This window comes from Nakamurella multipartita DSM 44233, from assembly GCF_000024365.1.
GTDB classification, from domain to species: Bacteria; Actinomycetota; Actinomycetes; order Mycobacteriales; family Nakamurellaceae; genus Nakamurella; species Nakamurella multipartita.
The window spans coordinates 3088195-4007339 of sequence record NC_013235.1; the positions used below are offsets into that span (position 1 = coordinate 3088195).

The window sequence follows — 919145 nt, forward strand, 5'->3', positions numbered from 1 at the left end:
AACGGGCCGAGGTGCTGCGCATCCGCACCACCGGCGAGTTCGACTCCGAGGTGCTGGCCGAGGTGATGGACGACCTGGACGTCGAGGAGTCGATGATCGACCGGCGGGAGGCGCGGGCCGCGCCGTCCTCCGAGACCACCCTGGTGACCCCGGAGCGCACCGCGAGCACGTGCGTCGACCTGGACAACGCCCCGGCCGACGCCACCCCGCAGACCCCCGACGCGTGCGGGGACTGCCTGCGCGAGGGCACCCGGTGGGTGCACCTGCGGCTGTGCCTGACCTGCGGCGCCGTCGGCTGCTGCGACTCCTCGGTCGGCCGGCACGCCGAGCGGCACTTCCACCAGTCGGGCCACCCGGTGATGCGCAGCTTCGAACCGGGCGAGGCCTGGCGCTGGTGCTACGTGCACGAACTCCTGGGCTGATCACCGCCGGCCGATCACTGGTCGGGGATCGGCACCGGCGGTTCGGCGGCCTCCGGCAGGGCGTCCAGCGGGTGGGCCAGCTCGTCCGGGCCGAGCTTGGCGATGAGCAGGGTGCCCACCGCGAGCAGCCCCGGCACCAGGCCGGCGACCAGGAAGGTCGGCCCGATCCCGACCAGATCGCCGACCGGCCCGGCCAGCGCCATCGAGATCGGCATCAGCGCGAGCGAGACGAAGAAGTCCAGGCTGGAGACCCGGCCGAGCAGGGCCGGCGGCACCCGCCGTTGCAGCAGGGTGCCCCAGAGCACCTGGGCGGCGGAGAAGACGAACCCGGTGACGAACAACGCCACCACCATCACCGCCAGCGAGCTGGTCAGGCCGACGACCACCAACGGCAGCGAGCCGAAGCCCCACCCCAGGATCATCAGGGTCAGGTAACGCCGGGGCATCCGGATGCTGGCCGCGGCCAGCGACCCGGCCGCCCCGCCGATGCCGAACGCGGCCAGCGCCACCGCGAACGCGCCCGGACCCCCGCCCGTCTGGTCCTTGACCGCGAAAGGCAACAGCACCTCGACCGGTCCGACCACCATCAGCACCAACAGGGTGGCGAACAGCAGGGTGGTCAGCAGCCAGCGCGTGCGCACCATGTACGAGAAGCCGTCCCGCACGTCGATCAGCGCGCTGCGCAACGGGTGCACATCCGGATCCAGCTCGCGGCGCACCGCGGTGGTCCGCATGGTCCACAGCGCGGCCGCCGTCCCGATCTGCAGGATCGCGACCGCGGCGAACGCGGCGCCAGGCGACCACACCGCGATGATCACGCCGGCGGCGGCCGGGCCCAGGCCCTGCATCACCGCGGGCCGCAGCATGCCCTCGATCCCGTTGGCGGCCAGCAACTGGTCGGCGTCGACGATCGCCGGCAACCAGGCCGAGTACGCCGGGTAGAAGAACCCGTCGGCCAGTCCCAGGACCAGACCGAGGACGGCCAGATGCCAGATCTGGATCGCGCCGGTCAGCGCCAGCACCCCGGCCAGGGCGAAGCAGACCCCGCGGACCGCCTCCACCACCAGCAGGATCTTGCGTTGCGGCACCCGGTCGGCGACCACGCCGCCGATCAGCACCGACAGGGTCAGTCCCAGACTCGATCCGAAGGCCACCAGGGACAGATCGGAGGCGCTGCCGCCGAGCTGGATGACCTGCCACACCGAGGCCACCAGCCAGATGCCGACGCTGAACAGCGAACAGGCCAGGGCGGTGGTCAACCAGCGGTACTGGGGGTTGCCGAACGGACGCAGCGCCCGCGGCAGGGACAGCGCCCGCGGCAGGGACAGCGCCCGGGGCACGGACCGGGGTCGCCACAGCCGCTTCCGCCGCGGTTCGCGGTTCGGCGCTCGACGCTCGGTCATGATCTTCGACTCCTGACGGTGGTGCTCACGGGTGCCGGCCGGCGGGCGGTCGCGGCCGGGGCGCAACCCGTCGGGGACGACGGGCGTCCACGATGCTGCCCGATCAACCACGGTCGGGGCCAGCAATTTGCCGGTCCGGCCGCCGTGCCGGGGGGCACCGGAGATCCCGGTCACAGCGCGGCGACGCGCCGGGGCGCGGCCACCGCGTGCGCCGGCCCTCGGTGGCTAGCATCGATGCTGCCGGACAGTGATCCACCGTGCGCCCCGCGAGGTCGCGAAAACCATATCCGCACAGCAGGGTTGCGGCGGCCGAAATGCCAGATGGGTGGACAGGGATGCTCCGCACGGGACCGCAGTGGCTGCTGCCGAAGCTGCGACGGATGGCCGAGTCCGCCGCGCCGGACGCCTCGCTCGGCCGGCCGCAGCGTCCCGCGCCGCCCCGTCCGACCGGCCCCGGCCGGTGGATCCACCGCCAGTTTCGCAACGAGCAGGGCGCCCGCGAGTACGACGTGTACCTTCCGTCCGGATTGACGGTTCATGATCGAACTCCGATGCTGTTGCTGCTGCACGGGTGTCAGCAGCGCTCGGTCGACTTCGCCATCGAGTCGGGCTTTGTCGCCGCGGCCGACGCGCACGGCCTGCTGATCGTCGCGCCCCGCCAGGATCGCCAGCACCAGCTGCAGCGGTGCTGGCGCTGGTACGAGTCCGAGCACCAGGGCCGAGACCGGGGCGAGCCGGCGATCCTGGCCGGGCTGGTACGGGAGGTGAGCGCCGAACGCGAGCTGTGGCGGGTCGATCGGCGCCGGGTCTACGCGGCCGGCCTGTCCGCCGGCGGGGCGATGTCGCTCATCCTGGCCACCACCTACCCGGACCTGATCGCGGCGGCCGGCGTGCACTCGGCCACCGCCTACCGCAGCGCCACCCAGGGCTTGGGCGCGCTGGGCGCGATGGCCGCGCACGGCTCGCTGCCCTCGCACGACCGGATCGGCGGCGAAATGGCCCCGGTGGTGCTCATCCACGGCACCAACGACCCGGTGGTGCGAGCGCCGAACGCGGACCGCATCGTCGACCAGTGGCTGGCCTCGCGCGACGCGCAGCGGCTCACCGGGCTGGATCGGGTGCGGCCGCTGGCCACGACCCGCGCCCTGGTGGTGGACGGGCGGCGCTGCATCCGCACCCGCTGGTACACCGCCCGCGGGCGCCGGGTGCTGGAGTACTGGCGCGTGGACGGGCTGCGCCACGCCTGGTCCGGCGGACATCGTCGAGGCTCGTTCATCGACCTCACCGGCCCCCGGGCGGCCGAGGTGATGGTGGCGTTCTTCCAGCGGCACAAGCTGGCCCACACGATGGTGCCGGTTGTCGCCGACGAGAGTGGCCGGCCCGCCGCCCGTTGATCCGGGGTCGCGACTGATCCGGGGCACGACCCCGACCGATCCAAGTCAAAGATTCTTGACATCGTGTCGGTGACGCTTTACATTCGATGATGTCAAAGATTCTGTACATCAGGAGTCCGGATGCCGATCGGCCAGAAGCGTGCCTGGGTCATGATGGTGGCCAGTGCGCTGGCGTACACGGTGTACGTCGTTGTCCTGCTCACCCGCCGCGACGGCGGGCCGCTCGCCGAGACCGCCTACGTCGCACCGCTGTTGTGGACGGTCGGCGGCAGCGTCGCCGCCACGGTGCTGGCCGAGATCGTCATCGCGGTCTCGTCCCGACGAGAAGGCAAGTCCGCCTGGCGCACCGACGAACGCGATCGCGAGATCGACCGGTTCGGTGAGCATGTCGGGCAGGCCTTTGTCGTGATCGGCGGCCTGGCCGCCCTCGGCCTGGCCATGCTTGAGGCCGGCTACTTCTGGATCGCCAACGTGATCTACCTGGCCTTCGTGCTCTCGGCCGTGCTCGGCTCGGCCGCCCGGCTGTCGGCCTACCGGCAGAACTTCCAGCCATGGTGAAACCCACCCGGGTGACGAACTCCATTCGCGCCCTTCGGTTTGCGGCCGGCGAGATGACCCAGGCCGACCTGGCCGACCGGATCGGCGTCACCCGCCAGACGGTGATCGCCATCGAGCAGGGCCGGTACTCGCCGTCGCTGGAGATGGCCTTCCGCATCGCCCACGTCTTCGGCGTCGGCCTCGACGCCGTCTTCCAGTACCAACCCGATTCCTGACCCGATTCCTGACCCGAACCCGACCCATCCCCAACCCGAGGAGCGCGCCATGAAGGCGATCGTGCAACACCGCTACGGCGGCCCGGAGACCCTGGAGTACGCCGACATCGACCCGCCCACCCTCGGCCCCGACGACGTGCTGGTCCGGGTCCGGGCCGCGGCCGTGGACGCCGGTGTCCGGCACCTGATGAGCGGTGTCCCCTGGTTGATCCGGCCGGTGATGGGGCTGCGCCGCCCCCGCCAGCCGGTGCCGGGCATCGACGCCGCCGGGGTGGTCGAGTCCGTCGGCTCCGCCGTCACCGACCTGCGCCCGGGGGACCCGGTGGTCGGCGCGGTCCGGGGCGCCTACGCCGAACTGGCCCGGGCCCGACGCCAGCGCTGGGTCCGCATCCCCGACGGGATCTCGTTCGACACCGCGGCCGCGATCCCGACGTCGGGCACGACCGCCCTGCTCGCGGTCCGGGACACCGGCCGCGTGCGGCCCGGCCAGCGCGTGCTGGTCACCGGCGCCGGCAGCGGGGTGGGCAGCTACGTGGTGCCCCTGGCGGTCCGCGCCGGAGCCCGGGTCACCGGGATGTGCCGGCCCGAGAAGGCCGACCTGGTGGCCTCTCTCGGCGCGCAGGAGGTCGTCGGGTACGACCAGCTGACCGGGTCGCGGGATCGCTGGGACGTGATCATCGACATCGCCGGCAACACCGGCCTGACCGGGCTGCGGCGCCTGCTCACGCCGCGGGGGACCGCCGTCCTGGTCGGGGGGGAGGGCAAGGGTGGCCTGTTCGCCGGCTTCGATCGGCAGCTGCGGGCCCTGCTCGTCTCGCCGTTCGTTCCGGAAAAGCTCAAGCCGCTGACCGCAGTCACCCGGGCCACCGACCTGGCCGAGCTGCTCACCCTGGTCCAGCAGGGCGAGCTGCGGCCGGTCGTCGACCGCACCTTCGGCATCGGCGAGGTGGCCGACGCGCTGGCCTACACCTGGTCGGGCAGCGCGGCCGGCAAGGTCGTCATCACGTTCTGACCCGTCAGGGCCGACCGTCGCGCCCGCCCGATCCTCGGTCCGAGGATTCCCGGGCAGTCGGCCGGGCCGCGCTGCCGGACGATGGGCCGATGCAGATCTCCGCGCGGAGCCGGGTGGTCACCGGCCTGCTGACCCTGGCCGAGCTGGCCGTTCTCGGCGGGTGCAGCGTATGGGCAGTCACGCCGCCGCCACCCAAGGCCGCCGATGCCCCGGCCGAGACGTTCAGTGCGAGCCGGGCCTTCACCCACGTCGACCGGATCGGCCGGCAGCTGCACCCGGCCGGGTCGGCCGCCGCCGCCGACGTCCGTGACTACCTGGTCGACACCCTGGCCGGGCTGGGCCTGGACCCGCAGGTGCGGGCGGGGATCGGGGCGACCAGCGAACTGGGCGGCCAGTATGCGATGGCCGACACCCGCAACGTCGTCGCCCGGATTCCGGGCTCGGCGTCCACCGGGACGCTGATCCTGATGGCCCACTACGACTCGGTGCAGGTCTCGCACGGCGGCAACGACGACGGGGCCGGGGTGTCCACCCTGCTGGAGATCGCCCGGGCGCTGACCACCGGGCCGGCCCCGGCCAACGACGTGGTGCTGCTGTTCACCGACGCCGAGGAGGCCTGCCTGTGCGGGGCCGAATCCTTCGTCGCCCACGATCCGCTGGCCGCCGGCCGGGCCGTGGTTCTCAACGTCGAATCCCGGGGGTCGACCGGCCCGTCGGTGATGTTCGAGACCAGCCCGGGCAACGCCGATCTCGTGTCGGTGTACGGGTCGGCGGTGGACCGGCCGGTGGCCACCAGCCTGGCCGTCGAGGTGTACCGGATCCTGCCCAACAACACCGATTTCACCCCGTTCCTGGACGCCGGCCGGTTCACCGGGCTCAACTCGGCCTACATCGACGGGTCGGGGGTGTACCACGCGCCGCAGGACACCCCCGCGTCGATGGACCAGGCGAGCCTGCAGCATGAGGGGGACAACGCGCTGGCCCTGACCCGCGCCCTGGGCGGCGCCGACCTGACCGAGCTGTCCGCGCCGGCGGCCGGTGACGCCAGCTACTTCCCGGCGCTCGGGCTCCTGGTCCGGTACCCGGGTGGGTGGGTGTGGCCGCTGGCGATCCTGGCCCTCGGGGCGGTGCTGGCCTCCGCCGCGGTGGCGATCCGGCGCGGCGTGGCTGGCGCCGGTCGGCTGCTGGCCGGTCTGGGCCTGGCGGTGATCCCGCTGGTCCTGGCTCCGCTGGCGGCCCAGGGGTTCTGGGCGTTGCTGGTGGTGCTGCGGCCCGGTTACGCGAACATGCTCGATCCGTGGTGGCCGGGCTGGTTCCGGGCGGCGGTGGTGGCCCTGGTCGCCCTGGTCGTGCTGACCTGGTTCGGCCTGCTGCGCCGCCGGATCGGCCCAAGGCCGCTGGTGATCGGCGCGCTCGGTGTCCTGGCCCTGCTCGCTCTGCTGATGGCCGGGACCGTGCCGGGCGGCTCGTACCTGGCGGCCTGGCCGGCCCTGGCCGGTGGACTCGGGGCGCTGGCCACGATGCTCTGGCCGGCCTTCTGGGTCCGGGTCGGGGCCGCGCTGGTGGCCGGCGCGGTGGCGGTGGTCATCCTGGCGCCGACGGTCTACCTGTTCTTCCCGGCCCTGGGCCTGGCCACCGGCGCGGCCGCGGCCCTGTTCGCGGTCATGCTCGGCCTGGCCCTGCTGCCCGTGCTCGACCTGCTCTATCCGGCCCCGGACGGCCCCGGTCACCGCCGATGGTCGGCGGCGCCGGCCCTGGCCGCCGGGCTGGCGGTCCTGATCTGCACCGGAATCGGGTTGCGGGTCGACCATTTCGACCCCGACCATCCCGAACCCGCCGAACTCGCCTACGTTCTGGATGCCGGCTCCGGGCGAGCCACCTGGGTCAGCACCGACACCCGGCCGGGCGAGTGGGTGAGCCGGTACGTGACGCAACCGGGGTCCGCGGCCGACACCTTCGGCCTGGTGCGCGGTCCGGTGACGGTCGGCCCGGCCCAGGCCGCCGACCTGCCGGCGCCCCAGGTCAGCGTGCTCACCGACACCAGCTCCGGAGACCGGCGCACCCTGACCCTGCGGATCACCCCGCAACGCGCGGCCACGCAGCCGGCCCGGCTGATCTACCTCGGACTCTCCGGCGTCCCGGTGCTCGGGGCCAGCCTGCAGGGTCGGGCGGTCCCGGCCGACGAGCTGACCGGGGGACTGTCGGTGGTGTTCCACGCCCCGCCGCCGGACGGTGTCGAGGTGACCCTCGAGCTCGGCACGAGCGGCCCGGCCACCCTGCGGGTGCTCGACGGCTCGGACGGACTCACCGGGCTGCCCGGGTACACGCCGCGGCCGGAGGGGGTGGGCATCGCCGGCTCCCACACCTCGGAGATGGTCGTGGTGGCCCGCACCGTCACGCTGTGACCGCCGAGCCGGTCCGTACAGTCGTGGGGTCGTCGGCGCGCCGGTGCGTCGACCCCCGCGAACGGAGCCGACATGCGCATCCCGGGACCTGGCGACGTGCTCCGGGTGGCCGCCCAGTCGTTCGAGGCGGCCCAGGTCGCGATCGGCCTGGTGCCCCGCCTGGTGACCATGGTCGCCGACGTGGAGGCGCTGATCCGGCGGGTTCAGGTGCTGGTCGGCCAGATCGAGGCGATCCCGGTGCGGGTCAACGCGACGATCGATCGGGTGCACGAGATCCAGGCCGGCGTGGACGATGTCCGTCGCAACGCCGCGGTCCTGGTCGGGCGTACCGCCGACGTGGTCGAGGACGCGGCGGCGCTCACCGCCCGGGTGCAGCCGATCCTGGCCGCCTACGAGCCGGTCCTGCAGACGCTGCAGCCGGTGGTCGCCCGGCTGGCCGCGACCACCAGCCCGCAGGAGATCGACGCCGTCGTCTCGTTGATCGACATGCTGCCGACGATCGTCGGCAAGCTGGACCGTGACATCCTGCCCGTGCTGGACACGCTGGCCACGGTGGCGCCGGACCTGCGCGATCTGCTGGATGTGTCCAAGGAGCTCAACGAGTTGATCGGCGCGGTGCCGGGTCTGGGCCGGGTGAAAAAGCGCATCGAGGAACGCCAGCAGGACCAGGACGACTACCGGGCCGACGAGGAGCCGCCGGCCGCCCCGGACCGGGGCTCGGACCATCCGGTCGACGGGGTGCCCGCGGATGCCGACGCGACACCCACCGAGGTCGGTGCGGCCGATCCGTCGGCGGTGCGCTGATCGCGACGGTGCACCACCACCCCGGCTTGCAGGACCAGATCCAGGTGCCGGTCGGGGTCCACCAGCACGTCGACGTCCAGAAGCGGATCGGCGTTGAGGACCAGCAGGTCGGCGGCGGCGCCGGGAGCGAGCACACCCAGCGTGCCGGCCCGGCCGACCAACTCGGCGGCGACCACGGTCGCCGATCGGATGACATCGATGACCGGTTGCACCTGCGCGCGCAGCGCGAACTCCTGCAGCTGATGCCGGTGCATGCCGCCGAGCAGATCCGACCCGTAGACCAGGTTGACCCCGGCCTGGTGCGCCCGGCCGAGGGCGGCCAGGCCGTGATCGAGGACGTCGTCCACCTTCGCCCAGCTCGCGGCGGACAGGCCGTGGTCGGGGCCCTCCCGCTTGAGCGCCCAGTAGGTGACCAGAGTCGGCACCAGGAACGCATCGTGCTCGCCGAGCAGGTCCAGGCTCTCCTGGTCGAGCAGGTTGCCGTGTTCGATGCTGCGGACGCCGGCCCGTAGGGCCCGGTTGATCGCCCGCGCGGTGTAGGCGTGGGCCGCGACGTACCGGTTGGCGGCCTGAGCTTCCTGCACCACCGCGGTGATCTCCGGCACCGAGTACTGGGTGGAGTCGATTCGGTCGGTGGGCGAGGCCACGCCGCCGGAGGCCATGATCTTGATGTGGTCGGCGCCCTTGCGCAGTTCCGTGCGCGCCGCGACCCGGACCGCGTCCACCCCGTCGGCGACCACCCCGATGCCGCAACTGGTTCCGGACGCCGCCGGTTGGTCCTCGCCGGGCAGGCGCATGTCGCTGTGCCCCCCGGTCTGGCTCAGGGCGTGCCCGCAGATGAACAGCCGTGGTCCCGGCAGCAGACCCTCGCGGTGGGCGCGCGCGTGCCCGTGATCGGCGCCGGACATGTCGCGGACGCTGGTGAAGCCCCGGCTCAGCATGCCGCGCATGATCCGGGCGGTGTGCGCATGGACGTAGGAAGCGGGTAGCCGCTCCAGGTCGCGCAGCTCGGCCGACAGGGCGGTGACATGCACGTGCCCGTCGATCAAGCCGGGCACCAGATACCGGCCGGTCACGTCGATCACCGCGGCTGATCGGACCGTCCCGCCGGGTTCGGCCGGCCGGTCGTCGACCCGGGTGATCACATCGGTGATCACGCCGTCGGCGATGCCGATGTCGGCCCGGCGCCAGGTCCCGGCGACGACGTCGAGCACCTGACCACCGCGCAGGACGGTGCCGGGCCGCTCGGCCGGCATCAGGCGACGAACAGACAGAACGGGTGCCCGGCCGGATCGGCCAGCACGAACAGCGGTTCGGCCGGACCGGTCGAGCGATCGGCCAGCTCGCGGGCGCCCAGGGCCAGCGCCCGTTCCCGGTGCCGGCGCAACTGCGCCACCGTGGGCACGGTGGTGTCCAAGTGCAGCATCTGCGGCCGGGGCCCGTCCGGCCAGGTCGGCGGCGCGAAGTCCGAGACCTGTTGGAAGGCCAGGGCTCGGGTGCCGTCGGGATGCAGCAGCACCAACCAGTCGGGGTCCGGGTCCGCGCCGCCGGGCTCGTCGCCCGGGCGGTAGCGCAGGCCGAACAGCTCCCGGTAGAACTCGGCCGACGCCCGGACGTCCGGGCAATCGAGCACGGTCTGCCGGATCTGCGGGTAGGTCCCGGTCGGGGAGCCGGTCATCCGAAGATCCCCGAGTAGGCGTTGAGGGCCGGCTGCCCGCCCAGGTGGGCGTAGAGCACCGTCGACCCGGCGTCGATCTCGCCCTGGCGGACCAGGTCGATCAGCCCGGCCATCGACTTGCCCTCGTACACCGGGTCGATGATCATCCCCTCCAGCCGTCCGGTGAGGGTGATCGCGTCGACGGTCGACGGCACCGGGATGCCGTACTTGTCGCCGGCCCAGCCCGCCAAGACGGTGATCTCGTCCTCGCGCAGCTCGCGTCCCAAGCCGATCAACGCGGCCGTGCTGCGGGCGATCCGGGCCACCTGGTCGCGGGTCTGGTCGATCGTGGCCGACGCATCGATGCCCAGCACCCGGCGGGGACGGTCCTGGCCGGCGAAGCCGGCGATCATCCCGGCCTGGGTGGAGCCGGTCACGCTGCAGACGACGACGGTGTCGAAGAAAACCCCCAACTCGGCCTCCTGCCGGGCCACCTCGTCGGCCCAGTTGGCGAACCCGAGCCCGCCCAACCGGTGGTCGGAGGCTCCGGCCGGGATCGCATAGGGCACCCCACCGGCGCGCCGTACATCGTCCAACGCCCGCTGCCAGCTGTCCTTGAACTCGATGCCGAACCCGGACGGATCGAGTCGGACGTCGGCGCCCATGATCCGCGAGAGCAGGATGTTGCCGACCCGGTCGTTGACCGGGTCGTCCCAGTCGACCCACTTCTCCTGGACCAGAACAGCTTTGAGCCCCAACTTAGCCGCGACCGCGGCGACCTGGCGGGTGTGGTTGGACTGCACACCGCCGATGGAGACCAGGGTGTCGGCGCCCTGGGCGAGGGCGTCGGGGACCAGGTACTCGAGCTTGCGCGTCTTGTTGCCGCCGTAGGCCAGCCCGGAGTTGACGTCCTCGCGTTTGGCCCAGATCGAGGGACCGCCGAGGTGCTCGGAGAGCCGGTCCAGCCGGTGCACCGGGCTGGGGCCGAACAGCAGCGGATACCGGGGGAAGTCGTCCAGCGCCATCGGCGCACTCTATGTCCGGTGACCCCGGACGCACGACCCCCAGACCCGCCCGCGGTCAGGCCTGGGCGCCGGCGATGTTGACCAGCCAGCTGACGCCGAACTTGTCGGTGAGCATGCCGAAGGTGTCCCCCCAGGGCGCCTTGTCCAGCGGGGCGGTGACCGTCGCCCCGTCGCTCAGGCCCTGCCAGAAACCCGTGAGCTGGTCCTCGTCCTCCGCGCCGCCGGACAGCGAGATCGAGCCGTTGGCGTTCTCGGTGAACGGCATCTCCGCGGGCACGTCGGCCCCCATCAAGGTCAGGATCGGCGAGACCAGCTGGCTGTGCATGATCAGGTTCTCCTCCTCGGGGGCAACCGGCATGCCGAACTCCTTGAAGGTGCTTGCGGTCAGCTCGCCGCCGAAGACCGACTGGTAGAACTCCATGGCCGAGCGGGCCGAGCCACGCCAGTTCAGGTAGGGGTTGAGGGTGATCGTCATCGGTGTTCCTTCCGTCGCGGGTGCGGTCGCGGGGGTGGACCGTCGCCGGGGACGGTACTCATCGGGTCCGACAATGCGAATTTTCCGGCGTTCGTCCGGTATGACGCGGGCCCGGACCGGGTCCGGCCGCCCGTACCCTCGTCGGGTGCTCCGGGTTGCGGTGGGAATCGTCGGCTACGCGGCGGTGGCCGCGCTGTTCCTGCCGTTCACCTGGCCGGCCCTGCTGGCGACGGTGCTGCCGCTGGTCGTCGCCGGCGGGTACGCGCTGCGCCGCCCCGCCCGGCCACCGGCGCCGGCGCCGTCCTGGCGACGGATCGCCCCGTGGGCCGTCGTCCTGGCCGCCGGCATCGGCTGGGAGCTGATGGCCCTGTTCCGCTCGCCGCGGGCGGACTACCCGACGATCAGCTCGATCGTCAGCCCGCTGGCCGCCGGCCAGTGGTGGTTCCGGTTCCTCGGCTACCTGCTCTGGCTCGCTGCCGGCACGGCACTGGTCCGGCGATGGGCGTGAAGCAGGTGTTCCTGGCCGGCTACCTGCTGATCGGGATCGCGCTGGCGTTGCTGATGCTGCTCTCGCACCGCCGGCCCACGGCCGTGGCCCGCGTCTCCGAGATGGCGGATGCGGCGACCCGGCGACGCCTGGGCCGGGTCATCGTGCTCGTCGTCTGGTGGTGGATGGGGTGGCATTTCCTGGTCCGATCAGCGTGATCCGGCGACCGGGTGAGTGGCTTCACAGTTGTTTCGGGCATCTTTCGCACGGGTCACGACGTCGTTACTAGTGGGTCGAAAAACGACTCGTGCATTCGAAGGAGCAACACGATGAGGACGAACCGGAAGTCGATGGCGCAGCGCTACGAGGAGCGCCGGTCGCGCCGTTTGATCAACAAGGCGATCGCCGAGGCGCCGTCGGACAGCATGCGCACCGAGCTGCTGGTCGCCGCCCAGCGCCAGCTGGGTTCCCTGCGCTGATCGCGCGCACCCCGACCCGGGCGGGTGCTTGACGCCCGGATCGGGAAGACTCCTCCCATCGCGCGCCGGAAGCGGCCGCGGGGGAGGCGATCCGATGACGCAACCATGGCCGGAACTGCCGGTGGCCGCCTGGGCCCCGACCCGGGACACGGTGCACCTGTGGACCCAGATCGTCGGCAAGGTCCGCCTGGCGCTGGCCGCACCGGAGAACCACTGGTGGCAGGTCCCGTTCTACGTGAACGCCACCGGCCTGACGACGAGCCTGATGCCCTACCAGAACCTCGGGGTCGAGATCGAATTCGACTTCGTCGGGCACGAGCTCGTCGTGCGCACCACGCTGGGCCGCACCGAACGGTTCGCGCTAGAGCCGATGAGTGTGGCCGAGTTCTACCGGCGCTTCACCGCAGTGCTGGCCGACCTGGGCATCCGGGTGGCCATCATGCCGCGGCCGGTCGAGTTGCCGGTGGCCATCCCGTTCGCCGACGACTCCGTGCACCGCAGCTACGATCCTGACGCGATGCACCGCTTCTGGGTGTCCCTGGTCAGCACCCAGCGGGTCCTGCAACAGTTCCGCGGTGAATTCACCGGCAAATGCAGCCCGGTCCACTTCTTTTGGGGCGCCTTCGATCTCGCCGTTACCCGGTTCTCCGGACGGCCCGCGCCCGAGCATCCCGGCGGTGTTCCGAACTGTCCCGACCGGGTCATGCACGAGGCCTACAACCGTGAATTGGCCTCCTGCGGGTACTGGCCGGGTGGCGCCGACGAGGGCGCCTTCTACGCCTACGCCTACCCGGAACCCCCCGGGTACCGGGACTACCCGATCCGACCGGACCAGGCCCGCTTCGACCCAGACCTCGGTGAGTTCGTCCTGCCCTATGCGGCGGTGCGGCAGGCCGACGACCCGGACGCCGTGCTGCTGGAGTTCCTGCGGTCGGCCTTCACCGCGTCGGTCCAGCTCGGTCGATGGCCCGATGCCTGAGGGCACCCTCGAGCTGGTCGTGGTGGCCGACACCCACGTTCCGAACCGGGCCCGTGATCTGCCCGCCCCGCTCTGGGCGGCCATCGAGGCGGCCGACGTGGTGATCCACGCCGGGGACTGGGTCACCCCGGCCCTGCTGAACCAGGTCGAGGCCCGCAGCCGTCGGCTGGTCGGGGTGTGGGGCAACAACGACGGCCCGGAGCTGCGCCGGCGGTTGCCCGAGGTCGCGCGGGTGAGCCTGGGCGGCCTGCGGGTGGCGGTCGTGCACGAGACCGGCGGCCGGGACGGACGGGAACGCCGGGCCGAGCAGGCCTTCCCCGACACCGATCTGCTGATCTTCGGCCACAGCCACATTCCGTGGGACACGGTCTCGCCCAGCGGGCTGCGGCTGCTCAATCCGGGTTCGCCGACCGACCGCCGGCGGCAACCGTTCTGCACGTACCTGACCGCCCGGGTCGGGGACGCCGCCCTGACCGAGGTCACCCTGCACCGGCTCCCGCCCCGACCGGCGTCCGGCCACCGGTCGGGGTGACGGACGCCCGTGCCTCAGGCCCGGCCGCGCGCCGAGACGACGGCGACCACCGCCGTCACCACGACCAGACCGGCGCAGCCGAGCATGGCCACGGTCAGACTCGACCCGGCGGCCACGGCCCCGATCAGCAGGGCGCCGATCGCCGTCCCGGCGTCGTACGTCGCGTTCCAGGCGGCACTCGCCGGGGTTCGCCGGTCGGGGCCGGCCAGATCGAAACTCAGCAGCAGGGTCAGGTTCTGGGCGCCGCCGTAGGCCAGTCCGAAGATCGCCGCGCCGAGCACGACCAGGGCACCCGGCCCAGCGCCGGTCCCGGCGGCCCCCCAGCCCAACAACCCCAACCCGAGGACGCCGACCACCGCGCACGCCGGCAGCAGCCGGGCCGGGCCGGCCCGGTCGGCCAGGCTGCCGGCCCGCCAGCGGGCCAGCGCGGAGGTCACCCCCAGCAGCAGCAAGGCCCAGGTCACCACCGCCCCCGACTCGTTCAGCTGCACCGGCACGATCGCGAAAATGCCGCCGCCGGACAGGGTCAGGGCCAGCAGCAGGCCCAGGATGCCGGCCAACGAGGCCACCGGCAGCCGGGCCCGGCCGGCCTGGCGGGGCCGGGCGGGCGGCGGCGGCGGAAACCGGCGCACCAGCGGGATCGCCAGCACCGGCACCGCCCCCAGCCCGGCGACCACCGGGAAATGTCCGGCGTCGGTGAGCGCCACCGCCAACGGCACCGCGGCCACGTTCGGCACCGCGACGGCCAGCCCGTACAGCCCGATGGCCCGGCCGTGACTGCCGGGCGGGGCGATCTGGGTGGCCACCAGCGGGGTGAGCACGGTCAGGATCGCAAAGCCCAGCCCGCGCACCGCCGAGACGGCCAGCAACCAGCCGAGCTGGTCGCTGAGCAGCAGCAGGGGAGTGGGCGCACCCAGGGCGAACAGGCCGACCGCCAGGGTGGCCGGCTGACCGATCAGCCGTACCGCGGCCGGGACCAGCACCTGGCAGCCGACGGTGGCGACCAGCATCACCGTGGTGACGAGCCCGGCCAGCGCCTCCGGCACGCCCTGATCCACCGCCCACAGCGGCAACGCGGACAGGGTGAGGAAGAAGGACGTGAACCCCAGCAGGCTCATGGCGATGAGCGCGGGCATTCCAGGACTGCGCAGCATCAACCCTCCCGACGGCAAGAGGCTACGGCGCTCCCGGCGCGAGCGCCCGAGCGGTCCCGCCCCGGCCCGCCGAGTCAGCCGGGCGTCAGCCGGACGCGGACGGCGGGTCGCCGGGCAACAGGTCGGGCGCGATCCGCTGGTCCTGGACCTGAATCTGAATCCGGGCCCGGTGCGCGGCCGGATGCCAGATCTCCTCGAACGGACCGCTGACGGCACCGCCGGCCGCGCGGCCCCGAGACCGGCGGCCGATCGCCCACAGCCCGGCCGGCACCAGGACGAACAGCAGCACCGTCAGGACCGCGACCCAGACGATGGCCATGCACCCACGGTACCCACGGCCGCCCGGTCCGGGCACAATCGACCGATCCTGCGCCGACATCGCCAGAGACGGGAGTGCGCATGCAGCGTCGCCGACCGAGAACGGCACCGGCCGGTGGCCTTGCCCTGGGCGCGGTGGTCCTGCTCGCCCTGACCGCCTGCTCCGGCGGTTCCGGCGGTTCCGCCTCCAGTTCGCCGCCCCCGTCGTCGGTCTCGCCCTCGGCCACCGCCGGGGCCGACGCCCCGACCCGGACCGATGCCCCCGAGCAGTTCACCCCGGTGGTGATGGACGTGATGTCCACCCCCCGCTGGTTCCGCGGCACCGACGGTCAGGTTCACCTGGTCTACGAACTCCGGCTGACCAACGCCTTCCCCATCCCGGCCACGGTGACCCGGGCGGTCGTTCGCGACGCCGATTCCGGGACGGTCCTGCAGACCCTGTCCGGCGATCCGCTCACCGCGTCGATGTCGTTGCTGACCAGCGGGTCCCAGCCGACCACCGAGCTGGCCACGGCCACCACCGGGGTCATCTGGTTCGACGTGCCCCTGGCCGACCCGTCCGCGGTGCCGGCCCGGATCGACCATGAGCTCACGGTCACCGTGCCGCCCGGGCTCCCGGTGCCCGAGACGATCACCTCGACCGGGGCGCCGGCCGACGTCGACGTCGATGCGCCGACGGTGATCGGTGCCCCGCTGGCGGGCACCGGCTGGTTCGCCGTCGGTAGCTGCTGCGACGGACCGCACCGGCGGACGGCCCAGCCGATCACCAACCAGCTATGGGTCTCCCAACGGTTCGCCATCGACTTCAACAAGATCAACGACCAGGGTTACCTGGCCGTCGGCGACCGGTCCAAGAACGAGAGCTGGCCGACCTATGACCAGCCGGTGCTGGCCGTCGCCGACGCCAAGGTGACGATCGCCCAGGACGGACTGCCCGACCAGACGCCGCAGGCGCCGACGCCGGTCACCATCGAGGAGGCCGACGGCAACCACGTCATCCTCCAGCTGGCCGACGGCGTCTACGCCTTCTACGCCCACCTCAAACCGGGCTCGGTGAGCGTGCAGGCCGGGGACCGGGTCACCAAGGGCCAGGTGATCGGCCGAACCGGCAACTCGGGCAGCTCGACCGGGTCGCACCTGCACTTCCAGCTGATGGACCGGCCTTCGGCGTTGGCCGCGGACGGACTGCCATACGTGTTCGACAGCTTCACCGTCACCGGTCGCGGTCCGGCCCTGGACGAGCTGATGGCCACCGATCCGGCCACCACCCCGGTCGTCCTCGACCCGGCCACCGCCGGGCCGCGGACCGACGAGCTGCCGCTGGGCCGGGACGTGGTCACGTTCCCGAGCCCCTGATCGTCGACGGCACGAGTTCCGCCCGCAGCTGCAGGAACCGGAAGACGCCGGGCTCGCCGACCTGCTGCTGGTACGCCTCGACCACCGCCTGCACCCAGTCGGCCACCCGATCCGGCGGCAACCGCCCGGTCCAGTCGGCGAAACCGACGGTGCACCAGTCGGTAAACGCCGCCCGCGAGCCGAAATCCCACCGGATGTCCTCCACCTGTTGATCGGTCACCCGCAGTCCGGCGGCTGCCGCGAGATCGGCGTACCGCCGCGGGTCGACATGCACGAACGGCGCCCCGAAGCCGGAGAAGAAGGCCGACCACGCCTGGGTGTGGCACACCGCCATCGCGGTCGCCTCCAGGCTGCGGCGCGGGCCGGCGCAGACCTGCTGGACGACCACCCGCCCGGCCGGCCGGGTGGCCCGGCCGATCGCGGTGAGGGCCGCGACCTGGTCGGCCACCCAGTGCAGGGCGTTGAACGAGACCACCACGTCGAACTCGTCGACGGCGGTCAATCCGAGCACGTCGCCGACCTCGAACGCGACCCGGGCGCCGGGCGGGTCGGCGTGCGAGCGGGCGGCCGCGATCATCCGCGGCGAGGCATCCAGCCCGAGCACCGAGCCGCCGGGGAGCCGGGCCGCGATCGCCCGGGTGATGTACCCGTCTCCGCAGCCCACGTCGAGCACCCGCTCGTCGCCGGCCAACGACAGCTGCCCGAGCGTGGCCCGGGCCAGCCGGCGCTGCAGGCCGCTGATCCGCTCGTAGCCGGCCCCGTCCCAATCGGTCACTGGTGAACACTCCTTGATGCGGGCCCTGAGAGGGTGCTCGTTGTAGGGACTCGGCGGGAGCCGGGGTGACGGCCTTCGTCGGTCGCCGTTCGACGGCCACGATGACACTGCCGCCCCCGGTTCTCGCGGGGCTGTAAACCGGCAACAGAGGGACGCGCCGCAGAGCGCCAGTCAGTGACCGCCCGGTAATCGGCCTCCTCGCCGAGTCGTCGCTGCCGCTGTGAGGAGTTCTTGAGTTGTCCCTGCCTGAATGCGATTTCTACGTCGGTATCGACTGGGCCGCCGAAACGCACGCCGTCTGCGTGCAGAACGCCACCGGAAGGATCACCGCCGAGTTCACGATCGAGCACACCGCCGACGGTTTCGCGACCCTGCTCGCGCGTCTGGGCCGGTTGGCCGACGACCCGATGCAGGTCACGGTCGCGATCGAACGGCCCGACGGCCGGCTTGTCGACGCGCTGCTCGAGGCCGGCTACCCGGTGGTGCCGGTCAGCCCGAACGCGATCAAGACCTGGCGGGACGGTGAGGTGCTCTCCGGCGCCAAGTCCGACGCCGGCGACGCCGCCGTCATCGCCGAGTACCTGCGGTTGCGGTCGCACCGGCTGCGGCCGGCCACCCCGTTCACCGCGCAGACCAAGGCGGTTCGGACGGTCGTGCGCACCCGAGACGACATCGTGGCCATGCGGACCGCCGCGACGAACCAGCTGACCGCCCTGCTCGATGCCCACTGGCCCGGCGCCACCAAGGTTTTCGCCGATATCGAGTCGCCGATCGCGTTGGAGTTCCTGACCCGGTACCCGACCGCCAAACACGCCGCCGGCCTCGGCGAGAAGCGCATGGCCGCGTTCTGCGTCAAGCACGGCTACTCCGGTCGCCGCCCGGCCGCGGAGCTGCTGACCCGGCTGCGGGCTGCGCCGGCCGGCACCACCGACCCCGACCTGGTCGAGGCCGTCCGGGACGCCGTGCTCGCGCTGGTGGCCGTGCTGCGCACCCTCGGCGCGGTCCGCAAGGACCTGGACCGGTCGGTGACCGCCCACCTCGGGGAGCACCCGGACGCCGCGATCTTCACGTCGCTGCCAAGGTCGGGTCAGATCAACGCCGCCCAGGTGCTCGCCGAGTGGGGCGACTCCCGCCAAGCCTACGACTCGCCCGACGCCGTCGCGGCGTTGGCCGGCCTGACCCCGGTCACCAAAGCGTCCGGTAAATATCATGCCGTGCATTTCCGCTGGGCCTGCAACAAAAGGTTCCGCAAAGCGATGACCACGTTCGCCGACAACAGTCGCCACCAAAGCCCGTGGGCCGCCGAGGTCTACCGCAGAGCTATCCAACGCGGGCACGACCACCCGCACGCCGTCCGGGTCCTGGCCCGCGCCTGGGTGCGCGTGATCTACCGCTGCTGGCTCGACCGGCAGCCTTACGACCCGGCCAGGCACGGCAACGCGAACAAGATCAACAGCGGGCAACTTGCGGCCTGAGGTTGACACAGAGGGTGTCATCGGTTCTCCTCCGGCCGGTCCGCTCCGTCACTGATCAGTCGCTTGCCCAGCACCACCGTCCGGTCGTCGGCGTACCCCAGCGACCGGTAGAACCCGAGCGCCTGCTCGTTGCCCGCCCGTACCTGCAACGAGAGCTTGGGGCACCCCCGCGCGCGCAGGTCGGCCTCGATGACGGCCATCAGCGTGCCGGCCAGCCCGGCGCGCCGGCGGTCCGGATCGACGGCCAGATAGTTGACCCAGCCGCGGTGGCCGTCGTACCCGGCCATCGCACTGGCCACGATCCGGTCGTCGAGCTCGCCGACCAGGAACAGCTCCGGCTGCACGGTCAGCTTGCGGGCGATGTCGCGGTGCGGATCGTTCCAGGGCCGGGTCAGGCCGCACCGGTGCCACAGGTCGATCACCGGGTCGGTGTCGGCGATCGCGAACGGACGGATCTGCATGCGGTTGGGCATGCTGACAGCATCGGGCATGACCGGGTTCCCTTTCGGGCAGCATTGCCGCTCGGCCGGTGCGCCGGTCACCCGAGCGGACCTACCGTGGACCGATGGTCGACCGGGCCCGCGGCGCCCCCCACTCGCGCTCCTCCGACCCCCGCCGCGCCGATTCGCCGGCGGCTGGGCGACCGCGGGCGCCGGAGCACCGGATCGCCCAACTGCAACGGCAGGTCGGCAACCGGGTGGTCACCGAGTACGTGCGGGCCCTGAACGTGCAGCGGGTCAAGGAGGGCGATGGGCCGACCAACGACATCGGCATCATCCAGCAGCAGCTCAACCACGTCGGGGCCAGTCCGCGGCTGGCCATCACCGGCCGCTTCGACGCGGCCACCACCACGGCGACCAAGGCGTTCCAGAAGAAACTGATCGCCGAGGGCGTCGCCGGGGTGACCGAGGACGGGATCGTCGACGGGATCACCCACACCCAGCTCAAGACCCGGGCCCCTTCGGTGGTCATCAGCGCCACCGAGACGGTCGTCGACGGCCCCGGCGCCACCCAGGTCCCGTCGAACCCGGCCGCCGGCACGCACGCCCAGCTGCAGGTGGGGGCCAAGGGCGTCGCGGTCAAGGAGCTGCAGGAACGCCTGAACAACAGTGGGGTGGCCGGCGCGAAACTCCTGGTGGACGGCATCTTCGGACCCAAGACCGACGCCGGCCTCAAGACCTTCCAGGGCACCATCCCGGTCGCGGCCACCGGCATCGCCGACCCGGCCACCTGGACCAAGTTGGAGACGGCCGGGGCGGCCAGCCAGGGGCACGTCGAGTTCGACTGGCTGGAGGAGGTTGAGGGGGTCAAGAACGTCGGCCTGCGGGCCGGCTACGACTGGAAGCTGTCCAAGACCGCACTGGCCATCACCCTGGGCATCACCTTCCACAAGAAGCACAAGAACGTCGACACCCGGATCGGCCAATGGCTGGCCGACATCAAGGAGATCTGGAGCACCTTCAAGGCGGTCAACGACAGCGACCCCAAGAAGAAGTCGATGGACCTCAATTTCGAGGCCAAACGCGGTCCCGGGCACGACGTCGACGTGTTCCAGTTCGACCCGAAGCTGCCCAAGAAGGACCGCGGGCAGAGCCGATCGGACTCCGGCACCTGGTACACCGTGGACAAGCGCCGCTCGATGGCGCCGCACGAGTTCGGCCACCTGATCGGCTTGGCCGACGAGTACAACCGGATCGAAGAGCACTATCTGCAGGTGACCGGTGAGGAACCAGCCGTGGGCAACACCGCAGGGCTGGCCGCCGACGCCACCAAGCTGGCCGGCGACATCAAGGCTCAGCTCCCGTTGACCGACAAGATCGCCGCCCCGGCTGCGACCGACGACCCGGGTTGGGGCACCAGTCTGGCCGCGGTCATCACGCCCAAGCTGGGCACCAAACAGGGCGGTTTCTCCCGCTTCGTCGCCCAGGAGTACGGCAAGGCCAACGCCGGCGCCTCGGTCTACACCGACATCCAGAAGGCTTTCAGCGACAAGGGTGTCACGGGCTTTCAGGCCAACCTGTCGGCCTGCGTCACCCCGTTCCTGTACTCGAACAAGAGCCTGATGGGCACCATGGAGACCACCCCGGCCAAGGGGGGCGGGGGCAAGGCCGCGCCGGCGCACGAGCACCCGATCGAACCCCGGCACATCCAGCCCTTCGTCGATCTGCTGGCCCGGGAATGGGCGATGCAGACCGGCAAGGCCGACAAGTGGAGGCCGGAGCGCCGATGAGGCTCACCTACAGCAGCACCGCCCCCGGCCGCTTCGCCGGAGTCGAGATCGCCGCCGACGGCACCGCATCGGCCTGGCAGACGGCCGGGCACCGGGTGGGCCGGTTCCGGCGGACCCTGTCGGCCGCCGAGCGCGCCGACCTGACGGCGGCGCTGCAGGCCGCCCGCGACGCGGGCGCACCACCCCCGGCGAGCGGACCCCGCCGGCCCGGCCGGGTCGTCGAGCGGATCTCGGCCGACGACCTGCCCGATGTGACGGTGAGCGACGACCCGCCGGCCGCGGTCGCGGCGTTGGCCGAGCTGGTGCGCGCGCTGCTGGAGGATCTGGCCCAGAGCCCGGTGGCCGCCATCGAACTGACGGTGACCGGCCACCCGTCGCAGGTGCGGTTGGGGCACGTCGGCGACGACCCGATGACCCTGCGGTCCGCCGAATTGACCGTGGAGGCCGCGGTGTTCGACGAGGACGGCGGGTTGGCCGACACCGCGTCCCGGACGGTGCCGTCGGGTCAGGACGCCGGCGAGGCCGGGGCCGAGATCGGCCCGGGTTGGGCGCTGCCGCTGACCGAGGACCTGGGTGTGCCCGGCGTGCCCGACGGCGGCTATCTGACCGTGAGCGTCGGGGGAGCCGAACTGGATGTCCGGGGCGACGGGGTGCTCCGCCCGGTCGAGTGGGGATGGATGAGCGAATGACCGTGACCATGACGACACCAACCCCGGCCGCGGCCCCGGCCGGCAAGTCGATCGCCTCGCTGCTGGGGGGCGGTTCGCCCGGCTCGGCCCGCCGGCTGGCCGACTCGGGTCTGTGGGATCGTCAGCGGCAGTTCTACCAGCAGCAGGCCCAAACCCTGTGGGGCACCGCGATGGTGCCGCACGGCATCACCGGCAATCCCCGTATCGCCGCCACCTACGCCCGGCTCGTCGTCGAGTTCCTGCGCAGCGTGCCGGCCGGCTCGGGCCGGCCCCACCTGGTCGAATTCGGTGCCGGCTCGGGGCGTTTCGCCTTCCTACTGGTGCGGGCGCTGCGCGCGCTCGCCCCTGGGCTGGATTTCACCTATGTGGCCACCGATTTCTGCGCCGACCGGGTCGCCGGGTGGGCCGCGCACCCCTCGTTCCATCCGTTGGTGGACCAGGGCCTGATCGACTTCGCCGTCCTGGACGCGGACCGGCCGGGCCCGTTGGAGCTGCTGGCCTCCGGGCGCACCCTGGACGCCGGGTCGCTGGACGGGCCGGTCGTCGGTATCGCCAACTACGTCTTCGACACGCTGCGCCACGACAGCTACGCGGTCTGCGGTGGCGAGCTGCACGAATGCCGGGTCACCCTTCCCGACCTGCCCCCAGGCGCCCCGGCGTCCGCCCTGGGCGAGTTGACCTGGGACCTCGCGGACGGCCCGGTGGTTCCCCCGGAGCTGTCCGGCGTCCTGCAGTTCTACGCCGACACCCTGGATGACACCGCCGTTCTCGTGCCGACCGGCGGGTTGCGTTGCCTGGACTTCGTGTCCGAGCTGACGACGGGGGCGACCTGCATGCTGGTCGCCGACAAGGGCCATTGCCGCCCGGTGGAGCTGTGTTCGCAGCCGGCCCCCTCCGTGGTACCGCACGGGAACGGGTTTTCGCTGATGGTCAACTTCGACCTGCTGGCCCGCGTGGTCCGCGAGAGGGGCGGGGTGGCGGTGCTGCCCCGGGAGCCGGCCCGCAGCCTGGTGGTGGCGGCCTTCGTCCGCGCCGGTCGCGACGGCGGACTGGACGATCCGGAACGGTTCACCGCCTGGGTGCAGGACCAGCTGGTGGACACCGGCCCGGACAACTACTTCACCGTCCGGTCGCTGCTCGGCGGCGGCGCGGCCGCCGATCTGGACACGATGCTGGCCGGCCTGCGACTGTCCCGGTTCGAGCCGGGCCTGCTGATCGAGCTGCTGCCGCGCCTGCTGGATGTGCTGCCGACCACGCCCGACGCGACCCGCGGCGAGGTCGAACGATCCCTGCTGCAGCTGTGGGACAACTGGTTCCCGATCGGCGAACCCATCGACATGGCGCTGTGTTTGGGCCTGGCGTTCTCGGCGATGGACCGGTTCGCCCGCGCGGTGGATTTCCTGGAGCTCTCGGTCAAGGAGCATCCGGACAGCGCCCCGGCGGCGTTCGCCATGGGCGTGGCCCGGCGCGGGTTGCGGGACCTGCGGGCGGCCCGGGAGTGGGCCCAGCGGGCGGTGACCCTGGAACCGGGATTCGGGCAGGCCAGGGTCTTGCGAGCGGTCCTGGACGAGGAGCTCGACACCCCACTCGACTCCTCACTCGTCACCCCACTTGACACCCCACTGGTCACTGGACGGGGACGCTGATGTACCGGGAGATGCTGTCCTTCCTGTCCGGTGACGACTGGCCGGTCGCACCCGGCGAGTACGACGGGCTGCCCTGCATCGACACCCGTTTCATCGGCACCGATGCCGCCTGGGACTGCCGGGCCCACCCGTACGACCCGTTCGGGCAGCTGGCGTTCGAGTCGATCCTGCCGCTCACGGTGGCCGCGGAGCACCGGGCGGCCGTGCTGGAGCTGGTGGCCCGGACGAACTGGCGGCTGCTGACCGGGGCGTTCCAGGTCGACCTGAACACCGGCGCGGTGCTGTTCCGGACGATGATCTTCCTCTCGCACGGGGGTGAGCTGACCCCCGAGCTGTGCCGTGGGCTGGTCTACAGCAACGTGCTCACCGTTGACCGGTGTCTGGCCGAGTTCACCGCGGTCGCCGGTGGGGCCTTGGTGGACGGGGCCTTCGAACGGCTGGCTCTTTAGGGGTTCAGGCCGCGGCGTCCCACCAGGCCAGGACCCGCAGTGCGCGCAGGGTGATCCACCGGGAGGGCTGTCCGGGCCCGTCGTCCAGCTCGAACCAGACCCGGCCGGGCAGCCGGCGGTCCGGGGCCCAGCGGCCGTCCGGGCGGCGGCGGGCGCGCACGTGTTGCACCGCCTCACCCAGCCGCGGGTCGGGCGAGTCCCCGGACACCGCGGCGCCGGCTCGGAAGTAGTCCAGGCCGCGGAGCACGTCGTAGTGCCACCGATTCGGGTAGGTCAGCTCCAGATACGTCTCGTCCGCCGGCATCCCCGTGCTCAACCGGCGAAACAAGTGCCTTTCCAGCAGGTATCGCTCGCCGGCGGCGCGGGCCCAGCGCGACTGCGCGGTGCCGCCGGTCGCGATCTGATGCTGCAGCAAGCCCTCGAGCACGTTGATCGTGGTGTCGAAGGAGGACCGGGTCGAGCCGTTGGCGCGTTCGCAGTTCCAGCCGCCGTCGGGCTGCTGTTCGCCGAGCAGCCGATCGACCAGCGCACCGACGTCGACGCCGAAGTACGCGCCGTCGGCGACGGTCCGGCCGTTGATGCATTCCTCGACCTCACCGGTCCAGAACGGCTGACCGTCGTGATCCCACCGGGAGTGCCGGCCGATCAGCTCGACCGTGCGTCGCGCCCGGTCGCTGGTCGGATCGAGCCCGAACTCGCGCAGCTGGGTGAGCGCGTACGTCGTCGCGGTCCAGGGTTGGCCCTCCGAGTCCCAGAGCTCTCGGGTGAAGTCGGCGGGCATGAACGAGCCGCCGGCCCATTGGCCGTCCGCGTCCTGGTGGGCGAGCAGCCGCGCCCCCCAGCCGTCGTTCTCGACCCGGGCCCGTTCGCCCTGCCAGACGGCGGCCGGCGCGTGGAGCAGGTCCCGGAGCACCGGCCAGCGGATCGCCGGGTCGCCGGCGAGCAGCCACGTGATGACCGGGTCGTTCGAGTCCGTCATGACCGCCCAGGGTAGGCCGGTCAGCCGACGACGGGCTCGCCCGTCAGTCCGAGCTCGGCGAAGGCCACGGCCAGGCCCGCCTGCTGGGGTCCGGCCGCGACGTGGGTGGCCGCGGCCAGCACCCGGGGGTCGCTGCCCTCGATGGCCACGCCGACACCGGCGTACTCGAGCATCTCCAGGTCGTTGAGACCGTCGCCCGCCGCGATGACCTGCTCGCGGGTCAGCCCCAGGTGCGCGACGACGACTTCAATGCCGACCGCCTTGTGCACCCAGGTCAGATACAGCTCACCGGCCGACTCGCCCATGTCCGGGATCGAACTGGGTAGCGCACCGATCTCCGGACCGGCCTGCGCGGCCAGCGAGGCGACCGGCTCGGGCGAGTCGAAGCAGGTGACCTTGCCGAACCGGACCTCGGTCAGCTCGGGCGCCATGCGCAGCGCGTCGAGGATGTCCCGGGGACCCTCATGGCCGGAGGCCCGCAGGTGCCGGCGCAACAGGTCGGCCAGCCGGCGATCCACGCCGGGCGGCCCGTACACGGCCTCCGGCGTCTCCAGCAGGTACGCGACGTCGTGCTCGTCGAGCAGGCGCACCAGCCGGGCGCCGAGTTCGGGCGGGAACCGCTGGTCGCTGAGCACCGCCCCGTCGATCTCGACGTAGCCGCCGGCCGCCGCCACCAGGCCGTCGAATTCGACCAGCACCTCGGGCGCCACCATCGACCGCGGCCGGCCGGTGCACAGGAACACCAGGTGCCCGGTCGCGCGGGCGGCGCGAACGGCCGCGACGTGCGCGTCCGGGACCACTCCGTGGTCGGCGTAGGTGCCGTCGAAGTCCAGAAAGACCGCTCGGCGCGTTGTCGATGACCCGGTTCCCACCCCGCGAACCTACCCCGGCGATCCAATTCGCAACCAATGGTTGCGAGAAGTCGGCCGCGCCGCTAGCCTCATGTGCAACCACTAGTTGCAGGAGGCAGTCATGGAGCACGAGCGCATCGAGCGAGAGATCTTCATCGAAGCATCGCCGGAGATCGTCTTCGACGTGCTCAGCAGCCCGGAGCACCTGCGGCAGTGGTGGCCCGACGACGCCGAGTACGAGCCCACGCCCGGATCCAACGGCCGGATAGTGTTCGGTGACGCCGACGCCGGCGGCGCGACCGGGTTCGCCGTCATGGACGCCCAGCCGCCCCGGCTGTTCTCGTTCCGCTGGACGCAGCCGGTCGGCACCGCTGCCGAGGTCGGCAACTCCCTGCTGGTCACCTTCGAACTGACCCCCACCACCGGCGGCACCAGGCTCCGGATGACCGAGACCGGCTTCCGCGACATGAGTTGGGACGCGGCGACTCTGGAGACGCAGTACGCGGAGCACCAGCATGGGTGGGACTACTTCCTGCCCCGGCTGGCCCCGTACGTCGCCCGCCTGGCGGCCCGGTCGTGACCGCCGCGGTCGTCGAACCGGTGGACGACGAGCTCTGGTCGGCCATCGGTGATCCGACCCGTCGGCGGATGCTCGACCTCCTCCTGCTCGACGGGGTCGGTACGGCCACCAGCCTGGGTCAGCAACTTCCGGTCACCCGGCAGGCGGTGGCCAAGCATCTGACCGTTCTCGAACGGGCCGGACTGGTCCACGCCAGCCCGGCCGGCCGGGAGCGGCGGTATCGGGTGGACGAGGCGCAGCTCGCGCGCGCGGTCGCCTCATTGGCGTCGGTCGGATCGGCCTGGGACGCCCGCCTGCAACGCATCAAGCGGATCGCCGAGACGATCCAACGCCAGCAGAACCACGAAGACTGAAAGGAATCGACATGGTGGACATCCGGCATCGGATCGGGGTCAAGGACGCGACTGCGGAGCAGGTCTACGCGGCGTTGACCACGGTGCCCGGCCTGGCCGGCTGGTGGACCGACGACACGACCGGCGACGCGGACGTCGGTGGCGTGCTGGCCTTCCGATTCCCGCCCGTCGGCGGGTTCGACATGAAGGTGCTCGAGGCGCAGCCGGCGCACCGGGTGTCCTGGCGGGTGGTCGACGGCCCGCCAGAGTGGGTCGGCACCACCGTCGACTGGGAACTGCGCCAGGACGGCGACTACACGATCGTGCTGTTCACCCACCGCGACTGGAAGGAACCGGGGGAGTTCATGCACCATTGCAGCACCAAGTGGGGAACGTTCCTGCTGAGCTTGAAGTCGCTGATGGAGACCGGGGCGGGCGCCCCGGCACCGCGGGACGTGGAGATCAGCGACTGGCACTGACGGACGTGCGCCTGCGGGTCCGGAATACGACCAGAAAGTTGAGCGTTCAACTAGCCGTGAAGAAGAAGATCGGATTTCTCTCGTTCGGGCACTGGTCCCACTCGCCGCACTCGCAGACGCGCACGGCCGGTGACGTGCTGTTGCAGTCCATCGACCTGGCTATGGCGGCCGAGGATCTAGGCGTCGACGGCGCCTATTTCCGCGTGCATCACTTCGCCCGGCAGCTCGGTTCGCCGTTCCCCCTGCTCGCCGCCGTGGGGGCGCGGACCAGCCGGATCGAGATCGGCACCGGGGTGATCGACATGCGCTATGAGAACCCGATGTACATGGCCGAGGATTCCGGCGCGGCCGACCTGATCTCCGGTGGGCGGCTGCAGCTGGGCATCAGTCGCGGATCACCCGAGCAGGTCATCGACGGGTTCCGTTACTTCGGGTATGGCCCGCCGGAGGGTCAGACGATGGCCGACATCGCCCGCCAGAACACCGAGGTGTACCTGCAGGTGATCGACGGCGCCCGATTTGCCGAGCCCAACCCGCGACCGATGTTCGCCAACCCGCACCCCGGTCCACTGCCCATCGAGCCGCAGTCACCGGGCCTGCGGGAGCGGATCTGGTGGGGTTCGGGATCGAACGCCACCGGCGAGTGGGCGGCCAAGCTCGGGATGAACCTGATGAGCTCGACCCTGAAGGAGGATGAGAGCGGCAAGCCGTTCCACATCCAGCAGGCCGAGCAGATCGAGGCCTATCGGGCCGCCTGGACCGCGGCGGGACATGAACGGGAGCCGCGCATTTCGGTGAGCCGGTCAATCTTCCCGCTGGTCACCGCGCAGGACCGCGCCTATTTCGGCGCGGACCGCAGCAGCTCGGATTCGCTGGGCAACATCGACGGCTACCGCGCCGTGTTCGGCCGCTCCTACGCCGCCGAGCCGGACGTGCTGATCAAGGAGCTGGCCGACGATGAGGCCATCGCCGCGGCCGACACCCTGCTGCTGACCATCCCGAACCAGCTCGGCGTCGATTACAACGCCCGCGTACTGGAGTCGATCCTGACCCACGTCGCGCCGGGACTGGGCTGGCGCTGACCGGTCGGGCCCGCCTGCGGGAGCGCCGCCATCACGAGCAAGCCTTTCCGGCGACCGACGCGGACTCGGCCTTCAATCGTAATGAACACCCGTACGACTTAACCGGTCTGACTTGTTGATTCACTCCTCACGGCAGTAGAATCAAGAGATGTCGAACCCGGATCGATGGACCGAGCTGCTGGCGGAACTCGCCGCGCTCGACATCACCGTGAGCGATGAGGGACTGATTGATCATCTGACCGGATTGGAGCGGGCCAAGTCGGCCGTCGCCGCGGCGCAAGCTCGGGTGACCGATGCCTTCGCGACCTCGCAGCGAGCGAAGCTGACTGCGGCAGGAACGAATTCGGCCGATGCCCGACGGTCCGTCGGCGCGCAGGTGGCGTTGGCTCGGCGGGACAGCCCGCACCGGGGCAGCCGGCACGTCGGGCTGGCCGCGACGCTGGTCCACGAGATGCCCGGCGTGCTGCGGGCTTTGGAGCGCGGTGACACCAGCGAGTGGCGGGTGACAGTTGTTGCGCGGGAGACCGCGCACCTCAGCAAGGAGCAACGGGCCGAGATCGACGCCGCCATCGCCGACCAGCTGCGCGGGTGGGGAGACGCCCGTACCGAGCGTGAGGTCAAGGCGTGGGCGCAGCGACTGGATCCGCACGATGCGACCGAGCGGGCGATCAAAGCCGTGAACGATCGTCGGGTCTCGATCCGTCCGGCGCCGGACTGCATGACGTATGTGACCGCGCTGCTCCCGGTGAAGGACGGCTGCGCGGTCTACGGAGCGCTGCACCGGCACGCGATGGCGCGTGCCGTCGACCCGGACGAGCACCGAGGCAAGGGCCAGATCATGGCCGACGAGTTCGCCCGACGGATCCTGACGCCCGGCGAGGGCGAGCCCCAGGATCCGGGCATCGAGCTGCATCTGGTGATGACGGATCGCACGCTGGCGGACGCGGACAACGAACCGGCGCAGCTGGTTGGTTACGGCCCGATCCCGGCGCCGCTGGCCCGGGATCTAGTCCGCGCCGACGAGAAGACCCGGGTCTGGGTCCGTCGGCTGTACACCAACACCGCCGGCGATCTGATCAGTACCGACGCCCGGCGGCGGGACTTCCCACACGTCGCCCGTTCGTTTCTGACCGCCCGGGACCAGCTGTGCCGCACGCCCTGGTGCGGGGCGCCGATCCGGCACACCGATCACGCGCTGGCGGTGGCCAAGGGCGGCCAGACCGCGCTGAACAATGGCAACGGCCGCTGCGCCCGGTGCAACCTCACCAAGGACGTGATCGGCTGGGCAACCCTGGTCGAGGACGGCACGATCACCACGACGACCCCGACCGGTCACCGCCATGCAAGCCGCCCGCCCAGTCCACCGACATCGGTTCCCTGGGCGAAGAGACCGGCTCCCCGGCGACCAAAGATTCAGATTGACCTTTTTTGGCCGGCCGAACTGGCGCGCAGCCGGCGGTGAGCGTCTTCGCGTAGAGGCAGTTCTCTCCGTCCCGACGCTGTATCGCGAATCCCGCGGCTTCATACAGGCGCCGGGCACGAACCTGTCGTTCACTCGTATCGAGCTCGATCCGCCGGCAACCGTTGCTCGCCGCCGCTTGAATGGCGGTGTTCAGGAGCAGGCGACCCCAGCCTTGACCGCGGAGCTGAGGCCGCAGGTACATCCGCTTCAGCGTGGTGACGCCGCCCCGCGCAGCGGTGAGCGCTGCGGATCCGACGACGAGGCCGTCGGACTTGAGCACCCATACGTGTGAGTAGAAGGCAGCAGGGTCAGCCAGCTCAACTGCGGGCACGTCAGCGGACGATCGGCAACGGCAGTTCGTCGGCCAGCACGGTGAAGCTCGCATCGATGACCCCGGCGGCCGTGACGTCGAACAGGTTGCGTTGCACCCGCTGGCCGACGATCAGGGTCAGTTCGACGTGAAAACCGCCGTCCTGCGCGACCGCCCGCGGTTCAGGGACCGGGGGACCGCCGAGAAACTCGGCCCGGCGGCGTTCCTCCTCCGGCGAGCCCGGACGCCAGGGCAGCTCGTCGGCCGCGGTGATCTCCCGAACGGGCACCCCGGCACCCCGGGTGCATTCCAGGAACGCCCGCACATAGCCCAGAGCCGTTGCCACCGTGTCGATGTGCGCACCGACGTCGCGCACGAGATCGGCCCAGGCGTCCTGGTCGTCGCTGAGCACCCGCACCTGCCCATCGGGCCAATGTCCGACGTAGGCCTGCAACGGATGGTCCAGGCTGTCGTCGCATACCAGCCAGACGACCGTTCCGGGCAGGCCCGGGACCGGGGTCGGCTCGATCGTCGCCGATCCGCTCTGCACCGCCTCGCCCAGACCGGGACCGACGGCGGCCGCGAGCGCGTCGAGCGGCAACCCGCTCATCCGGCACCGCCGGCGGGGGCGGGCGACGGGGGAGTGCGGGCGTCGTCCCAGGTCTTTCCGTAATGCTGCGAATACGTCACGTTGGCGGCCCCTCCGGTCGAGGTGACGAACGTACCGTCGGTGAACCAGGAGGTAACCTCGGTGTCCCGCGCATGGATGCGGCAGAGGCGGTTGATCTCGGCCCGGCTCATCGTCGGATCCGCCGCCTCCAGCTGGTCCCGCTTGGCGTAGAAGGCCGCCCGGTACCGGTCGATCAGGCCCTGGGTGATCCCCGATCCCGCGAGGCTCGCCCCGCGGGCCGTCATCGGCACCGAGCCCTCGATCTGCCGGACCACCGCCTCTGCCTCGTCCGCGATCTTCTTGGCGATGTAGTCGGCGCGGGGCAGCGAGCTGACGTCGGCCGCGCGTCCGGACTTGAAGGTGTCGGCGTGCTGGGCCTCGTGCATGGTGACCAGCGTGGCCGCATCGATGGACAGCGAACGGTTGACGAAGATCTTGCCGGCCTGGTGGAACGAGCCGACGCCGGCGAAGTTGTAGTCGACCGGGATCTTCCACTTGTCGATGACGCCGAGCGCCCACCGACCGGTGTCGGTCGTGTTCAGCTTGGCGTAGACCTGCGCCTGCCGGCTGGGAGTGGCCGGTGCGGTTCCCCCGGTGCCTGTGCCGGTGCCGGTGCCGGGCTCGACCGCATTGGTGGTGGTGGGTTCGGCCAGGCTCGGGTCGGTCGTCTCGGTCGACTGGCCGACCTCGGCCGGCATGGTCGGCTCCAGGTGCCGCTGCACGACACGGTCCAGATGCGCGGCCACGGCCCTGTTTCCGGCTGCTCGCTGGAGCCGGGCCAGGTCGGCCGGCAGCCCGGCGGCCGGTTCGGGGGTGCGCACCGTCGACCGTCGCACCGCGATCTCGGTGCGCGCTGCGTCCTCGTGCGCAACCCGCCGCATGCTCGGACTGTGCCAGTGCCGCCCGGCCCGGACAACGACCCGGGGCCAGGGCTGCCCGGTCGACCGGCAGTGGTGCCCGAAAGGGCAGGGCATGCGTGAGTAGGGTCGGCTGATGGACAAGCAGTCCCTGGTGGCCCGTCAGGCCCCGTTCAAACAGCAGTATCGCGACGACCCGACCAGCGCGATGATCACGCTGCGGGCCGACGCCCAACTCGGCGAAGGCGTGTCCTGCTCGGTGTCGACCGGTCGTGCGCTGGCCGAGGCCGGGCTGCATCCGGCGGCCGGCGGCGACGGAACGCAGCTGTGCTCCGGCGACATGCTGCTGGAGGCGCTCGTCGCGTGCGCGGGCGTCACCATGAAGGCGGTCGCCATCTCGCTCGGCATCGAATTGCGCGGCGGCACCGTGCGGGCCGAAGGCGACCTGGACTTCCGGGGCACCCTGGCCGTCGCCAAGGACGCCCCTGTCGGCTTCACGACGATCCGGCTCGGTTTCGAGGTCGATTCCGACGCCGACGAGGAGCAACTCGCGGCTCTGCTGAAACTGACCGAGCGCTACTGCGTCGTCTGGCAGACCCTGCGCCAGCCGCCGGCCGGCTCGGTCACCCTGACCACCACCGGCTGAGTAACCACCGGGGTCAAGCGGCCAGGTGGAAGGTCCTGGCGAAGCGGTCGAGCAGATCGGCGGGCCCACGCAACACGTCGACGACCCCGGTCGCGATCGCGCGGTCCGGACCGAGCTCCCCGGAGATCAGCCGGCGGATCTGTGGGCCGGCGCTGAAGGCAAGATCGACCGGCCCGTCTCCTCGCGTCACGTCCAACGTGGGGCCGTCCACCCGGATGAGCAACTCGGCCGGACCGAGGTGGGCGCCGTAGGCGGTCGGCGGCAACGTTGACGCCACCTGCGGCCGGAACGCGGTCCGCAGGGCCATGGTCATCGAGTCGGACGTGATGATCTGGTCCTCCCGCGGGTCGCCCATCGCCTTGAAACCCCAGGCCCCCAACGCCAGCACGATCGGCTCGAGTTCGCGGCCGTACGGCGTGAGCTCGTAGATGATGACCCGCGACCGGGGCACCCGACGGATGACCCCGGCCGCCTGCAACTCCTTGAGCCGCGCCGCCAGGATGTTGCTCGGGATCCGGGGCAGGCCCGCGGCCAGTTCACCGTAGCGGCGCGGGCCCACGAGCAGGTCCCGCACGATGAGCAGGGCCCAGCGTTCGCCCACGAGTTCCAGACCTCGGGTGACGCCGCAATACTGCCCGTAGTCCCGCGCGGCCATCGACGAAACCTTTGGTCAGGCCTGCTGATTCGCGACGGCGCCGGGGCCCTGGGCGGCGGCGACCGGGTCCATCCAGCCGAATTCCAGCACGTTGCCGTCGGGATCGGTGAGCTGGCGCTGGTACATGAAGCCGTAGTCGGTGGCCGGGCGCGCCTCCGAACCGCCGGCGGCCAGTCCCTCGGTGACGGTCGCGTCGACGGCCTCCCGGCTGTCGAGGAAGATCGCGGTGGCCGAGGACGGGCTCACCGCGGGGTCGCCGAGCGGGAGATCGGTGAAGGTCTGGAAGAACTCGCGGACCAGGATCATGAAGTAGCTGTGGTCCTCCTCGACGATGACGCAGGCCGCGTTGTGATCGGTGAAAGCCGGATTGATGGTGAAGCCGAGCGAGGTGTAGAACGCCTTCGACCGATCCAGATCGGTGACGGGCAGGTTGACGAACATCGCGGTCATCGTGGGCTCCCTGGACGGGTCGGTCGGCGGACGCGTTGATACTTGCAAAAAACAAGTGAGCTCGTCAACACCCGGGATCAGCGGATGTCGGTGCTCAGGACCGACATCAGGATCGAGTCGATCCACACCCCGTCCCAGCACAGCGTGTGTCGCCGCCGGCCCTCCACCCGGAAACCGGCCTTGAGGTGGGACCACCGCCCGCCCGGTCGATGATCGCCCAGTCCGCCCGATCGGCGCGGGCTCCGATCGACTCGAGATGATCCGCGACCGCCCGACGGGTAAAGGTCGAGCGGGTCCCGGTGAGCCGCCGCGTCTGCGGATCGTGCAACCCCGCCCACAGGGTGTCCAAGTGCGCAGGACCGAGAGGCGGCAGCCGAAGCCGTTCGGTACTCAGGCTTTCCGGACTCGTGAGGGCAGTGCCGTCGACGGCCGGTGCCGTCATCGATCGCCGTAGGCGGTGATGGCCAGGAACCGGACCGGCAGCTTGTGCAGTTCCTTGGGACCGTGCGGGCCCTCCCCGTCGAACTGCAGGGCGTCGCCGGGCCGCATCGTGTAGCGGGCGTCGCCGTGGCCGTAGACCATCTGCCCGTCCAGCATGAACAGCAGTTCGGTGCCCGGATGCTGGAACAGCGGAAAGACCTCGGAGGCCTCGGTCAGGGTGACCAGCACCGCTTCCATCCGCTTGTGCGGGCCGCGCAAGGCACCCAGCAGCTCGTACAAATGACCCTGGCGCGAACCCCGCCGGACGATCTGCGCGCCGTGACCGGCCGGCACGAACACCGCTTCGCGCTCGACGTCCACGCCTCGGAACAGGGCGGTGACCGGGATGTCCAGCCCGGCCGCCAGCCGGGCCAAAGTGGTCAGGCTGCAGGAGGTCTGGGCATTCTCGATCTTGGACAGCATCGCCTTGGAGATGCCGACCCGTTCGGCCATGTCGGCCAGGGTCACCCCGGCCGCCTGCCGGTAGGACCGCACCTGGGCGGCGATGGCCCGTTCCAGGTCGCCCTCGGTGAGGCCGACGCTCTCGCGGGAGATCTCCCGCTCCGGTGATCCGCTCCCGATGGGGCCCTCGCCGACAGTGCTCATGAGGGCAATTGTGCCTTCCCCCGAAGGACCTGTCGGGACGGCGGATCAGCCGGTTAGCAATCCGGCCAGGACGTCGGCCAACGCCACCGCCCCCCGGTCGGCGTCGGCGTCCTCCACGTGCTCCTCGGGGGAGTGCGAGACCCCGGTGGGATTGCGGACAAAGACCATCGCGCTGGGCACGTGGGCGGCCAGCACTCCGGCGTCATGACCGGCCCCGGTGTCGAGCCGGGGCGCCCCGGGAAGCGACCGGACGAGGCGGTCGGTCAGACCGGCATGGAAGGAGACGGTCGGACTGACCGACTCGGGCACCACCTGCAGTTCACAGCCCTCGGCCGCGGCCGCCACGGTGGCCCGGCGGGTGATGTCGGCGACCACGGCGGCGGTGACGTCGTCGTCCGGGTGACGCACGTCGAGTGGGCATGGGAGCAAACCAGATCAGCCGGCCGACCCGAGCGGGCCGAGCGGGCGATCGCCGACGCGCTGCGCCGACCAGCCGGCGCCGGGTCGATAATCGGCGCATGGCAAAACCTTCCGGACGGCGTGCGGTTGCGGGGCCGTGTCCCTGCGGTCTGGGCGCCCAGTATCCAGACTGCTGTGGCCTGCTGCATCGGGGGCAGGCCACAGCGGCCACCGCCGAGCAGCTCATGCGGTCGCGGTACAGCGCCTTCGTGGTGCAGGACCGCGACTACCTGCTGCGAACCTGGTCGGCGGCGCACCGGCCGCGGGTGCTCACCTTCGAGCGGGGGACCCGGTGGACCGGGCTGCAGATCCTTGGCCGCACGGGTGGCAGCGCCTTCCACACCACCGGGACCGTCGAATTCGTGGCCCGGTTCGAGCACGACGGGACACCGGGTGAGCTCCACGAGAACAGCGCGTTCGCCCGCGAGAACGGCGACTGGGTCTACCAGCAGCCCATCGACTCCGGGCCGACCGTAGGACGATGATCTTGCGGTCGGCCCGGACCCCACGGACCGCAGACCGATTCGTGCGGTGCGCCGGCCGACCATGACGCCAACCGAGTACCGGGCAGATCGCTCAGCTGCCAGGGGCGTCGGCCGGGTCGACGGCGGGCAGCAGGTCGCCGTAGCCGAGTTCCACCAGCGCGGCGACGTCGTCGGGCTCCACCGGCGCACGCGGGGAGGCCGCCAACTGATGGCGAAAGGTCGTCGCAGCGTCGGCGCGAGCTCCGGGCCCGTCGAGCCGATAGCGAGGCGGCAGCATCGGACCGAGCAGCAGTGGCTCGGCCAGGTCGACCCGCGACCGGACGTCCGGCGCCACCCCCGCCGCCTCGGCCAGGGCAACGGCCAGGACGTTGTGCGAGTCGACAACCGGCGGGGGAGAGGCGATGCCGGCTCGGGCCGCGACGTCGTCCAGCCCGGGGCCGACACCCGTCCAGGTATTCACGATCCAGCGGGCCTGCAGTTCGAGCAGCGGGAAGTACGGCCCCTGCAGATTGAACTCACCGACGACCCCGAAGAACGGCAGATCGGGATGCATCGTGCGCAGATGCAGCCGCAGGTCGGGTCCGAGCACCGACCACAGATCCGGGGACAGGAAGGGGATATCCAGGCGATAGCCGGTGGTGCACACGATCGCGTCGATCCGCTCGTGACTGCCGTCGGCGAAGGTCACCTGGTCGCCGCGAGCCTCGACGATGACGGGCCGGCACACGATGGCCCCGGCCCGCACCTGCTCGAGGTAATCCTGGCACAGCGAATGACCGGCGGTCAGAAAATCCCGACCGGGCTCGAGCGCGCCGAAGTCGGCCGGATTTCCGGCGACGCGCAGCACTCGTTCGCGCAGCAGCTCGCCGTAGTCGGCCGGCGGCATCGCGGCGCGACGCAATGCGCCGACGTGCGTGTACCACTGCCAGTCGGACGACACACCGTCCACGTTCTTCTGCAGGATGTACCGCGGTTTGCGGTACGCCGATACGACATCGGTGACCGTCGCCAGGTCCGAGGCGATCTCGTGCCCGCTCACCCCGTTGCCGTAGACCAGCACGCGCCGGCCGCGGAAGTGGTCGGCGCCGGGGTAGTCGAACGCGTGCAGGACCTCTCCGGTGAAGCCGCTCAGGCCGGCCGGCAGCACTGGGCGGCGGAATCGCCCGGTGGCCACGATCACCGCGTTGAACGGCTCCCCGTCCACCAGCCAGGCCGGCCGCACGTCATCGACCCGGGTGTGGAAACGGATGCGTTCGGCGACCCCGAACGCGTCGGCGTAGCTGCGGAGATAGTCGTGGACCTGCTCGGCGAAGGGGTGCAGTTCGTGAGTCGGCGGTGGCGGGAAATCCGAGAAGGCGGTCATCGCCCGGCTGGTGTTGGTGCGCATGCCCGGCCAGATCCCGCTGTGCGCCGCCGCGGTGTTCCACTGCCCGCCGAGATCGTCACTGGCCTCGAACACGGTGACCTCGAACCCAGCCTCGATCGCTTCCTTGGCCGCGACCAGACCACCCGGGCCGGCCCCGATCACCGCCACCCGTGCGCCAGCGTCGAGACGCTCCATGGGCCCCTCCGGATCATTCGAGGGCCTGCGCGGCCCGGGCCTGTCTTCAGCAGATCAACTCCCCGATGATCCGTCAATTCGATCGACGACATTCGGTCACAGGCCAGGACGATCACAGCAGCCGGCTCGTTCTCAGGTGGCCGATCGTGCGGTCAGCCCGGACCATTGGGCCGGGGGAGTCGGGGCCGGTCAATCGTTGGCTTGGCTCGACGGTTCCCGGACGTAGCCGTCCGGCGGCTAGATCTGGTCATAGTCCCAGTAGGGTTCGAGCACGACGGAAGCCGGGCGAGCACCGCGAGAAAGCGCGTTCATTCGCGACAAGGGCAATCGGGGTCTACCAACAACCGGTCGAGTCGGTTGTGCGGTCAGAACATTGATACCCGTTTCAGTTAGCTCACTCTTTGCCACTAGCCCTCCATCGCCACAACGTCCAGGGCGCGCAGCAGGTGCGGTTCGAAGCGGCTCGGATCCGCGTCAATCAGCTCGTCCTGGCTCCACCACCGCACCTCGACGATTTCTCGTTCATCGGGCTCAAGCCGCTGGTCACGCCGCCCGGCGAGCGCGAACCACAGACTGACGTCGGTGTGCCGCTCATCTGGTGGGCCGACCGTGTCCGAAACAGTCAGAAAGAACGGTCTGCCACCGTAGTGCGCGTCGAAGCGGGCCTCTATCCCGAGTTCCTCCCTTGCCTCTCGGCGGACGGTGTCCACCGGATCTTCACCCGGCTCGACGTGACCGCCAGTCGGCAACCACAAGCCGGACATGCGGTGATCGCAGAGTAGAACCTCCCGAGCGTGCCGGTCGATCACCAAGAAGTAGGAAACAAGGTGTGGCGACGGGGTCCGCGGCCTTTCGCGCCTATAGATGTCATTGGTCCGACTGAGCCACTCTAGCGCTCGAGCCTTGTGTTGGCTGGCCTGCTCGTCATGAGCACGCACGCCGGCGACCAGCGTCACGACGGCACTGTCAATTCCGGCATCCACGGGCCGATCTTGCCAATGTCGCCAGATCACCGGCAAGTTGACGAACCCTTCGGTCATGGGGTTTCTCTCCCTCGGGGGGGGTGGACAGGGACAACACTTGCAAGAACAAGTCCCACGTCAAGACGCCGATCCGCCACCCATCGGGCGAGGGCTGCGCAACGAGGACTCGGCCTGCTTGACCATCTGGGTGAAGCGCCGCAGGCGGTCGTCAGCATGTAGTGCCTGCGCTATTCCGCGCTCCGGGCCCCGTCCGCTGAACTGCATCCGAGGTCTCGTTCGGCCTCTCGCATTCGCGGTCGACCGGCCACCACCGTATCCGGCTGCCCGGCCGGGTGCTATCCGCCGGCGGGCGGCGCACGTCATGGAGGAAGTATGAAGTTCGCCTACTGGGGCCTGCTGGCCATCGCGGTCATCGTCGGGATCTTCGGCTACCTCCGGGATATGCAGTGGTTGATCTTCGTGGCCGTCGGGATCCTCCTGGTGGCGGTGGCCACCGACCCGAAGCGGGGCTTCTTCGGGCGGCGCAAGAAGTCATGACCGGCTCCACACCCAGCGGCGGAGCCGATGCCGCAGTGGTTCTCGAGGGCCTGACCAAACGGTTCGGCGACCACACGGCCGTCGACGGGATCAGCCTGTCGGTGCCCCGCGGTTCCTTCGTCGGCGTGGTCGGCCGGAACGGCGCCGGCAAGACCACGACGATGAAGATGTGCACGGCCTTGTTGCCGCCGACGGCCGGCTCGGTGTCGGTGATGGGCATCGACGTCTGGGCGAACCCGGTCGCCGCCAAGGAACAGTTCGGGGTCCTCCCGGAGACCATGGCGTTGTTCGACCGGCTGACCGGTGCCGAAATGCTCCTGTACAACGGCCTGATTCGTGGTCTGGATCGCGATCTGGTCGTCCAGCGCTCCCGCCGATTGCTGCACGTGCTCGGCCTGGACGAGGCCGCGGACCGGATGGTCGTGGACTACAGCCACGGCATGACGAAGAAGGTGGCCCTGGCCGCGGCACTGCTGCATGGCCCGCAGGTGCTGTTCCTGGACGAGCCGTTCGAGGCGATCGACCCGGTGTCGACCCGCTCGATCGAGGCCGTCCTGCACCGTCATGTGGAAGACGGCGGCACGGTGGTCTTCTCCAGCCACGTGCTCGACGTGGTCGAGCGGCTCTGTGATCACGTCGTGGTCATCGATCTCGGCCGGATCAGGACCACCGGCACCATCGAGCAGGTGCGTCACGGCGCCCGACTGGAGGATGCGTTCCTCGAACTGATCGGCGAGCAGGACCAGAACACGGAGGGACTGTCGTGGCTGGGATCATCCTGAGCCTGAAGCTCCGGTTGATGCGCAGCCGCGTGGCCGCTTTCCGCAACGATTCCCGCCGGGTACAGACGGCGGTCGTGGCGGCCCTGGTGCTGGGCTACCTGATCTACCGCTACGGGGGGACCGTCTACGAGAGTGTGGCCCGGTCCGGCACTATGCCCGAACCCGGCCCGCTGTTCGCGCAACTGAGCTTCTCCATCGTGTTCCTGTGGGTCGTGCTGCCGCTGGCCTACGGCGGACGGCGTGATCTGGACGTTCGGAAATTCCAACTTCTGCCGGTGCGGCCCCTCGCGCTCGCCGGCGGCCTTTCGAGCACGTTCATCCTCTCGCCCGGCGTCTGGTTGACGGCAGCCACGGCGATCGTCCTGGCCCTGAGCTTCCCGGACGCGGCCGCGAACCTCCCCTTGCTGGGAGTGTCCGCCCTGGTGCTGGTGGTGATGTGCGCCGTCACCGGGCAGGTCATCTCGACCGGGGCTGACCTGCTCGGCCGGCAACGGCACGCCCGAGACCTCCTGACGCTGGTGACGTTTGCCCTGACGTCGGTGCCGGTCGTGATGTTCTTCCTGCTCAAGGCCCAGTACGCCGATCCGGCCGCCGCCACCGGTACGGCCGGCGTCTTCGCCTGGGTGCCACCGGCCTGGCCGGGCGTCGCCATGGCCGCGGCTGGGCAGGGTCAGACCAGCGTGGCCCTGGCCTGGCTGGGCGGATCGGTCGTCGTCATCGGCCTGGAGGTGTGGCTGTGGACCCTGATCATCGCGCGGGCCATGCTCGCGCAGGACAGTTCCACCATCCGGTCCCGCGGCAAGACGGACCCCTTCGCCCGATTCGCCACGTGGTTGCCCGGCAATCGACGGGGGGCCGTCGCCGCACTGGAACTGCGACTGCTGTGGCGCGAACCCGCCCGGCTGCCCGGTGTGATCGTCACGACCCTGGTCTTCGGCGGCATCTTCACCGTCGTCGCGGCCGCGCTGTTCGATCTCGGCGGGCCGGGCATGGCCGTCTTCGGAGTCTGCTCCGTCTCGTTCATCGTCGTCGGCCGCCGGTTGAACGAGATCGGCCTGCACTCATCGGCCCTGTGGACGAACGTGGTCGCCCGGGGCCGGGCGTCGGACGACCTGATCGGACGCGATCTGGGCAGCGTCCTGGTCGACGTACCGATCCTGCTGACGGCGTTGGCCGTCATCGCGATCTACCGCGCCGAGCTGACCTACGTCCTGCCGGCGTTGATCTTCGGCCTGGCGAGCCTGGCCGCCGCCTACGCCGGAATGCGGGTCTTCAACGTCAAACTGGCCCAGGGCGAGCCCCGTTCGAAGGACACCGCGACGGGTCCCAACCGACCGAACCCGTTCCTCAACGCGATCGCGCTGGCGACCTGGATCGTCTCCACCGCACCGGTTTTCGCGTTGGCCGCGCTGCCGGCCGCACAGGGTGCCGGGTGGCTGTATCTGACCGTACCCGCGGCGGTCGTCTACGCCGCCGGCGCCTGGTACGCCAGCCTGCGCTGGATCGGTCGCTGGCTCGATCTCCATCAGGCCGAACTTCTCATCCGCATCGAAAAGGTATGACACGCTTGGCGATTCAGGCGCGATCGTGCAGCGTGACCTGGTAGCCATCCGGGTCGGCAAAGGTGAAGGTTCGACCGAAGGGACCGTCGATCGGTGCCGAGACAATGGGGTGACCGTCGGCCACGAGTGCGTCGTGAATGTCCTGAACGTCGGTCGCGCGCAACCAGATCGCAGCCCCGATGCCGGGCTGCGCAACGGATGTCAGATCGGTGCCGGGCACGACATCGCGCAAGGCGAAGGCGATCGGCGTCGTGTCGAACACGACGGCGTGCGGCGGTCCGACCGGCGAGCGGACGAGGCCGAGGTACCGCTCGTAGAACGCTCGGGACGCATCGAGGTCTCGCGATTGAAGCGAGATGAAATCGGGACCGATGGCGGGCATGGTTCTCCTTTCGACGTGTCAGTTAATTGACACGTGCCGAGGCTATGTCAGAATGCTGACATGAGTCAAGACGGGGTCGGCATCGATCTGCAAACGTCACTGGGCTACCTGCTGAAAGAGGCGTCCAGCGCGCTTCGGGTGGCCATGGAGCAAGTCCTGCGACCGCTCGGCATGAGCGTGACGCACTACTCGTGCCTCGAGCTGCTGGCGCAACGTCCGGGCCTGTCCGGTTCCGAGCTCGCGCGCGGGGCATTCGTCACCCGGCAATCGATGAACGTGCTGCTCCAGGCTCTGGAGCGAGAGGGTTCCATCACCCGGCCGGCGGCGGCACCCGTCGGCAAGGTTCTGCCCACGCAACTCACGCCGCAGGGCCGGCGCAACCTGGCGAAGGCAACCGCGGCAGTCCGGTCCGTCGAAGTCAGGATGCTGGAGGGTCTGACCAGCGCCGAGCAGGCGGACATGTCCCGGATGCTGCGGAGCATGATCCAGGCGCTGAACAGTGGCCACGATCAACTATGAACCGGGCCGGCAGGTGGGAGGGGCCCGCTGTCATCAAGACCGCACTGTCGTCCGAAAGCCCACGAACTTTGACCAGTCTGAACACAGCGACAGGGTCGGTCAAAGGGTCACCCGGGCAGAACCTCATCGGTCTTATCAAGAATCAGTCGGGTCGCTTCGAGCGGTACGTCCCATTGTGGAAAATGACCGCATCGGTCGAACCAGTGCAGCACCGCGTCGGGGAATAGCTCTGTTGCACGTGCGGCCTGTCTCGGCAGGGTCACCAGGTCACGACGACCCCAACCGATGGTGACCCGGCCGGGCACCGAGCCCGCCGGGGCGCCCTGCTGCTTGGGACCCTTGACCAGGGCGGCCAAAGCAGCCCCAGTCGCCGGGGAGTCGGCCAGCCCGCGCACGTCGGGCAGCACGGTTTCTCGCGAGAGCGCCCACGGCCGTGCCGACAGTTGCGCCAGAAGTAACGTCCTCCCCACGCGGCTGCCGAGCAGCGTCGGCAGCACGCCTCGCAGGACTCGGACCAGAGCGATCGACGGCCGCAGCGTGGCACCGAAGACCGCGACTTCGCGGTCGCTCCAGAAGCCGCCCGGGTCCAACGCCACGGTGTCGCCGCCCACTCCACGCCGCGCGAGCTCGAGCACGATGCGGCCACCCATCGACTGGCCGACGGTCGAAACCCCGTCCAGGCCCTGCTCACGGATGAAGTCGGCGACGGAGTCGGTCAGGCTGGCGATCGAGACCTCGCCGGTCAACGGTGGCGTCTCACCGAACCCGGGGAGGTCGACGGCGATGACCTCGCGGCGTTCGGCCAACGCGTCAAGGATGGGGGACCACGATCGCCACCCGGCACCGAGGCCGTGCACGAGTAGCAGCGGGCTGCCGCTACCTCGCCTTACGTGATTCAATGCCATACCGTCACGCTACTCACGCTGAGGGCGGCATCGGTCATTGCCGAGAGAAGTGGGTTTAGTTGACATAATGTGCCTTATCGGCAGTGGGACCGACGTGTAAGGCCTTAGAGCGTTGCCGTTCTGCCCATCGGGCGACTCGGTAATTCCTCCCATCATTTGCCTCGTCTGAGGGGTCAGCTTTGCGGCCGGATCGAAATCCTTCGAGGGCCAATCGACTTGGGTGCTGGTGTGGTTCCAGGCGAGCTGGCCGACTTTGTGGTCGGCGAGGGCAAGGTCATCCGGAACGACTGTGACTCGCGGTGCTGTTTCGTCTTGGCAGGTCAACCCACAACCGGGACAGCTCTCCAGGGCTTGTTCCCATCGATCGACCCAACCGAGATCGACGACCCACCTGCGACCACATTGCCCGCATAGCATGTAACGCTTGCGGGAGAAGTCAACTGGCCTTTCCACGTCTCATTCTCTCCGGCTGGACGGGGGCTCCGCGGGCGTCTCGTGAGCGCGACCACGATTGCGGGCACCGCAATGGTCAGCGGGTAGTCTTCGCTGTTCTCGATGTCCTGGACGGGTTCTGGGGTTTGCGGCTGACGGCACCAGGTCGGCCGTCAGCCGGCCAGCCGACTACCCCTTACCGAGGGTCTTCCCTGCTTGGGACTTCGCCGTCGCGCTCGACTAGTTCTTCGCCAGCGTTGAGCCGGCCTTCGACAGTTGCCCCTTGGATGGCTTGGCCATGACATCACCCCCTCCCGCGTGTTGTGTGTCATCTCAAGGTGTACAGCGCCGCACCGACAGAGCTCCTCAGGCGCGGCGCGTACGTACGCGCCGCGCCCTTGTCGCGCCGGTTTGTGAGCCTCGATATTACCCGCGATAATGCATGGAATCGTGGGTAATAGCGTTGTGTCGAGGTAGTCTGAGCCCTGATCTGCAGCCCGCGGATCGCATCCCGTCGTGCTCGTGGACGAGGCCTTGTGACGTCGGTGGTGCGAGAGGGTTACTGCGATCTCGTCGGCCTGATCGGCGCCGAGGTCCGCACGACGCGCCTTCGGGCGGCAAATGCCGAGCTGGTCCGAATGAACTGGCGCATCGGCCGGCTGATCCTTGAGCGTCAGCAGATCCAGCCGTGTGGCTCGGCGGTCATTCGACAGCTGGCCGCCGATCTGCGCCGCGAGTTCCCCGACAGGACCGGGCTATCGGCCACCAACCTGCAGTACACGCGCGCCTTCGCTGCCGCCTGGACCACCGAACCAATCCCCCCACGTCGTGTGGGAAAGTGCGGGGGGCCGCCGACGATGGCACGGACGGCCAGCGGTCGTGACCACCTCAGCGCGGTCGAGCCGTGCCGTGAACGCTGGGCGCCCCGCCGGCGGCGCCCAGGACCTGGCCGACACGGTGCGCCGGCATGGATCTAGTGGACTGCGGGCCCGGCGTGAGGTGCCGCACAACATGCTGCCGTTCCATCGGCCGATCGACCCGTGACCACTTCGCTGCCGGCGGTGCCGGACGAGGTGGGGCAGCCGGACCTGATGGCGATCGCTGAACACGACGAGCTGTCCGCGGACGAGCGCCGCTATATTGGCGCCGCCCGCGCCGCGAACACCGTCCGTGGCTACCGCTCCGACTGCACCGAGTTCGCCACCTGGTGCATCGAGCAAGGCGTCACTCCCCTACCCGCCGCCCCGCGCACCGTCTCCGGATACCTGACCCTGCTGGCCGGCCACGGGGCGAAGGTCGGCACCATGAGCCGCCGGCTGTCAGCGATCAAGTTCGTCCAAAATTTTCAGAACCACCCCGACCCCACCGCCAACGCCCTCGTCGTCGGCGTCTGGGAGGGCATCCGCCGCGAACATAACGCAGACCCCGACCAGGCTCGACCTTTGATGCCGCCCCAGCTGTGGGACGTACTGGCCACCTTTCCCACTCGACACAGCTGGAAAACCCGCGGCCGCCCCCCTGAGCCGGATCTTGCCGGTGCCCGCAACCGCGCGATCATTCTTGTTGGGTTCGTCGCCGCACTGCGCCGTTCCGAGATCACCGGCATCGACGTCCACCACATCACCGACCACGAAAGCGGTCTCGTCCTTCAGCTCCCCCGGTCCAAGACCAACCAGCGCGGGGACACCCACGAGCTCGTCGTCCTCCCCCGCGCTACCAACCCGGCCCGCTGCCCCGTCACGATCCTGCAGACCTGGCTGCAGCTTGCCGGCATCACCGACGGTCCGGCGTTCCGGGCCGTGTCAAAGGGCAACCGGGCACTTGACCGTCGGCTCACCCTCGCTGCGGTCAACGACATCCTGGCAGACCGCCGTCGGTGCCGCAGACCTCGACGCCCCCGAGACGTATTCGGCGCACAGCCTCCGCGCCGGGTTCGTCACGTACACCCACACCCGCGGCGCCACCGATCACGCTATTGCCCACCAGACCCGGCACCGCTCACTCACTAGCGTCGGAACCTACATCCGCACCGACACCGCCTGGGACGACAACGCTGCCACGCAACTCGGCCTATGACAGCCCCGTTGCGTTGGAGCGCTTGACGGACCTTCGATTGTTGGTGAGGCATAGGAAGGCTAAAGCCGCTGCGGTGCATGGTCCCTTGTCGTCAAGGGTGCCGGGAATAACGCACCGTCGTGACCCGGTTGTGCTTCGTGATGGTCCCCGTTGGCTTCCGAATTCAGAAAGTCATGCGGCGACGGATCATTGCACTGAGGGAGCATCATTGGATGCCGATAAGGATGGCTGGCGGCGACCCGTCGCACAGTCGTACACCCACTCGGGCGGCAGATCCACAACGTACGAAACGAGATTGGCTGCCCCCCTGAGACCTGTATGTTCCCCAGCCAACAGAACGACCTCGTCATGAGGCAGCTGGCTCAGGTGCTGCACACGCGCGAGCGCGGTGGTTTCGCTGATGCCGCCCAGTTCAGCGAGCACCCGGATCGGACCGCGTTCTGCAAGGTCTGTGACCGGCAGCTTGTTCACCGCGTGCACTGCGTTGCTCGCCGCGTTCCGCAGTCGCACCCTCAACGACTCCTTGCGGCTTCGTAGCATCGCGGCACCCACGGAGACCAGAATGATTGCGAGACAGAGCGCGACTAACTCGATCCAAGATGGAACGGCTGCAGTGCCTGTAACGGCATAGCCAATGTGCGCCGACGCGTTGAACACGCCGAACAGCCAGAGCCCGATCGATGCGGTGTACACGGTCGCCACACCCATTCGGTGGTCCACTCGCCACCGAAGTTTCCCGGACCCCAGGATCCGCCACGCACGGGGGCGATTCGAGAATGCGCCGTCGAAGTCACCGAGCTGACGCTCTATTGATGCGGCGCGGCCGATGAGGGTGTCGTACAGCTGGTCGTTTCGCGAATTGTAGGTGACCAGCCCTAAAGTCACGACGAGTCCGAAGAGCGAGAAGATGAGTCCTGCTTCTGCGGTTCGCGCGTTGTCCAGCACAATGGCGGTCGCTGCCGCGGCCAGCGGCAGGACGGCCAAGAGTTTGAATCGAATGTCGGTCAGCAGGCGGAAACTGCTGGCAACCTCGCCGTACTCCTTCATCAACATGTCTCGTCGGTCGTTCTCGGACACGTGTTCACCCGTTCGTAGGTCGGAGAGGGCCTAGTCAGCTCTAAGCACACCGGGACAAGGGGGCGAAGCTGAAATCGGGGGCGGAGCAGGCGCTTTGGGGGCGCCTGCCCCGCGCGGGCCATTTTCAACCCTTCGGAGCGCCACGGCCAGCCGGTTTCCTCAGAGCCAAGCCCATCTGCGCCTGCGTCCCCGGTTTCGGCAACCGGTGATCAGTACACCCTCGGTGCCTGATCGCGCATCGCTTCGGGCCGCTTCGGTCCATTGCTGCCAAGCCTCTTCAGGCCCGCATATTTGCCTATTGGATGGTAGCACTCGTTTCATAGGGAGTGATACTGCGGCTGAGTATTTCCTCGGGAGATCTTCAGCTGTAGGTGGTGGCTACGCCACACCAGCGCAACCTTGAAACTGGACGAGAGGTCCAAGGGGAGGGCAATTTCGACGTCCGCCGTCGATTCCGAGAACCCGAGCGGGATCTTCGCCCTTACATTGTCGTCGGTTACCCCGCCAATATTCCAGGCGTCCCAGCGGAAACCGAGAATTGGCCCGATGACCGAGTCCACAACTGCGATCTCCACTGGTGGTGGATCGTCGTAGTTCGGTGTGAACTGCGGTATCGGCACCGTTAGGCCGGACATCTGACGCAGAGGCAGGAGCGAGAAGCCCCCGATGGAGATCAGCTCTTTGTCGAGCTGACCGGTATCAGTCCCGATCTCGATTCGCTGGGCAGCAAGCGGGAAGATCTGCCCCGTTCCAGGAGCGCTTGCTCCCAGTGACCAGCTGCCGTCGATCGTGAAACCTACTAGTCCGCCGGCAGGGTCGAGGCGGAAGGTCGCACCCACGTCCAGTTTGAAGAACAGGTTCGCCAGCTCAATGCCGGCCAGGTTGCTCGGGGTGAGTGCGAGACCGAGCGAGGCGTGTCCGCTGAGCGTGATACCGGCGGTGCCCAACTCCACCCGCCCGCGCAGCCACTGGCGGTCATACCATCGCAGCGAGCCGTCGACGTATGTCATGAATGAATCGTTGCCCATCGTCACACCGCCGCGCCCCACGATCTGCGCACCGTAGACACTGATGCTGCCCGCGCCCTCAAGGAAGGCGGTCGGCTTGTGGCGCTTGGCGAGGTTGATTTCGCCGGCGATGGCCATATCGACGCTGCAGGGTATCCTTGCGCCCCCGATCCTCCACTCCTTAGTGTCGATGCGGGCGCGCACCGATGCACCTCGGTGACTGACCACGCCTCGGACGTCAAGTAGTTCGTTGCCCAAAACCGTGAGCGTGCCGGCTCCGCCGAGTTCGAAGGTGCTGCTCGGACCGACACGTCCGCGCACCGCAAGCCCGAGTGCAAGGATCGGCCGCCCGGCGACCTGGGAGGTCGTGTTCCAGTTGAACCTCCCGTCGACAAAGCAGTGGGTGTCACTGATGTCGATGCTGCCCTCGATCCGGACTGCGCCATTGAAGAGCAGTATCCGACCCGCGCCTCGCAATGCGAACGTGCCAGCGCTGTGGATCTCGGCGTGCACGGGTTTGCCTGCGAGGCCCAGTTCCACTCGGAGCACACCGGGCGCGATCGTCCAGGTACCTGAACCGTCGGCCGACACGAAGCCGTAGAACCCACCGCGTCGATGACGGCCGGCCAAGGTGAGGCGACCGCTCACTGAGAACGGCAGTTCGACTCCGATGCCAGCCACGGAGAGTCGAATGTGTCCGACGTCGACCGCGCTGACCAGACCGAATGAACCGTCCTCGAACAGGTAGCCCATGAAGCGGAACCGCTGTCGTCCGAACACGCTCACCCGAGCACCTATGACGACACCCGCCGGTACCGGCCGCAGCGGATCACCGGAGTTGCGGTGCGCCGGGATGGCAGCAATATCGGCGGCGGCGAAAGCGGCGAATTCGATGCCGCTGAACAGGCTGTTGGCGGGGTCGTCGAGATCGAAGCGCCTGGTCCGATCAGCCGGCATCGCCGGTCGGTACCGCGCCAGCTCGGACGCTGACGGCTGCTGCCCAAGCTGCATCGCTGGGGGCGCAGCAGGTGCGGGCGGATCGTCCCGGAGACTAAATTCTGCAGCAAGCCGCTCGGGAGCACCTGCTTCGATCAACAGTACGACGACGCGCGCGTCGAAACCGGCCAACGAACCGCCGACGCGGGTCTTCCGCAGTTCTGGAGGCAGCATGGCGAGCACGTCACCGAGTGCGATCCTCGGCGGGTCCGCCATGACCTGGCGGATGGCCCGCTCGACATCGGCAGGTTCGGCCGAGGTGATCGCGTCGACAACGATGCCGACCGTCGAAGCGGTCGCCTGCACGGCGGTCATTAGCTGCCCGACGTTGATCTCTGCATTCAATGGCTTCCGGATCTCGCCGAGAGCGTCGGGAAGTATCGCCCGTACCGATTCCGGCAGAGTGATGAAGGCATCACTGATGCTGGCCCGCATCAATCCGGCGAGTTCGCCGGCGGGGTCGATCGGCATCATAGGGTCGTTGATGAGACCGATGAGCTCGAAGAGAATCATTGGAGAGGGTTTCGGGAACGGGCGGGTCAGGTGGACGTTGATGCCGAAACCCGCGAGCCGCACGTTGACGCAAACATTGTCGAAATAGGGCGTCGACGGATCCGCTAGTAGCGGTATCGGAATCGGCGGCCATCCTTGGACGAGGAGTCCGGCCAGGACGAACATTTCGTCCACGATCACCGTGATGCCGGCGCTGTCGTTCCCAACTTCCACGTCGCCACCGAACCGGATGTTGGGGATTGGCAGGATGCCGAACATCGGTGCAAAAGCCAGGTGCTTCAGACCGACGCGGACGACGCCGGGGATATTCATTTCGAGGCCATCCCAGGACGGCTCGCAGCGCCCTCCGGTCGCCACTGCCGGCAAGATGTCGGAACGCATGTCGAGGTCGAATTCGAACAGCGGAACCACCGGTATCGGACCGGGAATGGGAATGATGTCGAACCGGAAGCCGAGCTTGGTGTCCCGGGGGAGCCGGACGCCGGCCCCGATCGTGTCCGCCGTGTCAAGGTCTTCTCTGAGCTGCTCGGGGAGCCGCAGCGCGCCGCGGAATGACATGGACAGGGAATTGCGGGTGAAGCCGTACCCCAGTGTCAGCCGGCTCAGGTCCACCGAGCCGCCGGGGTAGGGGTCTGCCCCCGGTCTGGTTGACACTCGGGGTTTGCAGTAGTCAGGCCGCTTCTGCGGCCTTGTAGATCATCTCAAACTCGACCGGGGTGAGCTTGCCGAGGGCCCGCTGGCGGCGTCGTCGGTTGTACTTGGTTTCGATCCAGGTGACGATCGCGAGGCGGAGGTCGTCGCGGGTGTCCCAACGGCGGGTGTTCAGGACGTTCTTCTGCAGCAGGGAAAAGAAGCTCTCCATGCTGGCGTTGTCGCCGGCGCCGTGGGAGCGGCCCATCGACCCCACCAGGTCGTTGTTCGCCAGCAGCCGCTGGGTCCGCTTGGCACGAAACTGACCGCCTCGGTCGGAGTGACAGACTGTCCCGGCCGGGCTGCGGAGCGCGATCGCGTTGCGCATCGCGGCCCGCGCCAGGGACGACTTCATCCGGGAGTCGATGGAGTAGCCCACGATCTTGTTCGACCACACGTCCTTGATCGCGCAGATGTAGAGCTTGCCTTCGCGGGTGGGGTGCTCGGAAATGTCCCACAGCCACACCTTGTTCGGGGCGTCGGCGAGGAACTCGTGACGTACGACGCCGTGCTCGTCGACGACCGCGAGGAGGTCGTCGTGTGGCGCGGGGCCGGTCGAGCCGGTCTTGGAGCGCTTCTTGTGGTGGCTGGCAGTGATGCCGGCGATGCGGCACAGGCGGTGCACCCGGTTCTCCCCGACCTGGATGCCGTGCTCGTCTTCGAGTTCGTCGGTGAGGAACCTGTAGCCCAACGTCGCATCGTCGCCATGGAGGTCGTAGAGCTTGTCGATGAGGTGGGCGTCGTCGTAGTCCCGCTGGCATACGGGGTCGCTGAGCCACTTGTAGTACCCGGCCCGCGAAAGGCCGAGCACCCGCAACGTCACCGCGACCGGCACCCTGATCGGGGCGCCGGTCGCAGCCATCTCTCGGACGAGCGGGAAGACTATTTTCCCGGCAGGTTCGCCTGCGACAGGTAGGCCGCTGCCCTACGCAGGACCTCGTTCTCCTGCTCGAGGAGGCGGTTGCGCTTCTTCAACTCGCGAAGCTCAGCACGGTCGACGTCGGTGAGACCGGGACGGCGACCGTCCTCGATGTCGGCCTGCTTCATCCAGTTCGCGAGCGAGCCTTCGGAGATGCCGAAGTCCTTCGCGATCTGCGTCAGCGTCGCCTGGCCCTTGCGGGCCACGGCCACGACGTCGTCGCGGAACTCCTTGGGATAGGGCTTAGCCACGAAAGACATCCTTCCGTCTGAGGCCGAAACCTCAGAGGTCAGGTGTCAACTGAACTCGGGGCAGACCCTAGCGACCAAGGTCAGGGATCTGAATTAGCGAGCTGATCGTCTGCAGGGAAAAGAAGATCGTGTCCGCAGAGATGCCCAACCCCAACTGCAGGCCCTCCAGCGCCTTCAGCGGGTCGTCGGCAGCAAAGCCGGTCAGGCTGGCGCCACCTTCGACACGAACGTCACGAGGGTCGGCGAACGGGATCACGATCCGAATTGCACGAAGCGCGAGAGAGATGTCACTGGCCGGCGTCATGACTCCGCTGGCTGCGTCCAGCACGCCGATGACGACTCCGGCTCCGTCCTCGAAACCCCCGCGGCTACCCGGTTCCATGGCTTGGCGGATCGCGAAAAGCGCCTGCAGAAGGGTCAACTGAGCAGCGATTCGGGTTGCCTCCGCCGCTCCGGCCGAGGTCATCGGTTGGCTGACGGCGGCCGACGCCAGCCCGTCAATCCTGCTCTGCCAGGCTGCATCGGTGGTCAGGCCAGCAAGGTCTGAAGGGCTCAGGGGGAACCGGGGGGGTCGCAGCGGGATGTCGATCGCGTCCAGTCCGAGCGCCAGTTCGAGGTTCGACAGTCGCAACAGCAACGGAACGGCGAGGTCTGCCAGCCGCAGGTCAGCGCGCAGCTCCAAGGACGCCGTCTCGCCGGCTCCGCCGGCGACCAGTGAGCCCAGCTGAAATCGCAGGCCGCGCAGCCCGACACCAACGGCGATGTCCAGCGCGGCTGCCCCCCGGGGCGGGTCGGCGTCCGGGGGGACGCCCAGCGCGCCAGCCACTCCGCCGAGCATTTCGAACACATTGACGTCGATGGCCCCCGCGGAGAACGTGCAGTCCAGGACTACAGCAGCCCTGTCGTCACGGAATCGGAGGCTCAGCTCGGTCGTGCCGGTCAGGTCACCGACGTCCACTGACTCGAACAGCCCCTGCAAATGCGAGGTGAGGGGAGCAGGCAGCGGCGGGTTGATGGGACGCACCGAGAAGGTGCCCAACATGGTGAATCCGCCCTCCGCGACGGAACCCGCGGCGAGATCGAAGTCGATGGAGGTGATCTCGGCGTGCAGGAAGGGTTCCGGTTGCGGCATGCCCGGCAGATCGAAGTCAATGGCGACCGGGTCGGACACGGTCACGCGCAGATAGCCGGTGCCCGCCTGGTCGATCCCTGCACGTATCGTGCCCTCGACGAGCCCGTCATCCCCGCCGGTGTGGACTGTGACGAGATTGACGGCCAAATGAGGCAGTGCCGGCAGCCGCACGGTCACCTTCGCCGATAGCTCGGCCTTGAACTCGCTTCCCGATGGTTCACCGGCGAAGGCAGCCGCGTGTGCATATCGCACCTCGGCGGTGAACACCAACGTGTGCACTTCCGGCCGGAAGTCGGACGGAATGAACTGCCACAGCGAGTCCGGGTGCTCGACTGACGCGTCGAAGCGCACGACGATCTCGAAACCGCCGTTCCCGTCGTCCTCCCATGACAGGAAGGCGGTGATCAGACCGTCGTCAGGTGGCAGCGGGAACTGTGCGGGGAGGGTGGTGAGGTCGAAGCGCTGGACGAGGTCGGCCCACCGATAGGTCCCCTCGATTACGACGGAGTTCGTCCTGACGTCGGCGTCGTCGACCCTGCTGATGATCCGCAGTTTCGCCGACTCGACCTCGCCGAGCGGGCCGAGGTCGAGCCCGTTCAGTTCGATCTCGAGGGAATCGTGGTCGGCGTCGTGCCGGAGACTGACCTGTGCGCGATCGATCAGGACGTCCAACGGATCGAGACTTAGGGCACCGCTCACGCTGCCGGTGACGGTGAATCCTGTTTCGTCTACGACGCCGTCGATGTGAAGCCTCTCGACAGTCAGGCTCCCGGCGCCGAGATCGAGGTCGATCGTGGAGGAGGACTGCGTGAGCGACACGGCGATCGCGTGGCCCTCCTCCTCTGGGCGCACGCCGAACTCCACTGCGAATAGCGCGTCGAGGAACGGCACCCGCAAAAGGCCGCTGACGCCGAACGCCGTCGGCACATTCGTGCGCACCTGCCCGGTGACTTCCCGCAGCCCGAGCTCGAAGCCGGTGTCGAACAGGTGGCCCGCGCGCTCGGACGTTGGTAGGATGTGCCGGCCGTCGTCGTCCAGCGTGAACGTTTGCGCGATGTCGAACGAGACGCCTTCGGTCCCGATCGCGAGGTCGACGAGATCCAGCCGCAGGCCGGGCAGCCCGTTAAACACGGTCTGCGGCAACCACATCAGCGTGGCGGTGGCGGCATGGATCCCGCGGAACTCCGGACCGAAGCCCAGCGCGGTGATCGCGTCGGGCGTGGTGTCGTCGGCCAGGTCGAGGACGCACTGGGAGGCGCTGACCAGCAGGCCGGTGTTGCCGATCATGACCTGAGGCAGGCTGAAGCCCGCGAGGGATGCCCTGATGTTGACGCCGCGGTCCATCGAGAAGGACCCCTGGACAGTGACCTCCAACGGACCGGGGGGATCGACGGTTCGTAATAGCGGCGTGTCCAGGCGCAGGGTTGCCCGGATGTCCGGAAACGTTAGGTCGGACGTCTCGCCGACGGTGACCACCCCGCGTATTGCGGTGTACGCGTCGTCGGTCGCCCCGATGGTGATCGAGAGCGCCGGGAACCCGGGAACCTTGAGCTCGATGGTTCCGTCGACCAGCAGCGCCAGGTTGATCTCGGTACCGGAGAACACGTCCTCGACACGAAGGTCCTGAAGGTGGATGCGACGTAACGGGGTCGCGTCGACGATCGTGCCGATGGACGACAGTAGGTCGGCCCCGCCCGGGAGGCGAGAGACGAACTCTTCAACGGTGCCCAATGAGCGATACATTGTTTGCCTTACCCCAACGGTCGTTCGTCCGGACGGATCAACCAGAGAACTGCGGCTATCTTCGAGTTCCAGACGGACGCGCCGGTGGCCGGATCGCCGATCGCGGTGTATAGCGCGTCATTGGCTTGAGGCGTCAACGCCGACGCGATCTGCTCCAGTCGTGGATCGAAAGATTCAGGATTCGCCAAGAGGGTGTGCTCGCCTCGGAACAGCGCGGCGAGCGCCGCTCGCAGATGGAAGTACACCGGCGATGTCACGCATCCGTCGGATCCGGTGCCTCCACCGCCGTAATTGCCTCTGTGCAACCGGATCAAGCCTTTGCCAATCGTGCCGGGGACAGTCCCTGGTGCCGCCGTGTCCTCTTCGACCTGGGATTCGAAGTAGTGTCGGTTCTCCCGGACGCCGTCGTAACCGAACACCCACCCGCCGGTGCTGAAAGTCATCGACCCGGTATCCACGAGTTTGAAACTGAAGTTCTTGTAGGCATTCCCTGAGCGATAGCTTTCGATGAAGTACCGCGCGTTGCCGCGGATTGACGACCGATGTTCCGTGTGCGGCTCGTGCGCATGGGACGTGTAGCTCGAGAAGCGGAACCGCCCGAGGACGTCGCCGTCGTAGACGAGGAATATCACCCCGTCGTAGTGATCCCAGCCGCGAGCCTCGTTCTTGCCCAGGCTGTAGGCGAGGCGGGGTAGTTGGCCACCCACTCCAGCTGGTATAGACCATTCCGAGGTGCCGTCGGGAAAGAGTGGTGTGCCGTCCAGCACGACGGTGTTGTTGGCCGGCTCGACCCCGGTGATCCGGTAGATGTGACTGCGTGCGGCCGAAGACGTGTCCTGATGAAATTCGATGGTCTCGAATCCGTACTTGTTCACCTTGGCGAGAGTGCCGGCAGGTGGATCGAGCCTGACTCGCGACGGCGGTCCGGCCGTGACGACGGTTGCGCTCTCCCCCGCTATCCGACCGCCCATGGGGTCGATCAGCACAAGAGTGGGCCGGCCAATGATGCGCCACGCCGTCGTCGCGGCGCCGCCGAGATCGGGATGGGCGTCCAAGGTGAGTTGATTGTTCGCCGGATCGACCCCCGTGATTCGGTACGTCTTGCCTTCTCGGCCAGCGTCTGCATCTACGGACACGAGGTCCCGGCCCGGCCAGATTCGGCCAAAGTCCGGTGCGCCGTCGAGGGTCAACCTATTTCCGGTGGCCGTCGCGCCCGCGCCCTGGATGGGGAGGAGCTCGATCGGTTGGTAGGCCGGGTCGCCGACGTCGAGCGGTGCGGCCCCGGCGCGCCAGGGATCGGTGAAGTTGGCGTAGTACTCGGCAACCGCCTCTAACTGGAACAGGTTCTCCCAGTCCGGATCATTGAACTGGAAGGGCGGCACTGGATCGGTTCCCGAGTGCTGACCCGTGCGGCGCAGCAGGCGCTTGCGATACTGCGCTTTTTGGTTGTTTCCGACCTCGCGCCACTGGGCCGGAGTCAATGCGCGATCAAAAGCGAACTGGGTCAGGGCGCTGTAGGGGTAGATGAATTCTCGGGTCCGTTGGATCAAGTCCGCGACCGGGACGTTGCCACCCAACAACGGCCAGCGCTGCGGTACTAGGCCGAGCCAGTCGTCGAGTGTCGCGCTCTCCTCGACGAAATCGCGGACGTGGTCGTAGAAGCGGGCCGGGTCCATCGTGCCCTGGCGGCTGAGTACGGAGAATCCGACCTGTCGACGACCGGCGGCCGTTGGCGCCATGACGGCGGCACCGGCGCGCCCGATCACATCGCCTGCTCTGACATGGATGTCGGCGTCTCCCTGCAGGAAAAGGCGCCAGCGCGTATCGCGCTCCATCGCCGTCGTCGCCGGTGGCACGGTCAGCGCGTCCAGTGCCGGCGTCAGCGCCGTGCGCAGCGATGCGGTATCGACGTTCAGGTAGATGAAGCTCCTGAGGAAGCCGGGTGGCACGGTGAACCGATTGGCCATCGCCGGCGTGGCCGTCGGCGCGTCCGAGTTCAGTTGCCCCAGGAGCAAGCTGAGCGCCGGGTCCAGATCCACAAATGGTCGCGGGTTCAGGTAGATCAGCACCGTGGCGGGTTCGTCCTGGGTCGGATCGGTCGCCAGCGCCCGGTTCGGGTCGGCTACCCGATCATCTGGGAAGCGGGTGGACAGATACCCGCTGGCGGCCGCGTGTAGCGGGGTGTTCGGTGAGGTCGTTTCCAACAGGACGAACTCAGCCAGCTCGCCGGGCCAGGCGCGCAGTTCGGGCGGCTGCGGGTCACCAAATGCCAACCGAAGACTCCACGGCCCGGGTTGCGGATCTGTAGCCCGGAACGGTGCATGGACGAACAGGCTGATCGGCTTCGGCATCTGACACTCCTCTGGGCGATAGTGCGGATGGCTATGACTCGACCCGCGCGCCCGGTTCTGGCACCGTCCCGTCAGAACGCGTGCGCTGGTCTTCTGGCCACTGCGCGTACGCCGTGTCCGGCAGCCGCGAGTTCAGGTACCGCAGGTAGCCCGTGACGTCCTGCCCGAGCCAGGTCGGCTGTACCTTTGGCTGCCAGTGAGCACCGTCGTCGGTGAGCTCGGCCGCCGGCTTCTCAACCTCAGCGGTGATCAGGCCTTCCAGGTGACCGTGGAACTCGTCGATCTCGAAGATGTATTCCGCGACTTCCCTGCGATAGCGCGTCTTCTCCAGCACCGGCGGTAGCGCGGCCGCATCGAGAATCGTCTCCGCAGCGGATAGCGGGATCGCGTCCTCCCACTCCGATCGGGACGCTCCGACCGATGGGCCCTTGATCGTGAGGAAGGCGTCGTCGCCGTACACACGCACGCGAACGGTGAGCGCGGGATCCTTGTTCAGGTAGCCCTGCCGAATGCGCTTTCCTGGAGTGCCCTCGCGCCAGTCGTCGTTGTCGCCTCGGACGAGGTACTTCCGTTCGATTTCCTTGCCGTCTCCGGAGCTCATGGCGTTTCCTTCCTTTAGTTGTCGTCGAGGTCGATTCGGTCGCCGGGACGACCGGCGGTGTAGTCACTGCCTATGGACTTTCAGGTGGCCCGATCCACCACGAAGGCGTAGGCATTGCCGCCAATGACGTACGTCACCACGACCTTCCGTCCACTCCCGTCGGCCCATTTATTGTGGACGGTGTCGCCGAGAGTGCCGTCGGGATGGAACCTGAGCACACGCACCGCGCCGGTGCTCAATCCGACGAATACGACATCCCCGTCCACCGCGGGAACCACCTGAATCGCATCAATTGATTCGAGCAAGAACGTCATCGAGTTGTCCTGCCAGGTCACCGCATCGACCGTGCCGTCGGCCTTCATCCTGCGGACGGAAATGGCGTGGTGTCCGGTGAGCAGGTAGGCGCGGCCGGCGGTCTGGTGGAATGCCAGCGCGGTGATATCACCCAGGCTCAGCAGGCCGAACAAACCGAAGCTCGTGGGGTCGGCGACGGCGGTCAGCGAACCGGCCGCGCTGACCTCGACGACTTTGAGTTCGCCGTTCGTAGATGCCACCGCCAAGAACTGACGGCCGTTGATTTGGAATGACCCGGCGAAGTCCCAGGCTCCGCGCAGCGGCCCGGAAGTCTGTTCGGCCTGGTTTTGCGGATAGTGCCGGGTTGAGATCGCGCCGTTCGCGTCCAGTTTGAAGATGATCGACCGGTCGTTGTCGAATGACAAACCCGTCAGCTGTTGTACGAGCAGCAGATACGTGTCGGCACCGACCTGGCAGCTGGCGGCCGACCGATAACCGCCTGCCAACGGCCGCTCATCGATGAGTGCGCCGATGAGGCCGTGCTCGGTGATCCGCCGAATCTGGAGGACATCGTCGGAGCGGGGAATGAGGCACAGAACCGGTCCGCTCGCGGTAGGAGCCGCGTGTGCGAGATGGCAAGGTCCGATGCGCAACGATTCGATGCGCTCGATCGGGGCGCCCGCAGCGGTCAGCCGAAACGTGGCGCTGTCGCCGTTGCGCTGTCGCCGCCGGATGTTCGACACGGCGTCGCGGATGAACGTCACCGTCTTGTCGTGGACGAACTGGCTCCGCGGGATCGCGTTGTGACTGAACAGGTGGGTGAGGTTGTGCTCCTCAGTGGCTTCCACGATGTGGTTGCCGTTCTGCATCGGCAATATGTCCGCCCGCTGGTAGAAGGCCAGCACAGTCTGCGGGCGGTCGCCGACGCTGGACACCCCGCCAAACAGGTCGGCGCTGTCCCAGGAGACGAACAACTCAACATTCAGGTCGTTGCCCCAACGCCAGTGCCCGTCCGATTCCCGAGTTAGGCCGGCGAACTTGGCGCCGCCATGACTCTGGCCGACCATGATGACCTCACGTCCACCCGCAATTCGATGGCCGTCCAAAATCTGTTCCCAGGTCGTAATCCCCGGGGGACGAATGGCTTCGAGTTCCGAGTTCTCCCATTTTCCAATGATGACGGTGTTGTTCATGGCGTCGATGCTGGTCCGGTCGCTACAGGAGCCGTTAATGCTGCGGACCACGTCAGCCAGCTTCTCGTCTTCGTGCAGCCGCAGTGCGAGATGCTCGATGAAATTTATGCAGCTATCGCTGCACAGGTCGTTGCACTGGACATTTTGATTGGTGACCAACGTCTGGATGAGACCCGACGGGATTCCCCGGAGCCGGCACCGATCAGGGTCGACCCGGATTCCGTGACGCTCCTCGAGCTGAGCCGCCTCAGCGTTGGCCGGCCCATCCGGCTGTGGTGGACTCCCGCCCCACCAGCCGCCCATCGACAGCAGGATAAGAACTGGCGGCGCTGCGCGGACATCCACCGGCAGTGACGGTGTCGCCGACTGCGAACCGGATACAGTTGCCCTGCAACGGATTTCGGTGGCACCGGAGTCGAGCCGGACGGTCCCGACGGTATCGGCGGCCGCCCCGCGCCGCCATACCGTCTGCACCGTCCGCCAGCCCGTGCGCGTCAGTTGCTCCAGGTTCACCACTGCAATGGTGGCGACCTCGACGCTGCTCAGTCTCAGGTGGTACCGCACCGACTCGTCTGTTAGCACGATCCGGCGGGAGTCTGCACGCAGAGCATTGAAGACGCCGGTTGGCCGGCGTTCGTGCTCGGCCGTGAATCTCATGGCAGGGCCTCGTCCCAGGCGGGCATCACAGCCCCCAGGTATTGGCGACGGCGACAATGTCGGCGTCGAAATCGGTCTCGCTGATCAGCAGGTTGCGGAAGTCGTCGAACCCCAGGACGCTGTCGTCGGAGCTACCGATGTACTGCCCGACCGCCTCCCGGAGGCCGGGCCGCCGCGCGAGGTCGACGAAGATCGAACCGTACACGGCTCCCTCCACGTCGTCCCCGGTGAGCATCGGCACGACGCCGTTGCCGTTCAGGGTGCCTATCTGCGTGTACCCGGTGAGATTCGTGGTCTGCAACAGCGGCGCGGCGGACAGCTCATCGCGGAAGAACGACCGCCGGAGGTCGGCGCCGGTGAGTGGCGGGGTGTGACGCTTCGCGAAGAAGAACAGTCGCTCTGAGAAGATGCCGAGCGCCTCGATCCACGCGACGAACTCGGTCGTCGCGGTGGTCGTGTTGTGGAAGGGCGGCAGGCCAGCGGCCACCTGGCTGGTGATCCAGGCCAGGTAACCGGTCTCCACCGAAGCCCGGGTGGACAGCGGCATGAGCGCGAAGTACAGGGCGTGGGCAATTTCGTGCGGAATCAGAGTGGCGTCGACGTTCTGTGCGGTGGATCCGAACAGCCGGGCGTCCTGCGACTTGTGTTTGATGTGGATCAGCGGGTGACCGGTGCCGAGCGAGACAGGTTCGGTGAAGGCCACTTGGGCGGGGCTGTTGTCGGGGTAGACGACCTCGATGCGAGGGAGCCGTCCTCGGTCCTGCGCGATGGTGCCGCCGGTACCGAACGGAAAGGCGCCCCGGCCGGATCGGTTGAACGGTCGGAATTGGCGCCAGACTGTGTCGTAAGCGTCCAGACAGTGCTCGATGATCCGAAAGTGATCCTGCTGCTCCGCATCCGTATTGATGTTGATCGTTCCCTGGTTGGACACCGTGAATTCCTGCGAGACCTCCACCGGTATCGGAAAGTTGCCGTCCAGCGACCGGACGACTGCGTTCTGGGCGTGCACCCGAACCTGGATCTGCGCGGTGGAGACGACGCTTCCGATCGTGGCTCGACCTGCTTCGTCGGTGCGCACGAACACGGTCTGCGGATTGCGGAAGAAGTCAAAGTGGGAAAGGTATGTCCGCTTCAGCGGCCGCCCTTGCACCGTGACGGTAAACGTGATTGCCATGCTCCAAGACTCCCCACCCCAGCCGTTCCCGACATCCGTGTGTGCACGGAGATTTCAGGCCCCGATGCCATGGCGCAGCGCGATTCGCGCCATCGCCACTCGGGAGTTGACCCCGAGCTTGCGGTAGGCAGCGGAGACGTGTGACTCCACCGTTCGCCGTGAAATCCCTAGCAGGGCGGCGATGTCGGAATTCGCCTTGCCGCTGGCGACCAGCCCGACAACGCGTCGCTCGGTGCCGGTGAGCGAGGTGATGCCGAAATGCGCGCGGGGGGTCAGGGGTCGGGCGGTGCGGCTCATCGCAGCACTGTTGGCGGCGTCGGCGTCGGCGCCCATCGCCGACCATCGGCTCGCTGCCGAGGCGGCAACCAGGTCGGCCTCGGCTGCTCGGCCTCGCAGGCGCAGAAGGGCCGCCGCGTCGGTGTGCGTCGCGGCCGCCAGTGGTTTTAACGGGGTGCCGGCGGCTAGTTTGGCAGCCCGGAGCGCTCGGTCGGCGTCACCGTCTCGCCACGCGGCGGCGATCTCAGCAACGACCCGAACCCTGGGCGTGTCCGCTATGGGCGCGAGTTCGGTCAGGACGGCGGCTACCTCGACACCGCGGTCGGCATGGCCGGTCCGGCTGGCTAGCCGCGCCAGTTGCCCCGCGAAGGACGGTAGCGCGGAACGGACGCCGGTGCCGACGAAGAGGTCCCAAACCTCCGACAACACGGAATAGGCCAGATCGAGATCACCGCGATGCTCGGACAGGCCCGCGGCGGCCAGGCACAGTTGCTCGAAACCCAACTGGGCACGCCCACGTGCCAGCCACTGCTCGGCAGCTGCAATCCGCTCGGCAGCGACGTCGTCCGCGCCTCGATGCAGCGCAATCTGAGCGAGGAACGAGTTGCACCAAACCGCGACCCCGAATCCATCGACTCCATCGGCATAGCTGAGTGCCGCCTCCGCCGTGGCGGCCGCATCGTCGATTTCGCCGACCCGGAGCCAGCCGAAGGCGGTGATCGCGTCGTAGGCCGGAACGGCCCACGCCGAGCCGTATCGAACAGCATTCTCGCGACCGCGCCGGGCGCAGTCGGCCAGTAGGTCGAACCGGTCCGCCTCCAGCCAGACGACCGAGGCGATGAACCAGGGCTGGAAGACGTGAGCGTCCACTGTCTCGGGTCGGTCCGCAAGCTGCACGATCTCCCGGGCGCGGCCACCGGCCTCGTCGAGCCGCATCTGGAACAGATCGAGGAAACACAGAACGCCCCCGCCGGCGACCTGTGCTGCTCCGTCATTAGCGTCAAGCCCGTCGGCGATGGCCCGCTCACCGGCTTCGCGGGCGCCGGGGTGATCGATCTGCAGAAATCGAGCGAAGGCAATCTCGCCCTGCACCCGGGCTCGCAGCGCCGGATCGTCGGTCAGAACCCCGCAACGCTCCATCTCGATCGCCGCCACATCGGCACGTCCCTGCATGAAAGCTGCGAACGCCAGCTCCCGGCGCAGGCGCGCCTCGACGGCAGGAGCCAGCCCTACCTGCAGCAGAGTGCGACCGAGCGCCTCGGCCTCTGCCGCCCGGCCGGCGCCGGCCAAGGCCCGAACCCGCGCCACCACGAGCTCGGCCGGCGGCCGCCCACGATCGCACGCGGCGATCGCGATGTCGCACAACCGCAGAGCTGCCGCGGGTGCTGTCCCGACGATCTCCTGCGCCGCGTATCGCAGCCACGTGGCGGCCTCATAGTCGCCCGGGCCAGCGCCTCGGGCATACTGCTCGGCAACCGCAAGAACGCCGGCGCCGCTCGTCGCAAGTACCTGCGCCGCATCACGGTGCAGTGCAGCGCGTGCCTGCGGCGACAGCTCCGCCAACACGGCTTCGCGGAGCAACTCGTGGCGAAAGGTGAAGCCGGCACCCCTGGGTACGACCACGCCGGCCGCGGCGGCAGCCTCCAAGTCTACGAGGAGATTGGTCGTGCGTATGCCCGCTATCGCAGCGACCGCCACGGGGTCGATCTCGGTGCCAACCACCGCGGCGATCTGGAGCGTCCGCAGCGCCTGTCGATCTAGCTCCCTGACCAAAGCTGATATTCCGTCGACAGCGCTATCGGCACCGATACTCAGTGCGTCGAGGATCGCCAGCAACAGGAGCGGGTTTCCACCGGCCTGGTCGACCGCCGCCCTGGCCAGCGCAGTTGGCTCCTGGCCCAGGACTGCGGCCGTCAGCGCCGAGGAGTCCTCAGACGGCAGCGGACCCAGATCGAGTCGCTCCAGCGGAAGGCCGGAGAGCGCCCGGTATAGGTCTGTGCCGGGGACCGGTGGACGAGTGGTCAGCACCACCAGTAAGGGCAGTTCGCGGGCGCGCCGAATTACGCATCGCAACCAGACCAGCGTCGTTGTGTCGGACCAGTGCAGATCCTCGATGGCGAGGACTAGCGGCGAGCGCGCACATTCGAGTTCGAGTTCCTCGAGCAGGCGATCGACCAGGAGTGATCCGGCCGCCGCGGCCGCACCGGCCGCCAGTAGGGTCCGAACTGTGGACAATCCCATCAGGGACTCAATCCCGCCGCCGAACGCCCGCAGCGGCGCGCCGAGGGTCCGCTCGACCTCAAGCTGGTCGCATGAGCCGTATCGAACGGCGAGCGCGGCCTCAACTGCAATGCTGGATGCCGCCTGAATCAAGCGGGTTTTGCCGATGCCGGGCTCACCGGTGATTAGCACGGCGCCGCCGGCGCCCCGTCCGGCGCGGGAAATGAGCCGCCGGAGCTGTCCGATTTCCGCCGCCCGGCCCACCATCGGCGCCATCTCAAGCTCCATATCCGGTGGAGCCTACTACTGCAGCTTAAACTAAATACCCGCAGGTCAAACGGCCAAGCTCAGGAACTCCATCAGGACCACTGCGCGAAGACCACTACACGAGCGGCCCACCACCACCGAACCAATCACCGCGGCTCAAAGGACGCTCCACGGTACGAGTGGAACCCAGCCGGACACATGGCAGAAGTTGGCCGAGTGGGCAATGGCTGGTGCATCTGATGCAATAATGCTCCTATTGACTGACATAATTAGCCTATCGGCGATACGCTCTAGGACGCTCCTGAATAACGGTCACTTGTGGGTTCGGGAGTTCGCTTTGGGACAGTGGGAGCGTTCGCGCGTGATCGGGCTGTCAGGCGTGGTCCTGAGTCGTCGCCCGGCCCTGGATGATTCTCCTGACTGATCGGAGGGACGGGCCGTTGCTCACGGCCCGGTGAGGTCTCGTGCCGGCCGGTCAGGCCGGTGCAATGGTCCACGTCCCGCTCACCCGCGTCAGCCCGAGGGTGAGCATTCGCCTGAGGTTGATCGCAGCGGCGCGGTGGTGCCACCAGTGGTCGTTCTTGGCGACGCCGCGGTAGCGGACTTTGCGGTTGCCGCGGACCAGCCAGGAGATCGATCGTTCGACCATCGGCCGGTGCCGTCGGTAGACCTGTTGGAAGTCCTCGGTTTCCGCTTGTCGACGGGCCGCCCTGAGCAGGCTTTCGTACTCGGTCAGCTTCAGCGATCGACCGGCGTCGCTGGTCGTGCATTGGGCCCGGAGCGGGCAGCCGCGGCAAGCCGCTCCGAAGGTGACGGACCATTGCGCGGTGATCGACCGGGTCACCCCGTTCGGGCAGGTGGCCGTCCTGGCCTCGGGGTCGACGGTGAAGTCGTCCAGGGTGAACCCGCCCGGCACGGCCGACCGCAGCGGGAACGGCTTGATCAACGCGATGTGCCCGGCATGGTCCAGTTCGGCCCGCGCGGATCCCGATCCGTACGCCGAATCGGCCAGCACGTGCAGCTTTTCGGTCTCCTGTGCCAGCAAGGTGGGTCCAACCTCGGCGTCGCTGTTGCCGCGTCCGCTGGCCATGGTCACCGCGCAGGCGGTGACCAGACCGGTGTCGGGTTCGACCGCGATGTGTGCCTTGAACCCGTCCTGCCGCCGGTGGACGGTCTTGTGGGCGTGCCGCGCCTCCGGGTCCACGGTGGAGATCACCCGGTCCGGGGCGACCCGCTGCGCGATCCGCCACCGTCCGTCGGTGCCGTCCGAGCCCTCGACCGGTTCCACGTCCTGCCCGGCGACCAACGCCAAGAGGGCGACCGCGTCCGCCGCCTTCGGTCCGAGCTCCTGGTCGGGCAGGTGTCCCAGCACCCGATGCGCGTCGGTGACCAGCGCATCGACAAGGGCCTCGCGGGCCTGCTGATCGTTCCAGGCGATCGCCGGTTTGCCCGGGTCGTCATAGTCGTGAGCCGAGCAGTGCTCGCCGACGACCTCGGCGGCGCCGGGTACCTCGCGGCGGACCCGGCGGATCGCCGCGATCAACTGGGTGACCGTGTCCTGGGTGGCGACCGCGTCGTCCAGGATCGTGGAATCCAACGCTCGCCTGCTCTTTCCAGCCAGCACCCCGGTCTGGTCCACGACCTGGCGGACCGCGTCGAAGATCCGGTTCGGCGACTGCGAAGCGGCCAGCCGACGCCGCCAGTACGTCAATGTCGTGGCATGGAACGCCGCAGCGGTCACCGGTAACCCGCACGCTGCCTTCCACCGCAGATCGAACGTCACCGAGTCCACCGTGTCCGCGTCGGACAGGCCGTGCAGAGCCTGCAGCACAATCACCGACGCCATCACGTCGGCCGGCACTGACGGGCGGCCCCGACCCGACGGAAACAGATCCGCGAACATGCCGTCCGGGAACACCTCCCGACGGTGCGCGGCCAGAAACGCGAACACGCTGCCCGGCTTGAGCAGCCCACCGACTACCGACTCGGCATCCAACAACTCACGCTGATCCCGCGACCGACCCTGCACACCAAGATCATCCCGAACCCACAAGATCAACAGGGGCCGACATACGGATAATTCAGGAGCGTCCTAGAACCGCCCCAGGAGCGCCGGACGGCCTCAGCCCGGGATTATCCGATGCGCGTACACCGTGCTCCGGGCGTACCAGCCGGTGCGTCGGTACGGCCGGATCCGGACGCCGGCCGGAATCTCGTTGTGGTTGGCGTCGATCCGCCCGCCGCCGCCGGAATCGATCACCAACGGCACGGACCCGCCGACGCCGCAGTCGCCGAGCCACAGCACGGCGTGCGAGACGACGCCGGCATCGGAATGCATGTACAAGATGTCCGCCGGCTCCAATGTCGCGACGAACGCGTCGTAGTCACCGGCCGGCAGGACCTGCACCCGGCGCGAGAACAACGAGCCCTCGCTGGTGCTCCGGTGCAGTTCGGATTGCGCGCCGACGCCCGTCGGCAGATCGACGCCCAGGGCGTACGAATAGACGAACCCGATGAAGTTGCTGCAATCCATGCCCGGTCCGCGCCGGCCGGACCGCACGGGTTTGTGCGGCCAATCGGCCGGCGGCGCCCAGGACGGCACGTGATGGTGCTGGTAGTCCAGCCCAATCAGCGCGGCGGCGACGGTGACGACTCGTTCGCGGGCCAGCCGACCATGTGGCCGGTCGACCGGCGGCGGATACCGCATCGCCGGCGGGCCCCAGGATCCCCACCGCGCCCGCGTCGACTCCGTGTACCAATGTTCGAACGGCACGCGTGCTTGCGCCCGCGGATCGCACCACGGCGCCTGGTCGAAGTTCGCCGTGCGCTCGTGGGCCGGCCGGCTGAACTGCACCGAATACGGTGAGCGGTAGTCCGGAACGGCGTTCGTGGGGCGCAACGCCGCCCGAGGACTGTCACTGTCAGCGATACTCACTCACGGATTGTGACACCGGTAGTTGAGTCCACCAGAGTGGTGTACGACCACTGATCGACCTTGACCCCCTGACCAGGCAGGTCGGGGCGTGTCGGTCCCGGGACGAGGACGGCCACCGCGTGAGGCTTCGAAGGACCTCTCACAGTCTGTCGAAGGAGACATCACGCGATGACCACTGCCCAGCCTAACGACCCGACGACCGCCGTCGGTGACATGCTCGCGTCGGCGAGCCCGGACCTGCTCCGCTCGATGCTGTCCACGTTCATTCAGACGCTGATGGGCGCCGAGGCCGACGCCCTGTGCGGCGCCGGCTACGGCGAACGCAGCCCGGACCGGGTCAACTCCCGCAACGGGTACCGGCACCGGGACTGCGACACCCGGGTCGGCACCCTGGACGTGGCAGTGCCGAAACTGCGGTCCGGGTCGTACTTCCCGGACTGGCTGCTCGAACGGCGGACCCGCGCCGAACGCGCCCTGGTCTCCGTCGTCGCGACCTCGTACCTGCTGGGAGTCTCGACCCGGCGGGTGGAGAAACTGGTCCAAGCATTGGGCGTGACGTCGCTGTCCAAGTCGCAGGTGTCGATCATGGCCCGCGACCTGGACGAGCAGGTCGAGGCGTTCCGCACCCGCCCGCTGGACCAGGGCCCGTACACGTTCCTCGCGGCCGACGCGCTGGTCCTCAAGGTCCGCGAGGGCGGCCGGGTCGTGCAGGTCCACGCCCTGCTCGCGACCGGGGTCAACGGTGACGGGCATCGCGAGATCCTGGGCCTGGACGTGACCAGCCGCGAGGACGGCGCCGGCTGGTTGGCGTTCCTGCGTGGCCTGGTCGCCCGGCGCTTGTCCGGGGTCCGGCTGGTCACCAGCGACGCGCACAGCGGCCTGGTCGCCGCGATCGGCGCGACCCTGCCGGGTGCCTCGTGGCAGCGATGCCGCACGCATTACGCGGTGAACCTGATGTCGATCACCCCGAAGAGCAGCTGGCCGTGGGTGCGGACCATGCTGCACTCGATCTACGACCAGGTCGACGCGAAAGCCGTGGCTGCCCAGTTCGACCGGGTGATCGACACGCTCGCCGAGAAGCTGCCCGCGGTCGCCGATCACCTCGACCAGGCCCGGGCCGACCTGCTCGCGTTCACCCCGTTCCCGAAGGAGATCTGGCGGCAGATCTGGTCCAACAACCCGCAGGAACGGCTCAACAAAGAGATCCGCCGCCGGACCGACGTCGTCGGGATCTTCCCCGACCGGGGCGCTCTGATCCGCCTCGTCGGCGCCGTCCTGGCCGAGCAACACGACGAATGGACCGAGGGCCGCCGCTACCTTGGCATCGACGTCCTGGCCCGCTCCCAGACCGCCAACGGACCCGACGCGAAGGAGGACACCAGCACCACGCCCGCGATCACCACCGCCGCCTGACCAACGAAGATCACCGGCGGCCGGACCTCGTCACGTACACCACTCAGCTGGGCTTGACCACACCGGTCAACCGGCACCCGGCCACTGGATGTCGTACTCCCTGGCGGGTATCCACGTGCCTGACTTGGGTGGTCGGGGTGCAAACCCGCTACACGCCGTCACCAAATTCCCGCCAGTCGAGGTCGTCCGCACGGCAGGTACCCGGCTCATACTGTTCAGCCATGGGGGCAAGATCCGTAACCGCTGTGGGTGTGTTGTTGCTCGGGCCCGTCGAAGGAGGACGCTCGTCGCAGTGGATAGTCGCGCATAGCGCGGCGTTGGTATCGAATCCCCTTCCTAACGGCCCTGCCTGGCACCCGCGAGCCACGGCACGACCGCTGCGGCGATTTTTTTCTGCCTTGACCACCGCCGCTGCTGTGATCGGCCTAAGCTCGTGCAGCGCTCCCTCTGCCACAAGCACGTCGACCGACGATCCCAACGTCCGGCGCGTTACCTACGAAATCACGGGCCGATGGAACGGGTGGGATCCGGCCATCGCAAAGGCTTGTGATTATCCCGGCGACTGTCCTAAGGACTCCACGGGAGCCGGGAAGGTCACGTTTGTTGACGGCTCGGGAGTCAACCGCACCTTCAATGCCTGGTTCCCCGACACGCAGAACGTGAGCATTAGCCCAGGCGACCGAGCCGCGATCCACATCGAAAGCCTCGCCGAGACGGCGGGTTACGTTGAGTGCGTAATCCGGGTCGACGGGCGAGAGGTCGCTCGACAGCGCGATGACGCGGTAAACCGGGCACCCGAAGTATCCTGCGATATTTCGGTCACGTAGCGAAAAGCAAAGAGCGTTTCAAGATCAACAAACGTTCAGGACCGAACAGAAGATGATCATGAACCGCGAAAGCCACCGCGTCGGAGGCCACTCCCTGACGCATTTCGGGATGCCGCCTTGGAACCCGGCAAGATTTCCGACCGAATTGAACGCCTGACCGGCGACGACCGATTCAGCCGCAACACCGACGGTATCGCCGTGCATCGCGGCGCACTCATCCGCGCCCGCAACGCGGTAGACCGCGAGATTGCCGAGATGACACCCTCCACCGGCGATGAGGAACCGCTGACCCAGGAGGAATGCGAGTGGCTGGAAGCATCTGATCTCGAGGTTTTGACGGCGACGATTTCGACCCGGTCGCGGCTGGGCATCCGAATCCCGCGATTGTCAGCGGTCATGAAATTCCCCAGGTCGGGGTGGGTGTCCGTCACGTAATTCCCCACCCTGGTGCGTCACGTAATTCCCCATGGGGACGACGGCGTGCCGTCGGCTGGTGGGTCCTGCTCGCAGTTCACGCTCACCGCCGGCCGTCAGGTGGCCCGGACGGGAGCGGTGATGGGCAGGAGGAGCTTCGACGTGGTGGATCTGCTGGAGTTGTTCACGCACTGGGAGGCGGGCCGGTCTCAGTCGCAGATCGCGGACAGCCTCAACCTCGATCGGAAGACAGTGCGCAAGTACACGGCGCCGCTGGTGCAGCGGGGCCTGGTGCCCGGCGGCCCGCCGGTCGGCGAGCAGGTATGGGAGCAGCGGATCGCGCAGTGGTTTCCTCAGGTGGTCGACCGAAGGTTGCGGCAGGTGACTTGGCCGCAGATTGAGGCGCATCGGGATTACATCGTCGAGCAACTCGGCGAGGGCGTGACGGTGGCGACGATCAGCCAGCGGCTGACCGATGAGCATGGGCTGATCGCGTCGGAGTCGTCGGTGCGGCGATGGATGAACGCGAACCTGACCGAGCAGGTCGCCCGTCACCGGGCGTCGCCGCCGCGGCCGCCGGTGGAACCGGGCAGCGAAGCACAGATCGACTACGGCGCTCTGGGGTCGTGGGTCGACCCGGCCACCGACCGGCGGCGGACGTTGTGGGCGTTCGTGATGGTGCTGGCATGTTCCCGGCTGATGTTCGTGCACCCGGTGCTCCGGTTGGACCAGACATCCTGGTGTGCAAGCCATGTGCTCGCGTTCGAGTACTTCCAGGGTTGCGTGGCCCGGCTGGTGCCGGACAATCTGAAGACCGGAGTCGACCGGCCGGACCTGTACGACCCGAGGATGAACCGGGCCTACGCCGAGCTGGCCAGCCATTACGGTGTGCTGCCCGACCCGGCGCGGGTCCGAAAGCCCAAGGACAAGGCCCGGGTAGAACGGGCCATGCCTTACGTGCGTGACTCGTTCTGGCGGGGCCGCACTTTCACCAGCCTGCAACAGATCCAGCAGGCCGCCGTGGTCTGGTGTGACGAGGTCGCGAACGTCCGCAAACACCGCAGCCTGGACGGCGCAACGCCCCGGTCGGTCTTCGACGCCGTCGAGGCCCCGGCTCTGCAACCGTTGCCGCGCAACGAGTTCGTCCTCGCGACCTGGTCGGTCGGCAAAGTAGGGGTTGATTGCCACCTCAAAGTAGGCCCCGCTCTCTACTCGGTGCCGTGGCGGCTGATCGGACAGCAGTTGCACGCTCGGACGGCCGGCGGCACGGTGCAGATCCTGCACGAGAACAAGGTCGTGGCCACCCACATCAGGCTGCCCAGGGGACGGGCGACCGACTTCGAGCACTACCCGCCGGAGAAGATCGCGTTCCACATGCGCAACCCGACCTGGTGCCGCAACGAGGCAAGCAAGATCGGTCCGGCGACCGCCGCCGTCATCGACGAGCTGATGGAGCACACCGCGATCCACCGGCTCCGCTCGGCCCAAGGCATCATCGGCCTGGCCGGCCGTCCCGGCATCGGCCCGGACCGGCTGGAAGCGGCTTGCGCCCGCGCGTTGGCCGTCGGCGATCCCCGCTACCGGACGATCAAGGGGATCCTCGCGGTGCACGCCGAAGCCCCACCGGCCGAACCCACCGCCGGCGCTGCCGCGGACACACCCGCGTTCCTGCGCGGACCCGAGCAACTCCTCGGCTAACTCCGCTCCGACGGGCCCCGCTCGGGTGGCCGGTCCAGCCCCGGGCCAGCTTCGGCGGTTGGCCCGCCCCACGCTCACCGGACTTCGTTTCCTTTGTCTTCCTTCTACTCTCATCGAGAGGAAACACCACACAATGACGATCCTGGACCCATCGCTGCGGGACGCGTTACGCACCCTCAAGCTCACCGGGATGCTGCAGACCCTGGACGCCCGGCTGACCCAGACCCGCGACGGCACCCTGGGCCACCTGGAGTTCCTGCAGGTCCTGTGCGAGGACGAGATCGCCCGCCGGGAGACCGCTGCCCTGGCCCGCCGCGTCCGCCGCGCCCGGTTCGAAGAACAGGTCACCCTCGAAGGCTTTGACTTCGCCGCGAACCCGAAGATCCCCGCCCCGCAGATCCGGGACCTGGCCGCCCTACGCTGGCTGGGCGCCGGCGAATCGGTCATCCTGTTCGGCCCGGTCGGGGTCGGCAAGACCCACGTCGCCCAAGCCCTCGGGCACCTCGTCGCCCGGCGGGGCGGCGAGGTCCGCTTCGCCAAGACCAGCCGGGTGCTGGCCGACCTCGCCGGCGGGCACGCAGACCGCACCTGGGGTGCCCGGGTCCGCGAGTACACCCGACCCGCCGTCCTGATCCTGGACGACTTCGCCCTCCGGGAGCACACCGCCGCCCAGGCCGACGACCTCTACGAGCTCATCTCGGAGCGGGCCGTGCACCACCGGCCGCTGGTGCTGACCAGCAACCGCAAGCCAATCGACTGGTACCCGCTGTTCCCGAACCCCGTCGTCGCCGAGAGCCTGCTCGACCGACTGATCAACACCAGCCACCAGGTCCTCATGGACGGACCGTCCTACCGGCCCCGCAAGCGGCCCGGGCGAGCCGACTCGACACCACCGCCCGCCGACCGGTAGAACCAGACCAGCAGGGCCGACCTGGGGAATTACGTGACAGCAGCCCTGGGGAATTTCGTGACTGATGACACCGCGATCAATGATCAGCTAGAAGTAATCAAGGCAGGTCAGTTCGCCAGCAACGTCAATAGTGTTTTCGGTCAGTTCTACCGTGGACGCGCCGATTTCAGAATTAAACGGATCGCGGAAGTGGTCCGGATCGATCGGCAATTCGACGACGAACTACGTCGGGCCATTGCCGACACGCGTGAGTGGTGCGACCAGATCGAGGCGGCCATCGGTGCCCCATACCAAGGGCTGAGGAGGATCAAGTAGCGCTGACCTGTGGCCGAACCGGCATCACGACGGGGCCGCTCACGGTGTGCTCAGCCCAGCGAGAGGGCGACTCCGCTTCGCAGCTCCTCTTCGGTATAGGTCAGCCCACCTCGATGGCTCACCTGGATCTCGTAGAAGTCATGCCCACCCGGAATGTCGGCAATCGAAAACGGGTACCGACACGTCCCCGCGCCTTGCTGAATATCGTCAACGTCCACGTCACTCAGATCCTCGATTTCCTGACCTTCGCCGAGTTGACCGACCGCGACCGTATTGCCGCCGACCTTGACCGTGACCTGCGCGCCTTGTCGGATGTCGTTGTATCCACTGCTGACGGTGTAGCAGTTATGGTCCAAGGTCAGCGATCCCACGGCGGTGAAACCATTGGTCAATCGCGAAATGACGAGGCCGGCGCCAACCGTAACGGCAATGACCGCGCTCGCAATGAGCAGTGCAGCCAGTGTCGACATCGGCTGCTTCGGCGCCGCCGGAGTAGCCTGCCAGCCCGACTGTCCAGAGTTGGGTTGTCCGTAGGTCATTGCGCCCCCCAGCGATCCCTTGCGGGGAAGTCAACCACGAATGCGGCCAAGTGGCATCACAGGACGCCGAGGAAGACTCGAAGTCAACACCATTGGGTCTTTCTGCCCCAGGGGCCGGACCCCCTACCCCCGCTCGCGCCGGTCCCCGTGGCATAGGTCATTTTCACACACAGAGCGCGTTATGCCTGAATACCCCCCCAGTTCGCCCACACCCGGCAGGCGGCGAGTGCGGCGGCCGGGTCTACCCGGGAATGGATGGGCCGGCGTGTTGCGGGGGCGACTCTCCTGGGCGGTAATGGTGCGCGACGTCGTGCTCCTGGTCTCGACCGTTGACAACCCACCGATTCCCGTGGGAGTCCGACCACAGGATCCGCCACGTGATAAATCTGTTGCCCAAGGTGTGGGAGATCGCTCCGTACTCAGTCGAGATGGTCTGGGCCGCGCCCGCCGGAAGAACGGGCAGTAGTTCCTGCCAAGTTGGAATTAATTGCTGCTGGTCGGTGCTTCGATCTGGCCGAAGCCAAAGCGTTTCTCGATCTGGTCCAGTGCCGCGCGGAGCCGTCCAAGTTGATTCTCATGGATGCCGAGCCAGATCATCTCGGGCCCACGTCCCTTGTCCACATTCAGGCCGATCCGGGCGTAGCGCTGGCCGTTCCACGGTGTCCCGCCGGCACGCACGACGTCAGTGCTGCCGATGAGAACGGGCAGATGCTCATCGGCGTCGGATACCAATAGGCACGTTCCATCGGCAAAGACATCGGCGCCCATCACAACAGCATCGGCGTTGCTTCCGAGTTCGTAATCGGAGACGCGGCGGTACGGCGCTCCGCTGGTCATCTCGCGCCAGTGCTCGGCGCAATAGACTTCATCGATCAACGGGCCGCCCGGCCCGCCGGGCACGTACCGGTAAAGCGGCTCTTCGCTTTGAAGCTGGGTGGGGGTTTGATCCCGGGGCGACACGCCGGGGCTGAGATGCGCTGATGTGGGGCCTGGGGTCCTCACGATCCGTGTTCACCGCCAAGTGAATGCGACCCGTGAGGAAGGCCCCAGGTGAGCGATGACGTTACCGGTGTGTTCGTGCTGCCCGGATTCCGGGTGGTGTCCAGCGACGTGCTCGACGACGAATGGCACCTGCTTGTGGAAACGCGGCGGGAGCCGACGGGCTGCCCGACCTGCGGCGCGGTCGCCCGAGTCAAGGACCGGCGCACGGTGACCGTGCGGGACCTGCCGGCCGGCGGTGTGCCGGTCGTTCTCCGTTGGTGCAAGCGGATTTTCGAGTGTCGATACGGGTTGTGCGAGAAGAAGACCTGGACCGAGCAACACGACGCGATCGCCCCGCGTGTGGTGCTCACCGACCGTGCGCAGCAGTGGGCGTTCGAGCAGGTCGGCCACCACGACCGGGCCGTGTCCCGGGTCGCGGCCCAACTCGGCGTGTCCTGGCACACGATCATGACCCAGGTCGTTGACCGCGGCACCCCGCTGGTCGAGGACCCGGACCGGCTGGCCGGGGTGAGCGCGGTCGGGGTCGACGAGACCTCGTTCCTGCGGGCCACCGGCACCCGGCACACCCAGTACGCCACCGGCGTCGCCGACCTGACCCCGGGCCGCCCACCGCGGCTGCTGGACGTCGTACCGGGCCGCTCCGGCCGAGTCCTGGGCGACTGGCTGACCGACCGCGACGAGGCCTGGCGGTCCGCCGTTCTGACCGCGTCGCTGGACCCGTTCCGCGGTTATGCCACCGCGCTCTCGGCGCATCTACCTGCGACGACGCGCGTGCTGGACGCCTTCCACATCGTCAAGATCGTGCTTCTCGCGGTCGACCAGGTCCGCCGCCGCGTGCAGCAGGACACCACCGGGCACCGCGGCCGGGCCGGCGACCCGCTGTACCGGGTACGACGGATCCTGCGGCGCCGCTACGACCGGCTCACCGACCGGCAACTGGTCCGACTGCGGGCCGCACTGACCGACGCGGACACGCACGAGGAGATCACCGCCGCCTGGCTCGTCGCGCAGAACGTCATGCAGGCCTACGCCAACCCCGACCGGGCCGCCGGACGCGCCGCGGCCGAGCAGGTCATCACCCTGGCCAAGACCTGCCCGGTTCCCGAGATCGCCCGCTTCGGGCGCACTCTGGTCGCGTGGCGGACCGAGTACCTGGCCCGGTTCGACAACCCCGCCCTATCCAACGGACCCACCGAGAACCTCAACCTGAAGATCAAGAACACCAAACGGATCGCCCGCGGCTACCGATCGTTCGCCAACTACCGTCTGCGACTACTTCTCAACCACGGCCTCATCAGGCAAGATCAACAACCGGCACGGATCCGACCACACCGACCCAGGTTGATTGCGTAGAGCCGGTAAAGCTCGGTCCCCGGCTGGGCGCAACGTAGCACCATGCATTCGGTCGCGGTCATCTCGAAGCCGCCGCCCAGTCCGAGGGCTTCGACGGTGCAGCGAGGTGATCGGCGGCGACCGGCCGGCCGTCGAGCATCGATGCGGCGTAAAACGTCATCCAGGCGCCGGGCGCAAAGGCCATCGTCGCGTACGGCTCGTCCCGCGGAATGCGCCTGACTCTGTCATCGTCGGCCGGGTCGATGCGACTGTAAGTCCACGCTGTCAGTACGCCGTCCGTGATTTCCATTCGGTCGGCTCTAAGCATGACTTCCCGGCCATCAGGTAGACCCACCGACCAATACATTGACCCGTATTGGTCGCAGTACTTATCGCCGGATAGCGCGAACTGAAGCACGCGTGATTCTGTCATCGCCATGGCCCCCCTTGTCGAGGCGCCCATCATCCGGCGCGCGGGGACCATCCGCATCTGACCCAGGTGTCAATTTCCGCGGCCAATGCGACGCGTTGCTACCGAGAGTTGCGGTATTCCGACTCCATCGGCGTTTCCCCGCCGCGCCCGCCTTGCCGACGTGACCATCGGTGAGCGAGTGACGAGGGGCGCATCTTGACGCGGGCCTCGATACTCGGCACCGTGACCTCCCTGGCCAGGCCTGACCATGACGAGCTGGACGACAACACTGCGCGGGTCGCGACCATCATCGCCATGGCCGTCCGCAACGCGCTCGAGGAGATCCACGGCGGTGGGATCGAGGACAGCCTGACCGACCGTCAGATGGCCAAGATCAACCCCATCGTCCGCAACGCGGTGGCCACCACCGTGCACGCCTACTTCGCGCCCGAGGACGATGTCAAGGCGGCGCGATGGCTGCGCTTTCAAGCCATGCTCGTGCCGGACTACTGGGAACGGCCGCGCATCGTCGATGACTACTACGACTGACAAGAGCCGCGTTTCCGCAGGTCAGGTGCCTATCCGGCAACGAGCCGAGTCCTGCCGGTCGCGGGCTCCGGGTGAAGGACGGCATTACGGCCCGTCACCCGAACGTGCATATTTTGCGTATCCGCAGGTTGCACCGGGCACACCGACCGTTCCCGTTCCGCAGATCCGTCACCCCACCCTTGGCCACCGCCACCGCATGATCAACATGACGGATCGGCGCCCCACACCACGGGGTACGACACAGCTGATCCCGAAGCGTGAGGAAGGTGCGGGCCACCTCGGGGAAATCCCGTTTGCGGGCGTCGGTCCCGGCCAACTCCCCCGTCTCCGGGTTCGTATACAACCGCCGCACCCACACCTTGGTCTTGCTGTCGGCCCGGACCAGGTCCCGGGCCACCGGCGCCGGGACCGGCCCGTACCCGACGACCTGCGCCGGCTCATCATCACCGTCGAGCAGGGTCCGGTCGGTCATCACCACATGCAATTCGATACCCGGCACCTCCGCTGCACCCTCGCCCGGAGTCAGCACCCGCCGCACCAGCTCATCAGCCATGATCTGACCCTTGCTCCGATGCTCGTCCGGGTCGACCGCCCCGGCCAGCGCCGCCCGATGCAACGCCCCGAACACCGCCACCCCCTGCACCGTCGGCAGCAACGCCGTCACATACGCCATACAGTCCGGCGCCGGCCGGATACTCACCCGCCGATCCACCGCCAGCAACCGGGCCCGCTGCGAGACCGCGAACGCATCAGTCAACCGGGCCTGCGCCGCCGCCACAGCCCCCTTCACTCGCTCCAATGCGGACAGCAGCTCGATCCGCTCAGGGTCGGACGCCGCATTCAGGGCAGCCAGTTCCGCAACCATCGCGGAGATCTGCTGGCAGCTCGACATGTGTTTGATTTTAGTCGATTCACCTCAGGTTATATACGATATCGACCATCTCAACTGCCTCGACATCACCGGTCGTTCGCGGAAACCGCCCTGGGCCAGCATTTCTCGGACGCCGCTGGCCATTTACCCCGCGGTCGGCGAATCCAGTTTGGCCGCGCCGAAGAACGGCGCCCAGCCACGGATCTGGCGGTCGGCGATCAGACCGAGCGACCAGAACGGATCCTGGTCCAGCAGGCGGGCGACGTGGTCGGCGTCGTCCGCGTCCAGGATGAGCAGGGCGCCGGGTCCGCCGGAGGTCAGCGGTCCGCTGATCACGATCCGGCCCTGCTCGAACAGCGAGGCCAGGTAGTCCTTGTGCCGGGGACGGTGCTCGTCCAGCCGGGCCGGATCGTCGGCGTAGCGGTAGATGACGGCGTGCAGTGACATATGAGGCCTTTCGACGTTGGAGGGGTTCAGAGAGTGTCGGCCAGCGTCCGGCCGACGGCGAAGGCGCGGGTGATGGCCGAGCCCAGGGTGGCGCCGCCGCCCGGATAGGCGTCGGCGAACACGGTGGCGGCGACATTGCCGGCCGCGTAGAGGTTTCCGACCGGCTCCCCCCGCCGGTTGAGCACCCGCCCGTCCTCGTCGGTGACCAGACCGCCGCAGGTGCCCAGGGTGCCGGGCCTGATCGGGATCGCATGGAACGGTCCCTGGGTCAGCGGAGCGAGGCACGGATGCGGTTGCCGGGCATCGCCCAGATACCGGTCCGCGGCGGATTCACCGCGGTGGAACAGCGGGTCGTGCCCGTCGGCGGCGTACTTGTTGAACTCGGCGACCGTCTGGGCCAACGTGAACGCGTCGATCGCCAGCGCCGCGGCCAATTCCTCAACGGTGGATCCGCTGATCGCCCAGCCGGGCACCTGGCCGACCGGGGTGCCGCCGATCGAGTACCGCGAGACGTACCCGCTGTCCACCACCAGCCAGGCCGGAATGTGCTCGTGCTGACCGGTGTTCGGGTCGATCGTCCGGAACACCTTGTTCAGGTCGTGGTAGTTCACCGCCTCGTTGACGAACCGGCGTCCGGCGGCGTTGACCATGATCGACCCGGGCAGGGTCAATTCGACGTTGGCCATCCGGCCGGACGGCCGGCCGTCGTAACGGTGATCGGGATCCTGCAGCACCGGCACCCCCCACACCGCGCGCATGGTGCCCACGCTGCCGCCGGCGGCCAGTCCCAGCTCCAGCCCGTCGCCGGTGTTGCTGGGCGCGCTGATCGGGGTGACCGGGTTGGGCAGGAATGCCGCCTGCAGCCGCGGATTCCACTCGAAGCCGCCGGAGGCCAGGACCACCGCGCGGGCTCGGACGGTGCCCGCCGCCGAGGTCAGCCGCCAGCCGTCCCCGTCCGGACGGAGCTCGTCGACCCCGGCCCCGGTCACGATCTGCACACCCCGCTCTTCGGCCGAGACCACCAGCGACGCGACCAGGGCGCCGCCCATCGTCCGGGTGCCCGCAGCATTCCGGTGGGCGATCAACTCCGCGTCGAACCCGCTGGCCGCCATGGCGTCTCGCTCGGTCATGGTGATCGGTGGGAAGTAGGTCGGCGGCCGGATCCGGGCGGTGACCCCGGGATACTCGGTGCCGTCGAACGGCTGCACGTCCAATCCGCGTCCGCGGGCGGCGCCGGCCCAGTCCGGGTGATAGTCCGGTCGGGGCAGCGCGACCAGCCGCACCCGGGTGCGCTCGTCGAGCCAGCGCACGGCCTCCCCCGCCGTCCGGATGTACCAGCGCAACGTCTGCGCCGGCACCTGGCCGCCGGTGGCGGTGGTCAGGTAGGTCAGCGCGGCCTCGGTCGAGTCGGGGTAGTCCGGCCCCATCAGGTGGTGGTTGGGCATCCAGGCCACCCCGCCGGAGACGGCGGAGGTCCCGCCGAGCAGATCGGCCTTTTCCAGCACGACGACGGTGCGTCCGCCGTCGGCGGCCCGGCATGCGGCGACCAGACCGGCCGCCCCGCTGCCGATCACCGCCACGTCCACGTCCAGATCCAGGTCGAGGGTCATGGTCATCACCGTCCCGCCAGCGGGCCGTCGGCCAGCAGGAAGTCGACGATCAGCTGGGCGACGGCGGTGAACATGTCGCCGCCCGTCGAGGTGCCGCAGCCCAGCGCCCGGGCCGCCTCGATGAGCGGCGGGACGGCCGGTTGGGTGACCACATCGGCGACGAAGGTGTCCGGCGTGAGCTGCTCGATCAGGATCGGCAAGGGGTCGCCGGGGCGCATACCCATCGGAGTGGCGTGCGCGACGAGGTCGAATCCGGTCGGGTCAGGGGTGCCGACGCCGACCACGCGGTCCGGGAACCGGGACTGCAGCCGGGCGATGAGGCTGTCCCGGCGGACCGGGTCGGCATCGTGCAGTGCCAGTTCCGCCGCGCCCTTGGCCAACAGCTCGAGAGCGATCGCGGTGCCCGCCCCGCCGGCGCCGATCTGCAGCACCCGCCGGCCGGCCGGGTCACCGCCGTTCGCGCGCACCGCCGACACGTAGGCCGCTCCGTCGACTTGGTCGCCGTGCCAGGTGCCGTCGGCGTTGCGCCGGGCCACGTTCACCGAGCCGAGGAACGCCGCCCGGTCGGTCAGGGTGCCGCAGTGCCGGGCCACGCCGAACTTGTGCGGCACGGTGGCGATCAGGCCGCCGATGCTGCCCGAGGGGGTCAATCCGGCGATGAGCGCGTCCAGGTGGTCGCCGCTGATCTGCATCGGGACGACAACGCCGGCACACCCACGGGCGGCGAACTCGCGGGTGATGCCGTCCGGGGATTTCACCTGGGCGATCGGGTCGCCCACGATCGGCACGACCAGCGTCTGGCCGGACAGGGCTGGATAGGGGTTCATCGGATCTCCTGAGTTGCGGGGGTGGAGGTGATGTCGGTGGCCGCGCGGGCGGCGTGCCGGGCCGCGACGTAGCCGAAGATGAGGCCGCCGCCGACCTGGCAGCCGGCGCCGGGGTATTCCGCGGCGCTCATCGAGGCGGCGTCGTTCCCGCAGGCGTACAGGCCCACGATCGGATCGCCGGCGGCGTTCAGGACCTGGCTGTCGGCGTTGGTGCGCAGTCCGAGCGAGGTGCCCAGCGGGGTCGGCACCAGCGCGATCGCGTAGAAGGGCGCCTGGTCGATCGGCCCGAGGCAGGGGTTGGGTGTGTGCTCCGGGTCGCCGTACTGCCGGCCGAACGGGCTGGTGCCCTTGCCGAACTCGTCGTCGACGCCGGTCGCGGCGAACCGGTTGTGGTCGGCGACGGTGCGGGCCAGCCCGGCGGCGTCCACGCCGATCGAGACGGCCAGCTCACCGATACTCGGCGCGCGGTGCAGGTACCCCGACTGCAGGTACTTGCGCAGGTACGCCTGGGGCAGCTTGGGCCGGATCAGGCCCAAGCCGTAGCGATGCAGCGCCCGCGAATCGATGATCAACCAGGCCGGCACGGTACCGCTGGCGTACATGGCCCGGACGAACCGGTGGTAGGACACCGACTCGTCGACGAACCGGCGGCCGTCCGCGCCCACCGCGACGATGCCCGGCTTACTGCGGTCCCAGATGTGCGGGAACACCGCGGTCGAGCCGTCCTTGCGCCGCCCGACGGAGCTGGGGAACCAGAACGCGTTGTCGTCCTGCGGTGCGCTCAGCACACCCCCGACATCCATGCCCAGGGAAAGGGTGTCGCCGGTGGATCCCTCACTCGCCCGGGTGTACTGCGGGGTCGGTTCGGGCAGGAACTCGCGCCGCCACCGGGTGCTGGCCGAGAACCCGCCCCCGGCCAGCACGACGCCGCGGCGCACCTGGATCCGCCGCTCCTGACCTTGGTAGGCGACGATCGCCGCGGTGACCCGGCCGGTCTCGTCGGTCACCAGCCGGGTCGCGGTGGCGGTGAACCACACCCGCCCGCCGTGCTGCTTGAGCTGGTGGAAAAGGTTGGCGACCAGAGCGTTTCCCATCGCCAGCCGGGTGCCGCGGCGGTACCGCAGCCGATCGGTGGCCCACCGGGCGCCCAGCCGGCCGGCCAGCGGCAGCGCTCGGGGCGAGCCCTTGAGTAAGGTCAGCAGCCGGTTGACCTCGGCCCGGCGCACCATCATGGTGCCGCCGAAGAGCGCGAACTCGGGCACCGGCGGCCGGACCCGGCTGAAGTCGTCCGGGCCGAGCAGGCGCCCGTCGAAGGTCTGCGGTTCCAGCGCGCGACCGCCCAGGCTGGCGCCTTCGATCTCGGGGTGGTAATCGACGACGGTCGCGGAATGCCAGAACTTCACGCCGAGCGCGTCGAAGTAGTCGATGGCCTCGCCGCCGTGAGCCAGGTAGGACTCGCGGACCTCGCGCGGCGCCTTGTCCCCGACCAGCCGATCCAGGTAGCCGCTGGCCACCTGGGCGTCGTCGGTGATCCCGGCGGCCCGCTGGTAGTGGTTGCCCGGGACCCAGCAGGTGCCGGCCGAGTAGGCAGTGGTGCCGCCCAGGAACTCGGTCTTTTCCAGCACCAGGACGGACAGGCCCTCGTGGGCGCCGGTCACGGCCGCGGACAGGCCGCCCGCTCCGCTGCCCAGGATCAGCAGGTCGACCTGCTCGTCGGGCTCGCGGTGACTGTCACGGTGAACGTCGCTGGGCATCGGTGGCATGCGTCAAGGCTCGCAGCCAGAGTATGTCCTGTCCAACACTGAATAGATCAATCACTTTGTCATGCAGGGTCTTAATGAGGGATCGGCATCACGTCGTCGGCCACGGCCAGCACCGCGCGCAGCACGGTCGACGGGTTGTCCGCCGACCAGGCCAGGGCGTGATCGAGGTAGGTGGGCGCGCCGCGCAACGGCACGAACACCGAGCCGGACGGCATGATCTGGGCAACCCCGTCGGAGATCAGCGCGACCCCGACCCCGGCCGCGACCAGGGTCAGGATCATGAACGGGTCGGTGATCTCCTGCACCACCCGCGGGCGGAACCCGGCGCCGATGCAGGCCCGCACCCCGGCCTCGCGCAGGCCGGACCCGGACGCCGCCGGCGTGGTGATGAAGTCCTCGTCGGCCAGGTCGGCCAGGTCGACCTCCGGATCCTCGGCCAACGGATGGTCGATCGGCAGGGCCACGCCCAGGGGTTCCCGGGCGATCAGCCGGCTGCGCACCGCCGGCGAGGCATCCAGCGGAAGCGCCACGAAACACAGGTCCAGCGAACCCCTTTCGATCTGGAGCACGCCGTCCCGGGTCAGCATCCCGGCCACCAGGTTGAGCGTGACCTGCGGGTACCGCCGGCGCACGGCCCGAGTCAGCGGCGGCAGCGTGCGGTGGTTCAGCGCGCCGGAGAAACCGACCGTGACGGTGCCGTAGACCGCCCCGGACACCGCCCGGGTGGCCTGCCGGCCCAGCTCGAGCTCCTCGAACACGCGGTGCGCGTGCGGCAGCAGGGCCGCCCCGGCCGGAGTCAGGGCGACGCTGCGGGTGCTGCGGTCGAACAGCGTCACCCCGAGTTCGCGTTCGAGCTTGCGGATCGTCTGGCTCAGCGGCGATTGCGCCAGCCGCAGTCGGGCCGCGGCCCGGCCGAAATGCAGCTCTTCGGCGACCGCGACGAACGCCTCCAGCTGGCGAATCTCCACTACCGGCCGCGCAGGCCGAAGGGGTTTCCGTTGGGTCGGCCAGCACGCACACCCGAGCCCCCGGAGCGACCTCGCGGGCGGCGCTGCGTTCGGTCGCGCCGGCCGCCAGCAGCGTGGCAATGGCGGCGTCCAGATCGTCCACGTCGGTGTAGAAGACCGGCCCGCCCGCCTCGGCCGGGGTCAGGCTCACCTCGAAGCCGTCGACGTTGTAGCCCACGTAGTACGGGGTGTCGGTGTGCGGGTCGCCGTACAGCGCCGTGTAGACGGCCTTCGCGGCGTCCAGATCGGCGGCGGGCAGGACCACGCTGCGGATGGCAGTACTCATGACGGACTCCTTGTCGTGGGGCGACGCGGCGCGTCACCGGATGGATGGAACGGGTCGCGGTCAGCGACCCACGTAGTCGGCCAGGTGTTGGCCGGTGAGCGTCGACCGGTCGGCGACCAGGTCGGCGGGAGTGCCTTCGAAGACGATCCGGCCGCCGTCGTGTCCGGCCCCCGGACCCAGGTCGATGATCCAGTCGGCGTGCGCCATCACGGCCTGATGGTGCTCGATGACGATGACCGACTTGCCGGTGTCGACGAGCCGGTCCAGCAGACCGAGCAGGTTCTCCACGTCGGCCAGGTGCAGGCCGGTCGTCGGCTCGTCCAGGATGTAGACCCCGCCCTTCTCCCCCATGTGGGTGGCCAGCTTGATCCGTTGCCGCTCCCCGCCGGACAGGGTGGTCAGCGGTTGCCCGAGGGACAGGTAGCCCAGCCCGACGTCGACCAGGGCGGCCAGGATCTTGTGTGCCGCCGGCAGTTTCGCCTCGCCGACGCTGAAGAACTGCTCGGCCTGGGCGACGGACATGGCCAGCACCTGACTGATGTCCTGGCCGCCGAAGGTGTACTCGAGCACCTCGGCCTGAAAGCGCTTGCCCTCGCACACCTCGCACGGGGTGGCCACCCCAGCCATGATGGCCAGGTCGCTGTAGATCACCCCGGCGCCCTTGCAGTTCGGGCAGGCACCCTCCGAGTTCGCGCTGAACAGGGCGGGTTTGACTCCGTTGGCCTTGGCGAAGGCCTTGCGGATCGGTTCGAGCAGCCCGGTGTAGGTGGCCGGGTTGCTGCGCCGGGATCCCTTGATCGCGCCCTGGTCGACGGTGACGACACCGTCGACTCGGGACAGCGACCCGTGGATGAGCGAGCTCTTGCCGGACCCGGCGACGCCGGTCACCACGACGAGCACACCCAGCGGCACGTCGACATCGACCCGGCGCAGGTTGTTGGTGTCCGCACCGCGCACCTCCAGCGCGCCCGTCGACGTGCGCACCGAGGGTTTGAGCGCGGCCCGGTCGTCCAGGTGCTGCCCGGTCAGGGTGCCGCTGGTCCGCAGCCCGGCCACGGTGCCCTCGTAGACGATCTCGCCCCCGCCGGCGCCGGCCCCGGGACCGAGGTCGACCGCGTGGTCGCCGATGGCGATCGCCTCCGGCTTGTGCTCGACCACCAGCACCGTGTTGCCCTTGTCCCGCAACTGCAGCAGCAGGCTGTTCATCCGGGCGATGTCGTGCGGGTGCAGGCCGATGGTGGGCTCGTCGAAGACGTAGGTGACGTCGGTCAGCGACGACCCCAGGTGCCGGATCATCTTGGTGCGCTGCGCCTCGCCGCCGGACAGCGTGCCCGAGGACCGTTCCAGGGACAGGTACCCCAGGCCGATCTCGACGAAGGAGTCGAGCGTCTGGCTCAACGCGGTGATCAGCGGCCCCATCGACGGTTCGTCGAGTTCCCGGACCCAGTCGGCCAGGTCGCTGATCTGCATGGCGCACAGGTCCGCGATGTTCTTGCCGTTGATCTTCGACGAGCGGGCCCCCTCGCTCAGCCGGGTGCCCTGGCACTCGGGGCACACGGTGAAGGTCACCACCCGCTCCACGAACGCCCGGATGTGCGGCTGCATCGCCTCGACATCCTTGGACAGCATGGACTTCTGGATCTTAGGGATCAAACCCTCGTAGGTCAGGTTGATGCCCTCGACCTTGATCTTGGTCGGCTCCCGGTAGAGCAGGTCGTGCATTTCCTTCTTGGTGAAGCGGCGAATCGGCTTGTCCGGATCGAAGTAGCCGCAGCCACGGAAGATCCGGCCGAACCAGCCGTCCATGCTGTAGCCGGGGATGATCAGGGCGCCCTCATTGAGCGACTTGTTCTCGTCGTACAGGGCGGTCAGGTCGAAATCGTTGACCCGGCCAATGCCTTCGCAGCGCGGGCACATCCCGCCGGTGATGGAGAACTCGCGGCGTTCCTTGGTCGTCTGCCCGGCCCGTTCGAAGGTCACCGCGCCGGCGCCGCTGATCGAGGCCACGTTGAACGAAAAGGCTTGCGGTGAGCCGATGTGCGGCTGGCCCAGGCGGCTGAACAGGATCCGCAGCATCGCGTTGGCGTCGGTCGCGGTGCCCACGGTGGAACGAGGGTTGGCGCCCATCCGCTCCTGGTCGACGATGATCGCGGTGGTCAGCCCGTCGAGCACATCGACGTCCGGCCGGGCCAGCGTAGGCATGAAGCCCTGCACGAAGGCGCTGTAGGTCTCGTTGATCAGCCGCTGGGACTCGGCCGCGATGGTGCCGAAGACCAGCGAGCTCTTGCCCGACCCGGAGACCCCGGTGAACACGGTCAGCCGGCGCTTGGGGATCTCGACGCTGATGTCCTTGAGATTGTTCACCCGAGCACCGTGCACACGGATCATGTCGTGCCGGTCCGCGGCGGGCGGATCGGCCGGCGAGGTCCCTGTGGTGGTGGCGGTGCTCATGCTGTCTCCATCCGTGCAGTCGACGTCCGTGCGGCCGAGGTCCACGCAGTCGGTCCCGGCCCCCCTGTGTCTACCAGCCAGCGACCGGCCCGCATCAGCTCGCGTCCGGGCAGTTCGTCGGCCTCCCGCCAGGCCTGGATGCGGTGCGGGACGACCCGGAACCAGCAGTACCGGATCGCTTCGGCCCGGGGGTCGAAGCCGGCCCGGGCCGCGAACCGGTCGGCCGCCGGCGCGGGCAGCTCGTCCATCTCGAGGACCTGGACGTCACCGTCGATCATGGTCACGTCCCGGGTGCCGCCCAGGCCGAGCCGGACCCGGCCGGTGGCGGCCAGGTTCCGGCCGGTCGGGCTGTCCGCCGGAGTGGCCAGCAGCAGGGCCCGCCCGTCCCAGTCGAAGGACAGCGGCACCAGGTAGGGCGAGCCGTCGGTTCCGGCGCTGGCCACCCACACGTCCACGTCCCGGCTGAGCCGACGCTCGGTGTCGCGGCGGCGCCAGATCGGTGAACGGGGGTCGGCACACATCGCGGGGACCTTTCGACAGTCGTTGCCGCTCAGGGCAGTTCGTTGATGCGGATCATGTTGCCGGCCGGGTCCCGGACCGCGCAGTCGCGGACCCCCCAGGGCTGCGCCATCGGCTCCTGCACGACGTCGGCCCCGCTGGCCTGCAGCGTGTCGAACAGGCCGTCCAAGTCCTTGGTGGCCAAGGTGATGGCGCCGTAGCTGCCCTTGGCGATCAGTTCCAGGACCACCTGCCGCTCGGCCTCGGTGATGCCGGGGTCGACGGCCGGCGGGTGCAGCACGATCGCCGTCTGCGGCTGGTTCGGCGGCCCGACGGTCAGCCAGCGCAGCCCGTCGTAGCCGACGTCGTTGCGCAGCTCGAACCCGAGGGTGCCCTGGTAGAAGGCCAGCGCGGCGTCCGGGTCGGTCTGCGGGAGGAAGGCGTAGTGAATCGTGATCTCCATGCCGCTCACGCTAGTTCCGGCGGCACCGCCCGTGCTTCTCGATTCCTGATCGGTCGGGTGACCTGCTTGGCCAGGCAGGAGGGCATCTCGGGCGCCGGCTGGGCGTGGCGCGCCCGGTAGGCACTGGGTGGTTCGCCGACCAGCTCGGTGAACCGGGTGCTGAACGTGCCCAGGGACGAGCAGCCGACGGCGAAGCAGACGTCGGTGACGCTCATGTCGCCCCGCCGGAGCAACGCCATCGCCCGCTCGATCCGGCGCGTCATCAGGTACCCGTAGGGCGATTCGCCGTAGGCGAGCTTGAACTGGCGGCTCAGGTGCCCGGCCGACATGTTGGCGCCCCGGGCCAGCGCTTCGACGTTGAGCGGCCGGGCGTACTCGCGGTCGATCCGGTCGCGGACCCGGCGCAACCGGGCCAGGTCCCGCAGGCGATCCTCGGCCGACGTACTGGTCACCGGGCGATGGTGCCACGTCGGCCCCTCTTCAAGGTATAGCGGCCCCGGGGGCTTGCGGCAAGACCCCGGTCCGGCCCCAGAATCGCTGCCCGACGACCTGCCCTTCGGGTCGCGAACCGGATCGGAGCGGCCGTGGACTTCCCGACCAGCAGCGTGTTCGACCTGCCCGATCGCCTGGCGGCCAAGGCCGACCCGGCGTTGATCGCCGACGACGAAAGGCATTTCGCCGCCGTCGCGCAGAATCTGGAACAGTCGATCGCCGAGTTGTCCGACCGGCTGGCCGCCGCGCGCCGGTCACCGGGCGGGCCCGGGCAGATCGCGCTGGAACGCGATCAGCAGATCCATCGGCTCACCGCCCGCCGGCGCACCCTGCGGCGCTACGGGGTGGATCTGTGCCTGGCCCGGATCGTCGCCGCCGACCACGGCGAGCCGGTCTACATCGGACGGCTGGGCCTGCGGGACGACGCCGGCCGCCCGTTGCTGCTCGACTGGCGCTCGCCGGCCGCCGAACCGTTCTTCGCGGCCACCCACGCCCACCCGATGGGCCTGGTCAGCCGGCGCCGGTACCGGTGGACGCGGGGCCGGATCACCGACTACTGGGACGAGGTCTTCACCGAGATCCCGACGGCGGACGGCCCGGCCGCACGGGCCGCGCTGGACGATCAGTCCGCCTTCATCGCCAGCCTGGGCGGCAGCCGGTCGGAACGGATGCGCGACGTGCTCGGCACCATCCAGGCCGATCAGGACGCCATCATCCGGGCCGGATCGCGCGGCGCGCTGGTCGTGGACGGCGGTCCGGGCACCGGCAAGACCGTGGTCGCGTTGCATCGCACCGCCTACCTGCTCTACGCCGATCCAAGGTTGGGCCATCACCGTGGGGGTGTGCTGTTCGTCGGGCCGCATCAGCCCTACCTGGCCTACGTCGCCGACGTGTTGCCGAGCCTGGGCGAGGAGGGCGTGCGGACCTGCACGCTGCGGGACCTGGTGGCGGAGGGATCGGCGGCCACCGTCGAGATCGACCCGGCGGTGGCCGGCCTGAAGTCGTCGATGGCGATGGTGGACGCGATCGAGGCGGCCGTGCGGTTCTACGAGGAGCCGCCCACCGAGGGGCTGTCGGTGAGCACCCCGTGGGCCGACCTGTGGCTCGACCCGGACGACTGGCAGCGGGCGTTCGCCGCGCCGGAACCGGGCACCCCGCACAACCACGCGCGGGCGGCGATCCTGGCCGAGCTGGTCACCATCCTGCTCGACTCGCTGATCGACACGGCCGGGGTCGACGTGCCGGCCGAGCAATTGGCGGCCGCGCTGCGCCGCCACCGCGACCTGCTCACCGCCCTGTACCGGGCCTGGCCGCTGATCGAGGCGGCCGACCTGGTCGGGGACCTGTGGTCGGTGCCGGCGTACCTGCGGCGGTGCGCACCCTGGCTCACGGCCGAGCAGGCGCGGCGGCTGCACCGCGCGGACGCACAGGCCTGGACCGAGTCCGACCTGCCGCTGCTGGATGCGGCCCGGCACCGGCTAGGCGACCCGGCGGCCGCCGACCGGGACCGGCGCCGCGCCGCCGCGGTCGCCGCCCGCCAGGAGTCGATGACGCAAGTGGTCGAGCACCTGATCGAGTCCGACGACTCGGAGATGGCGGTCATGTCGATGCTGCGCGGCCAGGATCTGCGCGAGGCGTTGGTCGACGAGGCCGAGCTACCGGCCGCCGATCCGGACGTGCTGGCCGGCCCGTTCGCCCATGTCGTGGTGGACGAGGCCCAGGAGCTGACCGACGCGCAGTGGCAGATGCTGGTGCGCCGCTGCCCGTCCCGCAGCCTGACGATCGTCGGCGACCGCGCCCAGGCCCGGCACGGGTTCGCCGAGTCCTGGGCGCAACGGTTGGACCGGGTCGGACTCGGCTCGATCGCTGGCTCGATCAGGGTGGCGTCGTTGACCATCAACTACCGGACCCCGATCGAGGTGATGACGCGCGCCGAGCCGGTGATCCGGGCCGTCCGGCCGGATGCCAACGTGCCCACCTCGGTCCGGCACGGCCGGCCCGTCGTCGACGGGTCGACGGCCGAGCTGGCGACGATCGTGGACGCCTGGTTGGCCGCCGAGGTCGACGGAATCGGTTGCGTCATCGGCGATCCCACGTTCCGGCCGCGTCCCCGGATCCGGTCGCTGACTCCCGAGCTGGCCAAGGGGCTGGAGTTCGACCTGGTCGTGTTGGTCGATCCGGACCGGTTCGGCCCGGCCGGCGCCATCGAGACGGCGGTCGACCGCTATGTCGCGATGACCCGGGCGACCGCGCAGCTGGTGATCCTCACCTCGCCCGGGAGTAGATGCTGACCTCGGTCGCCTTGACCGCGAAGAACACCGGATCGCCGGGTTGCAGGTGCAGGTCGGCCGCGGCGGCGACGGTGACGTCGGCCAGCAGCGCGCCGACCGCGGGGATCGGCGCGGTGTGCAGCCGGACGACGTCGCCGCGCGGTTCGAGTTCGGTGATGGTGACCGGCAGGTGGTTGCGGGGGCTGCCGGACGGCTCGGTCAGATGCACGGCGACCGCGGACGGCCGGAACATGGCGACCGCGGGTTCCCCGACCGGGCAGCTCGGATCGAGCCGACCGCTGACGATCGTGCCGGTGTCGGTGACCAGGTGGGTGGTCTGGGCGGTCCCGGTGATCAGGTTGATGCCGGCGATGCGCGCGGTGAACGCCGACCGGGGTTCGGTGAGCACGGTCCGGGTGGGGCCGTCCTCGACGACGTGCCCGGCCTCGATCACCACCACCCGGTCGGCCAGCGACAGCGCGTCGATCAGGTCGTGGGTAACCAGCAGCGCGGTGCGGCCGCTGCCGCGCAGGACGCGGCGCAGCAGCTGCCGCACGGCGGGGGCGACGGCCACATCCAGGGCGGCCATCGGTTCGTCGAGCAGCAACACCGCGGGGTCGGCGGCCAGCGCCCGGGCGATCGCGATGCGCTGGGCCTGGCCGCCGGAGAGCTGGGCGGGTTTGCGGTCGGCCAGCTCGGTCGCGTCCACCGCGGCCAGCCACCGGTCGGCGACGTCCCGGGCGGCCCGCCGGCCCTGCCCCTGGCTGCGCGGGCCGAACGCCACGTTGGCGGCGGCGGACAGGTGCGGGAACAGCAGCGCCTGCTGGGCGAGCAACACCACCCGGCGCCGGTGCGGTGGCATCCAGGCGCCGGTGGCGGCGTCGGCCAGGACCTGGCCGTCCAGGGTGATCCGGCCGGTGTCCGGCCGCAGCAGGCCGGCCAGCAGCGACAGCAGGGTGGACTTGCCCGCCCCGTTGGCGCCCAGGACGGCGACCACCTGGCCGGCGTCGACGGACAGGCTCAGGTCGGTCCCCCGGTCGGCGACCGTGGCGGTCACCTCCAGTGCGCCGCCCGGCGGCCGGGTGCCCAGGACGAGGGATTTGCTCGTCACCGGACGCCCTCGCCGCCGCGCCCACGGGTGGCCAGCACGATCAGTACCGCGACGACGACGAGCACCAGGGACAGCGCGACGGCAGCGTCGGCGTCGCTCTCGCGCTGCAGGTAGATCTCCAGCGGCAGAGTGCGGGTGACGCCCTGCAGGCTGCCGGCGAAGGTGAGGGTGGCGCCGAACTCGCCCAGGGCCCGGGCGAACGCCAGCACCGCGCCGGAGAACAGGCCGGGCAGCACCAGCGGCAGGCTGACCCGGCGCAGCACCGTGGTCGGGGTGGCCCCCAGAGTGGCCGCCACCGCCTCGTACCGACGGCCGGCCGAGCGCAGCGAACCCTCCAGGCTGAGTACGAGAAACGGCAGGGCGACGAAGGTCTGGGCGATGACCACGGCGGTGGTGGTGAACGCGACCCGGATGCCCAGCACCTCCAACGAGCTGCCCAGCAGTCCCTGCCGGCCGAAGGTGTAGATCAGGGCGATGCCGCCGACCACCGGGGGCAGCACGAGCGGGAGCAGGACCAGGGAGCGGGCCAGCCGCAGCCCGGGGAACCGGGCCCGGGCCAGCACCAGGGCCATCGGCGTGCCCAGGAGCACGCACAGCACGGTGCTGGCGGTCGAGGTCTTCAGGCTCAGCCACAGGGCGTCAACCGAGGAATCGGAGGTGATCAGGGCCGCGAACTGTGACCACTGCACCCGGGCCAGCATCGCCACCAGCGGCAGCACGATGAACAGGCCGCCCAGCCCGGCGGGCAGGAACACCCACCCGGGCAGGCCGGACGCGGACGCGGTCCGACCTCGCCGCCGGACCGCGTCCGGCACGGTGGTCATCCCCGGCTCCCGATCGGCCCGGTCAGGGCGCCGGCGCGAAGCCGGCGTCCTGCAGGACCTGCTGACCGTCCGGACCGGTGACCAGCGCGATGAACTGGGCGGCCAGCTCCGGCTGGGTGGCCTGGGTCAGCACGGCGATGGGGTACACGCTGACCACCGTGGCGGCCTCCGTGAACGAGACCGCGGTGACCTTGTCGCCGGCGCCCTTGGCGTCGGTGACGTACACCAGGCCGGCGTCGGCCTGCCCGGTTTGCACCTTGTTGAGCACGTCGGTGACCGAGGATTCCTCGCTGACCGGGGCCAGCGTGACGCCGGTGCTCTGCTCGACCTTGGTGGTGGCCGACCCGCAGGGCACCTGGGGCGCGCACACCACCACCTGCAGGTCGGACGCGGTCAGATCGGCGAACCCGGTGATGCCCTTCGGGTTTCCGGGCTGGGTGACGATGGTCAGCGTGTTGCTGGCGAAGTCGACCGGCTGGCCCGAGATCACCCCGGCGGTCTGCGCCTTGCCCATGTTGTTCTCGTCCGCCGAGGCGAACACGTCGGCCGGGGCCCCCGCGGTGATCTGGGTGACCAGATCGGAGGAGCCGGCGAAGTTGAACGTCACCGCCGCGCCGGGGTGCTGAGCCTGGAAGGTCTCCCCCAGCGCGGTGAACGACTTCTTCAGCGACGCGGCGGCGAAAACAGTGACCGTGCCGGTGCTGCTCGGGGACGAACCGGCCGTCCCCGTCGCCGGCACCGCGGCCGATGCGCCGGTCCCGGCGCTGGACCCGCAGGCGGTCAGCAGCGCCGCCGCCAGGCCGGCCGCCAGGGCGGCCGCCCGAGCCCGCCCGAATCGCCGACTCATGACGAACCTCCGGGGGTTTCGACGATCACCGTGGTCGCCTTGACCACGGCCACGGCCAACGTGCCGGGTTGCAGGTTCAGGTCCCGGGCGGCCTCGCTGCTCATGAGCGAGACCACGGTGTGCGGGCCGCACTGCATCTCCACCTGCGCCATCACCCCGTCCATCACCACCCGGGTGACCAGCCCGACGAACCGGTTGCGGGCCGACCGGGCCACCCCGGAGGGGTCGGCCGGTAGGGCGGCCGCGTGCTGGCGGGAGAACTCGGCCAACGCGACCCCGTCGATGACCTTGCGGCCGGCCTCGTTCGTGGTCACCGGGAGGGAGCCGGCGTCGATCCACCGGCGCACGGTGTCATCGCTGACGGCGAGCAACTCAGCCGCCTCGCGAATCAGGAACTGCGTCATGGAGTGAACAATAGAGCCGCACATGCGGGGATCCAAACGACTGCGCACCGTATCTGCGTTGGTCTTGCGCTGGCACGGTCGTCACCGACGGGGCATGCGGCGCCCCGGACGGCCGCGGTCGAGTTGACCGTGCGTCACCGGGCGTCGAGGATGAAGGGCGGTGTCCGGATTGTCCGGCCCGTCAGTCCCCGGGAGACCGCGATGGCCCCAGTCACTCCCCCATTGCCCGCCGACACCCCGGCCGAGGTGGCCGCCCTGGCCGGCCGCGAGCCCCGCCCGCCGGCCACCGATCCGACGCTGGGGATCGCGGTCGACCCCGACCCCGGGGCCGAGCCCGCGCACCGCATCGTCACCATCGGCGATTCGCTCACGCATGGCTTCCAGAGCGCCGCGATCTACAACACCGACCTGTCCTACGGGGCGATCATCGCCACCGAACTCGGCTGGTTCGAGCAGTTCCGGTACCCGCGTTACCCGGCTCTCGGCGGGCTGCCGCTGAATCTGGAGTACCTGCTGCGCGAGCTGGAACTACGCTTCGGGCCGACGTTCTCGCCCTGGGAGGTGCCGCTGGCCGCGCTGCGCACCCGCAGCCTGATGAACGACATCGAGGAGTACTGGGAACGCGGACCGGGTGCGCTGGTGCCGACCATCGCCGGGTACAACCATGCACTGGCGGTGTTCTCCTGGGACCTGTACGACGCGCTGCACCACACCTTCGACTCGTGCCGCCGTTACGCCGCGGAGCCCACCAACAACCTGCTCATCCCGTTCGTCGACAACGCCCCGGCCCGGGCCGCGCTGCGGGTCTACCCGCACGGCGACCCGGCCACCGAGCGGCTGACCCTGCTCGACGTGGCCGAAAAGCTCGGCCAGCAAGGCGGTATCGAGACTCTGGTGGTGTGGCTGGGGGCCAACAACGTACTCGGCAGCGTGCTGCAGCTCCAGCTGCGCTGGAGCCAGGACCCGGGTTTTCGGGATCCGCGCACCAAGGCCGAGTACACCGTGTGGGACCCGGCCCATTTCCGGCTCGAGTACGACGAACTGGTCGCCCGGCTCACCCGGATCGAGGCGAAAAACGTCATCCTGTGCACGGTTCCGCACGTCACTATCCCCCCGGCGACCCGCGGGGTGTTCACCCGGCCCGACAAGTCGGCCTACTTCCCGTACTACGCCCGCCCCTGGGTGACCGACGAGGACTTCCAGCCGACCGGCGACAAGCATCTGACCGCCGGCCAGGCCTGCGCCATCGACTACGCGATCGACCTGTACAACGCGCACATCGAGCAGGCGGTGCGGGCGGCCCGGCAGGCCGGACGGAACTGGTTCCTGTGCGACATCGCCGGGGTGCTGGACCGGCTGGCCTACCGCCGGTACCGGCAGAACGACGATGCCCGCCCGAGCTGGTGGACGCCCTACCCGCTGCCCCCGGCGCTGGCCGCCGTGCAGCCCGAGCCGGACACCCAGTTCCTGACCGGGGACGGCCAGGGCGGCCGGGCCAAGGGCGGGCTGTTCTCCCTGGACGGGGTGCACCCGACGACCGTTGCCTACGGCATCGTCGCCCAGGAACTGATCACGATCATGCAGTCAGCCGGAGTCACCTTCCGCACGCCGACCGGCGCGGTGCGCACCGGGCCGATCGAGGTCGACTTCGACCGGCTGATCCGGCGCGACACCCTGCTCACCGCGCCGCCCCAGCTCATCGACTCGACCCTGGGCGTCATCGGCTGGTTGGACGAGACGATCGACGTGTTCTCCCAGCTGATCCGGGGGCGCCTGTAGCGCTCAGCCCGCGCCGCAGGTCGGCGCGTAGGGACGGGGGTCGAGCACCTGATGCCACTCGGTCGGCGTCAGATTGCGTCCGGCGACCTGGCAGGCAAAGCTCAGCCAGTCGTCCGGGTGGGTGCTCCAGCGGTAGACGCCCTGGTCCCGGGTAGCGATGAGCGCGTCCTCGCCACCGGGCAGGATGACCGCACGCGCCGGCGATCCGACCGTCCCGGCGTTGATCCGGCCGATCATCTCGCCCGACCCGCCGTCCCAGAGGGTCACCGAGCTGTCCACCGTCGACGCGACGAAAGTTCCTCCGTCGGCGGCGAACTGGATGCCTGAGACGTAGAGCTGACGACCCTCGGCCGGCGGGGCCAGCCAGGCGCCGCGGGTCAGGTCGAACAGGCCGACCTGGCCGGTCGAGCCGCCCACGGCCAGCCGACGGCCGTCCGGCGACACCGCAGCGGCGGTGGCCACGAACCCCAGGTCGCGGTTGGAGATCACCCGGCCGGTGGTCAGATCCACCTCCGCCGCCTGCTGATCGTCGAGCAGCACGATCGCCGTCCGGTCGTCGGCCCGGCCGGCCACGGCGGTGACCCGATGGCGCAGATCGACCGCCGGTCCGGTCGGGTCCAGGCTGCCGGGATCGAGTCGCACGACGGTGCCGTCGGCATCGGCAACGATCAGGTCGCTCGCCGTCGGGGCCGAGAACGCGGTGACCGTGCTGTCGCCGACGGCCCGGGCGAGCAGCCGTCGACCGCTGGCCCGGTCCCAGATCCGCACCTCGGAATCGGCGACGGTGGCCACCCGGTCGTACCCCGGGGGCAGCCAGACCGCCAGCGCCGATCCATTCGGGTCGGCCAGAGCCGGGCCGACGGCGCCCGCGGCGACATCGAGAAATCGCAGCCCCGGTTCCTGGCCGACGCCCTGACCGAGGGTGAGCACCGTGGACCCGTCCGGTGCGGGAATCGCGGCCGCGGCGCGGCGAATGGGCTCCGGATCGGCCAGCACGGTGAGGAACCGGCGCTCGCCGTCAAGGTCCCAGACATGCAGCAGCTGATCGTCGCCGCCGCTGTACAGGGTGCGTCCGTCCGGGGCGAACGCGACCGCTCGCACCGGGCCGGAGCCGCCGCTCTCCACGGCGATCGGCACCTTCCGGGCCACATCCCAGACCACGGCCAGGCCGTCGTCGGCACCCGAGGCCAGCCGGCGGCCGTCGGCGGAGAACCGCAGGTCCCGGACGAGGCCGTGGTGCCAGGACAACTCGCCGATCCGGGCCAGGGTCGCACTCGCGTAGAGCCCGATGACCGTGCCCTCGGCGACGGCGATGGTCGACCCGTCCGGGCTGACCTGGATCCCGTTGACGACCACGGTCCAACCGTCTGCGGGATGCTCCGGGCCGGGGGCCAGCAGCCGGGCCCGCGGGACCGGGGTGGACTGCAGGGTCTGTCCGGTCGCGACGTCGACGACCGCCAAGGTCGGTTGATCCTCGGCGGTGCCGACGTAGAGCCGGGTCCCGTCGGGGCTCAGGGCCAGCGCCCAGCACTGGCGATGCAGGACCATCGTCGGGGTGCCGGGTTCGGAGGAGTCCCAGACCGCGAGGGCGGCGTCCTGGAAGGACGTGTCGGCGCCATCCCCGATCCCGCTGCCCACGGCATAGGGGCTCTTCAGAGTTAGCAGGGCTTCGCGTGGCTGGTTGACGCCCGGGATTTCCGGGTGCAGGCGTAGCGTACCCGGCGCTTCTGGTTGTCCTGGTTGCGGAAGCCGAAGGCGATCCGGCCGATGTGTTTGACGATCCGGTTGTAGCCCTCGGTGCGGCCGTTGCTGATCCCGGTGTGCAGCCCGGCGATGATCGAGTTCTGCCAGGCGTGCACCGTCCACGCCAGCCGCCGCAGCTGCGCGACCCCGGAGTCGGCGCAATGCAGATAGAACGCGGTCAGCGCGTTGAAGATCCGTCCGCGGTCCGGGTTCGTGCCAGCCAGCTTGAGCAGCTTGCGGAGCAGTTCCTTGCCCTGCCAGCACTTCTCAAGGCCGCCGGACGGGTCCGCCCGACGCATCGCATCCTGCACCTTGGCCAGCTCGTCGTCGGTCAGGGACTCCGCGGCCCGCAGCAGCCGGTTCCGTTGCGCCCACTCCGGGTCGCTCTTGCGGCCCCGCCGGCCACGCAGCGCCCAGGCCAACTCCCGCCGGTAGTCGGTGACCGCCTTGTTGGCCAGGGCGGACAGATGGAACCGGTCCACGACCACGACAGCATCGGGCAGGGCCAGCCGGGCGGCCCGGGCGTAGGTCGCGCTGGTGTCCATCGAGATGTGGGTGATGTTGGCGAGCCAGTCCGGGTCCTGCGCCTGCAGCCACTCGATGAGGACCTTGCTGGTGCGGCCGTTGACCTGCGCGAACAGCCCGCCGTTGCCGCTCAGATCGACCAGGCCGGTGTCGAAGCGGTCCACCCAGGTCTTCGCCCCGGTGGTGGGGTCGGTCTCGTAGTGGGCCTTGCCGCGGCGGGTCTCGTCGACGCCCAGCACGGTCACCGGCGGCGGCTGCTCGGGCAACACCTGCGCGGCGTGCGCGACGAACGCGTCGTGCGCAACGCGCCAGTCCATGCCGAATTCGGCCGCCACACCGGACACCGGCCGGGTGTGGTCGCCGATCGCCTCGGCCGCCAGTCGGCGGGCCCGGGTGGTGATCCGGGCCCGGGCGGGGATCTGCTCGGGCAGGCACTCGGTGAACACCTTCCGCTCGCAGCCGTCGACCTGGCAGCGCCATTTGCGTTTGCGCCACAACAGGATCGGCCGATCCTCGCCCAGCCGGACGTCCCGCGGGCGGGTCGTCACCCACGCCTTCGGCGACCTCGACTGCTCACCGCACTCCGGGCACCAGCCGGCCAGCTGCGGGTCGGTCGAGCAGTGCACGACCCGTCGGCCGACGTCGTCGCGGACGACCTGGTCGACGACCAGCCCGTCGATGTCCAACAGCAGCGAACTACTCTGGTCCATGCTCGTGGTCCTTCGGCAGGTTGCGTAGAGAACAACCAGTTTCGAAGGCCACGAGCCCTCATCTCACCCGACACGCCGCCGCAGGTCGGAGGCCCGGAGCCCTATCAAGTCCGAAGACCCGGCATAGGCGGCCAGCCGGCGCCCGTCGCCGCTGTAGCTGACATCGGCCCCGTAGACCCAGTGCCCGGCGACCCCGGGCAGGGTGAGTGGCTCGTCGGCGCCGGTCGCGGCGTCCACCACCTTGGCGCTGAGCGCGGCACTGGCCTCGGCGAAGCCGGAGGACGAGCTGGCGACCAGGACGATCTTCCGGTTGTCCGGGCTGACCTCGGCGGCCGAGCTCCCGGCGGCCAGATGGTGGTAGTGGTCCAACCGGTCTCCGGCCACGTCATACACGTCGGTGCTGGTGTCGGTACCGACAACGATGCCAGTCCCGTCCGGGGTAGTTTCCAGGGATTGCACCGGCCCGGTTCGCACCGACCGGATCAGGTCCGGGTGCTGGCTCAACAGAGCCAGCAGGGTGTTGCGCGTCTCTGGGGCGTCGTGGACACGCACCGCCTGGACCGCGTAGAGCAGGGCCTGATCCAGGCCGGTGGCGGATCGCGACGCGTCGTCCACCCGGTTGGCGTCCGAGATCAAGGCGGCCAGGTCGGCGGCGTCCCGGGCCTGTTGTTGCCGCACGGCGACGAAGGCCGCGACCAGCGCGACGACGAGCAGTGCGGTGGTCGCGCCGGCGATCAGCCGGCCGCGGCGGCGGTTGCGAGCGCGGGCGTGGGCCGCCTGCTCGGCGGCGCGGATGTCGGCCTCCCGGGCCCTTCCGGCGGCCGCGAGGAAGTCCCGCTCGGTGGCGGTCAGGTCGGGGTCGTTGTTCTCGGCCCAGGCCAGAGCCTGCGACAGCCGGACCCCGCGATACAACTCGCTGTCCACCCGGCCCATCCCGTCCCAGGTCTGGGCGGCGCCGGCCAGATGCCGCAGGATGCGGCGGCCTTCGACGTCGTCGTCGAGCCAACCCCGCAGTCGAGGCCAGACCCGGGCCAGGCATTCGTGGGACAGCTCCACGCTGTCCCGATCGATGGTGACCAGGCGCGCATCCGTGAGTACCTCGAGCAACCGCTCGCGATCCCGATCGCCGGCCAGCATGGGCCGCGGCACGCGGATCCGGACCGCGTCATTGTCGTCGGTCGTGCTGACCAGCCGTAGGAGCAAGTGCCGGAGCTGCCCCTGCTGGGTGGGCGCGAGCGATTGGTACAGCTGCTCGGCGGCCTGGGCCACCGAACCCCGGATCCCGCCGCTGGCCCGGTAGCCGGCGACCGTGAGGATGCGGCCCTCCCGGCTCTGCCAGGTGCGTTGCAGGACGTGGGAGAGCAACGGCAGCGCGCCGGGTTCCCCTTCCACGTCGCGGACCAGCAGATCGACCAGCCCGGGTTCCAGCAGCAGGCCGGCCTGCCGGGCCGGACCTTCGATCGCCGCGCGCAACCCGGCGTCGGTCAGCGGCCCGAGCAGGTACAGCTCGCGCTCGGCCAGCCGGGCGAAATCGGGGAAGGCGGCCAGGTCGCCGACACGGTCGGCGCGCAGCACCATCACCAGCGGACCCCGGTCGTGGTGGCGAATCAAACGGGCAAGGAATTGCGACCGAGCGTCGGGGTCGGTGGTGAGCGTGAACAGTTCCTCGGCCTGGTCGACGACCAGGAGTTCCCCGGCCGGCAGTGGTTCGGGGCCGACCGCGGCCAGCGGGTCCGCGCCCGGAGTGATGACCACCGGATGACCGCCGCGGGCGAAGCGGGCCGCCAGCCCGGCGCGAACCAGCGACGACTTGCCCGAGCCGGACGGTCCGGTGATCACCAGAATCCTGGTCGTGGCCAGCCGGTCCAGACACTCGGTGATCTCCCTGTCCCGGCCGAAGAACGAATCGACGTCGGAGATCCCGTACGGCACCAGACCCGGCCAGGGACAGTCCGCCGCCGCGGTGACGTCCGCCGACCGGATGTCCAGCGCCGGGTCCTGGCGCAGGATCGCCGCCTCCAACGCCAGCAGATCGGCTCCCGGGTCCAGCCCCAGCTCGCTGGCCAGCACCGACCGTGCGCGACGGAGCGTGCGCAGCGCCTGCGCCTGTTGACCGGCCTGGTACTGGGCCTGAGCGAGCAGGGCCCAGCGGCGCTCCCGCAACGGGGCCTCGGCCACCCGGCGGTGCGCGTCGGCGATCATCTCGACGGCCCGTCCGGACCGCAGGGCCGCCTCGATACGGCACTCCTGCGCCTGAAGATGCAACTCGTCGAGGCGGTCGGCTTCGATCCGACCGGGTTCCCAGTCGCCCAGGTCGCTCAGCGGCGCACCACGCCACAGTCCCAGCGCCTCGTCCAGGGCGTACCCGGCCCGCTCCGGTTCACCCAGGAGCAGCAGTTCGCGACCCCGGCCCAGCAGACGTTCGAAGCGGAAGAGGTCGATGTCCTCGGGCACCACCGTGAGCCGGTAGCCAGGCGTCATGGTCTCGATCGCCTCGGTTCCCAGCAGCCGACGCAGCCGCATCACGCAGCCGGGCACGACCTTGTGCCAGGAGGGAGGTGCCGATTCGCCCCACAAGGCGTCGGCCAGTCGCTCGGCGGACATCACGTGGCCGGCGGTCAGGGCAAGCGCGCACAGCACCGTGCGATCTCGTGGGCTCAGGGTGGCCGCTTGCCCGCGGATCTCCAACGGCCCGAGGGCGGCGATCTCGACCACGACCATGATCGGAGTCTGCGCTGAACCGACAAATCGGTCAATAAGCCTGATACCGCGCTGATACCGCAGGCCAGCGGGCTCGATACCGCCCTGATCAACGCTCGGGACGACCCGAGGAGGCCCCGATGCAGTACCCGACCCGACCACCGATCGCCATGATTCCGATCCCGCCACCGCCAGCCACCCGCTCCGCGCGTGCGCAGGTCCTCGGCCTGCTGGCCATCGCCGCCGGCATCCTGATCGTGGTCGGCGCCGCCCCGGCCCGCCCGACCACGCCAGGGACGGCCTCCATCGTCCCCGGCATCTTTCCCTCGGTCGGCTCCGGACGGGTCCCCGTGTCGGTCGAACACCTGCACGGCGCCTGGTTCATGCCGGCCCTGGCCGACGGGTCGGTCACCCCGGTGATCGCGCGATTCTCGGCCGACGGTTCGTTCGTCCTGGGCGGGGTACGAGACGACCGGGGCGGGCTCGAGGATTCGTGGTCCACCGGCGATTTCCAGGTCCGACCGACCGGCATCACCTTCCATCCCACCGGCGGTTGGTGTGGGGCCACCGAAAACTTCGCCTGGCACGTCACGATCAGCCCGGAGGGGCGGATGCAGGCCCTTCAGCTCGGGTCGACGGGACCCGACCGGGACAAGATCGGCCATTGCACCGTCCTCGTCGGCGCGACATTCGAGCTGAGCCGGGTGTCGCCGTGGTCGCCGGCCGCGGCCGGGGTCACCGGGGAATACCTCAAGCCCGACCGGCCGATCCGGGCAAAGGACGCGGCCCACCTCGATGGGTACTGGCTGGTGGCCGGCACCGGCCTGCTGATGCACGTCCGGCGCGGCGCCTACGTGATGGACGGCGGCGGTGAGCTGGCGACCGGCGCACTGGACGCCGGAACGATCACCGTGGCGGACGGCCGGCTGCGCCTGGCCAGCGGTCCGGCGGGCTGCCGGCCCGGCAACGAGATGACCGTCACCGACGCCCGGATCGAAGCCGGCGGGCTGCGCGGCACCGTCGCCGACGACACCTGCAACCGGGGACTGCCCGCATCGATCGAGCTCCTGCACCTCGACCCGACCCGTCCCTGATCGGGACCTGCTGGCTGGACTCGCCGGCGCTGACCGTGTCGTCAGCCGGCGTCCCCGCCCCCGCCGGCGAACCAGCCCGACGGACCGATCTCGACCGACGGGCTCATCCGCGGCGCGTACTGATCGAAGAAGACCCGCGCGGTCAGATCCCGGCGGCTGCGGACGCCGGCCTTCTCGAAGATCGATTTCAGGTGGTCCTGGACGGTGTACGCGGACAGGTGCAGGGCGGCCGCGATCTGCGCCGTGCTCACCCCGCGCAGCACCAGCTGCACGACCGCCTGTTCCCGGGACGTCAGGCCGTAGGCCGCGACGATCAGGGGGATGACATCCGGCGGGCGGGCCTCCTCGATGGTCACCACGACGTTGACCGCCGACCCGTCCAGGGCGGCCAGCGGCGACGCGTGCGCCACCACCCACCCGCCGGTCCGGGTCCGCAGCCGCATCCGCGGGATCTGGCGGTGCCGGCCGGCGGCGTAGGTGCGGGCCGAACCGACCAGGTTGCGCAGCCCCAGCGGCAACGGGGATCGACCCAGCGGGCCACCGCCCAACTCCGTGACCCACTCGGCGGCACCGACACTGGCCTGCACGACCTCGCCCGCGGTGTCGATGACGATCACCGCCGGGCCGGCCCCGGTGTCGATGCCGTTGGTCGCACCGGTCACGAGGGCGGTGCGAAAGCCCCGGGCGAAGATCGGCGCCACCTCGCTCACGAAGGCCTGCTCGGCCGGGGTGAACGCCGACCCCGAGCCGTCCCGGAACAACGCGACGAATCCCCAGGTGGTGCCGTCCACCCGCAGGGCGGCCCGCAACTCGTCGGTGAAGCCGTAGTTGCGCTCGAAGAACTCGACCATCCGCCGGGAATCCTTGGGCCGCCCACCGGTTTCGGTGAACGAGGAGGTGACGCCGCCCGGACGGTGCACCACCGCCCGAAAGTCGTACGGCTCGTCCGCCTCGTACTCCCAGAACGCCCACTCGTCGTCCTGGTCGTCGGTGAGCCCGCCCCACTTGACCGTGGTGGTCACGAGCTCGGTGGCCGGGTCCGCCGGCGCCAGGCAGGCCGCGGCCAGCCCGTCCAATCGGGCTCGCACCCGGTCGGTCGCCATCATCGCCATCGCGAAAGTATGGAGGCCGGCAGCCGGCTCCGGTATCCCAGATATCTGGGAACGAGGTCACCAGAGCTCTGGGATGGTTGCCGGACAGCGCCCGACCGCATCGTTGCCGTCATGAACGACACGATCACCACCACCGCCGCCACCACCACCACGGTCCGGGTGAACCCGACGACCTGGAGCACGGCCTACGGGTTCGACCAGGGGCAGCTGCGGCCGATGCCGCAACGCTGGTTGACCGTGGCCGGGCAGGGTCCGGTCGACGAGGCTGGCGCGCTGCTGCACGAGGGCGACGTGTGCGCCCAGCTCTCCCTGACCATGCGCAACGTGGAGTCGGTGCTGACGGCCGCGGGGATGGGGTACCCCGACGTCCTGCGGATGACCGTCTACACCACCGATGTGGACGCCACCCTGGCGTCGTACGCCGCGATCACTGAGCGGCTCGAGCTGTCCGGGGCCACCCCACCGACCACCTTGATCGGCGTCTCCCGGCTCGCCCAGCCCGGGATGGCGGTGGAGATCGAGGTCACCGCCGCGCGCTGATCGCCCCGCACGTCACCACCATCACCAGAAAAGGAACGACCATGACCAGCACCATCACCGAGACCGTCGCCGACCTGGCCCGGATCATCACCGGCCCGGTCCTCACGCCCGATGATCCCGGGTACGCCGACGAGGTCACCGGCTTCAACCTGGCTCACTCGCCCCGGCCGGACATCGTCGTCGGGGCCGCCGATGCCGGCGACGTCGCGGCCGCGGTGGCCTGGGCCACCGCGGCGGGGCTGCCGATCGCCGTCCAGGCCACCGGACACGGCCTGGTCGCCGACGTCTCGGGCGGCCTGCTGATCAGCACCCGCCGGCTGCAAGCGCTTCGAATCGACCCCGACGCGCGAACCGCGACCATCGGGGCCGGGGTCCGGTGGCGGGCCGTCATCGACGCGGCCGCCCCACACGGCCTCGCCCCGCTGAACGGCTCCTCGTCCAGTGTCGGCGCGGTCGGCTACACCCTCGGTGGCGGGCTGGGCCTGCTGGCCCGCCGGTACGGCTTCGCCGCCGACCATGTCCGGGCGCTGACCCTGGTCACCGCCGACGGGATCGTCCGGACGATCGACGAGCAGCGGGAACCGGACCTGTTCTGGGCCATCCGGGGCGGCAAGGTCGGCTTCGGGATCGTCACCGAGATGCAGATCGACCTGGTGCCGGTCACCCGGTTCTTCGGCGGTGGGTTGTTCTTCTCCGGCGCCGACGCCGCGCCGGTCCTGCACGCCTGGCGAACCTGGGCCTCGCGGCTGCCCGAGGAGGTCACTACTTCCGTGGCGCTGCTGCGCCTTCCGCCGGATCCGCAGTTGCCGCCGCCGCTGGCGGGGCAGTTCGTCGTCCACCTGCGCTACACCCATCTCGGGGACGCGGCGGCGGCCGCCGAGCTGCTCGAGCCGATGCGCGTCGTGGCCCCGGTCGTGTTCGACACTGTTGCCGAGATGCCCTACCCGGCCTGCGATGCCGTGCACATGGACCCGCCGACGCCGCTGCCGGCGTTCGACCACGGCATCGCCCTGGGGGCACTGCCTGCGGCGGCGGTGGACGCCTTGGTCGGGTGCGCCGGGGCCGAGTCGGGATCGGCGGTGACCCTCACCGAGGTGCGGTTGCTCGGTGGTCGATTGGCCGCCGCACCCGCCTGCCCGAACGCGGTCGCGGGACGGGACGCCGCGTTCGGGGTCTACGTGCTCGGCGTGCCGGCCGGTCCGGCCGCCGGGCTGATTCCGGCCCAGGTCCAGGCGGTGGCGCAGGCGCTGCAACCGTGGCGGTCGGGGGCGCTGCCCAATTTCCTGGGCCACGCCAGCGCAGCCGAGTTCCGCGACCAATGGACGCCGGCGATCCGGGCGCGGTTGGCGGGCATTGCCGCGCGGTTCGACCCGGAGGGGGTCCTCGGCGGACGCGTGTTCACCGGTTGACCGATCCGCGTCGTGCGACCCGGGCGGCCCCGTCCGACGCCGAGCGATGGGCAGGAGCCGTCAGAACTCCCGGATGCCCAGGGCGTCCGCCAGCTCGGCGCTGATCTCGATTCCATCGTTGGGCCGGGCGTGGGACAGCTTGTCCATCAGGTGGCGTACGTCGTCGGGCAGCACGCCCGGCGCGGTCGCCGGCAGCGGCTGATCTCCGAGCGCCTTGGTGGTCGTGCCCGCGTCCCCCCATCCGCCGAAGAGCGACTCGCACGTCGTGCATGTCGCCCCGTTCCTGCGGGACCTGCCGGATCAGCTTGTTGACGTTTCCGTACCCGTCCTTGACGAACGTTCCGCCGCCGGGAACGGGTTCGGTTCGTCGACGTAGTCCGCTCCGATCCAGTGGTTGGGTGCGGTCGCCGTGATCGCCCGCACCATCTCGTCGACGTAGGCCCGCAGCTTGTCGTTGGTGGCGAAGCTGTGCGGGTGGCCCTGATCGAGCATCCACCGGGCGAGTCGGCGGGCCAGCGGCTTGTTCGCGCTGGTGGCCAGGTTGGCGGCCTGATCACCGATCTTCGTTCGATCGCCGCCGTCGCCGGTCTTGTAGGTCTTGCCGGTCGGTGCGACGCCGGTGCCGACGACGATGTTCCGACGAATGACCGCCGACGGCCGCCGCCCACCGGCCATGGTTGCCGGCTCAGCCCGCAGCAGACCCGGCACCGGTCCGGGCGTGAAAACGGCGGCCGGGCCGGCGTCTGTCGGGCCGCCCGGTTCATCGATTCTCGGACGGAGCCTGCGGCTCGGATCGCGCTGGACGACAGGCGTGGTCATGGCGGCCCCATCGCAGTGATCGGCAAATCCCCACGATAGACCTACCGGGCAATTCGGACACAGCGATCTCGGCTACCAGCGTCGTCGCACGGACGCCTTCACGCCGGTCACCAGGCTGGCCGGGGGCACGTCCTCGGCGACGATCGCCCCGGCCGCGACGACCGCGTCGCGGCCGATGCTGACCCCCGGCAGAATCGTGGCCCCGGCCCCGATCCACACGTTGTCCGCCACATCGATCGGCGCGCCCGTCAGGTACAGCTTGCGGTCGGCCGGATCGACCGGGTGTCCGCTGGTGATGAAGGTGGCCTTCGGACCGACCATGACCCGCTCGCCGAGCCGGATCCCGGCGTAGTCCAGGAACGTGCAGCCCTGGTTGATGAACACCCGCTCGGCCAGGTCCAGGTGGAGTCCGTGATCGGTGTAAAACGGCGGGTAGATCGTGCAACCGGCCGGCAGCGGCCGGCCCAGGATCTGCTCGAACAGCGCCGCTTTTGCCCGCTTCGTCGTCGAAGGGCAGAACATTTAAACGGGACGTGAGCTCCGTTGCCCGCAGCACCCGGACCGCCATCGCCTGGAACTCCGGGCTGTGGATGCGCATGAGCCGGTCATTGGGCATCCGGCGATCTTCCCGCATGCCGGTCAGCAGTTGGACGGTGCCGGGAGTCAGCTAGACCCGAGGCGTCCGGCCGCCAAACGAGCCGGGTCGGTCCGAGCCTGATCGCAACCTGTGTCCGGTCGGACGCGTCCTCCCCGTCGTGCCGCGCCCCCGATGGAGACCGATCCTGCGTCGAGCGCTGCGGTGGGTCAGCTGGACAGCGATCGGTGTGGCGGCCGCGCTGGCGGTCGGCCGGCATTGGGCCTTCGACTCCTGGCTCGGGGTGAGTGCGGTCGCCCTGGCGCCCTGGAGTGTGCTGCCGGCCGGCGTGGCGGTGCTGGGTCTGCTGGCCCTGAGTGGCTGGCGCGCGGCAGTACCGGCCACGGTGCTGGTGGCGCTGGCCAGTTGGCCGCTGATCGTCACCGCTGTCCCCGGATCGCAGTCGGCATCGGCCCCGATCGTCACCGTGATGACGGCCAACACCGAGCACGGACAAGCCGATCCGAACGCGCTGGTCGCCACCGTCACCACCCGGGGTGTCGACGTGCTGGCGCTCCAGGAGTTGACGGCCGGCTCCATCGACGCCCTGTCGTCCGCGGGCCTGGACCGGGTGCTGCCCTACCGTTCGATCGCGGTGCAACCCGGCGGCACGGACGTCGGGCTGTGGAGCCGCTATCCGCTGACCGACACGCACATGCCGACCGGCTTCACCGTCAATCCGGTGCAGGCGCGGATCACCGTGGGCGGGCACCAGGTCAGCGTGATCGCGTTCCACAGTCAGGCGCCGGTGAGCGAGCGGACCACCCAGGCATGGCAGTCCGACCTGCGCCGGCTGGCCGACATCATGCGCACCGCCGGCGCTTCCACCATCGTGGCCGGCGACTTCAACGCCACCCGAGACCATCTCCAGTTCCGCGATCTGCTGGCGGCCGGCTACACCGATAGCGGCAGCGACGCGGGCGCCGGGCTGCTGAGAACGTATCCGACCGACCGATTCTGGGGGCCACTGGTCGGCATCGATCACGTGCTGGTCGGTGCCGATCTGGTCGGCGTCGCGGTCGGCACGGTGGCGCAGCCGGGATCCGATCACCGGGCCGTGGTCGCCGCGGTGGCACCCCGGGACGCAGCCGCGGCGATGCTCGGCTCCGGCGGCCGACCGTCTGGCTGACCACCCCCAAGGGCGCACCTCGACCTGATGCCCCGCTGACGACGCACAATCGGTGTATGTCCCGACACCACCCCCGCGGAATCACACCCATCGAGCCCGGACCCGGCCAGGAATCCGCGTGGGACTACCCGCGGCCGCCGGCTTTGCTGCCGTCGACCAAACGCGTGGTCGTCGCGATCGGCGATGCCGTGGCGCCCGTCGTGATCGCCGACACCACCGGTGCGTACCGGGTGCTGGAGACCAGTCACCCGCCGACGTGGTACCTGCCGCGGGCCGACATCAGGCCGGAGGCCTTGCGGCCGTCGCGCCGGCGATCGACCGTGTGCGAGTGGAAGGGCGCGGCCACGTACTGGGATGTCGTCGGGCCGGCCGGCGAGCTCATCGAGGCGGCCGGCTGGAGCTACCAGCGGCCGACCGAAAGATTCGTGCCGATGACGGGTTTCGTCGCCTTCATGCCGGCCCTTGTGCAGTGCTGGGTCGACGGTGAGCGGGTGCGGCCGCAGGCCGGGGGCTTCTACGGTGGGTGGATCACCGACGACGTCGTCGGCCCGTTCAAGGGTGAGGCCGGCACCTGGGGCTGGTGAGACGGCCTGAATCGTCGGGCAGGACGCGGTGGTGCGCAGAACGGAGAAATGTCATGTCGGTTGATGTGTCCGGGGATGTCGCCCGCCGCCCGTCGGCGGCGAATCCGGGCCGGCCGGACTGGCTCACCGGCCCACTCGCCCAACGCCTCGCCGGCCTGATCACCGCGTCGGGGGCCACCCGGGAGGCGGCGTCGGCGCCGTACACGCTGACCCCGACGGTGGAGCTGCCGCGGTCGACGAGCGCCGATGTGCAGGCCGCGTTCACCCGGGCCCGCGCCGCGCAGCGGGACTGGGCGCAGCGACCCGCCGGCGAGCGGTCGGCGGTGGTGCTGCGGTTCCACGACCTGCTGCTCGACCGGCAGGACCAGGTGCTGGACCTGATCCAGTGGGAGAACGGCAAGTGCCGCCAGGACGCCTTCCTCGAGGTGGCCGACATCGCGTTGACCGCCCGGTACTACGGGCGGCGCGCGCCGGGTCTGCTCAAGCAGCAACGCCGGCGGGGCGCCTTTCCGGTCCTGACCCGGACAGCGGAACTGCGCCACCCCAAGGGGGTGGTCGGGGTGATCTCCCCGTGGAACTACCCTCTGTCCCTGGCCGCCGGGGATGTCATCGCGGCCCTGCTCGCCGGCAACGCCGTCGTGCACAAGCCCGACAGCCAAACCGCTCTCACCGCGTTGTGGGCGGTGGCGCTGATGATCGAGGCCGGGTTGCCGGCCGACCTGTGGCCGGTGGTGGTGGGATCCGGGACGGAGCTGGGCGAGCCGTTGCTGGCCGGCGCCGACTATCTGATGTTCACCGGTTCGACCGAGACCGGGCGGTGGATGGCCAGCCGCGCCGGGCAGCGGTTGATCGGCAGTTCCCTGGAACTGGGCGGCAAGAACGCGCTGCTGCTGCTCGACGATGCCGACCTGGATCGGGCCGCCGCGGGCGCGGCCCGCGCCTGCTTCGCCTCCTCCGGTCAGCTGTGCATCTCGATGGAACGCATCTACCTGCCGGTCTCACGGCAGCAGGCTTTCCTGGACCGGTTCCTGGACCGGGTCGGCGCGATGCGGTTGGGCTCGAGCTACGACTACGAGCCGGACATGGGTTCGCTGACCACCGCAGCTCAACTGGACACGGTCACCGCGCACGTGGCGGACGCCCGCGCCCACGGCGCCACGGTGCTGACCGGCGGCCGAGCCCGCCCCGATCTCGGGCCGCTGTTCTACGAGCCGACGGTGCTGAGCGGGGTCACCGATCAAATGATGTGTTTCGCCGGTGAAACCTTCGGCCCGGTGGTCGCGGTGTACCCGTACCAGAACCTGCCGGACGCCATCGAGTCGGCCAACGCGACCCCCTACGGGCTCAATGCCAGCGTGTGGACCGGCAACCCAGCGCGGGGCCGGGCGGTGGCCGCGCGGCTGCACGCCGGCACGGTGAACGTCAATGACGGCTACGCGGCCGCCTGGGCCAGCCTCGACGCGCCGATGGGCGGCATGGGCGACTCCGGGCTCGGCCGCCGCCACGGTGCGGAAGGGCTGCTCAAGTACACCGAGGCCCAGACCATCGCCGAGCAGCGAATTCTCGGGTTCACGCCACCGCCCGGAGTGTCCTACCGGGCCTGGGCCAAGGGCCTGACCATGACGCTGAAAGCGATGAAGAAGGCGGGACTGTCATGACCGCCGACGACTACGACGTCGTGGTCATCGGATCCGGCTTCGGCGGCGCCGTCAGTGCCCTGCGACTGGCCGAAAAGGGTTACCGCGTCGGTGTTCTGGAGGCCGGCCAGCGATTCACCGAGACGAGCCTGCCGGCCACCTCGTGGGACATCCGGCGGTTCCTGTGGGCCCCCCGGCTCGGCTGCTACGGCATTCAACGGATCAATCTGCTCAAGGACGTGGTCGTTCTCGGCGGTGCCGGAGTCGGCGGCGGCTCCCTGAACTACGCCAACACCCTGTACGAACCACTCGCGGCGTTCTTCCAGGACCGGCAGTGGGCGCACATCACGGACTGGCAGGCCGAACTCGCCCCGCACTACGACCAGGCCCGACGAATGCTCGGCGTGACCCAGAACCGCGAGGTCAGCGCGGCCGATGTGGTCATCAAGGAGGTCGCCGCGGACATGGGGGTCGGCGATTCGTTCCGGCTGACCCCGGTCGGGGTGTTCTTCGGGGAGCCGGGCATGCGCAAGGGAGCCGCGGTCCGCGACCCGTTCTTCGGCGGCGCCGGACCCGACCGCCGCACGTGCATCGGCTGCGGGTCCTGCATGACCGGGTGCCGGCACAACGCCAAGAACACCCTGGACAAGAACTACCTGTACCTGGCCGAGAAGATGGGGGCGCAGATCATCCCGTTGACCACGGTGACCGACGTCCGCCCGCGACGCGAGGGCGGCTACGAGGTCAGGTCCGTTCGAACCGGGACGTCGGCGCGGTGGCGGAGGAACCGGCGGACCGACACGGCCGGTCAGGTGATCTTCGCCGCCGGCACGTACCACACCCAGAAGCTGCTGCACCGGCTGCGCGACACGGGCACGCTGCCCCGGATCTCAGCCCGCCTGGGCGAGCTGACCAGGACCAACTCCGAGTCGATCCTGGGGGCCAAGTCCTTCCGCAAGGACGCCGACTACACCCAGGGCGTGGCCATCACCTCCTCGTTCCACCCCGACGAGCACACCCACATCGAACCGGTGCGGTACGGCAAGGGCAGCAACGCGATGGGCTTGCTGGCCACCGCGTTGACCGACGGCGACACCGGGCGCCCCCGGTGGATCAGCTGGCTGACGGCATTCGGCACCGATCCGCGGAATCTGACCTGGTTCTCACCGCGGCACTGGTCCGAGCGCACCATCATCCTGTTGGTGATGCAGACCCTGGACAACTCGATCACCGTGTCCGGCCGGCGCACCGCCCTGGGCCGGTACACGCTCACCTCCGCTGCGGGGCACGGAGCGCCCAACCCGACGTGGATCCCGGCGGCGCACGACGCGACCCGCCGGGTGGCCGGCAAGATCGACGGCATCGCCGGCGGATCGGTGGGCGACATCGCGAACATTCCGATGACCGCCCATTTCCTGGGCGGGTGCGTCATCGGTGACTCGGCCGAGACCGGGGTGATCGACCCCTATCACCGGCTCTACGGCCACCCCGGCCTGCATGTGATCGACGGGTCGACGGTGTCGGCCAACCTCGGCGTGAACCCGTCGCTGACCATCGCCGCGCAGGCCGAACGGGCCATCGCGCTCTGGCCCAACAAGGATGAGCCGGACCCCCGGCCGGCGATCGGTGCCCCCTACCGACGGCTCGACCCGGTGACGCCCCGGTCCCCGGCCGTCCCGGCCGGCGCCCCCGCGGCCTTGCGGGATCCGCGGGCCGGAGCCGGCGCTGGGTACAGTTCCGCCCAGTTCTGAGTTCCCCGGCGCCTGACCTCCCCGGACGCCTGACCTCCCCAGCCCGACCTCCCCGACGAAGGTGCACCCGTGACGCAGGCCCGGCGTTGGCATCCCGCGCTCACGGTGCTCGTCGTGTCCTTCCTGGCGTTGATCGCGGCCGCCGGTTTCCGGGCCGCCCCTGGTCCGCTGCTGCCGGCGTTGCAGGAGGAATTCGGCTGGTCGACGGCGGCCATCTCGGCCGCGATCAGCCTGAACCTGCTGCTCTACGGGCTCACCGCGCCATTCGCGGCCGCCCTGATGGACCGGTTCGGCATCCGGCTGGTGACGACCTGCGCACTGGGTCTGGTCGCCGCCGGCAGCGCGCTGTCGATCTTCGTCACCGCGCCGTGGCAACTCCTGCTCACCTGGGGGGTGCTGATCGGGCTGGGCACCGGGTCGATGGCCCTGGCGTTCGCCGCCACGATCAGCCAGCGCTGGTTCATCCGGCACCGCGGCCTGGCCATGGGCGTGCTGACCGCCGGCGGTGCGGCCGGCCAGTTGCTGTTCCTGCCGGTGATCGCCGAGGTCGCGACCCGGGTCGGTTGGCGCACCGCGTCGCTGGTGGTGGCCGCGGCCGCGCTGGTGATCGTGCCGCTGCTGTGGGCGGTGCTGCGGGACTACCCCGAGCAGCGCGGCGTGGCCCCGTTGGGCGCCGACCCGGACTGGGTGCCGCCGTCCCGCGAGCACGGCCGGCCGGGGCGACGCAGCGTGCTGGCCCTGCGCCGGGCCGCCCGGGTGCCCTCGTTCTGGGCGCTGGCCGCCGCCTTCGCGATCTGCGGGGCGACGACCAACGGCCTGATCGGCATCCACTTCATCCCCTCGGCCCACGACCACGGCATGTCCCCCACCGTCGCGGCCGGGTTGCTGGCGGTGGTCGGCATCTTCGACATCGCCGGCACCATCGGTTCGGGGGCGTTGACCGACCGGGTCGATCCGCGGTTGCTGCTGGTCGGTTACTACGCGTTCCGCGGGGTGGGCCTGGCCCTGCTGCCCTATCTGCTCTCGGACACCATCCAGCCGAGCATCGTGGTCTTCGTGGTGATCTACGGGCTGGACTGGGTGGCCACCGTGCCACCGACGGTTGCCCTGTGCCAGCGGATCTTCGGCGTGGACGGCACGGTCGTGTTCGGCTGGGTCTTCGCCGCGCATCAGGTCGGGGCGGCCGGGGCCGCGCTGGCCGCCGGGGTGATCCGCGATCAGACCGGTTCCTACACGCTGGCCTGGTTCGCCGGGGCCGCGCTGTGCGTGCTGGCCGCCGTGCTGTCGGTGCTCACCCGCGGACACCACCGGGCCGAGCGGGCGAGCACCGCGGCCGACGCCACCCCGGACGCCACCCCGGACGCCGCCTCATCCGGGCGGCCCTGACCGGTCGGATCAGACCAGCCGAAACGGCCCGGAACGGGTCAGGACCGGCGGCGCCGGGCCCAGGCGGTGAGCGCGGCCCGCCAGCCCAGCAGGAACACGGCCAGGACGATGCCGGCGACGATGATGAAGCTGATGGCGGTGCCCTGTCCGGACACGACGCGGGCGAGCATGCCGACGACCAGCGTGCCGATCCAGATGAGCACGCCGGCCGGGACCAGCCGGGTCGGGGCGAAGGCGCCGCGGGCACCCAGGCCCGCCCCGACCCACCCGACGAGCAGGCCCAACAGGAACGGCCAGGCGGTACCGGCCAACCCGCCGAGCACGCTCTCTCCGTGACTGCCCCGCCCGATGGCGGCGAAGGTCAGCACCAAGACCACGTCGATCAGGGCGGCCACGGGTGCGGCGACCGGAGTGGCAGCGGAGCGGGTACGGCGAGCGGAATCGGGGCGGGTCACCGCTCGATCATGCCCAATCGTCCGAGCCGGTCACTGTCTCGGGTACAGCTGGTGGCACTGAAACCGAAGAACCGCCCGACGCGGGAGGCATCGGGCGGTTCGTCGTGACGATCCCCGGACGTGCGCCTCTCGGCACGTGGTCGCACTCGGCGACAAAAGGGGTGGAGCCCGGGGCATGTTCGCGAGGACCGTCGATGGTGACAACGGGCGAGCCGACCGGATCCTTCCGGCCGGCACTGTGACCTGCGTCACGTCCGCCGGATTCGGTGCCGGACCGGCTTCATGATCGCCGGCGCCCGCGGCTGATAGGTTCGCGGGCGGCCGGTGAGAGCCGGTGGGCCGGCATCGATGTGGCAGGTGGCAGGCATGGCGCGCGGGATCGTCGACTGGGTGGGCAAGCACGATCCCGACGGCACCGCCCTGCGCAACGCGGCCAAGGTTGCGGTCGCGGTCACCGTCGGGCTGGCCATCGGCACCCTGCTGGGCAACGCCCAGATGAGCCTGTTCGCCTCGTTCGGCGGCGTCGCCCTGCTGCTGTTCGCCGACTTCCCCGGCGGGCGCACCGCCCGCCTGGGCGCCTATCTCGGGCTGTACCTGGCCGGGCTCGTCCTGATCGCGCTGGGCACCCTGGCCTCCCCCGTCCCCTGGGTGGCCACGGCCGGCATGTTCGCCATCGGGTTCGCGATCCTGCTCTCCGGCGTGCTCAGCGCGGCCATCGCGGGCGCCGCCCGCGCGGCGCTGCTGGCCTTCATCCTGCCGGTGATGGTGCCCGTCCCGATCGCCGAGATCGGGTCCCGGTGGGCCGGTTGGACACTGGCGGCGGTGCTGTCGATCCCGGCCGCGGTGTTCCTGTGGCCGCCGAGGGAGCACGACCGCCTGCGCGCCCACGCCGGAACCGCCTGCGTCGCGCTGGCCGACCAGCTGGCCGCCTGGGCCGCGGTGGCCGACCGGACCACGCGCGACGCCGCGCACCAGGCCACCGGCGAGGCCATCGCCGCGCTGCAGAACCAGTTCCGGCGCACCAACGTGCGCCCAGTGGGCCTGACGTCGGGCAGCCGGCAACTGATCCGGCTGGCCGACCGGCTGGAGTGGCTGCGCACGGTGATCGACCACCTGCCGGACACCCCCGACCGCACCCCGGGACAGCTCGCGGTGACCGAGGCCGCCGAGCGCACCTTGCGGTCGGCCGCCGCCGTGCTCGCCGAGGCGACCCGGCGTCCGTCCTTCGCCACCCGGCAGGCGCTCTCGGTCGATCTGCGCGCCCTGCACCAGCTGCACGTCGCCACCGACACCTTCGGCGCCCTGGTCGAACGCGGCCCCGTCGACCCGGTCCTGCATCCCTCGACGATGCTCGAGGTCGCCTACACGACCCGGCTGACCGGCCTGACGGTTGCCGCGGCGGCCGCCGCCGACGCCCGGCCGCTGGTGGATCGCCTGCTCGGCCGGCAGGCGCCCGCAGCGGCCGGCCGGGTGCTGCCGGTCTACCGGGTGCTCGGCGGGCACCTGACGGTGCGCTCGGTGTGGTTCCAGAACAGTCTGCGGGGCGCCCTGGGGCTGGCCATCGCCGTCGCGATCGCCGAGATCACCGACGTCGCGCACGGGTTCTGGGTGGTGCTCGGGGCGATGTCGGTCCTGCGCACCACCGCGATGAACACCGGGTCGACGGCGCTGCGGGCCATCGGCGGCACCGTGGTGGGGTTCGCGGTCGGCGCGGTGATCATGCTCGCCGTGGGCACCACGCCCTGGCACCTGTGGTTGTTGCTGCCGGTGACCGTCCTGATCGCCGCCTACCTGCCCGCGGCGGTCTCCTTCGCCGCCGGCCAGGCCGCCTTCACCGTGATGGTCGTGGTGCTCTTCAACATCGTCTCGCCGTCCGGCTGGCTGGTCGGGCTGGTCCGGGTCGAGGACATCCTGTTCGGGTGCGTGTCCGCGCTGGTCTCGGGACTGCTGCTGTGGCCGCACGGGGCGGCGGCGGCCATCCGGACCGCGCTGGCCGAGTACTACCGGCGCACGGCCGATGCGGTGGCCGTGGCCACCGACCGGCTGGCCGGTGCCGCGGGAGCCGACCAGGACACCCTGCGGGCAGCCCTGCTGGGCGCGGCGACCGCGTCCCTGCGGTTCGACGACGCGCTGCGCGAGTACCTGTTCGAACGCGGCACTCGCAACGTTCCGCTGCCGGCCCTGACCCGGTTGTCCAACGGCGCCGGCCGGATCCGGATGACCGCCGAGGCGATCGCCGACCTGCCCACGACGACCGGGCCACCGGCCCACGCGCCGGGTGCGCTGATCGGGTCCGCGCACGCCGTCCAGGACTGGTTCGCGCACCTGGCCGACCAGCTCGAACCGGGACACCGCGACGGCGCGCCGCTGCCCGATCCGGTCGGCCCGGTGGCCGAGCCGGCCGTGCTCGCCGACACCAAGCGGGCGATCGGCGAGCGGCCCGAGGCGGCCGATGAGTTGCTGGCCGCCGGCCGCACGCTGTGGGTGGCCGCGCTGTACCTGGACAACCTGGGCTCGGTGCAAGGCCGGCTGCGCGCTCCGGCGGACGAGATCGCCGGCCGCGCCCCGACCCCCGGCCACGGCGCGCAGCTGGCCGGCGCCGAACCGGCCGGATGAGCGCGCCGGCCCAACGCCGCGGACCGGTTCCGGGTCCGTTCGCGCTGGTCGCGGCCACGGTGCTGCTCCTGCTCTACGCCGTGCCCTGGTGGGTGCTGGTGCTCGCCCCGGGTTGGCCGTCCTGGCTGTTCTGGGCCGGCACCGCGCTGACCGTCGGCGCGCTGGCCCTGCTGCCGCTGGCGATGGTGCGGGGGCACGGCCGGCGCGCCCAGGACGGTTGGGCGGTCGTCGGCGACACCGGGCTGGGTGTGCTCTGGCTGCTGTTCAGCTGGTCGGTCATCGGCGGCGTGCTCGACCTCGCCCTGGCCGTTGCCGGCGTGCCGATCGGCCCGCGATGGGTGGCGCCGGCCGTGCTGATCTGGGTGCTGGCCCTGGGCAGCTGGGGGATGGTCCAGGCCCGGCGAGTGCCGCGGGTGCGGCGGACCGAGATCCGCCTGGACCGGCTGGACCCGGCCTTCGACGGGGTGCGCATCGTGCTGCTGGCCGACACCCACTACGGCCCGATCGACCGGGCCCGGTGGTCGGCCCGGATGGTCGAGGCGGTGAACCGGTTGCACCCGGACGTCGTCGCGCACGCCGGCGATCTGGCCGACGGATCAGTGGCCCGGCGCGCGGTCCAGGTCGCTCCGCTGGGCGAGGTGCAGGCGGCGCTGGCCCGGGTCTACATCACCGGCAACCACGAGTACTTCTCCGGGGCGCAGCCCTGGGTCGAGCACATGGCCGGCCTGGGCTGGAGCGTGCTGCACAACCGGCACCTGACCCTGACCCGCGGGTCGGCCCACCTGGTCCTGGCCGGGATCGACGACCGGACCGCCGCCGGGTCGGGCGTGCCCGGGCACGGCGCCGATCTGCCCGCCGCCCTGGCCGGCGCGCCGCCGCAGGCCCCGGTGGTGTTGCTGGCCCACCAGCCCAAACAGGTCTCCGCCGCGGTCGCCGCGGGCGTGGACCTGCAGCTGTCCGGGCACACCCACGGCGGCCAGATCTGGCCGTTCCACCTGATCGTGCGGGTCGAGCAGGGCGCGCTGCAGGGGCTGTCCCGGGCCGGCGGGCGCACCCAGCTCTACACGACCCGCGGGGCCGGCTTCTGGGGTCCGCCGTTCCGGGTGTTCGCGCCCAGCGAGATCAGCCTGCTGATCCTGCGGGCCGGCGCCCCGGCCTGACGGGACCGGGCCCTGTGACGAAGGGGGGCTTATCCCTACTCCCCCGGGCCCGTCGCCGGACCACAATGACGGGCATGACCGAGACCGCCCGCCTGCCCGACCCGAGGCCGGCCGACCGCTGGTCCCTGTTCGGCATCGCTCTCGCCCTCGTCGCGTTGCGCATCGTCGGCTTCCTGCTGATCGCCGCGTTGGTGGTGACGGTGGCGCTGCTGGTGATCTGGGTCGGCCTGCCGCTGCTGCTGGGGCTGCTGGTCGTGCTGCGCCGGTTCGCCCGGCTGCACCGGCGGCTGGCCGCCCGGGTGCTCGGAGTACCGGTCCTGGACCCCTACCAGCCGGTGGTCACCGGTGGGCTGTTCGTCCGGCTGCGGGTGCGGCTGACCGACGGCGCCACCTGGCGCGACCTGGCCTGGCTGCTCGAGGTGCAGACGATCGGCTTCGCGCTGCAGCTGGCCGCGTTGATCTCGTTTCCGTTCCTGCCGGTGGGCTGGTGGGGTTCGCCGTTGTTGCTGCGGCTGGACGCCGCCATCTCCCGGTTGCTGCTGCTGGCCCCGGATGAGCGCCTGCACCAGCGGATCGACGAGCTCGAATCGTCGCGGCAGGACACCGTCGATCACTCCTCGGCCGAGCTGCGGCGGATCGAACGGGACCTGCACGACGGCGCGCAGGCCCAACTGGTCGCGCTGGGCATGAACCTGGGCCTGGCCCAGGAGCTGGTCACCCGGGACCCGGCGGCCGCCGCCGAGCTGATCGAGCAGGCCCGGGCGTCGTCCACCACGGCGTTGGCCGACCTGCGCTCCCTGGTCCGCGGCATCCACCCGCCGGTGCTCGCCGATCGTGGCCTGGCCGGCGCCGTCGAGGCGCTGGCCCTGGCCCATCCGCGGCCGGTGGAGACCGACATCGTCCTGGACGGACGGCCCCCGGCCCCGGTCGAATCGGCGGTGTACTTCGCGGTGGCCGAGCTGCTCACCAACAGCGCCAAGCACGCGTCCGCGCGCCACACCTGGGTGTGGATCCGGCACGACGCCGGGGTGCTGACCGCGATGGTCGGCGACGACGGGGTGGGCGGCGCCGAGCCCACCCCGAACGGCGGGCTGGCCGGGGTGCAGCGCCGCCTGGCCGCCTTCGACGGCACCCTCTCGGTGGCCAGCCCGCTGGGCGGTGGAACCATCGTCACGGTCAAGGTGCCCTGCGTGCTGCAGGTGTGCACCGCCGCCTGAACCGGGAGCCGTGATGCGGGTCGTGCTGGCCGAGGACCTGGCCCTGTTGCGGGACGGGATCGTGCGCATCCTGACCGCCCACGACATCGAGGTGGTGCAGGCCGTCGACAACGGACCGTCCCTGCTCAAGGCGATCACCGAGCACCGCCCGGACATCGCGGTCGTCGACGTCCGGTTGCCGCCCGGTTTCACCGACGAGGGACTGCGGGCGGCCCTGGCCGCGCGGGAACGGATCCCCGGGCTGCCGGTCCTGGTGGTCAGCCAGTACGTCGAGCAGCTCTACGCCCGGGAGCTGCTCTCGCAGGGCACCGGCGGCGTCGGCTACCTGCTCAAGGACCGGATCTCCGACGTCGCCCAATTCATCGACGCGGTGCACCGGGTGGCCGGCGGCGGCACCGCGATGGATTCCGAGGTGATCGCGGCGCTGCTGTCCCGCCATCGCGACAGCACCCCCGTCGCCGCGCTCACCCCGCGCGAGCACGAGGTGCTCACGCACATGGCCCAGGGGCGGTCCAACGCCGCCATCGCCGCGGCGATGTTCATCACCGAGAAGGCGGTGGGCAAGCACACCAACGCGATCTTCGGCAAGCTCGGGCTCGAACAGAGCGAGGACGACAACCGGCGGGTGTTGGCCGTGCTGGCCTACCTGGAGAGCGCCCCGCGATCGCGATCAAACCCTCAACCTCCAGTTGAGGATGAAGGATGTGAAGCGGGTCGCGCGGGCATGCCAGACTGTCCGCCGTGACGGGCTACCTGGACGGACCACCACCCCGGGCGTTCGCCCACCGCGGCTGGCACGTCGACGACCTGTCCGGGCTGGAGAACTCGATGCCGGCCTTCCGCCGGGCCTACGACGAGGGCTTCCGGTACCTGGAGACCGATGTGCACGCCACCGCCGACGGGCGGCTGGTCGCCTTCCACGACCTGTCCCTGGACCGGGTGACCGACCGGGTCGGGCCGATCGCGACGCTGCCCTGGTCGGAGGTCAGCCGGGCCCGGATCGCCGGTACCGAGCCGATCCCGTTGCTGGCCGACCTGCTCGAGGAGTTCCCGGACGCCCGCTTCAACATCGACGCCAAGGCCGACCCGGCGGTCGGGCCGCTGGCCGAGCTGATCCGGCGCACCGGCACCGGCGACCGGGTCTGCCTGGGTTCGTTCTCCGACCGGCGGATCGCCTCGCTGCGGGCGCTGCTCGGGCCGGCGGTGGCCACCTCGCTCGGCCCCCGGGAGGTCTTCCGGCTGCTCCGAGCGGCCACCCTGGGCCGGTCCTTCCGGACGTCGGCGGTCGCCGCGCAGGTGCCCGTCTCCTTCTCCCGGGTCACCATCGTCAACCGCCGGTTCCTGCGGACCGCGCACCGGGCCGGACTGGAGGTCCACGTGTGGACCATCGACGAGCCGGCGCAGATGCGGCGGCTGCTCGACCTGGGCGTGGACGGGCTGATGACCGATCGCCCGGACCTGCTGCGATCGGTGCTGACCGAGCGGGGTCACTGGTGACCGGCCCCGGCGTCGTCCGGTTCTTCTACGGCCCGATGGACTGCGGCAAGTCGACCCTGGCCCTGCAGATCCACGAGAACCAGGTCCGGCAGGGCCGTCGCGGGGTGCTGATGACCCGTCTCGACCGGTCCGGGCCGGCCCGGATCAGCTCCCGGATCGGGCTGAGCAGCCCGGCGATCGAGCTGACCGACGAGCTGGACCTGGTGGCCACGATCACCGCCGGCGGCGCGGTGGACTACGTGGTGGTGGACGAGGCCCAGTTCCTGACCCCGGCCCAGGTCGATCAGCTGGGCGTGGTCGCTGACGAGTACGGCGCGCACGTGTTCGCGTTCGGCATCGCCACCGACTTCCGCAGCATCCTGTTCGCCGGCTCGGCCCGGTTGTTCGAGATCGCCGACCAGGTCAGCCCGGTGCAGGTCGAGGTGCTGTGCTGGTGCGGCCGGACGGCCCGGTTCAACGGCCGGGTGGTCGACGAGCAGTTGGCCCGGCAGGGTCCGACCGTGCTGGTCGCGGACACCGAACCGGACCCGGCGGCGGGCGATGGCCGGGCCCGGTACCAGGTGCTGTGCCGGCGCCACTATCGTTCGGGTCAGTTGGCCCCGAACCCCACGGCGCCCGCGGACGTGTGAATAAAGAAAAGTTCCGCAATCCGCGTCACGACACGCACCGTCGCGCGTCTTGATCAATGAAAGGCCTCTCGCCCGATGGGACCACTTCGGTGAATCCGATCGGGCCGGGGTACAAGTAGTACTCGGCAGTAGTTCTGACCACAGCCCGCGACAGTGCACTCTGTTGCGGCGGCGGGAACGAATCTCCGCCGACCAGCGTTACCCACCGGTAGACCGCCCGGATCCCCGGGCTCGTCGTCGGTGTGACGACCAGTGGCCGCCGTGGCCACGACCGTGCCAGCACCATGGCAACGCACCACCAGCTAGGAAGGAACACCATGGCCGACCGTGTCCTGCGCGGAAGCCGCCTGGGCTCGACAAGCTACGAGGCCGATCGCAACCACGATCTGGCGCCTCGTCGCACGGCGACCTACCGCTGCCCGCGCGATCATGAATTCACCGTGCCGATGGCCGACGACGCCGAGGTTCCCTCGGTGTGGGACTGCCGGATGCACGGGCTGTCCTCGACTTTGGTCGACGGCTCGGTGCCGGAGGGCAAGGCGGCCAAGCCGCCGCGCACCCATTGGGACATGCTGCTCGAGCGCCGCTCCATCGAGGAGCTGGAAGAGATTCTCAACGAGCGGCTCGCCGAGCTCAAGGCCCGCCGCACGGCCTCCTGAGCGCCGACGCCGACAACGGACGCCGCCGACCCCATCTCGGGGTCGGCGGCGTTTCTCGTCGGCGGGTCCCGCGGTCGGTCAGGCCGGCTTGCGGCGGAACACCCCGGTCAGCTGACGCCAACGATGCGCCGCGCCCCACTGGGTGACCTTGAGCAGCGCCTCGCGCACGATGCTGCCGCTCATCTTCGACTCGCCGATCTGCCGCTCGGTAAAGGTGATCGGCACCTCGGTCACCCGGAACCCGGCCCGGACGGTGCGCCAGGCCAGGTCGACCTGGAAGCAGTAGCCGGTGGAGGCGACCTCGTCCAGGGCCAGCGCCTTGAGCACCTCGGCCCGATAGGCCCGGTAGCCGCCGGTGATGTCGTAGATCCGCACGCCCAGCGCGAACCGGGAGTACAGGTTGCCGCCCCGGGAGAGCCACTCACGGTGCTTGGGCCAGTTGACCACCTGACCGCCGGAGACGTACCGCGAGCCCAGCACCAGGTCGGCGTGCTGCAGTGCGTCGAGCAGCCGGGGCAGCTGCTCCGGCGGGTGGGAGCCGTCGGCGTCCATCTCCACCAGCACGTCGTACCCGTGGTCCAGGCCCCAGCCGAAGCCGGCGATGTAGGCCGCGCCCAGGCCGGCCTTCTCGGTGCGATGCATCACATGCACCCGCTCGTCCCGGGCCGCCCATTCGTCGGCGACCTGCCCGGTGCCGTCGGGGCTGCCGTCGTCGGCGACCAGCACGTGCACCGAGGGCACCGCGGCCAGCAGCCGCTGCAGGATCAGCGGCAGGTTCTCCCGCTCGTCGTAGGTCGGGATGATGACCAGGACGCGATCGCCGTGCGGCTCGTCGAGTTCGAAGCGCGGCGACTGGGCGCCTTTCGGGCTCACGGTGTGGGGTCCTCCGTCGTGGTCGCGGCGGTCGGACCGCCGGTGGTGATGGTGCTGCCGGGTGCGGTGGGGCTGGCCGTGGCGGCGGGGGCACCGTCCGCCCCGGCCCGGCGGCGTCGGCGGGCCAGCAGGATCGAGATGGCCAGGGCCACTGGGGTGGCCAGCGCCAGCAGCCACTCCAACGGGCCACCGAGCACCGTACCCGGTGTGGTGACCTGGATGAGCGGCACTTGCGGGGTGAGATAACCGGGAGTGAACAGCGGGATCGAGGACTCGATGGAGCCGTCCGGCCGGATCACCGTGGACACCCCACTGGTCGACGAGATCAGCACGCTGCGTCCGTGCTCGACCGCCCGGACCCGGCTCATCGCCTGCTGCTGGTAGGTCTCGTCGGTGTAACCGAAGGTGGCGTTGTTGGTCTGCACGACCAGCACCTGCGCGCCGCCGTTCACCACGTCCCGGACCAGCTCGTCGTAGACCACCTCGAAGCAGATCACGTCGCCGACCGGGACGCCGGCGATGTCGAAGTTGCCGGGCCGGTCGCCGGGCAGGAAGGTGCCCCGCTGCAGGTCCACCTTGTCCGAGAACAGCCGGAAGAACGACCGGTAGGGCATGTACTCGCCGAACGGCAGCGGGTGCCGCTTGGTGTAGGTGTCGCCCGGGCCGGTGACCGGGTCCCAGACGATGCCCATGTTGTAGCCCTCGCCGGCGTTCGCACCCTGCACGACCGCCCCGACCAGGATGGGCACGCCGATGTCGGCGGCGGCCGCGGAGATCACCGCGTTGGCGTCGGCGTTGCGGTAGGGGTCGATGTCGGTCGAGTTCTCCGGCCAGATCACCAACGTCGGTGCGGGGGTGCGTCCGGCCCGCACCTCGGCGGCCAGCTGGTGGGTCTGCTGGGCGTGCAGGTCGAGCACCGCGCGGCGCTCGGCATTGAAGTCCAGGCCCGGCCGGGGCACGTTGCCCTGGATGACCGCGATCGTCTCGGTCGGCGCGTCCGTGCCACGTTGCATGGTGCTCAGGCCGAGCACGCCCAGAACGAACGGGACGAGCAGCAACGCCCCCGAGCCCAGGACGGCCACCGACCGCCAGGGCGGTCGAGGGCGGGCGCCCAGCGCCCCGATCAGCTCCCCAATCAGCTCCCCAATCAGCGCCGCCAGGGCGAAGCCGGCCAGCGCGGTGAGGAAGGCCAACCCGACCGAGCCGACCAGTGAGGCGGCCGGCAGCAGCGGGCCGTCGGGCTGGGAGAAGGCGATGCCGCCCCACGGGAAGCCGCCGAACGGGATCCGGCCGCGCAGCGCCTCGCCGGTGATCCAGGCCGCCGCCGCCCAGGCCGGCCACAGCGGCAGCCGCCGGGACGCGGCGGCCACCAGCGCCCCGACCGGCGCGGTGAGCACCGCTTCGGCCACCGACAGCGCGTACCAGGGGAAGTCGCCGACGTAGATGTTGGTGAACGAGAGCAACGGGATGTAGAAGGTGAGCCCGAACACGAACGCCAGGCCCAGGCCGGCCCGCCAGCCGCGCCGGTCCAGGGCCAGCCCGAGCAGGGTGAACCCGACGATGGCCAGCCACCACCGGGTGGACGGCGCGAATGCCTGGTACAGCGCGTAGCCACCGGCCGCGGCGGCCAGGATGCGCAGGCCGCCGGGACCGAGCAGGTCGCGGCGCCAGCGGGTCAGCCGCCCGCGCCGATGGGGCCGCGACGGCTGTCCCGATTGGGTCGGGTGGTCGACGGTCGGTAAAGGCACGGCGTCACTGTAATGGCGTGGCCGGTGAATTCCGGCTGTGTTCCGGTCAGGGGGCGCTGGCCCAGTCCAGCAGCTCGAGTACGTGCTGGTAGGGGTGCCCGGTGGCCCGGGTCAGGCCCAGCTCGCAGGTCCGGTTGCAGGAGGCGTAGGCGTCGAACTCGCCGGCCGCCCGGAGCTCGGCCGCCTCGGCCCGCGTCGCCGACGCGGTCAGCTCCGGGTGCAGCAGGCCGCGGTCGCCGGCGAAGGCGCAGCATCCCCATGTGTCGGGCACGGTGACCGATTCGGCCACGGCCGCGGCGACCGCGGTCAGCGAGTCGTTGATGCCCAGCTGGGTCGACGAGCACGTCGGGTGCACGGCCATCGTCGCCACGGTGCGCGCAATCGGCAGCCGGGGCAGCACCCGCTGCGCGACGAAGGCGGTCGCGTCCACGATCCGCAGCCCCGGGAAGTGACCCTGGGCCAGCTCGTGCTCGAGCATGTGCCGCAGTCCCTCGGTGCACGAGGAGGCGTCACACACGACCGGCAGCCGGCCCTGCTGGGAGGCCGCCCACAACCGGGGCAGGACCTTGCGAACCATCACCTGGTAGCCGTCCTTGAGTCCCTTGGACTTCCAGGGCGTGCCGCAGCACAGGCCGGGCAGGTCGTCCGGGTAGGCGATCGTCACCCCGGCCCGCTCGCACAGCCGCACGAACGACTCCCGGGCCCCCGGCGCGCCCTCGGTCGGGCCGAACATGGTGCCGACGCAGGCACTGAAGAAGACGATCTCGGGCTCCCCCGGCGTCGTCGGGGCCGATGCCCGGCGTGGGCGGCCGCCGCCGGGCAGCTCCGCGGAGTACAGCGGCAGCAGGTCCGGGTCGACCACCCGGCGAGCCAGCTCGTTCGGCCCGGTGATCAGGGTCGGAGGCAGCACCGACGCGGCCTTCTCGGCCACCGTCAGGGCGGCCCCGGCCAGCCGGGTGGTGCCGGCCCAGTGCTTGGCCGCGGTGGACCAGCCGGCGGCGGTGGCCGGGCCGATCCGTTCGGCCCGCAGCCGCCGGACCAGGTCGCCGGTGTTGATCAACACCGGGCAGGAGGTCTGGCACATGCCGTCGACGGCGCAGGTCTGCACCCCGTCGTACTCGTACTCGGTCTCCAGCTCGGCCAGCAGGGCGGTGTCGCCGGCCTCCCGGGCCCGCTGCATCTCCCGGCGCAGCACGATCCGCTGCCGGGGGGTGGTGGTCAGGTCCCGGCTGGGGCAGACCGGCTCGCAGTAGCCGCACTCGACGCAGCGGTCCACCTCCGGCTCGACCGTCGGGGTGACCTTCAGGTCGCGCAGGTGGGCCCGGTCGTCGTCGGTGACGATGACACCGGGGTTGAGCAGCCCGGCCGGGTCGCACAGCTGCTTGATCCGCACGGTCACCTCGTACAGCTCGTCGCCGTACTGGCGGCGGACGAACGGGGCCATGATCCGGCCGGTGCCGTGCTCGGCCTTGAGGTTGCCGCCGTTGGCCAGCACCAGCTCGACCATGTCCTCGGTGAACGCGGCGAACCGGTCCAGGTCGCCCCCGCCGCCGAGGCGCTCGGTGAGCATGAAGTGGATGTTGCCGTCCTTGGCGTGGCCGAAGATCACGCTGTCGGTGTAGCGGTGCTTGGCGAACAGCTCGATCAGCTGCTCGCAGGTGTCCAGCAGCTGCGGCACCGGCACGACGATGTCCTCCAGGAGCGCGGTGGTGCCGGAGGGCCGGGCCTCGTTCACGGTCGTGTACAGACCCTTGCGGGTGTGCCAGAGCCGGGCGCGGGCCCGGGGGTCGGCGGTCAGCTCGGCCGGGCCGGCCACCGGAATGGACCGCAGCACCGGGCCGGCCGCCGCGCTGGCCTCGGCGACCGCGTCGGCCGAGTCGGCCTGGTATTCGACCAGTAGCGCCGCGTGCCGGTCGACGGTGATGCGGCTGATGATCTCGTCGCAAGCCGGGTCGGACTGGGCCACCCGCAGCGAGGTGGCGTCCAGCAGCTCAATGGTGGCCGGACCGGTGGAGACCAGCGCGGGCAGCGACCCGGTGGCCGCCGACAGGTCCGGAAAGACCAGCAGGCCGGTCATCGCGTGCCGCAGCAGCGGCACCGTGCGGAACACCGCGGCGGCGACGAAGGCCAGCGTGCCCTCGCTGCCGATGATCAGGTGGGTCAGGATGTCCACCGGCCGGGTGTGGTCGACCAGCGCGTTGAGCCCGTACCCCATCGTGTTCTTCATGGCGAACTGGGCGGTGATGATCCGCATCGACTCGACGTTGCCGCGAACCCGGTCGCGCAGCCCGGCCAACCCCTGGTACAGGGCCGGTTCGGTCAGCCGCAGCTTGTCGTCCGCGTCGGCCGCGCCGGTGTCGATCACCGTGCCACTGGGCAGCACCAGCACCATCGACTCCAGCGTCCGGTAGGTGTTGCCGGTGGTGCCGCAGGCCATACCGCTGGAGTTGTTGGCCACGACACCGCCCAGCGTGCAGGCGATCTCGCTGGCCGGGTCGGGTCCGAGCTTGCGGCCGTAGCGGGCCAGGCGGGCGTTGACGGCGCGGACCGTCGCCCCGGGGCCGACCCGCACCCGGGCGCCGTCGTCGAGGATGTCGATGTCCCGGAAGTGCTTGCGGGTGTCGGCCAGCACCCCGGCGGTGCTGGCCTGCCCGGACAGGCTGGTGCCGCCGGAGCGGAAGGTCAGCGGGACGCCCTGGGCGGCGCAGACGGCGAACAGCCGGCCCACGTCGTCGGCATCGTGCGGGGTGACGACCGCCGTCGGGGTGAGGAAGTAGTGCGAGGCGTCGTGGCCCAGCGCCAACCGGTCGACCGCGCGGGTACGCAGCTGGCCGGGGCCGGGCAGGGCCCGGCCGAGCGCGTCCAGCAGGGCCGGGTCGGCCGGCGGCAGCAGGGTCGAGGACCCCGGGTCCCCGCTCCCGGTCCCCCGCGACGCCTTCGTTGCCATCGACATCCAGCCACCACCATTCACTCGAGCACCTCGCGTCCGACCGGTCGCACGTCCGACGGGAGCCACAGGCTCCCTGACCCCACTATGCGGAACAAGGCGCTTTCTCGCCCCTCGAGACTCGGGCGCTCCGCGTCGGTCCAGGTCTGTCCTCATTTTGTATTACAAGTACACATGTGTGTCAATGACTCTGTCGGACAGCCTGACGGAGAGACGGACGAGCCGGTAGATTCCGGCCCGGACGCAGCCATGACGCGTAGCTGGAGGCAGATCGATGAAGGGGTTGCGGACCGTCTCGGTGGTGGACGCCCTGACGGCCTCGTTGCGGGCCAAGGTGCTGGACGGCCGGATCGACCCGGGGTCCGGGCTCGGCGAGACCGAGGTGGCCGCCGAGTACGAGGTGTCCCGGCCGACCGCGAAGGCGGCGATCGCCGCCCTGGTGACCGAGGGGCTGTTGCGGCGGGAGGCCCATCGCTCGGCCCAGGTGCCGACGCTGTCCCGGGCCGATGTGGACGACCTGTTCCTGGTGCGGATGCCGCTGGAGCTGGAGGTGATGCGGCTGCTGGCCGAGCGGGGGGTGCCCGAGTCCGCGGCCACGGCCGTGACGGACCTGGCCCACGTGCCGCCCGACGCCGCGCACAGCACGTTCGTCGAGGCCGACCTGCGGTTCCACCGGGTGCTGGTGGACGCGGTCGGCAGCCCCCGGCTCAACCGGCTGTACCAGGGGCTCAGCGGGGAGATCCACCTGTCGATGGTGCAGTCCCGCTACGCCCTGGGCCGGGATCGGATCGTGGCCGAGCACGACGCCGTGCTGGCCGCCCTGGCCGTCGGCGACGTCGAGAGAGCCACGTCGTTGATGCGCGAGCACCTGGCCGGCGCCCGGGACGCGCTGGCCGCGCACCTGGACCGGCCCTCACCGGGTCAGCCAAACACCCCGGTGTCGTAGACGATCCGGCCACCGACCAGGGTGGCCAGGGTCCGGGGCAGCGTCACCCCCGGGGACAGGTCGGGCAGCAGCGGCACCCGGGAGCGCGGATCGGTGGACCAGCGGGCCACTCCCGCGTCGGCTGCCGGCCGCACCAGCTCGCCGGCCTCGACGATGGCCAGATGGGCCGGCGCACCCAGGTTGATGGTGCCGATCTCCCGGTCCATCCGGCCGGCGGCCCGGTGCCCGCCGCGGGTGTGCGCGGTGAACGCGGCCCGCGGGGACAGCCCGCTGTCCGGCGTGCGGTGATGCACCGCGGCCTGGACCGCGGCCCACGGTCCGATCGGGGTGACCGGCGCGTCCGAGCCGAAGGCCAGCGCGACCCCGGCCGCGGCCAGGCCGGCGAAATCGTTCATCGGCGCGGCCCGGTCCGGGCCCAGCCGTCGGGTGTACAGCCCGTCCTCGCCGCCCCAGGCCGCGTCGAACAGGGGTTGCATGCTGGCCACCACCCCGGTCCGGGCGAACGCGGCGATGGCCGCCCGGTCGGCCATCTCGGCGTGCTCGATCCGGTGCGCGCAGCCGGCCAGCCGGACCGTGGCGAGCTCCCCCAGGCGCTCGGCGGCGATCGTCAACGCCCGACCGACGGCCGACACCGCGTCGTCGCCGATGGCGTGGAAGCCGGCCTGCACACCGGCCTGCGTGCAGGCCACCAGGTGCTCGACGATCTGCTCGTCGCTCAGGTACCGGACCCCGCGGCTGCTCGGGCAGTCCAGGTAGGGGCTGGTCAGGGCGGCGGTGCGGGACCCGATGGCCCCGTCGACCACCAAATCGCCACCGAGGGCGTGCGCGCCCGTCTGCGCCAGCAGGTCCCGGGCCTGCGCCGGATCGGTGGCCACCGCGGCCAGGTAGCCGCGGACCGGGATCGGCCCGTCCAGCGCCAGCAGGGCCCGCAGGTCGGTCCGGCCGGACTCGTCACCGGCCGCACACTCGTGCACCTCGACGATGCCCTGCGCCGCGCAGGCCCGCAGGAAAGCCAGATGGGCGTCCCGGCGCTGGTCGGCGGTGAGCAGGTCACGGGCGGCCGCCCGGACGGCGGCGTGCGCCTGCTGGGTGACCGGGTCGGTGTCCGACCAGCCGTCCGGGCGCTCGGCGACGCGGTCGAGGATCAGGAAAGCCAGGGCGCTGGACAGCTGCGCCGAGTGCACGTCGATCCGGGACAGGTAGGCCGGGCGGTGGCCGACCGCGTCGTCGATCTCGGCCCGGGTCGGCGGCCGCTGCTCGGGCCAGCGGGAGTCCTCCCAGCCGTGGCCCCAGAGGATCCCGGGCGTCCCGGGCCGGGTGTCCAGCTCGGCGGCGTGCGCCCGGATCGCGTCCAGGCACTGGGCCAACGACCGGGTCCCGGACAGATCCAGCCCGGTCAGGGCCAGCCCGGCGTCCAGGCTGTGCACGTGCGCGTCGACGAAACCGGGCACCACCAGCGCGCCGGCCAGGTCGATCACCCGATCCGGCGGGCCGGCGTTGCCGACCGCGTGTTCGCCGCCGATCCAGCCGATCGTGCCGTCGGTGATGGCCAGCGCGGTGGCCTCCGGGTCGGCCGCGGTGTGCACCCGGCCGTTGCGCAGAACTGTGAGCGTCATCGGGGACCAGTCAACACCAGCCGGCGGGTCGGGCAACTGAGCTGACCAGGGTGGGAGCAATCTGTCACAGTGATCACGTGAGTGTGCACCCCGAAGACTCCGGTGGCGTCGGCGTCGACACCCAGGCCGATCTCACCCGCGGGCTGACCGCCGACCAGGTGGCCCAGCGGGTCGCCGCCGGCCAGGTCAACCACACCGATCAGGCCTCGTCCCGGTCGTTGTGGCTGATCGTCAAGACCAACGTGTTCACCCGGTTCAACGCGATCCTGGGTGGCCTGTTCGTGCTGATCCTGATCACCGGATCGCTGGCCGACGGGCTGTTCGGCGTGGTGCTGGTGGTGAACTCGGCCATCGGCATCGGGCAGGAGTACCTGGCCAAACGCAAGCTCGACCGGCTGGCCCTGCTCAACGCGCCCACCACCCGGGTCATCCGGGACGGCGCGCTGATCGAGATCCCCACCGGCCAGGTCGTGCTCGACGACCTGATCGAGCTGCGCACCGGGGACCAGGTACCGGCCGACGGGGTCATGGTCAGCACCTCGGGCCTGGAGATCGACGAGTCCAACCTGACCGGCGAGGCCGACGCGATCCCCAAGGCGGCCGGCGACGAGGTCCGCTCGGGCACGACCGTGGTGGCCGGCACCGGACGCTTCCCGGCCGCCGCCGTCGGCCACGACGCCTACATCAACAAGATCGCCGCGGAGGCCAAGAAGTTCACCAAGACCCGCTCGGAGATCCAGGAGTCGGTCAACCAGCTGCTCAAGTACATCACCTGGATCATCGTCATCGCGTTGCCGCTGCAGCTGTGGTCGCAGTGGCGGGCGATCGGCGACCAGGGCTGGCAGCAGGTGGTCATCCGGTCCACCGGCGGCCTGGTCGGCCTGGTCCCCGAGGGGCTGGTGCTGCTGACCTCGGTCGCGTTCCTGCTGGCCGCCGTGCAGCTGACCCGCCAGCAGGTGCTGGTGCAGGAACTGCCCGCGGTCGAGGGGCTGGCCCGGGTCGACGTGGTCTGCCTGGACAAGACCGGCACCCTGACCGTCGGCGACATCGCCTACGAGGACTGCGAACCGGTGCCGGCGGCGAACCTGTCCGCGGACGAGGTGCGGGCGGCGCTCGGCGCCCTGGCCGACGACCCGAACGCCAACGGCACCCTCAAGGCGCTGGCCGCCGCGCTGCCGGTGCCGCCGGACTGGCAGCGCGAGGACACCATCGCGTTCAACTCGGCCCGCAAGTGGAGTGCCGCGTCGTTCGCCGGCCGCGGCTGCCTGGTCTTCGGCGCGCCGGACGTGCTGCTGGCCGCGGACGACCCGCTGCGCGAGCGGGTGGCCGAACTGGCCGCCACCGGCCGCCGGGTGCTGCTGCTGGGTCGCTCCCCGGCCGCGCTGCAGGGGCAGGAGCTGCCCGCCGGGATGACGCCGGCCGCGCTGGTGACGCTGACCGAGCAGGTCCGCCCGGACGCCCAGGAGACCCTGGAGTACTTCGCCGACCAGGGCGTGAGCATCAAGGTCATCTCCGGCGACAACCCGACGACGGTGGCCGCGATCGCCCGCCGGGTCGGCCTGGACGTGCCGCCCGAGGCGCTGGTCGACGCCCGCACCATCGGCGAGGACCCCGAGGAGCTGCGCGAGATCGTCGAGCGCACCACCGTCTTCGGCCGGGTCTCACCGGAACAGAAGCGGGCCCTGGTGCAGGCGTTGCAGCGCAACGGGCACGTGGCCGCGATGACCGGCGACGGGGTGAACGACGCGCTGGCCCTCAAGGACGCCGACATCGGCGTGGCCATGGGCAACGGGGCGCAGGCGACCAAGGCAGTGGCCCAGCTGGTCCTGCTGGACGGGCGCTTCTCGCACCTGCCGTCGGTGCTGGCCGAGGGCCGGCGGGTGATCGGCAACGTCGAGCGGGTGGCCAACCTGTTCGTCGCCAAGAACGTGATGAGCCTGATCGCGATCATCACCGCGGCCCTGTTCACGCTGCCGTTCCCGTTCCTGCCCCGGCATCTGACCCTGGTCTCGGCGGTGACCATCGGCATCCCGGCGTTCTTCCTGGCCCTGGGCCCGAACAAGCGGCGCTACGTGCCCGGGTTCCTCAAGCGGGTGCTGCGCTTCGCCGTCCCGGCTGGCGTGGTCTCCGGCATCGTCGTGTTCGTCTCGTACCTGCTGGCCCGGGCCGAGGTGGGCGCCCCGCCGGCCTCCGAGTGCCTGGTGCAGACCGAGGGCAGCAAGGTCACCGACAACGTGGTCTGCTGGCAGCCCTCCACCGCGGCGACGATCGCGTTGCTGTTTACCGCGTTCTGGATCCTGGTCGTGCTGTCCCGGCCGTTCCGGCTGTGGAAGGCGGCCCTGGTCGCCTCGATGGTGGCGATCGCCGCTCTGGCCTTTATCACCCCGCTGGGCCAGCAGTTCTTCAACTTCTCGCTCACCCCGACCACCCTGTGGACCTCACTGGCGGTGGGGGCGGTCGGCGCCCTGGCCATCGAGATCATCTACCGCACCGAACCGGGGATGCGCTCGGCCGCCGGGATCTGACCGATCCGGGCCGCGGCCGGGTCCTCGACCCGGCCGCGCCGCCGGGAAACACCTCAGCGCAGGCTGCGCGCCTTGCCGCGGGAGATGAAGCCCATCACCAGACCCGCGACCAGCAGCACCGCGGCGATGATGAGCAACCACTTGAGGGCGGTGAACAGCAGCCCGCCCAGTCCCAGCAGGATGGCCAGGACGACCAGCACGATGGCCACAACCATGTCGCCACACCCTTTCTCCGGACGATTGCCGACAATCGGCATTCGGACTTGGGGTACCCCGGCGACGGATGAGTCAATCGGCCACGGAGCGGGCAGTGTGATCACCGGCCGGCGCGGTGCCGGCGCGGTCGGCCGACGGGTCCGCCGAGGCGGCCTGCGCGGTGGGCCGGCCGGCCGGCAGGAGCCAGGCGGCGGCGAACAGGCCGGCGGCCAGCACGGCGATGGCCACGAACACGTCATGGGTCGCGGCGGCCACCCCGGCCGGGTTGTCGGCCGCATTGGCGGTCGCGCCCAGGCTCACGTTGGCCAGGGCGCCGAAGAACGCGACGCCGACCGCACTGCCGAGGGATCGGGCGAACATATTGGTCCCGGTCACCACCCCGCGCTCGGCCCAGCCGACGCTGGACTGCGCGGCGATCAGGCTGGGGCTGGCGATCAGGCCCATGCCCAACCCGATCAGGAAGCAGCAGGCGCCGACCTGCCAGACCGCGGACGCGGCGGTCAGCCGCACGGTCAGCAGCGCACCGGCGATGGCCAGGGTGGCGCCGATCAGGGCGGTGGTGCGAAAGCCCAAGCGCAGATAGAGCCGGCCGGACAGGGTCGCCGAGATCGGCCAGCCGATGGTCAGGGCGGCCAGCGCGAATCCGGCGACCAGCGGGCCCGTGCCCAGCACCGTCTGCGCGAACGTCGGGACGTAGGTGGTCAGGCCGAGCAGCACGGCGCCGACCAGGACGCCGATCACCGCGCTGGCCACCAGCACCCGCCGGGAGAACACCCACAGCGGCAGCACGGGTTCGGCGGCCCACCGCTGCGCGATCAGGAACACCGCCAGCAGCAGGACCCCGCCACCCAGCACGGCGATGCTGGGCACCGAGTTCCAGGCCCAGGCCTGGCCGCCCTCCAGCAGGCCCAGGATCAGCAGGGTCGCGCCGACGGTGAGGGTGACGCTGCCCAGGTAGTCGATGCGGTGGTGGACCCGGTGCACCTTCTCCTGGAACCGGCCGGCCAACATCCAGGCGGCGAGCAGGCACAGCGGGATGTTGACGATGAACAGCCACCGCCAGGTCAGCCATTCGGAGAACACGCCGCCCAGGGTCGGCCCGACCACTGCCGAGATGGCCCACACGCTGGCCAGGTAGCCCTGCGCCTTGGCCCGCTCGGCCAGGGTGTAGATGTCGCCGGCGATGGTGACGCTCATCGGTTGCACGGCGCCGGCGCCCAGCCCCTGCAACGCCCGGAAGATGATCAGCGGGACCATCCCCCAGGCCGCCGCGCACAGGATGGAGCCGAGCAGGAACAGCCCGATGCCGAACAGCATGACCGGTTTGCGACCGACGATGTCGGCGAGCTTGCCGTAGATCGGCACCGAGACCGCTTGGGCCAGCAGGTAGACCGAGAACAGCCAGGGGAACTCGGCGAAGCCGCCCAGGTCGGCCACGATCGAGGGCACCGCGGTGGCCACGATGGTCGAGTCCAGCGCGACCAGCGAGGTCGAGAGCATCAGCGCGGCCAGGATGGGCCCACGTTCGGACCGGAATCCGACCGCGCCCACCGGCCCCGCCGCCGCTGCCGTCACCGGCCACCTCCCCGTCCGTCCGCGCGTCCTCGCCAAACATTACCCAGGCTAATCTTCGCGCAGGGGGCTAGCCGAGTCAGACCGGTGCCAACCCGGTGTGCGCCGCGGCGAACGCCAGCTGGTCGGCGTACTCCAGCGCCAACGCGCGGGCCGGCTTGCCCATTCCGTGACCGGCCCGGGTGTCCACCCGCAGCAGCACCGGGGCGGGCCCGGCCTGACAGTGCTGCAGCTGCGCGCCGAACTTGAGCGAGTGCGCCGGGACCACCCGGTCGTCGTGGTCCCCGGTGCAGATCAGAGTGGCCGGGTAGCGGGTGCTCGGGGTCAGCCGGTGCAGCGGTGAGTAGGCCAGCAGCGCGGCGAAATCGTCGGCGTCCTCGGGCGAGCCGTAGTCGGTGGTCCACGCCCAGCCGATGGTGAACAGGTGGAAGCGCAGCATGTCCAGCACGCCGACGGTGGGCAGGGCGGCCGCGAACAGCTCCGGTCGTTGCGTCAGCACCGCGCCGACCAGCAGCCCGCCGTTGGATCGGCCGTGCACGGCCAGCTGCGCCGGGGTCGTGTCGCCCGAGTCGATCAGCGCCTGGGCGCAGGCGATCAGATCGTCGAACACCTGCTGCTTGCGGTGGCCCATCCCGGCCCGGTGCCAGTCGGCGCCGAACTCGCCGCCGCCGCGCAGGTTGGTCACCACCAGCACCCCGCCGGCGGCGACCCAGGCCGCGAACATCGCCGAGAACGACGGCAGTAGCGCGATGTCGAACCCGCCGTACCCGTACAGCAGGGTCGGGGCCGGACCCGGGGCCAGGTCGGCCCGGCGGAGCACGGTCATCGGGACCTCGACGCCGTCGCTGGAGACGGTCCGCCGGCGCTGCGTGACCAGCTCCGGCAGCGGCACGTCGCCACCCGGCCCGGGCAGCGCCGTCAGGGTGATCGACGGGCCGGTCTCGAGCCGGAACGAGCGGGTCCGCGCGGTGAACGAGCCGACCCCGAGCAGGATCTCCGGCGAGCCGGCCCGGGTGTTCACCGCGATCAGCGAGATCGGCGCGGGCAACGCCGGCCAGTCCCGGTGAGCGCCGGTCCGGTCGACCACCTGCAGCCGGTGGGCGGCGTCGGTGGACCAGACCAGGGCGAAGCAGTCGCGCGCCGGATGGGCGCTGACCAGGACGTCCTGCTCGTGCTGGGGCACCACGGTCCGCCAGGAAGCCGCCGTCGGGGCGTCCGTGGCCAGCTCCACCGCGACCAGCCGGCCGCGCGGCGCGTCCCGCTCGGTGCGCAGGTAGAGCGTGTCGCCGTCGCTGCCGACGACGTGGTGGGCGTCGGCGAGTTCGCCGACCACCGGCACCGCGGCGGGGTCGATGACCACCCGCCCCTGGTCGGTGCGCAGCCGGTGGGCGCAGATCAGGCTGCGGGAATCGGTGCCCGGGCTGCTGGTCAGCACCAGCCACCGGCCGTCGGGGGCGACCCACGGATCGGCCAGCCAGTCCCGATCCGGCGGCGTCCAGATCACCTCGTCCGGTCCCGGGTTGGCCGCCCGATCGGCCGCCTGCGGTGGCCCGGAGCCGGCGACCAACCGGTGCAGCACGAGTTCACCAGCGCCCATCGCGTCGGTCAGCGCGCCGCCGCGGCCGGCGCCCGCCGGCTCCGGATAGCGCCAGTACAGGAACCCCGAGGCGTCCGGCAGCCAGGTCGGGTCGACCCACTTGGTCCAGCGCAGCTCGTCCGGCCGATCGACCCCGCCGGCCACCTCGCGGACCCGGATGGTCCGCCAGTCCGAGCCACCCTCGGACACCGCGTAGGCCAGCAGCCGCCCGTCCGGGCTGACCCGGGCCGCGGTGAGCGCGACGGTGCCGTCGGCGGACAGGTCGTTGGGGTCCAGCAGCAGGGTCGGCGCGTCGAGCAGCTCGTCCAGGCTCGGCGCCCAGAACAGCTGGTCCTGGTCCAGCTCGCCGGGGTTGGCCACCACGAAGTACCGGCCGCCCCGCTCCCAGGGAACCCCGCGCCGGGGCGCGGTGAGCAGCGCGGTGGTCATCGCCAGCAGCGGCTCGCGCGCCGGCAGCGCATCGAGAATGGGCCGGGACAGGGCGTTCTGGGCGTCGACGAAGGCCCGGGTCCGGTCCGCGTCGGGATCCTCCAGGTACCGGTACGGGTCGGCCACCCGATGGCCGTGGAGCACCTGCACGACCTCGTCCCGATCGGCGGGCGGGTAGCGGAGGGGCTGGCTCACTCGGCCGGGCCGGGCGCGTCCGGATCCAGCGGCGGGGCGACCGGCCGGCCCTCGAACGGGGTGGACAGCACGACGGTGGTGCGGGTGGTCATGCCCGCCGTGCCCCGGATCCGGGCCAGCAGGGCCTCCAGCGCGGCCGGCGACTGCACCCGCACCTTGACGATGTACGACTCGACGCCGGCCACCGAGTGGCAGGCCTCGATCTCGGGCATCTGGGCCAGCCGGTGCGGGTAGTCGTCGGGCGCCGCCGGGTCGATCGGGGTGAGCGAGACGAACGCGGTCAGCGGCAGGCCGATCTGCTCGCTGTCGATCTGCGCGGTGTACCCGCGGATGACCCCGCGCTTTTCCAGCCGGCGCACCCGCTGGTGCACGGCGGAGACGGACAGGCCCACCTTCTCGGCGAGATCGGTGTAGCTGCAGCGGCCGTCGGCGGCCAGCACGGCGGCGATGCGGGCATCGAGGTCTTCGAGCACGGCCGGTCCCTCAGCCATCGACGGTGGAACGGGCGTCGAGGACGATCAGCTCGGTGGGGGCGAGGTTCATCAGCCGAGGGCCGGACTCCCCCACCACCACGATGTCCTCGATGCGGACCCCGAACTCGCCGGGCAGGTAGATCCCCGGCTCCACCGAGAACGCCATACCTTCCTCCAGGGTGATCGTGTTGCCGGACACCATGTAGGGGTGTTCGTGAACTTCCAGGCCGATGCCGTGACCGGTCCGAGTGATGAAGTATTCCCCGAATCCCGCTGACTCAATCACGCTGCGTGAGGCGGCGTCGATCGACTCCGCCGTCACCCCCGGACGGACCGCGGCCACCCCGGCGGCCTGGGCCCGCCGGACCACCTCGTAGACCTCGCGCACGCGCTCCGGAACCGGCCGGCCGCCCACCACGTACGTGCGGGTGCAGTCGGAGAAGTAGCCCGACGGCATCGGGCCGCCGATGTCGATCACCACCACGTCGCCCGGCTCGATCACCCGGTCCGAGGCCTCGTGGTGCGGGCTGGCCCCGTTGGCCGCCGAGCCGACGATGACGAAATCGGGTCGCTCATGGCCTTCGGCGACGATCGCGGCGGCGATGTCGGCGGCCACCTCGTTCTCGGTGCGACCGGCTCGCAACCACTGCCCGATCCTCCGCTGCACCCGGTCGATCGCCGCTCCGGCGTCGGCCAGCGCGGCGACCTCCTCGGCGCTCTTGCGCATCCGCAGCTCGGCGATCAGCTCACCGGCCAGGGTCAGCTCCGCGCCGGGCACCGCGGCCTGCGCATTCAGGGCGTGCACCGCGGGCATGTGGTAGTCCACCGAGAGGACCCGGGCGTCGGCCGGCAGCAGCTCGACCAGCGCGGCGTAGGGGTCCTGCCCGTCGGTCCAGGTGCTGATCGCGATGTCCATGGCCTCGACCGGGGTGTTCGCCCAGCCCGGCCGTTCCAGGGTCGGCACGAGCAGCGCCGGGCGCCCGTCGGCCGGCACCACCAGGCAGGTCAGCCGCTCGTGGGAGCCGACCGAGTGGCCGATGAAGTACGCCAGGTCCGGCCCGGGAGTGATCAGCACGACGTCCGCACCGCGCCCGTTGGCCAGCTCGGCCAGCCGGGTGAGCCGGTCGGTGAAGGTGGGGATCAGCGTCGACTCCGTGGTTTCGGCGGCCATACCCGGAGCCTAATGTCGGCCGCGTCCCCAGGCGTGCGCGCCCGGCCGAGCGAGGGCGCACGGCGTAGCGTCGGCGCCGTGCGGACGATCCCCGTTCCCGGCCCCGGCCCGCAGCAGCGCCGCCAGGCCTACCTGGCCACGCCGGTGTCGACCAGGCCCGACCCGGGTCCGTGGCCCGGCGTCGTCGTGGTGCACGAGGCCACCGGGCCGACCGACGACATGCAGGAACAGTGCGACTGGTTCGCCGCCGCCGGGTACCTGGCGCTGATGCCCGACCTGTACCACGGGCGCTCGATGGTCCGCTGCGTCAAGGGCACCGTGCGGCAGCTCTTCGCGCAACGCGGACCGGTCTTCGACCAGCTGGAATCGGCCCGGGCCTACCTGGCCGGCCGCGACGACTGCACGGGCGCGGTCGGCGTGGCCGGGTACTGCCTGGGCGGCGGGTTCGCGCTGCTGCTGGCCGGCCGCGGTGGTTACGACGCCGGCGCGGTCAACTACGGCCCGTTGCCGCCGAACCTGGACGAGGTGCTGGCCGGGAGCTGCCCGCTGGTGGCCAGCTTCGGCGGCCGGGATCGTTCGCTGCGCGGGGCGAGGGCCACCCTGACCGCGGCGGCCGAGCGGGCCGGCGTGCCGCTGGACGTTCGGGAGTACCCGGCCGCACGGCACGCCTTCATCAGCCGCAACGTGGTGCCCTCCCCGCTGACCACGATCGGCAAGGTGTTCGGGGTCGGCTACGACCACGACAGTGCCGCCGAGGCCAAGCGACGGATCCTGGCCTTCTTCGACGAGCATTTGCGGGCGTCCCCCGGCCCTCCGGCCGGGACCGACCAAGCGGACTGAATGGGCCCGGGTCAGCCGCCGGCGGCCGCGAGCCGGTCGGCGATCTCGGTCTGCCCACGCGATCGGGCGTGCTGCAGCGGGGTGATGCCCTGGGCGTCGGCGATCCGCGGGTCGGCCCCGGCGGCCAGCAGGATGTCCACGATCTGCTGGTAGGGCGCCGATCCGTCGCCATAGACGATGGCCTCGAGCAGGGCGGTCCAGCCCGGGTCGTTGACGTGGTTGACGTCGATGCCGGTGGTCACGACGCGGCGGACGTAGTCGACGTGCCCGCGTTCGCTGGCCGGGATGACCGAGACGCCGCCGAACCGGTTGCGCAGGGTCAGGTCGGGATGGGCCGGCAGCAGCGTCTCCAGCATGGCCACGCTGCCGGTCACCCCGGTGACCAGCCAGGGGCTGTCCCAGCGGTCGTCCTGGGCGTCGGGGTCGGCGCCCAGCACGACGAGCAGCCGGGCCGTGTCGACGCGGTCGGCCAACGCGGCCAGCAGCAGCGGGGTCCGCCCGTGCTCGTCCCGGGTCTCGATGGGGGCCCCGGCGCGCAACGCGACCGCCACCCCGTCGGCGTCCCCGGCATCGGCGGCGGCCAGCAGCGCGGCGGCCGGATCGGCCGGCGGGGCCTGCCCGGCCCGGTCCAGCGTGGCGGTCACCGCGTCCTGACCCTGGCGCTGCGCGTTCTGCAGCGGGGTGCGGCCGTCGGAGGCAACCCGGTCCACGTCGGCGCCGCCCGCCACCAGTGCGCGCACGGTGTCGACATAGGTCGGACCGCCGTCGCCGTAGACGATGGCCTCGTCCAGGGCGGTCCACCCGGGCCGGTTGACATGGTTCACCTCGATGCCGGCCCGCAGCAGCCGGCCGACGATGTCGGCGTGGCCGCGTTCACCGGCCCGGATCAGCCCCGTGCCCTGGTAGGAGTCCAGGCTGGTCAGGTCGGCGCCGTGGGCCAACGTCAACTCCAACAGGTCCAGGTAGCCCTCGCTGGTGGCGATCAGGTAGGCGCTCTGCTGCGTCTCGTCCTTGGCGTTGACGTCGGCGCCGGCGGCGATCAGAGCGGCCGCGGTGGGCACGTCATTGGCCCAGGCGGCGTCGCGCAGCGGCTGGTCCAGCGCGGGGTTCGGGGCGGGCGGCGGGACATCGATTCCCGCGGGCGGACCGGCGGGTTCGGCCGGCGGTCCGGACGGCTCGATCGAGGTCGTGATGGCGGTCTCCGGAGTGGGGGTGGCGGTGGTGGCGGTGGTGGTAGTGGTGGCTGGCGGGCTGGACGGCGAGGTCACCGGCGGCGAGCTCGGGGCCGGCGAGGACGCGGTGGTCCCGGCCACTGGGGCGCAGGCGGTCACCACCACCGCCAGCAGGCCCAGCGCGGCGAGCGGGCGGGTGGAGCTCACGACCGCACCCCCGGATCGTTCGTCCGGCGCACCTCGTGGCGCCGCTCCAGCTCGGCCCGGCTGGTCGACAAGTGCTGAGCACCAAGTCGTTCCACCGCCGGCAGGTCACCGGCCAGGAGCGCGTCGAGCAGGGCGACGTGTTCGAGATGGATCGCGGCGGGGTCGCCGTGCTGGGTCAACAGCCACTGCATCCGCTCCCCCAGCCCATCCAGCAGACTCCGCAGCTGCGGGCCGGCGGCCACGTCGGTGAGCACCTCGTGGAACCGCGCGTTGCCGGCGACGGCGGCGGCCCGGTCACCGGCCGCGAGGTCCGCCGCCGTCTCGGCCAGGCATGCCCGCAGCCGCTCGGCCGCGCCGGGCGACACCCCACCGGTCGCCCGGCGCAGCAGGATCGTCTCCAGCGCGGCCCGGATCTCGAACAGCTCGTCCACCTCGGCGGCCGAGTACTCGCGCACCTGGATGCCGCGGGTGGGCCGGGTGACCGCATACCCCTGGGCCTCCAGGTCGCGCAGCGCCTCCCGGACCGGAACCCGGGACACGCCGAGCCGGTCGGCCAGCGTCCGCTCGACCAGGCGCGCCCCCGGCGGGAGCTCGCCGCGCACGATCAGGCCGCGCAGCGCCTCGCCCACCGCCGTGCGCAGGGCCGGGCCGGGTTCGGCCGCGGACGGTCGCGGGCTCGTCGTTCTCTGGTCGGTCACGCCAAATGGTATACCAAAATCTCGTGGAGGGCGGGAGCCGGTCCCCAGGCTCAATATCCGCCGACCGACGGATGTCTGGACCGGGAGCGACGGGTAGACAGCAGGCATGATCAGCACCCGCTCGGCGCCCCCGCCGGTTGACCCAACCACCAATCCGCACCTGCAGGGCGTCTTCGCGCCCACCACCACGGAGATCGACGTCGACGGCCTGCGCATCGACGGCGAGCTGCCGGCCGGGATCGACGGTGACTACGTGCGTAACGGCCCCAACCCCCGGTTCACCCCCATCGGCGGCTACCTGTACCCGATCGACGGCGACGGCATGCTGCACCGCGTCCGGTTCCGGGACGGCCGGGCCGGCTACACCAACCGGTTCGTCCGCACCCCGGCGGTGGTGGCCGAGGAGGCCGCGGGCCGGGCGCTGTGGCCGGGGTTGATGCGGATGGACTACCAGCCCGGCGCGGATCAGGTCGGGCCCGACCTGGCCGGCACCGTCAAGGACCTGCCGGGCATCAACGTGGTCCGCCACGCCGGGCGGCTGCTGGCCCTGGCCGAGTCGGCCAATCCGTTCCTCATGTCACCCGAGTTGGCCACCATCGGTCGGGAGACCTTCTGCGGCACGATTCCGGTCGGCATCACCGCGCATCCGAAGGTGGATCCGGCCACCAGCGACATGGTCGTGTTCTGCTACCAGCTCGAAGCACCATTTCTCACCTGGGCGGTGATCGGCCCGGACGGCTCCACTGTTCGCCCGCCGACACCGGTGGCCGGACTGGACCGGCCCGCGATGATCCACGACATGGCGATCACCGATCGCTACGTCGTCGTGGTGGTGGCGCCGTTCTACTTCGACCCGGCCGGCGCGGCGACCGGCGGATCGCTGCTGTCCTGGCGACCCGACGACGGCACCCGCATCGCCCTGATCCCGCGGGACGGCGGGCCGGTGCGGTGGGCGGCGACCGAGTCGTTCTGGTTGTGGCACACCGCGAACGCGCATGATCGGGCCGACGGTCAGGTGGTGCTGGACTACGCGCGGTGGTCCGCGCCGGGCGGGCTGGTGCCGGGTGTGCGACCGGCCGGTGGTCTGGCCCGGATGGTGATCGACCCCGGCACCGGGCGGGTGCGGCACGAGACCCTGGTCGACCGGTCCATGGAGTTCCCCCGGATCGACGACCGGACGATCGCCGCCGACCATCGGCAGATTGCCACCTCGCTCAAGGGCGGAGCCCGTTCGCTGCCGTCCGGGGACGCGGACACCCTCGGCTGGTTCGACGCGGGCACCGGGTCCTTCGCCACCTGGGACGCCGGCGACCTGTCCGTCGGTGAGCAATGCTTCGTGCCCACGCCGGGTGATGCCGACGCCTCCCACGGCTGGTGGTTGTGCCTCGCCACCGATCGCACCGATCTGACCAGCCGCCTGCTGGTGATTCCGGCGGCCGATCCCCGGTCCGGTCCCGTGGCCACCGTGCACCTGCCGCAGCGAGTGCCGGCCGGCCTGCACGGCGCGTGGCTGCCGACGCAGGAGTGAGCCTTCACCGGGCAGCCCCGGCCGCCGGCCGGCGGGCCGCCCGGTAGCGTCGGGCGCCATGCTGCAATTGCTTGATCTGGCCGGCATCTATTTCCGCGCGTTCTACGCGGTGCCGACGTCGACGACCGCGCCGGACGGCCGGCCGATGAACGCGGTGCGCGGATCGCTGGACATCATCGCCCGGGTGATGGCCGACGCCCGGCCGACCCGGGTGATCGCCTGCCTGGACCTGGATTGGCGGCCGGCCTGGCGGGTCGAGCTGATCGAGTCCTACAAGACCCACCGCGTACTGGAACCCGGTTCGGCCCAGGCGGCCTCGCTGGCCGCAGCCGCCGACGCGCTGGCCGCAGCCACCCCGCACAGCGGCACCGCGGGACCCTCGGCCGACATCGAGGTGGTGCCCGACGAACTGTCCCCGCAGGTGCCGATCCTGCTGGACACGCTGGCCGCGATCGGCATCACCGTCGCCGGCGCCCCCGGATTCGAGGCCGACGACGTCATCGGCACCCTGGCCCACGCCGAGTCGGTGGACCCGGTCGAGGTGGTGACCGGCGACCGGGACCTGTTCCAGGTCGCCCGGGACGACGCCCCGCCGGTGACGGTTCGCTACATCGGGGCCGGGATGAGCAAGGCCAAGGTCTACTCGGCCGCCGACGTGGCCGCCCGCTACGGCATTCCCGCCGACAGCTACGCCGACTTCGCCGCCCTGCGGGGCGACCCCTCCGACGGCCTGCCCGGCGTGGCCGGGGTCGGGGAAAAGACCGCGGCCACCCTGATCGGCCGGTTCGGCTCCATCGAGGGCCTGATCGAGGCGCTGGACGCCCGGTCCACCGGCCTGGCCCCCGGGGTGCGCAGCAAACTGGCCGCCGCCCGCGACTACCTGCTGGTCGCCCCGCGGGTGGTGCGGGTCGCCCAGGACGCTCCGGTCTCCGTCGAACCCGCCGGCGACGGCCGCCTGCCGGCCGAACCCGTCGACCCCCAGGCTCTGTCCGACCTGATCCGGGCCCACGGCATCGGCGGCCCGGTCAACCGCCTGCTCCAGACCCTCACCGCCGGCTGATCCTCCTGCGAGGCCCACCCCACCAGCCGCACCACTCGACCTTCCGGCTCACCCCCGGCCCCTCTGACCGCGCGGCTCGCGCCCCGGCCCCTCTGACCGCGCGGATCAACTTCCCTTGCGCGGATCAAACTCCCCCCAATGTGACTGAAGGGGCCCGAGTCAACGACTTCGGCCGCGCCGGGCTTGTTGATCCGCGCGGGATAGTTGGTCGGCGCGGGACAGTTGGTCCGCGCGGCTACTTGATCCGCGCGGCGTAGGCGGCGCGGGAGGGATGGGCGGGCGCGGGTGGCGCGGCGCCGGCGGGCTCGGCGGTCTTGGAGGCCGGATCGGCCAGGGCCGGGCACAGCACCCACAGCACGGTGGTGAGCTCGTCGACCGCCTCGGCGCGGAAGGTGTGGTTGACGGTGGCGTCGAAGGTGAACGCGTCGCCGGGGCCCAGCTCGACGGTCCGGTCGGCGAAGCCGATGGCCAGCCGGCCGGTGACGACGTAGGCGAACTCCACCTCGGCCGGCAGGCTGTAGGCCTCCGGCCCGCTGCCGCCACCGGGCCGGATGTCCGAGCGCAGCACCTGCACCCGGCGTTCGGCAAACGGGGTCAGCTGGTATTCCTCCAGGTCCTGCCCGCCGAAGTCGATCCGCGGGTACTGCCCGGCGCGCACCACCTCTCCGGTGGAATCGCTCTCGAACAGGGACGACAGCGGAATGCCCAGGGTGGCGCAGATGCGCAGCAGCGCGGCGACCGAGGCCGACGCCAGGTCCCGCTCGATCTTGGACAGGAAACCCTTGGTCAGCCCGCTGGCCTCGGCCACCTCCTCCAGCGTGCGCCGCTGCGCCCGCCGGATGGCCTTGAGTTTCGCGCCGATTCGCGCGGTCTCCTCGTTCGGCGCTGGTTCGGTCGCCACAGCGCCGGTCATCGTGCCCCCTTCGTGCGGTATCCCTGCAGGCAACCTGAGTATTTCATAAGCGACAAGGGTTGACGTGAAGGAAACTTCTGTTGCATGCTGAGGGCACCCCGGGATCAGCGCACGTCGTCCTCCGTCCCTTCTCAGCGTCAGGGAACCCCATGGATCTCGTCATCATCGCCGTCTATATCGGCGCCATGATCGGCATCGGCTTCTACGCCAAGGGCAAGGCCACCAGCGAGTCGGACTTCCTGGTCGCCGGACGCCGGCTCGGCCCGATGCTCTACGCCGGCACGATGGCCGCCGTGGTCATCGGCGGCGCCTCCACCATCGGTGGCGTCGGCCTGGGCTACGAGTACGGCCTGTCCGGACTCTGGCTGGTCTTCTCCATCGGCTGCGACATCCTGTTCCTGAGCCTGGTCTTCGCCGGCCGGATCAACCGGGCCGGCGTCTACACGGTCAGCCAGCTGCTCGAACTGCGATACGGGCGCGGCGCCAGCCTGCTGTCCGGGATCGTCATGTGGGCCTACACCCTCATGCTGGCGGTTACCTCCACCATCGCCTACGGCACCGTCTTCGGCGTGCTGTTCGACATCGGCAAGGTCCCGTCGATCATCATCGGCGGCGCCGTCGTGGTCACCTACTCGGTGCTCGGCGGCATGTGGTCGATCACGCTCACCGACTTCGTGCAGTTCATCATCAAGACCATCGGCATCTTCGTCCTGCTGCTGCCGGCCGCCCTGATCAAGGCCGGCGGCTTTGCCGGGCTGGCCGAGAAGCTGCCGGACACGGCGTTCTCGTTGACCACCATCGGCGGCGGCACGATCGTGACCTACTTCGTCATCTACTTCTTCGGCCTGGTCATCGGCCAGGACATCTGGCAGCGGGTCTTCACCGCCCGCAGCGACAGCGTCGCCAAATGGGCCGGCACCGCCTCCGGCGTCTACTGCCTGCTCTACGCGGTGGCCGGGGCGCTGATCGGGATGAGCGCCAAGGCGATCCTGCCGAACCTGGCCGAGCGGGACGACGCCTATCCCGCGGTCGTCCAGGCCGTGCTGCCGGTCGGCGTGGCCGGCCTGGTCATCGCCGCCGCCCTGGCCGCCATCATGTCCACCTCCAGCGGCGCCCTGATCGCCACCGCGACGGTGGCCAAGGAGGACATCGTGGCCTCCTTCCGGCGGCGCCGGCACCCGGCCGCCACCGGCGCCTCGGCCGGCACCGCCGACGAGTCCGCGACGCCCGCCCAGGAGCACGACGAGGTCTCCGGCAGCCGTTGGTACATCTTTGGTTTCGGCCTGCTGACGATCGGCATGGCCTGCGTCATCAGCGACGTCATCGCCGCGCTGACCATCGCCTACGACATCCTCGTCGGCGGCCTGCTGGTGGCCATCCTGGGCGGCCTGATCTGGAAGCGCGGCACCATCACCGGCGCGCTGGCCTCCATCGGCGCCGGCGTGGTGGTCACCCTGGGCACCATGGCGTACTACGGCGACATCTACGCCAACGAGCCGATCTTCGCCGGCCTGATCGTCAGCCTGCTCGCCTATGTGGTGGTCAGCCTGATCACCCCGGCCACCCCGGAACCGATCCGGGCCGAATGGGACCGCCGGGTCAACCGCAAGCGCACCGCCGCCACCTCCCCCGCCGCGACCCAGCAGGCCTGAGGACGAACGATGAACCACCCGCACACCGTCTCCGCCTCGGGCATGGTCGGCCCGGTCGACGCCACCCGGGTCCCCCGGTACGCCGGCCCGGCGACCTTCGCCCGGCTCCCCCGCCTGGACGAGGTCTCCCGCGCCGACGTCGCCATCCTGGGCGTCCCGTTCGACACCGGGGTGAGCTACCGCCCCGGCGCCCGGTTCGGCCCCGGCCACATCCGGCAGTCCAGCAAGTTGCTGCGCCCGTACCACCCCGGTCAGGACGTGCACCCCTTCGGCGTCCAGCAGGTCGCCGACGCCGGGGACGTCGCGGTCAATCCGTTCGACCTGACCGAGGCGGTGCAGCAGATCGACGACGCGGTGACCGCGGTCCGCGCCGACGGGGCCTCACTGCTCACCCTGGGCGGCGACCACACCATCGCGCTGCCGATCCTGCGCTCGCTGTACCGGGATCACGGGCCGATCGCGGTGCTGCACTTCGACGCCCACCTGGACACCTGGGACACCTACTTCGGCGCGCCATACACCCACGGCACCCCGTTCCGCCGGGCGTCCGAGGAAGGCCTGCTGGACCTGGAACGCTGCCAGCACATGGGCATCCGGGGACCGCTGTACGCGGCCACCGATCTGGAGGACGATGCCGCGCTGGGCTTCCAGATCGTCCGCGCCGACGACTACGAGACCGACGGTGTGGCCGGGGCGGTCGACCGAATGCGGCGACGGCTCGGTGACGGCCCGGTCTACGTCTCGATCGACATCGACGTGCTCGACCCGGCCCACGCCCCGGGCACCGGCACCCCGGAGGCGGGTGGGCTGACCAGCCGCGAGCTGCTGCACACACTGCGCGGGCTGACCGGCCTGAACGTGGTCGGCGCCGACATCGTCGAGGTCGCGCCGGCCTACGACCACGCCGAGATCACCGGCATCGCCGCCGCGCACGTGGCCTACGAGCTGCTGGCCGTGCTGGCCAAGAACCGGATCGCGGCATGACGCAGCGCAGCACACCGCACCGGGTGCGCAGTCACCGCAACGGCGGCGCCGCCGTCATCGAATCGCTGGCCGCGCACGGCGTGGACACTGTGTTCGGCATCCCGGGCACCCACAACCTGGAGCTGTTCCGGCACCTGCCGGCGGCCGGCATCCGCTGCATCACCACCCGGCACGAGCAGGGCGCCGGGTACGCCGCCGACGGCTACCACCAGGTGTCCGGCCGGCCCGGCGTCGTCGTTACCACCAGCGGGCCGGCCCTGTTCAACGTGGCCGCGGCGGCCGGCACCGCGTGGGCCGAATCCCGCCCCCTACTGATCATCTCGCCCGGCCTGCCGACCGGCACCGACGGCGGCGACGCCGGGCAGCTGCACGAGACGAAGAACTCCTCCGGGGCGCTGAACGAGATCGTCGCCTGGAGCCGCCGGGTCGCCTCGCCGGCCCAGGCGGCCGCGGCGGTGACCGATGCGTTCGCGTTCTTCGCCGGCGGCCGGCCCCGGCCGGTGCACGTGGAAATTCCGCTGGACGTGTTGGAGCAGCCGTGGACCGGTGACCCGGTGGTCGCCGCGCCCTCGGCCCCGGCCGTCCCGGAGCCGACGGCGATCAGCGCCGCCGCCACCGTGCTGGCCGGCGCGGCCCGCCCGGTCATCGTCGCCGGCGGCGGCGCCCGCGGCGCGGCCACCGAGATCCGCGGGCTGGCCGAAGAACTGGGCGCCCCGGTGATCACCACGACCAACGGCAAGGGCGTGCTGCCCGAGGACCATCCGTTGGCCATTGGCGCGTCGATCCGGCTCCGGGCGGCCCAGAAGTACCTGGCCGCCGCCGATGTCGCGCTGGTGGTGGGCAGCGAGCTGGGCGACTCGGAGCTGTGGGAGGGCCGGGTCGACACGGCGACGGTGATCCGGCTGGACATCGACCCGGGTCAGCTGGACAAGAACCGGACCGGCGAGCGGCACCTGCTGGGCGACGCGGCGGCCACCCTGCGCCAGTTGCGGGCCGAGCTTCCGGGCCGGGATCTTCCGGCCGCGGACCGGACCGCGGCGGCCGAACTGCGCGAGCAGTGCCGGGCCGAGGCCGTCACCGACGGCGGCGCCCCCTGGCAGCCGGTCGTGCAGGCCGTCCGGCGGGCCCTGCCGGCCGGCTCGACCCTGGTCGGCGACTCCTCGCAGGTCACCTACTTCGGCGCGGCCCACTTCTTCGACGCGGCCGCCCCGGGTGAATTTCTGTACATGGCCGGCTTCGCCACCCTGGGTTACGGCCTGCCGGCGGCGATCGGCGCGCAGCTGGCCGACCCGGACCGGGCGGTGGCGGTACTGCTGGGCGACGGCGCGCTGATGTTCTCGGTGCAGGAGATCGTCACCGCCGTCGAGCAGCGGCTGCCCATTGCCATCGTGGTGGTGGACAACGGCGGGTACGCCGAGATCAAGGACCAGCAGGCCCGGCGGGGCATCGCCCCGATCGGCGTCGACCTGTGCACCCCGGACCTGCCTGCGCTGGCCCGGGCCTGCGGCGCGTACGGGGTCGAGGCGGCGGACGCCGCCGCGGTCACCGACCTGGTCCGCGCGGCGCTGACCGCCGACCGGCCGACGCTGATCCGGCTGGCCTGCTGATCGACAGCGGGCCGGCCGGATCGGCGGCGGTGCCGGACGAGGATCAGCTGGGCGGGTTCACCTGGTACAGGCCGTTGTTGTCCTGCACGTTGACGGTGACCTTGGTGGACTTCCCGTCGACCTTGAGGTCGCACTGGAAGCTGGTCCCGGCCTGCACCGGCTGGCCCGACGGGCAGGTCACGTCGGTGACGCCGGTCAGCCCGTAGCCCGAGGGCGGGTTGCCGGTCAGCACGCTGGTGACGCCCTGCGCGACCTGCTTCTCGTCGAAGACCTTCTTGTTCAAGAATCCCGGCCACAGGAACAGGGCGACGGCGGCCAGCGCGGCGATCACGACCACCACGATGATCGCGATGATCAGGCCCTGGTTGGACTTTTTGGGCGCCTCGGTGGCGGGGAAGCCGCCGGAAGGGGTGCCCGTGTAGCCGCCGTACCCGGGCTGCTGGGCGTAGCCGGGTGGCTGGCCGTAACCGGGCTGCTGGCCGTAGGACTGGCCGTAACCCTGACCGGCGTTCGGATCGGACTGGCCGTAGCCGGGCTGCTGGTAGTAGCCCTGACCGGCGTTCGGGTCCGACTGGCCGTAGCCGGGCTGCTGGTAGTAGCCCTGACCGGCGTTCGGGTCCGACTGGCCGTAGCCGGGCTGCTGGTAGTACCCCTGCTGGCCGCCGGGCTGACCGTAGGAACCCTGGTCGTAGCCGGACTGACCGCCGTAGGGGGCCTGCTGGCCGTACCCGGGCTGCACGCTGGTCGGCTGCGCGTACGACGGACCGGTCGACGGGCCCGATGATCCCGACGAGTACGGGGATCCGGCGCCCGGGTCAGCGGAACCGCCCGACGGTGGGGTGCTGGCGCCGGACGAACCGGAGCCGCCCGATGACCCGCCGACCCCGTAGTCACCGGGCCGGTAGACGGTGGTGGCGTCCGCGTCGGCGGGCTGGTCGGATGCGGGCTGCTGCCCCGACCACGAAGAACCGTCCTGGCCGCCGCCGGACTGATTGCCCGACTGATTGCCCGGCTGATTGCCCGATTGACCGCCCTGGGGGGTACTCATCGCTTCCTCCTCGATGACGCCGCTCGATCACGCAAGCCCGGCGTGTGGTGATGATCCAACCACGATGAGGCTCAGGCGGCGCCGAGGGATACCACGCCGCGCCGCAAAGATCCGACCGCCGACCGGGCGATCGCGGCCACCGGCGCCGGCGCGACGCCCGCGATCTGGTCGAGCAGATCGACCACCTGCCGGCACCAGCGCACGAAATCCCCGGCGGAGATGTCGGTTCCGCCACTGACCGCCACCGTCAGGGTCTCGGCCAGCGACGCCCCCCGGCACCAGGCGGCGACCGCGGCGGCAAACCCGGGGTCGACGTCGCGGGTCGCCGGCAGGCCGATCTCCCGCTCCGCACCGGCGATCCGGGCCCACACGTCCACGGTCGCCGACACCAGGTCGCCGATCTCGCCGACGGCGATCCGGCTCATGCCCGGGTTGTCGCGGCGCGATTCGAAGATCAGGCAGGACACCGCCGCGGCCAGCGCCGGCGGGGACGCGCCGGTCCAGGTGCCGCGGCGCAGGCACTCGGCCACCACCAGGTCGCTCTCGCACCAGATCCGGGCCAGCATCCGGCCGTCGTCGGTCAGCGCGTCGCCGTCCAGGTACCCCTCGTCGGTCAGCAGGCGCACGATCCGGTCCAGCGCCTGACCCAGGGATCCGGTCGCCGCCGCAACCTTGGCGGCCAGGGCCTCGTTCTCGGCGATCAGCCGGCGCCACCGGCGGGCCCACTGCAGGTGCTCCTCGCGGTCGCTGCAGCCGTGCACCGGATGCGCCCGGATCGCCTTGCGCAGCACGGTCAGGTCCATCTCGTCGGCCGAGGCGGCGTCGTGCCCGCGGGCCGCCCGCCGGTCCCGGCCGGGCGCGCGGATACCGGAGGAGGCGATCGCCGAGGACAGGTCCCGCCGGACCTTGGGTGAACGGTGGTCGGTGAACTTGCCCAGCTTGACCCGGCCCAAGGCGGGCACCCGGCCGCGGAAGTCGGCGGCGGACAGCCGGCCGGCCCAGCGGCCGGCGGTGACCACCAGGGGCCGGGCCGAACCGTCCGGATCGACCCCGGGATCGAGCACGACGGCCAGGCCGGACCGCCGCCCGGTCGGCACCTCGATCACGTCGCCGCGCCGCAGTTCGGCCAGGTCCTGGGCGGTGGCGTCGCGCCGGCGGGCGGCCCCGGCCCGGGCGATCTCCCGTTCCGCATCGGCCAGCTCGGTCAGCAGGCCCAGGTATTCGGCGGTGTCGCCCAGATGGCACTGCATGGTTCGCTGATGCGCGGCGATGGCCTCGGTGTTGCGGGAGACCTGACGGGCCATGCCGACCACCGCGCCGTTGGCCTGGTACTGGGCGAAGGATTGCTCGATCAGTGCCCGGGCCGCCTGCCGGCCGAGCCGGTCGACCAGGTTGACCGCCATGTTGTAGCTGGGCCGGAACGAGGAGCGCAGCGGGTAGGTGCGCCGCGAGGCCAGCCCGCCCACCACCCGCGGGTCCATTCCCGGCGACCACAGCACCACCGCGTGGCCTTCGACGTCGATGCCCCGGCGGCCGGCCCGGCCGGTCAGCTGCGTGTATTCCCCGGCGGTCAGATCCGCGTGGCTCTCCCCGTTGAACTTGCCCAGCTTCTCCAGCACTACCGTGCGGGCCGGCATGTTGATGCCCAGGGCCAGCGTCTCGGTGGCGAAGACGGCCTTGACCAGGCCGGCGACGAACAACTCCTCGACGGTTTCCTTGAACACCGGCAGCAGGCCGGCGTGGTGCGCGGCCACCCCTCGTTCCAGGCCCTCGCGCCACTCCCAGTAGCCCAGCACCCCGAGGTCGGCGTCCAGCAGCTCCACTGTGCGCCGGTCGACGATCTGCCGGATCTCGTCCCGCTCGTGCTCGGTGGTCAGCCGCAGCCCGGAGCGGACGCACTGGGCGACCGCGGCGTCGCACCCGGCCCGGGAGAAGATGAAGGTGATGGCCGGCAGCAGCCCGGCCATGTCCAGCCGCTCGATGACGTCGACCCGGTTCGGCGGACGCCAGCGCGGGCCGCCCGGCGGCCGTCCCCGCTCCCCCCGGCGGCCCACCCGTGACCCGCCGCCGCCGAAACGGTCGGCCAGCGCCTCGGCGTCGTGGATGGCCCGGGTCAGGGCCGGGTCGATCCGCAGCTGCCCCGAGCCGGGCGGGTCGGACGGGCCGGCCTCCTGGTCGCGCACGCTGAACAGGTCGAACAGCCGTCGCCCGACCATCATGTGCGGCCACAGCGGAACCGGCCGCACCTCGTCGACGACGACGGCCAGCTCGCCGCGCACCTCGGCCAACCAGGCGCCGAACTCCTCGGCGTTGGATACCGTGGCCGACAGGCCGACGACGGCCACGTCGGCGGCCAGGTGCAGGATGACCTCCTCCCACACCGGCCCGCGGAACTTGTCGGCCAGGTAGTGCACCTCGTCGAGCACCACGTGGGTGAGCTCGGCCAGGTCCGGGGATCCGGCGTAGAGCATGTTGCGCAGCACTTCGGTGGTCATCACCACCACCGGCGCATGGGAATTGACCGAGGTGTCGCCGGTCAGCAGGCCCACCCGGTCCGGTCCGTACTGGGCGATCAGATCGACGAACTTCTGGTTGGACAGCGCCTTGATCGGGGTCGTGTAGAAGCACTTGCCGCCCGAGGCCAGCGCCAGGTGCACCGCGAACTCACCGACGACCGTCTTGCCGGCACCGGTCGGCGCGCACACCAGCACGCCCCGGCCGTCCTCCAGCGCCTGGCACCCCTGTACCTGGAAGGGATCGAGCGCGAACGGCCGGGTCAGCACGAACTCGGCCAGCTTCGGGTACTGGCGGCGGGCCGCCTGCGCCACCTGGGCGCGGGCGTACCGATCCGCCGGTGACCCGTCCTCGTGCGGTGTTCGACTGTCCTGGGTCACCCGTCCAGGGTGTCACAGGCCGTCAGGACTTGGCGTCGGCCTCGACCTCGTCGTCCAGCTCGCCGGCGTCCGCTTCGAGCTCGGCCTCCAGTTCGGCCTCCAGCTCGGCTTCCAGGGAAGCCAGCAGCTGCTGGACCGGGATCCGGCCGCTGGCCACCAGCTGCCCACCCGAGCGCCGGACCGCCGCGGCCAGCGGGGCCGCCCAGAGGTTCTCGTACACCAGCAGGGCCGCGGTGCTGCCCGGCTCGAGCGCCGCGGCGGTGGCCGCCACGTCGTCGTCGGTGAGCAGGTCGGCCAGGTCCCGCTCGATCTCCCGCAGCTCGGCCAGCGGCCCGTCGGACAGCTCGGCGAACTCGAACGCCTCGAACGAGCCGTCCTCGCTCTTGCGGATCACGGCCAGGTCCAGGATCCGCACGACGCCGTGCCGGACCAGCGCCAGCAGCTCGGGCAGGATCTCGCCGTTGAACTGGCTGCCGGGGAACTCGACCACCAGGTAATCGACCGGGCCGAGTTCGTCGATGGGTTCGGTCATGACGTGCCTTTCGACTTCAGTTCGGTGACCGCCGGTGCGCGGTCACGGGGCATGCGGACAGCAGTGTCACACGGCCCCTACAGGCCACGCAGCACCGGCAGCCGGCCGGAGTCGATGGCGGCGGTGAAGGCCTGGTAGTCCTGCTCGTTCTGGTCGGCGTAGCGCACCGCGAAATCGGTGATCGCCTTCTCGAACGTGTCACTCTCGCCCAGGTAAGAGGCCAGGGCGACCACATCGCCGGACCGGGCGTGCGCGCGAGCCAGGGTCCACCCGCACAGCCCGGCGTAGAAGTTCAGCGCGTTCGGGTTCATCAGTTCCACGTCGGCCGAGGTCTTCATGTCCCGCAGCTGCCGCCAGTAGTAGTACCGGTCGGCCTGGATCCCCTTGGTCCAGCCCAGGAAGATGTCGCTGGCCGCCTGCATCATGCGCTGGCCGCGCACCACTCGCTCCCCCGGGTTGGTGTACCGGCTGGCCGGCAGGTGATCCTCCAGCACGGACCTGGTCGCCTCTTTGACCTGCAGGAACAACGGATCCTGCTCGTCCCGGCCCTCGAGCAGCACGATGAACGCGCGGGTGCCCACGCTGCCGACGCCGACCACCTTGCGGGCCATGTCGACGAAGCTGAACCGCTCCAGGACGTGCCGGCGGTCGGCCTCCAGCGTGGCCCGGTAGTCCCGGAACTGGTTGCGCAGAACCTCGACGACGTTGTCGGCGTTGAGCCCGTCGATGGCGTCCAGCTCGCGCATGGGCACCACGATCGGCGGCTGGCTCTTGATCCGGTAGGTCCCGTCGACCAGCTCACCGAGCTTGGACAGGGCCTGCAGCGAGTCCCGGGTGCGGGCCTTGTCCAGGTTCTTCTGCGCCCGCCGGGCCACCCGAGCCAGGTCGTCGTCGGCCGCGACGGCCGCCTTGTCGACCTTGCCCTTGCTCTTGGCCGAACCCTTTCCCTTGCCCGATCCCTTCGCCGCGGCCTTGCCCTTGGCCGCACTCTCGGCCGCCTTGGCCGCGTCGGCCAGTTGGCTCAGCGCCGTCTTGAGGGTGTCCTCGGACAGGTGGGTGTACCAGAGCTCCATCGTGCCCATGGTGGCGAACTCGGCCATCGCCGTGCGGTACCGGTTGGCCGCCGTCATGGCCGCCGCCGCGCTCTGTTCGGGGGTGAATCCGTTGTTGCGGCCGGCGATCACGAAGCTGGCGGTCAGCCGCTTGACGTCGTACTCGACCGGGCCGGGCAGGGTCTCGTCGAAGTCGTTGAGGTCGAACATCAATCGCCGCTCGGGCGAGGCGTACCCGCCGAAGTTGGACAGGTGGGCGTCCCCGCAGAGCTGGGAGTTCAGGCCGGCGGTGGGGGTGTCGGCCAGGTCGGCGGCCATGATCTTGGCCGCGCCCCGGTAGAAGGTGAATGGGGAGACCGCCATCCGACCGTGCCGCACCGGCACCAGGTCGGGTTCACGGGTCTTGTTCTGTTCCTCCAGCAACGCGACCGGATCGAACCGGTCGGCGACCGGCGTCCACCCCAGGTGCTTCTCCAACGGAGTCGCGATCCGGGCGTCGGCGCCCTTGGCCTGCCGATCGGCGACGGACAGATGGGTGAGGATCTTGGGGGTGGCCACGGAGAACTCCTGACGGTCGAATCACGGGCGCCAACGGATAGTGAAGCCCATCACACCGCCGATCCGACAGGGCCGGCATCATCCCAAACGAGTGGAAAAGGTCAGGTCACGTCGCCGAGGTCGTCGTAGGGCCGGCGGGCTGTGGGAGCCGCTCGCCCGGGCATCGGCTGCGGAGCCGGCACCGGGGCGGGCGCGGGCACCGGCGCGACCACAGTGTCGGTGGCGGCAGCCGGGTTCGCGGCGACGCCGACCGGCAAGTCGGACAGCGGGGTGGCCTCGTCGTCGGACAGCTCGCGCCGCTCCTCCTGGCGCCGAGCCCGGCGGTCGTGCACCTTGGCCACCTGCACGGACAGCTCATAGAGCAGGGCCAGCGAGACGGCCAGCGCCAGCATGGTGATCGGGTCGTTGCCCGGCACGACGAGCCCGGCGAACACGGTCAGCCCGAACAGCGCGTACCGGCGCCAGGCGGCCAGCTTGGCCCCGGAGACCACGCCGATGCGGTTGAGCATGATCAGCAGCAGCGGCAGCTCGAAGGACACGCCGAAGATGATCAGCATGGCGATCAGGAATGAGAAGTAGCTGTCCGGGGTCAACGCGGTGATGGTGGCCTCGCCACCGAAGCTCAGCAGCACGGTCAGGCCCTCGCGGATCACCACGTAGGCCAGCACGGCGCCGGCGACGAACAGGACCGCGCCGGCGCTGACGAAGATGATCGCGTACTTGCGTTCCTTGCTGTACAGGGCCGGGGTGACGAACGCCCACAGCTGGTAGAGCCAGATCGGTACCGAGAGCACCACCCCGGCGATCAGCGCCGACTTGAGCTGCAGCTCCAACGCCGAGAATGGACCGGTGGCCAGCAGCTTGCACTGGTCGGCGCTGCCGAAGTCGTACCGCTCGGTGGACGGGACGGCGCAGTAGGGCCCGGTCAGGATCTCCGACAGGCTGGGCAGCCCGATGGCCGGGATGCCGTGCCCGAACCAGATGAAGCCGACGACGGTGCCCAGCAGGATGCCCAGGGTGGCCACGAACAGCCGGCGGCGCAGCTCGTGCAGGTGCGACATCAGCGGCATGGTGCCGTCGGGCGACTTCGGCGGTCGGCCCCGGCGCAGCCGAAGACTGGGCACCGTCCGTCCGAACACGCGCACGCATCGCTCCTTGCCCGGATCATCCGGGCGGCCCGTCGTCGGGTCCGCCCATCGGGGTCCGTGGATGTGCTGGTCGCCTCGATCTTACGGAGCGGTGGACTCCGGATCGCTCGGCGCGGCGGCCGGGGCCCGTCGGCGCAGGTTCATCTCCACCGCACCGAAGATCAGTTTGGCGACCAGGCCGAACACCGCCAGGTTCAGCAGCATCTGCAGGCTGACCAGGATCCGGGGCAGGTTGCCGACCGGGGTGATGTCGCCGAAGCCGACGGTGGAGAACACGGTGATGGTGAAGTACAGCGCGCCGACCCGGTCCAGCGGCTGGGAGAAGGTGCTCGGATCGCCCTGCGAGATCAGGAAGTAGCCGGTGGCGAAGATGATCAGCAGCAACGGCACCCCGATCGTCAACGTCTCGAACGCCCGCAACCGGGGAAACGGCGAGCCGACGATGGCCCGGATCTGCCAGGCCAGCACCAGGGCCAGGGCCAGGACCCCGACGACCAGCACGATCAGACCGGTGCCGGCGGGTTCCTTGAGCGGCAGCAGGAAGTACGCGGCGACCAGGACGATCGCCCACAGCAGGGAACGGGCGATCAGCATGATCGCGATCCGCTTCCGCTGCCGGGGGGTGAGGTCCTCATAGCGGGCAGGCGTGCGCATACCGGTCACGCTGCCCGGCGGCGCCGGCCCGGGACAACATCCGGACCGGGCGATCACGGGTGTCGCCGTCCGGCCGCCCTGGTCTCAGTCGCTCTGGTAGGCGGCCAGGGCCTGTTCGGCCCGCCGGGCGACCAGCTCGGTCACCTCGGGCCGGTTGGTCACCACCGCGTCCCCACCGAGCGAGAGGACCAGCCGGGTCAGCCAGTCGTCGTTGCCGGCGTGCAGGGTGACCCGGACGCCGGCCTGCGACGCCGGCAACGGGGTGACCGTCTCGACCGGGTAGTACTCGGCCACCCAACGCGCTCCTCCGGTCAGGACCAGCTCGACCGGCGGCACGGCCGGGTCGGGGTGGAAGATCCGGTCGGGCACCTGCGAGTCGACCCACAGGCTGCCCTGGGCCGGTTCGTCCAGCACCTGGGCCGCCTCGATCCGGTCGATGCGGAAGTGCCGGATGGCCCGGGCCAGGTGGCAGTAGGCCTCCAGGTAGGCGTGCCCGTCGGTGACCAGGATGCGCAACGGGTCGACGGTGCGTTCGGTGACGGTGTCCCGGGAGGCGGTGTAGTACCGCATCCACAACCGCCGGGACCGGTCCAGGGCGTCGCGCACGGTGCCCAGCTGCGGGGCCGGGTCGGCCGCCACCACCCGGACGGCGCCGGTCGATTCGGCCGCCTGCCGGTCCAGCTGCTCGAGCTTGGCCAGCGCCGAGTCGACGGCGTCGGTCTCCACCAGGCCGGGGGTCTCGGCCAGCGCCCGCAGCGCCACCAGCAGGGCCTGGGCCTCGTCGGCGGTGAGCCGGACCGGCCGCTCGATGCCGGCGTCGAAGGTGATGGAGACTGTGCCGCCGTCGTCGTCCAGGACGACGTCGATCAGGTCGTCGGGGTAGTAGCCGGGCAGCCCGCAGACCATCAGCAGGTCCAGGTCGGCGCTGATCTGCGCGCGGCTGACCGCGAACTCGCGGGCCAGCTCGGCGATGCTCACCCCGGGCCGGCGGGAGATGTAGGGCACCAGTGACAGCATCCGGGCCAGCCGGTCCTGGGCGTTCTCGTTGGCGGTGCCGGCGCTCATTCGCTGTCCCGCTCGTCGAACAGCGGCGCCTCGTCCGGCGTCGGGCCCGGGGCCTGCCCGGTGCGCGCCCGCATCGCCCGCAGGCTGCCGGTCAGCAGGGTGACGGTCGCCTCGACGAGATCGGCCGGGCTCTCGACCACGACGTCCGGTCCGTGCCCGGCGAGGAGCCGGGCGGTGTCCCACAGCGGCCCCAGCGGCACCTGGACCCGATCCCAGCCCGGCGCCTGGTCGATCGGCGTGACCGTCACGGCGGTGCGCCGCAAACCGGCCGCGACGCCGGCCCGCACCCGCAGCACGGCCTGCCGGTCGGCGACCGGCCGGCGGACGGTCGCGGCGACCGCGGCGAGCAGGTCCAGCCCGGCCGGTGGCCGGACCGCCGGCCCCCGCCGGACCGGCCGCAGCTCGCCGGCGATCCGGGACAGCCGGAACGTGCGTCGCTCACCGCGGATCTCGTCGTGCCCGATCACGTACCAGCGGCCGCGGAAGGAGACCAGGCCCCACGGCTGCAGCCGGCGCGGTTCGGCCGGGCCGCCCGGGTCCTTGCGGTAGTCGAACTCGACCGCGCGCTGGGCCCGGACCGCGGCCAGCATGGGCTCGAAGGAGGGGTCGGAGGTGCGCACCCGCGGTTGCAGCAGGGTCTGCACGGCGCCGTCCGGGCCGCCCTCGCCCGGATCCTCGGACGATGCGTCGGTCCCGGTCTCGACCGAGCCGTCGCCCGCGTCGGCGTCCCGGATCTTGCGCAGCGCCCCGGACCCGGCAGCCCCCAGCGCGGTCGTCTCCCACAGCCGGCCGGCCAGGGCCAGGGCGGCGGTCTCGGCCGGGGTGAAGGACAGCGGCGGCAACGCGAACTCGCTGCGGGGAATCCGGTACCCGTCGGCGCCGTTGGGCGGCGTCTGCAGCGGGATGCCCAGCTCGCGCAGCTCCTTCTTGTCCCGTTCGAAGGTGCGCAGGAACGCTTCCTCGGTCGGCGCGTCACCGTAGCCGGCCACCTTCTGCCGGATCCAGGCCGCCGTCCGGAAGCTGGGTGCGTTGAGGAGGGCGATCACCAGGTTGAGCAGGCGCTCCGCCTTCGCCGCCTTCACCGTCACCACGCCGACAAGCCTGTCACACGCCCACCCCCACCCGCCCGCGCGGATCATCTACGCCGGCGCGGCTCAACTCGTTGACTGCCGTCACACCAGTCACATTCGGTACGACTTCATCCGCGCAGGTATCCACCGCGGGGGGTGTGCACACCTGCGCGGCGCAAGTCGTCGACTCCGGTCCCACCAGTCACATTCGGTGGGGTTTGGGCCGCGCAGGCGTAGATGATCCGCGCGGGCGGGTGGGGGACGGCTACATGGCCTCGATCAGCTTGGTGACGCGGTCGTCGGTGGACCGGAACGGGTCCTTGAGCAGGACCGTCCGCTGGGCCTGGTCGTTGAGCTTGAGGTGGACCCAGTCGACGGTGTAGTCGCGGCCGGCGTCCTGGGCGGCGGCGACGAACTCGCCCCGCAGCCGGGCGCGGGTGGTCTGCGGCGGCACCGTCATCGCGGTCGTGATCTGCCCGTCGGTGACGACCCGCGCGGCCCGGCCGCGGGCGGCCAGCAGGGAGTGCAGGCCCCGGCCGGGGCGCACGTCGTGATAGGTCAGGTCGAGCTGGGCGATCCGGGGATGGGTCAGGTCCAGGCCGTGCTTGGCCGCGTAGGCATCGATCAGCTTCTTCTTGATGATCCAGTCGATCTCGGTGTCGACCTTGGTGAAGTCCTGGGTCTGCACCGCCTCCAGGGTGCGCCGCCACAGGTCCAGCACCTGGTGGGTGACCGGGTCGGTGCCCCGGTTGGCGACGAACGCGGCCGCCTTCTCGTAGTACTCGGTCTGCGCGTCCAGGGCGCTGATGTCGCCGCCGCCGGCCAGCCGGACGGCCTTGCGGCCGGTGGTGTCGTGGGAGATCTCCCGGATGGCCCGGATGGGGTTCTCGAAGGTGAAGTCGCGCATCGGCACGCCGGACTCGATCATCTCCAGCACCAGCGCGGCGGTGCCGACCTTCAGCAGGGTGGTCGTCTCGCTCATGTTGGAGTCGCCCACGATCACGTGCAGCCGCCGGTACCGCTCGGCGTCGGCGTGCGGCTCGTCGCGGGTATTGATGATGGGCCGGGACCGGGTGGTCGCCGAGGAGACGCCCTCCCAGATGTGGTCGGCCCGCTGGGACAGGCAGTACGAGGCACCGCGCGGCGACTGCAGCACCTTGCCGGCGCCGGCGATCAGCTGCCGGGTGACCAGGAACGGGATGAGCCCGTCGGCGATCTTGGCGAACTCGCCGCCCCGGGCGATCAGGAAGTTCTCGTGGCAGCCGTAGGAGTTGCCGGCCGAGTCGGTGTTGTTCTTGAACAGGTAGATGTCCCCGCCGATGCCCTCTTCGGCCAGCCGGGTCTCGGCGTCGACGACCAGGTCCTGCAGGATCCGTTCGCCGGCCTTGTCGTGCGCGATCAGCACCGGCAGCTCGTCGCATTCGGCGGTCGCGTACTCCGGGTGCGAGCCCACGTCCAGGTACAGCCGTGAGCCGTTGCGCAGGAACACGTTGGACGAGCGGCCCCACGACACCACCCGCCGGAACAGGTATCTGGCCACCTCGTCCGGGCTCAACCGGCGTTGCCCGTGGAAGGTACAGGTGATGCCGAACTCGGTCTCGATGCCCATGATCCGACGCTGCATGCGCCCGACCTTATGCCTCGGACCGCTCGCCCGGTGGCGCCGACCGCCCGGGGGTGCGGCGGGTCGCGTCCTGGACCTCGCCGATCAGGGCCTCGATGACGTCTTCGAGCATCACCACGCCCAGGACCGGACGCTCGGCGTCGGCCACCAGGTCCGGCCCGTCGCCGGCCCCGGGCACGGGTGCGACGACCTGCGCGAGGTGCGCGCCGATGCGCCGCATCCGGTCAAGCGCGGTCCGCAGGTCGGTGCCGGGCGCCACCGCGGGCAGCTCCCGGATGCGTTCCGGCGGCACCGGCTCGTCCCGCCGGTCGGCCGGGATGTCGACGACGTCGCGGATGTGCAGGTACCCGGCGAAGCCCCGGGCCGAGTCGTCGACCCGGTCGATCGGGAAGCGGGAGAAACCGGTCCGGGCGCACATCCGCTCGATCTCGGCCGGGGTGACCTGCTCGTCCACCGATTCGACCTCGGTGACCGGCACCATCACCGAGGAGACCAGCGAGGTGTCGAAGCCCAGCGCGGACGTGATCAGCTGGTGCTCGTCGGCGTCCAGCAGCCCCTCGCGCCGGGACTCGGCGACCAGCTCGGCGACCTCCTCGCGGGTGAACGCCGAGGCCACCTCGTCCTTGGGTTCGCGGCCGGTCAGCTTGACCACCGAGTTGGCGAACCAGTTCAGCGTCCGGATGATCGGCCCGATGCCGGTGGCGATCGCCCGCAGCGCCGGGGCAAGGGCCAGCGCGGTGCGCTCCGGATCGGCGATGGCGATGTTCTTGGGCACCATCTCGCCGAAGGCCACGTGCGCGGAGACCACCAGCAGCAGGGCGATCACCAGGGAGACCGGGTGCAGCCAGGCCTCGGGCACGCCCAGGGCATGGAACACCGGTTCCAGCAGCGCGGCCACGGCCGGTTCGCCCAGGGCGCCGAGCAGCACCCCGCACAGGGTGATGCCCAGCTGCGCGCAGGCCATCATCAGCGACACGTGCTCCATCGCCTTGAGCGTGGAGCGGGCCCGGGCGCTGTTCACCGCCATCGGCTCGACGACGGTCCGCCGGGCCGCGATCAGGGCGAATTCGGCGGCGACGAAGAACGCGCTGGCCGCGAGCAGCACGACGACCAGCCCGAGCAGCAACCATTCGGTGGTCATCGGCCGTCTCCGCGGCGTTCGTCGGACTCGTTCTCGTCCTCGTCGCCGGTGTTCAGGCTGACCGCGGACAGCAGCACGGCCTCGATCCGGCGCCGGGCCAGCCCGTGCACGGTCAGCCGGACGGTCACCGCCCGCGGCAGGTCGTCCTCGGTCTCCGGCTCGATCCGGCGGTCGTCGGAGTGCACGACCTGCCGGTCGGGCACGCCCAGATGGGCGGAGGCATCCATGGTCGCGTCCACCTCGACGGCGTCGAACTCCTTGGGCATCCGGCCCAGCCGGGCGATGAGCAGGCCGGCCACCGTCTCGTAGGCGCTGGATTCGGGCAGCCGCACCCCGGTGATGTCGACGATCTCGTCCGGCCGCAGGGTGCCCGGCAGCAGCCAGGTGTCGTCGGCCCGCCGTTCGGCCCGGCTGTCCACCGGGTCGTGCTCGTCCTTGATCTCGCCGACCAGCTCCTCGACGACGTCCTCCAGGGTGAGCAGCCCGGCCGTGCCGCCGTACTCGTCGGCCACCACCGCCATCTGCAGCCCGCTGCGCAGCTCGTCCATCAGGTCGTCCAGCGGGATCGACCCCGGGACCACCGGCACCGGCACCATCAGCTGCTCGACCCGCACGCCGGCGCGTTCGTCGGGCGGGATGGCCACCGCGCGTTTGAGGTGCACCAGCCCGACGACGTCGTCGGAGTCCTCCCCGAACACCGGGAACCGGGAATGCCCGGTCTCGACGGCCGCGGTGAGTACCGCGTTCGCGGTGTCGGTGGCCTTGACGAACCGGACCCGCACCCGGGGGGTGAGCACGTCGTCGGCGGTCTTGCCGGAGAACGAGATCGACCGGGCCAGCAGGCCGGCGGTGGGCTGTTCCAGGGTGCCCTGGGCGGCCGAACGGCGGACCAGGGAATCGAGCTCCACCGCGGACCGGGCCGAGCGCAGCTCCTCCTGGGGTTCCACCCCGATGGCCCGCAGCACCGCGTTGGCAGTGCCGTTGAGCACGATGATCAGCGGCTTGAACAGCATGGTGGACACCCGCATGGGGGTGATCACCGTCTTGGCCGTGTCCAGCGGTTCGGCGATGGCGATGTTCTTGGGCACCAGCTCGCCGAACACCATCGACAGCACCGTCGCCACGACCAGCCCGAACAGGGCGCCGACGGTCTGCGAGACGCCCGCGCCGAGGCCGATCGCGTCCAGTAGCGGCGCGACCAGGTCGGCCAGCGCCGGCTGCATGACGAAGCCCAACGCCAGGGTGGTGATGGTGATGCCGATCTGCGCCCCGGACAGCTGGGTGGACAGCGAGCGCAGCCCGATCATCAGGGAGCGGGCGCCGCGATCGCCCTGCGCGGCCTGCTTGGCCACGGCCGCCCGGTCCGCCGTGACCAGGCTGAACTCGGCGGCGACGTAGAGCGCGGTGCCGGCGATCAGGACGAGGCCGACGCCAACCATGATCCACTGCGCGATCATCTGGGGCTTGCTCCCGGCGGAACTCGTGGCTGGTCGATATCAAGGTGGGTGAATCGGGTCGTGGGCACGGGTGGGGTGCTCGGCGACCGATGGGAATGACGGTAACGGATCGCGCGACCCACCCTGGCCGGTCCGGGTTCCCGGCCGGCGCACAGACGAATCACAACCGCATCGGGAGCGTTTGGACGGCCTGGTGCGTTGACCTTGACATGACCGTGTTGCTGTTCGTTTTCCTGGAGATCGCCAGCCTGCTGATCGTGGGTTCCTGGATCGGCGTGGGCTGGACGCTGCTGTTGCTGCTGGGTGGCTTCGTGCTGGGCCTGGCCCTGATCGGCCGCGGCGGTCGGGAGGCGATGGCCGCCGTCAACCAGGCGGCCCGGTCCCGGGGCGTGGCCGACGGCACCGTCTCCGGCGGGTTCCTCACGGTCGTCGCCGGCGCGTTGTTCATGATTCCGGGCTTCTTGAGCGATCTGGTCGCGCTGTCCCTGTTGCTGCCCCCGGTCCGCGCGCTGGCCCGGCGCCGGATGTCGGCCTGGGCCCAGCGGCGGGCGGCCACCGTGCAGGTGGTCGACCTGGGCGGGCTGACCGTCGGCACCTGGCCGGGCGGGCCCGGTGGCCCCGCCGGCCCGCGGGTGGATCCTCGATTCGCGAACAGCACGGTCGTCGACGGCTCCGTGGTCGACGGCACGGTGGTCGACAGCACCGTGGTCGACAGCACCGTGGTCGACAGCACGGTCGTGGCGGACACCGGGACGCAGCAGGACCGCCTGCCGGTGCGGCGACCGCAGTGAACGACCGGACCATCTGGCTGACCGACCGCTACGGCGCCCAGCAGAAAGACGACGCCCGGGACGACGACGCCACGCTCGCCCAGCTGTCCGTGCTGCTGGACACCATCGCCGTCGACGACGGGGACGAGGAGCACCGCACCGTCTCGCTGACCGACGAGCACGAGTGGAACCTCGAGTTCCGGCCGGACCGGGTGCTGCTGGAGAACGTCGGCGACGAGGGTGACGAGGTCGGCGTGCTGCGCGACCTGGATCGCGCGGAGCAACTCGCTATCGCCCGCGACTTCCTGACCGGCGGCGCAGACGCGCTGCGCGGCCGCGACTGGAGCTGAGGCGCGGGCGCAGAGCGGGCTCCGCGCGAGCTACAGCCCGGCCCCGAAGCAGGTGAAGGGGGCCGGGTCGTCCTCGGTCTCGGCGGCCGTCTTGATCGCCCCGGCCAACGCGATGGCCGGGCTCTCGCCCTTGTACAGGCGCTGGTGGTAGGCGGTCATCACGGCGGCGGCGACCCGGTCGGAGATGCGGCTGGTGCCGGCCACCACCGTGCTCACGCCACTGCGCAGCAGGGCCGCGACCAGCCCGAGCGGCTCACCCCCGGGCCGGTCGTCGGTGCGGCCGACATCGCAGCTGGAGAGCACCACCTGGGACGGCAGCGCCGGATTGGGCGCGACGTCATAGCCGTAGAGCAAGCCGTCGGCCAGCAGCACCCCGGAGAACAGCGGGTTGTCCGGTTCGTGGTGGCCGTGCGCGGCGATGTGCACCAGTCCCCCGTGCGGGATGGCGTCGAGCACCGCGCGGCCGGTCGCCGCCTCGCCGACGAGCAGCTCGGTGGGCCCGTCCGACGGGCAGGACGAGTACACCTCGGAGACCACCTGGGCCTCCTGGATCCCGTGCGGCACCTCGGGTCCGGCGACGGCGAGCACCCCGTGCCGGAATTCCTCGGCCGTGCGGCCCATGCCGGCCACTGCGGCAGTCACCGACGGGCTCACCGAGATGGCCCGGCCGGACAGCCCGGGCAGCAACGCCCAGGGCACGATGGCGGCCGACCCGGCCGCGGCCACGATCACCGGGCCGTCGTCGACCAGCGGTTCGACCGGCGCCGCGATGTACTCCGCCACCCGGTTCAGGCCGGACTCTAGGGACGTCCGGGCGACCCGGCGCAATGGGGCCAGCACGCGGTGGTCGGCCAGGATGTTCAGGTCGCCGATGATCCGGTTGAGGGTGGACTCCAGCCCGAAATCGGGTCCGAGCTGCAGGTACCGGGCGCTGCGGGCGGTGATCACCAGGGCGTGGAAGCGGCCGGCGCCCCGGAACGGCGCGACGATGCTCACGCCGCCGGGCCCGCCGTGATGGCCACCGGCCGTCGCCAGCCGCCGCTGCACGGCCGCCAGGGTCAGCGGCCGGTTGACCGCGCCGCTGCCGCCGACCAGCCACGACCGGGATCGGACCCGGCGGCGTAGCTGGTCGACCTCGTTCTCCAGATCCGGGTCGGGTTCGCCGGCCAGCTGGGCCTGCCGCGCCCGGAAGGTGGCCACCCGCAGCTGGGACAGCTCCTGAGCCAGCACCCCGTCGGCGGACGGGCGGACGGCGGCCAGCCGGGTGCTCGCCGCCCGGGACCGTTCCAGCCACTGCAGGATCGCGGCCGGCGACCGGGTCTGCAGGGCGGTGCGCAGGCCCAGCCGGGTCAGTTCCAGGCCGTGCACGGCCGACGCCGACTGCAGGTCCTGGGAGCCGAACCGGGCCTGATAGGCGGCCAGCTCGTCCAGCCCGCGCCGGATGTGCAACAGCCCGGCCGACCGGTTGCCCTGGGCGAACTCGACCCGGGCGTTGACCACCCGGGTGTGCAGTTCGGTGGCGATCAGCGGCAGCCGCGGGGCTCGCGACCGGGACCGTCCCACCCGGGTGGTCGCCCGGCCCAGTTCGGCGGCCAGGCCGGCGGCCTGCTCGGCCCCGGCCAGGTCCCCCACCTCCAGCAGCGCCTGCGCCTGCAGCAGCCGAACCGCCCGCGCGTCCTCGACCATGCCGTTGTCCAGCAGGGTGCGAGCCAGCGCGTCGGCGAGCTCGGCGTCGGCGCGGGCCCGCCGCGGCGACGGCGGTCGCCGGCCGGCCCGGACCTGCGCCTGCGCCCGGGTCTCCATCACCCGGGCGGTGAGCACCCCTCGCGCGTGATGGGCGGCGGCGAAGGTTCGCGCGGCCCGGCGGGCCGCCGACCGGGCGGCGTCCGCGTCGCCGGCGAGCAGGTCGATCTCGGCGGTGACCAGCAGGGTGTCGGCCAGCTCGACCCGGGAGCGCTCCGCGGCGAAGTGCCGTTCGGCCTGCTCGGCGACCTCCTGGGCCTCGGCCAGCAGCCCGGCCGCGAGCAGGACCCGGGCCCGATCGAGGGCGCGGACGCCGGGGCGGACCTGCGCGCTCAGCTCCTGCGCCCGGGTCATCTCCTGCAGCGCGCCGGGCAGATCGCCCGAGACGTACTTGACCAGGCCGAGATTGTGGGTGGCGATGACGACGGCTGCGTCCAGACCGGCCTGCCGGCCCAGGTCGGCGGCGGCCTGGCAGTCGATCTCGGCGGCGTCCAGGCGGGCCTCGGCCAGGTGCAGCATCCCGCGCCACAACCGGGCCCGGATCAGGTTGTGCCGCGATCCGCCGGCCCGCGCCAACGCCTCGACGGCGGCATCGAACTGTTCGCCGGCGGCGGCCAGCCGCCCGGTGCGGGCCAGGAGCACTCCCCGGGACGCCTGCACCACCGGCAGGGTCGACGGGCTGGCCGCGACCGCGGCGTCCAGCAGGGAGGTGGCCGGCTCGATCTGGCCCAGTTCGACCTGGGCGTCGGCCATGGTGATCAGGATGCGGGCCCGCAGCGCCCCGGCGACGTCGGCCGGGAGCCGCTCGTGGCCGAGCCGGGCCAACGCCCGGCCGCCGAGCCGGTAGCCGGTGTCGGGCCGGCCCAGATCGACGTGTCCGCGCGCCTGGGCCCACAGCTCGGCGGCGGTCGGTGCCGCTGGTGAGCCGCTCGTCGTCACCCCACCAGCATCCACGGGTGCCGCGGAACCGACATCTCGGGGGTCACCGGGCGCCCCGGGCGGGTGAATCCGGCCGGTTCGCGGTCCTTACAGGTGCACGGCCGGGGTGACCACGGGCAGGGTCAGCGACGGGTCGGAATCCAGCGTCGGGTGCAGCACGAGCTGGGCCGGGCCGGTCGGCACGGCGTCGAAGACGAACCGGCCGGACTCGTCGCATTCGGCGGTCATGGTCGCCTCGCCGACCCGCAGTTCCGCGTGCAGCCGGCCGCCCGGTGCGGCCCAGCCGTCGAGCCGGACCTTGCCGTCCCGCTGCGGATTGACCACGACCATGACGGTCAGGTTGTCGCTGGCGAAGGTCACCCGGCGGGCATGCTCGACCGATCGGGTGCCGGCCGCCCCGGCCACCGCGAGCTCGGATTCGACCAGGCGGGCGAACTCGGCCTCCAGGTCGTGCCCGTCCAGTCCGAAGAGCACGAGGTCGGGCAGCATCGGCGGCATCGGGTCGACCGCGTCGTAGATCGCCTGCAGGTCGGCCAGGATGCGCAGGTCGGCCCGGTCCATCGGGGCGACCGCGGCCTCCTCCTCGGGCGTGTCGTCCCAGTCGAAGCCGGCGTCCAGGTCCAGGCCACCGAGCAGGTCCGGGAGCCGCACGCTGCCGTCGAACGGAACCGGGTGGCGCTCGTTGTCGGCCGCACCGGCCGTATTGGCACTGGTTGCGCTCATGTCCAGTCTCCCCCGTCGAGTCGGGCCCGCAGCTTCGCCAGACAGCGGCCTCGTGTCGGACCGATGGAACCCACCGGTATGCCCAGATCCACCGCGATGGTGGCGTAATCAGGTCGTGGTGCGAAGGCGATGACCGCCAGCAGGCGCCGGCAGCGTTCGGACATCTCGGAGACCAGCGCCCACAGTCGTCGTTGCTGGTCGGTCAGCACGGCGGCGTGTTCGGCGGACGGCGCCCGGGGCAGGTCCTCGTCGGTGGGTTCCTCACCGGAACGCTTGGCACTGTTCGCGCGTTCCCGCCAGGCCAGCCGGCGCAGGCTCACGGTCAGCCAGCGGACCACGGCCAACGGGTCGCTGATGCTGTCCTTGCTGCGGACCAGGGACATGAACGTCTGCTGGACGACGTCCTCGGCCTCGGCGGCGGACAGGCCGCACTGCCGGGCGGTGTGCCAGAGCATGGGGCTGACCAGGCGGACCAGGGTGTCGATGGCCCCGGGCACCCCGTTGCGGTACTCCTCGAAGGCGGTGCCGGCGCGGACTACGAGATCGCCGACATCCCGGCGCCGCAGTCCCTCCGGAGTGGTCCCCCGGGTGGCCGGTGGGGCTGTGGGCGCTGCCGGTCCGGTCGGCCCGGTCGGCCCGGTCGGCGCTGTCGCCCCCTGGCCCTCGGCAGACTCGGCGGTCTCAGCGGAGACAGACGTCGCGGTGGTCACGGTGTCCTGGTCAGAGCCGATCACGGTCGAACTCCCCTTTCCGGTCGACGACCGACCACATCCGGGGACGCGGAACGCGACGGACGCTGGAGCGCACGGTTCCTCCCGGATGTGACGGGTCGACGCAAGCTGCTGGCGACCATGGTGTCGGGTTCAAGCAGGCGTCAACAGCAGCTTAGGGGCGGTTCTTTCGATCGGGATAGGACCTGCACCCCTCAGCCAGGCCCTACCTGAACATGCACAGGACGGGGCCGCCGGGCCGGGTGATACGCGTCCGGGCAACTCGTCGGCCGACGCGGACGTGATGTGGGTCACAGTGCAGTGACCCCTGGACGGAGGGGTCGGTCAGCCCTGGTCGGGTTCGGCCGGGTCCGCCTCGGCGGCCGGGGCGTCGGCGACGTCGGCGGCCGCGGGCGGCGCGAGCAGGGTGGCCAGCAGCGCGGCCGGGATGCGGCGGAACGTGCGGCCGACCGCGGAGCGGTCGAGCACGGCGACTTCCAGCTGGGTGGGCAGCAGCTCGCGGGGCGGGTTGTCGCCGGTGGAACCGAGCGCGGTCACCGCGGCCCGCAGCGCCGTCGGCAGGTCCCAGCCGGCCCGGAAGGAGGCGTTGAGCGCGGTGATGACCGGCTCGTTGACCCCGCCCATGACGACGAACTTGCGCTCCTCGACGATGGAACCGTCATAGGAGATGCGGTAGAGCTGGTCACCGGTGCCGGGCGAGCCGTCCGCCGCGGGCGGCGCCCCGGCCGGCCGGGGCGGGCGCGGCGGGCCGACCTCGGCCACGCAGATCTCCACCTCGAACGGCTTCTGGTGCTCGGAGAAGATCGAGCCGATGGTCTGGGCGTAGGCGTTGGCCAACCAGCGGCCGGTGACGTCCTTGCGGTCGTAGGAGAAGCCCCGCACGTCGGCCAGCCGGATGCCGGCGGTCCGCAGGTTCTCGAACTCGTTGTACCGGCCGGCCGCGGCGAAGCCGATCCGGTCGTAGATCTCGCTGACCTTGTGCAGCGCCGGCGAGTGGTTCTCCGCGACGAACAGCACACCGCCCTCGAACAGGGTGACCACCACGCTGCGGCCGCGGGCGATGCCCTTGCGGGCGTACTCCGAGCGGTCCCGCATGAACTGTTCGGGAGAGGCGTAGATCGTCGGCATGCTCACGGCGGGTGGTTCTCCTCGAACGATGTAGTGGTCGGGCGGCCATCAGGGGTCGGGCGGGCCGTCGAGTGGGCCGGGTGGACTCAGCCGCCCGGGTTGACCATGCGGCCGGCCACCACGGCCTCGGCCACCACGCCCACCTCGTCGTCGGACCAGCGGACGGCCCCCTGCGCGGTGATCGCAACCACCACCGGGAAGATCCGCCGGGTCAGGTCGGGACCGCCGGTGGCGCTGTCGTCGTCGGCCGCGTCGTACAGGGCCTCGACCGCGGTCCGCACCGCACCGGGCAGGTCGGCCGCCGCGTTGTACCGCTTCTTGAGCGCCGACCGGGCGAAGGTGGAGCCGGAACCGACCGCGTAGTAGTCGTGCTCCTCGTACTTCCCGCCGGCGACGTCGTAGGAGAAGATGCGGCCCCCACCGGGGCCGCGCTTGACCGGGTCGACCTCGGGATCCTCCTCGACCCCGGCGAACAGCGGCACCACGGCCAGGCCCTGCATGGCCATGCCCAGGTTGCCGCGGATCATCGTGGCCAGCCGGTTGGCCTTGCCGTCCAGGGACAGCCGGACGCCCTCGATCTTCTCGTAGTGCTCCAGCTCCAGCCGGAACAGCCGCACCATCTCCACGGCCAGCCCGGCGGTGCCGGCGATGCCGATGGCCGAATGGGAGTCGGCGACGAAGACCTTCTCGATGTCCCGCTGGGCGATGATGTTGCCCATGGTGGCCCGCCGGTCGCCGGCCACCACCACGCCCTGCTCGCAGGTCAGCGCGACGATCGTGGTGCCGTGCGGGACGGCCGGAGCGGCCCCGGCCGGCTGAGCGCCCGCGCGGCCGGGCAACAGATGCGGCTCCGCCCCGGCCAGGAACTCGGTGAACGACCCGCTGCCGGGCCGCATGTATGCCGCCGGGATGGCCGAGACCGGCCAGCGCCCGACCTGACCGTCAACGGTCACTGGCCACCCTTCTGCACATACGACCGGACGAAGTCCTCGGCGTTGGACTCCAGGACGTCGTCGATCTCGTCGAGGATGTCGTCGGTTTCCGCGGCCAGCTTCTCGCGTCGTTCCTGACCGGCTGCATCGGCGCCGGCGGCGTCGTCGTCGCCGTCCCCGCCGCCTTGCCGAGTGGTCCGCTCCTGGGCCATTTCTGGTCTCCGATCTGTTGCACTACGCGCGAGGATACCGACGAGCTCCGACCGTGCGCCGCAGGCACCCGGTCGGCCGAGCACGCCTCACCGGCGGGTGAGTGCGTCGACCAGTTCGGTCGCGTCCGCGGCGGCGTCCAGCAGGGCCCCCACGTGCGCCTTGGTGCCCCGGGTGGGCTCCATGGTCGGGATGCGCACCAGCGATTCCCGGCCGATGTCGAAGATGACCGAGTCCCAGGACGCCGCGGCCAGGCGGTCGGCGTACTTGGACACGCAGCGGCCGCGGAAGTAGGCGCGGGTGTCCTCGGGCGGATCGGTCATCGCCGCGGTCACCTGCTCCTCGGTGACCAGCCGCTGCATCGACCCGCGGGAGACCAGCCGGTTGTACAGACCCTTGTCCATCCGCACGTCGGAGTACTGCAGGTCGATCAGGGCCAGCCGGCCGGCGCCCCAGGCCAGCCCGTCGCGGCTGCGATAGCCCTCCAGCAGCCGCAGCTTGGCCGGCCAGTCCAGCTCGGAGGCCAGGTCCATCGGGTCGTGGGCCAGCCGGTCCAGCACGCTGATCCAGCGGTCCAGCACGTCCCGGGTCTGCTCGTCGACGTCATCGCCGTACTCGGCCTCGACGTACTTGGCCGCCGCCTCGTGGTAGGCCCGCTGCACGTCCACCCCGGTCAGCCGGCGGCCGTCGGTGAGCGGGACGGTGACCTTGAGCGTCGGGTCGTGCGAGATCTGGTGCACCGCCGCCACCGGGTGGGCCAGCTCGACCGACGGCAGCGCCCAGCCGGACTCGATCATGGCCAGCACCAGGGCTGCCGTGCCGACCTTGAGGTAGGTGGCGATCTCAGCCAGGTTCGCGTCCCCGATGATCACGTGCAGGCGGCGGTGCTTGTCGGCGTCGGCGTGCGGCTCGTCGCGGGTGTTGATGATGCCGCGCTTGAGAGTGGTCTCCAGGCCGACCTCGACCTCGATGTAGTCGCTGCGCTGGCCGAGCTGGAAGCCCTCGGTCTGCCCGGCCGGCCCAATGCCCACCCGCCCGGCGCCGGCGAAGACCTGCCGGGTGGTAAAGAACGGGGTGAGGCCGGCGATGATCGCCGGGAACGGGGTGTCCCGGCTGCACAGGTAGTTCTCGTGGGTGCCGTAGGAGGCGCCCTTGCCGTCGACGTTGTTCTTGTACATCTGGATCGGCTTGGACCCGGGCAGCGAGGCGGCCAGCCGGGCCGCCGTCTCCATCACCCGCTCGCCGGCCTTGTCGTAGAGCACGGCGTCCAGCGGGTTGGTCACCTCGGGGGCGGAGAACTCCGGGTGGGCGTGGTCGACGTACAGGCGGGCCCCGTTGGACAGGATCACATTGGCCGCACCGATGTCGTCCACGTCCGGTTCGGCCGCCCCGAACAGCGAGGACAGGTCGTACCCGCGGGCGTCCCGCAGCGGCGATTCCACCTCGTAGTCCCACCGGGGCCGGCGGGCCCGGGGCGCGGCCACCGAGGCGGCGTAGGCCAGGACCACCTGGGTGGAGGAGATCACCGGGTTCACGCCCGGCTCGCCCGGCACCGAAATGCCGTACTCGACTTCGGTGCCCATGATGCGACGCACACTCATACGAAGAATCTAGCCGCCGGTTCCTGGGGCAGGATCGGGTGCATGGATCCCGCACCGTCTTCCACCGCCCGGGACGGGACCGACGCGACCTCGCTGGAAGTGATCCGTCGCCGCTGGGACGCCCTGCGCACCGGCCGCCAGCGGCGGCACCGCTCGATCGGCGAGCTGCTGGAGATCGACCGGGGCGTCATCGTGCAGACCGTCAAGGTGGCCGTCTCAGCCGGTCTGTCCTGGGCACTGGCCCAGTGGTGGCTGGATTCGCCGGCGCCCATCTGGGCCCCGATCACCGCGTCCCTGATCGCCCTGCTGACCGTCCGCGCGTCGATCCGGGACGCCGCCGAGAAGGTGCTGGCGGTCACCCTGGGCATCCTGGTGGCGATCTGGTTGGGCAGCATCATCGGCCTGCACGCCTGGTCGATCGCGCTGATCGTGGCCATCGGCTTCCTGGCCGGCAAAGTGCTGCGCCTGGGCCCGGGCGCGGCCGCGCAGATCCCGATCAACGGGCTGTTCGTGCTGGCCCTGGGCAGCTCCGGGATCGAGCAGCGGTTCCTGGACACACTGATCGGCGCGGGCGTCGCGGTCGTCGTCAACTTCGTCATCATCCCGCCCAACCACGTCGCCGCGGCCACCCGGGCGGTAGCCACTCTGGCCGACGGCGTGGTCGACGCGATGAGCACCATGGCCACCGGGATCGGTCGGCCCTGGCCCTCCCGGGACGCGATGGCCTGGCTGCTCGACGCCCGGGCGCTGGGCCGGCTGTCGGCCGGCGCCGAGGGTGAGGTGGGCAAGGCCGCCCAGTCGTTGTCGCTGCATCCGACCCGCGCGTCCTGGGCGGCGTCGATGACCCGGCTGCGGCAGGCCAACGAGACCCTGCAGGTCGTCGAGCTGCAGTGCCGCACCATTGCCCGGACCGTGCGGGACCTGTCGGTGAAGATTCCCGAGCGGGACGGCCGGCAATTGCCGATGCCGATGGCCTCGGCCATGCTGCTGGCCACCGCCGACGCGGTGGAGGCGTTTGCCCACACCGTGCTGCGGGCCGAACGCGGCGCATCCGTCGAGGTCATCGCCGGCCCGGCGCACCGCGCCATCACCATCGCCCGGGAGCGGATCGAGGCGATCAACACCGATCTGGGCGACATGCTGGCCGCCAACCTGTCCCGCGGGGTGTTCCTGAGCGCGCTGGTCGTCGAGACCGGCCGCGTCCTGGACGAGCTGGACGCGGGGCTGGCCGCCCTGGACAGCGACTGACCCCCGGCCGCTCCCCCGGATGCTTCGCTGATCTTTCCCGCGCCGAACCGGACACGCACCCCCCGACGGCGCGGCTTTGATCAGTCACCCTGTCCCTTCCGGTGACGCCACGACGGCGTGAAAATGGGTGGTGGGTTGCCTGTCGACGCCGATTCGTTCGCTTGAGCTTCGAGCCCGTTGATCAGTCTGGCGCCGGGGCCCGACCTTGACGGGTCACGCACTGTTGCTTCGAGCACGCCGGTCAGATTTTCGGTTCCCGACCGAGGCCCCCGGGCAGCCCGCCGTGGCGGTGGTGCACCTCAGGGAAGGAGCGACGCGGTGTGATGACCAAACAGGTCGAGGAGATCCTCGACGAACCCCATGAACAGATCGTGCAGCGGGTCTGCGCGATCGACGTGGGCAAGGACTCGGGCACAGTCTGCGTTCGCGTACCAGCCGCGTCCGGGACGGGTCGGCGAGTGAGCAAAGTCTGGGACGTCCCGGCCCGAACCAGAGCGGTCCTGGGCCTGGCCGCACAGCTGTCAGACCAGGGCATCGAGAAGGTGACCCTGGAATCGACCTCGGACTACTGGCGGATCTGGTTCTATCTGCTGGAAGCTCATGGCCTGGACGTGCAGTTGGTCAATGCCCGCGATGTCAAGAACGTCCCCGGTCGCCCCAAAACGGACAAGCTGGACAGTGTGTGGTTGGCCAAGCTCACCGAGAAGGGGCTGTTGCGTCCATCGTTCGTGCCATCAGCGCAGGTCCGGCAGTTGCGCGACTACACCCGGATGCGGGCCGATCTGACCGGCGACCGGACCAGGTACTGGCAACGGCTGGAGAAGCTGCTGGAGGACGCCCTGATCAAGGTCACCTCCGTGGCGAGCAGGATCGACACCCTGTCCGTCCGGGACATGATTGAGGCCCTGATCGCGGGCCAGCGGGACCCGCGGGTTCTGGCCGGCATGGCCCGCGGCCGGATGCGGCTCAAGCACGCCGACCTGGTCGAGTCGCTGACCGGTCAGTTCGACGATCATCACGCCGAGCTGGCCCGGATGCTGCTGCATCAGATCGACACGCTGACCGATCAGATCGACGTCCTGACCGCACGCATCGAGGCACTCCTGGCCAGGTTGCCGGCCGGTAACACCCCCGATCCGGACCGCCCCGCACCGGATGGCCAAACTCGGCCCGGTACGAGGGCGAACGCACCCGCCGACGAGGCGGCCCAGCGCCGGACACCGCCGACGGCCGCAGACATGATCAAGATCCTGGACCAGATACCCGGGATCGGCCCAAGCAACGCACAGGTCATCATCGCCGAGATCGGGCTGGACATGAGCCGGTTCCCGACCGCTGGCCATCTGGTGTCCTGGACCCGGCTGTGCCCCCGCACGATCCAGTCCGGGAAACGATCAACAACCGGTAAGACCGGCAAGGGCAACCGTTACCTGCGCGCCGTGCTCGGTGAAGCGGCCGCGACCGGCGGCAAGACCCAAACCTTCCTGGGAGAACGCTATCGACGCCTGATCAAACGCCGCGGCAAACTCAAAACGATCGTCGCCATCGCCCGATCCATCCTTGTCATCATCTGGCACCTGCTCGCCAACCCCGGCACGACCTTCCACGACCTCGGCGTCGACTTCAACGACCAACGCATCGACATCGGACGCCGAACCCGTAACCACGTCCGGCAACTCGAAGCCCTCGGCTTCAACGTCACCCTGACCGCGGCCGCCTAAACCCGACACCCACTCAACCCGATGGTCACCACCACGGGTCACCCTTGGCTGCCCAACGGCACGTTGATTTTCCGGTCAGCGAACCGGTGGTGGGGGCGCCGGGTTGGTCTGGGGTCAGTGCCAGGCCAGGTCCGAGCGCTGGGCCCAGTAGCCGGCCGGGGCCATGGCCGCCGGGGCCAGCTCGGCCAGGTCCTGCTCGGTCAGCGTGACCGCGTCGGCCCGCAGATTGGCGTGCAGCTGGTCGACGCCGGCCGCGCCGAGCAGCACCCGGTCGGCCCAGGGCTGCTGGGCCACCGCGGCCAGGGCGACCGCGTCGATGCCGGCGTCGTGCCGCCGGGCCACCGCCTGCAGCGCCGGTGGCGGGTTGAACACCAGCCGGCCGTTGGCCAGCGATTCCTTGACGACCACGGTCAGCTCCCGCCGGGACGCCTCGCGCAGCGCCGGCCCGGCGCTGGGTTCGAGCAGGTTCCAGGTGGCCTGCACCGCGGAGAACAGCCGCGCCCCGTCGACGTCGATCTCCATCGCCCGCCGGATGATCTCGGCCTGCTGCGGGCCGGAGGACGAGAAGCCGATCGCCACCCCGTGGTCGCGCAGCTCGCCCAACGCCGCCAGCAGCGGGCGGTCGTCGAACAGCGGCGAATCCAGGGTCAGCGAATGCACCTGGTAGAGGTTCAGCCGGGGCAGGCACGCGCGGGTCAGGGCCAGCTGGGCCCGGAAGTGAGCCAGCGAATGGTCCTTGACCTCGTGCACGGCGGCCTGCATGTCCCAGTCGCCGACGTACCGGTAGCCCCACTTGCTGGAGATCGTCGGGGCCCGGTCGGCCCACCGCGGGTCGGCGGCCGCGCGGGCCCGCCACCAGTCGCCGACGAACTCCTCGGCCCGGCCGTAGGAGCGGGCGGTGTCGATCCAGTCGACGCCGGCGGCCACCGCGGCGTCGAGCATGACGGCGGTGTGCGCCCGGTAGGACTCCACCGACCGGTCGGCTGGCAGTTCGGACCCGCTGCCGGTGTTGATGTAGGCCGGCCGGCCGAGCACGGCGGTACCCAGGGCCCAGCGGGCCCGGCGCGGGCGACCCCGGCGATGGGCGGTGGGGGGCGAGCTGAAGATCGGGTCGGGCACGGGCCCGAACTTACCCGGGCGCCGTGCGCGCTCCCCAGCCGGAAAGAGACGGAAACCGCCGGAGACCGACCGGCCGCGCCGTCCGGGGACGGCGCGGCCGGTGTGGGCCTGGCTCGGCGAGAGGGCTTACAGGTACTGCCCCGTATTCGATGCGGTGTCGATGGCCCGCGAGCCCTCGGACTGCTTGCCGGAGACCAGCGTGCGGATGTAGACGATCCGCTCGCCCTTCTTACCGGAGATGCGCGCCCAGTCGTCGGGATTGGTGGTGTTCGGCAGGTCCTCGTTCTCGGCGAACTCGTCGGTGATCGCCTCGAGCAGTTGGGACACCCGCAACCCGTTGACGCCGGTCTCGATCCGCGACTTGATCGCCGACTTCTTGGCCCGGTCGACGATGTTCTGGATCATGGCCCCGGAGTTGAAATCCTTGAAGTACAGGACCTCCTTGTCCCCGTTGGCGTAGGTGACCTCCAGGAAGCGGTTCTCGTCGGTCTCGGTGTACATCCGCTCCACGGTGTGCTGGATCATCCCGCTCAGGCAGGCCTGACGGTCCCCGCCGAACTCGGCGAGATCCTCCGGGTGGATCGGCAGCTCGGTGACCAGGTACTTGGTGAAGATGTCCCGGGCCGCCTCGGCGTCCGGCCGCTCGATCTTGATCTTCACGTCCAGCCGGCCGGGCCGCAGGATGGCCGGGTCGATCATGTCCTCGCGGTTCGACGCGCCGATCACGATGACGTTCTCCAGGCCCTCCACGCCGTCGATCTCGCTGAGCAGCTGGGGCACGATCGTGGTCTCCACGTCGGAGGAGACGCCGGTGCCGCGGGTGCGGAACACCGAATCCATCTCGTCGAAGAACACGATCACCGGGGTGCCGTCGGACGCCTTCTCCCGGGCCCGCTGGAAGATCAGCCGGATGGTCCGCTCGGTCTCGCCGACGTACTTGTTGAGCAGCTCGGGACCCTTGATGTTGAGGAAGTAGCTGGTGTGCGTCTCCTCGCCGCGCAACGCGGCCACCTTCTTGGCCAGCGAGTTGGCCACCGCCTTGGCGATCAGCGTCTTGCCACAGCCGGGCGGGCCGTAGAGCAGGACGCCCTTGGGTGGGCGCAGCTTGTACTCGCGGTACAGGTCGGCGTGCAGGAACGGCAGCTCCACGGCGTCGCGGATCTGCTCGATCTGCCGGGTCAGGCCGCCGATGTCCTCGTAGGCGACGTCCGGCACCTCTTCCAGCACCAGGTCCTCGACCTCGGACTTGGGCACCCGTTCGTAGGCGTAGCCGGCCTTGGAGTCGATCAGCAGCGAATCGCCGGGCTTGAGCGCGATGTCCATCAGCGGGGCGGCCAGGTGCACCACCCGCTCCTCGTCGGCGTGCCCGACGACCAGTGCCCGATCGCCGTCCAGCACCTCGCGCAGCGAGCAGACCTCGCCGATGACGTCGAACTGGGCCGCCTCCACCACCGTCAGCGCCTCGTTCAGCCGCAGCTGCTGACCGCGCTTGAGCTGCTCGACCTCGACCGTCGGCGAGACGGCCAGGCGCATCCGGCGGCCGCCGGTGAACACCTCGGCGGTGCCCTCGGGCCCGGCGGACAGGAACACCCCATAGCCGCTGGGCGGCTGGGCGAGCCGGTCCACCTCCTCCTTGAGCTGGAGCAACTGGGCCCGGGCATCACGCAAGGTGACGACGAGCTTTTCGTTGCGTTCGGACAGCGCGTTGATCCGGTTCGCCGACTCGGTGAGTTGGCGTTCCAGCGGACGCGTGTCCGTGGGGGTGATGGCCAGCCGGCGGCGCAGCTGGGCGATCTCATCGTTGAGGACCCGAATCTGGGCAGACAGTTGCGCGGGGGTCTGGCGGTAACCATCGGCGGGACTGGAATCCCGTTCTGCCTCTTCCGAGGAGTCGTAGCCGGTCACATTGCCCTCCCTCAAGACGGACGCTGCAAAAAGCAAGCCTACCTGCGACTTCCGCGCCCGGGACGGAGGTCGACGGCGACGTGGCTCACGGGCCGGTTGCGGGCCCGTCACCGACACAGAGGCGCGACGCGCCGACCGTGATGCCGTTGAGCAGGCAGTTTCGCATGCGAAAAGATCCACTCGACCGGGCGGGTCGGGAACCCGATCGGTGCCACCCGCCGCGGGATTGTTACCGGCCCGTCATCGGCCGACAATGTGCCCGGCCGGACCGGACCGGTTCAGCGACCGCTGGTGGTGGGTCGCCGCTGCGGGCGCGGGGTGGTCACCCCGGGGGCCAGCCGGCGGGCGGTCAGCAGGAACGCGGTGTGCCCGGTCATCCGGGCCGGACCGCGAGCCCGACCAGGTGCCACGAGCGGTGCATCGTCTCCCACCCGTAGGGCTCGGTGAAGCCGCCGTGCAGCCGGATGTCCTCGGCAATCCGGGACAGCTGGGTGGTGGTCGGCACGTAGACCGTCAGCACCCCGCCGGGGACCAGGCAGTCCGCGACGGTCGGTAGCACCGCCCAGGGTTCGAGCATGTCCAGCACCACCCGGTCGACCGGTTCCCGGTGCTCGGCCAGGTCGGCGACGGTCAGGAACCAGTTGTCCGGGCGGCCACCGAAGAACCGCTCGACGTTACGGATGGCGTGATCGGCGTGGTCCTGCCGGACCTCGTAGGAGATCACCCGGCCCTGCTCGCCCACGGCGCGCAACAGCGAGCAGGTCAACGCGCCGGACCCGGCGCCGGCCTCCAGCACGGTCGCCCCCGGATGGATGTCCCCCCAGTGCACGATCTGGGCGGCGTCCTTGGGGTAGATCACCGCGGCACCCCGCGGCATCGACATGACGTAGTCGGTCAGCAGCGGACGCAGCGCCAGGTAGGCACTGCCCCCGGCCGAGGTGACCACGCTGCCCTCGGGTTGCCCGATCAGGTTGTCGTGGGCCAGCGCGCCGCGGTGGGTGTGGTAGGTCGCCCCCTGCTCCAGGACGACCGTGTACTTGCGTCCCTTGGAATCGGTGAGCTGCACCCGATCCCCCGGCCGGAAGGCCCCCCGCACGTCAGACTCGCTCAACCGCTCTTCCTTCCGATGGTTCGGTTGTGATGGGCCCGGGGCACGGCCAGCAGGTCCGCGGCGCGGACGATCCCCGTCGGCGTGCCGGACGCGTCGACCAGCACGAACGGATCGATCGGCGCGCGGCGCGCCCGTGCCAGCACCTCGTCGGGGTCTTCGCCGGCGAAGACGATCGCGGCCGGGGTGATGGGCCGGGTGACCAGGGATGCGGGCGCCGCCGGGTCCCGTCCGGCCAGCTCGCGGGCGGCCGGCTCGTCCAGTACGCCCCGGGCGATGCCGTCGGCCTGGACCAGGATGACCGCGCCCGCGGCCGCGGCCGCCAGCGCGGCGTGCACCGGTACGTCGGTCCCGAGCCGGACCACCGGCCGGGAGATCGAGGCGAGCGCGACGCCGGCCGGCCACGAGGTCGAGATCGGCTCGCCGGTCTCGGAGTCATCGGAGCCCACATCGCCGCCCTCGGCGATCACCCCGACGACCACGAAAGCGGCCATGACTACGGCGATCCCGGCCGGCAGCAGCGCCGTCGACCCCTCCCGGACCAGTTGCCAGACGGCCCAGCCGGCCAGCGCGGCGGCCAGCAGGTACCCGCCGACCACGGCGGCGACGGTGCCGGCCCGGCGGCTGCCGGAGGCGCCCCAGATGCCCGCGCGGATCACCCGCCCGCCGTCCAGCGGCAGCGCCGGGAGCAGGTTGAACAGGGCGATGATCAGGTTCGACAGGGCGAGCAGCAACAGGACCAGCCAGCCCAGGGTGCCCGCCTGGGTGGGCTGCAGGGCCAGCCAGAAGACGCCGGCGAGCAACCCGGAGACGGCCGGCCCGGCCGCCGCGACCAGCGCCTCGGCCCGCGCGGTCCGTGGCCCGGCGGCCAGCTCGCTGACCCCGCCGAGCAGGTAGAGCCGCACCGCGATCACCTCGATGCCGACCCACCGGGCGACCACGCAGTGGCCGAGTTCGTGGGCCAGCACGCTGACCCCGACCAGCACCCCCAACAGCGAGGCGACCAGCACCGCGAGCGGGGTGCCGGTCTGCGGGACGACCCGCTCGACGACCGGGACGCCGAGGACGGCAATGACCACGACCGAGGCGATCCAGGACGGGGTGAGCAGGATCTGGACCCCGGCGATGCGGCCCACCGGCCAGCCGCGGGCCGCGGAGAACCGGGGCCGGTCGGCGCCGCGAGGACCGGATGTCACCAGCGCAGGGTAGTGCCGCAGGCCGCCCCGGTTGCGCGCCCGGCTGGATGATCGACCGCGCGGCGGGACGTGAGCCCGGCCGGGCGACCACTGCTGCGGCGCGCTGCCCCGGCACTGTCGGAGCCTCGCCCTACCGTGATGGGCATGACGGTGACCATGGCCCAGCCGGTCGGCACGGACCCGGCCGAGGCGTCCGAGGCGTTCGGGGAGGCGGCCCGGCCGCGCCGGCCGCTGGCCCTGTCGCCGTCCCGGGCCAGCGACTTCAAGTCCTGCCCGCTGCTGTACCGGCTGCGGGCGGTGGACCGGTTGCCCGAGCCGCCCAGCCCGGCCGCGGTGCGCGGCACGCTCGTGCACACCGTGCTGGAGGAGATGTTCGGCCGGCCCGGGCCGGAACGCACGCCCCGCCGGACGGCCGAGGCGGTCGGCCCGGCCTGGGAGCGGATGGCCGAGCAGTGCCCGGAGCTGGTCGGGATGCTGCCCGACGAGGCGATGGCCGGCTGGCTGGACTCGGCCCGGGACCTGGTGCGCAGCTACTTCCGGCTGGAGGATCCGCGCCGGTTCGAGCCGCAGGCCTGCGAGTACGCGGTGGAGATCGACACCGTGGACGGGGTGCCGCTGCGCGGGTTCATCGACCGGCTCGACCTGGCGCCGACCGGCGAGCTGCGCATCGTCGACTACAAGACCGGGCGCTCCCCCGGCCCGGACTTCGAGGGCCGGGCGCTGTACCAGCTCAAGTTCTACGCCCTGATGATCTACCGGCTGCGCGGCGTGGTGCCGGCCCAGCTCAAGTTGATCTACCTGGCCGACGGCCTGTCCCTGCAGTACGCGCCGAGCGAGTCCGAGCTGATCGGCTTCTCGCACGCGGTCGGCGCCTTGTGGCGCGCGGTCACCGCGGCCCTGGAATCGGGCAACTTCCCGGCCCGCCGGGGCCCCATGTGTCGCTGGTGCACCCATCAGGCGCTGTGCCCGGAGTACGGCGGCACGCCCCCGCCGTATCCCGGAGCACCGTCTCCCGGAGCATTGTCTCCCGGACCGCCGGCGGCTGGAGCGCCGATGACGGTCGTCGGTGCGGACCCGATCGGGCCAGGGGTCACAGCCGGCACGTTCTGATGTCCGAAGCCAGGATCGCCTTGGCGCCCAGCTCGAACAGCGCATCCATCACCGGGTTGACCTCGTTGCGGCGGACCATCGCGCGCACCGCCCGCCAGGCCGGGTCGGCCATCGGCGAGACCGTCGGGGACTCCAGGCCGGGGGTGATCGCGGTGGCCCGGTCCAGCAGCTCGACCGGGCAGTCGTAGTCCAGCATCAGGTACTGCTGGGCGAAGACCACGCCCTGCAGCCGCTTGCTGACCTGGCGGGCGGCGGCCGACGGCTCGGTGTCCATCCGGGCCAGCAGCACCGCCTCGGACTTGAGGATCGGATCGCCGAACGCGACCAGCCCGTGCTGGCGCAGCGAGCGACCCGAGTCGACGACGTCGGCGATGGCGTCGGCCACGCCCAGCTGCACGGAGATCTCGACGGCGCCGTCCAACCGGATGACGTCGGCGGCGATGCCGTGCGCGGCCAGGTCGTTGCGGGTCAGGTTCGGGTAGGAGGTGGCGATCCGGGCGCCGGCCAGGTCGGCGATGTGCCAGTCCTTGTGCTCGGGGCCGGCGTAGCGGAACGTCGAGTAGCCGAAGCCCAGACCGACCAGTTCCTGCACCGGGGCGCCGGAGTCGGCGGCCAGGTCGCGGCCGGTGATGCCCAGGTCCAGCTTCCCGGACCCGACGTACACGGCGATGTCCTTGGGCCGCAGGAAGTAGAACTCGACGTCGTTGGCGACGTCGAGCACGGACAGGTCACGGGACTCGTGCCGTCCCCGGTACCCCGCCTCCCGGAGCATCGAGGCGGCCGGTTCCGACAGCGTGCCCTTGTTGGGCACGGCGACTTTCAACATTGCTGCGCTTTCTGCTTCAGGAGCGACCAGACCCACCGCGGGGGCCGGCTCACAGGTACCGGTAGACCTGCTCGAGGGTGACGCCGCGCCCGATCATGATCACCTGGGCCCGGTACAGCAGCTGGGAGATCTCCAGGGCGAGGCTGTCGTCGTCCTCGTGCTCGGCGGCCAGCCACACCTCGCCGGCCTCCTCGAGCAGCTTCTTGCCCTGGGCGTGCACTCCGGCGTCCAGGGCCTGCACGGTGCCCGAACCCTCCGGACGGGTGCGGGCCCGGTCGGTGAGCTCGGCGTACAGGGCATCGAACGTCTTCACGGTGCTCGATTGTGGCAGAGGTCCGGGGTCGCGCCGACCGCCCGCCCGCCAACCCGGCGGGCGGCCGGGGCCGGATCAGCCGGCCAGGAACCACGCGGCGGTGTTGCCGCCGAGCTCTGCCAACCCCTGATCGGCGGTCGCCGAACTGCTCAGCAGCAGGGTCGCGCCGGCGCAGGACGGCGGCAGCGGCAGCGGCTCGTCGGTGAAGTTGATCGCGCACCGGAACTGGCCGCGGGCCAGCACGAGCATGCCGTCGGGGGCGTCCAGCCACTGCATGGGACCGTCGCCGAGCTCAGGCCGCTCGCGGCGGATGCGCAGGGCCCGCCGGTAGAACTCCAGGGTCGACGCCGGGTCGCCGGTCTGGGCCTGCACGGACAGCTCGCCGAAGACCGGCCGCTGCGGCAGCCATGGGGTGCCGGCCGGGCCGAACCCGTACGGCGCCTGCGTGTCCGACCAGGGCAGCGGCACCCGGCAGCCGTCGCGGCCCAGCCGCTCCCCGCCGGAGCGGAAGAAGATCGGGTCCTGGCGCCACTGCGCGGGGATATCCAGAACCTCGGGCAGGCCGAGCTCCTCGCCCTGGTAGACGTAGGCCCCGCCGGGCAGGGCGAACATCAGCAGGGTGCCGGCGCGGGCCCGGTCCAGGCCGAGCTGGCCGCCGCCGAAGCGGGTCGGGTGCCGGACCACGTCGTGGTTGGACAGCACCCAGGTGGCCGGCGCGCCGACCGCCCGCAGGTTGGCCATCGTCTCGTCGATGACCCGGCGGTAGTCGGCGGCGTCCCAGGTGGCCTGCAGGAAGTCGAAGTTGAAGGCGGTGTGCAGCTCGTCGGGCCGCACGTAGTCGGCGAAGCGCTGCGGGTTGGGCACGTACGCCTCGGCGCAGAACACCCGGTCCCCGCCGAACTCGTCGACGACCGCGCGCCAGCCGCGGTAGACCTCATGGATCTCGTCGCGGTCCCAGTGCGGGTGGTCGTTGGTGTTGGCCGGGGTCAGCAGGTGCCCCTCGGCCCCGCCCGGCAGGTCGGCCAGGTCGGCGTCCTTGGCCAGCCCGTGCGCGACGTCGATGCGGAAGCCGTCGACGCCCAGCTTCATCCAGAAGCGCAGGATGTCGTGGAACTCGGCCACGACCTCCGGGTTGGTCCAGTCCAGGTCGGGCTGCTGCGGGGCGAACAGGTGCAGGTACCACTGCCCGTCCGGCACCCGGGTCCAGGCCGGGCCGCCGAAGTTGGACACCCAGTTGTTGGGCGGCAGCTCGCCGTTGGCGCCGCGACCCTCCCGGAACAGGTACCGAGCGCGCTCCGGGCTGCCCGGGCCGGCGGCCAGCGCGGCCTGGAACCAGGCGTGCTGGTCCGAGGTGTGGTTGGGCACCAGATCGACGATCACCCGCACGTTCGCGCGGTGACATTCGGCGACCAGGTCGGAGAACTCCGGCAGGGTGCCGAAGACCGGGTCGATGTCGCGGTAGTCGGCGACGTCGTACCCGGCGTCGGCCTGCGGCGAGGGATAGAACGGGCTGATCCAGATCGCGTCGACCCCCAGGTCGACCAGGTACGGCAGCCGGGATCGGATGCCGGCCAGGTCGCCGATGCCGTCACCGTTGCCGTCGGCGAAGCTGCGCGGGTAGATCTGATAGATCACGGCCGACCGCCACCACGACGGCTCGGCGGCGGTGACGGGCACGGGCTGGCTGTTTGCGGACATCGACGACCTCGGGCAAGTGGAAACGGATGGGGTGACCGGATTCGGCTCGGTCAAGTTAACCGCTTCACCAGCCCTCGGGTCAAGGATCGATCTCAGCTGTGCGGTGAGTCACGGGTTGTCCTGCACTCTGGTTATTTGTTAACCGCGTGATTAGGCTGGACCGATGCCCCGACGCCGACCCGATCGGCCGACCCTGGCCACCGTGGCCCAGGCGGTCGGCGTGTCCACGGCCACCGTCTCCTACAGCTTCAACCGCCCGGACAAGGTCTCGACCGCGGTCCGCGCCCAGGTGCTGGCCGAGGCCCGGCGGCAGGGTTATTCGGGGCCGGATCCGGCCGCCCGGCAGCTCAGCCGCGGCCGCACAGACACCCTGGGCCTGCTGTTCACCGACGAGTTGCCTTATGCCTTCACCGATCCGGCCGCGATCGCCTTCATCCAGGGCCTGGCCACCAGCTGTCGCAGCGCCGGCCTGAACCTGCTGCTGGTCTCCACCGACTCCTCCGGCGGCCGGGCCAGCGCGGTCGACCACGCGATCGTCGACGGGTTCGTCGTGTACTCGGTGACCCCGGACGACCCGCACCTGGCCCGGATCCTGGAACGCCGGCTGCCCACCGTCGTGGTCGATTCGCCCGCCGACGTCCCCGGGGTGGACTGGGTCGGTCCGGACGATCACGCCGGCGGCCGGGCCATGGGCGAGCTGGTGACCGGGCTGGGCCACCGGCGCATCGGCATCCTGACGGCCGGGGCCCGCCCGTTCTACTCGGGACCAACCGGCCTGGCCACGATCGAACGGGCCGTGCCGACCCTGGAGCGCTCGCGCATCCTGGGCTTCGCGCAGGCCCTGGCCGCGGCCGGCATCGAGGACCTGCCGATCGAGCAGCGACCGACGAACACCCCGGAGTCCGGCGCGGACGCCCTGCACGCCCTGCTGGATCGCCGCCCGGACCTGACCGCGGTCTGCGCGATGATGGACCTGCTCGCCCTCGGCGCGCTGGCCGCCGCCCGTGAGCGCGGCCTGGAGGTGCCCGGCGAGCTGACCGTGACCGGCTACGACGACATCCCCGAGGCGGCTGCGGCCGGCCTGACCACGGTCAGCCAGCCCCTGCTGGACAAGGGACGGATCGCCGGTGAGCTGTACCTGAGCCGGCGACCGGGCATGGCGCCACGCCGCCGGGTACTGCCGCTGCACCTCCAGGCCCGCCAGTCCAGCGGACCGCCGCGCTAGCCGCCGCCCCCCGCTCGCCCACCCCGCGGCCACCGCGCGCAGCCGGTCTCGGTGTGGCGGCCGCCACAGCCCGTATCTCCTCACCGGCCTGATATTCTTCAGCAGTTGCAAAACTTCGCAATTGCCTAGGAGTCCAGTTGGCTACGCCGCTCTACCAATTGAAGGCGGAGTTCTTCAAGACGCTCGGCCATCCGGTCCGGATCCGGGTGCTGGAGCTGCTTGGCCAACGTGAACACGCGGTGTCCGAAATGCTCCCGGAGGTCGGCGTCGAGGCGGCCAACCTGTCCCAGCAACTGGCCGTGCTCCGCCGGGCCGGATTGGTCGCCAACCGCAAGGAGGGCTCGGCGGTGTACTACTCGCTGACCACCCCGCAGCTGGCCGATCTGCTGGCCGTGGCCCGCGCCATCCTCACCGAGGTGCTCACCGAGCAGGTCGGGCTGATCCAGGACCTGCAGGCGCCGATGGGCCCGCCGGCCGCCACCGAAACCGCGAACCAGACCCCGGCCAGCCGGTGACCGCGCCGTAGTGGTTGCCCCGCACCGTTTGTCGCGCCGCCCGTCGGCGCTCCCCGACCGTCCAGGAGTTCGTCATGCTCGCCTTGTGGCGCAAGATCCGGGTCACCGGCCGGGTCGCCGAGCCCGCCCCGCCGGCCCCGCCGGTCGAGCAACAGCCGCCGCGGGCCCGGGAACTGGGCGGTTCGGTCCAGCTCCGGCACGTCGACGCCGGCTCATGCAACGGCTGCGAGGTGGAGATCGGCGCCGCCTTCGGCCCGGTCTATGACGCCGAGCGGTACGGCGCCCGGTTGGTGGCCTCACCGCGGCACGCGGACGCGCTGCTGGTCACCGGCGTGGTCACCCGCAACATGGCGCAGCCGCTGCGCCGCACCTACCAGGCCGTGCCCGATCCCAAGCTGGTCGTCGCCGTCGGCGACTGTGCTCGCACCTGCGGGGTGTTCCGGGGCGCGCCGGGGGTGGCCGGGGCGGTCGGCGACATCGTGCCCGTCGACCTGGAGATCCCCGGCTGCCCGCCGCGCCCGGAGGACATCGTCGCCGGGTTGCGGAAGCTGACCGGACGATGACCGGGCTGACCGCCGGCCTGATCACCGCGCTGCTGGCCGGCGCCCTGGCCGCGCTGGCCGGGCTGATCGCTCCACGCCCGTACCGGCCCACCCTGGTCGGGATCGGTCTGGCCGTCGGCGGCCTCGCGGCGCTGGTCGCCGGCATCGCCGCGATGCAGGGGCAGACCGTCACCTGGGCCGCGCCGCACCTGCTGCCGCTGTTCGGGCTGCTGTTCACGGTCGACCCGCTGGGCGGGGTGTTCCTGGCCGTCACCGGTGGGGTGAGCGCCGCGGTCGGCCTCTACGGCATCGGCTACTGCCGCGAGCACGGGTTGGACGCCCGGGGCGTGCAGGCCGTGCTGCCGCTGTTCGTGCTGGCCATGATGCTGGTGCCGCTGGCCGCCAGCGTGGGCACGCTGCTGCTGGTCTGGGAGCTGATGGCGCTGACCTCGCTGCTGCTGGTGGTCGCCGAGCACCGCCGCCGGCCGGAGGTGGCCAGCGCCGGCCGCTGGTATGCGGTGATGACCCACCTGGGCCTGGTGGCCATCCTCATCGGCCTGCTGGTGTTCGCCGCGCACGCCGCCGACGGCTCGTTCGCGGCGCTGCGGGCGGCCGCGCCCGGCCTGTCCCCCGCCGTCGCCGGCCTGGTCTTCGTGGCCACCGGCATCGGGTTCGGCTCCAAGGCCGGCATCGTGCCGTTGCACGCCTGGCTGCCGCGGGCCCATCCCGAGGCGCCCAGCAATGTCTCGGCGCTGATGTCGGCGGCCATGGTCAACCTGGGCATCTACGGCATCGTCCGGGTCGGCTTCGACCTGCTGGCCGGCGCGGACACCGGCTGGTGGTGGCTGCTGGTGCTGGGCCTGGGCGCGGGGTCGGCCATCTACGGCATCCTGCAGGCCGCCGTCGGCACGAATCTCAAGCGTCTGCTGGGCAATTCGACGACCGAGAACATGGGGCTGGTGCTGATCGGGGTCGGCGCGGCCGGTTTCTTCGGCACCACCGGCAACCCGCCGCTGGCCGGCCTGGCCCTGGCCGCCGCCCTGCTGCACCTGGTCAACCACGCCGCGTTCAAGACGGTGCTGTTCCAGGCGGCCGGGGCCGTGGTGGCCGCCACCGGCCGGCGCGACCTGGACGACCTGGGTGGCCTGAACACCCGGATGCCGGCCACCACGACGGCCTTCGGGATCGGCGCGCTGGCCGCCTCGGCGCTGCCGCCGGGAGCCGCGTTCGTCAGCGAGTGGCTGTTGTTGCAGGCCCTGATCCACGGGTTGCCGGCGGCCGGGGTGGCGGGCGCGATCGTGCTGCCGCTGGCCGTGGCTGCGGTCGCGCTGACCGCCGGCCTGGCCGTGGCCACCTTCGTCAAGGCGTTCGGCATCGGCTTTCTGGCCAAGCCGCGCACCGTCGAGGCCGAGCGGGCCACCGAACGACCGGCCACCATGCTGGCCGGGATGGGGCTGGCCGCGACCGCCTGCGTGGCCCTGGCTCTGGCCCCCACCCTGGTGCTGCCCACCCTCGGCGCGGTTGCCGGGGCAACCGTCGGCGCCCCCGATCCGGTGCAGGTGCAGGGGTTGACCATCGAGCTGGTCGGGGTGGCCGGTTCGCTGTCCCCGCTGATGCTCACCCTGGCCCTGCTGCTGGGCATGGTGGTGGCCCTGGCCGGTGTGCGCGCCCTGGCCACCCGGCGGCAGGCCCGGGCGGCCCGGCTGTGGGATTGCGGCGGCGGCCCGCTGTCCGCCCGGATGGAGTACACGGCCACCTCGTTCGCCGAACCGTTGCAGCGGGTCTTCGACGACGTGGTCCGGGCCGAGCACGACATCGATGTCACCCACCACGATGAGGCCCGATACCTGGTGCAGCAGATCGAGTACCGACGGCGGGTGCCGGACCGGATCGAGCGGCGGCTCTACCAGCCGGTGCTGCAGGCGGTCGCCGCCTGGGGCCGGGCCGGGCGCCGGCTGTCCACCGGCAGCGTGCACCGCAGCCTCGGCTACGGCTTCGCCACACTGTGCGGCCTGCTGATCCTGCTGGTGGTGACCCGATGACGGGACTGATGGCCGGGCTGGGCTCGCTGCTGCAGGTGCTGATCGTGCTGGCCCTGTCCCCGCTGCTGATCGGGCTGATGCGCCAGGTCCGGGCCCGGCTGGAGGGCCGGGCCGGGGCCGGGGTCGGCCAGCCCTGGCGGGACCTGCGCAAGCTGATGCGCAAGCGCCCGGTGGCCCCGCAGGGCACGTCGGTGGTGTTCCGGACAGCCCCGCTGGTGCTGGTCGCCACCTGCCTGGTGGTGGCCGTGGTCGCCCCGTTCGTCACCGCCACACCGGCCCTGAGCCCGGTGTCGGACCTGTTCGCCGTGGTCGCCCTGCTCACCCTGGGCACGGTGGCGCTGGCCCTGGCCGGCATCGACACCGGGACCGCGTTCGGCGGTCTGGGGGCCAGCCGGGAGTCGACCATCATCGCGCTGGTCGAGCCGACGCTGCTGGTGGCGATCTTCGCGCTGTCGGTGCCGGTCGGGTCGACCAACCTGGGCGCGATCGTCGCATCGACGCTGGCCGATCCGGCCGGAGTGCTGTCCCCGGTGAGCCTGCTGGCGGCGGCCGCGCTGGTCGTCGTCATCATCGCCGAGACGGGCCGGCTGCCGGTCGACAACCCGTCCACGCACCTGGAACTGACGATGGTGCACGAGGCGATGATCCTGGAGTACTCGGGCCCGGACCTGGCGCTGGTCGAGCTGGCCGCGGCGATGCGGCTGACCGTCTTCCTGGGCCTGCTGGCCAACCTGTTCCTGCCCTGGGGCATCGCCACCGGCAGCGGCCCGCTGGACCTCGGGGTGGGCGTGGTCGCGTTCGTCGCCAAGGTGGCCGTGTTGGGCACGCTGCTCGCCGCCGGCGAGGTGTTCCTGGCCAAGCTGCGGCTGTTCCGGGTGCCCGAGTTGCTGGCCGGTTCCTTCGTCATGGGGCTGCTGGCCGTCGGCGCCTCGTTCTTCCTGGCGTGAGGGGTCAACGATGAACGAGAGCCTGTTCACCCAGCTGCTGAACGTCACCGTCGGCGCGATGCTGCTGTGCGCGGTGATCATCCTGTGGCGCCGGGAGCTGGCCGCCATCATCTCCGTCTTCCTGGTCCAGGGCCTGGCGCTGGCGGCGACGGTGGCGTTGCTGGCCGTCCAGCAGGCATCGGCCCAGCTCGGGGTGGTGGCGGTGCTCGTGCTGGTGCTGCGCGTCGGGGTGCTGCCCGCGCTGCTGCGCCGCACCCTGGCCCACGCCGGGCCGGGCCAGCGGGAGACCCGACCGCTGGTCAACGAGATTGCCTCGCTGCTGGTGGCCGCCGCCCTCACCATGCTGGCCTACGCGGTGGCCCAGCCGCTGGTCGCGCTGGACCCGTCACCGGCCACGCACGCCATCCCGGCCGCCCTGGCGGTGGCCCTGATCGGCTTTTTCGTCCTGGTCACCCGCCGGCTGGCGCTGTCCCAGCTCGTCGGATTCCTGTTGCTGGACAACGGCATCACCGCCGTCGGGGTGCTGACCACGGCCGAGCTCGGACTGGTGGTCGAGCTGGGCATCTCGCTGGACGTGCTGCTGGTGGTGCTGGTGCTGCAGGTGCTCAAGACCCGCATCCGGCAGGCCTTCGGTCGCACCGACATCGACGAGCTGCGGGAGTTGCACGACTGATGACCGAGTTGCTCAACGCTGCCCTGGTGCTGGCCCCGATCGTCGTCCCGTTGCTGGCCGCGGGGGCCGGCCTGCTGGTGCGCGGGCGGCCCGGCGCCGCCTGGGTGGCCACGGCCGGGGCGGCCGGGATGCTGGCGGCCGCACTCGCCCTGGCCGTGACGGTGACGGCAGCCACGACGGCGACGGCGACGACACAGGCGGGTCCCGTCACCGCGCTCGGCGGGCTGCTCGCGGCGGACGCGCTGAGCGCGTTCATGCTCGTCGTGATCGGCGCGGTCGCGCTGATCGCGGCCCTGGCCACCCCCGGACACCTGCGGGTGGAGCTGGCCGCCGGACGCATCGACGCGACCACCCGCACCCGGCATCTGGCCCTGGTCCAGCTGTTCCTGGCGGCCATGGCGCTGGCGGTGCTGGCCGCCGGGCTCGGCCTGCTGTGGGTGGCCGTCGAGCTGACCACGGTGGTGACGGCCTTCCTGGTCGGACAGGGCCGGGGCCGGCGCGCGGCCGAGGCGGCCTGGAAGTACGTGATCATCTGTTCTACCGGCATCGCCCTGGCCCTGCTGGGCACCTTCCTGCTCAACGCGGCCGCCGAACGGGCCGGGGCGAGCCTGGACTGGCTCAGCCTGACCGCGGCCGGACCCGACCTGGATCCCGGCGTCACCCGGATCGCGGTGGTGCTGCTGGTGCTCGGGTTCGGCACCAAGGCCGGCCTGGCGCCGATGCACGCCTGGCTGCCGGACGCGCACTCGCAGGCGCCGGCTCCGGTGTCGGCATTGATGTCGGGGGTGCTGATCAGCGTCGCGTTCTACGCCGTGCTGCGGGTCAAGGTGGTCGCCGACCTGGCCCTGGGACCCGACTTCACCCGCGCGCTGCTGATCGTGCTCGCCCTGGCCTCGATCGCGCTGGCAGCGTCGCTGCTGATCGCGCAGCGCGATTACAAGCGGATGCTGGCCTACTCGAGCATCGAGAACATGGCCCTGCTGGCCCTGGGCGCGGCCATCGGCAGCCCGCTGGCCATCGCCGCGGTGCTGCTGCACATCCTCGGGCACGGGCTGGTCAAGAGCGGCCTGTTCGTCGCCGCCGGCCGGATCCTGCAGCTGACCGGCACCAGCCGGATCGACCACGTCCGCGGCCTGGTCGCCCGGGAACCGGTGCTGGGCTGGTGTTTCGGGCTCGGCATCCTGGCCATCGTCGCGTTCCCGCCGTTCAGCCTGTTCGCCAGCGAGCTGGGCATCGCCCGCGCCGGGTTCGCCGCCGGGCTGGGCTGGGTCACCGCGGCCGCGCTGCTGCTGGTGCTGGTCTGCGCGGCTGCGCTGATCGGGCACACCAGCCGGATGCTGCTGGGCGCGCCGGCCGCCACCGCCAACGGGGCTCCGGCCACCACCGCCGACGGCGCGCCGTCCGTCCCGTCGGCGGCCACCCCGGTGGCCAGCCCCGGGGCCGAGAGTGCCCTGGTCACGGCGGTGCCCGTGCGGGCGAACCGGCGGCTGGGGGCCGACCGCTGGGTGCTGATCGGCGCCCTGGCCGCGGCCGCCGTCGTGGGCATCACCCTGGGACCCCTGGACACCCTGCTCGCGCAGGCCGCCGCGATCGTCGCCGGGAGCACGCCATGACCAGCACCCACCACCCCGGACCGGTCGAACTGAGCGCCGGCGAGCTGATCCCGACCGCACAGTCCCTGCTCGGCCAGGGCTACCGGATCGCGCTGATGGCCGGGCACGACGACCCGGCCGAACGGGGCGGCACGCTGCGGGTGGTCTACGTGTTCACCCGGGCCGGCACCGATCAGCGCGTCGAGCTGACCCTGCGCTGCGACCCGGCCGACCCGCACCTGCCCAGCCTGGCCGGGCTCTCGTTCCCGGCCGGCCGCTTCGAACGGGAGATCCGTGATCTGTTCGGCATCGTCCCGGACGGTCACCCGATGCCCAGCCGGCTGGTCCGGCACTTCCATTGGCCCCGCGGCTGGCATCCCATGCGCCGCGACGCCGGGCCGCCGCCGCCGTTCGGCGACGTCGACGGGCCGTACCCGTTCCGCACCGTCGAGGGGCCCGGGGTCTACGAGATCCCGGTCGGGCCGGTCCACGCCGGGATGATCGGGCCCGGTCACTTCCGGTTCTCCGTGGTCGGCGAGACGGTGCTGAACCTCAAGGCGCGGCTGTGGTTCGTGCACCGCGGCCTCGAGAAGCTGTTCGCCGGCCGTGCGGTCGCGGCCGGCGTCGAACTGGCCGAGCGGGTCAGCGGCGACACCACGGTCGGGCACGCGCTGGCCTACGTCCGCGCGGTCGAGGACGCGTCCGGCGTGACCCTGGATCCGGCCGCCCAACGGATCCGGGCGATCCTGCTGGAACTGGAACGGCTCTACAACCACATCGGCGACATCGGCGCCCTGGCCAACGATGTCGGCCACGGCATCCTGAACAACCACGCGCTGCGGATCCGCGAGCGGCTGCTGCGGATCAACGATGCCGTCACCGGGCACCGGCTGATGCGCGGGGCGATCGTGGTCGGCGGCGTCCGGGTCCGCGTCCTGCCCGACGCCGGCGAGCTCGCGGCGGTCGCGGCCGACTGCGCCGAGGTCGTCGACCTGGCCCTGGGGCACAGCGTGGTGCGCGACCGGTTCACCGGGACGGCCATGCTCAGCCATCGGCAGGCCGTCGACCTGGGCACCCTCGGGTATGTGGCCCGGGCCAGCGGGGTGGCGGTCGATGCCCGCTTCGACCATCCGGTGCCCGGCCTGGTCTACGACCCGGCCGAGCGCCTGAGCACCCACCCGACCGACGGAGACGTGGCGTCCCGCTTCCTGGTCCGGGCCCAGGAGATCCAGTCGTCGGTCCGGATGATCGCCGCGCTGGCCGGCCAGGTGGACACCACCGCCCCACGTGAGGTGGGCGGCTCGACCAGCAGCGCCGCCGGCGTGCGCGCCGGGGTGGGCATCGTCGAGGGGTGGCGCGGGACGATCGTGCACCGCGTCGAACTGGACGCCGACGGCCGGCTGACCCGGGTCCGGATCGTCGACCCGTCGTTCTTCAACTGGCCGGCCCTGCCGCTGGCCATGGCGGACACGATCGTCCCCGACTTCCCGCTGGCCAACAAGAGTTTCAACCTGTCCTACGCCGGCAACGACCTGTAGCGATTGCATCGTTGCTGCAACCCTGCTCCGCCCGTCCACCGGCGGGCAGGCTGACCGGGTCGGAACCGGAAAACGCGCCCCGGGGGGCGCGAGTGGGAGAGGTGGTTGCCATGACAGGCGCGAACGCACCGTCATCGGCCGAGTCGTCGGGTTCGGCCAGCGAGATGGCGGCGGCCGCCCAGCAGTACGGGCTCGGCCGCGGCCGGGTGCGGGCCAACGGCCTGGAGTTCGAGTACCTGGAAGCCGGCAGCGGCCCCCTGGCCCTGTGCCTGCACGGCTTCCCGGACAGCCCGTTCACCTACCGGCATCTGCTCACCGACCTGGCCGACGCGGGCTTTCATGCCGTCGCGCCATTCATCCGTGGCTTCGCCCCGACCGAGTTGCCGCCGCTGCGGACCTGGGTGCACACCTCGGTGATGGTGGCCGATCAGATCGCCCTGGCCCAGGCCCTCGGCGGCGGACCGGATGCCCTGCTGGTCGCCCACGACTGGAACGCCGTCGCGGCCTGGGGCGCGCTGGGCCGGGCGCCGGAGCTGTGGGGCCGCGCGGTCATCATCAACATCCCGCCGTTCGACATCTTCGCCGAGAACCTGGGCACCTACGCGCAGATCAAGAAGAGCTTCTACTTCTGGTACTTCCAGATGCAGTCGGTCATCGAGGACCGCATCCGGCAGGACGACTTCCGGTTCATCCAGGACATCTGGGGTGACTGGTCCCCCGGCTATCAGGCCGACGAGGACATGGTGCACATCCGCCGGGCCCTGGGCGACCCCGATCACCTGCGCGCGGCTCTGGGCTACTACTGGGGCCAGTTCGACCCGCCCCGCTTCGGCTCCCCCGCCTGGGCGGCCGAGCAGGAAGCGGCCTGGGGCGGCGGCGCCCCGCAGCCGGTGCTGTACCTGCACGGCACCAACGACGGCTGCCACGGGGTGACCCAGGAGCAGGTCGAGCGGGTGCTGCAGTACGCCGGGCCGGGTTCGGATTCGGAGCTGATCGACGGTGTCGGCCACTTCATGCTGGTGGAGCGGCCGGCCGAGATCAACCAGCGCATCCTGGACTGGCTCAAGCGGACCGGCTGACCCGGCCGGACTTCTGCCCTCGCCGGCAACGAGGCAGGATGGATGCCGTCCCCTCACCGTGGAGCAAAGGACGGCCCACCCGATGACCTCGGCGAACCGCGGCGACCCGGCGGTCTGCGCCGTCCGCCGGGACACCGATCTGCGCCGCCACGCCCGGCTGCTGCATGGCGTGCACGAGGCCATGCTCGACGGCTCCGCCCCACCCGGCGCGGCCCGGGGCGTCGTGCAGCGGTCGTGGCGGCGGATGCGCGCGGCCGGCCGGGACGCCGACCGGATCGGCCGGGTCGAGCACGCCGACGGGTCGGTGGTCGAACAGCGCCGGCAGGACTCGCCGCTGGCCCTGGTGATCGACGTGCTGCGGGACAGCCTGGTCTCGGTGGCCGAGGAGGCCGGTTACCTGATGGTGGTCACCGACGCCGACGGCATGGTGCTCTGGCGGGCCGGCAGCCCGGTGATCCGGCGCCGCGCCGACGCGGTCGGGTTCGCCGACGGGGCGCTGTGGACCGAGCGGACCGTCGGCACCAACGCCATCGGCACGGCCTTGGTCGAGCAGTCGGCGGTGCAGCTGTTCTCGGCCGAGCACTACGCCCGAACGCTGCATTCCTGGACCTGCACGGCCAGCCCGCTGCACGATCCGCGGTCCGGGGCGCTGCTCGGCGTGGTCAACCTCTCCGGCGACGCCGCCGACACCCATCCGGAGACGGTCGCCCTGGTTCGGACCGCGGTTCGGTTCGCTCAGGCCGAGCTCTGGCGGCACCGGGAGGCGCGGCTCAATGCGCTGCGGACGATCGCCGGTTCGACGCTGGCCCGGGTGCGCGGCCCGGCGATGCTGGTCGATCCGGACGGGTGGATCGCGGCGGTGAACGGGATCGCCGCCACCGGGCGGGTGGCGGTTCCCGAGTCCGGGCTGCCGTCCGTGGTCGCCGGCCTCGGTCGGTGCACACCCGAACCGGTCTCCGGGGGCTGGTTGCTGCGCGCCGATCCGCAGGGCGCCGAACCGATGGTCCGCCTTCGGCTCGACCGGTCACGGACCCCGGTCGAGGCCGTGCTGCAGGGCATCGATGCCAGCCAACCCTGGCGGTACCCGCTGACCCCGCGGCACGCCCAGTTACTCACGCTGCTCATCGAATCGGGGGCCGGCGGTCTGACGGCCGCCCAGTTGTCGGCGGCGGTCTACGGCGACGTCCAGCACGAGGTGGCCGTGCGCGCCGAGGTGTCGCGGCTCCGGCGCCGGCTGGGCGGCGTGCTGATCACGGGCCCCTACCGGATCGCCCCTAATGTGGCCGTCCAGATGGTCGGCTGATCGGCCGGAACACCCGCGTGGCGGGTGGGCGATGACCACCGCGACGATCACCCGCGACCGCCACGCCGGGGCGATCCCGGCCGCGCGCTGACCAGTGCAGCAGGTCCTGGGCGGTCCCGCCGGCGGACGCCGGACGAGCGGCTCGGGCCGGACCGGCCTCCGGGTCCGGCTCGTCGAGACCGGCCCGGATCAGCCCGATCACCGACCCGCACCGCCGGCGCCCGCGCCGGTCCGGTCGTGCCGTGGACCAGTCGTTCGCGTCAGACCAGCCGGGCCGCCTTGCGCCGGGCCTTCGCCGCGGCGGCCGCCGTGTCCGGGTCGGCCGTCGCCGCTCGCGGCGTCCGACCGTTCGTCCCGGCCGTCGCTCCCGCGCCCTTGACCGCGGCCGCGCCCTTGACCGCGGATGCGGTCTTCGCGGCCGGTGCGGTCTTGACCGCCGACGGGGTCGCGGTGAGCGCCTTGGCCCCGGCCTTCCCGGTGGCCCGTCCGTTCGTACCGCCGTTCGTGCTGCTGCCGGTGCCGTCGACCGCATGCAACCGGCGGCGCCGGGTCACCGCGGCCCGGCCTTCCAGGATCGGCGCCAGGAACTGCCCGGTGAACGACTCGGGGTTCGCCGCCACCTGCTCCGGAGTGCCCTCGGCGATGACCAGCCCGCCGCCGGACCCGCCCTCGGGTCCCATGTCGATCAGATGGTCGGCCGACTTGATCACGTCGAGGTTGTGCTCGATGACGATCACCGTGTTGCCCTTGTCGACCAGCCCGTTGATCACCCCCAGCAACTTCTCGACGTCGGCGAAGTGCAGGCCGGTGGTCGGCTCGTCCAACACGTAGACGGTCCGCCCGGTGGACCGCTTCTGCAGCTCGGCGGCCAGCTTGACCCGCTGCGCCTCGCCGCCGGACAGCGTCGGCGCCGGTTGACCGAGCCGGACGTAGCCCAGCCCCACGTCGACCAGCGTCTTGAGGTGCCGGTGGATCGGGCCGATGGCCTGGAAGAACTCCTCGGCCTCCTCGATGGTGGTGTCCAGCACCTCGGCGATGTTCTTGCCCTTGTAGTGCACCTCGAGGGTCTCCCGGTTGAACCGGGCGCCCTTGCACACCTCGCACGGCACGTAGATGTCGGGCAGGAAGTTCATCTCGATCTTGAGGGTGCCGTCGCCGGCGCACGCCTCGCAGCGACCACCCTTGACGTTGAACGAGAACCGTCCCGGCTGGTACCCGCGGACCTTGGCCTCGGTGGTCGAGGCGAACAACTTGCGGATGTGGTCGAACATGCCGGTGTAGGTGGCCGGGTTGGACCGCGGGGTGCGGCCGATCGGCGACTGGTCGACGCCGACCACCTTGTCCACCTGGTCGACCCCGGTGACCCGGGTGTGCCGGCCGGGCACCATCCGGGCGCCGTTGATCCGGTTGGCCAGCACCGCGTGCAGGATGTCGTTGACCAGCGTCGATTTGCCCGAGCCGGACACCCCGGTGACCGCGATCAGCGTGCCCAGCGGGAAGTCGACGGTGACCTCGCGCAGGTTGTTCTCCCGCGCCCCGACCACGGTCAGCTTGCGTTTGCGGTCGACCGCCCGCCGCACCAGCGGCACCTCGATCTCCCGGCGCCCGGAGATGAACGCCCCGGTGATCGACTCGGTGGACTTCTCCATCTCCTCCACCGTGCCGGAGACCACGACCTTGCCGCCGTGCTCACCCGCGCCCGGCCCGATGTCGACGACCCAGTCGGCGGTGCGGATGGTGTCCTCGTCGTGCTCGACCACGATCAGGGTGTTGCCCAGATCGCGCAGCCGGGTCAGCGTCTGGATCAACCGGTGGTTGTCCCGCTGGTGCAGGCCGATGGACGGCTCGTCCAGCACGTACAGCACGCCGACCAGGCCGGACCCGATCTGGGTGGCCAGCCGGATCCGCTGCGCCTCCCCACCGGAGAGGGTGGCGGCGGGCCGATCCAGGGACAGGTAGTCCAGACCGACGTCGAGCAGGAAGCCGAGCCGGGCGTTGACCTCCTTGAGCACCCGCTCGGCGATCATCGTGTCCCGCTCGGACAGCACCAGCCCGGGGAAGAACGCGGCCGCGTCCTTGATCGACAGGGCGGCCAGCTCGGCGATGTTGAGCCGGCCCCGGTCGCCGTGTTGCAGGGTGACGGCCAGGATCTCGGGCTTGAGCCGGGTGCCGTGGCAGACCGGGCACGGCACCTCCCGCATGTAGCCCTCGTACTTCTCCCGGGCGAAGTCCGAATCGGTCTGCGCGGCCCGCCGCTCCAGGAACGGGATGACGCCCTCGAACTCGGCGTAATACGAGCGCTGCCGGTTGTACCGGTTGCGGTAGGTGACGTGCACCTGCTGGTCCGAGCCGTGCAGGATCGCCTTGCGGGCGACCGCCGGCAGCCGGTCCCACGGGGTGTCCATGGAAAAGCCCAGCCCGGTGGCCAGTCCCTGCAGCAGCCGACCGAAGTACTCGCTCGTGGTCCCGCCGGCCCAGGGCGCGATCGCCCCCTCGGCCAGGCTGGCCGCGCCGTCGGGCACGACCAGCTCGGGGTCGACCTCCTTGCGGGTGCCCAGTCCGGTGCACTCGGGGCAGGCCCCGAACGGCGAGTTGAACGAGAACGACCGCGGTTCCAACTCGTCGATGGCCAGGGGATGGTCGTTCGGGCAGGCCAGCCGCTCGGAGTAACGGCGCTCGCGGTGCTCGTCGCCCTCGTCCAGGTCGACGAACTCCAGGATGACCACACCGTCGGCCAGGCCCAGCCCGGTCTCCACCGAGTCGGTGATCCGCTGCTTGGCCGTGGGGCGGTTGACCAACCGGTCGATGACCACCTCGATGGAGTGCTTCTCCTGCTTCTTGAGCTTGGGCGGCTCGGCCAGCGCATGCACCACGCCGTCGATCCGGGCCCGGGCATAGCCCTTGGCCTGCAGTTCGGCGAACAGGTCCGCGTACTCGCCCTTGCGCTCGCGGACCACCGGGGCAAGCACCTGGAACCGGGTGCCCTCGGCCATCTCCAGCACCCGGTCGACGATCTGCTGCGGGGTCTGCTTGGAGATCGGCTCACCGCAGATCGGGCAGTGCGGGTGACCGATCCGCGCGTACAACAGCCGCAGGTAGTCGTAGATCTCGGTGATCGTGCCGACGGTGGACCGCGGGTTGCGGGAGGTCGACTTCTGGTCGATGGACACCGCCGGGGACAGGCCCTCGATGAAGTCCACGTCCGGCTTGTCCATCTGGCCCAGGAACTGGCGGGCGTAGGAGGACAGCGATTCGACGTAGCGGCGTTGACCCTCCGCGAAGATCGTGTCGAAGGCGAGCGACGACTTGCCCGACCCCGAGAGGCCGGTGAAGACGACGAGGGAGTCCCGGGGTAGGGAGATATCGACGTTCCGCAAGTTGTGCTCGCGGGCGCCGCGCACGATGAGGTGGTCAATCACGCAGTTCATGCTAGGCGTGGTGTCCGACAGTCCTGATTGCCTCACTGTTTGCGCAGGTCGGCGCACTTCGGCGGGCTGGCGTCGGACCCGGCTGGCAGGGTGTGGCCCATGAACTCCGACGAACCCGTCCGCTGGGCCCTGGCCGGCTACGGCGCCGGTGGCCGCACCTTTCATGCCCCGTTGATCCGATCGGCGGCCGGGTTGGACCTGGTCGCGGTGGTGACCGGGTCACCGGATCGGCAGGCGCAGGTGCGCGCCGACGACCCGGCCGCGACCACCGTGCCCGCCCTCGAGGAGCTGCCGGCTCTTGGGGTCGTGGGCGTCACCATCACCACGCCCAGCGCCACCCACGCGCCACTGGCCCACCAGGCCCTGGACCTGGGGTTGCACGTCGTGGTGGACAAACCGTTCGCGTTGAACGGCGCGGCCGCGGCCGAGTTGGTGGCGCACGCCGAGCGGGCCGGCCGGGTCCTGGTGCCCTACCAGAACCGCCGCTGGGACAGCGACCTGCTCACCCTGCTCCGGTTGCTGGAGGACGGCGAACTCGGCCGGGTGCACCGCTTCGTCTCTCGCATCGATCGGTTCCGGCCGGTCAAGTCCAGCTGGCACGGGGCCGGCGCCGAGCAGGGCGGCGGGGTCCTGCTGGACCTCGGTCCGCACCTGGTCGATCAGGCCACCCACCTGTTCGGCCCGGTCCGCTCGGTGCACGCCGAATTGCAGACCATCCGTCCCGGCGCGGGTGCCGAGGACGAAGTCGAACTGCATCTGGAGCACGTCGGCGGCGTGCACTCGACCCTGGCGGCCGGTCTGGCCAGTGCCGCCCCGGGCCCGCGGCTGCAGGTCAACGGCGACCGGGGCGGGTTCGTCATCGACGGGTTCGACATCCAGGAGGAGCAGCTCAAGGCCGGGCACACCCCGGCCGGCCTGGGTCAGGAGTGGGGCGTGGAGCCGGAATCGGCGTGGGGCCGGCTCTACACCGCGGACGGCCATCGGGTGGTGCCCAGCGAACGTGGCGCCTGGGACAGCTACTACCCGGCCGTGGCCCGATCGGTGCGGGGCCAGGCTCCCCCGCCGGTGGACGCCCGCGACGCCGTGCGCACCGCCCGCATCCTCGACGCCGCGCGGGAGTCGGCAGCCCGGGGCGCGGTCGTGCCGATCCCCGAGACCGGCTGAGGGCGGACCGTGGCCGTGGCCGACCCCCGGATCGGCGACCGCGGGAGCCGGGGGTGGCCTGCGGCGCAGCCGGTACCCCGGGTCGATCGGGAGCAAGCGGGCAGGGGCGAGAATCAGCGACATGACTTCTGACGTGCAAGCGGCTATCGGCGCACTCCGGGACGCGACCGGCCGGCTCGAGGCGGCGGTGGCGCGGTACCGGCAGCAGCAGGGCCTGGAGGCCTTCGCGGCTCCCTCCCGCCTGCCCGGGTGGACGATCGGGCACGTCGTGACCCACCTGGCCCGCAACGCGGACGGCCTGCGGCGGGTGCTGGTCGCCGCCCGGATCGGCCAGTTGATGACCCCGTACGACTCCCCGCAGGCCCGTGAGCAGGACATCGAGCGGGGCGCGACCCGCAGCACCGACACCATCGCCGTCGACCTCGTCACCGCGGACCAGCATCTGGCCGAGACGATCGACGCGTTCCCGCACACCGCCTGGGCGGCCACGGTCGATCTGGGCCGGGGCGGACCGGCCGCCGCCGAGTTCGTGCTGGCCCACCGGCTGGCCGAGGTCGAGTTCCATCACGACGACCTGGGCATCGATCCGGGACTGGATCTGCTCACCGCGCCGCAGGCGGCCGGCCTGCTGGTCGCGTTACAGGGCTCCTACGTCCGCACCCGGGACGTGCCGCCGCTGACCCTGGCCCCGGACGACGCCGCGCGGATCGAGATCGGTGGGGGCGGACCGGTCATCGCCGGGCCGGCGCTGGATCTGGTGCGCTGGTTGGCCGGCCGGGGCCAGGCGGAGGTGCGGGGTGACGAGCCGCTGCCGGTCCTACCGCCCTGGTGACCACCGATCGAGCCGGGTGTTCCCTTCGCGAGGCGTGGCCGGGTTGCCTACGGTGGCGGCATGACTGCACCCGACTACACCGGACATGTCGACGCCAAGGGCGATCCGTCGACCCGCGACCTGCCGGACATCACCGTCACCAAGCTGTCCGTCGGTCCGATCGACAACAACGCCTATCTGCTGGTGTGCAAGCACACCGGTGAGGGCGTGCTGATCGACGCCGCCAACGATGCCGACCGGATCCTGACCCTGCTGACGGCGACCAGTGCCCCCACCCCGTTGCGCACGGTGATCACTACCCATCAGCATTGGGATCACCACGTGGCCCTGCCCGTGGTGGTCACGGCGACCGGTGCCCGCACCGCGGCCGGCGTGCCGGACGCGCCGGCCCTGCCCGTCACCGTCGATCAGCCGTTGGACCACGGGGACACCGTGGCCCTGGGCGACTGCACGCTGGAGATCATCGCGCTGCGGGGGCACACCCCCGGCTCGGTGGCCGTGCTGTACCGGGATCCGAAGGGTCACGGCCACCTGTTCACGGGTGACTCGCTCTTTCCGGGCGGGCCCGGAAAGACGAACAGCCCGCAGGACTTCACCTCGTTGATGGACGATCTGGAGAGCCGGGTGTTCGGCCAGTTGCCCGACGACACCTGGGTCTACCCCGGTCACGGCGACGACACCACGCTGGGCCGCGAGCGGGCCAGCCTGCCGCAGTGGCGGGCCCGCGGCTGGTAGCGCCCGGCTGACCGAACCGGCCCGCCTCACCCGGCGAGGACGGCCGGTTCGGTCGGCAACTCCACCGGCCGGGCGCCGGCCCGGCGGGCGGTCGCCCGCAACCCGACGAACGCGGCCACGGCACCGGCCGCGACCAGCGCGGCGGCCAGGAACAGACCGGTCCGGTAGCCGCCCAGGAACGCGTCGACCGGCGCCTGCCCGGCCGCCAGCAGGGTGGCCTGCCGCGCGGTCAGCACGGCCCCGATCACCGTGATGCCGAGCAGCCCGGCGACCTCGCGGCTGGCGTTGAAGATCCCGGAGGCCACGCCCGCCTCGCCGCGGGGCATCGCGTCGAGCACGCTGGCGGTCAGCGGGACGGTCAGCCCGCCGCCGATCCCGATCACCGCGAAGGCCGGCATCAACGACCAGAATCCGGCGTCCGCACCGAGCAGGCTGACCGAGGCGATGCCCGCGGCCATCATCAGCATGGCCACCGGGACCACCCGACCCGCGCCGATCCGGTGCGAGACCCGTTCGGAGATCACGGCTCCCGCGGCCATCAGCAGGGCCATCGGCACGAACGCGGCGCCGGCCTCGGTCGGGCTGAAACCCAGCACCCCCTGCAGGTACAGGGAGGTGAAGAAGTAGATGCCGAACAGGCCGAAGGCCCACATCATCAGGGCCACGATGCCCCCGGTGAACACCCGCTCGCGGAACAGCGACATCGCCACCATCGGCTCGGTGGAGCGGCGCTCCACCAGCACGAACGCCACCCCGAGGGCGGCGGCCACCGCGAAGCAGCCCAGGATCATCGGCGAGGTCCAGCCGCGGTCGTGGCCTTCGATCAGCGCGAAGGTCAGTGCGAACAGGGCGGCCGAGGACGTCAGCATGCCGGGCACGTCGAAGCGTCGCGGCGAGGTCGCATCCCGCGACTCGGCGATGACGGTGGCGCCGAGCACCAGGGTCACCACGCCGACCGGCACGTTGACCAGGAAGATCCAGCCCCAGCTCAGGTACTCCGAGAGCACCCCGCCCAGGAGCGGACCGACGGCCAGCGCCAGGGCGCCGACGGCGCTCCACAACCCGACCGCGGCGGCCCGCGGCCGACCTTCGGCGAACGTGGCGGAGATGATCGCCAGGGTGGTCGGCGTCAGCAGGGCGGCGCCCAGTCCCTGGACGGTGCGGGCGCCGACCAGCACGTCGACCGAGCCGGCCAGCCCGGCGGCCAGCGAGGCCACGGTGAAGATCGACAGGCCGATCAGGAACACCCGCTTGCGGCCCCAGACGTCGGCCAGCCGGCCCCCGGCCAGCAGCAACCCGGCGAAGACCAGGATGTACGAGCTGACGATCCACTCCATCCCCGAGGTCGTCAGGTGCAGGTCACGCTCGATCGCCGGGATGGCGACGTTGACGATGTTGTTGTCCAGATAGCTCATGAACGTGGCCAGCGAGACCGCCAGCAACGTCAGTCGAGATCGATTCATCGCTCCTCCTTTACGCCGTACATCTACGCTGTATAGGTAACCCTTTACGGTGTAGAGTTGTCAACATGGTGTTGCCGACGAAATCCCGGACCGCCGGTCCCCGGGCCGCTTCGACCGAGTCGGGACCGGCGCTGTCCCGGGAGGCGGTCATCGATCACGCGCTCGACCTGGCCGACCGCGAGGGATTGGCCGCCGTGTCCATCCGGCGGATCGCGCAGGACTTCGGCGTGACCCCGATGGCCCTGTACTGGCACGTCAAGAACAAGGACGAACTGCTGGCCGCGATGGGCGAACGCATCGTGGACTCGGTCGAGCTGCCCGAGCTGGCCGGCGACGGCGGATTGCAGCGGTTGCGTCCGCTGCTCGAGCGCCTGGTCGGCGCGCTGGCCCGGCACCCGGCGAGCACACCCCTGGTGCAGGCCCGGATCCTGCACTGCGACACCGGCCGGACACTGACCGAGCAGGCGTTGACGATCCTGGCCGACGCCGGTTTCGACACCCGGCGGCGCGCGGAACTGTCCCGGGCCGCGCTGCAGTCGGTGGTCATGCTGGTGGTCGGCGCGCCGGGTGCGGAGATCGACGTCCCCGAGGTGGAACGCCAGGCCATGCGGGAGCGCAAGCAGCAGATGCTGGCCGGCCTGCCGGTGGACCGCTATCCCCTGCTCATCGACAGCGCCGCGGCCATGTTCGACTGCGACCCGGCGACGTACTACGCCGACGGCATCGAGCTGTTTCTGGCCGGCGTCACCGCCCTGGCCGCTCGCCGGGAGCACCGGCCGGCCTGAGCCGGCCCGCCCGACCGGCGGTGTGACCCATCCCGCCTGGACATCGTCGGCGGCTGCTCCTAATGTAGTTAGCGTCGTTAACTACTTGGAAGGCCCACCATGGATTACCCCTCCGGTGCGGGCACCGTCCCCGCCGTCACCGATACCCCCGCACCCACCGACCCGGCGCCGGCCCCGGCCAGGACCGGCCAGCCGATCGCCGTCTGGGTGCTGGCCTTCGCGGCCATGGTCTCGTTCATGGGCATCGGGCTGGTCGATCCGATCCTCAAGTCGATCGCGGCCAACCTGGACGCCACCCCCAGTGAGGTCTCGCTGCTGTTCACCAGCTACCTGCTGGTCACCGCGATCGCGATGCTGATCACCTCGTTCGTCTCCAGCCGCTTCGGTGGCCGGACCACGCTGATGGCCGGGCTCGTCATCATCATCGTGTTCACCACCCTGGCCGGAACGTCCGATTCGGTCGCCGCGCTCGTCGGCTGGCGGGCCGGCTGGGGTCTGGGCAATGCCCTGTTCATCGCCACCGCACTGGCCGCGATCATCGCCGTCGCCCGGGGCGGCGCCGAGAAGGCCGTCACGCTCTACGAAGCCGCGCTGGGCGTCGGCATCTCGGTCGGGCCGCTGGTCGGCGCGCTGCTGGGCACCGTCAACTGGCGGGCCCCGTTCTTCGGCGTGGCCGTGTTGATGGGCATCGCCCTGCTGGCCATCTCGCTGTTCCTGAAGGACAAGGTCACGGTCACCCACCGAATCCGGCCGGCCGACCCATTGCGCGCGCTGGGGCACGGTGGCCTGCTGGTATTGGGCATTGCCGCCCTGCTCTACAACGGCGGCTTCTTCGCGGTGCTGGCCTTCACCCCGTTCACGTTGCCCTACAGCGCTTTCGGGATCGGCTTCCTGTTCTTCGGGTGGGGCGTCCTGCTGGGCCTGTGCGCCGTCTGGGGCGCACCGTGGATGCACCGCCGGTTCGGGCTGACCAACGCGTTCATCATCACCCTGGGCGTGTTCACCGCGATCCTGGTCGCATTGGCCTTGACCGTCGACAACCACGTCGCCGTCACCGTGTTGGTGATCGCGTGCGGCGCCCCGCTGGGCGTGCTGAACACGCTGTTCACCGAGTCGGCGATGAACGTCTCCCCCGTCCCGCGCCCGGTCGCCTCGGCCGGTTACAACTTCGTCCGGTTCCTGGGGGCGGCCGCCTCGCCGTGGATCTGCGGCAAGCTCGGCGAGGAGGTCGGCCTGTCGGCCCCGTTCTGGTTCGGTGGCGCCTGCGTCATCGGCGGACTGCTGATGATCGCGGTCTTCGGCCGCCGGCACCTGGCCGCGATCAACGCCCGGCACTGACCGCACCCGGTCAACGGCGACCGGTCACCGCGCCCCCGGCGGAGGCGGGCATCAGCACCGCTTCGACGAACGGGACCAGCAAGATCGCCCCCAGCAGCACGAACGCCACCCGGTACGGGGTGCCCGGATCGTCGGCCAGGCCCAGTGCCTGGCCGACCGGGTCGCCGAGCCGGACCAGCAGCGCGCCCACCGCGATGCCCAGCCCCGCGCCGAGTTCCTGCAGCGTGGCGTGCAGCGTGTTGGCGTGGGTCATCCGGTCCGCCGGCACGTCGGCGAAGGCCACGCTGTTGTAGGCCGAGAAACCGACCGACCGGAAGACACCGCTGACCGCGAGCACGACGACGATGACGGTCAGCGGCGTCGTCGCCTGCAGCAGGCCCATCGCCAGCAGGCAGGCGATGGACAGGGCCAGCGCGATCAGCAGCACCGTGCGGATGCCCAATGCCCGCATCAGCGGCGTGGTCAGCGGTTTGATGCCCACGTTGCCGGCGAACAGGGCGATGACAATGCCGCCGGCCTGCGCGGCCGACCAGCCGAAGCCGACCTGGAAGAACAGTGGCAGCAGGAACGGGATCGCACTGATCACCAGCCGGAAGACGGTGCCGCCGGCCACCGCCGCGCGCAAGCTGTGGATCTTCAGGGTGCGCAGGTCCAGCAACGGGTGCCGGGCGCGCAGCAGGTAGCCGACGTCGGCGGCCAGCACCAGGAGCGCGGTGCCCAGCGCGATGGCGACGAATGCGATGTTCGGCCCGGTACCGATCTGTCCGGTGCCGATGCCTTCCAAGCCGATGACCAGCGCGGCCACCCCGGCGGCGGTGAGCAGGAAGCCCCGCCAGTCCAACCGGCGCGGTTGGTCGGCCCGCACGTCCGGCACCAGCCGCAGGGCCAGGAACAGCCCGACCAGCCCGAGCGGCACGTTGATCAGGAAGATCCAGTGCCAGGATGCGAACTCCGACAGCAGCCCGCCCAGCGGTGGCGCCAGCACCGGCGCGACCAGGGCCGGCCAGGTCAGGTAGGCGATCGCCTTGATCAGCTCGGACTTGTCGGTGCTGCGCAGCACGACCAGCCGGCCGACCGGCACCATCATCGCCCCGCCGATGCCCTGGAACACCCGGGCCACGGTCAGCACGCCCAGGGTGGGCGCGGCGGCGCAGCCCACCGAGGCGATCGTGAAGATGGTGATGGCCAGGCAGAAGACGGCCCGGGCGCCGAACCGGTCGGCCAGCCACCCGCTGGCCGGGATCAGGATCGCCACGGTCAGCAGGTAGGCCGTCATCGCGACGTTGATCTGCACCGGGGTGACGCCGAAGTCGGCGGCGATCGACGGCGCGGCCGGCGCGATGATCGTCGCGTCCAGGTTCTCCATGAAGAACGCGCCGGCCACCAGGACGGCCAACGCCCGGGAGAAGCCCGGCCCGGACCGGCCCGCAGGCGGGGGCCCGTTCTGCCGACCTGTCACCCGGATACCTTGCCCGGGGCATCGCAGCGGACCAAATCCGGCCGTCCGGTTCCGCCGTACGATGAACTGATCGGGCGCCACGCGTCGACGGAGACTGCATCCGCCGGCCGACCCCGGATTCGGGGAGTGGACATGGCATTGTCGGACGGCGAACAGCGCCGGTTGGACGAAATTGCGCGCGGGCTGGCCCTGGAAGATCCCACGTTCGCCCAACGGGTCACCAACAGTGGCCTGCGCCGCCCGCGGCTGGTGGCCGCGCTCGCGATCTTCGTGATGGGCATGGTCGCGCTCATCACCGGACTCGTCCTGACCGACGCGAACCTGGTCTTCGGCCTGGTCATCGTCGGCGCCGGGTTGGCGGCAATGGGCACCGCGGTGGTCCTCGTCGTGCGCGAACGCGCCCGACTGTAAAGCAAGGCCACCAGCCACGGCGGTCATGGAAGAGCGCCTGCGCCCCACCCCTGACCGCCCGGAGGGGTCGGCACTGAGTGGTAGGCGAGGCGCTCATTCCCGCCGCTTCAGCTGGCCCCGGCGATGACCGACGACCTCTGCAGCGGAAGGTTTTCATCGTGTCGCGTTGTCGACCGCGGCCGCTACACCCCTGAGGGGGTGCAGATCGGGACCGTCACCGCCCTCACTGCTGCGGGCGGCCCCAGATGGAGGCGCCCTGCCAGTCGACGGCGACGACCGGCTCGTCGCCGACGACCCAGGCATCGTGACCCGGCGGCAGCGTGGTCACCTCACCAGCGGCCGTATCGAGCTCGGTGCCGTCCTGCATGATCACGTGCATCCGCCCGGACAGCTGATATTGCTGGTGGGGAGCCAGGCACAGGTCGGTGCCGGCCACCGGCTTGACATCGACGGACCATTTCCAGCCCGGCTGGATGGTCAGCCGCCCGACCTGGGCCCCGCGGGCCAGATTCAGCAGTTCCAGTCGCCACCGGTCGCCGCCACGCACCTCGTCCGGTCGGTCAAAACTCAGGTGCTCCAGCGGCTGCGTCATGGCCGGCTCCCGCCGCGACCGGCGCCGGCCGGCGAGACCAGCCAGGGCTGGTGCAGGTCCAGGAACGAGACGTTGTCCATCAGCTCGCCGTTCAAGGCCCGAGCCATCTCTTCGGGGGGTGGCGCGCTCTCCCCCTTCCTTGCCTCGGCCTCCGAGGTGAAGTACACCGTCTCGACGAATGCCCCGTCACCGTGCAGCGCAACGGTTGCCCCGATGATCTCCGGACGCAGCCGATGCATCTCGTCGGTGTAGCGCTGCATCAGCTCACGCATCCGGTCGGCATCGCTCGTGTGACCCTCCATCACCTGCACGAATCCGGCGTCGTCCGAGCCACCCTGCATCCACACGTCGACCTGCGGGCAGTCGAAGAACGTCACCGGCCCGTCGAAGCACGTCTCGGTCTGCGACCACCAGGCCGCCTGCTCGGGGCGCGCACTGTTGCGCCGAGCGGCCTCGGCCGAGTCGAACCGCACGGTCGCGACGAACATGCCGTCGTCGGTGATCCCCCCGGTGGTGCCCAGCCAGCCGGTGGCACCGGGCTGCAGGTCGCGGCCCCATCGGTCCATCGCCGCCCGCACACCCTCGGCGTCGGCCACCTTGCCCTGAATCACCTGGATGAACACTTCCGCTTCCTCCCAACGCATCGCTTCGGAGGGCGGGGACCGATCGGCCTCGTCCGGCAACCTCCCGCCGGAGGCGTCATTCATCACTTTTGTCCATATTTGCCGCACGGGCAAGAGGCTCGCCGGCCGACCCATGACAGGTGTCATGCCGGATCGATGACAGCCGCCGCATCCGCCGGCCCCCCGCCCGGCCGAAGCTTGGCTCATGTCCACCACCACCCCCCAGGCGCCGGACGGCGCCGCGGTCCGGCTGACCGGGCTGCACAAGCATTTCGGGGACGTCCACGCCGTGCGCGGGGTCGACCTGCTGATCGCCCCGGGCGAGGTCGTCGCGTTCCTGGGCCCGAACGGCGCCGGCAAGTCCACCACCATCGACATGCTGCTCGGGCTGACCCGACCCGACGCCGGCACCGTGCGGATCTTCGGTTCCGACCCGGTCGCCGCGGTCCAGGCCGGACGGGTCGGCGCCATGCTGCAGGCCGGTGCGCTGCTGCCGGACGTCACCGTCCGCGAACTGGTCACCATGTTCGCCGGTTTGCACCGGAACCCGATGCCGCCGGCACGGGCGATAGAGATGGCCGGCGTCACCGACATCGCCGGGCAGAAGACGCAGAAACTCTCCGGCGGGCAGGCGCAGCGGGTGCGCTTCGCCCTGGCCCTGGTGCCCGACCCGGACCTGCTGGTGCTCGACGAGCCCACCGCGGCGATGGATGTCGAGGTACGGCGGGCGTTCTGGGCGTCGATGCGGGAGTTCACCGCCGGTGGCCGCACGGTGCTGTTCGCCACGCACTACCTGCAGGAGGCCGACCAGTTCGCCGACCGGGTGGTCGTGCTGGCCCGCGGGGTCCTCGTCGCCGACGGCACCGGCGCCCAGATCAAGTCGACGGTGGCCGGCCGCACCATCTCGGCCGTCGTCGACGGGTCCGCTACCGAGTCACTCGGCGCGCTCCCGGGAGTGCTCGGCACCGAGCGGCAGGGCGCCCGGACCTTGTTGCACTGCAACGACTCCGACACTGCCCTGCGGGCCTTGCTGGCGGCCTATCCGCAGGCCCACGACATCGAGATCGCCGCCGGCAATCTCGAGGACGCCTTCCTCGAACTCGTCGCCACATCCCGGCAGGAGGCCGCCCGATGAGCACCGCTACCACCACCCCCCGCGCCCCCCGGACCGGGGCGATGACCGCCCGCTACGCCCTGATGTCCACCCGGTTGGCGTTCCGCAACGTCCGCTTCCTGGTGCTGACCGTCGCCCTGCCGCTGTTGCTGTTCCTGCTGTACGCCAACCTGTATCAGGGTCAGGACGCCGGTGACGGGCTCAGCGTCGTGGCCTACCTGATGGTCTCGATGGCCTCGTTCGGCTGCATCGGCGCCGCGATCAACACCGGCGCCCGGATCGCGATCGAACGCCAGGTCGGCTGGAACCGACAGCTGCGGCTGACCGCGCTGCCCGCCCATTCGTACCTGGTGGCCAAGGCGGTCGTGTCGATGCTGGTCACGCTGCCGGCCCTGCTGCTGGTGTTCCTGGCCGGCGCGACGATCGGCGGCGTGCAGCTCAGTGCCGCCCAGTGGGTGGAAACCGGGGTGGCGGTGTGGCTGGGGCTGATCCCGTTCGCCGTGCTCGGACTGGTCATCGGCTTCGCCGGCACCGTCGATACGGTGCAGCCCATCTCGATGATCACCTACCTTGGCCTGTCCATCCTGGGCGGCCTGTGGTTCCCGGTCGACCAGTTCCCCACCTTCCTGCAGGACGTCGCCAAGGTGACCCCGTCCTACTGGCTGGGCGAGCTTGGCCGCACCGTGCTGGCCGGGCAGGGCGTCCCGATGACCGCGGTCGCCGTGCTGGCCGCGTGGACCGTGGTGCTAAGCCTGGTCGGGATCTGGTCCTACCGGCGCAGCGGCGCGAAGGTCTGACCGTGCCCCCGACCGCCCTGCGGCAGGATGGGCCGATGACCGATCCCCGTCCCGAGCTGCCCGACGGGTATCTGACCCGGGGGCATCCGTCGGGTGGTCGGCGGTGGACGATGGGCGCGCTGATCGCCCAGCTGTTCCTGGTCTCGGCCTACGTCGAGATCATCGACTCCGACCTGCCGGTCAGCACCAAGATCTGGTCCGTCGGCACCCTGCTGGCCTTCTCGGCCTTCTACATCCTCGTGCCCGGCCGGTGCCTGTTCGCCTCGTTGCGGATCAAGATCGCGGTGGTCGCCGTCCTGCTGCTGCTGAGCCTGCCGATGTTCGTGGTGCTGGGCTCGTCGGCGACCGCGCTGTGGATCTTCACCGCCGTCGCCGGCGGCCTGCTGTTCGCGGACTGGGCGGCGATGGGCCTGGGTCTGGGCCTGGCCGTCGGGATGCTGCTGATCGATCAGCTCGCCGGTGACCCGCTGGGCTGGGAACTCGCCCTGACCACGGTGGCGATGACCGCGTTCATGGTCGGCTTCGTCGGCAACGTGCGGCTCAACGTCGAACTGCGGCAGACCCGCGAGGAGCTGGCCACGATGGCCGTCGCCGCCGAGCGGGAACGGATCGGCCGGGACCTGCACGACATCCTGGGTCACTCGCTCACGGCCATCGCGATCAAGGCCGGGTTGGCCCGCCGGCTGATCGGCCGGGACGACGACGCGGCCGCCGCGCAGGTCGCCGAGGTCGAGACCTTGGCCCGGGAGGCGCTGGCCGATGTGCGGGCCACCGCCTCCGGCTTTCGTCAGATGTCGCTGGCCGGTCAGCTGGCCGTCGCCGCGAGCGTGCTGCGGGCGGCCGGCGTGACCGCCCAGGTGCCCGGCGCCGTCGACGACGTGGATCCGTCGGTCCGCGAGCTGTTCGGCTACGTCGTCCGGGAGGCGGTGACCAACGTGGTCCGGCACGCCCACGCCACCACCTGCACCATCACCGTCGGTCCCGGCTGGGTGCAGATCGTCAACGACGACCGGGCGGACGCCCCCCGGGAACCCGCGCCGGCCGGCAACGGGCTGACCGGGCTGGACGAACGGGTCCGGGCGGCCGGCGGCACCCTGCTGGCCGGACCCCTGGCCGGCGGCTTCTCGGTCCGGGTCAGCGTGCCGCTGCCCCGCCCGGCGGCCGCCGGGCTGCCCGCCCGGGCGCGGCAGCGATGAGCGAACCCATCCGGGTGCTGGTGGCCGACGACCAGGCCCTGATCCGCGGGGCGTTCGCCAGCCTGATCAACCTGGAACCCGATATGACGGTGGTCGCCCAGGTCGGGCGCGGCGACGAGGTGCTGCCGGCCGCGCTGGCCCACCGACCCGACGTGGCCCTGCTGGACGTGCAGATGCCCGGGATGGACGGGCTGGCCGCCGCGGCCGTGCTGGCCGAGCAGGTGCCGGCCTGCCGGGTGGTCATCCTGACCACCTTCGGCCGCCCGGGGTACCTGCGCCGGGCCATGGAGGCGCACGCGGCCGGGTTCATGGTCAAGGACGCGCCCCCGGAGACCCTGCTGGACGCGATCCGCCGGGTGCATCAAGGGCTGCGGGTGGTCGACCCGGACCTGGCCGCGGAGAGCCTGGCCCTGGGCGAATCCCCTTTGACCGGCCGGGAACGGGACGTGCTGCTGGCCACCGCGGACGGCGGAACGGTCAGCCAGATCGCCGGCCGGCTGTTCCTGTCCGAGGGCACGGTCCGCAACCACCTCTCGTCGGTGATCGGCAAGACCGGCGCGGCGACCCGGGCGGATGCGTTGCGGATCGCCACCGACCGCGGCTGGATCTGAGCCGATCAGTCGGCCCGGGCCCGGGCGCTGGCCCGGTCGTTCGCCTTCTGCAGGGCCTGCACCAGCTCGTCCTTGGTCATCGACGAGCGGCCCTTGACGTCGAGCCGACGGGCCAACTCGTACAGGTGCTCCTTGCTGGCGTTCGCGTCCACCCCGCCGGCGGTCGGGTGCGGGTCGTCCCGTCCGCGTTCGGCGTGGGCGTCGGACGGGCCCCACTCCTGTTTGGGCTCCCAGTGGTCGCCGACCTTCTCGTGGGTGTGCTTGAGCGCGGCGAACGCCGTCTGATTGGCCCGTCGCTCGTCGCCGTCGTACTGCTCCATCGCCGAGTCGTAGGTGTGCGCGTACGTGCGTTGGGCCTTCTCATCCGAGCGTTGCAGGGTGCTGGGCAGCTCGCTGTGCTTGGCCGCCCCGCTCTTCGTGGACTTGGGCATTGCGGTCACCTCCTGACCCGAGAAGTACCCGGCCGCCGGCACCCTCACGCCGCTGTCCGTCTCCGGGCCGGCCGGTCGAGCAGGGCGGTGACCCAGCAGGGCGCCGCCCAGGGGCCCGCACCCTGGACCGCACTGTCGGACCGCCTTCGTAACCTGTGACCCATGGCATACACATTTCAGGTCGCGGTGGACTGTGCGGACCCTCACGGGCTCGCGGACTGGTGGGCCGAGGCGCTGGGCTGGCAGGTCGAACCCAGTGACGAGGCCTTCATCCGCAAGATGGTCGATGCCGGGTACGCCACCGACGCCGACACCACCACCCACCACGGGGTGCTGGTGTGGAGGGAGGGGCAAGCGATCAACCATCCGGAAGGCTCGGCCCCGCGGATGCTGTTCCAGCTGGTCCCGGAGGCCAAGACGGTGAAGAACCGGATGCACCTGGACATCCGGGTCGGCGAGGAGCACATCGAGCAGGAGGTGGCGCGGCTGACCGCGGCCGGGGCCCGCGAGCTTCACCGGGGCCGGCAGGGGCCGCACTGGTGGGTGACCATGGCCGACCCCGAGGGCAACGAGTTCTGCGTCAGTTGAGCCGCCACCTGGGACCCGGGACCACCGGATGAGGCGCCTGCCGACCGCCGCCGTGATCGTGCTCGCCGTCGCCGGCACTGTGGCCATCATGTGGGCGGTGGCCGTGGCGTCCTCGACCACGCTGCTGGAGACCGTCGCCCAGCTCGGACCGGTGGCCACCGCGCTGACCGCGATCGTCGCGCTGATCGTCGGCATCGGCACCATCCGGCAGCGGCAGCAGGCCGATGCCCTGGACGCGCAGGCGCAGCGGCGGGATCAGTGGTGGCAGCGCGCGCAGTGGGCGATCGACCGGCTCTACGAGCCGCCCGAGGACCGTCAGCTGGTGTCCTGGCGGATCCTGGGCACGCTGGCGGAGTCCGAGCTGGCCGGGCCGGAGGAACTGGCGATCCTGCGGGCGGTGGCCGTGCGCCGGTTGCGCCCGGACGATCCGGCGCGCCCGTCCGCGCAGCTGACCGAACCGAGCGGGCCGGTCGCGCCGTCGGCCGTCGATGCGGCCGCGGCCCAGCTGTGGACGGCCGCCGAACGGCGATTGGGCGGCACCGCGCCGGAATGGGTGCGCCGGCTCACGCCGGGACCGTCCCCAACCGGGTAGGTCGGCAACTTAGGCGGCGGCCAGCCGTTCGGCGAACCAGCGGACGATCTCCTCGCCCGCGTGCACGCCGATGTTCGCCGTCACCCGGACACCCGGGGCCTGCCAACCGGTCTCGTACAGCTCGCCGTGGGCCGGGCGGATCGCGTCGTCGGCCATGGTCAGCAGGCCGGCGTCCAGGGCGCCGTCCCCGGCGGCCAGCATCCGGGTGGCGCCCACCCGGCCGCGCACCTCGGCGATCGCCGCTTCCTTGGTCAACCCGACGGGCAGGGCGTAGATCTTGCGGCCCTGCATCGAGACCACCCAGCCGCGGTCGGCGCACCAGGCCGTCCAGTCGGCCAGGAAATGGTGCGGCAGGGCGGCGAGATCCACCACCAGGTAGCAGAACAGGTCGTCGGCGATGCGCCGGTTGAGCACCCACGGCCCGGCGGCGACCACGTCCAGCCGGGCCACGACCGCCGTCAGCGGCACCCCGTCGGCGGCGATCCGGTCCTGCACGCCGGCCCGCCACGACGCGTCGGGCACCCCGTCGACCAGCAGCTGACCACCGTTGCTGACCACCGCGAACCGGGCCGGTGGGCCCGGCAGCTCGACCCGCGCGAACTGGGCCGGGGTGCGGGTGGTGGTCGGCACTAGCACCGCGGCGCGCCCGACGTCGGCGAGCAGCCGGTGCGCGGCCGTCGTCATGAACGACTGCGGCCGCCCGTCCAGCAGCTCGACGCAGATCAGCCCGGGGTCGGCGGCGCCCGGGGCCAGTCCGGCGGCCGCCGCCGAGTAGATCAGCGTGCGGTCCAGGTCGCTGGCCACCAGGGTGGCGCCGGCCGGCCCGGCGCTCATCCCTCCCCCGATTCGCCGTGCACCTGCCGGACCAGTCCGACGCACGAGTAGGCCAGATCGGGCACGACCTCGACCGGCACCCCGCGGTCGGCGGCCAGCAGCCGCAGATGCTGGTGATCGGGGTGGTCGGCCTCGCGGACCAGGATCTTCCACGGCACCCGGCGCAGCAGTACCCGGGTGGCCTCGCCGACGCCGGGCTTGACGAAGTTGACCGAGGCGATGCCGTACTGCTGCCGGATCCGTTCGACCGCGGCCCAGCCGGCGAACGTCACCGCCCGGTCGGCGGCGGCCAACGCCGGCTGCTCGGCCCGGACCTGGTCGACGACGCCGTCGAATCGATCGGCGACCGCGTCCAGGAACACCCCGGACACATCCCGGTCGGCGAACTCGGCGTAGAACCTCGCGCCGTGGAAATCGTCCGGGCCGATCAGGTCCCGGTTCAGCACGGTTCGCGAGACCAGGCCGGACACCGTCGAGTTCAGGCAGGCCGAGGCGATGAGGAAATCGTCCCGGGTGCCGAAGGTGCGCACGCAGTGACCGGGATCGGCCAGCACCGCGAGGTCGTCGGAGAACGCCGGGCCGCCGGCCGCCCGCACTCCGGCCAGCGCCTCGGACAGCTCCCGGGCGATGGCGCCCTTGCCGGTCCAGCCGTCGACGAACACCACTGACGCCGCGTCGTGACGGGTGGCCAGGTAGCGCAGCGCAACCTCGTCGATCCCCCGCGCCCGCACGATCGACACCGCGTAGTGCGGCAGGTCCAGACCGTGGAACCGCTGGGCCCACCGCCGCATCAGAATGCCGATCGGGGTGCCGGCCCGGGCCAGCGACGCCAGCACGACGTCGGGGCCGCGCTCGGCCAGCACCAGCTCGGTGACCGCGCCGACCGCGTGCGCGAGCCGGGCCGCGGTGTCGGCCAGGATGCGGTCGAACAACGCCTGGTAGGCCGGGTCGGGCTGGTACTCCACCGGCAGCGACTCGGCGTAGTGGGCCCGCCCGGCCTGGATCGCCGACTCCCGCAGGGCCGCGTCGGCCTCCAGGTCGGCCGCCGACAGGTCGGTGAGCAGCCACGCGACCTCGTCCGGCCGGTAGCTGCCGAAGGCGGGGCCGGTCAGGGGGGCCGGCAGCTGGACCGGCAGTGGGACGGGCAGTGGGACCGGCCCGGTCGGGGCGGTCGTCATCGGGCCACGGCCAATCGAGCCAGCACGACCGGGGCGCCGGTCGCCGCGGCCACCGCCTGGGCGACCCCGTCCGGGCCGTCGACGGCGTGCCCGTCGTCGACCACGACCACCAGGTCGGCCTCCTCCGGACCCACGGAGTCGATCGGGTCCGGCCAGCGCACGTTGTACACGTGCCGGACGGCCAGTTCGTCGGTCGCCGGATGCACCCGCGCCCGGAAATCGATCCGCCGCCGGATCGGGTAACCGGGCTCGTCGATCGCGTGCACCGGGGACCGGGTGGTCGACTGGAACGCGGTGGCCCGCCCGGGCCCGCGCAGCGCGAGGGCCAGCCGCAGCGGCAGGTACATCAGCTCCTCGGTGCCGACCACCAGCACCCGGCGGGCATCCCCGCAGGCGACCGCGAGCGGGCCGGCCGCAGCCAGGATCGCCGCGTCGAACGCGGGCCGGTCGGCGTCGGCGAACCCGTGCCGGCCACCCTGCGGCACCTCCGACGGCCAGGGCAATTGCACCGTGCGCACGTCGCCCGACCCGGCCGGAGCCGCCGGGTCGAGGCCGGCGAGGTCGGCCGCGACCCGATCGACGGTGCCGTCGGGCACCCCAACGGCCCCGCCGACCAACGCGACGACGTCGATCCGGCAGCCGAGCCGGGCGGCCACCGACCGGCGCACCGCGTCGGATTCGGGACTCCGGGCGTCCACCAGACCGGCCAGCACATAACGGTCGCGCGGGTGCGTGGCGTGCAGCGACTCGATGACGTTGAGCGCGGTTCGCCCGGTGGACAGCTCGTCGTCGACCAGCACCACCGGGCCGGCGCCGGCCAGCGACACCGCCGGCCCCGGCCGCAGCAGGTGGTCGGTCGCGTGCGAGTGCGACTCGACGAAGTCGGCGGCCACCGGCACCGGACCGTCCGGCCGGCGGGTCGAATGCAGGTAACCCGAGCCGAGCTGGTCGGCGACCAGGTGCCCCAGGCTGGTCGCGGTCTCGGCGAAGCCCACCGTGAGCACGTCCGGCGCCGGGGCCCGGCGTTCGGCGGCCACCAGGGCCATCAACCGGTCGGGGTCGCCGCCACGCACACTCGCCCGTGCGGCGTCGCGCCAGTCGGCCGGCACCGGCGACCCGTCGTCGGCCAGGGCGCGGGCGACCAGCGCCCCCAGCAGCCGGCCGGCCCCGTCGACCACCCGTGGATCCACCGGCAGGTGCTTGCCCAGCACGGTCGAGACCAGCAGCTGGGCCCGCTTGGGGTTGCGACGCAGGGCGATCCGGGTCAGATCGACCATGGCCAGGCCGACCGGCGAGCACCGATCGGCGACCTCGATGCCGTAGCGCCGCCCCACCCAGGAACCGTCGGCGACCGCGGTCACGCGGCTTCCTGCAACGCGGTGAGGATGTCGATGTGCGAGATCCCGGCGGCCGCGGATCCGAAGACCTGCGCCCGCTGCAGGGTCCGTTCGGCCCAGATCCGGTGCGGTCGCATCTCGTTCATCTTGTTGCGGTACTCGGAGGCCCGCACCCCGCCGGCCACCGACTCGGGCTCGACGATGTCCAGCGCATCCTGGTACTCCTCGTGCGGCACCACGGCCAGCGCGTGCACGGGCGGGATGTGCGAGGGATGGATGACCGACTTGCCGGTCAGCCCGTTGGCCCGGTCCAGGATCGCCTCCCGCATCAACCCGTCCAGGTCGCGGCTCATCAGCGTGCGCCGCAGCTCGTCGGCGTGCCGCTCGGCGAACGGGGTCTGCCGCAGTTGCGGCCGCAGGATCCGCTCGTGGTTGGCGAAGTACTCCCAGACCGGACCGGTGATGGCGAAGCCGGTGCCGTCGGTGCGGCCCAGGTGGTTGACCACCTGGGTGATCAGGTCGGCGGCCACCCCGACGTCGTAGATGGACAGGTCGCGGTCCCGGCGGATGCCGAACAGCCCGCACAGGTCGGTGGCGCCGATGCGGACGGCCAGCACCCGCGGCCGGTAGCGGTCCAGCAGCTCCCGGATGCCGATCAGCTCGGCCTCCCGGGCCTCCCGGTAGAGCACCTCCGGGGTCTCCAGGACCGGCATCGCGTAGACCGGGTGGACCGAGCGGGCTTCCATCTCGGCGACGGCCTGCAGGTATTCCTCGCCGGTCTTGGCCCCGAACTTGGGCAGCACGAACCCGCTGACGATCTGCTGGCCCGGGCCCAGGGCCAGGGTCAGCTCCCGGATCTGCGCCGCCGTGCGCACCCGGACGAAGATCAGGCTGTCCGGCGGGTCCTGGTCGAGCTGGCCCAGCACCGCCGAGGTCGACGCGACCGCCGAATCCACCGAGTGGTCGGTGATGGCGTCCTCCAGGTCGATCACCATCGACCTGGCGCCGGCCGCCGCCCGCCGGCGCACCGTGGTGGCCAGGTCGGATCGGGTCGCCGGCACGTACAGGGTCGCCCCCAGCGCGTGGGCCAGCACCGACCGGTCGCTGTCCCGGTCGAAGGACTCCGGCTGGGCGTGGAACAGATCGCGACGCACGTCCTCGGCCAGGTGGTCGAAGTGCCGCATCGTTCTCCTTCTGGGCGGCCCGACCGGTCTGGCGAACGGTCGGGAACTCTGACTGGAATCGGGGAGTTCGGTCATCGGATGACCACGGTCTGGGCCGTGGCGATCGATAGGGTTCCCGGAGAGCTTGCGGCCGACACCCCCAACTTCGATCGACCAGCGCAGGTTACTGGCCCGGACGTGGTGATCGGTGAACACAGGACGAACAGACGATCGGGCACCGCAGCTCGGTCGACCATCGAAGGGGAGAAAACATGGGTGTGAGCCTGACCAAGGGCGGCAACGTCTCGCTGACGAAGGCCGCTCCCGGCCTGAAGGCAGTGGCCGTCGGCCTGGGCTGGGACGTCCGATCCACCACCGGTGACGATTTCGACCTGGACGCGAGCGCGTTGGGCCTGGATCCGAACCACCGGGTGGTCTCCGACGAGTACTTCATCTTCTTCAACAACAAGACCTCGCCCGACGGGTCGATCGTGCATCAGGGCGATAACCTGACCGGTGAGGGCGAGGGCGACGACGAGGTCATCAACGTGGACCTGTCGACCGTGCCGGCCACCGTGGATTCCATCGTCTTCCCGGTCTCGATCTACGACGCGGATACCCGCGGGCAGTCCTTCGGCCAGGTCCGCAACGCCTTCATCCGGGTCGTGGACCAGTCCAACGGCAGCGAACTGGCCCGCTACGACCTGTCCGAGGACGCGTCGACCGAGACCGCCATGGTGTTCGGTGAGCTGTATCGCAACGGCGCGGAGTGGAAGTTCCGCGCAATCGGTCAGGGCTACGCTTCGGGGCTGGCGGGGATTGCCCGCGACTTCGGAGTGAACATCTGATCAGTGCCCTGACGCGGAGGAACGGGCGGTGGTCGGTCACTTCTCCGAAGTGACCTGACCACCGCGCCCACCGCGCCCCTTGTTACGGGAAAGGCCTCCGTGCACGTCAAGATCTTCATGTGGTCGTACATCGTCACCGCCGTGTCACTGGTGGTGGCCTTCGTCTACGGCAGCTGGTCCGCCGTCGTCCTCTGCGCCATTCTGGGCGTTCTCGAGGTGTCGCTCTCGTTCGACAATGCCGTCATCAACGCCACCATCCTGGAACGGATGAGTGAGTTCTGGCAGAAGATGTTCCTCACCGTCGGCATCGTCATCGCGGTGTTCGGCATGCGGCTGCTGCTGCCCCTGCTGATCGTCTATTTCGCCGCCGGCCTGCCGCCGGTGGAGGCGTTCCAGCTGGCCATGAACCCGCCCGCGGACGGCGCCGCCTACTTCCCCGACGGATCCCCCAGCTACGAGACGTTGCTGACCGACGCGCACCCGATCATCGCCGCGTTCGGTGGCATGTTCCTGCTGATGCTGTTCCTGAACTGGCTGTTCGAGGAGAAGGAACACACCTGGTTGACCTGGCTGGAGCGGCCGCTGGCCAAGGCCGGCCGGCTGGACTCGATGGCCATCCTGGTCGCCTGCTTGCTGCTGCTGGTGGTGTCCGAGACCCTGGCCGAGGATGCCGAAACGGTGCTGTTCGCCGGGCTGCTGGGGTTGGTCGTCTACCTCGCGGTCAACGGCCTGGGCACGTTCTTCGAGAACGCCGAACACATCGGCGAGGACGACGGCGAGGCCCGCGAGACCAACGTCGACCACGAACCGTCGGTGGCCGGGCGCAACACCAAGCTGGTCAAGGCGGCCGGCAAGGCCGGGTTCTTCCTGTTCCTGTACCTGGAGGTGCTGGACGCCTCGTTCTCCTTCGACGGCGTCATCGGCGCGTTCGCCATCACCTCCGACCCGATCCTGATCGCGCTGGGCCTCGGCCTGATCGGCGCGATGTTCGTCCGGTCGCTGACCGTCTACCTGGTCCGCAAGGGCACGCTGTCCGAGTACGTGTACCTCGAGCACGGCGCGCACTGGGCGATCGGCGCGCTGGCGGTCATCCTGATGATCTCCATCGGGGTGCACATCAGCGAGTTCATCACCGGCCTGCTGGGCGTGGCGTTCATCGGCGCGGCCTTCATCAGCAGCATCCAACGCAACAAGCGACTTCGCGCCAAGGGCGAGGAAGTCGGCACCGTCCACGCCTGACCGTCGGTCGGGCAGCCACGAACCGGAAGGGACGTCGCGGTCCACCATGGCCATCGACTACACCAAACGACCGCAGCAGCCGCCCGCCGCTCCCCCGGCCCCCGCCGGGGGCGGCCGGGTCACCCTGACCAAGGGTGCGCCCAAGGTGTCGCTGACCAAGTCCGGCGCGGTCGGCGGCACCGCGCGGGTCAACCTGAACTGGTCGACCGGGGCCCCGCCGCCCCCGCCGGCGAGCGGCGGCTTCTTCTCCAAGCTCAAGAACGCGGCCGCCGGCGCGACGTCCGGCGGGATCGACCTGGACCTGGGCTGCCTGTACGAGCTGGGCGACGGCCGCAAGGGCGTCATCCAGGCGATGGGCAACGCCTTCGGCGCGCTCGACCGGCCGCCGTACATCCTGCTCGACGGGGACGACCGGACCGGCAGCGTGGCCGGCGGCGAGAACATGTCGATCAACCTCGGCGCGCCGGGCCGGTTCCGCCGGGTGTTGATCTTCGCGATGATCTACGAGGGCGCGCCGAACTGGGCCGCCGTCGACGGGGTGGTCACCCTGACCTCGGCCAACGGCCAGTCCTTCGAGGTGCGGCTGGACGAGTCGGACACCGGTTCGCGCATGTGCGCCGTCGCGCAACTGGTGGAATCCGGCGGCGACCTGGTGTTCCAGCGCGAGGTCAAGTACATCCAGGGCGGGCAGATGGCCCTGGACCGGGCCTACGGGTGGGGCATGAACTGGCAGGCCGGGCGCAAGTAGCGCGCCCGGCCCGCGCGTCCCGATCGACTACAGATCGAACTCGGCGGCGGGGATGCCGACGGCGTTGCACGCATCGCGCACGGCCCCCCGCTCCCGGGTGTCGAAGTTGCCGTCGGCGCCGCCGATGATGATGCCCAGCTGGATAACCGCGCGGGCCTGATCCGGCTTGTTGCGCAGCTTGCCGATGGTGGCGATCGCCTCGATCTTGCCGAACTCGAAGTCACCGGCCAGCTTGCTGCAGTACCAGTCGAACTTCTGCTGCAGCTCGTCCGGCGGGAACACCGCCAGCACCGAGTTGGTGCGGATGAAACCGGCCGTCTTGGCCTGCTCGGCCGGGTCGATCGACCCGTCCGCCGCCGCGATCAACGCGCACATCGCCATGCTGCCGTTGGCGAATTCCTTGTTCTTGAACTGACCGGCCTTGGTGGTCAGCTGGGTGTTCATCTCCTTGGTCTTGGACTTGAGCGAATCCCAGAACGCCATGTGGCTCTCCCTGATAGCGATACGACAGGGGCCGACCATCCGGACGGCCCACAGGGGTAACGAGCCGGTGCGCCAACGGGTTCCGCCCGGCCCGCGGTCCGACCGGGCTCGGCCTCACACCCGGGGTTTTTCGGGGCCGTTTCGGCACCTCGATCAGGTGGGGGGCGCCGGTTCCCCCGCCGACTCGGGCAGCGGCGGGGCCGGCGGCGCCCACGGCCGCACCCGCTCGACCACGTCGGCGTAGAAGCCGTCCACCGCCTCGTTGACCGAGGTCACGAAGCTGCCCCGGGCGCCGGAGCGCTTGCTGCCCATCGGCTGGCTCCGGGACACCACGAAACTGGACGGCTCCCAGTCCTTGCCGGGCAGCAGCAGCTGCGGACGGCTGCGCACGTCGACCAGCCGTTCGCAGGTCGTCTCGGCCCGGGGCGCGAAGCGGGCCTCGACCAGCAGATCGTCCGGGGCGTCCTTGAGCTGCCGGGTCAGCCAGGTGACCCGCCGGCTGAGCGAATTCTCCTGCGGCGCCCCGATCTCGATGCTCACCGTCACCCGGCTGGTCCGCAGGTCGGCCGACACCGTGATCGGTCCGGCCGCGTCCGGCACCCGCAGCGTGGAGGCGAGTACGCCGTGGTCGGCCAGCCGGTGCGTGCCTTCGTCCAGGCGTAGCCCGGGGTCGGTCTGCCAGCGCCGCGGCACGACCTGCTTGACCGGGACCCCCAACCGGGCGGTCAACCCCAGGCACAGTTGGCGGGCCAGCTTCTGCCAGGCGTTGACGATTGGGATCGCCTTCTGATCCCCGGGCCGCAGGGTGCCGTCCGCGATCGATTCCCGCACCGACACCCAGGACGGCCCCATGTCGGTGAACGGCATGGCGCCGGACCGGGGATGTTCCAGGTAGCGGCTCAGCTCGGACAGGATCCACAACGACACCGGGTCGGTGAACCGGTGGTGCGCCAGCAGCATGCGGATCTCGTGCATCACCTCGGACCACGAGATGTGGAACAGGGACACCGCATTGGTCGCGTGGGCGGGCAGGTCGACCGGATGCACGTCGGGGTCGGTGCTGACCTGGTTGGAGATCGTGATCACCGCGTCGTACTTGCGACGTTTGGCCAGCCGCAGGTACTTCTCGACCTGCTCGCGGCCGAGCAGGCCGTCGCCGGTCTTGACCTCGACCAACGCCGTCCACACCTTCTGTCCGCGGGCAATGCGGATGACCCCGTCGGGGATCACCCGCAATTCCCCCAGCGAGAAGCCGACCTCCAGGAAGGTCTCCAGCGCGCCGGCCGGGGCTCCGGCCCGGGCGGTCAGCGACCGGCCGAGCGGGCGCACCGCGGCCATGGTCCACAGCAGGGCCGACGTGGCCCGCTTCTCCTGCTCGTCGGCACCGCCGATGCCCGAGATGGAGAACAGGCGGGCCGTCTGCCAGGTGCCGTCCTCGGCCAGCTTGATCGGCGGGAGGGTGACCGGCTTGTCCGCGGCGATGCGGACCTTGCGCGGCTGGGGCGGGGTGGGCGTGCTCGGGGCGCTCGGTCCGGTCGACCCGGTCGGGTCGACGGGCTCGGGCTTCTCGGGGTGATCGACCGGCTCAGCCGTCTCGACGGGCCCGGCCGGCTCGGTCGTGGTGGCGGTCGCGATCGCCGCGTCGTCGCCGAGCACCCCACCCGGCTCGACGACCTCGGCGACGGCTTCGGCTTCGGCTTCGCGGTCGGCTTCGAGGTCGGCTTCGAGTTCGGCTTCGAGTTCGGACTCACCGGCGCCGTCGAGCTCGCCCGGCTCGTCCGAACCGTCCACGGTCACGCCGTAGTCGGTGGCCAGTCCGGCCAGCCCACCGGCCCAGCCCTGGCCGACGGCCCGCAGCCGCCAGTGCCCGTCCCGCCGGTACACCTCGCCGAGCACCAGGGCCCGCTCGCTGGTGAGGCCGCTCACCGGGAACCGGGCGACCGGCTCGGCCCGCTCGCCGGCCACCCACCATTCCAGGTGGTCCACCTCGCCGAAGGCCGCGCCGTCGGTGCTGGCGGCCACGGTCAGCGAGTGCACGTCGGCGTCGACGGCAGTCAGGTCGACCAGGACGTCGTCGGAGCCGCCGGCATCCGCGGTCACCTTGCCGGCGTGCACCACCGACCCGTCGGCGGTGGCCGTGTGGTTGTAGAAGATCATGTCCGCGTCGGTCCGGACCCGCCGATCGGGGCCGAGAATGAGCGCCACCAGATCGACATCGACCGGGTTCGACCCGCAGCCCCACCGCACACTCAGGCGCAGGCTCGAGAGGTCGGAATCGAGCGGAACATTCTGACCCTTGACCAGTACCGTTTCATCCCCCATCGGGTCACGATAAGGGGGCCCGCCCGGTTTGTCCTGGGCTGGCGCCGCGCCGAGTGTGCAGAAACGGCCCTCAAACCCGGGGTTTGGGGGCCGATTCTGCACACTCGGCGCGGTTGTTGCTGGGGAAAGCCGCCGTCAGAAGGTCTGCGCGGCCAGCGGGACGAGCTGGTCGGCGGTCCGGGCATTCCCCGGGTTGCCGATCGCGGTGAACGTCCAGCCGGCGCCCTGACGGGAGAGCCGGGCCATGATCACCGCGGTGTGCGTCCCCGAGCCGGTGAGCTGGTAGCGCACGAGTTCCTTGTCTCGGTCGGCCGAGTCGACGACCCGGGCGAACGCGTTCTCGATCTGGGAGAAGTTCTGCCCGCTGTAGGAGCTCACGACGAACACGATGTGCGCCACCTGCGGCGAGACCCGCGGCAGGTCAACCATGATCGATTCGTCGTCGCCGTCGCCGGCCCCGGTCAGGTTGTCGCCGGTGTGGATGAGCGAGTTGTCGGCCGAGCGCAGGTTCCCGTAGTAGACGACATCCAGGACTCGCTTGTCGGCGGCGAACAGCAACGCCGAGGCGTCCAGGTCGACCGAGACCTCCTTGGTGCCGCCGAACAGACCCTTCTTCTTGATCGCGTCCCAGCCCAGCCCCATCCGGACCTGGGAGAGTTCTCCGCCGCCCTGCTTGACCAGGCTGACCGTCTGACCTTTGGTCAGGTTGACACCCACGTTGCTGCCTTTCCCGTTCGTCGTCTTGCGGATGAAACGTGAATCGACGCCTGGGAGATCGACTCCCTGGAGATTGGCCTAAAGATTGACGCCGTAGTCCTTCGCGATCCCGGCCAACCCGCTGGAATAGCCCTGACCGATCGCCCGGAATTTCCATTCGGCGCCGTGCCGGTACAGCTCGCCGAACACCATGGCGGTTTCCACCGACGCGTCCTCGGACAGGTCGAACCGGGCCAATTCGCTGTTGTCGGCGGAATTGACCACCCGTATGTAGGCGTTGCGGACCTGACCGAAGGTGGTGCCGGTGGTCTCGGCGTCGTAGATCGACGCGACGAAGACGACCTTGTCCAGCGCGGCCGGGGTGGCGGTCAGGTCGATGGCCACCACCTCGTCGTCGCCGGCGCCCTCACCGGTGCGGTTGTCGCCCAGGTGCTCGATCGCCCCCTCGGGCGAGCGCGCCTGGTTGAAAAAGATGAAGTAGTCGTTGGACAGGACGGTCCCGTTCTCCCCGCAGCCCAGCGCGCTGGCGTCCAGGTCGAACTTGTCGCCCGTGGTGGTCCGGGCATCCCACCCCAGGCCCACCATGATCTTGGACAGTCCGGGTGCCGCCTTGGTCAGCGACAGGTTGCCACCCTTGACCAGACTGATGCCCATGCTTCGCAACTCCTTCGAGGCAATTGACGCCGGCCCGACCGGCGCACATCCGACGACCCTACTGGGCCGCCGCCGGCCGGGGGTGGATCGTCAGCCGACGTTGACCCCGAAATCCTTGGCGATCCCGGCCAGGCCGCTTGCGTAGCCCTGCCCGATCGCCCGGAACTTCCATTCGCCGCTGTGCCGGTAGACCTCGCCGAACACCATCGCGGTTTCCACCGACGCGTCCTCGGTCAGGTCGTAACGGGCCAGCTCGACGTCGTTGGCCAGGTTGACCACCCGGATGTAGGCGTTGCGGACCTGTCCGAACGACTGCCGCCGGGCCTCGGCGTCGTAGATCGACACCGTGATCACGATCGACACGGCCTGCGGCGGAACGGATTTCAGGTCGATGTTGATGACTTCGTCGTCACCGTCGCCTTCACCGGTCAGGTTGTCGCCCTGGTGCTCGATGGATCCGTCCGGCGACTTGAGATTGTTGAAGAAGACGAACCACTCGTCGGACAGGATCTTGTGGTTCTCGCCCAGCGCCAGCGCGCTGGCGTCCAGATCGAAATCGTCACCGGCGGTCGACCGCACGTCCCAGCCCAGCCCGACCGCAATGGCGGCCAGATTGGGCGCCGCCTTGGTCAGGCTGACATTTCCGCCCTTGCTCAAACTCACGCCCATGGTCGACGTCGCTCCTCGCTGAATTCGGCCGCAACACGTTCCCGCGTTCTTGACAAGCCCCCGGCCAGCCAGCCTACCGATCACCGGGACGGGGGCGCAGGACCGGCGACGGGCACGACCCGAGGTCAGTCGATCGGGGTGGTGTCGTCCACCCAGCTGATCCGATCGAACCCGTACCCGCGGCAGGCCTCCCGCACGGTGCTGCCGATCAGGTCCATTTCCGACCGGATGATCAGTTCGCCGCCGATGTTGTAGACCGAGGCCAGGACGGCGACCGCCGGAGCCGGGGCCAGTTCGATGGGCATCTCGATGCGATCGCCGCCGAAGGTGGTCGCGATCAGCGTGCCGCCCCACTGCAGCGGCTGCCCGTTGCCGCTGAACGCGTAGACGACGAGGCGTTCCAGGTCGGTGACCTGACGCAGGTCGACGGCGATCCGCTCGTAGTCCTGCCGGCTGGCCACGATCAGCGGGCGGCGGGTCTGCCCGGGCGGCGCGTACCGCCGGCCCGTGTGGTGCGCCACCGTCGAGGCCAGGCCCGACCGGAATTGGTAGGCGCAGCCCAGTCTCAGGTCCCCGGCCGCGGCGGTGATGATCGCCTCGAACGTCAAGGTGCCCACGCCGGACTGCACCCGGGTGAGGGTGACGGTCGGCCGGCGCGGGTTCAGGGTGGTCGGCACCCCGGGCGTGGTGCGGGGTTCCTGCCAGGTGCTGGCCGGTCGCCGCATCGACGGCGCGGCCGTGGCCGGCGCCGCGGGGGGTGCCGGCGCACCGGACAGGTCGAGCGAGGTCGCCGAGCCGGCGGCGGGCCCGGTGTTCGACGAGCTGCTCGACGGGGTGCTCGACGGGGTCCGGAGCGGGGTCGGGCCCAGGTCCAGCGAGGTGCTGCCGGTCGGCCGGGCGGGGGGCGGTGCCGCCGGCCCGCCCAGATCCAACGAGGTCGACCCGGACGGCGCCCGGGCCGGGACCGCGGGCGGCGTCAGCGGTTCCGACAGGTCCAACGAGCTCGATCCGGTGCCGGGCGGCGCGGGGGGCGGCGGGCTTGCCGCCGGGGCACTGGGACCGAACAGGTCCAACGAGCCCGAACTCGGCGGCGCGGCCGGGGCCGACAGGTCCAACGGCGAGGACAGGTCCAGCGAGGACGAGGCCGCCGCCGCCGGCGCGGGCGCCGGTCTCGCGGGCGCCGGCGTCGAGGGCGCGGGCACCGCCGCCGCCGGCGCAGGCGCGGGCGCCGGTGCCGGTCGGCTCGCGGCCGCCGGTCGGCGCGCGGTGGACCGCCCGGCGACGAAATCGGCCAGCGCCGAGCCGGATCGGCCCGGCCCGGCCGAACCGGACCGGCTCCCCGATCCCGCGCCGGCGGTCACCCGCGACCGGTGCCGCAGCCAGGTCAGGTCGGTACGGGTGGGCGCCCGCTCCGGCGCCCGGGGATCCACGGTCATCGGCGGTCCGCCCCCGCGCTCACAACGGCACCCCGTAATCGGCGGCGATGCCGGCGATCCCGTTGTCGTAGCCCTGCCCGATCACCTTGAACTTCCAGCCGGTGGTGTGCCGGTACAGCTCGCCGAGCAGGATCGCGGTCTCCGAGCGCAGGGCCGGCGCCAGGTTCTCCGAGCGGACGAGCTCCTGGCCACCCCGCTGATCGAGCACCCGGATGAAGCAGTCCCGCAACTGGCCCAGCGTGCGGCGCGCCCCCGGCCCGTCGTTGACGTACAGGGCCACCACGATCCGCTGGATCTCGGCCGGCACGTCGCCCAGGTCGACCTCGATCTGCTCCCGGTCGTCGCCGAGCAGTTCGGATCGGCGGGTCACCGATTCCTCGGGCGAGGCGATCTGGTTGAAGAACACGAAGTAGCGGTCCGAGGGGGCCCGGTTGTCGCGGTCGCACAGGATCGTCGCGGCCACCAGATTGTCCGACAGCGCCTGCTCGGCACCGGCATTCCAGCGGACGCCGAGGACGACCCCGGTCAGCGACGGGATCTCCTGGGTGAGCGCCACATTGGCGCCGCGTTGCAGGGCGGGGGTCACAGGTCGAGCTCCGATTGGCCGAACTTGGTGCGCAGGAAATTGCCCTGCGCGACGAGGGCGTTGGCGTCGTCGTGCTGGACGGCGGCCAGCACCTCCGACGCCGAGGACAGCAGGAAGTCCAACTGTTCGGTGAGCGCCGCGGTCGGCGTGAGGCCGTTGGGCCGCGGCCGGTCCCGCACCGCCGGGTCCAGCGCGAGGTAGGTCTTGAGCGTGGTCGGCAGGTAGTCCCGCAGGATCCCGTTGATCGACACCCGCGCATGGATGTCCAGGTCGCGGTCCCGGGTGGTGAACAGCACGGTGTCGATCACGTCAGTGATCCGGCGCGCCGCGACCACCGCCGCGCCGGGCAACTGCCCGGCCGAGGCGTTGACGAACCGGTTGGCCTGGAACCGCAGGGCGGCCAACGCGGCCGGGCTGTCCTCCTCGGGCGTCGGCGGCTGCACGATCGGATCGGACGGCCGGCGCTCCTCCGGCCGTCCGAACAACCAGTTCATCACCACGCTGCGCGAAACCCCCGGTCAGGAACCGGCGTTCAGTTCGCCACGCCGCACCCTCTCCAGATACGGCTGCGCCCGGTCGATCTGACCCTGCAGGGCGTTCACGGTCTGGGCCATGCTGTCCACGGCCTGGGCCCGGAAGGTGTCGACCGCGTCCATCGCCTGGAAGACGTTGTCGAACGCCTGCTGCAGCTTCTCCACCGAGACGGTCGCGCTGGCCGCCTGCTCATGGATCTGCGCACCCTGGATCTTGAGCTGCTCGGAGGTGCGGGCGATCAGGTCGCCGGTGGCCGCGTTCAGGCCGGTGATCTGGTCCAGCACCAGCTTCTGCCGGGCCAGCGCCTGGGACACGATGACGGCGGTGCGCAGGGCGGCGATCGTCGTGGTCTGGGCCCGGTCGACGCCGCGCATCAGTTCCAGGTTGTTCTTGCGGACCAGGTCCAGCGCCATGTAACCCTGCACGGCCACGGCCATCTGGGTCATGATGTCCTGCTTGCGCTGGCGGATCGGGAACAGCGCGTCCGAGCGCAGCGTGTTGGCGTCCTCGGTACGGCCCTGGGACTCCAGCACCCGCACCTGGTCCTCCACCGCGACGTCCAGCGCGGTGGCCAGCTCGTTGTACTCGGTGAGCTTGCCCATCAGGGTCCACATGTTGGACTTCTCGACCTCGATCGAGGCGTTGTCCTTGCCCAGCTCGTCCTTGCCCGAGGCCAGCGCGCGCACGATCGCATCCAGGTGGCTCTGCGCGGACTGGTACTTGGCGAAGTAGCGGTCGATCTTGTCGCCGCCCGGGATCCACTTGAGGACCTTCTTGATGCCGGTCAGGTCGGCCCGGTTCGGGTCCAACTCGGTGATGGTCACCCGCAGGTCGGACAGCGTCTTGGCGACCCGGGTCTGCGCGTCGCCGCCACCGCCGCCCTTGGCGCCGCTGAGCACCGCGGCCGGCCGGTCCAGCATCCGGCTGGACACGTTGGCCGACTCCCGCATCTCCCGGTCGCCCAGGGCGGTGATCGCCTCGATCTTCTTGGCGAACTCGGGCGAGCGCACGTCCATCGCGGCCAGTTCCATCGCGAACGAGCTGGCCCGGGTCTGCAGCTCGGCCTTGCGCGGGTCGGCCACCGAGACGGCCCCGACGGCCTGCTCCGGCTTGACGACCTGCACCGGGGCCGGCGGGGTGAGCACGAGCCCACCACCGGAGGCTCCTGCAGTCGATCCGGAACCGGATCCAAGATCGAGGTCGGTCATCGACATGCGCTCCTTCGGGCTGGGTGGACGGGGTCGAACGTGCGGATCGATCGAGCGTGCCGACCCGGTGGGCTCACCGTCACCCCCGAGGCCAACAATGCCCATGGTAGGGCGAAGGTCCGACGACGATGCCGACCCGCTCCCGACCCGCGCCCACCAGCGTTCGCTCGCTCGTGTCCGACTATCCGCCGGAGGCCACCCCATGCCCGCAGTCGAGCCGTTGATCTTCCTGGTGATCGGGGTCGTCGCGGTCAACGGCATCGCCGGCCGGATCGGGGTGCCCGCGCCGATCCTGCTGCTGGTGGCCGGGGTCGGGGTGTCGTTCATCCCCGGGGTGCCCGAGGTGCAGGTGGAGCCCGAGGTCGTGCTCACCGTGCTGATTCCGCCGCTGCTGTTCGCCGCGGCCACCGAGGCCTCGGTGGTGGCGCTGCGCGGCCTGCTGCGCTCGATCACCCAACTGGCCGTCGGCATGGTGCTGGTGACGGCGTTCGCCGTCGCCGCGGTGGCCTACCTGCTCATCCCGGGCATCCCGTTCGCGGCCGCCCTGGCCCTGGGCGCGATCGTCGCGCCGCCGGACGCGGTGGCGGCGATCGCGGTGGCCCGCCGGGCCGGGCTGCCCCGCCGGGTGGTCACCGTGCTGGAGGGCGAGTCGCTGTTCAACGACGCGACCTCCCTGGTCCTGCTCCGGGTGGCCCTGGTCGGGCTGGCTGTCGGCACCATGTCCTGGGGCGAGGCCGTGCTGGAGTTCGCCTGGGCGACGGCGGGCGGGATCCTGGTCGGCGGCGTCGTCGGCGTCGTGCTGTCCTGGGCCCGCCGGCACACCGGTTCCACGCTGGCCACCACCGCGCTGTCGCTGGTCGCTCCGTTCGTCGCCGATCAGCTGGGCGAGGCCGCGCAGGCTTCCGGCATCCTGGCCGTCGTGGTGGCCGGTCTGGTGCTCGGCTACCGGGCCCCCTACGACCTCAAGCCCCAGGTCCGGCTGACCCTGACGGCGACCTGGAGCACCGTGCAGTACGTGCTCGAGGGCACCGTGTTCGCGCTGATCGGGCTGCAGCTGTGGGCCATCGTGACCGCCCCCGACATCGGCCGCCGGCCGGTCGTGCTGATCTCCGGGGCGATCCTGCTGACGGTCATCCTGATCCGGCCGGTCTGGATCTTCCTGCTCAACTGGGCCGGCCGGCTGCTGCGCCGGCCGGGCTCGTTCGACGACTGGCGCCCGCTGGCCGCGGTGTCCTGGGCCGGCATGCGCGGGGTCGTGTCCCTGGCCGCCGCGCAGACGCTGCCGCTGGACACGCCCTACCGGTCGCTGCTGCTGACCTGCACCATCGCGGTCATCCTGGGCACCCTGGTGGTCCAGGGGCTGACCCTGCCGACGGTCATCAAGTGGCTGCACTTCCCCGGCGATCCGGCCGCCGAGATCGACGCCGAGCGGATGGCCGCCCGGGACGAGGCCAATCGCGCCATCGCCGCCGCGGTGGAGCGGGAGATCGCCGAGAACGATGTTCCCGCCGACCGGGCCCGCCGGATGCGGCTGTGGGTGGAGACCCGGGACTGGCGGACGCTGGCCGAGGATCCGCGTTCGGCCTCGGACACCGGCCGCAGCCGGCTGCACCGGTTGGCCGACTGGAACCGGGACATGATGAACATCGAACGCGACGTGTTCGTCGGCCTGCGCAATTCCGGGCGCATCTCCGAGGAGGTCATGCGGGAGATCGAGTACGGGCTGGACCTGGAGGAGGCCCTGCTCGACCAGCGGTTGGACGTGGCCACCGGCCATCTGGACCAGCTGCGCAGCACTCGGGACGACCCGGCCGACGATCCGCCCGGCAGCCCGCCGGACCGGGCGACCGGACCGGCCTGACGGCCAGGCCGTTCGGGCGGGCGGTCCCGCGGGCGCCGTCTGGCACGCTGGTGGGATGACGCATCAGGTCGCAGCCTTCCTCCATCCGGCGAGGGACGGCCGGTGAAGGCACGCCTGACCCGGTTGTTGAACACCCGAACCCGCAAGATCACGGCCGTCGCGGTCGTCGTGCTCCTGGTCGCCGGCATCGCCTGGGTGGCCTGGCCGGCGCCCGCGCCCACCCCGGTGGCCAGCCGGGACGTCACCATCACCGCGCCGGGCGGACCGGGTGTGGACGAGCCGGTGAAGCTGGACGCGACGCTGTACCTGCCGACGACCACCCCGGCCCCGGCGATCATCATGGCCCACGGCTTCGGCGGGTCGAAGGACTCGGTGGCCGCCGACGCCGAGCAGTCCGCCCGGGACGGGTTCGTGGTGCTGGCCTATTCGGCCCGCGGTTTCGGCGCTTCCACCGGTCAGATCGGGCTCGATTCGCTGGACTACGAGATCCCCGACGCCCGCGCGCTGATCGACTGGTTGGCCACCCAGCCGGAGGTGCAGCTGGACGGACCCGACGACCCCCGGGTCGGGGTCACCGGCGGGTCCTACGGCGGCGCGCTGTCGCTGATGCTGGCCGGCACCGACCCCCGGGTCGATGCCGTCGTCCCGCTGATCACCTGGAACGACCTGGAACAGTCCCTGTTCCCCAACGCGCAGGCCACCGACGCCGACCTGGCCGCGGGCACCCCGGCCGCCGCCGAAGGGGTCTCCGACGGGGTGTTCAAGAAGTTCTGGACCTCCACCCTGATGGCCTCGGTGACCACCGGGTCGGCCCTGTCGGCCACCGGAACCGCCCAGGGCGACACCGGCGACAGCAACTTCGTCCGCCGCGGCACCACCTCGACCAGCCCCAGCGCGGCAGCCGATTCGGGGTCATCGACCACCGGGGTGAGCCCGCAGGCGGCGGCCGCTGCCCTTTCCGGCAGCTGCGGCCGGATGATGGTGCAGCTGTGCGCCGGCTACGCGCAGGCCGCGCAGACCGGCCGCATCGGGCCCGAGTTCTCGGCCTTGCTGGCCCGGTCCAGCCCGGCGGCGGTGGTCGGCGACATCACCGCGCCGACGCTGCTGGTGCAGGGCGAGAAGGACACCCTGTTCCCGCTCAGCGAGGCCGACGCCAACGCCCGGGCGATCGCCGCCAACGGCGCCACGGTGGCCGTGACCTGGTACAACGGTGGCCACGACGGCGGCACCAGCCCGGACACCGCGACCCGGGATCGGATCACCCAGTGGTTCGACTACTACCTGGCCGGCCGCGGCCCGGCCCCTTCGCAGGCGTTCCGGTACACCGTGGATGGCCCGATCAGCGACACCGGCAGCGCCCGCAGCCGGACCCTGGAGGTGCCCGAGTATCCGGGGCTGGCGGCCGGCTCGACCACCAACCGGGTGTCGATCCCGTTGTCCGGCGACGCCCAGTTCGTGGTCAACCCGCCCGGGGCGACCCCCGCGTCGATCTCCAGCCTGCCGGGCATCTCGGGGTTGGCCTCGACCGCGCTGTCCACCTTCGCCGGCGGCCTGCCCGGGCAGACGGCCCGCTTCGAATCCGCCCCGTTCGACGTGCTGACCGTGCTGGCCGGCACCCCGCGGATCAACCTGACGGTGACCAAGTTGCCGATCCCCGGCACCGTCGAGCAGGCCGGCACCCAGACCGACGAGGGCATGGTGCTGTACGGGTCGATCGCCAAGGTCTCCGCCGGCGGCACCCGGTCCACCGTGGGCGGGGTGGCGCCGATGCGGCTGCCCGAGGCCGCCAACGGCACGCCCGTCCCGGTCACCCTGAGCCTGCCGGCCGCCGCGTTGCAGATCGAGGCCGGCTCGACCCTCGAGGTCAGCCTGTCCACCACCGACCAGGCCTACGCCGGGCCGACCGCGCCGGCCGCCTACCGGGTGGCCCTGAGCACCGACCCGGCCCTGGACGGGATTACCGGGGTCAGCGCCCCGGAGGTCGGCGGCGAGCGCGTCTCCGGCCCCGACATCCCGCTGTTCCAGCTGATCGGGCTCATCGTGCTGGCCCTGCTGGTGGTGCTCGCGCTGGTCATCGGCGGCCGGGTGCGCTCCGGCCGGGCCGACGTCGACCCGTCGCTGGTCGATGTGCCGCTGTCGATCAAGAACCTGGGCAAGTCCTACCCGGGCGGGGTCAAGGCCGTCACCGACGTCAGCCTGCAGGTCAAGGCCGGTCAGGTGCTCGGCCTGCTCGGGCCCAACGGGGCCGGCAAGACGACCACCCTGCGCATGGTGATGGGCCTGATCACCCCGACCGAGGGTGAGATCCGGGTCTTCGGGCACCTGGTCAAGCCCGGCTCGCCGATCCTTTCCCGGATCGGCAGCTTCGTCGAGGGTTCCGGCTTCCTGCCGCACCTGTCCGGCCGGGCCAACCTGGAGCTGTACTGGAAGGCCACCGGCCGCCCGGCCCAGGACGCCAACCTGGCCGAGGCGATGGAGATCGCCAACCTGGGCAAGGCGGTGGACCGCAAGGTCCGCACCTACTCGCAGGGCATGCGGCAGCGGCTGGCCATCGCCCAGGCGATGCTCGGACTGCCCGAGCTGCTGCTGATGGACGAGCCCACCAACGGGCTCGACCCGCCCCAGATCCACGCCATGCGCGAGGTGCTGCGCCGGTATGCGGCGACCGGCCGCACCGTGTTGGTCTCCAGCCACCTGCTGTCCGAGGTGGAACAGACCTGCACCCATGTGGTGGTCGTGCACCTGGGACGGACCATCGCCGCCGGCACGGTCGCCGAACTGGTCGCCACCTCCGGCGAGGTGGTCTTCGACGTGGACGACCAGGACACCGCCGAGCGGGTGCTGCGCACCCTGGCCACTGACATCGAGCGGACCGAGGCCGGGGTGCAGGTCGACCTGGGCTCGGTGCCGCCGTCCCAGGCGGTGTCCGCGCTGGTCGCGGCGGGCGTCGCGGTCAACGGGGCCGCGCCGCGGAACCGGCTCGAGGACGTGTTCCTGGACATGGTCGGGGCCTCCGGCGCGGCCGGGTCCTCCTCCGACCATCCGGTGACCGGCACCCGGCCCGAGCGGTCGACGCGGCCGCCGGACCCCGGCCCCCGGACCCCCGTCGGCACCCAACAGGGAGGGTCGGCATGAGCCCGACGCATCACGACCATTCGGCCGACACCGCGGTCGCGGTCATGCAGAACGTCCGCCACGCGGTGCCGGTCAGCGCCGACGGCACCCCGGTCGGGTTCAACCCGAACCGGACGCTACGGGTGCGGGTCGAGTTGAGCCGGCAGCTGCGGCGCCGGCGGACCCAGCTGGCCCTGGGCTTCATGGCCCTGCTGCCGGTGATCCTGGTGATCGCGTTCGCCTTCGGCTCCAATTCCGGCGCCCGCGGCGCGGTCAACCTGGTCGACCTGGCCACCTCCGGGTCGATCAACTTCGCGCTGGTCTCGCTGTTTTTCTCGGCCAGCTTCCTGCTGATCGTGGTGATCTCGCTGTTCTTCGGCGACACCATCGCCTCCGAGGCGTCGTGGTCCTCGCTGCGCTACCTGCTGGCCATGCCGGTCCCCCGGGTCCGGCTGATCCGGCAGAAAGTGCTGGTGGCCGGCCTGCTGTCGCTGTCCGCGCTGCTCGTCCTGCCGATCAGCGCGCTGATCGTCGGCGGGTTCGCCTACGGGTGGAACCCGCTGTCCACCCCGGTCGGTGAGCAGTTCACCTTCGCCGACGGGCTGCTGCGGATCGCGCTGATCGTCAGCTACGTGGCCATCCAGCTGACCTGGGTGGCCGGGCTGGCGCTGATGCTCTCGGTTCTCACCGACGCCCCGCTCGGAGCGGTCGGTGGCGCCGTGCTGATCTCGATCCTGTCCCAGATCCTCAACCAGATCGACGCCTTGGGCGACCTGCGCAACTACCTGCCGACCAAGTACGCGTTCGCCTGGACCGGGGCCCTGGTCGACCCGATCCGCTGGGACGATATGGTCCGCGGCGGTTTCCTGAGCCTGGCTTACGCGGTGGTGTTCGCGACCATCGCGGTCCTGCACTTCCGGCGCAAGGACGTGACCAGCTAGACGCGATGGACCCAGCCCCGGACCGGAAGGCGGCCGCCCATGTCGGTGTCCCGGCCGGACCGGGGCGGTGCCGCCCGGGCGGACCCGGCCCGACCCCGGCACCTGCTGCTCGCCCTCGGCGCGTTCTGTGCGGTGTTGGTGCTGACCCACACGGCCATGCTGGCCGCGGCCCAGTGGGACGCCGCGACGATCGTGCTGTGGGAGTCGACCCTCGCGCTCTTCTTCGCCTCCGGCCTGATCGCGCTGTGGCGTCAGCCGCACAACCCGTTCGGTGCGCTGCTGCTGCTGGCCGGACTCGCGCAGTGGTGTGCGGGCCTGCAGACCGTGCCGGTGGCCGGGCTGGCCGCCATCGGGTCGCTGACCAAGACGCTGCCGTTGGCGGTGACCGTCCACGTCATCCTGGCGTTCCCGACCGGCCGGGTGGCCCCCGGCCTGGCCCGGTTCACGGTGGTCCTGGCCTACGTCACCTCCACGGTGCTGGAAGTGCCGAGCATGGTGCTCGCCGGGAGCAGCTCGCTGCGCCTGGTTCAGACCGAACCGACCGCGGTGCTCGATGCCGCCGTCCTGGGCCAACGGCTGACCGGGCTGACCTGCCTGGGGCTGGCCATGAGCGTGCTGGCGATCCGGCTGGTCCGGATGAAACGCACCGGGCAGACCCAGCTGGGACCGTTCGTCCTGTACGCGTTCGCCTGCCTGGTCGGGCTGACGGTGACCCTGATCGCCCGGCTGATCGGCCCGCTGGCCGGCACCGGCCTGCTGGAGCGGACCGGCCCGGTCCAGGCGCTGCTGGTCGCCGCCCTGCCCGTGGTGTTCCTGTTCGGTGTGCTGACCGGCTCGTTCGGCCGCACCGGGGAGCTGCGCGAATTCCTGGAGGGCATGAGCGACCGGACGATGACGCCGGAGGAACTCGACGGTGCGGTGTCCCGGGCCATCGGGGTCCCGGGGAGCCGGGTCGTCTACCGCGCCGACGGGGTCGGGGACGGCGGGTTCGGGGACGGCGAGGCCGAGTACGTCGATGCCACCGGCACTCCGGTGCCGCCGGATCCGGCGCACGAGGCACTGTTCCCGATCCGACACGACGGCGCCGCGGTCGGCGCCGTCGGCTACCGGCCGGGCGCCCAGGTCGATCCGCGGCTGCTGGAGGCGGTGGCCGATGCCTCGGCCCTGGTCATCAGCCACCAGCGCACCCTGGCCAGCCTGCGGGCCGTGCTGCTGGACCTGCGCCGGACCGAGCGGGCGCTGCGGCTGTCCCGGCGCCGGATCGCGGTGGCCGGTGACCCGGGAACGGCGCCGCATCGCCCGCGACCTGCACGACGGGGTGCAGCAGCACGCGATCAACCTCGGCCTGCTCGCCCAGCAGATCCAGCTCGCGCCGGACCCGGCCGGGACGGCCGCCTCGGCCGCGGCCCTGCACACCGGGGTGATCACCCTGCTGGCCGAGGTGCGCAACCTGATCGGGGGCATCATGCCGGCCCCGCTGGTCGAGCGGGGCATCGTCTCCGCGGTGCGGGCCCTGGCCGGCCGCAGCACCGTGCCGGTCGACGTGCAGGTGCACGGCCCGCCGCGTCGGCTGCCCGCCGAGCTCGAGAGCACCGTCTACTTCGTCGTCAGCGAGGCGATCGCCAACACCGGCAAGTACGCGCAGGCATCGACGATCCGGATCGTGCTCACCATGACCGAGCAGGACGTGGTCGCCGAGATCTCCGACGACGGCATCGGCGGAGCCGTGCCCGGGTCGGGCACCGGACTGGTCGGGCTGCGCGACCGGGTGGCCGCGTTCGGCGGCACCCTGAGCGTGACCTCGCCGCCGGGCGCCGGCACGCAAGTGCGGATGATGATCCCATGCGGATAGCCCTGGCTGAGGACGAAGGTCTGTTCCGGCAGGGCCTGAGCAGCCTGCTCACCGCCGGCGGGCATCAGGTCGTGCTGTCCGCGGCGGACGCCCAGCAGCTGGCCGAGCAGGTCCAACAGACGGCCCCCGACCTGGTCATCACCGACATCCGGATGCCGCCGACCTACACCGGCGAGGGCTTCCAGGCGGCCAAGGACATCCGCCGGCGGATGCCGGACGTGGCCATCGTGCTGCTGTCCCACCACGTCGACGCCCAGGGCACCATCGAGCTGCTGGCCGCCGGCCGGCACCGCATCGGCTACCTGCTCAAGCAGCGGGTGCTGGACTTCGGCATGTTCAACGGGGTGCTGGAACGGGTGCAGGCCGGCGAGTCCGTCATCGACCCCGAGGTGGTCTCCGAGGCGCTCGCCGTCCGCCGACGGCGTCACCCGGTCGACAGCCTCACCCCGCGCCGGCTCGACGTGCTGAGCCTGATGGCTCAGGGCTACAGCAACGCCCGGATCGCCCGCGAGCTGGTGGTCACCGAGGCGGCGGTGGCCCGCAACATCGGGCTGATCTTCGACACCCTCGACCTGCCGCCCGACCCGAACATCCATCGCCGGGTGCAGGCCGTCCTGGAGTACCTCAACCAGTAGCCGCGGCGTCGGCCGGCCGCCGGCTCGGGCTCACTTCACCACGTGCAGCGTGGCCTTGCGGGAATCCTTCGCGGTGGTCACCCCCGAGGCGTCCATGTCCCGGATCTCCCGCTTGAGCTCGGAGATCTCGTCCCGCAGCCGGCCGGCCAGCTCGAACTTCAGGTCCCGGGCCGCCGCCATCATCTGATCGGTCAGCTGCTGGACCAAGTCGGCCAGCTCGCTGCGGGCCATGCCCGCGGTGTTGTGCCCGGCGAACACGCCGGAGGTCTTGGATGCCTTGCCGCCCGGCTCGCCCTGCGCCTTGCGGCCGCGGGAAGAGTTCCGGCCGGACCCGCCGACCTTCACCGGTGACCCGCCGTCGACGGTGTTGTCCGCCTCCGCGTAGACCAGTGCCAGGATGTCGTTGATCTTCTTGCGCAGCGGCATCGGGTCGATGCCGTGGGCACGGTTGTACTCCTGCTGCTTCTCCCGGCGGCGGTTCGTCTCGTCGATCGCCCGTTCCATCGACGGGGTGATCTTGTCCGCGTACATGTGGACCTCGCCGTTGACGTTGCGCGCGGCCCGGCCGATCGTCTGGATGAGCGAGGTCTCCGAGCGCAGGAAACCCTCCTTGTCGGCGTCCAGGATGGCCACCAGGGACACCTCGGGCAGATCCAGGCCCTCCCGCAGCAGGTTGATGCCGACGAGCACGTCGAACTCGCCCAGCCGCAGTTCGCGCAGCAGCTCGACCCGGCGCAGGGTGTCCACCTCCGAGTGCAGGTAGCGCACCCGGATGCCCAGCTCCAGCAGGTAATCGGTCAGGTCCTCGGACATCTTCTTGGTCAGCGTGGTGACCAGGACTCGCTCGTCCCGGATGGTGCGGGCGCGGATCTCCCCGATCAGGTCGTCGATCTGGCCGCGGGTCGGCTTGATGACCACCTCCGGGTCGACCAGCCCGGTCGGCCGGATGACCTGCTCGACGAACTCGCCCTGGGCCTGGCCCAGCTCGTACGGGCCGGGTGTGGCCGACAGGTACACCGTCTGCCCGATCCGGCCGGCGAACTCCTCCCAGGTCAGCGGCCGGTTGTCCATGGCCGACGGGAGCCGGAACCCGTGGTCGACCAGCACCCGCTTGCGCGAGGCGTCGCCCTCGTACATGGCGCCGATCTGCGGCACGGTGACGTGCGACTCGTCGATGACCAGCAGGAAGTCGTCCGGGAAGTAGTCGATCAGGGTGGCCGGCGCGGACCCGCCGGGCCGGCCGTCGATGTGCCGGGAGTAGTTCTCGATGCCCGAGCAGAACCCGACCTGGCGCATCATCTCGACGTCGTAGCTGGTCCGCATCCGCAGCCGCTGCGCCTCCAGCAGCTTGCCCTGCTTCTCCAGCTCGGCCAGCCGCTGGGCCAGCTCGGTCTCGATCGCGGCGATCGCCTTGGCCATCCGCTCGGGTCCGGCCACGTAGTGGGTCGCCGGGAAGATCCGCAGCGAGTCGACCTCGCGGACCACGTCGCCGGTGAGCGGGTGCAGGTAGTACAGCCGCTCCACCTCGTCACCGAAGAACTCGATCCGCACGGCCAACTCCTCGTAGGCCGGGATGATCTCGACGGTGTCGCCGCGCACCCGGAACGAGCCACGGGTGAACGAGACGTCGTTGCGCGAGTACTGGATCTCCACCAGCGCCCGAAGCAGGGCATCGCGTTCGATCTGCTGGCCGATCGCCACCGGTAGCGAGCGGTCCAGGTAGGACTGCGGGGTGCCCAGGCCGTAGATGCAGGACACCGAGGCGACCACGATCACGTCCCGCCGGGACAGCAGCGACATGGTCGCCGAGTGCCGGAGGCGCTCCACGTCGTTGTTGATCGACGAGTCCTTCTCGATGTAGGTGTCCGTCTGCGGGACGTACGCCTCCGGCTGGTAGTAGTCGTAGTAGGAGACGAAGTACTCGACCGCGTTCTCCGGGAACAGCTCGCGCAGCTCGTTGGCCAGCTGCGCGGCCAGGGTCTTGTTCGGCGCCATCACCAGGGTCGGCCGCTGCACCTGTTCGATCAGCCAGGCGGTGGTCGCGGACTTTCCGGTGCCGGTGGCCCCGAGCAGGACCACGTCCTTCTCCCCCGCGTCCAGCCGCTTGCGCAGCTCGGCGATGGCCTGCGGCTGGTCGCCGGAGGGTTGGTAGTCGCTGACCACCTCGAAGCGGCCCGAGGTGCGCGGAATATCGCCGACCGGGCGGTGCTCGGAGACGGCCAGGATGGGGTGTTCGGTTGCGAAGGCCACGAGAAAAAGGCTACGCGGACGGTCCGACAGTGCCGGTTTCCGCAGGTCGCCACCCGGTGCTCGTGGCCCATTGCTGGGCCCGGCCGTAGGCGTCGGCCAGCCAGGGCTCCTTCGCCTGGGCGTAGCGATCCGCGTCCGGGTCGCCGGCGAAGCGCCGGGCCAGGCCCTGCTTGAGCGCCCGGTACTCGGCGATGGCGGCCGGATCGGCGATCAGCCAGTCCCGCAGGAGCAGGGCGCATCGCCAATTCGGCCAATCTCTCACCCTCACGTGGAGGTTGAGACTTTGCCCGGGATCAGCGTTCGCGTGGTACCGCTTGACCCACCCGGCCGGGTCGGCGCTCTCCGGGTGCGGGGTGTCCGCGCGGATGCCGGGAACGGCCGGGAAGCCGGCGGCGGCCAGGGCCGGCGCCAGGGCGTCGGCCTGATCCAGGGAGTCCACGGTCAGTTGCAGGTCCAGGACGTCCTTGGCCGGCAGGCCCGGGATCGCCGTCGAGCCGATGTGGTCGACGCGAGCCCCACCCGCGGCCGCGGAGATCCGGGCGGCCAGGCGCCGGGCGTCGTCGGCCCAGCTCGCGCGGGGGGCGACCAGCCGCGGCGCCCCGCGCTCGGCCCGCCGGCCGGCCCGCACGTTGCTCTCGAACGGGATCAGCCGCTGCGTCCACAGCCCGTCGACCGCGCCGGCCAGCTCCGTCCGGGGGCCGTGATTGGCCAGCATGACGTCGCACAGCGGGGCCCGCTGCTCGTCGGAGAGCTGGGCGGCGATGCGGGCCCGGGCGTCGGCCTCGGTCAGCCCGCGGCCGATCAGCCGCTCGACCCGGATCTCGGCCTCCGCCCGCACCCCGATGACCAGGTGGAACGACGCCGCCTGGGCCAGCGTGGTCAGCAGCGGGATGTCGTTGACCACGATCGCCTCGGCCGGCGCGGCGGCCCGGATCTGCTCGAAGCGGCCCCGCACGCGCGGGTGGGTGATCTGTTCCAGCTGCCGGCGGGCGGCCGGGTCGGCGAACACCACGGCGGCCAGCGCGGCCCGATCCAGCGCGCCGTCGGCGGTCAGCATCGCCGGTCCGAAGGCCTGCGCGATGGCGGCCAGCCCCGGGCTGCCCGGGGCGACCACCTCGCGGGCCAGCTGGTCGGAGTCGACGACCACCGCGCCGTGCTCGCGCAGGACCGTGGACACGGTGGACTTGCCGGAGCCGATGCCTCCGGTGACCGCGACAGTGATCATCGACCGATCATCCCCCGCCCCCGGACCGGGTGATCGGTCGCATCCCGACACGCGTGTCCGGTTACCGTCCGTCGCGCGCTGCTGGACGTAGCGTCAGGCGCGAGACCCGCCCGCCCCACTCTCGATCCGCCAACCGACAGGAGTCCGTCGTGACGATCACGCTGGCGCGTCCCTCGACGAACGCCCAGGACTCCGGCCGGCACCGGCGCGGGCGGCCCGGCCTGGTGTCGGTGAACTCGTTGGTCGTGGTCGTCTACCGCGGTTGGCTGAGCCATCTGTTGCGGCCCGGGCGGCACCTGGTGCGCGCTCCGCACGCCCGGCGCCGGACCGCCGGGCTGGCCGCCGTCCCCGCCACGTCCTGACGGCAATCTGATTGCGCCCTGACGGCTGACGGCGTCCCGACGGCGAGCCGAGGGCGGGTCAGGACTTGATGATGCGGGTGAGCGCGGCGCCGGCCAGCTGAGGCAGGCCCGTGGTCAGCGTGGCGGCATCCACCGAGGCCGGGGCGGCGATCGCCAGGGTCCAGTTGTCGTAGGACATCACGATCAGCCCGCCGTCGCGCAGCGCGATGGTGGCCGGGTAACCGTTGACGGTGGTCTGGCTGATCTGGCCGCCGTTGTCGGTCTCGTTCTGTACCGTCACGCCGACCTGCTTCTGCGCGGCCGCGGCGTCGGTGTAGCTGGTCAGCCGGAGCGTGATCTGGCCGGTCTTCTTGTCGGCGGACAGCCCGTACAGGCAGCGGACCGAGCCCGTCTGCCCGGCGTCGGTGTTCACCTCGGCCACGTTGACCTTGAGCCGGTCGTTGGGGATGTCCGCGTTCAGGCTCTTCTTGACGTCGTCGGCGCTGATGATCGCGCCACAATCCACCTTGAGCGGGTCGATGCCGGTGACGATCGGGGCGGCCGACACGGCCGGGCTGGACGAGGCGGCCGCGGACGACTCGGGGCTGGGCGAGGCGGAATCCGTGGGCGGGGCCGATTCGCTGGCCGCGGGCTGTTCCGACCCGGAGGCGGCGGCGTCGCCACTGGACACGGTCACCACCGCGGTGACGGTCCGACGGGTGCCCGTATCGGAGGAGCAGGCCGAGACGGCCAGCACCCCGGTCAGGGCGGCGGCCAACACCAGGTGACGACGCATGAGTTCACCGTAACGGTCGGCCCGCGCCGAATCGGGCAGGGCCAACGCCGACTTCACCGGCGTGTCAACCCTTTCGCGCTGATCAGGAGCCTGGGCCGGGACGAGCCGGACAAGCCCGAAGGGCCGCCACCGAAACGGTGACGGCCCTTCGAGGACTGCTGGGTGACTGATCGCTCAGTTACCGGCCAGACGCTCCCGCAGCGCAGCGAGCTGCTCGTCGTTGACCAGCGAACCGGCCGGGACCTGCTCGCCGGCGGCCGCAGCCGTGTCGGACGAGTAGTTGCTCGGCTCGGCCGACTCCGCGTCCGCCACCTGGGCGGCCGCGATCTGCTTGAGGTGCGACTCGTACACCGCGTGCGCGTCGGCGTACTGCTTCTCCCACGCCTCGCGCTGCGTGTCGAAGCCCTCGAGCCACTCGCCGGTCTCGACGTCGAAGCCCTCCGGCGGCACGAAGTTGCCCTGCTCGTCGTAGTGGTCGACCACGCCGTACTGGGCCCGCACGTCGTCGAACTCGGTCTCGGCGGTGATGCCCTCGTTGGCCTGCTTGAGCGACAGCGAGATCCGACGACGCTCCAGGTCGATGTCGATGACGCGGACGAAGATCTCGTCGTCGACGGTCACGACCTGCTCGGGGACCTCCACGTGGCGGCCGGCCAGCTCCGAGATGTGCACCAGGCCCTCGATGCCGTCGTAGACGCGCACGAACGCGCCGAACGGAACCAGCTTGGTGACCTTGCCGGGGACGACCTGGCCGATGGCGTGGGTCCGGGCGAAGTGCCGCCACGGATCCTCCTGGGTCGCCTTGAGCGACAGCGAGACGCGCTCGCGGTCCATGTCGACGTCCAGGACCTCGACGGTGACCTCCTGGCCGACCTCGACGACCTCGGACGGGTGGTCGATGTGCTTCCAGGACAGCTCGGAGACGTGCACCAGGCCGTCCACGCCACCCAGGTCGACGAACGCACCGAAGTTGACGATGGAGGACACGACGCCCTTGCGGACCTGGCCCTTGCCCAGCTGGTTGAGGAACTCGCTGCGCACCTCGGACTGGGTCTGCTCGAGCCACTGCCGGCGGGACAGCACCACGTTGTTGCGGTTCTTGTCCAGCTCGATGATCTTGGCGTCCAGCTGGCGGCCCACGTAGGGCTGCAGGTCGCGGACACGGCGCATCTCGACCAGGGACGCGGGCAGGAAGCCGCGCAGGCCGATGTCCAGGATCAGGCCGCCCTTGACGACCTCGATGACGGTGCCGGAGACGACGCCGTCCTCTTCCTTGATCTTCTCGATCGTGCCCCAGGCGCGCTCGTACTGAGCTCGCTTCTTGGACAGGATGAGGCGGCCTTCCTTGTCCTCCTTCTGCAGGACGAGGGCCTCGACGTGCTCGCCGATCTCGACGACCTCGCTGGGGTCGACATCGTGCTTGATGGACAGCTCACGCGAGGGGATGACGCCCTCGGTCTTGTAGCCGATGTCGAGCAGGACCTCATCGCGATCGACCTTGACGATGGTGCCTTCGACGATGTCGCCATCGTTGAAGTACTTGATCGTGGAATCGATGGCGGCGAGGAAGTCCTCAGCCGACCCGATGTCGTTGATGGCGACCTGTGGGGCGGCGACGGTAGAGATGGACATGTGGTGGGGTGCTCCGGACGGGGTGGTGTCGGGATCGCGACGTCGACGGGGTCGGGCCGGATCTGGGCTGGCGGCACGCAGCGGGGCTGGTTCGTCCGGGCGACCTGGAACGACGCCCCCGGGACTCGAGCCCCCTACTGCAAGGCGATGCTTCGGTGATGACCTGACGAGTGCGGTCTGCTCCATTCCGAGACAGCACAGACCCACAACGCACAAACCAGCGTACGCCATGATCACCCATCCGGGCACATCGGGACCCCGGACGACAGGGATGATCGGCCGTCACCGGCCCTGGTCGATGCTGGCACCATAACCCGGTGACCACTGACGTGCCGGTGCCGTTCGTCTCCCCCGGGGCTGCCGGCATCCTCGCCGAGCCGGTCGGACCGACCCGGCCCCGTATCCGGCCCGCCGATCAGGCGGCCAGTCGCGCCGCCAACCGCCGCTGGTGGGATGCCGACGCCGACGACTACCACCGCGAGCACGGCGACTTCCTCGGTGCGGCCGACCTGGTGTGGTGCCCGGAGAACCTGCGCGAGGCCGACGCCGGCCTGCTCGGCGAGGTGGCCGGTCGCCGGATCCTGGAGGTGGGCTGCGGATCGGCGCCCTGCGCCCGGTACCTGGCCGGCCGCGGGGCGCAGGTCGTCGCCTTCGACCTGTCGGCCGGGATGCTGGCCCACGCCCGGGCGGCGGCCGCGCGGACCGGCATCGCGGTGCCGCTGGTGCAGGCCGACGCCTGCGAGCTGCCGTTCCGCTCGGGCTCGTTCGACATCGCCTTCTCGGCGTTCGGCGCGATCCCGTTCGTGGCCGACTCGGCCGGCGCGATGCGGGAGGTGGCGCGGGTGCTGCGGCCGGGCGGCCGCTGGGTGTTCGCGGTCAACCACCCGATGCGCTGGGCCTTTCCGGACGACCCCGGACCGGCCGGGCTGACGGTGATCCAGTCCTACTTCGACCGATCGCCCTACGTCGAGGTCGACGCCGACGACGTGCCCGCCTACGTCGAGCACCACCGGACCATGGGCGACCGGATCCGCGAACTGGTGGCCGCCGGCTTCCAGGTGCTGGACGTGGTCGAGCCGGAGTGGCCGGAGGGTTTCGCGCAGGAGTGGGGCCAGTGGTCGCCACTGCGCGGCGAGTACTTCCCCGGCACCGCCATCTTCGTCACCCGGCTCGGCTGAAGGCGACGCGCGCCGGCGTGGCCGGCGGGCCGGCTACCGCTGCTGGTACGGGTTCTGCGGGCCGCCGGGCTGGCCGCCGCCGTACGGCTGCGGACCGCCGGGCTGGCCCCCGCCGAACTGCTGCGAGTTGCCGAACTGCTGCGGGCCGGGGCCGCGCTGGATCTGGTTGGCCCAGGAGCGCAGTTCGGCCAGCTCCCGCTCAATCGGCCATTCCTTGTAGGCGAAGATCAACAACATGACCACGTTGACGATCGGCACGAACATGATCAGCACCCACCAGCCGGAGTAGCCGGCCTTGCTGATGATCTTGATGTAGGCGATCAGGAAGACCACCCAGATCACCAACCCGAGCAGGCTGGCGCCGACGATGGCCCCGACGCCCCAGGTGGACAGGTCGTACGTGTTGTTGTTCATGGGCGGACCTTCGCTCCCGGGACACTGCTGCCGATTGTCGACATGGAGCGTAGGTGAGTCCGGGCCCGGCCGCGGGTCGACGCACCCCAATGACCAGCAACATCGCCCGAATGTGCGCTGGCCACCCCCGTCCGGGGGCGGCCCGGCTGCGCCCGGTACGGGTCAGTGCGCGGCCGCGTCCCAGTTGGCTCCCGACCCGACGGAGACCTCCAGCGGCACCGCCAGCGGGTAGGCGCCGCCCATCTCCTGCTTGAGCAGCTCGGTCATCACCGCCAGCTCGTCGGCGACCACTTCGCAGACCAACTCGTCGTGCACCTGCAGCAGCATCCGCGACCGCAGACCCTCGGCCCGGATGCGGCGCTGCACGTTGACCATGGCCACCTTGATCACGTCGGCGGCGCTGCCCTGGATGGGCGCGTTCAACGCGATCCGCTCGGCCATCGCCCGCTTCTGCCGGTTGTCGCTGTTCAGGTCGGGCACGTACCGGCGGCGCCCGAAGATGGTCTCGGTGTAGCCGTCCTTGCGGGCCCGGGCCACGGTGTCGCGCAGGTAGTCGCGCACACCGCCGAAGCGGGAGAAGTAGGCCTCCATCTGTTCCTTGGCCTCGTCGACCGAGATCTTCAACTGCCCGGACAGGCCGTAGGCGGACAGCCCGTACGCCAGACCGTAGGACATCGCCTTGATCCGCCGGCGCAACTCCGGGGTGACCTGTTCGGCCGGCAGCCCGAACGCCTTCATGGCCACGAAGGTGTGCAGGTCCTCGCCCGATCGGAACGCCTCGATCAGGCCCTCGTCCTCGGACAGGGTGGCCATGATCCGCATCTCGATCTGCGAGTAGTCCGCGGTGAGCAGCAGGTCGGCCTGCGGGCCGGGGACGAAGGCGCGGCGGATCAACCGACCCTCGTCGGTGCGGATCGGGATGTTCTGCAGGTTGGGTTCGGTGCTGGAGAGCCGTCCGGTCGCGGCCACCGTCTGCTGGAAGGTGGTGTGGATGCGGCCGTCGTCGCCGACCGACTTGCGCAGGCCCTCCACGGTCACCTTGAGCCGGGTGACGTCCCGGTGCCGCAGCAGGTGGGTGAGGAAGGGGTGCCCGGTCTGCTCGTGCAGGCTGACCAGCGCGTCCGCGTCGGTGGTGTAGCCGGTCTTGGTCCGCTTGGTCTTGGGCATGCCCAGCTCGTCGAACAGCACCACCTGCAGCTGCTTGGGCGAGCCCAGGTTGACCTCGCGTCCGATCTCGGCGTAGCAGGCCTTGGCCGCGCTGGTCACCTCGGCGGCGAAGGTCGACTGCAGGTCGTCCAGGTAGTCGACGTCGACGGCGATGCCGTCGCGTTCCATCTCCCCGAGCACCGTCATCACCGGCAGCTCGATGTCGGCCAGCAGCGACTTCTGACCCAGCGAGTCCAGGTGCTGCTCGAGCGCCTCGGCCAGGTCGATGATGGCGCGGGCCCTGACCATGTCCCGCGAATCCTGCTCGGTCTGCGCGCCCTCGTTCTCCTCCGGGATCAAGGAGAGCTGCTGACCGGCGTTGGTGCTGTGCTCCGGATCCAGCGTGCGGTGCAGGTAGCGCTGGACCAGATCGCCCAGGTCGAAGGTCTGCTGCCCCGGCAGGGCCAGGTAGGCGGCCAGGGCGGTGTCGCAGGCGACGCCGCCGACCGGCCAGCCGCGGGCGGTCAGCGCGTTGACCGCCGTCTTGAGGTCGTGCCCGACCTTCGTCGGGGTGGGGTCGGCGAACCAGGCGGCCAGGGCCGCCTCGTCGTCCGGGTCGGTGTCGACCACGTCGACCACCGCGGCCTCACCGTCGGCGGCGGCCAAGGCCAGCGTGTGCACGTCGCCGCCACCGGGCGCCCAGGTGCCGCGGACCACCAGGCCGACCCGGCCGGTGCCGTGCTCGGCCAGCCAGGCCCGCACGGTGCCCGGGGCCAGCCGGTTGCCGGCCACCTCGAACCCCTCGGTGCTGGTCTCGTCGGACTGCTCGAAGTAATCCAGCAGGCGCTCGCGCAGCACCCGGAACTGCAGGTCGTCGAAGATGTGGTGCACGGCCTCGCGGTCGTAGGGCAGCCGCTCCAGGTCGGTGGCCGGATCGGCGTCCACCGGCACCTCGCGGACCAGTTCGGTGAGCCGCCGGTTGGTCAGCACGTGCGGCAGGGCCTCCCGCAACGCGTCGCCCGCCTTGCCCCGGACCTCGTCCACCCGATCGACCAGCGCGGTGAGGCTGCCGAACTCGCGGATCCACTTGGTCGCGGTCTTCTCCCCCACGCCGGGGATGCCGGGCAGGTTGTCCGACGGGTCGCCGCGCAGGGCGGCGAAGTCCGGGTACTGCAGCGGGGTCAGCCCGTACTTGGCCTCGACCGCGGCCGGGGTGTACCGGGCCATCTCGGAGACGCCGCGCTGCAGGTAGAGCAGGGTCACCTGGTCGGAGACCAGCTGCAGCGCGTCCCGGTCGCCGGTGCAGATGCGGACGTTGAGCCCCTCGGCGACCGCGCGGGTGGCCAGGGTGGCGATGATGTCGTCGGCCTCGTAGTTCTCCGCGGTCAGATACGGGATCCGCATCGCCGTCAGGACTTCCTTGATCAGGTCGATCTGCCCGGCGAACTCCGACGGCGACGCGCTGCGGTTGGCCTTGTAATCGACGAACTCCTCGCGCCGCCAGGTCTGCCGGGACAGGTCGAACGCGACCGCGACGTGGGTGGGCTGCTCGTCGCGGAGCAGGTTGATCAGCATCGAGGTGAAGCCGTACACGGCGTTGGTGGTCTGGCCGGTGGTGGTGGAGAAGTTCTCCGGGGGCAGCGCGTAGAACGCGCGGTAGGCCAACGAATGCCCGTCCATCAACAGCAGCACCCGCTCCGTCGCATCGGCGTCGTCGGCGGGCACGGTGGGCAGACCTGTCGTCGCCCCTGTCGTCACGGTGGTCACGGGGGCGAGTCTAGATTCAGGGTCCGACAGACCCCCTTGGAGCGTTGATGACCGACTTCCCCGGCCCCGCCGGCACCCAGGCCCTGGCCGCCCTCGGACCGTCCGCCGACCCCGACCACGTGCTGTCCATCCTGCGCGAGATGCGCGGCGAGCTGGCCGAGCGGCTGGGCATCGAGATCACCGAGTTCACCCGGGACCGGGTGGTCGCCACCATGCCGGTCGCCGGCAACCGGCAGCCGTTCGGCCTGCTGCACGGCGGGGCCAGCGCCGCCCTGGCCGAGACGATGGGCTCGTTCCACGGATCGCTGGTCGGGGGCGGCCGCGCCCCGCTGGGCATCGACCTGAACTGCACCCACCACCGCTCGGCCACCGACGGCCTGGTCACCGCGGTGTCCACGCCGATCCACGTCGGCCGCACCATCTGCACCTTCGACATCGTGATCAGCGACGAGCAGCAACGCCGGATCTGCTCCGCCCGGCTGACCGTGATGCTGCGCGACCTGTCCCGCTAGGAGCGCTCCTCCGCCCCGGCGCCGGCCGCCGGCCCTCAAATCTGAAGTTGATCATGGCGTTGTCTGCTCGACACGCCGGCGACACGCCGATGGCGGAGCAGAGAACGCCATGATCAACAGCGGTCCGGGGTGGGCCCGGCGCGGGCCCCCACCGAGTTGTCCCCGTGTCCGAATTTCGTCCACATCGGTCGATCGACCCTTGGCCGATTCGGGCGCCGGCCACAGCCTGAACGCATGCACCCATGGATCCCGCCCGACCCGACCGGCGCATGGTCGACCGGCCAGATCCGGGCGGATTCGCACTGGCGGCGGGCGCGTCGGCACGTCGAGGACGAGCTGCTGACCCACCCGTGGCGCGGGGCCTACTGCATCCCGGACGCCGATCTGGTGACCCGACTCAGGGCGCTCCAGCTGGCGGTGCGCGCTCCGCTCGTGGCCTGTCACCAGACCGCCGCCGCGCTGCACGGATTCGGAGTGCTCGACGACGGGCTGCTGCACGTGACCACTCCGGACGGGCAGTCGGTCCGCCGGCGCGCGGGCGTCCTTGTGCACCAGTGGGTGCCGCGGGCGGCCACCCAGCTCGCGGACGGTTTTCGGGCCACCGCCGCCGCCGACACCGCGGTGGACGTCGCCGCCGGGGCCGCGGAGATTGACGTGCTGCCCGTCCTGGATGCAGCGCTGACCCACTGCATCACCGCCGACGAACTGCACGAGGCGGTCGACCGGGCCAAGCGGCGCCGCGGGATCGCCGCCGTGCGCCGGTGGAGCGAGTTCGCCGACGGCCGGGCCCAGTCACCGATGGAATCCCGCGCCCGGTACCGGTTGATCTCGGCCCGGCTTCCGGCGCCCGACCTGCAGATCCGCGTCGTCGTGCCCGGCAATATCCGCTGGATCGACATGGGCTGGGAGGACGCCAAAGTCGGCCTGGAATACGACGGCGAGGACTTCCACAGCGGTGACGGCAAGCTCGCACGCGACCGGCAGCGGCACAATCAGTTGAGCCGCGCCGGCTGGACCATCGTGTACGCGACCGCCGCCGACATCTGGCGGCACCCGGATCCGTTGATCGATCAGCTGCGCGGTTTGCTCGCCCGGACCGCGTGATTCCGGGTGGCGCTCCCCCGCTCCCGGAGTTGATCATGGCGTTGTCTGCTGCGGTTTCGGCGTGTCGGCGGGGTGTCGAGCAGGGTCAGTGGTGTGCCGGAGTCGCCAGCCGTCGCAATGCGCCGGCGCGTGCGGGTGCGGCCGGTCCCGCGGCTCGGCGGGGCGCGGAAGAGGGTGCCCCCGGTCGCCGCGGTGCCCGGCGCGCTGGACTACGCCCCGCGGGTAAGGGAACGGACGGTGCTGGCCGTGGGGGCCGCGGTCGGCTCGTTCACGGTGATTTTCCAGGCCATCACCGACAACCGGATCCTGACCTCTCGCGATCATTGGGGTCGACAGCCTGTACAACCTCGTCCCGCCGGTCGTCGTCGCCTTCGGCTCATCCCCGCGGTTGCCTGAAGCACGGCACTACCTACGGGGTCGCTCTGACGGACTCATCCCTGCGAGCGCGGGGAGCACCGCCGAGTCCCGGCGGCCTTTGCCTCAAGCCAGGGCTCATCCCCGCGGGCGCGAGGAGCACGAGTACTGGTGCGACGGGGTGAAGTGGGTTCCGGGCTCATCCCCGCGGGCGCGGGGAGCACCCTCGGGCAGCTCAGCGGGCACGACGACGAAGGGGCTCATCCCCGCGGGCGCGGGGAGCACGAGGACAGGCGGACGCACGCCTCGGAGAACCCGGGCTCATCCCCGCGGGCGCGGGGAGCACTACACGAGGTTGTTCACCTACCAGTCGCGGCAGGGCTCATCCCCGCGGGCGCGGGGAGCACCTTGCTGCGTGGCAGGTTCTACTATCCGCGGGGGGCTCATCCCCGCGGGCGCGGGGAGCACCAAGCCCTCCTGAACATCGACCTGGAGCGGGAGGGCTCATCCCCGCTGGCGGGGAGCACCCAGCCGGAGCCGTCGAGGGTGACCGGGATGAACGCTCATCCCGGTCCGCGCGGGGAGCACCCGGTGTGGGTCACCGTGTTCGGCGTGAACTCGGGCTCATCCCCGCGGGCGCGGGGAGCACGGCGGCGTTCGAATCGGAACGGATCGGCGATGGGGCTCATCCCCGCGGGCGCGGGGAGCACCAACCTGATCGAGAAGAACCTGTTTAGGGAAACGGCTCATCCCCGCGGGCGCGGGGAGCACCACCCGGGCCGCCTCGGCGTCCGATGCGCCGTGCAGCAGCAGCTCGGGCTCATCCCCGCGGGCGCGGGGAGCACGCCAGCAGATTGCACGCGCGGGTTGTCGGTTCGGGCTCATCCCCGCGGGCGCGGGGAGCACAACCTCGGCACCAGTCCGGTCACCATCCAGGAGGGCTCATCCCCACGGGCGCGGGGAGCACCTGTGCGCCCGCACCGCCGCCGTGCTGTTCGGGGGCTCATCCCCGCGGGCGCGGGGAGCACCTATCTGGGTCTTCGTGGACTCCAGGGAGGCGGGGCTCATCCCCGCGGGCGCGGGGAGCACATCGCCAAGGAAGAGCCAGCCAGCCAAGACGAGGGCTCATCCCCGCGGGCGCGGGGAGCACGCCGACGCGGCGAACCAGCTGAACTCCTGGCAGGGCTCATCCCCGCGGGCGCGGGGAGCACAGAATCCCGATTTGGTAGGCCAATACCGTGTAGGGCTCACCCCCGCGGGCGCGGGAGCGCGCCAGCCGTACCGCCGGCTCGGGTACGGACGTGGGCTCATCCCCGCAGGCGCGGGGAGCACGACGGCACCGCCGGTGAGCGCACCCAGGAACCGGGCTCATCCCCGCAGGCACGGGGAGCACAACCCGCGGGCGTGTGCGGCCCACGAGTTCAGGGGCTCATCCCCGCGGGCGCGGGGAGCACACCCTCCAGGAGCGGGGGCGTGCGTGTGGCGCGGGCTCATCCCCGCGGGCGCGGGGAGCACGAGTCATGTACCCAGTTGACCGGCCTGCGGCCGGGCTCATCCCCGCGGGCGCGGGGAGCACACGAACGAGGAGTCGACGAGCCAGTTCTGAGTAGGCTCATCCCCGCGGGTGCGGGGAGCACATGGGTGGGCTCGAATGCCGACCTGATCCGACACGGCTCATCCCCGCGGGCGCGGGGAGCACCTGTTCGTCGGTCAGTCGCGTGGCTTCGGCTCGGGCTCATCCCCGCGGGCGCGGGGAGCACGGTCGAGGCTCTGGCCGAGTTGGGCGCGGGCGGGGCTCATCCCCGCGGGCGCGGGGAGCACGGTCGAGGCTCTGGCCGAGTTGGGCGCGGGCGGGGCTCATCCCCGCGGGCGCGGGGAGCACCAGGTCGCCAAGTCACGGCAGTTGCCGATGCGGGGCCCATCCCCGCGGGCGCGGGGAGCACCTGATCGGTGCGTAACGGGTCGATCCGCGGACGCGGCTCATCCCCGCGGGCGCGGGGAGCACTTCTCGCTGTCCTGGCCCATGAGCCCGGACTCGGGCTCATCCCCGCGGGCGCGGGGAGCACGCGGTCAGGTAGACGCCGGGCTTGACGATCACGGGCTCATCCCCGCGGGCGCGGGGAGCACTCTTGGCCGATCAGGTCACCGCTCTGCTCGCCGGGCTCATCCCCGCGGGCGCGGGGAGCACCGGACGAGTTGCACGACCAGGTGCACATGATCGGGCTCATCCCCGCGGGCGCGGGGAGCACGCGCTGTTCGTCGCGGCGTGCTTGCCGGCGATGGGCTCATCCCCGCGGGCGCGGGGAGCACTAACTGCCGTCCGTCTTCGTGGAGGCTGTCGGTTCCGGGTGAATCCTGACCCAGCTGGTCCGGTTGAAAACTGACCCACCTCGCAACGATCGTGGGGTGCTGATTGTGGATGACTGGGCGGAGATCCGTCGGTTGCATCGGGCGGAGGGGATGCCGATCCGGGCGATCGCTCGGCGTCTGGGGTGTTCGAAGAACACTGTGAAGCGGGCGTTGGCCGCGCAGGGTCCGCCGAGGTATGAGCGGGCGACGGTCGGGTCGGCCGTTGATGCGTTCGAGCCGGCCATCCGGGCGTTGTTGGCGGAGTTTCCGTCGATGCCGACGTCGGTGATCATGGAGCGGGTTGGGTGGTCGCGGGGCCGCACGGTGTTCTTCGAGCGGGTCGCGGTGTTGCGGCCGTTGTTCGTGCCGCCGGATCCGGCGTCGCGGACGGAGTATGGGCCGGGGCAGTTGGCGCAGTGCGATCTGTGGTTTCCGCCGGTGGACGTGCCGGTGGGGTTCGATCAGGTCGCCCGTCCACCGGTGCTAGTGATGGTGTCGGGGTTCTCACGGGTCATCACGGCCAGGATGCTGCCGTCGCGGCAGTCTGCGGATCTACTGGCTGGGCATTGGGAGCTGCTGTTGGGGTGGGGTCGCTTGCCCAGAGCCCTGGTCTGGGACAACGAGGCCGCGGTCGGCCGGTGGCGCGGCGGCCGACCGGAACTGACCGAACCGATGAACGCCTTCCGTGGAACGTTGGGTATCAAGGTCGTGCTCTGCGCGCCGCGCGACCCTGAGTCCAAGGGCCTGGTCGAGCGGGCGAACGGCTATCTGGAGACCTCATTCCTGCCCGGCCGCACGTTCACCTCCCCGGCTGACTTCAACGCCCAGCTGGCTGCGTGGCTGGTCCGGGCGAACCAGCGGCAACACCGCCGGCTCGGGTGCCGGCCCATCGACCGGTGGGCGGCGGACCTGGCCGCGATGATGGCGATGCCACCGGTTGCGCCGGTGGTGGGCTGGACCGCGTCGCCGCTGCTGCCTCGTGATCATTACGTCCGCGTCGATTCCAACGACTATTCGGTGCATCCCGGTGTGGTCGGTCGACGGGTGCAGGTGCTGGCCGATCTGGATCAGGTCGTGGTGACCTGCGCCGGCACGGTCGTGGCCGCGCACGAACGGTGCTGGGCGCGGCGGCAGACCATCACCGATGCCGACCATGCCCAGGCCGCGGCGGCGTTACGCGCCGCCCACCGCGAACGGGTGCGACGGCCGGTAGAGACCGACGTCGCGGTCCGCGAACTCGCCGATTACGACCGCATCTTCGGCCTGCAGGACGACCTCGACGATCATCCCAGCGTCGACGTGGCCGACGGTGAGGTCGCCTGATGGCCACCCGCGCCGCGGCGTCCGGGCCGGCGGGTGGTCGGGACGTCGCTTCGGAGGTCGCGTTCTTGGCCCGCGCGTTGAAGGCGCCGACCCTGGCTGGTGTCGTGCCGCGGCTGGCCGAACGGGCCCGCGCCGAGTCCTGGACTCACGAGGAGTTCCTGGTCGCTTGCCTGCAACGCGAGGTCTCCGCGCGGGAATCACACGGCGGCGAGGGCCGGATCCGGGCCGCCCGGTTCCCGGCCCGCAAGTCGCTGGAGGACTTCGACTACGACCACGCCCGCGGCCTGAAACGCGACCAGATCGCGCACCTGGGCACCCTGGACTTCGTCACCGGCAAACAGAACATCGTGTTCCTCGGACCGACCGTTATCGACGGTTTGGGCTCCTGCGAGCGACATTTGCGCTGGTCATGACGTTTCTGCGATCGATGCAACGTGAGCGGTGTGGTGCCGGGCGCAGCTGCCCTTGCGGGCGAGTTCGCGGCGAAGTTCAAGGTTCTCCCCGTGGGCTTGCGCGAGCGCGTCTTTGAGGGTCTGGATCTCTTGCCGGTGCCGCTTCTTGAGCTGGGTGATCTGGGCGGTCAGGCTCAGGACGAGCGTGCTTTCCGAGTCCGGTGGGTTGGCTGGCGTCGGTCCCGGGCGGCCGCGGGAACGTAGGTGCTCGATCCGCGCGCGGAGGTCCGGGCTGCCGTAGAGGAAGGCGTGCGAGACGCCGGCTTCCCGTTGAACGGCCTGGAAGGTGACGGACTCGCCCCGTTTGACCAGCGCGCGGATGCCTTGCTCGGCGGCCTGGGTCTTCGCGGCTGATTTCGCTTTGGCTGCGGCGGTCAGCGTCGCGGCGCGTTTCGCGTTCGCGTCGGTCATGGCCGGGTCCTGCGCCTGGGTCCGGTGAGTGCCAGGGGCACCGGGCCTGTCGGAGGTGCGCCGCATCCGCCTCCTTGCACCGCCCGTTCGGGGTGGTCGGCCATCGTGTCCAACAGCCGGGTGAGCGCCGCTTGCTCGGCTCGACGCTGCGCGAGCCAAACATTGTCCTCGGGCATGGCGCGACCGTGCTTCTCCCGAAACGCGTTGGTTGTGCGTGTGATCAACGCTTCGGTCTCGGCCTGTTGGCGTCGTAGTGTCGGCTCGTGGGTCGCGTCGGTGACGAAGACCGAGCAGCTCAAACATGCGTTGCCCTTGTCGCAGGATTGGAGCGGGGGCAGCAGGCACCAGCCGTTGGGCAGGAACCGGTCGGCCCGGTCGAGCAGGTGCAGGCCGTCGTGGTCCTCACGGGAGAACTGGACCCGGCTGCCGTCGGCCCGCAGCTTGACGGTGGCCAGGAACGCCTGCTCGGCGTGTTCCTCGCGCTGCGCCACGTAGTGCATCGACATGGTCGGTGTGGCGTGCCCGGCGTACCGCTGCAGGACGTGGATGGGCAGGCCGAGTTCGGCGAGCCGAGTGAGCTTGGTGTGTCGGAACCGGTGCGTGTTGCTCAGTTGCAGTTGCCGGCCCTGGCCGTCGGTGATCCGCGCGACGTTGCTGAGCTCCCGGAGCATCCAGTTGTAGGTTCCCGGCGGGTAGGGCTTGTCGCCGTTGCGGTTCCCGGTCCGCTGCACGAACAGATGCCGCGGTTCGAACTCCGGCAGGTGTTCGCGGACCCAACGCTGCTGCTCCTCGATGACCGCGGAGACCTCGCGGTCGACCAGGATGGTGTCCGGCGCGGTGTCGATCTTGCTTTGGGCGTAGCGGAACCGGACGACTTCCTGGTCCTGCCCGGACTGCACCGAGATATCGGGAGCCGGTGACAGGCAATCGAACTCGCACGTGCGGATCTCGCTGGACCGACGCCCGGTCAGGATCTGCAGCAGGATCATCCGCATCGCCTGCGGATCGTCGAAGCCGGCGGCGAGAACCTGGGTGCCGTCGCCCCGGGTGATCGTCATCTGTTGGTCCCGGGGCAAGCCCAGCAACGGCAGCGCACCCGGAATCTGGGCGAGCGCGTGGTCGTCGACGTAGTGCCGGTCGTTCAGGGTGGGTGTCCGCGGGATGCGGGAGACCTGGCGGAACCATCCGGCCACGTGGGTGTCGGTGACCCGATCCCAGACGGCGTATCCGGTGACGATGTGGGCCCGGTCTCGGTTGGCCACCATGAAGGTGAACAGATCTGCCACTGCCCGGATGTCGTCGTTGATCAGGCGCGGGTGGGCCGGCTTCGGGGGCGTCCGACGGTCGAACGTGCCGGTCTTCCGGTGGCCCGGTTCCATGGCCCAACGTCGATATCTGTCCGCCTGCCCGGCGGCCGCCGCTGGATCGCCGAGCACCTCGATGGGATCGTCCAGGCAACTGGTCAGCCAGACGTCGAACCGGCGCAGGCAATTCATCCGGTCCTGGCTCACGGTCGTCCAGCGCAGCGCCCCGGACTCCAGTTGGGTCCCCAGGTACCACTTGACGGCTTCCCGGAGCCAGGGCTGGGTGATCTGCCCGGGCGAGCACCCGTAGTTGGCCTGTGGTTCCCGGGTCGACAGCGGTATCCGCGGATCACAACGTGGATGCCACTCGTCGAGCGTCCACCACGGGCCATCGTGGCAGCGGGCGATCAACGCCTGCCGGGCGAACCGGAACAGCACCCGCAGCCGGCTACGGCTGTCCTTGGGTGGGAGCCGCCCCCAGCGGTGCGCGTAGAACCACCCCTGCAACGCCGAGGCCGTCTCCCAGTCCAAGGCCAGCATCGAGGTGGGGAACGGGTGCCCCTCGCGGATGGCGCGGCGCAGGATGTTGGCCAGCTGGTTCATCGCCAGCACCGTCGATCGGGTCCCGTCGACGGACTGCCAGTGCGCCATCCACGCGAGTTCGGCCGGGAACGGGTCAGGCAGCCCAGTCAGATCGATTCGCCTGTCGCCGTTTTCGGTGATCCGGTCCCAGTTCGCGATGCCGGGTCCGATCACCGGACCCCGCCACTGCTCGGGCAGCTCCAGCCAGAGCCGATGAACGGGATCCAGGTCCTCGGCGGGCCGAAGGCCCCCGCCCGGTTCACGGCGCATCGGTCACCCGCCAATTGGACGCGTACGACGTCCAGTTCGCCGCCGCCCGCAGCGCCTCGTCCTCGCGGACCCAGCCGTAGAGGTCCAGCGTGGTCTGGACGTGGGCGTGCCCCAGCCGACGGGACACCACCCACTCCGCCGTGCCGGCCAGCAGCAACGCGGTCGCGTGGCTATGCCTGAACCAGTGCGGGGTCCACCCGGGCGGGCCGATCCCCTTCTTCCGCAGCGCGGCCGTCTTGTCGCGGACGGTGCCCTCGTGCAGCGCAGCCAGCAGCGGCGGCCGTTGCAGGTTGACCAGCAGCGGCGAGTCCGCCGCCACCGCGATGCCCATATCGGCTGCTGTGCAGGCCAGGAGGGTCAGGTAGTCGGCGAACAGCCGCTCGAGATCGGCGCCGACGTAGACCCGGCGGGGACGCATCATCTTCACCCGCGCCCCATTGGTGTTGTCCGCGCGAGGCACGATCTCGATGAACGGGGTGCCGCCGCGACCCATCACGAAGTCGCTGATCCGCAAACCCAACGCCTCGCCGATCCGCATGCCGCTCTCCGCAAGAACGGCGAAAAGCAGCCGGTCACGCAGGTTTCCGACCCATTCACCGGTGTCTGGATCGTAGGTGGCGCAGCCATCCAGGATCGCCTGGATCTGCTGGGGCATCAGCAACGGCGGACGATGCCGCCGGCTGCGGCGCACCCGGACCAGCGACGTCGGAGCGGGCCCCGAGCGGGCATCCAGATGGGACAGCAGCCCCCGGGCCACTGCCCGCCGCGGCGCTCCACGCATCAACCGGCCGGCCACCGGAACGCCGGACACGGCTTCGTGCCACGTGTAGAAGGAGATGACCGCGGCCAGCCGCGCCTGCATCGTCTCCGGCGACGGCCCGTCCTCCGGCACCAGGGAACGCTCGACCCGGCGCCCGTTGCGCATCCAGGACACGAACGCCGACACCGTCGGCACGCCGATCTCGTTCCACCGCCCGGACTCGGCCCGCTGTTCAAGGAACGTCCACCACTGGCTCAGCGCGGTCGCGTACCCGCGGACCGTGTTCGGCGACCAAAGATGCCGGTGGGCCTCCAGCCACTCCTCGACCGGTCCGACCGTCCGGTATCCCTGATCGATCACCGTCCACGTGCGAGGCCCGCCGTCGGGTCGGGCCATCACGCTCTGCGCCATCGTTGCCGTTCCATCTCGTCGAAGAAGACCCGCTGATTGCGAGGAAACGACGATGGCAGGACGTCAGGACAGGGCTCGGTGATGACAGTGATGAGGGCGCGTCAGGAACCGGGGATAACGCCCGGTACCGGCAAGACCCACCTCGCGACGGGCATCTCGATCCGCGCCTGCCAAGCCGGCCATCGCGTCCTGTTCGCGACCGCCGCCGAGTGGGTCGCTCGCCTGGCCGAGGCCCACCACGCCGGCCGGCTGCAACCAGAACTCGTTCGTCTGGGCCGCTACCCGTTGCTCGTGATCGACGAGGTCGGCTACATCCCGTTCGAAGCCGAGGCCGCGAACCTGTTCTTCCAACTCGTGTCCAACCGCTACGAACGGGCCTCGCTCATCGTCACCAGCAACAAGCCCTTCGGCCGGTGGGGCGAAGTCTTCGGCGACGACGTCGTCGCTGCCGCGATGATCGACCGCCTGGTCCACCACGCTGACGTCATCGCCCTCAAAGGCGACAGCTACCGACTCAAAGACCGCGACCTGGGCCGCCCACCAGCGGCCAACACCGACCAATGACCACCAGGTGGGTCAGTTTTCAACCGGACAAGGAGGGTCCAAGTTCAACCGGAGTTGACAGAGGCGATCACGGGCATATCCCCGCGGGCGCGGGGAGCACAGGGCGTCGACTACGGATATCGCTGTCCGATCGGGCTCATCCCCGCGGGCGCGGGGAGCACGCCGCGTTGAGGTCCCCAATCGCGGGTGCCGCGGGCTCATCCCCGCGGGCGCGGGGAGCACGTAGCTACGTCGGCACGGCCATCCCGGCCACGAGGCTCATCCCCGCGGGCGCGGGGAGCACATGCGCGAGTTCGGCGGCACCATTACCGCCGAGGGCTCATCCCCGCGGGCGCGGGGAGCACGCTGTCGTCCACCACATCTCGACCCGGTGCCGGGGCTCATCCCCGCGGGCGCGGGGAGCACACGGCTTTCGACCGGATCGGCGGGTCGGAGCCGGGCTCATCCCCGCGGGCGCGGGGAGCACTCACCCAGCGAGCGGATCTGCCCGGCCTGCACGGGCTCATCCCCGCGGGCGCGGGGAGCACGACCACACCCCCATCGCTAGCCTCAATGCGCCGGGCTCATCCCCGCGGGCGCGGGGAGCACCCCCACCCCTTGCTGGCGGCGGTCAAGCCGTAGGGCTCATCCCCGCGGGCGCGGGGAGCACCCCGAGATTGTGCCCGTGGCGTACTCGGCAGGGGGCTCATCCCCGCGGGCGCGGGGAGCACCCCGTTTCCGCAGATCGGAGCCGGTCCGCGCGGGGCTCATCCCCGCGGGCGCGGGGAGCACGACGTTGCGGCACGGCAGCGAGCACGGGCACGGGGCTCATCCCCGCGGGCGCGGGGAGCACCGGAGCGGGAACGGCATGCCCTCGCTGGCTACGGGCTCATCCCCGCGGGCGCGGGGAGCACTCGCCCAACCGTCCGACGGTTCACCTTTCGCGGGGCTCATCCCCGCGGGCGCGGGGAGCTCCGTCGCAGCGACCACGACGACACCGAGATGCGGGGCTCATCCCCGCGGGCGCGGGGAGCACTGCCGCCTGACGCGCCTCTCTCGCCTTCGACCGGGGCTCATCCCCGCGGGCGCGGGGAGCACTACTGCACCGATAGCAACGACTACCCACTGGCGGGCTCATCCCCGCGGGCGCGGGGAGCACCTCTGGCCCTGACAGTCTGATCTGGCCCCGGGTTGGCGGTTCGACTTGGCCCCACCACCGGTGTCGGCAGGTCGAGGCGTGACGGTTTGAAGTGGCCCCACCTTCGACACGCCGGGCGCGTTGTGACGGTTTGATCTGGCCCCACCCCGACGGTGAATCCGAGTTGTTCGGTGTTCTCGGGTGAAGGGGCAGGGATGGGGTCGAGGGTGGAGTTGTTCGCTGTCATCCGGCGCGACGCCCGGGTCGAGGGATTGTCGATCCGCGAGCTCGCTGATCGGCATCACGTGCACCGCAGAACCGTTCGGCAGGCGATGGCCAGTGCGTTACCGCCGCCGCGGAAGACACCGGTGCGGGTCTCCCGGAAGCTCGAACCGTTCAAGGTCACGATCGACGACTGGCTGCGGGCGGACCTGGACGCGCCGAGGAAGCAACGCCACACCGCGAAGCGGGTGCTGGACCGGCTCCTCGACGAACACGGCGCCGCCGATGTGTCGTACTCGACGGTGCGGGATTACGTCGCCCGGCGACGCCCGGAGATCGCCGCCGCGGCCGGCCGGACCTTGTCGCAGGGTTTCGTCCCGCAGACCCATGAGCCGGGTGGTGAGGCCGAGGTCGACTTTGCCGATCTGTGGGTCGTGCTGCGCGGGGTGAAGACCAAGACGTTCCTGTTCACCCTGCGCCTGTCGTATTCCGGGAAGGCGGTGCACCGGGCGTTCGCCACCCAGGGCCAGGAGGCGTTCCTGGAAGGTCATGTGCACGCGTTCACCGAACTGGGCGGCACCCCGATCGACAAGATCCGCTACGACAACCTCAAAGCCGCGGTGTCCCGGGTGCTGTTCGGTCGTGGCCGGGAGGAATCCGGCCGGTGGGTGGCGTTCCGATCCCATTTCGGGTTCGATGCGTTCTACTGCCACCCCGGGCAGGAAGGTGCCCACGAGAAGGGCGGCGTCGAAGGCGAGGGCGGCCGGTTCCGCCGCAACCACTGCGTCCCGATGCCGGTCGTGGACTCCATCGAGCAGCTCAATGAGCTGCTCGTCGCGGCGGACGCGAAGGATAACTACCGGCGGATCGCGAGCCGCACCAACACCGTCGCCCAGGACTGGGCGTTCGAACGGGACACGCTGCGGCCGTTGCCGTCCGAGGTGTTCCCGACCTGGCTGACTCTGACCCCCAGGGTTGACCGGTATGCCCGGGTGACCGTCCGGCAACGGCACTACTCGGTGCCGGCCCGGTTCATCGGCCGCCGGGTCCGGGTGCAGCTCGGCGCTTCATCGGTGACCGCGTTCGACGGTCGCACCGTCATCGCCACCCATGAACGGGTCATGCTCAAGGGCGGCCAGTCCCTGGTCCTGGACCACTACCTCGAGGTGCTGCAACGCAAACCCGGCGCACTGCCCAACGCGACCGCGTTGGTGCAGGCCCGCGCGTCCGGAATGTTCACCGCGGCGCATGAGGCGTTCTGGGCCGCCGCCCGCAAGGCTCATGGTGACTCCGGCGGCACCCGAGCGTTGATCGAGGTGCTGCTGCTGCACCGGCACCTGGCCGCCTCCGATGTGATCGCGGGGATCACCGCCGCTCTCACGGTGGGCTCGGTCAGCCCGGACGTCGTCGCTGTCCAGGCCCGCAAAACCGCGCACCAGTGCAGCGCAGACGCAGTGATCGCATCACCGAACACCACACCGGCCGGGGATCGGGTGGTCAGCCTGACCGAGCGGCGCCTGGCGGAGCTGCCCGCCGACTCGCGCCCGTTGCCGTCGGTGTCGCAGTACGACGAGCTGCTGACCAGGGAATCGTCATGACCGCGACCCGACGGGGCGTCACCGAGGAAGCCGCCGTCGCTGCGGTCGATTCCGCCTGCCGGCTGCTGCGATTGCCGACGATCCGGTCCCGGTTCGGCGAGATCGCATCCGCGGCGGAACGAGAACAACTGACCTACCTCGGATTCCTCGCCGAACTGGTCATGGCCGAGTGCGATGACCGGGACAAACGACGATCCATCCGGCAGATCACCGCGGCCGGATTCCCTCGCCCGAAACGGATCGAGGAGTTCGACTTCGCCGCCAACACCTCCATCACGCCGGCGGTCATCAACCAGCTCGCGACCTGCGCATGGGTCAAGACCGGTCAACCGCTGTGCCTGATCGGCGACTCCGGCACCGGCAAAACCCACCTGCTGATCGCGCTCGGCACCGCCGCCGCCGAGAAGGGCTACCGGGTCCGCTACACCCTGGCGTCCAAGCTCGTGAACGAACTCGTCGAAGCTGCCGACGAGAAACAACTGTCGAAGACGATCGCCCGCTACGGCCGAGTCGACCTCCTCTGCATCGACGAACTTGGCTACATGGAACTCGACCGCCGCGGCGCCGAACTGCTGTTCCAGGTCCTCACCGAACGAGAAGAGAAGTCCGCCATCGCCATCGCCTCCAACGAAGCATTCTCAGGTTGGACGAAGACCTTCACCGACCCCCGGCTCTGCGCCGCCATCGTCGACCGACTCACCTTCGCCGGTCAAATCATCGAAACCGGGACCACCAGCTACCGGCTCGCCCACGCCCGAGCCGCAAAGAGCAAGTAGCACGGCCGAGCAACCAATCCGAACGGGGCCAGATCAAACCGTCACCCCGGGGCCAGCTCAAGTTGACATAGCCACACCTCAACCTGCGCCAGCGGAATCAGTCCCGTTGGGGCTCATCCCCGCGGGCGCGGGGGAGCACGCATAGAGGGACTCCAGCCCAAGCTCAATGTTGGGCTCATCCCCGCGGGCGCGGGGAGCACTGACCCATGATCGCGGCCAACAGATCAGCCAAGGGCTCATCCCCGCGGGCGCGGGGAGCACGTCGTGACCCTCACCGGCCCTGAAAACGCGGCCGGCTCATCCCCGCGGGCGCGGGGAGCACTTCAACTCGATCAGCGACAGTGACCATGGCGCGGGCTCATCCCCGCGGGCGCGGGGAGCACTGCACGCCTTGCGCTTCGTACGTGGTGCGGACGGGCTCATCCCCGCGGGCGCGGGGAGCACCGCAGGCGTTCGACGTGGACATGTCCAGGTCGGGGCTCATCCCCGCGGGCGCGGGGAGCACGAACGTGGCGAGGACACGGGCGCGGCGGGTGGTGGCTCATCCCCGCGGGCGCGGGGAGCACATGGCCAGGCTGCTTCGGCGACGAACCTTGTGAGGCTCATCCCCGCGGGCGCGGGGAGCACCTGACCCTCCAGGAGCGGGCGCGTGCGTGTGGCGCGGGCTCATCCCCGCGGGCGCGGGGAGCACATGGTCACCGGTGATGCTCACCGCGCCGAGTCGGGCTCATCCCCGCGGGCGCGGGGAGCACGCCGATGGCCATGGTCAGGTCCTTGGTGGCCTGGGCTCATCCCCGCGGGCGCGGGGAGCACTCCATCGCGTCCGCCTCGAACCCGATGATCTGGGGCTCATCCCCGCGGGCGCGGGGAGCACTCCATCGCGTCCGCCTCGAACCCGATGATCTGGGGCTCATCCCCGCGGGCGCGGGGAGCACGCGGCGGTCTGGACGACGGCGTTGCGCTCGGGGGGCTCATCCCCGCGGGCGCGGGGAGCACCAGGTGTCGTACTTTCCGACACCTGAGAGATCGGGCTCATCCCCGCGGGCGCGGGGAGCACCGAAACTGCCTGGCCGCACTGGCGCCTGGGTGGGGCTCATCCCCGCGGGCGCGGGGAGCACAGGGACGACACCGTTGCCGAGGGCCTTGAGCTGGGCTCATCCCCGCGGGCGCGGGGAGCACTCGTCCACCTGGACGGCCGAGCAGTGCGAACGGGGCTCATCCCCGCGGGCGCGGGGAGCACTGGCCCTGCCGCAGGTGAGCCAGGTAGCCGCCGGGCTCATCCCCGCGGGCGCCGGGAGCACCGCCGTGCCCGCTTCACGGCCTGCTTCGTCGCCGGCTCATCCCCGCGGGCGCGGGGAGCACCCAGGCACACGATGCGACGGCCCCGGTCGTCCAGGGCTCATCCCCGCGGGCGCGGGGAGCACGCCCGAGTACGAGTTCCATCACCGCCAGAAGCGGGCTCATCCCCGCGGGCGCGGGGAGCACTGTTGTCGCCATGGATCCGAAATCGATCGAGCTGGCTCATCCCCGCGGGCGCGGGGAGCACTGGGTGGTCACGATGAACGCCGTCATCGTGGCGGGCTCATCCCCGCGGGCGCGGGGAGCACGAACTCAGCCTGGGTCAGGTGACGGGCGCGGAGGGCTCATCCCCGCGGGCGCGGGGAGCACTCCCGGACGAGTGCTGGACGTGGCAGGGCGCGGGGCTCATCCCCGCGGGCGCGGGGAGCACGACACCGGGGACGACTACCTGATCGGGGCGCCGGGCTCATCCCCGCGGGCGCGGGGAGCACTCCCCACCGGTGGGTGCATCTCGCCTCGCCGGGGGCTCATCCCCGCGGGCGCGGGGAGCACCTTTCGTAAGCATCGCGCGCGAGCCAGCAGGGAGGCTCATCCCCGCGGGCGCGGGGAGCACGTGTCGCTGGCGTTCCACAAGACCGCGCTGGCGGGCTCATCCCCGCGGGCGCGGGGAGCACGGAGGGCGAGACGATCCGTGTCGAGGTCACCGGGGCTCATCCCCGCGGGCGCGGGGAGCACTCGTACAGGTCCGACCACGGATCGATGTCCAGGGGCTCATCCCCGCGGGCGCGGGGAGCACCTATCTTGCGCTTTGGCGCAACTTCGCCAACTGGGCTCATCCCCGCGGGCGCGGGGAGCACCGCCGAGCAGCAAAGCGCAAGCGCTGCAGGTCGGGCTCATCCCCGCGGGCGCGGGGAGCACTGAATGACGCTTTCGACGCGTTGATCCCCCTCAGGCTCATCCCCGCGGGCGCGGGGAGCACGCCGACATCGCCCGGGCCGCCGCCGACCTGGTGGGCTCATCCCCGCGGGCGCGGGGAGCACCCTTCCGGGCCACCTTGAGCGACGGGGACGCGGGGCTCATCCCCGCGGGCGCGGGGAGCACTACTCCTTCAACCCGTTCGGCCGGTCGCCGCTGGGCTCATCCCCGCGGGCGCGGGGAGCACACGCCGCAGGTCTACGCCAACGTCAGCATGCGGGGCTCATCCCCGCGGGCGCGGGGAGCACCAGTCGTCCAGCTCGGGCACTTTCACCGCGCCGGGCTCATCCCCGCGGGCGCGGGGAGCACACCCTCGGCCCGAACCCGCCCCGGTTCGACCCGGGCTCATCCCCGCGGGCGCGGGGAGCACAGACGGTGACGCCGAAACCCCACTGCCCACCGGGGCTCATCCCCGCGGGCGCGGGGAGCACGACCTGGACGTCCGAGAGCAGCGGATCATCGACGGCTCATCCCCGCGGGCGCGGGGAGCACGGTGTCGACGGAGTCTCGTATCAGGTTGCGTTGGGCTCATCCCCGCGGGCGCGGGGAGCACAAGCAGGAAGTCGACGCCACGGTGGAGAACAGGGGCTCATCCCCGCGGGCGCGGGGAGCACTCGCCGTCAACGAGTCCGATCCGGTCGCCCTCGGGCTCATCCCCGCGGGCGCGGGGAGCACTCCCGCACCCGGCCGACCATCCACGAGTTCCGGGGCTCATCCCCGCGGGCGCGGGGAGCACCTACTGGCCGGAACCTGGCTCGCCTGCGCGAGGGGCTCATCCCCGCGGGCGCGGGGAGCACAAGGTGACCGTGAGAATGTCCGCGCCAGTGGGGGGCTCATCCCCGCGGGCGCGGGGAGCACATCATCCTGTGCGGCATCATCTTCGGCGTCCTGGCTCATCCCCGCGGGCGCGGGGAGCACGCCTGCTCATCGCAGGAGACGAAGTGCGACAGGGGCTCATCCCCGCGGGCGCGGGGAGCACGGTCAGCCACTCCTGTCCGGCCGACTCGCGGGCGGCTCATCCCCGCGGGCGCGGGGAGCACAGTCCCGGAGAGGCTGACCGGGGCGGCGGAGAGGGCTCATCCCCGCGGGCGCGGGGAGCACTCGCCCAACCGTCCGACGGTTCACCTTTCGCGGGGCTCATCCCCGCGGGCGCGGGGAGCACAAGCGGTTCGTCGTCGGCCGGTCCGGCAGGCAGGGCTCATCCCCGCGGGCGCGGGGAGCACCCGCTGGTGTACAAGCCGCGTGCCGGCCGGCCGGGCTCATCCCCGCGGGCGCGGGGAGCACGTCGCGGTGAGGGTGATCGTCGGCGAGGTCGGGGGCTCATCCCCGCGGGCGCGGGGAGCACCGCATTGGACAACATCGCGACCAGCGCGAAGGGGGCTCATCCCCGCGGGCGCGGGGAGCACCCGGCGGTGACCGGCCTGACGCTGATGTCCCGGGGCTCATCCCCGCGGGCGCGGGGAGCACGCGACGTACGCCAGGATGTCGAACGAGGCGTCGGGCTCATCCCCGCGGGCGCGGGGAGCACCCATGTGCGCCCTGGTTTCGTCGTCGTAGGTGGGGCTCATCCCCGCGGGCGCGGGGAGCACCGGCTCGCTGCCCGATGCCGACCCGGTGATCCGGGCTCATCCCCGCGGGCGCGGGGAGCACCTGACCTGCCGGCCGGAGGCCCGGTCCATCGCGGGCTCATCCCCGCGGGCGCGGGGAGCACAGGGCGAACCCGGCACTGAGCGAGCCGTCCGGGGGCTCATCCCCGCGGGCGCGGGGAGCACCATCTCTCACCAGCCAATTCATGGCCGGCCAGAGGCTCATCCCCGCGGGCGCGGGGAGCACCCGGTGGTGACCGGCCTGACGCTGATGTCCCGGGGCTCATCCCCGCGGGCGCGGGGAGCACGGCAGCAGCAGGTGGCCGACGTCGCGGGCGAGGGGCTCATCCCCGCGGGCGCGGGGAGCACGAGGGTGGGACGTCGGCCACGGCATCGCTAAAGGGCTCATCCCCGCGGGCGCGGGGAGCACAGCCGCGTCACCAGACTGGTCTGCCTGTCCGAGGGCTCATCCCCGCGGGCGCGGGGAGCACCAGGGGTGAGCCCGTCGCGGCCGCGGACCCGGGGGCTCATCCCCGCGGGCGCGGGGAGCACGTGGGCTGGGTCGGGATCGACTGCAAGGCTCGGGGCTCATCCCCGCGGGCGCGGGGAGCACTCGGCGGCCAGGTCCGGCAGGAGGTCGCCGGAGGGCTCATCCCCGCGGGCGCGGGGAGCACTCCGGCGGCAGCAGCTTCGACGCCGCGAGGACCGGCTCATCCCCGCGGGCGCGGGGAGCACAAGCAGGATCTGCCGACCGCCCTGTCCCGGGCGGGCTCATCCCCGCGGGCGCGGGGAGCACAGGAACGGCAGCAGGGGCGGATGACGTGACCGTGGCTCATCCCCGCGGGCGCGGGGAGCACGGTGGCGCAGGCTGCGCCGGTTCACTCGGCGCGGCGGCGGGCGGCTCATCCCCGCGGGCGCGGGGAGCACCCTTCGCCGCGGCGGTCCTTGCGGACCTCGACGGGCTCATCCCCGCGGGCGCGGGGAGCACAGCAGCGGCCGGCCGTCGACGAGCTTCGTGCCGGGCTCATCCCCGCGGGCGCGGGGAGCACGCGCCTGGCCGTCACGGTCGACCTGGGCGCCGGGCTCATCCCCGCGGGCGCGGGGAGCACGTCTACATGTGGAACTCGGAGAACTCGGCCAAGGGCTCATCCCCGCGGGCGCGGGGAGCACTACTCGCCGCCGACCCCCACGGCCTCCGGATCGGGCTCATCCCCGCGGGCGCGGGGAGCACGCCGGCAACCAGGTCACCCTGACCGGTTCCCGGGGCTCATCCCCGCGGGCGCGGGGAGCACGTTCACGCGCGCCGGCTAGGTATCGCACGTATGGGCTCATCCCCGCGGGCGCGGGGAGCACTACGTCTCGTATTCGGTCGGGGTGAGCTGCGAGGGCTCATCCCCGCGGGCGCGGGGAGCACAGCAGCTTGTCCTTGACCGCCAGCAGGGCATCGGGCTCATCCCCGCGGGCGCGGGGAGCACTAGGGCACCAGGCGCTCGGGGACGTCGACCTCCGGCTCATCCCCGCGGGCGCGGGGAGCACCTACCTCGTCACCAACAACACCTACACGGTCAGCGGGCTCATCCCCGCGGGCGCGGGGAGCACTGCTGGAACTCGAACCGGTAGGTGCCGTCGTCGGGCTCATCCCCGCGGGCGCGGGGAGCACCGGGAGACGGTCCCCAGCTTCATCGCTGCCTCGGGCTCATCCCCGCGGGCGCGGGGAGCACACCTGGGCCGGCGGCACCGGGACCAGCGTCACGGGCTCATCCCCGCGGGCGCGGGGAGCACTGACCGCTGTTGCGCCCCTGTTCCAGGCCCTCGGGCTCATCCCCGCGGGCGCGGGGAGCACTGTTCCGCGGCGACCCTGACCGGTGCTGCCTGGGGCTCATCCCCGCGGGCGCGGGGAGCACGAACTCATCGCATTCGCAGTAGCGATGCACTCGGGCTCATCCCCGCGGGCGCGGGGAGCACGGCCCGTATCCGGTTCCGTACCACTTGACCGCGGGCTCATCCCCGCGGGCGCGGGGAGCACACGTTCCCACCGGCCGGCCTGGAGTGGGTGAGGGGCTCATCCCCGCGGGCGCGGGGAGCACCATGTCCGTGGCATGGCATCCGACGAACCGGTGGGCTCATCCCCGCGGGCGCGGGGAGCACGATGGTTCTACGGCTCGGACGAGCAGGCGGTCGGGCTCATCCCCGCGGGCGCGGGGAGCACTCTGGCGTGCTTCTTTTGGTGCCGTGCTGGTCAGGCTCATCCCCGCGGGCGCGGGGAGCACCCAGACAACCTCGATCTCGTCGCCCTCGCGCAGGGCTCATCCCCGCGGGCGCGGGGAGCACATCCAGACAACCGCGGGAAGTGTTGCGGCGACGGGCTCATCCCCGCGGGCGCGGGGAGCACCCACCTTTTGGCAGTCGCCTCGCTACCAAGGCGGGCTCATCCCCGCGGGCGCGGGGAGCACCCAGACAACCTCGATCTCGTCGCCCTCGCGCAGGGCTCATCCCCGCGGGCGCGGGGAGCACTGTCGGCTGCCTTCCTCCCTGTGATCGGGCCCAGGCTCATCCCCGCGGGCGCGGGGAGCACTCAACCAGGACATCCCACAGGGTGCCGAAGATGGGCTCATCCCCGCGGGCGCGGGGAGCACTGCCACGACGGATTGCTGAGCAGCCCAGCGGACGGCTCATCCCCGCGGGCGCGGGGAGCACACCACCATCAGCGCCGGTGCTGCTGACGTCACGGGCTCATCCCCGCGGGCGCGGGGAGCACTCGACGTTGAACACGACCAGACCCTCGGCGCCGGGCTCATCCCCGCGGGCGCGGGGAGCACTTGATCGTGTCGGTGTCCCAGTCGATTTCCTTGGGCTCATCCCCGCGGGCGCGGGGAGCACGCTTGTTTCGGACACCTTCACCGGGACAAACGGGCTCTTCGCTTTGAAGCTGGGTGGGGGTTTGATCCCGGGGCGACACGCCGGGGCTGAGATGCGCTGATGTGGGGCCTGGGGTCCTCACGATCCGTGTTCACCGCCAAGTGAATGCGACCCGTGAGGAAGGCCCCAGGTGAGCGATGACGTTACCGGTGTGTTCGTGCTGCCCGGATTCCGGGTGGTGTCCAGCGACGTGCTCGACGACGAATGGCACCTGCTTGTGGAAACGCGGCGGGAGCCGACGGGCTGCCCGACCTGCGGCGCGGTCGCCCGAGTCAAGGACCGGCGCACGGTGACCGTGCGGGACCTGCCGGCCGGCGGTGTGCCGGTCGTTCTCCGTTGGTGCAAGCGGATTTTCGAGTGTCGATACGGGTTGTGCGAGAAGAAGACCTGGACCGAGCAACACGACGCGATCGCCCCGCGTGTGGTGCTCACCGACCGTGCGCAGCAGTGGGCGTTCGAGCAGGTCGGCCACCACGACCGGGCCGTGTCCCGGGTCGCGGCCCAACTCGGCGTGTCCTGGCACACGATCATGACCCAGGTCGTTGACCGCGGCACCCCGCTGGTCGAGGACCCGGACCGGCTGGCCGGGGTGAGCGCGGTCGGGGTCGACGAGACCTCGTTCCTGCGGGCCACCGGCACCCGGCACACCCAGTACGCCACCGGCGTCGCCGACCTGACCCCGGGCCGCCCACCGCGGCTGCTGGACGTCGTACCGGGCCGCTCCGGCCGAGTCCTGGGCGACTGGCTGACCGACCGCGACGAGGCCTGGCGGTCCGCCGTTCTGACCGCGTCGCTGGACCCGTTCCGCGGTTATGCCACCGCGCTCTCGGCGCATCTACCTGCGACGACGCGCGTGCTGGACGCCTTCCACATCGTCAAGATCGTGCTTCTCGCGGTCGACCAGGTCCGCCGCCGCGTGCAGCAGGACACCACCGGGCACCGCGGCCGGGCCGGCGACCCGCTGTACCGGGTACGACGGATCCTGCGGCGCCGCTACGACCGGCTCACCGACCGGCAACTGGTCCGACTGCGGGCCGCACTGACCGACGCGGACACGCACGAGGAGATCACCGCCGCCTGGCTCGTCGCGCAGAACGTCATGCAGGCCTACGCCAACCCCGACCGGGCCGCCGGACGCGCCGCGGCCGAGCAGGTCATCACCCTGGCCAAGACCTGCCCGGTTCCCGAGATCGCCCGCTTCGGGCGCACTCTGGTCGCGTGGCGGACCGAGTACCTGGCCCGGTTCGACAACCCCGCCCTATCCAACGGACCCACCGAGAACCTCAACCTGAAGATCAAGAACACCAAACGGATCGCCCGCGGCTACCGATCGTTCGCCAACTACCGTCTGCGACTACTTCTCAACCACGGCCTCATCAGGCAAGATCAACAACCGGCACGGATCCGACCACACCGACCCAGGTTGATTGCGTAGAGCCGACAAACGGGGCTCATCCCCGCGGGCGCGGGGAGCACCTCCAGGATGACCGCGCTCAGGATCCGGTCCAGGGCTCATCCCCGCGGGCGCGGGGAGCACCAACCATGGTTTCCCTTTCCGTGGGCAGTGGGTGGCTCATCCCCGCGGGCGCGGGGAGCACCCGTACACCGCAACCACCACGCAGTGCCAAACGGGCTCATCCCCGCGGGCGCGGGGAGCACGCTGAGCATGATCCGTGCGGCGCCGACAAGCAGGGCTCATCCCCGCGGGCGCGGGGAGCACGTCACCGTCCACGGCATCGGCAGCACCAGCGGCGGCTCATCCCCGCGGGCGCGGGGAGCACCCCTTGTTGACCCGGTGACCCATCAGCAGGCGGTGGCTCATCCCCGCGGGCGCGGGGAGCACGCTGGCGAGCGTGCCGGTCGTGGGCGGCCAGGCGGCTCATCCCCGCGGGCGCGGGGAGCACGGCTCGCAGGCTGGCCGGGCGTGGTGCGTCGGGGGCTCATCCCCGCGGGCGCGGGGAGCACGTTCCTTCCCTTTCGCGGGTGGGTCGGTGCCGCGGCTCATCCCCGCGGGCGCGGGGAGCACTTCCCGCTGAACACCCTCCCGGTCGGGACGGAGGGCTCATCCCCGCGGGCGCGGGGAGCACACCACGAACGCGGCCGGGGACCGCGACTGGCTGGGCTCATCCCCGCGGGCGCGGGGAGCACCTCGCCGCGAACTCTGCGCACGGTGCGGTGAGGGGCTCATCCCCGCGGGCGCGGGGAGCACGTTCGTGGCGAGCGGCAGTACCTGCACTACCCGGGCTCATCCCCGCGGGCGCGGGGAGCACCCGCTCACCCAGCAGGCCAAGATCACGGCCCTGGGCTCATCCCCGCGGGCGCGGGGAGCACTGGCCATGTTCTGGCGGTGAACGTCGCGGAACGGGCTCATCCCCGCGGGCGCGGGGAGCACTGGGGGACGATGAACGTCTGCGATGAACGGGTGGGCTCATCCCCGCGGGCGCGGGGAGCACCACGGTGACGGACAACGTTTTTGCCCGTGGCGGGGCTCATCCCCGCGGGCGCGGGGAGCACCACACCGGTCCGAGCCAGCGGAGACAGCCCGAGGGCTCATCCCCGCGGGCGCGGGGAGCACGGTTCCGTGGGTGGGTTGTAAACCTGAAGCGAGGGCTCATCCCCGCGGGCGCGGGGAGCACGCTGTGTAGCTCTCGTCCTCCTCGACCCGCAAGGGCTCATCCCCGCGGGCGCGGGGAGCACCTGACGATCCCGAACATCTCGACCACGAACAAGGGCTCATCCCCGCGGGCGCGGGGAGCACCTACCTCACCGAGTCCATGGCCGGCCAGTCCTGGGCTCATCCCCGCGGGCGCGGGGAGCACTGGTCGTTCGATGACTGGACTTCGGGCGATGCGGGCTCATCCCCGCGGGCGCGGGGAGCACGCCACCAAGCGGGCGCTCTCGTTTTCGCAGGCGGGCTCATCCCCGCGGGCGCGGGGAGCACATTGCCAACCTGCGGGCCTACGACGACTGCCGGGGCTCATCCCCGCGGGCGCGGGGAGCACCTTCTTGATCGTCCACAGCTCTTCGCCCAACTGGGCTCATCCCCGCGGGCGCGGGGAGCACTTCATCGTGCCCCTGGACGACGCACCCAACGTGGGCTCATCCCCGCGGGCGCGGGGAGCACGCGGATGGTGTTCACTGCTGCTGCTCCGTTCGGGGCTCATCCCCGCGGGCGCGGGGAGCACGTCATGCAGACCGGCGAAGCCCTGACCCGGTTCGGCTCATCCCCGCGGGCGCGGGGAGCACTTCGGCGGGGTGCTCGTCGCGCTGGGCGTTCCGGGCTCATCCCCGCGGGCGCGGGGAGCACCCTGACCGGGACGGGCGGGACCCGGTCCTACCGGGCTCATCCCCGCGGGCGCGGGGAGCACCTGGCGCCGTTCACGCCGGAGCCGTGGCGCGCGGGCTCATCCCCGCGGGCGCGGGGAGCACCCATTCGGCGAGGCGTTGACGGATCGGGATGAGGGCTCATCCCCGCGGGCGCGGGGAGCACCTGGCGAAGTCCGCGAGCACCGTCAAGGTCTCGGGCTCATCCCCGCGGGCGCGGGGAGCACGGAGTTCCCGAGCATTTGTACGTGATAGCGATGGGCTCATCCCCGCGGGCGCGGGGAGCACGACGGCCTGCCGTACGGCCGGCAGGCCGCCGGGGGCTCATCCCCGCGGGCGCGGGGAGCACTTCGGATCCCCACCGGACTCAGTGCGAATCTGGGGCTCATCCCCGCGGGCGCGGGGAGCACACTTGCGGACCTGCAAGGACGGGATCCACGAGCGCGAATCTACTTCGGTTTTTTCGTCGCCGCGCGACGCATCCGAGAGGCTTTGCTCCAGCCCGGGCGGATATCGGCGACGGGCGCCGCGCCGCGCTCAGGCGCACGATCGAGGTCCGGTCGGAGCATGAGAGTGAGTCCGTCGACATCGATCGGCTTCCACGAGCTGCGATGGACGCGGTATTCCAGTCCCTGTTCGTTCCGCGCCGGGTAGACCATGACGGCCCGTCCGTCCTTCGCGAGTTCGAGCACTCTGTCCCACAGCAGATCTCGGACCCTGTGGGAGACACGACCGACGAAAACACCCGGGCCAATCTCCATCAGCCAGCGGGTGAGGTGACCACGGAGGCCGGCCGGACACGCTGTCAACATCAGAACGACCATGTGTCCGACTCCACGTAGCCGGTCCCTCCGGACACGACCCGATCATCGCCGTCCCAGAGATTGATGACGTCGGCGTCCACGTCGTCCTCGACCGGATCCTGGTCCGGCAAGAGGAGTTGACGGATGTCTCGGGCGCAACGGGCGAGGATCTTGCCGTCGTGCACGGCGTCGCGAACCGCCCGTCGCGTCTCCGCGCCCACGTCCTCGGGTTCAGTGGCTGCAACTCGGAAGGCCACCGGGATGGAAATTTCGGCCTTGTAGAGATCGGCGATGTCAAAGACGAATGACCGAACGTGTCCGGTGTGGACCACCCCGAGGCCCGGCGAGCAACCGAGGGCGACGATCACCGCGTGCACAATCCCGTACAAGCAGGTGTGGGCCGCCGAGAGCGCCTGATTGATGAGCGTCCCGGACGCAAAATCCTCGCTGTTGTAGTCCCGTTTGTCCCAAACCACACCGGTCTCGGCGGACATCGATCGGTACACGCGCCGGACACGGGCACCCTCGCGACCCCGAAGCTGTTGCATCGTTTGGCCTTCGACATCCTCACCGGGAAATCGCATGGCATACATGGCCCGGGCGACGGCCAATCGGCGCTGCTGATTGCTCACGATCGCGGCCTGCGCCTCCAGCAGCCGCGACGAGCGAGCCAGGCTGCGACCATGCGCGTAGTAGCGGACGCCCCGCTCGCCGACCCACACTGCCGTGGAACCGGACTCGGCCAGCAGCACCATCGCTTGGTGACTGACCCGGGTTCCTGGACCTAGGAGCAGGGCGCCGAGGGTGGCCGCCGGCAGATGGACGGTCCCTCGTTCGTCCGTCGCCGTGATCGCGTTGTCCTGGCGGTGGACGATGCATCGTTCGAGGTAGACGAAGGAGATCCGGTCCTGCGCGCGGACGAGCTCGGGAAGTTCGGGCGGACGAGTGCCGGGGATCTTCCTCATGTCGGCGGGCGAACGATGGTAAGCAGTCCGCAGCCGTATCCCTTCGCCCGGCCGATCCCGGCGACGAGCGCCAGCCGAAGGGCAGCAACGTCTTCGACATCGAGGACTCCGTCGAACTGAGCGGTCGACAGCGTGACCCGGCTACCGTTGCGGCCGAAGGACACAACGCCTCGCTCAGTCACGGTCACGGCCGGACCGGTCTCACCGACGGGAACGACAAAGCCGTGATTCTCGGACCGGGCCAACAGCCAGTTGATCTGCTGAGCAACGGTCACATGCGCGACTCGCTTGCCGATGTCTTTGGCCGCCTTGACCGGGTTGCCGCGCAGCCGGAACGCCCAGCGCTGCCCCTCTTGGAGTCGGTCGAGAAGACCATCATAGGAACGTGTCTCCCACGGTTCGAGGTCAGAAATCGGCCACCCCGCCTGCTCGACAAGGTGTGTCAGATCAGGCCGGTCGGGGCTGAGAATGTAGAGCAAAGTCGCCGGACCATCGCGGTCGACCCGCCACAGCACGCGGCCCTCGGATGGCCCGTTTGCGGGCGGGAAGCCACTGAGAACCGCCGCGTGCATGGCCTGCGGGGAGCCCAGAAGCTTCTGCGCCCCGCGCCGGGCTCGGTTGATCGGGAACCTCGTCAGGTACATCTCACCAACTCCCCAGCTCATCCATCGGCGAATGGGCAGGAACCCCGGAATGGCTGACCGCCCGTTGCCCGTCAGGATTGTCGACGACAACCGCGCCGCGGATAACGGAACGCAGGCCGTACGTGCGTGCCCGTGGATCAAAACTCACGGGATGATCACGCACCAATTGCGGCACTTCGGGATCAGTGAGTCGCTCGGCCAGCTGAGCGGGCACCTCCGTCGCCGCCGCGTCGACCGCGATACTCAGCCGCGCCGGGTCGGCCACTCGCCGGCGGTAGGACTTCGTGGCGTGCCACGGCTCGTCGAAAAGCGCAGCCAGCAGCGGACCCGAGCGGATGCAGTCCTGTTGCGCGATCGGCTCGGACGGCGGGCAGCTGCGCCGGCCCAGGTACAGCGGGAAGGTCGGGTCACGCAGCGCACCCGCCAGCCCGGCGATGAGCGACTCGGGACCTTCAACCGCAGCGAGAAACCGCGCGTCCGAAAGGTAGTACCGCTCGGACAGCGGCATCGTGCGGGCGCCGTCAAGACTCCGCGCCGTCTGGAAGTCGCGCAGCAATGTCCCGGGCTGATCGACACGAACCCCGAAGATGAGGCCGGCCAAGTCTTCGATCGCATCCGTTCGGCGGCGCCCCAACGCTGCCGCCAGCAATCCCACGATGGCACTTTTGCTCGGCTCGGCAGCAGTCTCCCGGCGGGCGTACCGGCTGCGCTCACCCCAGGACTGCATGGGACCGGTGAGTCGCAGGACCAGCACGCTCACGCCCGGACCGCGGAGGCGACCAAAGCGTCGGCGACCGCCTCCCCCACCGCTGCGATCATGTCGTCGAGCGCGATCGACTCCCCCAGGGCCGCGAGGGTCCCGACGGTGGGCGACGCCAGCACTGTCATCGATCGGGTGGGCGCGGTGCCGTAGGCGTGGTCGACGCTCTGCGCGTGAGCGACGAGCCGGTCCGCGGCTTCCCGCAGCCGGGATCCGCCGGCCGGGACCTCGACGGGTTCCTCGAAGGCACCGACCAAGTTGATCGGCTGGGAGTCGCGGACCTGCACCACGACGGCGTCGGGCAGGGTGCGATTGGCGAAAGTGTTTTGCTTTCCGGTGGGCATTGAAGTCACGAAGGCACGAACGAATTCCTGAGCCGCGCGGATCGTGGCAGCATCGTCACCGAGGTTGACCCGCAGCCCGTCGATGTTCACCGTCGCGTAGCGGTAGAGCGTGGAAGAGTTGAACTCCACCGTTCCGATCATGCCGGCCCCGGTCTCCTCCTCATTTTCTTTACGGTCGTCAACGGCGGTGAAATAGTCGAATTCGTTGCGGACGGCATGTACGGAGAGTGCGTGGGCAACCTGCGCCGCGGCGTCGACGTTCAGGTCGGCGGCGTCGGCGACCATCCGACCGAACAGCGCGACGTCCACGCTCTGGCTGGAGTCAGCGGCGGCCTTGGCCTGCTTCTTGTCGATCGTCGTTTCCTCGGCGGCGCCGATGGCGAGTTCGGCGAGTCGCTCGACCTGATGCCGGGCCAGGAACAGCAGGTACCCGGACTCGTCGAGACCAGGCGCTTCCCCCTTCTTTTTCGGCTTCGGCGCGCTCAACGTGATGCCAGCAGCCACCAGGACCTTCTTGGCCAGTTCGACCGCGCCCTCGGCGCCGACCCCCGGTGATTGGCGGAGGATCTCTTCACTGACCAACTCGACGACCCGTTTGGTGCGCACCCCGAGGTCCGCCGGCTTGATTCGACCATCGAATGCCTTGCGGGTAGCCCGTTTCCATGCCTGGCTCGACACGCGGGCGCGCTGAACGCCGCCGTAGATTGCCGTCTTCGGGCTGCCGGTGTCGTCACGGTTGAGGTTGCTCGGCGGGACGGTCTGCAGGATGTGGATGTCGATGCACTTCATGACGCGGTCTCCTGAATCTCGAGGGGGATGGCGGTGGAGTCGACCTTGGCGGGAGTCCTGCCCGTCTGGTAGTAGTCACGACCCCACCGAAGCCGGACGGTTGTGGCACTAGCCGGGTACTGCAGTTTGCGCAGATGGCTGGCCAACAGGCCGTAGTCGAGCGGGATGCCCGGATCGGCACCTCGCAGCTGGGTGACCAGACCCCTCGCGTGGTAGACGATTTCGTCGATGGACTGGGCCGTAGCGATCATGTCGAAGCGCCGCCGCACGTTGTCGCCCGTTCCGGAGCGACGACTGAGCTCACCCACGGCCCACCCCAGGGAACGGCCTGACTTGTGCATGCCGTCCCGGCGTTTGGACTGTTGGTGGACCGCATACAAGGTCACAGCAGTGAACGCCGCCCGCTCTGCAGGGGTGGGGGCATCGCCGTAGACGGGCAACGACGCGGGCCACCCGCCGAAAATGGGCGCCCAGACCGCCGGGTCATCACCGGGTTCTCGGCCGACCGCTCGGCGAAGCCGGGCCAATAGGGCCGAAGACTTCGCGAAGCGAGTCCGGTCGTCACTGAGGTAGTCCGCCTGGATCCGGCCGACGATACCGGCCACGTGATCATCGAGTTCGTCGTCCGGATGGCGGTCCTTCATGGGCGTGCTCCTGACTCTGCGGTTGGCTCGGAGACGGGCGGGGCGGTTGGCAGGGCGGCGGCCAGGTTCCAATGGAAGCGTCGCTCCGCGGAGACGACATCAAGGCGTCGGTCGGGTCTTCGGGGGTCGGGTCGACCGGTCCAGGCCTCGGGCGGGGCGGCGTCGATCAGGGCTAGACCGATGCTCACGAGATCGCGCCGAGCGACGACGAACCACTGCGTGACGGCGGCATCGAGATTGGAACCGGAGACCAGCGTCCCCATCCAGCGACGGAACGGCTCGTCCAACCGATGGAAGCCCAACTGCCGTGCCCGCCCGCGTAGCGCGTCACCGACACCACCAGCGGCCTGTTCGAGGTCGCGGCCGAGATCGCCCAACGCCTGAACCGCCTTATCCGTGTGCGCGATCGCGTCGATCAAGCCCTGCTGCAGATCCGGATGGTCCAGCACCGCCGCAGGAACGACCATCGTGTCGTCGTAGACCGCGTCGATCACGGAGCTGTTGGATCCATAGATGACGCTGATCGCCCGAGCGCGCAAGACAAAGTTCGGACCAAGAACGTCGTCGACCGCTCCCTGAAGCCAGCGCAGAGACGCGGCGGGCAGACCGGTTTCCCCGTCGACGGTGTGGTGACTTCGGTCGGCTCGCGGCAGCACCGCCCCGGCGCCGCGCCAGAAGCTGCGGTCGGCATCGTGCTGGCGCGGCATGTAGACGGTGGTCTTATACTTCTTGGACTGCGGATCGCTTCGCCGCCAGGCCGTCATGGGCTCCCAGGCATGCCGATTCTGCGGCCACAGGACGTCCCCGTTGGCGATGAGCACTCCGGTGACCCGGTCGGCCTCCACCCGCAACCGCATCCGCCGACTCGGCCAGGTCAATAGATCGGCCGGCCCCCGGGGCGCTCGACCGGGGATATCTCCGGTCGTCTCCCCGGGGAATTCCTCGGCGGCGGTCAGCGGCTCGCGTTCCCAGACCGGCTGATCCTCCTCGCCTGACCACGGCCGATCGTCATCGTTCGGAGAGCCGAGAGTCAGGTTGAGCAGCAAAGTCTCCTTGAGCGTGCGCCCCTGGACCAGGACGCCACCCAGGTTGCCGGCCCAGGCGGTGCCGATCGGATAACCCTTGCCCCCCTTCACCCGCGGGTCCCCCACGGCCCCCGACTTGATGCCCGAGGGGTCGAAAGCCTGCGCGTGGATGAGATATCGCGCAGCCTCCGCCAGCGAAATGGACCGAGCCGCCAGACCGGCTCGCACCGTGAAGAACTGCTCACCGTTGGGAATATCGGGAATCAGCTTTTCGAGCTCACTGAATTCACTGCGCGTCGTATGCAGTCCGGCCACCTGCAGCCAGGGCTGCGCCGGATCGAGCAGGTCGAAGCGTTGGTACCAATCGTCGAGGTAGGAATTGAGATCCTCGGCGGGCAGTTCCGGCGCGTCCCAGAGCTCTCGCCATTCCTGCCGCGGGCGTTCCACCGGCAGCGCCCGGTAGACGATCGCTAGCAGCAAGCGGTGCAGCGCGAACGTCATAGACGCCGGCTCACCTTCGATTGCCGCGATCCGATGCGCATCGATGAGCGCCTGGCGGATCGATATGTCAGCGGAGGTCCCGTCGAGCCAAACAGCCGGCAGGACCGGTTCGTCAATCACGTTGAAGGTGCGCGTCATCGCGGCGGCTCCGATCCTTAAAGGGGCTTGGCACTTGCAGGGGAGGGTGCCCGGCCGGGCGGAACGGTGACGGGCCTTGACCCCTCGGTCGCAACGCCCGTTCCGTGTGAACCAAGGACTTCCTGTTGCTTCATAGCCACATCACGTGTTCCCCGCCTCTGCGGGGTTCGAGCGGCTTCGTGGGCGTCCCGCCCGCGAAGCCGCTCATTCTGCCTCCTCGACGACGAGCCCGTCCCGACGTGAGTAGCGCAGCCGGAATCCAGCAAGCTCCGCGGTCAGGTCCTCACTCAGCGGCAGGACCAACTCTCCGCGCACCCAGGGAGATTGCTGCCAGGACGCCCGACCTTGGCGTTCAAGTTCGCCGATGACCTGGTCAATTCGCCAGACCGACAGCTGTCGGGGTAGCCGCAACGAGCATTGAGCCACGGCCCGAGCCAGCCGCGGTTCCGGGGCTGCGTCCCGGGGCAATTCCGCACCGCCGCAATCGCTCAACCAGGGAAGCACGAACCAGCCGTCACCCCGCTGTTGGACGACAAGCACCTCCAACCCGTCCTCGCCGTCCCGCACCTTCGCCCGACCATCGTGTCCCTCCGCGTCACCGGCATTGGCATGCGACCAGCCGAACAGGTCCAGCACCGGGACCTTCCCGATGCTGAACATCTCGGCCCCAGTGGTGCGACCGGCGCTCTCCTGCTGAGCCTTCTGTTCGGCGTCATCGAAGGTCGCGCACCACGCTTCGGGTACCTCGACCTCCGCGGCGTAGGCCTGATCGACCAGCCGCGGGATATCCGCTGGAAGCTCAATATCCCTGCCTGGCGATCCGTCCGATCTGAGGACGACCGCAGCCCGCAACAGGGCTGCCAATCCATAAACTGCCACCGATCCACGATCAGGTTCGACGGGGTCGGCATCCCAATTCGCCCCGACCACGACGCACCGGGGCTTGGTCATTAATCCTCGCTCGTGAGCGTGGCGTCGATGGCGGTGCAAGCGACCCATTCGCTGCAGGATCAGGTCAGCCGGGGCCAGATCGGTGACCAACAGATCGAAGTCGATATCGAGGGATTGCTCGAGTACCTGGGTGCCGACCACGATACGAGGGCCGGGCATCCGGCGGGCCTGGCCGGGAGCCCCCAGCTCGGCAAGCAGGTCACGGTCCCTGCGCATCCGATCCGTGGCCAGGTAACGCGAGTGCGTTAACGTCACCACCTCCTCACCCAATTCCGCCCGAAGGACCGCGGCCGAGCGCTGGGCACGCCCGACGGTGTTCCGGATGATCCCGACAACTCCGCCGCCCTGGGAAGCTGCGCGGACGAGGTCGACCAGCTCGGACTCGTCGTCGGAGGCGAATTCGACCCGCACCGTGCGGGCCAGCCCGGCTGCCGCCGGCGCCACCTGAACCATGCTGCCGGCCCCGGCGATCGTGATCAGGGGGTACGGCAAAGGGCCCGCCCCCGCCAGGCCTTCACCAGATGCTGTCGCCTCGTCGCAGGATGGGGGTGGCGGGCCAGCCGACGTGAGTGCCCGCGGCCGACGGCGTCGAGAAGCCCGAGCCGTCGGGGAGGCTGGCGTCGCCGGCCGGGCCCCGGTGCTGTAGGCGTTCAGAAGTTCCTGCCGGCGAGCCGCTGGCAGGGTGGCGCTCAGCAGGATGACCGGGACACCGTAGGCACCGAGCCAACGCAGGACATCCCGCAGGAAGACTGCCATGTACACATCGGCGGCGTGGACCTCGTCGATGACGACGACCTTCCCGGCCAGGGCCAGGTGCCGCAACGCCACGTGACGGCCACGCAAGGCTGCATACAAGACCTGGTCGATCGTCCCGATCACGAAGTTCGCCAGCATGCCCTTCTTGCGTCCGGTCAGCCACTCAAGCGCAACTGCCACCCCGGCTCCGCATCCATCGACCCCGCCATCCCCCGTCGTGGGCGACAGCGTGCGCATGGCGGCGAATGTCGGGTTCAGGGGTGCCTTGCTGTGGGCGAGGAAGAAGGGCTGTGCCGACTGCGCAGCACCGCGAAGCCACCCGGTGAACCGGTCGACCATCGCATCGGAAGTGGCCATCGTCGGCAGCGCAAAGATCAGTCCGCCGCAGCCGAACCGTTCAGCGAGCACCTCACCGGCGGCCAGCGCCGCCTCCGTCTTGCCCTCCCCCATCGGCGCCTCGATGATCATCAGACCAGGACCCGTGATCGCCTGGGCGGCGCGGATGGCCTCTTCTTGCGCCGGTCTCGCCTCCCGGCCGAAGCGACGTCCGAACAGCGTCTCCACCGCTCCCGCATCGGCCGACCAGGCGGGGAGAAGGCCGACGTCGCGCCAACCGCTCCGAACTCGCTCTGCCGTCGACCTGGTATCGAAACAGGGGAACCGAGCGGTGTCGCTGGCGATCCAGTCGGCAACGATCACCACCGCCGTGATCACCACCTGTGCCGTCGGCGCGAGCGCTGCGGTGCGGAGCGAATCCAGATGCGCGGTGATGCCGGAGTTCCGGGCTACCCAGTCAGTCAGCTCCTGCTGGACGCCGCGCCATGGCCCGGTGCCGGCCTGGGCCGCCACACCCGCGTGCGTGATGTCGTCCCGGCCCGGCGCGACGCCATGATGACCACCGGGCACAATGGCCCATGAGTCAGCCGTGTCCCGATCGAACCCATTGCTCTCCAACCACTGTCGCAGAATCCGGTGGGACTGCTGAGCATGCGGCGTCCTTGGCGGATGCTCCACCAACGGGCTGAACGGAAGACCCGCGTCGCGCATCGGCTCCGTGAGTGGACGAACTTGGGCAGCGAATGCCGGGCTGGCCTTGCCCAGATCGTGCGAGCCGGCCAGCCAGACGAGCACGGTCCGCGCGACGTCGTCCGGTCTTCCATCGGCGATGATCCGACGGACGGACGGTGCCATCCATCGGTCCCACAGCAGGCCGGCGACTTCAGCGGTGTCGCTCAGGTGCCGCCACAGCGGCATCGGTCCATCGCCGTCCGGACCTGACTTTCCCCAACACGACCGCACCGCGGCCGACAGCGATCCAGAATCCCATGTGGCCACTCCGCCCCCAGAACCCACACGCCCCACTGCGCGCCCCACCGCAGCCTATCCCCGCGCACGGACATATGCCTCCGGAGCGCCAAAGACGTCAAACTACGTAGCCCAACCTGGCCGAGTGTGCAGAAACCGCCCCCAACAACGTTGGTGAGGGCGGTTTCTGCACACTCGGCGCACCAGGCGCGCGGCGCGGGTCAGGCCACGCCGAGGTAGGCCTCCTTGATCGCCGGGTCGGCCAGCAACTCCTTGCCCGGACCGGTCTTGACGACCTCACCGGTTTCCAGGATGTAGGCCCGGCTGGACCGGGACAGCGCCTGCTGGGCGTTCTGCTCGACCAGCAGGATGGTCACGCCGGTGGCGTTGATCTCCGAGATGATGCGGAAGATCTGCTGGATGACCATGGGCGCCAGACCCATGGACGGCTCGTCGAGCAGCAGCACCCGGGGGCGGGCCATCAGCGCGCGGCCGATCGCCACCATCTGCTGCTCGCCGCCGGACATGGTGCCGCCGACCTGGGAGCGCCGTTCGGCCAGTCTCGGGAACAGTTCGAAGACCTTGTCCAGGGTCTCCTGGTAGGCCGCCTTGGACTCGAACTTGCGCCCGTAATGGCCCATGTCCAGGTTCTCCTGGACGGTCATCCCGGGGAATACACCGCGACCCTCGGGCGACTGCACGATGCCGGCGATCACCCGCTTGTAGGCCTTCATCTTGGTGATGTCCTGGCCGTCGAAGATGATCGACCCTCGGGACAGCGGCCGGACCCCGGAAATGGCCCGCATGGTGGTGGTCTTGCCGGCGCCGTTGGCGCCGATCAGGGTGACCAGCTCGCCCTTCTCCACCGAGATGGAGATCCCGTGCAGCGCCTCGATCCGGCCGTAGGCAACGGCCATGTCCTTGATCTCAAGCAGTGGCATCGTCGGGCACCCCCAGGTAGGCGGCGACGACCGCCGGATTGTCCCGGATCTCGGCGGGCAGGCCTTCGGCGATCTTCTTGCCGAACTCCAGCACCACGATCCGGTCGGTCACGCCCATGACCAGGCGCATGTCGTGCTCGATCAGCAACACCGTGTACCCGTCCGCGCGGATCTTGCGGATCAGGTCCATCAGCGCGACCTTCTCCGCCGGATTGAACCCAGCAGCCGGTTCATCAAGGCAGAGCAGCTTGGGTTCGGTGGCCAGCGCGCGGGCGATCTCCAACCGCCGCTGGTCGCCGTAGGACAGGTTGCGGGCCTTCTCGGTGGCCCGAGCGCCGATCCCGACGAATTCCAGCAGCGCCAAGCCGCGGTCGATGGCGTCGCGCTCCTCGTGCCGGTGCCGGGGCAGCCGGAATGTCGCGCCGGGCACGGAGGTCCGGTGCCGGGCGTCGGTGCCCACCACCACGTTCTCCAGCGCGGTCATCTCGCCGAACAGCCGAACGTTCTGAAAGGTGCGGGCGATGCCGAGCCGGGTGATCTGGTTGCGCTTGAGCTTGGCCATCACCTGGCCGTCGAAGGTGACCGTGCCCGACGTCGGCCGGTAGACGCCGGTCATCGCGTTGAAGCAGGTGGTCTTGCCGGCCCCGTTCGGGCCGATCAGGCCGAGGATCTCGCCCCGCCGGATGGTGAAGGTCACCGAGTCCAGCGCGGTCAGGCCGCCGAACTTGACGGTGACCCCTTCCAGCTTGACCAGCGGTTCGCCGACCTCGGTCTCGATCTCCCGGGTGGGCGCGACGATCTCGGCGACCACCTCCGGGTTGGCCAGTTCGGGCGCGACGTCGGTGACATCGACCTCCACCGCGTCGTCGACGATCATCGGGCCGACCGGCTGATCGAAGGCGTCCTCGGACGAGGAGCGGTACTCCTCGCCGACCTCCGCGCCGGCCTCGATACCGCCCGGGTCGTGCGGGGATTCGGAGTCGCGGCTCACTTGGTCACCTCCACCGGGGCGTCGACGTGGTCCTCGTGCTGCCGCCGGCGGGCCGCCACGTACAGCTCGCGACCGTAGGTCAGCAGCTTCTGCCGGACCGGGATCAAACCCTGCGGCCGGAAGATCATCAGCACCATCAGCGCGAGGCCGAAGAACAGGTACTTGTACTGGGCGATCGCGTCACCGTCGATCGGGATCCCCAAGATCTCGTCCCGGCCGAGGAAGAAGTTCGGGAGGTACACGATGATGAAGGCCCCGAGGATGACCCCGAGTTTGTTGCCCTGCCCGCCGAGCACGACCGCGCACAGGAACAGCACCGAGTTGATGACATTGAAGTTGGTCGGAACCACGAACTGGACCTGGCCGGCGTACAACGCCCCGGACATGCCGCCGATGCCGGCCCCGATCACGAACGCCCAGAGCTTGAACTTGAACGTGGGCACACCCATGATCTCGGCGGCGTCCTCGTCCTCGCGGATGGCTACCCACGCCCGGCCGACCCGGGAACGCTCGAGGTTGCCGACGAAGATCAGCACGATGACGATCAGCACGATCGAGAGCCAGAACCACCAGACGCCGGAGTTGAGCGTGCCACTGACGTTGCCGGCGGAGAACACCCCGAGGGGGTTGGACTCCGAGGTGCCGAACCGGGGATAGGCGACCTGGGCCAGGCCGCGCCCACCGCCGGTGATCTCGATGAGGTTGTCGGCCAGCAGCCGGACGATCTCACCGAAGCCCAGGGTCACGATGGCCAGGTAGTCGCCGCGCAGCCGGAGCGTGGGCGAACCCAGGATGAGGCCGGAGATCGCGGTGATCATGATCGCGATCGGCAGGCAGGCCAGCCAGGCCCAGTCGGTGGACAGCCACCCGCCCGGTCCGGTCTGGTTCCACGGGCTGGCCGGGCTGGTCAGCAGGGCCACGGTGTAGGCGCCGACCGCGTAGAAGCCGACGTAGCCCAGGTCGAGCAGGCCGGCCTGGCCGACCACCACGTTCAGGCCGATGGCGATCAGCGCGTACATGCCGAACTGGGCCATCACCGCGCCGAAGTTGGTGCCCTGGGTGGTCAGCAACGGGATGTTCAGCAGTGGCAGCACCGCGATGAGCAGGATGAACGGAACCCCGAAGGCCCATTGGGTCACCCGCGCCTGCGCGTTCCACCAGCTGCGGAAGCTGTCGCCGACGCCGCCCTTGGGCCGGGCATCGAAGGAGGGATTGGTGCTCATACCCGTGCCCTCCCGAGAGACTCGCCGAGAATGCCGGTCGGCCGGAACATCAGGATCAGGATCAGCAGGACGAAGGCGACCACGTCACGCCAGCCGGTGCCGAACAGCACCTGACCATAGTTCTCCATGACGCCCAGAATCAGGCCACCGAGCAGGGCGCCGCGCAAGTTGCCGATGCCGCCGAGGACGGCCGCACAGAAGGCCTTGATGCCGAGGATGAAGCCGCCCGAGTAGACGATCCCGTTGGGGATCTTCAGGGTGTAGAGCAGCGCGGCGGCACCGGCCAGGATGCCGCCGATCAGGAAGGTCAGCATGATGACCCGCTCGCGGCTCACGCCCATCAACGTCGCCGTGGTCGGATCCTGGGCCACTGCGCGGATCCCCCGGCCGAACTTGGTCCGGTTGACGAAGGTGTCGGTGCCCAGGGACAGCACGAACGCGGCCACGAGGATGATCAGGGTGATGTTGGTGACGTCGGCGCCGAAGAGGGTGAACTGAGTCTCCGGCTCGACCAGTCGGATGGGCACCTGGGCGTTGACCCCGCCCAGCTCACCGCCGGTCAAGACGGGCAGGACGTAGTGCACGAACTCCTGCAAAACAAAAGACGCCCCGATCGCGGTGATCAGAAAGACCAGCGAGGGGGCGTTGCGCTTGCGCAGGGGCCGGTAGGCGAGTCGTTCCAGGCCCACCGCGGCGCCACCGGAAACGGCCATGCCACCGAGCATGGCGATCCCGAGATACATGATCGTCAGGAACGTACCTTCGCTGTAGACATTCCCGCTGGGCGTGAACCCCAGCAACATCAGCGTCGCGTACTGCCCGAACATGCCGAGCATGAAGATCTCGGAGTGCGCGAAGTTGATCAATCGCAGCACGCCGTAGACCAGCGTGTAACCGACCGCGACCAGCGCGTAGATCGCACCGTAGGCCAATCCGTCGATGGTGAGCTGCCAGAACAGATTGCCCAGCGCCTCGACGTTGAAGTTGATCGGCGCCGCAGACAGCGACACCGCCGCTACCGCCAAACCCGTCATCGCACTCCTTCTCCACGCTCGCGCATCGGCACGATAAGGACCCGAACGGCCGCGTGGCCGGAGGCCCTGCTCAGGGTTCCTCCGGCCACGCGACGGACGGCTCTGGTGCTGCTGTGGTGCTACTGGACCTTGTAGATCCAGATCAGGGACGACGCCAGCTCACCGGTGGAGTCCCACTTGTACTGCCGGGCCAGACCCTGCCCGTCGTAATTCTTGACGAAGTTGACCAGGCCTGCCCGATCGGTGATGCCGGAGTCGATTCCGGTCAGCATGATCGTGGTCAGGTCGTAACCCTCGACCGAGTAGACGCCGGGCTCGGCCCCGTTGTTGACCTGCGCGTACGTCGCCGCAAATTCCTCGGGAGCCGGACCGCACGGGCACGACAGCACCGCGTCCTTGGTGGCCTGGCCACCCTGGGAGACGAACTGCGGATCGTTGGTGCCGTCGGCCGAGACGAAGGTCGCGGTCACGCCGGCGTCCCGCAGCTGCTGGACGAACGGCGCAGCCTCGGCGTAGTACCCGGCGTAGAACACCGCATCCGGAGCCGCACCCTTGACCAGCTGAACGGTCGCCGAGAAGTCCTTGTCGCCCACCTTGACCTGACCGGTGCAACCACCGTCGACCGCCGATCCGAGAGCCGGAGTGACTTCGGCCGCCAGTCCGGCACCGTAGGAGGAGCTGTCGTCGATGACGCAGACCTTCTTGTAGCCGAGGGTGTTGACCAAGTACTTGCCCACCGAGGGGCCCTGCACGCCGTCATTGGCCAGACCACGGAAGAAGTTGGTCCAGCCATTGGTGGTCAGCGAGACGCGGGTGGCCGACGCGGTCAGCGACAGCAGGTTGGCCTGGTTGAAGATCGGACCGGTGGCCTCGGTCTCACCGGAGAACGCCGGGCCGAGCAGCCCGATGACGCTGGTGTCGCCGACGATCTGCGGCGCGACCTGGGTGGCCTTCTGCGGATCACCCTCGGTGTCGAACTGCTTGATGGTGACGGTGCAGTTCGGGTTGGCCTTGTTGTGCTCCTCAATGGCCACGTTCGCGCCATAGAGGATGTTCAGGCCCAGAGCCGCGTTCGGCCCGGTGAGAGCGCCGGCCATGGCGATCGAGGTCGCCGGGCAGGTCGCCCCACCCTTGCCGGCCGCGGTGACCGGGGTCCCGCCGCTCGAGGCAGAGACTTCCTTGCCGTCCTTGTCGATCTGCAGCTGGGGCTGGATGGACAGGCCACCGGCCCCCGCACCGCCCGAGGCCGCGGCCGATCCCGAAGCGGCCGCCGAGCCCGACGCCGCCGCACTGGTCGTGGACCCGCTGTCGGTTGACTTCGATCCACAGGCTGCCAGCGTCAGTGCCGCAACCGCGGCCAACCCGACGACGGCGGTTCGCACCGAACGTCGATGCACGTGCCACCTCCGAAGATTTTGTTCACCGGTCGCGATCCGGCTGTGCCCAACTGGTGTCGACGTCGCCGACACGCGGGGAACCTATCCCACGGATGGCTCGCGGCACCGCATCTACGAGCCCTCGTAACCAAAATGCGACTCGCGGTTCACAAAAAACCCCCAAGCAGGTCACACGGGGTGATCAAAGTGACAGGTTATTCTCACCCGCTCGGTCCATCGGATGCGCCGTTCGTGCGTTGCCCGGAGACACAAACAGGGTCGGCGGGCGAACCCGCCGACCCTGGTCGGACAATCGTGGTGGAGCTCAGCTCTTGGCCGCGAGCCCTTCGAGCACCGCGTTGGCCACGGCCTGCATCGAGGTGCGCCGGTCCATCGCCGTGCGTTGGATCCAGCGGAAGGCCTCCGGCTCGGTCATCTTCTGATGCGTCATCAGCAGGCCCTTGGCCCGGTCGATGATCTTGCGGGCCTCCAGTCGCTGGCTGATGTCGGCCACTTCCTTGCGCAATGCGGCGGTCTCGGCGTACCGGGCAACGGCCAGTTCGATGGCCGGTAGCAGGTCGCCCTTGGAGAACGGCTTGACCAGGTAGGCCATGGCCCCGGCGTCCCGGGCCCGTTCGATGAGGTCCCGCTGTGAGAAGGCGGTCAGGATCACCACCGGGGCGATCTGCTCACCGACGATCTCCGCGGCCGCGTCGATGCCGTCCTTCTTGGGCATCTTGACGTCCATGATGACCAGGTCCGGGCGCAGTTCGGTGGCCATGGTGACGGCCTGTTCGCCGTCCACCGCCTGTCCGACGACCTCGAAGCCCTCTTCGGCCAGCATTTCCGACAGATCAAGCCTGATCAGCGCCTCGTCCTCGGCGATGAGCACCCTTTTCGGCGCAGTCATCGGCCACCTCCCCTACCATGCCGGCGGCCCCCGATCGGACGCCGGTCCGGTCAAGCGTATCGGCCCAATGTGACGAACGCGCGTACGGAAGGCTCGTGGCGGTGTGACACACACGCCTTTCCGCCCGGGCAACCGACATCGTTGTCAGGCGTCGGGGGGGCCGACCCGGGTCGGCCGCCCGGCCGGGCACCATTACGATGGTGCTGCCCCGGGCTGCCGGAGCCTGCCCCCGTATCCCAATTGGCAGAGGAAGCGGATTCAAATCCCGCACAGTGTGAGTTCGAGTCTCACCGGGGGCACCCAGCCGGCCTACGCGCGTCATCGAATGCGCCGGGCCGCATCACACCCGGTCAGTCGACGGTCAACACGGTCTTGCCGGGGCCGGAGCGGGTGGACTGCGCGGCGCCCGCCTGCCCGAGCGGATAGGTGGCCGCCACCGTCGGCGTGAGCAGTCCGTCCTCGACGAGCCGGACGAGTTCGGTCAGGCCCAGCCGATCCGACTCCACCAGCAACGCCGCGGTCCGCACCCCGCGCCGGGCGGCCGGCTCGGCGACCGGCTCGGCGACCGGGGGCAGGCTCTGGGCCAGGGTCGCCACCAGCGTCCCCCCGGGCCGCAGGGCCGCGACGGCCTGGCCCGCGTAGGCCCCGACCGTCTCGAACACGATGTCCAGGTCGCCGGCCACCGAGCTGAAGTCGGGCGTGGTGGTGTAGTCGATCACCTCGTCGGCGCCGAGCCCGCGCACGAAGGCGGCGTTGACCGCGGCGCCCGGCCAGCGGCAACGCGGCGGCCTGGGGTCAGCCGAATTCGTTCTGGCTGACGGCCAGCATGGTGTCGGTCATGGCGTCCACCCTCCGGGCGTGCACCGGGCCCGCCAGAGCGAACACGGCAGGCTTCGATGGGATCACGCCACGATGGGGGCCGTCCGCGGGTCGACCGGATCGGCGGCCCGGAATGTCCGCCGGTAGGCCAGCGGCGAGACGCTCAATTCGGCGTTTATGTGCTGACGCAACGAATCACGACGCATCGCCGGGCGGCCCGGTTGGCGACCTTTGCGGAAACCAGCGACGGAACAGCGGCGCGCATTCCCAGTGCGTCGTGGCCGGACGCCCGTCCAGCAGGCCCGCCGCGGCCAGCACGAAACCCCGGTGCAGATCGAGGCGATCCGGCTGCCGGGCCGACAGCGACCGAGCACAGCACGACCTCGTACCGCTCGTCCGCGGCGCCGAAGATGCGCGCGGGGATACCCAGCTCGAAGGGGTAGACGCCGTCCCGCACCAGGACCGCCACCACCCGGTGCCGGCGCCCGGTGATCATGGCCCGATTCTATCGGTGAGCACGAAAAGGGCGGCCGGCGTCAGGAGCCCGGACCGACCGTGTCGGCCGCGAACGCCTTCCGCAGGTCCTGGGCCGCCTCGGCGACGGCGGCCCGGGAACGCGCCGACAGGCCGATCATGTTGACGAACCCGTGGACCAGGTCGGGTTCGCGGCGCAGCAACACCGGCACCCCGGCCCGGGCCAGCCGCTCCCCGAACTGTTCCCCCTCGTCCCGCAGCGGGTCGAAGCCGGCGGTGATCAGCTGGGTCGGTGGCATCCCGGTCAGGTCGTCGGCCAGCAGGATCGACGCCCGGGGGTCGTCGTAGGCGCTGGTCGAGGGCAGGTAGTGGTCGCGGAACCAGACGATGTCGGCGTCGGTGAGCAGGAAGCCCTCGCCGAACTGCTCCCGCGAGGCGGTCCGGCCGATCACCGCGCACGGCGGGTAGAACAGCAGCAGCCGATCCGGGCCGGGTTCGCCGCCCCGAACGGCCAGGTGGGCCGCGACGGCGGCCAGATTGGCCCCGGCGCTGTCCCCGCCCAGGGCGATCGCACCGGGATCGGCGCCCAGGCTCGCCGCCCGGGCCCGGGCGAACCGCAGGCCGTCGACGGCGTCGATGACGGCGGCCGGGAACCGATGCTCGGGGGCCAGCCGGTAGGCCACGGCCAGGACCCGCAGTTGGGCGGTGACGGCCAGGAACCGGCACACCGTGTCGTGGCTGTTCAGGCTGCCGGTCACCCATCCCCCGCCGTGCAGGTAGACCAGCAGCGGCGAGCCGGCGGGCAGGCCGGCCGGTTCGTAGAGGCGGGCGGGCAGGGCCGGCCCGTCGCCGGCCCGGTCGATGATCAGGGCGCGGGTGTCGACGCCGGCCGGGGGTGGGCCGCCGACCAGGGCGGTCGCGACGTCCAGGTGCTCGCGGCGCCGGTCCACCGCCGCGGCCGGGGTGCCGGCACTGCTCATCCGCTCCAACCGCAGCAGCAGCTGCAGGTCGGGATCCAGGCGCGCGCCGTCGACGACGACCGGTGGGCCGGCCAGCTTCTCCCGGGCGGCGGGGGGCAGGGTGCCGAAGACGAGGCGGATCGCCTGCTCCAGCGCCAGGGTCGACCGCACCGCCGGAGCATAGGCCCTGACCGGGGGCGGGAGCGCCGGTGCGGGCCGACGAGTCAGGCGGGCAGCAGGGTCGGCGCGTAGACCATGGCCCGGCCCGGGGCCCCGGCCTGGCAGGTGAGCCACTGCGGCGGCGCCTGCGACGCGTGCACCTGCACCCGCACCTCGGTGCCGGCCACGCGCAGGGCGACCACGATCCGATGCGGGTCGCTGCGGTCGGCACCGGTGACGCGCACGTCGCGCCACCCGGCCGCCGGGAACCGTTGATGGGCCAGCACCATCGCCGCCTGCTCGGCCGAACCGAAGCCGACCCGGCCGCGCAGGCCGCCGGCGTCGACGACGCCGCGATCGGTGATCTCGACCAGCCCGGCGACCTGCTCGGGCTGCACCCGGCCGTAGAGCAGGCCGGCCGGCAGCACCAGCAGGTTGGCCGCGAACCGGTCGCCGCCGACATGGCTGCACTCCCAGACCCGTCCCGGCCGCAGGGCCTCCAGCGCGGCGGCCACCGGCCGGCCGCGGATGGCGCAGCAGGCGTCGTGGGTGCCGTGGGCGCAGACCAGATACTCGGGCTGGTCGGATGCTGTGTCGCCGGTTCCGGCCTCGCCGGACCGGCCGGCCGGCCGCTCCAGCACGGCGGCCACGTCCAACTCGAGCAGATCGCGGTCCTGGTCGAAGCGACCCCAGGTGACCTGCTCCCGGTCCGGGCGGCAATCGACGGCGGCCCACCGGCGGGCACCGTCGGCGACGTGCCGGCCCGGCCGGCGGATGGCCACCACCCGGATCCCGGCGGCTTCCAGCCGGGCGACCAGCCGGTGCGCCACGGCGGTGTCGAATCGGGACGCGAGCAGCCCGGTGCGGCCCCACGGGCCCGGCTGCTCCACCAGCAGCAGCCGGGACGCCGGAAAGGCGCTGCCGACCATCGGATCCCCGCGCCCCGTCGCCTGCACCGAGCAACGGTCGAACCGGTCGGCCGGCTCAGCCACCGTCGTCGGTCGCCGGTCCGGCCGCGCCGCCGTCCGGGCCGGGGGCCACAGCCGGGATCACAGTCGGGATCACAGCCGGAATCACGGCCGGGATCACGATGCCTTCGCGCAGCAACCGGCGGGCGACCACCAGCTGCTCGGCGTCGTCCAGGTTCGGCAGCTCGTCGGCGGTGAATGCCTTGCCGGACAACACGATCAGCAGCGCGGCGTGCACCTGTTCGGGCCAGCTGACGGTGGAGTCGATCAGGCTGAGCACCCATTTCTCACCCTGTTGCCGCAGCCGCGGCCGCAGGCCGGGGCGCAGCACCAGCGGGGTCTGCGGGTCCAGCGTCGCGGCCGCGCGCAGCTGGGCCAGCGGCGCGATCGGCGCCGGCCGGGTCTGCCCGACCTGCTGGGGCCCGACCCGTCGGGCCGCGGCCCGGTAGAGCTCGGGCCCGGCCTGACCGAGCCGGTCGACCAGCCGTTGCGCCGCCTGGCGCAGGTGGGTGGCCATGGCGTCGACGTCGGTGACGTCCACGCCCATGGGCAGGGATCGGCGCAGCTCGGGGTCGTCCTCGGCGGCGGCGATCAGTTCGCGGGCCAGGTCGTAACCGGTCAGCGGGTGCACGCCGATGGTCAGGTGGATCGACAGCTCACCCTGGGCGACGGCGGAATGCAGGTAGCCGCGGGGCAGGTACAGCGCGTCGCCCGGTCGCAGCAGGGCGTCGATGGCCGGCGCCTGGGCCGCGCGGTCCTGCACCTGGGCCCGGCGCCCGTCCCACGTCTGGTGCGGGAGCGGATCGGGCAGCACCGGCTCGTGGATGCGCCAGTGCTTGGTGCCGGCGATCTGCAGGACGAACACATCGTGGGTGTCGTAGTGCGACGCGAAGCCTTGATTCTGCGGCGGCGTGATGTAGGCGTTGATCTGGACCGGGTGCCCGAGCTCGGCGGCCAGCTCGCTGCCGAACCGGACCAGTGGCGGCCAGGTGCGGTGCAGTGCTTGCAGCACCAGCGTCGCCCCGCCGGCCAGTTGGGCCAGCACCTTGTCGTCGGCGACCTGGTCGGTGATGGTCGCGCCGGCGCCGCCGCCGCGGGTGAAGCTCGCGCTGGAGAGCACCGAGCCGTTCTTGGCCATCCGCAGGAACGGGGTACGCAGCCCTCGCTCGGAGACCAGTTCGTCGACGGAGTCGGCCGAGAACAGGTCGCTGAAGTCGTCGTTCAGCTCGGCCGCCGTGGTCAGCAGGGGGGCCTGCGCCCAGTAGCGCTGGGCGAAATCGTCCGCGTCGATGGCGATGCACCGCTGCACGGGTGACCAGTGACGCGGGGGGCGCCCGGCCGAGCCGGACGCCCCCGTCGAATCAAGGGCTGGCATCAGCCGGCGCCACCATCAGCGCCACCGTCGGCCCCGCCGTCCGCGCCACCGTCAGCGCCACCATCGGCCCCGCCGTCCGCGCCACCATCGGCGCCACCGTCGGCGCCCCCATCAGCACCGCCGTCGTGCACCCCGGGAACGCCACCGGCGCCACCGTCGGCCGGGCCCTCGGCCCCGCTGTCCGCGCCACCGTCCGCGCCACCATCAGCGCCACCGTCGGCACCACCATCAGCACCGCCGTCGTGCACCCCGGGAACGCCACCGGCGCCACCGTCGGCCGGGCCCTCGGCCCCGCTGTCCGCGCCACCATCAGCGCCACCGTCGGCTCCCCCGTCATGCACGCCGGGCACGCCGCTTGCCCCACCGTCGGCCGGACCCTCGGTCGCCGCGCCGCCGGTCGTGATGTCCTCGTCGCTCAAACCCATCGGAAACCCTCCATCGATGAACGTCTGGCGAACCCCCGCGGCCCGCAGACTCGCCGGTCCAGTACCCGAAACCGTGCCCGGGTAACGCTACTGAGTGGGTACGACGACGGCGACTCGAGGGTCCGACGGGGTGGTCAGCCGACGGGGTGGTCAGCCGACGGCGGCCCGCACCCGGGCCGCGACGGCCCGCAGGTCGGACTCGTCCGCGGCGGGGTCGACCGCGGTGGGCACGTCCAGGACGGCCGGGTCGATGGGCAGCTGCACCCAGCTGCGGCAGCCGCCGTACTCGGGCCGCACCGGAATCTCGATCGGGGCGGGCAGCGGCCGGGCCGAGACCACGATCGCGGCCAGCCGGTGCTTGGGCCGAAAGTCGATGCGGTTGGTCCGGACCGACTCGGTGGTCCAGATGTGCAGCGGCGCCAGCTCGGCGATCCGGTCCGGCCGGGCCACCTCGACGACCTCGACCACCGACAGCACGGCCCGCACGACGACGGTCCCCTCGGTGACGTCGGCGGTGCCCAGCGGCAGCAGGTCGGCGTGTTCGGGACGGGTCGATGCGGCGTGGCTGTGCGCCACCGTCGGGTACAGCAGGAACCGCGAATCCTCGAGCGTGAAACGCTTTTCGTGGATGCCGCCCTTGCGCAGCAGTACCCGCTGCCGCCCCTGCAGCAGGGCGTGCGCCGCCGCGCCCCATTCCTTGAGGGCGATCAACGCAGCCGGACCAGACCCTCCTGGACCACGGTGGCCAGCATCCGGCCCTCCCGGTCGAAGAAGTGGCCGGTGCCCAGCCCGCGGGCGCCCGAGGCACTGGGCGAGCGGGTGTCGTAGAGCAGCCACTCGTCGGCCCGGAAGGGGCGGTGGAACCACATGGCGTGATCCAACGAGGCGGCCTGCATGTTGTCGTACTCGAAGGAGAGCGCGTGCGTCTTGAGCACCGAGTACAGCAACGTCAGGTCGGACAGGTAGGCCAACAGGCACACGTGCAGCAGGTCGTCGTCGGGCAGAACGCCGTCGGTGCGGAACCAAACCCGGCTGTGCGCACCGATTTCCGGCCCGGTGAGCCGCGATTCCCAGGGCGGGTCGTCGATGTAGCGCACGTCGAAGGGCCGCGGGATCTGACCCCAGACCGCCATCCGGTCCTTGAACGGGGCGATCCGCTCGGCGTAGGTGGGCAGCGACTCGGGCGGGGGCACCGAGGGCATCGGCTCCGCGTGATCGACCCCGGGTTCGTCGACCTGGAACGAGGCCGACATGGTGAAGATCGGCTTGCCGTGCTGGATCGCGACGACCCGCCGGGTGGTGAACGAGACCCCGTCCCGGGCCCGGTCCACCTGGTAGACGATCGGCTGCCGCGGGTTGCCCGGCCGCAGGAAGTAAGCGTGCAGCGAATGCACCCGCCGTTCGCTGGGCACCGTGCGACCGGCGGCGGTCAACGCCTGCGCGGCGACCTGCCCGCCGAAGACGCGCTGCGGCGACATCTCGGGTGAGACGCCCCGGTAGAGGTTGTCCTCGATCCGCTCCAGATCGAGCAAGGCGACCAGGGAGTCGACGACGCCCTGCCCGCGCAGCACCCCGTCGGTGTCCCGGACCTCAGCCGGTCCGGCAGCCGATTCGGGCGCCGCCGGACTCGGAACCGCCGATGCGCCGGCCACCGCATCGTTCGCGGTGGCCGGCGCAGCCGACGACTCCGGATCACCGTGGCCCCGGTGCCCGAAGATCGCCATCAGTCTTTGTGGCTCAGCCGGTGCACCCGAATGAGGTTGGTGGAACCGGAGGTGTTCGGCGGCGCGCCGGCCACGATGACCACGGTGTCGCCGGATTCGAACCCGGGGATCTCCAACATGGCCTGGTCGACCTGCTCGACCATCTCGTCGGTGGTGTCCACCGGCGGGGTGACGAAGGTCCGCACGCCCCAGGTCAGGGCGAGCTGGTTGCGCACCTCTTCCTTCGGCGTGAACGCGATGACCGGCAGCCCGGTGTGCAGGCGGGCCATCCGGCGCACGGTGTCACCGGTGAAGGTGAACGCGATGACGGCCTTGGCGTCGATCCGCTCGGCGATGTCGCGGGCCGCGAAAGACAGCACGCCACCACGGGTTCGCGGGGTGTGGGTCAGCGCGGGGGCGGCGACCGACTCGGTCTCGACGGCCTCGATGATCCGGGCCATGGTCTTGACGGCGATGATCGGGTACTTGCCGACGGAGGTCTCCCCGGACAGCATGACCGCGTCGGCCCCGTCCAGGATGGCGTTGGCGACGTCCGAGGCCTCGGCCCGGGTCGGCCGGGAGTGCTCGATCATCGAGTCGAGCATCTGGGTGGCGACGATGACCGGGCGGGCGTTCTCCCGGGCCACCTGCACGGCGCGCTTCTGGACCAGCGGCACCTGCTGCAGCGGCAGCTCGACGCCCAGATCGCCGCGGGCGACCATGATTCCGTCGAACGCGCGCACGATCGCTTCGAGATTGGCGACGGCCTCGGGCTTTTCCAGCTTGGCGATGACCGGGCGGCGATCGGCCCCGACCTCGTCCATCACGTTGCGGACCAGGTCGACGTCGGTCGGCGAGCGGACGAAGGACAGCGCGATCACGTCGACACCCAGGGACAGCGCGAACTTCAGGTCGGCGATGTCCTTCTCGGACATGGCCGGCACCGAGACGTTCATGCCGGGTAGCGAGATGCCCTTGTTGTTGGAGACGGGGCCGCCCTCGGTGACCGAGCAGGTCACGTCGTCGCCGTCGACGGCGGTGACGACCAGGCCGACCTTGCCGTCGTCGATCAGCAGACGGTCACCCGGGCGGGCGTCCCGGGCCAGGCCCTTGTAGGTGGTGGACACCCGGTCCTTGGAGCCGACGACATCCTGCACCGTGATGGTCACCGTGTCGCCGGTGTTCCAGTCGTGCGGGCCGTCGGCGAACCGGCCGAGGCGGATCTTGGGGCCCTGCAGGTCGGCCATGATGGCCAGCGCCTTGCCGGAAGACCTGGCCGCATCCCGCAGCCGGTGGTAGATCACTTCGTGGTCCGCGTAATCACCGTGCGAGAAATTCATCCGGGCCACGTTCATCCCGGCGTCCAGCAGAGCGGCGATCGCCTCCTCCGACGAGGTGGCCGGACCCAAGGTGCAGACGATCTTTGCGCGACGAGTCATGCCTGTACCCTAGCGGACTTCTGAACCGATACAGAAGACAGGGTCACATGATCATAATGTGATCGCTGTCGCACCCTGGGGTCCCGCCACCGCGTCCCCCGCCCCCCGAAAATCAGCGAGGGCGGGGGGCGCGGTCCCGGTCAGCGCAGGGCGGTGGCGGTCGGTTCCAGCGGGTCCGGCAGGAAGCTCTGGCCGGCCAGGTAGGCATCGACACCTGCGGCCGCGGAACGACCTTCGGCGATCGCCCAGACGATCAGGGACTGGCCGCGGCCGGCATCGCCGGCGACGAAGACGCCCGGCACCGAGGTCATGTAGTTCTCGTCGCGCACGATGGTGCCGCGCGAGGAGATCTCCACGCCGAGCGCGTCCAGCAGGCCCGGCCGCTCGGGGCCGACGAAGCCCAGGGCGATCAGGATCATGTCGGCGTCGATGTGGAACTCGGTGCCCTCGGTCGGGATGAAGCCGCCCGGAATCCGCTTGCCCTCGACCAGGTTCAGGCCGGTGACCTTGCCGTCCTGGCCCTCGATGGAGGTCGAGTTGACGCCGAAGACCCGCTCGCCACCCTCCTCGTGGGCGGCCGAGATCCGCAGCATCAGCGGGTAGGTCGGCCACGGGGTGGACTGATCACGGGTGGGCGGCGGCATCACGTGGATGTCCAGCTGGGTCACCGAGGCCGCGTTCTGCCGCAGCGCGGTGCCGTAGCAGTCGGCCCCGGTGTCGCCGCCGCCGATGATCACCACCCGCTTGCCCTCGGCGCTGATCTCGACCTGCTCGCGGTTGCCCTCGCAGACCTCGTTCTGCTGAATCAGGTACGGCATCGCCAGGTGCACGCCGTCCAGATCCCGGCCGTCCACCGTCAGCTCCCGGGGAACGGTGGACCCGGTGGCGATGATGGTGGCGTCGAAATCGGACTGCAGCTTGTCGACGGTGACGTCGCCGTCGCCGTCACCGCCGACGGCACAGCCGGCGACGAACGTGACGCCCTCGGCCTCCATCTGGGCCAGCCGGCGGTCCAGCACGTCCCGGGCCATCTTGAACTCGGGGATGCCGTAGCGCATCAGACCGCCGATGCGGCCGTCCCGCTCGAAGACGGTCACCGCATGCCCGGCCCGGGCCAGCTGCTGGGCGGCGGCCAGGCCGGCCGGACCGGACCCGATCACCGCGACCGAACGGCCGGTGGACAGTTCGGCCGGCCGGGGCTCCAGGCCGTCGCCGTCGGCGATGGCCCGGTCGGCGATTTCCTGCTCGACCAGCTTGATCGAGACCGGGTCGTCGGCGATGCCCAGCACGCAGGCACCCTCGCAGGGCGCCGGGCACAACCGCCCGGTGAACTCCGGGAAGTTGTTGGTCGCGTGCAGCCGGTCGGAGGCCTCGGCCCACTTGCCGGTGCGGACCAGGTCGTTCCACTCCGGGATGATGTTGCCCAGCGGGCAACCCTGGTGGCAGAACGGGATGCCGCAGTCCATGCACCGGGCGGCCTGGTTGCGGGTGGCCTGCTCGTCGTAGGGCTCGTAGACCTCGCGCCAGTCCTTCAGGCGCAGCGGGATGGGCCGGCGCGCCGGCCCGCCCCGGGTGTGCTTGAGGAATCCACTCGGATCAGCCATGACTGGCCTCCATGATCATCTCGTCGGCGTCGACCCCGAGCGCGGCGGCCTCGGCGCGCAACCCCAGCACCCGTCGGTAGTCGCGGGGCATCACCCGGGAGAACCGGACCGCGGCGATCGGCCAGTCGGCCAGCAGCGCGGCCGCTACCCGGGAACCGGTCAGCTTGGCGTGCGAACCGATGACCTCACCCAGCCAGGCCACCTCGTCGACGTCCAGCGCCTCCAGGTCGACCAGCTCCGGGTTCACCTTGGCCGGTTCCGGGTCGAGCAGGTAGGCGATGCCACCGCTCATGCCAGCCCCGACGTTGCGTCCGGTGCGGCCCAGGATGACCACCCGGCCACCGGTCATGTACTCGCAGGCATGGTCGCCCGTGCCCTCGACCACCATCAGCGCACCCGAGTTGCGGACGGCGAACCGCTCGCCCACCCGGCCGCGCAGGTAGATCTCGCCGGAGGTGGCGCCGTAACCGATGGTGTTGCCGGCGATCACCTGGGTCTTGACCCCGGGCGCCTGGGACGGCGAGTTCTCGTCCGGCCGGACCACGATCCGGCCCCCGGACAGGCCCTTGCCCACGTAGTCGTTGGCGTCGCCGAGCAGATCGATGGACACCCCGCGAGGCAGGAACGCGCCCAGCGACTGGCCGGCGGTGCCGGTCAGGTTGACCTCGATCGTGTGGTCGGGCAGCCCCTCCGGGCCGTGCACCCGGGTGACCTCGGAGCCGAGCATGGTGCCGGCGGTGCGGTCGACGTTGCGGATGGGCAGGTCGATGCGCACCCCCCGGGCATCCTGCAGGGCCGGGGCGGCCAGCTTGATCAACTGGGCGTCCAGGGTCTTGGACAGGTCGTGCCGGGCCGGGTTGGTGCACGAGTACTCGCTGGCCACCTGCGGGATCTCCAGCAGCGGGGCCAGATCCAGCCCGCGGGCCCGGTGGTGCTCCACCGCGGCCGAGACGTCCAGCATCTCGGCATGCCCGACGGCCTCGTTCACCGAGCGGAACCCGAGCGCGGCCAGGTACTCCCGGACCATCTCGGCCACGTAGAGGAAGAAGGTCTCCACGAACTCGGGGGTGCCGGTGTAGCGCTCGCGCAGCACCGGATTCTGGGTGGCGATGCCCACCGGGCAGGTGTCCAGGTGACAGACCCGCATCATCACGCAGCCGGCGACCACCAGCGGCGCGGTGGAGAAGCCGAACTCCTCCCCGCCCAGCAGCATGGCCACGACGACGTCCCGCGGGGTGCGCAGGCCGCCGTCGACCTGCACCCGCACCTGCTCGCGCAGCTGGTTGATGCGCAGCGTCTGCTGGGTCTCGGCGATGCCGAGCTCCCACGGCTGGCCCGCGTGCTTGAGCGAGGTCAGGGGCGCCGCGCCGGTGCCGCCGTCGTAGCCGGCGATGATCACCTTGTCGGCGTGCGCCTTGGTGACGCCGGCCGCGACCGTGCCCACGCCGGGCTCGGAGACCAGCTTGACCGACACGTCGGCCGCCGGGTTGGCGTTGCGCAGGTCGTGGATGAGCTGCTTGAGGTCCTCGATCGAGTAGATGTCGTGGTGCGGCGGCGGCGAGATCAGCCCGACGCCGGCGGTGGCGTGCCGGGTCGAGGCGATCCACGGGTAGACCTTGCTGCCGGGCAGCTGACCACCCTCACCGGGCTTGGCCCCCTGGGCCATCTTGATCTGGATCTCGGCCGCGTTGACCAGGTACGGGCTGGTCACGCCGAACCGGCCGGAGGCGACCTGCTTGATCGCCGACCGGCGCACCGGGTCGAGCAGCCGGTCGACGTCCTCGCCGCCCTCGCCGGTGTTGGACTTGCCGCCCAGCCGGTTCATCGCGATGGCCAGCGTCTGGTGCGCCTCGATCGAGATCGAGCCGTAGGACATGGCCCCGGTGACGAACCGCTTGACGATCTCGCTGGCCGGCTCGACCTCCTCCAGCGGCACGGGGGTGGCGTCGGCGGTGCGCAGCTCGAACAGCCCGCGCAGCGTGCCGCCCTGCTTGGTCAGCTTGTCGACCGTCTCGGCGTAGCGGCGGAAGATCTTCTGCTGCTTGCTCCGGGTGGAGTGCTGCAGCAGGTAGACCGTCTCCGGGTTGAACAGGTGGATCTCGCCCTCACGGCGCCACTGGTACTGGCCGCCGATCTCCAGCCCCCGGTGCTCCAGGGTCTGCGGGTTCGGCACGAAGGCCAGCGCGTGCCGGGCGGCCACGTCGTTGGCGATGGTGTCCAGGCCGCTGCCGCCGGTGCGGGTGGTGCTGCCGGTGAAGTACTCGTCGAGCACGTCCTGGTTCAGGCCGAAGACGGCGAACACCTGCGCGGCCCGGTACGAGCCGACGGTGGAGATGCCCATCTTGCTCATCACCTTGAGCACGCCCTTGCCCAGCGCGTAGACGGTGTTCTTGACCGCCTTCTCCGGGGTGACGTCGCCCAGCTGGCCGTGCCGGGACAGGTCCTCGGCGGTCTCGATGGCCAGGTAGGGGTTGACCGCGCCGGCGCCGTAGCCCAGCAGGGTCGCGATGTGGTGGACCTCGCGGGCATCGCCGGACTCGACGACCAGCGCGACCTTGGTCCGCGACTTCTGCCGGACCAGGTGCTGGTGCACCGCCGAGGTCAGCAGCAGCGACGGGATCGGCGCCTTGTCGGCGGTGGAGTGCCGGTCCGAGAGCATGATCACCCGCGCGCCGCGGGCGATGGCCTCGTCGGTCTCCAGCCGACATCGCTCGATCGCGGCGGCGAGCGCTTCCCCACCGCCGTGCACGTCGTACAGGCCCGAGATGGTGGCCGAGGCGAAGCCGGGCAGGTTGCCGTCGGCATTCATGCCCATCAGCTTGGCCAGGTCGTCGTTGTCCAGGACCGGGAACGGCAGCACCACCTGGCGACACGACCACGGCCCGGGTTCGAGCAGGTTGGCCTCCGGCCCGATCACCGAGGACAGCGAGGTGACCACGGCCTCCCGGATCGCGTCCAGCGGCGGGTTGGTGACCTGCGCGAACAGCTGGGTGAAGTAGTCGAAGATCTGCCGCGGCCGCTGCGAGAGCACGGCCTCGGGGGTGTCGGTGCCCATCGAGCCGATGCCCTCGGCGCCGGTGGCCGCCATCGGGGTCAGGATGATCCGCAGCTCTTCCTCGGTGTAGCCGAAGATGCGCTGGCGGGCCAGCACGCTGCGGTGCGAGACGGTGACGTGCTCCCGCGGCGGCAGCTCGGTCAGCCGCATCAGACCGGCGTGCACCCAGTCCCGGTACGGGTGCTCGGCGGCCAGCGAGGTCTTCACATCGGTGTCGTTGAGGATCTTGCCCTGGTCGGTGTCGACCAGGAACATCCGGCCCGGCTGCAGCCGGCCGCGCTCGATGACCTTCTCCGGGGCGATCGGCAGCACGCCCGCCTCGGAGGCCAGCACCACGATGTCGTCGCTGGTCAGCCACCAGCGGCCGGGGCGCAGCCCGTTGCGGTCGAGCACCGCGCCGAGCAGGGTGCCGTCGGTGAAGGTGACACAAGCCGGACCGTCCCACGGCTCGATCAGCGAGGCGTGGAACTCGGCGAACCCGCGGATGGCCGGGTCCAGGGTGGCGTTGTTCTCCCAGGCCTCCGGGATCATCATCATCACCGCGTGCGGCAGGCTCCGGCCGCCCAGGTGCAGCAGCTCGAGCACCTCGTCCAGCGACGCCGAGTCCGACGCCGCCCCCGGGGTGACGATCGGGAACGCCCGGGACAGGTCGCCCGGGATCAGCTTGGAGGACAGCATGGCCTCGCGGGCCCGCATCCGGTTGCGGTTGCCGCGGACGGTGTTGATCTCACCGTTGTGCGCCAGGTACCGGAACGGGTGGGCCAGCGGCCACGCCGGGAACGTGTTGGTGGAGAACCGGGAGTGCACGATGGCGATCGCGCTCATCGTCCGCTTGTCGGTGATGTCGGCGTAGAACGCCGGCAGCTGCTCGGTGGTGAGCATGCCCTTGTAGACGATGGTGCGGCTGGACAGCGACGGGAAGTAAACCCCGTCCCCGCCGATCTCGGCCTGCGACTCGTGTTCGATCCGCTTGCGGGCCGGGTAGACCATCCGGTCCAGCTCCAGCCCGTAGGGCAGGTCGCCGTCCTCGCCGACCGGGCCGGCGACGAACAGCTGCTCGAACGCGGGCATGACGTCCAGCGCCATCTGCCCGACGCCGGCGCCCTGCGCGTCGGTCGGCACAGTGCGCCAGCCCAGCAGGGTCAGGTTCTCCCCGCCGAGCACGCGGTTGACGATGGCCTTGGCCTTGGCCCGCTCGGCCGGGTCGACCGGCAGCATGGCGATGCCGACCGCGTACGCCTGGCCGTGCCGGGGGTCGGGGCTGACCGGCAGCTCGAAGTCCACCTCGGCCCGCAGCAGCTCGTCGGGCACCTGGATCAGGATGCCGGCGCCGTCACCGACCGCCGGATCGGCGCCGGCGGCGCCGCGGTGGTCCAGGTTGATCAGCGCGGTCACGCCGTTGCTGACGATCGAGTGGCTGCGTCGGCCCTTGATGTCGGCCACCGCGGCCACGCCGCAGGCGTCGCGTTCGTATTGTGGGTCGTACAGCCCCTGGGGGGCGGGTGTTGCCGAGAACTTCACGGCAGACCTCCCGTCGTCGGCAAGGCGACCGCACCGGCGGCAGCCGGCACGGTGGACAGAAGAAAAGCGGTGCACACAACGGTCCCGGTCAGGCTGCGGCGTGCGTGCTGACCGGTGGGGCGGCGGGCCGTCTGCGGCGGAGGAGACCAGCCACCGGGCCCATGCGCGACTTCGGGAGGATGGGGCGGGATCGCCGCCGGTCGCCTCCGTTGTCCACGCACACGTCCTGATCACGGGGACACCGGGACGACGATGGCCCAGTAGGGCCAAAACTACCGCACCGGTCCCGCCTGCCGGTAATCGAAACCGGTCCCGACGAGCCCGGAGCCAAGCAGTAACCCGGCCGTCATATTCGGTGCTGACGGCGCCTCGCCGGCCGGCCTCGACGGCGGCCGGTCAGCCGGTGCCGGGCCCCTTGTCGGCCGGGTGCGGCTCGTCCGCCGGGGCCGTCGGGGCTGCGGCCGGGCCGTCGGCGGACTCGCCGCTCGGTGCGCCGGCCGGGGCGCCCGGCTCGTCCGCGCGGCCCCGCTGGCCCGGCCGGTCCGGCCCCCAGACCAGGGCCGGGTCCTCCCGGGTGACGTGGCGCCGCAGGTACAGGAACAGCACCGCCCCCAGGAACACCACGATCGAGGTGAACACGTTGATCCGCAGGCCGAAGAAGTGGTTGGCCGGGTCGATGCGCAGCATCTCGATCCACACCCGGCCCAGGGTGTAGGCGGCGACGTAGAGCGCGAACGCCCGCCCGCCGCCGAGGCGGAACCGCTTGTCCGCCCAGATGACCAGCGCGGCCACGCCCAGGCACCACAGCAGCTCGTACAGGAACGTCGGCTGGTAGGTGCCGCACAGCACCTCGGGCGCGGCCTTGACGTAGTCGGTCGGGAACTCGCAGTTGCCGTCGGCCGGGATGACGCCGGGTACCCCGCCCGGGGTCCGGACGAAGACGTCCAGGCCCCACGGCAGGGTGGTCGGCGCGCCGAACAGCTCCTGGTTGAAGTAGTTGCCCAGCCGGCCGATGGCCTGGGCGACGGCGATGCCCGGGGCCACCGAGTCGGCGAACGAGGCCAGCGGGACCTTGTAGTGGCGGCAGCCGATCCAGGCGCCGACCGCGCCCAGGGCGATCGCTCCCCAGATGCCCAACCCGCCGTTCCAGATGGCGAACGCGTTCCAGGGGTTGCGGCCCTCGCCGAAATACAGCTGGTTGTCGGTGATGACGTGGTAGAGCCGGCCACCGATGATCCCGAACGGGACGGCGAACACCGCGATGTCGGTGACCCGGCCCGGGCGGCCGCCGCGGGCGACGAACCGCTTGTTGCCGATCCAGACCGCCACGACGATGCCGACGATGATGCAGATCGCGTAGGCCCGCAGCGCGATCGGACCGACGTACCAGACGCCCTGGGACGGCGACGGGATGGACGCCAGCTGGGCCGCGCTGATCATTGCGCCACGGAACCGGACGAAACGGGCGCAGAATCGGCACTTCGATCAGCGCGGGCGGTTCCGTCGGCGCGGGCGGTTCCATCGGCGCGAGCGGCCCGGATGCCGGCGGCGAACTCGCCGGCCAGCGCGGCGGCGGCGTCCCGGCCACCGCGGGCGTAGGCGTCCAGGAACGCGCTGCCGACGATCACCGCGTCGGCGTACTCGGCGATCTGCCGGGCCTGCTCGCCGGTGCGTACGCCCAGCCCGACGCCGATCGGCAGGTCGGTCACGGTGCGGCAGCGGGCGACCAGATCGGGCGCCGCGCTGGACACCTGGTCCCGGGCCCCGGTCACGCCCATCACCGAGGCGGCGTAGACGAAGCCCCCGCCGGAGGCCGCGGTGAGCGCGATCCGCTCCGCCGACGACGACGGGGCGACCAGGAAGATCGGGTCGATGCCGTGCGCATGGACCGCGTCCAGCCAGGGGCCGGCCTCGTCGACGATCAGGTCGGGGGTGATCACGCCCGCTCCCCCGGCCGCGGCCAGGTCCCGGGCGAACGCGTCGACCCCGTAGGCCAGCACCGGGTTGAAGTAGGTCATCACGACGGCGCGGCCACCGCGGGCGGTGATCGACTCAACGATCTCGAAGGTGTCGCGGACCCGGAAGCCGCCGGCCAGGGCCTGCTGGGCGGCGTGCTGGATGACCGGGCCGTCCAGGACCGGGTCGGAGAACGGCAGGCCGACCTCGACCAGGTCGCAGCCCCCCTCGATGATCGCGGCGTACAGGTCCTTGGACGCGGCCAGGTCCGGGTAGCCGGCCGGCAGGTAGCCCACCAGGGCGGCCCGGTTCTGCGCCCGCAGGCCGGCGAACAGCTCGGCCAGGACTGTCGGCTGGCTGGGCGGCTGGCTGGTCGGCTGGCTGGTCACTGGACGGCTCCCGTCGGTTCGGCCAGCTTGAACCACTGCATGGCCGTCTCCATGTCCTTGTCCCCCCGGCCGGAGACGTTGATCAACACGATGCCCTCGGGGCCGATCTCCCGGGCCAGGTCCAGCGCCCCGGCCACGGCGTGCGCGGACTCGATGGCCGGGATGATGCCCTCGGTCCGGGCCAGCAGCGCGAACGCATCCATGGCCTGGGTGTCGGTGATCGAGCGGTACTCGGCCCGGCCGATCTCGGCCAGGTGCGAGTGCTCGGGGCCGACGCCGGGGTAGTCCAGTCCGGCGCTGATCGAGTGCGACTCGATGATCTGGCCGTCGGCGTCCTGCAGCAGGAAGGAGCGGGCGCCGTGCAGCACCCCGACCGAGCCGCCGCTGATGGTGGAGGCGTGCCGTCCGGTCTCGATGCCGTCGCCGCCGGCCTCCAGGCCGACCAGCCGCACGTCCGGGTCGTCCAGGAAGGCGTGGAAGATGCCCATCGCGTTGGAGCCGCCGCCGACGCAGGCGGCGACCGCGTCGGGCAACCGGCCGGTGCGGTCGAGCACCTGGGCCCGGGCCTCCAGGCCGATGATCCGCTGGAAGTCGCGGACGATCACCGGGAACGGATGCGGGCCGGCCACCGTGCCGAACAGGTAGAAGGTGTGGTCGACGGTGGCCACCCAGTCCCGGAACGCCTCGTTGATGGCGTCCTTGAGGGTGGCCGAGCCGGCCTCGACGGCGACGACCTCGGCGCCCAGCAGCCGCATCCGGGCCACGTTCAGGGCCTGCCGTTCGGTGTCGACCCGGCCCATGTAGATGCAGCACTCCAGGCCGAGCAGGGCCGCGGCGGTGGCGGTGGCCACCCCGTGCTGGCCGGCCCCGGTCTCGGCGATCAGCCGGGTCTTGCCCATGCGCTGGGCCAGCAAGGCCTGCCCGAGCACGTTGTTGATCTTGTGGCTGCCGGTGTGGTTCAGGTCCTCGCGCTTGAGCAGGATCCGAGCGCCGCCGACCTCGGCGGTCAGCCGGGGGGCGTCGGACAGCGGGCTCGGGCGGCCGGCGTAGTTGGCCGCCAGGTCGTCCAGCCGGGCCAGGAAATCGGGGTCCCGGCGGGCCTTGCGGTAGTAGTCGGCGACCTCGTCCAGGGCCCCGACCAGGGCCTCGGGCAACCACCGGCCGCCCATGGTGCCGAAGTAGCCGCGGTCGTCGGGATCGTGGTCGGTGCCGGCCAGCCCGTCGGACGGGCGTGGCAGATCGACGGCCGCTCGCGCGGGCACACTCATGGTGATTGCTCCAGAAGGACGGTGCGCGCGCCCGCTCAGCGGGACGGGCGCGGACAGGACGGGTGCGAACCGGCGGTCACCAGGTCGGCCAGCGCCGCCCGGGGGTCACCGCTGGTGACCAGTCCCTCGCCCACCAGTACGGCGTCCGCGCCGGCGCCGGCGTAGGCCAGCAGATCGGACGGACCACGCACCCCGGACTCGGCCACGGTGACCACGCCCGAGGGTAGCCCGGGAGCGATCCGGGCAAACACGTCCCGGTCGATGGTCAGGGTGGTCAGGTCGCGGGCGTTGACCCCGATCACCTTGGCCCCGGCGGCCAGCGCCCGGTCGGCCTCGGCCTCGGTGTGGATCTCGACCAGCGCGGTCATGCCGAGCGATTCGACCCGCTCGAGCAGCCCGATCAGCACGTTCTGGTCCAGCGCGGCGACGATCAGCAGGACCAGGTCGGCGCCGTGCGCCCGGGCCTCGTGCACCTGGTACGGGCTGACGATGAAGTCCTTGCGCAGCACCGGGATGTCGACCGCGGCGCGCACCGCGTCCAGGTCGGCCAGGCTGCCGTTGAAGCGGCGCTGCTCGGTGAGCACCGAGATCACCCGGGCCCCGGCCTCGGCATAGGTGCGGGCCAGCGCGGCCGGGTCGGCGATGGTGGCCAGCGCCCCCTTGGAGGGGCTGGCCCGCTTCACCTCGGCGATGACGCCGACGCCCGGTTCGAGCAGCACCGGCAGGACGGGCTTGGGGGGCGGCGCGTTGCGGGCCATGGCCCGAACGTCGGCCATGGGCACCTGTGCCTCGCGGACGGCGAGATCCTCACGAACACCGGCCAGGATCCCGTCCAGCACATTCACGCGAAGGTCTCCTCGTCCGGGGTCTGCAGGTGTGTCCCTGCGCCGCCACTGGAAAACTGCCGTCAACGTCACACTTACGTCTCTCGCCCTTATGTAGCGCGATTGTTGTGGTCATGGTAGCCGCCCGGCGGGGTCGGTTTGGCCACGGGCGGGTCGGTGGGATCGGTGCCCGCATCGAGAGCTTTCCACCAGTCCGCCGGATCGGTGGCGGCGGCCTCGTCCGGCTCGGCCGCCCCCGCCGACGAGGCCGCGACCGCCGCTTGGGCGGCCACCGCGGGCGCCTCGTAGCGGGAGCCGAGCCGGCGCCGGCCGCCCAGCCCGGCCGCGATCAGCCCCCCGGCCAGGGTCAGCAGCGCCCCGCCGGCCAGGGCCAGCAGGGGCCCGACCGGATGCAGCTGCGCCGCGCCCACCGGGGTGGCCGGCCGGACCAGCGAGCCGGTCAGGCCGGCCGGGGCACCGCCGAGGGCGAGCCCGGCCCGCACCGCCACCAGCAGTCCGCCGGCCAGCAGGATCACCCCGACCAGCCGGCGCAGCCAGCCCTGGGTGGCCAGCGCGGCGCCGAACCCGGCCAGTGCCACCAGCGCCACCGGCACCAGCTCGGGCAGGCAGTCCGACCCGGTGGCGGTCAGGGTGAGCGGCCCGGTCAGCGGATCGTCGTAGTCGGCCGTCCACCAGGTCATCGCCGCCGCCCCGGCGCAGGCCGCCGCGCCGCCCAGGACCAGGGCGGCCAGCACGGCGACCGGTCGGCGGCCGGCCCGGGGTTCAGTCACCGATCACCTGCGTGGCCCCGACCACCTGCATGGTCGCGGCGGCGCCGACGGCGGCGATGACGGCGGCGGCCTTGTTCCGGCACTCCGCGTCCTCGTTCTCGGGTACCGAGTCGGCCACCACCCCGGCGCCGGCCTGCACGTAGGCGGTGCCGTCGACCACCAGCGCGGTACGGATGGTGATCGCGGTGTCGGCGTCCCCGGCGAAGTCCAGGTAGCCCACGACTCCCCCGTACACGCCGCGGCGCAGCGGTTCGAGCTCGTTGATGATCTGCATGGCCCGCGGCTTGGGCGCCCCGGACAGGGTGCCCGCGGGGAAGCAGGCGGCCAGTGCGTCGTAGGCGGTGCGGTCGGCGGCCAGCTGCCCGGTGACCGTCGAGACGATGTGCATGACGTGGCTGTACCGCTCGATGGTGAAGAAGTCGACCACCTTGACCGTGCCCGGGGCGCAGACCCGGCCCAGGTCGTTGCGGCCCAGGTCGACCAGCATCACGTGCTCGCTGCGTTCCTTCTCGTCGGCCAACAGGTCCTTGGCCAGCCAGACGTCGTCCTCCTCGGTGTGCCCGCGGGGCCGGGTGCCGGCGATCGGGTGCATCGTCACCAGGCCCTCGCGCACGGTGACCAGCGCCTCGGGCGAGGAGCCGACCACCGAGAAGGAGCCGCCGTCGGGGGTGGGCAGGCGCAGCAGGTACATGTACGGGCTCGGGTTGGTGGCCCGCAGCACCCGGTAGATGTCCAGCGGGTCGGCCTCGGTGGGCACGTCGAACCGTTGCGACAGCACGATCTGGAAGGCGTCCCCGGCCCGGATGTGCTCCTTGGCCACGTCCACGTTGGCTTGGTACTCGGCGGACTCGGTGCGCCGGCGCACCGGCGGGGTGCGGGCGGTGAAGTGGGCGGCCGGCAGCGACCGCGGCTGGGCCAGCGTGCGGCTCATCTCGTGCAGCCGGGCCACCGCGTGGTCATAGGTCTGGTCGACCCGGGCGTCGGTGCCGTCCCAGTTCACCGCGTTGGCGATCAGGGTGACGGTGCCGGCGTGGTGGTCCAGGGCGGCCAGGTCGGTGGCCAGCAGCATGACCAGCTCGGGAATCTCCGGGTCGGCCGGCGCCGGCGGGCGGGTCGCGCTGGCCGCGGTGTCGATCTTCTCCCAGCGGCGGACCACGTCGTAGCCGAGGTAGCCGACCAGGCCGCCGGTCAGCGGGGGCAGCCCGGCCAGCGGCTCGGTGTGCAGGAAGCGCAGCGACTCGTCCAGGACCCGCAGCGGGTCGCCGCTGGTCGGCAGGCCGGCCGGCGGGGTGCCCAGCCAGGTCGCCTGCCCGTCGCGTTCGGTCAGCACGGCCGGGGCGGACACCCCGACGAACGACCAGCGCGACCAGGACCGCCCGTTCTCGGCCGATTCCAGCAGGAAGGTGCCGGGCCGGTCGCCGGCCAGGGTCGCGTACAGGCTGACCGGGGTGATGGTGTCGGCGAGCAGGCGCCGGGTCACCGGGATCACCCGCCGATCCCGGGCGAGCTCGCGGAACTCCTCCCGGCTGGGGCTGATCTCCCCGAGCCCGGGCTGGGCCGCGCGCGGCGGGGCGGGGGTGCTGACGGACATGCCGGTCATTGTGCCGGTCGGCCCACCGGTCGACGGCCGCACCCCGAACCACCCGCCCGGACGTCGGACGACGGTCGTACGGTGAGCCGGTGATCGACTCCCTGGACCTGGCCGCTCGGACGGACGCGCTGACCATCGAGGATCTGCGGGCCCGGGGCGGGCTCAAATGGACGTCGGTGCCGCCCGGAGCGATCGGCGCCGGGGTGGCCGAGATGGACATGCCGCTGGCCCCGGCGATCGTGGCCGCCCTGCACGACGCGATCGACCACGGCACCACCGGCTACCTGCCCCCGGCGTTGGCCGCCGGGGTGTCCGAGTCGACCGCCCAGTGGCAGGCCCGCTACGGCTGGGCGGTGGATCCGGCCGACGTGCACCCGGTCGGCTCGGTGGTGACCGGGTTCCGGATCCTGCTGGAATACCTGACCGACCCGCGGGCCCCCGTCGTGCTCCCGGTGCCGGCCTACATGCCGTTCCTGACCGTGCCGGCCACCGCCGGCCGGGAGCTGGTCACGGTGCCGATGAAAATCGTGCCGGACGGCCCCGACGGTCGGGACCGGCGCTACGAGTTCGACCTGCCGGCGATCGCCGCCGCGCTGCGCCCGCGGTCGGTGTTCGTGCTGACCAATCCGCACAACCCGACCGGCCGGGTGTTCACCGACGACGAGCTGCTGGCCCTGGCCGAGGTCGTCGACAACGCCGAGGCGATGGTGTTCGCCGACGAGATCCACGCCCCGCTGACCATGCCCGGGTTCACCCACCGGCCCTACGCGTCGCTGTCGGCGATCACCGCCGGCCACACCATCGGCGGCACGTCGGCGTCCAAGGGCTGGAACATCCCCGGGCTCGGCTGCGGGCAGCTGATCCTGACCGCGGACGACGCGCGGGCCGCCTGGGACGGGCTGGATCCGTTCACCAAGCACGGCGGTGGGGTCACCCCGCTCGGCGCGGTGGCCACGATCGCGGCGTACACCCGCGGCGCCGATCACCTGGCCGCGGTCGTGGACTACCTGGCCGCGGGGCGGGATCTGTTCCGCGCGGAATTGGCCGACGCCCTGCCCGGGGCCCACCTGTTCCCGGTGCAGGGCACCTACCTCGGCTGGCTGGATCTGCAGGGTGTGCCGGTCGACCCGGCCACCGTGGCCGAGCGCGTCGGCGTGCACGGGGTGGACGGCGCGCACTGCGGGATGCCCGGGTTCCTGCGGGTCAACCTGGCGATGCCGCATCCACTGCTGCGCCAGGCCGCCCGCCGGTTGGGTTTGCTCGCCGCGTCCTGAATTCGCCCGTCGGTCAGCGACCGGTCCCCCTTATCGGGCCGTCCGCCGGAAATCGGCCGGGCTCTGTCCGGGCAACGGACCGGCCATGCGCAGAATGTCGGCGTGGGCATTGGTCGTCCACAACCCGATGCCGGCGAGAATGAGAATCGCACCACCGGCACACACCGCCGACCAGAACGTGGAATCGACCAGGACGGCCAGCGTGACCAGCAACCCTGCGGTCAGCAGCGCGGCGAACAGCCGGCCCAGGAAGACACGGAACTTGGGCCAGAATGGCGCCGACAATCGCGAACCGGACGATGCGACATTTTCATCACCCACTCGGTCTTTTTCCATACCGAATGATCCCGAATTCCGGTCCGGGAATGCATCGACCATATTCGTGAAATTTCGATGACGCGCAGTCAACCCCGGGACGGGGTCAGGTCGGGTCCCGGCGGGCGATCAACCCCGCGTCGAAGCAGGTCCGGTCGCCGGTGTGGCAGGCCCCGTCGGTCTGGTCGACCAGCACCAGCAGGGTGTCGCCGTCGCAGTCGCGGCGCAGCTCGACCACCCGCTGGGTGTGGCCCGAGGTGGCGCCCTTGACCCAGTACTCCTGCCGGGACCGCGACCAGTAGGTGCCGGCCCCGGTGGTCACGGTGCGGCGCAATGCCTCGGCGTCCATCCAGGCCACCATCAGCACCTCGCGGGTGTCGTACTGCTGCACCACCGCGCAGACCAGGCCGGCCTCGTTGAACCGGACGCCCAGCGTCGGGTCGAGCTGCTCACCGATCAGGGTCACGACGCCGCCACGGGAGTGCGCCGCACCGGGTAGCCGGCGCGGGAGAGTTGTTCCTTGACCGCGTCGATGCGCAGTTCACCGAAATGGAACACCGAGGCGGCCAGCACCGCGTCGGCGCCGGCCGCGATCGCCTCGGGGAAGTGGTCGAGCGTGCCCGCCCCGCCGGAGGCGATCAGCGGCACCCCGACGGCCGACCGGACGGCGGTGAGCATCGTGGTGTCGAAGCCGTTCTTGGTGCCGTCGGCGTCCATCGAGGTGAGCAGGATCTCCCCGGCGCCGGCCTCCTCGGCCCGGCGCACCCAGTCGATCGCGTCGATGCCGGTGCCCCGCCGGCCGCCGTGCGTGGTCACCTCGAAACCGGAGGGGCACTGCACATCGGTGCGGTCGCGGACCCGGCGGGCGTCGACCGCGATGACCACGCACTGCGAACCGAACCGGGCGGCCGCTTCGGCCAGGAACTCGGGGCGGGCCACCGCGGCCGAGTTCACCGACACCTTGTCCGCCCCGGCCCGCAGCAGGCCGTCGATGTCGGCCAGGGTGCGCACCCCACCGCCCACGGTCAGCGGGATGAACACCTGCTCGGCGGTGCGCCGGATCATCTCGTAGGCGTACCGGCGGTTGTCGCTGGTCGCGGTGATGTCCAGGAAGGTCAGCTCGTCCGCGCCCTCCTGGTCGTACCGGTGGGCCAGTTCGACCGGATCGCCGGCGTCGACCAGGTCGACGAAGTTGACCCCCTTGACGACGCGCCCCTCGGCGACGTCCAGGCAGGGAATGACGCGAACGGCAACCGACATGCGCTCCAGCCTAGGTGTTGCATCCAGGGACATTGGTGACACGCCGGGTCGGCTGGTTGCGGGCATGAGGGAGGGTCCCCTTGGTGAGGTGTGAAGCGACCAAGCAAACACGCCGAACCAGGAGGACCCTCGTGGCCCACCGTAACGCCCCGCTGACCCCCGAGGGACGCCGACGCCTGTGCCAGCGCGTCGACGCCGGTCGGCCGATCTGTCACGTCGCCGCCGAGGCCGGCGTGGCCCGGCAAACCCTGGCCAAGTGGCACGCCCGCTGGAAGGCCGACGGTCCGGCCGGCCTGCAGGACCGCTCGTCGCGCCCGGTGTCCTCACCCGGCCAGGTCGACGCGCAGGTCGAGGACGTCGTGGAGTATCTGCGGCGGCACCTCAAGCTCGGTCCGGTGATGCTGGCCGCGGAGCTGCGCGAGTTCGGGATCACGCTGGCGCCGTCGACGATCCACCGGGTCCTGGTGCGCCGGGGCATCTCTCGCCTGCGGGACCTGGACGTCACCGGCCAGCAGCTGCGGGAACCGGTCCGCCGGTACGAGTGGGCCGCGCCCGGTGACCTGATCCACGTCGATGTGAAGAAGATTGGCCGCATCCCCGACGGCGGCGGCTGGCGGATCCACGGCCGGGGCAACGACGCCCACCGAGCCTCCCAGCGGGGTCAGCGACCCGGGTACGCGTTCCTGCACACCGCGATCGATGACCGGTCCCGGCTGGCCTACACCGAAGAACTGGCCGACGAGAAGTCCGTGACCGCGGCCGGTTTCTGGGCCCGCGCGGTCGAGTTCTTCGCCGCGCACGGCATCGAGAGGATCCACCGGGTGCTGACCGACAACGGTTCCTGCTACCGCGGCAAGGACTTCAACACCGCGCTGGGGGCCACGGTCCACAAGTACACCCGACCGTACCGACCGCAGACCAACGGAAAGGTCGAGCGGTACCACCGGACCCTGGCCCGGGAATGGGCCTACCGCCAGGCCTGGTCCTGCAACGACGAACGAGCCGCCGCCCTGGCCGGGTTCGTGCACCGCTACAACTACCATCGGCCGCACACCGCGCTGAAGGGCAAACCGCCCGCCTACCGCACGCCAGCCGTTACCAACCTGTCCGGGCTCAACACCTAGGCGGCCGCCGGCCCGTCACCGGCCCGTCACGGGTCCGTTCCCGCGGGAACGCCCTTTACTGTGGAGCCATGCCAGGACGACTCGATGCCATCCACCGTCGCCTGACCGCCGACCACGTGCCCGCGGTGCTGGAGTACCAACCGGGCCTGGGCACGGTCGTGGTGGCCGGGATCGACCGGGAGCACCCGTCGGGCCGCTCGGGCGTGCTGCTGCACGAGGCCGGCGGCCAGTACTGGCTCCGGCAGGGCGGCGAGACGTTCCGGCTGCCCCGGGACGCCGACGACGCCACGGTGGTCAACTCGGTCAAGCTGCGGGTCGTGCACGCCTGGGCCCAGCAGGGTGACCCGGAGGCGGCCGCGGTGCTGGCCAAGGTCGCGCAGATGACGCCGCCGGCCCGGCCGCGAGCCCAGCCGGTCGCCTACGCCGATCCGTTCACCCTCGCCGCCGAGCTGTTCACCAGCGCGTTCCGGTTCGGCTGGACCATGACGGTGCCCAGCCCCTGGGGCATGTACCGCAGCTCGTTCACGGTGCGCTGAGTCGATCCGGGTGCTGGGTCGAACCGGGCCGGTCAGCCGGCCCAGGCGGTGAGCTCGACCTCCACCCGCATGGCCGGGTCGATCAGGCCGGCCACCACCACCATCGTGGCCGCCGGCCGGACGTCGGCGAACACCCGACCGTGGGCCCGGCCCACCGCCTCGGCGTCGGCCCGATCCACGATCGAGAGCCGGGTGGCCACCACCTGCGCGGGGGCCACGCCGACCTGGGCCAACGCAGCCAGCCCGGCGCGCAGCGCGATCCGGGTCTGCTCCCCCGCATCCCCGGGCGCGGCCACCACCCCGTCCACCACCGCGGTGCAGCCGGCGGTCAGGGCCAGCGGTCCGACCCGGACCACCCGGGAGTAGCCGAACCGGTCCTCCCAGGGTCCGCCGGAGCCGAGGCGCTCACCCACCCCGGGCACGGCGCTCAGCCGGCCGGGTCGTGCACGGCCGCCAGCGCCTGCGGCAGCGTGAACGCCCCGGCGTAGAGCGCCTTGCCGACGATCGCGCCCTCGACCCCGATCGAGCGCAGGCCGGCCAGCGCGATCAGATCGTCGAGCGAGGACACCCCGCCGGAGGCCACGACCGGGGCGCTGGTGACGGCGCAGACCTCTCGCAGCAGGTCCAGGTTGGGCCCGCGCAGGGTGCCGTCCTTGGTGACGTCGGTCACCACGTACCGGGAGCAGCCCTGGGCGTCCAGCCGGGCCAGCGCCTGCCACAGGTCGCCGCCGTCCTGGGTCCAACCGCGGGCGGCCAGCGTGGTGCCCCGCACGTCCAGGCCGACCGCGACCTGATCGCCGTAGCGGGCGATCGCCGAGGCGCACCAGTCCGGCTGCTCCAGTGCGGCGGTGCCGATGTTCACCCGGGTGCAGCCGGTGGCCAGGGCCGCGGCCAGCGACTCGTCATCCCGGATGCCGCCGGACAGCTCCACCTTGATGTCCAGCCGGCCGACGACCTCGGCCAGCAGGGCCGCGTTGGAGCCGCGCCCGAAGGCGGCGTCCAGGTCGACCAGGTGGATCCATTCGGCGCCGTCGGACTGCCAGGCCAGGGCCGCGTCCAACGGTGCGCCGTAATGGGTTTCGCTACCGGCCCGGCCCTGGACCAGGCGCACGGCCTGGCCGTCGGCGACGTCAACGGCGGGGAGAAGTTCGAAGCTCACGGCAGATCACCTTACGGGCCGCCGGCCGGCCCGCCGGCCGGGGACGGCTGGGTCGCCCGGCACCAGAACGCCTCGGCCCGCCGGCCGACCCGGGCCACCACCAGGGTGGCCGCCTCCCGGGTCGGCCCGGTCAGCGCCGACCGCAGCCGGCGGCGCAGCTCGTCGGGCACGATCGGGGTGCCGCGCTGCTTGATCTCCAGGGTGCCCACGCCGTCCCGGCGGATCCAGCGGGCCACGGTCTTCTCCGCGTACGGCGCCCGGTCCAGGATCCGGAAGCCGCGGACGCCGGCCGGCACGGCCGGGCCGGTCAGGTAGGCCAGGTGCGGGTCCAACTGCCCGAGGCCGTGCCGGGCCGCGTACTGGCGCACCAGGTGCGCGCGGACCACCGCCGGATCCGGATCGATGAGAAACTCCCCGATCGGACCGACCGGGACGTCGTCGGGTTCGTCGCTGGTCACCGTCCAGCCGTCCCCGGCGGAACTGAGCACGGTGGAGCTGAGCACGGTGGAGCTGAGGACGGTGGCCCGCCGGGCCGGGCCGGCCAGCTCCGGCGGCCACAGCACGGCCTCGCGGGCGACCCCGTCCAGGCTGACCAGCTCCACCTCCCCCGGCCGGGCCAGGGCGTCGTAGTCCAGGCCCGGCGGCACCCGCAGCACCGGGGGCCGGTCGGCGTGGGCGGCGTCGAGCTCGTCCACGGCCGGCACGGTGGACGTGGAGGTGATGCGCCGGCCCCCGTCCCGGCGGGCCGGGTCGGCGTAGCCGAGCAGGCCGCGGGTGGTGCGGGTGAGCGCGTCGGCCACCAGCACCCGAGGCGGCAGGCCCACCGCGGCCACGTTGTGCCGGGCCATTAGCACCCGGACCGGGTCCAGGTCGGAGCCGACCGTGACCGGCCCGCCTCGAGCGGCACCGGCCGCCAGCGCGGCCAGATCGGCCCCGATCGAGCAGGTCAGGTCGTGCACGCCGAGCCCGGCCAGCCGCCGGGCCCGGTGCCGGGCCACCGGCTCCGGGGTGGCCTGCTGCAGCGCCTCGTCGGTGAACAGCCAGCCGGCCGCGGCCGGGCCGAGCTTGCCCACCGCCCGCCGGCGCAACCGCACGGTCTCCACCACGGCGCCCGCCCGGGTCGCGGCCACCGCGCGGACCCGGCCCAGGTCGGCCAGCAGGCTGTCCTCGGTCAACGGCAGCGCCTGGGCCACGGCCAGGGCGTCGGCCCCGGCCGGCCCGGTCAGGTACCGGACGTCGTCCGGGTCGAAGCGGTAGGCCACCGCGCGGTCAGTTCGCGGCGAACGCGAAGTACCGCTCGCCGCGCCGCTCCAGGGCCAGCGTCATGCCGAAAGTCTCCGAGAGCGCGTCCGCGGTCAGGGTGTCGGCCAGCGGACCGGCGGCGACGACCCGTCCGCCGCGCAGCAGCAGCACGTGGCTGAAGGCCGGTGGGATCTCCTCCACGTGGTGGGTGACCAGCACGGTGGTCGGCGCGGACGGGTCCACCGCGAGCCGGGTCAGCCGGGCCAGCAGGTCCTCGCGGCCACCCAGGTCCAGCCCGGCGGCCGGCTCGTCGAGCAGCAGCAACTCCGGGTCGGCCATCAGGGCGCGGGCGGCCAGGGTCCGCTTGCGCTCCCCCTCGGACAGGGTGCCGTAGGTCCGGTCGGCCAGGGCGGCCACCCCCATGGCGTCCAGCAACTCCCGGCCGCGGGCGAAGTCCAGCTCGTCGTAGGCCTCGCGCCAGCGGCCGACCACCCCGTAGCCGGCCGAGACGACCACGTCCAGGACCCGCTCGTGCGGCGGCACCCGGCCGGCCAGCGCCGCCGACGACAGGCCGATCCGCGGCCGCAGTTCGGCCACGTCGACCGCGCCCAGCCGCTCGCCCAGGATGTGCACCCGGCCGCTGGTCGGGAACATCAGGCCGGCCGCGATCTGCAGCAGGGTCGTCTTGCCGGCGCCGTTGGGACCCAGGATCACCCACCGCTGGTCGACCTCGACGTTCCAGTGCACGGCGTCGAGCAAGGTCGCCGGGCTGCGTCGCACGGTCACCTCGGTCAGGTGCAGGACCGAGTCGGGGCCGGGAAGGATGGACACGGGGGGCGTGGGGCGGGGGCTCACGCGGGTCATTGTTGCGTACCGGCGATTTCATCCGTGGCCTACCGGTCGGTGACAATGACCGGCATGCTGCGCCCCGGCCGCGACCCCAAGCCCACCAAGATCAAACGTGGCTGGCGGGTGCGGCCGGGTGAGACGGACCCGCAGGCGCTACCTCGCGTCGGATCGGCCCCTTACCCCGGACTGCCGCACCCGCTGGGCGCGACCCCCTACGCCGGCGGCACCAACTTCGCGGTGGTCGCCGACGGGGTGCCCGGGATCTCGGACGTGCAGCTGTGCCTGCTGGACCCGAAGGATCCCGCGGTCACCCTGCGCACGGTCACCATGGCCGAGCGCACCTATGGCATCTGGCACACCTTCGTGCCCGGTGTCGGCCCCGGCCAGGTCTACGGGTTCCGGGTGCCGGCCCGCGACCCGGCCAAGCTGCTGCTCGATCCGTACGCCCGCCAGGTCACCGGCACCGGCTACGACCTGGTCGCGGCCGCCTCGTTCGGGGTGCCGACGGCGGGCAAGGTGCCGGCCGGCATCGTGGTGGACAGCGCGGCCCCGGGCCACCATTCGACGACCAACCGGCCCTGGGTGCCGTGGGAGCAGACGGTGGTCTACGAGGCCCACGTCAAGGGCCTGACCATGCGGCATCCCGGGGTGCCGGCCAAGCTGCGCGGCACCTACCTGGGGGTCGCCCATCCGGCGGTCATCGACCATCTGCGCAAGCTCACCGTCACCACGCTCGAGCTGCTGCCGGTCTACGCCAGCGCGGCCGAGCCCGGGCTCAAGGCCACCCACCGGCGCAACTACTGGGGTTACTCGACCCTGAACTACTTCGCCCCGCACCCGGACTACGCCTCCGTGCCCGGGCGGGAGGTGGCCGAGTTCGCCGCCATGGTCGACGCGTTGCACGCCGCCGGCATCGAGGTGGTGCTGGACGTGGTCTACAACCACACCTGCGAGGGCGGACCGGGTCTGTCGGTGGATCTGTCCACCCGCGGGCTGGCCCCGGACTCGTACTACCTGCCGGACGGGCGGGACCTGACCGGCACCGGCAACACCGTCAATGCCCGCACCCTGCCGGTCATCCGGCTGGTGACCGATTCCCTGCGCTACTGGTCGGAGACCTTCGGCGTGGACGGGTTCCGGTTCGACCTGGCCTCGGTGCACGCCCGACCGGACGGCGGCCCGTTCGACGCCGGTTCGGCGCTGCTGTCGGCGATCGCGGCCGACCCGGTGCTGGCCACCCGCAAGCTGATCGCCGAACCGTGGGACGCCACCGGTGACGGGTACGCGGTCGGCCGGTTCGGCCCGAACTGGACCGAGTGGAACGACCGGTTCCGGGACACCGGCCGGGACTTCTGGCGGGGCGTGCCCGGCGTGCGCGACCTGGGCTACCGGCTGTCCGGCTCGTCGGACCTGTACGCGCCGAGCCGCCGGCCCTGGGCCTCGATCAACTTCGTCACCGCCCACGACGGGTTCACCCTGCGCGACCTGGTCTCCTACGACCACAAGCACAACGAGGCCAACGGCGAGAACAACCGGGACGGCGGCGAGCACAACCGGTCCTGGAACCACGGCGTGGAGGGCGAGACCGACGACCCGGCGATCCGGGCATTGCGCCTGCGCACGGCCCGCAACCTGGCCGCCACCCTGCTGCTGTCCACCGGCACCCCGATGATCACCATGGGCGACGAGCTGTGGCGCAGCCAGGGCGGCAACAACAACGCCTACTGCCAGGACAACGAGATCAGCTGGGTGAACTGGGATCTGACCGATCCGGAGGTGGCGGCCACGCTGGCGTTCTGGCGCCGCACGCTGGCCATCCGGCGCAGTGCGCCGGCCCTGCACCAGGGCGAGTTCTTCGAGGGCCGCGCTCCCGGCGGCGGCGACGGGGTGCCGGACCTGGTCTGGTTCAACGCGTCCGGTCAGCCGATGAGCGACCCCGACTGGTTCGACGAGGGCCGCCAGGTCATCGGCATGTGGGTCAACGGGCACGACGTGCGCGGGCACACGGTGGCCGGCGAACCGCTCTCCGACCGCTCCTGGCTGCTGCTGCTGCACGCGGGCGCCGACCCGGTCGAGCTGACCTTGCCCGGCGCGCCCTACAGCACCAGTTACGTGCCGACCATCGACACCGACCGGCCCACCGGTGAACCCGCGTCGACGGCCGAGATCGCCGGCGGCGCCACCGTTGTCATGCCCGGCCGGACGGTCTGGCTGCTGCAGGCCCGGCGACCGTCGGCCAGCTGATCACGCGGTGCTGACCAGCCCCAGTTCGGCCGGAGCGGCCAGCAGGTCGTGCCGGGGCAGGATCCGCACCGTGTAGCCGACCGGCCCGGAGCGGGTCAGCGGCACCGCGATCTCGTACCGGTCCACCCCGTCCAGCCGGTCCAGGAAAGCCATGTCGGTGGCCTCGATCTCGTGCAGCTGCTCGTTCATGTCGACCCGCCCGATGACCGCCTGCACGCTGACGTCGGCCGGGTCCAGCCCGCCGAGCTGGCAGTGCGCGCGCACGGTCAGCCGGTTGCCCAGGCTGGGTTCGGACCCGATGCCCGAGGTGTCCACGGTCAGGACCCGCACCTGCGGCCAGGCCGCCCGGACCCGGCCGGTCCACGCGGCCAGCTCCTTGGCCACCCGCAGGTCGGCGGTGACGGCGCGGGAGAACGTCGCCGCCGGCGCGTAATAGCCGGTGACGTAGTCCCGGACCATCCGGGTGGCCTGCACCCGCGGACCCAGGTAGGCCAGGGTGTGCCGGACGGTGTCCACCCAGCCCTCGGGCAGTCCGGCCGGGTTGCGCCGGTAGAACAGCGGCGCCACCCGCTTCTCGATCAGGTCGTACAGGGCGGCCGCCTCCAGGTCGTCGCGCCGGCGTTCGTCCCCGACGCCGTCCGCGGTCGGGATCGTCCAGCCGTCGTGCCCGTCGTACAGCTCGTCCCACCAGCCGTCGGAGATGGACAGGTTGAGCACCCCGTTGAGGGCGGCCTTCATGCCCGAGGTGCCCGATGCCTCCTGCGGGCGGATGGGGTTGTTGAGCCAGACGTCGGCGCCGGCGCACAGCACCGCGGCCATGCCCATGTCGTAGTCGGGCAGGAACACGATCCGGTGCCGGATGCTCGGGTCGTCGGTGAAGCGGACCATCTCCTGCATGTACCGCTTGCCGCCGTCGTCGGCCGGGTGGGCCTTGCCGGCCACCACGATCTGCACGGGCCGCTGCGGGTCGAGCAGGATGGCCCGCAGCCGGTCCGGGTCGCGCAGCATCAGGGTCAGCCGCTTGTAGGTCGAGACCCGGCGGGCGAAGCCGATGGTCAGGATGTCCGGGTCCAGGACCGACTCGGTCCATTCCAGTTCGGCGCCGGTCGCCCCCCGCTGCAGCTGGGAGCGGCGGGTGGTGGACCGGGCCAGCGCGACCAGCCGCCGGCGCAAGGTGGTCCGCAGCTGCCACAGCCGCTCCCGGGACACCTTTTCGGCCGACGGCCAGATGTCGGCCGAGGCCAGGTCCTGCCAGTCGGCCATGTCCCCGGCCACGTCGTACATCTCCCGGGCCGCCCAGGTCGGCAGGTGCACCCCGTTGGTCACCGAGCCGATCGGCACCTCCTGCGGCTCGAACCCCGGGTAGAGCCCGGCGAACATGCTGCGGGAGACCGCCCCGTGCAGCTTGGCCACCCCGTTGGCCCGCTGGGCCAGCCGCAGCCCCATGTGGGCCATGTTGAACCGGCCGGGATCGTCCTCGGCGCCCAGGGCGAGCACCTGCTCGACCCCCAGCCCGGGCAGCAGGCCGGACTCTCCGGACCCGTCGCCGTTCAGGTAATGCCGGACCATGTCGATCGGGAACCGGTCGATGCCGGCCGGGACCGGGGTATGGGTGGTGAACACGGTGCCGGCGCGGACCGCGGCGAGGGCCTCGGCGAAGGTGAGCCCCTCGCCGGCGACCAGCGAGCGGATGCGTTCCAGGCCCAGGAAGCCGGCATGCCCCTCGTTCATGTGGAAGACCTCGGGCCGGGGATGCCCGGTGCGGGCGACGTAGGCCTCGACCGCCCGGACCCCGCCGATGCCCAGCAGCAGCTCCTGCTTGATCCGGTGATCCTGGTCGCCGCCGTAGAGCCGGTCGGTGGTGGCCCGCAGCGCGTCCTCGTTGTCCTCGTGGTCGGCGTCCAGCAGCAGTAGCGGCACCCGGCCGACCTGGGCCAGCCAGATCCGGGCGGTCAGCGTCCGGCCGCCCGGCATCGGCACGGTGACGGCCAACGGGGCTCCATCCGGGCCGAGCACCCGATCGATGGGCAGGCCCTGCGGGTCGTGCGCCGGGTAGTGCTCCTGCTGCCAGCCGTCCGGCGAGAGCGACTGCCAGAAGTAGCCGTACCGGTAGAGCAGACCCACGCCGACGATCGGCACGCCCAGGTCGGACGCGGACTTGAGGTGATCGCCGGCCAGGATGCCCAGGCCGCCGGAGTAGTTGGGCAGCGCCTCGGTGACCCCGAACTCCATCGAGAAGTAGGCGATGGCCGCGGGATAGCTCGCCCCGGCCGCGATCTGGTGCTGGTACCAGCGGGGATCGGTCAGGTAGTGGTCGAGATCGGCGGCCAGGCCGTGCATCCGGGCCAGGAACGACTCGTCGGCGGCCAGCTCGTCCAACCGGGCCACCGACACCGCGCCGAGCAGCTTGACCGGGTCGCCCTCCAGGCGGGCCCACAGGGTCCGGTCGATGTCGGCGAACAGGTCCTGACTGGCCGGGTGCCAGGCCCAGCGCAGGTTCCGGATCAGCGGCCCGAGCGGCTGCAATGCCGGGGGGAGCTGGGGCCGGACGGTGAAACGACGCAGAGCCTTCACCTTCGGTATTGAACCCCAGCACCTGCACTGCGGCCCGTCGGGCGGACCGGTAGGTTGACCGCGTGGCGGACCGACCGGGTGACATCGACGCGGCACGCTTCGGTAGTGCCCGCCCGATCGCCGGTGGCGACCAGGATCGGCAGTGGTACAAACGGGCCGTCTTCTACGAGGTGCTGGTGCGGGCGTTCGCCGACTCCAACGGCGACGGCACCGGCGATCTGCGCGGCCTGATCGACAAGCTGGACTACCTGTCCTGGCTGGGCGTGGACTGCCTGTGGCTGCCGCCGTTCTACGACTCGCCGCTGCGCGACGGCGGGTACGACATCTCCGACTACCGCAAGGTGCTGCCCGAGTTCGGCACGGTCGAGGACTTCGTCGCCCTGCTCGACGCCGCCCACGGCCGGGGCATCCGGGTGATCACCGACCTGGTCATGAACCACACCTCGGACCAGCACCATTGGTTCACCGAGTCCCGGCGCAATCCGGACGGGCCCTACGGCGACTACTACGTGTGGGCCGACGACGACACAGGCTACCCGGACGCGCGGATCATCTTCGTCGACACCGAGCCCAGCAACTGGACCTTCGATCCGGTGCGCAAGCAGTACTTCTGGCACCGCTTCTTCTCCCACCAGCCGGACCTGAACTACGAGAGCCCGGCCGTCGGTGAGGAGATGCTGGACATCCTGCGGTTCTGGCTCGACCTGGGCATCGACGGGTTCCGGCTGGACGCCGTGCCCTACCTGTACGTCCGGGAGGGCACCAACGGGGAGAACCTGCCGCAGACCCACGACTTCCTCAAGCGGTGCCGCAAGGTGATCGACACCGAGTACCCCAACGCGGTGCTGCTGGCCGAGGCCAACCAGTGGCCGGCCGACGTCGTCGACTACTTCGGTGACCCCAGCGTCGGCGGCGACGAGTGCCACATGTGCTTCCACTTCCCCCTGATGCCACGCATTTTCATGGCCGCGCGGCGCGAGCAGCGGTTCCCGATCTCGGAGATCCTGGCCCAGACGCCGGCCATCCCGGAGAGCGGTCAGTGGGGCATCTTCCTGCGCAACCACGACGAGCTGACCCTGGAGATGGTCAGCGACGAAGACCGCGACTACATGTGGAACGAGTACGCCAAGGACCCGCGGATGAAGGCCAACATCGGCATCCGCCGGCGGCTGTCCACCCTTTTGGAGAACGACACCAACCAGCAGGAACTGTTCACCGCGATGCTGCTGTCGCTGCCCGGCTCCCCCGTCCTGTACTACGGCGACGAGATCGGCATGGGCGACAACATCTGGCTGGGCGATCGGGACGGCGTGCGCACCCCGATGCAGTGGTCGCCGGACCGCAACGCCGGGTTCTCCCGCTGTGATCCGGCCCGGCTCTACCTTCCGGCGATTATGGATCCGGTGTACGGGTACCAGACGGTCAACGTCGAGGCCCAAATGAACTCGACGTCGTCCCTGTTGCATTGGACCAGACGAATGATCGAGATCCGCAAGCGTTACGCGGCGTTCGCTCTGGGCAACTTCACCGATCTCGGAGGTTCCAACCCGTCCGTGCTGTCCTACACGCTGCACTTCGACGGAAACACCGGTGGCGTCACCGCTCCCGCACACACGATGCTGTGCGTGAACAACCTGTCCCGGTTCCCCCAGCCGGTGGAACTGGACCTGCGCGAACACTTCGGTGCGGTGCCGATCGAGCTCACCGGTGGAACCAGATTCCCCCGGATCGGCGAGTTGCCCTACCTGCTGACGTTGCCCGGACACGGCTTCTACTGGTTCGACATCACCGGTGAGAACCAGGAGAACTGAATGACTCAGCAGCCCGACCATGTCGGCGCGCCCGATAGCGACCTCATTTCCCTGCTCGCGTACTACCTGCCGGCCCAGCGCTGGTTCGCCGCCAAGGGCCAGACCCTGACGGACGAGAACTACCGGATCGTGCGCCGCACGGTCATCGCCCGTGACGTGTCCGCGGCGGACGTCGAACAGGTGCTGCTGGAGGTCACCACCCCCACCCGGCAGGACCTGTACCAGCTGTGGGTGGCCTGGACCGATCACGTGCCGGACCGGGTGGCGCACGCCGTCATCGGCACCTACGACGGCCGGACTGCCTACGACGCGCTGGCCGACGTCAACGTCACCGCCCAGATGCTGTCCGCGGTCGACGAGGGCCGCGACTTCGGGTCCGGGGTCAGCGCCCGCCGCGAGCCGGACGCCGTGATCGACATCGGCGCGATGGGCCTGGTGATCGGCGCCGAGCAGTCCAACACCTCGATCGTGTACGGACACTCGGCCATCCTGAAGGTGTTTCGCCGGCTGGATCCGGGGCCGAACCCGGACGCCGAGGTGCACCGGGCCCTGCACGCGGTCGGCTCCTCGCACATCGCGCAGCCGTTCGGCGAGATCGTCGGCCGGCTGGCCGAGGGGGCCGGGGAGGCGGAGACGACGCTGGCCCTGCTCACCGAGTTCTTCGCCAACAGCGCCGACGGCTGGGCGATGGCCACCGCCTCGGTGCGCGACCTGATGAGCGAGGGCGACCTGCGGGCCGACGAGGTGGGCGGTGACTTCGCCGCCGAGTCCTACCGGCTGGGCGAGGCGGTCGCCGCGGTGCACGCCGACCTGGTCCGGGCGTTCGGCAGCACCGTGGCCACCGGGGCGGAACTGGGCCAGATCCTGGACGCGATGCGGGCCGAGGCCGACGCCGCGGCCGATCAGGTGCCCGCGCTGGCCGAGCACCGCGAGGCGATCCAGGCCGCGTTCGACCGGGCCGGCGACCACGCGGCCGGGCTGAACCTGCAGCGCATCCACGGCGACCTGCACCTGGGTCAGGTGCTGCGCACCCTGGACGGCTGGAAGATCATCGACTTCGAGGGTGAACCGGCCAAGCCGCTGGCCTTCCGCCGGGGCATGCACAGCCCGCTCAGGGACGTCGCCGGCATGTTGCGCTCGTTCGACTACGCCGCCCGCGGCCAGACGATCAACCCGCACACCGACGCGCAGCACCGCTACCGGGCGGCCGAGTGGGCGACCCGCAACCGTCGGTCGTTCTGCGACGGCTATGCCGCCGCCGCGGGCACCGACCCCCGACACGCCGACAGCCTGCTGCGCGTGTTCGAGCTCGACAAGGCGATTTACGAAGTTGTCTACGAACATGGACACCGGCCGCTGTGGGAAGCCATTCCGCTGCAGGCCGTTGTCGCCCTCATCAACCCCGGAGGAACCGCGTGACCACCAACAACACCCCGGATTCAGGCGCGGCGCCCGCCGCTGCCGCTGAGGGACAGGAGCCGGCGGCGCCGGCCAAGACCACCCGGCGCCGAGCGGCCGCGCCCAGGGCCACCGCGGACAAGGCCGCCGCGGCCAAGGCGGCTCCCAAGGCGGCCCCGAAGGCTGCGGCGGCCAAGGCCGCCCCGAAGGCCGCGGCCGCCAAGGCCGCTCCGAAGGCGGCGGCCAAGGCCCCGGCCGACAAGGCGCCCACCGCCAAGGCCCCGGCCAAGCGCGCGCCGCGCAAGAAGGCGGAGCCGGCCGAGACCCCCGTGACCGGCGCCGTCGTCGAGACCCCGTTGGCCCCCGACGAGCCGACCAGCACCGAGGCCGTCGCCGCGACCCCCGATCCCGCTCCGGCGACGGTGGCCGAGCCGTCGGTCGAGGACTACGAGCGCCTGATCGGCGGCGACACCCACGATCCGCACGGCATCCTGGGCGCCCACCCGCGCGGCGACGGGCACACCGTCATCCGCACCCTGCGGCACAACGCGCAGTCGGTCACCCTGCTGCACGAAGGGACCGAGACCCCGTTCGAGCACGCCCACGGCGGCGTGTTCACCGCGGTGATCGAGGGACCGGTCACCGACTACCGGATCCGGGTCGACTACGGCCAGGACTCGGTCTACGAGGTCGACGACCCGTACCGCTGGCTGCCCACCCTGGGCGACATCGACCTGCACCTGATCGGCGAGGGCCGGCACGAGAACCTGTGGGAGGTGCTCGGCGCGCACGTGCGCAGCTACGACACCCCCGGCGGCACCGTCACCGGCACCTCGTTCGCGGTGTGGGCGCCCAACGCCCGCGGCGTGCGCGTCACCGGCGACTTCGACTACTGGTCGGGCGCCGGCACCCCGATGCGCTCGCTGGGCTCCTCCGGCGTCTGGGAGCTGTTCGTGCCCGGCATCGGCGAGGGAACCCGGTACAAGTACCAGATCCTGGGCCAGGACGGGGTGTGGCGGGAGAAGGCCGACCCGTTCGCGTTCGCCATCGAGGTGCCGCCGGCCACCGCGTCGATCGTCACCACGGCCACGCACGAGTGGGGCGACGAGGACTGGATCGCCCGCCGGGCCGAGACCGACCAGCTGGCCAGCCCGATCTCCATCTACGAGATCCACGCCGGCTCCTGGCGGGAGGGCCTGAGCTACCGGGAGATGGCCGACGCACTGATCGAGGATCTGGCCGACACCCAGTTCACCCACGTCGAGTTCCTGCCGCTGGCCGGTCACCCGTTCGCCCCGTCCTGGGGCTATCAGGTCACCTCCTACTACGCCTCGGACTCGCGGTTCGGCTCCCCCGACGATCTGCGGTACCTGATCGACCGGCTGCACCAGGCCGGCATCGGCGTCATCCTGGACTGGGTGCCGGCGCACTTCCCCAAGGACGAGTGGGCGCTGGGCCGCTTCGACGGCACCTCGCTGTACGAGCACGCCGACCCGCGCCGCGGCGAGCAGCCCGACTGGGGCACCTTCGTGTTCGACTTCGGCCGGCGCGAGGTCCGCAACTTCCTGGTCGCCAACGCGCTGTACTGGCTCGAGGAGTTCCACGTCGACGGCCTGCGGGTGGATGCGGTCGCCTCGATGCTGTACCTGGACTACTCGCGCGAGGATGGGCAGTGGCTGCCCAACATCTACGGCGGCAACGAGAACCTGGACGCGGTGGCGTTCCTGCAGGAGACCAACGCCACGGTCGGCAAGCGCGTCCCCGGCGCGTTGATGATCGCCGAGGAGTCGACCGCGTGGCCGGGCGTCACCCGGCCCACCCATCTGGGCGGCCTGGGCTTCCACCTGAAGTGGAACATGGGCTGGATGCACGACAGCCTGGGCTACGTCTCGCGGGACCCGATCTATCGGTCCTGGCACCACAACGAGATGACCTTCTCGCTGATGTACGCGTTCTCCGAGCAGTTCGTGCTGCCCATCTCGCACGACGAGGTGGTGCACGGCAAGGGCTCGCTGTGGTCGAAGATCCCCGGCGACGAGTGGCAGAAGGCGGCCACCCTGCGCACCTTCCTGGCCCACCAGTGGGCGCACCCGGGCAAGCAGCTGCTGTTCATGGGTCAGGAGCTGGGCAACCCCTGGGAGTGGAACCAGGCCATCCAGCTGCCGTGGCAGCTCAAGGACTACCCGCTGCATGCCGGCATCCGGTCCCTGGTCGGTGACCTGAACCGGGTCTACCGGTCCAGCCCGGCGCTGTACACCCAGGACTTCACCCCGGCCGGCTTCACCTGGCTGGACGCCAACGACCGGGAGGGCAACGTCCTGGCCTACCTGCGGTGGGGCAGCGACGGGTCGGTGCTGGCCTGCGTGCTCAACTTCTCGCCGATGCCGCACAGCGGTTACCGGATCGGGCTGCCGTTCGCGGGCGTCTGGAAGGAAGCGGTCAACACCGACTCCGAGCTCTACGGCGGATCCGGCGCCGGCAACATGGGCGCGGTGATGGCCACCGAGCACGCCTCGCACGGACAGCCGGCGTCGGCGACGATCACCGTCCCGCCGCTGGGTGCGCTGTGGTTGGTGCCCGAATCCGAGGGGTGAGCGGCGGCGCCGCCCGGTGGGCGGCGCTGCTGTTGTCCGGCCTGGTGATGCTGCTGGCGGTGGCCCTGGTGGTCGTCGTCGCCGGCTCGGCGGGCCGGGAGGGCGATCCGGTGGCCGCGGAGCGGATCGACGTGACGGCCGGCGGGGTGCCGATCCGGACGGCCGGCTCGTTCGGCACTCCGGCGACCGCCGCCGACGCCCTCGATCCTTTGCGCAGTTCGGCCGACGGCGACCGGGTGGTCGCCGCCGTCTTCGCCGACCTCGAGCAGTTCTGGTCGGCCGCGTTGTCCGCCGCCGGTCGGACGGCCCTGGTGCCGCCGGCCGGCGGGTTCGTCTCGATGGACTCGCTCGGCCCGGCCGGTACCCGCGCGTTGTGCATCAGCCAGCCGAGCCAGATCGCCGGGAACGCGTTCTACTGCCCCACCCAGGACGGCATCGTCTTCGACTCGGCCGGGCTGGTCCCGGTGCTGCTCGGGTCCTACGGCAGCGCCGGCCTGGCGGCCGCCTTCGCGCACGAGTTCGGCCATGCCGTGCAGGTGCGGGTGGGCCCGACGCCGGCGGTGCGCCAGGCCGATCCGGACCGGTATCCGGCGATCCTGATCGAGGCCCAGGCGGACTGCGCGGCCGGCGCCTATCTGGCCGGCGCGGTGGCGGCGGTGGATCAGCCCGGCACCCGGGTGCACATCCCGCCCGCGTCGCTGGTGCGGGCGGTCGCGCCGCTGCTGGACTTCCGGGACCAACCGAGCGTGGCGCCCACCGCGCCGACCGCGCACGGGCTCGGCCTGGACCGGCTCGGGTTCGTGCTGCACGGTTACCGCCAGGGCCCGATGTCGTGCTGGGACCTGACCACCGATGATCTGAGCACCGATCTGGCGCTGACCCTGGGCCGGTCCGGGGTGCTCGTCGACCCGCCGGCCACCCCGCGCTACCCCTCGACCGACGCCGCGGTGGCCGCCGCGGCCGCGTCGGTCGCCGCGTTCGCCGGCCGTCCGGCCGCCGATCCGGACCCGGCCGAGCTGGACCGGACCGCCACCATCGGCCAGTTCGCCGCCGGGTCCGCCGTAGCCTGGGCCACCGGACGGCAGCTGACCGGAACCGACACGGGGGCGGCCTGTTTCACCGGGGCCTGGACCGCGTCGGTGTTCGGCACGGCCCCCATCGGCGAGCTGGGATCGTGGGCCGGCGACGCGGACGAGGCCCTGGACCAGCTGCGCAGCTGGCCGGGCGTGACCTTCGACGAGCTGGCCGCCTTCGCCGACGGCTTCCACGGCGGCCGCGCCGCCTGCGGGTGAGCCGGCCAGCCACCCCGCCCTGTCGGACCGCCGTGAGAAGGTGGCGGCATGCGGCGATGGTGGGCGAGAACTCCGGCCGGTGACGGTTCGGACGCTCCGGGGCACCCCCGGGGTGGGTTCACCGCAGTTGGCACCACCGAGCAGGCACATCGACGCGCTCCGCGCATGCAGGTGCCCGCCCAGCAGGGACAGGTCGCCCACCGTCGCCGCCGCCTGACCGGCGAGAGCCGTTGACCGGACCCGCCGATCGGCTGGCCACGGCCCTGGCCGACGCCATGCTGGCCGGATCCTGGGATTACCAATCAATTCTCGACCGGACCCGACAGGTGATCGCCCGGCGCCCACCGTGGCTCGATTCGCTGGCCCGGGAAGTGCTGGCCGCCTACCAGCGCGCGCCGGCCGACCGGCCGCGGGAACTGGCGGCATTCGTGGTGAGCAGCGCCGCGATGGCTCGGGCCAGGCGGTCGCCGCCCCGGCTCCCGACGCCGGTAGTCAGGTTCAGCAGTCCGACCCGGATGATCCGCCGGCCCTTCGCCACCCCGGTTCTCCATCACGCCGGCGACCTGGCCGATCATCTCGGCATCACGCTGGAGGCGCTCGACGCCTTCGCCGACACGCGGCTGCGGGCCCGCCGGGCGCGCGCGGAACGGATCGCGCACTACCGCTACCGCTGGATGCACCGGCCCGGCGGCGCCCGGCTGCTGGAGGCACCGAAACGGAATCTGCGAGCGCTGCAGCGCACCGTTCTGGACGACATCCTCGCGCCCATCCCGACCCATCCGGCTGCGCACGGCTTCGTCGCCGGCCGCTCGGCGATCACCGGCGCGGCCGAACATGTCGGGGCCGAAGTCGTCATCACCCTGGACCTGGAGCACTTCTTCGCCTCCGTCACGCCCGGCCGGATCTGGGGCCTGTTGCGGGCGGCCGGATACCCCGAGCCGGTGGCCCACCTGCTCGTCGGTCTCACCACCCATGCCACACCGGTCGCCACCCTGGCGTCGATGCCGGCCAGTGCCGATCCCGGACGCGATTTCCGGCTCCGTCGGCGGTTGGCGGGGCCGCACCTTCCCCAGGGCGCACCCACCTCACCGGCGCTGGCCAACCTGGTGGCCTTCTCCCTCGACCGGAGGCTGGATTCGTATGCCCGGGCCGCGGGCAGTCGCTACACCCGGTACGCCGACGACCTCACCTTCTCCGGCGATGCGGCCCTCGCTCGGCGCTCGGCGGCATTGATCGCGGCCGTCAAGCGGATGATCCGGCAGGAGGGATTCACCGTGCACCCCGGCAAGACCCGCGAGCACCATCGGAGCCGCCGGCAGGTGGTGACCGGGATCGTGGTCAACGACCGGACCAACATTCCGCGCGCGGATTACGACCGGCTCAAGGCGGTATTGCATGACTGCCGCCGCAACGGTCCCCTCGCGGCCAACCGCGACGCCCACCCCGACTTTCGAGCCCACCTGCTGGGCCGGCTGTCCTGGGTCAGCGCCCTCAATCCCGATCGAGGCGCCCGCCTGCGGGCGATCTTCGACGAGATCCGGTGGACCAGCTGATTGGATGTCGACGTCCAGGGCGCGGGGCCACGAGTGGGACCTCGGTGGTCGGGGTGGGCGGCTGGCGTACTGCAGCCCGGTCGGGGTGCTGGTGACGATCGCCCCGTCCCGCAGCACACTCACCCACCCCGGTAGGTCCTTGGTCAGGTTGCACCGGGCACACCGCCCGTTCCCGTTCCGCAGATCGCTCGCCCCACCCTTGGCGACCGCCACCGCATGATCGACATGACGGATCGGCGCCCCACACCACGGGGTACGGCACCACTGATCCCGCACCAAGAAAAACTGGCGAACCACGTCGGGGAAATCCCGTTTCCGGGCGTCGGTCCCGGCCAACTCCCCCGTCTTCGGGTTCGTATACAACCGCCGCACCCACACCCTGGTCGTACTGTCGGCGCGGACCAGATCCCGGGCCACCGGCGCCGGCACCGGCCCGTACCCGACGACCTGCGCCGGCTCCTCATCACCATCGAGCAGGGTCCGGTCGGTCATCACCACATGCAGCTCGATACCCGGCACCTCCGCTGCGCCCGCACCCGGAGTCAGCACCCGCCGCACCAGCTCATCAGCCATGATCTGACCCTTGCTCCGATGCTCCTCGGGGTCGACCGCCCCGGCCAGCGCCGCCCGATGCAACGCCCCGAACACCGCCACCCCCTGCGCCATCGGCAGCAGCGCCGTCACATACGCCATACAGTCCGGCGCCGGCCGGATACTGACCCGCCGATCCACCGCCGTCTTCGCCGCCCGCGCCGCCGCACCCTGCGCGTCCAACCGATGCACCCACGCCCGCACCTCCCGCTCCGTGCGGGCATCACCCCACCCCGGCAACTCCCCCGCGATCGCCTCGTCGATCCGCGCGCGGTCCGCCGGCGACAGATGCGCCGTTTCCCGCGCGATCACCGTGCACCGCCACTCACTGGTCTCCCCCCGACCCAACACCTCCAGCACCCGAGGCATCTCCCGCACCAACGCCGCCGCCAACCCCACATGCCGGCTGCCCTTGTGCGAACTGTCCCGCCGGGCCAACCCCACCTGCCCGGTGATCGACCGGCCCGCCTCCCCCGACGTGCACCCCGCCTTGAGCAGCCAGGCCCGCTGCGAGACCGCAAACGCATCAGTGAACCGGGCCTGCGCCGCCGCCGCGACCGCCTTGAGCCCCTCCAGCTCCCCCACCAAAACGATCCGCTCGTCATCGGACACCGACTCCATCACCGCCAGCATCGCGACCACCGCGGCGATCTGCTCCTGGTTCGACATACGTTCGATTCTAGCCGATCACCAGGCCACAGTCCAGACTGTATCCGCAGGTCAAGAACGGTTTTCGAACGCGTAGCTGGATCAGGACCTGGCCGCGACGGCCTGGGCCGCGGTGCCGATACCCAGCGCGGCCAGCACCGCTCCGCAGACCCGCTCGATGCGGGCCAGCACCCCGACCACCTTGGCGGTGATCAGCACGACCCCTGACAGATAGGCCAGGGCGACCGCGGCGTCGATCGCCCCCAGCATCAGCGCCGCCGGCCCGACCGATCCGCCGGCGGGTAGGAACTGCGGCACCACGGCCAGGAAGAACAGACCGACCTTGGGATTGAGCAGGCACGATCCGAGGCCGGCCAGGAACGGCCCGGCCCGCCGCCGCTCGCGGTCCGACCGGACGGGCTGGGGCTGGACCGGCCGACGGCGAGAGGCCATCAGCTGGGTGACCCCCAGGTACAGCAGGTAGCACCCCCCGGCGAAGCGAACCACCCGGTAGGCCTCGGCGGACTGCTCGATCACGGCCGCCAGGCCGACGGCCACCAGCACGGCCCAGCCGATGCCGCCCGCGGCGGAGCCCAGCGCCACGGCCAGACCGTCGCGCCGGCGGCGGGCGCCGTACCGGATCGAGAGCAGCACGTCCGGTCCGGGCGTGAGCGCCAGTAGCAGGCACAGACCGCCGAAGGCGATCAGGGAGCCGGGATTCACCCGGGCAGTCTGGCAGCCCGGCGACCGGCGGCGCGCACTCTTTGATCAGGACGGCACTGGGTCAGGACCGCGCGGCGCTGTCAGTACAGGGCGGCGGCCAGTGCGCGCCGGGCCTTGATCACTTCGGGATCGTCCGGCGCGAACAGGCCGAACAGCTCGACCAGGTGCTCGCGGGCGGCGGTCCGCTCGTCCCCGGCGGTCCGGCGAACCGTGGCGATCAGTCGAGCGAAGGCCGCCCCGGCCTGCCCCGCGGCCAACTCGGCGTCGGCGGCGCCCTTCTGCAGCTCGACGTCGTCGGGCGCGGCATCCGCGGCGGCGATCGCATCCGGCGGCAGGCTGTCCACCCGGGCGAGCAGACCGACCTGGGCCAGCGCCGCCTTGGCCTCGGCGTTGGCCGGCTCCACCGCCAGGATCTGCTGGTAGGCCAGTTCGGCGGCCGCGTAGTCCCCTTCGGCCAGCGCCTCCTCCGCGGCGACGAACCGCGGATCCTCGGGCTCCGGCTCCTCCTGCGCGCCGCCACCCTCGGCGGCCAGCCGGGCCTCGGCCTGGGCGATGCCCGGCAGGTGCTCGCGCAGCTGATCGAGCAGCGAGGCGATCCACTGCCGCAGCTGCGGTTCGGACGCGACCCCGGGCACCTCGGCGGCCGGCTGACCCTGCACCAGGACGACCGCCAACGGCAGCGTCTGCACCTGCAGGGCCTGGGCGATCCGCGGGTTGGCGTCGACATCGACCCGACCCAGGATCCAGGCCCCGCCGCCGGCCGCCGCCAGCTTGCTCAGGGCGGCCGAGAGCGCCAGGCTCGGTTCGGCCCAGGCGGCCTCGAAGTTCAGGATGATCGGCAGCTGGGTGGAGGCCTGGACCAGGCTGCCGAACGTGGGCTCGTCGACGTCGACGATGTAGGGCGAGGGCTCCCCCGTCCCGGCCGCGGGGGCACCGGCAGGTGCCCCGGGAGCCGCGGGTCCGGCGGCGCCGGGTCCGGCCGGGCCGGCCGCCCGGCTCTTGAGGGCGGACAGGTCGACCGCGCCGGCGAACGCGGCGCTCATCGCCGCCGGCGGCTGCGGTCGGGGGGTGGGGCGGGTCATGGATCCATCTTCACACGCCGGCCCCGGCCAGCTGGCCCGGCCCGGCCTGGTCCGGTCAGATCCGCGCCGGCTCGGTGTGCACGCCCCATTCGGCGCGCAGCACGTCGCAGATCTCGCCCAGGGTGGCCTCGGCCCGGACCGCGTCCAGCATCAGCGGCACCATGTTCTGCGTGCCGCGGGCGGCCGCGACCAGGCGATCCAGCGCCTGCTGCACCGCGGCGCCGTCCCGGGCACTGCGCCGCCGCCGTAGCAGCGCGTTCTGCTGCTGCTCGACCTCGGCCGAGATCCGCAGGATCTTCAGCTCGTCCCCGACGCCGCCGGTCAGGGTATTGACCCCGACCACCTTCTTGTCGCCCTTCTCCACCGCGTTGGAGTAGGCGAACGCGGCGTCGGCGATCTCGCCGGTGAAGTAGCCGTCGTCGATGCCGCGCAGGATGCCGCTGGTCATCTCACCGATGGGGTGCTGCCCGGAGGGCACGGCCAGCGCGGCCAGGTCACGGATCCGGGTGAAGATCCGTTCGGCCTCGGCCTCCATCCGGTCGGTGAGCGCCTCGACGTACCAGCTGCCCCCGAGCGGGTCGGCCACGTTGACCACCCCGGTCTCGTCCATGATCACCTGCTGGGTGCGCAGCGCGATCTGCGCGGAGTGTTCGGTGGGCAGGGCCAGCACCTCGTCCAACGCGTTGGTGTGCAACGAGTTCGTCCCGCCCAGCACCGCGGCCAGGGCCTCGATCGCGGTCCGGGTCACGTTGTTGTCCGGCTGCTGCGCGGTCAGCGACACCCCGGCCGTCTGGGTGTGGAACCGCAGCCACTGGGCCCGAGGATCGGTGGCGCCATAAACATCCCGCATCCAACGGGCCCAGATCCGCCGGGCCGCCCGGAACTTGGCGATCTCCTCGAAGAAGTCGATGTGGGCGTCGAAGAAGAAGCTCAGCCCGGGTGCGAACGCGTTCACGTCCAACCCCCGGGAGCGGCCCAGTTCGACGTAGCCGAACCCGTCGGCCAGGGTGTACGCCAGCTCCTGCGCGGCCGTGGAGCCGGCCTCGCGGATGTGGTAGCCGGACACCGACAGCGGTTTGTAGTCGGGCATCTGCTCGGTGCAGAACTCCATCAGATCGCCGATCAGCCGCAGATGCGGGGCCGGCGGGAAGATCCACTCCTTCTGCGCGATGTACTCCTTGAAGATGTCGGTCTGCAGGGTGCCGTTGAGCTTGTCGACGCTCGTGCCTTGCCTTTCTGCGGCGACCAGGTACATGCAGAAGACCGGCACCGCGGGTCCGGAGATGGTCATCGACGTGGTGACCGAACCCAGGTCGATGCCGTCGAAGAGCACGTCCATATCGGCGGCCGAGTCGATCGCGACGCCGCAGTGGCCGACCTCACCCAGCGCCCGCGGGTCGTCGGAGTCCCGGCCCATCAGGGTGGGCATGTCGAAGGCCACCGACAGGCCGTTGCCGCCCTCGGCCAGGATCATCTGGTACCGGCGGTTGGTGTCCATGGCGTTGCCGAAGCCGGCGAACTGCCGGATCGTCCACGGCTTGCCGCGGTAGCCGGTGGCGTGCAGGCCACGGGTGAACGGGAACTCGCCGGGCCAGCCGATCCGCTCGAAGTCCTGCACCACGTCACCCGGGGCCGGCCCGTAGACCGGGTCGACACTCATCCCGGACAGCGTCGTGTAGTCCGCGTCCCGCACCCGCCCGGCCTCCTGCGCGGCGGCGAACCGCTGCGCCCACCGCTGCCGACCCTGCTGCTTGTCCATACAAGACAGGATATCCAATAGTCGGACTCCCTACCATTCACCGCGCGCGGCAGGTTGCTACGGTGCAAGCCATGAGCTCCAACGTGACGGCCCCGGCACTGCCCTTCGACCCGATCGCCAAGGCGGCGCAGACGTGGTCCGAACGGATCGGGCCGAGCACGGCGATGTCCGCGGTCACCAACATCATGCGGGTGCAGCAGATCCTGCAGGCCTCCGTCGACGACGCCCTCAAGCCGCATGGCCTGACCTTCGCCCGCTACGAGGCGCTGGTGCTGCTGTCCTTCTCCCGCCGCGGATCGCTGCCGATGCGGATGATGGGCGAACGCCTGCAGCTGCACCCGACCTCGATCACCAACATCGTGGACCGGCTGGAGGCCGACGGCCTGGCCCGCCGGCTGCCGCACCCGTCGGACCGGCGGACGACCCTGGTCGAGCTGACCGACGCCGGCCGCACCCGGCTGACCGCGGCGACCGAGGCGGTCACCCACGCCGAGTTCGGCTTCGTCGGACTGGACGCGCCGGAACTGGAACAGCTGTCGGTGCTGTTGACCAAGGTCCGCCAGGCGGCCGGCGACTTCGCCTGAGCCGGCCGCCCGACGCGCCGGCTTCCGGTCAGGCCGCGTCCCAGCGGAAGAACCGGGTGGCGATGAACGTCACGACGGCCGCAAACAGCAGCAGGATGCCGATCGGCAGCAGGGCCGCCTGCGGTCCCTCACCGCGTACCATGACGTCCTTCATGCCCTCGACCAGGTAGGTCATCGGCAGGAAGCGCCCGATGGTGGCCAGCCAGGCCGGCGCCGACTCCAACGGCACGAACGCGCCGGACAGGAACGCCATCGGCAGGGTGATCAGGTTGGCCAGGCCGCTGCCACCCTCGACCGTCTTGGCCACCGAGCCGACGAACAGGCCGATGGCCAGGAACGCCAGAGTGCCGGCGATCACCAGCGGGAACGCCATGTACCAGGCGCCGGAGAGCTGCAGGCCCAGGAACGGCAGCACCGAGATCCCCACGAACAGCACCAGCTGGGCCAGGGCCACCGCCACCGAGACCACCACCCGGGAGGTCACCACGGTCGCCGTGGACACCGGCGCCAGCCGCAGCCGCCGCAGCAGCTTCTTCTCCCGCCAGGTGATCAGCGTCATGGCCGCGCCGAACACCGCGCCGATGGCGATGCCGTAGCCGATCATGCCCGGGGCGATGAACTGGATGGGTTTGAGTGATTCGTCCTCGACCTGCTGGGTCTGCAGCGTGTAGGTCGGCGGCACCCCGGACGCGCTGATGTTGGCCTCGTTGACGAAGGCGTTGAAGATGCCCTGCACCGAGGCGGCGGTGACCTGGTCGGCCGAGGAGTAGTGCACGATCAGCGTGTCGCCCTGCTGTTCGATGGCCGCGCCGGCGTCGCCCTTGCGGACCTCGTCGAGCGCGGCGGCCAGGTCGGTGCCCGGAGTGATGGCCACGGCCTGCTCCAGGGCGGCCCGGGCCGGCTCGGGCAGCGAATCGATCACCGCGACGTCGCCGACCTCGATGACCTTGGGCGCCGACGACGAACCGCCGCTGAAGACCGTGCCGAAGATGACGATGAAGAACAGCGGGAACAGCACCGAGAAGCTGACGCTGAGCCAGTCCCGGTAGAAGCCCTTGAACATCGCCGTGGACAGGCTGACGAAACCGCCCCAGCCGGAGGGCCGCGCGGCGACCGCGGGCGCGGCGGAGGGCTGCGGCGCGGCGGTCTTGGTGGTGTTGGTCTGGCTCATGCGCGGTACTCCCGTCCGGTGAGCTGCAGGAAGACGTCCTCCAGGGTGGCGCCGCGGACCTGCAGGCCGGCCAGCGCGTCCATCCCGGCCAGGGCCTGCAGCACCGGGGCCGGCCGCCGGGTGGAGATGACGGTGGAGCCGGTGTCGCCGGACACCGACTCGACTCCCTCCAGGCCCGCCGCCTGCTGCTGACCCAACGCCGCGGCCTCCACCGAGATGCGGACCGGCGCGTCCAGGTCGCGGACCAGGTCGGCCGGCGGGCCCAGCTGCAGCACCTTGCCGCCGTCCATGATCGCCACCCGGTCGCAGAGGATCTCCGCCTCGTCCATGTAGTGGGTGGTCAGCACGACCGTCTTGCCGCGCTCGTTGATCGCCCGCAGCACGTCCCACAGGTTGCGCCGGGCCTGCGGGTCCAGGGCCGCCGACGGCTCGTCCAGGAAGACCACGTCCGGGTCGTGCACCAGCGAGCAGGCGATGGACAGCCGTTGGGCCTGCCCGCCGGAGAGCTTCTCGGCCCGGGTCGAGGCCTTGTCGGTCAGGCCGACCAGCTCGAGCATCTCGTCGACCCGGGCCGCCGGCATGCCGTACAGCGAGCCGAAGGTGGCCAGCTGCTCCCGGGCGGTCAGCCGCTCGAAGAAGGCCGAACCCTGCAGCTGCACCCCCATCCGGCCCAGCAACGCGGTGTTGCGGGGCCAGACCGGCTGGCCGAGCAGGGTGATCGTGCCCGAATCGGGTTGCCGCAGCCCCTCCATCATCTCGACCAGGGTGGTCTTGCCCGCCCCGTTCGGCCCGAGGATGCCGAAGAACTCGCCCTCCCCCACCGCGAGCGAGACGTCGTCGACCGCCGCGACCGACCCATAGCGTTTGACCACGTGCTCCGTGGTGATCGTGTGCGCCATGCCGCCGACGGTACAGCGGCCGGGCGATCGAGTCAGCCGCCGGTGGTCAGCATCCGCAATACCCGGGCGGCGGCCGCGTGCGGGTCGACCGTTCCGTCGGCCACCTGCGCGGCCGCCGCGGCCAGCAGATCGCGGCCGGCCGGGGCGTGCAACGACTCCTGCAGCCGGCGCAGCGCGATCGCCTCGACCGCGGCCTGGGCCCGGCGCACCGCCCGCCGCTGCGGGCCGGGATGCTCCGCCAGATGCTCGCGGTGGGCGTCGACCGCGGCGACCAGCTCGTCCAACCCGACCGGGCCGCCTCCCGCCGGCGAGCCGGCGGCGATGGTGGTCAGCACCGGCACTCGCCAGGCGGCGCCGCCGGCCTGACCCGACCGGCCCAGGGCGATCATCGACCTCAGATCGCGCACGGTGGTGGCCACCCCGTCCCGATCGGCCTTGTTCACCACCAGCACGTCGGCAATCTCCAGGATGCCGGCCTTGGCCGCCTGCACCCCGTCGCCCAGGCCGGGCGCCAACACCAGCAGCACGGTGTCGGCCAGGCGCAGCACGGCGACCTCGTTCTGCCCGACCCCGACGGTCTCGACGATGACGACGTCGAACCCGACGGCCGCGAGCAGGTCGGCCGCCCCGGCGGTCGCCGCCGACAGCCCCCCGAGCTCGCCGCGGCTGGACATCGAGCGGATGTAGACGCCCGGGTCGGTGCTGTGCTCGCCCATCCGGACCCGGTCGCCGAGCAGCGCACCGCCGGAGAACGGGCTGGACGGATCGACGGCCAGCACCGCGACCCGGGCCCCGCGGGCCCGGTAGCGGCCGATGAACGCGGTGACCAGGGTGGATTTGCCCACCCCCGGCGGCCCGGTGACGCCCAGCAACCGGGCCCGGCGCGGCCGTCCGACCAGCGCCGCGGACACCGCGGCGGCCCGATCCTCGCCCGACTCGATCAGGGTGATCAGCCGGGCCGTGGCGCGCACCGAGCCGCGGGCGGCAGCGGCGATCAGTTCCTCGATCCGACCCGCGCCGGAAGCGGGCCCGTCATGCATGGGAGCTACCGTAGGGCATGCCTGTGCAGCCGTCCGCGATCGACCACGTCGGCATCGCCGTCCCCGACCTGGACGCGGCCATCGCCTTCTACACCGACACCCTCGGCGGCCGGCTCGCCCACCGGGAGACCAACCCGGCCCAGGGGGTGCAGGAGGCGATGATCGAGTTCGGCCCCGGCGCCCAGGTGCAGCTGCTCGCCCCGCTGGGCCCGGACTCCACGATCGCGAAATTCCTGGACCGCAACGGGCCCGGACTGCAGCAGCTCGCGCTGCGGGTGCCTGATGTGCAGGTGGCGGCGCAGGCGGCCCGCGCGGCCGGGGTCCGCACCCTGTACGACGAGCCGCGGGTGGGCACCGCGGGGTCGGCGATCAATTTCCTACATCCCAAGGACACCGGCGGGGTACTGGTGGAGCTGGTGCAACCGGCCCCGGTCATGCATTCCGGCCACGACGCACCGGGCGCTGCTTCCGCGGAGTCGGCGCACCCGAGTGGAACGATGGTGAAATGAGCACGAACGAGTGGCTGCCGGCCCAGATTCCTTTTGACCTCGTCCGGCGCGGCTTCGCCCCCGACCAGGTGACCGCGCATCTGGAGCGACTCGAGTACGACCTCCGGATCGCGACCGCCAACAGCGACGCGACCAACCAGCGCCTGTCCGAGGTGTCGGCGCAGCTGGAGGCGACCACCCGGCAGGCCGACGAGCTGCGCGCCCAGCTGGACAACATGGCCCGGGAACCCGTCTCGATGACCGGCCTGTCCAACCGGATGCAGCGCATGATCCGGCTGGCCGAGGAGGAAGCGGCCGAGATCCGGGCGCGGGCCAACACCGACGCGGACAAGATGCGGGCCGCGGCCGCCGACATGAGCGCCCAGACCTCGGCCGAGCGGGAGGCGTTCGACCTCGAGCGCGAACGCACCCGCCGCCAGCTGGCCGACCAGGTGCGCGACCTGCTGGCCGAGGCGACCAACGAGGCCGAACAGACCCGCTCCAGCGCCCGCCAGGAATCGCAGGCCGCCCTGTCCTCGGCCACCGCCGAGGCCGAACGGCTGGTCAGCGAGGCGTCGGCGGAATCCCGGGCGACGCTGACCGCGGCCCGGGACGAGTCCCTGGCCACCCTGACCGCGGCCCGGACCGAGTCCGAGCAGACCCTGCTGGCCGCCCGGACCGAGGCCGCGCAGACCCTCGGCGCGGCCCGGGACGAGGCCGAGCGGCTGACCGCGACGGCCAAGGCCGAGCGCGAGCGGCTGGACGCCGAGAGTTCCGCCCGCCGCGCCGCGGTCGAGGAGGACTTCGAGATCGCGATCAGCTCCCGCCGGGCCGAGGCGCATCAGCGGCTCACCGAACGTGAGGAACTGTCGGTCGCCGACGCCAAGCAGCGGATCGCCGATGCCACCGCCGAGTCCGAGCGCCTGGTCGCCGAGGCGACCGCGCACGCCGCGGAGCTGGTGCGGCGGGCGGCCGCGCAGTCCCACCAGCGGGTGGCCGAGGCCGATCAGGCGGTCGGCGACCTGACCTCGCTGCGTGAGCACGTCCTGGACCAGCTCGCGTCGCTGCGCGAGCACCTGAGCCAGGTGGACAAGCTGGCGGCCTCCGGGCCGGCCCTGCTCGATCCGCCGGCCGCCGAGGCCAACCGCCCGGTGACCGCCGACTTCCCGGCCGATCCCGATCAGCGACCGACCGGACTCCCGGCCGGTTACGACCAGGAATCCGGACCGTGGGACGAGGTGACCGTCGAGTCACTGCGGGCGCAGCAGCGTGAGGTCACCGTGCCCGCCCCGGCCGAGGACCGGGCCGAGTCCGGCTCCGCCGACGGGCCCGATGCCGCCGCCGGGTCGGTGGCCGAGTCGACCGACGACAAGCTGTCCGCGCTGGCGGCCGACTTCGACCGCCCCGAGCCCTCGCCGCAGTTCCACGACTCCGACACCGACACCTTCGCCCGGGTGGAGGCCGGCACCGTGGACGACGAGTCCGGTGAGGCGGGCCAGCCGCAGCGGACGGGCCTGCGGGCCTTCGCCGACCGGGCCATGGGCCGCTGACCCGCTGCGTCGATCAGCACCGACACCACTGCCCCGGAGCCATTGGCTCCGGGGCAGTGGTGTTGGTGTGCCGGTGTTGGTGTGCCGGTGTTGGTGTGCCGGTGTTGGTGTACCGGAAACGGAACTACTAGACCCGGTCCCCCGCCCGAACGATCTCGAAGATCTCCGGGGCGCTGACGAGGAACTTGTCGGCGGTCAGCCGCACCGAGATCAGCAAGGCGAGCCCGCCGACCAGCGGGCCGACGACCAGCGCGACCCATCCCCACACCGGCGCGACCAGCAGGGACAGCACCAGGCAGATCACCGCCGGCAGCGCGACCACGATCCCGCCGAGCAGGAAGCCGAAGCTGGCCGCCGCGGTGCGACCCTTCTGCCCCGGCACGCTGGAGGCGAACATTGACTTGCGGCTCTGCGGCTGGGCGTACGGCATGGCCGCGGACATGTAGCAGGAGACCGCGACCGCCCCGAGCAGGGCGGCCAGACACACCCCGACCGCGGCCGGCACCTGGGCGAGATCGTCGTGGGCAATCGCCTGCACGGCGATGCCGACGAGCACGATGAGCACCCCGGGCACGATCGCGACCAGCGCGTGGCCGAGCACCTCACCGCGGGCCCGCATCCGGTCGGTCACCGTCTGCAGGTGCAGCCACAGCCCGGAACCTTCGACGCCGTACTGGTTTCCGGCCTGCGCACCACACAGCAGGGCGCCCAGCGCCACCGCGAAGATGGCCCCCGACCCGCGGACCACGACGAACGGCCAGGCGATGGTCAGGATGATCACCATCAGCCAGGGCATCCGGCGCATCGGGTCGCGCCACGCGAGCAGCCGGTCGCGCCCGGCGACCACCTTCATCGTGCCGATCACCCCGACCGCGACCGCAGTGCCCTCGGCCCCGTGCGACGGCGCGGACCCTTCGGTCGAGGACGGCACGGTGGTCAGATTGCGCCGCAGCGCCACCGCCCACCACCACCAGGCCAGACCCAGTCCGGCCAGCGCGATCACCGCGGCCAGCGCGGCTCGGCCCCACTGGCCGGCGTCGACCAACGCCGGCAGCGTGGCCAGGGCGCCGGGCGGGGTCCATTGCAGGATCTCGGCAACTCCGAGTACCCCGCCGCGGATGGCGTTGCCGTTGGCCGAGGAACTCGCGGTCGGGTTGTTCACGAACACCACGAACAGCATGTAGAGCACGAAGACGCCCAGCCCGACGGCCATCCCCAGATCCCGGCCGCGGCGGCTGCTCATCAGCGCCGACATCGAGGTGGAGGCGGCTCTGGACAGCACCACGCACAGCAGCAGCTGCACGACCATGCAGGCCAGCGCCACCGGCAACAGGGACCACGGCACGCTCAGGGCCACCGCCACCCCCAGCAGGACGATGATGTTGGCCAGCGGCAGGTACCCGATCAACGAGGTGACCAGCAGGCCCACCTGCAGGGTCTGCGGGCGCAGCGGCAGCAGCGCGAATCGCTGCGGGTCCACCGTTTCGTCCACACCGAAGGCCACCAGCGGGGTGAGCATCCAGCCGACCAGCTGCAACGTCAGCAGGGTCACCATCACCGGGACGGCGTCCACCGGCACCAGCCGGAGCGTGCCCAGGCCGAACGCGATCAGCAGCAGCAGGATGCCCAGCACGGCGAACCCGATGGCCATCCAGACCTTCTTGGCGCCGCTGGCGGCGCGCAACCGGCTGGTGACCAGGTGCCATTTCAGGCTTGCGAAGACCCCAACCACGACAGACCCCCCTCCTGCATCTCGGGCGCACCGACCAGATGCATGAAGGCGTCGTCCAGGCTGGCCGCGTCCCCGCGGACCGCGGCGATCTCCCCGGCGGCGATGATGCGCCCGCCGCCCATCACCGCGACGTGCGTGCACAACCCCTCGACCAGAGCCATCACGTGCGAGGAGAACACCACCGTGCCACCGGCGTGGGTGTACTGGGTCAGCACGGTGCGGATGATCCGCGCCGACACCGGATCAACGGCCTCCAGCGGCTCGTCCAGCAGCAGCAGGGCCGGCGAGTGCAGCAGCGCGGCGGCCAGGGTGATCTTCTTGCGCATCCCGGTGGAGTAGTCGGCGACCAGCTTGTTGCCGGCATCGTCCAGGTCGAGCACCCGGATCAGCTCGGCCGAGCGCTGCTTGACCACCTCCAACGGCATGCCGCGCAGCCGCCCCAGGTAGCTGAGCAGCTCGGGCCCGGACAGCCGCTCGAACAGTCGCAGCCCGTCGGGCAGCACACCCATCCGGGCCTTGGCCGCGGCCGGATCGGTCCACACGTCCACGCCGGAGACCAGGACCCGGCCCGAGTCCGGTCGCAGCAGCCCGGTGACCATCGACAGCGTGGTGGTCTTGCCGGCGCCGTTCGGGCCGACCAGGCCGAAGAACGATCCGACCGGGACGTCCAGGTCGATGTGATCGACGGCGACGCGCGGCCCGAATGCCTTGGTCAGCCCGCGCAGCACCAGGGCCTGGCCGCGGGTGGCGGCCGCCAGCTCCTGGGCCCCCGGATAGGCCGGGAGCGCCCCCGGCGTCAACGGCGGTTGTGGTGTCAATGTCGTCGCAGGCGGCCATGATTCGTCACCGACGGTGTTCGGATTCCCCATGCCGTCCACCCTGCCACAGGCCCGCGACAGTTCCGGCTGCGCCGCCGGCGGCCAGGCGCGCAGAATCGTTCAGAACCGCCGGCTCAGCCACCCGATCAGGGCGTCGGCGAAACCGACCGCATCCTCGGCCGGGGTCAGGTGCCCGGAACCGGCCAGTTCGACCAGTTCGGCCTCCGGCGCGGTCGCCGCCAGCTGCCGGGCCACCTCCGGCGGGGTGACCGCGTCCTGGTCGCCGACCACGACCAGCACGGGAACGGTGATCACGGCCAGGGCCGCGGTCGAGTCCGGCCGGGCGGCCATGGCCCGCTGGCCCCAGGCGATGGTGGCCGCCGGCACCGCCCCGGCGATCGCCGCCAGTTGCACCCGGATCAGGTCGGAGGTGCCCGCGGCCACCAGCGGCGCGATCGCGTCCGGCCCGGCGGCGATCTCGCCCCGGTCGGCGCGCTCGGCGGCCGTGCGGCGGCGTTGCCGGGCGGCGTCGTCGTCGGCCCCGCTGCGGGTGTCGGCCAGCACCAGCCCGGCGATCCGATCGGGATGCCGCCGCAGCAGGTTCAACGCGATGTACCCACCCATGGACACGCCCCCGACGATCGCCCGGTCGATGCCGGCCGCGTCCAGCTCGGCCAGCACGTCATCGGCGAGGACGGTGAGATCGGGGGCGGCCGCGCCGAGCGGGGGGCCGGCGCCGAAGCCACGCAGATCGGGCGTCAGCAGGCGGGTACGGGCGGCCACCGCCGGCCGGATTGCGTCGAACATCCGGGAGTCGAGCGGGAAGGCGTGCAACAACACCACCGGCGGGGTCACGCCCCCGATCATGCCAGGGTCGGCACCAGCACGGTCAGCAACGCCCAGGTCACCACGGCGGAGGGCAGCAGCGAATCCATCCGGTCCATCAGGCCGCCGTGCCCGGGTAGCAGGGTGCCCATGTCCTTGACCCCGAGGTCCCGCTTGATCAGCGACTCGGTCAGGTCGCCGACGGTGGCGGTGACGGCGATGGCGACGCCGAGCAGCAGCCCGACCCACCAGTGCCCACCCAGCAGCAGCCAGACGCACAGCGCACCGGCCAGCATGCAGGCGGCCAGCGACCCGCCGAAGCCCTCCCAAGACTTCTTGGGCGAGATGGTCGGCGCCATCGGGTGTTTACCGGCCAGCACGCCGGCGGCGTAGCCGCCGACATCATTGGCCACCACCAGGATCAGGAAGGTCAGGATGCGCTGGGCGCCGTCGGCGGGCACCAGCATCAGGGTGGCGAAGCCGGCGAACAGGCCGATGTAGACGGTGACGAACACCGACGCCGACAGGTCGGCCAGATAGCCATCGGCGCCCAGCCGGAACCGCCACACCATGCACAGCAGGGTGGTGGCGGCGATCCCGATGCCCAGGGCGGCCGGACCGTAAGGCCAGGCCAGGGCCATCGTGGCCACCGACCCGGCGGCCACCGGGATCCAGCTGATCCGCAGACCGCGGGCCCGCAACAAGGTGCCCTGCAGCTCCCACACCGACACCGCGACCGCCGCGGCGATCACGATCAGGAAGGTGATCCGGTAGGTCAGCAGCGACAGCAGGGCGATGCCGCCCAGACCGACACCCACGCCGATCGCCATCGGCAGGTTGCGGCCGGCGCGCGATCCACTCTGGGCTGCCATCAGACTTCGAGCAGCTCGGCTTCCTTGTGCTTGACCATCTCATCCACCTGGCTGGTGTAGCGGTCGGTGATCTGCTGCAGTTCCTTCTCGGCGCGGGTGACGTCGTCCTCGCCGACCTCGCCGTCCTTGACCAGCTTGTCCAGCACCTGCGTGCACTTGCGCCGGATGTTGCGGATCGAGACCTTGGCGTCCTCGCCCTTGGACCGGGCGGTCTTGCCCAGTTCGCGCCGCCGCTGCTCGGTGAGCTGCGGGAACACGACGCGGATGACGATGCCGTCGGTGGTCGGGTTGACGCCCAGGTCCGAGTCCCGGATCGCCTTCTCGACGGCGTGCAGCTGGCTGGAGTCGTACGGCTTGATGACCGCCATCCGCGCCTCCGGGATGTTGATCGCCGCCATCTGGGTGATCGGCGTCGGCGCGCCGTAGTAGTCGACCTGGATGCGGCCGAACATATTGGGGTTGGCCCGGCCGGTGCGGAGCGTGGCCAGGTCGTCCTTGGCCACGCTCACCGCCTTCTCCATCTTCTCTTCGGCGTCGAAGAGTTCCTCGTCGATCATTCGCCGTGCCCTTCCCGCTGCGTCCGGTTCTCCTGGCGAGGGGGTGTGTACACCAGGGTGCCGATGGTTGCCCCACGCACAGCTTTACCGATATTGCCGTCGGTCAGCAGGTTGAACACGATGATCGGCATGTCGTTGTCCATGCAGAGGCTGAAAGCGGTCGCGTCGGCGACCTGCAGGCCCTTTTCCAGCACCTCGCGGTGCGTGATCTCGTGGAACATGGTCGCGTCCGGGAACCGGCGCGGATCCATGTCGTAGACGCCGTCGACGGCCTTGGCCATCAGCACCGCCTCGGCGCCGATCTCCAGCGCCCGCTGGGCGGCGGTGGTGTCGGTGGAGAAGTAGGGCATGCCCACTCCGGCCCCGAAGATGACCACCCGACCCTTTTCCAGGTGCCGTTCGGCCCGCCGCGGGATGTAGGGCTCGGCGACCTGCCCCATGGTGATGGCGGTCTGCACCCGGGTGTCCAGGTGGTGCTCGCGCTCCAGGAAGTCCTGCAGCGCGAGGCAGTTCATCACCGTGCCGAGCATGCCCATGTAGTCGGCGCGAGCCCGGTCCATCCCGCGTTCGTGCAGCTGGGCGCCCCGGAAGAAGTTGCCGCCGCCGATGACGACGGCCACCTGGATGCCCTCGGCGACGACCTCGGCGATCTGTTCGGCCACGGTGGAGACGACGTCGGGGTCGACCCCGACGTCGCCGCCGCCGAACATCTCGCCGCCCAGCTTGAGCACGACCCGACGGAACGGGCGCCGCGGCTGCACCTGCGGCATCAGGCGGTGCCGACCTCGAAGCGGGTGAACGCGGTCACCGTGACCCCGGCCGCGGACAGCAGCGCTCCGACGGTCTTCTTGGAGTCCAGCACGGACGCCTGCTCGGTGAGCACGGCCTCCTTGAAGAAGCCGTTGACCCGACCCTCGACGATCTTGGGCAGGGCCGCCTCCGGCTTGCCCTCCTCGCGGGCGGTGGCCTCGGCGATGCGCCGCTCGCTGTCGATCACGTCGGCCGGGATGGCGTCGCGGGAGACGTAGCGGGCCTTGAGCGAGGCGATCTGCATCGCGGCACCCCGGGCGGCCTCCGCGGCCTCCTCCGACGAGCCTTCGTAGGCGACCAGCACGCCGATGGCCGGCGGCAGGTCGGCCGACCGCTTGTGCAGGTAGACGGTGGTGGCGCCGTCGTACTTGACGACGCGGCGCAGCTCGACCTTCTCGCCCATCTTGGCCGAGAGCGCGTTGATCTCGTCCTCGACCGTGCCGGTGCCCAGCGCGGCGGCCAGGACGGCGTCGACGGTGATGCCGGCGTCCAGGGTGGCGGCGACGTTGACGATCCGCTCCCCCAGGTCCTGGAACTCGGCGTTCTTGGCGACGAAGTCGGTCTCGCAGTCGAGCTCGATCAGCGCGCCGCCGACCGCGGCCACCAGGCCGTTGGCCGTCGTGCGCTCGGCCCGCTTGCCGATGTCCTTCGCACCCTTGATGCGCAGGAATTCGACAGCCTTGTCGAAGTCGCCGTCGGACTCCTCCAGAGCCTTCTTGCAGTCCATCATGCCGGCGCCGGTGAGCTCCCGGAGCCGCTTGACATCAGCCGCGCTGATAGCCATGTCGGCGGTGTTCCTTGTCTGTGCTGGTCGCGAGGTACTGGTCGCGACGGGATGTACTCGAATGCGTCGAGGGACGGGGACGGGTCGGGCCCGGGCGCGGACGATGAGGGTCCGCGCCCCGGCCCGGCTCGATCAGGCTTCGGCGGTCGCCGGCTCGTCGGCCGGGGCGGCCTCGACGGTCGGCGCGGCCTCGGCGGCCGGCGCAACCTCAGCGGCCGGCACAGCCTCGGGGGCGGCGGCGTCAGCGGTGGTGGCGACCGGCTGCTCACTGGCAGCCAGCAGCTCGCGCTCCCACTCGGCCAGCGGCTCCTCCTGGGTGCCACCGGCGGCGCCACCGCTGCGGGCGATCAGACCGGCAGCGACCGCCTCGGCGATCACCTTGGTCAGCAGCGCGGCCGAGCGGATCGCGTCGTCGTTACCCGGGACCGGGTAGTCGACCTCGTCCGGGTCGCAGTTGGTGTCCAGCACCGCGACGACGGGGATGTTGAGCTTGCGCGCCTCGCCGACGGCGATGTGCTCCTTCTTGGTGTCCACGATCCACACGGCCGAGGGGACCTTGGCCATGTCGCGGATGCCGCCCAGGGTCTTGGCCAGCTTGTCCTTCTCGCGGGTGAGCAGCAGCACCTCTTTCTTGGTGCGCCCCTCGAACTCGCCGCTGGTCTCCATGGCCTCGAGATCCTTGAGGCGCTGCAGCCGCTTGTGCACGGTCTGGAAGTTGGTGAGCATGCCACCGAGCCAACGCTGGTTGACGTACGGCATGTTGACCCGGGTCGCCTGCTCGGCGATGGCCTCCTGGGCCTGCCGCTTGGTGCCGACGAACAGGATGGTGCCGCCGTGGGCGACGGTCTCCTTCACGAACTCGAACGCGCGGTCGACGTACTGCAGGGTCTGCTGCAGGTCGATGATGTAGATGCCGTTGCGCTCGGTGAAGATGAACCGCTTCATCTTCGGGTTCCAGCGCCGGGTCTGGTGTCCGAAGTGGACACCAGCGTCCAGCATCTGGCGCATGGTCACGACAGCCATGGGCCGTCCTTCCTGAGGCGGCGTTCGCGCCCGATTCCGGGCACGCGAACGCGGGGTTCGGTTGTCGCCGCGAGTCGGGTGACTCGAGGCCCTGACGCCTTCCGGACGCACCGCCCTGGACCCGGCGTCAGCCGTGACCGAGGACCTCGATGCGCCGCGGGCCGAGTGGGATGGACTGCGTCCCGATTGGCAGCAAGGCGTGCGAAGTCAGCCCACCGGTGGCGGGCTGCCTGACCAGGGTAGCCGATCGAGGGGGCCGCCGGGGCCACCCACACCGGCACCAGTTCCTACCCGGCTACGGGTTATCCCCATGCCACCAGCTGTCCACATTCGCGCGGTTCGTGACCCGGCCGCCGGCCCGAGCCGCCAGGCTGGCCGGATGGGTGGACTGCGGTTGTTCGCGCTGGTCGTGCTGCTGGCCGGGGTCGGCCCGGCCCCGCCGGCCGTCCCGGTCCCCGCTGCCGTGCCCGCTGCCACCGGGTTCGTGCTGCCGATCCCCGGGCCGCCGCTGGTGCTCACCGCGTTCGCGCCGCCCCCCACCCGGTACGGCGCCGGCCATCGCGGGGTCGACCTGGGTGCCGCCGCCGGCGTGGTGGTCGCCGCGGCCGGGGCCGGGCGGGTGGTGTTCGCCGGCGAGCTGGCCGGCCGCGGGGTGATCTCGGTCGAGCACGAGGGCGGTCTGCGCACCACCTACGAGCCGGTGACGGCCTCGGTCGCCGCCGGATCGCCGGTCGCCGCGGGGCAGCCGATCGGCACCCTGCAGGCCGGTCACCCCGGCTGCGCCCCGGCGAGTTGCCTGCACTGGGGCGCCCGGCTGCCGGACGGGACCTACCTGGACCCGCTGGCCCTGCTGCGGCCCTGGGCGGTGCGGTTGTGGCCGTGGGACGGCTGACTCACGCCCGCGGATGAGCCTGCCGGTAGATCGCGGCCAGCCGCTCGGTGGACACGTGGGTGTAGATCTGCGTGGTGGCCAGGCTGGCGTGGCCGAGCAGCTCCTGCACGGTCCGCAGGTCCGCGCCGCCCTCCAGCAGGTGGGTGGCCGCGGTGTGCCGCAGGCCGTGCGGGGCGATCTCCGGAGCCCCGTCGACGGCGGCGGTGCGCCGGTGCACGAGGGTGCGCACCGCCCGCGGGTCGATCCGCCGGCCCCGCCGGCCCAGGAACACCGCGGCGCCCGACTCGTCGTCGGCCAGCACCGGTCGCCCCCGATCCAGCCAGTCCCCCAGGGCCCGGTCGGCGGGCAGCCCGAATGGCACGGTCCGCTGCTTGTTGCCCTTGCCCAGCACCCGGATGACCCGTCGGTGCCGATCGATCGCGTCCAGGTTCAGCCCGGTCAGCTCGGACACCCGGATCCCGGAGGCGTAGAGCAGTTCCAGGATCGCCTGGTCGCGCCGGGCCATGGCCTGCTCGACGGCGCTGGTGCCAGTGCCAGTGCCGGTGCCGGTGCCGGTGTCCGGCGACTGGTCCGGGGCGGAGACCGCCGGAGCGTCGAGCATCTGGTGGGCCTGATCGGCGCGCAGCACCGCCGGCAGCGTCTTGTCCGCCCGCGGCGCGGCCAGCCGGGCGCCGACGTCCTGCGGCAGCCGGCCGGTGCGATGGGCCCAGGCGCAGAACGAGCGGGCCGCGGCGGCCCGCCGGGCCAGCGTCGCGCGGGCGGCGCCGGTGGTCCGCTGCCGGGCCAGCCAGCTGCGCAGCACCGGCAGGGTGAGGTCGGTCAGCTCCGCCGGCCGGTCCCCGGTCATCCGGCCCAGGTGGTCCAGCAGCGAGACCAGGTCGGCCAGGTAGGCGGTGACGGTGGCGGGCGACCGGTTGCGTTCGGCCGACAGGAACGTCCGGTAGCGCTCGAGATCGCGGACCAACGGCGCGGGCAACCCGTCCCGGAGCTCGGCGGTCGAGGTGCGCACCACCGCATCGTCCCATGCGTGGCGGCTTCTGGGCCGGCGCACGGCCGGCACACAGCTTCGGGCGTTTGCATCGACGTCATCACCCGTTCACCTGGAGGATTCCGTGTCGCAGCTTGCGATTTTCGCCGCCGACTGGCTGGCCATCAGCCTGCTCGTCTTTGCCCTGTATTTCCCGCGACACCGGCGCCGCGACCTGGTGGTCGCGTTCCTGGTCGTCAATATCGGCGTGCTGGCGGTGGCCAGCGTGCTGTCCACGACCGCGGTCGCGGCCGGCGTCGGGCTGGGCCTGTTCGGCGTGCTCTCGATCATCCGGCTGCGCTCCACCGAGTTGGAGCAGCACGAAGTTGCCTACTATTTCTCGGCTCTCGCGCTCGGCCTGCTGGCCGGCCTGTCCCCCACCCCGGACTGGGTGACGCTCACGCTGATGGCGATGATCGTCGTGGTGATGGTCGTCGGCGACCATCCGCGCCTGCTGCGGCGCTACCGGCACCAGCTGATCGTGCTGGATCAGGCCTACCCCGACGAGACCGTGCTGATCGCCCACCTGGAGCAGACCCTGGGCGCCCGGGTGCACCGGATCGTCGTGCAGCGGCTGGACCTGGTCAACGACACCACCACGGTCGAGGTCCGCTACCAGCTGGCGGCCGAGCGGACCAGCCCGGTCGGGGCGGCCGGCCGCACCCTGGTCGCCCGATGACGATCACCGAGATCCGCCCCGCGGCAAGCACTGTGGAGCCCGAGTTCGACGTCATCGAGCTGCCCGAACTGCTCGAACGAGCCGCGCTGCAGGACCGGGTGGACCGCAAGTACCTCCTGCCGGCGGCGGCGTTGGACCCGGTCCTGATCGACCTGGCCGCGCAGGCCCGGATGTTGCAGATCGACGGCCGTCGCGACTTCGGGTACGAGTCGGTCTACTTCGACACCCCGGACCTGGCCTGCTACACGCTGGCCGCGCGTCGCCGGCGCCGCCGGTTCAAGATCCGCACCCGGTCCTACCTGAACCCGGCGCCCGGGTCGGCGGCCTGCTGGTTGGAGGTCAAGACCCGGGACCGGCGCGGCCACACGGTCAAACAGCGCCAACCGCACCAGGGTTCGCCGGACACCCTGGATCGGGCCGGGCGGGAGTTCACCGATCACGTGGTGGTCGGCGCGCAGCTGCCCGGGACCTGGGGTGTGCCCCTGCAGCCCACGTTGATCACCCGGTACCGCCGGCGCACCCTGTTCCTGCCGGCCAGCCGGAGCCGGGTCACCGTGGACACCGACCTGCGGTGGAGCCTGCCGGACGGCCGCGAGATCGCGGTGCCCGGCCTGTCGATCGTCGAGACCAAGACCGTCGGGCCGGCCTGTGCCGCCGACAAGCTGCTCTGGCGCAACGGATCCCGCCCCAGCCTGGTGTCCAAGTACGGCACCGGCCTGGCCGCGCTGCGCCCCGAATTGCCCGCCCACAAATGGCACCGCGTCCTGAACCGCTACTTCTGGAGTCCGTCGTGAAATTCCTCAATCGCAAGACCCTGCTGCCCGTGGTGCTGTCCCTGGCCCTGGTCACCGGCGCCTGCTCGACCGCCGCAACCACGGCCGGCACCACCTCGAGCACCGCATCGAGCACCGCGTCGAGCACCGCCGGCAGCACGACCTCGAGCGCCGCCCAGACGCTGGCCGAGAACGCCGCCGTCGAGCCGGTGGCCGACACCTCCGGGCAGACCCAGGAGACGATCACCCTGTCCGGGACGGGCGCCAGCAGCAGCTCCGCCGCGGTCACCGTGGCCGAGGGCACGGTCACCATCACCGCGGCCGGGACCTACCGGATCAGCGGCACCCTGACCGACGGCCAGCTGGTCGTCGAGGTGCCCGGCGACGGCGTGGTCACCCTGATCCTGGACGGCGCCGAGATCACCAGCTCGACCGGTCCCGCGCTGCTGGTCAGCGACGCCCAGTCCGTGGTGGTGCAGCTGGCCGACGGCACCCAGAACACCCTGTCCGACGCCAGCACCTATGCCCAGACCGGCACCAGCACCGACACCGACACCCCGAACGCGGCCCTGTACAGCACGGCCGACCTGACCATCACCGGAGGCGGCGCGTTGACGGTGCACGGCAACGCCGCCGACGGCATCACCAGCAAGGACGGGCTGGCCATCACCGCCGGCACGATCGCGGTGAGCGCGGTCGACGACGGTATCCGCGGCAAGGATTACCTGGTGGTCTCCGGCGGCACGGTCACCGTGACCGCCGGCGGCGACGGCCTCAAGTCCGACAACGACGAGGACGCCACCAAGGGCTACATCGCGGTCGAGGGCGGCTCGCTCACCGTGACCGCGGCCGGGGACGGCCTGGATGCGGTCACCGACGTGGTGGTCTCCGCCGGCACCCTGGCCGTGACCGCGGGCGGCGGCCACTCGGCCGGCGTCGCCGACGACACCTCGGCCAAGGGCCTCAAGGGCGCGGTCAGTGTGGTGGTGGACGGCGGCACCGTCACCGTCGACGCCGCCGACGACGCCGTGCATGCCAACGGGTCGGTCACCGTCAACGGCGGCACGCTGAGCCTGGCCTCCGGTGACGACGGCGTGCACGCCGACGGGGAGGTGGCCATCGCCGGCGGCACGCTGGGCGTCACCGAGTCCTACGAGGGCATCGAGGGCGCGACCATCACCATCTCGGCCGGCGAGACAACGGTGACCAGCGCGGACGACGGCATCAACGCCGGCTCGCAGCTGACCATCGGCGGCGGGACCATCGTGGTCGACGCCGACGGCGACGGCCTGGACTCCAACGGGTCGATCGCCATCAGCGGCGGCACCACCGTGGTCAACGGACCGACCGAGAACATGAACGGGGCGCTGGACACCGACGGCAGCTTCACCATCACCGGCGGCGTGCTGCTGGCCGCGGGCAGTTCCGGCATGGCCGAGGCACCGGACGCCTCGTCCGCGCAGGGTTGGGTCGCGGTGTCCTTCAGCGCGGCGCAACCGGCCGGCACGGTGGTGCACATCGCCGCCGCGGACGGCACCGTGCTGGCCTCGTTCACGGCCAGCAAGGCGTTCTCGTCGCTGGTCTACTCCTCGGCCCAGATCACCAGCGGGGCCAGCTACACGGCCTTCACCGGCGGATCGGTCCAGGGCGAGTCGATCGGCGGTCTGACCACCGGCGGCGGCATCGACGGTGCGACCTCGGTCGGCACCTTCACCGCCGGCCAGGCCCCGGCCGGGGGCATGGGCGGGATGGGCGGCGGGATGGGCAGCGGAATGCCCGGCGGGCAGCGGCCGGGCGGCTGACCCGCCTTCCGGCCGCCACGGCGGCCGGGCATCGGCCGCCGACTCCCCGTTGGGGCTGGAAGGCGGGGTGCTCCACCCTGATCGGTCGGGCGTCGGCCGGGGACATCGGGTGGAGCATCCTGTCGTCATCTAGGAGCACTCCGCCCGGGGATACGTACATCGAGCGCGAACGGTTCAGCGGCGCAGCCGGCTCATTCCCGGTAGCTCGGCGACCTGGTGGGCCAGCCGCAGGCCGACGTCACGCTGCAGGTCCAGCAGGGCCTGCAGCATCGCGAAGTAGCGCTCGGCCAGGGCGACCGGATCGAACAGCCCAACCGGCTCCGGAGCGGGCGCTCGCGGCGCCGGCGGAACCGGCGCGATCGGGGCGGCCTGCTGGGTCGGGGCGGCTTGCGGGGTCGGGGCGGCCGGTGTGCTGGGCGCGGCCGGCTCCGGCTCGGCGGCCGGGGCGCCGAGCCAGCTCAGCTTCGGCTCGGCGGTGTCGCTGCCGTTGAACAGTCCCTCCAGTTTCGGGCGCGGGGCGTTCATACGGCGACCTCCAACCGGCGCGATGCGCCACCTTTACGAGCCTTCATCGCGGCCAGCACTTCGTCGGCCAGGGCCGCGTAGTCGCCGGCCAGGCCGGCGGCCGAGGAGTCCCGGCTGAGCAAGGTGTCCCCGGCGTCCGCGGGCGTGCCCTCGCGGAGGCGGGACAGCCGCTTGCGGGTGTCCGAACGGTGCAGCTCGGTCAGCTCGTGCGGCAGCACGCCACGGCTGCGCATGTCGACCGCGGCGCTCTCCAGGTAGCGGATCGAGGTGGGAAACACCGGGGCCGCGTCGCCCAGGGTCTCCTGCAGCGCGCTGCGCACCCGGGCCTGCATGCGGGTGCTGCCCGCGCGGACCCCGAACAGGACGACGCCCAGCAGGGTCAGCTTGGGGTTGACCGCGCGGGCGGCGGCGAACCGCTGCGCGACGACGACCAGGCCGTCCAGGCTGGCCTCGTCCGACCGGGTGGGGATGATCAGGAAATCGGCGGCGGCGAAGACCAGCTCCTGCAGGATCGGCTCCCCGGGCGGGGTGTCGACCAGCACGACGTCGTAGTCGGCGCCCTTCTTCTCCGGGGCAACCTTGGCCAGGGCCGGCTTGAGTCCGGGCAGGGTGGCGCCGCGAGCGCCGCGCGCGGTGAAGGCCGGGCCCACGTCCCACAGGGCGGGCCCGCCGGCGACCACGTCGAGTCGATCCCGGACGCCGCGGATGACCTCGAGCGGCAGGCCGTGGGTGATGGCCAGGGACAGGTTGCTGCCGTCACCGGCGGCGTAGCCGAGGTCGCGGGCCAGGTTGGCCTGCGGATCGGTGTCCACCACCAGCACCCGGGAGCCGCCCGACGCCAGTTGACCGGCCAGTCCGGCGGTCAGGGTGGTCTTGCCGACCCCGCCCTTGCCGTTGGCGATCGCCACGACTCGTCGCATGGGCGCACATCCCTTCGTCGCGTGTACGAGCGAATCGTCCCGTCCGGAGGGGACCGGGCGGAAGTGCCACGCCGAGACGTACGGAAGATGCCGGCCCACGCGGCGGCCCGAGACACCATCAGCCTATCTGCCGCGGCGGTGTCCCGCGGTCGGGTCGCACCCGGCGCCACTGCGGTCCGTCCTGGTCGGCCAGACCGTGCAGTTGCAGCACGGCCAGCGCCCCCATCACGGTGGCCGCCGGCAGCCCGGACTCGACGACCAGTTCGTGTACCGACGTCGACCCGCGGGTGGGGAACGCGTCGTAGACCCGGGCGTTGGTCGGCTCCAGGCCGTCGGTGGGATGCCGTGGGTCCTCCCCCGGCACCGCCCCGTCGTGCGGTCCGGGCACGGCTCTGCTCTCCAGCCGCCCGGTCCGGCCCGTCCGGCCCAGCGCGGTCAGCACGTCGTCGGCCCCGGTGACCAACTGCGCGAACCGGTCGGCCAGCAGTAGGTGGCAGCCCACCGACATGGCCGAGGTCACCGGCCCCGGCACGGCCATCACCATCCGTCCCAACTGTTCGGCGGCGGCCGCGGTGGACAAGGTCCCGGAGCGCCGCCCGGCTTCGACCACCACGGTGGCCGCTCCGAACGCCGCGATCAGCCGGTTGCGCACCAGGAACCGGTGCCGGGCCGGCACAGTGCCCGGCGGGTATTCACTGACCACCGAGCCGTGCCGGGCGATCAGGTCGAGCAGGTCGCGGTTGGCCTCCGGATAGGCCCGGTCGATGCCGCAGGCCAGCACGGCAACGGTGACCGACCGCGGCTCGTCCGGGGCCGACCGCACCACCTGCAGCGCCGAGCGGTGGGCCGCCGTGTCGATCCCGAACGCGGCGCCGGAGACCACCACCGACCCGGCCCGGGCCAGCTCATAGGCCATCTCGCCGGCCACCCGCGTCCCGTACGGGCTCGACGCCCGCGACCCGACCACCGTCACGGCCCGGTCGGGCAACCCGGTCAGCGGCCGGCCTCGCACGTACAGGGCCAGCGGCGGGCCGGCCCCGCGCACCCCTCGGGCCATCGCCCCGGCGAACGCCGACACCGCGGCGCCCGGCCACTGGTCGTCCGGCGGCCCGATCAGCCGCGCCCCGACCCGAGCGGCCGCGACCAGGTCCGCCTCGGCCCGGGCCACCAGCACGGCCGGGTCCACCCCGTCCACCCGGGCGGCGGTCGCCGACAGCACCGCCCGGGGCGCCCGCCGGGCCAGCACCGCCTGCCAGGCCGCCTCCGGCCCGTGCCCCTGGACGTAGCGGACCAGGGCCGCGCTGGGTGGCTCGCAGGCCCGCAGCAACCCGGCCAGGGCCACCCGTTCCGGCTCGAGCTCCCCGCTCGATTCCGCGGACAGGATGCTCATGACGCCTCCGCGCAGCGCAACGCCAACGCCGAGGCCACGTCGGCGACCGTGGGCACGTCCCGCCCGGCCAGGTCGGCCACCGTCAACGACAACCGCAGCACCCGGTCGTAGCCCCGGCCGGTTAACCGGCCCGTCCGCACCGCCCGATCCAGCAGGTGCGCCGAGCCGTCATCGGGTGACCACATCCGGCGCACCACCGCACCCGGCACCTGCGCGGTGCACCGCCACGGCGTCTCCCGCCACCGGAACGACGCCCGGTCCCGCGCCGCCCGCACCCGCTGCGCCACCACCGCACTGGACTCTCCCTGTCCCCCGGCCGCCGTCAGGATCGATGGGGGTAGCGCCGGCAGGTCGATCCGGATGTCCACCCGATCCATCAGCGGACCCGACAGCCGGTTGAGGTACGAGCGCCGCTCGTGCGAACCGCACCGGCAGTCGGCGTCCTTGGCCGCCGCGCACGGACAGGGGTTCGCGGCCAGCACCAGCTGGAACCGGGCGGGGAACCGCACCACCCCGGACGCCCGGGCCAGCACCACCGAACCCTCCTCCAGCGGCTGCCGCAGCGCGTCCAGGGCCCGGCGACCGAACTCGGGTGCCTCGTCCAGGAACAGCACCCCGCAGTGGGCCAGGCTGACGCTGCCGGGACGGATGGGGGCCGACCCGCCGCCGATGATCGCCGCCTGCGACGCGCTGTGGTGAGGGTCGACGAACGGCGGCCGGGTGATCAACGGCATGCCCTCGTCGAGCAGGCCGGCCACCGAGTGCACCGCGGTGACCTCGAGCGACTGCTCGTCGTCCAACGGCGGCAACACTCCCGGAAGGCGCGAGGCCAGCATGGTTTTCCCGGCCCCGGGCGGCCCGATCATGGCCAGGTGGTGGCCACCGGCGGCGGCCACCTCCAGGGCCAGGCGCGCCTCGGGCTGGCCGAGCACGTCGGCCAGGTCGGGCGCATCACGATCCGATCCCGCCGGCCCGGGCGCGACACCCTTGACCATGGCGTGGTTGCGGCCCATCAGGCTGGCGATCAGGTCGGCCAGGGTCGGGGCGCCCCAGACGGCCATCCCGGTGACCAGCGCGGCCTCAGCCAGATTGCCCAGCGGCACCACGGCCCGGGTCCGGCCGGCCGCGCGGGCGGCCAGCAGCGCCGGCAGCACGCCGCGGACCGGCCGCATCGCACCGTCCAGACCGAGCTCGCCGATCAGCACGCACTCGCCGGCCGCTCCCGCCGGCACCACTCCGGCGGCCGCGAGAACGGCGACGGCCAGGGCGATGTCGTAGCCGGCGCCGCTCTTGCGCAGGCCGGCCGGGGACAGCGCCAAGGTGATCCGCCGGTCCGGCCACTTGTGCCCGGAGTTCACGATCGCCGCCCGGATCCGGTCCCGCGACTGGATGATCGCCGGGTCGGGCATGCCGATCACCGCGGTCCCCGGGAGCCCGGCCGACAGATCGGCCTCGACCGTCACCAGATGACCGGTGACCCCGGTCAGACCGATCGACCAGGTGCGCGCCAGCGTCATCAGAACGCCTGCTCGCGATGCTCGATCCGGGGCGACTGCCCGGCCGGCCAGAGCACACCGATGACGTCGAACCGCATCGTCGGGAAGGCGGTGACGCGGTTCTGGGACAGCCACAGCAACCCGAGCCGGCGCAGCTTGCGCCGCTTGCCCTGGGTGACCGCCTCGAACGGGGACCCGAAGCCGACCCCGCTGCGGGTCTTGACCTCGCAGAACACCACCGTGGTGGCGGCCTGGTCGGTCGCCACGATGTCCAGCTCGCCCTCGGTGCACCGCCAGTTGCGGTCGAGGACCCTGAGCCCGGTCTCCTCCAGATGCCGGGCGGCCAGTTCCTCGCCCCGCCGTCCAAGTTCGTCTTTCGCAGCCACCGGCTCACTGTGCGGGACGCATCACCGGCCCCACCGCGCAATGGGCGAGAATGTGGACAACTTCAAGCATGGGGACAACTCCCGCGGGGCGAACTGAACGCCTGGCCGGATGGTCGGCACGGCGACCGGCGACCCGCGGTGGCCACATCCACGATTTCCCGCGATCGATTTCCGGTCGGGTTCGCCGGCGGACAAGTCGTGCCGGGCAATGCGTCCCACGACGGAGCTAGTTCACCGCCCGCTCCTGCTTTTGCGCGGACCCGGCCGATGCCGGGGCAATCTGGAGCAGCGGTCGACGCGATTGTTGATGGCGTCACAAAGTCGCATCAATGATTGGAGTCGACCGGTCGCGGCGGGGATGGCGGCCTTCTTCACGCCAATCCGCGCGTTCTGCCGGGTCCTTCCGATGAACGGGTCGGAAGGTGAACCCGGCGTCACCAACCGGCTCTCTGCCGCGACCAGGCCGCCGGATGAGCCGCATCGGGCCGGCGGGCGCCCGGATCACCAGGACCCGGGCGCCGGCCCGTCGGTACGGGAAACTCAGGCCTTGACCAGAGTGCCTTCGTGCGTGACGACCTCGGCATCCGGGTCGTCGAACCAGACCCCGCCGTCGCCCAGGTAGCGGAAGCAGATCTCCTGTCCCGCAGGAACTTCCACGCTGACACTGCGAGTTCCGTTGCTGCGCTTGACCAACTTGTGCGCGCCCGGCTGCCAATCGTTGAAGGTACCGACGGCCGAGACGACGCCCGGATGAATCTCGTCGGGGAGAACGAACATCACCTTGGTGGTGGTCGCGGACTTCTTCTGTATGCGGATTGCCACTTTTCTTCCATCGGGTACGTCAGGCGCCGGTCGGCGCGGGAACGGACGGCTTAAGAATACCGGGCCAGGAGGGCTCCGACGACCAGGGACACGACCCGGCAACCAACTCGAAACCTGCTCGACGCCGGGGCTCGCCAAACACATGATCATTAAGGTTCCGACGCCATTCCGCCGGGCCGGAAAGACCATTGTTGACCAAGCCGGAATCGAAAGAGGAAGCGGTGCAGCATCTCTCCGGCCACCACCGATCGGCCCATGGACAAACCGGACGAAACGGAGCAGGCTCACCACCCGTGAGACACCGTCGGCTGGTCCGGATCCTTGTCGCGTTCGTCGTCGCCGCGATCACCGCGGGGGTGATGGCGACCTCGGCGGCCGCAGCCGGCCCGCACCGGTACCAGCCGCCGGACCTGGTCGCCATCGGCGACTCGTTCGCCGCGGGCACCGGCAATGTGCCCTACCAGCCGGACGACGGCGAGTGCGATCGGTCCGCCTCAGCGGCGTCCAGCGAACTGCTGGCCCGGCTGCGGTTGGTGACCTTGCAAGCCTTCAGGGCCTGCCAGGGGGCCAAGACCACCGATGTCATCGCGCAAGGCCAACTCACGGCGATCACGGCCGATACCGATGTGGTGACCGTCCAGGCCCTGGGCAACGACCTGGGGTTCGGCGCTCTGGTCGCGTATTGCCTCGACGCCGTGCCGCAGAACCCCGGCGTGACCTGCCACCGGAACCAGGTCATGCTCCCCCTCGGCGGGATCACCGTGCAGCAACTGCTCGACAGCATCCCGAATCGTGCTCCGGCTGCGCTCGACGGCCTGTACGACGCGATCGACACCCGGATCGACGCGGTCCACGCCAAGGCGAAGGTCATCGCGGTCGATTACGGCAATCCCTTCCCGGATCCGTCGGGATGGGTCGGGCCACTGTGCCCGTACATGGACGCCGAGGAACTGGGCGTCGCCACCGACTTCGCCAACGGCCTGAACGTGGCCCTCCAACAGGCCGCCGCCCGCCACGGATTCGCCTTCGCCAACGCGGCGCCGCGGTTCCGCGGCCTGGACGTGTGCGGCTTCGCTTCGGCCTTCTACCGACCACCGGGCTTTCCTGGTGCCCCCTCGCTTCCCGAGGGCGCCCGAGGGGTGCTACACCCCAACAAGGCCGGTCAGGGCATCTACGCCGCTGTGCTGGCCGGACGCCTGTCGTTCTGAGCTGCCAGACTGGCCGGGTGAATCCCCGGAGCCGCTGGATCGCTGCGCTGGCCACCGCCGGCCTGCTGCTGGGCGGCTGCGCGCAGTCGACCGACTCCCGGTTGGAGCAGGGGGCGCTGGAGGAGGCGACCGAGCAGTCGTTCTACGCGCTGCCCGACCCGATCCCGGCTGGCGGTCCGGGTGAGGTGGTCCGCACCGAACAGCTGCAGTCGGCCCCGGCCGGCACCATCGCCTGGCGGGTCATGTACCACTCCACCGACGTCACCGGGGCGTCGATCCTGACCTCGGCGGTGGTGATCGCACCGACCGCGCCGTGGCCCGGCGGGGGTCCGCGGCCGGTGGTGGCCTGGGGTCATCCGACGACCGGGATGGCCGGCCACTGCGCGCCCTCGACCGGCGTCGATCCGTTCGACCTGATCGAGGGCATGACCGATCTGCTGAACGCCGGCTACGCGGTCGCCGCGGCCGACTACCCGGGGATGGGGGTGGCCGGTCCCGACGCCTACCTGGTGGGGGTCAGCGAGGGCAACAGCGTGCTGGATGCGGTCCGCGCCGCGCAGCACATCGAGCAGACGGGCGCCACCGCGGCCGGTGACGTGCTGCTGTGGGGGCATTCGCAGGGCGGCCATGCGGTGCTGTTCGCCGCGCAGCAGGCGGCCGGCTACGCCCCGGAGTTGAAGGTGCGGGCGGCCGCGGTGGCCGCGCCCGCGACCGAGCTCGGCGCCCTGCTCAACGACGACATCGGCGACGTCTCCGGGGTGTCCCTTGGCTCCTATGCGTTCCAGACCTACCAGAGCGTCTACGGGCCGAGCATCCCCGGGATGAGCCTGACCCAGGTGCTCACCGATGCCGGCGCCGCGGCCACGCCGCAGATGGCGGCGCTGTGCCTGATCGGCCAGAACAGCGAGCTGCACGCGATCGCCGGGCCGCTGGTCGGCCAGTACCTGCGCAGCGACCCGACCACGACGGCGCCGTGGTCGGACATCCTCGCGCAGAACACCCCGGGCGGCGTGCCGATCACCGTGCCGCTGCTGGTCGCCCAGGGCGAGGCCGACGAGTTGGTGCATCCGGCAGCGACGCAGCAGTTCGTGACGCAGCAGTGCGCCAAGGCCGCGCACGTGATCTTCAAGCAGTTCCCGGGCATCGGGCACGGCGAGATCGCGCTCACCGCCCTGCCGGACGTGCTGAGCTTCTTCGCCGCGGTGCGGGCCGGCTCGACCCCGGCCAGCACCTGTTAGGCCGGCGGCTCCCGCAGCCAGCGTTCGAAGGCCGGATTGCACAGGCAGGCGGGCGAGCGCTTCTCCCGGATCAGGGTGATCGCCTCATCAGCGCTCATCCCCTCGAGCACCAGGGCCCGCGCCGCGACCAGGCTGGACCGGTTGAGCCCGGCCTGGCAGTGCACCAGGGTCGGGGCGCCGCGCCGGCAGGTGTTCACCCAGGAGGCGATCGCGTCCACCTGATCCATCGCCTGATTGGTCTGGTCGTACATCCGGACCTCGAGCCGCGAGTCCAGGTCGTGCTTGACCGTGTACTGCTCCCACGGATAGAGCGAGACCAGGTGCCCGATGAACTCGGGCAGCACCAGACCGTCCTCGCAGCCGCCGAGCCACAGGTTGTCGGTGATCTCGCTGATGAACGGCACGTCGAAGGACATCAGCCCGTGCGCCGAGATCCCGGCCATTCGCTGCCGCCGCGGGTCGAACGCGATCTCGATGCGGGACGGGTCGATGCTCACGACAGGAACTCTGCCAGTCCGGCCAGCAGCCGGTCCACGTCGTCGTCGTCCACGTACGGCGCCAACCCCACCCGCAACCCGCCGCCGTCACCCAGGCCCAGCGCCCGGGACGCCTCGATCGCGTAGAACGAGCCGGCCGGCGCGTTGATCCCGCGTTCGGCCAGGAAGTGGTACGCCGCCGTCGGGGCGTGCTCGGCGAAGGTCAGCAGCAGGGTCGGGGTGCGCCGGGCCGCCCGCGAGTGCACGGTCACGCCCGGCAGTTCGGCCAGCCCGGCCTCGATGCGCCGGCGCAGCCGCTGCTCGTGCTCGTCCACCGCTGTCAACGCCGCGACCAACTGCTGGCGGCGGTCGCCGGCCACCCGGTGCGCCTGGCCGGCCAACGTGGCCAGGAAGTCCACCGCGGCGGTGGTGCCGGCCAGCAGCTCGTACGGCAGGGTGCCCAGCTCGCAGCGTTCGGGTACCGCGTCGGAGGAGGGCAGCAGCTTGTCCGGGTGCAGCGTCTGGAGCAGGTCGACCCGGCCGGCCAGCACCCCGCAGTGCGGCCCCAGGAACTTGTACGGCGAGCAGACCAGCAGGTCGGCGCCCAGGGCGACCGCGTCGAGCGGAACGTGCGCGGCGGCGTGCACGGCGTCGACGTAGGTCAGCGCGCCGACCTCATGCGCCGCCCGGGTGATGGCCGGGACGTCCGGCCGGGTGCCGAGCAGGTTGGAGGCCGCGGTGACGGCCACCAGCCGGGTCCGTGGGGTGATCACCGCCTGCACCGCCTCGGCCGGCAGCTCGCCGGTGGCCGGATCGAACTCGGCCCAGCGGACGCTCACCCCGGCCCGGTCCGCGGCGATCAGCCACGGCCGGATGTTCGCGTCGTGGTCCAGCCGGGTCACCACGATCTCGTCACCGGGCGCCCAGCCGGCGGCCAGCGTGCGGGCGACGTCGAAGGTCAGCGCGGTCATGCTGCGGCCGAAGACGATGCCGTCGGGGTCGGCGCCCAGCAGGTCGGCCATCGCCGCCCGGGCGGCCAGCACCGTGTCGTCGGCCACCCGCTCGGCCGCGGTCACCCGGCCCCGGTTGGCCACGCCGGCGGTCAGCGTCCCGGCCACCGCCCGGGCGACCACGTCGGGCACCTGGGAGCCACCGGGCCCGTCGAAGTAGGCCACGCCCAGCTCCAGGGCGGGAAAGTGCGCGCGCAGGGCTGCTGTATCGATCGGGGTATCGATCGGGGTATCGATCGGGGTCTCGGTCATGGTCAGAACTGCGGATCTTCGGGCAGCCGCAGGTCCGGCTTGTCCAGCTCCTCGACGTTGACGTCCTTGAAGGTGACCACCCGGACGTTCTTGACGAACCGGGCCGGCCGGTACATGTCCCACACCCAGGCGTCGGACATCCGTAGCTCGAAGTACATGTCGCCCTCGGGGTTGCGGACCTGCAGATCGACCGCGTTGCACAGGTAGAACCGGCGTTCGGTCTCCACGACGAAGGAGAACTGGCCGACGATGTCGCGATACTCCCGGTAGAGCTGCAACTCCATCTCGGTCTCGTACTGCTCGAGATCCTCGGCACTCACGCGCGCACCCCGTTCACGAGAACATCATCCCTTCGGCCACCTGTTCCCCGCACGGTAGCCGCCAGCTGCGCCGGTGCACGGCACATGGCCCGTGTTCGCGCAGCGCGGCCAGGTGTTCGGGGGTGCCGTACCCCTTGTTGACCGCGAACCCGTAGGCCGGGTAGTCGGGTCCGAGCCCGGTCAGGATCGCGTCCCGTTCGGTCTTGGCCAGCACGCTGGCCCCGGCCACCGCGGCACAGGTCATGTCCGCCTTGATCCGCACGTGCACGGCCGGCTCCGGGTCGGCCGGCGCGACCGCCTCGGCGGCAACCTCGAACAACGGCGCGGCCAGCGGGTCGGGGGCGGCGGCCGGAGCGGCCGGCTCCCGCAGGTAGTTGTGGTTGCCGTCGAGCAGGATGGCGTCCACCGGCCCGGACAGCTCGGCCAACGCCCGCCGGCCGGCGGTGCGCAGGGCGGCGATGATGCCGATCGCGTCGATCTCGTCGGCGCTGGCGTGGCCGACCGCGTACTCCTGCACCCACCGGCGCACCGGCGCGACCAGCCGTTGCCGGGCCTCCGGGGTGAGCAGTTTGGAGTCGGCCAGCCCGGGCGGCACCCGCCTGACCTCGGGGGTGACCACGACCACCCCGACGCTGACCGGACCGGCCAGCGCGCCGCGGCCGACCTCGTCCATCGCGGCCAGCCGGGTCACGCCGTCGCGCATGAGCTGCTTTTCCACCCGCAGGTGCGGGCGCCGGACCGTCACCATCGAGCCGTCACCACCCGGCGTCCAGATCGGGGGACGAGATGGTGCCCCAGCGGGACGGTGGCATGACGATGAACACCGCCTTGCCGATGACGTTGTCGACCGGGATGGGCCCCTGGCACTGGGCGCCGCTGCCCGCGGGCAACCCCTGGCACTGGTAGGAGGAGTCGGCCGAGTCGGACCGGTGATCGCCCATCACCCACAACTGCCCGTCGGGCACGGTGATCGGGCCGAAGCAGCGCCGGGACATCTGCGTGGTGGTGCAGTCCAGCTGGCCGGGGATGAACTCGATCGGCTCGTAGATGTAGGGCTCGTCGAGCGAATGGCCGTTGACGACGACGTTGCCGGTGCTGTCGCAGCACATGACGGTCTGCCCGCCGGTGGCGATGACCCGCTTGACGTAGTCCTTCTCGTTCGGCGGGGCGATGCCGACCACCGAACCCAGGGACTGCACGACCTGACCGAACCAGTTGGACGGACCCGGGATGCGGGCCTCCGGCGCCCAGGTGGGCGGGCCGGAGAACACGATCACGTCACCGGGCTGCGGATCGCCGAAGTCGTAGACGACCTTGTTGGCCAGGATCCGGTCCCCGCCCGAGGTCGTGCCGTGCAGCGTCTGCTCCATCGACCCGGACGGGACGTAGTAGACCTTCGCGATGAAGGTCTGGATCAGAAACGTCAACCCGAACGCGATCACGATCAGGATCGGTAGCTCGACCCAGAACGGCCGCTTCTTCTTCGGCGGCTTGCCGGCCTTCGCCGGCTCATCGGCCGGCGTCGCCCGTTCGGTCAGGGTCGGCTCGTCGTCCTCGGAGCCGGATTCGCTCATTCGGTCGTCAACCGGACCCGGGGCAGGTCAGCGGCCTTCGCGCTTTTCCTTGATCTTGGCGGCCTTGCCGCGCAGATCGCGCAGGTAGTACAGCTTGGCCCGACGCACGTCACCGCGGGTGACCAGCTCGATCCGGTCCAGGTTCGGCGAGTGCACCGGGAAGGTGCGCTCCACGCCGACGCCGAAGCTGATCTTGCGCACGGTGAAGGTCTCGCGCACGCCGCCGCCCTGGCGGCGGATGACGTGGCCGGCGAAGACCTGGATCCGGGAGCGGTTGCCCTCGATGACCTTGACGTGGACCTTGACGGTGTCGCCGGGCCGGAAGTCAGGAATGTCGGACCGCAGCGAGGCAGCGTCGAGTTCGTCCAGCGTGTTCATGGAAATCCTTAATCACAAGTCGTCAGGGCAACCGCTCCATTGTGCCAGAGCGGACACCGGTTCATTGAATCAGCAGGTCCGGGCGGTTCTCGGTGGTTCGCCGCCGCGATTGTTCCGCTCGCCACGCGGCCACCGCCGCGTGGTCGCCACTGGTGAGCACCGCCGGCACGGGCAGTCCCCGATACACCGGCGGCCGGGTGTAGGACGGCGCCTCGACCAGGTCGGCCAGGTCCCCGGCGAACGAGTCCTGCACCGCCGACTCCGGGTTGCCCAGCACGCCGGGCAGCAGCCGGGTGACCGCCTCGACGATCACCATGGTCGCCACCTCGCCGCCGGCCAGCACGTAGTCGCCGATGCTCAGTTCCCGCACCGGCATCCTGCTCGCCGCGTCCTGCACGAAGCGCTGGTCGATCCCCTCGTACCGGCCACAGGCGAACACCAGGTGCGCGCAGCCGGCCAGTTCGGCGGCCACCGGCTGGGTGAACCGGCGCCCGGCCGGTGTGGGCACCACCAGCGTGCTGCTCGGCTGCGCCACCGCGTCGAGCGCCCGCCCCCACACGTCCGGCTTCATCACCATGCCCGGTCCCCCGCCGTACGGGGCGTCGTCCACCGTGCGATGCCGGTCGGTGGCCCAGTCCCGCAGGTCGTGCACGGCCAGGTCGACCCGCCCGTCGGCGATGGCCTTGCCCAGCAGCGATTCCCGCAGCGGCGCCAGGTAGGCCGGGAAGATCGTGATGACGTCCAGGCGCATGATCAGGCGAACATTCCCTCGGGCGGATCGACGACCAGGTAGGACTGCGCCAGGTCGACGGTGGGCACCAGCGCCCGCACGAACGGCACCGCTTCGTCCGATCCGTCCGGGCGTCGGACCAGCAGCACCGGCGAGGCCGGCGGGTGCCAGACCTCCACCACTTTGCCCAGGTCCTGCCCGGACGGATCCCGGACCGCCAGCCCGATCAGCTGGTGGTCGTAGAACTCGTCCGGGTCGTCGGACTCGGGCAACGTTTCCGCGGGAACGGTCAGGGACGTGCCCCGCAACGCCTCGGCGGCGTCGCGGTCCTCGATCCCCTCGAACCGCAGCAGCAGCACCCCGCCGGAGCGCCGGCGGGTCACCACGGTCAACGGACCCCGGTCGGGATCCGTGCCCAGCACCGACCCGGCCGCGAACCGCGCGTCCGGATCATCGGTGTTGACCGCGATCGTGACGTCGCCGCGCAGCCCGTGCGGGCGGCCGATCCGGCCGACCACGACCTCCATCGCGGGGTCGCGGTCGCTAGCGATCGGTGTCGACGACGTCGACCCGAATGCCGCGACCACCGATGGCGGTCATCACGGTGCGCAGTGCGGTGGCCGTGCGGCCGCCGCGGCCGATGACCTTGCCCAGGTCGTCGGGGTGCACCCGGATCTGCAGGGTGCGCCCGCGACGACCGGTGGTCATCTCGACGCTGACGTCGTCATCGTGGTCGACGATGCCCCGGACCAGGTGCTCCAGGGCGTCCTCGAGCATCGTCACGACGCGTCGGTGCTCTCGGCCGCCGGGGCCTCGTCGGCCGCCGCCTTGGCCTTGCGCCGCGGGGTGGTCGCCGAGTTGTCCGCGTCGCCGCCGATGGCCGCGATGGCCGCCTCGTACAGCGCGCGCTTGTCGGCCTTGACCGGCTGCGGCTTGAGGGTGCCCTCGGCGCCCGGCAGGCCCTTGAACTTCTGCCAGTCGCCGGTCACCTTGAGCAGGCCGAGCACCGGCTCGGTCGGCTGCGCGCCGACGCCCAACCAGTACTGGACCCGCTCGGAGTCGACCTCGATGAGGCTGGGCTCGGACTTCGGCTGGTACAGGCCGATGTTCTCGATGGTCCGGCCGGCGCGACGGGTCCGCGAATCGGCGACGACGATGCGGTAGTGCGGCTCGCGGATCTTTCCGAAGCGAGCGAGCTTGATCTTGACAGCCACTGTGGTGCAGTGCTCCTTGCGGTGTTGACAGGGCGGCGGGGCCGGGCCGCGTGGGGGCAGCAGTCCGAACACACCAATGGCGGCCGCGAGTGGTGAGAGGGTCCGCTCGGCGACCGTAACCGAATCAGTGTAGTCGATGCTTCCAGAATCCCGAGAACGTGATCCGCGCGGCGGGCAGTCCGGCGGCGCGCAGCGCCCGTCGACCACCGGTGGCCAGGGCGGCCTCGCCGACCACGAAGCCGTAGTCCTGCGGCGCCGGGGCGCCGCCGTTGACCACCGCGGCCCGCAACCGGGCCAGGGCGGCGGCGCCCGGTCCCTCGACGGTCCGGGTCACCCAGCTGACCCGCATCCCACCGGGGGCGGCCAGGTCCTCGACGTCGTCGGCGTGCGGCACCTCGACGATCGCGGTCCCCCGGGTGTGTTCGGGCAGGTCGCGCAGGATGCCGCGCAGACCGGGCAGGCCGGTCTCGTCGGCGGCCAGGTGCACGGCGGTCGCGTCCGCGGGCGGATCGAACAGCGGCCCCTGGTCTAGGATCGCCAGTTCGCTGCCCGGGGCGGTGCTGGCGGCCCACTGGGCGACGGGTCCGGCCAGCTCGCCGGTCCCCTCGTCCCAGTGCAGCACGACGTCGATGTCCAGCTCGGTGTGCTCGCCGCGGCGGCGGACATCGACCACCGTGTAGTTGCTGCAATGGGGTCGCCGATCCTCGGGGATATCCAGGTAGGGCTGCCACCAGACCCGGCCGCGGACCTGCGGCAGCACCAGCGGCGCCCCCGGCCGGGGCGGCAGGAACAGCCGGAACCAGTGGTCGAAACCGGCGTAGGAGAAGCCCGCCAGCTCCGGCCCGCCGATGGTCACGCGCTGGAAGGAGGGCGAGCGGCGCACGCTGCGCACCACCCGGGCGCGCAGCAGCTGGGGGTGGGTGGGCATGAGGCGGGGATATCGGGCCATGCGACCGAGGGTAAGGGCTGACGTTAGGCGAGGCTACGCTTGGTCGGTGCTTCGTTCCTCCACCCGGCGACGTCCACTGCTGGCGCTGCTGCTCGCCCTGGCCGCGGCCGGCGCGCTGAGCCTGCTGCTGGGCAGCAACCTGCTCGACGCCGGCACCGTGCTCGAGCGGCTGGTCGACCCCACCCTGGACACCGATGCCGTCGTCTGGGGCTCCCGGGTGCCGCGAACCGTGCTCGGCGTGCTCGTCGGGTGCTGCCTGGGCGTGGCCGGTGCGGTGATGCAGGGCCAGACCCGCAACCCGCTGGCCGACCCGGGCATCTTCGGTGTCTCGGCCGGGGCGAGCCTGGCCGTGGTGATCGGCGTCTACCTGTTGGGGGCCAGCTCGGTGCTGACCACGCTGTGGCTGGCCTTGGCCGGCGCCGTCGTGGCCAGCGTGGTGGTCTTCGCGGTCGCGGCGATGGGGCGGGGCCTGTCCAGCCCGGTCCCGCTGGCCATCGCCGGTACCGCGGTGACCGCGCTGCTGATCGCGCTGACCTCGTACCTGGTGCTCAGCGACCAGAAGACGCTGGCCGCCTACCGGATCTGGGTCGTCGGGTCGCTGTCCGGCCGCACCCTGACCGGCATCTGGGCGGCCGTCGCGTTCGCCGGCGTCGGGCTGGTGCTCGCGCTGGCCAACGCCCGGGCGCTGAATTCGCTGGCTCTGGGCACCGAGCTGGCCCACGGGCTGGGCGAGAACCTGGTGCGGGCCCGGGTGGTCGGGCTGGCGGCGATCACCCTGCTCACCGCGGCCGCGGTGGCGCTCACCGGTCCGATCGGATTCGTCGGCCTGACCGCCCCGCACCTGGCCCGCTCCCTGGTCGGCTCCGACCACCGCTGGCTGCTGCCCGCCTCCGGGCTGATCGGTGGGATCGTGCTGCTGGCCTGCGACGTGGTCGGCCGGCTGATCGGCGGCAACGGCGAGGTGCCGGTCGGAGTGGTGCTCTCGGTGCTCGGCGGCATCTGTTTCGTGCTGATCGTGCGGCGCGGCCGGATGGCGGTGCTGTAGATGCTGGCTCCCGCCCGATCCCGCCGCGACACCCGCGTACTGGTGGTGACGGTGGCCACTCTGGCGGCCCTGCTGCCGGTGCTGGTACTGGCCATCGCGGCCGGCTCGTCCCAGCTGGGCCTGGGCGACGTGGTGCGCACGCTGATCGGCGCCGGCACCCCGTCGCAGGAGCTGATCGTGCTCGAACTGCGGTTGCCCCGGGTGCTGTGCGGGGCGCTGGTCGGCGCCGCCCTTGGGCTGGCCGGGGCCCTGACCCAGACGTTCGCGCGCAACCCGCTGGCCACCCCGGACATTCTCGGCGTGACCTCCGGCGCCGCATTGGGCGCGGTCGCGGCGATCGTGCTGGCCGGGGGCAGCTATTCGGTCGGCGCCGGGGCGCTCACCCTGGGGTTGCCCGCGGCCGCCGCGATTGGCGCCCTGGGCACCGCCGCGGTGGTGTACGGGCTGTCCTGGCGCAGCGGCGTGGACAGTTACCGGCTGATCCTGGTCGGCATCGGCGCCACCGCGGCGCTCACCGGCGTGACCAGCTTCCTGATCGCCCGGGCCCAGCTCACCGAGGCCTCGACCGCCGCCCAGTGGCTGGTCGGCAGCCTGTCCGGAGTGTCCTGGGCCAGCGTCTGGCCGGTCCTGGTGGCGGTAGCGGTGCTCACCCCGATCGCGCTGACCCAGTCGTCGACCCTGTCGGTGAGCCTGCTCGGCGACGACGTGTCGACCGGGCTCGGCGTGGCCGTGCAGCGCCACCGGCTGGTGATCGTCGCCTGCGCCGTGCTGCTCACCGCGGCGGCGGTGTCGGCCGCCGGGCCCATCGAGTTCGTGGCCTTCGTGTCCCCGCAGATCGTCCGCCGGCTGGCCGGCACCGCCCGGCCCCCGCTGCTCGCCTCGGCGGTGGTGGGTGCGCTGGTCGTGGTCGGCGCCGACACGTTGTCCCGCACCGTGCTGCCCGGCGAGGTGCCGGTCGGCATCGTCACCGCCGTCATCGGCGCGCCGTATCTGATCTGGCTGCTCACGCGGCGCAAGGACCGGGAGATGCTCACATGACCGTCACCACCACCCCGGCGCTGGCCGCGCGCGGCGTCACCCTGGCCTACGACCAGGCCGTGGTGTTCCGCGAGCTGGACCTGAGTATCGAGCCGGGTCGGGTCACCACCCTGATCGGCGCGAACGGCAGCGGCAAGTCCACCCTGCTCAAGGCCTTCGGCCGGTTGCTGACCCCGAGCGCCGGCGGCATCGAGCTGGACGGGGCACCGGCGCGCTCGCTGCCGACCCGGCAGATCGCCCGGCGGCTGGCGATCCTGCCGCAGAAGCCGCTCACCCCGTCGGCGACCAGCGTGCGGGATCTGGTCTCGCGAGGCCGGCATCCGCACCAGAGCCTGCTGCGGCCCTGGACCGAGCAGGACGCGGCCGCGGTCGCCGACGCGCTGGCCGCGACCGGGATGACCGAGCTCGCCGATCGGGACGCCGCCTCGCTGTCCGGCGGGCAGCTGCAGCGGGCCTGGATCGCGCTGGTGCTGGCCCAACAGACGCCGATCATCCTGCTGGACGAGCCGACCACGTTCCTGGATCTGAGCCACCAGCTCGATGTGCTGCACCTGATCCGGTCGATCAACGCCGAGCGGGGCGCGACGGTGGTGATGGTGCTGCACGACCTGTCGCTGGCCGGCCGGTTCTCCGACCGGCTGGTGGCCGTGGGCCGCGGCCGGGTGCTGGCCGACGGACCGCCGTGGGAGGTACTGACCCCCACGGTGCTGCGGGACGCGTTCGACCTGGACGCGCGGGTGATCGCCGATCCCTGCACCGGGTCGCCGCTGGTTGTGCCTGAGGATAGGCTAACCTACCTTTCGTGAAGGATCTCTCTCTGCGCGGCACCGCCCGCCTCCTGACTGCCCTGCTCGCCGCCGTCCTCGGCGTGACCGCGCTCGCCTCGTGTTCCTCGGGCGCCGCCGCTGCCGATGCCACCACTGGCGCCCCGGCCGGCTCCGGCGCCGCGGCCGCCGAATGGAGCTACACCGACGCCACCGGCACCACCGTGACGCTCCCGCAGCGTCCCGAGCGGATCGCCAGCTACGCCGACTACGCGATCGGCATGTTCGCCTACGGGCTGCGGCCGACCGCGGTCTTCGGCCGGGTCGACGTCGCGACCGATCCCCGCTTCGCCGGCTACGACCTGTCGCAGACCACCGTCGTGGGCAACAGCTACGGCGAGATCGACCTGGAGGCGCTGGCCGCGTCCAAGCCGGACCTGATCGTCACCGGCATCTACCCCACCGACCGCAACGGCACGATCGACAGCACCCAGCCCTACTACGCGTTCGCCGATCTGGAGCAGCAGGCGCAGCTGGCCAAGATCGCCCCGATCGTCGCGATCAAGGTCGGCGGCAACGGCCTGGACGTGATCAAGAGCCTGACCGCGCTGACCGAGGCGCTGGGCGCCTCGCCCGACACCGTCGCGGCCGCCCGGGCCGACTTCGACCGGGCCTCGACCGAGCTGACCGCCGCGGCCACCCAGTCCACTCTCGAGGTCACCCAGATGTACGCCGACGCCGACGGCATCTACGTGGTCAAGCCGGACGACGAGCCGGAGACCCAGCTCTACCAGAGCCTGGGGGTGACCTACACCGACCTGCATCCGGACGGCACCTACTACTGGGACATCTTCAGCTGGGAGAACGTCGGCCAGATGATGACCGGTGACGTGCTGCTGGCCAATGTCGAGGGCTTCCAGCAGGCCGAGCTGGCGGCCCAGCCGACGTTCGCCGCTTCACCCGCGCTGGTCGCCGGCCAGGTCCACACCTGGAACGGCGCCGCCCTGGACTACGCCTCGCAGGCCGTGCAGATGGGCAAGCTGACCGAGATCCTGCGCAGTTCGCAGCAGGTGGCCTGACCCCTACAGCTGTCCCCGCACCACCCGGCCGGCCCTGATGATCAGGGCCGGCCGTTTCAACACGGTCGGATCCTGCGTCGGGTCCTCGTCGAAGACGACCAGGTCGGCCGGGTCGCCCACCTCGGTGCCCGGCACGCCCAGCCACTGCCGGGCCTCGTGCGCGGCCGCGGCCAGGGCCCGGCGCATGCCCAGCACCTGGCCAAGAGCGATCACCTCGTCGGCGATCCGGCCGTGCTCGATGTAACCGCCCGCGTCGGTGCCGGCGTGCACCGCGACCCCGGCATCGACCGCGTCGCGGACCCGGTCCAGGTGCCGCCGGTGCAGGTCCAGCATGTGCGCGGCGTAGGTCGGGAACCGGTTCGCCTGGGCCGCGAACGACGGGAAGTTCTCGATGTTGATCAACGTCGGCACCAGGTGGGTGCCCTGCGCGGCGGCGGTGGCGATGGTCTGCTCGGTCAGCCCGGTGCCGTGCTCGATGCAGTCGACCCCGGCGGCCAGCAGCCCGGGCAGTGCGTCCTCGCCGAAGACGTGCGTGGTCACCCGGCAGCCGGCCGCGTGCGCGACGGCGACCGCCCGGGCCAGCACGTCGTCCGGCCACAGCGGGGCCAGGTCGCCGATGTCCCGGTCGATCCAGTCGCCGACGATCTTGACCCACTGCCCGCTGCCGTACGCGATCTGGCGGGCCACCTCGGCCGGCAGGTCCGCCGGATCATCCAGATCGACGCCCAGGTCCCGGATGTAGCGCTTGACGAAGGCGACATGCCGGCCGGACCGGATCAGCACCGGCAGGTCGTCGCGATCGACCAGCTCGCGGGTGTCCACCGGCGAGCCGCAGTCACGCAGGGCCAGCGCCCCGGCCCGCAGGTTGGCCAGGGCCTGCTGCTCGGCCTCGGCGGGCGTGGCCGGCCCGTGCGGGGAGTACCCGACATGGCAGTGCGCGTCGACGAAGCCGGGCACCACGAAGCCGGTGACGGTCACCGCCTCGGCCGCCGCGCCGTCCACGATCCGGCCGCCGGAGACGGCCAGGTCGACCGGCTCTCCGGTCGTCGGGTCGGTTCCCCGGACCCGCAGGTCCGGGCTCACTGCTTGGGGAACTTGAGCTTCGTCGGATCGAAGTCACCGGGGAACTGATCCAGCCCCGGCATCGCGCCGGGTGCCCCCATCCCCGGCGCGCCCATTCCCGGCGGCAGGGCGCCCATCCCGGGGAAACCGCCCGGCATGCCCTTGACCTTGGGCTGGGTCGGGCCGCGGCCGGTCGTGCGCTTGCCCGACTTGCGCCGGCCCTTGGCCGCCTTGCGGTTGGACGGGCGGGCGCCCGGGAAGCCGAACCGGCCGGCCATTGAGGACATCATCTTGCGCGCCTCGAAGAAGCGTTCCACCAGCGCGTTGACCTGGGACACGGTCGAGCCCGAGCCCCGGGCGATGCGCTGCCGGCGGGAGGCGTTGATGATCTTCGGGTCCTGCCGCTCGGCCGGCGTCATGGACTGGATGATGGCCGCGGTGCGGTCGATGTCGCGGTCGTCGACGTTGGCCAGGGCGTCCTTCATCTGGCCGGCCCCGGGCAGCATGCCCAGCAGCCCGCCGATGGGGCCCATCTTGCGGATCATCATCATCTGCTCGAGGAAGTCCTCGAGGGTGAACTCGTTGCCCGCCATCTTGGCGGCCATCGCCTCGGCCTGGTCGGCCTCGAAGTGCTGCTCGGCCTGCTCGATCAGGGTCAGCATGTCGCCCATGCCCAGGATCCGGGAGGCCATCCGGTCCGGGTGGAAGACGTCGAAATCGGCCAGCTTCTCGCCGGTGGAGGCGAACATGATCGGCTGCCCGGTGACGTGCCGCACGGACAGCGCGGCACCACCGCGGGCGTCGCCGTCGAGCTTGGTCAGCACCACGCCGTTGAAGCCGACGCCGTCGCGGAAGGCCTCCGCGGTGGTGACCGCGTCCTGGCCGACCATCGCGTCGAGCACGAACAGGATCTCCTGCGGCTGGACGGCGTCGCGGATGTCCACGGCCTGCTGCATCATGTCGGCGTCCACGCCCAGCCGGCCGGCGGTGTCCACGATGACGATGTCGTGCAGCCGCACCTTGGCGTGGGCGACACCGGCCCGGGCCACCGCGACCGGGTCGCCCACCCCGTTGCCGGGCTCGGGCGCGAAGACCTGCACGCCGGCCTGCTCGCCGACGATCTGCAGCTGGGTGACCGCGTTGGGGCGCTGCAGGTCGGAGGCGACCAGCAGCGGGGTGTGCCCCTGCCCCTTGAGCCAGAGCGCGAGCTTGCCGGCCAGGGTGGTCTTGCCGGCGCCCTGCAGGCCGGCCAGCATGATCACCGTCGGCGGATTCTTGGCGTAGGTCAGCCGCCGAGTCTCGCCGCCGAGGATCGCGACGAGTTCCTCGTTGACGATTTTGATGATCTGCTGCGCCGGGTTCAGGGCCGCCGAGACGATCACCCCGTTGGCCCGCTCCTTGATCCGCGCGATGAACGCACGGACCACCGGGAGCGCAACGTCGGCCTCCAGCAGCGCGACCCGGATCTCCCGGCACGTGCGGTCGACGTCGGCCGGGGTCAGCCGACCCTTGCCGCGCAGATTGGTGAAGACACCGGACAGCCGGTCAGACAGCGTTTCGAACACTTGGGAATCCTATCGGCCCGGAAAGACTGTTGCGGGTGCGCTCAGTTCGATAGTAGAACTGCTACATGTCGTCCTCCATTTCCGTCGAGGTGTCCGGTCTGACGATGAGCTACGGCACCACCAAGGTGCTGCACGGGGTGGACTTCACGATCGCCCGGGGCGAGGTCCTGGTCCTGCTCGGACCCAACGGCGCCGGCAAGACGACCACCATCGAGATCCTGGAGGGCTTCCGCCTGCCCTCGGCCGGCACCGTCCGGGTGCTGGGCGAGGACCCGGCCAAGGCGGACGAGCTCTGGCGGTCCCGGATCGGCGTGGTGCTGCAGTCCTGGCGCGATCACGGGCGATGGCGGGTCCGGGACCTGCTCGATCACCTGGCCGCCTTCTACCGGCCCTATGCGACCCGCGCCGGCGGCCCGCCCCGGCCGCCGTATCCCACCGACGAGCTCATCGAAATGGTCGGGCTGGGCGAGCACCGCCGGGCCAAGGTGGCCACCCTGTCCGGCGGCCAGCGGCGCCGGCTCGACGTGGCCATCGGCATCGTCGGACGGCCCGAGCTGCTCTTCCTGGACGAACCGACGGCCGGCTTCGATCCCGCCGCCCGCCGCGACTTCCACGACCTGGTGCACCGGCTGTCCGATCTGCAGGACACCACGATCCTGCTCACCACTCACGACCTGGACGAGGCGGAGAAGCTGGCCGACCGGATCCTGATCCTGCATCACGGCCGGATCGCGGCCGACGGCACCGCCGACGCGCTGGCCCGGCAGGTGGCCGGCACGGCCGAGGTCCGCTGGAGCCAGGACGGTCAGCGGCACGTGCACGCCACCGACGACGCCACTGGATTCGTCCGGGACCTGTTCGCCCAGGAACGGATGGACCGGGGCCGCGTCGAGGACCTGGAGGTCCGCCGGCCCAGTCTGGAGAGCACGTATCTGTCCATGGTCGCCGACGAGCGGCCGTCCCTGGAGGTGGTCCGATGAGCACCCACGGCCAGGCGGTCGCCTGCGGCCTGCGACGCGGCCGGATCGAGTTCGGCAACAGCGTCCGGGCCGGTCAGGACATCGCCTACTACGTGATCGTGTCGTTGATCGTGCTGGTGGTGCTGTGGCTGAACCGCGACAGCACCCTGCCCGGCACCGACGTCCCGGTGGCCCTGTTCATGCTGCCCGGTCTGCTGGCCCTGCAGATCGTGTTCTCCGGGGCCTACGGGATGGCCACCCAGCTGGCCACCGAACGCGAGGACGGCACATTGCTGCGCCTGAAGTCGGTGCCGGGCGGGATGACCGGCTACGTCGTCGGGCAGATGCTGCGCACCACTGTGGAGATCGCGTTCAGCATGACGATCCTGCTGATCCCGGCGTTCTTCTTCGTGCCGGGGCTGACCGCGAACGGTCTCACCGGCTGGATGGAGGCCTTCGGCTTCCTGCTACTGGGTTTGCTGGCGGTGCTGCCGCTGGGCTTCGTCATCGGGTCGGTGTTCAAGAGCCCGCGCATGGTCGGCGGCTGGGGCATGCTCGTGATGGGCGCCATCATCTGGGTGTCCGGCATCTTCTACCCGTTGGCCCAGATGGCCGGCTGGGCGCAGGTGCTCGGACAGCTGACCCCGACCTACTGGCTGGGTCTGGGGGTCCGGTCGGCGTTGCTGCCCGAGTCGGCCGCCGCGGTGGAGATCGACGGCAGCTGGCGGACCCTGCTCACCCTGGGAGTGCTGCTGCTCTGGGCCGTCGTCGGCTTCCTGCTGGCCCCCCCGCTGCTGCGACGGATGGCCCGGCGGGAGTCGGGCTCGTCGGTGGCGGCCCGGCGGGAGAAGGCCCTGCAGCGTGTCTGACGTCCTGTTCAACCGGCTGGCCGTATTACGGGCCGAGCGCGGCATCACCCGCCGGCAACTGGCCGAGGCGGTCGGCGTGCACTACCAGACCGTCGGGTACCTCGAACGAGGCGAGTACAGCCCGAGCCTGGTGCTCGCGTTGCGCATCGCCGAGTACTTCGAGATGCCGGTCGAGCAGGTCTTTTCCACCCGGGCGTTCCCGCGGATCGGGCAGACCGGTTCGGCGGTCAGCTGACCAGCGCCTGGGTGATGCCGTCGGCGACCTCGCGGGCCCGGGACCCGGACAGCGGGGCACCGTCCGGCGTCTGCACGTAGAACACGTCGACGGCGTCGGCGCCCAGCGTGTCCACCCGGGCGCTGACCACGCTGACCCCGGCCGCGGTCAGCGCCGAGGACACCGTGTACAGCAGGCCGGGCAGGTCGTGCGCCCGCACCTCCAGCACCGTGGACAGGTCGGAGGCGGATTCCACCACCCGCACCTCGGGCGGCACCGCGGGGCCGCGGCGGGGCGGGGCGGTGCGCCGGGCCAGCCGGGCCGCGACGTCCAGGCTGCCGTCCAGCGCCCGGACCAGGTCGGCTCGCAGGGTGGCCGCGGCCGGGGCCTCGCCGAACTGAGGCGCGGCGATCCAGGTCTGCAGCGCGTGGCCGTCGATGGTGCGGATCGCTGCCGAACGCACGGTGAGCCGGTGCATGGTCAGCACCGCCGCGGCGGCGGCCAGCAGCCCGGGCCGGTCGGGCGCGCAGATGGTGATGCGCACGGCGGCCGGGATGGACTCGATGACGATGCCGACCGACCCGGTGCCGGACTCGATCAGTTCCCGCTCGACCTGGGTGATCGCCGGCGGCTCGGCCGGGCGTTCCCCGTCCAGGGCCCGGCGGACCCGGCCGACCAGGTGCCGGATCTGCCCGGCCCGCCAGGTGGTCCAGGCCGCGGGGCCGGCCGCGCGGGCGTCGGACTCGGTCAACGCCGCCAGCAGGTCCAGGGTCGCCGCATCCCCGACCGCCTCGACGATCGCGGCGATGGTGGCCGGGTCGTCCGGGTCGCGGCGGGCGGCGAAGTCGCCGAGCAGCAGGTGGTGCCGGATCAGCCGCTCGACCGTCCGGACGTCCGGCTCGCTCAGGCCCATCCGGCGCAGCCAGGGCACGCACAGGTCGGCCCCGACCACGGCGTGGTCGGCGTGGTCGCGTTCGTCCTCGCGGGGTCCCTTGCCGATGTCGTGCAGGATCGCGGCCAGCAGCAGCAGGTCCGGTCGGGCCACCCGGCGGACCAGGCCGGCGGCGTTCACCGCGGTCTGCATCAGGTGCCGGTCGACCGTGTAGAGGTGGATCGGGTCGCGCTGCGGCAGCGAGCGCAGCCGCTCCCAGCCGGGCAGCAGGGTGGAGATCAAACCGGCCTGGTCCAGGTCCTCCCAGGCGGCGAGCATCGGCTCGCCCGCTCCGAGCAGGGACAGGAACGCATCGAGCGCGACCGGCGGCCACGGGTCGGGCAGCGGCGGGCAGGTGCGGGCCAGCCGCAGCACGGTGGCCGGCGACACCGGCAGCCCGGACTGCGCAGCGGCGGCCGCCGCCCGCACCACCAGCGTGGGGTCGTTGGCCGGGTTGACCGCCCGGGCCAGCACCGCCTCGCCCTCCTGCTCGACGATGCCGTCGGCCAGCGGGGTGCGTTCGATGCGGCGGGTGATCCGGCCGCCCAGGTCGGTGATGGTGCCCGACGGCCGGGACAGCGCCCGGTCCACCCGGTGCCAGGTCAGGTCGCTGGCGTGGTCGACGGTGCGGGCGATGCCGGCGACGTGCTTGAGCAGGGCGTCCCGGTCGTCCAGCCCGAGCTGGGCGGCGACCGCGTCCTGGTCCTGCACCTGCAGCCGGTCGGTGGCCCGGCCGGCGACGGTCTGCACGACGTCGCGCACGTCCAGCAACGCCGAGCGGGCCTCCTCCAGTCCCTGGTGCGGGCAGTCGGCCACCCAGGAGGCGGCCACCGCGCGCATCACGACCAGGTCGCGCAGGCCGCCGCGGGACTCCTTGAGATCGGGGGTGGTGGCGAAGGCCAGCTGCCCCGAGCGGTCGGCGCGTTCCTGGCAGGACGCGCGCAGGTCGGCCAGCCGGTTCTTGGCATCCGAGCGCCAGTCGGCCAGCACCCGGCGGTGCAGGGTGACGGCCAGGTCCGGGTCACCGGCGATGTGCCGCAGGTCGAGCATGCCCAGCATGGCCGGCAGGTCGGTACGGGCGACCTGCCGGGCTCCGCCGACGCTGCGCACCGAATGATCCAGGCGGATCTTGGAGTCCCAGATCGGGTACCACAGCCGCTCGGCCAGCATGCCGGCGTAGGAGGCCGGCGTCTCCGTGGAATGCAACAGGACCAGATCCAGGTCCGAGAAGGGGGACAGTTCGCCGCGGCCGAATCCGCCGACCGCGACCAGGGCCACGCCGCCGACGTTGACCCCGGCGTCCTGGGCCAGCTCGCCGAGCCAGCCGTCGGTCAGCCGGGCGAGAGCCTTCCGCCGAGCCGGACCGGGAACCCCGGTCCGGCTCAGCAGTTGGGCTCGCAACTCCGCGAAACCGCCCGCCATCCCCACAGGCGAATTCCGCATGGACTACAGCGCTTCCGGACCGCGCTCGCCGGTGCGGACGCGGATGACCGTCTCCACGGGCTGGGTCCACACCTTCCCGTCACCGATCTTGCCGGTGCGGGCCGCCCGCACGATCACGTCGACCACGTCCTCGGCGTCCTCGTCGTCGACCAGGATCTCCACGCGCACCTTGGGCAGCAGCTCCACGGTGTACTCCGCGCCCCGGTAGACCTCGGTGTGCCCGCGCTGGCGGCCATACCCGGAGGACTCCGAGACGGTCATTCCCTGAACCCCGAAGGCAAGCAACGCTGCACGCACCTCGTCGAGCTTGAACGGCTTGATGACGGCGGTGACAACCTTCATGCCTTGACCTCCTGGGCCCGGTGCGCGGGGATGTGAGAAAGGGAACCGGACGCGTGGCTCGCGCCAGAAGACGGCTCCAGGTCGTACGCGGCCTCACCGTGGGTGGTGACGTCGACGCCCTCGACCTCGTGCTCGTCGGGGATGCGCCAGCCCATGGTGAACTTCAGCGCGTAGCCGATGATCAGGGTCATCACACCCGAGATCACCACGGCGATCAGCGCGACCAGCGTCTGGGTGCCCAGCTGGGTCCAGCCGCCGCCGTAGAACAGGCCGTTGAGGGCACCGTCGGGGGCCCAGGTGTACGAGGTGACGACCCCGTCGGCGTCCCGGGTGACGTTGGCGAACAGGCCGATCAGCACGGTGCCGACGATGCCGCCGACCAGGTGCACGCCGACCACGTCCAGCGAGTCGTCGTAGCCGAACCGGTACTTGAGTCCGACGGCCAGCGCGCAGACGGCACCGGCGATGACGCCGATGAACATGGCGCCGACGATGTCGACCGCACCCGCGGCCGGGGTGATGGCGACCAGGCCGGCCACGATGCCGGAGGCGGCGCCCAGGCTGGTGGCGTGCTTGTCGCGGATCCGCTCCACGATCAGCCAGCCCAACGCGGCGACGCAGGTGGCCACGCAGGTGTTCAGCCAGGCCTGACCGGCGGTGCCGTCGGCCGCGAACTCGGACCCGGCGTTGAAGCCGAACCAGCCGAACCACAGCAGACCGGCGCCGAGCATGACGAACGGCAGGTTGTGCGGCTTCATCGGCTCCTTTGCGAAGCCGCGCCGCTTACCGATGATCAGGGCCAGCATGAAGCCGGCCATACCGGCGTTGATGTGCACCACGGTGCCGCCGGCGAAGTCGATCGGGGTGGACAGCCAGTCGGCCACGAAACCGCCGCCGCTCAGGGCGCCGCCGCCCCACACCATGTGCGCGAGCGGGCCGTAGACCAGCGTGACCCACAGGCCGCTGAACACCAGCCAGGTGCCGAAGCGGGCCCGGTCGGCGATGGCGCCGGAGATCAGCGCGACGGTGATGATGGCGAAGGTCGCCTGGTAGCCGACGGCCACGGTGGCCGGCACGCCGGTCGCGGCCATCAGGCCGTTCTCGTCGTTGAGGCCGTGCAGGGCGAAGTACTCGAAGGGATCGCCGATGATGCCGCCCATGTTGGTTCCGAAGGCCTCGGAGTAACCCCAGAGCATCCAGATCGGCCCGACGATCGCCATCGCGCCGAAGCTCATCATCATCATGTTCAGCACGGACTTGGACCGCGTCATGCCGCCGTAGAAGAACGCCAGCGCGGGGGTCATCAACAGGACCAGCGATGCCGCGGCCAGCATCCAGGCGGTATTGCCTGCGTCCAGTTCGAAGGTGGAGTCCATCAAGCCTCCAGGCTCTAGGAGTGGGATGGTCAGGCCGGCCGCCAGCGAGCAGGGCGGCGTGGCCCAGTGACCCACGAAGGTTCGCCCGTGCGTGTTGCGGGCGGCGCTCCCGGAGGTTTCACCGATGTGAACTCGGCTCGGAATGTGTTTCCGACCCGTTTCGTCGGCGAAGACAACGTGTGACGCTCAGTCACCCAACAGAGCGTCGACGAAGGCGGCCGGCTCGAACGGCGCCAGATCGTCGGGTCCCTCACCCAGGCCGACCAGCTTGACCGGCACGCCCAGGGTGCGCTGCACCGCGACCACGATGCCGCCCTTGGCAGTGCCGTCGAGCTTGGTCAGCACGATCCCGGAGATGTCCACCACGTCGGCGAACACGGTCGCCTGAACCAGGCCGTTCTGCCCGGTGGTGGCGTCCAGCACGAGCAGGACCTCGTCCACCTCGGCTTGTTTCTCGACCACCCGCTTGACCTTGCCCAGCTCGTCCATCAAGCCGGTCTTGGTGTGCAGCCGGCCGGCGGTGTCGATCAGCACCGCGTCGGCGCCGTCGGCGATGCCCCGCTTGACCGCGTCGAACGCGACCGAGGCGGGGTCGGTGCCGGCGTCGGCCCGGACCACCGCCGCCCCGGCCCGCTCGCCCCAGGTCTGCAGCTGGTCGGCGGCGGCCGCGCGGAACGTGTCGGCCGCGCCGAGCACCACGTGCCGGCCGTCGGCGACCAGCACCCGGGCCAGCTTGCCGGTGGTGGTGGTCTTGCCGGTGCCGTTGACCCCGACGATGAGCAGCACCGACGGACGCCCGTCGTGCGGCAGCGCGCGGACGGCCCGGTCCATCGTCGGGTCGACCGCCTCGATCAGCACCCGGCGCAGCAAAGCCCGGGCGCTGGCCGCGTCGGTGACCCCGTGCGCGGCGACCGCGCCCCGCAGCTTCTCGGTGATCTCGGCCGCGGCCGCCGCCCCCAGGTCGGCCATCAGCAGCGTGTCCTCGACCTCTTCCCACGAGTCGTCGTCCAGCGTGCCGGCGCCCAGCAGACCCAGCAGGGACCGGCCGAACGCGTTCTGCGAGCGGGACAGCCGGCCGCGCAGCTTGGACAGCCGGCCCGCGGTGGGCGCGATCTCCTCGACCGCCGGCGGGGTCTCCAGCTCGGCGATCACCGGTTCCGGCTGCGGCTGCGGCTCCGGCTCCGGTTGCGGTTCGGGTTCCGGTTCCGGCGCCGGCGTGGCCTCGGGCAGCGGCACCTCGACGATGCTGCGGCTGGGCGAGTCCCGCGGCACCGCGGTGTCCTCCCCGACCAGCGGTCCGGCCGGCGGTTCGTCGTCCAGCGGCACCACCGGCATCGGCTTGGTGGGGGGCGGAGCCGTCGCCGCGCCGGCGGCGAACGAGATCGACCCGCCGGCCTTGTAGCCGCCCTTGGCCGGCGGCCCCTCGGTCGGCGCGACCGGCGGCGGCGGGGCGTCCTTGAGCGAGATGCGGCGACCGCGCGCGCGGACGGTCCCCAGGACCAGCGCGAGGGCCAGCACGACGACAACAGCGATGACGATCCAGATCCAGGTTGGCACCGAGCCATCCTCGCAGAACCGGCCGCGAGCGCTAACCGTTGTCGAAGACCCGGTCCACCACCTTGCGGGCGCGTCGGGTCGCCCGGCGGTAGTCGTCGACGAACTCGCCGGGATCGCCGCCCGGCGGGTACCCGCAGGCCCGGGCGATGGCGGCCAGCTCCCGACCCTGCCGCGGGATCTGGTCGTCCGGCTTGCCGCGGACCAGCATGATCGCGTTGCGGGTGCGGGAGGCGACCAGCCAGCCGTTGGTCAGCGACTCGGCGTCCTCGTCGCTGATCAACCCGGCCTGGGCGGCGGCGGCGATGGCCGGCAGGGTGTGCGGAGTGCGCAGGCCGGGCACCGCGTAGGCGTGCTGCAGCTGCAGCAGCTGGATGGTCCACTCGATGTCGGCCAGGCCGCCCCGGCCGAGCTTGGTGTGGGTGGTCCGGTCGGCGGTGCGCGGCATCCGTTCGGTGTCCACCCGCGCCTTGATCCGGCGGATCTCGACCACGTCCCGGGCGGACAGCCCGCCGTCGGGGGTAGCGGAACTCGTCGGCCGCGGCGGCGAAGGCCGCCCCCAGTTCGCGGTCACCGGCGATCGGCCGGGCCCGCAGCAGGGCCTGCCGCTCCCAGGCCACTCCGGACCGGGCCCAGTACGCGCGGTACCCGGCCAGCGGCCGCACCAGCGGCCCGTTCTTGCCCTCGGGTCGCAGGTTGGCGTCGATCTCCAGGGGCGGGTCCGGGGTCGGCCGGCCGAGCAGCCGGGCCATCAGGTCGGCCACCGCGTGCGCGTCGGCCCGGGCCTCCGACTCGTCCTCGTCGGGCCGCGTCTCCATGACGAACACCACGTCGGCGTCCGAGGAGTACCCCAGCTCACCGCCGCCCAGGCGACCCATGCCGATCACCGCGAACCGGGCCCGGAACCCGCCCCGCGTCTTGGTCACCTGCTTGACCGCCGCCTGGTAGGCCGCCTCGATGGTGGTCTCGGCCACGCTGGTCAGCCCGCGGGCGATGTTGGTCACCGAAATCAGGCCGAGCATGTCGCCGCAGGCCAGCCGCAGCATCTCCTGCCGGCGGCCGGAGCGGGCCACGTCGACCGCCTCCTGCGCGGTGCCGGCCCGGCCGGCCCGGGCCATCAACGCCCGGGCGACCGTCTCCGGTTCGGGGGCCAGCAGCGCGGCGTCGTCGACCAGCAGCTTGAGCACCTCGGGCGCCCGCGGCAGCAGGTCGGCGACCAGCCGGGATCCGCCGAGCAGGCTGGCCAGCCGGTTGGCCACCGACCCCTCGTCGCGCAGCAGGCGCAGGTACCAGGGGGTGTCGGCCAGCGCCTCGGACACCTGCCGGTAGGCCAGCAGGCCGGCGTCCGGGTCCGGGCTGGTGGCGAAGTAGTCCAGCAGCACCGGCAGCAGATGCCGCTGGATGGCCGCCCGCCGGCTCACCCCCTGGGTGAGCGCGGCGATGTGCCGCAGCGCCGAATCCGGGCGCAGGAAGCCCAGCGCGGCGAGCCGCTCGTGGGCCGCCTCCGGGGACAGCCGGGACTCGTCCATGTCCACCGCGGCCACCGCGTGCAGCAGCGGCCGGTAGAACAACTTCTCGTGCAGCCGCCGGACGGTCGTGGCGTGCCGTTGCCGTTCGGCGACGAACACCTCGGCGGCGCTGGAGGTGCCGGTGGCCAAGTAGCCGTCGGCCCGGGCCAGCCACTCCATGTCGGCGCCGTCGTCGGGCAGCAGGTGGGTGCGGCGCAGCCGTTGCAGTTGCAGCCGGTGCTCGGCCCGGCGCAGGAAGGTGTAGGCGGCGGCCATCTCGGCGCCGTCGGTGCGGCCGACGTAACCGCCGCGGATGAGCGAGCGCAGGCCCATCAACGTGCCGGGCAGCCGCAGGTCCGGATCGGATCGGCCGTGCACCAGCTGCAGCAGCTGGACCGCGAACTCCACGTCGCGCAGTCCCCCGGCGCCCAGCTTGAGCTCGCGGTCCCGGTGCTTGTCCGGGATGTTGTCCTCGACCCGCCGGCGCATCGCCTGCACGTCGTCGACGAAGGAGTCCCGGCCGGCCGCCGACCACACGCCCGGCCGAGTGATGTCCATGAACACCTCGCCCAGGGCCGGGTCGCCGGCCGCCGGGCGCGCCTTGAGCAGGGCCTGGAACTCCCAGGTCTGGGCCCACCGCTGGTAGTAGCTGGCGAACCCGGCCGGGGTGCGCACCAGCGCCCCGGCCTTGCCCTCCGGCCGCAGTGCGGCGTCGACCTCCCAGGCGGCGCCGCCGCAGATCCACATCAACCGGCTGGCCAGCTGGGTGGCGGTGGCCAGCGCCGCCCCCTCGTCGGGATCCTCCGCGGCGGCGATGAACATCACGTCGACGTCGGAGAGGTAGTTCAGCTCCTTGGCCCCGGTCTTGCCCATCGCGATCACCCCGAGGCGCACCGCCGGCGCCCCGGCCGGCAACTCGCCCGCGGCCGCGGCCAGGCCCACCTGCAACGTCGCGTCGGCCAACGCAGTCAGCGCGTGGCAGACCGCCGGCAACGCCGTCGTCGGCAGGGAGGTCTCGATCGAGGGCGCCAGGTCGTGCGCGGCGATGATCAGCAGCTGCGAGCGGTAGGCCCGGCGCAGCGCGCTGATCGCCTTGGGCCCGGTGACGCTGGCCCGCGCCCCGTCCGTGCCGGTGCACGGCGGCGCGTCCGGATCGATGCCGAGCGCCTCGCACAGCACCTTGCGCATGCTCTCGGCCGAGACCAGTTCCTCGGCCGGGGCCTCGGGCAACAGGTTGTGCCAGTCCTCCGGCCAGGCGGCCAGGTGCTCGGAGAGCACGGTGGAGGCGCCGAGCAGTCCGATCAGCCGGCCCCGGAATCGCGGCTGGGTCCGCAGCGCCTCCATGATCTGGGCCGGGTTGCTGTCCGCCTCGTACAGCCGGGCCAGGCCGTAGACCGCCAGCTCCGGCCGCCCGGTCCGGGAGATCGCGGCCAGGATGTCCTCGTTGCCGGGGACCGGTCCGTCCGCCCCCCACAGCCCGACCAGGGCCAGGTCGGCCCGGATCCGGTCGGTGTCGGGCAGGCTGTAGCGCGCCGGGGTGCGCAGGCCCGGGCGGCTCATCGGGGCACCGCCGAGATCGGCAGGCCCGTGCGGGCGGCCGGCGGCCGGTCCACGAACGCGACGAACCGGTGCGCGAAGTCTCGCCAGACTTCGGTGGCGGCCTGGTCGGCCTCGTCCAGCATCGGACCGAGCCGGGGGCCGCCGGTGACGCCGTGGCCGGCCGCCCACTCCCGCACGGTCGCCGCAGTGGTCTCCGGGTGGAACTGCACCGCCCACGCGGCGTCGCCCTGCCGCCAGGCCTGGTGCGGGTACCCGGTCCCGGACAGCAGCAGGGTGGACCCGGGGGGCAAGGCGGTGACGACGTCGTCGTGGCACTGCATGACGTCCGGGGTCATCGGCAGGTCGGCGAACAGCGGATCCTGCCCGGCGGCGTCCCGCTTGGCCGCCAGGTAGGCGCCGACCTCCGGCCCGTTCGCGCCGACGGTGACCGTGCCGCCGCCGGCGACGGCCATCAGCTGCGCACCCAGGCAGACCCCGAGGGTGGGGGTGCGCGCGGCGATCGCTCGCCGCAGCAGCGCCTTGGTGGCCGCCAGCCAGGGGGTCGCGGCGTCGTCGGTGGCGTTCATCCGCCCGCCCAGGCAGACCACGGCGTCGAACTCGGCCGGGATCTGTTCGCCGGCGTGCAGCCGGCAGATGAGCAGGGTCGCCCCGGCCTCGGTCAACCAGTCCCCCAACCGCTGGACCGGGTCGTCGGGGTCGTGCTCCAGGACCAGGATCGTGGCCATCAGGCGTCCTTGAACTCGACGATCACCGGGGCATGGTCCGAGGACCCCTTGCCCTTGCGTTCCTCGCGGTCGATCTGCGCGTCGGTGACCCGGGCCGCCAGCGCCGGGCTGGCCAGGGCGAAGTCGATGCGCATGCCGCGCCGCTTGGGGAAGCTGAGCCGGGTGTAGTCCCAATAGGTGTAGACCCCGGGCCCCGGGTGGAACGGGCGGACCACATCGGTGAAGCCGGCGTCGGTGAGGTTGGCGAATGCCTGCCGCTCCGGGCCGGTGACGTGGGTGGAGCCCTGGTAGTACTCGACGCTCCAGATGTCGTCGTCGGTCGGCGCGATGTTGAAGTCGCCGCACAGCAGCATCGGCAGGTGCGGCTCGTCGGCCAGTTGCTTGGCCGCGTAGTCGCGCAGCACCGCCAGCCAGTGCAGCTTGTAGTGGTAGTGCGGGTCGTCGACGGCGCGTCCGTTGGGCACGTACAGGCTCCAGACCCGCACGCCGCCGCAGAGCGCGCCGAGGGAGCGGGCCTCGACCGCCGGGTCCTCGCCGAAGGCCGGCAGGTCGGGCACGCCGACCTGCACGTCGTCCAGGCCGACCCGGGAGGCGATGGCGACGCCGTTCCACTGGTTGGTGCCGTGATGGGCGACCCGGTAGCCCAGCCGCTCGAACGACTCGACCGGGAACCGGGCGTCGTCGATCTTGGTCTCCTGGATGGCGAGCACGTCGACGTCACTGCGCTCGAGCCAGGCCAGCACCCGGTCGTGCCGGGCGCGGATGGAGTTGATGTTCCAGGTGGCGATGCGCATGAGTTCAGCCAAGCACAGGCGCGGGGGGCGGGCCGGGCACGAAGAACGAGACGACCCAGTCCGGTTTGGATTCGCCGTCGATCCGGGCCCGCCAGACCAGGACCCGGCCGGGAGGCAGCGGCAACCCGGTGTTGAAGTACAGGACGACGTGGGTGCGGGTGGGCAGGGCCCGGCGGGGCACGCCGCTGCCGCGGAAGTTGGGTTCCTCGATCTGCAGCGTCTGCCCGAACCGCATCACCCGGGTACCCGGTCCGGCCGCCGACTCGGCCAGCTCCAGCGGGTTGCCCGCGGTGTCCTCCAGCACGACCTCGAACGCGTACTGCTCGTTGAACAGCTCCGGCGGGAACGTCAGGCTCACCACCAGCGCGAACGCCGCCGACGCCCCGCTGGCGTGGTCCCGGCCGATCAGTTGCAGCCCACCGCCGACCATCTGCAGCTTGCCCAGCTGATCGGCGACCGCAAAGTCGGCCAGGATGAGCGACACCGCCGCCTTCTCGTACACCTCGCTCATGGGTTCGATCGTGCCAGGCAGGCTCAGCGGAAGTCGCGGGAGGGGGTGGCCGCGATCAGGTTCACCCGGGCGATCCGGTCGGCGACGATCGAGATCGCCCCACCGGCGCGTTCGACCACCCCGCGCACCAGCAGCGCCGGTGAGCCGCGGGCGATTTGCTTGTACTTGGCCCACAGGCCGACCGAGCAGATGACGTTGAGCATCCCGGTCTCGTCCTCCAGGTTGATGAAGATGACGCCGGAGGCGGTGGCCGGGCGCTGCCGGTGGGTGACCACCCCGGCGACCAGCACCCGGGTGCCGTGCGCCGTGTCCTTGAGGGCGGCGGCGGTCTTGACCCCCCAGGCGTCGAGCTGGTCCCGGGAGAACTCGGTCGGGTAGGTCTGCGGCGAGATGCCGGTGGCCCAGATGTCGGCGACGGTCAGCTCGATGTCGCTCATTCCGGGCAGCGCGGGCGCGTCCAGCCCGACGACGCTGCCGGCCAGGGTGCCGGCCCGGTCCCCGGCCGCGGCGCCGGCCGCCCACAACGCGTGTCGCCGGGTGCCGACCAGCGTGTCCAGCGCCCCGGCGGTGGCCAACGCCTCGGCCTGCGGCGCGGTCAGGGTCACCGTCCGGGTCAGCTCGTCCAGGCTGCGATACCCCTCGGTCGGGCGGCGGGCGACGATGCGGGCGGCCAGCTCGTCGCCGATCGTGCGCACCTCGTCCAGGCCCAGCCGGACCGCGGGCCGGCCGTCGGGCCCGGGTTCCAGGTCGGCATGGGCCCGGGAGGCATTGATGTCCGGGCGGCGGATGCTCACCCCGTGCCGCCGGGCGTCGGCGACCAGCGACTGCGGCGAGTAGAAGCCCATCGGCTGGGCCCGCAGCAGCGCGGCGCAGAAGGCGGCCGGGTGGTGCAGCTTGAGCCAGGCCGAGTAGAAGACCAGCGCCGCGAACGAGAGCGCGTGCGACTCGGCGAACCCGAAGTTGGCGAACGCCAGCAGCCGTTCGTAGATGCGGTCGGCGACCGGGCCGGTGATGCCGTGCCGCTCCCGCATCCCGTCGTACAGGCGGGCCTTGAGCTTTTCCATCTTTCCCTTGGACCGCTTGGCCCCCATCGCCCGGCGCAGCTGGTCGGCCTCCCCGGCGTCGAACCCGGCGACGTCCACCGCCAGCTGCATCAGCTGCTCCTGGAACAGCGGGATGCCCAGGGTCTTGGCCAGCGACTTCTCCATCACCGGGTGGTCGTAGGTGACCTCCTCCTGACCGTTGCGGCGGCGGATGTAGGGGTGCACCGCGTTGCCCTGGATCGGCCCGGGGCGGATCAGCGCGACCTCGACCACCAGGTCGTAGAAGGTGCGCGGCTTGAGCCGGGGCAGGGTGGCCATCTGGGCGCGGGACTCCACCTGGAACACCCCGACCGAGTCGGCCCGCTGCAGCATCTCGTAGACCGCCGGCTCCTCCAGGTCGAGCTGGGCGAAGTCGATCTCCAGGCCCTCGTGTTCCCGGATCAGGTCGACCGCGTAGTGCAGGGCCGAGAGCATGCCCAGGCCCAGCAGGTCGAACTTGACCAGGCCCATCGCGGCGCAGTCGTCCTTGTCCCACTGCAGCACCGACCGGTTCTCCATCCGGGCCCACTCCACCGGGCACACCGAGGCGACCGGCCGGTCGCAGATGACCATGCCGCCGGAGTGGATGCTCAGGTGCCGGGGGTAGTCCTGGATCCGGTGGGCCAGGGCCAGCACGTCCGCCGGGATGCCGCTGGCGTCCTGCCCGGCCAGCGGCACCCAGCCGTCCAGCTGCTTGGAGTAGGCGTCCTGCTGGCCGGGTGAATGGCCCAGCGCCTTGGCCATGTCCCGCACCGCCATCCGCGGCCGGTAGGTGTTGACGTTGGCGACCTGGGCCGCCTTGTCCCGGCCGTAGGTGGCGAACACGTACTGGATCACCTCCTCCCGCCGGTCGGACTCGATGTCCACGTCGATGTCCGGCGGGCCGTCCCGCTCGGGGGCCAGGAACCGTTCGAACAGCAGCTCGTAGCGCACCGCGTCCACCGCGGTGATGCCCAGCGCGTAACAGACCGCGGAGTTGGCGGCCGACCCGCGGCCCTGGCACAGGATGTCGCTGCGGCGGCAGAAGTCGACGATGTCGTTGACGATCAGGAAGTAGCCGGGGAAGTCGAGCCGGGCGATGATCCCCAGCTCCTTCTCGATCTGCGCGTACGCGTCCGGCCGGTCGTCGGGCGAGCCGTAGCGGCGGGCCGCGCCGGCCAGGGTGAGCTGGCGCAGGTGCGAGTTCTCGTCGTGGCCGGGGGGCACGTCGTAGGGCGGCAGCTTGGGCGCGAGCAGCCGCAGGTCGAACGAGCACTCCCGGCCGATCGCGGCGGCGGTGGGCACCGCGGCCGGGTACCGGGCGAACAGGGCGGCCATCTCGGCGCCCGAGCGCAGGTGCGACCCCGGGCCGGCGGGCAGGTAGGGGTCGGCCTCCTCCAGGCTGCGGCGGGCCCGGACCGCGGCCATCGCCGCGGCGATCCGCCCCTCGGCCGGGGTGGCGTAGTGGGCGGCCGTGGTCGCGACGATCGGCAGGTCCAGCTCGGCGGCCAGCGCGGCCAGGGCGTCGTTGTCCTCGTCGTCGGTCGGCGCCAGGCTGGTGGTCAGTTCGACGACGACGTTGTCCCGGCCGAACCGGTCCATCAGCGCGCGCAGCTCCTCGGCGGCGCGGGCCGGGCCGTGCCGCTGCAGGGCGCGGCGGACGCTGCCCTTGCGGCAGCCGGTGAGGATCAGCCAGTGCCCACCGGCGGCGTCGGCCAGCTCGTCCAGGTCGTAGACCGGCCGGCCCTTCGCGCCGCCGGCCAGCTGAGCCCGGCTGATCTGGGTGGACAGCCGGTGGTAGCCCTCCTGGCCGCGGGCCAGCACCAGCAGGTGCTCGCCGACCGGGTCGGGCACGCCCAGCTGCGGTTCGGGCAGGCCCAGGGACAGCTCGGCGCCGTACAGGGTGCGCAGGCCGGCCTCGCGAGCCGCCTCGGCGAACCGGACGATGCCGTACAGGCCGTCGTGGTCGGTGATCGCCAGCGCCTCCAGCCCCAGCCGCACCGCCTCGGCGACCAGCTGCTCGGGGGTGGACGCGCCGTCCAGGAAGCTGAACGCGGAGTGGCAGTGCAGCTCGGCGTAGGGCACCGCGGTCGGCGGCCCGGTCGGGATCGGCGGCGGGTCGGGCCGGTCCTGCTGCCAGTGCCGGATCGCCTGCAGCGGCCCGCGGCCGGGCGCGGGTGGGCGGCCGGACAGGGCCCGTTCCAGCTCGCTCCACGGCACGTTCGGGTTGGTCCAGCCCATCAGTCGTACGTCCCCTCGACCTGCCAGCCGTCCCCGGCCGAACGCACCAGCAGCGCCGCGCCGGCGGCGGTGACCAGCTGCAACCGGGCGGTGGGCACGATGTCCCGGCCCGAGGCCCACCAGTGCTCGTCCAGCAGCCAGGGCCCGGCCCAGGCGTCGATGCGGGTGCCGCTGAGCCAGGCCGGCGGGCCGGTCAGCCGGCCGCGGTCGGTGAGCCGCACCGGGTCACCGGCGGCGTCCAGCACGGCGATCGGCTCGGTATCGCTCACCCGGGCCGGCGAGGGGGACGGGATCGCCCCGGGCCAGGGCGCGGCCGGGTCCCGGGGGCTCACCTTCTCGTCCCCCCAGGGCACCAGCACCACCCGGTCCGCGGTGCTCCGGCCGCCGGCCGGCACCGGGGACAGCACCGAATCGGGCCCCAGCAGGCCCTGTACCCGGGCGAAGGCCCAGCCGGCCCGCTGGTCGTCCTGCCCGTCGGAGCCCCACAACCCGTACTGGATGTGCCCGGAGCCGACCGCCTCGACCGGTTCCAGGGCGAGCCGGGTGATCGCGCCGGGCTGCTGACGGTGGGTGAGCCAGCCGTCCAGCTGCCAGCGCAGCCGGTCCGCGGTGGCCGCGGCGGTCAGCGGCGCGGCGCAGCGCCAGGTGCGGGACAGAGTGGCGCCCCGGTCGGTGGCGGCGGTGATGACCAGCCGGGTGCAGGCCAGGCCGGCGTCGGCGAGCCGCGCGTGGAACCGCTCGGCCAGGGCCCGGGCGGCGAAGGCGGCGGTGTCCACCCGGTCCAGCGGCGGGTCGCACTCCTGCTCGACGACCAGATCCTCGGGGATCTGCCGGCGGGACAGGCCGCGCTCGGGCCGGCCCAGGGCCAACCGGTGCGCGCACACCCCGTCGGCGCCGAACCGGGTGGCCACCTTTTCCGGTGGGAGCGCCGCGAATGCCCCGGCGGTGGTGATGCCCAGGCGGATCAGCAGGTCGGTGAGCGCGACCCGGTCGGGCGGGCCGATCGCCGGGTCCCGGGACAGGTCGGTGATCGGCAGCCCGGCGCAGAAGGCGGCCGACTCCCCCGGCGGGACCAGCACCGACCGGTGGGCGGCCAGCACCGCGATCTCCAGGTCGTCGGCGATCCCGATGCAGCACTCGACGTCCAGCGCCTCGACCGCGTCCACGATCCGTTCCGCGGCGGCGGCCTCCGAGCCGAAGTAGCGGGCCGGTCCGCGGGCCGGACAGGCCACCACTCCGCAGCGCAGCACCTCCACCCCGGGGGCCAGGGACTCCACCGCCGCGGCCACCGGCTCGAACATCCGGGCGTCCCGGTCCTGGTCGACGCCGGTGATCAGCAGGTCCGGGCAGCGGGACTGGGCGTCGCGGCGCCGCTGGCCGACGTGCACCCCCTGCGCCCGGGCGGCGGCGGTGCAGGCCCGCACCCGGTTGGCGTGCAGCACCGCCACCGGGTCGCTGGCCGGCCGGTTCGCCTGCCGGGCGGCCGCCACCGCTGGCCAGTCCGGGCACCAGACGACGATGGTCCGGCTCATGGCCGCGGGTTCCGGCAGAACACGTCGACCGAGTCGCGCAGGCTGAACGGCTCGCCGTGCTGGTCGGGACGCAGGGCGTCCGGGTCGTACTCCGTTTCCGCGGGAACGTCCGGGGGCGGCGTCAGGGGCAGGGGCGGCGCGGCGGGGATCGTGGTCCCGTCGGGCCGGCGGACCGACCAGCGTTGTGGCCCATCCTGGACCAGGGTGAATCCCTCCTCGTGCATCGACCGGTGGTGCCGCCCGCACAGCAGGATCAGGTTCTCCAGATCCGTCGGGCCTCCGTCGGCCCAGTGGATAACGTGGTGTGCGTCCAGGAACCGCATCCGCGGGCAGCCGGGAAACCGGCAGCCGCCGTCGCGCAGCCGCAACGCCCGGCGCAGCGCCGGCGGGATCTTGCGGGTCTTGCGGCCCAGCCGCAGGTTCTTGCCCGGCGAGACCGCCGAGGACACCCAGGCGATCAGCGCCGCGTCACAGGCCAGCCGGCGGGCCGCGTCGGCGGTCAGGCCGGGGCCGTGCTCGATCCGGCAGATCGCATCGGGCGACTGGTCGGCGCCGATCAGCACGTCGGCGTCGGCGTGCACCACCACCAGGTGCCGGTCGTCCCCCGAGGAGTCCACCGCGCCAGCGGCCTGCGCGGTCTGCGCCAGCGCGACCAGCGCGTCGGCGTCGCCGGGCAGCGGATCGTCCTTGCCCAGCCCGGTGCCCCGGGCCTGCTCCAGCGCGGCGACCAGCAACGCCCCCTCGTCCGCGGTCAACCGCGCGGACAGCACCAGCATCCCGTCCTCGTCGTAGAACCAGCGCGCCTTGCGGCGCTGCTCGACCGGCCGGTCCGGCCGCTGCGCCTTGCGGTAGCCGCGGATCACCTTCTCCAGCTGGGCCGCGGAATGCACCTTGGCCTGCTCCAGCAGCGTGGTCTGGTCCACCTGGTCGGCGACCCGGGTCACCGCCCGCACCTTGGAATACGACAGCTGCCCCTGCGCGAACGCCTCGTCCACCAGCGGCAACTCGGTCAGCGCGGTCGCGACCCGCACGTACTCCCGGGCCACCCCCGGCCCGACCGAACATGACCAGGACAGCCAGTGCGCCATCGACCGCATCCCCCACTGCACCCACCCCTTGCGCCGGTTGAACTCGGCGACCAGGGCCAGCCACTCCCGGGTCTGCGCGGCCAACCGTGCCGCCATCGAGGTGATCCGGCTCTCCAGCTCGGCCAACGCCTCATCCGGGGGATCACTCTCAACTAGAGGTTGAGGGTTGATCGGAGCGTTTGCCCACATCGCCAGCATGTCCGCGTCCGTCAGCTCGCCCGCCAGGTCCGTCATCACGACACCCCTCACTCCGACCGATCCCCCGTTCCGAACGGGTGTCCACACGCTAGATCGACCGTCTGACAGTGCCCATGAGGCGGCGGAGAAGGGTCAGGACACCCGGGCAACAGCCGCCGGACGGACGGCCGGGACAGCGGTCGGGACAGCCGGCGCGATCCGCACCGCATCCCGTTCGGCCCGCAGCAGCAGGTCCACGACGGCTCCCGGACCGGCCGCCCGGCGGCCGCCGATCTGCACGGCCAACTCCCGGTCCCGCAGCCGACCGTGGCCGCGATCCAGGCCGTGCCAGCCGGTCCAGCGGGCGGTGAGCACCAGGTCGGCGCCCGGCCACGGCCCGGCGACCAGCAGCACCGCGCCGCGTTGCCGCAACCGGCCACCGAGCACCCGCTGCCGGGCCGGGGCGGGGCGAACCGCCGGGGGCAGGGCGACGGCGATCAGGTCCACCCCGTCGATCAGGATCGAGACGACCTGCAGCGCGTCGGATCCGGGGTCGGGGATGAGCACCACCCGGTCCAGGTCAACGCCCAGTTCGGCGGCGGCCCGCAGGCCCAGGCCGGGCATCCCGACCAGCGCCGCCCAGTGCCCCGTCCCGGACCCGGCGAGCAGCGTGAACAGCAGGCTGGTCGCGCCCTGGCCGAGCACGCTGACCACCGACCCCCGGGTCAGCCCGCCCCGCGGCAACGCGGCCGCCAGGGGTGCGGCAACCGGAAAGACCGCTGAGCTCTCGAACACGTGTTCGATGTTAGATCGAGGCCACCCAGCGCCGCAACACCTCGGCCCCGGCATCACCCGACTTCTCCGGGTGGAACTGGGTCGCCGACAACGGGCCGTTCTCCACCGCCGCGACGAACCGGTCGCCGCCGTGCTCGGCCCAGGTCACCACCGGCGGGGTGAACGGCTCGGTGACCTCGAGTTCCCACCGACGAACCGCATAGGAGTGCACGAAATAGAACCGGGTCGCGGGGTCCAGATCGGCGAACAGCACCGACCCGGCACCGGGCGAGACGGTGTTCCAACCCATGTGCGGCACGATCGGCGCCTGCAGCCGTTCCACCGTGCCCGGCCACTCCCCGACCCCGTCGGTCTGCACCCCGTGCTCGACGCCGCGTTCGAACAGGATCTGCATGCCCACGCAGATCCCCAGCACCGGCCGGTTGCCGGCGACGCGCCGATCGATGATCCGTTGCCCGCGGACCGCGGTCAGCCCCTGCATGCACGCCTCGTACGCGCCCACGCCCGGCACCACCAGGCCGTCGCAATTCAACGCCGCGTCGAAGTCGGAGGTCACGGTGACCGACGCGCCGGTCCGACGCAACGCCCGCTCGGCGGAGGCCAGATTGCCCGAGCCGTAGTCGAGCACCACCAGGTCGGTCATGACACCAGCCACGCAATCCCGCCGACGATGCAGGCGGCGGCGAACACCCCGACGATCACCGCGGCCGGCACCGATTTGCGCGACAGCGAGATCACCCCACCGATCAGAAACCCACCGAGCCCGATCAGCACGATCGGCAGCACAGTGGTCACAGCACGCCCTTGGTCGACGGCACGCCCGACACCCGCGGGTCCGGCTCCACCGCCTGCCGCAACGCCCGGGCGATCGCCTTGTACTGGGCCTCGCAGATGTGGTGCGGATCGCGGCCGTAGAGCACCCGGACGTGCAGGTTCATCCGCGCGTGGAAGGCCAGCGAGTCGAACACGTGCGTGTTGAGCACCACCGGGTAGTTGTTGCCCACGACCGCACCGAAGATGTTCTCCGGCTCCCCCAGGTGCACGCTGTACGGCCGGCCGGACAGGTCGACCGCGGCGTGCGCCAGCGTCTCGTCCATCGGCACGAACGCGTCCCCGAACCGGCGGATGCCCTTCTTGTCACCGACCGCCTGGCCGATCGCCTGGCCGAGCACGATCGCGGTGTCCTCGACGGTGTGGTGCGCGTCGATGTCGACGTCGCCGACCGACCGGACGGTCAGATCGAAGCTGCCGTGCACGCCGAACGAGATCAGCATGTGGTCGTAGAACCGCACACCGGTGGAGATCTCCACCTGCCCGGTGCCATCCAGGTCCAGATCGACCAACACGGACGATTCACTCGTGGTGCGCTCGATGCGCGCCCGCCGACTCATTGATTCTCCTTGCGCAGGGTGGCGCTCACCGCGATGAGCACGTCGTTCTCGGCGTCGGTGCCGATGGTGGTCCGCAGGTAGCCCGAGATGCCCATGTCCCGCACGAGCACGCCGGCGTCCAGGTACTGCTGCCAGGTGGCCTTGGCGTCGGCGAACTCCCCGAACAGCAGGAAGTTGGCGTCGGACTCGATCACCCGCAGGCCCAGTTCGGTCAGCGCCGCCGCCACCCGGTTCCGTTCGGCGACCAGGTGAGCCACCGAGGCCAGCGTGTCGTCGGCGTGCCGCAACGCGGCCAGCGCGGCCGCCTGGGTCAGCGTGGACAGGTGATACGGCAGCCGGACCAGCAGCAACGCGTCGATGACGGCCGGCGCGGCGGCCAGGTAACCCAGCCGGCCCCCGGCGAACGCGAACGCCTTGGACATGGTGCGGACGACGACCAGTTTCCGCGGGAACGTCTCGATGAGCTCGATCGCCGACGGCCGGTCGGAGAACTCCGCGTAGGCCTCGTCGACCACCACCATGCCGGGGGTCGCCGCGGCCAGCCGGGCCACGTCCGGCGGCGGCAGCGACCCGCCGGTCGGGTTGTTCGGGCTGGTGATGAACAGCACGTCCGGCGCCCGCTGCGCGACCAGGTCGACGGCCGCGTCCACATCCACGGTGAAGTCGTCCCGCCGGGGGCAGGACAGCCAGGTGGTCCGGGTGCCGGAGGCGATGATCGGGTGCATCGAGTACGACGGCTCGAACCCCAACGCGGACCGGCCGGGGCCGGCGAAGGCCTGCAGCAATTGCAGCAAGATCTCGTTGGACCCGTTGGCCGCCCACACGTTCGCGCTGGTCAGCGGCACGCCGGTGGATCGGGACAGGTACTGCGCCAACGACTGCCGCAACGCCACCGCGTCCCGGTCCGGGTACCGGTTCAGCTCGACCGCGGCGGCCGCGACCGAGGCGGCCAGGTCGGCGACCAGCGCATCCGAGGGCGGGTAGGGGTTCTCGTTGGTGTTCACCCGGACCGGCACGTCCAGCTGCGGGGCGCCGTAGGGGGACTTGCCGACGAGGTCCGCGCGCAGCGGCAGGTCGGCCAGGGTCACCTCGATCATGAGCCGTCCCGCGCCGTCAGCCGCACGGCGACCGCCTCGCCGTGCGCGGGCAGGTCCTCCGCGGCCGACAGGGCGGCGACGTGTGGACCCACCTCGCGCAGCGCATCGGCGGAGTAGTCGATCACCTGCTGCTGCCGCAGGAACGTGGTGGCGGCCAGGCCGGCGGAGAACCGGGCCGACCCGCCGGTGGGCAGCACGTGGTTGGACCCGGCGCAGTAGTCGCCCAGCGATACCGGTGAGTACGCGCCGACGAACACCGCGCCGGCATTGCGCACCCGGGCGGCCACGGCGGCGGCGTCCCGGGTCTGGATCTCCAGGTGCTCGGCGGCGTATGCGTCGGCCACGGCCAGCGCGTCGTCGATGCCGGCGACCAGCACCACGCCGGACTGCGGGCCGGTCAGCGCCTCGGTGATCCGCTCGCTGTGCTTGGTCGCGGCCACCCGGGCCGGCAGCACGGCGTCGACCGCGTCGGCCAGCTCGGTCGAGGTGGTGATCAGCACCGAGGCGGCCAGCGGGTCGTGCTCGGCCTGCGAGATCAGGTCGGCGGCGACGTACTCGGGGTCGGCGGAGTCGTCAGCGACCACGGCGATCTCGGTGGGGCCGGCCTCCGAGTCGATGCCGACGACACCGCGCAGCAGCCGCTTGGCCGCGGTGACGTAGACGTTGCCCGGTCCGGTGATCACGTCGACCGGTTCGACGCCATCGGCACCCAGAGCCAGCAGCGCGATGCCCTGGGCCCCGCCGGCGGCGTAGACCTCATCGATGTCCAGCAGGGCGCAGGCGGCCAGCACGTTGCGGTCCGGCCAGCCGTCGTTGTCCTTCTGCGGCGGCGAGGTGACGGCGATCGCGTCGACGCCCGCGACCTGCGCGGGCACCACGTTCATCACCACACTCGACGGGTACAGCGCGCGCCCGCCCGGCACGTACAGCCCGACCCGGCGCACCGGCACCCACCGCTGCCGCACCAGGGCACCGGAGGCCAGCGTGGTCACCGTCTCGGCCGGCAGCTGCGCGGCGTGCCCGACCCGGGCGCGGGCGATGGACTCCACCAGCGCGGCCCGCAGCGAACCGGTCAGCGCGCCGGAGGCCGCCTCGATCACCTCGACCGGGACCCGAACCGCGGCCGGGCGCACGCCGTCGAACCGCTGCGCCGCGTCCAGCACGGCCGCCGCGCCACGATGACGGACGTCCTCGATGATCGGGGCGACCGTCGCGGTCGCCGAACCGATGTCGACGGCCGCCCGGGGCAGCACGTCGCCGAGCACCCGGGGCAGGCCGGCACGTAGGTCGATCCGTTGAAGCATGGATCAAGCCTAGGGTGTCAGCCGACCAGGTCGAGACCGAGATCCAGGGCGGGAGCCGAGTGGGTGAGCGCGCCCACCGCGAGATAGTCCACGCCGGTCCGGGCGACGGCCCGGGCGCGGTCCAGGGTGAGCCCGCCCGAGGCCTCCAGGTACACCCGCCGCGGAAGGGCCCGGGCCCGCAGCACCGCCTCGGCCGTGTCGGCCAGCGAGAAGTTGTCCAGCAGGACCAGTTCGGCGCCGGCGCCGATCGCCTCGTCGAACTGCTCGAGGGTGTCGACCTCGACCTCCAGCGTGATGTCCGGGTCGAGCGCGCGGACCGCCTTGATCGCCGCGGTCACCGAACCGGCCGCGGCGACGTGGTTGTCCTTGATCAGCGCGGCGTCGCCCAGGCTCATCCGATGGTTCACCCCGCCGCCGCAGCGCACCGCGTACTTCTCCAGCGCGCGCAGCCCGGGCAGCGTCTTGCGGGTGTCCCGGATCCGGGCCCCGGTGCCGGCCACGGCGTCCACCCAGGTCCGGGTGGCCGAGGCGATGCCGGACAGGTGGGTCAGCAGATTCAGCGCGGTCCGCTCGGCGGTCAGGATCCCCGCGGTCGGGCCGTGCACGATCAGCGCCGGCTCCCCCGGGACGAGGGTCCCGCCGTCGGGCACCAGCTGCTCGACCCGGACGGCCGAGCCGATCACGGTCCGGAACACCTGCGCGGCGATCGGGCCGCCGGCCAGCACCCCGGCCTGCCGCGGGGTGAGCTGCGCCCGCACCGACTGGTCGGCCGGGACGGTGGCCAGGGTGGTGACGTCCGCGCCGTCGGCCAGGTCCTCGGCCAGGGCCCGATCGATGACCGCCTGATCGCTCACTGCATCGATCATCGGGCCACCTCCGGTTCCAGGACCTCGATCGCGGCGCCGCGGGCCCGCACCAGCACCGGGCGTTCCCACTCAGCGGAGCGGTTCGGGTGGTCGGTGCGCACGTGGCAGCCGCGGGATTCGGTGCGCACCTCGGCGGCGGCCAGCAGGGCGCCGGCGGCCAGCGCCAGGTTGGCCGTCTCCACCGCGGGACGATCCGGCGTGGCGCGGTGCAGACCGGCGGGATCATCGCCCAGCGACGCGATCGCCGACTGCGCGGCCAGCAGCCCGGGCAGGTCGCGGCCGATGCCGGCCGAACTGCTCATGGTCGCCTGCAGCTCCAGCCGGCCGGCCGGGTCGGCCGCCGGTGGGTCGGTGAGGATCAGTTCGGCCGGCCGCGACGTTGCCGCGGAAACGTCCGCGCGCACCGCGAGGGCCGCCCGCTCCCCCATCACCAGGCCCTCGAGCAACGAGTTCGAGGCCAGCCGGTTGGCGCCGTGCAGCCCGGTGCGGGCCACCTCGCCGATGGCCAGCAGGCCGGGCACGGTGGTGCGCCCGTCCAGATCAGTGAGCACCCCACCGCAGTGGTAATGCGCCGCCGGGGCAACCGGGATCGGCTGCCGGGTCGGGTCGATGCCGGCCCGCAGGCAGGCTGCGGACACGGTCGGGAACCGGCGCCGGAAGACGGCCGGCGGGATCGCGGTGGCGTCCAGGTACACGTGGTCGGACACCCCGCCCGGGGCCGTGGCCAGGCGGCGGGTGATGGCCAGCGAGACCACGTCCCGGGGGGCCAGATCGGCCAGCGGGTGCACGCCGCGCATGACGCTGGCACCGGTCGCGTCGATCAGCACCGCGCCCTCGCCACGGACCGCCTCGGTGACCAGGGCCCGGTGCCCGAGCTCGCCCGGCCCGGTCCACAGCACGGTCGGATGGAACTGCATGAATTCGACGTCGGCCAGCGCGGCGCCGGCCCGCAGCGCCATGGCCAAGCCGTCCGCGGTGGCCACGCCCGGATTGGTGGTGGCCGCGTACAGGTGGCCGGCGCCGCCGGTGGCCAGCACGACCGCGGCAGCGCGGATCAGCCCGATCCGTCCGTCGGGGCCCAGCACGGACAGCCCGCGGGCCCGCCCGTGCCCGTCCAGCAGCACGTCCAGCGCGAGGTGATCGGCCAGCATCGTGGGCAGCCCGGGCGCGGCCAGCAGGGCCCGCTCGATCTCGGCCCCGGTGGCGTCGCCCCCGGCGTGGATCACCCGGTTCGCGGTGTGCCCGCCCTCCCGGGTGCGCAGCAGCCCGTCCGGGCCGGCGTCGAAGGCGGCGCCGCGGGCGATCAGCCGGGCGACGGCCCCCGGGCCCGCGCCCAGGATCAGCTCGACCGCGGTCGGGTCGCTGAGCCCGGCCCCGGCGACCAGGGTGTCGGTGACGTGGTCGGCGACGCTGTCCCCCGGGTCGTGCTCGTCGCGGACGACGGCGACGCCGCCCTGCGCCCAGGAGGTGTTCGCCTCGTCCGGCGCGCCCTTGGTGACGACCAGCACCCGCATCGTGGGCGCCGCGTCCAGGGCGAAGGTCAGGCCGGCCACCCCGGTGCCGACGACGACCACGTCCGTGGTCGCCTCCCAGTCGGGCAGCGAGACGGTCATTCCCCGCCTCCGCTCATCCCGATCCCGATCATTCGCTCGACCGCACCGCGGGCCCGGGCGGCGATGTCGGGGTCGACGACGACCTCGTCGCGCATCTGCTCGAGCGAGCGCAGCAGCTTGGCCGGGGTGATCATCTTCATGTACTTGCAGGACGCCCGGTCGTTGACGGCCAGGAACTCCACCCCCGGGGCGGCCCGGCGCAGCTGGTGGATCATGCCGATCTCGGTGGCCACCAGCACCTGCTTGGTGCGCCCGACCTTGGCCGCGTCCACCATCTCGCCGGTGGACAGGATCTTCACCCGCTCGGCCGGCACCGCCCCCGCGGTGGCCAGATACAGCGCGCTGGTCGCGCAGCCGCACTCCGGGTGGATGTAGAGGTCGGCGTCCGGGTGGGCGGTGGCCTGGGCGGTCAGCTGGCCGCCGTTGATGCCGGCGTGCACGTGGCACTCGCCGCCCCAGACCTGAATGTTGTCGCGACCCAGGATCCGGCGCACGTGCGCACCCAGGAACTGGTCCGGACCGAACAGCACCGGGGTGTCGGCCGGGATGGAGCGGACCACCTCGACGGCGTTGGAGGACGTGCAGCAGATGTCGGTCTCGGCCTTCACCTCGGCGGTGGTGTTCACGTAGGACACCACGACCGCCCCGGGGTTGGCCGCTTTCCACTCGCGCAGCTGGTCGGCGGTGATCGAGTCGGCCAGCGAGCAGCCGGCGTCGGCGTCCGGGATCAGCACCGTCTTGTCCGGCGAGAGGATCTTGGCGGTCTCGGCCATGAAGTGCACGCCGCAGAACACGATGGTCTGCTGCGGGGCGGTCGCCGCGATCCGGGACAGGGCGAGCGAGTCGCCAACGTGGTGGGCGATGTCCTGGATGGCCCCCACCTGGTAGTTGTGGGCCAGGATGACGGCGTCACGCTGTTCGGCCAGCGCCCGCACCCGCTCGGCCCAGTCGGCCGGCAGGTCCTCGTGCAGGTCACTGTTCGTGGCCAGGCTCGCTGTCATGTGTCCTCCACCTTCACCGGGGTTTTCGACTACTGATCGAAAACGCCCTGAGTGTATCAGTTGGGTTATCGACTTACAATCGCGAACATGCATCCCGCCGGGTCGGGCTCACCGACGGGCCGCAAGACCGCCAGCCTCCTGGAGGTCCTGGCCGCCGTCTTCACCGTGCACCGCAATGCCTCCGCCGACGGCCGGCCGCACCTGCAACTCTTGCTGTGGCGCCGGGCCCGGGAACCGGACGCCGGGCGCTGGGCGCTGCCGGGCGGCGTGATGTGGGACACCGAGGACGTCGACGCCTCCGCCCGCCGGCAGCTGGCCGAGAAGGTCGACCTGCAGCAGGTCTCGCACCTGGAGCAGACCGGGGTGTTCTCCGACCCGGGCCGGATGCCCGATATCCGGATGGTCGCGACCGGGTTCCTGGGCCTGGTGCCGATGGACGCTGACCCGACGCTGCCGGCGGACACCGCCTGGCACCCGGTGGACAACCTGCCCGACCTGGCCTTCGACCACGCGATCATCGCCGACCGGGCGTTGCAGCGGCTGCGGGCCAAGCTGTCCTACACCAACATCGGCTTCGCGTTGGCCCCGGAGAGTTTCACGCTGGCCGAACTGGGCCGGATCTACGCCGCCGCGCTGGGCCACGACGTGGACGTCACCAACCTGCAGCGCATCCTGACCCGTCGCGGCATGCTCGAGCCGACCGGCTCGACCGCTCCCCCGGGCCCGACCGGCGGCCGGCCGGCGGCGATGTACCGCTTCAGCGTCGGCGAGTACCGGGTCACGGACCCGTTCGCGGCCTTTCGCCCACCCGGCGGCTGAGGTCGGCCGCCCGCCGGTACAGCGCGGTGGACCAGCCCAGCACCAGCACGGCCAGCACGCCGAACCACAGCCAGGTCACCGCGGCCGACAGCGGACCGGTGACCAGCAGCCCGGACAGCAGGGCCGCGGCCCAGCTCAGGACGGCGACCACCAGCAGCACCAGCAATCCGGCCACGGCTCGCGCGGGTATCACCCGGAAGGCCCGGAAGGCGGTCCGCACCGGGCGCGGCGCGCCATCGGCCACCGGGGGCAGTACCAGCGCGCCGACCAGCAGCAGCGGCGGCGCCAGCCACGGCGAGAGCACCGCGGCCGCGCCGATCACCAGCCCGAGGCCGGCCACCCAGACCGGCAGCGCCGGCCGCACCCGACCGGCACCGGCCGCCGCGATCACCGTGATCGCCGCCACCACCAGCGCGAACGAGGCCAGGGCCAGCTCGGCGAACGACCACGACCGGGCCGGGACCGGGTCGGCGAACACCAGCAGGGCCTGGGCCGCCGCGGTGAGCAGGACGGCCGGCAGGTACACCCGCCACCCGGCCAGCACGACCCGCACCGTGGTCATGACGTGGACCGCGCGCTGGCGTCCAGCACGTCGCGGACCGACCCCTGGTAGATCGTCGTGCTGTTGACGCTGACCGTCAGGGTGTCCGCCGTCGCCGCCGGGCCGGATGCGCTCACCGCGATCGGCTCGCCCGCGACGGTCGTGCCCGCGCAGGTGATCGTCGGCCCGTCCTGGTCGCAGACCGGGGCCACGGCCAGTGCGATCGCCCGGTCGAGCAGGACGTCGTTAGCGGCGAACCGGACCTCGGTGATCCGGTTGCCGCTGACCGGGGCCAGCGCGGCGACCTGCGAGCAGCCGGCGAGCACGAGGGCCGCGCCGGCCAGCATTGCGGTCCGGGTGGCGTTCCGGACCGGAGGGCGGATCATCGCGGGCTCCGCTGCTCGTAGGCGACCAGCCGGGCCCGCTGGGCCAGGCTCTGCGCCTCCAGGGCGGCGTCGGAGATGCCGGACAGGTCGAACGGGGCCGGCAGCAGCAGTTCGGTGTTCCGGTCCAGCGCCGAACCCCGTAGCATCAGCGGGTTCTCGGCCCAGTCGTTGGCGGCCAGCTCCCGGCTGCGGGAGGCCAGATCGGCCAGCGATCCGCTGTTGCCCGGAATGATCGGCGAGGCGTGGTCGAGCACCGTGGTGAAGATCGACATCGTGCCGTCGCGGTTGTCGAGAAGTTCCAGCACCTGCTGCTGCTGCGGGAAGTCGATGCAGGAGGCGGTGGTGATCTCCCAGAACCCGCCCCCGCCGGGGCGCCGGTGGGCCAGGATCTGATTGAGGTGGGTGTGCCCGTTGAGCCAGCCGACGGCCACCGGGTACTGCAGCAGCAGGTCGATGAACTCGTCGGCTCCGTGCAGGAGCTGGTCCTGGCCCGGCCGCTGGGCCCGGTTCTCCAGGGTCAGGCTGTTGTGGTGGCTGACCACCAGGACCAGCCGCTGCTGCGCCTGCGCGGCGGCGAGTTCGGTTCGCAGCCACTGGAACTGATCGTCCGGGACGGCCCCGTCCGGGCCGGCGACCTGGTTGCAGGTGTCCAGGCCGAGCATCCGGACCTGGTCGCTCAGATCGGCCTTCCACCAGGTCTGGCCGGTGTCCAGGTTGTGCTGGGTGAAGCCGTGCCCGACCGGCCCGGGTGTCGTGGTCGTCCGGAAGTGTTCGGCCATGAAGTCGCGTTGCTCGAACAGCCGGCGCTGCGCGTCGGCCGGCACCGACCGGAGCCCCGGCCGCCACCCGCTCTGCACGCCGAGCGCATCGATCATCCGCTGCAGCGGGCTGCCGGTGGCCGCATACCCGGCCAACGCGGTGGTGGCGGTGGCCTCGAGGGTGAAGGACTTCTGGCCGCCGACGGCCTGGGCCCGCCACTGCGAGCTGACGTCGAAGGTGCCGAGCATCAGGGTGTCGTGGTTGCCGTAGACGGCGTACCAGGGCACCGGCAGGCCGACCGAGTGGACCGGCCGGGCGATGGCCTGGGTCAGCAGGTCCGGCAGCGTCGGGAACCCGTAGTCACCGAAGTCGTCACCGCCGGGATCGGCCGGCCGGTAGGCCCACCGGGCCTCCGGCCAGGCCTGCACCCCGTTGTACCGGGTGTTCCCGCCACTGCTGGGCAGCACCGGGACGCCGTCGAGAATGTCGATGTACCACCGAAGTTCCAGCGCCGAATGCATGTCGGCGCTGTCCCCGGTGACGATCGCGGCGGCCATCGGCGCGCCGGTCAGCGGGCTGTACCGCAGATCCGCGAACGACTGGACCATGGCCGCGGTGACGTGCACGGTCAGCGGGTCCTGCGGGTGGAAGGCCGAACCCCAGGCGGCGTGGTCCTGCACGATCATCGGCTCGATCCGGCCGGGCGACTGCGCATCGATCACGTGCATGTCCGACAGGTGGCCCAGGTAGAGCAGCGACCGCGAGCGGCGGCCCGGCCGGCGTCGGGGGCGCGGCCGAGCACGTCCAGTCGCGGGACATAGGGCTCCCCCGGTCCGGCGACCAGGGTGCGGTAGCTGCCGGTGCCCGACGTCCGGGTCGCCTCGCTGCCCTGCCGGACGGTGACCAGCAGCGTGCTCGAGGCCATCGAGGGCACGGCCGCGGCGGCCAGCCGGCCCCCGAGCACGGCCGGGTCCAGGGCCAGCACGGCGGCCAGACCGGCCACCGAGGCGGCAAACCGACGACCGGACAACCCAGGCACGGGCCGGACGCTAACAGCGAATCAGGCAGATTGTCGACAATCTGCGGGCGGCGGCGTGGCGGGGACCGACAGGTCCGGGCGACCGTTCCAGGCGACCAGGAAGGTGTACACCAGGGCCGCGGCCACCGGCTGGGCCAGCACGGCCAGGATGGTGCCGGTGGACGGCGCGGAGACCACGATCGAATCGGCCGCCGAGGCCCCGACCGATGCGGGATCGGTGCCGGGGGCGATCAACCGGCCTAACCCCCAGGCGATCAGGGACCCGGCGAACGAGGCGCCGACCACGGTCAGCAGCATCGGCCAGCCCCGGCTCGTGCGCGCACGCCAGGCCAGCACCGCGGTCAGCACGCCGACGATGATGCCCAGCCAGCAGAACAGGGCCAGGGCGACGAAGTGGTAGCTGGTGGTGCTGGGCAACGCGCCGTACCGGCCGTCGGCGAGCACCTTGTAGGGCACCCCGGGGGCCAGGAACGCCCACAGCAGGCCCTGCAGCACCCCGGCGGCGCCGGCCCCGATCAGCACGACCCGCGCGGCCCGCGTCACGAGGCGATGCAGTCCGCGCCGAGCAGCGCCTTGAGGTCGCCGATCAGCGCCGACGTGCGGGTCACCCGCAGCCCGTCGTCGAGCTTGAGGGTGGTGATCCGGGAGCCGTTGAGCAGCTTGAGGTGCACGGCGGTGGTGCCCGGATGGGCCTGCAGCACGTCCTTGAGCCGGTCCACCACCGGCGGGGTGCACCGCTGCGCGGCGATGGAGACCTGCACCGGACCCTTGCCCGGGTCGTTGGACAGGTCGGGCACCACGACCGACTGCGCGTGCAGCGAGAGCCGGTCCTCCGAACGGGCCACCCGCGCCTTGACCAGCACGATGGCGTCCTCGGCCAGCAGCATCGCGGTCTCCAGGTAGACCTTGGGGAAGAAGGCGACCTCGACGCCACCGGCCAGGTCCTCCAGGGTGGCCGAGGCCCAGGGGTCGCCCTTCTTGGTCAGCCGGCGCTGCAGGTTGGTCAGGATCCCGCCGACGGTGATCAGCGCCCGGTCCGGGATAGTGCCGTCGAGCACGTCGGGGATGGACGCGTCCGACTGGGCCGACAGGATGTGCTCGACACCGGCCAGCGGATGGCCGGAGACGTACAGGCCCAGCATCTCCCGCTCGAAACCGAGCCGCAGCTTGGTGTCCCACTCGGTGTCCGGGACGTTGCCGCGGAAGGTGTCGCCCTTCTCCTCCTGGCTCATCTCGCCGAACAGGTCGAACTGACCGATCGCCTCGGCCTTCTTCAGGCCCAGCACCTCGTCGATGGCCCGGACATGGTCCATCAGCAGGCCCTTGCGCGGGTGACCCATCGAGTCGAAGGCGCCGGCCTTGATCAGCGACTCGACCACCTTCTTGTTGCAGGCGGTGGCGTCGACCTTGTCCAGGAAGTCGTAGAAGTCGGTGTAGGCGCCCTTGTCCTTGCGGCAGGCCACGATGGAGGCCACCACCCCGGTGCCCACGTTGCGGATCGCGGACAGACCGAACCGGATGTCGGTGCCGACCGGGGCGAAGTTCTGCACGCTGGCGTTGACGTCCGGCGCCATCACCTTGATCCCCATGGAGCGACATTCGGCCAGGTAGATGGCCATCTTGTCCTTGTCGTCGCCGACCGAGGTGAGCAGCGCGGCCATGTACTCGGCCGGGTAGTTGGCCTTGAGGTAGGCGGTCCAGTAGGACAGCATCCCGTAGGCCGCCGAGTGCGCCTTGTTGAACGCGTAGTCCGAGAACGGCAGCAGGATGTCCCAGAGCGTCTTGATCGCGTGCGGCGAGTAGCCGCGACCGGCCATCCCGCCGGAGAAGGTCTCGTACTGGGCGTCCAGTTCGGCCTTCTTCTTCTTGCCCATGGCCCGGCGCAGCAGATCGGCGGCGCCCAGGGTGTACCCGGCCAGGTGCTGGGCGATCGCCATCACCTGCTCCTGGTAGACGATCAGCCCGTAGGTGTCGCCCAACAGGTCCTGCAGCGCGTCGGCCAGCTCGGGGTGGATGGGCGTGACCGGCTTGCGGCCGGTCTTGCGGTCCGCGTACTCGTTGTGCGAGTTGGCCCCCATCGGGCCCGGCCGGTACAGGGCGATGACCGCCGAGATGTCCTCGAAGTTGTCCGGCCGCATCGACCGCAGCAGGGCGCGCATCGGACCGCCGTCGAGCTGGAACACGCCCAGGGTGTCACCCCGGGACAGCAGCTCGTAGGTCGCCTTGTCGTCCAGCGGCAGGTCTTCCAGGACCAGGTCGATCTCCCGGTTGGCCCGGATGTTGCCGACTGCGTCGTCCAAAATGGTCAGGTTGCGCAGCCCCAGGAAGTCCATCTTGATGAGGCCGAGCTTTTCGCAGGTCGGGTAGTCGAACTGGGTGATGATCGCCCCGTCCTGCTCCCGCTTCATGATCGGGATCAGGTCCAGCAGCGGCGCCGAGGACATGATGACGCCGGCCGCGTGCACCCCCCACTGCCGCTTGAGCCCCTCCAGCCCGCGGGCGGTGTCCACCACCTTGCGCACGTCCGGGTCGGTGTCGACCAGGGTGCGGAACTCGGTGCCCTCGTTGTACCGGGGGTCGGACGGCTCGAAGATCTTCGACAGCGGCACGTCCTTGCCCATGACCGGCGGCGGCATCACCTTGGTGATCCGGTCGCCGACCGAGAACGGCATGCCCAGCACCCGGGCCGAGTCCTTGACCGCCTGCTTGGCCTTGATGGTGCCGTAGGTGACGATCTGGGCGACCCGGTCGTCGCCGTAGCGCTCGGTGACGTAACGGATGACGTCACCGCGCCGGCGTTCGTCGAAGTCCACGTCGAAGTCGGGCATGGACACCCGGTCCGGGTTCAGGAACCGTTCGAAGATCAGCCCGTGCACCAGCGGGTTCAGGTCGGTGATCCGCATCGCGTAGGCCACCATCGACCCGGCGCCCGAGCCACGACCCGGGCCGACCCGGATGCCGTGGTCCTTGGCCCAGTTGATGAAGTCGGCCACGACCAGGAAGTAGCCGGGGAAGTTCATCGCGGTGATGACGCCGACCTCGTAGTCGGCCTGCTTGCGCACCTCGGGCGGGATGCCGCCGGGGAACCGGATGGCCAGCCCCTTGTCGACCTCCTTGACGAACCAGGTCTGCTCGGTCTCCCCCGCCGGCACCGGGAAGCGCGGCATGTAGGAGGACGCCTCGTCGAAGGCGACCGAACACCGCTCGGCGATCAGCAGGGTGTTGTCGCAGGCCTCCCGCAGGTCGTATTTGTCCGCCCACAGGGCCCGCATCTCGGCCGGCGACTTGAGGTAGAAGTCGTCCGCGTCAAACTTGAACCGGTTCGGGTCGTCCAGGGTCTTGCCGGACTGCACGCACAGCAGCGCCTCGTGCGCGCTCGCGTCGGCCTTGTTCGTGTAATGCAGGTCGTTGGTGGCGATCATCGGCAGCTGCAGGTCGCGGGCCAGCCGGATCAACCCGTCGCGCACCCGGGTTTCGATGGACAACCCGTGGTCCATCAGCTCGACGAAGTAGTTCTCCTTGCCCAGGATGTCCCGGAACTCGGCCGCCGAGGCCAGCGCCTTGTCGTAGTTGCCGATCCGCAGCCAGGTCTGCACCTCGCCGGACGGGCAGCCGGTGGTGCCGATCAGTCCGGCCGAATATTCCGACAGCAGCTCGCGGTCGGCGCGCGGCTTGTAGAAGAAGCCCTCCAGCGAGGCCCGCGAGGCCAGCCGGAACAGGTTGTGCATGCCCTGCGTGGTTTCCGAGAGCAGGGTGATGTGGGTGTAGGCACCGGCGCCGGACACGTCGTCGTCGCCGCCGTCGGCCCACCGGACCCGGGTCTTGTCGAACCGCGAGGTGTTCGGGGTGAGGTAGGCCTCCATGCCGATGATGGGGTTCACCCCGGCCGCCCGGGCCTGCCGGTAGAAGTCGTGCGCCCCGAAGACGTTGCCGTGGTCGGTCATGGCCAGCGCGGGCATGCCCAGTTCGGCGGTCCGCGCGAACAGCTCCCCCAGCCTGGCCGCACCGTCGAGCATCGAGTACTCGGTGTGCACGTGCAGGTGGACGAAGGAGTCGGTGTTGCTCACGCCCTAGTTCTTAGCACGAGGGGTCCGACAGTGGGTCCAGGCGCGATCACCGGTAGCGGCAGTAGGTCTCGATGTAGATCTCCACCTCGGCCGCGGTGTGCGTGTCCGGGTCGATCCGCACCGCCAGGGCCTGGATCCGGTGCTTGTATTGCTGCAGCTCGGGGGCGTTCTCCCCGATCAGATGCTCGGCCAGCCGGTCGAGTTCCAGGGCCAGCTTCCGCTCGCTGGCCCGGTTGGCCGCCATCGCGGCCTCCACGGCGTCGACCCGACGCTGCAATTCCGACACATCCACCGTCAAAGCGTAGAGGAGCCGCCGCGCCGGGCGTTCCACAGCCAGGCGATGCTGTTGGCGATCGGCCGGATCACCGCCGCGTCGTTCCAGTAGGCGACGTGCGAGACCGGTGACATGCCCAGCAGCAGCGCCCCGACCGAGACCGAACGGTCCCCGTCCACCGCCCGGTCCCACTCCGGCGAGAGTCCCTTGAGCGGGAAGGCGAGCACGTCGTCGGCGTCGTAGAAGTTGATCCACTCGGCGGCGCTGGCCAGCACCGGGTCCGGGCTGGTGCGGGCCGGGATCTGCAACGGGGAGGCGAAGTCGCCGTCGCGTTGGGTCCACAGGGCGATCGGGCTGCCCAGGGTGTAGAAGCCGGTCAGCGTCTGCCCGGCCTGCAGCGCCGTGGCCGCGGCCCGCCGACCCTTGCCCAGGTCGTAGAAGTGGTCGGCGGCGATCACGCTGCCCAGGCTGTGCGCGACCACGAACAGCGGCGCGTCCGGCGCCCGCTCGGCCAGCCGGGCCAGCGCCTTGGCCACCTCGGCATGGACCGCGTCGTAGACCTCACGGCTGTGCGGCGAGACCTGGTAGGCGACCACGTCGCCGACGAAGCTGGTGACCGCCCACCGCAGGGTCGGCCAGTGGATCTTGGGGATCCCGGGGACGTGCCGGACCAGCCCGGACAAGGCCAGCGGCAGCAGCGACAGGGTGGAACCGGTCGCCACCTTCTGGGTCAGCCGGTCCATCGCCCCGAACCAGCCCGAGGCGAAGCCGGGCACCGTCCGCTCGGAGAGCCGGTCCTGCCGGGCCAGCACCGCCGGCGCCCAGTAGGCCGATTCGATGATCAGGTCGTCGTCGGCCCGCTCGTCGTTGGTCGCGGCCCGGAACTGGGCCCGCAACTGGGCGACCGCGGTGCGCGCGTAGTCGGGCTCGCGGATCCCCACGCCGTGCACGAACAGCACGGCGATCCTGGCGTCGGCCAACTCAGCGCTTGTACTTCTTGCGACCGATCAGGAACCCGGCCAGCAGGCCGCCGGCGCCGGCGATGCTCAGGGCGATCCACAGCGGCATGGTGACGCTGGTGAACAGGAACGAGACGTTCGCCGGATCCCGGTTGATCGCGATGAACACGATCACCAGGACGGCGATGACGATCCCGCCGATGGCGCGGCCGGACAGCCCGCCGCCCTTCTTCGCCGGCGCCCCGCTGTACTCGGACATGAGCTCAGTATCTCCCCACCTGGACAATGTGCACGGGCTCGTTCTCCGGCCCGAGCCAACTCCAGTTGTGCTGCGACCAGTGCCATGTCGCGCCGGTGACCAGATCATGGGCCGGGAACGAGTCGTCCCAGTGCAGGCCGAGCTCGGGCATGTTCAGGTGGAACCAGGTGGACTGGTTGTGGTGCGGATCGAGGTTGGCCACCACGATGATGGTGTCGTCGCGCCCGTCGGGCAGGACCCGGCGCTTGGAGAACACCATCACGCTGGAGTTCTCGGCGTTGTGGAAACGCAGGTTGCGCAGCCAGTGCAGGGACGGGTGCTCGCGCCGGATCCGGTTGATCATCGCCAGCCACCAGCCGATCGACTGGCCGGACTTGGACCCGTACTGCTCGTAGTCCTCCCAGTGCCGGTTCTTGAACTGGTACTTCTCGTTGTCGATCTGTTCCTGCGCACCCGGCCGCGGCTGCGCCTCCATCAGCTCGTACCCGGCGTAGATGCCGTAGGTGGGCACCAGCGTCGCGGCCAGCGCGGCCCGCAGCTTCCAGGCCGCCGGGCCACCATTGGTCATGTACGGGGTGAGGATGTCGTGCGTGGTCGGCCAGAAGCTCGGCCGCATGTAGTGCGCCGAGTCGCGGGCCAGTTCCTGGCAGTAGCTCTCCAGGTCCCACTTCTCGTTGCGCCACGCGTAGTAGGTGTAGGACTGCTGGAAGCCGACCTTGCCCAGTCCGTGCATCATCGCCGGCCGGGTGAAAGCCTCGGCCAGCCAGATGGTCTCGGGGTAGTCCAGGGCGACGTCGCCGATCAACCACTCCCAGAACTCGACCGGCTTGGTGTGCGGGTTGTCCACCCGGAAGATGCGGACGCCGTGATCGAGCCAGACCTGGATCACCCGGCGCACCTCGGCGTAGATGCCCTTGGGGTCGTTGTCGAAGTTGAGCGGGTAGATGTCCTGGTACTTCTTGGGCGGGTTCTCGGCGTAGGCGATGGTGCCGTCGTTGCGCGTGGTGAACCACTCCGGGTGCTCGGTGACCCAGGGATGGTCGGGCGCACACTGCAGCGCGATGTCCAGGGCCACCTCCAGGCCCAGCTCGCGGGCCCGGGCTACGAACGCGTCGAAATCGTCGAACGTGCCCAGCTCGGGATGGATCGCGTCGTGCCCGCCCTCGGCCGCGCCGATCGCGTAGGGCGACCCGGGATCGTGCTCATCGACGATCAGGGTGTTGTTCGGGCCCTTGCGGTTCACCCGGCCGATCGGGTGGATCGGGGTGAGGTAGATGACGTCGAAGCCCATCTCGGCCACCGCCGGCAACCGCTCGGCGGCGGTCGCGAAGGTACCGCTGTGCCACAGGCCGGTTTCCTCGTTGAACCAGCACCCCTCCGAGCGGGGGAAGAACTCGTACCACGCTCCGTACAGCGCCCGTTCCCGCTCGACCAGCCACGGGTAGTCGGGGCTGGGCGAGACGAACTCACGCAGCGGGCGGGCCGCCAGTTCCTGCTCCACCGCGGCCGAAACGCCTGCCCCCAACCGGTTCCCGGGCGAGTGGGCGGTGTCGCGCAGCTTGCCGATGGCGTCCTGCAGCACCGCCGCCTGCTCCGGGGTGCGCTCCACGGCGGCCAGCGCCCGCTCCAGCACGCGGGCGCCCTCCTCCAGCATCACCTCGGTGTCCACGTCCGCGGCGACCTTGATCGTCGCGTCGTGGTGCCAGGTCCCGTACGGGTCCGACCAGCCCTCCACCCGGTAGGTCCACAGGCCGGTGGTCGGCGCGCTGACCGTCACCGACCACTGGTCCAACCCGGGATTGATGCAGGTCATCGGCAGCACCGTGGTCGCGCCGGCCGGGTCGGTCAGGACAACGTTGGCGTTGACCGCGTCATGACCCTCCCGGTACACGCTGGCGGTGATGTCGAACTCCTCCCCCACCACCGACTTCGACGGGCGGGTGCCGTCGTCGACGATGGGGAAGACGTCGGCCACCGGGATCCGGCCCAGGGGCCGGGTACCGACGGTCGGAGGGATGCGCTGGACCGGCTTCTTGCGGGTACGGGTAGCCACGGGCCGAACCTACCGGGATGTGTCGCGGGCTGCGCGATACCGCCGGATCAGCTCGTTGGTCGAGCTGTCGTGGCCCAGTTCGGGTTCACCGTCGGACTGCAGCTCGGGGATCACCCGCTGCGCCAACTGCTTGCCCAGCTCCACGCCCCACTGGTCGAACGAACCGATCGACCACACCGCGCCCTGGGTGAACACGCTGTGCTCGTAGAGCGCGACCAGCTGACCCAGCACGTACGGGGTCAGCTTCTCGATCAGGAAGGTCGAGGACGGCCGGTTGCCCTCGAACACCTTGAACGGCACCAGCTCCTCGGCCACGCCCTCGGCCCGCACCTGCTCGGCGGTCTTGCCGAAGGCCAGCGCCTCGCCCTGGGCGAACACGTTCGAGGTCAGGTAGTCGTGGTGGTCGCCCAGCGGGTTGAGCGAGTGCGCGAAGGCGATGAAGTCGACCGGGATCAGCAGCGTGCCCTGGTGGATCAGCTGGTAGAAGGAGTGCTGCCCGTTGGTGCCGGGCTCGCCCCAGTAGACCGGGCAGGTGCTGTAGTCGACCTTGACCCCGCCGAGGGTGACGTACTTGCCGTTGGACTCCATGGTCAGCTGCTGCAGGTAGGCCGGGAAGCGCAGCAGGTACTGGTCGTAGGGCAGGACCGCCTGGGTCTGCGCGCCGAAGAACTCCGAGTACCAGAAGGTGAGCAGGCCCATCAGCACCGGCAGGTTCTCCCGCAGCGGGGTGCTGCGGAAGTGCTCGTCCACGGCGTGCGAGCCGGCCAGCAGCTGGGCGTAGTTCTCCGGTCCGATGGCGATCATCGTGGACAGGCCGATGGCCGATTCCATGGAGTAGCGGCCGCCGACCCAGTTCCAGAAGCCGAACATGTTGGCGGTGTCGATGCCGAACGCGCTGACCGCCTCGGCGTTGGTGGACACCGCGACGAAGTGCTTGGCCACCGCGGCCTCGTCACCCAGCGCGGCCAGTGACCAGTCCCGCGCGGTGTGCGCGTTGGTCATCGTCTCCAGCGTGGTGAACGTCTTGGACGAGACGATGAACAGCGTCTGTTCCGGGTCCAGGTCGTGGGTCTTCTCGGCGAAGTCGGTGCCGTCGACGTTGGAGACGAACCGGAAGGTCAGGTCCCGGTCGGAGTAGTGCCGCAGGGCCTCGTAGGCCATGACCGGGCCCAGGTCGCTGCCCCCGATCCCGATGTTGACGATCGCCCGGATCGGCTTGCCGGTGTGCCCGGTCCACTGGCCGGACCGGATCTGGTCGGCGAACGCACCCATCCGGTCGAGCACCTCGTGCACACCCGGCACGACGTCGTGGCCGTCGGTGCTGATGACCTGATCGCGCGGCGCGCGCAACGCGACGTGCAGCACGGCCCGATCCTCGGTGATGTTGATGTGCTCACCGCCGAACATGTCGGCCCGCAGGTCGGCCAGCCCGGACTCCTCGGCCAACTCGACCAGCAGGTCGATGGTCTCGGCCGTCACCCGGTGCTTGGAGTAGTCGAAGTAGATCCCCTCGGCCTCCAGCGTCAGGCTGGTGCCGCGGGCGGCGTCGGCGGCGAACATCTCGGTCAGGGTGGTCTCGCGGAGCCGCTCGAAGTGCTGCTGCAGCGCCTGAAACGCCGGTCGTTGACGAAGGGGTGCCGGGACGGTGTAGGTCATGGGGGAAATCTATCGGGGCGTGCCGACCGCGGCACGGCGCGTCACCCCGGCGTGCCGGTCATGGTGATGAGCTGGATCAGATTGCCACACGTGTCGTCCAGGATCGCCATGGTCACCGGACCCATCTCGACCGGCGGCTGGGTGAACACCACACCTCGTTCCACCAGTTCGGCGTGGGCCGCATGCACGTCCGGCACGGCGAACTGGGTGTACGGGATGCCGTCGGCGACCAGCGCCGCCTTGAACGCCTTCGCGGCCGGATGGGCGTCCGGCTCCAGCAGCAGCTGGACGTCGGAATGGTCGTCGCCGACGGTCAGCCAGCGGTAGTCGCCGGCCGGCACGTCGTAGCCCGGCCGGAAGCCGAGCTTGTCGGTGTAGAACGCCAGCGCCTTGGCCTGGTCGTCGACCAGCACGCTGGTCACGGTGATCCTGAGCATCAGCTTTCTCCTTCGCTGGGCCAACGGCGGGCGATCTCCCGCAGCGGCGCGGTGGTCAGGTGGTGCAATTTGGTGCGGCCGGCCTTTTCGGTGCTGACCAGCCCGGCCTGCTCCAGCAGGGCCAGGTGCTGCGAAATCGCCTGGCGGGAGGACCCGATGCCGTGCCGCAGACCCAGCCGGGCACAGATCTCGAACAACGACTGCCCGTCCCGTTCGACCAGTTCGTCCAGGATGATCCGTCGGGTCGGGTCGGCCAACGCCCGGAACAGGGCCTCGGAACCTGGGGTCTCCGCCACACCACGCCACAATAGGCAAGTGATCGCTTGCCTGTCCAGTCCTTCGTGACGCGGATATGAATCCAGCGCGGCCGGACCCGTCCCGATACACTCTTTCGGCGGCCACAACTGGGGGAATTCGTCGCTTAGAGTAGTCAGCAGCGGGATGCAGCAACCCGGGGGAAGGACTCACACATGACGCTGAGGTTGGTCTACCGACTGTATGGCGGGCAGAACCGCAAGAACCGACCCGACTATTTCGACAAGGGGACCTGCCTCGCCTCGTTTCTCGTCGCCGCCCGAGCGGCCGACGCCGAGGCCGTCGTGCTGGCCGACGGTCCCCTGCCCGCGCCCTGGCGGGAACTGGCCGAGCGCGGCGCCCGGGTAATCGACATTCCTGGCGGGCCGGTCGGCCTGCGCGGCAGCTACTGGTCCGCCCTACGCCTGCCCGATCGATTGGGATGGCCCGACGACGACGTCGTCTATTTCTGCGAGGACGACTACCTTCATCGGCCTGAAGCCTTCGTGGCCCTGCGTTCGGCCACCGAGGCGATCCCCGCCGCGGGCTACTTCGCCCTGTACGCGTCGACTCCCGACAACCCGACCGCGGACGGCTCGACGCCCTGGGGATGGCGCCCGGCGCCCGATGCGATGATGGACGGGCAACGCTGGGTCAACGTACCCAGCACGACGAGCACCCACGGGGTGCGGCTGGGCGCGCTGCGGGCCGACCTTGGCATCATCCGGCAGGGCATGATCCCTTACCCGGAGCGCTTTCTCGATCATGAGATCCTGATGGTCTGCCAGGGCGCGCTGCCCTACAGCCCGGCCGAGATCGTGCTCGGCCGAGCGGCCACGCGTTTTCGGACCGGATACCGAGCCGTGGCGGCCAATTGCGTGCTGACCCCCTTCCGTCTGGCCTTCGAGCTGCGGGCCCTGACCCGGCGCCGGCAGCCCCATCTGCTCTACGCCGCCGATCCCAATCTCGCCTGCCATCTGGAGACCCCGATGCTCGCCCCGCAGGTGGATTGGCCCGCGGTGGCCCGGGACGGCGAGGCGGCCATGCAGGCGGCATTGGCCGACGCCTAGCCGACCGGACCGGCCGGATCGGTTACGACAGCCGGGCGGCCGCCGGCCGGCCGGAACGCGGCGCGCGGTGCCGGCCGGGTGCGGATCGCCGTGACCGGCGCAGAAATCGCTGCTCGACGCAGCGGTACGACAGTTCGGCGGCGGCCAGCGTGGCCACCACGTTGACCGGAATCCACCAGAAGGAATCACGGAACCAGGGCGTCAACGCCCAGGCCAGGAAGTTCTGCCACAGATAGATCGAGTACGAGCGCTTGCCGATCGCGACCATCGGTCGGCAGCCGAACACGCGGGTGCCGAGGTCCTGGCCCGTCCCGACCGTCTCTCGCGCAGCCAGGCCGAACACCAGCACGCCGGACGCCCCCACGGCCAGAGCCATCCCGCCGGTGTAGGTGAACAAGGCGTCGACCCCGGTGGTCAGGGCCAGCGCGAGCAGAACGACCAGCGCGGCCGGCAGCGGCCACCACCAGCCGGCCAGCCGGGCCAGCGCCCGCTCCCCCCGCCGCCAGGTGTACAGCTGCCCCAGGAACGACCCGAGCAGGATCCCGTGCGCGTGCAAAGGACTTGCCAGATAGCTGATCTCGGTCGAGTGCCAGAGCACGAAGGAGGCCCCCTGGGCCAGCATCGAGACCAGGGCCGCGACCGCGGTGATCCGCAGGATGGCGGTCCGGCTCAGCCACCGCATTCCGGCGATGAGCAGCAGCGGCCACAGCAGGTAGAACTGCTCCTCCACCGACAACGACCAGATGTGGTCGACCTGCCACGGCGGGTGATGGCCGAAAACCGGCGCCCAGTTGGCCGTGTACGTCAAGATCCCCGCGTCGACCACCCCGGTGACCACGATGTCGCGCCGCGATGCCGAGATGACCAGCGAGACAACGGAAAAGACGAGCATCAGGACCAGCACCGCCGGCAGCAGGCGCCGGGCGCGACGGATGTAGAAGCGAAGGATGTCGATACGGCCGCTGCGATCGAACTCGCCCAGCAGCAGGCTGGTGATGAGGAACCCGCTGAGAACGAAGAAGACATCAACACCCAGAAAGCCGCCCGGAACATACTCGGGCACCAGATGCACCAGCGAGGTCAGGACGACCGCGAGGGTGCGCAGCCCGTCGAGCGAGGCCAGGCGCGGCAGTTCTCTGAATTCCTGATTCTCGGACACCAAGCCCCCTGCGCGATACTTCTCCTCACCCTTTTTCGGGCGGCCCAAGTATAGCGCCCAGAATGGCGCAAGAGCATCGAGATGGCCGGTCGAATCGACCCGAATGCCACGGCCGGGACAGGTAGCCTGGGATCATGCGATCGAGGAGCGAGGGCGGATGACCTCGACCACCGGCGAGGGGCGAGCGATCAGCAGGCGGCATGCGATCTCCGTGCTGGGGATGCTCGCCGGCGGGTTGGCGACCGGAACCGTGGCCGCCTGTTCCGGACCTGGCACCAGCGACGGAATCGCGACACCCGCAACAGAACAAGCTGTTTCACCGCCGTCCAGCACCGCACCGCGCCCGCCCCGGCCCGACCGGATCGTGTCGATGTGGATGTTCGACTGGCAGCCACCGACGATCGACGAACTCCCCGCCGACGTGCTGGACACGCTGAGCATGCTGGTCGTGGCGATGGCGCAGTCCGCTCGTTCGGGCAGCGGACTCCTGCATTTTCGCCCCAATCGGACCACGGCCGAGGAAATGGCTTCGCATATCGACACAGTCGTGCGCAGTGGCCGACCCGTCCTCATTGGAATCGGTGGTCAGAATGACGGCGGGATCACCGTGACAAACGACACGCAGGTCGAGGAGTTTTGTGACTCGGTGAGCCAGCTCGTCACCAATTACGGATTCACCGGAATCGACCTGGACCTGGAGCCCTCGGGCAGCACCTGGACCCAGGAAGCTCTGGTCGCCGCGGTCCGCCGGCTGAAGTCCGAATTCGGGCCCGACTTTCTCGTCGGGATCACCGCGGCGCTCTACGGCGAGCACACCGCACGATGGCTCACGCTCGCCGATGCGCTCGCCGACTCCTACGACTTCTTCGCCCACATGCTCTACGACTACGTCGAAGCGACCGATGGCCGCCTCGAACAGGATGCCCTGCGCAAGGTCGGCATTGCGGTGGCCGGCGGGATCCCCGCGGCCAAGCAGGTGCTCGGCTTCATGTGCAACACCTCCACCTACAGCAGTCCGGTGACGCTCACCGGATCGACCTGGTCCACCACCGTGGCCCGGTACCCCGACCTGCTCGGCGCCTTCATCTGGGAGTCCTCCATCGAGGCACGGGTGGACTACGAATGGACCCGCTCGGTGGGGGCGGCCATCGCTGATCGGTGAGGATCGACCGTCCGCGGATCGCGCGCCGTGGAGGCGGCCGGCGGCCGGCCCAGCACCAGGCCTTCGAGAAACCCGAATCCCCAGGTCACGTGCATGGTGGCGAACGCCGCGACCAGCCGGGTGATCGCCGGCCCGCCGCCCGCCGGATTCGACTTCGCGGTGCGCACCGCCGCATAGGTGAGCCCACCGACATACGGTGCGGCGACCGCCAATCCGACGCGCGGCCGGCCGACCGCGGACGCCGCCGTAGCCACCCCGAGGGCCCCGACCAGCAGCGGAGCGGCCAGGTGCCGCGCGCGAACCGCCGATCGGCCGTTCTTGCGAATCATGCCGGCCTTGCCCCGCCCGTACCGTCGGTACTGCCGGGCGAACGCGGGCAGGTCCTCGCGGACCCGCCACAGAATCTGCATGTTCGGGTGGAACCGGATGCGGTGACCCCGTTGCAGAATGCGATGGTCGAAGTCGACATCCTCGTTCACCAGCAGGTTCTCGTCCCACCCGCCGACCGACCGGGCCACCTCGGTGCGGTAGACCCCGATCGAGGCATGATCGGTGTCCTGCGGGGTCGTCGCATAGTGGTTGATCGAGTTGCCGACGCCGAACGGACTGCCCAGCGCACCGGCGATGGCCTGGCCGGTCGCCGAGGTCGCCTGCGCGATGCGGATCCCGCCGACGGCGGCCACCTCCGGATCGACGAGTTCGTCCAGGGCCGTGCGGAAGTAGCCCGGGCCGATGGTCATGTGCCCGTCCACCCGGGCCACGAACTGCCCTCGCGCATCGGCCAGTCCGACGTTCAGCGCGGCCGGGATGATGCGCCGCGGGTTGTCCAGGACCCGAATCCGGGGATCGGCCAGACTCTGGACGATCCCGCGCGTGCGGTCGGTCGACCGCCCGTCGACGACCAGAATCTCCATGGGGACCGTCTGCGCCAGAACGGATCGAAGGGCTCCCTCGATGTGAGCCGCCTCGTTGCGCACGGGCATGATCACCGAGATGACGGGCGCGGTCGGGCGATCGGAAATCTGGGTCATCGGCTTTCTACCAATCGTGGGGTTTCGTCGGCGGCACGCCCGGCCAGATCAAGGGTTTCCAGGGGCGGGCCCCACCGGGGCGAGAACAGGGTGACCAGAACGAGCAGGGGAAGGGTGATGGTCAAGGTCGTCGATCCCGGCTGCAGGACCCACAAGGAGACCAGCAGCGTCACGGAGAAGGTGCGGCTCGGTCCCCCCCAATAACACACGAGCAGGAAGACGGCCAGGACGAATCCGGCGATCAGCCCGTACTCGAAGAAGATCTTCAGCGGGGTCGGCACCAGCAGTCCCAGGACGTTGGTCGCCTCGACCGCTCGCTGGGAGGAGCCCGGCCCGTAGCCGATGAGCATCCCCAGCGGGTCGGTCGTCCATTGCGGGATCAGCACGTCGTAGGGCTGCAGGGCGCGCAACGAGGTCGACGTGTTCTCCCCCTGGAACTCGGTCGACCGCTCGAGCAGCATCGCTCCGAACGGCGTGAGCAGGCTGGTCCCGACCGCGGCCACCGCGATGACCGCGTAGCGCACCAGCAGCACCCGGGAACGGTGCACCACCATCACCAACAGTCCGACCAGCACAATCACGATCCCGGATCCGGAGACGGTCGCGATGAGCCCGAGGATCAGGACCAGGATCATCCACATCCGCGCCCGCACGAAGACCGCCGCCAGCAGACCGACGCCCAACTGGGCGGAGACGAACGAGGGCTCCAGGCCGATCCAGGCGTTGGCCTTGAAGATCGGCGATCCCCAGGTGATCGGGTAGCTGATCACGAAGCCCTCGAGCTGCAGGTTCGCCGGAACGAAGGAGGCCACGTAGTCCCGGTAGCCGACGCCCAGCAATTGCAGGCCGACCATGATCACCGCCAGCAGGGCCAGGCCCGAGCAGATCCAGCTCACGTACCGCAGCAGGCACAGGTAGGTGGCGGTGCTGCGGTCGACCGCACGCATGGTGAACGGAAGCCAGACCACCACGATCAGCATCCACGCGGTCAGGCTGATGACCGCCCGGTCGACCAGTTGCTGTTGCACCAGCATGCCCAGCGCGCTGATCCCGGCGAACCCGAGCCACCAGCACAGCCGGGTGCGGTCGATCTCCAGGATCCCGGCCAACCTGGCCAGGACCATCCAGCCGATCACCGCCGGCACCAGCATCGAGACATTGGTCAGGCCGGGCACGGACAAGCGTTGCAGGACAACCAGAAGCCCGAACAGGACAGCGATCCAGGCAGCGACCCGGCGCTGCGAGGATGTCGCGTTCACCTGGCCAGAACCAGGCGAGGAGCGGCCCGATCGAACGCTTCCATGGCTGCGGCCACCGCGGCGACCGTGGTCCGGCTGCGCCGGGCGACGACCACGGCCACGAAGTCGGACTGTCCTTCGAGCAGGTGTGCCGCCTCGGAATCGGCGTCGACGACTGCGATCATCATGTCCGCATTCATGATCCCGGGGACGTCGCGACGCGCGTCGCGGCCCAGCGTGGCCAGGGCCATGGCCCGGTCGTCGACCAGCCCGAGGTTGCGGACCAGGTGCCCGTGCGCGCCGGCGAAGGCGCTCAGGTCGTCGGCCAGCGCGAGCCCGGCCTCCCGTGCGCCGGCCGGGCACACGACGGCGATGCATTCACGACCGGACTCCAGCACCTCCCCGACCAGCCGGGCGGCTTCCCCCGTGCGGCTGATCCGGTAGCCGGGGAACAACGCCCGCAGGGACCGGACACTGGAAATGCGCATGCCCCGGACGCCGAGCAGGACGGCGGCCAGACCGCCCAGCAGCAGGCCGGCGACGAGGCCGACCACCGAACCCATCAGCGGGGTGATCCCGGCGTGCGAGGCCTGCGCGGCCGGATCGATCACCACGACCGATCCGGAGCGGGCGGTGATGGCATCCTGGCGATTGGCCAGCGACTGCCCCACCTGGGCTTCCCGGGCGTCCTCGGCCGCCGGCGAGGGCAGGCCCTCCGCGTTCAGCAGGTCGGACGAATTCGCGTGCGCCTGCTGCAGTTGGGCCTGGATCTGTGATTCGTTGAGGCTGACGACGGCCCCGGCGACCGCGTTGGCCGCGGCGATCGCGCCGGCCTCGGTGGATGCGTGGGCCGACACCTCGACCAGGTTGCTGTCCTGCTCCCAACCGGCCGCGATCTGGCCGGTGAGCGACCCGGCCGGCAGGCCGGCCTGCCGCTCGGCCTCGCTGACCACGTCGGCCGACAGGACCCGTCGAGCCAGCGTCTGGCCGGTCTGCTTGACCACGAGGCTGTCCAGGCTCGCAGTGCTGAACTGCAGCATCGACTGGGCCTGGTAGCCCGAGTTGCCGGTCAGCAGGAACCCTCCCAACGCGCCGAGCAGGGCGGCGATGGCCAGCAGCAACGGCCGGGCCATGATCAAGCCGAACGGCGGGAGTTCGCCGGTTCCGGTCGGCCGCTCGGACGGAAATCCCTGGGCCTGGAACGCCGCCGACTCCGCTGCGCGATGGCGACGCCGGCTCGGCGTCGGCGGCGATTCGGTCAGAACATCACGCCCGGGCTGCATCCGAACCGCTCGCCGGCTCCGCTGGTCACTGGTAGTCATGTTCCTCACTCATTCTTGGCGACCGGGCCTGTTCGAAGGCCCGGGTGATCATGGCGATGTTGCGGGTCGGATCGGTCAGCCGTCGGATCGTCGCCCGACCGTTCGCGGCCATCGCCGCAGCGGATTCGCGGTCGGCCAGCAGCCGGATGACCGCCTGCGCGAATGCCCCCGGATCGTCGTGGACCTCGAGGTCGACGCCCGAGCGCAGGTCGAGCCCGCGGGTGGCCAGCGACGTGCTCACCGTCGGGCGTCCGGCCTGCAGATACTCGACGAGTTTGATGTTGACCCCGGACCCGGCCACCGCGGGGTTGACCGTGACCCAGGCCCGCTCCAGGTACGGCTCGACCGAGGGGACGTCGGCCTGGATCTCGCTGCCCGGGACCGTCCCCAGCCGTTCCCGCAGCGCCGCGGACGGCCGCGCGCCGACGACCTCGAACACCGCATCGGGCACTGCGGCCCGAACCTGGGGCCAGACCCGGTCGACGAACCAGTCGAGGCCGACGAGGTTGGTCACCACGTCCAACGCGCCCAGGAAGACCACTCGCGGCCGGTCCCCGCGACCGGCCTGCCGGGGCAATGCACCGGCCCGGTCCGCCCCGCCGCGGCCGAACACGAAGGGCGGCACGTGCATCACCTGCCGGGCCCCCGCGGCCCGCCGGCGTTGCGCGTCCTCCGCGGCGATGTCGGCGAACGCGGTGACCAGGTCGGACCGGTCGTGCCGGGCCTCGTCTCGCGCGATCCGGGCACTCTCCCAGCGCATCACCAGCCGCCGGGGACCGTGCGAGCCCTCGACCAGGCTGCGGTGGTAGTCGGACTCGCGATTGTGCTGTCGGACGACCATCGGCAGCCCCAGGTCGCGCGCCAACCGGTCCCCGATCCCGTGCGACTTGTAGGACAGCACAAAGATTCCCGTGGCGTCCGGCACGAGCGACCGGAGCCGGTTCGCCAGGCCCGGTGGGGTCGGCCGCGAGGCCACGACAAACGGGTGCCGCGGATGCAGCAGCATCAACGGCGAGCGGCGCCGGTGCACCGGAAGCACACAGATGTCGCCGACCAGCTCACGGTAGGCCCGCAGGTCGAGCTCCTGCTTGGCCGGGATGACCAGGGCGCGCAGGGCATTCGCGGCCAGCGTGGCCTCGACCAGGCCCTGCTGTTCGCGCTCGCCACCGTCTCGGGCCGGAAGGAACTCCGAATCCGCGACGACGATCCATCGGTGGGCTTCGGTCGACATCAGTCCTTCCAGACCTTCCACGGGGCGTCGCCGGAGTCCCACCGGCGGTTGAGATCGGTCCAGTCGCGGAAGGTGTCCATGCCGGCCCAGAAGCCCTCGTGGCCGAAGATCCCGAGCTGACCATCGCGGGCCACCCGCTGCAGCGGCGCCTGCTCGAGCAGCAGGTCGGGAGTGTCGTCCAGGTACCGCTGGGCGAACTCGCGCTGGAACAGGAAGAACCCGCCGCTGACCCAGCCGGTGGCCAGGGTCGGCTTCTCGTTGAACTCCACCACCTGGGTGTTCGCGTCGTTGACCAGGATCTCGCCGAAGCGGCTGGTGGGGTGGACGCCGGTCACGGTGGCCAGCAGCCCCGACTCACGATGCCGGGCCAGCTGCGCGGTCAGATTGACATCGCCGATGCCGTCGCCGTAGGTCAACGCGAAGACATCGGTGTCGATGTACTTCAGGGCCCGGCGGATCCGCCCACCGGTGCCGGTCTCCAGGCCCGTCTCGGCGAAGGTGATCTCCCAGCCTTCGTCACGGGAGTCGGTCAGAAAGCGCGGCTGGTGATCGCCGGCGAGGTCGAGGCTGAAGTCGTTGACCTGCTCGCGCAGATCCAAGAAGTAGCGCTTGATCAGTTCGCTCTTGTAGCCCAGGCACAACACGAAGCGGCGGAAGCCATGCGCCTCATAGGTTTTCATGATGTGCCAGAGGATCGGCTTGCCACCGATGTCGACCAGCGGCTTGGGCAGTTTCTCGCTGGCTTCACGGAGCCGGGTGCCCATCCCGCCGCACAGGATGACCACCGGGATGTCCGCGACATCCGGGTTGATCTTCAGTTCTTCGTCGGCCATCGGCGAGGCGAATGTCGTCATCGGTCGTTTCCCTTCGTCGGTTCAGTGATGCAGCAGGCTGCGGTTGATCTGGTCCAGACCGGCGACGCCGGTCAGCGCCATGGCGTGGCGCAGGTCGTCGGTCATGGCGCTGAGCGTGTCGGCGACCGCCTGGCAGCCGCCCGCGGCCAGCGCCCACAGCACCGGTCGCCCGATGAGCACCCCGTGGGCGCCCAGGGCGAGGGCGGTCAGAACGTCTAGGCCGCAGGAGATTCCGCCGTCGACGTAGACCGGGGCGCGTCCGGCCACCGCGTCGACGACGTCGCCCAGGGCGTGCGCGCTGGGCACCGCGCGATCCAGCTGCCGGCCGCCGTGATTGGACACGATCACCCCGGCGGCACCGGCGCGCAGGCACTCGTCCGCAGCGTCGCCGCGCAGCACGCCCTTGACCAGCACCGGCAGGCCGAACTCCCGGCGCAGCCAGTCGATCGTCTCCAGACCGATCGACGGATCCTGGGCGGCGGCCGCGCGCCCGTCGACCCCGGGGGCCAGGTGGGGGGCGATGTTGACCAGGAAGTGGTCGTCGGGCAACGGGATGCGGGTGCCACGAACCTGCCGTTTGCGTCCGACGTACGGGGTGTCGCCGGTGAGCACCAGCGCGCGGGCGCCCGCGGTCACCGCATCGGCCACCACGCGCCGGGTGAGTTCGCGGTCACGCATCACGTAGACCTGGAACCACCATGGCCCGGTGGCGGCGGCCGCCACCTCGGCGATCGGCAACGACGCCCGGGTCGAGAGCACGAACAGCGATCCGGCCTGGCCGGCGGCGGCGGCGGTGGCCCGTTCACCGTCGGGATGGGCCAGTCGCTGGAACGCGGACGGAGCAATGGCGATCGGCGTGGCGACCGGCACACCCAGCGCGGTCGAGGCGGTGTCCACGGCGCTGACGTCCCGCAACGGGAACGGCCGGAAGCGGTAGTCGGCCCACGCCGCCCCGGACTCGGCCCGGGTGAGCTGGTCGCCGGAACCCGCGTCGTAGTAGTCGAAGACCTCGGGAGTCAGGACCGAGCGCGCCTTCTCGGCCTGCTCTTCCAGTACGGCCAGCATGTCAGTCCTCCACCGTGAGCCGGGTCAGAGCGCGCCGCAGTTGCAGGAACCAGATCGGCAGCAGCGCGGCCTCGACCAGCGCGAGCGTCCAGGCCGCCCCGACGGCGTCCCAGAGCGGGATGGCCACGGCCAGACCGACCACGAGCATCGGCGCCCGCAGCAGGTTCACCCGCAGGGTGAGCTTGGCCAGCCCCATCCCGTACAGGACGGCGACCGGACCGGTCGCCGCCGCCGCCACCACCGCGAGCAGGCACAGCGGCAGCAGCACCATCTGGGCGCCGCTCCACGAATCGCCGAGCAGTTGCTGCCCCCAGGCGGACGGGAGGAGCAGCAGGACAGAGGCGTAGAGCACCCCGGCCAGGCCCAGGACGGACGAGACCACCAGCGCGAAGCGCATCCGACCGGCCGGCGAGAAGGCCACCCGCCGAGCGACTTCGGGCACGGCAAACATGAACGCGGCCGTGCCCAGGATGTTCATCGGGCCGAGCAGGACCTGACCGGCCCGCAGCGCACCCACGCCGGCGGCGGTGCCCCACACCCCGACCGCCAGGATCCCCCACTGCGCCAATCCCTGACTCAGGACGTATTCGACCAGCAGGTACCCGGTGAGCTTGCGCTGCCCGACCACCCAGCGGACCGACCCCCGCAGCCGGGGAACCGTGTCCAGCAGATATAGGCCGTACAGGGCCGACATCAGCCCGGTGGCACCCCAGATCAGCACCGGCAACCAGACATCGGCCCGGTCGCTCTGGGCGAAGATCAGGCCGACGAGCATCGCCACCGTCCACAGGGCGTCGATCGCCGTCGCCCGGGCCGGCTGGCCGGCGGCGAAGAACGCCATGCGGCAGATGTCCTGCACCATCAGGCCGGGCAGCACGACGCCGAGCGCGACCAACGCCTGACCGGTCTGCCCACCGAGCAGCAAACCGGTTGCCGCGGTGAGGATTCCGGCCACCACGCCGAGCGCGATGGTCGCCCCGAGAGCGGAGCGGACGGCGGACCGGAACTGCCGGCGACCCTCGGCCGCGAAGGTGATCTGCAGCGGCTGTCCCACCGCCGCCCGGTTGACCGCCACCACGATCGAATAGACCAGGAACGCCACCGAGAAGGCGCCGAACGCCTCGGCGTCGACGGCGCGAGCGACCAGGACCGCGAGCAGGAAGTTCGACGCGGCCGACAAACCCTGATCGACCACGGTCCAACTGACCCGACCGGCGACCCGACCGGGCACCGGCAGCCGTCGACGAACCGTCCGATCGTCGTCGACCCGGTCATTGCTCAGGACCATGCGGCTATCCGGCCCGGTAGGGGGATCGTTGGGTCGCGATACCCCGCACGTACGCCCAGTGCTGACGCACGGTGGACCAGCGACCGCGTCCGGCCCCGATCAGGATGCGCGGCGCCATGCCGGCGGCGAAGGCCGCGCGCATCACCCGGGCGGCCGCCGGGCGGTGATGATCATGCAGATAGGCGGCCATCGACGCGCCTCGCTGCTGCGGCATGGCGGTGCCACCGCCCCCCGAACTGGCCGTGGCGTGGGGCACCAGCAGATCGGTGCGCAGCACCATGCGCCGGCCCGACCGCCGGACGGCCCGACCGAAGGCCATGTCCTCGTTGTAGACGAAGTAGCGCTCGTCGAAGCCGCCGAGGTCGAGGAATTCGCGCCGGCGAACGGCCAGGCAGGCGCCCGAGATCCACTCCAGGTCGACGTCCTGCCCTGTCCTCGGCTTGGCGAAGACGCCGGCCGTCGGCCACCGCCGATGCAGACCCAGGGCGTGTACCCACGCGCGCCGCGGGGTGGGGTCCCAGCCACCGACGCCCAGCTCGATGGAGCCGTCCGGGCCGGTGGTCGCCGCGCCGACCGCGATGAGCTCGGGCTCGTCGCGCAGGTGCCCGACCAGCGCCCGCCAGACGTCCACGGTCGGCCGGCTGTCCGGATTGGCGAAGACGAGGAACTCGGCCGTGCTGGTGCGGGCACCCAGGTTGGCGGCCCGGGCGAAGCCGCCGTTGCGGCCGTCCAGCCAGCGGCCGCGGGGCAGCGCCCGGACCACGTCCGGCACCCCGTCCGCGCCCGATGCGTTGTCCACCACCACGACCGGGCCGGTGGCTCCGACGTGCGTCAGCAGGCCGGTGAGCTGCTCCCGGCTGTGATAGGTCACCAGCACGACCTCGTAGCTGGTGTCGGCGACCGGCACCGGCCGCTCGCCGGCGACGACCGAGCGCTCGGTGACGCTCATCCGAACACCGCCGTCTGCTCGTCGCGCAGCTTGTCGATCAACCGGCCCTGCGGCACGGCGACGTCGTCGTAGGTCAATGTGGCGTCCTTGGCCACCGGACGCACCACGGTGCACCCGGCCGCGACGCCCATCGGCAGCAGCCGCTGGGCAGCCGTCACATCGGCCCGCTCCGCCTCGCCGTAGGTCAGATAGCCGCCCAGGTCGTCGATCACCTGGCCCGGGGACAGGTCGGTCTTGGCGGTCGCGACCACCTCGACCATGGGCCGACCGGCGGCCGCGATGGCCGCGTCGCCGAAGTCGACCGCCCGGGCCAGGCTGGCCGGCACCTCGAAGTGGCACAGGTGATACGGCGTGTAGAAGCTGTAGAGCGGTCCGGCGCCCAGCTTGTACAGGTTCAGGTAGTGGGCCTGGACCGGATCGTCGATGGTGGCCAGGCAAAAGACCCCGGGGCCGGGCTTGGCGCCGACGACGTAGTCGACGACTCCACCCAGCTCCCGCAGCTGCTCGACGTCATAGGCACCGGTCAGCTCATCGACGTGGCCGCGGTGATCGGCTCCGCGCATGCCCCGTCGCTCGACCGTCATCCCGGTCGCGTTGGCCACGATGGCCTGTTCGAACGAGACCTTGGTGCCATCGGCAAAGCTGGTGACCATGTGCGGGTCCTGGCCCCACTGGGCCGCGAACCCGGCCTGCGTGGTCGGGTTGCGGAACCGATCCTGCAGACCCTTGATGTTGCCCAGCACCAGCGGGGTCAGCCCCCGGCCGGTGACGAACCGGAACAGGTTGATCTCCACGCCCGGCTGGTCGCCGTCGACGCCGCTGAACACCAGACCGGCGGCGGCCGCGCGGTGGGCCAGCAGTGGACCCACGGTGCCGTCCAGCTCGGCGTTCATCGTCACCACCGGCTTGCCGGCCTCGAACGCGGCCAGGGTGATCGCCGCGCCGAACTCGACCGCGCCGGTCACGTCGCAGATCACGTCGATGCCGTCGGCCGCGCAGACGGCCATCGGGTCGTCGGTCACCACCGGCCGACCGGCCGCCACCGCGGCACTGACCCCGGCCGCCGAATCGACCACGTCGACGTCGTCGATACCGGCCTCGCGGTAGGCCCGCTGGGCCCCGGCCAGGTTGCGGTTGGAGACTGCGGCCAGGGTCATGCCGGGCGTGTACCGGATGATCTGCCGGGCTACTCCACGACCCATGAAGCCGGCCCCGATCATGCCGACCCGGATCGGTTCGCCGCGCTCCTGACGTCGACCCAGGGCGGTGTCGACCAGGATCATGCCGGCGCTCCGACCGGCTCGAGCAGCGGCCAGCTCGCGTCCTTGTCGCTGATGGCGGAGACCGGTAGCGGCCAGGACAGCCCGAGCGCCGGATCGTCGTAGCGAAGACCGCGTTCCTGACCCGGCGTATAGCGTTCGCTGACCTGGTAGAGCACTTCGGTGTTGTCGACCAAGGTCTGGAATCCGTGCGCGAACATCGGCGGGACATAGAACGAACGACGATTAGCCGCGCTCAATTCCACCGCGACATGCTGCCGATAGGTCGGCGAGCCGGGACGCAGGTCCACGATGATGTCGACGATGGCGCCGGAGATGCAGCGAACCAGCTTGGCCTCGGTGGCCGGCTCGAGCTGAAAGTGCATGCCGCGCAACGTGCCGGCCCGGTGGTTGTAGGACAGGTTGCACTGCACCACTTCCGGCAGCAGGCCGTGGGCCGCGAACTCGTCCTGGCAGAAGCTGCGGGCGAAGAACCCGCGGTCGTCGCGACGCTCCTCCAGCTCCACGATGGCCACCCCGTCGATCGGCGTGTCGATGAACTTCATCGGGCCGCCGTCCAGAGAAGTTCGGCGTCAATCTGTTTCGTGCGCAGCAGGTACTCGAGCTGCTTGAGCCGGGTGTGCCCGCGACCGGTGAAGGTTTCGGCATCCAGGTCGATCGAGGAGAAGATCCGCGCCAGTTGCTCGGCCCCGCGGGAGGCATTCCAGTCGCACTCGAAGCCGGGGAGCTGGGCGTGGATCTTGTCGAAATTGACCCGGTAGCTCCGGTTGTCCGGTCCGGGCGGGCCGAACTCGGTCACGCATCCGGGGAACGCGGCGGCCACCTGCTCGGCGATCTCACGCACCTGGTAGTTCTGCTCGTTGCTGCCGACGTTGAAAACCTCGTTGTGCACGACGTCTCGCGGCGCCTCCAACGCGCAGCGAATCGCCTTGCCGATGTCCATGGCGTGCACCAGCGGCCGCCACGGAGTTCCGTCCGAGGTCATGGAGATCCGGCCGGTGGTGTGGGCCAACCCGGCCAGGTTGTTCAGCACGATGTCGAAGCGCATCCTCGGGGATGCGCCGAACGCGGTGGCGTTGCGCATGAAAGTGGGCGAAAAGGCATCATCCGCCAGCGCGGAGACGTCTCGTTCCACCAATGCCTTGCAGTCGGCGTACGCCGTCTGGGGGTTGATCGGCGAGCTCTCGTCGACGACGCCGTCCGCCACCCCATAGACACTGCACGAGGACATGTGGATGAACCGTTGTACCCCGGCCGATTTCGCCAGCGTGGCGAGCCGGAGCGTGCCCTTGTGATTGACGTCGTAGGTCACGTCCCCGAGCAGGTCGCCGAGCGGATCATTCGACAGCTCCGCCATGTGCACGATCGCGTCGAATCCGACAAGGTCCTCGGCCTGCACACTCCGGACATCTTTATCAAGAGTCAAGACCGTGCGGTCGGTGCCCCGATACAGCCATCCGGACTTGAAGAATCCGGTGTCCAGCCCGACCACGTCATGGCCACGCCGGGCCAGTTCCGGAGCCAGCAGGCACCCGAGGTACCCCTCGGTACCGGTCACCAAGATGCGCATGATCCTCCCCAAATTTCGCCACAGCTGCTGCAGCACAAGTATTTTCACGACGAGTGCATCGACCGAGGCCTGGATGCGGCGGCCTCGTTGCCTCCCGCTGGCACCGCGCCGTCCCGACGCTACCGAGAGAAGAGTAGGTCACCAAATGGTCCAGCGCCACCCATTCAGCTTAACTTGGCCAGAACCTCATCACCACCTGTTAGCGTAGGGCGGTCTACCGTTCCACGATCTGGACATTTCAGCCATCCGAGCTTCCATGAGCTCACGGAGAGGCATCTCAGGCATGGGGGTCTGAAGCGTGATCGAAGGGCATTCGCCGTCAACCCGGTCCGAGCACGGGGTTGCCGCCAGTGCCGTGCGTGCGCGCGGCGAGTCGCCGACGGCCGGGGAATCTGCTGGTCCGACGCCTTCGTGGACGGGTCGTCCCTTGCCGACCGAGGCTCTGGCCCCCTACGCCGATCAGGTGGCCCGACGCCGGCTAAACATTCCGGTGGCACTTCTGGGACAGGGGATCTGGCCGCTGGTCCTGGCCGCCGACTTATTCGCTCTGATCGGCGCCAAGGCGATGCTCGGGCAGCTCACGGTGCGCTCGCTGGTGACCTTCACGATCTGCGTGGTGATCTTCGCGCTGGCCGGCCTGTACCGGTCCCGACTGACCCTGTCGGCCCTGGATGATCTGCCCCGGGTCGCCCTGGGCATGCTGGGGACTGTAGGACTGTCGACAATTGCTTTGAGCCTGCTTGATCGCCCGTCCGATCAGCAGCACCAGGAATCCCAATTGCTCTTCGCCGTGCTGACTGTGGCGATTGTCACGATCTTGCGCTCACTGGCCTACCTGGCCATCCGCTCCTTGCGTCGGCACGGAATCGCCCACCGCACAGTTGTTGTCGGTGCCGGGCTGGTCGGCCAGTCGGTCGCCCGCACGCTGCACGAACATCCGGAATACGGATTGGCACCGGTCGGATTCGTCGATTCCGACCCGCTGAGCCAGCTGGGCGACTACGAGTTCCCGATCCTCGGGCACACCGACACGCTGCCGAAAGTGTTGCAGCTGACGGGCGTTCGCACGGTGATCATTGCCTTCTCGACCGCGCCGGAGGAGCAGATGATCGACGTGATCCGGCAGTGCGACCGGCTCAACTGCGAGATCTTCATCCTGCCAAGACTCTTCGAGGTGCACCATGTCAGCACCGACATGGACTACATCTGGGGCGTTCCACTCACCCGTTTGCGCCGTGGCGCCTATCGAGCCAGCTCCTGGCCGATCAAACGGATGATGGATATTGCCGCATCCGGTCTTGCGCTGGCACTCTTGTCACCGGTGATGGCCCTGATCGCGCTGGCCGTGCGGATCGAGGGCGGTCCCGGGGTCCTGTTCAAGCAGATTCGGGTGGGGGTGGACGGCCGGCATTTCGAGTTGCTCAAATTCCGCTCGCTCCGGCCGGTCGACGAGACCGAGTCGGCCACCAACTGGAACATCTCGCACGACGACCGGCTCGGGCCGGTGGGTCGGATCCTGCGCACATCGAGCCTGGACGAACTGCCCCAGTTGCTCAACATCCTGCGCGGCGACATGAGCATCGTGGGTCCACGACCCGAGCGCCCGCACTTCGTCGATCAGTTCCGGCAGACCTACCCCCGGTACTGGGCCCGGCATCGCGTGCCCTGCGGCCTGACCGGGTGGGCGCAGATCCACGGGCTGCGCGGGGACACCTCAATCGCCGACCGTGCCCGCTTCGACAACTATTACGTCGAGAACTGGTCGCTCTGGCTGGACGTGAAGATCATCATCCGGACCGCCGGGGCCGTCTTCACCCGGGCCGGATCCTGATCGTCAGGTTCCGGCCAGCACCTCGAGCGCATGCGCCAGGTCGGCCGGGTAGGGGCTGGTGAACTCCACCCAGCGCCCGTCGTCGGGATGGGCGAAGCCGAGGGTGCGCGCGTGCAGCCATTGCCGTTGCAGTCCCAGCCGGTCGGCCAGGGTCGGGTCGGCCCCGTAGGTCCGGTCCCCCACGCACGGATGCCGGACCGCGGCGAAGTGCACCCGGATCTGATGGGTGCGCCCGGTCTCCAGGTGCACCTGCAGCAGGCTGGCCGCCCGGAACGCCTCCAGCGTCTCGTAGTGCGTGACGCTGTCCTTGCCGCCGGCGACGACCGCGAACTTCCAGTCCGAGGACGGGTGCCGTCCGATGGGCGCGTCGATGGTGCCGGCGCTCGGATCCGGGTGGCCCTGCACGAGCGCGTGGTAGATCTTGTCGACCGTGCGCTCCTTGAACGCGGCCTTGAGCGTGGTGTAGGCCCGTTCGGACAACGCCACCACCATCACCCCGGTGGTGCCCACGTCCAGCCGGTGCACGATCCCCTGCCGTTCGGCGGACCCGGAGGTGCTGACGGCGATGCCCAGGCCGGCCAGTGCGCCCAGGACGGTCGGCCCGGTCCAGCCCGGGCTGGGGTGGGCGGCCACCCCGACCGGCTTGTCGACCACGACGATGTCGGCGTCCCGGTAGAGCACGCTCAGCCCGTCCACGACCTGGGCCTGGACGGCCGGCGGCCGGTCCGGTTCGGGCAGGGTGATCTCCAACCAGGTGTCCAGGGCCATTCGGCTCGATCGGGCCACCGGCACGCCGTCCACCAGCACGTCACCGGCGTCGATCATCTCCGCCACCGTGGTCCGGCTCAGCCCGAGCAGGCGCGCCACCCCGGCGTCGAGGCGCATTCCGGCCAGCCCGTCGGGGACCGGCAACCGGCGTACGTCAGGCACTGTCGTCCTTGCGCGAGCGGGTGCGGGTGCCGTCGAAGTCGATGCCCAGCAGCGCGGTGATGACCAGGCTGATCCCGCCGATGGTGATGGCCGAGTCGGCCACGTTGAACACCGGGAAGTACTCGGCGTTGGGTCCGAACACCGAGACGAAATCCACCACGTGGCCCTGCAGGAAGCCGGGGGCCCGGAAGATCCGGTCGATCAGGTTGCCGATCGCCCCACCCAGCACCAGGCCCAGCGAGATCGCCCATGGGGTCGAGCGCAGCCGTGGAGCCATCCGGATGATCACCACGACCACCCCGATCGCGATCAACGCGAGCAGCCAGGTCATCCCGGTGGCCATGGAGAAGGCCGCCCCCGGGTTGCGGATCAGCGACAGGTAGACCAGGCCGCCCAGCACCCGCACGGGCTGGTTCGGCTGGATCGTGGCGACCACGATCACCTTGCTGATGACGTCCAGGACGATCACCGTCGCGGCGATCGCGGCGAGCAGGCCGACCTTGCGCGGCTTGAGCGGCGTGGAATCGGTGGACGCCGGATCGGCCGGAGTGCTCTGCGCCGGGGTCGGATCGGCGGGAGTCTGGTCCGTCGCCGGCGGGGCGTCCTCGGGCTGATCCGTCACGCCCACCATTGTCCCAGAGACGGCCGCTCAGTCGGACCGTTCGCCCCGCTCGCCGAACCAGTTGGCCAGCGCGCCGCCGCGGCCCACCGCGCGCAGCCGGCGTTCGGTGGCCGCCCGGACCCGTTCCGGGGCGATGACCAGGAGCTGGTCGCCGGACTGCAGCCGGATGTTCGGGTTCAGGTGCACCGGCTCGCCGTTGCGCATCAGCAGCGAAATGGTGGCCGGCATCGGCAGCCGCAGCTGAGCCACGTAGACGCCGTGCATCTTGGACTTCTCCGGGATCGTCACCTGCAGCACGTGCGCGTTCATCTCGTCCAGCGGCGCGGCTTCCATCTCGATCTCGAAGGCCTGCCCGGACTGCACCACGCCGAGCTTGCGGGCCAGCCAGGGCAGCGTCGTGCCCTGCAGCAATGTGTAGGTGACGACCACCACGACGATGACGTCCAGCAGCAGGCTGGAGTATTCGACGCCGTTCATCAACGGGATCATCGCCAGCACGATGGGCACCGCACCGCGCAGTCCGGACCAGGACAGGAAGATCTGCTCGCGCCAGGGCAGCCGGAACGGCAGGGCGGCGGCCACCACCGAGACCGGGCGGGCGACCAGCAGGACGAACAGGCCGATCAGCAGGCCGGGCACCAGGGCGGCCGGCAACCCGGTGGGGTCCACGTACAGCCCGAGCATGACGAACAGCCCGATCTGGGCGAGCCAGCCCAGGCCCTCGGCGAAGGACAGGGTGGCCGAGCGGTGCGGGATCCGGGAGTTGCCCAGCACCACTGCGGCCACGTAGCAGGCCAGGAAGCCCGAGGCGTGGGTGAAGACGCCGACCGCGTAGGCGCCGCCGATCAGGGCGATCGTGGCCAGCGGGTACAGGCCGGCCGCCGGCAACGCCTCCCGGCGCATCAGCCAGGCCCCGCCCCACCCGATCCCGGCGCCGATCAGCGCACCCACGACGAGCTCGTAGACCACCAGCAGCGGGTCCAGCCAGGTGATCTCGGCGGTGCCGGCGAGCAGCACCACGGCGATCACCACCGGGGCATCGTTGAGACCGGACTCCAGTTCCAGCGCGGCCGAGAGCCGCGGCTTGACCCCGACCCCGCGCAGCACGGAGAACACCGCGGCGGCGTCGGTGCTGGAGAGCACCGCGCCCCACAGCAACGAGGTCCGCCAGTCGAAACCCATCAGTAGGAACACCCCGGCGCCGGCGATCGCGACGGAGACCACGACCGACACGGTGGCCAGCGAGATGCCCAGGCCCAGGGCGGGCCGGACGTTGGACCAGCGGGTGGTCAACCCACCTTCGGCCAGGATGAAGACCAGCGCGACGAACCCGAGATGCTCGGTGAGCAGAGTGTTGTCCAGGTCGATGCCGAACGTGTCCACGCCCAGCACCAGGCCGATGCCCAGGTACAGCAGCAGCGAGGGCATGCCCAACCGGCGGGACAGCCGCACCGCGATGATGGACAGCAGCAGGACCAGCGCCGCGATCGCGAAGATGGCCTCGGGGGTGCCCAGGTTCATGGGTGGCGGTCGATCAGCGACGCATCGCGGGCGTCATGCCCAGTGCGGAAAGGACCTCGATGGTCGCCTTCGACCGGTTGAACGTATAGAAGTGCAGGCATGGGGCACCCGCGTCGAGCAGGTCCTGACTCATCCGGACCGCGTGCTCCATGCCGATCGCCCGGCCGGCCTCCGGATCCTCGCGCACCGCGTACAGCTCGTCGGCCAGTTGTTCGGGCACCCGCTGACCGGACAGCTCGACGATGCGCATCAACCGGCCGTGCGAGGTGACCGGCATGATGCCCGGCAGCACCGGCACCCGCGCCCCGGCCCGCTCCATCCGCTCCCGCAGCCGCTCGTAGTCCGCGGCCGAGAACAGCATCTGGGTGATCACGAAGTCGGCCCCGGCATTGATCTTGTCGACCAGGAACCGGGTGTCCGAGGCCAGATCGGCCGAGCGCGGGTGCTTGTCCGGGTAGGCGGCGACGCCGACACTGAAGCTGCCCAGCGATCGGGCCAGGGCGACCAGCTGCCCGGTGTACTCGAAGCCCTGCGGGTGCGCGATCCATTCGCCGTTCGGATCGCCGGGCGGGTCGCCGCGCAGGGCCAGGATGTTGTTCACACCCACCGCGGCGTAGGAGCCGATGATCTGCCGGAGCTCGGCGACCGAGTGACCGACCGCGGTCAGGTGGGCCACCGGCAACAGCGTGGTCTCCTCGGCGATGCGCTGCGTGACGCGGATTGTGCGCTCGCGCCGCGATCCCCCGGCGCCATAGGTGACCGCCACGAAGGCCGGACGCAGCGGTTCCAGCCGGCGCACCGACCGCCACAGCACGTCCTCGTCGGCGTCACTGCGAGGCGGCATGAACTCCACGGAGAAATGCGGCCCCGCGGTCGCGAGTCGTTCGGGCACCGTGGGCATGGCCTGAGCCTATCGGGGCCCGATCACGAGGGGATGAACCGACCCGAGCCCGGTTTGCCGCACACTGGGCGGGTGATCGATGCCGACCGGCTGCACGCCGTCATCACCGCCGAACTGGCCCGGCGACGCGCCGACGTTGCGGCCGTCGACCCGCGGTTGGTCGCGGATGTCGAGCTGCTGGTCGAGTTCGTCACCGACGGCGGCAAGCGGCTGCGGCCGCAGTTTCTGTGGTGCGGCTGGCTGGCCGGCGGCGGCGCGGCCACCGGCCCGGACGCCGATGCGGTGCTGCAGGTGGCGGCGGCGTTGGAACTGTTGCAGGCCTGCGCGCTGCTGCACGACGACATCATCGATCGCTCGCAGCGCCGCCGGGGGCGGCCGTCCACGCACCGGGCGGTCGCCAAACGGGCGGCCGACGCGGGCGTGGCCGCCGACCCGGAGCACCACGGGGTGTCGGTCGCGATCCTGCTCGGCGACCTCGCGTTGGCCTGGTGCGACGACCTGTTCCTGGCCGGCGCCCTGCCGCTCGGCGCAGCCCACCGGGCCGCCCCGGTCTGGCGGGCCATGCGCACCGAGGTGCTCGCCGGCCAGCTGCTGGACCTGGCCGTCACGGTGTCCGCCGAGGCCGACCCGGCCACGCAGGAACGCGACGCCATGCGGGTCAACCGGTACAAGACCGCCGCCTACACGATCGAACGGCCGCTGCATCTGGGCGCCGCGCTGGCCGGAGCGGCGCCGGCGACCATCGCGGCGCTGCGCACCTACGGCACCGACATCGGCGTCGCCTTCCAGTTGCGCGACGACCTGCTCGGGGTGTTCGGCGACCCGGCGGTCACCGGCAAGCCGGCCGGCGACGACCTGGTCGAGGGCAAGCAGACGGTGTTGCTGGCGCTGGCCCGGGCCGAGCTGGGCCGCGCGCCGGACCGGGTGGGCGAGTTGGCCGACCTCGATGCCGGAGTGGGACGGGCCGACGCGGACACCGAGAAGCTGACGGCCATCATCGCCGGCACCGGCGCCGTCGGGGCGGTGGAGCGCCGGATCGCCGAGCTGGTGGGTACCGGTCTGGCGGCGCTGAGCTCGATCGGTCCGGACGGCCGGTCGGCCGTGCCCGATCCCGTCCACGAACGGCTGGCCGACATGGCCGTGGCCGCGACCGCCCGCCGGCGCTGACGGACGAAACACTCCTGGCTACTACCCACAGTCACCAGATGAATTCGTCGCGTTTTTAAGTCCACCAAATCGGGCCGGATGCGAACAATGGCGCTACGCTGCGTGGCAGCAGATTCCTGTGCAGGTGGTCGACACGGCCGGTCGCCACCATTTTGGGGGGGCCAAATGTCGCAGCGTCAACCGCAGTTCCACCACCGGGCCGCCGGGTTCGTCATCGCCCTCGGCTTCCTGATCGGCGCGGCCATCCTGATCGCGCCCATCGCGAATGCCGCCGACACCACGGTCGACGATGCGGTGACCAGTGGCGCCAACTACTTCACCTACACCGGCTCGTCCTGGACCAGCTGCGGCGGCTGCAACAGCACCGCCACCAACAACAGCTACCGCTACGCCTACACCACCGGCAACAAAGCCGTCCTGACCTTCACCGGCACCCAAGCCACCATCTACGGCTTCAAAGAACCCCCCGGCGGCATCGGCAGTTTCGCCGTCGACAACGGCCCCACCACCGACATCGACTTCTACGCCGCCACCCAAACCCTCACCGCCGTCTACACCACCCCCACCCTCACCAACACCACCCACACCATCACCATCACCGTCACCGGCCGCAAGACCAACGGCGCCTCCCCCACCATCAACATCGACAAGGCCGTCATCGCAACAACAACCGGCGCCGGTACCACCACCCCCACCAGCACCACCACCCCCACCAGCACGGCCACCACCACCCGAACCACCACCCCCACCAGCACCACCACCCAGCCGACGGTCACCCCGCCGACCACTCCCCCGGCGACCGGGGTGACCGTTGATGATGCGGTGACCAGTGGCGCCAACTACTTCACCTACACCGGCTCGTCCTGGACCAGCTGCGGCGGCTGCAACAGCACCGCCACGAACAACAGCTACCGCTACGCCTACACCACCGGCAACAAAGCCGTCCTGACCTTCACCGGCACCCAAGCCACCATCTACGGCTTCAAAGAACCCCCCGGCGGCATCGGCAGTTTCGCCGTCGACAACGGCCCCACCACCGACATCGACTTCTACGCCGCCACCCAAACCCTCACCGCCGTCTACACCACCCCCACCCTCACCAACACCACCCACACCATCACCATCACCGTCACCGGCCGCAAGACCAACGGCGCCTCCCCCACCATCAACATCGACAAGGCCGTCATCGCAACAACAACCGGCACCGGTACCCCCACCCCGACCAGCACCACCACCCCCACCAGCACGGGCACCACCACCCGAACCACCACCCCCACCACCACCCAGCCGGGCGGGACGGGCATCGCCAGCATCACCTTCGATGACGGCACGATCGGCCAATACACCTATGCGCGGCCACTTCTCGTGCAACGCTCGCTTCCGGCGACCTTCTTCATCATCTCGGACGCGCTCGGCTGGACAGGCACCAACATGAACGCGACCCAGGTCCGGCAACTCGTCGCCGACGGCGACGAGATCGGCAATCACACCCGTGACCACACGAACCTGGCCACGCTGTCGGCGAGTCAGGTCAGCGCGGAGTTCACCCATTCACAAACGGTCATCGCCAACCAGATCGGGGTGACCCCCACGACGTGCGCCTATCCGTACGGCAGTCACAACTCCACCGTCGATTCGGTTGCCGGGAATTTCTTTCGTGGGTGCCGGGAAACGGGTGGAGGATTGAACACGTCGGGCTCGTTGCGGCCGTACGCGCTCACCAATTACTACGTCGGCCAGACCACCACGGCCGCCGACATCCGCAACGCCGCCGAACAGGCGAAGGCGCAGAATGCCTGGGTCATCTTCACCTATCACGGCGTCGACCCGAGCGGGACCGGCTCGGAGGACGTCACCCCGACGAACCTGGCCGCGCAACTGGACGCCCTCCGGTCCACCGGGATCCCCGTCGTCACGGTGAGCGCGGCACTGTCGGCCTATGGCCGCTGACCGGCCGCGACGCGGGTGGGCCGGGTCGCCACGAACGGTCGTGCTCATCCTTTCCGTGGTCCTGCTGGTGTGCGGATGCAGCCCGCCTTCGATCGATGGGCGACCGACCGCGGGCAGCAGTGCACCCACCCCGATGACGGGATGGCTGTCCGGGGCCGCCGGCGAAGGGGTCGCCGACGGGGCGTTCGCCGCCTGGCGGGAGAACCCGGTGCCGATCGCCGGAACCTGGGCCGACACGTCCGGCGAGATCCAGAGCGCCCTGCCGCAGCTGGCTCCGGGCGGGGAGTACGCCGACTGGAGCGGATCCCTGGATCTGGCCGTCGGGGCGATCTTCGAGGACGAGGGAGAAACTTGGGCGGCCGCGGCCGCCGGCGCCTACGACCAACGCTGGTCGAGGATGCTCACCGACCTGTCGTCACTGTGGTCGGCTCAGCCCCGCGGGACGCTCTACCTTCGGTTCGCCCACGAGTGGAACGGATCCTGGTCGCCGTGGACCGTCCGGCCCGACGAGATCGCCGATTTCATCACGGCCTGGCGGCGGTTCTCGGCCATCAAGGCGGCCGTCATGCCGCAGGCCAAGCTGGTCTTCTGCACCAACGGCGACACCTCCGGCTTCACCTACGACTGGCGGGAGGGCTGGCCGGGTGACGACGCCGTCGATGTCTATGCGACCGACTGGTACTCCGATCTGCTGACCGGATCGGTCGGCGTCGACGCCGCCGGTGGCCCGGTCGGGCTGGAGGCGCATCGCCAGTTCGCCGCCGACCGCGGCAAGCCGTTCGCCTTGGCCGAATGGGGCAACCGCTACAGCGCGACCGGCGACCAGCCGGACTACATCGACTTCATCCACCAGTTCGCCGCCCGTCACGCGGGCAGTGGGCCCGGTCAGCTGCTCTACGACATCTACTTCAACGTCATCGAGTCGCCCAATGACTTCGCGATCTACCCGCGTCAGGGCTCGCTCGCGCCGTTGGCCTCCGACACCTACCAGCAGTTGTTCTGAGGTCGCGGCTAGCGCACCGGCACGGCGGCCGGGGTCCAGGCGTCGCCCTGCTCCCGATCGAGTGCGGTGACCGCGCGGTTGCGCATGAAGAAGATGTAGACGACCAGGCTGACGGCGATGACGGCGGTGACGTAGACGATGAACAGGGTGGTCCGGCCGGAGGTGGAGAACGCCTGGTAGATGACCGGCGCCGTGCCGCCGAAGATCGAATTGGCCAGCGCGTACCCCAGCCCGACGCCCAGTGCCCGCACCCGGGCCGGGAAGACCTCGGCCTTGACGATCGCGTTGACCGACGTGTAGCCGGTGAGGATGACGTAGCCCACCGCGGTCAGCAGGAACGCGGTCACCGCCGAGGTGGTCTGGGGCAGGTAGGTGATCAGCACCCAGGTGTAGAGCACGCCGCCGATCCCGAAGAACACCAGCAGCGGCTTGCGGCCGACCCGGTCGCTGATCAGCCCGCCGATCGGCTGGATGGCCATCAGGAAGATCAGCGCGAGCAGGTTGACCCAGGTGGCCGCGGTCGCGCCGTCCTCGCCGAATGCCTTCTTCACGATGGCCGGGGCGTTCACGCTGTAGGTGTAGAACGCGATGGTGCCGCCCGCGGTGACCAGGAAGACCCACAGCAGTGGCCGCCAGTAGGTGGTCAGCAACGCCTTCATCGAGCCCGACGAGCCGTCCTGACCGGACTTGACCGCCGCGAGGTGCTCCGCCGACAACGACTCGTCCATGGTGCGGCGCATCCACAGCACCACCAGGGCCGCGATCGCGCCGATGAGGAACCCGATCCGCCAGCCCCAGTCCTTGATCGCTGATGACGCTCGTTTGAATCTCCCCAGACCTGCTCGCTGAATCTCCCCACCCCTGTGACCCCGCTTCATCGCTCACATGGGAGGAACGAAATGCACGCACCCGCATCACCCCAGGGTGGCTGGTCGATCCCGGCGGCTGGCCGCCACCTCGCGACGACCGACCGGCGACCCCGCGCAGACTCGGACGGCGGGCGGACCGCCAGCGCCTGCCCGCCGTGCGGCACCCGGCCGCGATCGCATCGCTCGTGCCTGCGTTCCTGCCGGCGGTCTGTGAGCGCGGCATGACGGGCGACGGGCACGTCCTGGAGTTGGCCGAGCGGGCGGCCGAGGACGTGCGAGAGCTCAACCACCGCACCCGCGACCCACGCGTGTTCACCGCTCCGGCCGAGATGTACCGGTTAGTCGGCGAGCTCGCCGTGCTGGCCGGCGGGCTGCCGCAGCTGCTGGGCCAGCTCGACCGGTGGCTGCGCGCGGAACACGACCACGGCCGGATCCGGGCCGACACCGGCACCGGGCCCGGCCGGATCGTCGCGGCCGCGGGCGCCGATCTGGCCGGCGCCGGCGACGCCGCGGACGAGTTGGCCAATGCGTTGGACGCCGCACTTGCGCACCTGGCCCACCTGGGCGCCGCGGATTCCGGCCATGCCGTTTCGAAGCGCGGTTGACGCGCGTGGCTCCGCGGAAGACGGCGGGGCTCCCTCGACGCTGGCGGTCTCTGACCACCGGCCAGCTGTTCGAGGGAGCCCGTTTCATGCTCACACAGGAGGAAGACGTGGACGCGCACGCCCTGCGCCGCAGGGGGTGGTCGATCTCCGCGATCGCCCGCCACCTGGGCAAAGACCGAAAAACGATCAGGGCGTACTTGAACGGTGAGCGGACCGCCGGAGTCCGCTCACCGGCCGGCCCGGACGTGTTCGAACCGTTCGTGACCTACTGCCGGGAACGGCTGGTCGAGGACCCGCACCTATGGGCGACCGCCTTGTACGACGAGTTGCTGCAGCTGGGTTACGACCGGTCCTACCCGCGGCTGACGCACAACCTGCGCACTCGTGGGCTGCGGCCGGTGTGCCACGCCTGCCGGCCGGCCGGCGGCCGCCCCGCAGCGGTCATCGACCACCCGCCGGCCGAGGAAACCCAATGGGACTGGCTCGAGCTGCCCGACCCACCCAGGAGTTGGGACGGCTACGGAGCCAAGGCGTTCCTGCTGGTCGGCGCGCTGGCCCACTCGAGCAAGTGGCGGGGGGTGCTGGCCGAGGCGATGGACCAGCCGCAGCTGATCGACGCGCAGCACCAGGTCGTGGTCCGGCTCGGCGGGCTGACCCGGGTCTGGCGGTTCGACCGGATGGCCACCGTCGTGCACCCGGGCACCGGCAAGGTCACCGCCTCTTACGCCGCGGTCGCCAAGCACTATGGGGTACAGGTCAAACCGTGCCCACCGCGGCGGGGCAACCGCAAGGGTGTGGTCGAGAAGGCCAACCACACCGCGGCGCAACGATGGTGGCGCACCCTGCCCGACGACATCACCGTCGCCGACGCGCAGGCCCGGCTCGACCAGTTCTGCGCCACCGTCGGCGACACCCGCGACCGCGTCGATGTCGACGGGAACCGGTGCACCGTCGCGGACCTGGCCGCCCGGGAACGGCTCGCCCCGCTACCCGCCACGGCGTTCCCCGCCGAGCTGGCCGTCGAGCGGGTCGTATCAGCGCAGGCGTTGGTCTCGTTCCGCGGGAACCGGTACTCCGTGCCGCCCGAGCTGGCCAACGGGCCGGTCACCGTGACCCACCGCCTCGGCTCCCCGGTGCTGGCGTTCGTCACCGACCGCGGCGTGACAGTAGCCCTGCATCACCGGGGCCGGCGACGGCACCGGCGCCACTATCCGCAGCGAGCACCACGTCACCGCACTGAACAAAGCCGCGCTGGCCGCGTTCACCACCGCCAAACCGCACCGCCGCAAACAGCGCATCCCACCCGGCCCGGCCGCCCGGCACGCCGCACAGGTGTTGCGCGGCGCCACCACCACACCCGACCCCGTCGTCGATCTGACCGTCTACGCGGCCGCGGCCGCCCGCCGGAGGAACCTGCCATGACCACCACCACCACGGACGACGCGCCGCCGCCGGCCACCCCGGCCGAGAACAGCCGCTACCAACAGCTCCGCGCCCACCTGACCACGCTGAAGCTGCTCGACGCGGCCGCGGCCCTGCCGGCCGTCCTGGACCAGGCCCGCGCCGAGAACCTCACCATGACCGCGGCTCTGGAACGGCTGCTGCGGATCGAGGTCACTGCGACCGAGGCCCGGCGGCTCGCCGGCCGGCTCCGGTTCGCCTGCCTGCCCACCGACGCGACCCTGGAGGAGTTCGACTACGACGCCCAACCCGGCGTCGACCCCCGGCTGGTCAACGACCTCGCGTCGTGCCGCTACCTCGAGTCCGCCACCAACGTGCTGATGATCGGACCGCCCGGTGTCGGCAAAACCATGCTCGCCACCGGCCTAGCCCGCAAAGCCGCCGAGGCCGGCTACCGCACCTACTTCACCACCGCCGCCGACCTCGCAGCCCGCTGCCACCGGGCCGCGATCGAAGGTCGGTGGGCCACCACCATGCGCTTCTACGCCGGCCCCACCCTGCTCGCGATCGACGAACTGGGCTATTTGCCGTTGCCGGCAGAGGCCGCGTCCGCGTTGTTCCAGGTCGTGGCCCAGCGGTACCTCAAGACCTCGATCATTCTGACCACAAATAGGCCGGTGACGTCCTGGGGAGAAGTCCTGGGCGACAACATGGTCGCGGCCGCACTACTCGATCGCCTCTTGCACAGATCGGTCGTCCTCGACATCGCCGGGGATTCGTACAGACTCCGCGATCACCACGCCCGAACCGACAAAATCCGCGCCGGCACCCGCACCGGCACGCTACGCTGACCCCGCCACAGGGTGGGGAATTTCGACGAGCACCTCTGGGGATCTTCGACGAGCGTCGTCATCGCGTCCAACGGCAGCACGCTGATCATGATCAGCAGGGTGAACTGGGCCAACACGTGCCCGCCGACCAGGGTGACGTACTGGAACGAGGAGAAGAACCCGCGCCGGTTCGCGGTGGCCGCCTCCGACATGTAGGTGGCGGAGGTGCCGTACTCGCCGCCGGTCGCGAAGCCCTGCACCAACCGGGCGACGATGAGGATGACCGCGGCCCAGGCTCCGATCGACTCCCGGGTCGGCATCACCGCCACCACCAGCGAGCAGGCCGACATCAGGGTGATGCTGACGGTGAGGGCGGCGCGCCGGCCCCGCCGGTCGGCGAACCGCCCGAAGAACCAGGACCCGACCGGTCGCATGACGAAGGTGATGGCGAAGATCCCGTAGACGTAGATCGTCGAGTTCTTGTCCGCGGAATCGAAGAAGGCGTTCTCGAAGTACACCGCGAACACCGTGTAGATGTAGACGTCGTACCACTCGACCAGATTGCCGGCCGAACCCTTGATGGTGTTCAGCACCGCCCGGTGCGTGCTGACCGGTGCCTGCGTAGGTGGGGTCTGCGACATGTCACACCATTGCCCGATCGGCGCACCGGTCAATCAGGACGATTCACTGGCGGCGTAGGGGTCGGTGACCTCCCGCAGGCGCACCAGGGCGTCATGCAGCGCGGTCCACGCCGGCGCTCCGAGATGGGCCGCCCACTCCCCCTGGATCCGGTCCAGTTCGGCCGTGGCCACCGCCCAGGCCTGCGCCCCACGATCGCTGATGCACACCCGTCGCGCCCGCGCGTCGTGCGGATCCGGTCGCCGCTGCACGTAGCCGGCCGCTTCCAGCTGGTCGACCAGAGCCCCGGCGGTCTGCTTGGTCACCTGGGCCTGTTCGGCCAGGTCGGTCAGCCGGGTGCCCAGCGGGCCGATCCGCTGGAAGATCCGGGCCTGGGCCAGCGTGATCGGGTAGCCGGCGTCCACAACCGCGGCCAGCACGCGGTTCTCCGCATGCCGGAACGCGACGAACAGCAGGGTCGGCACGTTGGGTTCGGCCATCGATCCTCTTGACAGTGGTCAGCTTTCCGAACTACTTTTGGTCAGATAACCTTACTACCTTGGACGGGGCAGGGCGATGAACGAGGACGAACTGTGGCCGATCATCCACCGGGAACGGGGACGGCTGGCCGACCTGTTGGCCACCCTGACCCCGGACGAGTGGGACGCGCCCTCGTTGTGCGACGGCTGGCGGGTCCGTGACGTAGCCGCCCATGCGATCACCTCGGCGGACTACTCCACGCCGGCGATGCTGCTGGGGGCCCTGCGGGTACGCGGTGATTTCAACCGGCTGATGGACCGGATGGCCCGGGAGCAGGGTTCCCGGCCGACCACCGAGATCCTCGAGCGCTACCGCCGCAACGCGACCTCCCGACGCCGGCCACCGGTCACCCAACCGTTGGACCCGCTGGTCGACGTGCTGGTGCACAGCCAGGACATCGCCATCCCCCTGGGCCGCGAGCACCCGATGCCGGCCGAACCGGCCCGCCTGGCCGCCCGCTTCGTCGTCGACCGCGGCTTCCCGTACGAGGCGCTGCGCAAGAACCCCGGGATCCGTTTCCAGGCCACCGATGTCGAGTTCGAGGCGGGGGACGGTGAGCCGGCCCGGGGCCCGATCAGCGCGATCCTGCTGGCCCTGACCGGGCGCTCGGCCGGGTTGGATCGGCTCAGTAGACGGTGAGGCCCCGGGCCCGGAACTGGCCGCGCACCCGTTCGGTCAGCTCCGCCGACGGCGGCTCGGTGTCCTCCAGTTGGTAGGCCAGGCCCAGCTGGTGCCACTTGTCCCGGCCCATCTGGTGGAACGGCAGCACTTCGACCCGCTCGATCACACCGCCGGGCCCGCGCTGCTGCAGCTCGGCGACGTAGTCGGCGACCGCATCGACGTTGTCGACCGCGTCGGTCAGGCCCGGCACCAGCACATACCGGACCCAGATCGCGGCGGTGCCCCGATCGGCCAGCCGGCGCCCGAAGGCCAAGGTGGGGGCCAGGTCTCGGCCGGTGACCCGCCGGTAGGTCTCCGGCAGACCGGATTTGACGTCCAACAGGACCAGGTCCACGTCGTCGAGGAAGGCATCGGACACCCGCGCCCCGAGGAAGCCGGAGGTGTCGATCGCGGTATGCAGGCCCAGCTCCTTGGCGTAACGCAGCATCCGACCCAGAAAGGCGGTCTGCAGCAACGGTTCTCCGCCGGAGACGGTCAGTCCGCCACCGGTCGCCCGCAGCACCGGTGCGTAGCGGAAGATGCGGGCCTTGACCTCGTCGATGCCGGTCGGCATCCCGTCCGGCAGCCGCCAGGTGTCCGGGTTCTGGCAGTACAGGCATCGCAGCGCGCAGCCGGACAGGAAGTAGGTCAGCCGGGTGCCCGGGCCGTCGACCGCGGTGACCAGCTCCCAGGAGTGCACGCTGCCCAGCATCCCCTCCCGCACCGCGACCAGCCGGGCATCCCGGGCCGGGTCCAGGACGACGGGCATCTCACAACGCCCCGTGGAAGGTCCGCGAGAGCACATCGAGCTGCTGCTCGCGGGTCAGCCGGACGAAGTTCACCGCGTACCCCGACACCCGGATCGTCAGCTGTGGGTAGTTCTCCGGATGCTCCATCGCGTCCTGCAGCGTCTCCCGGTTGAGCACGTTGACGTTCATGTGGAAGCCGCGGGCGATCATGTAGGCATCCAGCAGACCGACCAGATTGAGCGCCTGCTCGTCCTTGGTGCGGCCCAAGCTGCTGGGCACCACGGTCGAGGTCAGCGAGATGCCGTCCTGCGCCTGCTCGTACGGCAGCTTGGCCACCGACAACGCGCTGGTCAGCATGCCGTGCCGGTCCCGCCCGTTCATCGGGTTGGCGCCCGGGGCGAACGGTTCGCCCTTGCGCCGGCCGTCCGGGGTGTTGCCGGTCGCCTTGCCGTAGACCACGTTCGAGGTGATGGTCAGCACCGACTGGGTGTGCACGGCTCCGCGGTAGCTGGGCTGCTGGCGGACCTTGTCCATAAATTCGCGGACCAACGCCACGGCGATCTCATCCACCCGGTCGTCGTCGTTGCCGAAGGTCGGGAACTCGCCGTCCACCAGATAGTCGGTGACCAGTCCACTCTCGTCGCGCACGGGATGCACCCGGGCGTACTTGATGGCCGCCAGCGAGTCGGCCACCACGCTCAGGCCGGCGATGCCGCAGGCCAGGGTGCGCAGGATGGTCTGGTCGTGCAGGGCCATTTCCAGCCGCTCGTAGGCGTACTTGTCGTGCATGTAGTGCACGCAGTTGAGCGCGTCGACGTAGGTCGCGGCCAGCCAGTCGAGCATGGTGTCGAACCGGGCCTGCACGTCGTCGTAGTCAAGCGTGTCGCCGACCACCGGACCGGCCGGCAGCGCGGTCGCCGGCACCACCTGAACGCCCGAGACCTCGTCCCGGCCACCGTTGATCGCATACAGCAGAGCCTTGGCCAGGTTGACCCGGGCGCCGAAGAACTGCATCTGCTTGCCCACCCGCATCGCCGAGACGCAGCAGGCGATGGCCGCGTCGTCGCCCCAGTCGCCGCGGATCAGGTCGTCGGATTCGTACTGGATGGCCGAGGTGTCGATCGAGACCCGCGCGCAGAACTCCTTGAACCCGTGCGGGAGCCGGTCGGTCCACAGCACGGTCAGGTTCGGCTCGGGCGCCGGGCCCAGGTTGTACAGGGTCTGCAGCATCCGGAACGAGTTGCGGGTGACCAGCGGCCGGCCGTCCTCGCCGACGCCGCCGATGGTCTCGGTGACCCAGGTCGGGTCGCCGGAGAACAGCGCGTCGTACTCCGGGGTGCGCAGGAAGCGCACGATACGCAGCTTGATCACCAGGTCGTCGATCATCTCCTGGGCGTCGGACTCGGTGATCAGGCCGGACTCCAGATCCCGCTGCAGGTAGACGTCCAGGAAGGTCGAGGTCCGGCCCAGCGACATGGCCGCGCCGTTCTGCTCCTTCACCGCACCCAGGTAGGCCAGGTACAGCCACTGGATGGCCTCCCGGGCGGTGGCCGCCGGGCGACGCACGTCGAAGCCGTAGCTGTCGGCCATCTGCACCAGTTCCTGCAGGGCCCGGACCTGCTCGGCGTTCTCCTCGCGATCGCGGATGACGTCCTCGACGGAGGCCCGGGCGTCCAGCTCGGCCCGGTCGGCCTGCTTGGCCGCGATCAGCCGGTCCACGCCGTACAGGGCCACGCGCCGGTAGTCGCCGATGATGCGGCCGCGGCCGTAGGCATCGGGCAGGCCGGTGATGATGTGCGACCGGCGGGCCGCCCGCACGTCCGGCGGGTAGACGTCGAAGACGCCCTGATTGTGGGTCTTGCGATAGCTGGTGAAGATCTTCTTGACGATCGGGTCGGGTTCGTAACCGTAGGTCTTGAGTGCGTCCTCGACCATCCGCCAGCCACCGTTGGGCATGATCGCCCGCTTGAGCGGGGCGTCGGTCTGCAGGCCGACGATGATCTCGTTGTCCTTGTCGATGTAGCCCGGGGCGTGGGCCGTGATCGACGACGGGGTGTGCGCATCCACGTCGTAGATGCCCTTGGCCCGCTCCTGCGGAAACATGCCGGCCAAGGTCTGCCAGATGGCCGTGGTCCGCGGGGTGGGACCGGTCAGGAAGCTGTCGTCGCCGGTGTAGGGCGTGTAGTTGCGCTGGATGAAGTCCCGCACGTCGACGCCGTCGGCCCAGGGGCCGGGCGCGAAACCCGTCCAGGCGTCCAGGGTCGCGCCGGGACCGGTCGGACGGGTGGCTGTGGTGACCGGATAGCTGGTCATGGTTGCTCGGCTCCTTGTGGGATCGGCCGTTCTCGGTTCTCACCTTTGGTTTGACCATAGGCACGAGAAGGGCCGGCCGACACGGTACAAAGTCCCTAGTTGGGCTGTCGCCGTTGGCCGAGCGAGGCTAGTTCGGCTGGGTGATCAGCTCCCACGGCGACGGCTTGTCCGGGCTGGTCGGCGGGGCGCCCGGCACGTCGCCCTGCGACCAGAAGCGGGCCTGCCAGCCGATGCCGTCGTGCAGCACGCGACTGCCGGCGACGTAGACGTCGGTCGGACTCCATTCCGGGTACGTGCCGGCCGGCAGGGTCGGCGTGGGGACCGGGGTGTCGCCAGGCAGGACCGGACCGATCAGGCTCCAGGGCGACTGGTTGGCGCTGGCCACCGGCAGGTCGGGCTGATCGCCCTGGGTGTACCACTTGGCCTGGTAGACGTTCTTGTGCCAGACCACCTTCGTGCCCTTGGGATACCCCTGGTTCTCGTTCCAGATCTGGTACGGCGAGCTGGCCGGATCGTCGACGATCTCGCTGGTGGTGGCCCGGGCCGGCTGGCCGGCGCCGGTCGAGGTGGGCGCCGGAGCCGTCGTCCCGGTCGTCGGCGCGTCGGTGGTGCTCGCCCGCGCCTGCCCGCTGCCGAACTGGACGAAGATCGCGCCGAACGCCCCGGGCTGCTGCTCGATCCCGCTGCAGACGTCGGAGACGACCTTCACGTCGGGATAGTTGGGCCCGCACGACTGGTCCCGGTTGGCCGACCACATGGACAGCCGGGACAGCTTGTGCTGCTGGGCGAACGCCACCGTCTGGTTGGCGTCGTCCAGGGAGAACACCTCGGCGGGGATGTCGTTCTGGCCGATCATCGGGGTCGCCCCGATCAGGTTCCAGGCCTGCGAGTCGCTCAGGTCCAGTCCGGCCGCGGACCACGCGTCCTGGATCTGCTGCTGCAGCGCCGTCAGCGCCAACTCCCCCTGCTGGGCCATGGTGCGGCCCTCGGGGAACGGCTCGCCGTAGTCCATCGTCATGGCGTTGATGCCGGCCGGCCGTGCGCCGCCGGCCAGCATCGAGGAGACCACGGCCTGCCCCTCGGTGGTCAGCCCGGTCGAGATCACCGGCAGGGTGAGCCAGACGTCGAGGTTCTTGCCGGCGGCCTGGCGCTGCGCCACCAGGGCGGCGATCGCCTGCGCGCGACGCTGGTTGACCTCGTTGGTCATCGACGCCTGGCCCTCGATGTCCAGGTCGATGTCGGTCAGGTCGTAGCGGTCGACGACGGAGGCGTAGGCGGCGGTCAACGCGGCCACGTCGGTGCAGCCGATGGCCAGCTCCGAGTTGGCGGCCCCGCCGAACGAGACGGAGACCGTGCCGCCGAGCTGCCGCAGCCGGGCCACCCGGCGGTCCAGGTCGAGCTGGTCGGCCGCCTGGTCCATCGAGTACACCCCGCCCCAGCTCGGGTCACAGGGGGTGTCCTTGGCGCTGACGATGAAGGCCAGCACCGCCGAGGCGCTGGTGGCGTCCTCGAAGGCGTAGCTCGGGGTCGAGGTGACGTCGACGTAGGGCGCGAACCACGACGGGGGTCCGATCGCCGCCACGGCTGCCTCTTCCTGTTGCCGGAACCAGTACCATCCGCCACCGGCCGCCGCCGCGACCACCGCGACGACCAGGAAGACGCGGAACCACGACAGGTGGCGGCCCTCCTCGTTCGCCGGGGCCACGGTGGCTTCGGTGTCGAGCACATCCCCTTCGTTCACGACTGATCGACCGCCCGTTCCCCGTCCGTCCGTTCCCGCCGGTCGCCTGCCCGCCGCGCCGCGCCGTCACCGGCGCGATCGCCGGCTCGCCGCTCGAACCCGTCGCCGTTGCGGTCACCCGCCCGACGGTCCAACCCGGCCTGGTCGCTGGCCCGCCGGCCGTAACTGAGCTGGTCGCTGGCCCGGCGGCCGAAGGCGACCTGATCGCCCTCCCGCCGGGCAGCCGCCGGATCGCCCGGGCCGTCGACCCGGTCGGTCGCCCGCCGCCCGTAACCCTGCGGCGCACGGTCGGTGGACCGCCGCCCGTAGAGCACCGGCGCCTCCGGCACGTCGGCCAGGATCCGGAACATGCCGGCGCTCTCAGAGACGTAGTCGCCGTTCGCGGTGCCCGCGGCGCCCTGGTACAGCACGTCCCGCCAGCCCGGGGCGGCCGGTTCCGGCGCCGCCCGGCGCCGGCGGACTCGCACGACCTCCCGCGGCTTGTCGTCCACGTACAGCCGCTCGACGAAGCCCAACCACACATCGACCAGAGCGAACTGCACGCCGACCAGCGCGACCAGGGCGTAGGCGGCGGTCGTGGCGTTGAACGCGCCGAAGATGAAGTTGCCCCAGAACCCGTTGACCCAGCCGCGCCAGGCGGTCCAGACCGACCAGCCGATGATCACGAACGGGCTGAACGCGAACAGCAGCGGGGTCGCGGTCCGGTTGGCCACCTTGGGGGTCCGGGCGAACGGGATCCGGCGGCCGGTGATGGCCTGCTGGATGGACTTGAACACCCCGGCCAGGTTGACCGGCAACAGGATCAGGTTGAAGCCGTAGACCCGGAAGATGTCCATCCGCTTGTAGCCGCACCGCTTGAGATCCGAGGACATCGCGGCGAAATAGGGCAGCGCGGCCAGCAGCACCAGCGGGCTGAGCAGCCGGTTGTTGAACGGGTACACCAGCAGCAGCACCAGCGCGAAACTGCTCCAGCAGGTCGAGGCGAGATAGTTGACCCGCAGCAGCGTCTCCAGCGCCCGGTTGTTCTGCGCCCGCTTGCTCCGCGTCTGCCGCAGCGTCCAGAGTTTGGGCATGATGATCAGCCCGCCGTTGGCCCAGCGGCGGCGCTGGATGCACAGGGAGCCGAAGTCCGGCGGGGTCGCCGAGTAGCTCAGCCGTTCCGGGTAGTTCAGCAGCCACCAGCCGTGGATGGCCATGTCGACGCTCGACTCGGTGTCCTCGATGACGGTGCGGTCCATGACGTACCGGCGGATCTCGAACCCGCCCTGGTGCTCGATCTCGACGATGTCGTCCAGGGCCCGCTTGCGGATGACCGCGTTGGCCCCGACCCAGAAAGTGGCCCCGTAGTAGCTCATCCCCTGGTGCACGATGTGCTGCAGGTCGGTGGTCGCGCCGGACAGCCGCTCCATCCGGGTCGGCGAGCCGGGGAAGGCCGAGTACGGGGTCTGGATGACGGCCAGCTTGGCGTTCTCCGGCTGGCACATCACGTACACCAGGCGCAGGCAGTACTCGGGCAGCACGATGCTGTCCGCGTCCAGGGTGAGGATGAAGTCGGCGTCCGGGATCATCAGCGATCCGGAGGCGCCGGCGGTCGAGAGCACCTTGCCCTGCGGCGTTTCCTTGACCTCGTAGCTGTGGCCCATCAGGCCGATGTAGCTGTTGAGGTTCATCGCCTTGTTCGCCTCCTGGGACAGCGAGCTGTACAGCTTGCGCTCGAAGGAGGTCACCTCCCCGCGGAAGGTCCAGGCCAGCCGGCGGTGCAGCTGCAGCATCCGGGCCCGGGGCAGCGGGCTCTGATCGTCGGCCCCGGCGACCAGCGCGGCGCCGACCGCCGCGAAGTCGTCGGCCAGGGCGCCCAGGACCTGCTCGGCGAAGAACTTGTCGACGTGGTCGGCGATCGGCTCCTGCGCCTGACGCATCCGCAGCCAGTTCACGGCCCAGGTGAACTCGGTGGCCAGCTCGCGCATCTGGGCGATGACCTGCTCCGGCTCCGGGTCCTCCAGCTCGGACATCTCGAACTGCTCGAGGGTGCGAGCGAATCGTTCGCGCGGCTCGGACAGCCACTCCTCCAACTCCCCCGGCAACGCCCGGGCCCCCTCCAGCAGCGCTTGGTTGGCCGCCGACCCCGGGTTGGGCGGGTCGTCCAGCAGCAGCACCACGCGCAGGAACGGGTACTCCTGCATCAGCGCCGAGAGCAGCGTCTTGCGCACCACCGCGATCTCCTCGCGGTAGGAGGGCACGAGCACGGTCATCGTCGGCAGGGTCGTGTCGAAGAAGCCGTCGATGACGGCCCGCGGCACCCGCCGGTGGGCCCGGCTGCGGTACAGCGCACCCTGCCGGGCGACCAGGTAGAGCAGCGCGGACAGCGCCAGCACCGAGGTGATGCCGACGTAGACGATCGTCTCGACCAGGAAGTCGATGTTGTTCTGGTACGAGCTGTTGATGATGCCGGTGATGAAGTAGCCGAAGACGTAGGCCAGCCAGGCCAGGATCGTGAAGATGATCGCGATCCGGCCGACGGCGATCAGCCCGTCGCTGGCCGGCGGGGCCACCGGGGGCAACGGCTTGACCCGCAGGTCCGATCCGCGCTGTCGCTTGGGCCCGGCCGGGTTCGTCGGAATCGCGGTCGGCGCGGGCGCGTCAACGTCACCGGTCATCTGCTCTCCTGCCCCCGCTTACCTGGAGTCACATCCGTTGACACTCGTCCGAGTGATGTCATTCGAACGGGTCAAACGGGTGATTTACACCCATTCAGGGTATCGCAGAAGATCAAGAGATCGCGCAACGGGCCGATGCCTCACCCGAGTGAGCCATCGGTCCGTTGTCGGCGGATCGCCGGTCAGCTGACTGCGACCGCGTCCAGCCGCGCCTTGGCCGGCTGGTAGCCGATGCCGTAGTAGGCGGCCGTCATGATCACCTTCATGTCGGCCAGCATCGGCATCCGCGGGTTGGCCGGCGCGCACTGGTCGCGGTAGGCCCCCATGGCCAGCAGGTCGAGCTCGCCGAGGAAGACCTGCTCGTCCACCCCCTGGGCCTGGAACGAGGCCGGGATGCCGACCATCGCCCGCAGCTGCTCGACCGCGGTGGCGTAGGACTCGACACCTTCGGCCGGGGTGGCCGCCGGCAGCCCGAGCATGGCCGCGATCTGCTGGAACCGCTCCGGCGCGACATAGCTCTCGTACTTGGGCCAGCTGGTCAGCTTGGTCGGCACGGTGCCGTTGTAGCGGATCACGTGCGGGAGCAGCGTGGCGTTGGTCCGGCCGTGCACCAGGTGGTAGCGCCCGCCGATGGTGTGGGCCATGGCGTGCACGATGCCCAGGAAGGCGTTGCCGAAGGCCATGCCGGCGATGGTGCCGGCGTTGTGCATCTTCTCCCGGGCCTTGACCGTGGCCGGGTCCTTCGGGTCACCGTTCACCGAAGTGGCCAGGTTCGCGAAGATCAGCCGGATGGCCTGCAGGGCCATGCCGTCGGTGAAGTCGTTCGCGTACACCGACACGAACGCCTCGGTGGCGTGGGTCAGCGCGTCGAAGCCCGAGTCGGCGGCCAGCGAGGCCGGCATCTTGCCGGTCAGCACCGGGTCGATGATGGCCACGGTCGGGGTCAGCGCGTAGTCGGCCAGCGGGTACTTCACCCCGGTGGTCGGGTCGGTGATCACCGCGAACGGGGTCACTTCGGCGCCGGTGCCGGACGTGGTCGGCACGCAGACCAGCTTGGCCAGGGCGCCCAGCCGGGGGAAGCGGAACGCGCGCTTGCGCACGTCGAAGAACTTCTCCTTCAGGTCGGCGAAGACGGTGTCCGGGTGCTCGTAGAGCAGCCACATCACCTTGGCCGCGTCCATCGGCGAACCGCCGCCGAGGGCGATGATGGTGTCGGGCTTGAAGTCCCGCATCAGATCCGCCCCCTTGTAGACGGTCTGCACGCTCGGTTCGGGCTCCACGCCGTCGATGATCTGCAGCGAGACCGGCTGCTGCCGGCGGCGCAGCACGTCGATGATCCGGTCGGCGAAGCCGAGCTTGGTCATCGTCGAGTCAGTGACGATGGTGACCCGGTGCACGTCGGGCATGTCGATCAGGTACCGGACCGCGTTCGGCTCGAAGTAGGTCTTGGCCGGCACCTTGAACCACTGCAGGTTGTTGTTGCGCCGGGCCACCCGCTTGATGTTGACCAGGTTGATCGCCGAGACGTTGCCCGAAACCGAGTTGTGCCCGTACGAACCGCAGGACAGGGTCAGCGACGGCGCCAGCGCGTTGTAGATGTCGCCGATGCCGCCCATCGAGGTGGGCGAATCGCGGATGATCCGCACGGCCTTGACCCGCCGGCCGAACTCGACCGCGAGTGCCTCGTCACCGGTGTGGATGGCGGCGCTGTGGCCCAAGCCGTCCAACTCGACCATCTGCTCGGCCAGCTCGATCCCGTGCTGCGCGTCGCGGGCGGCCAGCACGGCCAGCACCGGGCACAGCTTCTCCCGGGTCAGTGGCTGACCCGGTCCGACGAACGGCACCTCGACCAGGATGATCGAGGTCTCCTCGGGCACCTCGAAGCCGGCCCCGCGGGCGATCCATTGCGGGCTCTGCCCGACCGCCGCGGCGTTGAGCTTGGCTCCGCCGCAGGCGGTCCCGTCGGCCCGGACCCCGAAGAGGAACTCCTCGAGCCGCGCCTTCTCCTGCGCGTTGGCGCGGTAGGCGTGCAGCCGGTCGAACTCGGCCATCGCTTGTTCGTAGATCGGCTCGTCCAGGATGACCGCCTGCTCCGAGGCACAGATCATCCCGTTGTCGAACGACTTGGACACGACCACGTCGTTGACCGCGCGGGCCAGTTGGGCGGTGCGCTCGATGAAGGCGGGCACGTTGCCGGCGCCGACGCCCAGGGCCGGCTTGCCGCAGCTGTAGGCGGCCTTGACCATGGCGTTGCCGCCGGTGGCCAGGATGGTGGCGACGTCCGGGTGGTTCATCAGCGCGCCGGTGGCCTCGATCGAGGGGTGCTCGATCCACTGGATGCAGTGCTCGGGGGCGCCGGCGGCGACCGCCGCGTCGCGGACGATCCGGGCGGCCAGGGCCGAGGACTGCTGGGCGGCCGGGTGGAACCCGAAGACGATCGGGTTGCGGGTCTTGAGGGCCAGCAGGCTCTTGAAGATGGTGGTCGAGGTCGGGTTGGTGACCGGGGTGATGCCGGCGACGACGCCGACCGGCTCGGCGATCTCGGTGATGCCGGTGATCTCGTCGGTGCTGATCACGCCCACGGTGCCCAGGTACTTCATGGAGTTGGTGACGTGCTCGCAGGCGAAGATGTTCTTGACGGCCTTGTCCTCGAACACGCCGCGCCCGGTCTCGGCGACGGCGGCCTGGGCCAGCTGGCCGTGCTGATCCAGCGCGGCGACGGCGGCCTTCTTGACGATGTAGTCGATCTTCTCCTGGTCGAAGTCGGCGTACTCGTCGAGCGCGGTCAGGGCGCGCGCGACCAGCATGTCGATCTCATTGACCGGCGGCCGGTCGAGCCGGTCACCCTCGGTCAGCTCCTGCGGGGTACGAACGGCGGGCAGGGTGGGTGCAGCCATGTTCTCTGGTCTCCCTCGGCGGTTCAGATGTGTCACCTCTGAACCTAGGGAGAGTCCTATGGTCAGACCAAGGTCGAAGGTCCCGATCTGACGCAACTCCACCTCCGCCGACACGACTCCGCCAGCGTGCACTCAACTCCCCATCGACCCGGAGTTCAGAACACCACGGTGGAGTTCACCCGCCCCAACGGGAGTAGAGCCGCCCCGAACCGGCCCGGCGCAGGTGCGTCGGCCCGGCGTAGGTGCGTCGGCGGGGCCCCGGTTCGGGGAACGCAGGGCAGGCGCGGCAGCGGAGCGCAGGTACGGCGACGCGAGCGACCCAGGCGCCACCCCACTCCACCCCGACCGACACAACTCCACCGGCGTGCACTCAACTCCCCATCGACCCGGAGTTCAGAACACCACGGTGGAGTTCACCCGACCCAACCGGAGTAGACCCGCCGCGAACCGGCCCACCCACGACGAGGCGGCCCGGCGCAGGTGCGGCGGCCGGGCGCGCAGGTGCGGGCAACGCAGAGCAGCTGCGGTGGCGGAGCCCAGATACGGAGACGCGAGCGACCCAGGCGCCACCCCACTCCACCCCGACCGACACAACTCCACCAGCGTGCACTCAACTCCCCATCGACCCGGAGTTCAGAACACCACGGTGGAGTTCACCCGCCCCAGCCGGAGTAGGGCCGCCCCGAACCGGCCCGGCGCAGGTACGGCGGCGGGGGCGCGGTCACGCCCAGGTGGGGCGACACCGCCCAGGTGCGACCGCGAGAGCGACCCCGGCGCCACCCCACTCCACGTCGAGCTAGAAGCCGGCGACCTGGGCCCGGCGGTGCACCTCACGTCCACGGTTCTCCCGCAGCGCGGCGATCGGAGTGCCCGGCAGCGAGTCGTCGCCGGTGAACAGCCAGGTGATGATCTCGTCGTCACGGTAGCCGGCGTCGCGGAGCAGGGTGAACGTCGCCGGCAGTCCCTTGACGACCAGGCCGTCGGCGACGAACTCGGCCGGGATGCGCAGGATGCCGTCCAGTCGCACCGCCACCAGCTGCCCGTCCCGGATCAGCTGGTGCACCTTGGTCACCGGCAGGTTCAACTCGTCGGCGATGGCGGGGACGGAGGCGTAGGTGGGAGTGTCGGTCACGGGCGTAAGCCTGCCAGGCCGGGTCCGCCTCCGGTGGACCGCCACTGCCGGTTGGCCCGCGCCGCCTCGTCCAGGGTCCGAGCGGGGCCGGACCAGGTGAAGAACTCACTCCTCGGGTCGTCGATCGCGACGACCGGCGAGCACTCGACGCCCTCGACCTCGGTCGGCCGGCGAGAACGGTTCGCGCCGGGACGAAGCAGGTCGAGGACACTCGCCGCCCGGCCGGGGCGGGTCAGCACCGGGATCACCGGCCCGGGCACATAGAACGAGTCGGCGCGAAAATAGGGGAAAATCCAGCCGGTGGCGCCGTCGTAAAGGCGCGCCGGCGACCCGTCGAGAAAATCGACACGATACCGGGGCCCCATGACGGTGATGCGGCTGTCGACGCGAATCAAGCTGCTGCCGGCAGCGCGACGCAGGATACGAATCCGCGGCGGGAAATCACTCACGTCGCCGTCGTACCAGGTGATCCGAGCGTGCGTCCACATGCGGGAGCCGCTCTCAGCGCTGAACACCGACTTCCCGGCGCGAGCGCAGCGCCCGCACGACCAGTCCGGCCGCGATCAGGATCGCGCCAACCATCTGCATCATCCACAGCACCGGCGAAAGGTACTGGTAGGCAACCATCATGGTGTTGTATTCATCGGCGCCGAACGGACCGGAATTTGCAATGCCGAAGTAGCCCCAGGTGATCACCAGCTGCCCCAGGAACAATCCGATCCCCGACCACCACAAGGTGGTCGCGCTCAGCGTCGGTGGTGGCGGTAGTTTCATGATTCGAGAGTACAAGCACCACCGGGACCGTCACCGGTGCACGGACTGACCGGGATACAGCTGATCGATGAGCTCGTTGGCGATCGCACCCGACGCATTCTCGGAATTCGTCGACAGATTGACCAGGACCACGAATGTCGCGTCCTGCTCGGGCAGTCGCAGCATGGTCCCGCCACCGCCGTTGATGTCGCCGTTGTGCCCGATCAGGTCGTTCATGTTCAGCAGGCCGAGCCCGTACCCGACGTTGAGGTCGATGCCGGTGAACTGAGCGGTCTGCAGCCGCTGCGCCTGCAACTGCGGTGAGAGCAGGGAGCCGTCGGTCAGCTCTCGCGCGAATCGGGCCAGGTCGCCGACGGTGGAGGTGGCCGCGCCTGCGGTCCAGGCGAAGTCCGGATTCAAGTCCGGTTCGGCGACCAGCTGACCGTTGACCGGCAGGTAGCTGCCCAGGCTCGGATCGGGCACGCCGGGCTCGTCGTCGGCGGGCATCCGCGTGCCGGTCAGGCCCAACGGCTCGGTGACCAGGGTGCGGACGACCTCGCTGATGGGCTTTCCGGTCACCAACTCGGCGATCCGGCCGAGCAGCACGTAGTTGGAGTCGCAGTAGGCGACCTTGCTGCCCGGCTCGAAGGCCGCGGGCTGGGCCCGGATGAGGTCGATGGTCCGGTCGACCGTCCACGCCGCCATCGGGTCGGCCTCGAAGGTGTCCAGCAGCGACTGGTCGGTGGTGTAGTTCCAGACCCCGGACGACATCGAGAGCAACTGCCGCACGGTGATGCGATCGCCGTTGGCGATGCCCGGAATGTAGGTGCCCAGGGTGTCATCCAGCGACAGCGAACCCTGGTCGACCAGCCGCAGCACCGCGGTGGCGACGATCGGCTTGGTGATGCTGCCGATGCGGCCGTGGCCGGCCGGATCGATGGGCGTCTGCGTCGCGACGTCGGAGACGCCCAATGCGCTGGTCCACACCTGATCGCCGACGGAGACATACGCGACCGCCCCCGGTGTCGCCACGCCGCCGACGGTGCCGCCGGCGAACGTCTGCGCGAACCCGGCCTGCAGCCGGCTCCTGGTGGCCTCGTCGAGCTGGACGGCGGCCGCCGTAGAGGCCGACACGGACGCAGACGCGGCCGCCGAGGCAGATGGTGAGACCGATGGCGAGACCGCGGGTGCCGCGCTTGAGCAGGCCGCCAGCAGGAGCGGGCCGGCCATGGCAGCCACCATCACCCCTCGACGCGAGCGTCGGACCATCGAGAACCTCCGTTGCGTCAAAGAATTGTCGACAATACGTCACGCTTGGTCTCCGTCACACTGCGACAACCGGTCCCCGGCGGGTGACGTCCTCGTGATGGACAACCAGTGCACAAGCCGAAGGATATGAAGCCTTGCCGCTCGCCGAGCTCGATACCGTTGCGATCCCCGTCTTCGACCCCACCCCCGACATCCGGTTGATCGTGGCCGACATGGACGGGACGCTGCTGGACGACCGCAAGCAGCTGCACGAGCAGTTCTGGCCCTTGGTCGAGCAGTTGCGTCGGCGGGACATCCTGTTCGCCCCGGCCAGCGGCCGGCAGTACTACACGCTGCTGCGCGAGTTCGCCGACATCGCCGACGACATGGTGTTCATCGCCGAGAACGGCTCCCTGGTGATGCGTGCGGGACACGAGGTCAGCTCCGACTGCCTGACCCGGTCCGACGCACTGGCGCTGGTGCACACCTTGCGAGCGGCCGCCGAGCAGGGTGTCGACGGCGGGGTCGTCGTCTGCGGCAAGCAGTCCGCCTACATCGAACGGTCCGACGCGGCCTTCTTCGACCAGGTCGACCGGTACTACGCGCGGCTCCAGGTGGTCGACGACCTGACCAAGGTGATCGACGACGACGTGCTCAAGATCGCCGTCTACGACTTCGCCTCGGCCGAGCACAGCACCCTGCCCCACCTGACCGCTTTCCTGGACAGCCACAAGGTCACGGTGTCCAGCGAGCACTGGCTGGACGTGAACACCCGGTCGTCGAACAAGGGCCGCGCGATCACCGCCCTGCAGACCGCGTTCGGCATCGGCCCCGCGCAGACGATGGCCTTCGGTGACTTCCTGAACGATCTGGAGATGATGGACACCGCCGACTACGCGTTCGCCATGCACAACGCGCATCCGCAGCTGCACGCGCGGGCCAAGTTCGTCGCGCCTTCGAACAACGACAACGGCGTGGTCCGCACAATCGCCTCGGTGTTGGACATCCCCCTGGCCTGAACAGGTTTCACCCGGCGCAAGTACGACGGCCCTGATCCGCCGAGACTCCGGCCGGATCGGGGCCGTCGTCGCGTCCTGGTCCAGCTCCCGTCCAGTCTGCGGCCTGTCCCGGGCGGATTCCCGACCGAGTCTTGACAACGCCCGCTTGCCTATCGATGATAGTTGGCATGAACCTATCAACGATAGGAACCACCGCGGCGGACCCCCCGGCCCCACGTCGCTCCCCCCGCCGAGACCAGATCCTTGCGGCCGCATGGGATATCGCCGAAGAATCCGGCCTGGGCGCGGTGACGCTGCACGAGGTCGCCCGCCGGGTCGGGATCAAGCAACCGTCGTTGTACGGCCACGTGGGTTCCAAGCTGGATCTGTACGACGCGATGTTCCACCAGGCCTACGAGCAGCTCTTCGCCCGGATCGACGCCGCCGAATGGACGGGAACGGCCCGCGAGCAGGTGCTCGGGCTGTCCCGGATCGTCGTCGACTTCGTCGTGGAGAACCCGCCCCGCCAGCAGCTGTTGTTCCAGCGGACCATCCCCGGGTTCGAACCCTCGCCCGAGTCGTACGGGCTGGCCCGACGGCTGATCGACCGGAGCGTGGCCCTGCTCTCGGAACTCGGCGCGGGCGACCCCGCCCAGGTGGATGTCTACACCGTGCTGATCGCCGGCATCGGCAGCCAGCAGATCGCCAACGACCCCGGCGGCGACCGCTACACCCGGCACCTGGAGGACCTGCTCGACCTGTTCCTGGATCACTGTGCTGTGCCAAAGGAGGCACCATGATCGACACCCCGCGCCGGGTCGAGGCGATCCCGAGCATCGGGCATGCGGAGGCGATGCAGCTCACGGCCACCGAGAACGACCGCCTGCTCGGCCAGCTGCGGAGCCTGACCGCCGTGCAGTGGCAGGCACCGACCGACTGCACCGGGTGGTCCGTGCGGGACATCGCCGTGCACCTCATCGGTTCGGCCCAGGGGCAGGCCAACCCGGTCGAGTTTGTCCGTCAGGTGGTCGCCGGCCGGCGGCTGATGCCGCAGATCGACGGTCAGCACTGGGTCGACGGCCTCAACGAGGCCCAGCTGCGGGCCCGCGCCGACTGGACCCCGCCGATGCTGCCGGATCTGTGGGAACGGCACGCGGCGTCCGCGCTCCGGGCCCGGTCGCGGATGCCCGCACCGATCCGAGCCCTACGGGTATTGCCGATCGGCACCGGCTTGGGCGTCGACATCGGCTGGCAGCCCGTCCGCTACCTGTTCGACATGGGATTCACCCGCGACGTCTGGATGCACCGGCTGGACATCGCCCGGGCGGCCGGGGTGGAGCCCGAGCTCACCCCCGACCACGACGGACGGATCCTGGCCGACATCGTCGCCGAGTGGTCCCACCGGCACGCCCAGCCGTTCACCCTCACCCTGACCGGACCGGCGGGCGGCACCTTCCAGGCCGGTGACGACCCGGCCCGCCCGGCGCAGACCGTCGACGCGGTCGAGTTCGCCGCGATCATCTCCGGCCGGGCCGACGGCCCCGGCGTACTGCGCCACAAGCTCCCCCTCTGACCTTCCCGCTGACCTTCCCGACGACAGCGGTTCCACCCCCTCCCGAAAAGGAGCACCACCATGCTCGCCACCACCGCCCAGGCCACCGACCTCAAGGTCCTCGCCCAACGCTTCATCGACGACGTCATCAACGCCCGGGACCTCGATGGCGCGCTCACCGAGATGGTCGTCGAGGACTTCGTCGAGCAGAACCCGCTGCCCGGCCAGGGTCCGGGCCGCGCCGGCCTGGCCGACGTCCTGGCCGGGATGTTCGCCGCGTTCCCGGACCTGCACTGGACACTGCGCGACACGGTCGTCGAGAACGACCGGGTGATGAGCCTGTCCACCTGGACCGGTACCCACCGGGGCGACTTCATGGGGATCCCCGCGACCGGCCGCAGTGTCGAGGTCGAGGCGTGGACGATCGATTGGTATCGGGACGACCGGATGGTGCAGAGCCGGATCATCATGGACGTCGCCGGCCTGCTCATGCAGCTCGGCGTGATCCCCGCACCGGCCGCCGACTGACGCTCATGCCCGAGCTCGTCTGCTACAGCGACATCGTCTGCCCGTGGGCCACCGTGATGGTGATCCGGCTGATCGATGCGCGGGACCGGGCCGGTGCCCAGAACGACCTGGTCATCACCCACCGGGCCTGGCCGCTGGAGCTGCAACACCAGCGGCCGATCCCCCGGCGGGTCGTCGACGCCGAGATCCCGCTGTGCGCCACGCTGACCCCGCAGTTCAACTGGTCGTTGTGGCAGGGCCGGCCCGAGGAGTACCCGGTCACGGTGCTCCTGGCCCTGGAGGCCGTGCAGGCCGCCGCCGCCCAAAGTCCCACCAGCGCCGAGCAACTCGACCTCGCCCTGCGGCGGGCCTTCTTCGTGCACTCGCGGTGCATCGCGATGCGACACGAGATCCTGGCCGCCGCCCGCACGTGCGACACCGTCGACGTGGACCGGCTCGCGGCCGATCTGGACGCGGGGACCTACCGGTCCGTGCTCTCCGCGCACGTCGCGCAGGCCCGCGCCGACAACGTCACGTGCAGCGGCACCCTGGTCCGCGCCGATGGCACCATGGTCTGCAATCCGGCTACCGAAACCGCTTGGATCGGTGGCACTTTCCCCCGGGGCACGCCGATCGTGGTGGCCGACGACCCGGCGGTGTTCGATCGGATCATCGCCGAGTCCCTGGTGCCGGCGTGGTCATAGCCCGGCCGGGGCGAACCGACCACCGAGCATGACCTGACGCACCTGCGCCAGCGGCGCCAGGTCGGAATCGAAGCGTCCGTCGACGACGACCAGATCGGCGTCGAAACCCTGACGCAGGAACCCTTTTCGGGTCAGCCCGCAAGCGGCAGCGGCCAGCGAGGTGCCGGCGGCCAGGGTCTGACTGACCGACGCCCCGGCGGAGAGCAGAAAGCCCAGACCCGAGCGCATCAGGCCGTGGGCCATGAACGGCTCGATCCCGGCGTCCGAACCGCCGACGAACCGGACCCCGGCCGCGTGCATCCGGCCCACCATCGACCGCCGGCTTTCCAGCATCGTCTCCGGGGTCATGCCCATCTGGGCCATCACCTTCTTGATATTGGGCGGAGCGTGCTCGAACGCTTCCGGTGGTGGGGCCATCAGAGCCGCCCCGATCGGCACCTGACGTTCGGCCAGCACCGCGAGCAGTTCGTCGGACACCCGTGGCCCCTGCGGGGTCAGGCAACTGCAGTGCTCGAGCCCGTCGACCCCGGCGGCGAGCGCGATCTCCACCGCGGGCAGGGCATGCGCGTGCGCGGTCACGGCGATCCCGGCGGCATGCGCCAGGTCGACGATCAGCCGCATCTCGGCCAGGGAGAACTGCGGCATCATCACGTCGGTGCCGGTAGTGGCCATCCCGCCACTGGCCATCACCTTGACCACGTCCACCTCGCGGTCGATCCGCTCCTGCACCGCGGCCTCGATCTCCACCGGACCGGACACCTCGCCGCCCAGGTAGTGACAATGGCCCCGGGGCGTGGTCAGCGGTGGTCCGGCGGCCAGGATGGTCGGTGTCCACGGCCGGGCAGTGGTCAGCGGGCGGGCATGCTGGTCGTCCCGGCGATTGACCACCACGAACCGCCGGTCCCCCAGGTCGCGGACCGTCGTCACCCCGGCCGCCAGGTGCGCGGCCAGGGACCGGGTGACCACGGCCTCGATCTCCTGGTCCGAGTAGCCCTCCACCAGATCCAGGGCGCGCACCCCGCTGCCGGCGACCAGATGGACATGGGTGTCGATGAGACCGGGCAGCACGGTGGCCTCGCCCAACTCGATCACCTCGACGTCCGACCCGAGGTCGGGATGCCCGCGGAGCACGCCGGCGATCGACTCGCCGTCGACGACGACGGTCACTCCGTCGTCGAAGAACACCGAGCCGTCGAACAGCGAGGACGAACGAAGTGCGATCATCCGAGGCGTCATGGTGATTGCCTACTCCGGGCAAATCGGACAGTCAACGGATCAACGCGGCCAGCCGGGATAATCATCAATTGTGGATGTGGTCACCGGTCCGGCGAGCGGCACCGTGCTCGACGGTCGCTACCGGTTGGGCGCGATGATCGCGCGTGGCGGAATGTCCACGGTGTACCGCGGATTGGACACCCGGCTGGACCGGCCGGTGGCCGTGAAGGTGATGAGCCCGCAGTATGTCGCGGACCCGACCTTCCTGAGCCGGTTCGAACGCGAGGCCCGGCTGGCCGCCTCGCTCGGGCATCCCGGGGTGGTCGCCATGTACGACCAGGGCCAGGACGGCGACCTGGTCTTCCTGGTGATGGAACTGGTCGACGGCGGCACCCTGCGCGACCTGATCCGGGAACGGGGTCCGCTGCCGGTTCCGGTGGTATTGGCCGTCCTCGACCCGCTGCTGGACGCCCTGGCCGCGGCGCACGCCGCCGGCCTGGTGCATCGCGACGTCAAACCGGAGAACGTGCTGATCTCGGCCCGCGGGTCGGTCAAGATCGCCGACTTCGGCCTGGTCCGCGCGGTCGGCTCGCAGACCGTGGCCACCGGCGACGTCATCCTGGGCACGGTGGCGTACCTGTCGCCCGAACAGGTCGCCACCGGCGTCAGCGACGCCCGGACCGATGTCTACGCGGCCGGCATCGTGGCGTTCGAGATGCTCACCGGCCGGCCGCCGTTCGAGGGCGACAACCCGATGTCGGTGGCCTACCAGCACGTGCATTCGGACGTGCCGGCCCCGTCGACCCGGGTCGACGACGTGCCGGCCCAGCTGGACGAGCTGATCGTGGCGGCCACCGCGCGCAACCCGGACGACCGGCCGCGCGATGCCAGCGCGTTCCTGGCCGAGCTGCGGGACGTGCGCACGGCCCTGCACCTGCCGATCGTCCCGGTACCGATCCCGGTGCGGCCCCGACCGTCCCCCACCCCACCGGTCCCGGTCCCGATCGATCACCCGGCCGGTCAGACCGGCACCCGCATGCTGCCGGCCGACGCGGCGAGCACGGCATACACGGCCGACACGGCTAAGACGGCAGAGGGTGCGGCGACCACTCCGCCGACCCGCGTGCAGAAGCGCCCACCGCCCGTCGCCCGCACCCGCACCGCCGCCGCGCGGCGCCGTCGCCGCTGGCTCATCGCGCTGCTGGTGGTGCTGCTGCTGGGCCTGATCTCGGCCGCCGGCGGCTGGTGGCTGGGCGGCCGCTGGGCGGCCACCCCGGCGGCCGCGGGACTGACCCAGTCGCAGGCCGAGGCGGCCGTGCGCGAGGCCGGGCTGGTGCCCCGCGTCACCACCGGCCACTCGGACACCGTGCCCGACGGCGTGGTCATCGGCACCGATCCCGATTCCGGGGTCGAACAGCTTCGCGGGTCCGAGGTGTCCGTGCTGGTCTCCGCCGGCCGCCCGCGGGTGCCGGACATCAAGGCCGGCACCGACACCGCGACCGCCACCGCCGCGCTCACCGCCGCCGACCTCACCGTCGTCACCGGCACCGGTCAGGAGTTCGACGACGCGGTCCCGGTCGGCGCCGTCCTGCGGACCGACCCGGTCGGCGGGACCGAGCTGTCCGTGGACGCGCCGGTCACCCTGATCCTGTCCGCCGGCCCAAGGCCGATCGTCGTGCCCCAGGTGGTCGGTCAGTCCCAGGCCGACGCGACCAAGTCGCTGACCGACGCCGGTTTCACCATCGGGACGGTGACCAAGACCTTCGACGCCCGGGTCGAACCCGGCCGGGTGTTGCGCACGGACCCCACGGTGGGCAGCACCGCCGCCCGGGGCAGCGCGGTGGCCCTGACCGTCGCCGACTCGATCACCGTTCCGGACGTGCGCGGCCGGTCGACCAAGGACGCGATCGCGGCCATGCGCGACGCCGGGTTCTCGGTCACCGTCGGCGATCCCGCGTTCGATGCCGGGGTGGACGCAGGCGACATCCTGCGCAGCGACCCGGGACCGGGCACCCGGGTCGACCGCACCGGGGCCTCGGTCTTCCTGGTGCCCTCCAATGCGGTCACCGTGCCCGATCTGACCGACCAGAAGGTCAAGGACGCCGAGCGCACCCTGGCCGACCTGGGCCTCAAGATCGACGTGACCTCGTTCTTCGGCGGCGACAACGGAACGGTGTGGAACCAGTCACCGGCGGCCGGCGGACGGGTCCGGCCGGGTGACACGGTCAGCGTCTACGTGCTTCGCTGATCGGATGGACCTGCGCATCGACGCCGGAGCCCGGCGCACGGCCCGGTTGGAGCTGCGTCCGTGGCGGGCCGAGGAGGCCGATCGCCTGCTCGACATCGTCGGCCGGCCGCAGGTCACCGGATGGCTGGGCGACCCGCAACCGTGGACCCGGGCCGACGTCGACGGCTTCATCGCCGGCAATCAAGGGAGCGACCGGATCCCGGTCAGATGGGCGATCGTGCCGCTGGCGACCGGGGTGCCGGTCGGCACCGTCATGATCGAGTTGTTGGGCAACGGCGACCCGCACCTGGGCTGGTATCTGCACCCGGACGCGCAGGGCAACGGCTGGGCCACCGAGGCCGCGGCGGTGATGCTCGCGCTGGCCGTGCGCACGGGCGCCCCGCGGGTGTGGGCCGGCATGTGGCCGCACAACGCGGGCTCGGCGGCGATCTGCCGGCGCATCGGCATGGTCGACCTGGGCCGCCACGACGATCCCTGGTACGGCACGATCGAATACCCGCTCAGTCGCGAGTTCTGCGTGTGGCGGGCGGACGCCGAGCATCCGCTGGACGTCCTGGCCCGGCTCAACGCGGCGGTGCAGCGACCGCACGCCACCGCCGAGCCCCCGGTCGGGCCCGACGGCGTCACCTACCCGGGACCGGCCTGACGGCCTAGCCGCGCAGCATCTCCGCGACCAGGAAGGCCAGCTCCAGCGACTGCTGGGTGTTCAGCCGCGGGTCGCACGCCGTCTCGTAGCGGCCGGCCAGGTCGTCGTCGGAGATCTCCTGGGCCCCGCCCAGGCACTCGGTGACGTCCTCGCCGGTCAGCTCCACGTGGATGCCACCCGGGTGGGTGCCCAGCTCGTTGTGCACCTCGAAGAAGCCCTGCACCTCGTCCACGATGCGGTCGAAGTGGCGGGTCTTGTAGCCGGTCGGCGACTCGTGGGTGTTGCCGTGCATCGGGTCGCACTGCCAGATGACCTGGTGCCCGGACGCCTCCACCTTTTCGATGATCGGCGGCAGCACGTCGCGGATCTTGGTGTTGCTCATCCGGCTGATCAGCGTGAGCCGGCCGGCCTGATTGCGCGGGTCGAGCCGCTCGACGTACTCGACGGCCATCTCCGGGGTGGTGCTCGGGCCGATCTTGAGCCCGATCGGGTTGGACAGCAGCTGGGCAAACGCGATGTGCGCGCCGTCCAGCTGCCGGGTCCGCTCGCCCACCCACAGGAAGTGCCCGGACAGGTCGTAGAGCCGGGGCTCGTCGTGGCTGGTGTCCATCCGCAGCATGGCCCGCTCGTAGTCCAGCAGCAGCGCCTCGTGCGAGGAGAAGATGTCGACCTGGTGCAGTGAATGCGAGGTCACGCCGCACGCACTCATGAACCGCATGGCCCGGTCGATCTCCTTGGCCACCCGCTCGTACCGCTCGCCGGCGCGCGAGGTCAGGACGAATTCCTGGTTCCACTCGTGGACCCGGGCCAGGTCGCCCATGCCGGTGGCGGTGACCGCGCGGACCAGGTTCATCGCCGCGGAGGAGTTCGCGTAGGCGCGCACCATCCGGGACGGATCGGGGATCCGCGCTTCCGGGGTGGTGGACAGCGAGTTGATGATGTCGCCGCGGTAGGACGGCAGGCCCAGCGCGTCGATGTTGGAGGAACGGGGCTTGGCGTACTGGCCGGCGATGCGGGCCACCTTGACCACCGGCAGTGAGGCGCCGTAGGTCAGCACGACGGCCATCTGCAGCAGGGTGCGGATGTTGCCGCGGATGTGCGGCTCGGTGTTGTCGACGTAGGTCTCGGCGCAGTCGCCGCCCTGCAGCAGGAAGGCCTCACCGCGGGCCACCGCGGCCAGCTGGTCGGCGAGCTTGTCGACCTCGCCGGGCACCGTCACCGGGGGCACCGCCTCCAGGACGGCCCGGACGGCGAGCACCTGCTCGGGGTCGGGCCACTCCGGTTGCTGCGCGGCGGGCCGGGACAGCGCGTCGTCCAGCCGGGCCCGCAGCTCCGGCGGCAGCGGGGGCAGACTCGGCAGGATGTCCGCCGGGATGTCGATCGTCCAGTTCACGCCGGACAGCCTAGTTGGCCGAGCGGGCGAGGCCACCATTGAGACAGTTGGCCGAGCGAGCGAGGCCACCATTGAGACAGTTGGCCGAGCGGGCGAGGCCACCATTGAGACAGTTGGCCGAGCGGGCGAGGCCACCATTGAGACAGTTGGCCGAGAAAGCACAACGGCCGCCCGACCCGGATGTCCGGGTGGGGCGGCCGTGATGATGCGGGTGCAGCGTGCTGGTGAAGACCGATCAGACGGCCGGCACCAGGGCGACCAGCTTGTCGGCGGCCGCGCGGTTCTGGGCCAGCGCCTTCTCGGCGAAGTCGAACGTCGCGGCGGTGATGTCCTCGACCTTGGGCAGGTCGACGGCGGGCAGCTCGACGGCCGGCTTGGGCAGCTCGGGCAGGTTCTTGACGAACGCCTCGACGGCCTGGACGAACTGGTCCTGGACCTGCGCCACGGCGGCGAGGTACTGGTCGGCGGCCTTGTTGGTCTCAGCGATGAAGTCGGTCATGGTGTTTCCTCCTGGGTTTTGGCTGTGCTCTCAACGTGCTGCGCTTAGTCTGCCAAGCATTGCGTGGTCTGTCAAGCACTTCTGCTTGATAGACCACGCATTTTTTCCGGCCGGTTCCGCGACATCGGGATCCACACCGGGCGGCCCCTACCGCGGTGGGCGTGGATCTGCCTTGCGCGATCCGCCGCGGGTCAGCACGTCCTGCGCCACCTGCCAACGGGCGTAGGCCAGACGAGCGTCGGCCAGCGCGTCGTGCCGGTCGGTGCCCGGGCCGGGGATCGGCGGGCAGCCGGCCGCCTCCCAGTGCTGCCGGATCTCCCGGGTCAACCGGGGCACGTCCCGGGGCAGGTCGGGCATGGTGCCCCACAACTGGGCGAGCACGACGTGGTCGTAGGCGGCGAACCAGGCCCACAGTTCGACCGGCAGGCCGGGCGCGGTCAGAAAGGCGTAGAGCTCCTCGCGGATCGCAGTACGCGAGCGCCAGGCCTTGTCGGCCGGCGACGGCAGCTTGTCCAGCACGTGCGTGCGCACCCAGGTGCTGGCCCGGCCGGGATCGAAGTCGGTGGACACGGCGTAGAACTCGCGGCCGTCCTGGGCGATCACCCCGATCGAGATCAGCTCGATCGTGCGGCCGTCCTCGATGAACTCGCAGTCGTAGAAGTAACGCGCGACCGGACCCGGCCGGCTCGGGGCGGACAAGAGCGGCTCAGCCGGCCTTGGTTCCGGGCAGGCGGGTGACGGTGCCGGGGCCGCGGCCCTCGACCGGCCGGACCGGACGGCCGGCGGTGCCCGCCGCTGCGGCGGCGGCCAGGTCTTCCTTCACCTTCGCGGCGTACTTGTCCACGTACTGCTGCCCGGACAGCTCCATGATCCGGTACATGATCTCGTCGGTCATCGACCGCTCGACGAAGCGGTCCCCGGCCATCCCCTCGTAGCGGGAGAAGTCCAACGGACGGCCGACGATCATCTTGATGCGGCCCGGACGCCAGACCTTCGAGCCGATCGGGTTGACCTTCTCGGTGCCGATCATCACCACCGGGACGACCGGAACGTTGGCCTCCAGGGCCATCCGCGCCACCCCGGTCTTGCCCTTGTAGAGCTTGGCGTCGGGCGAGCGGGTGCCCTCGGGGTAGATGCCCAGGATGTGGCCCTGCTTGAGCAGCCGGATGCCGGTGTCCAGCGCCGCGCGGGCGGCGTTGGCGCCGCTGCGATCGATCGGCACCTGGCCGACGCCACTGAAGAACCAGCGCTTGATGGTGCCCTTGACGCCCTTTTCGGTGAAGTACTCGCTCTTGGCCAGGTAGGTGACCCGGCGCTTGATGTACAGCGGGGTGAAGAACGAGTCGGCGACCGAGATGTGGTTGCCGGCCAGGATCGCGCCGCCCTCGGCCGGGATGTACTCGGCCCCGATGACCTTGCACGGGAACAGCAACCGGAGCCACGGCCCCAGAAACACGTACTTCATGAGCTTGTAGACCACGCGCGAAAGCCCCTCACCGCCGATTCGGACTGCGGACAACCGTACGCCGCCCCGCAAGTCGGTGCCGATCCGCGAGCCCGGGAGGGCTCGGGCAAGCGCACCGGGCCCGGTGCCGGGCATGATTGAGGCAGCACACCACAGTTCGCCGCCGGGAGCATGGATGACGCGCAGCACGACCGACCGGGACTTCGGCCCGTTCCGTCACGACGGTTCGGACGTCGGCGTGCTGCTGTGCCACGGGTTTCCCGGCGCCCCCGGGTCGATGCGGCCGTGGGCGGATCATCTGGCCGCGGCCGGGTACTCGGTCCGGCTGCCGCTGCTGCCGGGCCACGGCACCCGCTGGCAGGACGCTAACCGCACCACCTTCGACGACTGGCTGGCCGCGGTCACCCGGGAGTTCCAGGAGCTCAGCGCCACCTGCCGGTCCGTCGTGGTCTGCGGCCTGTCCATGGGCGGCACGCTGACCTTGCGGCTGGCCGAGCTGTACCCGGACCAGCCGGCCGGGATCGTGCTGGTCAACCCGTCGGTGCTGACCCAGCGCTGGGACGCCAAGCTCCTGCTGCCCTGGTTGCAGCGGGTACTGCCGGCCTACCCCGGCATCATCGGCGACATCGCCATGCCCGGGGTCACCGAGCCCGGCTACAAGTACATCCCGACCCGCGCGGCCTACTCCCTGTCCAAGGCGTGGCCCATCGTCCGCCGGGACCTGCCCAGGATCACCGCTCCGGTGTTGCTACTGCACTCGACGGTGGACCACATCGTCGAGCCGGTCAACGCGCAGGTCGTCCGGGACGAGGTGGGTTCGGCCGACGTCACCGTGATCGAGCTCACTCGCAGCTTTCACGTCGCGACCATGGACTACGACGCCCCGCTGATCTTCGACGCGTCGGTGGAGTTCATCGAGAAAGTCACCGCGAGCCTGCCGTGACGGTGGCCCCGGGAGACGACGACCGGCCCGATCGGGTGGAGACGGGGGGCTTGAGCGAGCCCGCCGGGTCCTCGGACGCAGTCGAGCCGGCAGCATCCCGGGATCGTTCCTGGCGGGCCAATCCCAGTGACCTCGACGTCGACGCCGCCTTCGCCGACATCGTGTCCGGGATGATCACCGACAGCGTGCGCCGGCACCCATCGGGTGGCCCGCCCATCGGTCTGGAGCCCCCGACACCGCCGGCCCCCGAGGCCACCCCGGCCCCGGAGCCCGCACCGGCTCCGGATACCGCCTCCGAACGGGCCCGGCGGCGCGAGCTGCGGCGCCTGGAACGGGCCGCCGAAGTGGCCGCCTTCGCCGAGAGCGAGGCCCGCGAGCAGGCCGAACGCGACGCCGACCAGGAGCACTTCACCCCGCCCGAGCCTCCGCCACTACCCCGCCCCACGCTGCGCACGATCGGCTCGGTGCTGCTGATCGTGGCCGGGATCCTGCTGCTCACCCGGCCCGGGCTGCTGGCCGTCTCCCCCGACCTGGCGATGATCTTGGCCGTGCTGGGCATCGTCGGCGGGTCGGTGCTGCTGCTCACCGGGATCTGGCGGCGCCGGGGCGGAGACAGCGGCGACGGCTGGGACGACGGCGCGGCAGTCTGACCGGCTCGGCGTGGTCCGCCCGGATCAGGCGGTGCCGGCGGCCTCGGCCGCCAGCAGCGCGGCCCCAATGATGCCGGCCCGGTCGCCGAACCGGGCCAGTTCGACCCGTGGCAACGGCCGGTGGCCGGCGCCGGTGATGGACCGGCCGAACTCGGACACGGCCAGCGGCAGGAACATGCCGGCCGCGGCCGACACCCCACCGCCGATCACGATCATCTCCGGGTCGAGCACGTCGGTGACCAGCGCCAGGCCGGCGGCCAGCCAATGGCCGAGCTCGTCCATCGCGCCCAGGGCGACCGGGTCGCCCTCGGTGGCGGCCACCGCGACCATGGTCCCGGTGACGGCGGCCGGGTCGTCCCCGGACAGTCGGCGCAGCACCGGCGCGTCATGGTCGGCCATCTGCAGCCGGGCAGTCTGGGCCAACGCGGTGCCCGAGCAGTAACGCTCCCAGCACCCTTGCTTGCCGCACGGGCAGGGCCGGCCGCCGGGGACGACGGTCAGGTGACCGAGCTCGGGCGCCACGCCGTGCGCCCCGCGGTAGATCTGGCCGTCGACGAGCAGCCCGGCACCGATCCCCGTGCCCAGGGCGACCAGCAGGGCGATGGAGGATCCCGCGGACACGCCCAGGCGGTACTCGGCCCAGGCCGCGGAGTTCACGTCGTGGTCCATCACTACCGGCAGGCCCACCCGGGCGGACACCCGCTCGGGCACCGGAGCGTCCCGCCAGGCCAGGTGCGGGGCGAACATGACCCGCTGCCGGTCGGCGCTGACGAACCCGGCCACGGCCAGCCCGACCGCGGACACCGGCTGGCTGGCCGCCAACTTGGTGATCAGCGTGACCAGCAGGTCCTCGGTCTCCCGTTCGGTGTGCGGGGTGGCCTCACGCAGGGACGGGCCGATGGAGATGCCGTCGATGACGGCCGCGCGCACCGAGGTACCGCCGATGTCGATGCCGATGGTCTTGCTCATCCGATGTCGATCCGCTCGAAGCCACCCCGACGCGCAGGTGGCGGTGGCGGTGGGTCGCCGGGGCCGGCCGAGCCACCGGCCGGCGCGGGCGCGTCCGGGATCATCGTGCGCAGCGCGCGGACGATCAGCAGGGCGCCGTCGACCAGCTTGGCCGTGGTCTCGGGTCGCTCACCGCGCAGGATGGCCAGGAACCGGCACAGCGGGCACGCGGTGCACGACGCGCCCGGGACCGATCCGCATTCGGGGCAGCGACCGTCAGGGCCCAGCGGGCGGCCGGCGGTGCTCTCGTGGGTGGCGTCCGCGCCCTCCGGCCCGGTCGAGCCCGTCGTCGGGCCGGCCGACTCGGCGCCGGAGGTCTCCGGCTTGAGCGCGGTCAACCGATCGGCGACCACGTCCAGCAGCAGCGCGGCCTCGACCGCCAGCGGTCCCACCGCCGGCGACGACGGTCCCTGCTGCCCGTGCTCGCCCTCCCCGCTCACCCGGCACCGGCCAGCGCCGCCCCGGTCAGGCCGGAGGTGAGGGCGGCCGGCCACAGCGCGGGATCGGCGGCAAAGTCGATGATCAGGCGGCCGGCCTCGAAGTTGGCGCCCTCGGTCGTGCACCGCTGCAGCACCGACGGCAGGGCGATCCGCCGGCGGACGTCGCCGACGGTGACCACCAGGTCGGCGCCGGACCGGGAAAGCGCGATGTCGCCGCGCTGGACCAGCGGCAGCGGCAGCGACAGGCGGTACCACCCGTCGGACCCGCTGACCTCGATCGCCGGACCGGGTGGCGCGACGGCGAGGGGGTCGACCGAGCCGAAGATGTCGGTCGCCAGCTCGGACAGCTGGTCGACGCCGATGGGCTCCTCGGGCTTTTGCCGGACCCGGTGGATGGGCAGGCCCTGGAACGATTCCTCGACCTGGACCATCGCCTCACGCTGGCTCTCCCGCTGACGGCGCAGGAAATCACCGCCCACCCCGCGGGGCAGCAGCCGGTTGACGGTGACCGCCTCGACGGCGAATCCGTGCAGGGACAGCGCGGTGAACAGCCGGCGGGCCTCGGCCACCACCATCCGTTCGGGAGTCAGCACCAGCCGGACCCCGGTGATCTCCGGGTCGGCCAGCAACGCCCGCGCGGCCATCAGGTCGGAGAGCAGCTCCCCCACCGCGTCCCGCACGGTGGCGCTGGGCCCGCCGGGCATGCCGGTGAAGGACGCGGCGATGCTGCGCAGGACCCGCTGCGGCGCGCCGAGCAGGCGCTGGGCGTAGAAACCGATGGTCTCGGGCAGCGCCAGCAGCCGCAGCGTCTCGCCGGTCGGCGCGCAGTCGACCACGATCGAATCGAAGTCACCGGAGGCGGCCAGCCGGCGCAGCTCCAGCAGCGCGACGATCTCCTCGGCGCCGGGCAGCACGACCAGTTCCTCGGCCTGCACCTCGGCCATGCCGCGGGCGGCCAGCACCCCGACCAGATAGTCGCGGATGTGCGACCAGCTCTGCTCGAAGCGGCCGCGGGTGTCGACCTGGGCGGCCCACAGCCCGGGGACGCCCACGACCGGGGTCGGGTCGCCGCTGACCGGGGTGCCGAGCACGTCGGCGATGGAGTGTGCGGGGTCGGTGGAGACCAGCAGCGTGCGCGCCCCGCCGGCGGCACACGCGATCGCGGTGGCCGCCGAGATGGTCGTCTTGCCGACCCCGCCCTTGCCGGTGTGCAGGGCAATTCTCATCCGGCTTCGACCCGCTTTTTCAGCTCCTTCAGCGCGGTGTCCAGGATGACCCGCTCGGCCTTGCGACGCAGCACCCCGATCATCGGCACGGCCAGATCGACCGCCAGCGTGTAGGTGACCTCGGTGCCCTTGGGCGTGGTGGCCAGGACGTACGAGCCCTGCTGGGACTTCTGCAACTGCCCGGACACCAGGGTCCAGGACACGCTCATGCCGTCGGCGGCCCACGTGTACGCGAGCTCGTAGGTGTCCTTGAGCAGGCCCGCATCCATGCTGAACTTCACCTGCTTGGCCCGACCGTCCTCGCCGGGAACGGTGACCTCGACGCTTTTCACCGCACCCGCCCATTCGGGATAGGCGGCGAAGTCGGCGATCACGTCCATGATCACCGACGGTTCGGCAGTCATCGTGATCGACTGCGAGGATCCATTGGCCATGCAGGAAGGCTACCCAGGTCGATGACGTTCGGCTGCAGATGGCTGCCTTGGGCGGGTGTCCTTCGTCTCTCCCGGGTGGTCCGGTCAGCGCAGGTCGACCTCGAACGGGGTCGGGTAGCGCTGGAAGTGGCCGACGTTGACACATTCGGTGCGCCCCCGCCGCAGCCGGCGGGCGATCGGTTGGTGCACGTGACCGTGCACGGACATGGCCGGGCGGTGGGCGTCGATCGCCTCGACCAGGCCCGGTCCACACATCTCCATCCGGCCCGGGACCACGTCGTAGCGCAGCAGCGGGATCGCCGGCGGCACGTGCGAGCACAGGATGTCGACCGGCCCCAGGGCCGCGACGGCGGCTCGGTAGTCCTGGTGGGTGCGCATGAACGGCCGCCAGACCGGCGACGGGCCGCCGAAGACACTCCCGATCCGGCGGCTGGCCCCACCGGCCACGAAGCCCAACCGGCGCCCGGCGATCTCGACGACCTCACCGTCCAGATAGGGCAGCTGCCCGCCGGCCACCTCGGTCCACAGGTCGGCGACGTCCACGTTGCCCAGGGTGAGCAGGGCGTCCGGCCCGATCGCCTCCAGCACGTCCCGGTACAGGGCCGTGACCACGTCGGTCAGGGTGCCCATGGGGTCCGGGATGCTGTCCCACAGGTCGTGGTTGAGCTGCCGGAGCCGGTCGAACTCGCCGGCCAGCCGCAGATCGATGAACGGCTGGACCCGGGTCGCACCGAAGATGCGCCCGAGGATGCCGCCGGCCGCGTCGTGATAGTCGACGTAGTCGATCAGGTCGCCCAGCACCACGAGCTGGCCCGGCTGGCGAGCCACCTCGCGCAGGCCGGCGATATTGCCGTGGACATCGGAGACGAACTTCAGGCGCACCCGACCACGGTAGGGGTCAGCGGTTGACCGCGTGCCCGGTGGGGTTCGGGCCGGCCGCCGCCAGGTCGACCACCTTGATCGGCACCCCCGGCATCGAGGCGTGCAGCACCTTGCCGTCGCCGACGTACATGCCGACGTGGCTGACCGGCGAGTAGTAGGTGACCAGGTCCCCGGGCTGCAGCTGATCGAGCGGGATCTGCGGCAGTTCGGCCTGCGCGGCGCTGTTGCGGGGGATCTCGATCCCCGCCTGCTGCCAGGCCCACAGCATCAGGCCGGAGCAGTCGAAGGTGTCCGGTCCAACCGCACCCCAGACGTAGGGCAGACCCTGCCGGGACAGCGCGGCCTCGACGGCGATGCCGGCCTGCACGCTCGGCGCGTGCGCGGCCGCCCAGGCAGCGAAGGCCGGGCCGGTGTCGCCCACCGGCGCGGCGTCGCTGGCCAGCCCGGCGCGATCGCGCTGGGCCGCCTGCTGGGCCTGCCGGGCGACCGAGGCCGCGTCCAGGTTGGCCGCCTCCTGGCTGGCCACGGCGGCGTCGACGTCGGACGAGGAGAGCTGCGCGAAGGCCAGCTGGTAGACGGCGATCTCCCCGTCCAGCTGGGCGCGGCCGGTGTCCAGGGCGTCGCGGGCGGCCTGGGCGTCCGCGGTGGCCTGATCGGCGGCCTGCTTGGCCGCGCGGGCCTGGTTCTCGGCCGCCTGGGCCGAGGTCCGGGCGTCGGCCGCGATCTGGCGGGCGGCCAGCGCCCCGCTCAGGGTGGCTTGCTGGTCGGTGGCGATCTGGTCGAGCGATCCGGCCTTGTCCAGGTAGTCGTCCGGGCTGCCGGCGGTCAACAGGGCGGAGATGTCACTGAGCCGGGCGCCGCGGAAGCTGGCGTTGGCGAACGCGTCCACCTTGGCCTGGTACTGGGCGACGACCGCGTCGGCGGCGGCGACCTTCTGCTGCTCGGCCGAGGTGCGGTCGGCGGCGGCGGCCAGCTCGGCGGCGGCGGCATCGGACTTGGCCTTGGCGGCGTCGACGGCGGCCTGCGCGGTGAGGACCTGCTCGTTGTAGGTCTCGGCCCGGCGGGCGGCGTCCAGCCAGGCCTGCTTGGCCTCCTCGGCCGTGGTCGGCACGGCGACGGCGGCCTGGCCGGCGGCCGGCTGCTCGGCGGCGGGCTGGTCGGCCACGATCACGGGCTGGTCGGCGGCGGCCGGAAGCGCGGCCGCGATGGACAGCAGGGTGCAGGCCACGGCGATGCCGCCGGCGAGCCGGTAGACGCGAGCGCGTCGAGGGGTGCGAGCGATATGGCCGACGGCCCCGGCGGTGGGTCTGGTGCGACCGGCGGCTGCGGAGCGCAGCGGGTATCCACGATTCGACATGACGGTTACGGCAAGCCCTTCTTCCTTGCCGCCGACCGAGTTAGCTGACGGGTTCGGGCCAGGAAGTAGCCCTACCCGGCGCGCGGTGGCGATCGGTCGCCGGCCTCGCGCCTGGGATTCACCCCAACGAACCTGGGTCCCCGGTTCGATGCATCCGCATCGATTAGGCGGTGACCAGGAGGGGCGCCGAGCGGCAACCGCTGCTCAAGGTCACGATCAGATTACGAGTACAACACGAACGGTCGCAATCCATTCGAGCATGACGAACCTCTCAAAGTTCGCCGACAACGTTGTCGACCAGCGCAAAGTGCCCACTCGATGTGATTGATGTCACCAACGTAGGGACGGCGCTCACCCGACCGGGCGGCAGGCCCGGCCACCGAGCGCGGTCAGCCCGACAGCAGCTCGGCCAACCGATCCGCCGACGCCTGCCAGGTCCACTCCCGGGTGACCCAGTCCCGCCCGTGCGCACCCCAGGCCGCGGCCCGGGCCGGATCGGCCAGCAACTCCCCCACCGCGTCGGCCAGTTCGGCGACGTTGCGGCCGTCGACGACCGTTCCGGTCCGTCCCGGCAGCACCGTCTCGGGCGCGCCCCCGGAACGGCCGGCCACCACGGGCAGCCCGCTGGCCGAGGCCTCCAGGAACACCAGGCCCAGGCCTTCCACATCCAGCCCGAGGCCCCGCGTCCGGCAGGGCATGGCGAACACGTCGGCGGACGCGTAGTGGGCCGGCAGATCGGCCCATGGAACCGACCCGGCCAGCCGCACCTGGTCCCGGACCTGCAGCCGGTCGATGAGCGACTCCAACCGCCCGCGGTCGGGGCCGTCGCCGACGATCAGGACTCGCACGTCGGGCACCCGGTCACGCAGCCGCGGCACCGCCCGGATCAGGGCGTCCTGGCCCTTGCGGGCCACCAGACGGGACACCGAGAGCACCAGCGGCGCATCGCCGAGGCAATAGTCCTGGCGCACCGTGCGTCGCGCCGCCGGATCGGGCCGGTAGGTCTGGGTGAGCACACCCGGCGGCAGGTATTCCAGGGCCGCCATCGGACCCAACGCGGCCGAGATGCGGCGCCGCGCATAGCGGCTGACGAAGGTGAGCACGTCGTTGTCCCGGCCGATCCGGCGCAGAGCCTGGCGCGCACCGGGCAGCATCGACCACCCGACCTCGTGCCCGTGGGTACAGGCGACGGTGCGCACGATGCCGTCCGCGCGCAGCCCTGGGGTGAGCAGCCCCAGCGGGGCCGCGGCGCCGTACCAGACGGCCCCGATCCGATGGGTCCGGATCAGTTCGAGGGCGCGGCGCCGGACCGAGTCCCCCGGCAGCATCAACGAACCGGGGTGCCGATAGACCGAGAACGGCTGAGCGGCATCGAATTCCGCCGCGCCCGGCCAGTCGGGCGCGTAGACCACCAGAGCGTCGGCCGGCAGCCGCTGGGCCAATGCCAGTAGGTAGGACTGAATTCCACCGGCGCGAGGCGGAAAGTCGTTGGTGACCAACAGTGTTCGCCGCACGTGGGGAGCACCGGGCCCTTCTGGCCGGTTCCGGCCGACGCGCCGATCGGGCCGACGACGCCGGCGGGAAAGCGCCGCGCCGCCGACCCGGTGGTTGGTTCCGCCGAGCCTAATGCCCGGCGGAACCCGGAACCGCGATGGCCGTCACGGCCGACTCGATGATCAGCCGGTGACGCGATGCCCGGTCGCGTTCGGGCCGGCCCCGCTGACCGTGGTGACGTACACCGGACGGGTCTCGGTGGAGGCGTGCACGACCTGGCCGTTGCCGATGTACATGGCCACGTGCGAGACCGGCGAGTAGTAGGTGACCAGGTCACCGGGCTGCAGCTCGCTCAGCGGGACCGACGGCAGGCCGGCCTGGCCGCCGGAGGTCCGCGGGATGCTGACGCCGGCCTGGGCCCACGCCCACGAGGTCAGACCCGAGCAGTCGAAGGCGTTCGGGCCGGCAGCGCCGTAGACGTAGGGCGAGCCGACCTTGGACAGAGCGGCGGCGACCGCGGCCGCCGCGGCTCCGCTGCCGGCCGGCGCGCTGGCGGCCGCCGCGGCCGAGCTGGTCGCGGCGGACGAGTCGCTGGTGGTGCTGCGATCGGACCGGCTTGCGGCCTGCGGCGCCGCGGCTGGCTCGGCGGCGGCATTGGCCGCGGCGTTGGCCTGCTCCTCGGCGGCAGCGGCGGCCTGCCGCTCCTGCTCGGACAGGGAGTCGTACAGCGCCTTGTACCGGGCGGCCTCGGCATCCAGATCGGCCTTGCGGGAGGTCACGTCGGCGGTCGCCTGCGCGGCGGCGGCGGCCGCGGCGTCGGCGTCGGCCTTGGCCTGCGCCGCGGCGGCCGCGGCGGCGTCAGCCTGCGCCTTGGCCTGGGTGGCGGCATCGCGGGCGGCGATGGCCTCGTCCAGGGTCTGCTGCGTATCGGCGGCGACCCGGTCCAGCGAGGTCGCCTGGTCCAGGAAGTCCTCGGCCGAGCCGGCGGTCAGCAGGACGGACATGCCGTCCAACCGGGCGCCCCGGAAGCTGGCGTTGGCGAAGGCGTTGACCTTGCCCTGGTAGCTGGCGGCGGCCGCATCGGCCTGCTCGGCCTGGGCGCGCGCGGCTTCGGCGGCCACACCGGCGGCCGTGACCTGGTCGCCCGCGGCAGCCGCGGCCGCGTTGGCCGCGTCCTGCTTTTCCTGCGCGACCAGAACTTCTTCGTTGAGTACCCCGGCGCGGTGGGAACTGTCCAGGTAGGCGCGTTGGGCTTCGTCGGCGGTGGCCGGGTTCTCCGGATCGGCCAGAGCCGAACCGGTCCACATCAGGCTCGCGGACAACATCGCAATGACGCCGATGGCGACACCACGGCTCCGGCGACGAAGACTGTGCGTCATGGCCGGGCGCGGACGGGCGTGCAGGGTCGCCAAGGCAGGCGTACCTTCCTCCTCGCCGCCTACCGAGTTAGCTGACGGGTTCGGGCCAGGAAGTTAGCCCTACCCCTTGCCGATTGCGGGCAGCATGCAGCTGCGCGCGCTCGACCAGGGGATTCACCCCAGACAAACCTGGTTCCCCGGTTCGACGTCACGCGCTGATAAGCACGCTGGCCGATTCGGCGGGACCTCTGGGACCACCCGATTGGTGGATACGGCCAGAAGGTCTCGGTCAGGTTACGAGACCGACCCGAAAGAGTCCAGTCGAGTCTGCGAATTTGGGGATAAAGCCATGCGAGTGCATAGGTCAACACCCCTTTACCACGGCCTGACCTGGGACAATGGAGCAGGGACGAGGCCATTTCGCGGTTGTGACCGAAATGAGATCACCGTCACACCCGGTAACCGGGCGAGCCTACCTCACCACCGGGGGTCACCCTGCTGCCCGATGGGTCGATCGGGTGACCGGCACCAGGCGCAGCGGCGGGACCAGCCCCGATTCGGCCAGGACACCGAGCGCCGCCCGTTCGGACTCATCCCAGTCGATACCCTCCGGCGTCGACCCGAGCAGGACCGTGACCACGCAGCCGCTGCAGGCTGGGCCCTTGACCGCGCAGTGGTCGCAATCGATGTGCATGACGCGCTCCGTTCCGTGATATCCGCCGTATCCGGCTGTCCACCCGGACGCTAGAGACGACCTCTGACAGTGGGCCTTCGAACGGGGCCTCCTCCGCGGCCTGCCACGGCCCTCGAGCGGCACCTGGAGCGGCGCCTCCGACCGGAACTTGCCCGGCGCGGCGACGTGGTTCACTGGGCCCGAGCCGAGGCGGGCCCGGCACAGGAAGGAACCGGTGGACACCTCAGTGAACGGGATCGCCGATTCGGCCGGGGAGCTGCGCGACGACCGCAGCGTGCCGCGGTACCAGATCGGGACGGTGGCCGAGCGGACCGCGCTGTCGCACAACACGCTGCGGCACTGGCACGAGGCGGGCCTGGTCTCGCCCTCCGGACGTAGCGAGGGCGGGTTCCGGCTCTACAGCGACGCCGACATCGAACGCATCCTGGTGATCCGTCGGATGAAGCCGATCGGCTTCACGCTCGAGCAGATGCAGCAATTGCTCGACGTCCTGGACGTCCTGCAGTCCGACGAGTCCGGCCCCGAGGACCGCGCCACCGCCCGGGCCACCCTGCAGGAGTTCGCCCAGCAGACCCGGCAGAGTGTGGACCGGATTCGCCGGCACCTGGCCTACGGCACCGAGTTCGCGGCCTTGTTGGCCGACCTGCTGCGTGCGTCCGAACCCGGAGACCCCCCGACGAGCTGATGGGCCGGACAGCCCTCGACGCCCGCCCGGCCACGGTCATACTCTACTCTCGGGTGAGAGTAGGGTTCCGGCCGCACCAATGTCTCGGGGGACGGATGGCACCACGGATGGCACCACGGATCACGCCCCGGCCAACGGCGCCGACGGGGTCACCGGCGCGGTGGACGACCCTGCACGAACGGTTCGGTCCACGGCGCAACAACTTCGACCTGATCCGGCTCGGCCTGGCCGCGACCGTCGGAGTCGCGCACGGGATCGTCATTCGGACCGGCGACCAGCCGACCTTCGGCATCTCTACCTTGGGCGACTACGCCCTGGACGGCTTCTTCATCCTCAGCGGCTTCCTGGTCACCCGGAGCTGGGTCACGCTGAACGATTTCTGGCGCTACGCCTGGCACCGGTTCCTGCGCATCATGCCGGCGTTCTGGGTCTGCCTGCTGGTGCTGGCCTTCGTGGTCGCACCGATCGCCTTGTTGTTGGAGGGGCGCCCGCTGTCCGAACTGTTCACCTCACCTGACTCCGGACCCCGGTTCGTCCTGGTCAACGCCGGGCTGATGATCTTCACCTACGGGATCGCGTCCATCTTCGCGAACAACCCCGAACCGCTGGTGGTCGACGGATCGCTGTGGACCCTGATCCTGGAGGCCGGCTGCTATGTCGTGCTGGCCGTCCTGGGCGTCCTCGGCCTGCTGCGTCGACGCCGCTGGGTGGTCCCGGCCCTGGCGGTGACGCTGTGGGCGATGGCCACTCTCTACGACCTCGGGGTGCCCGTCGGCATCGGAGACACCACGCTGCGGATGCTGATGCTGTTCATGATCGGGGCCAGCTTCTACCTCTATGCCCACCGGGTGCCCCTCAACGCCTGGTTCGCTCTCGCCGCCGCCGTGGTGTTCCTCGCCAGTGCCGGGCTGCTGGAGAACTACCGGATGGTCGGGGCCGTCCCCCTGGCGTACGTGCTCATCTACCTGGCCGCCGGGCTACCCAGGAACCTGCGCCTGAAGGTCGACCTGTCCTATGGCGTGTACATCTATCACTACCCGCTGCAGCAGTTGCTCATGCTGACGGTGCTGGCGACGCTGCCCACCCCGGCCTTCGTGACCGTCAGCCTGGTGCTGGTGATCCCACTGGCCCTGGCTTCCTGGTACGGCATCGAGCGACGCGCCCTGCGGCGTAAGAATGCGACCCTGCCTCGGTGGTTGCCCGGCGCTGGCGACCGGTCGGCCGGCGTCTGACCGACCGGGGATCGTGCGTGATGGGTCAGTCGAGGTGGTGCCCGAGCGCGGTCAGGAACTCCTGATGCTCGGCCGCGGGGGCGTCCGCGGCCCCCGGGACGAGCATCGCCGGTCCACCGGCCAACGCATCACCCGACCGGTGCGGGGCCAGGTTGACGTGAAAATGGGCGACCCGGTCGCCGAACACCGCGGCATAGACCAGATCCGCGCCGGCCGCCGCCCGGAGGGCGCGGGTGACCCTGGCCAGCACCGACCCGAACGTCGCGGCTTCGGCCCCGTCGAGGTCGGTGACGAAGGGGATGTGCCGCACCGGCTCCAGGTGGGCGAAGCCGACCACCGGACCGCGCCCGACCACCGACAACCGCCAGGTGCCGTCCGTCCACACCCGGGTGCGGCCGAAGAAGCGGTCCGCGTCGTCGGGCCGGCACAGCAGGCAGTCGGGGTCGCGATCAGGCATGAATCACCCACCGCCCAGGACGGCCAGGAACACCGACGACGGTGCCGCCCGCGCCCCCGTGCGCGTCGCGTGGTCGGCGACCCGCCGGTCCGAGCTGATCACCACCATCGGCCGGCCGGTCGGCTCGGCCCGGACCAGGTCGGCGATGACGTCGTCGGCCTGGATCCCCGGGGCCGAGAACAGCACCCGGACCCCGCGGGCGAAGGGCCGCGAGGTGGTGACCGCAGCGCCGTCGAAGACCACGGTGACCTCGGCCGACGTGCGCGCCGCCAGCGCCGAGAGCTGGCGGACCAGGCGTTCGCGCTGATCGGCCAGGGACAGTTCGGCAAACCCGGTCTTGGTGACGTTGTAGCCGTCGATGATCAGGTGGGTGCCCGGCAGAGCGATCCAGGCCCCGAGCCGGACCGGATCGTGGGTGCGTCGATCGGTCGCCGGTTCGGCCATCCCGGACGCCACCACCTCGGCCGGCGCCGGGCCGCCGCCGATCAGGTCCCATTCACGCCGCAGACCCAGGGCGGCCGATTCGAGCACCTGCAGCAGCAGATCGAGGCGCCGGTCGTCGGCCGCCCGCCGGTCGTCGGTGGTCTCCCGCAGCTTGCGCACGCTCTCGGCGGCCGCGTCGGCCCGGCCGGTGGCGGCCTCGGCCTGTCGCCGCCACGCCTGCGCCTGCTCGCGCACGCGGTCCAGCTCCTGCGCCAGCGCCCGGCGCCCGGCGTCGGCCTGGGACCGCTCGGCCGCCAGCTGATCCTGCAGCTCCCGCACCCGGGTGCCCTGGTCGCGCAGCCGCTTCTTGAGCCGTTCGACCTCGACGCTCGCGTCGGCCGGTGGGGCCGCCGCCCGGACCGCGAGCTGCTGCTCGGCCCGCTCCAGGCGCGCGGTGGTGGAGCGCAGTTCGTGTTCGAGCTCGGCGATCCGGGATCTCGCGTCCACCTGATCCTGGGCGGCGGCCGCCCGGGCCACCAGCTCGTCGACGTCGGGCGAGCCGAGCAGCACGGCGCGGGCCGCCGCCGCCGGTCCGTCCGGCCCGGCGGCGCCGTCAACGTCCATCCGGGCCACGTGCTCGGCCAGGGTCGCCCGGAACACCTCGTCCCGCTGCACGGCGTCGGCCAGCACGGTCGCGGCCAGCCGCGCCCGCTTGGCCGGCGCGAACCGGGCCACCTTCTGCAGGGCCGGCGACAGGTCCCGGGCGGGCACCCGGCCAGCCACCTCGGCGGCCCATTCCACGATGCGGACGCGGACCGCCGCCGGGAGCGCGTCGATCGGGTGCCGCTCCCGGACCCGCTCGACGTCGTTCCCCGCTCCGGTCATCCCGCCATCCTGACACCGCCGCCGCCCCGAGCCGTGCCGTTGGCCGATGCCGGGCGCGAGTCGTGCCGGGGCTGTGTCGTACCTACGTTCTACGGTCGGGCGCATGCCGTTGTTCCTCGACGATGGGGTCGTCCCGGACCCCGCACCGACCTGGTCGGCGACCGGTCCGCGCGATCCCGTGGTGACGCCGGCGGTCGGTGGTCAGCGCAGTTTCGACGAGCTCGGCGAACCGCTGCGCGAGGTGACGTTCGTGGTGGTCGATCTGGAGACCACCGGTGGTTCGCCGGCCACCGAGGCGATCACCGAGATCGGTGCGGTCAAGGTGCGCGGCGGCCAGGTGCTCGGCGAGTTCGCCACACTGGTCGACCCGGGCCGGACCATCCCGCCGCAGATCACCATGTTGACCGGCATCACCAACGCGATGGTCTACGACGCCCCCCGGATCTCCTCGGTGCTGCCGGCGTTCCTGGAATTCGCCCGCGGCTCGGTGCTGGTCGCCCACAACGCCCGCTTCGACGTGGGATTCCTGCGGGCCGCGTGCGCCCGCCAGCAGGTGCCCTGGCCCGGGCCGGCCGTGGTGGACACGGTCCGGCTGGCCCGCAAGGTGCTGCCCCGGGCCGAGGCGCCGAGCGTGCGGCTGTCCGCGCTGGCCGCCCTGCTCGGAGCCCGGACCCGCCCCGACCACCGGGCGCTGACCGACGCCCGGGCGACCGTGGACGTGCTGCACGCCCTGTTCGAACGGCTCGGTTCCCTCGGGGTGCACAGCCTGGCCGAGCTGCAGGACGCCAGCCGGGACGTCGCCCCGCAGCGGCGGCGCAAGCGGTGGCTGGCCGATCGGCTGCCCGCGGCCCCCGGCGTCTATCTGTTCCGCGGTCCGCGCGAGGAGGTGCTTTACGTCGGTACCTCCCGCAACCTGGCCCAGCGGGTGCGTTCGTATTTCACGGCGGCCGAGAACCGGCCCCGGATCAACCAGATGGTGGCCCTGGCCGAACGGGTCGACCATGTCGAGTGCGCCCACGCCCTGGAGGCGCACATCCGCGAGCAGCGGCTGATCGCGGTCCATCAGCCGCCCTACAACCGGCGCTCGCGCCGGCCCGGCGGGGTGTGCTGGGTGACGCTGACCGACGAGGCCTTTCCCCGGCTCTCGATCGTGCGGCAACCGCCTCGCGGATCGCCGGCCTGCCTGGGACCGTTCCCCAATCGGGTCGCCGCCCAGGTGGCCGTCGAGGCCCTGCAGGACGTGGTGCCGATCCGGCAGTGCACCACCCGGATCCGCCGTCACTCCCCCGACGGAACGCCGTGCGTGCTGGCCGAACTGGGTCGCTGCGGGTCGCCGTGCGACGGCCGGCAGGACGAGCTGAGCTACGCCCGGGAGGTGGCCCGGATCGTCGAGCTGGTCGACGGCCGGTCCGATCAGCTGCTGCAGCTGCTGCGGACCCGGCTGCTCGGGTTGTCCGCCGACGGCCGCTTCGACCAGGCCGCGGTCGCCCGGGACCGGTTGTCGGCGCTGGCCGCGGCGCTCGACCGGCGGCAGCGGCTCGGCGCCCTGGCCGCCATCCGGGAGCTGGTGGTGGCCCGACCCGACGAGCGGGGCGGCTGGGAGCTCACGGTCGTCCGGCACGGCCGATTCGCCGCGGCCGCGCACGCCCGGCGCGGGGTCGACCCGATGCCGGTGGTCGAGGCGATGGTGGCCTCGGCCGAGACGGTGCACCCGGGTCCGGGTCCGCTGCCGGCCGCCTCGGCCGAGGAGACCAGCACCCTGCTGCGTTGGATCGAGCGTCCCGGCAGCCGGCTCGTCCGGGCCTCGGCGCCCTGGTCGAGCCCGGCCGCCGGGGCCGGCCGGTGGCGACCGTTCATGAAGGTCGCCGACATCGCCCGCAGCACCCGGATCGCGCCGCAACACCCGGACCCGCCGGCCCGCCGGTTGTCGCTGACCGTCGGTTGAGCGCGCCGTGGCGGGTGCCGCTGAGCGTGCGGCGGCCCGGGGCGACATAGCATCGGTCCATGGTGACGGCGATCGTGCTCATCGACATCGAGGCAGACCGGATTCCGGAGGCGGCGCAGGAGATCGCGAACCTGCCCGGGGTCGAGCAGGTGTACTCGTGCGCCGGCGACGTCGACGTGGTTGCCGTCGTCCGCGCCAGCACCCACGAGGCCATCGCCGATCTGGTGCCCGGCCACATCTCCAAGGTGCCCGGGGTGCTACGCACGATCACGCACATCGCGTTCCGCGAATACTCCAGCCGGGATGCCGACGACGCCTTCTCGATCGGCATGCAGGCCTGACCTCGGGCCGGCTGCAGCAGTCCTTCAGTCGGCCTTAAGCGCTCGGCGATCAGATGAACGGGTCACCACGAGATCGACCCATCGGAGACCCGAGATGATCACCGCAAGCCTGCTGAGCACCACCGACCTGCTCGTCGCCCTGCGCGCATCCATCCGCGGCGACCTGGTCACCCCGGCCGAGCCGAGCTTCCCGGCCGCGACCTTCGGGGTCGGCGGCCGCGCCCCCGAGCTCGTGGTCGTCGCCGCCGACGTCACCGACGTCGCCCGCACCATCGCCCTGGCCGGGCGGACCGGCCGGCGAGTCGTCGCCCAGGTCACCGGGCGGCCCACCGTCGTCACCGCGGCGCGGACCATCCTGATCGTCACTCGGTTGCTGGCCACCGTCCGGGTGGACGCCGACCGGAAGCTGGCGACCGTCGGCATCGGGGCCAGCTGGCGGCAGGTGCTCGACGCCGCCGAACCGTTCGGGCTGACCGCTCTGTCCGGCGCCGCCACGGTCCCGCCTGCGCACCGGCCCGGCCCCTACCCGTTCGCCGCCGACCGCATCCGCTCGTTCGAGGTGGTCACGGCCACCGGCGAGCGGCGGCGGGTGGACGCGAACGAGCCGGACTTCGCGGCGTTGCGCCGGGGCCAGGGCACGGTCGGCCTGGTGGTCGGCATGACGCTGGAGCTGGTCCGCCATCCGCTGCTGGTCGCGGCCGAGTTGATCTTCGCCGCGGCCGACGCCCCCGCGGCCCTGGCCGGATGGCGGCAATGGGCCGCGACGGTGTCCGGCCCGATCGTGACCGCGTCCCGGCCCGGCCCGGCTGCCCAGGACCACCCCGACCACGACAACCACGGAGCCGACGACAACCAAGCCCACCGACAAGACACCGACGGCCGGTCGAGCCTGACGATCCGGGTGGGGCAGCTGGGCGATCCGGACCGGGCCGGGCGGCGGCTGGCCGCCCTGGAGGAGCTGATCGGCGCGGCCCCGGTGGCCCGGCGGGTCGGCCCGACGACGATGGCCGCCCTGGTCCGCGGCTCGGCGACCCGGCGCGCCGGCTCCCTTGCCGGTCGCGGGGCGTGATCGCCCGGGCCGAGCCTGCTGCCGGGCTGAGGCAGCGGGGGTCGGCGTCGATCGTGCAGTGACCCTGCGGCCGTTAGCCGGCGAGTTCGCGGCCCAGCGCGACCCACCGGTCCAGCACGTCCGCGGCGGCCCCGGTGTCCAGCGCGTCCTGCGCCCGGCGCACGCCGTCGGCCAGATCCGCGGTCAGATCGCTGGTCAGCCCGGCGTGCGCGGCCAGGCCGGCGGCGGCGTTGAGCACGACGGCGTCCCGCACCGCCGAACGGCGCCCGGCGAACAGGTCGCGGGCCACCTGGACGTTCTCGGCGACGTCGCCGCCCCGCAGGTCGGCCGGGGCGGCCGCCGCGATGCCCAGATCGGCCGGGTCCAGGCTGACCGTGCGCACCTGGCCGCCGCGGACCTGCCACACGGTGGAGGTGGTCGTGGTGGTCAGCTCGTCCAACCCGTCGTCGCCGCGGAACAGCAGCACGTCCGCCCCCCGGGCGGCGAACACTTGCGCCATCACCGGGGCCATGGCGGCATTGCCGCAGCCGATCGCCCCGGCCGCCGGCTGCGCCGGGTTGGTCAACGGCCCGAGGAAGTTGAAGACGGTCGGCACGCCCAGCTCCCGACGGACCGCGCCGGCATGCCGGAACGAGGGGTGGTAGACGGGGGCGAAGCAGAACCCGATGCCGACCTCGGCGGCGGTCCGGGCGACCGCCGGCGCGGGCAGCGAGATGGACACGCCCAGGCCCTCGAGCAGGTCAGCGGCGCCGCACTTGCTGGTCGCGGCCCGGTTGCCGTGCTTGACCACGGTCGCCCCGGCCCCGGCGATGACGACGGCCGCCATGGTCGAGATGTTGACGGTGTTGGCGCGGTCGCCGCCCGTGCCGACGATGTCCACCGCTCGCCCGGACACCTGCACCCGGACGGCGTGCGCGAGCATGGCCGAGACCAGCCCGGCCACCTCGTCGGGGGTCTCCCCCTTGGCCCGCAGGGCGATCGTGAACGCGGCCAGTTGCACATCGCTGGCCTCACCGGCCATGACCCGATTCATCACCCATTCGGTGTCGGCCCGATCCAGGTGCTCGGCCGACAGCAACCGGTTCAGCAGCGCCGACCAGGTCCGCGGCGGATCGACCGGAGCGGCGGCGGAACTCACGGGGTGTCGGTGACCGCGGTCACCAGGCCGGCCGACCGGCGGCGCAGCACGGCGGCCACCGTTTCCGCGGCCGTCACCGGGTCCAGCGGGTACACCAGGATCTCGTCCGCGCCGGCCCAGGTGGCCAGCCACCGGTCGTCGGCCCGCCGCACCACCAGGATGACCGGCGGGATGACCTGCGCCTCCTGATGGATCTGCCGGCTGATCCCGATGCCGCCGCTGGGCTGCGCCTCGCCGTCCAGGATGAGCACGTCGGCCTGCCGGCCCTGGGTGGCGGTCATCACCTCATGGACGGCCGCACATTCCAGGTAATCGACCCGGCCCACATCCGGGGCCGGCCGGCGCCCGATCGCGGTGATGATCCGCTCACGGATCTCCGGGCGGTTGCTGTAGACCAGCAGCACGGGATTGCTCACGGGCTCGATGGTAGTGCCCGGCCCCACGCGCTCCGCCGAGCCCGCCCACCCGCGTTCCCAGCCGCCTCCCATGACCCTGCAAGACGCCCCCGAACTGGGCCGACGATCCTGGCGGCGGGGCCACGACCCGCCGGGTGGTGGGCCGCAGGGGCATGATCGCCGGGCACAGTCCATAATCGTCGTGTGACGACTGCGACCAGCCCCGCCGCCGGGCCCTCCGCGTTCAGCGCACGCGTGCACACCCTCAACCGGCCGAACATGGTCAGCGTCGGGGTGATCGTGTGGCTGGCCAGCGAGTTGATGTTCTTCGCCGGCCTGTTCGGCGTGTACTTCACCATCCGCGCGCAGTACGAGGGTGAGTTCCCGCCGGCGCCGACCGAGCTCGACATCACCTACGCGACGTTCTTCACCGTGATCCTGGTGGCCTCGTCGTTCACCTGCCAGTGGGGGGTGTTCGCCGCCGAGCGCGGCGATGTGTTCGCCCTGCGTCGCTGGTACGTCCTGACCCTGGTGATGGGCCTGATCTTCGTGCTCGGGCAGGCCAACGAGTACCACACGCTGGTCACCCACCACGACACGACGCTGGCGTCCTCGCCGTACGGGACCGCCTTCTACCTGACGACGGGCTTCCACGGCCTGCACGTCATCGGTGGGCTGATCGCGTTCGTCCTGCTCATCGGCAAGACGAAGATCTCCAAGTTCACCCCGGCGCAGGCCACCGGGGCGATCGTCGTCTCCTACTACTGGCACTTCGTCGACGTCGTGTGGATCGGCCTGTTCCTGACGATCTACATCATTCGCTGACCTGCGGGTGCATCTGCGCCCGGAGCTTCTACAGTACTTAGAACCAACCGACTCAGAAGCAACACAGCCACCGGCCAGCACCGGCAGTTGTCTCTCGTCAAGCCGCCGCCAAAACGAGCACGAGGTGTCCACCAGAATGTCGGTCAACGACACACCGCCGGCCGCCGAGCCCCGTCGATTCCGACGCGGCTCGAGCCGCCGCGGCCGCCTCACGGGGCGCCGATCGAAGTCGATGCGCCGGATCACCGGCACCCTGGCCCTGCTGCTGGGGCTGACTGCGATGGGCTTCGCCTTCGCCGCGTTCACCGCGTCGGCCAACGAGGCGAACGTGGCCACCGCCGCCAGCGTCGACGCCGCCCAGATCGAACGGGGCGCGTCGATCTACCAGACCTCCTGCATCACCTGCCACGGGGCGAACCTGCAGGGCGTGCTCGACCGCGGCCCCTCGCTGGTCGGGGTCGGCCAGGCGGCCGTCTACTTCCAGGTGGCCACCGGCCGTATGCCGGCCGCGGAGAACCAGGCCCAGATGCCGCGCAAGGCGCCGTTCTTCAGCCCCGAGGAGATCGACGACCTGGGCGCCTTCATCCAGGCCAATGGCGGCGGTCCGGAGATCCCGGCGTCGGGCCTGCGCGACGACGCCCAGATCGCCATGGGTGGCGAGCTGTTCCGGCTCAACTGCGCGTCCTGCCACAACTTCACCGGCCAGGGCGGCGCCCTGTCCCAGGGCAAGTACGCGCCCAACCTGGACCCGGCCACCGACGAGGAGATCTGGGGCGCCATGCTCTCCGGCCCGGAGAACATGCCCAAGTTCGGTGACGGCCAGCTGACCCCGGAGGAGAAGGCGGCCATCGTCTCCTTCATCCAGAACAACAAGGCGACGATCGATCCGGGCGGGCTGCCGCTGGGCGGCTTCGGCCCGGCCCCTGAAGGTCTGATCGCGTTCCTGGTCGGTATGGGCGCCATCGTGGCGGCCACCTTGTGGATGGGATCGCGCGCATGAGCACCGATCAGCACGCCGTTCCCGGCGAGGCCGAACTGGCCCGGATGTCGCCGGAGGAGAAGGCGGCCGCGGGCATGGCCGCCGACCACGTCGAACTCGAGGAGTACGGCCCGGTCGCGGTCCACGGCTCGCCGGCCGACAAGCGCAACGAGCGCAGCGTGGCGATGTGGTTCCTGCTCGCCGGCCTGCTCGGTCTGCTGTTCGCGGTGGCCTTCATCTGGTGGCCGCACGAGTACGTCCCGGCCTACGAAGAGGGCCAGCTGGCCTACGCGCTCTACACCCCGATCATCGGCGCCACCATGGGCGGCGCGATCCTGTGCTTCGGCATCGGCGTCGTGCAGATGGCGCGCAAGATCTTCGCCCACGAGGTGGCCATCCAGCAGCGCCACATCGGCATGTCGACCGAATTCGACCGGCAGTCGCTGGCCGCCCAGGTCATGGACACGGTCGACAAGGCCGGCCTCAAGCGCCGGGGCATGATCAAGGGCTCGCTCGCCCTGGCCGGCGGTGCCCTTGGCCTGGTCGCGGCCATCCCGATCCTGGGTGCGTTGATCAAGAACCCGTGGGCCGAGCGGGCCGACTCGCCGCTGTGGGTGACCCCGTGGGCCCCGCTGGCCGACGGGACCAAGATCCGGCTGACCCAGATCGACGGCACCCCGGTTCGCCCCGAGGACCTCGCCGCGGGCTCGATGGCCACGGTGTTCCCCGGCGTGCCCGGTGGCTCCAAGGCCTCCGACGCCGCGGTGATGCTCTTCCGGGTCCGCTCGGACACGGTGATCCGGATCCGCGACGGTCAGCAGGGCTTCCAGTTCGGCGACTACTACGCCTACTCGAAGATCTGCACGCACGTCGGCTGCCCGGTGTCGCTCTACGAGCAGCAGACCGGCCGGGTCCTGTGCCCGTGCCACCAGTCCCAGTTCAACCTGTACGAGGGCATGTTCCCGGTCTTTGGACCGGCGACCCGGCCGCTGCCGCAGCTGCCGATCGAGCTCGATGACGAGGGTTACTTCGTCGCCGCGCGCGACTTCGTCGAAGCGGTCGGGCCCGGATTCTGGGAGAACGGCAAGTTCCCGGCGTGGTATTCGGAGCCCAAGGAGGCCACAGGATGAGCCGGCTGACCACCCCCCGCAAGGCTGCTGCCGGCACGTCGCACGTGCAGAAGGCGCTGGACAACGTCGACGTCCGGTACCACGGTGCCCGGCCGCTGCGCACGCAGCTGAACAAGGTCTTCCCCAGCCACTGGTCGTTCATGCTGGGCGAAGCCGCGATGTACTCGTTCATCGTGCTGCTGCTGTCCGGTGTGTACCTGACGCTGTTCTTCGACCCGTCCATGGCCGAGACCGTCTACCAGGGCGTGTACGAGAAGCTGCGGGGCGTGCCGATGTCGATGGCCTACGCCTCCACGTTGGACATCTCGTTCGAGGTCCGGGGCGGTCTGCTGATCCGGCAGATCCACCACTGGGCGGCGTTGATCTTCCTGTTCTCGATGATGCTGCACATGATGCGCGTCTTCTTCACCGGCGCGTTCCGCAAGCCGCGTGAGGTGAACTGGATCATCGGCGTGCTGCTGCTCATCCTGGGCATGGCCGAGGGCTTCCTGGGCTACTCGCTGCCGGACGACCTGCTCTCCGGCACCGGCCTGCGGGCGGTCAGCGCGTTCATCCTGTCCATCCCGGTGATCGGGACCTGGATGCACTGGGCCGTCTTCGGCGGCGACTACCCGGGCGAGATCATCATTCCGCGGTTCTACTCGCTGCACATCCTGCTGATCCCGGGCATCATCCTGGCCCTGATCGCGGCCCACGTGGCCCTGGTCTGGTTCCAGAAGCACACCCACTTCGCGGCCCCCAAGGCGACCGAGAACAACGTCGTCGGCATCCGCATCCTGCCCAAGTTCGCGGCCAAGGGCGGCGGGTTCTTCGGCATCGTCTTCGGCGTCATCGCGATCATGGGCGGCCTGTTCCAGATCAACCCGATCTGGAATCTGGGCCCGTACAACCCGGCGCAGGTCTCGGCCGGTGTGCAGCCGGACTTCTACATGGGCTTCTTGGACGGCATGGTCCGTATCTGGCCCAACTGGGAAGTGCGCAACCTGTTCGGGCACTACATGATCCCGGCGGTGTTCTTCCCGTCGATCCTGGCGGCGACGATCCTGATGATCCTGGTGATCGCCTACCCGTTCATCGAGAAGGCGTTCACCAAGGACGACGCGATGCACAACATCCTGCAGCGCCCGCGGGACGTGCCGGTGCGCACCGCCCTGGGCGTCGCGTTCATCACCTTCTACCTGGTCAACCTGATCAACGGCGCCAACGACCTGTTCGCCTTCAAGCTGGACATCTCGCTGAACGTGATGACCTGGGTCGGCCGGGTGCTCTCGATCATCGGCCCGGTCATCGCCTACGTGATCACCTACAAGCTGTGCCTGGGCCTGCAGCACTCGGACCGGGCGGTGCTGGAGCACGGCATCGAGACCGGCATCATCCGGCGGCTGCCCAGCGGTGAGTTCATCGAGATCCACCAGCCGCTCGGCCCGGTGGACGATCACGGCCACCCGGTCCCCCTGGCCTACCAGGGCGCTCCAGTACCCAAGCGGATGAACCAGCTCGGTTCCGCCGGGGCCGCCGTCCCGGGCTTCCTGCGACCGGCCGACACCACCGGTGAGCTGCACTACGGCGACGAGCCGATCGAAGAGATGAAGCGCGACGAGCTCGAGGCGCGGTCGGATCACTGATCGCTCGTCGAGCCCACGAAGGCCCCGTCCGCTCTCCTGCGGCCGGGGCCTTCGTGCATTCCCGGCCCCTGTCCCCCGTCCCCCGGCCCAGTGTCCCCGGTCCCGCTGTCCTCCGGTCGCGACCCCCAGCCTGCGCGCCCGGGGACCATCGCGAGTGAAGGATCGGCGCCGCTCAGCGACACCCACCCTTCACTCGCGGCCGGCCTCAGCAGTCGGCGGGGTCGGCGCCGGGGAGCGCGGCGCGCCGCGCGGCCCGACGCTCCACCCGCTGCCGGTCGGCGAGGTGTGCGTGCCGTAGGGCTGCCACCACGCGCGCGGACGTCCGTGGGCCGGGGTTGACCACCGCCACCCAGCCGTAGGCGCCGTAGACGGGGTGGGGCACGAAGACGTCGGCCGCGCCGAAGTCCACGGCGGACGCATTGATCTCCTCCGGCGGATAGCCGACGAGATCGGCGAACCACTGTGGCCCCACATGGATGTTCAGGCGCCACCGGTCGGGATCGTCCAGGCGCGACTGGACGTCGTCCGGGTAGTTCTTGGTGACGATCGTCGCGTAGGGCTGCCGATTCCGCGGAACCAGGCCATCCGGCGCGTAGTAGAAGAAGTGGTCCGACCACGAGATCTCCGGGTGCTCGCTGCCCGGTCGGGGAGCGAGCTCCAGGATACCGACGTAGCTTCGGATCTCGGCAAGCAGCTGGTCCAGGGTCATGCTTCAAGTCTGACCTTGAAGTGCTAGTGGAGGGTTGGATGGCCGAGACCGACGCTCCCCCACCGCCGGCATTCACGACTGCCGCTCTGGCCGCGGCCACCGGCTACTCGGTCGGGCTGGTGCGAGATCTGGAGGGCCTCGCCGTCATTCCACCGGCCGCGCGGCACACCAACGGGTACCGCCGCTTCGGGCCGGCCCATGCCGTCGCGCTGCGGGCCTACCGTGCCCTCGCGATCGCCCTCGGGCCCGTGACGGCCCGGATCACCCTGCGCGAGGTACAGGCGCTGCCCTACGACGAGGCGATCGCCCGGATCGTCGCCCTCCATGTCGCGCTGGCTCGGGGCCGGGCGGACGCCCTGGCCGCGCTGGATGCGTTGACCGGCATCGTCGACGAGGATCGTCATGACACCCCCGACGCCGACGCCGACGGGATGAGCATCTCGGAGTTGGCCGCCGCGCTCGGCGTGCGCACGTCGACGCTGCGCTTCTGGGAACAGCAAGGCCTGCTGACCCCGGAGCGAACCGGCCCGCTGCAGTCGCGCTGGTACCCCCTCGCCGCGATCCGGGACGCGCGGATCGTGGCCGTCCTGCGGGCCGGTGGGCACCGCATTCCGGCCGTGCAGGCCGTCATGCGATCCCTGCGGGAGGTCGGCGACACCCGGGACCTGCACACGGCGCTCAGCGACCGCCTCCGGACGATCGGCCGCCAGTCCGAGGCCCTGCTGCGCGCGGGTACCGACATCGCCGACCTGATCGCCCTTGGGCCGGCCGATCACCAGGAGCCCTGACGCCGCGAGTCCGTCCAGGCGCGCCCAGCCGAATTACCGAGGAACCCCCGGACGGCTTCGGGCTCAGCGACGGACTGCGCTGCTCGGCCGACCCGGCGATACTCACCACAAGTTGGCGCGAGCGCGGCTGGGACCCAGACGGCCGGCCATCGTTGACCCTGGTGCGGCCCCAGGGACTGCGTCCCGACACTAGGACCTCCAGGAGATGATCCAGGCGCTCACCCGACGGTTTGGTCTCCCACCCGCTCCGCCACTGGAGGCCACCGGTCCGTAGCCGGCGGGTCCACCAACGTCGAGAGGCGCACCACCCGGGGGTGGTGCGCCTCTGGACAGCGGACGTCGGTCAGTGGCTGACCGGCCGCCGGTGGTACTCGTAGACCAGGCCGCAGACGACCCAGAGCAGCATGCCGGCGGCGATGACCATCAGCCAGACCAGCAGGTACGCGGCGGCCACGGCGAACAGGGCGATTACCGACGCCAGGAAGAACGGGTAGTAGGAGCCGGGCGAGAAGAAGCCCAGGTCCCCCGCGCCGTCGGCGATCTCGGCGTCGTCGTTGTCCTCGGGGCGGGCACCCTCGAGCCGCCGGGAGACGAACAGCAGGAACGTCCCGATGATCAGGGTCAGCCCGGTGGACAGGACCAGCGCCGTGATGCCGACCACCTCGTGCGGCGCCAGGACGCCGTACACGATGGCGGCCAGGGCGAAGAAGCCGGTCAGCCCGATGAACAACCAGGTCTCCACCCGCATGCCGCCCTTGGCGGCCTCCGGCTTGTCGGCCTTGGTCGAATGAGCGGCATTCATCAGCTGCCCCCAGGGACGGGCTCGTTGGCACCCTTGGCGGTGCGGTCGGTGTTCATCGGCGCCGTGGTGGTAGCCAGCGGTGCGCACAGCTCACCGCAGGAGGAGATCTTCTCCCCCGTCGCGGTCAGCGCCTCGGCCGCCGTGTACGGCGCACGGGTCTGCGGGTTCACGGTCTGCCGGTAGTCCAGGTAGGTGTCGTAGACGTCCTGCGGGACCGCCCGGACCTCGAAGTTCATCGAGCCGTGGTAGGTGCCGCAGAGCTCGGCGCACCGGCCGACGAAGGCACCGGTCTGCTCGATGGTGTTCTGGAACTTGTTGTCCGTCTGGTTCTGCTCCGGATACGGGAACACGTCGCGCTTGAACAGGAAGTCGATGGTCCAGAACGAGTGGATGACGTCCTTGGAGCGCAGGTCGTACTGGATGACCTTGTTCACCGGCAGCACCAGGATCGGGATCTCGTTGCTGGTGCCGACCGTGTGCACCTCGCCACCGCCGCCCGGCAGCGACGTGCCCGGGTAGCCGAAGTCCCAGTTCCACTTGAAGGCGACCACGTCGACCGTGACGTCCGGGTTCGGCTGCTTCTCCAGGGCGACGTTCTCGGTGGTCACCGTGAAGTAGAACAGGACGAACACCATCAGGAACGGGACGGCGGTGTACACCAGCTCCAAGGGCAGGTTCTCCTTGGTCTGCTTCGGGTACAGCGGGCCGTTCTTGCGCTTGTGGTAGACGATGAACGCCCAGAACATCAAGCCCCAGACGACCACGCCGATGGCCAGGGCCGCGATGGTGGCGCCCTGCCAGAACTCGCGCATGCGGGTGGCCTGCGGGGTCACGCCCATGGGCCAGCCCCAGGTCGGCAGATCGGCGAACGAACAGCCGCTGACCAGCACCGAAAGCACGCCGAGCATGCCGGCGAGGAAGATCCGCCGTCGCGCGCGGGACCGTGTCACGTGCGTCCTTCCTCTCGATCATCTGTGGTTCACGTGGGAGATTACCGTCCCGCCTCGCGATCCACTCGGCCGGGGACCCGCGAGTTCTACGGGATGTCGAGTTCCTGGTGGCCGGGGGCGCGCGGGGGGCGGGTCACACGCTCCTGATGACGCGGACGGGATACTGGCCCGGTGTGCGGACTGATGGGTTTTGTCTCCGGATCGGGCCATGCGGCGACCCGGGTCGCGGCGGTGGACGCGGGAATGCGCTGCGCCCGCCATCGCGGACCCGACGAGCAGGGCACCTGGCATGACGACGACGTCGTCTTCGGGTTCAACCGGCTCTCGATCATCGACCTGGAGCATTCGCACCAGCCGCTGCGCTGGGGGCCGCCCGAGGCGCCCGAGCGGTACGCGCTGGTGTTCAACGGCGAGATCTACAACTACCTGGAGCTGCGGGCCGAGCTGACGGCCGAGTTCGGCACGCAGTTCGCCACCCAGGGCGACGGCGAGGCCATCGTGGCCGCTTACCACCATTGGGGCCAGGCGGCCGTGGCCCGGTTGCGCGGCATGTTCGCCTTCCTGATCTGGGACACCCAGGACCGGGTGCTCTTCGGCGCCCGGGACCCATTCGGCGTCAAGCCGCTGTTCGTGGCCCAGTTGCCCGACGGCATCGCCTTCTCCTCCGAGGCCAAGGGGCTGCGCGAGCTCACCGGGGCGGCCCGGGTGAACGTCCCGGCCCTGCAGCACTACCTGGTCCTGCAGTACGTGCCCGAGCCCGCCACCATGGACCCCGCCATCCGCAAGATCGAGTCCGGCACCCATCTGACCGTCCGGCCGGGCCGGCCGATGGCCACCAAGCGCTACTTCCACCCGGTGTTCGCATCCCGGCCGGCGATCTCCGACGCCGAGCGCAGCGCGCTGTACCAGCGGATCGCCGAGGTGATGGACGACTCGGTGGCCAAGCACATGCGCGCGGACGTGACCGTCGGCGCGTTCCTGTCCGGCGGCATCGACTCGACCGCGATCGCCGCACTGGCCAAGCGCTACAACCCGGACCTGCTGACCTTCACCACCGGCTTCGAGCGGGAGGGCTTCTCCGAGGTCGACGTGGCCGCCGAGTCGGCCGCCGCGATCGGCGTCGAGCACATCGTGCGGACCGTGTCCGAGCAGGAGCTGACCAGCACGCTGCCGCTGATCGTCTGGTACCTGGACGACCCGGTCGCCGACCCGGCCCTGGTCCCCCTCTATTTCGTGGCCAACGAGGCCCGCAAGCACGTCAAGGTGGTGCTCTCCGGCGAGGGCGCCGACGAGCTGTTCGGCGGCTACAACATCTACCGCGAGCCGATGAGCCTGCGGAGCATCACCGGGCTGCCCGGCGGGCTGCGCAAGGGCCTGGCCGCGGTCGGACGGGCCATGCCGGAGGGCTTCCGGGGCCAGGACATGCTGCGGCGCGGCTCGCTGGAGCTGGAGGACCGCTATTACGGCAACGCCCGGATCTTCCGCGAGGAGCACCTGTCCGGGGGTCTGCTGCGGACCTACGACCCGGCCCGCTCGTTCCGGGACATCACCGACCCGATCTACGCGCAGACCAAGGAGGTCGACCCGATCGCCCGGATGCAGCACGTCGACCTGTTCACCTGGCTGCGCGGGGACATCCTGGTCAAGGCCGACAAGATGACCATGGCCAACTCGCTCGAGCTTCGGGTGCCGTTCCTGGACAAGGAGGTCTTCGAGGTTGCGCGGACGGTGCCGGCCGACCAGAAGGTGACCAAGAACACGACCAAGCTCGCCCTGCGCCGGGCCATGGAACTGGTCGTGCCGCCGCACGTGCTGCACCGGCGCAAGCTCGGCTTCCCGGTGCCGATCCGGCACTACCTGGCCGAGGGGTCCTACGAGTGGGCCCGCGAGGTCATCACCTCGGCGCACACCGACGAGTATCTGGATCCGGCGGCGGTGCTGGCCATGCTGGACGCGCACCGGGCCGGCGAGGCCGACCATTCCCGCCGGCTCTGGACGATCCTGGTCTTTCAGATCTGGCACGGGATCTTCGTCACCGGCCAGATCACCCCGCAGATCCCGGAACCGGTGTACCCGGTCCGGCTCTAGCTACCAGGCGAGCGCGACCGCGATCTCGGCGGCCGCGTCCTCGCCGTAGGCGTCGGCCAGGCGGACCCGGGCCACCGCGGTGTCCAGCTGGTACTCCTGGGTGCCGACCGTCTCCAGCGTGAGGGTGGCCATCAGCGAGCCGAGCTGGGCGGCCCGCTCGAACGACAGGGCCAGGGACCGGCCGGCCAGGAACCCGGCCCGGAAGGCATCGCCGACCCCGGTCGGGTCGACCTTGGACTTCTCCGGCAACGCCGGCACGGCCAGCCGGCTGCCGTCGGCGGCCACGATCTCCACGCCCTGCGAGCCCAGCGTGGTCACCCGATGACCCACCACGTCCAGCACGGCCCGGTCCGACCAGCCGGTCTTGGACTTGAGCAGGCCCAGCTCGTAGTCGTTGGTCAGCAGCAGATCGGCTCCGCGGACCAGCTCGGCGACGTCGTCGCCCTCCATCCGGGCCAGCTGCTGGGACGGGTCGGCGGCGAACCGGTACCCCCGCTCGCGACACTCCTGGGAGTGCCGGACCATCGCCGCCGGGTCGTCCGCGGCGATCACCACCAGGTCCAGCCCGCCGTAGGCGGCGGCGATCGGACCCAGTTCGATCTCCCGTGCGCGGGCCATCGCGCCCGCGTAGAAGGACGCGATCTGGTTCATGTCCTCGTCGGTGGTGCAGACGAACCGGGCCGTCTGCACGTCCTCGCACCGGTGGACCTTGGAGCAGTCCACGCCGTGCCGGGTCAGCCAGGAGTCGTAGTCGCCGAAGTCGGCGCCGGCCGCGCCGACCAGGACCGGGTTGAGCCCCAGGGCCGCCATCCCGAAGCAGATGTTGGGCGCCACCCCGCCGCGGCGCACCACCAGGTCGTCGACCAGGAACGACAACGACACCCGGTGCAGCTGATCGGGCAGCAGCGACTCGGAGAACCGGCCCGGGAAATGCATCAGGTGGTCGGTGGCGATGGATCCGCAGACGGCGATCGGCACGGCAAACACTCCAGGGCGAGCTAGCGGGTGGGACGGGCGACGGTGCAGGTCCGGGCGCGGACAGCACAAAACCCCCGGCCTGGGGCCGGGGGTTGGCCGGACGAGCCGGTCGGGATCAGTGGAAGGAGTCGCCGCAGGCGCAGGAGTTCTGCGCGTTCGGGTTGTCGATCGTGAAACCCTGCTTCTCGATGGTGTCGACGAAGTCGATCACCGCACCGTCCAGGTACGGCTTGGACATCCGGTCGACGGCCAGCCCGATGCCGCCGAACTCGACCAGCGCGTCGCCGTCCAGCGCGCGATCGTCGAAGAACAGCTCGTAGCGCAGGCCCGAGCAGCCGCCGGGCTGCACGGCGATTCGCAGCACCATCTCGGCGGTGCCGTCCCGGTCGAGCAGTTCCTTGGCCTTGGCCGCGGCCGCATCGGACAGCGTCACACCGTGGGCCTTGGCCACGCCGGTGGCAGCGGTGGTGTCAGCAACGGTCATTTTGTTACTCCCTGGTCGTGGGGGGACAACTCCAGTGACTGCGATCGGGCCGATCGAACCGGCCGTCACCCTGCAGTGCGGCGTGTTGTCGCACTGACCATGATGCCACGCGGGCCGGGGCATCAGACAGGTTCCCGCCCCGGACGTGAGCAAAAACCCGTTCGCGGCGCCTTTCATTCCCGCGGCTGGCTCGATGTCGCCAATGGCGGGTCCGGCGGGTCCGACCCGACTAGGCTGGGCCGGTGAGTTTCCTGCGCCGCAAACCCGCCGACGAACCCGCTGCGGAACCTGTCGTCGAGCCCACCCCCGAGCCACCGGCCGACGGCAAGAAGGGCCGTCCCACGCCGAAGCGCCGGGAGGCCGAGGGCCGCACCCGGGGTCCGGTCGCACCGCCGCCGAAGACCCAGCGCGAGGCGATGAAGCGGTCCAAGGAACAGCGCTCGTCGATGTCCAAGGACGAGCGCCGGGCCGCCGCCCGGACCAACCGCGAGCGGATGATGGCCGGCGACGAGCGCTACCTGCTGCCGCGCGACCGGGGCAAGGTCCGCGCCTACGTCCGCGACCTGGTCGACGCCCGGCGCAACGTGGCCGGGATCCTGCTGCCGATCGCCGTGCTGTCCTTCGTCATCCTGCTGGTGCCGGTGCAGCTCATCCAGGCCTACGGGCCGCTGGTGCTGCTGGTGGCCATCGCCGCCGCCGTGATCGACTCGATCATCTTCGGCCGGCAGATCAGCAAGAAGGTCGCGGCCAAGTTCCCCCAGGGCGACAGCTCCGGCCAGTCCACCAAGGGCTACTCCCTGGGTTTCTATGCCTTCAACCGAGCGTGCCTGATCCGCCGGTGGCGTGCGCCGCGCCCCCGGGTCGAGACCGGCCAGCAGATCGACTGAGCCGGGCACCTCGTGGACGATCTCCAACAGGCCGCGGCGCAGAACAGCGAGCTGGTCCTGCGGCGCTACTTCGACGCCGACGGCCGGCTCAAGCAGATGCCGGCCAAGCAGTCCCGCCAGCTGGCCGTGTTCGACCTGATCGCCCAGCGGTTCACCCCGGGAGTGCGCTACAGCGAGATCGAGGTCAACCGCGAGTTGATGGCGGTCTACGACGACTACGTGAGCCTGCGCCGGGGTTTGGTCGACTTCGGCCTGCTGGATCGGGCGAACGGCGAGTACTGGCGCAGCGGCGGCACCGTGCCGGTGGGTGGCCCGACGTCGGCCGCCGACGACCCCGTGCGCCCGCCCACCTCGGCCAGTGCCCCCTCGGCGCGCGGCGCGGCCCGGCGCGAGGCGATCCTGAGCGCCGCCGCCCAGCTGTTCGCCGATCGTGGTTATGCGGCCGTCGGCATGGACGACATCGGGGCGGCCGCCGGGGTGACCGGGCCGGCCATCTACCGGCACTTCGGCGCCAAGGCCTCCGTGCTGACGGCAGTCTTCGACCGGGTCATCCACGCCGTGGCCGACGACCGGGTGGACGATCGGCCCGATGCCGGCACCCCGGCCGCCGACGCGGCCCAACTGCGCGAGCTGATCCTCGAGTACGCCGAGGCCGTGTGCAGCCGCCGCCGGCTGATGGCCGTGTTCGTGCGGGAGGTGCACCACCTGCCCACCGACGACCGGACGCTGCTCGACGAGCGGCAGCGGCTGCTGGTGCGCAAGTGGCGCACCCTGCTGGGCCACGCCCATCCCGACTGGGACGTCGAACGGGTGCGGACCGCGGTGCACGGCGCGTTCGGCATGCTCAACGCGGTCGGCACGTTCGAGTCGCCGCTGCCCGACGACGAGCTGGCCCACCAGATGAGCGAGCTGGCGATCAATGCCCTGCAGGTGCAGGCGTGAGGTCGATCTCGGCGAACCGGCGATCGGCCGGAACCCCAGCGAGCGGTAGAGCTCGTTGGCCGGCAGGTAGTTCTCGTCGGTGAACAGCGTCACCTCGTCGGCGCCCAGCGCCCAGGCGGAATGGACCGCGGCGGCCGTGACCGCCGCGCCGAACCGTTCGCGACGCCGCTGCGCCGGGGTGTAGACCGGCGCGATCCGGCAGATCCCGTCGGCCCGCACCGGGGAATGCCCGGCTACCGCGACCGGCTCCTCGCCGGCCCACCACAGGACGAACCGATCGCCCCGGTCGATCATCCGGGCGACCAGTTCCGGGTCGGGCGCGACCGGTTCGCGGCTCACCCCGGTCTCGACCTGGAACCGGGCGAACCATCGGGCGGCCAGGGCGACCTGCTCGGGATCCTGCGGGTCCAGCGGCCGCGCCGCCCCGGGCACGGCCGCCGGCTCGATCAGGGCCGCCAGCCGGTAGTACAGCAGCCACAGGTGCGGCGTGGCGGTCGTCCCGGTGCACTGCGACCAGGCCTGGGCCAGCTCCAGGGCCACCTCCCGGCGGCCGTGCACGGCCTTGATCGGGGCGCCGGTCTCGTGCAGCGCGGCGGCGAACTGGTGCAGGGTGGCCGGCCGGTCCCGAACCTGCGGGTCGATGACGGTCAGCAGCGGGAAGCCGGGCATCCGCAGCGCGGCCACCGACAGCCCGTCCAGATCGCGCAGCGCGACCAGCAGCGGCGGCCCGGCCGGCCCGGGCCGGTCGAGCTGGTTGGCCAGGACGGCGGTCAGCATCGTGGCGCCGACCCGGTCCCGGTCGACCAGTTCCGCGACGGCGACCCGGAACCGGTCCGCTTCGGCGAACACCTCGAATTCGGGCATGCCCGACTGTAGGCGGGCCGGCCCGGCCGGTCGGAGCGACCCGGCGGTCAGAGCGACCCGGCGGTCAGAGCGAGAGGTAGCGGCGCAGCTCCTGCGGGGTGACCTGGCGGCGGTAGGCCTCCCACTCGCTGCGCTTGTTGCGCAGGAAGAAGTCGAAGACGTGCTCGCCGAGCGCCTCGGCGACCAGCTCCGAGCCCTCCATCACGGCCAGTGCCGACTCCAGCGACGAGGGCAGCTTCTGGTACCCCATCGCCCGCCGCTCCACCTCCGAGAGCGACCAGACGTTGTCCTCGGCGGGCGGCGGCAGCTCGTAGCCCTCGCGGATGCCCTTGAGGCCGGCCGCGATGACCACCGTGTACATCAGGTACGGGTTGCAGGCCGAGTCGGGCAGGCGGAACTCCAGCCGCTGGCTGGACGCCTTGCCCGGCGAGTAGTTCGGCACCCGGACCAGGGCCGAGCGGTTCGAGGTCCCCCAGGAGGCGGTGGTGGGCGCCTCGTCGCCGACGACGAGCCGCTTGTAGGAGTTCACCCACTGGCAGGACACCGCGGTGATCTCCCGGGCGTGCCGGACCACCCCGGCCAGGAACGCCTTGCCGGTGTCGGACAGCTGGTATTCGTCGTCCGGGTCGTGGAAGGCGTTGCGCTCCCCGTCGAACAGCGAGAAATGCGTGTGCATCGCCGAGCCCGGGTGCTCCACGTACGGCTTGGGCATGAACGAGGCGCGCACCCCCTGGGTGATCGCCACCTCCTTGACCACGTACCGGAACGACATGACGTTGTCGGCCATGGTCAACGCGTCCGCGTAGCGCAGGTCGATCTCCTGCTGCCCGGGCGCGCCCTCGTGGTGGCTGAACTCCACCGAGATGCCCATCGCCTCCAGGGTCTCGATGGCCCGCCGCCGGAAGTGCGGCGCGGCGTCGTGCGAGGACTGGTCGAAAAAGCCGCCCTGGTCGGCCGGTTCGGGCGGGGTACCGTCGTTGGGCAGGTCCTTGAGCAGGAAGAACTCGATCTCCGGGTGCACGTAACAGGTGAAGCCGAGCGAGGCGGCATCGCCCATCGCCCGGCGCAGCACGTGCCGGGGGTCGGCCCAGGACGGGGACCCGTCGGGCATGGTGATGTCGCAGAACATCCGGGCCGAGTAGACCCGGCCACCGTCGGCCTCCCAGGGCAGCACCTGGAAGGTCGAGGGGTCGGGCCGGGCCACCATGTCGGACTCGAAGACCCGGGAGAAGCCCTCGATGGCCGAGCCGTCGAACCCGATGCCCTCGTTGAAGGCACCTTCCAGTTCGGCCGGGGCCACCGCGACGTTCTTGAGGAAGCCGAGCACGTCGGTGAACCAGAGCCGGACGAAGCGGATGTCCCGCTCTTCCAGGGTGCGTAGGACGAACTGCTGCTGGCGATCCATGACGCACACCTTATGTAGACGCCGCCGCGGCGTCGTCGTCGCATCGCCGGTGGGGCGGCCGGCAAGCCCGGCCGATCGCGCGGATGCAGCCGATCGATGACGTACGGTGACCGGATGTCAGCCAGGCACCGGCGACCGGACGACTCCGACCCGAGCGATCCGGGGGCCGATCCGACCCGCACCGGTCCCGTGGTCGGCCCGGACGGGGTGGTGCTGCGGGTCGGCGATCCCGAGCACCTGCTCGACGGAGTCCGGCTCGAGGTCGACTGGATGCTCGGCGAGCAGAACCGCGAATTCAGCTGGGCCGACGGTCGCTGGACCCTGGAGCTGTCCCGGCCCGCCGCATGGCGGATCGAGTACCAGCTGACGCTCCGGCGCGACGGTGACACGGTGTGGACCCCCGATCCCGACAATCCGCGGCGGGTGCCCAACCCGTTCGGCGACAAGTCCGAGATCCGGTTCCCGGAGTACCGGGAGCCCAACTGGCTGCTCACCCCGGCCGACGGGCCGGTCACCGAGATCCGCACCCCGAACGGCCGGCTGACCCAGCCGGTGCCGGTCAAGCTCTGGTCACCGGCCGGCCTGCCCGCCGCCACCGCGGCGCCGCTGCTGCTGGTGCACGACGGGTCCGACATGGCCGACCGCGGCCACCTGCTGTCCTGGGCGGCCGAGCACGCCAGGACCCGGCCGCTGCGCGTGGCCCTGCTCGATCCGCCGCACGGGCTGCGCGATCAGTGGTACTCCGCGGACCCCGACTACAGCGCGCACATGGCCGAGGTGGTCCTGCCGGCGCTGACCTCCCGGGTGCTCACCGGACCGATCGTCGGCCTGGGGGCCAGCCTGGGCGCGCTGGCCATGCTGACCCTGCAGCGCCGCCATCCCGGGTCGGTCTCCGGCCTGGCCCTGCAGTCGGGCTCGTTCTTCACCGCGACACTGGACCCGCAGGAGAGCGGCTACAGCCACTTCGACCGGATCTGCGCGGCCGTCCGGCAGGTGGCCGCCGGACCGGACCTGTCCGTTGACGCACCGCCGCGGTCGGTGCCGACCCTGATCACCTGCGGGGCGATCGAGGAGAACCGTTTCAACAACGAGGCGATGGCGGACGCGCTGCGGGCCCAGCAGTACCCGCTCACGTTCCGGCTGGTGCCCGACGCGCACACGATGATCGGCTGGCGGGATGCCTGGTACCCGGCGCTGAACGAGCTGCTGCGCGGCCTGCGCTAGCCAGTAGGGTCAGAGCCCATGACCCGCACCGAGTATCACCGGCTGGACGCCCCCTCCCTCGGCGGGTCCGCCGAGATCGCGGTGCACGGCCACTTCGGGCGGCCGGTGCTCTGGTTTCCCAGCGAGGGGGGCGCGCCCTGGGACTTCGAGAACAACGGCATGCTCGACGCCGTTCGCCCGGCCGTGGACGAGGGCCGGATCACCGTGTTCTGCGTGTCCTCCTTCGACCACGACTCGTGGTCGGCGTCCTGGATGCCACTGGGTGACCGGGCCCGCAACCATCGCCGGTACGAGGACTGGATCATCTGGCAGGTGCTCCCGTTCATCCGGGACCGGATGGGCGGCCGGGACGACGTGGCCACCGCCGGGCCGTCGATGGGCGCCTTCCACGCGGTGCTGTTCGCCCTGCGGCACCCGCACGTGTTCGGCCGCGCGGTGGCCCTGTCCGGCAACTACGACCCGTGGAGCTGGCGGGCCTGGGGTGAGTCCGACGAGGACACCTACCTGACCAGCCCGCTGCAGTTCCTGCCGGGCACCCACGGCGGTCACCTGGACTATCTGCGGTCGCGGCTGGCGATCACCCTGGTCGTCGGCAGCGGCCAGTGGGAGGACACCACCGGCGCGAATCATTCGACGCGGGCGCTGGCGCACGTGCTGGCCGACAAGCAGATCCCGCACGAGCTGTTCGTCTGGGGTCACGAGTGGCCGCACGACTGGCCGAGCTGGCGGGCCCAGGCGGCCATCTACCTGCCGGCCCTGGGCTGAACGACCGCCCGCACCTGCGGCCTCGCTGCACCACCTAGGCTGACCGACCGTGACCACCGACCTGCTGGCCGATTTCGTCCGCGCGAACACCGAGGCGGACCTGGGGGTCTACGGCGTCCAGGCGCAGCGCGACGGGGGGCCGCCGATCGCCCACCGGTTCCGGTCCGACGACCGGGTGAACCTCTATTCGGTGTCCAAGGGCTTCACCGCGGTCGCCCTGGGCCTGGCCGAGGCGGAGGGCCGGCTGAGCCTGGACGACCGGCTGCTGGACCACTTTCCCGAGCTGGCCCCGGTGGCCGCCGACGGCGTCGAGCGGATCACCCTGTACCAGCTGCTCACCATGAGCAGTGGCAGCAGCCACGAATGGTTCGCCGACCATCCGATCCACGCGCCCGACCTGCTGGCCGAGATCGTCGCCGCACCGCTGGTCGCCGAACCCGGGACCCGGTTCAACTACACCGGTTCCGGGCCCTACGCGGCGGCCCGCGCGTTGGCCCGGGCGACCGGGGCGACCGTGCGGGACTACCTGCTGCCCCGGCTGTTCACCCCGCTGGGCCTGCACAATCCGCAATGGCTGCGCTGCCCGCTGGGCTACCCCACCGCGGAAAGCGACCTGCTCCTGCGGACCGAGGAGCTGGGCCGGTTCGCCCTGCTGCTGGTCCGCGAGGGCACCTGGACCGACGGGCGGCAGCTCATCCCGGCCGAGTTCGTCCGGCGGATGGGCACCGACGTGGTGGACTGCTCGACCGGCCCGGCCCGCCCGTCCGGTGAACCGGACGAGCGGACCTACGGGCTGGGCGTCTGGCCGCGGCCGGGCGGGCGCTACCAGCTGCACGGCCGGTACGGCCAGTTCGCGATCATCGATCGGCAACGCGGCGCCGCGGTCACCTGCACCGCGCACACCGAGCGCGAGGACGCGCTGATGGACGCGCTGCACGGCCTGGTGCTGGACCGAATGGGGTGAACCGGGCGGCGTGACCGGGGCCGGTCAGGGTGCCGATCAGGATCGTGCGCGGCGCGCCGGGTGTCCGTCTTGCCGACCATGATCGCGCCGACAAGGATCGCGGCATGACCCTCCCCCGCCGGGACTCGACCACGCATCTGATCGGCCTGCTGCTGGGCACCGAGAACGACTGGCCGACGGCATTCCAGACCCTGACCAAGCGGCTCGACCCGATCAGTTACCGCGGTGAGGCGCACCACGTGGACACCGAGCGGATCACCATCGAGCCGTTCGACCTGCGCGCGCCGGTCCGGCACGACGTCGTCATCGACCGGCTGGCCTGGTGGTACTACCACCCGCGGGAATGGCTGAAGAAGGCAGCGCTGGTCAACGACACCTACCTGCTCAACAACCCGTTCACGTTCCAGGCGATGGAGAAGCACTCCGCGTACTGCGCGATGATCCGGCTGGGCTTCGACATCCCGGACACCGTGCTGGTGCCCTACAAGAACCCGGTCGATCACGAGAAGTGGGCCTACACCGCCGAGCGGTACAACCTGCCGTTCGACCTGGACGAGGTGGCCTCCCGGGTCGGGTATCCGATGTTCATGAAGCCGTTCGACGGCGGCGCCTGGCGCGGTGTCTCCCGGATCGACGATCAGGAGGCCCTGCACAAGGCCTACAACGAATCCGGGCAGATGCTGATGCACCTGCAGGCGGCGGCCCCGTACGAGTCGTTCGCCCGGTCCCTGACCATCGGACCGGAGACCAAGATCATGCGGTTCCGGCCCGAACTGCCGATGCACGACCGGTACGAGGTCTCACACAACTTCCTGCAGCCCGAGGCCGGGATGGAGATCCTCGCCCTGTCCCGGACGATCAACGCGTTCTTCCGGTGGGAGTTCAACTCCTGCGAGGCGCTGGTCACCGGCACCTCGGTCAAACCCATCGACTACGCCAACGCCTGCCCGGACATCGCGATCACCTCGCTGCACTACTACTTCCCGTGGGCCATCACCCAGCTCGTCGCCTGGTCCGTGTTCTGCGCGGTCACCGAGCGAAAGCCGCAGGTGGACACCAACTCCCGGGCCTGGTATGACGTCGCGGACGATCCCGAGCTGAACTGGGCGGCCAAGCTCGGCCGGTACGCGCTGATGGCCGACCAGTACTTCGAGGCCGACCGGTACCGGGAGTTCTGCGCGACCTCCCTGGCCTCGCTGCCGGAGATCGTCTACGACTGGATCACCTCGGCCGAGTTCGACGCGCTGCTGGTCGACACCGTGCGGACCACCTATCCCGCGCACGAGCACGAGCGGTTCCTGGCCCACTTCCGCGGGCTGATCGGGCTGTGGGTGGCCGACCAGCGCTAAGGCTCAGCAGGTCGCGTCGTCGGCCGGCAGGGTCAGGTTCAGCAGGTAGTCGTTGCCGATCTGGTCGGCACAGTCATTGCCGGTGCCCAGGTAGGCGGTGTGGTTGGTGCCGTCCACGGTCAGCAGCCGGGCGTCCAGGGTCGAGGCCAGGTTCACCCCGGCCTGGTAGGGCGTGGCCGGGTCGTGGGTGGTGGAGATGACCAGCACCTGGGGCAGGCCGGGCACGCTGGCCACCGGCTGCAGCGGCACCGGAGGGGCGGCCCAGTAGTCGCACGCATCCTTGACCGCGACCGGCGGGTCCCCGCTGGCCAGGAACGGCGCCGCGGCGGCCACCTTCTCGGCGATCTGCTGAGCCTGGGCCGGGTCGACCGTGCGCGAACCGTCGATGCAACCGATCGCCACGAAGGCGTCCTGCAGGTTGTTGTAGTGGCCCTGCGCGTCCCGTCCCAGGTAGGAGTCGGCCGAGGCCATCAGCTCGGTGCCGTCCCCGGCGGCCAGCGCGGTCAACGCCTTGGTCAGGGTCGGCCAGCCGGCCTCGCTGTACAGGGCGCTGAAGGTGCCGGTGGTGGCGTCGCTGAAGGTCAGCACGCGCCCGTCGGCCAGCGGCAGCGGCTTGTCCAGCAGCGGACGGACCAGCGCCTGATACGCGGCGGTGGCCCCGTCGGCGTCCTGACCCAGGGGGCACTGGCCCTGCTCGACGCACGAGGCCGCGAAGTCGTCGAAGGCCTGCTGGAAGCCCTCGGACTGGCCGACCGCGGAGGCGGCCGGGTCCTCGTTCGGATCCACCGCGCCGTCCAGGATCATCGCTCGGACGTTCTCCGGGAACTGCCGGGCGTACTCGGTGCCGATCGAGGTGCCGTAGGACCAGCCGATGTAGGTCAGCTGTCGATCGCCGAGCGCGGCCCGCAGCACGTCCATGTCCTTGGCCACGTTGGCGGTCCCGACACTGCCCAGGAAGGCGGCCCCGTCGATCCCGTCGGCCGGGCCGGACAGCGCCGCGCACCCCTGGGCGAACTGCTGGGTCAGCGCGTCGGCCGCCTGCACCTCGTCCGGGGTGCGGGTCCGGACGGTGGTGGCCCGGGTGGCGTCGCGTTCGGCGTCGGTCTGGCAGCGGATCTCCGGCGTGGACGCGCCGACGCCCCGCGGGTCGAAGCCGACGAAGTCCAGTTGGGCGTTGATGTCTTTGGCCAGCCCGTAGGACCCGTAGACGCCGGCGATCTCAACCCCGGAGGCCCCGGGCCCACCCGGGTTGACCACCACCGAACCGATGCGGTTGGCCTGGTCGGTGGCCGGCTTGCGCAGCACCTTAAGGGTGATGGTCTGGCCGTCGGGGTCGTCGTAGGACAACGGCACCGTCAGGTCCGCGCACTGCAGCGACGGCGCCCGGTAGAACTTGGTCTCGTCGGAGACGGCCAGCGAGGCGCAGGAACCCCAGTCCAGGTCCTGCTCGTAGAACCTCTCCAGCCCGGCGGGCACCACCGCGGTGCCGGTCGCGGTCGAGGGCGCCCCCGACCCGGCCGGTGCTGATCCCGATGCCGATGCGGACGTTCCCGCCGTCGGCACCCCCGTGCCCAAGCTCGCGGTGCCGGCCACCGAGGTGGAGCAGGCGGCCAGCGCCACACCGACGAGGACAAGGGCGGCGGGCCGGAGCCGACGTGATCGGGGATTCACCCGACGATCATGCCATCGGGCCCGGTGCGGCCCGGTGAAGCGGGATGCTCCCGGGTTTCACCGCGCGGCAGCGCCGGTGCCGGGCCGGGGTCAGCCCTGCCCGCGCCGCCACTGCGCGTCTTCGGCTTCCTTGCGCTGCTCGCGCTCCCGAATGATGTCCAGGGCCTGGGCCGCCTCCTCGGCGGTGTCGAACGGGCCGAGAAGATCCTTGGCCTTGCTCTGGCCCTCGGGTTCGACCTGGCCGGTCGTGATGTTGTAGTAGTAGCCCTTGCTCTGGCCGATTTCGTCACCCATGGTGATCAGCCTGCCATGTCGGGCCGGGCCGCGCCGGGATGGGCTCGCGTGGCCGGTCCGCGGCCGGATCAGACCGGCTTCACGACGAACCGGTGGGCCGCGGGATCGGCCGAGACCAACTGCACGGTGATCACCGACCCCTCGGTCAGGCCGTCCGGTGGGCAGTGGGCCCGCACCGGGGGCTCGCGCAGCAGGACGATCGCCCGGTTCTTCTGCGGTTCCAGCTGCAGCACGGTCGCGGCGAACTGCTCGCCCTCCCGACCGTGCAGCACGAACGCCGACACCGCCCCGGCGCAGGCCCGGTTCAGATCGGCCGCCTTGCGGTCGGCCGCGGTCATCGTCGCCGGCAGGTCCGGCAGCGCGGTGCGCGCCCAGTCCGGAACCGGCCGACCCGCGTGCAGGGCCAGGCACACCTCGGTGGCGTAGCGGTCGGCCAGCCGGCGCAGGGGCGCGGTGACGTGCGCATAGGGGCCGCCGACGCCCCCGTGCTCGGCCTGGGCCGGGGGCGCCCCGTCGAATGCGGTGTACCCGGCCCCGCGCAGCAGGCGGACCGCGTCCTCCAGGAACGCGGCGTCCCGCGGCCGGTCGCCGTCCAACCCGGCGATCACCTCGGCGACCGGCATGGACGGCGGCCAGGCAATGCCCAGCACCGCGGTCGCCCGGCGCAGCAACTCGACCTGCTCGGGGGTGGGCGGCGGCAGGGTCCGCAGCAGTCCGACCCCGCCGTCGAGCATGATCCGGGCCGCGCAGATCCCGGTGAGCAGGCTGATCTCGGCGTTGTGCTGTTCGATCGGCAGCACCGCCCGCCGGACCAGGGTCCACCGGCCGTCCGGCCCGCGCACCACCTCGGTATCCGGGATGTCCAGATTGATCGCGCCGCGGGCCCGGCCCAGCAACCGCCGCAGGGCGCCGATCTGCGGCAGCAGCTCGATGGAGGGGTGCAGCCGGCCGGCGTCGGCGTCGACCTGGGTCGAGGGATAGTCCAACTGGGCGACCGAGCGCACGGCGCTGCGGCGCACATCGGCCGCGGTCGGCTCGCCGGCGCTGTCCAGCTCGATCGTCCAGACCACCGCCGGCCGGTGCGCTCCGGGCAGCAGGCTGGCCGCACCCTCGGACAGCTCGGTGGGATGCAGCGGCGTCGACCGGTCCGGGCTGTACAGGGTTGCGCCGCGCCGCCAGGTCTCGGCGGCCAGCGGGCCCTGCGGTTCGACGAAGCCGGCCACGTCGGCGATCGCGTACCGGACCAGGAAGCCGGTCCCCCGGCGGGACAGGTGCACCGCCTGATCCAGGTCGCGCGACCCGGGCGGATCCAGCGTCACGAACGGCACGTCCAACGGGTCGGCCAGCGGGGGCGGCTCGGCGGCCGCCTCCTGCGCCTGCGCCACCGCGGCCGCCGGGTACCCGTCGGGGATCCCCAGCTCGTCGCGGATCGCGTCGAAGTCGATGGCCTTGGGCGGGGCGAGGATCGTCCGGGCCAGCATGCAGGCCAGGTTAACCGGCTCGGCCACCGCAGACCTGGTCGTCAGGCCGGGAAGCCCTCGACCACCGTGTCCGGGGTGGCGCTGAGCTGCCGCAGGTAGCCGGCCAGCCCGGCCGGGGCCCGGCCGTCCAGGCGCGCGCTGGTCACCACCGGGCCGGCGCCGGTCCGCTCGAACACCCCACCGGCGGCGCTCACCGCCGCGGCCAGCGCGACGTCCTCGTCGCCGGTGACGTCGGCGAAACCGCCGACCGCCAGGTACCAGTCGGCCCGCACCCCCAGGTTGGCGCCGTGCACGTGCAGATGCCCGTCGGAGAGCTGGTGCCGCCGGTACCACCGGGCCGCCACCTCGTCGTCCAGCTCCCCCGGGTCGGGTCGGACGGTGCCCAGCAGCAGCCCGGCGCCCCGTTCGGCGGCCGCCCGGTGCGTGGCCAGCCAGTGCACCGGCACGACCGAATCCGCGTCCGTGTTGGCGATCCAGCTCCGCTCGGGCCGCACCCCGTCGGCGGCCCACTCGGCGAGCGCGCTGCGCACCCCGGCGGCGCGGGCCGCGCCCACCCGGCCGGCGTGGCTGAGCACCGTGCGCACGTCGCGCCAGCCGGCGAGCAGGTCGACGGTGTGGTCGGTGCAGCGGTCGGCCACCACCACGATCTTGACGTCCACCGCCGGGGCGACGCGCCGCAGGTGCGCCACCGAGGCAGTCACCGCGGCCAGGCAGCGGTCGATGCGTCCCGATTCGTTCCGGGCCGGGATGACCACCCCGATCGCCGCCGGACCAAGAAGATTCACGCCAGCACGCCGGCCCACCGGGCCACCGAGGGCGTCCCCGGGGGCGCCAGCACATCCAGCCGGAAGTCCTCCTCCAGATGGCTGACGATCACATCCAGACCCGATTCGGCGATCAGCGCGGCGTGCACCTGGTCCCCGGTCAGCGGGTATCCCAACGGCGGGTGGCGCCAGTGGCAGGCCAGCACGACGCCGTCCGGCTCGAGCGAGCCGACCGTGCGCCGGATCAGCCGGGACAGATCCGTGCGGTCGCAGTAGTAGCCCAGCTCCGACAGCACGATCAGGTCGAACCGCTCCGACGGCCACTGCTCGGGCACGGCGATCCGCCGCACCTGGACGTGCGGCTGGTCGGCCACCCGCCGGCGGGTGGCCGCAACGGCCGAGTCGGCCAGGTCGGCGGCCAGCAACCTCGCGCAGCGCGGGGCCAGCAGCTCGGTCAACAGTCCGATCGCACAGCCCGGCTCGAACGCCGAGCGGAATCGGGGCCGGGTCAGCGATGACTCGGTGATGGCCCGCTTGCGCTGCTCGTACCAGTTGGCGCCCAGGCCCCAGGGGTCGTCCTTGACCTCGTACAGCGCCTCGAAATAGTCGGTGGGCAGGGTTCGCTCGACCGGCAGGAAGATCTCGTACGGGCGGCGGAAGTGGGCCAGGAACGCCTCGTGCAGCACCGGCCGGTCGGCCGGGTCCGGGCTCAGCGCGCTGACCTGGCTGCGGTGCTCGGCAATGGCCGCCCGCTTGGCGGCCAGTTCGTCGTCGGCCAGGGCCAGCACGGCCAGGCGCGAATCGTGCAGGCGGGCGTCGTCCGGACCGGCCCAGTGCCAGGCCCAGATCGGGAACTGCAGCACCCGGGCGCCGGTCGCCGCGGCGGCCTGCTCGCCGGCCCGCGCCACCGCCTCGTGGTCCGGGTGCGCGTCGTCCCGCCAGGGGGTGAGCAGCAGGGTGCCCGGCGCCGCCGGCTCCAGCGCCTCGAGCGCGGCGGCGACCAGGCGCTCGTGCTCGGTGGCCAGGGTGCCGTCGGGCAGGCCCAGCCGGCGCACCGTCGCGGACGGCGCCAATCGGTGCAGCGCCCGATCCAGTTCGGCGCGGCGCAGGGCCGCGAGCCGCTCCGGCGGATGGGTGGGCGAGCCCGGATGCGAGCCCTCACCGTCGCTGGCCACGATCACCTGGATCGGCCGCCCCCGGGCCTGCAGGCGGGCCAGCAGGCCGCCGGCGCCGAGGGTTTCGTCGTCCGGATGGGCGGACAGCACCAGCACCCGGTCGATTCCGTCCAGGTTCAGCGGCGCGGCCCGCTCGTCGATCCGCGACGCCCGCCACCGGTCCTCCGGGGTGCCGGTGTCGTTGCGATCGAAGACCGGCACGGTCGGGACCGCCGCCGTCCCCGTGGTCACGGCCATTCCTTGCGGTCGCGGACGAGCGCGCCGAGCGCCGCGTCGTCCCGCTCGGCGTGCTGCTGGCGCACGTACAGCTGCAGGTCGGCGACCCGTCGGGCGTGGTCGTCGTCGAACGCCAGCGGCGCCGGGCCGAGCGCGTGCCCGACCCGGGTGAGCACGGTGTCGACCGTGCCGGCGACCACGGCGCGAACCCGGGCCGCCCACAGGGCGCCGGCCGGGCCGTCGGCCCGCCCGTCGTCGACGGCCGCCGCGGCCGCGTCGAGCAGGTGCTGACCCGCGGTCAGCGCGGCATCGATCGCGCCCAGGTGCATCAGGCCGATCTGGTCCGGCTCGCGGGCGCGCACCGCGCGGTGCAGGGCCCGGGCGACGCCGATGGCGCCGCCGAGCCAGCAGGCCGCCACCCCCATCCCGCCCCAGGCGAACCCGGACCGGGTCAGGTACCAGCCGTCGGCCCCGACCGGCTCGGCCGGGCAGCGGTCCAGGTGCACCGCGGTCGAGCTCACCTGCACCAGCCCGCGGGCGTACCAGCCGGTCGGTGGATCGACCCGCACGTGCGGGCCGGTCAGATCGATGGCGAACAGGCGGCGGCCGCCGCCGGGCAGGTGCGCGGTGATCAGCGCCCGGTCCAGCCGGTCGGCCAGCGAGCACCACGGCTTGGTGCCGGACAGGACCCAGCCGTCGCCGGCCGGCTGGGCGTCGACCCGCACCCCGGGACCCTCCGCGGCGAAGACACCCCACAGCTGCGCGGCGGCCCGGTCGGCGTCCAGGCTGGTCCGGCCGCCGACCGCCTGGTCTTCGGCCAGGATGGCCAGGGCGTCGGTGTGCGCCTCGGCCACCCGGGCGGCAGTCAGATCGGCCGCGGCCAGATCCCGCAGCAGGGCCCACCGCCGGGCCGTCCGCCCGCGGCCGGGCACCGCAAGCCGGGGGCCGACCTGCCGGGCCAGGGCCAGCGCGCGGCCGGCGTCGCCGGCGACCGCGGCGGCCAGCGCGACGAGGTCGCCGGGCGTGGGGTCGTCGGGACGGGCCGCCGCAGCGGCGGCGGTCTCGGCGAGGGGGGTCGCAGTCACGCCCGGCGAGTGCCCGACGCGGCCGCGCACCAAACGGGGCCGGACGGGCGGCGGGCGGGCGGCGGGCGGGCGGTGGGCGGCGCTGGGTCGGCGAAGGGCGAGGGATGAGTCCGCCATGTAAGCCGGGTTCTGTTCACGGGCGCCTCGCGGCGATCCCGTTCGGCGACCATCCATCTCGACGTACCGTTGCCGGCACGCTCCAGCGGTCCACCCGCAGGCTCGGGCGGGCTGCCCTCGAACGCCTGCGCACCCCGTCCGTTCCGGACGTGGCTTTTCGACCTTGCTCCGGGTGGGGTTTACCGAGCCGCCCCGGTCACCCGGGGCGCTGGTGGTCTCTTACACCACCGTTTCACCCTCACCGGGCACCCGAGGGTGCCTGGCGGTCTGTTCTCTGTGGCACTATCCCGCGGCTCACGCCGGGTTGCCGTTAGCAACCACCCTGCCCTGTGGAGCCCGGACTTTCCTCGACCGGTTCACCCCGGTCAGACCGGGGATGGCCGACCGCGGTCGCCCGGCGGACTCATCCGCGATGATCGTACGTGAGCGCCGACCCACCCTGGTGCCGCCGCCGGGCGACCCGCAGGATGAGCTCATGGGTTGGTACCGGGAACGCGTCCTGCCCGGGATTCACAACCGTGTCCTGGACACCGAGGCCATCGGCCGCATCCGGGATCGGGTCTGCGCCCCGCTGCACGGCCGGGTGGTGGAGATCGGATTCGGGTCCGGTCTGAACGTGCCGCACTACCCACCCGCGGTCACCCGGGTGCACGCCATCGAACCCTCGGCCCGGGCCCGGGACCCCGACGTGCGGCGCTGGCAGCAGCGGCTCAACCCGCTGAATCGGCGGCTCAGCGGCTGCCGGCTGGACACCGGCGTGCCGGCCGTGCTGCGGGACGGCGGGCTGCACGTGGGCGCCGGCCGCGAGTACTACCTGCCGGGTGCGGCCCGCTGGGCCGCGTATCTCTACGAAGGGACGGCCCGGACACCGCAGTGAGGGGTCAGTCCAGGTGCCCGGTTTCGTTGACCGCCCAGACGACGACGCCGCCGTCCTGGTCGACGGTGAAGGCGGACATCGAGCCGGTGTCGACCCGGAGCCGGTAGGCCGTCGACGGATCCACCTGCAGTGCGGTGGTCAGGATCATCTTGGCCACCGCCGCGTGGGTGACCAGCACGACGGTGTGACCCCGGTAGGTGCGCAGCAGCTCGGTCAGCAGCGACCGCACCCGGTCCCGGACCTGGGTGAACGACTCGCCGCCCGGCGGGGCCGCCGCCGGATCGCGGCGCCAATCGGCGACGACATCCGGCCAGTCCACCTCGATCTCGGCCATCCGCCGCCCGGTCCACTCGCCGAGTGCCTCGTCGACCAGGCGATCGTCGAGAACCACCGGGACCCGCGCCCGACCGGCGACGACCGCCGCGGTGTCCCGGCACCGCAGCAGCGGCGAGGTCAGCACCACCGCGGGCGCCAACGGGGCCACCCGGTCGGCGGCGGCGGTGGCCTGCCGCCCCCCGCGGTCGGTCAACGGGACGTCCTCCCGGCCGGTGAACCGGCCCTGGGCCCCGAAGGTGGTCTCGCCGTGCCGGATCACCAGGAACCGGGTGGGGTGCCCGTCGCGCGGGTGGGGCAACGCCGCCGCCGGATCCGGTTCGGCCGGGGTGTCGGTGGTGGCGACCGTCCAGACCCGGCCCTCGGCGGCCGCGTCCATCGCCTCGTTGGCCAGCCGGTCGGCGTGGGCGTTGCGGGCCCGGGGCAGCCAGTCGAAGGTGACCCGCTCGAACTGCGCGACCAGGCCCGCGGCCCGGCTGGCCAGCGGCTTGATGTCCGGGTGCTTGACCTTCCACCGGCCGGACATCTGCTCGACGACCAGCTTGGAATCCATCTGCACGGCCACGGTGACGGCGCCCAGCTCCAGCGCGGCCTCCAGACCGGCGATCAGCCCGCCGTACTCGGCGACGTTGTTGGTGGCCCGGCCGATGGACGCGGCCCGTTCGGCCAGCACCGCACCCTGGTCGTCGAACACGACGGCGCCGTACCCGGCCGGCCCGGGGTTGCCGCGGGAACCACCGTCGGCCTGGACCACCACATGGTTCGCTTGCTGCGGCGCGCTCACGATCGAATGAGGATGGCGCCACATTCGGTACAGCGGACGACCTGGTCGACCCCGGCCGCCCAGATGTCGTTCAGCGCGCTGCGGTCCAGGTCCATCCGGCAGGCCTCGCACCGCGGACCGTTGAGCGCGGCCGCCGCGGTCCGCCCACGGGCCCGGATCTGCTCGTACAGCGCGAGCAGGTCGGCCGGCATCCCGTCGGTCAGGCCGGCCCGTTCCGCGGTGACCCGGGCGATCTCGTCGTCGATGTCGGCGAAGGCGTCGTCCCGGCGCTGCTCGGCCGCCTGCAGGTCGGCCCGCGCGGTGGCCAGCTCGGCGTCGACCTGGGTGACCTGCGCGTCGGCGGTCTCCCGCCGTTCCATCAGCTCCAGCGCTTCGTCCTCCAGGGTCGACTGGCGACGGGCCAGCGAGACCAGCTCGTGCTGCATGTTTTCCAGGTCCCGCGCCGGCGCCACGCCGGCGGCCAGCCGGTCGCTGTCGCGCTTGGCCCGGGCCCGCACGGCGTCGATCTCCTGGTCGAGCTTGCGCGATTCGCGGTCCAGATCGCCGATCTCGGCCTGCCCGCGGACCAGGGCGCCGCGCAGCCGCTCGACGGTCGCGGTGCCGTCGGCGATCTGGGCCAACTCGGGCAGGGTGCGACGGCGATGCTCGGCGGCGGCCACGGCCTGATCGATGCGCGCGAGGTCCAGCAACCGTCGCTGGATGAACGGATCGGCTTTGGCAGGCACCGGCTACATCACCCCGTCGGACATTTCGGCTCGGCTGGCGACGCTACCCGACGGCGCCGGTCTCGGCGTGCACGGTCCAGGGATCGGTCCTGGTCGTGGACACCGTCACGGTGAGCTCGGGATGGGCGGCGCGCAGCAGGTCGGCGGCCACCGGCAACCAGGGCCACTCGCCGGCCCAGTGGGCGACGTCGACGACCGCCGGGTTCCCGGGGACGTCGACGAATTCGGCGACCACGTGATGACGCAGGTCGGAGGTCAGGTACACGTCCGCGCCGGCGTCGGCGGCCGCGCTCAGGTAGGAATCGCCGGCCCCGCCGCACACCGCGACGGTGCGGATGGGCCGGTCGGGTCGGCCGGCGGCCCGGACGCCGCCCACCGTCGCCGGCAGCCGCCGCGCCGCGTGCGCGGCGAACTCGGTCAGCGTCATCGGTTGCGGCAGCACCCCGACCCGCCCGCTGCCGGTCACCCCGTGCTGTTCCGATCCCCGGTCCGATCCCTGTTCCGGTCCCCCGTCATGGGGCACCAGCGGCCGCGTCCCGCCCAGCCCGAGCACGGCGGCCAGCGCGTCGTTGACCCCGCCGACCGCGGTGTCGGCGTTGGTGTGCGCGGCCACGTGGGCCACCCCGGCCCGGATCATCCGATGCACCAGGGCGCCCTTGGCCGAGTCGGCGGCCACCGACTGCAGCGGCCGGAACAACAGCGGGTGGTGGGTCAGCAGCAGTTGGGCGCCGGCGTCGATCGTCTCCTGCACGGTGGCCGGGTCGACGTCGACGGCCAGCCGGATGCCGGTCACCGGCTCGTCGGGATCGCCGCAGGTCAGCCCGATCCCCGTGTCCCAGTGCTCGGCCAGCGCGGCCGGGTAGGCCGTTTCCAGGGTGTGCAGGACATCACGCAGCCGGGTCACGCCCGCAGTGTCTCAGGCCCGGCCGTCCCGTGCGGTCGGCGACCTGAGGAACAATGGCCCGGTGACATCGGAGCTTCGGATCGCCGCCGACCCCCGGCTGCACGTCTGCGTGGTCTGCACCGGCAACATCTGCCGCTCCCCCATCGGCGAGCAGGTGCTGCGGCGCGCCCTGCAGGAGGCCGGGCTCGACGACCAGGTCCGGGTGAGCAGCGCCGGCACCGGCGACTGGCACGTGGGCGCCGGCGCGCACCGCGGTTCGGTCCGGGTGCTGGCCGAGGCCGGCTATCCGACCGAGCACACCGCACGGCAGTTGACCCGGGCCGATCTGGCCGAGATCGACCTGGTGCTGGCGGCCGATCGGGATCACCGCGCCCTGGTCAAGCGGATGCTGAGCGAGCCGGAGCGGGACAAGGTCCGGCTGCTGCGGGATTTCGACCCGGACGCCGACGGCGACGAGGTCCCCGACCCGTACTACGGCCCGCACCAGGGGTTCGTCGAGGTGTTGACGATGACGCAGGCGGCGGTGCCCGGCGTTATCGCCGAGATCCGGCGGCTGCTGGCCGAGCAGGACCGATGAACCAGCGGTCACGATGACCGGCCCGCGGACGGCTCCGGCCCCCGAGCGGCCCGGCGGCCTGCGGCGGCTGGCGTTCCTGCTGCGGCCCGGCTGGATCGCGGTCATCCTGGCCGGTCTGGCCTTCGCCGGGGCCTGCTTCTTCCTGCTCGCGCCCTGGCAGTTCAATCGCAACGCCGAGCGCACCGCCCAGAACGCGGCCATCACCGCCGCCCTGACCTCGCCGGCGGTGCCGGTGCTGGACCTGATGTCCACCACCGGCCAGCCGCCGGAGTCCGCGACCTGGCACGTGGTCACCGCGACCGGCACCTTCGACCCGGCCCGGCAGGTCCTGGTCCGGCTGCGCCAGAACGCCGCCGGCCACCCCATTTCTGAGGTGGTGCTGCCGTTCCGGCTGACCACCGGGCAGACCCTGCTGGTCGACCGCGGTTCGATCACCTTCATCGAGCTGAGCCAGGGAGTGACCGTCCCCGACGTGCCCACGGGCCAGGTCACCATCAGCGGCCGCGTCCAGGACGACCAGCTCGACCCGTCCCAGCGGCCGCCGACCACCGAGAACGGTCAGGTGCAGGTCACCGAGATCAGCGCGGCCATGATCGGTCAGGCGTTCGGCACCCAGCCGGGCGAGGCGTTCCTGGGCGGCTTCGTCCAGCTGACCGAGCAGAGCCCGGGCGTGCTCACCCCGATCGAGGTGCCGCAGACCGACGCCGGACCGTTCCTGTCCTACGCCCTGCAGTGGGAGGCCTTCGGGGTCATCGCCCTGATCGGGCTGGGGGTGTTCGTGGTCCGCGAGATCCGCGACCCCCGCGCCGACGACGACGAACCGGACCCGCGGGTCCGCGCAGCGGCCACCGCACCCACCGCCGCCCCGACCTCCGCCTCGACCACCGCCTCGACCACCGCCTCGACCTCGGTCCCGGCCTCGGCTCCAGCCGCTGGACCGAGCAAGGCCCCGGCGGCCGCCGAGCCGGTGGTGGCCGGGCGCGAATCGCGGCGCCGCTCCCGCGACGGGTTCGACCGCAGCCAACTCTGGGACGACGAGGGCACCCCCTGACGCCGGCCGAGGCCGCGGAGCGGGCCGCCGCGGCGCAGGACGCCGTGCTCACCGGGAACGTGCGGCGGCTCTGGGCGCTGCCCGGGACCGCGCTGGGCGTCAACTCCCGCCCCGCGCGGCTGCGCCACCGCACCTTCCTGGCCTGGAACTACTGGTGGCAGGCGCACCTGCTGGACTGCCTCATCGACGCCGAGCTCCGGGCCCCGGACGATCGCCGCCGAGCCCTGATCCGGCGGGTCATCCGGTCGGTCCGGGTCCGCAACGCGGGCCGGTGGACCAACGCCTACTACGACGACATGGCCTGGCTGGGGCTGGCCCTGCACCGGGCCGACCAGATGCTCGGCCTCGGCCGGCCGCCGGTGGTGCGGCTGCTGACCGGCCGGCTGCTCGATGCCTGGTCGGCCGAGCTGGGCGGCGGCATCCCGTGGCGGCGCGGCGACGAGTTCAAGAACGCCCCGGCCAACGCACCGGCCGCGATCCTGTTGGCCCGCACCGGTTTCCTGGACCGGGCGGTGTCCACGGCCGGCTGGATCGACACCGTGCTGCGCGACCCGGAGACCAATCTGATCCGGGACGGCGCCCGACCCGACGGCGCCGGCGGCATCCGGATCGAGACGCCGATCTACACCTACAACCAGGGCGCGGTCCTGGGGGCCGAGGTGGAGCTGGCCGCCCGGTCCGTGGCCGGGGCGCGGCACGCGGAACGGGTAGCCCGCACCGTGGACGCCGTCGCCGACCGGCTCTCGGTCGGCGGCGTGCTGACCGGGCACGCGGGCGGCGATTCCGGCCTGTTCACCGGCATTCTGGCCCGCTACCTGGCCCGGGTGGCCACCGATCTGCCCGGTGACGACGCCCGGGCGGCGCGGGTCCGGACCCGCGCCGCCGACCTGGTGCGCACCTCGGCCGAGGCGGCCTGGGTGCACGCGAGCACGGCCGGCGGACGCCTGACGTTCGGCCCGGACTGGACCCGCCCGGCTCAGCCCCCGGGGGTGGCGGCCGGCGGACCGGAACGCGACCTGTCGGTGCAGCTGTCCGGCTGGATGCTGCTGGAGGCCGCCGCCGCGCTTGACCGGGTCGCCCACAGGCCCAGCACCGGCAGCAGCAACGGCAGGTAGCCGTACCCGACGCCGAAGCCGGACCAGACCGCCGCCCGGCCGAAGCCGCCGACCGCGATCTCGGCCAACGACACCGCGACCACGCCGACCAGCTCGACCAGGCAGCACCAGCGACTCACCCGCAGGCTGCGGTCGGTCCCCCGGCGCAAACCGGCCGCCGCCAGCAGGTACACCACCCCGGCGACCCCGCTCAGCGCGACCGCGGCCGCGGTCCGGCCGTCCACGACGGCCCCGGTCAACGCCTGGTAGCCGCTGCGGGCCAGCGCGGCGATGGCCAGCACCGTGTAGGCCACCCCCAACCCGACGACCAACGCCCCCGCCCTAGCCACCGCTGCGCCAGGTCGCGACCAGCCGCCACTGCACGACCAACCCCGCGATCGCCGCGACCGCCAGCCGGATGTCCTGACCGGTGCGCACCCGGTCCCCGGTGCTCATCGCCCCGCAGACCGGCAACAACACGACGGCGACCGCCGCGTAGGCCAGGAACAGGCCGGGCTCGGCCGGTCCCCGCCCGGTCACGATGGCCAACCCGGCCAGGCCGGCCTGCACCAGCAGCAGGAGCTGCAACATCCAGGCCGCCGCCTGCAGCCACCGCGGCCGGGGCACCCGGCGGGCCACGACCACCACCGCCAGGACGGCGATGACCAGGCTGTCGATCGCGATCGCCAGGACCAGCGGCGCCGTCACGCTCGCGCCCTGCGGTTGCGGCGGGTCCGACGCCGGACCAGCCAGGTGGACACCCCGGTGACGGCCAGGGCCAGCGGGGCCAGGCCCAGGACCAGCCAGATCGACCGCCACCAGCCGTTGACCACGAACCCGGCGTGCACCGGGAAGTTCCACATCTGCCACAGATGCTGGGACAGCGGCTCGTCCGGGCCGCCGCTGGTCAGGGTCGCCTGCGCGGTCCGCCGGTCGACGGCGACGCTGAGATCGCCCGGGAAGTCGGTCAGCTCGTAGGGGTCGATGCCGTCGGCCAGCCACACCGTGTACGTCGCCGTCGGGTCGTCCGCGTCCGGCAGCACCACGGCGGCCAGGCCGGCCGCGGGGACGAGGGCGAGCGCGGCGTTCGCGGCGGCGTCGACCCCGACGTCGGCCCCCTCGCCCTCGGCCGAGACCACCTCGGGCGCCTCGACCGGGGTACCGGGGGTCAGCGCATTCCACACGGTCTCCACCGGGGTCAGCTCGAAGCCGGCCCCGGTCAGCCCCCAGATCAGCAGCAGCGGCAGCGAGATCATGCCGATCACCTTGTGCAGGTCGGTGTCCCGGGCGAACCGGCCCTTGCCCCGCCGCACGGTCAACGACGCCTTGAGCCGGCTCGGTCGGGGCCACCACAGCCACAGCCCGGAGACGGCCAGGAACAGCAGCACCAGGCCGAGCAGGCCCAGGATCAGCGCCCCGACGGTGATCGGCGCCCCCTCGTAGCCCAGCCAGCCGGTGCCCGGCACCTCGGCGGTCAGCGCCTCGACGTACCCGGGCTCATTCTCGCAGGTCAGCAGGCACTCGTGCAGGTTGGCGGTCCAGGCCAGCCAGGTCGGCTCGGGCGCCACCTCCCCCAGCAGGGCGCCGGTGGCCGGGTCGACGGTGAACGACCGCTCGAAGTCGGTGACCCGCAGCACGCCGTTCTCGGCGATGACCGCGGTGGGCGCGAAGTCCGGGTGCGCGGCGGCGACCGTGGCCTGCGCCTGGCCCAGGGTCACCGTCGCCGGTCCGCCGGCAGCGGCGTAGGCCTCGGAATTGAGCCATCGCTGGATCTCCGGCGCGTAGACCAGGATCGCGCCCGAGGTGGTGATGAGGACGAGCACCAGACCCAGGATCAGCGAGAGCCAGCGGTGGGTGACGATCAACGTGCGGCGCACCGGCCGGCGGCGGCGCCGAGCCTTGGGCCGCGGTGCCGGCCGGCTGGCGGGCGGCCGCGCCGCGGACACGGGTGCGGTGGCGGGAACGGGAGCGGGAGTGGCCGGCGGGGGCTCGTCCGGCTGGTCGTCGGAACCGGCCCCGTGGGCACCGGTCAATGATCCTGCAGTCATGCGCGTATGGTCTAGGTAAGCCTTACCTATGTCAATTCATGATCGACATACGACTGACGTGCCGTTGATCACGCAAAACAGCAGGAAACTGACATCGTGTCCGCCTTGTGATGCAGGTTAGGCTCAGCTATATCGCCTTGGTTCGGCGCCCCGAGCCGGTCTAGATTGAGCCGGTGACCCCCGCGCGTCCGCCGACCCGCCCCTTCCTCGGGGCTCTCGGATTCGCCGCCGGCGTCGGCGCCGCCGCCGGGGCCGCATTGGCCGCCCCCGGCGGCCTCAGGCGCGCGGTGGCCGGAGCGGGAATCGGGGCGGTCGCGCTCGCCACGACCGAGACGGTCTCCCGGCACCGGCAACGACCCGGCGAGCTCCCGCCGCTGTTCCAGCGCATCGCGGTCAGTGCGGCGCTGGTCGCACCGCTGGGCTGGGCCGCCGAGCGGTGCGGCGCCGGGCCGCGCACGATCGCGACGGCCACCGGCGGACTGGGCGGACTGCTCGGCGTCCGGCCGCAGAAGATCGCCTTCGGCCCGGCGCTCGGCCTGGCCGCCGGTGCGCTGCTCGGCCGCACCCGGATGTCCGGCGCCGGGGTCGCGGCGGCCACCATGCTCGTCTACCGGGTGTCGTCGGCCCTGCTGTTCCGCGACGCCCAGGTCCGTCTGCTGGCCGAGCGGGTCCCGGCCGCCGAACTCCCGTTCGTAGTCCCGCGGGCGGCCCGATCCACCTATGTCGGCACGAGCTACCTGAAGGACCTGGCCGAGCAGCTGGGCGCCCGCTACGACCCGGACGTCGCCGACATCGGCATCGTGCCGTCGCTGGACGAGCTGGCCGGACCGGACTTCGACCCGGCCGCGGCCGACCCGCTGGTCCGCGAGTTCTACGAACACACCACCCGGTTCCGGCTGGACATCGACCCGCAGTGGCGGACCTGGATCCGCCCGGGCTACCTGCTCTATCGCAGCGTGGTCGCCCGGCCCCTGGGCCAGGCGAACGTCCCGATGAACCAGCGGGACATCGAACGCGGCGTGCGCAGCCGGATCGACACGATCACCCAGGCCGGCCGCGGCGGCGACCCGGAGACGATCCGCTGCTGGATCCGGTCCTACGCCGACACCGACGACCCCATTTACGTCGGCATCTACACCACCTACCGGGACGCCGACCGCGGGTACGTGAGCGTCGGCTTCCCGGTACCGCAGGGCAGCTTCACCGCCACCCTGCTGCCCCGGGCCCGGCCGGGTGGCGGGCTGATCCTGACCAGCAGCAGCGACCTGCCGCACCCCGGTCACTACCTGGCCGTCATCGAACCGGACGGCGGCGCGGACCCGGCCGGGAGCGAGCTGACCGTGCTGGCCGTGCCCGGCTTCGGCGAGCGGCTGGACGTGCACGTGCGTGACGGGCAGCTGCGCGCCGAGCACGCATTCACGCTGTTCGGCCGGCCGTTCCTGGTGCTGCACTACCGGATGCACCGCAAACCGGCCGCCGGCGCGGAGTAGCGTGCCGACGATGCGTGTCGGTGTCGTCATCCTGCCCCAGTTCAGCTGGCCCGAGGCCCGCGCCCGATGGGCGTCGTTGCAGGAGCGGGGCTTTGCCCACGGCTGGACCTACGACCACCTGTCCTGGCGGGATCTGAAGGACGAGCCCTGGTTCGGCACCCTGCCCACCCTGGTCGCCGCGGCGACCGCGACCAGCACGCTGCGGTTGGGCACCTGGGTGATGTCGCCGAACTACCGGCACCCGGTCACCACGGCCAAGGACCTGATGACCCTGGACGACGTGTCCGGCGGGCGGCTCATCGCGGCGGTCGGCGCGGGCGGCACCTGCTGGGACGCCACCGTGCTCGGCCAGCCGCCGCTGACGCCCCGGCAGCGGGTCGCCCGGCTGGCGGAGTTCGTCACGCTGACCGACCTGCTGCTCACCCAGGCCGACACCACCTGGGACGGCGAGTATTTTCACGCGGCGCAGGCCAAGATGATCCCGGCCGGCAGCCGATCCCGGATCGAGCTGGTGGTGGCCGGCAACGGCCCGAAGACGATCGGCCTGGCCGCCCGCACCGGCGACGGCTGGGCGACCACCGGTCCCGAATCGTCGGATCTGGCCCAGGATCAGTGGTGGGCCCGGGTGGCCGGACTGGCCCGGACGTTCGAGGACGCCGCCGCCGCGGCCGGCCGCGACCCGGCTGCCCTGCGCCGGTACCTGAACCTGGATTCGGCCCCGGAGCTGTCAATCGGCAGCCTGGACGCGTTCACCGACGCTGCCGGCCGGGCGGCCGAGCTGGGCTTCACCGACGTCGTCGTGCACTGGCCGCGGCCGGACGGCGTCTACGCCGGCGACGACGCGGTGCTGGATCGGATCGCGGCGTCATTGACCGGCGGGACGTGGACGGGCCGCTGAGTCCTGGCCTCGCCCGATCCGCGAGAGGAGGCAAACCCTCGACATGTGCGTGTGTCACACATACAGTCGGGTCATGACCACGACCACAGAGCTGAAACTGCAGATCGGTTCCTGGGACGAAAACCCCTACCGGGAGTTCGACGACGGCCGAAAGTTCACCCGCGCCGAGGTGGCCCTGGCCGATGCGGACGCCGGCCTGCAGGCCTCCTACGAGGGGTTGATGTTCTACGCGGCCGACGGCACCAGCAGCTACGTCACGCTGATGCAGATCACCGGCACCCTGGACGGTCGGTCGGGCAGCTTCGTGCTCACCGGCTCGGGCAACTACGACGGCACCACCGCCGCCGGCGAGTCCCGGATCGTCCCCGGCTCCGGCACCGGCGAGCTGGCCGGGATCAGCGGGTCGGCCAGCAGCAGCTCCACCCACGAGGACTACCCGGTCATGCCGTTGACCCTGCAGTACGACCTCGGTTGACCCAGCTGGACCGGACCGCCAACGTGCTGGGCGCGTTGGCGGCCACCGTCACCGACCAGGCGACCGCCGCGATGCTGGCCGCCGCCGACCTGCCGGCCACCGGCTCGTCGTCGGCGCTGGCCACGTTGTCGGCGATCGCGGAATTCCTGGACGCCCCGACGGTCGATCAGGTCCGCCGGGTCATGGGCCTGACCCCCTCCGGCGCGGTGCGGCTGATCGACCGGCTGGAGTCCGAGGGGTTGGTCGTCCGCGGTCCCGGCACCGACGGCCGGACCCGGGCGATCACGCTGACCGACCGGGGCGCCGCCGCCGCGGCCGCGCTGGCCCGGGCTCGCCGGCAGGTGCTGACCACGATGCTCGACGGGCTGGCCCCGGACGAGCTGGACACCCTGGGCGAACTGCTCGGCCGGATGATGGGCAACGCCGTGCGGGCCAAGACGGGCGGCGCCTGGATCTGCCGGCTGTGCGATCTGACCGCGTGCGAGCGGGCCGACGGCCGCTGCCCGGCGGCGACGGCCGCGCTGGCGCACTACGGGGTCCGGGCCGCCGACGCGGGCATCGCCCCGGCCCCGGGACCCGACCAGCCGTGACTCACCTACCGATGTGGACGTGCCCGCACTGCGGCCGCACCTTCGCGAACCGGAACCAGACCCACCGGTGCGCCGCCCTGGGCGATCTGGACGCCCATTTCGCCGGCTGCGACCCCGCGGTGCGGGCCACGCGCCGGCACGCCCTGGACGGCCACCTGGTCCTGGCCGAACGGATCGACAGTCCCCGCTTCACCCGGATCCACACGTTCTCGCCCCACAACGTGCTGCACGCGTTCCGGCTCACCGGCCCCGAGCAGGTCGACGACGAGTTCGCCGGCTGGCTGCGGCGGGCCTACGCGGCCGGCGAGCAGCGCCACCGGGGACCCGGCTGAATCAGCGCGGCTGGATGCCGCGCCGCGCCGCGCTCGTCACCGGCGGGTCGAGCCGGCCGGCGAAGACCAGCACCGCGCCGGCCAGGATCAGCACCCCGGCGATCGCGGTCAGCCAGGGTCCGAATCCGGCGCTGGCCTCCCCCGCGTCGAACACCGAGGCATCCCCCGGGTGGAGGCCGCGCCACCCGCCGAACCCGAGGCACACCAGTCCGCACACCGTGAGCACCGCCGCGGTGATCCGGTGCGGACGCCGCCCCGGCGGCTGGTAGACCATGATCACGAACCCGGCGACGGCCGCGATTACCCCGAAGATCAAGCCGACCAGCCCGGGCCGGTAGGTGCCGGATCCGTTGAGCACGTCGTTGAGGTTGGTGCCGGCGATCTGGCTGCTCCCGGTGATGCCGCCCCAGCCGGTGATCGATGTCGTGCCGCCGTCCTCGGTGTCGGTGGAGATCCAGGGCAGGAAGGTGGCCACGAAGGCCAGCAACCCGCCGACCAGGGCCAGCGCCCCCACGAGGACCCGCCGGCCGGGTTCCGCCTCGGTCACCGCTTCGCTCCGATCGGTTGGGGTTCGCCACCCGGACCGGGATGGTCGATCGCACGCACCCCCGCACGGTAATCGCCCGGCCGGGCCGCCCACCTATCCTGACAGTGAGGATGTAGGGGTGGATCGCCGTCGAGCTTCGGCTTGACTCGTGCCCTGACTGACCGTGGTGTCCTGAACGGGATGTGTCGGCCGGGGTTCGGCGGCGATCTCGGCACCTGCCGGACGGGCGTCGTGACCTTATAGGAGCCTGGCCAGAGGCCCCGTCACTGTCTTGTCCGCCCGCCCGACCGGCGCGTGCCGCCCTTCCCGGTTCAGCGACAGGACGGCAGGTCAACGATGACAGCAGTACAAGCGGAGCGACAAGCAGACTCATCGGCGGTCGAGGTGGTCGGCGGTGTGGACACCCATAAGGACACCCACACCGCGGCAGCGGTGGACACCGCGGGGCGGGTGTTGGGGTCGGCCCAGTTCCCCACCGACGCCGCCGGCTACCGGGCGTTGCTACGGTGGCTGCGCGGGTTCGGGACGCTGCTGCTGGTCGGTGTCGAGGGCACCGGTGTCTACGGGGCCGGCCTGGCCCGATTGCTGGCCGCCCAGGGCGTGGCCATGGTCGAGGTCGACCGGCCCGACCGCAAGGCCCGCCGGTGGCAGGGCAAATCCGATCCCGTCGATGCCGAGGCTGCGGCCCGGGCCGCGTTGGCCCGGGTGCGCACCGGGCTGCCCAAGCATCGAGACGGTCGTGTCGAGGCGCTGCGGGCATTGCGGGTGGCGCGCCGTTCGGCCGTCGGGCAACGCGCTGACGTGCAGCGACAGATCAAGGCGCTGATCGTCACCGCACCGGAATCGCTGCGCGCCCAGCTGCGGGCGTTGCCCGACCGAGAACTGATCAAGGTCTGCGCCGACCAGCGGCCGGACCGTGCCGGTGCCGGCGATCCGGGCACGGCCACCAAGATCGCGCTGCGCTCTCTTGCTCGGCGCCACCGGGCGCTCAGCGTCGAGATCGCCGATCTCGACGAGCTGCTCGGTCCGCTCGTGGCCCAGATCAACCCCGGGCTGCTCGCACTCAAAGGCATCGGTCCCGACGTGGCCGGGCAGATGCTCGTCACGGCCGGCGAGAATGCCGACCGCCTCACCAACGAGGCCGCCTTCGCGATGCTGTGCGGCGTGGCGCCCTTGCCTGCTTCGTCGGGCAGGACGACCCGGCACCGGCTCAACCGCGGCGGAGACCGAGCCGCCAATAGCGCACTCTGGCGCATCGTCATCACCCGCATGGGCACCGATGATCGAACCAAGAACTACATCGCCCGACGCACCGCCCAGGGGCTGACCAAGCCCGAGATCATCCGCTGCCTCAAGCGATATGTCGCCCGAGAAGTCTTCCTCGCGCTTACGTCCGCGTCCGCAGAAAAACGACCCGCCAAAGCAGCTTGACAACCATAGGAGCATCCCGCGTGAGCAACGCGCCGCCGGCCGGCCGCCCGGTCCTGGCCTTCACGCTGCCCGGGGTCGCCTACGACGACGACATCGCCGTCCAGGCGTTCGCCCGGCACCTGACCGCGGCCGTCGAGGCCGGCGGCGGGAACGGCCGGCGGATCGTGGCCGGCATGCGGGCCTTCCTGGAGGGCAAACCGGACCTGCTGCCCGACCCGCCCTGGTCGGTGCCGCCGGCGACCGGCGAGCGGGCGGTCGAACACCTCGCGGTCGCTGCCGGGTGCCCGCCGGACCTGGTGGTCCGGGCGCGAACCGCTGCCCGGCAGGACCTGGCCCGTACGGCCTGGCTGCTGGACCCGGCCGACGGCCTGAGCGATCTGCTGGACGCGGCGGCCGGCCGGGCCCGGGTCGTGGCCGTCGCCGACCCGGCCGACCCGGCGGCCGTGCCGATCCTGGACGCGCTCGAGCTCACCGGGCGGGTGGCGCTCGTCGCACCGGCGGACCTGGACGCGCTGTCGGCGGGCTCGATGGTGCTGATCGACGCGACCTGGGCACCGCATCTGGCCCGGGCGCAGGCGAACGGGCAGCGCACCGTGCTGATCGACCGGTTCGGCGCCGGCGACGGCCGGCCGGACCGGCGCACCAAGGACCTGCGCGGTGCCGTCCCCGACATCGCCGCCTGGCTGGAAGGAACCGCCGCATGAGCTGGACGACCCCGGACGGGTCGGCGCCGCTGCGTCCGACGCACGTGCTGGCCCACCTGTCCGATTCCCACCTGACCTCGGCGGGCGTGCGCTACAACCAGGTCCTGGACGCCGATGCCGCCCTGGACCGCGCGGTGGCCGTGCTGCGCAGCGCGGTGGCCGACGGGCGGCCGCTGGACGCGGTCATCCTGTCCGGCGACCTCACCGACACCGGCGACCCGGACGCCTACCGGCGACTGCGGGCGGCCGTCGAGCCGTTGGGCGTCCCGGTGCTGTACGCGACGGGCAACCACGACGTACGCACCGAGTTCCACCGCAGCCTGCTCGGCCGCGGCGACGAGGGCCCCGTCCTGCAATCGGTGCAGGTGGGCGGGCTGCGGATGCTCGCGCTGGACTCGACCATTCCCGGCGCCGGCCACGGGCGGCTGACCGCCGAGCACCTGGCCGAGCTGACCGCGGCCCTGGCCGATCCGGCGCCGGAGGGCACCATCGTCGTGCTGCACCACGCGCCGCTGCCGCCGCCGTCGCCGCTGCTGAGCTACTTCGCGTTGGAGGCGGCGTCCCGCATCGCCCTGCGGGACGCGATCGCCGGCACCGATGTACGCCTCGTGCTGGCCGGTCATCACCATCTGGCCCAGTCGGGCACGCTCGGCGCGATCCCGGTCGCGGTGGCCGGCTCGACCGCGATCCGCACCGATCCGCTGGCGCCCAACGGGCACGAGCGGACCTGGGCCAGCGGTTCGTTCAACCTGGTCCAGGTCTACCCGGACACGATCACGGTCTCGGTCATCCCGGTCGACGGGGCCGCGCCAGTGTTCGACCTGGACGCGGCGGGCTGCCAGGCGGTGATCGACGCCCATCCGACCCGGCCGTGAGGTTCAACGGGCCGGGTGCACCGTCTCCCGGCCGGTCACCGAGTAGCAGGCGATCCGGATCCAGTACGTGCGCTCCACCAGGTCGGCCCAGGGCCAGACGCCGATCCGGTTGAGGCGGCGGATCTCACCGACGTCCTCGACGGTGCTCGCGGTGCCGCGCACCAGCACGCTCCAGCCCGATCGCCGGTCGACGTCGTACCCGTCGACCTCGAACGCCACCCGCAGCTCCGAGTCACCGGCCAGCAGCTTGGACCCGGGTGCCGTCCGGAACACGATCGACTCCCCGTCCACGCCGTGATTGACCGGCAGGATCACCGGGTCGCCGTCGCTGACGAACGCCAGCCGGCCGACCCGCGCGCTGCGCAACCGGTCGTAACACTCGTCGCGGCTCAACACACCCATGCCCGAATGGTCCAGCGGCAGGCTCGTCGTCATACCCGCGAGCCTGCCGCGGTCCGGGCGACCCGAGTAGAGCCCTTCGTCCCGACAACCCTCAACCTCACGTTGAGCTTGAGGTCGTCAGGTCAGGACGAGGCCCGGCCACGCGAGCACGATCCAGCACCCGGCGAGCAGGCACGGCCCGAACGGGATGGCCGATTGCAGGGACAACCGCCGGGTCGCCAGGCCGGCCAGCGAGACGACCGCGCCCAGCCCGAACGCGATCATCACCCACCACAGCACGGCGCCGACCGAGACGAATCCGGTCAGCAGCGCGAGCGAAAGGCACCAGCTTGACATCGCCCCACCCCATCGCCCGCGGCGCCAGGGCCGCCGCCGCCGCGAAGATCCCGGTCACGACCACGGCCGCGACCAGCGCCGTCAGCAGCGCCGCCGGCAGGCCGCCGGGCGGCGGCGCCAGCAGTCCGGTCAGCAGCACCAGCGCCGCGGTGACCGGGAGCGCGGGCAGCGTCAGTGCGTCCGGCAGCCGGTGGGCGGCGATGTCCACCGCCCCCAGGATCACCATCAGCAGACCGGCCCAGACGACGAGCACGACGATGACCGTCGGCCAGGCCAAGGCCACGCCGGCGGCGGTGACCAGCCCGGCCGCCACCTCGAGCAGCGGCGGCCGCACGGCGACACCGCGCCGCAACCGGCCGAGCAGCACCCGACCGGCCCCGCCGGCCAGGGCGCCGACCAGCGCCCCCAGGGCGACCGCGAGCAGCATGCCGAGCACGGTCTCACGTTTCCGCGGGAACGTCGGGGAGTTGTCCACACTCGCCCTGACGGCCCGGGTCGATCGCCGGCTGGACGGGCAGCGGGGTCAGACGGGCAGCAGGGTCAGACGGGCAGCGGCAGGTCGGTGCCGGAGCCGGCCTTGAGGCCGGCCCGCATCGCATGCACCGGCGCGGGCACCCCGGTGATCAGCTCGAACTGGCGGAACGCCTGGTGCAGCAACATGTCCAGACCGGTGACGGTGATCCGGCCGGGCACGCCACCGGCGGCCAGCGGGGTCGGCCACGGGTGGTAGATGACATCGAACAGCACGGGCACCGCGCGCAGCGCGGACGCGAGGTGGTCGGCCCCGCCGGCCGGCACGGTGGACACGACCAGGTCGACCCCGGCGGCCGCCTCGGCGACGACGTCGGTGTCCCAGCCGATGACCCGCAGCGGGATGCCCAGGGTGGCGGCGACCTCGACGGCCCCCGCGGTGGACGACGGTCGGCGGCCGGCAATGGCCACGGTCGCGGTGCCCAACTCGGACAGCGCGGCCAGCACCGCGGCCGCCGTTCCCCCGCCGCCCAGGACCAGCGCGGAGCGGATCGGCGGCGCGCCGGCCGCGCGCAACGCCCCGACCAGGCCGTCCACGTCGGTGTTGTCGGCGAACCAGCCGCCGTCGCGGCGGACCAGGGTGTTGGCCACGCCGAGCGCCTGCACCCGCGGTGAGCACTCGTCGGCGACGGCCGCGGCGGCCGACTTGCCCGGCATGGTGACCGAGAAGCCGGCCCACTCCGGACCGCGGGATCGCACCAGGTCCGGCAGCGCCTGCGCGTCACATTCGATCGGTTCGTACTGCCACTGGGTGAGTCCGGCCGCGGCGTAGCCGGCGCGGTGCAGGGCGGGCGAGAGGGAGTGGGTCACCGGCGAGCCGACAACGGCCGCCCGATGGGCAGAACTCACCCGAAGACTCCATTCGCTCGCGCCTGGGCCACGCAGGCGTCGTGCTGCTCGACCGTGATGGAGAAGCAGGACGCGCCGGTGTTGTCGATCTTGACGAAGAACAGCCAGGAGCCGGCGGCCGGGTCGAGGGTTGCGGCGATGGCGTTCGGACCCGGCGAGGAGATCGGGGTGGGCGGCAGACCGGCGGCGTAATAGGTGTTCCACGGGCTGGGATTGGCCCGGTCGTCCGCGCTGGTGGCGATGGAGGCCCGGTCCAGTGCGTAGTTGACGGTGGAGTCCATCTCCAGCTTCATCCCGGTGGCCAGCCGGTTGTCGATCACCCGGGCCACCTTGGGCATGTCCGCGGTGATGCCCTCCCGCTCCACGATCGAGGCGATGGTCGCGGCCTGGTACGGGGTCATGCCCAGCTGGGCGGCGTCGGCGATGATGTCGGTGCCGTTCCACATCGCGGCGGACGCGCTGACCACCGCCTTGAGCGCCTGCTCGGGGGTGGAGCCGGGCGGGATGTCGAAATCACCCGGCAGGATGGTGCCCTCGAGGCGTTTGCGCGGGTCCGGAGCGGCGCGCACGGCGTCGGCGGCCCATTCCACGACGCCCAGGGTGGCCGGGTCGGCGGTCGTGGCGACCTGCCAGAGCTCGTCGGCGGTGAAGCAGTCCTGCTGTCCGTTGAGCGGCACACAGGCCGCGGCGGCGATGTCGGAGATGTAGCCGGGCACGGTCGCCGCGGGCTGGTTGGGATCGGTGGAGACGGTGGTGACGTCGGCCAGCTGCCGGCCGGGGATCAGCCGCAGGTGCCCGACGTGGTTCTCCTTGGCCACCAGGGCATCGGCCGCGGCCTGGGCCGAGGAGTTCAGCCGCACCTTGTAGTAGCCCGGCTTGAGGGCCTGCACGTCGCCGTCACGGGCGGCCTGTTGGACGAACGCCTCGGTGCTGGCCACCACGCCGGCCTGCTGGAGCGTCGCGGCGATGTCGTTGATCCCGTCGCCGCCCTGGATCCGGACGACCACCTCGGCGTCGCCGGTGCCGGCGTGGTCGGGCACCTGATCGGTGCCGGACCGCCACACGACGAACCCGGCGATCAGACCGGCCACGATCACCAGCAGCACGACGATGGCGAACACCAGCCAGGTACGGTGCCGGCGCCGGGCGCTGATGGCCCGTTCCTCCGGCGAGGGCTCCGGCTCGGCCACGACGGTCTCGTCGACGGGATCGGGATTGGCGGCCAGCGCGGCCTTGAGCTCGTCGACGTCCACGTCGCCGGTCTCCCCCGGCTCGCGGCCGAAGATCAGATGGTCGTTCACGATCGTCGTCCCGCCGCCAGCAGATCCAACCGGTTCTGCAGGATCCGGGTGGCGGCGACCTGATCGACCACGGCGCGCCTGGCCTTTCCCTTGATTCCGGCCTGGGCGAGCACCCGGTCCGCGGTGACGGTGGTCAGCCGCTCGTCGACGTAGACGACCGGTACCGGGGCGATCAATGCCGCCAGTGCCTGTCCGTAGGCCCGCGCTGCCGTCACCGCCGAGCCCTCCATGCCGCGCAGGGTGGTGGGCAGACCCACCACCACTTCCACTACGTCGTGTTCGACGACCAGGTCACGCAGTGCCGACAGATCCGCAGTCGGTTCGGCCCGGTCACCCGACTTCCCCGATGACGGGGCCGCCGACCGCTGCAGGGTCGTCACCGGAGTCGCCAGAATTCCTGCGGGATCGCTGCGTGCGACCCCCACGCGAACGGTACCCACGTCGACCCCCAGACGCACGCCTTTCGCGGGTGCGTCACCGGACGGATTCTGCTGTGTTCCAGTCATATGGATGCGTGGGTATCGATTCGGATCGGGTGCCGGGCGGCACGGGAACGGACCGAGAGCAGGACGTATCGGACTCGATCCGGTTGTCCGTCGACCGGGCCAGATCAGCCGGCCGCCGTGAGCAGGGCGGCGCGCAGGGCGTCGATCGCCTCCGGGATCCGGTCCGGACGGGTCCCGGCCCCCTGGGCCAGGTCCTTCTTGCCGCCGCCCCGTCCCTCGATCAGCGGCAGCACCGCCTTCGCCAGCTCGCCGGCAGCCAACCCGCGGGCGATGCCGCCCTGGTTCACGGCGACCGCGAACGGCACCGACGCGTGGGCCGGCGCGAACAGGGCGACCACCCCGGGCCGGTCCCCGAGCCGGCCGCGGACGTCGGAGGCCAGCGTGCGCAGGTCACCGGCCGCGGTGCCCTCCGGCGCGGTGGCCGCCACCAGCGCCACCCCGGCCACGTCGATCGCGCCGCCAGCCAGCGTGCCGGCGACGTTGCCCAGCGCGGCCGCGCGCAGCCCGGCCAGCTCCTTCTCCGCGGACTTGAGCTTGTCCAGCAGGGTCTCGATGCGCCCGGGCAGCTCGGCCGGCTGCACCTTCAGGGTGCTGGCCAGCTGGCTGACCAGGGTGCGCTCGGCGACCAGCCGGTGGAAGGCCTCGATGCCGACCGCGGCCTCGACCCGGCGCAGGCCGGATCCGACCGAGGATTCGGCGGTGATGGCGACGGGACCGATCTGCGAGGAGTGCTCGACGTGCGTGCCGCCGCACAGCTCGACCGACCACGGCCCGCCGATCTCCACGATCCGCACGGTGTCGTCGTAGGTCTCGCCGAACAGCGCGATGGCGCCCATCGCCTGGGCCTCCTGCATCGAGCCGTAGAGCACGCGCACTGGCAGGTCCTGACGAACGGCCCGATTGGCGACCTCTTCCAGTTCGCTGCGGGTGGCCGCCGACAACGCCTGGTCCCAGGCGAAGTCCAGGCGCAGGTAGCCGGGCTTGTTGTAGGACCCGGACTGCAGCGCCTCCGGCCCGAGCACCTGCCGCAGCGCGGCGTGCACGACGTGGGTGCCCGAGTGCGCCTGCCGGGCACCGAGCCGCCATTCCGGGTCGACCTTGGCCAGCACCTGCGCACCGGTGGTGAACTCGCCGTCGGTGATCCGGACCCGGTGCACGACCAGCTTGCGGTCCACCTTCTGCACGTCCAGCACCTCGGCGGCGCCGTGCGCCCCGACGATGGTGCCCGCGTCGGAGTCCTGCCCGCCGGATTCGGCGTACAGCGGGGTGCGGTCGAGCACGAGCTCGATCTCCTCACCCTCGTGCGCCGCCGGCACCGGCACCCCGTCGCGCAGCAGGCCGCGGATGCGCGCCTCGGTCTGCAGCTCGCTGTAGCCGGTGAACTCGGTCGCGCCCTGGTCCAGCAGCCGCCGGTACTCGGACAGGTCGGCGAAGCCGCCCTTGCGGGCCTTGGCGTCGGCCCGGGCCCGGTCCTTCTGCTCCTTCATCAGCCGCTCGAACCCGGCGACGTCGACGGTCAGGCCGGCCTCGGCGGCCATCTCCAGGGTCAGGTCGATCGGGAAACCCTGGGTGTCGTGCAGGGTGAAGGCGGTGGCCCCGGGCAGCGTGGTGACGTGCTGGGTGGCCAGGTCGGCCGCGGCCACGTCGAACAGCTTGGAGCCGGATGCGATGGTGCGCAGGAACGCCTTCTCCTCCGTCGCGGCGACCTTCTCGATCCGCTCGTAGTCGGTGGCCAGCTCCGGGTAGGACGGGCTCATCAGGTCGCGCACGATGCTCATCAGCGTCGGCATGACCGGCTCGGTGACGCCGAGCAGCCGGGCCGAGCGCACCGCCCGGCGCAGCAGCCGGCGCAGCACGTAACCGCGGCCCTCGTTGCCGGGGGTGACCCCGTCGCCGATCAGCATCATGCCGCTGCGGGAATGGTCGGCGATGACCCGGAAGCGGACGTCGGCCTGGTGGTCGCCGCCGCCGTACTTCTTGCCGGACAGCTGCTCCATCGAGGCGATGATCGGGCGCAGCAGATCGGTCTCGTAGACGTTGTCGACGCCCTGCAGCAGGAACGCCAGCCGCTCGACGCCCAGCCCGGTGTCGATGTTCTGCTGGGGCAGCGGGCCCAGGATCGGGAAGTCCCCCTTACCGGACCCGTCGGACTCGCCCCGCATGTCCTGCATGAAGACCAGATTCCAGACCTCCAGGTACCGGTCCTCGTCGGCGACCGGACCGCCCTCGATGCCGTACTCCGGGCCGCGGTCGTAGTAGATCTCCGAGCACGGGCCGCACGGGCCGGGCACGCCCATCGACCAGAAGTTGTCGGCCATGCCACGCCGCTGGATGCGCTCGGCCGGCAGGCCGGCGATCTCCTGCCAGAGCCGCTCGGCCTCGTCGTCGGACTCGTACACGGTGACCCACAGCCGGTCCGGGTCCAGGCCGTAGCCGCCGTCGGCCAGCGAGGAGGTCAGCAGGGTCCAGGCGTGCTCGATGGCGCCGGCCTTGAAGTAGTCGCCGAAGGAGAAGTTGCCGGCCATCTGGAAGAAGGTGTTGTGCCGGGTGGTGACGCCGACGTTGTCGATGTCACCGGTGCGCACGCACTTCTGCACGCTGGTCGCCCGCGGGAACGGCGGGGTGCTCTGGCCCAGGAAGTAAGGCTTGAACGGGGCCATCCCGGCGATGGTGAACAGCACGGTGGCGTCCTGGCTGATCAGCGACGCCGAGGGCACGACGGTGTGGCCGGCGCGCTCGAAGTGGTCCAGGAAACGGCGCCGGATCTCGTGGGTCTGCACTCTGTGGTTCCTCGCTCGGGCAGGTGGGTCAGGCGCGCGGGTGGCGCAGGGTCGGGCGGTGGTGCTGGGGCTCGGGTTCCCGGGTCAGGCGCGGTGCCCGACGCGTCGCGCGGCGGACCGGGACGATCCGGCCGGGTCCGGGTCGACGGTGTGGGCGCGGGTCGGGGTGGGCCGGGTCGGCGGGAGGCCGCCGGGGATCCGCGGCTCGACCGGCTCGGGGGCCGGGCCCAACGCCTCCGGCGGAACCATCACCACCGCACCGGTGGAGTTGTCCACCAGGGGCCGGTAGCTGGCCCGGCGGTTGATCGCCCCCTGCCGGACGTCGGAGGCGAAGGCGCCGACGGCGTTGCCCAGCTCGGCGATGGCGTCGGCCAGGTCCGCGGCGATCGCCGAGGGGGTGAGCTTGGCCTTCATCGCTGCGGCGGCGGCTTCCTTGGCCCGTCGGGTGCGGCGGGTCGCCGCCACTCCGAGGGCGACACCGGCGCCGAAGACATAGACGCGTTTCATCGCGGCCGTCTCCCCTCCTGGTCAGGGCGTGCTCCGCCCGGGCGGGCACGGGCGGCTCGTGGCACCACCGCTGGGAAGGTTACCCGCCACCTCGGACACCGAGCGGGCACGGCGCTGCCATCGGCGGACCCGGTCCGGCCGCGACGGAGCTGAACCCCTGCGCCGGCCGCCGCGTTGTCCTCCTAGTCGCCGACCCCGGCGACCTGCTGCCTCCGGGGAAAGAGATGATCACGCCATGATCAATGAGGTCAACGGACTGCCCGCCCACATCCTGCTGGTGCATGCGGTGGTGGTGCTGATCCCGATCGCGGCGCTGCTCACCGTGCTGGCCGCGATCTGGCCGGCGGCACGCCGCCGGCTCGGCATCATCACTCCCCTGGTCGCGCTCGTCGCGCTCATCCTGGTGCCGGTCACCACCGAGGCCGGCGAGTGGCTGGGCGACCGCGTCTACCCGACCGAACTGATCCGCGAGCACATGGCGCTGGGCGACACGGTGCTCTGGTTCGCCGGCGGTCTGTTCGTCGCCGCACTGCTGGCCTGGGGCGTGCCGACGCTGATCGTCCGGCGCACCAAGAAGGCGCCGGCGCCGTGGATCGGGGTGGTCGTCGCGGTGGTGGCGGTGGTGCTGGCCGGAGCCGCCGTGTTCCAGGTGTTCCGGGTCGGCGAGTCCGGCTCCAAGGCGGTCTGGACGGGCTCGTTCTGCCCGGTCCCGGTGAATGCCGACGGAACCTGCCCGACCACCTGAGCGGCGCCCGGACGCGCGGGCGCGATCACCGGCCGCTGTCGGGCCCCGTGGGTATCGTCTGCGCTGGACCTGGGGTCATCGGCGGCCCGGGCCGGGTGAGGGAGCGAGCTACGGATGAGCGGGACCCGAAAGCGTGAGGTCGTCGTCGGCGTCGACGGCTCGGACACCTCGACGGCGGCGGCGGTGTGGGCGGCCGGCGAGGCCCACGCCCGCGGCGCGACCCTGGTCGTTCTGTATTCCTACGAGCTCTACGCCTACGGGTCCAAGGACGCCGCCCTGCCCGGGTCCATCCCGTACGAGGAGGCGCAGATCGCGGCCGCCGAACTCGTCGACGGGGTGGTCACCGCCGTGCACCACGCCCGGCCGGCCGCCACGGTGCAGCCGCGGATCCTGCACGAATCGGCCGGCACGGCGCTGCTGGAGGCCAGCGGTGAAGCGCTGTTGACCGTGGTGTCCTCGCACGGCCACTCCCCGCGGGCCGAGGAACTGATCGGTTCGTTCGCCGTGCACACCGCCGAGCACGGGCACGGCCCGGTGGCGGTGGTGCGCGGCGCCGTCCCGGATCCGGCCGGCGCGACCGGACCGATCGTGGTCGGCACCGACGGGTCGGAGGTCTCCGAGGAGGCCGTCACCTACGCGGTCGAGGCGGCGGCCGCGCACGGAGTACCGCTGCACGTCGTGCACTGCGCGCGGGGCTCGGACGAGGACCGCGAGCAGGCCGACCTGGAGGCCGCGCTGGCCGGCCGGAGCCAAGCGGTCGCCGGCGTCTCGGTGGTGCCGGTGGTGATCCCGGGCAAACCGCAGGAGGCCCTGCGGGCCTACTGCGCCGAGCACGGCGCGTCCCAGCTCGTGGTCGGCACCCGCGGGGTCAGCGGCTTCGCCGGCATCGTGCTCGGTTCGGTGAGCCGGTCGCTGCTCGCCCACGCCGAGCTGCCGGTGGTGGTCGTCCGTCCGCAGGACGCGTCATGACGTTGCGCGAGCGGGTCGCCGAGCTGATGCCGCGGGCCCAGGCCGACCTGGCCCAGATGGTCACCTTCCGGTCCGTGCACGACGCCGCCCAGTTCCCGGTGTCCGGGTGCGACGACATGGTCGACTGGCTGATCGGCGCGTTCACCGAGGCCGGCCTGTCCGACGTCGCCGCGCACGTCACCGCGGACGGTTCCAAGGCGGTGACCGGCGTCCGGCCGGGACCCCCCGGTGCGCCGACGGTGCTGCTGTACTTCCATCACGACGTGCAGCCGCCCTTGGGCGAGGACGCCTGGCACAGCTCACCGTGGCAGCTGGTCGAGCGGGACGGCCGGTGGTTCGGTCGCGGCACCGCCGACGACAAGGGCAGCATCGCCGTCGTGCTGACCGCCCTGCGCGCGCTGGGTTCCGCGGACGGCGCGCAGCTGCCGGTCACGGTCAAGATCGTCGGCGAGGGCTCGGAGGAGCAGGGCACCGCCGGCCTGGAGGACTTCGTGCCCAAACATCCCGACCTGCTGCGGGCCGATGCGATCCTGGTCCTGGACAGCGGCAACATCGCGGTCGGGCGGCCCACCCTGACCACCTCGCTACGCGGGGTGGCCGACCTGGTGGTCACCGTCCGGACCGCCCAGACGGTGCTGCACTCGGGCATGTTCGGCGGACCGGCGCCGGACGCGTTGGCCGCCCTGGTCGCGATGCTGGCCACCCTGCGCGACGCCGCCGGCAACACCACCATCGACGGGCTGGACGCCGACGGGCACTGGGCCGGCGCGGACTACCCGCCCGATCGGTTCCGCACCGACGCGCAGGTGCTGGACGGGGTCGATCTGCTCGGCGACGGGTCGGTCTCCGACATGCTGTGGGCCCGGCCGACGGTCACCATCCTGGGCATCGACTGCCCGCCGGTGGTCGGCTCGTCGGCGGCGATCCAGCCGCAGGCGCGGGCGCGACTGAACCTGCGGGTGCCGCCGGGCATGGATCCGGCGGCCGCCCGGGACAAGCTGATCGCGCACCTGACGGCCGCCACCCCCTGGCACGCCCAAGTCACGTTCGAGCCGGGCGGCCTGGGCGCGCCGTTCGCCGGCAGCCTGGGCGGGCCGGCCTTCGACGCGATGGGCCGGGCGATGCACGCGGCCTACGGTCGCGACCTGGAGACGCAGGGTCAGGGCGGGTCGATCCCGCTGTGCCCGGTCTTCCAGGAGACCTTCCCGGACGCGGAGATCATGCTGCTCGGGGTGTGCGAGCCCGAATGCCGGATCCACGCCCCCAATGAGAGTGTCGACCCGTCCGAGGTGCAGAACATGGCCCTGGTGCTGGCCACCTTCCTGGGCGAGTACGCAGCGGGTTGAGCGGCTGGATCGTGATCCCGGTCACACTGATCTGAATCGATCAACCTGACCGTGGGGGCGGCGTCCATCCCCGTATTACCCGCCCACCACCGCCCGTAGAAAGGTGCCGTCGATGACGATCGAGGAAACCGTGGCCTTCAGCGACATCACGGCCGACCTGGAGTCGACCCCCGGCCAGGACTGGCGCCGCACCGCGGTCGTCTACCAGATCTACCCGCGCTCGTTCGCCGACTCCAACGGTGACGGGATCGGCGACCTGCCCGGGATCAACCATCGCCTGCCGGCCCTGGCCGAGCTGGGCGTGGACGCCATCTGGCTGTCCCCCTTCTACAAGTCCCCGCAGGCCGACGCCGGGTACGACGTGGCCGACTACCGCGACGTCGACCCCGTTTTCGGCACCCTGGCGGACTTCGACGCGATGCTCGAGCGGGCCCACGGGCTGGGTCTGAAGGTGATCGTCGACCTGGTGCCCAACCATTCCTCCGACGAGCACGTCTGGTTCCAGCAGGCCCTGGCCGCGGCCCCCGGCTCCCCCGAGCGGGACCGCTACGTCTTCCGCGAGGGACGCGGCGAGCACGGCGAGCTGCCGCCGAACAACTGGGAATCCTGCTTCCGCGGGCCGGCCTGGACCCGGACCACCAACCCCGACGGCACCCCCGGCCAGTGGTACCTGCACCTGTTCGACACCAAGCAGCCCGACTGGAACTGGGAGAACCCGCAGGTTCGGGCCGAGTTCCTGGACGTGTTGCGGTTCTGGCTGGACCGCGGCGTGGACGGCTTCCGGGTGGACGTGGCCCACGCGCTGATCAAGGCCCCGGGCCTGCCCGACATGAAGGCCTCCGACGAGGTCGTCGAGGACAGTGAGGGCTACTTCCACACCGGCCCCATGTGGGACCAGGACCGGGTGCACGAGGTCTACCGGGAGTGGCGGGCCCTGCTGGACACCTACTCCCCCGACCGGATCCTGTGCGCCGAGGCGTGGGTGCCCTCGCTGTCCCGGCTGGCCCGCTACGTCCGCGAGGACGAGATGCACCAGGCGTTCAACTTCGACTACCTGGAGAGCGAGTGGGACGCCACCCACCTGCGCTCGGTGATCGATTCCTCGGTCGCCGCCAACGACGAGGTCGGCGCGCCCACCACCTGGGTGCTGTCCAACCACGATGTGGTCCGCCATGTCTCGCGGCTGGGCCTGCCGGCCGGTCCGCGGCCCAACGGCATCCGGGCCCAGGATCAGCAACCCGACTACCAGCTCGGCCTGCGCCGGGCCCGGGCGTCGACCCTGTTGATGCTGGCCCTGCCCGGTTCGGCCTATATCTACCAGGGCGAGGAGCTCGGGCTGCCCGACCACACCGAGCTCGACGACGACCTGCGTCAGGACCCGACCTGGTGGCGCTCCGGTTACACCGAGGCCGGCCGCGACGGCTGCCGCGTGCCGCTGCCCTGGGAGGCCGGCGAGCCCGGCCTGGGCTTCGGACCGGGCGGCGCGACCTGGCTGCCGCAGCCCGCGTCCTACGCGGAGCTGGCTCGTGACAAGCAGGAGGACGTCGAGGGTTCGACCCTGGAGATGTACCGCACCGCGCTGGCGTTCCGGCGCGCGTTCGCGCTCGCCGTCGGCGACCTGGAGTGGGTCGACGCCGAGCCGGGCGTCGTGCGGTTCGTCAACGGTGAACTGACCATCGCCGCCAACACCGGGACCGAAGCGGTTCCGATGCCGGTCGGCGAGCTGCTGATGGCCTCCGGCGAGCTGACCGATCACTCGGTGCTCCCGCCCGACACCACGGTCTGGTTGCTCACCGAGGTCTTCAGCGAGTAGGTGCCCCGGGCCGGTCCGGCAGCTGCCGGACCGGCATCCGGCGACTGTCGGACCCGTCGCGCATGATGGGCGACATGAAGGCAGCAGTCCTGTACGGCCCCCGCGACATCCGCGTCGACGAGGTGCCCGCGCCGCGCATCCTGACCCCGACCGACGCCCTGGTCCGGATCACCACGAGCTGCATCTGTGGCTCCGACCTGTGGCACTACCGCGGGGCGACCAGCAAACGCGGCCGGATCGGGCACGAGCTCGTCGGCGTGGTCGAGGACGTCGGTGACCAGGTGGCCACCGTGCGGGCCGGCGATCTGGTCATCGCGCCGTTCGTGTGCTCCTGCGGGGTGTGCGGACCCTGCCGGTCCGGTTGGCCGACCTCGTGCGTCCGGTCCGCCGGGTGGGCCGGGACCGACCGCGACGGGCACCCGGTCGACGGCGGCCAGGGCGAGTTCGCCCGGGTCCCGCTCGCCGACGGCACCCTGGTCACCGCACCGGTCGCCCCGGACGACCCGCGGATCCCCGCCCTGCTCTCGCTGTCCGACGTGATGGGCACCGGCCACCACGCGGCCCACTCCGCCGGGGCCGCCCCGGGCCGGACGATCGCGGTGATCGGCGACGGTGCGGTCGGTCTGTGCGCCGTGCTGGCCGCATCCCGGCTCGGCGCGGAACGCGTCATCCTGCTGTCCACCCATCAGGACCGCAGCGAACTCGGCACGGCCTTCGGCGCCACCGACGTGGTCGCCGCCCGCGGGGCGGACGCGGTCGCCGCCGTCCGCGAGCTGACCGACGGCGCGGGGGTGGACGGCGCCGCGGAATGTGTGGGCACCGCCGGGTCCTGGGACACGGCACTGGATCTGGTCCGGCCCGGCCCGGGGGCACGGTCGGCTGGGTCGGTGTCCCGCACGAGGTCAAGGAGGGTCTGCCGATCTGGAAGATGTTCGGCGGCAACATCTCCGTCCGTGGCGGCATCGCACCGGCCCGCGCCTACCTGCCCGAGCTGCTGCCCGAGGTGCTCGCCGGCACCCTGGATCCGGGACCCGTGTTCACCGCCACGGTCACGCTGGACGAGATCGCCGACGGGTACCGGGCGATGGACGAGCGGCGCGCGATCAAGGTGCTGGTCCAACCGTGACCGGCCGCCGATTCCGCAACCGGTCCGGGAAATCCACGCTCCGACGTCTCTGACCGCCGGTCCGCGCCTCTGTGCAGGTAGGCCCGCATCACCCAACCCGAAGGCGGCACATCATGGAATTCAGCATTCCGGCCCTGCCCGACCCTGATCCCAGCACGGTCCCGCTGGGCGGCACCCCGGTACAGACCACCGGCCGCTTCATCGTTGTGTTCGCCCGAGGCACCGACGCCAAGGCGACCCTGGCCCGGACCGCCGGCGTCGGCACCGTGGCCGATTCGCGCGACTTCACCGCCCAGGCCGTCGATTTCAGTCAGACCGAGGGGTCGGACGCGGTCTGGTTCGACACCCTGGGCGTCGCCGTCGTCACGGCCGAACCGGCTCAACTCGGGGCGCTGCGGACCGCCGAGGCCGGTGAGGACGCGATCATCTCGGTCTCGCCGGAGCTGATTCACCACATCCTGGACGGCGACTACCTGCAGGGTTACCGGGACGGGGTCAGTGACCTGGCCGGGCGGCTCGGCGCGGTCGAGCGGCCGGCAGGCTCCGGAGTGTCCGCGGCCGCCGCCAATCCCTCGTTCGCCGACAACGCCCAATTCACCTGGGGCCTGCAGGCGACCGGAGTGTCGACCTCACCCCAGTCCGGCGCCGGCATCAAGGTCGCCGTCCTGGACACCGGGTTCGACGTGGGCCATCCCGACTTCGTCGGCCGTTCGGTGACCACCCAGTCCTTCGTTGCCGGGGAGACCGTCCAGGACGGGCACGGCCACGGCACCCACTGCATCGGTACCTCCTGCGGGTCGAAGGCGCCGGAGACCGGACCGAGGTACGGCGTCGCCTACGGCGCGTCGATCTACGCCGGAAAGGTGCTGGGCGACAGCGGCTCCGGCTCCGACGGGGGCATCATCGCCGGCATCAACTGGGCCGTGGAGAACGGCTGCCACGTGATCTCCATGTCCCTGGGGGCGGACGTGGCCTCGGTGCACCCGCCCTACACGGTGGTGGGCCAGCGCGCTCTGGACGCCGGTTCGCTGATCGTCGCTGCGGCCGGCAACAACGCCGACCGCCGGGTCGGCAACTTCGGCTTCGTGGGCACCCCGGCCAACAGCCCGTTCATCATGGCCGTCGGCGCCCTGGACCAGAAGCTGGACATGGCCTACTTCTCGGCCCGCACCCTGGCCGGCACCCGCGGCGGGCAGGTCGACATCGCTGGGCCCGGCTACCAGGTCTACTCGTCGTGGCTGATGCCGACCCGGTACAAGACGATCAGTGGCACCAGCATGGCCACTCCGCACGTGGCCGGCGTCGCCGCGCTCTGGGCCGAGCTCACCGGCTACCGCGGCCGCGATCTGTGGGCCACCCTGGCCCAGGACTCGCAGCGCCTGCTGCAGCCGTCGGTGGACGTCGGCGGCGGATTGGTCCTCGCCCCGCAATGACCGGCGCTTTTCGCTGGGTCGGCACCTACAGTGAAGTCATGACTCGGGTCACGGTGACCGTCGACGACGCCCATCGGCGGTCGATCAGCACGCTTGCCCGTTCGCTGGCCGACAAGGGCATGCAGGTGGACCGGGTGATGGAAACCATGGGGTGCATCACCGGGTCCATCCCGTCCGGCACCGCCACCGCCGTCGCCACTACCCTGCGCAACGTCCCCGGCGTGCTCTCGGTCGACCCGGACGTTGCCTACCGAGTGGCCCCCCCGGATTCGGACGTGCAGTAGGTCGAGGCGGGTCCACCCGGGCTGATCAACTCGGCGAAAATGGGTCCATTTATACGGTTTCGCGCCGAGTTCATCAGCCCGCTTGCCCGACCGCGCCGAGTTCATCAGCCCGCTTGCCCGACCGCGCCGAGTTGATCAGCCCGTCAGGTGCGCCAGCGCCCGGGCAACCAGGCCCGGTTAGCGGCCGGCCGTGGCCACGACTCGGACCGGACAGCTTGCCCTCGTGCGCGACCGTGGTCGGTCACGACGGCGCACTCCTAGAGCTTCCGGTTCACCCGCTGCCCGTCGTCCCGCACGATGTAGGCGGGATACACGCCCACGACCGTGCACCGGGCCGGGACGTCTTTGACGATCACCGCATTCGCCCCCACGGTGGCCCCTTCCCCGATGGTGACCGCGCCGAAGATTCGGGCGCCGGGTCCCACCCGGACATGGTCGAGCAGGACGGGCCGGTCCGTCTTGTTGCTGTATCCGATCGTGACCTGCTGATTGACCCAGCAGTACGCTCCGATCCGCTCCCCGTTGATCCTCGATCCTTCGCCGTGCTGGATGAACAGGCCCGGCCCGATCTCTTTGGCGCTCAGCCGCAGCGTCGGCAGCGGGGAGTAGATCACCCGCAGCAGGTAGGACCAGGGTTTCACCCGGTAGTAAAAGAGGTTCCGGAACTCCCGATGCTCGATCAGCAGGGTGTGCAGGCCCAGCAAGGTCGACCCGTGCAGCTCGTGCTCCCGCATCCACACGCCCAGGTCGACGTCGATGGCCGCCCGGCTGGGCGTCAAGGCGTAGGTCAACAGATGCAGGGACGAGGCCGGCAACGAGACGTGGCGCCCGACCCACTTCAGCAGCCGCTTCACGGAGCCTCCCCTCGTCGCCGCATCGGTGACTCGGCTCGTGACCACGCTCACGGCTGACGCCCCATCAACCCTGGTCGTGTCCTGCCCGAGGTCGCAACTGCCGTGGGACGAAATCACCCTATCCGGTGCCCGCCCCGCGGGAGGCGGGGCGGGGTGGACCCGGCAGGGAGGACCGCGGCCCCTTGGGCCAGGTCCGTAGCGATCAGTACTCGGTCAGGTCGTTGCCCATGTAGCAGAAGGACTCGGCCTGGTGGTCGGAGTAGGTGTAGTACTGCTCGTAGGTGTCGATGTACTCACCGCTGAAGTCGAAGTCGTAGCCGTTCCACTGGGCGTACTGCACGTAGACCATGTAGTAGCCGGGGTCGAACGTCAGGTCCGAGATGTTGTACGAGGCGTAGTAGTCGGCCTCGACCCAGTAGCCGTCGGTCACCCACTGCTCGGTGTAAAAGTCCCAGACCCAGATCTTGGCGAAGCTGCCCGAGTCGGCGTCCGAGGTGCTGGTGAACACCAGCGATTCGCCCCCGCATTCCACAGTGGTGCCGAACACGGTGCTACCGGCGACGGTATCGGCGTTCGCGGCGCCGACCGAACCGACGATCGCGAAGCCGAGAAACATCGCGGCGGTGGCCACGACGAGTCCGGCGAGGCGGCGGATCAGGGTGCGGGCGATGGTGGCCATGGTGTCCTCCTGGGGGCTGGATCCTGGTTGTTCGACCTGCTGAACAAAGGATCGGCCGCCCCGCTGAAGGCTCACCGAAGAACGACTGAAGGCCCCACCGCCCGCGCCACCGGCATCGTTAGGGCTGCAGCACCAGCTTGCCGGTGGTCCGGCGGGCGGCCAGATCCTCCTGCGCCCGGGCGGCCTGCGCCAGCGGGTACGTCCCGCCGATGCGCACCCGCAGGCTGCCGTCGGCCACCCACCCGAACAGCTCGGCGGACCGGGCCAGCAGCTCCTCCCGGTCGGCGACGAAGTGATCGACGTTGGGCCGGGTGAGCTTGAGCGATCCGCCGCGGTTGAGCCGCTGGATGTCGAACGGCGGCACCTGCCCGCTCGCGCCGCCGAAGAGCACCATGGTGCCGCGCGGTCGCAGCGCCTCCAGCGACCCGTCGAAGGTGGCTGCCCCGACGCCGTCGTAGACCACGTCCGCGCCCTTGCCCGCGGCGAACTCACGCACCCGGGCCGGGAAGTCGTCGTAGCCGACCAGCACCTCGTCGGCACCGGCCGCGCGGGACAGCTCGGCCTTGTCCGCGGTCGACACCGTGGTGATCACCCGCGCCCCCTTGGCCTTGGCGATCTGGGTGAGCAGCAGGCCCACGCCACCGGCGCCGGCGTGGATCAGCACCGCATCGCCGGCCTGGATCCGGTAGACGTCCGTGGCCAGCGCGTGCGCGGTCAGGCCTTGCAGGCAGACGGCGGCCGCCTGCTCGTCGGAGACACCATCGGGCACCGGGATGAACCGGCCCGCCGGCCCGACCGTCACCTCGGCGTAGGACCCCGGCACCATCAGCCAGGCCACCCGGTCACCGATCGAGACCCCGTCCACGCCGTCGCCGACGGCGATGACCCGGCCGGCACCCTCCCGGCCGGGCACGAACGGCAGGTCCATCGGGTAGACGCCCTCCCGGTGATAGATGTCGATGAAGTTCACCCCGGCCGCCGCCACCTGCACCGCGAGCTGACCGGGACCTGCCTCGGGCACCGGAATCTCGCGGTAGTCGAGCACCTCCGGCCCGCCGGTGGTGGTGATCTGGATCGCGTGCATCAGGCCCTCGCCCATGTCTGCTCAGCCTTTCCCCCGGTCCCCGGGACCGGATGTGGTGGTCGGGTCGGTCGTGTCGTCATTGGCTTGCCCGCGGATGGTGCGGCGCAGCTTGGGTACCCGCTCGGCGAGCACCCGCTCGGCCCCGAACCCGGTGGGGCGGTAGTAGTCCCGGCCGACCAGCTCGTCCGGCGGATACTGCTGGGCGACCACGGCACCGGGTCGCCCGTGCGGGTAGACGTAGCGCTGGGCGTGGCCCAGTCGCTGCGCACCCGGGTAGTGCCCGTCGCGCAGGGCCGGCGGCACCGATCCGGCCCGGCCCTCGCGCACGTCGGCCATGGCCGCGTCGATCGCAGTGATCACCGCGTTGGATTTGGGCGCGGTGGACAGGTGAATGGTGACCTGGGCCAGCGCGATGCGCGCCTCGGGCAGGCCGACCAGCTGCACCACCTGGGCGGCGGCGACGGCGGCCGGCAGCGCGGTCGGGTCGGCCATCCCCACGTCCTCGGACGCGTGGACCATCAGTCGCCGGGCGATGAACCGCGGGTCCTCCCCCGCCTCGATCATCCGGGCCAGGTAGTGCAGCGCCGCGTCGACGTCGCTACCGCGGATCGACTTGATAAAGGCACTGGTCACGTCGTAGTGCTGGTCGCCCGACCGGTCGTAGCGGACGGCGGCCCGGTTGACCGCCCGTTCCACCGCATCGAGGTCGATCTCCAGCACGCCGGCCGGATCGTCATCGGAGTCGGGTGCGTCGAGCTCCCGCACGGATTCGGCCGAGGCCTCCAGTGCGGTCAGCGCGCGCCGGGCGTCGCCACCGGCCAGGGCAACCAGGTGCGCCCGGGCCGGCTCGGCCAGGGTGAATGCGCCGGCCAGGCCCCGCTCGTCGGCCACCGCGCGGTCGATCAGCTCGCTGATGTCGGTGTCGGTCAGCGGCTGCAGTTGCAGGATCAGCGACCGCGACAGCAACGGGGACACGACCGAGAAGAACGGGTTCTCGGTGGTCGCGGCGACCAGCACGATGGTGCGGTCCTCGACGGCGCCCAGCAGCGAGTCCTGCTGGGTCCGGGAGAAGCGGTGCACCTCGTCGATGAACAGCACGGTCTGCTCGCCGGTGCGGCGCAGCCGGGTGGTGGCCTCGGCGATGACCGCCCGCACCTCCTTGACCCCGGCCGACACCGCCGACAGTTGCGCGAAGAAGCGGCCGGTGCTGCCGGCGACCAGGGTGGCCAGGGTGGTCTTGCCGGTGCCGGGCGGACCGTAGAGCAGCATCGAGGACGGCGCGCCACCCTGAACCAGCCGACGCAGTGGGGCACCCGGTCCGAGCAGGTGCTGCTGGCCGACCACCTCGTCCAACGTCCGCGGCCGCATCCGGGCGGCCAACGGTGCGTGCGGGTCGACGGGTCGGTCCGGACGAGCGGCGCCGGGCAGGTCGTGGTCACCGGATCCGGAGACCGAGCCGGCCTGCTCGCCACCGACGGCGAACAGGCCGGGCTCGTTCACACTCACGTCATGCGACGCTACCGTCCGGGCCGGCGGCGCACGACCGCCGGTCCTCAGACGGTGGCGTTGACCTCGGCCGGGGTGTTGGACGCGGCCACCAGCTTGTGCACCAGGCGCATCTTGTCCAGCACGGTCGGCGGCAGCACGAACGGGTAGAGGTCCTTGTGCCCCATCGACCGGTTCAGCATGTTCAGCGACCAGGCCAGCGGCAGCCACAGCGCGATCATCCGGTCGAAGCCGACGTCGCCGGCCAGCGGCTGGGTGGCCGCGGCGCCGGCCGGGGCGAACCCGAAGGCGGCCGCGGTGTCGATGGTGTCCCGGATGTGCAGGTAGTGGGCGAAGGTCTCGGCCCAGTCCTCGGCCGGGTGCATGGTGGCGTAGGAGGAGACGTAGTTGTCCTCCCAACCCTCGGGCGCACCCTGCGAGTAGTGCCGGTCCAGCGCCTCCTGGTAGTCCAGGTCGGGATCGCCGAACAGCTTCTCGAACTCCTGCCGGGCCGGGCCCGTCTCGGCGAGCACGAAGAAGAAGTAGTGCCCGGTCTCGTGCCGGAAATGCCCCAGCAGGGTCCGGTACGGCTCGTCCATCGAGATGCGCAGCTGCTCGCGGTGCACGTCGTCACCCTCGGCCAGGTCCAGGGTGATGACCCCGGAGTCGTGACCGGTGATGACGTTCTCGTGCTCGCTGGAGAGCAGGTCGAAGGTCAGACCCTTCTCCGGGTCGGCGGTGCGGTCGTTGATCGGCAGGCTGAGCTCGACCAGCTCCACCACCAGACGACGCTTGGCCGCCTCGGCCTCGGCGAAGGCCGGCAGCGCCGGGTCACCATCGGCGGGGCGGGTGCGGGTCAGCGAGCAGGATCGGCACAGCGGCTCGCCGTCGACCGGCACCAGCCAGTTGCAGGCGGCCACGTGCAGGTTCGCGCACATCTTGCGCGCGGGCTCCAGGACGGTGGTGCCGCCTTCGCCCAGGACGGCGAAGTCCCGCGCGGCCAGATCGAAGCCAATGGCATTGCCGCAGTTCAGGCACACCGAGTTCTCGAAGGCCAGCTGCTGACCGCAGTGAGGGCAGACGAAGTCGCGCATGAGGTAGTTCTCCAGGTCTTGTCCGGATCGCGTGTCCCGTCGCCGATGAGGGGAAGACGCCGTGGCGGGCAGCCTCACTGTAGTGGGCTGCGTACGATGCCAATTCCCACGCGCCGAACAAGGTAAACCGACCGAACGGGACTCAACCCACCCTGGTGCCGACCTGCCGGAGGACCTCTTCCAGGAACTCCGCCGCGCCATCCTCGTCGTGCCGGCCGATCACGGCCGCCGCGACGGCCCGCGCCTCGGGGCGGGCGTTGCCCATGGCCACCGGCGCCCCGATCCGGGCCAGCCAGATCGCGTCGTTGCCGCCGTCACCCGCCCCGGCGGCCCGGGCCGGGTCCACGCCCAACCGGTCGAAGACGTACTCGATGGCCGACCACTTGCTGGCGTCGGGCGCCGAGAGCTCCCAGAATTCGTTCATCGAGCGCATCGCCCGGGGCACCAGCCGGCCGACCGCGGGGGCCGCGTCGTCCAGTTCCTGACGCGTCCCGAAGATCATCGTCTTGAGCACCGTGCCCGGCTCGATGTCTTCGGGGGTGGCCAGCACGACGGTGGCCTCGTTGATCTCCTCCATCGCCCGGGCCAGCGGTTGCGAGGTGGCGAAGACCTGGTCGATGGTCCACCAGGTCAGCGGCTGACCGGTGACGTGGTGCAGTTCGACCATCGCCGTCATGTCCGCGTCGGGCACCGGGCGCACCCACAGGTCCTGCGCGGTCAGCGGGTCGGTGATCAGCCCGCCGTTGCAGCTGATCTGCGGCGAGCGCAGGCCGGCGTCGCGGGCGATGTCCAGCACCTGGGACCGGGTCCGACCGGTGGCCAGCACCACCGGCACGCCGGCCTCGTCCAGCGCTCGCATGGCCGCCGACGTCCGGGCCGAGATCCGGTGGTCGCTCCCGGCGATCGTGCCGTCGACGTCCAGCAGCACCGCGGCGGTGGCGGACAGGTCCAGGTCGATGCGATGCATGAATCCCTCTCGGTGCGGTGCGGTGCGGTGCGGTGCGGTGCGGTGCGGTGCGGTGCGCGGGGCCGGTCGGCGCCGTGACGCGAAAGAGGCGTGACCCGGGAGGCGCGGTGTCGTCGACGACACCGCCCGGGTCACGCCCCTGCGCGGGCGAACTGACAGATCAGCTCAGGACGGCGGCCAGCCCCAGCACGATCGTGGTGGCCGGCCAGATGGCGGCGGCCGGCGGATCAATGTGGGTGTTGCCGTGGTCATGCAGCAGCCGGGCGAAGAACTCGGCGAACCACGCCGACATCATGCCGAAGAGCGCACCGATGATCAGCGCGACGACGGTGTTGCCACCGACGATCGGCAGGAACGCGAACGCCCCGACGCCGCCGATGATCGTGATGTGGTGGGTCACCGGGAAGCTCAGGCCCAGGCTCAGGAACAGCAGGGACACCGCGGACAGGCCGAACACGAAGTACTGCACGGCCGGGATGCCCGGGTACAGCTCGTTGAGCTTGAGCGTCACACCGGCCGCGAACAGACCGGCGCCCAGACCGAGAACGGTGTTCGGAACGAACTTCTCGTGGTAACGAACCCACGCGGTCTCGTCCTTGGGGGCGAATCGTCCCCACCCGGCACCCTCGGGCAGGTTGCCGAAGATGCTGGCCCGCCCGATGAACAGCCGCACGATCAAGGCCGAGATCACCACGGTGACCGCCACGGTGTCGGTGTGGGTGCCGAACCACGGAATCTTGGCGATGCCCAGCTGGACGAGATAACCGCCCATGCCGAAAAGTGCACCGACGATGAGGACGTCGGGCTTCTCGATCGAGATCAGCGGCACGGCAATGTCCTTGCCCCCCACCTTGTCGGAGCGTCGGGCGGCGTACGCGGCCGCCGCGACGCCGCCGGCGAAGGCGACGTGGGGTCCGAAGACCGGGCCGAACGCCACGGTGCCCAGGAAGTCACCGGTGCCCCCGGCCAGCAGGATGCCCACCCCGGACACGACCATCAGGCCGGTGAAGATGAAAGCGTGGAGCGCGCCGATCGCGGCGGCGAAGAAGCCACCGCCGGCGGCCAGGAGCAGGGACAGTAGTTCGAAGTTCATCGGTGGCCTTCCGTACGCGATACCTCGATGTAGGGGACGGAGCGAGACCCAGGTCACTGTGGATCAGGCGCTTCGGGAACAGTACAGGTACATACAAGTCTGTACAAGATCTGCCAGCAGCGGATCCGGCCGAGTCGTTTCGGTGATGTCGACCGCCCACCTCACCTCGCCGCCGGCCGCCGCACCAGGGCCGGACCACCTGGTCGAACGCCACCTCGTCGGGACCTTCTCCGGACTCCCGAGAATGGCGGCCGCGCACCAGGCCGTCAAGCCCGGCGCAACCCCGCTGCAACCCTGCGCACCTGATCTTGGCTCGCCAAATCCATTCACCTGGAACGGATTCCAGCGGGTCGGCGACGACCGGGTCGATCTGGACTGTACAAGTCCGTACAGGTCTTGACCAGATCGGATGACCGGATTGCGTTGAGCCCACTCACCCCCCGCGGACCGTCAGCCAGCGGGAATTCCCTTCTGGCTCGGCCACTGTCGCTCGACTGAGAGGTTTCTACGTGAGCAGGTACATCCTGGGCATTGACGAGGGCACCACCGGTGCCCGCGCCTTCGTGATCAACGAGGAATGCGAGGTGCTCGGCCTGGCTGCGGCCGAGCTGACCCAGCACTACCCACGGCCGGGCTGGATCGAGCACGATCCGACCGAGATCCTCACCGTCCAGCTGGAGGTCATCCGGGCCGCGCTGCGGCAGGCCAAGCTCCAGCCGTCGGACCTGTCCGCGGTCGGCCTGACCAACCAGCGCGAGACCGGCATCGTCTGGGAGAAGGACACCGGCCGGCCGATCCACAACGCGATCGTCTGGGCCTCGCGGCAGACCGTCGAAGTCGTCGAGCGGTGGGTCGAGCAGGGCCACGGCGAGATGATCCAGGAGCGCACCGGCCTGATCCCGGACGCCTACTACACCGCCTCCAAGATCCGCTTCATCCTCGACGCCGTGCCCGGCGCCCAGGAGCGGGCCGAGAACGGCGAGCTGCTGGCCGGCACCGTGGACACCTGGCTGATCTGGAACCTGACCGGGCGGCAGTCGTTCGTCACCGACTACTCCAACGCCTCGCGCACCATGATGTTCAACCTGGAGACCCTCAAGTGGGACCAGGACCTGCTGGCGGCCTACAACATCCCGGTCCAGATGCTGGCCGAGATCGTGCCCTCGGACGCGATCGTCGGCACCATCGGGGCCACCTTCGGCGCCGAGGTGCCGATCGCCGCGAACATGGGTGACCAGCAGGCCGGCCTGTTCGGGCAGGCCGCCTTCGCGCCCGGCCAGTCCAAGATGACCTACGGCACCGCGGGCGTGCTGAACATCAACTGCGGCACCACCCCGCAACGGGTGGCCGGCCTCACCCCGAGCATGGCCTGGGGGGTGCAGGGCACGCACGCGTACGAGATCGAGGGCGTGCTGTTCGCCATGGGCAAGACCATGCAGTGGCTGCGCGACGACCTCAAGCTGATCCATGCCGCCCCGGACTCGGAGTGGTACGCCGGGCAGGTCCCCAGCACCAACGGCGTCTACCTGATCCCGGCCTTCACCGGCCTGTCCGCACCGGACTGGGACCCGTACGCGCGGGCCGCGATCATCGGCATCAGCAACGCCACGACCCGGCTGCACATCATCCGGGCCGCGGTCGAGTCGATGGTCTTCCAGACCCGGGACGTCGTCGACGCCGCGCTGTCGGGGGGCGGCGGCACGATCTCCATCCCCGAACTGCGGGTCGACGGCGGCGCGGTGAAGAACAACTTCCTGTGCCAGCTGCAGGCCGACGTGCTGGGCATCCCGGTGCTGCGTCCGGTCATCTCCGAGGCCACCGTCTTCGGCGCCATGCTGATGGCCGGCCTGTCCACCGGCATCTACTCCAGCCTGGACGACGTGGCCGGAAAGTGGAAGCTGGACCGGCGTTTCGAGCCGTCGATGAGCCTGGATCAGGCCGACTCGATGTACGCCGGCTGGCGCGAGGCGCGTGACCTGACCCGCGGCTGGGCGCAGAAGGTCAACACCGACTGACGCTCCCGTCGAGATCGCCGAGGCCGGGCCCGCTGATGCGGGCCCGGCCTTGTGCTTTCGGATCAGCGCGCCGGGCGCCGCCGATCACCTCGTCCGTCAGCGCCATCGGTGCGCCGATGCCGAACCGCCCCGGGAGCGATGGTCCCGGGGCGGTTCGGCGATGACGGCTCAGCCGGCGGTCGCGACCTCCGGCACCCGCCGCTGCACCCCGCCGAGCAACCGGGTGCGCACGTAGTCGCGGTGCCGGCGCACCTGCTCGTGGACGTCCGCGTCCGCCCAACCCAGCAACGGTGCGGCCACCGCGGCCACCTCGCGGTCCACGTCCAGGCCCAGGGCCGGCGACAGGCCCACCATGGTGCGCCGGTGCAGGATGTCGGCCAGTTGCACGGCGCCCTCGGCCCGCACGGCCAGGGTGATCTCGGCGACCACCACGGCCCCCTCCCCCGACCCGATGACCCGGGCCTGGGCCGGGTCCCCGGCGATCAGCTCCAGCAGGTCCTGGCAACGGGCGCCGTAGACCGACACCAGCCGATCGGCGATCGGCCCGGCGAACGGCAGCCGGCTGCGCACCTGCCGGCTCCGGGCCGGCCAGTCGGCGGCCCCGCCGGGCAGCGTCTCCCGGCCGGTGCGCGAGGCCGGCAACGAGCGACCGATCAACTTGGCGGCCAGGTCGACGGTCTCCCGGCCCAGGCTCAGGTGCGGGGTGAGCTTGCCACCGACCACGCTGATCAGGTTGGGCACCGTGTCGTGGGTGAGGATCAGGTGGCTGCGCGGGATGTTGCCGCTCTTGACCCCCGGCCGGTACGGCAGCGGCCGCACCCCCGCGTAGCTGAACAGCACCGAGTCCGCGGTGAGCCCGGCCTCCGGGATCAACGTGTTGGTTTCCTTGATCAGGTAGTCGATCTCGTCCTCGGTGCCGGACACGGTGTCCAGATCGCCGTCGAACCGGTCGTCGGTGGTGCCGATCAGGTACCGGCCGTTCCACGGGATAACGAGCACGGCCCGGTTGTCCGAGCGCGCCTCGTAGTAGATGGCCACGTCCGGAGCACCGGGGAACGGGTCGACGATGATGTGCGTGCCCTTGGTGCCACCGATCATCCGGTCCAGACCCAGCCCGGCATCGGCATCGTCGACCCAGGGGCCGGCCGCGTTGATCACGACCTTGGCCCGGACGTCGTGGTCGAGGCCGGTCAGCTCGTCGTGCACGGCGAGGCCGACCGCGGCCCCGTCCCGCACGGTGATCGACGCGGTGGCGTAGGTCAGCACCCGGGCGCCCGCGGCGGCCGCGGACAGCAGCGTCTCCAGCACCAGTCGCTCGGCGAACACGACCTGCCCGTCGTAATAGCGCAGGCCGGCGGACAACCCGTCGGGGTTGAGCGAGCCCAGCTCGACGGCGACGGCCTTACGACCCAGGCGGCGGTGCCGCGGGACGGACTTGCGCAGCGACAGCGCGTCGTACAGGACCATGCCGGCCCGGAACATCCAGCCGGGCTTGTGATTGTGCTGGTACACCGGCACCACGAACGGCAACGGAGTGACCAGGTGAGGGGCGATGTGCAGCAACCGTTCCCGGTCGTGCAGCGACTCGCGGACCAGGGCCAGCTCGCCGTGCTCGAGATAGCGCAGGCCGCCGTGGATGAGCCGGCTGGACCACGACGAGGTGCCCGATCCCACGTCGGCCTTGTCCGCGACGAATACCGACAGCCCCCGACTCGCGGCGTCCCGGGCGATCGCGGCACCGTTGATGCCGGCGCCGATCACCGCCAGGTCGAACTCGGTGGTGGCCAGGTCGGCCGCCGACGCCCGGACGAAATTCTGCATCTGTCAGGCCTTTCCGCCGCTGCACGCGGCCGTGTCGGCCAGCCGGGGTCCGTCGCGGGCGACGCCAACCGGAGGCCAGGGGCTTGCTTGTATGTACAGGATTGAACAAGATAGGAGGACTGCTTGTCGAGCCCCCACCAGAAAGGGACACCCTCCCGTGCTGCCCCCCACCCTGATCGGATGCAGTTCCAAGAGCTATTTCTCGGCGGCCCAGGCCCGGGCCTGGGGCCCGGAGGTGATGGCCGGAGTGGCCGACGACGCCGCCGGCACCAGCGGGTTGTTCTGCTGCCCGTCGTTCCCGCTGATCCCCACGCTGCTGGATTCCCTGGGCGCGGCCGGCGGTCTGGTCGGCGCCCAGGACGTCTCGGTGTACGGCCCGGGGTCCTACACCGGCGAGGTGAGCGCGGCCGTGCTGGCCGAACTGGGCTGCCGGTTCGTGATGGCCGGGCACCCCGAGCGGCGGCGGATCTTCGGTGAGGACGACCAGACGGTTCATCGCAAGGTGCTGGCCACCGCCGAGGCCGGGATGGCCCCGATCATCGTGGTCGGCGAGGACGTGGAGGGGGCCAGTGCCGCCGACGCGCTCAACGCGCAGTTCGACCGCTGGCTGGACGGCTTCCCGGCCGGCGCGGAGCTCCTGGTCGCCTACGAGCCGGCCTGGGCCATCGGTCGCCCGCAGCCCGCCCCGCCCGCGCATGTGGCCGAAACGATCGCCACCGTGCGCGACCTGATCGCGCAGCGGGACACCGCCGCCCGGGTCGTCTACGGCGGCAGTGCCCAGCCCGGCACGTACCGCGCGATCGCGGCTGCGGCCGGCGAGGATGTCACGGGCGTCCCGGACGGTCTGTTCATGGCCCGATTCGGCCTCGACGTGGCCAACTTCCTGTCGATCGTGCGCGAGGTACGCGAGGTCGCCGGCCAAATTGGTCGGTAGGTTGACTATACAAGTCCGTACATGTCGGTTACCATCAGACGACCACCGATGACCACCCTGTGCATCATCGGCACACTCAGAATAAACAGCTCGACGTTTCCGTGTCCAGCCGGGACGGGCCGCCCGGTCCGCCCCCGACCAAAGGATCGACATGACCATTGCCAAGACCGTTGACCTCGTGAGGGCCGCCCGTCAGGCCGGTTACGCGGTCCCCGCGGTCAACATCGTCGACGACCTGTCCATGCGGGCGATCATCGCCGCGGCCGAGCAGGCGCAGTCGCCGATCATCATCCAGACCTCGGTCAAGACGGTGAAAAGCATGGGCGCCGAGATCATCTCCGGCATCTTCCAGCACGCCGCGAGCAACGTCTCGGTCCCGGTCGCGCTGCACCTGGATCACTGCCCGGACCGCGCGGTGATCACCCAGGTGATCCGGCACGGCTGGTCCTCGGTGCTGTTCGACGCCTCCGACCGCCCGCTGCAGCAGGCCTGGGACGAGACCCGCGAGGTCGTCGCCGAGTGCCACGCGGCCGGCGTCGGGGTGGAGAGCGAGATCGAAAACATCGTCGGCGTCGAGGACGGGGTGGGCTCGGACGAGGCCACGCACTCCTACAGCAACGCCAAGCTCGTCGAGGTCGCGCAGGACACCGGCACCGACCTGCTCGCGCCGGCCCTGGGCACGGCGCACGGCCTGTACAAGGCCTCCCCGGTGCTGCAGTACGACCGGGTCGCGGAACTGGGCCGGCTGACCGACAAGCCGGTCGTCCTGCACGGCGGGACCGGCCTGTCCCCCGAGGACTTCCAGCGCTTCATCGACAACGGCGTGGCCAAGATCAACATCTCGACCACGGTCAAGCTCGCCTACATGCACGCGGCGCGCGATCACATCGCCAAGGCCGAGCAGACCGGCAAGTGGGAGCCGGTCAAGATGTTCGACGACATCAACGCGGCCGTCCAGGCCACCGTCATCGAGCACATCGGCGAGTTCGGCAGCAAGGGAGCCGCGGCATGACCCCGGCCCTGATCCTGGACTGTGACGGCGTTCTGGCCGACACCGAGCGCGACGGTCACCTGGTCGCGTTCAACCAGACCTTCCGCGAACTCGGCCTGCCCTTCCAGTGGTCGCAGGAGGAGTACGCCGAGCTGCTCAAGATCGGCGGCGGCAAGGAGCGGATGCTGGGCTACCTGCGCCAGCACCCGGAGCTGGACTTCGGCACCCCCGAGGAGGTGGCGGCCAAGGTCGCCGCCGCGCACAAGCGCAAGAGCGAGGTCTACGTCGAGCTGGTCGAGCAGGGCGCGCTGCCCGGGCGCCCCGGCGTCAAGCGGCTGATCGAGTCCGCGCTGGACGCCGGCTGGGTGGTGGCCGTCGCCTCCACCTCGGCCACCAAGAGCGTCGAGGCCGTGCTCACCTCGGTCGTCGGGCCGCAGACCCGGGCCCGGATGGCCGGCGTGTGGGCCGGCGACATCGTGCCGGCCAAGAAGCCGGCCCCGGACATCTACCTGCTCACCCTGCGGGAGTTGGGCCTGTCGGCCGACGATGCCGTGGTCATCGAGGACTCCGAGTCGGGCGCGAAGGCGGCCGCGGCGGCCGGCCTGCGGCACGTGGTGACGGTCAGTTCCTTCACCGCCCAGGACCCGTTCCCGGCGGCCGGCATCGTTGTCTCCGACCTGGGTGAGCCCGGCGCGCCGGGTGCCTACCGGGCCGGCCTGGACGTGCGCCACGACGGCGTCATCGATGTCGCCTCGCTGGAACGCCTGCTGGCGCAGACCACCGCGCCGGCCCCGGCGACGGTCTGAGCTACAGCTCGTACTGGAATTCCAGTCTGATCTTGTCCCCACGGAACAGGATTCGGGAGTACTCGAACTCCTGTCCCGTGGGGTCCGAGATCTCCTGGCGCAGCAACAACAACGGCGTCGTCCGCCGGATGCGCAGCAGCTTGGCCTCGTCGGCCGACGGCAGGGTCGACTCCAGGCTTTCGTTCACCCGGCTCATTCGCAACCCGTGCTCGTTCTCCAGGACGACGCACAACTGGCGATTGACCAGATCGTCGGCATCCAGATCCTGGGCCAGCGCCTTGGGCACGAAAGACGTATGCAGGCTGATCGGCTCGTCCTCCACCAACCGGACCCGACTGAGCCGGTACACCAGGCTGCCCGGTGAGATCCGCAGGTGCTCGGCCACTCTCACGTCGGCCGGGATGACCTCGCTGGAGAGCACCTTGGTGGTGGTCTCGTATCCCATGCGCTCGAGCTGTTCCCGGATGCCCATGTAGGCCGGCGACCGGGTGCCGATCTTGCGGTGAGCCACGAAGGTGCCCTTGCCCTGCACCCGGAACAGCAGTTCCTCGTTCACCAGTTGCGCGAGCACCTGGCGGGCGGTCATCCGGCTGATCCCGTACATCCGGTTGAGTTCGTTCTCGGAGGGGATCTTCTGATCCGGCTTCCATTCACCGCGCTCGATCCTTTCGCGCAGCACGTTGGCCAATTGGATGTACAGGGGCGTCGATCCGCTGCGGTCCAACGAACCGACCGGCTCGGCGACAGGTGAGACGGTCATGACCGGACAACCTTCGAGTGAGTCACCGTGTTCCCCCTTTGAGCGCGGAGCCGTGCGCGGCAGTCGGCGGAGCAGCACAGCGTGTCGATAGACGCGCTGATTGTACGTCTTTACCTGCGTCTAAGGCGCGCGTCACGTTCGGTGGCCCGGATAGGCACCACGGGCCGGCGCCGGGACCGAACGCAAACTGCATCTTGCCAGCCAAGCTATACATGTATAGGGTTGTATAGCAACACCGTGGCCAGTCCGGCCGCTCCGTCAGGTCAGGATCTCGACGAGGAGAGGGTGCGTTGATCGTCGCCCCACACGCATCTCGGAGATCCATTCCCACCCGACCAACCGAAGGATTCTCCTGATGCCCAAGACGACTGAACTCAAGCCTCTCGCCCCCTGGGTGGAGCTGTCCTCCACCCAGGCCGACTGGGACGCCCTGGACCCGGCCGTCCTGGACACCATGCTGGCTCAGCTGCACCTGATCCGCGCCTTCGAGGAGGAGGTGCTGGTCCTGGCCGGCCAGAAACTGATCAACGGGCCGGCCCACTCCTCGATCGGCCAGGAGGGCGGAGCGGTCGGTTCGGTGCTGCCGCTGGGCGCCGGCGACCAGGTCAACGGCTCGCACCGCGGGCACCACCAGTTCCTGGCCAAGGCGCTGGGCTTCGTCGCCCCCGATGGCCTGAACCCGCGTGAGCCGCTCTCGGACAAGGTCCGAGAGGTCCTGCACCGCAGCATGTCCGAGATTGCCGGGCTGTCCGACGGCTACTGCCGCGGGCGCGGCGGCTCCATGCACCTGCAGTGGATCGAGGCCGGCGGGATGGGCACCAACGCCATCGTCGGTGGCGCGGTGCCGTTCGCCGCGGGCTTCGCCTTCGCCGACAAGCACGCCGACACCACCAACGTCTCGGTCACCTACTTCGGCGACGGCGCGGTCAACATCGGCTCCGTGCTGGAGACCATGAACCTGGCCGCCGCGTGGAAGCTGCCGGTCTGCTTCTTCATCGAGAACAACCAGTACGCCGTGTCCACCACCGTGCAGGAGGCCACCGGCGACGATCGCCTCTCGGCCCGCGGGCTGGGCTTCGGCATCCCCAGCTGGAAGGTCGACGGGATGGACACCGTCGCGGTCTACCTGGCGATGCAGCAGGCCCTGGAGGTCATGCGGCACGGCAACGGGCCGACCGTGATCGAGGTCGACACCTACCGTTACTTCCACCAGAACGGTCCGTTCCCGGGCAGCGCGTTCGGCTACCGCAGCAAGGACGAGGAGCAGAGCTGGCGCGACCGGGACCCGATCGCCAAGCTCGAGGGTCACCTGCTGCGCCGCGGCCTGTACACCGAGGCCGAGCTGACCGGGGTGCGCAAGTCCATCAAGGCGGCCCTGGGCGAGATCGGCGCCCAGCTGGTCGAGCAGGACCCGAACGGCAAGCCCGGCCAGCAGCGGATCCGGCCCGAGCTGTGGCCGGACCCGGCCTTCCTGGACGTCGGCATCCGGGGCGACCTGTCCAGCCTCAAGGAGCTCACGGTCCGGGAGAACGACAGCTTCGCCGCCGACGAGCTGGAGGATCGCAAGTTCGTCGACGTCATCGCCGAGGTCATGCAGATCCGGATGGACGAGAACCAGCGGGTCGTCGTGATGGGCGAGGACGTGCACCGGCTCAACGGCGGTTCCCGGGGCGCCACCAAGGGCCTGCGGGAGAAGTTCGACGACCGGGTGCTGGGCACCCCCATCTCCGAGGCCGCCTTCACCGGCCTGGGTGGCGGGCTGGCCCTGGACGGGCGCTTCTACCCGGTGGTCGAGCTGATGTACGCCGACTTCATCTGGGTGGCCGCCGACCAGATCTTCAACCAGATCGGCAAGGCCCGGCACATGTTCGGCGGCGACCACGACATGCCGCTGCTGATGCGCATCAAGATCGGTACCGGCACCGGTTACGGCTCGCAGCACTCGATGGATCCGGCCGGCATCATGGCCACCTCGGTGGGCTGGCGGATCATCGCCCCGTCCTCGCCGATGGACTACGTCGGTCTGATCAACGCCGCGATGCACCTCAAGGACCCGGTCGTGGTTCTGGAGCACGACGCCGACCTGTACAAGATCACCGGCCCGGCGCCGAAGAAGGACTGGAACTACATCCTGCCCCCCGGCCAGGCGGCCGTCCGCCGCGAGGGCAAGGACGTCACCGTCCTGACCTACCTGTCGATGGTGACCAAGTCGCTGCAGGCGGCCGAGAAGTCCGGCGTCGACGCCGAGGTCATCGACCTGCGGTGGCTGGACCGGGCCAGCCTGGACTGGGACGCGATCGAGCGGAGCATCAAGAAGACCAACAAGGTGCTCATCGTCGAGCAGGGTTCGCTGGGCACCTCCTACGGCGGGTGGCTGGCCGACGAGCTCCAGAACCGTTTCTTCGACTGGCTGGACGCGCCGGTGGGCCGGGTCACCGGCAGCGAGTCCTCGCCGAGCATCTCCAAGGTGCTCGAGGCGGCCGCCCTGGCCGGGGTCGACGACATCGTCGACGCGCTCAAGAACATCTGACCTGCTCGTTGATGACCAGCTTGATGAACCAGTAAGGACGACTGACTCATGGCAACACTGTTCCGGATGCCCGGCGTCTCGGCCGACGCCGACGAAGCGGTGCTGGAGGCCTGGACCGTCCAGCAGGGCGCGACCATCTCCAGCGGGCAGACGATCGCCTCCGTGGAGACCGAAAAGGCCGTCGTGGACGTGGAATCCGACATCGACGCGGTCGTGCACGCGCTGCTCGTGCCGGGTGGGGCGACGGTGCCGGTCGGCGACCCGATCGCCGTCCTGCTCGAGATCGACGAGGACCCGGCCGAGGGCGAGAAGCTGCTGGCCCAACTCGGCCTGGGTGGCGATCAGGCCGCCGAGACGGCCACCGCGATCGCCTCCGCCCCCGAGGAGGCCCAGGCTCCGCCGGCTCCGGCTCCGGATGCCCCGGCTCCGTCGGCGACCGTCGTCGCCGCGCCGGCCGCCAGCAGCAACGGCGGCCGGGTGTTCGCCAGCCCGATCGCCCGAAAGTTGGCCCGCGAGAAGGGTATCGACTTCGCGACGCTGACCGGCACCGGGCCCGGAGGCCGGATCGTGCGCGACGACGTGCTCGCCGCCGCATCGGCCGGCACCGCGCCGGTGACCGCCGCCGCCCCGCCGGCGGCCTCAGCGGCCGCCGCCCCGCAGCCCGCCGCCCAGCCGGTCGCCCCGGTGGTCCGGCCGGGATGGGAGGCGACCCCGCACTCCAAGCTGCGCAAGCTGGTGGCCTCGCGGCTGCAGGCCTCCAAGCAGCAGGCGCCGCACTTCTACCTGCGCACCTCGCTGCGGGTCGATGCCCTGCTCGCGCTGCGGGCCCAGCTCAATGCCGCGGGCAGCGACCGCATCTCGGTGAACGACTTCATCGTCAAGGCCGCGGCCAAGGCGCTGATCGACGTGCCCGAGATGAACGTGGTGTGGTCGGAGGAGGCGGTCCTGCACGCACCGCAGGCCGACGTGGCGGTGGCCGTGGCCAGCGACCGCGGCCTGGTCACCCCGGTGATCAGCGGCGTCGAAGGATTGTCCCTGTCGGCGCTGTCGCGCCGGATCAAGGACGCGGTGGCCCGGGCCAACGACGGCAAGCTGCAGCAGTCCGAGCTCGAAGGGGGCACGCTGACCATCTCCAACCTGGCCATGTTCGGCGTGGAGGAGTTCGACGCGATCATCAACCCGCCGCAGGCCGGCATCCTGGCCGTGGGAGCCGCCGTCAAGCAGCCGGTGGTCGGCGACGACGGCGAGATCGCGGTGGCCGGCGTGGTCAAGGTGGTGCTCTCGGTCGATCACCGTCCGGTGGACGGGGTGGTCGGGGCCAAGTGGCTGGCCCGGTTCAAGGAGCTGATCGAGAACCCGCTGCAGATCATCGTCTGATCCGGCATCCGCCCAGCCCATTCAGGAAGGACCTTTTCGTGCAGTCCGTCGACTCGTTCGACCTCAACGACATCGATACGGCGATCTTCGATCTGGACGGAACGATCTACCTGGGTGATGCGCTGTTGCCCGGGGCGGCGCGGCTGGTCGGGTCGTTGCGGGAACGCGGTGTGCGCACCGTGTTCTGCAGCAACAACCCGACCAAGTCACCGACCACCTACGCCGACAAGCTCACCGCTCTGGGCATCGGCACCGACGTGGACGATGTGTTCACCAGCCTGAACTCGACGGTTCGCTGGGTCACCACGACCATGCCGGGAGCGACCGTCTTCCCCATCGGCGAGCAGCCGTTGATCGAGGCACTCACTGCGGCCGGTGTGCCCATCAGCGACGATCCGACCCGGATCGATCTGGTGATCAGCTCCTACGACCGCACCTTCGACTATCGCAAGCTGCAGATCGCCTTCGACGCCCTGTGGTTCCACCGCCGGGCCCGGTTGGTGGCCACCAATCCGGATCGCTTCTGCCCCTTCCCGGGCGGCCGGGGTGAGCCGGACGCGGCCTGCATCACCGCCGCCATCACCGCTGGCACCGGCGTGCCCTGCGAGGCCGTATTCGGCAAGCCGGAACGAGGACTGTTCGACATCATCGCCCAGGCAACGGGTTTGGTTCCGGAGCGGACGCTGATGTTCGGCGACCGGCTGTCCACCGACATCAGTTTCGCCCGCCGGCACGGGATGCGCAGCGCCCTGGTGCTCACCGGTGAGACCGACACCGCCATGCTGGCCGCCGCCCCGGAGGACATCCGGCCGGACGTGGTCCTGCCCCGCATCGACGACCTGCTGGCCGCCCACGACGACCGGAGGTCGGCATGAGCACCTCGAGACCCTCGACGACCCCCCGGACGCCACAGGACTTCGCCACCGCCTGGGCTCTGCCGCTGCGCACCATCGTGTCCGCGCCCGGCGCGCTGGACCGGCTGCCCGGGCTGGTCGGCCAACTGCCGGCGACCGGCGACCTGGGCCTTTTGCACGACGGCACGCCCAAGGCGGTCGGCGAGGCCGATCTGCTGACCCGCGTCCAGGACAGTCTGGCCGGCCGGGCGCTGCGCCCGGTGCAGACTCCCCCGGGCGCCCACGGCACCGTGCTGGACGAGGCGACCGTGCAGTTCACGGTCGACGCGGCCCGCGGCATCACCGGCCTGGTGTCGGTGGGTTCGGGCACCATCAGCGATCTGGCCAAGGCGGTGGCCGCCGAACTCGACGTGCCGTTGGTGGCCGTGCAGACGGCCGCGTCGGTCAACGGCTACGCCGATTCGCTCTCGGTGCTGGTCCGCAACGGCGCGAAGCGAACCGTGCCGACCGCCTGGCCGCAGGCCCTGCTGATCGACCACGACGTCCTGGCCCAGGCGCCGGACGCGCTGACCCGGTCCGGCGTCGGCGATGCGGTCGCGGTCTGGGTCGCGCCGGCCGACTGGTACCTGGCCAACGCCCTCGGGCTGGACCGGGGATTCGACGAGAGCTCGGTCGCCCCGGTGTCCACGGCGGCCCACGCGCTGGTCGAACTCGACCCGGCCGAGCCGGCGGCGCTGGCCGCGCTGATCGACACGCTGACCATCGGCGGGCTGGGGATCGGGTTCACCGGCACCACCGCCGGCCTGTCCGGCTGCGAGCACCTGATCAGCCACCTGCTGGACATGGCCGCGATGGCCGCCGGGACCGAGCACGACCTGCACGGGGCCCAGGTCGGCGTGGCCACCGTGGTCTCCTGCGCGCTGTGGGAGATCGCCCTGCAGGAAATGGATCTGGGCCGCCTGGAGCCGGCCGCGCTGGCGCCGCCGGCCGACCTGGAACAGCGCGTGCTGGCCAGCTGGCGCGACCTGGACCCCAGTGGCCGCGTCGGGGGCGAATGCTGGACCGCGGTTCAACGCAAGTTCGCCGCCTGGGCCGAGCACGGCGCGGACGTGCGCCGCTTTTTTGACCGCTGGCCGGAGCACGAGGACACCCTGCGCCGGTTGGCCGCACCGCCGCGGTTGCCGGCCACCGCCCTGCAGCGGTGGGGTGCCGCCGTCACCTTCTCCGCGCTCACCCCGGCCGTGGACGCCGACCGGGCCCGCTGGGCCCTGCGCACCCTGCCCTACATGCGCGACCGGTTCACCCTGGCCGACCTGCTGCTGCTGGCCGGCCGCTGGGACGACGCCTTGATCGACCGGGTGCTGGCCCGGGCCGCCGAGGTCGGCGGCGGGTTGTAAACAACGACGGCCTGCGAAAATATCTGCCAGACATGTATGTACAAGTATAGAGATGTGACCTAGACTACGGGCCAGAGTTCTTCACCGCCGTTGTTCACCCCGCCTGCACACTGTCCGTCAGGCACGGCCCAACTCACCCAAAGGACTTTCATGAGCTCGATCCAGGCATTCGTCGGCATCGACGCCGGCACCACCGGCTGCACCGTGATGATCTTCGACCAGCACGGCAACCGGCTCGGCGAGGGGTACCAGGAGTACCCGTGCACCTCCCCGCGAGCGGGCTGGATCGAACAGGACGTCGACGACGTCTGGCGCGGCATCTGCGCGGCCAGCAAGCAGGCGGTGGCCGCCGCCAACCTGCCGCCCGAGGCGTACAAGTCGGTCGGTTTCTCCAGCCAGCGCGGCACTTTCATCCTGCTCGACGAGGAGAAGAACCCGCTGGCCCCGTCCCTGGTCTGGAACGACGGCCGCGCGCTGAAGTACCAGGAGATCTTCGCCGAGACCATCTCCGCCGAGGACTACCAGACGCACACCGGTATGCAGCTCTCGCCGTTGTGGTCGGCCGCCAAGTTCGCCTGGTTGCGGGACAACGAGCCCGAGCTGTTCAACAAGACCCGCTGGTTCGCCAACGGCCAGGAGTACTTCCTGTTCAAGATGGGCGCCGACGAGTGGGTCACCGACCCGGCCTCGCTGACCCTCAATGGCATGCTCGACATCGAAAAGCTCGACTGGAGCGACCAGATCCTCGAGCTGTGCGGCGTCACCCGCGACAAGCTGCCGCCCGTCGGCATCCCCACCGGCCAGGCCGGAGTGGTCTCGGCCGCGGCCGCGTTCGCGACCGGCATCCCCGAGGGCACCCCGCTGTGCCGCGGGGCCGGCGACCAGCAGTGCGCCGCCATGGGTGCCGGGGTCGTCGAGCAGGGCCAGGCCGAGTTCACCGTCGGCACCGCCGGCGTCATGGTCGCCCACCTGGACAGCCTGGACCGCGTGCAGGGCCGCAACCTGTGGTGGGGCGGGCACGCCGTCCCCGGCGCGTGGGACATCGAGGGTGGCGCGTTCTCCCTGGGCGCGAACCTGAAGTGGTGGCGCGACAACATGGGCCTGGAGGAGCAGGTCGAGGCGGACAAGACCGGCCGCAGCGTCTACGCCGTCATGGTCGAGAAGGCCCTGACCTCGCCCCCCGGGGCCAACGGCCTGATGTTCCACTCGTTCCTGGTCTCCCAGGTCACCCCGTACTACGACGCCGCCTCCCGCGGTGGCTGGATCGGGCTGGGCCTCAACCACACCCGGGCCGACATGCTGCGGGCTCTGCTCGAGGGCTGCGCACACGAGATGCGCATGGTGGTCGACGCTTTCAACTCCGACATCAAGGGCGGCATCACCGACCTGCGGCTGACCGGCGGCGGCACCAAGTCCGACGGCTTCGCCCAGATCATGACCGACATCATCGGCCAGCCGACCAAGGTGACCAAGGAGCGCGAGTGCACCGTGCTCGGCGCCGCCATCCTCGGTGCCTTCGGCTCGGGTTCGTTCTCCTCCATCGATGAGGCCGTCGGTGCCATGGTCAACGTCGAGTCCGAGTTCACGCCGAACGAGAAGACCCGCGCCCTGTACGACGAGGCCAACAAGGTCTACCGCGGCCTGTACGAGGCCATCGCCAATGCCGGCCAATACCAGGCCCTCTCGGACTTCTCCACCCGTAACTTCTAGGCCCGTCACCTTCCGGACCCGGGTGCGGCACGCCGCCGCACCCGCCACCTAGGCCCGCTCCCGGGTCGCCTTCCCGCCGCCGCGACGGAAGGCGCACCCGGGGGCGGGCCTTCGGCGTTCGCCCGGCCCGGCCGCACCGACAGCAAGGGCCCGATCCGCGCCCGCCGGATCGGGCCCTTCGTCGAGGCGACCGTGGCCTATTCGGGCCGCACCTCCAGCACGACCTTGACCCCGCGACCGACCAGCTCGATTCCCTTGTCCCATTCGTCCAGCGGCAGCTTGGCCCCGACGATGGCCTCGACGTCCACCTGGCCCTGGGCCATCAGACGCAGCGCGGTCCGGTAGCTGGAGGCCCGCTTGCCCCGGGAGCCCACCAATTCCAACTCGTGGTTGAGCAGGCGGTCCACGTCCACCGCCGGCGGCGTGCGGAAAAAGGCCAGCAGCACGATCCGCCCGCCCCGCCGCAGCCACGGCATGACCCCCTCCAGCACACCGGCGCCGCCGCTGCATTCGAACACGGTGTGGGCGCCGTAACCGTCGGTCAATCCCTTGACATAGTCGGCCACATCGATGGTCTCGGAATCGACGGTGTGGGTGACGCCCATTCGCCGGGCCAGGGCGAGCTGTTCGGTGTGCCGGGACCGGCCGACCATGACCACCGTGGCCCCGGCCGCCAGCGCGACCTGGGCACAGAGCTGGCCGATCGCCCCCGGCCCGATCACCACCACCACCTCACCGGCCAGCACCGGGCTCTGCTCGATCACCGCGTGCACCGAGACGGCCAGCGGTTCGGTCAGTGCACCGGCCAGCAGCGAGACATTGTCCGGCAGCTTGTGCACGGCCAACGCCGGCATCGCCAGCTGATCGGCCAGACCGCCGTCGGCGGTGGTGCCGATGCCCAGCCGGTAGGGGCAGCGGTTGTATTCCTCACGGCGGCAGTAGGCGCAGCGCCCGCACAGGTAGGCATCGGTCTCCACCGTCACCCGATCCCCCACCTGCAGGTCGGACTCGACGTCGGGCCCGATTGCGCTGATGGTGCCGCTGACCTCGTGTCCGAGCACCCGCGGCAGCTTGCCGTGGTCGTGCCCACCCTCGATGGCCAGCCGGTCGGTTCCGCAGATGGCCACCGCGGCCACGTCGATGAGGATCTGGCCCGCTCCCAGTTCGGGCGCGGGCACCTGCCGCAGCTCGACGTTGCCGGGCCCGGAGTCGAATTTCACCAATCCACGCATGCGCCGATGCTAACGACCGCACCCCCATGTTGGCTAGACATGTATGCACCTGTACTAAATCGGTTAGACAAGATCGGTCATGTCTATTGCGCTGGGCCGCGATGGCCGTCACACTTGACGGACCGCTGTTGATGCGCGGAATCCCCGGAACACACCTCACTGCAGAGGAGCAGCATGGACGGCTACATCATCGGGTTGGACGCTGGCACATCGGTCGTCAAGGCCGCCATCTTCGACACCAACGGCAACGAGCTCAGCCGCGGCGCGCGCAGTGTGCCGATCACCAACCCGCAGGCGCACCTGGCCGAAGAGAACATGGACGAGGTCTGGGTCGCCGCCACCGAAGCCATCCAGCACGCGCTGCAGAGCAGTTCGGTCAAGGCCGAGGAGATCATCGCGCTGTCGGCCACCGGGCAGGGCGACGGCACCTGGCTGATCGGCGAGGACGGCAAGCCCAAGGGCCCCGCGTACCTGTGGACCGACGGCCGGGCCGGCGACATCATCGACGGCTGGTACGCCGACGGCACGGTCAGCAAGCAGTTCAACATCTCCGGCACCGGCCCCTACGCCGGCACCACCTCGGCGCTGCTGCGCTGGCGTCAGGACAACGAGGGCGAGATCCTCGAGGGCGGCACCAACCTGTGGTGCAAGGACTGGATCGAGTACAACCTCACCGGCGACGCCTCCACCGACGCCTCCGACGCCTCGCTGGCCGGCATCGACGTCCGCAACCGGCAGTGGTCGGACGAGGTCAACGCGGCCTGGGGCTTCGACGAGCGGACCAAGCGCGCACTGCCCCCGATCAAGAGCCCGATCGACCAGATCGGCACCGTCACCAAGCACGCCGCCGGGGTCACCGGCCTGGCCGAGGGCACCCGGGTGTTCAAGGGCCAGATGGACATCACCGCATCGTCTCTCGGAGTCGGCGTGGCCCGCCCCGGTGACTGCATGGCGGTCATCGGGACCGCCGGCATCGTCACCGTCGCCACCGACAACCTGGGTTCGGAGATCCTGCCGACCGACGTCGGCTGGGTCATCCCGCACAGCCCGGACACCTGGATCCGCGCCCTGGGCATGAACTGCTGCACCCCGAACCTGGACTGGTTCCTGCGCGAGTTCGGCGATCCGTTCCGTCGCGAGGCCTCGGCCCAGCCGGGCGAGGTCGGTCTGTTCGACTACCTTGACGCCAACATCAAGGACGTGCCGATCGGCTGCGGCGGCGTGATCTTCCACGGCTACCTGGCCCCCGGTGGCGAGCGCGCTCCGTTCGTCAAGCCCAGCGCCCGCGGCTCGTTCAACGGGATCACCGGCAGCCACGACCGCTGGCACCTGCTGCGCGCGGTCTACGAGGGCGTGGCCTTCGGCATCCGGGACTGCCTGGACGCCATCCCCACCCAGGTCGACACCGTCCGGATGGCCGGCGGCGGCGCGAACAGCGCCGTCTGGGCGCAGATCTTCGCCGACGTGCTGGGTCGCCGGATCATCATCCCGGCCGGCACCGAGTTCGGCGCCAAGGGTGCGGCCATCGTCGCCGGCGTCGGCGCCGGCAGCTTCAACAGCTACGCCGAGGGCGCCGACGCGACGGTCAACATCGTCCGCGAGTACGAGCCGGACCTGCGCCGCACGGCCGTCTACGACGACTTCTTCGGCGTCTACCGGGACATCCGCCAGGCCACCCTGAACTCCTGGGATGCCCTGCAGGGCGCGGTGCGCAAGTCCGCCGCCCTGGTCTGATCCACCCACCTCGCGAGCCCGCGGTCGCCGAAGCTGTGTTCGGCGCCGCGGGCTCGCGGCGTCCGGCCGTCAGGCCGCCACCGGGTACCGGGCGCCGATCGCACTGGCCGCCCGGCGCAGTTCGGGTACGACTCGGTGGATTCGTTCGCCGTCGAGCTCATCCGACGGGCCCGTCAATCCCAGGGCTCCCTGTACGGTCCCCGCGGCGTCCAGGATGGGCGCCGCGACCGCGGTGATGCCCAGCGCGCGTTCACCGGTGGACTCGGCGAAGCTCTGCTGGCGCACGGTCTCCAGTTCGGCCAGGAACGCGCCGATCGGTGTGGCGGAGCCGTCGGCGTGCTCGATCGTGGCCACCGAGACCAGCGCGTCCTGCCGGTCCTGCTCGGGTAGGAAGGCCAGGATGGTCTTTCCGGCCGCCCCCAAGTACAGCGGGAAACGCTCGCCGATCGGAAGGGTGTAGCGGAGCGGGTTGGCCCCCTCGACCCGGGCGACCAGCACGCGGGTGCCGGCGAGCGGGACATACAGCGACGAGGTGAGTCCGCATTCCGCCGACAGGGCCTGCATGATCGGCTGGGCGATCATGTTCAGCGGGCTGGCTACCAGGTAGGCATGCGCGATCGACAACGCGGCCGGTCCGGCGGTGTAGCCGCTGGCGTAGCGTGTGGCAAAGCCATTGTCCACCAGGACGTTCAGCAGGCGTTGCGCGGTGGCGATGTGCAGATCGGCGTGCCGCGCGAGATCGCTGAGCCGCACCGGATGCTGGTAGGTCTGCAACACGTTGAGCAGGTCCAGGGCCCGCTGCACCGAACGCATCGTGGTGGCCGACGGTGCCGTCACGGTGGGGTCCTTTCACTCGGATATCAGGCCATGAGTCCTGACTATCATAGAGTGAGACAGGTTGGCGTCAGCGGATGGCCAGGGCATTCGCCGGCGAGCCGACACCACCGGTGAGGTGGAGCGGCTTGACGGTGACCAGAGCCTCCCATCGCCCGGTCCGGCGGCTGTGTGATGTCAAGTCGGTGAGATTCCAGAGTTCCCCCAGGGGGACGCCGAGCTTGGCGATGAGTTCCTGGTGCATCATCCCGTGATCCTCCGGCGCTGAATCCAGGAACGCACTGTCGTCAACCACCGGAAGCACTTCAACTGCGAAGGTGTCGGTGGCAAACAATGCAATCTTGTTGTCCCACAGCCATTCCGGCAGCTCTCGGTGTTGCCGGAAGCCGGTGCTGCGCCGGGCGGCCCGAACCCCGGCCCGGGTGTCCGGGTCGGTGCTGAGAAACCAATTGGCCCAGCCGGTATGCACCAGCACCAGGTCGCCCGTCCGCAGCGTGACACCCTGAGCGTGCAACGCCTGGTCCAGGTCTCCGACCGACAGGGCCGGGCCTTGCGCATGGTCGAGCGGCCGGCCGGTCGCCGCGGCCCAACCCTCGATGTCGACGAGCACCCCGCGACCCACAATGGGCTTCTCAGCCCACCGTTGGACCCCCAGTTCGGGAGTGCCCGCGGCGATGCACTCGTCGGGGACACCGTTGTAGAAGCCAAAGCCCGATGCCCTCCGGTGCCGCAGTCCGTCCACCTGCGTGGTGGCTTGCAGGAAGAAGTCGCGCAGCACGTCGTCGCGGGCCTGCGGGTGGCTGCGCAGGATCTCGTGCCGGGGCACCCCGCGGCTGCGAGCCATGGGCGGGTTGAACGCGTCGAGCGCGTAATCCAGGGAGAAGACCTCGCCGGTGCCGACCAGGTCCGCGGCCGCGCGGACCTGGTCGGCGCCGGCGAAGTTGGCCGTGCCCCGCTCCGGATCGGTGTCGAAGAGGTACCAGCTCGAACCGGGCGGACCGTCGGTCCGGGTGGTCAGATGCGCATACGCGGGAAGGGTCACGGCCGGTCCTCCTAGTCGTGCTCGTGATGCTCGGCGCCGAGGGCATCGACGTCCTGGCGGTAGGACAGGAGGAAGGCCAAAATGCCGGCAACGGAGGCACCGCCGAAGGCGTACGGGGCCAGCACCGTCTTGATGGTGCGGGCCAGCGTGGCGTCGGCGGCGATGAGCGCTCCCGCCTGGCCCAGGACGATGCACAGCCCGGCCAGCAAGAAGAAGATCAGACTGATCTTGAACAGCACGAGCGCGAACCGGGAGGCCGGTCCGTGCGGGTCGCGGGCGGTGATCTTGTTGTCCGTGGCTTCTTCGGTCATCGGGGGGTCCGTTCTCGACGTTGTGAACGTGGGTGGGGTTCGGGCGGGCATGGCGGGCTCACACGGGTAGCAGGCCGAGGGCGATGAGCACGCCGATACCGAGAATGGGGATGCAGTAGTACTTCAGCAGCGGGATGAACGTCTTGACCGGGTCGACCTGCGCGATGCCGCTGGCCACGTAGATCGGGGCGCCGGACGGCGGGGAGGCCCCCTCCGTCGAGGCGAAGATCAGGACAGCGGCCGCGGCGATCGGAATCGGCACGCCGACTCCGGCCAGAGCCAGCACGGCGACGGGACCGACGGCGGCCATGGTGGCACTCGCGGTCAACGGGATGGCGATCGCGACGACAATGACCCCGATGGCAATGGCCATGATCCAGGCGGGGGCCTGCAGGCCACTGAGGATGGCGGTGAGTTGCTTGGCCAGGCCGAGGTCGGCGAGCACGTTCGAGGCCGAGAACGCGGCGACGATGGTGATGCCGATGACGCCGAACGCCGGGGCAACCTTGCCCAAGGTGCTCCACCAGCTCTTGGCCGTGCGGGGCAGGTTCTTGCGGCCGAGCAACAGAACCAGGCCGATCATCAGCACCGGAATCCAGGTGATCAGGCTGATCACGTCGGACATGGCGTACGGGACGGGGTCGAGCTTGGTGCCGTCGGCCAGTTTGACCGGCGCCTTGAGGGTCTCGCCCACACCGGAGTAGTTGCCGACCTGGGTGGCGATCCAACCGCTGGTCAGCAGCAATGGGATGGCAATGGGGATGAACAGGGTCAGGGCCTGCCAGCCGCGGGACAGGCTGGTCTTGAGCGGCATGCGGTGTTCGGCGTCGATCGCCTGGATCTTGTTGCGACGGACCAGGTAGAAGCACAGGGCGATGCGGTAGCCCAGGCACCACAGTCCGGCCAGGGCCAGCGGCAGCACGATCTCGTCGGCGGTCATGGCGCCGATCGCGACCAGGCCGCCGACCAGGATGAACATGGTGGCGCTGAACGGGAAGGTGACACCCATTCCGGCGCACCCGGCGACGACGGTCGCGGCGAGTTCGGGCTTGACCCCGGTGCGCTTCATCCACGGCACCGTGACAGTCCCGACGGCGGCGGTCACCGCAGCGCCGACGTGGGCAATCGAGCCGAAGATCCCCGCGGCCACCGTCGAGGTGTAGAGCGGGCCGCCGCGCAGCCGGCCCAGGATCGAGTTCAGCACGTCGATGAGTTTGTCCAGCACGGGCGTCTTGACCAGCAGGAAACTCATGAAGACGAAGGCCAGGCCGGCGAAGGTGACCTCCTCCTGCATGGCGTCCAGCACGCCGTCGGAGATCGAGTGCCAGGCCTGCGCCGGGCCGTCGGCCACGACGGCGAAGACGCCGACCACGAGGAACCCGGCGATCATGGACTCGCCGATGTTGCGCTTGAGCAGCGCGTTCCAGGCCACGATGGTGGCAATGAAGGCGCCCAGCGCCCAGACGGCGATCATGCGGTCACCTCGATCCGGTTCGCGGTGGCCTGGATCGCGGCGCGGCGTCGGGCCTCATCGGCCTCGACCGCACGGCCCGCCAACAACGAGGTCACCGCCTCGGCGGCCGGGATGACGATGACGCCGTCACTGTCGGCGGCGACGATGTCGCCGGGGTTGACCACGACCCCGCCGACGGCGACCGGAATGTTGATCCGCCCCGGGCCGTCCTTGTACGGACCGGCCGGGCTGACCGCGCGGGCCCACACGCCGAAGCCCATCTCCTCCAGGACATCGACGTCACGGGCGGCGCCGTCGATGACCATGCCGACCGCGCCGCGCACCCGCAGCTTCTCGGTGATCAGCTCCCCGATCAGGGCGCGATTGGTCGCGCCCTGGCCGTTGATGACGATGATGTCGCCGGGCTGCACGTGATCGATGACCTCATGGATGGCCTTATTGTCCCCCTCCCGGACCCAGACGGTGCGGGCTCGGCCGACCGCCCGGGCGCCCTTCCAGAGGGCGTGGATGCCGGAATCGACCATGCCCATCCGGCTGCGGGCATCGCCGATGTTCGCCACCGCAGCCCTCGGTACGCCTCGAGCAGGTCGGCGGACACGGAATCGAGGCCGGCATGATCGGCCTTGGCCTGGTCGGCCAGCGAGTGGTGGATCTCGGCGGTGGCCCGGCTCGATACGGGCCGGACGCCCAGCTCATCGGCCAGCGACACCGCGGCATCGGCCTCGGCGGCTCGCCGTTCCGCGTGTTTGACGGTCCCGTTGTGCAGGCGATCCACGGCGGGGTGGCCGGCGGCCAGTTCGCTCGCGATCTGTTCGCGCACCCACTCCTCCGCGCCGGCCGCGCGGCCGATGGCCACCGATTCGACGATCAGCGCGCCGAGTCCCTTCATGAAGCTGCTGCGCAGCAGCTTGCGGCGGGAGGCGTCGCCAGGCGCCCCGGCAATGTTCTCCACCGGCGTGCCGATGGAGGCGAAGTAGCCGGCCGCCCGGTCGGCCCCGGCCCCGCTGACCACCAACGGCGTCTGCGCACCGTGGGTGGGCACGGACCCCACCACCGAGACGTCGGCGAACGCGGCGCCGGATTCGGAGGCGATGACCTGCGCGATCTTCTTCTTCAACGCCGCCGAACCGGCGTTCAGATCGGCAAACAGGGCGCTGGCCGGAAGGGCCGGCGCCAGCGCGGCAGCGGCCGGCAACGCAGCCTTACCCCCGGTCAGGCTGAGCACCAGATCGGCACCGGCCACCGCGTCGGCAACGTTGGCGAACCGAGTCACCCCCGGCGGGGTGATGTTGTCGGCCGGATCGAATCCGGCAACCTCCCACCCACGAGCCGCGAACCCGGACGCGTAGAGCGTCCCGGCCTCCCCCAGACCAATCACTGCCACCCGCATCGTCTGCCTCCTTGCAGTATCACTGTGTGATAGTTCCTATCGGATAGCAGTAAGTGTGTTCATACAATGGGACTCTGTCAACCCCCTACCCCGTATTCCGGATAGGCCAGGTATCGGGCATGGTTCGGTGGCCGGTCCGCGGAGACAGGCCGTTCCCGCGCCCGGATCAGAGAGACGACTCCCGCGCCCCACGGTTCGCTGATCAAAGCCGCGACTACCCCAGCGACTGGTCCGGTTTCACGCGGGAAAGATCAGCGAAGCGCAGCAGCACCCGCAGGTTCGCTGATCAAAGCCGCGACTACCCCAGCGACTGACCCGGTTTCACGCGGGAAAGATCAGCGAAGCGCAGCAGCACCCGCAGGTTCGCTGATCAAAGCCGCGACTTCCCCAGCGATTGATCCGGTTTCGCGCGGGATAGATCAGCGAACCGCACCCCGGCCCGAGCGTCAGCGGGCGGGCAGGGGGGCGACGTCGACCGAGACGTCCAGTTCGTTGCTCTCGGCGTCGGTGTAAATGACGCCGCGCAGCGGGGGCACGTCGTCGTAGTCGCGGCCCCAGGCGACGATGGTGTAGCGCTCGTCGGCGAACGCGTCGTTGGTCGGGTCGAAGCCGAGCCAGCGGCCGTCGGCCAGCCGGACGGCGGCCCAGGCGTGACTGGCGTCGACCCCGATCATGCGTTCCTTGCCGGGGGGCGGGTCGGTAGCCAGGTAGCCCGAGACGTACCGGCAGGCCAGCCCGACCGACCGCAGGCAGGCCACCGCGAGGTGCGCGAAGTCCTGGCACACCCCGGATCTCGCCTCCAGCACGTCGATCACCGTGGAGGACACCGACGTCGAGCCGGGGTGGTACTTGAAGCCGGTGAAGATGCGATGGGTCAGATCGCGCACGGCGTCGATGATCGGCCGGTGCGGGGTGAAGGTCTCCAGCGCGTACTCGTGGACCTGCAACGGCATCCGCACCAGCGGCGAGGCCAGGGTGAACTCGACCGCGCGCGGGTCGACGAACCCGGACGGCCGGGCCTGCTCCCACGGCAGGTCCAGCACCGCCTGGTCGAAGGCCGGCCGCTGCACCTCGACCTCGGACAGGCCGGTGACCACCAGTTCGGTGTGCCCGGTGGTCACGTGGAAGTAGGTGTTCGGATTGCCGTAGACGTCGATGTCGTGGGTCAGGTCCGAGGGCTCGGGCTCGATGGCCAACGAGTAGGACAGGCAGCGCTGCCCGTCCGGGATCTCCCGCGGGCGCAGGTACCCGCGACCGAACGAGGTGGACACCTCGTCGCTGTAGCGGTACACGGTCCGATGCTGGATCCGGTACCGGCGGGTCGGGGCCCCGGTCGTCGTCCCCGTCATCCCGGCATCCCTTCCAACGTGACGACGCCAACCGCCTGCATCGGGCTCGGATGCCAGAAGTGTTGGGCGGCGATGGAATCGGCGATCCCGCGAAGCGCGTCGTGCAGGCCTTCGAGCAACGCGAGCAGCTCGCGTCGCGCGCCGTCGTCGTCGATGACGTCCAGATCCTCCGGCCGGGTCCGGCGCAGGGTGGCGTCGACCTCCTCCAGCTTGCGGACCGGCCGCGAGGTGCCCGACGAGTCGGGCAGGGCGCGCAGGTCGGCCCGGGCGGCGGCCACCTGGTAGGCCAGCGACCGGGGGTTGCCCACGTCCAGCAGCAGCAGCTCGAGCATGGTCGCCACCTGGATCCGGCCCCGGTAGCGGCGGCGGTAGGTGACGCCGGACTCGCTGGCCGCCAGCACCGACTCGACCACCAGCGAGTCGGTGGCCGAACTGTGGGAGCGGGTCAGCGTGGCCCGCAGCAGCGCGACCACCTGCTGGGCCCGTTCGATCCGCCGGCCCAGATCCAGGAAATACCAGCCGGGGTCGCGGATCATGTTCTCGCTGATCAGCCCGGACAGCGCGAGCATGCCCGAGAGCACGTCGGATTGCTTAGAGGCCAGCACCACCCCGGCATCCGGGGGCGCGTCGGCCAGTTCCCCGAGGGCCCGGTCGGTGGCCGCCAGCACCATCCAGGTATCGCCGGAGAGCTGATCGCGCACCGAGCGCGCGGCCTCCCGCAGCCCGGCCAGCGACTGGGCCACCGAGCCGTTCTCCCCCGCGTCCAGCATCAGGTCGCGGATCCGCCGGGTCGGGTCCTCCTCGGCCGCGAACGCCCGGGTGCCCGACACCGAGGACACCGCGGACAGCAGCACCGGGACGCAGCCGGCTCCGAGATGCTCGGGCCGGAAACGGAAGTCGTCCACCCGGTACCGGGCTGCGGTGAGCAGCCGGACCAGGTCCTCGGTGCGCTCGGCGTACCGGCCGAGCCAGAACATGTCCTCCAGCACGCGCGGCGACGCGGTCGACTCGACGGGTTTGGGGGCCACCAGCGGACCCTCGTAGAGCCAGACCCGACCCTCGCGCCGGTCCGGCGCCTCGATCCGGGTCGACCGGACCCACACGTCCTTGGCCACGCTGGTCCGGCCGCGGCCGGCGGAGGTCAGTTCGCCGTCCTGAACACGACCCAACGAACCGGGCATGGCCACGTAACCGGAGCCGTGGGCGACGGTGAACAGCCGCATGCTGACCTGGCCGGCGGTCAGCCCGTCCGCGGTGGCCATCGGCGCCTCCGAGAACGGGGCCACGTCCTGGCCCACCCAGGCGGTCGGCTCGGCCTCGATCCGGGCCCGCCAACTCTCCAGCTCGCCGCGGCTCATCATGGCCGGGAACTTCGAGCGACCGCGGGTGGTCGAGCGCAGCACCATCCGGTCCAGGTTGGCCAGCACGTGACTGCGGCCGGCGTCGTCCCCGCACCAGAACGTCGGCACCGCTTCGATTTTCAGGCTCTCGCCGAGCACCGTGCGGGCCAGCTTGGGCAGGAACGGGATCAGTCCCGGGTTCTCCAGCACGCCGCTGCCCAGGGTGTTGACCACGGTCACGGTGCCGCGCCGACAGGCCTCGGCGAGCCCGACGACGCCCAGCCGGGAGTCCGGACGCAGGTCCAGCGGGTCGGACCAGGCGGCGTCGACCCGGCGGACCACCACGTCGACCGGCTCGAACCGGCCCATGGACAGCATCCACAAGCGGCCCCGCCGGATGGTCAGGTCGGCGCTTTCCACCAGCGGCACACCCAGCAGGGAGGCCAGCATGGCCTGGTCGAAGGCCGTCTCCGAGTGCGTGCCCGGGGTGAGCACGACGACCCGCGGATCCTCGGCCTCGCTCGGCGCGACCGAGGCCAGCGCGGAGCGCATGGTGTGGAAGAACGCGGACAGGCCGCGAGGGGCGGCGCGCCGGAACAACCCGGGCAGCACCTTGGACACCGCCCGTCGGTCGGCCATCGCATAACCCGCGCCGGACGGAGCCTGGGTCCGATCGCCCAAGGCCAGGAACTCGCCGGTGACGTCCCGGCACACGTCCAGGGCGTGGAAGAACAGTTGGTGCGCACCGGGAATGGTGATGCCGTGAGCCGGCCGCAGGTAGTCCGGGTACTGGTAGACCAGTTCGGCCGGCAGCAGGCCGTTCTCGACGAGCTTGCCGGGTCCGTACAGGTCGGTGAGCATCGCGTCCAGCAGGGTCGAACGCTGGATCAGCCCGGCCTCCAGGCCGGTCCAGTCGCTGTCCCCGACCACCAGCGGCAGCGGGTCCAGCCGCCACCGCTCGGGCCCGGCCGGCGCACTGTCCGCCGGCCCCCCGGTCGGATCGACCGGGGTGTAGGTGACCCCGTCGTCCTCCAGCAGCCGATCGACCTGGCCGGCGAGGGCGGCCAGGCCGACCTCGCCGACGGCGTCGATCTCGGCCGCCAGTTCGGCCCAGCCGGGCAGCAGAGCACCGTCCCGGCCGGTCATCTCGTCGTACCGGCGCGGGTCCTCGACCCCTGGGGTGAACATGCCGCTGCGCCCCAGGTAGGCCTCGACCACGGAGGTCGGGCCGGCTGGCGGCGGGGGCAGCGGCAGGTTCGCGGGGCCGGTCATGGTCACCGGCAGATGGCCCTGGCCCGGCGCAGATCGAGCATGCCCGGGGCGTTGTGGTCGACGGCGAGCAGGCCCGCCCGTTCCCGCAACTGGTTGATGTCGATCTCGCCCGGGCTGTGCCCGGCCGCGTCGAACCGGCGGGTCCGCCGCGACTCGGCTTCCATCGCGTTCACCGGCGGGGTCTCGTAGCTGCGACCGCCCGGATGCGAGACGTGATAGGTGGCCCCGCCCAACGAGACTCCGCTGACCGCGTCGACCACGTCGAAGACCAGCGGCGAATCCGACGGGATGGTCGGGTGCAGCGAGCTCGGCGGCTGCCAGGCCCGGTAGCGGACGCCGGCGACCAGCAGGCCCGGCACGTGGGTCGGCTGCAGCGGGACCGGATAGCCGTTGCAGGTCACCCACACCTGCCCGGGACCGGAGGCCCCGGTCAGGCTGACCTGCAGCCGCTCCACCGAGGAGTCGACGTAGCGGGCGGTGCCGCCGGCGGTGGCCTCCTCCCCCAGCACGTGCCAGGGCTCGATCGCCCAACGCAGCTCCAGGCCCATGCCGCCGACCGTCACCGTGCCCAGCCGGGGGAACCGGAACTCGAAGAACGGGTCCAGCCAACTGGTCTGGAAGTCGATGCCGTGCGCCCGCAGATCCGCGGCCACCTCGGCGATGTCGGAGATCACATAGTGCGGCAACAGGTATCGGCCGTGCAGGTTGTCCCCGTGCCGGATCAGCGGGGCCCGCAGCGGCTCGTCCCAGAACCGGGACACCAGCGATCGCACCAGCAGGGCCTGCACCAGCGCCATCTGGGCGTGCGGCGGCATCTCGAAGCCGCGCAGTTCCAGCAGCCCGAGCCGGCCGCGGGCCGAGTCCGGGCTGTAGAGCTTGTCGATGCAGAACTCGGCGCGGTGGGTGTTGCCGGTCAGGTCGGTCAGCAGGTGCCGCAGCGCCCGGTCCACCACCCACGGCGCGGCCGACCCGTCGGGCCGGCCACCCGCCCGGGCGATCGCCCGCTCGATCTCCGAGAACGCGATCTCCATCTCGTACAGCGACTCGGGCCGGCCCTCGTCGGCCCGCGGGGCCTGCGAGGTCGGGCCGATGAACTGACCGGAGAACAGGTAGGACAGGGCCGGGTGCCGCTGCCAGTGGGTCAGCAGCGAGACCAGCAGGTCCGGTCGGCGCAGCAACGGCGACTCGGCCGGGGTCGCGCCACCGACGGTGATGTGGTTGCCGCCGCCGGTCCCCCGATGGCTGCCGTCGACCGCGAACGTCTCGGTGCCCAGCCGGCTCAGCCGGGCCTGCTCGTACAGCGTGGTGGTCAGCGCGACCTGCTCGTCCCAGCCGGCCACCGGCTGGACGTTGACCTCGATGACGCCCGGATCCGGCGTCACCGACAGGGTTTTCAGGCGCGGGTCGTTGGGCGGCGGGTAACCCTCCAGCACCAGCGGCAGGCCCAGGCTGGACGCGGCGTGGTCGATGGCGCCGATCAGTTCGACCCACGGGTCGAGCTCCTGGATCGGCGGCAGGAACACGTGGATCAGGCCGCCGCGGGCCTCGATCACCAGGGCGGTGGTCGGCGCGCCGGTCGCCTCGACCACGATCGCCCGCGGCCGGTGCAGCTGGGTGGCCGGCAGCTCCGGCTTGGCCTCCAGCGGATCCGGGTCGACCGGCGGTTCCGGCTCCTGCCAGGAGATGGCGTCCAGCGGCAGCCGCAGCCCGGCCGGAGAATCGCCGGGCACCAGCACGATCCGGCCGCGGCGCAGCCGCCAGTCGGCGCTGGCCCAGCCGACGGTGGCCGGCTCGGCCGCCGCGTCGTCGGGATCGCCCCGGTCCTCGGCCGGGGCGGCCAGTCGATGCAGCGGCAGCACGAACGCGGTCGGCGTCTCCACCGATTCATCGAGCGTGGTCAGCAATTCGGCCCGGGCGTCCGGTGAGTCGTCGGTCAGGTCCTGGCTGACCGGCTCCCCGGCCGGCAGCCGGACCAGCGCGGCCAGCTTGGCCAGCGGGTCCTCGAAGGCCGGTCGCACCTGGGACTGGGGCAGTCCGAAGTAGGCGGCGATGGACTCGGCGAAGGCGCCGGCCTCCGCGACGCCCGCGTCCCGCCGCTGGTCGCCGGCGTCCGGCGCCGCCCCCGACGCCAAGCTGTCCGACGGCTCGGCCCACGGATCGGCGAACAGGCTCGGATCGGACCACAGCGGCTGGCCGTCGGCCCGCCAGTGCAGCACGATCTGCCAACGCGGCAGCGGCTCGCCCGGGTACCACTTGCCCTGCCCACGATGCACGATGCCGTTCGCCGCGTAGATGCCACGCAGCCGCTGGGCCAGCACGCCGGCCCGTTCCCGCTTCTGCGGGCCGTCCGCGGCGATCGTCCATTCCGGCGCGGTCAGGTCGTCGATGGAGACGAAGGTGGGTTCGCCGCCCATGGTCAGCCGCACGTCCGCCTCGGTCAGCCGGCGGTCGACCTCCTGGCCGACCTTCTGCACGGCCACCCACTGTTCGGAGATGTAGGGCAGGGTGACCCGCGGGTCCTCGTGCACCCGCCGGACGACGTTGGAGTACTCCAGCGTGGTCTGCGCGATCCCGGTCGACCCGCTGATCGCCGCGGCCGTGGAGGGGTGCGGCGTGGCCGACAGCGGGATGTGGCCCTCGCCGGCGAACAGCCCCGAGGTGGGGTCCATGCCGATCCAGCCGGCGCCCGGGATGTAGACCTCGGCCCAGGCGTGCAGGTCGGTGAAGTCGGCGGCCGGGCCGGACGGGCCGTCCAGCGACGGCACGTCGGAGGTCAGCTGCACCAGGTAGCCGGAGACGAAACGCGCGGCCAGGCCCAGCTCGCGCAGCAGCGAGACCAGCAACCAGGCCGAGTCCCGGCAGGACCCGATCGCCGTGGACAGGGTGTGGTCCGGGGTCTGCACGCCCGGCTCCATCCGCACCGAGTAACCCACCGAGCGCTGCACCGCGGCGTTGATCTGGACCAGGAAGTCCACGATCCGGGTCTGGTCGGCGACCGTGAAGTCCTTGAGCCAGCCGCGAACCAGTGGCCCCGGCCCGCTGCCCGGGCCGCCCTCGTCGACCGGCCGCAGGTACGGCTCCAGGTCGGCGGCCAGCTCGGCCGGGTAGGTGAAGCCGTAGTGCTCGGCGTAGTCCTCGATGAAGAAGTCGAACGGGTTGACCACGGCCAGGTCGGCGACCAGGCCGACGGTGATGGTCAGCTCGCGGGCCCGCTCCGGGAACACCAGCCGGGCCATGAAGTTGCCGAACGGATCCTGCTGCCAGTTCACGAAGTGGTTGGCCGGCTCGACGGTCAGCGAGTACGACTCGATCGTGGTCCGCGAATGCGGCGCCGGCCGCAGCCGGACCACGTGCGGGTGGATCGTCACCAAACGGTCGAAGCGGTAGGACGTGCGGTGCTCGAGCGCCACCTTGATGCCCACGCTGCTCCCTTCTCCATGTCGCCGGGCCCCAGGCCTGGTCGGTCGCACACTCTAGGCACGGTGTGTTTCGACCGTGTGTTGACGCCGAGCCGGGCGCCGCCGGTCAGCTGGGCGTGCTCGACTCGGTCGCCTTGGCCGGCTTGGGCGGCACGTAGTCCACCCCGGCCTCCTTGCGCTGCTCCGGGGTGATCGGCGCGGGGGCCGCGGTCAGCGGATCGAAGCCGCCGCCGGACTTGGGGAAGGCGATGACCTCGCGCAGCGACGTCGCCTTGGCCAGCAGCATGACGATCCGGTCCCAGCCGAAGGCGATGCCGCCGTGCGGCGGGGCGCCGAAGCTGAACGCCTCCAGCAGGAACCCGAACTTGGTCTGGGCGTCCTCGGGGGTCAGCCCCATCACGGCGAAGACGCGTTCCTGCACGTCGGCCCGATGGATACGGATCGAGCCGCCGCCGATCTCGTTGCCGTTGCAGACGATGTCGTAGGCGTAGGCCAGCGCCGAGCCCGGGTCGGTGTCGAAGGTGTCCAGGCACTCGGGCTTGGGCGAGGTGAACGCGTGGTGCACGGCGGTCCAGGTGCTGCCGGCGCCGCCGACCGTCACATCGTCGGTCTCGTCGGTGCGCTCGAACAGGGGCGCGTCGACCACCCACACGAACGACCAGGCGTCCTCGTCGATCAGCCCGCCGCGCCGGCCGATCTCCAGCCGGGCCGCGCCGAGCAGCTCCTGGGTGGACCTGCGGGTGCCGGCGCCGAAGAACACCGCGTCGCCCGGCTCGGCGCCGACCGCCGCGGCCAGCCCGGCCCGCTCGTCCTCGGAGATGTTCTTGGCCACCGGGCCGCCCAGGGTTCCATCGGCGGCGATGGTGACGTAGGCCAGACCGCGGGCGCCGCGCTGCTTGGCCCACTCCTGCCAGGCGTCGAAGCCGCGGCGGGGCGTGCTGGCGCCGCCCTTCTGCACGACGGCCCCGACGTAGGGCGCCTGGAAGACCCGGAACGGGGTGCTGGCGAAGTAGTCGGTCAGTTCGGTGAGCTGCAGGTCGAACCGCAGGTCGGGCTTGTCCGAACCGTACTTGTCCATCGCCTCGCGGAAGCTGATCCGCGGGATGGGCGTGCTGATCTCGTGCCCGATCAGCCGCCACAGGCTGGCGATCACCTGCTCGCCGATGGCGATCACGTCGTCCTGCTCGACGAAGGACATCTCGATGTCGAGCTGGGTGAACTCGGGCTGCCGGTCGGCGCGGAAGTCCTCGTCCCGGTAGCAGCGGGCGATCTGGTAGTACCGCTCCATCCCGGCCACCATCAGCAGCTGCTTGAACAGCTGCGGCGACTGCGGCAGCGCGTACCAGGAACCGGGCCGCAGGCGGGCCGGAACCAGGAAGTCGCGGGCCCCTTCGGGGGTGCTGCGGGTCAGCGTCGGGGTCTCGATCTCCACGAAGCCGGCGTCGTCGAGCACGTCCCGGGCCGCCCGGCTGACCTTGGCCCGCAGCCGCAGCGCGTGCGCCGGGGCCGCCCGGCGCAGGTCCAGGTAGCGGTACTTGAGCCGGGTCTCCTCGCCGACCGAGATCGTGTCGTCGATCTGGAAGGGCAGCGGCGCGGACTCCGAGAGCACCTCCAGGGTGAGGGCCTCGACCTCGATCGCGCCGGTGGGCAGGTCGGGGTTCTCGTTGCCGGCCGGCCGGATGGCCACGGTCCCGGTCACCCGCACGCAGTACTCGCTGCGCAGCTGGTGCGCGGCGGCCAGTACCTCGCCCGAGTGGAACACTACCTGGGCCACCCCGGAGGCGTCCCGCAGGTCGATGAAGATGACGCCGCCGTGATCGCGTCGACGAGCCACCCAACCGGCCAGGGTGACGGTGGTGCCGTCGTCGGTGGGGCGCAGGGAACCGGCGTTGCGATCGCGGAGCACAGAGGATTCCTTCGGGCTGGTGTCGAGGACCCGCTGATCCTACGGCCGGAGCCGGTCCGGCCCGTGCGACCGGTCAGCCCGCGGCACCCACCCGGGAGTAGGCCTGGGCGATCAGGTCCATCGAGGCGAGCTTGGCCGGCAGGCTGTAGGCCCGGGTGGAGATGATCATCTCGCGCACGCCGTAGCGCTGGGCGAGCTCGTCCAGCCCGGCCGCCACCTGCTCGGCCGAGCCCACCACCTCGGTGCGCCCCATCGCCCGCAGCAGGTCCAACTCGGCCGGCGAGTAGGGGTAGGCGGCAGCCTGCTCCGGCGACGGAATCTCCTGCAGCCGGCCCGAGCGCAACAGCAGCATCGACAGGGCGCCGGCTCGCGCTTCGTAGCGGGCCCGCTCCTCGGTGTCGGCGGCCAGCGCGCTGACGCCGATCATCGGGTAGGGCTCGGCCAGCACGTCCGAGGGCCGGAACTGGGACCGGTACAGATCCAGCGCGGCCCCGGTGTTGCCCCCGGCGCCGGCGAAGTGGTGGGCGAAGGCGTAGGGCAGGCCGAGCCGGGCGGCCAACCGGGCGCCGTAGTCCGAGGAGCCCAGGATGTACAGCGGCACCGGGATCGCCGGGGTGGTCCGGATCGCCGCGAACGGGTGGTCGGCCGGGAAGTCGCGCCGCATGAAGTGCACCAGCTCGTCGATCTGGTCGGCGAAGTCGTCCGGTCCCGACGGGTCCATCCGGCGGCGCAACGCGTAGGCGGTCAGCTGATCCGATCCGGGCGCCCGGCCCAGCCCCAGATCGATGCGTCCGGGATGCAGCGCGGCCAACGTGCCGAACTGCTCGGCGATCACCATCGGCGCGTGGTTGGGCAGCATCACCCCGCCCGAGCCGAGCCGGATGGTCGAGGTGTGCGCGCCCAGGTGGGCCAGCAGGACGGCCGGTGCGGCGGAGGCCACGGCCGGCATCCCGTGGTGCTCGGCGACCCAGAAGCGGTGATAGCCCAGCTCTTCGGCCCGGACGGCGAGCGCGGTGGTGGCGGCCAGTGCGTCGCCGACCGAGGTGCCGACGCCGACGCCGGCCAGGTCCAGGACGGACAGCCGAACGCCGGCGGTCGTGGTCAAGGCGCTGGCGAGCTCAGGAGTATTCACGCTCAGTGGCAACCACGGCCGGGGCGCGACTGTTCCCGGCCCGCTCGGTGAAATACGCCCGTTCCGCGTCGGTGCGCCCGGTCGCGGCCGCCGCCTGCCAGGCCCGCACGGCGTCCTCGGGCCGGCCGGCCCGCTCGAGCAGCTGGGCGCGGGCGGCATGGGCGTACGGGTAGCGGTTCAGGACCCCGTCCGCCATCACCCCGTCGAGGTCGGCCAGCCCGACCTGCGGACCGTAGAGGTAGGACACCGCCACGCACCGGCCCAGCGCGTGCGTGTGGCTGGGCTCGGCCGTCAGCAGCAGGCCGTAGAGCTGCACGATCAGCCGCCAGTCGGTGTCGGCGAACGAGGACGCCCGGGTGTGCGCCGCCGAGATCGCCGCCTGCAACGCCAGCGGCCCGGGCCGGGCGCCGGCCACGATGCCCTGGGCCAGGGCCAGCTCGGACAGGGCCAGGCCCTCGTCCGCCAGCGCTCGGTCCCAGGCCGTGCGGTCCGCGTCGGCCAGCAGCACCTGCCGGCCGTCGACGATGCGGCTGCTCGACCGGGCCTGGCCGAGCAGCACCAGCGCGAGCAGACCGGTGATCTCGGCGTCCTTGGGGCGCTGCCGGTGCAACGTGCGGGTCAGGTGCACGGCCCGGCCGGTCAGGTCCTCGTCGGTCAGCTCGGCGCCGTCGGCCGCCGTGTGACCCAGGGTGTAGGCCAAGTGCAGCACGCGGCAGACCGCCGGCAGCCGCGCGTCGACCGTCGCGTCGTCCGGCAGGTCCAGCCGCGGACCGGCCGCGGCCAGCTTCTTGCGGGCCCGGGTCAGCCGGGCCGCCATCGTCGGCGTGCTGACCAGGTGGGCCGCCGCGATGGCCGCCGTGCTGGCCCCGCACGCCCATTTGAGGGTGAGCGCGATCTGATCGGACTCGGGCAGCCGGGGATCGGCGCACAGCACCACCAGGCGCAGTTCCTCGTCCCCGATGACCCCGACGTCGATGCCGCTGTCCGCGGCCGGGTGCGGTTGCGGCGGCAGCATCCGCAGGGCCAGCCGGCGACCCAGTGAGTCGCGGCGCAGCCGATCCAGGGCCTTGCGCCGGGCGACGGTGATCAGCCAGGCCTCCGGCGACTCGGGAACGCCGGTCCGCGGCCAGGTCTCGACCGCCGACAGGAAAGCCTCGGCGGTCGCCTCCTCGGCGATGTCGGCGTCGGCCACCGCCCGCAGGGTAACGGCCAGGACCCGGCCGGACAGTTCCGTCCGGGCCCTGGCCACCGCGACCCCGGCCGCAGCGGCCGCGCCGGTGCTCACCGGACCACGAGCCCTCACTGCGGGTTGCTGAACTCCCACACCGGCCGGACCTCGACGTACCCGTGGGGTGCCGGGCACAGTTTGGCCAGCTCCAACGCCTGCTCGTCGTCGGCCGCCTCGACCAGGTAGTAGCCGCCGAGGACCTCCTTGAGCTCCGGATTGGGTGCATCGACCACGGCCACCCCGTCGGTCCGGGTGCCCCGCAGGTAGCGGGCCGTCGGCGTGGGCTGCAGCGCCTCCCCGCCGTGCAAGGTCGCCCCGGAGGACGCCACCGCGGTGGCGAAGTCCTGGTGCATGGCCATCACCTTCTCCATCTCGGCCGGGTGGGCGTCGGCGTACCCGCCCTCGTTCTCGACGATCAGGAACACGTACCGGGGCATGAGACCCTCCACTGGGTGTCCGGACGGCACTGCGTGCACCGTCATCACAGCACCAGACGAACGGGATCGGCCAGAATCGACAGCGGGCCGGGATCAGATTTCCAGGACCAGCGGCCGGTGGTCGGACACCTCGGGATGGGCCGGGATGGTGAAGGTCCGGGCCGCGTCGGGTTCGGAGATCAGCAGGTAGCTCGCATGCCGGGTCGGCTTGGGGTAGCGCGAGGTGCGGGTGTCGGCGGTGCCGACCAGGTCGGTCAGCCCGATCCCGGCCAGCACCTGGAAGGTGTGGCTGGTCGGCAGCAGGTTCAGATCGCCGCACACCACGGTGAGATCGCCGGGACCGCGAGCGTGGGTGACCAGGTCGGCGAGCCGGTGCGCCTGCCCCTCCCGGGCCGGGGTGTCCTGCTTGCCGGCGGGATCGCGCAGCCCGTGCAGCTGCACGACGGTGATGAAACGGGTGGCCTCGACGGCGAGCCGGACGGCCAGCGCCGCGCGCGGTCGATCGCCCCGCGGCCACTGCCGGTGCGCGACGTACCGGCCGTGCACGAAGGCGGATTCGACGCCGACCAGCGGCACCGCATCGGAGACGAAGGTGGCGACCCCGAACTGCTGCTGGCGGGGTCGACCGTCCGCATCGGTCACCGGGCCGCTGTCGCTGGCCACGAACAGCCCCTGGTGATGCGGCAAGGCCGACGACACATCGGCGAACAGATCGGCGCGCTGCGGCAACGTGCGCTCGCCGTCGGCGAACTGCGTCCAGCCCGAACCGCCGGGGATGCGCGGGACTTCCTGCAGGCACAGCACGTCGGCCGGGTCGTCGGCGATCCAGCTGAGCAGGTCATCCGCGAGGGCGCCGCCCCAGGCGTTGACCGACACGATCCGCACGCCTGCGCACCTTAGCGGCGGTCAGTTCGGCGAGTACGTCCCCCGCGACAGTTCCTCGCCGGCTCGCAGCGACATCTGCCCGACCATGGCGATCTCCCGGCGCAGCAGCTCCAGGGCCAGGGTCAGCCGGTCGTCGACGGTGGCGGCCTGCAGCAGGCGCTGGCGGTCGGTCAGGTCCAGCACCATGGTCGCGGCGATGGCGTAGGAGCAGTCGACCGGATCCGTCGGCAGGGTGAACGGGCCGTCGGCATCCAGTCCTTGCGCCTCCAGCAGGGCGCGCCGGTAGCGGTGGAAGGTGCGGGCCGCCGTGCGGGCCAGGTCGTCGCTGCGCGCCGATGGGGCCTCGGCCAGGAACTCGATCTCGGCCTCGTCGGCGGTGTCGGGCATCGGCGGATGGACGCCGCGGATGGCGAACCGGCGGGCGCCGACGGTCAGGATGTCGAAGCTGCCGTCGGTGAACGGCTGGACGCGCTGCACCGCCGCGGTGCAGCCGACCGGGTAGAGGCTCTCGACGCCGTGCTCACCGACCTCCAGGCCGGCCCGGATCGCGACGACGCCGAACTCGGCGAACCCGTCGGTACGGGCCAGGATGTCGGCGATCAGCGTGCGGTAGCGCCGCTCGAAGATGTGCAGCGGCAGCCGGGCACCGGGGAACAGCACGGTCCCGAGCGGGAACAGCGGCAGGGTGATGACGCTCACCCGACCCAATCTACGACCGGGCCGGGCGGGCCATCCTGGGTCCGAGCCAGCCTCCTGAGTCAGACGTCCTGGAGCGGGTGCGGAGACCCGTGCTCCTCGGCCGGGCGGCGCTGGTAGGACTTCACGTGCTCGCCCAGGCCGGCCAGCCGCTCCTTGCGGGCGTCGGCGCCGTGGCCCGCCCCGACCCACTTGACGTAGACCTGCTGGTCATCCGGTCGCAGCGACTGGAACGCCGCCAGCGCTCCCTGGTCTGCTTCGAGCACCGTCGCCATGTCGTCGGGCACGGCCACGCCCTTGTCCGTGATCATCATTGACCCCTCTCACTGTTGATCATCCGCCGACCGATCCTGATGGTGATCATCGACAGCTCAAGTCTGCCCCTCCGGCGCCGTGCCTGCCATCAATCACCCGGCCCGTCGCTCCCGGGTTTCACGTTCGGGCCGGCCCGGGGCACCGTCAGCGGCCGGATCGGCCGTCCGCTATCATGGGATCGTTACGCGGAGTGAGTCGCGCCTTCTCGACGACGGATTTGTTCATCATTCGGGAACTGCGACCGGGCCAGCCACCGTGGCCGGCTTCCCAGGCTCCAGTTCTTTCGAGTGATTGGGTTCTTTTTCGATGACCATGCAGGCTGCCCTCCTTTCCGATACCCCTGATTCTGAATCGATCCAGGAGACCGCTCCGGTACCCACCGGGCCCGGTTTCGACGAGCTGGGTCTGCCCGGCACGCTGCTGCGCGCCGTCAAGGACCTGGGCTTCGCCACCCCCACCGCAATCCAGGCGGCGGCCATCCCGGCGCTGCTCGCCGGCCGGGACATCACCGGTGTCGCGCAGACCGGCACCGGCAAGACGGCCGCCTTCGGCCTGCCGCTGCTGGCCGCGATCGATCCGACCCCCGGCGTGCAGGCCCTGGTCCTGTGCCCGACGCGTGAGCTCGCCGTCCAGGTGGCCGACGCCATCTCCTCGTTCGCGACCGCGCTGCCCGACGTGTCGGTGATCGCCATCTACGGCGGCACCGGCTTCCTGCCCCAGCGGGCCGCGCTGCGGGCCGGCGCCCAGGTCGTCGTCGGCACTCCCGGACGGATCATCGACCACCTCGAGCGGGGCACCCTGGACCTGTCCGGGCTGCGCTTCCTGGTGCTCGACGAGGCCGACGAGATGCTGCGGATGGGCTTCGCCGAGGACGTGGATCGCATCCTGTCCGACGCCCCGAACTCCCGTCAGGCCGCCTTGTTCTCGGCCACCATGCCGCCGGCGATCCGGTCGATCGCGGCCAAGCACATGACCAACCCGGTGGATATCGCCGTGAGCCGGCAGTCCTCGACTGTCGACTCGGTCCGGCAGATCTACGCGGTCGTGCCGTTCCGCGACAAGGTCGACGCGCTGACCCGCTTCCTGCAGGTCACCGAGGGCGATGCGGCGATCGTGTTCGTCCGCACCAAGGAGGCCTGCGACCAGGTCGGCACCGACCTGCTCGCCCGCGGCGTCTCGGCCGCGGTGATGAACGGCGACGTCCCGCAGAAGGAGCGCGAGAAGATCATCGAGCGGCTCCGCGACGGGCGCCTGGACGTGCTGGTGGCCACCGACGTCGCCGCCCGCGGCCTGGATGTCGACCGGATCGACCTGGTGGTCAACTTCGACGCCCCCGGCGAGCCGGAGGCCTACGTCCACCGCATCGGCCGCACCGGCCGGGCCGGCCGCACCGGTACCGCGCTGACGTTCTTCACCCCTCGGGAGATGGGCCGGCTGCGGGCCATCGAACGGGCCACCCGCGGCACCCTGGAGCAGATCGTCCCGCCCAGCCCGGACGAGGTGACCGCGCACAAGGCGGCCATGGTGCTGCGCAAGGCTCTGACCCGTCTGGACGTGGGCCGGTTGGGCCGGCAGAACCGGCTGATCCGCGACCTGCTCGCGGAGTCCGAGATCACCGCCGAGGAACTGGCCGCCGCGCTGCTGGCGCTGGCCGCCGGCGACGACGGCGTCGAGCGGACCCCGGCCGTGGAGCCGGCGTCGTTCGAGAAGGACCGCAAGACCAAGGTGCGCTCAGCCGCCGGTGACCGGCCCGGCCGCGCGGCCCGCCCGCCGTTCGGTCGGCGCTACCGCGTCGCCGTCGGTCATCGGGACGGGGTGCGCCCGGCCGGCATCGTCGGCGCCATCGCCGGCGAGGGTGGGGTCAGCGGCAAGGATCTGGGCCGCATCGAGATCTTCGACACCTTCTCCACGGTCGAGATCGCCGCGGAGCTGTCCCCGGCCGCGCTCGGCCGGATCGCCAACGCCAAGGTCAGCGGCCGCACCCTGCGGATCGAGCCCGACCGCGAGGACGCGGCCGGTCGCCGGCCCTGGGCCGGACAGCGCGATTCGCACGGTCCGCGCCGGGACGGCCAGGGCTTCGAGCACGGCCACGATCACCGTCCGGTCCGGGCCGGACGCGGCGGTCGCTAACCTGATCGACTGACGGTCGACGGTGGGAGGGCCGATGCCCGGGGATCGCGTCTATGCCAAGGAAGGCATGGAGTTCGCCCGTGCTGTGACCTTCTTCGACGCGATCTTCGCGTTCGCGGTGACGCTGCTGATCACCACCGTCGACGACTTCAGTCCGCAGGCCTGGTCGAGCCCGGCCGCCCTGTGGGCGGCCAACGGCCCGTCGCTGATCAGCTTCACCATCAGCTTCCTGGTGGTCGTCTCGTTCTGGCGGGCCAATCACCGGGTCGTCGCCGAGATGACCGCCCTGAACTCCCGGGTCATCACGCTCAACTGCGTCGTGATGTTCGGCGTGGTGCTCATCCCGTTCACCACCGAGGCGCTGGGCAAGGTCGGCCTGCCGCTGTCGGTCGCGGTGTACGCCGCGGTGATCGCCGTGACGGCGATCCTGCACCACCTGGTGCAGGACCAGGCCGATCGGGCCCAGCTGGTCGACCGGCAGCGCACGCCGGCCCAGCGCCGGTGGGACTGGATCAGCGCATCGGTGTTGCCGGCAGTATTCCTGGCCTCGATCCCGGTCGCCTACCTGGTCAGCCCGGCGGCCGCCGAGTACTGCTGGATCTCACTCGTCGTGCTCAACCCGCTGGTCGGCCGATGGGCCGAGACCCGCAGCCGATCCGCCGACGCCGGTGGCCCGCATGCCCCGACCCGTTAGAACAGGGTTGGTGCGGCCGTCGCCGGGGCCGGCTCATCGGCGGAACGGGCCGGCAGGCTGCCGGCCGGGAACGAGGCCTCTCGATCCCCCGGCACCCCCCGCACCGGATTGCGCCCGGCGAGCTGGCTGTCCGCCCCCGCCCCGAGCGCGAACTCGGCACTGATCCGCCGGACCCGTCCGGCCAGCTCCTTGCGGTAGTCGGCGGGCAGGTTCGCGCCCCCGGCATAGAGCTTGTGGTAGCGGTCCACCAGGTCGGGCCGGGTCCGGCCGAGCCAGCCGAAGAACCACTCCCGCGCCCCCGGCCGCAGATGCAGGCCGATGCCGCTGACCCCGGTCGCGCCGGCGTCGGCCAGCTGACGCACCAGCGCCCGGATCTGGTCCGGGCCATCGGTCAGGAACGGCAGGATCGGCGCGACGAACACCCCGCACGGCAGGCCCGCGTCCCGGATCCGCCGCACCAGGTCGAGCCGCGCCTTCGGGCTGGGCGTGCCCGGTTCCAGGGTCGCCTGCAGCTCGGGATCCAGCAGGGCTAACGACACCCCCACCCCGACCGGCACCGACCGGCCGGCCGCGGCCAGCAGCGGCAGGTCCCGGGAGAGCACGGTGCCCTTGGTCAGGATGGAGAACGGGGTTCCACTGTCGGCCAGCGCGCCGATGATCTCCGGCATCAACCGGTACCGGCCCTCGGCCCGCTGATAGGGGTCGGTGTTGGTGCCCATCGCCACGTGCTCGCGCCGCCAGCGCGGCGAGCCGACCTCCTTGCGCAGCACCGAACCCACGTTGGTCTTGACCACGATCTGCTGATCGAAATCCGCCCCGGAGTCGAAATCCAGGTAGGTGTGCGACTTTCGGGCGAAACAGTAGACGCACCCGTGGGTGCAGCCCCGATAGGGATTGACCGTCCAGGCGAACGGCATCGGCGAGCCGCCGGGCACCCGGTTCAGCGCCGACTTGGCGTGCACCTCGTGGAAGGTCACCCCCGCGAATTCGGGAGTGCGGACCGAGCGCACCAACCCGGCCAACCGGCTCATCCCGGGCAACGCGGACGGGTCGTCGGTTGCCAGCACCTGCTCCTGCCACCTCACCGAATCATCCGAACACATGTTCGTCGGGGTGGTCAACTCCGCCACGCCAAGGGGCATCTGGTCGGATGGGGGGCATGGGGACCGATGTGCGGGTGTGTTTCGTCGGTGACTCGTTCGTCGCGGGCGTCGGCGACCCCGACCATCTCGGCTGGGTCGGGCGGCTGGCCGCCGACAGCCATGCCCTGGGCCGGCCGCTGACCACCTACAACCTGGGCGTGCGCCGGGAGACCACCGCCGACGTGCTGGCCCGGATGAACGCCGAATGCACGGCCCGGCTGCCCGCGGACTGCGCGGCCGGGGTCGTGCTGTCCCTGGGCGTCAACGACACCACCTTGCTCGGCGGGCGCACCCGGGTCGCCGGGCCGTATTCGGTGGCCAACCTGGACATGCTGATGCGGCAGGCCCACGGGGCACGCTGGCCGACGCTGGTCGTCGGCCCACCGGCCGTCGACGACGAGTACCAGAACGACCGCATCGCCGGCCTGGACGAGCTCTTCGCCGCGTTGTGCCAGCGCCGCCGGGTGCCCTACGTCAGCGTGCAGTTCGACCTGCGACGGGAGGCGACCTGGCGGCAGGAAGTGCGCGATGGCGACGGCGCCCATCCGGGGCGCGCCGGGTACCAGATCCTGGCCGACCTGGTCCGGCCGGCCTGGGAGTCCTGGCTGGTCGGGCTGGCCGGCGGCGGCCCGGTCTGGTAGGTCAGCCGACCGGGGTCAGCGGGGGCCGGCCGGCCAGCACGGCCGCCACGTTGTCCAGCGCGAGGATGCCCATCGCGTCGCGGGTGGCCTCGCCGGCGCTGGCCGTGTGCGGGGTGAGCACGAGCCCGGGCGCGTCGAGCAGGTCCGGGTTCACCGCCGGCTCCCCCTCGAAGACGTCCAGGGCCGCCCCGCGCAGATGTCCGCGGCGCAGGGCCTGGATCAGCGCCCGTTCGTCGACCACGCCGCCCCGGGCAGTGTTGACGAGGTACGCACCCGGCCGCATGGCGGCCAGCGCGGCCGCGTCGATCAGGTGCCGGGTCTGCGGGGTGAGCGGGGTGTGCACGCTGACCACGTCACTCTCGGCGAGCAGCGTCGCGGTGTCCACGAACCGCACCGCGCCGTCGGTGCGGCCCGGGGTGGCGCTCCGGGAGGTGGCCAGCACCCGCATGTCGAAGGCCAGCGCCCGCCGGGCGACGGCCGCACCGATCCGCCCGTACCCCAGGATGCCCAGCGTCGCGCCGGCGCTCACGTCCAGCCCGACCAGCATTCGCGGGCCCCAGACCCAGGGCTGCCCGCTGCGGATGAGGCGGTCGCCCTCGGCGATGCGCCGGGTGGCGGCCAGCACCAGCGCGAAGGCGTGGTCGGCACTGGCCCGGTCGAGCACCCCCGGGGTGTTGGTGACGACGACGCCGGCGGCCCGCGCCGCGGCCAGATCGACATTGTCGAACCCGACCGCGACGTTGGCCACGATCTGCAGCTGCGGACCGGCGGCGGCCAGCAGGTCGGCGTCGATCCGCTCGGTCAGGGTCACCACCGCCGCGCCGGCCCCGGCCAGCCCGGCCATCAGCTCCGCCCGGGTCGGCGGTTCCTCCCGACCGACCCGGACCGGGTGCCCCAAGGCGTGCAGGCGGTCCATCGCCCGGTCGGTCAGCAGCCGGGACAGGTAGATCATCGGGTCAGGCTAGCCCGTCCAGGACCGTGGCCACGATGCTGTCGACATCCAGCCCGTACCGGCGGTGCAGGGTGGGCAGGGCGCCGGCGTCCAGGAACGCGTCGGGCAGCGCCACCGGGATCACCCGCTTGGCCACGCCGGCGAGAACCGCGGCGGAGGCAACGGTTTCGAACAGGCCGCCGCGGATGGTGTGGTTCTCCAGGGTCACCGCGAGCCGGTCGGTATTCAGCTCGGCCAGCACCGTTTCGGCGTCGAACGGCTTGATCGTCGGGGTGTGCACGACCGCGACGTCGACCTTGTGCGCCGCCAGGGCGGTGGCCGCCTGCAGCGCTCGCATGGTCATCAGCCCGCTGGAAATCAGCACCACGTCGTGGCCGCCGCGCAGCACCGAGGCCTTGCCGAGTTCGAAGGTGTAGTCGTACTCGTCCAGCACGGTGGGCACGTGGCCGCGCAGCAGCCGCAGGTAGGTCGGGCCGGCCGCGGCGGCCAGCTGCGGGACGGCCTGTTCGATGTCGACCGAGTCGCACGGGTCGACGATGGTCAGGTTGGGCATGCCCCGGAAGATCGCCATGTCCTCGGTCGCCTGATGGCTGGGCCCGTAACCGGTGGTCAGGCCGGGCAGCCCGCCGACCACGTTCACGTTCAGGTTGGGTTCGGCGATGTCCAGGCACAGGAAGTCGTAGGCGCGGCGGGCGGCGAACACCGAGTAGGTGGAGACGAACGGGACCAGGCCGGTCTCGGCCATCCCGGCGGCCGCGCCGAGCAGCACCTGCTCGGCCATGCCGACCTGGAAGAACCGCTCCGGAAAGCGGTCCCGGAAAATGTGCATGTCGGTGTACTTGGCCAGATCGGCCGACAGCCCGACGACGGTCGGGTCCTGTTCGGCCAGCGCGACCAGGGCATGCCCGAACGGCGCCGATGCGGTCTTCTGGCCGGGCTCGGCGATGCTGGCGATCATCGCGGAGGTCTTGGCCCGGGATGGTGTGACGGTGTTCGTCATGATCAGTTGCTCCCAGCGGGGTTGGCGGCGCGCAGCGCCTGGCGGGCGAGGTCCCATTCGTGCTCGTCGATGCGGATGAAGTGCGCCTTTTCCCGGGTCTCCAGGAACGGCACCCCCCGCCCGATGCGGGTGTCACACAGCACCACCGCGGGTGTGTCACCGGGTGGCACCGACTCGAAAGCGGTGACCAGGGCGTCGATGTCGTTGCCGTCCACGCGGACGGTGCGCCAGCCGAAGGCCTGCCACTTGTCGATCAGGGGTTCGGTGCGCAGCACTCCGGCGGTCGGACCGTCGGCCTGCAGCTGGTTGACATCGACCACGCACAGCAGGTTGCCCAGGCCGTGGTGGGCGGCGGCCATCGCCGCCTCCCAGGTCGAGCCCTCGTCCAGTTCGCCGTCGCTCATCATGTTGATGACCCGGGCGGGGTTGCCCTGGAACCGCAGTCCCAGGGCCATGCCAACGGCGACGCCCAGGCCGTGGCCCAGGGAGCCGCCGGAGATTTCCATGCCGGGGGTGTAGGTGGACATGCCGGACATCGGCAGCCGCGAGTCGTCCGAGCCATAGGTCTCGAGTTCGTCGACTGACAGGGTGCCGGCCTCGGCCAGTGCGGCGTACTCGGCGATGGCGTAGTGGCCCATGGACAGCAGGACCCGATCCCGGTCGAACCACTCCGGGTCCTGCGGGCGCAGGTTGGCGAGGTCTTTGTAGATCACGGCGAGGACGTCGGCGAAGCCCAGTCCCTGGCCGACGTAGCCCTGGCCCTGGACTTCGCCCATGTCCAGGATGTGGTGCCGGATCCGGTCGGCGGCGGCGGCCAGGTCGGCCACCCGGGTGCCCCGGTCAACGGTTTGCGTCATTGCGAATGCCCTTCGGTTGGTTGGGGTCTGGGTCGGGTCAGGAGAAGTAGGAGCCGCCGTTGACGTTCTGGGTGGTGCCGGTCAGGTAACCGGCCTCCTCGGAAGCCAGGAACGCGAACAGGCTGGTGACGTCGTCCACCGAGGCCTGCCGACCCAGCGGGATCGACTTGACGATGGCCTCCTCGATCTCGGGGGTGGTGCCGTGGACCCGGATGTCGGTGTCGACCGCGCCCGGCGTGAGGGCGTTGACGGTGATGCCGGTGGGGCCGAGTTCGCGGGCCAGCGCCTTGGTGAAGCCCAGGACCGCGGCCTTGGCCGAGGAGTAGGGGGTCTTGCCGAAGACGCCGCCGCCCTGTTGCGCGGACACCGAGGACATGTTCAACACCCGGCCGTAGCCGCCGGCGATCATGTCCGGCAGGAACGCCTTGGTCACCAGGTAGGTGCCGGTGACGTTGACCGCGAAGATCCGGTTCCACAGCTCGACGGTGGTGTCCAGGAACGGCACGGGTGAGGTGATACCGGCGATGTTGAGCACGGCCCCAACCGTGGGCAGGTTCGCCGCGGCGACCGCGTCCCGCACCGCCAGGACCGACGCTTCGTCGGCAACGTCCACCGCAGCGCCGAACGCGGGCACGCCGTAGCGCTCGGTCAACTCGGCGGCCAGCTTTTCCGCGGCGTCGCCGTCCAGGTCGAGGCCGACGATGGCCCAGCCGTCCCGGGCGAAGCGGTGCGCGGTGGCCCGGCCGATGCCGCGCTCGGCGCCCACTCCGGTGATCACGGCGGTGCGTTGCGGCGGGCGGGAGATGGTCATCAATGACTCCGATCGTCGGGTGGTGCGCTGATGACCTCGATACTGACAGGTTGACTGTCAACAGTCAACAGTTATCAGTTGCCCGTTATGCTGAGCCCGACGATAGGAGACCCGATGACCACATCGACCACCTCGCGGGACGGTTCCCGGCTGGGCGGGTTGGCCAAGACCAGCCTGCGTGAGCAGGCCCTGGCCGCCCTGCGGACGGCGATCACCTCGGGTGAGATCGCACCCGGGACCCATCTGGTCGAGACCGAGCTCTCCTCGACCCTCGGCATCTCGCGGGGCACGTTGCGCGAGGCGATGCGGCAACTGCAGCAGGAAGGATTGGTCGAAGCCGGCGATCGCGGGCGGCTGAGCGTGCGCACTCTCTCGGTCGGCGAAATCGAGGAGATGTTCCTGGTCCGAGCCGCCCTCGAGGGGCTGGCGGCATCCCTTCTCGCCGCCTCCCCCGACCGAGAAGCCCAGCTCCCGACGCTGCAACGGGCGCTGGACGACTTGGCGGCGGCGACCGGATCGGTGAACGAGATGGTCGAGATCGACCTGGAGTTTCACCGGACGATGTGCGCGCTGACCGGTAACAGCACGCTGGTGCACGCCTGGGAGTCGGTGGCCGGCTCGATCCGGATGTCGATCATGTTCGCCGGCCCCGACTCCGCAATCACCAACATGTCCGTGCGCCGGCATCAGAACATCGTGGACGCCATCGCCGGCGGCGACCCCGGGTTGGCCCGCCAGGTGGTCGAGCGCCACATGCAGGAGGCCATGACCAACCTGTCCCAGGGGCTGATGCGGAACCGGGGCGCCGCGTCGGCCTGACCACCCGTCGGCGGGCAGTCTATTTTCGGTTGACTGTTGACAGTCAACTCCCATGCGGTCATAGTTCTCTCTAGTCGCTGTTGACTGTTAACAGTCACCGAGTCGCGGGACGACAGCCAGCGAACAAGGATCCGTCACAGATGTGATCGGTGCGGATCAGATAGGGAGCCTCGACGGTGAGCACCTCGCATTCGCATTCACTGGAAGGCAACGCCCACGGGACCACCAGCACACGCAAGGTGGCCGTCAGCTCGGGAATCGGGGCCACGATCGAGGCCTACGACTTCATCGGGTATGGCACCGCGGCGGCGTTGTACTTCAGCCATGACTTCTTCCCCTCCAGTGACCCGCTCACCGGAACGCTGCTGTCCTTCGCCACCCTGGGGGTCGGTTTCGCGGTCCGCCCGCTGGGTGGCGTGATCGGCGGGTACCTGGGCGACAAGGTTGGCCGCAAGCCGGTTCTCGTGGCCAGCCTGATCCTGATGGGACTGGCCACGTTCTTCATCGGGCTCCTGCCGACCTATGAGACGGTGGGTATCTGGGCCGGCATCCTGCTCGTGCTCGTCCGGGTCGTCCAAGGGTTGGCCTACGGCGCCGAATGGGGCGGGGCGATCCTGATGACCTACGAACACGCGCCCTGGCGGTCGAAGGGCAAGTACACCGGCATCGTCCAGTCCGGCTTCCCGGTCGGTCTGCTGCTGGCCAACCTGGTCTTCCTGGTCTCGGTTCACCTGCCCGGAACCTGGGCCTGGCGCGTGCCGTTCCTGCTGTCCATCATCCTGGTCATCGTCGGCCTGGTCATCCGCTCCAAGGTGCCCGAGTCCCCGGTCTTCGAGGAGGTCAAGGCCCGCGGCGAGATCGTCAAGAACCCGATCACCCAGGTCCTGCGGGACGACTGGCGCAACATCCTGCGCGGCATCGGCCTGCGTGTGGCCGAGACCGCCGGCTACGCCGTGGCCATCACTTTCATGTTGTCGTACCTCAAGACCGAGCACCTGGCCGACAACACTTTGACCCTGACGGCCATCTGCGTGGCCTCCGCGATCGGCATTTTCGCCACTTACAACTGGGGCAAGGCCACCGACAAGGTGGGGCGCCGACCGATCTACCTGTTCGGCACCTTGGTCATGGTCGTCTTCGCGTTCCCGATGTTCCTGCTGGTCAACACGGGCGTCGCGGTGCTGATCGTGATCGCCGTGGTCATCGCCTATGCCGTCTGCCAGAACTCGCTGGCGGGCGCCCAGGGGTCCTGGTTCCCCGAGCTGTTCAACGCCAACACCCGCTCCTCGGGCGCCTCGATGGCCTACCAGTTCTCGGCCGTCGTCTCCGGGTTCACCCCGTTCGTGGTCACCCTGCTCTACTCGGCCTGGGGCTGGATGGGCGCCGCCGCCCTGTTCGGCTTCTACGGACTGGTCGGGCTGATCGCCACGCTCGTGACGAAGGAGACCTTCGGACCGGTCGAGCGGGCCGCCGCGCTCGCCGAGGACGAGACCATGCGGGTCGCCGCCTGAACCACCGCCCGACCCAGATCCACACCAGCCGTCACCTTCGGCGGTTGGTGTGGATCTCGTCGTCGCTCAAGGACCGAGGAGCGGATCAGCCGAGCAGGCTGCGCACGTAGTCGGCGCTGGTGCGCACGTCGCCCACCGGCCCCTCGAAGGTCGGCTCCGCGGTCAGGATGGTGTCCTGCTCCAACACGAACCAGCCCTGATAGTCGTTGCGTCGCAACGTGGTCAGGATCGACTCGACGTCCACGTCGCCGGTGCCCAGGGGCCGGTACATACCCGCCCGCACCGCGTCGGTGTAGGTGAGCCGGCCGGAGCGGACCTTCTCGGCGATCGAGTTGTCGACGTCCTTGAGGTGGGTGTGGGCGACCCGTTCGGGGGCCTGCCGGGTGAGCTCGGCCGGGTCGGTGCCGCCGATCAGCAGGTGCCCGGTGTCCAGACACAGCGAGATGCTCGAGCCCTCCAGCACGCGCCGGACGTCGGCCGGGTTCTCGACCATGGTGCCCACGTGCGGGTGCAGGACGGCGGTGATGCCGTGCTCGGCGGCCAGGGCGGTGACCCGGTCCAGGTTGCCCAGCAGGGTGGCCCAGCCCTGCTCGTCCAGCTCGGGCCGGCTGTCGTAGCCGGTCAGGCCGGAGTCGGCGGACAGCACCATGGTCGAGCCGTGGGCGGCCAGGAAGCCGGGGATGAGCCGCTCGATGTCGGGCACCGGGTCGTGGTCGGGCCGGTACATCACGACCGGGACGAAGCCGCCGACCGCGGTCAGGTGGTGGTCGGCCAGCACGGTGGCCATCTGCTGCGGGTCGGCCGGCAGGAACCCGTCCGGGCCGAACTCGGTGGCCGACAGGCCCACCTCACGCATCTCGGCGAGCACGCGCTCGGGCGTGAGCTGGTACCCCCACCCGGGCACCTCGCACACGCCCCAGGAGATCGGGGCGCCGGCGATCCGGTCGACGGCGGAACGGGGTTCGGTGGTGGTCATCAGCAATTCCTCACGTGGACGGACAGTGGCGGGATCAGAGACGGACGTCGTCGATGCGGACGGGGCGGTGTTCCTTGACCGACCGGGTGGCCGCCTCGGCCATCCACGTCACGGCCAGCGCGTCGTCCACGGTGCACGGTGAGACCCGTTGCCCGGCCACCACTTCGGTGAAGGCGGCGAGCTCGGCGCGGAACGCCTCGGCCAGCCGGTCCATGAAGAAGGTGGCCGGCGGCCCGGCCGGCCAGCTGTACCCGGGTTCCAGGTTGCGCAGCGGGGTGTTGTCCGCCCAACCGGCGGCCACGCTGTCCTGCACCCCGTGCACCTCCAGCCGCACGTCGTAGCCGCGGGCGTTGTACCGGGTGTTGGTGACCACGGCGGTGGCGCCGTCGTCGAAGGTGATCAGTGTGGTGGCGGTGGCGACATCGCCGAACTCGGCGAAGAAGTCGGCGCCGTGCGCGGTGCCGGCCGCATACACCTCGACCGGCTCGCGGCCGGTCAGCCAGCGGACGGTGTCGAAGTCGTGCACGCTGCAGTCGCGGAAGATGCCGCCGGAGACCTCGATGTACTCCCGGGGCGCGGGCGCCGGGTCCAGCGTGGTCGAGCGGACGGTGTGCACCCACCCGAGTTCGCCGGCCGCCACCGCCCGGCGGGCGGCCGCGAACGCCGGGTCGAACCGGCGCGGGTAGCCGATCTGCACGGGCACCCCGGACTCGTTGACGAACCGGGCGATCTCCACCGCCTCGGCCGGATCCGCGGACAGCGGCTTCTCGCAGAACACCGGCACCCCGGCCAGCACCCCGGCCCGGATCAACGCGGTGTGCGCGGGGGTGGCCGCGGCGATGACGATCCCGTCCACCCCGGACCGCAGCAGCGCCTCCGGGGAGTCCGCGGGCTCGGCGCCGACCTGTTCGGCGACCGCGGCGATGGTCGCCGGGACCGCGTCGGTGACCACCAGCGACTCGACCACCGGCAGGGCGGACAGCGTCCGGGCGTGGAAGGCGCCGATCCGGCCGAGACCGATCAAGCCGATGCGCATGGGGTTCTCCTCGTCGTTGACAGACCCGGTTGCCGTCTCAGCTTGTCCTGACAAAGTCGGGTCGGTCAATGCCGATCGTCCATCAAAATCACCTCATTGCGCCGGCCGGCGCGACCGGCGGCCGGTTGCCGGCACCTCAGCGTCACCTCACACTGGAACGGTGACGACGCACCCGTACCCGATCCGGGAGATCGCCGGGCAGGCCGGGGTGAGCGCCGCGACGGTCGACCGGGTGCTGCACGAGCGGCCCGGGGTACGGGCCAGCACCGTGTTCAAGGTGCGGCAGGCGATCGTCGACCTGGACCGGCAGCAGGCCCAGCTGCGCCTGTCCGGCCGAACCTTCATGGTCGACGTGGTGATGCAGACGCCCGACCGGTTCTCCTCGGCGATCAAGGCCGCGTTGGAGACCCAGCTGCCGACGCTGCTGCCGGCGGTGGTGCGGGCCCGGTTCGACTTCCGGGAGACCGCCCGGCCGGCCGAGATCGTCAAGACCCTGCGCGATCTGCGGCACCGCGGTTCGTCCGGGGTGATCCTCAAGGCCCCCGACCTGCCCGAGGTGGTGGCCGAGGTCGACCAGCTGCGGGCGGCCGGGATCCCGGTCGTCACCCTGGTCACCGACCTGCCGCTGTCCAGCCGGATCGGCTACGTCGGGATCGACAACCGGTCGGCCGGGGCGACCGCGGCGTACCTGATCGAGCGCTGGCTGGGCGAGCGGCCTGGTTCGGTGCTGATCGCCATCAGTCGCAGCGTGTTCCGCAACGAGGAGGAGCGGGAGATCGGCTTCCGGTCCACCCTGCGGGCCGCGTCGGAGCGGCCCCTGGTCGAGATGACCGACACCGACGGGCTCGACGACTCGGTCCGGGCCCGGACCGTGGCGCGGTTGACCGAGCACCCGTCGATCGTCGGGGTGTACTCGATCGGCGGCGGCAACCGGGCCATCCTGGAGGCGTTCGCCGGCCTGGACCGGCCGTGCCTGGTCTTCATCGGCCACGACGTGGACCGCGACAACCGGGAACTGCTTGCCCAACAACGGATCTCGGCGGTACTGCACCACGATCTGGCCGGCGACGCGCGCCGCGCCTGCCAGTTGATCATGCAATTCCACGGGGCGATCTCCGGAGCGGCGACCACGGCACCGTCCCCGGTGCAGGTGATCACCCCGTTCAACATCCCGCCGCCGGGGCCGACCTGACGCGGCGGGTCCACCGCGCCGCCGGCGTCCCGGCATGTTGAAATCGTCGTCATGTTCGGGGTGGTGCACGCGTGCCGGGGGACGTTGGACGACGAGCTGTTCGCGCAGTGGCAGGCCCATCTGTGCGGCCTGTGCCTGCAGCTGCGGGACAGTCGCGGGCAGCTGTCCCGGGCGTTGACCAACACCGACGCGATCGCGTTGTCGGTGCTGACCGAGGCCCAGCAGAGCTCTCCGGCCGGGCGCCGCACCGCCGGGCCGTGCCCGCTGCGGGGCATGCGGACGGCGCAGGTGGTGCGGCCCGGTTCGGCCGCCACCCGGCTCGGCGCGGCCGCGTCGCTGACCCTGGCCGCGGCCAAGGCCCAGGATCTACGGGCCGAGCGGGTGCATCATCTGGGCCTGCCGACGCTGCGGACCCGGGCCGGGTCGGCGCTGGCCGAACCGTTGCGCCGGCGGGCCCTGGCCGACGCGCCGATGGCCCGGGTCATGCACGCGACCCGGGCCCTGGACGGGTTGGCCCGGCAGGGGGCGGTGGAGGCCGCGGTCCGGCCCGGCGACGACCTGCTCGCCGTCACCGCGCCCACCGCGCAGGCCACCGCGGAGATCTTCGCCGCCTCGGCCACCGTGGCCGGCCGCCCCGAGAACGAACCGCTGCTGCGCGAGCTGGGGTCGGACTTCGGCACGCTGGCCCACCTGCTGGATGCGGTGACCGACCTGCCGGCCGACCGCCGCAACGGCTCGTTCAACCCGATCGCCGCCACCGGTACCCCGCTGGCCCAGGTCCGCGAGCACTGCCGGCGGCTGGTCCGCCGGATCCGGGTGAGCTTCGACCAACTGGCTCTGACCGACGGCCGGCTAGCCCGGGCCCTGCTGGTCGACGGGACGCACGCGGCCCTGCACCGGGCGTTCGACCCGCCCGCCGGGACGACCCCTCCCCCACCGAACTGGCCGGGTGTACCGACGCAGGTCCCGGACAAGCCGGCCCCGGACTCACCCCAGGGGCCCCAGTCACCACCCCCGCCGGAGCCGCCCCGGCCGCCGTTCTGGCCCAATGTGCTGCCCTGGATCGGGGTGTACTGCACCGGCTACGCCTGCTGTGCCGCCCACGAGAACCCGTGCACCGGACGCCAGCACTCGGCCGGGTGCAGCGGCTGCGACGGCAGCTGCTGCGACTGCGGGGACTGCTGCGACTGCGACTGCGGGGACGGCTGCTGCTGCGACTGCGGCTGCAACTGATCCCGGTTCGCCGACCGGCCGTCAGACGACCGGTACCGCCGTCAGCAGCGGGCCCACCACCTGCACCAGATCGCCCATCGGGTAAGCGTTCTGCTCGCCCGAACGCAGGTCGCGCACGACCACCGTGCCGTCGACGATCTCCCGATCACCGAGCACCAGGGCCAGCGCCGCCCCGGACGCGTCGGCCATCTTCATCGCGGTCTTGAGCGCGCGCCCGCCGTAGGCCATGTCGACCCGGTAGCCGGCCCGCCGCAGCTCCCCGGCCAGGGTGGCCAGCCGCAGGGAGGAGTCCGGACCCATGGGCACGCCGAAGATCTCGCAGCGGGCCGGGTGGCCGACGGTCAGGCCTTCGGCCTGGGCGGCCAGCAGCGTGCGGTCCACCCCCAGGCCGAACCCGATGCCGGACAACGACTGTCCGCCCAGCTCGGCCATCAGCCCGTCGTAGCGCCCACCGCCGCCCATCCCCGACTGCGCGCCCAGCAATGGGTGCACGAACTCGAAGGTGGTGCGGGTGTAGTAATCCAGGCCGCGAACCATCCGCGGGTTGAGCTCGTAGGGCACCGACAGCGCGTCCAGCACCTGCCGGACCCGGTCGAAGTGCTCGCGGCAGGCGTCGCACAGGTGGTCGAGCATCAGCGGAGCCCCGGCCAGCTGCTCCTGCATGGCCGGCCGTTTGTCGTCCAGCACCCGCAACGGGTTGAGCCGGGCCCGCTCGCGGGTGGGCTCGTCCAGGTCCAGGCCGTCCAGGAAGGCGATGAGCCGCTCCCGGTAGGCGGGCCGGCAGACCGCATCACCCAGCGAGGTCAGGTCCAGCCGGAACTGGGACAGCCCGACGTCGCGGAACCCCTCGTCGGCGATGGCGATCACCTCGGCGTCCAGGGCCGGATCGTCGCTGCCGATGGCCTCCACGCCGACCTGCTGCAACTGCCGGTACCGCCCGGCCTGCGGCCGCTCGTAGCGGAAGAACGGGCCGGCGTAGACCAGTTTGACCGGCAGCGGACCGCGATCCAGGCTGTGCTCGATCACCGCCCGCATGACGCCGGCGGTGCCCTCCGGGCGCAGGGTGACCGAGCGGCCACCGCGGTCGGCGAAGGTGTACATCTCCTTGGAGACCACGTCGGTGGACTCGCCGACACCGCGGGCGAACAGCCCGGTGTCCTCGAACACCGGCAGCTCGATGGGTCCGTACCCGGCCCGGTCGGCCGCGGCCAGCAACGTCCGGCGGATCGCCTCGAAGGTGCGGGAGACGGGCGGGTAGTACTCGGGGATGCCCTTGGGGGCGACAAAATCGGGCATGGCTCAGTCCTCCGACCCGGCCAGGGCCTGGGCCAGCGCGTGCTCGGTCAGAAACGGGTTGCTGCGGCGTTGGTCGCCGACGGTGGTAGCCGGTCCGTGCCCGGCCAACACCACCGTGTCGTCGGCACGGGTCAGGATGCGGTCGCGGATCGAGGTCAGCTCCTGGGCCAGGTTGCCGCCGGTCAGGTCAGTCCGCCCGATGGAGCCGGCGAACAGGGTGTCCCCGGTGAAGACGATCTCCGGTCGTTCGCCGTCGCGGGCGAGCCGGTAGACCACCGACCCGGGGGTGTGGCCGGGGACGTGGTCGACGGTCAGCGGCAGGCCGGCCAGGCCCGGGGTCAACCCGTCGACGGCCGGCACGACGGTCGGCGGGCGCAGGCCGGCCATGGAAATGCCGTCCAGGGCGCTCTGCAGCTCCGGCGACAGCGCGGCCAGCGGATCGTCGAGCATGTACTCGTCGCCCGGATGGATGTAGCCGGGAATGTCGTACTCGCGGGTCAACTCGCCGATGGCGGCGGTGTGGTCCAGGTGTCCGTGGGTGACCAGGGCGGCGACCGGGGTCAGCCGGTGTTCGGCGAACAACTGCCGCAGACCGGCGACGGCGCCCTCACCCGGATCGATCACCACGCAATCGGCGCCGGCCTCGGTGGCCAAGACGTAGCAGTTGGCCTGGAAGGAGCCGGCCGGAAATCCCGCGATCAACACGCCGTCACCCTATCGACCGGGCGGGTGCCGCCTGAGCACCCCTTTTCGTCGCGCACACAGCGCGTTCACATCGGTTCCACCCGAGTCGGGCCCGGCCCTCACCTAGACTCCCGGTCCGGGTGGTCCACCTTTCTTGCCGGCCACCCGAGCGAATGCGGGAGGACCAGGGCGTGCCCACCAATCAGCAGCGTCGAGACGCGGCCAAGCGCAAGCTCGAGCGACAGCTCGCCCGGCGCGAGGCGGCCGAGCGGGCCCGCCGGCAGCGACTGGTCATCATCGGCGTGGTCGCCGCCGTCGTCGTGGTCGCCGGCGGGGTCTGGTTGTGGACCTCCCGCAGCTCGTCGAGCACCGCGGCCAGCGACTCGTCGACCACCGCACCGACCTCGTCCACCGCCCCCAGCACCCCGTGCTCGTACCCGGCGTCCGGCACCGCGGCCAAGGAGGTCTCGCCGCCGAGCAACCTCTCCCCGCTGAACACCGGCACGGTCGACGCCACCCTGGTGCTCAACGGCAAGGACGTGCCGATGACGCTGAACCGGGCGACCGCGCCGTGCGGGGTCAACGCGTTCCTGTCACTGGCGTCCCAGGGCTTCTACAACGACACCAACTGCCACCGGCTGACCAAGAGCGACCAGCTCAACGTCCTGCAGTGCGGCGACCCGACCGGACAGGGCAACGGCGGCCCCGGTTATTCGTTCGCCAGCGAGACCACCGGTTCGGAGACCTACCCGGTGGGCACAGTCGCGCTGGCCAACGCCGGCCCGAGCACCACCGGCTCGCAGTTCTTCATCGTCTACGGCACGACCACCATCGATCCGTCCTACACGATCCTGGGCACGGTGACCGGCGACGGGATGAGCGTCATCCAGGACATCGCCAGCCAGGGTGTGCAGAACAACCGGCAGGACGGCGCCCCGGTGGCCGCCGCGACCATCAATTCGGTGAACGTGCCCGAGGGGTCACTGGACGGCACCGGCACCTACGCCACCGCCTCGCCCTCGCCCGACGCCGGTTCGATCGACACCGGTGCGGTGCCGACGGGGTCGGTCGACACCGGTTCGGTCGACACCGGTTCGGTCGACACCGGAGCGGCCACGACCGAAGCGGCTCCGACCGAGACGGCCGCGAGCACCGGCGGGGCCGGCTGAGCTTGACCCCGGATCCGGGCACGGCGGCCGTGCTGAGCGCGGAGCAGATCCGCGCGCACCGGCTGCTGTCCTCCGGGCTGGACCGGTCGGCCACGTCGGCCGAGGCGCTGCCGTTGTGGGGCCTGGGCCTGCAGGACCGCGACGGCTCGTCCCGATTGGCCCTGGCCGCCCGGCTGCCCGATCCCGCGTCGATCCCGCCGCTGCCGGATCCGGCCGAGGCGTCCGGGTTGGCTCTGGTCTGGTCGTTGCGCGGGGCGCCGCACCTGCACCGACGCGCCGACCTGCCCGCCCTGGTCCACGCGTTGTGGCCGGTGGACGAGGCCGATGCGGCCGCCCGACTCTCCGGCGACACCGGGCGATTGGCCGAATCCGGCGCGAAACCGGCCGACGCCTACCGGGCCGCGGTCAAGGCGATGCGACTGGCCGTGACCGAACCCATGGTCAAGGGGGCGGCCAGCGCGGCGGTGACGAAGCTGCTGCCGCGCAAGTACTCCGGCCACTGCGCCGTCTGCCGCAGCACGCACGTGCGGGAGCTGCTGTTCCGGCTGGCCGCACTGCCGGCCGGCATCGGCCTGGTGCCGGCCACCAAACCGGTCGTGCTGGCCCCGCTGAGCGACGCCGACGCGATCACGGCCGGACCCGCGCAAGGTATCGAGGGGCTGGTGGCCGAGTACTACCGGCGGCACGGTGTGGCCACCACCGGGGAGATTGCGGCGCATCTGGGTACGACGGCCGGCTGCCTGAAGCCGGCCCTGCCCGACGACCTGGTGCCCGTGCTGGTGGGTGGCACCCGGACGTACACCCGGGCCGGGCTGCTGGCCGCGCTGGCCGGGGTCGACCTGGACGCGGCGAGCCGGTTGGTGCGGTTGGTGCCGGGCTCCGATCCGGTGCTCCAGCCGCGGGACCGGGCCGTGCTCACCGGGGACAAGGAGCGGCAGAAGGCGCTGTGGCCGGTGGTCGGTCAACCGGGGGCGGTGCTGGCCGCGGGCGGCGTGGCCGGCCTCTGGCGGGCCCGGGCGGCCGGCTCGACGCTGACCATCACGCTGACCGCTTGGCACCGGTTCACCGCCCGGGAACGGGCCGCGCTGGCCGACGAGGCGCAACTGGTCGGCACGATCCGCGGCGCGGGCACGACCGTGCTGGAGTTCAGCTAGCCGGCTCGCGACAGCCCTGAATCCGGACATGCCGGGACTAGCCCCCGGTCGTTGCCGGTAGATCGTCGGCGGACTCCCAGGAGTCCGATCTTGGTGGTCGGGGTGGGCGGCTGGCGTACTGCTGTCCGGTCGGGGTGCTGGTGACGATCGCCCCGTCCCGCAGCACGCTCACCCACCCCGGTAGATCCTTGGTCAGGTTGCACCGGGCGCAGCGCCCGTTTCCGTTCCGCAGATCCGTGACCCCGCCCTTGGCGACCGCCACCGCATGATCGACATGCCGGATCGGCGCCCCACACCACGGGGTACGACACACCTGATCCCGCACCAAGAAAAACTGACGAACCACGTCGGGGAAATCCCGCTTCCGGGCGTCGGTCCCGGCCAACTCCCCCGTCTCCGGGTTCGTATACAACCGCCGCACCCACACCCTGGTCTTACTGTCGGCGCGGACCAGCTCCCGGGCCACCGGCGCCGGGACCGGGCCGTACCCGACGACCTGCGCCGGCTCATTATCACCGTCGAGCAGGGCGCGGTCGGTCATCACCACGTGCAGCTCGATACCCGGCACCTCCGGTTGACCCGCACCCGGAGTCAACACCCGCCGCACCAGCTCATCGGCCATGATCTGACCCTTGCTCCGACGCTCCCCCGGGTCGACCGCCCCGGCCAGCGCCGCCCGATGCAACGCCCCGAACACCGCCACCCCCTGCGCCATCGGCAGCAGCGCCGTCACATACGCCATGCAATCCGGCGCCGGGCGGATACTGACCCGCCGATCCACCGCCGCCTTCGCCGCCCGCGCCGCCGCACCCTGCGCATCCAACCGATGCACCCACGCCCGCACCTCCCGCTCCGTGCGGGCATCACCCCACCCCGGCAGGACCGGCGCGATCGCCTCGTCGATCCGCGCACGGTCCGCCGGCGACAGATGCGCCGTCTCCCGCGCGATCACCGTGCACCGCCACTCACTGGTCTGCCCCCGACCCAACACCGCCAGCACCCGAGGCATCTCCCGCACCAACGCCGCCGCCAGCCCCACATGCCGGCTGCCCTTGTGCGAACTGTCCCGCCGCGCCAACCCCACCTGCCCGGTGATCGACCGAGCGGCCTCCCCCGACGTCGATCCCGCCTCGAGCAGCCGAGCCCGTTGCGAGACCGCGAACGCATCAGTGAACCGGGCCTGCGCCGCCGCCGCGACCGACTTCAGCCCCTCCAACTCCCCCACCAGCACGATCCGCTCGTCATCGGACACCGACTCCATCGCCGCCAGCGCCGATACCATCGCGGCGATCTGCTCTTGGTTCGACATACGTTCGATTTTAGTCGATGACCAGGCCTTAGTCCAGACTGTATCCGCAGGTCAGACACGGTTTTCGAACGCGTAGCTGGGTGAGTGATCGGCCGCCAGCTGGGCTCGGCCACCCGCTGCCGGGTGCTGCCCGCCGCGACCGAGAGGACCGCAACATCACCACACTGCCCCACCGACCGGTCGGCGGATCCCAGCTCGACGCGAATGAGCCAGCGCCGCGTCAGTGAGGGTCCTCGACCTCTGATGCCGGGCAGGATGCCTCGTCGGCGATCGTGGCCCAGGCGAATGGCTGGCACCCGGGCGGGTACTGCCACCCCGTGACCAATCCCGCTGCCCACGCGACCACCCTGCTGGAGCTGCTCGCGCCGGCCACCGACGGGGCGCCCGGCCGGCCCCCGGTCGAGGTCGTCGACATCGGCGCCAACCCGATCGACGGCGACCCGCCCTACCGGCCGTTGCTGGACGCGGGTGGGTGCCGGGTCACCGGGTTCGAGCCGCAGCCGCCGGCGCTGGCCGACCTAATCCGCCGGGCCGGCCCGCACGAGCGCTACCTGCCCTACGCGGTCGGTGACGGGCGTGCGCACAGCCTGCAGCTGTGCGCCACCTCGGGTTTCGCCAGCCTGCTCGAACCCGACGAGCGACAACTGGAGCTGCTCATCGATTTCCCCGAGCTGGCCCGGGTGACCGGCCGGGAACCGGTGCAGACCAGCCGGTTGGACGATATCGCCGAGATCGAGGCGATCGACTTCCTCAAGATCGACATCCAGGGCGGCGAGCTGGCGGTCTTCCAGGCCGGGCGGCGCAGCCTGGCCCGGGCCGTCGCGATCCAGACCGAGGTCGGCTTCCATCGCCTGTATCGGGACCAACCGACCTTCGCCGACGTCGACCTCGAGCTGCGGGCGCAGGGTTTCGTCCCGCACCGGTTCGTCAGCACCCGCACCTGGCCGCTGGCGCCGGTGGTCTGGGCCGACCCGCTGGAGCAGGACGCCCGGCACCTGGTCGAGGCCGACCTGCTCTACGTGCGCGACCCGGTCACGCTGGACCGGTTCACCGACGGCCAGCTCGGCCGGCTCGCCCTGATCGCCGACATCTGTTACCGCAGCGCCGGTCTGGCCCTGCGGTGCGTGCTGGAGCTGAGCGCCCGCGGCGCACTGGACCCGGCCGCGCCGGAGCGCTATCGCGCGCTGGCCCGGACCCGGCTGGCCGGCTGATGGGATAGGACCGGCTCACCAACCGCCCCACCAACGCTCCAGCGACACGTCATCCGGGATCGGACGGACCAGCGGGTCGGGGCCCGGCCGCGCGATCGGCCGGCGGGGCGGGGGTGGCTCGCCCCGGTTCAGCGACCGCGTCCGGCGGATGCTCACCCGGCCGGGCACCTCCCATTCTCCGGCCGCGCAGCACCGGTCCAGCGGCGCCGACAACGTCAGCGGCCGGGTCACCGACACCTGAAACCGGGCCCGCCGCAGCACATCCGCCGGCACCTGCCCGGCCCGCACCCGCGGGTCCTGGGCCAGCAGCGGCGGCAGTCGGTCCGGACCGTCGGCCGAGCACCGCGGGAACCAGACGCCGGCATCGACCCCGGCCAGCAGGTCGACGACGCCGGCCACCACCGCGGCGTCCGCGGCGGTGCCGGTCGTCGGACCCAGGTACCGCACGACGATGTCGGGCTGGGCGAGCACCAGCGCCCGACCCCGCACCGACGGCAGCGGAATCGTCCGGGCCAGGCGCAGGGATTCGGTGTTCTTGCCGGTGTTCGCGGCGGACCCGGACGACGACGCGGCCCGGCCGGCCGCATCCGGGCCGTCGTGCCAGGCCAGGGCGGCCGGCTCATGGGCCCACCGGGCGCCGGCCAGCCAGGCCCGCCAGCCCAGATCCCAGTCCTCGCCGCCATACCCGACGAAGGAGGCGTCGAACCCACCGATCGCCGACCACAACCGCCGGTCGACCCCCAGCACCGCGGAGATGATCAGCCGGAAGTCCTCCTCCCCGGCCCGGCCCAGGTCGTCGGTGCGCGCGTACCCGTCCCGCAGCCAGGACGGCTCGTCCAGCACGGTGATGCCCGAAACGGTGTCACCGCACAGGAAGCGGAGCACCTCGTCGGCCGGGACCGACCCGAGATCGGCGTGCCGGCGCCGGCCGACGACCAGCGCCCCGGACCCGTCGTCCAGCGCGCACAGCCGGTCGACCATGGCCTGCACGTACCCGGGGGTGGGCAGGGTGTCCCCGTCCAGGAACAGCAGCAGGTCGGCGGCCGTGTGCGTCGCGCCCAGGTTGCGGGCGGCGGCGGCCCGAAATCCTTGGTCCGGCTGGCTGACCACGGTGACGGGCCGGCCCAGTCCCGGCGGGATGACCGGCCGCGCCGGCGATCCGTCGTCGGCCACGACGATCTCGAACGGCACGGTCGTGCGTTGCTGGGCCAGGGCCCGCAGCAGCAGCGTCAGCCGGGGTTGGTCGTCGTAGTACGGCACGACGACGCCGACCGGCGGGGGCGGATGGGTCACGTTCCGGCGGGGACGGCATCGGGCGCCGCCGTGAGCACCTGCCAGCGATCGCGGTCCTGGTCATAGTGGGCCAGACCCAGGTCGGCGAACGCCTGCAGCCAGCCCAGCATCGGCCAGAATCCCCAGCGGCGGTGGAAAACCGTTGCGTTGCGGACGATGTCGGCCAGATGCGCGACCGGCGGGGACGGCGACTCGTGGTACTGGTGGAAGGCGTCGGCCCCGCCCAGCCAGCGCAGGGTGATGCCGGCGCGGAACGCCCGGTAGCCCAGATCGGTGTCCTCGCCGCCGTAACCGACGTACTCCTCGCAGAACCCGCCCAGCTGCGCCCAGGTGCGGGCCGAGACCGCGAACGACAGCGACCAGAACAGCGGCCAGTCCGCCGATTCCAACGACTCACCCGGCCCGGGCTGCGGCCGGGCCGGGTGGGCCCGGCCGGCCAGGTCGGCGGGATGAATGCCGGCGGCGTCGACCCCGTCGGCCAGGTACTGCACCACGCCGCAGTGCAAGGCCGGCCCCGACTCGTGGTGCACGGCGTCGGTGTAGGCGGCCACCAATGCCGGCGCGGGCACACAGTCCACGTCCAGGAAGATCAGCACATCGGCGCCCGCGGCCAGCGCCGCGGCGGCGCCGGCGTTGCGGGCGGCGGCCAGCGGCAGCGGCCCACCCGCGGCCAGCTCGACCGGCAGCACGAGGGCGCCGGTGCCGGTCAGCGGCCCGTCGACGGTTCGGGGACCGACCTGCGGGTCGCCCATGGCCACGGCCACGTAGACGTCCGGTCGCCGATCGCCCAGGGCCAGCCCCCGCTGCTGGGCCCACAGGTGCTGGTGCCGGCCGGCGGCGATGGTGATGACGGCGGTCGTCATGCGACCGGCGCGATCCGGCGGCGCACCTCGAGGGTGCTCGCGTGCAGGAAGTCCGCGGCCCGGCGGGCGGCGTCCGGCGGTGCCCAGCGGGCCCACCCGTGACCGCCGATGGCCAGCGCGGCCACCAGCAGCTCCGGCCATTGCTCCGGCGCGGGCAAGGAGTCCAGGCCGACGGCCAGCCCGGCCCGGTCCAGGGTCCGGGCGGTGGCCCGCTGCTCGCCGTGCGGACGGTCCTCGGCGATGACGACGGCCGGGCGGCCGGCGGCGGCGACCTCGGCGACGGCGTTCTGGCCGGCGTGGGTGACCACGACATCGGCCCAGCACAGCAGATCCCACACCGGCACCCCGGCGTCGGCGCCCACCCCGGCCTGCCGCCACCGGTAGTGCGTGGTGGCCCGGGACGCCGCGGCCAGCGCGGCCGCCGACCGGCCGTCGCCGCCCTTGCCCCAGAGCACCAGCACCCGCAGCGGTCCGTCGTGCGTACCGGCGGGGGGTGGCCGGCGGCCGGCGTACCGGGAGATGGCACCGGCATGAAAGGTCTTGTCCGGCCAGCGATCCGTCCACTGCGCGGCGGAGAACTCGGCCGCCCAGGGGGCCAGGATGGCGTGCGCGGAGTCGTAGGCCGACCGGTGCGCACGGTCGGACCGGTCCCCCGGCATGGCCATCACCACCGTGGGCACGCCCATCAGCCGGCACAGCAGGGCGACCTCGACGGAGACGTCGACGACCATCAGATCGGGGTCGGCGGCATCGATCCAGTCGGCCAGGATCGCCATCCGCCGCCGCAGGCCCTGATCGTGCCGCGGCACCCAGTGCAGGGTGCCGTGGGCGGTGTGATCGGCCGGGCTGGTCAGGTTGTCCAGCGGCAGCGTGACCCGGGGCAGCTCGTCGCCGAGTGCGTCCGCGGGCGGGGGCAGGGAGCTGAGCAGGGTCGGCGGGTCGGCCAGATGACGGGCGATCGAGCGCGCACGCTGCCAGTGACCGAGCCCCTGATGGTGCACGTAGTAGCCGATCACGACCGGGTCCAGCGCCGAACGGCCCGCTGATAGACCTGCTCGTAGCCGCGGATCATCGCCGCCGCGCTGCCCCGGGCCAGCGCCCGCTGCCGGACCGCGCCGCGATCCAGGGTGGCCGCCTGCGCCATCGCCCGGACCGCCGCGGCCAGGTCGTCGGGGGCGAACCCGGTGGCCTCGGTGGGCGGGATCAGCCGTCCGGACCGGCGGTCCACGATCTCCGGCAGGCCGCCGCGGGCCAGCGCGACGACCGGCGTCCCGCAGGCCATCGCCTCGACCGCGACCAGCCCGAACGGCTCGTTCCAGACCGGGGTGACCAGCGCGAGCGCACTGTGCCCGACCAGCTCGGCCAGGCGCTGTTGATCCAGGTGGCCGGCGTAGCGGACGCCCGGTCCCAAGCGGGGCGCGACCGCGGCGGCGTAGTAGGGCTCGTCGACGATCGGGCCGGCGATGGTCAGCTCGATCCCGGCCGCCCGGGCCAGGTCGATGGCCAGGTGCGGGGCCTTCTCCGCGGCGATGCGCCCGGACCAGACCGCACCGGGCCCGCCGGGACCCGGACGCCACAGGTCGGTGTCCACCCCGTTGCGGACGACCTGGGGCCGGATCAGCGGGCGCCAGGCGTCGGCGGTGGCCCGGCTGACGGCCACGAAGTGCTGGCTGTGCTGGGGCACGGCCGATTCCCCCAGCACCCGCTGCGCCCAGGGCAGCACCGGCGTGTGCAGGGTGGTGACCATCGGGACGTCCAGGGTGTGCGCCTGCTCGACCGGGTACGGGTGCAGGGCGTTGTTGTGGATCAGGTCGAACGAGCCCAGCAGGCCGTCCCGGACCTGCGCGATCAGGTCGGTGAAGCCCTGCCGTTCGGCCCGGCTGACGTCCGGATGATTGGTGATGTCGGCGCGTTCGGACCCGTCGCCGGTGGGCAGGCGGCCGAATTCGTAGCCGACCACACTCGGGTCGCTGCCGGTGGCCCCGGCCACCAGCACGGAGTGCCCGCGGGCCCGCAACCCCGTGGCCAGCGACCAGGTGTGCGCCTCGAGCCCGCCGGCGAACGGCTGCGCGATCGGATACCGGAGCGAGGCGATGACCAGGATCTTGAAACTTGACGTCGGCGCGTTGGTTCGCGCGGAAGCGTTGGGCCGCAACGACTCACCTCCTCGGATGGGCACGCGGCCGGCTCGAAACCCCTGCGGGACGGGGCGGCGCCGCGGCTCTGATCACCGGTACCCCGCCCGCCCGCGGGCCAATCGTCGGCGAGGGGTGCGCCGCGTCTCACTGCCGCTGGGCCAGCGCCGCCCGGTAAATCCGCTCGTGCGCGGCCGCGATGTCCCGTCGCTGCGCGCGCCGGTCCGGCCGGGGCGGCCGGGCCACCGACGGATCGCGCCGCACCCGCGCCAGGACGGCCGCGAACGGCCCGGCGTCGACCCCGTCGGCGGTCCGGGCAAAGGACGGATGGCCGTGCTGCTGCGCGTAGTAGCCGATGTCGGGCACCAGGACCGCGGTGCCGACGTCGACGCAGGCCTCCAGCCACCCGGAGTGGGTGCCGAACCCGTAGGGCAGCACCGACAGGTCCAGCTCGTGCAGGTGGTCGAGCAGTTGCTCGTCGGTGTACCGCGGGTGGGTGCGGATCTGCCAGCCCGGCTCCGTCCGCCGGGCGTCCAACCAGCGCAGCAGGGCGCGCGCCCGGTCGTCGGTCCGCTCCCGGATGCCCGGGTGCAGGTCGACCCGGACGGTGGTGCCCGGCAGGCCCGGCCGGGCGGCGTCCAGGGCCTGTAGCACCGGCAGCGGGTCGACGTTGGCCCGCAGATCGCGGACGCTGACCCCGATCACGAACTCGTCGGGTCGTTCCGACCGATCGGGGCGGTCCGGCGGGGTCCAGTCCAGCGGGGCGATGTGCGGGTGCCCAATCACCTCGGCGGGCCGTTGCCAGCGCCGCTCGATCTCGGCGGCCGCGCCCGGGGTCAGCGTGATGAGCCGGTCGGCCCGCGGGATCAGCACGTCCAGCAGGCGCCGGTGCTCGCGCTGGTCGGCGAAGTGCGGGTTGACCAGGTCGTGCACCGTCACCACCAGGGGCCGGCGACGGCGGGCCAGGTCGGCGCACCACTGCCGCAGGGTTGTCGGGTCGGTCGACTCGAAGCCGAAATGCACGTGCATGACGTCGAAGTCGTCGTGATGCCGGTCGACCCAGTCCCGGCCGAGCATGACCGGCGGCCACCACTGGCCGGGCAACGGGTCGGCCACCGGCGGGATCGGATCGGCCAGCCGCCGCACCCGGTGCGGCGGCTCCGGCGCGGCCAGGTTGCGCACGTAGGGATGGCCGGCCGGGATCGAGGCCACCCGCAGCGGCGATTGATCGATCATCGGTTCCGTCCGGTGCACATAGTGGGTCCAGTACCCACCGGCCGGGCGACTGCCTCGCCTAGAGCCGGTCGCGTTCGGCCCGGGCGTCCGGGATCAGAGGGGTGGCCAGGACGGGCGCCACCGCCGACGCGGCGAACGCCAGCGGGTAGCCCAGGACCGTGATCAGGACGCCGACGACCGGCCCCACCGCCGCGGCGGCCACGAACTGCCCGGTGTTCTGCACGCCCAGGGCCCGGCCGGCCCAGACCGGCCCGGCCACCTCGGCCACCGAGGTGAAGGCCAGACCGTTGTCGGCGACGGAGATGGTGGTGGCCACGACCAGCACCAGCGGCGCCAGGCTCCACTGGGTGGCCGCCGCCGCGGCCAGCGCGAGCATCGACGCGGCGGCGGCCAGCGAGATCCACCGCAGCGGCCGCACCCGGCTGCCGATCCGATCGCTGAGCACGCCGGCTCCGATGCGGCCGAGCGCGCCGACGAACTGCGCCGCGCCGATCACCAGCCCGGCCCCGATCGGATCCCAGCCCTGGCCCGCGATCAACCACAGCAGCCCGAACAACGCCAGGGTGTACTGCGGCACCACCAGCAGCACCGAGACCAGATGGATCCGCCACAGGAACCCCGAGCCGCGGTAGGGATTGGCGGTGGCCAGGGCCGGGGCCGACGCCGGCCGCGGCGGGTTCCGGATGCCGATCGCGCAGATCACCGCCAACGGGGCCACCGCGATCAACGGGACGGCCAGCGCGGCGTCGATCCCCGACTCGGCGGCGGTCGGCACGATGACCGCGGCCAGGGTGGTGCCCAGGGGCTGGGCGATCTGCCGGACCCCCATCGCCAGGCCGCGTCGATCCTTGGCGAACCAGCCCACCACGACGCGCCCGCTGGCCGCGTTCGTGCTGGCCGCGCCGACCCCGCCGAGCACGAAGAACAGGCCAAGGGCCACGTAACCGGTCGAGAACATGGCGCCGACCGTGGCCACCGCGGTCAGCGCGAGACCGCTGGCGATGACCAGGCGCTCGCCCCGACGATCGGCCAGCGCTCCCCAGGCGATCAACGAGAGCACCAGACCCACCAGCGGTGCGGAGGCCACCAGACCGGCCTGCGCCAGCGAGAGCGAGCGCTGCTCGTGCAACAGCGGGATGAGGAAGGCCGGGGTCGAGACGAAGACCGTGCCCGCGGTCTGCGCCGCGGTGCCCAGCGCCAGCATGGTCCACGCGCGCGCCGGGGACGCGGTCGCGGGCGTGGGACCCACTCCTCCAGTCGGCATGCCGCGATGGTATGCCATACTGGCATGGCACTGGGCCACGAAGGAGGGGCGATGAGCACCACGCAGACCGCCCGGCTGTACGAGCAGGTTCGGGAGGCGATCCTGAGCCTGGAGATCACCCCGGGCGAGCGGCTATCCGAGCGCGGGCTGGAGGCGCGGTTCGGCGCCTCCCGCACCCCGGCCCACGCCGCGCTGATGCGGTTGGAGGCCGACGGCCTGGTCCAGCGCGAGGGGCGGGGCTGGATGGTCTCGCCCATCGACATCGGCGAGATCGAGGCGGTCGCCGAGTTTCGGGAGACGATCGAGGTCGCGGCGGTGCGGCTGGCCGCCGAGCGTGCCACCGACGCCGATCTGGCCGGCCTGGACGAGCTGCTGCAGGCCGCCCGTCCGGTCCGCACCGAGGAGGACGGCGTGCGCTCCGGCGGCGACTTCCACGTCGAACTGGTCGCGCTGGCCGGCAACGCGTTCATGGTCGAGGCGGTGCGCGGCTGCCTGGTGCGGCTGGCCCGCACCCGCTGGCTGGAGGTGCGCACGCCACAGGCCCGCGAGGCGGCCTGGGCGCAGCACCACGCCATCGTCGCGGCGTTGCGAGCCCGGGACGCCGACCGCGCGGCCGAGCTGGTCCGCACCCACATCCGGTCGACCAATGCGCGGCTGGTCGAGCGCCTCACCGCCCAGGTCCAGCCGCTGCGGCTGCGCGGCCTGACCGTGGTCAGGGACGCCGATGCCGGCTGACCCCGCAGCGCCGGCGTCCCGACGGATCGCCGCCCGGTTGGCCGGCGTGCGCAGCTCGCCGGTGCGCGACCTGCTCGCGCTGGCCGACCGCCCCGAGATCATCTCCTTCGCCGGGGGCCTACCCGCGCCGGAACTGTTCGACCTCAACGGGTTTCGCGATGCCTTCGGCCAGGCCCTGGCGGCCGCGCCGGGCCCGGGGAACCTGCAGTACGCGGCCACCGAGGGCAATCCGCGGCTGCGGCAGCAGGTGGCCGACCGGCTGACCGGCCGCGGCGTACCGACCGGCGCGTCCGACGTGTTGATCACCAGCGGCTCGCAGCAGGCGCTGACCCTGATCACCACCGCCCTGCTGGATCCGGGTGGCGTCGTGGCCGTGGAGAGCCCCACCTACCTGGCCGCGCTCCAGGCGTTCCGGCTCGCCGACGCGCGGGTCGTGCCCGTGCCCGGCGACGACGACGGCCTGGATCCCGACGCGCTGCAGGCGACGATCCGCGAGCACCGGCCGACCCTGCTGTACCTGGTGCCGACCTTCGCCAACCCGACCGGCCGGACGATGAGCCGGGCCCGCCGGCAGGCCGTGGTCGACATCGCCGCCGCCCACGGCCTGTGGGTGATCGAGGACGACCCGTACGGCGAGCTGCGTTACGACGGGCCGGCGGTCCCCCTGATGGCCGGCCTGCCCGACGCGCGCGAATGCGTGCTGCATCTGGGTTCGTTCTCCAAGATCGGCGCCCCGGGCCTGCGCTTGGGCTGGGTGCGCGCGCCGCAGTCGCTGCGCCCGTCCCTGGTGGTGGCCAAGCAGGCCGCGGACCTGCACTCCTCGACGATCGATCAGGCCGCCGCGGCGATCTATCTGGATACCGGTGCCCTGGACGAGCACGTCACCGGCCTGCGCCGGGTCTACGGGCAACGCCGCGACGCGATGCTGGCCCGGCTGCCCAGCGCCCTGCCGGCCGGCGCAACCTGGACCCGACCGGCCGGCGGCATGTTCGTCTGGGTCACCCTGCCCGGCGGCCGGGACGCGGCCGCCGATCTGCCGGCCGCCCTGGACGGTGGGGTCGCCTTCGTCCCGGGTGCCGCGTTCTTCGCCGCCGACCCCGATCCCGCCACCCTGCGCCTGTCGTTCACCACCCACGCACCGGCGGTGATCGAGGAGGGTCTGGGCCGGCTGGCCGGCGTTCTGCGCAGCCGCTCCTGAGGGGCCGGGATTGGCGGTCCGGTCGCCGGGGAACCGGCTGCTGGTGCCCCACTCCCCCGACCACCGCGTCGCCCTGGGCTGGTTCGGGCCGCCCGAGCACGGCGTCACCGACATGGCGCGCCGGATCGCTGCGGCGGCCACCGATCTCGGATTCGCCGGGCCGGTGGTCGGCGAACTCGACGCGGCCCGGGTGGCCGAGCTGGTCGGCCGGTTGCCGGCGCCGGTGCGGCTGCTGCACCTGCACGTCAGTGACTGGCTGATCGCCGATGCGACGGCCGACCCGGACCGGGTGATCGACGGGCTGGCCGGCGCGGCCGCCGCCCGCGGGCTCGCGCTGTCGGTCACCCTGCACGACCTGCCCGGCCCCGGTGATCCGCCCGAGCTGGGCGCCCGGCGGGCGGCGACCTACCGGCGCCTGGTCGACGCCGCCGCCGGCGTCGCCGTCTGCAGCGAGCACGAACGGTCGCTGCTGCACGAGCGGGTGGCGCCGGGCCGGGCCGTCACGGTGATCCCCCTGCCCATCGACCCGCTCGCCACCCACCCGGCGCCACCGGCCGGCGGCGGTGACGGCGGCGAGCCGACGGTGGCGATCTTCGGGTTCCTGTACCCGGGCAAGGGCCACCGCGACGTGATCGAGGAGCTCGCCGAATTCGGCCCGCCGGTCACGGTGCTGGCCATCGGCCGGCCGTCGGCGCGGCACCCGGACCTGGTCGACGAGTTGGCCGAGGCGGCCCGGGCCCGCGGCCTCTCGTTCCGCTGTACCGGGTACGTGCCCGAGGAACAGGTGCTCGACCGGTTGCGGGCGCCGGTGATCCCGGTCGCCCCGCAGACGAACATCTCGGCCTCCGGCTCGATCAACTCGTGGCTGACGGCCGGCCGGCGACCGCTGGTCCGGGCCGGGCGCTACGCCGCCGAGCTGGGCCGCCGGCTACCGGGATCGGTGCAGCTGTACCCGCCGGGGGCGTTGGCGGACGCGGTGCGTCGTGCGCAGGCGGAGCCGGCCACCACCTGGCTGCCGGCCGGCCTCGAACTGGGGCCGACGACCCCGACGGTGGCCCGCCGCTACCTGGACTGGCTCACCGGCCTGGCCGGGCGTGCTCACCGGCCGGCCGGCGGGTCCGGGACCGGCCCGGGATCCGTCGCGTAGTCCGGCAGTTCGATCACCATGCCCGCGCTGGTCCAGGTCGGCGCCGCGCCGAAGGCCCGGAACAGGCCGAGCACCCGCCGGTTCTCCGAGTCGACGGCCGTGACGATGCGTCGGGCCGGCCGGGGTCGATGCTCCGCCAGCAGCTGACCGAGGACCTGACCGAGCCCGGCCCCCTGGTAATCGTCGGCGACGACCATGCCGACGTCCAGGATGTCCGGGTCGTCCGGGTACCGCAGGATGCGGCCGACACCGACCAGCTGCTCGGCCCCGTCGACGGTGTCGAAGGCGGCGAAGGCGACGTGGTCGACCCCGTCCACCGAATCGATCAGATGGCGCAGGGCCGCGGCGCTGAGGGTCTGCGGGGCCGAGCCGAACCGCAGTTGCTTGGACCGGGCCGACAGGTGCCCGAAGGCCGCCGCCAGGGCGGCGCTGTCACCGGCCCGGACCGGCCGGATCTGCACCTGGCGGCCGTCCCGCAGGGTCAGCGGTGCGCCGTCCCGGTCGGTCATCCGGTCGACCACGCGCGGACCGTCCCTTCCTCGGAGCGGCCGGCGGCAACGCCGGCCCCTCCTACAGAATGGACCAGGCCGGCCCGGCGGTGCTCAGGCGGCGACCAACGCGCGCGGGGCGACCTCGCGCAGGTGGGTCAGGATCAGCCGGGCGACCGTGTCCGGCGCGTCCGAGATCGGCACGTGGTTCAGGCCGGCCAGCCAGACCAGCCGGGCCCCGGGGATGAGCAGCTGGTAGCGCGAGATCTGCTGTGTCATCAGCGGATCGGCGGTGCCCTGGAGCAGCAGGGTGGGGGCGGTGATGCTGTCCAGCCGGGTCGGCCAGTCGAACATGGAGGCCCAGTTGGTGCTCTCGTAGGCGGGCGCGCCGGCGTAGCCGGTCAGCAGCTCGCGGGCGTCGGCCGGCGCCAGCTGCCAGGGCAGGCTGCGGCTGCCGGCGAAGAACACCGAGCGGCCGGCCGGGGTCATGCTCAGCAACCCGGCAGCGGGGGCCAGCGTCATCGCCGCCCCGCGGCCGGCGACCAGCGCGACGAACCCCAGGACCCGCTCCAGCGGGGTGCCCAGGCCGTCGGGAGCGATCGCGACGACGGAGCGCACGCGGCTGGACTCGGCCAGCTGGATCGCCACCCGGGCGCCCAGGGAGTAGCCGGCCACGTGGTACTCGTCGATGCCCAGCTGATCCAGCGTGGCGGTCACCGCGTCGGCCAGGTTTGCCGCCGTCGGCAGCACGGTCCACGGCAGCGCCGGCGATCCGCCGAAACCGGGCAGGTCGATCGCGATTACGTCGTACTCGGCGGCCAGGGCGGCCATCACCGGACGCCAGCCGACCGAGGACTCGCCCAGGCCGTGCAGCAGCACCAGCGGCTCTCCGGCGCCGCTGCGGTGCACCTGCAGCTCGCCGGGCGCCACCGGATCGGTGGGGTCGACGGGGGTGCTGGGGATCGCGGTGATGCTCATGTGGGCCTTCCGGTTGGTTCCGCAGACCGCCGGCCACCGGTGACCGGGGCGGTGCGGGCGGGAGCCCACCTGGCGGTGAAACACGAACGATGCGCAGCATTCACCGGCGGACGCAGTCAGGTCCTCGGTCGAATCGCGGCATTCGATGAGGACGGCAGTGACCTCGCTACGGTTCACGCTAACGCCTGCGACCACCCGCGCGATGCCGATCCGGGTGTGAGATGACTCCGCTCACGGGCCGTTTGACCTGGTGAACGCCGGGAACCGCCGGCAGGGCGTAGCGTCGGGTCCCTGATGAGAGTCGCGATGCTGGCCCCGGTGGCCTGGCGTACCCCGCCCCTGCACTACGGGCCCTGGGAGCTGGTGAGCAGTCTGCTGACCGAGGGACTGGTCGCCGCCGGGGTCCCGGTCACGCTGTTCGCCACCCTGGACTCGGTGACCACGGCCGAGCTGGACGGGGTGTGCCCGCACGGGTACGCCCAGGATCCGGACATGGACGGCCGGATCTGGGAGGCCTTGCACGTCGCCCACGCGCTGGGGCGCTCCGGCGAGTTCGACCTGGTGCACAACCAGCTGGACTGGCTGCCGCTAGCCTTCGACCGGCACTGCCGGGCCCCGATGGTCACCACCATCCACGGCTTCTCCGGGGCGGCCATCCTGCCGGCCTACCGCCGGTCCAGCTCGGCGTTCGTGGCGATCTCGGCGGCCGATCGCGCGCCGGAGCTGGACTACATCGCCACCGTGCATCACGGCATCGACCTGGACGCGCTGCCGCTGCGGTCCACGGCCGGGCCGGAGCTGGTCGCGTTCGGCCGGATCCACCCGGACAAGGGCACCGCGCAGGCCATCGCGATCGCCCGGGCCGCCGGCCGGCGGCTGATCATCTGCGGGATCGTCCAGGACGAGGCGTATTTCGCCGAGCAAGTACAGCCGCACCTCGACGGCGACCAGGTGCGCTACCTGGGCTCGATCGGTCCCGAGCAACGGGCGCAGGTGCTCGGCGGGGCGGCCGTGCTGCTGCACCCGATCGGGTTCGACGAGCCGTTCGGCCTGTCCGTGGTGGAGGCCATGGCCTGCGGCACCCCGGTGGTCGCCTACCGCCGCGGGTCCATGGCCGAGGTGGTCGACGAGGGCGTCACCGGCTATCTCGCGCACGACGTGCCCTCCGCGGTCGCCGCGGTGACCGCGGCGACCCGGCTGGACCGGGACCGGGTCGGGGCCCGGGCCCGGGAACGGTTCGGCGTGGCCCGGATGGTGCAGGACTACCTGCGGGTGTACGAGCAGATCCTCGCCCGCCGCTGACGGTCCGGATCTGATGCCAAAGAATGGTTCTCGCCGTCAGAGCGCGGAGATGACCCCACCGTCAAGGAGTTCGTCGAGCAGCTCGTCCAGATCGAGCCAGGCGACGCCGATCCGCGCGTCGTCGATGCCGAACGGTACCCACAGCCGGCCGTCGTGCCGGACCGGGCCGCAGGAGTAGACCACGTTGGGCACGTACCCGTCCCGCTCGCCGTCAATCGGCTCCAGCAGGGGGTGGCGCAGCGAGCCGATCACCCGGGACGGGTCGTCCAGGTCGAGCAGGATGGCGCCGATCGCGTAGGTGCGCATCGGACCCACCCCGTGGGTGAGCACCAGCCAGCCGCGCTCGGTCTCGACCGGCGGGCCGCAGTTGCCCACCTGCACCACTTCCCAGGCCCGGCTCGGCCCGTACAGCAGGGTCGGCTCGGACCAGCGGAATCCGTCCGTGGAGTAGGCCAGGCTGATGTTCTCGCCGTCGGTGCGGCACAACGCCAGGTGCCGCCCGCCGACCAGCCGCGGGAACAGGGCCATGCCCTTGTTCCGGGCGGCCGACCCAGCCAGCCGGTAGGCGTTGAACTCGCGCAGATCCGAGCTGATCAGCAGCCGCGGGGCGATCTGGTGGCCGTCGTAGGCGGTGTAGGTCGCCCGGTACTCCACCACCCCGTCCGGGTCGACGAAGCGGGTGAACCGCGCGTCCTCCAGTCCGTTGCTCTCCTCGGCCGCATTGGGCTGCAGGATCCGTTGGGCCAGCGCAGTGTCGGCGTCGAACTCGACCCGGTAGGCCGAGGACACCACCCGGCGGACCAGGTCGATGGTGGCCGGTCCACCTAGGCGGGCCAGCAGGTCGCCGGGGGCATGGGCCAGCACCCGCTCCAGATCGACGACGTCGAACAGGTCGGGCAGCTCGTGCAGCAGGGTCGCGCCCAGGGTGTCCACGACGCCGTGGTCGGCCAGCACCGCGGCCAACTGGCTGTTGCGCCACTGGGCCGGCGAGCTGCGGCCGGTGACCAGCGGTCGTTCCCGGTCCTGGAACTCCCACTGCGCACCGGGCCCGATGACGGCGGTGCCGAAGGCGATCGCGGAGATGTGTCCCTCCCCGATGGCCCGCAGGCTCACCGCCACCCGCAGCTGCCCGTCCAACAGGCCGGACTGATCGGGGTGCGGCACGGCGCTCGGGTTGCACAGCGCGGCGGACTCGGTGGCGTACTCGGCGGTGACGCTGGCCCCCAGCACCAGCATGCGCGCCGCCGAGACCGGGGTGTCCCCGATCCGGGAGGCGATGATCACGGCGTGCCCGTCCAGGATGGCCGGCAGGTCACGGTGCCGCGCGGAGAAGTCCCGCAGCACCTGCTCGGCCAGCACCTGCACGTCCGCCTCGGGAAGGGCCAGCACCCGGTCGGCGATGCCCCCGACCCGCGAGCGTTCGTGCTGGGTCTGCTCGCCGGGCAGGAACAGGCGGGCCACCACCCGCGCCGGATCCGGCTCGAGCCGGACGGACAGCCGATGCGCGAGAACCTGTTTCACCGGAGCTCGGCGGCCTGCCGCGCCAGCTGCGCGGTCGCCAGCAGGGCCAGAGTCGATTCCGCGCCCTGGTTCTCGTTGCGACCGGCCGGTTCCAGGCCGTCGTACCCGGCCCCGGTGGCCGGGTCGTACATGACCGTCGCGGCATCGTTGTCGCCCAGGAACCAGCGTTGGGCCAGTTCGACCCCGGTGAGCCACGCCGGATCTCCGGTCACCCGGTGGGCCGTCGCGCAGGCCTGCGCGATGGCGGCGATCTCGATCGGCTGCTGGTCGAACCCGCCGCCGACCTCGCCCGGACCGCGACCGGCCACCGGGGTCACCGACAGCCGGCCGTCCTGCACCTCGGTGCGCATCAGGAACGTCAGCAGCTCCAGGCCGCGGGCCAGCACGTCGTCGTCGGGCAGCACGGCCCCGGCGACCAGCAGGGCCTCGGCCAGGGTGGCGTTCGCGTAGGTCAGCCGCGGTTCGGGCCACACCCATCCGGGTGCCGCCGGCTGCCGGCCGAGGGTGTGCGCGAGGTGCTCGAGCAGGGCCCGGGCGGCCGGCTCGGCCGGCCGGACCCGCAGCAGCTCGGCCGCGCCGAGCGCGGCGAACGCCGACGCGCGGTGATCCGGGGACCGCCGCTGGGCGGCGATCCGGAACCCGGCCAAGGCGCGGGCTCGCCGGCCCGCGGTGGGCGACGACGCGGCCGCCACGCCCAGGCTCCACAGGGCCCGGCCCCACCAGTCACCCAGTCCGGCGTCGTCGGCCCACCGCCCCTGCGGGTCCATCCGGTTGTGGCAGGCCCCGTCGGGACTCAGCGCGGACAGCACGAACGCGAGGTAGCCCTCGTGCAGGCGCTGCACCACCGGTCCGGGATGCGGTTCCTGGCTGGTGACGACCAGGGCCCGGGCCACGTCGTCGACGCAGTAGCCGTGCTCGACCCGCGGCGTGGCCAGCCGCGCGTGCTCGAACAGGCCACGCTCGTCGGTCAGTGCTTCCAGGTGGTCGAAGACCGGCCGGATCCGGTCGGCCGGAACCACCGGGGCCGTCGGGCCGGCGTCCACCGGCCTCACGCGGCCACCACGCCGGCCTGGGCGATCAGCCGTTCGGCCAGGAAGCGGTACTGCTTGGCCACCGCGGACCACCGCAGGTCGGGCGCCGCGGCCGCGGCCGCCCGGGACATGCTCGCGGCCAGCTCCGGGCTGGTGATCACCCGGCGCAGACCCTCGGCGATGGAGACCGGGTCGCGGTGCGGGACCACGATGCCGGCGCCCCCCGAGAGCAGCTCGACGGCGTGCGGGAAGCGGGTCGCCACCACGGGTTTGCCGGCGGCGACCGCTTCGATGAGCACCCCGGAGGTGACCTGTTCGGTCGAGTCGTAGGGCAGCAGCACCACGTCGGCGGCGGCGACCAGGGACGCCAGGGTGGGCGTGTCCAGGTACCGGCCCTCCAGGTGCACCGACCCGGTCAGCGACCGGCGTTCGATCCGCCGCTGCAGGCCCTCGCGGTACTGCTCGCCCTGGTGCAGCAGCACCTTCGGGTGGGTCTGCCCGGCGACCACGTAGTGGATCGACGGGCGCAGGTCCTTGAGGTGGGCCATTGCCTCGATGCCCCACTCGATGCCCTTGCCGGGGCCGAGCAGGCCCCAGGTCAGCACGGTCGGCGTGTCGGTCTCGGTGTCGGTACCTGCGGTGCCGATCGTCGGGGTCGCGGCCGGCACGGGCACCGGGAAGGTCGACTCGGGCGCGCCGTGGGCGATCACGCCGACCTTGGCCGGGTCGACCCGGTAGCCGGTCAGCAGCCGGCGGTGCGCGGTCTCGGACATGGTGACGACGGCGCCGGCGGCGGCCAGCACACCGTCCAGCACGATCCGCTGGTGGGCGGTCGGCTCGGTCAGCACGGTGTGCAGCACGACGATGGTGGGCACGGTCAGGCCGGCCAGCAGGGCGAGGACCTCGTCGCCGTCCGGTCCGCCGTAGATGCCGAACTCGTGCTGGACGATGACCACGTCGCACCGGTTCAGACGGTCGATCGAGCGGGCTGCGGTCCGCGGGTCACCGGCGACAATGTCGACACCGCCGACACCGCCGACACCGTCGCCGACGGCCTCGCGACCGCGGTGCGCGGCCGGCGCGCTCTCCAGCAGCCGGGCGATCCGGGACTCGGCCGTGCCGCCGGCCGTCAGGGCGCCGGACAACGAAGCGGTGAAGGTAGCCAGACCGCACTGGGTCGGCGGATAGGTGCTGATGAAACCGAAGCGCATGGGCATGAATAGAACGCCTTCCCGTACGACCGCCGGGTCAGAGGTGACGGCCAGCGGTCTTCACGCGATGATCAGGACCGCCGGCAGCGTGGAAGCCAGGCAATCGGGGACACGGCGATCGGACTGCCGCGGGCCGCAGTTCCGGCCGCCGCCCACGTCGAAAGGGTCTCGATCCAGGCGAACACACGCCACGGACTGGCGCTTCGATCACCAGTCTACAGGCGCTCGGCCCCGCCCCCGCGCGTCGCGAGTCCCGGCCGCGCTACCGTGGCGGGCTTTGGCACGATGACGGCATGACTATCATCAAGATCAATGCGATCACCGTGCCCGCGGACAGCGGCGACGAACTGGCCCGGCGCTTCGCCGCCCGGGCCGGCGCGGTGGACAACCAGGACGGCTTCGAGGGCTTCGAACTGTTGCAGCCGACCGATGAGCGGACCACCTGGCTGGTGCTGACCCGCTGGCGGGACGAGGAGTCCTTCCAGGCCTGGCTGAACTCCCCCGCGTTCGGGCACGGGCATCGCTCGGCCGCGGAGCGCTCGGGGGGCGCGGCGCCGCAGCCGGTCGCGGTGCACAGCGAGCTCTGGTCCTATCAGGTCGCCGACCTGGCCACCGGGGCGGTCTGACGGCGGATCGGCCCGGCCGGTCCGGCAGACTGTGACACCGTGAACAGGATCGCGCTGCAGGAGTCCACCGCGCCGGGCGTGGCGCCGCACACCTTGGTCGACATCGCCCACCGCGCCGCCTTCGACTCGATCGGCCTGAAGGTCACCCACTCGGCCGGGGCCGACGCCTGGTGGCACAAGGGCGCCGGCTCGGCCGAGCTCGTCTCCGTGGTGGAACACCTGCTGGCCAACCGGGTCTCGGTGCTCGACGTGGGCCGGGTCGAGCTCGGCGGGCCGCCAAACGACGAGTCGTACCGCAAGGTGCTCGACCTGGCCTCCCGGCTGGGCGCCCGGTACGTGACCGCCAGCCCGGTGCCGGTCGCCGAGCAGGTCAGCTCCCCCACCGAGGAGTTCGCCCGGCTGGTCCGCGACTGCGAGGACTACCTGCTGGTGCCGTTGCTGCTGCCGGCGCCGGCCAGCAGCGTGCCGACCGACGCGCAGGCGTTGCGGATCGTCCGGGAGGTCGGCGGGGCGGTGATCGTCACCGCCACCACCGACCGGTCCGCGTTCGAGATCGAGGCGCAGGTGCTGGAGGCCGGCAACCAGCTCGGCTACGTGCGCCTGCTCGCCGAACAGCTCGACGCGACCACCGAGGAGCAGTCGGCCGGCTTGTTGGCCACGGTGCCGGTGCACGTGCCGATCGCCGTCGGATCCGCGGCGCCGGCCGAGCGGCACGATCTGGAGACCCGGGCGCACCGGTGGAGCGTGCTGGTGGACCGGATGCTGGAGCATCCGCTGGCCCGGGACCGGCGCCTGTCGCTCGGCCTGGAAGGTGCCCGCGACTGAACCGGCGGTCGATCGCGGTCGGGGTCAGCCGTAGGCCTGGATGGCCAGGTGGACGGCCAGGCCCAGCCCGGCGGCGCCGATCAGGTAGCGCAGCAGCGTGACCGGCGCCCACCGGACCACCTTGGGCCCCAGCCAGGCGCCGATCAGGCAACCGATGCTCATCGGCACCACCGCCGCCCAGTCGACCGGGGCCAGGAAAATGAAGATCAGCGCGGCGATTCCGTTCGCGCAGCCCAGCACCGTGTTCTTCAGGGCGTTCGCCCGGGGCAGCGTGTCGTGCGTGGTGTGCAGCAGCATGGCGAGCAGCAGCACGCCGGCGGCCGCCCCGAAGTAGCCGCCGTAGATGCAGATCACGGCCATCCCGAGCGCCTCGACCAAGCGCGTGCGAGGGGTGGCGGACCCGGCGATGTGCCCCTCCGGCGGCGGGCGTCGCGGCACCAGGATGGTCAGCGAGGCGAACCCGATCAGCGCGGGCACGATCTTCTCGAACCCCTCCGCCGGGGTGGACAGCAGCAAGGCCGCGCCGATGACGCCGCCGAGCACGGCCATCGGGGCCAGCCGGCGGATCCGGGGCCCCTGCCCGACCAGTTCGGGCCGGGAGCTGAGTACCGAGCCGATCCCGGTGAACACCAGGGCCACCGTGTTGGTGACGTTGGCGCTGACCGGCGACAGGCCGACGGCCAGCAGCGCCGGGTAGGTGGCCAGCGAGGCCAGGCCGGCGATGGTGCCGAACAGCCCGCCGGCGATACCGGCCACCAGCAGCAGGGCGAACTCGACGACCGTCACCGGCTGATCGTCGCAGACCCCGGCCTCGGGTCAGCGGTCAGGCGCTGGTCACCCGGTACACGTCGTACACGCCGTCCACGTTCTTGACCGCGTGCACCAGGTGCCCCAGGTGCGTCGGGTCGGCCATCTCGAAGGAGAACCGGGAGATGGCCATCCCGTCCTTGGACATCGACAGGTTGGCCGACAGGATGTTGACCTTGAGGTCGGCCAGGGTCTTGGTGATGTCCGAGAGCAGCCGGGCCCGGTCCAGCGCCTCGACCTGGATGGTCACCAGGAACACCGTGGCCGAGCTGGGGTCCCAGCTGACCTCGACCAGCCGGGCCTGTTCCTTCTGCAGCGCCGAGGCGTTGGTGCAGTCGATCCGGTGGACCGAGACCGCCCCGCCCTTGGTGATGAAGCCGAGGATCTCATCGCCCGGCACCGGGGTGCAGCAGCGGGCGAGCTTGACCTGGATGTCGGAGATGCCCTTGACCAGCACCCCGCCGTCGCCGGTGGCGCGGTGCCGGCGCCGGGTGACCGACGGCACCGAGCGGTCGGTGACCTCGTCGACCGCGTCCTCCTCGCCGCCGACGTAGGAGACCACCTTGGCCACCAACGTGGAGGCGGCGACGTGGTTCTCCCCCACCGCGGCGTACAGGCTGGCGATGTCCTTGTAGCCGAGCTCGTGCCCGACGACGGCCAGCGCGTCATGGGTGACCAGCCGCTGCACCGGCAGGCCGGCCCGGCGGGCCGCCTTGGCCAGGGCTTCCTTGCCGAGTTCGACCGCCTCCTCGCGGCGGGACTTGGCGAAGTACTGCCGGATCTTGCTCTTGGCCCGGGACGAGGCGACGAACGAGAGCCAGTCCCGGCTCGGGCCCTGGTTGGGCGCCTTGGAGGTGAAGATCTCCACGAACTGCCCGTTGGACAGCCGCCGCTCCAGCGGAACCAGCCGGCCGTCCACCTTGGCGCCGATACATCGGTGCCCGACCTCGGTGTGCACCGAGTAGGCGAAGTCGACCGGCGTCGAACCGACCGGCAGCGTGTGGATGTCGCCCTTGGGGGTGAAGACGAAGATCTCGCTGTGCGCCATCTCGTAGCGCAGGTTGTCCAGGAACTCGCCGGCGTCGCCGGTCTCCCGCTGCCAGTCCAGCAGCTGCCGCATCCAGGCCATCTCGTCGACGGTCGCGCTGGCCCCGGCGTGGGTGCCCCGGGTCTCCTTGTAGCGCCAGTGCGCGGCGATGCCGTACTCGGCGGTGTGGTGCATGTCGAAGGTGCGGATCTGCACTTCCAGCGGCTTGCCCTCGGGCCCGATCACCGTGGTGTGCAGCGACTGGTACACCCCGTACCGGGGCTGGGCGATGTAGTCCTTGAACCGGCCCGGCATCGGCGCCCACAGCGCGTGCACCACGCCCATCGCCGCGTAACACTCGCGCACGCTGCCGACCAGGATGCGGACCGCGACCAGGTCGTGGATCTCGTCGAACTCGCGGCCGCGGGCCTTCATCTTCTGGTAGATCGAGTAGTAGTGCTTGCCCCGGCCGACCACCTGGCCGGGGATCTTCGCGGCGGTGAGCTCGGCCTCCAACTGCTGGGTGACCGCCGCCAGGTAGGTGTCCCGGGACGGGGCCCGGTCGGCCACCAGCCGCACGATCTCGTCGTAGCGCTTGGAATGCAGGATGGAGAACGCCAGGTCCTCCAGCTCCCACTTGATGGTCGCCATGCCCAGCCGGTGGGCCAGCGGCGCCAGCACCTCCAGGGTCTCGCGGGCCTTGCGGGCCTGCTTGTCCGGCGGCAGGAACCGCATGGTGCGCATGTTGTGCAGCCGGTCGGCCAGCTTGACCACCAGCACCCGCGGGTCCTCGGCCATCGCGATGATCATCTTGCGGATGGTCTCGGCCTCGGTCGCGTCGCCGAAGCGGACCTTGTCCAGCTTGGTGACCCCGTCGACCAGGTGCGCGACCTCGTCGCCGAAGTCGGCGGTGACCTTCTCCAGGGTGTATTCGGTGTCCTCCACCGTGTCGTGCAGCAGGGCGGCGACCAGCGTGGTGGTGTCCATGCCCAGGTCGGCCAGGATGGTGGCGACCGCCAGCGGGTGGGTGATGTACGGGTCCCCGGAGCGGCGGAACTGGCCGGCGTGGGCCTGCTCGGCGACCTCGTAGGCCCGCTGCAACTCCTTCAGGTCGGCCTTGGGATGCAGGCTGCGGTGCACCGCGAACAGCGGCTCAAGCACGGTGCGGGTGGGCGACGCGGTCGGCCGCTGCCCGCTCATCCGGCGGGCGATGCGGGCCCGGACCCGTCGGGTGGCCGAAGGAATCGGTACCTCGGGGGCGAGATCGGCCTCGGCCGGCACGGTGCCGACGACGGCGGCGCCGGCCGGCGGGCGGGCCGGCGTGAGCGGCTCGGTCAGGGTGGCCAGGGGGCGGGCGGCGGCCTCACCGGTGGCGCCGGTGTGCGCAGATCCGGCGTCGGGCACCCCGGTGCTCGGGACGACGGCCTGCGTCGTGCGGCTGTCGGCGTCCGGACTCATGGCACCCCCCTTGCGGCGGTGAGGCTGTCGATGACCTGGTGGATGACCTCATGGATGACCTGGTCACTGAGCATAACGCCGGAGCCGGAGCGGACCTTCCGCCGCGGGCCGCCGCCGGCCGCGGGGGCCCGCGCCTTACCATCGCACTTCGGCCGTCCCGCTGGACGGTTTCGCGCAACGAGGAGGCAACCGTGAGCTCGAATGTGTACGGCGTGACGGAGATCGTCGGAACCTCGACCAACGGGATCGAGGACGCCATCGACAACGGCATCGCCCGCGCGTCGACGACGCTGCGGGGGCTCAACTGGTTCGAGGTGACCGAGGTCCGCGGCCACATCGCCGACGGGCAGGTGGCGCACTACCAGGTCGGCATGAAGGTCGGCTTCCGGATGGACGCCTGAACCGGCGCGCGGGTCCCACTGTCGGACCCGCGTCCTACCCTGCTGCCATGACGATGACCCTGGCTATGGTGACCACCGATTCCACCGACCCCGGGCCGCTGGCGGCCTGGTGGGCCGAGCAGCTCGGCGGCACGATCGTGGCGGACAATGACGGCTTCTACTACATGGTGCAGGTGCCGGCCGGGCCGATGCTGGCCTTCCAGCAGGTCGAGGCGACCAGCCCCGGCAAGAACCGGCTGCACCTGGATCTGGTCTCCGCCGACCGGCCGGCCCAGGTCGAGCAGTTGGTGGCGGCCGGGGCCAGCAAGATCGCCGACCGCGACGGCGGCGGGTTCTGGTGGACGACCCTGGCCGATCCACAGGGCAACGAGTTCTGTGTGGCCGACAGCGGTGCCGACGGAACCGGCCACTAACGATCGAGCAGGCGGGCCCGGATCGCCTCCTGGACGTCCGGGCCCACGCCGATCGCCGCCAGGTAGCCGTCGAAGGAACCGAAGTTGCGCTCCACCGACGACCATCCGGCGTGCAGGAAGCTGGGGTCGACCCCGAGCAACGCGTCGTCGCTGTCGAAGTCGTCGCCGTACTTGACCCGCAGCCAGTCCCGCAGGCTGCCGATGGCGGCGTTACTGAGCAGGTACTCGGCCATGATCGAGTCCCGGTCGGCGCCCAGGATGCTCAGCAGGGTGGCGATGGTCCAGCCGGTGCGGTCCTTGCCGGCCGCACAGTGCACCAGCACGCTGCCGTCGGTGTCGGCCACCGCCCGCAGGATGGTGGCCACCGAGCGCTGAGCCGGTCCGAAGACCGGGATCGCCGCGTAGTAGCGACGGCTGCGCTCCAGCGGGGTGGCCGCGTCGGCGTGGTCGGCGGCCGCCGCGTGCACCGGCATGGTGCCGTCCTCGGGGTGGAACGGGGTCACCGAGACCGAGATGGACGCGGGCACCCGGTCGCGCCCTTCCCGCTCGATCTCCAGCTCGCCGCGCAGGTCGAACACGTCGGTGACGCCCAGCTTGACCAGCGCCTCCTGCCCGGCCGGGTCCAGCCCCGACAGCACCGCGCAGCGGTACACCAGGCCGTGGCGGACCGGTCCGTCCGGCGTCGGCGTGCCGCCGATGTCACGGAAGTTCCAGGTGCCGGACACGACGTCGGCGTGGGTCGGAATCACAATCGGTCCTTTCGGTGGGGGGCGGGCCCAGCACCGATCATGCCCTGACCGATCTCCCTGCGGTGCCTGCCGGGTAGATGCCGGGTGGACGGCCGGCGTCCACGAGCCGTCGAACACGGCCCTGCCGACCTCGGCTCGAAGTTCCACCTTCTGAAGCGGGACCGCGGGCCCGACCGGGTAGCGGCCGAGTAGCGATGGCCTGCTGATCGGACGGGCGGCCCCAGCCGGGCCCGAGCCCATCCCGGTGATCGCGCCGGTTGACCGGATCCGCTCCGAAGTTTCGGCGCGCTGATCGCCATGACGATCACGGCCGCCCTGTTCGGGCTCCCGCGGCACCACCGATGTCCTGGCCAACGTGCTGGCCTCGGAGTGCGACGGGTTCGGTCTGGCCGCCTTCCACTACTGGTTCGCGTGGATGAGCCCGCTCATCGTGCTGCACGGGCTCGCCGACTTCCCCACGCTGCTGGCCAGCAACTCCTTCGGCGACCCGGTGGTCGCCGCCACCTCGATCATGTACGTCGGCTAGGGCCTGCTGACCGTCCGTCCCCTGATCCGGGACCGGCTCAGGCGTCCCGGCGAACCAGCGTCACGACCGCCCCGACCACGGCCAGCACCACCCAGCCAGTGAAGACCGCGAAGCCCTGCCACGGAGTCAGCACGTCACCGGTGGTGGTCAACGCGCTGAACGCGTTGCCGGCGTTCGACGGCAGGTATTTGAGCACCGCGCTCCAGTCCGACGGCAGCAGGGCGGTGGCCAGCGCCGGCAGGAACAGCACCGCGCCGATGGTGGTGCCGATCGCGGCGGCCGTGCCGCGCAGCATCACGCCCAGCGCCAGACCGATGACGCCCAGCCCGACCAGGTAGTAGGCGTGCCCGAAGAGGGTGCGCACCACCCCGTCGTCCGACCACGTCAAGGTCGCGGCGCCGGCCCGGTCCAGGACGGCCATCCCGGCGAAGAACACCGCGATCAGGCCGACGAGCGTCACCGGCAGCACGACCGCGACGAACGTCAGCAGCTTGCTCCACAGCACCGGCAGCCGGCGCGGGACGGCGGCGAAGGTGGTGCGGATCATTCCGGAGGCGAACTCACGGGCGCCGACCACCGAGCCGTAGACGGCCACCAGCAGCACCGCGACATTGGCCCCGGCCAGGACGGTGTTCATCGGGCCGCCACGGCCGGCCACCGCGGGCGGGCCGCCGGTGGGTGTGGTGATGTCGCCGCCGGCGGCCATCGCGGCCAACACCCCGAACCCGACGATGACCACCGCCAGGGCGGCCAGGGTGAACCAGGTCGAGCGCAGCGAGCGGGTCTTGATCCACTCGGTGGACAGCACCCGCCCCAGGCTCGTCCGCTTCGCCGGGACCGCCTGCCGGTGATCCCCGGCAGGCGTGCGGGTGGTGGTGGACGTCGTGGTCGACGCAGTGGTGGTCCCGGTGGTTGCCATCAGGCGGCCCTCCTCTCGGGTTGGGCGACCGAACCGTGGTAGCTGACGGTGTCGCGGGTCAGTTCCATGAACGCCTCCTCCAGGGAGGGGACGACGTCGACGAGCTCGTACAGGACGACCCCGTTCGCGGCGGCCAGAATGCCGACGTCACGCGCGGACGCGCCCTCGATCTCCAGCCGCTGCGGGTCGTCGGAGGTGATGGCCACCTCGGGCCCGGCGAGCAGGTCCCGCAACCGGGTCGCGTCCGGTGTGACGACCCGCACCCGGTGCTGCGAGGACTGCCTGATGAAGTCGGCCATCGGCAGGTCGACCATGATCCGGCCCTGCCCGATCACGATGAGATGCTCCGCGGTGAGCTGCATCTCGCTCATCAGGTGGGACGACACGAAAACGGTCCGGCCCTGCGCCGCGAGCTCCTTGAGCAGGTTGCGGATCCACAGGATGCCGTCCGGGTCGAGGCCGTTCACCGGCTCGTCGAGCATGATCGTCTGCGGGTCGCCGAGCAGCGAGCCGGCGATGCCGAGCCGCTGGCCCATGCCGAGGGAGAACCCGCCGGCCCGTTTGCGGGCCACGTCGGTGAGCCCGACCAGGTCGAGCACCTCGTCGACCCGGCGCCCGCCGACCCCGATCGTGGCGGCGAGGGCGAGCAGGTGGTTGCGGGCGGACCGACCCTTGTCGATCGCCTTGGCCTCGAGCAACGCACCCAGCTCGGACAGCGGGGCCGGGGCGTCGCGGAACAGGTGCCCGTTGACGGTGGCCGTCCCGGACGTCGGCTTGTCCAGACCGAGGATCGACCGCATGGTGGTCGACTTGCCCGCCCCGTTCGGGCCCAGGAACCCGGTCACCACACCGGGCCGGACGGTGAAGGAGACGTGGTCGACGGCCGTGACCGTCTTGTCCCCCGACCCGTACTTCTTGGTCAGCTCATGTACTTCGATCATGCTGACCAGCCTTCCGCCGACCGGCCCGCCGCACATCGTCCGGGCGCAGGCTCCTGGGATACCGCGGATGCAGCAGGGCCCGCTCCCGCGGGGTCTCCCCCACCCCCACTCGGAGTTGATCATGGCGTTGGCTGCCGCGGATTCGGCGTGTCGTCGGCGTGTCGCGCAGCGTTCGCCATGATCAACTCGAGGCGGGCGAGGTGGCGTCGGGGTGCGGCGCGGGGTCGGCCCGGCTCAGCGGGGCCGGACCAGGCCGGCGCGGTAGGCCAGGACGACGAGCTGGGCGCGGTCTCGGGCGCCGAGCTTGGTCATCGCCCGGTTGACGTGGGTCTTGGCGGTCAGCGGCGACAGGTAGAGCCGGGCGGCGATCTCGTCGTTGGACAGGCCCTGCGCGACCAGTCCGACGATCTCCCGCTCCCGCTCGGTCAGCACGGACAGGTCCGGGCCGGCGGCCTCGTCCGGCGTGGCCGCCCCCGGTGCGGCCAGCGCCCGCTCGATCACCACCCGGGTCGCCCGCGGGGACAGTAGCGACTCGCCGCGGGCGATCACCCGGATCGCGTCGAGCAGCTGGGTCGGCGAGGCGCCCTTGCCCAGGAAGCCGCTGGCCCCGGCCTGCAGCGCGGCCAGGATGTAGTCGTCCTGCTCGAACGTGGTCAGCACCAACACCTTGACCTGCGCCAGCGCCGGGTCCCCGGTGATCTGCGCGCACGCGGCGACCCCGTCCAGGCCGGGCATCCGCACGTCCATCAGCACGACGTCGGGCCGCAGGGCGCGGGCCTGCCGGACCGCGTCCGCGCCGTCGATGGCCTCCCCGGCGACGGCCAGGTCGTCGGCACTGTCGATCAGCGCGGCGAACCCGCCCCGGATCAACGCCTGGTCGTCGGCCAACAGGACCCGGACGGTCACGACGGCACCGCCTCGACCGCCGGCCCGGTGACGGCCGGCCGGCCCGCGGCGGGCAGCTCCGCGCGGACGGTGAACCGGTCGCGGCCGGCCGGCCCGGCCCGGAGGCCGCCGCCGATGGCGGCGACCCGCTCGTACATGCCAGCCAGCCCCCGCCCGGAACCGGCGGCCCGGGAAAGGCCGGGCTCGACCGGGTTGTCCACCTCGACGACCAGCCCGGGCGGCCGGAAGGCAAACAGCAGGCGCGCAGTGCCGGCCCCGTGCTTGTGGGCGTTGGTCAGTGCCTCCTCGACGATCCGGTACGCGGTGACGTCGACCAACGGGCCCAGCGGAACGGGCGTTCCCTCCTGCCGGAAGACGATCTGCAGTCCGGTGCGGCGCAGCGACGCCACCAGCTGATCCAGCTCGGCCAGCCCGCGCGCTGGCTCCCGATCCGCCTCGTCGGAATCGGCACCGCGGAGCACGCCCAGCAGCGTGCCCATCTCGGTCAGCACCTGGGAGCTGGCCTCCCGGACGTGCCGCAGGGCCTCCGCGGCCCGCTCGGGATTCACCGGCAGCAGGTGTTCGGCGACCCCGGACTGCACGTTGATCACCGCGATCTGGTGGGCCACCACGTCGTGCAGCTCGCGGGCGATCCGCAGCCGTTCCTCGGTCACCCGGCGCTGCGCCTCCTCCTCACGGGACTCCTCGGCCACCCGGGCCCGCTCGCGCGCCTGGGCCAGGGCCAGTCGCTGTTGCCGCACTGAGATACCGACCACGGCCGACAGGACGCACCAGGTCGCAACGACGTAGGTCGTCGGCCGATCCCAGCGGTCGGCCGTGGCGAAACCCTGGGCGAGCAGCAGCAGTCCGGCCGACCCCGCGGCCGCCAGCAGCGCCCGCGCCACCGGCCAGCGGGTCGCCACCGTGTACAGGGCGACGAGCAGCGGCAGCAGGGCCGGCGACGGGCCCTGCTGCAGCAGGATCACCGCGACACCCGCCGTCAGGGTGACCAGCCAGACCGGCACCGGCCAGCGCCGGCGGACCGTCAGGGCCAGGCAGGCGACGACCACCAGCACCTGGGACACCGCGGTCGGGGTGATCGGCGTTCCGGGGAGCACGTTCACCCGGCCGGCGAAGGCCGGCCCCATGACCAGCAGCGCCAGCAACCCGTCCAGCAGGGTGGGGTGGGCGCGCAGCCAGCTGCCTGCCCTCGGCCACCACGTCATGCCAGCGACTGTAGGGCGACGGCCGGGCCCGCGTCGTGCGCCCCGCGCAGGCACCGACTCTCGCCGTCTACCGCGTCCGCAGTACCCCGCGGCCGACGTGCCCCGGCCGGACCTCGTGTGGCTTTGCGGGTCACCAGCTCCGCAGCGCGGTGACCGGCAGGCCGGGCAACGCGGCCCGGCCGCCCAGGGCGAGCAGCTCGGCGGCCACGGCGACCCCGACCACCTGCGCGCCGGCCCGGCGGAGCAGCCGGGTGGCCGCGGCCGCGGTGCCACCGGTGGCCAGCACGTCGTCGATCACCAGCACCCGGGCGCCCGGCGGCACGTCGTCCGGGTGCAGGTCGAGCCGGGCGGTGCCGTATTCGAGGGCGTACTCCTCGGACAGGATCCGGCCGGGCAGCTTGCCGGGCTTGCGGATGGCCAGCACGCCGGTGCCGGCCACCATCGCGGCGGCCGCGCCGAGCAGGAACCCGCGAGAGTCCAGGCCGGCGATCAGCGTCGCCTCCGGGGCGGCGCCGGCCAGCGCGACGGCGACCGCCCGCAGCGCGGGCCCGTCGGCCAGCACCGGGGTCAGGTCCCGGAACAGCACCCCCGGTTGCGGGAAGTCGGGCTGGATCCGGACCAGCCGATCCAGCGCGGCACCGGCCGCGCGGAGCGCCGCCGGATCCGCGGAGTCGGCGGGCACCCGGTTCAGCGGCTGCGCTTGCCGGACGGCTTGGGCCCGGAGCCCGATTTGCCGCGCGGACCGGTCTTGCCGGTGGGCCGCACCGGCTTGACCCCGGGCTTGGGCGCCGCCCCCGGCTTCGCATCCGGCCGGACGGCGGTGGCCGTCGAGGTGGCCGTCGAGCTGGCTGTCGCGGTGGCGACCGGCGAGCTCGCGGCCGCGGCGGCCACACGGGCCGGCCCTCCGGTCCGGGCGATCGGGTCGCCGTCGGCGTCCACGACCAACCCCTCGGCCTTGCGCTTGGCCAGCACCCGCGCGGTGTGGGCCTTGATCGCCGGATCGCGCAGCTTGAGGTCCACCGCGAACGGCACCGCGACGAACACCGACGAGTAGGCGCCGATGAGCATGCCGATCAGCATGACCAGCGAGAGGTCCTTGAGGGTGCCCGAGCCCAGGATGACCACGCCGGCGACCAGCAGCCCGGCCACCGGCAGCAGCGCGATCAGCGAGGTGTTGATCGAGCGCATCAGCGTCTGGTTGATCGCCAGGTTCGCCGCTTCCGGGTAGGTGCGCCGGTTGAGCGAGGTCAGGCCCTTGGTGTTCTCCTGCACCTTGTCGTAGACCACGACGGTGTCGTAGAGGGAGAAACCCAGGATCGTCAGCAGGCCGATCACGGTCGCCGGGGTCACCTCGAACCCGACCAGCGAGTAGATGCCGGCCGTGATGATCAGGTCGTGCAGCACCGAGACCACCGCGCCGGCGGCCATCCGTTTTTCGTACCGGATCCACAGGAACGCGGCCACCGCGACCAGGAAGACCAGCACCGCGAGCAGCGCCCGCTGGGAGATCTCCGATCCCCAGGTCTCGGACACCGCCGAGTCGGACACGCCGCCGGGCGGCGAGTAGGCCTGGTTGATCGCCGCCTTGGCCGCGACCACCTGGTCCACGCTCAGCGACGAGGAGGTCACCTGGATCTGGTTGCCGACCGTCTGCACCGACTCGGTCTCCACCCCGGTGGCCGAGGTGACCGTCTGCGCGATCTGCGAGTTGGACACGGACGCACTGTCGACCGGCTGGAAGGTCAGCGTGGTGCCGCCGGCGAAGTCGATCCCGTAGTGGAAGCCGCGGAACACGATCAGCAGGATCGAGGCGACCACCAGCGCCGAGGAGACGATGTAGTAGACCTTGCGCCGGCCCAGGATGTTGAAGGCGCCGGTGCCGGTGGACAGCCGGCTCAGGAACCCGGCCTGCCGGCCGTAGAGCTTGTCGCCGGTCGCGGCCGCGCTGACCGCGGCGGGCGTGTCCAGGCCGTCGTCGACACTCATACCGACACCTCCTTGGCGTCGAGCCGGGCGGCCGCCGCCCGTTGTCGGGCGCCGGCCTTGGCCACGCCACCCAGACCCGACCAGGTCGGCGACTGGAACAGCCGGGAGCCGGCGGCCAGGTGGACCAGCGGGTGGGTCACCAGGAACACCACGACCAGGTCCAGCACGGTGGACAGGCCCAGGGTGAAGGCGAAGCCCTTGACCTCACCGACGGCCAGGATGTACAGGATGAACGCGGACAGGAACGAGACCGCGTCGGCCGACAGGATGGTCCGTTTGGCCCGGGACCACCCGCGCGGCACCGCCGAGCGGAAGGTGCGGCCCTCGCGCACCTCGTCCTTGATGCGTTCGAAGTAGATGACGAACGAGTCGGCGGTGATGCCGATGGCGATGATCAGACCGGCGACGCCGGCCATGTCCAGCGAGTAGCCGATCCACCGGCCCAGCAGCACCAGCACCGGGTAGACCAGGCCGAAGGACAGGATCAGCGACAGGATCGTGATCAGGCCGAGCAGCCGGTAGTAGATCAGGCAGTAGACGACCACCAGCAGCAGGCCGATACCGCCGGCGATGATGCCGGCGATCAGGTACTGGTAGCCCAGCTCGGCGCTGACGTTGACCGACTCGGCCCGGTCGAAGGCCAGTGGCAGCGCGCCGAACTTGAGCGAGTTGGCCAGCGACGCCGCCGAGGCCTGGCTGAACGAGCCGGAGATCTCGGTGCCGGGGGTGGTGATGGCGCCGTCGATCCGGGGGGCGGAGATGACCTGGCCGTCCAGGGTCATCGCGGTCAGGGTCCCGACGTGCGCGGCGGTGTAGGACGACCAGGTCGAGTAGCCGTCGGACTTGAACGTCATGTTGACCACCCAGCCGGCGCCCTGGGTGCTCTGCCCGGAGCTGGCGGTCTCGATCTGGGTGCCGGAGATGATGGTCGGTTCGAGCAGGTAGATCGCGTCGCCGGTGTCCGAGCAGGCGATCAGCGGCTTGCTCGGGTCGTCCAGGCCGCGGTAGGGCTCCAGGTCGGCGCAGCTGATGGTCGGCATGACCGTCTGCGCGGAGGTCTGCCAGGCGGTGAATGCGGCCTGGTCGGTGCCCAGCGGCTGGGTCGGGTTCTCCGGGTTGCTGCCGGTCGGCCAGGTGACGGTGGACGCCGCGGTCGTGGCCGCTGTCGTGGCCGCAGTGGTGGGCGCCGCCGTCCCGGTGGCGGTCGCGGCGGCCGTATCGCTGGCCGCGGGCGTCGCGGCCGGGTCGGTCGCGTCGGTTTGGGCGGCGGCCAGGGCCGCGTCGTCGCCGCGCAACCCGGCCGGGGACGTCGCGGCCGGCGTCTCGGCGGCGGGGGTCGTCGCGGCCGCGCTGGGGGCCGCGGTGGCGGTGTCGCCGATGGCCGGCACGACCGCGGACGTCGGCGCCGGGGTGTCCCCGATGGCCGGGACGGTGGTCTGGGCCGAACCGGGGGCCGACGAGCCGGAGGCGCCGGTCTCGGTGCCGCTGGTGGCCGGGGTGGCGGTGCTGGGGGTGGTAGCCGTGCTCGCCTGCGGCGGGGTGTACCCGGCCGGGTACATCACGATCGGGTTGCCGCTGCTGTCGGCGACCACCGGCCGGATGTTCAGTTGCGCGGTCCGGGTCAGGCCGGACAGGTCCTCGTTGCCCGGAACGGTGACGACGAGTTGGTTGGCCCCGTCGATCTGCACCTGGGCGCCGACCACACCGGAGCCGTTGACCCGGCCCTCCATGATCGTGCGGGCCTGCTGCATCTGTTCGCGGGTTGGGTCGCTGCCGTCCACCGTGCGTGCGGTCAGGGTGATGCGGGTGCCGCCCTGCAGGTCGATACCGAGCTTGGGGGTGTTGCTTCCCGGAGTCAGGAACACCAACCCGTACAGCACGATGACGATGCCGACAAAGGTCCCGATCAATCTCCAGGGCCGCAAGTGCCCGGGGGGTGTTGCCACGTCGCGCCAATCCTCGTCCGTGCGGCGTCCCGACCATGAGCGTGGACTGACCTGGGCGCGGTCAGGGCCAGTCACGGGCGGGCCGTCAGCGATGGCGGGCGATCCTCACGCCCACACGATGATGCCCCGTCCCCTTGCGGGGCCGGGGCATCGCGAGCTTAGTTCAGGTCGTTGGACTTGCGGATGTTGATCCCGCCGTTGGTGCTGCCCGTGTCCGGGTCGGCGTCCACGATCTCGGTCGACTCGTCGGTGTAGGAGTCCTCGTAGCTCTCCTCAACCGGCCCGGGCACGACGACCTCGCGCACGGCGGCCCGCACCCAGGTGGTCCGCATGCCCGGCGCCACCTCGAGCTCGATGGTGTCGTCGGCGACGGCGGTCACCGTGCCGTGCAGGCCGGAGGTGGTCATCACCCGGGAACCGGGGACCAACTGGTTCTGCATCTCCTTGACCGCGGCGGCCTGGCGCTTCTGCTTCTTCATGCTGAAGTACATGAGGGCGCCGAGAGCGGCGAACATCAGGATCGGTAGCAGCATGCTTTCCATGACTTTGGTTCTCCTCGGTCCCGGTCTCCCGGCACTCATCTCGTCGGCGTGACCCGCGGGTGGCTCGTTGTCGCGTCGGCCGGGTCACAACCGGGCGCGGTCAGGCGTCGTCCGCGCAGTGAACGGGTCGCGGCGACCATTGGTTCCCAGGCCAAGGACCGGACGAGTCGCGGCCCGGTCGGTAGCGCCACGATACCGGACCGGGCAAGCCCGATCGGGGCCGAAACGCACGGTCGAGGGACCCGGCTCGGGCCCGCCCGGGCACGGTCAGTGGCGCGGCTCGCCCGGAGCCGGCGGCCGGGCGGCGAACGTCGCGGCCTGCGCGAGGTGCTCGGCCCCGGTCATCGCGGCCCGCCGCCAGGGCGGCATGCCCTCGATCTCGATCTCCAGGGAGAAGCTGAGCACGGTCCGGATGATCACGATCAGGCCCAGCACGCCGACGTTGGTCAGGGTGGGCTCGACCGCGACGGTGTGCACCAGGTCCGCGGCGACCAGCACCTCCAGCCCGAGCAGCAGCACGGCCCCGATCGAGCGGCGCAGCGTGCGGTAGGCGTGCTCGCCACCGGCCCGCCGCCACACCCGAGCCGACAGCACGGCGCACCAGATCAGGCCGACGACCAGCACCAGGGCGCCGACGACCTCGAACCCGCGGGCGACCTGCTCCATGATCTCGGCGAAGTGCACCCCTCGATCCTGACCGGTTCACCGGCCCGGCCCCACCTCCGAGTCGGACGAGATGACGGGCGGATCGGACGAGATCACGGGCCCGGTGAGAGCCCGTCGAACAGGCTGGCCTCGGCGGTCCGGGACTCCGCCTGCAGCTGGGCCAGGCCCAGGTGGTCCCAGGCGGCCGGGGTGGCTACCCGGCCGCGAGCGGTCCGGGCCAGCATGCCGATGCGCACCAGGAACGGCTCGCACACCTCCTCGACGGTGCTGGGTTCCTCCCCCACCGCGACGGCCAGCGTGGTCAGGCCGACCGGGCCGCCGCCGAACGACCGGCACAGCACGCTCAGTACGGCCCGGTCCAGTCGGTCCAGACCCATTTCGTCGACGTCGTAGACGGCCAGTGCGGCCCGGGCGACGTCGAGGGTGATCGCCCCGTCCGCCCGGACCTGGGCGTAGTCGCGCACCCGGCGCAGCAGCCGGTTGGCGATCCGCGGGGTGCCGCGGGAGCGACGGGCGATCTCGGCCGCGCCGTCCGGCCGCAGCTCGATGCCCAGGATTGCCGCGCTGCGGCTGATCACGATGGTCAGCTCGTCGGCCGAGTAGAACTCCATGTGCGCGGTGAAGCCGAACCGGTCGCGCAGCGGTCCGGTCAGCTGCCCGGACCGGGTGGTCGCGCCGACCAGCGTGAACGGGGCAATGTCCAGCGGGATGGAGGTCGCTCCCGGTCCCTTGCCGACCATCACGTCGACCCGGAAGTCCTCCATGGCCAGGTACAGCATCTCCTCGGCCGGGCGGGCGATGCGGTGGATCTCGTCGATGAACAGCACGTCGCCCTCGACCAGGTTGGACAGGATCGCGGCCAGGTCCCCGGCCCGCTCCAGCGCCGGACCCGAGGTCAACCGCAGCGCGGCGCCCAGCTCGGCGGCGATGATCATCGACAACGACGTCTTGCCCAGCCCGGGTGGGCCGGCCAGCAGCACGTGATCGGGCGGGGTGCCGCGCAGCTTGGCCCCGGCCAGCACCAGCTGCAGCTGCTCGCGCACCTTCTCCTGGCCGACGAACTCGTCCATCGAGCGGGGCCGCAGGGAGGCCTCGACGTCCGAATCGCCCGGCACCTGGCCGGGCGTGACGACCCCCTCCACCGACAGGTCCGGCAGTCCGTCCAGGTCCGGGTCGTGTTCGCCGCCCGGCGGCCGGCCGGTCATCGGTTGCGTCCCAGCAGGGCCAGCGCCCGGCGCAGCAACACGGCGACGTCACCGTTGGCCACCGCCGGATCCTCGTGCGCGGCCACTGCGACGACCGCGTCCTCGGCCTGCTTGGCGGTGAAGCCCAACCCGACCAGCGCATCGGTCACCTGCGGCCGCCAGGCCAGCGACCCGCTGGCCGCGCCGGCCACCGGGGCGACGCCGGCGGCCGGCGAGCCGACCGGGCCCACCTTGTCCCGCAGCTCCAGCACCAGCCGTTCGGCACTCTTCTTGCCGATGCCGGGGGCCCGGCACAGGGTGGCGGTGTCCCCGGCGGACAGGGCCCGGCGCAGCTCGTCCGGGTCGAGCACGGCCAGCAGGGCCAGGGCGATCTTGGGCCCGACCCCGGACACCGACTGGACCAGCTCGAACAGTTCCTTGCCGGCGGTGGTGGTGAACCCGAACAGGGTCAGCGAGTCCTCCCGAACCACCAGGGTCGTCCACAACCGGGCCGATTCGCCGCGGCGCAGCTCGGCCAGCGCGGCCGGGGTCGTGCGCACGGCCAGGCCGACGCCGCCCACCTCGATGACCGCATGGTCCAGATGGATGGCCAGCACCTCGCCGCGTACCGAACTGATCACCGGGACATCCTGCCCCGCGGCACCGACACTGCCGGCGCCGCCGCGGCCGCGGCGGCCAACCGGGACTGCATGGGCGAGCGCCACAGATGACACAGAGCCAGCGCCAACGCGTCGGCGGCGTCCGCCGGCTTGGGCGCCTCGGGCAGCTTGAGCAGCCGGGTGATCATGGCGGTGACCTGCGCCTTGTCGGCGTTGCCGTGCCCGGAGACGGCGGCCTTGACCTCGCTCGGGGTGTGCCAGGCGACCGGGATTCCGCGGCGCGCGGCGGCCAGCGCGACCACCCCGGAGGCCTGGGCGGTGCCCATCACCGTGCGCACGTTGTGCTGGCTGAACACCCGCTCGATCGCCACGGTGTCCGGCTGGTGCCGATCCATCATCGCCTCGACCCGGACCGCAATCTGCAGCAACCGCTCGGCCAGCGGCGCGTCGGCCGGGGTCCGCACGACCATCACCTCGACGGCCCGCGGCGGCAGACCGGGCCCGCCGTCGACCACGCCGATGCCGCACCGGGTGAGCCCGGGATCGACCCCCAGCACCCGCACCCGGACCTCCCCCACCGTCGAACCGGACCTGCCTGGAATCAGGAACGCCGGCCGGCCCGCAGCCGGCCGGCGAACACCTGTCCAGGACGCTACCCGGTCCGCAGCCGGATCAGCCGGCGGCGCGCTCCAGGGTGGGGCCCCACAGATCGGGCCCGAACACCTCGTAGCGGATGTTCTCCGGAGCGACGCCGCGGGCCAGCAGGGTGGAGCGGACGTGCCGCATGAACGGCAGCGGGCCGCAGGTGAACACCTGCAGGTCCGCGGGCAGGTCCAGCGTGGACAGGTCCATGTACCCGACCTGCGCACCGGTGTCGTCCGGGTCGACCTGCTCGTACCACGTGTAGGCGCTGAAGTTGTCGATGTGCCGGGCGACGTGCAGCACCGTCTCGCGCAGCGCATGGTCGCCGGCCGTCCGGTCGGCGTGCGCGATGATCACCTGGCGTTCGGGCTGGGTGCGGGCCAGGTGCTCGACGATGGGCAGCACGGTGGTGATGCCCGCGCCCGCGCTGGCCAGCAGCAGCGGCGAGTCCTCGTCGCCGATGACGAAATCACCGGCCGGGGCGCTGATGTCCAGCACGTCGCCGACCTTGGCCTGGTCGTTGAGGTAGGCCGAGACCTGGCCGTCGGGCGCGCCGTCGACCCCCTTGACCCGGCTGACCGTGATCTGCAGGCGGGTGCCGAAGGCGGTGGAGGACACGGTGTACTGGCGCGGCTGCCGGGAGCCGTCGGGCAGGTCGACGAACACCGACACGTACTGGCCCGGCTGCATCGTCGGCAGCGGCCCGCCGTCGGCCGGTTCCAGGACCAGGGACACCACGTCCTGGGTCTCCTCGATCCGCCGGGCGATCCGGTACGGCCGCAGCGGGCGCGTCGGGTCGACCCCGGCCTGCTGGTAGAGCTTGGCCTCCTCGGCGATCAGGATGACCGCGAAGAGCCAGTAGACCTCGGTCCAGGCGGCCGCGATCTCCGGCGTCACCGCGTCACCGAGCACCTCGGCGACCGCCCCGATCAGGAACTTGCCGACGATCAGATACTGCTCCGGGGTGATGCCCAACGACACGTGCTTGTAGGCGATGCGGGTCTTGACGTGGTCGAAGGAGGGCGCATCCGGGTCGATCAGGCTGACCGCGAAGGCGACGACCGAGGCGGCCAGCGCCTGGCTCTGCTCCCCCGAGGCCTGGTTGCCCTTGTTGAACACCCGCAGCAGCTCCGGGTGCGCGGCGAACATGTTCGGGTAGAACACCGCGGTGATGGCCTCCGCGTTCGCCGCGACCACCGCGGCGGTCGCCTTGACCACGGCTTCCGATTCGGGCGAGAGCAGCGGCGGGGCGGGGTGGATCGGGGCAGCGGCCGGCGAATCAGACAGAACGGACAACGGTGGCCTCCAGAAGGCGATTACGAGCCGGCGGCGCGGCGAGCCGGACCCGACAGGCGTGAGCACAAACCCGGTCACTCTTGTCGGCGCATCGTACCGGACGGCAGGGCATTAAGTCCCGACCGGCCGAGCCAGTGCCGGCGGCCTACTCGTTGTCGAGCTGCTCGGCGATCTCGTCGGAGATGTCCGCATTGGTGTAGACGTTCTGCACGTCGTCCAGGTCCTCGATCGCGTCCACCAGCTTGATCACCTTGCGGGCGCCCTCCACGTCCAGGGGCACGTCGACCGAGGCGATGAAGGTGGCGTCGGCCGAGTCGTACTCCAGCCCGGCCTCGGTCACCGCGGTCCGCACGGCGACCAGGTCGGTGGCCTCGGAGACGACCTCGAACGTCTCGCCCAGGTCGTTGATCTCCTCCGCCCCGGCGTCCAGGACGGCCAGCATCAAATCGTCCTCGGTGACGGTCGAGCCGTTGGACTGCTGCGGCACCAGCACGACGCCCTTGCGGCTGAACAGGTACGAGACGCTGCCCGGGTCGGCCATGGTGCCGCCGTTGCGGGTGACCGCCACCCGCACCTCGGAGGCGGCCCGGTTCCGGTTGTCGGTCAGGCACTCGATCATGATCGCGACGCCGTTGGGGCCGTAGCCCTCGTAGGTGATCGACTGGTAGTCGACCCCGCCGGCCTCGGCCCCGGACCCCCGCTTGAGCGCACGGTCGATGTTCTCGTTGGGGACCGAGGACTTCTTGGCCTTCTGGATCGCGTCGTAGAGGGTGGGGTTGCCGTCCGGGTCACCGCCCCCGGTGCGGGCCGCGACCTCGATGTTCTTGATCAGCTTGGCGAACAGCTTGCCCCGCTTGGCGTCCTTGGCCGCCTTCTGGTGCTTGGTCGTCGCCCATTTGGAGTGGCCACTCATCGCTCGCCCGGAACCCCTCGATACGTCGTCGTCATGCCGTCCGGGCAGCCGTTCGGCCACTGCCCGACAGACGATCCTACGTCCCCGGCCGGCGCTCGCCGGACGTCACCATGGACAGGAACAGCTCGTGCAGCCGGTCGTCGCCGGCGACCTCGGGGTGGAAGGACGTGACCAGCACCCGGCCCTGGCGCACCGCGACCGGGTGCTCGCCCACCCGGGCGAGCACCTGCACGTCCGGTCCGGTCCGCTCCACCCAGGGGGCGCGGATGAACACCGCACGCACCGGCCCGCCGTCGATGCCGGCGATGGCCAGGTCGGATTCGAAGGAGTCCACCTGACGGCCGAAGGCGTTGCGCCGCACCACGATGTCGATCGCGCCCAGCGGCACCTGATCGGGCCGGCCGTCCAGAATCTGAGAGGCCAGCACGATCATCCCGGCGCACGAGCCGAACGCCGGCAGCCCCGCGCGCAGCCGCGCGGTCAGTGGCTCGCGCAGCTCGAAGACGTCCAGCAGCCGGCAGATGGTGGTCGATTCCCCGCCCGGGATGACGATGCCGTCCAGCTCGGCCAGTTCGCGGGCCCGGCGGATCGGCCGGGCCGTCACCCCCAGGCCGGCCAGCGCGATCAGGTGTTCGCGCACGTCGCCCTGCAGGGCAAGCACCCCGATGACCGGGTCGGCCGGGCTCATCCGGGCTTCCAGGTCATCAGCACGACGATGACCACCAGCAGCAGCGAGGTGATCCCCGAGAACATCGCGACCCGCCGCCGGGCCGCGGCGACACCATCAGCGGCGCCAGCGGCGGCACCAGCGGCGGCACCAGCAGTCGACCCCGAACCGGCGCCGGCCCCGGTGAGCTGCGCGGCCGCGGTGCGCAGCGCCGGCACCACCCCGAACAGGCTCAGCCCCAGCGCGATCACATAAAGGATCAGCGAGCTGAGCACCCAACCGGTGGTGATCGTGGTGCCGTGGGTGGAAAAGCCCAGGATGCCGAAGCCGAAGATGACCACGAGCAGCGACAGCAGCGAGAGCAGGAAGGTGGACCGGGCCAGCACGTCGACCTGCTGACCCTGGCCGGCGCGAATCGCCCGCATCGCCGTCATCGGCAGGATGGCCAGTGGCCCGACGATGAACACCGCGGCGACGACATGCAAAGTGGCGAAGAGCGTTTCCATGCCCAGAGCGTAACGGCGGCCCGGTCAGCGCCGGGCCGGCGCCGGCGGGGCCAGGCGGTCGCCGGTGACCAGCGCGCCCGCCGGCTCAGCGACCCTCGGCCTCGGTGAACGGCGCGTCGGCGACCGGGCGGGTCGGAGCGACCGGCGCGGCCGGCCCGCCGGAGGGCACGGCCACCCGCTCGGGCAGCGCCGCGGAGCGGACCTGAACCCGGGGCAGCAGCAGGTGCAGCAGCGGGCCGATGGCCACCGCGTAGACCACGGTGCCGACGCCGACCACCCCGCCGAGCAGCCAGCCGATGCCGAGCACGGACAGCTCGATCACGGTGCGGACCACCCGGACCGAGCCGACGCCGCGGGCGACCAGACCGGTCATCAGACCGTCCCGCGGGCCGGGGCCCAGGCCGGCCCCGATGTACAGGGCGCCGGCCAGCGCGTTGCCGACCACCGAGACGACCAGCAGGCCGATCCGCACGGCCAGGTTGTCCACCGGCGGGATCAACCACAGGGTGGCGTCCACGGCAAACCCGATGATCGCGGCGTTGGCGATGGTGCCGACGCCCGGCCGTTGCCGCAGCGGGATCCACAGCAGCAGGACCAGCACCGAGACGATGGTGATCACCGCACCGTAGGACAGCGGCACCCACCGGTTGACCAGCTCGGTCAGCCCGAGGTGGAACACGTCCCACGGATCCAGGCCGAGCACGGCGCGGACCATCAGCCCCATGGTGAAGCCGTAGAGCAGTAACCCGCCCAGCAGCTGGCTGAACCGGCGGACCCGGCGGTCGGGCGGAATGGGGGTCAACACGCGCATGCCGGCCACTGTGCGCCAATGTGGTCTGGCTTTCCAGTACCAGTTGCGCAAAACTGGTCTGATGACCCAGACCACTCGTGTGTCGGCGGCCACCCTGGCCAAGCGGCTCGGCCCCGAGCCGGACGGCCGGGAGCAGCCGGCCTACCGCTCGCTGGCCGACCGCATCCGGGCCGCGGTGCTGGACGGGCGGCTGGCCGTGGGCACCGGCCTGCCGTCCGAACGGGAGCTGTCGACCGCGTTGGGCCTGTCCCGGACGACGGTCAACGCGGCCTACGCCCAGCTGCGGGACCAGGGCTGGTTGGTCTCCCGGCGCGGCTCCGGCAGCACGGTGCGGTTGCCGGAGGATCCGGCCGCCCCGCTGCGCGCGGCCGGCGCGTCACCGGCCGGCGCGACCTACGCCGCCGGCGGGATCTTCGGCTGGCGGGACGGAGTCGGCTGGCACGACGAGCTCGAGCGGGCGGCCGGGATGATCGACCTGACCACCGCCTGCCTGCCGGCCCCGGCCGCGCTGGCCGGCGCGGTGGCCACCGCCGCCGGCGAGCTGCTCCCCCGCTACCTGGGCACCGATGGCTACCTGCCGTTCGGCCTGCCCGAGCTGCGTGACGTCGTGGCCGCCCGCTACCGCGCGGCCGGCGTGCCGACCACCGCCGAGCAGATCCTGATCACCTCCGGCGCCCAGCACGCGTTCACCCTGGTGCTGGACACGCTGTCCGGACCGGCCGACCGGGTGGTGATGGAGTGCCCGACCTACCCGGTGGCGCTGGACGCCGTCCGCGACCGGCGGCGCACCCCGGTGCCGATCGGGCTGGGCGAGCCACCCGACGCGGCCTGGGACATCGAGCTGATGGCCGCCACCCTGCGCCAGTCGGCGGCCCGGCTGGCCTACCTGATGCCCGACTTCCAGAACCCGACCGGGGCGTTGATGGATGCCGCCACCCGGGAGGCGGTGGTGGTGGCGGCCCGGACGGCCCGCACGCTGGTCCTGGCCGACGAGTCGTTCCGGGACATGCCGTTCGCCGGCACCGCCGCGCTGCCGCCGCCGATGGCCGCGTTCGACATCGGGGCCGACGCGGCGGCCGGCTCGACCGTGCTCTCCCTCGGGTCGGTCTCCAAGTCGTTCTGGGGCGGGTTGCGGGTGGGCTGGGTGCGCGCCGCGCCGAGCCTGATCCAGCGACTGGCCGCGACCCGCGCGTTGGGCGACATGGCCGGCCCGGTGCTCGACCAGCTGGTGGTGGCCAGCCTGCTGGCCGATCCGGCCACGGCGCTGGCCGAGCAGCGGGGCCGGCTGGCCGCCGGCGCCGCCGCCCTGACCCAGGCGCTGGCCGTGCACCTGCCGGACTGGCAGCCGTCCCGGCCGACCGGGGGCACCTTCCTGTGGGTGCGGTTGCCCGGCCCGTTCGCCACCGACCTGGCCCTGCTCGCGCCCTCGGTCGGCGTCCGGATCGCCCCGGGACCCCGGTTCGGCCCGGACGGGACGATGGAGTCGTTCGTCCGGCTGCCCTTCACCGTGCCGCCCGAGCAGCTGGTCACGGCGATGCGCCGGCTGGCCTCGATCGCCGGCCGGGCCGCCGCCGGTTCGCGCACCGGCTTGCCCGGTTGGGTCGCCTGACCGGGCCGGCGCCGGGTGGGCCGGATCAGGCGGCCGGGCCCGATCAGCCGGTGGCCGGTCGCGCCTCGTGCCGGCGCAGCAGCCACCAGCCCAGGCCGCCGACGATCAGGGTGACCAGGGCAGCCAGCAGGGTCGTCAGCGCGAACGCCTGGCCGTAGGACTGGGCCGCCTCGGCCAGCGCCTGCTGGCCCAGGGCGGTGCTGGGGCGGGTGCCGTCGGCGGCGAAGGCGGTGACCGCGTCCAGCCCCTGCCCGGTGTCGGTCGGCGGCACGCCGGCCTGCTCCAGTCGGCGGACCACCCCGCCGGTGGTCATCGTGTTCACCAGCACCGTGGACAGGGCCAGCCCGGCCGCGTAGAAGAACTGGCCGATGGTCGTCCGCGACGAGGTGACCGGCCCGAAGTAGCGGGCCGGGGCCTGCGCGATGATCAGCGTCCCGTACGGCAGCGAGGCGATGATGACGCCCGCGCCGAGCAGGATCGAGCCGGGCAGAAAGCCCCACAGCGAGGTCGACGAATGCAGCACGGCGAGCAGGACGAACCCGGCCGCCGCGGCCAGCGACCCGATGGCCACCGTGCTGGCCGCGGTCAGCCCCCTGGTCATCAGCCGGCCGAACAGCACCGCGGCGGCGATGCCGGCCAGCAGGAACGGCATCTGCCACAGCGAGACCCGCAGCGTGGACAGGCCGACCACGTACTGCCACAGGTCGGTGAGCTGCAGGAAGCCGACGGCGGTGCCGAAGTTGTAGACGAAGCCGGCGCAGATGGCGGCCAGGAACAGCGGCTTGGTCAGCAGCTCCACCGGGAAGAAGCGGGCCGACGTGTGCCGCTCGCGGACCACGAACAAGGCCAGCAGCACCAGCCCGCCCAGCAGCGGGCCGAAGGTCAGCGGCGAGGTCAACCCGTCGGCGGCGTGGCTGAACCCGTAGAGCACGCCGACCACGCCCAGGGCCAGTAGCACCTGGCCCGGATAGTCCCGCGGGCCGTCGGCGACCCGCGGCTGGGCCGGCAGCACCGCCCGCACCGCCGGCACGCACAGCAGGGCGGCCACCGGCACCACCAGGAAGGCCAGCCGCCAGTGCACCGAGGCCAGGGCCCCGCCCAGGAACGTCATCAGCACCGTGACGCCGCCCGAGACGGCGCCGAAAATGCCGATGGCACCGGCGATCCGATCGGGCGGGGTGATCGCCCGGATGTAGGCGAAGGCCGCCCCGTACACCGCGCCCAGGCCGATCCCGGCCACCGCCCGGCCGATCAGGAACAGCCCTGCGGTCGGGGCCAGGGCGGCGATCAGGTCGCCCGCGGCCGAGAGCGCCAACGCGGCCATCAGCACGCCGCGCCGGCCGAACCGGTCGGCCAGCAACCCGGTGGAGATGACCGTGGCGGCCAGCGCCAGGGTGGACACGCTGGCGGCCAGGGCCAGCAGGCCACCGGTCATCTGCAGGCCGCGGCTGGCGCCGACCAGGGCGGTGCTGGCGATGTTGGGATCCGAGCCCTGGACCGCCGCCATCACCCCCAGCAGCGCGATCCCGGCGCCGCCGGCTCCGGCCCGCGGCCCGGCCGGATCGGCCCGCGGGTTCAGCAGCATTTCTGGTGCGGCACGCCCAGGTGGGCGTGCTGGCTGGGGTCGACGGCGACGATCTCGGCCAGGAAGGCGTCCAGGTCGATCCGGCGACCGCCCCGCCAGGTGCCCAGCACCTGCACGTCCTGGGTCAGCCGGGTCGGGTCGACCGCGTAGGGGTCGGCGGACAGCTCGACGAAGTCGGCCAGCTTGCCCGGCTCGATCGAGCCGATCTCCTGCTCGCGGTGCAACGTGCGGGCGGCGTCGATGGTGTGCGCGGCCAGCGCCTGATCCAGGGTGATCGCCTGCTCGGGTCCGTGCACGGCCCCGGACGGGGTGCGCCGGGTGATCGCCGCCTGCAGGTTCAGCAGCGGCAGCGGCGGGCTGACCGAACCGTCGTTGTGGAACGACACGCACGCCCCCGATCGGACGGCGTCGCCGAAGCGCATCCACTGCGACCCGATCTCCGGGGCGAACAGGGTGCCGTCGAGCAGGTCACCCCAGTAGATGAACTGGAACGGGCCGAGCGAGGGGTGCACGCCCAGCGCGGCCACCCGGGCGAACTGCTCGGCCCGGGCCCCGCCGCAGTGCTCGACCCGCCAGCGGTGATCGCTGCCGGCCAGGCCGTGCTCGCGCAGCGCCCGCTCGTAGGCGTCGAGCACGACGTCCAGACCGCAGTCGCCGTTGACGTGGAAGGACATCTGCCAGCCCTCGGGGGCGAACCGGTCCAGCAGGGCGTCCAGCTGGGCCCGGGTGTAGTTCATCGCCGACTCGCCGGCCGGGCCGAGCGCGATCCCGGCGTCGCGGACCCGCGGGGTGTCCAGGTACGGGTAGGACAGCGCGGCGGTGCCCACCCAGGGCGAACCGTCGGCCCACAGCTTGATGCCCTGCTTGCGCAGCATGGTGTCCGGGATCGGGGTGGACAGCGGCTTGTCCGCGTCCGGCTCGGTGGACATGTGGTAGAGCGAGATCCGCAGCGGACAGTCCGGGACCGAGGCCAGCGCCTCGTAGCCCTTGAGGTACGCGGTGGAGTAGGTCATCTCGGACGTGCTGGTGATGCCGGCGCGGGCCATCGTGGCGTACCACTGCGCGGCCGAGTAGAGCGGGTGGGTGATGGTCGCCGCCATCAGCGGCTGCAGCACGGTCATCACCGCGGGCAGCTCGGAGGCCCGGCCGGTCGACGTGCCGTCGGCGCCGCGCCCGAAGCTGCCGCCCACCGGGTCCGGCGGGGCCTGGCGATCCGGCCAGCCGATCAGGTCGATGGCGGCGGAGTTGACGTACGCCTCGTGGCCGGAGTTGTCCAGGATGCCCACCGGCCGGTCCGGGAAGAACCCGTCGAGCACGGTGCGGTCCAGATCGCCGACCTCCTGCAGCAGCCGGTCCAGGCCGTTGAACAGCAGCGGCGCGCCGGCCGGTTCCTGCGCCTGCAGCCGGGTGAACAACGCGGCCACGTCGTCCCAGGTCGGATACCCGACGTAGGGCGCGATCCAGTGGGCCGGCGGCTGGGTGGCCACCCCGGACAGGAACGGGTGACTGTGCGGCTCGATGAAGCCGGGGGCCAGCACCACCCCACTCAGATCGCGTTCCTCGACGGGAGCCGGGGCCGATTCGCCCGCCCGGACCGGCCGAGCCGACTCGGCCGCCCGACGGCACTCGTCGGCGGTGCCCACGGCCAGGATCGTGCCCCGGTCGTTGTCCACCGCCACCGCTTCGGCCCGCGGCCGATCGGGTGACATTGTGAGGACGATGGCCCCGGTCAGCACCAACACACCACCCATGTGGCCTCCCCCAAGTGACAGTAAGAAGCCGGAGCGTAATCCTCCGTGCACGTACTGTCATCCGGGGCGCGCTCAGCTCAGCAATTCCTCCGTCGCCGGGTCGGGCCGGCCGGCGTAGAAGCGGTCGAGGACCTGACCGAACACCGGTTCGCCCGGGTCGGCCCGGGCGAACAGGGTCACGCTGGAGCGCAGCTTGAGCGCGTCGATCGAGCCGAGGATCGACTCCGGCCGGGCCGCGTCGGTGGCCAGCACCGCCCGGCAGCAGTCGACCAGCCGCGGCCCGAGTACCGGGTGCTCCAGGTAGGCCCGAGCCTCGGTCAACGAGGCCAGGGCGTAGCGCTGGGCCATCGGACTCGACCCCAGGCCGGCGAGCTGCGGGAAGACGAACCACATCCAGTGCGAGGTCTTGCGGCCCCGGTGCAACTCGGCCAGCGCCTGGTCGTAGGTGCCCCCGTCGTCCTGGGCCTGCACGAACCGCTCCAGGTCGAACCGATCCTGCGCCTGGCTCATCGCGGCCTCCCCGGGGTGTCCGACCTTCCCCACGATAGGCCGGTCAGAACCAGCCCAGCCCGTCCCCGAGGATCTTCACGCCGATCAGGATCAGGATGACCCCGCCGGCGATCTCGGCGGGCTTGCCGAACCGGCGGCCCACCTTGTGCCCGATCAGTACGCCGGCGAAGCTGATCACGAACGTGGTGATGCCGATGAGCAGCACGGTCCAGCCGATCGACAGATCGGGCAGGAAGGCGAACGAGATGCCGACGGCCAGCGCGTCCAGGCTGGTCGCGACGGCCAGCACCAGCAGTTCGCGGTAGTTGATGGTGTCGACGTCGACCTCGTCGTCCTCGTCCCCCTCGGAGAACGCCTCCCAGAGCATCTTGCCGCCGACCAGCAGCAGCAGCGCGAAGGCGATCCAGTGGTCGAAACTCTCGATGGAGGAGGCGAAGGCCGAGCCCACGTAATAGCCGATCAACGGCATCAGCGCCTGGAACAGGCCGAAGGCGACCGCAATGATGGTGGCGTTGACCAGATTGAACCGGCGCAGGTGCAGGCCCTTGCCCAGGGCGACGGCGAACGCGTCGGCGGACAGGCCGACCGCGATCAGCAGCAGCGGAAAGAACGTCATGACGGCACCGCCGCAGGCGGGGTGCTGGGCATGGTGAACATGGGATGGATTCCTCTCGGTCGAAGCCGGCCGAGACGCTTCCTTTTCGGGGACGACGACCTCGGCCAGCGGGTACTTCACTGACCGAAGGTCTCGCTCGCCGGCGTGAACCGGTGGATGACCGGGCGCCGCGGCGCCAGTATGTCGACCATCCGCACCCGGCGGTCGGTGACCGCGGGCGGAACTACTCCCCTTCAGTGCTGATGATCATCCCAACCCCGGGCCGCGCCGGTCAATCGGACCGGACGTGAGGCTGCTGACACCCGAACCGGGCGTCCGCGACGCAACCCGGACACACGACACGGCCCAGCGCCCCGCCCGGTCGATCCGGGCGGGGCGCTGGTCCTTGCTATGCGGGCTGCCGAAGCAGAGTGGCGGGAACTCCAGACGGGCGGGTCGGGCGGCGGATCAGGCGGTCTTGCGGGCGACCAGCACCCCCAGCACCGTGTAGCCGATCAGCAGGTGGGCGGCGGCCACGTACGGGGCGACCTGGTCGCCGAGCAGCCCGTTGACCGGCAGCACGACCACGGCCCAGCTCTCGGCGACCAGCGGCCAGAACCGGGTCAGGCCGGTCCACCGGCCGGCGATGGCGATCCGCACGCCGATGAAGAACATGCCCAGCATGGACAGCGGCCAGAACGCGTCCAGCGCCGCCCAGGCCGGCTGGTTCAGGTCGGAGAGTTGCAGGGCGTCGGCCAGGGTGGAGCCAATCGCGACGGTCACCAGCACGCTCTCCACGATCAGCGCGGCCCGGGCGATCCGGCCGGGGCCCAGCGCCCGGGTTCGCCAGAGCACCCGCAGCAGGGCCAGCAGGCCCAGTTGGAAGGTGCCCGAGCCGACGCCGAAGACGAGCTGCTCGGTTCCGCCGGACGGCGGGTCGATGCCGATCAGCACGATCGAGATCGCCCACAGCAGCGCGCCGATGGTCAGCAGGGCGCCGTGGACCAGAAACGGGTGCCGGGCCGCGCCGGTGGGCTGGTCAGTGGGCTGGTTGGTGGGCTGGTCAGGGTGCTGGTGGCCGGTGCGATCGGGTCCCGCGGCCAGGTCGGAACGGGCGGGGGCGGGGCTGGAGTGCAGGGTCATCTGGAGGCTCCTGGGTCGGGGTCCGGCCGGTGGTCCGGGCCGGTTCTCGGTGCTGGGATCAATCTGCTGGTCCCGGCGCCCCGGCCGGCAGGGAGCGGCGTCCCGCGCCGCGTCCCGAAAGTTGTCCCGGCCGCGACGGGACATCTGCCTCGCGACGACGGGACGGGCGGCCGGAGATACTGAGTCGCATGGCGCGCACCGGCGACCCCGACCGCCGGCCCCGGTCGGCCAGTGGGACCGCGGGGGCCGTCGCCGTCGTCGTGAACGTCGTGCTGCTGGTGGGCTGCGCGTGGCTGGACCTGAGCACCCCGGCCGCCGTCCGGGACGAGGCCGGACTGGATCCCGGGGTGCTGGGCGCGTTGGTCGGCCTGGTGGTGACCACGTTCGGCGCGATCATCCTGAGCCGGGCGCCCGGTCATCGGATCGGCCGGGTGCTGATCGGCTTCGGCACGCTGTGGGCGGTCGACGGGTTCGCCGAGTCGTGGGCCGCGCACGGGTGGACCGGCGGCGTTCCCGGCACCGGCGCCGCGCTGTGGTTCTACGAGTGGGTCGGCGCCTTCCTGCTGCTGGGGCTGCCGTTGCTACTCACGCTCTACCCGGACGGTCGGTTCCTGACCGGCCGTTGGGGGGTGATCAGCCGAGTCGGCCTGGGCCTGGCCGCACTGCTGCCGGTCGCGCTCCTGCTGGCCCCGGTTGCGGCGCTCTACCCGGACCCGGCCGACGTGCCGCCCGCGGTCGACGTCGACGCCCCGGCCCTGCCGCTGCCGGCCGGCGTCTGGATCGTCGTGCTCACCGTCGCCCGGGCGCTGACCTTCGTCGCCCTGCTGATCCCGGTGGCCGTCGTGGTCGTGCGTCAGCACCGGGCCGACGGCCAGGACCGGACCCGGCTGCGCTGGCTGTGGTGGGCCGCGCTGATCTGCGTGCTGGTGGTCGTGGTCAGCCTGCTGGTGCCCGGCAGCACCATGGCCTACCTCGCCCTGGTGCTCGCGGTGACGGTGACCGCCGCGTCGGTCACCGTCGGGATCGTCCGGCCGGACCTGGTCGACATCGACGCCCTGCTGGCCGGCACCCTGGTCTCGGCGGCCGTCGCGGCGGTGGTCATCGCGCTGGACCTGGCCCTGCTGGCCGCCGGGACCGCGCTGCTGGGCGAGCAGCTGGACCAGCGCAGCGTCACCGTCGTCGTGTTGATTGTCGCCGTGGTGCTCTACGGCCCGCTGCGGCACTGGCTCGGCGGCTGGGTGCGGCGGCTGCTGGTCGGCCGGCGCGCCGACCGGTACACGGTGGTCTCCTCCCTGGCCCAGCGGCTGGAGTCCTCCGGCGGCGTCGACGACCAGCTGCCGGCGCTGGCCGCGGCCGTGGCCGAGGCGTTCAAGGTGACCTACGTCGGGGTGGAGGTGATCCGGCCGGGCGGGGAGAGCCTGCTGGCCGAGCACGGCCGGGCCCCGGCCGCCACCACCGAGCTGCCGATCACCTACCAGGGCGCCCGGATCGGCCGGCTGTTGTTGCCGGCGCAGGGTTTTCGCGCCCTGATGTCGCGGCGCGATCAGGCCCTGCTGCTGGATGTGGTGCGGCAGGCGGCGATCGCGGTGCGCACCGCCACCCTGGCCCGGGAGCTGCAGCTGTCCCGGGAACGGCTGGTGCTGGGCCGCGAGGAGGACCGACGGCGGATCCGCCGGGACCTGCACGACGGCCTGGGGCCGGTGCTCGGCGGGGTGGCGCTGCGGTTGGATGCCGCCGGCAACGCGATCGCCGCCGACCCGGACCGCGGCCGCCGGCTGGTCGCGCAGTCCCGGCAGGACGTCACCGACGCGTTGGCCGATGTGCGCCGCCTCGTGCACGGCCTGCGGCCGCCGGCGCTGGACGACTTCGGCCTGGTGGCCGCCCTGGAGCACCAGGTCGAGGCGGCGTCCTCGGCGCTGGAGGTCGACCTGTCCGCCGGCGACCTGGGCGCCCTGCCGGCCGCGGTCGAGGTGGCCGCCTTCCGGATCGTCGCCGAGGCCCTGACCAACGTGGTCCGGCACGCCGGCGCCCAGCACTGCCGGGTCACCCTGACCCGGGACGAGCAGGCGCTGCGGATCGAGGTGGCCGACGATGGGCACGGCATCGATCCGGACGTGGTCGCCGGCGTCGGGCTGCGCTCGCTGCGGGAACGGGCCGACGAGCTGGGCGGGCAGTGCGAGGTGCGGTGCCCGCCGGCGGGCGGCACGGTGGTCCGGGCGTTGCTGCCCATCGGTGAGGAGGGGCCGTGACGGAGCCGATTCGGGTGCTGATCGTCGACGATCACCCGGTGTTCCGGGACGGCCTGGCCGCCCTGCTCGACCCGCTGGAGGGCATCACGGTGACCGGCCGGGTGGCCGACGGCGCGCAGGCGGTGGCCGCGACCGTCTCGGTGCCCGCCGACCAGCGGCCGCACGTGGTGATCATGGACATCCAGATGCCGGTGCTCAACGGCATCGAGGCCACCCGCCGGATCGTGCAGGCCACCCCGGAGGTCGGCGTGCTGGTGGTGACCATGGGCGAGGACGACGCCACCGTGTTCAGTGCGGTGCGGGCCGGCGCCCGCGGCTACCTGCTCAAGGGCGCCGGGCAGGACGAGGTGGTGCGGGCGATCGGCACCGTGCACGCCGGCGGGGTGGTGTTCGGCGCGTCGCTGGCCGCGCGGGTGACCCGTGCGTTCGCGGCGCCGGACAACCCGCGGGCGGCCGCGTTCCCCCAGCTGACCGACCGGGAGCGGGAGGTGCTGGACCTGATCGCGGCCGGCCGGACGAACGCCCAGATCGCCGCCGAGCTGTTCCTGTCCGGCAAGACGGTCCGCAACAACGTCTCCACCATCCTGAGCAAGCTGCAGGCCGGCGACCGGGCCAACGTGATCATCCGGGCCCGCGACGCGGGCTTCGGCCACCCGTCCTGACCCGGGCGGCCGCGGCCCGGGGATCACAGATCGCGGCGCCCGAAGGCCAGGCCGGCCAATCCCAGGATCGCCAGCACCCACACCAGCGTCCAGGTCAGGTACAGCGACGAGAGCCCGGCCGGACTCAGGAACGGGAAGCCCTCGAACGCGCGCCCGAGCTGGGCCAGCACGCCCGGGTCCTGGAACGCGTGCATGGCCCCGCGCCAGAGCCCGTCGGTCGGCAGCAGCACCTGGGCGACGGTGCCGACCCGGGCGACGCCCTCGTTGCCCAGCGCCGCCCCCACTCCCCCGACCACCCCGGCGATCCAGGCCGCCCCGAACAACCCGACCGCCACGATGCCCGACGCCATCGGCGAGATGAGCGTGGACAGCAGCAGTCCCAGCGTCAGCAGGACGGTGGTCTGGGCGGCCAGCAGGGCCAGCCCGAGCACCGGTTGCGGCGGCCAGTACCCGACCGTCACCCACACGATGACGAACTGGGCCAGCCCGGCCACGGCCACGAACCCGGAGCCGAACACCACCAGCCCGGCCCACTTGCCCAGCAGCACGGCGAACCGGCGGACCGGCCGGGCCAGCACCGCCAGCGCCATCCCCGACTCGATCTCGCCGGCCAGGGTCGGGCCGGCCAGGAACGCGGTGCCCAGCGCGGCGATCATGCTCAGGCCGAACATGACCAGGTTCAGCAACTGGGACGCGACCAGCCGAGCTTCCCCGCTGGTCAGCTCGCCGGTGTCCGACTCGAACCCGGCCAGTTTGGCGAAGCCCCAGGCGCTCAGGCCCAGCAGCACGACGGTCAGCACGGCCAGTGCCCGCAGCACCCGGCGGCGGGCCGCCTCCTGCAGGGTGAGCGCGCCGACCACCAGCACGGTCCGCCCGATGCCGACCGCCCGGCCCGCCGGGGCGCGCGTCGGCGTTACCGACCCGCTCATGGCCGCGGCCCGCCGTCCCGGGCGCGCAGGATCCCCAGCAACCGTTCCTCCAGACTGATCCGCGCGGGTTCGACCGCGTGCACCCGCACGCCCAGCCGGACCAGGTCCTCGACCAGGGCGGGCACCTCGTCCGGACGGTCGCCGGCCAGGGCCACCGTGTACGACTCGTCGCCGTCCCGGGTGAGCCCGCCGGCCGCGGCCAACCGGGCCTGCGCGGCCGGGCCGACGCCGGTCAGCCGCAACCGCAGCTCCCGTTGCCCGAGCAGCTCGCTCAGGCTGCCGGCCGCGGCGACCCGCCCCCGGTCCAGGATGACCACCCGGTCGCAGACCCGTTCCACCTCGCCGATCAGGTGCGAGTTGAGCAGCACGGCGACCCGGCGAGCCTTGAGCTCCAGCAGCAGGTCGCGGACGTCGGCCCGGCCGACCGGGTCCAGGGCGCTGGTCGGCTCGTCCAGCACGACCAGCTCGGGCCGGGCGACCAGGGCGACGGCCAGACCCAGGCGCTGCTGCATGCCCTTGGAGAACCCGCCGACCCGGTCGCGGGCCCGGTCGGCCAGGCCGACCGCGGCCAGGCAGGCCCGGCGCTCGCCGTCGGGCACCGACGCCCCGGACAGCCGCACGTGCAGGGCCAGCACCTCGGCCGCGGTCAGCCACGGCTGGTAGCGGAACAGCTCGGGCAGGTAGCCGACCCGGGCCCGGGCGGCCGGGTCGCGGGCCGGACGGCCGAGCAACAGCACCTCACCGGCGTCCGGGCGGACCAGGCTGAGCAGCATCTTGATCACGCTGGTCTTGCCGGCCCCGTTGGGCCCCAGCAGGCCGACGACTTCACCGCGGCCCACGGTGAACGACACCCCGGCCACCGCGGTCCGCTTGCCGTACCGCTTGTGCAGGTCGGCGCACCAGACCGCCGGCGACTCGGGTCGGGCGGCCAACCGCCGGGCGATCTCCTCCTCGGCCGGGTCGACCGCCGGGGCGGCGGCCGCATCGACCTCCGGGGCCGCGCCCGGGCCGGCCGGCCCGGTCACCGCAGCCCGCCGGCGACGGCCAGCACCTCGTCCGCGTCGAGCGTGCCGCCCGCCGCGGTCACCAGCCCGTCCTGCACCCAGACCACGGCGGTCATCGCGCCGTCCCGGGAGGTGAGCAGCTGACCGGCGACGCCGTCGACCTGCACGTCCGTGCTGGTGACCTGGTCGGCCGGCAGGGGCAGCGGCAGGGTCGTGCCCAGCGTGGTTCCGTCGCCGGCGAAACCACGGAGCTGGGCGACCAGGTCCGGCGGCAGGCCGGGCAGGGCCAGCAGGTAGTCCCGGGCGGTGCCGAAGTCGACCCCGGTCGAGTAACCGGTCGGGGCGACCGCGCGGGCCACCACCAGCGCCGGCAGCCCGCTGTCGGCCGGCCACAGCTGGGCCAGCCCGGGGCCGGCGACCAGCCGGAACTGGGCGCCGTCCATCCCCGGCGGGGGCGCCGGCAGCGTCGCCGGGGCGACGGCCTGCCCGGCCCGCGCAGCCGAGAAGGTGAACACCGCCTCGGCCTGGCCGCCGACCTCGAGCACCGGGGTGGCGCTGACCCCCCGCGGCAGCTCGGCCACCTGGGGCACGGTCAACCCGGTCGCCGCCTGGGCGGCCGCCGCATCGGCGACCTGATGCACGTCCGGCTCGCGGACCACCGTCAGCTCGCCGTAGGCCGACAGGTCCGGCAGCGCGACCAGGTCGGCGTCGGTGATCGCCAGCGGGGCGACCTGCTCGGTGCGGAAGATCGGCCACCAGTCGGCCGCCGCGGCGACGCCGGCCCCGGCCAGCAGCACCACGACCCCGGCCACCGCGACCACCGGGCTGCGCAGCCGCGCCGCCCACCGCGACGGGGGCGAGGTCACCGCGGTGGCCGGCGGGCGAGCCGGCTCGGCGGCGGCCAGCGCCGCGGTCAGTCGGCGCCATCCGGCGTCCACATCCGGCTCGGCCGGTCCGGCCAGGGCGGCCGCCGCGGCGGCCGCGTCCCGGTGGGCGCCGATCAGCGTGGCCCGGCAGGTCGGGCAGGTGGCGACGTGCTCGGCGTCGGCGTCGGCAACGCCGGCGGGCTCGTCGAGCAGCCGGCGCAGGGTGCCGTCAGTCGGATGACGCATCGTGGTTCAACTCCTTGCGCAGGGCGGATTCGGCGCGGCGCACGGTGGTGCCGACGCTGCCGAGCGACAGGCCAAGGGCGGCCGCGACCTCGGCGTAGCTCAGGCCGCTGTGCCGCAGCACCAGGGCGATCGCCTGTTTGCGGGGAAGCCGGGCGAGCGCGTCCCGGACCCGGCGGCGTTCCTCGCGGGCCAGGACGGCCTCGGCCGCGTCCGGGGCGGCGCCGCCGCGGGCGGGGTCGGTCCGCACATGGGCGACCTCCCGGGCCACCCGCCGGCGCCGCGTGCGCTGCTGATTCAGCGCGGTGTGGGCGGCGGCGACACAGAGCCACCCGTCGGCCTCACCGGCGGGCACCGTGGAGCGTCCGAAGCTCAGGAACACCTCCTGGGCGACGTCCTCGGCTTCGTCCCGGGAGCCGAGCACGCGCGCGGCCACCCCGACGACCCGGGGGTAGCTGGCCCGGAAGACCGGTTCCAGGTCGGCCCGGACACCCGGCGGCGGGGGCGGCATGGGCACGGCCACCGCCCTTCGTGCTCGACTGCGGTCGACGGGCCGGTCGTCGCGCACCGCCACGACCGACCCGGCCCGCCCGTTCCCGATGAACTCCACACTCCCCCAAGCACCGCCGCGACCGGAATTGTGACGCCAGGCGGCCGCGATTCGTGCCGACGGCTGATCCCGATCATGTGCCAGGCTCACCGCCGTGGACTGGAGCCTGCGCACCTGCGGCCGTCGGGGGCACGAGACCTTCGCGCCGGACGAGCCGGACCTGCGGGCCCGGCTGACCGCGCCGACCCCGGCCGGGACCGCCTGGCGCTGCCTGCGCTGTGGGGACTTCGTCGTCGGCGCGCCCCGGCGGTCGGGGCCGGCCGGCCAGGCCCCGGAGGTGCCGCGCGGCCGGCTGCTGCGGGACCGGGTGATCATGCGGCTGCTGGCCGCCGAGCGGGTCGCCCGGGCCCTGCTGATCGTGCTGGTCGGGGTGCTCGCCCTGCACCTGCGCGACTCGCGCGCCGAACTGCGACGAGCCTTCGACAACGAGCTCACCCTGCTGCGCCCGGTCGCCGACCAGCTCGGCTGGGACATCGAGGGCTCGGAGCTGACCCGCGGCATCAACCGCATCCTGGGCCTGTCCGGCACGACGATCAACTGGGTGGCAGTCGCCCTGTTCGCCTACGCCGTGCTGCTGCTGATCGAGTCCTACGGCCTGTGGCGGATCCGGCGCTGGGGCGAGTACTTCTCGGTCGTGGTCACCAGCGTGTTCCTGCCGCTGGAGATCTGGGAGCTGACCGAGAAGTTCACCTGGTTCAAGGTCGTGCTGACCGCCGTGAACGTCGCCGCCGTGGCCTGGCTGGTCTGGTCCAAGCGCCTGTTCGGCGTCCGCGGCGGTGACGCCGCCTACCGGGCCGAGCACAGCGAGGAGAGCCTGCTCACGGTCGAGCGAGCGGCCCTGACCACGGCCGCGGGGGCCGGCGCACCGCCGGCCCCGGCGCCGTGAACCCGCCGGCCCCGGCGCCGTGAACCCGCCGGCCCCGGCGCCGTGACCCGGCGGTCTACCAGCCGCGTTCGGCCAGCCGGTGCGGGACGGGAATGTCGTCGACGTTGATGCCGACCATGGCCTCGCCCAGACCGCGGGAGACCTTGGCGATGACGTCGGGGTCGTCGTAGAACGTGGTGGCCTTGACGATGGCCTCGGCCCGGGCCGCCGGGTTGCCGGACTTGAAGATGCCCGAGCCGACGAACACGCCCTCGGCGCCCAGCTGCATCATCATGGCCGCGTCGGCGGGGGTGGCGATGCCGCCCGCGGTGAACAGGACCACCGGCAGCTTGCCGGCCGCGGCCACCTCGGCGACCAGGTCGTAGGGCGCCTGCAGCTCCTTGGCCTCGGTGAACAGCTCGTCCGGGGACAGCGAGGTGAGCCGGCGGATCTGCCCGCCGATGGTGCGCATGTGGGTCACCGCGTTGGACACGTCGCCGGTGCCGGCCTCGCCCTTGGAGCGGATCATCGCCGCGCCCTCGGTGATCCGGCGCAGCGCCTCGCCCAGGTTGGTCGCCCCGCACACGAACGGCACGGTGAAGGCCCACTTGTCGATGTGGTTGCGGTAGTCGGCCGGGGTGAGCACCTCGGACTCGTCGATGTAGTCGACGCCGAGCGACTGCAGCACCTGGGCCTCGACGAAGTGCCCGATCCGGGCCTTGGCCATCACCGGAATGGACACCGCGGAGATGATGCTCTCGATCATGTCCGGATCGCTCATCCGGGAGACGCCGCCCTGCGCGCGGATGTCGGCCGGCACCCGTTCCAGCGCCATCACCGCGACCGCGCCGGCGTCCTCGGCGATCTTGGCCTGCTCGGCGGTGACCACGTCCATGATCACGCCGCCCTTGAGCATCTCGGCCATGCCCCGCTTGACCCGCGCCGTGCCGGTGGCGGTCAGCGAGTCGGCGGCGGTGGACTCGGCGGCGAAGTCGGGGGAAGAAGGGGCGGACACAGCAAGACTCCTACCTGCGGGGAGAGACCGGGCACCGGTGAGCAGGCGCCCGAATCCGGACGGGGCCGATCCTACTGCGCGCCCGCGAAGATCAGGACTGCTCGACGCTGGCCGACCCCGGCACCAGGGCGACCCAGGTCTGCCCGGGCTTGAACGGCACCGGCTGCCCGGCCCCGTCCAGGAACTGGAACGGCTGGTCCAGCGCGGGCCGGCTCCAGGTCCCGGTGAGCGCCTTGCCGTCCCGGAACAGGGTGAACGAGCCGGAACCGATGGTGTGCGAGATGTAGGACGGCGAGCCGACCGAGTCGAACTCCCCGTCCGGCTCGAAGTCCACGTTCTGGATCAGCACGTTGTCGGCGACCACCGGGGTCCCGCCGGCGTCCTCGAGCGGGGTGCCCTGCCGGATCACCCGGTAGTTCGAGCCGGTCCAGGAAAAGCCCATCCGGGCGGCCTGGAACTGCACGTCCACCCCGCCGGCCGACGGCGCGGCGTCGACCCGGGGGTCGGTGGCGGCAAAGGCGAAGCCGATGCTGCGGGCCGGGCTCAGGCCCGAGGTGTTGGCCAGCACCTGGGTCAGGTTGCTGTGCAGGTTGAACGGGGCGTTGCTGCCCGACCGCCAGAACCCGCCGGCCCCCTGCTCCTCGGCGACCTGGATCACCGGGGTGTTGGCGATCGCCTCCAGCGGGACCCCGCCGCCGCCGGAGAAGACCAGGGCGGGCACCCCGAACGCGGGCAACAGCTCGGCGTCGGTGGTGCGCACGCTGCGCACCGGGCCCACGTTGTCCGGCAGGGTGGTGTGGAACACCGGCATCAACCGGGTCAGGCCGCCCTCGACCTGCTCGACGTAGGTGATGTCGGCGCTGGCGATGCCGTACTGGGGCAGCCCGGCCGAGGTGTTGTCGATCTTGACGGCGATCACCGGGCCCTCGTTGACCGCGCCGCCGGTCAGCGCGTCGACCGGCGGCGGGGCCGGCGGTGGCTCCGGGGTCGGCGTGGGCGTCGGCGTCGGGGTCGGGCTGGGGGTCGGCGACGGGCTGGGGCTCGGCGACGCGGACGAACTCGGGGGCGAGGAGCTGGGTTCGGCCAGCGACCCGGTCGAGCAACCGGCCAGCACGGCGGCGCTGAGCAGCGCCGCCGACGCCAGGGCAATGATCCGCGTCGATCGGCCCACAGTCTTCCTTCCGGTTCGTCCCGGTCTGCGCCGCGCGCGTGCCCCCATCGGCCCGGTGGTCACGTCGTCGGCCAGCCTGGCTCACGGTAGGACCCGACGACCCCGAACGGCGGACGGACCCGCCGACGCAGCGAAATTCCCGCGCCGCCCCGGCCCACCCCGGCCCACCCCCGGCCGGGCTGATCATCTCGGCGATTCTATGCCCGATTTGCCCGGTTGACCGCCGAGTTCATCCGCCCGTGCGGGAGGAGCGGCCCGGTTCAGTCGACGTCGACGGTCCCGACGTCGTCGCAGCCCTGCAGCGCCGCGACGACGTCGGGCAGGCGGGTGGCCAGCTGGCGGGGGTAGACGTCCTCGCCGGTGCTGCGCAGCTCCTCGCCGGTCCACCAGCGCTGGCCGGTCAGGGTGAGCCGCTCGTCGTTGGTGTGGCCGGACGCGTCGAACGCGGGCGGGGATCGGTCGGCCCCACCCGGCGCGGCGGTGACAAAGGACGCCGCGAAGTAGAACTCGGTCTGCTCGTAGTCCACGCCGGTGAAGTGGAACCGGGCGACCCGCCGCCACACCGGTCCGATCAGCTCGGCCGGCTGCAGCTGCAGGCCGGTCTCCTCGGCCAGTTCACGGACCGCCGTCTGCACCAACGGTTCCTGACCCTCGACGCCGCCGCCGGGGGTGATCCACCAGCGGGAGCCGACCTTGGGGTCGGTGCCCGAGAGCAGCAGCACCCGCGCCCGGTCGTCGACCAGCAGCACCCGCGCGGCCGTGCGCCGCACCGGGGCGGCGACCGCGCCGGGTTCGGCCTTGGCGCTGGACTCGGTGATCTCGAAGTAGTCGGGCAGCGCGGCCCGGCCGGCCAGCCCGAAGATCCGGGTGAACCAGACCGAGCGCAGCGCCCGGGTGTCGCGGACCGCGTCGTTGTAGAAACGGCGGGCCAGCAGCACCCGCTCGTTGGCGTCGGCCAGCTCGGCGGCCAGATGTTCCTCGTTCGGCGGCGGGAGCAGGCTGAGCACCCGGGCCAGATCGTTCTCCGCGTCCGCCCGGTGCGCGCGATCGGCGCGGTCGGCGGCGTCGGCGACCCGGCGCAGCTCGTCGGCCTGTGCGGGCGGCAGTCCCCCGGTCGCGGCGACCGCGCGGGCGGCCACCACCCGCCGGGACAGCGCCCCCTCCAGGGCCGACCAGGCGGCCTCGGTGCGCACGTGCAGGCGGTCCAGCCGGTTCGCGGTGAGCCACAGGCGCAGCGCGGCGATGAGCAGCAGCACCACCAGCAACACCACGATCGTGGTCGTCACCGCACCTCCCTTCACCAGATCCGGCCGGGTCGCCGCTGCGGTCCGGCCGCATCACATCGGCTCACAGGGTCCCATGCGGGCCGGGCGCCATCGGACCGATGCCCCGGGGTCGGACTGTGAAATCGGTCGGGCTCAGTCGGCCTCGACGACCGCCCGCGGGTCGGCGGCGATCACCGTCTCGTAGACCTTGACCACGGTCGCGGCGACCACCGGCCAGTCGTAGGAGGCCACCACCCGGCGGCCCTGGGCGGCCAGCACGGCCCGCCGGCCCGGGTCGTCGAGCACCCGGGACAGCGCCCCGGCCAGCGCGACCGGGTCGCCGACCGGGCTGAGCACGCCGGCGATCCCGCCGTCCAGAACCCGTTCGAACGCGTCCAGGTCGCTGGCCACCACCGGGGTGCCGGCGCTCATCGCCTCGGTCAGGATGATGCCGAAGCTCTCGCCGCCGATGTTGGGCGCGCAGTAGATGTCCAGCGACCGCAGCATGGCCGCCTTGTCCGGGTCGCTGACCCGGCCGAGCAACCGCAGGTGCGGGGCCAGCTCGGGGCCGGCGTCCTGGAGCAGCTCCTTCTCGTCGCCGCCGCCGGCCACCAGCAGCTGCAGGTCGGGCCGGGTCGGCACCATCAGCCGCAGTGCCTCCAGCAGCACCGGCATGCCCTTGCGCGGCTCGTCGTACCGGCCGACGAACCCGATCGTGCCGCCGGCCCGCGGGTACCCCGGCAGCGGCTCCGACTGGGCGAAGAACTGCACGTCGACGCCGTTGGGGATGATCACCGCGTCCCCGCCCAGGTGCTCGACCTGCACCTGCCGGGCCGGTTCGCTGACCGCGATCCGCCCGGTGATCTTCTCCAGGAACGGCTGCAGCACCCCCTGGAACGCGACCAGCATCCGCGAGCGCGGGTTCGCGGTGTGGAAGGTGGCCACGATCGGGCCGTCGGCGACCATCAGCGCCAGCATGGACAGGCTGGGGGCGACCGGCTCGTGCACGTGCAGCACGTCGAAGTGGCCGGCCCGGATCCAGCGCCGGACCCGGGTGTAGGACATCGGCCCGAAGGACAGCCGGGCGACCGAGCCGTTGTACTTGATCGGCATGCTGCGCCCGGCCGGGACCAGGAACTCGGGCAGCTCGGTCGGCGCGTCGTCATCCCCGGGGGCCAGCACGCTGACCTGGTGCCCCAGGCCGATCAGGGTCCGGGCCAGGTCGGCCACGTGGGCCTGCACCCCGCCGGGGATGTCGAAGGAGTAGGGGCAGACCAGGCCGACCTTCATCGGCGCGCCGCCGTCGGCACCGATGCGGTCGCGGGCGGGTTCTTGATCGGGACGCCGGCCGGGTGACCGGCCGGGAAGTCGCCCGGCCAGAACGGCTGCAGCATGTGCCAGTCGGTCGGGTGGGCGCCGATCCCGCGTTCGAAGACGTCGGCGATCTGCTGGGCTCCCGAGCGCACCTGGGCGGCCAGCCGGGTGCCGGCCAGCTCCAGCGGCGGATGAATGTGCTGGGCCCAGCCGTCGGCGGTGAATCGCAGGTCGGTCGGGCACAGGTAGGAGTCGGTCAGGGCGGCCAGCATGGCCGGCCCGGCCGGAAACCGGGCCGGCTCGCCGAAGAAGGTGACCGGAATGCCGTTGGCCGACAGGTCCCGGTCGCCGACGAGCGCGATGATGCCGCCCGCGGTGAGCCGTTCCCGCAGCGTGGCCGACGGCGGGGCACCCCCGGTCAACGGCAGGATCTCCATGCCCAGCGATTCCCGGTAGGCGACGAACTTGTCGTAGAGGGACTCGGGCCGCAGCCGTTCGACGACGGTGGTCATCCGGCCGAAATGGTGGGTCACCCACAGCCCGGCGATGTCCCAGTTGCCGGCGTGCGGGACGGTCAGCACGATGCCCCGTCCCTCGCGTTGGGCCCGTTCGATGTGCTCGCGGCCCACGGTCGCGGCGTCCACCTGCGCGGCGACGGCGTCCCGGTCCATCGCCGGCAGCCGGAAGGTCTCCTGCCAGTAGCGGGCATACGAGCGCATCCCCGCCTGCACCGTCGCGGCCAGCAGTTCGGGGGTGGACCGCGGACCCAGCACCCGGTGCAGGTTGCGGGCCAGCTGGCGCACCGCCGGCCCGCGCCGGCGGAACGCGGTGTCCGCGGCCACCCGGAACGCCCCGTCGGCGGCCCATTGCGGGACGGCCTTGACCAGCGACCACCCGGCCGCGAAGCCCAGGTCGGTCAGCCGGTCCAGGGTCCCGGGAGCGGCGTCCGGCTCCCGGGCGGGCTCTCCGGCTGGCGGCGGGGCGGCGGGCGGCTGGCTCACAGCGCGGGACGCCCGGTGCTGCGGTGCCCCGGCTCGGCGGCCGCCTTGACCGCGGCCCGCCGGACCTGGACCAGCCGCTGCACGACCGTGACCAGCCCGGCGACGGCCAGCAGCCACAGGGCCACGTCCAATGCGTAGGGCACGCCGAGCCCGGCCAGCCCGGCACCGACCAGGCCGAGCACGTTGCGTTCGGCCCGCTCGGCCAGGGCGCCGCCGATGGCCAGCGCGACGCTGTCCGCCCGGGCCTTGACGTAGGAGATGACCTGCCCGGCAACCAGGCAGATCAGCGCGGCGATGCCCAGCAGCCGCTGGTCGGTGGCAAAGGCGTAGTAGGCCAGGGCGCCGAACAGGGCGCCGTCGGCGATGCGGTCGCAGGACGCGTCGAGCACGACCCCGAAGTCGGTGCCGTAGCCCCGGGCCCGGGCCATCGCCCCGTCGACCAGATCGCACAGCACGAAGAAGGTGACGACCATGGTGCCGGCGAACAGGTACCCGGTGGCCAGCAGGCCGACCGAGCCGGCCACCACGCCGGCCGTGCCGACGACGGTGACCAGGTCCGGACTGAGGCCGGCCTTGAGCAGCCCGCGCCCGATCGGGTCCATCACCTTGGACACCGAGGACCGCGCCAGGGAGTTCAGCATCAGGGTCCGTTCAGCAGCTGGGTCGATCCGGTGAGAATGTCGGGCGGGTCCCCACGATAGCGGGGTCCGGGCGCGGGCCAACCGCAAGCGCGGTGCCGCGTCCTGTCCAGGACGGTAGGGACGGGCCCGACCGGTGTGTGAGATTCGCCGCCACCGGCGCACGGACCCGGCGACGATGGCGGGAGAATGGAGCGCGTGGCCGTGCCAGTCCTTCCCCACGCGGACGACCCCCACGCGAACGACCCCGAAGCCGGGGCCGGCGAGCCGGTCGGCCCGCCCGATCCGGCCCCGCCCGCCGACCCGGCCGCCCCCGACGCCGCGGCGCGCCCCGGTCCGGACATGGTCGCCGGCCGCTACATGCTGGACACGATGATCGGCCACGGCGCCACCGGCAGCATCTGGGCGGCCACCGACCAGCTGCTGCGCCGCCGGGTCGCCCTGAAGAAGATCGATATCCCGCGCGGCATGCCCCCGGCCGACGCCGAGGAACTGCGCGAGCGCACCCTGCGCGAGGCCCGCGCGGTCGCCGCGCTGTCCAACCCGCACATCGTGACCGTCTACGACATCCTGTCGGCCACCGACACCGGCCCGGTGATCGTGATGGAGCTGCTGGAGGGCCGCTCGCTGGCCCGGTTGCTCACCGAGAACGGCCGGATGCCGCCCGAGCAGGCCGCCACCATCGGCGTCGCGGTGGCCTCGGCGCTGGCCGCCGCGCACACCCGCGGCATCGTGCACCGCGACGTCAAGCCGGCCAACATCCTGATCTGCCGCGACGGCATGGTGAAGCTGACCGACTTCGGCACCGCCCGCGGACGGCTGGACACGACCCTGACCGGGATCGGGCTGGTGATCGGCTCCCCCGCCTACATCGCTCCCGAGCTGGCCACCGGGGCGACGGCCGGTCCGGCCGCCGACGCCTGGAGCCTGGGTTGCACGCTCTACGCCTGCGTGGAGGGGCACCCGCCGTTCCACGCGGACTCGCCGCTGGAGACGGTGGCCGCGGCGGTCAACGACCCGGTGCCGCCGCACCCGCACGCCGGGGAGCTGTCCATCGCCATCGCCGCGCTGCTGGAGAAGTCGCCCGAGGAACGGGCCCCGGTGGAGGCCATGCTGCCGGTGCTGCGGGAGATCGCCGCCGACCCGTCGGGCATCCGGGTGGATCTGTCCTTCGCCGGCGACGGCCCGCCGGCGGCCGACCCGGCCGGCGAGGACCCCGACCCGACGGTGGCCACGCCGAGCGCGGTGACCCAGACGATGTCCTCGACGTTGACCGCCTGGCGCCGCCGGCTGCGGCTGCGCCGGGGGCACACGGCCAGCCCGGCCACCGACACCGGCCCGGCGATCGGCGAGTTCACCGACTGACGGCCGCCGCCTCGCCCGGTCCGGCCGCGACCAGCCAATCGGCCGTCGCCGTGTCCACCACCAGCGTGTCCACCCAGTGGCCGAGCAGGGCCGCCCGGATCACCCGGTACTTGGCCGGCCCGCCGGCGGCCGCGCACCGGTGGGCGGCGACCCGCAGCTGATCCAGGCTCACCCCGATCACCAGGTCGTCGAACTCGGTAGCCACCTCGTGGCCGTGCTCGTCCAGGAACCGTAGGCAGATCTGCCCGACCGCGCCCAGCTCCCGGGCCCGGTCGAACTGCTCCTGGGTGAAGAAGTTGTCGCCGGGGCGCAGCGGGGCCACCACGTCGCACTCGCCGACGCCGACCAGGGCGACGTCCATCCGGTCCAGCAGGGCCAGCGTCTCCCGGGCGTGCCGGTCCTGGTCGAGGATGGCCGCGCGCATCTGCGGCGTCGAGCTCACCCCGGGCGTGCGCAGGTAGACCGGCTCGGCCCCGGTCAGCGCGGCCAGCCGCTGGGTGGACCGGGCCGCCTCGTGCTGCAGCGCGGGCGGCCCGATGTCGCCGAGCATCTCGACCACCCGGCCGGCGCCGCCGCGGATCGGTTGCAGCGCGGCCACCATCGCCTGCAGGGTGCGGCTCCACGAGTTGTAGCCGACGACCGAGGTCGAGGAGGTCAGGATGCCGCCGCCACCGACGATGGCGGCCATCGCCTGGCCGAGGTCCTCGGCCAGCTCGTCCTCGCCCTCGGCCACCGCGTCGACCACGTGGCACTGGCGGACCCCGTAGAGGTGCTCGATCTCGTCTTCCAGCTCGCTGTTCAGGCCGGGCGGCAGGACCACGACGGTCCGCACGATGCCCAGGTCCTCGGCCTGCTGCAGCAAACGGGACACCCGGGCCTGCGAGATGCGCAGCCGTTCGGCGATCTCACTTTGCCGAAGTCCCCGCCCGTGGTAGAGCCGCGCGACCTTGACCAGCAGCCGAGGCGGGTCGGCACGATCCGGCATCGCTCCTGGCCCTCCTGCCTGCACCCGCCCCCCGCGGCACGAACGTGCGGCGCACATCGTAAGACGCCGGCGCCGGCCGCCGTGCGCAAGGGCGGGCAAACCGGGCATCGGAACCGGTTTGCGTCAAGTCCTTGACAGCACCCGAGGCGGTACGCCAACCTAGTCCCGCATGGCGATCCAGTCCTCGCATAAATATGCTGAGAGACTCGCCCCTCATTCCAACGGTGCAATGCAAGGAGAGCTCCATGAGTCAGCTCGTCCGTCGCGGTCTGGCTATCGCCGGTGTCGCGGCGCTGGGTTTTGGTCTGGTCGCCTGCGGGTCCGGCACGTCCGCCTCCGGTGGCACGACCGGCGGCTCGGCGGGCGGTTCGGCCTCCGGCTCGGCCGCGGCCGGCGCCGGTTGTCAGAAGCCGATCGGGGTGTCGGTGGCCGACCAGAAGTCGCTGTTCTACGTGGCCGCCGTCCAGGGCATGCAGGCCGCGGCCGACAAGGCCGGCTGCCAGCTCAAGATCACCTCGGCCAACAACAACTCCTCCCAGCAGGTCGAGCAGGTCAACGACCTGCTCAGCCAGGACATCGGTGCCCTGGTCTTCATCTCGCAGGACTCGACCGCCGCGGCGGCCGGGGTGCGCGCGGCCAACCAGTCCGACGTCCCGGTGATCGCGGTCGATCAGCGGCCGGAGTCCGGTAGCGGCGAGCTGGCCACCTACATCGCCACCGACAGCGTCAAGGCGGCCCACCAGCTGTGCACCTGGCTGTTCGAGCAGATGGGCGGCTCGGGCGAGTTGGCCATCCTGCACGGCGTTCTCGGCTCCACCGCGGAGATCCAGCGGACCCAGGCCGCGGCATGGCTGGGCCGAACAGAACCCGCAGGACTGGTGGACGGCCACCCGGGAGGCGGTCCGCCGGGCTGCCCAGGGCGTGGATTCCCGGCGCCTGGTGGCCATCTCGATCACCCACCAGCGGGAGACGTTCGCCTGCCTGACCGAGGACGGCCATTCGCTGCGCCCGGCCATGCTCTGGCTGGACACCCGCGCCGTGGCCGAGGTGGCCGAGTTCGGCACTCCGGAGGTCCATGAGATCACCGGCAAGCCGCCGAACCCGACGCCCGCCTGGTACAAGCTGCTCTGGCTCAAGGAGCACGAGCCGGACACCCTGGTGCGGACCGGCCGGATCGCCGACGTGCAGGCCTACCTGGTGCACCAGCTCACCGGCAGCTGGCACACCAGCTGGGCCAGCGCCGATCCGCTCGGCCTGGTCGACATGCGGACCTTCGACTACAGCGACGATCTGGTCAAGCAGGCCGGCCTGCAACCCAGCCAGCTGCCCACCCTGTTCGCCCCCGGCGCGGTGCTCGGCCACATCCGGGCCGACGTCGCCGCCGACCTGAACCTGCCGCCCGATCTGCCGGTGGTGGCCGGCGTCGGCGACGGCCAGTCCGCCGGCCTGGGCTGCGGGGTGGTCCGGCCCGGCACCGCCTACCTGAACCTGGGCACCGGCATGATCTCGGGCAGTTACAGCGACGAGTACTCGTTCGCCAAGGAGTTCCGGGTGCTGGCCGGGGCGATCCCCCGCTCGTACGCGTTCGAGACCTTCATCGGCGGCGGCACCTACAACATCAGCTGGTTCGTGGAGAAGTTCGCCGGCGTCGACTCCCGCGCGCTGGGCCTGGACCTGACCGCCGAACAAATCCTGGAGACGGCGGCGGCGCAGATCCCGCCGGGCGCGGAGGGGCTGCTCTGCCTGCCCTACTGGGCCGGCGCGCTCACCCCGTACTGGGACCCGCACGCCCGCGGCTCGCTGGTCGGGCTGACCGGCCGGCACGGCAAATCCCACGTCTACCGGGCGATTCTGGAGGGCCTGGCCTTCGAGCAGCGACTGCTCACCGACGGCCAGGCGCGGGTGCTCGGCGAGCCGATCACCGACATCATCGCCCTGGGCGGCGGGTCCCGCAGCGCGCTGTGGTGCTCGATCCTGGCCGACGTGCTGCAACGACCGGTGCGGTTGGCCGGCGAGGCCGAGAGCACCTGCCTGGGCTCGGGCATGCTGGCCGCCGCCGCCGTCGGCCTGCAGCCGGGCATTCGCCAGGCCGGCGAGTCGATGAGCTCGACCACCCGGGTCTACGAGCCCGACGACGCCCGGCGCACCACCTACGACGGGCTGTACCGCACCTACCGGCAGCTCTACCCCCGACTGCGTGAGGTGTTCCACGAGCTCAGCACGGCCGGTGCGCCGTGACCACCGCCCCGGCGACCCGGCCGGCCGACCTGATCCGGGCCCCGGATCGCTGGTACCGCAACTACATCTTCGACCTGGACGGGACGGTCTACCTGGGCGATGAGCTGCTGCCCGGGGCCGCCGAGGTGATCACCGCCATCCGGGCGGCCGGCGCGCGCACCGTGTTCCTGTCCAACAACCAGACCCGGGACCGGCAGATGTACGCCGACAAGCTGGCCAAGCTGGGCCTGCCCACCCCGGTGCAGGACATCGTCAACCCGGTGATCACCATGCGGGACTGGCTGCTCCGGCACCACCGGCAGGCCGGCATCTTCGTCATCGGCGAACCGCCACTGGTCGACGAGCTGGCCCGGGCCGGCCTGCGCCTGACCACCGACCCGTCCGAGATCGACGTGGTGGTCGCCAGTTTCGACCGGACCTTCGAGTACTGGAAGCTGCAGACGGCGTTCGACGCGCTCTGGCGCCGGGACCGGGCGATCCTGGTCACCACCAACCCGGACGCCTACTGCCCGATGCCGGGCGAGCGTGGCCAACCCGACGCGGCCGCGATCGTGGCCGCCATCGAGGCCAGCACCGGGGCCCGCTGCCAGCACAACGCCGGCAAACCCGGGCCGATCATGATCGAGGCCCTGCTGCACATCCTGCAGGCCGGGGTCCAGGATTGCCTGATGATCGGGGATCGGGTGGGCACCGACATCGCCATGGCCCGGGCAGCCGGCATGGACTCGGCCCTGGTGCTGACCGGCGACACGACCGTGGCCGCGGCCACCGCGCTGGGGCCGGCGGACGAGCCGACCTGGCTGATCGCCGGCATCGACGCCCTGCTGCCGGCCGGCGCGCACCCGCGGCCCGATCGGGCCGACCGGCCATGACCAGCCCGGTCGGCCAGCGGCGCCCCGCCGGCGCCTCGACCCAGCTCCGGCTGGTCTCCCAGGTGGCCCGGCTCTACCACGGCCGGCACCTGCGCCAGCGGGAGATCGCCGAGCGGTTGCACATGTCGCAGGCCAGGGTCTCCCGCCTGCTGGCGATGGCCCAGGACGAGGGCATCGTGCGCACCGTGGTCGCGGTGCCCGAGGGCCTGTACCCCGAACTGGAGACCGCCGTCGAGCTGGCCTACGGGGTGGCCGAGGTGCACGTGGTCGAGGTGACCGAGGACAAGGCGATCCCGTACGAGCTGGGATCGGTGGCCGCCCAGTACTTCTCGGACTCACCGCTGGACGGCCGGGTGATCGGCTTCACCTCCTGGTCGAGCACGCTGCGGGTGATGGCGCGCGAGCTGGCCACCGGCCGCGGGGTCCGCGGCCGCACCGTGGTCGAGATGCTCGGCGATCTGGGCTCTCCCGATCTGCAGCACGACGCCGCCCGGGCCACCCAACGGCTCTCCGCCGCGCTGGGCGCCGACCCGGTGTACCTGCGCACGCCCGGGGTCGTCCCCGACGCGGCCCGGCGCGCGGCCGTGCTGCACGACCCGTACGTGGCCCGCACCATCGAGCTGCTGGGCCGGTTGGACGTGGCCTTCGTCGGGGTCGGCCCGGCCGACACCCACGGCCCGCTGCGCGCGGGCGACAACTTCTTCAGCGCCGACCAGCTGCGCGCGGTGCGGGCGGCCGGCGCGGCCGGCCAGCTGCTCCAGCGGTTCGTGGACGCGGACGGCCGGGCGGTGCGGACCGACCTGGACGAGCTCGTCGTGGGCATCACCCTGCCCCAGCTGCGGGCCGCCGGCCGGCGCATCGTGGTGGCCGGTGGGGCCAGCAAGCACGCCGCCCTGGCCGCCTGCCTGCGCGGCGGCTGGATCGACCTGCTGATCACCGATCTGGCCAGCGCCCGGCACCTGGCGGCCACCGCCGGCCAGCCTGATGAATCACGATTCGCATACTGATTGGTCATGCAAGGGTCTTGACAGGCCCCCTCGCCGTGCACCATCAGTATGAATGTAGATGCGAGCCACGAATTTTTACTCGCAAGGCCGCGAGGCCACTACCCCGACAGTGCGGCAACCGGACAAGGAGGTCTTTGTGCCCGCGACTTCGAGTGGCGAGGTGAAGGATTTCACCATCGCGATCGACGACGATGCCCTCAAGGACATGAACGAGCGGCTGCGCCGCACCCGCTTTCCCCAGGATTTCGGCAACGACGACTGGCGGTACGGCTACAACACCGCCTACCACCGCCAGCTGATCGACTACTGGATCAACGAGTACGACTGGCGTGACGTCGAGCGCCGGATGAACGAGCTGCCCCATTACAAGATCGACCTGATGGGCGTGCCGCTGCACTTCATCCACGTCCGGGGCAAGCAGGTGCCCGGCGGCCCCGCCCCGATGCCGCTGCTGATCCACCATGGCTGGCCGTGGACGTTCTGGGACCTGCGCAAGGTGATCGGCCCGCTGACCGACCCGGCCGCCTACGGCGGGAACGCCGCGGATTCCTTCGACGTCGTGCTGATCTCGCTGCCCGGATACGGCTTCTCCTCACCGCTGACCGAGACCGGCTGGAACTGGTGGCACACCGCCGACCTCGAGAACACCCTGATGAAGCAGGTTCTGGGGTACGAGAAGTACGCCGTCGCCGGCGGCGACTGGGGCGCTCTGGTCACCCAGCAGCACGGTCACAAGTACGAGGAAGATGTCTTCGGGATCTACACCCACTTCCCGGCCCAGATGAGCCACTACCTGTTCGAGCACCCGGACAAGCCGGCCGACGTCGACTTCGACCCGGTGCTCGGGCTGCCGGCCGCCGACCAGTACGGCGAGGGCGAGGAGGGCTGGTTCGAGCGCGGCAAGCTGTTCGTGGGGAACGAGTCCGGGTACGGCGAGATGCAGCTGACCAAGCCGCAGACGCTGGCCTCGTTGTTCGCCGACTCACCGGCCGGGCAGCTGGCCTGGATCACCGAGAAGCGCTACTTCTGGGGTCTGGCCGAGCGCGGGGTGGGCACGGCGGCCTTCGAGCAGGTCTGGCCGAAGGAGGACCTGGTCACCACCGCGGCGGTGTACTTCCTGACCAACACCGGCGGCACCTCGTCCCGGTACTACTGGGAGTGCCGCAACAACCCCTGGAAGCCCTCGCACAGCAACTTCCCCGTGGTCGGCGCCCCCACCGCGGTGGCCATCTACCCCGGTGAGATCTACAAGCCGCCGATCAAGTGGACCAAGCAGTACTTCAACCTCCAGCAGTACCGGGTGCACGACCAGGGCGGGCATTTCGCCCCGCTGGAAGTGCCGTCCATCTACGTCGACGACGTGGCCACGTTCTTCCGCCAGTTCCGCTGAGCCATCCCCGCCGCGGTACCGGGCGCGGCACACGACATGTCGCCGCGCCCGGTCCACCGGCGGCCCGCCACGAGTGCGGCCGCCGGGCCTGATGCGCATCGCCGCATCCTGTCCTGCCTGACGTCTTGACACCCCCTCCCCATCCCCCTGCCGGGGGACCCGCCCGCTGGCGCGCCCGCATCCGCCCCAGCACGGTTCCGCCGGCGCGCACAGAAGGTAGTCACATGATCAGAAAGCGCAAGACCAAGGTCCTGGCCGCCTTGGTCGCCGCCGCCGCCATCGCGCTGAGCGGCTGCACCTCCACCGCCGCCGGCGGTGGGTCCGGCAGCCAGGAGGCGATCGACCCGAACAACCTGGTTCTGGTCGCCTCGGTCATCAACACCACCAACCCCTACATGGCCTCGATGATCGAGGGCGCCCAGGCGCTGGGCAAGAAGCTCGGCGTCGAGGTCCAGATCGTCGACTCCGCCGGCAGCAGCCAGACCGAGATCTCCAAGATCCAGGCCATTCTCGCCCAGGGCAAGAAGGTCGCGCTGATGGTGAACACGGTCGCCAGCTCGGACGCCCCGACCATCGTCGATGCGGTCAAGCAGGCCGGCGGCTACGTGGTGGTCTGGTGGAACAAGCCGGACAACCTCGAGCCGTGGGACGTCGGCAACAACTTCGTCGCCTTCCAGAAGTACTCCGGCGTCGAGAGCGGGGAGTGCACGGGCAAGGCGTTGGCCGAAAGTCTCGGCGGCAAGGGCAATGTCATCGGTCTGGCGGGCGTCGAGGACAGCACCACCTCGCAGACCCGGGTGGCCGGCTTCAAGGAGGCCCTCAAGGCCTACCCGGACATCAAGCTGCTGGACGTGCAGTCGGCCAACTGGGATCCGCAGCAGGGACTCTCGGTCACCCAGAGCCTGCTGACCAAGTACCCGGACCAGGTCGACGGCATCTGGGCGGCGGACGACGCCATGATCATCGGCGCCACCAACGCGGCCAAGAACGCCGGCCAGTACAACGACATCAAGTTCGTCTCGGACGGGCTGTACCCGCCGGTGGTGGACATGATGAAGGAGCCGAACTCCCCGGTCGTGGGTGAGACCTTCCACCGCGGCTTCATGGCCTCCTCCATCGGCCTGTACACCGCCTACCTGGCTGCCACCGGGAAGATCGACCCGTCGACGCTGCCGCAGGAGAAGCGGGACAGCCTGTTCAAGCTGCAGTGCGTCGGCCCGAACGATTTCGAGCAGTACACCAAGTGGGACAACGACGTCGACGGCTGGGTGAGCCAGCTGGTGGACGGCGGCGACCCGTGGAACGTGCAGCCCACCCCGCTGGTCGGCCAGGGCCCGGAGCAGCTGCCCGCCGGCTGACGCACGGCCCCGCTTTCCCGCCCGTCGGTCTCGCGCCCAGGTCTGACCCAGGCCACGCGCGCAGGCGTCCGGCTGCGGGCCGGTGATGCACTCACCGGCCCGCGGCCGGGCCGAACACCGCTGACCTGTCAACAGATTCGGAGAGTTCCGTGGCGAACCCGGTCACCCAACAGCCGCCCGGCAGCAGCCTGGGCACCCCTTCGCCGGCCGCGACCAGACACCGCCGGTTCGAGCTACGCAGCCTGGGCGAGGTCGGCGCCCTGGTCGTCCTGATCGTCGTGTTCGCCGCGCTGAACCCCAGCACGTTCCTGACTATCGACAACGTCCGCACGATCCTGGATCAGTCGGCGACCCCGCTGATCGTCGGCGTCGGCGCCACCCTGGTCATCCTGATGGGATCGATCGACCTGTCGGTGGAAGGCCTGATGGGGGCCGGCGGCATGGCCTTCATCCTGGCCACCGAGAACAGCCGCGGCTCCACCGATCTGGGCGCCGCCGCGTTCGTGATCGGCATCCTGGTCGGCGCGCTGCTGGGCATGCTGGCCGGCCTGATCCACACCCGGCTCAAGGTGCCCACGTTCATCGTGACCATCGGTTTCTGGTTCATCGGGCTGGGCATCGCCACCGTGCTCTTCGGCACCGACAGCATCCCGCTGCTGCCCGACGGCGGCCTCAAGACCTGGCCCAACACCGTCTTCCTGGGCCTGCCGTTCTCGTTCTGGCTCGCGGGGCTGATCGTCGCGCTCGGCTGGGTGATCACCCGCTACACCAAGTTGGGCCGGTTCACCTACGCCATCGGCAACAACGAGGAAGTCGCCCGCAGCAACGGGGTCTCGGTGAGCCGGATCAAGGTGTTCGTGTTCGCCTTCGCCGGTGCCTGCAGCGGCCTGGCCGGCATCCTGGCCACCCTGCGGCTGGGCGCCGGCTCCCCCACCGTCGGCGGCGGCATCCTGTTCGTCACCGTGGCCGCGGTCGTCATCGGCGGCACCTCGCTGTCCGGCGGCAAGGGCGGCGTCCTGCGCACCATGCTCGGCGTGATGATCCTGACCGTGCTCAACAACGGGCTGATCCTGAGCGGGGTCAGCTCCAGCATCCAGTCCGGCGTCTCCGGCGCCATCCTGATCGTGGCCATCATCGTGGCGGCCTGGCCGCTGCGCAGTCGTCTGAGGATCACGAAATGACCAAGGCCGTCTCGCGGACCGACCCCGCCCCGGCGGGCACCCCCGCCCTCAAGCTCACCGGTATCACCAAGACCTTCGGGTCGGTGACCGCCGTGAAGAACGTCTCGCTGGAGATCCCCCGCAACCAGGTGATCGGCCTGATCGGGGAGAACGGCGCCGGCAAGTCCACCCTGCTCAAGATCCTGTCCGGGCTGCACGAGCCGGACGCCGGGGTGATGGAGGTGCACGGCGCGGCGGTGAAGTTCCGCCGCCCGCAGGACGCGGTCGCCGCCGGCTTCGGGGTGGTGCACCAGGAGCAGTCGTTGCTGACCAACCTCTCGGTCGCCGAGAACATCGCGATGAACGCCCTGTCCTCCAAGGACAATGCCACCCGCGGCGGCTGGTACCGGTGGGGCCAGCTGAACAAGGAGGCCGAAAAGATCCTGGCCAAGGTCGGCGCCACGGTCGACCCGCGGGCCATCATCGGGGATCTGTCGTTCGTCGACCGGCAGATGGTGGAGATCGCCCGGGCCCTGCGGGTGGACGAGATGACCCACACCGCCCCGATCGTCATCCTCGACGAGCCGACCTCGGTGCTCGAGCGCAACGAGACCGCCATCCTGGAGCGGGAGATCGCCGAGCTCAAGCATGTCGGCTCGGTCATCTTCGTCTCGCACCGGCTGGACGAGGTGCGCCGGATCTGTGACCGCATCATCGTCATGCGCAGCGGCGAGATCGTCGCCGACCGCGCGACCGAGGGCGTCACCGAGGACGAGCTGTTCCAGCTGATGATCGGACACGCGGCCAAGGCCCGCAAACACGAGGTGCAGAACCGGCAGGGCGGTGAACCGCTGCTCGAGGTCTCCGGGCTGAGCGCCAAGGGGCAGTTCAAGGACGTGTCCTTCGCGGTGCCGCCCGGCCATTGCCTGGCCATCGTCGGCACCATCGGCTCCGGCCGGGAAGAGTTGGTCCGGGCGTTGTTCGGCGCCGAGCCGTTCGATGCCGGCACCATCACCTACCAGGGCAGCCGCCTGCAGTCCTGGTCCGCGGCCCGGGCCACCCGGGCCGGCATCGGCTACGTGCCGGCCGAGCGCAAGACCGAGGGCATGGTCGGCGGGTTCAACGGGCCGGAGAACATGGCCATCGCCCGCACCGGTACCCGCAAGCTGTTCGTCAACCCCTGGCGCGAGCGCAAGGACGGCGCGCAGTGGTTCGAGACCATGGACGTGCGCCCGCGTGACGTCAAGCTGCACCTGAGCCGGTTCTCCGGCGGCAACCAGCAGAAGGTCGTCATGGCCAAGTGGCTCAAGTCGGAAACGCTCAAGCTGCTGATCCTGGACCATCCGCTGCGCGGCCTGGACCCGGGCGCCGCGGAGACGGTCAACGAGAAGATCCGCGAGGCCCGGGATTCGGGGACCGCGATCGTGCTGCTGGCCGACACGCTGGAGGAAGCCCTGGACATGGGCGACACCGTCCTGGTGATGCGTGACGGCGAGATCACCGCGCACTTCGACCTGACCGTCGACACCCCCACGACCCTCGACCTGCTCGAAAAGATGGTGTGACATGTCCGATCGAACCGCGACCGATCAATCCGCCCGCCCCGAGAACTCCGTCCGCAGCGTCGATGTGGCTCCGGCGCCGGCCGCCGACCGCCGACGCTGGCGGGTCATCGACCTGTGGGCCACCGTCGGCCCGCTGACCGTGTTCGTCATCCTGTTCGCGCTGGTGGCGATCCTGCGGCCGGCCTTCCTCGGCGGCGGCGGCCTGTCCATCGTGGCCACCCAGTGCACCGCGATCCTGCTGGTCGCCCTGGGCCAGTGCCTGGTGCTCAACGTGGGCTCGATCGACCTGTCCAACGCGGCGATCGCGCTGTTCTCGGCGATCCTGCTGGCCAAGACGATCGGCCCGGCCGGGGCCGGCGGGCTGGTCCTGGTGATCGTGCTCGGCGCGGCCATCGGTGCGCTCAACGGGTTCCTGGTCTCGTTCTTCCAGGTGCCCAGCTTCGCCCTGACCCTGGGCACGCTGGGCATCCTGCAGACCGCGTCGCTGATCATCAGCGACAAGACCACCGTCTACGCGGCCAAGAGCGCCCTGCTCACCCCGATGTTCGGCTCGGCGATCGGCGGGCTGGTCACCGCCTTCTGGACCGCGGTGATCATCGCCATCGTGCTCTGGGCGATGCTGCGTTTCACCACCCTGGGCCAGAGCATGACGGCGGTCGGGCTGAACGAGACCGGCGCCCTGTTCTCGGGCATCCGGACCCGGGCCACCAAGATCATCGCCTTCATGTTCTCCGGACTGCTGGCCTCCATCGCCGGCGTCATGATCATCGCCCAGGCGGGATCGGCGTCCAGCACCGGCCTGGGCAGCGACCTGCTGTTGCCCGGGATCACCGCGGCGATCGTGGGCGGCACGGCGATCACCGGCGGCATCACCAATCCCATCAACGTCGTCTTCGGCGCCCTGACGGTCACCCTGATTCCCGTCGGCACCGCGGCGATCGGCATCCCGTCCGAGGCGCAGAGCCTGGTCTACGGCCTGGTGATCATCATCGCCGTGGCCCTGACCATCAGCCGCAAGCGCGTCGGCGTCGTGAAGTAAGTCCCGAACGATCCCCCACTTCCTCATTTCGACAGTCCAAGGAGCACAAGCATGGCCGTCCTCGAAGCACTGGAACCCCAGGAAGTACTGGGCTACTTCGAGAAACTGTGCAGTTACCCGCGCGGCTCGGAGAACGAGAAGCAGGTGGCCGACTGGGTGATCGCGTTCGCCCGGGAACGCGGCCTGGAGGCGTTCCAGGACGAGCGGCACTGCGTCGTGGTGCGCAAGCCCGGCCAGGGCGGCCTGGAGAACGCGCCCGGCCTGATCCTGCACGGTCACCTGGACATGGTCTGCGCCAAGCAGGAAGGCGTGAAGATCGACTTCCTGAACGAGCCGATCACCCTCGTCGTCGACGGTGACTTCATCAAGGCCGACGGCACGTCGCTGGGCGCCGACAACGGCATCGGCTGCTCCTACATCCTGGCCCTGCTGGCCTCCACCGACATCCCGCACCCCCCGCTGGAAGCGGTGATGACCGCGATGGAGGAAAAGGGCAAGGTCGGGGCCGGGCACTTCGACACCTCGGTGCTCACCGGCACCCGGATGATCGACTTCAACTGGATCACCGACCACGAGATCCTGGCCGGCTGCAGCGGTGACGTCACCTTCCTGGTCGACGTGCCGGGCGAGTTCGAGCCGGTCCCCGCCGAATTGTCGGTCACCCGGTCGCTGCGGGTGCGGGGCCTGATGGGCGGGCACTGCGAGTTCGACATCCACCTGGAGCGGGCCAACGCGATCCTGGTGCTGGCCCGGGTGCTCAACGCCGTGCTGGATGCGTACGACGTGCGGATCAGCGGGCTGACCGGCGGCACCCAGAACAGTGCCATTCCGGCCGACGCCGAGGTGGTGCTGTCGGTCCGCCCGCAGGACGTCGCCGGCATCGAGGCCCTGGTCGCCGACCTGGCGCAGACCGTGCACGAGGAGTACCGGCGCGCCGGCGACACCATCCGGCTCGAGGTCGACGAGGCCCCGGCGCCGCAGCGGGCGTTCTCCAAGGCGGCCGGCGAGCGGTTCGCCCGGCTCACCGCGCTGATCCCCAACGGCGTGCTGAGCTGGAGCCTGCTGACCCGCGGCGTGGTCGAGAGCTCCAACAACCTGGGCACCCTGCGCCCGACCGAGGACGGGGTGCGGCTGGCCTCCACCATCACCGCCCAGGTCACCTCCCGCAAGCACGAGATCCTGGACCGGGTCAGGGCGCTCGCCGCGCTGGCCGGGGGCGGCGTCACCGTGCAGCAGTACGGGCTGGACGCCCCGGAGTTCCCCTACCAGGAGAACTCCGTCCTGCTCAAGACCGCCGCCGAGGCCTACCGCGACGTCATCGGTGCGGAGCCGGACATCCACGTGTCGCAGTGCAGCCTCGAGTTGGGCATGTTCAGCCGCAAGATCCCGGGGCTGGAGATCATCTCGATCGGCACCGAGCTGCATGCCCTGCACTCGCCGCTGGAATCGGTCAACCACACATCGGTGGCCAAGGTGTGGCCCCTGGTCAAGGAGGTCGTCGGCCGGCTCAGCTGACCGATCCCTCCCCCACCCCACGGGCCCACCGCCCACCCCCATTTCGAAGGAGTGAGATGAACCAGAAACTGGATCCCGAGTTCCTGGTGGAGATGCAGCGGCGCATGCTGCGGATCCGCCGGTTCGACGAGCGGGCGTCGAAAATGGTGAAGCGGGGCGCGATCCCGGGCACCGTGCACACCAGCATCGGCCAGGAGGCGCAGGTCGTGGGCGCGACCATGGCCCTGGGCGAGCACGACTACATGACCGGCAACCACCGCAGCCACGGCCACCCGATCGGCAAGGGCTCGCCACTGGGCCCGCTGATGGCCGAGCTGGTCGGCAAGGCCGGCGGCGTCTGCGGCGGCAAGGGCGGTTCGCTGCACCTGGCCGACTTCAACGTCGGCAGCCTGGGCGAGTCCGGCATCGTCGGTAGCTCCATCCCGATCGCCACCGGCGCCGCGCTGTCGTCGAAGGTGCTGGGCAACGGCAAGGTCTCGCTGGCCTTCTTCGGTGACGGGGCCGCCAACCAGGGCTGCCTGTACGAGTCGCTGAACATCGCCGGCGTGTGGAAGCTGCCGGTCATCTTCCTGTGCGAGAACAACCAGTACGCCCTGTCCACCCAGGCCTGGACCGTGACCTCCGGCGTGATCGCCGACCGGGCCGCCGGTTTCGGCATCCCCGGGGTCCGGGTGGAGAACGGGCAGGACATCATGGCCGTCTACGACGCGGTCAGCACCGCCGTCGATCGGGCCCGGGCGGGCGAGGGGCCGACCCTGGTCGAGGTCGTCACCTACCGGTACAACGAGCATTCCGAGGGCCTGCGGCTGGCCACCGACTACCGCAACGCGGACGAGAAGGCGGACTGGCTGGCCCGCGACCCCATCGTCTTGCACCGGCAGTACCTGATCGACAACTGGATCGCCACCACCGAGGAGCTCGACCAGCTGGAGGCCGACGTCCTGGCCGAGGTCGAGGACGCGGTGACCTTCACCAACGACAGTCCCTTCCCCGAGCCGTCGATCGCGTTCGCCGATCTGTACACCGAACCAATCACCCCGTCCAAGTACCTGGATCCGATCGGAGCACGACCGTGAGCGTGATGAGCTACCTGGGCGCGATCGGCGCCGCCCAGCTGGAGGCGATGGAGGCCGACGAGCGCGTCGTCATCATCGGCGAGGACGTCGAGGCCAACGTCTACGGCACCACCGGCGGCAAGTCCCGCTCCGACAAGGGCGACTTCCTGCAGAAGTTCGGCGCCAACCGGATCCGCAACACCCCGATCTCCGAGGAGATCATCGTGGGCGCCGCCGCCGGCGCGGCGATGACCGGGCTGCGCCCGATCGTCGACCTGTCCTACTCCAGCTTCATGTACATGGCCATGGACCAGTTCGTGAACCAGGTCGCCAAGAACCGCTACATGTTCGGCGGCCAGGCCTCCATGCCGGTGGTCTTCCGCTCGGCCATGTTCTACGGCCTGAACACCGGTGCGCACCACAGCGACCGCCCGTACCCGATGTTCATGAACGTGCCCGGCATCAAGATCATGGCCCCGGCCTCCCCCGCCGACGCCAAGGGTCTGCTGCGCACCGCGATCGACATGGACGACCCGGTCCTGAGTTTCGAGGCCTGCCTGCTCTGGGGCCGCAAGGAGGAGGTGCCCGACGAGGAGTACCGCATCCCCTTCGGCGTGGCCCGAACCCTGCGCACCGGCAGCGATGTCACCGTCGTCGCCATCTCCAGCGCCGTGCCGGAGGCCGAGGCGGCCGCCGACGCGCTGGCCGAGGAGGGTCTGTCGGTCGAGGTGATCGACCCGCGCACGCTGGTGCCGCTGGACATCGACACCGTCATCGAGTCCGTCCGCAAGACCGGCCGGCTGGTCGTCGCCGATCCGGCCCACCGCACCTGCTCGGCCGCCGCGGAGATCTCCGCGCTGGTGGTCGAGGAGGCGTTCGAATCGCTGCAGGCGCCGATCGTCCGGGTCACCACCCCGGACACCCAGATCCCGTTCAGCCCGGCCCTGGAGAAGCAGCTCTACCCCAACCGGGCCACCATCACCGAGGCGATTTGCCGGGTGACCGGCGAGCGGGGACCCGTCCCCGCGGCCCCGGATCCGGCCGCCCACAACGGCGCCCGGGTCGGCGCCCCGCGCTAGTCGACATCAACTCCCTGCACAACATTTCGGAAAGGCATACAGATGGCACGCATTGAGGTCCTGCTTCCCCAGTGGGGCATGGGCATGAGCGAGGGCACCATCATCGAGTGGCACAAGGCGGTCGGCGACAGCGTCACCGAGGACGAGCCGCTGGCCGAGGTGGAGGCCGAGAAGGTCGAGGAGACCCTGGAGGCCCCGGCCACCGGCACCCTCACCGAGATCCTGATCCCGGCCGACCAGACGGTCGAGGTGCGCACCGTCGTCGCCATCATCGAAACGACGGACTGACATGTTGGACGCGCTGTCGTCGACCTTCGACGTCGTGGTGATCGGGGCAGGCATCAACGGCGTCGCCATCGCCCGCGACGCCGCCCTGCGCGGCCTGCGCGTCGTCCTGCTCGAGCAGGACGACATCTGCAGCGGCGTGTCCGCCTGGTCCGGCCGGCTCATCCACGGCGGCCTGCGCTACCTGGAACACCGCGACTTCGCGCTGGTGCGCGAGTCGCTGCGGGAGCGGGAGCGGCTGTTCGTGCAGGCGCCGCACCTGGTCAAGCCGGTCCGGCTGCTGATGCCGTTCTACGCGCACAACCGCCGGCCCGGCTGGATGATCCGTTTCGGCATGATCGCCTACGACGTGCTCTCGTTCGACAAGAAGTCGGCCCGGCACGAGATCCTGTCCGAACCCGAGACCCGGCAACGCTTCACCGGGATCGGCACGGACGGCCTGTCCGGCGCGGCGGTCTTCACCGACGGGCAGGTCGAGTACGCCGAGCGGCTCTGCGTGGAGCTCGCGGTGGCCGCCGCCGGCGACGGCGCGGTCATCCGCACGCACGCCCGGGTGGAGGAGCCCATCGTCGAGCACGGTCGGCTGGTGGGCGTGCGATTCCGGGACACCGACAGCGGCCAGCTGCAGGAGGTCCGCGGCTCGGTGATCATGAACGTGGCCGGTCCGTGGATCGACCGCATCTTCACCACCGGGGCCGCGGGTCAGCCGCGACTCAACGGCGGCACCAAGGGCAGCCACCTGGTCGTGGACCCGTTCCCGGGTGCGCCGACCGACGTCGTGTACTACGAGTCCCGGCGGGACGGCCGGCTGGTCCTGGTGATTCCCTGGATGGGCCGGTACATGTTGGGCACCACCGATATCCGCTTCGATGACGACCCGGATGACGCCCGCTGCGACGCGGACGAGATGCAGTACATCCTGGACGAGGTCAACGGCCTGGTGCCGGAGGCGAACCTGACCAAGGACGACGTGCTGTACACGCTGTCCGGGGTGCGGCCGCTGCCCTACGCCCCGGGCGTGGCCGAGTCCTCGGTCCCCCGCACCCACGTGCTGCACGAGCACGAGGGGACGGTGAACGGGCTGATCACGGTGGTCGGCGGCAAGCTGACCACGCACCGGCAGTTGGCCCAGGACGCGGTCGATCTGGCCTTCGACAAGCTCGGCCGCCCGGCCCCCAAGTGCGTCACCAAGTACCTGCCCTTCCCGGGCGCGGTCGGCGACGTCGCGGAGGTGGGCCGGGAGCTGGCCGGCGCCGGGCTCTCGCCGGCGTCGGTGCAGCGGCTGGTCGGCATCTACGGGGGCCGGGCCCTGGACGTGGCCGCCCTGGCCGCGCAGGACCCCGAACTGCTCGCGGTGGTGCACGAACCGACCGGCGCGATCGGCGCCGAGCTGGTGTTCGCGGTCCGGGTCGAGTTCGCCCGCACCCTGGCCGATGTGCTGGCCCGGCGCACCCTGCTCGCGTTCGAACCCGGGCACGCCCTGGAATCGGTGGACAAGATCGCCGCCGTGCTGGGCGATCGGCTCGGCTGGGACGAGGACCGGCGCGAGGCCGAGATCGCCGGCTACAAGCACTGGTTGGACCACCTGGCGGTACCGACTGAGGAGCCGGCATGACCAGCTACGTGCTGACCCTGGACGAGGGCACCTCCAGCGCGCGGGCCGTGCTGATCGATCCCGATGGCCAGATCGTCAGCGAGGCCCGGCGGCCGGTGGTGCCGGTGTTCCCGCACCCCGGCTGGGTCGAGCTGGACCCGGTCCGGGTCTGGCAGTCCCAGCGGGACGCCATGCTGGAGGCCATGTCCCGGGTCGGCGCCACCGCCCGGGACCTGGTCGCGATCGGCATCACGACCTCCCGGGAGACGGTCGTGCTCTGGGACCGGCGCACCGGTGAGCCGATCCACCGGGCCATTTCCTGGATGTCGAACCAGACCGAGCCGATCGTCACCCGCTGGCGGGAAGCCGGCTGGGACGACGACATCCGGGCCCGGACCGGCGTCTACAACAACCCGTTCTTCAGCGCCTCCAAGCTCACCTGGCTGCTGGAGAACGTGCCTGGCGCCCGCGAGCGCGCCGAGCGCGGGGAGCTGGCCGCCGGCACCCTGGACACCTGGTTGCTCTGGCAGCTGACCGCCGGCCGCTCGCACCGCACCGACCACAGCGAGGCGTCCCGGACCGGGCTGTTCAACCTGCACACCCTGGCCTGGGACGAGCAGCTGTGCGCCCGGGCCGGCGTGCCGCTGGCCCTGCTGCCGGAGGCGGTGCCGTCCGACGCCGCGTTCGGCGACGCCGACCCCACTGTGTTCGGTGACCTGGCCGCCGGCTCCCGGGGCGTGCCGGTGACCGCGATCCTGGGCGACCAGCAGGCCGGCATGTTCGGCCAGGCCTGCTTCGAGCCCGGCTCGGCCAAGAACACCTACGGCACGGCCGGGGTCCTCACCGTGAACAGCGGCGCGGACCCGATGCTGGTGGATGGCCAGATCGCCAGCGTGGCCTGGACGGTGGCCGGCCGCACCGCCTTCGAGGTCGAGGGCACGGTCTTCTCCAGCGGCCAGACCCTGGGCTGGCTGCGCGACCGGATGAAGATGTTCAGCACCGGGAACGACATCGAGCGGCTGGCCCGGCTGGCCGACGACAACGGCGGCGTCTACTTCGTGCCCGCCTTCAACGGTCTCGGCTCGCCCTACTGGGATCGCGGGGCCACCGCGACGATCTCCGGGCTCACCCTGGAATCCGGGGCCGAGCACGTGGTCCGGGCCGCCGTCGAGGCCATGGCCTACCAGACCCGGGACAACATCGACCGGCTCGGCGCGGCCGGCCTGGCCGTGGCCTCGCTCAAGGTGGACGGCGGCGCGGCCGGCAACGACCTGCTCTGCCAGTTCCAGGCCGACCTGTGCGGCATTCCCGTCCTGCGGGCCAGCCAGCGCGAGATGACCGCACTGGGCGTCGGTTTCCTGGCCGGTATCGGCGTCGGGGTGTGGAAGTCGCCCGACGACCTGGCCGCCGGCTGGACCGCGGACCTCACGTTCGAACCCGGCCCGGACGCCGCCCGCGCCGACCACCTGTACGAGGGCTGGCGCCGCGCGGTCGCGGCCGCCCGCGCCGCCTGATCAAGCTTGCCGATTCACCCACCTTGCTGTCCCCGCCCGTCGCTTCGCAGATGAGGAGTTCGCCATGCCCTACGTCGATCCGGCCAAGCTGGTCGCCGACGCCCGCTCCGGCGGTTACGCCGTCGGTGCCTTCAACATGCACAACGTGGAGACCACCCAGGCCCTGGTGCTGGCCGCCGAGGAGGCCAAGGCACCGGTCTTCCTGCAGGTCGGCCGGGCCATCGTGCCGCACATGGGCCTGCGAGCGGCCTACGAGATGACCAAGCGGGTCGCCGAGGAGTCCGGCGCCGACGTCGTCATCCACCTGGACCACGGCCCCGAGGACGAGGTGCTGGAAGCGATCAAGCTCGGCTTCGGCTCCGTCATGTACGACGGCGCGCACCTGCCGTTCGAGGAGAACATCCGCAGCACCCGCCGGCTGGTCGAGATCGCCCACGCCTTCGGCCTTCCCGTGGAGGCCGAGCTGGGCAAGATCCCCGACGCCGACGAGGACGTCGACTGGTCCGCCTACTACACCGATGTCGCCGAGGCCGAGCGCTTCGTCAAGGAGACCGGCGTGGACTGGCTGGCCATCTCGGTGGGCATCATGCACGGCGTGCCGATGACCACGCCGGCCCCGCTGGACATCGATCGGATCGCCCAGATCCGGGACGCCACCGGGATCCCGCTGGTCCTGCACGGCGCCTCCGGCGTGCCCGAGGACGAGATCCGGGCCGCGGTGGAGAACGGCGTGCACAAGTTCAACGCCGACACCGACCTGCGGCACGCCTTCCGCTCCGGCATCGAGGCCGTCTGGTCGCAGGGCGACCGGCAGCTGGAGACCGCGATGGCCGAGGGTCGCAAGCGGATGGTCGCCGCCACCATCGGCAAGATGGAGCTCTACGGCTGCTCCGGCAAGGCCGGGCTGTGACCACCACCGCTCCCCCCAGCACGGACGCGCCGGCCGGCAGCACCCAGACCAAGCTCACCGGCATCCGGCGCACCGCCGCCCGCCGGATGATCGCCGCCTGGGCCGCCCCGGTGTTCCACCTCACCGTCGAGGTGGACATGAGCAACGCGTTGCGCACCAAGGAGTTCGAGCCCAGCGCCACCGTCACCGACGCCCTGCTGGCCGCCTGCGCCACCGCGCTGCGGGCCCATCCGGCGCTCAACGCCCACTACGCCGACGAGGTCGTCACCACCTTCGACGCGGTGCACCTGGGGGTGGCCGTGGCCACCGACGCCGGGCTGATGGTGCCGGTGATCCACGGCGCCGACGGCCTGGGCCTGCCCGAGTTGGCGGCCGCCCGCAAGGACGTGGTCGCCCGGGCCCGGGCCGGCAAGCTGGCCATGGCCGACGTCAGCGGCGGCACGTTCACCGTGTCCAACCTGGGCATGATGGGCATCGACCGGTTCGACGCCATCCTCAACGTGCCGCAGGTGGCCATCCTGGCCGTCGGCAGCACCCGGCAACGGCAGGTCTGGGTCGGCGACACGCAGACCGGCGAACCCGCGTGGCGGCCGATCGCCGAGTTCACCCTGACCTGCGACCACCGGGCCATCGACGGCGCCACCGGCGCCGCGTTCCTGGCCCGCATCCGGGACGAGGTCCAGGCCCCCCGCTAGGCCCACCCTCCCCCCGGCCGCGCCGCCCTCCCCCGGCCGCGCCGCCCTCACCCCGGTCGAGTGTGCAGAAACGGTCCCTATCCCGCGGGATGAGGGCGGTTTCTGCACGCTCGGCGGCCTTGCCACGCCCGCCTCGCCGAAACCCCGACCCGAACCCGAACCGAAGGAGGCCTCCATGGCCACCGCGCTGGACAAGTACGCCGACGCCGAACCGCACTGGGACTACCCGGTCGTCATCGAATCGCACATCAACGGTGTGCGCAGCAAGGAGATGAACCCGAACACGCCGGTCGGCTACGACGAGATCGCCGAGGACGCGATCCGGTGCTGGGAGGCCGGGGCCGGCGCGATCCACGCCCACAACACCAGCTTCGACCTGCTGGGCGAGAACGCGTTCAAGGACTACATGCGCACGTGGGAGAAGGTGCTGGACAAGCACCCGGACATCACCTGGTATCCGACCACCTGCAACAACCTGCGGCTGATCGGCGACGAGCACGGGCTGGAGCACGTGGCCCTGCTCAACGAGCACGCGCACGCCGAGATCGCCTGCGTGGATACCGGTCTGACCCTGTTCGCGACCCACACCGACGACGAGGGGTACCTGGTCGGGCCCGAGTTCGGGTTCAACTACGCCCGGGTCGGCCGGCAGTGGCGGATGCTGCGCGAACGCAATGTGCCGATGGTCTACGGCGTCTACGAGCCCGGTCACCTGCGGCACGCGATGTACTACGTCAACCAGGGCATGTCCACGCCCGGCTCGATGTGGGACTTCTACCTGATCGGCGACTACGGCCTGACCGCCACCGAGCCGATCGGCACCAACGGCATGAAGCCGAGCCTGGAGAGCCTGTACTACTACCTGCACATGATCGAGGAGGCGAAAGTCAAGCACCCCTGGTACATCTCGATCTGGGGCCAGGGCGCGCTGGACGACACGCACATCCTGCGCCGGGCGATCGAGCTGGGCGGGCACATCAAGACCGGCCTGGAACTGTTCTACGACCCGGCCCGCAATCCGACCAACCTGGAGCTGCTGCAGCAGGCCCAGGAGATCGCCCGCGAGGTGGGCCGGCCGATCGCCACCCACGAGCAGGCCCGCGCCCTGTACCAGCTCCGCTGACCCCGGCCCCGCACACCACCCACCCGCGCCCCCACCCGCGCCCGCCTACCCCCGTCGAGTGTGCAGAAACGGCCCTTATTCCCGGGAATAAGGGCCGTTTCTGCACACTCGGCGCCCTTGGGGGCGGGGGCGGGCGGGGTTTACCAGGCTGCGGCGAGCAGGCCCCGGGTGTCGGCCAGCAGCTGCGGCAGCACCTTGGTCTGCCCGATGACGGGCATGAAGTTGGCGTCGCCGCCCCACCGAGGCACCAGGTGCTGGTGCAGGTGCGGGGCGATGCCGGCCCCGCCGGCCGCGCCGGCGTTGATGCCGATGTTGAAGCCGTGCGGGGCGCTGACCGTCCGGATCACCGTGAGGGCGTGCCGGGTGAACTCGCTGAACTCGGCCAGCTCGGCCGGATCCAGGTCGGTGTAGTCCGGGATGTGCCGGTAGGGCACCACCATCAGGTGGCCCGGGTTGTACGGGTACAGGTTCAGCACCGCGTACACCCGCTCGCCGCGGTCCACGATCAGCCCGTCCTCGTCGGACAGCGACGGGATGTGGCAGAACGGGCAGCCGGGGTCGGCCGGCTTGGGCGCCCCGGAACCGCCGCTGACGTAGGCCATCCGGTGCGGCGTCCACAGCCGGGCGAGCTGGTCGGGCACGCCGACACCGGCCTGCTCGACCAGCTCGGGCCCGCCGGTCTCAGCCATCCGCGCCGTCGGCCGGCGCGGCCGGGGCCGGCCGCAGCGCCTCGAATGCGGCGGCGGTCGGCGCGTCGTTGCGCCGCTGGCCGACCCAGTCCACGATGGCCTGCACCGCGGCCGCGGCCGGCACCCCGTTGATCTGGGTGCCGTCCCGGAACCGGAACGAGACCGCACCGGCGGCCACGTCCTTCTCCCCGGCCAGCAGCAGGAACGGGACCTTGGCGGTGGTGTGGGTGCGGATCTTCTTCTGCATCCGGTCGTCGGAATGGTCGGCTTCGGCCCGGATCCCGCGGGCCACCAGCTGGTCGACCACGTCCTGCAGGTAATCGCCGAACGCGTCGGCGACCGGGATGCCGACCACCTGCACCGGCGAGAGCCAGGCCGGGAAGGCGCCCGCGTAGTGCTCGGTGAGCACGCCGAAGAACCGTTCCACCGAGCCGAACAGCGCCCGGTGGATCATCACCGGCCGCTGCTTGCTGCCGTCCGGCCCGGTGTATTCCAGCTCGAACCGCTCCGGCAGGTTGAAATCGAGCTGGATGGTGGACATCTGCCAGGTCCGGCCGAGCGCATCCCGGGCCTGCACCGAGATCTTGGGCCCGTAGAACGCGGCCCCGCCCGGGTCGTCGACCAGGTCCAGACCGGACTCCCGAGCGACCTCGGCGAGGGTCTCGGTAGCCACCGCCCAGTTCTCGTCGGTGCCGACGTACTTGTCCTCGTTGCGGGTGGACAGCTCCAGGTAGTAGTCGTCCAGCCCGTAGTCGGCCAGCAGCTCCAGCACGAACCGCAGCAGGCTGGTCAGCTCGTCGCGCATCTGCTCGCGGGTGCAGAAGATGTGCGCGTCGTCCTGGGTCATCCCCCGCACCCGGGTCAGACCGTGGATGACGCCGGACTTCTCGTACCGGTAGACGGCGCCGAACTCGAACATCCGCAGCGGCAGCTCCCGGTAGGAGCGCCCGCGCGAGCGGAAGATCAGGTCGTGCATCGGGCAGTTCATCGGCTTGAGGTAGTAGTCCTGGCCGGGCTTGCGGACCTCACCGTCCGGGCCGAGCTCGGCATCCAGGTGCATCGCCGGGAACATGCCGTCGGCGTACCAGTCCAGGTGCCCGGAGATCTCGTACAGCTTGGCCTTGGTGATGTGCGGGGTGTAGACGAACGAGTACCCGGCGGCGATGTGCTTGGCCCGCGAGTAGTCCTCGAGCTCCTTGCGGATGATGCCGCCCTTGGGGTGGAACACCGGTAGCCCCGAGCCGAGCTCGTCCGGGAACGAGAACAGGTCCAGCTCGACGCCCAACTTGCGGTGGTCTCGGCGCTCGGCCTCGGCGTGCCACTGCTGGTAGGCCTCCAGCGCCTCCGCCGATTCCCAGGCGGTGCCGTAGATGCGCTGCAGCTGCGGGTTCTTCTCGCTGCCCCGCCAGTAGGCGGCGGCGCTGCGCAGCAGCTGGAAAGCCGGGATGGCCCGGGTGGTCGGCACGTGCGGACCGCGACACAGATCGCCCCACACCCGGTCCCCGGTGTGCGCGTGCAGGTTGTCGTAGATGGTCAGCTCGCCGGCGCCGACCTCGACCGCCTCGTCGGCCGAACCATCAACCGCGGCATCGGATTTCAGATCGATCAGCTCGAGCTTGTAGGGCTCGGCGGCCAGTTCGGCGCGGGCCGCCGCGGGCGAGTCGACCACCCGCCGGGCGAACCGCTGCCCGGACTTGATGATCTTGCGCATCCGCTTTTCCAGGTCGGCCAGATCGTCCGGGGTGAACGGCCGGTCGACGTCGAAGTCGTAGTAGAAGCCGTCCTTGATGGGCGGGCCGATGCCCAGCTTGGCGTCCGGGAACTTGTCCTGGACGGCCTGGGCCAGCACGTGGGCGGCCGAGTGCCGGATGACCGAGCGGCCGTCCTCGGTGTCGGCGCCAACCGGCTCGACGTCGACGTCCCCGTCGGGGCTCCAGGACAGGTCGCGCAGCCGGCCGTCGGCGTCCCGGACCACGACCACCGCCTGCGGCCCGGAGCTGGGCAGGCCGGCCGCGCGGACCGCCGAGCCGGCAGTCGTGCCCGCCGGGACCCTCACGCTCGGGGCGGGTGGGGCGGTGGGTGCGCTGGACACGGTGGCTCCTGGGTGGGGCTGACGGCCGAGGCCGGGATGAACACGGGCACCGCGATGCTAGCCCGCGGCGCCGCGGCCCCTCGCCCGGATATCCCGCGGGCCGGCCGGGATGGGGCCGGCGGCTACCGGCCCAGCGCCAGCGCGACCAGCCGCTGCCAGTCGATCGGCTCCGGCGAGACCGGCACCCCGGGCCGAACCCGCGGGATCCGCACCCGCAGGGCCTTGGGCCGGATCGAGCACCGGACCGGGGCGGGCACGGTCAGCGCCTCGCCGTCCACCCCCACCGGGATCTCCGCGACCGCCGGCGTCCCGTCCGAACGGTCGACGTCGATGACCACGTCGCCGTCACCGACGAGCGTGGTGACCGTGCGGTACTGCGACCGGCGCAGCAGGGCCGCGGCCTCGGCGGCACTGGCCACGTGCCCGGCGACCACGCCGAGCTCGCCCTGGTCGATCCGCTCCCGCCGGCCCAGGTCGCGCAGCCGGCCCGAACCGTAGGGGTTGTTGCTGACCAGCACGGCCTGCTGGTCGGTGATCGTCCGCGCGCCGGTCCGGACGGTCAGCCGGCTGCCCTGGGTGGGATCGAGCAGGTCCGGCAGCATGGCCAGGATGGTGCGGTTCTTGTTGTCGCGGTACTCGGGGCTCTGCACGATCTGCGCGTAGGCGCCGAAGGATGCGTTGTTGACGAACGGCCGGTCGGCGATCATGCCCAGGTCGACCTTGACCTCCTCGCCGTCGGTCAGCGCGGCCAGGCACGTCGACGGGTCGTCCCGGTCCAGGCCCAGGTCGAGCGCGAAGTGGTTGCGGGTGCCGGCACTGATCACCAGCAGCGGGACGTCATGCTCGGCGCAGATCCCGGCGACCAGCGCCTGGGTGCCGTCACCGCCGGCGACGCCGAGCAGGTCGGCGCCCCGGTCGACGGCGTCGCGCACGATCGCGGCGACGTCCACGTGACCCGGCCCCTCCAGCAGCACCACCTCGGCGCCCATCGCCTGCGCCTTGCGCTGGAGGTCGAACTTGACGACCTTGCCACCGCCCGAGCGCGGGTTCATCACGATGAACGGCCGGCGCGGCGGCGGGGTGCGCACGCTCGGCATCCACGGCGGGATCCGGGTGCGCAGGGCCGCGTGGGCGGCCGCGCCGCCGACGACCAGCAGGGCGATGGCGATGAGCGCGACGACAATCGCGTTCTGCCGGATGAAGACGACCAGCACGGCGACGACCGTGGCCATGGCCAGGAACATGCCCAGCCCGCGCAGCAGGCCGCGCCGGGCCAGGAACAGGTACCCGCCGACGATCACCAGCAGCGAGCCGAGCAGCCCGATCACCAGCAGGGTCAGCCCGATCGCGCCCTCGGTGGCGATGAGCACGATCAGCGCGGCGATCCAGGCGGCGAAGGCCCCCCGGGCCTGCCACCGCTGGGCGGGGGTCGAACGGCTGGGCGAGTGGTCTGGCATTCGTTCTCCGTCGAGGCGGTCAGGCGAGGGGACGAACCGCACCCCGCTGCCGGCATCGGCCGGCGTCCGGTTCGCGCCCGTCATCATGCTGCCTGCGGACACGGTCGCCGGCATCACCCGGCTCGAATGACCGGTGCACGCCATCCGATCCGGATGATCCACGCCGCGCCACCCTGTGGCAGGCTGCCCGCGACCGTCGGGAATGGAGTGTGCCGTGGGCGCCGTCACTGCCATCGAACGCGCCGTCCCCGGCGTCGGGATGTTGCGCACCTACCGGCCGGCCTGGCTGGGCAAGGACGTCACCGCCGGCCTGGTGCTCACCGCGCTGCTGGTGCCGCAGGGCATGGCCTACGCCGAACTGGCTGGGCTGCCGCCGATCACCGGCCTATACACGACCGTGCTGTGCCTGCTCGGGTACGCGGCGTTCGGCCCGTCCAAGGTGCTGGTGCTCGGGCCCGATTCCTCGCTGGGGCCGATGATCGCGGCCACCGTCATCCCGCTGGTCACGGCCAACGGCGACCCCGGCAAGGCGGTGGCCTACGCCTCGATGCTGGCCCTGATGGTCGGCGCGATCACCATCGCCGCGGGCGCCTTCCGGCTCGGCTTCATCGCCGACCTGCTGTCCAAGCCGACGCAGGTCGGGTACATGAACGGCCTGGCCCTGACCATCGTCATCGGGCAGCTCCCCAAGCTGTTCGGCTTCTCGGTGGATGGGGACGGGCTGATCGAGGAGGCGACCGAGTTCGTCCGCGGGGTCGCCGATGGGCGGACCGTGCCGGCCGCGCTGGCCATCGGGGTGGGCTCGCTGGCGGTCATCCTGCTGCTCAACCGGTTCCTGCCGCGCATCCCCGGGGTGCTGGTCGCGGTGGTGCTGGCGATCGCCGCGGTGGCCGTGTTCGACCTGGCCGCGCGCGGGGTCAAGCTCGTCGGCACGCTGCCCGAAGGCTTCCCGCCGCTGACCATCCCGACGGTGCCGCTGACCGATCTGGGGCTGCTGTTCGCCGGGGCACTGGGCATCGCGCTGGTCTCGCTGACCGACACCATCTCCACGGCCAGCGCGTTCGCCGGCCGGCGCGGCGAGGACGTCAACGGCAACCGGGAGATGATCGGCATCGGCGCCGCCAACATCGCGGCCGGCCTGTTCCAGGGGTTCCCGGTGTCCACCAGCGGCTCGCGGACCGCGGTGGCCGAGCAGAACGGGGCCCGCTCGCAGGTCACCGGCCTGGTCGGCGCGGGGGCGGTGACGCTGATGCTGGTGTTCTTCCCCGGGCTGCTGCGCAACCTGCCGCAGCCCACCCTGGCCGCCATCGTCATCGCCGCGTCGATCTCACTGGCCGACCTGCCGGCCCTGCGCCGGCTGTGGCGGCAGCGCAAGTCGGACTTCGCGCTGGCCATGGCCGCGTTCCTGGGGGTGGCACTGCTCGGCGTGCTGCCCGGCATCGCGATCGCCGTGGCCCTGTCGGTGCTCAACGTGTTCAGCCGGGTCTGGCGTCCCTACCGGACCATGCTGGGCAAGGTCGAGGACCTCAAGGGCTACCACGACATCCGGCGCTACCCCGCCGCGGATGCGCTGCCCGGGCTGGTGCTGTACCGGTTCGACGGGCCGCTCATCTTCGCCAACGCCAACACCTTCCGCGACGACCTGCGCCGGTTCGCCGAGGCGACTCCCCCGCCGCGGTGGATCGTGGTGACCGCCGAGCCGATCACCGACGTGGACACCACCGCCGCGGACATGCTGGTCGAGCTGGACCTGTGGCTCAACGCGCGCGGGATCAACCTGGTGTTCGCCGAGATGAAGGACCCCGTGAAGACCAAGATCGAGCGCTACGAGCTGACCGACACGATCGACCCGAACCACTTCTTCCCGACGATCGGGTCGGCCGTGCGCGCGTACCGGGACATAACCGGCCTGGACTGGCCGGACCGCGATCTGCCCGACTGAGCCCTTCCGGTCCGGCCACACTGGTCCGGTGAGCCTCGCCGACCCCGCCCCGACCGAGCCCGACTGGCCGGCCGGGTTGCCCCGCCCGGTGCGCGAGCGGGCCCTGCCGGGCGGGTTCATCGGCCGCACCGCGCAGGCCGAGCTGGCCGACGGCCGGACGGTGGTGATCAAGCGCTGCCCCTACCCGGCGGCCCAGGAGGCCGACGGGCTGCGGGCACTGGCGCAGGCCGGGGTTCCGGTGCCGGCGGTGCTGGGGGTCGGTGAACGGGTACTGGTGCTCGACCGGGTGCAGGGTGAGCCGGACTGGGCGGGCCTGGGCCGGGCGGTGGCCCGGATGCATCGCTGCACCGCCGACCGGTTCGGCTGGCCGATCGAGAACTTCCACGGCCGCTTCCCGCAGGACAACACGTGGACGACGCACTGGCCCACGTTCTACGTGCGGCACCGGGTGGCGCCGCAGCTGGCCCGCGCCGACCTGCCGGGGCAGCTGCGGGAGCGGATCGAGCGGGCCTGCGCCGGACCGTTGCCGGACTTGCTGCGACCGGATCCGCCCGCGTCGCTGACCCACGGCGACCTGTGGCCGGGCAACATGATCGACGGCCGGTGGCTGGTCGACCCGGCCGTCAGCTACGCCGACCGCGAGCTGGATCTGGCCTACCTGAGCCTGTCCAGCGAGGTGCCGGCGGAGTTCACCGCCGCCTACCGGGCCGAGTACCCGCCCGACCCCGGCTTCGAGGAGCGCCGCCCGGCGTTGCTGCTGCACAAGCATCTGGTCAACGTGCGGCACTTCGGCGACCGCGCCCTGCCCCGGTTGTGGTCGCTGCTGGAGCACTACGACTGGTAGGCCCGGCCGGACGTGCGGCGGGGCCGGCGGTTGGCCGCGGTTCGGCAGGAAGGGGCGGTTCGCGGACGAAACCCGCGCGGAACCGGACAAACCGCCGGCCCCGGCGCGGGAAAGATCAGCGAACCCCGTCGGGCAAAGGCGGTTCGCGGACGAAACCCGCGCGGAACCGGACGATCCGCCCGCCCCGGCGCGGGAAAGATCAGCGAACCCGAGCGGGCGGCGGCGGTCAGTGGGCGGACAGGGCCCGGGTGATGCCGGAACGCACGGTGCGCTCCCCGAGCAGCGGGATCATCGCGCCGACCAGGTGGCCGAGCAGGCCCTTGGCGTGCCGCTCGAGCCGGACCTGGACCTCGGTGCCGGTGCCGGCCGGGGTGAGCCGGTAGTCCCACCGGGAGCCGGCCGCCCACAGGTTCGAGTCGGTCGTCACGGCGGTGATGGTGCCGGCCTGGGCGTCCCATTCGTAGCGTTCGCGTTCCCAGCCGAGCTTGTTGCCCTCGGTGACGTCGGCCCAGGTGTCACCGACCTCGTGCACGATCAGCGTCGACTGGTCGACGTTGGGGAAGGCCTCCGCCCGCCCTGGACCGAAGTCGGTGAGGATCCGCAGCACGTCGGCCGGGGCGAGGTCGGTGGTCACGCTGGTGGTGATGACAGGCATGGTTCGACGGTACGGATACCGGCCGCGGTCAGCGACGCTTACGCCGCCGGCGGGTGGCGCCGCCGGTCATCATGTCGGTCCAGGCGTTCATCATGCTGGTCTGCTCACGCTTGGCCGCGCGCTTGACCTCGTTGGTCGCCTTGCCGCGGGCGGTGTTGGCCACCCGGTTCGCCGCGCTCAGATAAGCGCTCATGAACGGATTCTTGGCCATGCCGGTCTCCTGTCGTGTCGGTGGCGGCGGTCGACCGTCGGGTCGATCACCGTGGTGCCAACCCCGTCACCATCGTCGGGACCTCGGACTGGGAGTTCCCCAAGCCCGAGGTCCCGACGCAAACCGTGGTGTGCCGCAGGTCACGTCCCCGCAGGCGGTGCGGTTCGGACCGGTTCACCCGGAGCCGCCGAGCGCGACGCCTCGGCCGGGACCGGTTCGCCCGCCTCGATCGAGCCGTGGCCGGTGGCCGGCTCGGCCGACACCAGCTCGCCCGACTCGTCGTCGGACTCCGGCGGCAGTGGCCGCAGCAGCGACATCACGATCGCGACGGTCAGGGCCACCACGATGACGCCCAGCGAGACCAGCGACGGGATCTCCGGGATGGCCGGGTTGATGACCTTGTGACCGGCCTGCAGGAACAGCTTCACGCCGATGAAGGCGAGGATGAACGCCAGACCCTTGCCCAGGTAGTGGAACTTCTTGAGCATGCCGGCGAGCAGGAAGTACAGGGCGCGCAGGCCCAGGATGGCGAACGCGTTGCTGGAGTAGATGATGAAGGTGTTGTCGCTGACCGCCAGCACGGCCGGCACGCTGTCCACCGCGAAGATCAGGTCGGCGGCCTCGATGGCGACGACCACGGCCAGCAGCGGGGTGGCGATGCGCTTGCCCGCCTCCTTGTAGAAGAACTTGGTGCCGCGGTACTCGTCGGAGACCGGCACCAGCTTGCGCAGCAACCGCACGGCGAAGCTCTTGCCCGGGTCGATGCTCTCGTCGTCATCCTTGAGCAGCTTGATGGCGCTGTAGATCAGGATGGCGCCGAAGACGAACAGCACGGCGGTGAAGGTGGAGACGATCGCGACGCCCAGGGCCAGGAAGATGCCGCGGAAGACCAGCGCACCGATGACGCCGTAGAACAGCACCCGGTGCTGGTACTCACGAGGCACCTTGAAGTAGGCGAAGATCAGCGCGAAGACGAACAGGTTGTCGACGCTGAGGGACTTCTCGAGCAACCAGGCGGTGGTGAAGTCGACGGCGGGGTCGGCGCCCAGGGTGAAGAAGATGACGACCGCGAAGATCAGTGAGAGGCCGACCCAGACGGCGCTCCAGATCGCGGCTTCCTTGAACTTGATGATGTGCGCGCCTCGATGGGCGAGCAGATCGATAGTGAGCATGATCAGGACCACGGCGCCGAAGGCGGCCCAGCCCCAAAGCGGAACGGTCACGGCAGGACTCCGATCGGAAGGGTGGATGGCGGCGGTGGGTGCCGACCTGTCCAGCCTGCCGTGCGAAAGATTGCCGTGCCACGGCAAAATCTCGCCAAGACATGGCGCCTTCACTGCCGAATATCGGCAATCAAAACGGTCAAGACGTCATGTTCCGGTCATCCCGAGCAGACGCGCCCCGACCAGGGCGGTCTGCAGCTCCAGCCGGTGCCGGGGGTCGACCGGGTCGCGCCCGGTCAGATCGGCGATCTTGGCCAGCCGGTAGGTCAGGGCCCGCACCGACAGGTGCAACGAGCGCGCGGCCAGGGTCGCGTTGCCGCCGGCGCCGAAGTAGGCGTCCAGAGTCTGCAGCAGCGGCTCGGCCCCGCCGCGGGCCCCGACCAGCGGGGCCAGCACGGCGTCGACGAGTTCCCGCATGGCCGCCTCGTCACGCACCAGCACCCGGTACAGCAACAGGTCGGCGGCGTCGACCACCGGTTCCGGCAGGCCCAGCCGCTGACCCAGGGCCAGCGCGTCGATCGCCTCGGCGTAGGACTGGCCGACCCCGGCCGGCCCCGGGTGGGCGCGGCCGACGCCCATTCGCCAGGCGCCGACGGCGGCCACCCGGTGCAGCCGGACACCGGCCTCGGCCTCGGGCGCCGGCAGGTTGGCGGTCAGGGCGCTCACCACCTGGTCGACCGCGGCCCGGTCGGGCGCGGCGAACACCACGACCAGGGCATCGTCCTTGGTGGTGACCAGCGCGTCGGCGTCGGCTTTGGCGCCCATCAGGGATCGCTCCAGCATCGAGGTCAGCGGCGAGGACTCGACGAACGGCCGCTGCGCCCGGACGACGACGACCGCGTGCGGACCGGCCAGATTCAGCCCGAACTCGCCGGCCCGTTCGGCCAGCCCGACGGCGGCCTGGGCGCCGCCGAGCAGCAGGTCGTCGACGAACTCCCGGCGGGCCGCGGCCTGCTCGGCCACCACCTGACGCCGGGCCAGCTGGTAGCCCTCGGTCAGCGCGGCGACCGCGTCGTCGATGGCCCGCAGCATCACCTCGCCGGCCCGGACGACCGACTGCACGGGGTCCTGCGGATCGTCGGCCGGGGCGACGTGCCGCCAGAGCCGCCAGGCGACCGACAGGTGCAGATCCAGCAGCGCCCGCAGCGGCACCCCGGAGACCGCGGCCCGCCGGCCGCTGTCCGCGCACCGGCGCCGGGCCGCCCGGGGCAGCCGTTCACCGGCGGCCACGGTGGCCGCCAGGGTGGCGATGAAGTCCCCGAGCAGCTCCTCGTCGGCCACCCCGGCATCGCGCACCGCGGCCGCGGCGATGGCCCGCCTGGGGTCGGGCGACGTCGTCGGCATCCCCGCAGGCTAGGGCACGGGCCCGGTGGACCCGGTTCAGTGCAGGGCCGCGACCAGGGGCGAGTCGCCGGTGGCCGGCCGGTCCAGGTCGGGCCGGACGGGCCGGTAGTCGCCGCCCAGCAGCGGGGAGGAGATCAACATGTCCGCGGTGGCCGTGTTGGTGGCGACCGGGATGTTCCACAGGGCGGCCAGCCGGAGCAGCGCCTTGACGTCGGGATCGTGCGGCTGCGGCTCGAGCGGGTCCCAGAAGAAGATCAGCATGTCGATCTGCCCCTCGGCGATCTTGGCGCCGATCTGCTGGTCGCCGCCGAGCGGGCCGGACAGGTACCGGTGCACCCGCAGGCCCAGCTCGTACTCCAGCAGCGTGCCGGTGGTCCCGGTGGCGAACAGCTCGTGCCGGGCCAGGGTGAGCCGGTTGAACTCGGCCCAGCGCAGCAGGTCGACCTTCTTGTTGTCGTGGGCGACCATGGCGATCCGTCGCACGATCGGGGTGGTGATGACGCTCATGGAGCACTCGCTTCCGTCCGGGATGACTGATCGGTCACCCGGACAGACGTACCGGCGACCCATCCGTGGGCCGGCCGCGGCGGCTCACAGCCGATGCACACGGAGGGTCCGCGCTCCGGCCGCCCGTGCCGGACGCGCACGACGCGCGCCGGCCGGACCGGCCGGCTCAGGCCCGGGCCGGCTCCGACGACCCGGTGACCGTCCGCCGGCACACCTGCGCCCACGGGGTCGGCGCCAGGGCGAGCACCTGCTGGGTGTGCGCGGAGTCCATGACGTACGGCCGGGTGAAGATGTAGGACAGCTGCGCCAGCTCGCGCATCAGCGGCGAGAACAGGCCGGCCGCGCGCAGCGCCGGCGCCGGCACCCCGTGCACCGGAACCGGCCCGTGGCCGGCCGCGGCCAGCACCTCGGTCAGGGCCTGCCGCTGGCTGCGCGGCTCGTTGCTGGGCGCGTGCCACACCTGACCCCAGACGTCCGGCCGGTCGGCCACCGCGACCAGGGTCCGGGCCATGTCGGCCACGTCGGTCCAGGTGTGCGGCACGTCCGTCCGGCCGATCATCCAGGCCGCCCGGCCGGCCAGCGCGCCCGGCACCTGCCGCGGCACGTGCCCGTTGGCCCCGACACCCTCGCCCACGTAGTCCGACCCGCGGACCTCCACGGCGTGCAGCCGGCCGGCCTCGTGCCGGGCCCTGGCCTGCGCCCACATGCCGGCCCGCAGCCGCCCCTTGTGATCGGTCGCCCGGTCCGGCTGCCCCTCGACCATCGGGCCGTCAACCGGTCCGTAGCCGTAGAGGCTGGACGCGGTGACCAGGGTCGCGCCGGTGCGCTCGGCCGCCTGCAACAGGCTCTCGGCCAGCGGCGGCCAGACCTGGTCCCAGGTCGTGTAGTCGGCCGGGTTGGCGCAGTTGAACAGCGCGCGGGCCCCGGCGGTCAGCCCGGTCAGCGCTTCGGCGTCGGACGCGTCGGCGGCCACCCGGCGCACCCCGTCGAGCTCCGGCCCACGGCCGGAACGGGTCACCACGACCACCTCGTCGCCCCGCTCGGCCAGCAGCTGGGCGGTGTGCCGGCCGACCGGGCCGGCCCCGACGATCACCATCGTTGCGGTCATTGTGCGTCTCCTGTTCTCCGTTGCGAGCACTGCTCTCGTTCTGGATTCAGCATGGCACCGGGGTCGCCACTTTGCAAGAGCACTGCTCACTTCTGTTGTCAGCGCTCTCGGTTGCTGGCACACTCGGCCCATGACGTCCGCACCGCTGACCGCCCGGGCCGTGGCCCGCCGCGAGCTGACCCAGGCCATCGTCGACGGCGCCCGGGGGCAGCTCGCGCAGGTCGGACCGGCTCAGCTGTCGGTGCGCGCGGTGGCCCGCGAGCTGGGCATGGCCTCCTCGGCCGTCTACCGCTATTTCCCCAGCCGGGACGAGCTGCTGACCGAGCTGCTGGTGGTGATCTACGGCGAGCTGGCCGACCGGCTGACGGCGGCCGACGCCGCCGTGGACCGCGCCGACCTGTCCGGACGCTGGCGCACGCTGGCCCGCACGCTGCGATCCTGGGCCCGGGCCGCGCCGCACGAGTACGGGCTGCTCTACGGCTCACCGGTCCCCGGGTACGCCGCCCCGCAGGCCACCGTCGCCCCGGCCGCCCGGGTCACCCTGGTGCTGCTCACCCTGATGCGGGTCACCGACGTGCACGGACCGCTGACCCCGCGGCGGCCGCTGCCGGCGGGCACCCACGAGCAGCTGGCCGACTTCCGGGCGGCCGCGGGGCTGGAGCTCTCCGACGAGGCGACCCTGCGCGGCCTGACCGCGTGGGGCGGCCTGCTCGGCGCGCTCACGCTGGAGCTGTTCGGCCACCTGCACCGGGCGGTCACCGACTACGACGCCCACTTCGAGCTGATCATCGATCGACTCGACCCGACCGTCTGAGCTGTGCGCCGGCCGTGACCGCCGGGCCGGAGTTCACCGGGCGTTCGCCGGCGTCAGGCACCATGGAACGAGCGTGACCGTTTCGTGATCTTGGTCGGGAGGCCATGGTGTCGCTGTCCGAGGATGAGAAGAGCCGCCTGGGCGAGATCGAGGCCCATGTCCGGGCGACCGACCCGGGCTTCGTCCGGCGCCTGGACCTGGCGCTGGCCCACCGCCGGCAGGGCCGCACCATCGTCATCCTGTGGTGCCTGCTGTTCCTCGGGGTGTCGATGCTGGCCAACGGCCTGACCGCGGCCCAGGGTGTGATCTCGCTGGGCATGCTGGTGGCGATCATCGGCGGCGGGCTGACCATCTGGTCGACCGTGATGGTGATTCGCTGCCGGGCCTGGCGCAGCCGCCCGCCGCACTGACCGGCGGGGCGCGGACCATACTCACCGGGTGTCCGCGCTCGCGAAGCTCAGCCTGAGGAACCGGGCGCTGGTCGCCCTGGTGACCATCGTCATCGCCGTGTTCGGGCTGGTCGCCATGCGCGGCCTGCAGCAGGAACTGGCGCCCTCGATCTCGTTCCCGCAGGCCGCCGTCGTCACCTCCTACCCCGGAGCGGCCCCGGCGGTGGTGGCCAACGACGTGTCCAACCCGATCGAGGCGGCCATCCAGTCGGTCCCCGGCCTGGAGCAGACCTCGTCGACGTCGAACACGAACTCCTCGGTAGTCACCGCGCAGTTCACCTACGGCACCGACATGGCCGCGGCCGAGCAGAAGATGTCGCAGGCGATCAACCGGATCAAGAGCACCCTGCCGGACGGGGTCGATCCGCAGGTCGTCACCGGCTCGTTCGACGACCTGCCGATCATCCAGTTCGCGGTGACCACCACCGACCCCAGCCCGGGGCTGACCGACGCCGTGCGCACCACCGTGCTGCCCGAACTGACCAAGTTGCCCGGCGTGCGGGACGCCAGCCTGGTCGGCGCGGTCGGGCAGCGGGTGACGATCACCCCCGACCCGGTGGCCCTGGCTCAGGCCGGACTGCCGGCCAGCGCCATCCGAACGGCGTTGGCGCAGAACGGAATCCTGCTGCCCGGCGGGGAGATCACCCAGGACGAGCAGACGCTGACGGTGAGCACCGGCAGCAAGCTGGCCTCGACCCAGGACATCGAGGCGCTGCCCCTGCTGCCGGCGACCGGCACCGGGGGCACCGGCTCGACGGCCGGCCCGACCGCCGGACCGACCGCCGGCCAAACGACGACCGGCGCCACCGCCGCGCCGGCGGCCGTGCGCACGATCGGCGACGTGGCCACCGTCGAGCTGGCCGACAACCCGGTCACCTCGATCTCCTACGTCAACGGCGAGCCGGCCCTGACCGTGGCGGTGACCAAGCTCCCGGACGCCAACACCGTCGACGTCTCCACCGCGGTCCGGGATGCGCTGCCCGCCCTGCAGGCCACCCTGTCCGGCACCGTCGGAGAGCCGGTCACCTTCACCACCGTGTTCGACCAGGCCCCGTTCATCACCCAGTCGATCGAGTCCCTGGCCACCGAGGGCCTGCTCGGGCTGGTGTTCGCGGTGCTGGTCATCCTGGTGTTCCTGCTGTCGGTGCGGGCCACCCTGGTCACCGCCATCTCCATCCCGACGTCGGTGCTGATCACCTTCATCGGGTTGCAGGTGGCCGACTACAGCCTGAACATCCTGACCCTGGGCGCGTTGACCATTGCCATCGGGCGGGTGGTGGACGACTCGATCGTGGTCATCGAGAACATCAAGCGGCACCTGGACACCGGGCAGGACAAGAACACGGCGGTGCTGGCCGGGGTCAAGGAGGTGGCCGGCGCGGTGACCGCGTCGACCATCACCACGGTGGCGGTGTTCCTGCCGATCGCCTTCGTCGGCGGGATCGCCGGCGAGCTGTTCCGGCCGTTCGCGCTGACCGTCACCATCGCCCTGCTGGCCTCGCTGCTGGTGGCGCTGACCATCATCCCGGTGCTGGCCTACTGGTTTCTGCGGCCCCAGCAGCGACGCGGCCGGCACGAACAGAACGCGCCGGCGGCCGCGCCGGCGACCGGCACCGAGGACCAGGACGGGCCGCCGACCGCGCTGCAGCGCGGCTACCTGCCGATCATCGGCTGGACCCTGCGGCATTCGGTGGTCACGCTGGTGCTGGCCGGCCTGGTGCTGATCGGCACGTTCGCGCTGGCCCCGCTGATGAAGACCAACTTCCTGGGTCAGAGCGGGCAGAACACGTTCACCGTCACCCAGCAGGTGGCCGACGGGTTGAGCCTGGACGCGCAGCGGGACATCGGGCTGCGCTCCAGCTCGGCGATCGCCGGGGTGCCCGGGGTGCAGACGGTGCAGATGTCGGCGGGCCGTTCGGGCAACGCGCTGCAGGCGGCGTTCCTGGGTGGCGGCGGGGCCACCACGATCCGGTATTCGGTCACCACCGACGAGGCCGCCGACCAGGACGCGGTGCATCAGCAGGTCCGCGACGAGCTGGCCACGATCAGCGACCCGGACGGGATCACCATCGGCGCGGGCGGCGGGTTCGGCGGGAACACGGCGATCGCGGTGAACATCAAGTCGGGCAGCGAGCAGGACCTGGCCGCGGCCAACGACACGATCGTCGCGGCGCTGACCGCCCTGCCGCAGGCCGCCCAGGTCTCCAGCAACCTGTCCGCGTCGCAGCCCTACATCGCCGTCACCGTCGACCGGGACAAGGCCGCCCAGGCCGGGTTGTCCGAGGTCGCGGTCGGCACCCTGGTCGGCGCGGCGATCCAGCCGACCGCCATCGGCACCGTGGCCATCGACGACCAGACCGTGACGATCTACCAGGCGGTGGCCGATCCCCCGGCGACCGTCGACGAGCTGTCCCAGCTGCCCGTCCCGACCGCCCGCGGCACCGTGCCGCTGTCCGAGCTGGCCACCGTCGCGCAGGCCCAGGGCCCGGTGTCGGTGACCGCCGAACGCGGGCAACGGACGGCGACGATCACCGTCACCCCGGCCGGGGACAACCTGGGGGCCGCCAACACTGCGGTGCAGGGGGCGCTGGACGGGGCCACGCTGCCGTCCGGAGTGACCGCGGACCTGGGCGGGGTCAGTGCCGACCAGGCGGAGGCGTTCTCCCAGCTCGGCCTGGCCCTGCTGGTGGCCATCCTGGTGGTCTACGTGGTGATGGTGGCGACGTTCCGCTCGCTGCTGCAACCGTTGCTGCTGCTGGTGTCGATCCCGTTCGCGGCGACCGGCGCGATCCTGCTGCAGATCGTGACCGGGGTGCCGTTGGGGGTGCCGTCGCTGATCGGCGTGCTGATGCTGATCGGCATCGTGGTGACCAACGCGATCGTGCTGGTCGACCTGATCAACCAGTACCGCGAGGGTGGGCAAACGGTGCGAGACGCCGTGACCCACGGCGCGTCCCGCCGGCTGCGGCCGATCCTGATGACCGCGCTGGCCACCATCTTCGCGCTGCTGCCGATGGCGCTGGGCATCACCGGCCACGGCGGGTTCATCTCGCAGCCGCTGGCCATCGTGGTGATCGGCGGCCTGCTGTCCTCGACGGTGCTGACCCTGGTGGTGCTGCCGACGCTCTACCACCTGGTCGAGCAGCGCCGGGAGCGCCGGCGGGAGCGCCGCCGGGCCCAGGCCGACCGCCCCGTCCTCCAGCCGGCGCCCCAATCGGCGCCCCAATCGGCGCCCCAATCTGCAGAGCCGGTCGGCTGAGCCGGCGGGTCACTCCCCGGTTAGGCCGTCGATCGACTCGCGCAGCAGGTCGGCGTGACCGTTGTGCCGGGCGTACTCCTCGATCATGTGCACCAGGATCCAGCGCAGGCTCGGCGTGGTGCCGTCCGGCCAGGGCACCCGGGCCAGGAAGTCCAGACCGCCGAGCGAGATGGCCTCGGACACCGCCGCCCGGGACCGGTCCTTGGCCTGCGCCCACAGCTCGTGCAGGTCCTGCGGGACCGCGTCGTCGGCCAGCCGCCAGTCCCAGTCCGGGTCGGCGTCCCAGTCCACGCCCGACCAGGGCCGCGGCATGGGCCGGTCCAGCAGCCGGCGGCCGAACCAGTAGTCCTCCACCCAGGCCAGGTGGGTGAGCATGCCGCCGAGCGTCATCGTCGAGGTCGGGATCCGGGCCTGCATCGCCGCGGCGTCCAGCCCGGCGCACTTCCAGGCCAGCGTGGACCGCTGGTACTCCAGAAATCCCAGCAGGGTGGCGATCTCCCCCGCCGCCACCGGTGGTTCGGGCCGGCCGTGCTCGTCGATCACGCTCATGATCACCGAATCTACGGTCCTTCAGTCCTTACGGAATGCTGACAGGCGGAATCCCCACTCGCGTCATCGTGTTGTGATCGATGGCGCACCGAAGGCAGCCACGCTGCCCCGCGCCGCGGACCGCACCACCAGCGCACCAACGACAGACCGGAGGAGCCCACCATGGCCTCGGCACAGACGGCGACCCAGACCGCGATCCTCGCCGGCGGATGTTTCTGGGGAATGCAGGACCTGATCCGCCGCCAGCCCGGCGTGATCAGCACTCGGGTCGGCTATTCGGGCGGCGAGGTGCCCAACGCCACCTACTACAACCACGGTTCGCACGCCGAGGCGGTCGAGATTGTCTTCGACCCGTCGGTCACGAGCTTTCGCAACCTGCTGGAGTTCTTCTTCCAGATCCACGACCCGACCACCCGCAACCGGCAGGGCAACGACATCGGCATGAGCTACCGGTCGGCCATCTTCTACCTCGACGACGAGCAGCAGCGGGTCGCTCAGGACACCATCGCCGACGTGGAGGCTTCGGGTCTGTGGCCGGGCAAGGTGGTCACCGAGGTGAGTCCGGCCGGGCCGTTCTGGGAGGCCGAGCCGGAGCACCAGGACTACCTGCTGCGCTACCCGAACGGCTACACCTGCCACTTCCCGCGTCCGGGCTGGAAGCTGCCCCGGCGGGCGACCGTCTGATCGGTTCGATCGACCGACGCCCGACCGGGGTCCGGGTCAGAGCTCGACGCGCTCGTTCTCGCCGCCGTCGTAGCGCTGACCGGTCACCTTGGACTTGACCAGGCTGATCACGGAGGCGATGCGGCCGCCGGGGGTGTCCCAGTACTCGGCGGAGTTGCCGGTCACCTTGATCAGCACGACGGAGCTGTCGTCGGGGCCTTGCGGAAGCCAGGCCTCGACCCAGCTGTTCCACAGATCGTGCTTCTTGGCGTTGTCGTCGACGATTTCGGCGGTGCCGTCGATCGAGATCCAGGTCGATCCCGAGCTCAGGGTGACGCCGACGTGCGAGTTGGCCTGGATGTGGCGCACCTTGCGCGAGTCCCGCTCGGCGAAATACCACATGTCGCCGTCGAACTCGAACTCCTGCTGACCCATCGGGCGGCTGGTGTAGGTGCCGTCCGCCTCGGTGGTGGTCAGCATGCCGATGCGGATGTCCTTGACCAGTTCGGCCACCTTGCGGACGTCGTCGCCGACGACATCGTTGTCTGCTTTGGTCATTGATGCATCCTTCCTGCCGTAGGCGGCGCGTCGCGCGCCGCCAGCAGGCAGGTACCCGCAGACATCAGGGCCGACACACCCTTGGTGAAACCGCTTTGCCGTGCGGCGATTCCAGCGGGGTTCCGGCCGGCGTTCGATCAGTGCTGGGCACCGCCGGTGACGACATCGCCGACCAGTTGATCCAGCAACTCCCCCAGCTCGGCCGGGGTGTCCACGCTCCAGCGGGCGCCGGCCCGCTCCTGCGGGGTGCCGTAGCCCCAGCTGACCAGGACGGTCGGGATGCCGTACCGGGCCGCCCCCTCGACGTCGTGCTTGCGGTCGCCGACCAGCAGCACGCCCAGGGTGCCGCCGTCCTCGGCCCGGTGCACCGGCAGGCCCAGTCCACCCAGGCTGTGCACGATGACGTCGGCCTTTTCGATCCGGGTGTCGTCGTCGCTGGCCCCGCCGATGAACGCGAACGGCTCGGCCAGCCCGAAATGACGCAGGATGTGCCGGGCCATCCGCTCGTTCTTCGAGGTCGCCACGCCCAGCGGGATCCCGCTGCGGCCCAGGCGTTCCAGCAGCTCGGCCATCCCCGGGAAGACGGAATTCTCGGCCCAACCCCGCTCGTCGTAGCGGGCCCGGTACGCGGCCCGCGCGGTCCGGATCTGTTCCTGGTCCATCCCCAGCCGCTCGAAGGTGTGCACGATCGGCGGGCCGACCACCCCGCGCAGCACATCCTGGTCCGCCGGCGGGAAGCCCACCGCGGCCAGCGCATGCTGGAAGCAGTCGATGATGCCGGGCGCGGAGTCGGTGATGGTGCCGTCGAGGTCGAACAGGATCGCGTTCACCCGCCGACGGTAACCGGGGCGCGCGCATCCCTCGTGCTCGCGCCGCCGCGGCTGTGACGCAGCCAACCTCCGCCGGCTCCTCCCCGGCTCCGCTGCTGGTTCCCGCCGGTTCCGCCGGTTCGCTGGTTCCGCCGGTTCGCTGGTTCCGCCGGTTCGCTGATTCCGCCGGTTCGCTGATCTTTCCCGCGCCGAACCGGATATCCACCGGCCCCACTCGCGGCTTTGATCAGCGAACCCACCGGGCCCCAGCAGGTCCGCTGATCTTTCCCGCGCCGAACCGGACATCCACCACCCCCACCCGCGGCTTTGATCAGCGAACCCACCCGGCCCCAGCAGCTCCGCTGATCTTTCCCGCGCCGAACCGGACACCCACCACCCCCACCCGCGGCTTTGATCAGCGAACCCCGCCGGCCCGAGCCCCGCCGGCCCGAGCCCGGCCGAACCCAGCCGTGCGAGCGGCGAACTCAGACCGGCAGGCCCTCACGCCGGGCGATGGCGGTGGCCTCGGTGCGGTTGGTGGCGCCGAGCTTGGTGTAGATGTTCTTGAGGTACCACTTGACGGTGTTCACGGTGACCGTCAGCGACGTGGCGATCTGCTGGTTGGTGCGGCCGCTGCCCACCATCCGCAGGATGTCGAGCTCGCGCGCGGTCAGGCCGCTGCTCGGCGTCTCGGGGTCGTCGCCGGCCTGCGCGACCAGAGCGGCCAACCAGTCCCGCGGCACGTCGGGATGGGCCCTGGCCCAGGCGCGGGTGCCGGCCTGGGCGAGCAGCCGGTCGAGCACGGTCACGATGTCGGGTCCGCCGTCGAGCACGGTGCGGCGCAGCCCGGTGGCCACGACCTGCCCCAGCAGGTCGGCCAGGGCACGTTCGGCGGCCATCCGGTGGGCGGCCTGTTCGAGCACGACGACGCGCTGCACGGCGGCGGCCAGCCGGGCCCGGAACTGGCCGCGGCGCTGCAGGTCGTCGATCAGTTCGTCCAGCAGGGCCACCGCGCCGTCCCGGTCGCCCTCCGCGGACATGACGGCGGCCAGGGCCCCGGTGCGGATCTGGTCGATGGTGATCCCCAGGCCGCCCTCGGTGCTCGACCCGTCCGGCATGGCCTCGGCGACGCGGCGGGCCTCGGCGATCCGGCGGGCCAGCAGCAGCTGCCGGATCCGTTCGCTGGCCACCGCCGCGTGCAGCCGGGGCAGGGCCAGCCGCTCGGCCACCTTGACCCCCTCGGCCAGCAGCTCGGCGGCGTCGACGGCGGCGCCCCGGTTGGCCCGGATCCGGGCCAGCACGGCGTAGCTGGCGATCATGAAGTCGACCACCCCGCTCTCCGCGCCGAGCTCCCGGCTCTCTTCGAGAAGGCGCTCGGCCTGGTCGATCTCGCCCAGCTCGTAGAGCAGCTCGCCCAGCAGCGCGCTGGCCAGCTGAGCCGCGTGCGAGCGCCGGCCGGCCGAGGTCCGGGCCAGTTCGACGGCGCCGGCCAGGTGCCCCTGGGCGGCCGGCAGGTCGAGCTGGGCGAAGGCGGCGATGCCGGCGAAGCACCGCCCGTAGACGGCGGCGAACGGGCCGACGGTGCGCTGGTGGATGCGCGCGGCCCAGCGCTGGCGGGCCAGCGCCGTCTCGAACCGCATGGAGTGGATGTCGCAGAAGCTCTGGATGTTGGCGGCGACGGCGACCACCCACGGCCGGTACACGTCGCGGCGTTGCAGGCTCAGCGCGACCAGGCCCTCGGCCCGGTCGATGCGGTCGCCGTAGATGTCGATGCACGCCTGCACGACGTCGGCCTCGCTGTGCATGTCCTGCTGCTCGGGGGCGGGCGGCAGCACCCGGCGCAGGTCCTCCAGGGCCAGCTCGGCCGCGGTCGAGCGTTGCAGCAGGCAGTTCGCCCAGGCCAGGGCCATCAGCAGGCGCGGTCGCTCGCTGACCGCGGCGGCCGGCAGCCGCCCGATCAGGCCGAGCAGGCTGACCATCCGGCTGTGCTCGACCTGGGCCATGGCGTGCCGTTCGACCAGGTCGGTGGCCATGGCGACGTCGCCGGCGGCCAGCGCGTGGCTGACCGCCTCGGACACCAGGTCGTGCGCGGCGAACCACTGGGCGGCCCGCCGGTGCAGCCCGGCCACCCGGTCCCGCTGGTCGCGCTCGAGCCGGCGGCGCAGGTAGTCGGCGAACAGGTGGTGGTAGCGGAACCACTGCCGCTCGGGGTCCAGCGGGCGCAGGAACAGATCGCGCCGCTCCAGTTCCTCCAGCATCGCCTGGCCGTCGGTGCGCCCGCTCAGCGCGTCGGCCAGCTCGCCGCAGAGCCGGTCCCCCACGCAGGTGTCGAGCAGGAAGGCCAGGATGTCGCCGGGCAGCGCGTCGAGCACGTTCTCGGCCAGGTACTCGCCGATCGAGTGGTCCCGCCCGGAGAAGCCGCCGATCAGGTCGGTCGGATCGGCGCAGTCCCGCAGGGACAACGAGACCAGTTGCAGCGCCGCGACCCAGCCGTCGGTACTGACCGAGACCCGGGCGATGTCCTCGGGCTCGAGCCGCAGCCCGTTCAAATCGACCAGGAAGGAACGGGTTTCGGCCAGATCGAAACGCAAGGTGTCGGCGTCGATCTCGATCAACTGGCCGCGCACCCGCAGCCGGCTCAGCGGCAGCCGCGGCCGGACCCGGCTGGTCAGCACGACCGAGAGGTTGGGCGGGGCGAAGTCGAGCAGGTGCACCAGGGCGCGGTGCACCTGGGCGTCCTCGATCAGGTGCCAGTCGTCGAAGGTCAGCACCAGCCGCCCGTCGTGCCGGCCGATCTGTTCCAGCAGCACCGACAGGGCGTAGGTCTGGGTGTCCTCGACGTTCTGCTCCAACAGGTCCCGCAGGTCGCCCAGGACGTCCCCGGCGGCCGGCACGGCCCGGCGCACGGCCTCCAGCAGGTGGAAAAGGAACCAGTGCGGGTCGTTGTCGTCCCGGTGCAGACCCAGCCAGGCCGGCACCGCGCCGCCGTCGGCCAGCACCCGCAACCACTGCACGGCCAGTGTGGTCTTGCCGTAGCCGGCCGGGGCGTGGATGACCACCAGGGCCCGGCCACCCCCCTCGCCCAGCGCGTCGAGCAGCCGCTCGCGCTCGATCACGTTGCGCACGTAGGTGGGCGCGCGGAATCGGGTGGAGGCGTGCAGCGACCCGGACGGTGCGGAGGTGGACGGCATCGTCGGCCTTCCGTCGAGCGGTGGCGCAGGCAGCGGGATCGCGACCGCGCCGCGGTCGCGATCCCAGGATCTGCTTGTCGGCCGCCGGTCCACTACCCGTTCGGGTAGTGAATCACCGACTCAGAAGGTGATCAAGGGCTTGATGATGTTGTCCTGCTTGGTCGTCATCAGGTCGAAGGCCAACTCGATCTCATCGAAGCCGAAGGTGTGGGTGGTCATCGGGGTCGGGTCGACCCGGCCGGACTGCATCAGCCGCAGCAGGCGCGCCATCCGTTCGCTGCCGCCCGGGCACAGACCGGTGTGGATGGCCTTGTCGTTCATGCCCAGGCCGAACGCGTCCAGCGGCAGTTGCAGCGGGTTGGGGTTCTCTCCGTGGTAACCGATGTTGGAGACCCGGCCGCCCGCCTTGGTGACCCGGACGCAGGCCTCGAACGTCTGCGGGAAGCCGAACGCCTCGATGGCCGCGTCCACGCCGACCCCGTCGGTCAGGTCCATGATCTGCTCGACCGGGTCGCCCTGGGTGAAGTCGACGATCAGGTCGGCCCCGAACTGCTTGGCCAGGGCCTGCCGTTCCGGCCGCGACTCCACCGCGATCACCTGCCCGGCGCCCATCAGGTGCGCGCCGATGGTCGCGGACAGCCCGACCGGGCCCTGCGCGAAGATCGCCACCGTCTCGCCGAACTGCAGGTAGGAGTGCTCGACGCCCATGAAGCCGGTGGAGAGCATGTCGCAGGCGTAGACGGCCTTGGCATCGGGCACGTCGTCGGGGATCGGGGTGAGGTTGGCGGCGGCGGCCGGCACCACGAAGTACTCGGCCATGTTGCCGTCCATCTGGGTCGTGTACTTATAGCCGCCCAGCGCGCCGCCGCACTGGCTGGTGAAGCCGCGCTGACAGTAGGTGCAGCGGTAGCAGGGGGTCACCGCCCCGACCAGCACCCGCTGGCCCTCGGTGAACCCGGTGACCGCGGAGCCGAGCCGGTGCACCACCCCGACCGACTCGTGGCCCAGGGTGCGGCCACCGGGGACGGGCAGGGCGCCCTTGACGGTGTGCACGTCCGAGGTGCAGATCAGGGCGGCCGTGGTGCGCACGATCGCCTCTTCCGGCCCGGGCTCGGGGATGGGCTTGTCGACAACTGCGGTGCGGCCGACCTCTTCGATCACGAAGGCGCGCATCGACTCACTCATGGCTCACTCCATTGTTCGCCGTGGGGTGCTGCTGGTCGTCTCCCATGGTTCGCGGCCGCGCGGGGCGGGCCACCACCCGAATGGGTGGGGGAACTGACCGGGCCGACCGGCCGGTCACGCCCGATCTGCGGGGTCGGCGCACTGCCCGCACCGACCACCCGCCCGGGTGGGCGGGTGGTGGCTGGCCCGTCCGCACGATGTGAGCACCCCCACACCCGGCCCGGGCCCGCTGGCCGCCGGGTGTCCCTCCCCCGATCGATGTGAAGGAATGGTGGTCACAACCATGACGTCGACCCTGCCCGCAGCTTCCGACCAGGCCGAGACCGACCGCGGCCCAGACGAATTCGACGCGGTGATCCTGGGCGCCGGGGTGGCCGGGCTGTACCAGCTGCACCAGTTGCGCGCCCAGGGACTTCGGGTCCGGGTGATCGACCAGGCCACCGACGTCGGCGGCACCTGGTTCTGGAATCGTTACCCGGGCGCACGTTTCGACAGCGAGGCGTACATCTACCAGTACCTGTTCGACGAGGACCTGTACAAGGACTGGAGCTGGAGCGAGAAGTTCCCCGGGCAGCCGGAGATCGAGCGCTGGATGCACTACGTGGCCGACCGGCTCGACCTGCGCCGCGACATCCAGTTCGGAACCGCCATCACCAGCGCGCATTTCGACGAAGATCGGGACCGCTGGACGATCCGCACCGACCGCGGGGACACCCTGGACGCCCAGTTCTTCATCAGCTGCGCGGGCATGCTCTCGGCGCCGTTGGCCGACATGTTTCCCGGCCAGGGCGATTTCCGCGGCCAGCTGTTCCACACCTCGCGGTGGCCGGCGTCGGGAGTCGACCTGGCCGGAAAGCGGGTCGGCGTCATCGGGGTCGGCGCCACCGGCATCCAGGTGATCCAGACCATCGCCGATCAGGTCGCCCACCTGACCGTGTTCGCCCGCACCCCGCAGTACGTGCTGCCGATGAAGAGCCCGCAGTACGGCCCGGCCGAGCAAGCCGCCTACAAGGCCCGGTTCGAGGAGCTGCGGGCGACCCTGCCGCACACCTTCACCGGGTTCGAGTACGACTTCGAGCACGTGTGGGCCGACTGCTCCCCCGAGCGCCGGCGGGAGCTGCTGGAGGAGATCTACCAGGACGGTTCGCTCAAGCTGTGGCTGGCCGGGTTCGGCGAGATGTTCTTCGACCAGGCGGTCAGCGACGAGATCTCCGAGTTCGTCCGGGAGAAGATGCGGGCCCGGCTGCGCGACCAGCGGCTGATCGACATCCTGGTGCCGACCGACTACGGCTTCGGCACCCACCGGGTGCCGTTGGAGCGCGGCTACCTGGAGGTCTACCACCGCGACAACGTCGAGCTGGTCGGGGTGCGGGACAACCCGATCGCCCGGATCGTGCCCGAGGGCATCGAGCTGGCCGACGGCACCGTGCACGAGCTCGACATCATCGTCATGGCCACCGGTTTCGACGCCGGCACGGGGTCGCTGACCCGGATCGACGTGCGCGGCCGGGACGGCCGGCGGCTGGCGCAGGACTGGGGCAACGACATCCGCAGCATGATGGGTCTGCAGGTGTACGGGTACCCGAACCTGCTGACCACGGCGATCCCGCTGGCCCCGTCGGCCGCCCTGTGCAACATGGCGACCTGCCTGCAGCAGCAGACCGAGTGGATCACCGACGCCATCGCCGCGGTGCGCGCCCGCGGAGCGTCGACGATCGAGCCGACCGCCGCCGGCGAGCAGGCCTGGGTCGATCACCACGAGGAGGTGGTGAGCACCAACCTGATCTCCAAGACCTCCGGCTGGTACCTGGGCACCAACGTGCCCGGCAAGCCGCGCCGGGTGCTGTCCTACACCGGCGGGGTGGGCACGTATCGGCAGAAGTGTGCCGACGAGGCCGCCGCCGACTACCCCGGCTTCCTGATCAAGTGACGACCCCGACTCGCGAGGTCGCCGTCCCGACCCGTTCCGCCCGACCAATGGAGGTCACTCGGTGAGTACTCAGCTCGACGGCACCAGGATCGACAGCACCACGATCGACACCGCTTCGATCGACGCAGCTTCGATCGACAAGGTGTTGCAGGACGCGGTCAGTTCCGGCGCGGTGCCGCACGTCGCGGCGATCGCGGCCGACCGCGACGGCATCATCTACGAGGGCGGCGCGGGGGTGCGCATCGCCGGGGAAAGTCAGGACCCGGTGACGACCAGCACCCAGTTCCGGCTGATGTCGATGACCAAGATGGTCTGCACGACGGTCGCTCTGCAGCAGCTGGAACGGGGCGAGCTGGACCTGGACGCACCGGTGGACAGCTACGTGCCGGCGTTCGCCGACGTGGCCGTGCTCGAAGGGTTCGACGGCGAGACCCCGCGGCTGCGGCCGCCGGCCAGCCGGGCGACCGTGCGGCAGTTGCTCACCCACACCACCGGGCTGGGCTACTGGTTCTGGAGCCCGGAGCTGCGGGAGTTCGAGCGGGTGACCGGGGTGCCCAACGTGGTGCCCGGGTCGGCGGAGGCGTTCCAGGCGCCGATGCTGTTCGACCCGGGGGCCCGGTTCAACTACGGCATCAACACCGACTGGCTGGGCCGGGTGGTGGAGGCGATCGCCGGCACCACCCTGGACGTGGTGATCCGGGACGGGGTGACCGGGCCGCTGGGCATGGCCGACACGATGTTCCGGCTCGACCCGCCGCGGACCGCGAACTGCGTCACCGTGCACGTCAAGGGCGAGGACTCGGCCTGGGTGTCGGCCGGCGAGATCCTCAACCAGGAGCCCGACTGGTGGGCCGGCGGGCACGGCCTGTACTCGACGCCCCGGGACTACATCCGGTTCGAGCGGGCGCTGCTGCGCAGCGGCGAGCTGGACGGGGTGCGCATCTTGCGGCCGGAGACGGTGGACGCGGCGTTCACCAACCAGATCGGCGAGCTGGACGTGCCGGCGGACATCCCCACCGCCGACCCGCCGATCAGCGACGACATCCACTTCGGCCCCGGCTGGAAGTGGGGCTTCGGGTTGCTGCTGAACACCGATGACGTCCCCGGCGGCCGCCGAGCTGGCACCGGGGCCTGGGCCGGGCTGTTCAACACGCACTTCTTCATCGACCGGACGACGGGCATCTGCGCGTCGATCTACACCAACTCGCTGCCGTTCGCGTCCCGGCACGAGGCGTGGCAGACCTACGCCGATTTCGAGGCCGCCCTGTACGCGGCACTCTGAGTCCGTCGCTGGGCGGCTCGACCCGGGCGCTCGCGGTGCAACCATCCGCGGCGCCCGGGCCGTCCTGCTGTCGAGGGCAGGATGGGCGACCGAGCGAGAGGGGCGAACGTGACCGGGCAGCGGATGCGGGTGGGCGTGGCGGCGGCGGCCCTGGCGGCGGTGGGCATCGTCGGGGTGACGGCCTGCGGGTCACCGGCCGCCTCGGCGCCCGGGTCCACGACCGCGGGGGGCTCGGCCAGCTCGGTGGCCGCCAGCGCCGGCGTCCCGGCGGACGGCGATCCCAATGCCGCCGGCCGGAACGCGGCGGCGGCCACCCGGTCGGCGTCGGCTCCCCCGCCGGACGCCGGTTCGGCGGGCGCGGCGATCTGCGCGAACGAGACGCTGGCCGATTCGATGGCCCGCGCCGTCCAGGCGGGCAGTTCGGTCGTGCTAGCCACGGGTGGGTTCACCGGCAGCACGTTCGTCGGTGACGGCGAGATCGGTGTGCCGTTCAGCGAGGTGGCGCTCACGGTCGAGGACACCCTGGCCGGACCCGACCAGCCGTCGACCTTGTCCGGCTGGGTCTACGGCGACCTGGGCGCCGACGGGCAGACCGCCGTCACCGGGGAGGCCTCATCGTTGTGGGCCCGCGGCGGGCGGATGATCGCCGTTGTCGACGGCAGCGGTGCGGCCGGGCTACCCGGCCCGGTGCTGCGGGTCGCCCCGGTGATCGGCGACGATGTGATCTTCAGCTGGGTGGGCTGCTGGTCGACCAACGGGGTCGCATCGCGGGACTACGAGGGATCCGTCGACATCTTCGACGACCGCGGGCTGCATCCGGCCGACCTGCAGTTGCAGGCGGTGCGCCTGGCGGATTTCCGGGCGCAACTGCCGGGATAAGGGGTGAAGCTGATTGTGGTTCCTTCTGCGGGTACGGGGTTCATCCGGCCGACCCGGCCGCATCACGCGGATTTCAGTTCGACGGGTGCGGCGAGTGGCTGACTGCGAATTTCAGCCTCGACTGGCGGCCGTCACCCAATTAGCTCACACTCACGCGAGGGGGAACTGACGGGGCGGATCTCACCTGGTTGCAGCTCAATGCCGAGCAGTCCTGGGGGGACCAATGAGATTTCGCGCTACCGTCATCACGCTGTTTGGGTCAGCACTCCTAATTGCGGGTTGCGGTTCGCAGCAGCAGGCAGGCGCCCCGACGCCGGGGACCACAACGTCGTCGACATCCAGCTCGCCCACCTCGAGTTCGTCGTCGACGGTGACGAGCACGACGACGCGTACTACTGCGACGACGACCAGTCCTTCGAGGACATCGACCAGATCGTCGGCCCCGACCACCACGTCCGCTGCGTACGAACCGATCGCCAGCCAGCACTTTGAGGGCGCAGGCGACGACGTCGTGGTCGTCACCAAGCCAGCCGACAAGGCAGCACTGCTGACGTTTAGCTGTTCCGACTGCCAACACAACGTCGCGGTCAAGACCGACTACGACCTTCTCGTCAACGAGATTGGCTCCTACTCCGGGACGCACCTGATCGATATCCACAACGACGAGAACACCACGACGGTGGAAGTCACGGCCGATGGCTCTTGGACGATTGACATCACCGATATCACCAACGCCCCGGAAGCCACATCTGGGACCGGCGACAGCGTTATTTGGGTGAACAGCGGCAACAAGGTGGCCATCACCCACGACGGTGAACACAATTTTGCGATCATCGCGGCCAGTTCGTCCGGGATCGATCTGTTGGTCAACGAGATCGGCTCCTATACCGGGACGAAAGCGATCGACACACCCGCGATCTTGGACATCGACGCGGACGGCAACTGGACCATCACACCGTCATGAGCAGGGACCACCGATGACAGACACGCACCTCCTGCTTCGACGAAGTCCCAGAGGGGTCTATCGCATGAACGGTGTTTCCGGCGGTTTCCATTAGTAGGTCTCTGCTGCTGGGAATCGGTCGCTGAAGGTGATCGCGAAGGCGTTCAGGGCCGGTTTCCACCGCATCGTCCATCGTGCCCGGCCGGCGCCGGTGGGGTCCAGTGATCTGGTGACCAGGTACAGGCACTTCATCGCTGCTTGTTCGGACGGGAAGTGTCCGCGGGCCTTGATCGCTCGCCGGTAGCGGGGGTTCAAGCTCTCGATCGCGTTGGTGCTGCACAGCACCTTGCGGATCTCGACGTCGTAGTCCAAGAACGGGATGAACTCGGCCCAGGCGTTGTCCCACAGCCGGATCACCGCCGGGTACAGGGCACCCCATTTTTCGGTCAGGTCATCGAACGCAGCCCGCGCCGCCGTGGCATTCACCGCGGCGTAGATCGGTGTGACGTCGCGTTTGAGCTCATCCCAGTACCTGCGGGAAGTCAGCCGGAACGTGTTGCGGATCAGATGGATGATGCACGTCTGCACGATGGCCTGGGGCCAGACGTTGGTCACCACCTCGGGCAGTCCCTTGAGCCCGTCGCAGACTACGAAGAAGGTGTCTTTCACACCCCGGTTCCGCAGATCGGTGAGCACGCTCATCCAGAACTTGGCGCCCTCACCGCCGGTCCCGGCCCACAACCCCAGGATGTCCCGTTCCCCGTCCAGGCTGACCCCGATCGCGGCGTAGAACGGGCGGTTCCCGACCTGCCCGTCCCGAACCTTGACCACGATGGCGTCGATGAACACCGCGGCGTAGATCTCGTCCAGGGGCCGCACCGCCCATTCGTTCATCTCCTCGATGACCTTGTCGGTGATCCGGCTGATGGTCTCTTTGGACACCGACGCCCCGTAGATCTCGGCGAAGTGGGCGCTGATCTCCCCGGTGGTCAAACCCTTGGCGTACAACGACAACACCACCTCATCGACACCGGACAACCGGCGCTGTCGCTTGCGCACGATCTGCGGCTCGAACGTGCCGGCCCGATCGCACGGCACGTCGATCTCAACCGTGCCGACGGCCTCGGTCAGGACCGTCTTGGCCCGGGTTCCGTTGCGGATGTTGCCCGACCCGGCACCGGCCGGGTCGTGCTTTTCATACCCGAGGTGCTCGGTCATCTCCTCGTTCAGAGCGGTCTGCAGGACCGCCTTGGTCAGCTGCTTGAGCAACCCGTCCGGGCCCGTCAACGACAAACCCTGTTCCTTGGCCAGCCGCACCAGCTCCGCAGCCGCCCGCTGTTCGGCCGACTCCTTGTCATCAGTCACGAAATTCCCCAGGGCTGCTGTCACGTAATTCCCCAGGTCGGCCCTGCTGGTCTGGTTCTACCGGTCGGCGGGCGGTGGTGTCGAGTCGGCTCGCCCGGGCCGCTTGCGGGGCCGGTAGGACGGTCCGTCCATGAGGACCTGGTGGCTGGTGTTGATCAGTCGGTCGAGCAGGCTCTCGGCGACGACGGGGTTCGGGAACAGCGGGTACCAGTCGATTGGCTTGCGGTTGCTGGTCAGCACCAGCGGCCGGTGGTGCACGGCCCGCTCCGAGATGAGCTCGTAGAGGTCGTCGGCCTGGGCGGCGGTGTGCTCCCGGAGGGCGAAGTCGTCCAGGATCAGGACGGCGGGTCGGGTGTACTCGCGGACCCGGGCACCCCAGGTGCGGTCTGCGTGCCCGCCGGCGAGGTCGGCCAGCACCCGGCTGGTCTTGGCGAAGCGGACCTCGCCGCCCCGCCGGGCGACGAGGTGCCCGAGGGCTTGGGCGACGTGGGTCTTGCCGACCCCGACCGTTATCGACGGTTTGGGCTCCTGCGAGCGACATTTGCGCTGGTCATGACGTTTCTGCGATCGATGCAACGTGAGCGGTGTGGTGCCGGGCGCAGCTGCCCTTGCGGGCGAGTTCGCGGCGAAGTTCAAGGTTCTCCCCGTGGGCTTGCGCGAGCGCGTCTTTGAGGGTCTGGATCTCTTGCCGGTGCCGCTTCTTGAGCTGGGTGATCTGGGCGGTCAGGCTCAGGACGAGCGTGCTTTCCGAGTCCGGTGGGTTGGCTGGCGTCGGTCCCGGGCGGCCGCGGGAACGTAGGTGCTCGATCCGCGCGCGGAGGTCCGGGCTGCCGTAGAGGAAGGCGTGCGAGACGCCGGCTTCCCGTTGAACGGCCTGGAAGGTGACGGACTCGCCCCGTTTGACCAGCGCGCGGATGCCTTGCTCGGCGGCCTGGGTCTTCGCGGCTGATTTCGCTTTGGCTGCGGCGGTCAGCGTCGCGGCGCGTTTCGCGTTCGCGTCGGTCATGGCCGGGTCCTGCGCCTGGGTCCGGTGAGTGCCAGGGGCACCGGGCCTGTCGGAGGTGCGCCGCATCCGCCTCCTTGCACCGCCCGTTCGGGGTGGTCGGCCATCGTGTCCAACAGCCGGGTGAGCGCCGCTTGCTCGGCTCGACGCTGCGCGAGCCAAACATTGTCCTCGGGCATGGCGCGACCGTGCTTCTCCCGAAACGCGTTGGTTGTGCGTGTGATCAACGCTTCGGTCTCGGCCTGTTGGCGTCGTAGTGTCGGCTCGTGGGTCGCGTCGGTGACGAAGACCGAGCAGCTCAAACATGCGTTGCCCTTGTCGCAGGATTGGAGCGGGGGCAGCAGGCACCAGCCGTTGGGCAGGAACCGGTCGGCCCGGTCGAGCAGGTGCAGGCCGTCGTGGTCCTCACGGGAGAACTGGACCCGGCTGCCGTCGGCCCGCAGCTTGACGGTGGCCAGGAACGCCTGCTCGGCGTGTTCCTCGCGCTGCGCCACGTAGTGCATCGACATGGTCGGTGTGGCGTGCCCGGCGTACCGCTGCAGGACGTGGATGGGCAGGCCGAGTTCGGCGAGCCGAGTGAGCTTGGTGTGTCGGAACCGGTGCGTGTTGCTCAGTTGCAGTTGCCGGCCCTGGCCGTCGGTGATCCGCGCGACGTTGCTGAGCTCCCGGAGCATCCAGTTGTAGGTTCCCGGCGGGTAGGGCTTGTCGCCGTTGCGGTTCCCGGTCCGCTGCACGAACAGATGCCGCGGTTCGAACTCCGGCAGGTGTTCGCGGACCCAACGCTGCTGCTCCTCGATGACCGCGGAGACCTCGCGGTCGACCAGGATGGTGTCCGGCGCGGTGTCGATCTTGCTTTGGGCGTAGCGGAACCGGACGACTTCCTGGTCCTGCCCGGACTGCACCGAGATATCGGGAGCCGGTGACAGGCAATCGAACTCGCACGTGCGGATCTCGCTGGACCGACGCCCGGTCAGGATCTGCAGCAGGATCATCCGCATCGCCTGCGGATCGTCGAAGCCGGCGGCGAGAACCTGGGTGCCGTCGCCCCGGGTGATCGTCATCTGTTGGTCCCGGGGCAAGCCCAGCAACGGCAGCGCACCCGGAATCTGGGCGAGCGCGTGGTCGTCGACGTAGTGCCGGTCGTTCAGGGTGGGTGTCCGCGGGATGCGGGAGACCTGGCGGAACCATCCGGCCACGTGGGTGTCGGTGACCCGATCCCAGACGGCGTATCCGGTGACGATGTGGGCCCGGTCTCGGTTGGCCACCATGAAGGTGAACAGATCTGCCACTGCCCGGATGTCGTCGTTGATCAGGCGCGGGTGGGCCGGCTTCGGGGGCGTCCGACGGTCGAACGTGCCGGTCTTCCGGTGGCCCGGTTCCATGGCCCAACGTCGATATCTGTCCGCCTGCCCGGCGGCCGCCGCTGGATCGCCGAGCACCTCGATGGGATCGTCCAGGCAACTGGTCAGCCAGACGTCGAACCGGCGCAGGCAATTCATCCGGTCCTGGCTCACGGTCGTCCAGCGCAGCGCCCCGGACTCCAGTTGGGTCCCCAGGTACCACTTGACGGCTTCCCGGAGCCAGGGCTGGGTGATCTGCCCGGGCGAGCACCCGTAGTTGGCCTGTGGTTCCCGGGTCGACAGCGGTATCCGCGGATCACAACGTGGATGCCACTCGTCGAGCGTCCACCACGGGCCATCGTGGCAGCGGGCGATCAACGCCTGCCGGGCGAACCGGAACAGCACCCGCAGCCGGCTACGGCTGTCCTTGGGTGGGAGCCGCCCCCAGCGGTGCGCGTAGAACCACCCCTGCAACGCCGAGGCCGTCTCCCAGTCCAAGGCCAGCATCGAGGTGGGGAACGGGTGCCCCTCGCGGATGGCGCGGCGCAGGATGTTGGCCAGCTGGTTCATCGCCAGCACCGTCGATCGGGTCCCGTCGACGGACTGCCAGTGCGCCATCCACGCGAGTTCGGCCGGGAACGGGTCAGGCAGCCCAGTCAGATCGATTCGCCTGTCGCCGTTTTCGGTGATCCGGTCCCAGTTCGCGATGCCGGGTCCGATCACCGGACCCCGCCACTGCTCGGGCAGCTCCAGCCAGAGCCGATGAACGGGATCCAGGTCCTCGGCGGGCCGAAGGCCCCCGCCCGGTTCACGGCGCATCGGTCACCCGCCAATTGGACGCGTACGACGTCCAGTTCGCCGCCGCCCGCAGCGCCTCGTCCTCGCGGACCCAGCCGTAGAGGTCCAGCGTGGTCTGGACGTGGGCGTGCCCCAGCCGACGGGACACCACCCACTCCGCCGTGCCGGCCAGCAGCAACGCGGTCGCGTGGCTATGCCTGAACCAGTGCGGGGTCCACCCGGGCGGGCCGATCCCCTTCTTCCGCAGCGCGGCCGTCTTGTCGCGGACGGTGCCCTCGTGCAGCGCAGCCAGCAGCGGCGGCCGTTGCAGGTTGACCAGCAGCGGCGAGTCCGCCGCCACCGCGATGCCCATATCGGCTGCTGTGCAGGCCAGGAGGGTCAGGTAGTCGGCGAACAGCCGCTCGAGATCGGCGCCGACGTAGACCCGGCGGGGACGCATCATCTTCACCCGCGCCCCATTGGTGTTGTCCGCGCGAGGCACGATCTCGATGAACGGGGTGCCGCCGCGACCCATCACGAAGTCGCTGATCCGCAAACCCAACGCCTCGCCGATCCGCATGCCGCTCTCCGCAAGAACGGCGAAAAGCAGCCGGTCACGCAGGTTTCCGACCCATTCACCGGTGTCTGGATCGTAGGTGGCGCAGCCATCCAGGATCGCCTGGATCTGCTGGGGCATCAGCAACGGCGGACGATGCCGCCGGCTGCGGCGCACCCGGACCAGCGACGTCGGAGCGGGCCCCGAGCGGGCATCCAGATGGGACAGCAGCCCCCGGGCCACTGCCCGCCGCGGCGCTCCACGCATCAACCGGCCGGCCACCGGAACGCCGGACACGGCTTCGTGCCACGTGTAGAAGGAGATGACCGCGGCCAGCCGCGCCTGCATCGTCTCCGGCGACGGCCCGTCCTCCGGCACCAGGGAACGCTCGACCCGGCGCCCGTTGCGCATCCAGGACACGAACGCCGACACCGTCGGCACGCCGATCTCGTTCCACCGCCCGGACTCGGCCCGCTGTTCAAGGAACGTCCACCACTGGCTCAGCGCGGTCGCGTACCCGCGGACCGTGTTCGGCGACCAAAGATGCCGGTGGGCCTCCAGCCACTCCTCGACCGGTCCGACCGTCCGGTATCCCTGATCGATCACCGTCCACGTGCGAGGCCCGCCGTCGGGTCGGGCCATCACGCTCTGCGCCATCGTTGCCGTTCCATCTCGTCGAAGAAGACCCGCTGATTGCGAGGAAACGACGATGGCAGGACGTCAGGACAGGGCTCGGTGATGACAGTGATGAGGGCGCGTCAGGAACCGGGGATAACGACCGGGCCGAACAGGATGACCGATTCGCCGGCGCCCAGCCAGCGTAGGGCGGCCAGGCCCCGGATCTGCGGGGCGGGGATCTTCGGGTTCGCGGCGAAGTCAAAGCCTTCGAGGGTGACCTGTTCTTCGAACCGGGCGCGGCGGACGCGGCGGGCCAGGGCAGCGGTCTCCCGGCGGGCGATCTCGTCCTCGCACAGGACCTGCAGGAACTCCAGGTGGCCCAGGGTGCCGTCGCGGGTCTGGGTCAGCCGGGCGTCCAGGGTCTGCAGCATCCCGGTGAGCTTGAGGGTGCGTAACGCGTCCCGCAGCGATGGGTCCAGGATCGTCATTGTGTGGTGTTTCCTCTCGATGAGAGTAGAAGGAAGACAAAGGAAACGAAGTCCGGTGAGCGTGGGGCGGGCCAACCGCCGAAGCTGGCCCGGGGCTGGACCGGCCACCCGAGCGGGGCCCGTCGGAGCGGAGTTAGCCGAGGAGTTGCTCGGGTCCGCGCAGGAACGCGGGTGTGTCCGCGGCAGCGCCGGCGGTGGGTTCGGCCGGTGGGGCTTCGGCGTGCACCGCGAGGATCCCCTTGATCGTCCGGTAGCGGGGATCGCCGACGGCCAACGCGCGGGCGCAAGCCGCTTCCAGCCGGTCCGGGCCGATGCCGGGACGGCCGGCCAGGCCGATGATGCCTTGGGCCGAGCGGAGCCGGTGGATCGCGGTGTGCTCCATCAGCTCGTCGATGACGGCGGCGGTCGCCGGACCGATCTTGCTTGCCTCGTTGCGGCACCAGGTCGGGTTGCGCATGTGGAACGCGATCTTCTCCGGCGGGTAGTGCTCGAAGTCGGTCGCCCGTCCCCTGGGCAGCCTGATGTGGGTGGCCACGACCTTGTTCTCGTGCAGGATCTGCACCGTGCCGCCGGCCGTCCGAGCGTGCAACTGCTGTCCGATCAGCCGCCACGGCACCGAGTAGAGAGCGGGGCCTACTTTGAGGTGGCAATCAACCCCTACTTTGCCGACCGACCAGGTCGCGAGGACGAACTCGTTGCGCGGCAACGGTTGCAGAGCCGGGGCCTCGACGGCGTCGAAGACCGACCGGGGCGTTGCGCCGTCCAGGCTGCGGTGTTTGCGGACGTTCGCGACCTCGTCACACCAGACCACGGCGGCCTGCTGGATCTGTTGCAGGCTGGTGAAAGTGCGGCCCCGCCAGAACGAGTCACGCACGTAAGGCATGGCCCGTTCTACCCGGGCCTTGTCCTTGGGCTTTCGGACCCGCGCCGGGTCGGGCAGCACACCGTAATGGCTGGCCAGCTCGGCGTAGGCCCGGTTCATCCTCGGGTCGTACAGGTCCGGCCGGTCGACTCCGGTCTTCAGATTGTCCGGCACCAGCCGGGCCACGCAACCCTGGAAGTACTCGAACGCGAGCACATGGCTTGCACACCAGGATGTCTGGTCCAACCGGAGCACCGGGTGCACGAACATCAGCCGGGAACATGCCAGCACCATCACGAACGCCCACAACGTCCGCCGCCGGTCGGTGGCCGGGTCGACCCACGACCCCAGAGCGCCGTAGTCGATCTGTGCTTCGCTGCCCGGTTCCACCGGCGGCCGCGGCGGCGACGCCCGGTGACGGGCGACCTGCTCGGTCAGGTTCGCGTTCATCCATCGCCGCACCGACGACTCCGACGCGATCAGCCCATGCTCATCGGTCAGCCGCTGGCTGATCGTCGCCACCGTCACGCCCTCGCCGAGTTGCTCGACGATGTAATCCCGATGCGCCTCAATCTGCGGCCAAGTCACCTGCCGCAACCTTCGGTCGACCACCTGAGGAAACCACTGCGCGATCCGCTGCTCCCATACCTGCTCGCCGACCGGCGGGCCGCCGGGCACCAGGCCCTGGCTATGTCAACTTGAGCTGGCCCCGGGGTGACGGTTTGATCTGGCCCCGTTCGGATTGGTTGCTCGGCCGTGCTACTTGCTCTTTGCGGCTCGGGCGTGGGCGAGCCGGTAGCTGGTGGTCCCGGTTTCGATGATTTGACCGGCGAAGGTGAGTCGGTCGACGATGGCGGCGCAGAGCCGGGGGTCGGTGAAGGTCTTCGTCCAACCTGAGAATGCTTCGTTGGAGGCGATGGCGATGGCGGACTTCTCTTCTCGTTCGGTGAGGACCTGGAACAGCAGTTCGGCGCCGCGGCGGTCGAGTTCCATGTAGCCAAGTTCGTCGATGCAGAGGAGGTCGACTCGGCCGTAGCGGGCGATCGTCTTCGACAGTTGTTTCTCGTCGGCAGCTTCGACGAGTTCGTTCACGAGCTTGGACGCCAGGGTGTAGCGGACCCGGTAGCCCTTCTCGGCGGCGGCGGTGCCGAGCGCGATCAGCAGGTGGGTTTTGCCGGTGCCGGAGTCGCCGATCAGGCACAGCGGTTGACCGGTCTTGACCCATGCGCAGGTCGCGAGCTGGTTGATGACCGCCGGCGTGATGGAGGTGTTGGCGGCGAAGTCGAACTCCTCGATCCGTTTCGGGCGAGGGAATCCGGCCGCGGTGATCTGCCGGATGGATCGTCGTTTGTCCCGGTCATCGCACTCGGCCATGACCAGTTCGGCGAGGAATCCGAGGTAGGTCAGTTGTTCTCGTTCCGCCGCGGATGCGATCTCGCCGAACCGGGACCGGATCGTCGGCAATCGCAGCAGCCGGCAGGCGGAATCGACCGCAGCGACGGCGGCTTCCTCGGTGACGCCCCGTCGGGTCGCGGTCATGACGATTCCCTGGTCAGCAGCTCGTCGTACTGCGACACCGACGGCAACGGGCGCGAGTCGGCGGGCAGCTCCGCCAGGCGCCGCTCGGTCAGGCTGACCACCCGATCCCCGGCCGGTGTGGTGTTCGGTGATGCGATCACTGCGTCTGCGCTGCACTGGTGCGCGGTTTTGCGGGCCTGGACAGCGACGACGTCCGGGCTGACCGAGCCCACCGTGAGAGCGGCGGTGATCCCCGCGATCACATCGGAGGCGGCCAGGTGCCGGTGCAGCAGCAGCACCTCGATCAACGCTCGGGTGCCGCCGGAGTCACCATGAGCCTTGCGGGCGGCGGCCCAGAACGCCTCATGCGCCGCGGTGAACATTCCGGACGCGCGGGCCTGCACCAACGCGGTCGCGTTGGGCAGTGCGCCGGGTTTGCGTTGCAGCACCTCGAGGTAGTGGTCCAGGACCAGGGACTGGCCGCCCTTGAGCATGACCCGTTCATGGGTGGCGATGACGGTGCGACCGTCGAACGCGGTCACCGATGAAGCGCCGAGCTGCACCCGGACCCGGCGGCCGATGAACCGGGCCGGCACCGAGTAGTGCCGTTGCCGGACGGTCACCCGGGCATACCGGTCAACCCTGGGGGTCAGAGTCAGCCAGGTCGGGAACACCTCGGACGGCAACGGCCGCAGCGTGTCCCGTTCGAACGCCCAGTCCTGGGCGACGGTGTTGGTGCGGCTCGCGATCCGCCGGTAGTTATCCTTCGCGTCCGCCGCGACGAGCAGCTCATTGAGCTGCTCGATGGAGTCCAGAGGCTGTCAAGTTTTCTGTGTAAGTCGCGATGTTGATCTTGGGTTGGGGTTGGTCAGCTGATCCTGGGGGTGATGCGGTCGGGGTATTGGATGGCCAGTGCACCGAGCGCGGGTTTCCAACCGGTGGTGACCTGGCCCTCGACGAGCCGGCCCTCGGCGGTGCGTCCGACTCGTTTGCCCTTCTCCGCGGCCCGGTCCCGGGCGCGTTTGTCCTCGATATCGCGGATGGCCAGCCACAGCAGCTTGACCACTGCGTCGTCGTTGGGGAAGTGCCCGCGGTTCTTGATGATCTTGCGGAGCTGGTAGTTCAACGACTCGATCGCGTTCGTGGTGTAGATGATCTTGCGGACCGGCCATGGGAACGCCAGGAACGGGATGAACCGGTCCCAGGCGTCCTGCCAGGTCCGCAGGCAGGCCGGGTAGCGGCGGGCCAGATCGGTCTCGGCGAACGTCAACAGCGCCGTCTCGGCGGCGTCCACGGTCGGGGCGGTGTAGATCGTCTTGAGCTGGGCCACGACAGCCCGCCGGTCGGTGTAGGACACGAACCGCATCGAGGCCCGGATCAGGTGGACCACACACGTTTGGACGGTCGTCCGCGGCCAGGTCGCCTCGATCGCCTCGGGTAGCCCGGTCAGCCCGTCGCAACACACGATCAGCACGTCCTTGACGCCCCGGTTGGCCAGCTCGGCGCAGACCCCGGCCCAGAACTTGGCGCCCTCGGTGGACTGCACCCAGATCCCCAGCACGTGCTTGATCCCGGCCATATCGACGCCGACGGCGATGTACGCGCTCTTGTTCCGAACCTGGTGCCCGTCGCGGACCTTCACCACGATCGCGTCCAGGTACATGATCGGGTAGAGCTCTTCCAACGGCCGGGACTGCCAGGCCTTGACCTCTTCCAGGACCGCGTCGGTGATCTTGCTGATCGTGTCGTGGGACAGCTCGGTGCCCAGTGTCCGGGCCAGATGGGCCTGGATATCGCGGACGGTCATGCCGCCGGCGTAGAGGCTGATGATCTGCTCGTCCAACCCGCCCAGGCGGCGTTGGCCCTTGGGCACCAGCCGCGGCTCGAACGTCGACTTGCGGTCCCGCGGCACGCTCAACGGAACCGGACCGACCTCGGTCGAGAGCGTTTTCGGGGTGTGCCCGTTCCGACTGTTCGGCGAGCCCCGACCAGCCGGGTCGCCCGCTTCGTAGCCCAGGTGCCCGGTCAATTCCGCGGCCAGGCCTCGTTCGAGCACAGCCTTGATCATCTCCGGCAAGAACCCGCCCTCGCCGGTCAACCTGACCCCGCCGGCCTCGGCGCGGTCGATCAACTCATCCAGCCACACGTCGTCGGCCAGCAACTCCCGCAGCTGCCGACCAGTCGACCGGGCCGGACCCGGCACCTCATCATCGACCGGCGACGACGGCACCGATGAGGACTGCTCGGTCATGGTCATGATCCGCTCCTTCGCGAGGCACCCGCCTCAGCATCCGATCGCGGTTCCTACACAGACCATCTGACACGCCCGGAGTCCACGACCGGCATCGGGACGCAGTGGTTGCGGCGGAACCGGCCGCCCTCGCCTTCGACGCCGCCCTTCTCGTGGGCACCTTCCTGCCCGGGGTGGCAGTAGAACGCATCGAACCCGAAATGGGATCGGAACGCCACCCACCGGCCGGATTCCTCCCGGCCACGACCGAACAGCACCCGGGACACCGCGGCTTTGAGGTTGTCGTAGCGGATCTTGTCGATCGGGGTGCCGCCCAGTTCGGTGAACGCGTGCACATGACCTTCCAGGAACGCCTCCTGGCCCTGGGTGGCGAACGCCCGGTGCACCGCCTTCCCGGAATACGACAGGCGCAGGGTGAACAGGAACGTCTTGGTCTTCACCCCGCGCAGCACGACCCACAGATCGGCAAAGTCGACCTCGGCCTCACCACCCGGCTCATGGGTCTGCGGGACGAAACCCTGCGACAAGGTCCGGCCGGCCGCGGCGGCGATCTCCGGGCGTCGCCGGGCGACGTAATCCCGCACCGTCGAGTACGACACATCGGCGGCGCCGTGTTCGTCGAGGAGCCGGTCCAGCACCCGCTTCGCGGTGTGGCGTTGCTTCCTCGGCGCGTCCAGGTCCGCCCGCAGCCAGTCGTCGATCGTGACCTTGAACGGTTCGAGCTTCCGGGAGACCCGCACCGGTGTCTTCCGCGGCGGCGGTAACGCACTGGCCATCGCCTGCCGAACGGTTCTGCGGTGCACGTGATGCCGATCAGCGAGCTCGCGGATCGACAATCCCTCGACCCGGGCGTCGCGCCGGATGACAGCGAACAACTCCACCCTCGACCCCATCCCTGCCCCTTCACCCGAGAACACCGAACAACTCGGATTCACCGTCGGGGTGGGGCCAGATCAAACCGTCACAACGCGCCCGGCGTGTCGAAGGTGGGGCCACTTCAAACCGTCACGCCTCGACCTGCCGACACCGGTGGTGGGGCCAAGTCGAACCGCCAACCCGGGGCCAGATCAGACTGTCAGGGCCAAGGCCCCGCTGCACCAGCGGCGCCGTGTACTTGCGCACTGTCTTCCGATCGAGGTTGAGGCTGTCCGCGATCTGCGACTGAGACCGGCCCGCCTCCCAGTGCGTGAACAACTCCAGCAGATCCACCACGTCGAAGCTCCTCCTGCCCATCACCGCTCCCGTCCGGGCCACCTGACGGCCGGCGGTGAGCGTGAACTGCGAGCAGGACCCACCAGCCGACGGCACGCCGTCGTCCCCATGGGGAATTACGTGACGCACCAGGGTGGGGAATTACGTGACGGACACCCACCCCGACCTGGGGAATTTCATGACCGCTGACAACTCCTCGACCGGCTTCTTCCTAGGCACACCATTGAGTGTCGCGGTCATCACGGCACCTTCCCCGCCGAGCAACGCCCAGCGTGTCAGGCCAGAAACACCGTTTGTGGGACAGTCCCTCCCAGAGAGCGCAGCGGCGGCTGACGAGTCGCAGTCGGCGGTACTCGCCCGCCGCGGGTGGCACGTCGGTGACTAGAAGCCTGGAAGCGAGCCCCGGAGGACGTCCAGTCGTCCCTGGTTGCCGAATCGCCGACGCAGCCACTGCGCCCTTGAAGGGCAGCCGCACAGCGGCAAGGCAACCGTCGACCTGCGTGACGACCCCCGGGGACGATCGAACGGCTCTAGCAATGAGGAGGTCGTCATCACGAGGAGCATGCGGTCGGCGCGCAGGTCCGCTGTGGTGCTCCTGCTGGGCCTAGTGGCCTGCGGGAGCAACGGTGATGCCACGGTCGAACGGACTTCCTTCAATGGCGAATGGCCGCTCACCGTCGATTCCGCGATCGTGACGTGCGGCAGCAAGAACAAGCAGTCCGTGGGTGTCATCGTGAACGGCACCACCTACGCGCTGAACGGCACAGCCAGGACATCAGAGAACTGGCCCGCGCTCGATCCGGTCTGGGCACCGAACCCGGCGACCGGGGCGAGTGTCAGCGTCGGGGACCTCATCGAATACGCACATCAGCACTGTGCATCGAAGTAGCCTCGCCGCCGCTGGCCGGCGGGATCCTCAGAGAAACCGTTGAGTTGGATTCCGGGGCTGGCTTGGCTTCTAGCGAGTATGACCAAAACCCCATCAACCCGAAATGGGAAGGAAAGTGTGGGCGATACAGGGATTGAACCTGTGACCTCTTCCGTGTCAGGGAAGCGCTCTCCCGCTGAGCTAATCGCCCGGGACCGTCTGGGGACGGGTTGTACGAGGTGGGAACGGGATTCGAACCCGTGTACACGGCTTTGCAGGCCGTTGCCTCGCCTCTCGGCCATCCCACCGCGGAGGCGGTCCGAGTTACTGCCCGGCACCTCTTCCGAGCGGACGACGGGATTCGAACCCGCGACCCTCACCTTGGCAAGGTGATGCGCTACCAACTGCGCTACGTCCGCACTCACTCTCGCTTCCGTTCCCGGCTGCGCGAGCCCGGCAACTCTATCCGACGTAGTGCGCCCAATCCAAACCAGGCACCACTCCTGTGTTGTCGACACCACGTCGGACCGGTCAACCGCCCGCGCCGAGCCATCCCCATGGCTGCCCAACCCCTCGGTGGGCCCGGTCCGAAACGGCTCTCGCCCATCGGGTCCGGCTGGCGCAGGCGGTTACGGCCTGCTCGCTCCGACCAGGGATCGGAGCCGGTGGTGGCTCACGCCTCGAAGGCGTCGTGGATCGGCAGGTCCCGCAGATCCGCCTCGATCTCGAAGTAGGCCGACTCGGATCCGGACGGCACGATCTCGATGCTGTGGTCCAGGAAGGCCGCCAGGTCCTGGGTGTGGGCCAGCAGGCTGGCCACCTGCTCGCCCGAGCGCAGCTCGATGACCGTGCCGTCGAGCACCGGGAAGACCTGCACGTCGCCGATGCCGGCCGGCGCCTGCACACCCTCGACCAGCAGGTCGCGGCCGAACACCCAGGTGATGGCCGGGCTCTGGTCGATGGACAGCAGCAGCTGGACCGCGAACGGGTCGTCGCTGCGATAGCGAAGCTCGGCGTGCACCGGGGGCATCGTCGGGTCCGAGATGAGAACCATCTCGGTCACCGTGGCCGTCATCCGGTACTCCACCGTGTTGAAGTCGTACATCTTTGTCGTCCCCGCCGTCCGGTGGCCTGTGCTCAGGAGTGCTTTCCCTTGCAGTGGTGTCCAGGCCGTTCCTCTCGCAAGGGGGACGGGGCTCCCCCGGGCCCATCACGCGGACTTTTCAAGTTCACCCATTCGGCCCAACAAGACTTCAGAACGCCCGGTTTGGGCGGCCTCCACACTCGACCTCCTTGCGCCGAACGTGGACCGGAGGGGTGGTCACCGCGAGCCTCAGGATCGGGTACAGTCTTCCCTGCTCGTCACGCACGAGATTCCCGGGCGATTAGCTCAGCGGGAGAGCGCTTCGTTCACACCGAAGAGGTCACTGGTTCGATCCCAGTATCGCCCACCAGCATTACCGCAGGTCAGAGCAGGTATTCAGACACTTTCCAAGATCAAGTGTCGGATACGTGTCGGATCTCAAGGCGACGGTTCTCATGGCGCAGACCCCAACGAAGGGGAGTGCCCGTGACCATCACATCCACCGTCCCATCCATCACCCCGTGCCCGGTCAACTGGTGCCCGACCGACGGCTCCCACCAGTGGGTGGCGGATCGCCCCGAGATCGGGATCGAGCGGTGGCACACCCTGAGCGTCCAGGACTTCACCAGCATTGACGGGGATGTCACTTCGGAGGTCGCCGTCGAATGCTTCGAGACGTCGGACGGTGTGCAGCAGACGACCGTGGAGTTGTTCAGCGGGCGGGCCCAGCTCCTCAACCGTGCCGAGGCCAACGAGCTGATGGATTCGATCCGTCGGGCGGCTGACCTGGCGTTCGACCCCCAGCCGGATGCCGACCTCGACGAGTTCGAGGCGGCCACGGCCGAGCTGGTGCAGCGGGCCGCGAACCCGGCGGACGTGAACAGGCTGGTCGCGGCGGCGATCCGGTTCCGCAACGCCTACCTGGGAGCGTGACGACGATGACCACCACTATCCCGACGCCGATCGCACTGGACGCCCACTGCCCGGCCTGGTGTACCGAGCACACCCGGGTGGCACCGGACGAAGTCCGCCATCAGGCGCCGGCACTCTTGGACTACGCCCTGGCCGCCGAGATCCCGGGCCGGCGGCGTCGAGTCTTCGTGACGCCGGAGCAGTACGTTCGCGCGGACGGCTCCATCGAGCGCAACGTCTACCTCCAGGATGAGACCGAAGGCATCCTCAACAGTGCCACGGAGGTCGCGCAACTGGTCGACGCGCTAATGCGAGCCGCTCATCAGGCATTCGGAGACGGCGCGGTCGCCGACAAGGGCCGATGAAGCGACACCGTCGCGTGACCCGCCGTGCCCTGCGGCGGGAGGTGAACCGGGTGTTGGCCGAGCTGGATCAGGCCAACCCCGGCACCCTGGATCGGCGGGACCGGGAACGCTGGACACCGGACGCGCTCGATCGGCTGTGGAGGGAGCTGGAGAGCTGAGATCCTCGGCAGGTGATCAGTTGATCACTTGCCGAGGATCGTCCACCGCACGGAAACTTTGCGCTCCTACCGACCGCCTGAGAACTAGGTTGCCCCGCCAGAGCGAGGAGCCTTCGCGTCAGCGATGGCCTTGATTGAATCTGCCAGGGACACGTTGACCGTGAGCGGTTCCCCAGGCCTTTCCCCCACGAGAGCAGTGGTGTAGACCAAAGCCTTATCTGCGCCAAAGCCGGTCACTGCAACGATGTGATCGAGGTTGATGTAGAAATCGCCAATCTTCGCGAACCTCGGCACTTCACTCATCTATTCACTCTCGACTCCCCCTGCGGATCCCACATCTCAGGACTCCTCATCCTGGTCGAGGATCTCGATGATCCGATTTGTATCGACCGACGTTGTGCCAACGTCAGAGACAGCCCATGCTTTCCAGATACCGCCACGCTTGACCATGACCAGCAGTCGGTAGTTGCTCAAGGTCGCCTCGGCGTAGGCCCTGACGGCCGGCGCAGATATGGGCAACAACTTCACGTATGCGATTCGGTCCGGATAGTTCGACTCGATAACCTCCGAAGCGATTCCCCAGGAGTAGATCGCAGGCGCGACGTCATCCAACTGCCACAGATCGGGTCTGTAGGTGAGGCGTAGCACCTCCTGGCGGTTACCGTCTGGGGAACACAGTTCGCGCTTCCAGATAAAGGCCGAGCCGAGTGGATCGTGGTCGGTGGGTCCGTCCGGGAATACCTGCCGCATCATGTCATCGATTGATGTTTCAACCACGGGCAACTGCGGATCCGGTTCTAGGGTCACATAAGGATTGTCTCACCAGAATCGAAAGTGGACTATGGATTGATCCTTCTTCACCCGATCGTGTCCCCGCTGGTCGTTGAAATCGACACTGTCATCGACGCATACCCGCTTCCTCAAGCTCGACGGTGGCGCGTTCGAGGCTGTTCTCAATCATCTGACCAACAGCAACCTGCAACGGATCCGACGAATCCAGGTTGATGACCAGCGTCGGTGCCTGCCCGGAGTAGCCAGCCTGCACAGCCTTCGCGTGGGTGATGTACGCATCCGACTGCGCCGGCGTCAGTACAGCTTCCGGCTTGTTCAGCAGGTTCACACCCTGCCCGCCCGGCTGAAGCCATCCACCCTGGTCATACGCCACCCCACGCCACGCCTTGTCAAGGCTGCCGTACGTGGCCAGGCTGTACCGGATCGAGGCTATGATGTTGGACAGCGGATCGAAGATGTCCTTGTTCCAGGGCGCAATGGCGTACTGGCGGAACGTCGGGTCGATGACCTGCATCAGGCCCTTGGACCCGCCGTACAGCGGGAAGTTGCGGTCCCAGGTGTTCACGGCCCGCTCGTTGCCGCTGGACTCTGAGTCCATCTGCATCAGGCCCCGGTCGGCGTAGGACGCCGGCTGACCGGTGATGCCCAGCGCCCGGAGCATGGTGCTGCGCCAACGCTCGACCCCGCTGCCGCCGGTCACGGGGGTGATCCCGCCGACCTTGGCCATGAACCCAGAGGTCAGCGCCGAGGCCAAGCTACCCAGGAGGCCCGTGGGCTTATCGTCGGCCGCGACCGGTGCCCCGCCGGAGAACTGCCCGGTGCCCGTGAGGAAGCTCAGGTGGACGTGGTCCCGGTGTTGCAGGGTGTCGTTGCTGCCGGACGGATGCTGATACGGGGCCCACGAGCCGCCCTGGTTGATCCGATCCCGCCAGATCACGTACTTGGTACCGAAGGCGTTCGGGTTGCCCACGAACCAGTCGGCGACGCTGGTGCCTTGGGCGATGCCGGCCGCGGACAGGTAGTTCGCGATCATCACGTCCAGGGCCTTGCCGATGGGGTGATCGGATCCTGGCACCGAGCCGCCGTAGACCCCGCCGATGTCGGTGATGCCCCACTTCTGCGTGATGAACGCCTTGGCCGCCGCGGTGTTCGCCGCGAGGCTGGATCCGTCGGTGGCCGGACCCCACTGCCCGTTCCCGATGAACGCACTGCCGGCTGCCGCGTTGGCCGTGCTGTCGGCCACCCGTTCGGTCAGGCTCGGCAGGATCGCCTTGACCAGAGAGGCACCGAGCAGCATGCCCATGCTGCCGATCAGGCCGCCGTTGGCGAACCCGGGGAGCCGGCCGAAGAAGTCCGCCGGGTTGCCGCCGGCGTTGATGTGCCACAGCAGCGGCAGGTTCTGTGCGGTGGCCTTCTCGTTGACCATGAACTCGTTGCGGGATCCTCGGATCAGGACGTCGTCGGCGGTGCCGTGGGTGCCGACCGCGATCTGGCCCCCCGTACGTCCGTCGTACGGACCGAACAGGCCACCGGTGGCCCGTCCCGGCACCAGGCTTAGACCGGCCGAGAGCGCAGCGTTCGCGGCGTTGCGGCTGAAGCTCAGGCTCGACAGGTAGTCGTTGATGTTCTTGTCCACGTCGACGCCGGTCAGGTCGATCAGGCCGCCCAGCCCGGGCACGACAGCCTCCGCTGCCTTGATCAGGGTTCGCGACAGCTCGGCGGCGATGTACGGATCAGATCCGGAGATCCCGTCGATGATGTACTTGATCAGTTGGCCGCCCCATTGCGTGGCCGTAGACCAGGCGCCCTGGATCGCCCCCCACAGGGCCGATGGCAGGTTCAGGAACCACTGCTGGACCTCGCCGAACTTGGCCGTGATCCCGTCCCAGATCCACTGGATGAAGTCCTTGCCTCGGTCGACCAACCACCCGGCGCCGGCCTGCACCTGTTCCCACAGCGAACCTGGCAGGGCCGTGAACCACGTCCAGACCTCCACGGCCTTGGTGGTGATGCCGTCCCAGATCCACTGGAGGAACTGCGCTCCCTTCTCCACCAGGAAGCTGCCGAAGGCGGAGATCTTCTCCCACGCCCACGGGGCGAGCTGACCAAGCCAGTCCAGGATCCTGCCGCCGATCCCGGTCACGACATCCCAGGCCGCCGACACGATGTTCTGGATCTGGTCCCAGATCCCCGAGAAGATGGTCTTGATCCCGTCCCAGGCCCGGGACCAGTCGCCGGTGAACACACCCGCCAGGAAGTCGATCACCCCGCCCAGGACCGTGAACAGGTTCCCGAAGGTGTTGGAGATGAACTCGCCCACCCGCTGGATCGTCGGGAGAAGGTTCTCCTCGAACCACGCCCAAGCCTGCTGACCGGCCGGCACCAACACGTCGGTGAAGAACGCCGCCACCTTCTGGATTGAATCCCCCCGGCGTGTCCGGAGACTCCAGAGCTTGGGAAGGTTGGAGTCATGCCGGGAGATTCAACGAGGCGGTACCCGCTGGAGCTGAAGCAGCGGGCTGTACGGATGGTCGCGGAGATCGCGGGTGAGCACGAGTCCGAATGGGCGGCGATGAGCCGCGTGGCTGAGCTGCTCGGCGTCGGTACTGCCGAGACGGTCCGTAAGTGGGTGCGGCAGGCCGAGGTCGACACCGGGACCCGGGTCGGCACCTCCTCGGAGGAGTCGGCCGAGCTGCGCCGGCTGCGTCGGGAGAACGCAGAACTCAAGCGCGCCAACGCCATTCTGAAGGCAGCTTCGGCTTTCTTCGCGGCCGAGCTCGACCGGCCTTCCCACTGATCGCGGAGTTCATCCGCCGCCACGCAGGCCGCCGGGAGGCCGGCGGTCTGCGGTGGGGAGTCGAGCCGATCTGCAAGGTCCTGTCCGAGCACCTGGGTCTGCGGATCGCCCCGTCCACCTACTACGAGCACGCCGCCCGGCCCGCCCAGACGCGGCCGGCCGCGGTGCGGGATGCGGCCCTGCTCGAGCAGATCCGCCGGGTCCACACAGAGAACAACCACGGCACCTATGGTGCCCGGAAGGTGTGGCTGCAGCTGAACCGGGAAGGCGTCTCGGTGGCCCGGTGCACCGTGGAACGGCTGATGCGCTCCGCCGGCCTGGTCGGTGTCCGCCGGGGCAAGATCAAGCGGACGACGGTCGCCGATCCGGGTGCGCAGCGGCCCGCTGACCTGGTGCAACGACGGTTCGGCGCGCTCGTGCCGGATCGTTTGTGGGTGGCCGACATCACCTACGTGAGTACCTGGTCGGGATGGGTGTACGTGGCGTTGGTGACCGATGCCTACGCCCGCCGCATCCTGGGCTGGCGGGTCGCGACCACGATGACCACACAGCTCGTCCTGGACGCGTTGGAGCAGGCCATCTGGACCCGTCAACGGGCCGACCGGACTGTGGAACACGTCGTGGCGCACAGCGACCGCGGGTCCCAGTACACATCCATCCGGTACTCCGAACGCCTCGCCGAGGTCGGCATCGCAGCATCGGTCGGCAGCGTCGGCGACTCCTACGACAACGCCCTGGCCGAAACAATCAACGGCCTGTACAAGGCCGAAGTGATCCGTCACCGCGGCCCCTGGCGCAGCATCGACTCCGTCGAATTCGCCACCGCCGAATGGATCGACTGGTACAACCACCGACGCCTGCACGAGTACTGCGGCGACATCCCACCAGCCGAACTCGAGGACGCGTTCTACGCTCACCACCGAGCCCAGCAAACCGCCGGACTCACCGTTTGAGACAGCCTCCGGACACGCCGGGGGGATTCAGATCACCGGTCCGAGGTGCTCGCCCAGCCAGGCGACAACCTCACTGATGACCGGCGTCAACTTCTCCGCGAGCCATGACGTGAACTCGCTGACCGCGGGGATCACTTGATCGGTGATGAACCCGACGAGGTTCGATTTCAGGTTCCGCCACAGCAGCTCGATCCCGCTGGTGGTCGAACCCATTGCCTGGTCCATGGCGTCGGCGGCACCCGCGGCGTCGCCCATCCCGCCCGACATGCCCTTGAGGCCCTTGAGGAACTCCGGGATGTCCTGCACGTTCATGTCTTCCAGCGGCGTCCCGAACAGGGCCAGCGCGGCCTGAGACTGCGCGGCCGGGTCCTGGATCGCCAAGATCCCGTCGGTGATCTGGTCGAACGCACCCTTCGCGTCGTCCCCACCGGCGAGGATCTTGTTCGCCATGGTCTGCGCGTCCAGGCCGATCGCCTGGAATGCACCGACCGACGATGCGCTCATGTCGGTGGATCGGATCGTGAATTCCTTGATCGCGTCGCCGGTCTTGTCAATTCCGAAAGTGCCCTTGTCGGCGCCCTTCACCAGGGCGTCGAAAGCCTGATCCCCGGAAAAACCTAAGGTGCGGAAGAACTGCGAGTACTCATCGGAGGCGTCGGAGATATCACCCCGCAGCGCAGCCGGCACCTTCTGGGAGGACTTGGTCAACAGGTCGAACGCCTCGTCTGCACTCTTGACCAGACCGGAACCGAGCAGGGTGTTCACGTTCTGCGACACGGTCTCGACGTCGCCGCCGAACGCCTGCGAGAACGACAGTGCTTTCCCGGTCAGTCGCTCCAACTGGGAGTCGGGAAGCTTGAGGTTCTGGAACGCCGATTGCACCGAGGCGACCGAGTCGGTCAGCTCACTGATCGAGTCGCCGTACCCCTGCGCGTACAGATTGCCCGCCGACTTCCCCAGGTTCTTCGCCTGATCCGCCGTCAACCCAAGCGAGGCTTGAGCTTTCGCCTGCATCTTCCGCACGTCCAGGGCCTCGGTGTACGAGTCCACGAACGCCGCACCGACCGCAGCCGCAATGCCGGCAATGCCAGCCATCGCGGCGCCCTTGAATCCACCGAGGAAGGATCCGCCGGAATCCGAGCCGGACTGATCCGAGGCCTTGTTCAGCGGCTTGAACAGTTGCTTGTCCATCGCCGCGTCGAAGCCCTTGAGCGACGGAATGATGCTCAGAACGCCTACACCGACTTCGTACGCCATGAACTACCTCTTCAGGTCCAGTGCGGAGGGACCAATTTGAAGAAGGTGTAGTCGCCTATACCAATTCTAGTTCATCACTACTATTTCAGGGAGCCGCTGTGTGGACAGCTACCCAATATCTGTTTGTGCACACGGCATTTCAGCCACGGCTCAAGAATTTGCATTCCCCACTGGTCGAAGAAGAATCCACATCCACTGCACCAACCCCGAGGGCGAGCAACCAGACCCCTGTTCGTGAGATCGGGTCCGCAACGTCCACAGCGTTCCTGAGCGCCAGTGGTCACTGGACCCCACCTAGACCGCCGCGACGGCCCGCGCTGACCCGGCGCGGCTCCCCGGGCTGCTTCCGCCGAGGCTTACGAACCTCACCATCCACACCCCAGACCGCCAGGGACGCAGCCAGCAACGCCGATGAGCCGGGTGCCTTCCGATCCCACCCGAAGCCTTGTCCACCGGCCATCGGCCGCTGAACCGCACCGAGAATGCCGCGGGTCAACTCGACCTGGCCACGGTGCCGCGCCTTCCCATCGCTGACCGCGTCGAACAGGGCACCCGCCGCCGCGACAACCTCCCGGGTTCCGATCAGCGTCGGTCGCACACCGGCCAACGCCCAATCCAGTTCGGCACACGGATTCCGTGAATCCACCACCACTGCGCGCACCTGCGGGTTCAGTCTGGCTGCCACCCACTCGGGCAGCCATCCCAATCCGCTCGCGGTCTCGTACCACTCGATGTGCAGTCGATCATCTGCCCGGCGGCCGGCAATGCAGACCGTCACCGCATCCCGCGACGGCGGCGCATCCACACCTATCGAGATGTCCCGCAGCGGAGCAGAACCCTCGTCCGTCAGCTCGTCCCACCGCCTCGGGTCGAACACCACAGGCCCCGATGAGCGCGGCAGGAACATCGACAACCGCTCCGCTCGGAACTGATCCGGTGGGAGGATGGACCGGTCGTCCTGGATCGCCTGCAACGGCACCCGACCCGATGCCACCGCAGGGTTGACCCGCACCCACAGCTTCTGGTCGTCGATGTCATCACCCCACTGGGCGCACCACTCCCACCACGCCAACCGAGGATTCAGGCCATGATGCGCGGCGCGGCGCATCGTCGTGAACGCCTCGGCGTCATGCATCGGACCAGGCGCCGTCCCCACGTACAGGGACTGAGCACGGGGCCGCGCGAACACCGTCGGCGCCAACGCACCCACCTCGGCCGCCGGCAGATCCTCGGCCTCGTCCACCACCAGCCGGTCGATCGACAACCCGCGGCCCGCCGATGCCGACCTTGTCGTGAATGACACCCGCGAGCCTGAGGCCAACTCCAGGAACTCTTGGCCCACTTGATGACTCCGACGACGCACCAGGCGGGTCAGATCGTCGTGCCCGTCGACCACCGCGACCAGGCGCCGGAACGCGTCGCTGGAGGTCTTGACCGCGTGCGCCGTGTGCAACACCGATTCCCGCAGCAGCAACAACCCCGCCAGTTCCAGCGCCAGCAGAATCTGACCCTTGCCGTTCTGTCGGCCCACCACCAGGCCGGCCTGCGACGCTGACCAGCCACTGCCCGATTCCCGCAGCACTCCGCAGATCACGGCGGCCTGCCATTCGTCCAACCCGACCCCGTAGCGCCGAGCCAGCTCGACTGCCTCCCGGCCCGTCGTGTCATCACCATCAGGCACCCGGCTGAAGGTCGGGTCCGTAGCCAAGACAGTCATCACGACGCGCCACGCTTCCGACGCCGGGCCGTGATCTCGTCCAGCGGGGACCCTTCGGCCGCCGGAGTCAGCTCCGCGATCGCTGAGAGGGTCTGCCGGTACTCCCGGGAGACAGAGGCTAGGTCGCGCGGGGAGGTGTCCGGGTCGGCCAGTACGTCCTCTAGCCGGCCGCGCAGGACTTCGAGACGAGATAGGTCAGACACTGCGACCGCCCCCTGCCCCTCGGGGAATTGGGGCCCCAGATGTACGCCTATGCCGCCGAGCGGCTGCCCCTGGGTACCCCCAGGGGGTAGGTGCCCAGGGGTCAAGCGCTCCCGAGTTCGTACCCACAGTGCCATCGGGCAGGTTGCCCCGTTGCCGGTTGCAACTGTTATGGGCGGGCCGATAGTTCTCGATGGTGTCGGTCCCGCCCAGGCTGGTCGGGATGCTGTGATCGACCACTGACGTGTGTCTGACTTAATGACGCATTTCGGCGTTTGATTAGCCAACATCGTCGGGCTCCGGGGCGGGTGGTTGGTGTTGGTCGTTCCGGTGCTCGCGGTGCCAGGTTAGCCGTCGTTGGCGGGCGGTTTCCAGGCCGGCCTGGCGGGCCTTGCGGATCTGGGCTCCTCGTCCTTGGTGTTCGTCGTTGGGACAGACGTAGCCGATGCCCTGGTGCAGCCGGACCCCGTTATAGTGCGCCCGCACCTGGTCCAGTTCGGCACGCAGCGTAGCCGGGTCGCGGATGGCCAGGAGGTGCGGGTACTCGGCCTTGAGGTGCCCGTTGAGGCTCTCGATCCACGCCTGGTCGGTCGGTGTGCCGGGCCGGCCGAAGTGCTGGGCGATCGCGCACAACGCCATGAACTCGCGGGTCGACCCGGAGGTCATCTGCGGGCCGTTGTCCGAGATCGCCAGCAGGATCGGCCGGTGCTCGTCGTCGACGCCCAGGTCGACGCGGCCGTCGTCGTGCCGGGCGTCGACCAGCTGTAGCAGCCCCTCGGCGTGCAGGGCGCGGGTGAAGCCGACCTGCACCTGCGTCGAGGTCTCCTCGGCCGACACGACCGTGCTCAGCCACTTGCGGGAGACCAGGTCCTCCACGATCAGCACCGCCATCCCGGCCCTGGTGAAGTGCGTTGTGTCGTAGATCCACAGACTGTTCGGCTTGTACTCGGCCCATTCCGGGAACGGCCGCTTGGAGCTGCGGCCGGGCTTGGGCAGCGGCCGGAAGTGCTTGTCCGCCAGGAACAACACTCGCCGCACCGTTGATGGTGACACCCATACCCGGCCCAGGTAGGAGCCCCGGTGGGCCAGCTTGCGATGACTGCGGTCGGTCTCGCCCCACTCGTCGAACAAGGCCAGGACCGCGGCCACCTCATCGTCGAGCAGGCCGTGCATCGGCGACCCGCCCGGCGGCGAGTCGGCCAACCGTCCCTCGGCTCGGCGGTCCAACCAGCGGTACGCGCGTCGCTCGGGCAGCTCCAGTACGCCGCACGCGTCGCGTAGGGACCAGCCGGCGTCCAGCGCCTGGTCCAGCAGCGTGAGCAGCTGATCCTTGATGGCCGCCTCGACGCGGCGCGGGACCCGGCCATCTAGGCCCAGCCGCCTTTTCCCTCGACCAGGGTGAGCTTGACCGCCATCTGCTTGACCGCCTCGGACAGCCGGGCGATCTCGGCTTTCGCGGCCTCCATCTCGTAGTCCCGCTGCGCCGCCGCGACGCCGGGCTTGGACGCAGCGAGCGCGGCCAACGCACCCTCCTTGGCGACGGTGCGTATCCGCATGATCGTTGATCGGTCGACCTGCTGCTGCTCGGCGGCCTCGGCGATCGTCACCTCCTGCCGGACCAGTTGCAGCCAGATCTCGTACTTCTCCGAGGGCGTCAGGAACCGCTTGGTGCGCCGGCCGGCACGGTCCTTGCCACGATCGGGTTGGGTCATCTTCGGATCCTCCGAGACGGGTCGAAGGAGTCGTCGGATGTTGGCTGATCAACACGCCGATCTCTGACACGAAGTCAGAAGCAAAACACCACGAAGGCCATCGGGTCCGGGTACTTGATCGACAACTCGATCGGTCGCCCGCAGAACACGCAGCCCTCGCCGGCCCGAACGCGTTGGGCGACACGGCGTCGGGCGCGGGCGCGGATGCTGCTGCTGGCGAACGGCACGGCGGCTCAGCCAATCGGGCCGGAGTTGTAGGTGAAGCTGTACGGGTTGGCTGTTGGCTCTGTCGGTTGCGCGGGCTGGGGTTCGGTGGCCTCAGCGGCACGCTCAAGCTCGTGTAGTGAGGCGCCGAGCAGTTCGGCGGGGCGCAGAGCGGCGAGCTGCATCTCCAAGTCGAACGATTCGGTGTCGGCCCGGTTGGCGTTCCACAGGCGTTCCACCGCACTGTCGAGCTGGGGGCGGGTAGCCAGAAACTGGTGGAGGGGGGCGGGTTCCTGGATGTCCAAGGCGCGGGCGGCGATGGCTCGGGCAAGCACTTCGTCTCCGGTTCGGTCTGCGCGGCGCAGTAGGTCGTTCAGCTCGCCAGCATTGTTGATCTCGGCCACCCGGTCGGTGGCGTCGCGCATGGAGATGGCCAGGCTGGCGGGGTCACCCTTGAGCCCGTAGACGCCCAGGACACTGCTGGCGTCGCTACGATCCTGCTGGGCGCAGGTGTCCGCAAGACGCTGGAGTTCACGCTCAACGCGATCCCGCCGACCGAGGTAGGAGCTGGCGAGTTGGCGGCGGCGTCCGATGTCGCTCAGGGTGTCGTTGCCTTCGATCGCCTTGTAGGCGCGTGCGGCATCCTCGTCTTCCTTGGCCAGCAGCGCCCGGACATCAGACCGCTTGCCCGCAGCGAGCAGGGTCTTGATCGCGTCCAGCGTCGGGTTGTCCTTCTGTCGTGCCACTTCGCTCTCCTTCACGCGGCCCGGTTGGCCCGGGCCCGCTCGACATCGTTGCGGTTGATGCGGTACCGACCATCGACTTGTGTTGCTTCCAATCGACCTTCGGCGATCGCCTTGCGGACTGCGCGATCACTGATGCCGAGAATGCTTGCGGCGGTTGCGGTGCTGACCGTCTCACTTGACTGTTGCATCGGTTCCGCTTGTGGTGCAACGCTAGTTCCGCTCCCGGACTCGGCCCAGCGCAATCCGGCGTAGCTGATCGCCTGGAGGATCTGATCCAACTGAGGGTCCGCCCCCCGAACCTTGGGCCGGATCGAGTCGAGGCAGCTCCGCTTGAGCCAGTACGCGTACCGAGCCGGGATGATGACCTGATCGCCGTGGATGAATTCTGTGAATTGACGGATCATTTCAGCCCCAAAGAGTCGATCAGGCCGTCATTCATGCCGTCTCGGAATTCGACCCGAAACCCGGGGGCGAACAGGTCGATCGAACCGACCGCTTGGCCCAGCTTGGTTGCCAGTTCCACAAGTGCTGCGTCAAGAGCAAGGACCTGTTGATCCTTCGGAACCAGCCGCAGGGCGGCCTGGATCCTGCGGGTGAACGTCTCCGGGTCGGATTCGTTCACCGCCAGCACCGCCAGGGATCGCCCCATAGCGATGCCGGCATTGCGCGCGGACTGCTTGCTCATGCCGCGTCACCCCCACGGGTGCGGATCCGCCGAGACGGCTCCTGACTTCCGCGGTGGATGGCCACGGCACCGCACCCGCGGCACCGGCCACGCTGGGGCAGTCCGTCGAGGATGGGTGCCTGCCATTCGAACCCGGGTTGGGTGCAGTGCGGGCTGTGCTCGGTTGCTGACAGGGGACGGCTCATGACATCTCCAGGTAGGTGCTGGCGACGATCTCCACGTCGCTGAGGTGGTGGATCCCGGCCCGGCGGGCGTCGATCAGGGCATCGAGGTGGACATGAAGGAGGAGGCCGTGGTGGTGGCCTTGGCACTGACAGGTGCAGCGCTTGGCGGTGGTCGCGGCGAGCAGGCACCGAGGGCCGCACGCTGAGGCGCGGATCAGTTCGGCGGGGGTCATGACGCGGTCCGCTGTGCCGAGATCCGGTCTGCGATGCAGATGCCGCACTTGCCGTTGGCGGAGAGCGGGCCGTGACCGCAGGCCTTCAGTACCCCGGTTACGGGTGTTACGGGTGTTACGCCGAGGCTGTGACCTGCGGATACCGGCGGCGGCGCCGTAACAGTGGGCGTAACACCTACGTCAGCGGGTGTTACGCCTAGCCTAGGGCCCTGACCTGCGTCGTTGTCCCCCGCCGTAACAGTCGTAACACCCGTAACTGGGGTGTAGAGGCCCGTGCTCGGCTTCAAGATGCGACCGGACTTCTCCAGCCGCTGGAGGTAGGGCCGGACCTTGTCCTGGTCGATCGCCAGGTGGTCGGCCACCGCAGCAGCCCGGACGCCATCCGGGTGCTGGGCGATGAAGTCGATGATCTCCGTGGAGCGATCTCCGAGGCCGATCGTGATCTCGGCTCGTCTGGCGGCGGCCTGCGCTTCAGCCAGACCATTGCCGTCGAGATCCCACCGCCCGGCATCAGGACGCCAGATCATGGCGTACTTGGTCTCTTCTACATCGCGGCCGGTGATGTCCAGCTCGCCGTGAACCTCACCGCGGGTTCGGCTCAGGACGATGGTGCAGTCGGCCGCACCCGCGATGCCGTTGGTTCCGGAGACCTGCTCAAGGAAGTCGGCGGAGGCCATCTTCCGGACGTGCGTGACCACCAGGACTGCTACGCCGTGCTTGTCCGCGACCATCTTCAACTGGTTCATGACCGCGTAGTCCTCGGCGTACTGGTTGCCGTTCGCGGAGCTGATTCCACGGATCTTCGCGAGCACGTCAACCACGACCAGGCGAGCTGCTGGATGATCGCGGAGCCACCGATCGAGCTGATCCGCACCTCCGTCCTGGAGGCCCGGCCATTCGGTTGCGATGTGCAGGTTCTCGGGCGCCGGATGCTCACCCAGCACCTTCCGCAACCGGCCCTGGAGGCGACGGGCCGTGTCCTCCAACGCCAGGTACAGAACATCCCCCTGCTGGACGTCGATGCCGCCGAGGGCGACTCCGAGGTCCGACGCGACATCCACCGCGAGGTTCAGGGCCAACCACGACTTGCCGACCTTGGGCGGGCCGGCGAGCAGGGTGACGCCCTCGGCAATGACCCCGGAGACCGCCCACTTCGGGATCGGCAGAACGGTCGCGAGCAATTCGGCCGCGTTCCAATAGTTCTTGGTCATCCGGACACCACCGGCGAGATCAGCGGCAGGAGGTGCTCTGCGGCGGCGTCAACGTCGTCTTGATCCAGGTGCGGATCCCGAGCTGCGCGGGCCAGCACATCCGCTGCGTGGGCGACGGCCCGGCGATGACCGGTCCCGCTGTACTGAAGCGCCAGCACCATCGCGCCGTGCTCTCCGAGCGGTATTGCGTCTCTGAACGCGGTGGCCAACCAGACCTTCGGCCCGCCCGGATACTGCGCCGTCAGTCGATCCCCCGGGCAATGGTTGCGCCGGCGATCAGCTACCCGGTCGGCGAACTGCTCGCAGAGGTCGGCGCGATGGGTCACTCCGTCGGCATGGAGAGACCGGAGGATTTCGAGCGCATCGGCCGCAACCGGAGTGTCCAGATCATCTGGGGCGAGGACCCGGAACAGTCGATCCCGAACGTCGGCAGGGGCGCAGATGATGGAGCCGACCAGTTGTCGGTGATCGTCCACAAGCTGATCCGGGTTGATAGAATCGGACGCAGACCCGCCGCCCAGCAGGTTGTTGTTTGACGAGGCCGCCCACATGCCGGGGCGGCCTTTGTCATCTCGGTCAGGCTGCATGACCACCACCGGTGGCGATCGGCCGGAGTAGCTTGTTTTCGACCTCGTTCAGGTCGACTCGCAAGATCCGCGGCCCAACCCTGTAGGCAGTGATGGTGCCGTCAGAGATGCGCCGCCGAATTGTCCGCGGGTTGACCGCTGCGAACTCGGCGGCGGCAGCGATAGTTACCAGATGGCGCGCCACAGGAAGCCCTTTCTTGTGCTTCCCGGGGCGGAGTGTTGCTTCCCAGCAGGGATTCTATGAAACCCTGTTCAGGCCCAAGCCTGACCGCTCTAATGGGTCTACTGTACACCAGCGCGGACACAACGTGACAGCAGTGCAGCAGGTCATCGTCCAGGAAGCCTGAAGTCCTGAACCTTCGTCGCGCCATTCATGTATCGAATCCAGGCACGATCGGCGAACTTCCTCAGTGCCCTGCCTTGCGCTGTTTGTCTCCCATGGGAGCCGGGGTCTGCCCCCGGTCTGGTTGACACTCGGGGTTTGCAGTAGTCAGGCCGCTTCTGCGGCCTTGTAGATCATCTCAAACTCGACCGGGGTGAGCTTGCCGAGGGCCCGCTGGCGGCGTCGTCGGTTGTACTTGGTTTCGATCCAGGTGACGATCGCGAGGCGGAGGTCGTCGCGGGTGTCCCAACGGCGGGTGTTCAGGACGTTCTTCTGCAGCAGGGAAAAGAAGCTCTCCATGCTGGCGTTGTCGCCGGCGCCGTGGGAGCGGCCCATCGACCCCACCAGGTCGTTGTTCGCCAGCAGCCGCTGGGTCCGCTTGGCACGAAACTGACCGCCTCGGTCGGAGTGACAGACTGTCCCGGCCGGGCTGCGGAGCGCGATCGCGTTGCGCATCGCGGCCCGCGCCAGGGACGACTTCATCCGGGAGTCGATGGAGTAGCCCACGATCTTGTTCGACCACACGTCCTTGATCGCGCAGATGTAGAGCTTGCCTTCGCGGGTGGGGTGCTCGGAAATGTCCCACAGCCACACCTTGTTCGGGGCGTCGGCGAGGAACTCGTGACGTACGACGCCGTGCTCGTCGACGACCGCGAGGAGGTCGTCGTGTGGCGCGGGGCCGGTCGAGCCGGTCTTGGAGCGCTTCTTGTGGTGGCTGGCAGTGATGCCGGCGATGCGGCACAGGCGGTGCACCCGGTTCTCCCCGACCTGGATGCCGTGCTCGTCTTCGAGTTCGTCGGTGAGGAACCTGTAGCCCAACGTCGCATCGTCGCCATGGAGGTCGTAGAGCTTGTCGATGAGGTGGGCGTCGTCGTAGTCCCGCTGGCATACGGGGTCGCTGAGCCACTTGTAGTACCCGGCCCGCGAAAGGCCGAGCACCCGCAACGTCACCGCGACCGGCACCCTGATCGGGGCGCCGGTCGCAGCCATCTCTCGGACGAGCGGGAAGACTATTTTCCCGGCAGGTTCGCCTGCGACAGGTAGGCCGCTGCCCTACGCAGGACCTCGTTCTCCTGCTCGAGGAGGCGGTTGCGCTTCTTCAACTCGCGAAGCTCAGCACGGTCGACGTCGGTGAGACCGGGACGGCGACCGTCCTTGATGTCGGCCTGCTTCATCCAGTTCGCGAGCGAGCCTTCGGAGATGCCGAAGTCCTTCGCGATCTGCGTCAGCGTCGCCTGGCCCTTGCGGGCCACGGCCACGACGTCGTCGCGGAACTCCTTGGGATAGGGCTTAGCCACGAAAGACATCCTTCCGTCTGAGGCCGAAACCTCAGAGGTCAGGTGTCAACTGAACTCGGGGCAGACCCACGCAGTCCATCTGCATCTCTTGATCGGTCAGTAACTCCTGCTGGACGTTCATGACGACCGGACGTTGGTCAAGGTCACCTACCCTCTGGAGGGCGAGATAGAACATCGGTACTTCTTGGCGATGACGCCGGTCACTGGCCCAGATCTGTGCCAGAACCCGATCAGACACGCTGGATTGATGTCCAATGCAACCGCACAGAACACGGCCTATCTTGACCTGCGGGTCGCCCTGGTTCGCCTCCGTTTGCGTCCGGATCGACAGAAGGCCGTTAATTGACAGGCCCGGTACAAGCCGGGGATCACCTGTCGACGTCTCAAGATCATGTTCATATGGACGCGAAGCTTCGGCGGCTGCCCGCTCGGCATCTAGCTGCCGCTGTACCGCCTCTGCCCACCGCTGCGGGAACTCATCCACCGGGACGCCACCACGGCCGAGCGTGATCGGCTGCACTGTGCGGTCTGCCTTGCGTGTCATCAATTCACCTCTACGAGTTGGCTTAGCCTGCGGGCGATCTCAGCATCCCGGCCCTGCGCGGCATGTTGGTATCTGAGGGCCGCACCGGGTGTTGAATGTCCGAGTCGACCCATGAGTTCGGCCAGGCTGGCGCCGGTCGCTGCGGCGAGAACTGCGCCAGTGTGCCGCAGGTCGTGCCAGCGCAGGTCCGGGCGTCCGGCCTTCTTCCGCGCGGGGTAGAACACCCGGTACAGGCTTGATGGGGCAAGGTGAGAAACACCATCGGCGGCGGGGAATAGGAGTCCGTCGCGACCGTTCACGTTGGCCTTGAGGTAGTCGCGGACCGCGGGCAGCAGATGCGGCGGGATGTTGACGTCCCTGTGTCCAGCAGCAGACTTCGGGGTGCCCACGATCACCTCGCCGTCGGTGCGGACGACACCGCGGCGCACGTGGATCACGCCGTTCTTCGCGTCTATGTCGGATCGCCGAAGCTCCGTGAGTTCGCCGAATCGGAGCCCGCACCAAGCAGCCAACAGGGTCATCAACTGGTACTTCGCGTCCGGCATCGCACCGACGAGGACACCCAACTCCGCCAGCGATGCGGGTTTGATCTTGTGGACGCGCTTGGCGTTGCCGGCGCCCCGGATGTGCGCCGGGTTGGCCGGGATGATTCCGTCGTGGACAGCGTCCGTGAGGATCGCCCGCAGCAGGCTGTAGGCGTGCGCTCGCAGGGTAGGAGTCGAGTCACCGAGTCGGGTGTGCCAAGCCCGGACCTGATCGGGGGTAATCGTCTTGAGTGGTGAGGACTCGAATCCGGGCAGGATCAACTTGTCCAGCAGCATGGCGTAATGGGATCGGGTCCGCGGCTTGATCGGTCGGGCGGTGAGCCAGTCAGTGGCGTAGTCGCCAAAGGTCCGGTGCTCGATCGTCTTGGTCCGGTGCGCGGGCGGCGCCCAGGTCCCGGCGGCGATCAACCGGCGTTCATCGGTGAGCCATGCCTCGGCGTCTTCCCGGGTCTCGAAGGTGGATGGGGCGTTGTGTAGCTGAGTATCCGGGCCGGTGTACCGGGCGCGATACCGCTTCGAGGGGAGCCGAAGGATCTGCCCGAAGCCCCGTTTCTTGGCCACTAATGCTCCCGATCGTGTCGGATACGTGTCGGATCAGAGTCTACCGATGTCCTCTTGTGTCCGCGCCTGTCCCGCGCTACTGTTGACTGTATCAGCAGGTCAGCGCCATGAACACCGAGGTAGAGGCCAGTATCAAGATCAGGCTTGGTCACTGGTTCGATCCCAGTTTTGTCAACGCAGTTAATAGGCCCTGATTCGAACATCGGGCCAGGGCGTTTGGCACAGGTGACAGCGGTCCCGGCCGTCGAGTGTGCAGAAGGTGCCTTCACCTTTGCGAGATGAGCAGAGCTGGCTCGTGCTTCGAACAACATTCACACTCAAGCAGCCAGAAGCGCCGCCCCAGTTGATCTTGTCCTCGTCGCAGGTCCGATTCACTTCATCCGGGTCACTGCGGATTGGCACCTACGTCGCAGGGTCGCCTTCGGCGTGATCCTGGGCATGGGCCGCGTCGTGGTGATGACCAGCCGGAAGGGTGCCGTCTGATTGGCGACGGAGGATCTTCTGACCGCATATCGCCTCGTGAGCGGAGTACTGCTGGCGGCAAACGACGATGGTTCATGCGTGACGAACGGCGGCGCGCGGTCGGTTAGGTGGTGAACCCCTCGCGAGCGGTGACCGTGGTGACCGGAATCTTGAACTTGCGCTGGATGCGATGCGGAACGTCCTGGAGCAACCAGCGGGACACGGTCTTCGGGAGCGTCGAGACGATGATCTCCTCGTAGGTCCCGGCGGCAAGGCAGTGGCCGACAGCCTTGACCGGGTCCTGCACGCCGATGTCGCCGTCTACCGAGGCACCCAACTCCGATAGGGCCTGGATGCCGGCACTCAAGCGATGAACGGCCTGGATGCGGGCCGATTCGTAGGTCGTGGAGGGCAGCCCCCAATGCGCCCCAATGTCAGCAGCAGCCTCGACCGCACCGACTTTCCCGATGACATCGCCCGCGTCTAGCCTGCCGCTTTCATCGTAATTCTGATCGGCAGAGTGTTGATCATGAGGAAAGGTGCTCTGACCTGGGAAGATAGGTCTTGCTGAGGGACCAATCGAACCAGAACCAGGAGCACCTTTCCGATGCGGAAGTCTACCGGGCTGTACCCGTCGCTCCGAGTCGATGCCACCGGCAAGCGGGTGGTGTCCCACGGCGGGTCGGTGCTGCTGGCCTTGGCCGCGGACAGGGTCGGTTTGGGTCGTGGGTTGTCGGCGGCGTTGAGGCCGTGGCGCAAGCCGATGGCGGTGCACGACCCGGGCAAGATCCTGCTCGACCTGGCGATCTCGCTGGCGATCGGCGGTGACTGCCTGGCCGACATCGCCCAACTGCGGGCCGAGCCCGCCGTGTTCGGTCATGTGGCGTCCGACCCGACTGTGTCCCGGCTGATCGACACCCTCGCCTCGGACGCGACGGCAGCGCTGAAGGCGATCGACACCGCGCGGGCGGCAGCCCGCGCCCGGGCGTGGAAGCTGGCCGGACCCGCCGCACCGAACCATGACCGGTCGGCGAAGGCGCCGCTGGTCGTCGACGTGGACGCCACCCTGGTCACCGCGCACTCCGAAAAGCAGCTGGCAGCAGCAACATTCAAGAAGGGCTTCGGGTTCCACCCGATCGGCGCGTGGGCCGACCACGGCCCGGACGGCACCGGTGAACCCCTGGCGATGCTGCTGAGGCCGGGCAACGCCGGCTCCAACACCGCAGCCGACCACATCAGCGTGGTCAAGGCCGCGCTCGCGCAACTGCCCTGCACCACGGCGGACCGACGGCCCGGCCGCGGTGTGCTGGTCCGCACCGACGGGGCCGGCGGAACCCACGAGTTCGTGGACTGGATGGCCCGGCAACGGGTCCAGTACTCGGTCGGGTTCACCCTGACCACCGACATCACCGCCAAGGTCGACGCCCTGCCGGAGGCGGCGTGGACACCCGCGTACAACGCCGACCAGGAGCCCCGGGACGGGGCCTGGGTGGCCGAACTGACCGGGGTCCTCAAGCTCAAGGGCTGGCCCAAGGACATGCGGGTCATCGTCCGCGCCGAACGACCCCATCCCGGTGCCCAGCTGAAGTTCACCGACTCGAACGGCAACCGGCTCACCGCGTTCGCCACGAACACCAAAGGCGGACAGCTCGCGGATCTGGAACTGCGGCATCGGCGCCGCGCCCGCTGCGAGGACCGGATCCGCAACTCGAAGGACACCGGCCTGAACAACCTGCCCCTCAACGACTTTGCCCAGAATCAAGTGTGGATCGCGGTCGTGCAACTGGCCACCGAACTGACCGCATGGATGCAGATGCTCGCCTTCACCGGCACCCCGGCGCGGACCTGGGAGCCCAAGAAGCTGCGGCACCGACTGTTCAGCGTCGCCGCCCGGATCGGCCGCAAAGCCCGCCGTACCTGGCTCCGCCTGTCCGCGCACGCACCCCACCGCGACCTCCTCCTGCACGGCCTGGCCCGGCTGCGGAACCTGCCGCAACTGACCTGACCCACCGACCCGACCACCATCTCCGACCAAGGACCCGAACCGGGCAGTGGAACCCGGCGCCCACCCAGGCGACCACGGGTTCAGCAGCCAACCCATGATCAACAGAGGAGGACAAAAATGATCATGAGGAACGGCTACGAGGCCGCCCGACCACCGGAAGAAAGATCGAGGCTAGTACGACCGGGACCACCAGAGTGAAAGTGCAGGGTCCTTGGCCGATCCGTTCGCGAACCACCTCCTTGAGCCGTTCGCCGCCGAGCGTCTGGTTCGCCACCACCAGGATCTGCCGCATCGCGTCTCGCCCGCCGAGTCCGTGGAGAAGGGATAGGGAACTACACTCTCCCGTAGGCGATATGTCCGGTCAATCCCATTCTTCTGATTCGCTGCGATCGACTCGCCCGATCGGCGGTCATCGCCCACTGACCTCTCCGGCTGCGCTTCGGTCAGGATGCCCGGTGCGACCACAGACGACTGGTTCCTGCAAAACGCTGGCGCCGGCCTCCAAGAAGCGCGGAGCCCAGCCGGTGAAGAGCGACGCGCACAGCACAGGGCATCGCCGTCGGGACGGGCGGCGACGGGGTCGTGACGGGTTCCTTGCTTCGCCATGCTCGCAAGTTGCGAGCCCCATATCCGGTGCCGAAGGCCGCGGGGCGGGCGAGGCCGAGTAGTGGCACCGTCGCCTTCTGAACAGTCCGCGGAGAGCCATCGCGCGTGACTCCGGCCTCGGCGGGTTGACGGGCGATGGCGCACCCTTGACGAGCCGAGGACCATTGATCGCAGACTTTGCCGCATAGCCGCGAAGGGACGGATGACTCGATGGGAACCTTCGAGAACCTGGTGTCCGGCGACAACGAGACGGCCATCCTCGGGATCAGCGAGCGGTACACCGGCGTCTGGGGGGAATCCCGGGGCGGGGCGTCGGGGGTGTACGGCCGCAGCCCCGGCTGGCATGGGGTCTACGGCGAAAGTGACACGAATACCGGCGTCCTCGGGCAGAGCAAGACGCTGTACGGGGTGCACGGGGTCAGCACCAGTTCGACGGGCACCATCGGGGAGAGTTCGTCGGGTTTCGGCGTCCACGGCACGAGCGGCTCGAACACGGGCGTCGTGGGCCAGAGCACGTCAGGAGTGGGCATCGAGGGAAGCAGCCAACGGGGGGACGGTGTCGTCGGCCGAGGCCGCCGTGGTGTCGTCGGTACCAGCGAGACGTACCAGGGCGTGTTCGGCTCGAGCCGGGACAACGCGGGCGTGGTCGGTGAGAGCGAGGCGTTCCACGCGGTGTTCGGCGTCAGCCGCAGCATCAACAACGCGGGCCTGTTCGGTGGCAACACCGGCGGCGGCTGGGCGGGCATGTTCGACGGCCGGGTCTCGGTGTCCGGGAACCTGTACGTCGGCGGGGACGTACGCCCGCTCGGCGCCGATGTCGCCGAAGAGTTCGACGTGGAAGAGGGTGCGACGGTGCTCCCCGGGATGGTGGTCAGGCTCGGGGAGGGCGGCGGACTCGAGCCCGCGGACCAGCCCTACGAGACAGCCGTGATCGGGATCGTCTCCGGCGCACCAGGTTTCCGTCCCGGAATGGTGCTGGACACCGGCGGAGGCGGGCGCCGGATGCCGGTGGCCCTGGTGGGCAAGGTGATGTGCTGGGTCGACGCCGACCGAGGGGCGGTGCGCCGCGGCGACCTGCTCACCGCGTCGCCCACCCCGGGTCACGCGATGTGCGCGGACGCCGACCGGGCAACCGGGTCGCTCGTGGGAAAGGCGCTGGCCGTGTTGCACCAGGGCAAGGCGCTGGTGCCCGTCCTGACGATGCTGCGCTGATGGACGCCGCGCTGGTCAACTCCACCCTGGTCCGCCCGGGACAACGGGACTGGAGCCTGCGGGCGATCGCGGCCGAACATGGCACCCCGGAGTACTCGCTGCGCGCGCTGCTGGCGCAGCGCGACCGCACCATCGTGAAGTCGTGGGCGGTCTGCCTGTTGACGTTCTCGCCGGTCACACCGCGCCTGACGATGCCGATGGACTGGTTCGACCGGATGTTCTTCGAACCGGAAGGGGTGGCCGCGTTCTTCCGGACGATGAGCGGCGGCCGGCTGCTGGTGGAGTGGCAGGTTTTCGGCCCGCTGCCCCTGATGACCTTTCAGCAAAAGCAGCAATCGGCGAAGGCGGGGACCGAGGACGCCGACTACACCAGGCTGGCCAAGGCCCAAGGGGTGCCGTTGGACCAGTTCGACCACGTGATGTGGATGCCCGACGACGGTGTCTCCACGGCCGGGACGGCGGCCGGGCAGAACAACCGGTTTGTGGGTGCGCAGGACGTCGCCCCGCAGCTGGCCTGCCATGAGATGACCCACACGTTCGGCGTCTGCTCGCACGCCGACCGGTACACCCTCGACGACTACGCCGACCCGTTCTGCATGATGGGTCGACCGGGGGTTGCCCGCACCTGGGAGAGCCCCACGCTCGCCTGGCCCGGTCGGTTCCAGCACGGCATGGTCGGGCCCGGCCTGATTGCCCCCTACCTCTTCGTGGCCGGGTGGTTGGACTACGGCCGCAACGTCACCCACTTCCAGGTGGCGGACCTGGCCGACGCGGTCGGCCTGTCCTACCCGCTGTCGTGCAACGCCGGCGCCCCGCCGATCGGGGACGGAAGGCGCATCGCCATCACCGTCGGAGAACTCCCTCGACGGCCCATGGACAACGCCCAGATCTGGGTGGAGTACCGCAGGCCGGAGGGCTTCGACCGTGGCATTGCCGCACCGCCGGGAGGAGCGGCGGACCTGCCCGCCTCCGGCGGGCTCGTAGTTCACCGCGTCGGATTCGGGTCGGCCCGGTGTCAAAACGCCCTCCGCGCCGCGGTCACCTCGTGGCACCCGGCCGTCGTGGGTCAGACCATCCCGTTGCCCGGGTACGGCCAGACCCTGCAAGTCACGTCCGTCGACGACGCGCGTCGTGAGGTCATGGTGACCGTGCGGTAGATGGTGCCCCGGTGTGTGCCGGACGGCCCGGCCATCGGGCAGCTCACCACCGTCGAGGGCGCCACTCCAGCATCAGCCTGTCGCGGGACCCGACACGCTGGACGGACAAGACGAGAGTGCCGTGGAGCCGAGAAGGCAAGGCCGACCGTCCTAAGGTGTGGCGACAGCCACGACGTCAGGAGATGACATGTCCCTGGTCAGAGTCCACAACTTCTCGGTGTCGCTGGACGGTTTCGGCACCGGCGAAGGTCAGCAACTCGACGCTCCGTTCGGGCATGCGGGCAGCCGGTTGATGGAGTGGGCGTTCGAGACGCGCACGTTCCGCGAGATGGGGCTGCACGGAACGACGGCGGGATCTCGCGGCGTCGACGAGGCGTTTGCCAGCCAATGGGCTCCGGGCATCGGTGTGGAGATCATGGGGCGCAACAAGTTCGGCCCGATCCGCGGGCCCTGGGCGGACGAGGAGTGGAAGGGCTGGTGGGGTGACGACCCGGTCTTTCACACCCCGGTCATCGTGCTGACCCACCATCCGCGGCCGCCGCTGGAGATGGCCGGCGGGACCACGTTCCATTTCGTCGACGCCGACCCGGTCGCCGCGCTGGCGCAGGCCCGGGCCCTGGCCGGCGGCCTGGACGTCCGGATCGGCGGCGGGGTCAGCACGGTGCGCCAGTTCCTCGAGGCCGACCTGATCGACCACCTGCACATCGTCGTCGTGCCGATCATTCTGGGCCGGGGCGAGCGGCTCTGGGACGGCCTTGAGGGCCTCGAGGAGCGTTTCGCCATCGAGGTGACTCCGTCGCCGTCCGGCGTCATCCATCTGATCTTGACCCGACGCGCCTCCGAGTAGACGAGGCCATCGATTCCCGCCGAGCCCGCGGATCGTCACAAACCACCGAAACCACCCAGCCGGCGCCGCCCACCGCGCGCACGATGAACGCCATGGAGGTCTGGTCGCTGGCGGTCGTGGTGGCTCTCGCGCTGGCCTTCGACCTGACCAACGGCTTCCACGACTCGTCGAACTCGCTGGCCGCCCCGGTCGCGACCCGGGCGATGACCCCCGGCCAGGCGCTGACCGTCACCACGGTCTTCACCGTGCTCGGGCCGATCATCGCCGGCACCGCGGTCGCCGACACCGTCGGCGGGCTGGTCGAGATCGACACCGGTGACGTGCTGCAGATCCTGGTCGCCGCGCTGCTCGCGGCGGTCGGCTGGAACCTGCTGACCTGGTGGTTCGGGCTGCCCTCGTCGTCCTCGCACGCGCTGGTCGGCGGCCTGGTCGGGGCGGGCATGGCGACCGCGGGGGTGGCCGCGGTGAACTGGGGCGGCTTCGACGGCTGGCGGCCGGTCGGGGTGCTCGGGGTCCTGGTCGCGCTGGCCGCGTCCCCGCTGATCGGCGGGTTTGCCGGGTGGGCGATGGACGCCTCGGCCCGGCGGGCGCTGCGCCGGGCCGATCGCCGGGTGACCGGGCCGCTCAAGGCCGGGCAGTGGTTCACGTCGGCGGCGCTGGCGTTCGCGCACGGGACCAACGACGCGCAGAAGACCATGGGCCTGATCACGCTGGCCCTGGTCGCGGCGGGTGCGCTGCCGGCGTTCGTGGTGCCGACCTGGGTCAAGGTCGCCTGCGCGGTGGCGATGACGCTGGGCACGGCGCTGGGCGGGTGGCGCATCGTGCGCACCGTCGGCCGGGGCATCTACCGGATCCGACCCCTGGACGGGCTGGCCAGCCAGGGAGCGAGCACCCTGGTGATCGGCGGCGCGGCCGCGTTGGGCGCGCCGGTCAGCACGACGCACGTGGTGGCCTCGTCGGTGGTCGGCGTGGGTGCCGCGCGGCGCAAGCGACACGTCCGCTGGCGGGTGGTCCGGGAGATTCTGCTGGCCTGGATCGTCACGCTGCCCGGTTGCGCGGTGTTGGGCGCGGCGATCGCGTGGGTGGAGGGAGCGTGGCGATGAGGCTGCACTGGTTCCTGCCGGAGACCCCGGACGTGCTGGGCACGCTGGCCACCCAGGCCGACGTGACCGTGCGGGGCCTGACCGCCTTCGCCGCCTGGGCCGGCGGCGCCGCCGACCAGGGGCCGGTGGTCCGGGCCACCGAACACGAGGCGGACGGGATCCGCCGGACCCTGCAGGCCCAGTTGCGGCAGGCGTTCAGCACACCGATCGACCAGGAGGACCTCTACAGCCTGTCCGAGCTGCTGGACGACGTGCTCAACGCGGCCAAGAACATCGTCCGCGAGGCCGAGGTGCTGGCCGTCGAGCCGGACGAGCGGGCCGCCGAACTGGCCGCCGACCTGCTCGAGGGCATGACCCACATCCGCGCCGCCTTCGCCCAGCTGACCGGCAAGAACGACGTGGCCACCACCGAGGCCGACGCGGCGCTGGCCGCCGAGCGGCGCATGGAGAAGGTGTACCGGCGGGCCATGCAGGAGCTGTTGTCCGACGAGGACCTGCGCCAGGTGGTGGCCCGGCGTGAGCTGTACCGGCGGCTGCTGGAGGCCGGGGAGCGGCTGGCCGCGGTGGCCGAGCGGATCTGGTACGCCGTGGTGAAAGAGGGGTAGGGGGTGAGCGCGGTATCGGGATGGGGTGGCCTGCGGACGGCGTTGACGGCCGCCGCGATGCACCCCGCCGACACCGACCTCGATGCCGTCCGCACGCTGGCCCGCGACGCCGGCCTGCGGTGCGTCGTGCTCGTCGAGGGGGTCAGCGACGCGCAGGCGGTGACCGCGGCGGCCGAGCGGCGGCGCCTGGACCTGCGGGCCGAGCGGGTCTGCGTGGTCCCGATGGGCGGGGCCACCAACATCGCCCACTACGTCGACCTGCTGGGACCGGACCGGCTCGAGGTCCGGGTGGCCGGCCTGTACGACGTCGCCGAGGAGACCTACTTTCGTCGCGCGTTGCGGGTGGCCGACGGGCCGGGCCCGGTCCGCCGCGCGCTGGCCGCGCACGACTTCTTCGCCTGCGTCGAGGATCTGGAGGCCGAGTTGATCCGGGCGGCCGGCATCGCCGGGGTCGAACAGGTCATCCGGGCCAACGGTGACGGACGCGCCCTGGACACGTTCCGGCGCCAACCCGACCAGCGGGACCGGGCCCCCGAGCGGCAGGTGCGCCGGTTTCTGGGCACGATGAGCGGCCGCAAGTCCCACTACGGGCGGGCCATCGTCGAGGCGCTGCCCCCCTCGGCGCTCCCGGCGCCGCTGGAGGCGTTGCTGACGGCCGTCACCGATCCGATGACGGGTTGATCCACGCTCCGTGGGGGAACTGCGCCCCCATGGTGTCTCCCCCACTCCGCGTGACCCTTTCGATCGCCGCCGCGCTGGCCTGCGGTGTCGTCGCGACGCCAGCCCAGGCCGCCGAGCCGGTGCTCCGGCAGGCCGTGTCCGGCTCCTTCGGCACGACGGCCACCGGCATCAGCTTCGAGCCGGCCCCCGGCCGGGGTTGCTGGCTGACCGTCACCGGGACCATCGTCTTCCCCGGCCCGGCCGATCCGACCCCGGACGCCGGCATCGTCGGCACCGCCGACGGCGTGACCACCGCGCTGGTCGACGCCTCCTGCGACCAGGCCCAGGCCGCTCCCCCCGGCACCTACGCCGACGTGTTCCGCTCCACCGGCACGTTCGTGGGCACCATCGGCGGCGAACCGGTGACCGGCACCCGGTCTACCGGGGCCGCACCGCGCCCGGCGGGCAGATCGACGCCGAGATCTCCATCCGCGACGGCCGGGTCAGCGCCACCCTGACCGCCGACGCCGCCGTCCTGCGCGGCGGCAGCTACGCGGGCACCATCCGGAGCTGACCGCCGGCGCCGGCGAGATCGGGCGGAGGCCATGGTGACCCGGCGGGCCGCCCGGACTGCCGGAAATCGTTGCGCTCGGTGGCTGCCTTTGGCACTACGACGGGACGAGGGTTCCGGTGTCTGCCCTTGGCGGACAAGGGCTTCCCGCCCGCAGCGACGCTCACCTCCTCGCCAGTGATCGTTCGGCTCGATCGGTTGATCGGGAGGACTTGCACGGTTCGGAACGGTTCACGACAGGTCGTTCGGGTAGATTGCCCGTGTGGTCTCCCGCCTCAACGACATCGCGGCGATGGCCGGGGTGAGTCCGGCGACCGCGTCACGCGTTCTCAACGGGCGGCCGGGAGTCGCCGCCGCGACCCGCAAGAACGTGCTGACCGCGGTCGACATCCTCGGCTTCGAGCGGCCCACCAATCTGCGTCCGCAGCGGGCCGGCCTGGTCGGCGTGGTGATCGCCGAGCTGGAGAATCCGATCTTCGCGCTGTTCGCCCAGGACATCGACCGCGCCCTGCGCGCGGCCGGCTTCGGCGCTTTGATCGCCTCCCGCCAGCTGGGCATGCCGGCCGAGAAGGCCTCCATCGAGTTGCTCCGCGAACACGGCGTGGCCGGCATCATTTTCGTCTCCGGCTATCACGCGGACACCACCGCCGACCACGGCCACTACCGAGAACTGCGCCGCGGCGGGGTGCCGCTGGCTTTCATCAACGGGCTCATGCCCGGCTTCGACGCCAGCTTCGTGGCCGACGACGACGAGGCGGCCGCCGAAGCGGCCGTGCGCCACCTGATCTCGTTGGGGCATCGCCGCATCGGGCTGGCCACCGGCCCGGCCCGGTTCACCCCGTCGGAACGCAAGATCGCCGGCTTCACCCAGGCCGCGAGCCGGTGGCAGGCCGAGCAGGCGCCGGTATCGATCGGCGAGTTCACCGTCGAGAGCGGCGCGGCGGCCGCCGTCGACCTGGTCGGCCGCGGGTGCACCGGGATCGTCGCCGCCTCGGATTTCCTTGCCCTGGGGGCGATCCGGGGCGTCCGCAGCCTGGGATTGGAGGTGCCGGCGGATGTCTCGGTCGTCGGCTTCGGCGGTTCGCCGATCACCGCGTTCACCGACCCGCCGTTGACCACGTTGCTGCAGTCGACCGACATCATCGCCACCGCAGCCGTTCGCTACCTGCTGGAGGAGATCGAGCGCACCCCGCAGCCTCGGCAGGAATTGCTGTTCGAGGCCGAGCTGATCGTTCGTGAGTCGACCGGACCGGCGCCGCGGACCGAGGGTGGTGCGCAACCGTGAGCGTCACCCTGAGCGAGATCGCCGCGCACGCCGGGGTCAGCCCGGCCACCGCGTCCCGGGTGCTCAACGAACGTCCGGGCGTGAACGCGCAGACCCGGCGCCGGGTGCTGGATGCGGCCGAGCTCCTCGGCTATGCCCGGCCGACCACCCTGCAGGCCCGCCGGGTCGGCCTGATCGGCGTGGTGATCGCCGAACTGGGCAATCCGATCTTCCCGGTCTTCGCGCAGGCCATCGAGCGGGCCCTGCCGCCCTTCGGCTACAACGCGCTGCTCTCGACCCGGCACCTGGGGGCGCCCGGCGAGACGGCGTCGATCCAGTTGCTGCAGGACAACGGTGTCGCCGGCATCATGTTCCTCTCCGGCATCCATTCCGATGCGCTGGCCGACACTTCGCACTACGCCGAACTGCGCGAGCAGGGCGTGCCGTTGGCCTTCATCAACGGCCTGATCCCCGATTTCGACGCGACCTTCGTGGCCGACGACGACGCCGCCGGCATGGATCTGGCCGTGCGCCACCTGCTGGCGTTGGGCCACCGGCACATCGGCATCACGACCGGCTCCACCCGGTACACGCCGTCGGCCCGCAAACTCGCCGGCTTCCAGCGCGCGATGCGGCGGCACAACCCGCAGGCCAAGGCCGAGGTCCACATCGGCGACTACTCGGTCGAGGCCGGCCGGGTCGCCGCGACGGACCTGATCGGTCGCGGGTGCACCGGCATCCTCGCCGCGTCCGACTTCACCGCGCTGGGCGTGATCCGCGGCGCCCGACGGCTCGGACTCCGCGTGCCGCAGGACATCTCGGTGATCGGCTACGACGGCTCCCCCGTCATGGCGTTCACCGGTCCGCCGCTGACCACCATCAAGCAGCCGGTGGATGCTCTGGCCGGCGCGGCCGTGCAGTCGCTGGTCCGGGACATCGAGGGCCGGCCCGGCCCGCGCACCGAGGTGCTCTTCCAGCCGGAGCTGGTGGTGCGCAGCTCCACCGACGCCGCGCCGACCCGGCCGGGACGCGCGACCCACTGACCGGTGCCGGGCTCGGCTCCTCGTCGGAGAGCCGGGGTGCTCCCCCGGCCGCTCACCCGCTGCGACGGTGGTCCAGCTCGAATGGCTGGTCGGTGATCAGGTTGGACAACGCCCCGCCCACCAGGTCCTCACCCTTGGGAGTCAGGTACATGCCGATCGCCGGGCGGTCGGCATGGCCCGACCGGCACGCGCGCAGCACCTCATCGATCTCGGTCCGCTTCACATCCGGGTAGCCGTCGGCGACCCGGTACAGGCAGATGAGATCGTCGCCCAGCAGGCGCCACACGGCGGTCAGGATCGCATCGAGTTCCGGCCCCGCCCGCAGCGGGCCGGGCGCGCCGATCTCGTGCAGCACGCCTTCGGCGGCCGCTCGAGTCAGCAGTCCCTGTTCGATCACGTTCAGGCCGTCCCAGAAGGGCGGCTTGCGGTAGGACCTGTTCATCGAGCCCCTCGCCTCGGGCGGTTTTCGGATCTGAAGGTAGCAATCCCTTCCATGCAGTGCAAGCCCTCTCAATCACGTCTCGCCCAATCTAAAGCGGACAAATCGTCCATCTGTACTCGCTACGTCGACTACCCGGACGTTTCGCAAACTCTTGCAGCCACTGCAAGGCACTGCTAGCTTTCGATCCGCACGTGCGGGCCGACTCGGTGTGGAGGAGATCTGATGGAAGCGTCTGGCGGGGTCCATGTCCGAGGGCATCGGCGGCACCGAACACGGCCGCGGCGGATGCTGACCGCGCTGCTGACGGCAATACTGGCCGCGATGGGGATCATCGCCGTGCCGCCGGCCACCGCGGCCGCCGCCGATCTGGTGGTGACCGCCGCCGGGTCGTTCAACTCCGAGATCGGCTGCCCGGGTGACTGGCAGCCCGATTGCCAGGCCGCGCAGCTGAGCAAGCGGGCCAACGACGGCATCTACTCGGCCACCTTCACCATCCCGGCCGGCAGCTACGAGTACAAGATCGCCGTCGGTGGCTCCTGGGACGAGAACTACGGCCAGGGCGGCGTTCCCGGCGGGGCCAACGCCGCGCTCACGCTGGCCGCCGACACCGCGGTGACCTTCTACTACAACCCGGTCACCCACGTGTTCGGCACGTCGGCCGACGGCCCGATCATCACCGTCCCGGGCAGCTTCCAGAGCGAACTGGGCTGCCCCGGCGACTGGTCCCCCGACTGCATGGTGTCCTGGCTGACCGACCCCGACGGCGACGGCGTCTACACCTACGCCACCTCCGCGATCCCCACCGGCTCGTACGAGGCGAAGGTCGCGCACGGCCTGTCCTGGGACGAGAACTACGGCGTGGACGGGGCTCCCGGCGGCGCGAACTACTCCTTCAGCACCACCTCGGGTAAGCAGGTCACCTTCAGCTACGTGCTGGCGACCCATGTCCTGACCATCGTCGCGAACGATCCGCCGCTGCCGGGAACCGGCCAGCAGCAGGCGTTCTGGGTGGACCGGCAGACGCTGGCCTGGCCGAAGTCGTTGCTGCTCAACGGCGCCGCGGTGACCGAGGAGTCGTGGAAGCTCTATCACTCACCGACCGCCGGGATCACCGCGCAGGACGGCGTCGTGACCGGCGGCACCAGCGTCGATCTGACGCTCGACCCGGCCGGGCTCAGCGCGGCCCAGCTGGCCGCGCATCCCGAGCTGGCCGGCTACCTGGCGTTGCGCCCGACCGGGCTGGACGCCGGCGCGATCGACGCCCTGGTGCGTGAGCAGCTGATGGTGGCCCAGTTCCGGGCCGACGGCACCGCCGCCGCCCTCACCGGGGTCCAGCTGCCCGGCGTGCTGGACGACCTGTACGCCACCGCCGCCGGGCAGCGCACGCTCGGCGTCTCCTGGGCCGGCGGCACCCCCACCCTCACCGTGTGGGCCCCGACCGCGCAGCAGGTCTCGGTGCAACTGAGCGGTTCGACCGACGGCAGCGCCCCCACCGGGGTCAGCGTGCCGGCCACCCGCAACGACGACGGCACCTGGTCGGTGACCGGCGATCCGTCGTGGAAGAACGTGCGGTACCTGTTCCAGATCCAGGTCTACGTGCCCAGCCTGGCGCAGGTCGTCACCAACACGGTGACCGATCCCTACTCGGTGGCGCTGACCGTCAACTCCACCCACTCGGTGGCCATCGACCTGAACGACCCCGCCTACCGCCCGCAACTGTGGACCGACACCCCGGCGCCGATCGTGGCCAACCCGGTCGACCGGGCCATCTACGAGCTGCACATTCGCGACTTCTCCATCAACGACCAGAGCGTCCCGGCGGCCGCCCGCGGCACCTACAGCGCCTTCACCTACGACAGCGACGGCACCGAGCACCTGCGCAAGCTGGCCCAAGCCGGCATGAACACCGTGCACCTGCTGCCCAGCTTCGACATCGCCAGCATCCCCGAGCTGCGCAGCGAGCAGAGCACCCCGCAGTGCGATCTGCCGTCGCTGCCCGCGGATTCGCCGCAGCAGCAGGCCTGCGTCGGCGCGGCCGCCGGATCGGACGGCTACAACTGGGGCTACGACCCGTGGCACTACTCGACCCCGGACGGCTCCTACGCGGTCAACGCCGACGGCGGCGACCGGGTCGCCGAGTTCCGCAGCATGGTCGGCGCCCTGCACCAGGACGGGCTGCAGGTCGTGCTGGACCAGGTGTTCAACCACACCGCGGCCAGCGGCCAGGACCCGAAATCGGTGCTGGACCAGGTGGTTCCCGGCTACTACCAGCGGCTGGACAAGATCGGCACCGTCTACACCTCGACCTGCTGCCAGAACGTGGCCACCGAGCACGCCATGGCGCAGAAGCTGATGGTCGATTCGGTGGTGCTGTGGGCCAAGGACTACAAGGTGGACGGATTCCGCTTCGACCTGATGGGCCATGCGTCCAAGGCCAACATGCTGGCCATCCGCTCCGCGCTGGACGCCCTGACCCTGGCCAAGGACGGCGTCGACGGCCAGGCGATCTACCTCTACGGCGAGGGCTGGAACTTCGGCGAGGTCGCCAACAACGCCCTGTTCGAGCAGGCCACCCAGGGCCAGCTCGGCGGCACCGGCATCGGCACCTTCACCGACCGGCTCCGCGACGCCGTCAACGGCGGGTCCCCGGTGTCCGCGGACACCCTGCAGGATCAGGGCTTCGGCAACGGTCTGGGCACCGACCCCAGCGGCAAGGGCACCATCCCGGCCGACCAGCAACTTGCCATCCTGGCCAAGGACAGTGACCTGGTCCGGCTCGGGCTGGCCGGGAACCTGCGCAGCTTCTCGTTCCTGACCGCCGGCGGGCAGACCCTGAGGGGTGATCAGCTCGACTACAACGGCTCCCCGGCCGGGTACGCCGACCAGCCCGACGAGGTCGTCAACTACGTCGACGCCCACGACAACGCCACCCTGTTCGACATGCTCACGCTCAAGCTCCCGGAGGCCACCTCGATGGCCGACCGGGTGCGGATGAACACCCTGTCGCTGGCCACGGTCACGCTGGCCCAGGGCGTCTCGTTCTGGCACGCGGGCACCGACCTGCTGCGCAGTAAATCGTTGGACCACAACAGCTACGACTCGGGCGACTGGTTCAACTCGCTCGACTGGACGGGCCAGGACAACGGTTTCGGCCGCGGTCTGCCGCCGGCGCGGGACAACTCCAGCGAGTGGCCGGTGCAGGGACCGTTGCTGGCCAACCCCGCGCTCAAGCCGGCGCCCGCGGACATCGCGACGGCCAGCGACCAGGCGGACGTCCTGCTGCGCCTGCGGTCCTCGACCCCGCTGTTCCGGCTGGGCGATGCCGAGCTGATCAAGCAGAAGCTGACCTTCCCGGGCAGCGGACCGGACGCCACCCCCGGCGTCATCGTGATGAGCATCGACGACACGGTCGGGGCCGACGTCGATCCGGCCCTGAGCGGCGTGCTGGTCGTCTACAACGCCAGCCCGACCAGCACCACCCAGACGGTGTCCGCGCTGGCCGGCCGGAACTACGCGCTGGCCGACATCCAGGCCCAGGGCACCGATCCGGTGGTCAAGACCACCAGTTGGGACGCGGCGACCGGGGCGGTCACCGTGCCGGCCCGCACCGTGGCCGTGCTGGTCTCCCCGACCACGGCGGTGCCGACCTCATCGGTGAGCCTGACCGCGAATCCGGCCAGCCAGGTCTACGGATCGGGCCAGCGGGTCACCCTGACCGCGACCGTGTCCTCCTCGGTCACCCCGGTGACCGGGACGGTCCAGTTCCGCGCCGGCGACACCGTCTTGGGCTCCGCCGCCGTCACCAACGGCACGGCGACGTTCACGCTGCCGGCCAAGACCCCGGCCGGGGCCCTGGATGTCGTGGCCCACTACAGCGGGGGCGGCGGTGCGCCGGCCGCCGATTCCACCCCGGTCCACGTCACCATCGACCAGGCCACCACCAGCACCCGGCTCGTCGGCGCCGGCGGCTTCTTCGGGCTGCCCACGCTGCTGCTGGCCACGGTGCACGTGAACAACGGGCAGCTGGCCCGGGGCACGATCGAGATCCGGGACAACGGCACCCTGATCGCCACCGTGCCGGTGCGGGCGGGCATCGCGACGTACCTGACCAAGCGGTCCAATCCGCGCGGCAAGCACTCCTACACGGCCACCTTCGTCCCGGCCGACCCGGCCAACATCAGCGGGAGCACCAGCAACACGCTCACGATCCCGCGCTAGTCCCGGACCGGTGAGGTCGGCGATCCGGCGTCCGGGGGTTCACTCCGGCGCCGGGTCGCCGGCCTCATCGGGCCGGAACGGGCCCGAGTCGTCGCCCTCCCCCGGCTCGCGTTCCTTGCGGCGCAGCAGCAGCGCCGTGGCGCCGAGCAGGATCACCAGCACACCGAGCACGGCCACTTCCCACATCGCGTCGGAAAACGAGGTGCCGGTGCCGATCTCGTCCGCGGCCTTGACCGACAACACCACGATCTCCTTGATCGAGGCGATGATGCCGACGAGCAGGAACGGCTCGGCGATCAGCTCGCGCCGGGCGATGGTGATCCGCACGGCGAACAGCAACTCGACCACGATGAACACCAGCAGCAGGGTGTCCAGGATCTCCAGCGCCGACTTCGCGGCGCTGTCCTCGCCGAACAGGGAAGGGACATACCGGGCGGCGATGACGAACGCGCCGAGCGCCAGGATCACAGGAAGATCGCGATCCCGGCGTAGACGATGCCCTCGGCGACTTCCAGGGCCCGGTTGCCGGCCCGGACCAACGGCGGGACATCGTCCCCGGTCGTCTCGTCCGACGATCGGGAGGGTGAGTCGGCGTTCGTGGCAACCTCCGTCGGTCGGCCGTCGGGCCTGCCCCGAGGGTCGGTGCTGAACCGCGATCCGGGGGTTCAGGACCTGCAGTAAACACCGACGCCGATGCTCCGGCGACCCGGCCACGCGAACCGGACCGGTGCATTCACTTCAACTGATCGGGCGACGGACCGACCGGTGCGCCGCTGCGCCGGTGCTGCTGGCCGCTGAGCTCGGCGTCCAGCGTTTCTTGCGCCACCCGCATCTGCGTGGCGTATCCCGGCTCCTGGAACCGTTGCCACATCACCGCCTCCGGAACGAGTTCGACCTGAGTGACCACCCACCAGATGTTCCCGAACGGATCTCGGACTCGCCCGCCCCGCTGCCCGAACGCGCTCGTCGAAGCCTGCGTCACCACCCGGGCCCCGGCGGCGACCGCGTTGGCCATGGCCTGGTCCGCGTCCGGGACGAACACCCGCAGCAGGCTCGGCATGTCCGGCCATTCCGGGCGGCGGTCGAAGGCCAGAACGACGGTGTCACCCACCTTGATCTCGCCGTGTCCGATGGTCCCGTCCGCGGTGCGAACCCGGGCGAGTTCCACCCCCGCGAAGGCGGCCGCGACAAAGTCGAGAAACGCTCCGGTGTCGGCGGTCACCACCCACGGCGCGACAGCCGTATAGCCGTCCGGAACCCAGGACACGGGGGCGGCGCTCGGGTGGCCGGTCATCGTCGTTCCTCTCCTCGATGGGCAGGCGTCGGACGTGACGATAGGAGCCGCAGAGGACAGTTGCTGTCCTCTCTTGCGGATGCTCGGCTACCTAGGGCAGTTCGACATCCGGCCCGGCCCAGGACTGGGCGAGCCAGACCGATGCGGCGGATGCGGCGCCGTTGACGACTCCGATGCGCAGCGCACTGACCTGGTACTCGGTCGATCGGGCGGTCGGGGTCGCCGGCGCGTTGGCTTGGTCGGGTTGGACGTTGACCTTGATCGACAGCACGGCCTGCAGCCCGGTGAGCAGGCTGCCGAGCATGGTGACGACCGGGGCCGTGGCGGTGCTCAGCGATGCGCCGAAGGTGGTCAGAGCCGTGGTGACCACCGGGTTCACGGCCGCGGCCACCCCGCTGAGCACGGTGGTCTTGCCGGCCGCGTTGAACGCGGTATTCAGGATGGCGGTCAGCACGGTGTCGACGGTCGTCTTGACCCCGGGCAGCAGCCCCGAGACGGCCGCGGCGGTCACCGACAGTGTCGCCGTCCCCGCCCGGACCTGGCCGAGGGTGCCGCTGAGCGCCACATGCACGTCGGCGACATGCGCGCCGAGCAGGGTGAGCGCGATGTCGACGGTGGAGGTGACGGCGGCACCGTCCACCGCGGTGGTCGCGGCGGTCACCAGCTGGGTGCGCCACCCGGCCAGCAGCGCCGTCGCCCGGGCGGTGATGTCGTTGATCACCGTGCTGTCCAGCACCAGGTCGGTGTTCGGCGACAGCCCGTTGAGGCCGTTGGCCCCGCCGAGCAAGCCGTCCAGCCGGACCGTCAGGGTGCCGGCGGCCAGGTTGATGGTGACCACGCCGTCGGTGAGGGTCTGCGTGAGCAGCGCGGAGACCGGGGCCAGGTTCAGGGTGACGGTCGTGGTCGCGGTGGTGGTGCCCAGCTGCAGGGTGCCCAGCACCGGGGTGATGGCCGCCTTGGTCAGGGTGGTCAGGGTGGTGCTGATGGTGCCGCTCGGACCGGCCAGGCCGTTGATGGTCGTCGACAACGCGGAGATCGCCGCAGCGCCCTGGGTGGACACGGCGCCGATCACCGCCGAGGTGGAGTTCAGGTCGAGCCGGGCGATGCCGTAGCTGCGGGTGACCACCGCCGGCGCGGCCGGTGTGGTGACCCGGTTCTCCAGGGTTCGGCACCAGTCGAGCCGGCTGGACGAGGCGATCGCGCCGACCCGCAGGGTTGCGTCGGCCAGGGCGGCCACCCCCGGAACCAGCACGCTCGGGGTGATGACCGCCGCGTCCGGCAGGGTGGCGTCGGCCGGGCCGCCGGCCAGCCCGACGGCGCCGGTGTTGCTGACCAGTCCGGCCGCCCCGGCCGATTGTCCCTGGCTGGTGGCCTGTCCCCACTGGTTGTACAGACCGGCGGCACCGGCCGGCAGACCCAGTTGCACACCGTTGCCCAGGGCCAGGTTGATCGCGCTGATGGCAGTGGCCTCCAACGGGTTGGCGTAGGTGTCGGCCGCCACCGCGGTGCGCGAGGGGGCGGACGACGACACGCTGCCGGTGTGCTGCGCGGTGATCCCGGCCAGCTGGGCGACGCTGTCCAGGCTCAGGCTGAGCACGGTCCCGCCGAGAAACTTCCCGCCACCCTCGGTGGCGTAGAGGCCGGCGGTCACGCAGTCCCGCGGCACCCGCATCGCCGCCGCCCCGCGCACCCATTCGGTGTCGTGCCAGGCGGCGCGGGTGACGGACAGCACGCCGCCGGTCGCGCCGGTCGCCACCCCGGCCCCGATCAACGACCAGCACAGCACCAGCACGACGGCGATCCGGCGACCGGATCTCATCGTCGCGCTCGTTGCCGGGCCCGGCCGGCGGTCGCCAGCAGCAGCCCGACGACGACCGCCCCGACCCCCCAGCCGACCATCGACCACACATCCAGCCCGGTCCAGCCCAGGACGCCGGCGGCGCCGGCACCGGGGTCGCTCCCGGTGCCGATACCCGACCCGCCCAGCGGGGTGCCGTCGTCGCCCATCGCCATGACCTGCAGTCCGATCACCAGGCTTCCGGTCCGCGGGTCCTGCCGGCTGCTGTTGGCCAGGGCCAGGGTGACCGAGAGGTACCAGGGCTGCTCCGGACTCATCGTGCCGATCGGCGAGGCCAGGTCGGCGGGCAGCTGGGCGAGGGGTTGCCGGGCCAGCACCGGGGTGCCGCCGTCCGGGCAGGTGGGCGTCGTCCCCATCCCGTCCGCCGAGCCCCACGGGTGCGGGCAGGCCTGGACGTCGATGAGGTACCCGTCCGGGTCGGTCGCGCGGCTGCCCCCGGAGACGACCCCCAGCGACAGCTCGCCCCGATCGACCCCGGTCAGCGCGGCCCCCAGCTGCCAGGAGAAGGACTCCCCCGGGGCCAGCGACGGGATCACCAACGGCCACACCGACGTGCGCAGCGACAGCGGGCCCGATGCTCCGGTGGTCGGCACCGGTGTCATCGGCAGGCTGTCCGCGGCCGCCGGGGGCGCGCTCCACCCGGTCAGCACCGCGGCCATCAGCACCGCCGCCATCGTCATCGTCATCGCAATCGTCACGATTGCCGACCGGCCGGCTCCCGCGGATCCGGCGCCGACCGTGGGCGCCCGGCCCGGCCGCCGGATCCACCGGCAGGCCGGCGTCACCGGCGTTCCTTTTCGTTCACCAGTTCCGGCGGGTTCGGGTCCGCGGTCCGGCGGACGGGCCAGAACGTCCAGGTGACGAGAACCGTGACCAGCAGGGTCATCCCGATCAGGACCCAAGGCGCCCGCATCCGCACCAGGGCCGTGCCGATGCCGGGCGCGGACCACAGCACCTTCCGGGCGCTGGTCACCGGGTAGGTGACCGGGTCGGGTTCCGGGTTGGCGTCACCCTTCAAGGTCAGGATCACCCCGCCCGGGGTCGTGGGGTCGACGGCGATCGCCACCACCCGGTGCGTGATCGGCAGGGCCACCCCCGGCCGGTACACGCTGGCCACGTCGCCGACCCGGAGCTCACCGGCCGGAATCTCCCGGGTGACGGCGGCCGCCCCCGCCGGAATGGACGGGGACATGGATCCGGTTTTGAAGACCAGCACCGAAAGATTCAGCGTGAAGGACGCGATGATCGCCACCACACTGATCGCCCCAAGAATTGCAGCCAGGGTCAGCAGCGTTTCCCGCGCCATCCCATGCCATCGACGCGGCCTGCCCGACGCCATTGATCCCCCTCACCATCGGGCCGGCGGCACGGACCCATCAAGAATGGCGGGCGCCCGCCGATGCTCACACCGAATCGGCGGTGAAGTCCCACGCCGGGGACACCTGAAGACCTTGAAGGGCGTCCGAGGCATCGGCCGGAAGGCTCAGCACGAAACACAGATCCATGGTCCACCCGGCGTTGGCGGCCAACGTGAAGGTCGCGGCACCGGGCTGGGACAACGGCGATCCGGGAGGAACCAGCACCGTTCCGCCGCCGGTGATCTGGGCCTGGCAGTCCGCCTGACTCACATCCTCGTAGGCGGCGTACGTCATGGCGGTGAACAGGTCGGCATCGGAGCCGTTGGTCACGGCTCCCTGCAGCGAAACCTCCGCTGCATCAGAACCATTCGCCGTCCGCAGCTGCATCGCGGCGGTGATGGTGTCCCCCGGGGTCAGCGCGGTCGCGTTGGGCTGGAACCGCAACTGCCCACCCGGGATCGCCTCCCGATCGACGAAATTGGCGGTCCCGCCGACACCGTCCCACACGTTCTGTTGCACGTCGAATTGAGACGTCCCGATATTGTCACCGTCGCCGGACCCACCGCCCCAGACCCATTCACTGTCGGTCCAGGCGGCCAAGGTCACGGCGGCGCCGACCCCCAGCACCGCACATCCGGCCAGGATGGCGCGAACTTTTCCGCGACGTTGCCGAGTTGCAGAATTTCGAAACGAGCGGTCGACAACCATGTCCGTACCCCCTTATTGCCCCCAATAATTGCCGGAACACTAACACCCACGGATCGGCGATGACGTTCCCGAGCCACCCTCATTTCGACCCCGGGCCAAACCCCGGGGGCCTTTTCAGCACACCAGTGGGTGGCCGCACACGCCATTTCCCGGCCGCCTCGATCCGGAGGGTGACCACCCGGGTGCGGCAATCCCGAACGTCGACTGCCGCAATCACTCGAAAGATAATTCGGTGACCGGGCGTCCGGGCAGGTGGGTCGGTATCTCCTGCGCTGACCGGTTTCGTCGATGCCGGCGGGCCACCCGACCGCCAGCCAACCGTCAGCCGGCCGGCTCCAGGACCGCTACCCCCTTGCGTTCCTGCGGCGGCCGATAGTCCTCCAGGCGCAGCAGCTGGCCGGCCAGCCGCTGCGCCTCGGCCGCCGATGGCGGCGTGGTCGAGGCCAGATCACCCCGTACGGTCACGGGACCGACCGTCAGCCGCGCTTCGCAGGTGAAGTCGGTCGGGTCGAACTCGGGTGACGGAGCCACCGATTCGACGCGACCGTCGACGGTGGCGGTCACCCGGGCGCCGTCGTACCGGCCGAAGGCGATACCGCTGACGACGACCCGGTGGTAGTCGTTGCCCAGCCGCAGGCTGCCGTAGATGTCGTAGACCGGGTGCGTTTCCCCCTCGGCCTCGATCTCGCGGACCACGTTCGGGAAAGTGAAACTGCGGCCGGCCAGTTCCCGCCAGCTGTGCACGTCGAAGCGGATCGAGTGCAGGCGCAGCACCGGCTCGTCGTCGGCCTGCCCACCCAACCGCACCGGACCCAACGGGATGGTGATGCCGTGCACCAGCATCGGGTCCGGGCCCTCCTCCTCGCCCCACTGGATCGACGCGTCGAGCGTGCCGCCGGTGTCGGCCGGCTTGAGCTGCAGCACCATTGCTATTTGAACGCCTCCGTCACGGTGGCCCGCTGTTCCTCGGTGAGACCGGACAGGTTGATCACGCGGAGCTCGGCGAGGATCTCGCCGAGGGCCGCCGTGACCTCGGACACCGTATAGCGCTTGGAGATGGCCCGGTACTCCAGCGGGATGCCCTGCTGGTTGTAGAGCTCGTGGAAAACATTCACCCCGCCCGTATCGGTCGGCGGCTTGTCCGGCCCCGGCAGCATCTTGCCGACCACGACCGGTACCGCGCCGCCCGTTCCCAGCAGCACCTTCTCGACGAAATCGGTGTAGTCGCCGGTGATCAGCCGCTCGGCGCGCGGGCGCGCGTCGAGCTTGGCCGGGAGCTTGCCGTCACTCACGGCGGTGCCGTCCTTGCGGGACTCCTCGACCCAGTAGGCCAGCTGGAGGTACTTGGTCTTCTTCATCAGGTCACCGATGCTCCGGACGAACTCGCGCGGTGGCGGGTTGTCCTTGAGCGCGTGCGGGGCGGTCTTGGCCACCAGCCCGTACGGGCTCATCTTGATCAGGAACGGCACCGCGTTCTTGACGGTGGACTCTGTCCCGTCGGACGTCTGGTGCAACGTGTCACCCAGCAGGTAGCTGTAGATCAGACCCAACAAGCCCAGGAACGCATGGCTGGAGGTGGCGCCGAGCTGGCGCACCCAGTGGTCCTCGGGAGCCGTCGAGAATTTGGTCTCGAACGCGGCCACCACCTCGGCGACCATGCCCAGGATCTGCTGGCGGGCCGCCGACGGCGGCGCGACCTGGACCTTGCCCGGCAGGGACGCCCGAGCGAAGAAGGTCATCAGCGAGGACGGGATCACCCCCACGGTCGCCTGCAGGTACACCTCGTCCTTGACCCCAGCGGTCAGGTACTCCTTGACCACCGTATCCAGTTCGGCGTAGTCCGCGCCCAGCCAGGCCTTCAGATCGGCGACGGGCACTCCCGTCTTGTACCCGGCCTTCGCCGGCGCCCCGAGCTGGTGGAGTTCCCCACTTTGCGCCTGGGTCAGGGCCGCGCTCAGCTGGCCGCGCAGCTTGCCCACGACCTCCTTGACCCGGCGCGTGGACCCCGGGGCCAGTTCGTCCATGGCGGTGGTGACGAATTCGATCTTCGTCCGCGGCTCGGACGGTGTCCCGGTGACGTAGCCCAGTTCGATGAGCTTGTTCACGATCGGCCGCCGGTCGACCGATGCGCCGTGATCGCTGTCCAGCCGGACGTCGGCACCGCTGTCCTTGCCGCCGATGTCGGTGCCGTAGGCCACCCCGCCGTCCAGGAACGACTTGATCGAGTCGGTGACCTTGCCGGGTTCCTTGGCGTAGGTGAGCTGGTTGGCGCTCGGGCCCAGACTCGGCACCATCAGCTCGGCCTCGAAGCCCACCTTGCGCCGCAATCGATCACCGCCGGCCGACCGGCTGCGCAGCAGCGACAGCGGCGCCGGTGCCGCCGGGTGCTCGTCCGGCGCCGCCGGCGCGGCGGGCTGGCGGCGCAGGACCCGCAGGGCGTCGTCGGCGACCCGATCGGCCTGGGCCTCCACGGGATCGGCGGCGCGCCCGATGATCGGACCCGATGCCGATGCCGACCCGCCGCCCGGCGCGATCGTGTGGGCCAGCTCGTGGGCCAGCAGCCGTTGGCCGGCGGAGGTCTGGGGCGCGTAATGGCCGGCGCCGAAAAAGATGTCGCGGCCCAGGGTGAACGCGGTGGCCTGCACCGACCGGGCGAGCCGGGCCGGCTCGGCCCCGGTGTGGATCCGGACGCCGCCCAGGTCGGCGCCCATGGCCCGGCTCATCGGCCCGGCGACGCTCTCGGGCAGCGGGCGGCCGCGACCCTGCAGCCGGGCCAACGCCCCGTTGACCTCCGGGCTGACCGGCGATCCGCCGAGCGGGTCGTGGAGCTCCCCACCGTGGCGGCGCAGCGCACCGGCGGAGCCCGGTCCCGCGACCGGCCCGATGCCCGGCATCGCCGGCGGGGCAAGGACACTCGGCGGCGCGGCCGCTGCATCAACGGTCTCGTCGGCAGCGGGAGCCGCAGCGGGCTCCCGGCCGACGGCGGCCCGGCCGACCTGAACTGCCCGCATGATGAGTCCCTTCGGGAATCCCGCCCTGGCACCACGACGTTCCAGCCCCACCCACCCGTGGCTGCGGTGCGGTTCCAGCCTATTCCCCGTGGGCCGAATCCACCCGGTCACGCGGCCGGTCGCCCGGCCGAGCTGATTGACGCGGACGACATCCGGGTACCCTCGGCCGACTCACCGGCCGGCCCACCCACCGACGGCCGGGCCCGAACCGGATGGAAGGCGACGATGCGAGCAGGCCGACGCGGGAGCTGGAGCGTCCTTCGCGATGCCGTCCGCACCCAGCTGTGGCCGTTCCCGGCGCTGGCCATCACGATCGCCGTCATCGCCGGCGTGCTGCTGCCCAGGCTGGACGCGCAGATCGACGACCAGCTCCCGCCGCAGATCACCTACTACCTGTTCGGCGGCGGCGCGGACGCCGCCCGCGCGGTGCTGGCCGGCATCGCCGGATCCCTGATCACCGTGACGTCCCTGACCTTTTCGCTCACGGTGGTCACCCTGCAGCTGGCCAGCAGCCAGTTCTCGCCGCGGTTGCTGCGCACGTTCAGCAGTGATCGGTTCGTCCAGCTCACCCTCGGACTGTTCCTGGGCACGTTCGCGTACGCGCTGACGGTGCTGCGCACGGTCCGCACCGCCGCCGACGACCAGGCCCTGTTCGTGCCCCAGATCGCCGTCACCGTGGCCTTCGTGCTGGCGGTGGCCAGCGTCTTCGCCCTGGTGATCTTCCTGGCCCACCTGGCCCGGGAGATCCGGGTCGAGACGATGCTGGCCACCGTGCACGGGGACGCCACCACCACGCTGCGCCGGGTCCTGCCCGAGCACGACCCCGACCGGACACCCGTCGCCGGGCCCGACATCCCGGCGGACGCCGAGATGGTGCCGGCGCCGTCCTCGGGCTTTTTGGTCTGGCTCGACGAGCCCGGCCTGCTGCGGGCGGCCGTGCAGGCCGACGCGATCGTGACCATTACCGAGCAGCCGGGCAGTTCCCTGATCGAAGGGGTGCCGGCCGGCGCGTGCTGGCCCCGCGGCGGTGGGCGCTTCGAGCCGGACGTTCTGCGCACGCTGCGCGAGCGGGTCGCCCCGACCATCCACACCGGACCCGAACGCACCGCCGCCCAGGACGCCGCCTTCGGGCTTCGCCAGCTCGCCGACGTCACCGTCAAGGCCCTGTCCCCCGGCATCAACGATCCGACCACGGCGATCCACGCGCTCGGGCACCTGTCCGCGTTGCTGGGCGAGCTGGCCGCCCGCGACCTGGGCCCGCACGTACTCACCGACGACGGCGGCCAGCTGCGGGTGGTCCTGGCCCGGCCCACCTTCGCCGAGCTGCTGGAACTCGCGGTGGCCCCCACCCGCCGGTACGGCGCCGCCGACCCGGACGTGCTCGCCCGGCTCTTCCAGCTGCTGCGCGAGATCGCCTGGACCGCACCCGACGCCGAGCATCACCGGGCCATCGCCGGCCAGCTCGAGCGGCTGCGGACCACGGCCCAGGCCCAGTCGTTCGACCCGACCGAGCGGGCCTACCTCAGCCGGCTGGCCGATCAGGTCGACCAGACCCTGGACGGCCGCTGGGTGCTGCGAACCTGACCGCCCGGCCGGACCGCCGGACCTGACCGCCCGGCCGGGCCGGCTGACGGACCCGGACTGCGATACTGGCCCGATGGCACCGCACGGGCAGCCGCCGGGACCGGTCCGCCCGCCCCGGTCGCTGGACGATCCGGCCTGGTTCGGCGCGGTGATGGGCCGTGCGGCCACGGCCACCGTCGCCTCCCTGCACCCCGGCCGGATCGGCCCGCTCAGCCGCTTCGCCGACGTCACCGCCGCGATCCTGCTCGTGGCCAGCATCCTCGCCTTCGCCGGGCTGTTCGTGCGCGACTTCCTGGTCCGCCGCCTGGGCGCCGACCTGGCCGGCAAGCTCCGCTCGCCCCGCACCGGACCGGCCTACGCCACCATCCCCGGCGCGATCAACGTGCTCGCCGTCGCCGTCCTGCACGTGTGGCCGGCCAGTGCCAACTCGGCGGTCGGCTGGTGGCTGCTCATCGGGCTGGCCGGCCTGGGCACCACGCTGGGCCTGATGCTGACGGTGGTCTTCTTCGTCAGCGCGTTCGAGCACGAACAGTTTCCGGCGCAGGACATCTCGGGCATCTGGTTCATTCCGGAGACCGTGGTCCTGCTGGGTTCGTTGCTGTTCGCCGAGCTGGCGCCGGCCGGACCGGAGGCCGCTCAGCGCGGGCTGGCCGTGCTGGCGGTCGCCCTGCTCGGGGCCGGCGGGTTGCTGTTCGGGATCACCGCGGTGATCTTCGTGAACCGGCTGGTGCTGCACGCCGGGGTGCACCGCACCGGCGCCCCGGCCATGTGGATCATGATCAGCCCGCTGGCCGTCACCTCGCTCGCACTCCAGTCGGTGGCCGGCGGCGACCCGATGCTTGGCGGGACCTGGACGCCGGCCGTGGCCGAGGTCGCCACCTTCGCGGCCGGCGCGCTCTGGGGGTTCGCCCTCTGGTGGATCGCCGCTGCCGCCGTGGTCACCCGGCACGCCGGGCGGGCCGCGTTCACCCGGACCGCGGCGGACTGGGGCTTCGTCTTCCCGTCCGCGGCGATGGTCATCGCCACCCTGACCCTGGCCCGGCGATGGCAGTCCGGCCTGGTCGAGGCGGCCGGCCTGGCTCTGGGCGTGCTGCTGGCCCTGGTCTGGGTGGCCGTGCTGTCCGGCGCCGTCGTCGGGTACCGGCGCGAGCAACGCACCCGCCGCGGCCGGTGACCCGGGTTCACCGGCCGCGGGCGAAGACGACCTCGAAGAACGTCCGGATGATGATCTTGACGTCGAGCCAGAGCGACCAGTTCTCGATGTAGTAGTTGTCGTACCGGGCCCGGTCGGCGATCGAGGTGTCCCCGCGCAGCCCGCTGACCTGGGCCAGCCCGGTCAGCCCGACCTTGACCCGGTGCCGGTAGGCGTAGCGGTCGTACTTGTCGGAGAACTGCTCGACGAAGTGCGGCCGCTCGGGACGCGGCCCGACCAGAGACATGTCGCCGCGCAGAATGTTCCACAGCTGCGGCAATTCGTCCAGCGAGGTGCGGCGCAGGAACCGGCCGACCTTGCTGACCCGGTTGTCGGTGGCGATCGACCAGTTGGTGGCCGATTCGGCACTGGTGGCCGGCCGCATCGACCGCAGCTTGAGGCAGTCGAACAGCTCCCCGTTCCGGCCGACCCGGGGTTGGCGGAAGATCACGCCCGGCCCGCCGTCGATGCGCACGGCCAGCGCGCAGACGGCCAGGATCGGCGAGACCAGAATCAGCGCGGTGCCGGAGACGAGGATGTCGAAGACCCGCTTGACGGTGATGGCCGGCCCGCTCAGTCGCGGGTTGCCGATGCGCATGATCGGGATCGAACCGATGTGGTCCGACCCGCCGGACACGGTGCGGAACTGGTGCATCCGGGGCACCACCAGCAGGTCGCAGGTGGAACTGGCCGGGGCCCGGACCTCCTCCACCAGCGTGCGCTCGGGCACCGCGGAATCGGCCACCAGCAGCACGTCCACCCGGTAGCGGGTGACCACCGAGTCCAGATCGCTGATGTTGCCCAGCCGTTCGCTGACCATGCTGGCCGCGGCGTCCTTGTCGTCGACGAAGCCGACGACCGACAGTCCGTACCGCTGATGCTGTTTGAGGATCCGGATGAGCTCGGCGGCGGTCTGGCCGCCCCCGATCACCACCGTCCGGTGGTGGCTGTAACGGCGGCGGCGGCTGAAGATGATCAGCTGCGAGGTGATGATCCGGCCGATGACCACCAACACGATGGCGATCGCCGCGTTCTTCATGAACGCGGTGACCATGGGACCCTCGGGCAGCAGGGCGATCCCGGTCGCCACGATGGCCGCCGCGGTCAGCAGGCTGGCGACCAGGCTGGGCAGCTCGTCCAGCACGCTGACGTGCAACCGCGCGTGATAGCGACCGCGGTCGACGATCAGGAACAGCGACAACGCCGTCATCGAGATGATCGCGACGTACTCGTCCGGCGCCCACAGCAGGGGCATGAGCAGCATGATCGCGTCGACCGGCAGGACGATCATCCAGGCTCGGATCAACCAGAGGAAGCGACGCGTGCGCGACCCTCGTCGTTCCGACGGTTTCTTGCTGGCATTCGTGTCACGCGTGACCGGTGCCGGGCGCAATGCGGTCATTGGTCGCTCCCTTGAGATGACGAAACGAGTGCGAATATCCTGCAGCTCGCCCCTATGCACCCATATGGCTCTGCAGCTTTCACCCTATAGGCCTATCGCTCGCGGCGTCCAGAAGGAGCCGGTGGTCGGCGCGCGTCGTCACCCGCACGGGGTGAGGCGCCGGGCCGGGCCGGCGTTGCCAGCGGTCCTTGAGCCCGACGCAGGGCCGCTCGACGAGGCGATGGATACCCAGGCTGAGCAGCAGGGCCAGCGCCAGGCTCAGGCCGGCCCGCGGCCAGGTGGTCAGGTCGGTGTGCTGCTCCAGCAGCAACTGGATCAGCCGGTGCACCATGTACAGCGCGTAGGACAGCACGCCGATCCAGACCAGCGGGCGCAGCTGCAGCAGCCGGGTGAGGGGCATCCGAGGTGCCGCCACGACCACCCCGACCAGGACGAACAGCCCGATGCCCTGCACGGTCGGGCCGACCGCGGCCGACCAGAGACCCGGCAGGTGCTCGCCGGCCACCACCAGCAGGGTCCCGCCGACCGCGGCGGCCAGCGCGGTCGCCGGCCGGGCGGCCAGCCGGCTCAGTCCCGCGACCGGGGCGACGGCGAGCAGGCAGCCGAACAGCAGCGAGTCGATCCGGGTGTCCGTGCCGACGTAGACCAGGGCCGGATCCCGGCCGATGCCGAACAGCAGGACCACTCGCCAGATCAGCACCAGCAGGCAACCGGCGGCGAAGACGGGCGCGCCGGCCCAGCCCGGCAACCAGCGCCGCACCGCGAGATAGCAGAACGGGAAGATCAGGTAGAAGTGCTCCTCGACGGCCAACGACCAGAGCACACCCAGGCCCGGCACGATGGTCGTCGGGTCGCCGACCACCTCGATCACGTTGGTGAAATGCAGGACGGCGCCGCCGACGCCGAGCCAGGTCAGGGCCCCGGCCAGCGCGCCGGTCAGGGTCAGCCCGATGGCGATCAGCACGACCAGGTACAGCGGCGGCAGGATGCGCAGGCTGCGGCGCAGGTAGAAGTTCCGGATGCTGATCCGGCCGTCTCGGTCGAACTCGCGGCGCAGCAGCGTGGTGATCAGGTAACCGGAGAGGAAGAAGAACACGGTGACCCCGGTGCCCGCGCCGACCGGCAGCGGGATCGCGGCATGGGCGGCGAAGACGATCAGCACCGACACCGCCCGCAGCCCGTCCAGCCCGGGGATGCGCCCGGATCCGGCGTCCGGAACGGGCCCCGCAGCGGGCAACGGAGCGGGCACCGGCCCGGGGCTCGATCGGGCCGGGGCGGCCGGGTCCACCGCGGACATCACCGGGCCGCCAGGGCCGGGACGCGGGTCTGCTCGGCCCGATCGGCGGTTCCGGCCGGCCCGCGGTCCGGGTCGGCCGGTCGAAGGGCCCGGCGCCGCCGGCCGGTGATCACGGCGAGCGCGGCACAGCCGATCGTGGACAACGCCAGCGCCGGCAGCCACCACCACTCCGGCGACGAGACCGGTTGCGGCTGGGCGGGATCGCCGATCAGCTGGTAGCCGGTGTCCAGGTCGGCGATCCGAGCCTTGCTCGCCGCGACCGCCGCGGCGGTCAGTTCGGTGGCCGCGTCGCTGTCGTCGGCGGTGACCGTGAGCACCACCCCACCGCCCAGTCGCGACTGGGCGAAAGCGATCTCGACATCCGCACGGTCAGCCCCGTCAGCACTGTCAGCACTGTCAGCGCCGCCGGGGCCGGCCCGCTGGGTGACCGCGGTGGCGTCGACCGACCGGCTGAGCACCTCGGTGAACGTCGGGCCGATCAGCCCCCGGGTGATGAGGTCCAGCGAGTAGGCACTGGCCGGATTCACCGCCCCCGACGGCACGATGCCCAGGGCGGTCGTGCTGGTGTAGACCGTCGTGCGATTGGTGAGGACGGCGACCGTGCCCAGCAGGCTCAGCGCGGCCATCACAGCGAGCCCGGCGACCACGCCGCGGCCGGGGCGCCACGGGCCCGGCTCAGGCTCGGGGGCGATCCCGCGACGGTCGATCGCGGCCCGGCTTTGCACGTCGACGGCCGCGGCGATGACCGCGATCAGCAGCAGGGCCCGGAAGTCCGACAGGTGCAGGAAGACGCTGGCGATCAGCCAGCCGATCAGCCCGCCGATCACCCCCAGGGCCAGGAACCGGCGGGTGTCGTCACCGGTTCGTCCGGCCCCGATCATGGTGCGCAGGGCGACGAACAGGATCGTGCCGAAGAAGAACGCCCAGCAGATCAGCAGGACCACCCCGCCGTCGGCGGCCTGCTCCAGGTAGAAATTGTGCGCGGCGACGACGATGTTGACTGGTTCATAGAAGTTGGCCAGCCGGTCGTACTCCGCGAATAGCCCGCCGTAGCTGCCGATCCCGTGGCCGGTGATCGGTCGGTCCAGGAACATGTGCCAGGCGTCGAGCTGAAAGCGCTTACGGGTCACCACCGACGGGTCCGCGGTGGTCGTGGAGCCGGAGACGACCGCGGTCAGCGTGCCCAGCCGGCTGCCGATCCCGGTCAACGGGACGATGACGATCAGCGCGACCGGCAGGTACAGCAACGCCTTTCGGTAGGCCCCGCCGGCCAGCACGGCCCACATCACCAGGCCGATGAACAACGCGATGAAGCCGCCGCGGGACTGGGTCAGGTACACCCCCAGCATCAGCGACACGGTCGCCCCACCCCACAGCACGCGGTCCCGCCAGGACTTGCTCATGGCCAGCAGCGAGAGCGACATGGGCGTGAACAGGATCAGCAGCCGGCCCCAGAAATTCACGTCCGAGGACGTGCCCGCGTGCCGGGGGGTCAGCGCCCCGTCCTCCTGGACCAGCGGCACCCGGCTCAGGCCGCCCAGGCTGCCCTGGTTGTGCAGCACGAACTCGTGCACCACGGTCAGCCCGGCCAACGCGGCCAGCACCAGGACGGCGACCGCGGCGGTCGGTTTGACCTGGTCGGTGGACAGCACCAGGGCGTAGACGACCACGAAATACAGCAGGTCGCGGGCCTGGGAGGACAGCAGATCCAGCGAGGTCACCGGGTCGGCCGCGGCCACGAAGCTCACGCAGAACCCGGCGAACAGCACCATCGCCCCCAGCAGCACCGGCGACCAGGCGAACCGGAACATCCTGCGGCGCATCATCACCAGCACCACGACGACGGCCAGCGCCAGCTGCGGCTTGTACGGGCTGGTGCCCAGCTGGTCGGCGATGACCCCGTTGATGTTGGAGACGTCCAGCGCCACCAGGGTCAGCAGCGACACCCGGGGGTAGGTGATGGCGAGCACGACGAAGGCGACCACGATCAGGCCGCCGCCCGCCATCAGGACGTCCTTCATCGGGGGCTCACCGGGTCCGGGTCACTGGGTCACTGGGTTTCAGTCCCTGCGCGGTGTCAGCCCGCGTCCCGGACCGGGGCCAGGCCGAACGCGTCGTCGTAGGCCGGGCCGACCACGGCCGGCGAGTAGTTGCGCCCCCAGCTGTCCCGGGCGGCCGCCGACAGGGCGGCGTTCGTGTCCGGCTGGACCGCGCGGGCCAGCAGCCCGACCAGCTCGGAGTCGGTCGGCGCGACCAGGCAGCCGTCGGACTCGTCGACCGCCAACCCCATCACGCCGGCCCGGGTGGCCACCACCGGCAGCCCGCGGGCCAGCGCCTCGAGCACCTTGATCTTGGTGCCGCTGCCCATCCGCAGCGGGGACAACAGCGCCGCGCACGAGCCCAGCACCTCGTCCAGATCGTCGACCCAGCCCAGCACCTGGACGTGCTCGCCCCAGGCGGCCGCCTCGGGCAGCGGCCGCGACGACCCCCGGCCCACCACCAGCAGCCGGAAGTCCGGGATGGCCGCCAGCACCTGCTCCCGGAAGGTGGCCAGGAACCAGGTCAGGCCGTCGCGGTTGGGCGCGAAGTCCAGGCCGCCGAGGAAGACGAAGACCGGCTGCCCGTCCCAGCCGCGCACGTGTCGCGCCGGCTCGCGCAGCATCGGCAGCAGGGTGCTGATCGTCGGGTTGCCGGTCCGCTCGTAGAGCTCGTCGGACTCCTGGGCGTTGACCAGCAGGGTGGCGTCGAACAGCTCGGGCGCCTGGTCCTCGGAGCGCGCCGTGGAGGCCTGCTCGAGTTGCAGCAGCCGGCGGTAGACGAACTTGCGCTCGACCACCCGGCCGACGGCCCGCGGCAGCAACTTGCCGAACTCGCCGAGCGGATCGGTGACCTCGGACTGGTCCTGATCGATCCGGTCGAGCATGCTGGCGTAGCGCTTGGAGAACAGGTCGTCGGCGTACAGCGCCCGTGGTTTGCGCCCCATGTACCGGGCGTACTGCCCGGTCCGCATGGTGTCCCAGATCTGCAGGTCGGCGCGGATCTCGGCCAGTTGCTCGGCGATCGCCGCCAGCACCCGGGCCGACCACAGGGCGGCCTCCTGCAGGGAGGTGTGCGGCGGCCGGACCACCCGTTGCAGGACCGCGCCGGCCTGCTCCACGGCGGTCGGCTTGGCGATGACGTGCCGCTGGTAGCGCACCGGCGGGCGGTCGATGCTGGTCCGGCCGACGATGATGACGTGCACCTGGTCGGGACCGAGCCGGTGGCACAGGTGGTCCAGGATGCCGCCGAGCACCACCTGCTTGCCGAACGAACGGGGCTCGGGCTCGGTGGCGGTGATCAGCACGACCCGGTGGATGGGGGCGCCGGTGGCCATGGTCATGGGGTCCTCCTGCGGGACGGTGGGCACAGTCGGGACGAAGCGCCAGGTGGGCGCGAGATGCCGGGCGGCGCAGCGGTGTTCATCGGGCCCCGACTCCGCGCCGGCGCAGCAGGCCGACCATGTCGAGCACCGTGGACCGGGCGAACAGCAGGCTGGCCCCGACGGCCGCGGCCGCGCAGGCCAGCCCGACCACGAGCAGGGTCAGGAACTGGCCGGCCGGCAGCACCGAGCGGACCAGCAGCCCGACCCCACCGGTGGTCGCGGCGATGGCCACCGCGGGGGCGACCGCGCCCAGCAGCCGCGGCCACGGGGTGCCGTGGGCGTAGCGGACCAGGGCGAGCCGGGCCAGGCAGTAGAGCACGTTGAAGATCAGCAGGGCGACGGCGACGCCGACCAGACCGTGCCCGGCGGCCACGACGAACCCGACGATCAGCGCGATGGTGGCCGGAATGTCCAGCGCGACCAGCGTTCCCGGCCGGCCGTTGGCGGTGAACACGTCGCCGCTGGCCCAGCCGACGGCCATGAAGCCCAGGGCCAGGGAGATGAACACCATCGGCGCGACGGCCGGCTCCCACTGCGGGGAGAACAGGACCGGGACCGCCTCGGGGGCCAGCACCGCCAGCGCGGCGCCGGCGGTCAGCCCGTAGATGGACAGCAGTCGGGTGGCCCGCAGCATGCCGGCGGTCAGCACGTCCTGGCTGATCACCCGGGCCTTCGAGTAGGCCGACAGGGCGACCGCGGAGAAGATCCACAGCACGTTCTCGATGACGAGTTCGGGCAGTTTGTAGGCCATCCCGTAATAGCCCAGGGCGGTCGTGCCGACCATCGCGCCGACCACCAGGTAGTCGGCCGACGCCCGGATCGACCCGAGCACCCGGATGACGGTGACCAGGCCGCCGAACCGCAGCAGCCCGGAGATCAGGTCCCGATGGGCCCAGAAGGCGGGCCGGATCGGGACCAGGATCCACAGCAGCAGCATCGCCACCAGCTCGCTGCCGACGATGCCGGCGGCGATGCTGATCGCCCCGCCGACGGTCAACGCCATCGGCACCGAGACGGCGACCCGCACCGCCGCCCGGGTCAGGTCGATGGCGGTTCGCCGGCGGAACAACAGGTCTCGCTTGAGCACCGCATCGCTGACCTGACCGGCGCCGCGGAACAGCGGGTACAGGAACAGCAGGGCGAACAGGCCCGCCTGCGAGCTGGAGTCGAACAGGGCGGCGATCCACGGCGAGGCGATCACGCCGGCCACGCAGATCGCCGCGCTGATCCCCAGGTTCAGCGTCATGGCCATCCGTACGGCCGGGGTGATGCCGGTCTCCTGCCGGGCCACCACGGCCGCGCCCACGCCCAGATCCAGCGCCGCGTCCAGCATCGCGATGATCGTCACCGCCGCGGTGACCACGCCGAAGTCCTCGGGGGTGAGCAACCGGGCCAGCAGCAGGGTCAGCCCGAGGATCACGATGCGGTTGGAGCCCCAGGCCAGGGTGGTCCACAGGAACCCGCCGATGGACCGGCGGGCCAGGGCCTGGGTCGATTCGGGCTCCGGCCGGCCGTAGGGGTCGGCGTCGGGCTCCAGATCCCCGCTGTCGATGGCGTGAATGGTGCATCTCCTCCCGAACCGGCACTGGACGGACGATGTGTTGCACTGCTCGACCCGTCCGATTGGCCTCGTCAGCCCTCCGGGTCCGGGTTCGGTCTCGACTGCCACAGGCTGTGAGCAAAAGAGACATTGTTTAACCCGAATGCACGGATCAATCTTCCTGCTGGACACGCTGTGTCGACTTGACCGAACAAGAGGTCCCGAGTGTAGTCTGAATGGGTGCAATCTGGAGGATCAGATGCGCGCTTCGCGGACCGGTCTCGCCCGATAGGCCCATCCTGACCGAAGGAGAGAGCGTGCGAGTGCTCACCGTGGTGGACGCCCTGCGATTGGGTGGGGCGGAGACGCTCATCGCCCAGCTCGCCCGGGTCAGCGCCGGGGCCGACATCGAACTGTCGGTGCTGAGCCTGCACGGCCGCTCGCCGGAGCTGTCCAAACTCGAGCCCCTGCTGCGCGAGTCCGGCGTGGTGCCCGAGTATCTGGACGTTCGCCGGACTCTGGACGTGCCCCGGTTCCGCCGCCTGGTCAGCCATCTCAAGACGACCAAACCCGACATCGTGCACGCCCACCTGGAAATGGCGATGACGATGGCGATCCCGGCCGCCCGGCTGGCCGGCATCCCCGCGGTCGGCACCTTCCACCACGTGCACCGGCCCCTGTCCGGTCGCGCCTCGGCCCGCGAACGGCTCGCCCTGGAGATCGCGACCCGCAGCGCGGCAACGATTTTCGTCTCCCAGGCGTCGCTGACCTCGTTCGCCGACCGCTACCGCAAGGGCCGCCCGGTCCCGGCGTCCTGGACGGTGGTGCACAACGGGATCGACCTGGACTACTTCACTCCCGGCCCCGGCCCGGGCCTGTCGCCGCTGCCGGCCGACCTCGATCTGACCGGCCATCCGGTGGTGACCGTGCTGGCCGCCCTGCGCGACTTCAAGGGCATCACCCACGCGATCGACGCCTGGCCGGCCGTGCTGGCCCGGCACCCGGACGCGCGGCTGTTGCTGGTCGGGTCGGGTTCGGAGGAGCAGGACCTGCGCGCCCAGGTGGCCCGGCTGCAGCTCACCGATTCGGTGATCTTCGCCGGCATGCGCAGCGACATCCCCGACGTGCTGCGCGGTTCCGATCTGACCGTGCTGCCCTCGATCTACGGCGAGAACCTGCCCACGGTCCTGATGGAGGCCGGCGGCTGCGGCCGGCCGGTGGTCGCCAGCGACGTCGGCGGGATCAGCGACATCGTGGCCGACGGCGAGACCGGACTGCTGGTGACGCCCGGCGACGCGGCCGGCATCGCCGCCGCCATCACCAGCCTGCTCGACGACCCCGAGCGGGGCCACCGGATGGGCCAGGCCGGACGCCGCCGGATGGAACGGCTCTTCGACGCCCGGCTGTGGGCCGGCGCGCTGCACACCGTCTACCAGAAGGCCATCGACACCGATGGGCGCGTGGAGGTTTCGACATGAGCGAGCAACGACCACGGGTGGTGGTGGTGGCCGAGGCCGCACCGATGCGCGGGGGGATCGCCACCTTCGCCGAGACCATCACCGCCGATCCCCTGCTGGCCCGCGACTACGACGTCGAGTTGCTCAACACGGCCCGGGTGGCCACTCGGGAGGGCGGCCGGTTCAACCTGGACAACGTCCGCTACGCGCTGGCCGATGCCTGGCGGGTGTTCAAGGCCGCCCGCCAGGCCGACATCGTGCACCTGCAACTGGTGGCCGACCCGGGCCTGCCCGCGCTGCGCGCCGCCGCGCTGAACCTGGCCGCCTCGGCCGGCCGGGCCAAGCTCATCGCGCACGTGCATTCCGCCGTGGGCAATGCCGGGCGCCCCGAGATCGCCGGCTACGGACGGGTCGACCGGATGGCCCTGCGCACGCTGCGGCGAGCCCGCCTGGTGTGCACCGTGTCCACCGTCGGCACCGCCACCATGCAGGCCCTGGCCCCTCGCACCTGGGTCGAGACCGTCGACAACGCGGTCAATCTCGACGACTTCCCGGCCGGCACGGCCGACACCGAGCCGCCCACCGTGCTGTTCGTCGGCGTCATCTGCCAGCGCAAGGGCCTGTTCGAACTGGCCCGGGCGGCCCGGCTGCTGCACGAGCGCGGCATCCACGACTGGAACCTGGTGGTGGTCGGCGGCCAGGGCCCGACCCCGCAGGCCGAGTACGACCAGATCGTGGCCGAGTTCGACGCCGCCGGATTGCGCGCGGCGATGGTCGGCCCGGAATACGGCGACCAGATCAAGGCCCGGCTGGCCTCGGCCGACATCTTCGTGCTCCCCTCGTTTCTGGAGGGTCAACCGATCGCGATCATCGAGGCCATGGCCTCCGGGCTGGCCGTCGTGGGCACCTCCATCGGCGCGGTGCCCGACCTGATCCGCGACGGCGTCGAGGGCCGGGTGGTCGAGCCCGGGGACGCGCCGGCCCTGGCCGACGCGCTGGCCCAGGTCATCGGCGATCAGGACGCCCGCCGGCAGATGGGCCACGCGGCCCGTGAGCGGGCCGAACGCTCGCACGGGCTCGAGCAACTGTCCGCGCGGCTGAACTCCCTGTACCGGGCGGTGCTCTCGGGCCGGCGCAGCGCTGCGGTCGAGCGGTCGGTGACCGTCCCGCAATGATCAAGCCCAGCAGCTTCTCGCGGCGCGAGGTCAAGGTCAGCGTGCTGGCCGGGGCCCTGGCCGCGCTGCTGGTGGTGCTCGCCGGCGCGGCCATCGCGTTCACCTCGACGACCAAGTGGACCGCGGAATCGGTGCTGGTCGTGCTGCCCAACGCCGACCTGAGCGCCTCCGACTCGGCGGCTTATTACGAAACCCTGAGCCGCGGGCAGATTGTCGCCACTTTCGCGGAAGTGGCCGACAACCAGCGGTTCCAGGATCAGGCCGAGGCCAGCCTGCAGCTGACCGACGCCCAGCGGGCCGGCGTCACCACCGCCGTGACCGTGGTCCCCGACACCTCGGTGATCCTGGTCCGCACCACCGCCGGCACGGCGCAGGTCGCCGAGCAGCTCGCCGACGAGACCACCACGCTGGCCACCGCCTACCTGGCCGGGCTCTCCGAGCCCTACCGCACCGACCTGGTGCACAGCGCGGCCGGCTCGGCGGTGGCCTCCGGTACCTCGCGGGTGGTCCTGCTGGCCCTGGCCGTCATCGTCGCGCTGATCGCCGGCGTGGCCATCCAGCAGGCGGTCTACCACCTGATGCGGATGGCCCGGACGTCGCGGGCCAAGAACGACCCGGACCAGGCCGCAGAACCGGCGGCGGATCCACCAGCGCCGGGCCGGACGCCCAAGCACACCGCCAAGAAGCGAGCCGCCCCGGAACCCGGGCCGGCCGACCCGACCGGGGTGACGAACGGCGCGGCGCCGGAGAGCGACCCGGCCGACCCGTTCGACCCGCCCGAGCAGATCCGGATCCAGGAAAGCGTGGTGCACACCCATGGCAGTTGATTCCTCGCCCCTGGCCCCGATCGCGGTGCCGATCACGCCGCCGGCGACGCTGGACCTGTCCCTGGACTCCCCGGCCGCCGAGCCCCGGCTCAAGATCGTGCTGGTCGAGTTCCTGCCCAGCGGCGGCATGTTCCAGTTCACCTTCCTGTTCGGCGAGGCGCTGGCCCGGCAGGGCCACGAGGTGCTGCTGCTCACCGGTCCTGACCCCGAACTGCGGTCGAACACCCCGGGCTTCGAGGTCGTCGAGCTCTTCCCGACCTGGCACCCCAACGTCGATCCCGGGGGGTCGGCGCTGCGACGCAAGGCCCGCCGGCTGGGCCGGGCCGCCCTGCTGGTCGAGTCGTGGCGGCGGGCCATCGCGTTCTTTCGCCGGGTGCATCCCGACCTCGCCCAATTCGGCGAGCTGCGTTATCCGCTGGACAGCGCGATGCTGCTGCTGCTGGCCCGGCGCAGTCCGGAGACCGGGCTGGTCGACGTGGCCCACAACCCGCTGCCCTACGACGTGAACGGCCGGGCGACCGCGGTGGAGAAGACCGGGCGGCTGACCCGTTCGCTGTTGGCCGCGGCCTACCGGGCCTGCGACCTGATCCTGGTGCTCGGCGAGGGCCCGCGGACCAGCCTGCTGACGGCGTTCCCGCGGCTGGGCCGGGTGGCCGTCTGCGGGCACGGGGACTACTCCGCGGTGCTGGCCACCGAGCAGGCACCGCCGCCGTCGTCGGCGCCGGCGAATGCCCTGTTCTTCGGGGCCTGGACCAAGTACAAGAACCTGCCGCTGCTGCTGGACTCCTTCGAACTGGTCCGCCTGCAGTTGCCGCAGGCCCGGTTGACCATCGCCGGTCCGGTCATGCCGGACGTCGACCTGGAATCGATCACCCGGCGGGCCGAGCAGATCGGGAACGTGGACCTACGCCCCGGGTACGTCCCGATGGACGAGGTCGCCGCCCTTTTTGCGGCTCACCGGACCGTCGTGTTCACCTACACGACGGTCAACATCAGCGGCAGCGTGCACATGGCCTACACCTTCGGCCGGCCGGTGGTGGCCACCGACGTCGGCTCGATGCGCGACGCGGTCGCCGACCACGTGACCGGCCGGCTGGCCGCGGCTGACCCGGCCGCGGTGGCCGCCGCGATGGTCGAGGTCCTGGGTGACCCGGCCGCGGCCGACCGGATGGGCGCGCAGGCCCAGCAGCACGCCCGCAGCAGCGCCTCCTGGGCCTCGGTGGTCGACAAGGCGGTGCCGGCCTACCGCGCCGCGGTGGCCGCGGTCCGCCGCTGAACCCGCCGGTTCAGCTGCCCGGGGCCAGCACCCGCAGCCGATCCCAGGGGATGTGCGGCATCCCGTAGTAGTCCCAGGCCAGGCCGGCCTGCGTGTACACCTCACCGGGGCTGCTCGGCGAGGCGTCCGGGGCGACCTCGAAGGCGATGGCCAGCGACGTGTCGGCCCGGTCGATCAGGTAGCCGCCGTAGGACTGCAGCGCCCGCGCGACCGCCACCTCGCCCGGCGTGATGTCCGGGATCGCGGCGACGTCGATCGTCGGGTCGAGCTGCAGGCGGGCACCCTCCGGGATGCAGTCGGCCCGGTCGGACTCGCCGTCGGTCTTGAGTGCGGGCGCCCGGAAGGAGCGGGCGCAGGCCGTGTCGCTCTCCAGCACGAGCGCGTGCGGGATCTCGCCGGCCCGGATCTCGGCGACCCGGATCACCCCACCCAGACGGGAGGCGCCCGCCCCGGTGGTGCCGCCGCCCCAGCCCGACCCGGTCAGCGAGGTGATCTCCCCCCAGCCGGTGGTCCAGCCGGCGTCGGTCGGTGCGGCCTGGAAGTACTCGTCGGCGGTGCCGGCGGCGCGGTCGACCACCACCATCGCCCCGTCCCGGCCGGCGTCGGGCACGGCGTCGTCCGGGATCAAGCGCGGGCTCCCCTGCTCCAGCGGGCAGACGCCCCATTCGGTGATCGTGCACCGGACCATCCGGCGCGGGGTGTCGGCCGTCGCGGCGTAGATCGGGATGCCGAACTCGACCAGGTTGGCGTGGCCGAGGCCGGCCCGGCTGATCCGGGCCACCATCGCCGCGGTGTCCGGGTCGAGGGCGGCGCCGGCGGCCACCGGCACATTGAACGGGCTGTCGGCGTTGAACGGGCGTTCGGCGGAGCCGGTGGCCCCTTCCAGGACCGGTGACGAGCCGGGCGGATCAAGCGGATCCACCGACGGGGACGCCGCGGCCGACCCTCCCGCCGGGTCCGACCCCGATCCGGCCGCCGTCGCTGATGCCGCTGTCGTCGCTGAGGCTGTCGCTGTTGCCGCTGATGGTGACGGCCCGTCCGCGGGCCCGGGTGGCGGCGCCGAGCAGGCGACGACCGCCCCCGCCGTCAGCAGCAGCGTCACCGCGCGAATGGCGGAGCATCTCATCGGTCATCCCCCAGGCTCCCGGCGGGTCGAACCCGCACCCCAGCACCACCCAGAGTAGTGCCCCGCTACCCTGCGTAGCTCGCTGACGGGCCGGGTCAGCGATCCCAGGCCTGCAGCACCCGCAGCCGGTCCCAGGGGACGTTCGGCATGCCGAAGTAGTCCCAGCCGAAACCGGCCTGCTGGTAGACCGCGCCCGGGCCCGCCGCACTCGCGTCCGGCGCCACCTCGAAGCTGACGGCCAGCGGGGCACCGGCGCGATCGATCAGGTACGCGCCGTAGACCTGGAGCGCGCGGGCCACCGTCACCTCGCCGGGGGTGATGCCGGGGATCGCGGCCACGTCGATCGCCGGATCGAGCTGGAGCCGGGCGCCCTCCGGGATGCAGTCCGGCCGGGTGGAATCGCCGTCGGTCTTCAGCGCCGGCGCTCGCACCGTGCCGGCACAGACGGTGTCGCTCTGCACCACCAACGCATGCGGGATCACTCCGGCCTGGATCTCGGCGACCCGGACGACCCCGGCCAGCCGGGAGGCGCCGGCGCCGGTGCTCCCGCCGCCCCAGCCGGAGCCGGCGACCTGGTTGACGGCCCCCCAGCTGGCGGTCCAGCCGCCGGTGGCCGGCGCGGCCTGCCAGTACTCGTCGATGGTGCCGGCCGTCCGGTCGACCACCACCATCGCGCCGTCGCTGCCGACGCTGGGTCGCGCGGTGGTCGGGATCGGCCGCGGGGCGGTGCCGAACGGGCAGGGTCCCCAGTCGGTGATCGTGCAGCGGACCGTCTGCCGCGGCGTCGACGAGGTCGCGTCGTAGATCGGAATGCCGAATTCGACCAGATTGGCGTAGCCCAGGCCGTCGCGGGCGACCCGAGCCACCATCGCGGCACTGCGCGGATCCAGCGCCGGTGCGCCCGTGACCGGCACGTTGAACGGGCTCGTCGCGGCGAACGGCCGCCCGGACGGCAGGGGCGCCGCCGCGGATGTGGTCGCGGTCGCGGCGGCCGGGACCCCGGCCGGCGCGAGCACGGCACCGGCCACCGCCAGCGCGGCTGAGGCGAGCAAGCCGACGATTCCGGGCACGGCCAGTCCCTCCCTCGGACGACAATCCGTGACCAAGACTATCCGGATTGCGACCAGATGCCCCGTCCGCCCAGGAAAAATTCGCGTAACGGCAGCAAGGAGGGTGGGTAAGACGACCTACCCAACCCGTTCAGCGCATCATCGCCCCGGTTACATCCGGCCGCCGGCCAGGATCTTGCGCTGCACCTGCTTCTCGGCCACGAACGAGACGAACGGGATGGTCCCGGCGACCAGCACCCACAGGGTGCCCAGGGGCGACCACCGGTCCTTGTAGGCCAGGTCGAACGCGAGGATGACGTAGCCCACGAACAGCGCGCCGTGAATGGGGCCCCAGATCACCACGAACTGCGGCAGGTCGAACAGGTACTTGGCCACCATCGCGGCGCACAGCAGCAGCAGGCCCCAGCCGACGATGAACGCGGCGATTTTGTACCGCTTGAACGCGGCCATGACCTTCGCGGATTTTGGGGGCGCCGATTTTGGGGGCGCCGATGTCGGGGCCGCCGATGTCGGTGCGGCCGGGCGGCCGGAGGCGGGTGCGGTGCTGTCGGTGATCTCACCGGCGGGGTCGACGGGCACGTCGGCGGTCCTCCTCGGCCAGGGCAGCCAGCGCCTGGTTGTACAGGGTCAGTTCGGGATCGTCCGGATCTTCCTCGTCCACGGTAGCGACGCTGAGCACCGGGGCCTCGCTCGGCCGGCCCGGCTCGTCGGGGTTCGGTCGATCGGCGGGCAGTTCGGCCGGCCGGTCCTCGACGGTGGCGACCGGTTCGGGCGCCGGATCCAGCTCGTCGAGCAGTTCGGCCAGTTGCTGATCGGTCTGCTCGTCCTCTTCCTGCTGCTTGATCTTCTCCAGCCGCAGGAACCGGATCCACATGTAGATGAACGCAACCGCGAACGCCGGCCACAGCATCGAGTAACCCAGGTTCTGCGCGGTACCGGAGGCCTCGTGGGCTCGTTCCCACTGCCACCAGCCCAGGCGCAGGCAGGTCAGCGCCGCCGCGAGCACCAGCAGATGCCCGGCGATCCAGCCGGGCTGCAGCAGGCGACGATCCACCCCATGACGGTACCGCTCGGCGGGCCGGTCGAGGCCCCCGTCCCCGCTCAGCCGGCCAGTCCCGGCCGGTCCACGCCCAACCGGCCGAGCACGGCCAGGGTGTGCGGACCGGTGACCGAGGCCAGGTCGTCCACCCGGTCGACGTCGCGGCGCAGCCCGCTGCGGCCGGGCAGGCGCAGCGGCCACGCCCCGTGCTCCACGTGCGCCCGGAACGAGCCGAGACCGTACCGCGGGTGCAGCAGGGCGGGTGTCTGCGCGGTGAGCAGGGTGGTTCCGGTGCCGGCCCGGTCGGGCACGACGCAGGACCGGTGGCCGGCCGCCCGTCCCAACGCCTGCGCCAGCTCGTCCGGCGTGAGCGACGGCAGGTCGGCCGGCAGCACGGCGACCGGGTCGTCCGGGCCCAGGCCGGGCGCGGTCAGCCCGTCCCGGATGGCGTCGTTGAGTTCGGCGGTGCGGGTGAGGAACACCTCGATCCCGGGACCCGTGGCCAGGCTCACCCCGTCCGCGGCCTCCTCCACGACCAGCACGGTCCGGCCCACCACGGCCGCCCCGGACACCGCGGACACCGTGTCCCGGGCCATGGCCACGGCCAGGCGACGCCGATCGGCCGGGTCCAGCCGCAGCCGGCTCTTGGCCCGGGCCGTCGACTTGACCGGCACGATCACGGTCCACGGCCGGGACGGTCTGCGGGTCACCGGGCCATTGTCACCGGGCCGGCGCCGCCAGCGGCGCCGGGGTGGCCCCGGGGGCGCTCAGCTGTCCCGGACCCGACGGCGCTCGGTCTCGATGTCGAACGCGGCCGGCGGGTAGCTCAGCTCCAGGTGCTCGAGCTGTTCGAGCAACAACGCCGCCACCGCCCAGTTGCGGTACCACTTGCGGTCCGACGGGATGACGTACCAGGGGGCGGCGTCGGTGCTGCAGCGGCCGATCGCCGCCGAGTACGCCTGCTGGTAGTCGTCCCAGCGACCGCGCTCGTCGACGTCGCCCGGGTTGTACTTCCAGTACTTGGTCGGGTCGTCCAGCCGGGCCAGCAGCCGCTCGGTCTGCTCGTCCTTGGAGATGTGCAAGAAGCACTTGATGACGGTGGTGTGCGCGTCGACCAGGCCCTGCTCGAACTCGTTGATCCGCTCGTAGCGCGGTTCCCAGACGCTGGGCGGGACCAGGTCGTGCACCCGCACGACCAGCACGTCCTCGTACTGGGAACGGTTGAACACCCCGATCCGGCCGGCCGCGGGCACCTGCCGCTCGATCCGCCACAGGAAGTCGTGGGCCAGCTCCTCGGCGGTCGGCTTCTTGAACGAGACCAGGTTGATCCCACCCGGATCAAGCAGCCCGACGACGTGGTTGATCACGCCGTCCTTGCCGGCGGTGTCCATGCCCTGTAGCACCAGCAGCACCCGGCGGGGATCGCCGGCACTGCCCTGCGCCACCAGCATTTCCTGCTGCGCGGCCAGCCGCGGGCCCAGCTCGGCCAGCGCCGCCTCGGCGTCCTCGCGGGACTGCGGCCCGGCGGGTGTCGCCTTGGTGCTGATCGCGGTCACATCGAGCTGCTCGCCGAGCGGGGCGCGGAACGTGGACGCCAGCGCCTGGGACTTGCTCGCCGAATTCTTCTTGCCCGACTTCTTGTCTGAGTTGGCCACGGACCCACCGTCGCACGCGCCGCGCGCCCGGACCACGCGGCGGTCCGGATTTGGCCGGCAGATTCACCCGAGCCGGTGGCCGCGGTCCGGGGCCGGCCGACCGCGGCGTGGATAGGCTGATTCTCCGGCGCCCGGTCCGGCGACGGCGTGGTCGGCACCCTGGACAGGCACCGAGAAAGGCGCGGCGATGACATCCCTGCAGTCCGGCGATCCGCAGACCTACCTGACGCTGGACGACACCTGGTGCGCGCACAACTACCACCCGCTGCCGGTGGTGATCACCGCCGCCGAGGGCGCCTGGGTGACCGACGTGACCGGCCGCCGCTACCTGGACATGCTGGCCGGCTACTCGGCCCTGAACTTCGGGCACCGGCACCCCGATCTGATCGCGGCCGCGGTCGAGCAGCTGGGACGGGTCACCCTCACCTCCCGCGCCTTCCACCACGACCAGCTGGGCCCGTTCTGCGCCGAGCTGGCCGAGCTGACCGGCACCGAGATGGTGCTGCCGATGAATTCCGGCGCCGAGGCCGTCGAGTCGGCGGTCAAGGTCGCCCGCAAGTGGGCCTACGAGATCAAGGGGGTGCCGGAGAACCGCGCGCAGATCATCACCGCCGGCGGCAACTTCCACGGCCGCACCCTGACCATCGTCTCGTTCTCCGACGACCCGACGGCCCGCGAGCACTACGGCCCCTACACCCCCGGGTTCGTCTCGGTGAAGTACGGCGACCTGGACGCGCTGCGCGATGCGATCACCCCGGACACCGCCGCCGTGCTGCTGGAACCGATCCAGGGTGAGGCGGGCGTGCTGGTGCCCCCGGCCGGGTACCTGGCCGGGGTGCGGGCCGCCTGCGACGAGCACGACGTGCTGTTCATCGCCGACGAGATCCAGTCCGGCCTCGGCCGCACCGGCAGCACCCTGGCCCTGGACCAGGAAGGCGTGCGGGCCGACCTGTACACCCTGGGCAAGGCGCTGGGCGGCGGCATCATGCCGGTCTCGGCGGTGGTCGGCCGGCGCGACGTGCTCGGCGTGCTGCGGCCCGGCCAGCACGGCTCGACCTTCGGCGGCAACCCCTTGGCCTGCGCGATCGGCCGGGCGGTCATCACCCTGCTGCGGACCGGCGAGATGCAGGCCCGCTCGGCCGAACTGGGTGCGCACTTGCACGCCCGGCTCGGCGAGCTGGTCGGCCGCGGCCTGGCCGAGGTGCGCGGCCGCGGCCTGTGGGCCGGCGCCGAGCTCGCCCCGCACGTCGGCCTGGGCCGCCCCATCAGCGAGCAGCTGGCCCACCGCGGCGTCCTGGTCAAGGAGACCCACGACACGACGCTGCGGTTCGCCCCGCCGATCGTGATCACCCGCGCCGAGATCGACCAGGCCGTCGACGCTCTCGTGGACGTCCTGCCCTGACTCCCCCGTCCCTGCCCCGTCCCGCCGCCCGCCGACCCCCAGGGGCCGCCGAGTGTGCAGAAACGGCCCTTATTCACGGCGATAGGGGCCGTTTCTGCACACTCGGCGGGGTCGTGGCGCGAGGCCGGCGCGCCGGGGCGGGTTGGGGCCGGCGCCACCCGCCGGCGGTGAGGGCCTGCTCGATGCGGGCCAGGCAGGTCGCCCGGTCCGCGAAGAACGCGCGGCCGGTCAGCCGCACCACCCGCCACCCGTCCGCGGCGAACCGATCGAGCCGGTCGATATCGGTGTCGTACTGCCGGGTGTCGGTGCGGTGCTGCTCGCCGTCGTACTCGACGACCACGCGGTACCGCCGGTAGAGCATGTCGGCCCGGCCGAGGAACGTCCCGTCGGCGGCGAACAGGTCGACGTTGAGCTCGGGCTCGGGCAACCCGATATCCACGGCCGCCAGCCGGACCAGCGTTTCCGGTCGGGACTCGGCCCCGGGGCGGATCAGCCCGACCGCGCGCCGAGCCGCGACCTTGCCCCGACCGCGGCACCGATCGACCCGCTCGACCAGGTCGGACAGCGACAGGTAGGGGCGATCGTCCAGGGCGTCGGCGAATCGGGGCGTCAGGATCAGCGCGTCGCCGACCGCCACCAGGTCGGGCACCGGCAGCACCGCAGCCACCTGGCAGAACAGGGTGGCCGGATCGATCAGCCGCTGCCCGCCACGATTCACGGTGAAGATCAGTGGATCGCTGAGCCGGTGCCCGACGAGGCCGGGCCGCCGGGGTGACATCGCCGGTTCGAAGACCGACACGTGCACCGCCTCGTCCTGCACCGCCCAGCCGGGCAGCGGCAGCGGCCACAGCCGGGCCGCTGTCAGATGTGAGAAGAACGCCCCCTCCGGCACCGCCAGCGTGACCGCGGCGCAGCGGTCGCGCAGCCGGGCCTCGGCCGCGGCCCACGCGTCCGGCCAGGCCCCGGCGCCGTCGGCCGGCTGACGGACTCCGCGGACCGGACGCTGCAGGTCGCTCCCGCGCATCCGCTTGTCGCCCAGCCCGATCGAGCGCCCCTGGGCCAAGGTGAACGCCGCGGCCTTGACCTCGCGGGGCAACGGAGTGGGTCGGCGGGGCACCCGCTCAGCGTCGCCGATCCGGCGGCGGGCACCCCGAGTTGTCCACAATCGGCCCCGCCCCCGCCCGTCGAGTGTGCAGAAACGGCCCTTATCCGGGCGGATAAGGGCCGTTTCTGCACACTCGACGCCTTAGGCGGGGCGGCCTTGGGCGGGGCGGCCCTGGGCGGGGCGCGGGCTAGGAGACGGCGTCGCGGGCCAGCGCGAGGATGCGGGAGGTGGCCCGCTTGTACTTCTTGCGGTACCCGCCGGCCAGCATCTCCGGGGTGAAGATCTCGTCCAGCGGCACCCCGGAGGCGCGCACCGGGATGGAGCGGTCGTAGAGCCGGTCGATCAGCACCACCCAGCGCAGCGCGGCGGACTGGTTGTCCAGCGGCTGCACGTCGCGCAACTGCACCGAGCTGACCCCGTCCACCAGCTGGCCGTACCGGGAGGGGTGCAGGGTCTCCAGCTTGGCGGTCAGGTCCGCGTAGGAGTCCAGGCTCGCGCCCGGCGCCTGGGCCGCGGCGACCAGCTCGGCGTCGCCCAGCGGCGGCGGGGCCGGGGCCAGCCCCTGGTGCCGGTAGTCCGGCCCGTCGACCCGCAGCGTCTGGAACCGCGAGGCCAGCGCGTGGATCTCGCGGCGGAAGTCCTCCGCGGCGAACCGGCCCTCGCCGAGCTTGTCCGGCAAGGTGTTCGACGTCGCGGTCAGGTGCACTCCGGCGTCGCAGAGCTGGCCCAACAGCCGGGTCATCAGCATGGTGTCGCCCGGGTCGTCCAGCTCGAACTCGTCGACGGCGACCAGCTTGTGGCCGGAGAGCCGGCTCACCGTCTCGGCGAATCCGAGCGCGCCGACCAGGTGCGTGTACTCGACGAACGTGCCGTACGCCTTCGGCCCGGGGACGGCGTGCCACAGCGAGGCCAGCAGGTGGGTCTTGCCGACCCCGAACCCGCCGTCGAGGTAGTAGCCGCCGGCCGGGGTCGAGCCGGACCGGCGGAACAGGCCCTTCTTGGGCGGCCGCGCGATCGTCTCGGCGAACGCGGACAACGCCGTCACCGCCGCCTGCTGGCTGGGCTGGTCGGGCGCCGGCCGGTAGGTGGAGAAGCGCACGTCGTTGAACCGCGGCGGCGGCACCAGCCCCTCGATCAATTCGTCCGCGTCCACGACGGGATCGCGGTCGACCAGGTGCAGGGCAGGCATGAGGCAGGAGCGTATCCGGACCGCACGAGCCGTCTGGTACGGATGGGGTGTGCGAGCGGACACATCCCGGACCCCCCAGGCGAGCGGTCGCGGCGTCGATCGGCTGCCGGACGGTCCCGATCGGGACGACGAGCTCGCCGCCCTGTACGCCTGGCCCACCGCCACCCCGCACGTGCGGGCCAACATGATCACCTCGTTGGACGGCGGAGCCGCCCTCGACGGGCGGTCAGGGGGCCTGGGCAACGAGGCCGACCGCGAGCTGTTCGCGGTGTTGCGTGACCTGGCCGACGTCATCCTGGTCGGCGCGGGCACCGTGCGGACCGAGCAGTACGGCGGCATCCGGTTCGACCCGGACCGGCTCGCCCGCCGCCGGCGCTGGGGCCGATCCAAGCAGCCACCGCCGATCGCCGTGGTCACCCGCCGCGGCCTGGACGCCGACCTGCCGCTGTTCACCGACACCCAGACCCGGCCGATCGTGATCACCCCGCAGGCCGCGGCCGAGCGGGTCCCGCCGACCGCCGACGCGCTGATCGCCGGGACCGACGAGGTCGACCTGGCCGCCGCCGTGCGCGGGTTGGCCGACCGGGGCCTGGGCCGGATCCACTGCGAGGGCGGGCCGGCCCTGCTCGGCGACCTGATCGCCCGCGACCTGCTCGACGAATGCTGCCTGACCATCGCGCCGGTCCTGCTCGGCTCGGCCGCGACCCGGCTGCTGCCCATCGACCTGGCCGCTCCGGTGGCCTGGACGCCGGCCCTGCTGCGGATCGGCGGGGCGCACCTGTTCGCCCGTTACCTGCGCGAGCCGGCATGAGCGGCGCGCGCCGGATCGGCCCGCTCGCCGCCGGGTTGGCCGCGCTGACCATGGTGCTGCTGGCCGGCTGCACCCTGGGCCCGTCCCAACGGCCGGCGTTGGCCACCTACGGCCCCGGGCCGGCCGCCACCGTGACCACCACCGCCCCGGCCAGCGGCACCGTCGGACCCGGTGGTCCCGGGCAGCGGGCCGACCCGATCCGCTGGCAGGGCTGCGCGGACGTCGCCGACACCGACCCGACGACCGGCCAGCAGTTCGACGTCGACTGCGCCACCGTGGTCACCGAGGGGTCGGCGGTCGGGTCGGCCGGGCGGCGGAGCATCGAGGTGGCCCGTGCCCGCGCCGCCGGCGTCGCCGACGACGCCCCGGTCCTGGTGGTGCTGGACGGTTCCCCTGGCCAGCACGGTCGCAGCGACGTGGCCGCCGTCGCCGCCGGCCTGTCCCCGGCCGTGCGCCAGCACTTCGCGGTGGTCACCGTCGATCTGGCCGGCAGCGGTGACGCCGACCCGATCGACTGCATCTCCCGTACCGACCTGGGCGCGCTGGCCACCCTGGGGGCCGATCCGACCCAACCCGAGGGGGCCAAGGCCCTGGCCGAGGTGACCCGCTCGATCACCTTCGAGTGCACCGACCAGGGCGGTCCTGACCTGCCGCTGGTGAACACCACCGAAGCCGCCGACGACCTGGACCATCTACGGGCCGCGCTGGGCACCGACCGGCTGACCGTGCTCGGCCGCGGCGCCGGGGCGACCCTGGGCACCGTCTACGCCGACCGGTATCCGGGCCGGGTGCAGGCCGCGGTCCTGGATGCGCCGGCCAACCCGATGGATGCCGCGGACGCCAGGGCCGCGGCCGTCGGGGTGGCCGCGGAGAAGGCATTGGACGCGTTCGCGGCCGCCTGCCCGACCTTCAGCGGCGGCTGCCCGCTGGGCGCCGATCCGCGCGGCACCGTGGAGAAGACGGTTGCCCAGCTCGACGCGGCCGCGACCCCGGGCACCGGCCGGGTGACCGGCGGGTCGGTGCTGCTGAGCCTGCTGCTGGGACTGGGCGACCCGGCCGTCTGGCCCGGGCTGGCCGGCGACATCGCCAAGGCCGGGCAGGGCGACACCACCGCCCTGGCCAGCCGCCTGAGCACCGCGCTCGGCCTGTCCGACAGCCGGTCGTGGGTGACCCCGGCCCTGATCTACGCCTGCAACGACACCGCGGTCCGGCTCGGCCCGGACCAGCTGGCCACCGCGGTCCAGGACGTCCGGGCGCAGGCCCCGCTGTTCGGGCCCTACGCCCTGGGCCTGCTCGGGGTGTGCGGGTCGTGGCCGGCACCGGAGAACGCGCTCGGCGCGGTCAAGGCCAACGGCGCGCCCCCGATCCTGGTGCTCGGCGCGGTCGACGACCCCGTCGCCCCGTACGAATCGGTGCGGGCCCTGGCCGGTCAGCTGGCCTCGGCCGTCCTGGTCAGCTGGCAGTCCGGCACCCACGGCAGCTATCCGGCGAGCGCGTGCGCCGCCGGGGCCGTCGACGGCTACCTGCTGCAGGGTCAGTTGCCCGCCGTCGGCACCCTCTGCCCGCCCTGAGCCGTCCCCGCCGAGCCCCGCGGACCCGGGCGGCGGCCAGCCCGTCGCGGTGCCCCGGCGTGGTTTCGGTGCACTGTCGGTGCCCGGTCGTAGGGTCGCGGACATGACGGGGTCGATGACCGCGGCCGGACCGGCCGCCTTCCGCCGGGCGGTGACTCGGCTGGACGTCGCCCGGCTGCGGAGCGAGATCGAGATCGGACCGCTGCCGGCGCCCGCCCGCCTCGCGCCCTACAGCCACGCGGTCTCCGCGGCGGTCTACCCGCCCGGGGCGGCGGAGGAAACGGCCTCCGGCCGACTGGTGCTGCTCTTCGATCCGGACGGGGTTCCGGCCTGGGGCGGGGAGTTGCGAATTGTGGCGTTCGCCACGTGCGAGCTCGATCCGGAGATCGCGCAGGACCCGCTGCTGCCGGAGGTGGCCTGGAGCTGGTTGACCGAATCGCTGGAGGCCAGCGGGGCGGGTTACGCCGCGCTGGGCGGCACCGTCACCGCCACTTCTTCCACCCGATTCGGTGACATTGCCGGCCCGCAGCGGGCCGATGACCTGGAAATGCGCGCTTCGTGGACCGCCGATGAGCAGACCGACCTCCATTTGCAGGCTTTCGCGGGCTTCCTCGCCGCGGCCGCCGGCCTTCCCCCCGAAGGTGTCACGCTCCTTCAAAGAGCCGATCCGTTCGCGGCACGTTCGGACCGATACGATCACTGATCGTTGGTCGGAACGGGTGCTTGACCACGGACGGCGGAAGAGCGGACACTATGGGTAACAACGGGCTGACACGCTGACAACGACCAGGGTCGAGCATCTGACTCGACGGTTTGATGTCGAACCCGGACAATTCGAATGACGGGGGATTCGCGTGACAGGGGTGGGAGGAAGTCCGGTGAGTGACGAGACAGGCATCTTCGGTGCAGGACCCGTCGGGGTCGTGGCCGGACGCCGTGGACCCGGCACCAGTCAGGTCGACGCGGGGGTCATGCTGCCCAGCCAGCGGGCGCCGGCCGCGGCCGTCCCGCGCTCCAATCTCCGCGTCACCACCGTGCTGCTGGTCGACCCCGATCGCGCCACCCGGGAGCCGCTCAAGGCCAGCCTCACCGACGTCGGCATCGGCCGGATCGTGGAAGCGCCCTCGGTCGCCGCGGCCGAGGAGATCATCGGCCGCCAGCTGGTGGGCGACCTGGCCCTGGTCAGCCTGCAGCTGGGCACCGACACCGCGCGGCTGGTGCACCTGCTCCGCGAGGCCGGCTGGCCGCGCATCATCGCGCTCGCCCCGACCGCCGAGATCGGACCGGTGATCGACGCGGTCGGCTCCGGTGTGAGCGGCGTGCTCATCGGCCGGCGGGCCAACCCGTCCGCGGCCGCGATCCCGGCCACCATCCACGACCTGTCCAGCCGGGAGATCGAGGTCATCCGCCTGGTCGCCGACGGCCGGTCCAACAAGTGGATCGGTGACCAGCTCTCGCTGTCCGCCCTCACCGTCAAGAGCCACCTCGCCCGCATCGGCCGCAAGCTGGGCACCGGGGATCGCGCCCACATGGTCGCCCTGGCCATGCGCGCCGGCGTGATCGCCTGAGTCGTACCTCCTGGTTCCCACCGCTGGTTCCCACCGCTGGATCCCACCCCTTCACCCCACCCCTGGATCCCGCCCCGGTTCGCACCCCGGTTTGCGCAGAACCCGACGGAACCGGACGGCACCGGACGCCAATGGCCACACAACCGGTCACGGCGCGATAGGTTCCGCTGATGAGTTCCGCCCCCGGGCATCGACGACGATGCCGTCGTCGACGGCCCGGCCGCACCCCCGAGCACGCCCGAGGACGCCGGCCCACCGGCCGTCCCGCTGCTCGCCCCCCGCGACCCCATCGTCGGCCCGCTGACCCAGATCCCCGACCTGCTGGAATGGGCCCGGCGGTTCGCCACCGAACCGGCCGGCCCGGTCGCCATCGACGCCGAACGCGCCTCCGGCTTCCGCTACGGCGGCCGCGCCTACCTGGTCCAGCTGCGCCGCCCCGATCTGGGCACCGCCCTGCTGGACCCGATCGCGCTGGGCGATCTGGCCGTGCTCGACCAGCCGCTGGCCCATTCCGAATGGGTGCTGCACGCGGCCACCCAGGACCTGCCCTGCCTGGCCGAAGCCGGCATCCGGCCGCGCCGGCTGTTCGACACCGAACTGGCCGGCCGGCTGGCCGGGTTCCCGCGGGTCGGTCTGGCCCCGCTGGTGGAACAGGTACTGGGCCTGCAGTTGCGCAAGGGTCACGGCGCGGCCGATTGGTCCACCCGCCCGCTGCCGCACGATTGGCTGGTCTACGCGGCCCTGGACGTCGAGGTGCTGGTCGACCTGCGCGATGCCATGGAGCAGGAACTGAGCCGGCAGAACAAGCTCGAATGGGCTCAGCAGGAGTTCGCCGCGCTGGTGGCCGCGCCGCCGCCGGCGCCCCGGCCGGATCCCTGGCGCCGTACCTCCGGGGTGCACAAGATCAGCGACCGGCGGGCGCTGGCCGTGGTCCGCGAGATGTGGTTGGCCCGGGACGGGCTGGCCCGCCGGCGCGACGTCGCCCCGCACCGGGTGCTGCCCGACTCGGCGATCATCGCGGCGGCCACCGCCCGACCGACCACCATCACCGCCCTGGTGGCCCTGCCGGTGTTCTCCGGCCGGATGCAGCGCCGCAACGCCGAGCTGTGGTTGGCCGCCATCAACCGGGCGCTGACCGCGCCGGCCGACGAGCTGCCCCCGCCGCGTTTCCAGGGCGACGGGCCGCCGGCGCCGGCCAAGTGGGCCTCCCGGGACGCGGCGGCCGCCGCCCGGCTCCAGGCGACCAAGGCCGCGCTGGCCGAACTGTCCGAACGGGTCCGCACCCCGGTGGAGAACCTGCTGTCCCCCGACCTGGTCCGCCGGGTGCTGTGGACGCCGCCGGACGAGCAGGGCAGCGGCCTGGACGCCGCGCTGGCCCAGGAGCTGGCCGGTCGTGGGGCCCGTCCCTGGCAGATCGAGCTGGTCGGGCCGGTGCTGCGCGAGGCCATCGTCACCACCCAGGGGTGACGGTCGACAGATAAGTTACCCACGGGTAACTTGGTGGGCAGAGCGACCCGAGACGGTGCTCCGATCGCTGACGACCCCCGAGAAAGAGTGATCCATGGCTGTGTCATCTCCGGAATCGACCTCGTCCCCGCGCCCGCCGGCCCCCCGGACGCTGCGCGACGTGGTGTTCGTCGAGGGGGTGCGCACCCCGTTCGGCAAGGCCGGCGACAAGGGTCAGTACGCGCAGACCCGCGCCGACGACATGGTGGCCAAGGTGATCCGCGAGCTGCTGCGGCGCCGCCCCGAACTGCCGCCCGAGCGCATCGACGAGGTCGCCGTGGCCGCCGCCACCCAGACCGGCGACCAGGGCCTGACCATCGGCCGGACCTCGGCCCTGCTGGCCGGGCTGCCCAAGACGGTGCCCGGCTTCGCCATCGACCGGATGTGTGCCGGCGCGATGACCGCCGTCACCACCGTCGCGTCCGGCATCGCCGTGGGCGCCTACGACGTGGCCATCGCCGGCGGCGTCGAGCACATGGGCCACCACCCGATGGCGCAGGGCGCCGACCCCAACCCCCGCTTCCTGGCCGACAAGCTGGTCGACCCGTCCGCGCTGAACATGGGCTCGACGGCCGAGAACCTGCACGACCGCTACCCGCAGCTGACCAAGGCCCGGGCCGACGCGTTCGCGGTGGCCAGCCAGGACAAGTACGCCAAGGCGCTGGCCAACGGCCAGATCGGGCCCGACCTGGTGCCCGTGGCCACCCGCTCCGAGCAGGGCTGGGGGCTGGCCGTCGCCGACGAGCTGCCTCGTCCCGGTACCACCCTGGAGGCTCTGGGCAGCCTGCGCACCCCGTTCCGGCCGCACGGCCGGGTCAGCGCCGGCAACGCCTCGGGCCTGACCGACGGGGCCACCGGCTGCCTGCTGGTCGCCGCCGACGTCGCCGCGGAGCTCGGCCTGCCGGTGCGGATGCGGATGGTCGGCTACGCCTTCGCCGGCGTCGAGCCCGAGACGATGGGGGTCGGTCCCATCCCGGCCACCGAGAAGGCCTTGGCCAAGGCCGGTCTGAGCATCGACGACATCGGCCTGATCGAGATCAACGAGGCCTTCGCCGTGCAGGTGCTGGCCTTCACCGACCACTTCGGCCTGGCCGACGACGACGAGCGGATCAACCAGTACGGCGGCGCGATCGCGATGGGCCACCCACTGGCCTCCTCGGGCGTGCGGCTGATGACCCAGCTGGCCCGGCAGTTCGACGAACGCCCCGACGTCCGGTACGGCCTGACCACGATGTGCGTCGGCCTGGGCATGGGCGGCACCGTCATCTGGGAGAACCCGCACTGGACCGGCTCGCCGACCTCCGACCCCGCAGCGAACGAGACCGCAGCGACCGACACCGAGACCACCGGGAGCGCCCAGTGAGCACCCTGGAGAAGACCCAGGACCTGACCGCCCTGGCGGCCGACGAGGTCATCACCACCGCCCTGACCCGGGTGGTCGAGGTCCCCGCCCCGGGCGGCGCCGGCAGCCCGGTGCGGATCGCCCTGATCACCCTGGACAACAAACGTGACCACACCCGGCCGAACACGCTGGGCCCCGGCGGGCTGGCCAGCCTGGACGCGGCCATCAGCACCGCGCTGGCGGCCTCGCCGGACGCGATCGCGGTGACCGGCAAGCCGTTCGTTTTCGCCGTCGGCGCCGACCTGTCCCAGATCGGCAAGCTCACCGATCGCGACACCGCCCTGGCCATCGGGGAATTCGGCCAGCGGGTGTTCCGCCGGCTGGGCACCTCCGGCATCCCCTCGTTCGCCTTCGTCAACGGCGCGGCCATGGGCGGGGGCACCGAGCTCGCGTTGCACTGCGACTACCGGACCATGGCCAGCAACGCCGCGTTCGTCGCGCTGCCCGAGGTGTTCCTGGGCCTGCTGCCCGGTTGGGGCGGCACCCAGCTGCTGCCCCGCCTGATCGGGCCGGAGAACGCGGTCACGGTGATCATCGAAAACCCGCTCAACCAGAACCGGATGCTCAAGCCCAAGGACGCGCTGCGGCTGGGCGTGGTCGACACCGTGCTGGACGCCGCCGACTACCTGGAGCAGTCCCTGGCCTGGGCCGCCGGCATCGTCGCCGGGTCCACCTCGGTGCCGCGCACCGCGTTCGCCGGCGCCACCGACGAGGACTGGGCGGCCGCCCTGGAGCGCGGGAAGGTCATCGCCGACATGCGCACGCACGGCGCCGCGCCGGCGCCCTACCGGGCCCTGGAGATGATCGAGCTGTCCCGGACCGCGCCGCTGGGCGAGGGCCTGCGCGACGAACGGGAGGCGCTGGCCGACCTGGTGATGAGCCAGGAGTTCCGGGCCGGGATCTACGCCTTCAACCTGGTGCAGAAGCGGGCCCGCAAGCCGGTCGGCGCCCCCGATCCGAAGCTGGCCCGGCCGGTCACCAAGGTCGGGGTGGTCGGTGCCGGACTGATGGCCGGGCAGATCGCCCTGCTCTTCGCCCGCAACCTCAAGGTGCCGGTGGTGCTCACCGACGTCGACCAGACCCGCCTGGACAAGGGACTGGCCGCGATCGGCCGCGACATCGAGGGACTGAAGGGCAAGAAGCGGATCACCGCCGACGAGGCGAACCGGCTGACCGCGTCCATCACCGGTTCGCTGGACTACGACGCCTTCGCCGACGCCGAGTTCGTCATCGAAGCGGTGTTCGAGGAGCTCGAGGTCAAAAAGCAGGTGTTCGCCACGCTGGAGAAGCACGTGGCCGCCGACGCGGTGCTGGCCACCAACACCTCCTCGCTGTCGGTGACCGCCATGGCGCAGGATCTGGACCACCCGGAGCGCGTGGTCGGATTCCACTTCTTCACGCCGGTGGCCGTGCTGCCGATGCTGGAGATCATGAAGGCGGCCAAGACCGATGACGTCACCTTGGCCACCGCGTTCGCGCTGGCCAAGGGACTGCGCAAGGGACCGATCCTGACCGCGGACGCGGCCGGGTTCGTGGTCAACCGGCTGCTGCTGCGCAGCATGGGCGAGGTGCTCGCGGCGATCGACGAGGGCACCCCGGCCGACGTCGCCGACGAGGCCCTGGCCCCGCTGGGCATGCCGATGTCGCCGCTGATGCTGCTGCAGCTGTCCGGCCCGGGGGTGGCCGCGCACGTGCAGCAGAGCCTGCACGCCGCGTTCGGCGACCGGTTCCCGGTGTCGCAAAGCCTGCAGCGGATCGCCGAGGCCGGTCACCGGACGCTGCTGACCTGGGACGAGCAGGGCCGTCAGGTGCTCGACCCGGAGGTCGCCGCCCTGCTGGTGCAGGGCGACCGGCCCTCGACCGCGGAGCAGGTCCGCGAGCGGGTCCTACTCGCGCTGGCCCAGGAGGCCCGGCTGATGCTCGACGAGGGTGTCGCGGCCGATGCCGCCGATCTGGACCTAGGCCTGATCACCGGCGCGGGGTGGCCGTTCTGGCTGGGCGGGATCACCCCGTACCTGGACCGAGAGGGCTATTCCGAGCGGGCCACCGGCCGCCGGTTCGCCCCGCCCGGGGTGGCCACCCTGCCGGCCTGACCCGCCCCTGTCGATCACCGCAACCCCCGCCCACCGGGCGGGGGTTGCGTCGTCTTCCCGTGAGGCGCATCACGGATGGCCGTCACCTGCCGGCAACACGGTTGTCGGAGCGGGGTCACATTTCGTGATTCCCGCAAAAATATTCACCCATTCGGCCCCCTTTGCTGTACAGTCACGTGAAGAAGACCACACTCGGTGATCCCACAGCGGCTTCAGGCGTCGGTCACAATGAAGACGCGACCACAGTCGTTCGCGGTCAGCGAGACCTACCGCTACGAGCGAACAGAAGGTGATTGTGATGAGCGTTTCCGTCGTTCCCACGTCGACCACCGGCATGGTGGGCAACCCCCGGCGCACCCGCGGCCTCAGCGCCGCCATGCTGGCCCAGCCGAAGCCGGCGCCGACCTCCGCGATGGTCGGCAACCCGCGCCGCACCCGCGGCCTGCAGGCCGAGGATTTCCGGGCCGCCTGAGCTCGACCCCGGTGGACGGCGGTCCGACGTCAGTCGGCCACCACGGCGACCGGCGTGCCACCGGTGATGGTGAGCAGTTCGGCGTAGGTGGTCGGGAAAACGGTGTGCGGCGTGCCGCCGGCCGCCCAGATCACCGGGAAGGGTTGCAGGGCCACGTCGACCAGGGTGCGCACGGGCGCCGGGTGGCCCACCGGGGCGACCCCGCCGATCGGTTGGCCGGTGGCCGCCCGCACCTGGTCCGGAGTGGCCCGGCGCAGCCGGTCGACGCCCAGCAACCCGGCCACGTGCGCGGTGTCGACCTTGTGCCCGCCGCTGGTCAGGATCAACACGGGCTGCTCGTCGGCCATGAAGATCAAGCTGTTGGCGATGGCCGCCGGGGAGCAACCCAGGGCGGCCGCGGCGTCCTGCGCGGTGCGCACGGCATCGGCCAGCTCGCGGACCTGCCCGCCGGCCCCGGCGGCCGCCAGCGCCTGGGCCACCAGCTGCACGTTGGGATGCATTGCCTGCTCCGTTCGATCGCTGCCCTCGCCGCCGAATCCGTCGCGGCCGATTCCCTCGCGGCCGATTCCCTCGCGGCCGATTCCCTCGCCGCCGGGCACCTTACGACGCGGCCGGCGTAGCGTCGCGGCCGGCACCGCACCCACGCCTGGCGAAGGGAATGACCGATGACGACGACCGCAGAGCTGCTGCAGGACGGGTACGCCCGGATCGCGCAGGAGACCAACGCCGTGCTCGACGGCTTGTCCCCCACCCTGCTGACCTACCGGCTCGATCCGGCGGCCAACACCATCGCCTGGCTGATCTGGCACCTCACCCGGGTGCAGGACGATCACCTGGCCGACGCGTTCGATCGCCCGCAGGTGTGGATCGCCGACGGCTGGGCGACCCGATTCGCGCTGCCCTTCGCCGACGAGGTGATCGGCTACGGCCAGAGCTCGGCCGACGTCGCGCAGGTGCAGCCGTCGATCGAGAACCTGCAGGGTTACGCCGACGGGGTGCAGGCCCGCACGGTGGAGCTGCTGACCGGCCTCGACGATGCCGCGCTGGACCGGGTCGTGGACACCCGGTGGGACCCGCCGGTCACGCTGGCCGTGCGGCTGATCAGCGTGCTGTCCGACGGCCTGCAGCACGTCGGGCAGGCCGCCTATGTGCGTGGGGCGGCCGAGCGGCTCACCCGCAGCTGAGGCCCGTCGATCGGGGGGCCGGCGAATGAGGATGCTGGTCAGCTTCGCCGGCGGCACCGGGCACTTCCTGCCGCTGGTTCCGCTGGCCCGGGCGGCCCGCGCCGAGGGCGACGCGGTCCTGGTCACCGGCCAGGCGGCGCTGCTGCCCACCGTGACGGCGGCCGGGTTCACCGCGGTCGACAGCGGCGGCACCACCCTGGCCGACCCGGCGGCCCGGCGCGACCTCGCGCGCGTGGACCGGGCGGCCGAGGCGGCCGTGATCCTCGACGTCTTCGCCGGCTCTCTGGCCCGGTCCCGCGCCGCGCGACTCATGGCCATCGCCCGGCACTGGCGTCCGGACGTAATCGTGCACGACGAGATGGACTTCGGCGCCGCCCTGACCGCCGAGAGCCTGGGCCGGCCGCGGGTCGAGATGACCGTGTTGCTGGCCGGCGGAACCGTCGATCGGCGGCACTTGACGACTCGGATCGAGCGCACCCGCCGATCCATGGGCCTGACGGCGCGGCCGGGCTCCCGGCGGCTCACCCTGGTGCCGGCGCCGCCCGGATTCCGCGATCCGGCCGATCCGCTGCCGCCGCCCGTGCTCTGGATCCGCCCCGACGTGCTGGAACCGGTCCCGAATGAACAGGATCCGGCGACCCGACGCACGCTGGCCTGGCTCGCCCGCCAACCGGCGCGGCCGCGAATCCTGTTCACGCTGGGCACGATCTTCCATCAGGAATCCGGCGACCTGTTCAGCCGGGCGGTGGCCGGATTGAGCCAATTGGACGCCTCGATCGTGGTGACGGTGGGGCGCGAAATCGACCCGACCGAGCTGGGTCCGATGCCCCCGCACGTGCACGTGGAGCGCTTCGTTCCGCAGGCGTCCGTGCTCCCGCACTGCGATCTGGTGGTCTGCCACGCCGGCTCGGGCAGCGTCATGGGCGCCCTGGCGTTCGGCCGGCCGATGCTGCTGCTGCCGATGGGCGCCGACCAGCCGGCCAACGCGGACCGCTGCGCGGACCTGGGCGTCGCGACGGTGCTCGATCCCCTGCTCGCCACCGTCGACGACGTGACCACGGCGGCGCGAGAGCTGTTGCTCGATCCGACATTCCGCCGGCGCGCCGCGTCGTGGCGATCGGCCGCTGCCGGCCTCCCCACGGCGGCGCAGGCTCTGGACCGGGTTCGTCGCCTGGTCGACTTCACACCGTCCTCTTGACGTTTGCTCATCGTTCGCCCATGTTCATGGTGGCTCACTACTTTTCGTTTGGCGAAGAAACGGTCGTATCACTCGTACCGGACAAACAAACAGAAGGCGGACCCATGCGGCGATGGAACCGACGGGCAGCGGCAGTCGGGACGGCATTCACCCTGGCCCTTGGCCAGTTGATCATCAGCTCCCCGGCGGCCCAGGCAGCGGACCCGGTCACCCTGAACCTGTTGACCATCAACGACTTTCACGGGCGTATCGACACCAACACGGTCAAGTTCGCGGGGACCGTCGAGGGATTGCGGCAGGGCGACGGAGCATCCGGTGCGAACACCCTGCTCATCGGCGCCGGTGACTTCATCGGGGCGTCCCTGTTCGCGTCGTCCGTGCAGCAGGACCAGCCGACGATCGACGTGATGAACGAGCTGGGCCTGGACGTCTCCGCGGTCGGCAACCACGAGTTCGACCAGGGCTGGGCCGACCTGCGCGACCGGGTCATCGGCCCGGCCGGCACCCCGAACGCGCAGTGGGACTACCTGGGCGCCAACGTGTACGACTCGACGACCGGTCAACCGGTGCTGCCCGAGTACGCCACCTACCAGGTCGGTGGGGTCACCGTCGGCGTGATCGGCGCGGTCACGGTGGAGACCCCGACCCTGGTCTCCCCGGACGGGGTGTCGTCCTTGAAGTTCGGCGATCCGGTGACGGCGATCAACCGGGTGGCCGACCAGCTGACCGACGGCGACCCGGCCAATGGCGAGGCCCAGATCCTGGTGGCCTCCTTCCACGAGGGCGCACCCCAGGGCGGCCAGACCCTCGATCAGAACGTCGCCGCCAGCCCGGCCTTCGCCGAGATCGTCAACGACGTCTCGCCCAAGGTGGCGGCCATCGTGACCGGCCACACCCACCAGGCCTACGCCTTCCAGGCGCCGGTCCCGGGCGACCCCTCGCGCACCCGGCCGATCGTCCAGACCGGCAGCTACGGCGCCAATGTCGGGCAGATCAAGCTCACCGTGGACCGCGACACCGACACGGTGACCGGCTCCACCGTGGCCAACGTGCCCCGGGTCGGCACCGCCGACGCGACCCTGCTCGCCCAGTACCCGGCCCGGTTGACCCCGATCAAGGCCACCGTCGACGCGGCCCTGGCGGTCGCCAACCAGCGCGGCAACGTGCCGGTCGGCTCGATCACCGCCGACATCACCACCGCGTACACCCCGGCCACGCCGCCCGACGGCGTCAATCGGTGCGTCGCCGGGGCCGGCCGGGACGACCGGGCCTCCGAGTCCACGCTGGGCAACCTGGTGGCCAACGCCCTGCTCGCCCAGCTCAAGGATCGTGATCGTGGCGGCGCCGAGATCGCGGTGGTCAACCCTGGCGGCCTGCGGTCCGACCTGTGCTTCGCCGCGAACACCGCCAGCTGGTCCGAGGACGGGCCGGGTCTGGTGATGTACGGCGAGGCCAATGCTGTGCTGCCCTTCGCCAACGACCTGTTCGTGACCAGCCTGACCGGCGCCCAGTTCAAGACGGCCCTGGAACAGCAGTGGCAGCGCGACGCCGCCGGCAACATCCCCACCCGGCCGTACCTGCAGCTGGGGCTGTCCGACAACGTCACCTACACCTTCGACCCGAGCGCGCCGGAAGGCTCCCGCATCACGTCGGTCACCATCGACGACCGGCCGCTGGATCCGGCCAAGACCTACCGCATCGGCAGCTTCTCGTTCCTGCTGCAGGGCGGCGACAACTTCCGCATCTTCACCGCCGGCACGGACACGAAGGATTCCGGACTGGTGGACCGGGACGCCTGGATCGACTACCTGAAGGCAAACCCCGGGCTGGCGCCCGACTTCGCCCGGCACGCGGTGAAGGTGACCAACCAGCCGACTATCGCGGCTGCCGGTGCGACCGTGACCTTCGACGTGGCCGGTCTGGACCTGACCAGCCTAGGTGCGCCGGCCAACAGCAGCCTGGAGGCGGCGTTGCTGCCGATCGGCGGCGGCGCACCGGCGGCCAAGGAGGCGTTCGCCGTGTCCGGGGGCGCGGCCCGGGTCGAGTTCGACGTACCGGCCCAGATCGCCGCGGGCGCCTGGAACCTGGTGCTCACCGCCACCCCCTCCGGCACCACGGTCACCATCCCGCTGACCATCACCGCCACCTCGTCGGTGACCCTGACCGCCGATCGCAGCTCACAGGTCTACGGCGCGGCCAACCCGCTCACCCTGACCGCGACGGTGGTCACCTCGGACGCCGGCGCGGCCGGCTCGGTCGAGTTCCGCACCGGCAGCACGGTGCTGGCGAGCGTGCCGGTCGTGGGCGGCCAGGCCGCCTTCACGCTGCCGTCCAGCACGCCCGCCGGCCCGTATCCGATCGTGGCGCACTACACCGGCGCGGGCGGGGTGCCGCCGGCCGACTCGGCGGCGGTCACCGTCACGGTCACCCCGGCCGGGTCGGTGACGGTGCTGGCACCGGCCCTGGTGGTGCCGTTCCTGGGCACGATCCTGGTCGGCGCGGTCGGCCTGAACAACGGCCAGCCCGCCCGTGGCAGCGTCGAGATCCGCGACAACGGCGGCGTGGTCGGGTCGACCGCGGTGCAGAGCCACGGGTTGTTCGTCTTCCTGGCCCCGCGGCCGGCCAGGGGCCAGCACAGCTATACGGCCACCTTCGTGCCGGGCGATCCGGCCAACATCACCGGCAGCACCAGCAACCCGGTGGTGGTGCGCCGCTGACGCCCGGCCGGCGGGCGCACGGCCGCCCGACCTGGAGTTGATCATGGGAAGAGGGCCGTTCTGGCGCAGGCCTCGTCAAGGGGTCGTTGCAACACGGGGTTTCGTTAGGCGGCCTGGGCCAGGAACTGGGCCATGGCTTGGGCTGGGGTCCTGAGGCCCAGCGTCGGGCGGGGGCGTTGGTTGAGCGAGTCCTGGACTCGTTTGAGGTCGGCGGCGGTGTGCACGGACAGGTCAGTGCCTTTGGCGAACCAGTGCCGCAGCAGCCGGTTGGTGTTCTCGTTCGTGCCGCGTTGCCACGGTGAACGCGGATCGCAGAAATACAGGGTGGTGTCCAGGGCCAGCTGGATGTCCCGGTAGGCGGCGAGCTCGACGCCGCGGTCCCAGGTGACCGACCGGCGCAGGTGTTCGGGCAGGCGACGCATCTGGGCGATCATCGCGGCGGCGACCTCGTCGGCGGTGTGCCGGCCGGGCAGGTGCAACAAGATGGTGAACCGGGACGACCGCTCGACCAGTGTGCCGATCGCCGATCCGTTGTTCTTGCCCACGATCAGGTCGCCCTCCCAGTGGCCGGGCACGGCCCGGTCGTCCGCCTCGGCCGGCCGGTCGCTGATCGTGTACGCCTGCTTGAACGGGCTCGGGTCGCGCCGGGTGCCGGTCCGGGAGACCCGCGCCGACCGTTTGAGGCTGAGCTGTTGGTGCAGGTCAGCGCGTAACAGGCCGCGGGTCTGCACGTACAGGCACTGGTAGATCGTCTCGTGGGACACCCGCCAAGCCTGGTTGCTGGCATGGTCGATCGCCAACACCTGGGCGATCAACCCCGGGCTCCACCCCTGGTCCATGTAGAGCTCGATCTGCCGGCACAACCGGGGATTGCTCCGCAGCTTGAACGATTTGGGTCGGCGGCGCCGGTTCGCGGCCTTGACGTGTGCGATCGAGGCGTAATACGTCCCGTCCGGCCCCTGGTTACGAGCCAGTTCCCGACACACCGTGGCCCGGTGCCGGCCGATCTGCCGAGCGATCTGGGCAGGGATGAGCCCGGCGTGACCGGCCTGGATCACGTCCCGTTCCAACGCGGTCAGGCCCCGACCGACCTGCGCCTGCGGTGCCGGCGCATCGAGCCTGTCAAGTCCTTTGTGTAAGGGGTGTGACGGGGGTTACAGGTGGGGTTCGATTCGGTCGGGATAGACCAGGGCGAGTTGGGCCAGCGCTGCTTTCCAGTTGGTGGTGACGGCGCCTTGGATGAGGCGTCCGGACGCTCGTCGGTCGGCGGCGGGTAGTCCGCGCTCTTTCTCCCGGTCGCGGGCTCGTTTGTCCTCGATGTTGCAGATCGCCAACCACAGCAGCTTGACCGCGGCTGCGTCGTTGGGGAAGTGGCCGCGGTTCTTGGTGACCTTGCGCAACTGATAGTTCAGCGACTCGATCGCGTTGGTGGTGTAGATGACCCGGCGCAGGGCCGGCGGGAACGCCAGGAACGGGGTGAACCGGTCCCACGCCGCCTGGAACGAGCGGACCGCCGACGGGTACTTCGACCCCCAGGGCCCGTCCCGGAACGCCTCCAAGGCGGCGAGGGCGTCCTCTTCGGAGCTGGCGGTGTAGATCGGTTTGACCGCGGCAGCGACGGCTTTGCGGTCGCCGTAGGACACGAACCGCATCGACGCGCGGATCAGGTGGACCACGCAGGTTTGCACGGTCGCGGCCGGCCAGGTCGCCGCGATGGCCTCGGGGAACCCTGTGAGCCCGTCACAGCACACGATCAGCACGTCTTGCACGCCGCGGTTGGCCAGGTCGGCGCACACCCCGGCCCAGAACTTGGCGCCCTCATGGGTTTGCACCCAGATCCCGAGAACGTGCTTGATACCTTCCATGTCGACCCCGACGGCCAGGTTCGCGGCCTTGTTCACCACGTGTCCGCCGTCTTTGATCTTGACGGTGATGGCGTCCAGATAGATCACCGGGTAGATCGGCTCCAACGGACGGCGCTGCCAGGCCAGGACCTCGTCGGCGACCGCGTCCACGATCTTGCTGATCGTCTCGTGGGACAGGTCCACCCCGACCGTGGTCGCCAGGTGGTGGGCGATGTCCCGCAACGTCATCCCGCCCGCGTACAGCGAGATGATCATCCCGTCGATGCCGTCCAGCCGGCGCTGCCCCTTGCCGACCAGCATCGGGGTGAACGTCCCGGCCCGGTCCCGAGGGACCCGCAATTCGATGTCACCGATCTCGCTGGACACCGTCTTGGCGTAGTGACCGTTGCGGGAATTGTCGTACTCGGCCGCGTCCACGGCGCCCTTGTCGTAGCCGACGTGGTCGGTCAGCTCCGCTTCCAGACCGCGTTCCAACGCAGCCTTGAGCATCCCGCCCAGCACCCCGCTGTCGCCGGTCAGCGGCTCCCCGGCATCGATGCGGGCGAACACCCCGTCCAGCGCACCCGAGGCCTTCAGATCCGCAGCCAACTCAGCCTGCACCCGACGACGCTCGGCCCGCTCCTGCGGGGTCAATCTCGGCATGCCATCAATCGTCACAGCTACTCCTCAGACGCTAGATGCCACACCCCTTACACAGTCCATCTGACAGGTCCGGCGCATCGACCAGACCAAAATGACGGCCACCGATCTTCAGCTTCATACCGGCAGAATCCCGCCACCACCGATGACCACAGTCCAGCGACGCGCCGATCGGCGAGTTGAGTCCACCAGAGTGGTGTACGACCACTGATCGACCTTGACCCCCTGACCAGGCAGGTCGGGGCGTGTCGGTCCCGGGACGAGGACGGCCACCGCGTGAGGCTTCGAAGGACCTCTCACAGTCTGTCGAAGGAGACATCACGCGATGACCACTGCACAGCCTAACGACCCCACGACCATGGTCGGCGACATGCTCGCGTCGGCGAGCCCGGACCTGCTCCGCTCGATGCTGTCCACGTTCATTCAGACGCTGATGGGCGCCGAGGCCGACGCCCTGTGCGGCGCCGGCTACGGCGAACGCAGCCCGGACCGGGTGAACTCCCGCAACGGCTACCGACACCGGGACTTCGACACCCGGGTCGGCACCCTGGACGTCGCGGTGCCGAAACTGCGGTCCGGGTCGTACTTCCCGGACTGGCTGCTGGAACGGCGGACCCGCGCCGAACGCGCCCTGGTCTCCGTCGTCGCGACCTCGTACCTGCTCGGGGTCTCGACCCGGCGGGTGGAGAAACTGGTCCAGGCGCTGGGCGTGACGTCGCTGTCCAAGTCGCAGGTGTCGGTGATGGCCCGCGACCTGGACGAGCAGGTCGAGGCGTTCCGCACCCGGCCGCTGGACCAGGGCCCGTACACGTTCCTCGCGGCCGACGCGCTGGTCCTGGAAGGTCCGCGAGGGCGGCCGGGTCGTGCAGGTCCACGCCCTGCTCGCGACCGGGGTCAACGGTGACGGGCATCGCGAGATCCTGGGCCTGGACGTGACCAGCCGCGAGGACGGCGCCGGCTGGTTGGCGTTCCTGCGTGGCCTGGTCGCCCGGCGCTTGTCCGGGGTCCGGCTGGTCACCAGCGACGCGCACAGCGGCCTGGTCGCCGCGATCGGCGCGACCCTGCCGGGTGCCTCGTGGCAGCGATGCCGCACGCATTACGCGGTGAACCTGATGTCGATCACCCCGAAGAGCAGCTGGCCGTGGGTGCGGACCATGCTGCACTCGATCTACGACCAGGTCGACGCGAAAGCCGTGGCTGCCCAGTTCGACCGGGTGATCGACACGCTCGCCGAGAAGCTGCCCGCGGTCGCCGATCACCTCGACCAGGCCCGGGCCGACCTGCTCGCGTTCACCCCGTTCCCGAAGCAGATCTGGCGGCAGATCTGGTCCAACAATCCTCAGGAACGGCTCAACAAAGAGATCCGCCGCCGGACCGACGTCGTCGGGATCTTCCCCGACCGGGGCGCTCTGATCCGCCTCGTCGGCGCCGTCCTGGCCGAACAGCACGACGAATGGACCGAGGGCCGCCGCTACCTTGGCATCGACGTCCTGGCCCGCTCCCAGACCGCCAACGGACCCGACGCGAAGGAGGACACCAGCACCACGCCCGCGATCACCACCGCCGCCTGACCAACGAAGATCACCGGCGGCCGGACCTCGTCACGTACACCACTCAGCTGGGCTTGACCGCACACCCGCGCACGTTCGTCGGCAGCACCCATGACGAAAGACAGGTCAGCGGCCATCATCCAGAGCGGTGGTCAACACCGGGTCACCAGGTCGGCCCGGTCGGTGAGCGCCTTGACGCCCCGCTTCCAGGTGTCCACCGACTGCTCGGTGGCCTGCCGGGCCCGCGCGGCCCCGTTCGTGTACGGCTCGGTGTTGACGCTCATGACACTCCCTCAAACTCGACGATTCTCGGAGGTGGGAACCCCGGCGGTGCAACGCTGGCTTCTGCACCGCCGGGAATCGTCGACCCATCGCTCGGACGACGCGGATCCCCACGACGCGGCTTCACGAAGCGCCTGTTGAGTCGCCGCACCACCCGCAATCCCCACCTGTTAGCAGGTTAGCCAGCTGCAACAAATAACACCCCAATGGGTGTAGCGGCAGTGACCAACAAACTCCGCAGTTTCACCCCACCGTCGGGCTGTCCCGCACGGTGGCATTGCCGCCGAAACCGGGGCCTTGGTCGCAGCCAGATTTGGGCCCGAGGTTGCCTTCTACGCTGGGGCGGGCTCGCCCGCCCGGCGACCGGTGCTTGACCGAGGGAGTAGGCCATGGATCCATCAGGAGCAAGCGGACGACCGGCTGGAGGCCGCCGGGGTTAACGAGTTCGCCGAGTTGGTGGCCCAGACCGCGCTGTCGTTCCTGAACGAGACCCGCTCCGGGCCGGTGCCGACGTTGGTCGAGCAGATCGTGGCCGGCGCCGTTCTGGTGATCCCCGGCACGGCCGCCGCCGCGGTGGAGAACCTCGACCGGCAGGGTCTGCTGCACGCTCCGATCGCCGAAGGTGACGCGGTGGCCCGGTCCGTGATGGATGCCCAGAACACCAGCGGCGAAGGCCCTTGCCTGGACGCGCTGCGGGACAACAAGCAGGTCATGACCGGCGACCTGCAGACCGATCCACGATGGCCGGAGTTCGCCGCCCGGGCCACCGAGCTGGGTGTTCGGGTGATCATCTGCACCCCGATGGAAGCGGCCGGGCGGCGGCTGGGCGTGTTGAGCCTGATGAGCCGGACCCTGGACTTCGTCCAGGACGAGGAAGCCCCTACCATGGCCGCGGTGTTCGCCGCGCACGCCGCGGTCGCGCTGACCGGAGCCCGCCGCGTGGAAGACATCAACCGGGCATTGACTCACCGTGACGTCATCGGTCAGGCCAAGGGCATCCTGATGGAACGGTTCCAGGTGACCCCCGACGTCGCGTTCGCGATGTTGGTCCGCACCTCGTCGGTGACCAACCTGAAACTGCGCGACGTGTGCGACCAGCTCTGCTTGACCGGCGTACTGCTACCCGATCCGCCCCGCTCGCGGCGCCTCCGGTCCGGAACCTGAAGCCCCTCGCGGACGACCCCGGAACGACGCGCACGGCTCGTAGCGGCCGGGGGTCTCCCGCGGCGACGCTCTTGTAACGGATGCCTTCTCCGCCAGCAGCCTCAAAAGGGCCGATTGTGAAACCGATTGGCTACTAGACATCCCGTTCGGGACATGTGCCAGATGCCGAGCCCTGGGATGACTCTCGACGGCGGCTAGGAGGTCCATCCGAATCCATCGTGAAGGTTCCTGCGGAAGGGTCGAGATCACGAATCCCGCGTAGCCGGGATTCGCGGCGACCTCCTCGCCGATCGCGTCGATGGGCGTCTCGGAACCAACGCGTGTGTCGACCAGGTTGATGCGGTTCTTGGCGAACATTCTGCGCCTTGATGGTCAGCTTGCTTGCAGCGGCTGTGGCGGCGTGTTCGTTGCCGTGCAGGGACAGCAGGTGCCGTATTGGCGCACCACGACCTGCATCCGGCCCAACTCATGCAGTACTCGCGGATTCGGGTCTGCGGGCGGGCGGTGACGCCAGGTAATGGGGCGGCGCGGCGATCGGCTCGAGCGCCGAGTATTTTTGGTGTCGTGGGGCCGGGTATCGCAGGTTCCCTACTCCGAGGATCTCTGCGCGTTCTTCCTCGGACAGACCGCCCCAGATTCCGTATGGTTCGCGGGTTCGCAGGGCGTGCCGGCGGCAGTCCTGGAGAACCGGGCAGTCATGGCAGATTGCCTTTGCCTGGTCGATCCGTCGCTGTTTCTGGCGTTTTCGTTCGCTCGCGGGGTGGAAGAATATCTCCACATCCATACCCCGACATGTGGCGTCCAACTGCCAGTTCCATTGTTCGGAGACTGGGAGCAGGGGTGCGGGTTCCATCAGAGCGTGATCCCGACTGAGTCCACGCGACGATCGTGTGAGGCGGGCAGTAAGCCTCGTTCCTGACGCTGGATTCGTCCGGACTTGCCATTTCTGGTGTTGGCGGCGTAGATGGCGGCGTGGGCGCGGCGGGTCACGCCGAGGGCGGCCAGGATCAGCGTGACAGAGTTCTTGATCGTCTGTTCGGCCAGTCCCAGTCGTTGCCCTATCTCCCGGTTGGTCATGCCCTCGCCGATGTAGGCCAGAATCTGTGCTTGCCGGGGTGTCAGCAAGGGTGTCGTCGCTGCTTCGGGCTCCCTCATCACGGTCTCCTGTTGTCACTTCAGTTGGATGGGTGTTGGTGGTGGTTCAGGCGTCTGCTCTCCTAGCTGGGGTGGCCCGGAGGCCCGGAACGGTCGGGCTGAACCGCCCGCCGGTCGACACCAAGAAATGCATGACACGAGGGATGCCCACCGCTCGTCGCTGCATGTGGATCGAGGCCTTGGGGAAGGCTTAGCGCGACTACACCCCTCCTGCGGCCTCCCGATTGCCCCCTACACACACGCCCCTCGATCACGGTGTCGCCGGTCGACTAGCCGACGATGAGCACGTACAGGGTGCGCGGTCCGTGCACCCCCTCGACGCGTTCCAGTTCGATGTCGCTGGTCGCGGACGGCCCGGCGATCATGGTCAGCGGCCGGAGAGGGTCGAGCCGGGCGATGGCCTCGGGGACGGTCTGCACGATCTGGTCCGCGTGCAGCACGATCAGGTGGAAGTCCGGGACCAGGGTGATGGCGCGGCGTCCTTGGCCGGGGCCGCCGTCCAGGGTGATGGTGCCGGACAGGGCGATGCCGACCTTGGCGGTGGTGATGACCGCGTCGATCGAGTCGAGTTCGGCGGGGGTCAGCACGGCGGGGTTGCCGTCGATGGTGACGGTCCGGTTCGAGCGGGCGGCAGCAGCGGCCAGGTCCGGGTCCAGGTCCTGAGCGATGACCACCGAACGCGAGCCGGTCAGGGCATCGTCGATGGCGTCCGCGAGTTGGTCGGGGGTGACTTCGCGGACCACGGCCTTGTAGTCGATGAGCCGGTCGACCATGAGTTCGAGCACGGGCGGGCTGCCGGGCGGGTTGTCGCCGACGCGGATGTAGTCGCGGGGGATCGGCGGTGGCGGGGCCGTATCGGCGGCCAGGGCGGCGCGGATGCGGTTCAGCACGGCGTCACGGCTGCTCATGCCGGGCCCCCCGGCTGATCGGTGTCCGGATGGGTTTGTTTCCACCATTGCCGGAACGTCTGCTTCGGGGGTGCGGGCATGTCCTTGCTGTGAGTCCAGGCGGACCCGGGGAACGGCAGGTGTTTGATCTTCTGATCCTTCCCCGCGACGAGACGGCCGGCGGCCAGGCCCTTTTCGACGGCGGCGAACCGGGTGGGGTTGCTCATGATCCAGGATGCGGCCTTCATCGCGGCGTCCCACCCGCCGGGAATGGTGCGACCGCGATCGGCATCGACGGCGCGGCCGCGCAGTTCGACCAGCAGGTCGGGGATGGGGATCTTGACCGGGCACACGTCGTAGCAGGCGCCGCAGAGGGATGAGGCGTAGGGCAGGGTCGAGTTGACGTCACCATGACCGTGCATTCCGGTCAGCTGCGGGGTCAGGACGGCGCCGATCGGACCCGGGTAGACCGAGCCGTAGGCGTGGCCGCCGGTGCGTTCGTAGACCGGGCAGACATTCAGGCAGGCCGAGCAGCGGATGCAGTGCAGCGCGGCCCGGCCGACCTGGTCGGCCAGGGCGTTGGTGCGGCCGTTGTCGAGCAGGATGAGATGGAAGTTCTGTGGGCCGTCGCCGGGGGTGACGCCGGTCCACAGCGAGGTGTACGGGTTCATCCGTTCCCCGGTCGAGGAGCGGGGCAGCAGTTGCAGGAACACTTCCAGGTCGGTGAACGTGGGCAGGATCTTTTCGATGCCCATCACGGTGATCAACGTGTCGGGCAGGGTCACGCACATCCGGCCGTTGCCCTCGGACTCCACGACGCCGATGGTGCCGGTCTCGGCAATGCCGAAGTTCGTGCCGGAGATCGCAACCTTGCTGCGCAGGAACTTACGGCGCAGGTGTTCCCGGGCGGCCATCGCCAGGCGGCGCGGCTCGTCGGTCAGATCGGCGGGTGCGTCTGCCATCTCGGCGAGGAAGATGTCGCGGACCTCGGTGCGGTTGCGGTGGATGGCCGGGACCAGGATGTGGGAGGGCTTGTCGTGGCCGAGTTGGACGATCAGTTCGGCCAGGTCGGTCTCGACCGCGGCGATGCCGTTGTCCTCGAGGTACTCGTTGAGGCCGATTTCCTGGGTGGCCATCGATTTGACCTTGATGACCTCGTCGACGCCCTGCGCGCGGACCAGGTCGGTGACGATCCGGTTGGCCTCCTGGGCGTCGGTGGCCCAGTGCACGACGCCGCCGCGGGCGATGACGTTGGCCTCGAACTGTTCCAGCAGCGCGGGCAGGTTCGACATCACCTGGGTCTTGGTCGCCGCGCCGGCATCGCGCAGCGCTTCCCAGTCGGGCATCTCGTCCACGACCTGCGCCCGCTTGGTCCGGATCACCGAGGTGGCGTGGGCCAGGTTGCGCCGCAGCTGACCGTTGGCGAGTTCCTTGCGGGCCGCCTTCGGGAACGGCAGGGTGCCGCGCAGCGGTGATTCCTCCTGCGCCGCGTGCTTTCTCGGGATGCCCAGGAAGGTGCTCATGCCGTCGCCTTTCCAACTCGCCTCGCGGGCTCGGCGACCTGGACGCGGCGCCGGCAACTGTGTCGATGATTCGTTCGGCACGCCTGCATCATGCGGCGACCTGCTCACGGGTCGAGGCCAGGATCTGGGCCAGGTGGATGGTGCGGATGCCGGTGTCCTGGCGGGACAGGCCGCCGCCGATGTTCATCAGGCAGGACGCGTCGCCGGCGGTGCACCGGTCGGCGCCGGTGCCGACGATGTTGCCGACCTTGTCGGCCAGCATCGCCGAGCTGGTGTCGGCGTTCTTGATGGAGAAGGTGCCGCCGAATCCGCAGCACTGGTCGGCGCCGGGCAGCTCGACCAGGTCGATGCCCTGGACCGCGCGCAGCAGCTGCAGCGGCTTGTCGCCGACCCGCAGCATCCGCAGCGAGTGGCAGGTGGGGTGGTAGGTGACCCGGTGCGGGTAGTAGGCGCCGACGTCGGTCACCTTCAGCACGTCGACGAGCAGCTCGGACAGTTCGTAGGTGCGGCCGGCCAGGGCGGTGGCCCGGTCGGCCAGCGCGGTGTCCCCGACGCGGCGGGCGACCATCGCCTGCTGGTGCCGGACCGACCCGACGCACGATCCGGACGGGGCGACCGCCACGTCGAACGACGCCGCCTCGAACACCTCGACGTGGTGCCGGACCACCGGCACCGCCTCTTTCAGGTACCCGGTGTTGACGTGCATCTGCCCGCAGCAGACCTGATCGGGCGGGAAGACCACCTCGTGGCCCAACCGCTCCAGCAGCACGGTGGTGGCCTTGGCCACCTCGGGGAACAACGCGTCACCCAGACAGGTGGCGATCAACGCGATACGCATGACGAAACTCCGGTCAACTCAGTGCGGCGGTGGAAAGAGTTGCAGTGCGGCGTACAACGATTCTGCGACGGACGCGTCAGGGGATCATCCAGGCGAGCACGTTGCTCTGCAGGTAGACCAGGACGCACATGGCCAGCAGCAGGCCGACGCTCCATTTCAGCACCCGGCGCAGGATGTCGGACTCGCGGCCGAGCAGGCCGACCGCGGTGGCGGCGATGGTCAGGTTCTGCGGGCTGATCATCTTGCCGACGACGCCGCCGGAGGTGTTCGCGGCGACCAGCAGCGTCGGGTCCAGGCCGGCCTTTTCGGCGGCGGACTGCTGCAGGGTGGCGAACAGGGCGTTGGCGCTGGTGTCCGAGCCGGTGACGGCGGTGCCGACCCAGCCCAGGATCGGGGACAGGAAGGCGAAGAACGCGCCGGTGCCGGCGGCCAGCCACTGGCCGATGGTGATGGTCTGCCCGGACATGTTCATCACGTAGGCCAGGCCCAGCACGCTGCCCACGGTCAGCAGCGCGAACCGCAGCTTGTAGACGGTCTTGCCGAACTCCTTGACGGCCAGGCCGGGCTTGATCCGGTAGGCGATCATCACGATGACGCCGGAGATGATCAGCAGGGTGCCGGCGTTGGACAGGTAGCCCAGGGTGTACTGGGTGGCGGTGGACGGCTTGCCGGCCAGGGTCAGGATGTTGCCGTCCGAGCCGGGCCAGCCGAACTTGATGTCGGTGCTGGCCAGCCAGTTCTTGAGCGGGGTGAACAGTTTGGCCAGGGAGAACACGACGATGACCACGATGTAGGGCAGGAACGCCATCACGGTGCGGCCGGCGGTCAGTTTCTCGGTGGAGACCTCGGTGACGACCGGGGTGCTGCCGCCGGTGCCACCGTTCGGGCCGCCGGTGGGCTCGACGTGCTCGGCCTTGGCGGCCAGCGCCAGCCGTTCGCGGGCCTCGACCGTGCCCTTCGGCTTCCAGAACTTGAGCATCGCGACGACGGCGATCAGCGCGGCCAGCGAGGCGATGATGTCGGTCAGCTCGACGGAGATGTAGTTGGAGCTGATGAACTGGGCGATGGAGAACGCGACGCCGGAGACCAGGGCGATGGGCCAGGTCTGCTTCAGGCCCCGCTTGCCGTCGACGATCATCACCAGCAGCAGCGGGACGAACATGGCCAGGATCGGGGTCTGCCGGCCGACGACGGCGCCGATCTCGTGGTAGTCGATGCCGGTGAGGTTGCCGGCGGTGATGATCGGGATGCCGATCGCGCCGAACGCGACGGGGGCGGTGTTGGCCAGCAGCACGGTGGCGGCGGCGCGCATCGGGGAGAAGCCGAGGGAGACGAGCATGACGCCGGTGATGGCGACGGGGGCGCCGAAGCCGGCGAGGGCCTCGAGGAGGCCACCGAAGCAGAACGCGATGATGATGCCCTGGATGCGGGGGTCGTCGGAGATCCGGTTGAACGAGGTTCGTAGGTCTTCGAACCGGCCGCTGATGACGGTCAGTTCGTAGAGCCAGATCGCGGCCAGGACGATCCACATGATCGGGAACAGGCCGTACAGGATGCCCTGGGAGGCACCCAACAGGGTCAGGTCGACCGGCATCCCGAACGCCAGGATCGCGACCAGGATCGCGGAGGCGAGGCCGGCGAGGCCGGCCCAGTGGGCTTTGGTCTTCAGGATGCCGAGGAAGACGAACACGACCAGCAACGGGATGATCGACACCATCGCCGTCAAGAACAGGCTGTCACCGACAGCGGTGACATCGGGTGTGTACGGGGTCGCCATTGAACCTCCATGTACTTGAGTAGAGCGTTGGTCTTACCGAGACGTGTCACGACGGCGGCGTGGCGGCGTCGCCTGACCGCTGCTCATCGTGGCCGGTGATCGGGTCGCGGTCTACCTGAGATGTCCTCCGTTCCTATACCGATTTGGCATGCCGGACATACCGCAGTTGATTGGGGTCGAGGCGGTGGTTCTCAGTGCAGGGAACGAGTTCTCAATGCAGGGACCGAGTGGCGCGTCTCGGGTGCCACCCAGGGCCCGTGCCGGTCGATCAGGTACGCGGTCAGCTCGCCGGCGAGGCCGGCGAGGGTCGATGGGGCGTGATGGTCGACCCGCCAGGCCGCGAACAACGGCTCCATCATCGGTCCCTGTGCCGTGATGATGGGAAGCGGAACGAGGCCGAAGGCCGGGTCGCCGGATGCGACAGCGACGCCCCGGCCGGCGGCCGCGTTGGCCAGCGCGACAGGGGCGGATTCGAACCCTCCCGCCGTGCGGTAAACCAGCCCTGCCTCCGCGGTGGCCACGTCAAGGACCTGCCGAATGTGATGCTGCCGATCGGGCAGGAGCAGGTCATGATCGATGAGTTCGGTCAAGGTCACCGACCCGTTGATGGCGAGTCCATGATTGGCCGGCACATACGCGCGAACGGGCAGCCGGGCCAGAACCCTGGCCGACAGATGTGCCGGCGGCGCGTGCGCCCCCACGGCCAGGTCCGCGTCGCCGTCGACTGCGTCATAGAGTTTCTCGGTGTCCATCGGGCGGACCGTGAGCGGCGGAAGGTTCGGCGGGGCGGCCGCGATAAGGGGAGCCAGCACGTCGTGCAGGATGGCGGTGGGAGCCGCAACGTGGACGGCCCCGATCGCGCCGGCCGCGATTTCGCGGGCGAAGGCGCGCACCGCCGCCGCACCGGCCAACAGCGTCCGTGCCCGCGGGAGAAGCTCCCGACCCGCCGAGGTGATCACCAGCCGGCCGTCCAAGGGGCGGAACAGCACCAGACCGATCTCACGCTCCAACCGGTGAAGTTGCCGAGACAAGGTGGGCTGACTGACGTAGAGCTCCTGAGCAGCGGCAGTCACCGATCCGGCGTCGGCGACGGCCACGAAGCAGCGCAGCAGCCGCAGGTCCATCCCCTCCCCCAACTGGGGTAGACGCGGAGGCTGGCTACCGGAAACACTCTCTACCATAACCACCTTCGAAAATGAGCGCGCCGGGATGGGAGGCGCTGTCGAGAATTTGGATAGCGGCGTTCGAGCGACCAACGAGGTCCGCAAGGCAAGCCCTCCTGCGAGGCGGTGGTCAAGAGTGATCACTGGCGGTCAACCTGGGCCGCCGTAATGAGCGTCAAGGCGGACCGATCGGCGGCCACTCGCGGCCCGCGGGGGCGTCATGCAACCTCTCGGAATCTTTGAATGCGTTGCGGAACGTGTCGAGCAAGTGGGGGGAGATCAGGTATGTACTGTGGTCTGACCAAGCATTGGTATCATCATAGGGCACACAACCGACACTGTCTAGTGATCGTGACCACTGGAAAATTGCGCCCAACCCCCCGTAGAAGGTGTTGACGGTGGACATCCATGCGACGTCGCCGTCGGAGCCGTTGGCGAATCTCATCACCGAGCAGCTGTTCGTCTCCGGCGTCGGAACCGACAACATCGAATCGGTCTGACCAACTCCCCCGGCCGGCACCGACAACTTGGCCATCGCCGATTCCGCTAGTCCACACGTGTCGCCCGCACCTCATTCCGGCACGGGCGCAACCAAGGATGTCAGGGCCGAGGTCGAATTCGTCAGCGGCCGCCGGGGAACGGCCTGGCAGCGTCCTACCTCGATAGATCGGTGCTCAGGTTCGGACGGGATGGACTCGGGCCATGACTGCCACTCCGGGCCCGGTAACCCGGACAAGGGCCGGCGCCGAGCAATCCCTGGCCCAAGCACCATCGCCGCCAACCGCTTCGGCGGCGGCGGCCGCGTAGCCATCACACCGGTCAAGCCAACCGTTGGTCATCGAGGTGGACGCCGACGTTGCCCTCATTCAACCGGTCCGGACGATCGGACCGATCCCCTACTCGTCGTCCCGGCCATCGTCGACGACGTGGAGACCGTTATGTGGCTCCACATAGGCGAGATATAGCCGGCTCAGTTTGGACTGCGCCTGGTCTGCGGGCTCGCGGGCGGCGCTGGTGACGATGCTGCCCACCCTGGTCAGGTGCTCGACCGCATCGTCGATCAGGGCGGCCGGACGAACTCGGTCGCCGAGCTCGTCGACGCCGAGCCGGTCTGCGGGCAGGGCACGGATGCGGTTGCTCAGCTCGCGGCTGATGTGCTCGACGCGGCCGAGGATGTCGACAAGGTCGCCGGCTGCGGCGTAGATGCCGCTGATGTCGCTGGGCAGCTCGTAGGCGGCGGTGGCCAATTGTTCGGCCGCAGCCTGCGTCGGTGCGCTCATCGTGGCTTCCTCCTTGGGCTTGGATTGTTTGTACGCGGTGCCACCGACAGCGGCCGCTGTGCGTGAGTGCCAGGAGTCAGTACTGATGACTCTATTAGGGATTTTGCCGGTAAACGTTCGTTCAGCTGATGCGCGGGCCGCGGCGCAGCCGTTCGTCCTTGCGGGCCGGGAAGGGCTTGCCGCCGTTGTGTTCCTTCTGCAGCCGGGCTAGGGCGAGCTCGATGCCCTCCTCGAGGAGGGCGCCGGTGGTCCAGGCTCCGCCGAGCCAGGACAGGGCGTCGCGGGCGCGTTCGGCGATCTCGGGGTCGATGTAGCCGCCGAACTTGACCTTGCCGGCGCTACTGGGTGTCGCTGGTTGAGATGCCGGCTTCGTCGCCGATCTCGCCGCCGGCTTCGCGGCTGTGACGGCGGCCGTCGGCGCCGGCGCTGACTGGGTCGGTGCGGTGGCGGCCGCGGGGATGACCGCGTCCAGACCGCTGCTGGACAGGCCGCGTCGCTGTTTGCCTGTCATGCCCGGACTCCTTCGGTGATCAGCGCGTGGGTGACGGCGCGATAGTCCTCGGTGACCTTTTCGCGGGGCGCGTACAGGGTGAGCGGCTCGTGCGCCGATGGGGCTTCCCGGACCCGCACGGAGGTCCGGATGGGCGGCAGCACGGCATCGCCGAACCGTTTGGTGATTTCGGCGAGGACGTCCCGGCTCAGGTTCTGCCGGGCGTCGTACTCGACCGGCAGCACGCCGCTGATTCGCAGGTTGGGGTTGAGACGGGTGGTGACCAGCTCGACTGTGCGCAGCAGGGCGGCGACCCCGTCCAGCTCCATCGAACCCATGGTGACCGGGATGACGATCTCCCGGGCGGCGACCAGGGCGCTGACGGTGAGCACCCCGAGCCCGGGTGGGCAGTCGAGCAGGACCAGGTCGTAACCCTCCAGCTGGCTCAGGGCGGCCCCGAGGATGGTTTCCGCGCCTGGTTGCCCGCCGATGGCCCGTTCGGCGGCCAGAAGGGGCTCTCCGCCCGGTAGGACGTGGACTCCGGGCACGCCGGCCGCGGGGGTGGTGGCGGCGGCGGCGGCGATGTCGCCAATCAGGACGTCCATGACGGTGGCCGTGCCGGTGGCGCCCAGCCACTTGGTGGCGTTTCCTTGCGGATCCAGGTCGACGACGAGGGTGCGCTGGCCGGCCTCGGCCGCGCAGGCGGCGACGTTCACGGCGGTGGTCGTCTTGCCGACGCCGCCCTTCTGGTTGACGACGGCGATGGTTCTGCTCATGGCAAGGGTTCTCCCTTCCGCCTATTGGCGGGTCGGGCCGATGGTAGGGCTCCAATGGCGGCATTCGTGGTAGTGACACTGTTAGAACTGATTGACACTTTTAGAACTGATAGATCCCTGGGCACCGGTGCGTCCAGCCCGGACGCGCAGATCCCCCGGTCGGTCAAGGGAGCCGAGGATCTGCGCACGAACGGGGGTCAGATGTCGTCCTGTTCGCCGTCTTGATGCGTGGTCGACTCCCCCGCCTCGGACTCCGCCAGGCTTTCGGCGCCGATCCTCAGGCCGCAGGCGCGGCGTTCGACGTCGGCGAGGGTGTAGCCCTGGGCGGCCATGAACGTCAGGTACCGGTGGGTGGCGGGGTTGACCCGACGCCAGGAGTGCACGTCGGTGGCGGCCTCCTGGGCACCCAGCACGACAGCCAGGACGACGACCAGGGCGCGGGCGTCGCCGGCATCGCCGAGCAGGCCGATGATCTTAGCGGCGCCGGCGTGGTAGCCCCACATCGGCTGGTCGTCGGTCGGGATCCCGAGCAGGGTGCGGGCCTGTTCGTGGCCGCGTTCCATGGCCGTGCGTAGCACATGGCCGCCCTCGGCGAGCTCGCGGGCGATGTACCCGATGGTGCCCTTGGGCGCGCTCTTGCGGGTGAGCAGGGTGCTGACGAATTTGCGGCGGACCGGTTCGGCCGAGCGCCTTCTCTGCAGTTGTCAACCGTCGGTGGGCGTCCGGCCGGTCATGATGTCGATGTGAGTTGTAGCCCCGTCGATGGTCGGGGTCGCCGTAGCTTTCGCCGAGGATCGGGCGGATATACGCATAGCAGCGACTCTGGGATTCGGAACTCGCCTTTCCTCGCTTGCCCACCCCACCTTTCGCAGGGCCTTGTCGGCAGGGGCGCAGCTCGGAGAGCAATAGCGTCGGACCACTGTCTCACTGGGGAAATAGAAGACGAATCTGCCCTAGGGCAGTCGCCAATCCACTCCCGCTGTGACAAGGGCAGTCCACTTCTCCTTGCAGTAAGACCAGACCAGCGGCAATCAATCGATCGGAGATAGCTATTCAACCGTTTGGAGGGGTCGGCTCATCGCCAACAGGAAGAGCCTCGGGTCTAGTGGGCCAATCTCTACCCCGATCGTTCATCAGTAAGCCCCGAGTGGCCCAATCCTCTCCCGGACGTTCAATACTGTTCGTAACCACTCGATAGACCTGCATGGGCGCGCTCCTATCGCACGTGCCCGTTGGGCTCTTGCCCTCGGAAGGGTGGCCAGTAGACGCTTCGACAGGCTGGGTTCACCGACCCAGCGGGACACCTGCCAGGGGAGGACAGAGGGAATGAGCACTCGAAACGCGAGGGGCAGATCTGCGCCGAGGTTCAAGACGGCCTTGGTTTTGATGGTTTTGGCGTCCTTCGCGACACTCTTCGCTGTGCCAACTGCATCGGCCGGGACACCCGCGCCTACAATTCCTGAGGTTCCTGGGCCTAGTCAGGACGACGGCCGAGGGACCACCGGACCTGAATCGCAACTGACGCTAAACTTCCCGGAACACGTCGGCACAGACGGCAAGGTCGTCCCAATGCACGCAGTGACCTGTACCTACACTGCAAGAGTACCTGGCAAGTCGTTTTCGTACATCTCTTACGGCGTGGGCTGGACTTGCAACGACGCGGTCGATATCCGTTCGATTACAATCAAATTGTGGAAGTGGACCGGATCGGGGTATCAGAACGTGGCAAGCTTGAGTGGCAGCAACACGAGCGCCAACGGCAGTCTAATGGGGCTCTCGCCGTGTTCCAACAATGTTGGAACATACGTGTACCACACGTACTTCTACGTGGAAGCCTTCCATGGCAATTGGGGCACTAATGAGGGAAACAGTTCGACTAGGACCCTCACCTGCTGAACCGGAGTATTCGGGTTCCTGGAGTCGGAATGACCACTGATCCCTCACACGGGTTCGAAGCGATGGCCCTGCGACGGGTCGGTGATAGCGGGCGTATTCGAGGCGTCGCATCGCGGTCGGATACTGTCGCAGTCGCGGTCGATACTGACGACCGTCGAAGGTTCCTGGTCATATTTCAGTGGGACGGGAGTGATTGGCAGTCGCCGGAACTTCTTGATGGTCAGTCAATTCCTGTCTCGCCGTCCGTAGCGCCATCACCAGGTTTCATTCCCGACTTGATGATCACCCAGGTCGCGCTACCTGGCCCCAAAAGGCCAGGTAGCGCGTGGAGCGCGGCCGCTGGGACAATCGCGAGCGACGCCCGGCGAGTCATAGCTGTCAGTGATCTAGATTCGGCTGAGGCGTTTGCGGGATCCGATGGATTCTTTCTGCTACTTCTTCGCTGTCGGTGGAGCGCGCGCCCGCACCTCACGCTCTCAACCCAGAGTGGGGCAGAAATCGACATTCAACCCTAACGGCGTGGGCAACTGCCGGCTGGGCGTAGTGCGTTCTTGAAACCCGACTCTCGCCTCGCGGAGGCGGGAGATGGCGCGTACCGCAGTGCACGAGTGGGCTACCCCCGCCGCCAGTGCTCTAACGACTCCGGCAAAGCAGAGGCCGCCGGTCAGGAGGGTTCAAGGTCGGCTGACCACTGATCGCCGCCGGAGGGCCTCGTGACGTGTGATGGGGTCGGCTTAGCAGCGGAACGATTCCGGGTGCTTTCGTGATCATGTGACCCGGGCACAGCCGGCTCGGCGTGGATTGGCTTCGGTGGTTGATGGTCAGCTCGCAGGCGCTCGACGGGCTCGGACCTGTTTCGGCTTGCCCTTCACCGGCGGCGACGTTTGCGCATCGGCGCGTGCGACTGCTCGGTAGATCGTGGAACGGGTGACAGGGAACAGTTCCTCGAGTTCGCCAATGGTGTGCTCGCCGCCGCGGTACAGCTCGACCAAATGGGCTTCCTGCTTCGGGCTGAGCTTGGGCTGCTTGCCGCGCAGCCGGCCCTTGGCGCGGGCGACGGCCATGCCCTCGCGTGTTCGAGCACGGGCCAGATCGGCCTCGAACTCGGCGATCATGGACAGGGTCGTGAACAGGAGCCGCCCGACCGGATCGGTGGGATCGTGCAGCGAGCCGCCGATGTTCAGCCGCACTCCGCCGGCGGTGAGCTCGTCGACGATGTCGCGGGCGTCGGGCACGGAGCGGGCTAGCAGCCGGTCGAGCTTGGTGACGACAAGCGTGTCGCCGCGGCGGCAGGCCACGAGGGCTTGGCGCAGGCCGGGTCGATCGCGGTTGGTGCCGGTCAGGCCGTGGTCGACGTAGATGCGTTTCGGGTCGACATCCAACGCGACGAGCGCGTCGTGCTGTGCGGTGAGGTCTTGATCGACGGTGGAGACCCGGGCGTAGCCGATCTTGAGTTCGGTCACGGGACCAGTGTGCCGGTTGGCCTCCCTGCACCGGGACGATTCACCGAACCAGTCTTACGGGACGCCGGCGGCGCGGCCCGCTCGGTCGGCGTCTGTCGATTTCCGAGTTCGTCTGCACGGCTGCGCGAGTCTGTCTTCACACGTCAGCCATCTGCCAACTGTCCCAGGGAGCCGGCTGACCGCACGGAGGATTGCATTCGCCTGCACGGCGCTACAGGTCGCGGCGACGCAGAGTCTGCGCGCCGGCGGCCAGCAGTGCTACCGCGATGATGAGGTTGAATCCGCTGATGATGAGCATCATCTGGGGGTATTCGGAGTCGGGCACGTAGATCTCGACGCGGTCGACAACCCCCGCTTCTTGCAGGCACTCGATGAACTTTGCGCTTTCAGGGCAATTCAGGGTTGATATGTCGATGTCGAGGCCTTCGGAGTCTGCGTAACCGCTCCAGTTGTAGGCCGAGCCCATTCCCCCAGGGCTTTCGGTGGCGATGCCGGTGCTGTCGTTCCACCAGGTCTGGATGGGGATGAGTTCGCGTGTGTGTTGCACGACCAGTGGTTGCAGCAGGGTGGTACCGGCGATCAGGATACCGGCGGCGACCAGCCCGGTGACCACACCGCCGACGGTGCGCCAGAGCAGAGCGGCTGCCGCCGCTGCGGCGTAGACGACGAGGAATCGGGTGGCCGGGATCAGGCCGAGTATGTCGAAGCCTGGCGAGGTGAGTCTGGGCGCCCAGATGATCGAGTCGGAAGCACTATCAACAACCCACAGGGTTGCTGTCCCCAGCAGCGCTACGGCGGTGAAGACTGGTGCGGCGACGATGAGGACTTTGATCGTCCACCATCGGATCCGGGTCACGCTCTGGGTAAGGGCGTAGACCTGTGTTCGGTGTTCTTTATCTGGGCCGAAGGTGACCGCGCCGAGTACCGCACCGGCAACGACCGGGAGGACCAAGAGGGCTATCTGGTATAGCCCCCACAGCGTCCTCGCGGGCTCTAACTCGCAGGTTGCACCGGGTGTTTCCCACCAGGTCGTCGAGGCACATGACGGGATCAAGAGCACGATCACCGCGAGCGCCAACCCCCCGCTGGCAACCAGGGCAACGGTGCCGACCACCCCAGAACCGATGTTGTCGCCACGCCGCCTGCCACATACGCGGCGTGGAGGTGCGAATGGCGGGTTCGCTGTTGTTGAACGCTGGCATGGTGTCCGTTCGGTCGGTCATCATGCTCCTACCGTGTCGGGGGTGGCAATTTCTGCGCTGCGCAATCTGGCTATGACGATTTCGTCGAGGTCGGCCGGCTCATTAATCCAGTGCGCCGGCAGGATCGACGGGGCGAGCGACACCAACACGCTCGTCTGCTGCCCGGTGGTTCGCACTTCCACTCGATCGGCCGGCGGTAGCCAGTCCAGCGAGTCAGCGGAGGGGCCGGTCAGGATTCGGTGCTGCAGCACCAGGTCGTCCATCGGCCCGTGGAGTGCGACGCGCCCGTCCTGCAGCAGTAGCAACGCGTCGCAGGCGTCGCGGACCTCGGTCAAGATGTGTGAGGACATCACCACTGTCATGCCGGTGTCGGCAACCTCAGCCATCAGGGTCTGCTGGACGCGTAGCCGGGCCAGTGGATCGAGGTCTGCCATCGGCTCGTCGAGCAGCACCAGGGCGGGGCGTCGACCTAGCACCAGGATCAGCGCAAGTCGGGCCCGCTGTCCACCGGACAGCGTCCCGACCCTGTCTTCGAGGGAAAGGGAGGCCTCATCGAGTAGACGGTGCGCGTGGCGATCGTCCCAATCCGTGTTGAGATCTGCGGTTTGGGCCAGCATGTCCGCAACCCGCCATCGGCGGTACAGCGGCTTTTCCTGCGCGAGGTAACCGACCGCCAGGTCCATTCGCCGGTCGACGAGCCGCCCACCTATGGCAATGTCGCCCTCGGTCAACGAGATGAGCCCGGCAGCTGCACCCAGCAGGGTCGACTTCCCAGCACCGTTAGGCCCGACAAGAGCGGTGATCGAAGACGCCTCGATCGCCGCGTCGCAGTGGTGCAACGCCCAGCCGCGGTTGTAACGCTTGCTCGCGTTGTGGGCCTCCAACGAAATGCTCATCTGGCCACCTCTCGCTCCCGCTCGTCCAACATGGTGGTCACCAAAGCCATGACGTCGTGCCGCTCCAGCCCGGATGCGGCTGCCGCAGCCAGCCAGCTCCGCAGTTCCACGGCCAGCGGTGACGCCAGGTCCGACTGAAGCCTGACCAGGTCAGCGGTGACGAAAGTGCCTGTACCAATCCGACCTTCGACTAGACCCTGCCGCTCCAACTCCCGGTACGCCTTCAAGACTGTGTTGGGGTTGATACCCGTCGCTGAGACAACTTCCCGTGCCGGCGGAAGTTGATCGCCAACACTGAGCCACCCGTTCTCCAAGGCTCGCCTGGTCTGCTCCACGATCTGCAGATAGGCCGGTACCGTCCCCCGGCGGACGATCCGGAACTCGATCACGAGAGAAGACTAGTTAACTAGTGTACCGATCGCAACGTCGAGTGCTCATCCGGTTCGCCGGTGGAGGCGAGGGCACGATACACGGATGCGACCGACGGGTGCTGGCCGGCGTTCTTGCCGGTTTTGATGGTCAGCTTCTTGGCGATATCCGGGACTGGTGTTCCAGCGGCGTGCAGGGCGTTGGCGTAGATGAGGGAGTCGGGATCAATGACCGGGGGTCGACCGCCGTGCCGGCCGCGGGCGGCGGCGGCCTTCTGCCCTTCCAGGGTCTTTTCTCGGATGTAGTCGCGGTCGAGTTGGGCGGCCACGGCCAGGACGGCGAACAGCATCGATCCCATCCCGGTGGGGTCGTAGATTCCGGTGAGCGGGCCGGTGAGCAGTTCGAGTTGAATGCCATCGCTCTGCAGGGCTGCGGTCAGGGTCATCAGTTCGGCGGCGTTGCGGGCCAGCCGCTTCATCTCGGCGACGGTCAGGATCACGACCTGGTCGGGCGCGGCCTGCTTAATCTCCCGGGCCAACACCAGGGCGTTCTCCAGCTCGGGTCGCACCCGGACCCTGGTGCTGATCTTTTCGCTGAACACCCGCCGGCACCCGGACCGCTCGAGCAGGTCGAGTTGGCCGGCCAGCTCCTGGCCGCTGGTCGAGCAGCGTGCGTACCCGATCCGAATAGGGCCCGTCTGCTGCGTCGTCGAGCCGGCGGTGCCGAGGCCGTTGTCGATCGGCGTCCAGGGCTGCCCGGGTCGGCGGCTCGCCGGGGTCGGCACGGCCAGCTCGTCTCGCAGCGCCGGCACGAGCACGAACCGGGCGGTGTGGTATTTCGCCGCCGTGGTGCCCGACCGCGTGCGGCACGGACTGCCGGCCGGGGCCTGACATTGCGGGCAGTCGTGCCGCTCGACCGAGTCGGCCGCCGCCGGCGCACCTTGGGGTCTGTGGCTCACGCCCGAAGTCTCGCACAACACCCTCTCAAAAAAGCGCGATTGTGCGAGGGATTCTGAGAATCTTCACCAGGGCAAACACCAGCCGCCGAGGACACATCGCGGGTCTCTCACAATTGACCGTTTGTGAGAGGCGCAGTCACCCACTACGAGCGGCCTGATCCCGGGTGGGGAGAAGCTCGGAAGGAATACCAGTCTCGATCAGCTCTCCGCGGATACGGCTGTAGGCAAGTTCGTTTGGGGTGTAGCAGGTCAGTAGGGAGAGCAGTTGCCGGGCGGTCCCGGCGTCTTGGCGGGCGATGCCGATGACGTCGCGGATGCTGGTCATCGCGGCCTGCCAGACGGTGGTCGCCGGGGCCGGGTCTATCCGGTGGTGCGGTGGGTCACCGTCATAGACGGCGGGATGCTGTTGAGCGTGGAGCAGCGGGGCCAGGGTTCCGGCCGCGGGGATCCGGCCGGTCTCGATGAGGTCGACCGCCGCCGCGGCGGCATGCAGCATCGCCTGCTGGGCCGGCCAGTCGAGACACTCGTAGGGCCGCCACCGGATCTGGCCGGCGCGGGGCGAACGTCCGATCGTCTGCCAGACCAGCTGCAAGTTGCTGCGGTAGGACGGTCGGACCGTTGAGGTAGGGGTGTTGACCTCGTCGAGCAGGGTGCGCAGCAGACGCAGCCACGCGCCGACATGAACCGCTCGGCCGGGCAGGGACACTGTCCCGGTGGCCAGACCCTCGTGGGTGCGGCGGTCCATCGCCGTCACGCGGGGATCCGTGGGCGTCGGCACCATGTCCTTGTCCTCCCAGGCGATGAAGGCCCCCAGGGATCCGAACATGGCCTCCAGCCGGTAGCCGTGCTTCGGACAACCGATCGTCAGCGGGATCCGCGAAGCCAGCGCGAAGACAGCCGACTCGCCGTCCGCGTCGTCGATGCAGCGTGGGCAGGCCCGGCGCATCATCGGCCGGTCCGGCAGCCAGGCGCGCCAGATCGGCAGATCACGCTTGATGGCCCGGCCCGGTGGGAGGATGACCGAGTCCTGCTGCACGTAGGTTTCGAACGCCGCAGTCCCTTGGGTGGGGTCGAGGGTGTCCAGCAGCCAGGGCACCCATCCGGCGATCGTCATGCTGGCCAACTGGTCTCGCGGCACCCCGGTGCGTTCGTGCAGTGCCTCGAGCATGCCGGGCGGCGGCTCCATGTCCAGGTCGCTCAGGTTCTGGTCTCCGAGTTCGAACGATGCCGGCCCGAGGTTGTGGCGCACCAATTGGCCCGGGGTCATCCCGTAGGCGTCGGCGACCCGGATCAGCCAGGACGACAGCGCTTCCCCCGCTTCGGGTTGCGGGTGCAGCGGCCACCGGGCGGCGCCGGTCATGCGAGTTCTCGTTCGAACTGTCGGCGCCGTTCGGACGGGCCGGCGTAGGTCGACAGCCGCAGGGTGCGCTGGTTGATCGCCTCCTCGCCTGACTCGATCGCCGCGACCGCCGCCTGGGTCAGCAGGTGGGCGAGTTCGCCTATCGTGCCCTCGCTGCGGGTCAGCAGGTACCGGGCCATCGCCTCGGTGGCGATGCTCGACGGCCGGCGCAGCGGGAACGCGGTGGCGAAGCTGGCCAGCAGCGAACACGATTCCTGGTCGGGTTCCCACCGCGGCAGCGGGAACGGCTGGAAGCGGTTCTCGAGTTGATCGTCGGAGCGGATCGCCAGATAAGCCTCGCGGGTGCCCACGCCGACCAGTGGTATCCGCAGCTCGTTGCCCAGGAACCGGATCAGGTTAAGGAACTCGCGTCGACGATCGCTGCTGCCGGCCAGCACGTTGTGCAGCTCGTCGATCACCAGCATCCGCACCCCGACCGCCCGCAGCAGCGTCAGCGTGGCCTGTTCGAGTTCGGCCAGCCGTTGCCGCGGCCGCAACGGCGCACCCATCGCGGCCAGCACCGCGACATAGAACCGGGTCACCGAGGGCTCGGACGGCATTTGCACGACCAGCACCGGGATCTCCTCCCTGTCCGGGTGGGAGATCGGCGGGTGGCCGCGTCGGAACTTCTCGACGATCATCGACTTGCCGTTGTTCGTCGGCCCGATCAGCAGCATGTTCGGCATCCGCTGCCGGCCCGGCCAGCCGTACAACTCCTCCAGCCGCTCCAACGACGCCGCCGCCCGGCTGTAGCCGATCCACCGGTCCGCGCGCACGAACCGGAGCCGTTCCTCGCCCGGAAGGCAGGCTATCGGCCGGATCTCCGGACGCAGGTGCTCAAGATCCGGATCGCCCTCGACTCCGCTACCCGTGCTGCTTCCCATGACCGTCCTGCCTCCTTCGTCACCATTGCTCGATCACGTCGAATGGGGCCGCCGGCGTCGCCACGGCGTCGTCGGGTGGACATTCCGGCGTAGTGCTGCTGGGCCGCTGGGCGCTCGTGCCGCCGCTGGCTGCTCGACGGGCGGTGTCGCGGCGGGCCTTGCGGGTAGTCGCCGCGGCTGACTCGGTGATGGACCGCATCTGCTCCACCGTCCGGAACAGGGCGTCCTCGTCGACCTGGTCACGGCCAAGGGTGCGGAGTCGTTCCACCGCCGCCCGGTGTTCCCACACGCTCACCGCCGGATGGGACATGGTCCGGTACGGCACCTCGAGGTAGGTCCCGTCGTCCGGGTCCAGGACCCAGACCCGGCTGATGTCTCTCGGGTCCCGTCGGATCACGAACCGGCCCAGTCGATCCCGGCGGGCGATCCAGGGCTTGAGCGCGTCGCAGAAGTAGTGCACGTGGTCGATCACGAACCCGGTTCTGGTCAGGGTCCGGCGGATCACCGGCAGGAAGTCGACCAGGAACGCCGCCTCGTGGGTGACGACCGCCGGCGCGCCGGTGGTGGCGATCCCGTCGACCCATCGGGCCGCGGGTGGCTGGCGCAGGGTGCCGTGGACCTGTCCGTGATAGGCGGCCACCGCCAGGGCCAGCCACCGCTGCAGCTCCGTCATCGTCAGGCAGGCCGTCGCGTCGGCGTCGTACCCCGATCGCTGCCCGGGATTGGAGAACGTCGTCCCGGGCAGCTCGTGGATCAGCCGCATCATCGTGCCGATCACCCGCTCGACGATGCCGCCGTAGTGCGGCCGCCCGGGTGGCCGGTACCGCAGCGCGATCCCGTGCTGCTCACATCCGCGACGCAACGCCTCGCTCCTGAATTCCGCGGCGTTGTCCAGGTACAGCTCGACCGGTTTGCCGCTCATCGGCCAGGACGCCTCCACCCCGAGGTGCTCCAGCCAGGGCCGCTTGTCGGTGACCATGTGCGCCAGGCACAACCCGACCGTGGTCGCCGACGGCGCCTCCAACGTGACCACCAATCCGGGGACCGCCCGGCTGAACACGTCGATCCCGGCCGTCAGATACGGGCGGCCGATCGGCAGCCGGTGCCGCTCGTCGACCACGATCAGGTCGACCACCGTATGGTCGATCTGGATCTGTTCCAGCACCGCGGTGACCGACGGAGGCACCCCGCCGGCCGACGCCCGGGCCCGCGCCGCGTCGGATCCCTCCCGCCGACGCGTGGCCTGCGCCGGGTCGAGCTTCGCGATCCGCCGCACCACCGAACCCCGCGACGGCGGCCGCAGTCCCTGGGTGCGGCATTGCCGGACGATCTCCCGGTGCACCGTCGCGACCGTCTTCCGCTGCCGAGTCAGGTATTGCCGGCGCAGCACCTCCCGGATAACCACCTCGACCTCCTCCGGGAGCTGGTCGCGACCACGACCGCCGCTGGACCAGCCCGGAATCAGATCCGACACCACCCCCTCGCCCTGCCGCCAGCGGCGAAGCAGCACGTAGACCTGACGAACGGACACCCGCAGCTCCGCCGCGGCTGCCTCCACCGACGCCCGACCCACGACATCCCGCTCAGCCAGCGGGCCGATCACAGCTGCCCGACGAACCGCCAGATTCCAAACCTCGTCCGGAACCGACAGCGCCCGCTCCTGGACCACCGCCTCGTCGACCATCGCCGACCCTCACCCGCCGTGAACACGAATCCGGACAGAACGGACCATAGTGCACACGAACTCGGACAGCGCGATGACCGCGTAACCCTGCACACCACTCCGAGCTACACAGGTCGCCGTGCAGGCGAACTCGGACATCGACAGGCGTCGTCGCGTCGTCGGTGTGCCGTAGAAGGTTGGTCCTGCGGAACGGCGACGGCCGGCGTCCGCACTCCAGCGCTGTTGGGCGCTAATCAGCTAGCTAGGGCGCGGATGATCTTCAGCTGGCCAGCAGGGTCCACCTCCAAGGCTGGATTCCGGCCCCCGAGACAATTGATGATTTCCAGCACCAAGGAATGCGAATAGAACCAGCTTTGCAATTCGTATCGCGAGGAATACTGCTGCTGCCAGCGCAGTCAGGCTGTGCTTCGTCGTCGCGCCGGAGCAGGCCGCCCAGATCCTGGTCAACGAGGCGGCGGACGCCGGCAGTACAACCGCGCGCAGCAGCGCCGGTGACGGGGCTCAGACTAGTAGTCCGAACAGGGTGGACGCGCGCTCCCAGTGCCCGGTGTTCGGGTTGCTCACCTCCGGGTCGACAATCCGGAAGGACCTGGCCAGCCCGACACTGAGGCCGCCGAATACCTCGGTGAGGACGTCCTCGGTCTCCTCGCCGAACGTCACGTCGCCCGGAGGGCGGCGCAGCGTCTGGCCGATCCAGTCGCGCATGTCGCCGGCCGTCTCGAGCTTGCCGAACTCGCGCATCCGCTCCTGCAGGCCTTTGGTGATCGGCAGGTCCTGCGGGGCGATGACGTCCCGGTTGTTCCAGTGGGCGTTGTCGCGCGCGGAGACGGCGATGTCGTCGATCTTCTGGTCGACGAACGCCCGGAAGCGGGCGATGTCGGACTTGTCGACGTTGATGTCCCCAGCCTCGCGGAAGAACTTCTTTACCTCGGGTATCCCGGCCATGAGCCCTCCTCTGGATCGCCTGTTCTGCTCATCGATTTCTGCGTGGGGTGGTTGTTCGTGTCGGGACCAGGTGCGAGCCGGGGAGTCCTCCGGGTCCCGGGAGCGTGCGTGATCCGCCGGTGGTCGTTGCTACTGCCGTCATTCGTTGCCAGAAGGCTCGCCTGTCGCGTCCTCGTTCGGCTGTTGTGGGCGTGGCAGGACAGTCAGGACCATGCCGATGTAGGTGCGGAACTCCGCCATGTAGGCGCGGAGAAATTCTCGAGTGGAGTCGTTGGTGACCTCGCCGTCGTCCCTGAAGACATCGGGGGAGAACTGGATGTAGGCCTCGGGCGAGGTCATCTGCCGGGCGTTGCAGAAGCTGAGCACACCGCGCAGGCTTTGCTGGCCGATGGCGGTGCCGATCTGGCCGATGGAGGCGCCGATCACCGCTGCCGGGATGTGGTCGAAGGAGTTCTCTCCCCATGGTCGAGACGCCCAGTCGATCGCGTTCTTCAACGCTCCGGGGATCGACCGGTTGTACTCCGGGGTGACGAACAGGACCGCGTCCACGGCAGCGATCGACGCCTTGAGCGCCCTGGCTTCCGGCGGGTAGTCGTTGTCGAAGTCCGGGCTGTACAACGGCAGGTTGCCGATCGGAATCTCGCTGAACTCCAGGTCGTTCGGCGCCACCCGGATGAGGGCCTTGGACAGGACGCGGTTGATCGACGTCGACGACAGGCTGCCGACGAAGTAGCCGACCTTGTAGGTACTCATGTGTTCCTCCTGATTTCGCGCCCTCTTGGCGGGCAGTGGCTCTTCACCGACGTCCCTCGGCGGCCAGGAACTCGTGGACCTGGCGGATCACGACCGAACCTTCGCCGACGGCGGAGGCCACGCGCTTCACCGAGCCACTGCGGACATCGCCGACGGCAAACACTCCATGGCGACGAGTCCCGAACATCCCGTCCTGGCCGTCGGCGGCGGGTCCGGTGAGCACGAAACCCTTCGCGTCCAAAGGGATCTCCCCTTGGAGCCAGCCGGTGTGCGGGGCCGAACCGATCAGCACGAACAGTGCTGACGTCGCGATGCGCTGCTTCTTGTGTGTGTGGAGGTCTCGCACGAGCACCTCGGAGAGTTCGTCATCACCGATGAGCTCGCAAACCTCGCTGTTGCGCCAGACCTTGATGCGTGGCGACTGCTCGACGCGGTCGGCCAGGTAGTGGGACATGTCCCTGCCCAGGTCGTCGTGCCGGATGACCAGGTTGACCACCGGCGACCGTCGGGCCAGGAAGCAGGCCGCCTGGCCGGCGGAGTTGCCGCCGCCCACCACGGTGACGGGGTCCTGTCGGCACAGCTGGGCCTCGAATTCCGTGGCGGCGTAGTAGACGCTGCTGCCCTCGAGACGGTCCGTCCCCGGGATGTCGAGGCGTCGGTAGCGCACGCCGGTGGCGACGAGCACGGCGTGTGCGATCAGGTCGTCCCCCTCGGCCAGCCCCACCACGTGGTAGCCGTCGGCCTGTCTGAGCGAGGTGGCCTCGCCCGGGATGGTGAAAACGGCGCCGAACTTGCGGGCCTGGACGACGGCGCGGTCGGCCAGCTCACCGCCGGTGATGCCGGCGGGGAACCCCAGGTAGTTCTCTATCTGGGAGGACGTGGCCGCCTGGCCGCCGGTGGCGAACGCGTCCAGGACGATCGTCGAGAGCCCCTCGGACGCGGCATAGACCGCCGCGGCCAGACCGCCCGGGCCCGCGCCCACCACGACCAGGTCGTGGGCCGCCCGGTTCGGCGCCGCTCGCAGCCCGATCAGGTCGGCCAACTCGGTGTTGCTCGGGTTCTGCAGGACTCGCTGGCCCTTCCAGACGACGACCGGTTTCACGGCGACCGTGATGCCCAGGGCCCGCAACAGGTCCTCGGCCTGCGGATCCTCCTCCACATCGACCCACTGGTGAGGGATCCGGTTGCGACTGGCGAAGTCCCGGAGCCGCCGGGCGTCCCGGTCGTACTTCGACCCGATGATCCGCAGGCCGACCCCGATCGTGGCCTGGAGTGTGCGGCGCAGGATGAAGGCCCGCAGGATGAGATCGCCCAACGCCTGGTCATCGGCCACGAGAGTCTTGAGCCGATCGACGCGGACCTCGAGAACGTCGACGTCGGTGACGGCCACGGCGGTCACGAGAACCTTCTGCCCGGTCAGCAGCGCCAGATCCCCCAGGAACCGGCCGGGGCCGTGGACGGCGATCAGCCGCGGCTCCGCTGCGGTCTCCTGGACCACGGCGACCTTCCCCTCCAGCACCACGAAGAACCCGCAGTCCTGGTCGCCCTCGCAGTACAAGACGGTCCCTTCAGGCACGCTCCGGCGGTCGCCGTACCGCGACAACGTCATCAGCTGCTCGTCGGTGAGTCGCGGGTAGGCGCCGCTGACGTCGGGTGTCTCCGGCTGGTCGGCGGGAACCCTCAGGTCAGACGAACTGCTCGTCGGCATAGCACCACCTCCAGGTCTCCCCGGGCTCGATCGACCGAACGACGACGTGCCCGGTCGACGCCGCGTGCCCCCTTGCATGTCGCATGGGGGACGAGTCGCAGCAACCCACCTGGCCGCAGGTCAAGCACTGGCGCAGGTGCACCCACGGGGTGCCGAGCGCCACACACTCCGCGCACACCCGCCGGGCGGGCGGCGGCACGGGCCGGATGATGCCAGGTGTGGGTCGGCGCCCGTGCGGGTCGGGAAGGCGGCCATCACGCCTTCCTTGGGAGCTTGGACTCGAGCCACGAGCGCAGCTGGGGCTCCGGCCGGGCGCCGATCTGCTTGTCGATCACCTGGCCGTGGTCGAGGATGACCAGGGTCGGGATCGACCGGACCTCGAACTGCCGGCTCACCTCCGGGTTGGCGTCGGCGTTGACCTTGACCAGCTTGAGCCTGCCGGCCAGCTCCCCGGCCAGCTTCTCCAGGGCCGGACTCACCATCCGGCACGGCCCGCACCACGGAGCCCACACGTCGACCAGCACGGGCAGGCTCGACTCGTCGACGACGGCGTGGAACTCGTCGTCGGTCGCGTCCACCACCCAGCGCAGCGGAGTGCTGCACTTCCCGCAGCGGGGGATGCCGTTGGCGACCGCCGGAACACGGTTCGTGGCTCCGCAGTTGCCGCACGCCACCTTCGTCGATTTCTGCGCGGCCGCGGTCATGCCACTGCCCGTCCCGCTGACGGGCCGCCGGCCGCGGTCACGGTGATCTCTCCGTCGACGACGTCGACCGAGATCGTGCTCCCGTCGGCCGCGTCGCCGCGCAGCAGCGCCCGGCCGACCCGGGTTTCCACCTCGCGGGAGATGTACCGCCGCAGCGGGCGGGCACCGTACGCCGGGTCGAAGCCCTGGTCCGCGATGAAGCGGCGCGCCTTGGCCGTGACGGCGAGGTTGATTCGCATGTCGGCCAGCCGTTCGCGGAGCTCCTCGAGCTGGAGGTCGACGATGCGCTCGATCTCGGCGAGGGTCAGCGGCTTGAACATCACGATCTCGTCGACGCGGTTGAGGAACTCCGGGCGGAAGTGCGACTGCAAGGTGCGCATCACCGTCGAGCGCGCCTCGTCCTTCACCTCGCCGCCCGCGGTGACTCCCTCGAGCAGGTATTCCGAGCCGATGTTGGAGGTCATGATCAGCACGGTGTTGCGGAAGTCGACGGTGCGGCCGTGGGAGTCGGTCAACCGTCCGTCGTCGAGGACCTGCAGCAGTGTGTTGAAGACGTCGACGTGGGCCTTCTCGATCTCGTCGAGCAGGACCACCGCGTAGGGCTTGCGGCGTACCGCCTCGGTGAGCTGGCCGCCCTCCTCGTATCCGACGTAGCCCGGGGGTGCCCCGACCAGCCGGCTGACGGTGTGCCGTTCCTGGTACTCGCTCATGTCGATCCGGATCATGTTCTCCGCGGTGTCGAACAGCGCGGCAGCCAGCGTCTTGGCCAGTTCCGTCTTGCCGACGCCGGTGGTTATCCCCGGTTCCTGACGCGCCCTCATCACTGTCATCACCGAGCCCTGTCCTGACGTCCTGCCATCGTCGTTTCCTCGCAATCAGCGGGTCTTCTTCGACGAGATGGAACGGCAACGATGGCGCAGAGCGTGATGGCCCGACCCGACGGCGGGCCTCGCACGTGGACGGTGATCGATCAGGGATACCGGACGGTCGGACCGGTCGAGGAGTGGCTGGAGGCCCACCGGCATCTTTGGTCGCCGAACACGGTCCGCGGGTACGCGACCGCGCTGAGCCAGTGGTGGACGTTCCTTGAACAGCGGGCCGAGTCCGGGCGGTGGAACGAGATCGGCGTGCCGACGGTGTCGGCGTTCGTGTCCTGGATGCGCAACGGGCGCCGGGTCGAGCGTTCCCTGGTGCCGGAGGACGGGCCGTCGCCGGAGACGATGCAGGCGCGGCTGGCCGCGGTCATCTCCTTCTACACGTGGCACGAAGCCGTGTCCGGCGTTCCGGTGGCCGGCCGGTTGATGCGTGGAGCGCCGCGGCGGGCAGTGGCCCGGGGGCTGCTGTCCCATCTGGATGCCCGCTCGGGGCCCGCTCCGACGTCGCTGGTCCGGGTGCGCCGCAGCCGGCGGCATCGTCCGCCGTTGCTGATGCCCCAGCAGATCCAGGCGATCCTGGATGGCTGCGCCACCTACGATCCAGACACCGGTGAATGGGTCGGAAACCTGCGTGACCGGCTGCTTTTCGCCGTTCTTGCGGAGAGCGGCATGCGGATCGGCGAGGCGTTGGGTTTGCGGATCAGCGACTTCGTGATGGGTCGCGGCGGCACCCCGTTCATCGAGATCGTGCCTCGCGCGGACAACACCAATGGGGCGCGGGTGAAGATGATGCGTCCCCGCCGGGTCTACGTCGGCGCCGATCTCGAGCGGCTGTTCGCCGACTACCTGACCCTCCTGGCCTGCACAGCAGCCGATATGGGCATCGCGGTGGCGGCGGACTCGCCGCTGCTGGTCAACCTGCAACGGCCGCCGCTGCTGGCTGCGCTGCACGAGGGCACCGTCCGCGACAAGACGGCCGCGCTGCGGAAGAAGGGGATCGGCCCGCCCGGGTGGACCCCGCACTGGTTCAGGCATAGCCACGCGACCGCGTTGCTGCTGGCCGGCACGGCGGAGTGGGTGGTGTCCCGTCGGCTGGGGCACGCCCACGTCCAGACCACGCTGGACCTCTACGGCTGGGTCCGCGAGGACGAGGCGCTGCGGGCGGCGGCGAACTGGACGTCGTACGCGTCCAATTGGCGGGTGACCGATGCGCCGTGAACCGGGCGGGGGCCTTCGGCCCGCCGAGGACCTGGATCCCGTTCATCGGCTCTGGCTGGAGCTGCCCGAGCAGTGGCGGGGTCCGGTGATCGGACCCGGCATCGCGAACTGGGACCGGATCACCGAAAACGGCGACAGGCGAATCGATCTGACTGGGCTGCCTGACCCGTTCCCGGCCGAACTCGCGTGGATGGCGCACTGGCAGTCCGTCGACGGGACCCGATCGACGGTGCTGGCGATGAACCAGCTGGCCAACATCCTGCGCCGCGCCATCCGCGAGGGGCACCCGTTCCCCACCTCGATGCTGGCCTTGGACTGGGAGACGGCCTCGGCGTTGCAGGGGTGGTTCTACGCGCACCGCTGGGGGCGGCTCCCACCCAAGGACAGCCGTAGCCGGCTGCGGGTGCTGTTCCGGTTCGCCCGGCAGGCGTTGATCGCCCGCTGCCACGATGGCCCGTGGTGGACGCTCGACGAGTGGCATCCACGTTGTGATCCGCGGATACCGCTGTCGACCCGGGAACCACAGGCCAACTACGGGTGCTCGCCCGGGCAGATCACCCAGCCCTGGCTCCGGGAAGCCGTCAAGTGGTACCTGGGGACCCAACTGGAGTCCGGGGCGCTGCGCTGGACGACCGTGAGCCAGGACCGGATGAATTGCCTGCGCCGGTTCGACGTCTGGCTGACCAGTTGCCTGGACGATCCCATCGAGGTGCTCGGCGATCCAGCGGCGGCCGCCGGGCAGGCGGACAGATATCGACGTTGGGCCATGGAACCGGGCCACCGGAAGACCGGCACGTTCGACCGTCGGACGCCCCCGAAGCCGGCCCACCCGCGCCTGATCAACGACGACATCCGGGCAGTGGCAGATCTGTTCACCTTCATGGTGGCCAACCGAGACCGGGCCCACATCGTCACCGGATACGCCGTCTGGGATCGGGTCACCGACACCCACGTGGCCGGATGGTTCCGCCAGGTCTCCCGCATCCCGCGGACACCCACCCTGAACGACCGGCACTACGTCGACGACCACGCGCTCGCCCAGATTCCGGGTGCGCTGCCGTTGCTGGGCTTGCCCCGGGACCAACAGATGACGATCACCCGGGGCGACGGCACCCAGGTTCTCGCCGCCGGCTTCGACGATCCGCAGGCGATGCGGATGATCCTGCTGCAGATCCTGACCGGGCGTCGGTCCAGCGAGATCCGCACGTGCGAGTTCGATTGCCTGTCACCGGCTCCCGATATCTCGGTGCAGTCCGGGCAGGACCAGGAAGTCGTCCGGTTCCGCTACGCCCAAAGCAAGATCGACACCGCGCCGGACACCATCCTGGTCGACCGCGAGGTCTCCGCGGTCATCGAGGAGCAGCAGCGTTGGGTCCGCGAACACCTGCCGGAGTTCGAACCGCGGCATCTGTTCGTGCAGCGGACCGGGAACCGCAACGGCGACAAGCCCTACCCGCCGGGAACCTACAACTGGATGCTCCGGGAGCTCAGCAACGTCGCGCGGATCACCGACGGCCAGGGCCGGCAACTGCAACTGAGCAACACGCACCGGTTCCGACACACCAAGCTCACTCGGCTCGCCGAACTCGGCCTGCCCATCCACGTCCTGCAGCGGTACGCCGGGCACGCCACACCGACCATGTCGATGCACTACGTGGCGCAGCGCGAGGAACACGCCGAGCAGGCGTTCCTGGCCACCGTCAAGCTGCGGGCCGACGGCAGCCGGGTCCAGTTCTCCCGTGAGGACCACGACGGCCTGCACCTGCTCGACCGGGCCGACCGGTTCCTGCCCAACGGCTGGTGCCTGCTGCCCCCGCTCCAATCCTGCGACAAGGGCAACGCATGTTTGAGCTGCTCGGTCTTCGTCACCGACGCGACCCACGAGCCGACACTACGACGCCAACAGGCCGAGACCGAAGCGTTGATCACACGCACAACCAACGCGTTTCGGGAGAAGCACGGTCGCGCCATGCCCGAGGACAATGTTTGGCTCGCGCAGCGTCGAGCCGAGCAAGCGGCGCTCACCCGGCTGTTGGACACGATGGCCGACCACCCCGAACGGGCGGTGCAAGGAGGCGGATGCGGCGCACCTCCGACAGGCCCGGTGCCCCTGGCACTCACCGGACCCAGGCGCAGGACCCGGCCATGACCGACGCGAACGCGAAACGCGCCGCGACGCTGACCGCCGCAGCCAAAGCGAAATCAGCCGCGAAGACCCAGGCCGCCGAGCAAGGCATCCGCGCGCTGGTCAAACGGGGCGAGTCCGTCACCTTCCAGGCCGTTCAACGGGAAGCCGGCGTCTCGCACGCCTTCCTCTACGGCAGCCCGGACCTCCGCGCGCGGATCGAGCACCTACGTTCCCGCGGCCGCCCGGGACCGACGCCAGCCAACCCACCGGACTCGGAAAGCACGCTCGTCCTGAGCCTGACCGCCCAGATCACCCAGCTCAAGAAGCGGCACCGGCAAGAGATCCAGACCCTCAAAGACGCGCTCGCGCAAGCCCACGGGGAGAACCTTGAACTTCGCCGCGAACTCGCCCGCAAGGGCAGCTGCGCCCGGCACCACACCGCTCACGTTGCATCGATCGCAGAAACGTCATGACCAGCGCAAATGTCGCTCGCAGGAGCCCAAACCGTCGATAACGGTCGGGCCGAGGAAGATGAACGACCCGATGGGCCGCTGGGGGTTCTTGATGCCCGAGCGGGCGCGGACGACGGCGTCGGCCACCAATTGGACTGCCTCGTCCTGGCCGATGACCCGCTCGTGGAGCACCTCGTCGAGGCGGAGCAGCTTGTCCCGCTCGCCTTCCTGGAGTCGCGTGACGGGGATGCCGGTCCAGCGCGACACGATGTCGGCGATCTCCTCGGCGGTCACCACCTCGCGCAGCAGCCGACGGCGGCCCTGCTTTCCCGCGAGCCGGGACTCGGCCGCCTCCAGTCGCCGTTGGATCTCCGGTAGCTTGCCGTGTCGCAGGGACGCCGCCCGGTTGAGGTCGTATTCGCGCTCGGCCCGCTCGCTCTCCAGCCGTACCTGTTCCAGCTCCTGGCGTAAAGACTGCACCTCGCGCAGTGCCGACCGTTCGGCCTCCCACTGCGCGCGCAGGGCATCGGCCTCGGCGCGCGCGTCGGCCAGTTCCTTGCGTAGCTCCTCGAGGCGGGCCATGCTCGCGGCGTCCTCCTCCTGCGAGAGTGCCGCCTCCTCGATCTCCATCCGGGTCACGCGCCTGGTGAGCTCGTCGAGCTCGGTCGGCATCGAGTCGATCTCGGTGCGCAGCATCGCGCAGGCCTCGTCGACGAGGTCGATGGCCTTGTCGGGCAGGAATCGGTCGGAGATGTAACGGTGGCTCAGGGTCACCGCGGCCACCAGGGCGCCGTCGTGGATCTTCACGCCGTGGAACACTTCGAGCCGCTCGCGGAGCCCACGCAGGATCGACAGGGCGTCCTCCTCGTCGGGCTCGTCGACGAGGACGGGCTGGAACCGGCGCTCGAGGGCAGCGTCCTTTTCGATGTGTGTGCGGTACTCGTCGAGGGTGGTCGCGCCGATCATGTGGAGCTCGCCGCGGGCGAGCAGAGGCTTGAGCATGTTGCCGGCGTCCATCGCACCCTCGGCGGCTCCGGCGCCGACGACGGTGTGCAGCTCGTCGACGAACAGCAGGATGCGGCCCTCGGCGCTCTGCACCTCGTTCAGCACGGCCTTGAGCCTTTCCTCGAACTCGCCGCGGTACTTCGCACCAGCGATGAGGGCCCCCATGTCCAGGGCGAAGACAGTCTTGTTCCGCAGACCCTCGGGCACGTCGCCGTCGGCGATGCGCTGGGCCAGACCCTCGACGATCGCGGTCTTGCCGACCCCGGGCTCGCCGATCAGGACCGGGTTGTTCTTGCTCTTGCGGGAAAGGATCTGGATCGTCCGGCGGATCTCCGAATCCCGGCCGATCACCGGCTCGAGCTTGCCGGAGGCCGCTGCCGCGACGAGGTCGCGGCCGTACTTGTCCAGCGCCTCGTAGGTCCCCTCGGGGGTCGCCGACGTCACCCGCTGGTGACCGCGCACCTCGGTCAGGGCAGCCAGGAAGGTGTCGCGGGTCAGCCCGTGAGCGTGGAGGAGCCGCCCGGCCGCCGAGCCCGAGCCCTCATCCACCAGGGCGATCACGAGGTGCTCGACCGAGACGTACTCGTCTTTGAGCCGGCGGGCCTCGCGGTCGGCAGTGTCGAGCAGCCGCGAGAGCCGCTGGGTGACGTGCACCTGCCCGGGGGTCACACCGGGCCCGCTGACCCGTGGGCGGCGGCCGAGCTCGGCCTCCAGGTCCTCGCGGATCCGGTCCGGATCGGCTCCAGCCCGGGCAAGCAGCGGCGCGACCAAACCCTCCCCCTGGTCAAGCAGTGCCAAGAGCAGGTGCTCCCCGTCCACCTCGACGTGGCCGAAGCGCAGCGCCTTGGTCTGGGCGTCGTGCAGAGCCTCCTGCGACTTCTGGGTCAGTCTGTTCATGTCCATGGAACGCCTCCTCGTCGTGACATTCGCCGTTGCTCCTTCTCCAGCACCGCGATCCGGTCGAGCAGCTCGACGACCAGCCCGATGGCGGAGTAGCCGAGGTTCAGGCTCATCCGCAGCCGCTGGATCCTGGCCATCTCCCTCACCTGGGAGGGGTCGAACCACAAGCGCCCCTGGGCGTCGCGGGTGACTTCCAGCAGTCCGAGGGCAACCAGGCGGCGGACCAGCTCGGGATGGACGCCGGTGGCCTGCGCAAAGCTGTCGAGGCTGAGCCGGTACGGGCGAGCGAGGGCGAAGTGCGTGACCGCGGTCATCGTCTGCTCCTCGCGTCGAAGCTGGACACCCGCGCGAGCTCCTCGAAGAGCCGCTGCTCGTCGTCGGTGAGCCTGGTGGGCACGCGGATCTGCAATTCGGCGTAGAAGTTCCCCGGCTTCCCTCGCCTGTCGGGAAGCCCGCGGCCCTGGAGCCGCAAGCGGCGGTGGCTGGACGAGCCGGCCGGGACCTTCACCGTGGCGGCGCCTCCGGGAGTGTCGACGGAGACCGAAGCGCCCAGGGCCGCCTCCCACGGAGCGACCGGCAGGAGCGCGTGCAGGTCGCGACCCTCGACCCGGTAACGCGGGTGGTCGGCGATCCGGACCACCAGGTAGAGGTCTCCGGCGGCCGCCGAACCGCCGCCCGATCCGCCCTGGCCGCGCAGCCGGATCCGCTGACCGTCGACCACGCCCGCCGGGATGGTGACGTCGAGCGTGCGAGGGCCGTCGGGGCCACTGATCGTCACACTGCGCTCCGTGCCGTGGTAGGCCTCCTCGACCGACACCTCCACCTCGGCCTCGTGGTCGGAGCCCGGGACCGGGCCCGGTCCCCAGCCGGCCCGGCCCCGACCGCCTCGCCCCCGGCCGCCGAAGATTCCCCCGAGCAGGTCCTCAATGTCGACGTCGCCGAAGTCGCCCGCTCCGAATCCTCCGGACGGACCCGCCCCCGATGACCAGCGGCCGCGCGTCCCTGCACCGGCGTCGGCGTACGTCCGGGCTTGGCGCCAGGCGGCCGGATCTGTGTCGGGAGGGACGCGTCGGAAGTCCTCGCCGAAGGCGTCGTAGCGGCGACGCAGTTCGGGATCGGACAGCACGTCGTAGGCCTCGGCGATGTCCTTGAACCGCTCCTCGGCCCCGGAGTGCTTGTTGACGTCGGGGTGATGCTGGCGCGCCAGCCTGCGGTAGGCCCGCTGGATGTCGGCCGGATCGGCATCGCGGTTGACTCCGAGAACCTCGTAAAAGTCCTGGGCCATCAGCTTGCCCTGGTCGCCACCACGACCGCGGCCGGTCGCAGGATCTTGTCATCGGGCCCGTAGCCGGGTCGCACGACCTGGGCCACGGTGCCCGGCACCAGCCCCTCACCGGACACAGTGCCGACCGCCTCGTGCACGGCCGGGTCGAAAGCCCTGCCGTCGTCGTCGCGACGCGGGTAGCCGAGGTCGGCAAGGACGCCGACCGCTTGCGCCAGCACGGCACGGACACCCTCGACGACGGTGTCGGGGTCGGGGTCGGACGACGCGTGCTCGAGCGCCCGCTCCAGGTTGTCCAGGACGGGTAGCCAACTGGTTGCCACGGCCGCCCGTTCCTGCTCGCGGCCGCGGACCATGTCCCGCGCGCAACGCTTGCGGAAGTTCTCCAGCTCGGCAGCCGTGCGCCGCCACGCGTCCTCCAGCTCCGCGATCTGGAGCGCCTGGTCGACGCGCTCGGGGGTCTCGTTCGCCGGAGCCTCGTCGCTTCCTGTCCTGTTGGATGCGGTCTGGGTCCTGGGTGCCTCGGGGTCGGACATGGCCGTCAGTGAGCGGTGAACTCGGCGTCGATGACGTCTTCGTCATCGCTGTCAGTCGTCCTGTCGGAGGCGTTGGCCGACCCATCCGAAGATCCGCCGCCGCCGGTCCGGGCGGCGGTGCTCAGCACCTGGCCCATCTGGTGGAGCTCCCCGGTCAGAGCGCGGAGGCGGTCGACCGGTTCGTCGCCGCTCTCGACGGCCTGCCGGGCCTCCTCGACCAGCATCTCGGCGCGGGCGCGGTCGTGCTGGGGCACCGACGCGCCGGCCTCTTCCAGGGCCCTGCGTACCCGGTAGGCCACGGAGTCGAGCTCGTTGCGAGCGTCAATCCGTTCGCGTAGGGCGGCGTCCTCACTGCGGTGAGTCTCGGCGTCCTTGATCATCCGGTCGACCTCCTCCTGGCTGAGCCGGGAGGTCTCGCTGATGGTCACCTGCTGCTCGGCACCGGTGTCCTTGTCGCGCGCCGAGACGTGCAGGATGCCGTTGGCGTCGATGTCGAAGGTCACCTCGATCTGGGGCACCCCGCGGGGGGCGGGACGGATCTTCTCCAGCCGGAACCGGGCCAGCACCCGGTTGTCGGCCGCCCTCTCCCGCTCGCCCTGGAGGACGACGACGTCGACCGCGGACTGGTTGTCCTCCGCGGTGCTGAAGATTTCGGTCCGCCGAGCCGGGATGGTGGTGTTGCGCTCGATGACCTTGGTCATCACCCCGCCCATCGTCTCGAGCCCCAGCGACAGTGGGGTGACGTCGAGCAGCAGCACATCCTTGACATCGCCCTTGATGATCGCCGCCTGGACGGCCGCGCCGATGGCGACGACCTCGTCCGGGTTGACGGTCATGTTGGGGTCCTTGCCACCGGTCAGGCGGCGTACCAGGGCCTGCACGGCCGGGATCCGCGTCGAGCCGCCCACGAGGATGACCTCGTCGATGTCATCGGCAGTGACCTTGGCGTCCTGCATGGCCTGCTTGACCGGGCCCAGGCAGCGCTCGACGAGGTCGGCGGTCAGCTGATCGAACGTCGATCTCATCAGGTTGACGTTGAGGTGCTTGGGCCCGGAGGCGTCGGCGGTGACGAACGGGAGGTTGACGGCGGTTTGGGTGACCGCCGATAGCTCCACCTTGGCCTTCTCGGCAGCCTCGAACAGACGCTGCAACGCCTGGGAGTCGCCTCGAAGGTCGATGCCGTTGGACTTCTTGAAGTCGTCGGCCAGGTAGTCGACGATGCGCCGGTCGAAGTCGTCGCCGCCCAGATGCGTGTCCCCGGCCGTCGACCGGACCTCGACCACGCCCTCACCCACGGTCAGAATGCTCACGTCGAACGTGCCACCGCCCAGGTCGAAGACCAGCACGGTCTCGTTCTCGAGCTTGTCCATCCCGTAGGCGAGGGCGGCCGCCGTCGGCTCGTTGATGATCCGGAGCACGTCGAGTCCGGCGATCTTGCCGGCGTCCTTGGTGGCCTGTCGCTGCGCGTCGCTGAAGTGCGCGGGGACCGTGATGACCGCCTCGGTGACCCGTTCGCCCAGGAACTTCCCGGCGTCGTCGACCAGCTTGCGGAGCACCTGCGCCGAGATCTCCTCGGGCGCATAAGGTTTGCCATTGATTTGGAAGCGCGCCGCGCCGTCGGGACCGGCGACCACGTCGAACGAGACGGTTCCCAGTTCGCTGCTGATCTCGTCGTACTTGCGGCCGATGAAACGCTTCGCGGAAGAGATCGTCCCCTTCGGATTCAGGATCGCCTGGCGTCGGGCCATCTGGCCGACCAGACGCTCGCCATTCTCCAGGAAGGCGACCACCGACGGCGTCGTCCGATTGCCCTCGGCGTTGGGAATCACCTGCGGCTGGCCACCATCCATCGCCGCGATCACCGAGTTCGTCGTTCCCAGGTCGATGCCGACTGCCCTGCCCATGACCACTCCATTCACCGGAAGCACTTGTCACCGCCATGCTCTACGGCGCGCAGGTCACCCACATCCCGTGAACGGGTGCACTTGACGGGTCGGATCGCCTCGGGCTGTGGGCTAGCCCACGTGGGCGCGGTGCTGCATAGCCAGCACGGTCAGCTCCACTCGAGAGTGGATGTCGAGCTTGACGTAGACGTGCTTGAGATGGGCGTCCACAGTGTGGCGGGAAAGGTGGAGCTCCTCCGCGATCCTGCGGTTGGTCATCCCCCCAGCCACCCAGGAGACGACGCGCCGCTCGGCGTCGGTGAGCGACGCCCACCCGCGGCCCGCGCCATCCTCGCCGTCCGCGCGTACCTTGACCAAGGGATACCGGGTGCCGGAGGTGGCACTGGCGGGGGGCGGGTACTCGGTCGGGCGCACGTAGTGGGGGTTGTCGATGACCGTGCGGTCCAGCAGAACCGTGGGGTGGGTGCGGAGCACCTCGACGAGCATCTGGGCCCCGAACTTCTGCAGGTCGTAGAGGCACATCAGGATGGCGGGCATCTGTTCGACGGCGTGGTTGAGCGCCGACTCATAGCGGAACAGGTCCTCCCAGCCCGGGGGCCCGGGCAGCACCCACGACATCTCACCGGCGGCCCGGAGAAGGTCGAAGTCGTCTGCGATCGCCGCGTCCGCGCTCTCGCAGAGGAAGCTCATCATGTCCGCGACGCTGAACTCCCCCGAGCGGAGGTAGGCGTCCGATGTCCGTTCGACGTCGAGCTGTGCCGATCGTCGGGAGTAATCCCGGCTGGGCTGTCCCAAGGCGAGATCCCGGACCAGCGCCGGCTCCACATCGTCGATCAGGCACAGGCACAGGCACTTGTCACCGCACCGCAGCCCCTCCTCGAGAAACGGGAACAACAGCCGGTCGCGCTCGGCCGGGCCCGAGTAGAGCGCGCAGAAGTGCGTTCCCGGGCTGACAGCTCGCACCCCGGGGATCCCGAGGCTCAAACCGTTCATGGTGGACACCGCTCACCGATCGAGAACCCCGAATTTGACACTACGCGCATTGCGGCACAATAGCGTCCATGCGCCCGGTTGGCCCGCCAGGTGGACAGGTTGGCCGAGTCGATTGCCGCGGCGCAGCGGGCCGGCGGACCATCCGGAACCGCACCGGAGGCTTTCCACACCGCCAGGCAGCTCCACGTCGCCCTCAGTGGTCGTCTCCACGACCCCTACACAGGGCGGTAGATCCAGTTCGTCCGAGGACCGGAATCGAGTGCCGTGCAGATCGATCATGTGGGTGGCGCTCGGGCTGACCGCGGCGAGCTTCGCTGCCGACGAGCTGGCCAAGTCGGCCATTGAACGCCAGCTGGAGATCACTGCGAGGCACTGATCTGGCTGCGCAAGGCGGACCCGAAGTCGCGCAGCGCATTCCCGACACCCCCGGATTATCGGCCTGCGCACTATCCTCGCGCACGGTTACGGGCTCATCCCAATCGGGGGTGTAGGAGTTGGGGTCTGAAGCCGCCGGTCTCGAGCAGGCTTCGGGCGATGTAGTTGGTCAGGTTGCGGAACCCGAGTGCGGAGCCGCGCAGGTGTTCGAGCCGTCCGTTGAGCGCCTCGGTCGGCCCGTTGCTGGTGCCGGGTCGTTCGAAGTAGGCGAGCACGTCAGCGGCTCGCTTCTTCAGGGTCCGGCCCAGGGTGGTGAGCTCGGTGAGCACCTTGGGGACGCCGGCGCTGAGGTCGGTGATCAGCTTCTCCATGAGCTCGCGGCCACGTTGCCGGTCCTCGTGGCGATAGGCGGCGATCATGCGCTGGTAGACACCCCAGGTCGCCTCGACCTCGACGTGAGCGTCATCAACGAACAGCGCGCGTAGCCTGTCGCTCTGCTTGTCGGTGAGCAGGTCCGCGCCGGTGTGCAGCGTGCGCCGCGACTTGTAGAGCGGGTCGTCCCTGAACCCACGGTGCCCGTGGATCGCGAGTTGGACCCGGCGCCGGCACCTGTCGAGGGCGTCACCGGCCAGGCGCACGACGTGGAAGGGATCCATCACCGTGACCGCGTCCGGGATCTCCTCTGCAGCGGCGGTCTTGAACCCGGTGAAGCCGTCCATCGCGACCACCTCGACCGCGTCACGGAAGGCGTCGTCGCGGTCGGCGAGCCAGGTCTTGAACGCCGCCTTCGACCGGCCCTCGACCATGTCCAGCAGCCTTGCTGGGCCGGCGCCATCGCGGACCGGGGTGAGGTCGATGATCACGGTGACGTACTTGTCGCCACGCCTGGTGTGGCGCCAGACGTGCTCATCGACGCCAATGACCTTCACGCCCTCAAACCGCGTGGGGTCGTTGATCAGCAGCCGATTGCCTTCAGCCAGGACCGCGTTGTTGGCGGTGTCCCACGCGACCCCGAGTCCCCCGGCGACACGGGCGACGGTGAGGTGTGCGACCACGATCCCTTCCAGCGCCCACCGCAGCCCGGTGCGCGAGAGCTTCGCGCGTGGCTCCGCCGCGGCGCTGGTGTCTTGGCGCCACACGTGTCCGCAGTCGGCACAGCGGTAGCGGCGCACTACAACTTCCAGCACGGTCGGTCGCCAGCCCAGCGGCTCGTGGGCCAACCGCCGGATCACGGTGTCACGAGCAACGCCTTTGCTGCCGCACCGTCGGCACCACTGATCTGGTTCCACCACGCGGCACGCGAGGACCGCACGATCCGGTTCAAGTCGTTGTCCGGTCACGCTCAGACCGAGGCCGTCGAGTCGAGCGAAGGCGGTCAGGTCAGGGCGGCCGAAGCCGGCCGGCGGGGTAGCGTCGAACACGTCGAGGTCTTTCGGATGGAGGGCGTAGGAACCTCCGTCGTCTGGAGACCTCGACGTCTATCTGCGGACCGACGCGCCCGGCCGACCTACACCGTCATCTGAGAAGACCCCTGAAACGTCTTCGACGACGACGGGACCGGCGAGGAGGGGGGCGCGGTGAGCTAAAGGAATGGAGCTTGCTCGGCTTCGACGCCGCCGCAAGCTCCGGTGAAACGGTCGGTACTGGTCGGTCGTCGTCGGTCACCACCGGATGGCGGCGTCCCCCAAGCTCGGCGTTTGCGCAGGTCAGCGGCTCGTTCGCCCAGTGGGCGCATCAAGCGATAGACGCAAAGCCGACGTGATTAGGTCGTCGGTTCGATTCCGACAGGCAGCTCCGGCGAACAGCCCCTGCCCTGCGCAAACGCAGGGCAGGGGCGGTTCGGTCCTGGTGGTCGCGCGATGCGCTGGCCTCACGGCTCTGCCCGACACCGACGTCGCTCTCCTCTGCGACGGACCCCTCGCCGGCTGAGCGCTCGCGGCCGGCTCTCTGTCCGTGTGCCGATAGGCCTCACACCGCTCGGCAACGCAGCGTGGCGTTGCGTCGCGACCTGGCGACGGCTCGGCGGGGCGCGATCGTCTCGTGCGTTGGCGGACTACGGGAGCTTGGACGCGAGGACGTCGGCCGCCAGGATCTCGGGTGCTGCGCCGAGGAGGTGCTGGTTGGCCATCAGGGCTGCGACGATGGCGCCGTTGGCGTGGGCGTCGCGAGCGGCCTCGTCGGGGAATGCATCGAAGATCCAGAAGGTGTCGGCGTGGGTCCTGACCGCGAACCAGACAATCGTTCCTTCTTCTTCGTTGGCGAGCGCGACAGCGCCGGCGAGCAGATCGGCGAGCGCGTCGTGCTGTCCATCGGCCGCGACGATCTTGGCGACGAAGGCATACGGAAGTGATGCGGGTGTGGACATGAGGGGTTCTCCTAGGTGTCGAGGTTTCTTGGTGAAGCGAGTTCAGCGTATGACGAGCAAGGGCATGTGAGAAGTGGCGTATACGGCAGTATTGCTATTGTTCGCGCCATGCGTATCGGACTGATCGCGATCGACGGCTGCTTCGGTTCGGCTGTCGCGTCGGTCATCGACATCGTGCGGGTGGCCGACGGAGCCCGCGGCGATGTCGACCCGCGGATCGACCCGATCGAACTCGCCATCCTCGGACCGAAACGGCGAGTGACCACGACGGCATCGATGACCCTGTCGGTGGACCACCCGCTGTCGGAGTCCGCAGAGTTCGACGTGGTCGTCGTCCCTGCGCTTGGAACCCTCACGGCCGCCGCGACCCACGACGCCCTCCAGAGCCGAGATGCTCGTTCGGTCATCGCCTCGCTCGGGCGCCTCGACGACGCGACCACCCGGATCGCCGCGGCGTGCACCGGCGTGTTCGCCGTCGCCGAGACCGGACGGATGCATCATCGGCGGGCGACGACCAGCTGGTTCCTGGGGCCGGAGTTCCTGAAGCGCTATCCGACCGTCGCCCTCGATCTCGACACCATGGTCGTGGTCGACGGGAACCTCGTCACCGCCGGCGCCGCGTTCGCCCACATCGACCTCGCGCTCTCACTCGTGCGATCGATCAGCCCCGACCTGGCCCAACATGTCGCCAAGCTCCTCATCATCGACGAGCGTCCGTCGCAGGCGGCCTTCGTCGCCTACGAACATCTCCGGCACGAGGACCCGATCGTCGTCGAGTTCGAACGCTTCGTGCGCGCCCGCCTGGACGAACCGTTCAACGTCGCCTTCGTCGCGCAGTCGCTCGGCACCAGCCGGCGCACCCTCGAACGACGAGTCCGTGCGGCGCTCAACCTCACTCCGCTCGGCTTCGTCCAACGGCTTCGCATCGAACGAGCTCGGCACCTCTTAGCAACCACGGACCTCACCTCCGCCGAGATCGCGCTACGGGTCGGCTACGCGAACGCCGAGACTCTGCGCTCCCTCCTGCGCAGGGAGCGACGCCGTTCCTGACCTATCGTCATGCCTGTAGCCGGTGTCCTAGTGCTCGACTGGAACCACCTCTCAGCACGTCGCGTCGACGTTCCTGCGTCGCCCCTGGACGACCCGCTCGACACGCCCGCAGCACAGGCCATGAGACGTGCCCCGGCTTCCCAGACGGTCGGGGTTGGGTGGCTGTGATGTCGCTGCGTTCTCGTCGAGGGGGTCAGCAGACTCGATCAGGGTCGATTGGGATGAGCCGCGAAGGCGGTCAGGTCAGGGCGGCCGAAGCCGGCCGGCGGGGTAGCGTCGGTCACGTCGAGGTCTTTCGGATGGATGGCGTAGGAACCTCCATCGTCGGGAGACCTCGACGTCTATCTGCGGACCGACGCGCCCGGCCGACCTACACCCTCATGTTTTGCTTCTGACTTCGTGTCAGAGATCGGCGTGTTGATCAGCCAACATCCGACGACTCCTTCGACCCGTCTCGGAGGATCCGAAGATGACCCAACCCGATCGTGGCAAGGACCGTGCCGGCCGGCGCACCAAGCGGTTCCTGACGCCCTCGGAGAAGTACGAGATCTGGCTGCAACTGGTCCGGCAGGAGGTGACGATCGCCGAGGCCGCCGAGCAGCAGCAGGTCGACCGATCAACGATCATGCGGATACGCACCGTCGCCAAGGAGGGTGCGTTGGCCGCGCTCGCTGCGTCCAAGCCCGGCGTCGCGGCGGCGCAGCGGGACTACGAGATGGAGGCCGCGAAAGCCGAGATCGCCCGGCTGTCCGAGGCGGTCAAGCAGATGGCGGTCAAGCTCACCCTGGTCGAGGGAAAAGGCGGCTGGGCCTAGATGGCCGGGTCCCGCGCCGCGTCGAGGCGGCCATCAAGGATCAGCTGCTCACGCTGCTGGACCAGGCGCTGGACGCCGGCTGGTCCCTACGCGACGCGTGCGGCGTACTGGAGCTGCCCGAGCGACGCGCGTACCGCTGGTTGGACCGCCGAGCCGAGGGACGGTTGGCCGACTCGCCGCCGGGCGGGTCGCCGATGCACGGCCTGCTCGACGATGAGGTGGCCGCGGTCCTGGCCTTGTTCGACGAGTGGGGCGAGACCGACCGCAGTCATCGCAAGCTGGCCCACCGGGGCTCCTACCTGGGCCGGGTATGGGTGTCACCATCAACGGTGCGGCGAGTGTTGTTCCTGGCGGACAAGCACTTCCGGCCGCTGCCCAAGCCCGGCCGCAGCTCCAAGCGGCCGTTCCCGGAATGGGCCGAGTACAAGCCGAACAGTCTGTGGATCTACGACACAACGCACTTCACCAGGGCCGGGATGGCGGTGCTGATCGTGGAGGACCTGGTCTCCCGCAAGTGGCTGAGCACGGTCGTGTCGGCCGAGGAGACCTCGACGCAGGTGCAGGTCGGCTTCACCCGCGCCCTGCACGCCGAGGGGCTGCTACAGCTGGTCGACGCCCGGCACGACGACGGCCGCGTCGACCTGGGCGTCGACGACGAGCACCGGCCGATCCTGCTGGCGATCTCGGACAACGGCCCGCAGATGACCTCCGGGTCGACCCGCGAGTTCATGGCGTTGTGCGCGATCGCCCAGCACTTCGGCCGGCCCGGCACACCGACCGACCAGGCGTGGATCGAGAGCCTCAACGGGCACCTCAAGGCCGAGTACCCGCACCTCCTGGCCATCCGCGACCCGGCTACGCTGCGTGCCGAACTGGACCAGGTGCGGGCGCACTATAACGGGGTCCGGCTGCACCAGGGCATCGGCTACGTCTGTCCCAACGACGAACACCAAGGACGAGGAGCCCAGATCCGCAAGGCCCGCCAGGCCGGCCTGGAAACCGCCCGCCAACGACGGCTAACCTGGCACCGCGAGCACCGGAACGACCAACACCAACCACCCGCCCCGGAGCCCGACGATGTTGGCTAATCAAACGCCGAAATGCGTCATTAAGTCAGACACACGTCACTCATCTGGGAAGAGCCCGGTTACGCCCGTAGTCGATGAAGCCGTCGTCTGGAGCGTCGACGACGCGTGAAAAGCATATTGCTCCCACCGAAGACACCCGTGCTGCTGAGTCCGGCTCCTATGAGTTGCGCGGCGAAGCTGTCGACGACGCTTGAAAACGAGGCCAAAGCGACGGCCGAAAACGAGGCCACCCAGACAGATTGGATGGGTGATCTCTGTGGAGGATTGGGCTCTGATCCGGCGGCTGGTGGCGGACGGTGTTCCGCAGCGCCAGGTCGCACGGGACCTGGGCATCGGGCGGGCGACGGTGGCGCGGGCGTTGGCTTCGGACCGGCAACCGAAGTACGAGCGGCCAGTGGTGCCGACCTCGTTCACACCGTTCGAACCGGCGGTGCGTCAACTGCTGGCCACGACGCCGGACATGCCGGCCACCGTCATTGCCGAGCGGGTCGGTTGGACCGGGTCGATCACCTGGTTCCGCGACAACGTGCGGCAGCTGCGGCCTGAACACCGGCCGGCCGATCCTTCGGACCGGTTGATCTGGCTGCCCGGCGATGCGGCCCAGTGCGACCTGTGGTTCCCGCCGAAGAAGATTCGGCTCGAGGACGGCAGCAAGACGCTGCTCCCGGTCATGGTGATCACCGCAGCCCACTCGCGGTTCATGGTCGCCAAGATGATCCCCACCCGCCACACCGCCGACCTCCTGCTGGCGATGTGGCTGTTGCTGCAACTCCTGGGCAGGGTCCCGCGCAGGCTGATCTGGGACAACGAGTCCGGCATCGGCCGCGGCAAGCGCCACGCTGAAGGTGTGGGCGCGTTCACCGGCGCCCTGGCCACCACCCTGATCCGGCTCAAGCCCTACGACCCCGAATCGAAAGGCGTCGTGGAACGCAGGAACGGTTACTTCGAGACCTCCTTCATGCCCGGCCGCGACTTCACGTCGCCGGCCGACTTCGACGCCCAGTTCACCGACTGGCTCACGATCGCCAACGCCCGAGTGGTGCGCACCATCAAGGCCCGACCCATCGACCGGCTCGATGCAGACCGGGCGGCGATGCTGCCCCTGCCACCAGTGCCGCCAGCGGTGGGTTGGATCAACCGAGTCCGGCTGGGACGCGACTACTACGTCCGCGTCGACAGCAACGACTACTCCGTCGACCCGGCAGTGATCGGCCGGTTCGTCGACGTCACCGCCGACCTGGCACGAGTCCAGGTCCGCCACGAAGGACGCCTCGTCGCAGCCCATGAACGAGTGTGGGCCCGCGGACAGGTCGTCACCGACCCCGCCCACGTCGCGGCCGCGAAGGCGCTGCGCGAGCAGCTCCAACTGCCCCGACCAGCACCCGGCCACCACGACGAACTTGCCCGGGACCTGGCCGACTACGACCGCGCCTTCGGGCTCATCACCGGCGGCCTGACCGACGGCGAGGAGGTGGCGTAATGGCTTCGGCGAAGACGAACAGCGGCACGACCGAGGCGCTCAAGCAGCTGACCTACCTGGCGTCGGCGTTGAAGGCGCCACGGATCACCGAAGCAGCAGCCCGGTTGGCCGACCACGCCCGCGACGCCGGCTGGACCCACGAGGAGTACCTCGCCGCGGTCCTGGACCGGGAGGTCGCCGCCCGCAACGCATCCGGCGCCCAGCTACGGATCCGCGCGGCCGGGTTCGCCGCACGCAAGACGATCGAGGAGTTCGATTGGGACGCCCAACCCGCCACGCGCCAACAGATCGCCGCCCTGGCATCGGGTGGCTTCCTCACCGAAGCCCGCAACGTCGTCCTACTCGGCCCGCCCGTTATCCCCGGTTCCTGACGCGCCCTCATCACTGTCATCACCGAGCCCTGTCCTGACGTCCTGCCATCGTCGTTTCCTCGCAATCAGCGGGTCTTCTTCGACGAGATGGAACGGCAACGATGGCGCAGAGCGTGATGGCCCGACCCGACGGCGGGCCTCGCACGTGGACGGTGATCGATCAGGGATACCGGACGGTCGGACCGGTCGAGGAGTGGCTGGAGGCCCACCGGCATCTTTGGTCGCCGAACACGGTCCGCGGGTACGCGACCGCGCTGAGCCAGTGGTGGACGTTCCTTGAACAGCGGGCCGAGTCCGGGCGGTGGAACGAGATCGGCGTGCCGACGGTGTCGGCGTTCGTGTCCTGGATGCGCAACGGGCGCCGGGTCGAGCGTTCCCTGGTGCCGGAGGACGGGCCGTCGCCGGAGACGATGCAGGCGCGGCTGGCCGCGGTCATCTCCTTCTACACGTGGCACGAAGCCGTGTCCGGCGTTCCGGTGGCCGGCCGGTTGATGCGTGGAGCGCCGCGGCGGGCAGTGGCCCGGGGGCTGCTGTCCCATCTGGATGCCCGCTCGGGGCCCGCTCCGACGTCGCTGGTCCGGGTGCGCCGCAGCCGGCGGCATCGTCCGCCGTTGCTGATGCCCCAGCAGATCCAGGCGATCCTGGATGGCTGCGCCACCTACGATCCAGACACCGGTGAATGGGTCGGAAACCTGCGTGACCGGCTGCTTTTCGCCGTTCTTGCGGAGAGCGGCATGCGGATCGGCGAGGCGTTGGGTTTGCGGATCAGCGACTTCGTGATGGGTCGCGGCGGCACCCCGTTCATCGAGATCGTGCCTCGCGCGGACAACACCAATGGGGCGCGGGTGAAGATGATGCGTCCCCGCCGGGTCTACGTCGGCGCCGATCTCGAGCGGCTGTTCGCCGACTACCTGACCCTCCTGGCCTGCACAGCAGCCGATATGGGCATCGCGGTGGCGGCGGACTCGCCGCTGCTGGTCAACCTGCAACGGCCGCCGCTGCTGGCTGCGCTGCACGAGGGCACCGTCCGCGACAAGACGGCCGCGCTGCGGAAGAAGGGGATCGGCCCGCCCGGGTGGACCCCGCACTGGTTCAGGCATAGCCACGCGACCGCGTTGCTGCTGGCCGGCACGGCGGAGTGGGTGGTGTCCCGTCGGCTGGGGCACGCCCACGTCCAGACCACGCTGGACCTCTACGGCTGGGTCCGCGAGGACGAGGCGCTGCGGGCGGCGGCGAACTGGACGTCGTACGCGTCCAATTGGCGGGTGACCGATGCGCCGTGAACCGGGCGGGGGCCTTCGGCCCGCCGAGGACCTGGATCCCGTTCATCGGCTCTGGCTGGAGCTGCCCGAGCAGTGGCGGGGTCCGGTGATCGGACCCGGCATCGCGAACTGGGACCGGATCACCGAAAACGGCGACAGGCGAATCGATCTGACTGGGCTGCCTGACCCGTTCCCGGCCGAACTCGCGTGGATGGCGCACTGGCAGTCCGTCGACGGGACCCGATCGACGGTGCTGGCGATGAACCAGCTGGCCAACATCCTGCGCCGCGCCATCCGCGAGGGGCACCCGTTCCCCACCTCGATGCTGGCCTTGGACTGGGAGACGGCCTCGGCGTTGCAGGGGTGGTTCTACGCGCACCGCTGGGGGCGGCTCCCACCCAAGGACAGCCGTAGCCGGCTGCGGGTGCTGTTCCGGTTCGCCCGGCAGGCGTTGATCGCCCGCTGCCACGATGGCCCGTGGTGGACGCTCGACGAGTGGCATCCACGTTGTGATCCGCGGATACCGCTGTCGACCCGGGAACCACAGGCCAACTACGGGTGCTCGCCCGGGCAGATCACCCAGCCCTGGCTCCGGGAAGCCGTCAAGTGGTACCTGGGGACCCAACTGGAGTCCGGGGCGCTGCGCTGGACGACCGTGAGCCAGGACCGGATGAATTGCCTGCGCCGGTTCGACGTCTGGCTGACCAGTTGCCTGGACGATCCCATCGAGGTGCTCGGCGATCCAGCGGCGGCCGCCGGGCAGGCGGACAGATATCGACGTTGGGCCATGGAACCGGGCCACCGGAAGACCGGCACGTTCGACCGTCGGACGCCCCCGAAGCCGGCCCACCCGCGCCTGATCAACGACGACATCCGGGCAGTGGCAGATCTGTTCACCTTCATGGTGGCCAACCGAGACCGGGCCCACATCGTCACCGGATACGCCGTCTGGGATCGGGTCACCGACACCCACGTGGCCGGATGGTTCCGCCAGGTCTCCCGCATCCCGCGGACACCCACCCTGAACGACCGGCACTACGTCGACGACCACGCGCTCGCCCAGATTCCGGGTGCGCTGCCGTTGCTGGGCTTGCCCCGGGACCAACAGATGACGATCACCCGGGGCGACGGCACCCAGGTTCTCGCCGCCGGCTTCGACGATCCGCAGGCGATGCGGATGATCCTGCTGCAGATCCTGACCGGGCGTCGGTCCAGCGAGATCCGCACGTGCGAGTTCGATTGCCTGTCACCGGCTCCCGATATCTCGGTGCAGTCCGGGCAGGACCAGGAAGTCGTCCGGTTCCGCTACGCCCAAAGCAAGATCGACACCGCGCCGGACACCATCCTGGTCGACCGCGAGGTCTCCGCGGTCATCGAGGAGCAGCAGCGTTGGGTCCGCGAACACCTGCCGGAGTTCGAACCGCGGCATCTGTTCGTGCAGCGGACCGGGAACCGCAACGGCGACAAGCCCTACCCGCCGGGAACCTACAACTGGATGCTCCGGGAGCTCAGCAACGTCGCGCGGATCACCGACGGCCAGGGCCGGCAACTGCAACTGAGCAACACGCACCGGTTCCGACACACCAAGCTCACTCGGCTCGCCGAACTCGGCCTGCCCATCCACGTCCTGCAGCGGTACGCCGGGCACGCCACACCGACCATGTCGATGCACTACGTGGCGCAGCGCGAGGAACACGCCGAGCAGGCGTTCCTGGCCACCGTCAAGCTGCGGGCCGACGGCAGCCGGGTCCAGTTCTCCCGTGAGGACCACGACGGCCTGCACCTGCTCGACCGGGCCGACCGGTTCCTGCCCAACGGCTGGTGCCTGCTGCCCCCGCTCCAATCCTGCGACAAGGGCAACGCATGTTTGAGCTGCTCGGTCTTCGTCACCGACGCGACCCACGAGCCGACACTACGACGCCAACAGGCCGAGACCGAAGCGTTGATCACACGCACAACCAACGCGTTTCGGGAGAAGCACGGTCGCGCCATGCCCGAGGACAATGTTTGGCTCGCGCAGCGTCGAGCCGAGCAAGCGGCGCTCACCCGGCTGTTGGACACGATGGCCGACCACCCCGAACGGGCGGTGCAAGGAGGCGGATGCGGCGCACCTCCGACAGGCCCGGTGCCCCTGGCACTCACCGGACCCAGGCGCAGGACCCGGCCATGACCGACGCGAACGCGAAACGCGCCGCGACGCTGACCGCCGCAGCCAAAGCGAAATCAGCCGCGAAGACCCAGGCCGCCGAGCAAGGCATCCGCGCGCTGGTCAAACGGGGCGAGTCCGTCACCTTCCAGGCCGTTCAACGGGAAGCCGGCGTCTCGCACGCCTTCCTCTACGGCAGCCCGGACCTCCGCGCGCGGATCGAGCACCTACGTTCCCGCGGCCGCCCGGGACCGACGCCAGCCAACCCACCGGACTCGGAAAGCACGCTCGTCCTGAGCCTGACCGCCCAGATCACCCAGCTCAAGAAGCGGCACCGGCAAGAGATCCAGACCCTCAAAGACGCGCTCGCGCAAGCCCACGGGGAGAACCTTGAACTTCGCCGCGAACTCGCCCGCAAGGGCAGCTGCGCCCGGCACCACACCGCTCACGTTGCATCGATCGCAGAAACGTCATGACCAGCGCAAATGTCGCTCGCAGGAGCCCAAACCGTCGATAACGGTCGGCACCGGCAAGACCCACCTGGCCACCGGGCTCGGCATCGCCGCAGCGAACCACGGCCACCGCGTCTTGTTCGCGACCGCGACCGAATGGGTCACCCGGCTCACCGACGCCCACCGCGCCGGACGACTACCGCAAGAGCTGGCCAGGCTGCGGCGCTACGGGCTGATCATCGTCGACGAGGTCGGCTACCTGCCCTTCGAGCAAGACGCGGCGAACCTATTCTTCCAACTCGTCTCATCGCGATACGAGCACGCCTCGCTGATCCTCACATCGAACCTGCCGTTCAGCGGCTGGGGCGGCGTCTTCGGCGACCAGGCCGTGGCCGCCGCGATGATCGACCGAGTCGTCCACCACGCCGACGTTCTCACCCTGAAGGGCGCCAGCTACCGGCTACGCAACCGCGGAATCGACACCCTGCCCAGCATCAGAACCCACGACACCGCAGACTGAAGCCACGAACCGGTGGCCTCGTTTTCGATCGTCGGATCGGCCTCACTTTGGAGCGTTGCCGACAGAAGCACGCACGTTGGCGATCCTCGAGGCCGCCCTCGAACTTTTTCTTTCACGGCCGCGGACATTTCCGGAGCTGGGCGCGGCCCAGAGAATGAAAGGTCGCTGTCCTGTCGATGCTGCGACGAGACACACAATCGGCGTCCCGCAACGGGATCCCCATACGGGCACCTTGCCCGTGCCGGTGGCCGCTGGCTAGCGTGCGTGCGGTGACGGCCATCCGAGCCGGCTGGAGGCGAGATGCCGGTTCGCTACCCGTCCGACCCTGAGCTTGCCCGGCTCAGCAGTTGGCCGGACGAGATCGACGTCGCCGACGCGGTCACCTACTTCACGTTGTGAATCCCCCCGGCGTGTCCGGAGACTCCAGAGCTTGGGAAGGTTGGAGTCATGCCGGGAGATTCAACGAGGCGGTACCCGCTGGAGCTGAAGCAGCGGGCTGTACGGATGGTCGCGGAGATCGCGGGTGAGCACGAGTCCGAATGGGCGGCGATGAGCCGCGTGGCTGAGCTGCTCGGCGTCGGTACTGCCGAGACGGTCCGTAAGTGGGTGCGGCAGGCCGAGGTCGACACCGGGACCCGGGTCGGCACCTCCTCGGAGGAGTCGGCCGAGCTGCGCCGGCTGCGTCGGGAGAACGCAGAACTCAAGCGCGCCAACGCCATTCTGAAGGCAGCTTCGGCTTTCTTCGCGGCCGAGCTCGACCGGCCTTCCCACTGATCGCGGAGTTCATCCGCCGCCACGCAGGCCGCCGGGAGGCCGGCGGTCTGCGGTGGGGAGTCGAGCCGATCTGCAAGGTCCTGTCCGAGCACCTGGGTCTGCGGATCGCCCCGTCCACCTACTACGAGCACGCCGCCCGGCCCGCCCAGACGCGGCCGGCCGCGGTGCGGGATGCGGCCCTGCTCGAGCAGATCCGCCGGGTCCACACAGAGAACAACCACGGCACCTATGGTGCCCGGAAGGTGTGGCTGCAGCTGAACCGGGAAGGCGTCTCGGTGGCCCGGTGCACCGTGGAACGGCTGATGCGCTCCGCCGGCCTGGTCGGTGTCCGCCGGGGCAAGATCAAGCGGACGACGGTCGCCGATCCGGGTGCGCAGCGGCCCGCTGACCTGGTGCAACGACGGTTCGGCGCGCTCGTGCCGGATCGTTTGTGGGTGGCCGACATCACCTACGTGAGTACCTGGTCGGGATGGGTGTACGTGGCGTTGGTGACCGATGCCTACGCCCGCCGCATCCTGGGCTGGCGGGTCGCGACCACGATGACCACACAGCTCGTCCTGGACGCGTTGGAGCAGGCCATCTGGACCCGTCAACGGGCCGACCGGACTGTGGAACACGTCGTGGCGCACAGCGACCGCGGGTCCCAGTACACATCCATCCGGTACTCCGAACGCCTCGCCGAGGTCGGCATCGCAGCATCGGTCGGCAGCGTCGGCGACTCCTACGACAACGCCCTGGCCGAAACAATCAACGGCCTGTACAAGGCCGAAGTGATCCGTCACCGCGGCCCCTGGCGCAGCATCGACTCCGTCGAATTCGCCACCGCCGAATGGATCGACTGGTACAACCACCGACGCCTGCACGAGTACTGCGGCGACATCCCACCAGCCGAACTCGAGGACGCGTTCTACGCTCACCACCGAGCCCAGCAAACCGCCGGACTCACCGTTTGAGACAGCCTCCGGACACGCCGGGGGGATTCATTGTCCAGCGATGACCTGTCCTGGGTCGCGGGCTTCAACCGGGTCGAGAACCGGTTGGGTGTGATGGTGCAGCTGTGCGCCTTGCCGTGGCTGGGCTGGATCCCGGACGACCTGAGCGCGTGCCCGGCAGCCGCCCTGGACCGCTTGGCCGCCGCATTGGCGGTCGCCCCTGATCAGGCGGCCGGCTTGCTGGTGGCCTATGGCGGCTGGCGGGGAGAGACCCGACGCACCCACCGGGCCCAGGTGCTGGCCCGGCTCGGCTGGCGCTGGTGTGCCGCCGGCGAGCGCAAGCAGCTCGATGAATTCCTGCTCGCCCGCGCGTTGGAGCACGACGCGCCCACGCTGCTGCTGCAGATGGCCTGCGACTGGCTACGCGGGGAACACATCGTCCGGCCGGCGGCCGACGCGCTGACGAGGCGGATCGCGTCCGCGCGTGATGCCGCCCGCGCGGAGACCTATCACCGGCTCCGACCGTTGCTGTCCCCGCCTCGGCCACGCCAGCTCGACGGGCTGCTCGACGTCGACCCGGATCTGGGGATCACCCGGCTGACCTGGCTGCGCCGCGGCGCGACGGCCGCGACCCCGGAGGTGCTCAAGGCCGAGATCGACAAGCTGGAATTCCTGCGTGGGCACGGCGCCGACACCCTGGACCTGTCCCGGCTGCCGGCCGGCCGGCGCCGGCTGCTGGCCGAGATCGGCCGGCGTTCCACCAACCAAGCCCTGCAGCGTGCCGATGTCGACCGCCGGCATCCGGTGCTGCTGGCCACGCTCGCCGAGACCTACGTCGAGGTGCTCGACGAGCTGGTCCAACTGCTCGACCAGGCCCTGGCCGGCGCGGAGTCCCGCGCCCGGCACGAGCTGTCGCAGCGGCTGGTCGACCGCGCGAAGGCCGAAGCCGACCGCGCCCGGCTGCTCGATGAGATCCTCGACGTGCTGGCCGATCCGAGCGTCGCCGACGCCGCCGCCGGCCGCCTGGTGCGCCAACGGGTCGGTATGCCGCGTCTGGTCGCTGCGCGCCGGCCCGCCGGGGAACGCGAGCAGCGCGACCACGGCCACTTCGATCTGCTCGCCGCCCGCTACAAATACCTGCGCACCTTCACCCCAGCCGTGATTGCGTCGCTGCCGCTGACCGGCAACACCGCCAGCCCGGCCGTCAGGTCCCTGCTCGACGCAGTCGCCGTGCTGCGGGAGCTGAACACGGCCGGACGAAGCATGGTGCCCGACGACGCGGCCACGGCGGAGGCGACGTCATTCGTCCCGGCCCGCTGGCGCGACTACCTGGACGCGACCCGCGGACAGGGCCGCGGCGCGGCCTACCGGCACTACTGGGAACTCGCCGTGCTGTACGGGGTGCAGGCCGGGCTGCGTTCGGGTGACCTGTGGGTGCCCGGCTCACGCCGGTACACCGACCCCGCCGCCCTGCTGTTGCCGGTCGAGCGGTGGGCCGTCCAACGCGACGACTTCTGCACCCTCACCGGAGCCGACGCGAACCCGCACCGGCAACTCGACCGACTCGACGGCGAACTGCACTCGGCGATCGCCTCTCTGGAGGCCGTGCTGGCCGACCCCTCGGCCGAAGGCCTGGCCCGCCTCGGCGACGACGGTGATCTGATCGTGTCGCCGCTCGCCGCTGAGCAGGTCCCGGCCGCAGCGGACGAACTCGCCGCGGCGTGTGCCACCCGGCTACCGCGCGTGCAGCTGCCGGCACTGCTGATCGAGGTCGACCAGATGACCGGGTTCAGCCAGGAGTTCACCCATGCCGGCGGCGCCCAGCCCCGCAACCCTGATCTGCGCCGCAACCTGTACGCGGCGTTGATCACCTACGCCTGCAACCTCGGCTACGCCGGGATGGCCGACGCCTCCGGCATCTCCGAAGACCAACTGGCCTGGACCTCCCAGTGGTACCTGCGGCAAGACACGCTGCGCGCAGCAAACACCCGGCTGGTCAACGCCCACCACGCGAATCCACTCGCTGCCCTGTGGGGCGGCGGCACCCTGTCCTCGTCCGACGGGCAACGGTTCCCGCAGCGCGGCCGCAGCCTCACCGCCCGCGCCCTGTCCCGGTACTTCCTCGACGAGGGCACCACCACTTACACCCACGTCTCCGATCAACACTCCACGTACGGCACCAAGGTCATCCCGACGACCTGGCGCGAAGCCGTCGCCGTGCTGGACGAGATCTTCGGCAACCCCACCGATCTGCCGCTCGGCGAGCACACCGTCGACACCGCCGGCCAAACGCTGGCGACGTTCGCGATCTTCCACCTCGCCGGGTTGCAGTTCTCCCCACGCATCCGCGACATCGGCCGCCTACAGCTCTACCGCCTCGGCGCAGCATCGACCTGGCGCGCCCGCTACCCGCACGCCGGACCGCTGCTCGGCCAACCGATCCAGACCCAGCTGATCGCCGAGCACTGGAACGACATGCTCCGCCTGGTGGGCTCGATGAAGTTCGGGCACACCACCGCCAGCCTGCTCATCGCCAAGCTGCACGCCAGCAGTCGGCAATCCAGCCTGGCCAGGGCGCTGCACGAGTACGGCCGGCTGATCCGCACGATCTACGTCTGCCGTTACGTCGCCGACGAAGAACTCCGTCGCCGGGTGCGGCGTCAGCTGAACAAGGGCGAGAGCCTGCACGCGCTGCGCCGCGACCTGTTCTTCGCCCACCAAGGCCACGTCCGCCGACGGCACCTCGACGACCAGATCGACCAGGCCCTGTGCCTGACCCTGGTGACCAACGCCTGCGTGCTGTGGACCACCACCTACCTCGCCGACGCGCTCGATGCCCTCCGCATGGAAGGACATGACGTCGACGACGAGATCGCCGCCCACCTCACCCCGCGCAGCACGACCACATCAACTTCTACGGCACGTATTCCTTCGATCTCGACGCCGAACTACGCCGCGAAGGACACCGGCCACTCCACGTGACCGCCTGACTAACCCAGCAAGATCACCAAAACACCCAGATCCGTTCCGTTGCTACGGCGACCCGGTGATGGTGGCGCGCTCAGTTTCTTCGACCGGCGGCCGCGAGGCTTGTTGATCAACTCCGGCGCCTTCAGGCGACGCCGTGATGATTGAGCACTGCCGGTCCGGCACATCCGCCCGATCCTCGTCGAGAAGCTACGGCAACCCCTGGTTGTCCGGTTGGGATCGTCATCGGTGGTGCGGTGAGCAGCAAGTCGATCGGCAAGCCGTCGCTGCCTGGGGACAGCGCCACCTGTTCCTTCTTGGCCTTGAGATGTTCCAAAGTGACCCGGAGCTGGTCGAGGTCGCCGAACCACTGTTGCTGCTGTGCTCGGTCGACTCGTTTGTGCAGGTCCTGTTCGATGGCGTCCAGGCGGCCGGCCTGGTCGGCGCTGACGTGCAGGTAGTCGCAGCGGATGCAGGCGTGTTCGTGGCTGCATCCGGTGCCGTAGGGGCGGGCGCAGTTGCCGAGCTCGACCCGGCGCCGGCCGAAGTGTTCGGCGAACTCCTGCAGTTCCTCCGGTGTTGTAGAGCGGTATTCGTCGGCGGGGCGTTGCGCGCGGCGCCGGGCGAGGTAGGAGTCGTAGGCGGCGAACACCTCCGTCGGGTAGGTCGCGACGTAGCCGCGGGTGGTGTTGATGTCGTCGTGACCGGCCAGTTGGGCGGCGATGTGGATGGGCAGCCCGTTGGTCACGGCGTCGGTGAGGAACAGGCGCCGGAAATCGTGCGGGGTGAACCGGATCGGGGCGCCGTCGGTGTCGCGCAGTCCCGCGGCGACGGCGGCCTTGTCGAGTCGGTTGCGGACGAACGCCCCGCTCATCACGGTGCGGCGGCCGCTGCCCAGTCGGCGTTGGAACAGGAACGGCAACGGTGTGCTGTAGGTGAGTTCGTACTCGTCCCGTCGGGAGACCAGGGGCAGCATCGGCCCGCGGTCGTCGACCGGCGCAGCCTGTTGGTGCGCCAGCTGCCGGGCCACGATCCGGCTCAACGCGTGGGTGAGTTGCGGGCTGGCCGGCAGGACCCGTTCCATGTTGGTCTTCGACGGCGCGATCTGGATCAGCGGCACGACCTGCCCGTCGGGTTTGCGGAACGCCCGGATCGACAGGTGAGTGAGCTCGAGCATCTCCTCGATCCGGATACCGCTGTGCCGTAGCACTTCCACCGCCGCCCACGTCCAGAACGCGGCATCTTCCTCGGCGGTCAGATCAAGCTGCCGGCCATCCGGGGACAGCACGAACACCTGCGTTCGGGTGTAGCCGCCGGTGTGCGTGTTCGGCGCGACCCGCCAGGCCTGGCCGTCGAGTAGGAACTCTTCCCCGGCCGGGATCCCGGTCGCCGCCCGCAGCCGCTTCTCGGCGATTCGCAGGGTCTCGGCGATGCTGCTGACCAGTTGCGGCACCACCATCGTCAGGCTGCGGGTGCGGGCGGCCATCGCGGCGGTTTGCCGCTGCGTGTTCTGCCGTTGCATCCGGCTGGTCTCGCGGCCGTTGAACGGGCAGGGACGCGCCCATGGCGCCCAGCGTGCCGGGTCGTCGTGGGCCCAGGACGCGATGTCCAGGTAGAGCGCGCGGGCCGCGCTCACCACATGGCCGAGGTCCCGGCGGGGTTTCCCGTTGGGCAGCGTCGCGATCCGCTGCCGCCACTGGGTGGCCTCGCTGACCGTGAGCGCCAGGTCGGCCTTCCCCGGGTAGTGCCGCTGCAGGTCGCCCCAGAACAGCTTCAGCAACATCCTGGCCAGGCCCGCGATAGTGCTGTAATCGCAGGAGGTCTGCCGCTCGGTGAGGTAGTCGACGAACATCGCCGCGACCGCGGGATTCTCGACCCCGTGGTGGGCGACCAGCTGCGCCGGCGTCCGCTGTCGGACTCGCAGCACCTCACCCAGCTCGAACGGTTCCCCTGCCAACAGCCCGGCCCGCCGCGCGTACGTCCAGGCCACGTACATCGCGCCGCGCATCCCGGCCTCGATCAGCACCTCCCGTTCGGCCAGGAAATCAGCCGCCCGCAACTCCGCCAGGGATCGGCCGGAGCTGATCGACATCCGGGACAGCTCGATCAACGTGACGACCCGGACCCGGATCGCTGGTGTGCCCGCCTCGAGCAGGTTCCGGATCCGGTCGAACAGGTCGGCGTCGTGATACGTCGTCCACAGACTCCACAACCGCGCCCGGCTCATCGACAACATCCACCGGGAGGTTGGTCGGATCGCCTGCAGGACAATGAGAGCGTCGATCGCCATCCGAGACACGTTGCGGGTCGTGCCGCTCATCGCCTGCAGCCACGCATTCCACCCGGACCCGTTGGGGCCACCGCCGGCGTCCCACCGCTGTCTCCACGTCACGCCGTCCTGTTGCTCCAGCCAGTCCAACACGCGGCGGGCTCCCCGGGCGCCTAACCCTCGACCGGCGGCGACCTGCGACGGTGGGAGGACCTCGGAGATCAACGCCCGGATAAGCGGCTCGAGCTGTTCGCGGTCCAAGCGGTCAAGACCGCCGGCGGCCAGCGCCGCCTGCACCGCCGGGACCGGCCGGCCGGGCCGCCACGTCTGCACCCGGCCGGTGTCCGGCGAGCCGGTCACGGTGTCAAACCCGGGAACAGGACCTGCATGTCGTCCTGGTCGTAGCCCACGGCCACGGTGGGCGCCGGCGCCGGCCGGGCCAGGTGCTCGTGCAAGCGGGTCACCAACTCGTCCAACCTGGCCGCGGAGTAGTCCGTCAACGTCGTCAGGCTGCGGTGCCGCATCAGCGTCTGCACATCCGTCAGTGACAACCGGTCGTCGGCCAACAGCCGATGCGCGAACGTGTGACGGAAGTCGTGCCAGGTGATGTTCGTGCCGAGCTCCTGGTTGACCCGCTCCAGGACCTGACGCATCGCGAAATACGTCAACGGATGAGCCGGCCGACGGATCGTCATCCACACCGGGTCGTCGGGTAACCCCAGTGGTTGCGCCGCGAGGTAACGGCCAATCAACACCAGCGCCTCCGGCGCCAGCGGTATCCACACCCGACCCGGTCGACCCTTCGGAACCACCGACACCACACCCAAGCCGACGTCGATCCCGTTGCGGACCATCGACAACAACTCGCTCGCCCGCGCCCCCGAACTCAACGCCACCGCGATCAGGGCACGGTCCCGGTCATGCCGCAGAGCCGCGAACACACGCTGCAGCAACGGCTCGGACAGCGCGCGGGGTTGAGCGACCGGTTCCCGCTGCCGATAGGCCGGGCCGCCGACAGCCGCTCGTGCCGTGGACTGGCCGGGGAACCGGGTCACGCTCCGCCGCAGCGGCACCGGGCTCCGCAACGGGCCGAGATCGGCGTCGACGGCGTGCCGATAGAACTCGCTGAGCACCGACAACGCATGGTTGATGGTCCTGGGCGCATACCCCGCCGCTAGGTAGGCCTTGCCCGTCGCGGTGTTCACCGTCCCGGCCGGTGGCCGGCCACCCGCCGCTGTGCGCCGGTCGCGGGCTGGGTTGGCCGCCGTGCGCAGCCACCGCACGTAGTCGCGCACCTCGACCCTGCCGGCCTGCTGCCACGAAACGCCCACCGCGGCAAGGAAACGCAGCCACCGCAGAATGTCGTGGGCGTAGGAACGGCACGTCGCGGCGGAACACCCGCCGGCGACAAGCTCGCCCCGGAAACTCACCCACGCCAGCACCGGCTCGCCGTCTGCGCCCAGCACCTCCCACGGACCCCGACCAGTCCGGTGGACCCGGCCGATCGTTGGAACACGAAGCATCGCGACATCGCGCGGCGCGGGCAACGAATCCACCGGACCACCTCCCGCCACAGCATGCGCCGCCGACCCGCCCCAAGGCCGACAACGCGCCCACGTTCGTGCAGTCAACAAGCGAGGCCTTGTTGGAGTCGATGGTGTCGCGGCGTTCGGCCCGCTTGGCTTCCCGCTGCGCGTCGGTCATCTCGCTCGGGTCGGGACGGCCGGCGCCGCTGCCCCAGCGGGTGTGGTGGCCGTGCTCCCGGAAGTTCTGGCAGACGACGTCGGTGGTCAAGCCCCGGGCAAGCACCTCAGCGACCGCTCCTCCATCGCTCCGATCCACGTCGTCGTCATGGTCGTCCGGCTCGGGGTCGTCTGGGTCGTCGTCGGCTACGGTCCAGCCGGCGGGCACCTGGTCGGCCGGGAAGTAGTCGACGTCCTCCCGGACGACGACGGCGTGGCCGGGGCAACTGATGTGGTCCTGGTCCTGGATGCGGCGACCGGCCTAGTCGAGTAGGTGTTGCACGTACTCGGTGTGGTCGTGGTGCACTTCGGCCTCCTGCAGCACGGTGATGCCGGCAGCGTCGAGTTCAGCGGCGTAGGCATCGATCCGGGCCTGCTCGTCGCGGCGGTCTCGCAGCTGCTGGGCGACATGGTCGAATCGGCCGGTCTTAGCCGCCGCGACCAGCGCCTTGACCGCCTCGGTGTCGGACTCGATTATGTGGACAACAGCGGGTGGCGGTCGGGTGTCGTACCAGCATGCTGTGGTGCCTGGATGCGAGTCCAGGTGCATCGACAAGACGGTGTCGTGGCTGCGGTCGCCGTTGTCACGGCCGATGGTCTCGAGGTCGATTGCGCCGCCCGGTTCCTGCGGCACGTCCTTGATTCTGGGTGCAGCCCGAACACCGCGGCCGCCTACGGGTACGACTTGAAGTATCTGTTCGAGTTCCTCGCTGAACGTGGGCTCGATTGGCGGGACTTCCGACCTGCGGTGGCGTTGGAGTTCCTGGGCTGGCTTCGTCGGCGGCCTTCCCGACGGCCGGCGCAGCGGTTGGGGATCTCGGCGACAGTGCCCGCGGGCCGGCTGTTGGCGCCGGCGACGGTGGCCCGGGCATTGGCCACCGTGTCGAGCTTCTACGGGTGGGCCGTGATCGCCGAGGAGTTCGCGGGTGAGAACCCGATGCGTCGGCAGTCGGATCTGGCCTCGCTGATGCACCTGCCCGGCGGCAACCGTTCACGGGTGGAGCGAGCCGGCAACGACCGGTGTCCCGAGAGGTCCGGATCCGGCTGCCGATGCGGCTGCCCCGGCCGATGAGCGAGGCCGATGTGACCGCCCTGCTCGGCAGCCTGAAGAACCTGCGGGATCTGTCGATGGTGCTGTTGATGCTCGACGGTGGCCTCCGGCCGGGTGAGGTGCTTGGGTTGCAGCTGACCGACATCGCTTACGGGCGGCGGCGGGTGACCGTGCGCAAACGCGACGACCACCCCCGCGGCGCGCGGGGAAAGTCCCGCCAGGAACGGGTCGTTGATCTGGCCGAACCGCGCACATTGGACGCGGTCAGCCGATACGTACTCCACGAGCGGCCCCTCGATGCCGACAGCCCGTTCGTGTTCCTGGTCGGCGGCCGCGGCAGCCGCCGGGACGTGCCGTTGTCGTATGACGCGTTGGTGAGAATGTTCGCCCGCCGGCTCGACGCCCTGGGTCTGCGGTCACCGGACAAGACACCACACGCGCTGCGGCACACCCATGCCACCGCGATGTGGGAGGCGGGCATGCGAGAGATGGCTCTCCAGGCCCGGTTGGGACACGCATCGCCGGAATCGACCCGGGTCTCTGATCACCAGGTCAGGGCCGAATACATCGCCGCGCTGGGCATGGACCGATGAGTTCGCCGTCGATCGCTGCGCTCACTGTTGAACCACCCGGAACCGGACGGTGGCGGATTCATGCCCGGATCGAGGACTACCGGTCCTGGGTGCGCGAGTACATCCCGCACGAGGCCGTCCGGTGGGAGCGGATACGCGCCTACCGGCGATTCACCGAGACCTGGCCCGACCTGGAGGAATGGTTCACCGCACCGCTACCGGTCCGACTGGGATTCACCGGCGGGGAGCTCCGGCCGACGGGTCGCACCGAGATGCACCGGGCGAACGGCTACCTGATCTACCTGTCGCTCGTCGGTGGCGTGGGATTGGATTTCGACCTCCTGTTGGGCCGCAAGTACACCCGCCCCTTCAGCGTTCCCGGCGGCGGGAACGGCCTGGGCGTCGACCTGGCCATGTTCGACCGCTGGGTGGCCAGGATGGTCGAGCTCGGATACCCGCAAGCGGGGGCCCGCGGATACCTGATGTGGGCGCTCGGCCGGCTGGTCCTGCACCGGGGAGACCCGGACCTGACCGCGATCACCGCAGATGACCTGTTCGCGTTGGGGAACGCGGTCCGCGACTTCGGCGCCCGACCGGACTACCAGCAATTGCGCCGCGCCCTGTTCACGGTTAGCGGAGCAGCGGACACCGGTCACACCGGTGACCAGTTCATCCGCACGCACCTGGCGAAGCTGCACGCCGCCCACGTGCTGCTGTTCAACGAGGGCCAGGTGGGCCAGGCCCCGCAGGTCGGCACCCGTCAGCGGATCGGCTGGGCGGACCGGCTGCTCCCGGAACCATGCCCGCCGGCGATCCGCGCCGTCGTCGAGCGCTATCTACGGCTGCGGTTGGAAGCCAAGTTCGACCGGCCCCAGACCGTCCGGTTGACCCGAGAAGGGCTCCGCCGCCTGGTCAACTGGCTCGCCAAGGTGCACCCGGAGATCACCAACCTGCGCCAGCTGGATCGGTCGCTGATCGAGGACTACCTGCAATGGTTGCCGGGCTGCCTCAGTCAACAGACCGGGCAACCGCTCACTCCGAGCACCGTCGCGTCGGCGATCAGTGCGGTCGGGGCGTTCTGCCGGGACACCGCGGTCTGGGGCTGGACCGACGTCCCCGGCCGACCGCTGGTCACGACCCGAGACACTCCGAAACAACCCAAACCACTACCCAGGTTCCTCCCTGCGGACGAACTGGCGGCGATCATGACCGCCATCGATGCCCTGGCCGATCCCGCGCAGCGCGCCGCCCTGCTGTTGCTGCGGTGGTCAGGGGCCCGGCGTGACGAGATCCGCCGGCTCACCTGGGACTGCCTGGACCACGACCTCCACGGCAACCCGCGGCTGCGGATCCCGGTCGGCAAGTCCTACACGGAAAGGATCGTCCCACTGCATCCGGACGCCGCAGCGGCGTTGCGCGGCGCGATCACCGCGGCGAAAGCACAGAACGCGATCGCCCGGCACGATCAGCACGCCAGCCGCGCGGTCAACTACGTGTTCATGCGCCACGGGAAGCTCCTGTCCAAGACAACCCTGTTCGACGACGCGTTCCGCACGGTGTGTGGCGCCGCCGGTCTGCTCGACGCGCACGGCGTCCCCAAGGTCAGCGCGCACCGGTTCCGGCACACCCTGGGCACCCAGCTCGCCGAGGGCGGCGCCCGGATCCAAACGATCATGGCAATCCTCGGGCACCGCAGCGCTGAGATGTCCCTCGTGTATTCGCGGATCTCTGACCCGGAGATTCGCCGGCAATACGAAACCGCGCTCGCCGGCGGCGGCCGGATAGCCGGCCCTGCGGCCGACGCGCTGCTCCACGACAAGCTCGACTACCAGGCAGTTCACTGGTTGCAGACCAACTTCCTCAAGACCGAACTCGAACTGGGGCACTGTCTCGGCTGCCCGCCGAAGGGCCCTGCGAATGCGATCTCGTGCTGACCTGCCCGAAGTTCCTGACCAGCACCGAGTACGTCCCCCGGCTACAGGCCCGGATGGTCCGCGAGGACGAATTGATCGCCGACGCAGAACACCGAGGCTGGGAACGTGAAGCAGAACGGCACCGCTGCACCCAACAACGCATCGCGGCGTTGCTCAAGGACCTGTCCCTCGGCACGGAATGAACCGGCCGAACCGCGAACCAGCTGCGCGACACGATCAAGAGTCCGGCTCGATGGCGATCTCGTGGAGCATCGCGACCACCGCCGTTGACGGATCCACCAACTCCATCCGACCACCACCGTCGACGATGCGCTGCCGCACGTCGAGCAGCACGTCCAGCCCGGCTCGGTCGATCAGCGTCACGCCGTTCAAGTCGAGCATCACCCACATCGGGCCACTGTCCGAGCCGATGGCCTGGGCAAACCGGAACTCCATGACGCGGACATCTGTCGCCGTCACCGATCCGGCCACCAGCCGCCAACCCCGACGTCCAGGTCCTTTCCCGGACCAACGCGTTCGGGGTGTACGACGACGGCGCGGTCCGCGCCGTGCAGCGCCGCACCGACCACCTCGACCGGGCCCCGGCCGGCGTCGCCCGGCACCGGGTCTGGCGGATCCGGGCCCGCCAGATCATTCTCGCCACCGGCGCCCACGAACGTCCGATCGTCTTCGCCGACAACGACCGCCCCGGCATCCTGCTGGCCGGCGCCGCCCGCAGCTACCTGCACCGCTACGGGGTGCTCGTGGGCCACCGGGTCGTCGTGTTCACCACCAACGACAGCGCCTACGCCGCCGCCGCCGACCTCGCCGACGCCGGCGTCCAGGTCGCCGCCGTCGTCGACACCCGCCCGCAGTCCCCCGACGTCGCGACCGGCATGTGCCGGGACCGGGGCATCCCGGTGCGAACCGGCAGCGTCGTCAGCGGCACCGACGGCACCGACCGGGTCACCGCCGTGCACATCACGTCGGCCACCGGCGACGGCACGGACGAGGTGGTGCAGTGCGACGCGCTGCTCGTCTCCGGCGGCTGGAACCCCGCCGCGCAGCTGTTCAGTCATTCCGGCGGGAAGCTGCGCTACTCCGCCGAGCTCGGCGCGTTCCTGCCCGCGTCGTCCCTGCCCGCGGTCCGGGTCGCCGGCGCCGCGGCCGGCGACCTGGATTTCGACGGCTGCGTGGCCGGCGGCCGGGACGCCGCCACCGCGGCGTTGCTCGCGCTCGGCATGGCCGCCGGACCGGCCGCGGACCTGCCGCGCAGCTCCGCCCTGCCGGGCGAGAACCCGCCCGCCGTCCTGTGGTCCGTGCCGGCCCCCGCCGACGCCCCCGGCCGGGTGCCGGCCGTCGCCGGCGCCCGGGTCCCCGACGACACCCGGTTCGTGGACCTGCAACGGGACGCCACCGTCGCCGACGTCCTGCGCGCGACCGGCGCGGGACTGCGCTCGGTGGAGCACGTCAAGCGGTACACCACCATCGGCACCGCCCACGACCAGGGCAAGACCTCCGGCGTCCTCGCCTCCGGGATCATCGCCGACGCCCTCGGCGTCGACATCGCCGACCTGGGCACCACCACCTTCCGTCCCCCGTACGCGCCGGTGCTGTTCGCCGCCCTCGCCGGCCGGGACCGGGGAGACCTGTTCGACCCGATCCGGACCACCGCCATCCACCCGTGGCACGTCGAGAACGGCGCCGAGTTCGAGGATGTCGGGCAGTGGAAACGACCCTGGTACTTCCCCCGCGGCGGTGAGGACATGTCCGCCGCGGTGCGCCGGGAATGCCGCGCGGCCCGCACCGGGGTCGCCATCATGGACGGTTCCACCCTGGGCAAGATCGACGTGCAGGGACCGGACGCCGGATGGTTCCTGGACATGCTCTACACGAACCTGATGAGCTCGCTGAAGGTCGGTTTCATCCGGTACGGCGTGATGTGCGGACCCGACGGCATGGTCATCGACGACGGCACCGTCATCCGGGTCGCCCAGGACCGCTTCCTGGTCACCACCACCACCGGCAACGCCGCGAAGATCCTGGATTGGATGCAGGAATGGCTGCAAACCGAATGGCCGCAGCGCAAGGTCACCGCGACGTCGGTGACCGAGCACTGGGTCACCATCCCGCTGGTCGGCCCCCGCTCCCGGGATGTGCTCGCCGCGGTCACCACCGACCTGGATGTGTCCAATGACGCGTTCGGGTTCATGACCTGGCGGGACACCAGCATCGCCGGGGCGCCGGTGCGGGTCTGCCGGATCAGCTTCTCCGGCGAGCTGGCCTACGAGGTCAACGTCCGCGCGTGGGAGGGTTTGGAGGTCTGGCAGGCCCTGATCGCCGCCGGTGAACCGTTCGGCATCACCCCCTACGGCACCGAGACGATGCACGTGCTGCGCGCCGAAAAGGGTTTCCCCATCATCGGTCAGGAAACCGACGGCACCGTCACCCCGCAGGACCTCGGCATGTCGTGGGCCGTGTCCAAGAAGAAGGTCGACTTCCTGGGCAAACGGTCCTTCGCCCGGCCGGAGAACCAACGGGCCGACCGCAAACAACTGATCGGCATCCTGCCCGACGACCCCACGATCGTGTTGCCGGAGGGCAGCCAGATCGTGGAGACCGCAACCCTCACCGTCCCGGTGACCACCCCGGTGCCGATGCTCGGGCACGTCACCTCCAGCTACCACAGCGAGGCGCTGGGCCGCGGGTTCGCGCTCGCCATGATCCGCGCCGGCCGGGACCGCATCGGGCAGCACCTGCACGCCTACGCCGGGGCCGACCTCATCCCGGTCACCGTGACCGAATCCGTGCTCTACGACAAGGAAGGTGCCCGCCGTGACGGCTGACCTGAGCATCCGACCCGGCCCCAGTATCCGACGCAGTCCCCTGCGCGACTGGGCGAGCACCCTGACCGAGCTGGCCCCGGCGGTCACCCTCACCGAACGGCCCTACCTCACCCACACCACGGTCTGGGTCGACCCGACCTCCGATGCCGGGCAGGCCATCTCCACCGGCCTGGGTGTCCCGTTCCCCGCCGCCGGCGCCTTCACCCAGGGCCGCACCCGGTTCGGCGACGTGCAGGTGCTGTGGATGGGCCCGGCCGAGTTCCTGATCATCAGCCCGGACGGCACCGACATCGACGTCCAGGTCGCCATCGATTCCTGGCTCGGCGGCCGGTGGGCCGCGGTCGTCGACGTGTCCGCGCAACGCACGATCGTCACCCTGTCCGGCCGGCACGCCCGGGACGTGCTCGCCCACGGCTGCTCGGCCGACCTGCACCCGCGGATCGCCCCCACCGGCACGTGCATCGCCACCCTGCTGGCGCAGACCGGGATCGTCCTGCAGGTGCTGGACGCCGAGGCCGGCGACTTCCAGCTGCTGGTCCGGTCCTCCTTCGCCGGGTACTTCGCGGCGTGGGTCGCCGACGCCGCCGCCGAGTACGCCGACCCGGTTCAGCTCGCGGAATCGCTGTGACCATCAGCGTGTTCGACCTGTTCAAGATCGGTATCGGGCCGTCCAGCTCACACACCGTCGGGCCGATGAAGGCCGCCGGCATGTTCGTGCAGGAGCTGACCGACACCGGGACCGCGGCCGCGGTGGCCGGGCTGCGGGTCGAGCTGTTCGGCTCGCTCGGCGCGACCGGGCACGGCCACGGCAGCGTCGGCGCGGTCGTCCTCGGGCTGCTCGGCCACGCGCCGGACCAGGTCGACCCGGCCGCCGTGCAGGGCGAGATCCAGGCCGTCCGGGAGACCGGGAAGCTGGAGCTGCCCGGCGGCCGGCCGATCCGGTTCTCGGTGGACGAGGACATCGTGCTGCACCGCCGCAAACGGTTGGACTTCCACACCAACGGCATGCGATTCCACGCCGTGGACGATGCCGGCCGCACGGTGGGCCGGCGCGAGTACTTCTCGGTCGGTGGCGGGTTCGTCCTCGGCGAGGATGAGATCGGTGCCGCCGCCGTCGTGGTCGACCCCACCCCGGTGCCCTACCCGTTCCGGACCGGGGCGCAGCTGCTCGCCCACGTCACCGCGACCGGGCTGCCGATCAGCGCCATCGTGCTCGCCAACGAGAACGCCCGGCGGCCCGAACAGGACACCCGGGAAGGACTGTTGCGGATCTGGCAGGTCATGCAGGACTGCGTGACCCGCGGCTGCCGGACCGGCGGGGTGCTACCCGGCGGACTCAAGGTCCGCCGCCGCGCCGAAGCGCTGCACCAGCAGCTGCTGTCCGGCCAGAACCACGCCGACCCGCTGCGGGCGATGGAATGGATCACCCTGTGGGCCCTGGCGGTCAACGAGGAGAACGCCGCGGGCGGCCGGGTCGTCACCGCGCCGACGAACGGGGCCGCCGGAATCATCCCCGCCGTGCTGCACTACTACACCCGGTTCGTGCCCGGCGCCGATGACGACGGGGTGATCCGGTTCCTGCTGACCGCCGCCGCGATCGGAATCCTGTTCAAGGAGGGCGCATCCATCTCCGGGGCCGAGGTCGGCTGCCAGGGCGAGGTCGGATCGGCCTGCGCCATGGCCTCGGCCGGGCTGGCCGAGGTCCTCGGCGGCACCCCGCAGCAGGTCGAGAACGCCGCCGAGATCGGCATCGAGCACAACCTCGGGCTGACCTGCGACCCTGTCGGCGGACTGGTCCAGATCCCCTGCATCGAACGGAACGCGGTCGCCTCCGTCAAGGCCATCACCGCAGCCCGGATGTCCATTGCCGGCGACGGTCAGCACCACGTATCGCTGGACAAGGCGATCAAGACCATGCGGGAGACGGGCGCCGACATGAGCGTCAAGTACAAGGAAACCGCCCGTGGCGGCTTGGCCCTCAACGTCATCGCCCCGAGCCCCGTCACCCTGAACATCGTCGAATGCTGAGACCGCCATGACCGGATCCTTCGTGCTCACCTTGAGCTGCCCGGAACAACCGGGCATCGTGCACGCCGTCACCACCGTGCTGAACGACCACGGCTGCGACATCACCGAACACCAACAGTTCGACGACCCGATGAACGGCAAACTCTTCCTGCGCACCGCCTTCACCGCGCCGGCCGGCGGCTGCGTCGCGGACGCCCTGCGCACCGGGTTCGCCTCGATCGCCGACGCCTTCGCCATGACCTGGCAGCTGCACGACGCCACCCACCGCACCCGCATCCTGATCATGGCGTCCAAATTCGACCACTGCCTGACCGACCTGCTCTACCGGTGGCGCACCGGATCCCTCGGCGGCCAGGTCGCCGCGGTCGTGTCCAACCACCAAGACCTGGCCCACCTCGCCGACACCGCCCGCGTGCCGTTCGTGCACATCCCGGTCACCGCCGACAGCAAACCCGCCGCCGAACACCACCTGCTGCAGGTGATCGACCAGCAGGACATCGACCTGGTCGTGCTGGCCCGCTACATGCAGGTGCTGTCCGACCCACTGTGCCGAACCCTGCACGGCCGGGCGATCAACATCCACCACTCGTTCCTGCCCAGCTTCACCGGCGCCAAGCCCTACCACCAGGCCTACGAACGGGGCGTCAAGTACGTCGGCGCCACCGCGCATTACGTCACCGCCGAACTCGACGAAGGACCGATCATCGAGCAGGAGCTCACCCGCGTCGACCACCGCCGCGCTCCCGAGGACCTGATCGCCGTCGGCCGGGACGCCGAACGACTCGCCCTCGCCCGGGCGGTCACCTGGCACTGCCAACACCGCATCCTGCTCAACGGCAACCGCACCATCGTGTTCAACTGATCGTCCGCCCGGGCCACCCGGAATCACCCGACCGCCGCAGCTCGATCACCAGGGATCCCGGACCCACACCGGTGGCACGCCGCCCGACCACCAGGGAGATCCGCATGAGGAGCACAGAGCTCGGCCGGCGCGGCCCCGGACACCGGGAAGGCGCACGGCTGAACATGGACGTGCTGCCCGGCCCAGCACCCACACGAACCCACCGCACAACCAGGTCCGACCCTCGGATCGAACCGGACCCAACGGCCGGATCCGCACCGCCCCGATCAACGGCCATGGCCTACTTCGACGGCCTGCTGGCCACCGACCTGATCGAGACCGCCGACCTGACCCTCGACCCCGGCGTGCTCGACCGTGGCGGGTGGTGGGCCGTGCTGATCACCTTCGAGGGCGCGATGACCGGCTACCGATTCCGCACGGTGACCCGAACATCCCTCCCGTCGCCCAGGACCGCGTGGACCGGGCCGACGCCAGGACGCTGGCGCACGTCGCTGAACCGCGGCGCCTATCAGGCCGGCGTCCGTCGCATCCACCGGCTCATCGAGGCCGGTGAGGTCTACCAGGTCAACCTCTGCCGGATGCTGTCCGCTCCCCTGGCCGACCAGGCCGACCCCATCGCCCTGGCGCACCGGCTGGCCCGCGGCAACCCCGCCCCCTACCAGGGAATGCTCCGCCTGGGTGACGGACCGCGATCGGACTGGGTGGTGACCGCCTCCCCGGAACTGTTCCTGTCCCGCCACGGTAACCTGCTCACCTCCTCGCCGATCAAGGGCACCACCGGACCCGGAGAGCCGTTCCTGGACAAGGACTACCCGGAGAACGTCATGATCACCGACCTGGTCCGCAACGACCTCGGCCGGATCAGCCGGCCAGGAACGGTCAGGGTCACCGAACTCCTGCAACGACAGGAACATCCAGGGCTGGCCCACCTGGTCTCCACCGTCCAGGCACGCATCCTCCCCACCACCGGCTGGGGTGACATCCTGGCCGCCACCCTGCCCCCCGGATCCGTCACCGGCGCGCCGAAACTCAGCGCCCAGCAGATCATCTCAGAACTGGAACCCATCCCACGCGGTCCGTACTGCGGCGCCATCGGGTACGTCGACGCCGACACCGGCCACGCACAACTCGCGGGCGGCATCCGCACCTTCTTCACCCGCCACGACGCGCACGGGCGCCGCAGCCTGCACTTCGGCACCGGCGCCGGCATCACCTACGCATCGGACCCGGCCGCCGAGTGGGCCGAAACCGAACTGAAGGCCGCCCGGCTCATCGCACTGACCGACCAAAGGTGAACAACCGCCGACGCTGCCAACTCCCACCGACGGCAGGGATCCGGCAGCGGACGGGCGAACCCACCCGTTATCGCCGAGTCTCACAACGGATCAGGCATCCATCCGGAAACCGACCTTCATTCGGACCTGATAGTGACCGACCTGGTTATTCACGATATGACCGCGGATCTCGCTCACTTCGAACCAGTCCAACCCACGTAATGTGCTGGACGCCCGCGCAATACCGGCCTCGATCGCGGCCTCTACACCATCCGGCGACGTTCCTACGACCTCCGTCACGCCGTACACGTGAGCGCTCATGGACTCTCCTTCGTCGCGAATGCCGAACCCCAACCTGCTGAGTGAACCACGCCCAGCAGGTTCCGGTCTCCGGCGCGACCTATGGCACCCAACGGTGCAGGCGGTCGCCCTCTATCGGGCCTTGCCGCATCGGCGGCTTCACCCGCCCTGCCAATGCGGCGGGGCGGGTGAAGCTGACGGTACTACTTCTTGCCCTTCTTGACCTTCTTCGCCTTCTTGCCCTTCGCCATGGAACCCTCCCTCCGGCCGGTCGACCCAACTGGCGTCGGCCGGCATCTTGCGTGCGTCGTGGTCAACTATGCGTTGACGACACGGTCAACTTTCTGTTGACCCTGCCGTCAACATAGTATTGACACCGACGAAAAGCAAGTTAGCCTCACGACGTGACGGACGCCCTGCACACCAGACGATTCGACCGTGCATTGGAGTCATTGCGGGGAGTTCCTGATCCACTCCTGCGGTTGGAGGCGATACGTCGCTCACGCAAGGCACTGGACGACCTGGAAACCGCCACGGTGATCGCCGCCCGGGCACAGGGCGCCAGTTGGCGCGACATCGGTGCGGTGTACGGGCTGAGCAAACAAGGAGCTCAACAGCGATTTCGAGCAGCAATTCCTGGCGGCTGATTGCCGGTCGCCCACAGGTCCCCCACCTCGGGAGGTTGTCATCCGCTCTTGGGGTCGTGATTCTCGGTTGGATCGGCATTTCGGTGCGACCGACGTGCCCCTCACCGTTGGTGAGGGGCACGGGTGACGACGGTCCAGCAGCGGCACTGCTCGATGCGAGGAATTTCCGTGTCAAGATCGGGGGAGCTGCGCCTTTCCCGTCGCCTTCACCTTGCCGCGCAGCGCGAGGAAGAGCAGCACCAGGCCGATGGTGAGCAGGATGTGCCCCAGTCCGGCGATGCCGGCGATGGCACTTCCTGCGGACACGCCGAGAACCGTCATACTGCCGTGCACGGTCAACATCGTCGCAGTCAGGACAAGGCCGGCGTTGTAGATCCAGAAGAATGGCGTGAACAATCGACTGTCGGACAGGGTGAAAGCCTTCTCCAGGGTGAGGATGACGAGGAAGAACAGCATGCCCAACGCCAACAGGTGAGTGTGCACGGTGGATAGCTGGGTGTCCCCGACGAAGTCCTGCGCCTTGGTCAGTTCCCGGTAGTACAGACGGAGGCCAGGCCCAGGACTGTGTAGAGGGCGGCGGAGTAGTAGAGCCTGATCATTTCAAATGTTCCTTCGGTGGCTAGATCTCGGCAATGGGTGGCGGTCGGTCGGTGCGGTTGATCCCTCTGGTGATCGCGCCTGGGGCTAGTGGGCGGCGCTGAACTCGGGGCGGGTGGGAGCGAGACTGAGGCGGCCGTCGGTCATCGCGGCTGTCCGGTCGGCCAGCGGCAGGTATTGCAGGTCGTGGGTAACCACGATGGTGGCGGTGCGCTGTTCGACGGTCACCTCGCGCAGCATCTGCATCACGGCGTGGCCGCGGTCGTGGTCCAGCGCGGAGGTCGGTTCGTCCACCAGCAACAAGGCGGGCTCCCCCATCAACGCCCGGGCGATGCCGACGCGCTGCCGCTCACCGCCGGACAGTTGGTGCGGCCGTTTTCCGGACTTGGTGGTCAGGCCGACCCGATCGAGCAACCACCGGGCCCGGTCCAAGGCTGCCTCGCGGGGACTGCGCGTGAGGTGGCTGACCAGCAGCAGCTGATCAAGGACGGTCAGCGACGGCAGCAGGTTGGCCTGCTGGAAGACGAAACCGATGCGTTCCCGGCGGACCCGATCCAGAGCTGCCCGGTCCAGGCCGGCCAGCAGGATGCCGTCGATGCTGACGGTCCCGGAGTCCGGGGCGATCAACGCGCCGGCCACCGCGAGGAGGCTGGACTTGCCGGAGCCGGATGGTCCCGTGACGGCAAATATTTCGCCGGGGCCGACCTGCAGGCTCACCCGGTCCAGCGCGGTCAGCCGCTGTTCCCCATCGGGGTAGGTGAGATGGACGGTGTCAAGGATGAGAGTCATCGGGATGCTCCAAGGGCGGTGAGGGGGTCGACCTGGCTGACGTTGCGGACGGCGACGGCGGCGCCGAGCAGACCAACCGCAATCATGATCAACAGCGGGAGGGCGACGGTGGCGGGTTGCAGGACGAACGGGACGACCGTGGCGGCCAAGGCGCCTAGGCCGGTAGCCACCAGGGCGCCGAGGCCGGCGCCGACGAGCAGCACGAGTGCGGCTTGTCCCAGAGCGTCGCGCAGCAGATACCCACGGGTGCCACCGATGGCGCGGACGACAGCCAGGTCGTGGGCCCGTTGCATGGTCCAGACCGTGAAGAAGCTGCCCACGACCAGCACCGAGATCCCGACCAGTAGCCAGCGCATCAGATTGAGCGAACTCTGTTCGGAGGTGAATCCACCGACGGCATCAAAAGCCGCCTCCCGGGTGACGGTGGTGGTGCCGCCGGCCAGGTCGATGGCGACGGTCTCCGCGGTGCCGGGGTCAACGGCGACCGCGGTGATGGTGTCGGCGTGAGCGATCTGCTGCCAGGTGTCGATGTCGGTATAGAGAACGGGCAGGTGAGCCAGCGACGTATCGGTGACAATGCTGGCCACCACGACCTGCTGACCGGCGACGGTCACGGTCTCGCCGGTCTGCAGGTCCGCATCCTCGGCCAGGGCGCGGGTGAGTGCGATCTGGCCCGCACCGGGGACATGGCCGGCCAGCAATGGCGGGAACAGGGTGGGGTCGGTGCCGATCACCGTGACTGCCGCGGCGGCGTCCGCGGACTGCAGCCGAGTGGTGGAGATCCCCACCGGATGAGCGGCACGAACACCGGGCACTGTCGCGATACGGCGTGCGGTGTCGGCGGGCAATGAACTAGTGGCGAACGCGACGGACTGTCCCGCGGTGGGCGGTGCCAGGCTGATGTCGGTGGTTGGTAGAGCCGCGACCGCGGAGACGCTGGCCGCGGAAAGGCCGGCGGTCAGGCCGGTGAGCAGGACGACCATCAAGGTCATCAGGCCGATGACGGCACTGATCAGAGTGAACCGTCCTCGGGCGAATCGAAGATCACGCAGGGCTATGAACATGCCTCCATGCTGGTCTACCGGCCGCGCTGCGACATCGGGCTGGCGATGGGGTTTTCCAGGTCGAAGGACTTGCCCGAATGCCGATCGAAAGTTGCAGGTCACCACGGGCTTGCCCGGACTAGGGTGGCCAGACGATGAGCGAGGCAACTATCGACCCGCCGGCTGCCCTCGCCCTGCTCCGGCGTGCCGAGCACGTGCTGTTCGTTGTCCTGTTGCTGGTCGGCGCCGGTCGCTGCGTCACCGAAAAGGACCACGCCGTCGCCGCCGTGGTCGGCGCTTCGGCGCTGCTCGGTTGGTACGTGTTGGGATTGGTGTTGGCGCGACGTTCGGCAGGGCATGCCGTCGCGCTGGTCTGGCTGCTGATCCTGACGGTCGGGTGGGGCGCCCTGATCGCGCTGTCGGCGAACTTTGTGTGGTTGGCGTTTCCGCTGATGCTGCTGTACCTGCAGCTGACGCCGCTGCGGTTCGCGATGCCAGCCGTTCTGGTGCTCACCGCGGCCACCATTGCGGGCCTCGGTGCGCACCGCGGTCAGCTCGACACGGCCGCGGTGATCGGGCCGATCTTGGGCGCGGGAGTCGCTACCGTCATCACCCTGGTGTATCAGGGGTTGCGGCGGGAAAGCGAAACCCGGAGGCTGTCAAGTTTTCTGTGTAAGTCGCGATGTTGATCTTGGGTTGGGGTTGGTCAGCTGATCCTGGGGGTGATGCGGTCGGGGTATTGGATGGCCAGTGCACCGAGCGCGGGTTTCCAACCGGTGGTGACCTGGCCCTCGACGAGCCGGCCCTCGGCGGTGCGTCCGACTCGTTTGCCCTTCTCCGCGGCCCGGTCCCGGGCGCGTTTGTCCTCGATATCGCGGATGGCCAGCCACAGCAGCTTGACCACTGCGTCGTCGTTGGGGAAGTGCCCGCGGTTCTTGATGATCTTGCGGAGCTGGTAGTTCAACGACTCGATCGCGTTCGTGGTGTAGATGATCTTGCGGACCGGCCATGGGAACGCCAGGAACGGGATGAACCGGTCCCAGGCGTCCTGCCAGGTCCGCAGGCAGGCCGGGTAGCGGCGGGCCAGATCGGTCTCGGCGAACGTCAACAGCGCCGTCTCGGCGGCGTCCACGGTCGGGGCGGTGTAGATCGTCTTGAGCTGGGCCACGACAGCCCGCCGGTCGGTGTAGGACACGAACCGCATCGAGGCCCGGATCAGGTGGACCACACACGTTTGGACGGTCGTCCGCGGCCAGGTCGCCTCGATCGCCTCGGGTAGCCCGGTCAGCCCGTCGCAACACACGATCAGCACGTCCTTGACGCCCCGGTTGGCCAGCTCGGCGCAGACCCCGGCCCAGAACTTGGCGCCCTCGGTGGACTGCACCCAGATCCCCAGCACGTGCTTGATCCCGGCCATATCGACGCCGACGGCGATGTACGCGCTCTTGTTCCGAACCTGGTGCCCGTCGCGGACCTTCACCACGATCGCGTCCAGGTACATGATCGGGTAGAGCTCTTCCAACGGCCGGGACTGCCAGGCCTTGACCTCTTCCAGGACCGCGTCGGTGATCTTGCTGATCGTGTCGTGGGACAGCTCGGTGCCCAGTGTCCGGGCCAGATGGGCCTGGATATCGCGGACGGTCATGCCGCCGGCGTAGAGGCTGATGATCTGCTCGTCCAACCCGCCCAGGCGGCGTTGGCCCTTGGGCACCAGCCGCGGCTCGAACGTCGACTTGCGGTCCCGCGGCACGCTCAACGGAACCGGACCGACCTCGGTCGAGAGCGTTTTCGGGGTGTGCCCGTTCCGACTGTTCGGCGAGCCCCGACCAGCCGGGTCGCCCGCTTCGTAGCCCAGGTGCCCGGTCAATTCCGCGGCCAGGCCTCGTTCGAGCACAGCCTTGATCATCTCCGGCAAGAACCCGCCCTCGCCGGTCAACCTGACCCCGCCGGCCTCGGCGCGGTCGATCAACTCATCCAGCCACACGTCGTCGGCCAGCAACTCCCGCAGCTGCCGACCAGTCGACCGGGCCGGACCCGGCACCTCATCATCGACCGGCGACGACGGCACCGATGAGGACTGCTCGGTCATGGTCATGTTTTGCTTCTGACTTCGTGTCAGAGATCGGCGTGTTGATCAGCCAACATCCGACGACTCCTTCGACCCGTCTCGGAGGATCCGAAGATGACCCAACCCGATCGTGGCAAGGACCGTGCCGGCCGGCGCACCAAGCGGTTCCTGACGCCCTCGGAGAAGTACGAGATCTGGCTGCAACTGGTCCGGCAGGAGGTGACGATCGCCGAGGCCGCCGAGCAGCAGCAGGTCGACCGATCAACGATCATGCGGATACGCACCGTCGCCAAGGAGGGTGCGTTGGCCGCGCTCGCTGCGTCCAAGCCCGGCGTCGCGGCGGCGCAGCGGGACTACGAGATGGAGGCCGCGAAAGCCGAGATCGCCCGGCTGTCCGAGGCGGTCAAGCAGATGGCGGTCAAGCTCACCCTGGTCGAGGGAAAAGGCGGCTGGGCCTAGATGGCCGGGTCCCGCGCCGCGTCGAGGCGGCCATCAAGGATCAGCTGCTCACGCTGCTGGACCAGGCGCTGGACGCCGGCTGGTCCCTACGCGACGCGTGCGGCGTACTGGAGCTGCCCGAGCGACGCGCGTACCGCTGGTTGGACCGCCGAGCCGAGGGACGGTTGGCCGACTCGCCGCCGGGCGGGTCGCCGATGCACGGCCTGCTCGACGATGAGGTGGCCGCGGTCCTGGCCTTGTTCGACGAGTGGGGCGAGACCGACCGCAGTCATCGCAAGCTGGCCCACCGGGGCTCCTACCTGGGCCGGGTATGGGTGTCACCATCAACGGTGCGGCGAGTGTTGTTCCTGGCGGACAAGCACTTCCGGCCGCTGCCCAAGCCCGGCCGCAGCTCCAAGCGGCCGTTCCCGGAATGGGCCGAGTACAAGCCGAACAGTCTGTGGATCTACGACACAACGCACTTCACCAGGGCCGGGATGGCGGTGCTGATCGTGGAGGACCTGGTCTCCCGCAAGTGGCTGAGCACGGTCGTGTCGGCCGAGGAGACCTCGACGCAGGTGCAGGTCGGCTTCACCCGCGCCCTGCACGCCGAGGGGCTGCTACAGCTGGTCGACGCCCGGCACGACGACGGCCGCGTCGACCTGGGCGTCGACGACGAGCACCGGCCGATCCTGCTGGCGATCTCGGACAACGGCCCGCAGATGACCTCCGGGTCGACCCGCGAGTTCATGGCGTTGTGCGCGATCGCCCAGCACTTCGGCCGGCCCGGCACACCGACCGACCAGGCGTGGATCGAGAGCCTCAACGGGCACCTCAAGGCCGAGTACCCGCACCTCCTGGCCATCCGCGACCCGGCTACGCTGCGTGCCGAACTGGACCAGGTGCGGGCGCACTATAACGGGGTCCGGCTGCACCAGGGCATCGGCTACGTCTGTCCCAACGACGAACACCAAGGACGAGGAGCCCAGATCCGCAAGGCCCGCCAGGCCGGCCTGGAAACCGCCCGCCAACGACGGCTAACCTGGCACCGCGAGCACCGGAACGACCAACACCAACCACCCGCCCCGGAGCCCGACGATGTTGGCTAATCAAACGCCGAAATGCGTCATTAAGTCAGACACACGTCAGTCATGATCCGCTCCTTCGCGAGGCACCCGCCTCAGCATCCGATCGCGGTTCCTACACAGACCATCTGACACGCCCGAAACCCGCGCCCGGCTGGTCACCGAACTCACCGCGGCCCAGCAGCGGCTCGCCGCGACCGAGCGGCGGGCCGGGACTCTCGTCGAGCGGGACCGGCTGGCCCGTGAGCTCCACGACACCGTCGCCCAGAGTCTGGCCAGCATCGTCCTGCTGCTCCGATCAGCCAGTCGCAGCTACATCGATGCGCCCGAGCCTGCCCGGCGACAGGTGGACACCGCGTTGGAAGCGGCCCGGTCCGCGCTGGACGACACCCGTCGCATGGTCCGCGCCCTCGCCCCCGCCGAGCTGGTCGACCGGCCACTGGACAAGGCCCTGCAGCGGATCCTGCACACCAGCAGCCAACTCGGATTGCACACGTCGTTCGTGGTGGACGGCGAACCCACGCCATTGCCCACACCGGTCACGGTGGCGTTGTTGCGCGTCGCGCAGGGCGCCGTGGCGAACGTCACGGCACACGCGGCAGCGACCAGGGTCGGTGTCACCCTCACCTTTCAGCCGGACGCGGTGAGCCTGGACATCGTCGATGACGGAAGCGGTTTCGACCCCGATGACATCACACCGTCGGCCACCGCCGGGACCGGGTTCGGGCTGCGCGCCATGCGTAGCCGGCTCGCCGAGGTCGGTGGAACCCTTGTCGTGGAGTCGAGCCCGGACAACGGCACCGCCATCAGCGCCATCATCCCGATCGAAGGAGTCACCTGATGACCACCCGCGTCCTGCTCGTCGATGACCACCCCGTGGTCCGTCGCGGGGTTCGCGCGACCATTGAGGTCGACGAGACGATCACCGTCGCCGGGGAGGCCGGCAGCGGTGAACAGGCCCTGGCCCTGCTCGCCGAGGTCGAACTGGCCGTTGATGTGGTTCTGCTGGACCTGCAGCTGGGGGCCGGTATCGACGGGGCGGAAACCACCCGACGGATACAACGGCTGCCCCGGCCGCCCCGGGTTCTGGTGCTCACCACCTACGACACCGATGCGGACATTCTGCCCGCCATCGAGGCCGGCGCGACCGGCTACCTGCTCAAGGACACTGACCCCGCCGAGCTGATCGCGGCCATCCACGCCGCAGCCGCGGGCGACACAGTCCTTGCGCCGTCCGTGGCGACCAGGCTGGTATCCCGGGTCCGCGCACCCGGGATCATGCTCACCCCCCGGGAAACCCAGGTCCTGCAGATGGTCGCCGATGGGCTGAGCAACCAAGGCATCGCCAAGGAACTGTTCATCACCGAAGCCACCGTCAAGTCTCACCTCGTGCAGGTCTTCACCAAACTCGGCGTCGACAGCCGCACCGCGGCGACCGCGGCCGCGAGGCAGCGGGGCCTGATCCGCTGATCGCAGGAATCGAATCCTCGTCTCCCAACAGTTCAGGCGAGGTCCAGGCCGGAACGAGCCCAGCGCGTTGAGCGGAGCGCGGCCACCGGCCAATAGGCCGGGCTCCATGCTGGACTCACCGCACGAGGTGTCACACCTCGCCGCGCACAATCCGGTTGCTGGGAGTCGAGCTGAGATTGTCCAGAATGGACAGGGTTCGGGGCTAGCCGCGGATCCTCAGTCCGTCGTCGGATGGCTCCACCCCGGTGCCTCGAAAGGCGAACCTGCCGGTGGCGCTCGGTCACGCCGGAGATCGCACTGCAGGTGGACCCGGTCACGCCTGTCTGGGTCCCGGCCGCGTCCCGTCGTCGCCCAGTCGTTCAGCCTCATCTGGTGCTGTCCCGGTTTCGGCACCGACCACGGATGACCGCACGTTTCGGTGCGCGGGCACCCCGGACCGGTAACCGCCGGATGCGGTCCGGGTGCGAACCTTTCCGGCGGACACCCGGTGGCCGAGTTGCCTACCGGTGACGCAGAACAGACAAGAACAAGCCGACCGGGATGCTCACCGCCAGCAGAGCGGCCAACCCGCGGTACAGCATCAACTGCCACCGCCGATGGCTCCGCGACCGGCGAACGTGGTACAGGAAAAGGCCCAACGCAGCGGCCAGTCCTGCCCCTCCGACGCCGACGACGAGTGCCGAGCCGGTCAGCGTTCCGGTGACCACCGCTGCCGAGCCCGCGTTCCACGCGAAAAGTTCCACGACCACCATCGACGGGCTCGGTGCCCGGACGGCGAGCAGCCACTGACCCACTCCGAGGCCTATCTGGGCGACACCGGCGACGAGCACGAGGTAGGCGGCCACCCAGGACCCGGCGCGGAATCCCGTTGGGCCGGTCACTGCGGCCACCAGGCCGCCGGCGATGACGCAGCCGAAACCAACAGCGACGAATCCCTCCATCGAGTCCCACCGCGTCCGCCGATCCTGGGTGGCGAGCCGCTCTGGGCTCACGTCCAAGTCCCTGATTCCGGATCCGCCATCACCGTCACGCGATGTCCCGGTGGATTGGCATCGAATGCGCCGACACGTCGGCATGGCGGATTGCCGGATCTCGGACGGCGCGGAACGCAACGGGCCGAGCACGGTTGCGGCTGCAGACAGCCTTAGCACAAGTGTCGTTGTCGTCAGCGGTCGGTGCCCGCACGCCCAGGACGCACCCACCAACCGTGACCCGGCCCAGGTCGATTATCGGAGTGATCAAACCGCGGTCCGGTCGGGAGTCTGACGCTGCGGTGGTCGCCCCTCGAGAATGCACGGTGGCCTTCGACTCTCGTTGGTCGCCACCGACTTGCGGCCAGACGCCCTTCAACGGCACTGACCGCCTCGCGGCCACGGATGCCACCGACGCCTCGAGCCGAGTTGGATGCGGGGTCGCGAGTACGCCCTGGCCCTCCCGCATAGTCACGCCCGATATCGTGAAGAGCCTTGACGTCCAGATGGTTTGATCGCGGCCGTGCTTCGATGATCGAATGCTAGTGCCGCCCATGCGCTGCTCCCTCTCTTGCCCGCAGGGGTTTCGTCAGCATCACCACAATTACTACAATAACCACCGTGAAAACGAGTGGTTCCGGCCCCCTCGGCCCCATCCCGGTACGGGGACCCGACCCTCACGGTCGGCTCTCCGGCCAACGCGCTGCGGTCCTCGAGCTCCTCCAACAGCAGGACGTGCCGATGACCATCACTGAGGTCGCCGGAGAGTTCGGCGTGCATCAGAACACCGCACGCGAACATCTCGAAGCCCTGGCGGGCCGCGGGCTGGCGGTGCGGGCTCAGCAGACAGGCCGCAGCCGCGGCCGGCCAGCCTGGGCCTATGCGGCCGCTGTCGACAACGTCGAGCCCGACCAACGGCTCCGCGACTACGCCGGCTTGGCCACGGCGTTGGCTGCGCACCTGAGCCTGACCAGCAACGACCCGGTGCCCGAGGCCGTGCAAGCCGGACGGGTCTGGGGTCGCGAACTCATCGGTGACGCTCCGATCGCGGCGCCGCGGACATCTGCGGCCAAGGCGAGGCGGCGGATCGTCGAGCTCTTGCGTGACCTAGGCTTCGATCCTGTGGCGGACCAGTCCGCCCGCTCGGTGAGATTGCGGCGCTGCCCTCTGCTTGATGCCGCCAAGCGATACCCGCAGGTCGTCTGCCAGGTGCACCTGGGCATCGTTCGCGGGGCCATGGACGTGCTAGGCGGCAGCCCGGAGCGCACTGCGATCACGCCGTTCGCCGAGCCGGGCGCATGTCGACTACAACTATTGACCCCGCAACTGCCCACCCGGCCCACGATCGTCGGCGTTCGTGGCGAGACGTGCTGATCGGACAGCTTTGACTACTTGCGCTTGGCAACGGTCAACAAGACCACGGCGTCTTCGAGTGCTACCAGGTCGTGGCGGCGGTCGGGAACGATGAGCAGATCCCCCGGCGAGCCCTCCCAGGCTTCACCCGCGGAGGCGAGTCGGACCCGACCTTGCAGGACGTGCACTGTTGCCTCGCCTGGGTTCTCGTGCTCGCTGAGCTTGTTTCCGGCGACGAGTGCGATCATGGTTTGCCGCAGCACGTTCTCGTGTCCGCCAAAGACCGTGGACGCGCTGCGCCCGCTGGAGACCGATGTCGCGATCGCGAGCTGGTGGCGGGCGAGGGCGGTCAGGGAGGATTTGAGCATGTCGGCCTTCGCAGGTTGTGGTTGACCGATCGATTCGGTCTGGACCGTTGGGTCGTCGGGTCGTTGGTCCGGCCAGGTCGGCGGGGCAAGACTGGCGTCAAGTCGGCGCAGCTCGTCGCGGTGCAGCGCGCTGAGGTGAGCCAATGTCTGCTCGCCGTCCTCGGTCAGTTGAATGCGGACCATGCGCGCATCGTCCGGATGCGGGCCACGGTCCACCAGTCCACGGGCCTGGGCTCGGTTGACCAGCTCCACGACGCTGTGATGGCGCAGCTGAAGCCGGTCCGCGAGCTCTCGGACCGTCGCCCATTCCCGGTCGGGGAATCCTTTCAGCGCGAGCAGCAGCTGGTACTGCTGGGGGGTGACCCCGTGAGCACGCACCGTTTCCTCGCTGAAACGCAGGTAGCGGCGGATCCCCGAACGGAACCGGGCGAGCGCCTCGAAGTCGTGCTTCGTCAGCGCCCCCGGGCGGGGCGCCTGAGCGGGTGCCGCAGCTCTCTTCACCCACCAACTCTATCGTATCACGACAATATCGTGATACGATAGACCTTGGGTGTTGCGGTGTGATCCTCGACCCCTCGTCGGAGGTGCGGTGTGCTCAGCGATCACGAGCGGGAGGCGTGGCGCGAACTCGAGCGCCAGTTCACTGCCGGCGAACCGGATCCCGGTGTGCCCTCCTCTCCTGGCCGCGCGAGTCGTGGGCAGTCAGGGGTTCTCGGCTCGTTACTGATCATGACTGTGCTTTTCCTCGCGGTGATCGAGTTGATGGCCGGTTCGCTCCCTGGTGCGCTCATGTTCGGCTCCGTGGGCTGGCTGATCCGGTGGGTTGGGTTGCCCTCCCGTGACGACTCGCCGCCGCCGTGACAGATCGCGGCTTCGGGGATTCGTTACTCGCGACAAGGCGGAAAGTGGAGAGGCAAACCAATGACAATCGGATACATATTCTTGGCAATTGCGGCGGTGGCCGTGGTGCTCCTGGGGTCGAGCGTTCGCGTGATCACCCAGTTCGAACGAGGCGTCGTGTTCCGCTTCGGACAGCTCCGTTCGGAGATTCGTGGACCGGGGCTGGCCCTGATCGTTCCGTTCGTTGATCGTCTGCAGAAGGTCAACATGCAGATCATCACGCAACCGGTGCCCGCCCAGGACGGCATCACCAGGGACAACGTCACCGTCCGGGTGGACGCGGTCCTGTACTACCGGGTGGTCGACCCGGGACGGGTGGCCGTCGATGTCCAGGACTACGGTTCGGCGATCCTGCAGGTTGCACAGGCCTCGCTCCGCTCGATCATCGGGAAAAGTGAGCTTGACGACCTTCTTTCCAACCGGGAAAAGCTCAACCAGGGGCTGGAGCTGATGATCGACAACCCGGCCGTCGGGTGGGGGGTGCACATCGACCGCGTCGAAATCAAGGACGTCGCGCTGCCCGAGTCGATGAAGCGGTCCATGTCACGGCAGGCGGAAGCCGAACGTGAGCGTCGCTCACGCGTCATCATCGCCGAGGGCGAGCTGCAGGCGTCGCAGAAGCTGGCAGAGGCGGCGGAGGTCATGGCCGAGCATCCCGCCGCGCTCCAGCTGCGGCTGCTGCAAACCGTGGTGGAGGTGGCCGCGGAGAAGAACTCCACCCTGGTTCTGCCGTTCCCGGTTGAGCTGCTCCGCTTCCTTGAACGCGCGACTCCCCCGGACACCAGTAGTCGCGCGCTGAGCACCACGGAATCGTCAGCTTCCGCGAGCAACGGCAAGGACCCAGACATGCTGGATCGAATCTGGACCCGAACGTGAGACCTCACCTCACCGTGATCGGCGCCGATTCGTGCACGGTGGGAGCGGCTGTTCCGACGTGGTCGGGGTTGCTCGGCTGGAGACCGTAAGATGCGCATCGCAACGGTTGTCCTCGTATTCGCCAGCCTCGCCGTGATCCTCTCGCTCCTCGGGATCATGTTGGTGCACTGGCACCGGTTCCGCGCCGAGACCGACCGTTACCGCGCCTGGCAGTCGGTGTTCGGGCCGCGCGGAGCGAAGGTGGCCCTCACCGTCGGGTTCGTTGCGCTCGCCGTCCTGACCGGGGCCCTCGGTGCCTTCCAGGTGCAACCGACGTGATGACACAGGACTGTCTTGCCGAACACGCTCCGCGGCCGGACATCTTCATCATTCCAAGGGGCCAGATTGGAAGAGCAGCTTCCTCGGTCCAGGCTTGTGGACAAGGTCCGATCGGCTCCGCCCGACGCGGACTCGGAGTCAACGGCACTCGCAGGAAACGGGGATCGGGGCCATGAAGGCGGCGTTGGGATTGTCGGAATCGGCGACGCGACGGGTGGTGGCGGCAGCGGGCCAGGCACCGTCGCTGTTCAACACCCAGCCGTGGCGGTTCCGGCTCGCCCCCGACCGCATCGAGATCCACCCCGACCGGGGTCGCCGGCTGATCGCCCACGACCCCGACGACCGGGAACTACGGATCGCCTGCGGCGCCGCGCTGTTCAACCTCCGGTTGGCCCTGCACGCGCACGGCGTGACCCCGGTGGTGACCATCCAACCCGGCGAGACCCCGGACGCCCTGGCCGTCATCCGGCCCGGCCCGGTGACCGTGCAATCCCGCGACGACGCCGCCCTGTACGCGATGATCGAACGGCGCCGAACCAACCGACAACCCTTCCTGGACGCCGGCGTTCCGGCCAGTGATCGGCGTCTGCTGATCCGGGCGGCCGCCGACGAGCACACGGTGTTGCACGCCATCGATCACGCAGAACGGACCGGACTCCGGAGCATCGTCGCCGCGGCCGACCGGCGACAACGTGACGACCCGGCCTGCCGGGCCGAACTGCAGGCCTGGACCGGGTTCGGGCACCGCCGGCCGGACGGAGTGCCGCTGTCCGCGGCCGGACCCAGACCCGAACCCCACGACCCGTGGGCGTACCGGGACCTCGGACGCAGGTTCTCCGGGGTTCGGGTCAGTGACAGTCCGTCCAGAGCCGAACCATTCGTCGTCGTTCTGGCCACCGTCAGCGACCGGCCTGCCGAGCAGATACAGGCTGGACAGGCGCTACAGCGGGTGCTTTTGAACGCGACCTCGCTCGGGCTCACCGCGTCCTTCCTGTCCCAGCCCATCGAGGTCACCGAGAACCGCCGGCAACTGCGCCAGCTCCTACCGTGCCGGTTGCACCCGCAGACCGTTCTGCGTCTGGGGTTCAGCTCGCCTGTCACGACGTCAACGCCACGACGCGATCCGGCAGACCTCATCGCACGGACTTCGCTGAGCAGTCCTGGCAGGTGACCGTCCGGGGTGCAGGAACTCGGCGGGTGGGTGCGACACCTGTCCTCGACGGGAAATGGGGTGCTGACCTTCCCGCCGACGCCGCCCCCTGATATGGAGACCGATCTGCGCCGTACGGGTGCTGGGTCGGCACGAATGCTGCTACCCATGGGTGATTCGGTGGCCGCCGCCAGTACCGTTCCGTCGAGATCCTCGGCTAGTTCGACCCTTCCGGACGCTGTCGTATCGCGGGCAGGAGCCCACCGGCCAGGACCATGCCGACCTGCCGACCCGACAGCCGATGACTGGTGATGTAGTCCCGTCCGCGGGTGGCATTGTGGATCTGGACGACCGCGGAGCCCCTGCGCAGCGTGGTCCGCAGATCCTCCAGGATCAGCACGTCGCCCTGCTCGATGCTCCGGTAGTCGTCCGGGTCGGTGAACTCCAGGGCCAGGACCCCGAAATTCGCCAGGTTCTGCCAATGAATTCGAGCGAACGACACCGCCAGGACGGCCCGCAGACCGAGATAGCGGGGGGCGATCACCGCGTGTTCCCGGGACGAGCCCTGCCCGTAGTTCGCGCCGGCGACCACAAGGTGTCCGCTGCCGTCCCGGCCGGCCAGCACCCGGTGCGAGTAGCTGTCATCGAGCTGCCCGAAGGTGAATTCGGCCAGCCTGGGGATGTTGCTGCGATACGGCAGCACCCGGGCGCCGGCCGGCAGGATTTCGTCGGTGGACACGTCATCGCCGACCTTGAGCGCGACCGGCGCCTCGATCCGACTCGGCAACGGACCGAAATCGGGTAGCGAGGAGATGTTCGGCCCTTTCACCAGCACGATCTGACCGGCCCGCGGGGCCGGCAGAGGTGGTTCGAGCATGGCGGTGTTCACGCTGGACCGGCTCGGCAGCTCGATCCGCGGGTAGTCGATTCCGAGCAACCCCGGCAAGTCACGGGGATCGGTGATCCGGCCGGTCAGCGCGGCCGCCGCCGCGGTTTCCGGGGAACACAGATAGACGGAGTCGTCGGTGGTTCCGGATCGCCCCGGAAAGTTGCGGGGGAAGGTCCGCAGGCTGTTACCGCCGACCGCGGGGGCCTGACCCATCCCGATGCAGCCCATGCAGCCGGATTGGTGCAGCCTGGCCCCCGCCGCGATCAGGTCGAGGGTGCCGCCCATCTTCGTGAGATCCTGCAGGATCTGCCGGGAGGTCGGGTTGATATCGAAGGACACCCCGGGGTGGGTCTGCCGGCCGCGCACGATTGCGGCGACGACGGCGAAGTCGCGCAGCCCCGGGTTGGCCGACGACCCGACCACGACCTGCTGCACATCCCGGCCGGCCACCTCGTGCACGGGGTGCACGTTGCCCGGTGAACTGGGCAGTGCGATCAACGGTTCCAGGGTGGAAAGATCGATGGTCTCGGCGATGTCATACGTGGCGTCGTCGTCGGCGACCAGCTCGACGAAGTCGTCCTCCCGCCGCTCCGCCCGCAGGAACGTCCGGACCTGGTCGTCCGCCGGGAACACCGTGGTGGTGGCGCCGAGTTCCGCGCCCATGTTCGCGATGACATGTCGGTCCATCGCGGTCAGCCGGGCCAGCCCCGGACCGTGATACTCGATGATCCGGTTCACGCCGCCCTTGACGCCGTGTCGGCGGAGCATCTCCAGGATGACGTCCTTCGCGCTCACCCAGGCCGGCAGCGCACCGGTCAGCCGGACACCCCAGATCTGCGGCATCCGCAGGTAGACCGGTTCACCGGCGATGGCCGTGGCCACCTCGATGCCGCCGAGCCCGATCGCCAGCATGCCCAGCGAGCCGGCGGCCGGGGTGTGACTGTCCGAGCCGACCATCGTCTTCCCCGGGATCCCGAATCGCTGCATGTGGGTGGGGTGCGAAACCCCGTTGCCGGCCTTGGAGTACCACAGCCCGAACCGTTGGCAGGCCGACCGCAGGAAGGCGTGGTCCTCGGCGTTCTTGCTGTCGGTCTGTAGCAGGTTGTGGTCGACGTACTGCACGGAAACCTCGGTGCGGGCCCGGTCGAGCCCGAGGGCTTCCAGCTCCAGCATCACCATGGTGCCGGTGGCGTCCTGGGTGAGGGTCTGGTCGATCCGGATCCCGACCTCCCGTCCGGGGGTCATCTCCCCGGACACCAGATGGGTGGCGATCAGCTTCTGGGCGACGTTGCGTCCCATGGGTTTACTCCTCGTCATCCCCGGGCGCACAAGGGATTCGTTTCGGCACCGCGGTTCTGCCATCGGATGGCGTGATGCAAGAACCGCCGGCCGTTTCGGGTGGGCGGATCGGCGGTCAGGACTCGAGGAGGGCCTCCAACGGGGTCCGGGGATCGGTGAGTCGGCCGACGTCGATCGTCTCGCCGGTCTTGATCAGCGCCGCGATGGTATCGGTGACGTCCCAGGTGTTGACATTCATTCCGGCCAGTAGCCGGCCGCGCTGAAGCCAGAATGCGATGAACTCGCCGCTGCCGACCTCGCCACGGAGGACGACCTGGTCGTAGCCGCCGGGTTGGGTGTATCCGGTGTATTCCATGCTCAGGTCGTACTGGTCGGTGAAGAAGTACGGCAACCGGTCGTACGCGGCGTCCTGGCCGAGCATCGATCGGGCGGCGACCGGGCTCTGGTGCAGGGCGTTGGCCCAGTGCTCCACCCGCAGGTGACGGCGCAGCAGCGGGTGGTAAGCGTTCGCGACATCCCCTGCGGCATAAACATCGTCGTGGGAAGTGTGCAGGTGCTCATCGACCCAGATGCCGTTGTCGATCTTCAATCCGGCCTGCTCGGCCAGGTGCGTGTTGGGGGTGATGCCGGCTCCGATGATGACGTCGTCCGCGGGGATGTGACTGCCGTCGGTCAGTTGTACGCCGGTCGCGTGGTCGCCCTCGCCGGTGATCTCGGCGGTCTGCACACCACACCGCAGGTGTACCCCGTTCCGACGGTGCAGGTCGGTGAGGATCTGCGCGACCTGGACGCCCAGCACCCGCAGCAGCGGCAGCCCCCCTGCTTCCAGGACGGTGACCTCGATCCCCGCGGCCCGGGCCGCAGCCGCGGTTTCCAGGCCGATCCAACCGCCGCCGATGATCGCGACGCGGGAGGCGGTGCGGAACATCACCTTGATCCGATCGCTGTCATCGAGTCGCCGCAGGTACCGTCCGCGGCCCGAAACGGCGCCGGGTATGTCGAGTCGCCGCGGCGAGGACCCGGTGGTCAGCAGCAACTTTCGGTAGCCGAGTTGACTTCCGTCGGCGAGGGTCACCTCGTGCCCGGCCGGGTCGATCCCGCTGACCGCGACGCCGGTGCGCAAATCGATGCCCTGGTCGGCATACCAGTGCCGGGGATGCACGAACGTGGCGTCCCGGTCGGCCCGGCCCATCAGATAGTCCTTGGACAGCGGCGGCCGCTCATACGGGGGGTCGGTTTCCTCCCCGATCAACACCACCCGGCCGGTGAAGCCCTCCTCGCGCAGCGTCTGCGCGGCGGTGGCCCCGGCCAGACCGGCTCCGACGATGACGAACGGGTCATCAGGCATGAGGCACGGTCCTTCCGAAGGCGGGGACCGGGTCGTGCAGGGCGGCGGCCACCTGGTGACTCAGCCGGTCCCAGCTGGCCGTGAACGCCGTGACGGCCTGGTCTTCCAGGGTTTGCACGACGTCCCGGTAGTCGACGCCCACGGCGGCCAGCCGGACCAGCACCCGCTGGGCACCGGCGTAGTAGCCGCGGATCGAATCCTCGGGAATCACGCCGTGGTCGGCGACCGCCTGCAAAGTGCCCTCCGGCATGGTGTTCACCACGCCGGGTGCGACAAGATCGACGACGTAGCGGGTGTCGGGGTAGGCGGGGTCCTTCACCGAGGTCGAGGCCCACAGCGGACGTTGCGGGTGGGCGCCGAGGGCGGCCAGGGCCAGCCACTGCGGCGAGGCGAGCATCCGCTCGTAGTGGGCGTAGGCGATCCGGGCGTTCGCGATCCCTGCGGCGCCGCGGAGCGCGGCGGCTTCCCGGGTTCCGATCTGGTGCAGGCGCCGGTCGATCTCGGTGTCGACGCGGCTGACGAAGAACGAGGCCACCGACCCGATTCTGGAGACGTCGTGGCCGGCCCGATGCGCGGCCAGCAGGCCGTCGAGGAACGCCTGCAGAACCTCGTCGTAGCGGGTCAGGGAGAAGATCAGGGTGACGTTCACGCTGATCCCCTGGGCCAGGCAGGCGGCGATCGCGGGGATGCTCGGCTTGGTGGCCGGGATCTTGATGTACAGGTTGGGCCGGCCGACCAGCCGCCACAACGCCTGCGCCGCCGAGATGGTGGCCTCGGTGTCGTCGGCGAGCCGGGGGTCGACCTCGATCGAGACCCGCCCGTCGACGCCGTCGGTGGTGTCGAACACCGGCCGCAGGACGTCGCAGGCGGCTCGCACATCGGTGGCGGTGAGCACGCGCAGTGCCTCGGTGACGTCGACGCCGCGGACGGCCAGGTCACGGATCTGGGGGGTGTAGGCGTCGCTGCGGGTGATCGCCGCGGTGAAGATGGTGGGGTTCGTGGTGACCCCGACGACGTACCGGTCCCGGACCAGGGTCGCCAGGCTGCCCGAGGTGAGCCGGTCCCGACTCAGGTCGTCCAGCCAGATCGACACTCCGGCCGCGGTCAGGGCCTGCAGTGGATCGGTCATCACGGAATGTTCTGTCATCTGAGGTGTCGCTCCTTCCCGCCGTGGGGCGGGGAACGGGTCGATGTCGGACGTCAGGAAGTTCTGCCGAAATCCCTGGTATCCGTTGGTCGGCGAGCTGGTCGAGGCCGGTGGGTCGGTCATGGCCGACGCCGGTTCGTCGGCCGCGGCAGGGCGAGGGCGAAGAACTCGGCGCGGGCGGCGGCGTCCTGCCGCAGGTGCCCCTGCACGGCCGAGGTGACGGTGGTGACCCCGTCGGCGTGGACACCACGCATCGTCATGCACAGGTGCTCGGCCTCGATGACCACGCCCACGCCTCGGGGCTCCAGGGTGGTCTGCAGCCAGTCGGCGACCTGCTGGGTCAGCCGCTCCTGCACCTGGGGCTGCCGGGCGAACAACTCCACCACCCGGGCCAGCTTCGACAACCCGAGGATCCGGTCTCCGGGCAGGTACCCGACGTGGGCGACCCCGACGAACGGCAACAGATGGTGCTCGCACACCGACTGCACCGGAATGGCCCGGGCGAGCACCATCTCGTCGTAGCCGTCGTCGTTGGGGAAGGTGGTCAGGTCGAAGGGCCGGGGGGTGAACATCTCTGCGTAGGCCCGGGCCATCCGGCCCGGGGTGTCCCGTCGATTCTCGGTGGCCACGTCCACGCCGAGCGCGGCCAGGAAGGCGGCCGCGGCGCGTTCCGCGGCGGCCAGATCGACCGGTGCCGTCGGGTGGACCACCCGCAGCGGGTGATGATGACGCCGGTTGACCGGTTCCGGCGGCCCGGGGCGGGGCCGTGCGCTGGGGGACTGCGGGAGAGCCGCGGTCACGACAGCGTCTCCGTCCGCGCCGGCCGCGGCGCAGTCCGGCGGAACGTGGCGGCCAGCCGGGCCAACGCCAGAGCGGCCAGCAGCAGACCGACGTCGCGGACCGCGACGTCGTAGAAGCCGGGGATGAGCAGCAGGTTGACGATGATCCCGGCCAGCCAGGCCGCGACGACGTACCCGCCGATCAGCGGCCGGACCGCCACCAGAATCCCCGCCGCGATCTCCACGACCCCGACCACATACATGACCTGCTGGGCGGTGCCGGGCACGAGGGAATCGACCCACGGGGCCAGGTAGCCCGGCCAGTCGGTGAGCACATTGACGAACTTGTCCAGCCCGAACACGATGGGCGCCACCGTGAACGCCGACCGCAACAGCAGGAACGCCTGGTACGCCGGGTCGTGCAGCTGGCCGGCGCGGGTGGCCCGGTCACGGGTGGGGTGGGTCGTCATTGCGCCTCCAGCTCTAAAGGACAGTATCTTTTACGCTAGACTGACAGTTTTCTTAAGTCAAGGTTGGTGTCCCTTAGAGGATGGGGTCGGATGGCTGCGCAAGATTTTGCTGATCGAGTGACCGGTCTGGCGGCCCTGGCCGACCCGGTCCGCCGTGAGCTGTACCTGTTCGTGGCCGCCCAATCCGAACCGGTCAGCCGAGACCGGGCCGCCGAAGGCGTCGCCGTCCCACGGCACACGGCGAAATTTCACCTGGACAAACTGGTCGAGCAGGGTCTGCTGGACACCGAGTTCCAACGACTGTCCGGCCGGCGGGGCCCCGGCGCCGGACGACCCACCAAGCTGTACCGGCGGTCCGGCCGGGAACTGTCGGTGACCCTGCCCGAACGCCGGTACGACCTCGCCGGGCAGCTGTTCGCCCAGGCCATCGACGACTCCACCCGGGCCGGCGCACCGGTGCTGGACGCGGTGCACACCGCCGCCGCCGAGTACGGCCGGACCCTCGGGACCCAGGCGCGGCAGGCTCTGGGCCCACGACCCGGGCCAGCACAACGGGCCGCCGCGGTGTGCGCCGTCCTGGCCGCGCACGGATACGAACCCCGACGTGTGGACTCGAGTGTCATCCTGGTCAACTGTCCGTTCGACGCGTTGGCTCGAGACCACACCGACCTGGTCTGCGGGATGAACCTCGCCCTGCTCGGCGCGGTCGCCGACCGGGTCGGTGACGGGACACTGACGGCCCGGCTGGACCCGGCAGACGACCGCTGCTGCGTCGTGCTGAACACCCCGTGACCGCTCGGAGCGACGCCGCGGCCCGCCAACCCGTAGCGGCGACGCCGCACCGTGCATGGTCACGGTGACATCCCGGTTGGCGGCGGGTCCTGCATTCTGTCCCAGAGCCGGCCGAGCCGTCGACGCAGCGCGCTTTCCAACCCCTGCTGAGGGACGGCTCGGACGCCTGAGCACAGCAGCCACACCCCCCAGCACATGGCCAAGAAGCCGATCAGGCTCGTGACGACACCCCACCCGGGCGACGCCTGGGCCAGGACCGCGCCGGCCATGAAGGCGACCAGGCCGAATATGAAGATCACCGAACCCCACCCGGACCGGCCGCGGCGGCGCCGGGAACCCGCCATGCTGGCGAAGAACTCCGGGTCTTCGGCCTGCACTCGCTGCTGGATCTCATCGAGTATCCGCTGTTCGTGGTGGGATAGTTTCATCGGAAACCCGCCCCCAGCAGGGCCTCCCGACCCTTGTGGTGCGTGCGCTGCCCGAGCGCGATCGGATCCGGAACGTGCCGGACGACGACGACCGGGCAGGAGGCGCGCGCGGCGACGTGTTCGCTGACCGAGCCGAGCAGCCGGCCCGGCAGCGCCACGTGACCACGGGATCCAACGACGAGAAGGTCGGCCCCCTGGGCGGCGGCGACGAGCACCTCGGCCGGGTGCCCCCGGGTCACCGTTCCGGTAACCCGACCCGCGTCCTCACCCAGCGCGACATCCAGCGCATCGGCCAGCGCGGCCCGGGCGTTCTCGGCCCAGTCGATGTCCAAGGACCCGAACTCCATCCCCGACGTGCTGGGGTACTCCCAACTGATCACCGCCTCCACGGCCGCCCCGATCAGGTCGGCCTGCCCGGCCGCCCAGCGCAACGCATCGACGGAGGCAGGAGAGCCGTCGACCCCCACCACGATCCGCGGGGTCGCATCTTTCGCGGCCGGCTCCCCCGCCGGCGCCGCGGCAACCGGGACCGACCCCTCGACTTCCACCCTGGTTGACGGCGCCGGTGGCCGTCGATCCGAACCCGGCTGGTAGCTATTGCGACCCCATTGCCCGTCGGTCGCGAGTTTTCGCATCATGTCCTGTCCTTAAGAGTGTCAAGCATTTTCCACTGACGAGGCGGTCGACTCAGGGGGCGGCACCGACCGGTTCCGGCAGCAGCAGGTCCGTCGCGTCCCGCCGCGGGGTTTTCGCCACCGGCGCCCCGAAGCCCAGGCGCAGCACCGCCTGCGGGTACCGGCCGTCGCCCAGCAGCCGACGCAAACGCCGTCGCTGCTCGGCGACCTCGATGGGCTGGGACAGGAAGGACGCGCTCAGCCCCAGTGCAGTCGCGGTCAACAACACCCGTTGCAGGGCCTGACCGGCCTCGACCTGGCAGGCCGGTCCATCCATCCAGGTGGACAGCACCACCACGAACGGTTCCGCCTCGAAGTCCCCGTCCGGGGGCCGGACATGGGCGTAGCCGTTGCCCAAATCCCGATACGCCCAGAGGTCGTGGGATTCAGGTCTCGGCCCGGCCGCGGCCAACGGCACCCCGTCCGGGTGGCCATGCCGATCACCGGCCCAGGCCTCCAGTTCGGCCCGGCAGACCACGTCGTCACGTTGCCGCTGGTCGGCGGCCGCGACCAGGCACCGCAGCTCGAACCGCTCCGCCGGCGTGACCATCGTCCGAAAGTCCGCGCCTTCGACGGCCGCCGCATAGGTCAGCACCCGCCGATACGCTTCCGGCATCGGAGCGTCCAGGAAGGGTTGTCGGTTGGTTCGGCGCCGTTCGATCATCGCGTACAGGGCGGCGTCGTCGCGGGATTGCACGGTCACCGGGCCGGGCCGGATGACGGCCAGGGCGTCCGGGGTCTCGCCGGGTTGGATGGTCACCACCGGGGTCACGCCGTGCGCGTGCAGGGCCAACCGGAGGTTGAACAGCGCGGCGCCGCAGGCGATCCGTAGTTCCCGGTCGTCGGGGTCGTGGGCGATCAGCCGGCGACCCCGGTCGGGGTGGATCTCGATGCGGTCGGGGGCGAGCCGGAACCGCCACGGCTGGGTGTTGAACAGCGACGGTGCCTGGCCCGCCGCCGCCACCACCCGCCGCGTCGCCGATTCCGACAATCCCAACGCCGTCCTCATGACGTTCGAACCTCTTCCTGTGTTCTGTCGACCCGGGTCGGTCGAGTTACGGTTGTCCTTCGTGGTGGCCCCCCTGACCGGGCAGGACCCGGTGCGGGGGGCGGGGAAGCGCCGGACCAGCGGGAGGACCGTCCCGACGGTCGGCAGCGTGGCTCATGTCTACGTCTTGTCCGGGTTCGTCGAGGCAGTTCCGACACCAAGGGGCGGTCTGGACTCGGCGGCCCGCAGCGGCCGCCAGCCGCGGTGCGGGTGCGCCTCGGTCCGCATCCGGTCGACCATGTGTGGATGATGCAGTTCGAACGCCGGCCGCTCGGACCGGATCCGGGGCAGCGAGGTGAAGTTGTGCCGCGGCGGCGGGGAACTGGTGGCCCACTCCAGGGAGTTGCCGTATCCCCACGGGTCGTCCGCCGTCGTGATCTCGCCGTACCGCCAGGACTTCACCACGTTCCACACGAACGGCAGCACCGAGGCACCCAGCACGAACGACCCGATGGTCGAGATCGTATTCAGTGTCGTGAACCCGTCGGTGGGCAGGTAATCCGGATACCGGCGGGGCATCCCCATGTTGCCCAGCCAATGCTGAATCAGGAACGTCAAGTGGAAGCCCACGAAGGTGGTCCAGAAATGTAGCCGGCCCAGCCTTTCGTCCAGGAACCGGCCGGTCATCTTCGGGAACCAGAAATATATCCCTGAATAGGTGGCGAACACGATCGTCCCGAACAGCACGTAATGGAAGTGCGCAACCACGAAGTAGCTGTCGGTGACGTGGAAGTCGATCACTGGTGAGGCCAGCATCACGCCGGTCAAGCCGCCGAACAAGAAGGTCACCAGGAACCCGCAGGCGAACAGCATCGGTGTCTCGAAGGAGATCTGCCCGCGCCACATGGTCCCGATCCAGTTGAAAAACTTGATGCCCGTGGGAACCGCGATCAAAAAGCTCATCAGCGAGAAGAAGGGCAACAGCACTGCGCCCGTCGCGAACATGTGGTGCGCCCACACCGCCGAGGACAGCGCCGCGATGCCCATCGTCGCGAACACCATCCCGCGGTACCCGAAGACCGGTTTGCGAGAGAACACCGGAATGACCTCGGTGACGATGCCGAAGAACGGGATGGCCACGATGTACACCTCGGGATGCCCGAAGAACCAGAACAGGTGCTGGTACAGGATTGCGCCGCCGTTGGCGGGGTCGAGCACGTGCGATCCGAAGTGCCGATCGGCGGCCAGGCCAAGGAGCGCGGCAGTCAGGATCGGGAACGCGATCAGCACCAGGATCGAGGTGATCAAAATGTTCCAGGTGAAGATCGGTAGTCGCCACATCGTCATGCCCGGGCAGCGCAGGCAGATCACCGTGGTGATCATGTTCACGGCACCCAGGATGGTGCCCAGACCGGACACCGCCAGGCCCATGATCCACAGGTCGCCGCCCACCCCGGGCGAGTTCTGCACCCCGGACAACGGGACATACGCGGTCCAGCCGAACGCCGCTGCCCCACCCGGGGTGAAGAATCCGGAGATGGCGATCAGCGCGCCGAACACGTACAGCCAGTACGAGAAGGCGTTCAGCCGGGGGAACGCCACGTCGGGGGCGCCGAGCTGCAGGGGCAGCACGTAATTGGCGAAACCGAACACCACCGGCGTCGCGTAGAACAGCAGCATGATCGTGCCGTGCATCGTGAACAACTGGTTGTACTGTTCCGGCGCGAGGAACTGCAGACCCGGCCGGGCCAGTTCGGCCCGCATCAGCAACGCCAGCAGGCCGCCGACCACGAAGAACACGAACGACGTGACGATGTACATCACGCCCAGCACCTTCGGGTCGGTCGTCCTCAGGTACCCCAGGAACCGGTGACCCCGGGGGCGCGGAAGCGGCCGAGAGATCACCGGATGTGGTGTCACAGCGGTCAACTCAACCCCCTCCGACCGTGTCGAGGACTGGCCGGGAGCGCGCCCCGGAGCGCCGGCCCGGTGGATATCGCCTCGCGGGACACTCCCCGCCCACCTTTTTTTGAGGGCCGCTATCCTCTAAACTATGGGACGTGCAGGGGGAAGTCAACTGAGCAGAGAGGTGCCGCCGTGACCTATGTCATCGCCGAGCCGTGTATCGACGTGCTGGACCGGGCCTGCGTGGAGGAATGCCCGGTGGACTGCATCTACGAAGGTGCCCGGGCGCTGTACATCCACCCCGACGAGTGCGTCGACTGCGGCGCCTGCGAACCGGTATGCCCGGTCCAGGCGATCTTCTACGAGGACGACGTCCCGAACCAATGGGAGGCGTTCACCGACGACAACGCGCGGTTTTTCACCGACACCCTGCCCGGACGTTCCCAGCCCGTCGCATCCCCCGGCGGCGCGACCACGATCGGCCGGCTCGGGGTCGACACCAACCTCGTCGCCGCCCATCCACCGGTCAGCACATGATGACCGACCAGTCGGACATCCCCGACGACACACCGACCGACCCCACCGCATCCAAGCCCCGGCGGCGGCTGCTCAAGCTGCTGCGCCGCAGCACCATCCCCTTGGACGTCTACCAGCTTGCCGAGGCGACCGGGCTGCACATCACCACCGTCCGATTCCACCTGGACGTGCTCGTCAAAGCCGGACAGGTCAGCGCACAGAAGACCCCAAGGACCACCCCTGGTCGACCCCGCACCGTCTACGCCGCCCACGCCGAGGAATCCCCTCCCGACGGCTATCGGCCCCTCGCCGCCCTGCTCGCCGCCAACCTCGGCCCCACCCCACGCACCCGCCGCCGCCGCGCCGAAAAGGCCGGCCGGGACTGGGCAACCAGCCTCATCCCCACCGTCGACGATGTCGCCACCCCAGACGAGGCTGCGCACCGAATCGTCGACTTGTTCGCCGAGATGAACTTCGACCCCGAGCTCGTTCACCCCGCCTCGGCCACCGGTGAACGGGAGATCCGGCTCCGCGCCTGCCCCTACCGGGACGTCGCCCGGGAACATCCCGACGTGGTCTGCGCCATCCACCTCGGGCTCCTGGAGGGTGCGCTCACCCAACTCGGCAAACCACTCACCACGGTGCGCCTGGTGCCGTTCGTCAAACCCCACCTGTGCCTGGCGTACCTGACCCCCCAACCCACGCCTTCAGCAGCATCACCGACAACCTCCACCATCGGGGCCTGAGCGATGACGGCAGCCGGACAGGTCATCGGCGCGGCCACCGCGTTCATCTGGCTGGGGATGGTACTGGCCATTTCGTTCCTGGAGACACCCCTGAAATTCCGGGCCCCAGGGATCACGCTGCCACTCGGCCTGGGCATCGGCCGGCTCGTCTTCCGAGCCCTAAACGTCACCGAGATCATTTTTGCAGCACTGCTTCTCGCCGCGCTGATGGCGTCCCGACCGATTGCTACGATCTGGGTCCTGCTCGGCGTCACCGGAGCATTCCTGGCCGCCCAGACCGGGCTGCTACGGCCACGTCTCGACAGACGCGCCGGACAGATCATCACCGGCCAGAGCCCACCCGCATCCCGGCTGCACCTAGCGTACGTCGCCCTCGAGGTCCTCAAGGTCGCCGCGCTGGTCACGCTCGGCACCCTGCTGATCACCAGCCCATGAAGAAAGTCGAGCATGACCTTCACAGAACCGACCTACAACCCTGGTTTGAGCGGTCGCCCCCAGGTATGACGCAGCAGGCGTTCCCCGTGTGTGCTGAGTCGAGAGAAGGTCTGCGCCACCTGCGCCCTTCACCGGGACCAGTGAGTCGACCCTGCCCAGACGCGGTGACCCCTGCCGACCGAACCAACCAAACGCGTGCCATCCGGCCCATGCCGAGTCGTGCACGTTCCTGCGACACGAAAGAACCCACCGTCAGGAGGTCATTGCAAATGATCGACCAACACGCGGTGCAGGTGCGGCGCATCTACGACGAACCCCGCACCGACGACGGCACCCGCGTCCTCGTGGACCGGCTCTGGCCCCGCGGAATGTCCAAAGCCCGCGCACGACTGAACGAATGGTGCCGAACGGTGGCCCCGTCCACGGAGCTGCGGACCTGGTACCACCACGAACCGGAACGCTTCGAGGAGTTCACCCGCCGCTACCTTGACGAACTCGCCACCCCCGAACAAGCCGCAGCGCTCGCACACCTGCGTGACCTCGCCAACCACAACTCGCTGACATTGCTCACCGCAACCAAATCAACCGCCCTCAGCGAGGCAGCGGTTCTAGCGACCCTGTTGACATCTTCGGGAACCCGACCGTGATGACCAGCGGCCGGCAGGGCCGCCGCAATCGGTCCGCCAGTCGTCTCGCCGCTGCCCATGGACCACGCGACACCGACGTCGGCATCGCCCCGATCGATCACACCTACAAACACTCTTCGGTCGAAGATGTACCGGGTGCCGCCTGCAGCCGATCACCGGACGACCTCTGGTTCCGCGCGGGGATGGTGCACCGAGGCGCGCCGTTCGTGGGGGAGGCTCGGCAAGACCGAGGCCCTGGACGACTTCGACTCGCCGATGGAGATCTCAAGGATCCGGCCTTGGAAGTGCTCGATTCCACCAGGGTGTATCCAGGTTACGGCGACGACATCACCCCTTGGGCGGGAACGAGACAGCCCCTCGGAATAATCCGTCCATGGCTACTGAATGATCTCATTGACGCATCAATGCCGATGATCGCGAGAGAGCCTGGTCGACCGGTTGCGATGCAGCTAGCGGCGCTCGTTGGTGTAATCGTCCGCGGCGGGGTGGCCTGTACGGTCGTTCACAGCGGTGCCGTCCGGTACCAGTCAGACATCGGGTATGACAGCCCGGGGTCAGACGACCGAATCGCAAATGAATGGCTGCACTGTTTGAAGAGTATTTCCGATACGGGTGAGGAGCTACCATGCTTTCCGATCGATCCAGGCCCATCATCAAGGCAACCCTCGCTCCCGTCGCCGGCAACATCGACCAGATAGCGCGGCGCTTCTACGAGCACATGTTCGGTGCTCACCCGGATCTGCTCGATGGCACCTTCAACCGCGGCAACCAGGCCGAAGGCACCCAACAGGCGGCGTTGGCCGGTTCGGTTGCCACCTTCGCCGCGGCGCTGGTGAACACACCGGAGCAAGAACCGGAGCATCTGCTGTCTCGGATCGCCCACAAGCACGCGTCGCTGGGGATTCGACCCGATCAGTACCAGGTCGTCCACGACAATCTGTTCTGGGCCATCGCCGACGTCCTCGGTGACGCGGTCACCCATGAGGTCGCCGCCGCCTGGGACGAGGTTTACTGGCTGATGGCGTACGCGTTGATCAATCAGGAGCGCGGCCTGTACAGCGCCCGTGGGGTCCGCCCCGAGATTGTATGGCGGGACTGGGAGGTCGTGGAAAGGATCCCCGAG

General features: G+C 70.9%; 810 protein-coding genes, 5 tRNA genes, 1 other RNA gene, 33 pseudogenes, 6 CRISPR repeat arrays and 2 riboswitches (2 of these 857 only partly in view). Of the genes and pseudogenes, 333 read left to right on the forward strand and 516 right to left on the reverse strand.

Going from position 1 to position 919145, the window contains the following annotated elements:
- Window positions 1-422, forward strand: partial view of a Na+/H+ antiporter gene (locus NAMU_RS13915; RefSeq protein ID WP_015748042.1) — the end only. 1444 nt of this gene lie to the left of the window's left edge; 422 of the gene's 1866 nt are visible here — the last part of the coding sequence; its start codon lies off the left edge, out of view; its stop codon occupies window positions 420-422.
- Window positions 423-436: 14 nt separating this feature from the next.
- Here NAMU_RS13915 and NAMU_RS13920 read toward each other — a convergent pair whose 3' ends face one another.
- Complete coding sequence (locus tag NAMU_RS13920; RefSeq protein ID WP_015748043.1) at window positions 437-1825, reverse strand: MFS transporter; 1389 nt, start codon at window positions 1823-1825, stop codon at window positions 437-439.
- Between the two features lie 335 nt (window positions 1826-2160).
- On the opposite strand from NAMU_RS13920, the gene NAMU_RS13925 reads away from it, so the two are divergent.
- The 5 genes from NAMU_RS13925 to NAMU_RS13945 all read left to right on the forward strand — a co-directional run bounded on the left by NAMU_RS13925 (window position 2161) and on the right by NAMU_RS13945 (window position 7409).
- Entirely contained in the window at window positions 2161-3219 is a 1059-nt protein-coding gene (locus tag NAMU_RS13925; protein WP_015748044.1) for an extracellular catalytic domain type 1 short-chain-length polyhydroxyalkanoate depolymerase, read from the forward strand.
- A gap of 120 nt (window positions 3220-3339) precedes the next feature.
- Window positions 3340-3777, forward strand: a complete 438-nt coding sequence (locus NAMU_RS13930; RefSeq protein ID WP_015748045.1) for a hypothetical protein — start codon at window positions 3340-3342, stop codon at window positions 3775-3777.
- On the forward strand, window positions 3771-3992 hold the full coding sequence (locus NAMU_RS13935; RefSeq protein ID WP_015748046.1) for a helix-turn-helix transcriptional regulator: 222 nt from the start codon (window positions 3771-3773) through the stop codon (window positions 3990-3992). The genes NAMU_RS13930 and NAMU_RS13935 overlap by 7 nt, the downstream gene beginning before the upstream one ends.
- A 49-nt stretch (window positions 3993-4041) precedes the next feature.
- Window positions 4042-5004, forward strand: a complete 963-nt coding sequence (locus tag NAMU_RS13940; protein WP_015748047.1) for an NAD(P)-dependent alcohol dehydrogenase — start codon at window positions 4042-4044, stop codon at window positions 5002-5004.
- 89 nt (window positions 5005-5093) lie between these two features.
- Window positions 5094-7409 (forward strand): M28 family peptidase, encoded by a 2316-nt coding sequence (locus tag NAMU_RS13945; RefSeq protein WP_015748048.1) that lies wholly within the window; start codon window positions 5094-5096, stop codon window positions 7407-7409.
- A 674-nt stretch (window positions 7410-8083) separates the two neighbouring features.
- On the opposite strand, the gene NAMU_RS13955 is transcribed toward NAMU_RS13945, so the two are convergent.
- From NAMU_RS13955 to NAMU_RS13970, 4 genes are read right to left on the reverse strand one after another with little or no spacing between them, the layout of a single operon-like run.
- A complete protein-coding gene (locus NAMU_RS13955; RefSeq protein WP_015748050.1) occupies window positions 8084-9469 on the reverse strand; it encodes a metal-dependent hydrolase family protein in 1386 nt (461 codons plus the stop codon).
- Entirely contained in the window at window positions 9469-9891 is a 423-nt protein-coding gene (locus NAMU_RS13960) for a VOC family protein (protein WP_015748051.1), read from the reverse strand. The genes NAMU_RS13955 and NAMU_RS13960 overlap by 1 nt, the downstream gene beginning before the upstream one ends.
- Window positions 9888-10895, reverse strand: a complete 1008-nt coding sequence (locus NAMU_RS13965) for a 1-aminocyclopropane-1-carboxylate deaminase (RefSeq protein ID WP_015748052.1) — start codon at window positions 10893-10895, stop codon at window positions 9888-9890. The genes NAMU_RS13960 and NAMU_RS13965 overlap by 4 nt, the downstream gene beginning before the upstream one ends.
- A 55-nt stretch (window positions 10896-10950) precedes the next feature.
- Complete coding sequence (locus tag NAMU_RS13970; RefSeq protein WP_015748053.1) at window positions 10951-11370, reverse strand: VOC family protein; 420 nt, start codon at window positions 11368-11370, stop codon at window positions 10951-10953.
- Window positions 11371-11515: 145 nt separating this feature from the next.
- On the opposite strand from NAMU_RS13970, the gene NAMU_RS13975 reads away from it, so the two are divergent.
- The 5 genes from NAMU_RS13975 to NAMU_RS13990 all read left to right on the forward strand — a co-directional run bounded on the left by NAMU_RS13975 (window position 11516) and on the right by NAMU_RS13990 (window position 13847).
- The gene (locus tag NAMU_RS13975; RefSeq protein WP_041368941.1) at window positions 11516-11878 is read left to right on the forward strand and encodes a hypothetical protein; all 363 of its coding nucleotides are present in this window, start codon (window positions 11516-11518) and stop codon (window positions 11876-11878) included.
- A complete protein-coding gene (locus NAMU_RS13980; RefSeq protein ID WP_015748055.1) occupies window positions 11869-12075 on the forward strand; it encodes a DUF6186 family protein in 207 nt (68 codons plus the stop codon). The genes NAMU_RS13975 and NAMU_RS13980 overlap by 10 nt, the downstream gene beginning before the upstream one ends.
- Window positions 12076-12186: 111 nt before the next feature.
- Window positions 12187-12336 carry a hypothetical protein gene (locus tag NAMU_RS30005; RefSeq protein WP_015748056.1) on the forward strand — a complete coding sequence of 50 codons (150 nt, stop codon included), beginning with the start codon at window positions 12187-12189 and terminating at the stop codon, window positions 12334-12336.
- A gap of 94 nt (window positions 12337-12430) precedes the next feature.
- Window positions 12431-13315 carry a DUF5996 family protein gene (locus tag NAMU_RS13985; protein ID WP_015748057.1) on the forward strand — a complete coding sequence of 295 codons (885 nt, stop codon included), beginning with the start codon at window positions 12431-12433 and terminating at the stop codon, window positions 13313-13315.
- The gene (locus NAMU_RS13990) at window positions 13308-13847 is read left to right on the forward strand and encodes a metallophosphoesterase family protein (RefSeq protein WP_015748058.1); all 540 of its coding nucleotides are present in this window, start codon (window positions 13308-13310) and stop codon (window positions 13845-13847) included. The genes NAMU_RS13985 and NAMU_RS13990 overlap by 8 nt, the downstream gene beginning before the upstream one ends.
- Before the next feature lie 14 nt (window positions 13848-13861).
- Here NAMU_RS13990 and NAMU_RS13995 read toward each other — a convergent pair whose 3' ends face one another.
- Both NAMU_RS13995 and NAMU_RS14000 read right to left on the reverse strand, forming a co-directional pair.
- A complete protein-coding gene (locus NAMU_RS13995; protein WP_015748059.1) occupies window positions 13862-15001 on the reverse strand; it encodes an MFS transporter in 1140 nt (379 codons plus the stop codon).
- Window positions 15002-15086: 85 nt separating this feature from the next.
- Entirely contained in the window at window positions 15087-15320 is a 234-nt protein-coding gene (locus NAMU_RS14000; protein WP_041368943.1) for a hypothetical protein, read from the reverse strand.
- Window positions 15321-15400: 80 nt separating this feature from the next.
- Here NAMU_RS14000 and NAMU_RS14005 point away from each other — a divergent pair, with 80 nt between their 5' ends.
- Complete coding sequence (locus tag NAMU_RS14005; RefSeq protein WP_015748061.1) at window positions 15401-16675, forward strand: M23 family metallopeptidase; 1275 nt, start codon at window positions 15401-15403, stop codon at window positions 16673-16675.
- On the opposite strand, the gene NAMU_RS14010 is transcribed toward NAMU_RS14005, so the two are convergent.
- Window positions 16656-17450, reverse strand: coding sequence for a class I SAM-dependent methyltransferase (locus tag NAMU_RS14010; protein WP_015748062.1), 795 nt, complete (start codon window positions 17448-17450; stop codon window positions 16656-16658). The two genes, NAMU_RS14005 and NAMU_RS14010, sit on opposite strands and share 20 nt — an antisense overlap.
- 236 nt (window positions 17451-17686) lie before the next feature.
- Between NAMU_RS14010 and NAMU_RS14015 the strand changes: the two genes are divergently transcribed.
- Entirely contained in the window at window positions 17687-18925 is a 1239-nt protein-coding gene (locus NAMU_RS14015; protein WP_015748063.1) for an IS110 family RNA-guided transposase, read from the forward strand.
- Window positions 18926-18942: 17 nt separating this feature from the next.
- Here NAMU_RS14015 and NAMU_RS14020 read toward each other — a convergent pair whose 3' ends face one another.
- Window positions 18943-19386 (reverse strand): GNAT family acetyltransferase, encoded by a 444-nt coding sequence (locus NAMU_RS14020; RefSeq protein WP_138180727.1) that lies wholly within the window; start codon window positions 19384-19386, stop codon window positions 18943-18945.
- 104 nt (window positions 19387-19490) lie between these two features.
- On the opposite strand from NAMU_RS14020, the gene NAMU_RS27465 reads away from it, so the two are divergent.
- The 4 genes from NAMU_RS27465 to NAMU_RS14040 are packed head-to-tail and all read left to right on the forward strand — an operon-like array spanning window position 19491 to window position 23939.
- Window positions 19491-21155 carry a peptidoglycan-binding domain-containing protein gene (locus NAMU_RS27465; protein ID WP_015748065.1) on the forward strand — a complete coding sequence of 555 codons (1665 nt, stop codon included), beginning with the start codon at window positions 19491-19493 and terminating at the stop codon, window positions 21153-21155.
- Window positions 21152-21844 (forward strand): hypothetical protein, encoded by a 693-nt coding sequence (locus NAMU_RS14030; protein WP_015748066.1) that lies wholly within the window; start codon window positions 21152-21154, stop codon window positions 21842-21844. Before NAMU_RS27465 ends, NAMU_RS14030 begins: the two co-directional genes overlap by 4 nt.
- Window positions 21841-23490, forward strand: a complete 1650-nt coding sequence (locus NAMU_RS14035) for a tetratricopeptide repeat protein (protein ID WP_015748067.1) — start codon at window positions 21841-21843, stop codon at window positions 23488-23490. Before NAMU_RS14030 ends, NAMU_RS14035 begins: the two co-directional genes overlap by 4 nt.
- Window positions 23490-23939 carry a YbjN domain-containing protein gene (locus NAMU_RS14040; protein ID WP_041368951.1) on the forward strand — a complete coding sequence of 150 codons (450 nt, stop codon included), beginning with the start codon at window positions 23490-23492 and terminating at the stop codon, window positions 23937-23939. The genes NAMU_RS14035 and NAMU_RS14040 overlap by 1 nt, the downstream gene beginning before the upstream one ends.
- Before the next feature lie 4 nt (window positions 23940-23943).
- On the opposite strand, the gene NAMU_RS14045 is transcribed toward NAMU_RS14040, so the two are convergent.
- Window positions 23944-24918: a hypothetical protein gene (locus NAMU_RS14045; protein WP_015748068.1), complete on the reverse strand. Its 975-nt coding sequence runs from the start codon at window positions 24916-24918 to the stop codon at window positions 23944-23946.
- 20 nt (window positions 24919-24938) lie between these two features.
- The gene (locus NAMU_RS14050) at window positions 24939-25790 is read right to left on the reverse strand and encodes an HAD hydrolase family protein (protein WP_015748069.1); all 852 of its coding nucleotides are present in this window, start codon (window positions 25788-25790) and stop codon (window positions 24939-24941) included.
- Between the two features lie 100 nt (window positions 25791-25890).
- On the opposite strand from NAMU_RS14050, the gene NAMU_RS14055 reads away from it, so the two are divergent.
- The 5 genes from NAMU_RS14055 to NAMU_RS14075 all read left to right on the forward strand — a co-directional run bounded on the left by NAMU_RS14055 (window position 25891) and on the right by NAMU_RS14075 (window position 29704).
- Window positions 25891-26349 (forward strand): SRPBCC family protein, encoded by a 459-nt coding sequence (locus NAMU_RS14055; protein ID WP_015748070.1) that lies wholly within the window; start codon window positions 25891-25893, stop codon window positions 26347-26349.
- Entirely contained in the window at window positions 26346-26702 is a 357-nt protein-coding gene (locus NAMU_RS14060; RefSeq protein ID WP_015748071.1) for an ArsR/SmtB family transcription factor, read from the forward strand. Before NAMU_RS14055 ends, NAMU_RS14060 begins: the two co-directional genes overlap by 4 nt.
- 11 nt (window positions 26703-26713) lie before the next feature.
- Complete coding sequence (locus NAMU_RS14065) at window positions 26714-27160, forward strand: SRPBCC family protein (RefSeq protein WP_015748072.1); 447 nt, start codon at window positions 26714-26716, stop codon at window positions 27158-27160.
- Between the two features lie 56 nt (window positions 27161-27216).
- Window positions 27217-28242: an LLM class flavin-dependent oxidoreductase gene (locus NAMU_RS14070; RefSeq protein ID WP_015748073.1), complete on the forward strand. Its 1026-nt coding sequence runs from the start codon at window positions 27217-27219 to the stop codon at window positions 28240-28242.
- Window positions 28243-28390: 148 nt separating this feature from the next.
- The gene (locus tag NAMU_RS14075; RefSeq protein ID WP_015748074.1) at window positions 28391-29704 is read left to right on the forward strand and encodes a DUF222 domain-containing protein; all 1314 of its coding nucleotides are present in this window, start codon (window positions 28391-28393) and stop codon (window positions 29702-29704) included.
- 55 nt (window positions 29705-29759) lie between these two features.
- Here NAMU_RS14075 and NAMU_RS31820 read toward each other — a convergent pair.
- The 3 genes and pseudogenes from NAMU_RS31820 to NAMU_RS14085 all read right to left on the reverse strand — a co-directional run.
- Window positions 29760-30089 (reverse strand): annotated as a pseudogene (locus NAMU_RS31820) (GNAT family N-acetyltransferase); the annotation flags it as partial.
- Complete coding sequence (locus tag NAMU_RS14080) at window positions 30037-30624, reverse strand: hypothetical protein (protein WP_015748075.1); 588 nt, start codon at window positions 30622-30624, stop codon at window positions 30037-30039. The pseudogene NAMU_RS31820 and the gene NAMU_RS14080, both read right to left, overlap by 53 nt.
- Window positions 30621-31565 (reverse strand): hypothetical protein, encoded by a 945-nt coding sequence (locus NAMU_RS14085; protein WP_015748076.1) that lies wholly within the window; start codon window positions 31563-31565, stop codon window positions 30621-30623. The genes NAMU_RS14080 and NAMU_RS14085 overlap by 4 nt, the downstream gene beginning before the upstream one ends.
- Window positions 31566-31677: 112 nt before the next feature.
- On the opposite strand from NAMU_RS14085, the gene NAMU_RS14090 reads away from it, so the two are divergent.
- Entirely contained in the window at window positions 31678-32187 is a 510-nt protein-coding gene (locus NAMU_RS14090; protein ID WP_015748077.1) for an OsmC family protein, read from the forward strand.
- 13 nt (window positions 32188-32200) lie between these two features.
- Here the strand turns inward: NAMU_RS14090 and NAMU_RS14095 are convergent, their stop codons facing one another.
- The 4 genes from NAMU_RS14095 to NAMU_RS14110 all read right to left on the reverse strand — a co-directional run bounded on the left by NAMU_RS14095 (window position 32201) and on the right by NAMU_RS14110 (window position 34786).
- Window positions 32201-32842 carry a winged helix-turn-helix transcriptional regulator gene (locus NAMU_RS14095; RefSeq protein ID WP_015748078.1) on the reverse strand — a complete coding sequence of 214 codons (642 nt, stop codon included), beginning with the start codon at window positions 32840-32842 and terminating at the stop codon, window positions 32201-32203.
- A gap of 15 nt (window positions 32843-32857) precedes the next feature.
- Window positions 32858-33292, reverse strand: a complete 435-nt coding sequence (locus NAMU_RS14100; RefSeq protein ID WP_015748079.1) for a VOC family protein — start codon at window positions 33290-33292, stop codon at window positions 32858-32860.
- Window positions 33293-33730: 438 nt separating this feature from the next.
- Window positions 33731-34378 carry a helix-turn-helix domain-containing protein gene (locus NAMU_RS14105; protein ID WP_015748080.1) on the reverse strand — a complete coding sequence of 216 codons (648 nt, stop codon included), beginning with the start codon at window positions 34376-34378 and terminating at the stop codon, window positions 33731-33733.
- Window positions 34379-34423: 45 nt separating this feature from the next.
- A complete protein-coding gene (locus tag NAMU_RS14110) occupies window positions 34424-34786 on the reverse strand; it encodes a M20/M25/M40 family metallo-hydrolase (protein ID WP_052307947.1) in 363 nt (120 codons plus the stop codon).
- 110 nt (window positions 34787-34896) lie between these two features.
- Here NAMU_RS14110 and NAMU_RS14115 point away from each other — a divergent pair, with 110 nt between their 5' ends.
- Entirely contained in the window at window positions 34897-35322 is a 426-nt protein-coding gene (locus NAMU_RS14115; RefSeq protein ID WP_015748081.1) for a YchJ family protein, read from the forward strand.
- Window positions 35323-35413: 91 nt separating this feature from the next.
- Here NAMU_RS14115 and NAMU_RS14120 read toward each other — a convergent pair whose 3' ends face one another.
- Window positions 35414-36883, reverse strand: a complete 1470-nt coding sequence (locus tag NAMU_RS14120) for a flavin-containing monooxygenase (protein ID WP_015748082.1) — start codon at window positions 36881-36883, stop codon at window positions 35414-35416.
- A gap of 407 nt (window positions 36884-37290) precedes the next feature.
- Window positions 37291-37923: an NUDIX hydrolase gene (locus NAMU_RS14125; protein ID WP_015748083.1), complete on the reverse strand. Its 633-nt coding sequence runs from the start codon at window positions 37921-37923 to the stop codon at window positions 37291-37293.
- A gap of 315 nt (window positions 37924-38238) precedes the next feature.
- Between NAMU_RS14125 and NAMU_RS30010 the strand changes: the two genes are divergently transcribed.
- Genes NAMU_RS30010 through NAMU_RS14135 form a run of 3 tightly spaced genes read left to right on the forward strand, consistent with a single transcriptional unit; the run spans window position 38239 to window position 40747 of the window.
- The gene (locus tag NAMU_RS30010; RefSeq protein WP_015748084.1) at window positions 38239-38403 is read left to right on the forward strand and encodes a hypothetical protein; all 165 of its coding nucleotides are present in this window, start codon (window positions 38239-38241) and stop codon (window positions 38401-38403) included.
- Complete coding sequence (locus NAMU_RS14130; protein WP_015748085.1) at window positions 38400-39185, forward strand: ABC transporter ATP-binding protein; 786 nt, start codon at window positions 38400-38402, stop codon at window positions 39183-39185. The genes NAMU_RS30010 and NAMU_RS14130 overlap by 4 nt, the downstream gene beginning before the upstream one ends.
- A complete protein-coding gene (locus NAMU_RS14135) occupies window positions 39167-40747 on the forward strand; it encodes a hypothetical protein (protein WP_015748086.1) in 1581 nt (526 codons plus the stop codon). The genes NAMU_RS14130 and NAMU_RS14135 overlap by 19 nt, the downstream gene beginning before the upstream one ends.
- A 13-nt stretch (window positions 40748-40760) precedes the next feature.
- Here NAMU_RS14135 and NAMU_RS14140 read toward each other — a convergent pair whose 3' ends face one another.
- Window positions 40761-41129, reverse strand: coding sequence for a VOC family protein (locus NAMU_RS14140; RefSeq protein WP_015748087.1), 369 nt, complete (start codon window positions 41127-41129; stop codon window positions 40761-40763).
- Window positions 41130-41189: 60 nt separating this feature from the next.
- On the opposite strand from NAMU_RS14140, the gene NAMU_RS14145 reads away from it, so the two are divergent.
- Window positions 41190-41648, forward strand: a complete 459-nt coding sequence (locus tag NAMU_RS14145; protein ID WP_015748088.1) for a MarR family winged helix-turn-helix transcriptional regulator — start codon at window positions 41190-41192, stop codon at window positions 41646-41648.
- 107 nt (window positions 41649-41755) lie between these two features.
- Here the strand turns inward: NAMU_RS14145 and NAMU_RS14150 are convergent, their stop codons facing one another.
- Entirely contained in the window at window positions 41756-42553 is a 798-nt protein-coding gene (locus NAMU_RS14150; RefSeq protein ID WP_015748089.1) for an alpha/beta fold hydrolase, read from the reverse strand.
- 980 nt (window positions 42554-43533) lie between these two features.
- Between NAMU_RS14150 and NAMU_RS31825 the strand changes: the two are divergent.
- The 3 genes and pseudogenes from NAMU_RS31825 to NAMU_RS14155 all read left to right on the forward strand — a co-directional run.
- Window positions 43534-43794, forward strand: a pseudogene (locus tag NAMU_RS31825) (DUF1016 N-terminal domain-containing protein); the annotation flags it as partial.
- Window positions 43795-43894: 100 nt separating this feature from the next.
- Window positions 43895-44029: a hypothetical protein gene (locus NAMU_RS31445; protein ID WP_281023762.1), complete on the forward strand. Its 135-nt coding sequence runs from the start codon at window positions 43895-43897 to the stop codon at window positions 44027-44029.
- On the forward strand, window positions 44026-44994 hold the full coding sequence (locus NAMU_RS14155; RefSeq protein ID WP_015748090.1) for a site-specific integrase: 969 nt from the start codon (window positions 44026-44028) through the stop codon (window positions 44992-44994). The genes NAMU_RS31445 and NAMU_RS14155 overlap by 4 nt, the downstream gene beginning before the upstream one ends.
- 253 nt (window positions 44995-45247) lie before the next feature.
- On the opposite strand, the gene NAMU_RS14160 is transcribed toward NAMU_RS14155, so the two are convergent.
- The 11 genes from NAMU_RS14160 to NAMU_RS14230 all read right to left on the reverse strand — a co-directional run bounded on the left by NAMU_RS14160 (window position 45248) and on the right by NAMU_RS14230 (window position 65357).
- Window positions 45248-46138 carry a hypothetical protein gene (locus tag NAMU_RS14160; protein ID WP_138180210.1) on the reverse strand — a complete coding sequence of 297 codons (891 nt, stop codon included), beginning with the start codon at window positions 46136-46138 and terminating at the stop codon, window positions 45248-45250.
- 317 nt (window positions 46139-46455) lie between these two features.
- A complete protein-coding gene (locus NAMU_RS27470) occupies window positions 46456-49266 on the reverse strand; it encodes a hypothetical protein (protein WP_015748092.1) in 2811 nt (936 codons plus the stop codon).
- A 58-nt stretch (window positions 49267-49324) separates the two neighbouring features.
- A protein-coding gene (locus NAMU_RS14180) for an IS3 family transposase (protein ID WP_086008617.1) occupies window positions 49325-50514 on the reverse strand; the annotation gives its coding sequence in 2 pieces (ribosomal slippage) (window positions 49325-50233 and window positions 50236-50514; 1188 coding nt in all).
- A gap of 67 nt (window positions 50515-50581) precedes the next feature.
- Window positions 50582-53377: a hypothetical protein gene (locus NAMU_RS14190; RefSeq protein WP_138180212.1), complete on the reverse strand. Its 2796-nt coding sequence runs from the start codon at window positions 53375-53377 to the stop codon at window positions 50582-50584.
- A 20-nt stretch (window positions 53378-53397) separates the two neighbouring features.
- On the reverse strand, window positions 53398-55740 hold the full coding sequence (locus NAMU_RS14195; RefSeq protein WP_015748094.1) for a hypothetical protein: 2343 nt from the start codon (window positions 55738-55740) through the stop codon (window positions 53398-53400).
- 31 nt (window positions 55741-55771) lie between these two features.
- The gene (locus NAMU_RS14200) at window positions 55772-56341 is read right to left on the reverse strand and encodes a CYTH domain-containing protein (RefSeq protein ID WP_015748095.1); all 570 of its coding nucleotides are present in this window, start codon (window positions 56339-56341) and stop codon (window positions 55772-55774) included.
- An 80-nt stretch (window positions 56342-56421) separates the two neighbouring features.
- Complete coding sequence (locus tag NAMU_RS29350; protein ID WP_015748096.1) at window positions 56422-58485, reverse strand: hypothetical protein; 2064 nt, start codon at window positions 58483-58485, stop codon at window positions 56422-56424.
- Between the two features lie 25 nt (window positions 58486-58510).
- Window positions 58511-59659, reverse strand: a complete 1149-nt coding sequence (locus tag NAMU_RS14215) for a hypothetical protein (protein ID WP_015748097.1) — start codon at window positions 59657-59659, stop codon at window positions 58511-58513.
- A 54-nt stretch (window positions 59660-59713) separates the two neighbouring features.
- Window positions 59714-62431, reverse strand: coding sequence for an ATP-binding protein (locus NAMU_RS14220; protein WP_015748098.1), 2718 nt, complete (start codon window positions 62429-62431; stop codon window positions 59714-59716).
- 466 nt (window positions 62432-62897) lie between these two features.
- Window positions 62898-64451, reverse strand: a complete 1554-nt coding sequence (locus NAMU_RS14225; RefSeq protein WP_012814020.1) for an IS1182-like element ISNml3 family transposase — start codon at window positions 64449-64451, stop codon at window positions 62898-62900.
- Window positions 64452-64544: 93 nt separating this feature from the next.
- Complete coding sequence (locus NAMU_RS14230) at window positions 64545-65357, reverse strand: NlpC/P60 family protein (RefSeq protein WP_138180214.1); 813 nt, start codon at window positions 65355-65357, stop codon at window positions 64545-64547.
- 168 nt (window positions 65358-65525) lie between these two features.
- Here NAMU_RS14230 and NAMU_RS14235 point away from each other — a divergent pair, with 168 nt between their 5' ends.
- The 5 genes from NAMU_RS14235 to NAMU_RS29355 all read left to right on the forward strand — a co-directional run bounded on the left by NAMU_RS14235 (window position 65526) and on the right by NAMU_RS29355 (window position 70934).
- On the forward strand, window positions 65526-66770 hold the full coding sequence (locus tag NAMU_RS14235) for an IS256 family transposase (protein ID WP_015748100.1): 1245 nt from the start codon (window positions 65526-65528) through the stop codon (window positions 66768-66770).
- Between the two features lie 944 nt (window positions 66771-67714).
- Complete coding sequence (locus NAMU_RS14240; RefSeq protein WP_015748101.1) at window positions 67715-68032, forward strand: hypothetical protein; 318 nt, start codon at window positions 67715-67717, stop codon at window positions 68030-68032.
- A 141-nt stretch (window positions 68033-68173) separates the two neighbouring features.
- Window positions 68174-69709, forward strand: coding sequence for an IS21 family transposase (gene istA / locus NAMU_RS14245; protein ID WP_041368972.1), 1536 nt, complete (start codon window positions 68174-68176; stop codon window positions 69707-69709).
- A 133-nt stretch (window positions 69710-69842) separates the two neighbouring features.
- Window positions 69843-70619: an IS21-like element helper ATPase IstB gene (gene istB / locus NAMU_RS14250; protein WP_041368974.1), complete on the forward strand. Its 777-nt coding sequence runs from the start codon at window positions 69843-69845 to the stop codon at window positions 70617-70619.
- 33 nt (window positions 70620-70652) lie between these two features.
- A complete protein-coding gene (locus NAMU_RS29355; protein ID WP_015748102.1) occupies window positions 70653-70934 on the forward strand; it encodes a hypothetical protein in 282 nt (93 codons plus the stop codon).
- Between the two features lie 50 nt (window positions 70935-70984).
- Here the strand turns inward: NAMU_RS29355 and NAMU_RS14255 are convergent, their stop codons facing one another.
- Window positions 70985-71473 carry a hypothetical protein gene (locus tag NAMU_RS14255; RefSeq protein WP_015748103.1) on the reverse strand — a complete coding sequence of 163 codons (489 nt, stop codon included), beginning with the start codon at window positions 71471-71473 and terminating at the stop codon, window positions 70985-70987.
- Between the two features lie 483 nt (window positions 71474-71956).
- Window positions 71957-72433, reverse strand: coding sequence for a hypothetical protein (locus NAMU_RS14260; protein ID WP_015748104.1), 477 nt, complete (start codon window positions 72431-72433; stop codon window positions 71957-71959).
- 90 nt (window positions 72434-72523) lie between these two features.
- On the opposite strand from NAMU_RS14260, the gene NAMU_RS14265 reads away from it, so the two are divergent.
- Window positions 72524-73828 carry an ISL3 family transposase gene (locus tag NAMU_RS14265; protein ID WP_015746559.1) on the forward strand — a complete coding sequence of 435 codons (1305 nt, stop codon included), beginning with the start codon at window positions 72524-72526 and terminating at the stop codon, window positions 73826-73828.
- Between the two features lie 58 nt (window positions 73829-73886).
- Here the strand turns inward: NAMU_RS14265 and NAMU_RS29360 are convergent, their stop codons facing one another.
- Window positions 73887-74117, reverse strand: coding sequence for a hypothetical protein (locus tag NAMU_RS29360; protein WP_015748105.1), 231 nt, complete (start codon window positions 74115-74117; stop codon window positions 73887-73889).
- Window positions 74118-74462: 345 nt separating this feature from the next.
- Between NAMU_RS29360 and NAMU_RS14275 the strand changes: the two genes are divergently transcribed.
- The gene (locus tag NAMU_RS14275) at window positions 74463-74768 is read left to right on the forward strand and encodes a hypothetical protein (RefSeq protein ID WP_041368980.1); all 306 of its coding nucleotides are present in this window, start codon (window positions 74463-74465) and stop codon (window positions 74766-74768) included.
- Between the two features lie 94 nt (window positions 74769-74862).
- Here NAMU_RS14275 and NAMU_RS14280 read toward each other — a convergent pair whose 3' ends face one another.
- The 10 genes from NAMU_RS14280 to NAMU_RS14325 form a co-directional block, all read right to left on the reverse strand.
- On the reverse strand, window positions 74863-75660 hold the full coding sequence (locus NAMU_RS14280) for an HNH endonuclease (protein WP_052307949.1): 798 nt from the start codon (window positions 75658-75660) through the stop codon (window positions 74863-74865).
- Window positions 75661-75783: 123 nt separating this feature from the next.
- Window positions 75784-76086: a YciI family protein gene (locus NAMU_RS14285; protein ID WP_015748108.1), complete on the reverse strand. Its 303-nt coding sequence runs from the start codon at window positions 76084-76086 to the stop codon at window positions 75784-75786.
- A 26-nt stretch (window positions 76087-76112) separates the two neighbouring features.
- Window positions 76113-77696 carry an FAD-dependent oxidoreductase gene (locus NAMU_RS14290; protein WP_217180417.1) on the reverse strand — a complete coding sequence of 528 codons (1584 nt, stop codon included), beginning with the start codon at window positions 77694-77696 and terminating at the stop codon, window positions 76113-76115.
- 5 nt (window positions 77697-77701) lie between these two features.
- Entirely contained in the window at window positions 77702-78523 is an 822-nt protein-coding gene (locus tag NAMU_RS14295; RefSeq protein WP_015748110.1) for a shikimate dehydrogenase family protein, read from the reverse strand.
- Entirely contained in the window at window positions 78520-80277 is a 1758-nt protein-coding gene (locus tag NAMU_RS14300; RefSeq protein ID WP_138180216.1) for an FAD-dependent oxidoreductase, read from the reverse strand. Before NAMU_RS14300 ends, NAMU_RS14295 begins: the two co-directional genes overlap by 4 nt.
- 80 nt (window positions 80278-80357) lie before the next feature.
- Window positions 80358-81254 carry a LysR family transcriptional regulator gene (locus NAMU_RS14305; RefSeq protein ID WP_015748112.1) on the reverse strand — a complete coding sequence of 299 codons (897 nt, stop codon included), beginning with the start codon at window positions 81252-81254 and terminating at the stop codon, window positions 80358-80360.
- 385 nt (window positions 81255-81639) lie between these two features.
- Window positions 81640-84030, reverse strand: coding sequence for an ATP-binding cassette domain-containing protein (locus tag NAMU_RS14310; RefSeq protein WP_015748113.1), 2391 nt, complete (start codon window positions 84028-84030; stop codon window positions 81640-81642).
- Complete coding sequence (locus NAMU_RS14315; protein WP_015748114.1) at window positions 84027-84551, reverse strand: pyridoxamine 5'-phosphate oxidase family protein; 525 nt, start codon at window positions 84549-84551, stop codon at window positions 84027-84029. The genes NAMU_RS14310 and NAMU_RS14315 overlap by 4 nt, the downstream gene beginning before the upstream one ends.
- A 29-nt stretch (window positions 84552-84580) precedes the next feature.
- A complete protein-coding gene (locus NAMU_RS14320; protein WP_015748115.1) occupies window positions 84581-84991 on the reverse strand; it encodes a VOC family protein in 411 nt (136 codons plus the stop codon).
- A 5-nt stretch (window positions 84992-84996) separates the two neighbouring features.
- Window positions 84997-85443, reverse strand: coding sequence for a helix-turn-helix transcriptional regulator (locus NAMU_RS14325; RefSeq protein ID WP_015748116.1), 447 nt, complete (start codon window positions 85441-85443; stop codon window positions 84997-84999).
- A gap of 132 nt (window positions 85444-85575) precedes the next feature.
- Here NAMU_RS14325 and helR point away from each other — a divergent pair, with 132 nt between their 5' ends.
- Entirely contained in the window at window positions 85576-87774 is a 2199-nt protein-coding gene (helR, locus tag NAMU_RS14330; RefSeq protein WP_015748117.1) for an RNA polymerase recycling motor ATPase HelR, read from the forward strand.
- On the opposite strand, the gene NAMU_RS14335 is transcribed toward helR, so the two are convergent.
- From NAMU_RS14335 to NAMU_RS14350, 4 genes are read right to left on the reverse strand one after another with little or no spacing between them, the layout of a single operon-like run.
- A complete protein-coding gene (locus tag NAMU_RS14335) occupies window positions 87749-88864 on the reverse strand; it encodes a sulfate/molybdate ABC transporter ATP-binding protein (RefSeq protein ID WP_015748118.1) in 1116 nt (371 codons plus the stop codon). The genes helR and NAMU_RS14335 overlap by 26 nt on opposite strands.
- Window positions 88861-89688 (reverse strand): ABC transporter permease, encoded by an 828-nt coding sequence (locus NAMU_RS14340; protein ID WP_015748119.1) that lies wholly within the window; start codon window positions 89686-89688, stop codon window positions 88861-88863. The genes NAMU_RS14335 and NAMU_RS14340 overlap by 4 nt, the downstream gene beginning before the upstream one ends.
- Before the next feature lie 22 nt (window positions 89689-89710).
- Window positions 89711-90535, reverse strand: a complete 825-nt coding sequence (gene modA / locus NAMU_RS14345; protein WP_015748120.1) for a molybdate ABC transporter substrate-binding protein — start codon at window positions 90533-90535, stop codon at window positions 89711-89713.
- Entirely contained in the window at window positions 90532-90939 is a 408-nt protein-coding gene (locus NAMU_RS14350; protein ID WP_015748121.1) for a TOBE domain-containing protein, read from the reverse strand. Before NAMU_RS14350 ends, modA begins: the two co-directional genes overlap by 4 nt.
- Before the next feature lie 201 nt (window positions 90940-91140).
- Between NAMU_RS14350 and NAMU_RS14355 the strand changes: the two genes are divergently transcribed.
- Complete coding sequence (locus NAMU_RS14355; protein ID WP_015748122.1) at window positions 91141-92718, forward strand: SGNH/GDSL hydrolase family protein; 1578 nt, start codon at window positions 91141-91143, stop codon at window positions 92716-92718.
- 3 nt (window positions 92719-92721) lie between these two features.
- On the opposite strand, the gene NAMU_RS14360 is transcribed toward NAMU_RS14355, so the two are convergent.
- The 3 genes and pseudogenes from NAMU_RS14360 to NAMU_RS27475 all read right to left on the reverse strand — a co-directional run bounded on the left by NAMU_RS14360 (window position 92722) and on the right by NAMU_RS27475 (window position 98417).
- Window positions 92722-94356 (reverse strand): WD40 repeat domain-containing protein, encoded by a 1635-nt coding sequence (locus NAMU_RS14360; protein WP_015748123.1) that lies wholly within the window; start codon window positions 94354-94356, stop codon window positions 92722-92724.
- A 20-nt stretch (window positions 94357-94376) separates the two neighbouring features.
- Window positions 94377-95758: pseudogene (locus NAMU_RS14365) on the reverse strand (ISL3 family transposase).
- A gap of 1 nt (window position 95759) precedes the next feature.
- Window positions 95760-98417, reverse strand: coding sequence for an nSTAND1 domain-containing NTPase (locus NAMU_RS27475; RefSeq protein ID WP_015748124.1), 2658 nt, complete (start codon window positions 98415-98417; stop codon window positions 95760-95762).
- A gap of 119 nt (window positions 98418-98536) precedes the next feature.
- On the opposite strand from NAMU_RS27475, the gene NAMU_RS14375 reads away from it, so the two are divergent.
- Window positions 98537-99490 (forward strand): hypothetical protein, encoded by a 954-nt coding sequence (locus NAMU_RS14375; protein WP_015748125.1) that lies wholly within the window; start codon window positions 98537-98539, stop codon window positions 99488-99490.
- A gap of 41 nt (window positions 99491-99531) precedes the next feature.
- Here NAMU_RS14375 and NAMU_RS14380 read toward each other — a convergent pair whose 3' ends face one another.
- Window positions 99532-100602: a response regulator transcription factor gene (locus NAMU_RS14380; protein ID WP_015748126.1), complete on the reverse strand. Its 1071-nt coding sequence runs from the start codon at window positions 100600-100602 to the stop codon at window positions 99532-99534.
- 111 nt (window positions 100603-100713) lie between these two features.
- Here NAMU_RS14380 and NAMU_RS14385 point away from each other — a divergent pair, with 111 nt between their 5' ends.
- Together NAMU_RS14385 and NAMU_RS14390 are read left to right on the forward strand one after the other, a co-directional pair.
- Entirely contained in the window at window positions 100714-101142 is a 429-nt protein-coding gene (locus NAMU_RS14385; RefSeq protein WP_015748127.1) for a RidA family protein, read from the forward strand.
- A gap of 41 nt (window positions 101143-101183) precedes the next feature.
- On the forward strand, window positions 101184-102551 hold the full coding sequence (locus NAMU_RS14390) for an FAD-binding oxidoreductase (protein ID WP_015748128.1): 1368 nt from the start codon (window positions 101184-101186) through the stop codon (window positions 102549-102551).
- A gap of 300 nt (window positions 102552-102851) precedes the next feature.
- Here the strand turns inward: NAMU_RS14390 and NAMU_RS14395 are convergent, their stop codons facing one another.
- Both NAMU_RS14395 and NAMU_RS14400 read right to left on the reverse strand, forming a co-directional pair.
- Window positions 102852-103259: a hypothetical protein gene (locus tag NAMU_RS14395; RefSeq protein ID WP_138180218.1), complete on the reverse strand. Its 408-nt coding sequence runs from the start codon at window positions 103257-103259 to the stop codon at window positions 102852-102854.
- A gap of 183 nt (window positions 103260-103442) precedes the next feature.
- Window positions 103443-103986: pseudogene (locus NAMU_RS14400) on the reverse strand (DapH/DapD/GlmU-related protein).
- A 208-nt stretch (window positions 103987-104194) separates the two neighbouring features.
- Here NAMU_RS14400 and NAMU_RS14405 point away from each other — a divergent pair.
- The 5 genes from NAMU_RS14405 (at window position 104195) to NAMU_RS14425 (ending at window position 110491) form a co-directional block, all read left to right on the forward strand.
- Window positions 104195-105133: an endonuclease/exonuclease/phosphatase family protein gene (locus tag NAMU_RS14405; RefSeq protein ID WP_015748131.1), complete on the forward strand. Its 939-nt coding sequence runs from the start codon at window positions 104195-104197 to the stop codon at window positions 105131-105133.
- Window positions 105134-105189: 56 nt separating this feature from the next.
- Window positions 105190-105717, forward strand: a complete 528-nt coding sequence (locus NAMU_RS14410) for a DUF427 domain-containing protein (protein WP_015748132.1) — start codon at window positions 105190-105192, stop codon at window positions 105715-105717.
- 53 nt (window positions 105718-105770) lie between these two features.
- The gene (locus NAMU_RS14415) at window positions 105771-107375 is read left to right on the forward strand and encodes a succinic semialdehyde dehydrogenase (protein WP_015748133.1); all 1605 of its coding nucleotides are present in this window, start codon (window positions 105771-105773) and stop codon (window positions 107373-107375) included.
- Window positions 107372-109105, forward strand: a complete 1734-nt coding sequence (locus NAMU_RS14420; RefSeq protein WP_015748134.1) for an FAD-dependent oxidoreductase — start codon at window positions 107372-107374, stop codon at window positions 109103-109105. Before NAMU_RS14415 ends, NAMU_RS14420 begins: the two co-directional genes overlap by 4 nt.
- A 69-nt stretch (window positions 109106-109174) precedes the next feature.
- The gene (locus NAMU_RS14425) at window positions 109175-110491 is read left to right on the forward strand and encodes an MFS transporter (RefSeq protein WP_015748135.1); all 1317 of its coding nucleotides are present in this window, start codon (window positions 109175-109177) and stop codon (window positions 110489-110491) included.
- Between the two features lie 38 nt (window positions 110492-110529).
- On the opposite strand, the gene NAMU_RS14430 is transcribed toward NAMU_RS14425, so the two are convergent.
- Window positions 110530-110886 (reverse strand): DUF3054 domain-containing protein, encoded by a 357-nt coding sequence (locus NAMU_RS14430; protein ID WP_015748136.1) that lies wholly within the window; start codon window positions 110884-110886, stop codon window positions 110530-110532.
- A gap of 426 nt (window positions 110887-111312) precedes the next feature.
- Here NAMU_RS14430 and NAMU_RS14435 point away from each other — a divergent pair, with 426 nt between their 5' ends.
- From NAMU_RS14435 to NAMU_RS14465, 7 genes are all read left to right on the forward strand, one after another.
- Complete coding sequence (locus tag NAMU_RS14435) at window positions 111313-113562, forward strand: FUSC family protein (protein ID WP_015748137.1); 2250 nt, start codon at window positions 111313-111315, stop codon at window positions 113560-113562.
- Entirely contained in the window at window positions 113559-114722 is a 1164-nt protein-coding gene (locus NAMU_RS14440; RefSeq protein WP_015748138.1) for a metallophosphoesterase, read from the forward strand. Before NAMU_RS14435 ends, NAMU_RS14440 begins: the two co-directional genes overlap by 4 nt.
- Window positions 114723-114796: 74 nt before the next feature.
- A complete protein-coding gene (locus NAMU_RS31450; protein WP_052307950.1) occupies window positions 114797-115939 on the forward strand; it encodes a sensor histidine kinase in 1143 nt (380 codons plus the stop codon).
- A 13-nt stretch (window positions 115940-115952) separates the two neighbouring features.
- Window positions 115953-116684 (forward strand): response regulator transcription factor, encoded by a 732-nt coding sequence (locus NAMU_RS14450; RefSeq protein WP_015748140.1) that lies wholly within the window; start codon window positions 115953-115955, stop codon window positions 116682-116684.
- Complete coding sequence (locus NAMU_RS30500) at window positions 116681-117436, forward strand: glycerophosphodiester phosphodiesterase (RefSeq protein ID WP_015748141.1); 756 nt, start codon at window positions 116681-116683, stop codon at window positions 117434-117436. Before NAMU_RS14450 ends, NAMU_RS30500 begins: the two co-directional genes overlap by 4 nt.
- Complete coding sequence (locus NAMU_RS30505; RefSeq protein ID WP_015748142.1) at window positions 117433-118065, forward strand: thymidine kinase; 633 nt, start codon at window positions 117433-117435, stop codon at window positions 118063-118065. Before NAMU_RS30500 ends, NAMU_RS30505 begins: the two co-directional genes overlap by 4 nt.
- 317 nt (window positions 118066-118382) lie before the next feature.
- On the forward strand, window positions 118383-118724 hold the full coding sequence (locus tag NAMU_RS14465) for an RNA polymerase-binding protein RbpA (protein WP_015748143.1): 342 nt from the start codon (window positions 118383-118385) through the stop codon (window positions 118722-118724).
- A 78-nt stretch (window positions 118725-118802) separates the two neighbouring features.
- Here the strand turns inward: NAMU_RS14465 and NAMU_RS14470 are convergent, their stop codons facing one another.
- From NAMU_RS14470 to NAMU_RS14480, 3 genes are read right to left on the reverse strand one after another with little or no spacing between them, the layout of a single operon-like run.
- On the reverse strand, window positions 118803-119597 hold the full coding sequence (locus NAMU_RS14470) for a polyprenol monophosphomannose synthase (RefSeq protein ID WP_015748144.1): 795 nt from the start codon (window positions 119595-119597) through the stop codon (window positions 118803-118805).
- Window positions 119594-121345, reverse strand: a complete 1752-nt coding sequence (lnt, locus tag NAMU_RS14475) for an apolipoprotein N-acyltransferase (RefSeq protein WP_015748145.1) — start codon at window positions 121343-121345, stop codon at window positions 119594-119596. Before lnt ends, NAMU_RS14470 begins: the two co-directional genes overlap by 4 nt.
- A gap of 46 nt (window positions 121346-121391) precedes the next feature.
- Window positions 121392-124292 carry an FAD-binding and (Fe-S)-binding domain-containing protein gene (locus NAMU_RS14480; RefSeq protein WP_015748146.1) on the reverse strand — a complete coding sequence of 967 codons (2901 nt, stop codon included), beginning with the start codon at window positions 124290-124292 and terminating at the stop codon, window positions 121392-121394.
- 274 nt (window positions 124293-124566) lie between these two features.
- On the opposite strand from NAMU_RS14480, the gene NAMU_RS31455 reads away from it, so the two are divergent.
- Window positions 124567-125238 carry a GntR family transcriptional regulator gene (locus tag NAMU_RS31455; RefSeq protein ID WP_015748147.1) on the forward strand — a complete coding sequence of 224 codons (672 nt, stop codon included), beginning with the start codon at window positions 124567-124569 and terminating at the stop codon, window positions 125236-125238.
- On the opposite strand, the gene NAMU_RS14490 is transcribed toward NAMU_RS31455, so the two are convergent.
- The gene (locus NAMU_RS14490; RefSeq protein ID WP_015748148.1) at window positions 125214-126854 is read right to left on the reverse strand and encodes an amidohydrolase; all 1641 of its coding nucleotides are present in this window, start codon (window positions 126852-126854) and stop codon (window positions 125214-125216) included. The genes NAMU_RS31455 and NAMU_RS14490 overlap by 25 nt on opposite strands.
- Window positions 126855-126931: 77 nt before the next feature.
- On the opposite strand from NAMU_RS14490, the gene NAMU_RS14495 reads away from it, so the two are divergent.
- A complete protein-coding gene (locus tag NAMU_RS14495; RefSeq protein WP_138180224.1) occupies window positions 126932-129379 on the forward strand; it encodes an HAD-IC family P-type ATPase in 2448 nt (815 codons plus the stop codon).
- Between the two features lie 53 nt (window positions 129380-129432).
- Here NAMU_RS14495 and NAMU_RS30015 read toward each other — a convergent pair whose 3' ends face one another.
- The 5 genes from NAMU_RS30015 to NAMU_RS14515 all read right to left on the reverse strand — a co-directional run bounded on the left by NAMU_RS30015 (window position 129433) and on the right by NAMU_RS14515 (window position 135032).
- On the reverse strand, window positions 129433-129594 hold the full coding sequence (locus tag NAMU_RS30015; RefSeq protein WP_015748150.1) for a hypothetical protein: 162 nt from the start codon (window positions 129592-129594) through the stop codon (window positions 129433-129435).
- 73 nt (window positions 129595-129667) lie between these two features.
- The gene (locus tag NAMU_RS14500) at window positions 129668-131095 is read right to left on the reverse strand and encodes an MDR family MFS transporter (RefSeq protein ID WP_083786030.1); all 1428 of its coding nucleotides are present in this window, start codon (window positions 131093-131095) and stop codon (window positions 129668-129670) included.
- Window positions 131096-131246: 151 nt separating this feature from the next.
- Window positions 131247-133388, reverse strand: coding sequence for a prolyl oligopeptidase family serine peptidase (locus NAMU_RS14505; protein WP_015748152.1), 2142 nt, complete (start codon window positions 133386-133388; stop codon window positions 131247-131249).
- Window positions 133385-133879: an Lrp/AsnC family transcriptional regulator gene (locus tag NAMU_RS14510; protein WP_041368985.1), complete on the reverse strand. Its 495-nt coding sequence runs from the start codon at window positions 133877-133879 to the stop codon at window positions 133385-133387. Before NAMU_RS14510 ends, NAMU_RS14505 begins: the two co-directional genes overlap by 4 nt.
- Entirely contained in the window at window positions 133872-135032 is a 1161-nt protein-coding gene (locus NAMU_RS14515) for a M24 family metallopeptidase (protein ID WP_015748154.1), read from the reverse strand. The genes NAMU_RS14510 and NAMU_RS14515 overlap by 8 nt, the downstream gene beginning before the upstream one ends.
- A gap of 78 nt (window positions 135033-135110) precedes the next feature.
- Between NAMU_RS14515 and NAMU_RS14520 the strand changes: the two genes are divergently transcribed.
- Window positions 135111-135872 (forward strand): dienelactone hydrolase family protein, encoded by a 762-nt coding sequence (locus tag NAMU_RS14520; RefSeq protein ID WP_041368988.1) that lies wholly within the window; start codon window positions 135111-135113, stop codon window positions 135870-135872.
- 11 nt (window positions 135873-135883) lie between these two features.
- On the opposite strand, the gene NAMU_RS14525 is transcribed toward NAMU_RS14520, so the two are convergent.
- Together NAMU_RS14525 and NAMU_RS29365 are read right to left on the reverse strand one after the other, a co-directional pair.
- Window positions 135884-137251: an ankyrin repeat domain-containing protein gene (locus tag NAMU_RS14525; protein ID WP_015748156.1), complete on the reverse strand. Its 1368-nt coding sequence runs from the start codon at window positions 137249-137251 to the stop codon at window positions 135884-135886.
- Window positions 137248-137949, reverse strand: a complete 702-nt coding sequence (locus NAMU_RS29365; RefSeq protein WP_015748157.1) for a GntR family transcriptional regulator — start codon at window positions 137947-137949, stop codon at window positions 137248-137250. Before NAMU_RS29365 ends, NAMU_RS14525 begins: the two co-directional genes overlap by 4 nt.
- 106 nt (window positions 137950-138055) lie before the next feature.
- Between NAMU_RS29365 and NAMU_RS14535 the strand changes: the two genes are divergently transcribed.
- Both NAMU_RS14535 and NAMU_RS31460 read left to right on the forward strand, forming a co-directional pair.
- A complete protein-coding gene (locus tag NAMU_RS14535) occupies window positions 138056-139477 on the forward strand; it encodes a carotenoid oxygenase family protein (RefSeq protein ID WP_015748158.1) in 1422 nt (473 codons plus the stop codon).
- Window positions 139478-139535: 58 nt separating this feature from the next.
- Window positions 139536-140537: a 5'-3' exonuclease gene (locus NAMU_RS31460; RefSeq protein ID WP_015748159.1), complete on the forward strand. Its 1002-nt coding sequence runs from the start codon at window positions 139536-139538 to the stop codon at window positions 140535-140537.
- Window positions 140538-140772: 235 nt separating this feature from the next.
- Here the strand turns inward: NAMU_RS31460 and NAMU_RS14545 are convergent, their stop codons facing one another.
- Window positions 140773-141450, reverse strand: a complete 678-nt coding sequence (locus NAMU_RS14545) for a helix-turn-helix domain-containing protein (protein WP_015748160.1) — start codon at window positions 141448-141450, stop codon at window positions 140773-140775.
- A 149-nt stretch (window positions 141451-141599) separates the two neighbouring features.
- Here NAMU_RS14545 and NAMU_RS14550 point away from each other — a divergent pair, with 149 nt between their 5' ends.
- Genes NAMU_RS14550 through NAMU_RS14560 form a run of 3 tightly spaced genes read left to right on the forward strand, consistent with a single transcriptional unit; the run spans window position 141600 to window position 145693 of the window.
- Window positions 141600-143102: a sodium:solute symporter gene (locus tag NAMU_RS14550; protein WP_015748161.1), complete on the forward strand. Its 1503-nt coding sequence runs from the start codon at window positions 141600-141602 to the stop codon at window positions 143100-143102.
- A gap of 9 nt (window positions 143103-143111) precedes the next feature.
- Window positions 143112-144086: an agmatinase gene (gene speB, locus NAMU_RS14555; RefSeq protein ID WP_015748162.1), complete on the forward strand. Its 975-nt coding sequence runs from the start codon at window positions 143112-143114 to the stop codon at window positions 144084-144086.
- On the forward strand, window positions 144083-145693 hold the full coding sequence (locus NAMU_RS14560; protein WP_015748163.1) for a thiamine pyrophosphate-binding protein: 1611 nt from the start codon (window positions 144083-144085) through the stop codon (window positions 145691-145693). Before speB ends, NAMU_RS14560 begins: the two co-directional genes overlap by 4 nt.
- A 43-nt stretch (window positions 145694-145736) precedes the next feature.
- On the opposite strand, the gene NAMU_RS14565 is transcribed toward NAMU_RS14560, so the two are convergent.
- The 11 genes from NAMU_RS14565 to NAMU_RS14615 all read right to left on the reverse strand — a co-directional run bounded on the left by NAMU_RS14565 (window position 145737) and on the right by NAMU_RS14615 (window position 159936).
- On the reverse strand, window positions 145737-146741 hold the full coding sequence (locus tag NAMU_RS14565; protein ID WP_015748164.1) for a DUF4333 domain-containing protein: 1005 nt from the start codon (window positions 146739-146741) through the stop codon (window positions 145737-145739).
- A gap of 71 nt (window positions 146742-146812) precedes the next feature.
- Complete coding sequence (locus NAMU_RS14570; protein WP_015748165.1) at window positions 146813-149635, reverse strand: DEAD/DEAH box helicase; 2823 nt, start codon at window positions 149633-149635, stop codon at window positions 146813-146815.
- A gap of 22 nt (window positions 149636-149657) precedes the next feature.
- Entirely contained in the window at window positions 149658-150167 is a 510-nt protein-coding gene (locus NAMU_RS14575) for a DUF6325 family protein (protein ID WP_015748166.1), read from the reverse strand.
- Window positions 150168-150244: 77 nt separating this feature from the next.
- The gene (locus tag NAMU_RS14580; protein WP_015748167.1) at window positions 150245-151777 is read right to left on the reverse strand and encodes a DUF2252 domain-containing protein; all 1533 of its coding nucleotides are present in this window, start codon (window positions 151775-151777) and stop codon (window positions 150245-150247) included.
- Window positions 151778-151878: 101 nt separating this feature from the next.
- A complete protein-coding gene (tatC, locus tag NAMU_RS14585; protein ID WP_015748168.1) occupies window positions 151879-152922 on the reverse strand; it encodes a twin-arginine translocase subunit TatC in 1044 nt (347 codons plus the stop codon).
- A gap of 84 nt (window positions 152923-153006) precedes the next feature.
- Window positions 153007-153579 (reverse strand): potassium channel family protein, encoded by a 573-nt coding sequence (locus tag NAMU_RS14590; RefSeq protein ID WP_015748169.1) that lies wholly within the window; start codon window positions 153577-153579, stop codon window positions 153007-153009.
- An 84-nt stretch (window positions 153580-153663) separates the two neighbouring features.
- Window positions 153664-154644: a helix-turn-helix transcriptional regulator gene (locus NAMU_RS14595; protein ID WP_015748170.1), complete on the reverse strand. Its 981-nt coding sequence runs from the start codon at window positions 154642-154644 to the stop codon at window positions 153664-153666.
- Entirely contained in the window at window positions 154641-155735 is a 1095-nt protein-coding gene (locus tag NAMU_RS14600; protein ID WP_015748171.1) for a helix-turn-helix transcriptional regulator, read from the reverse strand. The genes NAMU_RS14595 and NAMU_RS14600 overlap by 4 nt, the downstream gene beginning before the upstream one ends.
- Window positions 155736-155979: 244 nt before the next feature.
- Window positions 155980-157338: a Pup--protein ligase gene (pafA, locus tag NAMU_RS14605; RefSeq protein WP_015748172.1), complete on the reverse strand. Its 1359-nt coding sequence runs from the start codon at window positions 157336-157338 to the stop codon at window positions 155980-155982.
- Window positions 157339-157348: 10 nt separating this feature from the next.
- Complete coding sequence (locus NAMU_RS14610) at window positions 157349-158479, reverse strand: hemolysin family protein (protein ID WP_015748173.1); 1131 nt, start codon at window positions 158477-158479, stop codon at window positions 157349-157351.
- Window positions 158476-159936 carry a hemolysin family protein gene (locus NAMU_RS14615; RefSeq protein WP_015748174.1) on the reverse strand — a complete coding sequence of 487 codons (1461 nt, stop codon included), beginning with the start codon at window positions 159934-159936 and terminating at the stop codon, window positions 158476-158478. The genes NAMU_RS14610 and NAMU_RS14615 overlap by 4 nt, the downstream gene beginning before the upstream one ends.
- A gap of 209 nt (window positions 159937-160145) precedes the next feature.
- Between NAMU_RS14615 and NAMU_RS27480 the strand changes: the two genes are divergently transcribed.
- Together NAMU_RS27480 and NAMU_RS14625 are read left to right on the forward strand one after the other, a co-directional pair.
- The gene (locus NAMU_RS27480) at window positions 160146-160727 is read left to right on the forward strand and encodes an FxsA family protein (protein WP_015748175.1); all 582 of its coding nucleotides are present in this window, start codon (window positions 160146-160148) and stop codon (window positions 160725-160727) included.
- The gene (locus tag NAMU_RS14625) at window positions 160724-161056 is read left to right on the forward strand and encodes a hypothetical protein (RefSeq protein ID WP_015748176.1); all 333 of its coding nucleotides are present in this window, start codon (window positions 160724-160726) and stop codon (window positions 161054-161056) included. The genes NAMU_RS27480 and NAMU_RS14625 overlap by 4 nt, the downstream gene beginning before the upstream one ends.
- Window positions 161057-161086: 30 nt before the next feature.
- On the opposite strand, the gene NAMU_RS14630 is transcribed toward NAMU_RS14625, so the two are convergent.
- The 7 genes from NAMU_RS14630 to dop form a co-directional block, all read right to left on the reverse strand.
- Window positions 161087-163738 (reverse strand): CHAT domain-containing protein, encoded by a 2652-nt coding sequence (locus NAMU_RS14630; RefSeq protein WP_015748177.1) that lies wholly within the window; start codon window positions 163736-163738, stop codon window positions 161087-161089.
- A gap of 87 nt (window positions 163739-163825) precedes the next feature.
- Window positions 163826-164461 carry a hypothetical protein gene (locus NAMU_RS14635; protein ID WP_015748178.1) on the reverse strand — a complete coding sequence of 212 codons (636 nt, stop codon included), beginning with the start codon at window positions 164459-164461 and terminating at the stop codon, window positions 163826-163828.
- On the reverse strand, window positions 164458-165195 hold the full coding sequence (locus tag NAMU_RS14640) for an RNA polymerase sigma factor (protein WP_015748179.1): 738 nt from the start codon (window positions 165193-165195) through the stop codon (window positions 164458-164460). Before NAMU_RS14640 ends, NAMU_RS14635 begins: the two co-directional genes overlap by 4 nt.
- Before the next feature lie 321 nt (window positions 165196-165516).
- Window positions 165517-166326: a proteasome subunit alpha gene (gene prcA, locus NAMU_RS14645; RefSeq protein ID WP_015748180.1), complete on the reverse strand. Its 810-nt coding sequence runs from the start codon at window positions 166324-166326 to the stop codon at window positions 165517-165519.
- Window positions 166327-166406: 80 nt separating this feature from the next.
- A complete protein-coding gene (gene prcB, locus NAMU_RS14650) occupies window positions 166407-167216 on the reverse strand; it encodes a proteasome subunit beta (RefSeq protein WP_052308190.1) in 810 nt (269 codons plus the stop codon).
- Between the two features lie 53 nt (window positions 167217-167269).
- Window positions 167270-167464, reverse strand: a complete 195-nt coding sequence (locus NAMU_RS14655) for a ubiquitin-like protein Pup (RefSeq protein ID WP_015748182.1) — start codon at window positions 167462-167464, stop codon at window positions 167270-167272.
- A gap of 87 nt (window positions 167465-167551) precedes the next feature.
- On the reverse strand, window positions 167552-169057 hold the full coding sequence (dop, locus tag NAMU_RS14660) for a depupylase/deamidase Dop (protein WP_041370692.1): 1506 nt from the start codon (window positions 169055-169057) through the stop codon (window positions 167552-167554).
- A 48-nt stretch (window positions 169058-169105) separates the two neighbouring features.
- Here dop and NAMU_RS14665 point away from each other — a divergent pair, with 48 nt between their 5' ends.
- Window positions 169106-170311 carry an FUSC family protein gene (locus tag NAMU_RS14665; protein ID WP_015748184.1) on the forward strand — a complete coding sequence of 402 codons (1206 nt, stop codon included), beginning with the start codon at window positions 169106-169108 and terminating at the stop codon, window positions 170309-170311.
- A 323-nt stretch (window positions 170312-170634) separates the two neighbouring features.
- Window positions 170635-172032 (forward strand): IS110 family RNA-guided transposase, encoded by a 1398-nt coding sequence (locus NAMU_RS14670; protein WP_041368389.1) that lies wholly within the window; start codon window positions 170635-170637, stop codon window positions 172030-172032.
- Window positions 172033-172146: 114 nt separating this feature from the next.
- On the opposite strand, the gene NAMU_RS14675 is transcribed toward NAMU_RS14670, so the two are convergent.
- The 4 genes and pseudogenes from NAMU_RS14675 to NAMU_RS30020 form a co-directional block, all read right to left on the reverse strand.
- Entirely contained in the window at window positions 172147-173151 is a 1005-nt protein-coding gene (locus NAMU_RS14675; protein WP_015748185.1) for an aldo/keto reductase, read from the reverse strand.
- 126 nt (window positions 173152-173277) lie between these two features.
- Window positions 173278-175056, reverse strand: coding sequence for a proteasome ATPase (arc, locus tag NAMU_RS14680; RefSeq protein ID WP_015748186.1), 1779 nt, complete (start codon window positions 175054-175056; stop codon window positions 173278-173280).
- Window positions 175057-175334: 278 nt separating this feature from the next.
- Window positions 175335-176152: pseudogene (locus NAMU_RS14685) on the reverse strand (tRNA (adenine-N1)-methyltransferase).
- Window positions 176153-176163: 11 nt separating this feature from the next.
- Window positions 176164-177360, reverse strand: coding sequence for a site-2 protease family protein (locus NAMU_RS30020; protein WP_169312506.1), 1197 nt, complete (start codon window positions 177358-177360; stop codon window positions 176164-176166).
- A 156-nt stretch (window positions 177361-177516) separates the two neighbouring features.
- Between NAMU_RS30020 and NAMU_RS14695 the strand changes: the two genes are divergently transcribed.
- On the forward strand, window positions 177517-178470 hold the full coding sequence (locus NAMU_RS14695; RefSeq protein WP_138180741.1) for a RecB family exonuclease: 954 nt from the start codon (window positions 177517-177519) through the stop codon (window positions 178468-178470).
- On the opposite strand, the gene hisG is transcribed toward NAMU_RS14695, so the two are convergent.
- From hisG to NAMU_RS14710, 3 genes are all read right to left on the reverse strand, one after another.
- On the reverse strand, window positions 178451-179296 hold the full coding sequence (hisG, locus tag NAMU_RS14700) for an ATP phosphoribosyltransferase (RefSeq protein WP_015748189.1): 846 nt from the start codon (window positions 179294-179296) through the stop codon (window positions 178451-178453). The two genes, NAMU_RS14695 and hisG, sit on opposite strands and share 20 nt — an antisense overlap.
- Before the next feature lie 49 nt (window positions 179297-179345).
- Window positions 179346-179609, reverse strand: a complete 264-nt coding sequence (locus NAMU_RS14705) for a phosphoribosyl-ATP diphosphatase (protein ID WP_015748190.1) — start codon at window positions 179607-179609, stop codon at window positions 179346-179348.
- A gap of 75 nt (window positions 179610-179684) precedes the next feature.
- Entirely contained in the window at window positions 179685-181307 is a 1623-nt protein-coding gene (locus NAMU_RS14710; protein ID WP_015748191.1) for a glycoside hydrolase family 13 protein, read from the reverse strand.
- Between the two features lie 163 nt (window positions 181308-181470).
- Between NAMU_RS14710 and NAMU_RS14715 the strand changes: the two genes are divergently transcribed.
- The 10 genes from NAMU_RS14715 to NAMU_RS14760 all read left to right on the forward strand — a co-directional run bounded on the left by NAMU_RS14715 (window position 181471) and on the right by NAMU_RS14760 (window position 192763).
- Window positions 181471-182532, forward strand: coding sequence for a LacI family DNA-binding transcriptional regulator (locus tag NAMU_RS14715; RefSeq protein WP_015748192.1), 1062 nt, complete (start codon window positions 181471-181473; stop codon window positions 182530-182532).
- A gap of 137 nt (window positions 182533-182669) precedes the next feature.
- Window positions 182670-183047 carry an ArsR/SmtB family transcription factor gene (locus NAMU_RS14720; protein WP_015748193.1) on the forward strand — a complete coding sequence of 126 codons (378 nt, stop codon included), beginning with the start codon at window positions 182670-182672 and terminating at the stop codon, window positions 183045-183047.
- 74 nt (window positions 183048-183121) lie between these two features.
- Window positions 183122-183610, forward strand: a complete 489-nt coding sequence (locus tag NAMU_RS14725) for an NADH-quinone oxidoreductase subunit B family protein (RefSeq protein WP_015748194.1) — start codon at window positions 183122-183124, stop codon at window positions 183608-183610.
- Entirely contained in the window at window positions 183607-185631 is a 2025-nt protein-coding gene (locus NAMU_RS14730; protein ID WP_015748195.1) for a proton-conducting transporter transmembrane domain-containing protein, read from the forward strand. Before NAMU_RS14725 ends, NAMU_RS14730 begins: the two co-directional genes overlap by 4 nt.
- Window positions 185628-186578: a respiratory chain complex I subunit 1 family protein gene (locus NAMU_RS14735; RefSeq protein WP_015748196.1), complete on the forward strand. Its 951-nt coding sequence runs from the start codon at window positions 185628-185630 to the stop codon at window positions 186576-186578. Before NAMU_RS14730 ends, NAMU_RS14735 begins: the two co-directional genes overlap by 4 nt.
- 10 nt (window positions 186579-186588) lie before the next feature.
- Window positions 186589-187251, forward strand: coding sequence for a hypothetical protein (locus tag NAMU_RS14740; protein ID WP_015748197.1), 663 nt, complete (start codon window positions 186589-186591; stop codon window positions 187249-187251).
- Window positions 187251-188864 (forward strand): proton-conducting transporter transmembrane domain-containing protein, encoded by a 1614-nt coding sequence (locus NAMU_RS14745; RefSeq protein WP_015748198.1) that lies wholly within the window; start codon window positions 187251-187253, stop codon window positions 188862-188864. The genes NAMU_RS14740 and NAMU_RS14745 overlap by 1 nt, the downstream gene beginning before the upstream one ends.
- A complete protein-coding gene (locus NAMU_RS14750) occupies window positions 188861-190381 on the forward strand; it encodes a hydrogenase large subunit (RefSeq protein ID WP_015748199.1) in 1521 nt (506 codons plus the stop codon). Before NAMU_RS14745 ends, NAMU_RS14750 begins: the two co-directional genes overlap by 4 nt.
- A 110-nt stretch (window positions 190382-190491) precedes the next feature.
- On the forward strand, window positions 190492-191460 hold the full coding sequence (locus tag NAMU_RS14755) for an alpha/beta fold hydrolase (protein ID WP_015748200.1): 969 nt from the start codon (window positions 190492-190494) through the stop codon (window positions 191458-191460).
- 82 nt (window positions 191461-191542) lie between these two features.
- On the forward strand, window positions 191543-192763 hold the full coding sequence (locus NAMU_RS14760; RefSeq protein ID WP_015748201.1) for a helix-turn-helix domain-containing protein: 1221 nt from the start codon (window positions 191543-191545) through the stop codon (window positions 192761-192763).
- Window positions 192764-193305: 542 nt separating this feature from the next.
- Here NAMU_RS14760 and uvrA read toward each other — a convergent pair.
- A pseudogene (gene uvrA / locus NAMU_RS14765) lies at window positions 193306-196182 on the reverse strand (excinuclease ABC subunit UvrA); the annotation flags it as partial.
- A 108-nt stretch (window positions 196183-196290) separates the two neighbouring features.
- Between uvrA and NAMU_RS14770 the strand changes: the two are divergent.
- From NAMU_RS14770 to NAMU_RS14780, 3 genes are all read left to right on the forward strand, one after another.
- Window positions 196291-197355 carry a Gfo/Idh/MocA family protein gene (locus tag NAMU_RS14770; RefSeq protein ID WP_015748203.1) on the forward strand — a complete coding sequence of 355 codons (1065 nt, stop codon included), beginning with the start codon at window positions 196291-196293 and terminating at the stop codon, window positions 197353-197355.
- 121 nt (window positions 197356-197476) lie between these two features.
- Complete coding sequence (locus NAMU_RS14775) at window positions 197477-198187, forward strand: maleylpyruvate isomerase N-terminal domain-containing protein (RefSeq protein ID WP_015748204.1); 711 nt, start codon at window positions 197477-197479, stop codon at window positions 198185-198187.
- 60 nt (window positions 198188-198247) lie between these two features.
- Window positions 198248-198922: an MBL fold metallo-hydrolase gene (locus NAMU_RS14780; RefSeq protein ID WP_015748205.1), complete on the forward strand. Its 675-nt coding sequence runs from the start codon at window positions 198248-198250 to the stop codon at window positions 198920-198922.
- 26 nt (window positions 198923-198948) lie between these two features.
- Here NAMU_RS14780 and NAMU_RS14785 read toward each other — a convergent pair whose 3' ends face one another.
- Entirely contained in the window at window positions 198949-200385 is a 1437-nt protein-coding gene (locus tag NAMU_RS14785) for an MFS transporter (protein WP_015748206.1), read from the reverse strand.
- A 65-nt stretch (window positions 200386-200450) separates the two neighbouring features.
- Here NAMU_RS14785 and NAMU_RS14790 point away from each other — a divergent pair, with 65 nt between their 5' ends.
- Complete coding sequence (locus NAMU_RS14790) at window positions 200451-201170, forward strand: TetR/AcrR family transcriptional regulator (protein WP_015748207.1); 720 nt, start codon at window positions 200451-200453, stop codon at window positions 201168-201170.
- Window positions 201171-201269: 99 nt separating this feature from the next.
- Window positions 201270-202508, forward strand: a complete 1239-nt coding sequence (locus NAMU_RS14795) for an MFS transporter (RefSeq protein WP_015748208.1) — start codon at window positions 201270-201272, stop codon at window positions 202506-202508.
- A gap of 10 nt (window positions 202509-202518) precedes the next feature.
- Here the strand turns inward: NAMU_RS14795 and NAMU_RS14800 are convergent, their stop codons facing one another.
- Entirely contained in the window at window positions 202519-203967 is a 1449-nt protein-coding gene (locus NAMU_RS14800; RefSeq protein ID WP_015748209.1) for an MFS transporter, read from the reverse strand.
- Between the two features lie 132 nt (window positions 203968-204099).
- Between NAMU_RS14800 and NAMU_RS14805 the strand changes: the two genes are divergently transcribed.
- Window positions 204100-204378 (forward strand): DUF3040 domain-containing protein, encoded by a 279-nt coding sequence (locus NAMU_RS14805; RefSeq protein ID WP_015748210.1) that lies wholly within the window; start codon window positions 204100-204102, stop codon window positions 204376-204378.
- 223 nt (window positions 204379-204601) lie between these two features.
- On the opposite strand, the gene NAMU_RS14810 is transcribed toward NAMU_RS14805, so the two are convergent.
- Window positions 204602-204970: a cupin domain-containing protein gene (locus NAMU_RS14810; RefSeq protein ID WP_015748211.1), complete on the reverse strand. Its 369-nt coding sequence runs from the start codon at window positions 204968-204970 to the stop codon at window positions 204602-204604.
- Window positions 204967-205593 (reverse strand): hypothetical protein, encoded by a 627-nt coding sequence (locus NAMU_RS14815; protein WP_015748212.1) that lies wholly within the window; start codon window positions 205591-205593, stop codon window positions 204967-204969. The genes NAMU_RS14810 and NAMU_RS14815 overlap by 4 nt, the downstream gene beginning before the upstream one ends.
- 205 nt (window positions 205594-205798) lie before the next feature.
- Between NAMU_RS14815 and NAMU_RS14820 the strand changes: the two genes are divergently transcribed.
- The 4 genes from NAMU_RS14820 to NAMU_RS14835 are packed head-to-tail and all read left to right on the forward strand — an operon-like array spanning window position 205799 to window position 209311.
- Entirely contained in the window at window positions 205799-206728 is a 930-nt protein-coding gene (locus NAMU_RS14820) for an ABC transporter ATP-binding protein (RefSeq protein ID WP_015748213.1), read from the forward strand.
- Window positions 206725-207504: an ABC transporter permease gene (locus NAMU_RS14825; RefSeq protein ID WP_015748214.1), complete on the forward strand. Its 780-nt coding sequence runs from the start codon at window positions 206725-206727 to the stop codon at window positions 207502-207504. The genes NAMU_RS14820 and NAMU_RS14825 overlap by 4 nt, the downstream gene beginning before the upstream one ends.
- A 35-nt stretch (window positions 207505-207539) precedes the next feature.
- The gene (locus NAMU_RS14830) at window positions 207540-208700 is read left to right on the forward strand and encodes a sensor histidine kinase (protein ID WP_015748215.1); all 1161 of its coding nucleotides are present in this window, start codon (window positions 207540-207542) and stop codon (window positions 208698-208700) included.
- Window positions 208697-209311, forward strand: a complete 615-nt coding sequence (locus NAMU_RS14835) for a response regulator transcription factor (RefSeq protein WP_015748216.1) — start codon at window positions 208697-208699, stop codon at window positions 209309-209311. The genes NAMU_RS14830 and NAMU_RS14835 overlap by 4 nt, the downstream gene beginning before the upstream one ends.
- A gap of 5 nt (window positions 209312-209316) precedes the next feature.
- Here NAMU_RS14835 and NAMU_RS14840 read toward each other — a convergent pair whose 3' ends face one another.
- Entirely contained in the window at window positions 209317-209742 is a 426-nt protein-coding gene (locus NAMU_RS14840) for a ChaB family protein (protein ID WP_015748217.1), read from the reverse strand.
- Window positions 209743-209904: 162 nt separating this feature from the next.
- On the opposite strand from NAMU_RS14840, the gene NAMU_RS14845 reads away from it, so the two are divergent.
- Together NAMU_RS14845 and NAMU_RS27485 are read left to right on the forward strand one after the other, a co-directional pair.
- Window positions 209905-210330, forward strand: a complete 426-nt coding sequence (locus NAMU_RS14845) for a VOC family protein (protein WP_015748218.1) — start codon at window positions 209905-209907, stop codon at window positions 210328-210330.
- 28 nt (window positions 210331-210358) lie between these two features.
- On the forward strand, window positions 210359-210922 hold the full coding sequence (locus tag NAMU_RS27485; protein WP_015748219.1) for a hypothetical protein: 564 nt from the start codon (window positions 210359-210361) through the stop codon (window positions 210920-210922).
- A 9-nt stretch (window positions 210923-210931) separates the two neighbouring features.
- Here NAMU_RS27485 and NAMU_RS14855 read toward each other — a convergent pair whose 3' ends face one another.
- Genes NAMU_RS14855 through NAMU_RS14870 form a run of 4 tightly spaced genes read right to left on the reverse strand, consistent with a single transcriptional unit; the run spans window position 210932 to window position 215455 of the window.
- Window positions 210932-211756, reverse strand: coding sequence for an HAD family hydrolase (locus NAMU_RS14855; protein ID WP_015748220.1), 825 nt, complete (start codon window positions 211754-211756; stop codon window positions 210932-210934).
- Window positions 211753-212880, reverse strand: coding sequence for a cysteine protease StiP family protein (locus NAMU_RS14860; RefSeq protein ID WP_041370709.1), 1128 nt, complete (start codon window positions 212878-212880; stop codon window positions 211753-211755). Before NAMU_RS14860 ends, NAMU_RS14855 begins: the two co-directional genes overlap by 4 nt.
- Window positions 212881-212930: 50 nt before the next feature.
- On the reverse strand, window positions 212931-214295 hold the full coding sequence (locus NAMU_RS14865; RefSeq protein ID WP_015748222.1) for a phosphoribosyltransferase domain-containing protein: 1365 nt from the start codon (window positions 214293-214295) through the stop codon (window positions 212931-212933).
- The gene (locus NAMU_RS14870) at window positions 214292-215455 is read right to left on the reverse strand and encodes an HpcH/HpaI aldolase/citrate lyase family protein (protein WP_015748223.1); all 1164 of its coding nucleotides are present in this window, start codon (window positions 215453-215455) and stop codon (window positions 214292-214294) included. The genes NAMU_RS14865 and NAMU_RS14870 overlap by 4 nt, the downstream gene beginning before the upstream one ends.
- A 251-nt stretch (window positions 215456-215706) precedes the next feature.
- Between NAMU_RS14870 and NAMU_RS14875 the strand changes: the two genes are divergently transcribed.
- The 3 genes from NAMU_RS14875 to NAMU_RS14885 all read left to right on the forward strand — a co-directional run bounded on the left by NAMU_RS14875 (window position 215707) and on the right by NAMU_RS14885 (window position 218269).
- Complete coding sequence (locus NAMU_RS14875; RefSeq protein ID WP_015748224.1) at window positions 215707-216282, forward strand: TerD family protein; 576 nt, start codon at window positions 215707-215709, stop codon at window positions 216280-216282.
- Between the two features lie 99 nt (window positions 216283-216381).
- Window positions 216382-217521: a DUF475 domain-containing protein gene (locus NAMU_RS14880; RefSeq protein WP_015748225.1), complete on the forward strand. Its 1140-nt coding sequence runs from the start codon at window positions 216382-216384 to the stop codon at window positions 217519-217521.
- Window positions 217522-217567: 46 nt separating this feature from the next.
- The gene (locus NAMU_RS14885) at window positions 217568-218269 is read left to right on the forward strand and encodes a TerD family protein (RefSeq protein ID WP_015748226.1); all 702 of its coding nucleotides are present in this window, start codon (window positions 217568-217570) and stop codon (window positions 218267-218269) included.
- Between the two features lie 27 nt (window positions 218270-218296).
- Here the strand turns inward: NAMU_RS14885 and NAMU_RS14890 are convergent, their stop codons facing one another.
- The 9 genes from NAMU_RS14890 to NAMU_RS14930 all read right to left on the reverse strand — a co-directional run bounded on the left by NAMU_RS14890 (window position 218297) and on the right by NAMU_RS14930 (window position 226878).
- On the reverse strand, window positions 218297-218752 hold the full coding sequence (locus NAMU_RS14890; protein WP_015748227.1) for a tellurite resistance TerB family protein: 456 nt from the start codon (window positions 218750-218752) through the stop codon (window positions 218297-218299).
- A gap of 153 nt (window positions 218753-218905) precedes the next feature.
- Window positions 218906-221074 (reverse strand): TerD family protein, encoded by a 2169-nt coding sequence (locus NAMU_RS14895; protein WP_015748228.1) that lies wholly within the window; start codon window positions 221072-221074, stop codon window positions 218906-218908.
- 135 nt (window positions 221075-221209) lie between these two features.
- The gene (locus NAMU_RS14900; protein ID WP_015748229.1) at window positions 221210-221791 is read right to left on the reverse strand and encodes a TerD family protein; all 582 of its coding nucleotides are present in this window, start codon (window positions 221789-221791) and stop codon (window positions 221210-221212) included.
- A 78-nt stretch (window positions 221792-221869) separates the two neighbouring features.
- Window positions 221870-222445: a TerD family protein gene (locus tag NAMU_RS14905; RefSeq protein WP_015748230.1), complete on the reverse strand. Its 576-nt coding sequence runs from the start codon at window positions 222443-222445 to the stop codon at window positions 221870-221872.
- 90 nt (window positions 222446-222535) lie between these two features.
- Window positions 222536-223114, reverse strand: coding sequence for a TerD family protein (locus tag NAMU_RS14910; RefSeq protein WP_015748231.1), 579 nt, complete (start codon window positions 223112-223114; stop codon window positions 222536-222538).
- A 125-nt stretch (window positions 223115-223239) separates the two neighbouring features.
- The gene (locus NAMU_RS30025; protein ID WP_015748232.1) at window positions 223240-224550 is read right to left on the reverse strand and encodes a hypothetical protein; all 1311 of its coding nucleotides are present in this window, start codon (window positions 224548-224550) and stop codon (window positions 223240-223242) included.
- A gap of 19 nt (window positions 224551-224569) precedes the next feature.
- On the reverse strand, window positions 224570-225136 hold the full coding sequence (locus tag NAMU_RS14920) for a TerD family protein (protein ID WP_015748233.1): 567 nt from the start codon (window positions 225134-225136) through the stop codon (window positions 224570-224572).
- The gene (locus NAMU_RS14925; RefSeq protein ID WP_015748234.1) at window positions 225133-225630 is read right to left on the reverse strand and encodes a hypothetical protein; all 498 of its coding nucleotides are present in this window, start codon (window positions 225628-225630) and stop codon (window positions 225133-225135) included. Before NAMU_RS14925 ends, NAMU_RS14920 begins: the two co-directional genes overlap by 4 nt.
- Before the next feature lie 24 nt (window positions 225631-225654).
- Entirely contained in the window at window positions 225655-226878 is a 1224-nt protein-coding gene (locus NAMU_RS14930; RefSeq protein ID WP_015748235.1) for a toxic anion resistance protein, read from the reverse strand.
- A 202-nt stretch (window positions 226879-227080) separates the two neighbouring features.
- On the opposite strand from NAMU_RS14930, the gene NAMU_RS14935 reads away from it, so the two are divergent.
- The 5 genes from NAMU_RS14935 (at window position 227081) to NAMU_RS31835 (ending at window position 235281) form a co-directional block, all read left to right on the forward strand.
- Entirely contained in the window at window positions 227081-228739 is a 1659-nt protein-coding gene (locus tag NAMU_RS14935) for a Na+/H+ antiporter (protein ID WP_015748236.1), read from the forward strand.
- Between the two features lie 102 nt (window positions 228740-228841).
- Window positions 228842-231874, forward strand: a complete 3033-nt coding sequence (locus NAMU_RS14940; protein WP_015748237.1) for an alpha/beta fold hydrolase — start codon at window positions 228842-228844, stop codon at window positions 231872-231874.
- Window positions 231871-232794 (forward strand): ABC transporter permease, encoded by a 924-nt coding sequence (locus NAMU_RS14945; protein ID WP_015748238.1) that lies wholly within the window; start codon window positions 231871-231873, stop codon window positions 232792-232794. The genes NAMU_RS14940 and NAMU_RS14945 overlap by 4 nt, the downstream gene beginning before the upstream one ends.
- Before the next feature lie 1153 nt (window positions 232795-233947).
- Window positions 233948-234646, forward strand: a complete 699-nt coding sequence (locus NAMU_RS31830) for a sensor histidine kinase (protein ID WP_407669124.1) — start codon at window positions 233948-233950, stop codon at window positions 234644-234646.
- Window positions 234637-235281 (forward strand): response regulator, encoded by a 645-nt coding sequence (locus NAMU_RS31835; RefSeq protein WP_041370716.1) that lies wholly within the window; start codon window positions 234637-234639, stop codon window positions 235279-235281. Before NAMU_RS31830 ends, NAMU_RS31835 begins: the two co-directional genes overlap by 10 nt.
- A 30-nt stretch (window positions 235282-235311) precedes the next feature.
- On the opposite strand, the gene uvrB is transcribed toward NAMU_RS31835, so the two are convergent.
- Window positions 235312-237531 carry an excinuclease ABC subunit UvrB gene (gene uvrB / locus NAMU_RS14955; RefSeq protein WP_015748240.1) on the reverse strand — a complete coding sequence of 740 codons (2220 nt, stop codon included), beginning with the start codon at window positions 237529-237531 and terminating at the stop codon, window positions 235312-235314.
- A 10-nt stretch (window positions 237532-237541) separates the two neighbouring features.
- The gene (coaE, locus tag NAMU_RS14960; protein ID WP_015748241.1) at window positions 237542-238756 is read right to left on the reverse strand and encodes a dephospho-CoA kinase; all 1215 of its coding nucleotides are present in this window, start codon (window positions 238754-238756) and stop codon (window positions 237542-237544) included.
- Between the two features lie 149 nt (window positions 238757-238905).
- On the opposite strand from coaE, the gene NAMU_RS14965 reads away from it, so the two are divergent.
- Window positions 238906-239118 (forward strand): hypothetical protein, encoded by a 213-nt coding sequence (locus NAMU_RS14965; RefSeq protein ID WP_015748242.1) that lies wholly within the window; start codon window positions 238906-238908, stop codon window positions 239116-239118.
- A gap of 58 nt (window positions 239119-239176) precedes the next feature.
- Here the strand turns inward: NAMU_RS14965 and NAMU_RS30030 are convergent, their stop codons facing one another.
- Both NAMU_RS30030 and rpsA read right to left on the reverse strand, forming a co-directional pair.
- A complete protein-coding gene (locus NAMU_RS30030; RefSeq protein ID WP_169312508.1) occupies window positions 239177-239893 on the reverse strand; it encodes a hypothetical protein in 717 nt (238 codons plus the stop codon).
- 174 nt (window positions 239894-240067) lie between these two features.
- The gene (rpsA, locus tag NAMU_RS14975) at window positions 240068-241525 is read right to left on the reverse strand and encodes a 30S ribosomal protein S1 (protein ID WP_015748244.1); all 1458 of its coding nucleotides are present in this window, start codon (window positions 241523-241525) and stop codon (window positions 240068-240070) included.
- Window positions 241526-241890: 365 nt separating this feature from the next.
- Between rpsA and NAMU_RS14980 the strand changes: the two genes are divergently transcribed.
- Complete coding sequence (locus NAMU_RS14980; RefSeq protein ID WP_041370717.1) at window positions 241891-242703, forward strand: class I SAM-dependent methyltransferase; 813 nt, start codon at window positions 241891-241893, stop codon at window positions 242701-242703.
- Between the two features lie 33 nt (window positions 242704-242736).
- Here the strand turns inward: NAMU_RS14980 and NAMU_RS30250 are convergent, their stop codons facing one another.
- Window positions 242737-243117, reverse strand: a complete 381-nt coding sequence (locus NAMU_RS30250; RefSeq protein WP_015748246.1) for a DUF805 domain-containing protein — start codon at window positions 243115-243117, stop codon at window positions 242737-242739.
- A 162-nt stretch (window positions 243118-243279) separates the two neighbouring features.
- Window positions 243280-246021: a DNA polymerase I gene (gene polA / locus NAMU_RS14990; protein WP_407669245.1), complete on the reverse strand. Its 2742-nt coding sequence runs from the start codon at window positions 246019-246021 to the stop codon at window positions 243280-243282.
- Between the two features lie 56 nt (window positions 246022-246077).
- Here polA and NAMU_RS14995 point away from each other — a divergent pair, with 56 nt between their 5' ends.
- The 4 genes and pseudogenes from NAMU_RS14995 to NAMU_RS15010 all read left to right on the forward strand — a co-directional run.
- Entirely contained in the window at window positions 246078-246542 is a 465-nt protein-coding gene (locus NAMU_RS14995; RefSeq protein ID WP_015748248.1) for a hotdog fold thioesterase, read from the forward strand.
- Window positions 246543-246776: 234 nt separating this feature from the next.
- Window positions 246777-247646, forward strand: a complete 870-nt coding sequence (locus NAMU_RS15000; RefSeq protein ID WP_015748249.1) for a hypothetical protein — start codon at window positions 246777-246779, stop codon at window positions 247644-247646.
- A gap of 427 nt (window positions 247647-248073) precedes the next feature.
- Window positions 248074-248469: direct repeats of the CRISPR family, unit length 29 nt; unit sequence GGGCTCATCCCCGCGGGCGCGGGGAGCAC.
- Window positions 248470-248620: 151 nt separating this feature from the next.
- Window positions 248621-249212: direct repeats of the CRISPR family, unit length 29 nt; unit sequence GGGCTCATCCCCGCGGGCGCGGGGAGCAC.
- Window positions 249213-249303: 91 nt separating this feature from the next.
- Window positions 249304-250310: direct repeats of the CRISPR family, unit length 29 nt; unit sequence GGGCTCATCCCCGCGGGCGCGGGGAGCAC.
- Between the two features lie 96 nt (window positions 250311-250406).
- The gene (gene istA / locus NAMU_RS15005) at window positions 250407-251672 is read left to right on the forward strand and encodes an IS21 family transposase (RefSeq protein ID WP_015748250.1); all 1266 of its coding nucleotides are present in this window, start codon (window positions 250407-250409) and stop codon (window positions 251670-251672) included.
- Window positions 251672-252034: pseudogene (locus tag NAMU_RS15010) on the forward strand (ATP-binding protein); the annotation flags it as partial. The gene istA (NAMU_RS15005) and the pseudogene NAMU_RS15010, both read left to right, overlap by 1 nt.
- A 45-nt stretch (window positions 252035-252079) precedes the next feature.
- Here the strand turns inward: NAMU_RS15010 and NAMU_RS15015 are convergent.
- Genes NAMU_RS15015 through NAMU_RS15025 form a run of 3 tightly spaced genes read right to left on the reverse strand, consistent with a single transcriptional unit; the run spans window position 252080 to window position 255862 of the window.
- Window positions 252080-252535, reverse strand: coding sequence for a DUF6262 family protein (locus tag NAMU_RS15015; RefSeq protein WP_015746537.1), 456 nt, complete (start codon window positions 252533-252535; stop codon window positions 252080-252082).
- Entirely contained in the window at window positions 252532-254691 is a 2160-nt protein-coding gene (locus NAMU_RS15020) for a tyrosine-type recombinase/integrase (protein WP_015746536.1), read from the reverse strand. Before NAMU_RS15020 ends, NAMU_RS15015 begins: the two co-directional genes overlap by 4 nt.
- Window positions 254681-255862, reverse strand: a complete 1182-nt coding sequence (locus NAMU_RS15025) for a tyrosine-type recombinase/integrase (protein WP_015746535.1) — start codon at window positions 255860-255862, stop codon at window positions 254681-254683. The genes NAMU_RS15020 and NAMU_RS15025 overlap by 11 nt, the downstream gene beginning before the upstream one ends.
- A 120-nt stretch (window positions 255863-255982) precedes the next feature.
- Here NAMU_RS15025 and NAMU_RS15030 point away from each other — a divergent pair.
- The 4 genes and pseudogenes from NAMU_RS15030 to NAMU_RS15045 all read left to right on the forward strand — a co-directional run.
- Window positions 255983-256426 (forward strand): annotated as a pseudogene (locus NAMU_RS15030) (ATP-binding protein); the annotation flags it as partial.
- Between the two features lie 71 nt (window positions 256427-256497).
- Window positions 256498-257564: direct repeats of the CRISPR family, unit length 29 nt; unit sequence GGGCTCATCCCCGCGGGCGCGGGGAGCAC.
- A 194-nt stretch (window positions 257565-257758) separates the two neighbouring features.
- Entirely contained in the window at window positions 257759-259363 is a 1605-nt protein-coding gene (gene istA, locus NAMU_RS15035; RefSeq protein WP_015748251.1) for an IS21 family transposase, read from the forward strand.
- Complete coding sequence (gene istB, locus NAMU_RS15040; protein ID WP_015747350.1) at window positions 259360-260139, forward strand: IS21-like element helper ATPase IstB; 780 nt, start codon at window positions 259360-259362, stop codon at window positions 260137-260139. The genes istA (NAMU_RS15035) and istB (NAMU_RS15040) overlap by 4 nt, the downstream gene beginning before the upstream one ends.
- 109 nt (window positions 260140-260248) lie before the next feature.
- Window positions 260249-266879: a CRISPR direct-repeat array (repeat unit 29 nt; unit sequence GGGCTCATCCCCGCGGGCGCGGGGAGCAC).
- A 169-nt stretch (window positions 266880-267048) separates the two neighbouring features.
- Window positions 267049-268353: an ISL3 family transposase gene (locus NAMU_RS15045; RefSeq protein WP_015746559.1), complete on the forward strand. Its 1305-nt coding sequence runs from the start codon at window positions 267049-267051 to the stop codon at window positions 268351-268353.
- Window positions 268354-268365: 12 nt separating this feature from the next.
- A CRISPR array of direct repeats spans window positions 268366-270652; the repeat unit is 29 nt; unit sequence GGGCTCATCCCCGCGGGCGCGGGGAGCAC.
- A 39-nt stretch (window positions 270653-270691) separates the two neighbouring features.
- Here the strand turns inward: NAMU_RS15045 and cas2e are convergent.
- The 14 genes from cas2e to NAMU_RS15110 form a co-directional block, all read right to left on the reverse strand.
- Window positions 270692-271066: a type I-E CRISPR-associated endoribonuclease Cas2e gene (gene cas2e / locus NAMU_RS28445; RefSeq protein ID WP_015748252.1), complete on the reverse strand. Its 375-nt coding sequence runs from the start codon at window positions 271064-271066 to the stop codon at window positions 270692-270694.
- Window positions 271054-272010, reverse strand: coding sequence for a type I-E CRISPR-associated endonuclease Cas1e (gene cas1e / locus NAMU_RS15050; protein ID WP_015748253.1), 957 nt, complete (start codon window positions 272008-272010; stop codon window positions 271054-271056). Before cas1e ends, cas2e begins: the two co-directional genes overlap by 13 nt.
- Window positions 272007-272654 carry a type I-E CRISPR-associated protein Cas6/Cse3/CasE gene (cas6e, locus tag NAMU_RS15055; RefSeq protein ID WP_015748254.1) on the reverse strand — a complete coding sequence of 216 codons (648 nt, stop codon included), beginning with the start codon at window positions 272652-272654 and terminating at the stop codon, window positions 272007-272009. Before cas6e ends, cas1e begins: the two co-directional genes overlap by 4 nt.
- A 1-nt stretch (window position 272655) precedes the next feature.
- Window positions 272656-273414, reverse strand: a complete 759-nt coding sequence (gene cas5e / locus NAMU_RS15060) for a type I-E CRISPR-associated protein Cas5/CasD (protein WP_015748255.1) — start codon at window positions 273412-273414, stop codon at window positions 272656-272658.
- Window positions 273411-274547, reverse strand: coding sequence for a type I-E CRISPR-associated protein Cas7/Cse4/CasC (gene cas7e / locus NAMU_RS15065; RefSeq protein ID WP_015748256.1), 1137 nt, complete (start codon window positions 274545-274547; stop codon window positions 273411-273413). The genes cas5e and cas7e overlap by 4 nt, the downstream gene beginning before the upstream one ends.
- Complete coding sequence (gene casB / locus NAMU_RS15070; protein WP_015748257.1) at window positions 274544-275191, reverse strand: type I-E CRISPR-associated protein Cse2/CasB; 648 nt, start codon at window positions 275189-275191, stop codon at window positions 274544-274546. The genes cas7e and casB overlap by 4 nt, the downstream gene beginning before the upstream one ends.
- The gene (gene casA / locus NAMU_RS15075; protein WP_015748258.1) at window positions 275188-276855 is read right to left on the reverse strand and encodes a type I-E CRISPR-associated protein Cse1/CasA; all 1668 of its coding nucleotides are present in this window, start codon (window positions 276853-276855) and stop codon (window positions 275188-275190) included. Before casA ends, casB begins: the two co-directional genes overlap by 4 nt.
- A gap of 204 nt (window positions 276856-277059) precedes the next feature.
- Window positions 277060-279936, reverse strand: coding sequence for a CRISPR-associated helicase Cas3' (gene cas3, locus NAMU_RS15080; protein ID WP_322785870.1), 2877 nt, complete (start codon window positions 279934-279936; stop codon window positions 277060-277062).
- A gap of 152 nt (window positions 279937-280088) precedes the next feature.
- Window positions 280089-280808 (reverse strand): ABC transporter ATP-binding protein, encoded by a 720-nt coding sequence (locus NAMU_RS15085; protein ID WP_015748260.1) that lies wholly within the window; start codon window positions 280806-280808, stop codon window positions 280089-280091.
- The gene (locus NAMU_RS15090; protein WP_015748261.1) at window positions 280795-281799 is read right to left on the reverse strand and encodes an ABC transporter ATP-binding protein; all 1005 of its coding nucleotides are present in this window, start codon (window positions 281797-281799) and stop codon (window positions 280795-280797) included. The genes NAMU_RS15085 and NAMU_RS15090 overlap by 14 nt, the downstream gene beginning before the upstream one ends.
- Window positions 281796-283022, reverse strand: a complete 1227-nt coding sequence (locus tag NAMU_RS15095; RefSeq protein WP_015748262.1) for a branched-chain amino acid ABC transporter permease — start codon at window positions 283020-283022, stop codon at window positions 281796-281798. The genes NAMU_RS15090 and NAMU_RS15095 overlap by 4 nt, the downstream gene beginning before the upstream one ends.
- Entirely contained in the window at window positions 283019-284056 is a 1038-nt protein-coding gene (locus tag NAMU_RS15100) for a branched-chain amino acid ABC transporter permease (RefSeq protein ID WP_015748263.1), read from the reverse strand. Before NAMU_RS15100 ends, NAMU_RS15095 begins: the two co-directional genes overlap by 4 nt.
- 119 nt (window positions 284057-284175) lie before the next feature.
- Complete coding sequence (locus NAMU_RS15105) at window positions 284176-285438, reverse strand: branched-chain amino acid ABC transporter substrate-binding protein (protein WP_245544814.1); 1263 nt, start codon at window positions 285436-285438, stop codon at window positions 284176-284178.
- A 319-nt stretch (window positions 285439-285757) separates the two neighbouring features.
- Window positions 285758-286342 (reverse strand): ANTAR domain-containing response regulator, encoded by a 585-nt coding sequence (locus tag NAMU_RS15110; protein WP_015748265.1) that lies wholly within the window; start codon window positions 286340-286342, stop codon window positions 285758-285760.
- A 225-nt stretch (window positions 286343-286567) separates the two neighbouring features.
- On the opposite strand from NAMU_RS15110, the gene NAMU_RS15115 reads away from it, so the two are divergent.
- Window positions 286568-286641, forward strand: a tRNA-Leu gene (locus tag NAMU_RS15115).
- Between the two features lie 51 nt (window positions 286642-286692).
- Here the strand turns inward: NAMU_RS15115 and NAMU_RS15120 are convergent.
- The 17 genes and pseudogenes from NAMU_RS15120 to NAMU_RS15195 form a co-directional block, all read right to left on the reverse strand.
- Window positions 286693-287085: a zinc-binding dehydrogenase gene (locus tag NAMU_RS15120; protein ID WP_052307957.1), complete on the reverse strand. Its 393-nt coding sequence runs from the start codon at window positions 287083-287085 to the stop codon at window positions 286693-286695.
- Window positions 287086-287392: 307 nt separating this feature from the next.
- Window positions 287393-287657, reverse strand: a pseudogene (locus tag NAMU_RS28450) (AraC family transcriptional regulator); the annotation flags it as partial.
- Between the two features lie 40 nt (window positions 287658-287697).
- A complete protein-coding gene (locus NAMU_RS15125; RefSeq protein ID WP_015748266.1) occupies window positions 287698-288765 on the reverse strand; it encodes an alpha/beta hydrolase in 1068 nt (355 codons plus the stop codon).
- 53 nt (window positions 288766-288818) lie between these two features.
- A complete protein-coding gene (locus NAMU_RS15130) occupies window positions 288819-289709 on the reverse strand; it encodes a sucrase ferredoxin (RefSeq protein WP_138180230.1) in 891 nt (296 codons plus the stop codon).
- A gap of 28 nt (window positions 289710-289737) precedes the next feature.
- On the reverse strand, window positions 289738-291096 hold the full coding sequence (locus NAMU_RS15135; protein ID WP_015748268.1) for a cupin domain-containing protein: 1359 nt from the start codon (window positions 291094-291096) through the stop codon (window positions 289738-289740).
- Window positions 291083-291415: a hypothetical protein gene (locus NAMU_RS15140; protein ID WP_174299010.1), complete on the reverse strand. Its 333-nt coding sequence runs from the start codon at window positions 291413-291415 to the stop codon at window positions 291083-291085. The genes NAMU_RS15135 and NAMU_RS15140 overlap by 14 nt, the downstream gene beginning before the upstream one ends.
- Window positions 291416-291671: 256 nt before the next feature.
- Window positions 291672-292232 carry a DUF1802 family protein gene (locus tag NAMU_RS15145; protein ID WP_015748270.1) on the reverse strand — a complete coding sequence of 187 codons (561 nt, stop codon included), beginning with the start codon at window positions 292230-292232 and terminating at the stop codon, window positions 291672-291674.
- Entirely contained in the window at window positions 292229-293173 is a 945-nt protein-coding gene (tesB, locus tag NAMU_RS15150; RefSeq protein ID WP_015748271.1) for an acyl-CoA thioesterase II, read from the reverse strand. The genes NAMU_RS15145 and tesB overlap by 4 nt, the downstream gene beginning before the upstream one ends.
- A 71-nt stretch (window positions 293174-293244) precedes the next feature.
- Complete coding sequence (gene pyk / locus NAMU_RS15155) at window positions 293245-294663, reverse strand: pyruvate kinase (protein ID WP_015748272.1); 1419 nt, start codon at window positions 294661-294663, stop codon at window positions 293245-293247.
- Between the two features lie 140 nt (window positions 294664-294803).
- A complete protein-coding gene (locus tag NAMU_RS15160) occupies window positions 294804-296267 on the reverse strand; it encodes a glutamate synthase subunit beta (RefSeq protein WP_015748273.1) in 1464 nt (487 codons plus the stop codon).
- Window positions 296260-300843 carry a glutamate synthase large subunit gene (gene gltB / locus NAMU_RS15165; protein ID WP_015748274.1) on the reverse strand — a complete coding sequence of 1528 codons (4584 nt, stop codon included), beginning with the start codon at window positions 300841-300843 and terminating at the stop codon, window positions 296260-296262. Before gltB ends, NAMU_RS15160 begins: the two co-directional genes overlap by 8 nt.
- Before the next feature lie 396 nt (window positions 300844-301239).
- Entirely contained in the window at window positions 301240-302283 is a 1044-nt protein-coding gene (gene lgt, locus NAMU_RS15170) for a prolipoprotein diacylglyceryl transferase (RefSeq protein WP_015748275.1), read from the reverse strand.
- Window positions 302280-303188 (reverse strand): tryptophan synthase subunit alpha, encoded by a 909-nt coding sequence (trpA, locus tag NAMU_RS15175; RefSeq protein WP_015748276.1) that lies wholly within the window; start codon window positions 303186-303188, stop codon window positions 302280-302282. The genes lgt and trpA overlap by 4 nt, the downstream gene beginning before the upstream one ends.
- The gene (gene trpB / locus NAMU_RS15180; RefSeq protein ID WP_015748277.1) at window positions 303185-304456 is read right to left on the reverse strand and encodes a tryptophan synthase subunit beta; all 1272 of its coding nucleotides are present in this window, start codon (window positions 304454-304456) and stop codon (window positions 303185-303187) included. The genes trpA and trpB overlap by 4 nt, the downstream gene beginning before the upstream one ends.
- Before the next feature lie 35 nt (window positions 304457-304491).
- Window positions 304492-305301, reverse strand: coding sequence for an indole-3-glycerol phosphate synthase TrpC (trpC, locus tag NAMU_RS15185; protein ID WP_015748278.1), 810 nt, complete (start codon window positions 305299-305301; stop codon window positions 304492-304494).
- 89 nt (window positions 305302-305390) lie between these two features.
- Complete coding sequence (locus NAMU_RS27495) at window positions 305391-306071, reverse strand: Trp biosynthesis-associated membrane protein (RefSeq protein ID WP_015748279.1); 681 nt, start codon at window positions 306069-306071, stop codon at window positions 305391-305393.
- On the reverse strand, window positions 306064-307671 hold the full coding sequence (locus NAMU_RS15195) for an anthranilate synthase component I (protein ID WP_015748280.1): 1608 nt from the start codon (window positions 307669-307671) through the stop codon (window positions 306064-306066). The genes NAMU_RS27495 and NAMU_RS15195 overlap by 8 nt, the downstream gene beginning before the upstream one ends.
- 80 nt (window positions 307672-307751) lie before the next feature.
- Between NAMU_RS15195 and NAMU_RS15200 the strand changes: the two genes are divergently transcribed.
- A complete protein-coding gene (locus NAMU_RS15200) occupies window positions 307752-308936 on the forward strand; it encodes a MalY/PatB family protein (RefSeq protein ID WP_015748281.1) in 1185 nt (394 codons plus the stop codon).
- A gap of 30 nt (window positions 308937-308966) precedes the next feature.
- Here NAMU_RS15200 and NAMU_RS15205 read toward each other — a convergent pair whose 3' ends face one another.
- Genes NAMU_RS15205 through hisF form a run of 3 tightly spaced genes read right to left on the reverse strand, consistent with a single transcriptional unit; the run spans window position 308967 to window position 310511 of the window.
- Window positions 308967-309314 carry a hypothetical protein gene (locus tag NAMU_RS15205; protein WP_138180232.1) on the reverse strand — a complete coding sequence of 116 codons (348 nt, stop codon included), beginning with the start codon at window positions 309312-309314 and terminating at the stop codon, window positions 308967-308969.
- A 43-nt stretch (window positions 309315-309357) separates the two neighbouring features.
- Entirely contained in the window at window positions 309358-309717 is a 360-nt protein-coding gene (gene hisI / locus NAMU_RS15210) for a phosphoribosyl-AMP cyclohydrolase (RefSeq protein ID WP_015748283.1), read from the reverse strand.
- A complete protein-coding gene (gene hisF / locus NAMU_RS15215) occupies window positions 309714-310511 on the reverse strand; it encodes an imidazole glycerol phosphate synthase subunit HisF (RefSeq protein WP_015748284.1) in 798 nt (265 codons plus the stop codon). Before hisF ends, hisI begins: the two co-directional genes overlap by 4 nt.
- A 131-nt stretch (window positions 310512-310642) precedes the next feature.
- Here hisF and NAMU_RS15220 point away from each other — a divergent pair, with 131 nt between their 5' ends.
- Both NAMU_RS15220 and NAMU_RS15225 read left to right on the forward strand, forming a co-directional pair.
- The gene (locus NAMU_RS15220; protein ID WP_015748285.1) at window positions 310643-311635 is read left to right on the forward strand and encodes an IS481 family transposase; all 993 of its coding nucleotides are present in this window, start codon (window positions 310643-310645) and stop codon (window positions 311633-311635) included.
- Window positions 311636-311703: 68 nt separating this feature from the next.
- On the forward strand, window positions 311704-312171 hold the full coding sequence (locus NAMU_RS15225) for a hypothetical protein (RefSeq protein WP_015748286.1): 468 nt from the start codon (window positions 311704-311706) through the stop codon (window positions 312169-312171).
- A 32-nt stretch (window positions 312172-312203) separates the two neighbouring features.
- Here the strand turns inward: NAMU_RS15225 and NAMU_RS15230 are convergent, their stop codons facing one another.
- Genes NAMU_RS15230 through NAMU_RS15245 form a run of 4 tightly spaced genes read right to left on the reverse strand, consistent with a single transcriptional unit; the run spans window position 312204 to window position 315436 of the window.
- The gene (locus tag NAMU_RS15230; protein ID WP_015748287.1) at window positions 312204-312593 is read right to left on the reverse strand and encodes a Rid family hydrolase; all 390 of its coding nucleotides are present in this window, start codon (window positions 312591-312593) and stop codon (window positions 312204-312206) included.
- A 5-nt stretch (window positions 312594-312598) separates the two neighbouring features.
- Entirely contained in the window at window positions 312599-313330 is a 732-nt protein-coding gene (priA, locus tag NAMU_RS15235) for a bifunctional 1-(5-phosphoribosyl)-5-((5-phosphoribosylamino)methylideneamino)imidazole-4-carboxamide isomerase/phosphoribosylanthranilate isomerase PriA (RefSeq protein WP_015748288.1), read from the reverse strand.
- Between the two features lie 11 nt (window positions 313331-313341).
- Entirely contained in the window at window positions 313342-314592 is a 1251-nt protein-coding gene (locus tag NAMU_RS15240) for a THUMP-like domain-containing protein (RefSeq protein ID WP_015748289.1), read from the reverse strand.
- A gap of 7 nt (window positions 314593-314599) precedes the next feature.
- Window positions 314600-315436, reverse strand: coding sequence for an ABC transporter ATP-binding protein (locus NAMU_RS15245; RefSeq protein ID WP_015748290.1), 837 nt, complete (start codon window positions 315434-315436; stop codon window positions 314600-314602).
- A 54-nt stretch (window positions 315437-315490) separates the two neighbouring features.
- On the opposite strand from NAMU_RS15245, the gene glgX reads away from it, so the two are divergent.
- Window positions 315491-317665: a glycogen debranching protein GlgX gene (glgX, locus tag NAMU_RS15250; protein ID WP_083786037.1), complete on the forward strand. Its 2175-nt coding sequence runs from the start codon at window positions 315491-315493 to the stop codon at window positions 317663-317665.
- Here glgX and glgP read toward each other — a convergent pair whose 3' ends face one another.
- Window positions 317666-320239 carry an alpha-glucan family phosphorylase gene (glgP, locus tag NAMU_RS15255; protein ID WP_015748292.1) on the reverse strand — a complete coding sequence of 858 codons (2574 nt, stop codon included), beginning with the start codon at window positions 320237-320239 and terminating at the stop codon, window positions 317666-317668.
- 83 nt (window positions 320240-320322) lie between these two features.
- Between glgP and treS the strand changes: the two genes are divergently transcribed.
- The 5 genes from treS to NAMU_RS15285 all read left to right on the forward strand — a co-directional run bounded on the left by treS (window position 320323) and on the right by NAMU_RS15285 (window position 328887).
- Window positions 320323-322050: a maltose alpha-D-glucosyltransferase gene (gene treS, locus NAMU_RS15260; RefSeq protein WP_407669246.1), complete on the forward strand. Its 1728-nt coding sequence runs from the start codon at window positions 320323-320325 to the stop codon at window positions 322048-322050.
- The gene (locus NAMU_RS15265; protein WP_015748294.1) at window positions 322051-323469 is read left to right on the forward strand and encodes a maltokinase N-terminal cap-like domain-containing protein; all 1419 of its coding nucleotides are present in this window, start codon (window positions 322051-322053) and stop codon (window positions 323467-323469) included. It begins immediately after the preceding gene.
- A gap of 335 nt (window positions 323470-323804) precedes the next feature.
- Complete coding sequence (glgB, locus tag NAMU_RS15275) at window positions 323805-326042, forward strand: 1,4-alpha-glucan branching protein GlgB (RefSeq protein ID WP_407669247.1); 2238 nt, start codon at window positions 323805-323807, stop codon at window positions 326040-326042.
- Window positions 326039-327334: a neutral zinc metallopeptidase gene (locus NAMU_RS29390; protein WP_015748296.1), complete on the forward strand. Its 1296-nt coding sequence runs from the start codon at window positions 326039-326041 to the stop codon at window positions 327332-327334. Before glgB ends, NAMU_RS29390 begins: the two co-directional genes overlap by 4 nt.
- 230 nt (window positions 327335-327564) lie before the next feature.
- A complete protein-coding gene (locus NAMU_RS15285) occupies window positions 327565-328887 on the forward strand; it encodes a reverse transcriptase family protein (RefSeq protein ID WP_015748297.1) in 1323 nt (440 codons plus the stop codon).
- 372 nt (window positions 328888-329259) lie between these two features.
- Here NAMU_RS15285 and NAMU_RS31080 read toward each other — a convergent pair.
- The 4 genes and pseudogenes from NAMU_RS31080 to NAMU_RS15305 form a co-directional block, all read right to left on the reverse strand.
- A pseudogene (locus NAMU_RS31080) lies at window positions 329260-330147 on the reverse strand (DUF222 domain-containing protein); the annotation flags it as partial.
- Window positions 330148-330228: 81 nt separating this feature from the next.
- Window positions 330229-330849 (reverse strand): LysE family translocator, encoded by a 621-nt coding sequence (locus NAMU_RS15295; protein ID WP_015748298.1) that lies wholly within the window; start codon window positions 330847-330849, stop codon window positions 330229-330231.
- Between the two features lie 80 nt (window positions 330850-330929).
- Complete coding sequence (locus NAMU_RS15300; protein WP_015748299.1) at window positions 330930-331931, reverse strand: tetratricopeptide repeat protein; 1002 nt, start codon at window positions 331929-331931, stop codon at window positions 330930-330932.
- 55 nt (window positions 331932-331986) lie between these two features.
- Window positions 331987-333690 (reverse strand): acyl-CoA mutase large subunit family protein, encoded by a 1704-nt coding sequence (locus NAMU_RS15305; protein ID WP_015748300.1) that lies wholly within the window; start codon window positions 333688-333690, stop codon window positions 331987-331989.
- Between the two features lie 71 nt (window positions 333691-333761).
- Here NAMU_RS15305 and NAMU_RS15310 point away from each other — a divergent pair, with 71 nt between their 5' ends.
- The gene (locus NAMU_RS15310; RefSeq protein WP_015748301.1) at window positions 333762-334274 is read left to right on the forward strand and encodes a MarR family winged helix-turn-helix transcriptional regulator; all 513 of its coding nucleotides are present in this window, start codon (window positions 333762-333764) and stop codon (window positions 334272-334274) included.
- A 28-nt stretch (window positions 334275-334302) separates the two neighbouring features.
- Here NAMU_RS15310 and NAMU_RS15315 read toward each other — a convergent pair whose 3' ends face one another.
- Genes NAMU_RS15315 through meaB form a run of 3 tightly spaced genes read right to left on the reverse strand, consistent with a single transcriptional unit; the run spans window position 334303 to window position 337384 of the window.
- Window positions 334303-335445: an ABC transporter permease gene (locus NAMU_RS15315; RefSeq protein WP_138180238.1), complete on the reverse strand. Its 1143-nt coding sequence runs from the start codon at window positions 335443-335445 to the stop codon at window positions 334303-334305.
- Window positions 335442-336344 carry an ABC transporter ATP-binding protein gene (locus NAMU_RS15320; protein WP_015748303.1) on the reverse strand — a complete coding sequence of 301 codons (903 nt, stop codon included), beginning with the start codon at window positions 336342-336344 and terminating at the stop codon, window positions 335442-335444. The genes NAMU_RS15315 and NAMU_RS15320 overlap by 4 nt, the downstream gene beginning before the upstream one ends.
- Window positions 336345-336376: 32 nt before the next feature.
- Window positions 336377-337384 carry a methylmalonyl Co-A mutase-associated GTPase MeaB gene (meaB, locus tag NAMU_RS15325; protein ID WP_015748304.1) on the reverse strand — a complete coding sequence of 336 codons (1008 nt, stop codon included), beginning with the start codon at window positions 337382-337384 and terminating at the stop codon, window positions 336377-336379.
- 17 nt (window positions 337385-337401) lie between these two features.
- On the opposite strand from meaB, the gene mce reads away from it, so the two are divergent.
- Both mce and NAMU_RS15335 read left to right on the forward strand, forming a co-directional pair.
- A complete protein-coding gene (mce, locus tag NAMU_RS15330; RefSeq protein ID WP_015748305.1) occupies window positions 337402-337893 on the forward strand; it encodes a methylmalonyl-CoA epimerase in 492 nt (163 codons plus the stop codon).
- Window positions 337890-339422: a coiled-coil domain-containing protein gene (locus NAMU_RS15335; RefSeq protein ID WP_015748306.1), complete on the forward strand. Its 1533-nt coding sequence runs from the start codon at window positions 337890-337892 to the stop codon at window positions 339420-339422. The genes mce and NAMU_RS15335 overlap by 4 nt, the downstream gene beginning before the upstream one ends.
- Before the next feature lie 127 nt (window positions 339423-339549).
- Here the strand turns inward: NAMU_RS15335 and NAMU_RS15340 are convergent, their stop codons facing one another.
- The 8 genes from NAMU_RS15340 to rpsB form a co-directional block, all read right to left on the reverse strand.
- Complete coding sequence (locus NAMU_RS15340; protein ID WP_015748307.1) at window positions 339550-341154, reverse strand: hypothetical protein; 1605 nt, start codon at window positions 341152-341154, stop codon at window positions 339550-339552.
- Window positions 341130-342023: an ABC transporter ATP-binding protein gene (locus NAMU_RS15345; RefSeq protein WP_015748308.1), complete on the reverse strand. Its 894-nt coding sequence runs from the start codon at window positions 342021-342023 to the stop codon at window positions 341130-341132. The genes NAMU_RS15340 and NAMU_RS15345 overlap by 25 nt, the downstream gene beginning before the upstream one ends.
- A 69-nt stretch (window positions 342024-342092) precedes the next feature.
- A complete protein-coding gene (locus NAMU_RS15350; protein WP_217180427.1) occupies window positions 342093-342827 on the reverse strand; it encodes an alpha/beta fold hydrolase in 735 nt (244 codons plus the stop codon).
- An 8-nt stretch (window positions 342828-342835) separates the two neighbouring features.
- Window positions 342836-343669 carry a phosphatidate cytidylyltransferase gene (locus NAMU_RS15355; RefSeq protein ID WP_015748310.1) on the reverse strand — a complete coding sequence of 278 codons (834 nt, stop codon included), beginning with the start codon at window positions 343667-343669 and terminating at the stop codon, window positions 342836-342838.
- Window positions 343669-344226, reverse strand: a complete 558-nt coding sequence (gene frr / locus NAMU_RS15360; protein ID WP_015748311.1) for a ribosome recycling factor — start codon at window positions 344224-344226, stop codon at window positions 343669-343671. The genes NAMU_RS15355 and frr overlap by 1 nt, the downstream gene beginning before the upstream one ends.
- Window positions 344223-344996 carry a UMP kinase gene (gene pyrH / locus NAMU_RS15365; protein WP_015748312.1) on the reverse strand — a complete coding sequence of 258 codons (774 nt, stop codon included), beginning with the start codon at window positions 344994-344996 and terminating at the stop codon, window positions 344223-344225. Before pyrH ends, frr begins: the two co-directional genes overlap by 4 nt.
- Window positions 344996-345820 carry a translation elongation factor Ts gene (gene tsf / locus NAMU_RS15370; RefSeq protein WP_015748313.1) on the reverse strand — a complete coding sequence of 275 codons (825 nt, stop codon included), beginning with the start codon at window positions 345818-345820 and terminating at the stop codon, window positions 344996-344998. The genes pyrH and tsf overlap by 1 nt, the downstream gene beginning before the upstream one ends.
- Before the next feature lie 132 nt (window positions 345821-345952).
- Window positions 345953-346843 carry a 30S ribosomal protein S2 gene (gene rpsB / locus NAMU_RS15375; protein WP_015748314.1) on the reverse strand — a complete coding sequence of 297 codons (891 nt, stop codon included), beginning with the start codon at window positions 346841-346843 and terminating at the stop codon, window positions 345953-345955.
- Between the two features lie 379 nt (window positions 346844-347222).
- Between rpsB and NAMU_RS15380 the strand changes: the two genes are divergently transcribed.
- Entirely contained in the window at window positions 347223-347735 is a 513-nt protein-coding gene (locus tag NAMU_RS15380; RefSeq protein ID WP_015748315.1) for a M23 family metallopeptidase, read from the forward strand.
- 1 nt (window position 347736) lies between these two features.
- Here NAMU_RS15380 and NAMU_RS15385 read toward each other — a convergent pair whose 3' ends face one another.
- The gene (locus tag NAMU_RS15385; RefSeq protein ID WP_015748316.1) at window positions 347737-348747 is read right to left on the reverse strand and encodes a tyrosine recombinase XerC; all 1011 of its coding nucleotides are present in this window, start codon (window positions 348745-348747) and stop codon (window positions 347737-347739) included.
- A gap of 100 nt (window positions 348748-348847) precedes the next feature.
- On the opposite strand from NAMU_RS15385, the gene NAMU_RS15390 reads away from it, so the two are divergent.
- The 3 genes from NAMU_RS15390 to NAMU_RS15400 are packed head-to-tail and all read left to right on the forward strand — an operon-like array spanning window position 348848 to window position 352016.
- Entirely contained in the window at window positions 348848-349441 is a 594-nt protein-coding gene (locus tag NAMU_RS15390) for a DUF4956 domain-containing protein (RefSeq protein ID WP_015748317.1), read from the forward strand.
- The gene (locus NAMU_RS15395; RefSeq protein ID WP_015748318.1) at window positions 349438-350235 is read left to right on the forward strand and encodes a polyphosphate polymerase domain-containing protein; all 798 of its coding nucleotides are present in this window, start codon (window positions 349438-349440) and stop codon (window positions 350233-350235) included. The genes NAMU_RS15390 and NAMU_RS15395 overlap by 4 nt, the downstream gene beginning before the upstream one ends.
- Complete coding sequence (locus NAMU_RS15400; RefSeq protein WP_015748319.1) at window positions 350232-352016, forward strand: carbohydrate-binding domain-containing protein; 1785 nt, start codon at window positions 350232-350234, stop codon at window positions 352014-352016. The genes NAMU_RS15395 and NAMU_RS15400 overlap by 4 nt, the downstream gene beginning before the upstream one ends.
- 174 nt (window positions 352017-352190) lie before the next feature.
- Here NAMU_RS15400 and NAMU_RS30255 read toward each other — a convergent pair whose 3' ends face one another.
- The 6 genes from NAMU_RS30255 to NAMU_RS15430 form a co-directional block, all read right to left on the reverse strand.
- Window positions 352191-352541, reverse strand: coding sequence for a hypothetical protein (locus NAMU_RS30255; RefSeq protein WP_015748320.1), 351 nt, complete (start codon window positions 352539-352541; stop codon window positions 352191-352193).
- Window positions 352538-353461, reverse strand: a complete 924-nt coding sequence (locus NAMU_RS15410; protein WP_015748321.1) for a ParA family protein — start codon at window positions 353459-353461, stop codon at window positions 352538-352540. Before NAMU_RS15410 ends, NAMU_RS30255 begins: the two co-directional genes overlap by 4 nt.
- Before the next feature lie 118 nt (window positions 353462-353579).
- On the reverse strand, window positions 353580-354851 hold the full coding sequence (locus NAMU_RS15415; protein ID WP_015748322.1) for a DNA-processing protein DprA: 1272 nt from the start codon (window positions 354849-354851) through the stop codon (window positions 353580-353582).
- Entirely contained in the window at window positions 354848-356368 is a 1521-nt protein-coding gene (locus tag NAMU_RS15420; RefSeq protein ID WP_015748323.1) for a YifB family Mg chelatase-like AAA ATPase, read from the reverse strand. Before NAMU_RS15420 ends, NAMU_RS15415 begins: the two co-directional genes overlap by 4 nt.
- Entirely contained in the window at window positions 356368-356733 is a 366-nt protein-coding gene (locus tag NAMU_RS15425) for a YraN family protein (protein WP_015748324.1), read from the reverse strand. Before NAMU_RS15425 ends, NAMU_RS15420 begins: the two co-directional genes overlap by 1 nt.
- 540 nt (window positions 356734-357273) lie before the next feature.
- A complete protein-coding gene (locus tag NAMU_RS15430; RefSeq protein ID WP_015748325.1) occupies window positions 357274-357555 on the reverse strand; it encodes an isoamylase early set domain-containing protein in 282 nt (93 codons plus the stop codon).
- A gap of 293 nt (window positions 357556-357848) precedes the next feature.
- Here NAMU_RS15430 and NAMU_RS15435 point away from each other — a divergent pair, with 293 nt between their 5' ends.
- Entirely contained in the window at window positions 357849-358763 is a 915-nt protein-coding gene (locus NAMU_RS15435) for an SGNH/GDSL hydrolase family protein (RefSeq protein ID WP_015748326.1), read from the forward strand.
- A gap of 17 nt (window positions 358764-358780) precedes the next feature.
- A complete protein-coding gene (locus tag NAMU_RS15440) occupies window positions 358781-360001 on the forward strand; it encodes an alpha/beta hydrolase family protein (RefSeq protein ID WP_015748327.1) in 1221 nt (406 codons plus the stop codon).
- Here NAMU_RS15440 and NAMU_RS15445 read toward each other — a convergent pair.
- The 11 genes from NAMU_RS15445 to NAMU_RS15495 form a co-directional block, all read right to left on the reverse strand.
- Window positions 359998-360498, reverse strand: coding sequence for a protein-tyrosine phosphatase family protein (locus NAMU_RS15445; RefSeq protein WP_015748328.1), 501 nt, complete (start codon window positions 360496-360498; stop codon window positions 359998-360000). The two genes, NAMU_RS15440 and NAMU_RS15445, sit on opposite strands and share 4 nt — an antisense overlap.
- On the reverse strand, window positions 360495-361739 hold the full coding sequence (locus NAMU_RS15450; protein WP_015748329.1) for a cysteine desulfurase-like protein: 1245 nt from the start codon (window positions 361737-361739) through the stop codon (window positions 360495-360497). The genes NAMU_RS15445 and NAMU_RS15450 overlap by 4 nt, the downstream gene beginning before the upstream one ends.
- Before the next feature lie 2 nt (window positions 361740-361741).
- Window positions 361742-362059 carry a DUF2469 domain-containing protein gene (locus tag NAMU_RS15455; RefSeq protein WP_015748330.1) on the reverse strand — a complete coding sequence of 106 codons (318 nt, stop codon included), beginning with the start codon at window positions 362057-362059 and terminating at the stop codon, window positions 361742-361744.
- A gap of 13 nt (window positions 362060-362072) precedes the next feature.
- Complete coding sequence (locus NAMU_RS15460; RefSeq protein WP_015748331.1) at window positions 362073-362807, reverse strand: ribonuclease HII; 735 nt, start codon at window positions 362805-362807, stop codon at window positions 362073-362075.
- A gap of 7 nt (window positions 362808-362814) precedes the next feature.
- Complete coding sequence (gene lepB, locus NAMU_RS15465; protein WP_015748332.1) at window positions 362815-363633, reverse strand: signal peptidase I; 819 nt, start codon at window positions 363631-363633, stop codon at window positions 362815-362817.
- A 27-nt stretch (window positions 363634-363660) separates the two neighbouring features.
- Window positions 363661-364011, reverse strand: coding sequence for a 50S ribosomal protein L19 (gene rplS / locus NAMU_RS15470; RefSeq protein WP_015748333.1), 351 nt, complete (start codon window positions 364009-364011; stop codon window positions 363661-363663).
- A 61-nt stretch (window positions 364012-364072) separates the two neighbouring features.
- Complete coding sequence (trmD, locus tag NAMU_RS15475) at window positions 364073-364762, reverse strand: tRNA (guanosine(37)-N1)-methyltransferase TrmD (protein ID WP_015748334.1); 690 nt, start codon at window positions 364760-364762, stop codon at window positions 364073-364075.
- A gap of 2 nt (window positions 364763-364764) precedes the next feature.
- Window positions 364765-365268 (reverse strand): ribosome maturation factor RimM, encoded by a 504-nt coding sequence (gene rimM / locus NAMU_RS15480; protein WP_015748335.1) that lies wholly within the window; start codon window positions 365266-365268, stop codon window positions 364765-364767.
- Window positions 365269-365284: 16 nt separating this feature from the next.
- A complete protein-coding gene (locus NAMU_RS15485; protein ID WP_015748336.1) occupies window positions 365285-365518 on the reverse strand; it encodes an RNA-binding protein in 234 nt (77 codons plus the stop codon).
- Between the two features lie 2 nt (window positions 365519-365520).
- Window positions 365521-365955, reverse strand: coding sequence for a 30S ribosomal protein S16 (rpsP, locus tag NAMU_RS15490; protein ID WP_015748337.1), 435 nt, complete (start codon window positions 365953-365955; stop codon window positions 365521-365523).
- 124 nt (window positions 365956-366079) lie between these two features.
- On the reverse strand, window positions 366080-366904 hold the full coding sequence (locus NAMU_RS15495) for a siderophore-interacting protein (protein WP_041369022.1): 825 nt from the start codon (window positions 366902-366904) through the stop codon (window positions 366080-366082).
- A gap of 46 nt (window positions 366905-366950) precedes the next feature.
- Between NAMU_RS15495 and NAMU_RS15500 the strand changes: the two genes are divergently transcribed.
- From NAMU_RS15500 to NAMU_RS15515, 4 genes are read left to right on the forward strand one after another with little or no spacing between them, the layout of a single operon-like run.
- The gene (locus NAMU_RS15500) at window positions 366951-367949 is read left to right on the forward strand and encodes a FecCD family ABC transporter permease (RefSeq protein ID WP_015748339.1); all 999 of its coding nucleotides are present in this window, start codon (window positions 366951-366953) and stop codon (window positions 367947-367949) included.
- A complete protein-coding gene (locus tag NAMU_RS15505) occupies window positions 367950-368987 on the forward strand; it encodes a FecCD family ABC transporter permease (protein ID WP_015748340.1) in 1038 nt (345 codons plus the stop codon).
- Window positions 368984-369793, forward strand: coding sequence for an ABC transporter ATP-binding protein (locus tag NAMU_RS15510; protein WP_015748341.1), 810 nt, complete (start codon window positions 368984-368986; stop codon window positions 369791-369793). Before NAMU_RS15505 ends, NAMU_RS15510 begins: the two co-directional genes overlap by 4 nt.
- The gene (locus NAMU_RS15515) at window positions 369790-370830 is read left to right on the forward strand and encodes an ABC transporter substrate-binding protein (RefSeq protein ID WP_015748342.1); all 1041 of its coding nucleotides are present in this window, start codon (window positions 369790-369792) and stop codon (window positions 370828-370830) included. Before NAMU_RS15510 ends, NAMU_RS15515 begins: the two co-directional genes overlap by 4 nt.
- Before the next feature lie 3 nt (window positions 370831-370833).
- Here the strand turns inward: NAMU_RS15515 and NAMU_RS15520 are convergent, their stop codons facing one another.
- Both NAMU_RS15520 and ffh read right to left on the reverse strand, forming a co-directional pair.
- Window positions 370834-371913 carry an amidohydrolase family protein gene (locus NAMU_RS15520; protein WP_015748343.1) on the reverse strand — a complete coding sequence of 360 codons (1080 nt, stop codon included), beginning with the start codon at window positions 371911-371913 and terminating at the stop codon, window positions 370834-370836.
- Complete coding sequence (gene ffh, locus NAMU_RS15525) at window positions 371910-373457, reverse strand: signal recognition particle protein (protein WP_015748344.1); 1548 nt, start codon at window positions 373455-373457, stop codon at window positions 371910-371912. The genes NAMU_RS15520 and ffh overlap by 4 nt, the downstream gene beginning before the upstream one ends.
- A 65-nt stretch (window positions 373458-373522) precedes the next feature.
- On the opposite strand from ffh, the gene NAMU_RS15530 reads away from it, so the two are divergent.
- The 3 genes from NAMU_RS15530 to NAMU_RS15540 are packed head-to-tail and all read left to right on the forward strand — an operon-like array spanning window position 373523 to window position 375520.
- Window positions 373523-374437 carry an ABC transporter ATP-binding protein gene (locus NAMU_RS15530; protein WP_015748345.1) on the forward strand — a complete coding sequence of 305 codons (915 nt, stop codon included), beginning with the start codon at window positions 373523-373525 and terminating at the stop codon, window positions 374435-374437.
- Entirely contained in the window at window positions 374434-375285 is an 852-nt protein-coding gene (locus NAMU_RS15535; protein WP_015748346.1) for an ABC transporter permease, read from the forward strand. Before NAMU_RS15530 ends, NAMU_RS15535 begins: the two co-directional genes overlap by 4 nt.
- A complete protein-coding gene (locus tag NAMU_RS15540; protein ID WP_015748347.1) occupies window positions 375278-375520 on the forward strand; it encodes a helix-turn-helix transcriptional regulator in 243 nt (80 codons plus the stop codon). The genes NAMU_RS15535 and NAMU_RS15540 overlap by 8 nt, the downstream gene beginning before the upstream one ends.
- Here the strand turns inward: NAMU_RS15540 and NAMU_RS15545 are convergent.
- From NAMU_RS15545 to nadA, 22 genes and pseudogenes are all read right to left on the reverse strand, one after another.
- Entirely contained in the window at window positions 375513-377852 is a 2340-nt protein-coding gene (locus NAMU_RS15545; protein ID WP_217180429.1) for a [protein-PII] uridylyltransferase, read from the reverse strand. The two genes, NAMU_RS15540 and NAMU_RS15545, sit on opposite strands and share 8 nt — an antisense overlap.
- A 24-nt stretch (window positions 377853-377876) precedes the next feature.
- Window positions 377877-378215, reverse strand: coding sequence for a P-II family nitrogen regulator (locus NAMU_RS15550; protein ID WP_015748349.1), 339 nt, complete (start codon window positions 378213-378215; stop codon window positions 377877-377879).
- On the reverse strand, window positions 378212-379591 hold the full coding sequence (locus tag NAMU_RS15555) for an ammonium transporter (RefSeq protein ID WP_015748350.1): 1380 nt from the start codon (window positions 379589-379591) through the stop codon (window positions 378212-378214). Before NAMU_RS15555 ends, NAMU_RS15550 begins: the two co-directional genes overlap by 4 nt.
- Window positions 379592-379777: 186 nt before the next feature.
- Window positions 379778-381148, reverse strand: a complete 1371-nt coding sequence (ftsY, locus tag NAMU_RS15560; RefSeq protein ID WP_041369025.1) for a signal recognition particle-docking protein FtsY — start codon at window positions 381146-381148, stop codon at window positions 379778-379780.
- Between the two features lie 31 nt (window positions 381149-381179).
- Window positions 381180-381593, reverse strand: a complete 414-nt coding sequence (locus tag NAMU_RS32035; protein WP_456152559.1) for a [protein-PII] uridylyltransferase family protein — start codon at window positions 381591-381593, stop codon at window positions 381180-381182.
- 154 nt (window positions 381594-381747) lie between these two features.
- Window positions 381748-383211: pseudogene (locus NAMU_RS32040) on the reverse strand (bifunctional [glutamine synthetase] adenylyltransferase/[glutamine synthetase]-adenylyl-L-tyrosine phosphorylase); the annotation flags it as partial.
- A gap of 60 nt (window positions 383212-383271) precedes the next feature.
- Window positions 383272-384213, reverse strand: a pseudogene (locus NAMU_RS32045) (bifunctional [glutamine synthetase] adenylyltransferase/[glutamine synthetase]-adenylyl-L-tyrosine phosphorylase); the annotation flags it as partial.
- Window positions 384210-384938 (reverse strand): type 1 glutamine amidotransferase, encoded by a 729-nt coding sequence (locus tag NAMU_RS15570; protein WP_015748353.1) that lies wholly within the window; start codon window positions 384936-384938, stop codon window positions 384210-384212. The gene NAMU_RS15570 and the pseudogene NAMU_RS32045, both read right to left, overlap by 4 nt.
- A complete protein-coding gene (locus NAMU_RS15575) occupies window positions 384938-385732 on the reverse strand; it encodes an exodeoxyribonuclease III (RefSeq protein WP_015748354.1) in 795 nt (264 codons plus the stop codon). The genes NAMU_RS15570 and NAMU_RS15575 overlap by 1 nt, the downstream gene beginning before the upstream one ends.
- Before the next feature lie 4 nt (window positions 385733-385736).
- Window positions 385737-386243: a hypothetical protein gene (locus NAMU_RS15580; RefSeq protein ID WP_015748355.1), complete on the reverse strand. Its 507-nt coding sequence runs from the start codon at window positions 386241-386243 to the stop codon at window positions 385737-385739.
- A gap of 23 nt (window positions 386244-386266) precedes the next feature.
- Window positions 386267-389545 carry an error-prone DNA polymerase gene (locus tag NAMU_RS15585; protein ID WP_015748356.1) on the reverse strand — a complete coding sequence of 1093 codons (3279 nt, stop codon included), beginning with the start codon at window positions 389543-389545 and terminating at the stop codon, window positions 386267-386269.
- Window positions 389545-391077 carry a DNA polymerase Y family protein gene (locus NAMU_RS15590; protein ID WP_015748357.1) on the reverse strand — a complete coding sequence of 511 codons (1533 nt, stop codon included), beginning with the start codon at window positions 391075-391077 and terminating at the stop codon, window positions 389545-389547. Before NAMU_RS15590 ends, NAMU_RS15585 begins: the two co-directional genes overlap by 1 nt.
- Window positions 391074-392399 carry an HNH endonuclease signature motif containing protein gene (locus tag NAMU_RS15595; protein ID WP_015748358.1) on the reverse strand — a complete coding sequence of 442 codons (1326 nt, stop codon included), beginning with the start codon at window positions 392397-392399 and terminating at the stop codon, window positions 391074-391076. The genes NAMU_RS15590 and NAMU_RS15595 overlap by 4 nt, the downstream gene beginning before the upstream one ends.
- Window positions 392400-392495: 96 nt before the next feature.
- The gene (locus NAMU_RS15600; RefSeq protein ID WP_015748359.1) at window positions 392496-393137 is read right to left on the reverse strand and encodes a hypothetical protein; all 642 of its coding nucleotides are present in this window, start codon (window positions 393135-393137) and stop codon (window positions 392496-392498) included.
- Window positions 393138-393147: 10 nt separating this feature from the next.
- Window positions 393148-393780 (reverse strand): imidazole glycerol phosphate synthase subunit HisH, encoded by a 633-nt coding sequence (hisH, locus tag NAMU_RS15605; protein ID WP_015748360.1) that lies wholly within the window; start codon window positions 393778-393780, stop codon window positions 393148-393150.
- A complete protein-coding gene (locus NAMU_RS30045; RefSeq protein ID WP_169312454.1) occupies window positions 393777-393923 on the reverse strand; it encodes a hypothetical protein in 147 nt (48 codons plus the stop codon). The genes hisH and NAMU_RS30045 overlap by 4 nt, the downstream gene beginning before the upstream one ends.
- Before the next feature lie 5 nt (window positions 393924-393928).
- The gene (gene hisB / locus NAMU_RS15610; RefSeq protein ID WP_015748362.1) at window positions 393929-394528 is read right to left on the reverse strand and encodes an imidazoleglycerol-phosphate dehydratase HisB; all 600 of its coding nucleotides are present in this window, start codon (window positions 394526-394528) and stop codon (window positions 393929-393931) included.
- Complete coding sequence (locus tag NAMU_RS15615) at window positions 394525-395625, reverse strand: histidinol-phosphate transaminase (RefSeq protein ID WP_015748363.1); 1101 nt, start codon at window positions 395623-395625, stop codon at window positions 394525-394527. Before NAMU_RS15615 ends, hisB begins: the two co-directional genes overlap by 4 nt.
- The gene (gene hisD, locus NAMU_RS15620; protein WP_015748364.1) at window positions 395622-396929 is read right to left on the reverse strand and encodes a histidinol dehydrogenase; all 1308 of its coding nucleotides are present in this window, start codon (window positions 396927-396929) and stop codon (window positions 395622-395624) included. Before hisD ends, NAMU_RS15615 begins: the two co-directional genes overlap by 4 nt.
- 17 nt (window positions 396930-396946) lie before the next feature.
- Window positions 396947-397795, reverse strand: coding sequence for a carboxylating nicotinate-nucleotide diphosphorylase (gene nadC, locus NAMU_RS15625; protein WP_015748365.1), 849 nt, complete (start codon window positions 397793-397795; stop codon window positions 396947-396949).
- Window positions 397792-399408 carry an L-aspartate oxidase gene (locus NAMU_RS15630; protein WP_015748366.1) on the reverse strand — a complete coding sequence of 539 codons (1617 nt, stop codon included), beginning with the start codon at window positions 399406-399408 and terminating at the stop codon, window positions 397792-397794. The genes nadC and NAMU_RS15630 overlap by 4 nt, the downstream gene beginning before the upstream one ends.
- Entirely contained in the window at window positions 399405-400409 is a 1005-nt protein-coding gene (nadA, locus tag NAMU_RS15635) for a quinolinate synthase NadA (RefSeq protein WP_015748367.1), read from the reverse strand. The genes NAMU_RS15630 and nadA overlap by 4 nt, the downstream gene beginning before the upstream one ends.
- A gap of 87 nt (window positions 400410-400496) precedes the next feature.
- On the opposite strand from nadA, the gene NAMU_RS15640 reads away from it, so the two are divergent.
- Window positions 400497-401228 (forward strand): NUDIX hydrolase, encoded by a 732-nt coding sequence (locus tag NAMU_RS15640; RefSeq protein WP_015748368.1) that lies wholly within the window; start codon window positions 400497-400499, stop codon window positions 401226-401228.
- On the opposite strand, the gene NAMU_RS15645 is transcribed toward NAMU_RS15640, so the two are convergent.
- From NAMU_RS15645 to NAMU_RS15700, 13 genes are read right to left on the reverse strand one after another with little or no spacing between them, the layout of a single operon-like run.
- Window positions 401188-401790, reverse strand: coding sequence for a hypothetical protein (locus NAMU_RS15645; protein ID WP_015748369.1), 603 nt, complete (start codon window positions 401788-401790; stop codon window positions 401188-401190). The two genes, NAMU_RS15640 and NAMU_RS15645, sit on opposite strands and share 41 nt — an antisense overlap.
- The gene (locus NAMU_RS15650; RefSeq protein WP_015748370.1) at window positions 401787-402155 is read right to left on the reverse strand and encodes a hypothetical protein; all 369 of its coding nucleotides are present in this window, start codon (window positions 402153-402155) and stop codon (window positions 401787-401789) included. Before NAMU_RS15650 ends, NAMU_RS15645 begins: the two co-directional genes overlap by 4 nt.
- Entirely contained in the window at window positions 402152-403642 is a 1491-nt protein-coding gene (locus NAMU_RS15655) for a TIGR03767 family metallophosphoesterase (RefSeq protein ID WP_052307959.1), read from the reverse strand. The genes NAMU_RS15650 and NAMU_RS15655 overlap by 4 nt, the downstream gene beginning before the upstream one ends.
- Window positions 403633-403953, reverse strand: coding sequence for a hypothetical protein (locus NAMU_RS30510; RefSeq protein WP_217180433.1), 321 nt, complete (start codon window positions 403951-403953; stop codon window positions 403633-403635). The genes NAMU_RS15655 and NAMU_RS30510 overlap by 10 nt, the downstream gene beginning before the upstream one ends.
- A 21-nt stretch (window positions 403954-403974) precedes the next feature.
- The gene (locus NAMU_RS15660; RefSeq protein WP_015748371.1) at window positions 403975-404496 is read right to left on the reverse strand and encodes a DUF2567 domain-containing protein; all 522 of its coding nucleotides are present in this window, start codon (window positions 404494-404496) and stop codon (window positions 403975-403977) included.
- Entirely contained in the window at window positions 404493-408020 is a 3528-nt protein-coding gene (dnaE, locus tag NAMU_RS15665; protein WP_015748372.1) for a DNA polymerase III subunit alpha, read from the reverse strand. The genes NAMU_RS15660 and dnaE overlap by 4 nt, the downstream gene beginning before the upstream one ends.
- Window positions 408021-408066: 46 nt before the next feature.
- On the reverse strand, window positions 408067-408312 hold the full coding sequence (locus tag NAMU_RS15670) for a hypothetical protein (protein ID WP_041369029.1): 246 nt from the start codon (window positions 408310-408312) through the stop codon (window positions 408067-408069).
- Between the two features lie 2 nt (window positions 408313-408314).
- On the reverse strand, window positions 408315-409274 hold the full coding sequence (locus NAMU_RS15675) for a hypothetical protein (protein ID WP_052307961.1): 960 nt from the start codon (window positions 409272-409274) through the stop codon (window positions 408315-408317).
- 1 nt (window position 409275) lies between these two features.
- Entirely contained in the window at window positions 409276-409512 is a 237-nt protein-coding gene (locus tag NAMU_RS15680) for a LapA family protein (RefSeq protein WP_015748375.1), read from the reverse strand.
- 4 nt (window positions 409513-409516) lie between these two features.
- Complete coding sequence (locus NAMU_RS15685; RefSeq protein ID WP_015748376.1) at window positions 409517-411565, reverse strand: alpha-1,4-glucan--maltose-1-phosphate maltosyltransferase; 2049 nt, start codon at window positions 411563-411565, stop codon at window positions 409517-409519.
- Between the two features lie 9 nt (window positions 411566-411574).
- Entirely contained in the window at window positions 411575-413221 is a 1647-nt protein-coding gene (gene pgi, locus NAMU_RS15690) for a glucose-6-phosphate isomerase (RefSeq protein WP_015748377.1), read from the reverse strand.
- A gap of 41 nt (window positions 413222-413262) precedes the next feature.
- Window positions 413263-413658: a VOC family protein gene (locus NAMU_RS15695; RefSeq protein ID WP_015748378.1), complete on the reverse strand. Its 396-nt coding sequence runs from the start codon at window positions 413656-413658 to the stop codon at window positions 413263-413265.
- Window positions 413658-413954 carry an ArsR/SmtB family transcription factor gene (locus NAMU_RS15700; RefSeq protein ID WP_015748379.1) on the reverse strand — a complete coding sequence of 99 codons (297 nt, stop codon included), beginning with the start codon at window positions 413952-413954 and terminating at the stop codon, window positions 413658-413660. The genes NAMU_RS15695 and NAMU_RS15700 overlap by 1 nt, the downstream gene beginning before the upstream one ends.
- A gap of 174 nt (window positions 413955-414128) precedes the next feature.
- Between NAMU_RS15700 and NAMU_RS15705 the strand changes: the two genes are divergently transcribed.
- Window positions 414129-415022 (forward strand): hypothetical protein, encoded by an 894-nt coding sequence (locus NAMU_RS15705; protein ID WP_015748380.1) that lies wholly within the window; start codon window positions 414129-414131, stop codon window positions 415020-415022.
- Window positions 415023-415044: 22 nt separating this feature from the next.
- Here the strand turns inward: NAMU_RS15705 and NAMU_RS15710 are convergent, their stop codons facing one another.
- On the reverse strand, window positions 415045-416181 hold the full coding sequence (locus tag NAMU_RS15710; protein WP_015748381.1) for an acyltransferase family protein: 1137 nt from the start codon (window positions 416179-416181) through the stop codon (window positions 415045-415047).
- A 157-nt stretch (window positions 416182-416338) separates the two neighbouring features.
- Between NAMU_RS15710 and NAMU_RS15715 the strand changes: the two genes are divergently transcribed.
- Window positions 416339-417343: a glycosyl hydrolase family 18 protein gene (locus NAMU_RS15715; protein WP_015748382.1), complete on the forward strand. Its 1005-nt coding sequence runs from the start codon at window positions 416339-416341 to the stop codon at window positions 417341-417343.
- On the opposite strand, the gene NAMU_RS15720 is transcribed toward NAMU_RS15715, so the two are convergent.
- From NAMU_RS15720 to NAMU_RS15770, 11 genes are all read right to left on the reverse strand, one after another.
- Window positions 417298-418374, reverse strand: coding sequence for a glycosyltransferase family 2 protein (locus NAMU_RS15720; RefSeq protein ID WP_015748383.1), 1077 nt, complete (start codon window positions 418372-418374; stop codon window positions 417298-417300). The two genes, NAMU_RS15715 and NAMU_RS15720, sit on opposite strands and share 46 nt — an antisense overlap.
- Window positions 418371-419555, reverse strand: coding sequence for a hypothetical protein (locus NAMU_RS15725; protein WP_138180250.1), 1185 nt, complete (start codon window positions 419553-419555; stop codon window positions 418371-418373). Before NAMU_RS15725 ends, NAMU_RS15720 begins: the two co-directional genes overlap by 4 nt.
- A gap of 74 nt (window positions 419556-419629) precedes the next feature.
- Window positions 419630-420934 carry a hypothetical protein gene (locus NAMU_RS15730; RefSeq protein WP_138180252.1) on the reverse strand — a complete coding sequence of 435 codons (1305 nt, stop codon included), beginning with the start codon at window positions 420932-420934 and terminating at the stop codon, window positions 419630-419632.
- Window positions 420921-422165 carry a glycosyltransferase gene (locus NAMU_RS15735; protein WP_015748386.1) on the reverse strand — a complete coding sequence of 415 codons (1245 nt, stop codon included), beginning with the start codon at window positions 422163-422165 and terminating at the stop codon, window positions 420921-420923. Before NAMU_RS15735 ends, NAMU_RS15730 begins: the two co-directional genes overlap by 14 nt.
- Window positions 422165-423019 (reverse strand): glucose-1-phosphate cytidylyltransferase, encoded by an 855-nt coding sequence (locus tag NAMU_RS15740; protein ID WP_015748387.1) that lies wholly within the window; start codon window positions 423017-423019, stop codon window positions 422165-422167. The genes NAMU_RS15735 and NAMU_RS15740 overlap by 1 nt, the downstream gene beginning before the upstream one ends.
- A gap of 21 nt (window positions 423020-423040) precedes the next feature.
- Window positions 423041-424084 (reverse strand): alpha-hydroxy acid oxidase, encoded by a 1044-nt coding sequence (locus NAMU_RS15745; protein ID WP_015748388.1) that lies wholly within the window; start codon window positions 424082-424084, stop codon window positions 423041-423043.
- A gap of 1 nt (window position 424085) precedes the next feature.
- A complete protein-coding gene (locus NAMU_RS15750; protein WP_015748389.1) occupies window positions 424086-425372 on the reverse strand; it encodes an MATE family efflux transporter in 1287 nt (428 codons plus the stop codon).
- 4 nt (window positions 425373-425376) lie between these two features.
- Window positions 425377-426321 carry a glycosyltransferase gene (locus tag NAMU_RS15755; protein ID WP_015748390.1) on the reverse strand — a complete coding sequence of 315 codons (945 nt, stop codon included), beginning with the start codon at window positions 426319-426321 and terminating at the stop codon, window positions 425377-425379.
- Complete coding sequence (locus tag NAMU_RS15760; RefSeq protein WP_015748391.1) at window positions 426318-427604, reverse strand: NAD(P)H-dependent oxidoreductase; 1287 nt, start codon at window positions 427602-427604, stop codon at window positions 426318-426320. The genes NAMU_RS15755 and NAMU_RS15760 overlap by 4 nt, the downstream gene beginning before the upstream one ends.
- Window positions 427601-428146, reverse strand: a complete 546-nt coding sequence (rfbC, locus tag NAMU_RS15765) for a dTDP-4-dehydrorhamnose 3,5-epimerase (protein ID WP_015748392.1) — start codon at window positions 428144-428146, stop codon at window positions 427601-427603. Before rfbC ends, NAMU_RS15760 begins: the two co-directional genes overlap by 4 nt.
- The gene (locus tag NAMU_RS15770; protein ID WP_015748393.1) at window positions 428143-429171 is read right to left on the reverse strand and encodes an NAD-dependent epimerase/dehydratase family protein; all 1029 of its coding nucleotides are present in this window, start codon (window positions 429169-429171) and stop codon (window positions 428143-428145) included. The genes rfbC and NAMU_RS15770 overlap by 4 nt, the downstream gene beginning before the upstream one ends.
- A 490-nt stretch (window positions 429172-429661) precedes the next feature.
- Between NAMU_RS15770 and NAMU_RS15775 the strand changes: the two genes are divergently transcribed.
- Entirely contained in the window at window positions 429662-431002 is a 1341-nt protein-coding gene (locus tag NAMU_RS15775) for a sugar transferase (RefSeq protein WP_138180254.1), read from the forward strand.
- Between the two features lie 3 nt (window positions 431003-431005).
- Here NAMU_RS15775 and NAMU_RS15780 read toward each other — a convergent pair whose 3' ends face one another.
- Genes NAMU_RS15780 through metF form a run of 4 tightly spaced genes read right to left on the reverse strand, consistent with a single transcriptional unit; the run spans window position 431006 to window position 434976 of the window.
- Window positions 431006-431887 (reverse strand): RluA family pseudouridine synthase, encoded by an 882-nt coding sequence (locus NAMU_RS15780; RefSeq protein ID WP_174299024.1) that lies wholly within the window; start codon window positions 431885-431887, stop codon window positions 431006-431008.
- 37 nt (window positions 431888-431924) lie between these two features.
- A complete protein-coding gene (lspA, locus tag NAMU_RS15785) occupies window positions 431925-432563 on the reverse strand; it encodes a signal peptidase II (RefSeq protein ID WP_015748396.1) in 639 nt (212 codons plus the stop codon).
- 18 nt (window positions 432564-432581) lie between these two features.
- The gene (locus NAMU_RS15790; protein ID WP_015748397.1) at window positions 432582-434075 is read right to left on the reverse strand and encodes a potassium/proton antiporter; all 1494 of its coding nucleotides are present in this window, start codon (window positions 434073-434075) and stop codon (window positions 432582-432584) included.
- A gap of 13 nt (window positions 434076-434088) precedes the next feature.
- Window positions 434089-434976: a methylenetetrahydrofolate reductase [NAD(P)H] gene (gene metF, locus NAMU_RS15795; protein WP_015748398.1), complete on the reverse strand. Its 888-nt coding sequence runs from the start codon at window positions 434974-434976 to the stop codon at window positions 434089-434091.
- A gap of 72 nt (window positions 434977-435048) precedes the next feature.
- Between metF and NAMU_RS15800 the strand changes: the two genes are divergently transcribed.
- From NAMU_RS15800 to NAMU_RS15810, 3 genes are all read left to right on the forward strand, one after another.
- Window positions 435049-436143, forward strand: coding sequence for a polyprenyl synthetase family protein (locus NAMU_RS15800; RefSeq protein ID WP_169312509.1), 1095 nt, complete (start codon window positions 435049-435051; stop codon window positions 436141-436143).
- A gap of 102 nt (window positions 436144-436245) precedes the next feature.
- The gene (locus NAMU_RS15805; RefSeq protein WP_138180258.1) at window positions 436246-438093 is read left to right on the forward strand and encodes a polysaccharide deacetylase family protein; all 1848 of its coding nucleotides are present in this window, start codon (window positions 436246-436248) and stop codon (window positions 438091-438093) included.
- A gap of 133 nt (window positions 438094-438226) precedes the next feature.
- The gene (locus tag NAMU_RS15810; RefSeq protein WP_015748401.1) at window positions 438227-439096 is read left to right on the forward strand and encodes a glycoside hydrolase family 26 protein; all 870 of its coding nucleotides are present in this window, start codon (window positions 438227-438229) and stop codon (window positions 439094-439096) included.
- Between the two features lie 8 nt (window positions 439097-439104).
- On the opposite strand, the pseudogene NAMU_RS15815 reads toward NAMU_RS15810, so the two are convergent.
- Window positions 439105-439905 (reverse strand): annotated as a pseudogene (locus NAMU_RS15815) (MFS transporter); the annotation flags it as partial.
- A gap of 281 nt (window positions 439906-440186) precedes the next feature.
- On the opposite strand from NAMU_RS15815, the gene NAMU_RS15820 reads away from it, so the two are divergent.
- The 3 genes and pseudogenes from NAMU_RS15820 (at window position 440187) to istB (NAMU_RS31845) (ending at window position 442822) form a co-directional block, all read left to right on the forward strand.
- Window positions 440187-440570 carry a hypothetical protein gene (locus NAMU_RS15820; RefSeq protein WP_015746936.1) on the forward strand — a complete coding sequence of 128 codons (384 nt, stop codon included), beginning with the start codon at window positions 440187-440189 and terminating at the stop codon, window positions 440568-440570.
- Window positions 440571-440656: 86 nt separating this feature from the next.
- Window positions 440657-441992 (forward strand): annotated as a pseudogene (locus tag NAMU_RS31840) (IS21/IS408/IS1162 family transposase).
- Window positions 441989-442822 carry an IS21-like element helper ATPase IstB gene (gene istB, locus NAMU_RS31845; RefSeq protein WP_015746934.1) on the forward strand — a complete coding sequence of 278 codons (834 nt, stop codon included), beginning with the start codon at window positions 441989-441991 and terminating at the stop codon, window positions 442820-442822. The pseudogene NAMU_RS31840 and the gene istB (NAMU_RS31845) overlap by 4 nt, the downstream one beginning before the upstream one ends.
- 59 nt (window positions 442823-442881) lie before the next feature.
- Here the strand turns inward: istB (NAMU_RS31845) and NAMU_RS15835 are convergent.
- Together NAMU_RS15835 and NAMU_RS15840 are read right to left on the reverse strand one after the other, a co-directional pair.
- Window positions 442882-443442 (reverse strand): annotated as a pseudogene (locus NAMU_RS15835) (MFS transporter); the annotation flags it as partial.
- Between the two features lie 33 nt (window positions 443443-443475).
- Window positions 443476-443919 carry a MarR family winged helix-turn-helix transcriptional regulator gene (locus NAMU_RS15840; RefSeq protein WP_015748403.1) on the reverse strand — a complete coding sequence of 148 codons (444 nt, stop codon included), beginning with the start codon at window positions 443917-443919 and terminating at the stop codon, window positions 443476-443478.
- Window positions 443920-443995: 76 nt separating this feature from the next.
- On the opposite strand from NAMU_RS15840, the gene NAMU_RS15845 reads away from it, so the two are divergent.
- Window positions 443996-444598 (forward strand): maleylpyruvate isomerase family mycothiol-dependent enzyme, encoded by a 603-nt coding sequence (locus tag NAMU_RS15845; RefSeq protein ID WP_015748404.1) that lies wholly within the window; start codon window positions 443996-443998, stop codon window positions 444596-444598.
- On the opposite strand, the gene pflA is transcribed toward NAMU_RS15845, so the two are convergent.
- The 9 genes from pflA to NAMU_RS15890 form a co-directional block, all read right to left on the reverse strand.
- A complete protein-coding gene (gene pflA, locus NAMU_RS15850; RefSeq protein WP_015748405.1) occupies window positions 444585-445388 on the reverse strand; it encodes a pyruvate formate-lyase-activating protein in 804 nt (267 codons plus the stop codon). The two genes, NAMU_RS15845 and pflA, sit on opposite strands and share 14 nt — an antisense overlap.
- A 1-nt stretch (window position 445389) precedes the next feature.
- Window positions 445390-447681 carry a formate C-acetyltransferase gene (pflB, locus tag NAMU_RS15855; protein WP_015748406.1) on the reverse strand — a complete coding sequence of 764 codons (2292 nt, stop codon included), beginning with the start codon at window positions 447679-447681 and terminating at the stop codon, window positions 445390-445392.
- Window positions 447682-447808: 127 nt separating this feature from the next.
- Entirely contained in the window at window positions 447809-449407 is a 1599-nt protein-coding gene (locus NAMU_RS15860) for a chitinase (RefSeq protein ID WP_041370790.1), read from the reverse strand.
- Window positions 449408-449418: 11 nt separating this feature from the next.
- Entirely contained in the window at window positions 449419-452079 is a 2661-nt protein-coding gene (locus NAMU_RS15865) for a glycosyltransferase family 2 protein (protein WP_015748408.1), read from the reverse strand.
- A 182-nt stretch (window positions 452080-452261) separates the two neighbouring features.
- Window positions 452262-454976, reverse strand: coding sequence for a bifunctional acetaldehyde-CoA/alcohol dehydrogenase (adhE, locus tag NAMU_RS15870; protein ID WP_015748409.1), 2715 nt, complete (start codon window positions 454974-454976; stop codon window positions 452262-452264).
- 796 nt (window positions 454977-455772) lie between these two features.
- A complete protein-coding gene (locus NAMU_RS15875; protein WP_015748410.1) occupies window positions 455773-456108 on the reverse strand; it encodes an Rv2175c family DNA-binding protein in 336 nt (111 codons plus the stop codon).
- Entirely contained in the window at window positions 456105-456623 is a 519-nt protein-coding gene (locus NAMU_RS15880; RefSeq protein ID WP_041369034.1) for a hypothetical protein, read from the reverse strand. The genes NAMU_RS15875 and NAMU_RS15880 overlap by 4 nt, the downstream gene beginning before the upstream one ends.
- A complete protein-coding gene (locus NAMU_RS15885; protein WP_015748412.1) occupies window positions 456610-456882 on the reverse strand; it encodes a hypothetical protein in 273 nt (90 codons plus the stop codon). The genes NAMU_RS15880 and NAMU_RS15885 overlap by 14 nt, the downstream gene beginning before the upstream one ends.
- A 30-nt stretch (window positions 456883-456912) precedes the next feature.
- Window positions 456913-457995: a serine hydrolase domain-containing protein gene (locus NAMU_RS15890; protein ID WP_052307962.1), complete on the reverse strand. Its 1083-nt coding sequence runs from the start codon at window positions 457993-457995 to the stop codon at window positions 456913-456915.
- A 269-nt stretch (window positions 457996-458264) separates the two neighbouring features.
- On the opposite strand from NAMU_RS15890, the gene NAMU_RS15895 reads away from it, so the two are divergent.
- The 5 genes from NAMU_RS15895 (at window position 458265) to NAMU_RS15915 (ending at window position 461870) form a co-directional block, all read left to right on the forward strand.
- Window positions 458265-459128, forward strand: coding sequence for a Cof-type HAD-IIB family hydrolase (locus tag NAMU_RS15895; protein ID WP_015748414.1), 864 nt, complete (start codon window positions 458265-458267; stop codon window positions 459126-459128).
- 167 nt (window positions 459129-459295) lie between these two features.
- Window positions 459296-459907, forward strand: coding sequence for a TetR/AcrR family transcriptional regulator (locus NAMU_RS15900; protein WP_169312510.1), 612 nt, complete (start codon window positions 459296-459298; stop codon window positions 459905-459907).
- Window positions 459904-460680: a maleylpyruvate isomerase family mycothiol-dependent enzyme gene (locus tag NAMU_RS15905; protein WP_015748416.1), complete on the forward strand. Its 777-nt coding sequence runs from the start codon at window positions 459904-459906 to the stop codon at window positions 460678-460680. The genes NAMU_RS15900 and NAMU_RS15905 overlap by 4 nt, the downstream gene beginning before the upstream one ends.
- A 60-nt stretch (window positions 460681-460740) precedes the next feature.
- Window positions 460741-461187 carry an ester cyclase gene (locus NAMU_RS15910; protein ID WP_015748417.1) on the forward strand — a complete coding sequence of 149 codons (447 nt, stop codon included), beginning with the start codon at window positions 460741-460743 and terminating at the stop codon, window positions 461185-461187.
- Window positions 461188-461192: 5 nt separating this feature from the next.
- Window positions 461193-461870, forward strand: coding sequence for a hypothetical protein (locus NAMU_RS15915; RefSeq protein ID WP_015748418.1), 678 nt, complete (start codon window positions 461193-461195; stop codon window positions 461868-461870).
- Here NAMU_RS15915 and NAMU_RS15920 read toward each other — a convergent pair.
- Entirely contained in the window at window positions 461865-463094 is a 1230-nt protein-coding gene (locus NAMU_RS15920) for an amidohydrolase family protein (RefSeq protein WP_041369038.1), read from the reverse strand. The two genes, NAMU_RS15915 and NAMU_RS15920, sit on opposite strands and share 6 nt — an antisense overlap.
- A gap of 82 nt (window positions 463095-463176) precedes the next feature.
- Between NAMU_RS15920 and pknB the strand changes: the two genes are divergently transcribed.
- Together pknB and NAMU_RS15930 are read left to right on the forward strand one after the other, a co-directional pair.
- Window positions 463177-465333 carry a Stk1 family PASTA domain-containing Ser/Thr kinase gene (gene pknB, locus NAMU_RS15925; RefSeq protein ID WP_015748420.1) on the forward strand — a complete coding sequence of 719 codons (2157 nt, stop codon included), beginning with the start codon at window positions 463177-463179 and terminating at the stop codon, window positions 465331-465333.
- Between the two features lie 4 nt (window positions 465334-465337).
- The gene (locus NAMU_RS15930) at window positions 465338-465979 is read left to right on the forward strand and encodes a GNAT family N-acetyltransferase (RefSeq protein ID WP_015748421.1); all 642 of its coding nucleotides are present in this window, start codon (window positions 465338-465340) and stop codon (window positions 465977-465979) included.
- Between the two features lie 4 nt (window positions 465980-465983).
- Here the strand turns inward: NAMU_RS15930 and NAMU_RS15935 are convergent, their stop codons facing one another.
- The 4 genes from NAMU_RS15935 to NAMU_RS15950 form a co-directional block, all read right to left on the reverse strand.
- A complete protein-coding gene (locus NAMU_RS15935) occupies window positions 465984-467372 on the reverse strand; it encodes a class II 3-deoxy-7-phosphoheptulonate synthase (RefSeq protein ID WP_015748422.1) in 1389 nt (462 codons plus the stop codon).
- 235 nt (window positions 467373-467607) lie between these two features.
- Entirely contained in the window at window positions 467608-467871 is a 264-nt protein-coding gene (locus NAMU_RS15940) for a hypothetical protein (RefSeq protein WP_015748423.1), read from the reverse strand.
- A 147-nt stretch (window positions 467872-468018) separates the two neighbouring features.
- Complete coding sequence (locus tag NAMU_RS15945) at window positions 468019-468570, reverse strand: polyadenylate-specific 3'-exoribonuclease AS (protein ID WP_015748424.1); 552 nt, start codon at window positions 468568-468570, stop codon at window positions 468019-468021.
- Window positions 468571-468577: 7 nt separating this feature from the next.
- Window positions 468578-469351, reverse strand: coding sequence for a lysophospholipid acyltransferase family protein (locus NAMU_RS15950; protein ID WP_041369040.1), 774 nt, complete (start codon window positions 469349-469351; stop codon window positions 468578-468580).
- Between the two features lie 160 nt (window positions 469352-469511).
- On the opposite strand from NAMU_RS15950, the gene NAMU_RS15955 reads away from it, so the two are divergent.
- Both NAMU_RS15955 and NAMU_RS27510 read left to right on the forward strand, forming a co-directional pair.
- A complete protein-coding gene (locus NAMU_RS15955) occupies window positions 469512-470279 on the forward strand; it encodes an alpha/beta hydrolase (RefSeq protein WP_015748426.1) in 768 nt (255 codons plus the stop codon).
- A gap of 50 nt (window positions 470280-470329) precedes the next feature.
- The gene (locus NAMU_RS27510; protein WP_138180262.1) at window positions 470330-470929 is read left to right on the forward strand and encodes a hypothetical protein; all 600 of its coding nucleotides are present in this window, start codon (window positions 470330-470332) and stop codon (window positions 470927-470929) included.
- A 24-nt stretch (window positions 470930-470953) separates the two neighbouring features.
- On the opposite strand, the gene NAMU_RS15965 is transcribed toward NAMU_RS27510, so the two are convergent.
- From NAMU_RS15965 to NAMU_RS16005, 9 genes are all read right to left on the reverse strand, one after another.
- Window positions 470954-471898, reverse strand: coding sequence for an ROK family protein (locus NAMU_RS15965; protein ID WP_015748428.1), 945 nt, complete (start codon window positions 471896-471898; stop codon window positions 470954-470956).
- Entirely contained in the window at window positions 471895-472377 is a 483-nt protein-coding gene (locus NAMU_RS15970; RefSeq protein WP_015748429.1) for a hypothetical protein, read from the reverse strand. Before NAMU_RS15970 ends, NAMU_RS15965 begins: the two co-directional genes overlap by 4 nt.
- Window positions 472374-473603, reverse strand: a complete 1230-nt coding sequence (locus tag NAMU_RS15975; protein WP_015748430.1) for an ArsA family ATPase — start codon at window positions 473601-473603, stop codon at window positions 472374-472376. The genes NAMU_RS15970 and NAMU_RS15975 overlap by 4 nt, the downstream gene beginning before the upstream one ends.
- Window positions 473600-474037, reverse strand: coding sequence for an SRPBCC family protein (locus NAMU_RS15980; protein ID WP_015748431.1), 438 nt, complete (start codon window positions 474035-474037; stop codon window positions 473600-473602). The genes NAMU_RS15975 and NAMU_RS15980 overlap by 4 nt, the downstream gene beginning before the upstream one ends.
- A gap of 84 nt (window positions 474038-474121) precedes the next feature.
- On the reverse strand, window positions 474122-474919 hold the full coding sequence (locus NAMU_RS15985) for a metallophosphoesterase family protein (RefSeq protein WP_015748432.1): 798 nt from the start codon (window positions 474917-474919) through the stop codon (window positions 474122-474124).
- Window positions 474920-474935: 16 nt separating this feature from the next.
- Window positions 474936-476276, reverse strand: a complete 1341-nt coding sequence (locus NAMU_RS15990; RefSeq protein ID WP_015748433.1) for a C40 family peptidase — start codon at window positions 476274-476276, stop codon at window positions 474936-474938.
- 15 nt (window positions 476277-476291) lie between these two features.
- A riboswitch (cyclic di-AMP (ydaO/yuaA leader) is annotated at window positions 476292-476456 on the reverse strand.
- A gap of 209 nt (window positions 476457-476665) precedes the next feature.
- Entirely contained in the window at window positions 476666-477790 is a 1125-nt protein-coding gene (locus NAMU_RS15995; RefSeq protein ID WP_015748434.1) for a glycosyltransferase family 4 protein, read from the reverse strand.
- Between the two features lie 162 nt (window positions 477791-477952).
- A complete protein-coding gene (locus NAMU_RS16000; RefSeq protein WP_015748435.1) occupies window positions 477953-479095 on the reverse strand; it encodes a C40 family peptidase in 1143 nt (380 codons plus the stop codon).
- A gap of 95 nt (window positions 479096-479190) precedes the next feature.
- Window positions 479191-479380, reverse strand: a riboswitch (cyclic di-AMP (ydaO/yuaA leader).
- Window positions 479381-479618: 238 nt separating this feature from the next.
- Window positions 479619-479822 carry a hypothetical protein gene (locus tag NAMU_RS16005; RefSeq protein WP_015748436.1) on the reverse strand — a complete coding sequence of 68 codons (204 nt, stop codon included), beginning with the start codon at window positions 479820-479822 and terminating at the stop codon, window positions 479619-479621.
- Between the two features lie 214 nt (window positions 479823-480036).
- Between NAMU_RS16005 and NAMU_RS16010 the strand changes: the two genes are divergently transcribed.
- The gene (locus NAMU_RS16010) at window positions 480037-480507 is read left to right on the forward strand and encodes a MerR family transcriptional regulator (protein WP_015748437.1); all 471 of its coding nucleotides are present in this window, start codon (window positions 480037-480039) and stop codon (window positions 480505-480507) included.
- 107 nt (window positions 480508-480614) lie between these two features.
- Entirely contained in the window at window positions 480615-481739 is a 1125-nt protein-coding gene (locus NAMU_RS16015; RefSeq protein ID WP_052307966.1) for an acyltransferase family protein, read from the forward strand.
- Between the two features lie 25 nt (window positions 481740-481764).
- Here NAMU_RS16015 and NAMU_RS16020 read toward each other — a convergent pair whose 3' ends face one another.
- Together NAMU_RS16020 and NAMU_RS16025 are read right to left on the reverse strand one after the other, a co-directional pair.
- Window positions 481765-482196 carry an HIT family protein gene (locus NAMU_RS16020; RefSeq protein WP_015748439.1) on the reverse strand — a complete coding sequence of 144 codons (432 nt, stop codon included), beginning with the start codon at window positions 482194-482196 and terminating at the stop codon, window positions 481765-481767.
- A 3-nt stretch (window positions 482197-482199) separates the two neighbouring features.
- Complete coding sequence (locus tag NAMU_RS16025; protein WP_015748440.1) at window positions 482200-483504, reverse strand: NYN domain-containing protein; 1305 nt, start codon at window positions 483502-483504, stop codon at window positions 482200-482202.
- 103 nt (window positions 483505-483607) lie between these two features.
- Between NAMU_RS16025 and NAMU_RS16030 the strand changes: the two genes are divergently transcribed.
- From NAMU_RS16030 to NAMU_RS16040, 3 genes are all read left to right on the forward strand, one after another.
- Window positions 483608-485449: a DEDD exonuclease domain-containing protein gene (locus tag NAMU_RS16030; protein WP_015748441.1), complete on the forward strand. Its 1842-nt coding sequence runs from the start codon at window positions 483608-483610 to the stop codon at window positions 485447-485449.
- 59 nt (window positions 485450-485508) lie between these two features.
- Window positions 485509-485790: an Lrp/AsnC ligand binding domain-containing protein gene (locus tag NAMU_RS16035; RefSeq protein WP_015748442.1), complete on the forward strand. Its 282-nt coding sequence runs from the start codon at window positions 485509-485511 to the stop codon at window positions 485788-485790.
- Window positions 485791-485884: 94 nt separating this feature from the next.
- Window positions 485885-486859 carry an FAD-binding protein gene (locus tag NAMU_RS16040; protein WP_015748443.1) on the forward strand — a complete coding sequence of 325 codons (975 nt, stop codon included), beginning with the start codon at window positions 485885-485887 and terminating at the stop codon, window positions 486857-486859.
- Between the two features lie 73 nt (window positions 486860-486932).
- Here NAMU_RS16040 and trpD read toward each other — a convergent pair whose 3' ends face one another.
- Window positions 486933-487997, reverse strand: a complete 1065-nt coding sequence (gene trpD / locus NAMU_RS16045; protein WP_015748444.1) for an anthranilate phosphoribosyltransferase — start codon at window positions 487995-487997, stop codon at window positions 486933-486935.
- Window positions 487994-488485 carry a response regulator gene (locus tag NAMU_RS16050; protein WP_015748445.1) on the reverse strand — a complete coding sequence of 164 codons (492 nt, stop codon included), beginning with the start codon at window positions 488483-488485 and terminating at the stop codon, window positions 487994-487996. The genes trpD and NAMU_RS16050 overlap by 4 nt, the downstream gene beginning before the upstream one ends.
- A 111-nt stretch (window positions 488486-488596) precedes the next feature.
- Here NAMU_RS16050 and ctaE point away from each other — a divergent pair, with 111 nt between their 5' ends.
- The 4 genes from ctaE to qcrB all read left to right on the forward strand — a co-directional run bounded on the left by ctaE (window position 488597) and on the right by qcrB (window position 492951).
- Window positions 488597-489217: an aa3-type cytochrome oxidase subunit III gene (gene ctaE / locus NAMU_RS16055; RefSeq protein ID WP_015748446.1), complete on the forward strand. Its 621-nt coding sequence runs from the start codon at window positions 488597-488599 to the stop codon at window positions 489215-489217.
- A gap of 232 nt (window positions 489218-489449) precedes the next feature.
- Window positions 489450-490217, forward strand: coding sequence for a cytochrome bc1 complex diheme cytochrome c subunit (gene qcrC / locus NAMU_RS16060; protein WP_015748447.1), 768 nt, complete (start codon window positions 489450-489452; stop codon window positions 490215-490217).
- Entirely contained in the window at window positions 490214-491326 is a 1113-nt protein-coding gene (gene qcrA, locus NAMU_RS16065) for a cytochrome bc1 complex Rieske iron-sulfur subunit (RefSeq protein ID WP_015748448.1), read from the forward strand. The genes qcrC and qcrA overlap by 4 nt, the downstream gene beginning before the upstream one ends.
- A complete protein-coding gene (qcrB, locus tag NAMU_RS16070) occupies window positions 491323-492951 on the forward strand; it encodes a cytochrome bc1 complex cytochrome b subunit (RefSeq protein ID WP_015748449.1) in 1629 nt (542 codons plus the stop codon). The genes qcrA and qcrB overlap by 4 nt, the downstream gene beginning before the upstream one ends.
- 205 nt (window positions 492952-493156) lie before the next feature.
- Here qcrB and NAMU_RS16075 read toward each other — a convergent pair whose 3' ends face one another.
- Window positions 493157-493660, reverse strand: a complete 504-nt coding sequence (locus NAMU_RS16075; protein ID WP_015748450.1) for a DUF6194 family protein — start codon at window positions 493658-493660, stop codon at window positions 493157-493159.
- Between the two features lie 38 nt (window positions 493661-493698).
- On the opposite strand from NAMU_RS16075, the gene NAMU_RS31085 reads away from it, so the two are divergent.
- Entirely contained in the window at window positions 493699-494448 is a 750-nt protein-coding gene (locus NAMU_RS31085; protein WP_015748451.1) for a MerR family transcriptional regulator, read from the forward strand.
- A gap of 343 nt (window positions 494449-494791) precedes the next feature.
- Here NAMU_RS31085 and NAMU_RS16085 read toward each other — a convergent pair whose 3' ends face one another.
- Window positions 494792-495196 (reverse strand): cytochrome c oxidase subunit 4, encoded by a 405-nt coding sequence (locus NAMU_RS16085; protein WP_015748452.1) that lies wholly within the window; start codon window positions 495194-495196, stop codon window positions 494792-494794.
- Between the two features lie 53 nt (window positions 495197-495249).
- Window positions 495250-496200 carry an aa3-type cytochrome oxidase subunit II gene (ctaC, locus tag NAMU_RS16090; RefSeq protein WP_015748453.1) on the reverse strand — a complete coding sequence of 317 codons (951 nt, stop codon included), beginning with the start codon at window positions 496198-496200 and terminating at the stop codon, window positions 495250-495252.
- 171 nt (window positions 496201-496371) lie between these two features.
- On the opposite strand from ctaC, the gene asnB reads away from it, so the two are divergent.
- On the forward strand, window positions 496372-498288 hold the full coding sequence (asnB, locus tag NAMU_RS16095; protein ID WP_041369044.1) for an asparagine synthase (glutamine-hydrolyzing): 1917 nt from the start codon (window positions 496372-496374) through the stop codon (window positions 498286-498288).
- On the opposite strand, the gene NAMU_RS16100 is transcribed toward asnB, so the two are convergent.
- Both NAMU_RS16100 and NAMU_RS16105 read right to left on the reverse strand, forming a co-directional pair.
- Window positions 498289-499224: a carbohydrate kinase family protein gene (locus NAMU_RS16100; RefSeq protein ID WP_052308201.1), complete on the reverse strand. Its 936-nt coding sequence runs from the start codon at window positions 499222-499224 to the stop codon at window positions 498289-498291.
- A 157-nt stretch (window positions 499225-499381) separates the two neighbouring features.
- Complete coding sequence (locus NAMU_RS16105) at window positions 499382-499750, reverse strand: HesB/IscA family protein (protein WP_015748456.1); 369 nt, start codon at window positions 499748-499750, stop codon at window positions 499382-499384.
- 242 nt (window positions 499751-499992) lie between these two features.
- Between NAMU_RS16105 and NAMU_RS16110 the strand changes: the two genes are divergently transcribed.
- Both NAMU_RS16110 and NAMU_RS30525 read left to right on the forward strand, forming a co-directional pair.
- Complete coding sequence (locus NAMU_RS16110; protein ID WP_015748457.1) at window positions 499993-500637, forward strand: DUF3043 domain-containing protein; 645 nt, start codon at window positions 499993-499995, stop codon at window positions 500635-500637.
- A 12-nt stretch (window positions 500638-500649) separates the two neighbouring features.
- Complete coding sequence (locus NAMU_RS30525) at window positions 500650-501579, forward strand: DUF2087 domain-containing protein (RefSeq protein ID WP_015748458.1); 930 nt, start codon at window positions 500650-500652, stop codon at window positions 501577-501579.
- A 90-nt stretch (window positions 501580-501669) separates the two neighbouring features.
- On the opposite strand, the pseudogene NAMU_RS31850 reads toward NAMU_RS30525, so the two are convergent.
- Window positions 501670-501873, reverse strand: a pseudogene (locus NAMU_RS31850) (GNAT family N-acetyltransferase); the annotation flags it as partial.
- Between NAMU_RS31850 and NAMU_RS16120 the strand changes: the two are divergent.
- A complete protein-coding gene (locus NAMU_RS16120; RefSeq protein ID WP_041369046.1) occupies window positions 501805-502455 on the forward strand; it encodes a hypothetical protein in 651 nt (216 codons plus the stop codon). The pseudogene NAMU_RS31850 and the gene NAMU_RS16120 sit on opposite strands and share 69 nt — an antisense overlap.
- A 52-nt stretch (window positions 502456-502507) precedes the next feature.
- On the opposite strand, the gene NAMU_RS16125 is transcribed toward NAMU_RS16120, so the two are convergent.
- The gene (locus NAMU_RS16125; protein WP_015748460.1) at window positions 502508-503848 is read right to left on the reverse strand and encodes a glutamine synthetase family protein; all 1341 of its coding nucleotides are present in this window, start codon (window positions 503846-503848) and stop codon (window positions 502508-502510) included.
- 114 nt (window positions 503849-503962) lie between these two features.
- On the opposite strand from NAMU_RS16125, the gene NAMU_RS27515 reads away from it, so the two are divergent.
- The 4 genes from NAMU_RS27515 to NAMU_RS16145 all read left to right on the forward strand — a co-directional run bounded on the left by NAMU_RS27515 (window position 503963) and on the right by NAMU_RS16145 (window position 508150).
- On the forward strand, window positions 503963-505072 hold the full coding sequence (locus NAMU_RS27515; RefSeq protein ID WP_138180268.1) for an alpha/beta hydrolase: 1110 nt from the start codon (window positions 503963-503965) through the stop codon (window positions 505070-505072).
- Between the two features lie 18 nt (window positions 505073-505090).
- On the forward strand, window positions 505091-505837 hold the full coding sequence (locus NAMU_RS16135; RefSeq protein WP_015748462.1) for an esterase family protein: 747 nt from the start codon (window positions 505091-505093) through the stop codon (window positions 505835-505837).
- Window positions 505838-505886: 49 nt separating this feature from the next.
- Complete coding sequence (locus NAMU_RS16140) at window positions 505887-506801, forward strand: serine hydrolase domain-containing protein (RefSeq protein ID WP_015748463.1); 915 nt, start codon at window positions 505887-505889, stop codon at window positions 506799-506801.
- 104 nt (window positions 506802-506905) lie between these two features.
- On the forward strand, window positions 506906-508150 hold the full coding sequence (locus NAMU_RS16145) for an ATP-grasp domain-containing protein (protein ID WP_015748464.1): 1245 nt from the start codon (window positions 506906-506908) through the stop codon (window positions 508148-508150).
- A 3-nt stretch (window positions 508151-508153) separates the two neighbouring features.
- Here NAMU_RS16145 and NAMU_RS16150 read toward each other — a convergent pair whose 3' ends face one another.
- From NAMU_RS16150 to rnpB, 7 genes are all read right to left on the reverse strand, one after another.
- Window positions 508154-509821 (reverse strand): alpha/beta hydrolase, encoded by a 1668-nt coding sequence (locus NAMU_RS16150; RefSeq protein ID WP_041369049.1) that lies wholly within the window; start codon window positions 509819-509821, stop codon window positions 508154-508156.
- A 90-nt stretch (window positions 509822-509911) separates the two neighbouring features.
- Window positions 509912-510115 carry a hypothetical protein gene (locus NAMU_RS16155; RefSeq protein WP_015748466.1) on the reverse strand — a complete coding sequence of 68 codons (204 nt, stop codon included), beginning with the start codon at window positions 510113-510115 and terminating at the stop codon, window positions 509912-509914.
- Between the two features lie 68 nt (window positions 510116-510183).
- The gene (locus tag NAMU_RS16160) at window positions 510184-511596 is read right to left on the reverse strand and encodes an RNB domain-containing ribonuclease (RefSeq protein ID WP_041370816.1); all 1413 of its coding nucleotides are present in this window, start codon (window positions 511594-511596) and stop codon (window positions 510184-510186) included.
- 41 nt (window positions 511597-511637) lie between these two features.
- On the reverse strand, window positions 511638-512381 hold the full coding sequence (locus NAMU_RS16165; RefSeq protein WP_015748468.1) for a glycosyltransferase: 744 nt from the start codon (window positions 512379-512381) through the stop codon (window positions 511638-511640).
- Window positions 512378-513766: a bifunctional PIG-L family deacetylase/class I SAM-dependent methyltransferase gene (locus NAMU_RS16170; RefSeq protein WP_015748469.1), complete on the reverse strand. Its 1389-nt coding sequence runs from the start codon at window positions 513764-513766 to the stop codon at window positions 512378-512380. The genes NAMU_RS16165 and NAMU_RS16170 overlap by 4 nt, the downstream gene beginning before the upstream one ends.
- A complete protein-coding gene (locus NAMU_RS16175; RefSeq protein WP_041369051.1) occupies window positions 513763-514836 on the reverse strand; it encodes an acyl-CoA dehydrogenase family protein in 1074 nt (357 codons plus the stop codon). Before NAMU_RS16175 ends, NAMU_RS16170 begins: the two co-directional genes overlap by 4 nt.
- 101 nt (window positions 514837-514937) lie before the next feature.
- An RNA gene (gene rnpB / locus NAMU_RS27965) (RNase P RNA component class A) lies at window positions 514938-515359 on the reverse strand.
- A 6-nt stretch (window positions 515360-515365) separates the two neighbouring features.
- Between rnpB and NAMU_RS16180 the strand changes: the two genes are divergently transcribed.
- Window positions 515366-515830 (forward strand): hypothetical protein, encoded by a 465-nt coding sequence (locus tag NAMU_RS16180; protein ID WP_217180437.1) that lies wholly within the window; start codon window positions 515366-515368, stop codon window positions 515828-515830.
- Window positions 515831-515834: 4 nt separating this feature from the next.
- On the opposite strand, the gene NAMU_RS16185 is transcribed toward NAMU_RS16180, so the two are convergent.
- The 3 genes from NAMU_RS16185 to NAMU_RS16195 are packed head-to-tail and all read right to left on the reverse strand — an operon-like array spanning window position 515835 to window position 518576.
- Complete coding sequence (locus NAMU_RS16185; protein ID WP_015748472.1) at window positions 515835-516947, reverse strand: bifunctional RNase H/acid phosphatase; 1113 nt, start codon at window positions 516945-516947, stop codon at window positions 515835-515837.
- Complete coding sequence (locus NAMU_RS16190; RefSeq protein ID WP_015748473.1) at window positions 516944-517672, reverse strand: zinc ribbon domain-containing protein; 729 nt, start codon at window positions 517670-517672, stop codon at window positions 516944-516946. The genes NAMU_RS16185 and NAMU_RS16190 overlap by 4 nt, the downstream gene beginning before the upstream one ends.
- Before the next feature lie 43 nt (window positions 517673-517715).
- Window positions 517716-518576 (reverse strand): Nif3-like dinuclear metal center hexameric protein, encoded by an 861-nt coding sequence (locus NAMU_RS16195; protein WP_015748474.1) that lies wholly within the window; start codon window positions 518574-518576, stop codon window positions 517716-517718.
- A 61-nt stretch (window positions 518577-518637) separates the two neighbouring features.
- On the opposite strand from NAMU_RS16195, the gene NAMU_RS16200 reads away from it, so the two are divergent.
- The 3 genes from NAMU_RS16200 to NAMU_RS16210 are packed head-to-tail and all read left to right on the forward strand — an operon-like array spanning window position 518638 to window position 521319.
- Window positions 518638-519153 carry a low molecular weight protein-tyrosine-phosphatase gene (locus tag NAMU_RS16200; RefSeq protein ID WP_015748475.1) on the forward strand — a complete coding sequence of 172 codons (516 nt, stop codon included), beginning with the start codon at window positions 518638-518640 and terminating at the stop codon, window positions 519151-519153.
- Between the two features lie 13 nt (window positions 519154-519166).
- A complete protein-coding gene (locus NAMU_RS16205) occupies window positions 519167-520204 on the forward strand; it encodes an SURF1 family cytochrome oxidase biogenesis protein (RefSeq protein WP_015748476.1) in 1038 nt (345 codons plus the stop codon).
- A 44-nt stretch (window positions 520205-520248) separates the two neighbouring features.
- Window positions 520249-521319 carry a glycoside hydrolase family 76 protein gene (locus tag NAMU_RS16210; protein WP_015748477.1) on the forward strand — a complete coding sequence of 357 codons (1071 nt, stop codon included), beginning with the start codon at window positions 520249-520251 and terminating at the stop codon, window positions 521317-521319.
- A gap of 321 nt (window positions 521320-521640) precedes the next feature.
- On the opposite strand, the gene NAMU_RS16215 is transcribed toward NAMU_RS16210, so the two are convergent.
- Window positions 521641-522006, reverse strand: a complete 366-nt coding sequence (locus NAMU_RS16215; RefSeq protein ID WP_015748478.1) for a hypothetical protein — start codon at window positions 522004-522006, stop codon at window positions 521641-521643.
- Window positions 522003-523346 carry a PepSY-associated TM helix domain-containing protein gene (locus NAMU_RS16220; protein WP_083785861.1) on the reverse strand — a complete coding sequence of 448 codons (1344 nt, stop codon included), beginning with the start codon at window positions 523344-523346 and terminating at the stop codon, window positions 522003-522005. The genes NAMU_RS16215 and NAMU_RS16220 overlap by 4 nt, the downstream gene beginning before the upstream one ends.
- 173 nt (window positions 523347-523519) lie before the next feature.
- On the opposite strand from NAMU_RS16220, the gene NAMU_RS16225 reads away from it, so the two are divergent.
- The 5 genes from NAMU_RS16225 to NAMU_RS27525 all read left to right on the forward strand — a co-directional run bounded on the left by NAMU_RS16225 (window position 523520) and on the right by NAMU_RS27525 (window position 527131).
- Window positions 523520-524836: a hypothetical protein gene (locus NAMU_RS16225; protein ID WP_015748480.1), complete on the forward strand. Its 1317-nt coding sequence runs from the start codon at window positions 523520-523522 to the stop codon at window positions 524834-524836.
- 10 nt (window positions 524837-524846) lie between these two features.
- The gene (locus tag NAMU_RS16230; protein WP_015748481.1) at window positions 524847-525734 is read left to right on the forward strand and encodes an LLM class flavin-dependent oxidoreductase; all 888 of its coding nucleotides are present in this window, start codon (window positions 524847-524849) and stop codon (window positions 525732-525734) included.
- Between the two features lie 73 nt (window positions 525735-525807).
- A complete protein-coding gene (locus tag NAMU_RS27520) occupies window positions 525808-526209 on the forward strand; it encodes a DUF3224 domain-containing protein (protein WP_052307969.1) in 402 nt (133 codons plus the stop codon).
- Window positions 526206-526799: a MarR family winged helix-turn-helix transcriptional regulator gene (locus NAMU_RS16240; RefSeq protein WP_015748483.1), complete on the forward strand. Its 594-nt coding sequence runs from the start codon at window positions 526206-526208 to the stop codon at window positions 526797-526799. Before NAMU_RS27520 ends, NAMU_RS16240 begins: the two co-directional genes overlap by 4 nt.
- Window positions 526796-527131 carry a hypothetical protein gene (locus NAMU_RS27525; RefSeq protein WP_138180271.1) on the forward strand — a complete coding sequence of 112 codons (336 nt, stop codon included), beginning with the start codon at window positions 526796-526798 and terminating at the stop codon, window positions 527129-527131. The genes NAMU_RS16240 and NAMU_RS27525 overlap by 4 nt, the downstream gene beginning before the upstream one ends.
- 1 nt (window position 527132) lies before the next feature.
- Here NAMU_RS27525 and NAMU_RS16250 read toward each other — a convergent pair whose 3' ends face one another.
- A complete protein-coding gene (locus NAMU_RS16250) occupies window positions 527133-527678 on the reverse strand; it encodes a hypothetical protein (protein ID WP_015748485.1) in 546 nt (181 codons plus the stop codon).
- Between the two features lie 336 nt (window positions 527679-528014).
- Between NAMU_RS16250 and NAMU_RS16255 the strand changes: the two genes are divergently transcribed.
- The 3 genes from NAMU_RS16255 to NAMU_RS28925 are packed head-to-tail and all read left to right on the forward strand — an operon-like array spanning window position 528015 to window position 530688.
- Window positions 528015-529109, forward strand: a complete 1095-nt coding sequence (locus tag NAMU_RS16255; RefSeq protein WP_052307831.1) for an IS110 family RNA-guided transposase — start codon at window positions 528015-528017, stop codon at window positions 529107-529109.
- A gap of 20 nt (window positions 529110-529129) precedes the next feature.
- Entirely contained in the window at window positions 529130-529813 is a 684-nt protein-coding gene (locus tag NAMU_RS28920) for a hypothetical protein (RefSeq protein ID WP_015748486.1), read from the forward strand.
- Entirely contained in the window at window positions 529810-530688 is an 879-nt protein-coding gene (locus tag NAMU_RS28925; protein WP_015748487.1) for a metallophosphoesterase family protein, read from the forward strand. The genes NAMU_RS28920 and NAMU_RS28925 overlap by 4 nt, the downstream gene beginning before the upstream one ends.
- A 3-nt stretch (window positions 530689-530691) precedes the next feature.
- Here the strand turns inward: NAMU_RS28925 and NAMU_RS16270 are convergent, their stop codons facing one another.
- The 7 genes from NAMU_RS16270 to NAMU_RS27530 form a co-directional block, all read right to left on the reverse strand.
- Window positions 530692-531123, reverse strand: a complete 432-nt coding sequence (locus tag NAMU_RS16270) for a pyridoxamine 5'-phosphate oxidase family protein (protein WP_015748488.1) — start codon at window positions 531121-531123, stop codon at window positions 530692-530694.
- A gap of 64 nt (window positions 531124-531187) precedes the next feature.
- Entirely contained in the window at window positions 531188-531853 is a 666-nt protein-coding gene (locus NAMU_RS16275; RefSeq protein WP_138180273.1) for a prepilin peptidase, read from the reverse strand.
- Between the two features lie 113 nt (window positions 531854-531966).
- Window positions 531967-532806, reverse strand: a complete 840-nt coding sequence (locus tag NAMU_RS16280) for a shikimate dehydrogenase (RefSeq protein ID WP_015748490.1) — start codon at window positions 532804-532806, stop codon at window positions 531967-531969.
- The gene (locus NAMU_RS16285; RefSeq protein ID WP_015748491.1) at window positions 532803-534107 is read right to left on the reverse strand and encodes an endolytic transglycosylase MltG; all 1305 of its coding nucleotides are present in this window, start codon (window positions 534105-534107) and stop codon (window positions 532803-532805) included. The genes NAMU_RS16280 and NAMU_RS16285 overlap by 4 nt, the downstream gene beginning before the upstream one ends.
- Window positions 534104-534613 (reverse strand): Holliday junction resolvase RuvX, encoded by a 510-nt coding sequence (gene ruvX, locus NAMU_RS16290; RefSeq protein WP_015748492.1) that lies wholly within the window; start codon window positions 534611-534613, stop codon window positions 534104-534106. Before ruvX ends, NAMU_RS16285 begins: the two co-directional genes overlap by 4 nt.
- A gap of 104 nt (window positions 534614-534717) precedes the next feature.
- Window positions 534718-537393 carry an alanine--tRNA ligase gene (gene alaS, locus NAMU_RS16295; protein WP_015748493.1) on the reverse strand — a complete coding sequence of 892 codons (2676 nt, stop codon included), beginning with the start codon at window positions 537391-537393 and terminating at the stop codon, window positions 534718-534720.
- An 84-nt stretch (window positions 537394-537477) separates the two neighbouring features.
- Window positions 537478-537900: a hypothetical protein gene (locus NAMU_RS27530; protein ID WP_015748494.1), complete on the reverse strand. Its 423-nt coding sequence runs from the start codon at window positions 537898-537900 to the stop codon at window positions 537478-537480.
- A 235-nt stretch (window positions 537901-538135) separates the two neighbouring features.
- Between NAMU_RS27530 and NAMU_RS16305 the strand changes: the two genes are divergently transcribed.
- From NAMU_RS16305 to NAMU_RS16335, 7 genes and pseudogenes are all read left to right on the forward strand, one after another.
- Window positions 538136-538645 carry a DUF2231 domain-containing protein gene (locus tag NAMU_RS16305; protein WP_015748495.1) on the forward strand — a complete coding sequence of 170 codons (510 nt, stop codon included), beginning with the start codon at window positions 538136-538138 and terminating at the stop codon, window positions 538643-538645.
- Window positions 538646-538759: 114 nt separating this feature from the next.
- Window positions 538760-539614, forward strand: a complete 855-nt coding sequence (locus NAMU_RS27535; RefSeq protein ID WP_015748496.1) for a universal stress protein — start codon at window positions 538760-538762, stop codon at window positions 539612-539614.
- Window positions 539611-540960 carry a dipeptidase gene (locus NAMU_RS16315; RefSeq protein WP_015748497.1) on the forward strand — a complete coding sequence of 450 codons (1350 nt, stop codon included), beginning with the start codon at window positions 539611-539613 and terminating at the stop codon, window positions 540958-540960. The genes NAMU_RS27535 and NAMU_RS16315 overlap by 4 nt, the downstream gene beginning before the upstream one ends.
- Window positions 540961-541072: 112 nt before the next feature.
- Complete coding sequence (locus tag NAMU_RS16320; RefSeq protein WP_015748498.1) at window positions 541073-542773, forward strand: glycoside hydrolase family 13 protein; 1701 nt, start codon at window positions 541073-541075, stop codon at window positions 542771-542773.
- Window positions 542774-542847: 74 nt separating this feature from the next.
- Window positions 542848-543899, forward strand: a pseudogene (locus NAMU_RS31855) (zinc-binding dehydrogenase).
- A gap of 113 nt (window positions 543900-544012) precedes the next feature.
- Window positions 544013-545332 (forward strand): S8 family serine peptidase, encoded by a 1320-nt coding sequence (locus tag NAMU_RS16330; protein ID WP_015748499.1) that lies wholly within the window; start codon window positions 544013-544015, stop codon window positions 545330-545332.
- Window positions 545333-545370: 38 nt separating this feature from the next.
- Window positions 545371-545616: a hypothetical protein gene (locus NAMU_RS16335; protein WP_041370830.1), complete on the forward strand. Its 246-nt coding sequence runs from the start codon at window positions 545371-545373 to the stop codon at window positions 545614-545616.
- 257 nt (window positions 545617-545873) lie between these two features.
- On the opposite strand, the gene NAMU_RS16340 is transcribed toward NAMU_RS16335, so the two are convergent.
- The 7 genes from NAMU_RS16340 to NAMU_RS16370 all read right to left on the reverse strand — a co-directional run bounded on the left by NAMU_RS16340 (window position 545874) and on the right by NAMU_RS16370 (window position 552872).
- Window positions 545874-546470, reverse strand: coding sequence for a serine O-acetyltransferase (locus NAMU_RS16340; protein ID WP_015748501.1), 597 nt, complete (start codon window positions 546468-546470; stop codon window positions 545874-545876).
- 202 nt (window positions 546471-546672) lie between these two features.
- Window positions 546673-547149, reverse strand: coding sequence for a hypothetical protein (locus NAMU_RS16345; RefSeq protein WP_015748502.1), 477 nt, complete (start codon window positions 547147-547149; stop codon window positions 546673-546675).
- A 118-nt stretch (window positions 547150-547267) separates the two neighbouring features.
- Complete coding sequence (locus tag NAMU_RS16350; RefSeq protein WP_015748503.1) at window positions 547268-548233, reverse strand: quinone oxidoreductase family protein; 966 nt, start codon at window positions 548231-548233, stop codon at window positions 547268-547270.
- A 21-nt stretch (window positions 548234-548254) separates the two neighbouring features.
- Window positions 548255-549601 (reverse strand): replication-associated recombination protein A, encoded by a 1347-nt coding sequence (locus NAMU_RS16355; protein ID WP_083786042.1) that lies wholly within the window; start codon window positions 549599-549601, stop codon window positions 548255-548257.
- Between the two features lie 185 nt (window positions 549602-549786).
- A complete protein-coding gene (locus NAMU_RS16360; RefSeq protein WP_015748505.1) occupies window positions 549787-550812 on the reverse strand; it encodes a zinc-binding metallopeptidase family protein in 1026 nt (341 codons plus the stop codon).
- A gap of 142 nt (window positions 550813-550954) precedes the next feature.
- Window positions 550955-551779 carry an HAD family hydrolase gene (locus tag NAMU_RS16365; RefSeq protein ID WP_015748506.1) on the reverse strand — a complete coding sequence of 275 codons (825 nt, stop codon included), beginning with the start codon at window positions 551777-551779 and terminating at the stop codon, window positions 550955-550957.
- A 160-nt stretch (window positions 551780-551939) separates the two neighbouring features.
- Window positions 551940-552872, reverse strand: a complete 933-nt coding sequence (locus tag NAMU_RS16370) for a hypothetical protein (RefSeq protein WP_015748507.1) — start codon at window positions 552870-552872, stop codon at window positions 551940-551942.
- Window positions 552873-553381: 509 nt separating this feature from the next.
- Between NAMU_RS16370 and NAMU_RS16375 the strand changes: the two genes are divergently transcribed.
- Entirely contained in the window at window positions 553382-554887 is a 1506-nt protein-coding gene (locus tag NAMU_RS16375) for an FGGY family carbohydrate kinase (RefSeq protein ID WP_015748508.1), read from the forward strand.
- Window positions 554888-555055: 168 nt separating this feature from the next.
- Here the strand turns inward: NAMU_RS16375 and NAMU_RS16380 are convergent, their stop codons facing one another.
- Window positions 555056-556708, reverse strand: a complete 1653-nt coding sequence (locus NAMU_RS16380; protein ID WP_015748509.1) for a glycerol-3-phosphate dehydrogenase/oxidase — start codon at window positions 556706-556708, stop codon at window positions 555056-555058.
- 157 nt (window positions 556709-556865) lie between these two features.
- Here NAMU_RS16380 and NAMU_RS16385 point away from each other — a divergent pair, with 157 nt between their 5' ends.
- The 3 genes from NAMU_RS16385 to NAMU_RS16395 all read left to right on the forward strand — a co-directional run bounded on the left by NAMU_RS16385 (window position 556866) and on the right by NAMU_RS16395 (window position 559439).
- Window positions 556866-557642 carry a triose-phosphate isomerase family protein gene (locus NAMU_RS16385; RefSeq protein ID WP_015748510.1) on the forward strand — a complete coding sequence of 259 codons (777 nt, stop codon included), beginning with the start codon at window positions 556866-556868 and terminating at the stop codon, window positions 557640-557642.
- 151 nt (window positions 557643-557793) lie between these two features.
- Window positions 557794-558654, forward strand: coding sequence for a class II fructose-bisphosphate aldolase (locus NAMU_RS16390; protein WP_015748511.1), 861 nt, complete (start codon window positions 557794-557796; stop codon window positions 558652-558654).
- The gene (locus tag NAMU_RS16395) at window positions 558651-559439 is read left to right on the forward strand and encodes an HAD-IA family hydrolase (RefSeq protein WP_015748512.1); all 789 of its coding nucleotides are present in this window, start codon (window positions 558651-558653) and stop codon (window positions 559437-559439) included. The genes NAMU_RS16390 and NAMU_RS16395 overlap by 4 nt, the downstream gene beginning before the upstream one ends.
- Before the next feature lies 1 nt (window position 559440).
- Here the strand turns inward: NAMU_RS16395 and NAMU_RS16400 are convergent, their stop codons facing one another.
- Window positions 559441-560199, reverse strand: a complete 759-nt coding sequence (locus NAMU_RS16400) for a GntR family transcriptional regulator (RefSeq protein ID WP_015748513.1) — start codon at window positions 560197-560199, stop codon at window positions 559441-559443.
- Between the two features lie 355 nt (window positions 560200-560554).
- Here NAMU_RS16400 and NAMU_RS16405 point away from each other — a divergent pair, with 355 nt between their 5' ends.
- The 5 genes from NAMU_RS16405 (at window position 560555) to NAMU_RS16425 (ending at window position 568067) form a co-directional block, all read left to right on the forward strand.
- The gene (locus tag NAMU_RS16405) at window positions 560555-562729 is read left to right on the forward strand and encodes an alpha-ketoacid dehydrogenase subunit alpha/beta (protein ID WP_015748514.1); all 2175 of its coding nucleotides are present in this window, start codon (window positions 560555-560557) and stop codon (window positions 562727-562729) included.
- Window positions 562730-562777: 48 nt separating this feature from the next.
- A complete protein-coding gene (locus tag NAMU_RS16410; RefSeq protein ID WP_015748515.1) occupies window positions 562778-564106 on the forward strand; it encodes a dihydrolipoamide acetyltransferase family protein in 1329 nt (442 codons plus the stop codon).
- Between the two features lie 38 nt (window positions 564107-564144).
- Window positions 564145-564981 (forward strand): HAD-IIA family hydrolase, encoded by an 837-nt coding sequence (locus NAMU_RS16415; protein ID WP_015748516.1) that lies wholly within the window; start codon window positions 564145-564147, stop codon window positions 564979-564981.
- Window positions 564978-566357, forward strand: coding sequence for an iron-containing alcohol dehydrogenase (locus NAMU_RS16420; RefSeq protein ID WP_015748517.1), 1380 nt, complete (start codon window positions 564978-564980; stop codon window positions 566355-566357). The genes NAMU_RS16415 and NAMU_RS16420 overlap by 4 nt, the downstream gene beginning before the upstream one ends.
- A gap of 150 nt (window positions 566358-566507) precedes the next feature.
- Window positions 566508-568067, forward strand: coding sequence for an FGGY-family carbohydrate kinase (locus tag NAMU_RS16425; protein ID WP_015748518.1), 1560 nt, complete (start codon window positions 566508-566510; stop codon window positions 568065-568067).
- Window positions 568068-568264: 197 nt separating this feature from the next.
- Here NAMU_RS16425 and NAMU_RS16430 read toward each other — a convergent pair whose 3' ends face one another.
- A complete protein-coding gene (locus NAMU_RS16430; protein WP_015748519.1) occupies window positions 568265-569299 on the reverse strand; it encodes a zinc-binding dehydrogenase in 1035 nt (344 codons plus the stop codon).
- A 174-nt stretch (window positions 569300-569473) separates the two neighbouring features.
- On the opposite strand from NAMU_RS16430, the gene NAMU_RS16435 reads away from it, so the two are divergent.
- Complete coding sequence (locus NAMU_RS16435; RefSeq protein ID WP_015748520.1) at window positions 569474-571033, forward strand: FGGY-family carbohydrate kinase; 1560 nt, start codon at window positions 569474-569476, stop codon at window positions 571031-571033.
- Window positions 571034-571102: 69 nt separating this feature from the next.
- Here the strand turns inward: NAMU_RS16435 and NAMU_RS16440 are convergent, their stop codons facing one another.
- The 16 genes and pseudogenes from NAMU_RS16440 to NAMU_RS16510 all read right to left on the reverse strand — a co-directional run bounded on the left by NAMU_RS16440 (window position 571103) and on the right by NAMU_RS16510 (window position 590062).
- Window positions 571103-571870, reverse strand: coding sequence for an IclR family transcriptional regulator (locus NAMU_RS16440; protein WP_015748521.1), 768 nt, complete (start codon window positions 571868-571870; stop codon window positions 571103-571105).
- A gap of 67 nt (window positions 571871-571937) precedes the next feature.
- A complete protein-coding gene (locus tag NAMU_RS16445) occupies window positions 571938-572909 on the reverse strand; it encodes a cyclase family protein (protein WP_015748522.1) in 972 nt (323 codons plus the stop codon).
- Between the two features lie 11 nt (window positions 572910-572920).
- Window positions 572921-573220, reverse strand: coding sequence for a hypothetical protein (locus NAMU_RS16450; protein WP_015748523.1), 300 nt, complete (start codon window positions 573218-573220; stop codon window positions 572921-572923).
- Window positions 573221-573278: 58 nt separating this feature from the next.
- Window positions 573279-574694 (reverse strand): TRAP transporter large permease subunit, encoded by a 1416-nt coding sequence (locus NAMU_RS16455; RefSeq protein WP_015748524.1) that lies wholly within the window; start codon window positions 574692-574694, stop codon window positions 573279-573281.
- Entirely contained in the window at window positions 574691-575224 is a 534-nt protein-coding gene (locus tag NAMU_RS30530; protein WP_322785872.1) for an RraA family protein, read from the reverse strand. Before NAMU_RS30530 ends, NAMU_RS16455 begins: the two co-directional genes overlap by 4 nt.
- 170 nt (window positions 575225-575394) lie before the next feature.
- Window positions 575395-576084, reverse strand: a pseudogene (locus NAMU_RS28475) (NAD(P)-binding domain-containing protein); the annotation flags it as partial.
- 446 nt (window positions 576085-576530) lie between these two features.
- Complete coding sequence (locus NAMU_RS16465) at window positions 576531-577433, reverse strand: transglutaminase family protein (protein ID WP_015748526.1); 903 nt, start codon at window positions 577431-577433, stop codon at window positions 576531-576533.
- On the reverse strand, window positions 577430-580045 hold the full coding sequence (locus NAMU_RS16470) for a circularly permuted type 2 ATP-grasp protein (protein ID WP_015748527.1): 2616 nt from the start codon (window positions 580043-580045) through the stop codon (window positions 577430-577432). The genes NAMU_RS16465 and NAMU_RS16470 overlap by 4 nt, the downstream gene beginning before the upstream one ends.
- Before the next feature lie 2 nt (window positions 580046-580047).
- Entirely contained in the window at window positions 580048-583467 is a 3420-nt protein-coding gene (locus tag NAMU_RS16475) for a transglutaminase family protein (protein WP_015748528.1), read from the reverse strand.
- A 103-nt stretch (window positions 583468-583570) separates the two neighbouring features.
- Window positions 583571-585370 carry an aspartate--tRNA ligase gene (gene aspS / locus NAMU_RS16480; RefSeq protein WP_015748529.1) on the reverse strand — a complete coding sequence of 600 codons (1800 nt, stop codon included), beginning with the start codon at window positions 585368-585370 and terminating at the stop codon, window positions 583571-583573.
- A gap of 73 nt (window positions 585371-585443) precedes the next feature.
- Window positions 585444-586502, reverse strand: coding sequence for an LLM class flavin-dependent oxidoreductase (locus NAMU_RS16485; protein WP_015748530.1), 1059 nt, complete (start codon window positions 586500-586502; stop codon window positions 585444-585446).
- Window positions 586489-587787: an RNA polymerase sigma factor gene (locus NAMU_RS30535; protein WP_015748531.1), complete on the reverse strand. Its 1299-nt coding sequence runs from the start codon at window positions 587785-587787 to the stop codon at window positions 586489-586491. Before NAMU_RS30535 ends, NAMU_RS16485 begins: the two co-directional genes overlap by 14 nt.
- Window positions 587788-587801: 14 nt before the next feature.
- Window positions 587802-588167, reverse strand: a complete 366-nt coding sequence (locus NAMU_RS16495) for a YciI family protein (protein ID WP_015748532.1) — start codon at window positions 588165-588167, stop codon at window positions 587802-587804.
- Between the two features lie 93 nt (window positions 588168-588260).
- Window positions 588261-589052: an endonuclease/exonuclease/phosphatase family protein gene (locus NAMU_RS16500; protein ID WP_015748533.1), complete on the reverse strand. Its 792-nt coding sequence runs from the start codon at window positions 589050-589052 to the stop codon at window positions 588261-588263.
- A 21-nt stretch (window positions 589053-589073) separates the two neighbouring features.
- On the reverse strand, window positions 589074-589751 hold the full coding sequence (locus NAMU_RS16505) for an LON peptidase substrate-binding domain-containing protein (RefSeq protein ID WP_015748534.1): 678 nt from the start codon (window positions 589749-589751) through the stop codon (window positions 589074-589076).
- Window positions 589752-589810: 59 nt separating this feature from the next.
- Window positions 589811-590062, reverse strand: a complete 252-nt coding sequence (locus tag NAMU_RS16510) for a YdeI/OmpD-associated family protein (protein WP_015748535.1) — start codon at window positions 590060-590062, stop codon at window positions 589811-589813.
- 307 nt (window positions 590063-590369) lie between these two features.
- Between NAMU_RS16510 and NAMU_RS16520 the strand changes: the two genes are divergently transcribed.
- Window positions 590370-592193 (forward strand): DEAD/DEAH box helicase, encoded by a 1824-nt coding sequence (locus NAMU_RS16520; protein WP_015748536.1) that lies wholly within the window; start codon window positions 590370-590372, stop codon window positions 592191-592193.
- Between the two features lie 34 nt (window positions 592194-592227).
- Window positions 592228-592887: a TMEM175 family protein gene (locus NAMU_RS16525; protein WP_015748537.1), complete on the forward strand. Its 660-nt coding sequence runs from the start codon at window positions 592228-592230 to the stop codon at window positions 592885-592887.
- Here NAMU_RS16525 and NAMU_RS16530 read toward each other — a convergent pair.
- Window positions 592884-593972 carry an Rv2578c family radical SAM protein gene (locus NAMU_RS16530; protein ID WP_015748538.1) on the reverse strand — a complete coding sequence of 363 codons (1089 nt, stop codon included), beginning with the start codon at window positions 593970-593972 and terminating at the stop codon, window positions 592884-592886. The genes NAMU_RS16525 and NAMU_RS16530 overlap by 4 nt on opposite strands.
- A gap of 74 nt (window positions 593973-594046) precedes the next feature.
- On the opposite strand from NAMU_RS16530, the gene NAMU_RS16535 reads away from it, so the two are divergent.
- Window positions 594047-594670 (forward strand): DUF459 domain-containing protein, encoded by a 624-nt coding sequence (locus NAMU_RS16535; RefSeq protein ID WP_015748539.1) that lies wholly within the window; start codon window positions 594047-594049, stop codon window positions 594668-594670.
- A 1-nt stretch (window position 594671) separates the two neighbouring features.
- Here NAMU_RS16535 and NAMU_RS16540 read toward each other — a convergent pair whose 3' ends face one another.
- Genes NAMU_RS16540 through NAMU_RS16555 form a run of 4 tightly spaced genes read right to left on the reverse strand, consistent with a single transcriptional unit; the run spans window position 594672 to window position 598290 of the window.
- A complete protein-coding gene (locus NAMU_RS16540; protein ID WP_015748540.1) occupies window positions 594672-595622 on the reverse strand; it encodes a 2-hydroxyacid dehydrogenase in 951 nt (316 codons plus the stop codon).
- A 4-nt stretch (window positions 595623-595626) separates the two neighbouring features.
- Window positions 595627-596622, reverse strand: a complete 996-nt coding sequence (locus NAMU_RS16545) for a transketolase family protein (RefSeq protein ID WP_015748541.1) — start codon at window positions 596620-596622, stop codon at window positions 595627-595629.
- A 2-nt stretch (window positions 596623-596624) separates the two neighbouring features.
- Entirely contained in the window at window positions 596625-597479 is an 855-nt protein-coding gene (locus NAMU_RS16550) for a transketolase (protein ID WP_015748542.1), read from the reverse strand.
- A 37-nt stretch (window positions 597480-597516) separates the two neighbouring features.
- The gene (locus NAMU_RS16555; protein ID WP_015748543.1) at window positions 597517-598290 is read right to left on the reverse strand and encodes an SDR family NAD(P)-dependent oxidoreductase; all 774 of its coding nucleotides are present in this window, start codon (window positions 598288-598290) and stop codon (window positions 597517-597519) included.
- 114 nt (window positions 598291-598404) lie between these two features.
- Between NAMU_RS16555 and NAMU_RS16560 the strand changes: the two genes are divergently transcribed.
- Together NAMU_RS16560 and NAMU_RS16565 are read left to right on the forward strand one after the other, a co-directional pair.
- Window positions 598405-599109 carry a GntR family transcriptional regulator gene (locus tag NAMU_RS16560; protein ID WP_015748544.1) on the forward strand — a complete coding sequence of 235 codons (705 nt, stop codon included), beginning with the start codon at window positions 598405-598407 and terminating at the stop codon, window positions 599107-599109.
- A 176-nt stretch (window positions 599110-599285) separates the two neighbouring features.
- Entirely contained in the window at window positions 599286-600620 is a 1335-nt protein-coding gene (locus tag NAMU_RS16565) for an MFS transporter (RefSeq protein ID WP_015748545.1), read from the forward strand.
- An 85-nt stretch (window positions 600621-600705) separates the two neighbouring features.
- On the opposite strand, the gene NAMU_RS16570 is transcribed toward NAMU_RS16565, so the two are convergent.
- Both NAMU_RS16570 and NAMU_RS16575 read right to left on the reverse strand, forming a co-directional pair.
- The gene (locus tag NAMU_RS16570) at window positions 600706-601596 is read right to left on the reverse strand and encodes a sugar phosphate isomerase/epimerase family protein (protein ID WP_015748546.1); all 891 of its coding nucleotides are present in this window, start codon (window positions 601594-601596) and stop codon (window positions 600706-600708) included.
- Window positions 601597-601630: 34 nt separating this feature from the next.
- A complete protein-coding gene (locus tag NAMU_RS16575) occupies window positions 601631-602632 on the reverse strand; it encodes a Gfo/Idh/MocA family protein (protein WP_015748547.1) in 1002 nt (333 codons plus the stop codon).
- 160 nt (window positions 602633-602792) lie between these two features.
- Between NAMU_RS16575 and NAMU_RS16580 the strand changes: the two genes are divergently transcribed.
- Together NAMU_RS16580 and NAMU_RS16585 are read left to right on the forward strand one after the other, a co-directional pair.
- Entirely contained in the window at window positions 602793-603824 is a 1032-nt protein-coding gene (locus tag NAMU_RS16580; protein ID WP_015748548.1) for a LacI family DNA-binding transcriptional regulator, read from the forward strand.
- Window positions 603825-603875: 51 nt separating this feature from the next.
- Window positions 603876-605057 (forward strand): DUF5685 family protein, encoded by a 1182-nt coding sequence (locus tag NAMU_RS16585; RefSeq protein WP_015748549.1) that lies wholly within the window; start codon window positions 603876-603878, stop codon window positions 605055-605057.
- Window positions 605058-605078: 21 nt separating this feature from the next.
- Here NAMU_RS16585 and hisS read toward each other — a convergent pair whose 3' ends face one another.
- Together hisS and NAMU_RS16595 are read right to left on the reverse strand one after the other, a co-directional pair.
- Window positions 605079-606353, reverse strand: coding sequence for a histidine--tRNA ligase (hisS, locus tag NAMU_RS16590; RefSeq protein WP_015748550.1), 1275 nt, complete (start codon window positions 606351-606353; stop codon window positions 605079-605081).
- A 3-nt stretch (window positions 606354-606356) separates the two neighbouring features.
- Window positions 606357-607058: an MBL fold metallo-hydrolase gene (locus NAMU_RS16595; RefSeq protein WP_015748551.1), complete on the reverse strand. Its 702-nt coding sequence runs from the start codon at window positions 607056-607058 to the stop codon at window positions 606357-606359.
- A gap of 170 nt (window positions 607059-607228) precedes the next feature.
- Between NAMU_RS16595 and NAMU_RS16600 the strand changes: the two genes are divergently transcribed.
- Both NAMU_RS16600 and NAMU_RS16605 read left to right on the forward strand, forming a co-directional pair.
- Complete coding sequence (locus tag NAMU_RS16600; RefSeq protein WP_083786045.1) at window positions 607229-608206, forward strand: peptidylprolyl isomerase; 978 nt, start codon at window positions 607229-607231, stop codon at window positions 608204-608206.
- 2 nt (window positions 608207-608208) lie between these two features.
- A complete protein-coding gene (locus tag NAMU_RS16605; RefSeq protein ID WP_052307974.1) occupies window positions 608209-609360 on the forward strand; it encodes a winged helix DNA-binding domain-containing protein in 1152 nt (383 codons plus the stop codon).
- Between the two features lie 37 nt (window positions 609361-609397).
- On the opposite strand, the gene NAMU_RS16610 is transcribed toward NAMU_RS16605, so the two are convergent.
- On the reverse strand, window positions 609398-610669 hold the full coding sequence (locus tag NAMU_RS16610) for an HNH endonuclease (protein ID WP_015748554.1): 1272 nt from the start codon (window positions 610667-610669) through the stop codon (window positions 609398-609400).
- Between the two features lie 317 nt (window positions 610670-610986).
- Between NAMU_RS16610 and NAMU_RS16615 the strand changes: the two genes are divergently transcribed.
- Window positions 610987-611880 (forward strand): FkbM family methyltransferase, encoded by an 894-nt coding sequence (locus NAMU_RS16615; protein WP_217180444.1) that lies wholly within the window; start codon window positions 610987-610989, stop codon window positions 611878-611880.
- Window positions 611881-611895: 15 nt separating this feature from the next.
- Here the strand turns inward: NAMU_RS16615 and NAMU_RS16620 are convergent, their stop codons facing one another.
- The 6 genes from NAMU_RS16620 to NAMU_RS16645 form a co-directional block, all read right to left on the reverse strand.
- Window positions 611896-613173, reverse strand: coding sequence for a glycosyltransferase family 2 protein (locus tag NAMU_RS16620; RefSeq protein ID WP_015748556.1), 1278 nt, complete (start codon window positions 613171-613173; stop codon window positions 611896-611898).
- Window positions 613170-614036, reverse strand: coding sequence for a glycosyltransferase family 2 protein (locus tag NAMU_RS16625; RefSeq protein ID WP_015748557.1), 867 nt, complete (start codon window positions 614034-614036; stop codon window positions 613170-613172). The genes NAMU_RS16620 and NAMU_RS16625 overlap by 4 nt, the downstream gene beginning before the upstream one ends.
- On the reverse strand, window positions 614033-615052 hold the full coding sequence (locus NAMU_RS16630; RefSeq protein ID WP_015748558.1) for a glycosyltransferase: 1020 nt from the start codon (window positions 615050-615052) through the stop codon (window positions 614033-614035). The genes NAMU_RS16625 and NAMU_RS16630 overlap by 4 nt, the downstream gene beginning before the upstream one ends.
- Window positions 615049-616191: a glycosyltransferase gene (locus tag NAMU_RS16635; RefSeq protein WP_015748559.1), complete on the reverse strand. Its 1143-nt coding sequence runs from the start codon at window positions 616189-616191 to the stop codon at window positions 615049-615051. Before NAMU_RS16635 ends, NAMU_RS16630 begins: the two co-directional genes overlap by 4 nt.
- 127 nt (window positions 616192-616318) lie before the next feature.
- Window positions 616319-617407: a glycosyltransferase gene (locus tag NAMU_RS16640; protein WP_015748560.1), complete on the reverse strand. Its 1089-nt coding sequence runs from the start codon at window positions 617405-617407 to the stop codon at window positions 616319-616321.
- Between the two features lie 58 nt (window positions 617408-617465).
- A complete protein-coding gene (locus NAMU_RS16645) occupies window positions 617466-618671 on the reverse strand; it encodes an MFS transporter (protein ID WP_083785866.1) in 1206 nt (401 codons plus the stop codon).
- A gap of 51 nt (window positions 618672-618722) precedes the next feature.
- On the opposite strand from NAMU_RS16645, the gene NAMU_RS16650 reads away from it, so the two are divergent.
- The 3 genes from NAMU_RS16650 to NAMU_RS16660 are packed head-to-tail and all read left to right on the forward strand — an operon-like array spanning window position 618723 to window position 621751.
- Window positions 618723-619406 carry a GntR family transcriptional regulator gene (locus NAMU_RS16650; RefSeq protein WP_015748562.1) on the forward strand — a complete coding sequence of 228 codons (684 nt, stop codon included), beginning with the start codon at window positions 618723-618725 and terminating at the stop codon, window positions 619404-619406.
- Complete coding sequence (locus NAMU_RS16655) at window positions 619396-620604, forward strand: aminotransferase-like domain-containing protein (RefSeq protein ID WP_015748563.1); 1209 nt, start codon at window positions 619396-619398, stop codon at window positions 620602-620604. Before NAMU_RS16650 ends, NAMU_RS16655 begins: the two co-directional genes overlap by 11 nt.
- 43 nt (window positions 620605-620647) lie before the next feature.
- Window positions 620648-621751, forward strand: coding sequence for a glycosyltransferase family protein (locus NAMU_RS16660; RefSeq protein WP_138180277.1), 1104 nt, complete (start codon window positions 620648-620650; stop codon window positions 621749-621751).
- Here the strand turns inward: NAMU_RS16660 and NAMU_RS16665 are convergent.
- Entirely contained in the window at window positions 621703-622272 is a 570-nt protein-coding gene (locus NAMU_RS16665) for a GNAT family N-acetyltransferase (RefSeq protein WP_041369065.1), read from the reverse strand. The genes NAMU_RS16660 and NAMU_RS16665 overlap by 49 nt on opposite strands.
- A gap of 81 nt (window positions 622273-622353) precedes the next feature.
- Window positions 622354-623217 carry an alpha/beta fold hydrolase gene (locus tag NAMU_RS16670; RefSeq protein ID WP_015748566.1) on the reverse strand — a complete coding sequence of 288 codons (864 nt, stop codon included), beginning with the start codon at window positions 623215-623217 and terminating at the stop codon, window positions 622354-622356.
- Between the two features lie 294 nt (window positions 623218-623511).
- On the opposite strand from NAMU_RS16670, the gene NAMU_RS16675 reads away from it, so the two are divergent.
- Window positions 623512-624519, forward strand: coding sequence for a glycosyltransferase family 4 protein (locus NAMU_RS16675; RefSeq protein ID WP_041369067.1), 1008 nt, complete (start codon window positions 623512-623514; stop codon window positions 624517-624519).
- Between the two features lie 36 nt (window positions 624520-624555).
- Here NAMU_RS16675 and NAMU_RS16680 read toward each other — a convergent pair whose 3' ends face one another.
- Genes NAMU_RS16680 through NAMU_RS16690 form a run of 3 tightly spaced genes read right to left on the reverse strand, consistent with a single transcriptional unit; the run spans window position 624556 to window position 628288 of the window.
- A complete protein-coding gene (locus NAMU_RS16680) occupies window positions 624556-626040 on the reverse strand; it encodes a glycoside hydrolase family 130 protein (RefSeq protein ID WP_015748568.1) in 1485 nt (494 codons plus the stop codon).
- Window positions 626037-627092, reverse strand: coding sequence for a hypothetical protein (locus NAMU_RS16685; RefSeq protein WP_015748569.1), 1056 nt, complete (start codon window positions 627090-627092; stop codon window positions 626037-626039). The genes NAMU_RS16680 and NAMU_RS16685 overlap by 4 nt, the downstream gene beginning before the upstream one ends.
- Entirely contained in the window at window positions 627089-628288 is a 1200-nt protein-coding gene (locus tag NAMU_RS16690; protein WP_015748570.1) for a glycosyltransferase, read from the reverse strand. The genes NAMU_RS16685 and NAMU_RS16690 overlap by 4 nt, the downstream gene beginning before the upstream one ends.
- Window positions 628289-628575: 287 nt before the next feature.
- On the opposite strand from NAMU_RS16690, the gene NAMU_RS16695 reads away from it, so the two are divergent.
- Both NAMU_RS16695 and NAMU_RS16700 read left to right on the forward strand, forming a co-directional pair.
- Window positions 628576-628908 (forward strand): antibiotic biosynthesis monooxygenase family protein, encoded by a 333-nt coding sequence (locus NAMU_RS16695; RefSeq protein WP_015748571.1) that lies wholly within the window; start codon window positions 628576-628578, stop codon window positions 628906-628908.
- A 39-nt stretch (window positions 628909-628947) separates the two neighbouring features.
- The gene (locus NAMU_RS16700) at window positions 628948-629733 is read left to right on the forward strand and encodes a hypothetical protein (RefSeq protein WP_015748572.1); all 786 of its coding nucleotides are present in this window, start codon (window positions 628948-628950) and stop codon (window positions 629731-629733) included.
- Between the two features lie 24 nt (window positions 629734-629757).
- Here the strand turns inward: NAMU_RS16700 and NAMU_RS16705 are convergent, their stop codons facing one another.
- Together NAMU_RS16705 and NAMU_RS16710 are read right to left on the reverse strand one after the other, a co-directional pair.
- A complete protein-coding gene (locus NAMU_RS16705; RefSeq protein WP_015748573.1) occupies window positions 629758-630519 on the reverse strand; it encodes a sulfite exporter TauE/SafE family protein in 762 nt (253 codons plus the stop codon).
- A 37-nt stretch (window positions 630520-630556) separates the two neighbouring features.
- Window positions 630557-632914: a RelA/SpoT family protein gene (locus NAMU_RS16710; RefSeq protein ID WP_407669249.1), complete on the reverse strand. Its 2358-nt coding sequence runs from the start codon at window positions 632912-632914 to the stop codon at window positions 630557-630559.
- A 302-nt stretch (window positions 632915-633216) separates the two neighbouring features.
- Between NAMU_RS16710 and NAMU_RS16715 the strand changes: the two genes are divergently transcribed.
- Window positions 633217-633426 carry a dodecin gene (locus tag NAMU_RS16715; RefSeq protein WP_015748575.1) on the forward strand — a complete coding sequence of 70 codons (210 nt, stop codon included), beginning with the start codon at window positions 633217-633219 and terminating at the stop codon, window positions 633424-633426.
- A gap of 47 nt (window positions 633427-633473) precedes the next feature.
- Entirely contained in the window at window positions 633474-633839 is a 366-nt protein-coding gene (locus NAMU_RS16720) for a VOC family protein (RefSeq protein WP_015748576.1), read from the forward strand.
- Here the strand turns inward: NAMU_RS16720 and NAMU_RS16725 are convergent.
- Window positions 633836-634588, reverse strand: a complete 753-nt coding sequence (locus NAMU_RS16725) for a tyrosine-protein phosphatase (protein WP_015748577.1) — start codon at window positions 634586-634588, stop codon at window positions 633836-633838. The genes NAMU_RS16720 and NAMU_RS16725 overlap by 4 nt on opposite strands.
- Window positions 634589-634943: 355 nt before the next feature.
- Between NAMU_RS16725 and NAMU_RS30050 the strand changes: the two genes are divergently transcribed.
- The gene (locus tag NAMU_RS30050) at window positions 634944-635114 is read left to right on the forward strand and encodes a hypothetical protein (RefSeq protein ID WP_015748578.1); all 171 of its coding nucleotides are present in this window, start codon (window positions 634944-634946) and stop codon (window positions 635112-635114) included.
- A 37-nt stretch (window positions 635115-635151) separates the two neighbouring features.
- Here the strand turns inward: NAMU_RS30050 and NAMU_RS16730 are convergent, their stop codons facing one another.
- The 17 genes from NAMU_RS16730 to yczE all read right to left on the reverse strand — a co-directional run bounded on the left by NAMU_RS16730 (window position 635152) and on the right by yczE (window position 650864).
- Window positions 635152-636033: an ABC transporter permease gene (locus NAMU_RS16730; RefSeq protein ID WP_015748579.1), complete on the reverse strand. Its 882-nt coding sequence runs from the start codon at window positions 636031-636033 to the stop codon at window positions 635152-635154.
- The gene (locus NAMU_RS16735; protein ID WP_015748580.1) at window positions 636033-636974 is read right to left on the reverse strand and encodes an ATP-binding cassette domain-containing protein; all 942 of its coding nucleotides are present in this window, start codon (window positions 636972-636974) and stop codon (window positions 636033-636035) included. Before NAMU_RS16735 ends, NAMU_RS16730 begins: the two co-directional genes overlap by 1 nt.
- Before the next feature lie 234 nt (window positions 636975-637208).
- Window positions 637209-637880: a response regulator gene (locus tag NAMU_RS16740; RefSeq protein WP_015748581.1), complete on the reverse strand. Its 672-nt coding sequence runs from the start codon at window positions 637878-637880 to the stop codon at window positions 637209-637211.
- Window positions 637877-639085 carry a sensor histidine kinase gene (locus tag NAMU_RS16745; RefSeq protein WP_015748582.1) on the reverse strand — a complete coding sequence of 403 codons (1209 nt, stop codon included), beginning with the start codon at window positions 639083-639085 and terminating at the stop codon, window positions 637877-637879. The genes NAMU_RS16740 and NAMU_RS16745 overlap by 4 nt, the downstream gene beginning before the upstream one ends.
- A 130-nt stretch (window positions 639086-639215) precedes the next feature.
- Window positions 639216-639767, reverse strand: coding sequence for an adenine phosphoribosyltransferase (locus NAMU_RS16750; RefSeq protein WP_015748583.1), 552 nt, complete (start codon window positions 639765-639767; stop codon window positions 639216-639218).
- 5 nt (window positions 639768-639772) lie between these two features.
- Entirely contained in the window at window positions 639773-641071 is a 1299-nt protein-coding gene (gene secF / locus NAMU_RS16755; RefSeq protein WP_015748584.1) for a protein translocase subunit SecF, read from the reverse strand.
- The gene (secD, locus tag NAMU_RS16760) at window positions 641068-643017 is read right to left on the reverse strand and encodes a protein translocase subunit SecD (RefSeq protein WP_015748585.1); all 1950 of its coding nucleotides are present in this window, start codon (window positions 643015-643017) and stop codon (window positions 641068-641070) included. The genes secF and secD overlap by 4 nt, the downstream gene beginning before the upstream one ends.
- 158 nt (window positions 643018-643175) lie before the next feature.
- Window positions 643176-643559: a preprotein translocase subunit YajC gene (gene yajC, locus NAMU_RS16765; protein ID WP_015748586.1), complete on the reverse strand. Its 384-nt coding sequence runs from the start codon at window positions 643557-643559 to the stop codon at window positions 643176-643178.
- Between the two features lie 267 nt (window positions 643560-643826).
- Entirely contained in the window at window positions 643827-644243 is a 417-nt protein-coding gene (locus tag NAMU_RS16770) for a DUF1622 domain-containing protein (RefSeq protein WP_015748587.1), read from the reverse strand.
- A 74-nt stretch (window positions 644244-644317) separates the two neighbouring features.
- Window positions 644318-645430 carry a Holliday junction branch migration DNA helicase RuvB gene (ruvB, locus tag NAMU_RS16775; RefSeq protein ID WP_015748588.1) on the reverse strand — a complete coding sequence of 371 codons (1113 nt, stop codon included), beginning with the start codon at window positions 645428-645430 and terminating at the stop codon, window positions 644318-644320.
- Entirely contained in the window at window positions 645427-646050 is a 624-nt protein-coding gene (gene ruvA, locus NAMU_RS16780; protein WP_015748589.1) for a Holliday junction branch migration protein RuvA, read from the reverse strand. The genes ruvB and ruvA overlap by 4 nt, the downstream gene beginning before the upstream one ends.
- On the reverse strand, window positions 646047-646592 hold the full coding sequence (gene ruvC, locus NAMU_RS16785; protein WP_015748590.1) for a crossover junction endodeoxyribonuclease RuvC: 546 nt from the start codon (window positions 646590-646592) through the stop codon (window positions 646047-646049). The genes ruvA and ruvC overlap by 4 nt, the downstream gene beginning before the upstream one ends.
- Window positions 646593-646701: 109 nt before the next feature.
- Window positions 646702-647889 carry a globin domain-containing protein gene (locus NAMU_RS16790; protein ID WP_015748591.1) on the reverse strand — a complete coding sequence of 396 codons (1188 nt, stop codon included), beginning with the start codon at window positions 647887-647889 and terminating at the stop codon, window positions 646702-646704.
- Window positions 647890-648112: 223 nt separating this feature from the next.
- A complete protein-coding gene (locus NAMU_RS16795) occupies window positions 648113-648880 on the reverse strand; it encodes a YebC/PmpR family DNA-binding transcriptional regulator (RefSeq protein ID WP_015748592.1) in 768 nt (255 codons plus the stop codon).
- A 76-nt stretch (window positions 648881-648956) separates the two neighbouring features.
- Window positions 648957-649568, reverse strand: a complete 612-nt coding sequence (gene pdxT / locus NAMU_RS16800; RefSeq protein ID WP_015748593.1) for a pyridoxal 5'-phosphate synthase glutaminase subunit PdxT — start codon at window positions 649566-649568, stop codon at window positions 648957-648959.
- Window positions 649565-650053, reverse strand: coding sequence for a DUF2269 family protein (locus tag NAMU_RS16805; protein ID WP_015748594.1), 489 nt, complete (start codon window positions 650051-650053; stop codon window positions 649565-649567). The genes pdxT and NAMU_RS16805 overlap by 4 nt, the downstream gene beginning before the upstream one ends.
- Window positions 650054-650138: 85 nt before the next feature.
- A complete protein-coding gene (gene yczE, locus NAMU_RS16810) occupies window positions 650139-650864 on the reverse strand; it encodes a membrane protein YczE (protein WP_015748595.1) in 726 nt (241 codons plus the stop codon).
- A 61-nt stretch (window positions 650865-650925) separates the two neighbouring features.
- Here yczE and yczR point away from each other — a divergent pair, with 61 nt between their 5' ends.
- The gene (gene yczR / locus NAMU_RS16815) at window positions 650926-652473 is read left to right on the forward strand and encodes a MocR-like transcription factor YczR (RefSeq protein WP_015748596.1); all 1548 of its coding nucleotides are present in this window, start codon (window positions 650926-650928) and stop codon (window positions 652471-652473) included.
- A gap of 43 nt (window positions 652474-652516) precedes the next feature.
- On the opposite strand, the gene NAMU_RS16820 is transcribed toward yczR, so the two are convergent.
- From NAMU_RS16820 to NAMU_RS16840, 5 genes are all read right to left on the reverse strand, one after another.
- Window positions 652517-654058: an MFS transporter gene (locus NAMU_RS16820; RefSeq protein WP_015748597.1), complete on the reverse strand. Its 1542-nt coding sequence runs from the start codon at window positions 654056-654058 to the stop codon at window positions 652517-652519.
- Window positions 654049-655809 carry an amidohydrolase gene (locus NAMU_RS16825; RefSeq protein WP_015748598.1) on the reverse strand — a complete coding sequence of 587 codons (1761 nt, stop codon included), beginning with the start codon at window positions 655807-655809 and terminating at the stop codon, window positions 654049-654051. Before NAMU_RS16825 ends, NAMU_RS16820 begins: the two co-directional genes overlap by 10 nt.
- Window positions 655810-655881: 72 nt before the next feature.
- A complete protein-coding gene (locus NAMU_RS16830; protein WP_015748599.1) occupies window positions 655882-656319 on the reverse strand; it encodes a DUF1810 domain-containing protein in 438 nt (145 codons plus the stop codon).
- A gap of 43 nt (window positions 656320-656362) precedes the next feature.
- Window positions 656363-656935 (reverse strand): manganese efflux pump MntP, encoded by a 573-nt coding sequence (locus tag NAMU_RS16835; protein WP_015748600.1) that lies wholly within the window; start codon window positions 656933-656935, stop codon window positions 656363-656365.
- Between the two features lie 447 nt (window positions 656936-657382).
- Window positions 657383-658057 carry a hypothetical protein gene (locus NAMU_RS16840; protein WP_015748601.1) on the reverse strand — a complete coding sequence of 225 codons (675 nt, stop codon included), beginning with the start codon at window positions 658055-658057 and terminating at the stop codon, window positions 657383-657385.
- Window positions 658058-658245: 188 nt separating this feature from the next.
- On the opposite strand from NAMU_RS16840, the gene NAMU_RS16845 reads away from it, so the two are divergent.
- Window positions 658246-660306, forward strand: coding sequence for a sensor histidine kinase (locus NAMU_RS16845; protein ID WP_015748602.1), 2061 nt, complete (start codon window positions 658246-658248; stop codon window positions 660304-660306).
- A complete protein-coding gene (locus tag NAMU_RS16850) occupies window positions 660303-660968 on the forward strand; it encodes a response regulator transcription factor (protein WP_015748603.1) in 666 nt (221 codons plus the stop codon). The genes NAMU_RS16845 and NAMU_RS16850 overlap by 4 nt, the downstream gene beginning before the upstream one ends.
- A 23-nt stretch (window positions 660969-660991) precedes the next feature.
- Here NAMU_RS16850 and NAMU_RS16855 read toward each other — a convergent pair whose 3' ends face one another.
- Genes NAMU_RS16855 through NAMU_RS16870 form a run of 4 tightly spaced genes read right to left on the reverse strand, consistent with a single transcriptional unit; the run spans window position 660992 to window position 664521 of the window.
- Window positions 660992-661897, reverse strand: a complete 906-nt coding sequence (locus NAMU_RS16855) for an ABC transporter permease (RefSeq protein WP_015748604.1) — start codon at window positions 661895-661897, stop codon at window positions 660992-660994.
- Window positions 661894-662922, reverse strand: coding sequence for an ABC transporter ATP-binding protein (locus NAMU_RS16860; RefSeq protein WP_015748605.1), 1029 nt, complete (start codon window positions 662920-662922; stop codon window positions 661894-661896). Before NAMU_RS16860 ends, NAMU_RS16855 begins: the two co-directional genes overlap by 4 nt.
- Window positions 662919-664013 carry a hypothetical protein gene (locus NAMU_RS16865; protein ID WP_015748606.1) on the reverse strand — a complete coding sequence of 365 codons (1095 nt, stop codon included), beginning with the start codon at window positions 664011-664013 and terminating at the stop codon, window positions 662919-662921. Before NAMU_RS16865 ends, NAMU_RS16860 begins: the two co-directional genes overlap by 4 nt.
- A complete protein-coding gene (locus NAMU_RS16870) occupies window positions 663997-664521 on the reverse strand; it encodes a sigma-70 family RNA polymerase sigma factor (RefSeq protein ID WP_015748607.1) in 525 nt (174 codons plus the stop codon). The genes NAMU_RS16865 and NAMU_RS16870 overlap by 17 nt, the downstream gene beginning before the upstream one ends.
- A 193-nt stretch (window positions 664522-664714) precedes the next feature.
- Between NAMU_RS16870 and NAMU_RS16875 the strand changes: the two genes are divergently transcribed.
- A complete protein-coding gene (locus NAMU_RS16875) occupies window positions 664715-665506 on the forward strand; it encodes a DUF2127 domain-containing protein (protein ID WP_015748608.1) in 792 nt (263 codons plus the stop codon).
- Window positions 665507-665561: 55 nt separating this feature from the next.
- Here the strand turns inward: NAMU_RS16875 and pdxS are convergent, their stop codons facing one another.
- The 6 genes from pdxS to pgsA form a co-directional block, all read right to left on the reverse strand.
- A complete protein-coding gene (gene pdxS / locus NAMU_RS16880; protein WP_015748609.1) occupies window positions 665562-666500 on the reverse strand; it encodes a pyridoxal 5'-phosphate synthase lyase subunit PdxS in 939 nt (312 codons plus the stop codon).
- 91 nt (window positions 666501-666591) lie between these two features.
- On the reverse strand, window positions 666592-667671 hold the full coding sequence (locus NAMU_RS16885; RefSeq protein WP_015748610.1) for a DUF3048 domain-containing protein: 1080 nt from the start codon (window positions 667669-667671) through the stop codon (window positions 666592-666594).
- A gap of 260 nt (window positions 667672-667931) precedes the next feature.
- On the reverse strand, window positions 667932-668957 hold the full coding sequence (locus tag NAMU_RS16890) for an NUDIX hydrolase (protein WP_015748611.1): 1026 nt from the start codon (window positions 668955-668957) through the stop codon (window positions 667932-667934).
- A 132-nt stretch (window positions 668958-669089) separates the two neighbouring features.
- Entirely contained in the window at window positions 669090-670226 is a 1137-nt protein-coding gene (locus NAMU_RS16895) for a glycosyltransferase family 4 protein (RefSeq protein WP_015748612.1), read from the reverse strand.
- Window positions 670223-671251: a phosphatidylinositol mannoside acyltransferase gene (locus NAMU_RS16900; RefSeq protein ID WP_015748613.1), complete on the reverse strand. Its 1029-nt coding sequence runs from the start codon at window positions 671249-671251 to the stop codon at window positions 670223-670225. The genes NAMU_RS16895 and NAMU_RS16900 overlap by 4 nt, the downstream gene beginning before the upstream one ends.
- Window positions 671248-671892 (reverse strand): phosphatidylinositol phosphate synthase, encoded by a 645-nt coding sequence (gene pgsA, locus NAMU_RS16905; RefSeq protein WP_015748614.1) that lies wholly within the window; start codon window positions 671890-671892, stop codon window positions 671248-671250. Before pgsA ends, NAMU_RS16900 begins: the two co-directional genes overlap by 4 nt.
- Window positions 671893-672093: 201 nt before the next feature.
- Between pgsA and NAMU_RS27555 the strand changes: the two genes are divergently transcribed.
- Window positions 672094-673254 (forward strand): serine/threonine-protein kinase, encoded by a 1161-nt coding sequence (locus tag NAMU_RS27555; protein WP_169312511.1) that lies wholly within the window; start codon window positions 672094-672096, stop codon window positions 673252-673254.
- Here the strand turns inward: NAMU_RS27555 and NAMU_RS16915 are convergent.
- Window positions 673244-674239 (reverse strand): sugar-binding transcriptional regulator, encoded by a 996-nt coding sequence (locus NAMU_RS16915; RefSeq protein ID WP_015748616.1) that lies wholly within the window; start codon window positions 674237-674239, stop codon window positions 673244-673246. The genes NAMU_RS27555 and NAMU_RS16915 overlap by 11 nt on opposite strands.
- A gap of 245 nt (window positions 674240-674484) precedes the next feature.
- Here NAMU_RS16915 and NAMU_RS31470 point away from each other — a divergent pair.
- The 18 genes and pseudogenes from NAMU_RS31470 to NAMU_RS17005 form a co-directional block, all read left to right on the forward strand.
- A pseudogene (locus NAMU_RS31470) lies at window positions 674485-675063 on the forward strand (substrate-binding domain-containing protein); the annotation flags it as partial.
- 73 nt (window positions 675064-675136) lie between these two features.
- Window positions 675137-676477 (forward strand): annotated as a pseudogene (locus NAMU_RS31860) (xylulokinase); the annotation flags it as partial.
- Window positions 676474-677349: an HAD-IIA family hydrolase gene (locus tag NAMU_RS16930; RefSeq protein WP_015748618.1), complete on the forward strand. Its 876-nt coding sequence runs from the start codon at window positions 676474-676476 to the stop codon at window positions 677347-677349. The pseudogene NAMU_RS31860 and the gene NAMU_RS16930, both read left to right, overlap by 4 nt.
- Window positions 677346-678356, forward strand: coding sequence for a sugar-binding transcriptional regulator (locus tag NAMU_RS16935; protein WP_015748619.1), 1011 nt, complete (start codon window positions 677346-677348; stop codon window positions 678354-678356). Before NAMU_RS16930 ends, NAMU_RS16935 begins: the two co-directional genes overlap by 4 nt.
- Before the next feature lie 136 nt (window positions 678357-678492).
- Window positions 678493-679746, forward strand: a complete 1254-nt coding sequence (locus tag NAMU_RS16940; RefSeq protein ID WP_015748620.1) for an epoxide hydrolase family protein — start codon at window positions 678493-678495, stop codon at window positions 679744-679746.
- 224 nt (window positions 679747-679970) lie between these two features.
- A complete protein-coding gene (locus NAMU_RS16945) occupies window positions 679971-681104 on the forward strand; it encodes a sugar ABC transporter substrate-binding protein (protein ID WP_015748621.1) in 1134 nt (377 codons plus the stop codon).
- A 149-nt stretch (window positions 681105-681253) separates the two neighbouring features.
- Window positions 681254-682285, forward strand: a complete 1032-nt coding sequence (locus NAMU_RS16950; RefSeq protein ID WP_015748622.1) for an ABC transporter permease — start codon at window positions 681254-681256, stop codon at window positions 682283-682285.
- A complete protein-coding gene (locus NAMU_RS16955) occupies window positions 682282-683829 on the forward strand; it encodes a sugar ABC transporter ATP-binding protein (RefSeq protein WP_015748623.1) in 1548 nt (515 codons plus the stop codon). The genes NAMU_RS16950 and NAMU_RS16955 overlap by 4 nt, the downstream gene beginning before the upstream one ends.
- A gap of 1 nt (window position 683830) precedes the next feature.
- Window positions 683831-684868 (forward strand): ABC transporter permease, encoded by a 1038-nt coding sequence (locus NAMU_RS16960; protein ID WP_015748624.1) that lies wholly within the window; start codon window positions 683831-683833, stop codon window positions 684866-684868.
- A 51-nt stretch (window positions 684869-684919) separates the two neighbouring features.
- Window positions 684920-686383, forward strand: a complete 1464-nt coding sequence (pepD, locus tag NAMU_RS16965; protein ID WP_015748625.1) for a beta-Ala-His dipeptidase — start codon at window positions 684920-684922, stop codon at window positions 686381-686383.
- Window positions 686384-686439: 56 nt separating this feature from the next.
- Window positions 686440-687459 carry a thiamine pyrophosphate-dependent dehydrogenase E1 component subunit alpha gene (locus tag NAMU_RS16970; RefSeq protein WP_015748626.1) on the forward strand — a complete coding sequence of 340 codons (1020 nt, stop codon included), beginning with the start codon at window positions 686440-686442 and terminating at the stop codon, window positions 687457-687459.
- On the forward strand, window positions 687456-688517 hold the full coding sequence (locus NAMU_RS16975; RefSeq protein WP_015748627.1) for an alpha-ketoacid dehydrogenase subunit beta: 1062 nt from the start codon (window positions 687456-687458) through the stop codon (window positions 688515-688517). Before NAMU_RS16970 ends, NAMU_RS16975 begins: the two co-directional genes overlap by 4 nt.
- A gap of 42 nt (window positions 688518-688559) precedes the next feature.
- Window positions 688560-688805, forward strand: a complete 246-nt coding sequence (locus tag NAMU_RS16980) for a lipoyl domain-containing protein (RefSeq protein WP_015748628.1) — start codon at window positions 688560-688562, stop codon at window positions 688803-688805.
- 1 nt (window position 688806) lies between these two features.
- A complete protein-coding gene (locus tag NAMU_RS16985) occupies window positions 688807-690417 on the forward strand; it encodes a glycerol-3-phosphate dehydrogenase/oxidase (protein ID WP_015748629.1) in 1611 nt (536 codons plus the stop codon).
- Window positions 690414-691910, forward strand: a complete 1497-nt coding sequence (locus NAMU_RS16990) for an FGGY family carbohydrate kinase (RefSeq protein ID WP_015748630.1) — start codon at window positions 690414-690416, stop codon at window positions 691908-691910. Before NAMU_RS16985 ends, NAMU_RS16990 begins: the two co-directional genes overlap by 4 nt.
- 64 nt (window positions 691911-691974) lie before the next feature.
- Entirely contained in the window at window positions 691975-692820 is an 846-nt protein-coding gene (locus NAMU_RS16995; protein WP_015748631.1) for a class II fructose-bisphosphate aldolase, read from the forward strand.
- On the forward strand, window positions 692817-693515 hold the full coding sequence (locus NAMU_RS17000) for a 2-oxo acid dehydrogenase subunit E2 (RefSeq protein WP_015748632.1): 699 nt from the start codon (window positions 692817-692819) through the stop codon (window positions 693513-693515). Before NAMU_RS16995 ends, NAMU_RS17000 begins: the two co-directional genes overlap by 4 nt.
- A gap of 175 nt (window positions 693516-693690) precedes the next feature.
- Complete coding sequence (locus tag NAMU_RS17005) at window positions 693691-694638, forward strand: BKACE family enzyme (RefSeq protein WP_015748633.1); 948 nt, start codon at window positions 693691-693693, stop codon at window positions 694636-694638.
- 140 nt (window positions 694639-694778) lie between these two features.
- Here NAMU_RS17005 and NAMU_RS17010 read toward each other — a convergent pair whose 3' ends face one another.
- From NAMU_RS17010 to NAMU_RS17020, 3 genes are all read right to left on the reverse strand, one after another.
- On the reverse strand, window positions 694779-695327 hold the full coding sequence (locus NAMU_RS17010) for an HIT family protein (protein ID WP_015748634.1): 549 nt from the start codon (window positions 695325-695327) through the stop codon (window positions 694779-694781).
- On the reverse strand, window positions 695320-697419 hold the full coding sequence (thrS, locus tag NAMU_RS17015; RefSeq protein WP_015748635.1) for a threonine--tRNA ligase: 2100 nt from the start codon (window positions 697417-697419) through the stop codon (window positions 695320-695322). The genes NAMU_RS17010 and thrS overlap by 8 nt, the downstream gene beginning before the upstream one ends.
- A 122-nt stretch (window positions 697420-697541) precedes the next feature.
- Window positions 697542-698876, reverse strand: coding sequence for a diacylglycerol/lipid kinase family protein (locus NAMU_RS17020; RefSeq protein ID WP_015748636.1), 1335 nt, complete (start codon window positions 698874-698876; stop codon window positions 697542-697544).
- A 202-nt stretch (window positions 698877-699078) separates the two neighbouring features.
- Between NAMU_RS17020 and NAMU_RS17025 the strand changes: the two genes are divergently transcribed.
- Both NAMU_RS17025 and NAMU_RS17030 read left to right on the forward strand, forming a co-directional pair.
- Window positions 699079-700818, forward strand: coding sequence for a sulfate permease (locus NAMU_RS17025; RefSeq protein ID WP_041369074.1), 1740 nt, complete (start codon window positions 699079-699081; stop codon window positions 700816-700818).
- Window positions 700819-700846: 28 nt separating this feature from the next.
- The gene (locus NAMU_RS17030; protein WP_015748638.1) at window positions 700847-701662 is read left to right on the forward strand and encodes a fructosamine kinase family protein; all 816 of its coding nucleotides are present in this window, start codon (window positions 700847-700849) and stop codon (window positions 701660-701662) included.
- A 226-nt stretch (window positions 701663-701888) separates the two neighbouring features.
- Here NAMU_RS17030 and NAMU_RS17035 read toward each other — a convergent pair whose 3' ends face one another.
- The 6 genes from NAMU_RS17035 to NAMU_RS17060 all read right to left on the reverse strand — a co-directional run bounded on the left by NAMU_RS17035 (window position 701889) and on the right by NAMU_RS17060 (window position 706710).
- Window positions 701889-702317, reverse strand: a complete 429-nt coding sequence (locus NAMU_RS17035) for an SRPBCC family protein (protein WP_015748639.1) — start codon at window positions 702315-702317, stop codon at window positions 701889-701891.
- A gap of 28 nt (window positions 702318-702345) precedes the next feature.
- Window positions 702346-702528: a hypothetical protein gene (locus NAMU_RS17040; RefSeq protein ID WP_015748640.1), complete on the reverse strand. Its 183-nt coding sequence runs from the start codon at window positions 702526-702528 to the stop codon at window positions 702346-702348.
- 140 nt (window positions 702529-702668) lie between these two features.
- Window positions 702669-703751, reverse strand: a complete 1083-nt coding sequence (locus NAMU_RS17045) for a TerC family protein (protein ID WP_015748641.1) — start codon at window positions 703749-703751, stop codon at window positions 702669-702671.
- Window positions 703752-703898: 147 nt separating this feature from the next.
- Window positions 703899-705095: a PucR family transcriptional regulator gene (locus NAMU_RS17050; RefSeq protein WP_015748642.1), complete on the reverse strand. Its 1197-nt coding sequence runs from the start codon at window positions 705093-705095 to the stop codon at window positions 703899-703901.
- A 36-nt stretch (window positions 705096-705131) separates the two neighbouring features.
- Window positions 705132-705602: a methylglyoxal synthase gene (locus tag NAMU_RS17055; protein ID WP_015748643.1), complete on the reverse strand. Its 471-nt coding sequence runs from the start codon at window positions 705600-705602 to the stop codon at window positions 705132-705134.
- Window positions 705603-705768: 166 nt separating this feature from the next.
- Window positions 705769-706710, reverse strand: a complete 942-nt coding sequence (locus tag NAMU_RS17060) for an NAD-dependent epimerase/dehydratase family protein (protein ID WP_015748644.1) — start codon at window positions 706708-706710, stop codon at window positions 705769-705771.
- Between the two features lie 130 nt (window positions 706711-706840).
- Here NAMU_RS17060 and NAMU_RS17065 point away from each other — a divergent pair, with 130 nt between their 5' ends.
- The 3 genes from NAMU_RS17065 to NAMU_RS17075 all read left to right on the forward strand — a co-directional run bounded on the left by NAMU_RS17065 (window position 706841) and on the right by NAMU_RS17075 (window position 711232).
- Entirely contained in the window at window positions 706841-707524 is a 684-nt protein-coding gene (locus NAMU_RS17065; protein WP_015748645.1) for a TetR/AcrR family transcriptional regulator, read from the forward strand.
- A gap of 104 nt (window positions 707525-707628) precedes the next feature.
- Window positions 707629-707934, forward strand: coding sequence for a DUF3040 domain-containing protein (locus tag NAMU_RS17070; protein WP_041369077.1), 306 nt, complete (start codon window positions 707629-707631; stop codon window positions 707932-707934).
- A gap of 28 nt (window positions 707935-707962) precedes the next feature.
- Window positions 707963-711232: an efflux RND transporter permease subunit gene (locus NAMU_RS17075; protein ID WP_015748647.1), complete on the forward strand. Its 3270-nt coding sequence runs from the start codon at window positions 707963-707965 to the stop codon at window positions 711230-711232.
- Window positions 711233-711241: 9 nt separating this feature from the next.
- Here NAMU_RS17075 and NAMU_RS17080 read toward each other — a convergent pair whose 3' ends face one another.
- Window positions 711242-711781 carry a DinB family protein gene (locus NAMU_RS17080; RefSeq protein WP_015748648.1) on the reverse strand — a complete coding sequence of 180 codons (540 nt, stop codon included), beginning with the start codon at window positions 711779-711781 and terminating at the stop codon, window positions 711242-711244.
- A 162-nt stretch (window positions 711782-711943) separates the two neighbouring features.
- On the opposite strand from NAMU_RS17080, the gene msrA reads away from it, so the two are divergent.
- Window positions 711944-712465 (forward strand): peptide-methionine (S)-S-oxide reductase MsrA, encoded by a 522-nt coding sequence (gene msrA / locus NAMU_RS17085; RefSeq protein ID WP_015748649.1) that lies wholly within the window; start codon window positions 711944-711946, stop codon window positions 712463-712465.
- A 36-nt stretch (window positions 712466-712501) separates the two neighbouring features.
- Here the strand turns inward: msrA and NAMU_RS17090 are convergent, their stop codons facing one another.
- The 4 genes from NAMU_RS17090 to NAMU_RS17105 all read right to left on the reverse strand — a co-directional run bounded on the left by NAMU_RS17090 (window position 712502) and on the right by NAMU_RS17105 (window position 718187).
- A complete protein-coding gene (locus NAMU_RS17090) occupies window positions 712502-713002 on the reverse strand; it encodes a pyridoxamine 5'-phosphate oxidase family protein (protein WP_015748650.1) in 501 nt (166 codons plus the stop codon).
- A gap of 137 nt (window positions 713003-713139) precedes the next feature.
- On the reverse strand, window positions 713140-713832 hold the full coding sequence (locus NAMU_RS17095; RefSeq protein WP_052307979.1) for an HAD hydrolase-like protein: 693 nt from the start codon (window positions 713830-713832) through the stop codon (window positions 713140-713142).
- 464 nt (window positions 713833-714296) lie between these two features.
- Window positions 714297-717002 carry a LuxR C-terminal-related transcriptional regulator gene (locus tag NAMU_RS17100; RefSeq protein ID WP_015748652.1) on the reverse strand — a complete coding sequence of 902 codons (2706 nt, stop codon included), beginning with the start codon at window positions 717000-717002 and terminating at the stop codon, window positions 714297-714299.
- A gap of 120 nt (window positions 717003-717122) precedes the next feature.
- Window positions 717123-718187 (reverse strand): NAD(P)-dependent alcohol dehydrogenase, encoded by a 1065-nt coding sequence (locus NAMU_RS17105; RefSeq protein ID WP_015748653.1) that lies wholly within the window; start codon window positions 718185-718187, stop codon window positions 717123-717125.
- A 283-nt stretch (window positions 718188-718470) separates the two neighbouring features.
- Here NAMU_RS17105 and NAMU_RS17110 point away from each other — a divergent pair, with 283 nt between their 5' ends.
- From NAMU_RS17110 to NAMU_RS17130, 5 genes are all read left to right on the forward strand, one after another.
- A complete protein-coding gene (locus NAMU_RS17110; protein WP_015748654.1) occupies window positions 718471-720117 on the forward strand; it encodes a flavin-containing monooxygenase in 1647 nt (548 codons plus the stop codon).
- Between the two features lie 61 nt (window positions 720118-720178).
- Window positions 720179-721399 (forward strand): serine hydrolase domain-containing protein, encoded by a 1221-nt coding sequence (locus tag NAMU_RS17115; RefSeq protein WP_015748655.1) that lies wholly within the window; start codon window positions 720179-720181, stop codon window positions 721397-721399.
- A gap of 108 nt (window positions 721400-721507) precedes the next feature.
- A complete protein-coding gene (locus NAMU_RS17120) occupies window positions 721508-722278 on the forward strand; it encodes a hypothetical protein (protein ID WP_138180287.1) in 771 nt (256 codons plus the stop codon).
- A 279-nt stretch (window positions 722279-722557) separates the two neighbouring features.
- Window positions 722558-722770 carry a hypothetical protein gene (locus tag NAMU_RS17125; protein ID WP_041369082.1) on the forward strand — a complete coding sequence of 71 codons (213 nt, stop codon included), beginning with the start codon at window positions 722558-722560 and terminating at the stop codon, window positions 722768-722770.
- A gap of 19 nt (window positions 722771-722789) precedes the next feature.
- Window positions 722790-723242 (forward strand): hypothetical protein, encoded by a 453-nt coding sequence (locus NAMU_RS17130; protein WP_015748657.1) that lies wholly within the window; start codon window positions 722790-722792, stop codon window positions 723240-723242.
- A gap of 90 nt (window positions 723243-723332) precedes the next feature.
- Here NAMU_RS17130 and NAMU_RS17135 read toward each other — a convergent pair whose 3' ends face one another.
- The 12 genes and pseudogenes from NAMU_RS17135 to NAMU_RS28480 all read right to left on the reverse strand — a co-directional run.
- Entirely contained in the window at window positions 723333-724598 is a 1266-nt protein-coding gene (locus NAMU_RS17135; RefSeq protein ID WP_041370869.1) for an IS256 family transposase, read from the reverse strand.
- 45 nt (window positions 724599-724643) lie between these two features.
- Window positions 724644-725093, reverse strand: a pseudogene (locus tag NAMU_RS17140) (ATP-binding protein); the annotation flags it as partial.
- 43 nt (window positions 725094-725136) lie between these two features.
- Entirely contained in the window at window positions 725137-725592 is a 456-nt protein-coding gene (locus tag NAMU_RS17145; RefSeq protein ID WP_015746537.1) for a DUF6262 family protein, read from the reverse strand.
- Entirely contained in the window at window positions 725589-727748 is a 2160-nt protein-coding gene (locus tag NAMU_RS17150; RefSeq protein ID WP_015746536.1) for a tyrosine-type recombinase/integrase, read from the reverse strand. The genes NAMU_RS17145 and NAMU_RS17150 overlap by 4 nt, the downstream gene beginning before the upstream one ends.
- Window positions 727738-728919, reverse strand: a complete 1182-nt coding sequence (locus tag NAMU_RS17155; RefSeq protein ID WP_015746535.1) for a tyrosine-type recombinase/integrase — start codon at window positions 728917-728919, stop codon at window positions 727738-727740. Before NAMU_RS17155 ends, NAMU_RS17150 begins: the two co-directional genes overlap by 11 nt.
- A 119-nt stretch (window positions 728920-729038) precedes the next feature.
- Window positions 729039-729368, reverse strand: a pseudogene (locus NAMU_RS17160) (ATP-binding protein); the annotation flags it as partial.
- A 133-nt stretch (window positions 729369-729501) separates the two neighbouring features.
- Window positions 729502-730914, reverse strand: a pseudogene (gene istA, locus NAMU_RS17165) (IS21 family transposase); the annotation flags it as partial.
- Window positions 730915-730989: 75 nt separating this feature from the next.
- Window positions 730990-731769, reverse strand: a complete 780-nt coding sequence (gene istB, locus NAMU_RS17170) for an IS21-like element helper ATPase IstB (protein ID WP_015747350.1) — start codon at window positions 731767-731769, stop codon at window positions 730990-730992.
- Window positions 731766-732563: pseudogene (locus NAMU_RS17175) on the reverse strand (Mu transposase domain-containing protein); the annotation flags it as partial. The gene istB (NAMU_RS17170) and the pseudogene NAMU_RS17175, both read right to left, overlap by 4 nt.
- Window positions 732564-732616: 53 nt before the next feature.
- Window positions 732617-733999, reverse strand: coding sequence for an IS256 family transposase (locus tag NAMU_RS17180; RefSeq protein WP_407669224.1), 1383 nt, complete (start codon window positions 733997-733999; stop codon window positions 732617-732619).
- Window positions 734000-734076: 77 nt separating this feature from the next.
- A pseudogene (istA, locus tag NAMU_RS17185) lies at window positions 734077-734892 on the reverse strand (IS21 family transposase); the annotation flags it as partial.
- A 184-nt stretch (window positions 734893-735076) separates the two neighbouring features.
- Window positions 735077-735211: pseudogene (locus tag NAMU_RS28480) on the reverse strand (helix-turn-helix domain-containing protein); the annotation flags it as partial.
- Between the two features lie 586 nt (window positions 735212-735797).
- Here NAMU_RS28480 and NAMU_RS17195 point away from each other — a divergent pair.
- Complete coding sequence (locus NAMU_RS17195) at window positions 735798-736100, forward strand: DUF2511 domain-containing protein (protein WP_015748660.1); 303 nt, start codon at window positions 735798-735800, stop codon at window positions 736098-736100.
- Window positions 736101-736218: 118 nt separating this feature from the next.
- Here NAMU_RS17195 and NAMU_RS17200 read toward each other — a convergent pair.
- The 4 genes from NAMU_RS17200 to NAMU_RS17215 all read right to left on the reverse strand — a co-directional run bounded on the left by NAMU_RS17200 (window position 736219) and on the right by NAMU_RS17215 (window position 737184).
- Window positions 736219-736290 (reverse strand) — tRNA-Val (locus tag NAMU_RS17200).
- 26 nt (window positions 736291-736316) lie between these two features.
- Window positions 736317-736387, reverse strand: a tRNA-Cys gene (locus tag NAMU_RS17205).
- A 38-nt stretch (window positions 736388-736425) separates the two neighbouring features.
- Window positions 736426-736498 (reverse strand) — tRNA-Gly (locus NAMU_RS17210).
- A gap of 254 nt (window positions 736499-736752) precedes the next feature.
- A complete protein-coding gene (locus NAMU_RS17215; protein WP_015748661.1) occupies window positions 736753-737184 on the reverse strand; it encodes an SsgA family sporulation/cell division regulator in 432 nt (143 codons plus the stop codon).
- 274 nt (window positions 737185-737458) lie between these two features.
- Here NAMU_RS17215 and NAMU_RS17220 point away from each other — a divergent pair.
- The 4 genes from NAMU_RS17220 to NAMU_RS30055 all read left to right on the forward strand — a co-directional run bounded on the left by NAMU_RS17220 (window position 737459) and on the right by NAMU_RS30055 (window position 738598).
- Window positions 737459-737533, forward strand: a tRNA-Val gene (locus NAMU_RS17220).
- A 116-nt stretch (window positions 737534-737649) separates the two neighbouring features.
- Window positions 737650-738096, forward strand: coding sequence for a hypothetical protein (locus NAMU_RS17225; protein ID WP_015748662.1), 447 nt, complete (start codon window positions 737650-737652; stop codon window positions 738094-738096).
- Between the two features lie 5 nt (window positions 738097-738101).
- Entirely contained in the window at window positions 738102-738440 is a 339-nt protein-coding gene (locus NAMU_RS17230; protein WP_015748663.1) for a DUF6907 domain-containing protein, read from the forward strand.
- 14 nt (window positions 738441-738454) lie between these two features.
- Window positions 738455-738598, forward strand: a complete 144-nt coding sequence (locus NAMU_RS30055) for a hypothetical protein (RefSeq protein WP_169312513.1) — start codon at window positions 738455-738457, stop codon at window positions 738596-738598.
- Window positions 738599-738682: 84 nt separating this feature from the next.
- On the opposite strand, the gene NAMU_RS29415 is transcribed toward NAMU_RS30055, so the two are convergent.
- The 3 genes from NAMU_RS29415 to NAMU_RS29420 all read right to left on the reverse strand — a co-directional run bounded on the left by NAMU_RS29415 (window position 738683) and on the right by NAMU_RS29420 (window position 741800).
- A complete protein-coding gene (locus tag NAMU_RS29415) occupies window positions 738683-738901 on the reverse strand; it encodes a hypothetical protein (protein ID WP_015748665.1) in 219 nt (72 codons plus the stop codon).
- A gap of 36 nt (window positions 738902-738937) precedes the next feature.
- Window positions 738938-739405, reverse strand: coding sequence for a hypothetical protein (locus tag NAMU_RS17235; protein ID WP_138180292.1), 468 nt, complete (start codon window positions 739403-739405; stop codon window positions 738938-738940).
- 91 nt (window positions 739406-739496) lie between these two features.
- Window positions 739497-741800: a lytic transglycosylase domain-containing protein gene (locus NAMU_RS29420; protein ID WP_015748667.1), complete on the reverse strand. Its 2304-nt coding sequence runs from the start codon at window positions 741798-741800 to the stop codon at window positions 739497-739499.
- Window positions 741801-741860: 60 nt separating this feature from the next.
- Here NAMU_RS29420 and NAMU_RS17250 point away from each other — a divergent pair.
- A protein-coding gene (locus NAMU_RS17250) for an IS3 family transposase (RefSeq protein WP_138180138.1) occupies window positions 741861-743140 on the forward strand; the annotation gives its coding sequence in 2 pieces (ribosomal slippage) (window positions 741861-742149 and window positions 742149-743140; 1281 coding nt in all).
- 27 nt (window positions 743141-743167) lie between these two features.
- Here NAMU_RS17250 and NAMU_RS17255 read toward each other — a convergent pair.
- The 16 genes from NAMU_RS17255 to NAMU_RS17330 all read right to left on the reverse strand — a co-directional run bounded on the left by NAMU_RS17255 (window position 743168) and on the right by NAMU_RS17330 (window position 756016).
- Entirely contained in the window at window positions 743168-744397 is a 1230-nt protein-coding gene (locus tag NAMU_RS17255; protein WP_015748668.1) for a phage tail tape measure protein, read from the reverse strand.
- A gap of 280 nt (window positions 744398-744677) precedes the next feature.
- The gene (locus tag NAMU_RS17260) at window positions 744678-746012 is read right to left on the reverse strand and encodes a hypothetical protein (RefSeq protein WP_138180294.1); all 1335 of its coding nucleotides are present in this window, start codon (window positions 746010-746012) and stop codon (window positions 744678-744680) included.
- 297 nt (window positions 746013-746309) lie between these two features.
- Complete coding sequence (locus tag NAMU_RS31865; protein ID WP_083785876.1) at window positions 746310-746555, reverse strand: HNH endonuclease signature motif containing protein; 246 nt, start codon at window positions 746553-746555, stop codon at window positions 746310-746312.
- A gap of 39 nt (window positions 746556-746594) precedes the next feature.
- Entirely contained in the window at window positions 746595-747518 is a 924-nt protein-coding gene (locus NAMU_RS17270) for an integrase core domain-containing protein (RefSeq protein ID WP_015747798.1), read from the reverse strand.
- Window positions 747519-747682: 164 nt separating this feature from the next.
- On the reverse strand, window positions 747683-748027 hold the full coding sequence (locus tag NAMU_RS17275; RefSeq protein WP_015747797.1) for a hypothetical protein: 345 nt from the start codon (window positions 748025-748027) through the stop codon (window positions 747683-747685).
- A 74-nt stretch (window positions 748028-748101) separates the two neighbouring features.
- On the reverse strand, window positions 748102-748254 hold the full coding sequence (locus NAMU_RS30060) for a hypothetical protein (RefSeq protein WP_015748671.1): 153 nt from the start codon (window positions 748252-748254) through the stop codon (window positions 748102-748104).
- A 6-nt stretch (window positions 748255-748260) separates the two neighbouring features.
- Window positions 748261-748977, reverse strand: a complete 717-nt coding sequence (locus tag NAMU_RS17280; RefSeq protein ID WP_015748672.1) for a hypothetical protein — start codon at window positions 748975-748977, stop codon at window positions 748261-748263.
- A gap of 11 nt (window positions 748978-748988) precedes the next feature.
- Window positions 748989-749381: an excisionase family DNA-binding protein gene (locus NAMU_RS17285; RefSeq protein WP_015748673.1), complete on the reverse strand. Its 393-nt coding sequence runs from the start codon at window positions 749379-749381 to the stop codon at window positions 748989-748991.
- Window positions 749378-749662, reverse strand: coding sequence for a hypothetical protein (locus NAMU_RS17290; RefSeq protein ID WP_015748674.1), 285 nt, complete (start codon window positions 749660-749662; stop codon window positions 749378-749380). Before NAMU_RS17290 ends, NAMU_RS17285 begins: the two co-directional genes overlap by 4 nt.
- A 181-nt stretch (window positions 749663-749843) precedes the next feature.
- Entirely contained in the window at window positions 749844-750059 is a 216-nt protein-coding gene (locus NAMU_RS17295) for a hypothetical protein (protein ID WP_015748675.1), read from the reverse strand.
- Window positions 750056-751270 (reverse strand): AAA family ATPase, encoded by a 1215-nt coding sequence (locus tag NAMU_RS17300; protein ID WP_015748676.1) that lies wholly within the window; start codon window positions 751268-751270, stop codon window positions 750056-750058. The genes NAMU_RS17295 and NAMU_RS17300 overlap by 4 nt, the downstream gene beginning before the upstream one ends.
- The gene (locus tag NAMU_RS29425; protein ID WP_169312514.1) at window positions 751267-751866 is read right to left on the reverse strand and encodes a hypothetical protein; all 600 of its coding nucleotides are present in this window, start codon (window positions 751864-751866) and stop codon (window positions 751267-751269) included. The genes NAMU_RS17300 and NAMU_RS29425 overlap by 4 nt, the downstream gene beginning before the upstream one ends.
- A gap of 481 nt (window positions 751867-752347) precedes the next feature.
- Window positions 752348-753537, reverse strand: a protein-coding gene (locus NAMU_RS17315; protein ID WP_086008611.1) for an IS3 family transposase whose coding sequence is annotated in 2 segments (ribosomal slippage) — window positions 752348-753256 and window positions 753259-753537 — 1188 coding nt in all. Because the reading frame shifts where the segments join, the coding sequence is not laid out codon by codon here.
- A 31-nt stretch (window positions 753538-753568) separates the two neighbouring features.
- Window positions 753569-754081 (reverse strand): hypothetical protein, encoded by a 513-nt coding sequence (locus NAMU_RS29430; RefSeq protein ID WP_138180297.1) that lies wholly within the window; start codon window positions 754079-754081, stop codon window positions 753569-753571.
- Window positions 754081-755187, reverse strand: coding sequence for a tyrosine-type recombinase/integrase (locus NAMU_RS17325; RefSeq protein WP_015748679.1), 1107 nt, complete (start codon window positions 755185-755187; stop codon window positions 754081-754083). Before NAMU_RS17325 ends, NAMU_RS29430 begins: the two co-directional genes overlap by 1 nt.
- Before the next feature lie 586 nt (window positions 755188-755773).
- Entirely contained in the window at window positions 755774-756016 is a 243-nt protein-coding gene (locus NAMU_RS17330; protein WP_015748680.1) for a hypothetical protein, read from the reverse strand.
- Window positions 756017-756256: 240 nt separating this feature from the next.
- Between NAMU_RS17330 and NAMU_RS17335 the strand changes: the two genes are divergently transcribed.
- The 10 genes from NAMU_RS17335 (at window position 756257) to NAMU_RS17380 (ending at window position 766722) form a co-directional block, all read left to right on the forward strand.
- Window positions 756257-757654: an IS1380-like element ISNml2 family transposase gene (locus NAMU_RS17335; protein WP_012814030.1), complete on the forward strand. Its 1398-nt coding sequence runs from the start codon at window positions 756257-756259 to the stop codon at window positions 757652-757654.
- A gap of 816 nt (window positions 757655-758470) precedes the next feature.
- Window positions 758471-759472: a hypothetical protein gene (locus NAMU_RS27570; protein ID WP_015748682.1), complete on the forward strand. Its 1002-nt coding sequence runs from the start codon at window positions 758471-758473 to the stop codon at window positions 759470-759472.
- Complete coding sequence (locus NAMU_RS17345; RefSeq protein WP_015748683.1) at window positions 759472-760629, forward strand: metallopeptidase domain-containing protein; 1158 nt, start codon at window positions 759472-759474, stop codon at window positions 760627-760629. Before NAMU_RS27570 ends, NAMU_RS17345 begins: the two co-directional genes overlap by 1 nt.
- Window positions 760630-760816: 187 nt before the next feature.
- The gene (locus NAMU_RS17350) at window positions 760817-761476 is read left to right on the forward strand and encodes a dihydrofolate reductase family protein (protein ID WP_015748684.1); all 660 of its coding nucleotides are present in this window, start codon (window positions 760817-760819) and stop codon (window positions 761474-761476) included.
- A gap of 83 nt (window positions 761477-761559) precedes the next feature.
- Entirely contained in the window at window positions 761560-762579 is a 1020-nt protein-coding gene (locus NAMU_RS17355) for an inorganic phosphate transporter (protein ID WP_015748685.1), read from the forward strand.
- Window positions 762576-763184, forward strand: a complete 609-nt coding sequence (locus tag NAMU_RS17360) for a DUF47 domain-containing protein (RefSeq protein ID WP_015748686.1) — start codon at window positions 762576-762578, stop codon at window positions 763182-763184. The genes NAMU_RS17355 and NAMU_RS17360 overlap by 4 nt, the downstream gene beginning before the upstream one ends.
- A gap of 3 nt (window positions 763185-763187) precedes the next feature.
- A complete protein-coding gene (locus NAMU_RS17365) occupies window positions 763188-763865 on the forward strand; it encodes a TOPRIM nucleotidyl transferase/hydrolase domain-containing protein (protein ID WP_015748687.1) in 678 nt (225 codons plus the stop codon).
- Window positions 763866-763915: 50 nt separating this feature from the next.
- On the forward strand, window positions 763916-764362 hold the full coding sequence (locus NAMU_RS17370; protein WP_041369090.1) for a hypothetical protein: 447 nt from the start codon (window positions 763916-763918) through the stop codon (window positions 764360-764362).
- A gap of 315 nt (window positions 764363-764677) precedes the next feature.
- On the forward strand, window positions 764678-765700 hold the full coding sequence (locus NAMU_RS17375; protein ID WP_015748689.1) for a LacI family DNA-binding transcriptional regulator: 1023 nt from the start codon (window positions 764678-764680) through the stop codon (window positions 765698-765700).
- Entirely contained in the window at window positions 765697-766722 is a 1026-nt protein-coding gene (locus tag NAMU_RS17380) for a LacI family DNA-binding transcriptional regulator (protein ID WP_015748690.1), read from the forward strand. Before NAMU_RS17375 ends, NAMU_RS17380 begins: the two co-directional genes overlap by 4 nt.
- Window positions 766723-766774: 52 nt before the next feature.
- On the opposite strand, the gene NAMU_RS17385 is transcribed toward NAMU_RS17380, so the two are convergent.
- On the reverse strand, window positions 766775-767164 hold the full coding sequence (locus NAMU_RS17385; protein ID WP_015748691.1) for a hypothetical protein: 390 nt from the start codon (window positions 767162-767164) through the stop codon (window positions 766775-766777).
- 222 nt (window positions 767165-767386) lie between these two features.
- On the opposite strand from NAMU_RS17385, the gene pulA reads away from it, so the two are divergent.
- Complete coding sequence (gene pulA, locus NAMU_RS17390) at window positions 767387-771382, forward strand: pullulanase-type alpha-1,6-glucosidase (RefSeq protein WP_015748692.1); 3996 nt, start codon at window positions 767387-767389, stop codon at window positions 771380-771382.
- 39 nt (window positions 771383-771421) lie between these two features.
- On the opposite strand, the gene NAMU_RS17395 is transcribed toward pulA, so the two are convergent.
- From NAMU_RS17395 to NAMU_RS27580, 8 genes are all read right to left on the reverse strand, one after another.
- Window positions 771422-771850 carry a phosphate-starvation-inducible PsiE family protein gene (locus tag NAMU_RS17395; RefSeq protein WP_015748693.1) on the reverse strand — a complete coding sequence of 143 codons (429 nt, stop codon included), beginning with the start codon at window positions 771848-771850 and terminating at the stop codon, window positions 771422-771424.
- 265 nt (window positions 771851-772115) lie between these two features.
- Window positions 772116-772676, reverse strand: a complete 561-nt coding sequence (locus tag NAMU_RS17400) for a VOC family protein (RefSeq protein ID WP_015748694.1) — start codon at window positions 772674-772676, stop codon at window positions 772116-772118.
- A 91-nt stretch (window positions 772677-772767) separates the two neighbouring features.
- Complete coding sequence (locus NAMU_RS17405; RefSeq protein ID WP_015748695.1) at window positions 772768-774495, reverse strand: choice-of-anchor G family protein; 1728 nt, start codon at window positions 774493-774495, stop codon at window positions 772768-772770.
- Entirely contained in the window at window positions 774492-775220 is a 729-nt protein-coding gene (locus NAMU_RS27575) for a hypothetical protein (RefSeq protein ID WP_138180301.1), read from the reverse strand. The genes NAMU_RS17405 and NAMU_RS27575 overlap by 4 nt, the downstream gene beginning before the upstream one ends.
- A gap of 95 nt (window positions 775221-775315) precedes the next feature.
- Window positions 775316-775840 (reverse strand): S24/S26 family peptidase, encoded by a 525-nt coding sequence (locus NAMU_RS17415; protein WP_138180303.1) that lies wholly within the window; start codon window positions 775838-775840, stop codon window positions 775316-775318.
- Between the two features lie 97 nt (window positions 775841-775937).
- Window positions 775938-776600, reverse strand: a complete 663-nt coding sequence (locus NAMU_RS17420) for a SipW-dependent-type signal peptide-containing protein (protein ID WP_041369093.1) — start codon at window positions 776598-776600, stop codon at window positions 775938-775940.
- A 321-nt stretch (window positions 776601-776921) separates the two neighbouring features.
- Window positions 776922-777527, reverse strand: a complete 606-nt coding sequence (locus tag NAMU_RS17425) for a hypothetical protein (RefSeq protein ID WP_015748699.1) — start codon at window positions 777525-777527, stop codon at window positions 776922-776924.
- 2 nt (window positions 777528-777529) lie between these two features.
- On the reverse strand, window positions 777530-779611 hold the full coding sequence (locus NAMU_RS27580) for an eCIS core domain-containing protein (protein ID WP_015748700.1): 2082 nt from the start codon (window positions 779609-779611) through the stop codon (window positions 777530-777532).
- A 225-nt stretch (window positions 779612-779836) separates the two neighbouring features.
- Between NAMU_RS27580 and NAMU_RS17435 the strand changes: the two genes are divergently transcribed.
- Window positions 779837-781195, forward strand: a complete 1359-nt coding sequence (locus NAMU_RS17435) for a DUF2254 domain-containing protein (protein WP_015748701.1) — start codon at window positions 779837-779839, stop codon at window positions 781193-781195.
- A gap of 73 nt (window positions 781196-781268) precedes the next feature.
- Window positions 781269-782369, forward strand: a complete 1101-nt coding sequence (locus NAMU_RS17440; RefSeq protein WP_015748702.1) for an SLAC1 family transporter — start codon at window positions 781269-781271, stop codon at window positions 782367-782369.
- Between the two features lie 7 nt (window positions 782370-782376).
- Here the strand turns inward: NAMU_RS17440 and NAMU_RS17445 are convergent, their stop codons facing one another.
- From NAMU_RS17445 to NAMU_RS17465, 5 genes are all read right to left on the reverse strand, one after another.
- Window positions 782377-783678, reverse strand: a complete 1302-nt coding sequence (locus tag NAMU_RS17445; RefSeq protein ID WP_041369095.1) for a sugar transferase — start codon at window positions 783676-783678, stop codon at window positions 782377-782379.
- Between the two features lie 190 nt (window positions 783679-783868).
- On the reverse strand, window positions 783869-785086 hold the full coding sequence (locus NAMU_RS17450; RefSeq protein ID WP_015748704.1) for an acyltransferase family protein: 1218 nt from the start codon (window positions 785084-785086) through the stop codon (window positions 783869-783871).
- Window positions 785086-787107: an O-antigen ligase family protein gene (locus NAMU_RS17455; RefSeq protein ID WP_041369097.1), complete on the reverse strand. Its 2022-nt coding sequence runs from the start codon at window positions 787105-787107 to the stop codon at window positions 785086-785088. Before NAMU_RS17455 ends, NAMU_RS17450 begins: the two co-directional genes overlap by 1 nt.
- A gap of 56 nt (window positions 787108-787163) precedes the next feature.
- Window positions 787164-788465 carry a glycosyltransferase family 4 protein gene (locus NAMU_RS17460; protein ID WP_015748706.1) on the reverse strand — a complete coding sequence of 434 codons (1302 nt, stop codon included), beginning with the start codon at window positions 788463-788465 and terminating at the stop codon, window positions 787164-787166.
- Between the two features lie 79 nt (window positions 788466-788544).
- Window positions 788545-790176 carry an oligosaccharide flippase family protein gene (locus NAMU_RS17465; RefSeq protein WP_041369099.1) on the reverse strand — a complete coding sequence of 544 codons (1632 nt, stop codon included), beginning with the start codon at window positions 790174-790176 and terminating at the stop codon, window positions 788545-788547.
- Window positions 790177-790364: 188 nt separating this feature from the next.
- Here NAMU_RS17465 and NAMU_RS29435 point away from each other — a divergent pair, with 188 nt between their 5' ends.
- Genes NAMU_RS29435 through NAMU_RS17485 form a run of 4 tightly spaced genes read left to right on the forward strand, consistent with a single transcriptional unit; the run spans window position 790365 to window position 794782 of the window.
- The gene (locus tag NAMU_RS29435) at window positions 790365-791525 is read left to right on the forward strand and encodes a glycosyltransferase family 4 protein (protein ID WP_015748708.1); all 1161 of its coding nucleotides are present in this window, start codon (window positions 790365-790367) and stop codon (window positions 791523-791525) included.
- Window positions 791522-792679, forward strand: coding sequence for a glycosyltransferase family 4 protein (locus tag NAMU_RS17475; protein WP_015748709.1), 1158 nt, complete (start codon window positions 791522-791524; stop codon window positions 792677-792679). Before NAMU_RS29435 ends, NAMU_RS17475 begins: the two co-directional genes overlap by 4 nt.
- The gene (locus NAMU_RS17480; protein WP_015748710.1) at window positions 792676-793506 is read left to right on the forward strand and encodes an LPS biosynthesis protein; all 831 of its coding nucleotides are present in this window, start codon (window positions 792676-792678) and stop codon (window positions 793504-793506) included. Before NAMU_RS17475 ends, NAMU_RS17480 begins: the two co-directional genes overlap by 4 nt.
- On the forward strand, window positions 793496-794782 hold the full coding sequence (locus NAMU_RS17485) for a glycosyltransferase family 4 protein (protein ID WP_015748711.1): 1287 nt from the start codon (window positions 793496-793498) through the stop codon (window positions 794780-794782). Before NAMU_RS17480 ends, NAMU_RS17485 begins: the two co-directional genes overlap by 11 nt.
- 10 nt (window positions 794783-794792) lie before the next feature.
- Here the strand turns inward: NAMU_RS17485 and NAMU_RS17490 are convergent, their stop codons facing one another.
- From NAMU_RS17490 to NAMU_RS17520, 6 genes are all read right to left on the reverse strand, one after another.
- Complete coding sequence (locus NAMU_RS17490; protein WP_015748712.1) at window positions 794793-795704, reverse strand: hypothetical protein; 912 nt, start codon at window positions 795702-795704, stop codon at window positions 794793-794795.
- A gap of 299 nt (window positions 795705-796003) precedes the next feature.
- On the reverse strand, window positions 796004-796978 hold the full coding sequence (locus tag NAMU_RS17500) for a hypothetical protein (RefSeq protein WP_015748714.1): 975 nt from the start codon (window positions 796976-796978) through the stop codon (window positions 796004-796006).
- 150 nt (window positions 796979-797128) lie between these two features.
- Window positions 797129-797557 carry a DUF3817 domain-containing protein gene (locus NAMU_RS17505; RefSeq protein ID WP_015748715.1) on the reverse strand — a complete coding sequence of 143 codons (429 nt, stop codon included), beginning with the start codon at window positions 797555-797557 and terminating at the stop codon, window positions 797129-797131.
- Window positions 797535-798032: a hypothetical protein gene (locus NAMU_RS27585; RefSeq protein ID WP_015748716.1), complete on the reverse strand. Its 498-nt coding sequence runs from the start codon at window positions 798030-798032 to the stop codon at window positions 797535-797537. The genes NAMU_RS17505 and NAMU_RS27585 overlap by 23 nt, the downstream gene beginning before the upstream one ends.
- Window positions 798033-798079: 47 nt before the next feature.
- On the reverse strand, window positions 798080-798727 hold the full coding sequence (gene cofC / locus NAMU_RS17515; protein ID WP_041369104.1) for a 2-phospho-L-lactate guanylyltransferase: 648 nt from the start codon (window positions 798725-798727) through the stop codon (window positions 798080-798082).
- A 57-nt stretch (window positions 798728-798784) separates the two neighbouring features.
- Complete coding sequence (locus NAMU_RS17520; RefSeq protein ID WP_217180455.1) at window positions 798785-799672, reverse strand: PPK2 family polyphosphate kinase; 888 nt, start codon at window positions 799670-799672, stop codon at window positions 798785-798787.
- Window positions 799673-799859: 187 nt separating this feature from the next.
- Between NAMU_RS17520 and rocD the strand changes: the two genes are divergently transcribed.
- Window positions 799860-801074 carry an ornithine--oxo-acid transaminase gene (gene rocD / locus NAMU_RS17525; protein WP_015748719.1) on the forward strand — a complete coding sequence of 405 codons (1215 nt, stop codon included), beginning with the start codon at window positions 799860-799862 and terminating at the stop codon, window positions 801072-801074.
- Window positions 801075-801147: 73 nt separating this feature from the next.
- Here the strand turns inward: rocD and NAMU_RS17530 are convergent, their stop codons facing one another.
- Both NAMU_RS17530 and zapE read right to left on the reverse strand, forming a co-directional pair.
- A complete protein-coding gene (locus tag NAMU_RS17530; RefSeq protein WP_015748720.1) occupies window positions 801148-802191 on the reverse strand; it encodes an endonuclease domain-containing protein in 1044 nt (347 codons plus the stop codon).
- A 175-nt stretch (window positions 802192-802366) separates the two neighbouring features.
- The gene (gene zapE, locus NAMU_RS17535; protein WP_015748721.1) at window positions 802367-803368 is read right to left on the reverse strand and encodes a cell division protein ZapE; all 1002 of its coding nucleotides are present in this window, start codon (window positions 803366-803368) and stop codon (window positions 802367-802369) included.
- Between zapE and NAMU_RS17540 the strand changes: the two genes are divergently transcribed.
- The 8 genes from NAMU_RS17540 to NAMU_RS30065 all read left to right on the forward strand — a co-directional run bounded on the left by NAMU_RS17540 (window position 803367) and on the right by NAMU_RS30065 (window position 812791).
- The gene (locus NAMU_RS17540) at window positions 803367-804179 is read left to right on the forward strand and encodes a pyrimidine reductase family protein (protein ID WP_083785879.1); all 813 of its coding nucleotides are present in this window, start codon (window positions 803367-803369) and stop codon (window positions 804177-804179) included. The genes zapE and NAMU_RS17540 overlap by 2 nt on opposite strands.
- On the forward strand, window positions 804176-805750 hold the full coding sequence (locus NAMU_RS17545; RefSeq protein ID WP_015748723.1) for an alpha/beta hydrolase: 1575 nt from the start codon (window positions 804176-804178) through the stop codon (window positions 805748-805750). The genes NAMU_RS17540 and NAMU_RS17545 overlap by 4 nt, the downstream gene beginning before the upstream one ends.
- Window positions 805751-805853: 103 nt before the next feature.
- Window positions 805854-806453 carry a DUF3000 domain-containing protein gene (locus NAMU_RS17550; protein WP_015748724.1) on the forward strand — a complete coding sequence of 200 codons (600 nt, stop codon included), beginning with the start codon at window positions 805854-805856 and terminating at the stop codon, window positions 806451-806453.
- A 175-nt stretch (window positions 806454-806628) separates the two neighbouring features.
- Window positions 806629-807318: a LuxR C-terminal-related transcriptional regulator gene (locus NAMU_RS17555; RefSeq protein ID WP_015748725.1), complete on the forward strand. Its 690-nt coding sequence runs from the start codon at window positions 806629-806631 to the stop codon at window positions 807316-807318.
- A gap of 189 nt (window positions 807319-807507) precedes the next feature.
- Window positions 807508-808785: an HRDC domain-containing protein gene (locus NAMU_RS17560; RefSeq protein ID WP_083785880.1), complete on the forward strand. Its 1278-nt coding sequence runs from the start codon at window positions 807508-807510 to the stop codon at window positions 808783-808785.
- A gap of 94 nt (window positions 808786-808879) precedes the next feature.
- A complete protein-coding gene (locus NAMU_RS17565; protein WP_015748726.1) occupies window positions 808880-810187 on the forward strand; it encodes a thiolase family protein in 1308 nt (435 codons plus the stop codon).
- Window positions 810184-812319: a 3-hydroxyacyl-CoA dehydrogenase NAD-binding domain-containing protein gene (locus NAMU_RS17570; protein WP_015748727.1), complete on the forward strand. Its 2136-nt coding sequence runs from the start codon at window positions 810184-810186 to the stop codon at window positions 812317-812319. The genes NAMU_RS17565 and NAMU_RS17570 overlap by 4 nt, the downstream gene beginning before the upstream one ends.
- A gap of 298 nt (window positions 812320-812617) precedes the next feature.
- Window positions 812618-812791, forward strand: coding sequence for a hypothetical protein (locus NAMU_RS30065; RefSeq protein WP_015748728.1), 174 nt, complete (start codon window positions 812618-812620; stop codon window positions 812789-812791).
- Between the two features lie 29 nt (window positions 812792-812820).
- Here NAMU_RS30065 and NAMU_RS17575 read toward each other — a convergent pair whose 3' ends face one another.
- On the reverse strand, window positions 812821-813291 hold the full coding sequence (locus tag NAMU_RS17575; protein WP_041370898.1) for a YbaK/EbsC family protein: 471 nt from the start codon (window positions 813289-813291) through the stop codon (window positions 812821-812823).
- A 165-nt stretch (window positions 813292-813456) separates the two neighbouring features.
- Between NAMU_RS17575 and NAMU_RS17580 the strand changes: the two genes are divergently transcribed.
- From NAMU_RS17580 to NAMU_RS17590, 3 genes are all read left to right on the forward strand, one after another.
- Window positions 813457-813975 (forward strand): mycothiol transferase, encoded by a 519-nt coding sequence (locus tag NAMU_RS17580; protein ID WP_015748730.1) that lies wholly within the window; start codon window positions 813457-813459, stop codon window positions 813973-813975.
- 25 nt (window positions 813976-814000) lie between these two features.
- Window positions 814001-815173: a glycosyltransferase gene (locus NAMU_RS17585; RefSeq protein WP_015748731.1), complete on the forward strand. Its 1173-nt coding sequence runs from the start codon at window positions 814001-814003 to the stop codon at window positions 815171-815173.
- A 104-nt stretch (window positions 815174-815277) separates the two neighbouring features.
- Entirely contained in the window at window positions 815278-817890 is a 2613-nt protein-coding gene (locus tag NAMU_RS17590; protein WP_015748732.1) for a 5'-nucleotidase C-terminal domain-containing protein, read from the forward strand.
- Between the two features lie 104 nt (window positions 817891-817994).
- Here NAMU_RS17590 and NAMU_RS17595 read toward each other — a convergent pair.
- Together NAMU_RS17595 and NAMU_RS17600 are read right to left on the reverse strand one after the other, a co-directional pair.
- Window positions 817995-818987: pseudogene (locus tag NAMU_RS17595) on the reverse strand (IS30 family transposase); the annotation flags it as partial.
- A 57-nt stretch (window positions 818988-819044) separates the two neighbouring features.
- Window positions 819045-820397, reverse strand: coding sequence for an IS256-like element ISNml4 family transposase (locus NAMU_RS17600; protein WP_041369108.1), 1353 nt, complete (start codon window positions 820395-820397; stop codon window positions 819045-819047).
- 322 nt (window positions 820398-820719) lie between these two features.
- Between NAMU_RS17600 and NAMU_RS17605 the strand changes: the two are divergent.
- Window positions 820720-821965: pseudogene (locus tag NAMU_RS17605) on the forward strand (IS256 family transposase).
- Window positions 821966-822096: 131 nt separating this feature from the next.
- On the opposite strand, the gene NAMU_RS31485 reads toward NAMU_RS17605, so the two are convergent.
- The gene (locus NAMU_RS31485) at window positions 822097-822228 is read right to left on the reverse strand and encodes a hypothetical protein (RefSeq protein ID WP_015748735.1); all 132 of its coding nucleotides are present in this window, start codon (window positions 822226-822228) and stop codon (window positions 822097-822099) included.
- A gap of 454 nt (window positions 822229-822682) precedes the next feature.
- Between NAMU_RS31485 and NAMU_RS17610 the strand changes: the two genes are divergently transcribed.
- A complete protein-coding gene (locus tag NAMU_RS17610; protein ID WP_138180310.1) occupies window positions 822683-823390 on the forward strand; it encodes a GAF and ANTAR domain-containing protein in 708 nt (235 codons plus the stop codon).
- Window positions 823391-823856: 466 nt separating this feature from the next.
- Here NAMU_RS17610 and NAMU_RS28500 read toward each other — a convergent pair whose 3' ends face one another.
- The 7 genes from NAMU_RS28500 to NAMU_RS17640 form a co-directional block, all read right to left on the reverse strand.
- On the reverse strand, window positions 823857-824243 hold the full coding sequence (locus tag NAMU_RS28500) for a WhiB family transcriptional regulator (RefSeq protein ID WP_083785883.1): 387 nt from the start codon (window positions 824241-824243) through the stop codon (window positions 823857-823859).
- A complete protein-coding gene (locus tag NAMU_RS17615) occupies window positions 824243-824545 on the reverse strand; it encodes a response regulator transcription factor (protein ID WP_083786048.1) in 303 nt (100 codons plus the stop codon). The genes NAMU_RS28500 and NAMU_RS17615 overlap by 1 nt, the downstream gene beginning before the upstream one ends.
- A gap of 269 nt (window positions 824546-824814) precedes the next feature.
- On the reverse strand, window positions 824815-825453 hold the full coding sequence (locus tag NAMU_RS17620; protein WP_015748737.1) for a LutC/YkgG family protein: 639 nt from the start codon (window positions 825451-825453) through the stop codon (window positions 824815-824817).
- The gene (locus NAMU_RS17625; RefSeq protein ID WP_015748738.1) at window positions 825450-826955 is read right to left on the reverse strand and encodes a LutB/LldF family L-lactate oxidation iron-sulfur protein; all 1506 of its coding nucleotides are present in this window, start codon (window positions 826953-826955) and stop codon (window positions 825450-825452) included. The genes NAMU_RS17620 and NAMU_RS17625 overlap by 4 nt, the downstream gene beginning before the upstream one ends.
- Before the next feature lie 88 nt (window positions 826956-827043).
- Window positions 827044-827793, reverse strand: a complete 750-nt coding sequence (locus NAMU_RS17630; protein WP_015748739.1) for a (Fe-S)-binding protein — start codon at window positions 827791-827793, stop codon at window positions 827044-827046.
- Window positions 827794-827869: 76 nt separating this feature from the next.
- Entirely contained in the window at window positions 827870-829570 is a 1701-nt protein-coding gene (locus NAMU_RS17635) for an L-lactate permease (protein ID WP_015748740.1), read from the reverse strand.
- Between the two features lie 191 nt (window positions 829571-829761).
- Window positions 829762-830694: a LysR family transcriptional regulator gene (locus NAMU_RS17640; RefSeq protein WP_015748741.1), complete on the reverse strand. Its 933-nt coding sequence runs from the start codon at window positions 830692-830694 to the stop codon at window positions 829762-829764.
- 437 nt (window positions 830695-831131) lie between these two features.
- On the opposite strand from NAMU_RS17640, the gene NAMU_RS28505 reads away from it, so the two are divergent.
- Window positions 831132-831233 (forward strand): hypothetical protein, encoded by a 102-nt coding sequence (locus tag NAMU_RS28505; protein WP_217180465.1) that lies wholly within the window; start codon window positions 831132-831134, stop codon window positions 831231-831233.
- A gap of 396 nt (window positions 831234-831629) precedes the next feature.
- Here the strand turns inward: NAMU_RS28505 and NAMU_RS17645 are convergent, their stop codons facing one another.
- The 18 genes and pseudogenes from NAMU_RS17645 to NAMU_RS17730 form a co-directional block, all read right to left on the reverse strand.
- Window positions 831630-832013: a hypothetical protein gene (locus NAMU_RS17645; protein ID WP_015748743.1), complete on the reverse strand. Its 384-nt coding sequence runs from the start codon at window positions 832011-832013 to the stop codon at window positions 831630-831632.
- Window positions 832014-832134: 121 nt separating this feature from the next.
- Window positions 832135-832524: a hypothetical protein gene (locus tag NAMU_RS17650; RefSeq protein WP_015748744.1), complete on the reverse strand. Its 390-nt coding sequence runs from the start codon at window positions 832522-832524 to the stop codon at window positions 832135-832137.
- The gene (locus NAMU_RS17655; RefSeq protein ID WP_015748745.1) at window positions 832521-833279 is read right to left on the reverse strand and encodes a ParA family protein; all 759 of its coding nucleotides are present in this window, start codon (window positions 833277-833279) and stop codon (window positions 832521-832523) included. The genes NAMU_RS17650 and NAMU_RS17655 overlap by 4 nt, the downstream gene beginning before the upstream one ends.
- Window positions 833280-833476: 197 nt before the next feature.
- Entirely contained in the window at window positions 833477-833842 is a 366-nt protein-coding gene (locus tag NAMU_RS17660; RefSeq protein ID WP_041369111.1) for a hypothetical protein, read from the reverse strand.
- Window positions 833843-835996: 2154 nt separating this feature from the next.
- Window positions 835997-836638, reverse strand: coding sequence for a recombinase family protein (locus NAMU_RS17665; protein WP_015748747.1), 642 nt, complete (start codon window positions 836636-836638; stop codon window positions 835997-835999).
- 211 nt (window positions 836639-836849) lie between these two features.
- Window positions 836850-837752 (reverse strand): hypothetical protein, encoded by a 903-nt coding sequence (locus NAMU_RS17670; RefSeq protein ID WP_015748748.1) that lies wholly within the window; start codon window positions 837750-837752, stop codon window positions 836850-836852.
- A 108-nt stretch (window positions 837753-837860) separates the two neighbouring features.
- The gene (locus tag NAMU_RS17675; RefSeq protein ID WP_015748749.1) at window positions 837861-838736 is read right to left on the reverse strand and encodes an ABC transporter ATP-binding protein; all 876 of its coding nucleotides are present in this window, start codon (window positions 838734-838736) and stop codon (window positions 837861-837863) included.
- Window positions 838733-839125: a GntR family transcriptional regulator gene (locus tag NAMU_RS17680; protein ID WP_015748750.1), complete on the reverse strand. Its 393-nt coding sequence runs from the start codon at window positions 839123-839125 to the stop codon at window positions 838733-838735. Before NAMU_RS17680 ends, NAMU_RS17675 begins: the two co-directional genes overlap by 4 nt.
- Window positions 839126-839142: 17 nt before the next feature.
- Window positions 839143-840063, reverse strand: coding sequence for a recombinase family protein (locus NAMU_RS17685; RefSeq protein WP_138180314.1), 921 nt, complete (start codon window positions 840061-840063; stop codon window positions 839143-839145).
- 136 nt (window positions 840064-840199) lie between these two features.
- Window positions 840200-841423, reverse strand: a complete 1224-nt coding sequence (locus NAMU_RS17690; protein ID WP_015748752.1) for a TniQ family protein — start codon at window positions 841421-841423, stop codon at window positions 840200-840202.
- Window positions 841420-842346 (reverse strand): TniB family NTP-binding protein, encoded by a 927-nt coding sequence (locus NAMU_RS17695; RefSeq protein WP_015748753.1) that lies wholly within the window; start codon window positions 842344-842346, stop codon window positions 841420-841422. Before NAMU_RS17695 ends, NAMU_RS17690 begins: the two co-directional genes overlap by 4 nt.
- Before the next feature lie 19 nt (window positions 842347-842365).
- Window positions 842366-844030, reverse strand: coding sequence for a Mu transposase C-terminal domain-containing protein (locus NAMU_RS17700; RefSeq protein WP_015748754.1), 1665 nt, complete (start codon window positions 844028-844030; stop codon window positions 842366-842368).
- 501 nt (window positions 844031-844531) lie between these two features.
- A complete protein-coding gene (locus NAMU_RS17705) occupies window positions 844532-844975 on the reverse strand; it encodes a DUF1931 family protein (RefSeq protein ID WP_015748755.1) in 444 nt (147 codons plus the stop codon).
- 138 nt (window positions 844976-845113) lie between these two features.
- Window positions 845114-845728 (reverse strand): NADPH-dependent FMN reductase, encoded by a 615-nt coding sequence (locus tag NAMU_RS17710; RefSeq protein WP_015748756.1) that lies wholly within the window; start codon window positions 845726-845728, stop codon window positions 845114-845116.
- A 43-nt stretch (window positions 845729-845771) separates the two neighbouring features.
- On the reverse strand, window positions 845772-847436 hold the full coding sequence (locus NAMU_RS17715) for an FAD-dependent oxidoreductase (RefSeq protein ID WP_015748757.1): 1665 nt from the start codon (window positions 847434-847436) through the stop codon (window positions 845772-845774).
- On the reverse strand, window positions 847414-847635 hold the full coding sequence (locus NAMU_RS17720) for a UBP-type zinc finger domain-containing protein (protein WP_322785874.1): 222 nt from the start codon (window positions 847633-847635) through the stop codon (window positions 847414-847416). The genes NAMU_RS17715 and NAMU_RS17720 overlap by 23 nt, the downstream gene beginning before the upstream one ends.
- Window positions 847636-847690: 55 nt before the next feature.
- Window positions 847691-848140, reverse strand: a complete 450-nt coding sequence (gene trxC / locus NAMU_RS17725) for a thioredoxin TrxC (RefSeq protein WP_015748758.1) — start codon at window positions 848138-848140, stop codon at window positions 847691-847693.
- Window positions 848137-848931 (reverse strand): annotated as a pseudogene (locus NAMU_RS17730) (AAA family ATPase); the annotation flags it as partial. The gene trxC and the pseudogene NAMU_RS17730, both read right to left, overlap by 4 nt.
- Before the next feature lie 120 nt (window positions 848932-849051).
- Between NAMU_RS17730 and NAMU_RS17735 the strand changes: the two are divergent.
- The 3 genes from NAMU_RS17735 to NAMU_RS17745 are packed head-to-tail and all read left to right on the forward strand — an operon-like array spanning window position 849052 to window position 852834.
- Window positions 849052-850233: a tyrosine-type recombinase/integrase gene (locus tag NAMU_RS17735; protein ID WP_015746535.1), complete on the forward strand. Its 1182-nt coding sequence runs from the start codon at window positions 849052-849054 to the stop codon at window positions 850231-850233.
- A complete protein-coding gene (locus tag NAMU_RS17740) occupies window positions 850223-852382 on the forward strand; it encodes a tyrosine-type recombinase/integrase (protein WP_015746536.1) in 2160 nt (719 codons plus the stop codon). The genes NAMU_RS17735 and NAMU_RS17740 overlap by 11 nt, the downstream gene beginning before the upstream one ends.
- Entirely contained in the window at window positions 852379-852834 is a 456-nt protein-coding gene (locus NAMU_RS17745) for a DUF6262 family protein (RefSeq protein ID WP_015746537.1), read from the forward strand. The genes NAMU_RS17740 and NAMU_RS17745 overlap by 4 nt, the downstream gene beginning before the upstream one ends.
- Before the next feature lie 15 nt (window positions 852835-852849).
- On the opposite strand, the pseudogene NAMU_RS17750 reads toward NAMU_RS17745, so the two are convergent.
- From NAMU_RS17750 to NAMU_RS17785, 8 genes and pseudogenes are all read right to left on the reverse strand, one after another.
- Window positions 852850-854721: pseudogene (locus NAMU_RS17750) on the reverse strand (ATP-dependent Clp protease ATP-binding subunit); the annotation flags it as partial.
- The gene (locus NAMU_RS17755; RefSeq protein WP_015748759.1) at window positions 854712-855032 is read right to left on the reverse strand and encodes a chaperone modulator CbpM; all 321 of its coding nucleotides are present in this window, start codon (window positions 855030-855032) and stop codon (window positions 854712-854714) included. The gene NAMU_RS17755 and the pseudogene NAMU_RS17750, both read right to left, overlap by 10 nt.
- Window positions 855029-856003 carry a DnaJ C-terminal domain-containing protein gene (locus NAMU_RS17760; RefSeq protein ID WP_015748760.1) on the reverse strand — a complete coding sequence of 325 codons (975 nt, stop codon included), beginning with the start codon at window positions 856001-856003 and terminating at the stop codon, window positions 855029-855031. Before NAMU_RS17760 ends, NAMU_RS17755 begins: the two co-directional genes overlap by 4 nt.
- Window positions 856003-856536, reverse strand: coding sequence for a nucleotide exchange factor GrpE (locus NAMU_RS17765; RefSeq protein WP_015748761.1), 534 nt, complete (start codon window positions 856534-856536; stop codon window positions 856003-856005). Before NAMU_RS17765 ends, NAMU_RS17760 begins: the two co-directional genes overlap by 1 nt.
- A 5-nt stretch (window positions 856537-856541) precedes the next feature.
- Window positions 856542-858440 (reverse strand): molecular chaperone DnaK, encoded by a 1899-nt coding sequence (dnaK, locus tag NAMU_RS17770; RefSeq protein WP_015748762.1) that lies wholly within the window; start codon window positions 858438-858440, stop codon window positions 856542-856544.
- A 111-nt stretch (window positions 858441-858551) separates the two neighbouring features.
- Window positions 858552-859424, reverse strand: coding sequence for an MEDS domain-containing protein (locus NAMU_RS30545; RefSeq protein WP_217180467.1), 873 nt, complete (start codon window positions 859422-859424; stop codon window positions 858552-858554).
- 479 nt (window positions 859425-859903) lie between these two features.
- A complete protein-coding gene (locus NAMU_RS17780; RefSeq protein WP_041369122.1) occupies window positions 859904-861229 on the reverse strand; it encodes an ISL3-like element ISPfr2 family transposase in 1326 nt (441 codons plus the stop codon).
- A gap of 632 nt (window positions 861230-861861) precedes the next feature.
- On the reverse strand, window positions 861862-862173 hold the full coding sequence (locus tag NAMU_RS17785) for a putative quinol monooxygenase (protein ID WP_015748766.1): 312 nt from the start codon (window positions 862171-862173) through the stop codon (window positions 861862-861864).
- A gap of 108 nt (window positions 862174-862281) precedes the next feature.
- Between NAMU_RS17785 and NAMU_RS17790 the strand changes: the two genes are divergently transcribed.
- The 11 genes and pseudogenes from NAMU_RS17790 (at window position 862282) to NAMU_RS17845 (ending at window position 876044) form a co-directional block, all read left to right on the forward strand.
- Window positions 862282-863223: a GlxA family transcriptional regulator gene (locus tag NAMU_RS17790; RefSeq protein ID WP_015748767.1), complete on the forward strand. Its 942-nt coding sequence runs from the start codon at window positions 862282-862284 to the stop codon at window positions 863221-863223.
- A 469-nt stretch (window positions 863224-863692) separates the two neighbouring features.
- Window positions 863693-864037, forward strand: coding sequence for a hypothetical protein (locus NAMU_RS17795; RefSeq protein WP_015747797.1), 345 nt, complete (start codon window positions 863693-863695; stop codon window positions 864035-864037).
- Window positions 864038-864201: 164 nt separating this feature from the next.
- Complete coding sequence (locus NAMU_RS17800; RefSeq protein ID WP_015747798.1) at window positions 864202-865125, forward strand: integrase core domain-containing protein; 924 nt, start codon at window positions 864202-864204, stop codon at window positions 865123-865125.
- A gap of 247 nt (window positions 865126-865372) precedes the next feature.
- Window positions 865373-866605, forward strand: coding sequence for an IS21 family transposase (gene istA, locus NAMU_RS17805; protein WP_041369125.1), 1233 nt, complete (start codon window positions 865373-865375; stop codon window positions 866603-866605).
- Window positions 866605-866958: pseudogene (locus NAMU_RS17810) on the forward strand (ATP-binding protein); the annotation flags it as partial. The gene istA (NAMU_RS17805) and the pseudogene NAMU_RS17810, both read left to right, overlap by 1 nt.
- A gap of 119 nt (window positions 866959-867077) precedes the next feature.
- Window positions 867078-868259, forward strand: coding sequence for a tyrosine-type recombinase/integrase (locus tag NAMU_RS17815; RefSeq protein ID WP_015746535.1), 1182 nt, complete (start codon window positions 867078-867080; stop codon window positions 868257-868259).
- Window positions 868249-870408 carry a tyrosine-type recombinase/integrase gene (locus NAMU_RS17820; RefSeq protein WP_015746536.1) on the forward strand — a complete coding sequence of 720 codons (2160 nt, stop codon included), beginning with the start codon at window positions 868249-868251 and terminating at the stop codon, window positions 870406-870408. The genes NAMU_RS17815 and NAMU_RS17820 overlap by 11 nt, the downstream gene beginning before the upstream one ends.
- A complete protein-coding gene (locus NAMU_RS17825) occupies window positions 870405-870860 on the forward strand; it encodes a DUF6262 family protein (RefSeq protein WP_015746537.1) in 456 nt (151 codons plus the stop codon). Before NAMU_RS17820 ends, NAMU_RS17825 begins: the two co-directional genes overlap by 4 nt.
- 46 nt (window positions 870861-870906) lie before the next feature.
- A pseudogene (locus NAMU_RS17830) lies at window positions 870907-871356 on the forward strand (ATP-binding protein); the annotation flags it as partial.
- 447 nt (window positions 871357-871803) lie between these two features.
- Window positions 871804-873083 (forward strand): IS3 family transposase gene (locus NAMU_RS17840; RefSeq protein WP_138180138.1). Its coding sequence is split into 2 segments (ribosomal slippage): window positions 871804-872092 and window positions 872092-873083, totalling 1281 coding nucleotides; the frame shifts between segments, so codons are not numbered across the junction.
- 30 nt (window positions 873084-873113) lie between these two features.
- On the forward strand, window positions 873114-876044 hold the full coding sequence (locus tag NAMU_RS17845; RefSeq protein ID WP_015748770.1) for a Tn3 family transposase: 2931 nt from the start codon (window positions 873114-873116) through the stop codon (window positions 876042-876044).
- 130 nt (window positions 876045-876174) lie between these two features.
- Here the strand turns inward: NAMU_RS17845 and NAMU_RS17850 are convergent, their stop codons facing one another.
- Both NAMU_RS17850 and NAMU_RS17855 read right to left on the reverse strand, forming a co-directional pair.
- The gene (locus NAMU_RS17850; protein WP_015748771.1) at window positions 876175-878658 is read right to left on the reverse strand and encodes a site-specific integrase; all 2484 of its coding nucleotides are present in this window, start codon (window positions 878656-878658) and stop codon (window positions 876175-876177) included.
- Window positions 878655-879821, reverse strand: coding sequence for a tyrosine-type recombinase/integrase (locus NAMU_RS17855; RefSeq protein ID WP_041369126.1), 1167 nt, complete (start codon window positions 879819-879821; stop codon window positions 878655-878657). The genes NAMU_RS17850 and NAMU_RS17855 overlap by 4 nt, the downstream gene beginning before the upstream one ends.
- 232 nt (window positions 879822-880053) lie before the next feature.
- Between NAMU_RS17855 and NAMU_RS17860 the strand changes: the two genes are divergently transcribed.
- Window positions 880054-880314 carry a hypothetical protein gene (locus NAMU_RS17860; RefSeq protein ID WP_138180316.1) on the forward strand — a complete coding sequence of 87 codons (261 nt, stop codon included), beginning with the start codon at window positions 880054-880056 and terminating at the stop codon, window positions 880312-880314.
- On the opposite strand, the gene NAMU_RS29440 is transcribed toward NAMU_RS17860, so the two are convergent.
- A complete protein-coding gene (locus NAMU_RS29440; RefSeq protein ID WP_169312455.1) occupies window positions 880303-880674 on the reverse strand; it encodes a hypothetical protein in 372 nt (123 codons plus the stop codon). The two genes, NAMU_RS17860 and NAMU_RS29440, sit on opposite strands and share 12 nt — an antisense overlap.
- Between NAMU_RS29440 and NAMU_RS30550 the strand changes: the two genes are divergently transcribed.
- Genes NAMU_RS30550 through NAMU_RS30560 form a run of 4 tightly spaced genes read left to right on the forward strand, consistent with a single transcriptional unit; the run spans window position 880573 to window position 883779 of the window.
- On the forward strand, window positions 880573-881112 hold the full coding sequence (locus tag NAMU_RS30550) for a site-specific integrase (RefSeq protein WP_245544821.1): 540 nt from the start codon (window positions 880573-880575) through the stop codon (window positions 881110-881112). The genes NAMU_RS29440 and NAMU_RS30550 overlap by 102 nt on opposite strands.
- Window positions 881091-881684, forward strand: a complete 594-nt coding sequence (locus tag NAMU_RS30555; RefSeq protein WP_217180471.1) for a tyrosine-type recombinase/integrase — start codon at window positions 881091-881093, stop codon at window positions 881682-881684. Before NAMU_RS30550 ends, NAMU_RS30555 begins: the two co-directional genes overlap by 22 nt.
- Window positions 881681-883597: a tyrosine-type recombinase/integrase gene (locus NAMU_RS28510; protein ID WP_015748774.1), complete on the forward strand. Its 1917-nt coding sequence runs from the start codon at window positions 881681-881683 to the stop codon at window positions 883595-883597. Before NAMU_RS30555 ends, NAMU_RS28510 begins: the two co-directional genes overlap by 4 nt.
- Entirely contained in the window at window positions 883591-883779 is a 189-nt protein-coding gene (locus tag NAMU_RS30560; RefSeq protein WP_015748775.1) for a hypothetical protein, read from the forward strand. Before NAMU_RS28510 ends, NAMU_RS30560 begins: the two co-directional genes overlap by 7 nt.
- A gap of 34 nt (window positions 883780-883813) precedes the next feature.
- On the opposite strand, the gene NAMU_RS17875 is transcribed toward NAMU_RS30560, so the two are convergent.
- On the reverse strand, window positions 883814-884068 hold the full coding sequence (locus NAMU_RS17875; RefSeq protein ID WP_138180320.1) for an STAS domain-containing protein: 255 nt from the start codon (window positions 884066-884068) through the stop codon (window positions 883814-883816).
- A 50-nt stretch (window positions 884069-884118) separates the two neighbouring features.
- Here NAMU_RS17875 and NAMU_RS17880 point away from each other — a divergent pair, with 50 nt between their 5' ends.
- The 5 genes from NAMU_RS17880 (at window position 884119) to NAMU_RS17900 (ending at window position 890607) form a co-directional block, all read left to right on the forward strand.
- Window positions 884119-886422, forward strand: coding sequence for a glycine cleavage T C-terminal barrel domain-containing protein (locus tag NAMU_RS17880; RefSeq protein ID WP_015748777.1), 2304 nt, complete (start codon window positions 884119-884121; stop codon window positions 886420-886422).
- Window positions 886412-887050 (forward strand): sarcosine oxidase subunit gamma, encoded by a 639-nt coding sequence (locus NAMU_RS17885; RefSeq protein ID WP_015748778.1) that lies wholly within the window; start codon window positions 886412-886414, stop codon window positions 887048-887050. Before NAMU_RS17880 ends, NAMU_RS17885 begins: the two co-directional genes overlap by 11 nt.
- Window positions 887047-888450: an L-serine ammonia-lyase gene (locus NAMU_RS17890; RefSeq protein ID WP_015748779.1), complete on the forward strand. Its 1404-nt coding sequence runs from the start codon at window positions 887047-887049 to the stop codon at window positions 888448-888450. Before NAMU_RS17885 ends, NAMU_RS17890 begins: the two co-directional genes overlap by 4 nt.
- Window positions 888451-888457: 7 nt before the next feature.
- Entirely contained in the window at window positions 888458-889312 is an 855-nt protein-coding gene (gene purU / locus NAMU_RS17895) for a formyltetrahydrofolate deformylase (RefSeq protein WP_015748780.1), read from the forward strand.
- Between the two features lie 275 nt (window positions 889313-889587).
- Window positions 889588-890607: a chorismate-binding protein gene (locus tag NAMU_RS17900; RefSeq protein ID WP_015748781.1), complete on the forward strand. Its 1020-nt coding sequence runs from the start codon at window positions 889588-889590 to the stop codon at window positions 890605-890607.
- A 90-nt stretch (window positions 890608-890697) separates the two neighbouring features.
- Here the strand turns inward: NAMU_RS17900 and NAMU_RS17905 are convergent, their stop codons facing one another.
- A complete protein-coding gene (locus NAMU_RS17905; protein WP_015748782.1) occupies window positions 890698-890907 on the reverse strand; it encodes a dodecin in 210 nt (69 codons plus the stop codon).
- A 383-nt stretch (window positions 890908-891290) separates the two neighbouring features.
- Between NAMU_RS17905 and NAMU_RS29445 the strand changes: the two genes are divergently transcribed.
- Window positions 891291-891533, forward strand: coding sequence for a hypothetical protein (locus NAMU_RS29445; RefSeq protein ID WP_138180322.1), 243 nt, complete (start codon window positions 891291-891293; stop codon window positions 891531-891533).
- Window positions 891534-891704: 171 nt separating this feature from the next.
- Here the strand turns inward: NAMU_RS29445 and NAMU_RS17910 are convergent, their stop codons facing one another.
- From NAMU_RS17910 to NAMU_RS17920, 3 genes are all read right to left on the reverse strand, one after another.
- A complete protein-coding gene (locus NAMU_RS17910) occupies window positions 891705-892016 on the reverse strand; it encodes a DUF2871 family protein (protein ID WP_245544822.1) in 312 nt (103 codons plus the stop codon).
- Window positions 892017-892217: 201 nt separating this feature from the next.
- A complete protein-coding gene (locus tag NAMU_RS17915) occupies window positions 892218-892919 on the reverse strand; it encodes an ABC transporter ATP-binding protein (RefSeq protein WP_015748783.1) in 702 nt (233 codons plus the stop codon).
- Entirely contained in the window at window positions 892916-893911 is a 996-nt protein-coding gene (locus NAMU_RS17920) for an ABC transporter permease (protein WP_169312515.1), read from the reverse strand. Before NAMU_RS17920 ends, NAMU_RS17915 begins: the two co-directional genes overlap by 4 nt.
- A 206-nt stretch (window positions 893912-894117) precedes the next feature.
- Between NAMU_RS17920 and NAMU_RS17925 the strand changes: the two genes are divergently transcribed.
- On the forward strand, window positions 894118-894651 hold the full coding sequence (locus NAMU_RS17925; RefSeq protein ID WP_052307990.1) for a hypothetical protein: 534 nt from the start codon (window positions 894118-894120) through the stop codon (window positions 894649-894651).
- 17 nt (window positions 894652-894668) lie between these two features.
- On the opposite strand, the gene NAMU_RS17930 is transcribed toward NAMU_RS17925, so the two are convergent.
- A complete protein-coding gene (locus NAMU_RS17930; RefSeq protein WP_407669224.1) occupies window positions 894669-896051 on the reverse strand; it encodes an IS256 family transposase in 1383 nt (460 codons plus the stop codon).
- A gap of 93 nt (window positions 896052-896144) precedes the next feature.
- Here NAMU_RS17930 and NAMU_RS30565 point away from each other — a divergent pair, with 93 nt between their 5' ends.
- The 4 genes from NAMU_RS30565 (at window position 896145) to NAMU_RS17950 (ending at window position 899023) form a co-directional block, all read left to right on the forward strand.
- The gene (locus NAMU_RS30565; RefSeq protein WP_015747797.1) at window positions 896145-896489 is read left to right on the forward strand and encodes a hypothetical protein; all 345 of its coding nucleotides are present in this window, start codon (window positions 896145-896147) and stop codon (window positions 896487-896489) included.
- Window positions 896490-896653: 164 nt separating this feature from the next.
- Window positions 896654-897577 carry an integrase core domain-containing protein gene (locus NAMU_RS30570; RefSeq protein WP_015747798.1) on the forward strand — a complete coding sequence of 308 codons (924 nt, stop codon included), beginning with the start codon at window positions 896654-896656 and terminating at the stop codon, window positions 897575-897577.
- Window positions 897578-897788: 211 nt separating this feature from the next.
- Window positions 897789-898394 (forward strand): sensor histidine kinase, encoded by a 606-nt coding sequence (locus NAMU_RS30575; protein ID WP_281023819.1) that lies wholly within the window; start codon window positions 897789-897791, stop codon window positions 898392-898394.
- Complete coding sequence (locus tag NAMU_RS17950) at window positions 898394-899023, forward strand: response regulator (RefSeq protein ID WP_015748785.1); 630 nt, start codon at window positions 898394-898396, stop codon at window positions 899021-899023. Before NAMU_RS30575 ends, NAMU_RS17950 begins: the two co-directional genes overlap by 1 nt.
- A gap of 500 nt (window positions 899024-899523) precedes the next feature.
- On the opposite strand, the gene NAMU_RS17955 is transcribed toward NAMU_RS17950, so the two are convergent.
- Window positions 899524-900015: a hypothetical protein gene (locus NAMU_RS17955; RefSeq protein ID WP_138180325.1), complete on the reverse strand. Its 492-nt coding sequence runs from the start codon at window positions 900013-900015 to the stop codon at window positions 899524-899526.
- A 600-nt stretch (window positions 900016-900615) separates the two neighbouring features.
- On the opposite strand from NAMU_RS17955, the gene NAMU_RS17960 reads away from it, so the two are divergent.
- A complete protein-coding gene (locus tag NAMU_RS17960; RefSeq protein ID WP_015748787.1) occupies window positions 900616-901368 on the forward strand; it encodes a helix-turn-helix transcriptional regulator in 753 nt (250 codons plus the stop codon).
- Between the two features lie 14 nt (window positions 901369-901382).
- On the opposite strand, the gene NAMU_RS31870 is transcribed toward NAMU_RS17960, so the two are convergent.
- Entirely contained in the window at window positions 901383-901715 is a 333-nt protein-coding gene (locus NAMU_RS31870) for a cupin domain-containing protein (RefSeq protein WP_041370919.1), read from the reverse strand.
- A gap of 54 nt (window positions 901716-901769) precedes the next feature.
- Window positions 901770-902171: pseudogene (locus NAMU_RS31875) on the reverse strand (MarR family winged helix-turn-helix transcriptional regulator); the annotation flags it as partial.
- Window positions 902172-902306: 135 nt separating this feature from the next.
- On the opposite strand from NAMU_RS31875, the gene NAMU_RS17975 reads away from it, so the two are divergent.
- From NAMU_RS17975 to NAMU_RS17990, 4 genes are all read left to right on the forward strand, one after another.
- The gene (locus tag NAMU_RS17975; protein WP_015748789.1) at window positions 902307-902576 is read left to right on the forward strand and encodes a DUF3040 domain-containing protein; all 270 of its coding nucleotides are present in this window, start codon (window positions 902307-902309) and stop codon (window positions 902574-902576) included.
- 60 nt (window positions 902577-902636) lie between these two features.
- The gene (locus NAMU_RS17980) at window positions 902637-903491 is read left to right on the forward strand and encodes a slipin family protein (RefSeq protein ID WP_015748790.1); all 855 of its coding nucleotides are present in this window, start codon (window positions 902637-902639) and stop codon (window positions 903489-903491) included.
- 90 nt (window positions 903492-903581) lie between these two features.
- Entirely contained in the window at window positions 903582-903809 is a 228-nt protein-coding gene (locus NAMU_RS17985; protein ID WP_015748791.1) for a hypothetical protein, read from the forward strand.
- A gap of 172 nt (window positions 903810-903981) precedes the next feature.
- Window positions 903982-904980, forward strand: a complete 999-nt coding sequence (locus tag NAMU_RS17990) for an Acg family FMN-binding oxidoreductase (RefSeq protein ID WP_015748792.1) — start codon at window positions 903982-903984, stop codon at window positions 904978-904980.
- Between the two features lie 196 nt (window positions 904981-905176).
- On the opposite strand, the gene NAMU_RS17995 is transcribed toward NAMU_RS17990, so the two are convergent.
- The 5 genes from NAMU_RS17995 to NAMU_RS18015 form a co-directional block, all read right to left on the reverse strand.
- Window positions 905177-907147: an aconitate hydratase gene (locus NAMU_RS17995; RefSeq protein ID WP_015748793.1), complete on the reverse strand. Its 1971-nt coding sequence runs from the start codon at window positions 907145-907147 to the stop codon at window positions 905177-905179.
- Window positions 907148-907262: 115 nt separating this feature from the next.
- Window positions 907263-908495 carry an NAD(P)/FAD-dependent oxidoreductase gene (locus tag NAMU_RS18000; protein WP_015748794.1) on the reverse strand — a complete coding sequence of 411 codons (1233 nt, stop codon included), beginning with the start codon at window positions 908493-908495 and terminating at the stop codon, window positions 907263-907265.
- Window positions 908488-909624, reverse strand: coding sequence for a transaldolase (tal, locus tag NAMU_RS18005; RefSeq protein WP_052308210.1), 1137 nt, complete (start codon window positions 909622-909624; stop codon window positions 908488-908490). The genes NAMU_RS18000 and tal overlap by 8 nt, the downstream gene beginning before the upstream one ends.
- Before the next feature lie 137 nt (window positions 909625-909761).
- Entirely contained in the window at window positions 909762-910358 is a 597-nt protein-coding gene (folE, locus tag NAMU_RS18010; RefSeq protein WP_052308211.1) for a GTP cyclohydrolase I FolE, read from the reverse strand.
- Between the two features lie 80 nt (window positions 910359-910438).
- Entirely contained in the window at window positions 910439-910891 is a 453-nt protein-coding gene (locus tag NAMU_RS18015) for a hypothetical protein (RefSeq protein ID WP_015748797.1), read from the reverse strand.
- Between the two features lie 90 nt (window positions 910892-910981).
- Here NAMU_RS18015 and NAMU_RS18020 point away from each other — a divergent pair, with 90 nt between their 5' ends.
- Window positions 910982-911683: a helix-turn-helix transcriptional regulator gene (locus tag NAMU_RS18020; protein ID WP_015748798.1), complete on the forward strand. Its 702-nt coding sequence runs from the start codon at window positions 910982-910984 to the stop codon at window positions 911681-911683.
- A 59-nt stretch (window positions 911684-911742) separates the two neighbouring features.
- Here the strand turns inward: NAMU_RS18020 and NAMU_RS18025 are convergent, their stop codons facing one another.
- The 4 genes from NAMU_RS18025 to ctaD form a co-directional block, all read right to left on the reverse strand.
- A complete protein-coding gene (locus NAMU_RS18025) occupies window positions 911743-912111 on the reverse strand; it encodes a DUF3040 domain-containing protein (RefSeq protein ID WP_015748799.1) in 369 nt (122 codons plus the stop codon).
- Complete coding sequence (locus NAMU_RS18030) at window positions 912108-912578, reverse strand: universal stress protein (RefSeq protein ID WP_083786050.1); 471 nt, start codon at window positions 912576-912578, stop codon at window positions 912108-912110. Before NAMU_RS18030 ends, NAMU_RS18025 begins: the two co-directional genes overlap by 4 nt.
- Before the next feature lie 220 nt (window positions 912579-912798).
- On the reverse strand, window positions 912799-913794 hold the full coding sequence (locus tag NAMU_RS18035; RefSeq protein WP_015748801.1) for an Acg family FMN-binding oxidoreductase: 996 nt from the start codon (window positions 913792-913794) through the stop codon (window positions 912799-912801).
- A gap of 159 nt (window positions 913795-913953) precedes the next feature.
- Entirely contained in the window at window positions 913954-915702 is a 1749-nt protein-coding gene (ctaD, locus tag NAMU_RS18040; protein ID WP_015748802.1) for an aa3-type cytochrome oxidase subunit I, read from the reverse strand.
- Between the two features lie 168 nt (window positions 915703-915870).
- Here ctaD and fdxA point away from each other — a divergent pair, with 168 nt between their 5' ends.
- The 5 genes from fdxA to NAMU_RS18065 all read left to right on the forward strand — a co-directional run.
- Complete coding sequence (gene fdxA / locus NAMU_RS18045; RefSeq protein WP_015748803.1) at window positions 915871-916215, forward strand: ferredoxin; 345 nt, start codon at window positions 915871-915873, stop codon at window positions 916213-916215.
- Window positions 916212-916940: a helix-turn-helix transcriptional regulator gene (locus NAMU_RS18050; protein ID WP_015748804.1), complete on the forward strand. Its 729-nt coding sequence runs from the start codon at window positions 916212-916214 to the stop codon at window positions 916938-916940. The genes fdxA and NAMU_RS18050 overlap by 4 nt, the downstream gene beginning before the upstream one ends.
- Before the next feature lie 3 nt (window positions 916941-916943).
- Window positions 916944-917375, forward strand: coding sequence for a hypothetical protein (locus tag NAMU_RS18055; protein WP_015748805.1), 432 nt, complete (start codon window positions 916944-916946; stop codon window positions 917373-917375).
- A 269-nt stretch (window positions 917376-917644) separates the two neighbouring features.
- Window positions 917645-918022 (forward strand): DUF488 domain-containing protein, encoded by a 378-nt coding sequence (locus tag NAMU_RS18060; protein ID WP_015748806.1) that lies wholly within the window; start codon window positions 917645-917647, stop codon window positions 918020-918022.
- Between the two features lie 625 nt (window positions 918023-918647).
- Window positions 918648-919145 carry the start of a globin domain-containing protein gene (locus NAMU_RS18065; protein ID WP_015748807.1) on the forward strand. It continues 741 nt past the right edge of the window, so 498 of the gene's 1239 nt are visible here — the first part of the coding sequence; its start codon is at window positions 918648-918650; its stop codon lies off the right edge, out of view.

Bases quoted from the DNA above. Each gene is read 5' to 3' on its own strand.
- NAMU_RS16125 (WP_015748460.1), bottom strand. From the start codon at position 503,848: ATGGATCGCCAGCAGCAGTTCGTCCTACGCACCCTGGAAGAGCGGGAC.
- NAMU_RS14890 (WP_015748227.1), bottom strand. From the start codon at position 218,752: ATGGCGTTCTGGGATTCGCTCAAGTCCAAGACCAAGGAGATGAACACC.
- NAMU_RS16640 (WP_015748560.1), bottom strand. From the start codon at position 617,407: ATGATCGATCAATCGCCGCTGCGGGTGGCCTCGATCCCGGCCGGCCAT.
- NAMU_RS14045 (WP_015748068.1), bottom strand. From the start codon at position 24,918: ATGACGGACTCGAACGACCCGGTCATCACGTGGCTGCTCGCCGGCGAC.
- NAMU_RS15900 (WP_169312510.1), top strand. From the start codon at position 459,296: ATGAACCTATCAACGATAGGAACCACCGCGGCGGACCCCCCGGCCCCA.
- NAMU_RS15750 (WP_015748389.1), bottom strand. From the start codon at position 425,372: ATGGTCCTGAGCAATGACCGGGTCGACGACGATCGGACGGTTCGTCGA.
- NAMU_RS15415 (WP_015748322.1), bottom strand. From the start codon at position 354,851: ATGAGCATCCTGTCCGCGGAATCGAGCGGGGAGCTCGAGCCGGAACGG.
- NAMU_RS16205 (WP_015748476.1), top strand. From the start codon at position 519,167: ATGACCGGCCCGCGGACGGCTCCGGCCCCCGAGCGGCCCGGCGGCCTG.
- NAMU_RS17930 (WP_407669224.1), bottom strand. From the start codon at position 896,051: ATGACCGAGCAGTCCTCATCGGTGCCGTCGTCGCCGGTCGATGATGAG.
- pyk (WP_015748272.1), bottom strand. From the start codon at position 294,663: ATGACTCGTCGCGCAAAGATCGTCTGCACCTTGGGTCCGGCCACCTCG.
- NAMU_RS16675 (WP_041369067.1), top strand. From the start codon at position 623,512: ATGAGAGTCGCGATGCTGGCCCCGGTGGCCTGGCGTACCCCGCCCCTG.
- pdxT (WP_015748593.1), bottom strand. From the start codon at position 649,568: ATGAGCCCGGCCGACCCGGTCATCGGGGTGCTTGCCCTGCAGGGCGAC.
- NAMU_RS30005 (WP_015748056.1), top strand. From the start codon at position 12,187: ATGAGGACGAACCGGAAGTCGATGGCGCAGCGCTACGAGGAGCGCCGG.
- NAMU_RS15910 (WP_015748417.1), top strand. From the start codon at position 460,741: ATGCTCGCCACCACCGCCCAGGCCACCGACCTCAAGGTCCTCGCCCAA.
- NAMU_RS13940 (WP_015748047.1), top strand. From the start codon at position 4,042: ATGAAGGCGATCGTGCAACACCGCTACGGCGGCCCGGAGACCCTGGAG.
- NAMU_RS14550 (WP_015748161.1), top strand. From the start codon at position 141,600: ATGGATCTCGTCATCATCGCCGTCTATATCGGCGCCATGATCGGCATC.
- NAMU_RS16365 (WP_015748506.1), bottom strand. From the start codon at position 551,779: ATGCATCGCATCGACCTGGACCTGTCCGCCACCGCCGCGGTGCTGCTG.
- NAMU_RS17700 (WP_015748754.1), bottom strand. From the start codon at position 844,030: ATGGTCGACGAGGCGGTGGTCCAGGAGCGGGCGCTGTCGGTTCCGGAC.
- pflB (WP_015748406.1), bottom strand. From the start codon at position 447,681: ATGACCAGCTATCCGGTCACCACAGCCACCCGTCCGACCGGTCCCGGC.
- yczE (WP_015748595.1), bottom strand. From the start codon at position 650,864: ATGCGCGTGTTGACCCCCATTCCGCCCGACCGCCGGGTCCGCCGGTTC.
- NAMU_RS16955 (WP_015748623.1), top strand. From the start codon at position 682,282: ATGACCAAGGCCGTCTCGCGGACCGACCCCGCCCCGGCGGGCACCCCC.
- modA (WP_015748120.1), bottom strand. From the start codon at position 90,535: ATGAGTCGGCGATTCGGGCGGGCTCGGGCGGCCGCCCTGGCGGCCGGC.
- NAMU_RS14340 (WP_015748119.1), bottom strand. From the start codon at position 89,688: ATGACCACCGTGCCGGACGCGGTCCGGCGGCGAGGTCGGACCGCGTCC.
- NAMU_RS16020 (WP_015748439.1), bottom strand. From the start codon at position 482,196: ATGCCTGATCGCGACCCCGACTGCCTGCTGTGCCGGCCCGACGACGCG.
- NAMU_RS17335 (WP_012814030.1), top strand. From the start codon at position 756,257: ATGCGGAAGTCTACCGGGCTGTACCCGTCGCTCCGAGTCGATGCCACC.
- NAMU_RS16690 (WP_015748570.1), bottom strand. From the start codon at position 628,288: ATGCCCATGCGCTTCGGTTTCATCAGCACCTATCCGCCGACCCAGTGC.
- NAMU_RS15095 (WP_015748262.1), bottom strand. From the start codon at position 283,022: ATGAGCACCAATCCCTCCTTCGATGCCCGGCCCAAGGGCGGCGTCGGC.
- NAMU_RS17350 (WP_015748684.1), top strand. From the start codon at position 760,817: ATGTCCCTGGTCAGAGTCCACAACTTCTCGGTGTCGCTGGACGGTTTC.
- NAMU_RS16450 (WP_015748523.1), bottom strand. From the start codon at position 573,220: ATGACCGAAGAAGCCACGGACAACAAGATCACCGCCCGCGACCCGCAC.
- NAMU_RS16830 (WP_015748599.1), bottom strand. From the start codon at position 656,319: ATGAGCCAGGCGCAGGATCGGTTCGACCTGGAGCGGTTCGTGCAGGCC.
- NAMU_RS14795 (WP_015748208.1), top strand. From the start codon at position 201,270: ATGGATTACCCCTCCGGTGCGGGCACCGTCCCCGCCGTCACCGATACC.
- NAMU_RS16380 (WP_015748509.1), bottom strand. From the start codon at position 556,708: ATGCAGAATTTCGTCCGGGCGTCGGCGGCCGACCTGGCCACCACCGAG.
- NAMU_RS15740 (WP_015748387.1), bottom strand. From the start codon at position 423,019: ATGACGACATTCGCCTCGCCGATGGCCGACGAAGAACTGAAGATCAAC.
- cas2e (WP_015748252.1), bottom strand. From the start codon at position 271,066: ATGGTCGTTCTGATGTTGACAGCGTGTCCGGCCGGCCTCCGTGGTCAC.
- NAMU_RS16435 (WP_015748520.1), top strand. From the start codon at position 569,474: ATGGACGGCTACATCATCGGGTTGGACGCTGGCACATCGGTCGTCAAG.
- NAMU_RS17550 (WP_015748724.1), top strand. From the start codon at position 805,854: ATGACGGGGTCGATGACCGCGGCCGGACCGGCCGCCTTCCGCCGGGCG.
- NAMU_RS15810 (WP_015748401.1), top strand. From the start codon at position 438,227: ATGACGGGATGGCTGTCCGGGGCCGCCGGCGAAGGGGTCGCCGACGGG.
- NAMU_RS17445 (WP_041369095.1), bottom strand. From the start codon at position 783,678: ATGATCGTCCTGCCGGTCGACGCGATCATGCTGCTCATGCCCCTGCTG.
- NAMU_RS14560 (WP_015748163.1), top strand. From the start codon at position 144,083: ATGACGCAGCGCAGCACACCGCACCGGGTGCGCAGTCACCGCAACGGC.
- NAMU_RS16495 (WP_015748532.1), bottom strand. From the start codon at position 588,167: ATGCCCCGGTACGTGTTCCTGATCGTCGAGAACGAGGGCGGGTACGCC.
- NAMU_RS31830 (WP_407669124.1), top strand. From the start codon at position 233,948: ATGCCTCGGCCCTGGTCATCAGCCACCAGCGCACCCTGGCCAGCCTGC.
- NAMU_RS14020 (WP_138180727.1), bottom strand. From the start codon at position 19,386: ATGCAGATCCGTCCGTTCGCGATCGCCGACACCGACCCGGTGATCGAC.
- NAMU_RS16025 (WP_015748440.1), bottom strand. From the start codon at position 483,504: ATGACCGGAGCGGGGAACGACGTCGAGCGGGTCCGGGAGCGGCACCCG.
- NAMU_RS14635 (WP_015748178.1), bottom strand. From the start codon at position 164,461: ATGAGCGCAACCAGTGCCAATACGGCCGGTGCGGCCGACAACGAGCGC.
- NAMU_RS14300 (WP_138180216.1), bottom strand. From the start codon at position 80,277: ATGCCCAGCGACGTTCACCGTGACAGTCACCGCGAGCCCGACGAGCAG.
- rocD (WP_015748719.1), top strand. From the start codon at position 799,860: ATGACATCCCTGCAGTCCGGCGATCCGCAGACCTACCTGACGCTGGAC.
- NAMU_RS28500 (WP_083785883.1), bottom strand. From the start codon at position 824,243: ATGGAACCCGCACCCCTGCTCCCAGTCTCCGAACAATGGAACTGGCAG.
- hisS (WP_015748550.1), bottom strand. From the start codon at position 606,353: ATGCCCGATTTTGTCGCCCCCAAGGGCATCCCCGAGTACTACCCGCCC.
- qcrB (WP_015748449.1), top strand. From the start codon at position 491,323: ATGAGCCGGCTGACCACCCCCCGCAAGGCTGCTGCCGGCACGTCGCAC.
- NAMU_RS15025 (WP_015746535.1), bottom strand. From the start codon at position 255,862: ATGGCGCAGAGCGTGATGGCCCGACCCGACGGCGGGCCTCGCACGTGG.
- NAMU_RS14810 (WP_015748211.1), bottom strand. From the start codon at position 204,970: ATGACGCAGCCGCTGGAGCACCTGAGTTTTGACCGACCGGACGAGGTG.
- NAMU_RS16525 (WP_015748537.1), top strand. From the start codon at position 592,228: ATGCCCGGGGATCGCGTCTATGCCAAGGAAGGCATGGAGTTCGCCCGT.
- NAMU_RS32035 (WP_456152559.1), bottom strand. From the start codon at position 381,593: ATGCCGCGCACCGCCGACCGGACCACCCACACCAAGCTCGGCCGGGGC.
- NAMU_RS16585 (WP_015748549.1), top strand. From the start codon at position 603,876: ATGTTCGGGGTGGTGCACGCGTGCCGGGGGACGTTGGACGACGAGCTG.
- tal (WP_052308210.1), bottom strand. From the start codon at position 909,624: ATGACCGATCCACTGCAGGCCCTGACCGCGGCCGGAGTGTCGATCTGG.
- cas1e (WP_015748253.1), bottom strand. From the start codon at position 272,010: ATGAGGAAGATCCCCGGCACTCGTCCGCCCGAACTTCCCGAGCTCGTC.
- NAMU_RS15955 (WP_015748426.1), top strand. From the start codon at position 469,512: ATGACGCGCAGCACGACCGACCGGGACTTCGGCCCGTTCCGTCACGAC.
- NAMU_RS16050 (WP_015748445.1), bottom strand. From the start codon at position 488,485: ATGGGAGGCGGCTGGGAACGCGGGTGGGCGGGCTCGGCGGAGCGCGTG.
- NAMU_RS17985 (WP_015748791.1), top strand. From the start codon at position 903,582: ATGCGCATCGCAACGGTTGTCCTCGTATTCGCCAGCCTCGCCGTGATC.
- NAMU_RS13930 (WP_015748045.1), top strand. From the start codon at position 3,340: ATGCCGATCGGCCAGAAGCGTGCCTGGGTCATGATGGTGGCCAGTGCG.
- hisG (WP_015748189.1), bottom strand. From the start codon at position 179,296: ATGTTGAAAGTCGCCGTGCCCAACAAGGGCACGCTGTCGGAACCGGCC.
- NAMU_RS15645 (WP_015748369.1), bottom strand. From the start codon at position 401,790: ATGACCACGGTGCGGGTCGTGCTGGCCGGGTGGCGGGTGTACCTGCCG.
- NAMU_RS16160 (WP_041370816.1), bottom strand. From the start codon at position 511,596: ATGCTGGCCCGGACGATCCTCGCCCCGCCCAAGGCCATCGACTTCGAC.
- NAMU_RS14575 (WP_015748166.1), bottom strand. From the start codon at position 150,167: ATGACCGAACCCATCGACGAACTCGGCCCGGTCGATTACCTGGTGGTC.
- NAMU_RS16465 (WP_015748526.1), bottom strand. From the start codon at position 577,433: ATGACGGGGACGACGACCGGGGCCCCGACCCGCCGGTACCGGATCCAG.
- NAMU_RS18050 (WP_015748804.1), top strand. From the start codon at position 916,212: ATGATGACCGACCAGTCGGACATCCCCGACGACACACCGACCGACCCC.
- NAMU_RS14040 (WP_041368951.1), top strand. From the start codon at position 23,490: ATGTACCGGGAGATGCTGTCCTTCCTGTCCGGTGACGACTGGCCGGTC.
- NAMU_RS17585 (WP_015748731.1), top strand. From the start codon at position 814,001: ATGAGGATGCTGGTCAGCTTCGCCGGCGGCACCGGGCACTTCCTGCCG.
- NAMU_RS16220 (WP_083785861.1), bottom strand. From the start codon at position 523,346: ATGACTGCAGGATCATTGACCGGTGCCCACGGGGCCGGTTCCGACGAC.
- NAMU_RS15885 (WP_015748412.1), bottom strand. From the start codon at position 456,882: ATGAAACTACCGCCACCACCGACGCTGAGCGCGACCACCTTGTGGTGG.
- NAMU_RS14610 (WP_015748173.1), bottom strand. From the start codon at position 158,479: ATGACCACCGAATGGTTGCTGCTCGGGCTGGTCGTCGTGCTGCTCGCG.
- cas7e (WP_015748256.1), bottom strand. From the start codon at position 274,547: ATGAAGTGCATCGACATCCACATCCTGCAGACCGTCCCGCCGAGCAAC.
- NAMU_RS15820 (WP_015746936.1), top strand. From the start codon at position 440,187: ATGACGGGCGACGGGCACGTCCTGGAGTTGGCCGAGCGGGCGGCCGAG.
- ruvB (WP_015748588.1), bottom strand. From the start codon at position 645,430: ATGACCGGCCGGCCGCCGGGCGGCGAACACGACCCGGACCTGGACGGA.
- NAMU_RS17440 (WP_015748702.1), top strand. From the start codon at position 781,269: ATGGCACCGCACGGGCAGCCGCCGGGACCGGTCCGCCCGCCCCGGTCG.
- NAMU_RS16825 (WP_015748598.1), bottom strand. From the start codon at position 655,809: ATGGGTGGTGTGTTGGTGCTGACCGGGGCCATCGTCCTCACAATGTCA.
- NAMU_RS16670 (WP_015748566.1), bottom strand. From the start codon at position 623,217: ATGAGCATCACCGCGATCCCCAGCACCCCCGTCGACCCCACCGATCCG.
- yajC (WP_015748586.1), bottom strand. From the start codon at position 643,559: ATGGAAAGCATGCTGCTACCGATCCTGATGTTCGCCGCTCTCGGCGCC.
- NAMU_RS30030 (WP_169312508.1), bottom strand. From the start codon at position 239,893: ATGCGTCGTCACCTGGTGTTGGCCGCCGCCCTGACCGGGGTGCTGGCC.
- NAMU_RS17055 (WP_015748643.1), bottom strand. From the start codon at position 705,602: ATGAGCGTCATCACCACCCCGATCGTGCGACGGATCGCCATGGTCGCC.
- NAMU_RS17360 (WP_015748686.1), top strand. From the start codon at position 762,576: ATGAGGCTGCACTGGTTCCTGCCGGAGACCCCGGACGTGCTGGGCACG.
- NAMU_RS16655 (WP_015748563.1), top strand. From the start codon at position 619,396: ATGCCGGCTGACCCCGCAGCGCCGGCGTCCCGACGGATCGCCGCCCGG.
- pflA (WP_015748405.1), bottom strand. From the start codon at position 445,388: ATGCCCGTCGTCCTGGACCCGGCCCGGGATGCCCGGCTGGTCGCGGTG.
- NAMU_RS15940 (WP_015748423.1), bottom strand. From the start codon at position 467,871: ATGACCGACTTCATCGCTGAGACCAACAAGGCCGCCGACCAGTACCTC.
- NAMU_RS16545 (WP_015748541.1), bottom strand. From the start codon at position 596,622: ATGACGAACACCGTCACACCATCCCGGGCCAAGACCTCCGCGATGATC.
- NAMU_RS30065 (WP_015748728.1), top strand. From the start codon at position 812,618: ATGAGCGTTTCCGTCGTTCCCACGTCGACCACCGGCATGGTGGGCAAC.
- NAMU_RS14130 (WP_015748085.1), top strand. From the start codon at position 38,400: ATGACCGGCTCCACACCCAGCGGCGGAGCCGATGCCGCAGTGGTTCTC.
- NAMU_RS13955 (WP_015748050.1), bottom strand. From the start codon at position 9,469: ATGCCGGCCGAGCGGCCCGGCACCGTCCTGCGCGGTGGTCAGGTGCTC.
- NAMU_RS17450 (WP_015748704.1), bottom strand. From the start codon at position 785,086: ATGTCCGCGGTGGACCCGGCCGCCCCGGCCCGATCGAGCCCCGGGCCG.
- NAMU_RS17715 (WP_015748757.1), bottom strand. From the start codon at position 847,436: ATGCCGACGAGCAGTTCGTCTGACCTGAGGGTTCCCGCCGACCAGCCG.
- NAMU_RS31870 (WP_041370919.1), bottom strand. From the start codon at position 901,715: ATGCTCAAATCCTCCCTGACCGCCCTCGCCCGCCACCAGCTCGCGATC.
- NAMU_RS17485 (WP_015748711.1), top strand. From the start codon at position 793,496: ATGGCAGTTGATTCCTCGCCCCTGGCCCCGATCGCGGTGCCGATCACG.
- NAMU_RS15320 (WP_015748303.1), bottom strand. From the start codon at position 336,344: ATGGCGCACACGATCACCACGGAGCACGTGGTCAAACGCTATGGGTCG.
- NAMU_RS17405 (WP_015748695.1), bottom strand. From the start codon at position 774,495: ATGAGATCCGGTCGCCGGATCGCCGTCGTGCTGGTGCTGTGCTGGTCG.
- NAMU_RS15980 (WP_015748431.1), bottom strand. From the start codon at position 474,037: ATGGCCAATGGATCCTCGCAGTCGATCACGATGACTGCCGAACCGTCG.
- NAMU_RS15920 (WP_041369038.1), bottom strand. From the start codon at position 463,094: ATGATCGCACTTCGTTCGTCCTCGCTGTTCGACGGCTCGGTGTTCTTC.
- NAMU_RS16390 (WP_015748511.1), top strand. From the start codon at position 557,794: ATGACCATTGCCAAGACCGTTGACCTCGTGAGGGCCGCCCGTCAGGCC.
- lgt (WP_015748275.1), bottom strand. From the start codon at position 302,283: ATGATCAGCGCGGCCCAGCTGGCGTCCATCCCGTCGCCGTCCCAGGGC.
- NAMU_RS16970 (WP_015748626.1), top strand. From the start codon at position 686,440: ATGAACCAGAAACTGGATCCCGAGTTCCTGGTGGAGATGCAGCGGCGC.
- NAMU_RS14770 (WP_015748203.1), top strand. From the start codon at position 196,291: ATGAACTCCGACGAACCCGTCCGCTGGGCCCTGGCCGGCTACGGCGCC.
- NAMU_RS16610 (WP_015748554.1), bottom strand. From the start codon at position 610,669: ATGTCGAACCAAGAGCAGATCGCCGCGATGGTATCGGCGCTGGCGGCG.
- NAMU_RS14710 (WP_015748191.1), bottom strand. From the start codon at position 181,307: ATGTCCGCAAACAGCCAGCCCGTGCCCGTCACCGCCGCCGAGCCGTCG.
- NAMU_RS17735 (WP_015746535.1), top strand. From the start codon at position 849,052: ATGGCGCAGAGCGTGATGGCCCGACCCGACGGCGGGCCTCGCACGTGG.
- NAMU_RS15020 (WP_015746536.1), bottom strand. From the start codon at position 254,691: ATGCGCCGTGAACCGGGCGGGGGCCTTCGGCCCGCCGAGGACCTGGAT.
- nadC (WP_015748365.1), bottom strand. From the start codon at position 397,795: ATGATCGATGCAGTGAGCGATCAGGCGGTCATCGATCGGGCCCTGGCC.
- NAMU_RS17545 (WP_015748723.1), top strand. From the start codon at position 804,176: ATGAGCGGCGCGCGCCGGATCGGCCCGCTCGCCGCCGGGTTGGCCGCG.
- NAMU_RS27485 (WP_015748219.1), top strand. From the start codon at position 210,359: ATGAGGCGCCTGCCGACCGCCGCCGTGATCGTGCTCGCCGTCGCCGGC.
- NAMU_RS16355 (WP_083786042.1), bottom strand. From the start codon at position 549,601: ATGCGGCCGCGGACGTTGGACGAGGTGGTCGGCCAGCAGCACCTGCTC.
- NAMU_RS17645 (WP_015748743.1), bottom strand. From the start codon at position 832,013: ATGAGCGCACCGACGCAGGCTGCGGCCGAACAATTGGCCACCGCCGCC.
- NAMU_RS16145 (WP_015748464.1), top strand. From the start codon at position 506,906: ATGACCCTCCCCCGCCGGGACTCGACCACGCATCTGATCGGCCTGCTG.
- NAMU_RS27465 (WP_015748065.1), top strand. From the start codon at position 19,491: ATGGTCGACCGGGCCCGCGGCGCCCCCCACTCGCGCTCCTCCGACCCC.
- NAMU_RS15730 (WP_138180252.1), bottom strand. From the start codon at position 420,934: ATGACTACCAGTGACCAGCGGAGCCGGCGAGCGGTTCGGATGCAGCCC.
- NAMU_RS16835 (WP_015748600.1), bottom strand. From the start codon at position 656,935: ATGACGTTCTTTCCGCTGCTGCTGATCGCGGTCGGCCTGTCCGCCGAC.
- glgX (WP_083786037.1), top strand. From the start codon at position 315,491: ATGCTGCGCCCCGGCCGCGACCCCAAGCCCACCAAGATCAAACGTGGC.
- NAMU_RS16845 (WP_015748602.1), top strand. From the start codon at position 658,246: ATGGCGCGCACCGGCGACCCCGACCGCCGGCCCCGGTCGGCCAGTGGG.
- NAMU_RS27535 (WP_015748496.1), top strand. From the start codon at position 538,760: ATGAGCGGGACCCGAAAGCGTGAGGTCGTCGTCGGCGTCGACGGCTCG.
- NAMU_RS16015 (WP_052307966.1), top strand. From the start codon at position 480,615: ATGGCACCACGGATCACGCCCCGGCCAACGGCGCCGACGGGGTCACCG.
- NAMU_RS18055 (WP_015748805.1), top strand. From the start codon at position 916,944: ATGACGGCAGCCGGACAGGTCATCGGCGCGGCCACCGCGTTCATCTGG.
- NAMU_RS13945 (WP_015748048.1), top strand. From the start codon at position 5,094: ATGCAGATCTCCGCGCGGAGCCGGGTGGTCACCGGCCTGCTGACCCTG.
- NAMU_RS14085 (WP_015748076.1), bottom strand. From the start codon at position 31,565: ATGCGGCGGGTTGCGCACGAGGACGCAGCGCGCACCGAGATCGCGGTG.
- NAMU_RS17785 (WP_015748766.1), bottom strand. From the start codon at position 862,173: ATGTCCACACCCGCATCACTTCCGTATGCCTTCGTCGCCAAGATCGTC.
- meaB (WP_015748304.1), bottom strand. From the start codon at position 337,384: ATGCATGACGGGCCCGCTTCCGGCGCGGGTCGGATCGAGGAACTGATC.
- NAMU_RS14480 (WP_015748146.1), bottom strand. From the start codon at position 124,292: ATGGCAACGAAGGCGTCGCGGGGGACCGGGAGCGGGGACCCGGGGTCC.
- adhE (WP_015748409.1), bottom strand. From the start codon at position 454,976: ATGGCTGCACCCACCCTGCCCGCCGTTCGTACCCCGCAGGAGCTGACC.
- NAMU_RS16575 (WP_015748547.1), bottom strand. From the start codon at position 602,632: ATGCGCATCGGCTTGATCGGTCTCGGCCGGATCGGCGCCTTCCACGCC.
- NAMU_RS15570 (WP_015748353.1), bottom strand. From the start codon at position 384,938: ATGGCCACGATCCTGGTCCTGGAGCACGACCCCGACGACCCGGTCCAG.
- NAMU_RS16865 (WP_015748606.1), bottom strand. From the start codon at position 664,013: ATGCGTCATCCGACTGACGGCACCCTGCGCCGGCTGCTCGACGAGCCC.
- NAMU_RS16370 (WP_015748507.1), bottom strand. From the start codon at position 552,872: ATGAACTTCGAACTACTGTCCCTGCTCCTGGCCGCCGGCGGTGGCTTC.
- NAMU_RS14285 (WP_015748108.1), bottom strand. From the start codon at position 76,086: ATGTCACTGCACGCCGTCATCTACCGCTACGCCGACGATCCGGCCCGG.
- NAMU_RS30255 (WP_015748320.1), bottom strand. From the start codon at position 352,541: ATGAACGCCCCGCGCCCGAAACTGGAGGGACTGTTCAACGGCAGCGAC.
- NAMU_RS16570 (WP_015748546.1), bottom strand. From the start codon at position 601,596: ATGACCACCACCGAACCCCGTTCCGCCGTCGACCGGATCGCCGGCGCC.
- NAMU_RS15195 (WP_015748280.1), bottom strand. From the start codon at position 307,671: ATGACCGGCATGTCCGTCAGCACCCCCGCCCCGCCGCGCGCGGCCCAG.
- rfbC (WP_015748392.1), bottom strand. From the start codon at position 428,146: ATGAAGTTCATCGACACGCCGATCGACGGGGTGGCCATCGTGGAGCTG.
- NAMU_RS14510 (WP_041368985.1), bottom strand. From the start codon at position 133,879: ATGGCTGAGGGACCGGCCGTGCTCGAAGACCTCGATGCCCGCATCGCC.
- casB (WP_015748257.1), bottom strand. From the start codon at position 275,191: ATGAAGGACCGCCATCCGGACGACGAACTCGATGATCACGTGGCCGGT.
- NAMU_RS30010 (WP_015748084.1), top strand. From the start codon at position 38,239: ATGAAGTTCGCCTACTGGGGCCTGCTGGCCATCGCGGTCATCGTCGGG.
- NAMU_RS16320 (WP_015748498.1), top strand. From the start codon at position 541,073: ATGACGATCGAGGAAACCGTGGCCTTCAGCGACATCACGGCCGACCTG.
- NAMU_RS16985 (WP_015748629.1), top strand. From the start codon at position 688,807: ATGTTGGACGCGCTGTCGTCGACCTTCGACGTCGTGGTGATCGGGGCA.
- NAMU_RS27580 (WP_015748700.1), bottom strand. From the start codon at position 779,611: ATGCGGGCAGTTCAGGTCGGCCGGGCCGCCGTCGGCCGGGAGCCCGCT.
- NAMU_RS16000 (WP_015748435.1), bottom strand. From the start codon at position 479,095: ATGTTGTCCGCGAGCCTGATGTGGACCGGTTCGGCTCTGGCCGATCCG.
- NAMU_RS13960 (WP_015748051.1), bottom strand. From the start codon at position 9,891: ATGACCGGCTCCCCGACCGGGACCTACCCGCAGATCCGGCAGACCGTG.
- NAMU_RS14440 (WP_015748138.1), top strand. From the start codon at position 113,559: ATGAGCGCGCCGGCCCAACGCCGCGGACCGGTTCCGGGTCCGTTCGCG.
- NAMU_RS14310 (WP_015748113.1), bottom strand. From the start codon at position 84,030: ATGAGCACCGCCACCACCACAGGGACCTCGCCGGCCGATCCGCCCGCC.
- pepD (WP_015748625.1), top strand. From the start codon at position 684,920: ATGGCCGTCCTCGAAGCACTGGAACCCCAGGAAGTACTGGGCTACTTC.
- NAMU_RS16430 (WP_015748519.1), bottom strand. From the start codon at position 569,299: ATGCGTGGATTGGTGAAATTCGACTCCGGGCCCGGCAACGTCGAGCTG.
- NAMU_RS30555 (WP_217180471.1), top strand. From the start codon at position 881,091: ATGCGGCTGCCCCGGCCGATGAGCGAGGCCGATGTGACCGCCCTGCTC.
- NAMU_RS17415 (WP_138180303.1), bottom strand. From the start codon at position 775,840: ATGGCGCGGGAAACGCTGCTGACCCTGGCTGCAATTCTTGGGGCGATC.
- ruvX (WP_015748492.1), bottom strand. From the start codon at position 534,613: ATGACTGGAACACAGCAGAATCCGTCCGGTGACGCACCCGCGAAAGGC.
- NAMU_RS14215 (WP_015748097.1), bottom strand. From the start codon at position 59,659: ATGGCAATCACGTTTACCGTCACGGTGCAAGGGCGGCCGCTGAAGCGG.
- NAMU_RS14715 (WP_015748192.1), top strand. From the start codon at position 181,471: ATGCCCCGACGCCGACCCGATCGGCCGACCCTGGCCACCGTGGCCCAG.
- NAMU_RS14740 (WP_015748197.1), top strand. From the start codon at position 186,589: ATGAACGAGAGCCTGTTCACCCAGCTGCTGAACGTCACCGTCGGCGCG.
- NAMU_RS14355 (WP_015748122.1), top strand. From the start codon at position 91,141: ATGGCCCCAGTCACTCCCCCATTGCCCGCCGACACCCCGGCCGAGGTG.
- casA (WP_015748258.1), bottom strand. From the start codon at position 276,855: ATGACGCGCACCTTCAACGTGATTGACGAACCGGTCCTGCCGGCTGTT.
- istB (WP_015747350.1), top strand. From the start codon at position 259,360: ATGACCGCGACCCGACGGGGCGTCACCGAGGAAGCCGCCGTCGCTGCG.
- NAMU_RS15550 (WP_015748349.1), bottom strand. From the start codon at position 378,215: ATGAAGGTTGTCACCGCCGTCATCAAGCCGTTCAAGCTCGACGAGGTG.
- NAMU_RS17230 (WP_015748663.1), top strand. From the start codon at position 738,102: ATGACCACCACTATCCCGACGCCGATCGCACTGGACGCCCACTGCCCG.
- NAMU_RS17980 (WP_015748790.1), top strand. From the start codon at position 902,637: ATGACAATCGGATACATATTCTTGGCAATTGCGGCGGTGGCCGTGGTG.
- NAMU_RS13980 (WP_015748055.1), top strand. From the start codon at position 11,869: ATGGGCGTGAAGCAGGTGTTCCTGGCCGGCTACCTGCTGATCGGGATC.
- NAMU_RS17660 (WP_041369111.1), bottom strand. From the start codon at position 833,842: ATGGAACGCGGCCACGAACAGGCCCGCACCCTGCTCGGGATCCCGACC.
- NAMU_RS15300 (WP_015748299.1), bottom strand. From the start codon at position 331,931: ATGACCCGCCCCACCCCCCGACCGCAGCCGCCGGCGGCGATGAGCGCC.
- NAMU_RS15680 (WP_015748375.1), bottom strand. From the start codon at position 409,512: ATGTCCGAGTACAGCGGGGCGCCGGCGAAGAAGGGCGGCGGGCTGTCC.
- NAMU_RS14830 (WP_015748215.1), top strand. From the start codon at position 207,540: ATGACCGATCCCCGTCCCGAGCTGCCCGACGGGTATCTGACCCGGGGG.
- NAMU_RS15930 (WP_015748421.1), top strand. From the start codon at position 465,338: ATGGACCTGCGCATCGACGCCGGAGCCCGGCGCACGGCCCGGTTGGAG.
- NAMU_RS17625 (WP_015748738.1), bottom strand. From the start codon at position 826,955: ATGAGCACCTTCCTGGGCATCCCGAGAAAGCACGCGGCGCAGGAGGAA.
- NAMU_RS17675 (WP_015748749.1), bottom strand. From the start codon at position 838,736: ATGAGCATTTCGTTGGAGGCCCACAACGCGAGCAAGCGTTACAACCGC.
- NAMU_RS16560 (WP_015748544.1), top strand. From the start codon at position 598,405: ATGACCACATCGACCACCTCGCGGGACGGTTCCCGGCTGGGCGGGTTG.
- NAMU_RS14910 (WP_015748231.1), bottom strand. From the start codon at position 223,114: ATGGGCGTGAGTTTGAGCAAGGGCGGAAATGTCAGCCTGACCAAGGCG.
- NAMU_RS17215 (WP_015748661.1), bottom strand. From the start codon at position 737,184: ATGTACGACTTCAACACGGTGGAGTACCGGATGACGGCCACGGTGACC.
- NAMU_RS16650 (WP_015748562.1), top strand. From the start codon at position 618,723: ATGAGCACCACGCAGACCGCCCGGCTGTACGAGCAGGTTCGGGAGGCG.
- NAMU_RS17855 (WP_041369126.1), bottom strand. From the start codon at position 879,821: ATGCTTCGTGTTCCAACGATCGGCCGGGTCCACCGGACTGGTCGGGGT.
- NAMU_RS15745 (WP_015748388.1), bottom strand. From the start codon at position 424,084: ATGCTGGCCGTACTGGAAGAGCAGGCCGAGAAGGCGCGCTCGGTCCTG.
- NAMU_RS16275 (WP_138180273.1), bottom strand. From the start codon at position 531,853: ATGCTGCTCGCGGTCGCCCTGGGGGCGCTGGTCGGCGCCCTGGCCGGC.
- NAMU_RS17155 (WP_015746535.1), bottom strand. From the start codon at position 728,919: ATGGCGCAGAGCGTGATGGCCCGACCCGACGGCGGGCCTCGCACGTGG.
- NAMU_RS14780 (WP_015748205.1), top strand. From the start codon at position 198,248: ATGACTGCACCCGACTACACCGGACATGTCGACGCCAAGGGCGATCCG.
- NAMU_RS15780 (WP_174299024.1), bottom strand. From the start codon at position 431,887: ATGCGCCTCGACGCCGGGGTGGCGCGCCTGCTCGGGCTGAGCCGGACC.
- NAMU_RS17090 (WP_015748650.1), bottom strand. From the start codon at position 713,002: ATGACCAAAGCAGACAACGATGTCGTCGGCGACGACGTCCGCAAGGTG.
- qcrA (WP_015748448.1), top strand. From the start codon at position 490,214: ATGAGCACCGATCAGCACGCCGTTCCCGGCGAGGCCGAACTGGCCCGG.
- NAMU_RS18020 (WP_015748798.1), top strand. From the start codon at position 910,982: ATGGCTGCGCAAGATTTTGCTGATCGAGTGACCGGTCTGGCGGCCCTG.
- NAMU_RS16135 (WP_015748462.1), top strand. From the start codon at position 505,091: ATGACCCGCACCGAGTATCACCGGCTGGACGCCCCCTCCCTCGGCGGG.
- NAMU_RS17060 (WP_015748644.1), bottom strand. From the start codon at position 706,710: ATGACCGCAACGATGGTGATCGTCGGGGCCGGCCCGGTCGGCCGGCAC.
- NAMU_RS17575 (WP_041370898.1), bottom strand. From the start codon at position 813,291: ATGCATCCCAACGTGCAGCTGGTGGCCCAGGCGCTGGCGGCCGCCGGG.
- mce (WP_015748305.1), top strand. From the start codon at position 337,402: ATGCCTGTGCAGCCGTCCGCGATCGACCACGTCGGCATCGCCGTCCCC.
- NAMU_RS17050 (WP_015748642.1), bottom strand. From the start codon at position 705,095: ATGCCGACGACGTCGCCCGACCCCAGGCGGGCCATCGCCGCGGCCGCG.
- NAMU_RS16520 (WP_015748536.1), top strand. From the start codon at position 590,370: ATGACCATGCAGGCTGCCCTCCTTTCCGATACCCCTGATTCTGAATCG.
- NAMU_RS15715 (WP_015748382.1), top strand. From the start codon at position 416,339: ATGACCTCGACCACCGGCGAGGGGCGAGCGATCAGCAGGCGGCATGCG.
- NAMU_RS17145 (WP_015746537.1), bottom strand. From the start codon at position 725,592: ATGACCGACGCGAACGCGAAACGCGCCGCGACGCTGACCGCCGCAGCC.
- NAMU_RS16330 (WP_015748499.1), top strand. From the start codon at position 544,013: ATGGAATTCAGCATTCCGGCCCTGCCCGACCCTGATCCCAGCACGGTC.
- NAMU_RS15535 (WP_015748346.1), top strand. From the start codon at position 374,434: ATGAGCACCCACGGCCAGGCGGTCGCCTGCGGCCTGCGACGCGGCCGG.
- NAMU_RS17275 (WP_015747797.1), bottom strand. From the start codon at position 748,027: ATGACCCAACCCGATCGTGGCAAGGACCGTGCCGGCCGGCGCACCAAG.
- NAMU_RS14390 (WP_015748128.1), top strand. From the start codon at position 101,184: ATGACCAGCACCATCACCGAGACCGTCGCCGACCTGGCCCGGATCATC.
- NAMU_RS17005 (WP_015748633.1), top strand. From the start codon at position 693,691: ATGGCCACCGCGCTGGACAAGTACGCCGACGCCGAACCGCACTGGGAC.
- NAMU_RS17300 (WP_015748676.1), bottom strand. From the start codon at position 751,270: ATGACCAAGAACTATTGGAACGCGGCCGAATTGCTCGCGACCGTTCTG.
- NAMU_RS16420 (WP_015748517.1), top strand. From the start codon at position 564,978: ATGAGCACCTCGAGACCCTCGACGACCCCCCGGACGCCACAGGACTTC.
- NAMU_RS14725 (WP_015748194.1), top strand. From the start codon at position 183,122: ATGCTCGCCTTGTGGCGCAAGATCCGGGTCACCGGCCGGGTCGCCGAG.
- NAMU_RS17400 (WP_015748694.1), bottom strand. From the start codon at position 772,676: ATGACCGGCCACCCGAGCGCCGCCCCCGTGTCCTGGGTTCCGGACGGC.
- NAMU_RS17900 (WP_015748781.1), top strand. From the start codon at position 889,588: ATGGCCTACTTCGACGGCCTGCTGGCCACCGACCTGATCGAGACCGCC.
- NAMU_RS16820 (WP_015748597.1), bottom strand. From the start codon at position 654,058: ATGCTGCTGAACCCGCGGGCCGATCCGGCCGGGCCGCGGGCCGGAGCC.
- hisH (WP_015748360.1), bottom strand. From the start codon at position 393,780: ATGACCGACCTGGTGGTGCTCGACTACGGCTCGGGCAATCTGGCCTCC.
- NAMU_RS14115 (WP_015748081.1), top strand. From the start codon at position 34,897: ATGGCAAAACCTTCCGGACGGCGTGCGGTTGCGGGGCCGTGTCCCTGC.
- NAMU_RS14065 (WP_015748072.1), top strand. From the start codon at position 26,714: ATGGTGGACATCCGGCATCGGATCGGGGTCAAGGACGCGACTGCGGAG.
- NAMU_RS14100 (WP_015748079.1), bottom strand. From the start codon at position 33,292: ATGACCGCGATGTTCGTCAACCTGCCCGTCACCGATCTGGATCGGTCG.
- NAMU_RS15990 (WP_015748433.1), bottom strand. From the start codon at position 476,276: ATGTCGAATCGTGGATACCCGCTGCGCTCCGCAGCCGCCGGTCGCACC.
- NAMU_RS16995 (WP_015748631.1), top strand. From the start codon at position 691,975: ATGCCCTACGTCGATCCGGCCAAGCTGGTCGCCGACGCCCGCTCCGGC.
- NAMU_RS14030 (WP_015748066.1), top strand. From the start codon at position 21,152: ATGAGGCTCACCTACAGCAGCACCGCCCCCGGCCGCTTCGCCGGAGTC.
- NAMU_RS14835 (WP_015748216.1), top strand. From the start codon at position 208,697: ATGAGCGAACCCATCCGGGTGCTGGTGGCCGACGACCAGGCCCTGATC.
- NAMU_RS16805 (WP_015748594.1), bottom strand. From the start codon at position 650,053: ATGGAAACGCTCTTCGCCACTTTGCATGTCGTCGCCGCGGTGTTCATC.
- NAMU_RS28510 (WP_015748774.1), top strand. From the start codon at position 881,681: ATGAGTTCGCCGTCGATCGCTGCGCTCACTGTTGAACCACCCGGAACC.
- NAMU_RS16980 (WP_015748628.1), top strand. From the start codon at position 688,560: ATGGCACGCATTGAGGTCCTGCTTCCCCAGTGGGGCATGGGCATGAGC.
- NAMU_RS30565 (WP_015747797.1), top strand. From the start codon at position 896,145: ATGACCCAACCCGATCGTGGCAAGGACCGTGCCGGCCGGCGCACCAAG.
- NAMU_RS15545 (WP_217180429.1), bottom strand. From the start codon at position 377,852: ATGGCGGGCGGTTTCGCGGAGTTGCGAGCCCAACTGCTGAGCCGGACC.
- NAMU_RS14350 (WP_015748121.1), bottom strand. From the start codon at position 90,939: ATGACGCAGTTCCTGATTCGCGAGGCGGCTGAGTTGCTCGCCGTCAGC.
- NAMU_RS17385 (WP_015748691.1), bottom strand. From the start codon at position 767,164: ATGAACAGGTCCTACCGCAAGCCGCCCTTCTGGGACGGCCTGAACGTG.
- NAMU_RS17600 (WP_041369108.1), bottom strand. From the start codon at position 820,397: ATGCCGAGATTGACCCCGCAGGAGCGGGCCGAGCGTCGTCGGGTGCAG.
- istB (WP_041368974.1), top strand. From the start codon at position 69,843: ATGACGATCCTGGACCCATCGCTGCGGGACGCGTTACGCACCCTCAAG.
- NAMU_RS14565 (WP_015748164.1), bottom strand. From the start codon at position 146,741: ATGAGTACCCCCCAGGGCGGTCAATCGGGCAATCAGCCGGGCAATCAG.
- NAMU_RS14200 (WP_015748095.1), bottom strand. From the start codon at position 56,341: ATGAGCTCCGGAGACGGCAAGGAAATCGAACGGAAGTACCTCGTCCGA.
- NAMU_RS30025 (WP_015748232.1), bottom strand. From the start codon at position 224,550: ATGACCGTGGATCCCCGGGCGCCGGAGCGGGCGCCCACCCGTACCGAC.
- NAMU_RS14075 (WP_015748074.1), top strand. From the start codon at position 28,391: ATGTCGAACCCGGATCGATGGACCGAGCTGCTGGCGGAACTCGCCGCG.
- NAMU_RS17105 (WP_015748653.1), bottom strand. From the start codon at position 718,187: ATGAGTGAGTCGATGCGCGCCTTCGTGATCGAAGAGGTCGGCCGCACC.
- NAMU_RS16350 (WP_015748503.1), bottom strand. From the start codon at position 548,233: ATGCACGCGATCCAGATCACCACCACCGGCGGGCCGGAGGTGCTCGAC.
- NAMU_RS16180 (WP_217180437.1), top strand. From the start codon at position 515,366: ATGATCGTACGTGAGCGCCGACCCACCCTGGTGCCGCCGCCGGGCGAC.
- NAMU_RS14315 (WP_015748114.1), bottom strand. From the start codon at position 84,551: ATGTGTGCCGACCCCCGTTCACCGATCTGGCGCCGCCGCGACACCGAG.
- NAMU_RS13995 (WP_015748059.1), bottom strand. From the start codon at position 15,001: ATGCTGCGCAGTCCTGGAATGCCCGCGCTCATCGCCATGAGCCTGCTG.
- NAMU_RS15760 (WP_015748391.1), bottom strand. From the start codon at position 427,604: ATGATCCTGGTCGACACCGCCCTGGGTCGACGTCAGGAGCGCGGCGAA.
- NAMU_RS18035 (WP_015748801.1), bottom strand. From the start codon at position 913,794: ATGAGGACGGCGTTGGGATTGTCGGAATCGGCGACGCGGCGGGTGGTG.
- NAMU_RS15495 (WP_041369022.1), bottom strand. From the start codon at position 366,904: ATGGCCCGATATCCCCGCCTCATGCCCACCCACCCCCAGCTGCTGCGC.
- NAMU_RS17035 (WP_015748639.1), bottom strand. From the start codon at position 702,317: ATGCCTGTCATCACCACCAGCGTGACCACCGACCTCGCCCCGGCCGAC.
- NAMU_RS17740 (WP_015746536.1), top strand. From the start codon at position 850,223: ATGCGCCGTGAACCGGGCGGGGGCCTTCGGCCCGCCGAGGACCTGGAT.
- rplS (WP_015748333.1), bottom strand. From the start codon at position 364,011: ATGAACACGCTGGACGAACTCGACGCTGCCTCGCTGCGGTCCGACATT.
- NAMU_RS16735 (WP_015748580.1), bottom strand. From the start codon at position 636,974: ATGATCGAAGTACATGAGCTGACCAAGAAGTACGGGTCGGGGGACAAG.
- NAMU_RS15380 (WP_015748315.1), top strand. From the start codon at position 347,223: ATGGGTGGACTGCGGTTGTTCGCGCTGGTCGTGCTGCTGGCCGGGGTC.
- NAMU_RS14450 (WP_015748140.1), top strand. From the start codon at position 115,953: ATGCGGGTCGTGCTGGCCGAGGACCTGGCCCTGTTGCGGGACGGGATC.
- NAMU_RS14935 (WP_015748236.1), top strand. From the start codon at position 227,081: ATGCCCGCAGTCGAGCCGTTGATCTTCCTGGTGATCGGGGTCGTCGCG.
- NAMU_RS14005 (WP_015748061.1), top strand. From the start codon at position 15,401: ATGCAGCGTCGCCGACCGAGAACGGCACCGGCCGGTGGCCTTGCCCTG.
- NAMU_RS16425 (WP_015748518.1), top strand. From the start codon at position 566,508: ATGAGCTCGATCCAGGCATTCGTCGGCATCGACGCCGGCACCACCGGC.
- NAMU_RS14930 (WP_015748235.1), bottom strand. From the start codon at position 226,878: ATGACCGACCTCGATCTTGGATCCGGTTCCGGATCGACTGCAGGAGCC.
- NAMU_RS17745 (WP_015746537.1), top strand. From the start codon at position 852,379: ATGACCGACGCGAACGCGAAACGCGCCGCGACGCTGACCGCCGCAGCC.
- NAMU_RS14885 (WP_015748226.1), top strand. From the start codon at position 217,568: ATGGCCATCGACTACACCAAACGACCGCAGCAGCCGCCCGCCGCTCCC.
- NAMU_RS14995 (WP_015748248.1), top strand. From the start codon at position 246,078: ATGACCGACTTCCCCGGCCCCGCCGGCACCCAGGCCCTGGCCGCCCTC.
- NAMU_RS16510 (WP_015748535.1), bottom strand. From the start codon at position 590,062: ATGATGATCACGGACAAGGGCGTGGCCGTGCCCGACGACATGGCGACG.
- NAMU_RS16270 (WP_015748488.1), bottom strand. From the start codon at position 531,123: ATGACGACGAGCCTGCCGCTGGACCATTCGGGCATGGGTGTGTTGAGC.
- NAMU_RS17765 (WP_015748761.1), bottom strand. From the start codon at position 856,536: ATGTCCGACCCCGAGGCACCCAGGACCCAGACCGCATCCAACAGGACA.
- NAMU_RS14925 (WP_015748234.1), bottom strand. From the start codon at position 225,630: ATGAACTGGTTGTTCGGACGGCCGGAGGAGCGCCGGCCGTCCGATCCG.
- NAMU_RS16960 (WP_015748624.1), top strand. From the start codon at position 683,831: ATGTCCGATCGAACCGCGACCGATCAATCCGCCCGCCCCGAGAACTCC.
- NAMU_RS16255 (WP_052307831.1), top strand. From the start codon at position 528,015: ATGACAGCAGTACAAGCGGAGCGACAAGCAGACTCATCGGCGGTCGAG.
- NAMU_RS30015 (WP_015748150.1), bottom strand. From the start codon at position 129,594: ATGGTTGTGGCCATCGTGCTGGTCGTCCTGGCCATCCTGCTGGGACTG.
- NAMU_RS14760 (WP_015748201.1), top strand. From the start codon at position 191,543: ATGACCTCGGCGAACCGCGGCGACCCGGCGGTCTGCGCCGTCCGCCGG.
- NAMU_RS17760 (WP_015748760.1), bottom strand. From the start codon at position 856,003: ATGGCCCAGGACTTTTACGAGGTTCTCGGAGTCAACCGCGATGCCGAT.
- NAMU_RS18015 (WP_015748797.1), bottom strand. From the start codon at position 910,891: ATGACGACCCACCCCACCCGTGACCGGGCCACCCGCGCCGGCCAGCTG.
- speB (WP_015748162.1), top strand. From the start codon at position 143,112: ATGAACCACCCGCACACCGTCTCCGCCTCGGGCATGGTCGGCCCGGTC.
- NAMU_RS17355 (WP_015748685.1), top strand. From the start codon at position 761,560: ATGAACGCCATGGAGGTCTGGTCGCTGGCGGTCGTGGTGGCTCTCGCG.
- NAMU_RS14825 (WP_015748214.1), top strand. From the start codon at position 206,725: ATGAGCACCGCTACCACCACCCCCCGCGCCCCCCGGACCGGGGCGATG.
- NAMU_RS16745 (WP_015748582.1), bottom strand. From the start codon at position 639,085: ATGACGTGGTGGCCGAGGGCAGGCAGCTGGCTGCGCGCCCACCCCACC.
- NAMU_RS15640 (WP_015748368.1), top strand. From the start codon at position 400,497: ATGCATCCCGCCGGGTCGGGCTCACCGACGGGCCGCAAGACCGCCAGC.
- NAMU_RS14280 (WP_052307949.1), bottom strand. From the start codon at position 75,660: ATGTCGAGCTGCCAGCAGATCTCCGCGATGGTTGCGGAACTGGCTGCC.
- rpsB (WP_015748314.1), bottom strand. From the start codon at position 346,843: ATGGCTGTCGTGACCATGCGCCAGATGCTGGACGCTGGTGTCCACTTC.
- NAMU_RS17690 (WP_015748752.1), bottom strand. From the start codon at position 841,423: ATGACCGGCGCCGCCCGGTGGCCGCTGCACCCGCAACCCGAAGCGGGG.
- NAMU_RS16935 (WP_015748619.1), top strand. From the start codon at position 677,346: ATGACCAGCCCGGTCGGCCAGCGGCGCCCCGCCGGCGCCTCGACCCAG.
- NAMU_RS16855 (WP_015748604.1), bottom strand. From the start codon at position 661,897: ATGAGCGGGTCGGTAACGCCGACGCGCGCCCCGGCGGGCCGGGCGGTC.
- NAMU_RS15695 (WP_015748378.1), bottom strand. From the start codon at position 413,658: ATGCTCAGGATCACCGTGACCAGCGTGCTGGTCGACGACCAGGCCAAG.
- NAMU_RS16470 (WP_015748527.1), bottom strand. From the start codon at position 580,045: ATGACCGGCCCCGCGAACCTGCCGCTGCCCCCGCCGCCAGCCGGCCCG.
- NAMU_RS14515 (WP_015748154.1), bottom strand. From the start codon at position 135,032: ATGGCCGCCGAAACCACGGAGTCGACGCTGATCCCCACCTTCACCGAC.
- metF (WP_015748398.1), bottom strand. From the start codon at position 434,976: ATGCCCACGGTGCCCGAACGACTCGCGACCGCGGGGCCGCATTTCTCC.
- NAMU_RS16335 (WP_041370830.1), top strand. From the start codon at position 545,371: ATGACTCGGGTCACGGTGACCGTCGACGACGCCCATCGGCGGTCGATC.
- NAMU_RS17820 (WP_015746536.1), top strand. From the start codon at position 868,249: ATGCGCCGTGAACCGGGCGGGGGCCTTCGGCCCGCCGAGGACCTGGAT.
- NAMU_RS17710 (WP_015748756.1), bottom strand. From the start codon at position 845,728: ATGAGTACCTACAAGGTCGGCTACTTCGTCGGCAGCCTGTCGTCGACG.
- NAMU_RS16840 (WP_015748601.1), bottom strand. From the start codon at position 658,057: ATGACCCTGCACTCCAGCCCCGCCCCCGCCCGTTCCGACCTGGCCGCG.
- NAMU_RS15770 (WP_015748393.1), bottom strand. From the start codon at position 429,171: ATGCGCATCTTGGTGACCGGTACCGAGGGGTACCTCGGGTGCCTGCTG.
- NAMU_RS16360 (WP_015748505.1), bottom strand. From the start codon at position 550,812: ATGCGCGACTTCGTCTGCCCTCACTGCGGTCAGCAGCTGGCCTTCGAG.
- NAMU_RS14535 (WP_015748158.1), top strand. From the start codon at position 138,056: ATGATCAGCACCCGCTCGGCGCCCCCGCCGGTTGACCCAACCACCAAT.
- NAMU_RS17925 (WP_052307990.1), top strand. From the start codon at position 894,118: ATGAGCGAGGCAACTATCGACCCGCCGGCTGCCCTCGCCCTGCTCCGG.
- NAMU_RS17150 (WP_015746536.1), bottom strand. From the start codon at position 727,748: ATGCGCCGTGAACCGGGCGGGGGCCTTCGGCCCGCCGAGGACCTGGAT.
- NAMU_RS14500 (WP_083786030.1), bottom strand. From the start codon at position 131,095: ATGCTCTCGACCTCGCTGGTCGCGCTGGACTCGACCATCGTGGCCACC.
- NAMU_RS14595 (WP_015748170.1), bottom strand. From the start codon at position 154,644: ATGAGCGCCGGCACCGCCAACGAGAACGCCCAGGACCGGCTGGCCCGG.
- NAMU_RS13965 (WP_015748052.1), bottom strand. From the start codon at position 10,895: ATGGCGCTGGACGACTTCCCCCGGTATCCGCTGCTGTTCGGCCCCAGC.
- NAMU_RS14840 (WP_015748217.1), bottom strand. From the start codon at position 209,742: ATGCCCAAGTCCACGAAGAGCGGGGCGGCCAAGCACAGCGAGCTGCCC.
- NAMU_RS18025 (WP_015748799.1), bottom strand. From the start codon at position 912,111: ATGAAACTATCCCACCACGAACAGCGGATACTCGATGAGATCCAGCAG.
- NAMU_RS16230 (WP_015748481.1), top strand. From the start codon at position 524,847: ATGCGTGTCGGTGTCGTCATCCTGCCCCAGTTCAGCTGGCCCGAGGCC.
- trmD (WP_015748334.1), bottom strand. From the start codon at position 364,762: ATGCGCCTGGACGTCATCACGATCTTCCCGGCCTACCTGGCGCCGCTG.
- NAMU_RS18000 (WP_015748794.1), bottom strand. From the start codon at position 908,495: ATGCCTGATGACCCGTTCGTCATCGTCGGAGCCGGTCTGGCCGGGGCC.
- NAMU_RS17825 (WP_015746537.1), top strand. From the start codon at position 870,405: ATGACCGACGCGAACGCGAAACGCGCCGCGACGCTGACCGCCGCAGCC.
- NAMU_RS15615 (WP_015748363.1), bottom strand. From the start codon at position 395,625: ATGATCGAGGTGACCCTGGCCGACCTGCCGCTGCGCGCGGACCTCGTC.
- NAMU_RS15590 (WP_015748357.1), bottom strand. From the start codon at position 391,077: ATGAGCCGGACCATCGTCGTCTGGTGCCCGGACTGGCCAGCGGTGGCG.
- NAMU_RS16870 (WP_015748607.1), bottom strand. From the start codon at position 664,521: ATGCCGCCCCCGCCGCCGGGTGTCCGGGCCGACCTGGAACCGGTCTTC.
- NAMU_RS16915 (WP_015748616.1), bottom strand. From the start codon at position 674,239: ATGCCGGATCGTGCCGACCCGCCTCGGCTGCTGGTCAAGGTCGCGCGG.
- NAMU_RS15225 (WP_015748286.1), top strand. From the start codon at position 311,704: ATGCCAGGACGACTCGATGCCATCCACCGTCGCCTGACCGCCGACCAC.
- NAMU_RS17950 (WP_015748785.1), top strand. From the start codon at position 898,394: ATGACCACCCGCGTCCTGCTCGTCGATGACCACCCCGTGGTCCGTCGC.
- NAMU_RS27515 (WP_138180268.1), top strand. From the start codon at position 503,963: ATGTCAGCCAGGCACCGGCGACCGGACGACTCCGACCCGAGCGATCCG.
- NAMU_RS15315 (WP_138180238.1), bottom strand. From the start codon at position 335,445: ATGAGCCAGACCAACACCACCAAGACCGCCGCGCCGCAGCCCTCCGCC.
- NAMU_RS14465 (WP_015748143.1), top strand. From the start codon at position 118,383: ATGGCCGACCGTGTCCTGCGCGGAAGCCGCCTGGGCTCGACAAGCTAC.
- NAMU_RS14255 (WP_015748103.1), bottom strand. From the start codon at position 71,473: ATGACCTACGGACAACCCAACTCTGGACAGTCGGGCTGGCAGGCTACT.
- NAMU_RS16720 (WP_015748576.1), top strand. From the start codon at position 633,474: ATGACGATGACCCTGGCTATGGTGACCACCGATTCCACCGACCCCGGG.
- NAMU_RS17100 (WP_015748652.1), bottom strand. From the start codon at position 717,002: ATGCCGTCCACCTCCGCACCGTCCGGGTCGCTGCACGCCTCCACCCGA.
- NAMU_RS17425 (WP_015748699.1), bottom strand. From the start codon at position 777,527: ATGGTGCTGCAGCTCAAGCCGGCCGACACCGGCGGCACGCTCGACGCG.
- NAMU_RS14420 (WP_015748134.1), top strand. From the start codon at position 107,372: ATGACCGCCGACGACTACGACGTCGTGGTCATCGGATCCGGCTTCGGC.
- NAMU_RS17255 (WP_015748668.1), bottom strand. From the start codon at position 744,397: ATGGCGTACGAAGTCGGTGTAGGCGTTCTGAGCATCATTCCGTCGCTC.
- NAMU_RS17180 (WP_407669224.1), bottom strand. From the start codon at position 733,999: ATGACCGAGCAGTCCTCATCGGTGCCGTCGTCGCCGGTCGATGATGAG.
- NAMU_RS14105 (WP_015748080.1), bottom strand. From the start codon at position 34,378: ATGAGCACTGTCGGCGAGGGCCCCATCGGGAGCGGATCACCGGAGCGG.
- NAMU_RS14290 (WP_217180417.1), bottom strand. From the start codon at position 77,696: ATGACCCTCGACCTGGATCTGGACGTGGACGTGGCGGTGATCGGCAGC.
- NAMU_RS17995 (WP_015748793.1), bottom strand. From the start codon at position 907,147: ATGGGACGCAACGTCGCCCAGAAGCTGATCGCCACCCATCTGGTGTCC.
- istB (WP_015746934.1), top strand. From the start codon at position 441,989: ATGACCACCACCACCACGGACGACGCGCCGCCGCCGGCCACCCCGGCC.
- NAMU_RS15650 (WP_015748370.1), bottom strand. From the start codon at position 402,155: ATGATCCGCCCTCCGGTCCGGAACGCCACCCGGACCGCAATGCTGGCC.
- NAMU_RS13990 (WP_015748058.1), top strand. From the start codon at position 13,308: ATGCCTGAGGGCACCCTCGAGCTGGTCGTGGTGGCCGACACCCACGTT.
- NAMU_RS16695 (WP_015748571.1), top strand. From the start codon at position 628,576: ATGACTATCATCAAGATCAATGCGATCACCGTGCCCGCGGACAGCGGC.
- NAMU_RS17790 (WP_015748767.1), top strand. From the start codon at position 862,282: ATGCGTATCGGACTGATCGCGATCGACGGCTGCTTCGGTTCGGCTGTC.
- NAMU_RS16315 (WP_015748497.1), top strand. From the start codon at position 539,611: ATGACGTTGCGCGAGCGGGTCGCCGAGCTGATGCCGCGGGCCCAGGCC.
- hisD (WP_015748364.1), bottom strand. From the start codon at position 396,929: ATGCTTCAACGGATCGACCTACGTGCCGGCCTGCCCCGGGTGCTCGGC.
- NAMU_RS14195 (WP_015748094.1), bottom strand. From the start codon at position 55,740: ATGCCGAAGCCGATCAGCCTGTTCGTCCATGCACCGTTCCGGGCTACA.
- NAMU_RS14905 (WP_015748230.1), bottom strand. From the start codon at position 222,445: ATGGGCATCAGTCTGGTCAAGGGTGGCAACCTGTCGCTGACCAAGGCG.
- NAMU_RS16100 (WP_052308201.1), bottom strand. From the start codon at position 499,224: ATGCATTTCCCGGGCCGGTTCTCCGAGTCGCTGCTGCCCGATCAGCTG.
- NAMU_RS17040 (WP_015748640.1), bottom strand. From the start codon at position 702,528: ATGGCCAAGAATCCGTTCATGAGCGCTTATCTGAGCGCGGCGAACCGG.
- NAMU_RS31835 (WP_041370716.1), top strand. From the start codon at position 234,637: ATGCGGATAGCCCTGGCTGAGGACGAAGGTCTGTTCCGGCAGGGCCTG.
- NAMU_RS13985 (WP_015748057.1), top strand. From the start codon at position 12,431: ATGACGCAACCATGGCCGGAACTGCCGGTGGCCGCCTGGGCCCCGACC.
- NAMU_RS16030 (WP_015748441.1), top strand. From the start codon at position 483,608: ATGCCGTTGTTCCTCGACGATGGGGTCGTCCCGGACCCCGCACCGACC.
- NAMU_RS14000 (WP_041368943.1), bottom strand. From the start codon at position 15,320: ATGGCCATCGTCTGGGTCGCGGTCCTGACGGTGCTGCTGTTCGTCCTG.
- NAMU_RS17070 (WP_041369077.1), top strand. From the start codon at position 707,629: ATGGTGTCGCTGTCCGAGGATGAGAAGAGCCGCCTGGGCGAGATCGAG.
- NAMU_RS29360 (WP_015748105.1), bottom strand. From the start codon at position 74,117: ATGGAAATCACGGACGGCGTACTGACAGCGTGGACTTACAGTCGCATC.
- NAMU_RS27570 (WP_015748682.1), top strand. From the start codon at position 758,471: ATGGGAACCTTCGAGAACCTGGTGTCCGGCGACAACGAGACGGCCATC.
- NAMU_RS14790 (WP_015748207.1), top strand. From the start codon at position 200,451: ATGGTGTTGCCGACGAAATCCCGGACCGCCGGTCCCCGGGCCGCTTCG.
- rpsA (WP_015748244.1), bottom strand. From the start codon at position 241,525: ATGTCCATCTCTACCGTCGCCGCCCCACAGGTCGCCATCAACGACATC.
- coaE (WP_015748241.1), bottom strand. From the start codon at position 238,756: ATGATCACTGTCGCGGTCACCGGAGGCATCGGCTCCGGCAAGTCCACC.
- NAMU_RS31450 (WP_052307950.1), top strand. From the start codon at position 114,797: ATGACCGAGACCGCCCGCCTGCCCGACCCGAGGCCGGCCGACCGCTGG.
- NAMU_RS14150 (WP_015748089.1), bottom strand. From the start codon at position 42,553: ATGGCATTGAATCACGTAAGGCGAGGTAGCGGCAGCCCGCTGCTACTC.
- NAMU_RS17705 (WP_015748755.1), bottom strand. From the start codon at position 844,975: ATGGCCGGGATACCCGAGGTAAAGAAGTTCTTCCGCGAGGCTGGGGAC.
- NAMU_RS14870 (WP_015748223.1), bottom strand. From the start codon at position 215,455: ATGCGGCACTTCGACCACCTGGCCGAGGACGTGCGTCGCGATCTGTTC.
- NAMU_RS17795 (WP_015747797.1), top strand. From the start codon at position 863,693: ATGACCCAACCCGATCGTGGCAAGGACCGTGCCGGCCGGCGCACCAAG.
- NAMU_RS16535 (WP_015748539.1), top strand. From the start codon at position 594,047: ATGGGGACCGATGTGCGGGTGTGTTTCGTCGGTGACTCGTTCGTCGCG.
- NAMU_RS14895 (WP_015748228.1), bottom strand. From the start codon at position 221,074: ATGGGGGATGAAACGGTACTGGTCAAGGGTCAGAATGTTCCGCTCGAT.
- NAMU_RS14090 (WP_015748077.1), top strand. From the start codon at position 31,678: ATGGACAAGCAGTCCCTGGTGGCCCGTCAGGCCCCGTTCAAACAGCAG.
- NAMU_RS15355 (WP_015748310.1), bottom strand. From the start codon at position 343,669: ATGGCAGCCCAGAGTGGATCGCGCGCCGGCCGCAACCTGCCGATGGCG.
- NAMU_RS14805 (WP_015748210.1), top strand. From the start codon at position 204,100: ATGGCATTGTCGGACGGCGAACAGCGCCGGTTGGACGAAATTGCGCGC.
- NAMU_RS17285 (WP_015748673.1), bottom strand. From the start codon at position 749,381: ATGATCCGTCAATTCACAGAATTCATCCACGGCGATCAGGTCATCATC.
- lspA (WP_015748396.1), bottom strand. From the start codon at position 432,563: ATGGTGGGCGTGACGGATCAGCCCGAGGACGCCCCGCCGGCGACGGAC.
- NAMU_RS16305 (WP_015748495.1), top strand. From the start codon at position 538,136: ATGATCAATGAGGTCAACGGACTGCCCGCCCACATCCTGCTGGTGCAT.
- NAMU_RS16540 (WP_015748540.1), bottom strand. From the start codon at position 595,622: ATGATCTACCTGTCCCGGCTGCTGACCGACCGGGCGATGGACCGCCTG.
- NAMU_RS14095 (WP_015748078.1), bottom strand. From the start codon at position 32,842: ATGGCCGCGCGGGACTACGGGCAGTATTGCGGCGTCACCCGAGGTCTG.
- tsf (WP_015748313.1), bottom strand. From the start codon at position 345,820: ATGGCTATCAGCGCGGCTGATGTCAAGCGGCTCCGGGAGCTCACCGGC.
- NAMU_RS14785 (WP_015748206.1), bottom strand. From the start codon at position 200,385: ATGAATCGATCTCGACTGACGTTGCTGGCGGTCTCGCTGGCCACGTTC.
- NAMU_RS16395 (WP_015748512.1), top strand. From the start codon at position 558,651: ATGACCCCGGCCCTGATCCTGGACTGTGACGGCGTTCTGGCCGACACC.
- NAMU_RS17650 (WP_015748744.1), bottom strand. From the start codon at position 832,524: ATGACAGGCAAACAGCGACGCGGCCTGTCCAGCAGCGGTCTGGACGCG.
- purU (WP_015748780.1), top strand. From the start codon at position 888,458: ATGACCGGATCCTTCGTGCTCACCTTGAGCTGCCCGGAACAACCGGGC.
- NAMU_RS14295 (WP_015748110.1), bottom strand. From the start codon at position 78,523: ATGAACCCCTATCCAGCCCTGTCCGGCCAGACGCTGGTCGTGCCGATC.
- NAMU_RS17480 (WP_015748710.1), top strand. From the start codon at position 792,676: ATGATCAAGCCCAGCAGCTTCTCGCGGCGCGAGGTCAAGGTCAGCGTG.
- NAMU_RS15915 (WP_015748418.1), top strand. From the start codon at position 461,193: ATGCCCGAGCTCGTCTGCTACAGCGACATCGTCTGCCCGTGGGCCACC.
- NAMU_RS15735 (WP_015748386.1), bottom strand. From the start codon at position 422,165: ATGTCGACCGAAGCCCACCGATGGATCGTCGTCGCGGATTCGGAGTTC.
- pgsA (WP_015748614.1), bottom strand. From the start codon at position 671,892: ATGCTGAACTCCCTGGCGCGGTCCTCGGTGTCCAAGGTGATGGACCCG.
- NAMU_RS15000 (WP_015748249.1), top strand. From the start codon at position 246,777: ATGCACCCATGGATCCCGCCCGACCCGACCGGCGCATGGTCGACCGGC.
- NAMU_RS16410 (WP_015748515.1), top strand. From the start codon at position 562,778: ATGGCAACACTGTTCCGGATGCCCGGCGTCTCGGCCGACGCCGACGAA.
- NAMU_RS14385 (WP_015748127.1), top strand. From the start codon at position 100,714: ATGAACGACACGATCACCACCACCGCCGCCACCACCACCACGGTCCGG.
- NAMU_RS16120 (WP_041369046.1), top strand. From the start codon at position 501,805: ATGCCCGGCTACCGCGACCGGCTCCTCGCCGGCCCACCACAGGACGAA.
- NAMU_RS17345 (WP_015748683.1), top strand. From the start codon at position 759,472: ATGGACGCCGCGCTGGTCAACTCCACCCTGGTCCGCCCGGGACAACGG.
- NAMU_RS15245 (WP_015748290.1), bottom strand. From the start codon at position 315,436: ATGACCCGCGTGAGCCCCCGCCCCACGCCCCCCGTGTCCATCCTTCCC.
- NAMU_RS14415 (WP_015748133.1), top strand. From the start codon at position 105,771: ATGTCGGTTGATGTGTCCGGGGATGTCGCCCGCCGCCCGTCGGCGGCG.
- NAMU_RS15420 (WP_015748323.1), bottom strand. From the start codon at position 356,368: ATGACGCTGGCGCGCACCTGGTCGATCGGTCTGACCGGGGTCACCGGT.
- NAMU_RS14730 (WP_015748195.1), top strand. From the start codon at position 183,607: ATGACCGGGCTGACCGCCGGCCTGATCACCGCGCTGCTGGCCGGCGCC.
- frr (WP_015748311.1), bottom strand. From the start codon at position 344,226: ATGATCGACGAGGAACTCTTCGACGCCGAAGAGAAGATGGAGAAGGCG.
- NAMU_RS29350 (WP_015748096.1), bottom strand. From the start codon at position 58,485: ATGAGATTCACGGCCGAGCACGAACGCCGGCCAACCGGCGTCTTCAAT.
- NAMU_RS14320 (WP_015748115.1), bottom strand. From the start codon at position 84,991: ATGGAGATCACGATTCACTACGCCTTCCTCCCGCAGACCGACCCGGAC.
- NAMU_RS16035 (WP_015748442.1), top strand. From the start codon at position 485,509: ATGGTGACGGCGATCGTGCTCATCGACATCGAGGCAGACCGGATTCCG.
- NAMU_RS15530 (WP_015748345.1), top strand. From the start codon at position 373,523: ATGTCGTCCTCCATTTCCGTCGAGGTGTCCGGTCTGACGATGAGCTAC.
- NAMU_RS27530 (WP_015748494.1), bottom strand. From the start codon at position 537,900: ATGAAACGCGTCTATGTCTTCGGCGCCGGTGTCGCCCTCGGAGTGGCG.
- NAMU_RS16625 (WP_015748557.1), bottom strand. From the start codon at position 614,036: ATGACGACCGCCGTCATCACCATCGCCGCCGGCCGGCACCAGCACCTG.
- hisF (WP_015748284.1), bottom strand. From the start codon at position 310,511: ATGTCGGTTGCCGTTCGCGTCATTCCCTGCCTGGACGTCGCCGAGGGG.
- qcrC (WP_015748447.1), top strand. From the start codon at position 489,450: ATGCGCCGGATCACCGGCACCCTGGCCCTGCTGCTGGGGCTGACTGCG.
- NAMU_RS27475 (WP_015748124.1), bottom strand. From the start codon at position 98,417: ATGGTCGTGGTCGAGATCGCCGCCCTCGGGCCGTTGGAGATCCGCGGG.
- pyrH (WP_015748312.1), bottom strand. From the start codon at position 344,996: ATGCCGCAGGTGCAGCCGCGGCGCCCGTTCCGTCGGGTCGTGCTCAAG.
- NAMU_RS18060 (WP_015748806.1), top strand. From the start codon at position 917,645: ATGATCGACCAACACGCGGTGCAGGTGCGGCGCATCTACGACGAACCC.
- NAMU_RS17020 (WP_015748636.1), bottom strand. From the start codon at position 698,876: ATGCCAGACCACTCGCCCAGCCGTTCGACCCCCGCCCAGCGGTGGCAG.
- prcB (WP_052308190.1), bottom strand. From the start codon at position 167,216: ATGCGGCCCGGCAGCGGGTCGTTCACCGAGTTCCTGGCCGGGGCGGAG.
- NAMU_RS17755 (WP_015748759.1), bottom strand. From the start codon at position 855,032: ATGACCGCGGTCACGCACTTCGCCCTCGCTCGCCCGTACCGGCTCAGC.
- NAMU_RS17295 (WP_015748675.1), bottom strand. From the start codon at position 750,059: ATGACCCCCGCCGAACTGATCCGCGCCTCAGCGTGCGGCCCTCGGTGC.
- NAMU_RS14845 (WP_015748218.1), top strand. From the start codon at position 209,905: ATGGCATACACATTTCAGGTCGCGGTGGACTGTGCGGACCCTCACGGG.
- NAMU_RS14435 (WP_015748137.1), top strand. From the start codon at position 111,313: ATGGCGCGCGGGATCGTCGACTGGGTGGGCAAGCACGATCCCGACGGC.
- NAMU_RS17905 (WP_015748782.1), bottom strand. From the start codon at position 890,907: ATGAGCGCTCACGTGTACGGCGTGACGGAGGTCGTAGGAACGTCGCCG.
- NAMU_RS17695 (WP_015748753.1), bottom strand. From the start codon at position 842,346: ATGGGAAGCAGCACGGGTAGCGGAGTCGAGGGCGATCCGGATCTTGAG.
- NAMU_RS27520 (WP_052307969.1), top strand. From the start codon at position 525,808: ATGACCACGACCACAGAGCTGAAACTGCAGATCGGTTCCTGGGACGAA.
- NAMU_RS15100 (WP_015748263.1), bottom strand. From the start codon at position 284,056: ATGACGGGTTTGGCGGTAGCGGCGGTGTCGCTGTCTGCGGCGCCGATC.
- NAMU_RS17475 (WP_015748709.1), top strand. From the start codon at position 791,522: ATGAGCGAGCAACGACCACGGGTGGTGGTGGTGGCCGAGGCCGCACCG.
- NAMU_RS14775 (WP_015748204.1), top strand. From the start codon at position 197,477: ATGACTTCTGACGTGCAAGCGGCTATCGGCGCACTCCGGGACGCGACC.
- NAMU_RS17065 (WP_015748645.1), top strand. From the start codon at position 706,841: ATGACGTCCGCACCGCTGACCGCCCGGGCCGTGGCCCGCCGCGAGCTG.
- NAMU_RS29415 (WP_015748665.1), bottom strand. From the start codon at position 738,901: ATGAGTGAAGTGCCGAGGTTCGCGAAGATTGGCGATTTCTACATCAAC.
- istB (WP_015747350.1), bottom strand. From the start codon at position 731,769: ATGACCGCGACCCGACGGGGCGTCACCGAGGAAGCCGCCGTCGCTGCG.
- NAMU_RS14035 (WP_015748067.1), top strand. From the start codon at position 21,841: ATGACCGTGACCATGACGACACCAACCCCGGCCGCGGCCCCGGCCGGC.
- NAMU_RS14750 (WP_015748199.1), top strand. From the start codon at position 188,861: ATGACCAGCACCCACCACCCCGGACCGGTCGAACTGAGCGCCGGCGAG.
- NAMU_RS14820 (WP_015748213.1), top strand. From the start codon at position 205,799: ATGTCCACCACCACCCCCCAGGCGCCGGACGGCGCCGCGGTCCGGCTG.
- NAMU_RS16550 (WP_015748542.1), bottom strand. From the start codon at position 597,479: ATGACGCAAACCGTTGACCGGGGCACCCGGGTGGCCGACCTGGCCGCC.
- NAMU_RS13970 (WP_015748053.1), bottom strand. From the start codon at position 11,370: ATGACGATCACCCTCAACCCCTACCTGAACTGGCGTGGCTCGGCCCGC.
- cas6e (WP_015748254.1), bottom strand. From the start codon at position 272,654: ATGTACCTGACGAGGTTCCCGATCAACCGAGCCCGGCGCGGGGCGCAG.
- NAMU_RS15790 (WP_015748397.1), bottom strand. From the start codon at position 434,075: ATGAACCTGGGCACCCCCGAGGCCATCTTCGCGATCGCGGCGCTGGTC.
- NAMU_RS17915 (WP_015748783.1), bottom strand. From the start codon at position 892,919: ATGACTCTCATCCTTGACACCGTCCATCTCACCTACCCCGATGGGGAA.
- NAMU_RS15505 (WP_015748340.1), top strand. From the start codon at position 367,950: ATGCTGGCTCCCGCCCGATCCCGCCGCGACACCCGCGTACTGGTGGTG.
- NAMU_RS14745 (WP_015748198.1), top strand. From the start codon at position 187,251: ATGACCGAGTTGCTCAACGCTGCCCTGGTGCTGGCCCCGATCGTCGTC.
- NAMU_RS16645 (WP_083785866.1), bottom strand. From the start codon at position 618,671: ATGCCGACTGGAGGAGTGGGTCCCACGCCCGCGACCGCGTCCCCGGCG.
- NAMU_RS17110 (WP_015748654.1), top strand. From the start codon at position 718,471: ATGACGTCGACCCTGCCCGCAGCTTCCGACCAGGCCGAGACCGACCGC.
- NAMU_RS15755 (WP_015748390.1), bottom strand. From the start codon at position 426,321: ATGAGCGTCACCGAGCGCTCGGTCGTCGCCGGCGAGCGGCCGGTGCCG.
- NAMU_RS14220 (WP_015748098.1), bottom strand. From the start codon at position 62,431: ATGGCGCCGATGGTGGGCCGGGCGGCGGAAATCGGACAGCTCCGGCGG.
- NAMU_RS15305 (WP_015748300.1), bottom strand. From the start codon at position 333,690: ATGGACAAGCAGCAGGGTCGGCAGCGGTGGGCGCAGCGGTTCGCCGCC.
- NAMU_RS17455 (WP_041369097.1), bottom strand. From the start codon at position 787,107: ATGAAGGACGTCCTGATGGCGGGCGGCGGCCTGATCGTGGTCGCCTTC.
- secF (WP_015748584.1), bottom strand. From the start codon at position 641,071: ATGAGTGTCGACGACGGCCTGGACACGCCCGCCGCGGTCAGCGCGGCC.
- NAMU_RS16895 (WP_015748612.1), bottom strand. From the start codon at position 670,226: ATGAAGGTCGGCCTGGTCTGCCCCTACTCCTTCGACATCCCCGGCGGG.
- NAMU_RS16795 (WP_015748592.1), bottom strand. From the start codon at position 648,880: ATGAGTGGCCACTCCAAATGGGCGACGACCAAGCACCAGAAGGCGGCC.
- NAMU_RS17655 (WP_015748745.1), bottom strand. From the start codon at position 833,279: ATGAGCAGAACCATCGCCGTCGTCAACCAGAAGGGCGGCGTCGGCAAG.
- NAMU_RS16945 (WP_015748621.1), top strand. From the start codon at position 679,971: ATGATCAGAAAGCGCAAGACCAAGGTCCTGGCCGCCTTGGTCGCCGCC.
- pafA (WP_015748172.1), bottom strand. From the start codon at position 157,338: ATGCAGCGTCGGATCATGGGCATCGAGACCGAGTTCGGCATCACCTGT.
- NAMU_RS17080 (WP_015748648.1), bottom strand. From the start codon at position 711,781: ATGAGCGTGATCGACGAGCACGGCCGGCCCGAACCACCGGTGGCGGCG.
- NAMU_RS17615 (WP_083786048.1), bottom strand. From the start codon at position 824,545: ATGAGGGAGCCCGAAGCAGCGACGACACCCTTGCTGACACCCCGGCAA.
- NAMU_RS14615 (WP_015748174.1), bottom strand. From the start codon at position 159,936: ATGATCGCGCAGTGGATCATGGTTGGCGTCGGCCTCGTCCTGATCGCC.
- NAMU_RS16005 (WP_015748436.1), bottom strand. From the start codon at position 479,822: ATGCACATCGATTGCGACCACTGCGCGGTCAAGGGCCCAGCCTGCAGC.
- NAMU_RS15485 (WP_015748336.1), bottom strand. From the start codon at position 365,518: ATGCTCGAGGACGCCCTGGAGCACCTGGTCCGGGGCATCGTCGACCAC.
- NAMU_RS15345 (WP_015748308.1), bottom strand. From the start codon at position 342,023: ATGGGGAATCCGAACACCGTCGGTGACGAATCATGGCCGCCTGCGACG.
- NAMU_RS27480 (WP_015748175.1), top strand. From the start codon at position 160,146: ATGACCGTGTTGCTGTTCGTTTTCCTGGAGATCGCCAGCCTGCTGATC.
- NAMU_RS13925 (WP_015748044.1), top strand. From the start codon at position 2,161: ATGCTCCGCACGGGACCGCAGTGGCTGCTGCCGAAGCTGCGACGGATG.
- pulA (WP_015748692.1), top strand. From the start codon at position 767,387: ATGGAAGCGTCTGGCGGGGTCCATGTCCGAGGGCATCGGCGGCACCGA.
- NAMU_RS14695 (WP_138180741.1), top strand. From the start codon at position 177,517: ATGGCCCAGCCGGTCGGCACGGACCCGGCCGAGGCGTCCGAGGCGTTC.
- nadA (WP_015748367.1), bottom strand. From the start codon at position 400,409: ATGACAGCGAGCCTGGCCACGAACAGTGACCTGCACGAGGACCTGCCG.
- NAMU_RS15110 (WP_015748265.1), bottom strand. From the start codon at position 286,342: ATGACTGCGCCGAAAAGGGTGCTCATCGCCGAGGACGAGGCGCTGATC.
- rimM (WP_015748335.1), bottom strand. From the start codon at position 365,268: ATGGAGGTCGTGGTCGGCCGGATCGGCCGCCCGCACGGGCTGCGCGGC.
- NAMU_RS17420 (WP_041369093.1), bottom strand. From the start codon at position 776,600: ATGGTTGTCGACCGCTCGTTTCGAAATTCTGCAACTCGGCAACGTCGC.
- NAMU_RS16400 (WP_015748513.1), bottom strand. From the start codon at position 560,199: ATGACCGTCTCACCTGTCGCCGAGCCGGTCGGTTCGTTGGACCGCAGC.
- NAMU_RS15015 (WP_015746537.1), bottom strand. From the start codon at position 252,535: ATGACCGACGCGAACGCGAAACGCGCCGCGACGCTGACCGCCGCAGCC.
- NAMU_RS17990 (WP_015748792.1), top strand. From the start codon at position 903,982: ATGAAGGCGGCGTTGGGATTGTCGGAATCGGCGACGCGACGGGTGGTG.
- NAMU_RS17435 (WP_015748701.1), top strand. From the start codon at position 779,837: ATGCGAGCAGGCCGACGCGGGAGCTGGAGCGTCCTTCGCGATGCCGTC.
- NAMU_RS15965 (WP_015748428.1), bottom strand. From the start codon at position 471,898: ATGAGCAAGACCATCGGCATCGACATCGGCGGTACCTCGGTGCGCGCG.
- NAMU_RS16555 (WP_015748543.1), bottom strand. From the start codon at position 598,290: ATGACCATCTCCCGCCCGCCGCAACGCACCGCCGTGATCACCGGAGTG.
- NAMU_RS15705 (WP_015748380.1), top strand. From the start codon at position 414,129: ATGACGCTGAGGTTGGTCTACCGACTGTATGGCGGGCAGAACCGCAAG.
- NAMU_RS28925 (WP_015748487.1), top strand. From the start codon at position 529,810: ATGAGCTGGACGACCCCGGACGGGTCGGCGCCGCTGCGTCCGACGCAC.
- NAMU_RS15595 (WP_015748358.1), bottom strand. From the start codon at position 392,399: ATGACGGACCTGGCGGGCGAGCTGACGGACGCGGACATGCTGGCGATG.
- istA (WP_015748251.1), top strand. From the start codon at position 257,759: ATGGGGTCGAGGGTGGAGTTGTTCGCTGTCATCCGGCGCGACGCCCGG.
- dnaK (WP_015748762.1), bottom strand. From the start codon at position 858,440: ATGGGCAGGGCAGTCGGCATCGACCTGGGAACGACGAACTCGGTGATC.
- NAMU_RS17920 (WP_169312515.1), bottom strand. From the start codon at position 893,911: ATGACCTTGATGGTCGTCCTGCTCACCGGCCTGACCGCCGGCCTTTCC.
- NAMU_RS15395 (WP_015748318.1), top strand. From the start codon at position 349,438: ATGACGATCACCGAGATCCGCCCCGCGGCAAGCACTGTGGAGCCCGAG.
- NAMU_RS17635 (WP_015748740.1), bottom strand. From the start codon at position 829,570: ATGGCGACCCCGTACACACCCGATGTCACCGCTGTCGGTGACAGCCTG.
- NAMU_RS15335 (WP_015748306.1), top strand. From the start codon at position 337,890: ATGAGCACGAACGAGTGGCTGCCGGCCCAGATTCCTTTTGACCTCGTC.
- NAMU_RS14120 (WP_015748082.1), bottom strand. From the start codon at position 36,883: ATGGAGCGTCTCGACGCTGGCGCACGGGTGGCGGTGATCGGGGCCGGC.
- NAMU_RS15865 (WP_015748408.1), bottom strand. From the start codon at position 452,079: ATGACCGGTGACGTTGACGCGCCCGCGCCGACCGCGATTCCGACGAAC.
- msrA (WP_015748649.1), top strand. From the start codon at position 711,944: ATGGCCTCGGCACAGACGGCGACCCAGACCGCGATCCTCGCCGGCGGA.
- NAMU_RS15160 (WP_015748273.1), bottom strand. From the start codon at position 296,267: ATGGCTGATCCGAGTGGATTCCTCAAGCACACCCGGGGCGGGCCGGCG.
- NAMU_RS15135 (WP_015748268.1), bottom strand. From the start codon at position 291,096: ATGCCAGCCCTTGATTCGACGGGGGCGTCCGGCTCGGCCGGGCGCCCC.
- NAMU_RS15205 (WP_138180232.1), bottom strand. From the start codon at position 309,314: ATGGTCGATGCATTCCCGGACCGGAATTCGGGATCATTCGGTATGGAA.
- NAMU_RS29430 (WP_138180297.1), bottom strand. From the start codon at position 754,081: ATGACACGCAAGGCAGACCGCACAGTGCAGCCGATCACGCTCGGCCGT.
- NAMU_RS15410 (WP_015748321.1), bottom strand. From the start codon at position 353,461: ATGCGACGAGTCGTGGCGATCGCCAACGGCAAGGGCGGGGTCGGCAAG.
- NAMU_RS16990 (WP_015748630.1), top strand. From the start codon at position 690,414: ATGACCAGCTACGTGCTGACCCTGGACGAGGGCACCTCCAGCGCGCGG.
- NAMU_RS16040 (WP_015748443.1), top strand. From the start codon at position 485,885: ATGATCACCGCAAGCCTGCTGAGCACCACCGACCTGCTCGTCGCCCTG.
- NAMU_RS14655 (WP_015748182.1), bottom strand. From the start codon at position 167,464: ATGGCCCAGGAGCGGACCACTCGGCAAGGCGGCGGGGACGGCGACGAC.
- trpB (WP_015748277.1), bottom strand. From the start codon at position 304,456: ATGAGTGTGCCCGCGCGAGCGGCCGTCGATCTGCCACGCCCGTCCGAC.
- NAMU_RS31485 (WP_015748735.1), bottom strand. From the start codon at position 822,228: ATGAGCGTCAACACCGAGCCGTACACGAACGGGGCCGCGCGGGCCCGG.
- NAMU_RS15085 (WP_015748260.1), bottom strand. From the start codon at position 280,808: ATGCCACTGCTTGAGATCAAGGACATGGCCGTTGCCTACGGCCGGATC.
- NAMU_RS17290 (WP_015748674.1), bottom strand. From the start codon at position 749,662: ATGAGCAAGCAGTCCGCGCGCAATGCCGGCATCGCTATGGGGCGATCC.
- NAMU_RS16730 (WP_015748579.1), bottom strand. From the start codon at position 636,033: ATGGCAACCACCGGGACCACCACTGCGTCGACCACGACGTCCACCACC.
- NAMU_RS16105 (WP_015748456.1), bottom strand. From the start codon at position 499,750: ATGACCGTTGCTGACACCACCGCTGCCACCGGCGTGGCCAAGGCCCAC.
- NAMU_RS14235 (WP_015748100.1), top strand. From the start codon at position 65,526: ATGACCACTGCCCAGCCTAACGACCCGACGACCGCCGTCGGTGACATG.
- NAMU_RS15840 (WP_015748403.1), bottom strand. From the start codon at position 443,919: ATGGCCGAACCCAACGTGCCGACCCTGCTGTTCGTCGCGTTCCGGCAT.
- NAMU_RS31455 (WP_015748147.1), top strand. From the start codon at position 124,567: ATGAAGGGGTTGCGGACCGTCTCGGTGGTGGACGCCCTGACGGCCTCG.
- NAMU_RS17630 (WP_015748739.1), bottom strand. From the start codon at position 827,793: ATGCGTATCGCGTTGATCGCCACCTGTCTGGGTGACGCGTTGTTCCCC.
- NAMU_RS17025 (WP_041369074.1), top strand. From the start codon at position 699,079: ATGGAGTGTGCCGTGGGCGCCGTCACTGCCATCGAACGCGCCGTCCCC.
- NAMU_RS14375 (WP_015748125.1), top strand. From the start codon at position 98,537: ATGCAGTACCCGACCCGACCACCGATCGCCATGATTCCGATCCCGCCA.
- NAMU_RS14125 (WP_015748083.1), bottom strand. From the start codon at position 37,923: ATGACCGAAGGGTTCGTCAACTTGCCGGTGATCTGGCGACATTGGCAA.
- NAMU_RS17815 (WP_015746535.1), top strand. From the start codon at position 867,078: ATGGCGCAGAGCGTGATGGCCCGACCCGACGGCGGGCCTCGCACGTGG.
- NAMU_RS14875 (WP_015748224.1), top strand. From the start codon at position 215,707: ATGGGTGTGAGCCTGACCAAGGGCGGCAACGTCTCGCTGACGAAGGCC.
- NAMU_RS31460 (WP_015748159.1), top strand. From the start codon at position 139,536: ATGCTGCAATTGCTTGATCTGGCCGGCATCTATTTCCGCGCGTTCTAC.
- NAMU_RS17010 (WP_015748634.1), bottom strand. From the start codon at position 695,327: ATGGCTGAGACCGGCGGGCCCGAGCTGGTCGAGCAGGCCGGTGTCGGC.
- NAMU_RS17580 (WP_015748730.1), top strand. From the start codon at position 813,457: ATGACGACGACCGCAGAGCTGCTGCAGGACGGGTACGCCCGGATCGCG.
- hisB (WP_015748362.1), bottom strand. From the start codon at position 394,528: ATGAGTCGGCGGGCGCGCATCGAGCGCACCACGAGTGAATCGTCCGTG.
- NAMU_RS14945 (WP_015748238.1), top strand. From the start codon at position 231,871: ATGAGCCCGACGCATCACGACCATTCGGCCGACACCGCGGTCGCGGTC.
- NAMU_RS14080 (WP_015748075.1), bottom strand. From the start codon at position 30,624: ATGAGCGGGTTGCCGCTCGACGCGCTCGCGGCCGCCGTCGGTCCCGGT.
- NAMU_RS27575 (WP_138180301.1), bottom strand. From the start codon at position 775,220: ATGACGATGACGATGGCGGCGGTGCTGATGGCCGCGGTGCTGACCGGG.
- pgi (WP_015748377.1), bottom strand. From the start codon at position 413,221: ATGACCTACACCGTCCCGGCACCCCTTCGTCAACGACCGGCGTTTCAG.
- NAMU_RS14590 (WP_015748169.1), bottom strand. From the start codon at position 153,579: ATGCGCACGCCTGCCCGCTATGAGGACCTCACCCCCCGGCAGCGGAAG.
- NAMU_RS14140 (WP_015748087.1), bottom strand. From the start codon at position 41,129: ATGCCCGCCATCGGTCCCGATTTCATCTCGCTTCAATCGCGAGACCTC.
- NAMU_RS16085 (WP_015748452.1), bottom strand. From the start codon at position 495,196: ATGCGGGTGGAGACCTGGTTGTTCATCGGGCTGACCGGCTTCTTCGCC.
- NAMU_RS16075 (WP_015748450.1), bottom strand. From the start codon at position 493,660: ATGACCCTGGACCAGCTGCTTGCCGAGATCCGAAGCTACGTCGGTATC.
- NAMU_RS14735 (WP_015748196.1), top strand. From the start codon at position 185,628: ATGACGGGACTGATGGCCGGGCTGGGCTCGCTGCTGCAGGTGCTGATC.
- NAMU_RS14380 (WP_015748126.1), bottom strand. From the start codon at position 100,602: ATGGCGATGATGGCGACCGACCGGGTGCGAGCCCGATTGGACGGGCTG.
- NAMU_RS30250 (WP_015748246.1), bottom strand. From the start codon at position 243,117: ATGAACAACAACACGTACGACCTGTCCACCTGGGGCGTCGGGGCCATC.
- NAMU_RS31085 (WP_015748451.1), top strand. From the start codon at position 493,699: ATGGCCGAGACCGACGCTCCCCCACCGCCGGCATTCACGACTGCCGCT.
- NAMU_RS14665 (WP_015748184.1), top strand. From the start codon at position 169,106: ATGGATCCCGCACCGTCTTCCACCGCCCGGGACGGGACCGACGCGACC.
- NAMU_RS15630 (WP_015748366.1), bottom strand. From the start codon at position 399,408: ATGACCGTCTCGCTGCCCGACTGGGAGGCGACCACGGACGTGGTCGTC.
- NAMU_RS15555 (WP_015748350.1), bottom strand. From the start codon at position 379,591: ATGGACTCCACCTTCGAACTGGACGCAGGCAATACCGCCTGGATGCTG.
- NAMU_RS15720 (WP_015748383.1), bottom strand. From the start codon at position 418,374: ATGACCCAGATTTCCGATCGCCCGACCGCGCCCGTCATCTCGGTGATC.
- NAMU_RS16405 (WP_015748514.1), top strand. From the start codon at position 560,555: ATGCCCAAGACGACTGAACTCAAGCCTCTCGCCCCCTGGGTGGAGCTG.
- lepB (WP_015748332.1), bottom strand. From the start codon at position 363,633: ATGAGCGAATCCGGCTCCGAGGACGACGAGCCGACCCTGACCGAACGG.
- NAMU_RS14490 (WP_015748148.1), bottom strand. From the start codon at position 126,854: ATGACGCTCACAGTTCTGCGCAACGGCCGGGTGCACACCGCGGCCGAC.
- NAMU_RS17640 (WP_015748741.1), bottom strand. From the start codon at position 830,694: ATGGACCTGCGGCTGCTGCGCTGCTTCGTGGCCGTCGCCGACGCCGGA.
- NAMU_RS15975 (WP_015748430.1), bottom strand. From the start codon at position 473,603: ATGAGAATTGCCCTGCACACCGGCAAGGGCGGGGTCGGCAAGACGACC.
- NAMU_RS14410 (WP_015748132.1), top strand. From the start codon at position 105,190: ATGTCCCGACACCACCCCCGCGGAATCACACCCATCGAGCCCGGACCC.
- NAMU_RS30530 (WP_322785872.1), bottom strand. From the start codon at position 575,224: ATGGGCATGGTCGATTCCGGCATCCACGCCCTCTGGAAGGGCGCCCGG.
- NAMU_RS17565 (WP_015748726.1), top strand. From the start codon at position 808,880: ATGGCTGTGTCATCTCCGGAATCGACCTCGTCCCCGCGCCCGCCGGCC.
- NAMU_RS14755 (WP_015748200.1), top strand. From the start codon at position 190,492: ATGACAGGCGCGAACGCACCGTCATCGGCCGAGTCGTCGGGTTCGGCC.
- zapE (WP_015748721.1), bottom strand. From the start codon at position 803,368: ATGCCTGCCCTGCACCTGGTCGACCGCGATCCCGTCGTGGACGCGGAC.
- NAMU_RS14145 (WP_015748088.1), top strand. From the start codon at position 41,190: ATGAGTCAAGACGGGGTCGGCATCGATCTGCAAACGTCACTGGGCTAC.
- NAMU_RS14670 (WP_041368389.1), top strand. From the start codon at position 170,635: ATGACCAAACAGGTCGAGGAGATCCTCGACGAACCCCATGAACAGATC.
- NAMU_RS13920 (WP_015748043.1), bottom strand. From the start codon at position 1,825: ATGACCGAGCGTCGAGCGCCGAACCGCGAACCGCGGCGGAAGCGGCTG.
- NAMU_RS15460 (WP_015748331.1), bottom strand. From the start codon at position 362,807: ATGGTGACGGTCCGGCGCCCGCACCTGCGGGTGGAAAAGCAGCTCATG.
- NAMU_RS15655 (WP_052307959.1), bottom strand. From the start codon at position 403,642: ATGCACGTGATCGATGCGCAGTCGCCCGGCCGGATCGAGCCGATGATC.
- NAMU_RS14855 (WP_015748220.1), bottom strand. From the start codon at position 211,756: ATGAGCGCCGGGCCGGCCGGCGCCACCCTGGTGGCCAGCGACCTGGAC.
- NAMU_RS17460 (WP_015748706.1), bottom strand. From the start codon at position 788,465: ATGACCATGGCCACCGGCGCCCCCATCCACCGGGTCGTGCTGATCACC.
- NAMU_RS13935 (WP_015748046.1), top strand. From the start codon at position 3,771: ATGGTGAAACCCACCCGGGTGACGAACTCCATTCGCGCCCTTCGGTTT.
- NAMU_RS15580 (WP_015748355.1), bottom strand. From the start codon at position 386,243: ATGAGCGAGGTGTACGAGAAGGCGGCGGTGTCGCTCATCCTGGCCGAC.
- NAMU_RS17620 (WP_015748737.1), bottom strand. From the start codon at position 825,453: ATGAGCAGCCGTGACGCCGTGCTGAACCGCATCCGCGCCGCCCTGGCC.
- NAMU_RS16155 (WP_015748466.1), bottom strand. From the start codon at position 510,115: ATGGGTGACGAAATCGGCCAGAGCAAGGGCTACTACTACAACATCACG.
- trxC (WP_015748758.1), bottom strand. From the start codon at position 848,140: ATGACCGCGGCCGCGCAGAAATCGACGAAGGTGGCGTGCGGCAACTGC.
- NAMU_RS15575 (WP_015748354.1), bottom strand. From the start codon at position 385,732: ATGCGCATCGCCACCTGGAACATCAACTCCATCCGCGCCCGGCACGAC.
- NAMU_RS30550 (WP_245544821.1), top strand. From the start codon at position 880,573: ATGCGAGTCCAGGTGCATCGACAAGACGGTGTCGTGGCTGCGGTCGCC.
- NAMU_RS15265 (WP_015748294.1), top strand. From the start codon at position 322,051: ATGACTCAGCAGCCCGACCATGTCGGCGCGCCCGATAGCGACCTCATT.
- NAMU_RS17590 (WP_015748732.1), top strand. From the start codon at position 815,278: ATGCGGCGATGGAACCGACGGGCAGCGGCAGTCGGGACGGCATTCACC.
- NAMU_RS14545 (WP_015748160.1), bottom strand. From the start codon at position 141,450: ATGACCGGCGCTGTGGCGACCGAACCAGCGCCGAACGAGGAGACCGCG.
- NAMU_RS15585 (WP_015748356.1), bottom strand. From the start codon at position 389,545: ATGGGCTGGACCAACCCGAACGTGCCGTGGAGCGAGCTGGAACGGGCC.
- NAMU_RS15310 (WP_015748301.1), top strand. From the start codon at position 333,762: ATGAGCTCCAACGTGACGGCCCCGGCACTGCCCTTCGACCCGATCGCC.
- NAMU_RS15905 (WP_015748416.1), top strand. From the start codon at position 459,904: ATGATCGACACCCCGCGCCGGGTCGAGGCGATCCCGAGCATCGGGCAT.
- NAMU_RS14055 (WP_015748070.1), top strand. From the start codon at position 25,891: ATGGAGCACGAGCGCATCGAGCGAGAGATCTTCATCGAAGCATCGCCG.
- NAMU_RS15510 (WP_015748341.1), top strand. From the start codon at position 368,984: ATGACCGTCACCACCACCCCGGCGCTGGCCGCGCGCGGCGTCACCCTG.
- NAMU_RS17540 (WP_083785879.1), top strand. From the start codon at position 803,367: ATGAGGCAGGAGCGTATCCGGACCGCACGAGCCGTCTGGTACGGATGG.
- NAMU_RS16345 (WP_015748502.1), bottom strand. From the start codon at position 547,149: ATGGCCACCATCGCCCGCACCCTGATCCGCCGCCTCGCCGGACTCGTC.
- NAMU_RS16455 (WP_015748524.1), bottom strand. From the start codon at position 574,694: ATGATCGCCGTCTGGGCGCTGGGCGCCTTCATTGCCACCATCGTGGCC.
- NAMU_RS15845 (WP_015748404.1), top strand. From the start codon at position 443,996: ATGAACGAGGACGAACTGTGGCCGATCATCCACCGGGAACGGGGACGG.
- NAMU_RS15450 (WP_015748329.1), bottom strand. From the start codon at position 361,739: ATGACCGAGACCCCGATCGATACCCCGATCGATACCCCGATCGATACA.
- yczR (WP_015748596.1), top strand. From the start codon at position 650,926: ATGACCCAGACCACTCGTGTGTCGGCGGCCACCCTGGCCAAGCGGCTC.